The 922,746-nt window shown below is 36.5% G+C and carries 812 protein-coding genes, 7 tRNA genes, 1 other RNA gene and 54 pseudogenes (2 of these 874 only partly in view); 522 read left to right on the top strand and 352 right to left on the bottom strand.

Annotated features, from left to right (window positions below; translation table 11 throughout):
* A protein-coding gene (locus AAHI02_RS06395) for a hypothetical protein (protein ID WP_346985974.1) crosses the window boundary here: on the top strand, positions 1–207 show its 3' end. Its footprint begins 888 nt before the window's first position; only the last 207 of its 1,095 coding nucleotides appear in the window; its start codon lies beyond the left edge, outside the window; the stop codon is at positions 205–207.
* A gap of 441 nt (positions 208–648) precedes the next feature.
* On the top strand, positions 649–1,521 hold the full coding sequence (locus AAHI02_RS06390) for a toprim domain-containing protein (RefSeq protein WP_346985973.1): 873 nt from the start codon (positions 649–651) through the stop codon (positions 1,519–1,521).
* Between the two features lie 134 nt (positions 1,522–1,655).
* Here AAHI02_RS06390 and AAHI02_RS06385 read toward each other — a convergent pair whose 3' ends face one another.
* Together AAHI02_RS06385 and AAHI02_RS06380 are read right to left on the bottom strand one after the other, a co-directional pair.
* Positions 1,656–2,471 (bottom strand): GLPGLI family protein, encoded by an 816-nt coding sequence (locus AAHI02_RS06385; protein WP_346985972.1) that lies wholly within the window; start codon positions 2,469–2,471, stop codon positions 1,656–1,658.
* Positions 2,471–3,376 carry a hypothetical protein gene (locus AAHI02_RS06380; protein ID WP_346985971.1) on the bottom strand — a complete coding sequence of 302 codons (906 nt, stop codon included), beginning with the start codon at positions 3,374–3,376 and terminating at the stop codon, positions 2,471–2,473. Before AAHI02_RS06380 ends, AAHI02_RS06385 begins: the two co-directional genes overlap by 1 nt.
* A 1,382-nt stretch (positions 3,377–4,758) precedes the next feature.
* Between AAHI02_RS06380 and AAHI02_RS06375 the strand changes: the two genes are divergently transcribed.
* The 6 genes from AAHI02_RS06375 (at position 4,759) to AAHI02_RS06350 (ending at position 9,631) form a co-directional block, all read left to right on the top strand.
* Positions 4,759–5,136 (top strand): hypothetical protein, encoded by a 378-nt coding sequence (locus tag AAHI02_RS06375; RefSeq protein WP_346985970.1) that lies wholly within the window; start codon positions 4,759–4,761, stop codon positions 5,134–5,136.
* A 9-nt stretch (positions 5,137–5,145) separates the two neighbouring features.
* Positions 5,146–5,940: a hypothetical protein gene (locus AAHI02_RS06370; RefSeq protein WP_346985969.1), complete on the top strand. Its 795-nt coding sequence runs from the start codon at positions 5,146–5,148 to the stop codon at positions 5,938–5,940.
* 474 nt (positions 5,941–6,414) lie between these two features.
* Positions 6,415–6,792 (top strand): hypothetical protein, encoded by a 378-nt coding sequence (locus AAHI02_RS06365; RefSeq protein ID WP_346985968.1) that lies wholly within the window; start codon positions 6,415–6,417, stop codon positions 6,790–6,792.
* Positions 6,793–6,829: 37 nt separating this feature from the next.
* Positions 6,830–6,979, top strand: coding sequence for a hypothetical protein (locus AAHI02_RS06360; RefSeq protein ID WP_346985967.1), 150 nt, complete (start codon positions 6,830–6,832; stop codon positions 6,977–6,979).
* Positions 6,980–7,144: 165 nt separating this feature from the next.
* Positions 7,145–8,593, top strand: a complete 1,449-nt coding sequence (locus AAHI02_RS06355; protein ID WP_346985966.1) for a hypothetical protein — start codon at positions 7,145–7,147, stop codon at positions 8,591–8,593.
* A 411-nt stretch (positions 8,594–9,004) separates the two neighbouring features.
* Positions 9,005–9,631 (top strand): hypothetical protein, encoded by a 627-nt coding sequence (locus tag AAHI02_RS06350; protein WP_346985965.1) that lies wholly within the window; start codon positions 9,005–9,007, stop codon positions 9,629–9,631.
* Between the two features lie 216 nt (positions 9,632–9,847).
* On the opposite strand, the gene dnaE is transcribed toward AAHI02_RS06350, so the two are convergent.
* Entirely contained in the window at positions 9,848–12,901 is a 3,054-nt protein-coding gene (gene dnaE / locus AAHI02_RS06345; RefSeq protein ID WP_346985964.1) for a DNA polymerase III subunit alpha, read from the bottom strand.
* A 7-nt stretch (positions 12,902–12,908) separates the two neighbouring features.
* On the bottom strand, positions 12,909–14,054 hold the full coding sequence (gene dinB, locus AAHI02_RS06340; protein ID WP_346985963.1) for a DNA polymerase IV: 1,146 nt from the start codon (positions 14,052–14,054) through the stop codon (positions 12,909–12,911).
* A gap of 62 nt (positions 14,055–14,116) precedes the next feature.
* Between dinB and AAHI02_RS06335 the strand changes: the two genes are divergently transcribed.
* Entirely contained in the window at positions 14,117–14,893 is a 777-nt protein-coding gene (locus AAHI02_RS06335) for a helix-turn-helix domain-containing protein (protein ID WP_346985962.1), read from the top strand.
* 37 nt (positions 14,894–14,930) lie between these two features.
* The gene (locus AAHI02_RS06330; protein ID WP_346985961.1) at positions 14,931–15,545 is read left to right on the top strand and encodes an alpha-ketoglutarate-dependent dioxygenase AlkB; all 615 of its coding nucleotides are present in this window, start codon (positions 14,931–14,933) and stop codon (positions 15,543–15,545) included.
* Between the two features lie 183 nt (positions 15,546–15,728).
* Here the strand turns inward: AAHI02_RS06330 and AAHI02_RS06325 are convergent, their stop codons facing one another.
* The 3 genes from AAHI02_RS06325 to AAHI02_RS06315 all read right to left on the bottom strand — a co-directional run bounded on the left by AAHI02_RS06325 (position 15,729) and on the right by AAHI02_RS06315 (position 21,024).
* Positions 15,729–18,905 carry a T9SS type A sorting domain-containing protein gene (locus AAHI02_RS06325; protein ID WP_346985960.1) on the bottom strand — a complete coding sequence of 1,059 codons (3,177 nt, stop codon included), beginning with the start codon at positions 18,903–18,905 and terminating at the stop codon, positions 15,729–15,731.
* A 26-nt stretch (positions 18,906–18,931) separates the two neighbouring features.
* A complete protein-coding gene (locus tag AAHI02_RS06320) occupies positions 18,932–19,456 on the bottom strand; it encodes a DUF6252 family protein (RefSeq protein WP_346985959.1) in 525 nt (174 codons plus the stop codon).
* A 407-nt stretch (positions 19,457–19,863) separates the two neighbouring features.
* Complete coding sequence (locus tag AAHI02_RS06315) at positions 19,864–21,024, bottom strand: serine hydrolase domain-containing protein (protein WP_346985958.1); 1,161 nt, start codon at positions 21,022–21,024, stop codon at positions 19,864–19,866.
* A 172-nt stretch (positions 21,025–21,196) separates the two neighbouring features.
* On the opposite strand from AAHI02_RS06315, the gene AAHI02_RS06310 reads away from it, so the two are divergent.
* From AAHI02_RS06310 to AAHI02_RS06285, 6 genes are all read left to right on the top strand, one after another.
* A complete protein-coding gene (locus tag AAHI02_RS06310; protein WP_346985957.1) occupies positions 21,197–21,736 on the top strand; it encodes a cyclic nucleotide-binding domain-containing protein in 540 nt (179 codons plus the stop codon).
* A 51-nt stretch (positions 21,737–21,787) separates the two neighbouring features.
* Positions 21,788–22,141, top strand: coding sequence for a VOC family protein (locus AAHI02_RS06305; protein ID WP_346985956.1), 354 nt, complete (start codon positions 21,788–21,790; stop codon positions 22,139–22,141).
* Positions 22,142–22,149: 8 nt separating this feature from the next.
* Positions 22,150–22,629, top strand: coding sequence for a hypothetical protein (locus AAHI02_RS06300; RefSeq protein ID WP_346985955.1), 480 nt, complete (start codon positions 22,150–22,152; stop codon positions 22,627–22,629).
* 477 nt (positions 22,630–23,106) lie between these two features.
* Complete coding sequence (locus AAHI02_RS06295) at positions 23,107–23,811, top strand: hypothetical protein (protein WP_346985954.1); 705 nt, start codon at positions 23,107–23,109, stop codon at positions 23,809–23,811.
* Positions 23,812–24,141: 330 nt separating this feature from the next.
* Entirely contained in the window at positions 24,142–25,809 is a 1,668-nt protein-coding gene (locus AAHI02_RS06290) for a serine hydrolase domain-containing protein (protein ID WP_346985953.1), read from the top strand.
* Positions 25,810–25,958: 149 nt separating this feature from the next.
* The gene (locus tag AAHI02_RS06285) at positions 25,959–26,486 is read left to right on the top strand and encodes a YetF domain-containing protein (RefSeq protein WP_346985952.1); all 528 of its coding nucleotides are present in this window, start codon (positions 25,959–25,961) and stop codon (positions 26,484–26,486) included.
* A gap of 94 nt (positions 26,487–26,580) precedes the next feature.
* On the opposite strand, the gene AAHI02_RS06280 is transcribed toward AAHI02_RS06285, so the two are convergent.
* From AAHI02_RS06280 to AAHI02_RS06270, 3 genes are all read right to left on the bottom strand, one after another.
* Positions 26,581–27,753: a serine hydrolase domain-containing protein gene (locus AAHI02_RS06280; protein WP_346985951.1), complete on the bottom strand. Its 1,173-nt coding sequence runs from the start codon at positions 27,751–27,753 to the stop codon at positions 26,581–26,583.
* A 69-nt stretch (positions 27,754–27,822) separates the two neighbouring features.
* Complete coding sequence (locus AAHI02_RS06275) at positions 27,823–28,305, bottom strand: DUF6265 family protein (protein ID WP_346985950.1); 483 nt, start codon at positions 28,303–28,305, stop codon at positions 27,823–27,825.
* Between the two features lie 80 nt (positions 28,306–28,385).
* A complete protein-coding gene (locus AAHI02_RS06270; protein WP_346985949.1) occupies positions 28,386–29,201 on the bottom strand; it encodes a helix-turn-helix transcriptional regulator in 816 nt (271 codons plus the stop codon).
* An 834-nt stretch (positions 29,202–30,035) separates the two neighbouring features.
* Between AAHI02_RS06270 and AAHI02_RS06265 the strand changes: the two genes are divergently transcribed.
* The 24 genes and pseudogenes from AAHI02_RS06265 (at position 30,036) to AAHI02_RS06150 (ending at position 51,050) form a co-directional block, all read left to right on the top strand.
* Positions 30,036–30,848, top strand: coding sequence for a hypothetical protein (locus AAHI02_RS06265; protein ID WP_346985948.1), 813 nt, complete (start codon positions 30,036–30,038; stop codon positions 30,846–30,848).
* 139 nt (positions 30,849–30,987) lie between these two features.
* Positions 30,988–31,212 (top strand): hypothetical protein, encoded by a 225-nt coding sequence (locus tag AAHI02_RS06260; RefSeq protein ID WP_346985947.1) that lies wholly within the window; start codon positions 30,988–30,990, stop codon positions 31,210–31,212.
* On the top strand, positions 31,209–31,433 hold the full coding sequence (locus AAHI02_RS06255) for a hypothetical protein (protein ID WP_346985946.1): 225 nt from the start codon (positions 31,209–31,211) through the stop codon (positions 31,431–31,433). The genes AAHI02_RS06260 and AAHI02_RS06255 overlap by 4 nt, the downstream gene beginning before the upstream one ends.
* Positions 31,399–32,700: a relaxase/mobilization nuclease domain-containing protein gene (locus AAHI02_RS06250; RefSeq protein ID WP_346985945.1), complete on the top strand. Its 1,302-nt coding sequence runs from the start codon at positions 31,399–31,401 to the stop codon at positions 32,698–32,700. Before AAHI02_RS06255 ends, AAHI02_RS06250 begins: the two co-directional genes overlap by 35 nt.
* A gap of 75 nt (positions 32,701–32,775) precedes the next feature.
* A complete protein-coding gene (locus tag AAHI02_RS06245) occupies positions 32,776–33,426 on the top strand; it encodes a ParA family protein (RefSeq protein ID WP_346985944.1) in 651 nt (216 codons plus the stop codon).
* A gap of 45 nt (positions 33,427–33,471) precedes the next feature.
* Positions 33,472–34,062, top strand: coding sequence for a hypothetical protein (locus tag AAHI02_RS06240; RefSeq protein WP_346985943.1), 591 nt, complete (start codon positions 33,472–33,474; stop codon positions 34,060–34,062).
* A gap of 131 nt (positions 34,063–34,193) precedes the next feature.
* Positions 34,194–34,517: a DUF4134 domain-containing protein gene (locus tag AAHI02_RS06235; RefSeq protein ID WP_346985942.1), complete on the top strand. Its 324-nt coding sequence runs from the start codon at positions 34,194–34,196 to the stop codon at positions 34,515–34,517.
* 1 nt (position 34,518) lies between these two features.
* Positions 34,519–34,833 carry a DUF4133 domain-containing protein gene (locus tag AAHI02_RS06230; RefSeq protein ID WP_346985941.1) on the top strand — a complete coding sequence of 105 codons (315 nt, stop codon included), beginning with the start codon at positions 34,519–34,521 and terminating at the stop codon, positions 34,831–34,833.
* Positions 34,805–37,852: pseudogene (locus AAHI02_RS06225) on the top strand (TraG family conjugative transposon ATPase); the annotation flags it as partial. The gene AAHI02_RS06230 and the pseudogene AAHI02_RS06225, both read left to right, overlap by 29 nt.
* 674 nt (positions 37,853–38,526) lie before the next feature.
* Entirely contained in the window at positions 38,527–39,249 is a 723-nt protein-coding gene (locus AAHI02_RS06220) for a hypothetical protein (RefSeq protein ID WP_346985940.1), read from the top strand.
* Between the two features lies 1 nt (position 39,250).
* Positions 39,251–39,916, top strand: a complete 666-nt coding sequence (locus AAHI02_RS06215; RefSeq protein WP_346985939.1) for a hypothetical protein — start codon at positions 39,251–39,253, stop codon at positions 39,914–39,916.
* 5 nt (positions 39,917–39,921) lie between these two features.
* Positions 39,922–40,752: a hypothetical protein gene (locus AAHI02_RS06210; RefSeq protein WP_346985938.1), complete on the top strand. Its 831-nt coding sequence runs from the start codon at positions 39,922–39,924 to the stop codon at positions 40,750–40,752.
* Positions 40,753–40,754: 2 nt separating this feature from the next.
* A complete protein-coding gene (locus AAHI02_RS06205; protein ID WP_346985937.1) occupies positions 40,755–41,987 on the top strand; it encodes a hypothetical protein in 1,233 nt (410 codons plus the stop codon).
* Positions 41,988–42,005: 18 nt separating this feature from the next.
* Entirely contained in the window at positions 42,006–42,620 is a 615-nt protein-coding gene (traK, locus tag AAHI02_RS06200; protein WP_346985936.1) for a conjugative transposon protein TraK, read from the top strand.
* Between the two features lies 1 nt (position 42,621).
* A complete protein-coding gene (locus tag AAHI02_RS06195; RefSeq protein WP_346985935.1) occupies positions 42,622–42,975 on the top strand; it encodes a hypothetical protein in 354 nt (117 codons plus the stop codon).
* Positions 42,965–43,186 carry a hypothetical protein gene (locus AAHI02_RS06190; protein WP_346985934.1) on the top strand — a complete coding sequence of 74 codons (222 nt, stop codon included), beginning with the start codon at positions 42,965–42,967 and terminating at the stop codon, positions 43,184–43,186. The genes AAHI02_RS06195 and AAHI02_RS06190 overlap by 11 nt, the downstream gene beginning before the upstream one ends.
* On the top strand, positions 43,158–44,180 hold the full coding sequence (gene traM, locus AAHI02_RS06185; RefSeq protein ID WP_346985933.1) for a conjugative transposon protein TraM: 1,023 nt from the start codon (positions 43,158–43,160) through the stop codon (positions 44,178–44,180). Before AAHI02_RS06190 ends, traM begins: the two co-directional genes overlap by 29 nt.
* A 4-nt stretch (positions 44,181–44,184) precedes the next feature.
* Entirely contained in the window at positions 44,185–45,054 is an 870-nt protein-coding gene (locus tag AAHI02_RS06180; RefSeq protein WP_346985932.1) for a DUF4138 domain-containing protein, read from the top strand.
* Between the two features lie 4 nt (positions 45,055–45,058).
* Positions 45,059–45,364, top strand: a complete 306-nt coding sequence (locus tag AAHI02_RS06175) for a hypothetical protein (protein ID WP_346985931.1) — start codon at positions 45,059–45,061, stop codon at positions 45,362–45,364.
* Positions 45,364–47,355 (top strand): type IV secretory system conjugative DNA transfer family protein, encoded by a 1,992-nt coding sequence (locus tag AAHI02_RS06170; RefSeq protein ID WP_346985930.1) that lies wholly within the window; start codon positions 45,364–45,366, stop codon positions 47,353–47,355. The genes AAHI02_RS06175 and AAHI02_RS06170 overlap by 1 nt, the downstream gene beginning before the upstream one ends.
* 1 nt (position 47,356) lies before the next feature.
* Entirely contained in the window at positions 47,357–48,232 is an 876-nt protein-coding gene (locus AAHI02_RS06165; protein ID WP_346985929.1) for a M23 family metallopeptidase, read from the top strand.
* Positions 48,222–48,932 carry a hypothetical protein gene (locus AAHI02_RS06160; RefSeq protein ID WP_346985928.1) on the top strand — a complete coding sequence of 237 codons (711 nt, stop codon included), beginning with the start codon at positions 48,222–48,224 and terminating at the stop codon, positions 48,930–48,932. The genes AAHI02_RS06165 and AAHI02_RS06160 overlap by 11 nt, the downstream gene beginning before the upstream one ends.
* Positions 48,933–48,937: 5 nt before the next feature.
* Positions 48,938–50,203: a hypothetical protein gene (locus tag AAHI02_RS06155; protein WP_346985927.1), complete on the top strand. Its 1,266-nt coding sequence runs from the start codon at positions 48,938–48,940 to the stop codon at positions 50,201–50,203.
* Positions 50,204–50,282: 79 nt separating this feature from the next.
* Positions 50,283–51,050: a hypothetical protein gene (locus AAHI02_RS06150; protein WP_346985926.1), complete on the top strand. Its 768-nt coding sequence runs from the start codon at positions 50,283–50,285 to the stop codon at positions 51,048–51,050.
* A gap of 134 nt (positions 51,051–51,184) precedes the next feature.
* Here the strand turns inward: AAHI02_RS06150 and AAHI02_RS06145 are convergent, their stop codons facing one another.
* Both AAHI02_RS06145 and AAHI02_RS06140 read right to left on the bottom strand, forming a co-directional pair.
* Positions 51,185–51,319, bottom strand: coding sequence for a hypothetical protein (locus AAHI02_RS06145; RefSeq protein WP_346985925.1), 135 nt, complete (start codon positions 51,317–51,319; stop codon positions 51,185–51,187).
* Between the two features lie 91 nt (positions 51,320–51,410).
* Positions 51,411–52,844 carry an amidohydrolase family protein gene (locus AAHI02_RS06140; RefSeq protein WP_346985924.1) on the bottom strand — a complete coding sequence of 478 codons (1,434 nt, stop codon included), beginning with the start codon at positions 52,842–52,844 and terminating at the stop codon, positions 51,411–51,413.
* A 966-nt stretch (positions 52,845–53,810) separates the two neighbouring features.
* On the opposite strand from AAHI02_RS06140, the gene AAHI02_RS06135 reads away from it, so the two are divergent.
* Positions 53,811–54,122: a helix-turn-helix transcriptional regulator gene (locus AAHI02_RS06135; RefSeq protein ID WP_346985923.1), complete on the top strand. Its 312-nt coding sequence runs from the start codon at positions 53,811–53,813 to the stop codon at positions 54,120–54,122.
* A complete protein-coding gene (locus AAHI02_RS06130) occupies positions 54,113–55,342 on the top strand; it encodes a type II toxin-antitoxin system HipA family toxin (protein ID WP_346985922.1) in 1,230 nt (409 codons plus the stop codon). Before AAHI02_RS06135 ends, AAHI02_RS06130 begins: the two co-directional genes overlap by 10 nt.
* A gap of 540 nt (positions 55,343–55,882) precedes the next feature.
* On the opposite strand, the gene AAHI02_RS06125 is transcribed toward AAHI02_RS06130, so the two are convergent.
* On the bottom strand, positions 55,883–56,686 hold the full coding sequence (locus AAHI02_RS06125) for a hypothetical protein (protein WP_346985921.1): 804 nt from the start codon (positions 56,684–56,686) through the stop codon (positions 55,883–55,885).
* 212 nt (positions 56,687–56,898) lie between these two features.
* Positions 56,899–57,465 carry an AhpC/TSA family protein gene (locus AAHI02_RS06120; RefSeq protein ID WP_346985920.1) on the bottom strand — a complete coding sequence of 189 codons (567 nt, stop codon included), beginning with the start codon at positions 57,463–57,465 and terminating at the stop codon, positions 56,899–56,901.
* A gap of 160 nt (positions 57,466–57,625) precedes the next feature.
* Between AAHI02_RS06120 and AAHI02_RS06115 the strand changes: the two genes are divergently transcribed.
* Positions 57,626–58,096, top strand: a complete 471-nt coding sequence (locus tag AAHI02_RS06115; protein ID WP_346985919.1) for a hypothetical protein — start codon at positions 57,626–57,628, stop codon at positions 58,094–58,096.
* Between the two features lie 793 nt (positions 58,097–58,889).
* Here AAHI02_RS06115 and AAHI02_RS06110 read toward each other — a convergent pair.
* A complete protein-coding gene (locus AAHI02_RS06110) occupies positions 58,890–59,843 on the bottom strand; it encodes an AraC family transcriptional regulator (protein WP_346985918.1) in 954 nt (317 codons plus the stop codon).
* A 91-nt stretch (positions 59,844–59,934) separates the two neighbouring features.
* On the opposite strand from AAHI02_RS06110, the gene AAHI02_RS06105 reads away from it, so the two are divergent.
* Positions 59,935–61,107 carry an FAD-dependent monooxygenase gene (locus AAHI02_RS06105; protein ID WP_346985917.1) on the top strand — a complete coding sequence of 391 codons (1,173 nt, stop codon included), beginning with the start codon at positions 59,935–59,937 and terminating at the stop codon, positions 61,105–61,107.
* Positions 61,108–61,272: 165 nt separating this feature from the next.
* Here AAHI02_RS06105 and AAHI02_RS06100 read toward each other — a convergent pair whose 3' ends face one another.
* The 3 genes from AAHI02_RS06100 to AAHI02_RS06090 form a co-directional block, all read right to left on the bottom strand.
* Positions 61,273–61,485 (bottom strand): hypothetical protein, encoded by a 213-nt coding sequence (locus AAHI02_RS06100; RefSeq protein WP_346985916.1) that lies wholly within the window; start codon positions 61,483–61,485, stop codon positions 61,273–61,275.
* Positions 61,486–61,575: 90 nt separating this feature from the next.
* Complete coding sequence (locus AAHI02_RS06095) at positions 61,576–62,001, bottom strand: GNAT family N-acetyltransferase (RefSeq protein WP_346985915.1); 426 nt, start codon at positions 61,999–62,001, stop codon at positions 61,576–61,578.
* Entirely contained in the window at positions 62,001–62,453 is a 453-nt protein-coding gene (locus AAHI02_RS06090; RefSeq protein WP_346985914.1) for a carboxymuconolactone decarboxylase family protein, read from the bottom strand. The genes AAHI02_RS06095 and AAHI02_RS06090 overlap by 1 nt, the downstream gene beginning before the upstream one ends.
* A 111-nt stretch (positions 62,454–62,564) precedes the next feature.
* Between AAHI02_RS06090 and AAHI02_RS06085 the strand changes: the two genes are divergently transcribed.
* Positions 62,565–62,999 carry an Lrp/AsnC family transcriptional regulator gene (locus AAHI02_RS06085; protein ID WP_346985913.1) on the top strand — a complete coding sequence of 145 codons (435 nt, stop codon included), beginning with the start codon at positions 62,565–62,567 and terminating at the stop codon, positions 62,997–62,999.
* A 15-nt stretch (positions 63,000–63,014) separates the two neighbouring features.
* Here AAHI02_RS06085 and AAHI02_RS06080 read toward each other — a convergent pair whose 3' ends face one another.
* The 5 genes from AAHI02_RS06080 to AAHI02_RS06060 all read right to left on the bottom strand — a co-directional run bounded on the left by AAHI02_RS06080 (position 63,015) and on the right by AAHI02_RS06060 (position 68,103).
* Positions 63,015–63,638, bottom strand: a complete 624-nt coding sequence (locus tag AAHI02_RS06080) for a histidine phosphatase family protein (protein ID WP_346985912.1) — start codon at positions 63,636–63,638, stop codon at positions 63,015–63,017.
* 234 nt (positions 63,639–63,872) lie between these two features.
* Positions 63,873–65,465: an MFS transporter gene (locus AAHI02_RS06075; protein ID WP_346985911.1), complete on the bottom strand. Its 1,593-nt coding sequence runs from the start codon at positions 65,463–65,465 to the stop codon at positions 63,873–63,875.
* Complete coding sequence (locus AAHI02_RS06070; protein ID WP_346985910.1) at positions 65,462–66,511, bottom strand: HlyD family secretion protein; 1,050 nt, start codon at positions 66,509–66,511, stop codon at positions 65,462–65,464. The genes AAHI02_RS06075 and AAHI02_RS06070 overlap by 4 nt, the downstream gene beginning before the upstream one ends.
* 10 nt (positions 66,512–66,521) lie before the next feature.
* A complete protein-coding gene (locus tag AAHI02_RS06065) occupies positions 66,522–67,856 on the bottom strand; it encodes a TolC family protein (protein ID WP_346985909.1) in 1,335 nt (444 codons plus the stop codon).
* Positions 67,843–68,103: a hypothetical protein gene (locus AAHI02_RS06060; RefSeq protein WP_346985908.1), complete on the bottom strand. Its 261-nt coding sequence runs from the start codon at positions 68,101–68,103 to the stop codon at positions 67,843–67,845. Before AAHI02_RS06060 ends, AAHI02_RS06065 begins: the two co-directional genes overlap by 14 nt.
* 91 nt (positions 68,104–68,194) lie before the next feature.
* On the opposite strand from AAHI02_RS06060, the gene AAHI02_RS06055 reads away from it, so the two are divergent.
* The gene (locus AAHI02_RS06055) at positions 68,195–68,974 is read left to right on the top strand and encodes an AraC family transcriptional regulator (protein WP_346985907.1); all 780 of its coding nucleotides are present in this window, start codon (positions 68,195–68,197) and stop codon (positions 68,972–68,974) included.
* Positions 68,975–69,037: 63 nt separating this feature from the next.
* On the opposite strand, the gene AAHI02_RS06050 is transcribed toward AAHI02_RS06055, so the two are convergent.
* The gene (locus tag AAHI02_RS06050; protein WP_346985906.1) at positions 69,038–69,424 is read right to left on the bottom strand and encodes a VOC family protein; all 387 of its coding nucleotides are present in this window, start codon (positions 69,422–69,424) and stop codon (positions 69,038–69,040) included.
* Positions 69,425–69,448: 24 nt separating this feature from the next.
* Positions 69,449–70,132 (bottom strand): AraC family transcriptional regulator, encoded by a 684-nt coding sequence (locus tag AAHI02_RS06045; RefSeq protein WP_346985905.1) that lies wholly within the window; start codon positions 70,130–70,132, stop codon positions 69,449–69,451.
* A gap of 365 nt (positions 70,133–70,497) precedes the next feature.
* Here AAHI02_RS06045 and AAHI02_RS06040 point away from each other — a divergent pair, with 365 nt between their 5' ends.
* Positions 70,498–70,953, top strand: a complete 456-nt coding sequence (locus AAHI02_RS06040) for a DinB family protein (protein WP_346985904.1) — start codon at positions 70,498–70,500, stop codon at positions 70,951–70,953.
* A 121-nt stretch (positions 70,954–71,074) separates the two neighbouring features.
* Here AAHI02_RS06040 and AAHI02_RS06035 read toward each other — a convergent pair whose 3' ends face one another.
* The gene (locus AAHI02_RS06035; RefSeq protein WP_346985903.1) at positions 71,075–71,449 is read right to left on the bottom strand and encodes a helix-turn-helix domain-containing protein; all 375 of its coding nucleotides are present in this window, start codon (positions 71,447–71,449) and stop codon (positions 71,075–71,077) included.
* Positions 71,450–71,538: 89 nt separating this feature from the next.
* Between AAHI02_RS06035 and AAHI02_RS06030 the strand changes: the two genes are divergently transcribed.
* The 5 genes from AAHI02_RS06030 to AAHI02_RS06010 all read left to right on the top strand — a co-directional run bounded on the left by AAHI02_RS06030 (position 71,539) and on the right by AAHI02_RS06010 (position 76,509).
* Complete coding sequence (locus AAHI02_RS06030; RefSeq protein WP_346985902.1) at positions 71,539–72,360, top strand: alpha/beta hydrolase family protein; 822 nt, start codon at positions 71,539–71,541, stop codon at positions 72,358–72,360.
* A gap of 363 nt (positions 72,361–72,723) precedes the next feature.
* Positions 72,724–73,866 carry a helix-turn-helix domain-containing protein gene (locus AAHI02_RS06025; protein WP_346985901.1) on the top strand — a complete coding sequence of 381 codons (1,143 nt, stop codon included), beginning with the start codon at positions 72,724–72,726 and terminating at the stop codon, positions 73,864–73,866.
* Between the two features lie 127 nt (positions 73,867–73,993).
* Entirely contained in the window at positions 73,994–74,608 is a 615-nt protein-coding gene (locus AAHI02_RS06020; RefSeq protein WP_346985900.1) for a DUF2306 domain-containing protein, read from the top strand.
* A 165-nt stretch (positions 74,609–74,773) separates the two neighbouring features.
* Positions 74,774–75,793 carry an alpha/beta hydrolase gene (locus AAHI02_RS06015; RefSeq protein ID WP_346985899.1) on the top strand — a complete coding sequence of 340 codons (1,020 nt, stop codon included), beginning with the start codon at positions 74,774–74,776 and terminating at the stop codon, positions 75,791–75,793.
* Positions 75,794–75,897: 104 nt separating this feature from the next.
* On the top strand, positions 75,898–76,509 hold the full coding sequence (locus tag AAHI02_RS06010; RefSeq protein WP_346985898.1) for a hypothetical protein: 612 nt from the start codon (positions 75,898–75,900) through the stop codon (positions 76,507–76,509).
* A 321-nt stretch (positions 76,510–76,830) separates the two neighbouring features.
* On the opposite strand, the gene AAHI02_RS06005 is transcribed toward AAHI02_RS06010, so the two are convergent.
* Together AAHI02_RS06005 and AAHI02_RS06000 are read right to left on the bottom strand one after the other, a co-directional pair.
* Positions 76,831–78,027 carry a beta-galactosidase domain 4-containing protein gene (locus AAHI02_RS06005; protein WP_346985897.1) on the bottom strand — a complete coding sequence of 399 codons (1,197 nt, stop codon included), beginning with the start codon at positions 78,025–78,027 and terminating at the stop codon, positions 76,831–76,833.
* The gene (locus AAHI02_RS06000; protein ID WP_346985896.1) at positions 78,020–79,954 is read right to left on the bottom strand and encodes a glycoside hydrolase family 2 TIM barrel-domain containing protein; all 1,935 of its coding nucleotides are present in this window, start codon (positions 79,952–79,954) and stop codon (positions 78,020–78,022) included. Before AAHI02_RS06000 ends, AAHI02_RS06005 begins: the two co-directional genes overlap by 8 nt.
* A gap of 455 nt (positions 79,955–80,409) precedes the next feature.
* On the opposite strand from AAHI02_RS06000, the gene AAHI02_RS05995 reads away from it, so the two are divergent.
* Complete coding sequence (locus tag AAHI02_RS05995) at positions 80,410–81,264, top strand: AraC family transcriptional regulator (RefSeq protein WP_346985895.1); 855 nt, start codon at positions 80,410–80,412, stop codon at positions 81,262–81,264.
* A 199-nt stretch (positions 81,265–81,463) separates the two neighbouring features.
* The gene (locus AAHI02_RS05990; protein WP_346985894.1) at positions 81,464–81,955 is read left to right on the top strand and encodes a hypothetical protein; all 492 of its coding nucleotides are present in this window, start codon (positions 81,464–81,466) and stop codon (positions 81,953–81,955) included.
* Between the two features lie 165 nt (positions 81,956–82,120).
* Here AAHI02_RS05990 and AAHI02_RS05985 read toward each other — a convergent pair whose 3' ends face one another.
* Entirely contained in the window at positions 82,121–82,438 is a 318-nt protein-coding gene (locus tag AAHI02_RS05985) for a nuclear transport factor 2 family protein (protein WP_346985893.1), read from the bottom strand.
* 20 nt (positions 82,439–82,458) lie between these two features.
* Positions 82,459–83,250 carry an SDR family oxidoreductase gene (locus AAHI02_RS05980; protein ID WP_346985892.1) on the bottom strand — a complete coding sequence of 264 codons (792 nt, stop codon included), beginning with the start codon at positions 83,248–83,250 and terminating at the stop codon, positions 82,459–82,461.
* Positions 83,251–83,377: 127 nt separating this feature from the next.
* On the opposite strand from AAHI02_RS05980, the gene AAHI02_RS05975 reads away from it, so the two are divergent.
* On the top strand, positions 83,378–83,821 hold the full coding sequence (locus AAHI02_RS05975; RefSeq protein ID WP_346985891.1) for a winged helix-turn-helix transcriptional regulator: 444 nt from the start codon (positions 83,378–83,380) through the stop codon (positions 83,819–83,821).
* A gap of 558 nt (positions 83,822–84,379) precedes the next feature.
* Here AAHI02_RS05975 and AAHI02_RS05970 read toward each other — a convergent pair.
* Positions 84,380–84,754: a hypothetical protein gene (locus AAHI02_RS05970; RefSeq protein ID WP_346985890.1), complete on the bottom strand. Its 375-nt coding sequence runs from the start codon at positions 84,752–84,754 to the stop codon at positions 84,380–84,382.
* 66 nt (positions 84,755–84,820) lie between these two features.
* The gene (locus AAHI02_RS05965; protein WP_346985889.1) at positions 84,821–85,036 is read right to left on the bottom strand and encodes a hypothetical protein; all 216 of its coding nucleotides are present in this window, start codon (positions 85,034–85,036) and stop codon (positions 84,821–84,823) included.
* Between the two features lie 338 nt (positions 85,037–85,374).
* Here AAHI02_RS05965 and AAHI02_RS05960 point away from each other — a divergent pair, with 338 nt between their 5' ends.
* From AAHI02_RS05960 to AAHI02_RS05925, 8 genes are all read left to right on the top strand, one after another.
* On the top strand, positions 85,375–86,934 hold the full coding sequence (locus AAHI02_RS05960; protein ID WP_346985888.1) for a helix-turn-helix domain-containing protein: 1,560 nt from the start codon (positions 85,375–85,377) through the stop codon (positions 86,932–86,934).
* 184 nt (positions 86,935–87,118) lie between these two features.
* Positions 87,119–87,799 (top strand): hypothetical protein, encoded by a 681-nt coding sequence (locus AAHI02_RS05955; protein ID WP_346985887.1) that lies wholly within the window; start codon positions 87,119–87,121, stop codon positions 87,797–87,799.
* 109 nt (positions 87,800–87,908) lie between these two features.
* The gene (locus AAHI02_RS05950) at positions 87,909–91,511 is read left to right on the top strand and encodes a hypothetical protein (RefSeq protein WP_346985886.1); all 3,603 of its coding nucleotides are present in this window, start codon (positions 87,909–87,911) and stop codon (positions 91,509–91,511) included.
* 22 nt (positions 91,512–91,533) lie between these two features.
* Complete coding sequence (locus tag AAHI02_RS05945; RefSeq protein ID WP_346985885.1) at positions 91,534–94,476, top strand: tail fiber domain-containing protein; 2,943 nt, start codon at positions 91,534–91,536, stop codon at positions 94,474–94,476.
* 40 nt (positions 94,477–94,516) lie between these two features.
* Positions 94,517–95,020: a hypothetical protein gene (locus AAHI02_RS05940; RefSeq protein WP_346985884.1), complete on the top strand. Its 504-nt coding sequence runs from the start codon at positions 94,517–94,519 to the stop codon at positions 95,018–95,020.
* A 1,330-nt stretch (positions 95,021–96,350) separates the two neighbouring features.
* Complete coding sequence (locus AAHI02_RS05935) at positions 96,351–96,707, top strand: helix-turn-helix domain-containing protein (RefSeq protein ID WP_346985883.1); 357 nt, start codon at positions 96,351–96,353, stop codon at positions 96,705–96,707.
* Positions 96,708–96,823: 116 nt separating this feature from the next.
* Positions 96,824–97,141 carry a hypothetical protein gene (locus AAHI02_RS05930; RefSeq protein WP_346985882.1) on the top strand — a complete coding sequence of 106 codons (318 nt, stop codon included), beginning with the start codon at positions 96,824–96,826 and terminating at the stop codon, positions 97,139–97,141.
* Positions 97,142–97,166: 25 nt separating this feature from the next.
* Positions 97,167–97,610, top strand: coding sequence for a helix-turn-helix domain-containing protein (locus AAHI02_RS05925; RefSeq protein ID WP_346985881.1), 444 nt, complete (start codon positions 97,167–97,169; stop codon positions 97,608–97,610).
* Positions 97,611–98,067: 457 nt separating this feature from the next.
* Here the strand turns inward: AAHI02_RS05925 and AAHI02_RS05920 are convergent, their stop codons facing one another.
* Both AAHI02_RS05920 and AAHI02_RS05915 read right to left on the bottom strand, forming a co-directional pair.
* Positions 98,068–98,562 (bottom strand): nuclear transport factor 2 family protein, encoded by a 495-nt coding sequence (locus AAHI02_RS05920; RefSeq protein WP_346985880.1) that lies wholly within the window; start codon positions 98,560–98,562, stop codon positions 98,068–98,070.
* The gene (locus AAHI02_RS05915; protein WP_346985879.1) at positions 98,559–99,671 is read right to left on the bottom strand and encodes an acyltransferase; all 1,113 of its coding nucleotides are present in this window, start codon (positions 99,669–99,671) and stop codon (positions 98,559–98,561) included. The genes AAHI02_RS05920 and AAHI02_RS05915 overlap by 4 nt, the downstream gene beginning before the upstream one ends.
* A gap of 202 nt (positions 99,672–99,873) precedes the next feature.
* Between AAHI02_RS05915 and AAHI02_RS05910 the strand changes: the two genes are divergently transcribed.
* From AAHI02_RS05910 to AAHI02_RS05890, 5 genes are all read left to right on the top strand, one after another.
* Positions 99,874–100,914: a histidine kinase gene (locus AAHI02_RS05910; RefSeq protein WP_346985878.1), complete on the top strand. Its 1,041-nt coding sequence runs from the start codon at positions 99,874–99,876 to the stop codon at positions 100,912–100,914.
* Positions 100,904–101,608 (top strand): LytTR family DNA-binding domain-containing protein, encoded by a 705-nt coding sequence (locus tag AAHI02_RS05905; protein ID WP_346985877.1) that lies wholly within the window; start codon positions 100,904–100,906, stop codon positions 101,606–101,608. The genes AAHI02_RS05910 and AAHI02_RS05905 overlap by 11 nt, the downstream gene beginning before the upstream one ends.
* 236 nt (positions 101,609–101,844) lie before the next feature.
* The gene (locus AAHI02_RS05900) at positions 101,845–102,333 is read left to right on the top strand and encodes an Hsp20/alpha crystallin family protein (protein WP_346985876.1); all 489 of its coding nucleotides are present in this window, start codon (positions 101,845–101,847) and stop codon (positions 102,331–102,333) included.
* 155 nt (positions 102,334–102,488) lie between these two features.
* Positions 102,489–102,722 (top strand): hypothetical protein, encoded by a 234-nt coding sequence (locus AAHI02_RS05895; RefSeq protein WP_346985875.1) that lies wholly within the window; start codon positions 102,489–102,491, stop codon positions 102,720–102,722.
* Positions 102,616–103,668 carry a cation:proton antiporter gene (locus tag AAHI02_RS05890; protein WP_346986595.1) on the top strand — a complete coding sequence of 351 codons (1,053 nt, stop codon included), beginning with the start codon at positions 102,616–102,618 and terminating at the stop codon, positions 103,666–103,668. Before AAHI02_RS05895 ends, AAHI02_RS05890 begins: the two co-directional genes overlap by 107 nt.
* Before the next feature lie 187 nt (positions 103,669–103,855).
* On the opposite strand, the gene AAHI02_RS05885 is transcribed toward AAHI02_RS05890, so the two are convergent.
* Both AAHI02_RS05885 and AAHI02_RS05880 read right to left on the bottom strand, forming a co-directional pair.
* Positions 103,856–104,050, bottom strand: a complete 195-nt coding sequence (locus tag AAHI02_RS05885; protein ID WP_346985874.1) for a cold shock domain-containing protein — start codon at positions 104,048–104,050, stop codon at positions 103,856–103,858.
* A 112-nt stretch (positions 104,051–104,162) separates the two neighbouring features.
* Positions 104,163–105,290: a DEAD/DEAH box helicase gene (locus AAHI02_RS05880; RefSeq protein ID WP_346985873.1), complete on the bottom strand. Its 1,128-nt coding sequence runs from the start codon at positions 105,288–105,290 to the stop codon at positions 104,163–104,165.
* Between the two features lie 507 nt (positions 105,291–105,797).
* Between AAHI02_RS05880 and AAHI02_RS05875 the strand changes: the two genes are divergently transcribed.
* The 11 genes from AAHI02_RS05875 to AAHI02_RS05825 all read left to right on the top strand — a co-directional run bounded on the left by AAHI02_RS05875 (position 105,798) and on the right by AAHI02_RS05825 (position 127,556).
* Positions 105,798–106,523: a beta-1,6-N-acetylglucosaminyltransferase gene (locus tag AAHI02_RS05875; RefSeq protein ID WP_346985872.1), complete on the top strand. Its 726-nt coding sequence runs from the start codon at positions 105,798–105,800 to the stop codon at positions 106,521–106,523.
* Positions 106,489–106,731, top strand: a complete 243-nt coding sequence (locus tag AAHI02_RS05870; RefSeq protein ID WP_346985871.1) for a hypothetical protein — start codon at positions 106,489–106,491, stop codon at positions 106,729–106,731. Before AAHI02_RS05875 ends, AAHI02_RS05870 begins: the two co-directional genes overlap by 35 nt.
* A 1,474-nt stretch (positions 106,732–108,205) precedes the next feature.
* Positions 108,206–108,781, top strand: a complete 576-nt coding sequence (locus tag AAHI02_RS05865) for a hypothetical protein (RefSeq protein ID WP_346985870.1) — start codon at positions 108,206–108,208, stop codon at positions 108,779–108,781.
* 127 nt (positions 108,782–108,908) lie between these two features.
* Positions 108,909–113,741, top strand: a complete 4,833-nt coding sequence (locus AAHI02_RS05860) for a discoidin domain-containing protein (protein ID WP_346985869.1) — start codon at positions 108,909–108,911, stop codon at positions 113,739–113,741.
* A complete protein-coding gene (locus AAHI02_RS05855) occupies positions 113,716–120,063 on the top strand; it encodes a hypothetical protein (RefSeq protein WP_346985868.1) in 6,348 nt (2,115 codons plus the stop codon). The genes AAHI02_RS05860 and AAHI02_RS05855 overlap by 26 nt, the downstream gene beginning before the upstream one ends.
* Before the next feature lie 326 nt (positions 120,064–120,389).
* Positions 120,390–120,701 (top strand): hypothetical protein, encoded by a 312-nt coding sequence (locus AAHI02_RS05850; protein ID WP_346985867.1) that lies wholly within the window; start codon positions 120,390–120,392, stop codon positions 120,699–120,701.
* 1,178 nt (positions 120,702–121,879) lie between these two features.
* A complete protein-coding gene (locus tag AAHI02_RS05845) occupies positions 121,880–123,280 on the top strand; it encodes a hypothetical protein (protein WP_346985866.1) in 1,401 nt (466 codons plus the stop codon).
* A 91-nt stretch (positions 123,281–123,371) separates the two neighbouring features.
* Positions 123,372–124,109 (top strand): phage tail protein, encoded by a 738-nt coding sequence (locus AAHI02_RS05840; protein ID WP_346985865.1) that lies wholly within the window; start codon positions 123,372–123,374, stop codon positions 124,107–124,109.
* A gap of 159 nt (positions 124,110–124,268) precedes the next feature.
* Entirely contained in the window at positions 124,269–125,003 is a 735-nt protein-coding gene (locus tag AAHI02_RS05835) for a DNA-binding domain-containing protein (protein WP_346985864.1), read from the top strand.
* Between the two features lie 1,268 nt (positions 125,004–126,271).
* On the top strand, positions 126,272–127,006 hold the full coding sequence (locus AAHI02_RS05830) for a DNA-binding domain-containing protein (protein ID WP_346985863.1): 735 nt from the start codon (positions 126,272–126,274) through the stop codon (positions 127,004–127,006).
* Between the two features lie 295 nt (positions 127,007–127,301).
* The gene (locus AAHI02_RS05825; RefSeq protein WP_346985862.1) at positions 127,302–127,556 is read left to right on the top strand and encodes a hypothetical protein; all 255 of its coding nucleotides are present in this window, start codon (positions 127,302–127,304) and stop codon (positions 127,554–127,556) included.
* A gap of 808 nt (positions 127,557–128,364) precedes the next feature.
* Here AAHI02_RS05825 and AAHI02_RS05820 read toward each other — a convergent pair.
* From AAHI02_RS05820 to AAHI02_RS05810, 3 genes are all read right to left on the bottom strand, one after another.
* Positions 128,365–128,688 carry a helix-turn-helix domain-containing protein gene (locus AAHI02_RS05820; RefSeq protein ID WP_346985861.1) on the bottom strand — a complete coding sequence of 108 codons (324 nt, stop codon included), beginning with the start codon at positions 128,686–128,688 and terminating at the stop codon, positions 128,365–128,367.
* Positions 128,669–128,893: a hypothetical protein gene (locus AAHI02_RS05815; RefSeq protein ID WP_042722242.1), complete on the bottom strand. Its 225-nt coding sequence runs from the start codon at positions 128,891–128,893 to the stop codon at positions 128,669–128,671. Before AAHI02_RS05815 ends, AAHI02_RS05820 begins: the two co-directional genes overlap by 20 nt.
* A 531-nt stretch (positions 128,894–129,424) precedes the next feature.
* On the bottom strand, positions 129,425–129,553 hold the full coding sequence (locus AAHI02_RS05810) for a hypothetical protein (RefSeq protein ID WP_346985860.1): 129 nt from the start codon (positions 129,551–129,553) through the stop codon (positions 129,425–129,427).
* A 472-nt stretch (positions 129,554–130,025) separates the two neighbouring features.
* Between AAHI02_RS05810 and AAHI02_RS05805 the strand changes: the two genes are divergently transcribed.
* Positions 130,026–130,646, top strand: a complete 621-nt coding sequence (locus tag AAHI02_RS05805; protein ID WP_346985859.1) for a two-component regulator propeller domain-containing protein — start codon at positions 130,026–130,028, stop codon at positions 130,644–130,646.
* Positions 130,603–132,987, top strand: coding sequence for a HAMP domain-containing sensor histidine kinase (locus tag AAHI02_RS05800; protein WP_346985858.1), 2,385 nt, complete (start codon positions 130,603–130,605; stop codon positions 132,985–132,987). Before AAHI02_RS05805 ends, AAHI02_RS05800 begins: the two co-directional genes overlap by 44 nt.
* Here the strand turns inward: AAHI02_RS05800 and AAHI02_RS05795 are convergent.
* Positions 132,980–133,615 carry a response regulator transcription factor gene (locus AAHI02_RS05795; protein WP_346985857.1) on the bottom strand — a complete coding sequence of 212 codons (636 nt, stop codon included), beginning with the start codon at positions 133,613–133,615 and terminating at the stop codon, positions 132,980–132,982. The genes AAHI02_RS05800 and AAHI02_RS05795 overlap by 8 nt on opposite strands.
* Positions 133,616–133,738: 123 nt before the next feature.
* Positions 133,739–134,209 (bottom strand): Lrp/AsnC family transcriptional regulator, encoded by a 471-nt coding sequence (locus tag AAHI02_RS05790; protein ID WP_346985856.1) that lies wholly within the window; start codon positions 134,207–134,209, stop codon positions 133,739–133,741.
* 143 nt (positions 134,210–134,352) lie between these two features.
* On the opposite strand from AAHI02_RS05790, the gene AAHI02_RS05785 reads away from it, so the two are divergent.
* Positions 134,353–135,738 carry an MFS transporter gene (locus tag AAHI02_RS05785; protein WP_346985855.1) on the top strand — a complete coding sequence of 462 codons (1,386 nt, stop codon included), beginning with the start codon at positions 134,353–134,355 and terminating at the stop codon, positions 135,736–135,738.
* A gap of 148 nt (positions 135,739–135,886) precedes the next feature.
* Here AAHI02_RS05785 and AAHI02_RS05780 read toward each other — a convergent pair whose 3' ends face one another.
* The 5 genes and pseudogenes from AAHI02_RS05780 to AAHI02_RS05760 form a co-directional block, all read right to left on the bottom strand.
* Positions 135,887–138,151, bottom strand: a complete 2,265-nt coding sequence (locus tag AAHI02_RS05780) for a glycoside hydrolase family 3 C-terminal domain-containing protein (RefSeq protein WP_346985854.1) — start codon at positions 138,149–138,151, stop codon at positions 135,887–135,889.
* Positions 138,152–138,343: 192 nt separating this feature from the next.
* Positions 138,344–139,154: pseudogene (gene metQ, locus AAHI02_RS05775) on the bottom strand (methionine ABC transporter substrate-binding lipoprotein MetQ).
* 181 nt (positions 139,155–139,335) lie between these two features.
* Positions 139,336–139,992, bottom strand: coding sequence for a methionine ABC transporter permease MetI (gene metI / locus AAHI02_RS05770; protein WP_346985853.1), 657 nt, complete (start codon positions 139,990–139,992; stop codon positions 139,336–139,338).
* Positions 139,985–140,653 carry an ATP-binding cassette domain-containing protein gene (locus AAHI02_RS05765; RefSeq protein WP_346985852.1) on the bottom strand — a complete coding sequence of 223 codons (669 nt, stop codon included), beginning with the start codon at positions 140,651–140,653 and terminating at the stop codon, positions 139,985–139,987. Before AAHI02_RS05765 ends, metI begins: the two co-directional genes overlap by 8 nt.
* Positions 140,646–141,014, bottom strand: a complete 369-nt coding sequence (locus tag AAHI02_RS05760) for an ATP-binding cassette domain-containing protein (RefSeq protein WP_346985851.1) — start codon at positions 141,012–141,014, stop codon at positions 140,646–140,648. Before AAHI02_RS05760 ends, AAHI02_RS05765 begins: the two co-directional genes overlap by 8 nt.
* Before the next feature lie 438 nt (positions 141,015–141,452).
* Here AAHI02_RS05760 and AAHI02_RS05755 point away from each other — a divergent pair, with 438 nt between their 5' ends.
* The 10 genes from AAHI02_RS05755 to AAHI02_RS05710 all read left to right on the top strand — a co-directional run bounded on the left by AAHI02_RS05755 (position 141,453) and on the right by AAHI02_RS05710 (position 149,018).
* Complete coding sequence (locus AAHI02_RS05755) at positions 141,453–142,382, top strand: ring-cleaving dioxygenase (RefSeq protein ID WP_346985850.1); 930 nt, start codon at positions 141,453–141,455, stop codon at positions 142,380–142,382.
* A gap of 200 nt (positions 142,383–142,582) precedes the next feature.
* Complete coding sequence (locus tag AAHI02_RS05750) at positions 142,583–142,879, top strand: GNAT family N-acetyltransferase (RefSeq protein ID WP_346985849.1); 297 nt, start codon at positions 142,583–142,585, stop codon at positions 142,877–142,879.
* 64 nt (positions 142,880–142,943) lie between these two features.
* A complete protein-coding gene (locus AAHI02_RS05745) occupies positions 142,944–143,747 on the top strand; it encodes a VOC family protein (RefSeq protein WP_346985848.1) in 804 nt (267 codons plus the stop codon).
* On the top strand, positions 143,740–143,898 hold the full coding sequence (locus AAHI02_RS05740) for a hypothetical protein (RefSeq protein ID WP_346985847.1): 159 nt from the start codon (positions 143,740–143,742) through the stop codon (positions 143,896–143,898). The genes AAHI02_RS05745 and AAHI02_RS05740 overlap by 8 nt, the downstream gene beginning before the upstream one ends.
* A 3-nt stretch (positions 143,899–143,901) precedes the next feature.
* On the top strand, positions 143,902–144,522 hold the full coding sequence (locus tag AAHI02_RS05735; RefSeq protein ID WP_346985846.1) for a dienelactone hydrolase family protein: 621 nt from the start codon (positions 143,902–143,904) through the stop codon (positions 144,520–144,522).
* A 43-nt stretch (positions 144,523–144,565) separates the two neighbouring features.
* Positions 144,566–144,913: a hypothetical protein gene (locus AAHI02_RS05730; RefSeq protein ID WP_346985845.1), complete on the top strand. Its 348-nt coding sequence runs from the start codon at positions 144,566–144,568 to the stop codon at positions 144,911–144,913.
* Between the two features lie 135 nt (positions 144,914–145,048).
* Entirely contained in the window at positions 145,049–146,659 is a 1,611-nt protein-coding gene (locus AAHI02_RS05725; RefSeq protein WP_346985844.1) for a Na+/H+ antiporter, read from the top strand.
* Positions 146,660–146,851: 192 nt separating this feature from the next.
* Entirely contained in the window at positions 146,852–147,163 is a 312-nt protein-coding gene (locus AAHI02_RS05720; protein WP_346985843.1) for a hypothetical protein, read from the top strand.
* 10 nt (positions 147,164–147,173) lie between these two features.
* Entirely contained in the window at positions 147,174–147,758 is a 585-nt protein-coding gene (locus AAHI02_RS05715) for a Crp/Fnr family transcriptional regulator (protein ID WP_346985842.1), read from the top strand.
* A 384-nt stretch (positions 147,759–148,142) separates the two neighbouring features.
* A complete protein-coding gene (locus AAHI02_RS05710) occupies positions 148,143–149,018 on the top strand; it encodes a pirin family protein (protein ID WP_346985841.1) in 876 nt (291 codons plus the stop codon).
* A gap of 32 nt (positions 149,019–149,050) precedes the next feature.
* Here AAHI02_RS05710 and AAHI02_RS05705 read toward each other — a convergent pair whose 3' ends face one another.
* Together AAHI02_RS05705 and AAHI02_RS05700 are read right to left on the bottom strand one after the other, a co-directional pair.
* Positions 149,051–149,731, bottom strand: coding sequence for a GLPGLI family protein (locus AAHI02_RS05705; protein ID WP_346985840.1), 681 nt, complete (start codon positions 149,729–149,731; stop codon positions 149,051–149,053).
* A 268-nt stretch (positions 149,732–149,999) separates the two neighbouring features.
* Positions 150,000–150,284: a hypothetical protein gene (locus tag AAHI02_RS05700; RefSeq protein WP_346985839.1), complete on the bottom strand. Its 285-nt coding sequence runs from the start codon at positions 150,282–150,284 to the stop codon at positions 150,000–150,002.
* 823 nt (positions 150,285–151,107) lie between these two features.
* Here AAHI02_RS05700 and AAHI02_RS05695 point away from each other — a divergent pair.
* Positions 151,108–153,226 (top strand): annotated as a pseudogene (locus AAHI02_RS05695) (DNA topoisomerase 3).
* Positions 153,227–153,289: 63 nt separating this feature from the next.
* Here the strand turns inward: AAHI02_RS05695 and AAHI02_RS05690 are convergent.
* Together AAHI02_RS05690 and AAHI02_RS05685 are read right to left on the bottom strand one after the other, a co-directional pair.
* Complete coding sequence (locus AAHI02_RS05690; RefSeq protein ID WP_346985838.1) at positions 153,290–154,456, bottom strand: NAD(P)/FAD-dependent oxidoreductase; 1,167 nt, start codon at positions 154,454–154,456, stop codon at positions 153,290–153,292.
* A 27-nt stretch (positions 154,457–154,483) separates the two neighbouring features.
* Positions 154,484–155,233 carry an AraC family transcriptional regulator gene (locus tag AAHI02_RS05685; protein WP_346985837.1) on the bottom strand — a complete coding sequence of 250 codons (750 nt, stop codon included), beginning with the start codon at positions 155,231–155,233 and terminating at the stop codon, positions 154,484–154,486.
* Between the two features lie 126 nt (positions 155,234–155,359).
* On the opposite strand from AAHI02_RS05685, the gene AAHI02_RS05680 reads away from it, so the two are divergent.
* From AAHI02_RS05680 to AAHI02_RS05660, 5 genes are all read left to right on the top strand, one after another.
* The gene (locus AAHI02_RS05680) at positions 155,360–155,782 is read left to right on the top strand and encodes a PaaI family thioesterase (protein WP_346985836.1); all 423 of its coding nucleotides are present in this window, start codon (positions 155,360–155,362) and stop codon (positions 155,780–155,782) included.
* A gap of 69 nt (positions 155,783–155,851) precedes the next feature.
* On the top strand, positions 155,852–156,196 hold the full coding sequence (locus AAHI02_RS05675; protein WP_346985835.1) for a phage holin family protein: 345 nt from the start codon (positions 155,852–155,854) through the stop codon (positions 156,194–156,196).
* Positions 156,197–156,347: 151 nt separating this feature from the next.
* Positions 156,348–158,342, top strand: coding sequence for a S9 family peptidase (locus AAHI02_RS05670; RefSeq protein ID WP_346985834.1), 1,995 nt, complete (start codon positions 156,348–156,350; stop codon positions 158,340–158,342).
* Positions 158,343–158,457: 115 nt separating this feature from the next.
* Positions 158,458–159,129, top strand: a complete 672-nt coding sequence (locus AAHI02_RS05665; protein ID WP_346985833.1) for a hypothetical protein — start codon at positions 158,458–158,460, stop codon at positions 159,127–159,129.
* Positions 159,130–159,315: 186 nt separating this feature from the next.
* Positions 159,316–159,819 carry a DNA-deoxyinosine glycosylase gene (locus AAHI02_RS05660; protein WP_346985832.1) on the top strand — a complete coding sequence of 168 codons (504 nt, stop codon included), beginning with the start codon at positions 159,316–159,318 and terminating at the stop codon, positions 159,817–159,819.
* Positions 159,820–159,856: 37 nt separating this feature from the next.
* Here the strand turns inward: AAHI02_RS05660 and AAHI02_RS05655 are convergent, their stop codons facing one another.
* The gene (locus tag AAHI02_RS05655) at positions 159,857–160,549 is read right to left on the bottom strand and encodes an AIM24 family protein (RefSeq protein WP_346985831.1); all 693 of its coding nucleotides are present in this window, start codon (positions 160,547–160,549) and stop codon (positions 159,857–159,859) included.
* 173 nt (positions 160,550–160,722) lie between these two features.
* Between AAHI02_RS05655 and queA the strand changes: the two genes are divergently transcribed.
* From queA to AAHI02_RS05625, 6 genes and pseudogenes are all read left to right on the top strand, one after another.
* Positions 160,723–161,772: a tRNA preQ1(34) S-adenosylmethionine ribosyltransferase-isomerase QueA gene (queA, locus tag AAHI02_RS05650; RefSeq protein ID WP_346985830.1), complete on the top strand. Its 1,050-nt coding sequence runs from the start codon at positions 160,723–160,725 to the stop codon at positions 161,770–161,772.
* 87 nt (positions 161,773–161,859) lie between these two features.
* Positions 161,860–162,895 (top strand): annotated as a pseudogene (gene rlmN / locus AAHI02_RS05645) (23S rRNA (adenine(2503)-C(2))-methyltransferase RlmN).
* Positions 162,896–162,969: 74 nt separating this feature from the next.
* Positions 162,970–163,434, top strand: a complete 465-nt coding sequence (locus AAHI02_RS05640) for a sterol desaturase family protein (protein ID WP_346985829.1) — start codon at positions 162,970–162,972, stop codon at positions 163,432–163,434.
* Between the two features lie 13 nt (positions 163,435–163,447).
* Positions 163,448–163,909, top strand: coding sequence for a sterol desaturase family protein (locus AAHI02_RS05635; RefSeq protein ID WP_346985828.1), 462 nt, complete (start codon positions 163,448–163,450; stop codon positions 163,907–163,909).
* Positions 163,910–164,222: 313 nt separating this feature from the next.
* A complete protein-coding gene (locus tag AAHI02_RS05630) occupies positions 164,223–165,098 on the top strand; it encodes a hypothetical protein (RefSeq protein ID WP_346985827.1) in 876 nt (291 codons plus the stop codon).
* A 131-nt stretch (positions 165,099–165,229) separates the two neighbouring features.
* A pseudogene (locus AAHI02_RS05625) lies at positions 165,230–166,208 on the top strand (polyprenyl synthetase family protein).
* A gap of 1 nt (position 166,209) precedes the next feature.
* Here AAHI02_RS05625 and AAHI02_RS05620 read toward each other — a convergent pair.
* Entirely contained in the window at positions 166,210–166,503 is a 294-nt protein-coding gene (locus tag AAHI02_RS05620; RefSeq protein ID WP_346985826.1) for a hypothetical protein, read from the bottom strand.
* A 137-nt stretch (positions 166,504–166,640) separates the two neighbouring features.
* Between AAHI02_RS05620 and AAHI02_RS05615 the strand changes: the two genes are divergently transcribed.
* Both AAHI02_RS05615 and AAHI02_RS05610 read left to right on the top strand, forming a co-directional pair.
* Positions 166,641–169,073 (top strand): thiamine pyrophosphate-dependent enzyme, encoded by a 2,433-nt coding sequence (locus tag AAHI02_RS05615; protein ID WP_346985825.1) that lies wholly within the window; start codon positions 166,641–166,643, stop codon positions 169,071–169,073.
* 205 nt (positions 169,074–169,278) lie between these two features.
* Positions 169,279–169,509 (top strand): hypothetical protein, encoded by a 231-nt coding sequence (locus tag AAHI02_RS05610; protein WP_346985824.1) that lies wholly within the window; start codon positions 169,279–169,281, stop codon positions 169,507–169,509.
* Positions 169,510–169,519: 10 nt separating this feature from the next.
* Here the strand turns inward: AAHI02_RS05610 and AAHI02_RS05605 are convergent, their stop codons facing one another.
* Positions 169,520–169,909 carry a helix-turn-helix domain-containing protein gene (locus tag AAHI02_RS05605; protein ID WP_346985823.1) on the bottom strand — a complete coding sequence of 130 codons (390 nt, stop codon included), beginning with the start codon at positions 169,907–169,909 and terminating at the stop codon, positions 169,520–169,522.
* Positions 169,910–170,178: 269 nt separating this feature from the next.
* On the opposite strand from AAHI02_RS05605, the gene AAHI02_RS05600 reads away from it, so the two are divergent.
* A complete protein-coding gene (locus tag AAHI02_RS05600) occupies positions 170,179–171,240 on the top strand; it encodes an NADH:flavin oxidoreductase (protein ID WP_346985822.1) in 1,062 nt (353 codons plus the stop codon).
* Positions 171,241–171,523: 283 nt separating this feature from the next.
* Here the strand turns inward: AAHI02_RS05600 and AAHI02_RS05595 are convergent, their stop codons facing one another.
* A complete protein-coding gene (locus AAHI02_RS05595; protein ID WP_346985821.1) occupies positions 171,524–172,726 on the bottom strand; it encodes a C1 family peptidase in 1,203 nt (400 codons plus the stop codon).
* A gap of 739 nt (positions 172,727–173,465) precedes the next feature.
* On the opposite strand from AAHI02_RS05595, the gene AAHI02_RS05590 reads away from it, so the two are divergent.
* From AAHI02_RS05590 to AAHI02_RS05535, 12 genes and pseudogenes are all read left to right on the top strand, one after another.
* A complete protein-coding gene (locus AAHI02_RS05590) occupies positions 173,466–174,257 on the top strand; it encodes a GLPGLI family protein (RefSeq protein WP_346985820.1) in 792 nt (263 codons plus the stop codon).
* Between the two features lie 242 nt (positions 174,258–174,499).
* On the top strand, positions 174,500–175,018 hold the full coding sequence (locus AAHI02_RS05585) for a sigma-70 family RNA polymerase sigma factor (protein ID WP_346985819.1): 519 nt from the start codon (positions 174,500–174,502) through the stop codon (positions 175,016–175,018).
* A gap of 11 nt (positions 175,019–175,029) precedes the next feature.
* On the top strand, positions 175,030–175,461 hold the full coding sequence (locus tag AAHI02_RS05580) for a hypothetical protein (protein WP_346985818.1): 432 nt from the start codon (positions 175,030–175,032) through the stop codon (positions 175,459–175,461).
* A 1-nt stretch (position 175,462) separates the two neighbouring features.
* Positions 175,463–176,137 (top strand): hypothetical protein, encoded by a 675-nt coding sequence (locus tag AAHI02_RS05575; protein WP_346985817.1) that lies wholly within the window; start codon positions 175,463–175,465, stop codon positions 176,135–176,137.
* Positions 176,138–176,377: 240 nt separating this feature from the next.
* Positions 176,378–176,749, top strand: a pseudogene (locus AAHI02_RS05570) (thrombospondin type 3 repeat-containing protein); the annotation flags it as partial.
* A gap of 160 nt (positions 176,750–176,909) precedes the next feature.
* Positions 176,910–178,253 carry a VWA domain-containing protein gene (locus AAHI02_RS05565; RefSeq protein WP_346985816.1) on the top strand — a complete coding sequence of 448 codons (1,344 nt, stop codon included), beginning with the start codon at positions 176,910–176,912 and terminating at the stop codon, positions 178,251–178,253.
* 146 nt (positions 178,254–178,399) lie between these two features.
* Positions 178,400–179,578 (top strand): TlpA disulfide reductase family protein, encoded by a 1,179-nt coding sequence (locus AAHI02_RS05560; RefSeq protein WP_346985815.1) that lies wholly within the window; start codon positions 178,400–178,402, stop codon positions 179,576–179,578.
* 101 nt (positions 179,579–179,679) lie between these two features.
* Complete coding sequence (locus AAHI02_RS05555; protein WP_346985814.1) at positions 179,680–180,180, top strand: helix-turn-helix domain-containing protein; 501 nt, start codon at positions 179,680–179,682, stop codon at positions 180,178–180,180.
* Between the two features lie 69 nt (positions 180,181–180,249).
* Entirely contained in the window at positions 180,250–180,594 is a 345-nt protein-coding gene (locus tag AAHI02_RS05550) for a hypothetical protein (protein WP_346985813.1), read from the top strand.
* Between the two features lie 6 nt (positions 180,595–180,600).
* A complete protein-coding gene (locus AAHI02_RS05545; protein ID WP_346985812.1) occupies positions 180,601–181,005 on the top strand; it encodes a hypothetical protein in 405 nt (134 codons plus the stop codon).
* A 169-nt stretch (positions 181,006–181,174) separates the two neighbouring features.
* Positions 181,175–181,879 carry a DUF2071 domain-containing protein gene (locus tag AAHI02_RS05540; protein ID WP_346985811.1) on the top strand — a complete coding sequence of 235 codons (705 nt, stop codon included), beginning with the start codon at positions 181,175–181,177 and terminating at the stop codon, positions 181,877–181,879.
* A gap of 56 nt (positions 181,880–181,935) precedes the next feature.
* The gene (locus tag AAHI02_RS05535) at positions 181,936–182,841 is read left to right on the top strand and encodes a TIGR01777 family oxidoreductase (protein WP_346985810.1); all 906 of its coding nucleotides are present in this window, start codon (positions 181,936–181,938) and stop codon (positions 182,839–182,841) included.
* A 211-nt stretch (positions 182,842–183,052) separates the two neighbouring features.
* On the opposite strand, the gene AAHI02_RS05530 is transcribed toward AAHI02_RS05535, so the two are convergent.
* The 6 genes from AAHI02_RS05530 to AAHI02_RS05505 form a co-directional block, all read right to left on the bottom strand.
* Positions 183,053–183,427, bottom strand: coding sequence for a hypothetical protein (locus tag AAHI02_RS05530; protein ID WP_346985809.1), 375 nt, complete (start codon positions 183,425–183,427; stop codon positions 183,053–183,055).
* The gene (locus tag AAHI02_RS05525; protein WP_346985808.1) at positions 183,399–183,536 is read right to left on the bottom strand and encodes a hypothetical protein; all 138 of its coding nucleotides are present in this window, start codon (positions 183,534–183,536) and stop codon (positions 183,399–183,401) included. The genes AAHI02_RS05530 and AAHI02_RS05525 overlap by 29 nt, the downstream gene beginning before the upstream one ends.
* 93 nt (positions 183,537–183,629) lie before the next feature.
* Positions 183,630–184,154, bottom strand: a complete 525-nt coding sequence (locus tag AAHI02_RS05520) for a hypothetical protein (RefSeq protein ID WP_346985807.1) — start codon at positions 184,152–184,154, stop codon at positions 183,630–183,632.
* Positions 184,126–187,740 (bottom strand): DUF6443 domain-containing protein, encoded by a 3,615-nt coding sequence (locus tag AAHI02_RS05515; protein ID WP_346985806.1) that lies wholly within the window; start codon positions 187,738–187,740, stop codon positions 184,126–184,128. Before AAHI02_RS05515 ends, AAHI02_RS05520 begins: the two co-directional genes overlap by 29 nt.
* Before the next feature lie 5 nt (positions 187,741–187,745).
* On the bottom strand, positions 187,746–190,724 hold the full coding sequence (locus AAHI02_RS05510) for a hypothetical protein (protein WP_346985805.1): 2,979 nt from the start codon (positions 190,722–190,724) through the stop codon (positions 187,746–187,748).
* Between the two features lie 6 nt (positions 190,725–190,730).
* Entirely contained in the window at positions 190,731–192,407 is a 1,677-nt protein-coding gene (locus AAHI02_RS05505) for a T9SS type A sorting domain-containing protein (RefSeq protein ID WP_346985804.1), read from the bottom strand.
* A 495-nt stretch (positions 192,408–192,902) separates the two neighbouring features.
* On the opposite strand from AAHI02_RS05505, the gene AAHI02_RS05500 reads away from it, so the two are divergent.
* From AAHI02_RS05500 to AAHI02_RS05445, 12 genes are all read left to right on the top strand, one after another.
* Positions 192,903–193,106 carry a hypothetical protein gene (locus tag AAHI02_RS05500; protein WP_346985803.1) on the top strand — a complete coding sequence of 68 codons (204 nt, stop codon included), beginning with the start codon at positions 192,903–192,905 and terminating at the stop codon, positions 193,104–193,106.
* A 24-nt stretch (positions 193,107–193,130) separates the two neighbouring features.
* Positions 193,131–194,573: an alpha-L-fucosidase gene (locus AAHI02_RS05495; RefSeq protein WP_346985802.1), complete on the top strand. Its 1,443-nt coding sequence runs from the start codon at positions 193,131–193,133 to the stop codon at positions 194,571–194,573.
* 33 nt (positions 194,574–194,606) lie between these two features.
* The gene (locus AAHI02_RS05490; RefSeq protein WP_346985801.1) at positions 194,607–195,974 is read left to right on the top strand and encodes a glycoside hydrolase family 3 protein; all 1,368 of its coding nucleotides are present in this window, start codon (positions 194,607–194,609) and stop codon (positions 195,972–195,974) included.
* Positions 195,952–196,689 carry a PA14 domain-containing protein gene (locus AAHI02_RS05485; protein WP_346985800.1) on the top strand — a complete coding sequence of 246 codons (738 nt, stop codon included), beginning with the start codon at positions 195,952–195,954 and terminating at the stop codon, positions 196,687–196,689. The genes AAHI02_RS05490 and AAHI02_RS05485 overlap by 23 nt, the downstream gene beginning before the upstream one ends.
* Positions 196,664–197,272 (top strand): fibronectin type III-like domain-contianing protein, encoded by a 609-nt coding sequence (locus AAHI02_RS05480; RefSeq protein WP_346986594.1) that lies wholly within the window; start codon positions 196,664–196,666, stop codon positions 197,270–197,272. Before AAHI02_RS05485 ends, AAHI02_RS05480 begins: the two co-directional genes overlap by 26 nt.
* A 147-nt stretch (positions 197,273–197,419) precedes the next feature.
* A complete protein-coding gene (locus tag AAHI02_RS05475) occupies positions 197,420–198,733 on the top strand; it encodes a sorbosone dehydrogenase family protein (protein WP_346985799.1) in 1,314 nt (437 codons plus the stop codon).
* A 95-nt stretch (positions 198,734–198,828) separates the two neighbouring features.
* A complete protein-coding gene (locus AAHI02_RS05470) occupies positions 198,829–198,996 on the top strand; it encodes a hypothetical protein (protein WP_346985798.1) in 168 nt (55 codons plus the stop codon).
* Between the two features lie 276 nt (positions 198,997–199,272).
* A complete protein-coding gene (gene lpdA, locus AAHI02_RS05465; protein WP_346985797.1) occupies positions 199,273–200,661 on the top strand; it encodes a dihydrolipoyl dehydrogenase in 1,389 nt (462 codons plus the stop codon).
* A gap of 127 nt (positions 200,662–200,788) precedes the next feature.
* Positions 200,789–201,403: a PH domain-containing protein gene (locus AAHI02_RS05460; protein ID WP_346985796.1), complete on the top strand. Its 615-nt coding sequence runs from the start codon at positions 200,789–200,791 to the stop codon at positions 201,401–201,403.
* Between the two features lie 146 nt (positions 201,404–201,549).
* Positions 201,550–202,347, top strand: coding sequence for a patatin-like phospholipase family protein (locus AAHI02_RS05455; RefSeq protein ID WP_346985795.1), 798 nt, complete (start codon positions 201,550–201,552; stop codon positions 202,345–202,347).
* A gap of 919 nt (positions 202,348–203,266) precedes the next feature.
* Positions 203,267–203,728: a hypothetical protein gene (locus AAHI02_RS05450; protein ID WP_346985794.1), complete on the top strand. Its 462-nt coding sequence runs from the start codon at positions 203,267–203,269 to the stop codon at positions 203,726–203,728.
* The gene (locus AAHI02_RS05445; RefSeq protein ID WP_346985793.1) at positions 203,655–205,205 is read left to right on the top strand and encodes an SPFH domain-containing protein; all 1,551 of its coding nucleotides are present in this window, start codon (positions 203,655–203,657) and stop codon (positions 205,203–205,205) included. The genes AAHI02_RS05450 and AAHI02_RS05445 overlap by 74 nt, the downstream gene beginning before the upstream one ends.
* Before the next feature lie 105 nt (positions 205,206–205,310).
* Here the strand turns inward: AAHI02_RS05445 and AAHI02_RS05440 are convergent, their stop codons facing one another.
* Together AAHI02_RS05440 and AAHI02_RS05435 are read right to left on the bottom strand one after the other, a co-directional pair.
* A complete protein-coding gene (locus AAHI02_RS05440; RefSeq protein WP_346985792.1) occupies positions 205,311–206,006 on the bottom strand; it encodes an ATP-binding cassette domain-containing protein in 696 nt (231 codons plus the stop codon).
* An 82-nt stretch (positions 206,007–206,088) separates the two neighbouring features.
* A complete protein-coding gene (locus tag AAHI02_RS05435; RefSeq protein WP_346985791.1) occupies positions 206,089–206,637 on the bottom strand; it encodes a hypothetical protein in 549 nt (182 codons plus the stop codon).
* A gap of 710 nt (positions 206,638–207,347) precedes the next feature.
* On the opposite strand from AAHI02_RS05435, the gene AAHI02_RS05430 reads away from it, so the two are divergent.
* A complete protein-coding gene (locus AAHI02_RS05430; RefSeq protein ID WP_346985790.1) occupies positions 207,348–208,793 on the top strand; it encodes an OmpA family protein in 1,446 nt (481 codons plus the stop codon).
* A gap of 95 nt (positions 208,794–208,888) precedes the next feature.
* On the opposite strand, the gene AAHI02_RS05425 is transcribed toward AAHI02_RS05430, so the two are convergent.
* The gene (locus AAHI02_RS05425) at positions 208,889–209,614 is read right to left on the bottom strand and encodes a lipopolysaccharide kinase InaA family protein (RefSeq protein WP_346985789.1); all 726 of its coding nucleotides are present in this window, start codon (positions 209,612–209,614) and stop codon (positions 208,889–208,891) included.
* Positions 209,615–209,973: 359 nt separating this feature from the next.
* Here AAHI02_RS05425 and AAHI02_RS05420 point away from each other — a divergent pair, with 359 nt between their 5' ends.
* Positions 209,974–211,053: a serine hydrolase domain-containing protein gene (locus AAHI02_RS05420; RefSeq protein ID WP_346985788.1), complete on the top strand. Its 1,080-nt coding sequence runs from the start codon at positions 209,974–209,976 to the stop codon at positions 211,051–211,053.
* A gap of 226 nt (positions 211,054–211,279) precedes the next feature.
* Here AAHI02_RS05420 and AAHI02_RS05415 read toward each other — a convergent pair whose 3' ends face one another.
* From AAHI02_RS05415 to AAHI02_RS05385, 7 genes are all read right to left on the bottom strand, one after another.
* Complete coding sequence (locus AAHI02_RS05415) at positions 211,280–220,984, bottom strand: LysM peptidoglycan-binding domain-containing protein (protein ID WP_346985787.1); 9,705 nt, start codon at positions 220,982–220,984, stop codon at positions 211,280–211,282.
* Entirely contained in the window at positions 220,923–222,242 is a 1,320-nt protein-coding gene (locus tag AAHI02_RS05410; RefSeq protein WP_346985786.1) for a hypothetical protein, read from the bottom strand. The genes AAHI02_RS05415 and AAHI02_RS05410 overlap by 62 nt, the downstream gene beginning before the upstream one ends.
* A gap of 13 nt (positions 222,243–222,255) precedes the next feature.
* On the bottom strand, positions 222,256–223,614 hold the full coding sequence (locus AAHI02_RS05405) for a hypothetical protein (protein WP_346985785.1): 1,359 nt from the start codon (positions 223,612–223,614) through the stop codon (positions 222,256–222,258).
* A gap of 131 nt (positions 223,615–223,745) precedes the next feature.
* Positions 223,746–227,399: a hypothetical protein gene (locus AAHI02_RS05400; RefSeq protein WP_346985784.1), complete on the bottom strand. Its 3,654-nt coding sequence runs from the start codon at positions 227,397–227,399 to the stop codon at positions 223,746–223,748.
* Positions 227,400–227,440: 41 nt separating this feature from the next.
* Positions 227,441–227,863 (bottom strand): hypothetical protein, encoded by a 423-nt coding sequence (locus AAHI02_RS05395; RefSeq protein ID WP_346985783.1) that lies wholly within the window; start codon positions 227,861–227,863, stop codon positions 227,441–227,443.
* Positions 227,823–228,176 carry a hypothetical protein gene (locus AAHI02_RS05390; RefSeq protein WP_346985782.1) on the bottom strand — a complete coding sequence of 118 codons (354 nt, stop codon included), beginning with the start codon at positions 228,174–228,176 and terminating at the stop codon, positions 227,823–227,825. Before AAHI02_RS05390 ends, AAHI02_RS05395 begins: the two co-directional genes overlap by 41 nt.
* A 324-nt stretch (positions 228,177–228,500) precedes the next feature.
* A complete protein-coding gene (locus AAHI02_RS05385) occupies positions 228,501–229,754 on the bottom strand; it encodes an arsenic transporter (RefSeq protein ID WP_346985781.1) in 1,254 nt (417 codons plus the stop codon).
* Between the two features lie 224 nt (positions 229,755–229,978).
* Between AAHI02_RS05385 and AAHI02_RS05380 the strand changes: the two genes are divergently transcribed.
* From AAHI02_RS05380 to AAHI02_RS05315, 14 genes are all read left to right on the top strand, one after another.
* Positions 229,979–230,560, top strand: coding sequence for a hypothetical protein (locus AAHI02_RS05380; protein WP_346985780.1), 582 nt, complete (start codon positions 229,979–229,981; stop codon positions 230,558–230,560).
* A 75-nt stretch (positions 230,561–230,635) separates the two neighbouring features.
* On the top strand, positions 230,636–231,337 hold the full coding sequence (locus tag AAHI02_RS05375; protein ID WP_346985779.1) for a CPBP family intramembrane glutamic endopeptidase: 702 nt from the start codon (positions 230,636–230,638) through the stop codon (positions 231,335–231,337).
* Positions 231,338–231,365: 28 nt separating this feature from the next.
* A complete protein-coding gene (locus AAHI02_RS05370; RefSeq protein ID WP_346985778.1) occupies positions 231,366–232,121 on the top strand; it encodes an alpha/beta hydrolase in 756 nt (251 codons plus the stop codon).
* Between the two features lie 82 nt (positions 232,122–232,203).
* A complete protein-coding gene (locus AAHI02_RS05365; RefSeq protein ID WP_346985777.1) occupies positions 232,204–232,590 on the top strand; it encodes a nuclear transport factor 2 family protein in 387 nt (128 codons plus the stop codon).
* Between the two features lie 328 nt (positions 232,591–232,918).
* Entirely contained in the window at positions 232,919–233,302 is a 384-nt protein-coding gene (locus tag AAHI02_RS05360) for a DUF2147 domain-containing protein (protein ID WP_346985776.1), read from the top strand.
* A gap of 4 nt (positions 233,303–233,306) precedes the next feature.
* Complete coding sequence (locus tag AAHI02_RS05355; RefSeq protein ID WP_346985775.1) at positions 233,307–234,473, top strand: TolC family protein; 1,167 nt, start codon at positions 233,307–233,309, stop codon at positions 234,471–234,473.
* Positions 234,439–234,624, top strand: coding sequence for a hypothetical protein (locus AAHI02_RS05350; RefSeq protein WP_346986667.1), 186 nt, complete (start codon positions 234,439–234,441; stop codon positions 234,622–234,624). The genes AAHI02_RS05355 and AAHI02_RS05350 overlap by 35 nt, the downstream gene beginning before the upstream one ends.
* 8 nt (positions 234,625–234,632) lie before the next feature.
* The gene (locus AAHI02_RS05345; protein WP_346985774.1) at positions 234,633–235,724 is read left to right on the top strand and encodes an HlyD family efflux transporter periplasmic adaptor subunit; all 1,092 of its coding nucleotides are present in this window, start codon (positions 234,633–234,635) and stop codon (positions 235,722–235,724) included.
* Between the two features lie 4 nt (positions 235,725–235,728).
* Positions 235,729–236,964 (top strand): FtsX-like permease family protein, encoded by a 1,236-nt coding sequence (locus tag AAHI02_RS05340; protein WP_346985773.1) that lies wholly within the window; start codon positions 235,729–235,731, stop codon positions 236,962–236,964.
* A 421-nt stretch (positions 236,965–237,385) separates the two neighbouring features.
* Positions 237,386–238,057: an ABC transporter ATP-binding protein gene (locus AAHI02_RS05335; RefSeq protein ID WP_346985772.1), complete on the top strand. Its 672-nt coding sequence runs from the start codon at positions 237,386–237,388 to the stop codon at positions 238,055–238,057.
* A 55-nt stretch (positions 238,058–238,112) separates the two neighbouring features.
* Positions 238,113–239,009: a DUF6268 family outer membrane beta-barrel protein gene (locus tag AAHI02_RS05330; RefSeq protein WP_346985771.1), complete on the top strand. Its 897-nt coding sequence runs from the start codon at positions 238,113–238,115 to the stop codon at positions 239,007–239,009.
* A 105-nt stretch (positions 239,010–239,114) separates the two neighbouring features.
* A complete protein-coding gene (locus tag AAHI02_RS05325) occupies positions 239,115–239,477 on the top strand; it encodes a hypothetical protein (protein ID WP_346985770.1) in 363 nt (120 codons plus the stop codon).
* Positions 239,413–240,081, top strand: a complete 669-nt coding sequence (locus AAHI02_RS05320) for a histidine kinase (RefSeq protein WP_346985769.1) — start codon at positions 239,413–239,415, stop codon at positions 240,079–240,081. The genes AAHI02_RS05325 and AAHI02_RS05320 overlap by 65 nt, the downstream gene beginning before the upstream one ends.
* Before the next feature lie 2 nt (positions 240,082–240,083).
* Complete coding sequence (locus AAHI02_RS05315) at positions 240,084–240,842, top strand: LytTR family DNA-binding domain-containing protein (RefSeq protein ID WP_346985768.1); 759 nt, start codon at positions 240,084–240,086, stop codon at positions 240,840–240,842.
* 117 nt (positions 240,843–240,959) lie between these two features.
* On the opposite strand, the gene AAHI02_RS05310 is transcribed toward AAHI02_RS05315, so the two are convergent.
* The 11 genes from AAHI02_RS05310 to AAHI02_RS05260 all read right to left on the bottom strand — a co-directional run bounded on the left by AAHI02_RS05310 (position 240,960) and on the right by AAHI02_RS05260 (position 249,572).
* Complete coding sequence (locus AAHI02_RS05310; protein WP_346985767.1) at positions 240,960–241,307, bottom strand: hypothetical protein; 348 nt, start codon at positions 241,305–241,307, stop codon at positions 240,960–240,962.
* 36 nt (positions 241,308–241,343) lie between these two features.
* Positions 241,344–241,661 (bottom strand): immunity protein Tsi6 family protein, encoded by a 318-nt coding sequence (locus AAHI02_RS05305; RefSeq protein WP_346985766.1) that lies wholly within the window; start codon positions 241,659–241,661, stop codon positions 241,344–241,346.
* 117 nt (positions 241,662–241,778) lie between these two features.
* Positions 241,779–242,132, bottom strand: a complete 354-nt coding sequence (locus AAHI02_RS05300) for a hypothetical protein (protein ID WP_346985765.1) — start codon at positions 242,130–242,132, stop codon at positions 241,779–241,781.
* A gap of 232 nt (positions 242,133–242,364) precedes the next feature.
* Positions 242,365–242,601, bottom strand: coding sequence for a hypothetical protein (locus AAHI02_RS05295; RefSeq protein ID WP_346985764.1), 237 nt, complete (start codon positions 242,599–242,601; stop codon positions 242,365–242,367).
* A gap of 375 nt (positions 242,602–242,976) precedes the next feature.
* Positions 242,977–243,225: a hypothetical protein gene (locus AAHI02_RS05290; protein ID WP_346985763.1), complete on the bottom strand. Its 249-nt coding sequence runs from the start codon at positions 243,223–243,225 to the stop codon at positions 242,977–242,979.
* On the bottom strand, positions 243,212–245,740 hold the full coding sequence (locus tag AAHI02_RS05285) for a deaminase domain-containing protein (RefSeq protein WP_346986593.1): 2,529 nt from the start codon (positions 245,738–245,740) through the stop codon (positions 243,212–243,214). The genes AAHI02_RS05290 and AAHI02_RS05285 overlap by 14 nt, the downstream gene beginning before the upstream one ends.
* A gap of 43 nt (positions 245,741–245,783) precedes the next feature.
* Positions 245,784–246,128 carry a hypothetical protein gene (locus tag AAHI02_RS05280; RefSeq protein ID WP_346985762.1) on the bottom strand — a complete coding sequence of 115 codons (345 nt, stop codon included), beginning with the start codon at positions 246,126–246,128 and terminating at the stop codon, positions 245,784–245,786.
* Positions 246,129–246,169: 41 nt separating this feature from the next.
* Positions 246,170–247,588: an ATP-binding protein gene (locus AAHI02_RS05275; RefSeq protein WP_346985761.1), complete on the bottom strand. Its 1,419-nt coding sequence runs from the start codon at positions 247,586–247,588 to the stop codon at positions 246,170–246,172.
* A gap of 167 nt (positions 247,589–247,755) precedes the next feature.
* A complete protein-coding gene (locus AAHI02_RS05270; protein WP_346985760.1) occupies positions 247,756–249,033 on the bottom strand; it encodes a contractile injection system tape measure protein in 1,278 nt (425 codons plus the stop codon).
* The gene (locus tag AAHI02_RS05265) at positions 248,978–249,217 is read right to left on the bottom strand and encodes a hypothetical protein (RefSeq protein ID WP_346985759.1); all 240 of its coding nucleotides are present in this window, start codon (positions 249,215–249,217) and stop codon (positions 248,978–248,980) included. Before AAHI02_RS05265 ends, AAHI02_RS05270 begins: the two co-directional genes overlap by 56 nt.
* Positions 249,218–249,251: 34 nt before the next feature.
* Entirely contained in the window at positions 249,252–249,572 is a 321-nt protein-coding gene (locus AAHI02_RS05260; RefSeq protein ID WP_346985758.1) for a hypothetical protein, read from the bottom strand.
* Positions 249,573–250,040: 468 nt separating this feature from the next.
* Between AAHI02_RS05260 and AAHI02_RS05255 the strand changes: the two genes are divergently transcribed.
* From AAHI02_RS05255 to AAHI02_RS05155, 21 genes are all read left to right on the top strand, one after another.
* Positions 250,041–250,586 (top strand): DUF4255 domain-containing protein, encoded by a 546-nt coding sequence (locus tag AAHI02_RS05255; protein ID WP_346985757.1) that lies wholly within the window; start codon positions 250,041–250,043, stop codon positions 250,584–250,586.
* Positions 250,587–250,637: 51 nt separating this feature from the next.
* Positions 250,638–250,877 carry a hypothetical protein gene (locus AAHI02_RS05250; protein WP_346985756.1) on the top strand — a complete coding sequence of 80 codons (240 nt, stop codon included), beginning with the start codon at positions 250,638–250,640 and terminating at the stop codon, positions 250,875–250,877.
* Positions 250,828–252,396, top strand: a complete 1,569-nt coding sequence (locus tag AAHI02_RS05245) for a phage tail sheath C-terminal domain-containing protein (protein WP_346985755.1) — start codon at positions 250,828–250,830, stop codon at positions 252,394–252,396. The genes AAHI02_RS05250 and AAHI02_RS05245 overlap by 50 nt, the downstream gene beginning before the upstream one ends.
* A gap of 78 nt (positions 252,397–252,474) precedes the next feature.
* Complete coding sequence (locus AAHI02_RS05240; RefSeq protein ID WP_346985754.1) at positions 252,475–252,927, top strand: hypothetical protein; 453 nt, start codon at positions 252,475–252,477, stop codon at positions 252,925–252,927.
* Positions 252,851–254,197, top strand: coding sequence for a phage tail sheath C-terminal domain-containing protein (locus AAHI02_RS05235; protein ID WP_346985753.1), 1,347 nt, complete (start codon positions 252,851–252,853; stop codon positions 254,195–254,197). The genes AAHI02_RS05240 and AAHI02_RS05235 overlap by 77 nt, the downstream gene beginning before the upstream one ends.
* A gap of 39 nt (positions 254,198–254,236) precedes the next feature.
* The gene (locus tag AAHI02_RS05230; RefSeq protein ID WP_346985751.1) at positions 254,237–254,668 is read left to right on the top strand and encodes a phage tail protein; all 432 of its coding nucleotides are present in this window, start codon (positions 254,237–254,239) and stop codon (positions 254,666–254,668) included.
* Positions 254,669–254,692: 24 nt separating this feature from the next.
* Positions 254,693–256,027, top strand: a complete 1,335-nt coding sequence (locus tag AAHI02_RS05225; RefSeq protein ID WP_346985752.1) for a phage tail sheath C-terminal domain-containing protein — start codon at positions 254,693–254,695, stop codon at positions 256,025–256,027.
* A gap of 39 nt (positions 256,028–256,066) precedes the next feature.
* The gene (locus AAHI02_RS05220; RefSeq protein WP_346985751.1) at positions 256,067–256,498 is read left to right on the top strand and encodes a phage tail protein; all 432 of its coding nucleotides are present in this window, start codon (positions 256,067–256,069) and stop codon (positions 256,496–256,498) included.
* Positions 256,499–256,500: 2 nt separating this feature from the next.
* Complete coding sequence (locus AAHI02_RS05215) at positions 256,501–256,968, top strand: phage tail protein (RefSeq protein WP_346985750.1); 468 nt, start codon at positions 256,501–256,503, stop codon at positions 256,966–256,968.
* Positions 256,969–257,166: 198 nt separating this feature from the next.
* A complete protein-coding gene (locus AAHI02_RS05210; protein WP_346985749.1) occupies positions 257,167–257,328 on the top strand; it encodes a DUF5908 family protein in 162 nt (53 codons plus the stop codon).
* Complete coding sequence (locus AAHI02_RS05205) at positions 257,328–258,047, top strand: LysM peptidoglycan-binding domain-containing protein (protein ID WP_346985748.1); 720 nt, start codon at positions 257,328–257,330, stop codon at positions 258,045–258,047. The genes AAHI02_RS05210 and AAHI02_RS05205 overlap by 1 nt, the downstream gene beginning before the upstream one ends.
* Position 258,048: 1 nt before the next feature.
* Positions 258,049–259,794 (top strand): type VI secretion system tip protein VgrG, encoded by a 1,746-nt coding sequence (gene vgrG, locus AAHI02_RS05200; RefSeq protein WP_346985747.1) that lies wholly within the window; start codon positions 258,049–258,051, stop codon positions 259,792–259,794.
* A gap of 5 nt (positions 259,795–259,799) precedes the next feature.
* Positions 259,800–260,090, top strand: coding sequence for a PAAR domain-containing protein (locus AAHI02_RS05195; protein ID WP_042722688.1), 291 nt, complete (start codon positions 259,800–259,802; stop codon positions 260,088–260,090).
* 115 nt (positions 260,091–260,205) lie between these two features.
* Entirely contained in the window at positions 260,206–260,616 is a 411-nt protein-coding gene (locus AAHI02_RS05190; RefSeq protein ID WP_042722687.1) for a GPW/gp25 family protein, read from the top strand.
* 90 nt (positions 260,617–260,706) lie between these two features.
* Positions 260,707–261,243, top strand: a complete 537-nt coding sequence (locus tag AAHI02_RS05185; protein WP_346985746.1) for a hypothetical protein — start codon at positions 260,707–260,709, stop codon at positions 261,241–261,243.
* A gap of 115 nt (positions 261,244–261,358) precedes the next feature.
* A complete protein-coding gene (locus tag AAHI02_RS05180) occupies positions 261,359–263,758 on the top strand; it encodes a baseplate J/gp47 family protein (RefSeq protein ID WP_346985745.1) in 2,400 nt (799 codons plus the stop codon).
* 24 nt (positions 263,759–263,782) lie between these two features.
* On the top strand, positions 263,783–266,572 hold the full coding sequence (locus tag AAHI02_RS05175; protein ID WP_346985744.1) for a hypothetical protein: 2,790 nt from the start codon (positions 263,783–263,785) through the stop codon (positions 266,570–266,572).
* A 13-nt stretch (positions 266,573–266,585) separates the two neighbouring features.
* Positions 266,586–269,498, top strand: a complete 2,913-nt coding sequence (locus tag AAHI02_RS05170) for a PKD domain-containing protein (protein ID WP_346985743.1) — start codon at positions 266,586–266,588, stop codon at positions 269,496–269,498.
* A gap of 91 nt (positions 269,499–269,589) precedes the next feature.
* Complete coding sequence (locus tag AAHI02_RS05165) at positions 269,590–270,456, top strand: hypothetical protein (RefSeq protein ID WP_346985742.1); 867 nt, start codon at positions 269,590–269,592, stop codon at positions 270,454–270,456.
* Positions 270,371–272,167, top strand: coding sequence for a hypothetical protein (locus AAHI02_RS05160; protein WP_346985741.1), 1,797 nt, complete (start codon positions 270,371–270,373; stop codon positions 272,165–272,167). Before AAHI02_RS05165 ends, AAHI02_RS05160 begins: the two co-directional genes overlap by 86 nt.
* A gap of 66 nt (positions 272,168–272,233) precedes the next feature.
* Positions 272,234–273,187 (top strand): hypothetical protein, encoded by a 954-nt coding sequence (locus tag AAHI02_RS05155; protein ID WP_346985740.1) that lies wholly within the window; start codon positions 272,234–272,236, stop codon positions 273,185–273,187.
* Positions 273,188–273,256: 69 nt separating this feature from the next.
* Here AAHI02_RS05155 and AAHI02_RS05150 read toward each other — a convergent pair whose 3' ends face one another.
* Entirely contained in the window at positions 273,257–273,922 is a 666-nt protein-coding gene (locus AAHI02_RS05150; protein ID WP_346985739.1) for a S24 family peptidase, read from the bottom strand.
* An 890-nt stretch (positions 273,923–274,812) separates the two neighbouring features.
* Here AAHI02_RS05150 and AAHI02_RS05145 point away from each other — a divergent pair.
* The 10 genes from AAHI02_RS05145 (at position 274,813) to AAHI02_RS05100 (ending at position 287,502) form a co-directional block, all read left to right on the top strand.
* On the top strand, positions 274,813–274,971 hold the full coding sequence (locus AAHI02_RS05145; RefSeq protein WP_169231035.1) for a hypothetical protein: 159 nt from the start codon (positions 274,813–274,815) through the stop codon (positions 274,969–274,971).
* Positions 274,972–275,364: 393 nt separating this feature from the next.
* Positions 275,365–275,760, top strand: a complete 396-nt coding sequence (locus AAHI02_RS05140; RefSeq protein WP_346985738.1) for a hypothetical protein — start codon at positions 275,365–275,367, stop codon at positions 275,758–275,760.
* A 323-nt stretch (positions 275,761–276,083) separates the two neighbouring features.
* Positions 276,084–277,088 carry a hypothetical protein gene (locus AAHI02_RS05135; protein ID WP_346985737.1) on the top strand — a complete coding sequence of 335 codons (1,005 nt, stop codon included), beginning with the start codon at positions 276,084–276,086 and terminating at the stop codon, positions 277,086–277,088.
* Positions 276,985–280,152 (top strand): hypothetical protein, encoded by a 3,168-nt coding sequence (locus AAHI02_RS05130; RefSeq protein ID WP_346985736.1) that lies wholly within the window; start codon positions 276,985–276,987, stop codon positions 280,150–280,152. The genes AAHI02_RS05135 and AAHI02_RS05130 overlap by 104 nt, the downstream gene beginning before the upstream one ends.
* Before the next feature lie 9 nt (positions 280,153–280,161).
* Entirely contained in the window at positions 280,162–280,842 is a 681-nt protein-coding gene (locus AAHI02_RS05125) for a hypothetical protein (RefSeq protein WP_346985735.1), read from the top strand.
* 136 nt (positions 280,843–280,978) lie between these two features.
* Positions 280,979–281,389: a 5-fold beta-flower protein gene (locus AAHI02_RS05120; RefSeq protein ID WP_346985734.1), complete on the top strand. Its 411-nt coding sequence runs from the start codon at positions 280,979–280,981 to the stop codon at positions 281,387–281,389.
* Positions 281,390–281,659: 270 nt separating this feature from the next.
* Positions 281,660–282,937, top strand: coding sequence for a hypothetical protein (locus AAHI02_RS05115; RefSeq protein WP_346985733.1), 1,278 nt, complete (start codon positions 281,660–281,662; stop codon positions 282,935–282,937).
* A gap of 127 nt (positions 282,938–283,064) precedes the next feature.
* Positions 283,065–283,925 carry a hypothetical protein gene (locus tag AAHI02_RS05110; protein WP_346985732.1) on the top strand — a complete coding sequence of 287 codons (861 nt, stop codon included), beginning with the start codon at positions 283,065–283,067 and terminating at the stop codon, positions 283,923–283,925.
* A gap of 714 nt (positions 283,926–284,639) precedes the next feature.
* Positions 284,640–285,380: a hypothetical protein gene (locus tag AAHI02_RS05105; RefSeq protein WP_346985731.1), complete on the top strand. Its 741-nt coding sequence runs from the start codon at positions 284,640–284,642 to the stop codon at positions 285,378–285,380.
* An 805-nt stretch (positions 285,381–286,185) separates the two neighbouring features.
* Entirely contained in the window at positions 286,186–287,502 is a 1,317-nt protein-coding gene (locus tag AAHI02_RS05100) for an ATP-binding protein (protein WP_346985730.1), read from the top strand.
* A 189-nt stretch (positions 287,503–287,691) separates the two neighbouring features.
* Here AAHI02_RS05100 and AAHI02_RS05095 read toward each other — a convergent pair whose 3' ends face one another.
* Positions 287,692–287,865, bottom strand: coding sequence for a hypothetical protein (locus AAHI02_RS05095; RefSeq protein ID WP_346985729.1), 174 nt, complete (start codon positions 287,863–287,865; stop codon positions 287,692–287,694).
* A gap of 72 nt (positions 287,866–287,937) precedes the next feature.
* Here AAHI02_RS05095 and AAHI02_RS05090 point away from each other — a divergent pair, with 72 nt between their 5' ends.
* The 6 genes from AAHI02_RS05090 (at position 287,938) to AAHI02_RS05065 (ending at position 293,602) form a co-directional block, all read left to right on the top strand.
* A complete protein-coding gene (locus AAHI02_RS05090; protein ID WP_346985728.1) occupies positions 287,938–288,510 on the top strand; it encodes a hypothetical protein in 573 nt (190 codons plus the stop codon).
* Positions 288,507–288,947 (top strand): lysozyme, encoded by a 441-nt coding sequence (locus tag AAHI02_RS05085; protein ID WP_346985727.1) that lies wholly within the window; start codon positions 288,507–288,509, stop codon positions 288,945–288,947. Before AAHI02_RS05090 ends, AAHI02_RS05085 begins: the two co-directional genes overlap by 4 nt.
* 169 nt (positions 288,948–289,116) lie before the next feature.
* Complete coding sequence (locus AAHI02_RS05080) at positions 289,117–289,968, top strand: hypothetical protein (RefSeq protein ID WP_346985726.1); 852 nt, start codon at positions 289,117–289,119, stop codon at positions 289,966–289,968.
* Between the two features lie 2 nt (positions 289,969–289,970).
* On the top strand, positions 289,971–291,389 hold the full coding sequence (locus AAHI02_RS05075; RefSeq protein WP_346985725.1) for a hypothetical protein: 1,419 nt from the start codon (positions 289,971–289,973) through the stop codon (positions 291,387–291,389).
* 1 nt (position 291,390) lies between these two features.
* Positions 291,391–291,687, top strand: a complete 297-nt coding sequence (locus tag AAHI02_RS05070; protein ID WP_346985724.1) for a hypothetical protein — start codon at positions 291,391–291,393, stop codon at positions 291,685–291,687.
* Positions 291,688–291,700: 13 nt separating this feature from the next.
* Positions 291,701–293,602 carry a pyocin knob domain-containing protein gene (locus tag AAHI02_RS05065; protein WP_346985723.1) on the top strand — a complete coding sequence of 634 codons (1,902 nt, stop codon included), beginning with the start codon at positions 291,701–291,703 and terminating at the stop codon, positions 293,600–293,602.
* A gap of 144 nt (positions 293,603–293,746) precedes the next feature.
* Here the strand turns inward: AAHI02_RS05065 and AAHI02_RS05060 are convergent, their stop codons facing one another.
* The 3 genes from AAHI02_RS05060 to AAHI02_RS05050 form a co-directional block, all read right to left on the bottom strand.
* Positions 293,747–294,310 carry a DUF6624 domain-containing protein gene (locus tag AAHI02_RS05060; protein WP_346985722.1) on the bottom strand — a complete coding sequence of 188 codons (564 nt, stop codon included), beginning with the start codon at positions 294,308–294,310 and terminating at the stop codon, positions 293,747–293,749.
* Between the two features lie 147 nt (positions 294,311–294,457).
* A complete protein-coding gene (locus AAHI02_RS05055; protein ID WP_346985721.1) occupies positions 294,458–295,510 on the bottom strand; it encodes a hypothetical protein in 1,053 nt (350 codons plus the stop codon).
* 73 nt (positions 295,511–295,583) lie between these two features.
* Positions 295,584–296,450: an AraC family transcriptional regulator gene (locus AAHI02_RS05050; RefSeq protein ID WP_346985720.1), complete on the bottom strand. Its 867-nt coding sequence runs from the start codon at positions 296,448–296,450 to the stop codon at positions 295,584–295,586.
* A 423-nt stretch (positions 296,451–296,873) separates the two neighbouring features.
* Here AAHI02_RS05050 and AAHI02_RS05045 point away from each other — a divergent pair, with 423 nt between their 5' ends.
* Positions 296,874–297,545, top strand: a complete 672-nt coding sequence (locus AAHI02_RS05045; RefSeq protein ID WP_346985719.1) for a hypothetical protein — start codon at positions 296,874–296,876, stop codon at positions 297,543–297,545.
* 134 nt (positions 297,546–297,679) lie between these two features.
* On the opposite strand, the gene AAHI02_RS05040 is transcribed toward AAHI02_RS05045, so the two are convergent.
* The 14 genes from AAHI02_RS05040 to AAHI02_RS04975 all read right to left on the bottom strand — a co-directional run bounded on the left by AAHI02_RS05040 (position 297,680) and on the right by AAHI02_RS04975 (position 311,032).
* A complete protein-coding gene (locus AAHI02_RS05040; protein ID WP_346985718.1) occupies positions 297,680–298,552 on the bottom strand; it encodes a M1 family aminopeptidase in 873 nt (290 codons plus the stop codon).
* Between the two features lie 7 nt (positions 298,553–298,559).
* A complete protein-coding gene (locus AAHI02_RS05035; RefSeq protein WP_346985717.1) occupies positions 298,560–300,779 on the bottom strand; it encodes an ABC-2 transporter permease in 2,220 nt (739 codons plus the stop codon).
* A 79-nt stretch (positions 300,780–300,858) separates the two neighbouring features.
* On the bottom strand, positions 300,859–301,731 hold the full coding sequence (locus AAHI02_RS05030; protein WP_346985716.1) for an ABC transporter ATP-binding protein: 873 nt from the start codon (positions 301,729–301,731) through the stop codon (positions 300,859–300,861).
* A gap of 121 nt (positions 301,732–301,852) precedes the next feature.
* Entirely contained in the window at positions 301,853–302,059 is a 207-nt protein-coding gene (locus AAHI02_RS05025) for a helix-turn-helix transcriptional regulator (protein WP_346985715.1), read from the bottom strand.
* A gap of 1 nt (position 302,060) precedes the next feature.
* On the bottom strand, positions 302,061–302,576 hold the full coding sequence (locus tag AAHI02_RS05020; protein ID WP_346985714.1) for a DUF2975 domain-containing protein: 516 nt from the start codon (positions 302,574–302,576) through the stop codon (positions 302,061–302,063).
* 233 nt (positions 302,577–302,809) lie between these two features.
* Entirely contained in the window at positions 302,810–303,484 is a 675-nt protein-coding gene (locus AAHI02_RS05015) for a DUF2490 domain-containing protein (protein WP_346985713.1), read from the bottom strand.
* A gap of 151 nt (positions 303,485–303,635) precedes the next feature.
* Positions 303,636–304,085 carry a VOC family protein gene (locus AAHI02_RS05010; RefSeq protein WP_346985712.1) on the bottom strand — a complete coding sequence of 150 codons (450 nt, stop codon included), beginning with the start codon at positions 304,083–304,085 and terminating at the stop codon, positions 303,636–303,638.
* A gap of 27 nt (positions 304,086–304,112) precedes the next feature.
* Complete coding sequence (locus AAHI02_RS05005) at positions 304,113–304,484, bottom strand: VOC family protein (protein WP_346985711.1); 372 nt, start codon at positions 304,482–304,484, stop codon at positions 304,113–304,115.
* A gap of 59 nt (positions 304,485–304,543) precedes the next feature.
* Positions 304,544–304,999, bottom strand: coding sequence for a DinB family protein (locus AAHI02_RS05000; protein WP_346985710.1), 456 nt, complete (start codon positions 304,997–304,999; stop codon positions 304,544–304,546).
* Between the two features lie 158 nt (positions 305,000–305,157).
* Positions 305,158–306,339 carry a hypothetical protein gene (locus tag AAHI02_RS04995; RefSeq protein ID WP_346985709.1) on the bottom strand — a complete coding sequence of 394 codons (1,182 nt, stop codon included), beginning with the start codon at positions 306,337–306,339 and terminating at the stop codon, positions 305,158–305,160.
* The gene (locus AAHI02_RS04990) at positions 306,314–306,649 is read right to left on the bottom strand and encodes a hypothetical protein (RefSeq protein WP_346985708.1); all 336 of its coding nucleotides are present in this window, start codon (positions 306,647–306,649) and stop codon (positions 306,314–306,316) included. The genes AAHI02_RS04995 and AAHI02_RS04990 overlap by 26 nt, the downstream gene beginning before the upstream one ends.
* Positions 306,609–310,418, bottom strand: coding sequence for an alpha-2-macroglobulin family protein (locus AAHI02_RS04985; RefSeq protein WP_346985707.1), 3,810 nt, complete (start codon positions 310,416–310,418; stop codon positions 306,609–306,611). The genes AAHI02_RS04990 and AAHI02_RS04985 overlap by 41 nt, the downstream gene beginning before the upstream one ends.
* Positions 310,408–310,722, bottom strand: a complete 315-nt coding sequence (locus AAHI02_RS04980; protein ID WP_346985706.1) for a hypothetical protein — start codon at positions 310,720–310,722, stop codon at positions 310,408–310,410. Before AAHI02_RS04980 ends, AAHI02_RS04985 begins: the two co-directional genes overlap by 11 nt.
* Entirely contained in the window at positions 310,700–311,032 is a 333-nt protein-coding gene (locus AAHI02_RS04975; RefSeq protein WP_346985705.1) for a hypothetical protein, read from the bottom strand. Before AAHI02_RS04975 ends, AAHI02_RS04980 begins: the two co-directional genes overlap by 23 nt.
* Before the next feature lie 19 nt (positions 311,033–311,051).
* On the opposite strand from AAHI02_RS04975, the gene AAHI02_RS04970 reads away from it, so the two are divergent.
* The 3 genes and pseudogenes from AAHI02_RS04970 to AAHI02_RS04960 all read left to right on the top strand — a co-directional run bounded on the left by AAHI02_RS04970 (position 311,052) and on the right by AAHI02_RS04960 (position 313,236).
* Positions 311,052–311,807 (top strand): hypothetical protein, encoded by a 756-nt coding sequence (locus AAHI02_RS04970; protein WP_346985704.1) that lies wholly within the window; start codon positions 311,052–311,054, stop codon positions 311,805–311,807.
* A gap of 3 nt (positions 311,808–311,810) precedes the next feature.
* A pseudogene (locus AAHI02_RS04965) lies at positions 311,811–312,891 on the top strand (DNA replication/repair protein RecF).
* Between the two features lie 48 nt (positions 312,892–312,939).
* Positions 312,940–313,236, top strand: a complete 297-nt coding sequence (locus AAHI02_RS04960) for a hypothetical protein (RefSeq protein WP_346985703.1) — start codon at positions 312,940–312,942, stop codon at positions 313,234–313,236.
* On the opposite strand, the pseudogene AAHI02_RS04955 reads toward AAHI02_RS04960, so the two are convergent.
* The 4 genes and pseudogenes from AAHI02_RS04955 to AAHI02_RS04940 form a co-directional block, all read right to left on the bottom strand.
* Positions 313,214–315,245, bottom strand: a pseudogene (locus tag AAHI02_RS04955) (recombinase). The gene AAHI02_RS04960 and the pseudogene AAHI02_RS04955 overlap by 23 nt on opposite strands.
* 13 nt (positions 315,246–315,258) lie before the next feature.
* Positions 315,259–315,903, bottom strand: coding sequence for a monofunctional biosynthetic peptidoglycan transglycosylase (gene mtgA / locus AAHI02_RS04950; RefSeq protein ID WP_346985702.1), 645 nt, complete (start codon positions 315,901–315,903; stop codon positions 315,259–315,261).
* 43 nt (positions 315,904–315,946) lie between these two features.
* Positions 315,947–316,657 (bottom strand): ABC transporter substrate-binding protein, encoded by a 711-nt coding sequence (locus AAHI02_RS04945; protein ID WP_346985701.1) that lies wholly within the window; start codon positions 316,655–316,657, stop codon positions 315,947–315,949.
* Positions 316,578–316,994, bottom strand: a complete 417-nt coding sequence (locus AAHI02_RS04940) for a hypothetical protein (RefSeq protein WP_346985700.1) — start codon at positions 316,992–316,994, stop codon at positions 316,578–316,580. The genes AAHI02_RS04945 and AAHI02_RS04940 overlap by 80 nt, the downstream gene beginning before the upstream one ends.
* Before the next feature lie 48 nt (positions 316,995–317,042).
* On the opposite strand from AAHI02_RS04940, the gene AAHI02_RS04935 reads away from it, so the two are divergent.
* The 5 genes from AAHI02_RS04935 (at position 317,043) to AAHI02_RS04915 (ending at position 320,457) form a co-directional block, all read left to right on the top strand.
* A tRNA-Arg gene (locus AAHI02_RS04935) sits at positions 317,043–317,116 on the top strand.
* A 196-nt stretch (positions 317,117–317,312) separates the two neighbouring features.
* Positions 317,313–318,335: a glutaminyl-peptide cyclotransferase gene (locus AAHI02_RS04930; protein WP_346985699.1), complete on the top strand. Its 1,023-nt coding sequence runs from the start codon at positions 317,313–317,315 to the stop codon at positions 318,333–318,335.
* Positions 318,336–318,431: 96 nt separating this feature from the next.
* On the top strand, positions 318,432–319,385 hold the full coding sequence (locus AAHI02_RS04925; RefSeq protein WP_346985698.1) for a hypothetical protein: 954 nt from the start codon (positions 318,432–318,434) through the stop codon (positions 319,383–319,385).
* A gap of 31 nt (positions 319,386–319,416) precedes the next feature.
* Entirely contained in the window at positions 319,417–320,031 is a 615-nt protein-coding gene (locus tag AAHI02_RS04920) for a deoxynucleoside kinase (protein ID WP_346985697.1), read from the top strand.
* Between the two features lie 75 nt (positions 320,032–320,106).
* Entirely contained in the window at positions 320,107–320,457 is a 351-nt protein-coding gene (locus tag AAHI02_RS04915) for an ArsC/Spx/MgsR family protein (RefSeq protein WP_346985696.1), read from the top strand.
* Between the two features lie 56 nt (positions 320,458–320,513).
* On the opposite strand, the gene AAHI02_RS04910 is transcribed toward AAHI02_RS04915, so the two are convergent.
* Both AAHI02_RS04910 and AAHI02_RS04905 read right to left on the bottom strand, forming a co-directional pair.
* Positions 320,514–320,819: a DUF493 family protein gene (locus AAHI02_RS04910; protein ID WP_042721409.1), complete on the bottom strand. Its 306-nt coding sequence runs from the start codon at positions 320,817–320,819 to the stop codon at positions 320,514–320,516.
* Positions 320,820–320,859: 40 nt separating this feature from the next.
* On the bottom strand, positions 320,860–321,537 hold the full coding sequence (locus AAHI02_RS04905) for a DUF4197 family protein (protein WP_346985695.1): 678 nt from the start codon (positions 321,535–321,537) through the stop codon (positions 320,860–320,862).
* A 433-nt stretch (positions 321,538–321,970) separates the two neighbouring features.
* Here AAHI02_RS04905 and AAHI02_RS04900 point away from each other — a divergent pair, with 433 nt between their 5' ends.
* The 14 genes and pseudogenes from AAHI02_RS04900 to AAHI02_RS04835 all read left to right on the top strand — a co-directional run bounded on the left by AAHI02_RS04900 (position 321,971) and on the right by AAHI02_RS04835 (position 341,519).
* On the top strand, positions 321,971–324,832 hold the full coding sequence (locus tag AAHI02_RS04900) for a SusC/RagA family TonB-linked outer membrane protein (RefSeq protein ID WP_346985694.1): 2,862 nt from the start codon (positions 321,971–321,973) through the stop codon (positions 324,830–324,832).
* A 17-nt stretch (positions 324,833–324,849) separates the two neighbouring features.
* Positions 324,850–326,136: a RagB/SusD family nutrient uptake outer membrane protein gene (locus AAHI02_RS04895; protein WP_346985693.1), complete on the top strand. Its 1,287-nt coding sequence runs from the start codon at positions 324,850–324,852 to the stop codon at positions 326,134–326,136.
* Positions 326,108–326,401 carry a RagB/SusD family nutrient uptake outer membrane protein gene (locus tag AAHI02_RS04890; RefSeq protein ID WP_346985692.1) on the top strand — a complete coding sequence of 98 codons (294 nt, stop codon included), beginning with the start codon at positions 326,108–326,110 and terminating at the stop codon, positions 326,399–326,401. Before AAHI02_RS04895 ends, AAHI02_RS04890 begins: the two co-directional genes overlap by 29 nt.
* Positions 326,402–326,453: 52 nt before the next feature.
* Positions 326,454–327,497: a LamG-like jellyroll fold domain-containing protein gene (locus AAHI02_RS04885; RefSeq protein ID WP_346985691.1), complete on the top strand. Its 1,044-nt coding sequence runs from the start codon at positions 326,454–326,456 to the stop codon at positions 327,495–327,497.
* 71 nt (positions 327,498–327,568) lie between these two features.
* A complete protein-coding gene (locus tag AAHI02_RS04880; RefSeq protein WP_346985690.1) occupies positions 327,569–328,957 on the top strand; it encodes a glucoamylase family protein in 1,389 nt (462 codons plus the stop codon).
* A gap of 21 nt (positions 328,958–328,978) precedes the next feature.
* Positions 328,979–330,368: pseudogene (locus AAHI02_RS04875) on the top strand (glucoamylase family protein).
* Positions 330,369–330,451: 83 nt separating this feature from the next.
* On the top strand, positions 330,452–331,159 hold the full coding sequence (locus AAHI02_RS04870; RefSeq protein ID WP_346985689.1) for a prolyl oligopeptidase family serine peptidase: 708 nt from the start codon (positions 330,452–330,454) through the stop codon (positions 331,157–331,159).
* Positions 331,160–331,324: 165 nt separating this feature from the next.
* A complete protein-coding gene (gene bglX, locus AAHI02_RS04865; RefSeq protein WP_346985688.1) occupies positions 331,325–333,652 on the top strand; it encodes a beta-glucosidase BglX in 2,328 nt (775 codons plus the stop codon).
* 229 nt (positions 333,653–333,881) lie between these two features.
* Positions 333,882–334,148 carry a hypothetical protein gene (locus tag AAHI02_RS04860; protein ID WP_346985687.1) on the top strand — a complete coding sequence of 89 codons (267 nt, stop codon included), beginning with the start codon at positions 333,882–333,884 and terminating at the stop codon, positions 334,146–334,148.
* 147 nt (positions 334,149–334,295) lie between these two features.
* Complete coding sequence (purB, locus tag AAHI02_RS04855) at positions 334,296–335,723, top strand: adenylosuccinate lyase (RefSeq protein WP_346985686.1); 1,428 nt, start codon at positions 334,296–334,298, stop codon at positions 335,721–335,723.
* A 50-nt stretch (positions 335,724–335,773) separates the two neighbouring features.
* Positions 335,774–336,307 (top strand): hypothetical protein, encoded by a 534-nt coding sequence (locus tag AAHI02_RS04850; RefSeq protein ID WP_346985685.1) that lies wholly within the window; start codon positions 335,774–335,776, stop codon positions 336,305–336,307.
* A 19-nt stretch (positions 336,308–336,326) separates the two neighbouring features.
* Positions 336,327–337,286 carry a WG repeat-containing protein gene (locus tag AAHI02_RS04845; protein WP_346985684.1) on the top strand — a complete coding sequence of 320 codons (960 nt, stop codon included), beginning with the start codon at positions 336,327–336,329 and terminating at the stop codon, positions 337,284–337,286.
* Between the two features lie 108 nt (positions 337,287–337,394).
* Positions 337,395–341,090, top strand: a complete 3,696-nt coding sequence (locus AAHI02_RS04840) for a phosphoribosylformylglycinamidine synthase (protein WP_346985683.1) — start codon at positions 337,395–337,397, stop codon at positions 341,088–341,090.
* 48 nt (positions 341,091–341,138) lie between these two features.
* Complete coding sequence (locus AAHI02_RS04835; RefSeq protein WP_346985682.1) at positions 341,139–341,519, top strand: ribonuclease inhibitor; 381 nt, start codon at positions 341,139–341,141, stop codon at positions 341,517–341,519.
* 31 nt (positions 341,520–341,550) lie between these two features.
* Here AAHI02_RS04835 and AAHI02_RS04830 read toward each other — a convergent pair whose 3' ends face one another.
* On the bottom strand, positions 341,551–341,904 hold the full coding sequence (locus AAHI02_RS04830; protein WP_346985681.1) for a diacylglycerol kinase family protein: 354 nt from the start codon (positions 341,902–341,904) through the stop codon (positions 341,551–341,553).
* Between the two features lie 201 nt (positions 341,905–342,105).
* Here AAHI02_RS04830 and dnaN point away from each other — a divergent pair, with 201 nt between their 5' ends.
* The 3 genes from dnaN (at position 342,106) to AAHI02_RS04815 (ending at position 346,926) form a co-directional block, all read left to right on the top strand.
* The gene (dnaN, locus tag AAHI02_RS04825; protein ID WP_042721423.1) at positions 342,106–343,236 is read left to right on the top strand and encodes a DNA polymerase III subunit beta; all 1,131 of its coding nucleotides are present in this window, start codon (positions 342,106–342,108) and stop codon (positions 343,234–343,236) included.
* Positions 343,237–343,951: 715 nt separating this feature from the next.
* A complete protein-coding gene (pheT, locus tag AAHI02_RS04820) occupies positions 343,952–346,354 on the top strand; it encodes a phenylalanine--tRNA ligase subunit beta (RefSeq protein WP_346985680.1) in 2,403 nt (800 codons plus the stop codon).
* Positions 346,355–346,518: 164 nt separating this feature from the next.
* A complete protein-coding gene (locus tag AAHI02_RS04815) occupies positions 346,519–346,926 on the top strand; it encodes an META domain-containing protein (RefSeq protein ID WP_346985679.1) in 408 nt (135 codons plus the stop codon).
* A gap of 53 nt (positions 346,927–346,979) precedes the next feature.
* On the opposite strand, the gene AAHI02_RS04810 is transcribed toward AAHI02_RS04815, so the two are convergent.
* The 7 genes from AAHI02_RS04810 to rplS form a co-directional block, all read right to left on the bottom strand.
* Positions 346,980–347,219 (bottom strand): hypothetical protein, encoded by a 240-nt coding sequence (locus tag AAHI02_RS04810; protein WP_002977986.1) that lies wholly within the window; start codon positions 347,217–347,219, stop codon positions 346,980–346,982.
* Positions 347,220–347,258: 39 nt separating this feature from the next.
* On the bottom strand, positions 347,259–348,578 hold the full coding sequence (locus AAHI02_RS04805) for a hypothetical protein (RefSeq protein WP_346985678.1): 1,320 nt from the start codon (positions 348,576–348,578) through the stop codon (positions 347,259–347,261).
* A gap of 79 nt (positions 348,579–348,657) precedes the next feature.
* Positions 348,658–349,548, bottom strand: coding sequence for a 3-hydroxybutyryl-CoA dehydrogenase (locus tag AAHI02_RS04800; RefSeq protein ID WP_346986592.1), 891 nt, complete (start codon positions 349,546–349,548; stop codon positions 348,658–348,660).
* 26 nt (positions 349,549–349,574) lie between these two features.
* Positions 349,575–349,985: a hypothetical protein gene (locus AAHI02_RS04795; protein ID WP_346985677.1), complete on the bottom strand. Its 411-nt coding sequence runs from the start codon at positions 349,983–349,985 to the stop codon at positions 349,575–349,577.
* A 30-nt stretch (positions 349,986–350,015) separates the two neighbouring features.
* Positions 350,016–350,894, bottom strand: coding sequence for a CGA/CIA family class A beta-lactamase (gene bla-A, locus AAHI02_RS04790; RefSeq protein WP_346985676.1), 879 nt, complete (start codon positions 350,892–350,894; stop codon positions 350,016–350,018).
* A gap of 248 nt (positions 350,895–351,142) precedes the next feature.
* Positions 351,143–352,864, bottom strand: a complete 1,722-nt coding sequence (locus AAHI02_RS04785) for a cellulase family glycosylhydrolase (protein WP_346985675.1) — start codon at positions 352,862–352,864, stop codon at positions 351,143–351,145.
* A gap of 186 nt (positions 352,865–353,050) precedes the next feature.
* Positions 353,051–353,407 (bottom strand): 50S ribosomal protein L19, encoded by a 357-nt coding sequence (rplS, locus tag AAHI02_RS04780; protein WP_007846341.1) that lies wholly within the window; start codon positions 353,405–353,407, stop codon positions 353,051–353,053.
* A gap of 288 nt (positions 353,408–353,695) precedes the next feature.
* On the opposite strand from rplS, the gene AAHI02_RS04775 reads away from it, so the two are divergent.
* The gene (locus tag AAHI02_RS04775; RefSeq protein WP_346985674.1) at positions 353,696–356,434 is read left to right on the top strand and encodes a fibronectin type III domain-containing protein; all 2,739 of its coding nucleotides are present in this window, start codon (positions 353,696–353,698) and stop codon (positions 356,432–356,434) included.
* Positions 356,435–356,718: 284 nt separating this feature from the next.
* Here AAHI02_RS04775 and AAHI02_RS04770 read toward each other — a convergent pair whose 3' ends face one another.
* Positions 356,719–357,096, bottom strand: coding sequence for a hypothetical protein (locus tag AAHI02_RS04770; protein ID WP_346985673.1), 378 nt, complete (start codon positions 357,094–357,096; stop codon positions 356,719–356,721).
* Positions 357,097–357,267: 171 nt separating this feature from the next.
* On the opposite strand from AAHI02_RS04770, the gene AAHI02_RS04765 reads away from it, so the two are divergent.
* Positions 357,268–357,972, top strand: a complete 705-nt coding sequence (locus tag AAHI02_RS04765; protein ID WP_346985672.1) for a CoA transferase subunit A — start codon at positions 357,268–357,270, stop codon at positions 357,970–357,972.
* 133 nt (positions 357,973–358,105) lie between these two features.
* Positions 358,106–358,760, top strand: a pseudogene (locus tag AAHI02_RS04760) (CoA transferase subunit B).
* Positions 358,761–358,863: 103 nt separating this feature from the next.
* Here AAHI02_RS04760 and AAHI02_RS04755 read toward each other — a convergent pair.
* Positions 358,864–359,544 (bottom strand): outer membrane beta-barrel protein, encoded by a 681-nt coding sequence (locus AAHI02_RS04755; protein WP_346985671.1) that lies wholly within the window; start codon positions 359,542–359,544, stop codon positions 358,864–358,866.
* Between the two features lie 358 nt (positions 359,545–359,902).
* Between AAHI02_RS04755 and AAHI02_RS04750 the strand changes: the two genes are divergently transcribed.
* The 18 genes and pseudogenes from AAHI02_RS04750 to gldG all read left to right on the top strand — a co-directional run bounded on the left by AAHI02_RS04750 (position 359,903) and on the right by gldG (position 380,276).
* Entirely contained in the window at positions 359,903–362,158 is a 2,256-nt protein-coding gene (locus AAHI02_RS04750; protein ID WP_346985670.1) for a family 20 glycosylhydrolase, read from the top strand.
* A gap of 28 nt (positions 362,159–362,186) precedes the next feature.
* On the top strand, positions 362,187–363,182 hold the full coding sequence (locus AAHI02_RS04745) for a N(4)-(beta-N-acetylglucosaminyl)-L-asparaginase (protein ID WP_346985669.1): 996 nt from the start codon (positions 362,187–362,189) through the stop codon (positions 363,180–363,182).
* 87 nt (positions 363,183–363,269) lie between these two features.
* Positions 363,270–363,932 (top strand): copper homeostasis protein CutC, encoded by a 663-nt coding sequence (locus AAHI02_RS04740; protein WP_346985668.1) that lies wholly within the window; start codon positions 363,270–363,272, stop codon positions 363,930–363,932.
* Between the two features lie 187 nt (positions 363,933–364,119).
* Positions 364,120–364,497, top strand: coding sequence for a GxxExxY protein (locus AAHI02_RS04735; RefSeq protein WP_346985667.1), 378 nt, complete (start codon positions 364,120–364,122; stop codon positions 364,495–364,497).
* Positions 364,497–366,725 carry a sugar-binding domain-containing protein gene (locus AAHI02_RS04730; RefSeq protein ID WP_346985666.1) on the top strand — a complete coding sequence of 743 codons (2,229 nt, stop codon included), beginning with the start codon at positions 364,497–364,499 and terminating at the stop codon, positions 366,723–366,725. Before AAHI02_RS04735 ends, AAHI02_RS04730 begins: the two co-directional genes overlap by 1 nt.
* A complete protein-coding gene (locus AAHI02_RS04725) occupies positions 366,703–366,987 on the top strand; it encodes a glycoside hydrolase family 2 protein (RefSeq protein ID WP_346985665.1) in 285 nt (94 codons plus the stop codon). The genes AAHI02_RS04730 and AAHI02_RS04725 overlap by 23 nt, the downstream gene beginning before the upstream one ends.
* Positions 366,988–367,009: 22 nt before the next feature.
* A complete protein-coding gene (locus tag AAHI02_RS04720; protein WP_346985664.1) occupies positions 367,010–367,918 on the top strand; it encodes an AEC family transporter in 909 nt (302 codons plus the stop codon).
* Between the two features lie 259 nt (positions 367,919–368,177).
* Positions 368,178–370,626, top strand: a pseudogene (gene priA / locus AAHI02_RS04715) (primosomal protein N').
* Between the two features lie 159 nt (positions 370,627–370,785).
* The gene (locus tag AAHI02_RS04710) at positions 370,786–371,565 is read left to right on the top strand and encodes a D-alanyl-D-alanine carboxypeptidase (RefSeq protein ID WP_346985663.1); all 780 of its coding nucleotides are present in this window, start codon (positions 370,786–370,788) and stop codon (positions 371,563–371,565) included.
* Between the two features lie 22 nt (positions 371,566–371,587).
* Positions 371,588–372,259, top strand: a complete 672-nt coding sequence (gene dacB, locus AAHI02_RS04705) for a D-alanyl-D-alanine carboxypeptidase/D-alanyl-D-alanine-endopeptidase (RefSeq protein ID WP_346985662.1) — start codon at positions 371,588–371,590, stop codon at positions 372,257–372,259.
* Between the two features lie 85 nt (positions 372,260–372,344).
* Entirely contained in the window at positions 372,345–374,267 is a 1,923-nt protein-coding gene (locus AAHI02_RS04700; protein ID WP_346985661.1) for a M1 family aminopeptidase, read from the top strand.
* 146 nt (positions 374,268–374,413) lie between these two features.
* Entirely contained in the window at positions 374,414–374,986 is a 573-nt protein-coding gene (locus AAHI02_RS04695) for a hypothetical protein (protein ID WP_346985660.1), read from the top strand.
* Positions 374,943–375,320: a T9SS type A sorting domain-containing protein gene (locus AAHI02_RS04690; RefSeq protein ID WP_346985659.1), complete on the top strand. Its 378-nt coding sequence runs from the start codon at positions 374,943–374,945 to the stop codon at positions 375,318–375,320. The genes AAHI02_RS04695 and AAHI02_RS04690 overlap by 44 nt, the downstream gene beginning before the upstream one ends.
* Before the next feature lie 105 nt (positions 375,321–375,425).
* A pseudogene (gene kbl / locus AAHI02_RS04685) lies at positions 375,426–376,623 on the top strand (glycine C-acetyltransferase).
* Between the two features lie 70 nt (positions 376,624–376,693).
* Positions 376,694–377,128, top strand: coding sequence for a hypothetical protein (locus tag AAHI02_RS04680; RefSeq protein WP_346985658.1), 435 nt, complete (start codon positions 376,694–376,696; stop codon positions 377,126–377,128).
* Between the two features lie 116 nt (positions 377,129–377,244).
* Positions 377,245–377,787 (top strand): annotated as a pseudogene (locus AAHI02_RS04675) (CopD family protein); the annotation flags it as partial.
* Positions 377,767–378,609: an ABC transporter permease gene (locus AAHI02_RS04670; RefSeq protein WP_346986591.1), complete on the top strand. Its 843-nt coding sequence runs from the start codon at positions 377,767–377,769 to the stop codon at positions 378,607–378,609. The pseudogene AAHI02_RS04675 and the gene AAHI02_RS04670, both read left to right, overlap by 21 nt.
* Positions 378,606–380,276 carry a gliding motility-associated ABC transporter substrate-binding protein GldG gene (gldG, locus tag AAHI02_RS04665; protein WP_346985657.1) on the top strand — a complete coding sequence of 557 codons (1,671 nt, stop codon included), beginning with the start codon at positions 378,606–378,608 and terminating at the stop codon, positions 380,274–380,276. Before AAHI02_RS04670 ends, gldG begins: the two co-directional genes overlap by 4 nt.
* A gap of 43 nt (positions 380,277–380,319) precedes the next feature.
* Here gldG and AAHI02_RS04660 read toward each other — a convergent pair whose 3' ends face one another.
* The 3 genes from AAHI02_RS04660 to AAHI02_RS04650 are packed head-to-tail and all read right to left on the bottom strand — an operon-like array spanning position 380,320 to position 381,831.
* The gene (locus AAHI02_RS04660) at positions 380,320–380,637 is read right to left on the bottom strand and encodes a type II toxin-antitoxin system RelE/ParE family toxin (RefSeq protein ID WP_346985656.1); all 318 of its coding nucleotides are present in this window, start codon (positions 380,635–380,637) and stop codon (positions 380,320–380,322) included.
* The gene (locus AAHI02_RS04655) at positions 380,628–380,864 is read right to left on the bottom strand and encodes a hypothetical protein (protein WP_346985655.1); all 237 of its coding nucleotides are present in this window, start codon (positions 380,862–380,864) and stop codon (positions 380,628–380,630) included. The genes AAHI02_RS04660 and AAHI02_RS04655 overlap by 10 nt, the downstream gene beginning before the upstream one ends.
* A gap of 52 nt (positions 380,865–380,916) precedes the next feature.
* The gene (locus AAHI02_RS04650; protein ID WP_346985654.1) at positions 380,917–381,831 is read right to left on the bottom strand and encodes a helix-turn-helix transcriptional regulator; all 915 of its coding nucleotides are present in this window, start codon (positions 381,829–381,831) and stop codon (positions 380,917–380,919) included.
* A gap of 424 nt (positions 381,832–382,255) precedes the next feature.
* Between AAHI02_RS04650 and AAHI02_RS04645 the strand changes: the two genes are divergently transcribed.
* The 18 genes and pseudogenes from AAHI02_RS04645 to gcvP all read left to right on the top strand — a co-directional run bounded on the left by AAHI02_RS04645 (position 382,256) and on the right by gcvP (position 397,863).
* Complete coding sequence (locus AAHI02_RS04645; RefSeq protein WP_346985653.1) at positions 382,256–382,846, top strand: Crp/Fnr family transcriptional regulator; 591 nt, start codon at positions 382,256–382,258, stop codon at positions 382,844–382,846.
* A gap of 75 nt (positions 382,847–382,921) precedes the next feature.
* Positions 382,922–383,326 carry a VOC family protein gene (locus tag AAHI02_RS04640; RefSeq protein ID WP_346985652.1) on the top strand — a complete coding sequence of 135 codons (405 nt, stop codon included), beginning with the start codon at positions 382,922–382,924 and terminating at the stop codon, positions 383,324–383,326.
* 29 nt (positions 383,327–383,355) lie between these two features.
* Complete coding sequence (locus AAHI02_RS04635) at positions 383,356–383,880, top strand: DinB family protein (RefSeq protein WP_346985651.1); 525 nt, start codon at positions 383,356–383,358, stop codon at positions 383,878–383,880.
* 183 nt (positions 383,881–384,063) lie between these two features.
* Positions 384,064–384,495 carry a VOC family protein gene (locus AAHI02_RS04630; protein WP_346985650.1) on the top strand — a complete coding sequence of 144 codons (432 nt, stop codon included), beginning with the start codon at positions 384,064–384,066 and terminating at the stop codon, positions 384,493–384,495.
* Positions 384,496–384,536: 41 nt separating this feature from the next.
* Positions 384,537–384,950, top strand: a complete 414-nt coding sequence (locus AAHI02_RS04625) for an SRPBCC family protein (protein WP_346985649.1) — start codon at positions 384,537–384,539, stop codon at positions 384,948–384,950.
* 33 nt (positions 384,951–384,983) lie between these two features.
* Positions 384,984–385,250, top strand: coding sequence for a hypothetical protein (locus AAHI02_RS04620; protein ID WP_346985648.1), 267 nt, complete (start codon positions 384,984–384,986; stop codon positions 385,248–385,250).
* A gap of 320 nt (positions 385,251–385,570) precedes the next feature.
* Positions 385,571–386,437 carry a VOC family protein gene (locus tag AAHI02_RS04615; RefSeq protein WP_346985647.1) on the top strand — a complete coding sequence of 289 codons (867 nt, stop codon included), beginning with the start codon at positions 385,571–385,573 and terminating at the stop codon, positions 386,435–386,437.
* A gap of 152 nt (positions 386,438–386,589) precedes the next feature.
* Positions 386,590–386,949 (top strand): SDR family NAD(P)-dependent oxidoreductase, encoded by a 360-nt coding sequence (locus tag AAHI02_RS04610; protein WP_346985646.1) that lies wholly within the window; start codon positions 386,590–386,592, stop codon positions 386,947–386,949.
* Positions 386,867–387,424, top strand: coding sequence for an SDR family oxidoreductase (locus AAHI02_RS04605; RefSeq protein ID WP_346986590.1), 558 nt, complete (start codon positions 386,867–386,869; stop codon positions 387,422–387,424). The genes AAHI02_RS04610 and AAHI02_RS04605 overlap by 83 nt, the downstream gene beginning before the upstream one ends.
* Before the next feature lie 36 nt (positions 387,425–387,460).
* Positions 387,461–387,889 (top strand): SRPBCC domain-containing protein, encoded by a 429-nt coding sequence (locus AAHI02_RS04600; RefSeq protein WP_346985645.1) that lies wholly within the window; start codon positions 387,461–387,463, stop codon positions 387,887–387,889.
* Between the two features lie 13 nt (positions 387,890–387,902).
* A complete protein-coding gene (locus AAHI02_RS04595) occupies positions 387,903–388,349 on the top strand; it encodes an SRPBCC domain-containing protein (protein ID WP_346985644.1) in 447 nt (148 codons plus the stop codon).
* Between the two features lie 459 nt (positions 388,350–388,808).
* Positions 388,809–389,267, top strand: a complete 459-nt coding sequence (locus AAHI02_RS04590) for a hypothetical protein (RefSeq protein ID WP_346985643.1) — start codon at positions 388,809–388,811, stop codon at positions 389,265–389,267.
* A 117-nt stretch (positions 389,268–389,384) separates the two neighbouring features.
* Positions 389,385–391,389: pseudogene (locus AAHI02_RS04585) on the top strand (S9 family peptidase).
* A 352-nt stretch (positions 391,390–391,741) separates the two neighbouring features.
* Positions 391,742–392,296 carry a sigma-70 family RNA polymerase sigma factor gene (locus AAHI02_RS04580; protein ID WP_346985642.1) on the top strand — a complete coding sequence of 185 codons (555 nt, stop codon included), beginning with the start codon at positions 391,742–391,744 and terminating at the stop codon, positions 392,294–392,296.
* A 14-nt stretch (positions 392,297–392,310) separates the two neighbouring features.
* A complete protein-coding gene (locus AAHI02_RS04575; protein WP_346985641.1) occupies positions 392,311–392,652 on the top strand; it encodes a hypothetical protein in 342 nt (113 codons plus the stop codon).
* An 81-nt stretch (positions 392,653–392,733) separates the two neighbouring features.
* Entirely contained in the window at positions 392,734–393,003 is a 270-nt protein-coding gene (locus AAHI02_RS04570; protein ID WP_346985640.1) for a hypothetical protein, read from the top strand.
* Between the two features lie 816 nt (positions 393,004–393,819).
* Positions 393,820–394,470: a DnaJ domain-containing protein gene (locus AAHI02_RS04565; RefSeq protein WP_346985639.1), complete on the top strand. Its 651-nt coding sequence runs from the start codon at positions 393,820–393,822 to the stop codon at positions 394,468–394,470.
* Between the two features lie 534 nt (positions 394,471–395,004).
* Positions 395,005–397,863: an aminomethyl-transferring glycine dehydrogenase gene (gcvP, locus tag AAHI02_RS04560; protein WP_346985638.1), complete on the top strand. Its 2,859-nt coding sequence runs from the start codon at positions 395,005–395,007 to the stop codon at positions 397,861–397,863.
* Positions 397,864–398,920: 1,057 nt separating this feature from the next.
* Here gcvP and AAHI02_RS04555 read toward each other — a convergent pair.
* The 5 genes from AAHI02_RS04555 to AAHI02_RS04535 form a co-directional block, all read right to left on the bottom strand.
* On the bottom strand, positions 398,921–399,655 hold the full coding sequence (locus tag AAHI02_RS04555) for a DNA-binding domain-containing protein (protein ID WP_346985637.1): 735 nt from the start codon (positions 399,653–399,655) through the stop codon (positions 398,921–398,923).
* 195 nt (positions 399,656–399,850) lie between these two features.
* On the bottom strand, positions 399,851–401,605 hold the full coding sequence (locus tag AAHI02_RS04550; protein WP_346985636.1) for a hypothetical protein: 1,755 nt from the start codon (positions 401,603–401,605) through the stop codon (positions 399,851–399,853).
* A gap of 667 nt (positions 401,606–402,272) precedes the next feature.
* Positions 402,273–402,806, bottom strand: a complete 534-nt coding sequence (locus tag AAHI02_RS04545; RefSeq protein WP_346985635.1) for a hypothetical protein — start codon at positions 402,804–402,806, stop codon at positions 402,273–402,275.
* Between the two features lie 526 nt (positions 402,807–403,332).
* Positions 403,333–404,046, bottom strand: coding sequence for an ATP-binding protein (locus tag AAHI02_RS04540; protein ID WP_346985634.1), 714 nt, complete (start codon positions 404,044–404,046; stop codon positions 403,333–403,335).
* An 832-nt stretch (positions 404,047–404,878) separates the two neighbouring features.
* Positions 404,879–405,616: a DNA-formamidopyrimidine glycosylase family protein gene (locus tag AAHI02_RS04535; RefSeq protein ID WP_346985633.1), complete on the bottom strand. Its 738-nt coding sequence runs from the start codon at positions 405,614–405,616 to the stop codon at positions 404,879–404,881.
* A gap of 135 nt (positions 405,617–405,751) precedes the next feature.
* Here AAHI02_RS04535 and AAHI02_RS04530 point away from each other — a divergent pair, with 135 nt between their 5' ends.
* From AAHI02_RS04530 to AAHI02_RS04520, 3 genes and pseudogenes are all read left to right on the top strand, one after another.
* On the top strand, positions 405,752–407,107 hold the full coding sequence (locus tag AAHI02_RS04530; protein ID WP_346986589.1) for a deoxyguanosinetriphosphate triphosphohydrolase: 1,356 nt from the start codon (positions 405,752–405,754) through the stop codon (positions 407,105–407,107).
* A 101-nt stretch (positions 407,108–407,208) separates the two neighbouring features.
* Positions 407,209–408,162 carry an SPFH domain-containing protein gene (locus AAHI02_RS04525; RefSeq protein WP_346985632.1) on the top strand — a complete coding sequence of 318 codons (954 nt, stop codon included), beginning with the start codon at positions 407,209–407,211 and terminating at the stop codon, positions 408,160–408,162.
* Between the two features lie 252 nt (positions 408,163–408,414).
* Positions 408,415–410,437, top strand: a pseudogene (locus tag AAHI02_RS04520) (DUF3857 domain-containing protein).
* A gap of 86 nt (positions 410,438–410,523) precedes the next feature.
* Here AAHI02_RS04520 and AAHI02_RS04515 read toward each other — a convergent pair.
* Entirely contained in the window at positions 410,524–410,865 is a 342-nt protein-coding gene (locus AAHI02_RS04515; RefSeq protein WP_346985631.1) for a DUF962 domain-containing protein, read from the bottom strand.
* A 114-nt stretch (positions 410,866–410,979) separates the two neighbouring features.
* A pseudogene (locus tag AAHI02_RS04510) lies at positions 410,980–412,651 on the bottom strand (amino acid permease).
* Between the two features lie 252 nt (positions 412,652–412,903).
* Here AAHI02_RS04510 and AAHI02_RS04505 point away from each other — a divergent pair.
* The 31 genes and pseudogenes from AAHI02_RS04505 to AAHI02_RS04355 all read left to right on the top strand — a co-directional run bounded on the left by AAHI02_RS04505 (position 412,904) and on the right by AAHI02_RS04355 (position 450,294).
* Positions 412,904–415,860 (top strand): annotated as a pseudogene (locus AAHI02_RS04505) (tetratricopeptide repeat protein).
* Positions 415,861–415,973: 113 nt separating this feature from the next.
* Entirely contained in the window at positions 415,974–417,734 is a 1,761-nt protein-coding gene (locus AAHI02_RS04500; protein ID WP_346985630.1) for a TonB-dependent receptor, read from the top strand.
* Positions 417,735–417,797: 63 nt separating this feature from the next.
* A tRNA-Arg gene (locus AAHI02_RS04495) sits at positions 417,798–417,871 on the top strand.
* A gap of 192 nt (positions 417,872–418,063) precedes the next feature.
* On the top strand, positions 418,064–420,673 hold the full coding sequence (locus AAHI02_RS04490; RefSeq protein WP_346985629.1) for a PIG-L family deacetylase: 2,610 nt from the start codon (positions 418,064–418,066) through the stop codon (positions 420,671–420,673).
* On the top strand, positions 420,670–422,361 hold the full coding sequence (locus AAHI02_RS04485) for a sodium:solute symporter (RefSeq protein ID WP_346985628.1): 1,692 nt from the start codon (positions 420,670–420,672) through the stop codon (positions 422,359–422,361). Before AAHI02_RS04490 ends, AAHI02_RS04485 begins: the two co-directional genes overlap by 4 nt.
* A gap of 30 nt (positions 422,362–422,391) precedes the next feature.
* A complete protein-coding gene (locus AAHI02_RS04480; protein ID WP_346985627.1) occupies positions 422,392–422,910 on the top strand; it encodes a DUF2911 domain-containing protein in 519 nt (172 codons plus the stop codon).
* Between the two features lie 341 nt (positions 422,911–423,251).
* Complete coding sequence (locus tag AAHI02_RS04475; RefSeq protein ID WP_346985626.1) at positions 423,252–425,468, top strand: outer membrane beta-barrel protein; 2,217 nt, start codon at positions 423,252–423,254, stop codon at positions 425,466–425,468.
* Positions 425,461–425,649, top strand: a complete 189-nt coding sequence (locus tag AAHI02_RS04470; RefSeq protein WP_346985625.1) for a hypothetical protein — start codon at positions 425,461–425,463, stop codon at positions 425,647–425,649. The genes AAHI02_RS04475 and AAHI02_RS04470 overlap by 8 nt, the downstream gene beginning before the upstream one ends.
* 45 nt (positions 425,650–425,694) lie before the next feature.
* Positions 425,695–425,910 carry a hypothetical protein gene (locus tag AAHI02_RS04465; protein ID WP_346985624.1) on the top strand — a complete coding sequence of 72 codons (216 nt, stop codon included), beginning with the start codon at positions 425,695–425,697 and terminating at the stop codon, positions 425,908–425,910.
* 131 nt (positions 425,911–426,041) lie between these two features.
* The gene (locus AAHI02_RS04460; RefSeq protein ID WP_346985623.1) at positions 426,042–426,254 is read left to right on the top strand and encodes a hypothetical protein; all 213 of its coding nucleotides are present in this window, start codon (positions 426,042–426,044) and stop codon (positions 426,252–426,254) included.
* 62 nt (positions 426,255–426,316) lie between these two features.
* The gene (locus AAHI02_RS04455) at positions 426,317–427,612 is read left to right on the top strand and encodes a radical SAM protein (RefSeq protein ID WP_346985622.1); all 1,296 of its coding nucleotides are present in this window, start codon (positions 426,317–426,319) and stop codon (positions 427,610–427,612) included.
* A 3-nt stretch (positions 427,613–427,615) separates the two neighbouring features.
* Positions 427,616–428,494, top strand: coding sequence for a hypothetical protein (locus AAHI02_RS04450; RefSeq protein WP_346985621.1), 879 nt, complete (start codon positions 427,616–427,618; stop codon positions 428,492–428,494).
* Complete coding sequence (locus AAHI02_RS04445) at positions 428,454–428,663, top strand: hypothetical protein (protein ID WP_346985620.1); 210 nt, start codon at positions 428,454–428,456, stop codon at positions 428,661–428,663. The genes AAHI02_RS04450 and AAHI02_RS04445 overlap by 41 nt, the downstream gene beginning before the upstream one ends.
* A gap of 14 nt (positions 428,664–428,677) precedes the next feature.
* A complete protein-coding gene (locus tag AAHI02_RS04440) occupies positions 428,678–428,875 on the top strand; it encodes a hypothetical protein (RefSeq protein WP_346985619.1) in 198 nt (65 codons plus the stop codon).
* Between the two features lie 86 nt (positions 428,876–428,961).
* Complete coding sequence (locus AAHI02_RS04435) at positions 428,962–431,187, top strand: peptidase domain-containing ABC transporter (RefSeq protein ID WP_346985618.1); 2,226 nt, start codon at positions 428,962–428,964, stop codon at positions 431,185–431,187.
* 2 nt (positions 431,188–431,189) lie between these two features.
* Positions 431,190–431,915: a hypothetical protein gene (locus tag AAHI02_RS04430; RefSeq protein ID WP_346985617.1), complete on the top strand. Its 726-nt coding sequence runs from the start codon at positions 431,190–431,192 to the stop codon at positions 431,913–431,915.
* 151 nt (positions 431,916–432,066) lie between these two features.
* Complete coding sequence (locus AAHI02_RS04425) at positions 432,067–433,644, top strand: lantibiotic dehydratase (protein WP_346986588.1); 1,578 nt, start codon at positions 432,067–432,069, stop codon at positions 433,642–433,644.
* Between the two features lie 313 nt (positions 433,645–433,957).
* Positions 433,958–434,947 carry a thiopeptide-type bacteriocin biosynthesis protein gene (locus tag AAHI02_RS04420; protein ID WP_346985616.1) on the top strand — a complete coding sequence of 330 codons (990 nt, stop codon included), beginning with the start codon at positions 433,958–433,960 and terminating at the stop codon, positions 434,945–434,947.
* 5 nt (positions 434,948–434,952) lie between these two features.
* Positions 434,953–436,158, top strand: a complete 1,206-nt coding sequence (locus tag AAHI02_RS04415; protein ID WP_346985615.1) for a sensor histidine kinase — start codon at positions 434,953–434,955, stop codon at positions 436,156–436,158.
* A complete protein-coding gene (locus tag AAHI02_RS04410; RefSeq protein ID WP_346985614.1) occupies positions 436,124–436,828 on the top strand; it encodes a LytTR family DNA-binding domain-containing protein in 705 nt (234 codons plus the stop codon). The genes AAHI02_RS04415 and AAHI02_RS04410 overlap by 35 nt, the downstream gene beginning before the upstream one ends.
* A 289-nt stretch (positions 436,829–437,117) precedes the next feature.
* Complete coding sequence (locus AAHI02_RS04405; protein ID WP_346985613.1) at positions 437,118–437,252, top strand: hypothetical protein; 135 nt, start codon at positions 437,118–437,120, stop codon at positions 437,250–437,252.
* Between the two features lie 41 nt (positions 437,253–437,293).
* On the top strand, positions 437,294–437,611 hold the full coding sequence (locus AAHI02_RS04400) for a hypothetical protein (RefSeq protein WP_346985612.1): 318 nt from the start codon (positions 437,294–437,296) through the stop codon (positions 437,609–437,611).
* A 577-nt stretch (positions 437,612–438,188) separates the two neighbouring features.
* Positions 438,189–439,091: a branched-chain amino acid transaminase gene (locus AAHI02_RS04395; RefSeq protein ID WP_346985611.1), complete on the top strand. Its 903-nt coding sequence runs from the start codon at positions 438,189–438,191 to the stop codon at positions 439,089–439,091.
* The gene (gene ilvD / locus AAHI02_RS04390) at positions 439,084–440,769 is read left to right on the top strand and encodes a dihydroxy-acid dehydratase (RefSeq protein ID WP_346985610.1); all 1,686 of its coding nucleotides are present in this window, start codon (positions 439,084–439,086) and stop codon (positions 440,767–440,769) included. The genes AAHI02_RS04395 and ilvD overlap by 8 nt, the downstream gene beginning before the upstream one ends.
* Positions 440,770–440,845: 76 nt before the next feature.
* Positions 440,846–442,590: pseudogene (gene ilvB, locus AAHI02_RS04385) on the top strand (biosynthetic-type acetolactate synthase large subunit).
* An 11-nt stretch (positions 442,591–442,601) separates the two neighbouring features.
* Positions 442,602–443,192, top strand: a complete 591-nt coding sequence (ilvN, locus tag AAHI02_RS04380; RefSeq protein WP_346985609.1) for an acetolactate synthase small subunit — start codon at positions 442,602–442,604, stop codon at positions 443,190–443,192.
* Between the two features lie 102 nt (positions 443,193–443,294).
* A complete protein-coding gene (gene ilvC / locus AAHI02_RS04375; RefSeq protein ID WP_346985608.1) occupies positions 443,295–444,776 on the top strand; it encodes a ketol-acid reductoisomerase in 1,482 nt (493 codons plus the stop codon).
* A gap of 11 nt (positions 444,777–444,787) precedes the next feature.
* Positions 444,788–446,047 (top strand): threonine ammonia-lyase, encoded by a 1,260-nt coding sequence (ilvA, locus tag AAHI02_RS04370; protein WP_346985607.1) that lies wholly within the window; start codon positions 444,788–444,790, stop codon positions 446,045–446,047.
* Positions 446,048–446,128: 81 nt separating this feature from the next.
* The gene (locus AAHI02_RS04365; RefSeq protein WP_346985606.1) at positions 446,129–446,386 is read left to right on the top strand and encodes a DUF1294 domain-containing protein; all 258 of its coding nucleotides are present in this window, start codon (positions 446,129–446,131) and stop codon (positions 446,384–446,386) included.
* Between the two features lie 187 nt (positions 446,387–446,573).
* Positions 446,574–448,379, top strand: coding sequence for a translational GTPase TypA (typA, locus tag AAHI02_RS04360; protein WP_346985605.1), 1,806 nt, complete (start codon positions 446,574–446,576; stop codon positions 448,377–448,379).
* Between the two features lie 265 nt (positions 448,380–448,644).
* On the top strand, positions 448,645–450,294 hold the full coding sequence (locus tag AAHI02_RS04355) for a family 10 glycosylhydrolase (protein ID WP_346985604.1): 1,650 nt from the start codon (positions 448,645–448,647) through the stop codon (positions 450,292–450,294).
* Positions 450,295–450,511: 217 nt separating this feature from the next.
* Here the strand turns inward: AAHI02_RS04355 and AAHI02_RS04350 are convergent, their stop codons facing one another.
* Positions 450,512–450,838, bottom strand: coding sequence for a helix-turn-helix domain-containing protein (locus AAHI02_RS04350; RefSeq protein ID WP_346985603.1), 327 nt, complete (start codon positions 450,836–450,838; stop codon positions 450,512–450,514).
* 114 nt (positions 450,839–450,952) lie between these two features.
* Between AAHI02_RS04350 and AAHI02_RS04345 the strand changes: the two genes are divergently transcribed.
* The 8 genes and pseudogenes from AAHI02_RS04345 (at position 450,953) to AAHI02_RS04310 (ending at position 457,036) form a co-directional block, all read left to right on the top strand.
* A complete protein-coding gene (locus AAHI02_RS04345; RefSeq protein WP_346985602.1) occupies positions 450,953–451,726 on the top strand; it encodes an SDR family oxidoreductase in 774 nt (257 codons plus the stop codon).
* 496 nt (positions 451,727–452,222) lie between these two features.
* Entirely contained in the window at positions 452,223–452,774 is a 552-nt protein-coding gene (locus AAHI02_RS04340) for a ferritin (RefSeq protein WP_346985601.1), read from the top strand.
* 162 nt (positions 452,775–452,936) lie between these two features.
* A complete protein-coding gene (gene ychF / locus AAHI02_RS04335) occupies positions 452,937–454,028 on the top strand; it encodes a redox-regulated ATPase YchF (protein ID WP_346985600.1) in 1,092 nt (363 codons plus the stop codon).
* Positions 454,029–454,115: 87 nt separating this feature from the next.
* Positions 454,116–454,409, top strand: coding sequence for a hypothetical protein (locus AAHI02_RS04330; protein ID WP_346985599.1), 294 nt, complete (start codon positions 454,116–454,118; stop codon positions 454,407–454,409).
* Positions 454,410–454,416: 7 nt separating this feature from the next.
* A complete protein-coding gene (locus AAHI02_RS04325; RefSeq protein ID WP_346985598.1) occupies positions 454,417–454,926 on the top strand; it encodes a hypothetical protein in 510 nt (169 codons plus the stop codon).
* Complete coding sequence (locus AAHI02_RS04320) at positions 454,883–455,194, top strand: hypothetical protein (protein ID WP_346985597.1); 312 nt, start codon at positions 454,883–454,885, stop codon at positions 455,192–455,194. Before AAHI02_RS04325 ends, AAHI02_RS04320 begins: the two co-directional genes overlap by 44 nt.
* A 45-nt stretch (positions 455,195–455,239) precedes the next feature.
* A pseudogene (locus tag AAHI02_RS04315) lies at positions 455,240–456,186 on the top strand (helix-turn-helix transcriptional regulator).
* 85 nt (positions 456,187–456,271) lie between these two features.
* The gene (locus tag AAHI02_RS04310) at positions 456,272–457,036 is read left to right on the top strand and encodes an SDR family oxidoreductase (protein WP_346985596.1); all 765 of its coding nucleotides are present in this window, start codon (positions 456,272–456,274) and stop codon (positions 457,034–457,036) included.
* A gap of 107 nt (positions 457,037–457,143) precedes the next feature.
* Here AAHI02_RS04310 and AAHI02_RS04305 read toward each other — a convergent pair whose 3' ends face one another.
* Positions 457,144–458,292, bottom strand: a complete 1,149-nt coding sequence (locus AAHI02_RS04305; protein ID WP_346985595.1) for a methionine aminotransferase — start codon at positions 458,290–458,292, stop codon at positions 457,144–457,146.
* 292 nt (positions 458,293–458,584) lie between these two features.
* Here AAHI02_RS04305 and AAHI02_RS04300 point away from each other — a divergent pair.
* From AAHI02_RS04300 to AAHI02_RS04285, 4 genes and pseudogenes are all read left to right on the top strand, one after another.
* Positions 458,585–460,476, top strand: a pseudogene (locus AAHI02_RS04300) (DNA topoisomerase IV subunit B).
* A 30-nt stretch (positions 460,477–460,506) separates the two neighbouring features.
* Positions 460,507–460,989 (top strand): hypothetical protein, encoded by a 483-nt coding sequence (locus tag AAHI02_RS04295; RefSeq protein WP_346985594.1) that lies wholly within the window; start codon positions 460,507–460,509, stop codon positions 460,987–460,989.
* A complete protein-coding gene (locus AAHI02_RS04290) occupies positions 460,990–463,572 on the top strand; it encodes a DNA gyrase/topoisomerase IV subunit A (RefSeq protein ID WP_346985593.1) in 2,583 nt (860 codons plus the stop codon). It begins immediately after the preceding gene.
* An 11-nt stretch (positions 463,573–463,583) separates the two neighbouring features.
* Entirely contained in the window at positions 463,584–464,237 is a 654-nt protein-coding gene (locus tag AAHI02_RS04285; protein WP_346985592.1) for a rhomboid family intramembrane serine protease, read from the top strand.
* Positions 464,238–464,272: 35 nt separating this feature from the next.
* On the opposite strand, the gene prmC is transcribed toward AAHI02_RS04285, so the two are convergent.
* From prmC to AAHI02_RS04270, 3 genes are all read right to left on the bottom strand, one after another.
* Positions 464,273–465,025, bottom strand: coding sequence for a peptide chain release factor N(5)-glutamine methyltransferase (gene prmC, locus AAHI02_RS04280; protein WP_346986587.1), 753 nt, complete (start codon positions 465,023–465,025; stop codon positions 464,273–464,275).
* Positions 465,026–465,125: 100 nt separating this feature from the next.
* On the bottom strand, positions 465,126–465,884 hold the full coding sequence (gene yaaA / locus AAHI02_RS04275) for a peroxide stress protein YaaA (protein ID WP_346985591.1): 759 nt from the start codon (positions 465,882–465,884) through the stop codon (positions 465,126–465,128).
* A gap of 75 nt (positions 465,885–465,959) precedes the next feature.
* A complete protein-coding gene (locus tag AAHI02_RS04270) occupies positions 465,960–466,571 on the bottom strand; it encodes an L-threonylcarbamoyladenylate synthase (RefSeq protein ID WP_346985590.1) in 612 nt (203 codons plus the stop codon).
* Positions 466,572–466,671: 100 nt separating this feature from the next.
* On the opposite strand from AAHI02_RS04270, the gene AAHI02_RS04265 reads away from it, so the two are divergent.
* The 4 genes from AAHI02_RS04265 (at position 466,672) to AAHI02_RS04250 (ending at position 467,494) form a co-directional block, all read left to right on the top strand.
* A tRNA-Met gene (locus AAHI02_RS04265) sits at positions 466,672–466,744 on the top strand.
* Positions 466,745–466,782: 38 nt separating this feature from the next.
* Positions 466,783–466,855, top strand: a tRNA-Met gene (locus AAHI02_RS04260).
* A 38-nt stretch (positions 466,856–466,893) separates the two neighbouring features.
* A tRNA-Met gene (locus AAHI02_RS04255) sits at positions 466,894–466,966 on the top strand.
* Between the two features lie 117 nt (positions 466,967–467,083).
* Positions 467,084–467,494, top strand: a complete 411-nt coding sequence (locus AAHI02_RS04250) for a hypothetical protein (RefSeq protein WP_346985589.1) — start codon at positions 467,084–467,086, stop codon at positions 467,492–467,494.
* Positions 467,495–467,521: 27 nt separating this feature from the next.
* Here AAHI02_RS04250 and AAHI02_RS04245 read toward each other — a convergent pair whose 3' ends face one another.
* Positions 467,522–467,728, bottom strand: coding sequence for a DUF2945 domain-containing protein (locus AAHI02_RS04245; protein WP_346985588.1), 207 nt, complete (start codon positions 467,726–467,728; stop codon positions 467,522–467,524).
* A 151-nt stretch (positions 467,729–467,879) separates the two neighbouring features.
* Positions 467,880–468,422 (bottom strand): hypothetical protein, encoded by a 543-nt coding sequence (locus AAHI02_RS04240; RefSeq protein WP_346985587.1) that lies wholly within the window; start codon positions 468,420–468,422, stop codon positions 467,880–467,882.
* Positions 468,423–468,754: 332 nt separating this feature from the next.
* Between AAHI02_RS04240 and AAHI02_RS04235 the strand changes: the two genes are divergently transcribed.
* The 6 genes from AAHI02_RS04235 (at position 468,755) to AAHI02_RS04210 (ending at position 473,965) form a co-directional block, all read left to right on the top strand.
* Positions 468,755–469,120, top strand: a complete 366-nt coding sequence (locus AAHI02_RS04235) for a BlaI/MecI/CopY family transcriptional regulator (RefSeq protein ID WP_346985586.1) — start codon at positions 468,755–468,757, stop codon at positions 469,118–469,120.
* A 6-nt stretch (positions 469,121–469,126) separates the two neighbouring features.
* Complete coding sequence (locus AAHI02_RS04230; protein ID WP_346985585.1) at positions 469,127–470,203, top strand: M56 family metallopeptidase; 1,077 nt, start codon at positions 469,127–469,129, stop codon at positions 470,201–470,203.
* Positions 470,184–470,975 (top strand): hypothetical protein, encoded by a 792-nt coding sequence (locus AAHI02_RS04225; RefSeq protein ID WP_346985584.1) that lies wholly within the window; start codon positions 470,184–470,186, stop codon positions 470,973–470,975. Before AAHI02_RS04230 ends, AAHI02_RS04225 begins: the two co-directional genes overlap by 20 nt.
* A 73-nt stretch (positions 470,976–471,048) precedes the next feature.
* A complete protein-coding gene (locus AAHI02_RS04220; protein WP_346985583.1) occupies positions 471,049–471,954 on the top strand; it encodes a GLPGLI family protein in 906 nt (301 codons plus the stop codon).
* 41 nt (positions 471,955–471,995) lie between these two features.
* The gene (locus AAHI02_RS04215) at positions 471,996–473,294 is read left to right on the top strand and encodes a hypothetical protein (protein ID WP_346985582.1); all 1,299 of its coding nucleotides are present in this window, start codon (positions 471,996–471,998) and stop codon (positions 473,292–473,294) included.
* Positions 473,295–473,332: 38 nt separating this feature from the next.
* Positions 473,333–473,965: a sugar O-acetyltransferase gene (locus AAHI02_RS04210; protein WP_346985581.1), complete on the top strand. Its 633-nt coding sequence runs from the start codon at positions 473,333–473,335 to the stop codon at positions 473,963–473,965.
* 57 nt (positions 473,966–474,022) lie between these two features.
* Here AAHI02_RS04210 and fsa read toward each other — a convergent pair whose 3' ends face one another.
* Together fsa and AAHI02_RS04200 are read right to left on the bottom strand one after the other, a co-directional pair.
* Positions 474,023–474,676 (bottom strand): fructose-6-phosphate aldolase, encoded by a 654-nt coding sequence (gene fsa, locus AAHI02_RS04205; protein ID WP_346985580.1) that lies wholly within the window; start codon positions 474,674–474,676, stop codon positions 474,023–474,025.
* Positions 474,677–475,287: 611 nt separating this feature from the next.
* Positions 475,288–475,842: a hypothetical protein gene (locus tag AAHI02_RS04200; RefSeq protein WP_346985579.1), complete on the bottom strand. Its 555-nt coding sequence runs from the start codon at positions 475,840–475,842 to the stop codon at positions 475,288–475,290.
* A gap of 200 nt (positions 475,843–476,042) precedes the next feature.
* On the opposite strand from AAHI02_RS04200, the gene pepE reads away from it, so the two are divergent.
* The 3 genes and pseudogenes from pepE (at position 476,043) to AAHI02_RS04185 (ending at position 479,381) form a co-directional block, all read left to right on the top strand.
* Entirely contained in the window at positions 476,043–476,735 is a 693-nt protein-coding gene (gene pepE / locus AAHI02_RS04195; protein WP_346985578.1) for a dipeptidase PepE, read from the top strand.
* Positions 476,736–476,847: 112 nt separating this feature from the next.
* Positions 476,848–478,219: pseudogene (dacB, locus tag AAHI02_RS04190) on the top strand (D-alanyl-D-alanine carboxypeptidase/D-alanyl-D-alanine-endopeptidase).
* Positions 478,220–478,277: 58 nt separating this feature from the next.
* Positions 478,278–479,381 (top strand): HAMP domain-containing sensor histidine kinase, encoded by a 1,104-nt coding sequence (locus tag AAHI02_RS04185; RefSeq protein WP_346986586.1) that lies wholly within the window; start codon positions 478,278–478,280, stop codon positions 479,379–479,381.
* A gap of 60 nt (positions 479,382–479,441) precedes the next feature.
* Here AAHI02_RS04185 and AAHI02_RS04180 read toward each other — a convergent pair whose 3' ends face one another.
* The 4 genes from AAHI02_RS04180 to AAHI02_RS04165 form a co-directional block, all read right to left on the bottom strand.
* Positions 479,442–481,286 (bottom strand): PDZ domain-containing protein, encoded by a 1,845-nt coding sequence (locus tag AAHI02_RS04180; RefSeq protein WP_346985577.1) that lies wholly within the window; start codon positions 481,284–481,286, stop codon positions 479,442–479,444.
* Positions 481,267–483,036: a M1 family metallopeptidase gene (locus tag AAHI02_RS04175; RefSeq protein WP_346985576.1), complete on the bottom strand. Its 1,770-nt coding sequence runs from the start codon at positions 483,034–483,036 to the stop codon at positions 481,267–481,269. The genes AAHI02_RS04180 and AAHI02_RS04175 overlap by 20 nt, the downstream gene beginning before the upstream one ends.
* Positions 483,037–483,238: 202 nt before the next feature.
* Positions 483,239–484,066, bottom strand: a complete 828-nt coding sequence (gene tatC / locus AAHI02_RS04170) for a twin-arginine translocase subunit TatC (RefSeq protein WP_346985575.1) — start codon at positions 484,064–484,066, stop codon at positions 483,239–483,241.
* Positions 484,067–484,237: 171 nt separating this feature from the next.
* Positions 484,238–485,197, bottom strand: a complete 960-nt coding sequence (locus AAHI02_RS04165) for a KpsF/GutQ family sugar-phosphate isomerase (RefSeq protein WP_346985574.1) — start codon at positions 485,195–485,197, stop codon at positions 484,238–484,240.
* A gap of 190 nt (positions 485,198–485,387) precedes the next feature.
* On the opposite strand from AAHI02_RS04165, the gene recQ reads away from it, so the two are divergent.
* The 6 genes from recQ (at position 485,388) to AAHI02_RS04135 (ending at position 492,735) form a co-directional block, all read left to right on the top strand.
* Positions 485,388–487,559 (top strand): DNA helicase RecQ, encoded by a 2,172-nt coding sequence (recQ, locus tag AAHI02_RS04160; protein ID WP_346985573.1) that lies wholly within the window; start codon positions 485,388–485,390, stop codon positions 487,557–487,559.
* Between the two features lie 205 nt (positions 487,560–487,764).
* Positions 487,765–488,844 carry a glycosyltransferase gene (locus tag AAHI02_RS04155; RefSeq protein WP_346985572.1) on the top strand — a complete coding sequence of 360 codons (1,080 nt, stop codon included), beginning with the start codon at positions 487,765–487,767 and terminating at the stop codon, positions 488,842–488,844.
* 58 nt (positions 488,845–488,902) lie between these two features.
* Positions 488,903–489,250 carry a hypothetical protein gene (locus AAHI02_RS04150; RefSeq protein WP_346985571.1) on the top strand — a complete coding sequence of 116 codons (348 nt, stop codon included), beginning with the start codon at positions 488,903–488,905 and terminating at the stop codon, positions 489,248–489,250.
* 214 nt (positions 489,251–489,464) lie between these two features.
* Positions 489,465–490,868 carry a dihydrolipoyl dehydrogenase gene (gene lpdA, locus AAHI02_RS04145; RefSeq protein ID WP_346985570.1) on the top strand — a complete coding sequence of 468 codons (1,404 nt, stop codon included), beginning with the start codon at positions 489,465–489,467 and terminating at the stop codon, positions 490,866–490,868.
* A 102-nt stretch (positions 490,869–490,970) separates the two neighbouring features.
* The gene (locus tag AAHI02_RS04140; RefSeq protein ID WP_346985569.1) at positions 490,971–491,813 is read left to right on the top strand and encodes a DUF4476 domain-containing protein; all 843 of its coding nucleotides are present in this window, start codon (positions 490,971–490,973) and stop codon (positions 491,811–491,813) included.
* A gap of 97 nt (positions 491,814–491,910) precedes the next feature.
* Complete coding sequence (locus tag AAHI02_RS04135) at positions 491,911–492,735, top strand: S1-like domain-containing RNA-binding protein (RefSeq protein ID WP_346985568.1); 825 nt, start codon at positions 491,911–491,913, stop codon at positions 492,733–492,735.
* Positions 492,736–492,771: 36 nt separating this feature from the next.
* On the opposite strand, the gene AAHI02_RS04130 is transcribed toward AAHI02_RS04135, so the two are convergent.
* Both AAHI02_RS04130 and AAHI02_RS04125 read right to left on the bottom strand, forming a co-directional pair.
* A complete protein-coding gene (locus tag AAHI02_RS04130) occupies positions 492,772–494,490 on the bottom strand; it encodes a T9SS type B sorting domain-containing protein (protein ID WP_346985567.1) in 1,719 nt (572 codons plus the stop codon).
* A gap of 322 nt (positions 494,491–494,812) precedes the next feature.
* Positions 494,813–496,102 (bottom strand): hypothetical protein, encoded by a 1,290-nt coding sequence (locus AAHI02_RS04125; RefSeq protein ID WP_346985566.1) that lies wholly within the window; start codon positions 496,100–496,102, stop codon positions 494,813–494,815.
* A gap of 182 nt (positions 496,103–496,284) precedes the next feature.
* Between AAHI02_RS04125 and AAHI02_RS04120 the strand changes: the two genes are divergently transcribed.
* From AAHI02_RS04120 to AAHI02_RS04090, 7 genes are all read left to right on the top strand, one after another.
* On the top strand, positions 496,285–496,878 hold the full coding sequence (locus AAHI02_RS04120; protein WP_042720671.1) for a TetR/AcrR family transcriptional regulator: 594 nt from the start codon (positions 496,285–496,287) through the stop codon (positions 496,876–496,878).
* Between the two features lie 149 nt (positions 496,879–497,027).
* On the top strand, positions 497,028–498,323 hold the full coding sequence (locus AAHI02_RS04115; RefSeq protein ID WP_346985565.1) for a TolC family protein: 1,296 nt from the start codon (positions 497,028–497,030) through the stop codon (positions 498,321–498,323).
* Between the two features lie 9 nt (positions 498,324–498,332).
* Positions 498,333–499,394 (top strand): efflux RND transporter periplasmic adaptor subunit, encoded by a 1,062-nt coding sequence (locus AAHI02_RS04110; protein WP_346985564.1) that lies wholly within the window; start codon positions 498,333–498,335, stop codon positions 499,392–499,394.
* A gap of 6 nt (positions 499,395–499,400) precedes the next feature.
* The gene (locus AAHI02_RS04105; protein WP_346985563.1) at positions 499,401–502,589 is read left to right on the top strand and encodes an efflux RND transporter permease subunit; all 3,189 of its coding nucleotides are present in this window, start codon (positions 499,401–499,403) and stop codon (positions 502,587–502,589) included.
* 494 nt (positions 502,590–503,083) lie between these two features.
* Positions 503,084–503,614 carry a hypothetical protein gene (locus tag AAHI02_RS04100; RefSeq protein ID WP_346985562.1) on the top strand — a complete coding sequence of 177 codons (531 nt, stop codon included), beginning with the start codon at positions 503,084–503,086 and terminating at the stop codon, positions 503,612–503,614.
* A gap of 622 nt (positions 503,615–504,236) precedes the next feature.
* On the top strand, positions 504,237–505,010 hold the full coding sequence (locus AAHI02_RS04095; protein ID WP_346985561.1) for a hypothetical protein: 774 nt from the start codon (positions 504,237–504,239) through the stop codon (positions 505,008–505,010).
* A gap of 146 nt (positions 505,011–505,156) precedes the next feature.
* Positions 505,157–505,891 carry a DNA-binding domain-containing protein gene (locus AAHI02_RS04090; protein ID WP_346985560.1) on the top strand — a complete coding sequence of 245 codons (735 nt, stop codon included), beginning with the start codon at positions 505,157–505,159 and terminating at the stop codon, positions 505,889–505,891.
* A gap of 796 nt (positions 505,892–506,687) precedes the next feature.
* Here the strand turns inward: AAHI02_RS04090 and AAHI02_RS04085 are convergent.
* From AAHI02_RS04085 to AAHI02_RS04060, 6 genes are all read right to left on the bottom strand, one after another.
* A complete protein-coding gene (locus tag AAHI02_RS04085; RefSeq protein ID WP_346985559.1) occupies positions 506,688–507,134 on the bottom strand; it encodes a KTSC domain-containing protein in 447 nt (148 codons plus the stop codon).
* A gap of 144 nt (positions 507,135–507,278) precedes the next feature.
* Positions 507,279–507,857, bottom strand: coding sequence for a hypothetical protein (locus AAHI02_RS04080; RefSeq protein ID WP_346985558.1), 579 nt, complete (start codon positions 507,855–507,857; stop codon positions 507,279–507,281).
* A gap of 29 nt (positions 507,858–507,886) precedes the next feature.
* Entirely contained in the window at positions 507,887–508,468 is a 582-nt protein-coding gene (nudK, locus tag AAHI02_RS04075) for a GDP-mannose pyrophosphatase NudK (protein WP_346985557.1), read from the bottom strand.
* A gap of 17 nt (positions 508,469–508,485) precedes the next feature.
* Positions 508,486–509,391, bottom strand: coding sequence for a TIGR01777 family oxidoreductase (locus AAHI02_RS04070; protein WP_346985556.1), 906 nt, complete (start codon positions 509,389–509,391; stop codon positions 508,486–508,488).
* 19 nt (positions 509,392–509,410) lie between these two features.
* Positions 509,411–509,755 carry a hypothetical protein gene (locus AAHI02_RS04065; protein WP_346985555.1) on the bottom strand — a complete coding sequence of 115 codons (345 nt, stop codon included), beginning with the start codon at positions 509,753–509,755 and terminating at the stop codon, positions 509,411–509,413.
* Between the two features lie 3 nt (positions 509,756–509,758).
* A complete protein-coding gene (locus AAHI02_RS04060; protein ID WP_346985554.1) occupies positions 509,759–510,361 on the bottom strand; it encodes an HPP family protein in 603 nt (200 codons plus the stop codon).
* Positions 510,362–510,562: 201 nt separating this feature from the next.
* On the opposite strand from AAHI02_RS04060, the gene ssb reads away from it, so the two are divergent.
* The 6 genes and pseudogenes from ssb (at position 510,563) to AAHI02_RS04030 (ending at position 516,247) form a co-directional block, all read left to right on the top strand.
* On the top strand, positions 510,563–510,895 hold the full coding sequence (gene ssb / locus AAHI02_RS04055; RefSeq protein WP_346985553.1) for a single-stranded DNA-binding protein: 333 nt from the start codon (positions 510,563–510,565) through the stop codon (positions 510,893–510,895).
* 11 nt (positions 510,896–510,906) lie between these two features.
* Positions 510,907–511,362, top strand: a complete 456-nt coding sequence (locus AAHI02_RS04050; RefSeq protein WP_346985552.1) for an HRDC domain-containing protein — start codon at positions 510,907–510,909, stop codon at positions 511,360–511,362.
* 141 nt (positions 511,363–511,503) lie between these two features.
* Positions 511,504–512,850, top strand: a complete 1,347-nt coding sequence (hisS, locus tag AAHI02_RS04045; RefSeq protein WP_346985551.1) for a histidine--tRNA ligase — start codon at positions 511,504–511,506, stop codon at positions 512,848–512,850.
* 10 nt (positions 512,851–512,860) lie between these two features.
* Positions 512,861–513,931: a leucine-rich repeat domain-containing protein gene (locus AAHI02_RS04040; RefSeq protein WP_346985550.1), complete on the top strand. Its 1,071-nt coding sequence runs from the start codon at positions 512,861–512,863 to the stop codon at positions 513,929–513,931.
* Positions 513,928–515,059, top strand: a pseudogene (gene chrA, locus AAHI02_RS04035) (chromate efflux transporter). The gene AAHI02_RS04040 and the pseudogene chrA overlap by 4 nt, the downstream one beginning before the upstream one ends.
* Positions 515,060–515,416: 357 nt before the next feature.
* A complete protein-coding gene (locus tag AAHI02_RS04030) occupies positions 515,417–516,247 on the top strand; it encodes a class I SAM-dependent methyltransferase (protein WP_346985549.1) in 831 nt (276 codons plus the stop codon).
* Between the two features lie 22 nt (positions 516,248–516,269).
* Here the strand turns inward: AAHI02_RS04030 and AAHI02_RS04025 are convergent, their stop codons facing one another.
* From AAHI02_RS04025 to AAHI02_RS04015, 3 genes are all read right to left on the bottom strand, one after another.
* Positions 516,270–516,524, bottom strand: a complete 255-nt coding sequence (locus AAHI02_RS04025) for a YtxH domain-containing protein (RefSeq protein ID WP_346985548.1) — start codon at positions 516,522–516,524, stop codon at positions 516,270–516,272.
* Positions 516,525–516,621: 97 nt separating this feature from the next.
* On the bottom strand, positions 516,622–517,464 hold the full coding sequence (locus AAHI02_RS04020) for an isoaspartyl peptidase/L-asparaginase (protein ID WP_346985547.1): 843 nt from the start codon (positions 517,462–517,464) through the stop codon (positions 516,622–516,624).
* 308 nt (positions 517,465–517,772) lie between these two features.
* Positions 517,773–518,663 (bottom strand): cyanophycinase, encoded by an 891-nt coding sequence (locus AAHI02_RS04015; protein ID WP_346985546.1) that lies wholly within the window; start codon positions 518,661–518,663, stop codon positions 517,773–517,775.
* Positions 518,664–518,860: 197 nt separating this feature from the next.
* On the opposite strand from AAHI02_RS04015, the gene cphA reads away from it, so the two are divergent.
* The gene (gene cphA, locus AAHI02_RS04010; RefSeq protein ID WP_346985545.1) at positions 518,861–521,488 is read left to right on the top strand and encodes a cyanophycin synthetase; all 2,628 of its coding nucleotides are present in this window, start codon (positions 518,861–518,863) and stop codon (positions 521,486–521,488) included.
* Between the two features lie 69 nt (positions 521,489–521,557).
* On the opposite strand, the gene AAHI02_RS04005 is transcribed toward cphA, so the two are convergent.
* The 10 genes from AAHI02_RS04005 to AAHI02_RS03960 form a co-directional block, all read right to left on the bottom strand.
* Positions 521,558–522,016, bottom strand: a complete 459-nt coding sequence (locus tag AAHI02_RS04005) for a hypothetical protein (protein WP_346985544.1) — start codon at positions 522,014–522,016, stop codon at positions 521,558–521,560.
* A 19-nt stretch (positions 522,017–522,035) separates the two neighbouring features.
* Positions 522,036–523,220, bottom strand: coding sequence for a hypothetical protein (locus AAHI02_RS04000; RefSeq protein ID WP_346986585.1), 1,185 nt, complete (start codon positions 523,218–523,220; stop codon positions 522,036–522,038).
* Between the two features lie 58 nt (positions 523,221–523,278).
* Positions 523,279–524,130 carry a GMP synthase gene (locus AAHI02_RS03995; protein WP_346985543.1) on the bottom strand — a complete coding sequence of 284 codons (852 nt, stop codon included), beginning with the start codon at positions 524,128–524,130 and terminating at the stop codon, positions 523,279–523,281.
* Positions 524,131–524,157: 27 nt separating this feature from the next.
* A complete protein-coding gene (locus tag AAHI02_RS03990; RefSeq protein ID WP_346985542.1) occupies positions 524,158–525,282 on the bottom strand; it encodes a carboxylate-amine ligase in 1,125 nt (374 codons plus the stop codon).
* Between the two features lie 23 nt (positions 525,283–525,305).
* Positions 525,306–526,259, bottom strand: a complete 954-nt coding sequence (locus AAHI02_RS03985; protein ID WP_346985541.1) for a hypothetical protein — start codon at positions 526,257–526,259, stop codon at positions 525,306–525,308.
* Positions 526,260–526,297: 38 nt separating this feature from the next.
* Positions 526,298–527,011 (bottom strand): alpha/beta hydrolase-fold protein, encoded by a 714-nt coding sequence (locus AAHI02_RS03980; RefSeq protein WP_346985540.1) that lies wholly within the window; start codon positions 527,009–527,011, stop codon positions 526,298–526,300.
* A gap of 91 nt (positions 527,012–527,102) precedes the next feature.
* Entirely contained in the window at positions 527,103–528,314 is a 1,212-nt protein-coding gene (locus tag AAHI02_RS03975; RefSeq protein ID WP_346985539.1) for an ATP-grasp domain-containing protein, read from the bottom strand.
* A 140-nt stretch (positions 528,315–528,454) separates the two neighbouring features.
* Complete coding sequence (locus tag AAHI02_RS03970) at positions 528,455–529,744, bottom strand: leucyl aminopeptidase family protein (protein ID WP_346985538.1); 1,290 nt, start codon at positions 529,742–529,744, stop codon at positions 528,455–528,457.
* Positions 529,665–529,871 carry a hypothetical protein gene (locus AAHI02_RS03965; protein WP_346985537.1) on the bottom strand — a complete coding sequence of 69 codons (207 nt, stop codon included), beginning with the start codon at positions 529,869–529,871 and terminating at the stop codon, positions 529,665–529,667. The genes AAHI02_RS03970 and AAHI02_RS03965 overlap by 80 nt, the downstream gene beginning before the upstream one ends.
* A gap of 38 nt (positions 529,872–529,909) precedes the next feature.
* Positions 529,910–530,968 carry an alpha/beta hydrolase-fold protein gene (locus AAHI02_RS03960; RefSeq protein WP_346985536.1) on the bottom strand — a complete coding sequence of 353 codons (1,059 nt, stop codon included), beginning with the start codon at positions 530,966–530,968 and terminating at the stop codon, positions 529,910–529,912.
* Positions 530,969–531,214: 246 nt separating this feature from the next.
* Between AAHI02_RS03960 and glgB the strand changes: the two are divergent.
* The 8 genes and pseudogenes from glgB to apaG all read left to right on the top strand — a co-directional run bounded on the left by glgB (position 531,215) and on the right by apaG (position 541,832).
* A pseudogene (gene glgB, locus AAHI02_RS03955) lies at positions 531,215–533,162 on the top strand (1,4-alpha-glucan branching protein GlgB).
* Between the two features lie 8 nt (positions 533,163–533,170).
* Positions 533,171–534,577 (top strand): glycogen/starch synthase, encoded by a 1,407-nt coding sequence (locus AAHI02_RS03950; RefSeq protein WP_346985535.1) that lies wholly within the window; start codon positions 533,171–533,173, stop codon positions 534,575–534,577.
* 38 nt (positions 534,578–534,615) lie between these two features.
* Complete coding sequence (locus AAHI02_RS03945) at positions 534,616–535,884, top strand: glucose-1-phosphate adenylyltransferase (protein ID WP_346985534.1); 1,269 nt, start codon at positions 534,616–534,618, stop codon at positions 535,882–535,884.
* 136 nt (positions 535,885–536,020) lie between these two features.
* Positions 536,021–536,677, top strand: coding sequence for an SRPBCC domain-containing protein (locus tag AAHI02_RS03940; RefSeq protein ID WP_346985533.1), 657 nt, complete (start codon positions 536,021–536,023; stop codon positions 536,675–536,677).
* Between the two features lie 146 nt (positions 536,678–536,823).
* Positions 536,824–537,063 carry a hypothetical protein gene (locus tag AAHI02_RS03935; protein WP_346985532.1) on the top strand — a complete coding sequence of 80 codons (240 nt, stop codon included), beginning with the start codon at positions 536,824–536,826 and terminating at the stop codon, positions 537,061–537,063.
* 124 nt (positions 537,064–537,187) lie between these two features.
* A complete protein-coding gene (locus AAHI02_RS03930) occupies positions 537,188–540,004 on the top strand; it encodes a 2-oxoglutarate dehydrogenase E1 component (protein ID WP_346985531.1) in 2,817 nt (938 codons plus the stop codon).
* A gap of 90 nt (positions 540,005–540,094) precedes the next feature.
* Positions 540,095–541,360: a 2-oxoglutarate dehydrogenase complex dihydrolipoyllysine-residue succinyltransferase gene (gene odhB / locus AAHI02_RS03925; RefSeq protein WP_346985530.1), complete on the top strand. Its 1,266-nt coding sequence runs from the start codon at positions 540,095–540,097 to the stop codon at positions 541,358–541,360.
* 97 nt (positions 541,361–541,457) lie between these two features.
* The gene (gene apaG / locus AAHI02_RS03920) at positions 541,458–541,832 is read left to right on the top strand and encodes a Co2+/Mg2+ efflux protein ApaG (protein ID WP_346985529.1); all 375 of its coding nucleotides are present in this window, start codon (positions 541,458–541,460) and stop codon (positions 541,830–541,832) included.
* On the opposite strand, the gene AAHI02_RS03915 is transcribed toward apaG, so the two are convergent.
* The 4 genes from AAHI02_RS03915 to AAHI02_RS03900 form a co-directional block, all read right to left on the bottom strand.
* Positions 541,829–542,383 (bottom strand): 3'-5' exonuclease, encoded by a 555-nt coding sequence (locus AAHI02_RS03915; RefSeq protein WP_346985528.1) that lies wholly within the window; start codon positions 542,381–542,383, stop codon positions 541,829–541,831. The genes apaG and AAHI02_RS03915 overlap by 4 nt on opposite strands.
* A gap of 257 nt (positions 542,384–542,640) precedes the next feature.
* The gene (locus tag AAHI02_RS03910) at positions 542,641–542,844 is read right to left on the bottom strand and encodes a hypothetical protein (protein WP_346985527.1); all 204 of its coding nucleotides are present in this window, start codon (positions 542,842–542,844) and stop codon (positions 542,641–542,643) included.
* Positions 542,845–542,997: 153 nt separating this feature from the next.
* Positions 542,998–543,969 carry a glycosyltransferase family 2 protein gene (locus AAHI02_RS03905; RefSeq protein WP_346985526.1) on the bottom strand — a complete coding sequence of 324 codons (972 nt, stop codon included), beginning with the start codon at positions 543,967–543,969 and terminating at the stop codon, positions 542,998–543,000.
* 6 nt (positions 543,970–543,975) lie between these two features.
* Positions 543,976–544,860, bottom strand: coding sequence for a lysophospholipid acyltransferase family protein (locus AAHI02_RS03900; RefSeq protein WP_346985525.1), 885 nt, complete (start codon positions 544,858–544,860; stop codon positions 543,976–543,978).
* Between the two features lie 80 nt (positions 544,861–544,940).
* On the opposite strand from AAHI02_RS03900, the gene AAHI02_RS03895 reads away from it, so the two are divergent.
* Positions 544,941–545,546, top strand: coding sequence for a thioredoxin family protein (locus AAHI02_RS03895; protein WP_346985524.1), 606 nt, complete (start codon positions 544,941–544,943; stop codon positions 545,544–545,546).
* Position 545,547: 1 nt separating this feature from the next.
* On the opposite strand, the gene AAHI02_RS03890 is transcribed toward AAHI02_RS03895, so the two are convergent.
* The 6 genes from AAHI02_RS03890 to AAHI02_RS03865 all read right to left on the bottom strand — a co-directional run bounded on the left by AAHI02_RS03890 (position 545,548) and on the right by AAHI02_RS03865 (position 550,862).
* Positions 545,548–546,915: an aldehyde dehydrogenase gene (locus AAHI02_RS03890; RefSeq protein WP_346985523.1), complete on the bottom strand. Its 1,368-nt coding sequence runs from the start codon at positions 546,913–546,915 to the stop codon at positions 545,548–545,550.
* Positions 546,916–547,072: 157 nt separating this feature from the next.
* Positions 547,073–547,582, bottom strand: coding sequence for a 50S ribosomal protein L9 (gene rplI / locus AAHI02_RS03885; protein ID WP_346985522.1), 510 nt, complete (start codon positions 547,580–547,582; stop codon positions 547,073–547,075).
* A 158-nt stretch (positions 547,583–547,740) separates the two neighbouring features.
* The gene (rpsR, locus tag AAHI02_RS03880) at positions 547,741–548,043 is read right to left on the bottom strand and encodes a 30S ribosomal protein S18 (protein ID WP_002979091.1); all 303 of its coding nucleotides are present in this window, start codon (positions 548,041–548,043) and stop codon (positions 547,741–547,743) included.
* Positions 548,044–548,075: 32 nt separating this feature from the next.
* Positions 548,076–548,417, bottom strand: a complete 342-nt coding sequence (gene rpsF, locus AAHI02_RS03875) for a 30S ribosomal protein S6 (protein WP_042723026.1) — start codon at positions 548,415–548,417, stop codon at positions 548,076–548,078.
* A 240-nt stretch (positions 548,418–548,657) separates the two neighbouring features.
* A complete protein-coding gene (locus tag AAHI02_RS03870) occupies positions 548,658–549,971 on the bottom strand; it encodes a dihydrolipoamide acetyltransferase family protein (RefSeq protein WP_346985521.1) in 1,314 nt (437 codons plus the stop codon).
* Between the two features lie 63 nt (positions 549,972–550,034).
* On the bottom strand, positions 550,035–550,862 hold the full coding sequence (locus AAHI02_RS03865) for an SAM-dependent chlorinase/fluorinase (protein WP_346985520.1): 828 nt from the start codon (positions 550,860–550,862) through the stop codon (positions 550,035–550,037).
* Positions 550,863–550,997: 135 nt separating this feature from the next.
* Between AAHI02_RS03865 and AAHI02_RS03860 the strand changes: the two genes are divergently transcribed.
* The 6 genes from AAHI02_RS03860 to AAHI02_RS03835 all read left to right on the top strand — a co-directional run bounded on the left by AAHI02_RS03860 (position 550,998) and on the right by AAHI02_RS03835 (position 555,622).
* Entirely contained in the window at positions 550,998–551,957 is a 960-nt protein-coding gene (locus tag AAHI02_RS03860; protein WP_346985519.1) for a PhoH family protein, read from the top strand.
* 142 nt (positions 551,958–552,099) lie between these two features.
* Positions 552,100–552,762, top strand: a complete 663-nt coding sequence (locus AAHI02_RS03855; protein ID WP_346985518.1) for a porin family protein — start codon at positions 552,100–552,102, stop codon at positions 552,760–552,762.
* A gap of 122 nt (positions 552,763–552,884) precedes the next feature.
* A complete protein-coding gene (locus AAHI02_RS03850) occupies positions 552,885–553,388 on the top strand; it encodes a hypothetical protein (RefSeq protein WP_346985517.1) in 504 nt (167 codons plus the stop codon).
* Positions 553,389–553,599: 211 nt separating this feature from the next.
* Positions 553,600–554,217: an outer membrane beta-barrel protein gene (locus tag AAHI02_RS03845; RefSeq protein WP_346985516.1), complete on the top strand. Its 618-nt coding sequence runs from the start codon at positions 553,600–553,602 to the stop codon at positions 554,215–554,217.
* A gap of 76 nt (positions 554,218–554,293) precedes the next feature.
* Positions 554,294–554,956, top strand: coding sequence for an outer membrane beta-barrel protein (locus AAHI02_RS03840; protein ID WP_346985515.1), 663 nt, complete (start codon positions 554,294–554,296; stop codon positions 554,954–554,956).
* A gap of 30 nt (positions 554,957–554,986) precedes the next feature.
* Positions 554,987–555,622, top strand: coding sequence for an OmpW family outer membrane protein (locus AAHI02_RS03835; protein WP_346985514.1), 636 nt, complete (start codon positions 554,987–554,989; stop codon positions 555,620–555,622).
* Positions 555,623–555,706: 84 nt separating this feature from the next.
* On the opposite strand, the gene AAHI02_RS03830 is transcribed toward AAHI02_RS03835, so the two are convergent.
* Positions 555,707–555,982: a TM2 domain-containing protein gene (locus AAHI02_RS03830; protein ID WP_346985513.1), complete on the bottom strand. Its 276-nt coding sequence runs from the start codon at positions 555,980–555,982 to the stop codon at positions 555,707–555,709.
* A 31-nt stretch (positions 555,983–556,013) separates the two neighbouring features.
* On the bottom strand, positions 556,014–557,375 hold the full coding sequence (ffh, locus tag AAHI02_RS03825; RefSeq protein ID WP_346985512.1) for a signal recognition particle protein: 1,362 nt from the start codon (positions 557,373–557,375) through the stop codon (positions 556,014–556,016).
* Between the two features lie 461 nt (positions 557,376–557,836).
* On the opposite strand from ffh, the gene atpB reads away from it, so the two are divergent.
* The 32 genes and pseudogenes from atpB (at position 557,837) to AAHI02_RS03665 (ending at position 589,134) form a co-directional block, all read left to right on the top strand.
* Positions 557,837–558,955: a F0F1 ATP synthase subunit A gene (gene atpB / locus AAHI02_RS03820; RefSeq protein ID WP_346985511.1), complete on the top strand. Its 1,119-nt coding sequence runs from the start codon at positions 557,837–557,839 to the stop codon at positions 558,953–558,955.
* 51 nt (positions 558,956–559,006) lie between these two features.
* Complete coding sequence (locus AAHI02_RS03815) at positions 559,007–559,225, top strand: ATP synthase F0 subunit C (RefSeq protein ID WP_007844726.1); 219 nt, start codon at positions 559,007–559,009, stop codon at positions 559,223–559,225.
* Positions 559,226–559,323: 98 nt separating this feature from the next.
* Complete coding sequence (locus AAHI02_RS03810) at positions 559,324–559,818, top strand: F0F1 ATP synthase subunit B (protein WP_346985510.1); 495 nt, start codon at positions 559,324–559,326, stop codon at positions 559,816–559,818.
* A 2-nt stretch (positions 559,819–559,820) separates the two neighbouring features.
* Positions 559,821–560,357 (top strand): ATP synthase F1 subunit delta, encoded by a 537-nt coding sequence (atpH, locus tag AAHI02_RS03805; RefSeq protein WP_346985509.1) that lies wholly within the window; start codon positions 559,821–559,823, stop codon positions 560,355–560,357.
* A gap of 18 nt (positions 560,358–560,375) precedes the next feature.
* Positions 560,376–561,953: a F0F1 ATP synthase subunit alpha gene (gene atpA, locus AAHI02_RS03800; protein ID WP_346985508.1), complete on the top strand. Its 1,578-nt coding sequence runs from the start codon at positions 560,376–560,378 to the stop codon at positions 561,951–561,953.
* An 85-nt stretch (positions 561,954–562,038) separates the two neighbouring features.
* Complete coding sequence (gene atpG, locus AAHI02_RS03795; RefSeq protein WP_346985507.1) at positions 562,039–562,902, top strand: ATP synthase F1 subunit gamma; 864 nt, start codon at positions 562,039–562,041, stop codon at positions 562,900–562,902.
* Positions 562,903–563,006: 104 nt separating this feature from the next.
* Positions 563,007–564,365 (top strand): hemolysin family protein, encoded by a 1,359-nt coding sequence (locus AAHI02_RS03790; RefSeq protein ID WP_346985506.1) that lies wholly within the window; start codon positions 563,007–563,009, stop codon positions 564,363–564,365.
* A 17-nt stretch (positions 564,366–564,382) separates the two neighbouring features.
* Positions 564,383–564,688: an ATP-dependent Clp protease adaptor ClpS gene (locus tag AAHI02_RS03785; RefSeq protein WP_042720934.1), complete on the top strand. Its 306-nt coding sequence runs from the start codon at positions 564,383–564,385 to the stop codon at positions 564,686–564,688.
* 294 nt (positions 564,689–564,982) lie between these two features.
* A complete protein-coding gene (gene udk / locus AAHI02_RS03780; RefSeq protein ID WP_042720935.1) occupies positions 564,983–565,597 on the top strand; it encodes a uridine kinase in 615 nt (204 codons plus the stop codon).
* Between the two features lies 1 nt (position 565,598).
* On the top strand, positions 565,599–565,955 hold the full coding sequence (locus AAHI02_RS03775) for a septum formation initiator family protein (protein ID WP_346985505.1): 357 nt from the start codon (positions 565,599–565,601) through the stop codon (positions 565,953–565,955).
* 103 nt (positions 565,956–566,058) lie between these two features.
* Positions 566,059–567,210, top strand: coding sequence for a methylmalonyl-CoA mutase family protein (locus AAHI02_RS03770; protein WP_346985504.1), 1,152 nt, complete (start codon positions 566,059–566,061; stop codon positions 567,208–567,210).
* A complete protein-coding gene (locus AAHI02_RS03765) occupies positions 567,207–567,650 on the top strand; it encodes a DinB family protein (protein ID WP_346985503.1) in 444 nt (147 codons plus the stop codon). Before AAHI02_RS03770 ends, AAHI02_RS03765 begins: the two co-directional genes overlap by 4 nt.
* 94 nt (positions 567,651–567,744) lie before the next feature.
* Positions 567,745–568,131 carry a GxxExxY protein gene (locus tag AAHI02_RS03760; RefSeq protein ID WP_346985502.1) on the top strand — a complete coding sequence of 129 codons (387 nt, stop codon included), beginning with the start codon at positions 567,745–567,747 and terminating at the stop codon, positions 568,129–568,131.
* Between the two features lie 29 nt (positions 568,132–568,160).
* Complete coding sequence (locus AAHI02_RS03755) at positions 568,161–569,309, top strand: RsmD family RNA methyltransferase (RefSeq protein WP_346985501.1); 1,149 nt, start codon at positions 568,161–568,163, stop codon at positions 569,307–569,309.
* 120 nt (positions 569,310–569,429) lie between these two features.
* Positions 569,430–569,726 (top strand): hypothetical protein, encoded by a 297-nt coding sequence (locus AAHI02_RS03750; RefSeq protein ID WP_346985500.1) that lies wholly within the window; start codon positions 569,430–569,432, stop codon positions 569,724–569,726.
* Positions 569,727–570,025: 299 nt separating this feature from the next.
* Positions 570,026–571,405: a dipeptidase gene (locus AAHI02_RS03745; protein WP_346985499.1), complete on the top strand. Its 1,380-nt coding sequence runs from the start codon at positions 570,026–570,028 to the stop codon at positions 571,403–571,405.
* 128 nt (positions 571,406–571,533) lie between these two features.
* Positions 571,534–572,433, top strand: coding sequence for a T9SS type A sorting domain-containing protein (locus tag AAHI02_RS03740; RefSeq protein WP_346985498.1), 900 nt, complete (start codon positions 571,534–571,536; stop codon positions 572,431–572,433).
* 181 nt (positions 572,434–572,614) lie between these two features.
* Complete coding sequence (locus AAHI02_RS03735) at positions 572,615–573,322, top strand: SDR family oxidoreductase (RefSeq protein ID WP_346985497.1); 708 nt, start codon at positions 572,615–572,617, stop codon at positions 573,320–573,322.
* A gap of 116 nt (positions 573,323–573,438) precedes the next feature.
* On the top strand, positions 573,439–574,185 hold the full coding sequence (locus AAHI02_RS03730) for an electron transfer flavoprotein subunit beta/FixA family protein (protein WP_346985496.1): 747 nt from the start codon (positions 573,439–573,441) through the stop codon (positions 574,183–574,185).
* Positions 574,186–574,228: 43 nt separating this feature from the next.
* On the top strand, positions 574,229–575,176 hold the full coding sequence (locus AAHI02_RS03725) for an electron transfer flavoprotein subunit alpha/FixB family protein (protein WP_346985495.1): 948 nt from the start codon (positions 574,229–574,231) through the stop codon (positions 575,174–575,176).
* Between the two features lie 209 nt (positions 575,177–575,385).
* On the top strand, positions 575,386–575,985 hold the full coding sequence (locus AAHI02_RS03720) for a bifunctional nuclease family protein (protein ID WP_042721998.1): 600 nt from the start codon (positions 575,386–575,388) through the stop codon (positions 575,983–575,985).
* A gap of 14 nt (positions 575,986–575,999) precedes the next feature.
* Positions 576,000–577,383, top strand: a pseudogene (locus AAHI02_RS03715) (nucleoside permease).
* 115 nt (positions 577,384–577,498) lie between these two features.
* Positions 577,499–578,044, top strand: a complete 546-nt coding sequence (locus AAHI02_RS03710) for a sigma-70 family RNA polymerase sigma factor (RefSeq protein ID WP_346985494.1) — start codon at positions 577,499–577,501, stop codon at positions 578,042–578,044.
* On the top strand, positions 578,022–578,723 hold the full coding sequence (locus tag AAHI02_RS03705; RefSeq protein WP_346985493.1) for a hypothetical protein: 702 nt from the start codon (positions 578,022–578,024) through the stop codon (positions 578,721–578,723). The genes AAHI02_RS03710 and AAHI02_RS03705 overlap by 23 nt, the downstream gene beginning before the upstream one ends.
* 78 nt (positions 578,724–578,801) lie before the next feature.
* A complete protein-coding gene (locus AAHI02_RS03700) occupies positions 578,802–579,896 on the top strand; it encodes a hypothetical protein (protein ID WP_346985492.1) in 1,095 nt (364 codons plus the stop codon).
* A 148-nt stretch (positions 579,897–580,044) separates the two neighbouring features.
* Positions 580,045–580,440 (top strand): hypothetical protein, encoded by a 396-nt coding sequence (locus AAHI02_RS03695; protein WP_346985491.1) that lies wholly within the window; start codon positions 580,045–580,047, stop codon positions 580,438–580,440.
* A gap of 87 nt (positions 580,441–580,527) precedes the next feature.
* Entirely contained in the window at positions 580,528–581,709 is a 1,182-nt protein-coding gene (locus AAHI02_RS03690; protein WP_346985490.1) for an acetyl-CoA C-acyltransferase, read from the top strand.
* Positions 581,710–581,964: 255 nt separating this feature from the next.
* Positions 581,965–583,500 carry an MFS transporter gene (locus tag AAHI02_RS03685; RefSeq protein WP_346985489.1) on the top strand — a complete coding sequence of 512 codons (1,536 nt, stop codon included), beginning with the start codon at positions 581,965–581,967 and terminating at the stop codon, positions 583,498–583,500.
* 172 nt (positions 583,501–583,672) lie between these two features.
* Complete coding sequence (locus tag AAHI02_RS03680; protein WP_346985488.1) at positions 583,673–585,838, top strand: T9SS type A sorting domain-containing protein; 2,166 nt, start codon at positions 583,673–583,675, stop codon at positions 585,836–585,838.
* 191 nt (positions 585,839–586,029) lie between these two features.
* Positions 586,030–586,956 carry a mevalonate kinase gene (locus tag AAHI02_RS03675; protein ID WP_042723293.1) on the top strand — a complete coding sequence of 309 codons (927 nt, stop codon included), beginning with the start codon at positions 586,030–586,032 and terminating at the stop codon, positions 586,954–586,956.
* A gap of 10 nt (positions 586,957–586,966) precedes the next feature.
* Positions 586,967–587,896 (top strand): UbiA family prenyltransferase, encoded by a 930-nt coding sequence (locus AAHI02_RS03670; RefSeq protein ID WP_346985487.1) that lies wholly within the window; start codon positions 586,967–586,969, stop codon positions 587,894–587,896.
* 64 nt (positions 587,897–587,960) lie between these two features.
* Positions 587,961–589,134, top strand: a pseudogene (locus tag AAHI02_RS03665) (proline dehydrogenase family protein).
* A gap of 75 nt (positions 589,135–589,209) precedes the next feature.
* Here the strand turns inward: AAHI02_RS03665 and AAHI02_RS03660 are convergent.
* A complete protein-coding gene (locus AAHI02_RS03660; protein WP_346985486.1) occupies positions 589,210–589,758 on the bottom strand; it encodes a helix-turn-helix transcriptional regulator in 549 nt (182 codons plus the stop codon).
* 840 nt (positions 589,759–590,598) lie between these two features.
* On the opposite strand from AAHI02_RS03660, the gene AAHI02_RS03655 reads away from it, so the two are divergent.
* Positions 590,599–591,708: a M14 family zinc carboxypeptidase gene (locus AAHI02_RS03655; protein ID WP_346985485.1), complete on the top strand. Its 1,110-nt coding sequence runs from the start codon at positions 590,599–590,601 to the stop codon at positions 591,706–591,708.
* Between the two features lie 78 nt (positions 591,709–591,786).
* Here the strand turns inward: AAHI02_RS03655 and AAHI02_RS03650 are convergent, their stop codons facing one another.
* Positions 591,787–592,296: a DUF4920 domain-containing protein gene (locus AAHI02_RS03650; RefSeq protein ID WP_346985484.1), complete on the bottom strand. Its 510-nt coding sequence runs from the start codon at positions 592,294–592,296 to the stop codon at positions 591,787–591,789.
* Positions 592,297–592,771: 475 nt separating this feature from the next.
* Here AAHI02_RS03650 and AAHI02_RS03645 point away from each other — a divergent pair, with 475 nt between their 5' ends.
* The 6 genes and pseudogenes from AAHI02_RS03645 to purF all read left to right on the top strand — a co-directional run bounded on the left by AAHI02_RS03645 (position 592,772) and on the right by purF (position 598,711).
* Complete coding sequence (locus tag AAHI02_RS03645) at positions 592,772–594,184, top strand: amino acid permease (RefSeq protein WP_346985483.1); 1,413 nt, start codon at positions 592,772–592,774, stop codon at positions 594,182–594,184.
* A gap of 515 nt (positions 594,185–594,699) precedes the next feature.
* Positions 594,700–595,305 carry a SatD family protein gene (locus tag AAHI02_RS03640; RefSeq protein WP_346985482.1) on the top strand — a complete coding sequence of 202 codons (606 nt, stop codon included), beginning with the start codon at positions 594,700–594,702 and terminating at the stop codon, positions 595,303–595,305.
* A gap of 2 nt (positions 595,306–595,307) precedes the next feature.
* Positions 595,308–596,003 carry a DUF3307 domain-containing protein gene (locus AAHI02_RS03635; RefSeq protein WP_346985481.1) on the top strand — a complete coding sequence of 232 codons (696 nt, stop codon included), beginning with the start codon at positions 595,308–595,310 and terminating at the stop codon, positions 596,001–596,003.
* A 28-nt stretch (positions 596,004–596,031) separates the two neighbouring features.
* Positions 596,032–596,751 (top strand): phosphoribosylaminoimidazolesuccinocarboxamide synthase, encoded by a 720-nt coding sequence (gene purC, locus AAHI02_RS03630; protein ID WP_042722941.1) that lies wholly within the window; start codon positions 596,032–596,034, stop codon positions 596,749–596,751.
* 37 nt (positions 596,752–596,788) lie between these two features.
* Positions 596,789–597,147, top strand: a pseudogene (locus AAHI02_RS03625) (four helix bundle protein).
* 64 nt (positions 597,148–597,211) lie between these two features.
* Complete coding sequence (gene purF / locus AAHI02_RS03620; RefSeq protein ID WP_346985480.1) at positions 597,212–598,711, top strand: amidophosphoribosyltransferase; 1,500 nt, start codon at positions 597,212–597,214, stop codon at positions 598,709–598,711.
* An 83-nt stretch (positions 598,712–598,794) separates the two neighbouring features.
* Here purF and AAHI02_RS03615 read toward each other — a convergent pair whose 3' ends face one another.
* Together AAHI02_RS03615 and aroB are read right to left on the bottom strand one after the other, a co-directional pair.
* Complete coding sequence (locus AAHI02_RS03615) at positions 598,795–599,481, bottom strand: porin family protein (RefSeq protein WP_346985479.1); 687 nt, start codon at positions 599,479–599,481, stop codon at positions 598,795–598,797.
* A 270-nt stretch (positions 599,482–599,751) separates the two neighbouring features.
* Positions 599,752–600,798, bottom strand: a complete 1,047-nt coding sequence (gene aroB / locus AAHI02_RS03610) for a 3-dehydroquinate synthase (RefSeq protein ID WP_346985478.1) — start codon at positions 600,796–600,798, stop codon at positions 599,752–599,754.
* A 102-nt stretch (positions 600,799–600,900) separates the two neighbouring features.
* On the opposite strand from aroB, the gene AAHI02_RS03605 reads away from it, so the two are divergent.
* From AAHI02_RS03605 to AAHI02_RS03590, 4 genes are all read left to right on the top strand, one after another.
* A complete protein-coding gene (locus tag AAHI02_RS03605; protein WP_346985477.1) occupies positions 600,901–602,049 on the top strand; it encodes a pseudouridine synthase in 1,149 nt (382 codons plus the stop codon).
* A 221-nt stretch (positions 602,050–602,270) separates the two neighbouring features.
* The gene (locus AAHI02_RS03600) at positions 602,271–603,107 is read left to right on the top strand and encodes a 1,4-dihydroxy-2-naphthoyl-CoA synthase (RefSeq protein WP_042723259.1); all 837 of its coding nucleotides are present in this window, start codon (positions 602,271–602,273) and stop codon (positions 603,105–603,107) included.
* Positions 603,108–603,184: 77 nt separating this feature from the next.
* Positions 603,185–604,114 (top strand): 1,4-dihydroxy-2-naphthoate octaprenyltransferase, encoded by a 930-nt coding sequence (gene menA / locus AAHI02_RS03595; protein WP_346985476.1) that lies wholly within the window; start codon positions 603,185–603,187, stop codon positions 604,112–604,114.
* Between the two features lie 62 nt (positions 604,115–604,176).
* The gene (locus AAHI02_RS03590; protein ID WP_346985475.1) at positions 604,177–604,863 is read left to right on the top strand and encodes a metal-dependent hydrolase; all 687 of its coding nucleotides are present in this window, start codon (positions 604,177–604,179) and stop codon (positions 604,861–604,863) included.
* Between the two features lie 104 nt (positions 604,864–604,967).
* Here the strand turns inward: AAHI02_RS03590 and ffs are convergent.
* Positions 604,968–605,065, bottom strand: an RNA gene (gene ffs / locus AAHI02_RS03585) — signal recognition particle sRNA small type.
* Positions 605,066–605,195: 130 nt separating this feature from the next.
* Here ffs and AAHI02_RS03580 point away from each other — a divergent pair.
* The 11 genes and pseudogenes from AAHI02_RS03580 to AAHI02_RS03530 all read left to right on the top strand — a co-directional run bounded on the left by AAHI02_RS03580 (position 605,196) and on the right by AAHI02_RS03530 (position 613,738).
* Positions 605,196–605,543, top strand: a complete 348-nt coding sequence (locus AAHI02_RS03580; RefSeq protein ID WP_346985474.1) for a DUF4199 domain-containing protein — start codon at positions 605,196–605,198, stop codon at positions 605,541–605,543.
* Positions 605,509–605,796 (top strand): hypothetical protein, encoded by a 288-nt coding sequence (locus tag AAHI02_RS03575; RefSeq protein WP_346985473.1) that lies wholly within the window; start codon positions 605,509–605,511, stop codon positions 605,794–605,796. Before AAHI02_RS03580 ends, AAHI02_RS03575 begins: the two co-directional genes overlap by 35 nt.
* A 17-nt stretch (positions 605,797–605,813) precedes the next feature.
* Entirely contained in the window at positions 605,814–606,764 is a 951-nt protein-coding gene (locus AAHI02_RS03570; protein WP_346985472.1) for a glycosyltransferase family 2 protein, read from the top strand.
* Positions 606,765–606,785: 21 nt separating this feature from the next.
* Positions 606,786–607,496, top strand: a complete 711-nt coding sequence (locus tag AAHI02_RS03565; protein ID WP_346985471.1) for a DUF3667 domain-containing protein — start codon at positions 606,786–606,788, stop codon at positions 607,494–607,496.
* Between the two features lie 7 nt (positions 607,497–607,503).
* Positions 607,504–608,205: a DUF2807 domain-containing protein gene (locus AAHI02_RS03560; protein ID WP_346985470.1), complete on the top strand. Its 702-nt coding sequence runs from the start codon at positions 607,504–607,506 to the stop codon at positions 608,203–608,205.
* Positions 608,201–608,455, top strand: coding sequence for a four helix bundle protein (locus AAHI02_RS03555; protein WP_346986665.1), 255 nt, complete (start codon positions 608,201–608,203; stop codon positions 608,453–608,455). The genes AAHI02_RS03560 and AAHI02_RS03555 overlap by 5 nt, the downstream gene beginning before the upstream one ends.
* Before the next feature lie 82 nt (positions 608,456–608,537).
* Positions 608,538–610,254: pseudogene (locus tag AAHI02_RS03550) on the top strand (phospho-sugar mutase).
* Positions 610,255–610,350: 96 nt separating this feature from the next.
* Positions 610,351–611,604 (top strand): aminotransferase class I/II-fold pyridoxal phosphate-dependent enzyme, encoded by a 1,254-nt coding sequence (locus AAHI02_RS03545; protein WP_346985469.1) that lies wholly within the window; start codon positions 610,351–610,353, stop codon positions 611,602–611,604.
* 87 nt (positions 611,605–611,691) lie between these two features.
* Positions 611,692–612,420 (top strand): 3-deoxy-manno-octulosonate cytidylyltransferase, encoded by a 729-nt coding sequence (gene kdsB / locus AAHI02_RS03540; RefSeq protein WP_346985468.1) that lies wholly within the window; start codon positions 611,692–611,694, stop codon positions 612,418–612,420.
* A 62-nt stretch (positions 612,421–612,482) separates the two neighbouring features.
* Complete coding sequence (locus tag AAHI02_RS03535) at positions 612,483–613,145, top strand: histidine kinase (RefSeq protein WP_346985467.1); 663 nt, start codon at positions 612,483–612,485, stop codon at positions 613,143–613,145.
* A gap of 14 nt (positions 613,146–613,159) precedes the next feature.
* A complete protein-coding gene (locus tag AAHI02_RS03530; protein WP_346985466.1) occupies positions 613,160–613,738 on the top strand; it encodes a glutathione peroxidase in 579 nt (192 codons plus the stop codon).
* A 107-nt stretch (positions 613,739–613,845) separates the two neighbouring features.
* Here AAHI02_RS03530 and AAHI02_RS03525 read toward each other — a convergent pair whose 3' ends face one another.
* Positions 613,846–614,493 carry an NAD(P)H-binding protein gene (locus tag AAHI02_RS03525; protein ID WP_346985465.1) on the bottom strand — a complete coding sequence of 216 codons (648 nt, stop codon included), beginning with the start codon at positions 614,491–614,493 and terminating at the stop codon, positions 613,846–613,848.
* Between the two features lie 146 nt (positions 614,494–614,639).
* Between AAHI02_RS03525 and AAHI02_RS03520 the strand changes: the two are divergent.
* The 4 genes and pseudogenes from AAHI02_RS03520 to AAHI02_RS03505 all read left to right on the top strand — a co-directional run bounded on the left by AAHI02_RS03520 (position 614,640) and on the right by AAHI02_RS03505 (position 618,761).
* Positions 614,640–614,994 (top strand): annotated as a pseudogene (locus AAHI02_RS03520) (MmcQ/YjbR family DNA-binding protein).
* Between the two features lie 15 nt (positions 614,995–615,009).
* Positions 615,010–616,557: a hypothetical protein gene (locus AAHI02_RS03515; protein WP_346985464.1), complete on the top strand. Its 1,548-nt coding sequence runs from the start codon at positions 615,010–615,012 to the stop codon at positions 616,555–616,557.
* A 34-nt stretch (positions 616,558–616,591) separates the two neighbouring features.
* Positions 616,592–616,879: a hypothetical protein gene (locus AAHI02_RS03510; RefSeq protein WP_346985463.1), complete on the top strand. Its 288-nt coding sequence runs from the start codon at positions 616,592–616,594 to the stop codon at positions 616,877–616,879.
* A gap of 16 nt (positions 616,880–616,895) precedes the next feature.
* Entirely contained in the window at positions 616,896–618,761 is a 1,866-nt protein-coding gene (locus AAHI02_RS03505; protein WP_346985462.1) for a DUF3857 domain-containing protein, read from the top strand.
* 163 nt (positions 618,762–618,924) lie between these two features.
* Here the strand turns inward: AAHI02_RS03505 and AAHI02_RS03500 are convergent, their stop codons facing one another.
* Positions 618,925–619,845 (bottom strand): bifunctional riboflavin kinase/FAD synthetase, encoded by a 921-nt coding sequence (locus tag AAHI02_RS03500; protein ID WP_346985461.1) that lies wholly within the window; start codon positions 619,843–619,845, stop codon positions 618,925–618,927.
* 204 nt (positions 619,846–620,049) lie between these two features.
* On the opposite strand from AAHI02_RS03500, the gene atpD reads away from it, so the two are divergent.
* The 3 genes from atpD to AAHI02_RS03485 all read left to right on the top strand — a co-directional run bounded on the left by atpD (position 620,050) and on the right by AAHI02_RS03485 (position 622,797).
* Positions 620,050–621,558 carry a F0F1 ATP synthase subunit beta gene (atpD, locus tag AAHI02_RS03495; protein WP_042720082.1) on the top strand — a complete coding sequence of 503 codons (1,509 nt, stop codon included), beginning with the start codon at positions 620,050–620,052 and terminating at the stop codon, positions 621,556–621,558.
* Between the two features lie 55 nt (positions 621,559–621,613).
* Positions 621,614–621,895: a F0F1 ATP synthase subunit epsilon gene (locus tag AAHI02_RS03490; protein WP_346985460.1), complete on the top strand. Its 282-nt coding sequence runs from the start codon at positions 621,614–621,616 to the stop codon at positions 621,893–621,895.
* Positions 621,896–621,975: 80 nt separating this feature from the next.
* A complete protein-coding gene (locus AAHI02_RS03485; protein ID WP_042720081.1) occupies positions 621,976–622,797 on the top strand; it encodes a hypothetical protein in 822 nt (273 codons plus the stop codon).
* Positions 622,798–622,958: 161 nt separating this feature from the next.
* Here AAHI02_RS03485 and AAHI02_RS03480 read toward each other — a convergent pair.
* The 3 genes and pseudogenes from AAHI02_RS03480 to AAHI02_RS03470 all read right to left on the bottom strand — a co-directional run bounded on the left by AAHI02_RS03480 (position 622,959) and on the right by AAHI02_RS03470 (position 627,630).
* Positions 622,959–625,157, bottom strand: a pseudogene (locus tag AAHI02_RS03480) (B12-binding domain-containing radical SAM protein).
* 87 nt (positions 625,158–625,244) lie between these two features.
* Complete coding sequence (locus tag AAHI02_RS03475; protein WP_346986664.1) at positions 625,245–626,516, bottom strand: aminotransferase class I/II-fold pyridoxal phosphate-dependent enzyme; 1,272 nt, start codon at positions 626,514–626,516, stop codon at positions 625,245–625,247.
* 76 nt (positions 626,517–626,592) lie between these two features.
* Positions 626,593–627,630: a cysteine synthase family protein gene (locus tag AAHI02_RS03470; protein WP_042720078.1), complete on the bottom strand. Its 1,038-nt coding sequence runs from the start codon at positions 627,628–627,630 to the stop codon at positions 626,593–626,595.
* 223 nt (positions 627,631–627,853) lie between these two features.
* Here AAHI02_RS03470 and AAHI02_RS03465 point away from each other — a divergent pair, with 223 nt between their 5' ends.
* The 9 genes from AAHI02_RS03465 (at position 627,854) to AAHI02_RS03425 (ending at position 637,999) form a co-directional block, all read left to right on the top strand.
* Positions 627,854–631,339, top strand: a complete 3,486-nt coding sequence (locus AAHI02_RS03465) for a DUF2723 domain-containing protein (protein ID WP_346985459.1) — start codon at positions 627,854–627,856, stop codon at positions 631,337–631,339.
* Between the two features lie 91 nt (positions 631,340–631,430).
* Complete coding sequence (locus AAHI02_RS03460; RefSeq protein WP_346985458.1) at positions 631,431–632,918, top strand: hypothetical protein; 1,488 nt, start codon at positions 631,431–631,433, stop codon at positions 632,916–632,918.
* Between the two features lie 78 nt (positions 632,919–632,996).
* On the top strand, positions 632,997–633,530 hold the full coding sequence (locus AAHI02_RS03455) for a DUF1697 domain-containing protein (RefSeq protein WP_346985457.1): 534 nt from the start codon (positions 632,997–632,999) through the stop codon (positions 633,528–633,530).
* The gene (locus tag AAHI02_RS03450) at positions 633,530–634,156 is read left to right on the top strand and encodes a chloramphenicol acetyltransferase (protein ID WP_346985456.1); all 627 of its coding nucleotides are present in this window, start codon (positions 633,530–633,532) and stop codon (positions 634,154–634,156) included. The genes AAHI02_RS03455 and AAHI02_RS03450 overlap by 1 nt, the downstream gene beginning before the upstream one ends.
* Before the next feature lie 715 nt (positions 634,157–634,871).
* Positions 634,872–635,213 (top strand): hypothetical protein, encoded by a 342-nt coding sequence (locus AAHI02_RS03445; protein WP_050009551.1) that lies wholly within the window; start codon positions 634,872–634,874, stop codon positions 635,211–635,213.
* Positions 635,214–635,467: 254 nt separating this feature from the next.
* Entirely contained in the window at positions 635,468–636,649 is a 1,182-nt protein-coding gene (locus AAHI02_RS03440) for an MFS transporter (protein WP_346985455.1), read from the top strand.
* A gap of 26 nt (positions 636,650–636,675) precedes the next feature.
* A complete protein-coding gene (locus tag AAHI02_RS03435; protein ID WP_346985454.1) occupies positions 636,676–636,894 on the top strand; it encodes a DsbA family protein in 219 nt (72 codons plus the stop codon).
* A complete protein-coding gene (locus AAHI02_RS03430) occupies positions 636,891–637,373 on the top strand; it encodes a DsbA family oxidoreductase (RefSeq protein WP_346985453.1) in 483 nt (160 codons plus the stop codon). Before AAHI02_RS03435 ends, AAHI02_RS03430 begins: the two co-directional genes overlap by 4 nt.
* Before the next feature lie 44 nt (positions 637,374–637,417).
* Positions 637,418–637,999, top strand: a complete 582-nt coding sequence (locus AAHI02_RS03425; RefSeq protein ID WP_346985452.1) for a nucleosidase — start codon at positions 637,418–637,420, stop codon at positions 637,997–637,999.
* A gap of 15 nt (positions 638,000–638,014) precedes the next feature.
* Here AAHI02_RS03425 and AAHI02_RS03420 read toward each other — a convergent pair whose 3' ends face one another.
* The 10 genes and pseudogenes from AAHI02_RS03420 to AAHI02_RS03375 all read right to left on the bottom strand — a co-directional run bounded on the left by AAHI02_RS03420 (position 638,015) and on the right by AAHI02_RS03375 (position 648,030).
* Positions 638,015–638,266: a hypothetical protein gene (locus AAHI02_RS03420; RefSeq protein ID WP_346985451.1), complete on the bottom strand. Its 252-nt coding sequence runs from the start codon at positions 638,264–638,266 to the stop codon at positions 638,015–638,017.
* 10 nt (positions 638,267–638,276) lie between these two features.
* Complete coding sequence (locus AAHI02_RS03415) at positions 638,277–638,660, bottom strand: metallophosphoesterase (protein WP_346985450.1); 384 nt, start codon at positions 638,658–638,660, stop codon at positions 638,277–638,279.
* Between the two features lie 19 nt (positions 638,661–638,679).
* Positions 638,680–640,068: an MATE family efflux transporter gene (locus AAHI02_RS03410; protein ID WP_346985449.1), complete on the bottom strand. Its 1,389-nt coding sequence runs from the start codon at positions 640,066–640,068 to the stop codon at positions 638,680–638,682.
* A 92-nt stretch (positions 640,069–640,160) separates the two neighbouring features.
* Positions 640,161–641,345, bottom strand: a complete 1,185-nt coding sequence (locus tag AAHI02_RS03405; RefSeq protein WP_346985448.1) for a sigma-54 dependent transcriptional regulator — start codon at positions 641,343–641,345, stop codon at positions 640,161–640,163.
* A gap of 56 nt (positions 641,346–641,401) precedes the next feature.
* A pseudogene (locus AAHI02_RS03400) lies at positions 641,402–642,062 on the bottom strand (YggS family pyridoxal phosphate-dependent enzyme).
* 188 nt (positions 642,063–642,250) lie between these two features.
* The gene (locus tag AAHI02_RS03395) at positions 642,251–642,991 is read right to left on the bottom strand and encodes a polysaccharide deacetylase family protein (RefSeq protein ID WP_346985447.1); all 741 of its coding nucleotides are present in this window, start codon (positions 642,989–642,991) and stop codon (positions 642,251–642,253) included.
* A 241-nt stretch (positions 642,992–643,232) separates the two neighbouring features.
* A complete protein-coding gene (locus AAHI02_RS03390; protein WP_346985446.1) occupies positions 643,233–643,961 on the bottom strand; it encodes a DUF72 domain-containing protein in 729 nt (242 codons plus the stop codon).
* A gap of 9 nt (positions 643,962–643,970) precedes the next feature.
* A complete protein-coding gene (locus AAHI02_RS03385; protein WP_346985445.1) occupies positions 643,971–646,805 on the bottom strand; it encodes a heavy metal translocating P-type ATPase in 2,835 nt (944 codons plus the stop codon).
* 266 nt (positions 646,806–647,071) lie between these two features.
* Positions 647,072–647,632 carry an AraC family transcriptional regulator gene (locus AAHI02_RS03380; protein ID WP_346985444.1) on the bottom strand — a complete coding sequence of 187 codons (561 nt, stop codon included), beginning with the start codon at positions 647,630–647,632 and terminating at the stop codon, positions 647,072–647,074.
* Positions 647,629–648,030 carry a hotdog domain-containing protein gene (locus AAHI02_RS03375; protein WP_346985443.1) on the bottom strand — a complete coding sequence of 134 codons (402 nt, stop codon included), beginning with the start codon at positions 648,028–648,030 and terminating at the stop codon, positions 647,629–647,631. Before AAHI02_RS03375 ends, AAHI02_RS03380 begins: the two co-directional genes overlap by 4 nt.
* Positions 648,031–648,435: 405 nt before the next feature.
* Here AAHI02_RS03375 and AAHI02_RS03370 point away from each other — a divergent pair, with 405 nt between their 5' ends.
* Positions 648,436–648,849 carry an RNA-binding protein gene (locus tag AAHI02_RS03370; RefSeq protein WP_346985442.1) on the top strand — a complete coding sequence of 138 codons (414 nt, stop codon included), beginning with the start codon at positions 648,436–648,438 and terminating at the stop codon, positions 648,847–648,849.
* A 55-nt stretch (positions 648,850–648,904) separates the two neighbouring features.
* On the opposite strand, the gene AAHI02_RS03365 is transcribed toward AAHI02_RS03370, so the two are convergent.
* The 3 genes from AAHI02_RS03365 to AAHI02_RS03355 are packed head-to-tail and all read right to left on the bottom strand — an operon-like array spanning position 648,905 to position 649,967.
* On the bottom strand, positions 648,905–649,354 hold the full coding sequence (locus AAHI02_RS03365) for a BlaI/MecI/CopY family transcriptional regulator (RefSeq protein ID WP_346985441.1): 450 nt from the start codon (positions 649,352–649,354) through the stop codon (positions 648,905–648,907).
* 9 nt (positions 649,355–649,363) lie between these two features.
* Positions 649,364–649,516, bottom strand: coding sequence for a phosphatase PAP2 family protein (locus tag AAHI02_RS03360; protein WP_346985440.1), 153 nt, complete (start codon positions 649,514–649,516; stop codon positions 649,364–649,366).
* A gap of 4 nt (positions 649,517–649,520) precedes the next feature.
* Positions 649,521–649,967: an ABC transporter permease gene (locus tag AAHI02_RS03355; protein ID WP_346985439.1), complete on the bottom strand. Its 447-nt coding sequence runs from the start codon at positions 649,965–649,967 to the stop codon at positions 649,521–649,523.
* A gap of 127 nt (positions 649,968–650,094) precedes the next feature.
* Between AAHI02_RS03355 and pdhA the strand changes: the two genes are divergently transcribed.
* The 13 genes and pseudogenes from pdhA to AAHI02_RS03290 all read left to right on the top strand — a co-directional run bounded on the left by pdhA (position 650,095) and on the right by AAHI02_RS03290 (position 665,245).
* Positions 650,095–651,096, top strand: coding sequence for a pyruvate dehydrogenase (acetyl-transferring) E1 component subunit alpha (gene pdhA, locus AAHI02_RS03350; protein WP_346985438.1), 1,002 nt, complete (start codon positions 650,095–650,097; stop codon positions 651,094–651,096).
* 109 nt (positions 651,097–651,205) lie between these two features.
* Positions 651,206–652,820 (top strand): annotated as a pseudogene (locus AAHI02_RS03345) (2-oxo acid dehydrogenase subunit E2).
* A 295-nt stretch (positions 652,821–653,115) separates the two neighbouring features.
* Positions 653,116–653,784 (top strand): ABC transporter ATP-binding protein, encoded by a 669-nt coding sequence (locus AAHI02_RS03340; RefSeq protein WP_346985437.1) that lies wholly within the window; start codon positions 653,116–653,118, stop codon positions 653,782–653,784.
* Between the two features lie 10 nt (positions 653,785–653,794).
* Positions 653,795–654,373: a murein L,D-transpeptidase catalytic domain-containing protein gene (locus AAHI02_RS03335; protein WP_346985436.1), complete on the top strand. Its 579-nt coding sequence runs from the start codon at positions 653,795–653,797 to the stop codon at positions 654,371–654,373.
* A 35-nt stretch (positions 654,374–654,408) separates the two neighbouring features.
* Positions 654,409–655,086 (top strand): DNA repair protein RadC, encoded by a 678-nt coding sequence (gene radC, locus AAHI02_RS03330; RefSeq protein ID WP_346985435.1) that lies wholly within the window; start codon positions 654,409–654,411, stop codon positions 655,084–655,086.
* 8 nt (positions 655,087–655,094) lie between these two features.
* On the top strand, positions 655,095–656,006 hold the full coding sequence (locus AAHI02_RS03325; protein ID WP_346985434.1) for a hypothetical protein: 912 nt from the start codon (positions 655,095–655,097) through the stop codon (positions 656,004–656,006).
* 13 nt (positions 656,007–656,019) lie between these two features.
* The gene (locus AAHI02_RS03320) at positions 656,020–657,180 is read left to right on the top strand and encodes a hypothetical protein (protein ID WP_346985433.1); all 1,161 of its coding nucleotides are present in this window, start codon (positions 656,020–656,022) and stop codon (positions 657,178–657,180) included.
* A 38-nt stretch (positions 657,181–657,218) separates the two neighbouring features.
* Positions 657,219–657,731 (top strand): hypothetical protein, encoded by a 513-nt coding sequence (locus tag AAHI02_RS03315; protein ID WP_346985432.1) that lies wholly within the window; start codon positions 657,219–657,221, stop codon positions 657,729–657,731.
* A 21-nt stretch (positions 657,732–657,752) separates the two neighbouring features.
* Positions 657,753–658,364, top strand: a complete 612-nt coding sequence (locus AAHI02_RS03310; protein ID WP_346985431.1) for an inorganic pyrophosphatase — start codon at positions 657,753–657,755, stop codon at positions 658,362–658,364.
* Between the two features lie 456 nt (positions 658,365–658,820).
* The gene (locus tag AAHI02_RS03305; protein ID WP_346985430.1) at positions 658,821–659,354 is read left to right on the top strand and encodes a hypothetical protein; all 534 of its coding nucleotides are present in this window, start codon (positions 658,821–658,823) and stop codon (positions 659,352–659,354) included.
* A gap of 574 nt (positions 659,355–659,928) precedes the next feature.
* A complete protein-coding gene (locus AAHI02_RS03300) occupies positions 659,929–660,813 on the top strand; it encodes a hypothetical protein (protein ID WP_346985429.1) in 885 nt (294 codons plus the stop codon).
* A 212-nt stretch (positions 660,814–661,025) separates the two neighbouring features.
* On the top strand, positions 661,026–661,760 hold the full coding sequence (locus AAHI02_RS03295) for a DNA-binding domain-containing protein (RefSeq protein ID WP_346985428.1): 735 nt from the start codon (positions 661,026–661,028) through the stop codon (positions 661,758–661,760).
* A 770-nt stretch (positions 661,761–662,530) separates the two neighbouring features.
* Positions 662,531–665,245 (top strand): sodium-translocating pyrophosphatase, encoded by a 2,715-nt coding sequence (locus AAHI02_RS03290; RefSeq protein ID WP_346985427.1) that lies wholly within the window; start codon positions 662,531–662,533, stop codon positions 665,243–665,245.
* A 281-nt stretch (positions 665,246–665,526) separates the two neighbouring features.
* On the opposite strand, the pseudogene AAHI02_RS03285 reads toward AAHI02_RS03290, so the two are convergent.
* Positions 665,527–666,622 (bottom strand): annotated as a pseudogene (locus AAHI02_RS03285) (aminotransferase class I/II-fold pyridoxal phosphate-dependent enzyme).
* Positions 666,623–666,756: 134 nt separating this feature from the next.
* Here AAHI02_RS03285 and AAHI02_RS03280 point away from each other — a divergent pair.
* The 3 genes and pseudogenes from AAHI02_RS03280 to AAHI02_RS03270 all read left to right on the top strand — a co-directional run bounded on the left by AAHI02_RS03280 (position 666,757) and on the right by AAHI02_RS03270 (position 668,794).
* Positions 666,757–667,804, top strand: a pseudogene (locus tag AAHI02_RS03280) (M28 family metallopeptidase).
* A 73-nt stretch (positions 667,805–667,877) separates the two neighbouring features.
* Complete coding sequence (locus AAHI02_RS03275; RefSeq protein ID WP_288244973.1) at positions 667,878–668,246, top strand: glyoxalase; 369 nt, start codon at positions 667,878–667,880, stop codon at positions 668,244–668,246.
* A 44-nt stretch (positions 668,247–668,290) separates the two neighbouring features.
* Entirely contained in the window at positions 668,291–668,794 is a 504-nt protein-coding gene (locus AAHI02_RS03270; protein ID WP_346985426.1) for an endonuclease V, read from the top strand.
* A gap of 173 nt (positions 668,795–668,967) precedes the next feature.
* On the opposite strand, the gene AAHI02_RS03265 is transcribed toward AAHI02_RS03270, so the two are convergent.
* Positions 668,968–669,039: transfer RNA gene (locus AAHI02_RS03265), tRNA-Arg, on the bottom strand.
* Between the two features lie 300 nt (positions 669,040–669,339).
* A complete protein-coding gene (locus tag AAHI02_RS03260; RefSeq protein WP_346985425.1) occupies positions 669,340–669,996 on the bottom strand; it encodes a metal-dependent transcriptional regulator in 657 nt (218 codons plus the stop codon).
* 86 nt (positions 669,997–670,082) lie between these two features.
* On the opposite strand from AAHI02_RS03260, the gene AAHI02_RS03255 reads away from it, so the two are divergent.
* Positions 670,083–671,114 carry an aminotransferase class V-fold PLP-dependent enzyme gene (locus tag AAHI02_RS03255; RefSeq protein WP_346985424.1) on the top strand — a complete coding sequence of 344 codons (1,032 nt, stop codon included), beginning with the start codon at positions 670,083–670,085 and terminating at the stop codon, positions 671,112–671,114.
* Positions 671,115–671,165: 51 nt separating this feature from the next.
* On the opposite strand, the gene AAHI02_RS03250 is transcribed toward AAHI02_RS03255, so the two are convergent.
* The 5 genes from AAHI02_RS03250 to AAHI02_RS03230 form a co-directional block, all read right to left on the bottom strand.
* Positions 671,166–671,642 (bottom strand): hypothetical protein, encoded by a 477-nt coding sequence (locus tag AAHI02_RS03250; protein ID WP_346985423.1) that lies wholly within the window; start codon positions 671,640–671,642, stop codon positions 671,166–671,168.
* A 135-nt stretch (positions 671,643–671,777) separates the two neighbouring features.
* Entirely contained in the window at positions 671,778–672,329 is a 552-nt protein-coding gene (locus tag AAHI02_RS03245) for a DUF4256 domain-containing protein (RefSeq protein WP_346986663.1), read from the bottom strand.
* Positions 672,330–672,546: 217 nt separating this feature from the next.
* Complete coding sequence (locus AAHI02_RS03240) at positions 672,547–672,789, bottom strand: hypothetical protein (protein WP_346985422.1); 243 nt, start codon at positions 672,787–672,789, stop codon at positions 672,547–672,549.
* Positions 672,790–673,106: 317 nt separating this feature from the next.
* A complete protein-coding gene (locus tag AAHI02_RS03235; RefSeq protein WP_346985421.1) occupies positions 673,107–673,433 on the bottom strand; it encodes a YegP family protein in 327 nt (108 codons plus the stop codon).
* Between the two features lie 103 nt (positions 673,434–673,536).
* On the bottom strand, positions 673,537–674,859 hold the full coding sequence (locus AAHI02_RS03230) for a phosphatidylserine decarboxylase family protein (RefSeq protein ID WP_346985420.1): 1,323 nt from the start codon (positions 674,857–674,859) through the stop codon (positions 673,537–673,539).
* A gap of 241 nt (positions 674,860–675,100) precedes the next feature.
* Between AAHI02_RS03230 and map (AAHI02_RS03225) the strand changes: the two genes are divergently transcribed.
* Positions 675,101–675,865, top strand: coding sequence for a type I methionyl aminopeptidase (gene map / locus AAHI02_RS03225; RefSeq protein ID WP_346985419.1), 765 nt, complete (start codon positions 675,101–675,103; stop codon positions 675,863–675,865).
* 53 nt (positions 675,866–675,918) lie between these two features.
* Here the strand turns inward: map (AAHI02_RS03225) and AAHI02_RS03220 are convergent, their stop codons facing one another.
* Positions 675,919–676,371 carry a PA2169 family four-helix-bundle protein gene (locus AAHI02_RS03220; protein ID WP_346985418.1) on the bottom strand — a complete coding sequence of 151 codons (453 nt, stop codon included), beginning with the start codon at positions 676,369–676,371 and terminating at the stop codon, positions 675,919–675,921.
* A gap of 162 nt (positions 676,372–676,533) precedes the next feature.
* On the opposite strand from AAHI02_RS03220, the gene AAHI02_RS03215 reads away from it, so the two are divergent.
* Both AAHI02_RS03215 and AAHI02_RS03210 read left to right on the top strand, forming a co-directional pair.
* Positions 676,534–677,331, top strand: a complete 798-nt coding sequence (locus AAHI02_RS03215; protein WP_346985417.1) for a Cof-type HAD-IIB family hydrolase — start codon at positions 676,534–676,536, stop codon at positions 677,329–677,331.
* 126 nt (positions 677,332–677,457) lie between these two features.
* On the top strand, positions 677,458–677,628 hold the full coding sequence (locus AAHI02_RS03210; RefSeq protein ID WP_148285310.1) for a lmo0937 family membrane protein: 171 nt from the start codon (positions 677,458–677,460) through the stop codon (positions 677,626–677,628).
* 81 nt (positions 677,629–677,709) lie between these two features.
* On the opposite strand, the gene AAHI02_RS03205 is transcribed toward AAHI02_RS03210, so the two are convergent.
* Together AAHI02_RS03205 and AAHI02_RS03200 are read right to left on the bottom strand one after the other, a co-directional pair.
* Entirely contained in the window at positions 677,710–678,282 is a 573-nt protein-coding gene (locus AAHI02_RS03205; protein WP_346985416.1) for an OmpH family outer membrane protein, read from the bottom strand.
* A gap of 181 nt (positions 678,283–678,463) precedes the next feature.
* Entirely contained in the window at positions 678,464–679,453 is a 990-nt protein-coding gene (locus AAHI02_RS03200; RefSeq protein WP_346985415.1) for an aldo/keto reductase, read from the bottom strand.
* 100 nt (positions 679,454–679,553) lie between these two features.
* Between AAHI02_RS03200 and AAHI02_RS03195 the strand changes: the two genes are divergently transcribed.
* The 4 genes from AAHI02_RS03195 to AAHI02_RS03180 all read left to right on the top strand — a co-directional run bounded on the left by AAHI02_RS03195 (position 679,554) and on the right by AAHI02_RS03180 (position 685,278).
* The gene (locus AAHI02_RS03195; RefSeq protein WP_346985414.1) at positions 679,554–680,408 is read left to right on the top strand and encodes a helix-turn-helix domain-containing protein; all 855 of its coding nucleotides are present in this window, start codon (positions 679,554–679,556) and stop codon (positions 680,406–680,408) included.
* A gap of 65 nt (positions 680,409–680,473) precedes the next feature.
* Positions 680,474–681,688, top strand: a complete 1,215-nt coding sequence (locus AAHI02_RS03190) for an MFS transporter (protein ID WP_346985413.1) — start codon at positions 680,474–680,476, stop codon at positions 681,686–681,688.
* Between the two features lie 401 nt (positions 681,689–682,089).
* Positions 682,090–683,361, top strand: a complete 1,272-nt coding sequence (locus AAHI02_RS03185) for an NAD(P)/FAD-dependent oxidoreductase (RefSeq protein ID WP_346985412.1) — start codon at positions 682,090–682,092, stop codon at positions 683,359–683,361.
* Positions 683,362–683,433: 72 nt separating this feature from the next.
* Entirely contained in the window at positions 683,434–685,278 is a 1,845-nt protein-coding gene (locus AAHI02_RS03180) for a chloride channel protein (protein WP_346985411.1), read from the top strand.
* 73 nt (positions 685,279–685,351) lie between these two features.
* Here AAHI02_RS03180 and AAHI02_RS03175 read toward each other — a convergent pair whose 3' ends face one another.
* Positions 685,352–686,161: an anti-sigma factor gene (locus tag AAHI02_RS03175; protein ID WP_346985410.1), complete on the bottom strand. Its 810-nt coding sequence runs from the start codon at positions 686,159–686,161 to the stop codon at positions 685,352–685,354.
* Position 686,162: 1 nt separating this feature from the next.
* Positions 686,163–686,732, bottom strand: coding sequence for a sigma-70 family RNA polymerase sigma factor (locus AAHI02_RS03170; protein ID WP_346985409.1), 570 nt, complete (start codon positions 686,730–686,732; stop codon positions 686,163–686,165).
* A 275-nt stretch (positions 686,733–687,007) separates the two neighbouring features.
* On the opposite strand from AAHI02_RS03170, the gene AAHI02_RS03165 reads away from it, so the two are divergent.
* The 4 genes and pseudogenes from AAHI02_RS03165 (at position 687,008) to AAHI02_RS03150 (ending at position 689,611) form a co-directional block, all read left to right on the top strand.
* A complete protein-coding gene (locus AAHI02_RS03165) occupies positions 687,008–687,577 on the top strand; it encodes a fasciclin domain-containing protein (RefSeq protein WP_346985408.1) in 570 nt (189 codons plus the stop codon).
* A 79-nt stretch (positions 687,578–687,656) separates the two neighbouring features.
* Positions 687,657–688,364, top strand: coding sequence for a ferritin-like domain-containing protein (locus AAHI02_RS03160; protein WP_346985407.1), 708 nt, complete (start codon positions 687,657–687,659; stop codon positions 688,362–688,364).
* Between the two features lie 25 nt (positions 688,365–688,389).
* A pseudogene (locus AAHI02_RS03155) lies at positions 688,390–689,197 on the top strand (ferritin-like domain-containing protein).
* Between the two features lie 264 nt (positions 689,198–689,461).
* Positions 689,462–689,611 carry a hypothetical protein gene (locus AAHI02_RS03150; protein WP_346985406.1) on the top strand — a complete coding sequence of 50 codons (150 nt, stop codon included), beginning with the start codon at positions 689,462–689,464 and terminating at the stop codon, positions 689,609–689,611.
* 137 nt (positions 689,612–689,748) lie between these two features.
* Here the strand turns inward: AAHI02_RS03150 and AAHI02_RS03145 are convergent, their stop codons facing one another.
* The 6 genes and pseudogenes from AAHI02_RS03145 to AAHI02_RS03120 form a co-directional block, all read right to left on the bottom strand.
* On the bottom strand, positions 689,749–690,456 hold the full coding sequence (locus AAHI02_RS03145; RefSeq protein ID WP_346985405.1) for a YetF domain-containing protein: 708 nt from the start codon (positions 690,454–690,456) through the stop codon (positions 689,749–689,751).
* Between the two features lie 75 nt (positions 690,457–690,531).
* A pseudogene (gene bioA, locus AAHI02_RS03140) lies at positions 690,532–691,798 on the bottom strand (adenosylmethionine--8-amino-7-oxononanoate transaminase).
* A 44-nt stretch (positions 691,799–691,842) separates the two neighbouring features.
* Complete coding sequence (gene bioB, locus AAHI02_RS03135; RefSeq protein ID WP_346985404.1) at positions 691,843–692,823, bottom strand: biotin synthase BioB; 981 nt, start codon at positions 692,821–692,823, stop codon at positions 691,843–691,845.
* Positions 692,820–693,473 carry a dethiobiotin synthase gene (gene bioD, locus AAHI02_RS03130; RefSeq protein WP_346985403.1) on the bottom strand — a complete coding sequence of 218 codons (654 nt, stop codon included), beginning with the start codon at positions 693,471–693,473 and terminating at the stop codon, positions 692,820–692,822. Before bioD ends, bioB begins: the two co-directional genes overlap by 4 nt.
* Positions 693,474–693,499: 26 nt before the next feature.
* Entirely contained in the window at positions 693,500–694,489 is a 990-nt protein-coding gene (locus AAHI02_RS03125; protein WP_346985402.1) for a pyridoxal phosphate-dependent aminotransferase family protein, read from the bottom strand.
* Positions 694,490–694,602: 113 nt separating this feature from the next.
* A complete protein-coding gene (locus tag AAHI02_RS03120; protein WP_346986662.1) occupies positions 694,603–695,220 on the bottom strand; it encodes a hypothetical protein in 618 nt (205 codons plus the stop codon).
* Between the two features lie 71 nt (positions 695,221–695,291).
* On the opposite strand from AAHI02_RS03120, the gene AAHI02_RS03115 reads away from it, so the two are divergent.
* The 3 genes and pseudogenes from AAHI02_RS03115 to AAHI02_RS03105 all read left to right on the top strand — a co-directional run bounded on the left by AAHI02_RS03115 (position 695,292) and on the right by AAHI02_RS03105 (position 699,582).
* Complete coding sequence (locus tag AAHI02_RS03115) at positions 695,292–696,776, top strand: PLP-dependent aminotransferase family protein (protein ID WP_346985401.1); 1,485 nt, start codon at positions 695,292–695,294, stop codon at positions 696,774–696,776.
* A gap of 63 nt (positions 696,777–696,839) precedes the next feature.
* A complete protein-coding gene (locus tag AAHI02_RS03110; protein WP_346985400.1) occupies positions 696,840–697,868 on the top strand; it encodes a ligase-associated DNA damage response exonuclease in 1,029 nt (342 codons plus the stop codon).
* Between the two features lie 134 nt (positions 697,869–698,002).
* A pseudogene (locus tag AAHI02_RS03105) lies at positions 698,003–699,582 on the top strand (ATP-dependent DNA ligase).
* A gap of 63 nt (positions 699,583–699,645) precedes the next feature.
* Here the strand turns inward: AAHI02_RS03105 and AAHI02_RS03100 are convergent.
* On the bottom strand, positions 699,646–699,909 hold the full coding sequence (locus tag AAHI02_RS03100) for a type II toxin-antitoxin system ParD family antitoxin (protein ID WP_346985399.1): 264 nt from the start codon (positions 699,907–699,909) through the stop codon (positions 699,646–699,648).
* A 193-nt stretch (positions 699,910–700,102) separates the two neighbouring features.
* Between AAHI02_RS03100 and AAHI02_RS03095 the strand changes: the two genes are divergently transcribed.
* On the top strand, positions 700,103–702,502 hold the full coding sequence (locus AAHI02_RS03095; RefSeq protein WP_346986661.1) for a ligase-associated DNA damage response DEXH box helicase: 2,400 nt from the start codon (positions 700,103–700,105) through the stop codon (positions 702,500–702,502).
* 175 nt (positions 702,503–702,677) lie between these two features.
* Here AAHI02_RS03095 and AAHI02_RS03090 read toward each other — a convergent pair whose 3' ends face one another.
* The 12 genes and pseudogenes from AAHI02_RS03090 to AAHI02_RS03035 all read right to left on the bottom strand — a co-directional run bounded on the left by AAHI02_RS03090 (position 702,678) and on the right by AAHI02_RS03035 (position 715,103).
* Positions 702,678–703,007: an N-acetyltransferase family protein gene (locus AAHI02_RS03090; protein WP_346985398.1), complete on the bottom strand. Its 330-nt coding sequence runs from the start codon at positions 703,005–703,007 to the stop codon at positions 702,678–702,680.
* A 42-nt stretch (positions 703,008–703,049) separates the two neighbouring features.
* On the bottom strand, positions 703,050–703,628 hold the full coding sequence (locus AAHI02_RS03085; protein WP_346985397.1) for a Crp/Fnr family transcriptional regulator: 579 nt from the start codon (positions 703,626–703,628) through the stop codon (positions 703,050–703,052).
* Between the two features lie 188 nt (positions 703,629–703,816).
* A complete protein-coding gene (locus tag AAHI02_RS03080; RefSeq protein WP_346985396.1) occupies positions 703,817–704,248 on the bottom strand; it encodes a DoxX family protein in 432 nt (143 codons plus the stop codon).
* Between the two features lie 67 nt (positions 704,249–704,315).
* Positions 704,316–705,191: a GTPase Era gene (gene era / locus AAHI02_RS03075; protein WP_346985395.1), complete on the bottom strand. Its 876-nt coding sequence runs from the start codon at positions 705,189–705,191 to the stop codon at positions 704,316–704,318.
* Positions 705,192–705,363: 172 nt separating this feature from the next.
* Positions 705,364–705,597, bottom strand: coding sequence for a hypothetical protein (locus AAHI02_RS03070; RefSeq protein WP_346985394.1), 234 nt, complete (start codon positions 705,595–705,597; stop codon positions 705,364–705,366).
* A 148-nt stretch (positions 705,598–705,745) separates the two neighbouring features.
* Positions 705,746–706,516 carry a hypothetical protein gene (locus tag AAHI02_RS03065; protein ID WP_346985393.1) on the bottom strand — a complete coding sequence of 257 codons (771 nt, stop codon included), beginning with the start codon at positions 706,514–706,516 and terminating at the stop codon, positions 705,746–705,748.
* A complete protein-coding gene (locus tag AAHI02_RS03060) occupies positions 706,503–707,324 on the bottom strand; it encodes a hypothetical protein (protein WP_346985392.1) in 822 nt (273 codons plus the stop codon). The genes AAHI02_RS03065 and AAHI02_RS03060 overlap by 14 nt, the downstream gene beginning before the upstream one ends.
* Before the next feature lie 206 nt (positions 707,325–707,530).
* Positions 707,531–708,703 carry a hypothetical protein gene (locus AAHI02_RS03055; RefSeq protein WP_346985391.1) on the bottom strand — a complete coding sequence of 391 codons (1,173 nt, stop codon included), beginning with the start codon at positions 708,701–708,703 and terminating at the stop codon, positions 707,531–707,533.
* 77 nt (positions 708,704–708,780) lie between these two features.
* Positions 708,781–711,616, bottom strand: a pseudogene (gene uvrA, locus AAHI02_RS03050) (excinuclease ABC subunit UvrA).
* A 186-nt stretch (positions 711,617–711,802) separates the two neighbouring features.
* The gene (locus tag AAHI02_RS03045; RefSeq protein WP_346985390.1) at positions 711,803–712,729 is read right to left on the bottom strand and encodes a DUF3829 domain-containing protein; all 927 of its coding nucleotides are present in this window, start codon (positions 712,727–712,729) and stop codon (positions 711,803–711,805) included.
* Between the two features lie 31 nt (positions 712,730–712,760).
* Positions 712,761–714,638 (bottom strand): type VI secretion system baseplate subunit TssF, encoded by a 1,878-nt coding sequence (locus tag AAHI02_RS03040; RefSeq protein ID WP_346985389.1) that lies wholly within the window; start codon positions 714,636–714,638, stop codon positions 712,761–712,763.
* Between the two features lie 24 nt (positions 714,639–714,662).
* Complete coding sequence (locus AAHI02_RS03035; protein ID WP_346985388.1) at positions 714,663–715,103, bottom strand: GPW/gp25 family protein; 441 nt, start codon at positions 715,101–715,103, stop codon at positions 714,663–714,665.
* A 629-nt stretch (positions 715,104–715,732) separates the two neighbouring features.
* On the opposite strand from AAHI02_RS03035, the gene AAHI02_RS03030 reads away from it, so the two are divergent.
* From AAHI02_RS03030 to AAHI02_RS02990, 9 genes and pseudogenes are all read left to right on the top strand, one after another.
* A complete protein-coding gene (locus AAHI02_RS03030; RefSeq protein WP_346985387.1) occupies positions 715,733–716,116 on the top strand; it encodes a DNA-binding protein in 384 nt (127 codons plus the stop codon).
* Positions 716,117–716,685: 569 nt separating this feature from the next.
* Positions 716,686–717,826: pseudogene (locus tag AAHI02_RS03025) on the top strand (acyl-CoA dehydrogenase family protein).
* Positions 717,827–718,028: 202 nt separating this feature from the next.
* Positions 718,029–718,529, top strand: a complete 501-nt coding sequence (locus AAHI02_RS03020; protein ID WP_346985386.1) for a hypothetical protein — start codon at positions 718,029–718,031, stop codon at positions 718,527–718,529.
* Complete coding sequence (locus AAHI02_RS03015) at positions 718,495–720,957, top strand: reprolysin-like metallopeptidase (RefSeq protein ID WP_346985385.1); 2,463 nt, start codon at positions 718,495–718,497, stop codon at positions 720,955–720,957. The genes AAHI02_RS03020 and AAHI02_RS03015 overlap by 35 nt, the downstream gene beginning before the upstream one ends.
* 628 nt (positions 720,958–721,585) lie before the next feature.
* Positions 721,586–722,053, top strand: coding sequence for a nucleoside triphosphate pyrophosphohydrolase family protein (locus AAHI02_RS03010; protein WP_346985384.1), 468 nt, complete (start codon positions 721,586–721,588; stop codon positions 722,051–722,053).
* Position 722,054: 1 nt separating this feature from the next.
* Complete coding sequence (locus tag AAHI02_RS03005) at positions 722,055–722,456, top strand: hypothetical protein (RefSeq protein WP_346985383.1); 402 nt, start codon at positions 722,055–722,057, stop codon at positions 722,454–722,456.
* Positions 722,416–722,622 (top strand): hypothetical protein, encoded by a 207-nt coding sequence (locus AAHI02_RS03000; RefSeq protein ID WP_346985382.1) that lies wholly within the window; start codon positions 722,416–722,418, stop codon positions 722,620–722,622. The genes AAHI02_RS03005 and AAHI02_RS03000 overlap by 41 nt, the downstream gene beginning before the upstream one ends.
* Before the next feature lie 3 nt (positions 722,623–722,625).
* Complete coding sequence (locus AAHI02_RS02995; protein ID WP_346985381.1) at positions 722,626–723,231, top strand: DUF4230 domain-containing protein; 606 nt, start codon at positions 722,626–722,628, stop codon at positions 723,229–723,231.
* Positions 723,232–723,244: 13 nt separating this feature from the next.
* Positions 723,245–723,433, top strand: coding sequence for a hypothetical protein (locus AAHI02_RS02990; RefSeq protein ID WP_346985380.1), 189 nt, complete (start codon positions 723,245–723,247; stop codon positions 723,431–723,433).
* Between the two features lie 143 nt (positions 723,434–723,576).
* Here the strand turns inward: AAHI02_RS02990 and leuB are convergent, their stop codons facing one another.
* The 4 genes from leuB to AAHI02_RS02970 form a co-directional block, all read right to left on the bottom strand.
* The gene (leuB, locus tag AAHI02_RS02985; protein WP_346985379.1) at positions 723,577–724,698 is read right to left on the bottom strand and encodes a 3-isopropylmalate dehydrogenase; all 1,122 of its coding nucleotides are present in this window, start codon (positions 724,696–724,698) and stop codon (positions 723,577–723,579) included.
* The gene (leuD, locus tag AAHI02_RS02980; RefSeq protein WP_346985378.1) at positions 724,688–725,287 is read right to left on the bottom strand and encodes a 3-isopropylmalate dehydratase small subunit; all 600 of its coding nucleotides are present in this window, start codon (positions 725,285–725,287) and stop codon (positions 724,688–724,690) included. Before leuD ends, leuB begins: the two co-directional genes overlap by 11 nt.
* A 115-nt stretch (positions 725,288–725,402) precedes the next feature.
* A complete protein-coding gene (gene leuC / locus AAHI02_RS02975; RefSeq protein ID WP_346985377.1) occupies positions 725,403–726,785 on the bottom strand; it encodes a 3-isopropylmalate dehydratase large subunit in 1,383 nt (460 codons plus the stop codon).
* A 32-nt stretch (positions 726,786–726,817) separates the two neighbouring features.
* A complete protein-coding gene (locus AAHI02_RS02970) occupies positions 726,818–727,981 on the bottom strand; it encodes a 2-isopropylmalate synthase (RefSeq protein WP_346985376.1) in 1,164 nt (387 codons plus the stop codon).
* A 148-nt stretch (positions 727,982–728,129) separates the two neighbouring features.
* Here AAHI02_RS02970 and AAHI02_RS02965 point away from each other — a divergent pair.
* The 6 genes and pseudogenes from AAHI02_RS02965 to AAHI02_RS02940 all read left to right on the top strand — a co-directional run bounded on the left by AAHI02_RS02965 (position 728,130) and on the right by AAHI02_RS02940 (position 734,687).
* Positions 728,130–729,675, top strand: a pseudogene (locus tag AAHI02_RS02965) (hypothetical protein).
* A gap of 163 nt (positions 729,676–729,838) precedes the next feature.
* A pseudogene (gene thrS, locus AAHI02_RS02960) lies at positions 729,839–731,759 on the top strand (threonine--tRNA ligase).
* Positions 731,760–731,935: 176 nt separating this feature from the next.
* A complete protein-coding gene (infC, locus tag AAHI02_RS02955) occupies positions 731,936–732,436 on the top strand; it encodes a translation initiation factor IF-3 (RefSeq protein WP_175608770.1) in 501 nt (166 codons plus the stop codon).
* Positions 732,437–732,764: 328 nt separating this feature from the next.
* Complete coding sequence (gene rpmI / locus AAHI02_RS02950) at positions 732,765–732,962, top strand: 50S ribosomal protein L35 (RefSeq protein WP_002979658.1); 198 nt, start codon at positions 732,765–732,767, stop codon at positions 732,960–732,962.
* 119 nt (positions 732,963–733,081) lie between these two features.
* The gene (gene rplT, locus AAHI02_RS02945) at positions 733,082–733,426 is read left to right on the top strand and encodes a 50S ribosomal protein L20 (protein WP_346985375.1); all 345 of its coding nucleotides are present in this window, start codon (positions 733,082–733,084) and stop codon (positions 733,424–733,426) included.
* Positions 733,427–733,511: 85 nt separating this feature from the next.
* A complete protein-coding gene (locus AAHI02_RS02940) occupies positions 733,512–734,687 on the top strand; it encodes a M28 family peptidase (protein WP_346985374.1) in 1,176 nt (391 codons plus the stop codon).
* An 86-nt stretch (positions 734,688–734,773) separates the two neighbouring features.
* On the opposite strand, the gene hisIE is transcribed toward AAHI02_RS02940, so the two are convergent.
* From hisIE to AAHI02_RS02815, 25 genes and pseudogenes are all read right to left on the bottom strand, one after another.
* Positions 734,774–735,364, bottom strand: coding sequence for a bifunctional phosphoribosyl-AMP cyclohydrolase/phosphoribosyl-ATP diphosphatase HisIE (gene hisIE / locus AAHI02_RS02935; protein WP_346985373.1), 591 nt, complete (start codon positions 735,362–735,364; stop codon positions 734,774–734,776).
* Positions 735,361–736,113, bottom strand: a complete 753-nt coding sequence (hisF, locus tag AAHI02_RS02930) for an imidazole glycerol phosphate synthase subunit HisF (RefSeq protein WP_346985372.1) — start codon at positions 736,111–736,113, stop codon at positions 735,361–735,363. The genes hisIE and hisF overlap by 4 nt, the downstream gene beginning before the upstream one ends.
* A 23-nt stretch (positions 736,114–736,136) precedes the next feature.
* Entirely contained in the window at positions 736,137–736,856 is a 720-nt protein-coding gene (gene hisA / locus AAHI02_RS02925; RefSeq protein ID WP_346985371.1) for a 1-(5-phosphoribosyl)-5-[(5-phosphoribosylamino)methylideneamino]imidazole-4-carboxamide isomerase, read from the bottom strand.
* Positions 736,856–737,437, bottom strand: a complete 582-nt coding sequence (gene hisH / locus AAHI02_RS02920) for an imidazole glycerol phosphate synthase subunit HisH (RefSeq protein ID WP_346985370.1) — start codon at positions 737,435–737,437, stop codon at positions 736,856–736,858. The genes hisA and hisH overlap by 1 nt, the downstream gene beginning before the upstream one ends.
* A gap of 1 nt (position 737,438) precedes the next feature.
* A complete protein-coding gene (hisB, locus tag AAHI02_RS02915; RefSeq protein ID WP_346985369.1) occupies positions 737,439–738,530 on the bottom strand; it encodes a bifunctional histidinol-phosphatase/imidazoleglycerol-phosphate dehydratase HisB in 1,092 nt (363 codons plus the stop codon).
* Positions 738,527–739,264, bottom strand: coding sequence for an aminotransferase class I/II-fold pyridoxal phosphate-dependent enzyme (locus AAHI02_RS02910; RefSeq protein WP_346986660.1), 738 nt, complete (start codon positions 739,262–739,264; stop codon positions 738,527–738,529). The genes hisB and AAHI02_RS02910 overlap by 4 nt, the downstream gene beginning before the upstream one ends.
* A complete protein-coding gene (locus AAHI02_RS02905) occupies positions 739,218–739,559 on the bottom strand; it encodes an aminotransferase class I/II-fold pyridoxal phosphate-dependent enzyme (RefSeq protein ID WP_346985368.1) in 342 nt (113 codons plus the stop codon). Before AAHI02_RS02905 ends, AAHI02_RS02910 begins: the two co-directional genes overlap by 47 nt.
* Positions 739,560–739,561: 2 nt before the next feature.
* Positions 739,562–740,797, bottom strand: coding sequence for a histidinol dehydrogenase (gene hisD / locus AAHI02_RS02900; protein WP_346985367.1), 1,236 nt, complete (start codon positions 740,795–740,797; stop codon positions 739,562–739,564).
* A gap of 42 nt (positions 740,798–740,839) precedes the next feature.
* On the bottom strand, positions 740,840–741,697 hold the full coding sequence (hisG, locus tag AAHI02_RS02895) for an ATP phosphoribosyltransferase (protein WP_346985366.1): 858 nt from the start codon (positions 741,695–741,697) through the stop codon (positions 740,840–740,842).
* A 254-nt stretch (positions 741,698–741,951) separates the two neighbouring features.
* Positions 741,952–743,050 (bottom strand): annotated as a pseudogene (locus tag AAHI02_RS02890) (glycosyltransferase family 1 protein).
* Entirely contained in the window at positions 743,047–743,823 is a 777-nt protein-coding gene (locus AAHI02_RS02885; RefSeq protein WP_346985365.1) for a polysaccharide deacetylase family protein, read from the bottom strand. The pseudogene AAHI02_RS02890 and the gene AAHI02_RS02885 overlap by 4 nt, the downstream one beginning before the upstream one ends.
* 1 nt (position 743,824) lies before the next feature.
* Positions 743,825–744,754: a glycosyltransferase family 2 protein gene (locus tag AAHI02_RS02880; RefSeq protein ID WP_346985364.1), complete on the bottom strand. Its 930-nt coding sequence runs from the start codon at positions 744,752–744,754 to the stop codon at positions 743,825–743,827.
* 7 nt (positions 744,755–744,761) lie between these two features.
* Positions 744,762–745,931, bottom strand: a complete 1,170-nt coding sequence (locus AAHI02_RS02875) for a glycosyltransferase family 87 protein (protein ID WP_346985363.1) — start codon at positions 745,929–745,931, stop codon at positions 744,762–744,764.
* A 28-nt stretch (positions 745,932–745,959) separates the two neighbouring features.
* Positions 745,960–746,772: a 2,3,4,5-tetrahydropyridine-2,6-dicarboxylate N-succinyltransferase gene (locus AAHI02_RS02870; protein WP_346985362.1), complete on the bottom strand. Its 813-nt coding sequence runs from the start codon at positions 746,770–746,772 to the stop codon at positions 745,960–745,962.
* Between the two features lie 113 nt (positions 746,773–746,885).
* Positions 746,886–747,458, bottom strand: coding sequence for a C40 family peptidase (locus AAHI02_RS02865; protein WP_346985361.1), 573 nt, complete (start codon positions 747,456–747,458; stop codon positions 746,886–746,888).
* Between the two features lie 150 nt (positions 747,459–747,608).
* The gene (locus tag AAHI02_RS02860) at positions 747,609–747,983 is read right to left on the bottom strand and encodes a hypothetical protein (protein WP_346985360.1); all 375 of its coding nucleotides are present in this window, start codon (positions 747,981–747,983) and stop codon (positions 747,609–747,611) included.
* A gap of 24 nt (positions 747,984–748,007) precedes the next feature.
* Positions 748,008–748,081, bottom strand: a tRNA-Ala gene (locus AAHI02_RS02855).
* A 195-nt stretch (positions 748,082–748,276) separates the two neighbouring features.
* Positions 748,277–749,692, bottom strand: a complete 1,416-nt coding sequence (locus AAHI02_RS02850) for an efflux transporter outer membrane subunit (protein WP_346985359.1) — start codon at positions 749,690–749,692, stop codon at positions 748,277–748,279.
* Positions 749,693–749,771: 79 nt separating this feature from the next.
* Positions 749,772–752,919, bottom strand: a pseudogene (locus AAHI02_RS02845) (efflux RND transporter permease subunit).
* 4 nt (positions 752,920–752,923) lie between these two features.
* On the bottom strand, positions 752,924–754,006 hold the full coding sequence (locus tag AAHI02_RS02840) for an efflux RND transporter periplasmic adaptor subunit (RefSeq protein WP_346985358.1): 1,083 nt from the start codon (positions 754,004–754,006) through the stop codon (positions 752,924–752,926).
* A gap of 107 nt (positions 754,007–754,113) precedes the next feature.
* Complete coding sequence (locus AAHI02_RS02835; RefSeq protein ID WP_346985357.1) at positions 754,114–754,569, bottom strand: transcriptional regulator; 456 nt, start codon at positions 754,567–754,569, stop codon at positions 754,114–754,116.
* A 116-nt stretch (positions 754,570–754,685) separates the two neighbouring features.
* Positions 754,686–755,198, bottom strand: coding sequence for a GNAT family N-acetyltransferase (locus AAHI02_RS02830; protein ID WP_346985356.1), 513 nt, complete (start codon positions 755,196–755,198; stop codon positions 754,686–754,688).
* A 155-nt stretch (positions 755,199–755,353) separates the two neighbouring features.
* Positions 755,354–755,584 carry a DUF2007 domain-containing protein gene (locus tag AAHI02_RS02825; protein WP_042720804.1) on the bottom strand — a complete coding sequence of 77 codons (231 nt, stop codon included), beginning with the start codon at positions 755,582–755,584 and terminating at the stop codon, positions 755,354–755,356.
* A gap of 61 nt (positions 755,585–755,645) precedes the next feature.
* Positions 755,646–756,971 carry an L-lysine 6-transaminase gene (gene lat / locus AAHI02_RS02820; RefSeq protein ID WP_346985355.1) on the bottom strand — a complete coding sequence of 442 codons (1,326 nt, stop codon included), beginning with the start codon at positions 756,969–756,971 and terminating at the stop codon, positions 755,646–755,648.
* Between the two features lie 122 nt (positions 756,972–757,093).
* Complete coding sequence (locus tag AAHI02_RS02815) at positions 757,094–758,623, bottom strand: aldehyde dehydrogenase family protein (RefSeq protein WP_346985354.1); 1,530 nt, start codon at positions 758,621–758,623, stop codon at positions 757,094–757,096.
* Between the two features lie 159 nt (positions 758,624–758,782).
* On the opposite strand from AAHI02_RS02815, the gene AAHI02_RS02810 reads away from it, so the two are divergent.
* Positions 758,783–758,932 (top strand): histidine kinase, encoded by a 150-nt coding sequence (locus tag AAHI02_RS02810; RefSeq protein WP_045496381.1) that lies wholly within the window; start codon positions 758,783–758,785, stop codon positions 758,930–758,932.
* A gap of 390 nt (positions 758,933–759,322) precedes the next feature.
* Here the strand turns inward: AAHI02_RS02810 and AAHI02_RS02805 are convergent, their stop codons facing one another.
* The 4 genes and pseudogenes from AAHI02_RS02805 to ccsA all read right to left on the bottom strand — a co-directional run bounded on the left by AAHI02_RS02805 (position 759,323) and on the right by ccsA (position 764,514).
* On the bottom strand, positions 759,323–759,619 hold the full coding sequence (locus AAHI02_RS02805) for a hypothetical protein (protein WP_346985353.1): 297 nt from the start codon (positions 759,617–759,619) through the stop codon (positions 759,323–759,325).
* A gap of 55 nt (positions 759,620–759,674) precedes the next feature.
* Positions 759,675–759,863 carry an Arc family DNA binding domain-containing protein gene (locus tag AAHI02_RS02800; RefSeq protein ID WP_346985352.1) on the bottom strand — a complete coding sequence of 63 codons (189 nt, stop codon included), beginning with the start codon at positions 759,861–759,863 and terminating at the stop codon, positions 759,675–759,677.
* A gap of 118 nt (positions 759,864–759,981) precedes the next feature.
* On the bottom strand, positions 759,982–760,848 hold the full coding sequence (locus AAHI02_RS02795) for an SPFH domain-containing protein (RefSeq protein ID WP_346985351.1): 867 nt from the start codon (positions 760,846–760,848) through the stop codon (positions 759,982–759,984).
* A 419-nt stretch (positions 760,849–761,267) separates the two neighbouring features.
* Positions 761,268–764,514, bottom strand: a pseudogene (gene ccsA / locus AAHI02_RS02790) (cytochrome c biogenesis protein CcsA).
* Between the two features lie 418 nt (positions 764,515–764,932).
* On the opposite strand from ccsA, the gene AAHI02_RS02785 reads away from it, so the two are divergent.
* The 4 genes and pseudogenes from AAHI02_RS02785 to AAHI02_RS02770 all read left to right on the top strand — a co-directional run bounded on the left by AAHI02_RS02785 (position 764,933) and on the right by AAHI02_RS02770 (position 770,728).
* Positions 764,933–767,452 (top strand): DNA translocase FtsK, encoded by a 2,520-nt coding sequence (locus AAHI02_RS02785; RefSeq protein WP_346986659.1) that lies wholly within the window; start codon positions 764,933–764,935, stop codon positions 767,450–767,452.
* A 72-nt stretch (positions 767,453–767,524) separates the two neighbouring features.
* Positions 767,525–768,173: pseudogene (locus tag AAHI02_RS02780) on the top strand (outer membrane lipoprotein carrier protein LolA).
* Positions 768,174–768,320: 147 nt separating this feature from the next.
* Positions 768,321–769,781 (top strand): LptF/LptG family permease, encoded by a 1,461-nt coding sequence (locus tag AAHI02_RS02775; protein WP_346985350.1) that lies wholly within the window; start codon positions 768,321–768,323, stop codon positions 769,779–769,781.
* Positions 769,782–770,086: 305 nt separating this feature from the next.
* Positions 770,087–770,728 (top strand): hypothetical protein, encoded by a 642-nt coding sequence (locus AAHI02_RS02770; protein ID WP_346985349.1) that lies wholly within the window; start codon positions 770,087–770,089, stop codon positions 770,726–770,728.
* Positions 770,729–770,778: 50 nt separating this feature from the next.
* Here AAHI02_RS02770 and frr read toward each other — a convergent pair whose 3' ends face one another.
* From frr to pyrH, 3 genes are all read right to left on the bottom strand, one after another.
* Positions 770,779–771,333, bottom strand: a complete 555-nt coding sequence (gene frr, locus AAHI02_RS02765) for a ribosome recycling factor (protein ID WP_346985348.1) — start codon at positions 771,331–771,333, stop codon at positions 770,779–770,781.
* 314 nt (positions 771,334–771,647) lie between these two features.
* Positions 771,648–771,815 carry a hypothetical protein gene (locus tag AAHI02_RS02760; RefSeq protein WP_346985347.1) on the bottom strand — a complete coding sequence of 56 codons (168 nt, stop codon included), beginning with the start codon at positions 771,813–771,815 and terminating at the stop codon, positions 771,648–771,650.
* A gap of 257 nt (positions 771,816–772,072) precedes the next feature.
* The gene (gene pyrH, locus AAHI02_RS02755) at positions 772,073–772,780 is read right to left on the bottom strand and encodes a UMP kinase (protein ID WP_346985346.1); all 708 of its coding nucleotides are present in this window, start codon (positions 772,778–772,780) and stop codon (positions 772,073–772,075) included.
* Positions 772,781–773,063: 283 nt separating this feature from the next.
* Between pyrH and porQ the strand changes: the two genes are divergently transcribed.
* From porQ to AAHI02_RS02730, 5 genes and pseudogenes are all read left to right on the top strand, one after another.
* Positions 773,064–774,056 (top strand): type IX secretion system protein PorQ, encoded by a 993-nt coding sequence (porQ, locus tag AAHI02_RS02750; protein ID WP_346985345.1) that lies wholly within the window; start codon positions 773,064–773,066, stop codon positions 774,054–774,056.
* Positions 774,057–774,196: 140 nt separating this feature from the next.
* The gene (gene cmk / locus AAHI02_RS02745) at positions 774,197–774,871 is read left to right on the top strand and encodes a (d)CMP kinase (protein WP_346985344.1); all 675 of its coding nucleotides are present in this window, start codon (positions 774,197–774,199) and stop codon (positions 774,869–774,871) included.
* 93 nt (positions 774,872–774,964) lie between these two features.
* A pseudogene (locus AAHI02_RS02740) lies at positions 774,965–775,311 on the top strand (YtxH domain-containing protein).
* Positions 775,312–775,389: 78 nt separating this feature from the next.
* Positions 775,390–775,698, top strand: coding sequence for a phage holin family protein (locus AAHI02_RS02735; RefSeq protein WP_042722317.1), 309 nt, complete (start codon positions 775,390–775,392; stop codon positions 775,696–775,698).
* Between the two features lie 3 nt (positions 775,699–775,701).
* Positions 775,702–776,199: a phosphoribosyl-ATP pyrophosphatase gene (locus tag AAHI02_RS02730; protein ID WP_346985343.1), complete on the top strand. Its 498-nt coding sequence runs from the start codon at positions 775,702–775,704 to the stop codon at positions 776,197–776,199.
* 65 nt (positions 776,200–776,264) lie between these two features.
* Here AAHI02_RS02730 and AAHI02_RS02725 read toward each other — a convergent pair whose 3' ends face one another.
* Entirely contained in the window at positions 776,265–776,996 is a 732-nt protein-coding gene (locus AAHI02_RS02725; protein ID WP_346985342.1) for an RNA methyltransferase, read from the bottom strand.
* Here AAHI02_RS02725 and AAHI02_RS02720 point away from each other — a divergent pair.
* A complete protein-coding gene (locus AAHI02_RS02720) occupies positions 776,982–777,491 on the top strand; it encodes a hypothetical protein (protein WP_346985341.1) in 510 nt (169 codons plus the stop codon). The two genes, AAHI02_RS02725 and AAHI02_RS02720, sit on opposite strands and share 15 nt — an antisense overlap.
* Positions 777,409–779,580, top strand: a complete 2,172-nt coding sequence (locus AAHI02_RS02715) for a BamA/TamA family outer membrane protein (RefSeq protein WP_346985340.1) — start codon at positions 777,409–777,411, stop codon at positions 779,578–779,580. Before AAHI02_RS02720 ends, AAHI02_RS02715 begins: the two co-directional genes overlap by 83 nt.
* Here AAHI02_RS02715 and AAHI02_RS02710 read toward each other — a convergent pair.
* Positions 779,577–780,194 carry an ElyC/SanA/YdcF family protein gene (locus AAHI02_RS02710; RefSeq protein WP_346985339.1) on the bottom strand — a complete coding sequence of 206 codons (618 nt, stop codon included), beginning with the start codon at positions 780,192–780,194 and terminating at the stop codon, positions 779,577–779,579. The genes AAHI02_RS02715 and AAHI02_RS02710 overlap by 4 nt on opposite strands.
* A pseudogene (locus AAHI02_RS02705) lies at positions 780,191–781,316 on the bottom strand (iron-sulfur cluster-binding domain-containing protein). The gene AAHI02_RS02710 and the pseudogene AAHI02_RS02705 overlap by 4 nt, the downstream one beginning before the upstream one ends.
* Before the next feature lie 28 nt (positions 781,317–781,344).
* Between AAHI02_RS02705 and AAHI02_RS02700 the strand changes: the two are divergent.
* From AAHI02_RS02700 to AAHI02_RS02655, 10 genes are all read left to right on the top strand, one after another.
* The gene (locus tag AAHI02_RS02700; RefSeq protein ID WP_346985338.1) at positions 781,345–781,899 is read left to right on the top strand and encodes a TlpA disulfide reductase family protein; all 555 of its coding nucleotides are present in this window, start codon (positions 781,345–781,347) and stop codon (positions 781,897–781,899) included.
* Between the two features lie 13 nt (positions 781,900–781,912).
* Entirely contained in the window at positions 781,913–782,884 is a 972-nt protein-coding gene (locus tag AAHI02_RS02695; protein ID WP_346985337.1) for an iron ABC transporter permease, read from the top strand.
* 145 nt (positions 782,885–783,029) lie between these two features.
* Positions 783,030–783,950 (top strand): ABC transporter ATP-binding protein, encoded by a 921-nt coding sequence (locus AAHI02_RS02690; RefSeq protein ID WP_346985336.1) that lies wholly within the window; start codon positions 783,030–783,032, stop codon positions 783,948–783,950.
* Positions 783,951–784,117: 167 nt separating this feature from the next.
* Entirely contained in the window at positions 784,118–784,567 is a 450-nt protein-coding gene (locus tag AAHI02_RS02685; protein ID WP_346986658.1) for a MarR family transcriptional regulator, read from the top strand.
* 22 nt (positions 784,568–784,589) lie between these two features.
* The gene (locus AAHI02_RS02680) at positions 784,590–786,983 is read left to right on the top strand and encodes a 3-hydroxyacyl-CoA dehydrogenase/enoyl-CoA hydratase family protein (RefSeq protein WP_346985335.1); all 2,394 of its coding nucleotides are present in this window, start codon (positions 784,590–784,592) and stop codon (positions 786,981–786,983) included.
* Positions 786,984–787,081: 98 nt separating this feature from the next.
* Entirely contained in the window at positions 787,082–788,263 is a 1,182-nt protein-coding gene (locus AAHI02_RS02675; RefSeq protein WP_346985334.1) for an acetyl-CoA C-acyltransferase, read from the top strand.
* 36 nt (positions 788,264–788,299) lie between these two features.
* Positions 788,300–788,656 (top strand): four helix bundle protein, encoded by a 357-nt coding sequence (locus tag AAHI02_RS02670; RefSeq protein WP_346985333.1) that lies wholly within the window; start codon positions 788,300–788,302, stop codon positions 788,654–788,656.
* A 90-nt stretch (positions 788,657–788,746) separates the two neighbouring features.
* Positions 788,747–790,492, top strand: a complete 1,746-nt coding sequence (locus AAHI02_RS02665; RefSeq protein WP_346986657.1) for an acyl-CoA dehydrogenase family protein — start codon at positions 788,747–788,749, stop codon at positions 790,490–790,492.
* A gap of 181 nt (positions 790,493–790,673) precedes the next feature.
* Positions 790,674–790,967: a hypothetical protein gene (locus AAHI02_RS02660; protein WP_346985332.1), complete on the top strand. Its 294-nt coding sequence runs from the start codon at positions 790,674–790,676 to the stop codon at positions 790,965–790,967.
* Between the two features lie 112 nt (positions 790,968–791,079).
* Positions 791,080–791,526 carry a phosphohydrolase gene (locus AAHI02_RS02655; RefSeq protein WP_346986656.1) on the top strand — a complete coding sequence of 149 codons (447 nt, stop codon included), beginning with the start codon at positions 791,080–791,082 and terminating at the stop codon, positions 791,524–791,526.
* Between the two features lie 52 nt (positions 791,527–791,578).
* Here AAHI02_RS02655 and AAHI02_RS02650 read toward each other — a convergent pair whose 3' ends face one another.
* From AAHI02_RS02650 to AAHI02_RS02640, 3 genes are all read right to left on the bottom strand, one after another.
* Positions 791,579–791,857, bottom strand: coding sequence for a DUF2490 domain-containing protein (locus AAHI02_RS02650; RefSeq protein WP_346985331.1), 279 nt, complete (start codon positions 791,855–791,857; stop codon positions 791,579–791,581).
* Positions 791,808–792,302 (bottom strand): DUF2490 domain-containing protein, encoded by a 495-nt coding sequence (locus AAHI02_RS02645; protein WP_346985330.1) that lies wholly within the window; start codon positions 792,300–792,302, stop codon positions 791,808–791,810. The genes AAHI02_RS02650 and AAHI02_RS02645 overlap by 50 nt, the downstream gene beginning before the upstream one ends.
* Positions 792,303–792,376: 74 nt before the next feature.
* Positions 792,377–794,188 carry a TonB-dependent receptor gene (locus tag AAHI02_RS02640; RefSeq protein ID WP_346985329.1) on the bottom strand — a complete coding sequence of 604 codons (1,812 nt, stop codon included), beginning with the start codon at positions 794,186–794,188 and terminating at the stop codon, positions 792,377–792,379.
* Between the two features lie 439 nt (positions 794,189–794,627).
* On the opposite strand from AAHI02_RS02640, the gene uvrA (AAHI02_RS02635) reads away from it, so the two are divergent.
* On the top strand, positions 794,628–797,420 hold the full coding sequence (gene uvrA, locus AAHI02_RS02635) for an excinuclease ABC subunit UvrA (protein ID WP_346985328.1): 2,793 nt from the start codon (positions 794,628–794,630) through the stop codon (positions 797,418–797,420).
* A gap of 711 nt (positions 797,421–798,131) precedes the next feature.
* Here the strand turns inward: uvrA (AAHI02_RS02635) and AAHI02_RS02630 are convergent.
* The 4 genes from AAHI02_RS02630 to AAHI02_RS02615 form a co-directional block, all read right to left on the bottom strand.
* Positions 798,132–799,310 (bottom strand): aminotransferase class V-fold PLP-dependent enzyme, encoded by a 1,179-nt coding sequence (locus AAHI02_RS02630; RefSeq protein ID WP_346985327.1) that lies wholly within the window; start codon positions 799,308–799,310, stop codon positions 798,132–798,134.
* A gap of 83 nt (positions 799,311–799,393) precedes the next feature.
* Entirely contained in the window at positions 799,394–800,533 is a 1,140-nt protein-coding gene (locus tag AAHI02_RS02625; RefSeq protein WP_346985326.1) for a hypothetical protein, read from the bottom strand.
* A gap of 11 nt (positions 800,534–800,544) precedes the next feature.
* The gene (locus AAHI02_RS02620) at positions 800,545–801,459 is read right to left on the bottom strand and encodes a TssN family type VI secretion system protein (RefSeq protein WP_346985325.1); all 915 of its coding nucleotides are present in this window, start codon (positions 801,457–801,459) and stop codon (positions 800,545–800,547) included.
* A gap of 55 nt (positions 801,460–801,514) precedes the next feature.
* The gene (locus tag AAHI02_RS02615) at positions 801,515–802,453 is read right to left on the bottom strand and encodes a type VI secretion system baseplate subunit TssG (RefSeq protein WP_346985324.1); all 939 of its coding nucleotides are present in this window, start codon (positions 802,451–802,453) and stop codon (positions 801,515–801,517) included.
* A gap of 332 nt (positions 802,454–802,785) precedes the next feature.
* Here AAHI02_RS02615 and AAHI02_RS02610 point away from each other — a divergent pair, with 332 nt between their 5' ends.
* Positions 802,786–803,580, top strand: coding sequence for a S1/P1 nuclease (locus tag AAHI02_RS02610; RefSeq protein WP_346985323.1), 795 nt, complete (start codon positions 802,786–802,788; stop codon positions 803,578–803,580).
* 328 nt (positions 803,581–803,908) lie between these two features.
* A complete protein-coding gene (locus tag AAHI02_RS02605) occupies positions 803,909–804,775 on the top strand; it encodes an RNA polymerase sigma factor RpoD/SigA (protein WP_002979276.1) in 867 nt (288 codons plus the stop codon).
* A gap of 190 nt (positions 804,776–804,965) precedes the next feature.
* On the opposite strand, the gene AAHI02_RS02600 is transcribed toward AAHI02_RS02605, so the two are convergent.
* From AAHI02_RS02600 to kdsA, 3 genes and pseudogenes are all read right to left on the bottom strand, one after another.
* Positions 804,966–805,439, bottom strand: a complete 474-nt coding sequence (locus AAHI02_RS02600; RefSeq protein ID WP_346985322.1) for a DUF3347 domain-containing protein — start codon at positions 805,437–805,439, stop codon at positions 804,966–804,968.
* 151 nt (positions 805,440–805,590) lie between these two features.
* Positions 805,591–807,809 (bottom strand): annotated as a pseudogene (locus AAHI02_RS02595) (TonB-dependent receptor plug domain-containing protein).
* A gap of 114 nt (positions 807,810–807,923) precedes the next feature.
* Positions 807,924–808,734: pseudogene (gene kdsA, locus AAHI02_RS02590) on the bottom strand (3-deoxy-8-phosphooctulonate synthase).
* A 486-nt stretch (positions 808,735–809,220) separates the two neighbouring features.
* Here kdsA and AAHI02_RS02585 point away from each other — a divergent pair.
* Positions 809,221–809,730, top strand: a complete 510-nt coding sequence (locus AAHI02_RS02585; protein ID WP_346985321.1) for a pyridoxamine 5'-phosphate oxidase family protein — start codon at positions 809,221–809,223, stop codon at positions 809,728–809,730.
* Positions 809,731–809,808: 78 nt separating this feature from the next.
* Here the strand turns inward: AAHI02_RS02585 and AAHI02_RS02580 are convergent, their stop codons facing one another.
* The 17 genes from AAHI02_RS02580 to AAHI02_RS02500 form a co-directional block, all read right to left on the bottom strand.
* Entirely contained in the window at positions 809,809–810,465 is a 657-nt protein-coding gene (locus AAHI02_RS02580) for a DUF6766 family protein (protein WP_346985320.1), read from the bottom strand.
* An 11-nt stretch (positions 810,466–810,476) separates the two neighbouring features.
* Positions 810,477–812,000, bottom strand: a complete 1,524-nt coding sequence (locus tag AAHI02_RS02575) for an FAD-dependent oxidoreductase (protein ID WP_346985319.1) — start codon at positions 811,998–812,000, stop codon at positions 810,477–810,479.
* Positions 812,001–812,021: 21 nt separating this feature from the next.
* Entirely contained in the window at positions 812,022–812,174 is a 153-nt protein-coding gene (locus AAHI02_RS02570; RefSeq protein WP_346985318.1) for a hypothetical protein, read from the bottom strand.
* Positions 812,175–812,203: 29 nt separating this feature from the next.
* A complete protein-coding gene (locus AAHI02_RS02565) occupies positions 812,204–812,956 on the bottom strand; it encodes an SDR family oxidoreductase (RefSeq protein ID WP_346985317.1) in 753 nt (250 codons plus the stop codon).
* 6 nt (positions 812,957–812,962) lie between these two features.
* A complete protein-coding gene (locus tag AAHI02_RS02560; protein WP_346985316.1) occupies positions 812,963–813,763 on the bottom strand; it encodes an SDR family oxidoreductase in 801 nt (266 codons plus the stop codon).
* Positions 813,764–813,765: 2 nt separating this feature from the next.
* Positions 813,766–814,266, bottom strand: coding sequence for a nicotinamide-nucleotide amidohydrolase family protein (locus tag AAHI02_RS02555; protein WP_346985315.1), 501 nt, complete (start codon positions 814,264–814,266; stop codon positions 813,766–813,768).
* A gap of 32 nt (positions 814,267–814,298) precedes the next feature.
* On the bottom strand, positions 814,299–815,477 hold the full coding sequence (locus AAHI02_RS02550) for a zinc-dependent alcohol dehydrogenase (RefSeq protein ID WP_346985314.1): 1,179 nt from the start codon (positions 815,475–815,477) through the stop codon (positions 814,299–814,301).
* A gap of 42 nt (positions 815,478–815,519) precedes the next feature.
* Positions 815,520–817,661, bottom strand: coding sequence for a catalase (locus AAHI02_RS02545; RefSeq protein ID WP_346985313.1), 2,142 nt, complete (start codon positions 817,659–817,661; stop codon positions 815,520–815,522).
* Positions 817,662–817,902: 241 nt separating this feature from the next.
* Positions 817,903–818,523 carry a ferritin-like domain-containing protein gene (locus AAHI02_RS02540; RefSeq protein WP_346985312.1) on the bottom strand — a complete coding sequence of 207 codons (621 nt, stop codon included), beginning with the start codon at positions 818,521–818,523 and terminating at the stop codon, positions 817,903–817,905.
* Between the two features lie 75 nt (positions 818,524–818,598).
* Positions 818,599–819,417 (bottom strand): KGG domain-containing protein, encoded by an 819-nt coding sequence (locus AAHI02_RS02535; RefSeq protein ID WP_346985311.1) that lies wholly within the window; start codon positions 819,415–819,417, stop codon positions 818,599–818,601.
* A 209-nt stretch (positions 819,418–819,626) separates the two neighbouring features.
* Positions 819,627–820,241, bottom strand: coding sequence for a Crp/Fnr family transcriptional regulator (locus AAHI02_RS02530; protein WP_346985310.1), 615 nt, complete (start codon positions 820,239–820,241; stop codon positions 819,627–819,629).
* Between the two features lie 57 nt (positions 820,242–820,298).
* Positions 820,299–820,895 carry a Crp/Fnr family transcriptional regulator gene (locus AAHI02_RS02525; RefSeq protein ID WP_346985309.1) on the bottom strand — a complete coding sequence of 199 codons (597 nt, stop codon included), beginning with the start codon at positions 820,893–820,895 and terminating at the stop codon, positions 820,299–820,301.
* Positions 820,896–821,500: 605 nt separating this feature from the next.
* On the bottom strand, positions 821,501–822,097 hold the full coding sequence (locus AAHI02_RS02520; RefSeq protein ID WP_042721528.1) for a Crp/Fnr family transcriptional regulator: 597 nt from the start codon (positions 822,095–822,097) through the stop codon (positions 821,501–821,503).
* Entirely contained in the window at positions 822,097–822,474 is a 378-nt protein-coding gene (ytxJ, locus tag AAHI02_RS02515) for a bacillithiol system redox-active protein YtxJ (RefSeq protein WP_346985308.1), read from the bottom strand. Before ytxJ ends, AAHI02_RS02520 begins: the two co-directional genes overlap by 1 nt.
* Entirely contained in the window at positions 822,471–822,836 is a 366-nt protein-coding gene (locus AAHI02_RS02510; protein WP_346985307.1) for a hypothetical protein, read from the bottom strand. Before AAHI02_RS02510 ends, ytxJ begins: the two co-directional genes overlap by 4 nt.
* 89 nt (positions 822,837–822,925) lie before the next feature.
* On the bottom strand, positions 822,926–823,462 hold the full coding sequence (locus AAHI02_RS02505; RefSeq protein ID WP_346985306.1) for a YfiT family bacillithiol transferase: 537 nt from the start codon (positions 823,460–823,462) through the stop codon (positions 822,926–822,928).
* Positions 823,419–824,018: a hypothetical protein gene (locus AAHI02_RS02500; protein WP_346985305.1), complete on the bottom strand. Its 600-nt coding sequence runs from the start codon at positions 824,016–824,018 to the stop codon at positions 823,419–823,421. Before AAHI02_RS02500 ends, AAHI02_RS02505 begins: the two co-directional genes overlap by 44 nt.
* An 87-nt stretch (positions 824,019–824,105) precedes the next feature.
* Here AAHI02_RS02500 and pncA point away from each other — a divergent pair, with 87 nt between their 5' ends.
* Positions 824,106–824,711, top strand: a complete 606-nt coding sequence (pncA, locus tag AAHI02_RS02495) for a bifunctional nicotinamidase/pyrazinamidase (RefSeq protein ID WP_346985304.1) — start codon at positions 824,106–824,108, stop codon at positions 824,709–824,711.
* A gap of 77 nt (positions 824,712–824,788) precedes the next feature.
* Here pncA and AAHI02_RS02490 read toward each other — a convergent pair whose 3' ends face one another.
* Together AAHI02_RS02490 and gyrA are read right to left on the bottom strand one after the other, a co-directional pair.
* Positions 824,789–825,823, bottom strand: coding sequence for a hypothetical protein (locus tag AAHI02_RS02490; RefSeq protein WP_346985303.1), 1,035 nt, complete (start codon positions 825,821–825,823; stop codon positions 824,789–824,791).
* Between the two features lie 29 nt (positions 825,824–825,852).
* Positions 825,853–828,423, bottom strand: a complete 2,571-nt coding sequence (gyrA, locus tag AAHI02_RS02485; protein ID WP_346985302.1) for a DNA gyrase subunit A — start codon at positions 828,421–828,423, stop codon at positions 825,853–825,855.
* 148 nt (positions 828,424–828,571) lie between these two features.
* On the opposite strand from gyrA, the gene AAHI02_RS02480 reads away from it, so the two are divergent.
* Positions 828,572–828,871, top strand: coding sequence for a DUF4286 family protein (locus AAHI02_RS02480; RefSeq protein ID WP_346985301.1), 300 nt, complete (start codon positions 828,572–828,574; stop codon positions 828,869–828,871).
* A 113-nt stretch (positions 828,872–828,984) separates the two neighbouring features.
* On the opposite strand, the gene AAHI02_RS02475 is transcribed toward AAHI02_RS02480, so the two are convergent.
* The 5 genes and pseudogenes from AAHI02_RS02475 to AAHI02_RS02455 all read right to left on the bottom strand — a co-directional run bounded on the left by AAHI02_RS02475 (position 828,985) and on the right by AAHI02_RS02455 (position 832,615).
* A complete protein-coding gene (locus AAHI02_RS02475) occupies positions 828,985–829,170 on the bottom strand; it encodes a hypothetical protein (RefSeq protein ID WP_346985300.1) in 186 nt (61 codons plus the stop codon).
* 124 nt (positions 829,171–829,294) lie between these two features.
* Positions 829,295–829,858, bottom strand: a complete 564-nt coding sequence (locus AAHI02_RS02470) for an N-acetyltransferase family protein (RefSeq protein ID WP_346985299.1) — start codon at positions 829,856–829,858, stop codon at positions 829,295–829,297.
* A pseudogene (locus AAHI02_RS02465) lies at positions 829,794–830,307 on the bottom strand (YetF domain-containing protein). Before AAHI02_RS02465 ends, AAHI02_RS02470 begins: the two are co-directional and overlap by 65 nt.
* Positions 830,308–830,673: 366 nt before the next feature.
* Complete coding sequence (locus AAHI02_RS02460) at positions 830,674–831,594, bottom strand: carbohydrate kinase (RefSeq protein ID WP_346985298.1); 921 nt, start codon at positions 831,592–831,594, stop codon at positions 830,674–830,676.
* A gap of 22 nt (positions 831,595–831,616) precedes the next feature.
* On the bottom strand, positions 831,617–832,615 hold the full coding sequence (locus AAHI02_RS02455) for a LacI family DNA-binding transcriptional regulator (protein WP_346985297.1): 999 nt from the start codon (positions 832,613–832,615) through the stop codon (positions 831,617–831,619).
* 391 nt (positions 832,616–833,006) lie between these two features.
* Here AAHI02_RS02455 and AAHI02_RS02450 point away from each other — a divergent pair.
* Positions 833,007–833,424 (top strand): annotated as a pseudogene (locus AAHI02_RS02450) (NUDIX domain-containing protein).
* Positions 833,425–833,456: 32 nt separating this feature from the next.
* On the opposite strand, the gene AAHI02_RS02445 reads toward AAHI02_RS02450, so the two are convergent.
* Both AAHI02_RS02445 and AAHI02_RS02440 read right to left on the bottom strand, forming a co-directional pair.
* The gene (locus AAHI02_RS02445; RefSeq protein ID WP_346985296.1) at positions 833,457–833,807 is read right to left on the bottom strand and encodes a DUF4294 domain-containing protein; all 351 of its coding nucleotides are present in this window, start codon (positions 833,805–833,807) and stop codon (positions 833,457–833,459) included.
* Positions 833,752–834,117, bottom strand: coding sequence for a DUF4294 domain-containing protein (locus tag AAHI02_RS02440; RefSeq protein ID WP_346985295.1), 366 nt, complete (start codon positions 834,115–834,117; stop codon positions 833,752–833,754). The genes AAHI02_RS02445 and AAHI02_RS02440 overlap by 56 nt, the downstream gene beginning before the upstream one ends.
* Positions 834,118–834,214: 97 nt before the next feature.
* On the opposite strand from AAHI02_RS02440, the gene AAHI02_RS02435 reads away from it, so the two are divergent.
* A complete protein-coding gene (locus tag AAHI02_RS02435) occupies positions 834,215–835,288 on the top strand; it encodes a M42 family metallopeptidase (RefSeq protein WP_346985294.1) in 1,074 nt (357 codons plus the stop codon).
* 78 nt (positions 835,289–835,366) lie between these two features.
* On the top strand, positions 835,367–836,017 hold the full coding sequence (gene rpe, locus AAHI02_RS02430; protein ID WP_346985293.1) for a ribulose-phosphate 3-epimerase: 651 nt from the start codon (positions 835,367–835,369) through the stop codon (positions 836,015–836,017).
* 290 nt (positions 836,018–836,307) lie between these two features.
* Here the strand turns inward: rpe and AAHI02_RS02425 are convergent, their stop codons facing one another.
* The 9 genes from AAHI02_RS02425 to AAHI02_RS02385 form a co-directional block, all read right to left on the bottom strand.
* Positions 836,308–836,724, bottom strand: coding sequence for a nucleoside-diphosphate kinase (locus AAHI02_RS02425; protein WP_042721546.1), 417 nt, complete (start codon positions 836,722–836,724; stop codon positions 836,308–836,310).
* Positions 836,725–837,060: 336 nt separating this feature from the next.
* A complete protein-coding gene (rsgA, locus tag AAHI02_RS02420; protein ID WP_346985292.1) occupies positions 837,061–837,987 on the bottom strand; it encodes a ribosome small subunit-dependent GTPase A in 927 nt (308 codons plus the stop codon).
* Between the two features lie 106 nt (positions 837,988–838,093).
* On the bottom strand, positions 838,094–839,173 hold the full coding sequence (locus AAHI02_RS02415) for a chorismate mutase (RefSeq protein WP_346985291.1): 1,080 nt from the start codon (positions 839,171–839,173) through the stop codon (positions 838,094–838,096).
* A 433-nt stretch (positions 839,174–839,606) separates the two neighbouring features.
* The gene (locus AAHI02_RS02410; protein WP_346985290.1) at positions 839,607–840,158 is read right to left on the bottom strand and encodes a hypothetical protein; all 552 of its coding nucleotides are present in this window, start codon (positions 840,156–840,158) and stop codon (positions 839,607–839,609) included.
* Between the two features lie 46 nt (positions 840,159–840,204).
* Positions 840,205–841,314: a DNA polymerase III subunit gamma/tau gene (gene dnaX / locus AAHI02_RS02405; RefSeq protein WP_346985289.1), complete on the bottom strand. Its 1,110-nt coding sequence runs from the start codon at positions 841,312–841,314 to the stop codon at positions 840,205–840,207.
* A 96-nt stretch (positions 841,315–841,410) separates the two neighbouring features.
* Complete coding sequence (locus AAHI02_RS02400; RefSeq protein WP_346985288.1) at positions 841,411–841,902, bottom strand: TetR/AcrR family transcriptional regulator; 492 nt, start codon at positions 841,900–841,902, stop codon at positions 841,411–841,413.
* On the bottom strand, positions 841,880–842,062 hold the full coding sequence (locus AAHI02_RS02395) for a hypothetical protein (RefSeq protein WP_346985287.1): 183 nt from the start codon (positions 842,060–842,062) through the stop codon (positions 841,880–841,882). Before AAHI02_RS02395 ends, AAHI02_RS02400 begins: the two co-directional genes overlap by 23 nt.
* Positions 842,049–843,305, bottom strand: coding sequence for an aminotransferase class I/II-fold pyridoxal phosphate-dependent enzyme (locus tag AAHI02_RS02390; RefSeq protein WP_346985286.1), 1,257 nt, complete (start codon positions 843,303–843,305; stop codon positions 842,049–842,051). The genes AAHI02_RS02395 and AAHI02_RS02390 overlap by 14 nt, the downstream gene beginning before the upstream one ends.
* 215 nt (positions 843,306–843,520) lie before the next feature.
* Positions 843,521–844,279 carry a helix-turn-helix transcriptional regulator gene (locus tag AAHI02_RS02385; RefSeq protein WP_346985285.1) on the bottom strand — a complete coding sequence of 253 codons (759 nt, stop codon included), beginning with the start codon at positions 844,277–844,279 and terminating at the stop codon, positions 843,521–843,523.
* Between the two features lie 95 nt (positions 844,280–844,374).
* Between AAHI02_RS02385 and AAHI02_RS02380 the strand changes: the two genes are divergently transcribed.
* From AAHI02_RS02380 to AAHI02_RS02370, 3 genes are all read left to right on the top strand, one after another.
* On the top strand, positions 844,375–845,022 hold the full coding sequence (locus AAHI02_RS02380; protein ID WP_346985284.1) for a DUF1349 domain-containing protein: 648 nt from the start codon (positions 844,375–844,377) through the stop codon (positions 845,020–845,022).
* Between the two features lie 542 nt (positions 845,023–845,564).
* Positions 845,565–845,756 carry a hypothetical protein gene (locus tag AAHI02_RS02375; protein ID WP_346985283.1) on the top strand — a complete coding sequence of 64 codons (192 nt, stop codon included), beginning with the start codon at positions 845,565–845,567 and terminating at the stop codon, positions 845,754–845,756.
* 336 nt (positions 845,757–846,092) lie between these two features.
* Positions 846,093–846,584 (top strand): hypothetical protein, encoded by a 492-nt coding sequence (locus AAHI02_RS02370; RefSeq protein ID WP_346985282.1) that lies wholly within the window; start codon positions 846,093–846,095, stop codon positions 846,582–846,584.
* 27 nt (positions 846,585–846,611) lie between these two features.
* Here AAHI02_RS02370 and AAHI02_RS02365 read toward each other — a convergent pair whose 3' ends face one another.
* Positions 846,612–847,412: an HAD family hydrolase gene (locus AAHI02_RS02365; protein WP_346985281.1), complete on the bottom strand. Its 801-nt coding sequence runs from the start codon at positions 847,410–847,412 to the stop codon at positions 846,612–846,614.
* A gap of 219 nt (positions 847,413–847,631) precedes the next feature.
* On the opposite strand from AAHI02_RS02365, the gene AAHI02_RS02360 reads away from it, so the two are divergent.
* Positions 847,632–849,026, top strand: coding sequence for a hypothetical protein (locus tag AAHI02_RS02360; protein ID WP_346985280.1), 1,395 nt, complete (start codon positions 847,632–847,634; stop codon positions 849,024–849,026).
* 671 nt (positions 849,027–849,697) lie between these two features.
* Here AAHI02_RS02360 and AAHI02_RS02355 read toward each other — a convergent pair.
* From AAHI02_RS02355 to AAHI02_RS02340, 4 genes are all read right to left on the bottom strand, one after another.
* Positions 849,698–850,057, bottom strand: a complete 360-nt coding sequence (locus AAHI02_RS02355) for a hypothetical protein (RefSeq protein WP_346985279.1) — start codon at positions 850,055–850,057, stop codon at positions 849,698–849,700.
* A 28-nt stretch (positions 850,058–850,085) separates the two neighbouring features.
* A complete protein-coding gene (locus AAHI02_RS02350; RefSeq protein WP_346985278.1) occupies positions 850,086–850,676 on the bottom strand; it encodes a hypothetical protein in 591 nt (196 codons plus the stop codon).
* Positions 850,677–851,138: 462 nt separating this feature from the next.
* Positions 851,139–852,464, bottom strand: coding sequence for a hypothetical protein (locus AAHI02_RS02345; protein ID WP_346985277.1), 1,326 nt, complete (start codon positions 852,462–852,464; stop codon positions 851,139–851,141).
* Positions 852,465–852,474: 10 nt separating this feature from the next.
* Positions 852,475–854,370, bottom strand: coding sequence for a phage baseplate assembly protein V (locus AAHI02_RS02340; protein ID WP_346985276.1), 1,896 nt, complete (start codon positions 854,368–854,370; stop codon positions 852,475–852,477).
* 968 nt (positions 854,371–855,338) lie between these two features.
* On the opposite strand from AAHI02_RS02340, the gene AAHI02_RS02335 reads away from it, so the two are divergent.
* Both AAHI02_RS02335 and AAHI02_RS02330 read left to right on the top strand, forming a co-directional pair.
* Positions 855,339–855,710: a hypothetical protein gene (locus tag AAHI02_RS02335; RefSeq protein WP_346985275.1), complete on the top strand. Its 372-nt coding sequence runs from the start codon at positions 855,339–855,341 to the stop codon at positions 855,708–855,710.
* Between the two features lie 132 nt (positions 855,711–855,842).
* Positions 855,843–856,427 (top strand): T9SS type A sorting domain-containing protein, encoded by a 585-nt coding sequence (locus AAHI02_RS02330; RefSeq protein WP_346985274.1) that lies wholly within the window; start codon positions 855,843–855,845, stop codon positions 856,425–856,427.
* Positions 856,428–856,513: 86 nt separating this feature from the next.
* Here the strand turns inward: AAHI02_RS02330 and AAHI02_RS02325 are convergent, their stop codons facing one another.
* Positions 856,514–857,992: an alpha-amylase gene (locus tag AAHI02_RS02325; RefSeq protein ID WP_346985273.1), complete on the bottom strand. Its 1,479-nt coding sequence runs from the start codon at positions 857,990–857,992 to the stop codon at positions 856,514–856,516.
* Positions 857,993–858,158: 166 nt separating this feature from the next.
* Here AAHI02_RS02325 and AAHI02_RS02320 point away from each other — a divergent pair, with 166 nt between their 5' ends.
* Both AAHI02_RS02320 and AAHI02_RS02315 read left to right on the top strand, forming a co-directional pair.
* Complete coding sequence (locus AAHI02_RS02320) at positions 858,159–858,764, top strand: hypothetical protein (protein WP_346985272.1); 606 nt, start codon at positions 858,159–858,161, stop codon at positions 858,762–858,764.
* A gap of 117 nt (positions 858,765–858,881) precedes the next feature.
* On the top strand, positions 858,882–859,463 hold the full coding sequence (locus AAHI02_RS02315; RefSeq protein WP_346985271.1) for a ferritin-like domain-containing protein: 582 nt from the start codon (positions 858,882–858,884) through the stop codon (positions 859,461–859,463).
* 77 nt (positions 859,464–859,540) lie between these two features.
* On the opposite strand, the gene AAHI02_RS02310 is transcribed toward AAHI02_RS02315, so the two are convergent.
* Positions 859,541–860,002: an Lrp/AsnC family transcriptional regulator gene (locus AAHI02_RS02310; protein ID WP_042721138.1), complete on the bottom strand. Its 462-nt coding sequence runs from the start codon at positions 860,000–860,002 to the stop codon at positions 859,541–859,543.
* A 377-nt stretch (positions 860,003–860,379) separates the two neighbouring features.
* Positions 860,380–861,546: a cytochrome c peroxidase gene (locus AAHI02_RS02305; protein ID WP_346985270.1), complete on the bottom strand. Its 1,167-nt coding sequence runs from the start codon at positions 861,544–861,546 to the stop codon at positions 860,380–860,382.
* Between the two features lie 188 nt (positions 861,547–861,734).
* On the opposite strand from AAHI02_RS02305, the gene AAHI02_RS02300 reads away from it, so the two are divergent.
* The 3 genes from AAHI02_RS02300 to AAHI02_RS02290 all read left to right on the top strand — a co-directional run bounded on the left by AAHI02_RS02300 (position 861,735) and on the right by AAHI02_RS02290 (position 864,370).
* Complete coding sequence (locus AAHI02_RS02300) at positions 861,735–863,450, top strand: outer membrane beta-barrel protein (protein WP_346985269.1); 1,716 nt, start codon at positions 861,735–861,737, stop codon at positions 863,448–863,450.
* Complete coding sequence (locus AAHI02_RS02295) at positions 863,347–863,916, top strand: outer membrane beta-barrel protein (protein WP_346985268.1); 570 nt, start codon at positions 863,347–863,349, stop codon at positions 863,914–863,916. The genes AAHI02_RS02300 and AAHI02_RS02295 overlap by 104 nt, the downstream gene beginning before the upstream one ends.
* 226 nt (positions 863,917–864,142) lie before the next feature.
* On the top strand, positions 864,143–864,370 hold the full coding sequence (locus AAHI02_RS02290; RefSeq protein ID WP_346985267.1) for a hypothetical protein: 228 nt from the start codon (positions 864,143–864,145) through the stop codon (positions 864,368–864,370).
* A gap of 50 nt (positions 864,371–864,420) precedes the next feature.
* On the opposite strand, the gene AAHI02_RS02285 is transcribed toward AAHI02_RS02290, so the two are convergent.
* From AAHI02_RS02285 to AAHI02_RS02260, 6 genes are read right to left on the bottom strand one after another with little or no spacing between them, the layout of a single operon-like run.
* Positions 864,421–864,783 (bottom strand): response regulator, encoded by a 363-nt coding sequence (locus AAHI02_RS02285; RefSeq protein WP_346985266.1) that lies wholly within the window; start codon positions 864,781–864,783, stop codon positions 864,421–864,423.
* Between the two features lie 35 nt (positions 864,784–864,818).
* Positions 864,819–865,397, bottom strand: coding sequence for a chemotaxis protein CheB (locus tag AAHI02_RS02280; protein WP_346985265.1), 579 nt, complete (start codon positions 865,395–865,397; stop codon positions 864,819–864,821).
* Positions 865,397–866,227: a protein-glutamate O-methyltransferase CheR gene (locus AAHI02_RS02275; protein ID WP_346985264.1), complete on the bottom strand. Its 831-nt coding sequence runs from the start codon at positions 866,225–866,227 to the stop codon at positions 865,397–865,399. Before AAHI02_RS02275 ends, AAHI02_RS02280 begins: the two co-directional genes overlap by 1 nt.
* On the bottom strand, positions 866,228–866,593 hold the full coding sequence (locus AAHI02_RS02270) for a response regulator (protein WP_346985263.1): 366 nt from the start codon (positions 866,591–866,593) through the stop codon (positions 866,228–866,230).
* A gap of 15 nt (positions 866,594–866,608) precedes the next feature.
* Positions 866,609–870,226, bottom strand: a complete 3,618-nt coding sequence (locus AAHI02_RS02265) for a response regulator (protein ID WP_346985262.1) — start codon at positions 870,224–870,226, stop codon at positions 866,609–866,611.
* Between the two features lie 6 nt (positions 870,227–870,232).
* Positions 870,233–871,708 (bottom strand): response regulator, encoded by a 1,476-nt coding sequence (locus tag AAHI02_RS02260; RefSeq protein WP_346985261.1) that lies wholly within the window; start codon positions 871,706–871,708, stop codon positions 870,233–870,235.
* Between the two features lie 451 nt (positions 871,709–872,159).
* On the opposite strand from AAHI02_RS02260, the gene AAHI02_RS02255 reads away from it, so the two are divergent.
* Together AAHI02_RS02255 and AAHI02_RS02250 are read left to right on the top strand one after the other, a co-directional pair.
* Positions 872,160–872,756, top strand: coding sequence for a Crp/Fnr family transcriptional regulator (locus AAHI02_RS02255; RefSeq protein ID WP_346985260.1), 597 nt, complete (start codon positions 872,160–872,162; stop codon positions 872,754–872,756).
* Between the two features lie 71 nt (positions 872,757–872,827).
* Positions 872,828–873,157, top strand: a complete 330-nt coding sequence (locus tag AAHI02_RS02250; RefSeq protein WP_346985259.1) for a multidrug efflux SMR transporter — start codon at positions 872,828–872,830, stop codon at positions 873,155–873,157.
* Between the two features lie 58 nt (positions 873,158–873,215).
* On the opposite strand, the gene AAHI02_RS02245 is transcribed toward AAHI02_RS02250, so the two are convergent.
* The 5 genes from AAHI02_RS02245 to gpmI form a co-directional block, all read right to left on the bottom strand.
* The gene (locus tag AAHI02_RS02245; protein WP_346985258.1) at positions 873,216–873,983 is read right to left on the bottom strand and encodes a methyltransferase domain-containing protein; all 768 of its coding nucleotides are present in this window, start codon (positions 873,981–873,983) and stop codon (positions 873,216–873,218) included.
* Positions 873,983–874,792: a type I methionyl aminopeptidase gene (gene map / locus AAHI02_RS02240; protein WP_346985257.1), complete on the bottom strand. Its 810-nt coding sequence runs from the start codon at positions 874,790–874,792 to the stop codon at positions 873,983–873,985. Before map (AAHI02_RS02240) ends, AAHI02_RS02245 begins: the two co-directional genes overlap by 1 nt.
* 85 nt (positions 874,793–874,877) lie before the next feature.
* Positions 874,878–875,306 (bottom strand): hypothetical protein, encoded by a 429-nt coding sequence (locus AAHI02_RS02235; protein WP_346985256.1) that lies wholly within the window; start codon positions 875,304–875,306, stop codon positions 874,878–874,880.
* 91 nt (positions 875,307–875,397) lie between these two features.
* Entirely contained in the window at positions 875,398–876,378 is a 981-nt protein-coding gene (locus AAHI02_RS02230) for an acyl-ACP desaturase (RefSeq protein WP_346985255.1), read from the bottom strand.
* A gap of 141 nt (positions 876,379–876,519) precedes the next feature.
* Positions 876,520–878,013, bottom strand: a complete 1,494-nt coding sequence (gene gpmI / locus AAHI02_RS02225) for a 2,3-bisphosphoglycerate-independent phosphoglycerate mutase (protein WP_346985254.1) — start codon at positions 878,011–878,013, stop codon at positions 876,520–876,522.
* A gap of 187 nt (positions 878,014–878,200) precedes the next feature.
* On the opposite strand from gpmI, the pseudogene AAHI02_RS02220 reads away from it, so the two are divergent.
* Positions 878,201–878,525 (top strand): annotated as a pseudogene (locus tag AAHI02_RS02220) (translation initiation factor).
* A 385-nt stretch (positions 878,526–878,910) separates the two neighbouring features.
* On the opposite strand, the gene AAHI02_RS02215 reads toward AAHI02_RS02220, so the two are convergent.
* The 3 genes from AAHI02_RS02215 to AAHI02_RS02205 all read right to left on the bottom strand — a co-directional run bounded on the left by AAHI02_RS02215 (position 878,911) and on the right by AAHI02_RS02205 (position 885,255).
* Positions 878,911–879,810, bottom strand: coding sequence for a leucine-rich repeat domain-containing protein (locus tag AAHI02_RS02215; protein ID WP_346985253.1), 900 nt, complete (start codon positions 879,808–879,810; stop codon positions 878,911–878,913).
* Between the two features lie 59 nt (positions 879,811–879,869).
* Complete coding sequence (locus AAHI02_RS02210; protein WP_346985252.1) at positions 879,870–882,011, bottom strand: alkaline phosphatase PhoX; 2,142 nt, start codon at positions 882,009–882,011, stop codon at positions 879,870–879,872.
* A gap of 1,357 nt (positions 882,012–883,368) precedes the next feature.
* Positions 883,369–885,255, bottom strand: coding sequence for a cytochrome c peroxidase (locus AAHI02_RS02205; protein ID WP_346985251.1), 1,887 nt, complete (start codon positions 885,253–885,255; stop codon positions 883,369–883,371).
* Between the two features lie 174 nt (positions 885,256–885,429).
* Between AAHI02_RS02205 and AAHI02_RS02200 the strand changes: the two genes are divergently transcribed.
* On the top strand, positions 885,430–886,284 hold the full coding sequence (locus AAHI02_RS02200) for a nucleoside phosphorylase (protein ID WP_346985250.1): 855 nt from the start codon (positions 885,430–885,432) through the stop codon (positions 886,282–886,284).
* Positions 886,285–886,381: 97 nt separating this feature from the next.
* Here the strand turns inward: AAHI02_RS02200 and AAHI02_RS02195 are convergent, their stop codons facing one another.
* Positions 886,382–887,533 (bottom strand): hypothetical protein, encoded by a 1,152-nt coding sequence (locus AAHI02_RS02195; protein WP_346985249.1) that lies wholly within the window; start codon positions 887,531–887,533, stop codon positions 886,382–886,384.
* Positions 887,534–887,712: 179 nt separating this feature from the next.
* Between AAHI02_RS02195 and AAHI02_RS02190 the strand changes: the two genes are divergently transcribed.
* Complete coding sequence (locus AAHI02_RS02190; RefSeq protein WP_346985248.1) at positions 887,713–888,012, top strand: hypothetical protein; 300 nt, start codon at positions 887,713–887,715, stop codon at positions 888,010–888,012.
* Positions 888,013–888,130: 118 nt separating this feature from the next.
* Positions 888,131–888,946, top strand: a complete 816-nt coding sequence (locus AAHI02_RS02185; protein WP_346985247.1) for an SDR family oxidoreductase — start codon at positions 888,131–888,133, stop codon at positions 888,944–888,946.
* A 140-nt stretch (positions 888,947–889,086) separates the two neighbouring features.
* Here the strand turns inward: AAHI02_RS02185 and AAHI02_RS02180 are convergent, their stop codons facing one another.
* The 10 genes from AAHI02_RS02180 to AAHI02_RS02135 form a co-directional block, all read right to left on the bottom strand.
* Positions 889,087–890,526 carry a glycoside hydrolase family 30 protein gene (locus AAHI02_RS02180; RefSeq protein ID WP_346985246.1) on the bottom strand — a complete coding sequence of 480 codons (1,440 nt, stop codon included), beginning with the start codon at positions 890,524–890,526 and terminating at the stop codon, positions 889,087–889,089.
* Positions 890,527–890,604: 78 nt separating this feature from the next.
* Positions 890,605–891,411 carry a glycoside hydrolase family 16 protein gene (locus AAHI02_RS02175; RefSeq protein ID WP_346985245.1) on the bottom strand — a complete coding sequence of 269 codons (807 nt, stop codon included), beginning with the start codon at positions 891,409–891,411 and terminating at the stop codon, positions 890,605–890,607.
* Between the two features lie 77 nt (positions 891,412–891,488).
* On the bottom strand, positions 891,489–892,652 hold the full coding sequence (locus AAHI02_RS02170; protein ID WP_346986655.1) for a glycoside hydrolase family 3 C-terminal domain-containing protein: 1,164 nt from the start codon (positions 892,650–892,652) through the stop codon (positions 891,489–891,491).
* Positions 892,600–893,712 (bottom strand): glycoside hydrolase family 3 N-terminal domain-containing protein, encoded by a 1,113-nt coding sequence (locus tag AAHI02_RS02165; RefSeq protein ID WP_346985244.1) that lies wholly within the window; start codon positions 893,710–893,712, stop codon positions 892,600–892,602. The genes AAHI02_RS02170 and AAHI02_RS02165 overlap by 53 nt, the downstream gene beginning before the upstream one ends.
* A gap of 99 nt (positions 893,713–893,811) precedes the next feature.
* A complete protein-coding gene (locus AAHI02_RS02160) occupies positions 893,812–895,290 on the bottom strand; it encodes a glycoside hydrolase family 30 beta sandwich domain-containing protein (RefSeq protein WP_346985243.1) in 1,479 nt (492 codons plus the stop codon).
* Between the two features lie 21 nt (positions 895,291–895,311).
* Positions 895,312–896,076, bottom strand: coding sequence for a hypothetical protein (locus tag AAHI02_RS02155; protein ID WP_346985242.1), 765 nt, complete (start codon positions 896,074–896,076; stop codon positions 895,312–895,314).
* Between the two features lie 108 nt (positions 896,077–896,184).
* Positions 896,185–896,337, bottom strand: coding sequence for a hypothetical protein (locus AAHI02_RS02150; protein WP_346985241.1), 153 nt, complete (start codon positions 896,335–896,337; stop codon positions 896,185–896,187).
* On the bottom strand, positions 896,315–897,745 hold the full coding sequence (locus tag AAHI02_RS02145; RefSeq protein WP_346985240.1) for a RagB/SusD family nutrient uptake outer membrane protein: 1,431 nt from the start codon (positions 897,743–897,745) through the stop codon (positions 896,315–896,317). The genes AAHI02_RS02150 and AAHI02_RS02145 overlap by 23 nt, the downstream gene beginning before the upstream one ends.
* A gap of 11 nt (positions 897,746–897,756) precedes the next feature.
* Positions 897,757–900,657 carry a TonB-dependent receptor gene (locus AAHI02_RS02140; protein WP_346985239.1) on the bottom strand — a complete coding sequence of 967 codons (2,901 nt, stop codon included), beginning with the start codon at positions 900,655–900,657 and terminating at the stop codon, positions 897,757–897,759.
* A 465-nt stretch (positions 900,658–901,122) separates the two neighbouring features.
* Positions 901,123–901,383 carry a hypothetical protein gene (locus AAHI02_RS02135; protein WP_346985238.1) on the bottom strand — a complete coding sequence of 87 codons (261 nt, stop codon included), beginning with the start codon at positions 901,381–901,383 and terminating at the stop codon, positions 901,123–901,125.
* Between AAHI02_RS02135 and AAHI02_RS02130 the strand changes: the two genes are divergently transcribed.
* The 3 genes from AAHI02_RS02130 to AAHI02_RS02120 all read left to right on the top strand — a co-directional run bounded on the left by AAHI02_RS02130 (position 901,374) and on the right by AAHI02_RS02120 (position 904,138).
* Positions 901,374–902,030 carry an MFS transporter gene (locus tag AAHI02_RS02130; RefSeq protein WP_346985237.1) on the top strand — a complete coding sequence of 219 codons (657 nt, stop codon included), beginning with the start codon at positions 901,374–901,376 and terminating at the stop codon, positions 902,028–902,030. The two genes, AAHI02_RS02135 and AAHI02_RS02130, sit on opposite strands and share 10 nt — an antisense overlap.
* 16 nt (positions 902,031–902,046) lie before the next feature.
* On the top strand, positions 902,047–902,838 hold the full coding sequence (locus AAHI02_RS02125; RefSeq protein ID WP_346985236.1) for an NUDIX domain-containing protein: 792 nt from the start codon (positions 902,047–902,049) through the stop codon (positions 902,836–902,838).
* Positions 902,839–902,959: 121 nt separating this feature from the next.
* On the top strand, positions 902,960–904,138 hold the full coding sequence (locus AAHI02_RS02120) for an acyl-CoA dehydrogenase family protein (protein WP_346985235.1): 1,179 nt from the start codon (positions 902,960–902,962) through the stop codon (positions 904,136–904,138).
* A gap of 49 nt (positions 904,139–904,187) precedes the next feature.
* Here the strand turns inward: AAHI02_RS02120 and AAHI02_RS02115 are convergent.
* The 5 genes and pseudogenes from AAHI02_RS02115 to AAHI02_RS02095 form a co-directional block, all read right to left on the bottom strand.
* A pseudogene (locus AAHI02_RS02115) lies at positions 904,188–906,883 on the bottom strand (PD-(D/E)XK nuclease family protein).
* The gene (locus AAHI02_RS02110) at positions 906,880–907,416 is read right to left on the bottom strand and encodes a DUF922 domain-containing protein (protein WP_346985234.1); all 537 of its coding nucleotides are present in this window, start codon (positions 907,414–907,416) and stop codon (positions 906,880–906,882) included. The pseudogene AAHI02_RS02115 and the gene AAHI02_RS02110 overlap by 4 nt, the downstream one beginning before the upstream one ends.
* A gap of 7 nt (positions 907,417–907,423) precedes the next feature.
* Positions 907,424–907,831 carry a hypothetical protein gene (locus tag AAHI02_RS02105; RefSeq protein ID WP_346985233.1) on the bottom strand — a complete coding sequence of 136 codons (408 nt, stop codon included), beginning with the start codon at positions 907,829–907,831 and terminating at the stop codon, positions 907,424–907,426.
* Positions 907,832–907,891: 60 nt separating this feature from the next.
* The gene (rsmG, locus tag AAHI02_RS02100) at positions 907,892–908,527 is read right to left on the bottom strand and encodes a 16S rRNA (guanine(527)-N(7))-methyltransferase RsmG (protein ID WP_346985232.1); all 636 of its coding nucleotides are present in this window, start codon (positions 908,525–908,527) and stop codon (positions 907,892–907,894) included.
* Positions 908,528–908,613: 86 nt separating this feature from the next.
* On the bottom strand, positions 908,614–909,432 hold the full coding sequence (locus AAHI02_RS02095; RefSeq protein ID WP_346985231.1) for a GLPGLI family protein: 819 nt from the start codon (positions 909,430–909,432) through the stop codon (positions 908,614–908,616).
* Positions 909,433–909,561: 129 nt separating this feature from the next.
* Between AAHI02_RS02095 and AAHI02_RS02090 the strand changes: the two genes are divergently transcribed.
* The 5 genes from AAHI02_RS02090 to AAHI02_RS02070 all read left to right on the top strand — a co-directional run bounded on the left by AAHI02_RS02090 (position 909,562) and on the right by AAHI02_RS02070 (position 915,182).
* A complete protein-coding gene (locus AAHI02_RS02090; RefSeq protein ID WP_346985230.1) occupies positions 909,562–910,758 on the top strand; it encodes a pyridoxal phosphate-dependent aminotransferase in 1,197 nt (398 codons plus the stop codon).
* Positions 910,759–910,789: 31 nt separating this feature from the next.
* Positions 910,790–913,729 (top strand): insulinase family protein, encoded by a 2,940-nt coding sequence (locus AAHI02_RS02085; RefSeq protein ID WP_346985229.1) that lies wholly within the window; start codon positions 910,790–910,792, stop codon positions 913,727–913,729.
* Between the two features lie 146 nt (positions 913,730–913,875).
* Positions 913,876–914,508: a peroxiredoxin gene (locus AAHI02_RS02080; protein ID WP_346985228.1), complete on the top strand. Its 633-nt coding sequence runs from the start codon at positions 913,876–913,878 to the stop codon at positions 914,506–914,508.
* 120 nt (positions 914,509–914,628) lie between these two features.
* Positions 914,629–914,934, top strand: a complete 306-nt coding sequence (locus AAHI02_RS02075; RefSeq protein ID WP_346985227.1) for a thioredoxin family protein — start codon at positions 914,629–914,631, stop codon at positions 914,932–914,934.
* Positions 914,934–915,182 (top strand): hypothetical protein, encoded by a 249-nt coding sequence (locus tag AAHI02_RS02070; protein ID WP_055978832.1) that lies wholly within the window; start codon positions 914,934–914,936, stop codon positions 915,180–915,182. Before AAHI02_RS02075 ends, AAHI02_RS02070 begins: the two co-directional genes overlap by 1 nt.
* Before the next feature lie 190 nt (positions 915,183–915,372).
* Here the strand turns inward: AAHI02_RS02070 and AAHI02_RS02065 are convergent, their stop codons facing one another.
* From AAHI02_RS02065 to AAHI02_RS02055, 3 genes and pseudogenes are all read right to left on the bottom strand, one after another.
* Positions 915,373–916,059, bottom strand: coding sequence for a Bax inhibitor-1 family protein (locus AAHI02_RS02065; RefSeq protein ID WP_346986654.1), 687 nt, complete (start codon positions 916,057–916,059; stop codon positions 915,373–915,375).
* Positions 916,060–916,101: 42 nt separating this feature from the next.
* A complete protein-coding gene (locus AAHI02_RS02060; RefSeq protein ID WP_346985226.1) occupies positions 916,102–916,548 on the bottom strand; it encodes a peptidylprolyl isomerase in 447 nt (148 codons plus the stop codon).
* 36 nt (positions 916,549–916,584) lie between these two features.
* Positions 916,585–917,621, bottom strand: a pseudogene (locus tag AAHI02_RS02055) (acyl-CoA reductase).
* Positions 917,622–917,680: 59 nt separating this feature from the next.
* On the opposite strand from AAHI02_RS02055, the gene AAHI02_RS02050 reads away from it, so the two are divergent.
* The 5 genes and pseudogenes from AAHI02_RS02050 to AAHI02_RS02030 form a co-directional block, all read left to right on the top strand.
* On the top strand, positions 917,681–918,076 hold the full coding sequence (locus AAHI02_RS02050) for a 4Fe-4S dicluster domain-containing protein (RefSeq protein WP_346985225.1): 396 nt from the start codon (positions 917,681–917,683) through the stop codon (positions 918,074–918,076).
* A 75-nt stretch (positions 918,077–918,151) separates the two neighbouring features.
* A pseudogene (gene serC / locus AAHI02_RS02045) lies at positions 918,152–919,217 on the top strand (3-phosphoserine/phosphohydroxythreonine transaminase).
* A gap of 125 nt (positions 919,218–919,342) precedes the next feature.
* Positions 919,343–920,305, top strand: a complete 963-nt coding sequence (locus AAHI02_RS02040; protein WP_346985224.1) for a D-2-hydroxyacid dehydrogenase — start codon at positions 919,343–919,345, stop codon at positions 920,303–920,305.
* A gap of 3 nt (positions 920,306–920,308) precedes the next feature.
* Positions 920,309–921,553: a DUF1015 domain-containing protein gene (locus AAHI02_RS02035; RefSeq protein WP_346985223.1), complete on the top strand. Its 1,245-nt coding sequence runs from the start codon at positions 920,309–920,311 to the stop codon at positions 921,551–921,553.
* 54 nt (positions 921,554–921,607) lie between these two features.
* On the top strand, positions 921,608–922,746 hold the 5' portion of the coding sequence (locus AAHI02_RS02030; RefSeq protein ID WP_346985222.1) for a M28 family peptidase. Its footprint extends 268 nt past the window's final position; 1,139 of the gene's 1,407 nt are visible here — the first part of the coding sequence; it begins with the start codon at positions 921,608–921,610; its stop codon lies beyond the right edge, outside the window.

Genomic DNA, 922,746 nt, shown 5'->3' with positions numbered 1-922,746 from the left:
TATCAGTATAGAAATATTTATCAGACACGGGAACTCATCGAAAGAGCATTCAGGATTTTTATCAAAGAAAACAGATTGGAGGGTAAACCCTCCACTGAATTCCGGGGGAAGTTATTTTTGATGGAAATTCAGGACAATATAATCAAGCTCTATCATGAAACCAAAGTTGGAAAGTTGCTGCCCAATGGATATCTGGTTATCCTTTGAATACGGATTGGTACTCATCCGTATTTCGGAATTGTACTGCTTTCAAATTCGGAATGGCGCTCGCTGAAGTTAATGATGTGTTAAAAGAATAGGGATTAGGAATTAGATCTCGGAATTGGACTCATTCCGGAAAATCTGGTAAGCTTGCTTTTGATAATTATACCTCAAGATTGTGGATAAGATTCTAATCTAAGAATTGATTGTAATTGAAAACGGATTTGCGCTCATTTCAAGAACGCTGCTTTTTCGGATTTCAACTCATTTTAATTTCGGAAATGAACTGATCTCTATGTCGGAATTGGACTAATCCCGAAAATCATCAAAACGGTTTCTAAGACTGCAGTATATCAAATAGCTAAAAGTAAAGTGAAAAGGATGAAAAAGTTATTTTTTATTTAAAAGGAATTGGTAAGAGAAATCTGCTTTAAAAAAGAAAAAAAAATGAATTGCGAACAAATCAGGCAAACTATGAGCATACGTGCTGTTTTGGAGTCATTCGGACTTTCTCCTGCCAAAGAAAATCGTAGAACCGCTTTTTACTTTGCGCTGGACAGAGAAGAAAAAATTCCCAGCTTTTGCGTGGATTTTATCAGGAATGCGGCGTTTGATTTCGGAACGGGAAAAAGTTACGATGTGATTTCTATCGTGCAGCAAATTAAGAAATGTTCTGTTTCGGAAGCATTAAAATATCTGTCGTCGTTTGATTTTATAGCTAATACTGAACATTTGATCCAAGAAACACAATTAGAACCTCTATATAAAATTTTAAAAATTATCGAAATCAGACATCCTGCGTTGCTTCAATATCTGGAATTACGAAAAGTTGTTGACCAAAAAAAATGGGTAAGAGAGGTTCATTATGAATTGGAAGGAAGAAAATATTTCGGAATTGGATTTAAAAATAATTCCGATGGTTTTGAAATAAGGAATAAGTATGCTAAACTCTGCTTGGGTCCTAAAGATTTAACTTGGATCAACAATTCAAATAGTATGAATAATGAGGTGGCTGTTTTCGAAGGCTTCTTTGATTATCTTAGCTTTTGCAATGTTGAAAATCAGTTTAATTTGACCTGCGACTGTTTAGTTTTAAATTCTACGGCAATGCTTTTTAAAGCGGAAACGATATTAAAAGAATACCGAAAGATTTTGCTTTTTCTGGACAATGATGCCAACGGGAAATCAGTTGCATTAAAAATTAATACTACATATGACAATGTAGAGGATTGCTCTTTAATCTTCCACGGCTTTAAAGATCTGAATGAATGGTTTGTAAAAAAAACAAATTACCTTCCTAAGTTGAAGTTTTCTTATTAATTTGGTCCTTTAAAAGATATTCCAATGAGTATATGCCGCAACAAGCTTTAGTAAATGCCGCAAAAAAAGGCTATAAATTATGCTAAAGAAGCGATTGATTTAGGCAGATAACTAATGAAAATATCTATCCATGTTTAAAAAATCAAGATATAAATTTTACTATCAATAGGATTATTATAAAGTTCATGGACATTCTTAACATACTCATTCATTTCTCGATATGAGCTATTTCTTTCCCCACTAAAGCTATAATCAAATCTGTCTCCATAAGTATTTTGTAAAGTAAAACTATTTGATCCCGGATCTTTTAAAAAGTTAGCTATATAATTTTCTATTTTTTTCTTTTTTAGATTTATGTATCTACTTGTTTGAAATATATCTGAAAAGTTTTCAGAACTTCCCTTGATGAGTTCTACCATTTCGAAGTTATAATCCCCATCCTCAGAATATATTTTCAATATCAATCCTGGTAAGCCTGAAAATTTATAAGGTCCCGATGTAATAGGGATTTCTGATGCAAATAATGCTATCCATTTTCTTCCATCTAATTCTATTTTTGCTTCTTGAACTTTATAGCCGTTAAAACTTGAAGTTTTATTACCGATATGCCAATCAACCTTTAAAGTTTCATTAAAAACAAAAAACAGATCATTGAAATATCCATAATAATTATATTTTTTATCATCTTGAGTTATTGTAAACCGTAAATAGGGTGTCGCGTTCCCTGATAAACTATAGATTGAATCAGATTTATTTATTTGATTATAGAATATACTTTTTGATTTAGATAATGTCTCTAAACGCATATATTCAGTTTTAAGCACTGTTTTATTTTTTTGTGGATGAAAATTTACTTTATAAAGTACCTTGTAAGTTTGAGACGAACAAAAAATAAATCCACTTAAAAAATAAAAGACCAATAAAAAGTTAGCGCATTTAAAGTTAAACATCAATTAGAAAATTTTTCTTTTAATATATTTTTATAATAATCTTTCTTTGGATTATTAATATGATCGTAATAACGGTAATTATTAATGAAATAATATTTTTGACAGCTTTTAGGTAAGTACTGATTTATATAATCATCGTCCGTATTTTCTATGATTGGATATTTTTGAAGATCTATTTTAAGTTGATTAATATACTTTGCTAATTCACTGATAATATTATATTTTTCTTTATATTCACATTCTTCAAATCCTTTTTTAATATACTTATTGTAATAATATAAAGTCAAATCTTTAGATTTATTGTCTAATGATTTAGCGCCTGTAAAGACCATAAATAACGAAGCTACCCAATCGTTAACAACATAATTTTCTATTATTTTATATCTTTCATCATTATTACCAGTATATGTATTATTCAACTTTTTGATTTCATATAGATAGTCAAACAAAACGATTTCTGAAAAATTTATAAACTCCGAGTTTGAATTCATTTTATAATATATATCTTGATATTTTACAATGTTTTTATATAATATATAATGTTGTTGATTAACAATTAAATCTTCTAAAGCATCATGATCTCCCTTAAATTCAATAGACTTAGCAGAATTTTCAGAAAAAATAATTGTTAAAGATTGATTAACATCAAGAAATAGAGGTATAAATTTTGTAATCAAATTATTTCCGCTAGTGTAATTAACGGTTAGTCCATTAATTTCTTTCGAGGAAATATTCTTAGTTTGACCAGGGTTCACTAAAAAGATATTTTTATTATTCCCAACTTCAATATTTGATTTATTTTTATTTATAATTGAAATTTGCTGAGTAAAAACATTTATAAATGAAAATAATAAAAGAGTACTTAGTACTCTTTTATTATTATTAAATAAAATAACTTTATTCAAAATGATTAGATTTTATTTTCCACAATTTGCTCTATAAGAGTCACATCTAGTCCAGCATTGTTGAGCGCTCCCTGGAGTATAAAAATCTGCTGGTGGTAAACCTGTTGGTTGAGAAGGTGAAGGAGCACATCCGTGACAATGACAACCTGCTTCTCCACCTCCATAAAGTTTATCAGTTTCATCGCCACCGTTAATAGTTCTTAATTGATCTCTTGTAAGTTTTTTTCGATTTTTCATAATGATAATTTAGTTTTTTATTAAACTTTTCTATATTCTTCACATGCTTTATAACATTGTTGCGGGCTGTCTGAATAGATATCAATTGGAGGTAATCCGTTTGGTAGTTTTTCAGATGGTGGTAAACCATGACAGTGACAATTTCCACCTCCATAAAGTTTATCAGTTCCATCACCACCATAAATAGTTCTTAATTATTTCTTGTGAGTTTTTTTTTGTTTTCAAAAAAAATGAACGTGTCAAATATATAAAATTATTTTATATCACAATCAAGGGAGCAATTATTTTTAAACAAAAAGTCAATAAATTAGAATATATTTAATTTTAAAAGACTATTTAAGAAATAAATTTTAAGTAACTAATCCGGTTTATAATCATTGTATTTACTATTGGTCACAAAGAAGAAACTTTCAGTCTCAAAGATGGAGTCTCTGAATTTACTCATATTTATACAGGTGGTACAGCAAATATTTATCAGACAGACGAAACTCATTACTTGATGAAAATAATTCCGAATTCGGAGCAGCCAAATACAATGTATAAAATTAATTCACTCATATAAGGAAAATCTCAAATTGAATGGAATGCCTTTACAAACTGGACAGTTTTATTCTCTGCCAAACATTTATAATTTTATCGTTATTCTTGCAACAAGTGAATTGAGACAAGAGCCTTAGAATATACCATTAAGATTGCGCCGGAGATATCGAATTATAATATTCATCCGACAATTACTGAAAGAAATCTCTATTGAATCTATGAATATTAATCTATAAATGTTTACCTACTACTCAAATGAGTTTAATTGGAGTAATGAAAAAAGTACAGTCGCAATTGTTTAATGTTTTTGTTGTTATGAATTTTGAAATATTTCTTGATAATAATCAATTAAAAATGAGTTACTTCTAAATATTGAATTTCTTTTTTTCGTAAATTAGATTTATAAAACTTAACCATAACGAAAACAATTAATAAACATGAATCCGCCTCACTATCCTGAATTATTAATATGATATTGAATTCTAAATTCCATAGCAAAGAGTATAGAATCTACAGCTGACTTTTGAAACAATAGGCAGATATATTTTTGGTCCTACGTTAATCTTAGGATTACTCATTTATATTTTATTACTAAATAATCAAGAATGAAAACTCGAACAATCACATTACTATTGATCGCATTATTTTTTGTCTCCTGTGAAAACGGAAAAGAAAAAGAAAAAAAAGAGCAAAAAGAAAAGGAACGGCTAAAGCTAAATGATTTTAGAATTATCAAGCAGCCCGTCTACATTACTAAAAGTGACACTACTAAAACATCGATTGCCATTACATCTTACAGGATATATTATAATCCATCATCAATGGGGAAAGTTATAATAAATCTAGAAGACGGCTCAGAGTATATATCTCAATCTTTGGAAGGAGGAAACCTTTCTGCAGCTGTTTTATTATTAAAAGATACTCGAACAGTATTCTACCCTGGAAGAAAAGAACTCGTCATCGAAGAAGTCATCGACAAATAAAAATGAATCATGAAAATAGTAATTTCAATAATATTTGCTTTACTGGTATCATCATGTAGTGCAAATAAAACAGTGTTTCCCGGACAGAAGGTCTACAAATATGTGAATAAACAAGGTGGGGGGGATGTGAAGGATCAGGTCATTGAGTATACAGCAATCAAAAAATTTAAGACAGTACTTAATGACAGAACTACACGGTTTGAAATACCTGAAGACATAAAAGATAGCATTACTAAAACGGATGTCGCAGACATAGAGCCTGAGAATGTTGCGGCTTACAAGGGAATGGATAAAATTTATTATACCAATGAGGTCCGAAAATTTGCCAATAATAAGTATTTTGAACAGAAACCATTCAAATTTTATTATGGTAAATTTTCACTCACAGCTCTAACAGTTCCGCTAAAATTTCGAAAAGGAATCGGAGATGAATTGTTGAATCCACCAAATGTAGAGACAGGATTTAATGTGAATTTTGCTCCTGCATATAGACTGAATTATAGCAGCTTTAATCCCTCAAAGAAGTTCCTTGGATCCAACATAACAAATTATTCGATAACTTTTGGTGGAATGTTTGGGATTGGTGGAGTTGATCTAAAGACTAAATCAAATGCTCCAGGTCTTATTTCCGATAGAAAGTCAGCAGCATTTACATATGGAGGGGCTTTTATTTTCGGACTCAATTCAATTGGTTTAGGTTATGCATTTGGATTTGACAATGTATTGGGAACAGGGAGGAAATATTGGGTATATCAGAATAAGATATGGCACGGTATAATTGTGTCTGTAGACTTAATTAAATAAATTAAATTAGTGAAGAAAGGACTAAAAGGCTATCTCACTTTGAGATAGCTTTTTATAATAAAACCTTACTAAGGAAGTATTTATAAAATCTCAAAACACAATAATCTAAAGAATATGAATATGAAAAAATTAATAGAAAGTGTAATTTATCAGTTGGCAAATATGAAATGCTTCCCTGAATGTGTAACAGATGGGTTACCCAAAATTTCATTTCCAAGAGGTGAACATAGATCAGATAATAATGTTTTTTTAAAATGTCTGATGAAATTTATTGGGAAACCAAGTATTAAATTTCTAAAATACCACACTTTAGGAAGGGGTATTTTAGATTATTAACTTCCGATTATTATACTCACAAAAAGGGCAGTTGATTTATATCTCTGAAACCATAGTTAAAGGAAAAGCTAAAACTGTTTCAAAACAAAATAATATTGACAAGTTTAATGAGTAATTAATCTCAAATAATGATAAATCATGATTCATGAAATAAGAAAACAATTGATTGATTTAGCAAGATCTAAAACAACCTGGAGTTACTCACAACTAAATAATCAACTCCAGCTTAATCTAAATTTTGACGACCCATCAGATAGACAATTAATTGGGGAATGGTTGGGAGATATTTCATTACATGAGAATGAAAGAAAAAGACCTCTTTTAAGTGCTTTAATTATTCACAAAGGTAAAGACAAAGAACAAGGTGATGGTTTTTACAAACTATGTGAAGGGATTTATAATGAATACTGGGAAGATTTAAAAGCTGACAAAAATTTCGAAATTGAAAAAATTACTGAATGTTTTACGTTTTGGAAAAATAATGATAACTATAAAAAGTTTAAAAACGATTTTTAAACTATGTAAAATTTATACTCAGCAAATATAAAAAACAATGGAAAAAATACCTTTTAAAATGACCACAGAACAAGAAATTAATCTTAGATTATCTTTGATTAAACAAGGTTTAAATGATGTTCAAATTTCTGATATTTTTCAGATAATAAAAAACGAAGAAGATTATTTGAAGTATTTAAAATCTTAAAAAGTGATAAAATAAATACGGTTTACCGTTAGGACGTTCTATTTTTAAAGGATAGTTTTAAATACTAATACTAAATTTCAAAATAAAAATGATGCAAGACTAACGTTATTTGTCAATGCAAAATTAACTCAAAATTAAAATATCAACGGTAATTAATTATATAGTATGGCTTTAATAGATAAAAACCTAACTCCGTCTTTGAAATTAATTAATTCATTTTTAAAAATGAAAAAAGTTAAAATTAAAGGAATACAATTTATCGAAAATAGAGATGTTTATATTTCTAAATTGACGAATAGTTATATATTAAAGTTCGAAACACAAAATAGTGATCATTTAGCTGTAGAATCAGTGTTATATAATAATTTAGAAACTTATTCTTTAAGTCACAGGAAACGCTCTTATATAATTCCTAGTGAAATGAGTAGAATTACAAGTTTTGGAGATCCCCTTCTCACGGATTCTAATTTTCAAGTTGAAATTAATCTAAATTCTATTTATTCTTCAAAATTAGACTTAGATAAAAAATATTTTTTCAGATATATTGTACCATTAGATAAAAAAGAAAATTTTGAAGATTTTGAGAATTATTATATTAAAATTAATGGAATACAAAAAGGTAACTTAATAAAAATAGATAGTGAAAATAATAAAGTACATTTTTATCAATTCCAACATAATAATAGATATTATTTAGTAACCGAATCATTGTATAAATGTAGCTTTAATGAAATAGAAAATTTAGCACACAGTACATTATTAACATTAGGATTTTTTTCTGGAAAATTTCATTTAAACGAAACCTATATTGTTGCAAGTAATAGAGATAACTTCAATTCTCCAGTTGGTTTGTATTATAAATCTTTAAGAGAGAGTATCTCGGGACAATATAGCATCTTTACTACAAACGCATATTCAGTGCTAGTTCCTATTTCAAAGAAAATGAAGGCTAAAAATGCAGAAAATCGGATGATGAATATAATTGAACAAAAGTGGAAATTTAGGATCCAAATGATAAAAGAAGATGTATTTAATAATATGGTTAACCTGTTTTATCAAAATGAATCCTTTGCTCGCGCAGCATTACTTTTATTATCTAACTCAAAATTAGGTCTTGAACTACAATCAGGAGCATTCTGTATTGCATTTGAAACAATTTGCAACTCTATAAATAAAAAATATAATCTTGTAGCTCCAAAGATGATAGAAACCCTGCAATGGAATACTATTAAAAAAGATTTATTAGCCATTTTTAATAATAGTAAATTGAGTAAAGAAGCTAAACAGTTTGGTATTAATAAAATTAACAATCTTAATCAATCAACTAATAAAGATAAATTGACATTACCTTTTAAGGAAATTGGTTATGAATTGAATTTAAATGAAATTAAAGTAATAAATGATAGAAATCTTTTTTTACACGGAAATTTAAATGTAAAAGATGGTGAAAATGAGATAGATAAATTATTTTATACTTCGATTATGTTACATCGATTATGTTGTACATTAATTCTTAAAATGTGCTCTTTTGAAGGTCATATTATCAATAACATTGCTTTGTACTCTTCCAATATTAATACAGAAACGAATGAATGGGGATTCAAAGAAATATAGTTAGTTATAGTAATTAATCTAACAGCAGTTTTGCAATGTGGCACTAAGTTAAAGTTCCACTTTTCGGTTGAACTTTAGTGCAAAACAGAAAGTTTAGTGCTTCGAAATAAGCCATATTGCCAAACTGTAAAACGTTATAGATGAAATAAAATCTCAAAAAACGATCAGAACAAAAACTAATAACAATGGAAAACAGTATAGAAATTCTTAACCAGAAGATTCAATTTCTTAGAAATTTTCTAAAAAAAGGACTCAATAAAGGAAAAAGAAACGGAATTTTTAAAGCAATTTTTTGAAAATTTCTCCTTTATAACAGGTTTAACTTACAAGACTAAAATAGAGAGATTTCAACGTGTTACAATAAATTCTAGAATTTTTGAAGAGGAGAAAAGAATATCTGATATTAAATACTTGGAAAATCCACCCGAAAAATATGTGAAAAAGTATGGAAGAGCAAATCTAATTGGGCAAAGTGTATTATATGCAACAGATAATCCTTTGACTGCATTGGCTGAAATGAGGCCCGAAGCAGGACAATTAATAACTATCTCAAAGTGGAAACTTGCAACTGATTATGATCTAACGGTAAATTCCATTTTCAAAAATTCTCCAAGAAAAAATCGTGTTAGTAATTCAATGACTATGCGAGCACAATTAGAATATTCTAATCTTGTTTCTAAAATAGATTATCCAAAAGGGTTGTTAGATCAAATAGATTTATTAATTCACTTTATTTGTGATTATTTCAGTAAAGAAGTTAATGATGCAAATCATTTTGATTATTTTTTAAGTGCTCACTATGCAAATCAAATCTTTACTGTACTTCAAGATGGAGAAATTGATGCAATCTTTTACCCGAGTGTAAGGCAATCGCTTGAATTAACGAATATTGCTATGAAAGCAACTGTTTTTAAAAATAACTATACTCTTGAAAGTGTTGAAGAAAGTAAACTAGTTAGATTCCATAATAACGGTTGGCAGTTGGAAGGAACTGGTGATTCTAAAAAATTCGAAGATAACAATATCATTTGGTTTTAGTAACTCTCACGTTAAAATAAAAAATGAATCTCAAAAAACGATGCAATTTCTACTCATGATAAAAATTTAAAGATAAAAATTAAATAATCTATGAAAAAAAATAGATTAAAAATGAAAAATTAAAATTCTCAATAATTTCTTTGAATATATTTCATATAAGGGTCAGATAAATTAAAAAAATTATGCTGTAAACGATAGAGTAAGATTTCAAGTTATTCAACTCATCTTCCTTCTTGGGATCCCTATCTCGTGTTCCTGCGGATAAGGCTTTCTGGAAGTCATACTGACATCTTCCCGGATATTATTGTATGCATCGTAAGCTTTGTCTTTATCTAATGTGTATCGAGGGTCCGGAATAAAGGGCATTTTTGCCATTTTTAAAATGGTAATGGTGGGAAAGTGAAAGTCTACTTCTACAGTTCCCAACAATAGGTAGCATCCGCCGCCTTGGAAAGGATATTGTGACAGGTTATCAGGAAAGTGGGCTGTATCAAAATACTCACCCTCTGCATCGATCCACGTCCCGAAAAACATAGTGCCTCTCTTGGTGGGAACGTGCTTTCGGGATATCAGGTAGGCCAGCATCTTGACCTGTCTTTTGTGGTATTTTTTTAAATCTTTGGACATCACGCTGCCTCTGTATTGGGTTTGTAATAATTCGAATGGACTTACTGAAACCGGAAATCCAAGAATCTCGATCTCGTCAAATGCATCTTCCAAAGGATGTCTTTGTACTATCGGAAGGGTATATTCTTTTTGCGGTTCTTCAAACAACGTCACGTATTTGAAGGTCGGTCTATTTCCCGCAAGAAGAAACCGTGCTTCAATTAATAATTCGTGCTTTTGCTTTCCGGTAAACCGGAATGCTCCTATGAATATCAATGTCTGTAAGGTCTCAATTCCAATAGGGATCCTTTTGACAAAGTTTTCCAATGATATGTAATCACCATTGTTTTTTCGTTCTTCAGGAATTAAAACTGCAATTTTGCTTTCAAGCTTTTCAATATGCATCAGCCCCAAATAAACATCAGTTCCGTAAACCGTGGTCTGGTATTCACTTAGATTGACACAGGGGTTTAATATAGTTGCACCTGACATTTTCGCTTCGTGAACATATACCTCTGTTCTGTAGAAGCCGCCGCCGTTATTGATCGCTGAGACCATAAACTCAATAGGGTAGTAAACTTTCAGATAAAGGCTTTGGTAGCTCTCTACGGCATAGGATGCAGAGTGTGCTTTGCAGAATGAATAGCCCGCAAAGGATTCTATCTGCCGATAGACCTCTTTGGAAAGCTGCTCAGGATGACCAAGGGATTTACAGGATTCAAAGAAATGGTCTTTGACTTTCTGGAGTGCGGATAGGGAACGTCCTTTTCCGCTCATCGCCCGGCGTAAGACATCACCGTCGGCAGGGGATAGCCCTCCGAAATGAAGGGCGATCTTTATGACATCTTCCTGGTAGACCATAATGCCGTAGGTCTCTCCCAGTTCTTTTTCAAAAACAGGGTGAAAATATTCAAACTGATCGGGATTGTTATGGCGAAAGATATATTCCTTCATCATTCCGCTTTGTGCCACGCCCGGGCGTATGATGGATGACGCCGCTACCAATACTTTATAATTGTTACATTTTAATCTTCGGAGCAGTCCGCGCATAGCCGGGCTTTCGATATAGAAGCAACCGATCGTTTTTCCCCTGCTCAAAAATTCATTGCATCTCTGTTCATCTTTTGATAAACTGACATCCCGTATGTCGATCTTGATGCCTCGTTTTTCTTCAATTAAGTTGACGGTATCTTTGATGGTTCCCAGTCCCCGTTGCGAAAGGATGTCGAATTTTTCAAGACCGATTTCCTCAGCTATGTGCATATCGAACTGGACGATCGGAAATCCTTTCGGAGGCATTTCCAATGCGGAGTAATTGGTGATGGGTTCTTCAGAGATTAAAATTCCACAAGGGTGCATACTTCTCTGGTTGGGAAATTTCTCTAAAAGCTTTCCGTATTTGTGAACCATTGCTGATACGGAATTAATATCATGCTGTTCAATAGATTTGGTAGCCAGTTCATCCAGCTCTTCTTTGGGAAGACCGAATGCTTTCCCCACCTCACGGAAAATAGATCTGTATTTGAACTCAACGTTAGTTCCGCAAAATGCGACATGGTCTTTGCCATATTTTTCAAAGATATATTGTAAGATCGCATCCCGGTTCTGCCAGCTCCAGTCCAAGTCAAAATCAGGTGGTGTCTTACGGTTCAGATTCAGGAATCGCTCAAAATAGAGGTCAAGCTCTAACGGGCATATGTCCGTTATGCCAAGGCAGTAGGCCACAATACTATTGGCGCCGCTTCCGCGACCGACGTGCATAAATCCCATCTGGTTGCTGTACTGAATAATGTCCCAGGTGATCAAAAAGTAAGCACAGAAGTTCAGTTGGTCAATGACATTAAGCTCCTTATCCATCCGTGCTTTAGCCTTTCCGTCATCATCAGGATATCTCTTGGTGAACCCTTTGTATGCAAGTTCCTTCAAAAGCTTTATATCGCTGTCTTTACTTTCTGTAAAGTTCTTTTTGTTTTTCGGGGTCTGATAATCAAAATCGAAATGGCATTGTTCCAGCAATTGCCTGGTGTTTTCAATAATTTGCGGATAATGCTGGTATTTTTTTACAAGCTCATCAGTTGGAGTCAGTTTTTCGTTTTGTCCGCATATATCATTTTCTTCAAGCTTTGTGACCAGCGTATTCCGGTCGATGGCACGCAGGATCTTATGTAGCGTATACTCTGTCTTTGTCGTAAAGGTCACAGGTTGTAAAATGATCATTCGGGGCAGATACTTTTTCAAAATCGGATTGATCAAAAGATTGATCTCTTCAGGGCGTATCCCGATGAATTCGTTTCTGTTCAGCTTATCCGGATAATTGCTGAGTGGATAGATGACAAATACGTCAGTCAGATCAGGATGATGAAGTGGAAGATCGATCCCTTCGCAATTGTTGCTTGTCAAAAGCCTGTTGATTTCACCAATACCTGAATGGGTTTTTGCCAGGCAGATGTAATGCTGTTTGTTATCATTTCTAACGTCTACACCTACTACCGGTCTGATATTGTTTTTCTCGCATAACCTGTGAAAATCATAGATACCTGAAATACAATTGATGTCGGTCAAAGCAGCCACACCGATTCCCAGGTCAACACATTGCTGAACCAATTCTTTTATGGAAATGGTACCATAACGTAAACTGTGGAAAGAATGACAATTGATGAACATCGTGATTTTATAGGTTTAAAAATCCTGAAGCTCTTCCTACGCTGTCTGAACCGAATCTCATTTTAATTTTGTCCAACGCCTGATAAAGACTGATAAGCTCTTCAGTATCTTCAAACAGGTCCATCTGGTGACAGCCATGTACCAGACCGGTGAACTTGACACCGATAAGTCGGATCCGCATCCTCCTGGAATACACTTTATCAAATAATTCTAATGCATACCTGAGCAATGTATGATCGGAAGACGTGTAAGGTATCCTGCATTGCTTGGTCTCCGTGTCGAAGTTGGAGTATCGGATCTTTATAACCACAGTAGAGGTCAGCCACTTCTCCTGACGGAGCTGGAAACATAACTGTTCCACCATTCCTGACAATATGCTCTTTATTCCGTTGATATCGATGGTATCGTAGGAAAATGTATTTTCCTTTGAGATGGATTTCCTTTCCGAGTAGGGTAGAACAGGTGACTCATCGATGCCGTTGGCCTTCTTCCAGAGTTCTTCTCCGTTCTTGCCGATCAGCTGATGCAGAACTTCAACGGGTGTTTCCGATAAGGTCTCGATGGTTCTGACGCCCAACCTGGATAAGAGCTGAAAAGTGACATTTCCGACCATTGGGATCTTCTTTATGGAAAGCGGATTCAGAAACGGCTTGATGTTCTGTTCCGGAATTTCAAGTTTCCCGATGGGCTTAGATTCCCCGGTCCCGATCTTTGAAACGGTCTTATTGGTGGATAAAGCAAAGCTGATAGGTAGTCCTGTGTTTTTTCTGACAGCATTTGCAATTTCGGTGGTCCATTGATAACAGCCGAAGAACTTGTCCATGCCGGAAAGGTCAAGGTAGAACTCGTCGATACTTGCCTTTTCCAATACAGGGACCTTTTCCTGGATAACCTCGGTCACCATATGTGACATATTGGAATACATCTCCATATCACCTTTGATGACTTTTGCTTCAGGACAAAGCCGAAGTGCCATCTTGATCGGCATAGCGCTTCTTACCCCAAAATATCTGGTCTCATAAGAACATGATGCGACAACACCTCTGTCACCTCCGCCGATTATAAGCGGCTTTCCAACAAGGTCAGTGTTCTTCAGTCTCTCACAAGAGACGAAAAATGTGTCCAGGTCCATATGGGCAATTGCGCGATTCATGTCGACAAAATTATTACGTTTTGTATCAAAAATGTTTATATTTGTTGCTATAAATTATAGCAATGTCAATTTTGTCAGAAAACATGCGGTATCTGAGAGGGAAGCTGAATCTCTCACAACAGAAGGTTGCGGACCATCTTTCGATCACCCGCGGCAGGTATGCGAAATATGAGGATGGTGCAACGGAACCACCTCTTGAGATCCTTCTTAAAATATCAAAATATTACAATGCCAGTATCGACCTGCTACTAAGCATCAATGTCAGCAAATATTCCATTGATGAGCTTGTGGAACTTCCCGATAACAGGATCGTTTTACCAATTAAAGTAGACCATGAAGGAAATGACCAGATCGAGATCATCCCGCAAAAGGCTTCCATGGGATATCTGAACGGCTACAGTGATCCGGAGTATATAGAAGGTCTGGATACCATATCATTACCGTTCTTAAAGGGAGGTAAGTTCAGGGCATTTCCTGCTGATGGCGATTCGATGCCTCCGTATAAGAACGGAACCTACATCGTAGGAAAATATGTAGAAAATCTTTCCGATCTGAAAACGGACAAGACCTACGTTTTCATCACCATCAATGATGGGATCAGCTATAAAAGATTCCAGTTCCATGAAGCAGACGGCATCTGGGTGAAGGCTGACAATAGTTTTTATGAACCTTATAAGATTCCCCTTGCTGAGATCAGAGAGATCTGGGAATTTGCCTGCAGCATCAGTACAAAAGAATACGAACCTGGTGAGTTTTCAGAACGGAATATGCAGAATTTCATAGCAGAGATCAAATCTGATATCAGGCATATCAAGGAAAGGATGGGAGACAGGGAATAAATCCATTTTAAGTAGAAGCTAAAAAAAAGAGTTAATTATGACCCAGCTAAGTTTATTTGATTCCGAAGAATTGTATGAATTTCCGAAGGACCTTTTGGAGTTCAGAGAACATTTTTTGAGCAGGGAAGAAGCTGACCTTTTAAAAGATGAACTTCTTCATTCTACACCTTGGGAGCAACGTACTCAAAAAATGTATGACAAGACGTTGATCACACCTCGTTTGACAGCGTGGCACGGAGATCACAGCAGATCTTATGATACGGCTGATAATAATACTTCAGGTATCAATAGCTGGACGCCCGAATTGTTTTCCCTGAAAGAAAGAATTGAAAAAGAGTTCGGCTATCAGTTTAATGGGGTACTGCTTAATCTTTACCGTGATAACAATGATTCAGTGGCCTGGCACAGGGATAAGGAGAGTCGCTATGGTAAAAGACCGATCATTGCATCGATCAGTCTCGGACAGACTAGAAACTTTGATTTCAGGAAAAAAGACCATCACCTAAGCAAATACAGCCTGCCCCTTCCTCACGGTTCATTATTGATTATGAAAGGTGATCTACAGGAGCATTGGGAGCACAGGATTGCAAAATCAACTATTCCAATGAAAGAAAGAATCAATTTGACGTTTAGGTTAATCAGTGGACTATGACCATATTTCTGATCAACTATGACAAATAACCTGGAATATATTTGCCAATGTATAGTTCGCATGGAGATAAGAAGTATAAGAGAGCCTGTAACAATACAAATCGAAATAACAATGCTTAGGAATTTAATATAAAAAAAAGCAGGAAGACCGAATCTTCCTGCTTTATGACTATCAATGTTAAAACTAATTTTTAATAATCGTTTGATTAACTAAGGTTTGATTGTCTTTTGAAATATTTACTACATACATTCCTGTCGGAAAACTCTGCAGATCGAAAGAGTCTCCTGCTTTGGAAATTACAATGGTTCCCATGCTGTTGGCAACAGTTATCTGATACTGATCTCCTTGTTTCGATATTACAGTTTTCCCTGAAACACAAGGAGGTTCAATATATTTCAATACAACATAGGTATTAGATGAGCTATCGGTCTTTGTAACAGAAAATGTTTCACATGGTGCCGCTGGCGGAGGTGTAATAGTTACTGTTTGAGTAGATGTTCCACATCCATTGGTTGCTTCTACTTTAACTTCCATCGTCCAATTGTTATTTGGTCCACTTGCAAATCCTTCAAATTGGTTACTATATGTATGGAGCGATACCCCATATTGTGGATTGGACGATAATTTTGTCCAAGTTACCTGTGTGATTCCCTGCTCGTTACCGACAGGTGTTGCATTACTATTACTTAAATAGAAGTGAGATTCATTATAGTAATTGGGATTGTTGATCTGGGACACACTAAACATAGGTTTTCCTATCCAAACTTCTTTGGTAACCGTATTGCTTGCCCCACCACCAGCAAGATATGCTTGTAGCTTCAGTAAACCGCTTGCATTTGCTTTAGGAGTAAGTGAGATTTGCGGTTGGTTAGTAGGACCGGTAATATCAATAAGGTTAGAGCCATTTAATATCGACCATTGGATGGTTGGTGCAAAACCTGTTGTGTAAGTTGTAGTACTATTACCACACAATAGTGCATCACCGCCAATTTTTACTTTGCTTCCGCACAAAAAAGCGGTAGTTAATTTTTGATCTTTAGTGGCATCTGAGAATTGATTGAGAATAAACTGCTTATTTCTTGGACTAAAAAAGATATGGCTTGTATTTTCTCCGTAATAACTCCCTATCTCTTCCGCAACAAAGTTTGCAAAAGGGATATAACTGGCATCGTCTACCGGTGAAAAAGTTTTCTGATATTCATTTTCTGTAAGCGTTGTATTTCCAAAATTGTAATCCAAGGCACTGGGTGTGGGAACAAAGGAAAAATCAGTTGCTGTAATATGATTTCCCAGCCATTCAGGAAGTGAAGAAGTCGGAAATCTATATTTACCACCACCATATTTATCGATTGGAAGAACATTCGATGGCTGATTTCTGCTTCCGGAAAGTAAGGTATGTTGAGCCGGGATAACCCATAAAATGTCTTTTTTGTACACTATCTTTCCATAATACAACTGTTTTGACTCATTGATATTAGACATTGGTCGAGCAACAAAATCATAGTAATAGCGGGATTTTCCCGGAACAACTGAAAGTATTACCTGAACCGGATCTAATGTTACTCCACCAATCAAAGCACCAATAAAATCCATAAACCACCCTTTACTATTATGGTGCATTGTGACCAGGTCCTGAATATTTTGGTCTGTACCGCACTCGCTTCCATTTGAAATTGCCACATTTCTGGTCAATTGAGGATAACCTTTCGCCTTTAAAGTTGCCTGCCAGGTGTTGTGAACGGAATTATCAATATTATAGCTACTATTAACATAATTGATCAACATTTGCCTGGAAGCGGGGGTATCGGCAATCGTAAGAATGTCGCTTACAGGAGCACCACCAGTAAATATAGGTGAAAAAACATAGTTCAATCCAGCAACGATCGGTGACCGTAGAAACGTTTTTGAAACGTTTCTAAGCATATATTGAATTCCTAAAGGTGTATTTGCCCCCAAATGGGGAGAATCATGCGAAATGAATAATTTTGTATCGTGGTTTTCACCTTTATCCTCCATATCCTTTAGCGCATATCGAGCGATCAGACCTCCCATACTTTGCCCTAAAACGACATTCTTCTCGTTTCCAACTTTATTTTGATTTACCCATCTGATCGCTTTTTTTAAGAGTTCAGCATTGTTTTGAATATAATCTGTGCCAACACCCCAATCCACATAAATAATATCGTAGTTACCTTCCAAATACGTTTTAAAATAGCCATTCATTCCTCCTGTTGTCAGAAAGTCTTCTATATTGTTATCACCTGTTTCCTCTCTGGGCGCCGTGATATGGCCGGTATCAAAACCTTCAGCTACAATAAAAGGTTTTGTGATCTGGGTCTGCCCATCCCGAAGTTTAATATATAATGTAAGTTTGGGTTTATTCACAACTGTGGGCGGAAAAGGAATAAAGTACTGATAAGTTTCCAGTTGTACCTTCCAGTAATTGTTACCTGACACGTTAGCTGTAGCAGCAATAGCTTGTCCATTGCCGGTTATATCTACGTATTTTTCCAAATCCCCAGTAACTGAAAATTTGTTCTTTGAATAAAGTATTTGCCCATTGGTTAAAGTAAGCTTATATGTCCAGGTGTAATCCCCGGCCGAAGGATAACTAACCGGTATCATCTGCCCCAATGTTACCGTCTGAAAGTTTGCGGCATCGGAGAATCTGACTTCCAGGTTTGAAATCTCGCTATTGTAATTACTTAGAAATAAAGTAGGTGGAAAAACGACATTGAAATGTAGTTTATTGTGACTATTAGCAATTGGGGCCATTGCAAAAACTTTGTTGATCTCATAAGGATCTTGCCAGACGTTATTTACGTAAACATCTAAGATTTTATTTTGAGGCGTTAACGTCAGAGAGCCTGTAGAAATATTAGTCGATCTCTCCGTAGGCAGATTAGGGGCCATATTTTTAAAAGCAGTTTGATTGCTTTCTGAAAATTGATTGTATTTGAAATATGTTCCCCCCACCGGCAGCAAATCGATTGTCTGTGCCTGGAACCATTCACTTTGAAAGTCAGCGGGAGATTTAAGAGTGCTGCCATTAGACGATATTTTACTCATAACCAACGATCCGTAAATATCATTGATAGTTTTAGATGTGGTAAATGAGCTATCCGTAGGAGTTCCGTTATATTTCTTAAGATCCGCAAATTCTATTCCTGCATCCAGTAGTAAGCCCGTCTGTATTTTTGTCTTGTCCAGTTCTGAAAAAGGCAATAAAAGTGTAGATGCAAGTGCCGGATCAACAGGGTCACTCGGCTGTACTACAAGTTGTTGAGTGACTTGGATTTGTCCAAGCAGAAGCTCTGACAGCAATAGGAATGCTGCCAAAATACGTAATTTTGTTCTCATAGGTTATTGTTTTTTAAGTTTGATTATTAATCGAATTTTTTATCGAATCGACCTTCTGTTACTGTAATGACATTGCCATTATTATTTACAGCTTTAAATTCAAAAATTCCCGAAACGATCTGGTTTTGTAGATCAAGTCTGGTTATTTTAATTGTACCTGTGTTAGTAGAGTTGGTACCATAATTTACCAGATTATTATCCGTATAGATTGCGAATTTGTAACCCGTATCCGGATCTTCTGATAGAGGATAAATCTTGTTCAATTCCAGATCCTCTATAATTGCTGTGATACTTATTGAATTTCTACCTTGATTTTCAATCTGTCGTAGCTCTAAATTTATATTAGTTCTATTACCTGAATTTTCACAGTAAGTACCAGGTTGGTTAATTTTTTTTGTGGTAGCTACCCATACTTTACCATTTATTATAGCTCCGGCCGTGTTTTTACCGGATTGTGTTGCTTCGGGTAATACAGTTGAATCTTGGTTATCATCTTTACAGGAAGAGAGAAGGCCTATTGATAATAGGGCAAGAAAAAGTAAATTTTTCATAAGGGTGTAATTTCGTGGTTATTAAGAAGCTGTAATTTAAACAAATTTTCATTTATCCACAAATTTTTGTGATGTTTGATAACTTTCGTCTTTGGCTAACCCCCCTTACTTTATTTAATACTTTCCCTCACTTAATCAAATATGATGAATTATGCTAATGCGTCATTAAGGTATGCTAGAATTATGAATAGTATTTGATATACATAAATATTCGATTAGTCCAATCAACATGATCATAATAGTCTCATTTAGCCTCGTTTCAATTTTGCATAACCAGAAATTTTGATTTCAGGAAAAGATCATCATCAAAATAAATACAGCCTGTCCCTTCCTAGGGAGATCTTCAGGGAACATTGAGAGCACAGGATTGCTAAATCCAGATTTCCTATGGGGACCAAGGATAAACCTTACTTTCCGGTTGATCCGTGCGTTGTAGGAACCATTATCTTATCTGCCAAATTAATCAGTTCATTTTGGGTTTCTTGGTCTGCTTCATTTGACAATAGAACAATACCGGAATTCAAGTCAGGATAAAAAACCATATAGCTGCTGAATCCAAGGCTTCCTCCTGTATGTGAGATGCTTCTCCTGCCATCTTCTGTTATTTTTACTTTCCAGTTAAGCGCAACGGCACCATCCTCGATCTTGCCAAAAGTAGGCTGATGACTCAGAGATACCACAGGATCTTTTTCATTCGATTGAAATACCATATATTTCAACATATCCGAAGTGGAAGACGCGATGCTGGCTGCCACTCTAAGGTCTTCCCAATCGATCACCGGCATTATTCGCCCTTTGCCGTCGTAACCCTTTGCCATTTTTAACGGGGCTTCTCCGGATTTCAGCAGATAGGTATTTTTCATCTTTAATGGCTTTGCAAGATATTTTTTCAGAAGATTTTCGTAATTATCATTATAAACACGCTCCATTATATATCCCAGCAACTGTGCTGCAGTATTACAATGCTTCGATATGCTTCCCGGCAGCACTTTTAATTTCACCTGATGAAGATCCCGATAGAGATCCTGTCTGCTGTAAATCGTGTGGACAGAATCTAAAATATAAGGTATAGCATCCGGATCAGCTTTGCCAAAGATATCTTTATCCGGCATCCAATTGGGTAGTCCCGATGTAAGATTGGCCAAATTCAGCAAAGTGATCGGTGTTCCGTTATATTCCAAGTTAGGATAATCTTCCTTCAGATATTTTCTGATATCATCATTCAGGTTTACCTTTTTATCAAGAACGGCCTTTGCCAGTAGCGTAGCACCGAATGTCTTGGTAATGGAAGCTAGTTCGTATATGGTATGTTCTGTCGGAAGATCCTGCTTATCTTTTTCGGTTGAGCCATAATTATAGATAAACTTCTTACCATTTTTTATGATACCTACTGAAATACCGACTCTTGAATTATTCTGCATAAAAGTAGAAACGGAACGCTGAACCAATGAATCCAAAGGCGTCCTTAATTGATTATCAGTCGCCGGTAATTGAGCGATCATCTGTTTTGAAAATAATACTGCAAAAAGAAGTAATACAATCTTGATGACCTGAAATGACTTTTTCATTTGAAATATTTATTGGTTCATTATAATAATGACAATCGTAATAATCAATTTGTTACATTATATCCTTATTCTTACGACGATCGCATCAGTCTGAGCCAAATAATAGACTAAAGGAGATTGAAGAGAATTGATTATTGTTTAAATTTGATAATCAATAGCTAATTATTAGAAAATGTTAAAAAGCCTGGGCGTTTTTTCAGATTTTGAAGTTCAATTGTTTAATCGAAATATTGAAATCAAAACCATCGAAAAAAATGAAATCCTTCTTTCCGAAGGTGAAATTTCAAAATCAATTTTCTTTATTAAAACCGGAGCTCTTTTTCAAGTTCAAAAGATTGAAGATGAAGAAAAAATTATTGATCTGAATATTCAGAATGATTGGGTGTTCAATTTTGATAGTTTGACGAATCAAATTCCATCCAATATCATTATAAAGGCATTTGCTAAATCTGAAGTTGTAGAGCTAAAACTGGAAAGCTTACACAAACTGATTTCGATTTCTCAAAACTTTTTGCAGCTCAATAAGATCTTTAATTCGCTGTCTGCTAAAATTCATATTTATGACAGCAATCTGAATCCGACTGAAAAATATAATTACCTTCTTAAAAACAAACCTCAAATTATTAAAATCTTTCCTTTGAATATGATTGCTTCTTATTTGAAAATGCGCCAGGAAACGTTGAGCCTGGTAAGGGCTAATGTGATTTTTTGATTTCAATCAAGTGTTGCTTCGAGATTAATTATAGACATTTGAAAGAAAAAAATGATTACTGATATTATTGAAAAATTGCCAATGACGCAAAAAGAATTGACTTTAGATTTTTATAAAAAATTAGGCTTCACCGTTTTCGGAAATGAATTTGATCATTACCTAATGCTACAGAAAGATGGTCTGCAATTGCATTTTTTTGAATTTAAAAACCTTGTTCCGGACGAAAATTATGGACAGGTCTATATCCGGACAACATCCATTGAAAATTTGTACAATACTTTCATCGAAAATAAAGTTCCAATACATCCCAATGGAAATTTAGCGGAAAAACCTTGGGGACAAAAAGAATTTTCTATTCTTGACCCTGATAGTAATTTGCTAACTTTTGGAGAAGCAATGAATTAAAAACAACTTTGGCGGAAGAGATCGCCGATAGTTTATCTGATCATGAATTTATAAATGAACCTTACTTACAACTTGAGGAGGAAGGTTATCTGTTTTCAGAAATACCGACATTGGATGATTATATGGAACAATTCAATTTTTCTGTAGAACAACTACAAAATAGTGGAGAAAGTGTGATTTTTGACCGTTGTCCATTAGACCTTTTGACGTATGTTTATGCGGTTGACAAAAAGAAAGATATATCCGCCCTCTACGAAGAGATGGCTATGGTAATTGCTGAGATCGACCTCTTGGTTTTTGTTCCCATAGAAAAAAAGTTTGATCTAATAGTTTGTCAGGGATCGGATCTGCCGAATCTAAGACAGGAAGTAAATGATATTTTAGAAGATTGGATCGGAGATTTCAGCAACGAAATTCTGGAAGTAAGCGGAACTTTAGAGAACAGGAAAAAGCAAATATTGGATAAGATAACGAGCATGGAAAAATAGAACCCTATTTACACTCTTATTCTCTATTTGTAAAGGTCTTTCTCTACAAAATTATTCTAACATTATTAAAATTATTAATATTGTATCGGCAAAATGCAGGGTTTAAATCAAAGTTATACTATTTATAATATTTGGTCGCGACTACTTTTCAATTACAGTTTCTTTCTGTAATTTCACTGCATTGAAAAAGCATTGGCCTCGTTTGGTTGAAACTGGACCTTTCCTTCATTTTTGCCCGCACTTCTAAAAGTAGTTAATTGAGCAAAAAATTGACGATGGGTAATTTCGTACGCTTTAATTCACTTTTTCCCTATTCTGCTTCTTTAAATAACTATATTTGAATTTGAAACCTTCAAAAACAAATAGTTATGAGAATAATAATGTTGATTTGACTGCTCATCGGAAGTCTCCTTCAGGCACTTCGTCCATACTTTTTCCATTATCTGCAAGCTAATACAAACACTATACATATCTGAAATGATAAGGTCGATCAGCTTTTTGGGTCTAATAATTTTACTGAATTCTTGCATTTCATCTAAATGTATTTTTATTGAGGATCCACAAAATAATGAAAATGAAAATCCTTATAATTATGATAATAAGATATATTTATCCAATAAAGAATACTTTTATACGTATCAGATAGTTAAAGGAAATGATACATTGAAATATAAAATTGACAATGACAGTGTTTTTTCACTGATAAAATATGATTCAAAAGATGATAAAGCAATCGATCTATTGAGTATCAAAACACTGAAAGCAAAAGGCCCGATATTCCAAGACCATCCGGATTATAGTCAGACAGAAATTATTTTATCTCATTTAAATTCCGATAAAAAAACAATAACCAGTGAGCTTACCGGTGTTATAGAAAACAGTACAAATGTCTGGTTGCATCCTTTCCGAATGAATGCTTTCCAAATATTACAATTTTCACCATTTCCATACGTAAAACCTAATGAGTCTAAAAAATACAAATGGAATTTAGAAATTGGTGAACATTGGAAAGAATTAAAAGACATTACCTGGAAAGGTAAACTAAACTTGAAATGTGTTTATGAAAACACGTTAAAAGATAAAAAGATCATATTACCATCTGGTATCGTAAATACAATTGAAACAAGATCGAATTGTTCCTCAAAAAATTGGGAAAGCTTTTTTAACATCGTATTTCAATGAACAATTGGGGTTTGTTCGTTTAGAATATTTACTTCCTAAAGATGAAAAAATTATAATTAGCTTGGAAAAGATTGAGAATAAATAAAATCTGTAACTAACAAGGTATTCCCAAAAGCAAGACTGGAATGGCTTCGATCGGACATTGGTGCAAAGTTCACCATTCGTATTTCGATGACCTCCGTCGGCAATACCCGAAACGTTAGTTGTTATTGTAAAACCGCCGAAACCTGAATAAAGATGCCATTCAAAAAATTACGTAGATCATCAATTATACTTTTTGTGCTTTTTATTTTTTCAAAGAGCGAAGCACAGACAGATACCGGTTTAAGTATGACCAAGACGCTCATACGATCATCTGACGAATTCTTTAATAAGAATCTACAGCAAAACAAAAACATCGTTGGTTTAAGTGCTGCGATCATCGTCAATGATTCAGTGATCTGGTCAAATGGATTTGGATATGCAGATAAAAAGAACAACGTGCCTATGACGACCAATACGGTTGTCAATATAGGCTCAATAACCAAAACATTTACTTCGTTAAGTGTGATGCAGCTTCAGCAAAAAGGGCTATTAAATATAAACGATCCATTAAACAGCTATCTGACCGATTTCAAGCCTAAAACAAAAAACATCGACATAAAAGATATTACGGTCAGATCCGTTCTTATCCATACATCAGGCATTCAACCCGACATCTGGAAGAATTCAGATCTGGGATCCGGAAAGTACACAGACGTATTAGGTTATATCAATGATACCTATATTACCTATCTGCCAGGTATGGTGGGCCTGTATTCGAATGCAGGTTACAATATTTTAGGAAGCTTGGTGAAAGCGGTAAGCAAACAGGATTATGCGGCCTATGTCCATCAAAATATTTTTGCTCCGCTTGGCATGAGCCGATCCGGATTTGCAATGGATCGTTTAAAATATCGTTCGAAGATCTATCTGGGTGGAAATGAAATGGAAGAATATGAATTGCGGGATATTGCATCAGGAGGAATCTATACCAACATAAACGATTTTTCCAAATATGCAATTGACCTGATGAAAGCTTATAACGGAGAAAGTTCCTCGATAATCGATTCCTCGACTATCCGTGAAATGTTTTCAATTCAAAATCAAAATGTGCCTATCGAAACTAACAAAAAGGGTCTAGGCTGGTTTATGTTTAAAAATGATTCCAATTTTGCTGTGTATCACGCAGGAAGTGCCGGCTTTGCACAAGCAAAACTTCTATTGATCCCCAAAAGCAAATTTGCGGTAATTGTAATGACAAACTCAGCAGAAGGTGGTTCAATTGCAGAAGAATTCTGTTTCAGTTTCCTGAACAAGTACCAATTAAATATTAGCGACCTGTTTCCTGCTCCCATTACAGGAAAGATCCATAGTTCTTCAACTCCGATCAAATTATCTCCGCACAGCCTGAAAAGGCATCTAGGTAATTATGCTCAAGAAGAAGGTTATATAAAGGTCATTTTGGAAAAAGACCGCCTCAAACTTATTGATGGGGAAAGACAATATTTTCTCACTCCTTTATCCAAGGATGAATTTCTGCCTGTTGAAATATTTCCAAATGATAGCCTAGTGGAAAGAAGCAACAAAAGATTTGTTTTCAAGAAAGTTAACAACGAAAAATTTTTATTTCAGAGAATTGGCGATCGTGAGTACGAATCCGGACTAAAACTCAAAAAAGTTGATCTTTCCGTGTGGAAGAAAGTAATAGGAAAATACAGGCATTTCGGGTATCAAATGCTGATCGGGGATACAAAATTCAAAGAAGTTGAAATTTATATATCGGAAGACAAGGTTTTGATCATGAAGCTTACAACATTTGGTAGTGTCAGACATATACCTTTACGTATAATAGCACCCAACTATGCTGTTACGTGTGGCATAAATGCAGGCTTTGGAGGATTTACTATTAGCATCTCTGAAAAAGATGATCAACAAGTGGTTGACTTTGCAGGTTTGACTTTTAGAAAAGACAGATGAAACATTAACAGCTAATATTGCATTGTTCACTCAGAGTTGGAAAAGCAAGTTTGACCAAAGAGATCACACCGTAAACATTTGTGTAAAAATCATTTCATTACAGGTCATTTCTGGCATTATTTTATCAACACTAATGGTAAAGATAATAAATGGAAGATTTGCTATTTGAAAATTGGGAAAAGCTTGGACAGGTTGCGTTGATGACCATTGCCTCTTTTGTTATTCTATTCCTTTTCATCAGGATCTCAGGAAAAAGGACCTTGGCAAAGTTCAACGCTTTTGATTTTGTGGTCACGGTCGCTCTGGGTTCCACATTGGCCTATATGATGCTTGCAATGGTTCCCTTGGCAGAAGGTGTAATGGTCTTATTTCTGATAATAGCCTTACAATACCTGTTCGCAAAATTGGCCAGTACATCTGATAAGATGGAACATCTGATCAATTCCTCTCCACGCTTACTGTTCTATAAAGGCAAATACCTCAAAGAAAATATGAACACCGAGGCCATAACAGTTGATGAGATTAACGCTGTAGTACGTCAGGAAGGAATTGAAAGGTTAGATGATGTTCTGGCAGTTGTCATCGAGCTCAATGGAGAGATCAGTGTCATCAAAAAATCGGATAGTCCAGGCGGTAAAAGTTCTTTAGAGGATCTTGATATCCCTGACGGTCAATAAAACATAGATGCTCTGTAAGAAGTATTGTCTTTATGAGACAATTTGATTTTATATTTAATAGTTTTACTTCATTAAAAAATCATTTTAGCAGGGACTATTTTGAATATTTATTTTTCGTCTTAATTGTCTTTAGCCAGCTTTGGTAAATCGGAAACCAAACCCGATCACCATTGGATCCGTTGCATAGAACAATGATGCCGCTCTTCGTTGGCAGATCCAAAAATAGAGCAGCACTCCAGCCTACATTTTCGCCGGTGTGCCCTATGGTTCTGAAACCTTCATAATTCATAAAACGATATCCCAGCCCGCTTTCACCTTCGTTGGAACTTGGAAGAACAGGCGTTTCCATTAACTTGATGGTGCCTGGCTTCAGGACTTTATTCAATTGATGAGAATTAGGTGTGATAGACAGTTCTGCAAAATGTGCCAGATCTTGGATCGTGGTCTGAAGTCCTGCCGCTGCTTTTTCAGTGAAGATCCGGTTTTTTATAGGATTACCATTCTCGTCATATGCCGTTGCTGATGTAGCCATCATTTCTACTGTCCATTCATAATTGGTATTTTTCATTCCAAGTGGCAGGAAGATACTATTTTTCATATAGGTGGCAAAACTCTGGTTCGTTCTCTCTTCCAGAAGCAGTTGTGCAAGAGTGTAACCTCCCCCGGAATAGTCCCATTTAGTTCCCGGCTCGCTGATAAGATGTACGGTTTCACCATTGCGTTTGGTTTTCCCGTTCAGTGATTCTTCCAGACTTAACAGTGGTATTCCTTGGTCTGATCCGCCGTAACCGTGTACAGAGAGTCCCGCAGTATGGCTCAAGATCCGTCTCAGTGTTACTTTTAATCTGTCAAATTCAGATTCCGGCAAATGCCATCGGGTTAGATATTGATCAACGGGATCGTCCAGTTTGATAAGATCTTTTTCCGTGAGCTGCATAAAGCCCCAGGCAGAGATCAACTTGGAGATGGAGCCAATATTAAAGATCGTTTCAGAAGTTACAGGTTTTTTGCTTGCAAGATCCGCATAACCGATCGACTGTATCCAGGCAACTTTTCCATCCCGGATCACAGCTACTGCAACTCCGGGAACATTATTCTTTATGGTAAGTTCATTACCTAATGTTTCAATTTCTTCATACAGTGGATCTGTTGTATGAAGAATTGCATTCTGAGAATGTCTGGTTGCCGAACATGAGAAAATCATTCCCAAATAGACGATCAACAAGGTAAATGAGAAGAAGCTTTTTAGGTGAATATTATTTCCCATAAATTTTAATTAGCCAACACTCAAATATCCGAAATAATAATCAGCTACAATAAAATATTAATTACGTTTTTATCTTTTCACTCTTTTCATTGGGAAGGTCTGTTTGCGTTTCTGTCCGTTTTTTGTTCCTGAAATTTCGGCGATCAATGAATCGGAAGTGATTTTTGTGTAAGCGATGATCTGCGGAAAGTCGTGCTCTGGATTTTCAAAGACCAATTGATTTTCTGAAATAGTTTTGGCAGTAAAACGAACAGGCAAACCCTCATTTTGATTTTTAACGACCGGAATATAAAACAACCTTTTATTTTCCTGCACGAGCCGGATATTTTCAAAAACAATCGTATCTTTGTCTTTTACACTATAACTTTTCCCCGAAAATTCGTTGTCTCCTGATTTGGTCCAGGTTTCATAGATGCTGCCTTTCTGAGTCTTATTTTCCCAGATACCGATCAGCCATTCCGCTTTTTGAATATCATTTTTATACTTTATTGTCCAGGCATAAAGAATAGCCAAACTAACAACCGTAATAAAAAATTTTGCTCCTGTTTTCATAGTTTTAGTTCATTGAATGAATTGTCATTTGGCAAAGTTGCGATGTTTTTGAAAACTAAAATTGTAAAAATGGGACAAGTCTAATCCGTTCCGTAAAAAAGCGAGGACATCTTTAAGTGAGTACCATAAAATTCTTTGGGCGTAGATCCGGTAAATTCTTTAAACTCTTTAATAAAGTGCGCCTGATCGTAATACTCGTTTTCGTAAGCTAGTTCTGCGAGGTTGGAAAACTGGTCGCTCAGCAACATTTTGAGTGCAGCCTGCAATCGGATCGTGCTGGATAATTGTTTTGGACTGAGGCCAATGGCTGCAGAAAATTTGCGTAATAATTGTCTTCGATTGACTTGGGTAAGCTGGGACAGTTCATCGACCGAAAGTTGTCCGTTGGCTGTGATTATAGTTTCAACAGTTGATTTGACAATGCGATCAATGGTTTCGATGTCGGTCAGTTGATCAAGTAAAAATATTTCAATAAGCTTTATTCTCTCCGAAGTGGAACTGGCATTTAAAACCTGTTGCCCAATTTCCTGCCCATCCTTTCCAAACAGCTTTTCCAATGATACGGCTGTATTTTCCATCTCTTTTATCGGAATGGTGGTAAAAGGCAAAAATCCCTCCGGATGAAAACGAACGGAGAAAATCCCAGTTTCGCCCGTTGGTTCGATCTCAAGTGGCCGTGTCAGTTGTCCGATGACAAAACATCTGGGCTGGATAATGCTGTTCCCATTATCCAAGTATTGTTTGTACAAATCGCCATAATGAAAGATCATCTCCATACATCCGTCAGGAACGATGGTTTGCTTTTCAGGTGTTTCTTCTTTCGGGCTTTCCAATGTCCAATAACATTTGATAAATGCTGTTAAGTTCCGATCCGGTTCAAATGTCTGGTAATTCATTTGGTTTCTTTACAAAAATTATTCTACTTAAAAAACTTCAAAGTAAATCAAATATAAGCAATCTTAACACAAGAGATTTATGGATAATCTATCATCAACCTACTTAATTTAAATACAGGTCAACTGGAAACCTGCGTAAAATGTGCACAGGTTAGTTTAAAACCTGCTCAAAAAATAAGCAACCCAACACAAATCCTGCGTAAAAATTGAGCAGGATATTTAAATGTGTGCTCAAAATTTGAGCAACCATATTTCTGAAGTGTATCCAAGAAAGTAAAGCATCTTCATAGCCCTGCTTAAAAATTGCGCCACTTTTTTGAAAACCTGCTCAAAAATGTTACCACAAAACGTTTACCTGGCTCAAAAATTAAGCAACTTCTTTCGTAACCTGCGTAAAAATTGAGCAGAGTCTTGTCAATGCGGCTCAAAAATTGAGCAACCTTGAATTCATTACCGTTCCGCTTCCTTTTCTTTTCAAAAGCAATTGACGCAATTGATTAAAAATCAATTAAATAAAATCTTTTTCAGAGCTCTGAAAAAATGAGCAGTATTGCTTTGCAAGATGTGTCTTTGTACCCACAAATTTTGGCAAATTTTCGAGTACAAAGACGATCTTGCCTTTTCTGCAAAAAGGAGAAAAAACGGCGGAACTTGTTTTTTTATGTTGGGTGAAATTTAAGTTAATATTCCAAACTAATCCAGTTTATTATTTTTTAATCCTTATAGATTCTAGACTCATCCAGAGTATTCTTAATTAGCCCAACTCCCATCAAAACTATTGTTTTAGAGATTTTTATGCTCCAGATTTGCAAAAGAAATATTAATCAGAAAACAATGAAAAAATTATTTAGCATCTTAATATTTGTTTTAGCAATCTACATTAAAGCTCAGGTTGGAGTTAACACACAAGCCCCTTCAGCAACTTTGGATATTGTCGGAAAACCAGATTTGCCTAATCACTTTGATGGAATATTGCCTCCAAGAATAACAGGTGATCAACTTGCAAATAAAACTTATTCAGTATTGCAAAGAGGTGCCATTGTTTACGTGACTCAACCTGCATCAAATCTTTTGGGTCAAGTCATTCATATTGTAGAAGAAGGTTACTACTATTTCAATGGACATTATTGGAGCCAGATGTTTAAGGAGCCTAATTATTACGATGCTCTCATCGTATTGGACGAAACACTTACTGCAAATACTATTTTTGAACAAACCTCGTGGAACACATACCTTCCCTTTCCTACAAATCCTCGTCAGCATACATTATCAACTAAAATATATAGATTAGGGACATCAGGTCTTGGAATAACTGGGCAAATCGATGCGAGGCGAATAGGAACGATTGGCTATTTAGATGTTAGTATAATTTGTTCAACACCTATCAATTCAAACTACGTATTACTGAATCTTTCAAAACCATTACGGGATTTAGGATTTATGTCGGATGGCAGTGTGGGTTCACTGAACAACATTTTAGTAAGTGGAAACTCTAATGGAATTAGTTCAGGAGTAGAGCAGGGCATTATTTCATTAACGAACGTTGATTTCAATCTACTTCTTTGGAAAAATCAAATCGAAAAATTTACCGGTACCATAAAGGGCATGACCACTTTTCCGATTAATTATCTGAATGTAATTGAATGATAAATAAGACGGATATCAAGAAGAAATATTATGTTAAAATAAGGATTTCCATCATCCAAAAAGAAAAGTGGAAAAAAGCCTGTTCAGAAAAAAAATCTCTTTAACAAGTCTAATTGTTAATTCTGTTGAAAATAGGTTTATGGACAACGAGAGAAGAAAAGTATTAGCGTTCATAGAAAAGCAGGATAACATCTTCGGAAAGATTGAAAACAATATCAATCAGGTAGCAAAAATAGCAAATGGTCAAAAATTTATCAGTGAAAATGAACTCAGAAATTTTTCGGATAAGTTATCAGATATCCTAATTCTGAAAAAAGAACAGAATGAAATGTTTACAAAAATCTACACAATGCTATCAAGATGATTGTTAAGATTATGGATCCGGCAGGTCCTAGTTTTCCAGGAGTTCATTATAACGATAAGAAAATTGACAAAGGAACCGGAGAATTAATGCTGATGAAAAATTTTCCTTCCTTCATTGAGGAATCAAGCAGCAAGGAAGAAGTTAAAAATTATTTACGAGCTATTTCAATCGGGAATAAAAAAAGTATTGAAGCCTCAATTTCACGCGGTGATCTCTACTAAATTTCAAGGACATTCTAAGGAAGAACTTACTAAGATCGCGGAGAATTTTATGGATGAAATGAAATATTCCGAACAGCCTTTTATTGTGGTTTTTCATAAGGATACAGATAACAATCACGTCCATATTGTTTCTACCCGGGTTGATAAACAGACAGGCATGAAGATCAATGACAGTTATGAAAAGTTTAAAGCTCAAAAAGTATTAAGCGTTACAATGGAAAAATTGTATGGTCAGAAACCGGAAGAAGAACTCGAAAAACTGCTGAACTACAAAATAAGTTCGCTTAATCAGTTGGAAACTTTACTCAACAGAAATGGTTACAAGATAGGCAAAAATGCAAGTGATGAAAATTCTTTTAACATTTTAAAAAACGGAGTAAACCAAAAATCCATTAGAGGGGATCAGATTGTTTTTGATAACAGCAAAAATGATAAAAGGGCTAAGCAGATCAAAGCCCTATTAAGCAAATACAAAGAATTGTATTCCAATAAGGTTTTTAAAGTGGAGGATAATAGAAAAAATGAAGCAATGCTTCCAAAAGAGAAAATTATTGACGTAGGAAATGATTCAAAAATGATGATTGCCTTTGAAAGCGAGCTCCAAAAAAAGTTGAAAGATGTTTTCGGGATCGATATTGTTTTTCATCATAAAGAAGATAAACATCCTTTTGGTTACACTGTGATCGACCATAAAACACAAAAAGTATATAAAGGAAGTGATCTACTGAAAATGAATGAGGTGTTTGAATTTACTTCTGACAAGCTTGATAAGAAGACTTTTGAAATACTGAAGGATTATAATATTCGTAACCAAGAAACAAAAAATATCCTGCTTGAATTTTTTAAGAACAATAATCCGGAAACGGAGATCAAGGACTTTATGCTATTTGAAAACAGGGGAAAGAAAGATTTGGAAACCTACCGAAAAGTCCAGTTTGAAGTCAAGGATTTTATTAGAAATAACAAAAACACAAATGATGAAAAAAATATTTCAATATCCAAGGGTGAAGATGGAAAAACATATGCGATCCATACCCGGTTCCATTACATAGGAGAGCTTCAATCATTAATTGGAGAAAAGGAATATCAAAGATTTCTGAACCCAATTCAAACGAGTGAAATCCGAGTAGAAAATAATGAAATTAAAGAAAAAACAGAATTAAGCAAAGCCGTAAACGAATTGTTATTTGAATTGATGAAAAGTTCCGGAAGTGCAAAAGACCCTGCCGAAAATAAACTCAAAAAAAGACGAAAAAAAAGAAGATAAAGTTGATGGTTGTCGGTTGATAGAAAAATCTTCTTCAGTCCAACAACAGTCAACTAAAAAAAACAACTAAACCCAATGATCATAACGTTTGCCGCACAAAAAGGAGGAACCGGAAAAACGACATTAGCCATCGCTTTTGCCAATTACATTTCCGCACTATCAGAAAGGAAAATCAATGTTTTTGATTTTGATTATCAGAAATCATTTTACTACAAATGGAAAGAAGATGAATTATCTGAAAGTCCGAAATTGTATGAAGTGGAAATTATTGGCGATGATGACCAACAGCCATTTTCAGACTTTGAGACCCTCATTAATTTAAAAGATAGCGATGAGATCAATCTCTTTGATTTGGCGGGAACACTGGATGCAAAATACAGCGATCTGCTCATTTACAGTGACTTTATCGTGATCCCGTTTGAGTATTCAGATGTTTCTGTCAAGTCCACATTGGTCTTTATCAATATGCTGGGACTATTGGAAAGTGAGGCTGAAAGAGTATTTATCCGTTCCAAATATGATAAAGGCTACAAGTATCTGAATCAGGAAGGAATGGACATCGAGCTGAAAAAATTCGGATTGCTACTGGAAAATCCTGTATTCAAAAAAAACTGCCTGCAGAAGATTGATACCAGAAAGCTGACCTACGAACAAAAATATGGGGTAAGAAAATCTTTCGATGAATTGATAGAATATATTAATCAAACATTGAAGATCACCCTTTGAAATAAAAAATATACCTAAGTATTAATCTCTATAACCTCAGTAAAAATGATAAAAATCTCGCTTTGCATCTTGGCTGTTTATCTGACGTATTACGCCGGAAATATCTTATACGATCTGTTTCTGAAAAAAGAAAAAGAAATCTACAAAGAAGAGACGGAGGAATTTTCTTTGTCCGAAATTTCCGAGCAGTACGAAGATCTTACTGCAACTATAGGGATTGAAGATGTAGAAAATCTCAACACTCCCAAGTCCTTTAATAAAAATGTAATCTATTCTGATATCACTGAAGGAAATGAAGAACGACAAGATCTGGAGTTTTTGAGGGAACTGTTTGAATCTGAACAAGATCTGGAAGAATTTGAAAATCCATTAAAAAAGGATTTTACCGGAATTGAAAACCAATCACATCTTGAAAAAGATGAATCAAACGAAGCGTCTTTTGACCAGGAAGACAAAATATCAGATGAAAAAGAAATCGAGAAACCTAACGAAACGGAAAGCTCGGAAGCTACTTCCAACATCGATAAAGAAACTTCCAGAATAAAAGATTGGAAGGCGATGCTCAATCTTTCTGAAACCTTGGTTCAAATGGTTGCGAACTACGATGGATACAAAGTTTATCAATCCACGATGTAGTTAGCCAACTTAAACAAAATCTAACGTATTGATTATTAGACTTAACAGCGGATTCCCATCCGTTGTCCGGGATTCCTATGCCCAAATTTAACACTCAATTGATTATTAACCCTTTATAAATTTTTTGAATTATGATGAAAAATTATTTCACAAAAAATGTGACAACAAAAAAAGTTCTAACCCTGGCCTTGGCAATTATGGCGATAACTCCCACATTTGGCCAGGGTGGTGCAACCGCTATCTCGAATGCTGCAAGTGATATTACAGATTATTGGGACCCGGTAAAGCTGATCTTGAAAGCAGTCGGAGGATTGGTCGGTTTCATCGGAGGTCTTCGAGTGTATAACAAATGGACGAATGGTGACCAGGATGTCAACAAAGAGATTCTGGGATATGGAGGAGCAATGATCTTCCTGATTGTAGTTCCGGAATTCGTAACCGCATTCTTTGCCTAGTATGGGATTCTATCTCTACAAGGGGCTGAAAAAGCCCCTTGTATTCTTCGGACTCAAAGGAAAATACATCTTTTACGCAGTCGGTGTCATCGGAGGCGGGGTAATTTCAGCATTGGTACTCTCGAAGTTCGGTCTCTTAGGCTCTTTACTTGGTCTTGCAGTCACCGCAGGCGGAGTTTATCTCATCTTCAGAAGACAGGATAAGTATGGTCTTTATAACAAAACCAAAAACTTCGATCAGATCTTGATTTTTCCAAAAAAATTAGACAACAATAAAGTTCTAAAAAATGGCAGCAACAAAAAAACAAGCATTTAGCATTCCTTTTATCGGATATGACCATGGAAAGGATTTCTATTGGGATTTTGATGTACTTTTCGGACAGTACGGGAATCCTATCATTGGAATCAAGATAAAAAATATTGTCGAGCAGTATTCGGCAGACCCGGATTCCTATCTCAATTTCCACACGGTCTTAAATCAGGCGGTTTCGATCATTGGAGAAGGAAGAGTCGTTCAGAAGCTCGATATTTTTTCTAGGAATAAATACACGGCTGAACAATCCAACCAATTTTTACAACAAAAATATTCAGAACATTTTGACGGCAGACTTTTCAAAACTATTGAGACCGTACTTCTCTTTACTGATATCGTCGATGACAAACTGAAAAAGAGAATGAAGCATTATCATTTTTCGGATAAAAGCTATAAAGAACTACGAGATAAGTGTCAGAAAGTATTGATGCTTTTGAAACAGAACAATTGTGAACCTGAGTTTTTATTTGAGAAAGATTTTGAATATTATATTTCCGGTGTTTTGTCCATGCAGTTTAACGAATCTCCAACATTTGATAATATCAAAAGCACAAACGAATTTTTACAAATCGGAAACAGGTTTGTGAAAAACATCTCTTACGTGGATGTAGAAAATATTGATCTGCCTTCGGAAATCGAACCTTATTCTATTCTTGGAGGAAATGGTGCAGCTGCCGAAACAGCGGTCGATAATTTTAGTTTTATCAATGAATTAGAAGACTACGAAACGATTGTCTACAATCAGATCATTACCATTCCACTTCAGGCACAACAGCAAAGGGAGCTTGATAAAAAGAAGAAAAAGCACGAAGGCGCAGCCAAAAACTCGCCATCTAATGCCATTATAGCAGAGGAGATTCAGACCCTACTTCACAATATAGCGACTGATGGACAACTCGTTGTGAATGCCCATTTTTCCATCCTTTTTTCAGCAGAAACACTGGAGAAAATGGAAAACATTCAGTCGATGATAGAAAATAAGCTATTTACAAAAGGCATCATTGTTTCTAAAAATGCCTACAACCAACTCGAACTTTGGCGGTCGGCAATTCCGGGCAACGGAACAGAACTCAAGGAATACGATCTATTTATGACGACAAGCGAAGCGGCCTTGTGTTTTTTTTTTAAAGAAAGTTACCCCGTCAATGAAGAATCCAATTTCTACCTGAGATTTACCGATAGACAAGGCGTTCCGCTAAAGGTTGACCCTTCGGATTTACCGATGAAAACAGGAAGAATCAATAACAGGAACAAGTTTGTATTAGGACCGTCAGGTTCCGGAAAGTCATTCTTGATGAACAATATTATCGAGCAGTATTTGACTTACAATTATGATGTCGTCATTGTTGATACGGGAGATTCTTATTCAGGAACATGTAAATACAAAGGAGGAAGATACATTCAGTACACCGAAGAAAAACCGATTACTATGAATCCTTTTCTGATGGATAAGAAAGAATTTAATATCGAAAAAATCGAATTTTTGACCAACCTGATCTTCCTTATCTGGCAAGGCCCCGATGCTGCAATGTCATCGGCTCAAAAATCCATTTTAGACAATGTGTTGATGTCGTACTACCATCAGTATTTCAACTCAGGAACACAGTGGTATGAAAATAAAACTTCTGAAGAACTCATTCTCTATCTGAGTAAATATAACATTCACGAAGATGATCTTTTTTCTGAATATGAAAACAAAGCTAAAGAACAGCAAACTTACTATGACATTTTGGGAATTACTTTTAATGCCAGTTCCGATGAAATAAAAGAAGCGGGAAGGAAACTTCTGAAATTTTATCATCCCGACAAGAACATTAATAATCCTGAATACGAAAGCGAAAATTTCTATAAAGTGTATGAAGCGTATGACACGCTGAACGATGAAGAAAGAAGGAAGATTTACAATGAAACACAGTTGATTCTCATAAAATCAAATGACATCATCAGGCAACCCAGATCAGCTGAAGAATGGAATGAATCCTTTAGAAAAGCCATTATTAGGAAAATAAAAGAACTGGAAGAAAAACTGATCGTAACAGAGCTTTCGTTCAATGGATTTTATGATTATTGTGATCAATTTCTTCCTATTTACCTGAATAATAAGAAACACACTATCATAGAAAAAGAGTTTAATCTGCGCACCTTTTTATTTGTGCTGAAAGACTTTTACAAAGGCGGTAGGTACGGAACGACGCTGAACGAAAGTGCAGACAATACGCTGTTTGACGAATCTTTCATCGTTTTTGAAATTGACAATGTAAAGGATAATCCCAAACTATTTCCGATAGTAACGCTCATTATCATGGACACCTTTATTCAGAAAATGCGCCTTAGAAAAGACCGCAGAAAAGCCCTGATTATCGAGGAAGCCTGGAAGGCTATTGCGAGTAAACTGATGGGAGGATACATCCTTTATTTATATAAAACGGTGAGAAAATTTTGGGGAGAAGCAGTGGTGGTTACGCAGGAGCTCGATGATATTATTGGTAATGCAGTGGTAAAAGACAGTATCATCAACAACTCGGATACATTTATTTTGCTTGACCAAACAAAGTTCAAAGATAATTTTGACAAAATAGCATCATTGCTTTCACTCAATAAAGTAGAGCAAAACAAGATTTTTACCATCAACAATCTCAACAACAAATTCGGGAGAAGCAGATTCAAAGAATTCTACTTGAAACGAGGTTCAAAAGGAGAGGTATATGGAAACGAAGTATCAATAGAGCAGTACCTGACCTACACGACGGAGAAACCTGAGAAATCTGCTGTAGAGTATTATGTGCAAAAGTATGGCAATTATGATGAAGCACTCATCAACATTGTTTCCGATTTAAAAATTTTTGGAGACAGCCTTGAAAATCTTGTTTCACTGGTCAACCTGTATGAAAATCCTTTAGACCAAAAAATCGTTGCCTATTACAACACGATGAAGAAAATACACAAAGGGAAAAATATTTTCAAAGTCATTACACAAAAGCTCGAAGAACATCAAATAAGTTTTTCAGAACTAATCACCAAAAATATCAGTATGAAAAAGTTTAGTCTACTATTTATAGGATTCGGTAGTTTTTTATATGCTCAAAATACCTACATCGATCCTACTGTAACGGCGGCAATGATCCTGTATTCGGAAAATCTGAAAGCCAAACAAAACGAAGTGATCGAGGAAACTTCAAAGTTAAAAGATGCGCAAACCTGGGTAGGAACACAGATGGTTACAGCTAATGACATTCAGAATAAAATTTTGAAAGGCTTGAAAGAAGTTTCCGGCACATTACAAAACGGAATTCAGGCACAGGAAATCTACTCTGAACTCAATAAATGTTACAATTATTCATCGCAGGTTGTACAACTAGCAGCAGAACATCCTGAATATGCCATTTTTGGAGTAAAAGCATCCCAAAAAACCTACGAGCAAAGTCTAAAGATTGTAACCGATGTTTCTGATATTCTCGCATCCGGAGAGCTGAATCTTGCAACAGCGGGAGACCGCTACAAAATTCTTCATAATATTTCGGGTAATGTCAAAAATCTGAAATTGTGGCTTTTGGCTATAAAATTAAGACTGGAAAAAGCAAACCGATTAGGATTCTGGAATTCAATTAATCCATTTGCCGGATATATCAATACAGACAAAGCTATTGTTGAAAATATAATGAACCGGTATAAACGGAATTTTTAAATCTTTCTATTATGAAATCGAAAAATGAGATTCGACGACTTTACGGAGGCAGAAAGAAAATTGTTGTCAGTTTGCTTATTCCTGTAGTTTATTTCGTATTGACATCTTCCGGTGGTGGTTCTACCCCTGCCTGGCAACAGGAAAATGTTTCATTTCCGATGATGGATCTGGAAATTAATGCCACGATGAAAGAACATGACCGGCAAAAAGAAATGCGACAAAAACAAATCGCAAATACTACTGTAGAAACCGCCAATAGAACCCAATGGAACCAATTTAAGGAAAAGATTACCAAAATTCAGGACAGATTGCGAATTGTTTTATTTGCCATTCAAGCCATACCGACCGGAATAGCAATGAGCAGGGAAATAACAAAAATAACAAACAATCAAACTGCCATTATCAATGAAATAAGTGATGCGCCTTATTCAATCATAGCCGTTTTGCCTTCTCAGGTTCAGTTTGTTGATGATCTGCAAATGGTAACACGTCTGGTAACCGGGATCATTTTGTCTTACGGAGCCATTAACCAAATGGAAAAATCAGAACGTAAAGTACTATTGGACTATGCTTTAGGCGAAGTTAAATCAATCAGCAGGAATTCCACGCATATGCTTTTGAAGATACGAGATATTAAAGCTAAAGTAAAACGTAATAAAAGAGCCTTTCAATATTATGTCAATAGGGATAAACAAGTTGTGGAAAGCATCATGGATCACATCAAATCTTTCTAAAATGAAAAAAATATTTTTTTCCGGAGTTTTATTCTTCTCTGTTGCATCTGTAAAAAGCCAGCAAATAGTGATTAACGATAAACTACTTTCACAGATCACTGTCAACCACGGCGTTCGATTAGGAAGTGAGCAAACTTTTCTGGATTCATATGAAAAGCAAAAAGAATTGTATGATGATATCAACAATAAAATCACGCAGATCATTGCGATTCAGGAGTACATCTATCAACAACTGAAAAATGTCAATTCGGCGCTTACCCAGAGTAAAAAACTAATCTACCTCTATCAATATCTCGGTAAAATCGTGACGAACTCCAACAAAATGCTGGATCTATCTGCACAACATCCAGAATTTTCTGTACTCATTTCAAAATACTATGTAGAAATAGGCAAGCAGACTTTGAAACTTCAGCAGGAAGTTACTCAGGATATCCTGAATGAAAACAAGGATTTTTTGATGGATGCTATGGATAGGGAAATGCTGATTGAAAAGATATTTACAAGAGTCAGAAATATCAACGGAAATATTCTGTACATCAATTTACGGTTAGAGAATGCGAAGAAGATCCCTTATCTGTATCAGGTTCCGGTCCTCCGCAATTACATCAATATCGACAAAGCCATTGTTGGCGACATCATGACTAAATACAATCACATCTTTAATTAAAAATTATGGAAAATCTACTAAAAAAAATCAGCCTATTTCAGTTCCTCTTGATTGCAGTCACTGTGTTTGGGCAATTGAGTGTAAAGAGATTGAATGACCCTTCCATTGTTGCCCAGCATAAAAGAATGGTCTTTCAAGATTGGGGAGATTGGAGACCTTATCCAAAATATTTTTTAGGCATTCAAACAAATTTTGCCTATGCAACAGTTTGGGGAATCTGGGCTCCAAAAATCAACAGGGATTATAAAGATGGGGAAGACATTCGACCATTAAAACCTACAGGGGTGCAAAATCAAAGATTTGCCCAGTTAAAATTTCAGGAGGAAGAAGCAAAAAAAATAAAGGCAGCTTCAGATACCATTCATAAAAGAAGCGTTCAGGATTTTGCCCATTGGACGTCCGCTACTGTCGATGCCGATCCTCTCTGGTTATTGTATTACAAACGAATGCTAAAACCCATTACTGAATTTCCTGATACCCCTCAAAACTTTATCGAATGGCGACTGAAAGACCAGCAAACCTTTGAAACACTCAGCACAACAGGCACCATAAAAAGACTTCAGGAAGAATTGGATCTGATCAAGGAAAAATATTCAATGTCCAGAAGTATGGATATGCCGAGAGGAAAACGATTCATTATGTATCACGAAACCCTTATCAAGTGGAGAAAATTTGTACGGGAATTAAGGAAGCACAATAACAAGACAACACTTCTTACAGATTATAAAAACATTTTAAAGAACCATTCAAATTATGCCTTGCCACCTGCGTGGATACCGGCATCAGACCAGCAAATTGTTCAAAATATGATGAATCATTACAAACACCGATATTAAAAATGAATAAAACAACCTTATTATTTTGCCTTTTGACAATATTACTGCCAATTATTGGCTTTGCTCAAACAGATGGCGATTACAGTAATCTACTTCAATTTTTAAAAGGTGACGGTGCTTTTGAGAAATGGTTTATGGAAGTTTTCACAAAACTGGACAATAGTGTGCAAGACAGCGCCGCCGGTTCTGCTCTGGTAGGAAAAGCAATTGGAGGTCTAGGCGCACTGATGTACCTCGGATATATGGGTTGGCAAATGGCAGCCGGAGACAGGGAATGGGAAATCACCCCAATGCTGAAACCAATTCTTATAGGATTTACCCTTGTTTACTGGAGCGGATTTGTCAGTATGATTCAAGCGCCATTTGAGGCCATTGCCGAACCCGGAATCTCAATTTTCAGCGAGATAGAATCAGAAGTTAACGACTTAAGGGTCGAGAGATTTAAGAAGCAGCAGCAATTATTAGATGCTGTCATCAAATTAAAGGCGGAAGAGGATGCGAAGCAGGAAGTCATTGAAAATACCACTGAAGATGCCGATGATTCGTGGTATGACATCAGCGAAGGATTGGATAAACTGATTCAGCCCATCAAGGAATGGTCGATAAGAATGGAGTTCCAAATGCAAAAATTAGTCGCAGAACTTATTGAGTTTTGTTGCCTTTCTATCCTCCGGATTTGTGTCTATCTCATTTTCTTCATTCAAAAAATATGGTCTTACATTTTAATTATTTTAGGACCGATAGCTGTTGGAATGGCTCTTATTCCCGGATTTGAAAATTCATTATACAGTTGGGTCTCAAAATTCATCAATATTAATCTGTACACTTTTGTTGCCTACACGATCATCAACATCGGTCAGCAATTGATCGCTTCCGGTTATACAATGGAGATCGAAAGGTATGATACCTTATTGTCCAACGGAACCATTACCAACTTAGACGCTTTGATGGTGTACGTTTCAAATTCGGGAATGATCTACAATCAGCTCTTTACCTGTGTTGCCTATGTTGTTACGGGAATCGGGGTTTTAATGACTCCAACTATTGCAGACAGTATTGTTTCAGCAGGAGGAGCGGGAGCGATGACGAAAATGAAAAGCGCTGCCGGAAAAATGGCAAGCAGTGCAAAAACAGCAATCTTGGCTGCCAAAACAGGAGGTGCTTCAGTAGCAGCAAGTGCAGCAGCAGGTTCCGCTTCGGGAAGAGTTAAGGAAGCGATGAAAAACGGAAAATAATCTCAAAAATTACCACAAATGCTCATTAAAAATATAGAACAAAGAATTAAAATCAACAAGGTTGTTTCAATCTCAACCATTGTTTTTGCCGTTTTCATTGTCATTGCCGGATTTTTCTTTGCGTACAGAATGATCGAGGATTCCAGAAAATCAATTTACATTTTAGACAATGGGGTTCCGGTCCTGGCAAAGCAGACAGATGTCCTTCTGAACCGACCCGTTGAGTACAAAGCGCAAATTGAACTTTTCCACCGATTGTTTTTCACTCTTGCACCAGATGATACCTATATCAAGGATAATATTCAAAAGTCATTGTATCTCATTGATGACAGCGGGAAAAAAGAATATACCAACTTAAAGGAAAAAGGTTTTTACAATCAGATCATCGCGTCCAGTTCGATGGTCAGTATCCATACCGATTCTATTGCACTCAATATGGAACAGAAGAAATTTAGCTTTTTCGGAAAACAGATGATCACAAGAAAATCTTCTGTCATTACAAGAATGCTCATAACCGAAGGTTTCTTTGAAGACATCATTCGGAGCCCTAATAATCCTCACGGCGTGATTCTTAAAAACTGGCGGATCATCAATAACGAAGAACTATCCAATCAAAACAAAAACTCTTACTAAAATGAATACGACATTAAAACAAAAGGGTCAGAAATGGCTGCAGTGGGCAGTTCAAAATCCAAAGAAATTCTTCACGTATTCAATGATTCTACTGTCGGTTTCATTTATTGGGTCTCTCATTCAAGGTGTCTTTTTCCCTTCCGAAACGGCTTTTAAAATAAGACCTCCGGTCCTCTATTCAAAAAGTAAGATGAGTCAAAATCCATCCTTAAATAATGAAAAAGAGATGGAGAAGATTGTGAACGAACTGAAAACTTTAAAAGTAAAAAGAGACCAAAATGCTCTTGAAAAAGAAGACAGCTTACGAATTGACTACTTGTTTAACCAATACCAAAAACTAAAAAATGGACATTAAAAAAATAAATTTTAAAGAAAAAAAATATGTTTTGCCGCTTTTGGCTTTACCATTTCTTTTTCTTTTCGGCTATGTAGGAGCGCAGTTTGTCAAAGAGGATACCTCTGAAAAAGATAAACCAAAAGAATTGTCTATTTCATTGGGCGATACGCAGGATTCCATTATGACCAAAAATGATGCGTATGATGCGTTTTTCAAAAAAAGAGGATAAAAGAACGATGCTTGGTGGATTGGACAAAGAAGAAGATAGTTTATTGAACTATGATGACCAATTGACATTAGCGCAAAAAAGAAAAATAGATTCACTAAAAGCAGTCAATAGCAGACAAAACGGATACCAGGCAAAAGGAAATCAATCCTCCTATTACAAGCCAAATCAAACCCAAAGGGACGATAAAGATTACAACAGGTCTTCGGAAATCATCAAAATGCTGAATGACAAATCCTACGGAAACCAGGAAGATAAATACACTGATACACCTAAAGAAAAGACACAAAATGTTCAACCGGATCCTGTAAAATATCTAAAAGAACAAATGCTCGTGATGGATTCTTTAGAAAAATCCCGTGATCCTGAGTATCAAAATAAATTGGCAGCAGAACAGAGACTGAAATCAAATAAGGATAAGATGGAAGATTTTCTCAATTCGACTTTTAATGTCAGTAAATCCTGGATCAACAGAGAATTCAATGCTTTCTATAAAGAAAAAGAGAACAGTTTTATCAAAGCAGTGATTGATGAAAACAACAAAGGTTTTTTAGGAAGCAGGATCAGATTTCGATTGTTGGAAGACATCTTTGTCGGAAACAAAAAAATAGGAAAGGGTTCGATATTGTATGGGCAGATCTCAGGATTTTCAATGCAACGGGTCAATCTCAACATTGTGTCCGTCTTTACCAAAGGAGAAATCTATCCTGTCAATCTTTCCATTTATGATGTTGACGGGATGAAGGGATTGTACGTTCCGCAAAGTGTTTTCCGAGATATGATGAGGGAAATGGGAAGTAACTCTGTACAAGGCACACAGATGGATATGGGCGGAAAAGGATTCTTCTCAAGCATTGGATCCAGCCTGTTTACATCAACATCCAAATCTATTGCGAACCTGATCAAAGAGAACAAAGCAAAATTAAAGTACAATTCTTATGTCTTTCTCATCGACGAAAAGCAACTGAAAGATTTACAAAACCAACAAAAAAAATAAAACAATGAAAACGTTATTATACACCCTTTTAATATTCACAGCTCAATTTTTGACGGCTCAAACTGCAACCAAAGAACAGATTATTTCCGATTTACCGGAGATTGAAATTACTGAAGGGATCAACCTGCATATTATTTCGCCGGAACCGATCCAGTATGTGGATCTGTCAACCGAACTGCTAACGGGAGATCTGCCCACTACCAATATTGCCAGAATAAAAATCACAGACCATCCTGATTCTGATGAGAAAGGAAAAATCAAAATACCTTCCGTTTTTTTTAATGGAAATAATATAGGTATTATAACCGTGGTTGCGCAGTCTTTCATCGCACAGTACAAAGTTGTTTACAGAAACCAGGACAACCTCAATACTATTACCAATATCCATATTCAACCCGAAGCGATGCAACCTGTAGAGTTTGAAAAAATGGTTTTTTCAAATCTTGAGTTGAGAAAATTTGCGATGGATATTATTCAGAAAAAATCTGAGAATAATCCAATAAGGGAAGAGAAAAATCTAAAACTCAGCTTTCAGCTCAATAATGTTTATGTGATCAGTGATTACATCTTTTTAGATATGACCATCAAAAATAATTCTAATCTGAGTTACGATATTGAGGATCTGAAATTCTCCTTAGAAGACAAAAAAATCCATAAAGCGACCAATAACCAGAGTGTAGATCTAACGCCCATTTTACAACTCAATCCTCAAAAACACTTCAGAAAAAATTTCAGAAATATTTATGTTTTTAAAAAATTCACTTACCCAAACAGTAAAGTGATGATGATACGATTAATAGAAGAACAGCTTTCTGGAAGAACCATAGAAATGAAGGTCAACTATTCTGAAATTCTACAAGCTGATACATTTTGAAATAATGGATACAAGTGTATTAATTATTACAATCCTGCTTTGCTTATCTATATTCTTCTTTTTGATTTGTATGCGTGAGATATATCACGCTAAAAAAAAGATCAATAAAGTATATGGAGACCCTGCAAGAAAAAAAATGGAATTAGCTGAAAAGCTCGAAGAATTACAAAACTACCATATTGAATTGACAAAAAAGGAGGAAGATTTTAAAAATATGGGTAAACAAATAATGCACAATGCTAAATGTTGGGAAAATTTAAAAAAAATCATCAAAAGAACATATAGTTCGTATTTCACAAAATTAAAATAATGCAAGAACAACAACATCAAATAAAAATTTATGGCTTTCTGCAAAAGGCAGTTTATGCGGTCGTTGCATTAGATTGTGCTTCGCTTTTTTACCATAATGCTGATGTTCGGGTAGTATCGAACTTCTTGAAAATTTTTTCAAAGCTGAGTTTTATTTACCCACCCATCAATGCCAAGTTTGCAACCGTGATATTGATAGGATTAGTTGCGATTGGTACAAAAGCCAAGAAAAAGAAAGACCTCAATGTTGCTAAGGAAATTGTCGTTCCTATGATTTTGGGATTGCTGATGATTTTCTCTTCGCTGCTATGTCAAAATGAGGCAGGAAATGCGAAGCTTCCAAAAGTATTTCCCGGATTTAATCTCTATCAGGTAATTTATGCTGTTCTTTCTTTTTTAGGAGCCGTTATTCTTCAAATGGGTGCAGACAGTATTTCAAAACTGATGCAGCAAAAAATGGGAAAAGACCGATGGAATGTAGAGGAAGAATCTTTCGACCAAAATCAGGAACTGGTAACGTCGGACGTCACAATCAATATTCCATACTTGTTCCGTTATAAAAATAAAAGCAATAAGGGCTGGATGAACATCAATCCTTTTCGGGGAACGATGGTCATTGGAACACCGGGAAGCGGAAAATCTTTCGGAGTCATCAATCCTGCTATAAGACAGATGATTGCCAAAGGTTTCTGTCTCTGCATCTACGATTTTAAGTTCCCCGATTTAGCACAGATTGCTTACTACCATTATTTGTTGAAAAAAAGCAAAGAATCTCATTATAATTACAATTTCCACGTCATCAATCTCAATGAAGTTGAAAAATCAAAACGAGTAAATCCGTTTCATAAAAAGTACATTCAAACTTTAGCAGAAGCACAGGAAATGGCAGAATCAATGGTGTCATCTTTACAAAAAGGAGGTTCGAGTTCGGGAGGTGGTTCTGAAGCTTTCTTTACCCAATCTGCTATTAATTTCCTTTCATCCTGCATTTATTTTTTTGCAACATTCGAAAATGGAAAATATTCGGATCTGCCGCATATTCTTTCTTTTATGAACCGAAGTTATAAAGAGATTTTCGACACACTTTTTACGAATGAGGAAATTTTCTCTTTGCTTTCACCTTTCAAAACCGCGTATGACAACAAAGCTTTTGACCAATTGGAAGGACAAGTCGGAACACTCAAAATTTTCCTTTCTAGATTGGCGACTAAAGAAAGTTTCTGGGTGTTTTCAGGCGATGAAGTGGAATTGAAGATAACTGCCAGAGATAATCCGTCCATTATTATTCTGGCATCAGATCCGGGAACGCAGGATATTAATTCTGCGTTGTATTCTTCAGTATTAAACAGGACGTTGAGACTAATCAATTCCAAACACAATTTACCGGGAGGAATTATCGCAGACGAATTTCCGACGATTTATATCCACAAAATTGACAACATCGTAGCGACTGCAAGAAGCAATAAAGTCGCTGTAATGCTTGGATTACAAGAAATTCCGCAGCTCCGCCAATTCTATAAAAAAGAAGTTGCCGATACGATTTCTGCAATTGTTGGAAATATTCTTTCCGGTTCTGCCAGAGACAAAAATACATTGGATTGGTTGGAGAAACTATTCGGAAAAATCAAACAGAAGTCATACTCACAATCCATCTCACAACAAGGGACGACCACCAGTATCAATGAAAAAATGGATAATATGATTCCTGCCGGAAAAATTGCGGCTTTGAAAACCGGAGAAATGGTGGGAATGATTGCACAAGGTGAAGAAAACGATGTTGAGGAATATAAAACGTCCGCAGTGAACGGTAAAATAAATTTGGATATGAAAGCCATTCAAGAGGAAGAAAGCAACTATGTGAAAATACCTTCTTATTACTCTTTTGTAGATAAAAAAGGAAATAACCGCAAAGAAGAGGTTTTGATGACCAATTTTAGAAAAATCAACAAAGAAGTAGAACTCATTGTAAATGAAAATATAAAAGCTGCATAAAATGAAAAAACTAAAATACACATTTACTTTAATGGCATTGTCCTGCAGTTGCTTATCATTTGCGCAATTCAATACGATTACAGCAACAATACAAAAGAAATCTGAAAATCCGAATGTATCAGAAAAATCTAATATCGAAGAACCGCTAAACCAAAAAAGGAATAAAAAATCGTGGAAAGAGGTTTTAAATATCACCACAAGATCAGATTTAAAAAATGAAACCGAAGGTTCGACGAAGTGGTTAACGAGTCAAATAGATTCTTTGAAAATGCTGATCAAAGAATATAGCAGTATAAAAGAAGTGCAAAAAAATGAGTTTGAAAAACTGAAAGATTCTTTGATGCTGCAAGCACACAATATAGTAGGAGAAACAAAGCGAACATCAAAAAAACAAAAAAATTCTGCAACGTATGATTTTGTTGATGAACCGAAAGATTTTTTTTCAAAAATTGTAATGCCACTTAAGAACAAAATTACAATTACATCCTCCTACGGAACAAGAACGCATCCTATTTTCGGAACAAAAAACACACACAATGGTATCGATCTAAAAGCCCGCTTCGAAAATGTGTATACCGTTTTGGACGGAATTGTTACTGCAACAGGCTGGGATTCTAAAGGCGGTGGAAATTTTATAAAAGTGAAACATTTTGACCGTTTCGAAACCTCGTACCTGCATCTCTCAGAAATATATTATCGGGCAGGAGAACAAGTAAAAGCGGGCTTTATCATTGGGAAAAGTGGAAACTCAGGAAACTCTACAGGCCCACATCTGCATTTTTCGGTGAAAGAATTCGGACAAAGCATCAATCCTTCTCATTTTTTAAACGACCTCATAAAAGTAAACAATTTAATAGCAAACCATTATGAACACTAATACTTTACCAACAGACGAACTAAAAAAATACGGAATTATCAATGAAGATATGTCATTCTCTAAAAAGCTGAATACGGATGATATTCAGAAATTTTTGAAGGGATACACCATTGTCGCGGACAACGACAAAAACAGGGCAACTTTTCAGCTTACGGATAATAATACCCAACTGAAGGTCATCTTTTTAGAACGAGACAAAAACCTACCAGAAATACTTAAAAACAGTAAGAACAGAGTTGAATATACCGATATTCAAAAGGTCTCTAACAAGCTGTCGCCGGAGTCTTCTGCGCTTGAAAAAAAAGCTTTCATTTTTGACAAAGAAACCAGCAAAGTTGTTGAGTTTGACTTCATCAAAAACGCTAAGGAGCTTACTGCCATCATTGCTGATAAAAAGGATACAGAAGAACTGAATCGTTATAAAAATGAATTGCTGAAACTGAAAAGTTATCTTTTGGAAAAGATAGACCAGTATCCTGAAATAGCCAAGGGGATTACGAATGATCTCAGCATCGTTTCCAGAGAGATCAATTCCGTGAACAGCATCGCTACAAGCCAAAAACAAATCTCCAAAGCAGATGATTCCGACATTCAGCTGCATGTGAACGATCCGGATGTTTATCAGGATGCCAATCAAAGAAGAGATGATGAGCAGGAGCATGACGAAGAACTGGAGAAATCAAGAAAGTTTAGAAGGTAAATAAAATGGAAGATAATCTAACCTGGTTTGATAAGAATATAGTTCCGAGAACGAAGGCTTATAAGGATTTTGTATTCGAAATAAAAAATACTTCATCTGAAAATTTTTTCCAAGATGGTGAAAGAATTTTTACAGAGAAAGAAAAGAATTTTATGAAAATTTTTGATCATAAATCTTCTAAAATCAAATTAATCTCATCTCATGCTGAACAAGAAAAATTCACACAAAGCCCTATGAGTAAAGAACAAAATGCAATTTATTTTAATGAGCTTAAGAAACTGATTTCTGAAAAAATACCTGCTTTTCATAGCAATAATCCTCATATAGAAAATACAATCGAGGGTTATAATAACGATGAATTGATAAAGCTGCCCACTGAAGCATTAGAACATTTATTACACTTAAAGGAAGAAGAGTTTAAAGCACAGCAAGAGAATGATGATTTGAATAGCATGGCTTTCATTGACAGAGAAATAAACGAACTTAAATTAATTATTAACAATCAAAACCCAAACATTATGGAAACACAAAATGAATATGATCCAGCTCAGTATCCGAAATTTCAATTAAAATATCTTGGTTTCGGAGAAGGAGAACAACTGCACAAAGATTTAGAAAATGGGATTAATGCTCCCGAAAAAGAGTTCGAAATTAAAACCACTTCCGACAAAACGATGCCTGGAAATGAAATGGAATTCACGTTAAAATTCAATAAGATAGAAAATGGAAGTGTCTTTATGAATTTTTATAATGCTAAACTCACTAAAGAAAATGGCGACGTTATCTCCCACAATTTTCCTGTTAACAGGGTAAATACATTTACTGCCAAAGAAGCAGTCAACCTTTTGGAAGGGCGTACGGTAAAAATAGAATTTCACAACCCGAAAACAGAAAAAATAGAACCTGCATTTGCCAAACTGAATTTTAACGAACCCAAAACTGAAAAAGGAAATTATAATTTCCAGAATTTTTACAAAAATTATGGTGTTGATACGGCTCAGATCGTAGAAAAATCCAAACTGATCTTCGATAAGCCGGAATGGAAGGAAAACACCATAAAATCTTTGGAAAAAGGAAATATTGTCAAAGTGAAATTTGAATTGGATAATAAGGTGATAGAAGGCAAAGCGGTGCTGAATCCTCAATACAAAAATCTGAATCTTTATGATTCCGATATGAACAGAATCAACACCAATAAACCTTTGGGAGGTTTGGAACAGGATAACAAGCACGAAAAAAACAATGTGAAGGAACAAAGCATTAAACGATAGATAATACTTACAACCAATCATTTATTTCCCACCGGTAAGTCAAATTAATTTGGCTGCCGCTTTTTTTAAATCTACAAAAATGAAAAAACTTATAATTCTTCCTTTTCTTGTTTTGCCATTTGCCCTTATTTGCTGCCGCAAAGAAATTAAGTCAGAGAAAGGCGGAATCGACATTATCTCCAATGTTTACTACGATGCATCAAAAGGACTGAATAAAATGCAGAATTTCCATTTATCAAAGATGAATTATTCAGGAGATCAGCTACTAGAATTAGTTCCCGATCTTGCATTTCCCGAAATCAATAAGCAGCTTTATTATATTAAAGATTCACTCTGCTATTCATTAGGTACAGAGAGCAGCAACATTATCCTTTCCGATATTTTTAATAAACAAAAGCCTTTACTGATCTGGAATAAAAAAGAAGGTGCGATTTTTTCAAAAGAATGGATTCCGAACTATAGAAACAGGAGAAGCCTATCAGACACCATTTTATTCAATAAAAAATACAAACGGTTTGAGATCAATTCCCCTTGGAATTATAGCCGATTTTACATTTATCCGTCCGATACCATCTTGCCGTATTCTCTATATAAACACGCAGAAAAGGACTATCACGGCAGGCTTGAAAGGATTGATTCGTACAACAAAAAAAATGACATTTTTGTAACCCTTCAATTAATACCTAGAAAAAATTGGGACAGTGAAGCTAAAGAAATTTTTGAATTTAACCACTTCGTAAAAAATAGAAAAAAAGTGAATGATCAAGAATTTTTTAATGAAACAATTGATGACATTTCTGTAATTGAAGGAGATAAAAAGGAACTTATTGTTTTTCATAAACAGTAAGGATACGTCTTCATTCCTAAAGCTTCTTCAATTGATAAGCAAATAAATAATAGAACACTTGTTACCCTTAATTCCGGTTCAAATACCAGCATACTCAAAAGATTTTTGGTATAAGAATTTCCCATTTTCTGCAATTAAACATTGCCGTTGAATTGCTTATTCTCAGCTAATGCAGAAAAATACTGATCTAATTCTGTCTTGATATTTTGAGCTGTAAGATTGGAAACTGAAATAAAGAGCACGATTAAAACCACTATTATTTTTCTCATATTTTCATTGTCTGATTTAATTGTTTTTGATTATTAATTAGAATGATGTAAAAGGGATACTTTGATCAAGATTTGCTAAGCCGAATGTTTTTTAATAATTCATTCTTTCTTTCCACTTGAATTTATCTTGATTCTTGCTATTTTTTCTCTCCAGTTCGGATAGTAGTTTTTTTATCCTATTTTTATCAATCCACTTTCCATTGACAAAAACGCCGTTGATAGTCTGTGTGTTTTTGATATTTTCGAGAGGATTTTGATCCAGTAAAATAAGATCGGCATATTTCCCTTTTTCGACTGTGCCTACTTCGTCATCAATACCCAGCCATTCAGCTGGCAATCTGGTTGCAGATATTAAAACCTCCTCGTTGGTCATACCCGCATCCACCATCAACCCTAGTTCATCCTGAAGAGCAAAACCTCCTACAACACCAGGAATTCCGGCATCTGTCCCTGCAACAATTGGAACTCCTGCATCATTAAATTCTTTGATCATTTTCTTTTGAAAATCAATAAAGGTGTCGATATGAGCAATGAATTCAGGGCTGGTTCTTTCAAAATAACTGTTGGATGTCAACCATTTATCTCTGGTAAGGGGATGTAAATATTTTAATGTTGGGGAATTACGGACATAATCAATTGAACGCAGCTGTTTTCCAATCCAGATCATTGTGGTTAATGAGGAGGTAAGCCAGGTATTATTATCTTTTGCCAATTTTGCGAAATATTTCGCATCTTCTGTGGTTTTGTTTTGGGATTGCTTTGAATATTCTTCCGTATGGGCAACCATATCAAAATGCGGAATAAAAACCTCTTCCAGATGACCTGCAAAAGCATCAGGAATATGCCCTAAAACCTTTAATCCCTGTTTATGTGCTTCATCAACTATTGCTTTGAAAGTTTCAATATTCAGAGCTGAGTAAACTTTTATAAAACGGTACCCTTCTGCTTTTGCACTTCTTACTGCCTGACGTCCATCATTTGCATTATTAGCGATTCTTCCATTGCCTTCACCACCATCAATTAATGCTGCCAAAGCCATTCTGGGACCTATAACGATTCCTTTTGCTATTTCGTTTCTTTGGGAAAAGTGCGGGGCTCTGGCATTTAGCTCAAATACTGTTGTCACACCATTGGCAATATATAGTAACATTACATCCTGGGTATCAATAAAAACATTAGCTCCTTGAGTAGGACTGCTTTTCTCATATTTATAATTATTATCAGTGGGGGTATGAACGTGCATATCAATCAACCCTGGAATCAGCCATTTTCCTTTTCCATCAATTATTTTTGCTCCATCCGGAATACGCTCGTTGATCGACACTATTTTGGAATCGTTGATAACAACCGTGGCGTTTTCAATGATTTTATTCTCTTTAGTCATCGGAATGATATTCACATCTTTGATTACAAAAAGAATAATGTCTTTTTGTAATTTATTTTTATGTATGCCGGAAGATGTTGTGCATCCGTTCAAAATTATAACCAGTAATACAAAAGAAATGTTTAATATTTTAGTAGTCATATAAGAGATTTAATAAAAAAACTGTCCTATTAAAAAAGGAATAAAAGATGAAATAGAAATCATGTTTTACTGAGATTCTAGATGTTTATTATCAGTGTCAAATGTACATTTTTTTTTTGTAGTACATGATAAAACTAACATTCCTGTCTGTTAGTATTAATAAAATTCCAGAAATTATATTTTTCATATTATCGAAATCTTAATGATTACGGTTAGGGCGCAGTCTTGCAATGGTATCAATTAAGTTGCGTATTTATTTTTTCCTCATCAAATTACATATAATTCATACGCTATTTGAAATTCTCGGAATTATATATTCAAAATATGATATATGTCAGATTCAGGGCGTAAGATAAATTTCCAAGATGTCAATGTCCGCATCCACTAGCAACCTGCAGATTGAGGGCAATTTTCGCAACTTTCGTATTTAATTTTATGCATTCCTCCAACTCGGATATTTCTATCTCAAAGTAAAAAAATAGTTTGGCAGCCTCTCTATTGCTTTTGGTATTGACGACTATCCATCTTGGGTCACTTTTGTTTTCTCTCAAAACTACGAGAACGTTTTCCACATGAGGGAGAAGTTAAATACCATCAGAAACAGAATAGACAAGAACCAGATTTTATTTTTAATACCAATTGCGGTTCAAAAGCGGTTGTATATACAAAATATAAACCATGTTATAAAAGCAGAAATCCATCCATTGAAGATGCGCGAGAATTGGCAGGATATGCAAGGTTAAATAGCATTTGCAAAGAATTGGGTTTCTCTAAAGACGAAATTATTCCAGCCTATTTTATTAATCCAGCCGAATTAAACATTGAACAACTTGAAACAAAATCTGGTTAATACCTTACTAATTAAATTTCTATTTTATTTTTACAATATAAACACCTGAAAAATCCGTATATTTGTAATATAATAATGTTATTTATTGTTAAATATTCATACTAAATACCACCATTATGTTATTTATTTCTTTGTCTAAAACTCAGAAAAAACTAGTTGATAATATCCGTGGAAGACGTTTGCAAATGAATCTAACACAGGAAGGATTGGCGGAAAGGTCGGGTGTTCCTTTACCTACCTTAAGGAAATTTGAGCAAAAAGGCTTGATCTCTTTGGATTCATTTCTAAAATTGCTTTCAGTTGTTGGTGGTTTGGAAGAAATGGTTGATATTTTAAAACCGAAGGAACAGAGTTTTAAATCTATTGATGATGTTCTAAAATCAGAGGAAAAACCAATTAAAAAACGAGGAAATAGAAAATGGAAATAGCCATCAGAGAAATAAAGGTAGGATTGAATTTTGGCTCTGGAATTCAAGACGTTGGACGTTTGGCAATTCGTGATGGTATCATCTATTTTCAATACGATGAAGAATTTCTGCAAACCAATATAGAAATTTCACCTATAAAACTTCCTTTGCGACGAGGCGTGATTGAACTTCCTAGGGATTCTTTTGAAGGTTTGGCTGGTGTTTTCAATGATAGTTTGCCCGACGGTTGGGGAAGATTGCTCTTTGATCGTATGCTTCGCTCGGAAGGAATGTCTCCATCTAATATTTCACCACTTGACCGGTTAGCTTACGTTGGATTGCACGGTATGGGTGCATTGATTTATGAGCCAGATCAGAGTCCCGATAGTAGTAATTATACGATTGATTTGGACGTGTTGGCTAATCAAACTGAAGATGTTTTGCAAGGTGATTCTGAAGAAGTGATTGCAGAACTTTTAGCTTTGAACGGATCTTCTGCCGGAGCACGACCAAAGGCATTAATTGGAGTTGATACCGAAAGAAAAAATATATCGTATGGAGCGAATTTGTTAAACGATGGTTTTGAGCCTTGGATGGTAAAATTTCCAAACTCATTAGATGGGAAAGATGCGGGCGCAATAGAATATGTTTACGCTTTAATGGCTGTAGATGCTGGAATTAAAATGCCTGAAGTACATTTGTTTCCATCACAGAAAGGAAATGGCTATTTTGCCGTTAAACGTTTTGATAGAGAAGGAAATAAACGTCTCCATATGCATACGGTGAGTGGACTCGTTCACAGTAATTTTAGATTTCCATCTCTTGATTATGAAGATTTATTATCATTGGCGGGTGTTTTAACAAAAGATATTAGAGAGGTAGAAAAAATGTTTCGGTTAGCAGTTTTCAATGTGATGGCGCACAATAGAGACGACCATGCTAAGAATTTTTCGTTTTTGATGAATGAATTTGGAGATTGGAGATTATCACCCGCTTACGACCTCACTTTCTCATCTGGACCAGGGGGCGAACAAAGCACTATGGTAATGGGAGAAGGACGAAATATAACCTTCAAACATCTGACTAAATTAGGAAGCGAAGCAAAGCTCTCAAAAGAATTCATAGAGAATGTTATTGAGCAAACAACTTCTGCAATTAGTAAATGGTCAAATCTATCAAAAGATTTTGGAGTTAGTAAATCCAACAGAGAATTAATAGGTAGATTAATTAAAACATTTTAATATAAATTTGAGCTATACCAGTTAGAATTGTAAATTGTTTCGTCCTAAAAATAGATGAAAATTGAGGTGAACAGGCGAAATGTATCAATTATCACTGCCGCATTCGGGAAATGTTAATTGTCTAATTTACAGTAATTTATAAGGGTTGAGGTGGACAAAAGTAGTACAAATGTATTTTTAAATTTATCGTAAAATATTGTAACATATTGGTTTGTAGGTGTTTAATGTGACGAGATTCGTGCGGAAAAGTAGAAAAAAAAGATGTTGCAGCATCTTAATCCTGTACCACTTTTGTACACCTCGATCTACGTAAACCGCCATCAATAAAGACTTCTTTAGATACTGTATCGGGAAATAAAATTTACAAATTATTGATATTTAAATAGTTATATTTTAACTGTGACTTTAATAACCCATTTATTGAATGTAACTTATATGATTTTACCGTTTTTAGTTGTAATTTTTTGTCCCTTTTTTTTGCCCCTATATCATTGAAATACAAAAAAATTAACAAATGAAAATTGAATTGTTATAAATAAGTTATAATATTTCATACAGACCAAAATCCGGAGAATAAAGATAATCCTTTTTCCCAATCTTTATTGATTTCGGATATACCATATCTTCACATTTAAATTTCAAACCATCAAGTTGGTAGTAAGAAAGATAAACGGGAGTAGCTATTTTACCATTTCTCCATTCAATCAAAACATCATCATCAAATTTTGGAATGTCTTTTTTAGTTTTCCGGAAGTCGACTTTAAACAATTCGTTTTGCCTTACAATTAATGCATCATTTTTAATCTTGAAAACATCACAGCTTTCGGTATTTACGACCTGGTACTCGCACGGCACTAAACCATAGGACTTTAAAAGATTTTTCTCATACTCATCAACAGCTTTTGAACGCAGGCTATCACTTAAATGGCTCAAATTTGCCCACTTATTTTCAATGCTGTCGCGAAAAACAATCGTTTTGAATTCCTGCATCTTTGCGTAAGCAGGATGAAAGTATTTTTTGCGGTTGAAATATAGGTCACCATGATCATCAATATAAAAAGGCAGTTTCCAATCATACTTAGCTTTAAAAATCAGCTTATTGTCAACATCGATTATCCTAAATTCAAATTGGCTCTTGTTAGGTTTAAGCAGAATATGGTCATCCTTTAAGACGATGATTTCGCTTAGATCGGTCATGTCATTCACCTTCCTAAATTTTGTTTTGTCTTTCAACAAATCGCTAATCATCAGAACCTCTGGATGTGCATCTTTTTCCGGGAAAGGATTACATCCGAATAAAAATGGCAGGCATAAATAGAATAGTACTGATATATTATTTTTCATATCAAATAATGTAAGTTAAAAATCTGATTATCTGGACAAAAAAACTTCATTTATAGATTCTTACAGAAATCACAAAACTGGAAGGTTTGGTTAAATTGAATTCGTCATAGGTTGATCATGTGAATAGACAATTAATTACTAGCCGTTTCATTACTTACTTGCTGTTTTCTATTTCTATCAACTACGAAACATGCCTGCTGGGTCTTTATAAGTTATTGCTTGTTTTGTTTAATCAATCTTTCCAGCTCATCATCCAGGCTTTTGGTTTTCCCCCCACATCCGTTGAGGATGACTTTTCCATCAGACCCGATTAGTATCTTAGCCGGCGTGCAAACAACATTTTCCTTTAGCTTGATTTCTTTATTCACTCCTTCGGTATTATCGATTTGTTTAAACCGTAACTTAGACTCCTTGAAAAGCTTTTGCGTTTCCTGCTCATCTTCCGAAAATCCTTCGGCTATGCCAATCATTTGGAACTTATTTCCAAAACGCTGATAAGTCTCATTTAATTCTGCCACCATATCGTAGTTTTCAGAATTTTTAAGATCATCAATTTGGTAGACAAAGACTACCCAATATTTGCCTTTATTTACTTCGGAGTTAAATATACTTCCATCAATAGTCTTCGCGGAAAAATATTTTGGACTATTCCCGATATTGAAGTCTATATCGGCTTTGTGAGCTGCAATGAATTGTTTCGAGCGCTCTTCTTTATCCTGGCCCTTGCAATTTAGAACTAACAGAATGCCGGCAAAAAGAAGCAATATTATTTTTTTCATAGTGGTAAATTTAGCTAAAGAATTGAATCCGGATACTGCTAATTTACTAATTTATATTTAGCCAATTTCTGTTTTTGATTATTTAAAGCTAATATCAAAATGGCGTAAATATTGATGAATAGTTGCCATCACATTGTTGCAGAATATCCAGATAAACTATATGAAAACAATTATTATACTTCTTATCCTTTTTTCCAATTGCGCTTTCGCCCAGCAGCAAATACCTGTTAAGGAAGCAATTCCAAAAGGCGGTCTACTAAACCAAAAAATAAAGCAGACGAAATGGTATTTTGATACCGATGAAATCAGTGATAATAAACTCGATCTGAACAACAATACAACTCAACCCGATGTACTTAATTTTGTGGATGCCAGTAAATTCCTTATTACATTGCAGGATGGTACAAAACTTAGTGGGACATACCAGATCTTTGACCTAGGGGATATGGGAACTCATACTGCGCCGAAAAACTATAAGACCTTTAAGGTTCATAAAACTCAAAATTTAAACAGTCGTGCGACGAAACTAGCTACATTTTTGCAGCAAGATCTAAATGTGCATTATGATCTGGAACAAAAGACTATGGATTTTATAAGTAATGACAACGGGTCAATTGTTCCGTCAAATTAACGTTTCTATATAGATTTTGTTTACTTAGCCTAAATCAATGAATTCTAAGTTTATTAATCATTTTGGTGGAGTAGTGAAAACTTTCTATAAGAAGGAATCTTTTATTCTGAGTTCTTTCTTGAATATATAAGCAAAGACACTGAACAATTTCAAAAGAGGCTTATTGTATTCGGAGAAGGAGAGGAAGTTCGGAAGAATTATTTAAGACTCACAGATGTTTTATGTTCTTAATGAGTTACAAAATATGGCCGCTGCAAAATGTGAATCACGATTAGTTAAAAAAGCTGGTTTATTTTCCGCATTAACAGGTTTTCGTTTTTCCGATATTAAAAAACTTGTATGGGGTGAAATACAAGGTTCTAAGTGGAGTTGCTAACTTTGTTAGAACACAATTCTTATACTTTTTTGTCTTTAAGATTATGAAAACGATCAGAAAAATTCAGTTTAGAATTATTTTTTTGACGAAATGTTTGCTGAAAAGTATGTATATATTACTATAAATGTCGTCTCTTCTTTTAGAGTCATTTAAAGATTTTCTTAGAGCCAAAAATTCAGATATAAAACTGCTTATTTTAACCCCTCAAAAATTTTATTTACCTTTTTTTGTGTAAGTTAGATGAATTAGAGAGCTAATTTGTCGGTTTGGGATGTTATGATGCTTTTAGTTCCCTATTTCTTCCTCATTTTGATTAACTAATTAATAATCAAACAGCTTGAAGTTCTGTATCGATAAATCACTGAGTTTTTCAACGTCTTCATGAAGTAATAAATATTAAAATGCGATAAAAAGTTTTTAGATTCTATTTTTATCACTCCACTTCTTTGGTTTTAATCCAAAGTGTTTTTCAAATAATCTTCCGAAATAACTCAAATTGCTAAATCCTAATTGATAGCCGACTTCTGAAACTGAGAGGTCTTCTTGCCTTAACAGTCTTGCCGCCTTTTGCATACGCAGATGATTGTAATATTCGTAAATTCCTTTGCCAAAAACTTGTGTAAATATCCTTCTTAGTTTTAGCTCATTCATACCACTTAGTTTTACCAGTTCATCTTTTGTAAATGGTTTTTCCAGATTTGTTTCTATCGTATTTCGAACCAAATAAACCGCATCAATTTCAGCATTGCTAAGATGGTGATGTTGCGTTTTTTCTCTTTTTAATAAATTGCTGAAAAGCAAATAAATAAGTTCAAGTGCTTTTAACCGATAAAAGGCTTGCGATAAAATGTTTTCTGTTGAAAGATCAGCCAATTGAGCAACCAAATCAGACATTTCAGGTGACATAAATTCTTCTATCCAAAAGGTTTTTTCTACATCAAAAAGATAAGACAATTTATTTGCATCATTGCCTATAAAACGTTTCAGGTATTCCAGTTCGACTAATACGGTGATTTGCTGTACGTGAACATCTCCAGGAAATAGCACTTCGCTCTCTAAATGCGAAGGCATAATGCGAACATGTGGCTGATTGTTCAATGCTCTTTTACCAATTGCTTTACCCTTTTCTTCCGTAATAAAAATATTTTGAAACGAAATGAGCAATCCTTTTTCTATGACCCCGATTGGTTTTCTTTTATAAGCAAAAGTCTGGCTGGCAATTAAGGAACGAACCATTAGTAACATCTCGGGCATCAAGTCCACAATGTTCAATTGGTTGAAATGCAAAAGTTTTATTTCTTCTTCAATAGAAGATAGGGAGAGGCCGAGTTTTTCAGCAAGTCGCCTCATTTTAAGTTTTTCATCAAACATAATTTATTGGACTATTATTTGTTTAATTTGGGCTATTTTATCTGTAAATATATAAAGAGATTTGCGGTATAAAATTAAAATCTTAGAAACAATGAAAAAAAATATTGTGATTTCAGGAGGAGGCATCGCCGGATTAACTGCTGCAAAACTATTGAGCAAACAAGGTCATAAAGTGACTGTTTTGGAAAGAGCTGCATCATTCAGTAAATCTGGGTTTCTTATTTCGCTCAAGAGTTTTGGGGTTCGTATTATGGACGAATTAGGATTAGCAGGACAATTGCAGCAAGCATCATCACCATCGGAATTTGTAAATTTCAGGGAATCAAACAATACAATTATACAAGGTCTTAGCTATGAGAAAATGAACGAGAACATTGAACGTTCCGTATTGATAACACGAGGCGGACTGCATCACGTTTTATACAACGACCTAAAGGATGAAGTGGATATTCTTTTTTCATCTTCTGTTGAAAAACTAACGTATGATGAAAACAAAGCCAAAATCTTACTCAACAACGGAGCCGTGTTGGAAGCCGACCTTCTTATCGTTTCAGAAGGCTTACGCTCCACAACAAGACAGAATTATTTTCCCCAAAGTACGTTAGAGGATTTTAATCTGCTTTATATGGGCGGACGATTGAAAGAGCATCATTCTTATGAGGTCGGTAAATTCAATATTTATATTGATGTGAATAAGATGCTGTCTATTTATCCCATTGCTTCTGATGAGATAGCCATTCAGTGCTATATACACGATAAAGGGGATTTAGCATCCATTCAAAACAAAGCCAATGAAATACTCAGAACATCTTTTACTGGATACAATGAAGATATACAGCATTTGTTAGATCGTTTCGTGGATAACGGTCTTATGTTTCTTGATAAAATGGGCATGATAAATTCACCCACTTTAGTAAACCGCAATGTGGTTTTATTGGGAGATGCGGGCTATTGTCCTACAGCACTATCGGGAATGGGGGCATCGTTATCCATTTACGGAGCAAAAGCTTTGGCTCATTTTATTCACGAAAATCCAAATGATTTAAAAACGGCTTGTGCTAACTATGATACCATCATGCAACCTATGATTCAGAAATTCCAGGGAAATGCAAAAAATAATTCGGCATCATTTATTCCTGATAGTGAAGAAAAATTAAAACGGTTTGTCCATTCATTCAGAGCTGCATCTGATATCGATGTGCAAAAAATAATGATTGATCCAATTGTATTAACAGAAGACCAGTTAAATTTTAAAATTAGTTAAATAATGAATTTTAGGAAGATACTTTCCGTGATAGTAGGATTCGGAACGATAGGACTATTGAGCTCTGTTTTTGCTAAGATACAAGGGATGTTGTTCGCATCATCTTTGGAAATATTTATCAATCAGGAATTAGCCGCCACCAATATTTCTCAATTTATCATCAAATTATTGTGTGTCTGGATTAGCTGTTTTTTTAGGAGGATTAACTACCACAAAGATTGGAGGAAAAGCAAGAGAAAATCTGATAGTTGGCAGTTTAATAATGCTGGTTGTGGGTTGGCTATGGTTGTCGGCTGTGAACCCTATCTGGTTTTGGGTATTAATGATTTCAGGTGTTTTACCCTGCGTATTTTTAGGATATAAAGTAACTTCTGCCATGTCTAAAACATAAAAACTATTTTAACTAAGTATCGAATAAAGAATAAAATCACATCTACCAGTTTACGATTGCCATTTTTTATAATTATATTAATTCCTCAGTATATAAATGTTGCTTTCCTTTTTAGTGAAACCCAGCTTTTCATATAAACTTATTGCCGGAGTTCGGTGCTCTTCGGTAAAGAGCAATACTTCATTCAGTTGTTTCTCGTTTGAGATAGACAGCAATTTTTCTATAAGCTTCAACCCAATTCCCATTCCACGATAATTCCCATCAACGATCACATCTTCAATCCAGCCTTTGTTTCCCGAAATCACCTTGTAGATTGCCATGGAGGCAATTCCCACGATTCGATCCCCTATGAAACATCCAACCAATGTCACTGGGTTGGTCTCAATTAAAATCTCGTCGAGTTTCACCTGTTTTTTGTTAGGGCTTAGTTGCTTAAATAGCGTACAAACCTGATCCTGTAAATTTGCAGTGAGACTGCTTTTGTTTAAAACTTCAATTCGCATTATTCTATATCTTTTAATTTAACAACCGCTTCTGCTTGCAGGTCCTCTGTTAAGTTCAGTGTTTTCCCGAGCTTTTGCGACGCATTTACGAAGGAAATAAAAACACATAATTCCGAAATTTCTTCATCCGAAAAATATTCCCGAAGCATGTCAAAATGTGCATCCGAGATAGAACGGTGGTCTAAGCAAAATAATTCTGCAAAAGAAGCCGCTGTAGAGATTTTCATCTGCGATTCGTCAAAATCAGGTTTTCCGCCTTTTACCATACAATATTCGCAACCATTTCCAAAAGCCATTGTTCTGCGAATCTGCTCCAACAAATCCTGGTCCAGCAAAGTTTCCCTCCATAAAGTTTCCTCCAGATCATTCCACTTTTTAAGAAGATTGGTATTGTGTCCTATAAGCTTTTCGAATGGAGTATTTCCATTGTTCGAAAATTTGATTCGTGTCATATTTTTTTATTTACTTCACAAATTTCAATATTTAAAATGATTTGTTAAAACGGAATTAATGGAATTATTTATTAATTTTGACTGATTTAACTGCTAATATTTAATTTTTAAATGAAAATGACTTTAGATGATTTTGACCAAAAGATTCTTAAGATCTTAAGCCAGAATTCCAGGCTTAGCTATGCCGAAATAGGAAGAATTATTTCGCTGTCACAATCTGCGACCAAAGAGCGCGTGATGAATTTGGTGGATCATGGAATAATACGTCAGTTCAGCGTGGATATAGACTATCAGAAATTAGGTTATGATCTGAAAGTGCTGATCAGTATGAAATTTAAAAATGATGATTTCAGAAAATTCATTGCAGATCTGGAGAAATTTCCTGAAGTCCTGACCTGCAAAAGAGTAACGGGTGAATATTGTCTGATTACCGAATGTATCTTACGGGACAGTTCTCATCTTGAAAAGCTCATAGACAGGCTAATTCCGTATGGAATCCCAACGACATCCATTCAACTTTCAGAAATAAGTGTGCGGAAAATTTAAAGCAGCGGAAAAATACTAAAAAGGCAAGGCATACGAAGTATCACTTAACCTTTTAATAATTTTCTTACCAAATGCTTTTCGGTAAAGGAAAGAAACACCACCGCTGACTCCGGATAGGTCAATATCATTGAGCATTTCCGGATCTAGGCCTAACCACATCATATTAAATATGCTCAGGCTATCGCCGTGAGAAACAATGATGATATTTTCATTATCATTTGACATGATTTCATTGTAGAAAGGCAGTAATCTGTTCCAGACATCAAATCTGGACTCTGCGTCGCTGAAGCACTTGTCGTAGATTGTTTTTTCTTCGTTTTCAATATTTTCTTTCAACCATCGGACAGATTTTCCGATAGCCTTGCCAAGGCTTCTCTCTTTTAGAGCATCTGTCAGGTTGGGAATACAATGTAATTCTTTCCCAAGAATCTCAGCGGTTTGTCTTGCCCTTTTGAGAGGTGATGAATATATTGCAAACCTGATGTCCTGAAATTCTTTCCTGACATTGCGTGCGATGTTTTCCGCCTGCAGAATTCCGTTTTTAGTGAGTTCCCAGTCAGTCCATGAACCGATCATACCATTTGTATGATGGATGGATTCAGGGTGTTGGACCGTGATTACATTTTTATTTAAAAGCATTGACCTATTGTCGTTTTTAAAAAGCTATAAATTATACACAAATATAAGCAACTTGTCATTTTCTGATTAATCTAAGAACGGTAACAACATTACTGATAAGATTTTCTGGTCGATACGCTCAAAAAAGTTATCAGATAATCAATGTCTAATTTGTTTATTCTATTTCTATTTTACCTAGAGGTTCAATATAAATTGATTCTCAAAAAACTTTAAATACATTCAATAAATTGATTTTCAATAAGGTATATTGCCTTTTCTTAATCTCAAAACAACGTTTTGAATTTGAGGTAGGAGGAGTAAAATAACAATTACGAAAATCACACCTGTTAACATCAAGTCATAATAATCTCTGGTAGCACGAGCCAATATCTGATGACCTACCATTTGATTAAAATAGCCTGTGGATACTGCTTTTGAAGTATAGATATCGCTTCCTGCGTTCATATATTGATTTTGAATATCCAGTAAAGTAGCTTGCAATTGAGGGTTGGTTTCCGTAAGTGATTCACGAATCTTTTCCCGAACTCCTGATTTTGCAAATAATTGAAGTTCGTTGCTAAATGCTAAGCTGGCGGTAAAACCTGTGAACCTTGCTAATATACCGACCAGTGATGCATTGATCGCAATTTTGGGAGGCGCTGATGAAGCGGTAAATGAAACAATCGGAACAAATAAGACTCCTGTTGCCACACCATAAATAAACATCGGTAGAATGAAATCAATTGTTTCGCCCTGCACAGAAACAAATAGTATCATATAAGCATAATAGATCGCCATGAGTCCAAAGCCAACAATAATCATCCTTATCAAGTTGTAACCCATTAAGACAAATCTGGAAGTAACGAACATACTCAGTGTAGTTCCAAAAATTACAGCCGTCCATATAGGAATGGTGCTCAGTGGGTCATTTCCTAAAATTATTTCAAGATAGCCGTAAGCAAGTCCTGTACTTCCTTTAAAAATATAAAATGTAAAAAGTAGTACTAACCCAATGACAAAATTCTTTGTCCTGAAAATCTGTAAGTTGATCAATGGCCGTTTAAGCTTCAATTCTCTAATGATGAAAAGTGAAAGAATAATTAGATTAACGACACTAAGAGTAGCAATTAATGAACTACCGAACCATCCCAATTGTCGTCCGTACACAAGGATGTATCCTAATGTCAAGATAAAAGATACATAAAACAGATAACCTATCCAATCCACCTGATAAAGTGGAATCTTTTTGGTAAATCGGGCTTTACTGTTCATGGTTAGCAATACGGTAATTGTCAGAATGAAGAGTATGATAATAAATCCGTAGAATAGCCAGTTGAAATCAAAGAAATGAATGACCACACTGGTAAAAATAGAATAAAAAGGAACGGCAATCTGTATGCTGCCATACAGTAGGCTAAAGGCAATCACACGGGCACGTACAGACTGTAATCTTGGAAAAATCAGTTGTAAGACGATGCCTGAAATCAATGCACAGGTAATCCCTTGAAAAAACTGGCAAATAACAAACAATGTCCAATCTTTGAAATGAAAACATATTACGGAACATATTGCATTTACGGCAAGAGCAACTAGTAAATATTTCCTAGGTGCAAAATATTTTACGATCCGAAGATCAAGTGCTAGGAAAGCTACGGTAGAACCATAGATTACGACCATCCCGTATTGCACATCAGTAGGTTGGATACCGTAAAACCCCATCGTTGCGATCGGACTGCTGTAAAAAGCGAAGCTAAACAGACAGGTCATCAGAATGGCAAATATGACGGATCTCGCCACCCATTCTGATACCCAGGATTTGAAAATCGGTATTTTATGTGCTTGCATCATTTCCCTTTTAAAACATAAACATTGGCATTCATTCCGGCAGAGAGTTTTCCTAACTTTTCAGGCGTATCGGTCAGTTTAATTCTTACAGGAATCCGTTGGATGATTTTGACAAAATTACCTGTAGCATTATCTGGTGGAAGTAGGGAATAACGTGAGCCTGTGGTGGGCGAAAGTGATTCGATGGTACCGTTAAATTTTTCATTCGGGAAAGCATCAACTTCTATGGATACAGCTTGCCCGATTTTGAAGTTGCCAATCTGCGTTTCTTTAAAATTGGCCATTACCCATTTTTCCTCGGCCTTGTTTACCAAAAAAGCCAATGTTTGCCCGGGTTGTATCAGTTGACCTTCCTGAATGGTCTTTTTACCGATTTGTCCATCAAAAGGTGCAGTGATAACCGTATATCGAATATCCAGTTCCTGTCTTTGAAGGAGTGTTTCTTTAATTTTTATCTCTGCCTGTATAGCATTATGCTGTGCTCTAAAATCATTAAGTTTAGATTCTGCTACTTGTAAAGAAGCTTTAGCCTGATCGTAATCTGACTGTGCAATGGATAAAGAAGCACTGATATTGTCAAATTTTTGTTGTGTGGTTGATTCATCTGCCAATAGATTTTTATAACGGTCAAATTCTTTTTGCTGCTGGTTCAATCTTGCTTTAGCTCCTGCCACTTGCGCCTTAATGACTTCAATACTTTTAAGTTGCGTTTCTTCGTTCGCCGCCAAAATCGGTAATTTGGCGTGTGAACTCATGAGTTCTGCTGATGCAGCATCTTTTTTCAGCCCATACTCGTCCAATTCAATTAGCACAAGCGTATCACCTTTTTTAACCAGCTGATTGTCCTTGTAATATATTTTGCTGATATATCCACCCACTTTTGCGTTTATGGGCGACAAGTAAGCATCTACCTGAGCGTCGTTGGTCTGTTCATAACTATATCCTTTAAGGAAATAGATAGCTCCCCAAATAATGATTCCTACGAATAATGCGATACCAAACCATTTGGTTAGGCTTACAACAATTTTATCTGTTTTATTTTTGTTCATAATAGTTGTATTAAAGAATTCCTACAATTGCCAATAGTCTGATATGGCTTACTTTTACGTTTGTCTGTGCTGTTGTCAGATTGAATTTTGCTTCCAGTAAAGCGTTTTCTGCTTCCAAAAGATCGGTCAGTAGCGATTCCTGGTTTAAATAGCTACTTCTGATGACACGAACGGTCTCGGTGGTTTTAATGATATTTTGTTCAGCCGTTTCCACGCTCTCCAAAGCCTGTTGCTGCTGTAAATAAGCTTCTTTTACCTGAAGAGAGATTTCGTCCTTTTTCATTTCTGCTTTTTCTTTAGCCTGAGTGCTGACAACTTGGGCACGAGCGATCGTATGTTTGCTTTTGTAAAGATTATCAATAGAATACTGTACTTTAATTCCTACCTGACCAAATCCCCACAAGTCATTTGAATACGGATAAAAGGAAATCTGTGGATAGTTGTAATTATAGTTAGCGTACAAGGAAACTTTTGGTAATCGTGTCGCCTTAATCTGTTTTATATTCAGTTCGCTCCATTTGATGTCGCTATTGACCATTTTGTATTCCGGAGATTTGTTGAAAGCGATGTCTACATAATCATTGTAGTCACCATCTGTGATCGCGTTTAATTCAATTATATCTTCGTGTTGTATTGCTAATTCAGTATCATTTTCACGCCCCATCAGAATATTGAGCCTTTGTTTAGCGATTTCAATCTTCTTCGTGACGTCAGAAAGACTAAGTTTCAGTTGAGATAATTTCACGGAGGTTCTCAGTACATCACTCTTCAGTACGATGCCGTTTTTATGCAGACTTTCTATCAATCTCAATTGCTTTTTTTCTGCTTCAATCTCTGCATTAAGAAAATCATAGAAATGCAAAAACTTATATAGATCAAAATAAGCAACAGCGACATTATATTTTACACTATGCTTTTGCAAATCCACCTCATATTGTTTTCGTGTTTCTTCTTCCTTTTTCATGGCGATGTTCCTTTTGTCTTTACCACCATTATAAAGATTAAAGTTTAAGTTGTAGCCCACTCCGTAACTGTAACCTTTTACCGGCACATCCTGTGGAGAAGAGAATAATCCATTGTCGTAAATCAGAAATTTGGAGTTGAGTTTTACGTCTCCACCTACCGAAAGTTCCGGTAATAAACGGTCTTTTGCTTCCAATATTTCTATTTTACTTTGCTGATGATTTAGGTCAGATAGTTTCAGTTGTCGATTATTCATTTCTGCAACTTTCCATATTTCTTCCAAACTTAAAGGTTGGACTTTTCCTGTATGCTGAGCGTAAATATAGGGTGCAAATAACAGCAACAGTATGCCCAAAATCGGAACTGTTTTATATTGTCTCATTAGTTTTGTTTTTATAAATGATTGGTTTCTTTCTCTTTTCTAACCATTGGTTTAGTATCTTTTTCAACTCATCAAAAGCAAAGCTTAAATCGCTCATTGGCATGAAAGGACTAGAATAGGTGCAAACCAGCCAGTAGATGTAGACCTGGTCAATTTGTTCACCAGGATGAGGAAATTGATGTTCAGATTTTTTGGCTTGTATTTCAAGTTCAAAATCTTTATCGGGTTCTATGATTTTATGCTCCATCAGATTTTACTATTATTAACACAGCAAAATTATCCATCAAAGAAAGCTTTGTTTTTATATAATTAGCCTAATATTTACTAAATTTGGCCATATGGAAATTCTTAGCCAATTAATAAATAGTGTGGATCAAAATCCCGATTCCATCCTCGTGATGCGACAGCAGACGGAACAACGTTTGCCTGCTCATCAGCACGATAAGGCTCAGTTGTTATTGGTATATGGCGGGATTGCTTACTTACAGACAGACGAAAAGGATTTCTATATTCCGTCCAATCATTATATCTGGATACCAAAAAACTATCCGCACAATCTGATGTTCAACACACAGGATTTATACATTATCAATATTTACTTTCCAGAAAAAAAAGTGAGAGGTTTTTATGATGAACTGGGTATTTATCCCGTGAGTAAGTTGCTGGCAGAGATGCTCTCATTTAGCGAGAAGTGGCAGGGTGATTATTTTAAAGGTTCATGGGAATTTGAATTTTTGACCACGCTTAAAGGCGTATTATCAAAAGAAAACCTCAAAAAATTCTCCATCCAACTTCCTACAACGGACGATCAACGGCTCAACGCCATCATCGACAGCTTTAGAAATCGGTTAAATGAAGATCTAAGTTTAGATATCATTGCCCAGCAATCGGGAATGAGTGTGCGTAGTTTGACCAGACTATTCCAAACGAAATTGCACATTACTTTTGTTCAATACTTAAAAATGCTCCGGATTATCCGGGCGATGGAATTGATAAAAGATACAGATCTGAACATGACCGAGATAGCCTATGAAATAGGATATTCGAATATAGCTGCATTTAGCAATAATTTTCAGCAACTGACCAATATGAGACCTACGGAATTTAAAATGAAATAAGCAGTAAGATTATAGTTGTTTTAACTATAATCTTACGCTAAAATAGCTTATAGTTAAGTTGTATTATCTGATAGTATCCTTAAATGGATCAACACTTATTTCCATCATCAATTTTTCAAAAAAGAAATAGAACCCAAACGTATCCCTGATTTTTTTTGGTTCACTCTCAAATTGTAAGTCAGCTTCTGTTTTTAACTTTTCATAGATTTCCCAAACGGCTTGCTCATCTTTTTGATAAAATCCGATGTGGAAATTCTCAGGATATTCAGGTGTATTTTCCTTGTGGTTCAATTCCTGTCCCCAAATGACCAAGGCAAAATTATAGCCATTTTCCAATACTGCCATTTTGCTTTTGCGGTTTATGATTAAATTAAAACCTAAATGGCTTTCAAATAAATGGACAGCTCTATTTACGTCTTTAACGACTAAATTGATGTGATTTAAATTCATTTTCTTGTTGATTTGAAAACAAAATTACTTTTCAGGCATCAGACTTAATTGGATAAATCGGTCATTTTCGTTTTTGTTTAAGATAGTTGGTTTTACTCCTGCAAACTTTTTCACCTCTCTGATAAAATGAGATTGGTCCCCATAATTCAGTTCCGGGTAGAAAGCCCCGTTTTTTAACTGCTTCAGCGAATTTGAGAAACGGACGATATTACAATATGACTTCAGCGTTATTCCAAACCATTTATCGAAATAACGGTTCATTTGCCTGCTGCTCCAAAGCACTTGTTCACTTAATGTTTTTACACTCTCTTCACCTTTTGATTGATATACTAATTCAAATAGTCTGCGTTTCCGCTCGTCAATTTCATCGACCCATTTGGAGGCGATAATTTTACTGACCTTTTTATAAAAATGCTCAAAATCATTCAAATCATTTGGAGAAAAATCCCAATAGTCTGCAGGAAGTATTTGTTTATTATTTTTTAAATTGGCGAAAGAATTTTTAAAAATGTACTCTGCCGCTAGTGGGTGAAAGCTGATGGCAAACATGGTTGATTTAGGAAATGGAGGTTTTATAATTGGAGCTGTACAAATACCGGCTATAAAAATTTCGAACCTCTTATGTTCCCCTTCTAACAAGAATAAGTCTATCTTTCCGTCAGGAACAATGATGCCTTCTTTTTTCTCGTCAGAATGATTTTTTACCATCCAGATGCTCTCTACAATATCGGTTAACGAATTATCGGGCTTACGCGAAATATATTCTAATTGATTTTCGGAAGAATTCATTTTTACTATTAATAATGACCATTTACATCTAAACTTAGCTTAAAATTAGTTATTTTTTTAAGGACATATACCTGGTTGAGTCGATTTTAATAGAAACATTTCGGAACATTATGCACAGCGGCAGTATATGCTCAACAAACTTGTCAGAAAAAAGCTAAAGGAAAATTAGCTGTCACAGAATGGAAAGTAGGTGAAATTGTTGATGACCTAAGTCTCTAATATTTGTAGTTAATAGTAAATTTGTTTAAAATAAAAAAATCCTTCATAAACTTAAACATTAAAATATGGAAGCATTATTTAAAGCGTGGAAAACAAGCCGAAAACTTTTATCGGATTTTTATGACCGCTATTCTTTAGAGCAGCTCAATAAAATTCCGGACGGTTTTAACAATAACCTTATTTGGAATATCGGACATATCATTGTTACCCAACAAAAACTGATTTATAAAGGTTCCGATCTCTCCGGATATATTTCTGACGATTTGTTAGCTGAATATCAATCGGGAACCAAACCGGATGCATTTGTTCCTCAAAAAGAAGCTGACGAACTGAAAACACTCTTGACTTCTCTCATTGAGCCCACAATAGATGATTTTCTAAAAGGTATTTTTATAAATTACAACGAAAGGACGACAGGAACAGGATTCCATTTAGTGTCAATCAATGATGCTTTTGAATGTAATAACTATCACGAAGGCCTGCATTTAGGATGTATGATGAGTATCAAAAAATTTGTTTAACTCCAAGCAGATACTGATTTTGTAATTTACAGAGCCTGTTCGGGCGTGAATTTAAGGCTCTACATATCGGCTATAAGATTGTGGTACTCAAGGGCGACGCGTGGTGTTGTTTGGCTGATTGTTATATCTTGCAAACCGAAATTTCTTTACCGTCTGCATACGTTTTGCCCCAATTGCAAAGACTTCCCAAAATCGGAACTAAATCCAACCCTTTATTCGTTAAAATATATTCAACACCAACAGGAACAGTTTCAGGGATTTCTTGCTTAACAAGTATGGCGTGCGTTTCCAGCTCTTTGAGTTGCCTGCCTAAAACCTGTTCCGAAATATTTGGCAATTCTCTTTTCAACAAGTGAAAACGATTATTTCCCTGTGAAATAGAATACACAATTTGCGATTTCCAACGTCCGCTAATCATTGCAATCGCTGAATTTAATTCACAAACCTGAAACAAAAATTGTTCATTTATCGAATTGGTGGAATTTTCTTTTCGCATAACTATTTCTTTTTTGCCACTCACAATTTTGTTCGTTATTGCACATTACAAAATGCTTACGGAATTTTGTCATAACAAAAATACAAAATATGTTTAAGGCGATATTACTGATGGTTGGACTATTCACAACACACTCTATACAAGCACAGGAAAAATGGACTTTTCAATCCGAATATTTGGCACAGCCCGATACAGTTTTAGTTTTCAGGCCAAAAGCATACAGTGAAAATGAAAAATTTCCTTTGGTCTATTTACTCCACGGATATAGTGAAAACTATAAACAATGGTCGCAGACAACAGACTTGCAAAAGTTGGCAGACCAATACAATTTTATCATTGTAACGCCGGATGGTTTCACTTCTTTTTACATCAACAGTTCGATAAACAAAGGCTCACGATACGAAGATTTTTTCTTCAGAGAGTTAGTTCCCAAAGTGCATCAGTCTTTTAATATTGATGAAAAAAATATTTTTATCAGCGGTTTGAGTATGGGCGGTTATGGCGCGTTGCGGTATTTTATTTTACACCCTGACTACTTTAATACGGCGGGTTCTACAAGCGGAGCTTTAGAAATCAATTACCCAAATTTTCAGAAAGTAAGCCAACTGTTTTGGCAGACAAACAGAATGACTGAAGACCTGGCAAAAAATATAGGCAACCCGAAAACAGAAAATTGGAACGCATACAGCATATCAACACTTCTCAAACAAAATCCCGATTTTAAGAAACCATTCCTGTTTGACTGCGGAACGGAAGACATTTTGTACCCCAATTCGGTAGTATTAAAAGCACAAGCGGACCGTTTAAAAATCCCGGTAACCTTCATCAGCCAGCCGGGCAGCCATAACACGGAATATTGGAATAAATCCATTGCACATCATTTTGTGTATTTCCAACAACATCTTAACTGAGTTCGATTCAGACCGCTTTCTCAGACATTTTCTCTTACTTTATACCTGTTTTGTTCTTTTTTGAATACTATTGTACCTTATTTGTATCTTGAAAATATAACTTACTGATTTTCAGTTTTTAGTTATGTTTTGTATCGGGAAATAAATTAGCTTTTCTTTGATTTCGTTTTCTTATTTGATTATCAGATTATTATAGTAAAAACCGAAATCTTAAAAGAATTAAGAAGTTTGGATAAGAAAGATATCTCTGATTCGTATTTTTGCGCTGTAAAAATGAAAAAGAAGTAAAATTTACCGTAACTTTAGACAAATGAAATCGATAATGTTGCATCTTTAGAATTTAATATTATAATGTCGTAGTTGATGCATCATCTTGTTTTACAATCATTACCTCCGGTATTTTATCTGGCAGGGATTTTTATCGCTTTTTTTTCATCTTTTCTTATTTTGGGAAAAGCCAAGAAGATAATGGCAGATTATGTTTTGGCATTTTGGTTTATGGTCATAGGAATACATCTTATCTTCTTTATGTTGCTTTGGTCAGAAACATATCTGAAATTTCCTTACTTCCTGGGAATTGAAATACCATTTCCCCTTATCCACGGCCCTATGCTTTATCTGTATGTTCTATGCCTTACCGGCAGTGCCCCCAAAAGACATATTTGGGTTTTTCATATGATTCCGGTTTTCAGTATCTATTTGATACTAATCAATTTTTTTCTGTTGTCCTCAGAAGAAAAAATCAATATCTATCAACAGGGGGGAGGTGTTTACAAAATGTTGAGGACCTATATAAAGGTCTTGATCGTACTGTCAGGAATTGTTTATGTAGGTCTGAGTATTAACGCAGTTAGAAAATATAGAACTAAGATCTCAGGATTATATTCCAATACCGAGAAAATTAATCTGAACTGGGTCTATTATCTAATTGCAGGGATTGCACTGATATGGTTTGCTGTCATTTTAAAAAATGATCTTCTGATCTTTTCGTTGGTCACTGTCTTCATCGTAGTGGCTGCGTATTTTGGGATCAGCAGGGTAAGAATTCTTGATCATCAAATTCCGGAAACGTCGGAAATTACGGAAAATCCAATGGACACATCTCCTGTGGCAATTTCAAAATATGAAAAAAACTTTGCGGGCGAAGAGACAATTCAGAATATCCATACAAGATTGGTTATTCTGATGGATGCAGAAAAGCTCTATAAAAATCCGGAATTAAATCTGAATTATGTCGCGAAGCTTCTAGATGTGCACCCCAATACACTTTCGCAGACCATCAATTTTATTGAAAATAAAAACTTTTACGACTTTATTAATAGCCGGCGGATTGAAGAATTCAAAAGGATCGCACTATTGCCCGAAAATGCGAAATATACGATTTTATCACTCGCATTGGAAAGTGGATTTAATTCAAAAACATCGTTTAACAGGAATTTTAAAAAGTTCATGCACTCTTCACCCAGAGAATTCCTAAAAAGTCACAAGGTCGATATAGAATATTAAGAACCAATTTCAATTTAAGTTCGTAATTGCTTTCAGTACAGTCGTTAAGGGGTTTGTGCCACCTTTCATTATGGGACGATTGGAAGCTTTTTAATCCTCATTTTTACAAAAAATTAATCAGCTCACAATGAGAAAATTATTATTTGTAATTATGACTGTGTTGGCATTGCTTATAGGTGCCTATCCATTTTTGTATGCCTTAGTGGAAGCTAAAGATACTTTCCTGAATTCTAAGTCACCAGAAATACTTCACAATATGTTGTGGAAAACGGCATTTTGGGCCCATATTATTTTTGGAGGACTGGCATTATTTATTGGCTGGCGTCAGTTTGGAAGTTCATTTCGAAGCAAGTATATCGGGATACACCGGATTTTAGGAAGGATCTATGCAATTGCTGTGGTCATTAGTTCGGTTTTCGCAATATATCTGGGGTTTTATGCCAATGGAGGGCTAATATCAGCAATAGGATTTGTATCTCTGGGGTCTATCTGGCTGGTAACGACGCTATGTGGAGTTATGCAGGCAAGAAATGCCAATGTGATATTGCATCAACAATTGATGACCTACAGTTATGCCTGTACATTTGCGGCCGTTACTCTGAGACTCTGGTATCCGATATTGAAAATCATCACAGGAGACCCCGCCGATTCTTACATTGCCGTAGCCTGGTTATGCTGGGTTCCTAATCTGCTCATTGCTTATTTTTTCAATAGAAGATCATCGCAGGTAGCTTTCAAATGACCTGAACACTTTTCAAATCAATCTGAAATTTTTGAGAAAATGAAACAGATCGAAAGATGGTTACAGTGTTCAAAAAGATGAGGCAGGTAAGAGTTACAAATTAAAAAAGGAAATTAAAAACTAGGAAATATAAAAACGATGGCTCAATTGTATTTAGATAAAAAAATGATGAAACGGTTTTTTAAATCGGTGAAACGGATAGGACTAGGTTTGGTCGTGTTGGTTATATTACTGCTCATCGCAGGATTTATTTTTGAGAGAATATCCCGAAATCAAGCTAATAAGATCAAACCTGATGGCAACTTTGCAGAGGTTGAAGACCATCTCCTGCATTATTATAAGAAAGGAAACGGAGGGCCGACCGTTGTCTTTGAAACTGCATTTGACCCCGCTGGACATCTGCAGTGGTACAACATCCAACAACAATTACCAATTTCCTGCACGAGCATTTCATATGACAGGTCAGGAATTTTGTGGAGCGAGAGAGGTGAAAATCTAAAATCCGGTGAAGAAATGGCCAAAGAACTGCATCTTTTATTGGAAAAAGTTAATGTACCTAAACCTTACATCCTTGTGGGGCATTCGTTTGGAGGTACACTAGTGCATTTTTTTGTCAACCGTTATCCCGAAGATGTCGGAGGCGTGATCCTTGTGGACAGTCAATATCCTGACGATAAAAGATACTTGTCTCCCGAATTATACAAAATGGTCAATCAAGGACTGCCTGGCGGCTTTCTCAAATTTGCCAATACTTTCGGAATTGCGAGACTGATGTTCAAAGGGATGTTCCCGAATGAAAAACAATATACCTATCAGAATTCCGTAATGCCGGCCTTACTTTTCAAAAGTGCAGATGCGGTGTTGGAAGAACAGGACGAGATGAGCTCCATTAAAAAAGAGGCGTCGAAAATAAGATCCTTCGGCAATATCCCTCTTCTGGTTTTGACTGCAGCAGATGAAAAACGCTATGATGCAGCCATCAAGGACAAAAAATTAAAAATAGAGATGCTCAATGCCTGGACTAAAATGCAAAAAGACCTTTTGCATCTTTCAACTGACAGCAAACAAATTCTGGTGCCCAAAAGTGGTCACTATATTAATCAGGAGCAGCCGAAGGTCATTGAAGATGCAATTAATGAAATTGTGGACAAAGTTAAAAAGAGTAATAAGCCAGCAAGTTTTTGAGCTTGACCTAGTTTGTTTACTGTCAATAATTTTATGCAAATCAAGAAATCTCAGATTTTTTTTCGAAATTTGTAAAGAACCCAAGTTTATAAAATTACCAACATATGAAAAGAATGATCGTTTTGCTTCTAGCATCAGTTACTATTCTTGCCTGCAATAAATCCCAAAAGGAAGATCAAGGCCACGAAATTTCCAACAATCAAACAGTACAGCCAGCCAATGATGCAGGATCGGAGAACAAGTTTGACATTGAACATATTCCCTATTCAACTGCTGATCTGGGCAATTTCCCTTTCATGATCTTGCCAAAAGGATTGAAAGAAATGAATAAACCTTTGAAGAAGAGTTTTGATGTGTGCTTTTTTCCGATAAATGGTAAGATGACGGCATTTGAAGGGCAGCTTTACAAAGCAAATATCAGTGCAGAACAGGGACAGGAATTTTCTCAGCATTATTTTGAAAAAAGTATGGAAGATCTCTTGAGATCTGTAGGTGCTGTAAAGGTTTTTGACGGGGAAATAACCCAGAAGGAATATGACAGTTACAATAAGCAGGACCCAAATAAGGGTGAGGAAGGAGATATGGGCTACCCTGGGGAGGCCATCAAATTCTACGTTATTCGCAGCAAGGAAATGGGGGATATTTATGTTCAATACACGGCTAATAATGCGGCTGGCAAATTAAATATTTTACAGTCGAAAAATGCTCATAATTAATTTGCTGAAATACTTTTAAACGGATTTTAAAATAATAGCAGAAAATAAATTTACCGGATGAGGTTGGAGATTCTATTGTTACACTAAATAATACAAGTTCTTTTGTGAACCTGCATTAAAAAACGAAAGGCTATTCTTTACACCTGCACAAAATAATACAAGGCTATTCTCTAAACTGTATAAAATAACAAAAGGACGATTTTGAATCTGTTTTTAATAATGCTGTTCACATTCAATTAAGTTTGCCTTTATTTCAATTTTGCAACCTCAATCCGATTAGTATCTCCAGAAATGATCTTCTGCATATCAAATGGGTGTAATTTATTTTTCATTCAGCAAACTAATCGTATAGCCGTAACTGTATTTTTTGTCGAGTAAACGATATTCATCATGCGGATATGCACCCCAGCTGTTATCACCACCAAGTCCGCGTTGCTTAAGGTCAATGCTTAAAAATACCTGATGTCTTGGCGGCAAATCAACAGGATGCTGCTGCTTCTTGGTCAGACCCGGATCAAGGTCTTCTACGCTGTGGTTAATGGCTGTAAAAGCAATAGGCTGCATGCCTTCCACTTTTATTCCGTTGCCCAGTTCATCGGTCAGGGTGAACCAGCGGACGTCCGTTTTATTACCACTCTCCTGCGGACGGATATAACCTTTGTAATATTGATTCTCAACTTTATCCTGATAGATGCCAATAAATGACGCACTGTTCCGATCGATATAATTTTCGTACGGACCTCTTCCATAGTAACTGAGGTTATCGTAGCTTCCAGGCAATGTAGTACGCATCCCGAAGCGCGGCAGTTCAGGGAGCTCTTTTCCGGTCATATCCATTGTTGCAGTGATTTGTATGTCGCCATTATTATGGATGAAATAGTTAATTTGGTAAGGTACATCGATGCCGGCCAGTTGCCACTCAACCTTAATTGCCATCCCGTTTTCAGTTTGTTCTGCAACGGTAACCTTTTTTAATTTTTTCTGGTCATGGGCAGAACGCCATAAGCCCAATCTTGAAGGCATGCGGTTTCCGAAATCATTATCGGTAGGCGCCCTCCAGAAATAAGGTTCCGGGAAATTATTGAAATTGCTGTTGTTTTTACTGTATCGTGTGAACTTTCCTGCTTGCAGATCAAATTCACCTTTCACGTAACCAGCATTGAAACTCAGTTTTTTATCATCTTTTGTGATCGCTAATTTTGGTGCTGTATCCGACTCTTTTTCAAAATAAGATCCTGCATAACCAAATTGTTCCTTGGCGATTTCCGTTCCTGCAGGCAGCATTTCTGTCGCTGTTTTAGTATATACATAGAGGTTTAGGAAATACTCGGTTCCTGCAGCAGACTTATATTTGGGAAGCTCAAGCTTTAGGTCTTTTGACTGATGAGGAGCAAGCTCAATATCAAAATTACCTTCATTTACTTTTTCACCATTTCTCAATAGCTCCCATTTAAATTCATACTGGTTCATATTGGTAAAATCAAAGATATTTTCGATATTGATTAAACCTTTACCCAAGTCTTTTGCGGTAAAGATCACATTCTGATAAACCTTTTTTTACTTCATAAGCACCAGGATCTGGCGTACGGTCAGAACTGATGATCCCATCGGCTACACCATTCTCATCATTCTGCCAGTAAAATGCACCCAGATCACCACCATAAGCCCAGAATGTCTTACCGTTGGCATCTTTGGTTTTAATACCCTGATCTACCCAATCCCAAATGAAACCGCCCTGCATATTTTTGCTTTTCCGGATAATGTCAAAATAGGTCTGCATATTACCATTGCTGTTACCCATTGCGTGTGAATATTCGCACATAATGTAAGGTCTTGTTTTAGTGGAATCGGCAGCATATCTTTTCATATCGACGATGCGCGGGTACATAGGAGCTACAATGTCCGTATTCCAGTCTTGTCCGGCCTGCTCAAACTGCACCGGTCTGGAAGTATCCCGGCTTTTGATCCATTTGTAATTATCATGAAATACCGGTCCATTACCACATTCATTGCCCATGGACCAGATAATAATAGATGCATGATTTTTGTCGCGTTCCACCATTCTTACAATCCTGTCTGTGTGTGCCGGTGCCCATTCCGGCAGGTAGGCGGGGTGTACAGTTGTGTCGAACCCGCCCTGTAGTTCTGCACCCATACCGTGGGTTTCAATGTTCGCTTCATCTACAAGATACAACCCATATTGATCGCATAATTTATACCATAGCGGATTGTTTGGATAATGTGAAAGTCGTACAGCATTGATGTTCAGTTCCTTCATTAATCTGATGTCTTTCAACATTAATGCTTTTGTTGTGGTGTGACCTGTTACATCATCGTGTTCATGACGGTTTACACCGTGTACGGAGATTGGCATTCCATTAACCAACAGTCTTGCATTTTTGATTTCAATTTTACGAAAGCCCACCTTCGAAGCAATAATGCTGATTACTGTTCCTTTTTGATTTTTTAGCGTGAGCACACAATCATACAGGTTGGGTGTTTCGGCATTCCATTTCAATGGATTTTTAATGGTTGTCTGGAATTTCAAAGTTTGAATGCTATCTGCATTTACACTGAAATTTTCCTGTTCGTTATAAATGGCTTTTCCTGATTTGTCCAGCAGGCTGATAGACAAGCTTCCGTTTTTAAGATCATTCCCTTTGAATTTGCGAAGATCTACATCAGCACTGAACAATCCATTTTTGTATTTAGTATCAAGATCTGCTTTGAGGAAGAAATCCCATATAGCCAATTTTGGAAGAGCATACAAATAAACATCCCTTTCCAGCCCACTTAAGCGCCAAAAATCCTGATCTTCCAGATAGCTGCCATCGTGCCAGCGGAATACCTGTACAGCGATCAGGTTCTGACCTTTTTTCAGGTATTTGCTGATGTTAAATTCTGCAGGAGTCTTGGAAGCTTTGGTCATCCCGACTTTCTCACCGTTTACATAAATAAATGCACATCCTGAAATAGAGCCAAAATGAAGCAATACTTCTTTCTGATCCCAATTTTCAGGAACGGTAAACGTTTTTCTGTACGTACCTACAGGATTATTCGGACCGATAAATGGCGGGGTTCTTGGATGAGGATAGGTGACATTAGTATAGATGGGAATACCGAAACCGTTCAGTTCCCAATTAGAAGGTACTGTTAAATTTGCCCATCCCGAATCGTCCAGTGTAGTTTTGTAGAAATCTGTAGGTCTGTCTTTGTACTGATCTGTATAGCTGAACTTCCATTGCCCATTAAGGGATTTATAGTTATCGGATTTAGTATAATCATCGGAAAGTGCGTCTTGCTGATGATCGAAGGATACAAAGGTGACGTGTGGCTTTTCTTTTCCCTGGTCAACAATTTTGGGGTTTTCCCAATCGTTGTTTTGTGCAGCTGCAGAAAAAAACAATAAGGATAATAATATTGAGGTTACTATTTTTAAGTTCATAAAAGACGTTTTCGTGGTTAACTGATAAACAAATTTATATAAAAAATATGTTCTGGCATGTCAAGTTTCAAACTTTCACATACGAAGATGCCATTTGCTTTGAGGGAGGATTTACCGTACTAATACACTACCAACTTTCCCAGCAGGTAGAAACATTTCGGAAAACATCCGGACATATCTTCAAACATAATGGTGGGTAGGTCATTATGCAGGCTGCTTTGTGATCCATTGAGCTATACATAGTACAACTGTGTGTTTAAATTTGTTTGTAAAAAAGATAACAACTTTATTTTTATATGCTTGCGAGGACGATATTCTTGAAAAAATATAAGAAAAAAAGATGTTGCAGCACCTTAATTCTGTAACACTTTTATACACTTGCATTACTAAAGAAAAACAGAAAGTGTTCAGAAAAAATTATTTGAAAACTTTTTATCTTTGATAAAAGTTGAATTATGGTCAATGACTACAAAAAATACGAATTATTCGGGAAAACTCTGATGCAGAGAATTGATTTGAAAGCTCCTTTCAGATATGATTTTCCTGTGGCTGAGCAAGCCTGTTTTCTGTATGTTTTGAATGGCGAATTTCAATATAAAGCAGATGATGTGAACCTCAATATTGCAGCCGATTATTCGTTATTTCTGAATTGCATACATTCGGGAAAGCAGATTCATAATTCCGGACAGGAAGAAAATTGTCAAGTTGTTATTGTTACTTTTTATCCTGACATTTTAAAAAAGATTTACGATAGGGAATTGCCATCACTTTTTCAGAAACCGAAAAATGTCATTTCAAATAAATCCAATGAAAAAATCAATAATGATTTTCTCATTAAGAAATATGTTGAGGGACTTCTGTTTTATTTTGAAAATCCGTCACTCGTCAATGAAGATATTCTTATTCTAAAGCTGAAGGAAATTGTATTATTGCTGGCTCAGTCACAAAATGCTGATTCTATCCAAATGATTTTGTCGCAACTTTTTTCTCCAGTCACTTATTCTTTTAAACAGATTATTGAAGCCAATTTATTTTCGCAATTGACCATTGAGCAGTTGGCTGACAAAAATAATCTGAGTGTATCTTCCTTCAAAAGAGAATTTGCCAAAATTTACAATGATACACCGGCCAATTACATTAAAAATAAAAAGCTTGAGAAAGCTGCCGAATTATTGCTGATTTCCGATGTAAGAATTACCGATATCGCTTTTGAATGTGGTTTTAATGACCTTGCCACGTTTACAAAAAGTTTCAGTGATAAATTCCATATCACGCCTACGAATTACCGAATGGAACGGAAAGGCAAGTGAATTAATCAATTATACAACTTGAAAAGCATTTCTAAATAGAATTGGGAATGTTTTTTTTGAACTAAAATCTCAAATATCTGAACCAAATCATAAAACTATTTTCGTTCCGCTGTCGCAATTTTGTATTGTTCCTTTCGGGGAATAAAATCTCTATCAAACAGAGTTTTTAATTGAATACAAATATTAAAATAAAACAAAAATGAGTTTATCAAGTTTAGGAATTTTTCATACTGTTATCGGTATTTCAGCAATTATGGGAGCAATCATTGGATTTGTAAAATATGGAAAAATCAATCTCTCCACGCTCTCCGGAAAAGTATATTTTTATGCTACTCTCGTGACTTCAGTTACAGCACTTGGGATTTCCAAACACGGCGGTTTCAATGCAGGACATGTTTTTTCTTTGTTTATCATTGTTTTGATTGTTGTGGCTTATTATCTTTTTACAAAAAAGAAAGAAAGTAGGAGAACCAGGTATTTTGAAAATTTTTTATTATCATTCAGTTTTTTTCTGTCTCTTATACCAACGGTTAACGAGACATTAACAAGAGTTCCTATTGGCCACCCGCTTGCGGAAGATATCAAAGACCCGATTATCGGTCAGACACTTTTGGTTCTTTTAATTCTATTCATCGTAGGTTCTATTTTTCAATTTATGAAGCAGAAAAAAATCAATAGTGAAATTTATTGAAAATAATTGTTTCCGATTAACTGTTATTGGATAAAAAAGAGTCCTTCTCACAACTCGTGAAACGGACTCTTTTAATGATTTTCTTGACTCCCATTCAGAGAATAGTTTTCAAATAAACGTTTCTCACACTACATCATCTGGTTTTGAGAGATTCTTTTGTTTTTCTTAATCTGTCACTTTTAAGTGCTGAATTTTTCCGTCCGCAATATCAAAATGAAATTTTAAAATAATCGGACTGCCCGGAAATGATCCTGTAACTTTTGCCGACAATATGTCTTCTTTTTCGTCATAATCTACTGGCTCCATGGTCGCTTTATATTCTTTATTGGATTTGTCAATCCACTTTTCAATTTCTGCTTTTCCGTTATGGGTTTTGCCTTCATCAAATACTTCTGCATTTTCGGCAAAACAATTGGTGTACGCTGCACTGTCAAATTCGTTTTGTGCTTTTACTAATTCTGAGATAATGTTTGGTAAATTCATTGTATTATATTTTAAGATGATTAAATGGTTGGCACGGTACCACCGTCGATTACATATTCAGTTCCTGTTAAATAGCTTGCTCTTGGTGAAACAAGGAAGCCAACCAATTCAGCTACTTCTGCAGGTTCGGCAGGTCTTCCGAAAGGGATTCCGCCCAAGGCATCCATTACACCTTGTTGCGCTTCTTCTATAGTACTGTTCGCGTTTCTTGCAATTTCGCCCAGCCAGGCTTCCGATGCAGTTGTATTAATCCATCCAGGCGAAACAGTCAGCACGCGGACGCCTTTAGGGGTAACTTCGTTTGATAAGCTTTTACTGTAATTTCTCAATCCTGCTTTTGCAGCTGCATAAGGCAAAGTGGAATCATAAAGAGGCAGTTTACCCTGAATTGATGCGATGTGAATAATAACACCGGTTTTGCGTTCTATCATTTGTGGTAAAAACCCTCTGTCCAGTCGAACCGGCGCGAGCAAATTAGCCTGTAGGGTTGACTCCCAGTCTGCATCAGTTAATACAGCAAATCCACCGGCAGGTGTTGATGAAGCACCAAGGTTGTTTACTAGGATATCCAGTCTCCCATAGTTCGCAAGTACTTCGCTGACCACTTTTTGTGCTCCTTCTGTTGTACTCAAATCGGAAGCAATGAAATGCAGGCTGCTGTTTTCTTTTTCAGGGGCATTTCTTGCGGTAATGATAACTGTTGCGCCAGCTTGCAGCAGCCTTTCAGCAATTGCTTCTCCTGCTCCTTTTGTACCTCCTGTCACCAACGCAATTTTGCCAGATAACTCATTGTTGAAATTAAATTTTTCCATTTTTTTAATTATTTATAGGACAAAATTGGGGTATAAAAACAGTTTGCACAAGTACGGAATTACGATTCATATAGGGATAAATTATTCCCCTATTGTACAAATCGGAACATAGGCTTACTTTTACATTATGTATGCGAGAAAAATAATACCCAACCTGAATTGCGGTCTTGATCTGATCGGTGAAGTACTTTACGGCAAATGGAAAATACGTTTGCTTTGGTTTATTCATCAAGGGCATCAGAGACCGAGCGAACTGCAGCGTAAAATACCGGATGCAACACGAAGAGTCTTAAATATTCAGTTAAAAGAATTAGAAGACCATGAATTGATCACAAAGAAAATCTATCCTGTTGTACCCCCAAAAGTTGAGTACTCTCTTACAGATTTTGGGAATACCTTAATTCCCGTAATTTCCGTATTAGGGCAGTGGGGTGATCAAAATGAAGACAGGCTGAGGAAAGTGATTCTGAAAAGAATGGGGGATGAAACTATTGATAGTGCTACCCATGAGGAAGAACTTCAAATAGCGGACAGCCTTTTGAAGCAGGAAAACGAACTTCAGACTGATTAAAATGTAAGTCCTAAAAACGTATAATTTAAAAATATTAACTACCAAAATAGTACTCCTTAATAGCCAGCTACAGACTACGCAAATCCTGACAAAGAAGATTCTGATGCTGAAATTTCAGAAAATATAAAGAAAAGAATCATTACCTATCATAAAGATGAACTGATTTCTCTGAAAGCCACCGAAATCGCATACTTTTTCCTTGAAAATAATATCGTTTATATCAAAACCCATTCAGGAAACCCATTTTCTATCAATTCAAGTCTGGACGAATTGGCCAGAATATTAGATCAATTTAAATTTTACAGAGCGAACCGGCAGTATATCGTCAACATCAGTGCTATAAGCAAAATCCTGTTGTATGAAAAAACCAGCTCAAAATTATTGTTACTCCAGAAAGTGAAGACGATATCCTGATCAGCAAAAATAAAGTGGCGGAATTTAGGAAATGGCTTGAGCAGTGATGTAATTGGAATTTTGGTTCCAGATTAGTTTCCTTTTAAGCTATTTGAGCAATATGTCTAAGCAGAGGTTCTGTGATTTTCTGGAATCCAATAAGATTTATTTTTTACTTTTCAGCTGAAATACATTTCCTTCAGGATCAATTCCATCGCATAGCCAAAAGTCGTAGTTTTCAAAGGTTTTAATCTCCCGCATCTGAATATTTCTTTGCATAAACTCATCTCTTACGGTCTCGATATTACTGTCGATATTGAAGATGATTTTTACATTATTATCAAATTTATGATTCGGATTAATGCTTTCCAGGTACTTTTTTCCGATTTTATGGAAAGCGATATTAATATTTCCTCCATTTAATAAAACCCAGATATCATCTTCCTCAATGATTATAAGGTTGAAATTTTTGACATAAAAATCTCTTAAAGTTTTAATGTCCTGAACATAGAACATTATCGTATCAAGTTTTGCGTTCATTGATAGAAAATTAGAATTATTTCATTAAAAATAAGAATTTCTGGAGAGATTATCTCATTGAAAGCATTATTTTTCAGGATAGAATTCCGCCAGCTCATATGAAAAAACGACACTGATTATTTTCCATTCTCCGTCGGTCCTGATCAGATGCCAGAATTCTTTTCCATAATTTTTCATGTGATTATCAATCCAGAAAGAATAATCGAATGTCACACTTCCAATAGTATAGTCATTTTCAATACGAGAGGTTTTATCTCTGTTTATGTAACTTTTTATTTTCATTATTTATATAGGAACACTTGTACTTACGGATATTAAATAAATGTACATCTTTTAAGTTTTTTAAAATAAGCATCGGGCTTTTCATTTTTTCTTACTTATTAAAACGTTGATTTCGACAAGATAAAAATAAAGATCGGATTACTTAAATAATGTTAGCGTTTATTATGATTAAAAGCATAAGCTATAGAATTCTTACGATGTATATTGCTAAAACATCGCTGAAAAACAAAATTAACACATTGTTATTAAAATTTAATTAAGTACTTAACATAATTAAGTATAAATACTGAATCACAAAACTGGTGGAATTATATTTTTGTTTTGTTAAAAACTGCCTATTGACAAGACAAAAAATAGTTTTAAAGTTCCTTATTAAGGATATTTGCAAAAACACTAACATGACAAAATTTATTTTTTTTCTATTGTTTTTTTTTACTAAACAATTATTTAGTCAAGAAAGATATGAGAAATTAGCCAATGAGTCGCCATCAAAGTTTATAGAAAGAAGTAAGGATTATTTTGAACAAGCTTCCGTAGATGATAGGCCCTATATTTTATTATATACTGCGGAATGCTGGTATGAGCTAAAACAAATTAGCAGAATGGGCAATTGCCTTTTAGAATTAGAGAAACTACTTATTAAAAATCCAAACAAATTAATTTCTTGCAGGATTTATGGCAGAATGGCTTTTCTTTATACCATTACAGGATATAAATTTAAATCCAAGGCAATGCTTCAAAATTGTCAGCAGAATATTAAAAAGTATTTAAAAAATGAAGAATATTTTGAAGGAAGATGTTACTTCTTTTTTTATAGTGCTATGATCAGTTCAAAGCAAGGCAGAAAAGAAGAAGCTCTAATTTATTATACTAAAGCTAATAATGAATACAATAAATTATTTTCAAAATACAAAAATGTCAACCGTCTTATTGGGCACAGTATAGCAACTAATTTAAGTGATGCCTATTTTGACCGAAAAGAATTTAAAAAGTCTTTATATTATGCACAGCTAGCTATAAGGAGATATAATAATGATCAGTATACAGGAGCCGCATATATTAATATTGCTAATGCCTATTCTAAGCTGGGCCAGGAAGATAGCGCCCTCGTCTACTATGATAGAAGTATTATCCCTCTTCAGAATGAAAGGAATGTTGAATACCTGAATTTGTCTTTCGATAGCATAAGATCTATTTATCTTCAAAAGAAAAATGTAATAATGGGCAATTATTATTCGTCTTTTCAGAGCAAAACATTAGCACAGCTAGAGGATATTGATAATACTGCGATTCAACAGAAAAATGATAGTTTTGGGTACTACACTGACCTCGGTATTATATATGCTATTATTTTAATACTTATTGTTGCTTCTGTTCTATTCTTTAAATTAAAGTTAAGTGTAACATATGCTTTTCAAAAAAGAAATTCTGACGATAGTGTTGAAGAAATAAAAAATCCTCCTCAACAAATAGCAGCCACTCCTCAAAGAAATCCTCCCAATATTATCCCGGAACCCAAAATTAAGAAAGATTTGTACCAGCATCTTAGGGAACAATTAGACGAATATGAAAAAACAGAATTCTATCTTAATCCCAATACAACCTTAGCTAAAGTGGCGGTTTATTTGAATACAAGCCCTCAAAATATTTCTGAAATGATCAACAAAAATAAGGAAATGAATTTCAGTACTTATATCAGTTCATTAAGAATCGATTATATAGCAAGGCTTTTAAAGGAAGATGAAAAGTACAGAACCTATAAAATTTCTTATCTGGCAACCGTAGCGGGTTTCGTTTCACATAGTACTTTTACGAAAGTTTTTAAAAATATTAAAGGAATTTCCCCATCAGAATATATTGACATGCTGAATGCTTTAAATGATAAATCTTTGTATTAATATATAAACAAAACATCTCGTAATTTCACCATCTCCACACTTCTTACAGCTTTATTGTCAGATATTTTTACAATATTGTCTGTAACCAATCTTTTAATTTATCCCCGGATCTTTTTTGGCGCTCTGGTCAAAATCCTTACCCTTTCTGTTTTATTTGGCCTTTCCAATTTGTTTATTTGTCTAATTGAGCAAAAAGGAAACAGCAACAAATACACTATACGATTATTTACTTCCACTAATAGTAGTTTTATCAAATCAAAAAACACCCTACTATAACTTGGAAACCACAAACCAATACACTTTGTATCTCACCTCTTTCATGATGAAAAGAGGCTGTTTCCTGACAATTCTATTCGTCCTTACCTATGGGAAAGTTCCTGCTGCAGACTATAAGAACAGCAGCTCTAGCGTGACGGATAGTATTTCTGGCAGCAACCTTAATGTTTACGAAGATGCCTATGTATATGGTCTTACAGAAGAATCCAAGGCAAAAGTGGTTTATTCTTATAAAAAAGATAAAAACAGGCTAAAGCCAATATCAAATAAAAAATTAAGTCTTGCCGGTAAAAAGAAGAGCAAAAACATTCGGCATAAGCAAATTAAGGGTACTATCGAAGAAATAAAAGGCAGCACAGCAGGAGAGAATGTTTATTTTTCGCAACTGCAAAGTTTCGGTGCATTCTCTTTTTTACCTACAAAATTGTCAGAAATAGCTGGTTTAATAAAGATTGAAGAATTCCGGGCATTATTTCTCTACGATAATACAGGAAAAATAATACAATCAGCTATTTTATTTTCACATGGTCTGCGCACTTTTCGCTTTTGCAGGCCGCCTCCATCTTATGTAGAAAATGATAATGCATAAAAACTTAAAAACATTAATCTTTAATAAGTTCTTAAAATACCTGTGATTTTATTTTTTTAATATAAAAACCAAATATTCTCAGGTAACAAAATATAATTATACAATTAAGATGAAAAAACAAACAACTTTTATAATAGCTCTTGTAACATCTCAATTTGCCTTTTCTCAGGTAGGTGTAAATAACACCTCACCTCAGGCCACTTTGGATGTTACGGCAAAAACAACAAATGGGAGTAAACCCGAGGGATTTATTGCTCCCCGTCTTACCGGAGATCAAATTAAATCGGCAGATACACGATATGGAACAGCACAGACAGGTACTATCATTTATGCTACATCAGCGGTATCGTCACCTGTAGTAGGAAGCAAAACTGAATTTATTACTGCAACAGGGTACTATTTTTATGATGGAAGCAAATGGCAGAAACTATCAGGCTCGGGTTCAGGTGGAGGATATTTGGGTTCAACTTCAGTAACTCTTAACGGTACTTCGTTCGAACGTGCTGCTTTGACAGGTGATGTTACGGCTTCTGCAAACAGTAATGCCACAACGGTGGCTAAGATCCAGGGCAAATCGGTAGCTTCTACGGCACCCACGAATGGTCAGGTTTTGAAGTATAATACGACAACCAGTTCTTGGGAACCTTCTTCGGATGCGGGTCTTACCAGTGAAGTAGATGGTATTATCGGAAATGAGGTAACATCAGCCACCACGAATGGAGGATTATCTGTATCAGGATCAGGAACTGCTGCCAGCCCATACACATTGGGTTTGCCCACAACAGGAGTTACTACCGGACAGATTATGAAATGGGATGGCACGAAATGGGCGCTGGCCAGCGATACGGATACCAACACGACTTATACCGGTTCCACTTCTGTCACTTTGAATGGGACTTCATTTGAAAGACCAGCTTTAACAGGAGATGTTACGGCTTCTGCAAACAGTAATGCTACAACGGTCGCCAAGATCCAAGGCAAATCAGTATCTACCACGGCACCCACGAATGGTCAGGTGTTAAAGTACAATACGACAACCAGTGCTTGGGAGCCAGCAGCAGATACGGATACCAACACGACTTATACCGGTTCCACTTCTGTCACTTTGAATGGGACTTCATTTGAAAGACCAGCTTTAACAGGAGATGTTACGGCTTCTGCAAACAGTAATGCTACAACGGTCGCCAAGATCCAGGGCAAATCAGTATCTACCACGGCTCCAACCAATGGCCAGGTATTAAAGTACAACACGACAACCAGTGCTTGGGAACCTTCTTCGGATGCGGGTCTTACCAGTGAAGTAGATGGTATTATCGGAAATGAGGTAACATCAGCCACCACGAATGGAGGATTATCTGTATCAGGATCAGGAACTGCTGCCAGCCCATACACATTGGGTTTGCCCACAACAGGAGTTACTACCGGACAGATTATGAAATGGGATGGCACGAAATGGGCGCTGGCCAGCGATACGGATACCAACACGACTTATACCGGTTCCACTTCTGTCACTTTGAATGGGACTTCATTTGAAAGACCAGCTTTAACAGGAGATGTTACGGCTTCTGCAAACAGTAATGCTACAACGGTCGCTAAGATCCAGGGCAAATCAGTATCTACCACGGCTCCCACGAATGGTCAGGTGTTAAAGTATAATACGACAACCAGCGCTTGGGAACCAGCAGCGGATACCGATACCAACACGACTTACACCGGTTCCACTTCTGTCACTTTGAATGGGACTTCATTTGAAAGACCAGCTTTGACAGGAGATGTTACGGCTTCTGCAAACAGTAATGCTACAACGGTGGCTAAGATCCAGGGCAAATCGGTAGCTTCTACGTCACCCACGAATGGTCAGGTTTTGAAGTATAATACGACAACCAGTTCTTGGGAACCTTCTTCGGATGCTGGTCTTACCAGTGAAGTGGACGGTATTATAGGGAATGAGGTAAAGTCAGCTACCACGAATGGTGGATTATCTGTATCGGGATCAGGTACTGCTGCGAGTCCATACACATTGGGCTTGCCCACAACAGGCGTTACCACCGGACAGATTATGAAATGGGATGGCACAAAGTGGGCACTCGGCAGCGATACCGATACCAACACTACCTACACCGGTTCCACCTCTGTCACGTTGAATGGAACAGCCTTTGAAAGACCTGCTTTGACGGGTGATGTTACTGCTTCAGCAAACAGTAATGCTACAACGGTCGCCAAGATCCAGGGCAAATCAGTATCTACCACGGCTCCCACGAATGGTCAGGTGTTAAAGTATAATACGACAACCAGTGCCTGGGAACCAGCAGCGGATACCGATACCAACACGACTTATACCGGTTCCACTTCTGTCACTTTGAATGGAACAGCCTTTGAAAGACCAGCTTTAACAGGAGATGTTACGGCTTCTGCAAACAGTAATGCCACAACGGTAGCGAAGATCCAGGGCAAATCAGTATCTACCACGGCTCCCACGAATGGTCAGGTGTTAAAGTATAATACGGCAACCAGTGCCTGGGAGCCAGCAGCAGATGTTGGCACCACTTACACCGGTTCCACCTCTGTCACTTTGAATGGGACTTCATTTGAAAGACCAGCTTTAACAGGAGATGTTACGGCTTCTGCAAACAGTAATGCTACAACGGTCGCCAAGATCCAGGGCAAATCAGTATCCACCACGGCTCCCACGAATGGTCAGGTGTTAAAGTATAATACGACAACCAGCGCTTGGGAACCAGCAGCGGATACCGATACCAACACGACTTATACCGGTTCCACCTCTGTCACTTTGAATGGGACTTCATTTGAAAGACCAGCTTTAACAGGAGATGTTACGGCTTCTGCAAACAGTAATGCTACAACGGTCGCTAAGATCCAGGGCAAATCAGTATCTACCACGGCTCCCACGAATGGTCAGGTGTTGAAGTACAATACGACAACCAGTGCCTGGGAACCAGCAGCGGATACCGATACCAATACGACTTATACCGGTTCCACCTCTGTCACTTTGAATGGGACTTCATTTGAAAGACCAGCTTTAACAGGAGATGTTACGGCTTCTGCAAACAGTAATGCCACAACGGTAGCGAAGATCCAGGGCAAATCGGTAGCTTCTACAGCACCCACGAATGGTCAGGTGTTAAAGTATAATACGGCAACCAGTGCCTGGGAGCCGGCAGCAGATGTTGGCACCACTTATACCGGTTCCACTTCTGTCACTTTGAATGGGACTTCATTTGAAAGACCAGCTTTGACAGGAGATGTTACGGCTTCTGCAAACAGTAATGCTACAACGGTAGCCAAGATCCAGGGAACAGCGGTGAGTTCTTCGGCACCTACTACGGCTGGGGAGTCATTAATCTATAATGGAACATCCTGGGGACCTTCATCTAATACGTTAACAGTATCTCCTGAAGTTACAACAGGTACCTATACTGTAAAGGCTACGGATTTTTTTCTACGTCTAAATCCAACGGCAGCAATAATCTATATTAATCTTCCTTCAACAGGTATTCCCGTAGGCAAGGTCATTCACATTGTCAATAAGGGTAATAAACAAGCTAATTTTTTATGGGACAATGTTGCGCCATCCGGAACTCTGTTTTATGATCAGGCGCGTCCTGCGGTGTTAGGTGGTGGATATTCTGGTACGCTCGTTTATCTGGGAGGTACCGGTCAGGGAGCATGGAGTTTTGTAGTAACATATTAATCACTTTATAATACAATTCAATATGAATAAAAAATATATCAATGCATTTTTATTATGCTCTTTGGTCGCAATATCGGTAGGGGTAAAAGCCCAGGTCCGTATTGTTAACAGTACTACCAATTCGGCTATATCAAACAGTTCCTCATTTATTGATGCTTCATCCAATACTATTACGAACACCACTTCTAATGAAGGAAAAGGATTGTTATTCCCCAGAACGGATCTTACCGTTTTTACCACATTTGGTGGAAGTCCTATTGGCACTCCTGCTTCTTTTCCATATTATTATGACGGTCTTATCGTGTATAATACAGCAACGTCAGGCGTTGCGGGTGTTGGAAGTACTCAGGGGACTTTAACTGCAGGATACTGGTATTACGATAATAAATCAGGAGCCATAAACGGAGGAACCTGGAAACCAGTGTCACCCGTTTCGTCATCCTATACCGGTTCTACATCGGTAACTCTGAATGGCTCATCTTTTGAGCGTGCTGCATTAACGGGTGATGTTACGGCTTCTGCAAACAGTAATGCTACAACGGTAGCCAAGATCCAGGGCAAATCGGTGTCTACCACTGCTCCCACCAATGGGCAGGTACTGAAATACAATACCACAACCAGTGCCTGGGAACCTGCTGCAGATACTGGTACTACCTATACAGGTTCTACCTCTGTCACTTTGAATGGAACTTCATTTGAAAGACCAGCTTTGACAGGTGATGTTACGGCTTCTGCAAACAGTAATGCTACAACCATTGCTAATAACGCAGTAACTTCGGCTAAAATTGCTGACGGAGCTATTGCTACAGCTGATATTGCTGCCAATGCAGTAACCGTTGCTAAATTACCTACAGGAGCTACTGCAACTACTTTCTTGCGTGGAGACGGAACTTGGGTAACTCCAACCGATACCAACACTACCTATACAGCGGACAACGGATTAACATTATCTGGCAATAACTTATCGTTGGGAGGTACACTTACGGCCAATACAAACTTAGCATCCAATGGTAAAACATTTACAGTTGACAATATCTCTGCCACTACCGGTACGACTTTAAGGATAAGTACCGGTGCTGGAACAACCGGGTATTCCCAAAACTCCAACGGAAGATTTGATGTAGATGCGGCTGGTGTTGTCGGAGGACGTTTTACGGTTCTTGAAAATGGAAATGTCGGCATTGGAGCTAGTACGCCCGGTACAAAACTGGAAGTAGGAGGGCAGGTAAAAATAACAGGGGGTACTCCTGGAACAGGCAAAGTATTGACCTCTGATGCTAATGGTCTTGCGAGTTGGGTTGCAGTTCCGAGTGATAATCTGGGGAACCATACCGCCACATTGGACCTGAATATGAGCGGCAAAAATATCACTAACGCTTTTTCTCTTGGCACGACAGTGAATGCGGGGTCAGGAGGTTCAACACACTGGTATCTTAGAAATGCTGCGGGTTCGCAACGGTGGGGGATAGGGACTCAGCTGGTAGAAGCCACAGGAAATGTGGGTGAAGATTTTACGATCTGGAATTATTCAAATACAGGAGGATGGCTAGGCACTCCTTTATTAATCAAACGTTCTACAGGAAATGTAACTTTTGGAAGCCAGATTCAAATTTCCGGAGGTTCTCCGGGGGCAGGGAAAGTATTGACCTCTGATGCCAACGGTCTGGCAAGCTGGGCTACTCCTGCAAATAGTACCTACACCACCTCTAACGGACTTACAGTGTCAGCTAATGACATTAAACTTGGTGGAGCTCTTACAGGTGCTACCACCATCAGCAATATTACCAGTACCAATACCTTATCCTTTACCAGCCCTGATGCGGCAAGTGCGGCAATCACAGTAGGAAGCACTTCGGCAGGATCGGGAGGAGTGTATTTCGGAAATACAAATCATGGGGTAAAAAGAGGATTTCCCACCACGGGTGCTGATAATAATGTAGGATTATATACCACTGCAGGAAATTTATATCTTTCCACTAACGGTACCGCAACAGATCGTTTTGTCCTCAACAGCGATGGAAATATAGGAATTGGCACATCTAGTCCAACCACTAAATTGAGTGTTGCCGGAAGTGCAATTTTCAAACCGAACACTTCTAATAATGGTACTGGAGATCCTGTAAGTATACAGATGTATGGAACCAATGGTTCAGACTATACAGCTGTAGGAGGAATCAAGATGAGATGGCATGATCAGAATCCCGTTTCCATTAATATTGTAAAAGGTGTTGCAAATAACGACGGTGCTGCTATGGGATTTAATGTTTCCTCAGATGCTACAAATGAATTTGAAGCAATGAGAATTCAAAAATCAGGAAATATAGGAATTGGTCTTGATGATCCTCAATCAAAACTACATGTAAATGGCATTATCACTTCAGGGCCTTTTTCGGGCGTAGGAGGGGGGCTAAACCTTGGCAATGGTAACCATGGAATCCGACGGGGTTTTCCTAGTGAGGTAGGCTCCAATAATAATGTGGGATTGTATACGACGGGAGGAAATATATATCTTTCTACTAATGGTAATGCGGATGCAGGTCAGTTCGCAATGGTAGACGGAAATGTGGGTATTGGGACAGGTTCGCCAGGTTCAAAATTGCATGTAAATGGTACTATAAAAGCATCACGTATAGAAGGAACATCAGACATTCGTTTCAAGAAAGACATTCATAAGATTTATGGCGCTACAGAGAAGCTAAATCAGCTTAATGGCTATACCTATACATGGCGGGATAAGACCGAATTTCCGGGACAGACCTTAGGAGAAGGTAAGGATGTAGGAGTAATTGCACAGGAGGTGGAACAAGTTTTCCCGGATGCAGTAAGCACCAATAAGGATGGTTACAAATCTGTGAACTACAATGCGCTGATTCCGGTTCTTATAGAAGCATTGAAAGAATCAAATAGTAAAATCGACCGCCTGGAGCAGCAGATCAAAGCACTGGAGTCTGTAAAAGCTAAATAACTGAAAGATGACTGCATATATATTATTTTCGGCTTATAAAATGAGAGAAAAAATTCATTTTCTCATTTTAGGGACATTTTGCCGATATACGCTTCTGATAGCAGGTATAGTGATGCCTGTGCTGCTCCTGTCTCAGAATACAGCCGTTACTTCTGGAGACATTAATAATTGCGGTACATGGGGAAACCCCACTGCAATTTTCAGGAATACCAGTGATACCAAAACCATAAACAATGGAGTCACCGTTGCCGCCAATGAGAACTGGAGTACAGGAGCGGTTGTGTTAAATGGGAACGGAGCGGTTAATTTTAACAATGGGATTGTTCTGGATTTTACTAACGATCAGGGAGCAGATAAGGCGTGTAGTATGACAATTCATTGTGAAGAAGGTACTTTTACTATCAGTAAGAATATATGGTATCTAAATCATCCCGTATCAATTCATTATGAAAATGGTGATGGCAGAACGATGCCCTCAGGTTCTCAGACCAATAATAGTGTTAAATTATCCTGGGGAGGGGGGGACCTTTCCTGTAGGAACTAATGGCACGATACCTTTTATTATTGAAACAGATTATCTATGTGGTAGTTGTAGTACACCCACGGGGACACGTACGTTTAACGTTAATATGGGGGGGAGGTACTTATTGCAATATAAAAGTTGTCGTACAATAACTGACTAAAGTTTTTTGAAAAATGTTCATCCGCAATTAAAAGACATGTAAGCCGGGTACAGTTTGTATACAGAGTTTTGTTTCATTGATCCTGATTCTTGGAGTATGATTTTTTCCGGTGTTATTTATTGTCTTGTTCTTGGGGCATAGCCTCCGTCTATAAAAGGATTATCCTGAACACTTTCAGAAAGGCACATACATAAAAAGAAATAATGATTGAGTTTATTATTAAGCGATCAATTATTGTAAGATAACGGAAAAATGAGACTGTCATATGGCTGAGAATGAAACAAATTATCAACCTGCAAAAATGACCAAATGATTAAATTAAAATAGATTCTAACACACGCAAATGATTGTAAGCCAGGGAGACCGTTCAGGAAACATCCTTTAGTCTCCCGGTTTTTTGAAAGAATTCAAAAACATAATGATACAACAAATAGAACAATGCTTCCTTGTGAGGATAGAAAACAATGACAGAACTATCAATCTTTTAAAGAGCTGTTTTTTAGATGATAATCGAAGTCAAATAATAATTTTTACATTCTTCGTTCAGGTCAAAGCTCTAATAGTAATTATTATCAATGATTATATAAGTTTTTAATCTGTAATGGTGTCAAAAGGAATTTCAATTTAAAAAAAATTAAGTAAGAAAGCAGAAGATTGATGCTGGATGGCTCATTGCTTAGTATTTATGTTGTGTTTCCGGGGAAGGTAAAGCTTATAAAACTGATTTCATAATGATGTCCTTTCCCGGTTTTATTCCAAAAAATTAATAATTAATGTGAGCTCAATATAAAATAAATTCTCAGCGCTCGAAGCGCGACATGCATTGATAAACGAATAAGAAATATTGAACTCGAATTTTAGGATTAAAATTTCAGAAGAAGAATATATGAAAAAAATTAAATGATAAAACCAGAATAAGAATCAGTCGACATAATCCTTTTTTTTGATTTATACGTTCCTGAGATCACGGCAAATTCCCTTTTGTCCTCAGTAATTTATAACGTTTACAAAAAAACGGATTTTCTAAAAACGCAGATGTTTTTATATAGCTGCCCGGATATTTTAGGATAATAACTGGTTATCCGGGCGCTTTTTTAAAGAAAAAATTTAAAGAAAAATTTATGACCCCACAAATGAAAGAAATTCACATCGGCGAGATGCTTTTTCGGGCGGTTACCGAAAGAGATATCCATGAAGAGCGTATCTGTAAATTTTTTTGGATGCAGTTCTTCAGAAATTTCAGGAATGTACACCTGTAAGAGTATGGATACAATACTTCTTTTAAAATGGAGTAAACTTCTGGAATACGATTTTTTCAGGATTTACAGCCAACATCTTATTCTTTATTCGCCCCCGATTAAAGCAATCGGTAAAGCAAACAGCTATCATAGTCTTCCTAGGTTCCGGAAAAATATATACACCAATGAAGCGATTAATTTCTTTTTGGAACTCATTGCTAGCGGTGAGAAAACAATAGCACAAATATTAGTGGAATATGGGGTGCCGAAAAGTACCATGTACCGATGGCTCAGCAAAAGGGGATTTTAGGACAAACGGTAAAAGGCAAAAGTATTTTCACAAAATATCCAACCGAATGTCGAATTCCCTTGTTGCTTATTTTGAAAGAATAATGTAGTATAAGTAATTATGATAAGTGTATGAAAATGAAGGAATTATTTTGCTTTATAAAAAATCACATTATAAGTAAAGAATTTTTAGTATCAGAATTTAAAAACGAATATTGGCGGAATGTAACCCGGAGAAAATTTTATGTTAAGAATATTATTGAAAATTCACTGCTTATAGGAAAAACCAAATCCGAGATAGAAGCATCCTTTGGAAAAAACGAGAGCAAGCATGATTATGTGAACAGATGGACCTATTTTGTACAGAAAAAAGGAAAAAGAAAATATGTTCTGGCTCTTTACTTCGAAGATGATGTACTGGTTGATGTCAGGTACGAATACAGATATATTGATTGAAATTTAGAAAACTTATGATGTCCTGATGAAGACCACGGAAAACAATAGCAGCACTTTAATAACAGTAGTTGCTTTCGCCGGAAATATCAAACAAATCGATCAAATTTTTTTTAGAAATTATATGAAAAATACCCCTAATTACCGAAAAATATACGAGGATATGATTGCAAAGAAATATCCTGATAAGGCGGAGGCCTGCAAAAGTATTTTAACCAAAAAAAAGATTAAAACCATCGATGTGGTGATGCTGAACAATATCATTGTGGGCTTTGATTCGCACTACATTGAAAACAACCAGAAGCTCAAATCGTATGACAAGGATACTGTTTTTGAAGTGTTGATGTATCAGAAAAAACATCACCTGAATAATATTCAGACGGCAAAGCATTTCAACATCAGCCGCAATACGCTGAGCAGCTGGAAAAAAAAGTTTATTGTTGAGTTTAAAAATCAGTTACCGGAATCATAGAATTATAATTATTGCAGGGTAGAATTGAATTCAATTTCATAGACAATTTCCATATTATGGTAAACCTAAGCTTCACTAAATGTTGATAGTTTCAACAACTCTTTACTCAAAGATAAAAGCTGATCAGATTAATTGCAAGATTCTTATTTATATCAAATTATTATTTTAAAATTAATAATTCTATTATGTCCTTTCAACTGCCCGAAAACAATATATTTTTCGGGATTTCTTCGACAGTTCTTCGGAAGCTCTTCGGAAAAATCACTGTTTTTCCGAAGCCGACCCGAAGGTGATCCGAAGAACACCCGAAGAAAAAGGTAATAAAGCCGGTCAAAACCGGTCAAAACACATTATTACCGGTCGTTGTTTTCAGAATTGATAAAAAGCAAAAAAAAACGCTATATCTTTATTTTGTTAATTTTAAAAATATATGAAAAATCATGCAGATGAAAGTTAATTACTTGTCAGGATAGAATTCCGCCAGCTCATATGAAAAAACGACACTGATTATTTTCCATTCTCCGTCAGCCCTGATCAGATGCCAGAATTCTTTTCCGTAATTTTTCATCTGATTATCGACCCAGAAAGAATAATCGAATGTCACACTTCCAATGGCATCGTCATTCTCAATATGTACATTTTTAAACAATTCCTTTTTTTCTTCTTTTCTGAGGATATAGCTAAAGAAACTTTTATAAGTATCCCGGAAATAGTTTTTGACGTTTTTAGGATCACTTTCCGATAACTTTAGTTGTGTTTTTGTTCGGTTTACACCAATCCAGCTCACGGCTTCCGTATGAAACAAGCTGTAAAAAGCAGATGAATCTTTGCTGATAATACTTTTTTTAAATTGATTTACAACACTTTCGATAGCCTTTTTTTCTGAAGCAATGTTCTGGGCAGATAATACGCTGCAAGCAATTACAAAAAATAACAAGCTAAATTTTTTCATGAGATATGATGTTTAAGGATTTTATTTTTAAGATAGGAAGAAGGCTTTTCGATACAGTATAAATACAATATTCCGGCAAAGAGACAGGCTGCGAGGCAGACAAGGAAAACAAATGTATCCGGTAATGAAATAGTAAATTGATCCAGAAATAACTGTATAAGATGAATTACGCCTTTATGCGAAAGATAGATAGAGTAGGAAAGTAGAGCAATTTTTGATGTTAAAAAGCTTTTTCTTTTGTTTAAAAAGGAAGATTCTGAAATGGCTCCAAGCAATAGTATTCCAAAGCTTGCCGCGACGAATGAAAATCCCCAGATAGAAGCACCCTCAGAATATTGGTCCCTGCAAAAGTATAGGGAAAGAGCTGTTGATAGTAACCCGCTGAGAAGTATTACATTTCCATTTTTATCAATAAATAGTTTAAATTTTTCAGAAAACTGGAAAAAATAACCGGTCAGAACGCCAATGGCCAGTCCATCAAATCTCGTATAAGTAGGATAATAGATCTTCATATACCATTCTTTCCAGAAGTCAGAATGGGCAATATGGGTAACAATATATTCATTCCATGAGAAATACCGCAGGAATATCGATACAATAATGAGTAAAACGATACTGTATGTAAGATAGCGAATAGATTTCATTTTGTAGAATAACAAAAGAATGGCAGGAAGCATCAGGTAAAACTGCTCTTCAATGCAGAGAGACCACGCGTGGGAAAAAGTTCCTTTTTGAATAACATTCAAACTGTAATTTTGCGTAAATGTGATGAATTTCCAGATAGACGGCAGCGCTTCCCGCTCCCTGAATACCGGAATGCAGAAATAAAGAAATAATGTAAATAAATAGGGAGGAATAATCCGGAAAAATCTCTTGATGTAAAAGGTTTTCAAATCAATAGTGTGTTTTTCTTTCATCTCGCTGAATAGCTGATTAGAGATTAAAAATCCGCTTATAACGAAAAACAGATCTACGCCGGTCCATCCGATCCATCCTACAGTATCGATCCAGGAAGGATGCTCAAACATTCGGTAATGGTAAATAAATACGAGTACAATCGCAAGAGCACGGAGGTGGTCCAGTCCGTTAAATTTTTTAATAGGCTGCATATTTTTTTAGCGAAATTGAGATTAATCTCATCAGCTTTCATGCACTGCATGCACACAGCAGTCATTTGGATGTATGTAATGCTTTTCCACTTTCAGATGCCGAAAATGGTCGTCTGCATGATAATGTAGGTCTTCCAGCTTTCTTTTTCTTATGAAAAGTTTTTAATGACTATTTTTGACAGTAATGGATACAACTCTCAACATGAAATACAAAAAACAGATTGGCTATCAGATACTATTCTGGATTGCTCTATTTCTGCTTGGGTTGGCGAGGAATTACGGAGAGCATGAAAATCCGGGTTTTAAAGAATTCCTATATTATGATCTGTGCCATTGGATATTTCAGATCATGGGAGCCAATTTTATCTATTTTGTTCTGATCAGAAAGTTTTTCGATACCAAAAAGTATCTCTCATTTACGCTGTATCTTGTGTTGAGTTTATATTGTTTAGGCGTACTAAACCGTCTGTTTATCGTTTATCTGGCAGAACCCTTTTTTGCCACTTATCCCAAAGAAAGCTTTACTGAAATTTTTTCAGATATTCGATACCTTTTGTTCCATTACATTTTTCCGATTCTTTCAGGAGCATTTATTTTCATATCGGTTATGTTCATTCTGCGTTATCAGGATGAGAAAAATAATCGTTTACAGCTACAGAAAGAGAAATCTGAATTGGAACTGATGTTATTGAAGTCACAGCTTAATCCACATTTTTTATTTAACACGCTCAACAATATTTACTCATTGTCCGTTTCAGGTTCCGCGGCAACGGCACAGTCAATCGAACGGCTCTCTGATATTCTGGATTATATTCTCAGTAAGGGACAGCATAAAATGGTGGATATCAATGAAGAATTAAAAATTATTGACGATTATATCGAACTTGAAAAATTACGCTACGACGAACGGCTGATTATGAATAAATCTGAAAATATAGGATCTCAGGCCCATATTCCGCCATTATTATACCTTTCTCTGGTTGAAAATGCTTTTAAGCACGGTGCAGAAAAAACGAGCGGAAATGTTGAAATCAATATATCTGTAATAACTGATTTTGATTTTGCTATATTTAAAGTGGAAAATAATTTCTCTGAAACCTCAACCGATGACAGAATAGGAATCGGACTGAATAATATCAGAAAGCAGCTTGAATTATATTATTCCGATAAATATCTATTGAAAATTGAAAAAAATGAAAATTGGTTTTCTGTAAAAGTAACCACTCCTTTGTATGACAATTAATTGTGTAATTATAGACGACGAACCGCTGGCAGTTAAGCTTCTCGAAAACCATATCTCTAAGATCGAAGAGATGAAGGTAGTGGGAACCGGAAAAAATGCCATGGAAGCTTATCGAATTTTGCAGGATCGACAGGTTGACCTTTTGTTTCTTGATATCCGGATGCCTGATCTCAGCGGAATTGAATTTCTAAGGTCATTGAACCATAAACCCAAAACCATTTTCACCACCGCCTACCGTGATTACGCCGTCGAAGGATTCGAGCTGGAAGCCGTCGACTATTTATTGAAACCTATTACCTTCGACCGTTTTTTCAAATCTGTGCAGCGTATATTGACTACAGTGGCCAAAGATACTGGTGAAGAATTTTTCATTCTTAAGTCAGAGGGATTTAATAAAAAAATTCTGCTGAAAGACATCCTTTATCTTGAGAGTTCCGGAAATGATATAAAAGTCTACCTTATCAATGAATACATCACAGTTTCCAAAATGACACTTTCCGAGCTTGCTACACAACTGCTGAAAAAAGGTTTTATCAGAATTCATCGCTCGTTTATGATAAATGTCTCCTACGTTACCGCCATCGGAAGCCAGGAAATACTGGTCGGAAAAAAGGGAATTCCCATAGGAAGAAGCTATAAAAATGAGTTTGATGCTTTTAAAAAAGTATTTCTGGGAAAGCATTCTTTTAATTAAACTTGTTTAAATAAGCTTATCGTAAAAACTAATGTCTGATAAGGTGAATCATTGATTTTAAATTTTAGCCTAAAACTTTTATCGTATCATGTAATTTCGACAACTTTTATCTCGTGATTCTGCCATTTTTTCAGTTCTAAAATGACAAAATTTCATATTTTGGCACTGGCATACTGCTTGTAATGAATAAGTTACGATCATTGAATATATTGTTTAACCTTTAAAAACTCGTAATTATGTCAATCGTTAAAAGAAACAATGGCAGTTTGCTCCCTGCAAATCCACGTGCACTGTTCGATGACTTTTTCAGCCGCGAACTTTTTAATTGGGGCAACAACAACTTTTCGTCAACCCTTACTACACTTCCTTCGGTGAATATCAGGGAAAGTGAAGACAATTTTGAAGTGGAGCTGGCCGCTCCGGGAATGGAGAAACAGGATTTCGAAATTACCCTGGAAGGAAATATGCTTACCATTTCATCTTCCCGAAAAAACCAGAAAGAAGAGAAGGAAGACAATTACATCCGCAGGGAATTCAGCTATCAGTCTTTCCGTAGAAGTATCGAGCTTGCAGAAAATGTAGTAGATGATGAGAACATTGAAGCCAGATATGAAAATGGTGTTCTGAAGCTTACTATTCCAAAATCTGAAAAAGCCAAAAAAACAGGCACCCCGTATGATCGAAGTGCATTAACAAACCTGATCAGGGAATTATTGCAAATCTGAATAATGCTGTACATTCTGCTGTTGAAATATTGTTTTAATAAGTGCAGTCAGCCTTGTTCAGCCCTGCAGTAAATCCCAAATTTGAATGAATCATTTACATTGGTTTTCCGCAAGGGAAACCAATTTTAGTAATCTTATATTTAAAACAACAAACGATGAACGGATTACTTTGGTCAGTATGCATCCTATGCCTTACTACGCTGGGAATGATGTTTATTCTGAAAAAATTCAATCAGCCTTACCTCATCGCTTACATTATGGTGGGCATTATTCTGGGACCGCATATTTCGGGGGGTTTTCACAGATCCCGCACAGACGGAAACAATAGGGGAGATCGGAATTCTGCTGCTCATGTTTTTCCTGGGAATGGAAATCAATGTTCCCGATAACCGGAGTATGCTCATAAAACCTGTTGTCGCACAGTCAATCAAGATCGTCCTGAGCATAGGCTGTGCTTTTCTGATAGGATATTTCATGGAACTTTCATTAAACAGCATTATTCTCATTGCTGTTTTATTTATCTTTAATAGTACGGCGGTGGTCAGTGAGTTTCTGAGCAGGCATAAAACCCTGAAAACAACATTCGGAATAACGGTGCTGAATATGCTTATCTTTCAGGATCTTCTTCTGGCACCCGTCCTTACAATGCTGAAAGCATGGAATAAACCTGAATTTGACATTCTTACCCTTCTTTTTCCGGCAGTTCTGTGTTGTGTGATGTTCTTTATCCTGAAAAAGATCAGAAATGTGCAGGAGATCCGGCTGCCGGAATTTTTCAGATCGATTGAGAAAGATCACGACCTTCAGGTGTTTTCCGGACTTTTCATCTGTCTTATTTCCGGGTTGTTAGCTGAGATGGCCGGGATGAGCAGCGCTTTGGGAAGTTTTATGGCAGGTGTGGTCGTGGGAAGGGTAAGAACTTTCAGCTGGCTGGAGCATTCTCTGATCCCATTCAAAGTATTCTTTGTTACGCTGTTTTTTGTTTCCATTGGGCTGCGTTTGGACATCCCTTATCTCTTTTCCAATTTCGGAATCATCCTTTTGGGGACATTTTTCGTGTTGGCAAGTAACAGCCTGATGTCTGCCATCGCTTTCAGACTATTAAAATACAGCTGGAAAGACAGTTGGTACGGTGGCGCTTTGCTATCACAGACAGGTGAGTTCGGAATTCTGGCATTATCGGTTGCCTATAAATCAGGAATAATAGAGTACAGCCTGTACAAGGCCGGATTGGGAATTACCTGCCTGTCACTCCTGCTATCCACAATTTGGATAACTTTCCTCAACAGCACTACGGCAAAGAGATCATTGATAAGAATAATGAACCGTAATTGAGCCTGGGTTTGGGTTTAGTGCCTGAGAGTTTTTAAGATGGATGTGGGATTTATATTTTTTGATTTAAAATTCCCATGCTCGTCTTGTTCTACCGGAATTTCTTGTCCACTGCTTTCTGAAAATAAGAAAGTCTGCACAAAAAGGCAGACTTTCTTTGACTTATAACCGTATTACACGGTGTATAATGTTATGCTAATTTTACATTAATTGCATTCAATCCTTTTTTTCCCTGCTCTACATCATAGGTTACCATATCGTTTTCACGGATGCTTCTGCTGTTTAAACCTGTAGAGTGTACGAAAATGTCTCCTCCTCCGTTTGCCGGAGAAATAAATCCGAAGCCTTTTGCTTCATTGTAAAATTTTACTGTGCCTTGTTGCATTGTAATTGTATTAAAAATTATTATTGTATTGTTCGACGATCAGTGAAAGAAACCTCCAATCATATTTTCATAAAGATCTCCACTACTAAAAGTCTGTTTTTTCTATTTGGTATTATTGGAATAAATGATGCTGTGCCATTACAGGAACTGTAAAACCTATAAGTTTCTGTATATTTTTCAGATCAGAGCGTTCTTCCTGATCGCAGAATGAAACTGCTTTGCCTTCCATACCTGCTCTGCCTGTTCTTCCGATACGGTGTACATACGTCTCGGGTACGTTGGGAAGCTCGTAGTTTACAACGTAAGACAGCTCATCAATATCAATTCCTCTTGCTGCAATATCAGTAGCGATCAGTACGCGGATTTTGCTGTTCCTGAAATCTTCCAGAGCCTTCTGTCTTGCATTCTGGGACTTGTTCCCATGGATCGCTGCGGCAAATATTCCTGTACGTTCCAGTTGTTTTACAAGTTTATCGGCTCCGTGTTTTGTTCTGGTAAATACCAGAGAACGGAGAATAGAAGGGTCTTCAAGAAGGCTGATCAGAAGCCCGGTTTTATTGTCTTTTTCAACAAAATATACCGACTGTTTTACCGTTTTTGCTGTTGATGAAACAGGGGTTACGGTGATTTCAACAGGGTTTTTCAGGATCGTATCTGCAAATTTTCGGATAGTATGAGGCATCGTGGCCGAGAAAAAAAGAGTCTGTCTTTTCTGAGGAACAAGCGTCAGTACTTTTTTAACGTCATTCACAAAACCCATATCCAGCATACGGTCTGCTTCGTCCAGTACCAGGACTTCGATTTTAGAAAGATTGATATGGCCCTGGCTGCAGAGATCCAGAAGTCTTCCCGGAGTTGCTACAAGGATATCCACCCTTTTTCTTAATGAAGAGATCTGGTTGCCCTGAGATACGCCACCAAAGATGGAAAGCTGTGATAAAGGCAGATATTTGCTGTACAGTTTAAAATTTTCCTCAATCTGTAAAGCGAGTTCACGGGTGGGAGTAAGGATCAGGGTGCGGATCATCTGATGGTCGGGACTGTGCTTTTTTAAAAGCTGAAGAACCGGCATGGCAAATGCTGCTGTTTTTCCTGTTCCGGTCTGTGCGCAACCGATAATATCTCTACCTTCCAGAATATGCGGAATCGCTTTGCTCTGGATTTCGGTAGGTTTAGAGTATCCCGCTTCCGTTACGGCGCGGATAATAGGGTTTATTAAATTAAGATTTTTGAAATTCATTGTTTTTGAAAGCCTCTGAGGCATTAGTGAGTCAGGGTTTATCTGAAATCCTGAGAAAAAGTAACTGTCAGAATATATTTTCTAAACATTTCTTGCCAGTCGTGTTATTGGGTACCTGCTTTGTCTTTTTAGGACATCTTTAGCGGATTTCATCCGGGATATGATTTCTTCTGATTATTAAAAAAGAAATATTTTCCTTATCTATGTTAGTTTTTGTTTTCCGTTGGTCTGATGGTTCAGCTGGCCAGTGTAAATATTCATCTGTAAAAGATTTAAGGTTAAAAATTGGCGGCTGGAAAAGCAGAGACTGTAAAAGAAAAAAATAGTATTCTAAACTGTGACAGAAAGCAAAGGCAGAGGCCTGTTTGTTGATCTTGGTGCAAACCTACAACAATTTTTCGGGATATTGGTAAATATAATTAATTGATTATCAAAAATATAATCGTAGCTTACGCACCCTAGAAACAAATTGTTTGCACATTGCGGATAATTTTTAGTCCAAAAGAAATGCAAGCATATACTCCCGACACCCAGGTTCAGGCAGAATCCCAGGTAATACCGGCAGGATCACCGGTAAGAATTGCCTACTTTATCATGGTGCATCATCAGCCTGACAAATTCAAAAGCCTTTTTCAGAAGATTTACACACGTGATCAGGTATATCTTATCCATATCGACCGAAAGGCGAAAGACGGATTTACTGAAGAAATTCAGCAGTTCATCATACAATTTCCTAATGCATATATTCTGGAAAGTATGAATATCAATTCGGGAGGTTTCAGCATTATCCAAACACAGATCAATGCCATGGAGTTTCTTTTAAATGTAAATGAAGGGTGGGATTTTTTCATCAACCTCAGCGGTGAAGATCAGCCACTGAAATCTCAGAGTATTATCCGTAAATTCCTGGGACAGAACAGGAATAAGAACTATCTCTTCTATTACGACCAGAAATTTTACAGGCCCGATACATTGCAAAGGATTCACAATCACTTCACGGAACTTGCCTACAGAATATCATCTCTTATTTATAAAAGAGAATTTATGAAGGATGTGGTGCCCTATATCGGTGGCAAATGGGTGATTTTTACCCGGGAAACCTGCAGGTTTTTCAGTATGAATGATAAAGTGATGGTGTTTGAAGACTTTTATCTTCATACTTTTTTTGCCGGGAGATTCCTTTTTTCAGACTGTTCTCATGAATACCGCTTTCAGGGAAATTATCGTGAATGATGACAAAAGGGCTGTGTCAGGTTCCTGCCGTAATACCGGCGAATTGATTCAGGAACTTAAAAATAACAGTCAGCTATTTATCAGAAAGCTGGATCCGGCAGCAGATAAAGACGTTTTCACATATATTGAGGAAAGCTATGATCTTCCGCTTCCGGAAATTGATGAAGTTGCCCGGGAACTGAAAATAGATCGTCATCAGGACAACTGACGCTGGGACAGATGTAAGATCTGTGAAAACCAGGGAAAGATTTCTTCGTATTAATAGTCACCTTTTCGTCCCGAACATAGCGTAGCGAAGTGAATGATCTCCACTCATGAAATGATATGTTTTATTCTGTTGTAGACTTTAATTGCAGTAGCTTTCCACGGTGTCAGGCTGGGCCTGTCGAAGCCTTAGTTATTAGGATGTGAGTTGTACTGGCCCTTCGACAAGCTCAGGGTGACAAGAGTGTAGCACCAACTTCGCTCAGCCATCTTTCCTTCATTGTAATGTGGGCCTTCGAGTGGCCTCAGGCCCCACCATTTTATAACTCTTTGTCATTACGAAGAAACCCTCATACATACTACTATAAAACCCTCCCACACACTTTGTCATCCCGGAGGAACCTCAACATAGCTGGTAAAAGATGAAATAGAAAAATTCGGGCTTAGATCCCTACCGGGATGACAAAGGGAATGGTTAGAATGGAGGTTATTGGGTGAAAATCTTCTTGAACCACCCCGTCAAAAATTCTTTGAATTTTCGCCACCCCTCCGTAGGAGTGGAATTTTTAAGTTGTCTGTATTATCAATTGCAGCCAGGCATTACAATAGTTGGCTTTGTGTTCTCTTTTAAGTGAAATCGAAGATTATCTCCTTTTAGTCGATGAATGTTATTTCGACGTAGTCAAACGGCTTTGTGAAACTAAATATGCGCAATAATTCCAAAAAACCTTAGTGAGCTTGGTGTTCAAAAAGAAAGCTCTCCAACTCTAAAACCTCAGCGAGCTCTCCTAAGTGAAACGGCTTTGTGAAACTAAATATGCGCAATAATTCCAAAAAACCTTAGTGAGCTTGGTGTTCAAAAAGAAAGCTCTCCAACTCTAAAACCTCAGCGAGCTCTCCTAAGTGAAACGGCTTTGTGAAACTAAATATGCGCAATAATTCCAAAAAACCTTAGTGCGCTTGGTGTTCAAAAAACAATGTGATATTCGTTGTAATTAAATTACAGTCATGCAATATTTGATTGAACCTTAAAAACTATTAAGCCACTATCATTTGCTGAGCAGAGCGCCTTTGCGAACGGAAAATATACAGCATCATTTCAAATAAATCCTTGCGTTCTCCGCGTTGAAATTAATTTTCCATGTATGAAAGTCTGGTGGCTGAGCGGAGTCGAAGCCACCAAGACTCCGAAACTCTAAGACACTCTCACACTCATACCCTAAAAACCCACCCACTCAAAACGTAGTATAAGTTCTACAAATTGTAGTTTTAATTAATCCGAAATGTCGGAATAGTTGTACAAGTTTATTTTCACAACTAAAATATCTTTGCCACGTGGTCATGATATGCGCAATCATCAGATATTTTCTCATGCTGAAATGAAGCAAAAGTAGGGATTGAGAAAACGGTGAAAATCATCATCACATCCAGCCAGGGAGGTAAGCATAGATTACCCAAAGCCATAAACAGCATAAAAGATGAAAGTTAAAACAGCAGTACTGAGCAGGCATGCCTTCCATTATATGGTGAGGGCGCTTTTGCTTGTACTTTGTTTTAACGGTATGGCAGTTAAGGCGCAGGCTCTTTCACAGGAACATCCGGATATCTATGTCAGTACCGGAACTTTTATTTTTTCTGAAGATTCAAAGTCATTCATAAAAGGGAAGACTTCTAAAGCGGGCCTTAGCAAGCACAAGACAAAAAACAGAAGCACACAGAAAAAGAAATCTAAAGAACATAAAGACCATCTTCAAAAAAAACATCAGGAAACTGTTTCCCATCTGTCTATAACCGGCCAGCGGAGCAGGCATAACTGGAGCGTTTCCGGAAGCAGCCGCTGGATGGGAGTTTTATGCGACAGCAGAATCCCCGGATATGGAGTGGCGGCGGGCTTTTTCTATGAAGCCGTATTTCTATTGTTGGCGATCATACGCCTGCTGTTGTTTTTCTACAGCAGCTTTTCATTAAATAAAATCTGCATATTATTTTGTTGCCGTCCCCCGCCCGTCTTCACTTCGGGTGCCGGGAGACGGCGGTTTGCTGAAATGGGATAAAGCCTGCTTCAGATACAGATCATAGGGCGCTCAGAGAAATCTGAGAGGTCGCCATGATCTGTATCGCAGATACGCCTGTTCCCGGTCGTTAAACACAAACGACTTTTTTAAACTTTTATAAAATAATATGAATAAATATACAATCTATGAGTCCCCTCAAAATGGGAAGGCTCTCATTAAGATGTTCTTGTTGCGGGTAGTAAGCATCATGCTGCTGCTCACAGTAAGTTTCATATATGCGCAAAGCCCCGGCGGGGTCGCCGGTGCGTCACTCTGGCTGAGGGCGGATAATGGAGTCCGTAGCGTGGAGTATTTCAATGTGCCTGCAGCTAATCGTACGGCGAGCAGCAGTTATTCTGGCTTACCTCCTTCAAGTTCGGTACTTACAAGCAATGACTCATGGGCGGCAAGCTCGGCAATTGCAGATCAGTTTCTCACACTTGATTTAGGATCTGTACAGACGGTGTATGGCGTAGTAACAAAAGGAAGGCCAGGTGCTTACGCTCAATGGGTGACAAGCTATGTAGTAAGTTATCTAAATACTGTTACCAATCAATACGTGGATATTGGTACATTTTCGGGAAATACGGATCAGACGACGGAAGTAATAAATATATTTCCATCTGCCGTTACGACAAGCTCCATACGTATTACGGAGAAGACATGGAGCGGGCATCCCTCCATGCGTGCGGATGTCATCAAAAGCATGGAACCTATTTCACAAAACAATTCACCGGCAACATTTTGGCTGGATCAGAGCGGTTCTAATAATATTATGATACAGGCTAATGAGAACAAAAAACCTACGTATCTTAATAATACCTCATCGGGAGTTAATTTCAATCCGGTCATTTCATTTAACGGATCAAGTAATGAACTTTCCGATAGTAATGGTATATTAGGAACTTCTACTAATGGTAATGCTGCAGCTTTTGTCGTAAGCTCGGTAAAGACGGTTCAAAACAGTTCTATATTCTATGAACTGGCTAAAAACCCATCTAATGCAGACGTTCAGTTTAATTTGCATGCACCATGGAGCGATAACAAAGTATATTGGGATGGAAGCAGTACGAATAGAATTGAGACACCTTGGGGAGGAACTGTGAATACACCCTACATCTGGACGGGTTGGAACAATGCAAGCTTAAGCCCTAAGAAAACCTCATTGAGAAGAAACGGAATGGAGATCGTTTCCGGTACCACCATGAGCAACTACAGCGGACAGAATAAACCGATGTATATTGGTTCTGTTGGAGGATCAAGTTATTATAATGGCACTATAGGTGAGGTTATTATATATAAGACAGCACTCTCAGAAACAGAGCGTATTCGGGTAGAGTCCTATCTCGCAATTAAATATGGTAGTACTTTGTCGCGAGATTCTGATGCTGATAATAATCCTGGAGAAGAAATAGGAAGCGGAAGTGGTATTTTTGAAGGTGATTATGTAGCTTCGGATGGCACAAAATTATGGAATAATGATGCTACTTATCAAAACAATATCGCCGGTATCGGCTGGGATTTTAATTCCGGGTTACTTCAGAAGCAATCGCAATCGGTGAATGGTGGTTTTCAGCCGATCATTGGTAAAGGAAATATTGCCGCTACCAACAGCAGCAATGGTAATACTTTCAATAATGACGGCGATTTCCTGGTTTGGGGATCTGATACAGGCAGCACTACTTTCTCAACGCCTTTTGCGTTTAATGGGCTGAACTACCGAATGCCTCGTATCTGGAAAATGCAAAAGACAGGAAGTGTAGGAATTGTAAAAGTAGCCATCCCGGTAAGTATGTGGCCGGGTGCGGTTACACAACCTACTTTATTGATCAGCGATAATGCTACTTTTGATGGCTTGGATAGTAATTTCTTAATGAAGAAAGAAACGATCGGTGGGATTGACTACTATGTGACGGATCCTATTAATCTTGATATCACTTCAGGACAGTTCTTCAGCTTTGCGGCTTTTGTAACGGCTCCCGGGGGGGTGATAACCAGTCTTCAAACCTGGATGAAAGCTGATAATGGTATTACAGCAACTTCAGGAGCGGTAAGCAGTTGGGCAGATGCTACTGGAAATGGAAATAATTTTTCTGAGTCAACCAATAGACCGTTATATAACGCAGCATCGAACTTAGTTAATTTTAATCCTTCGATATCATTTAACGGTTCAAATCAGCAGTTAACGAATTCTACTTTTATTATAAATCAGTCAACTGCAAGCATATTTGCCATAGCTAAATTAAACACTGTTTCAAGTGCATGGCAGACAATAACTGCATCAGGTAATGGGCAGGGTACTATCTTCCGTGTGGCAGGAAGTAATCTTCATTACAAAAGGCATATTGACAATAGTAATGCAACTACGACTACAGGTAGCAAAGTACTTCAGGCGAATAATCCTTATTTATTAGGATTAACTACTGCAACAGGATCCAACAATGAGAAGATTTATATTGACGGTAGTTTAGATGTAACAGGAACTACTTCAATTATTCCATCCGCAAGTACTTTTACCTCTATTGGAGTTAAATATGTGCAGGCACAGGGTGATTATTTTGGAGGTAGCTTACCGGAGATCATTTATTACTCCAGTTCTTTGAGTTCTGTGGACAGAGTAAAGATAGAAACCTATTTAGCTTTAAAGTATGGTACTACTCTTGGAAACACAGTATCCACTGTTAATTATACGGATAGTGCAGGTAATGTAATTTGGGCTGGTGATACTTCTTACCAGAACAACATCGCCGGTATCGGTAGAGACGATGCCTCTGCGTTGAATCAGAAGCAGTCTCAGTCTCAATCGGTCAATAATGGTGTTCAGCCTATCATAGGAAATATAGCTATTGCCGATACCAATGCCAATAACAACAATGATTTTGGTGCCGATAAAACCTTCATGGTATGGGTTTCTGATACAGGCAGCACCAATTTTGCTACGACTTTTGCCTTTGGCGGGTTGAACAACAGAATGGCAAGGATCTGGAAAGTACAGGAAACCGGAACCGTAGGGAAGGTTAGAGTTGCTTTAAAAGTGAGCGACCTGCCGGGAAGTGTTACTAAACCTACCTTATTGGTCAGCGGTGATACAACGTTTGACGGTTCTGTTGATCAGTTTTTAATGACCAAAGAATCCATCGGTGGAGTAGAGTACTATGTAACAGCTCTTAGTGATAATGTCGATTTCTCTTCAGGAAAATACTTCAGCTTTGCAGCTTTTGTAACCGCTCCGGGGGGAGTAGTAGGAGAGTCCCTTTGGTTAAGGGCGGATGCACAGGTTTCTTATAATACAAGTAATCAGATTTCTTTATGGAGTGATCAGAGTACGAGTTATAAACATGCTACAGCAGGTAACAATCCTACTTTTAAACCATTGGCAAATAATTTTAATCCTGCTGTTTCACTTGCAACCGGATCTTCACAGTATTTTGCTGTTCCAAAAGGTTTTGCAGATTTTACAGGAGGAGCAAGTGTTTATGTGGTAGCTAAACCAAAAAATACTCCTTACTATGCTAGATTCATAGATTTTGCAAATGGAGCTCCTTCGGACAATATTGTATTTCATCGTACAGGTTCTACTTCTTCATTTGGAGTAACTATAATTAATGGTACAAGCACTAGCTCATACCTTGAAGCACCAAGCGGAATTGTAAATGATGTCAATTCAATGTATGCAGCATTTATTCCTTCTGGAAATGCTGGTACTTCTGTAACAGCTTCAATATTAAGAAATGGACTTTCATTAGGCACAGGAACTCTTAAAGTTCCTAATAATGTAGAACGTTCCAACAATTATATTGGACGTTCTGCGTGGACAGCTGATAGCTATTATGATGGAGAATTTTCTGAAGTTATCATTTATCAAAGTGATAAGGCCAATGAAAAATATAAAATAGAGTCCTACCTTGCTCTTAAATATGGTATTACTTTATCCAGAGATTCAGATGGCGATAATACTCCTGGAGAAGAAGTGGGAACTGCTGGCAGTGGTATTTATGAAGGAGATTATGTAGCTTCCAATGGCTCTACAAAATTCTGGAGTACTGATGCCACTTACCAGAACAACATCGCCGGTATAGGTAGAGACGATGCCTCTGCCTTAAATCAGAAGCAATCTCAATCAGTAAACGGAGGAATCCAGCCGGTGATCGGGAATGTGGATATTACCGATACCAATGCGAACAATACCAATGACTTTGCGGCAGACAAGAGCTTCCTGGTATGGGGTTCGGATACAGGCAGTACGTCTTTTGCAACGCCGTTTGCTTATGGAAGTTCCAACTTCAGAATGACCAGAATCTGGAAAATACAGAAAACCGGAACCATAGGCACGATAAAAGTAGCTATACCGGTAAGCCAATTTCCGGTAAGCGTAACCATGCCATCATTATTGATCAGTGCTGATGCGACGTTTGATGGCAGTGATGCCAGAAAGGCTATGACCCAGGTATCATTGGGAGGAGTGCAGTATTATGTAGCAGAGGTAGATACAGCCATAGATCAGTTTACTTCAGGACACTTCTTCAGCTTTGCGGGATTTGTAACGGCTCCGGGTGGGGTTGCCGGGGTTTCATTATGGTTAAAAGCTGATGCAGGAACCAATACAACAGCTAATGACGGAACAATAACAAGCTGGAATGATCAGAGCGGAAATAATCGAAACTTTGCCAATGCTAGTGGTACAGTATCATATAAATCACCAACTAGTAATATTGGGTTCAATTTTAATCCTTCTCTGTACTTTGGTAGTTCAACTACAGCTCTTTATAGCAGTAGTTCACTATTTCCTCCTTCAACCTCAAGTGCAACTTTTTTTGGAGTAAGTAATATCAATAATTTTGCCTTCCTAAGAGTAAATAACAGCCAGGAGACGAATGATTATGCATGGTATGATTATCCCGAGTTTACTAGCTCTAATATTTTCGGAAGACCTTATGCATCAGGGGGGAGTAGGAGCTAGTAATACAAGTATTTCTTCTAGTATTGCACGTATTTCTACTGGGATATTGTCAAATGGTACATCGGTAAGTATTGCTCTTAATGGGGGAAATGCAAATGTTGGCAATGGTACTTATGCAACATATACAGGGGCTATGATAATTGGTTCAAGTGCTTGGGCTGGTGCTGATAATTATACTGTTGTTGGAAATACACCGGAGATCATTGCTTACACAAATTTATTAAATGCAACCGACCAGAAGCGGGTTAACTCTTATCTCGCAATAAAGTATGGTATTACGATCTCCAATGATACTAACGGTAACGGTACTTTAAATGAAATTGTTTCAGGAGCAGTAAGAGAAGGAGATTATACATCGAGTGGTAATAACGCTATATGGGATGGTCTAAATAACGTTACTTATCACAACAACATCGCCGGAATCGGTAGAGATGATGCTTCCGCATTATTGCAAAAGCAGTCCCAGTCCGTAAATACAGGCAATCAGCTTATCGTTGGGCTTTCCTCGGTAGCGGATACCAACGCAGCCAATACGGGAACGCTTAACAACCTACAGTTCCTTGTGTGGGGGGATAATAATGAAGCTAATGCGATTGATTTCACAGGAATTGCCGGGTACAACAGCAGACTGAAAAGAGTATGGAAAGTACAGAATACCAATAACGTGAACCAAAGTATTCAGGTGTTGGTTCCGTCTGCACTCGTACCTGCTACCAGCAGCTTACTATGCGGTACCGATCCTACTTTTGGGGGCAACTATTTTCCATATAATCCTGCTTCAATTCCGGTAATTATAAATTCGGTAAGCTATCGTGCATTTACTGTTCCTGCTGTAATGGTGAACCAGGATTCATTCTATATGACACTGGCTTTCTATCAGCAGTCACCGGGCGGGGTAAGAGATGATATGATCCTATGGCTTCGCGGTGATAAAGATCTTACCAGTACTACAAAGTGGGTAGACCAGACTTCTAATCACAATGATCTCCAATTTAGCACGTACGCTTGTAATGAAGATCCAAGAGGGCAGATGGTGTTAGGAGAAACCCTGAATTTCAACCCTGTAGCAAGCTTTGGAGATAATAACCTATGGGTTTGGGGATACACACCTGCCAATATTGCTTATGGACCTAATACACCTGCAAATGCACAAACAGATGTAGCCATTGTGTATAAGACCGACGGAGCCTATGCACAGGATGTATGGGGAACCGATTGGGGAGGGCCGATGGATGAACGTTCGTTAACGACGACACAGGTTGCCAATGGTAACACGGGAGTTGCGTATAGCGGAGGTAATTCGGGTGCTGCCACTATCAATGTGGCTTCCTTCAATGGTGTAGCTTCAGGAGGATCCAATGTACTGATCAATGGAAATAATGTGCTTAACTTTACAGGCTCTACGAGATTTGAAGGATGTACAAGCATCCGTTTAGGAGACATAAAAGGAGCCGGTAATGTGCTGAAAGGAGTAGTGGGTGATATGGTCGTGTACAGAAAGAACATGAGTACGATCGAGCGCATCCAGCTTAACAGCTACCTGGCACTGAAGTATGGAATTACCTTGGGAAGAAACAATGATGGAAATATGCCTGTAGGCGGGCAGGTATCAACTTCACCATCGGTATATGAAGGAGATTACCTGGCGAGTGATGGTATCACCAAGACCTGGTCTTCAGATGCGGTGTATCAGAACAATGTGGCGGGGATCGGTAGAGATGATATCTCAGCCTTCCATCAGCGCATCACCACGAGCCAGTCAGCAACACCGGATATCATTACCCTGAGTACCGACAGCAACTTTACAAACAACAACCAGAGCGGTGCCAGCGGACACACCGATATTGTGAACGACAAGTTTTTCTTTGTCACCGGAAACAATAACGGAGCGCTTACCTACAGCGTAAAATCAGGGCTGAGCAATGATCTGAATGCGCTGATGAACCGCGTATGGAAGGTAAAGAAAACCGGAACGGCTCAGAATGTGTACATCAAAACGAGTAATACCAAGGCAACTTATCTGGTGTACAGTGCAGATCCTACATTCTCTTCAGGATCAATAGGATATGCTGCGCTTTCAGGAGGGGCTACAACTTTAGGAGTTAATATTCCGGATGGCAATTACTTTACGTTTGCGACATTCCTGGAAGCTCCGGGAGGAGTGATCTCCACATTCTGGCTGCGTGCAGGAGATAATTTTGTACCAGGTTCGTGGACAGATTATAATGGTAACGGATACCAGTTTACGCAAGGAGATCCTACATACAGGCCTGCGTACACCGCCAATTCGATGAACTTTAACCCTACGGCTTACTTCAATGGAAACAACTTTATGAGCATGACCACGTTCAATGGTTTCCTAAATAATGATATGAGAAATCCGCATTCTTTTGCTACTGCATTAAGAACGTCGACCAACAATTCTACCATTATTAATTTTGAAGGAACCCAGACGGTTACAAGACAGGGAGACTGGGATTATCTGGACAATGGAGGGTATTCAATAGATGACCAGTGCCGTTGTTCACAGCCTACCTACGGAGGGGCTAATCTTACGGATTATAATTACAGTATGATCGGTACATTAACCTTTAGCGGTGGAATATCTGCCACTTCAGGCTCTATCAAGTATTACAGAGATGGAAAAAGATTATCTACTGCTTCCATCAATCCAAGCTCACAGGCGTATGGTCTTACTTCCAACACCAGATTGGGATACCGATATGGAGGGGTAGGAGGATTTCTGAACGGATACCTTGCAGAGCAGGTGGTGTTCGCCAAATCGCTTTCTGATTTGGAAGTTACCGCTGTTAACAGCTACATGGCGCTCAAGTATGGTAATACCTTATCAAGAGACCAGGACGGAGATGGAACATCCGGCGAGCCGGTGAGTGGACTTATTAATGAAGGAGATTATATCGCTTCAGACCATACGACCAAGGTATGGAGCAGCGATCTGACGTATCAGAACAACATCATCGGTCTTGCGAAAGACAGAACCTCTACGCTTCACCAGCGTATTGCCAGAAGCCAGATGCCGGTATCGGATATTATCACGCTGAGTACGGATAATAATTTTACCAACGCCAACCAGAGCGGGGCAAGTGGCCATACGGATATCGCCAACGATATGTACTTCTTTATCACGGGACACAACGGGCAGCCTACGACCTTTATGTTGAAGTCAGGGTTAAACCACAGCCTGAATGCTATTATGAACCGGGTTTGGAAGGTACAGCAGACCGGGACTCCTCAGAATGTCTCTGTTAAAGTAGACAATGTAAGGGCGACCTACCTGATTTACAGTACAGATCCTACATTCTCATCAAATGTTACCTATAAAGCACTTGCGTCAGGAGTAGCCGCCGATGTTCAGATTCCAACAGGATATTACTTCACCTTTGCGGCACCGCTTAACGGTCCGGGAGGCGTAACAACCAACCTGGTAAGATGGTACCGTGCCGACAGAGATGTGGTGACAGGTACTACCCTTACGTGGAAAGATCAGACCATTAATGCGGATGCTACCCAGTCGGTGGCGGGCAATCAGCCTTCGTACAACACTGCGGGAACTTCCCTGCTGAACTTTAACCCTTCGTTTACTTTCGACGCATCTCAATCGGATTTCATGTCCTTCAGCGATGCGGGAATGGCAAACGGCAGTAAGGTGAGATCGGTATTCGGAGTAGGAAGAACTTCGGTTACAGGAGGTACTTTTGAATGGCTTACCAGCTACGGTACGAGTGTTGCTAAGCAGAACTTCGGACTGATGAGATCAGAAAATAATGTTCTCGTAACATCGTATAGTAATGATTTCTATCCATATAATTCCAATAATCCGTATGCGTCTAATACACCGGTAATCTCTTATGGGGCTGCCTCCGCAGGCACAATTTACGGTACGTATAATGCGCTTCCGATATTAAGTGGAAGCTATAATGTAGATACGGTACTAAATATTGGAAGAATAGGAACAAGACAGTCGGGAGGTGAAAACTGGAACGGTGTCATCGGGGAAGTGATCTATTATAATACTAAAGTTCATGAGCTTACCGATAATGAAAAACAACGTATCGATTCCTATTTAGGCTTGAAATACGGGGTGTCGCTGGGCAGTACCGGTTCTGCATTCAATTATCTTGCTTCAGACAACAACACGGAGTTCTGGTCCGGAACCGATCTTGGCGTTTCGGTATATCAGAACAATATTGCAGGGATCGGAAGAGATGACATCAGTGATCTTAATCAGAAGCAGAGCCAGAGTGTGAACAGTGGCCACCAGGTCATCATTGGTCTTGACAATATAGCGGTCACCAATGAGGCCAATACAGGAAGCTTTGATAACAACCTTCAGTTCCTGGTATGGGGTGATAACAATACCGATATGTTGGGCAATACCTCACCATTCACTGCCGTATATCCTTATCAGGAAAGACTGAACAGAGTATGGAGGGTGCAGAATACCAAGAGTCTTGCGAAAGACATCCGGGTATTGATACCGGCAGCGTATATCAAAGACTTTAAAGTTTCCTCACTGCTGTACAGTACATCTGCTACTTTCCCTGCCGGAAGTCAGGTGTTCAACAGCAGCGATTCCGGTATGGTAACGATCAACTCGGTAGACTACAAAGCCTTCACGATTCCTGCGACGCAGGTGAATCAGTCGGTATTCTACTTTACGATGGCGTACTATCAAAAATCACCGGGAGGAGTAGCGGGTGAGAACCTATGGCTGCGTGCCGATGATGATGAGATATCGGTCACCGCAGATAATACTTCAGTAGCGACATGGAAGGATCAGAGTGGTAACGACAGCCACGGTACACAGACAGATAGCAACAAGCAGCCTGTCTATAAGAACAATGCGACGGATAATATGAACTTCAACCCGGTACTGGCCTTTAATGGTGGGCAGCACTTCGATATCACAGGAACGCTGGGTATTGATGGACAGAAGAATGTAGCTGTTTTCGCAGTATCCGATGTATTGGGAGCGCATTATTTCCTTCAGCCAAAAGTGGCAGGGGGTAATCTACTGCAGTTCAGTTCTGCCGGTGCAGGGTTTGTTACCCTGAAATTGGGAGGATCTTCAGCGACCAATGCGACTGCCGTACCTTCAGGAGGTTCTGCAGAACTGTACGCAGGATGGAGAACAGCAGCAGGAGACGTTTTGTACAGCGGTATCAATGCCAAACAGCTTAATTCTGTAGCGAATACTACGGTTTGGACAGGTGGAAATCTTGTCTTAGGTATTGATGCTTCGGGTAATGCTACCAATGGTAAGATTCCGGAAATGGTAGAATATTCTTCTTCACTGGATGCTACACAGCTACAGAAAGTGAACAGCTATCTTGCCCTGAAATACGGAATCACGATCAATCAGCCAACGACAGGTCAGGATTACCTGGCATCAGACAGCAACAAGAGCTGGACAGCCGATGCGACATACAAGTATAACATCGCAGGAATCGGAAGAGATGACCTTACGGCGCTCAACCAGAAACAGAGCCAGAGTGTGAATGCCGACAGCCAGATGGTGGTTGCACTGGGATCTGCCGAGGCGAGCAATTCAGCGAATACCAATACCTTCAGTTCAGATATGCAGTACCTGGTATGGGGAGATGATAACGGATCCTTAACCACAAGGGTGGCAACAGGAAATGTAACAGCCAACGGACTTACCTATACCAAGCGTTTCAGCCGTGTATGGAAGACCCAGAATAAAGGAAGCTTTGCTTCTGATATTAAGGTGTACTTCCCGGTTTCAGCATTCGGAACTTCATGGCCAAGCTCTGTGGGGCTGATCTATGCTTCCACGGCTGCCAAGCTGAGCGACGGTACGGCTTCGGTAATTATGAACAACGGAACGCAGACCATCAATGGGGTAAGCTATTATGCATTCCCTGTGGAGGCTTCCAAGGTATCTTCACTGAACTATCTGTCCTTTACCACGGCGACTTCGGTATGCTATAAGCCTGCGGTAACTGCCGGAACGGCGTTAGGAACCAAAGCAGGAATCACGGCCCTTGGAAGAGCCGGTGTGAATGCAGACAACTGGCCGATGGTAAGAAAAGGAGGCTGGATGGCCCTTGAAGCAAAAACCAAAGGAATGATCATCAACAGGGTTAGATTTAAGAATTTTGGTAGCGATACCACCCCTGACTGGAGACCGGTAGCAGATAATGACACGACTCCTATTCTGACCTCTCCGGTGGAAGGGATGATCGTGATGGACCTTACCAACAGGATGCTGAAAGTCTATACTGTGAAGAACGGAGTTTCCGGATGGTATGAGATCGGTCAGCAGACCTGTCCTGATTAAATAATAAGATGCATCAGCTCTTTCCCGCACGGCATATGGTTGTGCCGTGCGGAAAGGCTGATCTTTTTAACAACTTAATAATACAAAAGACAATGAAATCAATACTAATTGCAGGGTGTCTGCTGGTCTCATCCGTCTGCTTTTCCCAGGTGGCCATCGGCAAAACCTCGGTCACCAACGATGGGGTATCCCTCGAATTCGGGAACACGGAAAACCGCGGACTGATCCTGCCCTGGGTAAAAGTAGATCCTGATACGAAAACCATCCCCGATATGGTAGATGGCATGATTATTTTTGATCCTGCCGATGCCCAGGTGAAAGCCGTAGTGGCGGGAACCTGGCAGACACTGAGCGCCGCCGATCCTAATGCAGGAACACTTGCGTCGGTGGATACTTCGCTGCAGGAGACCAAGACGGAAGTTCCTTCCGCGATGGTACGGATAGGAGATACTGAGAATCCTGATCTTAAAGGGATCCTGGTGCTTTCCGATACCGATAAAGCGATGGTGCTTCCCAAAGTGGCAAGCCCTCATCTGAATATTATAGATCCCGCCCCGGGATTGGTGGTGTACGACACCACTGCTCACCAGATAGCCGTCTTCAATGGTCAGGGATGGAGTTTCTGGGGACCAAAGTAATCTTCACGAGGGTATTTAATGATCGGCCGGGTATCATACGGCCCGGCCGGTTTTTTAAATAGCAAGAACGTTCAAACTAAAATTAATTTAACCGCAAAAGGTGCAAAAGAGAAGCTTAAAAAGTTTTTATGAGCTATTCAAAGCTTTCAAAAGAACAAGCATCAAAGCTTTTTTTAAGGCTATTGTTAGCTTCTTTTTTATAGAAATTACCTAAGATAAATTTCTAATCTTTTGTTACTCGTGGTTGAATAAAAAAGTGTAAACAGTCTCTAAATAAGTCAAATTCTGAAAGTAATTTATAAATGATAATAAAAAATCTGTGATAACTAAAATTAAATTTAACCGCAAAAGGTGCAAAAGGTAAGTTTAAAAAGTTTTATGAGCTATTCAAAGCTTTCAAAAGAATAAAAATCAAAGATTTTTTTAAGACTATTGTTAGCTTCTTCTTTTATATAAATTGCTTAGGATAGAAATTTCTAATCTTTTGTACCTTTTGTGGTTGAATAAAAAAGTCTAAACAGTCTCTAAATAAGTCAAATTATGAAAGTAATTTATAAATGATAATAAAAAATCTGTTATAACTAAAATTAAATTTAACCGCAAAAGTCACACAAAAGAGAAGGTTGAAAAAAGTTTATGGACTCATCAAAGCTTTCAAAAGAATAAAAATCAAAGATTTTTTAAGACTATTGTTAGCTTCTTCTTTTATATAGATTGCTTAGGATAAATTTCTAATCTTTTGCGACTTTTGTGGTTGAATAAAAAAGTGTAAATAGTCTCTAATAATTTAAAAAATAAAACAATGACAAACATCTACACAGAATCAAAGCGTATCTCTACGATGACGTTTTAACCCGCACGATAAGGATCATTCATCAATTGATGTTTCCTGAAAACGGTGGTGTATTTTCTTTTTTGAAGACGATATCATCTGCTTTACCTAAAACTTGTTTAAACTAATTTTAGAATCAACCGCAAAGTCACACAAAAGATAATCTCAACGCAATGATTAGAATATTCAAAGTTCTTAAAAGAATAAAAGATTTTTAAAACTATTGTTAGCTTTTTTCTTTTATAAAACTTGCTTATGATAGAGATTTTTTATCTTTTGCAACTTTTGCGGTTAAATAAAAAAGTTTAAACAGACTTAATTAAAAACAAACCAAATTTTTTTAAACATGAAAAACATTCTGACAACCGCAGCAGTTTTATTTGGTATGACTGCATTTGCACAAGTAGGGATAAACAACACTTCCCCTAAAGCAACACTAGACATTACCGCCAAAACAGGCGGAACCAGACCCGAAGGATTGATCATCCCGCAATTAACCGGTGACCAGATCCGTGCAGCCACCACAGCAACGCCCACACCGGTGTACGGAACAGACCAGAAGGGACTCATCATTTATGCAACCACCGCCGATTCGGCTCCCGCAGGGGCAACGGCCAGTATTACCGCTCCGGGATATTACTATTTCGATGGCAGTGCATGGCAGAAGGTCATTACCGGAACCGTAGCCAATACCGATCTTGCGACCGGAACAGGAGGGATCTACAAAGGAAGTGGTTCTTTATCAGGCAATACTACAGTCACACAGGGGGCCAATACATTAGCTTTCACTTCTACTGCAACCAATGGTTTTTCCGTAGACGGAACTACACTTTCTGTAGATGCTGCTAATGATAGGCTGGGAATAGGAACAGCAGCTCCCCTAGCCAGGGTACATATTTCTGGAGCAGGTGGAGCAGGTGGTGATCATCTTAGAATGACAAATACCGGTTCTGATTGGGCATTAGCCAGTGAAAATGCGGGAGTACAAAATGGGATAACAGGTAAAGCGTCATTAACCTTTGTCAACAGGATTAACAGTTATAGAACAATGACTATAGGTGAAGACAACAGCTTCAGGATAGGAGGTAATATTGCCACAGGTAATGCAGCGCTCTCTATCGATGGCCCTACCAATAAAGTAGGAATAGGAATTAATGTCCCTAATGCAACACTGGATGTTAGAGCCGCAAGCAACGGGAGTACTCCCGAAGGGATTATCGCCCCAAGGCTTTCGTTGACTGCACTTCAGGGTTACAACTATGGCGGAAGCCAAACCGGGGCTATTGTGTATGTGAACTCAGCTTCCGGAACGCCCACAGGGCAGACGGCTAACGTTACTACAGTAGGCTATTACTATTTTGATGGCAGTGCATGGCAGAAAATCTTAAATACCTCTTCAGGAGACACCACCAATGATGCCTGGACTAATGATACGACCAATGCTATGGTAAAAATTGGGACAAAGGCTGATGGCACGGCAAGAGCTGCAGGAACCGATTTTGTAGTGAAAGACGATGGGAAGGTAGGTATTGGTACTGCAACAGCTACTTCTTTATTAGACGTGGTTGCTGATAATAAAGGAACATTAGGGCAGGACGACATCTCTCTCAGTTCATATAACTCAACAGGTCCATCGCCGGGACTGATATTCAGGACAGCAAGAGGTACAGCTGCTGCACCGGCCAATTTACAGAATGGTGATGATTTGTCAAATATCATATTCGCAGGGAGAATAGGGGGGAAGTGAAAACCGTACTGCGAGTATTATATCCAAATATAGAGGTGATGGTACCACAAACCTTTCAGATATAACGTTTAATACCAGCGGAACCGCTCGTTTGCTTATCGATGAAAACGGGAGGGTAGGAATAGGAACAAGCTCACCTAATACTAATGCTGCACTTGATATTAGCAGCACCACCAGAGGTGTAAAACTACCTTCTCTGGCTCTTATAGCTACCAACAGTGCAAGCCCATTAAGCGCGCACGTTGCCGGAATGCTGGTGTACAATACTGCTACAGCCGGTACAGCACCCAATAATGTAGTACCTGGTTTATATACCAATGATGGCACCCAATGGATTTTATTGCAAACACCACAAACCGTAAATGTAAGTGCACCTGCCGGTACGGTAAGTTATACTGCTGCCAGTACAGCCCCTGCAGGATATCTGGAATGTAATGGAGCCGCGGTAAGCCGTACAACGTATGCTACTTTATTTGCTGCCATTGGCACCACTTATGGGGCAGGAGATGGATCTACCACTTTTAACCTTCCCGATCTGAGGGGAGAGTTTGTAAGAGGCTGGGATCATGGAAGAGGAGTAGACGTCAGCAGAAGTTTAGGAACTTTCCAGTTGCATTCAATTCAATATCACGAGCATGATATACCAACACCAACAGGTGGTACAGGTAGCGGAAGAGCTTCTATCACAGATGACACAGGAGTCAATGAAACCGGGAATTATAATCTTCTAAGAGGTAGGTACTATACATATAATAGCGGTCCTTCAGGTAATTACGATTCTGAAACCAGGCCGCGTAATATCGCCCTTATGCCTATTATAAAATTCTAATATAGTTCACGGATTTACAATCCCATACTTGATATACATGCTGGTGCAAGCGTCTCGCGGGTACCGGTTTTAAGATTAATTAATCCTAAACCTCATAGGTTTCTAAAAACCTATGAGGTTTTAAATAACAAGTTTAACAACCATTAAAAAAAATTAACAATGGCAAACATCTTACACAGAATCAAAGCGTATCTCTATGATAACGTTTTAACGAAAGACAATCCCAATGATTTCACGGCACGCACGGTAAGCGAGCGAAGCCTCAATGTACAACAGATCTGCCAGGCAGCCGTAAGCCGTGGCGGGGCAGATATCTCGGCCTCTTCGATGGAGCATGCCACAGAGCTGTTCCTTAAAGAAATGGCGTACCAGCTTTGCGATGGCTTTTCGGTGAATACCGGATACTTTACGGCAAGTACTACCATTCGTGGGGTCTTCGACAGTCCCTCGGAAACTTTTAACAAAGATAAGCACAGCATCATCTTCCAGTTCAACCAGGGAGAAAAGCTGAGGTCGGAGATTCCTAATATTGAGGTTAATATTCTTGGGGTAGCAGAATCTTCTGCGGTCATCTTACAGGTAACGGATGTAAAGAGTGGCTCGGTAAATGATCTTCTCACGCCGGGCAGAAACCTGAAGATTGTCGGAAGCAAAATCAAAGTAGCCGGGGAAGATGCTTCGATAGGCGTATTTTTCGTAGATGCCACGACACAGGCAAGGACCAAAGTAGATTCTTCTGATATCGTAACCAATAATCCTTCGGAGGTGATGGTGGTGATCCCTACATTACCGGCAGGAACCTACAATCTTGAAGTAGTAACGCAGTATGGTGGCGGTACTTTACTGAAGGATGCGAGAACGGCTACTCTTGATAAAATACTGACGGTAGTGTAAGCATTTAGTGTCTATTTTCCGAGAGACGCTTTCGTCGCCCGACACAAGGGTCTTTCGTCGGGCGTCGCAAGGTGTCTTCGTCGGGCGACACAAGGCGTTTTCGTCGGGCGACGAAAGCACCTCTCGGAAATTGACCTTCTTTTAACGAAGGCTTCGACAAGCTCCTTAAGTAGGTAATAGAGTTTTAGAGTGGGAGAGTTTGAGGGTTTTAGGGGGTTGAGAGTGGGAGTGTGTTAGAGTTTCGGAGTCTTGGTGGCTTCGACTCCGCTCAGCCACCAGACTTTCATACATGGAAAATTAATTTCAACGCGGAGAACGCAAGGATTTATTTGAAATGATTGTGTATATTTTCCGTTCGCAAAGGCGCTCTGCTCAGCAAATGATAGTGGCTTAATAGTTTTTAAGATTCAATCAAATATTACATGACTGTAATTTAATTACAACGAATATCACATTGTTTTTTGAACACAAAGGCGCATTAAGGTTTTTTTTGAAAGTATAGCACATATTTTAGTTTCACAAAGCCGTTGATTTATAAGGGAACGCAGAGCCAGCTATTGTAAGAATCGACTACAAGTGATAACAGGTACAGTCGGAAATTCCCTTCGTTGGAGGGGTGTCGAAAATTCAAGGAATTTTTGACGGGATGGTTCTAAATATTTTCACTCAACCATCATTCTACCACTCCGATTGTCATCCCGCAGGGATCTAAGCTCGAATCTCTCTATGCTAACGTTAAGAGGGTTGGAGTGTTTGAGAGTTTTTAGGGTATGAGTGTGGGAGTGTCCTAGAGTTAAGTTAATTCTTAACCTCAACCTCAACCTCAACCTTAAATAGGTGATAGAGTTTTAGTGTTTGAGAGCTTAACAATGTTTTATTATACCATTAATAGTTGCTGTCATTTGCTGAGCAGAGCGCCTTTGCGAACGGAAAATATACACAATCCTTTAAAATAAAACCTTGCGAACCTTAGCGTTAATAAGTATAGTAGCTAATAGAGAGGATGTGAGTGAGTGTTTTAGGGTTAAATTAATTCTTATCCTCAACCTTAAGTAGGTAATAGAGTTTTAGAGTGGGAGAGTTTTAGGGTTGTAGGATTAAATTAATTCTCAGCCTCAACCTCAACCTTAAATAGGTAATAGAGTTTTAGAGTGGGAGTGTTTGAGAGTTTTAGTGTGGCAGTATCTTAGGGTTGTAGAGTTAAGTTAATTCTCAACCTCAACCTTCAACTTCAAAATAAGTACAATATAAATATATTCAGTTTAAAAATGTCAGAAAACAAATACAGAATCAAAGCATATCTTTATGAGAATGTATTAACCAAAGACAACTCCAACGACTTTATGGCAAAACCTGTCAGCGAACGTACAGTTTCCGTATCGCAGATCTGTCAGTCTGCGGTAAGCCGTGGAAGAGCAGACATCTCTGCTGCTGTCATGGAGCATGCTACAGAAATTTTTCTCGAGGAAATGGCGTATCTGCTGTGTAGGGGTTACTCGGTAAACACCGGATATTTTACGGCCAATGCTGGCATTCATGGGTTTTTTGGAAGTGCTTCGGAGACTTTTAGTAAAGACAGGCAGAACGTTATATTCCACTTTCATCAGGGAGAAAAGTTACGGGCAGCGATTCCGGATATAGAGGTCGATGTCCTGGGATTGGCAACTCCGGCATCAGCCATTCTGCAGGTAACCGACGTTAAGAGTGGTTCGGTCAATGATCTTCTCACTCCCGGAAGAAATCTTAGCATCGTCGGAACCCAAATCAAAATTATGGGAGATGATCCTGCAAGGGGAGTTTACTTCATCGATACAGCTACGCAGGCAAAAACGATGGTACCGGCATTCGACATCGTGAGCAATAATACTTCTGAACTCATCGTCGTGATTCCCGCGTTGCCCGCAGGGAAATACCATCTGGAGGTGATCACCCGGGACGGCGAAGGTACTCTGCTGAAAAAGTCGCAAACGGTAGCATTTGATCACATTCTGACGGTAGAATAGTATGAGTGAAGGCATTGTGCGTTTAATTGTAGTGGTTGTTTGCAATTTATCATAATTGAAACATTGTTTTCTTTGCTGAGTATAAACTGAAGGTTTACAACGTAGTTCAGTCTTTATAAGCGTAAAAAGCGGTTAGTACAGTATGAAGCTTCCTCCCATAAGTGTACTTACCGGCATAAAAAACGGATAATTCCCATCTTGAAATCAAGTTCTCTAAATGTTGATCCGGTATTGTACTGTTTTCCCGACAGAACGGATCTGAGTAAAAAGAGCTTAAATAAACACAACCTGCATTATGAAAAAGAATAATAATAAAAAAGCAAATATTATCATCCCTGATCTCCGCCAGATGAACAAACAGGAGGTTCTTGTTACGCTGGAACCTTACAGATTACTGATGGATAAAGAAGAAACGCTGGTATTCCTTCTCAACAAAACCTGGTATGGGGAAAATACCCTGCTCCTTGTGTTCTTCAACGAAGAGAAAGTGGAGTGGTACACTCAAAGGATAAGATACTGGTTTGAAAAGATCTCCATCCATCAGTTGTAGTTGTTGCCGGCCTAAAACTGATATTTAAATAGTTTGGATGTACCTGTTGTGCATTTTGATTCACTTTCGTCACTTCGAGTAGCTTTGAAAAAGCGTATCGAGAAGTTTGTGATTTTGAGGATGAATATCATTCTCGATACATTTTTCTCCACTGCGCTGCGAAAAACACTCGAATAGACGAATCCTGTACCAAAAAATTGCACAATGCACAACTGGTTTTTAGATATAAAACTTGTGATAACTAATTCCAGAATTAACCGCAAAAGTGACAAAAGATAATCTTAACGCAATGATTAGAACAATCAAAGTTCTCAAAAGAATAAAAATCGAAGATTTTTTAAGGCTATTGTGCCCTTTTTTCACTTATAGTCATCAACTTTAGATAAAATTGAGCTTAGCTTTTGTCACTTTTGTGGTTATATAAAAAGTTTAAACAGATTTATATATAAATGTAGAAACTGTTTTAATTTCTCGGCAATGATCTGCGGGAAAGATTCTTAACCGTAAAAAAATCGACAGCTCTGTGTGTCTGTCGATTTTTCATTGATCTGTTTATATAGAATAAACTTTAAGGGAAATCAGCCTTTTTAGAATAGCAGTGAAATTAAAAACTATCAACCAAAACTAATCCTGATAAAATATGTAATGATATTTTATATTCTACTGTCATGATGGGATCTTATGAAATTAAGAAGGTACTAATAGCTGTCTGACGAGATAGAATCTATTCTGAAAAAGGCTGTTATTGATGGGTTGCTTGTTCGCAGTTGTTCTGTAATAAATTTATTGTAGGTATAAGGCTGTACCATTAACAGGAAAATGTTTTTCTCCATCTGCTGACTGTGCTTCGGCTGAGGTTGAAATGTCTTGATACCTCTATATTGCTGAGCCCTTTTTCTTTCTGATATTCCAGAATTCTGATAATGGAATGGTAGTCATAGTTTTTATGCCTGCGGTTATTGATTTCCGTCTCAGGACTCGTCCCGAAAATGATCTCATTAAGCTTTAAGACATCCATGGCCATGATTTCATTTTTGTTAAGAAGATATGCGCATTCGTTATATTTCTCAGGACATTTTCTGCTGATGATGTCCTCATAGATTTTTCTGTAATTAGGTACTGATCTTTCCATAATGTTTTTTTATACTGATCCCGGTTACCACACCTTCCGTAAAATGCAGGATAAGCGTTGTTTTCCGGAAATAAAATGTAACGTTAAGTTCGTAATACCAGACATCAGCCGGATAGTAATTATACTCAAGCCCCAGTTCTCCGGAAATTTCCTTTTTGGTTTTCCCCAGAAGAAACTGATACTGAAGCTTTAGTTTCTTACTCATTGCGATATCTGATTATATTGTATTGTTTTTCCTTTCAGATCTTGTTCTGTATGATAGTATTAGTTTTTATTTCTTCTTATTTTATCCATCAGCCGGATTTTAAAAGTATTGCAGAGGGTATTCCATGCAATACTAGCTCAACATTATCATTTTTACACACTTTATCTCTGGGAATAACATTCTTTAGGTTTTGAGCTGCGGAAGGGAGTCTTTCATCAATGTCGATGGGATGACCGCCGTTCCGCAATTAATGTATTTCGCTAATTTTAAAACGCATTAAACTGTTTGAAATATCATCCTCAAAACCGGGTAATTAAAACACTTTTGGTGTAAAGGGCATTTTTCGAAATAATAGTTATCATATCTGTGCCTGAATTTTATAATTGAATTTGTGTTGTGCTTTTGGTTTCAGAACTGCAGAGATTGCTCTCTGCAAGATCTGAATCCTACTAATCATAATGTGTTTTTAGAATCCTCATTGGCCTCGGCATTAGTTTTCATATGTATTAACTTAGTTTCGTTATTTGTTTTTTAGTTTTTTTTCTTTTGACTGTAGCTGGTTTCTTTTTTGTAGAGCGGATCTTCCCCGTGTTGTTTATCGGAAATCTGTAATACAATAAACATCATACAGTTCCGTCTCAGATCGTATAATACTTTCATTGTATTTCTTATTTTGGTGGTTTTCCGTGTCGGGATCCGTTTATTATATATTCTATACCGGACTTTTTTTTTGCTGCCTTTGTCGGTGACCCGTAAGACCTTCCATTTTCTTAACAGATCATCTTGGCAAGATCCGGATGAAAGCTTTAATTTTTTCTCATTATTTGTTTATTTTTCAGGCTTTAGTTTTTTTGTTTTTATTTTTTATATTGAGCTATAGAAGGCAGATTAATATCATGCTGATTTTGTAGCTGATATTTTTCAGTATCGCATACGATGTATCGTAAAAAGACGTATTTTTGAGTAAGTTTTATGGTAATCATTGGTTAAGTTTTTATTGTAAGACTACAGGCACAAAGTTATTTCTATGAAAGTATAGAGTATGTAATACTATTTTAAAATTTAATCAGTATTTGTACTACCTCATGTAGTATTAGTATTACAAAATTTAATTATTTTATTATAACACAATATGAAAAACTTTTTGCCATTATTTCTTGTTCTCCTATTCGTACAGCTCAATGCACAGCATGATAATTACTATGAAAAATGGTATAATGCTGATGACAGCAACCTTCCCCAGAATACGGTGAAATCTATCGTAAAAGACAAATACGGTTTTCTCTGGCTTTCAACAGAAAATGGCATTGTGCGGTTTGACGGAAAAAACTTTATCACCTACGAGATACAGTTGCCCACCATTGAAAACAGAACATTATTGATCGACGGTTCTGTTGAAGACGACTGGCTTTTTACGTTCTACTTCTACAACCCGGGGACGATCCCGGCTATGATCCGCAACAGGAATTTCTCCATTGTCAATAAAAAGGATACCGCTACTTTACGGGAGCTTAAAAATTATGGAGACGAAAATGCTTATAAACTGGTAAGGGATAGTTCTGAAAGTGTAATAAAGAGAAAGTTTCATTATTTTCTTAATAAGAACGAAAATTATAGCCTGGACAATCATCGTCTTTTCTACAACAAGGGGAAAAAGTCTCGGTTTATAAAAGACTGTAAAGATTACTTTTTCGCAGATTTTTTCATTCTTGGCGATCAGCTTTTTTTACTTAAGGAACAGCACTGTTATTGAGAGAATTGATAAAAATGGCTTAATAAAGGAATATCCAGTCGGTATAGGAGCCAAAGCAAAAGATTTTGACTACTTTATCAATAACGCCAACAAGCAGCTGCTGATAAGAAATAATGGCAGAATATATCTTGTTGAATATCTCAACGGTTCTGTAACGTACAGCCTGATCTGTGACAGTAAAACCCTCAAAGGACTTTCTATAACCTGTATGTATTATGATAAGCCAACAAAAACCCTCTTTGTCGGGACTTTCTCAAAGGGAATGCTGATGGTCAGGGAAAAGTTTATTAAGGCCTATAGTACACCAAATGGAAAAACAATATTTCATGCCCTTACAGATTACAACGACCGCGAAGTAATAACAGCAGACGGAGATATTTTCGGTGCTGATGGCTATAAACGGAGTTTACCTTTTAAAAATAATGATACATATGGTATTGTTAAACTTCAAAAGCCCGGTGAATTTGTTCTTAAAAGCGAACATCGTATTGATCTGTGGTCTCAAAATAAAAATAGTACTCTTCTGAACTTCGGCATTCAGTCTTCAGTTTATACCATAAGCGGTTCGCATGGTGATAAGATATGGATTTCTCTTGATCTGAAAGGACAAAAACTGATAGGCTACATCATTATCAAAGAGGGTAAGGTAATAAAAGAAAAGTTTTATAATATTAAAATTTCCGTGAAAGGGATTGGTGAGGTGAGCGATCAGGAAATCCTTCTGGCAACGGAAACAGGGCTTTACCTGTTTGATGAAAAGAAAATGATCCGGAAAATGGTGATGCCCAATGTGAATTTCAGGAGCATCAACAATAACGGAGATGATCTTTTCTGGATACAGTCTTACGGTAAAGGGCTTTATCTTTATAAAAAAGGCAGAATGTACAGTCTGCCGCAGAAAAATAATCTGTTGGCATCGGTACACAGCGTAATTGATGACGGACTTGGATATTACTGGCTTTCTTCAAATACCGGCCTTTTTCAGGTGAAGAAACAACAGTTTGTAGATGCCTATCTGCATGGAAATCCTAATGTTTACATTCATAAATATACCTTAACAGACGGTCTTCTGACATCTGAGTTTAATGGAGGAAGCAATATTAACGGCCTTAGAAAAAATGGGTTTATTATATTTCCTTCCATGGATGGGCTTCTTTATATTAATACGGTGAAATCTTTCCCTGTTGTTTCGAGTGAAGATTATTATATAGACCGTGTAAGCATTAATGAAAAGGAGAAAATAGTTCATGGTATTTTAAATCTCGAAAGGAACTTCGGATACGTAAAAATTTTTGTAGATTATGCCAACTTCGGAAACTCAGGGAATGAGTATATTGAATATAAAATAGATGATGGAAAATGGCTCCCACTGCCTGATAACGGAATTATTAATATCAATTCCCTTACAAAAGGTAAGCATACGATCCATGTGAGAAAACTTAATAACTTTTCCTCTGTATTTAGTTATAAAACTTTAGAAATCAATGTTCAGCCTGCGTTTTGGGAAACCGCTGTGTTTAAATTATTTTTAGTGATTATAGTACTGTTGATTTTTTATACAGTTTATAAAATAAGGCTGATAAGAATACAAAAAGAGACCGTAATTCTGAATGCCAGGATAGAAAAACGTACTACGGAACTTAAAGATACGATAAAATCTCTTTCTAAAACCAGGGAAGAATTATATGCCCAGCTCTACAGACAGAAGAAGTTTGTTGCGGCCATAAGCCATGATATTAAGAGTCCGCTGAAGTTTATCAATCTCAGCGCAGGGATTCTCTTAGAAAATATGCAGGAAGATTCTTATGAAAAAAGAGCGATCCATTCTATCAATGAATCATCGGCACAGATATTAGAATTCATAGAATCCACCATTAATTATAATAAAATATTTATCTACGATAATTATCAAACAAAAGAAAGTATCAAACTCCGGGAGTTTATCAGCCAGCGCTTTGTCATATTTAAAAATACGGCAGCCTTTAAATCTCTGCAGATTCATAATAACATAGGCCAGGATGATAAGGTTGTCAGTAATCCGGATGTGCTGAGTATCGTGATCCACAATATTCTGGATAATGCCATCAAATATACAGATCATGGTGCTATTTTTATTTATACTTCTGAAAGTGACGGCAAGCGTAGGCTTGTGATTGAAGATACGGGAAAAGGTATGTCGGAGGAAGAAGTGTCAAAAATTAATGCTTCTGAAGAATCTTCCGGCTCAAGAATGGGAATGAAGATCATCAGAGACCTCCTGCCTCTTATAGATGTTTCTATGGAAGTGCTAAGTATAGTTGGGAGGGGAACGAAAGTAATCCTGATTTTTAATGCTAATTGAGGCTGAAAAAATTCAGCAGAGCAGGGATGTTGGTAATTCCAAGCTTATCAAAGATCCTTGTCTTATAGGTGCTTACTGTAGATTTATGAATGTAAAGTTTAGAAGCAATTTCGTTATTAGACAATCCTGCTGCCAGAAGCCTGGCGATTTCCAGCTCACGGATAGACAGAAGCTCGATAGGGGTAATGCTATTTTTTCGTATCATATTGTCCAGCAGTTTTTCCTTAAGATCTTCACTCATATATTTACCGGATTCGAAGAACTTGCCGAACGCTCTTATAATGTCATCAGGCTCACAGAGTTTGCTTAAATAACCGCTGGCCCCGGCTTTAATGAATTTAAATGCATAAATACCTTCATCCAACGCCGAGAACATAAGGATTCTTATATCTCCGTCATATTCTAATGAAAGGTTTTCAACAAAATTCAGACTGTTGCCTTCAGGGAAATTAATGTCAAGTATGATGAAATTTATATTTTCTCTTTTAATAATCGTTCTGCCTTCATTCAGAGTAGAGGCTTCAAAAATAGTTATATTGGCAAAATGCTTTTTGAGGAGCAGGTAAACACCTTGTCTTACAATGCTATGATCATCAATAACAAGTACGCTTTTTTTATCGATTTCCATTATATAATTTTCATCCGGTTTTATATAATTCAAATATATTAATAATTTTTTGAAAACAAATATGTTAAATCATTGTATTTTATTATTAAAGAACACTTTTTTGATAATAGTTTAAATGTAGAATTAAAGAATCTGCATACTCTCTTTAATGCTGTTCATCACAAAAATACTTTTGGTCTGCCCAATTCCTTCTATTTCAGATAATTTATTTACAAAAAATTCGTGAAACTCATCCATATTCGGGGCTAATATCTTCAGCATAAAGTCAAAATCTCCGCTTATATTATAAAATTCAACAACTTCCTTCAGCTTTCCCACCTCTTCAATAAATTTCCCAGCCGTTTTTTTATGATGAACATTAAGGGCAATCATACAGATTACCATCATTCCTTTATTCACTTTTTTACGGTCGACGACGGTGGTGTATTCTCTGATGATTCCCAGTTTTTCCATTCTCTTAATACGTTCGTGAGTAGGCGTGGGACTCAGGTTGATTCTATTGGCAATGTCGCGGATACTCAGTTTGGCATCTTTCTGCAAAATTCTCAGGATCGCAAGATCTTTTTCGTCCGGTGTGTAACTTTCTGTGGTCATTTGTTCTGTTTTTTAGGGTTAAAAGATAGATAAAAGAATAATTGTTCCTTTAAATTACTCATATATTTAAATATGTTCCAAATTTAGTATATAATTTTTACATACGTTCTGTTAATGGTAATTTTGCAGCATAAATGAACTTTATGAGCAGAAAGAATATCATACTCATCCTGGCATCTGTAGGAACCTTTGTAGAAGCGCTGGATATTGCGATTGTGAATCTTAGTATTCCCTCTATCCAGGAGCAGTTCGGTATTGGTACCGAAACCGTACAGTGGCTTCAGACATTGTATGTGCTTTTCTTTGGAGGTTTTCTCATCGTCGGGGGTAAGTTATCTGATCAGATGGGACGTAAAAAAATCTTTCTGTCGGGGTCCTTTATCTTTATGGTAGCTTCTTTAGGAGCTGGATTATCTTCAGGATTTGAAACGTTGGCAATATTCCGGGCTTTACAGGGTTTGGGGGCAGCATTCATCATGCCTTCCGCAATGTCGATTGTTACCAATACTTTTACAGGCGACCAGGAAAGAAACCGTGCAGTCGGGATTTTCAGTTCATTTGCAGCCATCGGTTCCGGGAGCGGACTTTCCTTGGGAGGAATTATCAGTACATACCTCAGCTGGCATTGGGTTTTTCTCATTAATGTTCCGGTTCTTGCAATAAGCTTACTATTGGGATATTATTATCTTCCTAAAGATGAGATCTCAGAAAAACCTTACAAAACAGACTTTTTATCAGGGGTTTTGCTGGTATTGGGACTGTTGAGCCTTACTTACGGAACGCATGAATTAATCCATATTAAAGAATATCCATTAATGATCATATCTTCTCTGCTCATCGCTGTTTTATTGTTAACCACGGTGTTTTACCGTCTAAAGTCGATTTCTCAGCCATTGATCGATTTATCGCTCATGAAGCATAGATCATTAAAGATTTCCAGCATTTGTTTTGTAGGATTAGGAGCATTTTTTATTGGTTTTCTGTTTCTTATCTCATTGATGCTGCAGAAAGATATGAATTACAATGCAGCTACAGCAGGATTGCTGTTGGTACCGTTCAGTGTAATGTCTGCATTGGTGGCAAAGTTCATTCTTCCTTACATTTCTAAAAAGCTTAATTCCCCTCAGATGGCAATTTTAGGATGGTTTTCTATGTTGACAGGTTCGTTGTCTCTCCTGATTTCAGTATATATCGGACATCCGCTGGCGTTGGTTTTAATAGGTGCAGCCTGTATTTCAGGAATAGGAATGACATTTTGTTTTACGGCATTGTCGGTGTTGGGAATTCAGGATGTAGGGTCTTCAGATTACGGGGTGGCCGCAAGTCTGGGTTCTACAAGCTACTTTCTAGGGGCGGGAATCGGGCTGTCATTCATGACTTTAATGAGTCAGCTTTTTCCTTCTGTGTTGGCAGTCGGAAATTTAAGCGTAATCATTCTGACGAGCTATTCATTATTTGCATTGGGTGCCTTGCTTTATTTTGTTATTAAAAATATAAAAGTCAGAAAAACAGAAATGCTTATAGAGTAGGGTGATTCAGCCAATAATAAGGAGTTATTTTAAAATTAAATTATTAAGGCTTCATAAGCAATTCGTTAAAATATTCGCGATCTGATAGATAAAAAATGCCCGAACTAAAATTCAGGCATTCACGTTTAAGAAATATAAATAAGTAAAACTACTTGAGTGTAAATTTCACCTTTGTTTTGATGGCATCAGAAGAGTTTCCGATGAGTGCTTCGAAATCTCCGGGTTCTGCCACCCAATCGTGTTTATCGGCATCAAAGAAGCTTAAAGCGGTTTTATCAATCGTAAATGTCACTTCTTTTTCTTCTCCCGGATTCAGGAATACTTTTTCAAAACCTTTCAGCTCCTTTGTAGGTCGCTGAACAGAGGATTTCAGATCACTGATGTATAATTGTGCCACTTCGGCTCCTGATCTCTTTCCTGTATTTTTAACGGTTACGGTAAAAGTGATTTTGTCGTCCTGAGACATCTCCTTTTTATCTGCTTTTGCTTTCCCGAATTCAAAAGTGGTGTAGCTCAAACCGTGTCCGAAGCTGAATAAAGGCTTAATTTTTTTAGTGTCATGCCATCTGTAACCCACCAGAATACCTTCGTTATACTTGATATTGATAGGATTTTTCTGATCTTTTCCTTTTCCGGCTGCCAGTTCTTCTTTATTTCCGGGATATTCACCCATTTGGTGAGCGGCATTATCTTCAAGTTTTACAGGGAAAGTGAACGGTAATTTTCCGGAAGGGTTCGCATCACCAGCCAACACTGCGGCTAAGGAATTTCCGGCTTCTGAGCCTAGATACCACGCCTGAACAATGGTAGGAACCTCTTTTACCCACGGCATCGCTACCGCATTTCCTGAAACCAGAATTACTGTCAGATTTTTATTGGCTTTTGCCAACGCTGAGATTACATTATCCTGATTATATGGCAGTCCATAGCTTTTTCTGTCGTTTCCTTCACTGTCCTGAAAATCAGCTTTATTTAGTCCACCCACAAAAATTACATAATCTGAAGACTTTGCCAGTGCTACAGCTTCATTTAAAAGAGCTTCAGGAGAGCGTTCTTCCTTGAGGTTCTGTCCGGATTTCACGCCGTTATATTCACCGCCGATATCTCCCACGTAACCTCTTGCATATTGTACATCAGCCTGTTTCCCGAACCTCGCTTTGATTCCTTCCAGAGGAAGGGTTTCATATTTAACCTTTAAAGAAGAAGAACCTCCGCCTACGGTCATGATTTTGATGCCATTTTCACCGATAACAGCAATTTTTTTAGCTTTATTAATATCAATCGGAAGTACATTTCCCTGATTTTTCAATAATACAATTCCTTCTTCACCGATTTCTTTAGCGACTGCTTTATGTTCTTCAGAAGCAATGTTTCCAAAAGGCTTATTTCTGTTCATTGTCGTTTTATAGGCAAGACGCAGAAGTCGTGTAACTTTATCGTCAAGTTCCTTGGTTCCAACTTTTCCTTCTTTAATTAATTTTAAATAAGGCTGTGCCAGATAATAACTGTCATACGCATTGGAATGTCCTTCTGATAAGCCATTGGTCCAGCTTCCGAATTCAAGGTCAAGACCGTTGTGGATCGCCTGCTCCGTATTATTTACTGCGCCCCAGTCTGATAGCACAACACCTTTGTAGTTCCATTCTTTTTTAAGAATATCATTAAGAAGATATTGGTTCTGGCTTGCATACTGTCCTTTGTACATATCGTATGCGCCCATAATCGTCCATGAATCTCCTTCTGTTACCGCTGCTTTGAATGGCGGAAGATAGATTTCGTATAATGTTCTGTCATCAATAATAACATTACTCGTATGGCGGAACATTTCCTGATTGTTTAAAGCGTAATGTTTTACGGAAGTCGCTACGCCATTTGATTGTACTCCTTTGATATAAGGTACCACCATCTTTGACGTTAAAAAAGGATCTTCGCCCATGTATTCGAAATTTCTTCCGTTTAGGGGTGTTCTGTAAATATTGACGCCAGGTCCCAGAAGAATGTCTTTTTTTCTGTAGCGTGCTTCTTCTCCCAAAGCCTTACCGTAATTCCACGACATATTTTTGTTCCATGTTGCAGAAAGTGCTGTAAGCGCAGGATAGGCGATAATAGAATCATTGGTCCAGCCGGCCTGATCCCATTCATCCCATTTTACTTCAGAACGAACACCGTGAGGGCCGTCGGTCGTCCAGAATTCAGGGATTCCTAACCTTGGTACACCCGGAGAACTGAATTTTGACTGTGCATGAAGCATCGCAATTTTTTCCTCAAGTGTCATTTTGGAAAGAGCATCCTGAATACGCTGTTCAACAGGTTTTGATTCGTCTAAATAAACGGGAATTGCAGTGGTATTTTGAGCCATATACGAAGCGGAAATAAGAGTAAATAAACTTACAATGGCGGTTTTCTTTAACATAAAAAGCCTTTTTTGATTAAAAACAAAAGTAGGAAATTTTTTTTATTATCTCAAATTGAGAAAATGTAATTTTAACAAAATGGTTATTTCTGACTATTTTTTGAAATAAAAGACACCATTTCAAAATTGAAATGATGCCCAAACATACATATAATAACAGAATCTTTTAAAATCAATATCAACATTATATTTTCAGTTCCATCCTTTGATAGCGCCACCTTTAAATATTTCTTCAGCCTTTTTCGCCACTTCATCAGACTCGTAAGCTTTGACAAATTTTTTCACCTTTTCAGAATTTTTATTATCCTCCCTTGAAACAATGACGTTTACATAGGGAGAGTTTTTTGTCTTCTTTTAAAATTCCCTGTTTTTCGGTGTCAAGTCCGGCCTGTGCAGCAAAATTGTTATTAATAATCGCCAGTACGACTTCTTTATCATCAAGCACTCTGGGCAGTTGCGGAGCCTCGATTTCAAGAATTTTCAACTGTTTCGGATTGTCGACAATATCGGTAACTTTAGGTAATAAGCCTATGCCGTCTTTTAGTTTGAGCAAACCATTTTTCTGCAACAGTAATAATGAACGGCCGCCGTTCGTCGGGTCATTAGGAATCACTATGGTACTGCCGTTCTGCAGCTGACTGATATTTTTTATTTTTTTGGAATAAGCCACGATAGGATAGACAAATGTATTCCCTACAACAGCCAGCTTATATCCCCGCTGTTTTGACTGTTCATTAAGATAAGGCACATGCTGAAAGGCATTGGCGTCAATATCTCCGTTATGTAAGGCTTCATTGGGAACTACGTAGTCATTAAAGGCAACCAGTTCTACTTCCAGGTTGTATTTTTCTTTCGCTACTTTTTTTGCAGTTTCTGCAATTTCCTGTTCCGGTCCTGAAGTGATGCCGACCTTAATGTAATTCGGATCCTCTTTTTTTCCTGAATTGCAGGATGATAATACTATTCCCACGGCTAGTAAGCCAAAAAATTTTATTTTTTTCATTGTTAATTTTTTCTTATTTAATGGTAAAAAAGCGAAAATCACAGAAGGTTTTAATCTCAGGGTATTTCCGGAAATTCGCCCTTTACCACAGGTGACAAAGGATAACAAAGTCACCACACTATTTCACATTCACATTATATTTTTAAGAATGATTGACTCTTATGATTACTTCCCTGTAAATTCAACGGTGATCAAATCTTTTAGCCAGACGGTCACCGGAAAACTGAATGATAAATACAATTCCCACAAGTAATGCCAGGACGAGATTCATAATGACCGAATCATAGCCGATATAGCCGTACTGATAGCCGATCTGACCCAGTCCGCCTGCTCCCACAGCGCCTCCCATTGCCGAATAGCCTACTAATGTGATCAGGGTGATCGTTGCATTGTTTATTAAAGAGGGAAGTGCTTCGGGAAGTAAAATTTTCCGGATGATCTGCATCGGATTTGCGCCCAGTGCCCTGGCAGTCTCGATAAGACCGGAAGGAACTTCCAACAGACTGTTCTCAACCAGCCTTGCAATAAAAGGCGTGGCCCCGATACTGAGCGGAACCAAAGCTGCATTCACGCCGATTGATGTTCCCACCAGGCTTCGTGTAAAAGGGATCATCCAGACGATCAGAATAATAAAAGGAATAGAGCGGAAAATATTAACCAGTACAGATAATATTCTGTGATAAGTCACATTTTCCAGTAGCTGTCCTTTTCTCGTCAAAAACAAGAGAATCCCGACCGGCAAACCTAAAGCGAATCCGAAAAAACCGGATGCAAATGTCATGAAAACCGTCTCCCAGACTCCTTTTGATAAAAGAGAAATTACCGTATCACTAAGCATAACCCCTTACTGTGTTTTGAATTTTATTCTGGTTGAAATAATAAATAGCCTGCTGATTTTTCTCCTGCTCACCCTGCAGCTGCAAGAGAAGCTTACCAAAATTGACTTCTCCCAGATACTCGACATCTGCCTTCAATAGTTTGTAGGGAATTTTATATTTGTCGTAGACAATGGAGAGCAGCTCTTCAACAGAAATCTCTTCATTTACTTCGACTTCTACAAGAGGGAATAATCCGTCCTGTGGTTCTTTCTGTAGTTTCTTATTCAATTCTTGCGGTATATTCATAGCTCCTGAGTTTAAAAATTGTTTGATAATGGGGTGATCCTTTTGTGAGATAATCTCTTGTAAAGTCCCTTTTGTAATAAGTTTGCCTTTGTCGATAACAGCAACATGGTTGCACACTGTACGTATGACTTCCATCTCATGCGTTATGAGCAGTATCGTAATGCCAAGCCTCTGGTTAATATCTCTCAACAGCTGTAAAATCGATAGTGTTGTAGCCGGATCCAGTGCACTTGTTGCTTCGTCACAAAGAAGAAGATAAGGATCATTGGCGAGCGCCCTAGCGATGGCAACTCTTTGTTTCTGTCCTCCTGAAAGACTTTTCGGATAATCGCCGGCTTTGTCTTCAAGGCCAACAATTTTAAGGAGTTCACTCACTTTTTTTGTGGATCGATGTTTTATTTACACCATCCAGTTCCAGGGGAAGAGCAATGTTTTCAGAAACGGTTCTTGAAGAAAGAAGGTTAAAATGCTGAAAGATCATCCCTATTTTTTTTCGTTCTTTAGCCAATTCTCTGGATTTTAATTGGGTAAAATCTTTTCCGTTGATGATAATTTTTCCCTCATCAGGTCTTTCAAGCAGATTTACCGTTCGGATCAATGTACTTTTTCCTGCTCCGGAAAAGCCTATAATTCCTACGATATCACCTTTCTCAACGCTCAGGCTGATCTGATCCAGTGCTTTAAAAGACTGCTTTTTCTGATGAAAGGTTTTTGAAATATTTTTTATCTCTATCATTTTAAAATTCTTCATTAAATAAAAAAAGGCTTTACAACGTGGTAAAGCCTTTAAAATATGTCATATAAAAGTAAGGTCAGTCACCACAATGCGCTATTTCAGGCATACAGCAATACATCATCATATGATTGATGGTATGTTTACTGATGGTAATATTTTTCGAACCTGTATTCATTGTTTTTAATATCTGATTACGGTTGCAAATATAGGATATAAATTTTCATTAGTCCACTAAAAAAAGTAGACTTTTTGTAAAATAATTTTAAATTTGTTTTTAATAGGCTGATTGTTAGATTTTTATTTTTTTTACTAAATGAAACATTTTCGTAAGCCATTTCCAAAAATTAAAAATTCACTTTCAAAAACATCATTTATTAAACTAGTTAAATGTGCAGGATTTTATAACGGTCTACATTTGTCATATAAAAATTAAACAAAATGAATAATAGAATTTTAGGCCTGCACCATATCACAGCGATTGCAGACAACGCAAAAAGAAACTTAGATTTTTATACCCGCGTTTTGGGAGTAAGACTGGTAAAGAAAACCGTCAACTTTGATGATCCCGGAACGTACCACTTTTATTTCGGAAACGAAGAAGGAACACCGGGAACTATTTTAACATTCTTTCCATGGGAAGGAATAGGGAAGGGTACCAACGGGACAGGATTGGCAACGCATATCGGCTACTCAGTTCCAAAAGGAAGTCTTGATTTCTGGAAAAACAGACTGCAACAATTTAACGTAAATGTAGAAGAAAGTGAAATATTCGGTGAAAAACTGATTTCATTTAAAGATCCGGATGGTCTGCAGCTTCAGTTCATCGAATCTTATACAGACGATAGGAAAGTATGGACAACAGATGACATCAAAGAAGAAAATGCATTGAAAGGATTTCATAATGTAACACTTACATTGAAAAAGGCAGAACCTACGATGAAAGTTTTAACAGATATTTTCGGCTATGAATTAAATAAGCAGGAAGGTGAAAGATATCGTTTTGCAACGGATGCGATAGAAACCGCCAATATCGTTGACATTATTGAGAATGATAAACTATTAGCAGGAAGAAACGCTGCGGGAACCAATCACCATGTTGCTTTCAGAGTGAAAGATGATACTGTGTTAATGGAATTCCGTGAAAAAGTTCTTTCGGCAGGTTTGAACATTACTCCGAAAATCGACAGAGATTATTTTTATTCACTCTATTTCCGTGAACCGGGCGGTGTTTTATTCGAAATTGCAACCGACAATCCTGGATTCACCGTAGATGAACCGTTAAACGAATTGGGAACAAGCTTAAAACTTCCAAAACAACACGAAGGCCTACGCGAAAAAATAGAAGAAGTGTTGCCGAAGTTATCATAGATCATCAGCCATTTTCAGCAAACGCAGTAATTTAGCAGTAAGCAGTAAGCAGTAAGCAGTAAGCAGTAAGCAGTAAGCAGTAAGCAGTAAGCAGTAAGCAGTAAGCAGTAAGCAGTAAGCAGTAAGCAGTAAGCAGTAAGCAATAAGCAGTAAGCAATTTGCTATTAACCAACAACTATCAACCAACAACAATAAAAATTATGGAAACAACGAAAGTAATTTTAGGAAACGTACGAGGAGAAATACAGCTTTTTTCAGACGACAACAAAGCCGGAAAAATGGATATTTCGGTAATGGGAAACAAACTAACGGTTTATCACACCGAGGTTAACGAAGAATACGCAGGAAAAGGCTTTGCCAAAATATTATTGGATAAACTGGTTTCTTATGCAAGAGAAAATGAACTTAAAATTGTTCCGTTGTGTCCCTATGTTCATGCCCAGTTCAAAAGAAACCAGGAACTGTACAACGATGTCTGGTTTAAAGAAGAAAACTAAACATTTTTTTAATCTCAATCTCAATCTCAACCTTAATCTTAACCTTTAACCTCAACCCAAAACCATGGCACTGATCACAGGACTTCACCACGTTACAGCCATTACAGGCGATGCGCAGGAAAATATAGACTTTTATACCGGAGTTTTAGGACTTCGGCTGGTAAAAAGAACTGTAAATTTCGACTACTCCGATGTCTATCATTTTTACTTCGGCGACGAATTCGGAACTCCGGGAACGATTATGACGACTTTTCCCTACGGAAAAGGACTGGTAAACGGAAGACACGGCAAAGGAATGCTGAATACCACTGCATTTTCAATATCAATGGATGCGCTTGACTATTGGATGAACCGCCTGAATCAGTTTAATATCCCTTTTAAACATCCTCAACAAAGATTTTCAGGGGAAGTATTCATTTACCTCGAAGATTTTGACGGACTGGGATTGGAGCTGGTTTTTAATGATAAAGACGAACGTAAAGGGTATAACAATCATTTTATCCCGAAAGATTTTGCCATTAAAGGAATTCATCATGTGGAAATCTGGCTGGATGCCTATGAAAGAACGGCAGCTTTGCTGACTACCCAGATGAATCATAAGCTTATTGCTGAAAGTTCAGACCGCTTCAGATATGCCGCTGAGGATGCACCAGGAAAATATGTAGATCTCCTTTGCACCCCGAATGCCTTGAAAGGTCTGGCTGGAAGAGGAACAGTACATCATGTTGCTTTTGCCACGCCTGACGCTCAAACCCAACTTGAAATGATTGAAAAACTGAATAAATTCGGACTGGAACATACCGAAGTGAAAGACCGGAAATATTTTACTTCGGTATATTTTAGAGAGCCAGGGGGGTGTTTTGTTTGAAATTGCCACTTCAGGACCCGGGTTTGATGTTGATGAAGAATTGGCATCCTTAGGTGAACATTTAAATCTTCCTCAACAGTTTGAAGAGAAAAGAGAACACTTGTTGGAAGTTCTCCCTAAATTTAATTATCCAACAGAAAAATACAGATAAATTATGGCCCATATTTTAGATATAAAAACAGCAGGAAAACCATTAAATGAAGCTGAAAAAGCTTTAATCATGGTTCACGGAAGAGGCGGAAGCGCACAGGATATTTTGAGTTTATCACAATATTTAAATGTGGAAGATTACGCATTGTTAGCCCCTCAGGCCACAAACGGAAGTTGGTATCCTTATTCCTTTATTGCTCCGGTTGAACAAAATGAACCTTGGCTTTCCTCAGCAGTGGAAACGATTAGTAAAACCGTTGAAAAAGTTGTAGCTGAAGGCATTAAACCTGAAAATATTTACTTCTTCGGCTTCTCACAGGGTGCCTGTCTGAAGCTTGAGTTTTTGGCAAGGAATGCACAGAAATTCGGAGGAGCTGCAGCCATTATCGGTGGCGTAATAGGTGAAAAGATCAACCGCGAAAACTATAAAGGAGATTTTGCACAAACCCCAATTTTTCTGGGGACCAGCAATCCCGATTTTCATGTTCCGGTAGAAAGAGTATATGCCACGGCAAATATTTTCAAAGAAATGAATGCAGATGTTACTGAGAAAGTTTATCAAAATTTCGGACATTCCATCAATCAGGAAGAAATTGAACTCGCAAATTCACTGATTTTTGTATAGATAAACAAAACGTACTATTAGTTTTTTATTAATTTAAAACATCATGAAAATCACAAGAATATGTAGCGACGAAAAAGGCGAATCTTATTTTGAAGATCTTGAAATTCCTTTAATCGATCAGGGCGAAATAGGATTTTTATCCGAAGATGTAGAAGTTAAAAAGTTGCAGTTCAGGAAAGTTTCCGCAGATTACGATTACGATTTTCACCATGCTCCGCAGAAACAGTACATCGTGCTTTTGGATGGAGGTGTGGAAATAGAAACGTCCCTCGGCGAAATCCGTCAGTTCCAAACCGGTGAAATTCTTCTGGTAGAAGACACAACAGGTAAAGGCCATAAAACCAAAAACCTGAAAAAGAGAGAAAGAAACTCATTATTCATACATTTGTAAAGACAGCAAGATAATAGACGAATAGAGGATAGACATTGTAGTGGTTTATTTTACATTAATCATCTATTTTCTATTCGTCTATCATCTATTTATCTCTTGTTTACAAGACAAAAGAAAATGACTAAATAAAAAACCATGCACGAACAACTACTTCTTATACTAGGTCTCCTCCTCATCGTCATGATGCTCGTCATGCTGGCACAACGCATCAAAATTGCCTATCCCATATTTCTGGTGTTGGCCGGATTGGGAATCAGTCTTATTCCCGGAGTTCCCGTTTTAAAATTGGATCCGGATATCATATTCCTGATTTTCCTTCCGCCGCTTTTATACGAAGCCGCATGGTACACCTCATGGAATGACTTCTGGAAGTGGAAAAGAACCATCGGACTCTTGGCATTCGGGTTGGTTTTCCTGACATCACTGGTGGTGGCATTCGCTTCACAGGCTTTAATTCCGGGCTTTACCCTGGCTATGGGTTTTTTATTGGGCGGTATCGTTTCACCACCTGATGCTGTCGCAGCAACTACTGTTTTAAAAGGATTGAAAGTTCCCAAACGTACCGTTGCGATACTGGAAGGAGAAAGTCTGATCAATGATGCTTCATCACTGATTGTTTTCAGGTTTGCTCTGGCGGCGGTTATGACCGGCGTTTTTTCTATGCAGGAAGCTACCGGACAGTTCTTTCTCGTCGCAGGAATGGGCGTCGTCGTAGGAATTGCCGGAGCCCATATTTTCTATGCCATTCACAGATTTCTGCCGACTACACCGGCGATTGATGCAGCACTGACAGTGATTACACCATACATTTTATTCCTGTCTGCAGAACATTTTCATTATTCGGGGGTGATGGCAGTGGTGAGTGGCGGTTTGTTTATGTCATTCCGTGCACATGAAATATTTAAAACAGGAACAACAAGAGTCAATATGCTTGGTGTCTGGAATACCCTGATTTTTGTAATGAATGCACTGGTATTTGTACTCATAGGTCTCGAACTTCCTGACATCATCGGCGGACTGGGAGAAACCTCTTTAATGGAAGGAATAAAATACGGGCTCATCATCAGCGCTATTGTCATCGTCGTAAGAATGCTTTGGATCTATCCTGTAGCACATATTCCGAGATGGCTCAGTAAAAACATCCGTAAAGATCCCACTCCGGGCTGGAAAAATCCCCTGATCATAGGCTGGGCGGGAATGAGAGGAGTTGTTTCCCTGGCAACGGCACTTTCGATTCCTGTCATGATGAATGAACAGTCGGAATTTCCAATGAGGAATTTAATTATTTTCATAACATTTGTCGTGATCTTTGTAACGCTCGTTTTTCAGGGACTTACCCTTCCTTTGATTATTAAGCTCATTAAAATCGGTGAGATCGATCATATTCAGCCCTCGCATGAACAGCAGGCGGGAATTCAGATTCGGCTCGATAATCTGGCACTCGGCAGACTCCACGAAAAATACCAGTCAAATATCAATACGAACAGCCTTGTCGAAAATTTTAAAAATACAATTGAAAACGATATCAAGCTTCACAAAAATCACTTGAACTCTATTGAGATGTGTACCAACAGGAGAAACGATCTTAACGAGTATCATCAGATCATGCTGGATATTTTTGCCTTACAGCGGAAAGAACTCTTTAAAATGAAAAGGGAAAAACAATTCAGTGATGATGAAATCCGGAAAGCAGAATCACAATTGGATTTGAATGAATTAAAAATAACAGGAAGTAAACATTTATAAAGCAAAATCGAAGGTTAAGGCTGAGGTTAAGATGTAGATTGAGGTTGAAAGTATTTGGTAGCTTTAATTCATAAATCTATTCCAGCTCTTATAAGTAGGACGGCTTTGTGACCTTAAAACAGTAAATATTTAAAAAAACTTTGTGGCCTTTGTGTTTAAAATCCAGCAAATATTAAAAATAAAACAATTAAAATGAATACCTTACACTTCTTAGTCATCGGTAAAAATCAGGAAATCCTCGATACCCTGAAAAGAGTCATTGAAAATAATGACGGCTGGAAAGCATACATTCAGACCGATGAAAATGCCAGCTATAATGACATCCAAAATAAGCAGCTCGATATCGTTCTCCTGAGTTCCGGTTTGGAAGAACAATTCGAGAAAGACATTAAAGAATTTTGTGAAAATCTGGATAAAAATATAAAGATAATCGACCATTACGGCGGAGGAAGCGGATTATTAAAGAACGAAGTTTACACACTTTTTCCTAATTTGCAGCCTTAAACTGCAAACTATGTCTGAAAACATCATCGGAAACGTAACACGATTCATCAATCTTGACTCTAAAGAAGAACAATTTTTTACAGATTTGCTTACCCTGCAGGCATTTCCCAAAAAGACCGTTTTGCTACGCGAAGGCGAGATCTGTCAGTTTGAAGGATATATTCAGAAAGGATGCGTAAGAGTTTACTATCTTGATGATAACGGCTTTGAAGTCACTATCCTGTTTGCCATTGAAGACTGGTGGATTAGTGATATTGCTTCCTTTCAGGATCAGAAACCCTCCAATTTATATATTGAAACACTGGAAGATTCCGAGATCTATATGCTGAATCCGGCAACCAAAGAAAAATTATTAACTGAAATTCCGAAATTTGAAAGAGTTTTCAGAATGCTTGTTCAGCGAAACCTTTCCACGCTCCAGAACCGGCTCGTAAATACCATCTCAAAAAGCGCCTCAGACCGCTATCTGGAATTCATTAAAGTCTATCCATCCATCCCGCAAAGAGTAGCACAATACTACATTGCTTCTTACCTTGGTGTCTCCAAGGAATTTGTAAGCACCATCAGAAAACGCCTCGCCACCAAAGAAAAATAATCGTCTCTATACTTAAAAACCGACATAGGAAACTGAAGCGTTAAGAAAAATAATTTTATGAACGTTAAGAAAATCCCACTGTCTGAATGCGACACAAATATTAAGTCGAAGAACAAATTCCCAATTCGCACGAGTTTTGGGATTTTTAGAGAATAAAAGTATTTTTAGCCTTAAGGTTCCAAGTCTTGAAATAGCATTCGCCGACTTTATGGAGGCAATTTTTCTTTCTTTTGTTTGACTACGTCGAAATAACATTCATCGACTAAAAGGAGATAATCTTCGATTTCAAGACAAAAGAAAATTTATTTATTAAACTAGTTAAATGTACAGCAACTCCAATCATCCTAAATTTGCTTTATTAAAACAAATAAACAAACACCAGATATGGACAGAAAAGATTTTTTAAAGAAAGGATTATTGGGAACGGGAATGTTCATGGCATCGACATCCCTTGGAAATACTATGAAGAATGAAATTGATGAAATCGAACCCCTCGAACCGATAGGCTACAACCATCTTCCCAACCCCGAATCAAAAATAAAAGACAATTCCGTTATTCACAAAGCAGATTCCAGAGGAAAGGCCGACCATGGCTGGCTGGTAAGCAATCATACTTTCAGCTTTGCCAATTACCACAATCCGGAAAGAATGCACTTTGGAGTGTTAAGAGTTTTAAATGATGATAAAGTAGAAGCGGGCAGAGGCTTCGGAACCCATCCGCATGACAATATGGAAATCATCAGCATTCCGTTGGAAGGTGACCTCGAACATAAAGACAGCATGGGGAATTCTGCTATTATTAAAAGTGGAGATATCCAGGTGATGAGTGCCGGAACAGGAATCATGCACAGTGAATTCAACAAAAACGATGATCAGCTGGTGAAATTCCTTCAGATCTGGGTGTATCCGAACAAAAGAAACGTTACGCCGAGATACGATCAGATCACGCTTGACAAAACAAAAAGCAAAAATAAATTCCAGCAGATCCTTTCTCCCAATCCAGATGACGAAGGCGTGTGGATTCATCAGGATGCATGGTTCCATTTGGGGAATTTTGAGAATACTACCGAAGTAAATTATCAGATTAAGAAAAAAGGAAACGGTGTCTATGCCTTCATTATTAAAGGAAGCGCAGAAATCGAAGGACAGCCGTTAGCAGAAAAAGATGGCTTCGGAGTTTGGAATGTTGAGAATCTTCAGATCAAAGCTACCTCAGAAAATACAGAAATTCTCTTGATGGATGTTCCTATGACGATGTAAATAAAATTAAAATTCATGAACTGGTTTCATAATTATTGTTGGTAAGCTCTCTTTTTTAAGGGAGCTTTTTTTGAATTATAATTTAATTCTATTGGACTTTCACCATCCTTATTTTTCTCTCTTTCCTTTTGTCTATTCCTTATGATTTCCTGTCCCTGGATGATATTGGTATCAGAATTTGCAAGTACACCGAGCGGATTGTCAGTTGCATTTTTCAAAGTTTCTTCAAACTTCGGTTGAGTTGTTTCAACAGCATTTGTATAACGGTTTTCATATATGTTTACTAATTTTCCTTTTAATTTTGAACTTGGTGTTGATTTTACAAGTTCAAAATCATAATCCCCTTTATCTTCTGTTATTTTTACTATTAATCCAGGTAAACCACTAAATTTATAAGGACCATACGGAAATGGAATCTCAGTTGAATACCATACAATCCAGTTCCTTCCTTTGTAAGTAACTTTAGCCTTTTTACAATTAATTGTATTAATTATTTTTGTTTCATTAATAAGTTCCCAATCTTTTATTATGGACTCTTTATAAGTAAGTAGTGACAGTGCAACCCTTTGAAAAAATTGTAAGCTTTCACCGGACTGTATTATCGTATAAGGAAATTTTGTTTTTGGTGCCGATACTCCTTTTGAGCTTAAAAGACGATCACCGTTTTCTAAAGTTTTTATTGGAATTGCCTGAAATATAGAATCTCTTTTCAATGATTGAATACTCGCAAAAAAAAGCATAATTATCACTTATCTGCAATGAGAAAAATTCTTCGTGTTTATTATCAGGATTTAATGTATTCAATTTAGCTTTTAATACATAGATAAACTCTCCGCGCAGACTATCTTTTTTATTTAATTGAGAAAAAAGTAAAGTACTAAAAAAAGAACGCTAATAGCTGAAATGTTTTTTTACAGTAATACATAATTTATGATACATTGCACTTATAATGCAAACATTGTATTATAAGTGCACAATTTCTTATTTACAATAGTTAGATTCAAGTGCTTCAAGCCAGGCATTTGCTTGTGCTGGTGTCCAGTCCTGAGTTGTTGTAGCAATCATACCGCAAGAAGTTTCAGCAATCCACACCTGTCGCTTTAAAAGTTTCACAGATGCTTTAAAAGTCTTTTGAGACTTTGAATTTTTAAAAACCTTCAGTTCCTTTTTAATGGAAGTTGTTTCTGTTTTTTTTACTGGGTTTGTTTTAGCATTTGCCATACCAGCTACTACGATTGCCATAGTTAGCATTAAATTTTTCATCATAATTTAATAATTGTCATGTTTTCCCTACTTTTTTTTATTAAAATTTCAACATAGAAATTCTAATTTTCCTTTCGGAGGCGGGTTTTCGGGTTAGCTCCTACCTTATGCATATTGCGCAATATCATTATAATTTGTTCAAATCTAAAATTATTTTTTCAATAATTAATGAGTAATTTTAATTATTATATTATGTTAATAATTTGCTTTATTTGTTATTGTTTTTAAATTAAAATACATAATCGATATAAAATGATAATTTTTTAAATATGGTCATTTAATGCACAATTTTAATTTATAAAATGGATATTATGATGTATATAATTATTTTTCAGAAAATGATGTATTCAAGCGAAAAATGCCAATAATGAAAAAATAACTGTAAAATAGATTTTCACAATTTCAATCACAAATGGGTAACTCCAAACATGATTTTAGCAACTGCGAAAATAAACGAGCAACTCTAAAATAGTTTCTTCCAACTCCAGATATAAACAAGCAACTTTAAATATGATGTTAAGAACTTCGGCGATACTTTTAGCAACTCTGGATAATATTTTTACGACTGCATTTATAATTTGAGCGTGTTGGAATTATATTCTTACACCTGCGAGTTACATTCTTGCGACTTAAAGTAATATTCTTGCACCTGCAAACCATATTGCGGCGCCTGCAAATGCAATCCTCATAAGTTTGCTCAATCTCAAAATCTATCACCCACACGCTCAACCATCAACCAACAACTCTCAACCAACAACCCACAACAAATTAGCAGAATCCAAAAAAAATCCCGATTTTTGTCCCTCTTCAAAATCCCCGAACATTCATGAAACTTTGTATTGCCGAAAAGCCAAGTGTTGCCAGAGATATCGCCAAAGTATTGGGTGCCACCACTCCTAAACAGGGCTATATGGAAGGAAACGGCTATTGCGTAACATGGACTTTCGGTCATCTCTGCACCCTCAAAGAACCCCATGACTACGGTCCGCAGTACAAATCCTGGAATCTGTTTCTGCTGCCGATTATTCCCAACAACTTCGGAATTAAATTAATTCCCAACAAAGGTGTTGAAAATCAGTTTAAGGTCATTGAAAGACTGGTCGCCGAATGTGATGAAGTCATCAACTGCGGGGATGCCGGGCAGGAGGGAGAACTTATTCAGCGATGGGTATTACAGAAAGCGAAATGCAATAAACCTGTTCAGCGTCTCTGGATTTCATCACTTACCGAAGAAGCAATTAAAGAAGGTTTTGACAGCTTAAAGCCTGCCGAAGATTATAAAAATCTTTATCTCGCAGGAAATGCAAGAGCCGTGGGTGACTGGCTCTTAGGCATCAATGCAACAAGGCTTTTTACCAAAAAAGTTCGGGGGAAATAAGGCTGTTCTTTCTATTGGAAGGGTGCAGACCCCAACTTTAGCCATGCTGGTGCAGCGTCAGAAAGAAATCGACGCTTTTACCGTAGAAGAATACTGGGAACTGAAAACCCGATACAGAGAGGTGATCTTTAACGCTGCCATCGACCGCTTAAAAACCTTAGAACGCGCCGAAAAAGGCCTTGAATATCTGAAGGAAAATATTTTTGAGATCGTTTCCTTCGAAATTAAAGAAGGAAGAGAAAAAAATCCGAGACTTTTTGATCTTACCGGTCTTCAGGTAGAAGCCAATAAAAAGTACGGCTACTCGGCAGAGAATACATTAAACTATATTCAGAGTCTGTACGAAAAAAAACATGTCACCTATCCGCGTGTAGATACCACTTACTTATCAGAAAGCTTATATCCGAAAATAGAAGGCATCCTCAGAAAAATGACGTTCTATCAAGAGCTTGTTTCCCCTTTACTGGAAGCTCCTGTTCCAAAATCCAAAACGGTTTTTGATGATACCAAAGTGACCGATCACCACGCGATTATTCCTACGGAAGTACCACCTTCCCAAAATCTCAGCCGCGAAGAAAAACTGATTTATGATTTAATTGCTAAAAGATTTATCTCTGTTTTTTATCCTGAATGTAAAATTTCCAATACCTTGGTTGAAGGTAAAGTAGGAACGATTCCTTTTAAAACCAGCGGAAAGCAGATTCTGGAACCCGGCTGGAGAGCAGTGTATGCCAAAGAGCCTAAAGATGAAACCGAGAAAGAAAAAGATAAAGAGGAAGAACAAACCATCCCTGAATTTATCGTCGGAGAAACCGGGCCGCACGATCCTATGATTCATCAGGGCAAAACGTCACCACCTAAACCCTACACCGAAGCAACGCTGCTCCGCGCTATGGAAACCGCCGGGAAACAGGTGGAAGACGAAGAACTTCGTGAATTGCTTAAGAACAACGGAATCGGAAGGCCATCTACCCGAGCCAATATCATTGAAACTCTTTTCAAAAGAAAATACATCGAAAAGAAAAGGAAAAACCTCATCGCTACCCAAACCGGAATTCAGCTCATTGATACCATTGAAGACGAACTTCTGAAAAGCCCCGAGCTTACCGGAGAGTGGGAACTCAAACTCCGAAAAATAGAAAAAGGTGAATATGAAGCCAATCATTTTAAGGAAGAACTCATCCGGATGGTAACAGAGCTTACCGAAAAAGTAGTCTACGGAAAAGGAAAAGTGATCAATCTCGAAGAAGAAAAAGCAGTTAAAGAAAAGAAAAAACGTGAACCTGCCGCAAAAAAAGAGCAGCAGTCCTGGGAAGAAATTAAATGCCCGAAATGTAAAGAACATCATCTCATGAAAGGGAAAACAGCCGTCGGATGTTCAGATTTTAAAAACTGTGGTTTTAAAGTTTCATTCGAAATCTTTGGTAAAAAACTTTCCGATAAACAGCTGATGGATTTAGTAATAAAAGGAAAAACCTCAAAGCTGAAAGGGTTTAGCAGTCATCCTGAAAGTCTGGCAGAAGGTATTTTATCCTTTGACAACCTGTTTAATGTAATCATTGTATAATTATAGGCTGGTTTAAATATAAAAAAGGAGGATCGTTCTAAAATGATCCTCCTTTTTACTTAACTATTCCTGAGCTGTCCTGAAAAAGTTCAGCATATTTTCAAGAGCATTTTCAGCATGCATCAATTCTCCGTTGTCGAGAGATTCTTTTGCAACCGTTGACGCTCTTTTTCGCATTTGAATTTCATACACCGAAATAGCTTCCTGTAAAGTCTCGTATTGATCAGAAATCAAACATTCACTCAATTCCAAAGCATCCAGCATCGCCATATTAACTCCTTCTCCCGCAAATGGAGGCATTACGTGAGCGGCATCCCCAATCATGGTTATATTAGGCTGTGTTTTCCAGGTCTGATCAAAAGGAATACAGTAAATAGGACGTGGAATAAAAGGAGTTTCTGCATTTTCAAACAATTCAAGCCAGATGCTGTCCCATTCAGGGTAAGTTGTTTTGTACCAATCTAATATTTGGGTTTTATTAGTATAATCCAGGCCGCTTCCTGATGCCCAGTTTTCATTTGTTCTAAAACTGGCGTAAAAACCGATATCACCGTTTCCTTTTTGTCCCATCAAAAGATTTTTATTGTTCCCGAAAGCCATTATTTTTCCGCCTTTCAATAAAGCATTAACTTTTGGGGCGGCTTCTTCTGCCTGTTGAATATTTCCTTCAAGCATGGTGATTCCGGTGTAAAAAGCTTTGCTGTCAGTAATGTACGAACGGATTTTAGAATTGGCACCATCACAGGCTATGACAATATCTGCGTAAGCTGTTGTGTTGTTTTTGAAATGCAAAAGCCATCCTTTACCCTGTTTTTTCATATAAACGAAATGGCTGTTCCAGACTACCGTTTCCGGTTGTAAAGATTCCAGTAAAATTTTCCGTAATGTACCACGATCTATTTCCGGACGAAAATGCCCTTTTCCGAAATCTTCTTCAGGTTTGGAATCATGATCACTAAAGAATACTTCTGCATTTTCGTTCATGATAAGTTCCCTGTCGGCACCAATAAGATAGTTTTGTTTGAATTCTTCCAGTAAACCAGCCTTACGAATCGCAGCTAACCCGGAATCATCATGAAGGTCAAGAGGAGAACCCTGAACGCGGGCATTTTTATTAAGATCTCTTTCAAATACTTTTACTTCGGCACCTTTTAATTGTAACAATCTTGCCAGTGTTAATCCGCCCGGGCCACCGCCAACGATGGCAATTGATTTATTGTTGATCAGCATAATTTTAAATTTTATGCTGCAAAATTATCAGGTATGGTAAACCAAAAATTGTAAAAATCGGTCGTTTTGATTTTTAAAAAGTTCCTTAGGCGAAACCCCGGAAAGCTTTTTGATTTCCTTGATGAAGTGAGACTGATCAGTAAAATTAAGCTGAGGAAAAAGATTTCCGTCTTTAATATGATAAAGAGAAGCCTGAAAACGTAAAATCTTGCAATAATATTTTAATGAAATTCCCAGTTGCTTATTGAAATAACGGTTAATCTGGCGCTCATTCCAAAAAATTTGTTCTGAAAGATCCTTAACATTGATTTCTCCATGAGTGGTAAAAATAAGTTCAAACAATTTTCTTTTTCTTTCATCAATTTTCTGAGGCAATAAGGATTTAATTTTTTCTGAAGCTTTTTCACAGAACTTATCAAAATCGTTGAGATCATCAATGCTGAAGTCCCAAAAATTATCAGGCAATTCTTTTCCGCTGTCTACAAATTCGGAAATAGACTGATGCAGGATGTATTCCAGGGCAAGCGGATTAAAGCTAATGGCAAAGAAATGGGAAAATTCCGTTTCAGGCATCGGTTTGGGCTTGGTTTCCAGTCCCATTAAAACAATTTGAAACCTGTTGCCGGTGGTTTTACAGAAAAGCAGATCAATTTTTCCATTGGGAATGATCACACCCTCTTTGAATGTTGACAGGTTTTGCAACGAAGAATAGCCATATACGAAATCGGTAAGCGATTTTTCCGGTTTGATGAACGTATATATTAAATCGTTGCTCATGGTATGATTTTTAACCTAGAATGTTTTGGATAAACGAATTTACAGTTTCTCTTTTTTATAATGAATAGCAAATGAAAATTTTCACGTTTTTTCAGGTTATATTACATTTGCTTTAAATTAAAAATAATGACTCCGGAGAAAAAACAACTGATCATTGACAGCTTTAGCCGTTCAGAAACATTAAAATTCTACAAAGCCGAACTTTTGGAATTCGAAACCGACTTCATTTCCATGAAGATTCCTAAAATGGATATTATGACAAGAAAAGCCGGGATGTTCAATGGAGCGATGATTGCTTCGCTTGTAGATGTTTCTTCAGGATATGCTGCCGTGAGCCATTATGATGAAGATTGTTATGTGGTGACGGTAGAATTGAAAGTCAATTATTTAAGGCCTGCGATTGGTGATGCGCTGGTTTCAAAGTCGTATGTCATAAAAGGTGGCGCGAAGATTAGTGTCATCCGTACAGAAATTTACACTATAGACGAAAACGGTGAATCTGAAAGTCATGTGGCTACTTCATTGGTAACGATGATGAAAATAAAGTAAACTTTTAAGGAATTTATAGTATATTTAATGTAGCAAGTTTTAAACAAATTAATGAACTAAAAAAAAATTATGAACTTAATTATTCGTCTGCTGGTAACAGCAATTGTTGCTTATCTTCTCACTATGATTTTACCGGGTGTTCACTTTTCAGGATTTGGAGGTGCGATTATTTTTTCCATCGTCTTGGGAATTTTAAACCTGATTGTAAAACCCATCCTTAATCTTTTAGGTTTACCTTTAACGATTATTACACTGGGATTATTTGCCCTTGTGATTAACGCAGTCATCATTCTTATTGCAGATTATTTTATTGACAGTATGGTAGTCGACGGCTTCTGGTGGGCACTGATATTCAGTATTCTTCTTTCGTTGGTAACTTCTCTTGCCAATTCGATGTTCTCCGACAAAGATTAAATCAAATACATACTAAAGGTTGAAAAGAGTGAATTTCGGTTCACTCTTTTTATTTAAATGATACATGAAATCTTAAAAATAAGTAACTTTGGAACCTTTGAATTAAACAAGATTATGGAATTCTATAGCATAATCAAAAAACGAAATCAATATGAAATTTAAGTACAGTCTGCTGGCTTTGGCAGCGCCGCTCTTAATGAATGCACAAAAAGTAATGACACCTGAAATTCTCTGGACTTTAAAAAAAGTAGGAGTACAGGCAGTTTCACCCGATCAGTCTTCGCTTATTTACAAAGTAGGACAGGTAGATCTTAAAACAGAAAAAACCAAAAGCGAAAACTATTTTCTGAATGTAATTAATAACCAGTCTGCTAAAGTGGATTTAGGTAAAAAAGCATTGATTCAATGGGATAAAAACGGACTTTATGCACAGGAAGGCGACAAAATTTTCTTGTCAAAAGACAGCGGAAAAACATGGACAGAATTCTATACCATTGGTGAAGCTGATAATATAGTGATATCTCCGGATGGTAAAAAAATAGCATTCAGCAAACAGGTTTTGGTGGAAAAAGTAATGGGGAAAGATAAATATTCTGATACCCCGAAAACTACCGCACAAGTCTACACAGACCTGAATCACAGACACTGGGACTATTTTAACGAAGGAAAATACAACCATGTTTTTGTGGTAAATGTTTCGGATAAAGCAGATGTCGCAAAAGATCTTCTGGAAGGCAAAATGTGGGATTCTCCGCAGCGACCTTTCGGTGGTGCCGAAGACTTTATCTGGAGCCCGGATTCTTCCCAGCTTTTATATGTTACAAAACCTAAAAGCGGAAAAGAATATTCTACAAGTACCAATACAGATATCTTCGCATATGATCTTGCTACAGGGGCTACTAAGAACTTAACGGAATCTAATAAAGGATATGACGTTAATCCTAAATTCAGTCCGGACGGTAAAGCCCTGATCTGGCAGAGTATGGCAAGAGACGGATATGAAGCTGATAAAAATGACGTGAAAATCCTTGATTGGAAAACCGGTAAAACAACAAATCTCACTGCCGGCTGGGACGAAAGTGTTTCCGGAGATGTGTTCTGGAGCGCAGATTCAAAAATGATTTATTTCACGGCAGCTTTCAGAGGGACGAAACAGCTTTTTTCTTTAGATCCGAAAAATATTAAAGTTCAGCAGATCACAAAAGGTGATTTTGATGTCAATGAAATTTTTGCCGACCAGAAAAAATCGCTTTTAGTAGGAAGAACAGACATCAACCACGCGACAGATCTTTTCTCTGTAAATATTAAAAATGGAGAAATGCAGCAGGTGACAGATGTGAATAAAGAGGTTTACGCAAGTCTTTCTCAGGGAAAATCTGAACTTAAAATGGTGAAAACCACTGATGGAAAAGAAATGGGAGTCTGGCTTCATTACCCACCAAATTTCGACCCCAATAAAAAATATCCGACTTTGGTATATTGTCAGGGCGGACCACAATCTGCATTAACTCAATTCTTCAGCACAAGATGGAACTTTGCTTTAATGGCAGCCAACGGATACATCGTCGTCGCGCCAAACAGACGAGGAATGCCGGGCTGGGGAACAAAATGGAATGAAGAAATTTCCAAAGACTGGGGCGGGCAGCCTATGAAGGATTATCTTGCCGCAACCGATTATGCGAAAACCTTACCTTATGTTGATGGCGAAAGAGTAGCAGCGGTAGGTGCAAGTTATGGTGGCTACAGTGTATTTATGCTCGCAGGAATCCATGAAAACAGATTCAAAACTTTTATTGCTCATGACGGTTTGTTTGATATGAAATCTTGGTATTTGACTACAGAAGAACTTTGGTTTGCCAACTGGGATCTTGGTTCGCCATGGGAAAAACCACTTCCAAAAGCTTATACGGAATTTAATCCAAGTAATTTTGTTGATAAATGGAATAAACCAATCATGATTGTTCAGGGCGGAATCGACTACAGGGTTCCTTACGAACAGGGACAGGAAGCATTTCAGGCTGCAAAACTGAGAGGGTTGAAATCCAAATTAGTATATTTCCCTAACGAAAATCACTGGGTGCTTCATCCACAAAATGGTTTGGTTTGGCAGAGAGAATTCTTTGACTGGCTGAAAGAAACATTGTAATTTGAAATAAATAATAAAAAAATTGGGTATTAGAAAATGTGCTTTTTTAATACCCATTTATTATTGTTACAAATAGTAAATTTATTATTTTTAAAGAAACAAACTAATAACTCTAATGCAGAAAACACCCTCTTTCCTACTTCTCTTTTTCATCAACTTTCTTTTTTCGCAGTCTTATCATTTTGATTATTTTGTTGAAAATACTTCTAAGGAAACATCAGCTAAAGAAAATACTTGGATAGGAAATTATTTTTACGATTCTAAAAGTGGTCAAAAACTTCATTTAAAAAATCATGAAAATGGATTTCTTGCAAGTATGTATGATAAGGAATCTCAGAAAAGTCATTATTTTTATGTTTCTAAAGAGAAATCCCAATTAACTTTCACTTATGCTTATTCTTTTGAACATGAAGGTTCAAAAACAATTAAAGATATTAACAAAAATGATGATATTGAAGTGGTTAAAATTGATTCGTTGAATTATAAAGTGAATATATTTAAAGATAAGCAAAAAAGAAAAAAGAAATATACAATGGATATTTTTATTGAGAAAAATGCAGTTGACTTTTTTGAAATACCGATGGAATACAGCAGATCTGAAGAGGTTATTCAAAGATTAAAATCATACTTCTGTTGTAATCAGAAATACATGATTAAAAGTTCTGATTTGGCTAATTTTAAATATAACGAAACTTATCATTTTGAAATTACAAAATTTGAAAAAACTGATTTAACTTTAGTACTGCCCGAAAAACTTAAGATTGAAGTCCCATTTTGGAAGAAATAATTAATAATGAATTATCATCTTCAAAACGTTATTTCTGCTATAAAATGCGTTTGGTTAAAAAAAATAATACTGTAATTAAATGATCTTTAAATTTGAACTTATTTATAAAAATATCAATAGGAGCGGGCTTTAGCCCGCTTTTTTGTTTAACCAAATCAATGAGGCTTTAGCCAAAATCTATAATTCATGCAAAACAGAATTTCTTCTTTCCCTCCGATTATTGATAATAATTCTAAAATTCTGATTTTAGGATCAATTCCCGGAGTAAAATCATTAGAAAAACAACAATATTACGCCCATCCTCAAAACAAATTCTGGAAAATCATTTTTGAATTATTTCATGAAAAATTTACAGAAGATTATGCGGAAAGAATTGATATGCTGAAGAAAAACCATATTGCACTTTGGGACGTCATTGATTCTTGTGAAAGAAAAGGAAGTCTGGATTCTGAAATTAAAAATGAAGAAGCCAATCAAATTGAAGAACTTCTGGAAAATCATCCGAATATCCGGGCAATCTTTTGTAATGGAGGAAAATCATTTAAAAATTTACAGAAAATTTTAGGTAAAAATTTCAGTATCCCTATATTTTTACTGCCATCTACAAGTCCGCTTCATACAGTTTCTTTTGAAAAAAAGCTCGAAGAATGGAAAGTAATTTTGGAAATTTTAAATAAAAAACAGGAATGATTTTATTCCTGTTCAAAATTATTTATATACTTAAATTTTATCTCTCAATTCTGTAAACTTCCTCATACGGCTGAATTAAAACCCATCCGTTTCCGGAAAACTTCATTTGAAATTCTTCGCCACTACCTCTTCCGATAAGACTTTTAAAGGAAACGTTCGTTTTTAAATCCGGGGTTAAATTTCCCGACCAGGCTACGGTTGCATTAGGATCTGTGAAAACCGGTGCGTCAGGGGTAACCATTAAAGTCAGAGGTTCGCCGTGCGTTGTGATTGCAATATGCCCTGTCCCGGACAATCGTACCTGAAACAGTCCGCCAGACATAACTCCTGCAATACTTTTTAACATCGTGATGTCGCTTTTTATGCTCTGTTCATGAGCCAGTACATCGTTTCCGTTTACACAAACCGATTCATTATTTAAATAAAGAATGCGTACTTTTTTACCCTCGTCGGCAACATATAATTTTCCGGTGCCTTCAGCTTTCATGAGTCTTGCGCCTTCACCGCTTATTGCTTTTTTCAACAAGTTTCCCAAACCACCGGAAAGCATTCCCTGTCTTTCGAAATTGATATTTCCGACATAGCCAACCATACTTCCGGTCTTCGTCCAAACCGACTGATTATTGAGGTTGATTTCCAGAAGAGCAGGTTTTTCCAGCTCAAAATAGTCCCTTTGTTCAGGCTTTTCTTTCGTTTCGTTAACGAAAGATTCAATTGAATATTTGCTCATAGGTGTAAAAATTAAATTGCAAAATACAATTTTAATGTTTAATATTCACCGTAAAATCACGGTTTTTTGTTTCATTGTAAATAAAACTTGACAAAGGGGTATCTAATGTCGTATATTTGCAGTCCGAAAATTACACCTTGTAATTTGATAATTTTTAAACCGTAATTTAAAAAATGAAAACATCAGATTTTAATTTTGATCTTCCTGCAGAATTATTGGCAGAACACCCATCCGAACACAGAGACGAAGCGAGATTAATGGTTTTGGACAGAAAGACACAAACCATCGAACACAAACTCTTTAAGGATGTTGTTGATTATTTTGATGAAGGAGATCTTTTTATCTTTAATAATACTAAGGTTTTCCCGGCGCGCCTTTATGGAAATAAAGAAAAAACAGGAGCAAAAATTGAAGTTTTCCTATTGAGAGAGCTTGATAAAGAAACCCGTGTTTGGGACGTTTTGGTAGATCCTGCCAGAAAAATCAGAATCGGAAATAAATTATTCTTTACTGAAGACGAATCTTTGGTAGCGGAAGTTATTGATAATACGACTTCAAGAGGAAGAACATTAAGATTTTTATTTGACGGTTCTTACGAAGAATTCAGATCAAAATTGAAAGAATTGGGAGAAACTCCGCTTCCGAAATATATTAAAAGAGAAGTTGAGCCGGAAGATGCTGAAAGATACCAGACGATCTACGCCAAAGTAGAAGGAGCTGTTGCTGCACCTACTGCAGGTCTTCACTTTTCAAGACATCTTATGAAGAGACTGGAAATCAAAGGAATCGATTTTGCTGAGGTAACGCTTCACGTTGGTTTGGGAACTTTCAACCCGATTGAGGTAGAAGACCTTTCCAAGCATAAAATGGAGTCTGAAGAAATTTTTATTGATGAGAAAAATGCTCAGATCATCAATAATGCAGTAGACTCTCACAGAAGAGTTTGTGCTGTAGGAACAACAACAATGAGAACACTGGAAACTTCAGTTTCCTCAAATAAAAAAATATCAGCATTCCACGGATGGACGAATAAGTTCATTTATCCGCCACACGATTTTGGAGTTGCTAATTGTATGATTACGAATTTCCATACGCCAAAATCTACATTAATCATGATGATCGCGGCATTTGCAGGAAGAGATTTTATCATGCACGCCTACGAAGAAGCCGTAAAAGAGAAGTATAAATTTTACTCGTACGGTGATGCGATGCTAATTTTATAATAGTTGTAAGTTGTTGGTTGTCAGTTGATAGTTTTCACTATTTACTGACAACTATCAACTATCAACCATTAACAATTAACTACCTATATGAAAGACATCAGAACTTTATCACTCGATCAGCTCAAAGATTATTTTGCTTCTTTGGGAGAAAAGCCTTTCCGTGCGAAACAGGTGTACGACTGGCTTTGGAGTAAAAACCTCCATTCGATTGATGAGATGACGAATCTTTCGAAAACTCTTCGCGAAAGAATCTCTGAAGAGTACACCATCAATCCGGTTTCCGTAGATCAGCTCCAAAAAAAGTACAGACGGAACTATTAAAAATGGCGTTAAACTGCACGACGGTTTATTGGTTGAATCAGTTTTAATTCCAACAGAAACCAGAACGACAGCTTGTGTTTCTTCGCAGGTTGGCTGTTCATTAAACTGTGAATTCTGCGCAACCGCAAGACTCAAAAGAATGAGAAATCTTGAAGTTGCCGAGATTGTGGATCAGGTTGCCCTAATCGACAGCCAGAGTAAAATGTATTTCAACAGACCGCTTTCCAATATTGTTTTTATGGGAATGGGAGAGCCGATGATGAACTACAAAAATGTTGTGGAAGCGATCAGGAAAATCACCCAGCCTGAAGGTTTGGGGATGTCTCCGAGAAGAATTACTGTTTCCACATCAGGAATTCCCAAAATGATCAAGATGCTTGCTGATGATGATTTGAGGGTAAAACTTGCGCTATCACTTCACTCTGCCATCGAATCAAAACGCAATGAGATTATGCCTTTCTCTGATAAGTTTCCTTTAACGGATATTATGGAAGCACTTCAATATTGGTATCAGAAAACAGGTTCAGTTATTACTTTTGAATATTGTGTCTGGAAAGGAATCAACGATGGTGATGAAGATATTAAAGCGTTGATAAAATATTGCAAGCAGGTTCCTTCTAAAGTTAATTTAATTCAATATAATCCTATTGGTGACGGCAAGTACGATCAGTGCAATAAACAGGCAGAAGAAAACTATATTCGTCAGCTTGAAAATGCAGGAATTGTCTGTATGGTAAGAAAAAGCCGTGGAGGAGATATTGATGCAGCTTGCGGCCAGCTCGCCAATAAAACTGTGGATTAAAATTTCATTAAAAAAATCAAAAAAAATCCTTAACATTTTCTTAAAATCCTACCTTTGTACAAAATCAGGTGACAATGATGGATTATTTTATGGGTAAAGACGGTCTTGAAAACGTCTATGCCTGGTCAATTCCGGTTCACGCTACAATTATTCTCGCAGAGATGATTTACAGTCACGTCGCAGAAGCCAAACTCTACAATGGTAAAGATGTGGCAACAAGTGTCTACCTTGCTTTGCTCAACTTTGGCCTGGACCTTGTCATGAAGGCCTTTGCGATGGGTGTCATGTTTTTCTTTTTCAATCACAGGCTTTTTTCATGGGAATTTACGGGCTGGTATTGGTTGATCTGTTTTGTGGTAACGGATTTCGCTTACTATGTTCTTCATTACGTCGATCATCATTCAAGAGCATTCTGGGCTGTTCATATTACGCATCATAATTCAGAATATTTCAATCTGACGACAGGCTTCAGAAGTCCTGTTCTGCAGCCTCTTTACAGATATTTATATTTTTCTCCGTTAGCTTTTTTTAGGGTTTAATCCCTGGCATATTATGGTTGTTTATGCAATAGGGCAGGTCTATGGAACCTGGGTTCATACCCAGACGGTAAAAAGTATGGGTATTCTTGAATACATATTGGTTACTCCTTCTCATCATCGTGTTCATCATGCCTGCAATATTAAGTATCTGGACAGAAACATGGGGATGTGCCTGATTATCTGGGATAAAGTTTTCGGAACTTTTGAAAAAGAAGATCCAAATGTGCCTGTGAAATACGGAATTTACCCAAAAATGCCTGACAATAAACCGGATACCGTTCTTTTGTACGAATGGCGAAAAATCTTGAAAGATATTAAACAGCCTGGTTTAAAATTCTCAGACAGAATCAATTATATTTTTAATTCTCCCGGATGGCGGCATGACGGAACAGGAAAAACAGTGAGACAATATCAAAAGGACTACTGGGCAAAGAAGAATAAGAAAAATCCAAAACCACATAAAAAAATAGCCTAATTTTTTATATCATTAATTAATTTTCAATAAAATCTATATAATCAATTCAGGCGGATTTTGTCAGTATTTTTATTGGCTTATGCATATCAATCCTTCAAAACTTTATTGTGTGAAACACCGCTTATTAAAAAGACAAATTATAATTTAATATTAGATTTTGCTATCATTTGCTGAGTGTTAACGCCTTTGCGAACGAAAAATACACAGAATTATTTAAGATAAAGTCTTTGCGCACACTGCGTTAAAAAAAGATTCTTTGTTATATAAATTTGAATTAACAAAAAAAAGAGGTCATTTATAATATTTTTACAAAATGAAAAAAATATTTCTGGTTTTTGTCATTACAATTTCCACTGTTCTGTCTGCTCAGCAGTCTGCTATTTTTAAAATCAGAAAATACAGAATAAGTTATCTGGATGAGAGAATTAATGAAACGTCCGGTCTTAGCTTAATGAATGGAAAGCTTTATACATTCAATGATAGTGGAAATGCTCCCGAGCTTTTTGAACTGGATAAAACAACAGGAGCAATTATAAGTACAATAGAAATCAACGGTAAAAATAAAGACTGGGAAGCTTTAACCAATGACGGGCAGAGTTTTTATATCGGAGATTTCGGAAATAACAGCGGAACACGAAAAGATCTTGAAATCTACAAGATACCTTTTAATGATAATTTATCTGAAAATGCCTCAATGAGCTTGATTTCCTTTGAATATCCTGAGCAGAAAGAGTTTGTTTCCAAGAATACTTTTACTGATTTTGATGCCGAAGCGATGATCTATCTGAATGGAAAAATCCACCTTTTTACCAAGGAATGGAATTCAAAATCTACTACGCATTATATTATTAATCCCGACCGTCCGAATAAGCAGGAAGCTCAGAAAACAGAAGTTTTCAAAACGAATTTTGTGGTTACTGATGCTTCTTATTTCGATAAAAAACTATACCTCATAGGCTATACAAAGAAAACAGAAGTTTTTTTAAATATTTTTAATGAAACCGCTCCCGGAATCTTTTTCAATGAGGCTCCCAAAAGATATTATTTAGGAAGCGCTTTATCCATTGGCCAGATTGAAGGAATTGCTGTGGATGACAGCGGAATTTATATCTCCGGTGAAAAGTTTCATTCGCCATTAGGGGGATCAAAACAGAGTCTTTATTTTATTCCCAAAGATAAACTTAAATAATAATTAATTTTTTTCGCTTTTTTATCTAAAATTGAGATTATTGATGAATCATATTCATATTAATTTCTATTAAATTGGCTGAAAAAAATTATCTTTGTGGGAATTACTAATTTATCCATCATTCAAAGATTGTGGCGAACACTGTAGAAGAAATCAAGCGACCGATCAATGAGGAAATGAAACTTTTCGAACAAAAGTTTTATGAATCCATGCAGAGTAAAGTACCTTTATTAGATAAAGTCACGCGTTTTATCGTTACTACAAAAGGGAAACAGATGCGCCCCATGTTCGTTTTTCTTTGTGCGAAACTTATAGGTGAGGTCAATGAAAAAACGTATCGCGGTGCTTCTATGATCGAACTTATTCATACGGCAACTTTGGTTCATGATGATGTGGTAGATGAAAGTTTTAAACGACGTAATTTCTTTTCAATCAATGCGTTATGGAAAAATAAAATCGCGGTCTTGGTGGGAGATTATCTTTTGTCAAAATCTGTTTTACTGTCTACCGACCATAAAGATTATGATTTGCTGGGTGTGATTTCAAGAACGATTCGTGAAATGTCGGAAGGCGAACTTTTACAGCTTGAAAAAGCGAGAAGACTGGATATTACGGAAGACGTTTACTACGAAATTATCCGCCAGAAAACAGCTACTTTAATCGCTGCCTGCTGTGAGATTGGTGTATTGTCAAACAATGCAGACGAAATACTTGCTAAAAAAATGATGGATTTCGGAACCTATACCGGAATGGCATTCCAGATCAAAGACGACCTTTTCGATTATCTGACTTCTAATGTCATCGGAAAACCGGTAGGAATTGATATTAAAGAAAAAGAAGATGACGTTACCGTTGATTTTTACATTAAAAATGGCGAGTGAGAAAGACCGAAAATACTATTTCGATACGATAAAACGGTATAATAACGATCAGAAACGGGTAAAAGAACTGATCAGTTTCGTTAAAAATTCCGGCGGCCTTGATTATGCAATTTCTGTCATGAAAAATTTTCAGCAAAAAGCCAAAGATATTCTCAACGAGTTTCCTGATTCTGAAGCCAAAAAATCTTTACATATTATGCTGGATTATGTGATTGAGCGAAAATTTTAAATTAAATTATTTCCATCGTCACAATAATTACAGCTAAAACTATACAAAATAAAGCGATTAAAAATAAATAATCCGCAATAGTTTCAAACCTAAGCCCCTGCTTTTCCTGCTGAGATCTTATCGCCAGAAAAGAGAAAAAACAGCTGAACGCAAAAAAAAGGCAGGCAATACCTGCAAATTCATCCAAATGCGTACTGTGACTGATCTTAGTGATCTTTAGGGAAGTAATAATGACCAGTGAAAACCCCAAAAGATTGCTCGAAGCGTTCAGAATATGCGTGGACTTCTTTTCCATCTTTACAATTTTTTTTCAATATAAATACAATTTTTTTTATTATCAAATTTTTAAAAAAGATTATTAAAAATTAAAATTAATTTAAAAAGTGTATATTAGCAAAATACTTCAAGAATTATAAAATTTTTTATCGGGCTATGCAGACAACCTATATTGAAACACAGCAAATTTCCTTTCAAGACTTTAAAAATCAAATACTTGGAGATTATAAGTTAGGAAGGGTTTCTCGCGAAATGTCTTATCTAGGCAGAAGAGAAGTTCTTACGGGAAAAGCTAAATTTGGTATTTTTGGGGATGGTAAGGAACTTCCTCAGCTTGCAATGGCGAAAGTTTTCAAAAATGGAGACTTCCGTTCGGGATATTACAGAGATCAGACCTTTGCATTAGCTGTTAATGCATTAACTGTTGAAAGTTTCTTTGCTCAGCTGTATGCAGATACAAGTGTTGAAAGAGAGCCTGCTTCTGCGGGAAGACAGATGAATGGACACTTCGCAACAAGAAGTTTAAATGAAGACGGAAGCTGGAAAGATTTAACGGCTCAGAAAAATATTTCATCCGATATTTCTCCGACTGCCGGACAGATGCCAAGATTATTAGGATTGGCACAGGCTTCCAAAATATACAAAACCGTAAAATTTGACGGTTCAGAAAAATTCTCAAAAGAAGGTAATGAAATTGCTTTCGGAACGATTGGTGATGCTTCTACTGCGGAAGGTCACTTCTGGGAAACATTGAATGCCGCCTGCGCGCTTCAGGTTCCGATGATTGTTTCAATCTGGGATGATGGTTATGGAATTTCAGTTCCTACCATGAAGCAAAGAGCCAAAGCCGATATTGCTGAAATGCTGAGCGGTTTCCAGAGAAAGGAAGGTGAATTCCAGGGATGTGAAATTATTCAGGTTAAGGCTTGGGATTATCCTTCATTGCTGGATGCCTACGCCAGAGCAGAGCAGTTTGCGAGAGTTGAAAGTGTTCCGGTAGTGGTACATGTTATAGAAGTTACACAGCCTCAGGGGCATTCTACTTCAGGATCTCACGAGAGATATAAAAATGAAGAGCGTCTGGCTTGGGAATCTCAATTCGATGGTTTGGTTAAATTCAAAGAATGGATATTAAATTATTCAATTGAAATTGACGGTCATGAAGAAGTTCTGGCAACTGCTGAAGAACTTGACGCGATCGATGAAGAGGCTAAAAGAACGGTGAAAGCCGGGCAGAAAGCTGCTTGGGAAAATTATCAGAAAACAATTGTAGATTTAGTTCATTCTGTTTTACCTTTAGTTGAAAATCTTAAAGGTCAGCATACTGAAATTGAAAATTATATCATTCAGTTTAATAAATTGGTTTCCAAGGCGAAAAAAGATGTTTTCCATTTGGTGAGAAGATCTTTATTGGCAACAAGAGGAACAAATTCTGTAGAAAGAAATAAATTGATGCAGAAATACAATGAGATTTTTGAGGTGGAAAAAGATAATTATTCTTCTCATTTATACTCTCAGTCTCAGTGGAAAGCTGAAAACGTAAAAGAAATCAAACCGATCTATTCTGATGCTTCTGAAGATGTAGACGGAAGAGTAGTGGTACGAAATAATTTCGACAAGATTTTCGAAAAATATCCTGAAACCTTGGTATTTGGTGAAGATGCCGGAAATATCGGTGACGTAAACCAGGGGCTTGAAGGAATGCAGGAAAAATATGGCGATGTTCGTGTTGCCGATACGGGAATCCGTGAAGCGACGATCTTAGGACAGGGAATCGGTATGGCGATGAGAGGTTTAAGACCGATCGCCGAAATCCAATATTTAGATTATATCTTGTACTGTTTACAAGGAATGAGCGATGATCTGGCAACGGTTCAATACAGAACAAAAGGAGGTCAGAAAGCGCCTGTTATCATCAGAACGAGAGGTCACAGACTGGAAGGGGTGTGGCATTCAGGTTCTCCGATGGCGGGGATTCTAAATCTTTCTAAAGGAATTCTAGTATTGGTTCCGAGAAACCTTACAAAAGCTGCCGGATTCTACAATACCATTCTTCAGAGCGACGATCCTGCGGTAATTGTTGAATGTTTAAATGGATACCGATTAAAAGAAAAACAACCTGATAATTTAGGTGAATTCACTGTTCCTGTCGGAAAAATCGAGGTGACAAAAGAAGGAAAAGATGTTACTTTGGTGACGTACGGTTCTACCTGGAGAATTGTCATGGAAGCAGCAGAAGAATTGGAAAAACTGGGAATTTCTGCGGAAGTTATTGATGTTCAGTCATTAATTCCTTTTGATTTGACCCATGAAATCGCTGGATCTGTACAGAAAACCAACCGATTGGTTGTCATTGACGAAGATGTGGAAGGCGGAACTTCAGCATTTATTCTTCAGCAGATTTTAGAAAAACAAAAAGCCTTCAGATTCCTGGATTCTGATCCGTTGACGATTTCTGCCAATGATCACAGACCGGCTTATGCAAGTGACGGAGATTATTTCAGTAAGCCATCCGCAGACGATATGGTAGAGAAAATCTACGCCCTGTTTAATGAAACAAATCCTCAGAAATATCCTGCGATATTTTAACTGGAACTTTTAGATAAATTTTGAAACCGCTTCTTTTTTTGGGAGTGGTTTTTTTAATCTATATTTGATTATCAGATTCAAAAACCATGAAATTTAAAATTTTATATCTTGTCTCTTATGTTGTTAATGACAGGATGCAAAAAAAGATAGAAAAGAAGTTTTACTTGCTGATAGAGAAGCTCCTCTAGGCTGGATATATCTAAAAATGTATGATGATAAAAGTTTTGAATTTATTTCCAATGGATTGGTAAGAGGTAATGATATATATTCAGGGAAATATAAATTGAAGAATGATACAGTTTATTTCAACTATGATGGTTTAGCTCCAGAAGCTGGTTCAAAAGCAATAATCGCAAATGGCTTTGTAAATTACTTTGGCGGAAAGTATCCTGAACGCATTGAAATTAAGTTTAACAAAATATTATTTAATAAATAATAAAAAACCATCAAACAACAGCTTTTTTGGTTTTCTTACTTTCTAAAAGAGTTTTACAAGCCTTCTCTTTTTCCGGATCATAAACATGATATTTCATTTCCCATTCTTCCAATTGATACAAAATGGGTAACAATGCCAAGCCTTTCTCCGTAAGTGAATATTCTACCCTAGGTGGGATTTCTTTAAACTCTTCACGAATTACCAGTCCGTCGGATTCCATTTCCCGAAGCTGATCGGTAAGAACTTTTCTGGAAATAACATTAATGCGCACCGCAAGTTCACCAAAACGTAATTTCCGGTCTTTAATAACCAAAACAATGATCGGTTTCCATTTGCTTCCCAAGGCAGACATTGCTTTGCCCAACGGACAGCTGTATTGCATTAATTCGTTCTTTTTCATAAAGGTTTATTTCTAATTTTTGCTGATTGATCTTTTTTATGAACACGAAGTTCACAAGGATTTCTATCTACTAACTGTTTAAAGTTTCACAAAGCCGTTCTACGTATAAGAGGGTACTATAAGCCTCTCAACCTCTATCTCAGCCTTACCGTTACCTCCACGTTACCATCATCAGTTACCGCAAAGTTACCACTTTTTTTCTTTTAGAGATACAAATGCGAACTATTATTAGTTACTTTGTGTAACAATTATAAAATAGTAAGTTAAAGATGAGCACAGAATCATTATTTGAACCTTTTAAATACAAGAATTTAGAACTAAAAAATAGAATCGTAATGGCTCCGATGACGAGAGCACAATCGGATAACGGAGTTCCAACGCAGCAGATTGCAGATTATTATGCAAGAAGAGCAGTTGCTGAAGTTGGATTAATTATTTCTGAAGGAACAGTCATCAACAGGCCGGCTTCAAAAAATATGCAGAATATCCCTGATTTTTATGGTACTGAAGCATTGAACGGATGGAAAAATGTGATTGATGCTGTACATGAAAATGGTGGAAAAATGGGACCCCAGATCTGGCATGTAGGAGATACGAGAAGTACGCCAGATTATCCTTTGGAGGATATGGAAAAAGCTTCAACGATGACTTTGGATGATATTCAGGATACGATTGCTCAGTTTGCAGCTTCTGCAAAATCGGCTAAAGATCTTGGATTTGATGTTTTGGAAATTCACGGAGCGCATGGGTATCTTATTGATCAGTTTTTCTGGGAGGTTACCAATACCAGAACAGATGAATACGGTGGAAAAACCATTAAGGAAAGAAGCCGGTTTGCTGTAGATGTTGTAAAAGCCATCAGAGCTGCAGTAGGAGCGGATTTTACGATCATTATCCGTCTTTCTCAATGGAAGCAGCAGGACTATTCGACAAAATTGGCGAGTACTCCGGAAGAAATGGAAGAGTGGCTATTGCCGTTAAAAGAAGCAGGTGTTGATATTTTCCACTGTTCGCAGCGAAGATTCTGGGAAGCGGAATTTGAAGGTTCTGACCTGAATTTCGCAGGATGGGCAAAAAAAATAACAGGACAGCCTACGATTACAGTAGGATCTGTCGGTCTTAAAGGAGATGTCACAGGTTCCTTTTCAGGACAGGGAACTGAAAAAGAGGATCTAACAGAACTAACACGCAGACTGGAAAGGGGTGACTTTGATCTCGTTGCGGTTGGCCGCGCCATCCTTCAGGATCCGGAATGGGTAAAGAAAATTAAAGAGCAAAATACCGAAGCATTGCTTGATTTTTCAGCAGAAAGTCTTGGGGTATTATATTAAAAGTTAATGGTCAATAGTGAAGCTGCTTTGCTGTCGATTTTATTTCTGAATTGACAATCAACTATTCACTACAAAGTAAAATTCACTGTTGATTATTTACATATCTTGATTACCTATTTAAATTTTTTTACAAAACCGCTTCAGAGATTTTCTGAGGCGGTTTTTGATTGTTTGCAAAAGCCGCAATATTCTGGTTAAAAAACCGTTTTCAAATTTGAAAACGGTTTTTTAACAGATTTAAAATATCTAAAATTGTCATTTAAACATGACAAAAGTGGATCATTTACAAGCCAATATTTTTGGTTGGTTTTAATTGTTTTTTGATGCTTTTTGGAAGCGCATCTTTATGAACCAGAATTGCTGTTGATTTATACTCAACATAAGGTCTTGTCACATAGATATACCCTTCGAAATCATTCGTTACGCCCCATGAGTTTTTCACCATATAATATTCTTTTCCGCTTTGGTCTTTCGCAAGTCCTACGATGTGCATACCGTGGTCGTCGGTAGTAGAAAGATTATTCAAAGCCCGCTGACGCATATCTTCCGTGATGGTTTTATCTTTTTTAGGCTCTGTGAAGAGTGTTGCTTTATTGTCTTTGCTGATCTGATCCAGATCCATATCCGGAACATAAGCTACACCGTTTTTGTAAGAGAAATAAGGTTCCGAAACATCAGTTGCCCAACCTACAGAATATCCTTTATTTACGGCGTTATCAACAATTGCTGTTAAGTCTTTCATCGGAACATTCCAGTCAGAATCATGGCTCCAGTTGTCAGGAATTGGCACTACGAATTTCTGATAATATGGATAATCTTTATAAGAAGAAATTTCTACATAATCTTCAGGATTAATTCCTACGACTTCTTTTGCAAATGTTTGAGGAGTGTAAGATTTTCCTTCATAGGTAAAATTAGAAGGAACTTTTCCTAAATATTGATCCAGAATAGCATCTACGGAAGACATCCAGTTGTCGGTAAGCTTTCCTTTAGCTCCAGCCTGAACAAGACTGTCTAAAACAGGTTTTAATTTACCCTGCATTTCAGAGAAATTATTCGTTGTCTGTCCCTGCTTCAATCCTGTATAGGCATCCTGAGGAACGGCTCCGTATTTTTTGTACATATTGATCACATCATGCAATTCTCCACCGTCGCCCCAGCTGATCGCTCCGTTGTTTAAAACATATAATTTCGCTTTATCATGGTAAGAATTTCTCGCAGTAAAAATTTCGGCGAGATCAACAGGTTTTTTACCCATTCTCTGCATTTCAGATTCAAGGAAAGAGTTTCCCGAATAGCTCCAGCACGTTCCTGAAGAACCCTGGTTTTTAACTGAAGTAGCTCCAACGTCTTTCAACGTGGTGAACTGGAAATTGGCATTTTGAGACTGATTGTTTTTTAACTTGTTGATTAAGTCATCCTGAGCAAACATCATACTTCCTGCAGACAAAACAAAAAGTAATGATACAAATCTGGTATTTTTCATTACTGTAAAAAGATTATTTATACGAATAGTCGTTCATAGTAAAGATTTGTTACAGGCGAAAAGGTTAAATCTGTTTATGGTTTTTTATGAAAAGATAAAGAGATTGGTAAAATTTTCATTGCCGATGTTATATCTATTTTTTCCGATGCTTTATATACTTTGGCGGATGCTTCATATAGTTTAGACAAAGCTATAAATATTTCACATGATGCTTTGTTATTTTTTTAGTGGATATTTACGAATGTAATCTATATTTATAAGATAAACTATTTCAAGTATATGGATGAAAATAATACAACATTTAATAGAGTTTATATAAAGTCTCTAAAATTTAAAGTGTTAGTTTTTATTGAACAAAAATTAATTCCATGAAAAAAACTATTCTATTAAGCGCATTCGTTGCGACTGTATTAGTAAGTGCAAAAGGCACAGAAGAAATCAAATCAACTAAAGAAGGAGAAAAAAGAAGCTGTGAAAGAATCTAAAGCATCTACAAACAATGATTCTGAAAAAAATGAATTGTTATGAATATGCAATGTATATTCCTTGTACAGAAACATATGTTACAGACACACAATGTTGGGGTCCGGGCAGTGGCACTGCAACATGGGAAGATGCTTGGAATTGTGTTAATCAGAATGGAGTATTGATGATTGAATTTTTTTGTGGCTAATATTTCTATAACTTAAAGAAGTCTCGGTTTAATGCCGGGACTTTCAAATAATCGTAAATTTAAACCATGCGAAAATCCATTCTTATAATTTGTCTAATATTATCGAAGTTCCTTCTTTGTCAAGAACTTGAACACTCTAATATAAAATGTAATTACCTCACTACCTTTTTAATTGATACTACTGATATTAATACAAAAAAGGAAGAAATGACGGGATTATGGATAGGAAAAAATTCTTCAGTTTTCAAAAGTGATCAAAAGGCAATATATGATTCATTAACAAAAGAATCAACAAAAAATAGTATGGCAAATCCAGTTAACGGAAAAATTATAATAGATTTTTCGCGTATTCCAAGAGCTTATTTTATTCCCGAAGTTTTCAAAGTTGGTGAAAAAATGGAGATTTTTGATAAAATTTTAGGAGTGTACTACAAATACGAAAATGATCAAAAGATTAAGTGGACATTAGTTAATGAATCAAAAACAATCAGCACTTATACATGTAGAAAGGCAATTGGTAAATATCGGAATAAAAATATTACAGCATGGTACACAGATGAAATTCCCATTTCAGAAGGACCTTACACTTTTAAAGGATTGCCAGGTTTAGTAGTAGAGGCGTACGATGATAAACACTATTTCCATTTTACATTAGTAAAGTTAAAAGATTTAAATCAGCTTATAGCACCTATAAGAGGTGAGATAAGTACAAATTATGAAAGGTTTTTGAAAAAAAGAAATGATTTCCAAAATGATCCCGCAGGAGCCTATTTTGTTGCAACAGGGAAACAGACTCCAAAAGATCAAATTGAAAGGATTACAAAAATGCACCGGAAAAACAATAATCATTTAGATTAAGTTGAGCGTTTTTATCGATTAGAAACTTTTTTGTGGTTTTATTTTACTGCAATTTGATAATCCATTTGAAAGATGCAAAACCCTACGTAAAACCTTTTTTAAGGTTTTTTTTAATTTAATATTATTTAACAATTAGAATAATCCTCCATAGTTCACTGAATTCATTTATTTTTTAAAAAAGTTTACTATGTTTCCAACCTTTTTACAATCTTCTGCATCTATGTAGATATAAATCCTGATGTATGGAACGAGAGCTATTATTGGAATGTCAGCGGAATGACCGCAATGCGCAGCGGAAAGTCTACGAAAAGATGGCAGGAAAACTGTACTCGGTTTGCAAACGCTATCTGAAAAACGACGAAGATATCGAAGAAGTTCTGGCCGACACTTTTTATAAGATCTTTACTAAAATAGATCAGCTTCATCAGCCGGATGTTTTTGAAGCGTGGGCCAGAAAAATTGCCGTCAATGAATGTCTGCAGAAGCTTAGGGCTACGAAAAAGCTGCATATTTCGCTGGAAGAGAATCATGTAAGTTTTACCGATACGGCAATTGAAAATATTTCTTTTGAAAAGGATATCCTCAGTCTCCTGAACTTTCTGCCGGAAGGGTGCAGGGCTATCTTTAATCTTTTTGCCATCGAAGGCTATCCTCACAAAGAAATTGCAGTGATGCTTTCTATCAGTGAAGGAACCTCAAAATCACAGCTCAATTTCGCAAGAAAAAAACTTCAGGAACTTCTGGTGAATCAAAACATTTAAACTTGACAACAATGGAAAATAATCACGATATCGATAAAACTTTTAATGAAGCTTCTAAGAATTTGGAAGAACCTGCGACTTTTCCCGGGTTTGACAAAGTTTGGGCGAAGGTTGAGGAAAGACTGGACAAAAAGGAAGAGAAGAAACGGAAAATTATTCCGGTTTGGATCCCTTACGGGATTGCTGCCAGCTTATTGATGGTATCCGGGATTTTCTATTTTACTCATGAAAAGGAAAATAAGGAAACGGAACATGAGGTAATCGCAACCAATACGAGTATTCGGGAGGATATTTCCGCTGAACCTTCAGCATCTGTGCAGAATATTGACAGTATGGTAAAGATGAATATTAAAAACAAAACCTTACCGGCATCATCAGAAAAAATAATAGCGTATCAGGCATCTGCAAAAAAAGACAGCTCTTTCATATTCTCCGATGTCTGAAATGAGCACTCCCATAGCATCTCATCAGGAGGTTGCACAGGCTGCGGAACAAAAGATAATGGCGATGGATAGTTTAAGACGTCAGAATATCGAAGAAGTGATTGCCATAGGGATAAAAAAAGAAAAAGCTTCGATGAATGCCATGGCTTCAAGCCAGAAAGTTTCCGGTTTTAATACGGTGGGAGATACTGCAGAATCCTCTTATTCAAATCTTGCATTCAATCTTAAAGAAAAAGAAACGGAAATTAAATCTTATAATAAAGTCTACACAAAATCGCAAAAACCGTTAGCATTTAATCCCGTTACAGAAAACCGGTTAGCTGAAAAAGCGGATACGAGTAGGTTTAAAATAACTCTGGGATTACATACCAATGTTGAATCGAGAAGATCAAATAAGGCAGAGGGCTCCATCAGTATCCGGGGAACGGCTCAGACGAATCAGAACCCGATGGTTGTTATTGACGGTAAGGTTTCTGATATGGAAACTTTCAGAACTTTAGATTCCAAAAAGATTGATGAGGTAATTGTCTTGAAAGGTGATAGGGCAGCATTTTTATTTTCCGGAGAGAAAACCCGTAATGGTGTAATTGTGGTCATTACCCAATCTATTTCCAGAAAAGAAAAGAAAAAACTGAAAAAACTTCTTAATGAGAATATAACTGAAAATAAACCTTAACCATTTGAAAACTAATATTCTTTCAATATAAATCTTATAAGAAACTTCTACGGAGGTTTCTTTTTTTCTTCTGATAAAGTGCAACCTTCTCGATAAAATGAATCTTTTGTATAAGAAGTTTAAATTTAAAGTAACAATATGAAAAAAATAGGTGCAACGATATTTGCAATAGCTTTATTGGCAGGATGTAAAACAAAAACTATTTCAGCATCAAAGGAAATAAAAAAGTTCAGCGTTGAAAAAGATAAGGATCAGGATGGTATCAGAAACAGCCGCGACAAATGTCCTGACACAGCAGGACCTATTGAAAATAAAGGCTGTCCGTGGCCGGATATGGATAATGACGGTATTCCGGATAAGGATGACCAGTGTAAAGATGTTGCAGGGCCTGTTGAAAATAACGGTTGTCCGTGGCCGGATACAGACGGAGACGGTGTTACAGATAAAGACGATGCCTGCCCGACTGTTGCAGGACCCGCAGAAAACAACGGCTGTCCGTGGCCGGATACAGATGGCGACGGCATTCTGGATAAAGATGATGCCTGTCCTACTGTTCCCGGACTTCCGGAATATAATGGCTGCCCAAAGCCTAAAATGGTGACGGCGATGGAGGTTGAATCTTCATTTAGCCCTTATGTAGGAAAGTCATATAACAATAAACGGTTTAGTAAGAAAACAGTAAAAAAAAGCGGCAAAGAAATATATTGATTATGATCATGAAGAGTATGATGCATTGGTGGAGAATCCTTTTGAGCTGACTAAGAACCAGCCATTGTCAACATTTTCTATTGATGTGGACAACGCTTCCTATTCCAATGTCAGAAGAATGATTGGATATGGAGAGGTTGATAAAAATGCTGTGAGAATCGAGGAAATGATTAATTACTTTAAGTATAATTATCCTCAGCCCAAAAGTAACGGACCTTTTTCTATCAATACCGAACTGGATCAGGCACCCTGGAATCCCAATCATAAACTGCTTAAAATAGGATTGAAAGGAAAAAATATTCCTATGAATAATCTCCCTCCATCCAATATTGTATTTCTGATTGATACCTCGGGTTCTATGGAAGAAGAAAATAAGCTTCCGCTGCTAAGATCTTCATTAAAGATTTTGCTGGATCAGCTAAGACCCATAGATAAAGTTGCGATCGTTGTGTATGCGGGAAGCGCAGGTGTTGTTTTGTCTCCGACTTCTGTTGCTGAAAAAGGAAAAATAATAAAAGCGCTTGATCAGCTGCAGGCAGGAGGAAGTACTGCCGGCGGAGCGGGGATCGAGCTGGCTTACAAACTGGCTCAGGAAAATTTTATAAAAGCAGGAAATAACCGTGTCGTTTTGGCTACAGATGGAGATTTCAATGTTGGGGTGTCTTCCAAAGGAGATCTTGAAAGTTTAATTGAAGAGAAAAGAAAATCGGGAGTTTTCCTTACCTGTCTTGGCTACGGAATGGGAAATTATAAAGACAACAGAATGGAAACCCTGGCGGATAAAGGGAACGGGAATTATGCCTACATCGACAATCTGCAGGAGGCCAATAAGTTTCTGGGAAGAGAGTTTGCCGGAAATATTTATACGATTGCAAAAGATGTGAAAATTCAGATTGAATTTAATCCTAAATATGTAAAATCTTACCGGTTAATAGGATATGAAAACAGGAAATTAAGAAATGAAGATTTTGAAAATGATAAAATCGATGCCGGAGAATTGGGTAGCGGGCATACTGTAACAGCGTTGTATGAAATCATTCCGGCAGATATTCATTCCGGATTTTCACCAAAGCAGAGTAAACTTAAGTATTCGGCAACTTCGACTACACAAAAATTTGGTGATGAATTAGGAACGATAAAGTTCAGATATAAGAAACCGAGAGGATCGAAAAGTTCGGAAATTGTTGAGACTATAAAGCATTCAGATACTCCGAATATAAGCACCGATTTTAAATTTGCTTCTGCTGTAGCATGGTTTGGCCTGGTGTTAAGAGATTCAAAATTAATTAAGAAAAAAAGTTTAACAGATATCGAAAGTCTTGCAAAACAGAATACGGGAAAAGATACGGAAGGTTACAGAGCAGAATTTGTCGATATGGTTCATAAATATGAAGGTTTTCATAAGTAAATATAAGTTAGGTGGAGCAGGCGTTGTAAAAAATGTCTGCTTTTTTTGTTTAAGAACAGTATTTGTAGAATCATTCGGGAAAAATGTATCTTTTTTATCTGTGATAGGGTAGGTTTTTGTATTTTTAAGGGTGTTAAAAACATATCATGAAAAACTTCAGTTATCTGTTCAGGCTTATTATAATTCCGGCATTTGCATTTATTGGTCCGGGACTCAGTGCCGGAACTCCGGAAAGCACACTTAAAGTTTTCAGAAAATTTTCTGAAAAATTACAATCTGTAAAGACAATCTCCTATCACTATACAAGAGAATTTATTTATCCTGCAGAAGATTATCACAGCAAATCGGAGGGTGAAATGTATATTGATTTCAGCAAAGAAAATGATCTTACAGGATTCCGGTATCAGTATAAGGACGAAACCGGCTTTTCCGTATTCAATAATGCTGAACTTTTTGAAACGTCTGAAGAAGACCGGACCATTCAGATTAGCACCAAACTTAAGATTTCGGATTTTGAGGGGCTGTCTGCACTGTACAACTCCATGATTACAATGAGGAATATGCTACCGACCGTTATTGCAGACAGAAATATGGTGAAGCAGGTTAAAGATACTTTAATCGGAAAAAAAACATTTTACCTTCTCAGCTTTCAAACCCAGGATATGTATCCTGATTATCTTGGAAAGGCATTTAAAAAAACTACGCAAAAAATAATATTTCATAATAAGATAATTGTTGATAAGAAAAGTTTCCTGCCGGTGAGTTATATTCAGCTTAAAGAAGGCAGCAGGGATATCAACAGGACGGATTTCTCCGATATTAAGCTTAATCCGGCAGCTCCGGAAGAGAAAAGCTGGTATTATTCAACCTACCTGAAAGACTACAAAGAAGTGAAAAAGGAATCGGTAACGCCTATCAGTGTCGGCTCGCCCGCCCCGGATTTCACCCTGATCCAAAATGATACCGGAGAAAAAGTAAGCCTGAGTAACTTCCGGGGACATCCGGTATTGCTGGAATTCTGGATCAAGAACTGCAGTTACTGTATTAATGCTGTTCCTGAACTCAATACACTAAATACGAAGTACAGACTTTCAGGCTTGAAAATATGGGGTATCAATACAACGGACAGTCAGCAGGCCATCAATCAGTTTGTACATCGGCAGAAAGTAAACTATACGGTTTTGCTTGGCGATGCAGCCGTAGGTAAAAACTATGGGATATCCGCATTTCCACAGGTCGTACTCATTGATAAACAGGGTAGTGTGATTTATTCTGGAGGTTTGGATATGTCGGTTCTGGATGCTTTGATTAGTAAAAATTTATAAGTATTGTTTTTACTGATAGAAATTAATTATTTAATTTTCAAAAATTATTGAAAGTTCAAAATATTTAATTATATTTGTATCAGAAATTAAAAAGTAACAAAATGCAACTTTCAGAAGCAAAAGAAAAATATATTCAGACCTGGGGAACGTTGGCAACCAATTGGGGAATCAACAGAACGATGGCACAAGTTCATGCTTTGCTTTTAGCTGAAGGAAAGCCGCTTTCTACGGATGAAGTGATGGAGAAACTTTCGGTTTCAAGAGGAAATGTCAATATGAATATCCGGAATTTAATGGATTGGGGGTTGGTAAGAAAAGAGCTTGTAAAGGGTGACCGTAAGGAATATTTTGTGGCGGAAAGAGATATGTGGTATTTATTTAAACAGCTGGTAAAAGAGCGTAAGAAAAGAGAAATTGAACCGGTTTTAAATTCAATCTCCGAATTGAAAAATATTGATGAAAAAACGGAAGAGGCACAGAAGTTTACCGCTTTATTGGAAGAAATGGAAAATGTAACCGGTAAAGTATTCAGCATTATGGATCTGGCCATAAAAAGCGACGATCACTGGCTGGTCGGCAAAATTACCAGCTTATTGAAATAGAAAGGGACAATGATCCTTTTTTATTTCAGTTAAACTTTCAAAAATTACTGAAAATATAAAAATTACAAGATGTTTAATATTGTTTCATATATCATCTTTCTGGCAGCCAGCTTTTATATTACCATAGATGTCGGAAGAAGATGCTATCATGCAGGAAAGCCGTATCTGGAATATCTTATTCATGATACAGATCTTTGTCTCACGATCAACAGAATACTTTTAGGTTGCTATTATCTGATCAATCTTGGGTATATCGCGATCAGCCTTACGAGCTGGAACAGGGTAGAATCTATTGAGCAGTTGCTTACGGTAACGGCAATTCGTGTTGGAAATATTATGCTGATTCTTTGTGTTCTGCATTACCTCAACATTTTTACTCTCTATGTTTTAAGAAAAAATTTAACTCTAAAATAAACTATTATGACAGCAACCATCTTAACCACCGCAACGTACAATTTTTCAGCTTACATGATTTATTTACCTATCGTAATAACGCTTACTGTTTTTGTATCGCAGTTTCTATTTAGGAATTCAAAAACTTTTATGATTGACATTTTTCATCAGAAAGAGGACATTGCCATGGCAACGAATTCATTGTTCAAAATAGGGTTTTATCTCCTGAATATAGGCTTTGCGCTCTGCATTATTGAGTTTTACAGAATAGAAACTCTTGAAAGTCTCGTAGTAGATATGAGCGAAAAGATTGGTAAATTTTCAATTTATCTCGGAATAATGATGCTTCTCAATCTTCTTCTTTTTCTAAAAGGCCGCAAACATGCCATCAACAAAGAAAAACAAATCAGAAATGAAAACACTCATATTTAAAATCTGGATGTATTTCACATTCAAACTACAAAACAAAAGAACAAGAGGAGATTTTTTAAACCTTTAAACTAGTAGCCATGAAAATTTTACTAAAATATGATTTACGGATCCAGCAGACGGTAATCTTTCTTTTTATCATAACATTATTAAAACATTAACCATCAATAATATGAACTTCCTAAAAGCCGAATGGCGAAAATTAGCAATCATCAATTACGAGATCAATTCTGATATACTTTTAGAATATCTACCAAAAGGTACTGAACTTGATTATTATCAGGGAAAATGTTACGTTAGTTTAGTGGGATTTATGTTTTTGAACACAAAATTGCTAGGACTTCCAATACCTTTTCACAGAAATTTCGAAGAAGTAAATTTGAGATTTTACGTTAAGAAAAAAGAACATGACAAGTGGAAAAGAGGAGTGGTTTTTATCAAAGAAATTGTTCCAAAGCAAGCTTTGAGCCTTGTCGCTAATTTAGTTTATAAAGAAAGTTACAAAACAATGCCGATGAAAAATGTAATTCATGAAAAAGGAGAAGAATTACTGATAAAATATTCATGGAAAAATAAAAACTGGCAGTCTATCGAAATTATTGCTGAAAATAGGCCCTTAAAAATGGAATTTAATTCTGAATTTGAGTTTATCACTGAGCATTATTTTGGTTTCACAAAAAAAGAAAATAAAACTTCAGAATATGAAGTCTGCCATCCGAAATGGGATTATTATATTGTGAAAAATCATCAACTTCATATAGATTTTAAAGCAAATTATGGGAAGCATTTTGAATGTTTAAATCGTCAGAAACCTATTTCTGTAATGCTTGCAGAAGGTTCTGAAATTGAAGTGAAAACAAAGAAGTATTTAGCTTAATGGAAATAATAACCATATTATAGATATTTGTCAATAAGTAATATTTAACAAAATTAATGAAAATAATCATCGCTGCCGGAACTGGATTTCTCGGGAAAAATCTTGAAACATATTTTGCAAATAAAGGTCATGAGGTTATTATCCTCACCCGAAATCCAAATCGATCAAATGAATATCATTGGGATGGCAACACTTTAGGAGAATGGAAAAATCTTTTTGAAAATGCAGATGTTTTAATCAACCTGGCAGGAAAGTCAGTCGATTGCAGATATACTGACAAAAACAAAAAGGAAATTTATGATTCAAGAGTCAACAGTACAAAAATTCTTCAAAAAGCTGTTGATCAATGCATCAATAAACCTAAAGTTTGGCTGAATGCCAGTTCGGCAACAATTTATATTCACTCGGAAACTCATCTGAATACTGAGGAAAATGGAATTATAGGCGATGATTTTTCGATGAATATCTGTAAAAGCTGGGAAAAAGAATTTTTCAAACAGGAAATAGAAAATGTAAGAAAAGTTACTTTGCGGACTTCCATCGTATTAGGAAATAACGGCGGGGCCTTTCCAAAACTTAAAATGATTACGAGGTTAGGTCTGGGCGGAAAGCAGGGTAGAGGAAACCAAAATGTAAGCTGGATCCATATTCATGATTTCTGTAAGGTTGTTGAGTTTATCATTGATTGTAAAACTATGTCGGGCCCCATTAATGTAACTGCTCCGAATCCTTTATCCAATGAGCTTTTCATGAATAAGCTAAGAAGTGAAATGAAGATTCCATTTGGATTAAATGCTTCTATCTGGCAGTTGGAATTTGCCTCCCTATTTTTAAAAACCGAAACAGAATTATTATTAAAAAGCAGAAATGTTTATCCTCAGAAGTTGGTTGAAAGTGGTTTTACATTTTCATATCCTGATGTTGAAAGGGTGTTTATGAATTTATTATCCCAGAACTATTAATTGATTACAGAAATGTTTATTTCATCAGCAATAATTATTGGAAAGAGCCCGGCATAAAACCAAACTCTCTCCTCTAATAATTAAGTTTTCTCTAGAATTCTTGATATACTATATCTCACCAAGGGGGAGATTATTTTTTTCTTTATATGTTGTCAGAATTAACACACCTTCATAATTACTTCGCTTTGTTCCCTGCAAAATAATAGTATCCTTACTGCAAAAAAAGTATTTTACTGGTATTCCTATGATAATACCCGCTTACCGGATTTCTTTCAGAATCTATACTAACTGTTGAATCATTGACAATAAACCATTTTTCAGGATTATACATATCACTTTTGGGTATAGTATCCAAATTTTTAGTGGTTGAATTATTAATATATTGTACTTGTTTTCCATCCTTAAAAAACTCTTTTACCCTATATGGATAAAACGAATGGTCTTCATCAATACTATAACAATACCATTTTTTGCTATTTTCTCCTGCAAAAATTGACTGTATTTTTTCTTGCTTATTTTCTTTACATGAAAGAATAATAAACATTAACAAAAGTAAATTAATCGTACAGACTTGTAATACCTTCATAGGTTTTTATAGGATAATAGTTGTCATTTAATTGAGGTTTACTGTTGGTAATGTACTTCCGCCCGATATAGGTTATAAAAGCTCCTCCTGTATTTTTGAATTGACTCATCCAAAAAATATAATAATTGTTGGAAAGAGTCCGGCGTAAAACCCGAACTCTTTCTAAATATTGTCTAGTTTGTCTAAAGAATGATATAATCGGTTACAATAAATTTATAGTTCTAACTAATAATAAATCAAATTCTTGAACCATCGTAGTAATTACTTTTTTATCTTTATATTTTGTAAGAATTAACACACCTTCATAATTATTACGTTTTGTTCCCTGCAAAATAATAGTATCTTTATTGTAATAAAGTATCTTCCGATTGTCCTTGTGATAATATCCGCTTTTAGGATTTCTTACAGAACCAATAGCAACAACAGAATCATTGATAATAAACCATTTTTCAGGATTATACATATCACTTTTAGGTATAGTATCCAAATTCTTAGTTGTAGAATTATTGATATATTGTATCTGTCTTCCGTCTCTAAAAAACTCTTTTACCCGAAAAGGATAAAACCCTTGAGCATAATGTACACTGTCAATGCTATAGGCATACCATTTTTTGCTATTTTCTCCTGCAAAAACTGACTGTATTTTCTCTTGCTTATTTTCTTTACATGAAAAAATTATAAAAACTAATGCTAGTAAATTAATCTTGGGGATTTTTAATGTCTTCATAGGTTTGTGTAGGATAAAAATTTCCGTTTACTTCAGGAGTAATTGTTGTACTTTGTGGTAAACTATTTCCCCCATTATATGTATTTATATAAACACCTCCTGTATTTTTTGAATTATATGTATCAATCATATTCATATGGTTTTTACCATAACTGGATTCTTTGTCTGCTGCATTAAGAACATGCTGAGAAAAACTTTGCGCCTGTCCCGCTCTATAGCTCTCAGTTGTCTTGCCAAAATCAGGATGCATCGCTTCTCTTAAATAAACTTTTGAATGATCTACAAAGGTATAATCATCAGAGTTAATATTTTCATTTTTATGTCCAAATTTACCCCCTTCATGATTTAAGGTAGATCTGATATTGTATGCATCATCATATACTCCTTCTCTTAAAGATTTTGTATTAAAGAAAATGTTTCCACGCCCATTTGTGTGGGCAGATCCACTTGGTCCCTTATACACTCCAGTGTATCCGGACATTCCTTTTTCGCTGGCATAATGTGATAATAAATTTGAAACAGCTTTAGTTGTTCCACGACGACTGTAATCTAATTGTGATAAACTCGCAGCACCTGTATTGCCCTTCAACTGAGATAGTTTTGTGGCAGAACTATTAGTATGTATAACAACATTATTAGTTTTTTTATTATCTGTACCAATATATCGTCCATATTTGTTAAAATGATCATCGGTAGGAGCCATTCCATCCGGATCAATAAATCTGATTGGGTTATCAAATGTGTATGTGTATGGTGACCATCTTCTCATCTTCTCCGACAATGGATCTACAACACCCCATCTCCCAATATCCGGCATATAAAACCTCGTACCGTAATCATACATACCGGTCTCCTGTAGCTCCTTACCATTGTATTTGTAAGAATACAACCCTCCTAAGTTAGACGTTCCAAAACTATTTGCAATATGGTTCATTCCAAAAGCATAGTAATTATTGGTATCCGTAATTTCCAGTGCGCCACTGCTGTTTTTAGCATAGCTCACCCTTGCATTTCCCAAATGATCTCTGTACTGGTAAATATAGCGGTTTTCCGTGAAACTGTAAAACCCTTCTGCGGTCGGTACAAAATCAAGCTTCCATGTCGGCGTTAATGTACCCGGAGTGATCGGATCAACAATGATTGGACCTTTAAAAGCTTCTTTTTCATAAGCCACATTCGTCCGGCACCAAAGGCACTGGGTAACCTCTGAATAACTATACTGAAAACCATCCAGATAATCCGTAATGTTAGTAGTAATCGTAGGATTTGCTTTGCTCCCGCCACTACTATACGTTTTGCGGACTTTAGTTCCATCCGCCCTGTACAAATAGTCTAAGCCGAAACTCGTAGAAGTTCCGCTAAAGGGATTCGCTTGAGTAATGGAATAAGAATCAGGTAAATTTAAATGATTGTAAGTAATCCCCTGAATCCCTTTGTCCTTCATAGTAATCATGCTTCCGTTCAGATTATAATCAATGACATTGTTGCCACCCTCATAGCCGGTATCATTTAATGCATTTTCAATGATTTTATCAAGACGGTTGCCTGTGTATTGATAATCAAGATCATCCACCTTTGTTGCTGTAGGAGAATAGACCTGCGGGGCGTAACGTTTCAGGTTTGAGATATTTCCATTTAGATCATACGTTAAATATTCATCAAAATTACCACTAATCCCGGTACTGGGTTCTTTATAGAAAGCATTGGTAAGCCTATTAAGTTTATCATAGGTATAGTCGTATCTTTTTAAAAGATTCTCAGAACCATTATTCCAGTCGATCTCAGCAATATTACCATTGAATCTAGCAGGAGCGATGCTCGGGTTTTCCGGATTGTTGTATTTTATTTCATACCCGAATAATTTACCATTCAAATTAGCAGGATCATTAGTTTTCGTCATCCATCCCCGGATATTGTAGCTATAACTGATATCCTGAAGCGGAACAGAAGGAGATACCCCTCCAACTTTCTTCCCCGAAAGCTGCGAAAGCTCATTGTAACTGTTCTGGGCTAAGTATTCCACAGGGTTACTATCCACTTGGTGGGTATGGGTCAATAATCTGTTCTGCGGATCATAGGTAAAGTTCTCAGTAATCACCCTGTCGGTATCGGTATCGAATCGTTTGTGGCGGGTGATACTCTGCTGAACCACTCCTGCAAAATCAAGCTTTGATTCTACCTTTGTTCGTCCTCCTAAATGATTGATCGAGTAGCTTCCTATAACTCTTCCTTTTTTGTCGTAGTAGGTGTAGTTTTTCGTCCAGTTATTGTCCTCTATGTTTTTAACCAGGCTCATGACCGGAAGGCTTTTAGTACTTAATCCTTCTGCCGTTGGAGTATCGGTCAATGTAGTTTCTCCCAGAATGTTTGTCGGAAAAGAAGGGTTAAAACTGTAAGTAGGATAAGTGTCGTAATAATTGACAGACAACAAAACATAATTCGTCTGTGGGTAGGCAGAATTGGTAGTGTAATACACATCCATTCCTGTATTGTTGAAACTTGATGCTGTTCTTATTTCATTATTGGAACCTACTCCTTCTACGGCTACTACCTGTTGGGCTCTGCCCGGGGGACTGTCTAAAATACCGGTATAAATTGGTCTTGAAAACTGATCGTATTTTGTAAAAAGCCATTTGCCCTGACCTTCCAGCACAGTATCACGAGTAAGAACCAGCCGGTCCTGTTTATCATACACCATATATTCCCAGCCTTTGCCGGGAAGTTTCTTTTCTACCAGACGGTTCCGGCCGTCGTATCTGTATTGGTAACAAAGATCTTTTAATACAGAATCGTCAACCATATCTCCGTCACCAAGTCCCATCTCAGTTAAAAGATTCACTGCTTTCGGAGGAATTACAAAAGCCAGCTGGTTGTACTCATTATACACATAATACGTATCTGCTTTTTCCGTGGCACTGAGCATTTTTCTCACTAACAGAACCTGTCCTTCTCCATTCTTAAATTCAATGGTCTGGTTGCCGTCTTCATCTGTCACTGTGTTTTTATACAACTTGGCATCACCATAAACAGAACTTTGAGTGACGGTACTTTTAGTGGCGCCGTTTTCCCAGGTGGTTATCGTGGTATATTTTTTCACCTCATCCGCTGCAATGTTCGCATCATAGCCAAATTGTACCGGCTTATCATTCCAGGCAGTTCCCACCTGTTTCTGTTGCAGAATCCTGTCCAACGGAGAGTTTTCCAGGATTTTCTCTGCAAAGATCTTCTCCGAACCGTAAAGGGTGGGTTGGGAGGCATTACTCAATGGTGATGTGTAAATGGCTCCGTTTTGTGTTCCTTGTTGAGGAACCGGAAGGTAATCTTTCACCTGCCTTCCGAAGCCATCATATTCGATATGGATTACTACATCTTTTCCCTGCGGGGAAGCTTTGACATTCACTACCTGCTTGGGTCTTCCCAAGCCGTCGAAATACTGGATGGTTTCTGAGGTTTTGGTTGCTGTGGTTCCGTTATAATCTAAATACGTTTTGCTGTAAATGTAATTTTCTGTGGTACTTGATTGGTTCTGGGCATGAGAAAACCCGGACAACAGCAAAGCACCTATAGGAATTAATATTTTTTTCATCGGTATTAGTTTTTGTAATTGTATTTGAATTCTTTTAACAGCTTTCCGGTCTGGCTGCCTTCTCTGATTTCCATTAATCTGTTAGCAGAATCATATAAATAAACTTCACGGATTCCTGAAGGAGGGGTGATGCTCGTTACACCTATTAAGGGATCATACGTGTACGTCGTAATTTGAGTTAATACCAAAAAAGGACTTTTATGTATTTTGTCTAATGCAATAATTAAAGAATCTTCACTTGTACTATCAATATCAATATTTGATTTTTGACAAATCTCTAGGGCATTATAATTTAAGATATTGTCGTCCATTCCTAATACATCCATTAAGCCTATATAAGATATGCCCTCTACTTTTAAAATAGGTAATGTCTGATTATAGCCATATATTATAGTTACCGGGATTCCATCTTTGGTAGTGTATTGCACCAAATTACCTTTTAAGTCATATTGATTATAGGTGATATCTGTTTCATAAATTTCATTAGGAGAATTGATTAAATTTGTTGGTACTAAGTCTTGTTGTGATGGTTGTAACTGTTGATGTCCAAGCCAGTATTTGCTAAAACTCAATTTTGTTTTTGAAACAGGAATATTATTATGGTAATTTGTTGTTAACAATGGAATCCCCACCATATATTTTTGTATAAAATCTCCGCCCCCTGTATAAACATCGTTTGCATATTGGTATTGCATTTTATTAGTTGTACCATCTGGATAAGATGTTGTAATAGTTTTTAAATTATTGAAATTAGTGGTGTCGAAATAGTCTTTACTAATATTTGTTATCAATTTTTCTCCACTATCTAAAATTAGAGTTTGTTTTTCACCAATATTGTTAAACCATCTACTAGTTAAGGTATATCTATTTACAGAAAAAGCCTGTAAATTGGTAGAATAATATGAATTCATTCCCCAGTACTCTGGCCAATAATCTCGATCTACTACATAATTTTCTTCAATTAAATTATTTGATACTTTATAATTGAAATCTGTAATTCGTTTTATACGGTATATATTATTTATGATTTCTCCCTCAATTTTACTTTGTAATAAATTAGCATTCCAACTATTGTCAAATACAGGAAGGAAAGAATTACTATATCCCCATATCGGTACGGCAGGATGATCTTCGATAACATTATATATGCTGGTCTTAAATCTCTTATCAATTACTTCTGTGACTGTATTATAGGCAATGAAACTTTCTTGGAAAGCATTAATATCATACCTTTTATTCGAATTTATTTTATAAAATTGATATCTGTAATAGCAAAGATCACCATTCGCTGGACCTTGGCTACATGTTGTATGTCCTGAATTATAACCATCAGTTAAGAATCCCCCAAAAGAGTCATCTTCAGAAAAAAACGAAGATACATTGCTGAAATTTAAATTATTGGATGCAGAATCTATTACAGCTCTATTATATAAATATCTTTTCGTTATAATGTTTCCGGTTAAATCCTTTATTTCTATTTTATTGGGACGAACACCATAGAAGTTTGTTTCAACTGTGTCAGAATCTTTAAGTATTGTATTAGGCTCATATAGAATCTCTTCAATTCCTTTTGTTGGGTAGGTAATACGTTTTAGAAGACCATATGAATTGTATGGAAAGAAAGACGATCGTATCCCAGATGGAAAGGAATTTATAGTTAATGGATTGGGGCTTCCACCACTTATTTGAGCAAGCATATTACTTATATATTCTTTGGGAAGAAGATTTGGATTTATTCTTCCATTATAAATTCCTGCAAAATCTTGTCCGTACGAAAATCTTGATGGTATTTCGGAAAGATTATTATAATCAAATGTATAAACTTCTTCTTGGTTTAATCCTACTTTAATATTTTTTAAAAAACTCCTGACAGCTGTGGAATTTCCAAGCTCTATATAAGTGGGTGACTGTATATAATTTCCTATTTTGTAATAATCAAATTTTACTTTATTCACAACTACTCCAACTGAATTTTTAATTTCAATTTGATCAAAAAATTTACCTGGAATATCATCCCTTTCATTATATAAAAAATCTATCGCAAAATCTGTTGATTGTATTTTTTTAATGTATTTGGTAGAAAAGTCTTTTATTGTCACACAATGACTATCATTTATAAAAGACTCATATTGACTCATTTGTCCACCAGGGAAATTTACTGCTATGTCATTGGAATATATTCCCCATTTAATATTTTTTGATTGGGAAAAATTCTCAGGATAACTATTATCTACGGTATCATACGTGAAGTTAATAGTATTTGTAGAATTTGCATTTTCTATCTTTGTCAAAAACCATGCTGTTTTAATACGTGGATGATAAGCTTCAGGGTCACAAAAGGTATTGGAAGAAGATTCCTCAATATTATTATTTTGTCCGTAATAATATTTTACACCGTCTTTTGCAGTAATTATAAAATATGATAAATCTGTTTCAAAAATATCAATTTTTACTTTTTCACTATAATTTAAAAGACACGCTTTACCATCCTTAATTATAAAACTTCCATTAAAATCGTTAATATTGAAATAAAAAACATCTGATTCTCCATCCTTTCCAGCTGTATTATTATTAACCTTTGCTTCATAAATATCATTAATTGTTAAATAATCATTTAATGTAAAATCAGATAGATGGTTAACTTTTTGAGAATATTCATCTGGTTGCCCTCTTACGGATCGATAAATTACAGAAGTGAAATTGGGACTCCATAATAATCCTAATGCTCCTCCCCAATCATTTAATTTAAGTCCATTACTAGAATATGAAATATTTAAATCATAATTTAATTTTCCACTTTTTAAACTAGTAAGATTAATCGTTTTATTGAGTCTACCTTTATTATCAACTTCTGCATATTGAATTGGTTGTCCGAAGTACTTTGTAGAAACTGAAGGTTCTAAAGCTTCATCCATAAAAACCTTGTTTTGCGAAAAACAATAATTAGTAAGTTGAATTATTAGTATGAATAATATTTTTTTCATTTATATTTATTTTTTAATCAATTTAGCACTTACTGTTTTGTTATCACTAGTTTTCACGCTCACTAAATACGCTCCCTGAACCAGCGCCTGCGTATTGATCTTCGTAACTTTATTCTTCGTTTTCAGACTCTGCAACTGCCTTCCTCCCATATCATACATTACAATATCCGCTTCTTTAAAATCAAATCCTATCTCCACATACGCATAATCAGATACAGGATTCGGATAGATCTTAATATCCTGCTTCTCGATCAGCTGGTCAATCTGTTTATCCCCAAGTTTCACAATCTTCCAGTTCTCTTTGCCCAGTTCTTCTGCACTCGTTCCGGCCAGTACGATCGAACCATCTCTGTTGAGTTTAATATCCGAAAGTCTTTCCTCCTTCTTCCTCGATTCACCTTTGACGTGTTTTCTCCACTGCTCATTTCCATTATGATCCAGGTACAGCATCCAGAATGTTTCATCATCACTTTCTATTCTTCCTTCCGCCTGCGTGTAGCCGCCCAGCAAAATCCCTTTGGTCAGGTTGCCGGATTCCCCTCCTCTGGAGGGGCTAGGGGAGGATATCACACTCATCCCCATCAGCACATCCCTGTTTTTAAAATTGTAGGATTTCTGCCAAATTTCTTCCCCTCTTTCATCAAGAGAGATCAGCCATAAATCGGTTCCTTCTTCGATGCCGACGGTTTTATTTCCTGATCTTTCTGATCTTGATTCTCCGCCGATTAAGTAGCCTGTTGAAGTCAAAGCCAATGTTCTTAAATGATCGTCGCCTTTTCCACCAAAATTCTTTTCCCATTCCACCTTTCCGTCCTTATTCAGCTTAATGATCCAATAGTCACCCTCACCGAAATTGTTGGTAGTTTTTGGTTGATAGTTGATGGTTTTACTACTTCCTGCTTCCATCTTCACGCTTCCAGTCACTGCACCGCTTCTGGAATACACGCCCAATAATACTCCGCCATCTTTTGTCGGAATCATTTTCTCCACCTCATCCAATCCTTTTCCACCTAAAATGAGTTGTGATAATTCTTTTCCGTTTTTATCCAGCCGTACCACCAGAACATCTTTAGAACCATAGCCTGCTGTTCCCTTCGAGAGCCTCAGGGAACTTTGATCCGTTGATCCGCCAGTTGCCTTAGCGGAGCCGAAGGCAACATTCCCCGCCACAAAAAATCCCATATCCGTGGTCTGAATCACCGCTCTGGCTTCTTCATCTGAAGCACCACCAATGGTTTTCTGCCACAATTCATCCCCAAATTCATTGATGCGGATCAGCCAGATATCCGAACCTCCTTTGGAATCCTCTTTTTTATCCAGGCCTTTTCCGGAAAAAGAAGTGCCGGCTAACAAAAACCCACCTTCTTGGGTATTCACTGTTGCTGATAAAAAATCATGATTTTGACCCGAGAAATACTTTTCCCAGACTTCTTCTCCCTGCTGATTCAATTTTATCAAATGATAGTCGTAACCGTTATTTTGTTTTTGGTTGATGGTTGACGGTTGGTTGTTGTTGGACTTAATACCGCTTCCGGTTATCAGATACTGCTGATCGATGGTCGTGGTAATCTGGGAAAGAAAATCCTGCGTTGCAGATTTGATGTCTTTCTGCCAGATGACTTCCTGGGCAGAAACGCTCAGGAATGTGCATAAAATGAATGCACTTGAGTAGAATCTTTTCATACGTAGTGTTTGAAAGAGTTAAAGATTATTGTTTTGTGTGATGAAGTTATTTTAAGAAATCAAAAAACTATTTGTTCTTAAAAAAGAGGAGCAATCATGAAAAATTGCCTGAATAGAAATGGTCGTTATCATGGTTTGTTTTTAATTTTTCAAGTTTTGGATTCAAATAGTAACCTGTTATGCAAAACTAGTTCTCTTAAACGACAAATCATGTCGTGTTATTATAATAGATGCATTTTTTGCTTTTAAGGTTGGATAATATTCTTTACATCCGAAGCGAAATTATAAAAAAATATGATATCAGAATCATAGATTACAAAGAATTTACACTAACAAGAAAATGCTGAAAAGAATTGTTATGAATAATATTTACAGATGGTTTTCAACAGATTGCTTTTATTCTTATTCCAGTGAAATTTAACAAAAATTAATCTCCCATAAAGCTATTTTAATAAAAACAGGCCAACGAAAGATAATTACAAAAATTCTGAAAAGATGATCAGATTTGTTCGACAATCCTTCGGGTGTTCTTCGGAAGTTCTTCGGAAAAAGTACCGTTTTCCCGAAGCCGACCCGAAGGTGATCCGAAGAAGACCCGAAGAAAGTACCCCGGAAACCGGTCAAAATGCGTCAAAAAGCGTCAAAACCGGTCATAGCTTTCATAAATCATCAACAACTTGTGGATTCATCAAAGGATGATTAAATTAGCAAAAACTAAACTTCATGTTCATCAGCCCTAAAACTAAAACCGTATTTCTTTCGTCTTTACTCATTTCATCTGTATTTTTTTCACAGGCTCATAATGTTTCCGAAGGCTATCAGAAACCTACGGATCCGCTGGTAGTTCAAAATCTTGAAAATTGGCAGGATCTGAAATTCGGGCTTTTCATGCATTGGGGAACCTACAGCCAATGGGGAATTGTCGAAAGCTGGAGCCTCTGTCCGGAAGACGAATCGTGGACGCAAAGAAAGCCGGAACATGGAAAATCGTACTACGAATATGTGAAAAATTATGAAAATCTTCAGACGACTTTTAATCCTGTTCAGTTTAATCCTCAAAAATGGGCAGACGCTGTAAAAAAAGCGGGAATGAAATACGTGGTTTTTACCACGAAACATCACGATGGTTTTGCTATGTTTGATACGCAACAATCTGATTATAAAATTACTTCTACGAAAACACCTTTTTCCAAAAATCCGAAAGCAGATGTTACGAAAGAGATTTTTAATACCTTCAGAAAAGAGGGTTTTAAAATTGGCGCATATTTTTCAAAACCCGACTGGCATTCGGATGATTACTGGTGGCCGTATTTTCCGCCGAAAGACCGTAACGTAAATTATGATCCTAAAAAATACCCGGAAAGATGGAATAATTTTAAGAATTTTACCTTTAATCAGCTGAATGAAATCACTTCAAACTATGGTAAAATAGATATTCTCTGGCTGGATGGCGGTTGGGTTCGCCCATTTCATACCATTGATCCGAATGTCGAATGGCAACGTACGATTAAAGTCGAACAGGATATTGATATGGACAAAATCGGCACAATGGCCCGAAAAAATCAACCCGGAATTATCATTGTAGACCGCACCGTTACCGGAAAATGGGAGAATTATGTAACGCCCGAACAAGCTGTTCCCGAAAAAGCACTTTCAATCCCTTGGGAGAGCTGCATCACAATGGGAGACTCGTTTTCATACGTTCCAAATGACAATTATAAATCATCTCAGAAAATCATTGAAACATTGGTGAAAATTATTTCAGGAGGCGGTAATTATCTGATGAATATTGCGCCCGGACCCAACGGAGATTACGATCCGGTTGTTTATGAAAGGTTAAAAGAGATTTCCGGTTGGATGGATCAAAACCAGTCTGCCGTTTTTGCGACAAGAAGTGTAGCGCCTTATCACGATGGAAATTTTTACTATACCCAAAGCAAAGACGGAAAAACAATGAATATTTTTCATTTAGATGAAAAAACAAATTATGAATCTCCATCAATATTAAATTTTATCATTCCGGAGAATTTTAAACCGAAATCACTGAAAGTTTTAGGGTTAAAAAATAAAATTCAGTGGAAAAGATCAGGAAATACAATTAAAGTTGATGTACCAAAAGAAAGAATTCAGTTAAAATATTCAACTGTAATCCAGATGAGACAATAGTTAAAACTTATTTTAAACTAAATTATTTTCGTGATGCGTTGTAAATTCCGATTTAAAATCATAGCAATTTCATTATTGAGTTCTGCGTTTATCTCAGCTCAAAAACCATTATATAAAGATCCAAAACAACCTGTTGAAGCCAGAGTTCAGGATTTATTAAAAAGAATGACTCCTGAAGAAAAGTTCTGGCAATGCTTTATGATTCCCGGAGATCTCGATAATATTCCTAAAGGACAGTATGTGCACGGAATTTTCGGATTGCAGGTGAGCGCCGGAAACCAGGGAGGCGGAGCAGCGGGACAAATGCTGACTTATAATGCCAATGAAGATGCAGAAAGATTAGCTAAAAAGATCAATGCGATACAGAAATGTTTTGTGGAAGAGTCACGGTTGGGAATTCCTATTATTCCTTTTGATGAAGCGCTACATGGCTTAATGCGGGAAGGAGCTACGGCTTTTCCACAGGCCATCGGTTTGTCGGCTACATTTAATCCGGAACTGATGAAAGCGGTTTCTGCCGCAATCGCTAAAGAATCGAAATTGAGAGGAATTCGTCAGATCCTGACACCGGTTGTCAATTTAGCAAATGATGTCCGTTGGGGAAGAACCGAGGAAACCTATGGCGAAGATCCATTCCTGACTTCTGTGATGGGCGTAAGTTTTGTCAGTTCCTTTGAAAAGAACGGCATTATTACTACCCCAAAACATTTTCTGGCCAATGTAGGAGAAGGAGGAAGAGATTCGTATCCTATCCACTGGAGCAAAAGGTATCTGGATGAAACTCATTTAATTCCATTTGAAAAAGCCTTTCATCAGGGGAAAAGCCGTTCGGTAATGACTTCGTATAATCTGCTGGATGGAAGACCTTCAACGGCTAATCACTGGCTGCTGACCGATAAATTGAAAAAAGAATGGAATTTTAAAGGCTTTGTCATCAGTGATGCCAGTGCGGTAGGAGGAGCCAATGTCCTGCATTTTACGGCAAAAGATTATGATGATGCTTCTGCACAGGCCATTAATGCAGGTCTTGATGTAATTTTTCAAACCGAATATCAACATTATAAATTGTTCATTCCGCCGTTTCTGGATGGTAGAATTTCAAAGGAAAGAATTGATGATGCGGTGGCAAGGGTTTTACGGGCGAAATTTGAGTTAGGCTTATTTGAAAATCCATATGTTTCCGATAAAGATATTGAAGAATTAAAGAGAATTAATCATAAACCTTTGGCTGAAAAAGCAGCTCTTGAATCGTTTGTTTTGCTTCAGAATAACAATAAAACGCTTCCGATTTCTGGAAATTACAAAAAGATTTTGGTAGTAGGAACCGATGCTGCTGATGCGAGATTAGGTGGTTATTCAGGGCCGGGAAATAAAAAAAGTGAGTATTTTGGATGGAATTAAAAATTTCGTTAAAAATAAAAATATTGAAATAACGTATTCAAAAGGAATCGACTGGAACCTGAAGAAGTTTGTAACTGTTCCTGCTGAGTTTTTATCCTCTGAAAATCAAAAAGGATTAAAAGAAATGTATTTTTCTAATCCTGAATTAAAAGGTAATTCCGTTTTTGAAAAACAAGACGAACAGTTGAATTTTAAATGGACTTTATATTCCCCGGATCCTGAAAAGCTACAGACTGATAACTACAGCGTCCGCTGGACAGGAAAACTGAAAGCACCCAATTCCGGAAAATATCAGTTGGGATTACGCGGGAATGATGGTTTCAGATTGTTTTTAAATGGAAAATTACTGATCGACAACTGGGAAAAGTTGAGCTATTCAACCAAAACAATTGACATGGATTTTGTGAAAGATCAACAATATGATATTACCGTAGAATTTTATGAAAACAGGGGAGAGGCGAATATTGAACTGATCTGGAATTTCGGACTGAATGACGGGCAAAAAGATTTTAATGATGCTTTAAAACTCGCTCAAGATGCAGATTACATCATTGTAACCGCTGGAATTCACGAAGGGGAATTTCAGGACCGGTCTTCGCTCAGCCTTCCCGGAAATCAGGAACAATTTATTCATGAAGTTTCAAAACTAAATAAACCGGCAACCGTGATTTTAGTAGGGGGGTTCTGCTATAAAAACGACCGATTGGAAAGATAAAGTCGGAGCAATTTTAGACGTCTGGTATCCGGGAGAAGAGGGCGGAAATGCGGTGGCCAAAGTTCTTTTCGGGGCAGAAAATCCGTCCGGGAAATTGCCCGTTACATTTCCAATTGAAGAAGGGCAGTTGCCTTTAGCTTACAATCATCATCCGACCGGAAGAGGAAACGATTATTATGATCTGAGTGGTGAGCCTCTGTACCCTTTTGGTTTCGGACTGAGCTATACGACTTTCGAAATTTCTGATTTATATTTAAACAAAGCAAAATTTACCGCTAAGGACACAATCATTGCCAAAGTAACTATAAAAAATACAGGTTTAAAAGCGGGAAGCGAAGTCGTTCAGCTGTATGTGAAAGACTTGCTGGCTTCGGTTTCCAGACCGGTTATCGAGTTGAAAGGTTTCCAGAAAGTATATTTAAAACCCGGAGAATCAAAACAAGTTTCGATTGAAGTTCCTGTGAAAGAATTACAATTTTTAGACGAGAAAATGAACTGGATTGTTGAAAAGGGAACGTACAGAATTTTTGTTGGGAATTCTTCAAAAAATCTTCCTTTGAAACAGAATGTTGAGGTTGAGTGATAATTAACTTCAAAAAAAGTAATCAGCAACGTCATTTAATATTCATTATTATCAACAGGATTTTTTTAAGATCAATGAGTCTGTAAAAATGTATTTTCTAAGGAATGGTTTTTGCAAGCCTGTTACAAACCATTATCACTAAAATCTATGAAAAATTATCTTCTACCTGCTTTTGCACTGATCTTCTTCAGTTGTAAAGAAAATAAAAAGGAAAGCACCACAACCGGAAAAGAGGTTGTTACAGAAACAGATACATTGAAATTACCCGCTCCGGACGAGAAAAATTCTAAGAATAAATTCAGCAATGTGATCGGGTGGCCTGAAGGTAAGACTCCGGTTGCCCCGGAAGGATTTATCGTTACCCGTTTTGCGGAAAATATAAAAAGTCCGAGAAATATGATTCAGGCTGATAACGGAGATATTTTTGTCGTTCTTTCCAATTCGGAACGTTCCACAACGGAAAAAATAAAAAATGATATCAGCGGAAAAAGCGATGCTGAGGTCGGAGGCAAATCAGCCAACAGAATTATCCTGTACCGCGATGCTAATAAAGACGGTATTCCCGAGTCATCTTCCGTATTTCTGGATAAGCTCAATCAACCTTATGGGATGCTTATTATTAAAGACAAATTTTACGTAGCCAATACCGACGGACTTTGGGTGTATCCTTATAAAGCCGGTCAGACAAAAATTACGGAACCGGGAAAGAAAATCGTCAGCCTTCCTGCAGGAGGATATAATAATCACTGGACAAGAAATTTAATTGCCAATAAGGATCAGTCTAAAATTTATATCAGTGTGGGATCTGGAAGTAACGTGGGCGAAAACGGAATGGAAAATGAAGTGCGCAGAGCCAATATTCTTGAAGTTAATCCTGACGGAAGCGGAGAGAAGATCTACGCTGCAGGTTTGAGAAATCCGGTAGGTATGAGCTGGAACCCGTTGACAGGTGAACTCTGGACCGTTGTGAATGAAAGAGATGAGCTTGGTGATGAGCTGGTTCCCGATTATCTTACCAGTGTAAAACAGAATGCCTTTTATGGATGGCCTTACGCCTATTTTGGGAAAAATGAAGATCCGAGAAGAAAGGGTGAAAAACCGGATCTTGTTTCAAAGACAATTGTCCCTGATGTACCGCTGGGAAGTCATACGGCGTCTTTAGGACTTACATTTTATACCGGCAGTCAGTTTCCGGAAAAATATAAAAACGGAGCCTTTATCGGACAGCACGGATCCTGGAACCGCTCCTCACTGGTCGGTTATCAGGTAGCATTCGTTCCTTTTGCCAACGGTAAGGCTTCAGGACCCTATCAGCCATTTCTTACGGGATTTATTGCCAATGAAGCTAAAGGAGATGTGTACGGAAGACCTGTGGGTGTTCTGCAGATTGCCGACGGATCATTGCTGGTGGCGGATGATGTAAGTGGAGTCGTATGGAGAGTAGCTTACCATAAAAAGTGATTTATATCTGAAAGCCGCTGATTTATCTTTGGTATGAAATATGCAAATATTCATATAAACCAGAATGATTCAGATCATTCACAAAATAAAATGTCATGAAAAAGTTTTTTATATCAGCAATTTTAATAGTAGGATTATATTCAACTGCGTTTTCCCAAAAACGTCCGCCGGCTCCGCCGCATCCTTCAAAAACACAGTTATATAATGATAAAGCCAGGGAACTTGACAGGAAATACAATCAGGAAAAAAAAGTTGATTCTTAACCATCCGCTGGCAACCAAAAGAATGAAAAATGATCAGTTGAAAGCTTTGAATGAAAGGTACAGAAATGAAAAAAAGCTGTTAAGAGCGGCCAGATAGAATTTATGAATAGAAAGGAAAGGATTTCTTTATTCCTTAATTTAAAAAAGACAATAAAAACAGGAGAATGCTTCGGCGTTCTCCTTTCATTTTACCAACAGCCGATCTCATCAGTTGTCGTGCAAGAAACGATGAACATCCAATATTTTTCCTTAAATTCGCATAAAAATTTTAAGCTAATGAATTACGATATTATTGTCATCGGAAGTGGTCCTGGTGGATATGTTACTGCAATCAGAGCAGCACAATTGGGTTTCAAAACTGCAATTATCGAAAAAGAAAGTCTGGGAGGGATCTGCCTTAACTGGGGATGTATTCCTACGAAGGCTTTGCTGAAATCTGCTCAGGTTTTTCATTATATTAATCATGCTGAAGATTATGGTTTGAATAAAGTGGAAGGAAGTTTTGAATTTCCGAACGTAATTCAGAGAAGCCGTGGCGTAGCCAATAAAATGAGTAAAGGAATTGAGTTCCTGATGAAAAAGAACAAAATCGATGTCATTTTAGGAACTGCGAAAGTACAAAAAGGTAAAAAAGTTTCCGTTACTGATACAGACGGAAAAGTGACTGAATATACAGGAACGCACATTATCATCGCTACAGGTGCACGTTCAAGAGAATTGCCAAACCTTCCTCAGGATGGTAAAAAAGTAATCGGATACAGACAGGCATTATCTCTTCCTGAGCAGCCGAAATCTATGATCGTTGTAGGTTCCGGAGCGATCGGGGTAGAATTTGCCGATTTCTATAATACCATGGGAACAAAAGTAACGGTTGTAGAATTTATGCCTAATATCGTTCCTGTAGAGGATGAAGAAATCTCTAAACACCTGGAGAAATCTCTTAAAAAATCAGGGATTGAGATCATGACGAATGCTTCTGTAGAAAGCGTTGACACCAGCGGAGAAGGCGTAAAAGCTACCGTAAAAACAGCTAAAGGAGACATTACGCTGGAAGCTGATATCTTATTATCTGCGGTTGGTATTGCTGCAAACATTGAGAACATCGGTCTTGAAGAAGTGGGAATCCAGACGGATAAAGGCAGAGTTTTGGTGAACGAATGGTACGAAACTTCAGTGCCTGGTTACTACGCGATCGGAGATTTGATTCCAACTCAGGCGTTGGCACACGTTGCTTCTGCTGAAGGAATTACTTGTGTTGAAAAGATCAAAGGATTGCACGTTGAAAAAATAGACTATGGCAATATTCCGGGATGTACTTACTGCCACCCTGAAGTTGCTTCTGTTGGTCTTACTGAAAAACAGGCCAAAGAGAAAGGATACGAAATTAAAGTGGGTAAATTCCCTCTTTCGGCAAGTGGAAAAGCTACGGCCAACGGAAATACGGATGGTTTCGTTAAAGTGATTTTCGATGCTAAATACGGCGAATGGCTAGGTTGTCACATGATTGGAGAAGGTGTTACGGATATGGTTGCTGAAGCAGTTGTTGCCAGAAAACTGGAAACTACCGGTCACGAGATCATCAAATCCATTCACCCGCATCCAACGGTATCTGAAGCTATTATGGAGGCTGCCGCCGCTGCTTACGGAGAAGTGATTCATATTTAATTTGATAATCAATTTTAAATATTGTTAAACCACAGATTCTGTCTGTGGTTTTTCTTTTCTTACATAATTTGTGTTACTTATTTTCTTATTTTTATTCAGTAATAAATAATACAAATTAAAATAAATTATGTTCAAAAAATTAGCTGCAGAAGCTTTAGGATTAGGGGATATTGGTAAAATTATTCCTTCTCAAGATTATGACAAAGTAGACTCTGATGATTATATTTTATCGGAAGACAATGAAAAAATTTTCTTCCTCATCAAATCCAAAAGAGATGAATACTGTTTCACCAACCGGGCATTGATCCATATTGACGGTGCAAGTGCCCTGGATAAAAAAAGAGTACTGAGAAGATACGAATATTATCAGTTTCCTTTCTCAAATATTGCTTTGCAGACGGCAGGAACTATTGATCTGGATGTTGAGATTTCATTTAATATCGGGAATGTTCCGTTAATGATCAGTGTTACAAAAAGTCAGATTGATCAGCTGAAAGATCTTTATAAAGCTCTTTTGGCAATTCAGCAGGTCGTGCATCACAACCAGTCTCTGCTTAATTTTTCAAATGACAGTTTGCAGAAGGCGATCACTACCGTTGCATCCGGAAAGCAGGAAAATGTATCGAAAAGTCAGGAATTAAGAACAATTACTGAATATATTTTTGCATGGAATACCACCAGTTTTGATAAGTATAATCAGAAAGACTTTTCAAAGGTTTTTGAGAAATATATCAATAACTAAGACGAAGATAAAGTATAAAAGCCTGGTAGTGCCAGGCTTTTTTTATGATAAGGTTTTTTAACAATTACATCTTTGTTTATCGCTATTTAACAAAAATTTAGTAAAAACAAACATTCTAATTTGTGGTATTTTCTTACATTTATTCAATGAATTCTGAAAAGATCGGACTTGTTTTATCAGGCGGAGGAACAAAAGGTATTGCGCATGCCGGGGTTCTGAAATTCCTGAAAGAAAAAAATATCGAAATTGATGTTCTTTCATGCTGCAGCGCCGGCTCAATCGTTGGCTCTATGTATGCGGTAGGAAAAACTCCGGAAGAAATTCTGGAATTCTTCAATTCGGTATATTTTTTCAACTGGAAGCATTTTGCATTTAACCAGCCCGGATTGGTTTCTTCGGTAATTTTCAGGAATTATCTCAATCCTATTTTCGGTGACATGAAGATTAAAGATCTCGATAAAGACGTGAGAATTGTTGCTACAGAACTGGTGAACGGAACCGAAAAGATTTTTGATCCGGATTTTAAAGTGGTTGATGCCATTATTGCTTCATGCTCAATACCGGGAATTACAACTCCGTATATCATTAATGACGAAATGTACTGCGACGGAGGAGTGTTAAACAATTTTCCGGCTGATATCATAAGAGATGACTGTGATAAGCTGATTGGCGTTTTTGTTTCCCCTCCTCATGATATTAAAATTGATGACCTCAAATCCATTAAATCGATTGTTTCCCGATCCTACGATTTACTTTCATATAGAATAGAAAAAGTAAAATTCGATTACTGCGATTGGTTTATCTCCTCACAGGAACTCTCTACCTACGGGACTTTTGAAAGAAGAAAGGACCGGTTGGAAAAAATATTTCAGATCGGATATGAAGCCGCCAGGGAAAGCTTTGATGAAAGTAATTTCTATTTGGCAAAACAGGCAGGAACATAAAAAAACTCTCACACGAAGCGAGAGTTTTTTTATTAGTTCTTTACAACTATACCGTCTTGTTTTACAACTATTTTTCCATCCTGATCCTCTACAGTTAGCGTATAAGGAGCTTTTTTTGAGAGAATCGGTAAGATAATTTCTCCAGACTTTGTAGGTGTATCCTTCATTATTAAATTCAAAATAATAATTTCCACCGGATCCGTCCGGAATAAGTTCTCCATCACTGATAATCATGCTTGGCTTTGAGGTAATTTTTCCATTCGCCGGCCATGACTGATAGAGATAATTCCCATTGGGCTGTTTGTCAATTCTTACTTTAAATTTCTTGGTTTTAAAAATAACAGATTTCGGTAATTTTTCCTGCTGATAGCGGATCTTTGAAGCCGGATTTTCATTAAAAGCTGTTGCCTGTATGAATGAAATCTGAGCTAAGCAGAATGTTCCAAGTAAGATTTTTCTGATCATTTTTAAAGGTATTTATAGAATGAAATTCATCAAATTTAAAGCCAATGTGCAGGATAAGGATTATTCTCAGATATAAATCACTATCTGGAACTATCTATTTTGAGTAAGCATTAAGATAATCTGAAAAATAATTATTCTGATTTTCAATAGATTAATAAATTTTTATAAAAAACTTAATTTTTTCGAAACAACTGAATATTTTTCTTGCGTACATTTGTATGGTCAAAGGGATCTTGTTCCTTTCTTATCAAAATGAAACTAATTAACTTTAAGTTTTTTCTTTTAAAAGTATCAGAAATTATCTTCACGATTTTTAATACTTCTCCTCCGGCACTTTCTTAATTTTTTTCGAAAGAATTATTTTTTAATTCGTACTCTGTTTTTCTTTTCTGAAAAAAATAGAGCACCATCGATGTTTTCAAATTTAATCAAAACAAAAACAAATAAACAAACTATGGAATTAAGTTTTCATGGCTGGATGATTCCGGCCGTAATTGCACTGTTGTGCCTTATTTTTTACAAATTTATTTTAAGAATTTTCTTCGGGCTGGTTATTGTTCCACAGGATAGAATAGGATTGGTTACCAAGAAATTCGTATTGGTCGGTAAACAGGAACTTCCTGAAGGAAGAATTATTGCAACCGGCGGAGAAGCCGGTTTTCAGGCACAAACACTGGCTCCGGGAGTGTATTTTGGAAAATGGATCTGGCAATATTCTATTGATTTTCAGCCTTTCACTGTTATTCCGACCGGAAAAATAGGATTGCTTTTGGCCAAGGACGGTATAGAGCTGGAAACCGGGAGGATTTTAGGACGAAAAGTAGACTGTGATTCTTTTCAGGATGCGGAAGCTTTTTTTGAAGAACGGAGGAAGAAAAGGTCGTCAAACCGCTATTATTGCTCCGGGATCCTATAGAATTAATACTTTATTGTTTGAAATTGAACTTACTGATATGACGCAGATTCCGGACAATGCGGTAGGAATTATCACTACTATGGAAGGAAGTCCTCTGGAAGAAGGCCAGATTGCAGGAAAAATCATCAAAGATCACAACAAATTTCAGGATGTAGATACATTTTTAAATAACGAAGGTTACAAAGGTCTTCAGGAGCAGGTGATTTTGGCCGGTTCATATTTCTTAAATCCATGGTTTACAAAAGTTGAAATGGTAAAAATGACGGAAATTCCTATCGGTCATGTTGGAGTGATTATCAGTTATGTTGGAGAAGAAGGACAGGATTTAAGTGGAGTTGATTTTAAGCACGGAAATATCGTAGAGAAAGGTCATAAAGGAGTTTGGGCAGAACCGATCGGTCCCGGGAAATACCCAATTAATCCTTACATTATGAAAGTAGAACTTGTTCCTACAACAAATTTAGTCTTAAACTGGGCTTACGAAAGAAGTGAATCCCATCAGCTCGATAAAAATCTTTCAACCATCACGGTGCGAAGTAAAGACGGTTTTCCTTTCAATCTTGATGTTTCACAAATTATTCATATTCCAACTTATGAAGCGCCGAAAGTAATTGCGCGTTTCGGGAACATGATTAATCTTGTAAGCCAGGTTTTGGAACCTACGATTGGGAATTATTTCAGAAACTCTGCACAGGACAGCGATGTGATTGCCTTTCTGGGAACACGTAAAGAGAGACAGCAGTCTGCAAAAGATCACATCAGCAACGTTTTGGAACAATATAATGTTAATGCAGTCGATACGCTGATTGGGGATATTGTTCCTCCTGAAAGTCTGATGAAAACTTTAACTGACAGAAAGCTGGCAGAAGAGCAGAAAATTACTTATGAAACTGAAATGCTCGCTCAGGAAACACGACAAGCATTAGAAAAAGAAACTGCCGTTGCCGATATGCAGAAGGAAATTGTAAAAGCAGATCAGGGTGTTGTAATCGCTGAAAGAATTGCTGATGCATCTGTAAAAAAAGCTACCGGAGATGCGAATTCTGTGAGATTGCAGGCAACTGCGGAAGGAGACAGATTAAAGCTTTTAGCAACCGGTGAAGCTGAAAAAACAAGACTTCTCGCAAAAGCTGAAGCAGAAAAAATTGAATTACTGGCAAAAGCAAGTGCAGAGCAAATCTCGCTGACAGGTAATGCTGAAGCTGAAAAAATCCTTGCCATTGGTAAATCCAATGCGGAATCTTATAAATTATCCGTGGAAGCCATGGGAGGAAATAATTTCACACAATTAAAGATCATGGAAAATATTGCGAGTCAGAATGTGAGAATCATGCCTGAAGTTTTGATTGGCGGAAACGGAGATTCGGCAAATGGCGGAATCAGTGGACTTTTGGGATTGCAGCTTTTGGAACAGGTTCAGAAGAAAAACCTCGAAACAGCTCCTGTGATTGCAGAAAAAAGCAATGATAAGTCTTAATTTTTTAACTGAAAGAAGATTTAAAAACTTTTAACCATCTATATATATCTTTTGTCAAAAGTTTCGGTACAAAAGAGAAAAGCTCCAAATTGGAGCTTTTTCGTTTTATGCGGTATAGCTTGCAAAAGCTTCTTCAAGACTTTCAAACTTTCCTTTGAACTCCCCGATAGGACAATCCTGAAGAATATTTCCTTTATGAATAAGGATTACGCGGGAGCAGAGCGCTTCTACCTCCTGCATGATGTGAGTAGAAAGCAATACTGTTTTTTGCTGTCCAATCTCTTTTATTACATTCCTGATTTCGATAATCTGATTAGGATCAAGACCATTCGTTGGTTCATCCAGGATCAGCAGATCCGGTTGATGAATGATGGCCTGGGCAAGCCCGACTCTTTGTTTGTACCCTTTGGAGAGCTGTCCTATTTTCTTTGATCTTTCAGGAGTTATCCCTACAAGTTCAATAACTTCATCTACTCTGGAAGCAGGAATTTTATGAATATCGGCAACAAAATGCAGATATTCCTTCACAAACATCTCAAGATAAAGCGGATTGTTTTCAGGAAGAAAGCCTATGTTTTTTTTGCTTTCTATTTCAGATTCAGTAATATTTTTATCGTTAAAAATTATTTCTCCTTCATCAATTTTCAGAGCTCCGACAATAGATTTCATCAAAGTAGATTTTCCGGCTCCGTTAGGGCCCAGAAGTCCGATGATTTCGTTTCTGTCGATGGAAATATTAATGTTGTTCAGTGCGGTCTGCTCACCGAATTTTTTAGTTAAATTGTTTATCTGAAGAGACATAATTAGTAATGATCTTTTTGCAAAAATAAAAATAAAAAAGCTCATTCCGATGAATGAGCATTGTTAATCTTATTATAATTGATTATTTCTTTGTTTTCTTGTCTTTACTGGCATTGGAAGCTCCTCCGTTGGTTGAGCCTGATGTGGAATTCATATTTGCTGGTGCAGGTTTTTCATACATTGCCGATTTTCCGTTTTGCCTGCCGAAAATCTTATCGATCTGTTTTTTGTTCAGAAACTGAGACTTACCGACATATTTTTTATTCTTATTGATATATTGTATAAACTGAACGGTTGGCTGTCCGAAGTTTTTTTCGAAGTGAAGCTCAATAATATCATTAGGAAGTTCCAGGACAATATTGCTGGAAGGAGCATCAATGAAGCCATTTGTGATAAGCTCATAAAGTCCGGATACATCTTTATTAAGATTCTGGAAAGAAAAAGATCTGAATGTATTCAGATTAGCTGTGTTCAGATCCTGATAATTTATGGTAAATTTATCTTCTTTTTTATATAAACCTACGGAATTATCTTTACCAATTTCCACCACACTTTCGTTTTTCAGCACTTTAATCTGTGAGAAAGCCGAAATACCGAACAAACATATAAATAGTAGAATTATTTTTCTCATAAGGTAATTTTTCTGTCTTATAATCTGGTACATCTATCAAAAATAAATAATAAAAAACAATTTTTATATTTCCTCCTAGCAAATGTAAAGAAAAAATTTAACATCTCTCGTTAAGTTTTAGCCTTATAGTTTATTCATTATATATTGATATATTTTAATATGTTGTAAACTAATACTTTATTTTAATTTCAAAAATATTCACAATTAGAGATTGGTTCCGGATTTTTTTCGTTTTACTGTTTCACATCATTAATTGAGAATTAACATATATTAATATGATATGAGTGAATATATATTAAATAAATGTTAACGATTTATTCGGCAAAAAGTATATATATTTTTGATAAAAACTTGATGTAATATTTTAGAGTTATCTTGAATTGGTTAAAATTAAACTTAAAAAACTATCATTAATAGTTCAATTTTCGCTTTAATTAGAAATTAAATTTAAATTTTTTTTAAATATTATGTTTGGCATATTAAAAGCTTATAAATGGCTGATATGCAAGTTTATGGATACCATATTTTTTTATTTCAAGTACGTTTTAAGTGACTCTTATCCTTCTGAAATACGGCTTTTAGATAGTTATGGTATAATAATTGAATAATGATGACCACGAGCTGAAACTCTAAAATTAAGGTGATTTTGTTTTATGCTTATATAAAACTCGAACCGCCTTTTTTGTTAAGGAAACATTAAAAAATATCATATGAAATCAAAACTATCAATCTTGTCGTTGGCAATTGCATTACCCACATGCTTATTTGCACAAGATTCACTTCAGGTAGCGAACAATGTAGAATATCCTAATACTTTTTCTTCAGGATCTTCTAATGTACAACCATTCACTAATTCTTCAAAAAGATTCAATGACTGGTCGATTTCCTTCGGGGCAGGGGTTCCTTTAATGCAGTCTGCAGACCTTGTATCTATCAAAACGAACAAAGGAACTGGTAAAGATTTGTTTGGGTACTCAGCATATTTCAGTGTTGATAAAGCAATCACCCATGCGTTTGGTTTGAAATTGCAGTATGACCGTGGTGAAACAAGACAAGGGTATTTCAATACAAAAGATGCGGCACCGGCAAATGCAAGAGCTAATATGCAAATAGGAGCAAGAACTCAATACGATGCGATCTCTATTTTGGGTGATATCAACTTCTCAAATCTTTTAAGAAGAGTTGATAATAAATCTCCTTACAGATGGGCTTTACATGGTTATGCAGGTGTAGGTACTCTGGCTTACAGGGCGTACCAGAAGGATGAATTTGGTCAAAGATTGATGAAAGAAGTTAAGCCATTTAAATTCGGTTCGTTATTCGGACAGGCTGGAGCAGGTTTAAAATATAAAATCAGCAACCGCTTAGATCTTGAGGGAAGAGTAATGTATGTTGTAACAACGGATGATACGTTTGATGGAGCTGGTATGGACAGAAACAACAAAAGCTCTGATAACTTCATCAACACAACTTTAGGTCTTACCGTAAATCTAGGGAAGCACGAGTCTCACCTGATGTGGCATGATCCTTTGCAGGAAATGTATTACAGAATGGATGTCTTAGAATCAAAGACAACTGATATTGTGGTTTGTAAAAACGGAGATGCCGACAACGATGGAGTTTGCGACGATTGGGACAGACAGCTTGATACTCCTGCAGGAGCAAGAGTTGACGGATCCGGAGTTGCTTTGGATGTAGATCTTGACGGCGTAATCGACCTTTACGACAAATGTGTAACAGTTCCGGGAAGCGTAGAAAATAACGGATGTCCAGACCAAACTCAGGGGCAGGGAGCTGTAGCAGAAACAGAAACTAAATTGGAAGGTATTGAGTTTGATCTTAATTCAGACAGAATTTTACCATCAAATACTCCGATCCTGAATAATGCAGTGAGCTATATCAATTCATCTGACGGTTCTTACACTGTGGTAGGTGCTACTGATACAAGAGGAACTGAAGCTTACAACAAAAGATTATCTGAGAAAAGAGCAAGCAATGTAAAAAATTATCTTATTCAGAACGGCGTTCAGTCTTCAAAATTGGATGCTCAGGGAAATGGGAAAACAGATCTGAAATATCCGGAATGTGATCCTGCTTCAAAATGTCCTGAATGGAAAAACAGAGCTAATAGAAGAGTATATTTTAAAGCAAAATAAATAAATAACTTCTAATTTCTGAGACTGTCATCATAATGGCAGTCTCTTTTTTTTGTAACAATGTTGAAACCTGAAATGACGTTTCATTTATATAATTAATATTTTTTGCTTTTCAGTAACTTTTTATCTGATGCTTCGCTGAGCTTTTTGAAACAATAGTCTTCCGGAATTTCCGATAAAGCAGAATATTCAGAAGCGAGGATGGCAATAATTTCTTGATCACATGTCAGTTTTGCAAGATTTTTCAAACGTTTATCGGTTTCAATCTTATCATAAAAATTCATTTTATCGAGATCGACGAGATATATCTGATAATCGTTTTTGAGTTTTTTAATCACAAAATTTCCGGAAGAATTGTCAACAAAATTAATTCCGTTGTTGTGAAGATCATACATTAAAGATGTATATTGTCGGATAATCTTTTCTCTGTCTACAAATGATTTGTCATCAAGAATATCAGTAAATACAGTTGAATTATCGATTTGCTCGCTGATATAAAAACAGGAAGTTAATCCTGTAAAATTGTATCTTTCAATATAAGCAACAGGTTTAGGAGTCCTGAAATTTTTACTGATCAGAAGCTGTGCATGTTCAAAAGACAATTTGGCTTTCGATTTACGGTAAAACTTATATGTTTGCCTGCTGAGAATATTCCGCTGCCTGAATAGTTTGAAATTTAATACCGCCCCATTTAGGTAGAAATATTTAACAATATTTCTGTTTTCATCTCCTATCAGAATTCCCTCATTATGAAATTTCTTTAAAGTAAAGATTATTTCTTCTTTATAGTAAGAAAGACCTTCGGCAAGAATCATTTTCATATGTATTGGTTTAAAGTTTAAAGATGGTCTGGTTGTATTAAATTTAGGTTTGAAAGATATATAGTGTGCTATTTTGTGATATATGCAAAGATAAATATTTATTAGGTTATTCATGTGAAATTATTTAGCTATTTTTATGTGAAATTATTAACATATGATTAATGTATTTTATTTGGAACTAATCATCTTTGATAAAATTTACGAGATCATAAAAGATTATATTTGTTATAAATAAATTAAAATAACATGAAACTGAAATTGATAACCCTATTTCTAACGACAACTATTTTTTGTATAAATATTTGGGGACAGTCTTTAAATAAAGCAAAATCTACAATAGATAGTTTTATTGAAAAAAAATGAATGAAGCAGGAATAGTAGGAATCGGAGCATCAATTATCATTGATAAAAAAGTAGCCTGGACAAATGCTTACGGATATGCCGACAGACAAACGAAAATACCATTTACCTCATCAACCGTTATGAATATTGCTTCCATCAGTAAGACTTTTACAGGCGTATGTATGATGAAAGCGCTTGAAGAAGGAAAAGTTTCATTGGATGAGGATATTAATCATTACTTACCTTTCAAAATAAGTAATCCCAATTTTCCTGATGAAAAAATAACACTGAGACATTTGGCCACCCATACTTCCGGATTAGCAGACAGATACCCATTTTATACAGACAGCACCTATTACTATGCAGGGCGTAAGCCGGAACCATTAGGGGATTTCTTGAAAAATTACTTTGTACCGGGCGGAAAACACTATTCAAAAGATAATTTCTTAAACGCAAAACCAGGAACAAACCGCGATTATTCTAATATCGGAGCCGGATTGGCAGGTTACATTATAGAGCTGAGAACCGGTCAAAAGCTTAATGATTATGCCAGAAAAAATATCTTTAAACCTTTAAAAATGCAAAATTCCGGCTGGGCTTTAAGTGAAATTGATAGTAAGAAACATTCTAAACTCTATGAGAAAAAGGGAGATAGTATTGTACAAATCCAGCTCTATGAAGGAGTAACTTATCCTGATGGAGGTGTAAGAACTTCCGTACAGGAATTGTCTCATTTTTTTATCAGTCTCCTTAATGACGGTAAATATCAGAAAACAAGAATTTTAAAGAAAGAAACCGTCGATGAAATGCTGCGTTTTGAATATACCGATACTAATAAACCTGTCAACGTCAATATATCTAAAATAAACCAGGGCATTTTTTGGTCTACTAAATTGGGGGCCACAAGAATCGGGCACAATGGTTCTGATCCGGGTGTGAGAACTTTTATGCTCTCTGATCTGAATAAAGAAATTGCCGTAATTGTGTTTTTTAATACTTCCCTTACTGAAGAGGATGAAGGGAAATTCTTTGATATTTATGAGGAACTTTACAAATACGGAAAAGAATTAAAAATGAAACAGACAGCGGGCCATTAATTGGAAACTCTGCAGATAAAGAAGCATTACGGTTTCTAAAAGTTGTATTCAGTGATAAGTATTTAATTGATTGATATTTATAGTAAATAAAAACCGACATTGAAGACCAAGGTCTCAAATGTCGGTTTTATTCTAAAATAGTTTACATTAAATATTGTCTTAATAGATAAATAATTGGTTTAAATTTACTAATGAATAAACACAATTTCCGGTATATATTCATTTCCTACACATTCATATCTGTGATATTCTTATAATACAATAATACATTTTTAAGTTCTATCAGTGGCAGCTTGCTCTCGCTGAGCGATGAAAATACCGCGATATCAATCTGGAACCAGGCCCCTTTGTTTATAGGATTATGCTGGCTATACCAAGTTTTAAGAGCATTGGAAAGACGGCAAACAAACGGATCGGATTCGCTGAAAGACGGCTGACATCCCCCGGCAGGAATCTCATAATCTGCAGGTATTTCAAATGTAAATGGTGCTGCCAGTAAAACGGGCAATTCGATGGCCGGCATCAGGTTGCCTGATGTGGCCAATAAAGGGTAATTCCATGATACGCTTAGTTTTATCAATTGCTCTGCCAGTTCATCATAAGTGAAGAAAGTGCTTAGGAAGTTGGCTAATTGCTGTGCGAGCGGCAGATTGACCCCTCCTGCTTCATTATTAATTTTGGCAATATCAAAAGTATCGTCGCTGCTCAACAACGGAATCAGTTTATTAGAAAATCTTACCAGTGGTGTACGGTAAATAAAATCATTCACGGTCGGGTTGTACGGAACGAGGTCTTCGTTACGGATAACGGACAAACCGGCCCATGCATACTGGAACTGTAAGACATTCAGTGCATCTACGTTGACATTACGGGATGGGATATTAAAGGATTCCTCCCATGACAGATAGGTTTTATCTGCCGCCTGATACCAATACGAATTAGGAATTGGCTCACCATTCTTATCGGTGGCATTCACTTTTGTATAGTTATCAATAGTCACGTAAGGTGTCTGCGGCAATTCTGCTTCAAATACATCTTTATTTCCACGGTAAAGTGACAGGTCATCGGAAGACATATCGGCTGCCGGAACAATGGTTATGAGCAGACGATTATTGAAATCGGTATCGTCTGTCTGCTGGATAATGAAATCATAAGCGCGTGCAGTACCATTGTCATTAGGATTATTGAAAAGCATTCCGTTGAATTGGCTCCATGCAATAGCAAGATTATTCGTTAAGGTCACCATGGTTTGCAGTGCATAGTAGGCATTGGTAAGATTAGGATCACTGCTGTCTGATTGAGCGGTAATCAGTTTTAAATAAAGGTTAAAATCATCGAGTACCTGCGGCCACACCGTCACAAACTGAGCCAGATCACTGAACAGATCACGGCTAGGAGCTCCTAACATTCTTGCGGAAAGATTGGGCACCATATTGAACTCAATATCAGAGAAAATTTTATCCTGTGCAGCCTGATCTTCGGTATAGGAATACATGAAATTCCATTCTGAGGCTTTTGCCAGCCGTGTTTTGGTAGTGTCTCCTGATACAGCGACACCTTGGCCTGTCTGGGTAGTCAATGTAGGTGGAGTAGGATAATTTCGAAGTACTACCGGTATATCCACTATACCTAAGCTTTGTTGCAAAGAGGCCCCGACAGCTGTGTTGCTGTTATTGCTACTTACGTCGGCCGGTATAATGAAGGTCAGCCAGTTGGAACCCTGATACCCGTTGATCCCTGAAACATCACTGATGTCGCATTCCACATGCGTTACTACATAAGTCATATCCAGATCCACACTGGTGAATTCTTTTGCATTTTTAGTGGTAAAACTGAACGTAAGGAAGGAATCATTATTGGTTGCATCTTTTTCGTTCAGCTGTATCTTGGAGGTGGAGATGCTGTATTCTTTTGTATCGCCGTCTGCTTTGTTATTGATCACCGGTGTGCCATACAGACGCGGTGGTGTTTTGTAGTTGCCGTCTGCCGTAAAATCTGATTCAGCTGTTACCTCAAATTGAACCAAGGCATTTACGGTATAGGCATTGCCTAATTGGTTGAGCAATTGCTGCTCAAATTTTTCCCTGGCATTGCCGAGACTGGTATTGTCACCTGTTTCAGATGAAACATACGGCGCTTTAAGTATAGGTTCAACTTCTGAAGCGATGGCTCCGGCGAGTGTGGTTTTAGCATTAGTGATAGCTTGTAAATAAGTTGTAGCATCAATACCCTGTGTTGCCAGCCATTCTTGTTCTTCCTCAGCGTTTAATTGATCCACGAGGAAAGCAGGTATGGCATAGTCTGCACTCAGGAATACATCAATGGCATTGAGAGACTGTGCTCCCCAGGTATCCATATCTATGCCGGTAAACGTTTGTACTTCTCCTTTGCTGCAATCCAGACCCTGGCCTGTGATATATTGGCATATAGGTACTCCGCTTTTGGAAACAAGACTTGTAGCCAATGGTTTAGGTGCATAGAATACGGCATTCAGCAGGCTGTAAGTATAGATGTTGATACGGTATTGGGTAAACTGTGTTTCAGTCAGTTGTTGTTGCAATGCGGCATCAAACTCATCCCTGCTTTCGTACAGCGTACCTATCAAAGTATTGATGGCTGTGGTAACGTCCGCAGGAACGCCGTCTGCTGTAAGCTGTGTAATGGATTCTGTAGTTAATTGATAAGTGCCTGCCTGATTAACCTGCCAGTAAATTCCCTGTCCGGATTTTAATCCCATCCGTACAACGAACACTGCCTGGTTATTGACACCACCTGCGGTTGCAGCATTGGTACCAATGGCAATTTTAAGTTCATAGTTACCAGCACTTAAGAAAGCAGCTTCAAATAAGGCAGCAAATTCATTCAGACTATATTGCGGATCTGTGCCGTTCTCCACTGTTGTAGACATTGTTTTCGGTTTCACCTGAGTAAGGGCACGAGTTACCAGATCACTGTCTTTAAAATCGGTATTAACATATTGCAGGTCACGGTAAAAATCGAGATTGACGGTGAGCTGAAGAATAGAATGGGTGTCGATATCAGCGATATTGACAGGGCTGGTAAGAGGGTTCATGACAGGTGCTGTAGCCTCGTTACCCTGGCTGCGTGCTGATAGATAAGTATAAATGTCTTTTACAAACTGCAACATCTGGTTAAATTGCTCACCAGACAGATCGGTAGTTTTGCCCGGAGTAAGAGATGTGCTGAGGGTAATGGTTAAGGTATTCTTACCATCTATTGGATTTAATTGTGTTAACTGATAATATATGTTCGTATAGGTCAGCAGATCATTGGCGGCATTTTGTTTCCAGTCCTGCTGCTGGTCTGCCGGTACATCAGGCAGTTCATTATAACGCTGAATATTAAAGTTAAATTCTAACTTAAGTTCCGGTTGATTATTATTATTAAGATCAAATAAATAACTTAATTCCACACTTGGCCATTTACCCAACCCTTTCAGCTCGTCCACATAGCCGGTTTGTATCGGCGGATTGTTAACCGGTGTAGAAGGATCCAATTCAGGATCGCTGAATGGAGTTACTGTTACGTTACCATAATAATCTACCCAATCAAAATGCACCTGTACCTGATGGCCGATGCCACGGTACGGATTGTCATCTTCCTGCGGATACCCGGCCGGATAGGTCATAAATGAGTTGGGTTTGGCAAATTTGGCAATAGGTACAACTTGGTTGTAATACCATATCAGATCATCCTGATCGTCGCTGTTGTCTGTTTTACCCAGCACATCATCTTGCGTTTGTGGTTTGGCAGGGCCTGCAGGCAAGCCGACCACACTTTCGCTAAACCAGCTGTTTTCTACAATCTGATAGCTAAGAAGATTGTACATATTGTTAAGGTACACCTCAGCATAATCAGGATCAGTAATTTTAGGCTGATTGTTGGGATCAGGATTTGGATTGGTTCTGTTCAGGTCGAAACCTGCAGTACCTTGTTGAACAGCCGTTACTTTATGCAAAATCTGATCGTTGATAGTAAGAGTGGTCGGAATCACAAAAATATTAACTACATCTCTTGCAGCCCAGGCCATGGCAGCCATGTCAATAAAGTAATACGCCGCTATAGTTTCAAATGTGAACCCCGCTTTACCTTCCGTACTGATGGTATATTGCACCTGTGGCAATAATACCAGCTGCCAGAGCGGCAGATTGTTCCAGTCGGTGATGTTCGGGTTGAGTTGTTGTATTGCTACTGAATCAACATTATAGTAAGTAGCAATAGAGGTCAGAGTATTGCCAGGGCCGTTAGCTCCAACTTCGCAAACTAATCCATCAAAAGTGATTGTAGGAGCAGGATATTTTGCAGGATCATTTGCATTTGCCTTGGTATTGAGTGTTACATTTTTATTCAGATCTACCAGTTTGGCAGGTAATATGTTGAAGCGGGCAGTTACAGTATCGATTGTATTATCCGGTGAGCTTACATAGTAGGATAATCCCTCCTGCATTTCACTTTGTGCATAGACCACACAAGAGTTGGCATCAATCTTATCACCGGTTATCGCACAGTTCATGTAATCTGTAGGCTTGTTATTGTACTGACTGCTATAGGTAACGAGCAGGCGTACATTGGCATTATCCCCTTTACCGAATATACTGGAAGGGAATCCTGTATTACTTTCCGTTTCATTATACATGAGGTAATATCCTCCTGAACGGGTAATGCTGCACTCCCATAGCATACGTATGAAATCATAAATACTGTTCAGTATTCCTGTATTGGGTGCTTCTTCTGTTTCTTCCAATGCCATCATTCTCATGGCAGAAGTATCAGGATTTGTTTCTGTGGAAAGATTAGCCTGAACGATAAAGGTCTTCATATGTTCCATTCCTACGGATAGCAAACCGTCTGAGCCTTCATACAACCATTGTATATCAACTATTTTATCCAGATTATTGTTTGCAGATTTTGGATTTAATGCTAATAACAATCTCTGCAGAATATTAGCACCTGCTTCGCCTGCGCCTAACAGTTCATAACTGTAAGCATTGACAGGAGCTGTGGAATCGGTATCAAGAAGTTTGAGTTCAATATCTACCATGGTACTCCAGCCGTAATAAGATGACGGCCAGTAATCCATTACACCTTTGGCTGCATCATATTGACCTATCTGTATGCTGAATGCAGAACCTTCCTCTTTAGGCAGTGCCAGTTGGCTGAGCAGGCCTGAAGGGAATTGCCAGATAAGTGGTGATACATTACTTTGACCGTCGGGAGAGCCGTAAGGTAAATTCAATGCTCCGGAAGTCTGCCACTGCGTGGTCGTCTGGAATGTATATTGTACAGGTTGCAGGTTAAAAGGTTGCATCGGTGCCAGCTCCAAAACATCCGGTTTTATACCTTTTGTCTGCGCATAAGTAAGCAGCGTGCTGATTTGGTTAATATCTTCAGGTGTTAGTTTGATATCCAATATATTACCACCTTCTTCCTGCATTGATTTTCCGTTGAATTGAAGCCAGCTTAATGAATTGTTGATGAGCTGTATGGAGAAGTCGGCAGGTATCGTGGCAGGCAGCGCAAACTCCTGACCCGTTAGTGCATACAGGGCACAATTATTTCCTGTGCAAGGTGAATTTGCAGAAAGAGTAAGTCCCGGCAGATTGGTAGGCAGGCGCATACCATGTAACTGATAGCGTGATGCCATACCGGATAGCTGCCCGTAAGAATTATTATCGGTAAAATATTCCAGAATGCTGCCTACAGTTAAATATTGCAGACCCGGGATATTGGCATTGGTAAATCCTTCGCCGTTATAGAAGAAGTTATTTTGCTGCTGGTTGGCATAATTGGTAGCCAATAAGGCTGCTGTGGTATTGTACTGTTGTGCCAAAGCATCCAGCGTATCGGCATTTGCCGCATCGGTAAATACAGTAGTTGTGTGTATGAAAGGCTGTATCAGTACCTGACCAAGCGGTTGCACCTGTTGTGCCTGTACCTGAGCATTGCCTGCAAGATCCTGCGGTGTAACCGTAGTGCCTGCTAATACTGAAATAGCTGTTGCCATGCTGGTAAGCGTGTCACCCGGTACGATTACATACTTAATACTGTTATATTCAAAACTGTTTCCCGCAATGAAAAGGCCGGGAGTTATTTGGTTCTGCATCAGTAAGGCACTTACATCAAGATTGTTGTAGATGATGGTGCTGATGCTGTTAAAGGTATCTTCGTTTTTAGCCGTATAAATTGCCGCTCCAATAATTAGCCAGTTACCTGTTGTAAGGATTGCCGTATTTTGGAAATTACTATCAGCCGCGAGATCACTCAGCGTGGTCTTTAAGCCTGTAGCAACTGAATTAATGGTATCTGTAGGCTGTACATTATAGGTATTACCATCATAGGTAAGTGTTTGCGGAGCCAACAAGCCAGGAACGGCTGCGTTCTCTGTAATAAGCATTGTAGCGGTGATGGCATATATAGCAGCTACTGAAGTAAAGGTATCACCGTCCAAAATGTTGTACATCACTCCTGTAATAGCTACCGGATTATTGCCATTAATCGGATGCGTTTGATTGGCCGTAGCAATATCCTGTATATTTACGTTGTTGCTGGTTCCATCTACGCTAATGCTGTTGGCCCAGGTTACCATGGCTGCTAAGCTATTGCCATTGCTGAGACGATAAGTGAAATTGTCCATAGCATCAGATGCATAGCCTGCCAATTGCTTACCTATGAGAACAAAGTAGTCTTCAAATACAAAAGTTGACATGCTCCATTGCTGCGGATCAACCACAGTTGCAAATCTGGCAGCAGAAGCTGTTTCTTCCTGTACTTGTACGGCAAGTTCATTAAACCATTCTTTTACGGCCGACAGGTATTCCTGTGAAGCCATGTTATAACTATTAAACTGGATATCCAATCCTATATCCGGCACTTTTAATTCAAGATCAAAAAACATCGGGAAGATGGCTGCTGCCGCAAGGTCTTCTTGTAAAACCTGTACGTTTAATGCCTGGAAACTGTTTTGCAGAAAATTAAGCAAATCATTGGTCGGAATAGGGAACGGATTTTCTTCGCTGGACAGGAATGTGATCAATGCATCAAGATCAGCTTTTGAAATACCCTCAGTTGCTACTTCTTCACGAGAAGACTGCGAAGGGGTATGGTCAATATAGTTCAGTATCAGCCAACTGAAAAAAGCAGAGCATAAATATTCAAAAGAAGTGGTCGTTCCGCTATCATCACCCGAAGGATCAGGAGCATCGATGAATAAAGTAGCTACATATTGTGCAGACTGATCTTCCAGATTACCGTTTTCAGGTCCTGCCACGGTTAAATGCGGCACAAAATAAAGGTTCAATGTAGGGAGACTGTCTGAATCCGTTGTCATCAATACAGAACTGTAGTTTATTGGTATGTTTGGCGAACGGCGAATGACCATTACATCAGATGCGCTTTGCTCTGTGCCTTCAAATGAATCTATTGATGCAAAAGATGCAAAAGAAACAGGCTTGGCTCCCTCAAGTGGTGTTGCTTGTCGGGCGGGTGCAATCCGTACTGTTGCCGCTGGTGAAGATAGGCGAGCTGCAGCGTTTGGTGCCTGAAGATTATTGTTCCATGGTGCTTTGGTGGTCTGGTCTGTACCAATAGTAAGATCAAACCGTATTCTGGCGGTAAACGTAAAGTGAATGGTAATGGAAAAGATTCCTAAATTTAATTTAGCAGAAACCCTGACATCCACCGAAGCTACAATAGCCAACGGTATTTTGTTATAAGCTTCAAAGGTTGCCTGCGCATACACCATCACGGTAATATTTACACTTGCCGATATGATACCGAAATCTATAGAACCGTATAATTTGCCGATAATCCCAATGGTTCCTTGCAGATAATAGTAATAAGAGGTTTCTACCTGTTCTTTATTGCTTTCCTGCAAAGTGCCGCTGTAAGGATAATAGGCGGCTATTACACCCTCAATGACTCCAAACATCGTAACGCTGAAGCCGGCGCTGAGCAAACCGTAGTTCACACTATATCCTACACCAACCTGCAAGCCAATACCGAATACAATCACCGGGTTAAAATTCCCATAATTGGTTTTAGGTACTTTATTGGTAGTAGCACTGCTGAGTTTTCCGAAATAGATCCCTCCTGAACCCATTGCCGGGATACCCGGTGGCACAATGGCCTGTACGGTAAAGGAACGGGAAAAATCCATATTATAAGGAAAGCCAATGTCTACCGTAAAATCACCATTAGTATAAATTTCGACACCAATGGAAGGTAAAGTGATGTTGACTGCGCCAAACTGTAGGTAACGTAATGCATTAGGAAGCGTAAGATCCATTTGATAAACACCAATGGATTCGGAGATTTTCTTATACATGATCTCAAAATCAAGTCCTTCAAAGACTTTGGCTTTGCCACCTGCCATAGCGATGCGCAGACCATACAGGTTAGGATCATTAAATACCACCTGCATATCCAGAGTCCATACAGGTTTGTCTTTGGTTCCTGCATTCAATATCCCGAAATTGGTGGCGATGAGCCAGTTGCTGTCTTCATTGAATCGAAGAAGTAGATTGCCTGAATCTGGACCTATAGGGATAGTACCAGGTACTGGTTCGGTAAAGGCTTCCTGCATTGCCTTTGTTACATCCTTGATAGAATTATACTGAGCAGGATTTACCAATTCTACGTGCTGACCCATTGCCAGCAGTCGCAAATCGAAATACTGGGTACCTTGTCCCGGAACCTCAGGCATTTTCTGAATGTCCTGTCCGCCACTTTCAGGTTTAAATAAATTACTCTCGTTGATAGAAGGCACAACGGAATTCCCATCAAATGTTATAAATACCCCTTTCTGATTTTTGGTAAGGTTAATCCCATTGATGTTAATGAATATAAGGTCTAATGTTTTAGGTAATTTGTAGGTAACCTTAATATCTTTTGTATCGAGGTTGTACGTAACCGAGAAGCCATCCAGGCTTATTTTGTTCAGTATATCCCACGGTGCATCGAGTTCAAATGTCGGGTTGAACAACATCTTCATAAAGGAAGTAATCAGTCCGCCCAATGTCCAGTTTTTAATGGAGAAAACAATCGTACGGCTTTGTTCGCTTACATTATACGTAGCGGTAAAGCCTTCCCAGGTGATTGCCAGCATTTGATTGTTTTCTGCGAAATTGTAGCTGATATAAACAGTCGCATTGAAATATTCTAATGTCACACTGCCCAGCACACCGCCAGAGTATTTGCCGGTACCCCCGGGAGTGGTAGAACTTTCATATTTGATGCGAAGGTCGGCTAGTATATTGATAGGCTGGTTAATAATCGGAAAGGTGAATTCCCACTGCAGACCTGTTTTTACCTCGTAAGTACTTGATTGATTACCACTAGGTATGATAGCAGTAGTAGAGAATTGTGTAATATTAAGGGTATCTGGTAAGAAGCTTGCAGGAAGGCTGATGGCTTCAAACATCTGTTTCATAAGATCGCCCAATCTGATAATCTGCCCGGGTAATGTTGATACACTAAGGTTCCATAAAGAATCATTATCAGTAGAGGTATAATCAACTTTAACATCCAGATAAAACTGCGCAAGCATAAAGGTTCCTGCAATATTGGCTGTAAATTTAGAAGGCCCTTTGCCATCCGCAGGCGCTGAGCTGCTGATTGTAAAGGTGGTGTTTTTAATAGCAATATTGGTAATGATATTCAATTCTATATCTGTGGTGGCTCCCAAGCGGTAGGTTTTGTTGGGAACGTCCATATAGAGGAAAAAATTAGAAAATGCCACACTGGCTATATCGGTAGGTATCTCTATGGCACCGTTTGTGATACCAGACACCAGATCATTCAATAATACAGAACCCTCATAATTTCCCCAGAACTGAAGCTGATTATTGATTTTAATATAAAAAAAGTCCCGGTGTACCGTCAGCGTTTTTAAATACAGTGGGGAAGAACTCAAATTCGCTTTCGAAGTAATACAGCGAGCCGTTTAGGCTACTCGGGTTATTAAGTGTCCATACAAAATTAAATTCATTGATGGTAAAATCTGAAAATAGTTGCCAGGTGCCTGTTGAACCAATAGTAGCACTTAGGCGCATAATACTCATGTCATTCAATGAAAGAGTAGTGGTAAATACCTTAAATGTAAATACCTGTAAAAACTGCTGTAAGGTGGGAGGAATGAATGCCAGATAGTTTTGTCCCGCCATGAGATTGATAAGGTTCATGGCAGTTAATGGTTTATCAGGAGATGAAGTAGTGGCAATAGTAAGTGTGCTGCTGTTTTTTGACCATATCGTTGAGAAGTCAAGTTGTATATCAGTACCTGCTGTTAATGACATGCCAAAATAGAGATTCGGTGTCTGTTCTATAGCAGGTTCATCATTTTCATCATTATTGTCTATATTTTCATCAGGTTCTTCTTTGCTGGGGTCTGTGTCACGAAGCTGTTTTACTTCATACTCATCAAAATCTTCAGTGGTTCCATCATCTTTTAAAGTTTCTACTACCAATCGCAAAAAAGGACTGCCTACCGTTAGAAAAGATAGAGGCTGCATTTTCCAGTCAATAATGCCTTTCCAGTCAAGATCCGGAAGTAAGATTACTTCATTATCTACTTCATTCAATGTAATGGGACCAAAAAAAGGTATTTTTGTACTGCTGCTCCAGCCCGGTGCTAAAAAAGAAATGATAGGTTGCAGATAACTGGTGAGGGTAAGATTAGAGGCAAAGTTTTGTCCTTCTTTTAAATGTATTTTTTGAGTATTCCACGAATAGTCTGCTGTATCTTCTGTAGCAAATACAAAATAAGGATCTGTATAAGGTAGAGTAGAGAAAGGATAGCCATTCATGTAAGGGAAGCTGGTGGTAAATTGCCAGTTAATCAGCTTTGTTTGCACCACAAATGAAATTGCAGTACCCTCTTCTGTGAAAACAGCTGTTACGGATGTATTGGCTTCAGTAATAGAAATTTTACCAATACTAATGGTACCGGTAATCGTGAGCGTATTACCTACGGGATCGGGAATGCTTTGTCCACTGGTATTTATTTGAAAATCAGCATTGTTTTCCAAACAAAAAGAGGCTGTAAGCAAAACATCCAGATCATCTTGTGGTAAAAAACCAGCATTTGTAAGAACTGTACTGTCAAGAGTAATATATCCATCTGACGAAGCTGCTTGCGTGCGAAAAATATCGGCTAACGTGGTAAGACTCATAACTGAAATGGTATTAAATGTCAATAATTAATGCGAGGTGGTCACTGGTGCTTCTGATGCGGCGGTAATTGTACCACCCCTGAAACGTGTTTTTAATGCCGATATTGGGTGCTGCCACTCCATTAGGAACAGGCATACAGTAAGCATTGTTCAAGTACTGTGGATATGCCAATGCTCCTCCTGTACCTGCAGGTACGCCTACAGGTAAAGCGGGTAAGCCTATCCCTACGTATGGTGAGCCTGCTATTCTGTTGACAATTGTCATATTAGCAGCCGGCCCGCCTGCGTTATTAGGTGCAGGTGGATATCGGACAAAAATATTATCTATAGCATCATAACGGCCCAATATTTCGGGCTCGGTCATATATCCAAATGCCGGATATCCATCATCGTCGTAAGGGGTCGAATTGTCGGCAGGCTTTATATGGGTAATTCGATAAGCTTTATCTGGAAAATTGTTAGGTACCTGCTGTAATTGTTGCTGATACCCGAGTGCTGTGATAGGAGTATAGGCCACTGTAGGCAACATTACTCCACCGTAGTTCCAAAGCGGTACGTTGAAATCGCCTACGATCACATTGACCTGATTAGGAGCCAACGCTTGGTTCATTTCAAAAATATTAGCAATTTCGGCTGTGCCTGTGGCTGCAGGTCCGGCTTCTCGAAGCCCCGTTATGGGATTTGTCTGAAACTGATAAGGAGATGCATGAAATGACATTAACCGGATTTCCCGATGTGTTGAGCCATTTACAGCCACGGATGTGTCATAAAATGTTGTGAGAAAAGGCCTTCGGTTGCCGGCAGCAGGAAAATTCAATTGAGCATTCAGAGGATTTCCTCCTGTGTGATAATTCCACTGCCCGGCTACCTGATATTCAAATCTGCCAGGATTAATGGTGCTGTCATTAGGAATTGGCCGGTTGGGCAATGAATTATCCGGATCAGCAGGATTGGGAAGATTGCCGGGGCCCGGATTGGCATCAGGATTTTGTCTCCAAGTATAAGGCTGGTTATAAAAACGCATTTGATTGTCGGGAATGTCAGCTGCAGAACCTGCCGGTCCAAAGCCTCCGGGCCATCTCCAGGGACCGGTAAATATCAGATTGGCTGAATTGTAGAAAACGGCAATGCCTTCTGCTCGCCCCTGTGTGCCGGATACGAGAGGTGGTACCAGGTACCAATTATTATTGCCGGTTCGCTGTCTGATCTCCATCATTAAATCATAACTTGATCTTTCGTCGATGACTTCTCCTTCCGGTAGACCATCCGTACCTGTTGTTACTTCTACAACGACCAGTATATCAGGTAAGTTTCGTATGATATTATCACATAAACAATCTAATCTGGTCGAAGCTGCGTCAATATCCGACATACCCCCCTGATTCAGTTTACGGCGCTTCGCCTTACGATATTGAGCGCAAAAAAAACGTTCATTTCCAAAATTATTAACGTTCCAATACATTATCCTTGTCATGGCAGCTTTTGTTTTTAATTCTACAGTTATTATATATCTTTATTGTAAGCAGCGTACCAGCCCAGACTTTTAGCCGTAGCACCCGGATTAGGATTACCAAACAATAAGAAATCGGTATTTCCTCCGGGTGGTAATTTCAATATACCCAGTAATTTTAAGGCAATATTAGATAGGGTAAGCAAGTAAGAGTTTTGGTCTGTTACGTATTGTAAACTCAGCTTATCAATGGATAGTTTTAATACACCCTGTATGCTCAGAAGTTTAGCGTTGCTGGAGGTGCCGGGCAGCTTAATACCTACAAAGGCGTTGTATCCTGGAGCGGCACTTTTAGAACCGGGACTCCATGCGATCAGGAGACTGGCGTTAAAACCTGCACTGCTTGCCAATTCGCCGGGTGAACCCATATTAAGTGTCATCTGCAAACCGTACCAATTGCCTGTAATTCCTGTTGCATTGATGCCGGGTAGAGCTAGTTTTAAATAGCCCTGACCAGATGGGGGCGAATCATCATTGCCACTCAACAGTTTATTGATCTGTAAGGCAAAATTGGGATAAAGGCTATTGGTCCTTGCATTACTTTGTGATGAATTGAAAGCAATTTGAGAGGCATCAAACCCAAATGTAGTAACAGATGGCGTATTAAGATTAAATGCCATATTTACATACAGATTGCTGTAATTGAGCCCCTGTTGCAATGTACCACTACTTGATTTGATACCGAAAGAAAAAGCATCCAACGGATAAGCTGTATCTCCTTCACTCACTGCCGGAGCTATCATAGTCCCGAAGTTAAGGTAGCCCCACATCGTAAACCTTGATTGTATATCGAGTGCTGCGGGATCTGTAGTGAGTGTATTGAATTGTATCTTGGTAATTTCCACATTGGTCAGAAGATTACTGTCGAAGAAAAAAAGATTATCGTCTTTATTGTCGAAAACATATACCGGTGTGCCGTTATGATCCTGGTAAGTACCGTTCAGTACTACCGTATTTAAACTATTTGAACCGTACGGATTGTTTGTCCCGATTACTTCATCGGAGAACATATTATTCATCGTCAGCTGAATCTTGCTCGCAAAATCCTTGATCGCCGTATTTTCAAACAATACCTGAAGGAACAATACTTTAAAATCATAAGTAGCTCCTGCTACAGGCTGTACCGGCTTATTAGGATTCAACCCCTGTGAGATTTGCTGAGCATAAGCAGGATCAACATAATTGATTAATCCAAATAATGAACTGACCGGATCCATGGTAATGATATCGCTGGCATCTACACGATTCACCTCTATGCCAAAATGATGGGCGTAGAAATTCTTAAGATTAATACCGCTGATCAAACCTTTTAATTGCTGCGGAAATTCTTGTAAATCGATGGTTGCTTTCAAAGCAAGGATCCCGTTCCAGTTGGGATCATTGATGATCGTGTGAAACTTCTGATAATATTCCACCTGCCCGGACGAAGGATCTGATAATGCAGTATTATACGCGTCCTCAGCCGATTGTAAATAGTCCTGAAGCCATGATGATACGGCAACCAGCTGATTATAGGCAGTACCGGGATCAGTGTTGTCTTTATCAATATTAAATGCATTGGCCTGTGTCCATTCTTTCGGATTTTTTACCCTGTCGATGATGGTACCTTTACAAAATTTAAATATTAGAACATTATTATAGTCGGCATAGGTGTTACTTGTACCTACGTTCAGATCGAACGGCCAGTCTTCGATGGACATTTTATTGTTGAACACAGATTCACTGCTGACACCGCCGCCAGGTGTATTCATTGTTGAAAACAAATTACCAAGATATTGGTTATTGGTTACCACCAGAAATTGCTGATTGGTGAGGAAGGCACTTTGCATTTGCGGCATCAGATTAATAAAGCTGAGCTGGTATTGCGGAGGTGTTGCCGGGATTTGTCCTTGCGGACTAAGGTATTCTGGCAAACCATTGTTTACAGTATTTTGCGCTAGATTCAGTAAACTCCAGCTACCGTTATTATTCACATTAGCCACCAAACCCTGCGGTGTTGCAGAGGCCGTGTATTCCGTAGCTCCTGTTTCTGTCATCACTCTCTTTGCCTGGCTTTTACTGGCACGTGGTGTAGTGAAGGCTGCTGAGATCAATGCTTTTCTTTCGGCACTTAATACTTTAGATTCAAAAGTATCGATACCTTCGGCGCTGGGCGGTGGTACAGGATTTACGCCAAGATAAGGCGCTATGGGTACAGCAAAACCACTGGCTTGTGGCATATCTACTGAGGGTTCGTAAAAACCCAGAAATCCTGTAATATTATTACCGGGAGAAGCTACACCATGATCTTTGGCAAATAAAGAAGCACCTTGTGGTTGCGAAGCATATTGTACATTGCCCGGTGTAGCGGTTACGATATTGGCCCAAGCCGTAAGATAAGTACTTTCAAGTATGGGATTATCCGTACCTGGATTGGCCAGGGAAACTTCCTGTCCTGGGAAATTGGCAGCGAAGGCAGCCTGTTTTGATGTAAATCGTATAGTGTCACCGGTGATCGTTCCTGCATTATTTTTATAAGGGGTAAATGTAATTATTTCTGTACCGGAAAGTCCGGGAAGTAAACTGTATTGTCCGTTTTCATCGGCAAAGAAAGCCTGTGAGGCGCCGGGATCCATGTAAAAATCACCTTCAGGCGAAAGGTAGTATGGCTTGATCCCTGCAGCATCCTGCGGCGATATGACAAAGCGTGCGCTGTTGTCTTCCGGAAATAAATTATTCACCGGTGCTCCGGAATCTACCATATTTGCCAAGGGCCATAAAGTAAGAGGGTAGCCGGTATTGATGGCATAGTAACTAGGCAGTGATGCTGCTCTTGTCTGGCCGGTAATAACATTGTAGATCTGACCGGTAATGGCAAAGTAGGTATTCAGTCCGTCACTATTTGCTATATCAAGCAGGTCGATTTCTGTCTGGGTAAGGAGAAAATCATTGGTATTACCTGTTTGCAGTATAGGATAGGCAAAATAAGAAGGTACCGTGCTGTCGCCGTAATAGTAATTATTTTGCAAACCATATCCTTTAAAGTCAAGATTCATGTTCAGGCCCAGTGAAAAACGAAAAGACCCAGTACCCGGGCCGCTGAAAGGAATCGTAATATCGCTGGTGAACATAGAATTGGTACCAAACACTTTATTGGCAAAACTCATGTTGGGATTTCCGGGTGTCCAGATAAGCCGTAAAGCATCTGGAGTTACGTCCGGCTGCAGTGTCATTGTAGTATTATTCTGGATGGTAAGCGTTGCAAAACCATTTCCAATAGTAACGTTAAACGTCTGTCCTACCACAAAAGGTTTGTTGGCACCATATTGGGCAAAGTTCAGGACGGTCGTATTTTTAGAAGAAGGGGTGTCATTTGGATTGCTCAACCATGCTGTTGTAAGGTTGGCAGTTACATTCTGACGGAATGTGAGAAGATAAGGCCGATAATTATCAATAAAAGTCTTTGGATCAGCAGGAGCTGTTTTGGCAAACAGAAAATAGACCTGTTGCTGTACCGCAACCTGAAGGCTGATGTCTGGGTCGGTATAAGATGACCCGTCCGGAAGCAATAAAGCGGTCCAATGTTGCCCTGTTTGATTGTGTATATAAAGCGCAGGGTTTCCGGAATTTTCATTGCTGAATATAGTTTCTGTTTCGGATTGTACCATAAGAATAATATTTTTTATCTGAATAGGATAAATGTGAATTCTTAACCAGGGCAGAATAGCATAACGACAATCACAACATTCAACAGTGACAGATTTAATACTGTAATTGTTTTTCCGGCAAAGTTGCCTACAGCAATTGCCTGTTGACCTGGTTTTAGATAATGTATACCATTGAACGTTACCGGGCTATCCAGCTGGATAGTACTGGTATCGGGTGCACCGGTTAGTACGATCGTAGCTATATTTGCCTGACTGTTATTGGTAACCGAGCAGATACAATCACTCCCATTGTTGGTCTGTTTTTCTGCAAATTCAAAACGGGAAAGCCAAACAGTGTCTGCTTTAGACCTGACCATACCCTGAGCCATTGCCAGGGTATGACCAAGAATAAATAATAAGAGGATTTGAAAGCGTAGTTTACTGCTACGATTGGCTGGTCTGGCACTGAATAGCTGCCTCAGCATCATTTTGAGCATTGGTAATATTGGTGATCGTAACTGTTGTTCCGAGAAAATCACCTGTGGCAATAAGTACCATTGATGGCGAGTTAGGCGGCAACGTCCAAATACCGTCAACGCTTGAAACCATAGCACCGTTCACCTGTACGATAAGACCACTTGCAGGAGCACCTGTAATAGCTACTGTGAGATTATTAGCAAGGCTTGCATTAGCGATGTTAAGAGTTGAGGAAGTACCATTTGCTGTTTTCCAGGTACAATATTGACCTGATTTAATACTTGCACTTCCACTTTGATTGATTACTGGATTTTGTGACATAATTATTAGTTTTAAGGTTAAAAAAAATTTAAATTATTTATTATTTCAAAAAAAACTTAATTGTTAAGATCATATTACAATCGGGCTTTTCAAAATTGCCGTTGTTGATATAATAGAAGTTTCATTAAAGAACATTTCAAAGTAACGTAAATAAAATATTACACTATTAAGTGAAAATACTTAAATTTCATATTAGGTATTTATACTTAGTTGATTATAAGTGTATTAAAATTGGGTAATAGTGAAAAAACATGCTTTGCAGCAGTGAATATGAACGGTAATATGTTTTGAAATAATGAAAAATTAACGAAATTTATTTCCAATTTAAAAATTAACCGTTAATACAAACAAGGTTACAAGAAGGGCCGGTATCATAATGACAGTACCCAGCTTAAGAAAATCCCAGGCAGTCATGTCGTATCCGTTTCTTCTGAGTTCTTTAAGCCAAAGGATAGTTGCCAGAGATCCGGTGATTGATAGATTTGGGCCAAGATCAACTCCGATAAGGACGCCGCTTCTGACCGTTTCCGATAAATGAATATCTGAAATTGTGGTTCCGGCAATAAGCCCGGCTGGTAAATTATTGATGAGGTTACTTCCAAATGCAATGATAAGACTCGCCGACCATGTCGTGGTTCCGGCTGAAGCATTGGCTGCTTCTGAAAGTTTTTGAGATAAAATGCTTATGATTCCTGTTTGCTGCACTGCCTCTACAAGGATAAACAGGCCGGCAACCAACGGAATGACAGACCAGGAGATATGGCGCATAAACATTACAGGATTTTTTCTACCGGCTATAGATATAAAAATAGCGGTACCTATCCCGGCGATAGCGGTCGGAAGTCCAAGATCCCAATGTTGAAAGGAGGCCAGCAACAATACCAGGGTTGTAAATATGATTCCTGCCAAGGCCATTTTTCCTCCTGTATTTAAAATATGTTCTGCATTATCAGCTACTACCGGAACATTCAGAAACTTTTTCTGAGTCATGAAAAGCATAAGGAATGTTATACCGACAGAACATAATGAGGATAAAAGATAAGTGCTTAACCAAACTGTTAAGGAAGGCAACTTAGATCCATAGATAACCAAATTGGCAGGGTTGGAGATAGGCAATACAAAGGATGCAGCATTTGCAATAAAAGCACAGATGAGTAAGTAGGGCAGCGGATTTTTAACTTTTGCTCTTGCCACCGCTGCTGCAACTGCCGGTGTAAGAACCACAGCTGTAGCATCATTAGACATAAAAACGGTTACGAAAATCCCTATCAGATAAATTAATACAAAAAGACTGATAGAAGATCCTGCAGCAAGTCTGATGGCATGTGAGGCCAGCCAGTCGAATAAACCTTCTCTGCGGGCAGATTCGGCAAGGGCCATCATCCCTGTCAGGAAAAGATATACATCCATCCCTTTATTGATGCCTATCCATGCATCCTGAAAAGATATCAGTCTGAAAACTAATAAAATCACTGCGCCGCCGACAGCCCACACGGCTTCCTGTATTTTATATGGTCTGATGATTACTCCGGCAGTAGCCATTACAGTAATCAGGAAAATAAAAAAATCAGCACTCATTTTCGGTTCAGTATGAAAATTTTATTGGATGTTAGCTGGTACATATTTTTTAATCATGATCTTAAAATTAAAGAACATTAGGTAATTTTTGTATGAACAGAGTATATTATTTTGACTTCTGCCAAAAACTGTTCCAATAGTTTGCGTGAAACTTACCATTGATAATCAATTGAATTTTTAACAATCATAACATTTAAAACTTTATTTTTAATAAAATTTTATCCATGCCCACACCCCGACAGATTCAGGAAATTTTTAATCCTTACTATAATGCAGAAAGTAATATCTGGGAGCGCTTTTCAGAAAAAATAATTGTAAGAGAATTTCAGAAAAATGATGTCATAAAAGATTATGAGAGTGTAGAAAAATATCTGAATATTGTTGCTGCCGGCTCCGTAGGATTATTTGTCTGGAACGGAAAAAAAGATATCTGCATCAATCTTTTGTATGAACAGAGCTTTATGAGTGATTATTTTTCTTTCCTCAAACAAAAGCCTTCCGGTATTAAAACATTGGCGTTGGAAGACTGCACGCTTTGGTCGATCAGCTATCCTGACCTCAATGAACTGTATGCAAGAAATGAAACCGGACTGAGAATCGGAAAGGCGATCTCTGAGATTTTATTTTTACGAAAACAGCAGGAGCAGATCAATCTGCTGACCTTAAGTCCGGAGGAACGTTATCTTAACCTCATCAGTCAGCGCCCTGAAATTTTCCAGCGTACGCCGTTGAAAATAATTGCTTCTTACCTTGGATTGACTGCAGAAAGCTTAAGTCGCCTGAGAAAAAGAGTTACCGAGAAGTAAAACTTACCCATCGTCAATTTTATTTTGCGTTCTAATTGTTAGTTTTGGATAATCTAATTTATAAAACAAAAATCCATGAAAAGAAAACAAATATTGAGTATTATTGTTTTTTATGCTATTGCAGTTGTATTCCGCTTTTTGGCTGTTAAAACCAATCTGTTTCATTTTGCCGACAACGAATTTATACAAATTCTGCTGCGTGGAATTGGTCCGGCGACAGGTGCTTTTGTTTCCATTGGCTTATTCAATATTCCGTTAAAGCTTTCTCTGAAAGGGAATTACCGGAATTTATTTTTACCATTACTAATTTTCTGGATTTTTCCTGTTATTCTGATAGGAACAGTTTCTTATATTCAGCATGAAGAATTTCCATTTATACTTCTCTTCACAGTTTTAGTGTACGGATTATTGGAAGAAATAGGATGGCGTGGTTTTTTGCAGGAACAGCTGAAAAACCTGCCTAAACTTCAAAGCATAATTATCATCGCTGTTTTATGGTTTGTCTGGCATCTGAACTTTGAATTTACCACTTCCAATATGATCTTTCTTGGTGTTTTGTTTCTTGGAACCTGGGGAATTGGAAAAGTGTACAGCAGTACATATTCATTACTGGCAGTGGCGGGATTTCATTCGCTGAATAATTTTTTCAGAAATGGGCTTCATGAGACAGAGCTGGTATTAATTGGTATATTACTGATCATTTGGATTGGGTTTATGGTTTTATATAAAAGAAAATTAAATACTCATTCTCAGACTTCGGAACTTACAAATGATTAGTTATCTTACTGTTTAAAAACTTTAAATCATGAAAAAATATATTTGCTTTACGATAATTATTTTATTTTTTGGCAGTTGCCATCTTCACAGGAAAGCAGAAAGCAGTGAGACGTCTGGGATAAAAGCCGACACCATTACTTTTTCAGATCAGGCCAGAAACAGAAAAATTCCTGTGGCATTATATAATCCCGGATCGGGAAATCATGAGATTGTTATTTTCAGCCATGGCTATGGACAAAATAAAGGTGGAGATTATTTAGCTTATTCATACCTGACTAATTTTCTGGCTTCGAAAGGATATTTTGTGGCCAGCATACAGCATGAACTGCCGACGGATGAATTGATCCCATCAACAGGAGTTCCTCAAATTGTAAGGAGACCTTTCTGGGAATGGGGTGCAGACAATATTTTATTTGTTATCAATCAGTTAAAGAAAAATTATCCCAATCTTAACTTTAATAAGATTACATTAATAGGGCATTCCAACGGTGCAGATATGACGGCATTGTTTCCTCAGAAATATCCTAATGTTGTCCATAAAATTATCACTTTAGACAATCGCAGGATGGTTTTTCCAAGAGATAATAATCTTAAAATATATACATTACGGTCGAGCGATCAGCCTGCTGATGACGGGGTAATACCAACAGGTCCGGACATCAAAAAGTCTGGGATAACTATCATAAAACTATCAGATGTAAAGCATGATGATATGGACGATCACGCTAATGCTGAACAAAGGAAAGAAATTCAAGAATATGTATTGAGATTTTTGAATGATTAAAAACTAATGATAACCATTAAAATATTAAAAATGAAACATCTATGGACTTTATTAATTGCAGTATTCGTATTGACACATTGCAGTGATCAAAAAAAGTACGGCAGCGACCGAAAATGAGAAATTGATTCAACAGTATTTTAAGCATTTCAATAACCACGACTGGAGAAAAATGGCAGATATGTACACCGAAACTGCCGAATTTAAGGATCCAAGCCTGGGAAAGAGTATTGTGAAACAATCAAGGCAGCAGGTCATTGATAAATATACAGCTTTAAGCCAGATGTTTCCTGATGTGAAAGATAAAGTGTTACAAACCTACAATTCGGGAGATAATCATATTATTGTTGAATTTATTTCAACCGGTACAGCACCGGATAACACGAAATTTGAATTGCCGATCTGTACAATTTTCACTATTGAAAATGGAAAAATCACAAAGGACTTTACCTATTTTGATAATTTCGAATAAATAAAAATAAGATAGTTTTCATTTAAACAGATTATATAGGCCCTCGAGAATCTTTCTCGGGGGGATTTTTATTAATAATAAATTTTAAAAAAAGCTTGATGTTCATTTAAAACGCTGTTTCGTTCATTTCATTTTGTCAATAGCCCATTTGCACAAGTTTCTATGGTTGTTGCCTCATCTGCTTATTGATATTTGCAGAAGAAAAAGGACTGAGTCGTTTTTTTTATAAAAGGTTGATTTGCATTTAGATTTAAAATTAAAATACAATTAATAAAAAACGATTCGCAACCAAAATCTATCCATAGTTTCTAATTATTAAATTTAAAATATGAAAAATTTTTTTAAAAAAGCAAGGGTTATTTTTCCTTTGGTTTTTATACTTCTGGGAATGAATATGAAAGCGCAAACCTCTGAAGACAAACTTCTTGGCAAATGGATCAACGAAGAAAAAACGAGAGTTGTAGAATTCGTTAAGAACGGGAATTATTATGATGCCATTATCCGAAAAGCAGAAGATGCAAGTTTAATCGGTAAAAAACAGATAAGCGGGCTGAAACCTTCAGGAAAAGGCAGCTATACAAATGGAACAGTCTATATCATAAAAAAAGGAAAAACGGCCTCGTGTTCCGCCCAGATTGTAAAAGATGGGCTGCTAAGCATTAAAGCTTCTTATGGTATGATGTCAAAAACTCAGGCGTGGACGAGATTATAGATCAATGAAAAAGTCGCTTTTAATACTATTTGTCTTATTGTCTTGCCTTTCTGTCAAAAGCCAGGTCGTATTTAACTCTTTTCAGGAAGTACGGGATTATGCCGACAAGCACAGTGCTTCCATACGTATTTCTGAAGCGCAGCAGGAAGTAAATGCCATTCGGGAGAAACAGTCAAAGTCGTTTCTGTATCCATCTGTCAATGCATCGGCTGGATTTAATGACAATATTACTTTGCAGCCTACGCTGGTTCCCGCAAGACTTTTTAATCCCAATGCTCCGGAAGGAAGCTTTGAAGAAATGAAATTTGGTAAAACTTATCTTTACACAACTTCAATACAGGCCCAATGGAATGTTCTTGACTTTCAAAAGATCTTTGCCATTAAAACATCAGAATTTCAGTCAGAAGCGGGAAAACTGAATACGGAAATCAATCGGTTCAACACCTACAATCAGCTGGCTTCTGTGTATTATTCTATATTACTGGCTCAGAAATCGCTTGAAATTGATGAAAAAAATGCGAATGTTACTAAAATAATGTTGCATAATGCCTCGGAAAAATACCAGAAAGGCATCATCAGCGAATCTGATCTCAACCGTGTTTCAATACAACACCTGCAAAATGAAAAGAAAATTAAAACTACAGAAAGCAACCTGGATCAACTTTACCGCCAATTGCAGGGCATTCTCGACCTCCGCGAAGAAATTCAGATATCAGATTTCGGAACTGATGAGGATCATATTATTAATCCTGATTTTCAAGCTGTTCATCCGGAAATCCTTTTTCAGGAAAAACAGATCGATATTTCAAAGTCACTTGTAAAACAGAGCGAAGCGATGCGATACCCGACGTTAGGATTGGTTTATCAGTATAATTATAATTGGGCGACGGATCATTTTATGGATTTCTCAAATGTTAATAGTCTTCCTCAACAATTTTTTGGAGTTAAACTAAATCTGCCTCTTTTCAATGGATTTTCTATAAACCGGAAAATTAAAGAATCACAAACTGAACTGAAAATCCAGCAGATGCAACTGGAAAACACGAAGATTGTAAAAGATAAAGAAGATGAGATACTTAAGATTCAGTACGATCAGTCTGTCGCGGATCTTGAAAAAAACTACGGAGATATTGCAATTGCAGGAGCAAAACGATATTCACACGCAAAATAAATATGAAAGCGGAATCATCAGTCTGGATGAACGTCTTGACCGGTATTCTGATCTTCTGTCTGCGCAGTATGATTATCTCCGGAGCCTTTCTGATTTTTCTTTAGCAAAATATAAGATCTACCTGCGTACAATAGATTTTCATAAACCATAGCACACATTATGATAAACAAAATAAAAATAATAAGCCTTTTCTTATTGGCAGTAATGCTTGTTTCCTGTACCAAAACGGAAAAAACTTCATCGGTAAGAAAGAATATTGAAGATGCGGTTTTTGCAAGCGGATACATAGAAAAGGAAGATGAATATATGATTTCGGCCAGGATCAGTGGAAATATAGTAAACATTCCGATCAAAGAAGGTGAAATACTGACTGACAATAGCCTGATTGCAACTATTGAAAGCAATGTGCAGACAGAGCAGCTGAAAGATGCAGAAGCGGTTTACTCACAATCTAAGGAAAATGCATCCGGAAGTTCCCCGCAACTGCTCCAGATTCAATCACAGATCGACCAAGCTCAACATCAGGTGGCTCAGGATAGAATAAACTTTCAGCGATACCAGGAACTCAGAGTAAAAAATTCTGTTTCACAGCTGGATCTTGAAAAGGCGCAGCTTCAGTATCAGTCTTCACAGAATAATTTAGTTGCACTTCAAAAAAATTATCTGGATACAAAAAACGCTCTTGATCTTTCGAAGAGAAGAAGTGCAATAGGCGTAAATCAGCAACAGGATATTTTAAAAGATTATACCATCCGTTCCGCAGGAAATGGTGAAGTCCTGAATGTTTTTAAAAAGAAAGGTGAACTGGTAAAACAGGGTGAAAATATGGCAAGGATCGGCCGTGGAGATTTTAAACTAAAGCTCTATGTTTCGGAAGATGATATTGCTAAAGTGAGAACAGGACAAAAGGCGGCCATTCACCTCAACACATATCCAGATCAGGATTTTACGGCAACAATCGTTAAAATCTTACCAGCTTTTGATGAGACAGAACAATCATACATTGTGGAAGCAAAATTTGACAAAACCCCGGAAACTGTTTTTTCCGGTACCCAGCTTCAGGCAAATATAGAAACATCAAAACGAAAGAATGTATTGGTGATTCCCACTTCATATATTTCCAAAGGAAAATTTGTGACCCTGGAGAATAATGAGCAAAGACAGGTCATTACCGGTTCAAAAGATAATGAGTGGACAGAGATTCGCAGCGGCATATCCGAAAACGATATTCTTATAAAACCTAAAGATTAACGTGATGAATACGAATAGGAAAATATCCTGGGTACATCTCTCATCCAAGGTCAAACAGCTTCTTGTAGCTGTGCTGAGCGTGACGTTCGGGATATCGATGTACATTTTCATGAACAGCTTTATGTCCGGTGTCAATAGTGCCCAGACACAAATAACTTTTACTTCCATGTCGCATATCAGGATCTACAATGACCTTCCGACTGATGTGCGTCAGATCCTGCAGACAAAAGATAAAAACACTTTAGTAATCGTAAATAACGCCAAAAATATACGATATACGGAAGGGATAAAAAACACGGAGCCTATCAAAGAATCTGTTTCCGGGCTGAAAGAAATCTCCGCAATAACGGAACAGCTCAACCAGAATATTTTTATCAGAAATGGGGTTACGAAGATTAATGCATCTCTTTCCGGAGTAGATGTGGAAAATGAAGATCGGCTGTTCCATACATCGGACTATATGCAACAGGGCAGTTTTTATGATCTTGAAAAACGTGCTGACGGAATTATTCTGGGTTATAAGCTGGCTCAAAATCTTGGAGTGGGAATGGACGATAATATCACAGTGCTTACTTCCGATGGGATGTCCAGAATTTTTAAGATCATCGGGATTATGGAGACAGGATCTGCCAGTGTGGATAAAACCAGAGCAATCATTTCCATCCGCACAGCGAGACAGCTTTTCTCCAAGAACAGAAGTTATGCGACAGATATTCTCATCAATATTGATGATTACAACAAGTCTAAAGAAACTTCAAAAAAAATAGCGGCAATGACCGATTATAAAGTTGAGGCATGGCAGGAAGGCAATGCACAGCTGGATTCTGCAAATGTTCTCCGTAATATTCTGGCAGTAGCTGTTTCTTTCACCATCTTAATTGTAGCGGGCTTCGGAATTTATAATATTATGAATATGACGGTTAATGAAAAGATTAAAGAAATCGCTATTCTGAAAGCAATGGGTTTTAATGGTAGCGATATCGTCGAGATCTTTTTAACGCAATCCATTATTATAGGCCTTATCGGTGGGTTTACAGGTCTTGCCTTCGGATATGTTGTTTCTATGATCGTGGATCAGATTCCTTTCAAAATTGGCTCTTTCACGACTTTGCCGATAGATTACAGCCCAACGGATTATGTTTTGGCTTTTTTATTCGGTCTGTTGATAACAGCTATTGCCGGATATCTGCCCGCCAGAAACGCATCGAAAATAGATCCTGTAGCAATTTTAAGAGGATGATGAAAACAAATAATCAGAAAGATAATGAGAACGGCAGTTTAGTTTACATCAAACTATTTGTGATTGTATTGATCCTGATTTTTTACGCAGAACTATATCGGGAATATTATAACTGCAAAACATATTGGCAGGAGACGTTTTGCTACTATTGCTATCTGTTTCATAATTAATCCAAAAAACTTTGCCGGGTTACTTAAATCAACATAATTTTTATGAGTACACGAAATTTCAAAAACTTTACAAACAGGCCGTCCAGAAACAGCAAAAGGATTAGTAATACGACTACTGAAAATACCATTAAAAATCTATTGATAATCATTAAACTACTGATACTGTTTATTGTTATTACGATCACCGAGATTTTAATTATCACATTTTTTTTATGAATGGAAAATTCAAAATGACCCATTAATCTTTTAATATGAAAGCATTATCAGTTAACCATATCAATAAATATTTTTACGAACCGGAAAAATTCAAGGTTTTAAAGGATGTCACTTTTAACGTTGAAAAGGGCGAATTTGTTGCTGTGGTAGGAAAATCAGGTTCGGGAAAATCTACCTTATTATATCTTCTTTCCACGATGGATACAGATTATGAAGGCCAGATTTCAATAAATAATACTTTAGTGACGGGGCTGAAGCAGAATCAGCTTTCCGCTTTCCGTAATGAGCATATAGGCTTTGTTTTTCAGTTCCATTATCTTTTGCCTGAATTTTCGGTGCTGGATAATGTGATGCTTCCCGCACTGAAACTGAAAAAACATTCAAAGCAAGAAATTGAACACAAAGCGATGGAACTTCTCAGCTTACTGGATATAAAAGGGCACGAACATAAAAAGGCTTCAAAAATCTCAGGCGGGCAGCAACAGCGCGTGGCAATTGCAAGAGCATTGATCAATGATCCGGCGATTATCATGGGTGATGAGCCAACCGGAAATCTGGATTCTAAAAACACAAAAATTGTTTTCGAAATATTCCGGGAACTCGCAAAAGAAAAAGGACAGACAATCGTAGCAGTGACCCACGATGATGAGTTTGCGGCCAATTGCGACCGTATTATAGAAATGGCGGACGGAAAAATTATCATTTAATAATCACATAGGGAAGTCTGTAAGGGGTAGCAATTTTTAAACAAAAAAGAAAAAGATGAATCATAGTAGAATATATAAAGGATTATTACTATTGCTGGCCGTATTTTTTAATGATAAAATTTACGCTCAGGAAGGAAAGCCGGATCTGTTTGGAATAAGTTATGGTTCTGATAAAATAAAGAATGATTCTGCCAAAGGAAAAATAAAAGATATTGATGCTTTTCTGAATTTTCCGATTTACCGTGATGAGAAAAGAACAGCGGGCGGAAGGCTTCAATTCAAATCGAGAAGCATTTCCGGTCTTGATCCGGCACTCTCTAAAGATCTTTACGGTGCAGATATTTTCGTTTTCTGGCAGTTAAAAATAAAACAAAAATATAAGCTTTATCTCTTCGCACAGGTTGGCGCTTATTCTGATTTTAAGGATGTCAGTGAAGAAGATTTCCGTTATTCTTTTGGTGCAAGATATACCATTCAGCATAATGACCATCTTAAGACAGGGTGGGGGATTTCCTACAACAGGCAGTTCTACGGACATCAATTGAATCCGTTTATATCCGTTGATTATCAAATTACACCAAAGTTACAGCTCGCAGGCCTTCTTCCGATCCGTCCAAAGCTGATCTATACCATTAATGATCAACTTTCGTGGACCAACGAAATAGTTGCGGGCGCAGGAAGTTACAGGCTTTCGGCAAACGAAGAGAACAGCCGTTTTATAAGGATAAACAATTGGTATGGAATGAGCAGTCTGGAATATAAATTGGCAGGACATCATAAGTTTTCACTGGGAATTGGATATGATTTTATCAATAACTTCAAGCTTTATGAAGATACCGCGGATAATAACTGGAGTATTTTCACTTTCGATCTTCGTCAAAAGTCAGAACCCATTCGGGAAATCAGATCCAGGGGATTGAGATTTAATATCGGATATAGCTTTGGGCTGTAGATAAATGTTATAACAAGCTTAATCTTCAGTAAATCTTTACTAGATTTGAATAGAAATTAAGATGATTAAATGTCCATGATCAGATAAATTTAAAAAATCTTTTGCATGAAAAAAAGGATACATATCATACTCCCTATAGCACTGGCCATCATTTTGCCGGGTCTTAATTTCTTTTCCATTTCGGAGACTTCTAATGTTCAGCCTGACGGATTTGCAGAGAAATGGCTGTATGCATCTATTGTATTGTATATTCTCTGGTATATTTTACAGGCAGTTTCCAATATCAAAACCAAATATAGAAATCTGGTCACTACAGGAATTGTTGCATCCTTTGTCGTTATTGTTTATGCTGTTTTTGCTTTGTTAATATTTAAAATTCCCAATGCCATTAAATGGGTATTTATTGTTAAATTATTTTTTTGCCGCGGTATTGTTTTTCATCATTCAATTTGCTCTGAAGGCCAATGAAAGCATTTCAAAACTTCAGCTGGAAAAAGAGCAGATTCTGCTTGAAAACTACAAAGTCCAGCTTCAGGAACTCAGGACAAAGGTAGATCCTCATTTTCTTTTCAATTCTTTCAATACCTTGCGTACAATGATCAGGAATCATCATCCTTCATCAGAAAAGTTTGTCATGAGCCTTTCCAATTTTTACAGGCTGACACTTTCTTTAAACAATACCTCAACCACATCGCTTAAAGATGAGATTGATGTCCTGAAATCCTATTTTTTCTTGATGCAGACCAGAAATGAAGGTGCCATCAAAGTATCGATCGATGTTGAAGAAAGTCTTTTGCAGAAACAGATTCCTACACTAAGCCTTCAGATCCTGGCAGAAAATTGTTTTAAACATAACAGGATTTCTTCATCAAAGCCGCTGGAAATCAATATTTATACCGATAATAATTATATTTTTATCAAAAATAACAGATTGCCGAAACTTACAGTTGCCGAAATTTCCGGATTCGGACTTGAAAATATAGCACAGCGTTATGCCTTATTAAAAATTTCTGATGGAATTTTGAAAAGCTCGGATGAAGAGAAATTTGAAGTAAAATTAAAACTGATTTAATTATGAATGTTTTGTTGGTGGAAGACGAGCATCATACTGCCCGATTGTTGCAGGAAGTCATAGAAAGTGACAGGGATTTTATTGTTATTAAGACTTTGGAATCTATTTCCGAAACAGTTTCATATCTTTCAAAGTATGCTCAGAATATAGATCTGATGTTTCTTGACATCCATTTGTCAGACGGACACAGCTTTGAAATATTCCGGCATATCGATATCAATATCCCGGTTATATTCTGTACAGCATACGATGAATATGCGCTTAAGGCCATCAGAAACAATGGGATAGAATATATTCTTAAGCCTTTTGAAGATGAGGAAATACTGAATGCGCTTCATAAATTCCGGCAACTGGCCGGACGTTTCAAAACACAATTGTCCTTTGAAATTCCGGGAGAAAAGCCCAAAACCCAAGTTTATCAGGAAAGTTTTCTCGCACAACAGAAAGACCGGACAATTGTGGTTTTAACGGAAAATATTGCGATGTTTGCCATAGAGGAAGATATTGTTTATCTATACACATTCGATAGAAAACGATACCCTGTTTTCAAAAATATGGAATACATCGCCAACGTCTGTGATCCTCATGTTTTTTTCAGGATCAACCGGCAAATGCTCATCAACAGAAATACGATTCTTACCATTCAGCCTTACTTTAACAGGAAAGTTATTTTGGAGCTTACCATTAAACCTGAAAATCAAATAATAGTCAGCCGCCTTAAGGTCACCGCTTTCAAAGAGTGGCTTGAACATGGAAGATAATTTATTAAGTTTGGAAAACAGTGTTATAACTTCAATATTTACTAATTCCAAATCCCTTTGATTTTAACAGGATGTTTTTAATTTAAAAGCTGCCCTCAATCGTGGACAGCTCATTCGTTATGAAATGTAATGCCAAATACCTTCTAAAAATAGCATATATCTTGCCGGCTGATATTCTCCATATGAAAATAGATAAATGGAATCATTGTTTTTTAAATAATGAATTTCTAAACCTTCTTCGGATGTATATTTTTCAATAAATCCTGTGTTTACGTTAAATTTGTCTTCTTTAATGATGATATCAAAGCTTTCTTCATCTATTTCTTTTTTTAAATCCCGCAGCGGTTTATTGTAAAAATCAATCAATTTGATTTTATGATTTTCAATTTCAAAAACTTCCTGTAAACATTTTTCCTCATCACCATCAAATAGTTTTTGTCTGGTTATTTCGATTTTTTTAAGCATGTTTTTTTAGATTATTATACTTTTCAATTGCTATTATTATTTTTCGGGCATTTTATCATAATCAAAAATTCCTCCGAATGAATCACTTAATTTTTGTGCATACTCATCATGTTCTAAATCAAAATTTTTAGCAGCGATTGCTCCTAAGGAATATTTTTCATATAATTCCTTCTCTGAAAAAACAACATTATTTTTTACTACTTCCTCAAGAATGTCAACTAACTGACTATATATTGAATGGTAGATCTGAATTTGAGGAGACATTTTTAGTAATTCCTCTGTTTTAGATATAGCTTGGTTTAAAATTTCTCTATAATATTCTTTTGTTCTATTATTATTTAGTCTAGTGTACATTTTCTATTTTTTTAATTAAATTGACTTTTCGGTATATAAATTTGGCTGCCGCCTCCTTTTGTAAAAATAGGTATTTTGTTGCCATCTTTATCTATTTTTGACCATGTATCATTTATTTCAGCAGATGTACTTTTTAAACCTTCTGCATCTTTTGGAAATTTCTTTATTTCTCTGGCATGTCCCAGTATTAAAATAAACCGCTAAATACATCTTGTAGTTTTCTGCCAAAAATTTCTGATCGCAGTCAAAGTTTTTTATAGCTATAGCACCTATAGAATATCTCTCATATATTTCATTTTCAGATAACCTAATATTATTACTTATTGTGTTTTTTATATCATTAATTTGATTATATATTGATTTATAAATTGGGACTTGGGGATATTTATCCGCAAAATTCTTAGATTCAACACTTAATTCGTTTAGCAAATTTTTGTATTCTTTTTGTGTAGTTACTTCTTTGTAATTCATTTTTAAAATTGTGATTTAGGTATATATATTTGTATTCCTCCGCCTTTTGTATAAATAGGTATTTCGTTACCATATATTCTGTTGCTATTAATTTCTTGTATGCTTCTTAACAAAAAATTTGCAAAGTCAGGAGACTTTTGCGGAGCTAGGGTTAAAAAGTTGTTAGGAGCCAAAAGTTGTTTTTATATAGATTCTTTTATAGAAGATAGTTAACAACAAAAATGAAACATTATTACCTCCATGAATTCATTTCATAATTAGAAAAATTTACTTTCATATCCTCTATTCTATCTTTAAGAGCTATAATGCCTTTGCATAAGTAATTTTCTTTTTCATATTCGTCCAAAGTGTAAATTATATCAAACCCTGGGTTTGGTTTAGGAATTGGAACAGATAGTTTAATATCATTTTCTTCTTCAAAGACATAATATTCCCAGTCTTTTTTTTCTAGTACTTTCTTGTTATTCATAATTTTAATTAATTTTTGGTAGAGATTTAGCAGAGATTGTTTTTACAGGATTGTAAGCTACCCAATTCATAAGTATATTCAAAAATTAATTGAAAAGGTGTTTCTTTAAAATCTATTGTTACGAATGGAAAAACATCTATTACCTCATCCGAGTTTTCAATATTTGTATTGTTCTCTTTATTGATTTAAACGTAAATTGAGTAACTGCTGATGGTGCATAAATTATTCTTTTTGTTTTCATTTATTAGCACTTTAAGTTATCTGTAAGTTAATTTTTACATTCAGACATATTCAAGTAAATGAAAGAAAATAAACTAAAGATATACTATTCAGTTTTGGTAGTGGTTATTAAGTCATAATAAATACAAGAATATTTTACCAGTCTATTTCACCATTTTCACGCATATTATGTTCTATTACAGATAACCTGTGACCTAAATTAAATAAATCTGAAGTTGTATATTTAGAAACTCCTATTTTGCAAAATATTACTTCATCATCTATAACTTCTACAATTCTAAAATCAGTCTCATTAAAATTGTTATGCTGTTCAATTGCTTTTTCTAAAACTTCTGAATACATTACCATTACTTCAAAAGTTATTTCATTTTTATTTGGCTCCATTTATCAATATTATTTTTACGTTTGGAAACATTTCGTTAAACTGTTGTATTATTCCTGTACAAGAGATACAATATGGGTTTTCTGATACTATTTTTATTTCCCCTACTATTTCAAGGTATTTACCTCCTTTTTTTGCGCCTAAATCTTTGGCTAATTTATTTAACATTCTATACTCACTATCAGTAATTCGTAACCATTCTTTTCCTTTATTACCTTCTACTTTTATTGCATTAAAGATGTGAATTTCATTTTCAGCAACATCTAAAGGTACACTTCTCCATAACCGATTATCTACTACTTTACCATTTATTTGGCCCTCTATATATCCATAATTACCTCCTCTTAAGTTATTAGCAGCTCTATGGTCTTTTATTCTTTTTGCTGCTTGTAAGATTTCTTCTTCGGTCCCTTGAGTCACGAGTCCTATATCCTCTGTTTCCCCCAGTAAACTCTTTACCTTCGCCACATCATTCTCCGCAATTGCTTTTTCAAGTTCAGCGACTAGTTTTTCATCTTTGGCTAAAGTTCTTGCTTCTTCAAAAGCATTTTTCACCGCAAGCAGTTCTTCGGGGTTTAATCCCGTTTCTTTTATTACTTTAGCTAATTTTAGCTCGGCTATAAAGCTATCAAATGTAACAATTCCTTTCCGAATAGCAAATACTGCTCTGGCTAACAATTCGCCTGCCTGAGGAAGCCCGGGGATTGTAGCATAAGTAAGCTGTCGGGCTTTTACAAAACCGTCCAATATTTTTTTCTCCTGAGCCTGTATTTTGGCCTGTCTTACAATATTTTGCTGCACTCTTTCCTCAAGACCTTCAATTTTAGCCAAATCACTTTCAAGTCTGTTTATTGCTTTTGTGGCATCCTCTGCTTCATTAAAAGCTTTTCCGGCTGCGGCAATGGGTTTTGCAGATTTTAATACAGCTCCCAATGCTGCTGCATCTAACGCAACTCCTGCAATGGCAACGACTACCCAAACCAAACTCGGATCATCGGAGAGTAAACCTACATCATGAAATTCTTTATTGTCTTTATATTCTTTTATTGTGTCGTAAGCAACATCAATACTGACTGCTAAAGACAACGCACCACCCGCAATGACTACCGGAGTAGCTGCACCCCAGGTCACCACGATAAGCGCAAGTGCAAAAATACCTTCACAAATAGCCAACAGTATTTCTAAACTTTTTAAACGGTCATATTTTGCAGTAATAATACGATCATAAATACTTCCTTTTTCAATATGTTGCTTTTCGTAAGAAGCTTTAAATAAATTATCAAGCTCATAAATATGCTCGGGATTCTCTGTGATATTATTGATTACACTATTTACTTTTTCGTTTTGTGAAGTGATGTATTCATTCAAAAATGCTTTTAAATCCGTTTTATTACTAATTTCTGCAAACTCTTCTTTATCGAAATCAGGGTCATTAACCAATGGTGTCTGACTGGAAAGTAAGCTTATCGATTTATTAGCATTGTTTATTTTAGATTGTCCAAGACTATATTCCTGTTGATCAGTATAAGATATTCCATGTTCAAGAACCTTTTTCGAATTACTTTTGATTGATTTTCCTGTTTCATAATCTTCCTGAGCCCCCGACTTTATAATGCTTTGTGACAGATGGTCCAAGAAAGTAATGTTACTTAATTTTTTTTCTTCCTGGTACAAAGTATGTTTGTAATGTTGTAGCATTTCAATACCAATGCGAACGGTTTCGGTTTCAAAGGCACTTTCGTAACGTCTAATATAATCTTCAAATTCTTTAATACTGTCAAAACCATTGGCCTTCATTGCTTCAGTAAGCTCCTTTTCTTTAAATGAATACATTGGATTGTCTACAATAAGAGGTTCTTTAATAGTACCTACATTGGTAGTCGGAGAAATACCGAGATATTTAATATATTGATCATACAATTTTTCTAAACCATAAAGTTTAGTTTTCACAGTTTCTAATTCATCGCGGTTTTTAAGGTTTTTGTCCCGTTCTTTGATATATGCTTTCAGCGACTCTTCAATAGCCGTTAAATCGCTTGTTTCCTGTGAAACTTTACTTTTATAATCGGCCATTTCTTCCTCCGATAATTGCTTTAACAAATCAAGGATACGGGTATTTTGAATGTAATCTGCAGTACTTGCCGGATTCCGGATAAATTCTTTTTTATCAGGTGATAATGCTTCTGTTTCTTTTTCTATGGTATGTTCTTTAGACGATATTCTGTAATTTACAGATCCTCCTTTGGCAACTATATCTTTCACCTTTTCATCAGTAAATTTTGGCTCCCACTTTAGATGGCGGGTCAACTTCATTTGTTGCTCTGCAAAGTGGTTGAGATCTTCATCGGTCTGAATGCGTTTCCCATTAAATTTCTGATTTTTTGCTACAACAATAGGATAAATAACAGAGTCATCATCTATAGAATTATTGGTTTTAGGTTTTTCTGCTGCTGCTGATAAGACAACATCATCCTTTTTGGGTTTTTCATCTTTAATTTTCCCCAACACCTCATCCATTTTCAACAAAGTCTCCCTATTGAAAATTCCTGTTGCAGTAATATTATTCTTCTGCTGAAAATTTATAAGTGCCATCTTCGTTTCCTTCCAAAAAAGAAGATCCGTTTCCCACCGCTTTATAGCCTAATATATTGAGTGCCTTATTGAGAATTAAAACATGTGGGCCTTTTTCTAAAAACTTTATAGTGACTGAACCATTCTCTACCTTTTTAAATGCTCTGTTTCTAAAAAAACCGTACGTTATTTGGGTAACTTCTGTTTTGGCGAGGGAGATGGTAACATCCTGACTGGTAATTTTCTCTTGATTTTCTTCATCCTCTTTATGATGGATATTTTGCGACCCGGAGCGGTTGGCCCTCGGTGCAAATGTTTTTTTATGTCTGCTCATGTTGTTGGTTATTAGGTAAATTCATTATGCTGTACTGAAGCTTATTCTGTTCTCTGGACAAACGGACTGAGTCGGGACTGGTTTTTCCCGAAAGCTTTTTCGTTTTCGATAGTTAAATAAGTACTTAATAATGAATAGGTAATAATAGTCTCATCGCGGTCGTGTAAAGCCATAGCAATGTTTTTCATAATGTTGCGGATATTAGCACCGGTATAAGAATATTCTTTAGCTAAATGTTTTAAAAGATCATCACTTTCAAAGGTTATGTTTTTAGGTAAATAATGCTTCCAAAGCGATTCTCTCGTATTTTCTGCAGGTCTTATTACATTAATAGAAACATCTATCCGGCGCTTAAAAGCATCATCCATATTGTTCTCGAAATTGGAGGCCAGAATAGTTAATCCGTCAAATTTTTCTATTCGTTGCAATAAGTAAGACACTTCCTGGTTGGCATAGCGGTCATGAGCATCTTTTACATCAGAACGTTTTCCAAACAAGGCATCCGCTTCATCAAAAAACAACATACAATTTTTTCCCTGTAGTCTGTTGAACAACACTTCAAGATTTTTCTCCGTTTCACCAATGTATTTGCTGACTACCTGCGAGAGATCTACATGATACATATCGATTCCGTAGGTGTTGGCAAGAATTCCTGCCAGCATCGTTTTTCCTGTTCCCGGCGCACCGTAGAATAAAGCAATGAAGCCTGGTTTAAAGCCGTGTTCACTGTTTTTAAAAAAGCCATTTTCCAAGGCTTTTATATAATTTCCGATAGGTTTTATCTGTTCTCTGACATTATTTTCCAAAATAATATCATCCATTGTTAAATCAGATTTATAAAGCTTTCCCGGAAAGTAAGACCCGTGATCCAGTTGCGGTTTTTTACCTGATAAAAAATAGTTCAGATAAGCGGTATCCAACTCAATTTTTCCATGAATAAACTCTGCTGAAGAGCGGTTATAAACGATGTCGTTTTGTAAAAGTGTACTTCCGTTGATGAGCTGCGCGCTGTAGTGTGACCACAAGGATAAATCTTTCCCGGCCAGCAAAAAAAGTGCGGTCTGGAAAGTTGGTTTAAAACTCCTGTTAAATTTATTGTATTCACCACCGGCTTCAATCGCAAAAGCATTACTGCTTTCCTCTATCTGTACAAATGTTTTTAATATCGACGGATAATGAGCCGAAGCAATCGCCAGTGCTAAAATGACTCTGTCTATTGCTGTAAGTTGGTGGATTTTAATGGTGTTTGAGTAGGGAGATTCATCATCGAAAGTTGGCATTTCCGGTATTTCGTAAGCAGTCTTCAACTCTGATTCATCTTCTAAAAACAGTTCTTTACATCGCATTTCAACAAGCGATTCCAGCCATTTCATTTCTTCATGTAAAGAGTGATGATTTAGATCATCGACCTGAAATGAATGATTAATTTTCTCTGTTTTTTCATTAATTTTTGTTTTCATTAATGATTTTTCATAGTTAATAGAAGACTTCATAATTTTATTTTAAGTGATGCTGTTGAAATGATATTATAGTGCGGGAGGAATACTCCGTAAATTGTGTTTTTGAAATATAAAAACCTGGCCGCATAATAGATTTTATAAGGCGCGATAGTTTGATAAGGAGTTAATTACCAATTGACGAACATGAATTTTTCTTTCCAGGGCAATTTTACGAGGCCAATTCCCCAGCCCAGTTTTTCAAGTAAAATATCCTGTGTTTTTCGTTCCACGGTGAGCGTATAATCATGGTCTGTTACGACGAGTTTACCGGAGCGCTGGAAAAACTCATTCTGCAATAATGCTGCGGACGACTTCTTCATCGGATTCCAGTTGTGCTGAACACTTTCTATGACATTTTGGGCTTGCGTTTTATGCTTGCGTGAAAGTTTAATATGCCTGTTAATCGTTTGATTCATCGGAATATTACATAAGAATTTTTCAAAAGCCATGTCATATTCGGGAGCGTTTGTTGTTCCGGTGGCAATATAATGTAACAAATGTGCACACAATTCAGGATCAGTAAGTTGCTGAGTTTCCGGATCGAAAAGTTCACAATGTTCAAAAAAGGTTTTCATGAACGGATGTATTAAAATAAGTCCTGCGTTCCGGATATATTGACCGTCATTCGCGATGGCATCATCATGGATCGCTGCATTATTCTGATTACTTATTTCTTCAGGAGTTCTTGGGTTTCCATTGTGATCAGGTGTATTCTTTTTACTGCTTTGAATACTTTGAATGCTCTCAAAAATTTCATTTTCTTTTATAAAAGGAAATATCGCGACAACAGTTTTCCAATTTTGATGGTTGTCTTTTACCTTTGACAATCCTGCCGGCTTGGCTTTTAAAATTTGATGTAAAAGATATTCCTGGAGATCGCTGTTTGATGACCGAAAATATTCCGTTAACATATTTAAAACCAGTTGCCAAACCATGATTCTGTCCGGATGATTCAGTTTTGAAATACGGCGGATAATATCATTTTTTAAATTGATCTTTAATTCCTTATTTTCTAAAATAACCAGACATAATTGGGCAATCTGCTCATCAGAAAGCTGATTAATGATCCGATTCTGAACATGCTGTTTAAACAAAACAGAAATTATACTTTTTGAGAAGTTTGCAGCTGAAATAAGCGTGTCGAATGTCTGCGTTTCTAAAAAACCAATGCTTTTCTTATCCGAAGTCCACCAGGGCATATATCCGTTTTCTAAAAAATAAATAAAGGTTTGCACCATTTTTTCCTGATTTTCAACCCAATATGCTTTAGGATCATTTTCTGTTTCCTGTCTGGATGTTTCACCACGTTGAACTGTTTCTGACAATTCTTCTTTAAAAAGCTGAGTAATTTTATCTTTTAATTCGGTATTCAGCGAGCTGTTTTTTACTTCCAGATTCAGTTCCATCCGGGGGGATTTGCAGCGTATGGCCTGCTAATTTCTGCTCTATACCATTGATGTATTTTTCTATTTCCGGGAAAACATCAATAGACAAAAAGCTGTTGATATCATCTTTTATGCAATATGCTTTTTCTTTGTTGTTGACGGTAATTTCAACAAAAACTTTCTGAATGATATGATCCTGCTTCACTTCAAAATAGATTTAATTATGCAATGCTATAGTTTTATTTCTTGTCAAATTCTCCGCCCCAAAAACCAGCAGGACAAAGGCTTAACTTCGATCTTTGTTTTGCGCTCAATCTGCATCCGCAACCTCTGATGAAGCCATCTTTTGGAACATCTACAACTTCCAGAGTTTCAGGATTCATCCATTTCATGGCGTTGCAGTTGTTGCCGTTTTTTAGAGGACAGGCATTACAGATCTCTTCCCGTAAAGAGAAAATAGCTTCTTCATCCTGGTTCGCCATGCCCATTTTTGAACGTAACTCATTGAAATGGCCGCCAATGATTTCATTGCGCTTGCCAAAAAGTGTTTTAATATTCATACGATTTAAGTTTTAAGATTATTGGGGTCAAAATTAGAGGAAGAAAATCCATCTGACTAATTATGAGAGCTCTCCGTTCTGTCTTTGCAGTAAAAACCAAAATCATCCTTTAAGGATTCAGAGCTATAATTTTTAGAAATTGTCTGATTAAAAAGCAATACTTCTTCGTAAAAATTGCAATTGGATTTACTAATACATTTATCGGGGAAAAAAATATTTTTTTCCTGATAAAATTATACTGTATCATTTCACCATGACTAGAATAAGAAAACTTTTTGTTGGAATTATTGTTTTTATTTGAATATTTAAAGTTTTGATTTGTAATGTTTTATAAATTTTATTTTTTTAAATTTTTATAAAGTGTTAAAATTTTATTTACTGCAAAGACAGGTTTGAGGCCCTAAAATATTTGTCTTTTGATGGCGTGTGATTGTATGTTTGCAGCATAATAATAAAGAGCAAAAAATTATGATTGATAATGTACTAACGGTTTTAAAAGATACGCTGAACGTTGCAACTGATTTGCATGATATTGTAGTGGTGGATAACATCGGGAAGCACGAAGACGATACCTCAGGTCTTGACAATAAAGTGGTAATCACTTTAGTAAGTGTTGAGGAAGAATCTACAATGAAAAACGCCTCAAGATATAATCAGGTAAAAGTAGGCAACGTACCGGTTCGCTATGAATTGGAAAGTGCGCCGGCTTATTTGAATTTATATGTAATGATCGCTGCAAACAGGACAAGATATTCAAATGCTTTAATAAATATTTCAAAAATTATCGAGATATTTCAGACAAACAATGTGCTGCAATACAATGATTTAAAGTTCAGAATCGAATTGCATTCCATTCCTTTTGAGCAACTAAGTTATGTCTGGGGGCTGCTGGGCGGAAAAGTAATGCCTTCTGCATTCTATAAAATCAGTGTGATAAAAATTGCAGCGGATACACCACCAATCGATATTGAATTAATTGATGAAGTGGATGTTAAAAGCATCAAAGTCGATTGATCATAAAAACAAAAATAAAAACTAATAACCTTTAACTTAAATTTTTAAAACATGGCAAATCCAACGACGCCAGGCGTTTCCATTGAAGAAATCACTAAGCTTCCCAATTCAGTTACATTGGTAGATACAGCGAAACCGGTATTTATCGGGTACACTGAGCGAATACCTGAAGGCTATAATATTAATGATAATAATAATGAAAAGCTTACAATCAGCTCTCTTTTGGAATATGAAGATAAGTTTGGAAAAGCAAAAAAAGGAAAGTATCCGACTGAAAGATGTAAAAGATAAAGGAACAACCCTTATAGCGCCGGATGCCCAATTTTTAATGTACTATTCGCTTCAGATGTATTTTGCCAATGGCGGAGGTCCATGTTATATTGTTTCAGTAGGAACTTATGATTCTGCATCAGCAGGAGTAGAGTTATCTTCCCTAAAAAACGGACTGAATGTAACCGAAACTATAAAAGCTATTAAAGATCCTGTTCTTATCGTTTTTCCTGATGCAGTATCATTAACAGAATCAGATTTTTATAATCTTTACAAATATACCATAGGAAAATTAGAGACTCAAAACAGATTTGCCATTTTTGATACTTATGAGGGAAATTCTTCAATACTATCAAACAATCTTAACACCATCGGCAACTTTAGAAAAGAAGTAGAGCTCAGCACTCACGCCGCAGCTTATTTTCCTCACTTAACAACCATTCTGAATTATACGTTTGATGAAACGGTGACCCCGATAGTACATACAGGTTTACAAGAACAGGGAGAAACCAGCGCAAGTTTTTATGCAGGTGAAATTGCTGCTTTAGACGAATTAAAAAGGCTGGCCGGTGAAGAGATCTCAAGCCACTCTGCAAATGCTATGGTATTGGCAGATTTATTAAGCCAGGCGATTGCCATCGCAGAAGAAGTTAATGAAAATGCTGACGAAGCATCTGATCAGACAGATCATGCAAAAGCTGATTTAGAAGATGCAATTGAAGAAGCAAAAGCCGTACTGGAAGCAATATATGACGGCACAATTGACGATTTTGTGATACCTGATGATTTAGACGAAGATGCGCCTGTTTTTAGTGGGGAGTTTGAAGCACTAAAAACTGCAATTCTTGCCGTAAAAGATAAAGTAGGAGCAGCAGATGGTTTAACCCTGAAAAATTTACAATCGACCAATTCGGAATTGTACAACCAAATTAAAAAAGAACTCATGTCATCAAAAGTTGTCTTACCTCCATCATCAGCAATGGCAGGAGTATATGGCAGAATAGACAGCACAAGAGGAGTTTGGAAAGCACCTGCCAATGTCAGTCTTAACTATGTTATAGCTCCGACAGAAAAAGTTTCGGATAAAGAGCAATCAGATTTGAATATAAATGATTCGGGATCAATCAATGCCATCAGAACTTTTATCGGAAAAGGAACTTTAGTCTGGGGAGCCAGAACTCTTGATGGAAGAGACAAAATAGAGACTGAAGATAATGTATGGAAATATGTGCATGTACGTCGCTATTGTGATATGATTGAACAGTCGATAAACATTGCCTTGCAAACATTTATCGATGAACCTACCATTCCTTCCACGTATTTACGTGCGAAAACTATGTTGGAAAATTTTCTCAACCAACAATGGATCGAGGGCGCATTAGCTGGAAGTACTCCGAAAGACGCTTACAAAGTAGAGGTTGACGGAACCAAAGATGAAACTACTGATCATAATATTTTGAATGCAAAAATCGAAATAGCATTAGTACGCCCGGCAGAGTTTATCGTATTAAATTTCTCGCACAAACTACAACAATCCTAAAACAATATAATCAATCACGAGTAAACATTCGAAGTTGAACTTCGAGGTATATTAATCTTAATTTAAAAATTTTAACAAATGAATTACAAAACCCCTGGAGTCTATGTGGAGGAACTGGAAAAATTTCCGCCTTCCGTAGCGCAAGTTGAAACAGCTATTCCGGCTTTTATCGGATATACCGAAAAAGGACCAAAAAATGAGCCGACAAGAATCAGTTCTATGCTGGAGTATGAACAACTTTTTGGAAAAGCAAATCCGGAAATGTTTGCTGTCGCTTTCAAAGATGGCGTTGCAACCGCAGCACAACTTAAGGTAAGCGATTTTAAAATGTATTATGCCATGCAGATGTATTTTGCCAATGGCGGAGGGCCTTGCTATATCGTTTCAGTAGGAAGTTACTCAGATCCCGTACTGGTAGAGTCTACGACATCGGATAAAACGTTATTAAAAGGTCTTGAATCACTTAAAAAAAGAAGACGAACCTACGCTTATCGTTTTCCCGGATCTTCAAGGCTTAGTAGCTACTGCTGATGACGTTGCTGCTGCAAATGCTGCTCTTCAGGATGCAGAAGATAGTGAAGAAGTGAGCACTGCCGCTGAAGCTGCTGCTAAAGCTGTTTCAGACGCTGTTGATGGTGCTGATGTAACCACTGCTGTGGCTGCTGCAAAAGCTGTTGCCGACGATTACGAAGTTACTGATCCTACTGATCTAAGTGAAGTTGCTGCTGCTCAGGCTGCTCAGGCTGTGGTAGAAGCTGCCAAGAGTGCGGCTGACATTACGAATGCGACGGTGGTTTCTGTTAAGGCTGCTGCCAAAGTCGTTGCTGATGCTTATAAAGCTGATCTTATTACTGCGACAGCTATTGTGAGTCTTGCCAATCAAAATGCAGATAATGTTTCTGATGCTAACTTGGCTGTATCTATTACCAGTGCTTACTCTTTATATAACAGTGCTTTAAATCAGGCAGAAGCGATGAAAGACAGATTTGTCATTATGGATGTACTGGATAATGATATTAACTTCAGAGACAAAGTCAATGCATCGGGTCTAAAATATGGCGCTGCATATCATCCAAAATTAAAGACCGTTTTAAGCTACGCTTTCAAGGAGGCTGATGTTTTGGTTACGGGCGCATCGGGTATCACCAATCTGGCTGATTTAAAATCTGCAAGTTCAGAACTGTACAATCTGGCTAAAAAAGAAATTGAATCTAAACAGGTTGTTTTGGCTCCTTCATCCTCAATGGCAGGTGTGTATGCCAAAGTAGACAGCACTTCCGGAGTGTGGAAATCACCGGCTAATGTAGGACTGAACTTCGTAGCAGCACCAACAGAAAAGATCTCCGACAGACAACAAGATGCACTTAACGTAGATCCTCAATTTGGAAAATCGATCAACGCGATCAGAGCATTTACCGGAAAAGGAATCATGGTTTGGGGCGCCAGAACATTAGACGGAAACAGCAACGAGTGGAGATACATCTCTGTACGCCGTTTCTTCAACATGGTAGAAGAATCTGTGAAAAAAGCAACAGAACGTTTTGTTTTTGAACCGAATACCGCCAACACATGGATCAGAGTACAGACGATGATCGAGAATTTCCTTAACCAGCAGTGGCAAGACGGCGCACTAGCCGGAAGCAAGCCTGAAGAAGCGTATTATGTAAGCGTTGGATTAAACAAAACCATGTCAGCTCAGGATATCCTTGAAGGAAGAATGAATATCGAGATCGGTATGGCTGCCGTACGTCCTGCAGAATTTATCGTGCTTCGTTTTTCACACAAATTGCAGGAAGCATAAAAATTAAACTAAATAATAATTAAATATACATAAAAAATTATGAGTACATATCCATTAGTAAAGTTTGCCTTTGAAGTAGATTGGGGCGGAACAAAAGTAGGTTTTCAGGAAGTATCGGGTTTAAATATTGAAGCCGGACTGATTGAATACCGACATGGAGCAAGCCCTGATTTCAGCAAAATTAAGATGCCGGGATTGAAAGTTTTCAATAACATCACGTTGAAAAGAGGAACTTTCAAAGCTGATAATGAATTTTTTGCATGGTTTCAATCCATTCAATTGAATACGGTGGAGAGAAGATCAATCACGATTTCTCTTTTGGACGAAAACGGTGAGCCTGCAGTTACCTGGAAAGTGAAAAATGCTTTCCCGCTAAAAATGCAGTCAACAGATCTGAAAGCTGAAGGAAACGAGGTAGCAATCGAAACTCTGGAATTGGCACACGAGGGATTAACTATTGAAAATAACTAATTAATAATTTAAAAATCTAAAAAAATGAATTACAAAACACCTGGAGTCTACGTAGAGGAAATCGCAAAATTCCCACCATCTGTAGCACAAGTAGAAACGGCTATTCCTGCTTTTGTTGGATATACTGAAAAAGGGCCGAAAAATGAGCCGACAAGAATCTCATCTATACTGGAATACGAAACGCTTTTCGGAAAAGCAAAAAATGAAGCTTTTACATTTAATATTGTTGCAGCAACTTCAGATACACCCAGAAGTGTTACTGCAACTTTAGCCAGTCCAAGTCCTTTCAAAATGTATTATGCGATGCAAATGTATTTTGCCAATGGCGGAGGGCCATGTTATATTGTTTCTGTAGCATCAGCCTATCCATCAGCAGGCGTAAAATTAGTTGACTTAAAAGCAGGTCTTGATACATTAGAAAAAGAAGACGAGCCTACACTTATTGTTTTCCCGGATGCTGAAGGTTTAAGCTTAGATGATGCTTATAGTCTATACGGCTTAGCTTTAGATCAGGCAGAATCAATGAAGGACAGATTCGTTATTATGGATGTTATTGGAAATACCGATACTGCAGTTAGTGATTTTAGAGATAAGGTAACTTCCGGACCAAGCGGAGAGCGTTTGAAATATGGAGCCGCTTACCATCCAAAATTAGAAACGGTTTTGACTTACAGTTTCGATTCAGCTATTACAGTTGGAGGTCAGACTCTTGAGTATTGGAAAACACATGATTCTGAATTGTATAACCTTGCAAAAAATGCAATGGAATCTAAAAAAGTAGTAATGGCTCCATCTTCATCAATGGCGGGAGTATATGCTAAGGTAGACAGTACTTCAGGAGTATTTAAAGCGCCTGCCAATGTAGGACTGAACTATGTAGTAGCACCAAGCGCAAAAATTTCTCATGAAGATCAGGAAAGTCTTAATGTAGATCCTGAAGCCGGAAAATCGATCAACGCAATCAGAGCATTTACAGGAAAAGGAATCATGGTTTGGGGCGCCAGAACATTAGACGGAAACAGCAACGAGTGGAGATATATCTCTGTACGCCGTTTCTTCAACATGGTGGAAGAATCTGTGAAAAAAGCAACAGAACGTTTTGTTTTTGAACCGAATACCGCCAACACATGGATCAGAGTACAAACGATGATCGAGAATTTCCTTAACCAGCAGTGGCAAGACGGCGCACTAGCCGGAAGCAAGCCTGAAGAAGCGTATTATGTAAGCGTTGGATTAAACAAAACCATGTCAGCACAGGATATCCTTGAAGGAAGAATGAATATCGAGATCGGTATGGCTGCCGTACGTCCTGCAGAATTTATCGTGCTTCGTTTTTCACACAAATTACAGGAAGCATAAAAATTAAACTAAATAATAATTAAATATACATAAAAAATTATGAGTACATATCCATTAGTAAAGTTTGCCTTTGAAGTAGATTGGGGCGGAACAAAAGTAGGTTTTCAGGAAGTATCGGGTTTAAATATTGAAGCCGGACTGATTGAATACCGACATGGAGCAAGCCCTGATTTCAGCAAAATTAAGATGCCGGGATTGAAAGTTTTCAATAACATTACGTTGAAAAGAGGAACTTTCAAAGCTGATAATGAATTTTTTGCATGGTTTCAATCCATTCAATTAAATACAGTAGAAAGAAGATCAATCACGATTTCTCTTTTGGACGAGAATGGTGAGCCTGCAGTTACCTGGAAAGTGAAAAATGCGTTCCCGCTAAAAATGCAGTCAACAGATCTGAAAGCTGAAGGAAACGAGGTAGCAATCGAAACTCTGGAATTGGCACACGAGGGATTAACTATTGAAAATAACTAATCATGGCTCTTTTATATCCTCCAACCAGTTTCTCTTTTATTGTTAACGGGATTTCAACAACAGAGGGTATTGATTCCAGATTTCAGTCTATATCCGGTTTATCAACAGACATTGCAACCGAAGAATATGCCGAAGGTGGCGAAAACAGATTTGTTCATCAGCTTCCTTTAAGACCAAAATATCCCAATTTAGTTCTTAAGCGTGGCTTGATCGTAAGTTCCGGATTGATAAGCTGGTGCAGAAATGCCATGGAAAACTTCGAATTTGAACCCAGAAACCTCATCGTTTCTCTTTATGGCGGGTTGCAGTCTACAGCGCCTTTAATGGTTTGGAATGTAGTAGGAGCATACCCGGTACGGTGGGAGGTTTCAGAATTCAATGCAGAAGAAAGCAAATTGGCGATTGAAACGATAGAACTGAAATACAGATATTTCACCATACCCACATCGTTAGCAAGTTTAGGCTTGTAATTTCTAAATCTAATCTAGGCACCTGAAAGTGTGTTTGCCTCAGGATAACTTTTAGCAAAATAATTTTTCATAAAAAACACGGATTGGTCTATCCCAGGACTGAACGCACTCTTTATGTGCTTAGATTTTTTAAAATAAACATGTTAAATCATTGATTTTTAATTATTTAAAATTAAAAATTGATTAAAAACAAACGAAATGCCAATAGAAATAAAAGAGCTTCACATTAAAATCAATGTGGACGAGAAAACAGCAGCAGCGACAACGGAAGCATCAGCAGATGAAGCAAAGCTCATGCGGGCAGTGAGTGAAAGTGTAGAGCAGGCAGTAAATATTCAACAACGTAAAAAAGAAAGATAATGGCAGGAGCAATTCAGAAACTAACAATCGGAACCTACGAAAATTCTGATTATGATAAGAGAATTGATAGCGGTGCTTTTAAAGCTTTTATCAATCCTACCGGGTATTCTGTGACCTATAAAACGGAACTTGAACCCGGTCAGGCACTGGGAACAGCTAAAGCCGATTTAAAATATGTTGCATCACCTTCAACTGATCTACAATTAGAATTTCTATTTGACGGTACAGGTGTAACGGAAGCTTATACAGGCAATAAACTGATCAATAAACTTAAAGGAAAAGCATTTGAGAAAACATCTGTAAAAGATCAGATTGATGCTTTTTATAAAGCTACAGGCCAGGTTGCCGGTCCTATACATAAACCTTACAACGTTATTCTTAATTGGGGTGATTTTGAATTTAAAGGCGTACTGGCAGAATTTACGGTAGAATATAAGTTGTTTGACAACAAAGGAAAACCGCTGAGGGCTGTAGGAAAAGCAAAATTTAGTGAATCTATAAGTCCCAAGTTAGAGGCAGTACAAAAAAAGAATGAGTCCCCAGATGTAACCCACAAAAGGACAGTACAGGCCGGAGACACCTTACCCTTAATGACCGAAAAAATCTATGGCGATTCCAAATACTATCTGGAAGTTGCTAAAATAAACGGTCTTATCAATTTCAGACAATTAATTCCCGGGCAGGAATTATTCTTTCCGCCATTAGAAAAAACATCATAAAATGAATAACAGCGGATACATACAAACAGCAAAAACCCCGGATTTAATAACTTTTAAAGTGATGTCCGGAGACACCGAACTGCCCGGAAAATATGGGGTAAAAAGCATTGTCGTAGAAAAAGAAGTCAACAGGATTCCTTATGCCCGCATTGTGATTTTAGACGGAAGCATACCGGAGCAGGATTTCAAATTAAGCAATGAAGAATTATTAATTCCCGGAAAAGAAATTGAGATCACAGCAGGCTACCATTCTAAAGAAGAAACCATTTTTAAAGGTGTTGTTGTAAAGCATAATATAAAAGTGAGAAACGGATCTTCTTACCTCATCATCGAATGCAGGGATAAAGCGGTAAAAATGACTTTGGGAAGAAAAAGCAAATATTTCTACGACAGCAAAGACAGCGACATCATCGAAGAACTGATTGGTAATAGCGGTGCCACTGCCGATGTAGAAGCTACTTCAAATTCCCATAAAGAACTGGTGCAGTATCAGGCTTCCGATTGGGATTTTATGCTGACCCGCGCGCAGGCCAACGGAAAGCTTTGTTTTGTTGAAGACGGAAAGATCAAAGTAGCGAAACCTGATTTCAGTGGTGAAACGGTAGAAACTGTTGTCTACGGATCATCGGTACATGAATTTGACGGGGAAATTGACGCAAGAGATCAGTTCAGTAAAATTACCGCCAAAACATGGAACTATACCGATCAGGAACTGACGGAAGTTGAAGCGCAGGATCCGGCCATCAGTCTCAATGGAAATCTTTCATCCGGTGATCTGGCAAAAGTGTTCGGAATTGAAGACTTACAATTGAAGCACGGCGGAAATCTTACTCAGGGTGAACTGCAGGAATGGGGCGATGCAAAAGCAACTTTCCAACAGTTAGCCAAAACCAGAGGAAGAGTGAAATTCCAGGGAATTCCATCGGTGAAACCAGGGGTTACATTAACACTTCAGGGAGTTGGAAACCGGTTCAACGGGAAGATATACGTAACAGGTGTCCGCCACGAAATTGTTGATGGAAACTGGTTGGTAGATGCACAGTTCGGGCTTTCCCCGACGTGGTTCTCTGAAACTTATGATGTAAGTGAAATGCCGGGTTCAGGAATTATGCCTGCCATCAGCGGACTGCATGTCGGAATTGTATCACAACTGGAATCTGATCCGGATGGAGAAGACAGAATTTTAGTACAGATTCCGATCATTAACAATGAAGAAGAGGGAATCTGGGCAAGAATAGCCACTCTGGATGCCGGAGAAAACAGAGGATCTTTTTTCAGACCGGAAATCGGTGATGAAGTGATTATCGGATTTATTAATGACGACCCAAATGACGCCGTGGTTTTGGGAATGCTGAACAGCAGTACAAAACCGGCTCCTATCGTAGCCTCAGATGATAATCATGAAAAAGGATTTGTAACCCGGAGTGAAATGAAAATGATCTTTAATGACGACAAAATTTCCTACACCCTGGAAACCCCGAAAGGGAAGAAAGTGGTCGTAGACGAAGACGCAGATGTCATTAAAATAGAAGATGAGCATTCTAATATGCTGATACTTAATAAAGACGGGATCAGTATCGAAAGTTCAAAACATATCAAGATCAAAGCTAAAGGTGACATCAATATGGAAGGCGTCAACATCAATGTAAAAGCCAGCGCCCAATTCAAAGCTGAAGGAAGCTCAGGTTCTGAACTTAAATCAGGAGCAGTGACAGTAGTAAAAGGATCTCAGGTTAAAATCAATTAATCATCATGAAACCGGCAGCAAGAATTACAGATATGCACACCTGTCCCATGGTGACAGGAAATGTTCCGCATGTAGGCGGACCCATTATTCCGGCAGGAGAACCTACGGTACTGATCGGCGGAAAACCTGCCGCAAGAGTAGGGGACAAAGCGGTATGCACAGGTCCGATGGACACCATTGCATCAGGATCGTCAAGCGTTTTGATCGGCGGAAAACCTGCCGCAAGAATGGGCGATTCCACCGCGCATGGAGGCGTAATATCCGCAGGGGAAGCTACTGTTTTGATAGGCGGATAATATTTAAAAAATCACCTGCAATTAAGAACGTAAAACATCAATAACAAAAAGGTTATCACAACTCAAACTCTATGTTACAGATGCAAGATGTTACCATTAATATAACAAATAACGTATGAAAATAAATACAGATTTTTTAGGAATAGGCTGGAGTTTTCCGCCTGAGTTTAATCAGACTGAAGGAAAGTTGGCAATGACCACCGATGTAGAAGACATCAATAACAGTCTTATGATTCTGTTGTCAACACGTCCCGGCGAGCGTGTCATGTTCCCGAATTACGGGTGCGACCTGCAGGAAATGCTCTTTAAGCCACTGGACTTAACGTTGATCACCCAGATGAAAGGAATCATTGAGCGCGCTATTTTATATCACGAACCCAGAATCAACATTCTGAGTATCGAAATTGATGCTCAGGAAGAACTTGAAGGTGAAGTTTTGATACAAATTGACTACGAAGTAAGAAATACCAATACAAGAAGCAATATGGTTTTTCCTTTTTACAAAGGGGAAGCTACCGAAATATAATGAATTACGGGATGTCTGTAGCCATTTTTAAATACTACCAAACACTACATGAAGTATTGCATCTGACCATAGAAAGATAAATATAAACAAATGAAAAAAACAGATACATTTTCACATTATCGTGAAGGAAAATCACAAATGCAGCGCTTTTTAGCAGAATTAGATCCGGGCAATCTTGAATTAAACGATTTCGATTTGTTTGATTGGCTATTATTCGCAAACAATTTTGCACAGCATGTCAACTATTTCGGTAAAGATGATCATACAACACCGGATGGAAACTGGGGAAATTTCTTCCTGGGTGATGATGCCAATGCCGTTCCGCGTAGAGAAAGCGTTGAGTATAAGAGTATGAAAAAACAGGTTACAGATCTTATTTCCCAGTTTGAACAAGACAGCAGCCTGACACCTCACCTGACATTATTCGTTTGCTTTTTAAAATTGTTGGATTTCTCGAAAAAAGCTTTCAATAATTTAACTAAAAGGCATTTGGATTTCTATTATAACGAAATTCTGCAAATTGAAAAAAATGATGCGAAAGCAGATAAAGTTTATGTGATTTTCGAATTGGCCAAAAAAAGCAATTCAGGAAAGAATTCCGGGCGGAACACTGCTGGATGGCGGTAAAGATACCAATGGAAAGAAACGCATTTACAAGACAGGTGAAGAGCTTATTGCCAATCAGGCAAAAATTGTTGAAATCAAAAGTTTCCTGAACGATGTTAAAAAACGAGAACTGAAGATGGCTCCGGTTGCCAATTCTGCTGATGGTGTGGGAGATAAACTTCCTGCAGAAAGCAATTACTGGTGGCCGTTCGGATATAATGCTGATGAAACGGTTTCGGATACATCAATCTACAAAGAACTTCCGAAAGCAAAACTCGGTTTTTCAGTGGCTTCCTCATTATTTGATTTAAAAGAAGGTGAGAGAACGATTACTGTGAAAATCGATTTTATCAAAAATTCGACGCAGAAATTACAAAATTTATCAAACACGGATATTGAAAATAATATCAAAGTGTTTTGCAGCGGAGAAAAAGAATGGTTATCCGGAATCGTTTTAAAATGTGTGAAAAATGACGACAGTCAATTGGAACTTTCTTTTACATTATCCAAAGATTTCCCTGCAGTGGTACAATACAACAAGGAAGTTTTACTGCAAACATTTCAGACCGATTTTCCTGTCGTAAGATTCATGATCGAAGGAGAAAAATACTATGATGTCTATGAAGCTCTTTCAGAAAAACTAATCAAAAATGTTGAAATAACGGTTGATGTAAAAGGAGTAAAATCTGTTCAGATAGAAAACGATAGCAGTACATTGAATGCCGAAAAACCTTATTATCCATTCACTGCACAGCCTATTAAAGGATCTAATTTTTACATTAAAAGTACTGAAATGTTTTCCAAAAAATGGCAGAATGCAGACATTATTATCAATTGGAAAAATACGCCTGATTCAATAAAAGATTTGTACAGCGGATATGTTATTCAGCCGAATCAAAATATCAGCCTGGTAGATTTTGAAGAGTTGAAAAGCTCATCAATCGTTCGGTCAGATGCTTATTTTACCGCTGATGTGGCACTTCTGGACAAAGAAATATGGCGTGAGAAAGGCAATGATATTGAGTTGTTTAAAAAAGTAGAAAACGGTTACACAACCCAATTTTCTATTTATAATACGAGCAATGAATCGGGGACAAGCGAGGCTATCAGATTGACGCTGAACCAGTCGGCATTACAGGATGTGTATCCTAAATTATATACCTTGGCATTATCCAGCAGCTCTGCAAGTGAAAAGCTTATTCCAAACGAACCCTATATTCCTTTTGCGGAAGATATCGAGCTGAATTACAGCGCAAAGGAAAATGCATACTCCTATTTGAGCAAAGATTCCAGCGGACAAGCTTCAAAAAGTGAAGGCGTACAAGTGTATCATGAAGATGCATTCGGGCAATACGAGAAAGAAGTGGAAACAAAGAGCATCGTTCCCGTACACCAAAATGGTGGTGAATTATACATCGGCCTGGAAGCCATGCCACAATCTACGGTTTCTCTGTTGATCCAGATGCTTGAAGGAAGCGAAAACCCTTTGGTGGATACTTTCGATGAAAAAGAGTTTATCGAATGGCATATCCTTTCAAACAACACGTGGATTGATCTGTCGAAAAACCTGCTGAAAAATGAAACGAGAAAATTTCTGGAATCAGGAATTGTTAAATTTAAAATTCCCAAAGAGATCAATACAAGCCATACAAGGCTTACTGACGGATTGGTCTGGATCAGAGCCAAATCAAAAAGAAGTTATGATGCCGTTTGCAAAATCCAGGGGATTTATACACAGGCTGTTTTAGCGACATTCCAGAATCAGGACAATGATCTGGCGCATCTGAATAACGGTCTGGAAGCCAATACCATTTCAAAACTGATTACCAGAGTTCCTCAGGTAAAATCTGTCAATCAGCCCTACAATTCATTCGATGGTAAATATAAAGAGGCAGACACGGAATTTTACAGACGGGTAAGTGAAAGATTAAGACACAAGCACAGAGCGATTACACAATGGGATTATGAAAGTCTGGTATTGCAGGAATTTCCGGAAGTTTTTAAGGTAAAATGTTTAAACCATACTTCTGAAAATTCATATATGGCTCCGGGACACGTCACATTGATGGTGGTGCCGAATATTAGAAATAAAAATGCTTTTGATGTCTATCAGCCGAGAGTGAGCAGGGCCAGCCTGAATAAAATTCAGAATTATGTAAATGAATTAAATACGATGCATGTTACAGCTCAGGTAATCAACCCCAATTATAAAGAAGCAAAAGTACAGACTAAGGTAAAGTTCTTTGAGCAGTACGACGAAACGTTTTACATGAGACAACTGGATGAAGATATTAAAAAATACATATCGCCGTGGGCTTTTACAGATTCCAAAAATATTGATTTTAATGTGGAACTGAATGTTAACCAGCTGATTAATTACCTGGAGCAACTGTATTATGTCGATTACATTGATGAGATCAGGATATTGGTGAATGATGTTGTACAAAAGAAAACTCTGATAGAAGTAGATCCGAAATCCATTCTGGTATCTGCCAAACAACACCAAATTACTATTGCAGAACAAGTATGTATTTAATAATAAACAGAAGAAAACATAACCATGTCAGAAAATAAGCACATTAGTATATCGAAAAATATAGAAACCGGAGATCAGACCGATTTTCACTTTCTACGCAAAACAGGTATTGAATACATAGAAAAGTTAGGAGGAAAACTTTGGACAGATTACAACTCTCATGATCCGGGAATCACCACGCTGGAAGTTCTAAGCTATGCCATCACGGATCTCGGGATGAGAATGAACATGAATATGGAGGATATCCTAACCTCTAAAGACACAGATACAGATATTCATACGCAGTTTTTAAAAGCTACAGAAATTCTTCCTTCAAGGCCATTAACCGAGCTTGATTACAGAAAACTATTCATCGATATCAACTTTACAGCCGGCCATAAAAGGCCGATCCGCAACTGTTGGCTGGTTCCCAACAATGAAAAATTGTATGTTGATTGTAAAACGGGTCAGTTAGATTTTAAACCTATCGGAGATAAAACACAAAGCTTTAATATAAAGGGATTGTATGATCTTTATGTAGATTATGCCGAGGATGTCGAAGATGAAAATAACGGATGCGGAAAGTCCAGTGTAAACCTTCAGATATTAGAACGTTACCATTCCAATAGAAGTCTTTGTGAAGATTTGGCGGAAATTAAAGAGATCGAAATCCAGAAAGTGGCGGTATGCGCGCGCATCGGATTGGTAAACAAAGCCGATGAAGAACTGGTGCATGCTAAAGTTTTAAAAGCAATTAATAATTACCTGTCTCCTGAAGTCCATTTTTATTCATTACAACAGATGCTTGAAAAAGGTCTGACAACGGATCAGATTTTTGAAGGTCCGCTTTTAGATAATGGTTTTATTGATACCGAAGAATTGAGAAACAGCCAGTTGAGAAGAGAAGTCCGTCTTTCTGATATCATCAGTGAAGTTATGAAAATTGACGGCGTGAAAGAAATTCACGAAATTTCTATTGCAGGTTGTGATCAAGTGATCAAGCAGACCAACGACTGGCTGATCTGTATTGAAAAAGGCAGAAAACCGGAACTTTGCGAGCTGAGTTCATTCAGCTACAGTAAAGGGTCGCTTCCGTTAAATATAAACGATAAAAAGGTTCAGGAATACCTAGAGACTCTTAAAAGAGAAGAAGAGGTACTAAGAGATGATGCAAGACAGAATAAAGAACTGGCTTTACCACACGGAACGTCCTATGACATTGCAGAATATGCAACTATTCTCAATGAATTTCCTGATACTTACGGAGTTGGAATTTCCGGGATTATAGGAAATAAAACCCCGGAAAGAGAAGCGTTGGCAAAACAGATGAAAGGATATTTGTTGTTTTTTGATCAGATCCTTGCCAGCTATTTTAAACATCTTGAAAAAGTAAAAGAAGTATTAAGCGTAAATGGTGATTTAAAAAGAACCTATTTCACGCAGGCACTTAAAAATATTAAAGGATTTGACGAATTGGTTTTCAATTATCCTGTCGGAAATGATGATGAACTTACAGATTCTTTATATGAAGAACTGGACAACAGCGTTGAACGCCGAAATGAGGTGTTGGATCATTTGATTTCCCGATTTGCAGAAACGTTCAGTGACTACACTTTCCTGATGAAATCATTGTATGGAAAATCTGCTGACGAAATTGTCTTAAGCAATAAGCAAAATTTCCTGAATGAATATGCATCCATAAGTAAAGACCGCGGTTTAGGCTACAATTATACATTGTTTGGTGATTCAGATATCTGGAATACAAATAATATTTCCGGAGCACAGAAAAGAATTGCCCGTTTGCTGGGAATTAAAAACTATACACAGAGAAGTGTATCCCAATCGCCTGTTTTAATTACTAAAACATTAAACGGCGATAAAGCAACCTATACCTGGAAAATAAAAGATGCTGCAAACAATATCATCTTATCATCTGTAAAAAGCTATGAGATTGAATATGCTGCCACTAAAAACCTTAATGAAGCCATTTATCAGATTATCCAGATCGATCAGGAAGACCTTGAAAATGCACTGGAAAAATTGGGTGCGTGCGAAGATAATACCTGTATGGTCGGAAACATGAGAATCCGTTTTTCGGGCGGAGGTAATTATTATTTTGATGTTATAGATGATTCGCAAGACCAAAATGTGATTGCTACCCACAAAAGAACCAATCCTTATCCTGATCTGGAAGCATTGAAAATCGGAATCAGGGAAACGGTAAGGTACTTCAGGGATGATTTTACGGAAGAAGGTATTTTCTTCGTCGATAATTTATTGCTAAAGCCCACCGTTAAAGATTACCAGCTTATGGGCGGTATCGGGTGTATGGAAATAGACCGCACTTTTAAAGTCATGTATGATATTGAAGATGTGGCTTCAGAGGATCCGGTGGAGTATTCGGAAACCTTTATGCATTCCTGTGAAGAAGATTGTGAAACCGATGTTTTTGATCCTTATTCTTATCGTATAAGTGTGGTTCTTCCGGGGTACGCCTATCGTTTCCAGGATCCCGATTTCAGACGCTATGCGGAAACCGTTATCAGACAGGAAATTCCGGCGCATGTTTTAGCCAAAATTTGCTGGGTAGGAGACCGTTTGACTGAAACGCAGACCGCTAAAAGTGATCTGTCTGAATTTGAGGTTGCTCTTAAACAATTCCTTTCAGATAAATCGAAAAATAATACAGCGAATTTAGGCAACAGCATCCGGGATTTACTCACTGCTCTTACCAATCTGAATAATATTTACCGACCGGGAAGACTCCTGGACTGTGCAAAGGATGATAATGACAGCTTAGACGGGAAAATCATATTAGGACAATCAAACTTATAAAAATTGACAAACAATGAATACTAAATTAGATAATGTAACAACCCAGTATAGAAAGTTCAACGAAAACCAGGCGTTAACGGACGGGCAATTAAACGAATTCATAGACTATTTCGAAGACCAGGACAGATTATCAAGAACCCGCCTGAGTGGTGTGGGGGTAGTATGTGGTTTTAAATCGGAATCTTTAGATTTAGACGCAACCCTTGTTATTACACAGGGAGCCGGTGTTACTACAGACGGTGATTTAATAACACTCCGCCAGAAATTAGATAAAACATCAGATGTTGCCATCGATTTTGATGCCAGAAGCTACAAATATTACAGAAATTACATTGATGAGGTGGAATACAAACATTTTCGCATCGGCGGAAATCAGGTGCCTCTTGTAGAAGTAATTACACAAGATGAATACGACAAATTAACGAATGTCGAAGGCTTCAGGCCTCTAAAAGAAATTGGCAGTGCGATCTACGATAAAGTTGTGGTTCTCTATTTAGAAAGCTATTCTAATGAGGAAACTCCATGTCAGGATGCAGATTGTGACAACACCGGCGCTGAGCAGGTGTCCAATCTTAAAGTGCTTTTGGCAGATTCACAAAGCGTTTCGGATCTTATTTCCGGAGGTGATGCAAAAGATTCCATTTATAAAGCCCATAATGCATATGAAGAGCTTTTTGATCAATTACCTAAAATAAAGGCTAAAAGAGTTATACTGGATACAAGCGTTGTAAAAGCATCAGATTTAAAAACAAGATTTCAGAATGCCAACACTGCTATTGCAGACCTGAGTAAAGGTTTTGGTGCCATTGCAGGCATTTTTAATGTGAATATCAACTTTGGCGGGCAAAATCTCAATGATAAACTGACTTCTTTATTAAATCCGGTACCGGGAAGTTCAAGACTGGATGATTATCAATACCGTTATGATCTCCTGAAAGATTTAATTGATACCTACAATGAAATAAAAGAACTGATCCTGCATCTTAATGCCGAATGCTGTCCGGGTATAAATTCATTTCCGAAACACCTGCTGCTGGGCCGTGTAGGAGCTTCGCTTGAATTAGGAGAATATACTCCTTACCGTCACAGTTTTTATCATTCACCTGTAACTACCGGCGATGATGAAAATTACGAAAGAGTGGTAATGCTTGCCAATCGTTTTGTGCAGAAAATCAACGGATTTCAGTCGTATATCGGGCCTATCAAAATTACGCCTTCCAATCTTGATGTAAGATTAGGTGATAAAGCCATTCCTTACTATTATAATGTAGATCAATTATTATTGAATAAATGGAATTATGAAAAAACAAAAACGGACAGGGAAACTTACAATTTAAGCTATCACACCGGTAATTTGGCGTCGGATGACTTTATTCAGAATCCATTGAACTATAACATTGATGATAACGACTTCTACAGAATTGAAGGTCACCTGGGGCTGCCTTATAAAACAGCGTTACAAAATATTAATGATCTTAAAGCAAAATACGGATTAGCTTTTGATGTCGTTGCATTGGTTCTCCAAAAAGGAGAAAAACCTACTGAACCGACTAAAGATGATGTTGTATCAATAGACGATTTAAGAAAACAACTGGTATCGATTTCCAGTGATATCAGCAACCAAAGGACCAATTCACAAAGTACTTTATTCAATATCTCAAAATTAGACGAAAAATTAAGATTACTGAACAAAGCTGAATTTTCTAAAGAAGGTGAAGGCGTTACCGTTGTAAAACAAGATCCTAAAAAAGATGATGTTATAAGTGAACTTTTAAGCGAATTTTTAGAACGGAAATCAGGTGCAGAGCACATAGCAGGTGTAGAACGCGGCGGAACCTTTCTGGTAATTTACGATTCAGAAACAAATAATCAGGTTCTCGCAGATTTCTCGCTGCCTTACCTGTGCTGTTCTAAGAAAGATCCTGTATTCTTGTCGTTACCGAAAACCCAGCTATGTCAGAAAGATGCTCCGATGGCTATGTCAATCGTTCCGGCAGATGGTGAAGTGAAAGCATTTGTAAACGGTACTCAAATTTCTGCAATTACCCAATCCGGAGGTCAAAGTTACTTTAATCCTGGTATGGTAGGCGCTGCTTACCTTGGGCAGACAATTACCTTTACAGTTAATGATGATCCTGTGGATGTAGAATTGATTGTTTATGCAGAGCCTGTTATTTCTGTTACTGCCGGTAATGTTTCCTATGGTGAAGATACATCAGATCCTGATGCTACTGTTGACTTCCATGTTACCCCAAGTAATAATCCTGGATTTACTTATACATTTAATTTCGGAGATGGTTCACCACTGCTGACGTTAACGACATTACCGAGTAACGGAATTGTTCAGCATACCTATACGCTTGTTGCGGGAAGAGAAGATATCTTTAATCCTACCCTTACGGTAACCAACAGAAACGGCTGTAGTACCACCTTTGCTGTTGCTCCGCTGAAACTGACCGGACAAATGACAGTGGTTTGTCTCAACGGAATGCGGGTTGTAATTCAGTATAGAGACGGTATAGATACATATCACGCTTGTAATGATGCCAGTTTTAATTTATTAGGAAACGGCCATATCATCATCGGGTCCAATCCACCACCTGCAGATCCGAGAGGATTGAGAAAAGGAAATGTGCATTTGAGTAATACCGGTGGAGATCAGGATAGGCTTAACCGTCCTAATGGTGTTACGAGTGGACTCAGCAGATATAATGAAATCATTATAACACAGGACGAAGCTGAACAATTGGCAGCAGGCGCTAATGAAGGTTTTGTGAAATTCTCTCTTGTGTGTGCATTAGGCTACTGCCATACTGGTGTAGCATATACGCAACTGTTCCTGGCAAATGACCCGACACCAATTTATTCTGGTTATCCGGTTGGCAATTTCTTAGAAATCAACCCTTGTACGGGAGAGAGAAGATAATAATTCTAAGAAAGAGTATAATAGCTTCATAGGCAGGCATACTGTCTATGAAGTTTATTAATCTTAATCAATCATTAAAAAATTAACAATAATGAATAATCAATTAAGTGATATATCAACTCAATACCGAAAATTCAGTAAAGGGCAATATATAGAATACACCCAGTTCAACGAGTTTCTGGATTTTTTTGAAGATCAGGACCGTTTGTCGAGGGTGATGCTTCAGGGAGTAGGTATTGTATGTGGCTTTAAACCCAATCTTATTTATACCAATAGGATTCTGAGCAGCTTACGGCTTTCTCAGGGAGTAGCGGTAACAACTGATGGCGATTTGCTGACCCTAAATAATACCAATAAGGTGAGCGAAGATGTATATGTAAATGACCTGAAAACCATCGATATAGAAAGTAAGGACTATACGCATTTTAAAGTATATGACGATTTCAAAGCTAAATATCAGGCATTTCGCAACGGCGCAGGTAAGCAGATTGAACTTTGGGAGTTGGCAACAGCACAGGAAGCGGGTGATGATTTTCAACCGATTAATAATCTTACAAAATTAGAAGACAACTACCTGTTACTGTATTTGGAGAGCTATGAAAAAGAAGTAAAGCCCTGCAGGGGAGTTGATTGTGATAATCATGGGGTCCAGCAAATCCGAAATCTTAAAGTATTAGTCACTACAGCAGAAGGAATTGCTAATATTCTTGGGAAAGATCGTATTCAGCCTCATCCTTTGTTTATAGATGATATCATGGGGTACGGGAAGCAGGAACGGGTGATTATAGAGCGACTTATTGAAGGGCAGGGAATTGATAAAAAATTCTTGTCTTCTGATGTAAAAAGCCTCTATTCTACAGTTTTAAAAAACAATGATTACGGTAGGATTATTTTTGAAAAAAATCAATGCAATCGCTCAATTAATCGGACTTCCGACTGCTTATTATCAAGATTTTAAAAATACATTGGAAAGCTTTCTTACGCAAAGCGCAGGGTTTCAGTATGCTTATGATGTAGTGAAAGATTTAGCAGGTACATATTATGAAATTATAAAATTACTGCCTAAAGCATTTACTGTAAATCTTCCGGATGTAGATTCTTTTCCTAAACACATTATGTTGGGGAAATTAATTCCGAGCACTCAACTGGACTTTTCAAGACATCAGTTTTATAATTCAGCTGTTTTAGATGATGAAAGATCAACACAAAAGGTAAAATTGCTCATCAATCGTTTTGTTCAGCAGGCGCAGAATTTCCGGAATTTTCCGGTTACTGATAACGGTAATGCACAAATTAAAATTACACCATCACAAAAACTGAATCTTAGCAATAAAGCAGTTCCTTTTTATTACACTGTCAATGACGAATTCTTGAAATCCTGGAATTTTGATAAAACGAGCAATCGGTCATTCAGGGATAATTTAGGATATAACAATTGGCTTTCATCAGATGCGTATGTAATAAAACCTTTAGATTTTAATATAGATAAAAATTCATTTTATAATATAGAAGGCCATCAGGGTATGCACTACCAGCAGGCTTTTGATCTGTTGAATCAAATCAAAAATGAAGAACAGCTGGGCTTTGATGTGATGATTTTGTCTCTAGAAGAATTAGTGGATAATAAGGACATGTTTAGAGCTTATTTCAATGAGTATGTAGAAAAACATCCTGGATTGGAACATAAACGTGGAGTGGAACGCGGCGGCACATTTATCATTGTCCATGAGTCATTGGAAAATCCAACCGTTTTTGCAGATTTCTCACTTCCATATATTTGTTGTACGCCAAAAGTTAAAATCGGTTTAAGTCTGCCAAATACCGTTATTTGTTCTGAAGCCAGCAGGATACCTTTCACCGTAATTCCTGTAAATGGAGTGGTAAAAGCCACCGTTGGTTCAGATCCGAATGGAGTGGAACTCGACAACGGAAAATATTTCTTTAATCCTAAATTAGTAAACCCGCAACTATATGGCCAGGCCATTGGCTTTACGGTAAACGGAAAACCAACCAATTGCAGTATTAAAGTTATTGCAGAGCCAAAAGTAAAAGTTGCCATTGCTTCTGTTGTTTATGCAGATGGTGATTCTACAACTGCTACGGTAGACTTTACTGTTTCCGGACAGGATTTTGCAAATTATGCCTACAGTTGGGACTTCTGGAACAATGGAGGTTGGGTTACGATGAATCCAAATGCAAGAGGATTTGTGAGTTATACTTTCCACAATTTGAATCCGAAAACAATTCCGACGATAAGAATTAGGGTAGGTAATAACGGATGTACTCAGGAAATAGCGATCGGAAACTGGTATAATGTACCTGCTGCTCCGACTGTCGTGGTGGATAATATCAACTTTTCAGATGGAATAAACTGCTGTGAAGGAAGTGTTCCCGTGATTAAAGCGGAGGCAACAGGTCCTGAAACAGTTTTTATAAGAGACGGATCCTTTATGGTACAAGGGCAGGGTGATGGGCCTTCAACGCTTCTGTATTCCTGGACGAAAATAAGTGGTCCGACAGCAACGCTGAGCGGAGTCAACAGTCCTGAACTGGAGGTTAAAGATCTGGCCGCAGGAGAATATATATTCCAGCTTACCGTGGTAGATGTCGACAGTGGTTTGTTTGCCAAATCTCAAGAAGTGGTCGTCAATGTAATCTATGAAGGCTAATAAAGGGATGATCAAATCATCCCTTAGATGCTAACTAATATAAAAATAACAATAAAAAATAATATAATGGCAATAGCAGCATGCAAAATTTCATTTAAGATAAAATACACATCTTCCTTGCCGATCACCAAAGCGACAGCGTTTTACCGGATCAAAAATTCGCCAACATTTACGGAATATGTGATACCGTCGCCGATACCGGTAAGTGATGTTACTTTGGTAGAGCTTCCTGAAATTCTGACGTCGGGGGAATATGATTTAATGGTAGAATTAGGGGTAAACGGAGTTACTGCCACGCAGACAAGCTCTTTTCAAATAGGAAAGTGTAATCCTTTGGCGTGTAATGCTCCGTCTATTAAGAATGTATATTTGGGGGAGAATGATCAGATTATCATGGATTATTCTTTAGATACCACGAATCTTTATGCGGTACAATACCAGATCGCAACAGACAGTGACTTTAAGAATATTGTTCAGCTAAAGGTAATCATGGCAAGTGATTATAATCCAATACAGTATATTGAAATGAACGATGGGACGATTAAAAATAACACTCAGTTATACATCAGGGTAAGAAAATACTGTTCTTTATCTGACATTTCAGATTGGTCAAATATAAAGATGTTCGTATCCGGAACTTGGGTAGTTCAAAAAAATCTTTATCCTTTTGATGCCTACTGTGTGTCGGATACATTCAATGGTGTTGATCCTACAGATATCAGAGAATTTAAGGCAAGTATATGTATTAAAGATGGTAATCCATTAATGAAAAAGGTAAATCTTACTACAAGTATTCCACAGGAAGGGAGCTTTATTTATACTAATGGTTTAACACCCGAAAAACCTGCAGTACCAGGAAGTTTAGCAAGTTTTGATGACGCTCAGGGAGGCGTAAGTACGGGATTCAATCAAACTGGAATAAGATGGATCAGATTTGAAAATAATCCGGCTCTGATTTATGATGTCAATCCGAAAACCGGTCAGATTGCTGGTATTTCCGGTTATAAGTGTAATTACTAATTGTGTTTTTTAAAAGACTGATAAAATCCTCATTGGTGAGGATTTTATTAAGTCAACAAGTTTTTTTAATTATCTTCTGTTGTTTTTACGTCTTGTACTGATGATATTGAAAAGTTTTGCAACATCCTGAAGGTGAATGTCGAAATCGTCGTAATATTCATTTAAGGAATGAAGAGTAATAATGCCTTTTTCAACATCGTGATTGATGATTCTTTTTATCAGGATCCCTTTCTCTTTGTGAACAATTACAAAATCCCATTTGTCATAATGCAGCTTACTCATCCAGTAATCCTGTCTTACGTTGCGGCATAAAATAATATCACCTTCCAGGTAGCTTTCGTAGGACCCGTCGTCCATACTGTCTCCTCTCACTTCAAAACACATGTATTCACCTCTGTGCTCTATATCATCTGTAAAAGGAATGGTGGGTAAGGTTTCTATATATTCTTCATCTGCAAATCTGCTCAGGTAGCCGGCTTGTGCATATTGGTTGGCAAGCGGAACATTCATTATTTTCATATCTGAAAAAACAACAGGTGAGGCACTGTCTTCATGTTGTTGCTTTTGCTGCTCCAGAAGCAGGTTTGTTACGAAATAAGCTGTTGTTTCAGGTATTTTACGTTCGCCTTTTTCCCAGTACTGTACGGCTCTTGTGCCGACACCTATGGATTTTGCTATATCAGCCTGCTTCATGTTCAGCTTCTTTCTGATTTCTTTAAATTCTAAATAGTTCATTTTGATGTTTTTACGGTATTTGTGGAAAAAAATATGAAAAATATTCATAATTATTTTCAAAAAAGCGAACAATGTTCGTATATTTGTTTCGAAGTTAAGATGAAACATTGCAAATATACAAAATTATATTAATGATTTAATTTTTATTTAATGATTAAAAACATTGTTAAAATTAAATTTATATTCGTAATCAATGGCTTATAGGCGGCTTTCAGACTTAATGACCTTTATGATTAGATTTTCTCTTCTTTTCGTTTTATCTGGCGCTGATAAGAACAAAATGAATATTTCTAATCTTTAAAATGTAAATAGTGCGCTTTTTTTGTTTTTTAAAAATATTTGAACACATAAGGATGATTAAAATGCGTTTTCCTATTTGTTTAGAAAATTGACATTGACTATTTGTTGCTTGTCAAAATAAAAGACAAATCAATAAAATGTAACAAAGATTACTGTTTAACATATAAAATATCGATTAATTATAGTTATCAGTAAATTGTGGTACATGTTAAAAAAAAGCGAACAAACATTGTAAAACAAAATCACCCGTCTGTCAGATAGAATCTTGCGCTCTTTTTAAAATCAAATACTGTCAGTAAACGAAGCTATTTAACTGCTTACGAAATTTTGATTCTTGATAAGCAGTAATAGACGATTTTTGAAAAATAAAATCTAAACGGAAAGGTTGGGATGTGTTCTATTGGAGAGTGTCCATTGTCAACTTTCTAAAAATCAAAAAACTAAATAGTGTAATTAGACATGTGTTCAAAGGCTTATTACTGGTCTTTAGAGTTTCTTATGTACTTAATCAGCCATTGAAAATTAAGAAGCACAAACATTCGTTTAATTCAAAAAATAAAAACTTTTAACATAAAAAACTTAACCAAACAATGAAACGTAGCAAAGAATTAGTAGAGAAAAGAAAAGATTTTGTCATCGATTATGTAAAACGTAATCAGGATAAACAGATGAAAGTGATCGTAACCGAATTGACGGAAATGCTGTTTTTGTCTGAAAGAACAATATATAACATTATTCTTCAGGGCTAGATCTTAATTACATCCCTGGAAAAGGTAAAATATTAAGGTAGAACGGCTTTGCTTTTCAATTCTATTGTTTAGAATAAAGTATAAGCTTAAAAATGAGCCGATTGTCCGTAAGATTAAATCAATTTAAATATTAAAAACGATTGTTTAATTAAAAAAATCAGAAACCATGAATAAGAAGAGAAGAAAAAAATAAAACGAAACAGAAACAAAGTACAGAATCCCAGAAAAAACATTAGTGATCTTATCGATGAATTAGCCTATGCAGACGAAAACGAGAATATGCAGAAAAGCAAAAGATTTTTAGATGATATGTACATTCTGGATCTGGAATAATGACACACATAAAGTTGTGGAAAAAATAAAATTTTAATACATAAATATATAAGGGAAAGAATGAATTTGGATAGTATAAAAGCTCTATTAATCGGGACTGCCATTGCATTTTCAGGAGGATTATTAAGAGTCTTGATCTCGATACAGAATAGAGAGAAAAAAAAGATGTGGGAACACCTTATCACATTGATGATCGTTGTTATAGTCGGCTTCACCATGAGTTATTTAATGAACAGAGCCGAACTGCATGATAAATGGTATTCGACAGGAGTATTATTTGTGCTTGGCTATGGTTATGATAAATTCTTAAAGATGATCACCACAAATCTGCCGAACTGGATTGATAAAGCTGTGAATCTTTTCATTGAAGATCGATATGGCGTCAGAACAGACAGAAGACCTGACGAAAAGGAAGAACCGGCAATGAACATTCCTGAGGATCAGGTGAAAAAGTAGCTGCACAGTGGTTTTTGAAAACTCATTACTGCAACTACAGAATCCATCGCTTAAAAAGAGAGGTATTCTCCCTAAAAAATGTGATTTTTGAACCAGATAACCTGAAAACTCAAAAAAAACAAAAGGAAGCAAAAAACCTGGGGTGGCTCACCATTACCTGTTTCTCATTACAACGTTAAATGCCACTTCTGATTACTTACATTTCTTTAAAAATCTCCCGCACCGGGACTGATTTTTCACATTCAACAGGTATATAAAACGCAATTCATACGATTGCGTTTTGTATGCCTTTCAAACCAATATGAAATTAAAAAACTAAGTCAATGAAAACAGCAAAACCTGTAGAAATAGACCACAAAGCCCACCAAAACCGCCAAAAAAAACAAAAGCCGAAAGATCCTTTGGTGGTACCCCTTTCCGCGACAGAAGTGGACAATGTACAGACCCAAAAGTCAGGAGACTTGATCATTAAGTCAGCATCAGCAAATTCTGATGCCGGCAAACTCGGTTTAAATGGTACAATGGCTGTTCATGGTTCACAAACCATTTATGATCAGGGCTCAGAGGTGATGTATGGAAGATTTCAGGAAAGCCTGAAAGAAACGGGTGATCTCAACCATCCTGATACTAAGGATATGGAAAAAGGTTACATGACAACCCTGAATCCTCATCAGGTGCAGGATTACCATAATATTAAATCCGGAAATGATGTTCCGAAGACAGTGCAGGAGCAGGCAGAAGTGCATCAGCAAAATAAAAAAGCGCAGGAAGGAAAGGCTGCACAACCGGAAACAGCCGGAAAACCTGAAAATCCTGCCGAAGCAAAACCAGCCTCAGAAATTAAGGATAAGGCTGAAGAGCAAATCGCTGAATCAGCACCTTCTCCGAATGCTAAAAATAATCCTGAATTTACGGAATTAAGCGGGAAGATAGCAACAACGGCACAATCTCAGAAAAGCCATGAGCCTTCTCAAAAAGCAAGTAATGATGCTCAGGCTGCCGCTCCGTCACCCGCCAACGAACGGGAAAGTATGGCGCAGGCTGGCAAAGTAGATCATATGGATGCCCAAAAACCGGGAACATTCAGCAAAGAAGATTTTAAAGCTTTATTAAAACAAAAAATTGAAGGAATCAGGCTCCCTAAAGATGAAGCTGAAGCCGATGATTTTGAGAAAAATAACAACATACAACAAGTTAATACAAATGCGGTTGCCGATGTTAAAAATGAGAAAAATGCAGCTTCGGGGGGATATTGCATCAGCGACAGCCGCAAAACCGAATGTCGCAGCTCAACCTGTTCGTTCCGTTGCCAAGATGCCAGCTCCTAATGCCGGTAAAGCTCCGAATATTCCGAATGCTGCTAAAGCAATGCCTAACAGAAGAGATTCCGCAAGCGTGGAACAGCCGTTGCAGAAGGAAACAAATACTATTGACAGCGAGATGAAGGCACACGGAGTTACCGATAAAATGCTCGAAAACTCCAATGAGCCTTCATTTACAGAAGCCTTAGGCGAAAAAAATAAAGCCAAAACGGAAAGTGCTGCCGCCACGGAAAAATTCAGAAATTCAGAAAATAGCGAATTGTCTAAAACACGCGAACAGGCACAATCTCAGGCCATTCATCATATCGGCGGAATGCACAATGCCCGCAAAGGCGGGTTGAATCATGCACACGGGGAGCAAAAGAACACCGCCACCAAGGATACCCAGAAACGAAAAGAAATAGCCGACCGCATCAACAGCATTTACAATACTTCTAAAACAGATGTAGACACTATTTTAAATACTCTTGATAAAGACGTCGCTGCGAAGTTTGATAAAGGAAGTAAAGATGCTAAAAGAGTTTTCGAAGATCATGTAGAGAGGAAAATGAAAGCGTATAAAGAAGAACGGTATGGAGGATCCTGGCTAAGCTGGAAAAACATTAAAAGAGTGGGAGATGCCATTGTGGGATTGCCTAAAGAAGTTAATGCTTTCTTTGTAACTGGCAAGCAGGAATACATCAAAACGATGGACTGGTATATTGACGAAATTGCCACTCTTGTTACCAACCAGCTTAATGCCGCCAAAGCCCGGATTGCAAAAGGTAAAAAAGAAGTCCAGACGTATGTCAACAGCTTATCGCCAAGTTTACGTAAAATCGGTAAGGAAGCTATCGCTGAAATTCAGAATAAATTCAATGCACTGGAAGAAAGCGTAAACAGTAAGAAAGATGCGCTCATTGATGTGCTTGCCAAAAAGTATGCTGAAAATATTGCCGGTATAGATGCAAGGATTGAAGAATTAAAATCACAGAACAGCGGACTAGTGAGCAAGGCGCTGAATGCCTTGAGCGGTGTGTTTGCCGCTATCATTGAAATTAAAAACACGTTGGTCAACTTATTATCAGGTATTGCAGATGTGGTAATGGCTATTATAGCCGATCCGATAGGTTTCTTTAAAAATCTTATTGCAGGGGTCGGGCAGGGATTTGCCAATTTCGGGGCTAATATCTGGACTCATCTTAAAACCGGATTCTTCACCTGGCTGACCGGTGCAACGAAAGGTATCGATCTAACCATGCCAGAAGATATATTTTCCCTTAAAGGAATTTTCTCCATAACCACACAGGTGCTTGGCCTGACTTGGAATGGCATCAGGGCTATCGGTTCACGAGTTATAGGAGAACCCGTGATGAAAGTTCTTGAAAACGGCTTTGAAATGGTACAGATCGTCCGTAAAGAAGGTGTTGCGGGACTTTGGGAACATCTGAAAGACCAGTTTGCCGACCTGAAAGAGACCGTCATGGATACGATTATGGAGATCATCCAAACGGAAGTGATAAAGGCGGGTATCAAAACTATTATGAGTATGCTTACTCCTGTGGGAGCGTTTGTCAAAGCTGCCATGGCGATTATAGATCTGGTGAAATTCTTCATCCAGAAAGCCGCGCAAATCATGGAACTGGTAAGAGCTTTTACCGCAAGTATAAAAGCGATCGCCAGCGGAAATGTAGGCGCAGTAGCCCAATCTATAGAAAATGCATTAGGCAAAGCTATTCCTGTATTGATAGGCTTTTTGGCTTCATTGTTAGGAATCAGTGGACTGGCAGAAAAAGTGAAAGGAGTCATCGAAAAAATACGGGGCCGTATCGAAAAAGCCATTACCAAATTCTGGACTTTTGTGAAAGGGAAGGCTAAAGGATTGTTGGGGAAAATTGGTGTTGGGAAGAAAGATAAAGCATATGGTAAAGAGGGTAGTGCTAAGATAGATAGTAAAGAGACGGATAATGGTAAGATAGATAGTTTTAAAACTATAAAGGTTGAGTTTGAAGATGATACTGATAAAGATACTCACCATGCTTATTATAAAGGAAAAGATTTAATTATTGAAAGTACTCCTACAAGAATTGAACATTTATTCATTAATAAAAACAGTGAAGCACGTGAAAATAATAATGAGGAATTATTAAAAAATCTTAATTTAGCAAAATCTTATTATTTTAAAGTCGTTAAACCGAAGGAAGAAGCTTTGAGAGAAGCGGATTTGGAAGATACCGAAAATAGTAAAGCTTCAATATCAAGACAGAAAAAAGCAAAAGGATTTGATGATAATAGAGATTTAAAAGTCGATTTAGAAAAGGAACTAAGGCATTTTTCTCAAAAATATTTGAAAAAACTATTTAATATTGAAAATAATGAATATCCATTGCCTAGATTGCCTATCATGTCTGATAATGTAAAAGCACGTAGTTTTGTAGCTGATTATTTGAATGATGAAGTCGCAGATGGATCTGAGGCAAGTAAACATACTGGAAACTTAGAAGGATGGTCAGAATTAACAGGGCAAAGATTAAGAGAACCGGCAAAATGGGTTAGAATGCACTTATTGCCTCATCAGTTGGGTGGTAATGCAGTAGATTCAAACTTAACGCCTGCTTTGGGTACCATTAATAAAAAATTCTCTAAAGGTTTGGAACTTGATGCAATTAATTTGGCTAAAAAGGCACCAAGAGAAGACAGAAAGGTAATATGGTATAAGTTTAATATTGAATATTATAATGGAAATGTTTTTCCTAAATTCTTATTTGCAAGTTATGGAACCTATTCCAGAGCTGGAAAAGATTGGAAGCGCAACAGTCCTATTAAAGAGTTTCATATAAGTCCGGATTATCCGGAGATGGAATTCCAGGCTTTTGATATGAAAGCGAACAATTGGGATGCGAAAGAAATGGCAAAAACGTTAGGTATTACCCAAGCTTTTGCTAATGTTTTAAAACAAAACGGAGGATATTCGAATCTAGAAAATATAGAAATGAAACTTGACTCTAAAATAGATTTGACTACTATTAGAAATCAGGAAAATTTGGCCATATTGAGTAGGGCCGAGCGTAATAATTTAATAACATTTTAAAATAAAATCATGGAGTTTAAAATCACGGAACAGTTTAAGAATTTCGAAAAAAACACTATATCCAAGTATTTACAAGATGTAGAAATTATATCTAAAATTTTTATCCCAGATAATGAGACAGTTACATTTAGAATTAAGAAATTCGATAAACTAGGCTATGAACAGGTATCTGAAAGGTTTGTAGATATTTTAAATATAGATAAATATCATTTTCATGCTTGGTTGCAAGTTGATGATTTTGCTTCACAGATAGAATTTAATATTGAAAAACTTTATTCAGGATTAACCCTTTTAGATTTTGATGATAAACTATGGTTTAAAGGTCAAACAGCTGAAGAAATAGCTCTTTGGAAGACATTTCGTATTTTAGATACTCGTCCGGAGATTGGTGATGGTAAATTGGCTGTTTTCAGTATTCAAAATGGGATAGCTCCACCTAATGAGCCTGCTATTTATTATATTAATAACGCTCTGGCATACAAAACAAATTTAACATTTAATGGATATTTTGAAGCTGTTTTGGATATGCTGGGTATAGCCGATTGGCAGTATCTTTTTACGGAAGTTTTATTAGAAGATTTAAAAGCAGACGGTATATATCAAAATTTAAAACAATCATTGGAAGCTCTGCAAAAAGCTTTTCCGGATAAAGATTACAGCAATTATTTTAAACTTTTAGAAGAAAGATAAAGCGAGATTTACATTGATAGTCATAAAAGCGAAATTTCCAACTGGAAATTTCGCTTTTTTTATTTCGGGAAATTCGTCTTATATTGGTATTGACAAAAATGAAAAATAAACCAATCACCAGATAAAATTATGCATCATGAAAAAAATACTATTCTTTTTTTTACTTGTGTTAAATATTTCCATTCTAAGCGCACAAACCATCGAATCCGGAAATCACAATACGGCAAGCTATATCAAAAGTGACGGCACCATCGAAGACAGGAGCCATACAACCGTTGGTTATATTAAAAATGACGGTACCGTTGAAAACAAAAGCCACGGCACCATCGGTTATATCAAAAGTGACGGTACAATAGAAAACAGAAGTCATTCTACGGTCGGTTATATTAAAAAAGACGGAACGGTGGAAAACAGCAGCCATTCAACAATTGGATACATTAAGGATGATGGAACGGTAGAAAATAGCAGTCACGGTACGCTCGGCTATGCTAAAGGAGTGAAGAAAGAGTGGGCAGCGGTAGTATTCTTCTTCTTTAATCTCGATTAGTAGAAGATATTTCTTAATAAACTTACATTAAAAAATAAGGCTTGGATAATAATCCAAGCCTTTGTTGTTTTTAACGTAAAAAGTAAGTGGGTGCCGGAAGTTATATGCAGATCCCAATCATAACTTCTTGCTTCCATCATTCCGCTTTCAGATTTTATCTCATTCCGTTAATTCCTGCAACTACAGAACCTGCAAGGCAAAAAACTTTCGGCAGAACAAAAAAAGGATGAATTTTGGACTGTAAATCATAAGCCGTAAAGAATAGAATACATGGAAAAAAACGAAATAACCACGAAAGAAAAATTAAAAACATATTTTGAAACAGGAAAATATCCCACAGAAAGTCAATTTGCAGAATGGATCGATTCTTACTGGCATAAAGAGGAAAATATAACTTCCCAGGAAACTCTGGCGACAGTTGTTGGCAGAGATAATCAGGTTCCTGAGCAGGGAATTAAATTCGTGCAAAGTAAATCAACACCTTCTAGTAAAATTGAATTAAGAATCAATAAGACAACATGGTCGCAATGGTTTGGAAACATGAATCCTGATCATACAGGAATCTACAATAGTTCCTTTGGTTACGGAGCCTTGCAGAATGTTACCACAGGAGATGGAAATGTGGCTTTTGGAAGTCACGCGTTATGGCAACTCACAACCGGCATCAGAAATACTGTAATTGGATCGAGCTCAATGATTGCTCTAAAGGAAGGATACTGGAATGTTGTCGTGGGCCAGGCCGCGCTGTATTATTTTGCTACAGGCCATAATAACACAGCCGTTGGCAGAGTGGCTATGTGCAACTTTATAGGAGGATACGGTAATACAGCTTTGGGAAGCCATTCCGGATTTGTTGATGGTGGAACAATGCATACTCAGGAATATAATTTTAATACTTTTTTAGGGTTCAGATCGGGATATACTACAGATCTTCCCAATAACCTGAAGGGGAATAATAATGTTACCATTGGGGCCAATGCTCCGATTGGCGGTAATACCAATAATAAATTAGTCATACATTCATCAGAAAACGTACTCAACCATAATGTAACACTTCCTCTTATAGGTGGAGACTTTGTAGAAAGAACGCTGGATTTTGATTCTTCATTAAAAGTTCACCGACTTCCGAAAGCAGATTCTGGTTTTACCCAAAACGTAGTTGCAAAGCCCGATGGTACATTCGGAATAGAAGAAAAAACAAATTTTAATCATTATTTCAAAGAAACCCGTACAGGAAGTTATTTTCAGATTGATAATGAATTTAAAAAGCCTCTTTACAGATGTGTAGTCATAGAAAATATTTCAGAAACAGAACCTGAAAAATCAATAGAATTATCATCATTAAATATAGAGCATATCTTTATAAACGGTACAGCAAGAATCGGTTCCAGAAGCTATCCTATTGCAAACGCCGAAACTTTATCTGTTAACTTTTTTCATGACGATTCTTACCTGGATTTTACACAAATAAATGGGCAAAAAGCTGATTGGTCACTTCACATAATCCTTGAATACACCAAAACTACAGACACTCCATTATCATTATAAACATCAGGTCAGAAAAAATAAAGACTCACTGCAACTACAGAATCCACAGGGCAAAAAACTTTTATGGGAAGAAAAAAAACAGGAATTTTGAACTGTAAATCATAAGTAGTAAAGAACAATAAAGTACATGGAAAAAAACGAAATAACCACGAGAGAAAAATTAAAAACCTATTTTGAAACAGGTAAATACCCAACAGAAAGCCAATTTGCAGAATTGATAGATTTCTTAATGCTTAAAGATGATGTACTGACTAATAAAGAACTGGTTGATCTTTCAAACCGTCTGGCATCTCTTGATAATGGATATATTACCTACAGAACTAATAGTATTGAAGAGGAGAAGTTCCCAATCGTTGTACGTCCAAAGGATGAGGAAGATCAAGTATTTGTCATAAGCAAAACGGATGATAAAGATGAAAAAAGGTATTTTCAGGGCAGTGCACCTTACACAATCAGGACACAAAAATTTTCGGTGGAAGATTTAGGAGAAAATAAATATTACTATTTGTATAGCCTGATCGATGACAGCTATGCTACGAACAGACTGTTCGGAAATAATCTTACGGCTTTTCCTGACGAATTTGAATTGGGAACGGTGGAAAACAAAAAGTTTTATATACAAATAAGCAAACAGGATTTTGAAAAGAAAATAAGCAATTTACATACACGGTTTACGCTTGTTAATAAAACTGAAATACCTGTTCAATACGCATTATATGGAAATTACTGGTCTAATAAATACACCTCTGAAGATATGGTTACGGATCATTACGATTTATCAGACTCTTTGGCTTGTTTTTATAAAGCGGATCTTACGGAAATCGATAAGTCCATAGAATGCAGGCTTTATGATGCAGATGGTGATAAACTTTTAATGACGGCTCATTTGCTGCCAGAACAAAAAAATCAAAATGTTTGGGCAGGAAGCATCATAACGGGCGTCAGAAATGTAAGAATCGAATGTGATTATGAAAATATCGCAAAATAAATTATCTGATCGCTAATAACAAGAGTTGCTGCAACTACAGAATGAACAAGGCAAAAAACTTTTATAGTAACAAAAAAAGGATGAACTTTGAACTCTCAAACTAAGTGATAAATCATTCGAATCTAAAAGAATATAAGCCACTGCAACTACAGAACAGACAAGGCAAAAAGCTTTTATAAGAATAAAAAAAGAATGAAATTTGAACTTTATTCATAAAAAGAAAAATACACGCCGCAGCGAATTACTATTAAATTATCTGAAGATCGCAAGACCGGCGTAATGTAAGCAATTACATATTCAATTCATAAAAAATAAATCCTCAGTCGAGTAAGATACTCAATAACAGGACCCCTTTTACTCTTGAAATACTGGAATTTTCTGATGCTTATCTATCAGAATCTCATCCGGGAAGTAAAATAACAGAAAAATCTTTACTGGCAAATCTGTTGTTTTCTTTCAAGAGCAGATTAACTTCTTTAAAAAGTAGGAAATCCGGTGATGGAAAGACTTTTAAAAAAACAACTGTCACACGGCAGTTGGTAAGACTCTCAAATGAGGGCAGCTTTTCGATTGAGGTTTATTTTTAACAACACATTAAAACTTTTCAAAAAAATTCAGACAAAATAAAAAACATCAGGCTGAACCATAATCATCAATGCTAAATGAGCAGCCGGAAAAATTATACGAAGGACATACGTAAACATTACAAATATTATGGAAGAAATAAATAAATTAACCCAAAGAGAAGAACTGAAAACCTATTTTGAAACGGGTAAATATCCTACACAAAGTCAATTTGGTAGATTCATAGATAATTATGTCCATCTGAATGAGTTCAATTTTGGACTGGAAATAAAACCAACAGGAGATCATAAGAGAAAACATTATCATTTCTATGTAGCGGAAAAGCTTGCAGATACCAACAGAGGGCATCTCAATATTGAAAGTGCAAAAGACAGTACACCTGACGTAATAGACCGTTACACGCATATTCTGTCACGCGATATTAGCTACAAATCTTTGAACATAAAATTATCAGGCGAATTAGATATTGATAAACATCAGCCAAAGATCATCATAAAACGTTACAAACAAAAAAAGATACTCAGAAGCGGCTACATAAAACCGTCAGGTTTTTATCAGGAACTTCCGGAAGACGCGAAATCCTGGGACAGACAGTCAGAATATCCTGTGAAGTCCAATGAAATGGTTCTTGATATTAATCCGATCAGCTATTTCAGGCCGGGTAAAGACTACAGGGATTTTTATCCCGCCGGTACTTTCAACAGACCCGGGTCATTCAGATATTCAGTACATCATAGAAAGCCATTTTCTCTTATTCAGATGCTTTTGGAAATTGATATTAACGGAACAAAATTCAGATCAAATCCTGTTACTATAAAAATTATTCTGGGACGGGATGGGAATGATCTGATCAATTATATAATCAATTAAAATTAACCTCAACCGGGTAAGATACTCAATGACAGGATCCCTTTTACTCTTGAAATACTGGAATTTTCTGAGGCTTACTTGTCAGAATCTCATCCAGGATGTGAAATGACAGAAAATCTATATTGAGATCTGTTGTTTTCTTTCAGGAGCAGATTGATTTCTTTAAAAAGTAGGAAATCCGGTAATGGGGAGGCTTTCTAAAAACAATTGCCACGGCAGTTGGGTAAGACTCTCAAATGTGAATACTTTCCGGTTGGGGTTACTTTTTAACCAATAAATATTGAAAAATTTATAAAAATACAAAAGGCGGAACAAAAAATTAATAACCATGAAAACAAAATATTACAACAATTATTTATACTCTTTTGTGGGTAGCTTTTCGGTTTGAGGTTTGCTAAAAACAAACCAAAAAATAAAGTGGAAACATCTTAAGATGTACTACATTTTATTTTAAAAACCGGGTAAGATACTCTGAAACAGGATCCCTTTTACTTTTGAAATGTTGGAATTTTTTGATGTCAGACATTAAAATCTCATCCATAATATAAATAACAGATCATCAGATCTTTTGTCTTCTTTCAAGAGCAAGATTAATTCTTTAAAAAGTAGGAATTCCGGTAAGAGAAAGACTTTCAAAAATAACGGCTACGGCAGTTTGGGTAAGACTTTTCCATAGAGTTACTTTAAATCTATTGTAACTGAGTGATGGATGTTTTCAAAATTTTAAATCAAAAAAAAGCTTTAATCGCTGAACTAAAAAAAGAATTTATTTGAGAAATCAAGTGAAAAATAAAACTAATAACCAATGGAGGCAGAAAAAATACAGAAATTATTTACTCATTTAGAAAACGTTATTACCTGGCGTATAAGCAATGCTGCAGAAGATTTTAATATAAGCGCTCCTGGATTTAAAACTGATAACCATGAAGGCTTTCAATTAGGAAACTATATTTCAGGAAAAGCACTTGCCCATCAGGAAGTGATCATTCTATTAATGGCTTTACTGCCAAGACTGGATCCGGCTTTGCTGAAACGCATTTACCTGGAGTTTCCCAGTAGTATGCTGTTTGATTTTTGTTCAGTGAATGATAATGGCAGGCTCTTTTATCCGACCATTCAGACGGTTCAGTATATTTTGGGAGGCGACAGCATCTCAGAAAGACTGAAAGTGCTGGATTATTTCGGTTCAGATTCTGTTTTGGTTAAAGATGGAGTTATTGTTTTTTCTGGTTCAGCACAAGATCATATCGCTGTAAATAGTCAGATAAGTTTTCATCACGAAGCTTTTAACGCTATCGTTTTAGGATCGGAAGTATTGCCGAAAATGAGCAATGATTTCCCGGCAGAACAATTGCACACCCGCCGGTCGTGGACCGATTTAATACTGCCTCAGAATACACTGCACGAACTTAAAAGTATTGAAGACTGGTACAACAGCAGCCAGATTCTGATGGAAGACTGGGATATGCAGAAAAAACTTAAACCGGGATTCAGGGTGCTGTTTTACGGAGATCCGGGTACCGGGAAAACACTTGCGGCCAGCCTTCTGGGTAAATACACAAAACGCCCTGTTTTCAGGGTTGATGTTTCTATGCTGGTTTCAAAATACATCGGAGAAACTGAAAAGCAACTGTCAAAATTATTTGACAAGGCAGAAAATAAAAACTGGATCTTATTTTTCGACGAAGCAGATGCTATTTTCGGAAAACGGACCAATGTGAGAGATGCTCATGACAAATATGCCAATCAGGAAGTTTCCTATTTGTTACAGCGGATAGAAACGTTTTCGGGACTTATCATTCTGGCATCCAATTTCAAAAATAATATGGATAAAGCCTTTACGCGACGCTTTCATAGCTGCATCCAATTTAATAATCCCAAGCAAGAGGAGCGTCTGCGTATCTGGCAACAGAATCTACCCGAACAATTACAGCTTGAGGGTATTGATTTAGAACAGATTGCCAGACGATACGAGCTTACCGGATCTAATATCATGAACGTCATACAGGATGTAAGCTTAAAAGCGATTGCATTAAAAGATCCCGATTACAAAGTAAGTCCGGAGATGCTGTTAGAAAGCATCAGAAAAGAATATATAAAAGAAGATAAAATTTTCTCATAGAAAATTATATGATACAAGGAATTGGTTCCCTTGTTTTTAAAAGTGCTGTAAGTTATTGAAATGTAACAAATTGTACTTGATCGCCTCTTCGGACTGGTTGATTGCCTCTTCGGAATGGTTGATTGCCTCTTAGGACTGATTGATTGCTTTATCGAAATGCTTGATTGCCTCTTCTAAACGGTTGATTAGCTATTCGGAACACTTGATTGCTTTATCGAAATGCCTGATCGCCTGTTCTAAATACTTGAAGGCTTCATCGAAAGGGTTGATCGTCTCAACTGACTGCCTGAATGCTGTTTCCAACAGACTGAAACCGCTAAAGAAAACATAAATCAGGTTTTTTAAACCGAAACAATATTTCAAAGGAACTCTTTTAGAAGATTTAAAAAATCAAGACTAAAGATTTTCATCCATTTAATCATTAAAATAAAGCTCATGAAAGCAAAAATCCTGCTACTGATCATATTCAGTGGCCTTATGTTAGGCTGCTGCAGAAGCAAACAGAAAATTACCACCGTTTCCAAAGAAAATAAACTGGAAACTGAAAAAGTGAAGGTTGATTCCTTGAGCCTGAAGAACATAGAGTCTGCTCAAAGTACATCTGCCGAGGTTTCGTCTGGAGAAAAGAAAAACGAAATATCCGGTGACCTCTTGATTACAGGAAAATCTGATATAGCCAATCCCTTTGTATTTCACAATGTTGTTGGAAGTGATACCATCCAAAGTATTTCTATTATGGGAAATGCAGAATATTCAATCAATAATCATTATGTAAAGGCATCAAACAAAAAGACTGACAATAAAAAAGAAGAATTTACCAATATTTTTAAAGAGACAGCTCAAAATGCTGTTTCAAAAGAAACATTGAAAGAAAAGACTTCGGTGGTTTCAGAAGAAACAAAAAAAATAAAAGTAACCGGCTTTCAAATCGCAACCTGGATTTTCATGACCATTCTGGGAATTACTGTAATACTCATCTTTTTCGCTTATAAATATTTTAAGAAATGAAAACATCACGAACAGGAATAAATCTTATTTTATCATTCGAGGGTTTCAGTTCCAAACCTTATTTGGATTCGGCAAAAATTCCCACGATTGGCTATGGAAATACCTATTATCCCGGTGGGAAGAAGGTAACGATGAATGATCCTGCTATCAGCAGAGAAAGAGGTGTTGAATTATTTTCATCTGTTTTGCCAACTTACGAAAAGATCGTTAACAGTAAAATTAAAATTGCCCTTACACAAAATCAGTTTGATGCACTGGTTTCACATACTTACAATACGGGAGGATCTGACACTTTATTTTCTTTAATCAATAAAAAAGCAGATTCAGATACTATCAGAAAATGGTTTACGGAAAAATATATTACTGCCGGCGGTAAAGTTCTGAACGGATTAATAAGACGTCGAAAAGCAGAAGCGGATTTGTTCTTCTCGAAATAAGTCTTTCAATCCTATACTCGCAAAATCAGTAAACGGAATTTAAATCAGTATTAACTTAAAAAATAGCTTAACAATGAGAGAAAATTAAACAAATGAAAAAAATAGACAATTAATTAATCAAAAAATAAAATTGATACAATGAAGAACTCAAACCTAATTTCCAATCATCATGGCAGTACCATTATCAACAATATTTAGCTGGTTTGAAAAGGGCGATACTCCTACACAAGATCAGTTTCAGCAAACCTTTTCTTCATTCCGTCATTTAGAAGAAAAAATCAAAATAGATGAGGTGGCGGGCTTACCTGAAGCTTTTCAAAAAACTTTATCTACCGAAACTTTTACAAATCATTTAAATGATGACCAGGCACACAGTTCAGTGCTGGCAAAACTTAATGCATCCAATCTTACGCCTGCCAACATCGATCAGTGGAAAGAAAAATTAAAAATCAATCTGGCTGCCACTATAGACGGGATTGAGGAAACCGGAAATGTTTATACAAAACAGCAGATCGGTGAAATTGTGAATATGTTTCAGGCGAAAGATAACGAAATGCTTGAAGCTATTGAGAAAATCAATGAACTGCTGGCTTCTGATGACGCGAATCTTGATAAAATCCAGGAAATCGTTGATTATATCAAAGAAAACAGGCAGCAGATAGAATTGATTAAAGAGACTCTTAGCAGCGGAAGTTCAGATGATAAAATCAGACTGCTCGGAAGTTATTCAAACTGGAGTGCAGTAACCTATCAAAATCAGTTTAATGATGTAGTGTATGGTAAAATTCAAAATATTGAAAATGCAACCGCTTCCGAAAAAATTAAATATGAACAAAGGGTCAGGGGCGACTCTGTCATAAAACATGACCTTGATACATTAAGCTTTGTGATTGATGCCTACGACATCGTTACCATGTTTACAATACCTCTTAAGGTGAGAAGAATAGACACCAATAGCATTGAAGTGCTGTTTGATTCAATACCACCAAATATAATTCAGTTAACAATTAAAAAAATATAATTATGGACATTAAATATGCTTATTACAGAAGTTCTGTTGGATACAAAATCGAAGGAAAAACAGACAATGAAATTTTAACAGCCGGCGGCGGTACGAGGTCAATCAGTACTTTTTGGCATGATGGAAACTTTAATCCGTTAGATTATGTGCCGAAGACACGAACGTTAACCATCAACGGGACAGCTTATGACCTGTCGGCAAACAGATCGTTTACGACACCTGATACGATTACCCGTTTAAAAGGTGGTGCATCCGGTTCTCTGGTATCCGGTGATGTTACCCTTGCAGCAGGTTCCAATATGGCGATCAGTCAATCCGGAAGTACAATCACATTGTCTTCTACAGATACAACGTATAGCGCAGGTAATGGTTTAACATTGTCAGGAACTACCTTTTCTTTACCGGTTACGACTTCAGGGAGTGGGAACGTAGTTACAGGAGTCGTTCAGACTGCCAACGGAATAACAGTGAATCTGGGTTCTATGCCCACTTCATCGGATTTGGCTAATTATATCCCATTGTCACAAAAAGGCGCTGCAAATGGAGTTGCCGGACTGGATGCATCCGGACTGGTACCTGCATCTCAATTACCTTCTTACGTGGATGATGTTTTGGAAGGATATTACAGATCTGCTGACGGAAAGTTTTACAAAGAGGCTTCATATACTAACCTTGTTGCTGGAGAAACTGGTAAAATCTATGTATCGCTTGATACCAACAAAACATACCGATGGACAGGAACAACGTTCGTTTATATCACTTCAGGAGCGGTAGATTCCGTTAACGGACAGACAGGTGTGGTGGTTCTTAATAAATCTCATGTTGGTTTAGCTAACGTTGACAACACTGCCGATTCAGCAAAAAGTGTTCTTTCCGCTACAAAATGGACTGCAGCAAGAACCATCAGTCTTTCCGGAGTTACGGCAACGGCACAAACCATTGACGGTTCCGGAAATGTCGCAATCCCTGTTACTGCTGTTCCCGCAACATTACTGACTGGAACTGCAGCAATCAATACAACAGGATCAGCCGCAAAACTAACAACAGCGAGAACAATTTCTGCAACAGGTGACGGAACATGGGCGGTGAGCTTTGACGGTTCTGCAAATGCCGCCTCAGCATTAACATTGGCTGCAACAGGAGTAGCTGCCGGTACTTATGACCAGGTTACAGTTGATGCTAAAGGTAGAGTAGTAGCCGGGAATAATCTTGTAAGATCATACACGACTTCAATTTCCGGAACGGCAACGATAGGGCACAACTTAGGGACCAGAAATGTCGAAGTTGCGATGTATGATACCGTGACATTTTACAAAATCGATGGTAGAATAAAATTAACAGATCCGAACAAATTAGATATTGAATTTGATTCTAATTTACCAAATCCGGTATCAGTCACCGTAACCAGCAAAGATTTGTAATATGAGCGATATCAAATATGCACTTTATACCTCTTCAAAAGGCTTTAAAGTCGTAGGAGGTACAGCGGCTCAGTTTTTAAAGGGGGATGGTTCGGTAGATACTACTTCTTATATCCCGGTAGGTACAGATATTAATATGGCTGATAAGAATATTAATTTCACAATGGGAAGCCTTTCAAAATTTGTAAATAATTCACGGGTTTTTAATAAAGTTTTTCAAAGGCTGGGGGGGGGCAGCTCAAACAGGAATTTTAAGCTTCAAATTTCCACAGGCCACTCCACTTGCAACGATGTTTGATGTAACAATCAAAATGTTTGGATGGGGAGGCAGAATATTAGGAACCATAAGAGTAGCTTTTTATAAGTTTTCCGCAACTGAGTTAAATGGCAATCACAAAGCTATTATTGAGTGTTCTGATAATTTTCCCACAACGGTAATTAATGTAGGACTTGATGCTTCTGGCAATGTATGTATTAATATTGGGGAATCGAATACTGTATGGAATACATACCTAAAAGTAGAGGTTGAAAGAGTTGTCGCTTTTCATCAGGGTGCAAACTTTGATTGGTCAAAGGGATGGAGCCAAACCATCGAAACAGATGTTTCAACATACACGCAACTTCTACCAATTGCTACAGAAGTTGTAGCAACAAGAACCTGGGTCGATCAAAACAATCCTATAAAGAATCCGATGGTGCTTGGATCTAGTGATCTTAATACAGTTTTAACGCCTGGCTTTTATGCACAACTTACCAATTCCGGATCCACTTTAGCGAATAATTACCCATCAGAGGGATTATTTGCCGGAAGTTTAAGGATATATAAAACAATTTCTACAGGCATTGTGCAGGAATATCAGACCAGAAGTTCCGCAGGTACTGTAACATTTATAAGAAGCACTGAAAATAATGGTGCAAGCTGGACTGCATGGAAGAAGGTTTTAACGAGTATAGATTTTAATCCGTCAAATTATTTTACGAAAACAGAATCATTAAGTCAATTCGTAGGTAAAACAGGTATTGAGACTATTTCAGACACCAAAACCTTCACCCATAGCCCCGTTATTCCCAATGGAACGATCGGAACCCATGCCGTAAACAAAAACCAGATTGAATTAAGCGCTACTCAGGAAGGGGAAGGCGGACAGCAATTAAACATAAGTGGGAATAATTCTGTCAGTCTCACAAATTTTTATGTGACATCGCAAGACGGAACAAGAAACCCTGATGATATTGCTCCCAATTCGACACCTAGAAGAGTAAGATTCGATTTTGCAAAATCGAATAGTGCTGGATTAGGAGCGACAGGAAATTATGCAGGAATAATGACTTATTCACCCTGGGATGGCACTACAGGTTCTACAGGAGATTCATCTTATCAGTTGGCATTTGCAAATCAGAGCGGGATTAATGGTTCCGGGCTTCCGATGCTTAAAATAAGAAAAGGAATTGATGGAAATTGGACAACGAAATGGTATAAATTCTGGACAGAAGCAGATTTTACTTCATCCAACATTCAGCAGTGGAATTATGCTTATCAGTATGGATTAAAGCTAAATCAAGAATTTACCTCTAACCTGAATACAGGATTAGTAATTGCTGATAATTATTTTGGAGACGAATCCGGTATTATAGATAATCAAGAGAATAGATCTCTGGTAACGAAAATAAAAGAGTATTATTTTTATGGGTCCCAGTATGGTAAGTTTGATGGTTTAAATTTCAATGGCAAAAGTACGTTCTTTGGTATGGGAACAGCAGCCAATGATACTGATAAACTAACAGTACAAGGATCTGTAAAAGCCACTAAGAATTTTAAATCAGAAGAGGAAAAGGCAGATACCGTATTTATTCCTAATGGTAATGTAGCTAATTTAAGAGATGAAATTATTAACGATGAATCTGAATATGCAATTAGATTAGACCCGCATGAATATGTAATGGATTCGTATTCTGAACTTGTCGTTGATGATCGGAACAGACTTATTCATATTATTGGGGAATATACCAAAATGTTTGTTGATTTTAAAAACATTTATCCGAAGCAGCAGATCGTCATTTACAATTTTGATCAAAATGATGGTTCGATGGAGGTAAAGATACAAGGCAAACCCATATATTATATTGAGCCGCGTTGTTTCATTAGATTGTATGTTACAAGATCATTAAGAGTAATTGTTGAAAGATTACAGCCATGTCAGGTTGTTTGGTAAAATATAAGAAGTAACCAACTTAAAAATTTTAGCGGTAAGAATATTATACCTTTAAAATAATTAGTCATAAAAATGGCGTCACTTAGCACAGTGGCGCCATTTGTCTGTTTTTAATCAAGATGGATGATTTAAAAATATCATTAATTATTTCCAGCCCACATTATTTCTCCAAAGCACATAGTCCGGATTTTCGTTCTCAATACGTTCGATCTCTTCAATGGTAGCAATACGGCCCAAATTTTCCTGAGATACCGGAGGAAGATCATATTGCAATCTTAATGTATTCAGGTTTTCCGGATCGGTAACAGGGTAGATGCTTCCATCTGCATTCATCTGGGTCCCAAAGCGCTGAGGTTTTCCCTGAAAATACTGGATCCTGTCATAGAGATATGCTAAATGCTTTTTATTGATATCCATTTCATTTTCTTTCATCAGTCCATAAAAAGCCATCATGAATTCAGGTTCTGCAATGGAATGCTGAACAATCAGCCATGCTGCCTCGTTCGCTTCTTCGCCCACTTTTGAAATACCAGGAAAACCAATATCCTTGATGATATTCCGGAGTGATTCTGCATTTTTGCGATGGATTTGTTCCATCTCAGGATGATAGCCACCACCCATTTGACTTTCCCTCAAAAGCTTTTCTCTGACTGACAGATCCTTTTTTGCCAGCTGAATTAATACCTCGGCATATTCAGGTTTTTCCATGATTTCAATGTATCTATTGACTCAAAATTAAAAAAATCATCGGAACTTTTGCCTGAATGTTTACCGGTTTGTTAATTGTATTTCAGATGGTTCATGCAATTTCTTATTCAATAATGAAAATAGTTTGTATCAGATTTAATTTCTATTTCATTTTTTAAAAAGTCCTGCTTGTAAGTTTAAACCTGTAGAACCCTCTGCCAATTGGAGGTAATTACGTTTACTCTGATCTTTTTCGATGACTACAGTTCCGGTGGTCTGTACATTTTTCATTTCCAGAAAATCTGTTGAGGTGGCATCACTGTCGCTTAATGGTCCGCTTCCATATCCTGCCAGTTTATTATAATTCACAAAAATGCAGTCAGAAGCCTTATAGCGTCGTGTACTTCCTTTTTCTCTTATCCAAATGGTACTCGTATTGGCGATGATGTTATGATGAAAGTCGAAATCGTCTCCGTTGGTACCTTGTGTAGTCCAGACACCGCAAAAATAGCCGCCATATACCAACGAATGTCGCATGGCACTACGGCTACCGGTCTTTCCATCGTTTTTCCAGAAGACAACAGGGATTTTACAGTTGAAAAAAACACAATGATCGATCACCAAACCATAGCCATTTGCTATAACTCCGACATGTAATGGTAATACATCTACATTCCCGGCGAACAGACATTGTGTCACAAGCAAATCATCCAGGTTTTTTCCGTCACGCCAGATGGGGTAAGATCGGCGTAAATTATTACTATCGAGATAAGTATAATCAGGACTGCCTGTAAACCGCAGACCTTCAATGGTCACATGGCTTACTTCAGGTTGTATGCCTTTAGCTTCTTCTCCGCCTACCCCCGGTTCGAGGGGTGCAACGGTTATTACAACAGGCATTTTTTTTGGTGTCCAGTCTGGATCATCAGGCATGACTTCCGCGCGAATAATAAGGCGGTCGGTAAAAGTATATTTATCATTGGTAAATAGGACAGTTTGGGTTAACAGGTGAACACCTTCAGAAAGGATGATTGTTGTTTCTCCCTGCTCTTTGTTTACATTAACGCGCCTGGCTGCCTCTGAAAGAGTTTTTAGTGGCTGGGACTTTATTCCGGAATTGGTGTCGTTTCCGGTTTGGGGATTAACATATAATTGTTCTGCCTTTACCCAAAGCATACTCATCACGCAAAATAAAAGACTAAGTGTTGTAGATTTTATCATGTTCCTTTTTTTCTGTAAAATTAGGAACATTCACATCCTTGAAAAAGGTCATTTTATCTTTAAAATTGTCATTTTAAATTTTCTTTCGGTATTGCTGGGGAGTTATATTGGTGAACTTTTTAAAGAACCGGTTAAAATTGGATGGATCTGAGAATCCAAATTCATAGCAAATCTCTTTTGCGGATTTATTTTGATGCAATTGTCTCTTTATTTCTGAAATCAGCTTGTGATGAATCATTTGCTGTGCTGATAATCCACTGAACTGTCTGCAGATTTTATTAAGGAATCCGGAGCTGATATTAAGTAATTTGGTATAGGCTTCGACGGTCTGATCCTCCAAAAATCTCTGTTCCAGTAAAGACCGGAATCTATAGAAATCTGAATGGATATAGGTATCCCGCTGAACATTGTAAACACCTGCATAATAACGGTTGAGAACTATAAGCAGCTGATATAGTAAGGATCTGATCAAATGATTGCTGTCATTCTGAATCTGTTCAAATTCCCGTTCTATTTCATGTAAAAGCTCCAGACATTTCCCGAATGATGTTTCACATATCTGCATTTCGGCGGGATGTGAATACTGATGAAAGTATTGAAACCGGTACAGAAATAGTTCATCCGAAAAAAAAAGATGGAGAAAATCTTTTTCAAAGAACAGGGTATAGCCTTTTACCTCTTGTTCAATCTCCCAGCGGCGAATTTGTCCGGGGCTGGTGAAAATAATTGTTCGTGGTTGTATTGATATTTTATTTTCGTCCAATACAAAGGTTCCTAATCCCTCTTGAATAAAAATAATTTCGTAAAAACTAAGTTGATGCAATGTGCCGTCTAATACATAGTTTTTCAATGTTTCAATACGTCCGATATCTAATAACAGCTCTGAACCATATTTACAGGGCAGAAAATGATAGGTTTTAATTTTGGGGACTGATGCCATTTCTTTACAATCTCTTGCTGATCAAATGAATTTGATAAAAGTACAAATTTTGATTGTCTTTTGTTCAAACAATACAGGAATTTCAATCGATCTAAATACCTTGTATAGACATGATTTTAAATAACTGTATTTCAGCATCAGAGAATTATCAGGTTGCTCCGGCATTCTGTTTTTTTTGTTTTCCCGATATCTTAGGATTTAAAAATTTTATCGAATGCGTTTCATCGGGAAGTATCTTTGGTCTTTCTTTCCATTTTTCAGTCCGGAAACTGCTAAACCAAAAATTTTTTTCAGTACTGTGAAAAATATAGTGTTTTATAAAAAACAATTTTCAATTTACATTCGGGAATTCAATAATTAGAGAAGATGGGAATCGTTTTTTTCTTATTTTAGACGGGTCAAAATATTTAAATGACCTTTCGTATGACTAAAAAGCTGTTATTTATTTTGGTGTTTAGTTTAGTGTTTGGTTCAAAATCCAAAGCACAGCATAGCGCCATATTACCATCTGATGTACTGCCATTTCAGGTAACTGCCAAGAAATCTGTCTATAAAGGTAAAAATGCTCTTGCCTTGGAAATGCCGGGTCAGGCCGTTGGAGACAACACACTAGCGATTATCAGGAATGTTGATTTTCATAACGGCGTTATTGAAGCTACAATTAGTGGCCAGCCCATGGCCAACGCTGGAGAGACAGCCCGTGGGTTTGTGGGTATTGCTTTCAGGGCAGCTTTAGATGCTTCTAAAATGGAAGTTTTTTATTTACGCCCTACCAATGGACGTGCAGATGATCAGATTCGAAGAAACCACTCCAGCCAGTATATTTCCATCCCGGGATTTCCTTGGGAAAAACTAAGAAAGGAAACACCTGAAAAGTATGAATCATATGTAGATATAGTGCCTGCGGAATGGATCAAAATAAAAATCGTAGTAAAGAACGAGACGGCAAGGTTGTATGTTAATGGTTCTTCTCAGCCTACTTTGATCGTCAACGACCTGAAGCAGGGTAAAGATGTTCGGGGAAGTATCGGATTATGGATAGGCCCCGGAACGTTAGGACACTTTACTGATGTTAAGGTGACCAAGGAAGATTGAGACATAAACTACAAATTATTTAGAGTTTGAAATATTCATCGGAAAAATCCCCGCAATGATAAAAGTGCAGGGATTTTTTCCATTTATTAAAATGTGACTGGCGATGATCTGGATGATATATACAGGTTTTAAAGTTATTCAGAACTGAATGAATTATAGATTTTCTTCTTAACCTTTTCATCAGGACTTACTTTATAAAACTCACTAAGCAGATCCAAAGTGGTGGGTTTTTTAGGATATTGATTATGCAAAAGAAAATTTTTAAGCGCTTTATTTACATTATCTTCTCCAATCAGTTCGCTTAATTTTACCATAATCACCGCACCTTTTGAATAAGATATATGAGTATTTTCACCACTCACTTTGTACAGTGGCTGATTTTCAGATAAACCTTTTTCATTGTCAAATATCTGTTGATGTACTTTTAATTTTTCCAGCATTTTTTCCTTTCCGTGCATTTTTTTGTAGATCATCATTTCTGTGTACATGGCCAATGTTTCAGTTAACATTGTCGCGCCTTCTCTGTCGTCCGGATCGATCTGGCTGTTTCCCCACCAGAGATGCGAAAGTTCATGTCCGGCAAGTTCATTGATGACATCCTGATTTTGATCGGCGTGAATATTAGCATGGAAAAGCATATCTTCCGTCATAAAGATTGTCGATGGATAAGCAGTAGCTGCAAAACCTTTGGTAAAAGAAGAAACTTCTGCAAAACTGATGGTTTTGAACGGATATTTCCCAAAATTCTGTGTACAGTAATCCAATGTGATTTTTGCATTTTCAAGTAAATGATCTACGTTCTCCGAATGTTTTTTGTTATAAAAAATATTGATTGTTATCCCTTTATAAACGATGCTTTTTGCCTGATATCTGGCAGAAGAAACCGCAAAACGAAACGGAATTCTATTCGATCGATAATGAAAGTAATTTCTTTTATCTTTACTGTAATGTTGAATTAAATCTCCGGTTCCTATAGCAGTCTGGTTCTTTTCTGTGGAGACGGTCATATCCAGATTAATGAAATCTTTTTTTAAATACTTCAGGAGTTTCTAATTTTTTTAATTCAGACTGTTTTCCAAGCTTAAATTCTGCCCGTTTTTCTTCATCTTCAATTTCGTTATTGGCCTGGTATCCGAAAGTTGGGAAATATCGACTGATTCTCATAAAAGAACCATTTTCTATGATTGAATTGAATGAATCGTGACCATTGACAGCTGACCATTGATAGGAAATTTTAAAATTTAAATTGGCTTTTTCTCCAGGCTGTAAAGGTTGTTTTAAATCAATTTCAGTTACTGCCTGATTGATTTTTTTTGATTCGGAATCCGTGTTGAAATGGGCTGATTCTATTTGGAGATTGGGATTGAAATTAATCAAAATCTTGTCAATAGGTTTCCCAGTTTGATTCAACAAACTATATGTTCCGTTTATCTTATACGAATTTTCAGATGGATAAAGCTGTATTTGAGTGGTCACGTCTGTAATGTTCGGTTCTGCAAGATTTTTATAGTGTTTGAATTTCTGTTCGTATTGAGCCGACTGTATCATCTTTTCATCTTCATTTTGAGGAATATGGCCTTTCAGAAAGAGATTTCCGGCAAAAGCTCCGATAGATAATACAATGACAGTGAAAATGATTTGTTTCATATTTCCTTTTTTTGTTTTAAGAACTTCATTGATTAGCCAAAAACAAGCAATCAAAGCTAGACCGAATAACAGTCGTTCTGCAAAAGCTGAAGCATAGGGTCCGTATCCGTTAAAATCACTGTAAACACCTTTATAATCAGAAAATATTCTCAATAATGGATTGGGAATGATTTTTTTTGAAACAGGTCCGGCAAATGTAAAACCGGCAATAACAGAAACTCCCAGTGCTATAAATCGATTTTTGATATTGTCATTGATCAGCAAAATAAAGGCTGAGAAAAGGATCAGTGGAAAGGTATTAAACAAAACTGCTCCTAAATACGCATTCCAATCGATGTGAAAATAACTGTAAAATAACTGAAATATCAATCCTTCAATAATTAAAATACCGGTAAGAAAGAAAAATAAAATAGTGATGGACAGAAAATGTCCGTTCAGTTTATTTTTAGAAAAAAAGGTGCTTTTCTCAATCAGTGAAAACCCCGATGAATGGCTTCTCCAGTACAGGTCGTTAATAAAATAAATGACGATCAGCATCCCCAAAAGATGAAAATTTTCAGAAATGGTGGTCGACATCAATCCTGAGCTTGCATATTGCTGGGGAAGACGAATTCCCTTTTCTATTTCGGCATACATTTCCATTCCCACAAAAAATAAGAGCAAAATAGAAACGGCGGCAATGGTGATGCTTTTAAAAAGGTAAATGAGGTCGATTTTTGCAAATGACAAGACGGATTTTATATCAGAAATAAATCCAAAAGCAGATCTAGCGGTTCTAAAAGGTTCTGAATTTTTAGTAAAAGAAACACTCGCCCCCTGCTTTTTGCTCTTACTTTTATTTTTGTTTTGAGAACGGGGAGAGAATGAAAACAGCCTGTAGGTCAACACTAAGAATAATGCTGAAATGAGAAGAAAAACAATTCTGTTGATCGATAAATATCCGGAAAATGGTATAATAAAATCATTCTTTTGCTGAGCCGATAATGTTCTTGCTTCAAAAAAATAGGATGAAATCCCGAAAGGATCGATTAATGCAGATAATTGCTGCGTTTCCAGGGATTGTGGTAAACTTCCTGCCATAAAAGGAGAATTGGAAAACACCAGGATGACCATGTAAAGAACATAAAGAAACAGTCCGCCAACAACAACCAGAAGCTTTTTCTTTGTAGTAAATGAAATGAAAAACAAAAAGCTGCAGACTACAATGCAATTGATTCCTCCAAAAATTAAAAGAGGGTAGAGGTAATACCAAAAATGAAAATAGTGTTGAATTTCACTTCCCGTTCTTAGATTTTGTCCAATTACAAATCCGATCATCAAAAATCCGAAACTCAGAAAAGTCTGCACAAAAAAAGTAAGAAACTTTCCGTATAAATACGTCCGCTTTGAAAACGGATATGAGAAAATAAGAATATCAAATTTCGAATCCCAATCTTTAAAAAGCACCTGAATGGCAAAAATTATCGCAAAAAAAATGATGACCAAACTCAGTAAGCCTGTCATAAAACCTATAGTGTAAGGGGAATTTAAATAAATTCCTTCCCCAACCGTAAGATTGAACCGGTTTCCACAGAAAATACCGATCAATAGTAGAATTAAGACAATAAGATATGCAGGCCAACGCTTGATTGTACGTTTGACCTCAAATAAAATAAAGTATTCATAACTATGAGTTTTGGGTAAGTGTGTTGAAATAGACGTGTTCCAGCAAAGGATGTACTGATGTAAAATCAGGAAGCGACTGTTCTGAGAAGGCAGTGATATACAATTCTCTTTCGATCAATTGCTGGCTGATGATCCTGTAGTTGGATTGATAGTTTTCCAGCTGATCTTTTTCGATGGGCTTTGACCAGATCTTATTTTCCAGATCTGCAATCAATTCGTTTGGATTTCCCTTTGCGGGGAGCTTTCCCTGATTGATAATGGCTACTTCTGAACACAGATTCCGGACATCTTCAACCAAATGCGTAGAAAGGATTACGATCACATCATTGCTGATCTCGCTGAGTAAAGAATTGAAACGGTTTCGTTCCTCGGGATCCAGTCCGGCGGTCGGTTCGTCAACAATAATGATCTTAGGATTTCCCAGCAATGCCTGAGCAATACCAAAACGCTGCCGCATTCCACCGGAAAATGTATGGACTTCCTTGTTTTTAAAATCAGAAAGATTGACTTTCTCCAACAGACTTAAAATTTGGTTATTCCGCTCTGTATTATTGCTGATCCCTTTTAATAAAGCAATGTGCTGTAAAAGATCATACGCAGAAACTTTGGGATAAACGCCAAAATCCTGAGGAAGAAATCCTAGATTTTGTTTGATGTGATCGGGGTTTTGGGAAACATCGACTCCGTTGAATATTATTGTTCCCGAACTTGGTTTCTGCAGTCCAACGATTGTTTTCATCAGTGATGATTTTCCGGCTCCGTTGGGTCCCAATAAACCGAACATTCCGTTATCTATTTTTAAAGAAATGTCTTTAATAGCTTGAAAACCATTTTTGTAGGTGAGGCTTAGATTGTTAATTGTTAAAGTATTCATAGGATTGATTTTAGGTCATAGAATTCCTGGCAACGTTTCCATTGCTTTTCAAATTGTTCGTAAAAGTGTTGATGATAAAGCTTAATTGACTAAAGGTCACGAAGCTTTTGATTTGTTTTAATTATTCTTCTTTATACTCAAGAATATCCCCGGGTTGGCATTCCAAAGCTTTGCAGATTGCTTCCAGCGTATCGAAACGCACGCCTTTAGCTTTTCCTGTTTTAAGAACAGAAAGATTCACATTACTAATTCCTATTTTGTCTGCCAATTCTTTACTCTGCATTTTTCGTTTGGCAAGCATGACGTCTAAGTTGATGATGATTGGCATTTTATATAAATAGATCTTGTTCGTTTTGTAAATGTAGGCCCTGTTTAAAAATATTAGCAAGGAAGAAACAGAAAATTCCCAGCATGAAATGGATAAAGACCAGCCCCCAAATGAAACTTTCCACTTCTACAAAGAAACTTGCTATAATGACTATTGGTAAAGGGAAGAAAATGTTGTAGCTATAAAATCTTTTGAGGTGTACGATATTTTCTTCGGTAAATAATTTTGACTGAAAGAAGACCTTAAACACCTTTGCCGACAACCAGAAAAAGATTCCGTAAGTTAAGAGAACCATCAAAAAAGACAGGACGATATAAGAATAATTATTTTCGATGTTGAGAAATGGCTGCTCTGTAAATGGATAATTAATATGCAGGTATAGATCTTCTTTGTAAGGCGTTACGGCAAAACCGGTCAACAGGCAAAATACCGAATAGAGAAACGTAAGGAGATAGCCTGCCGATAATATAAGACACAGGTAATACAGGATCTTTGAAATATTTTTATTCTGATTCATAGTATGATCAATTAATTTATTAATGCAAATATATAATTAATTATCGTAAAACATTAATTAATTTAAAAAAAATATTTTAATTGATGTTTGTTAAACCGTAGCTAATAAGGCAGATTGGCTTTTTTCCATGTGTTTTTCAGAAAGGTTTAAAAAGGGTTATGATTAAAAAACGAAACAATATATTATTAATCAGATTTATCATTATTTCACATGAATTTCCGTAAGTTTTAATTTCAGTTTTTCGTAAAAGGAATATTGTTGTAAAAACCTATCTGAATCTGTCCGCGGTTTTTATTTTCCTGGAGCTGATTCATATAACCCGCCTCAATCCTCATGTTCTTGTTGATTACATATCCCAAAGCCCCATAAACTCTGTTTCTGTCGAAAACCGGACTGTTAAAGTGCAGGAAAATTTCATTGTAAGCCGATGCGTAAAAAGTTTTCGGCGTAAGTTCTTTATTGTTGATCGGAATGTTAAATCCTAAGAAATACCTGAACCTCATCCTGAAATCATCTTCCAGAAATCTCTCTTCCAGGCGATACCGATGCTGAATATTGAAGCGTCCGAATTTCTGTTTTGTAATATACTGTTGAAATATGCGGTGTTCAATATTTTCAGTCTTTTCGCCATTAAGATAAGGCTGACTTAAAATAAATCCATATCCGAGCAAAATATTATTATTGTTTTCCGTAAGGTCATATCCAATTCCCGTACGGATAAGAAGTTGTTCAAGATCACCTACTGCATCAAAATTTCTATATTGAATTTCATTATGCCAGTTTAGTTTTTTACTGATCTTATTGTTTCCAAAATACATATACCAAGCGCCCAGATCGTTTTTCTGAGCCTGTACCATCGAAGTTCCTAAAATAAAAATGCTTACTGCAAATGCTTTTATAACTTTCATACCGTTTTATATTTATTATTAAAATCTATTAAATTATTAAAATCAATGCTGATTATCAATAATAGGGAAAATATTTATAATAACAAACCTGATTTTATCCCATAAAAAAACCGGCTGTTTATGGCCGGCTTGTATTTTTATATGAACTGTACTAAGGATGCTGCTGTGCTTTTGCAGGATCATCATAATTCACCATCCAGTTAATCCCGAATTTATCGGTAAACATTCCGAAGTAAGCGCCCCAGAAAGTATCAGCCATTGGCATCGTAATGTTTCCGCCTTCAGAAAGACCATTAAATAGTTTATCAGCTTCTTCTTTAGCTTCTGCGTTGATAGAGATTGAAAAATTATTTCCTTCTTTGAAATGAGAAGCCCACTCACCGCCGGTATCGCTTCCCATCAATACAGTTTCTTTGGAGATTGGAAGAGTGACGTGCATGATCTTGTCTTTGTCTTCTTCAGGAGTTTCTTTGCCTTCCATCGGGGGCATCTCTCCAAAAGTACCCATATAAGGAATTTCTACTCCGAAAACCGATCCGTAAAATTCAAAAGCCTGTCTACAGTTTCCGTTGAATGTTAAGTAAACATTTACTGTTGCCATAATTGTGTTAATTTTTTATTGTTAAATCTATCTGTGCTGATCTATGAGGATCATATTTCCGTCGGGGTCTTTAAGGTAAATATGTTCGGGTCCGGAAGTACTTTCATCGGCTTCTTTCTGAAGCTCAATGCCCTGTTCTTTCAGATGTTTCTGAATATCACGAACGTCATCAAAACTGTCAAGATTCTGAGCATTCTGGTCCCAGCCGGGATTAAAAGTAAGCATATTACCATCAAACATCGCCTGAAAAAGTCCGATAATATGATCTCCGTTTTTCATGATAAGATAATTATGATCCATTTCCCCCGCCATATGACTGAATCCTAATTTTTCATAAAACGCTTTGGATTTCTGAAGATCCTTTACGCTTAAACTTATTGAGAAAGCTCCTAGTTCCATTTGTATTTTATCTTTTAATTATTATTTAAAAACGACTTTAAATCTTTAGACGAGAAATTTTAAACGCCAAATTGTCCCAGATGATGATTCAGGTGTTTGGCAAACATATTATTCCATTCCTGCGCTTTGAGTTTTCCGAAGGAGAAAGATTCCTTTCCATCAAAAGCCGATGCTCCTAATTGCTGGGTTTTCTGGATAAAGCCGATCAGTCTTTTCTTTTCTTCCTCGAAATTCTTTCTTTCTGTAATAATAAACTGTGGTGCGGTAGGACTGTTTTTCGGATAAGATTTCTCTCCGGTAACTTTAGGTTTTAAAAATGTTTTCAGGATAAATTTGGCAATGCTTCCGGGCTTTTTATGTTTCTCGGGTTCATAAACCATTTCATACGATACGGAGCAGTGCGCCAGCATCTGATCAACGGTCATTTTTCCCCACTCCGGTTGTGTCTCCGGGGTAAGCTTGTTGATTCTGTCAATATAATTCTGAGCTACTTTGGCATCAAAAACGTTTTCCATAGTTTAGTAAAATGTTAAAAAACAAATATATCAGTTTTTCAGATTATTTTTTAAACCATTTATAAAAAAGAATATTACCGTTTATTTGATTTATAAAAAATACCCTTGAAAATCAGGGTTTCAAGGGTATTTTAGGTTAGCGAAAAATTTATTTGAAATTATTCCGAAATCTGCACTTCAGTTCCTTTAGTATGCGCATTCATTTGCGGCGCATAATAATTCTGAATGGTTGTAATTCCGTTTGAGAATTTTCCTGAAGCATTGGCCAAATAATCATATTCAAACACATATTTTCCTTTCGGCAGATACTGAATGTAAAAATTCGTGGACGCATCTTTGGTTGACTGGTAATATCCCAGACTATTTTTCCATTGGTAACCAGATAATACATCTACAGGCTCAAATCCTGCCGCTCTCATGTCTTTGATATGGATAAATTCCATCGGACGATCCGTATTCAGAACCATTCTTACGGTTACTTTATCTCCAACTTTTAATGGAGTTTCCGGAGAGATCTTCTGTAATTCTTCACCGTTCACTGTTTTTATTTTTCTGTAAAGTTCTTTGGTTACGGAAATGTAATTTTCAGAGGATTTTATTTTATCCAGATCTTCGTAGTGCTGCCAGAACAATCCACCCTGCACAATTCCCGGACCAGGTTTTGAAACAGTAACCTGAGCAAGATTTTTATTCAAAATATCTGATTTTACAGTTGATTTTACATATCCTGTGGCCTGAGTTTCAGGTTTTAATTCTTTTCCGCCCCAAACAATTTTTGCTTTATCGCTTTCCGCAGAGGTCCAGGATTTTCCGGAATTCAAGATGGTAAAGATAACTTCTGCCGTTCCTCTTGAACTGCCCCACGAATTAACTTCTTTTTGGGTAATCAGCCAGATTTTCATCTCTTCAATGAATTTCTGATCATTGGGCTGCAATCTGTTAAACGCTTCCAACGCGCCGGCCTGGTTTACCACTTTGGAACTAAACCATCCCCAACCGTCAAGATTCTGTTTCCAGTAAACTCCCTGGGTTTTGGTTTCTACAGAGGTTTCTTTTAAATATCTCATCAGCTTATCTGAAACATCTTTCAGCCCATAATCATTCATCAATAATGCCGCACGGTGAAGCCCGAAGAATGTGAAATCAGTAAGCTTTGCCGTTTTTGCTTTTTGCTTTACCAAAGATTTTAAAGTAGCTGCGTTACCCTTTAAAGGATATTCTTTCTCCCAATAATTTCTGGCATCCAGATAGTCGAGTGCCCAGTTGGTCCAAACCTCCTGCGTTTTTGCATCATAATAGGTATTGATCTCATAATCAACATAAGTAATTAGATTTTTCACCAGTTCTTTTTTGCGTTGCATTTTGATACTCTTTAGCCTGATCTTTTAACCATACATTGATTTTGCCTAAGTTTTTCAGGATGTACAATGATGTTGAGTAAGAACTCGGATATCCCTGATACCATGAGAAACCACCATCCGGATTCTGAAGTTTTTTGAGTTCCTCCCAATCCTGACTGATAGAATTTTTCATCGTATTGGCATCAAAAAGTAATGCGAGCTTTTGCATTTGTTCCTGTTCGTTATTACTTTCCAGCACCCATGGTGTCTCATCCAATAACAATTGTTTCAGTTCCTGATTTTTTTTCAAGATTTGAATTCAGTAAACCTTTATTCTGATACTCTTCAAATACGGTTTTCATCTTTGGATTGGCTTTAAAAATCTCTAACGCTAAAACATCGGCAAACCATTTGTTAAAGATTACATCCGCAGAATTATTGGGATCATTTTTAAGGCTCGGAAGAGCAAACATAATTTCCCAAATCGGATTGGTCGTCAGTTCCAGTGTATTGGAAATATTCGAAATCGTGTTTGAATTTGCATTTTTGAGATTTTCAAGTTCAAATGTTTTGGTTTCGCCTTCTTTTACAAAAACCGGAACCGCATCAGTTATGAGCATTCTGTTCGGCAGAATGGCAATCGCCTGTTGTTCACCATCAGAATATGAGCCCGCTTTAGCGATAACTTTGATGATGACGGAAGAAACATTTTCAGGAACTTTTAATTTCCAGGTTAATGCAGAATTTCCATTTTCGCCAATTTCAAAATTCTGAGGAGCAGCGCTTACTCCGAATTTTGAAGATATTTCTTCATTGGTAAACGCATCCAGAATCTGCAATATTGCTGAACCATTCAGCTTTTTATTCGTTAAATTCGAAAGTTTCGACTGTAAATTTAATTCATCCCCTTCTCTCAAAAATCTAGGATAATTCGGCGTTACGGAAAATTCTTTCTGCGTGATGACCTCTTTTTCCAACACCGCTGCTTTGGCATCTTTGGTGTGAGCAAGGAACATCAGTTTCCATTTGGTTAAGGCTTCAGGAGAAGTAAATTCAAAATTAACATTTCCTTCAGCATCGGTTTTCAGGTCAGGATAAAAGAATGCTGTTTCGTTAAGATTTTGGCGAACGGAAACTTTTTCTAAATCTTCTTTATCTAAGACTTTATCATCAGCAATAACTTCCGAAGCTGTAGCAGCAACTTCTCTCTTTTTAGCATAGCCACCAATCATTACAACTTCTTCAACATTTTGACTAATTGCACTGTCGGGCGGCGCAGGACTGGCAACTCCTCTAATATTAACTCCGGATGCTCTTCCCTGTAATACCATCAAACCATTTCTGTCGAACCAGTTAAACTGAGGAACTTCCACATAATTTCCGTTGAAGAATTTTATTCTCTGTTGATAATATTTCGTTAAAAGATTGTCTCTGAAATCATACATGGTCACCAAAGAATAAGGTCTGTACAATTTTTCCCATGTAAAACTATTGACCGCAAACTGATCCAGCGACATATCATACATATTGGCCAGCACCTCAGCATTGATTTTTTCTTTATCACTTCCTGAAACTTTCACCGACCATTTTTCTTTTACGTTAGGCTCAAGTTTGTCTCTGAAAGTTGTAGTCTCAATTTTTAACGGCTGTTCGGAGTCTTTAATTTTTAAATTTACCGTTGCCGTCTGAACATCATTGTACGCCACAACCTGGAATTGAATATTAACTGCCGATACAGCTTTATCTTTAGGAATATCAACAGCATATTCCAGTTTGCCGTTTTTAATTTTCTGAATATCGTAAACGGTTTTCCCGGAACCATCCTGAATATAGATGTTTACCAAAGCATTCGGAACCGCAGAGTACACATAAATTTTAGCTTTTTCTCCTCTTGAAAATTCTGTTTTTGGCTGTAAAGTGGTAAGGAATGTTTTCTGGTTGGCTTTCAGGCTATTTTTATCCCAAACACTGAAATACTGGGACGTTTTAATGGTATCTCTTCCTTCGATATTGTATAATTCAAGCTGGTAATCACCGGCATCCAATTTACCTAAATCAAGATCGGTTGTTGGAGTTTGGTTGCCAGTTGACGGTTGTTGTATTTTTTCAAAAACTAATGTTGATTTCCAATTCTCAGGCTCATCATTTTTATCATAAAGATCATGAGGGAATTTTCTGATAAATTCTTCTTTTGAAAATAACGGAAGATTCTGTACTGCATCTTTAAAATTACTCCTGAAAATCCTGTCCGGAGCCTGAAGTTTTGATAGCTTTACATGATAGGATTTTTTTAAATTCTGCTCATTATAATTCTTGGTTTCAACCTTTAATTTCACATTTTCGTCAGAAAAAACATCTTTTATTTCATCTGCTTTGATGTAATGAGATACTGAAGCGACTTTCAACTGCGTTTCTGCAGACTGTGTCTCACCATTAATATCGGTAACGGAAGCATTGATTTCATAATTATCAATCTGAATTCCTTCCAGCTGTTCATCTTTTTTTAGTTCCAGGCGGATGACAAATTCACCTTTTTCATTAGTCTTAGTTTCTCCAAGAATAGAATTCTCGTTATCATTCCCCTGTGGATACCACCAAAAATATCTCCAGCGAATATTACGTTTTTTAATTTCATAATTCACTTTCGTATTGTTTAAAGCAATTCCTGAAAAGGTTGTTGCCTTACCTTTCAGCTCAATAGTCTGGCCGTATTTATATTCGTCTTTTACAGGTTCGAAACTTACTTCAAACTTTGGTCTTTTATATTCTTCTACACTGAATCCTTTGAATACAGGCGTTTCACCATCGGTGCTCAAATAAAACTCACCATTCAGTTTGCCTTTAGGAAGTACAAAACTTCCATGATAGGAACCAAACTCATTGGTGGTAAAGTTTTGGGATGAGACTTCTTTACCATTGGCATCACCTAAAGTAATTTTTTGCTTTAATCCTGCGTCTACAGACTCTACATCTTTATTGATTTTTGTATTGATAACTTTAAAGTAAACAGTCTGCCCCGGTCTGTAAATAGCTCTGTCCGTAAAAATCTGAGTCTTTGTATGTAATTCATCATCAATATCAAATTCATCATTATAATTATTTCCATAGACTTGCATGATTTGAAAATCATTCGTTTTTGGCTGTTGAATCAGGAATGCTCTGTAATATTCTTTATTTGATGAAGAAGGAAATCTGAAAACTCCGTTGCCATCAGTTTTGCCGGTAGTCTTATTTAAAACAGAATTTCCGGAAAATTCATAAAACGCAAGACTTTCATTGGATATTGGCTCACCGTTTTCGCTGCTGACTAATTTCAGTTCGTTAGCAGAAAGATTTCCGTCAATTTTATTTTTATAAATGATTTTGTGATCAGACACAAAGAAATAAAAATTCTGATTTTTGTCGTTGGTTCCGTCATTTACTATATATTCTGCCACATAAATTCCTGATGGAAGCGGTTTTATTTCGAGAGAAGTTTTGTGTAACTGGTAATCTTTAGGATCAGAAAGCTGATACGTTTCTTTTTTTACGAGATCTTTTTTTACTTTCTCAAACATTTCAGGATAAGGATTTCTTGAATACTGTAAAAATGATTTAAGATCATCTGTTACTTTGTAAATATTCAGAGAAAAATTGCTTAGATTTTTATATTCGGCAACAAAATGAATAGCTTTATTGCTCTGTGTCTGCTGTTCATATTTTATGTTTAAAGAAATGAGTTTGATCTGCTCTTCCTTATTTTTAATATTTTCGATAAACGGCGATTGAGGATATTGGGATCTGGCTTTTGCGGCAATTTCGAGTGCTTCTTTCTCCTGCTTTTTGGCCAGTAATTCATTCATGATATCGTCCATGATGAGTACTTTATAATCACCTTTGGTATCAGAATTCAAAAGAGTATTGAGCTGCTGAAGTTTATCTTTACATTGATTGTAGTTACAGTTCTCCTGCAATTTCTGATGCATAAAATATAACTTGGAGTTACCATTGTTCTGTGCAATTAATTCATTGAAAATGTCATTAATCTGTTTATGGTTGTCTGCCAATTCGTTTTTAGTAAAAAGTCCGTTATTGGACAAGAAATCTACTTTTTTTGAGCGCATACCAGTCTGCCAGTGTCGGGAAAAAGGAAATTGACAGAATATTGGTAAACAGTGATTGATAAGGTACCAGCTCAATCTTCTTCATTTCAGTTTTCTGCTGATCAAGTTCTTTAAAGCTTTTGGTAATGTAATTTTTAAAATCCATTTTGCTCCAGGTTTCGATCTGCGTAATATCCTGAGAATTTATATTTGTCCTGCCATTGATTTTCCAACTGTTATGACTGTAATAATCGATAATAAAACCATTTATTAAAACTTTATAAATAATTTTTTTCGTCACCTTTCAACTGTTTTTCGATGTCCGACAGTTTGCTGAAAAACTTTGACACAGCATTATTCTGTTCATCTTCTCTCGTTTGGTTTACAATGGAGAATTCTGCTTTTAAGGAACGAATAAGTTGAAGGGTATTGTTATCTTTCATGGCGTGATTTTGGATATCCAGAATAGTAGGAAGATTGGATTTTAAGGTTCCTTTTTTGCTACTCTCTTCAATTTTTTTCCATTGTTCATCGTAATATTTCTGTGCATAGAACATCGTTGAACCCAACAACAGAAGGAAAAATATAAAACCCTTGGATAATCTTTTCATAAATGTTATTTTTGATCTAATGAATTTATTAAAAATACTGAAAAAAACCATTATAGACAGCCAATTGTATGTGTCTTTAATGGGAACTCTATTCGCAGTATTCTTTATGCAAGAGCAAAACACGTTCCGATGGCCTACTGTGGTATTTATTTTTATTACTTATTTTAGCGGGTATCTTTATACCAAATATCAGAACACCAGACATTTCCCTGTCATATTACTTATTAATGCCATCGCAGGAATTGTCTGTGCTTTTCTTATCATCCATAACCATAACAGCATCAGACTTTTGAAATGGCTCGTAATTGTCGTTTTGGGACTGCTCTACAACAGCTTTTTCCTGGATGTTTATATCCGTAAAATTCCTTTGTTAAAGATCTTTTATGTGGGACTTGTTTGGGCTTTGGTAAATTGCTGGCTGACATTGCCGGAATTCAGTATTCCTATATTTCTGATCAGTTTCTTTTTCATTACCGCATTGGTTCTGCCTTTTGACATCCGTGATATGAAAGTCGATACTGTAAAAACATTTCCGACGATTATCGGAGTTCAGAATACAAAATATATCGCTTATATATTGATTTTCCTAAGCAATATACTTGCTGCTCAGTATCTCGCATTTAATTATTCTCTATCGTTTTTTCTTTCAGGCATCATTACTTATATTTTAATTTATTTTTCTGAAAATGAAAGAGATGAGGTCTATTTTTCGTTTGGTGTGGAAACCTGCTCTGCACTTCCTTTTTTATTTTCAGTAATAATGAAGTATTTTTGACGAATGATTATCAAGAAACTTTCGCTGTATAATTTCAAGAACCATTCCGAGAAAAAATTTGAATTTTCCCCGCAGATTAACTGTTTTGTGGGAAACAACGGTGTGGGAAAAACCAATATTCTTGATGCCCTGCATTATCTTTCGGTCGGAAAAAGTTTTTTTGGGAAATACTGACCTCAACAATATTCGGCATGATGAAGATTTTTTCACGATCGATGCAGAAATCATGAATGAAGAAAGTGAAGACATCATTAAAATTTCACAGCCGAAAGAAGCGAAAAAAATCATTAAAAAGAACGATAAAAGCTACGACAGACTTGCAGATCACATCGGTTATCTTCCCAGTGTGATGATTTCTCCCTATGATTCTAATTTAATTTCAGATTCCGGAGAGAGCAGGAGAAAGTTTCTGGATGCCATGATTTCACAGACGGATTCGGAATATCTTTTTGATCTCATTCAGTACCAGAAAGTGGTTCAGCAAAGAAATGCTTTATTGAAATATTTTGCCAAAAACAGAGTTTGGGACAAAGATTCATTGGAAATTTATGATGATCCTATTACAAAATTAGGGACGAAAATATTTATTAAAAGAAGAGATTTCGTAGAAAAACTAAACCCGATTGTTCAGAGTTTTTACAAGATTATTTCCGGAGGAATGGAAAATGTCTCTGTCATTTACGAATCACATTTGTTGGAAAATTCTTTTGAAAATCTGCTGAAAGAAAGTATTGAACGTGACAGAATGCTTACTTATACTTCAAAAGGTATTCACAAAGATGATCTTCTTTTTGAGATGAATTCTGTTCTGATCAAAAAGGTTGGTTCTCAGGGACAGCAAAAATCTTTCCTTATTTCTCTAAAACTTGCGCAGATGAGCCTGGTAAAGGAATTAACAAAGAAAACACCGATTCTTCTTCTGGATGATATTTTCGACAAGCTTGATGACAACAGGGTTTCCCAGCTGATTGAGCTGGTAAATCAGGAAAATTTCGGACAGATTTTCATTACAGATACCCACAAGGAACGCACGGAAAGTGTTGTCAAAAAAATCAATGAAGAAAGTATTATTTTTGAATTATAATCCGTTCCTGAAAGTCAATAAAAATCTTAAAGTTAAGCTCTATTCATCATGAAAAGAAATAAAAAACGAGAATATCAGTCATCAGAGCTTGTGAAATCTTTTGCAAGAATTTATGGTTTTGAACATAAACTCATCGCCTTTGAAATCAAGGATTTTCTAGAAGAATATCTTGATGGAAGCCTTTTCTGTGAAATCAAGAGCGTGAATATTGAAGATCAGACAGTTATTATAAAAATTAATTCTCCTCTTTTAAAACACGATTTTCAGATGCGTAAAAGTTTCTATCTTAAAAAATTCAAAGATAAATTCGGGGCTGATAAATTTAATGATCTTCAGATTTTGTAGGAATCGTACTGTTCATAAGATCATCAGTCTTTTTGTCCAGACCGGATCGTAAAGGAATAAAAAACCTCAACGGATTCTTTAAAAAATATTTAAAAATTCCTTTATAAATTTCACTTACCTGTCCAAAATTCAGTTTTCTCGATCTGAAGGCCAAAAACATGGAAAGACTAAAACTCACGGCAAAGTTGAAAAATCCGATCAGAAAGACTGTAACCAGGGAAATACAGAACGTATAAGTATCGATTGAAAAATCTTTTCCATACAATCCTAAAGCGAAATTTCCAGCTGCGAAAGTGATGTGCCTGATATCAAGATCAAGCCCTAAAAATAAACCGACAGGAGCGGTTGCACCCAGAAAAACACCAAACCAGAAATTTGAAACAATTCCCGGCCAGTTTTTAGCATAATATTTTGAAAGCCCTTTCGCGAAATTTTTCCCAAAAAAGTCTTCTTATGGAGAGATTTTTAGATATTCTTTCAGGAATTTGATAAAACACGGAATTGTTTCCAATATTCCCTGAAATAATCCCTGAAATAAAAAGGTAAAAACCTGCAATACAAGCATGTAAAATAGCTTTAGACTTAAACGGATCAAGATCCATGAGTAATTTATCCGATCTTTCAACGGCAAGGTTTTGTGAAAAGAAAACATCCAGACCATAAATGATAATTAAAGCAATGGGAAAAGATAAAAGTACATTTCCTACAAACGCAATAAACTGACTTCTAAAGAGTTTTGAAACCAAATGCGCAAATTCTTTACTGTCGCTTTTAATATTTCCTTCTTCTGACAAAACTTTCGTCATCGTTGCGGCCGTCATAGCCGGTTGTTTTGTTGCCAGCGTAAAGCCCATCAGATAAATCATCACAAAGCCCATCGCATAATTCATGGAATATAAAAATGCATGCGAAAAATCACTTCCCGGTACATAACCATACAGCATTTTTAAAACACATAAAGCACCAACGATTATTCCACCACCACTGGCTTTATAGAACATCGTCATATATTCCTTACGCGTTGAGGTGATATAATGCGCACCGGTTTCTGCAGTATGATTGGTGATAAGATGTGAGATCAGCCTTGTGCTGTCATTAATCAGCTCTGAAATATTATTTCTGTGAGATTTATAGCTTAAAATATTAAATACCAATTGCTTGGAATTGATTAAAACATCTTTTTCTCCGTCAATAACTAAAAGCTGAACGGTTTCGTAAATTCTCTGAATCTGCTGACGGATCTTTAGTAAAGACTGGTTAATTTTTCCTGAAATTCCGTATTTTGAAGAGTTTTTAAATGAAATATTAACAAACTCAAGACATTGCTCGATATAAATTTTAATCTGCTTGTACCTGCTGTCTTTGGAATTCAGCTGAAGCTCGGGATTTTTTTCAAATTCTGCAGCAAGCTCTTCAAGCTCGTTCTGTAAAGCAAGGAAAGGATTGTCAAAATTACGGTACTGGGGAGCCATCCTTACAACCTCAACTTCCATGGCGGAACCGGTAACACGCCATGAAAGGATATTCATGGAGAAAAGAAGCTCTTTTTTTACCTCAGGTCTTACAATAAAATCGGATATACCCAGAATAATAAAGAGCTCATCAATTTCATTTTCAGGGAGATTCTGGAGAAATTTAAGGTCTTTTTTCGGTGTAAAGCTCACATTATCGATCATATACCAGATCGTTTGCTCATTAACGACCGGAGGAAGTATCTTATTCAGAATACGCTTTTTCAACTCAGGAATAAATGCGTTTTCCGACAGAATATTTGCTTCCGTTACAGAAAGATTAAATGTTTTGTTGCTGAAAATATGATGAATATACTTTCTGAAGTTTTCAGAAATCTGAATATTACTTCTGAAAAAGTTAAGAACATCTGTGAAATCCGCATTTTTAATACTCTCCAGAAATTCCGCAAAGGGTTCCAGAGAATGCGTCTGATTCTTAAAAGAAAAATATTTCTTAAGAACAGACTCAAAATTTGTGCTGGAATTAAAGAGTTTCATTAGTACAAAGATACTATTTCAAACTCACATTCCTCATTTGTCTCATGATCCAATTGTGTTTCTTTCTTAAATATGCCGATGGATTTTTAGGATCATACTTTTTAGGATTGGGTAAAACGGCTGCAATCCATGCTGCTTCAGACACCGTAAGATCTTTTGAAGGCTTTCCGAAATAATATTGAGCCGCAGCCTCAATTCCGAAAACACCTTGTCCCATTTCGATAGAATTGAGGTATCTTTCAAGAATAATATCTTTGCTCCATACTTTTTCAATGATGAACGTGTAGACTGCTTCAAGACCTTTTCTGATCCAGCTTCGTCCCTGCCAAAGGAAAATATTTTTTGCGGTTTGTTGTGAAATGGTACTTCCGCCTCTCAGTTTTTTACCTTTTTCATTGTTTTTCATGGCTTTTTCGATAGCCTTATAATCAAAGCCGTCGTGCATGAAGAACTTCTGATCTTCTGAAGCAATTACGGCTTTCTTTACATTATTCCCCATCTCATCATAAGAAATGTAATCTCTGTGCAGTTTTCCGTATTCAAAAAAACCTCCGATCTGTGTGATGGTTATGGGCGGATTAAAAAATCTACCCCAAACGATAAATAATACATTCAGAATGAGAATGATAAATATAATGCGTTTAATTGTTTTCCACATAATGTATAAAAAAAGAAATCCAAAAATAAGCAAATAGTCTGAGTTATTGCAACTCTTTCATATAGGTAAGCTGATAATCAGGTAAAAGTTCCGGATGGAAAATTTTAATATAATCCTTTAAAACAAGATCAGATCTTACTACTCCGCTTTCAAAAAAGTCATTGGCTTTGGCTTTTTCTTTTCCGGTAATAACATACATCTTTCCTTTATTAAAAACACTTAATTTACTGTAAACAGGATTCATTCCCAGCATTTCTTTTTTTGACGTATGGTTTCCGGCATTGACCCAGTACTGAACCTGATCTGCCTTTGCAAAAACTTCCTCAAAGCTCATGGTAACTGCTTTTTCATCTGTATTATTTTTTAAGATATAGTTTGCGTTGGCATCATTAATAAAGTTGGCTACAGCTGTTTTTCCTCCGGGAAGATACCAGACATCGCCGTACATTTCGTTGGCTAAGACCGTTGGGCGGACTTTTGCTTTTAAAGCAACCTGCTTTAGCTGCTTATAGTTTTTTTCGATCTCATCATATTGAGTTACTGCCTCTTTTTCTTTTCCGAAAAGTTTTCCGAAAAGCTTGATGTAAGCCGTTTTTTCCAACGGTTTCTGCTCCATGTATTCGTCCAGGAAAACGACCTGAATTCCGTTGTCTTTTAATAGTTTATAGGTATTGTCAAAACTTGCGATGTGATTGGTAAAAATGGCATCCGGTTGTAAAGAAAGGATTTTTTTCGACATCGTATTTCTGCTCATTCCCTACATTCTGAATTTTTCCTTCTTTTAATAAATTCTGAATTTTATCGGAATAAATATATTCGGGACTTGCAACGCCGATAACCAGATCTTCAACCCCGAGTGCCGATATATATCCCGCCATACTTGCATTCAGCAGGATAATTCTTTTAAAAGGAAGCTGATTTTGTTTAAAATCATAACTAAAATTTCCTGATTGAATGTGAACATTTCCATTTTCTTCCTTGTATTGTACAAGATTTGATATGGAAACAGATTCTGCAGGTATTTTTTTTTGTTCTCTTTTACAAGCCGTTAGCGTCAAAAATGCGATTAATAATAAAATTCTTGGTTTCATCTTTCAAAGAAAGTAAAAAAGTGCTATATTTGCAAACCATTTAACAATGGCCTCGTGGCGCAACTGAATAGCGCATCTGATTACGGCTCAGAAGGTTACAGGTTTGAATCCTGTCGAGGTCACAAATATACAAAGGCGCCACTTATAATTAAGTGGCGCTATTTTTTTATAGTTTAATCATTGGAGTTTTTTTTGTAAATTCTAAAAGACTTATGATGAGGATCAGTTCTAACTATATTACAATTTGATCAACATATTACGGAAATTAGCAGGGAGTAATAAATTTTGCTAATTTTGGAGAAATTTATTTAGAAATCAATGAAAAAAAATATCATAGCCGGCTTTGCGGCGATCATGTTGCTGGCATCTTGTAAGAACGATAAGAAAATCCTGGATTCGCTTGCAGATTACAACAACTCAATGGAGCAGAAAGGATATCATTTCGGAGATAAACTTGCTTTGCCAAGTGAAGTGACTGACGATGCAGAAAGTATCTCTATCAGTTTCGGAGACAAAGAAACATCCGATTTAACGATAAATCCGAAATTTTTCACCTTAGGTGACAATCCGGTTACTTTCAATATCAAAACAAAGGGTGGCGAAACACTTACTCAGGACGCTACCATCAATGTTTTTGCCAAAAATCCGGAAAAAAAGATCTCTTACGAAATTGTAGCAGAATACCCTCATGATCCTAAAAACTTTGTTCAGGGTTTTCAGATTGAAGGAAATACGATTTATGAAAGTGACGGACAAAACGGATCTTCGCAAATCTTAAAATATACATTAGGGACCACTACGCCATTGGCTTCAACCAAGCAGCCGCAGGAAGATTTTTCTGAAGGAAGCACGATTGTCGGAGATAAAGTCTATCAACTTACATGGCAGAGTAAAAAAGGATATATTTATGATAAAAGTTCATTGAAATTATTATCTGAATTTGCCTATCCGAATGTTTTGGGAGAAGGTTGGGGACTTACGTATGACGGTAAAAACCTTATTGCATCAGATGGAAGCAAGCTTCTGTATTTCCTGGATCCTGCTAATCCTTCTAAACTGGTAAGATATATTGCTGTTGCGGGAAGTTCTCAGGCTTACGATCAGCTGAACGAACTTGAATACCACAACGGATTTATCTACGCAAATGTTTGGCAGAAACCGATCATTTTAAAAATTAATCCTGAAAACGGAGAGGTAGTAGGAACATTTGATTTTACAGATATTGCAAAACAAAATACCAAAGGAAGTGATGACGTACTAAACGGAATTGCTTTTAAAGGAGAAAATATGCTGGTTACCGGAAAAAACTGGCCAAAGATTTATGAAGTTGCTATTCAATAGTTATATTTTAAATACAAAATAAAATAGTAAATTGGTAGCGTTCCTTTTGGGACGCTACTTCAGTAGAATAATTTGAGAGTATTATATTTGATATTTATGTTTGCTTTCTGTTCGCTGTATGCACAGAAATCTCTTCCTTTAGACACTTTGAAACTCAAGGAAGCTAAAGATATGCTTGCAGACGACTATGGAAATCTCTATATCTACAAAAACAAAGATTTTAGCCTTACCAAATATGATTCTCTGGGAAAGCAGATCGGTAAAATGATGCTTGCGGTTCCATATAAAGTGCAGACTGTACAGAATCCGCTGAGTGTTCCACTTTTTTCGGAAAATGCTCAGGAGCTGAAATTTTTTGATCAGAATATGAATGAGATTCAGCGGGTGGATTTTAAGCAGAAATTTGGTTTTATCAAAATGGCTTATGCGGAGGATCTTCAGCAGCTGTGGTTGCTGGACGAGAGTACCAAAAGGCTTATTCAGTACAATTTCAGAAATGAAACAATTATTAATTCTTATCCTTTTGATGCAAGTTTTGATGATCTTATGGATCTTCTGGTGTATGAAAATAAAATCTATATTCTCACGAGAAACAATATAAGAGTATATACTTTTAAGTTTGAAAAAATATTTGAGGCGACCGTTGAAAACGGAAAACGGTTCAGAAGGGAAAATGAATTTATTTTAGTGATTACTCCAAACTCTATTTTAAAATACATTCCGGAAAAAGAAATGGTTAAAATTTTTCAGGATCCTGATGCGCAGATTGTGGATAAAAATACGCTTTCTTATTTTGAAATCAAGGCCAACAAACTTTATCTTTACAGCCTTGAAAAAAATAAGGAAACCGAGCCGCAGACTGAACCGGATTTACAGCCAAAAGCTCAGGAGAAAGAGATAAAACAATCAGAAGAGAAAATTGCAGAACCTGACAGCCAGGAAGAAAAACTGGAGAAAAAAACTCAGGAAATAGAAGATAAAAATCCTGGGGAAAGCTCTCTGCAAAAGCTGATCGAGGAAATTTCCACGCTGGAGTCTGCAGGGGATTAGTCGGATAAATCATTTAACATAAGGATAAAATATGCATATTGCAGTTACAGGAAATATTGGAGCAGGAAAAACAACTTTAACGACTATGCTTTCAAAGCATTACGGATGGGATGCGCAGTTTGAAGATGTTGATCACAATCCTTATCTCGAAGATTTTTATGCAGATATGAGCAAATGGAGCTTTGCGCTGCAGATTTACTTTTTAGGAAGCAGATTCCGGCAGGTAAAAGAGATCCGGGATAGTGGTAAAAATATTATTCAGGATCGAACGATCTATGAGGATGCCCACATTTTTGCAGAAAACCTTAACGATATGAACCTGCTTTCGGACAGGGATTTTAAAAACTATGATTCAGTTTTCAATTTGATGAAATCTTTTGTTTCTGCACCTGATTTATTAATTTACCTTAAATCTGATGTTCCGAATCTGGTAAAAAAAATCTATAAACGAGGAAGAGAATACGAAGCATCAATCAGTATTGAATATCTTTCTAAACTGAATCAGAAGTACGAAAAATGGATATCCAATTACACCGAGGGAAAATTATTGATTATAGAGGTTGATGATCTTGATTTTGTAGAAAAGCCGGAAGATTTCGGATTCATCCTTGAAAAGATCGAAGCGGAACTTTATGGATTGTTTTAACAAAGATTTAGTATAAATTAATATGTTTTCATTCTGTTTCTTTCTAAATTTGTTGAGTATTAAATACATTTAAAAATGTTAGTGAAAGTTTTACATAACGGAAATTGCTCAAAATCCAACGCGGTTTTGGAGTACCTTGATGAAAATGGTGTTCCGTTTGAAATCATTAATATTATTGAAGAGCCATTAAGTCCTCTGGAAATTAAAACTGTTTTAAAAAAATTGAATCAGAGTGTGTTTGATATCATCAGGAAGAACGAAAAATTATATCTTGAAAAGTTTGCAGACAAAAACCTGTCGGAGGAAGAATGGATTAATATCTTAGCAGAAAATCCATCACTGATTCAAAGGCCTATTTTAATTAAAGGTTCTGTAGCAATGATTGGGAGGCCTGTAGAAAATGTTAAGTATTTTATCGAGAAATAAATAAAAACATATTAAGAATGTAAACAGAAAGTCAGCAATTACGCTGACTTTTTTTCTTATAATAGAATTACGCCTTCTATTTTTGCGACTTCTTTATAAATTTTTACCACCTGATCGGCGTCCAAAACAAATGCATTAATGTTACATGCTGTATATTTTCCGTTTTTGCTTTCTCTGTTGCCTAGTGTAAATTTAATTCCGTCAAAAACTCTGTAAATCTCTGTTAATTTTGCCTGATCCGTCGGAATGATAAATTTAAATAAATAATCTTCCGGAAAATCGTGATGATCTTCCAGTTTTGTCTTTAATGAGTTGTAAAAATCCTCAGGACTTGCATGTTGATTTCCTTGTAAAATATCCATTTACCAATTTTAATTATATATAAATTTAGCGAAATTTTTTCTATTTTCCAAGTGGTCCGAGAAGTGACTTAGAGTTCTGGATTTCATAATCTTCAATAATATTGAACATTCCGTTTACCAGCTGTTCTGAAGCTAATTGGCTTAAACCACCTGCATTTACCGTACTTTTATTGCCTCCAAGAAGACTTCCCAAAAGATTACTTCCGGATAAAGCGGTATTAATGCTTCTCACAATACCGTATTGGTTCAGCTGTTCCTCAACTTTAGGAGTGATCGCTGCAATAAGCTGCTGTGATGTTTTTTCTTTAAGAATGAGGGTGGCAGTCCCTTTTTCTCCCTGAATAATTCTTGTGACATCCTGCGCATTCAGGCTGTTTACGGCACTTACAAGAATTGGTTTTGAAATGTTGACGGTATATACAGCGGCATCTGCAATATATGCTCTTTCTTTTTCAACCAGTGAAGGAGCCACTTTTTCAAGCATAGAATTGATTTCTCTCAATTGCTTCGGAAGGGCTTTATCTACCATATTATTTTGTAGAAAGGCTTCTCTGTTGCTGTAGATGTTTACCCCTTTATCAATCCCGCTTAAAAGAAACCTTTTAATAATTGAAAGACCTAAGTCTGATGTTGCAAGAGTAGTGCAAGATTGAACTGCTGTATTAATAATAGCTCCTGTACCCATAATAAGAACAGCAGCAATGATGTATTTTTTCATTGTTGACGATTAAATATTATACATTTTCAAATAATGAACCAAATTTAACTACAATTATTGTTTTAACAAATTTTATAGTAGTTAATGATAAGACTATTTAACAAATCAACTCAAAATATTTAGTAAAAGAAATAAATGTTAATGATGTTACTAAATTTTTTTTGTTAATTTATCTCAATTATTAACTTAAAATAAATCGATTTATTCTAAATTTTAGATATTATTTTCAAATGTAAAGCAATATTGTTGTTTTAAAGAAAATTTACATTTTAACAGAAAAATAAAAACATTAAGTAAAATTAACATTGTTCAAGATATTTTTATAATTTTGACTAATGTCTTTTTATGAGAATAAGGTTTTATTCACATGATAAGCAGTAAAAAGACGTTTGTCTTTTTGTTAAATATGATTGTACGAATAAAATTTAACTATATGAAACAAAGTGATTTAAAGTATTCATGTCTCATTGCTGTTTTATACTTTGGTATGAATGTCAATGCACAGACCACTCCAGGAGATACTGTTGCTAAGGAACAGAAAATTGAGGAGGTGGTGATGATTGGGTATGGTAAACAGAAGAAAATAGATCTGACAAGTTCAGTTGCTACAGTTAAGGCAGCGGACATTGTTAAGACACCATCTGGTCAAGCAACACAAGCGTTACAGGGAAAAGTTGCGGGTGTTCAGATTATTTCGAACGGCTCCCCAGGTGAGGCTCCTAAAATTAACATTAGAGGTGTGCATTCTATTAATGGAAATAATCAGCCGCTATATGTTGTGGATGGTCTTTTTGTAGATAATATTGAATTTTTAAATCCTAATGATATTCAGGATTTTACTATTCTTAAAGATGCTTCTGCATCTGCAATTTATGGAGTGTTGGCTGCAAATGGAGTTGTTGTAATAACTACTAAAGGAGGGAGTTATAACAGAAAAGCAAAGTTGACTTATGATACTTATTACGGTTATCAATATGCGAATAATGTAATCAAAATGGCAAATACTGAGCAATATACAAATTTTGCTCTAGAATCAGGATCTCAATTTGAAATAGATGCTATTGGAGCTTCTATTCAGCGGTTTGGAAGAAGCAGAACTAATCCAAATCTTCCTAATGTTAATACAGATTGGTATAAAGAAGCGTTAAGAATTGCTCCAATTCAAAGTCATAGTCTTTCGGTTGATGGTGGTTCTGAAAAAATAGCATATTCATTAGGGGGTAACTTTTTCTCACAGCAGGGTATTCTTGATATGAAAAATAGTTACCAAAGATTTAATGTTAGGGCGAAAGTTGATGCTAAAGCAACGAATTGGTTGACGGTTGGAACGGTTATAAATTATACACGCGGTGAAAAATATGATGATGAAGGATCAGCTTGGCAACAAATTTATTATGCTGTTCCCGTCATGCCTGTTTATGATCAATTATTTACTGATGCTACCGTAAAACCTTATGCAGACGCTCAAGTTCTTGGATATAGAGGGCATGATAACCCATTTGCTTTGATGGACAATGTTGATAAATTAGGAGTGCAAAAATCTTTAAATTTTAATGCTTATGCCGAGATCAATTTACTTCCTAAAGAGCTAACATTTAAGACAACGCTATCTTATAATAACAGAAATATTAGTGAGCGTTTAATGGAGTTGCCATATTATGTGAATAATATAGGAAATGGCTTTCAAAGAACCTTAGACCAATCTTCAATAACAAGAAATAATGCAACTTATGAAGATTATATTTGGGATAATACCCTTACATGGAATAAAACAATCGGAAAGCATGATATCACATTGTTAGCAGGTACTTCTTATGCTGATCAATCTTACAAGTTTCTTAGTATGAAAGGCTTTTTCTTCAATGGTAGCTTGTTTTCAAGAGATAATGAAAGTACTTGGTATATTAATAATGCTTCCCCAGATGGAAGAATAACTTCAGAAGGTCAGCCATACCGTTTCTATAGAACTTCTTATTTTGGGCGATTGTCTTATAAATTTATGGACAGGTATATAGCATATGCAACACTAAGAAATGAAGGTTCTAACAAATTTCCCAATCAGAAAACAATTAATCTTCCTGCATTGGGCTTAGGATGGGTAATTTCTGAAGAATCATTTCTGAAAAATGTAAGCTGGATTAATCTCTTAAAATTCCGTGCAGGATGGGGGAGATTGGCTAATGATGCTGTTAATGCAAATAGAGCTAATACACCTTTTGCTGTTAATACCGTTTTTGCTGATACTTATGTGGCTGCATATCAATTTACAACTTATAAGGATGATGTAAGAAGGGAATTTACGGAAGAAACTAATATTGGCCTGTCTTCAGAATTTTTGCGTAGAAGATTAACTGTTGAAGCGGATTACTTTATAAAGGATACTAAAAATATGGTTATCCCAGTTCAACCAATAATAGGAAGCGAAGTAAGCTATAAAAATGTTGGTACAATGCGAAATAAAGGATACGAAATATCTGCGGGATGGAGAGATAAAATCGGTGAAAATTGGGGATATAGTATCAATGGGAATTTCAGTCATATTAAAAATGAAATCACTGATTTAAATGGTCAAGCTTTTATTGCTAGAGGCTCTGGTGATTTTCCACAACGGTTAGTTGTTGGGCAGCCTATAGATGTTTTTTACGGATATGATGTTATTGGAGTGTATCAGAACCAAGCTGAAGTTAATGCGGATCCAACAGCTGTTTATGCAAATGCTAATCAAGGGGCAGGAACTGTAAAACCTGGATATTTCAAGTATAGGGATATTAATGGTGATGGAAAAATAGATTCCGATGACAGAATGTATTTGGGATCACCTGTTCCAACTTATTATTATGGAGGATCAATTGCAGTAAATTACAAGAATTGGGATATTTCTGTAGCATTTTACGGACAGGGCGGAAATAAGATATTAAATAGAAACAGAGCCGAGGTTATAAGAACTACAGGAAGAAATATTGATGCAAATTTTGCGATCAATCGTTGGCATGGGGAAGGAACTACAAATGATTATGTTTCTTCAGAAGGTTACCGCCAAAGCTGGAACAATCAGAAATTGTCCAAATTCTGGTTGCAGGATGGAGATTTTTTTAGAGTACAAAATATACAGATAGGTTATACTTTAAAAGCAAATGGTATTCCTGAAATGAGATTTACTTTAACAGCTGATAGACCTTATATGTGGACAAAAAGTAAAAATTTAATGAATCCTGAAGTTGCAAATGATGGGGTTAATTTAGATGTTTACCCAACTCCATCTGTTATATCTATGGGTTATAGCATAAAATTCTAAAATTAAAATTTATCAAAATGAAAAGATTTAAATATATAAAAATAGCGTTACTTGGTAGTGTTCTGGTGTTATCTAGTTGTGATAATAAATTAGATGAGCCTATGGAATTAGATGCCGGAAACAGTTACGATTATTCTAGTGTGGAAGGAGCAAAAGGTGCTGTGATGGGAGCGTATGCAACGCTTTCAGGACAAAAATTGAATAATAACGGAGGCTATGATGATACTGGATTAGGGTGGGAGCAGATTCCTTTAATTTCTGTGAGAGGTGATGATGTTAATGCTGGTGGAAAAGGAGATCAGGCACCTTTTACTGATACAGACAAGTATTCTTATGATCGTAGTTACTGGATGTATAATTCTTTATGGGAAATCTGGTATCAAAGAATAGTACAGGTTACAGCACAAATGGATCAGTTAGAAAAATTTAGAACAGGTGGTGTAAATTCTCAATTAATCGATCAATATATTGCAGAATGTAAAACCCTTAGGGCTTTCTATACTTTAGAAATTTCAAGAGTTTGGGGCAAGGTAATTGTAATGGAAGTGCTAGATCAAAGTAAACTTACTTTAAAGTCTAAAGATGATGTTATGTCTTGGATCTCTTCTCAAATGGATCAAGCCATACCAAATCTACCAGACATGAGACCTAACCAGCGTACAGATATTAGAGGAGGGGTTACAAAATATACGGCTTTGGCAATTAAAGCAATGGCTAACTTGGAATTGAAAAATTATCAAGGAGTTGCTGATGCTACTGGTGCGATAATTAACTCAGGCAAGTTTACACTTTATAGCGATTATTATGAATTATTTAAAACACCAGGTAAATTGGCTGATGAGAATTTATTGGAAATTCAATATTCAGACTTTGGGGTAGGAACAGGTAACAACGTGAAGCATCTTTGGGATTTTTATGGACCAACCAGCTGGACTCCTTCCATAACAGGAGCAGGAGCGGGTTGGGGATTTTATGAACCAAGTTTGAAGTATATAAAATTTATGCTTAATAGGAATGAACAAAGAAGGCTTGTAACAAATGTTTTATTCACACCAGATGGTATTTCTAAAATTAAAGAAGATCCAAATTTTACGACACTTCCTACATGGGTTTCCAATATAACTCCTGACAATGATCAAATTAATAATTCTGCAAGAGCTCTATTCTTTAGTGGAAAGCATTATTTGCCAACTAATCAGTTAATACCGGGAAGGCTTAGTTATGGAAGTAATAAAAATTATATTATTACTCGGTATGCAGAGGTATTGTTAATGTATGCAGAAGCCGTTGCTAGGGGGGGCTAACCCAACAGCAGGATCTGCTGTGAATGCTGTTAATATTGTTAGAAATAGAGCAGGATTAAGTAGCTTATCTTCAGTCACTGCCGATCAGGTAATGGATGAAAAGTTTGCAGAATTAGGAATGGAGTGGGGAATCCGTTATTTTGATATGGTAAGATTAGGTAATACTGCTGCATTAAGTTATGACGGTAGAAACTTTACAATGGATAAACAATTTTTGCCATATCCATTAGCTCAAATTGAAAAAATAAATGCTTTAGATAAGTAATAACTTTTATTCTTGTTACAATGAAAAAAATATAATAAAATTAACTATTTCGGTGGTTTGTCTTATAACCTTTTCCACTGCTTGTTCAGATGGATATATAGATGATATTAGCGAGGTGGCGCAAGGAAATGATATTACAGCACCTACGGTGCAAATAGTCAGCCCAACTGGTAATCTTTTTATTCCATCGTCTGCTTCAGGCGCTAATGTCAAATTTCAGTATAAAGTAGTTGATGATATTGAAATAGGAAGTGTTGATGTATATTTAGATGGTGTTAAAATCGAAAGCAAAAATTCTTTCCTTGACTATAGAATTTACAATGGAACTTATTCTTATAACAATCTTTCAACGGGGTCACATACAATTAAAGTTGATGCTAAAGATAAAACGGGGAAGGCTACATCCCAATCCTTCACCTTCACTGTAGATAAATACACTAAGAAAAGCCCTTATGAAACATTATATATGCCTTTTTCTGGAGGAAATGTTTTTACAGATGTTATAAGTACTAATAATCCCACTGTAATAGGAAGTCCAAATACAGTTTCTAATGGATACTCGGGTTCGGCATATGGAGGCTCTGGTAATTCTTATTTAACTTTTCCTTTATCTGGCTTATATAGTGTTGATGGAGTAAGCTTTACCTTTTGGTATAAATTGAATTCATCGCCCGATCGTGCAGGAATTATTACAATAAATGATGATGCTGACAATTCAAATGAAAATAGGAAGAAAGGTTTTAGATTATTCAGAGAGGGAAATACTACATCTCAGACTATTAAGCTTAATTTAGGTATAGGGGGTGATGAATCTTGGAACGACGGAGGTGCACTGACTGTTAATAACCAATGGGTTCATATAGCTGTTACTATTTCAAAGACTGAATCTAAAATTTATTTTGATGGTGTATTGGTTCGAACTGCACCATATAATACACCATTTGATTTTTCATCTAGTAGTAATATAGTAATTGGCTCCGGAGCTCCTTCATTTTCATATTGGGGACATAATTCTGATTTAAGTTTAATAGATGAGATAAGAGTGTACAATAAAGCACTTGACCAGAATGAAGTAACTGCAAGTAAATCGTATTAAATTACTTTTAATTTACAAGATAAATGAACACTTTATGGCTATATTTGTCATAAAGTGTTTTTCTTAATAATATGAATAAAAAAATTTTTTTAAAATACTTTGGATTCTGTTTTATTGTGATATTTAGTGGAAATAGTTGTTCTAATTCCACAGAGTCTCTTGGTGAAACATATAATCCAAATCCCGCAAACAACTATACCGACCCCCAATTAATCGAGATGCTCCAAAAAGACGCGTTAAAATACTTTTGGGACTATGCAGAAACTAATTCCAAACTCGCGAGAGAAAGATATCATACAGATAATCCGGGACAAGATGCCAATGTTGTTACGACTGGGGGATCTGGTTTCGGACTAATGACTATTCTTGTAGGAATTAAAAATGGATATATTTCCAGAGCTGAAGCAGTTTCAAGACTTAGTACTTCACTTAATTTCTTACAGAACGCAAACCGGTTTCACGGAGCTTGGCCACATTGGATAAACGGGTCAACAGGACAGGTTATTCCATTTAGTACAATGGATGATGGAGGAGATCTGGTGGAAACCGCGTTTTTAGCGCAGGGATTAATTTGTGTGAGAGAATTCTTTAAAAACTCTTCTGATAATTCAGAACTGACACTTTCACAGAAAGCGGATACGTTATGGAAAGGAATTGAATGGAATTGGTACACTCAGGGACAAAATGTATTATATTGGCATTGGTCTCCCAATTACAATTTCCAGATGAATCTGCAACTAAAAGGTTTCGACGAAACATTAATTACTTATGTAATGGCAGCTGCTTCACCCAATTACGCTATTGAAAAACCCGTTTATCAGCAAGGTTGGGCCAGAAGTGGAAGCATAAAAAATACAGGATCACAATATGGAATTCCTTTAGTAGTTAATCATAACGGAGCAAACGGTACTGTCGGCCCAATGTTTTGGTCTCATTATTCATTTTTAGGCTTGGACCCAAGAGGTTTATCAGATGAATATGTAAATTATGGTGATGCAACAACAAACCATGCAAAAATAATGTATCAGTATTGTGTAACAAATCCAAAAGGATGGCAGGGATATAATTCCAAAAGTTGGGGGCTTACAGCAAGTTATTCCAGAAATGCTGATGGCTCAACAGGATATGCAGCGCATCAGCCGAATAACGACCTGGGCGTTATTTCTCCTACAGCAGCTTTGTCAAGTATGCCTTATACTCCTACGGAAAGTATGAGTATGCTTAGATTTTTGTATAACGAAAACTATAATAAATATATAGGAGTTGCAGGCCCTTATGATGCGTATTCTGTTCACTATAATTGGGTTACATCTAGATATCTGGCAATAGATCAGGGAACAATTGCACCAATGGTTGAAAATTATAAAAGCCAGTTTTTATGGCAGTTATTTATGAATGCTCCTGATGTGAAGCAAGGGTTAATTAAATTAGGTTTCCACTCTACACAATACGGATTTTAAAAAAAATATAAAAATATTAATATGAAGAGGATTATAATGTCAATCACTTTAATATCATTACTCACAGTCTCTTGCAAAAATTCACAGGTTTCCCAAAAAGAGCCTTTGACAGTGCAGACGGTGAAAAATGATATTACTGATCAGCAACTAATGGACAAAGTACAGAAAGATGCCCTGAAATACTTCTGGGATTACGCTGAGCCTCATTCTTTACTTGGAAGAGAACGCTACCATGAGGATAATATCTATCCTGATAATGACAAACATGTTGTTACAACAGGTGGTTCCGGATTTGGTCTTGCAACTGTTCTGGTAGGAGTTGAAAGAGGTTTTGTACCCAGAAAAGAAGCGGTGAAGCGTTTGACTACGATGATGGATTTCCTGGCTAAAGCAGACCGTCACAAAGGAGCCTGGTCTCACTGGATTAATGGAGAAACAGGCAAAACAGTTCCTTTCGGGAAAAAAGATAATGGCGGAGATTTAGTGGAAACGGCATTTTTGACTTCAGGGATTTTAATGGTTCGTGAATATTTTAAAAACGGAAATGCTGAAGAAAAAGCGTTAGCCAAAAAGTGTGACGAACTTTGGAAAGGCATCCAATGGAACTGGTACACAAAAGGCGGTGAGAAAGTATTGTATTGGCATTGGTCACCGGACTACCAATGGGAAATGAATTTTCCATTGGAGGGATACAACGAATGCCTGATAACTTATATTTTAGCGGCATCTTCACCAACTTATCCAATCGATGCTGAAACATATTATAAAGGCTGGACAAGAAATGGAAGCTATCTTTCCGACAAAACAAAATACAATCTTCCGTTATATGTTAAACACAACGGTGCGGAAGAATATGGAGGTCCTTTATTCTGGGCGCATTATTCGTACATCGGTCTTGATCCTACAAATCTTTCAGATAAATTAATCAAGAATTATTTTGATTTAAATAAAAATCAGGTGCTTGTTGATTATAAATATTGTGTTGAAAATCCCAAAAATTGGAAAGGTTATGGACCAAACTATTGGGGATTAACAGCAAGTTATTCAAGAAACAGCGACGGAAGTGTTGGTTATGATGCCCATTTTCCGCAAAATGACAGAGGAGTCATTACACCTACAGCAGCTTTGAGCAGTTTTCCGTACACGCCTAAAGAATCCATGGATTTTTTTACGCTTTCTGTATACACAGAAGCCGGAATTTATAGGATCTGCAGGCCCTTATGATGCCAATTCGATTAATTATGATAATTGGACAACACCAAGATACCTTGCCATAGATCAGGGAACAATTGCCCCGATGATCGAAAATTACAGAACCGGATTTTTATGGAAGTTATTTATGAATGCGCCTGAAATTCAACAAGGATTAAAGAAGCTGAGTTTCCAATCTCCAAAGTATGGAATAAAATAATCTGACTTATTATTAAGCAGGAATGGTTTTTAATCCATTGTAAACACATTTAATAGGCTTTAGCCAAAACTTAAAAAAGTAAAATGAAATTAAAACTAAAGCATTTACCATTTATTTTCCTGCCTTTTTCATTAAGCTTACATGCACAGGAGATAAAGGCGGAGTTGAATAAAGAAGTTAAACGAACGGAAAAAATTTCCTATATTCTGGATTATCCCCAAAATGCCAAAGGCAATGTTCCGCTTATCGTTTTTCTTCACGGGTCCGGGGAGAGAGGCAATAACCTTGAAATAGTTAAGGCTCACAGTCCGTTCACATATAAAAATCTGATTAAGGAACCTGTAGCTATTCTGGCTCCGCAATGTCCCGAAAACATGTGGTGGGATACGGTTACCGTTTATGCTCTGATCAAAGAAATTCAGGCAAAATATAAGATTGATCCTTCGCGGATTTACCTTACAGGACTTTCAATGGGAGGATGGGGAACCCTGAAACTGGCGATGGAACATCCCGAAATGTTTGCAGCCGTGGTTTCCGTATGTGCTCCTACTGACAGAGTGATGTACGCAAACATTGATCAATACAAAAATCTGAATATGAAGATTTTCCATGGCGGAATGGACGACGTGGTTTTACCGGAAAATGCATTTAATTTTTACCAAAACTTACATCCCGTAAATCCTTCAGCAGAACTGAAAATTTTCCCGAATGACAATCATAATTCCTGGGATTCGACCTATTCTGATCCTAAATTGTATGAATGGATGCTGTCAAAAAGGAAAGAAAAATAATTTTAGTAATTTTAAAAAGTTGCTATTATTTGTTGAGTGAAATCGAAAATTCGACGAAGTCAAACGCCTTGTGCCCTAAAATAAGTTTGTCAGAAAAACTTTGCATCTTTGCGTAATCAACAAAAAACAAAAAAATTAGAACTATAATTAAAGAAGATAGATTTTATGAAAAAGTTAATTGTAATGGCCACTTTAGCACTGGCGCCTGTGTTTTCGGCACAGGAAATGGTATCGAAGCCTGTTCAATCCTATCAGACGGCTCAGTATCAGGCTAAAAAGAAAGCATTCGTAGACAATCTTTTGTCGAAAATGACATTGGATGAGAAAATCGGACAGCTGAACTTACCTAGTTCCGGCGATTTTACAACCGGTTTGGCTAAAAGCTCAGACATCGGAAAGAAAGTAGAACAGGGCTTAGTGGGTGGACTATTCAATATAAAAGGTGCTGATAAAATCAAGGCCGTTCAGAAAGTAGCCGTTGAAAATAGCCGTCTCAAAATCCCTTTGATTTTTGGTATGGATGTGATCCACGGATATGAAACAACTTTCCCTATTCCATTGGGACTGGCTTCATCCTGGGATATGAATCTTGTTCAACAATCGGCGCGTGTTGCTGCAAAAGAAGCTTCAGCTGACGGAATCAACTGGACGTTCTCTCCAATGGTGGATATTTCCCGTGAACCAAGATGGGGAAGGGTTTCCGAAGGTTCGGGAGAAGATCCGTATTTAGGAAGTGAGATTGCTAAAAATATGGTGTACGGATATCAGGGTAAAGATCTTTCAGCCGGGAATACTATTTTAGCTTGTGTAAAACATTTTGCATTATACGGCGCCGGTGAAGCAGGAAGAGATTACAACACCGTTGATATGAGTCACATCAGAATGTTCAACGAGTATTTTCCACCTTATAAAGCTGCTGTCGATGCAGGAGTAGCTTCTGTAATGGCTTCTTTCAATGAAGTGGACGGAGTTCCTGCTACCGGAAACAGATGGCTCCAGACGGAAGTATTAAGAAATCAATGGAAATTCAAAGGATTTGTAGTTACTGATTATACAGGAATCAATGAAATGGTAGATCATGGTATGGGGGATCTTCAGCAGGTTTCTGCGTTGGCTCTGAAAGCGGGGGTTGATATGGATATGGTGGGTGAAGGCTTTTTGACAACCCTTAAAAAATCTTTATCTGAAGGAAAAGTGACCCAGGCTGAAATCGATATGGCAGCGAGAAGAATTCTTGAGGCAAAATATGACCTCGGATTATTCGATAACCCCTACAAACACGGAGATGCAAAACTAGCGGCAAAAGAAGTTTTCAGTCAGGAAAACAGAAATGTTGCCAGAAATATTGCCGCTCAATCTATGGTTTTATTGAAAAATGAAAATCAGATACTTCCTTTAAAAGCCTCCGGAACAGTAGCGGTTATCGGTCCTTTGGTGAATAATTCCATTAATATGACCGGAACGTGGAGTGTTGCTGCCAAGCACGACAAATCAGTAAATCTGGTGCAGGGACTTGAAGCTAACTATGGTAAAAACGTTAAGTTTATCTCTGCAAAAGGAGCTAATATTGATGATGATGCGAAATTGGAAGAGATTTATGCAGCTCACGGTAAGAAAACAGACCGAGATAATCGTTCAAAAGAAGCATTATTAAAAGAAGCCGTTGAGGTAGCCGGTAAAGCAGATGTTATCATTCTTGCCATAGGAGAATCTGCTGAAATGAGTGGTGAATCTTCTTCTAGAACGGAAATTACCATTCCTCAGTCTCAGGTAGATTTATTAAACGAATTGAAAAAAACGGGAAAACCAATTGCTATGGTATTATTCACAGGTCGTCCGTTGGCACTTACCAATGTTAAAGACGCTCCTGATGCTATTTTGAATGCATGGTTCCCGGGTTCGGAAGCTGGAAATGCAATCGCAGATGTTCTTTTTGGAAAAGTAAATCCTTCCGGAAAACTCCCGATGACATTCCCAAGAAGCTTAGGACAGGTGCCTATTTATTATAATGAAAAGAATACAGGAAGACCATTGGATCAGAAGCTTGTTGATAAATGTGAATATCAGAGATTCCGTTCCAATTATATGGATGAATGTAATACACCGCTTTATCCGTTCGGATATGGTTTAAGCTATGCTAAATTCAACTATTCTGATATTACGGTTTCTAATGCTAATCCGAAAGGAAACCAGACGATTCAGGCTTCGGTAACGGTTACGAATTCCGGAAGCTACGATGGAGCTGAGGTTGTTCAATTATACATGAGGGATATGGTGGGAAGCATCACAAGACCTGTTAAGGAACTTAAAGGCTTCCAAAAGGTAATGCTGAAAAAAGGAGAATCTAAAAAGGTTACCTTTAATATTACTCCTGAAGATCTTAAATTCTATAATGGAAATCTAAAATTTGACTGGGAACCGGGAGAATTTGATATCATGATCGGAACAAGTTCTGCAGACGTGAAACATTCAAAGATTAACTGGACAAAATAAAATTTAAGTCACTCAATTTGAGTGACTTTTTTTGTATATTAGAGTAAGATTAAACCACCAGAAAACTTTAAAAATAAACATATGAAAAAAACAATCTTATTCAGTTTGATGTTTCTTAGTTCCTTGATGTTGTCTCAAAAAAAAGACTCCGGTTGTAGGGAACGATAGAGATGTTCATGGGTGTATTGGCTCTGCGGGCTATACGTATTCCCAGATAAAAAATGAATGTGTGCGGGTTTTTGAACAAAAAATCAAGCTCAAAGAAGTGGATTCCGATAAAGGTTATGCTTCAATGACGGCGGTAATTTTCAGCAAAAACATGAAAAAAGCAGAAATATTTATTCCGGACGGTGCTGCAAAAAGTATTATCCTTGAAAGACAGGGCAAAAGCAGAGTGTGGAAAAGCGGAAAGGCAATCAAAGATAGTTACGTATTGGTTCCTTACAAGAAAAAAGGGTATCAGATTAAAAAAGATGATGTAGTAATTTATCACTAATGAACACAAAGCCATTCGCAGGAAGTGGCTTTTTATTATTTAACTCTCATTCATCAGTTATCTTTGCAACCGATTCAGTCGCGAAAAACGATTTTCAACTCTCACGGAAAAACCCTATTTTTGCATAGCTAAAAAGTAAAAGAAAGAATGAATTCCTACAAAAATCCATTGGAAGAACGCTATTCAAGCGAAGAAATGTTGTTTAACTTTTCTCATAATAATAAATTCCAGAACTGGAGAAAGCTTTGGATTGCCCTTGCTGAAATCGAAAAAGACCTTGGCCTTGACATCACGGACGAGCAAATTGTTGAATTGAAAGCCAATGCAGAAAACATCGATTACGAAAAAGCAGCTGAATATGAGAAAAAATTCAGACATGATGTAATGGCTCACGTTCACACTTACGGTGATGTGGCACCTTCTGCAAAAGGAATTATTCACTTGGGAGCAACTTCGGCGTTTGTAGGAGATAATACAGATTTAATTCAGATTCGTGACGGACTTTTAATTTTAAAGAAAAAGTTGGTTAATGTGATGAAAAATTTAGCAGATTTTGCTATTCAATATAAAGATTTACCGACTTTGGGTTTCACGCACTTCCAGCCGGCTCAGTTAACGACCGTTGGAAAAAGAGCGACACTTTGGTTACAGAGTTTAGTGTTGGACATCGAAGAACTTGATTTCTTCCTGGAAACCTTAAGATTCCGAGGGGTGAAAGGAACGACCGGAACTGCTGCAAGTTTCCTTGAACTTTTCAACGGTGATTACTCTAAAGTTAAACATTTAGATAAAGAATTATCCAAAAGATTTGGGTTCGAAAAAGTTTTTGGCGTTTCCGGACAGACTTACGACAGGAAAATTGATGCTAAAGTGGTGGCCTTATTAGGAAATATTGCACAGTCTGCCCATAAATTTACCAACGATTTACGTTTACTTCAAAACCTGAAAGAAATTGAAGAACCATTCGAGAAAAACCAGATCGGTTCATCGGCTATGGCTTATAAACGTAATCCAATGAGAAGCGAAAGAATCGGAGCTTTGGCAAAATATGTAATGTCTCTGACAACAAGTTCTGCGATGGTGGCTTCAACACAATGGTTTGAAAGAACACTGGATGATTCTGCTAACAAGAGATTAACCATTCCTCAGGCGTTTTTGGCTGTTGATGCTATTCTATTGATCTGGAACAACATCATGAACGGAATCGTTGTATATCCGAACAGAATCAACAAACATATTATGGAAGAACTTCCTTTCATGGCGACAGAATATATCATCATGGAAGAAGTAAAAGCAGGAGGTGACCGTCAGGAAATCCACGAAGTAATCAGGGTTCATTCTATGGAAGCTTCTAAACAGGTAAAAGTAGAAGGTAAAGAAAACGATCTTATCGAAAGAATCCTGAATGACGATTCATTAAAACTGGATAAGTCGAAATTAAAAGAAGTTCTGGATCCTAAAAACTTTATTGGTTTTGCACCAATCCAGACGGAAGAGTTTATCAAGAACGAAGTACAGCCGATTATCGATCAGAATAAAGATCTGATCGGACTGGAGGCTGATCTTAAAGTATAATACAGTATGCAGTCTTTTGGGCTGCATATTTTTTGAAATTAAACTAATCCATGAAAAATATATTTCTCTTTTTTATTCTCTTTTGTCTGAATTTGATTCCACTGGGAACTTTTGCTCAGATTAAATCAGAAGATCTGAAAGATTTTCAGTTGACAAAAGAGGAATATAACGAGTTTAAAAATTTTTTAATTTCAAAAAACCTAAAAGTAAGAGATACAATCTTTATCAAATATGATTTCAACAATGAAAACTGTTGGGATCAATTGGATCTCCAGGGTAAAAAGCATATTAATGATATTGTCAGTAACTTTCAGACTCATATTTCATATTTCAATACTACCTTTGAAACAGCTGTTGCATATAACTTTAGGGAGCCAGGAAAAAGATTTAATAAATTGAAACTTTGGGATGAGACGATTATCATTGATGATGATGAAATTCTGAAAAAGCTTATTTTTAAAGATAAAGTTCAGTGTGGGACTTCTGCGGTTATTCTTGCTGATGGATCTTATCTGATTTATGAAAAAGATCCTCATTTTGAGCTTTTAAGTTTACATCATAATTATTCTGGAAATAAATTTTAATGCATAATAGCAACACCAAATGAAAAAAATATTCTCCATAATTTTATTAATGCCTATGCTTTCTTTTTCTCAGAAAAAGGAAATTCTGAAGTATTTTAAATCAAAAGATTCTTTGGTTGGTGTTAAAAATCAAGACGGTAAGATCATTATTCCGGCCCAGTTCAAAATTTTTTCTTACTTGAAAGACGGAGAATTGGTAAAAGGAGAAACCATTTATTTTGATGGTGATAAAAACAATGAAAAACCAGGAAAAAATGAATGGGGATACGTCTATGACAGGAAAGGGAATTTTCTTTACAGACCTTTCTTTTATGACAACGGTGCTGATTATTTCTCCGAAGGCATAAGAAGATTTGTTAAAAACGGGAAGGTCGGTTTTGTAGACAGAAACGGAATGGTTGTCATCATGCCTGAACATGATTTTGTATCGCCGTTTAATTATGGATATGCTGCTTTTTGTGACGGCTGCGACTGGGAAAAAACGGAAGACGAACACAAAGCAATGGTAGGAGGAACATGGGGCGTTATGAATTTCAAAGGAGAAATTGTGAAGCCCATTTCAAAATCTGAAAATGCAATTGAAGTTGATGGAAAATATTATCCGAATCCATTCAAATACAATGAAAAAGAGAAAAGTATTCTTCAGTTTTTCGAAAAGCAGAACAAAAAACTTTCAGAACTATATTATGTTAATCATTATACAAAATTATCTGAAAATGAAAAGAAATTATTCTTCGAGATCGTAGAAAGGCCAAAGGAAAATTTCCCATTTTATCAGGTAAATACCTATGATTACAGAAAAATGGAAGCAGGATTGATGTATGATTTCAAGTTCTTAGTCTCAGAAAATGGCAAAAGTATTTTTGCACTGGATGATGATGAAAAAATCCCTTTTGAAAAGTGGCTGATCAAAGAAATAAAAGAAGCCGGAGATTTTGAAAAAGAACATCCCGATCATCCGAATAAATTAAGTAAATGAAAAATAGTGAAAATGTTTATTCCGTAGGAATGCTATCTTTGTAATCGGAAAAATATGGCGCTTGCCAGAAAAATTTAAATAAAATAAATCTAATAAATCTGACATCTAATGTCTCAAAACAAAAGAATTTTCGTAGAAAAAAGAGGAATTTTCGATGTGGAAAGTCCGCAACTATTTGATGAAGTAAAAGCGGTGGTTCCGTCTATCCAAAGTGTAAAAGTGTATAACGTTTATGATATTTTTGGATTAAATGACGGCGAATTTGAAAAGGTTGTAAACAGTACTTTCGTTGATCCGGTTACCGATATTTTAATCGAAGAAAATCCTGCAAAAGGAATCTTTTTCGCATTAGAATTTTTACCAGGACAGTATGATCAACGTGCTGATTCTGCTCAACAATGTATCGCTTTATTAACTGGAAATGAGAAATCTAAAGTGAGAAGCGGTAAACTCATTGAATTTGAAGGCGTTTCCGAATCAGATTTAGTTAAAATCAAAGACCTCTTAATCAATAAAGTTGAATCTCAGGAAAAAGATTTAGCAATGCTGAATATTCCTGCGGATGAAACGCCATCAAAGGTTTTGGTTCACGAAAATTTCATCAATTTTGATGATGTTCAGTTGGAAGAATTCTTCAACAATCATGGTTTTGCATTGGGCCTGGACGATCTGAAATTCATCCAGGAATATTTTAAATCGGAACAGAGAAATCCTACGGAAACTGAACTTAAAGTTTTAGATACCTACTGGAGCGACCACTGTCGTCACACGACGTTTGAAACGGAATTGTCAAATATTGAATTTGAAGGACAGTTTAAACATACATTGGAAACCATTTTCAATGATTATATTGAAAAAAGAAAATTCTTAGGACGCGAATTGAAACCAATCTCTTTAATGGATCTGGCGACAGTTTGCGGAAGATATTTCCATAAAACAGGCAATTTGGAAAACTTGGTGGTTTCCGACGAAATCAACGCTTGTACCATCCAAATCGAAGCTGAATACGATGGTAAAAAAGAACCGTGGTATTTATTATTCAAAAACGAAACCCACAATCACCCGACAGAAATTGAACCTTTCGGAGGTGCTTCAACGTGTTTAGGTGGAGCGATCAGAGATCCTTTGTCCGGACGGTCATACGTTTTCCAGGCGATGAGATTGACGGGTGCTGCAGATGTTTTGGAACCGGTTGATAAAACGTTGCCTGGAAAATTACCTCAAAAAATAATCACAAAACAGGCGGCGAATGGATATTCTTCTTATGGTAACCAAATCGGTTTGGCAACTACAATGGTTTCTGAAATCTACGATGAAGGCTACAAAGCAAAAAGAATGGAAGTTGGTTTCGTTGCCGGAGCCGTTCCTGTGGATTGGGTAAGACGTGAAAAACCTGAAGCTGGCGATTCTATCATCATTTTAGGTGGTGCAACTGGCCGTGACGGTGTTGGTGGAGCAAGCGGAAGTTCGAAAGAACAGGACGAAACTTCGATCCACACGATGAGTTCTGAAGTTCAGAAAGGAAATGCGGTTGAAGAACGTAAAATCCAAAGATTATTCAGAAATCCTGAAGTGACGAGATTGATTAAAAAATCTAATGACTTCGGAGCTGGAGGTGTTTCTGTAGCAATCGGTGAAATCGCTGATTCTTTGGAAGTTAATTTGGATGTTTTACCTCTAAAATATGAAGGTTTGAACGGAACTGAGCTTGCTATTTCTGAATCTCAGGAAAGAATGGCGGTTGTGGTTGAACCAAAAGATAAAGAGCAGTTCATCAAATTCTGTAAAGCTGAAAACATTGTGGCTGTAGAAGTGGCAAAAGTGACAGATTCAGGAAGAATGCAGATGTTCTGGAAAGGGAACAAAATCGTTGATCTTTCAAGAGAATTCCTTGATACAAACGGTTGTTCTAAAAGTCAGGAAGTTAAGATTACGCATCTTAATGAAGTGAAAGAAGAAACTCAGGTTTTCAATGAAGAGAATTTCTTGAAAATCTTAGCGGATAAAAATGTAGCCTCTCAAAAAGGTTTGTTGGAGATGTTCGATTCTTCTATCGGTGCAACTACGGTTGCGATGCCTTTAGGTGGTAAATATCAGCAGACATTGATGGAAGGAAGTGTTCAGACATTGCCGATTATCGGAGCAAAAAATATTGAAACAGTTTCTTTGGCAAGTTGGGGATTCGATGCGGAGATTTCTAAGCAGAATTCTTTGTTGGGAGCATCTTACGCTGTGGTTGAAAGTGTTGCGAAAATCGTTGCAATGGGTGGCGATTATAAAAATATCAGATTTAGTTTTCAGGAATATTTTGAGAAATTAGGTCAGAATCCTGAGAAATGGGGGAAGCCACTGGCTTCTTTACTTGGAGCTTATGATGCTCAGATCAATTTTGGTTTGGCAGCAATTGGGGGTAAAGATTCAATGAGTGGGACTTATCAGGATCTGAATGTTCCGCCAACGTTAATTTCTTTCGCTTGTGCGAATGGAGAAAAGAAAAATATTATCTCTCCTGAATTTAAAAACGAAGGAAATAAAATATATTTCTTCAATCATATCGCTCAGGAAAACGGACTTCCGGATTATGACACTTTAAAAAATATTTATGAATTAATTTTCGAAAATATTAAAGCCGGAAAAATAGTTTCTGTAAAAATAGTAAAAGAAGGTGGAGTTGCGGTTGCTTTAGCTAAAATGAGTTTCGGAAACAGGTTAGGCGCTGAAATTACGGTTGACGAAAATGTTTTATTAACGAAAAATATCGGAAGCTTAATCATCGAATCTAAAGAGGAATTAAGCTCTGTTAATCTCCAGTTAATCGGACAAGTTGTTGCTGATGAGGTTCTAACCATCAACCAACAACCAACAACCATCAGCAAATTATTAGCAGCAAACACCAATACATTTGAAAACCTTTTCCCAACGGTTAAAAAAGAAAAAATTACGGTTGAAATTGATGAGAAATTAAACTCAATCAAACCAAGAAATATCATCATCAAAAAACACGGAATCGCTCAGCCAAAAGTATTTGCACCGGTTTTCCCGGGAACCAATTGTGAGTATGATACGTTGAACGCTTTCGCTAAAGAAGGTGCAATTGTAAGCAGTTTACCTTTAATTAATATCAATCACCAATTATTGGATGAAAGTATTGATGCGTGGGTGGAAGAAATCAAAACTTCTCAGATTTTAGCATTCTCAGGAGGTTTCTCTGCGGGTGACGAGCCGGACGGTTCTGCGAAATTCATCGTTAATGTGTTGAAAAATGAGAAGATGAAAAATGCAGTTCACGAATTGTTGGATAGAGACGGTATGATCATCGGGATCTGTAATGGTTTCCAGGCGCTGGTTAAATCAGGCTTGTTGCCTTACGGAAGAATTAAGGATTTGGATGAAAACTCTCCGACGTTAGCTCATAATGCGATCAGAAGACATATTTCCCAGATGGTCAACGTAAGAGTGGTGAATGATGAATCGCCTTGGCTGAAAGGAATGAAAGATCAGGTGTTCACGATTCCTATTTCTCACGGTGAAGGTCGTTTTATGGCTTCTGAGGCAGAAATTCAGAAATTGTATGAAAACGGACAGATCGCTACTCAATATTTAGATTTAGAAGGAAATGTTGCTCACGGAATGCCATTCAATCCTAACAATTCTTTGTTCGGAATTGAAGGAATTACAAGTCTGGATGGGAAGATTTTCGGTAGAATGGGACATCCGGAACGTTTTGCTGATGGTCTGTTTAAAAATATTCCGACGGCGAATTACCACAATATATTTAAAAATGGAGTGGAATACTTTAAATAGTCTGCTGGCTTTTAGCAATGAGCTTTTGGCTTTAAATGTTAGAAATAAATGAATAATAATTCAAATAAACAAATGACTGTCATCAATGGCAGTCATTTTTCAAATCTGGAAGGTTTCTACGAAGAGATTTCCCTGCTTTTTTTAAAGGATGAAGATTGGAAAGTCGGAACGTTGGATGGCTTTGATGATGTTTTATATGGATTTCAGGGTGAAATCATCTGGAAAGATTCGCAAAAATCTAAAGAAGATTTAGGTTTTAATCTGACTAAAGAATTTTACGAAACTAAAATCAGACAAGGAAAACCTTTTAACATAGAATTAATTCAACAAAAATTAAATGAACTTATGGAAGGAAACGGACAAACTTTGTTTGAAATTTTAATTGAAATTATAGAGTCACACAAGAATATTAAATTGATTTTAGATTAATATTTTGAACTTTCTTATCAAATGGTAGAGCTTAAAAGACATATTTCCAATAAATCAAAACACCCGTAATGACTGATACAATTGTCATCAGAAGAACTGCACCGGCAGAAATGTCTTTGATAAAACCAATCCTTTTGTCAAATTCCGGGTGGGTGATGTCACAGATCTTCTCAATGGCCGTATTAAAAATCTCAGCAGCTAAGACCCCGAAACAGACGATCAGAATAAGAGCTGTATCAGTCGTTGTCAGTTTTAAATAAAAAATCAGAAAAAGATTAATAAGGAAAGCCATTATTTCAATCTGAAAATTTCTTTCCCATTTAATCATCAGGAAAATACCACGTAAAGCATTGAAAAAACTTTTATAAACAGGCGGTTTTCGCATAATGAAAAGATATTTGCAAATATAGCTATTTGCTCAAAGAAAATCCTTATCTTTAGTCGTTGTCATTTTGACAGCTTTTCATCTAAAAATTAAGGAGAAGAAACAGGCTAAAATCTTTTGATGGTTGTTAGTAACTCTAAGGATTATTCTTTTCAATCTGTTTTCTATTTATTATATTTGTAAAAATTTATTTTTAAATCTATGAAATTTATTATTTCAAGTGGTGAACTGCAGAAGGCTTTGCAAACTGTAAGTGGTGTGATATCAAGCTCTCAGTCGAGACCGATTTTAGAAAATTATCTTTTTGAATTAGACGGAACTCAGGTTACCATTACAGCATCTGATGGCGAGACAACTCTTGTCACTTCTCTGGATGCAAAATCCGATGATACCGGAAAATTTGCTGTTCCTGCTAAGATTTTTCAGGATTTTATCAAGACTTACGGAGAACAGCCGTTGACATTGGTTGTAAAAGATAATGCAGAAGGAACGGGAAGTCAGCTTGAAATTTTAGATGAAAAAGATAACTTCGCAGTAGCGCTGGACAATGCAGACGACTATCCGGAGTTGCCGGAATTTGATGCATCACAAAGTGTAACCATGTCGGCAGGAGTTTTATCTGAAGCTCTTACCAATACACTTTTTGCGACAAGCAACGATTCTCTTCGTCCGGTAATGACAGGAGTTTTGTTCCAGTTTGGTGAAAATGAAACGAATTTCGTTTCTACTGATTCTCACAGATTGGTTGTTTATAAAAGAACGGATCTGATGAATGCCGAACCGATGGAATTCATCATGCCGAAAAAACCTTTGAATATCTTTAAAAATATTTTAGCAAGCTCAAACGATGATGTTACCATCGACTTCAATGAGAATATGGCTAAATTTACTTTCGGTAAACATATCTGGATTTGTAGATTAATCGATGGGAAATATCCCAATTATACTGCGGTGATTCCTAAAGAAAACCCAAATGTACTGACAATCAATAGGAATCTATTGTTAGGAGCGATTAAAAGAGCTTCAATCATGTCAAATAAATCGACCAACCAGGTGAGATTCAAATTATCGGCAAATATCCTCCATCTTCATGCAGAAGACACAGAATACGCAAATAAGGCAGATATGCAGATTCCTTGCGATTATAATGGAGAAGATATCAATATCGGATTCAGCTCTAAATTCTTAACTGAAATGCTGACGATTCTGGGTTCAGATGATATTACAATGAAAATGTCCCAGCCCAACAGACCGGGAATCATTGAACCTCTTGACGGTCTTGAAGAAAATGAAAATATCTTAATGCTGTCAATGCCGGTGATCGGATTGTAATTGTATTATATAAAATATTTAAAGAGGTTTTGATTTTCAGAGCCTCTTTTTTTTGAGAGTTTTTTTGACTCTATCGGATGTATTTATTGTTTTTGGGCAATTTGATTACATCAAAAAGCAATATATATTTTTTATTTGAAGCTTTTTGACTTCGTCGAATTGTATTTACTTATTTATTTTTTAAAAGGAGCAATTTCCCGCTTTCCGCACTCGCTATTTTTTTTGTTTTCGGCGCGGCGGCTCTGCCGCCGCGCCGAAAACAAAAAAATGAGCTCAAACAATTGCTGCAATCGGGGCTAAAAGACAGTCTTTTGATAAAAATCAGGAAATAATCACGACTATTGTTCATGCTCAAGCGTTCAGGCATAGTTACTGAAAAAGATTCTGGAAAGATACGTTTAGATGCTTTCAGCATGACAAATTTCGTAGAATAATTCTACAAATATCTGTGGACAATAATCTGTGTAAATCTGTGAAATCAGTGGGAGAAAAAATAAAACTGAAATTAAAAATAAATTCTGCTCAATTTTTAAAATGTACGATAAAAAAGACAATAAAGACAGATAAAATTAAACTCTTAAAATCTGTTATAAATTTCTCTATTTCTCAAAAAAACACGACATTTGTAGACTTAAAATTTAACTAAAAATTTTTCAAAATATACCAGATGAAACCGTAAGATTCATCTGGCTTTAGAAAAAATAAAAATTATCAGATGAAAATATCAAACAATTGGCTTAAAGACTTTATCAAAACGGAATTGAAAACTGAAAGAATCGGTGAATTCCTTACAGATATTGGTCTTGAAGTTGAAGGGATAGAAAAATTTGAAAGCATAAAAGGCAGTCTGGAAGGAATTGTTGTAGGTAAAGTTCTGACCTGCGAAAAACATCCGAATGCAGATAAACTGAAAAAAACATCCGTAGATGTCGGAAACGGAAAAATTCTGAATATCGTTTGCGGTGCTCCGAATGTAGAAGCCGGACAAACAGTTCCTGTAGCAGTAGTCGGCACAAAAATTTATGATAAATCCGGAAGTTTTTTTGAAATTAAAGAAGCTAAAATCAGGGGAGAAGTTTCTCAGGGAATGATCTGTGCAGAAGATGAACTTGGCCTTAGTGACGACCACGGAGGAATTATGGTTCTGGATGAAGAAAAGTTTGAACTAGGAAAAAATTTCGCTGATTATTTTGAAATTGCCAATGATGAGGTTATAGAAATTGGATTAACACCCAACAGAACCGATGCCATGTCTCACTACGGAGTAGCAAGAGATCTTCATGCTTACCTTTCTACCAACAAGCAGAAATCTGAGTTTGAGAAGGTTTCTTCAGTAGTTTTGAGTAATGAAGGAACTCACGATTTTAAGTTAGTTGTGGAAGATGCTGAGCTTTGTCCAAGATATATCGGAGCAGTCATTGAAGACGTTAAAGTGGCAGATTCTCCGGCTTGGCTTAAAGACAGACTGAAAGCCATCGGATTAAGCCCGATTAACAATATTGTTGATATTACCAATTATATTCTCCATGGTTTTGGTCAGCCCCTTCATGCTTTTGATGCAGATAAAATCACGGACAAAACGGTAAAGGTCGGAACGGTAAAAGAAGGTACTAAATTCACAACTTTAGATGGGGTGGAAAGAACTTTAAGTGGTTCTGAGATCATGATCAAAGACGGAAAAGACAATCCGATGTGTATTGCAGGAGTTTTCGGTGGAGCCAATTCTGGTGTTTCCGCTGAAACTAAAACGATTTTCCTGGAAAGTGCTTATTTTAATCCTGTTGCGATAAGAAAAGGAGCGAAATTCCATGGTTTGAATACTGATGCATCTTTCAGATTTGAAAGAGGTGTGGATCCTAATATTACAAGAACAGCAATCACGCATGCTATCAAATTAATTCATGAATTGGCTGAAGGAAAATTAGTAGGTGATCTGTTGGAAGAATATCCAAAGAAAATTGAAGATAACTATGTGATTCTAAGATTCTCCAAAATCGAACAGATTTTAGGAACTAAAATTCACAGAGAAAAAGTAAAAGAAATTTTAAAAGCACTGGATATTCAGGTTTTAAATGAAATTCAGAATGGTCTTGAAATTTCTGTTCCGGCTTACAGGGCAGATGTTACGAGAGAGATTGACGTTATCGAAGAGATTTTGAGAATCTACGGATATAATAAAATCGATGCTCCTCAGAAAATCTCTTTTACTCCGGTAAAATTGAATGCAAAAGATCAGGATGAGCTTGAAAATAGCTGGGCAAGAACATTACAAAGTCTTGGTTTCAATGAAGTAATGAATAATTCACTCACTTCCGTAAAAGATGAAAAAGATGCGGTAAAGCTGCTAAATCCATTAAGCAATGATCTTGCATTCATGAGAAAGTCTTTGCTGGAAGGTCTTTTGCAGAATACCATCTACAATATCAACAGAAAAAATCAGGATATCAAATTCTTCGAGTTCGGGAAAATTTATCATAAAAGAGAAAAATACGAAGAGAGAAAACAGCTGGCGATTCTTGTTTCCGGAAGAGAGGTGGCAGAAAACTGGCTGCAGCCAAAATCTGCAACGAGTTTTTATTATTTGAAAGCTTATGTGAAAGTTTTATTGGAAAAGCTGGTGATTGATTATAAGGAAGTCGCTTTGTCTGATGAAAGATTTTCTGACGCTCTTGCCTATGAGGTTGACGGTAAAACTTTGGTGAAAATCGGTAAAGTAAGTACTCAGATGCTAAAAGATTTTGATATCGACCAGGAATGTTTCTATGCAGAAATCGAATTGGAATTTGCTCAGAAACTGCGTGCTGAAAATGAGCTTACATTTAAAGATATTCCTAAATTCAACAAAATCAGAAGAGATTTAGCCTTACTGATTGACAAGACGGTGAATTATGAAGATCTTTATCAGGCTGCTAAAAAGAATAAATCTCCATATATTAAAAATATTAATCTTTTTGATGTATATGAAGGGAAAAATCTTCCTGAAGGCAAGAAATCCTATGCAATGAGTTTCGAGCTTTTAAATGGAGAGAAAACGCTCGAGGAAAAGGAAATTACGGCAGTAATGGATTCTTTGGTAAAATCTTTCCAAAAAGAATTCAATGCAGAATTAAGAGGATAATTAAATATCAACTATTTATAAGAAACGGACTTTTGTCCGTTTTTTTTTCATTTATGTCACGTTTAAAGCAAAGAAAAATAGCATTGAAAAAGTAATAAAAATAGTATGAAAACCGTTTAAATAATAATATTTACGTAAATTTGATTTAAATCAAAAGGAAAAAAATGAAAAATCTTTTTTTAAGTATATGCACGGCAACGGTTTTGGTTTCATGTGGAGCGATGGCTGGTTCTGCTTCCAAAGTAGGTAAGGCTCAGCCTTCACTGACAGGAACAAAATGGGCTTTAGCTGACAATGTGAAAGGAAAAATTCCTACCCTGAATATTGAAGGGGAAAAAATTAACGGGAATACAGGATGCAACAATTACTTCGGAACAGCTAAGGTAGAACCTTCTACAGGCAATTTTTCTGCAAGTCAGATGGGCTCTACGAAAATGGCTTGCGAAAATATGAGTGTGGAAAAAAACTTTATGGATATGATGTCAAAAGCTAATAAATATGTCATCACCGGAAATGTTCTCGAATTGTATCAGGACAATCTTCTCCTATTAAAATTCAATAAAGCTGAATAGAATAAATAAGAAAAGGAACTCATTTGAGTTCCTTTTTTATGTTTAAATCGTTATTAATCTTCCTCTTCTTCGTCGTACTTAGCCAACTCTTCATCACACCATTTAAACGCAGCCTCCACTACTTTTGTAGCCTCATCTGCCATTGTTTCCTCATCGTCACCTTCAAGATCATCCAGCCATTCAACTTCTTCTTCTTCAACATTCAGGATAAATCTTGGATATTCTGTATGAACTACGAACAAATCTTCTGGAAATTCCGAATTATCTGCTAATAAAAACTTTGGTAATTTCATTTTTTTAATGTTTTAACTTTAAAATCAAAGATAATAAAATTATTGGTATTTGTTCTTGTCAATCTTCATTTTTTGTAAAACTTTATACCTCGTTAAAGTTGTTTTCTGTAAAGTATCTTTTGGTTTAAAACTTAGTATTACATAGGGATTTACGGTACTGATGAGCTCAGCGACCTGAATATATTCAAGATCTTCAATATCTTCTACATAAAATTTTACCGGACCTTTATCCAGATTTTCAGACTGTAAAAACTGTTTCATTTCTTTTCTGTTTTCGAGATAATTGCCTTTTGACAACCACGTAAAAGCCAGTCCGGAAAGAAGACTTAAAAAACCGATAGCATATACTTTATCATTAAAAATCAAAAATAATTTTCTAAAATAAACGAGCCATATCGGAAAGCTGAATGGAGCCATCAGACGATAGTCGATCGGATTCACAGAGTAGAAATATTGGATGAAATACGAACATATTATACCGACAATACTCACGAAAATAAAGAAGAATTCAGTATCCGAAAGTTTATATTTGATAAATAAATAGATGATTAAGAGAATATTGAGAAATCCGATTCCATAGATCGCATAATTGATGATTCCTCCGGCCGGATTCGCAATATGAATAAATGGATTAAAAGTAGTACACAGCCCCAGGAATAATTCTTTTAAAAGTTTTGAGGTTGGATGAAGGCCAATTTCTAAAAACTCATTTACATAATTTTCATTAAAATAATCGATAAATAAAAATTTGTACAAAACAACAAATATTCCTCCGATCAATCCTGAAATAATAAACGCTTTTGCATATTGCTTTTTCCAGAAAACCAATCCAAAAAGTCCGGTGCCGGCCATGATGAATAGGGAGCTGTAACGGACATTATAAAGGGCAATCAAAGTCAATGAAAGATAAAAAATGGCTTTTCCGCCAGTAATTTTTCCCTCAATGATCAGTGAAGAAATATAAAGAAATAATAATACAAAAGGTAATATCAGAGCTTCACTCATTGTATAGGAAAATATCGAGAGAAAACTGAATAATGCACATAAAACAACGGTCTCCTTAAAGAAGAATTTCTTTTTCCATGCAAAAAATAGTATAAAAAGAAATACTCCAATTCCTACAATTTTACTGCTCCAGAATTCATCAGGACCAAAAAAAGTAAAAAACTTAATACTTAAAGGATATCCTAACGGGGTCGTCGTATTATCAATCGTCGGAAAAACATGTGCAAATCGCATATAGCGTATAGAATCCGGGCTTGTTCTTCCTTTCTCGTTGAGTAAAAAACGTAAAATGATCATCATTAAAGTAATGATGATCATTGATATTTGAATTGTTCTTTCTTTAAATTTTATCAAGATTGCAGTTATTAGGTTATAGATTGCATGGCTTCGCATCAAATTTATAACTTATATCTAACAACTCATAATTAAAAAATTATTTTGAGAACATTTTTGCTACTTTTTCTGCTTTTTTGCTTTCGGAGTAATCATAGAAACCTTCTCCTGATTTTGCGCCCAGTTTCCCGGCCATTACCATATTGACCAATAATGGATTCGGAGCATATTTAGGATTTTTGAAACCATCATACATTACATTTAAGATTGCTAAACAAACATCTAGTCCGATAAAATCGGCCAGCTGAAGCGGTCCCATCGGATGAGCCATTCCCAGTTTCATTACGGTATCAATTTCCTTAACACCTGCAACACCGTTGTAAAGTGTTTCAATCGATTCATTAATCATCGGCATTAAAATTCTATTGGCAACAAAACCTGGATAATCATTTACTTCTACCGGAACTTTTCCTAATGTTTTGCTCATTTCGTAGATTACATCAAAGGTTTCTTTTGAAGTCGAATAGCCTTTGATAATTTCTACTAATTTCATGATCGGAACAGGATTCATAAAATGCATTCCGATTACTTTATCCGCTCTTTTGGTGGCAGCCGCAATTTTCGTGATGGAAATAGAAGAGGTATTGGTCGCCAGAATACAGTTTTCAGGTGCAAATTCGTCCATCTGTCCGAAAATTTTCAGTTTCAATTCCTGATTTTCAGTGGCTGCTTCCACGATGAGATCTGCGTTTCCGACAGCATCCTGAAGCGCTGTGAAAGTGGTAATGTTTCCTAAAGTTTCAGCTTTTTGTTTTTCAGTAAGGTTTCCCTTTGCAATTATTCTGTCGAGATTGGTGGTGATGGTTTTTAGTCCTTTGTCTAAAGCTTCCTGTGATACGTCTACAAGATTCACCTTAAAACCACTTTGTGCAAATGTATGTGCAATTCCATTTCCCATGGTTCCGGCTCCGATAACTACAATGTTTTTGATCATTTTCCTTATTTAGTTTTATTATTTTATTTTTTAATTGGCGTTAAATTTCTTGCCTTGGAAAGGTCAGCTTTTGTTATAATTTCTGATTCATTAAAATTGACTATTCCGTCACTGTTTTTGCTTCGTGCATTATTCTGGCTGTCAACCGCAGCTTTTAATCCTTTAATGAAATTATTCTTCTGAGTTTTTGAAAGTCCGTCGGTTCCAATATACAGGTTGTATTCGCCTTCTCTTCCCAATCCGCTCTGTTTATAAATTTCAAGATTTTTAACCTTGCTTTGCTTTTGGAACTTTGCCAAATAATCCATGACAGGCTTATCAGAAGGAGTTCCGCAACATACACTTGCGTATCCGATCTGAAGGTAATTTTCACTCTTCTGCCCAAAGAATAATGTGCATCCGAAAATTGCTATTGTTAATACTACTTTTTTCATTTTGATGGTTTTAAAATTAAGCTTAAATTTTTACTTATTAAAATAATCCCAGACCGACTTTGAAATATCTGAAATCATTTTGCAGTTCACTGCATCCGTTTCCATTGAGTTACTGACAAATACAGCTATTGCATAATGCTTGCCATTGGGTAAAGTAACGATACCGATTTCGTTTTCTGCACCCGTCAGACCCGCATTATTCTTTCCGGAAGCTCCCGTTTTTCTTGCCACGGGCGTATTTTCCGGAAGTTGCTCAATTAATTTATTTTTTCCTGTAGAAGTGGACCATAGAACTTTCATCAGATAATCTGTAGATTTTTTAGAAAGTAATTTTCCGTCATAAAATTTTTTGAGGACGTCGGTAGCAGAAGATGCTGTGCTGTAATTTTGATACTGAATATTCCAGTCTTTATGCATTTCCGCTTCGTTGTATTTAATCTGGAACCCTTTTACTCCCTTTATATCCATAAATTTCTGAACGGTTTGCGTTCCGCCCAATAATTTCAGCATAATATCGCAGCCGTTGTTATCACTTTTGGCAACGGTATATTCAAGAATTTCACTCAAAGGAATTTCTATGCCTCCGTTGGGATATTTCTCTCGAAGCGGCGACCATGTGTTTTCTAATAAATTGGTTTTGTCTAATAAAACTTTTTGATGCAAAGAAAGTTTCCCTTTATCGACGTAATCAAGAACAGTTGCTGCAATATGAAATTTAAAGACACTCTGCATCGGAAGTTTCTTGTCTGCATTTTTATAGTATTTAAAACCATTTTCAAAGCCCAGAACGGAAATTCCGACTGTTGCATTTTTATCTTTGATGATTGAATTGATTTTTTTATCTAAAATTGATTCCTGTGCAAATGTGAATGCTGAGATCAAAAGAAATAGTAACCCTGTTTTTTTCATAATATTTTTTAATTTCTTGACTGAAGATAAACCTGCTTAATCTTTTTTACCGCAAAAGAAAGAAAAGTTTTGAGTAATATAATTTAAAGCTTATCATTAAGTAAGGTTAAAAAGAACCCCCTAAGTTTTAAAAATCTTTGATTTTTATTCTTTTGAAAGTTTTATTTTTTTTCTCTTTTGCGGTTAAATAAAGTTAAAAAGAAATCCCTCTTAGAAGCTAAAAGGGATTTGCAATTTAAGATTTTTTCTTATTTCAATTCTAAATATTTAAGATTCACACCGTCGTTTTCAAAATAAATACGGATTTTGTTTTCTCCTTTTTTAAGATTAATTCCTTTTGCAGAAGCGGTTTTCCAGTTTTCATTTCCTCCTGTAGAATTGAGCGAAACTGTTGTCAATACTTTACCGGTAGCATTTTCAATCCTGATTTTTGCCGGAGAATTACTCGCATAATTAATGTCTAAAGTATAAGATTTTTCAGTTTTAGCATTGATCGTGTACTGAAGCCATTCTCCGGTTTTTGTTTTTCCTACGTAATATTGATTATTGGCGGTTTTATAAATATCAACACCGTCATTTCTAAGCTGGTTTCCTGAATTCCATTCAGATCTTTTTTCCGGGTCACTTACCCAGAGATTGACAAAATCTTTATCAAGATAAGCTGAGCCTATTCTCCCTAAATCATAATCTGCGGCAGCAATTTTTCCCGGAGCCTGAAGATTTTTAAAAGGTTTTGTTGAAGAATCTGTTGTCTGCCTGAACATCGCATCAATAACATCATTTTTTATCTCCACATTACTGAACTTATAATTGTCAGCAATCTGCATTAATGCTTTTTTTGCAAATTCTTTTGATGGTTTTTCTCCTCCATTTTTCCAGTAATCCAAGAGCTTCTGATATTCCGGAGTGATTTTTACGTTGGTAGTTCCTGCGATATTGTCGATTTTTTTCATCGGCCAGAATGCGTAACCGATGTTGTGCTTATCCAAAAGCTGAATAAGTTCCGTGAACCAGACGTTTGAATTTTCTCCCGTTTCTCCCAACCAGATCGGAATATTATGTTTTTCACGAAGATCCAATGCAAACTTAATAGTGGCATCATCCGTATAATTCCAGTATTTATGAAAGCTGAAAACCATATTGTCATCCCAAAGTGGAGTCAGTCCGTTATAATTATTTCCCCAGCCGTTTCCTTCAAGAATAATGATGTGCTTTTTGTCAACGGTACGGATGGCATCCGTGATATCTTTCTGTAGTTTCCATAAAGGAGCGTTCGACATTTCATCGGTTCCGTTCGGATTTTTTCCTGTGAAATTAATGTTAGGTTCATTAATGAGATCATACCCTCCGATCCATGGCTCATCTTTATACCTTTCTGCTAATTTTTTCCAGAGAGCGATGGTTTTCTTTTGATTTTCCTCACTTTCCCAAAGAGATGGCTTGGACTTGTCGTTGTCGGAAATATTCACATCATTTCCCTGCCCGCCGGGGGCTGCGTGCAAGTCGAGGATCAGATACATTTCGTTGTCGGCACACCATTTTAGGAGGTCGTCTGTCATTTTAAATCCTTCTTCCAGCCACGTATTTTGTCCTTTCTTAGGTTCTTTTTCAATAGGTAAAGTATAAAGATTGTAGTGCATCGGAAGCCTGATTGAATTGAATCCTGCTTTCTTCAGAAAATCAATATCCTGTTTGGTGATTCCATTTTTGAGATAAGCTTTATAAAACTCGTTCATTCCGTCTTCACCAATAAGCTCAGTAATTTTTTCTTTGATTTTATATTGCGGACCTGCAAAATCTGCCGTTTTCAGCATATATCCTTCCTGAAGCATCCATCCTCCAAGACCGAGGCCTCTTAATTGTATATTTTCACCTTTGTCATTAACGATCTTTTGTCCGTTCGTTTTTAAAAGCTGTGATGTCCCAAATTGAGACAATAAAAAAGCGGATAATAGGATGGCTCGTTTCATACTTATTTTAATTATTTAAATATTATGGGATTATTTGAGAATCGTTATTTGATAATGACAAATATATTTAAAATTTATTGAATAGAATTCAAAAAATTCCGCAGGATGAAAATTCTGGATTGCACCAAAATAAAAAAGAGACTGTTTAGATGTAAACAGTCTCTTTTCGTATTATTGTTGTCTGAATTATTTCTTCTTGTAAGCAGCGTCTTTAATTCTCGCTTTTTTACCTCTAAGATCTCTGAAGTAGTAGATTCTTGATCTTCTAACTTTACCTCTTCTGTCAACTTCAATTTTCTGAAGCGCAGGCATGTTGATAGGGAATACTCTTTCTACACCTACATCACCAGACATTTTTCTGATCGTGAAAGTTTTTGTAGAACCAGTACCTCTTAATTGGATAACTGTTCCTTTGAAGAACTGAGTTCTTGTTTTTTGACCTTCTTTAATCTCATAGTAAACAGTGATCGTGTCACCCGCTTTGAATTCAGGGAATTCTTTTTTTGTAATGTACTTGTCTTGTACGTACTTTAATAAATCCATTATTAATTAAAATAAAATGTTTAAAGCTAAGCAACTTACACGGACTTCGTCAGAGGTTGAATAACAGGCTGCAAATATACAAATCATTTTTCAAATATTCCAAATAAATTAATATTAAATATACTGAAACAGTAAAGAAAATTTCCGGGATAAAATTAATATTTCCTTGAAGTTATCATCAGATACAGTTTACATGAGTATTCTACTTTTGCGCGGTGATAAAGCTCTTCATAAGCTTTTTAATTATCAAATATAATTTAAAACATTTACTATAAAACTGTACTACTCATGAAAAAACTGCTATTCTTTTTTTGCTTTGCCGTCCAGATGGCATTCGGGCAAAGTCTGTATCCTTATTTACAGAATCCGACGCCCACCTCAATGATTGTCAATTGGAAAACTTCATCCAATAACGAAACTACTGTTTTTTACGGAACAAATCCGGCCAATCTTAACGTGACATTTACCGGGACTACCAATATCTTCTCGGATACGGGATACAACAACAATTATTATTACCACACAGCGAAGATCACCAATCTGCAGCCGAACACAAAATATTACTATAAAATAAAAACCGGCAGCAGCGAATCTGCAGTTTACAATTTCAGAACACTTCCGTTACCGGGCCAGTCGGTCACTGCTAACGGTAAAATACGTTTTCTGATCATGGGAGACAACCAGATCAAAGCGGAACCAAGATATGATACTTTAACTTTAAACGCTTACAAAAAGCTGAAAGAAAAGTTCGGCCCGGATTCGGATCCTTCTGATAATATTGCGCTCACTTTCATGGTGGGAGATCAGGTGGATGTAGGAACACTTGACCATTATGAAAATGTACATTTTAAAAAGAATATTAATTTATCTCCTTATCTGCCAATACAGACCACGGTCGGAAATCATGAAACTTATGGGACCCTCGGAATGAATTCATATTACGCTCATTTTTATATTGATGAGATAAAATACAAAAACATCACTTCGGGAAATGAGAATTATTATGCTCAGCAGGCGGGAAATGTTCTATTTATAAGCTTAAGCTCAGAGCATACAGGATCAGCGCAGATGACCTGGCTTCAGCAGATTCTTAACGAAGCCAATAATGATTCTACCGTAGACTGGATCATTTCTTTGAGTCACAGGCCCTATCAGGCTGAGCAATATGTTGGCGATATTTCAACCTGGGTGAGAAATAATGCAGTTCCGCTTCTGACGACTTCTTCAAAATATTTAATGCATGTAGGAGCGCATCATCATTTATATCACAGAGGTCAGCTGAAAAATACCCCGAACTATCAGATCATTTCCGGTGGTGTTGCCTGGGATCAGTATTGGGGAATGTCAACGGAGCAGGATTTTGATGATGTTCAGAAAACATTAACGGACTGGACCTACCAGATTGTTGAAGTTGATGTGAATACGGGAAAGGTAGATGTAGAATCCTATTCAATCGGAGGCGTTTATCATAAAAAATATAATGAACTCATTGATACGTTCCACAGATATAAAAATCAGCCGAAACCTGCAAAGCCTTTGATTTCAAATACATTTACCGCGCCGGTTACTTTACCTTTGACATTGAACGGAAGCGCATTTTCAAGCACAAACGGAGAACTGTTAAATACAACGCAGTTTCTTATCAGTAAAGCGGCAGATTTTTCTGTAATTGAAAAAGAACTGTACAGAGATTACGAAAATTGGTTTGGCAAAGACGGAAACGGAACTCCTGATCTCACAAAGAATCTTAATGCAGGTGTTGATATCACAAAAGCAACCATTGCTGCCAACTCAATTACAAACGGAACGTATTATGTGAAAGTCCGTTACAGAGACAGAAACTTAGAGTGGAGTGACTGGAGTGATCCGAAACAATTCGAGGTTACAGGAAGTGTTGTATCAAATCCAACATTTACACTGGATAAAACCGAATACACACAAAATGAACCAATCGTTGCAACTTTCACAGACGGGCCTGGGAACAATCAGGATTGGGTAGGAATTTACAAAAAAGGTCAGAATCCCACTGCAGTAACTTCCCAGGCGTATGTTTATACCAACGGGCAGACGGCAGGAACAGCAACTTTCCCGAACGGAATCGCCACTAAAGGTCAGTATTTTGCAGGATTTTTTGCCAATAACGGCTATACGGAAATTACACCGAGAAAAAGCTTTTATGTAGGTCCGAAAGTCGTATTAACTACTACAGCTGATGTTTATCCTGTCGGAGGTACTGTGACTGTTAATTTCTCAAATGGGCCAAATTTGACAAAAGACTGGATCGGGATCTACAAAATGGGACATACTCCGGGAAATGTAAATTCTACACAATGGAGCTATGTGACAACGGCTTCCGGAAGCCTTAATTTTACAGGTCTTGCAAAAGGATATTATTATGCACAGTATTTTCTGGAAGACGGATATACCACGGTAGGAGAGAAAGTTTTCTTCAAAGTCGGAGATATTGTAACAGAACTCTGGACCAATAAACCGGTTTATACGTTAGGAGAAAATATTACCGCGTCATGGACGGATTCTCCGGGAATCATCAAAGACTGGCTGGGAATTTACCCTCAAAGCGTTACGGTTCCGGATGATAATTTTGTTTCTTATACTTATTTTGATGGCGTTACTCAGGGAACAAAAACTATTCAGGGAACGGCAGTTCCGGCAACACCGGGGAATTATTACATGGTGATGTTTACCAATGATTCTTATACTGAAGTTTCAAACAGGGTTCAGTTTCAGGTAACCGGATCAACATTAGGAACAGAAGAAACAAAAAGTACAGAGAAAAATGTAGTATTGTATCCGAATCCAACAAAACCGGGCGAGCCGACATTTATTAAAAGTGATTATCCTATTGAAAAAATAGAATTGCTTTCAGCAAACGGAGATTTGCTATATGAATCAAAAAATGTTAATAACCAACGTTTTTCTTTGGTTAATGAAAATCTTCCGAAAGGAATCTATTTTGTAAAAGTTCACACCCGTAAATTATTTACTTTAAAATTGATTATTCAATAATCGAGAGATTCCCGAGACGATTAGTTAGGATTGAATGCAAATTTACCATATTAAAAGTATCCGGAAAGAGTCCCGAAGGGACGGTCTATATCAGGATTGGATGTCAGTCCAATCTATAATATATTGAAAAATTAATTTCATATCCAATCAAAAAAGAAGGGAGTGTCCTAAAAGTAGGTAACACCTTCTGAAATTCTGATATTTATATACTCCTCCTGTATAGAGGTACGAATAAAACCAGCAAAAATTGAGGCTGACCAAACTTTTTGGACAGCCTCTTTATATTATTCATCCGTAGATTTCAATGCCCACGCAATAAGCGGAGCCTGCATGAAAAGCCTTGCAAATCGCTGATTATCCGTATTCAGTCCGAAAGAATCTCTTCTGTTTTTATATTGTGCGATATTTCCGGGAAGAACGGCAGCAAAGAATCCGGCTATAATTTTCCCCATTGTTTTGCGGTATTTCTTGGGTGTTGCAATGACTGCTGTTCCTAATGCTATTTCAGCAATTCCTGAATAAACAACCGTATCATCTTTGTCCAGAGGAACCCATTCAGGGACCTGGGCCTGAAACTCTTTCCTCGCAAAAGTGAGATGTCCTATTCCTGCTGTTATAAGAAATGCACCTAAGGCAATTCTTGAAATGTTTTTAGCTTCCATAATAATAAATTTAATATGATAAAAAGGTGTAGCATATCTTAACCAAAATTCAGACCATGATAAATCATTGTCTGATAAGACGTATTAATGCAGTATGCTAAATCCTTGGCTGTTTCTTTCTGATATGAGAAAAAGTATTAAATTTAGGCCAACAGAAAAATCTAATATTTCATGATAGATAAAAGAGTAAAAAATGCAAAGGAAGCCATTGATGGCATTACAGACGGAATGACATTGATGCTGGGTGGGTTTGGGCTTTGCGGTATTCCTGAAAATTCAATTAATGCCTTGGTAGAAAGTGATGTAAAAGATCTTACATGCATATCAAATAATGCCGGAGTAGACGATTTCGGATTGGGATTGCTGTTGAAAAAACGACAGATCAAAAAAATGATTTCTTCTTACGTTGGAGAAAATGCAGAGTTTGAAAGACAGATGCTTTCCGGCGAACTTGAAGTTGAGCTTACTCCACAGGGAACTTTAGCGGAAAAATGCAGAGCAGCACAGGCGGGAATTCCTGCTTTCTATACACCGGCAGGTTTCGGAACTGAAGTGGCAGAAGGAAAGGAAGTAAAAGATTTTGACGGGAAACCTCATATTCTGGAGCATGCATTCAAAGCAGATTTTTCCATTGTAAAAGCCTGGAAAGGGGATCATGCAGGTAACCTTATCTTTAAAGGATCGGCAAGGAATTTTAATCATCCAATGGCCGGTGCAGGGAAAATCACCATTGCAGAAGTGGAAGAATTGGTTGAACCGGGTGAGCTGGATCCTAACCAGATACATATTCCGGGAATTATGATCCAGAGAATTTTCCAGGGTGAAAAATTTGAAAAAAGAATAGAACAGCGTACCGTAAGAAAGAGAGATCATTAATAAAGATGATAATTGCTGAAAAATTTGCCTTTTAAATGTAAAGCAATTTACTATTTACATCTTACGTATTTTGGGTTAAAAAAAACAGGTCAATTCCAGATTGACTCATTAAACAAATTTTCAAATTATTACCATGTTAAGTAAAGAAGATATAGCAAAACGTATTTCAAAAGAAGTGAAAGACGGATATTATGTAAACCTTGGAATCGGAATCCCGACTTTAGTTGCCAATTACGTCCCGGAAAATCTCAACGTAGAATTCCAGAGTGAAAACGGAGTGTTGGGAATGGGGCCATTTCCCTACGAAGGTGAAGAAGACGCGGATATTATCAATGCCGGAAAACAGACGATTACTATATTAGATGGTGGCTCGTTCTTCGATTCTGCATTCAGTTTCGGGATGATCAGAAGTAAAAAAAGTAGATCTTACCATTCTCGGAGCCATGGAAGTTTCCGAAAACGGAGATATTGCCAACTGGAAAATACCCGGAAAAATGGTGAAAGGAATGGGCGGCGCGATGGATCTCGTAGCTTCTGCGGAAAATATTATCGTTGCCATGATGCACGTTAACAAAGCCGGAGAAAGTAAAATTCTTAAAAAGTGTACGCTTCCTTTAACGGGGGTCAACTGCGTAAAAAGAGTGGTAACGGAACTGGCGGTATTGGATGTCACTCCTTCCGGATTCAAACTGGTTGAAAGAGCTCCGGGAGTTTCCGTAGAACATATTATAAAATCAACAGAAGCTGATCTGATTATTGAAGGAGAAATTCCTGAAATGCAGTTTTAAATAAAAACAAAAGCTGTTTCAAAGAAAAATTGAAACAGCTTTTTTTAGAAAAAGTATTATATTCTTAAAGTTCAATCATGAAGATGTGATATTCAATGTGTTTTTAGAATAGAAATTTAAACCCGAAAGATAATGTAGAAATTGCATTTCCGTTGGGTCCGAGTACTGCCTTGTTGTAATCCGGCGTTACCGTAGCTACGTGGGCTAATGAAAAATCTGTTGTTTTAATATCTTTTGTTGTTCCCGGATAATTTTTAATCGTTGTATAAGAGAGATTGGCCAGATTATAAGAGAATTCTACCGTAAAATGTTTTGTCAGCACATAATCTAAACCTCCTGATAAAGCCAGTCCGATCTGGTTTACTTTGATATCGCTGTCCGGTACGGATTGTCCATTTGCTGTTACTTTTGTTTTCCCTGAAATGATGGGAACCGCAAGTTGTCCGAAGAAAAATAACCCCCCATGGATGTTCCAGTATTTTCTTGCGAGAGGCTCCACTACTAGCAGATTGGTTTTTAAAGTAACATTGTCGGCAAACTGATTGGTCGATTTTACTCCAATATTCCCTACAGCAACTCCTACAGCAGTAGACGGACCTATAAAATACCCGGCAAGAGGCAAAATTGTTGTGCTGGACGATTTACCGTTTTCTGAGCCGTCATTTGTACTTTGATAACCGATTTGAGCTGTAGCAAACCAGGTCCCTTTTAAACCTTCCTGTTTTGTTTGAGCGTTGCATAATCCCATTATTACCACAAAACTGGTTAATAATAATTTTCTCATAGTTCCTAGATTTTGTTTGTTTAACGAGATCAAATTTACTTTGGTTTAACATTTTTTATGATGGTTTTTCAATGACATTTATCACTTTTGATATTTATCATTTCTGCTAAAAAATAAAAATTTTGTTTTTAAATTTACAGTAGATTAAGTGTGTTTTTTATTAAATATTAATATTATACGATTGTATTTTGAATTATTTTTATTGGGTTGCTTGTGTCGTGAACCAAAGATTTCTATATCCGGATTTCTAAATGCAGATTAATGTTTTTACAAAATTTTCTATTTCTAGACTTAAGAGATTAAATCACCTTTAACTTTTCAGAAATTAGTATATTAGCCCTAATATTAAACTCATAAAATGCAGCGGTTTTTACTGATATTTTCTATATTCTTTTCGGCATTCTTTTGCTCTCAGACCAGATTAAACCTTATTCCTTATCCACAAAAGGTTGAATTTCTGAAAGGAGAATTTATTATTCCTCAAAATTTTAAGCTTGATGAAAAGCTTCCAAAAAATGAAACCGAATACTTTAAAAAGAGGATTGGAAAAACATTTAAATTTAGTTACGGAAAAAAAGACACCCATATCGTTAATACTCTGCTTCTTTCACAGCCAGGTGCCGATCAGCAAAAGAAGGAAAAATATTCAATTGATATTTCATCCAAAAGAATTGAAATAAGATCAAACAGCGATCGGGGCTACTTTCTGGCTTTGCAAACTTTAATCCAGCTGATAGAACAGTATAAAATCACCGGAAAAATTCCCGCCATGAATATTGAAGACGAACCAAAATTCGCCTGGCGTGGAATGCACCTCGATGTTTGCCGTCATTTTTTCACAGTAGATGAGGTTAAACAATATATCGATTATCTGGCGATGTACAAATTGAATACGTTTCACTGGCATTTGACAGACGATCAGGGTTGGAGAATTGAAATCAAAAAGTACCCGAAATTAACGCAAATTGGTTCAAAACGTAAAGAATCCATGATCGGAGCGTATGTTGACAATACCTTCGACGGAAAATCTTACGGACCTTATTTTTATACTCAGGAACAGATTAAAGATGTTGTGAAATATGCTACGGAAAGGCATGTAATCATTGTTCCGGAAATCGAAATGCCGGGCCATGCATTGGCTGCGCTTTCTGCTTATCCTCAGCTTGCTTGTACAAAAGGACCATTCGAGCCAGCTACGAAATGGGGCGTTTTTGATGATGTTTTTTGTCCGAAGGACGAAACTTTTCAGTTTTTAGAAAATGTTTTAGATGAAGTCATAGCACTTTTTCCTTCAAAATATATTCACATCGGAGGCGACGAATGTCCCAAAACAAGATGGAAAGAATGTCTTCACTGTCAGGAATTAATAAAGAAAAATAATCTCAAGGATGAACATGGTTTACAAAGCTATTTTATTCACAGGATTGAAAAATATGTCAATTCAAAAGGAAGAAAAATCATCGGCTGGGACGAAATTCTGGAAGGTGGTTTGGCACCAAATGCAGCGGTCATGAGCTGGACGGGAATTAAAGGCGGGGTTGAAGCTGCAAAATCAGGCCATTTTGCCGTAATGACCCCCGGGTCTTACTGTTATTTCGATCATTATCAGGGAGATCCTGCTACGGAACCCAATGCTTTCGGAGGTTTTACGCCTTTGGATAAAGTGTATTCTTACAATCCGGTTCCTGAAGAATTGAATGCAGATGAGGCAAAATATATTTTAGGCGTTCAGGCTAATCTCTGGACAGAATATATTCTTGATTTTAAACAGGTTCAGTATATGATTTTCCCCAGATTATTTGCACTTTCGGAAGTAGGATGGGGAACCTCGGATCCTAAAAATTATAAAGAATTTGAAGGCAGGGTCATCAACGAATTCAAAACGTTGGATAAAATGGGCGTGAATTATGCAAAGAGTATTTATAATATCTCAGGAAAGGTGATTTCTCATAATGATGGTGTTGCTTATGAGCTTTCCACTTCTCAAGATCTAAATGGAATCCGTTATACGTTGGACGGAACTGATCCTACGGTAAATTCTCCGTCTTATCAAAATCCTGTTCCTGTTTCAAAATCATTAACGATAAAATCTGCTTATTTTGAAAATGGAGAACTGAAAAGTGCCATTTCATTACAGACTTTTACGATATCAAAAACCACTGGAAAAAAGATAATACTTGAAGAGCAGCCAAGCGAAAATTATTCTTTCGGAGGAGCTTTTACTTTAATTGATGGGATTATCGGAAACCCAAGACAACTAGGGAAAACCTGGCTGGGCTTTCAGGGAAAAGACGTTGTGGCTACGATTGATTTTGGACAGAAAATTTCTTTTTCAGAGGTTTATTTTAATACGTTGGATAATAAAGGAAGCTGGATTCATTTTGCAAAATCCGCTCAGGTTTTTGTTTCAGATAACGGAACTGATTTTAAGATGATAAAAGAAATCGGAAAAGGTGAAATCCTTTCTGCCAAGGGAAAAATCAGGTTAAATGTAGGAAATCAGAATTCAAAATATGTAAAAATAAAAATCGAAAATGCAGGAATTATTCCGGCCGGAAATCCCGGTGCCGATTCAAAAGCCTGGCTTTTTGTCGATGAAATCGGAGCAAACTAAATAATCTCAATCTCAACCTTAAAAACATATGAACTCACGTAGAAAATTTATAAAAAATACAGCCATCGCATCGTCCGCATTATTGCTGAATCCTCTCGATCTGTTTGGAAAAAATACGCCTGAAAACGACAACAAAATAATCAATAAGCCTATTGTTCTTTCTACCTGGAATTTCGGATTGAAAGCCAATGAAGAAGCCTGGACCATTTTAGGAAAAGGCGGCAGAGCTTTAGATGCAGTGGAAAAAGGTGTACGGCTTGTAGAAGATGATCCTAATGAAAGAAGTGTTGGGTACGGAGGCCGTCCGGATAGAGACGGAAGAGTAACGCTGGATGCCTGCATCATGGATGAAAATTACAACATTGGTTCAGTAGCCTGCCTGGAAAATATTAAAAATCCGATTTCTGTAGCCAGAGCCGTGATGGAAAAAACACCGCATGTAATGCTGGTTGGGGATGGAGCTTTGCAGTTTGCGGTTTCCCAGGGTTTTAAAAAAGAAAATCTTCTGACTCCGGAATCAGAAAAAGAATGGAAAGATTGGCTTAAAGACAGTAAATATCAGCCGATTGTCAATATTGAAAATCACGATACTATCGGAATGATCGCAATGGATGCTCAGGGAAATCTTTCCGGCGCATGTACCACCAGTGGAATGGCCTTTAAAATGCACGGAAGGGTAGGAGATTCGCCAATCATCGGAGCGGGATTGTTCGTGGATAATGAAGTCGGAGCAGCAACGGCTACAGGTCATGGTGAAGAGGTGATCAGAACTGTTGGAACCCATTTGGTCGTAGAATTAATGAGACAGGGCAGAAACCCGCAACAGGCCTGTAAAGAAGCGGTAGAAAGAATTGTACAGATTACCAAAAGAAGAAACAAAAATCTGAAAGATATCCAGGTTGGTTTTATTGCGATTAATAAAAGAGGGGAATATGGCTCGTATTGTATTCAGGACGGATTCAATTTTGCCGTTTACGACCAGAAAGGTAACCGTTTGGAAAAACCTGAATTTGCTTTGAAATAATTTTATTAAAAATTAGAAATTAATTTTGTTAAACCTAAACCTAAACCTAAACCTAAACCTAAACCTAAACCTAAACCTAAACCTAAAATGTCCAAAATAGAAATAGCCTGCTTCAACCCGGAATCAGCTAGAATAGCCTTTGAAAACGGGGCCGACCGCATCGAATTGTGCGACGAATTAAGCGAAGGCGGAACCACACCGGACTTTGAAACGGTAAAACAACTTCGCGAAAAAATCAATATTCCGATGTTTGTAATGATCCGTCCACGAGGAGGAGATTTTACGTATTTAGAGGCAGAATTTGAGAAAATGAAATCAGATCTGATTCAATTAAAATCTTTACATGTTGATGGTTTTGTTTTTGGAATTTTAAATGAAAATGAAGAGGTTAATATTGAGCAGAATAAAGAATTGGTTGAGTTGGCAAAGCCTTATCCATGTACATTTCACCGTGCATTCGACAGAGCTAGAAATTTGGAAGATTCATTAGAAAAAGTAATCGAATGTGGATTTAAAACAATCCTTACTTCCGGCCAGAAATCAAATGTTTCGGAAGGAAAAGAAAACCTGAAAAAATTGGTGGAACTATCAGATGGAAGAATCGAAATTCTGGTCGGTGGCGGGCTTCGGTCGACAAACATTGAAGAAATCCGGGAATTTACGAAAGCAGAATATTTCCATTCATCTGCCATCACGGACGGCGGTGCTTTTGCTAATGCAGAAGAGGTCTTAGCTTTGAAAAATACTTAGTAAATTAATTAAACGCAAAGTTTTATTCATAAGGCCGCGTATTTTAAGCGAGCAAGGCAGGCGGCAAAACTTCTGATTAAGGATATGGATAGACGTTCGCTTCATCAGATCAGCTAGCTGATCAATTCTTTGCTACCTTACTTATGCACAGATAAAATAATTCTTTGCGTTAAATAAAAAAACACACATGACAGAAAACGAATTATCCTACAAAATTATTGGAGCAGCATTAGAAGTACACCGGAATTTGGGAGCTGGTTTATTGGAAAATACTTATGAAATTGCTTTGGCTTATGAATTAAAACAATTAGGTTTTGTTGTAAAACAACAAGTTACATTGCCGGTGAAATACAAAGAAGTAATGATTGAAAATGCTTATAAAATAGACTTGGTGATAGAAAACAAAGTAATCGTTGAAATAAAATCGGTTGCAGAAATACATCCGATATTTCAAGCTCAATTATTAACTTATTTAAAATTAACAAACTTAAAACTTGGACTCCTGATAAATTTTAACACTTTACTTATTAGAAATGGAATTCACAGGATTGTAAATAAACTATAATGAACAAAATTCTACTTTTCTCCTTTTTATTTATTCAGTTTTTCAGTAATGCACAGTTTTCTAAGCGAAATTTATCGTCTGGAAAATGGCAATTTAAAAATGCAAAAGAAACAAAATGGATGTCCGCAACGGTGCCGGGAACTGTTCATTTGGATTTAATGAAGAACAGCGTGATTCCCGATCCGTATAAAGACGAAAATGAGAAAAAAGTGCAGTGGGTAGAAAATGAAGACTGGGAATATCAGACGAAATTTACAATTTCTTCAAAAGAACTACAGAACCAGAATATTAATCTTGTTTTCCTCGGCTTAGATACATTTTCTGAAGTTTATTTAAATGGAAAACTGTTGAAAAAGACAGATAATATGTTCCGTAAATGGACAATTCCGGTGAAGCAATATGTAAAAGCAGGTGAAAATTTTCTGCAAATTAAATTCAAATCTTCTGTGAATGTCGGAAAAGAACTGGCCCAAAAAGTATCTTTTACCGTACCTGAATCACCAAGAAGTTTTGTAAGAAAAGCACAATATCAGTTTGGTTGGGACTGGGGATCGAGGTTGGTGACCGCAGGGATCTGGAAAGATGTAAAACTGGAATGTTGGAATCAGGCGAAACTTGATAATATTAAAATAGAACAAAAAAAATTAACGTCAACAAGAGCGGATTTAAATATTTATGCAGAAATTTTTGTTGATGAAGAAGGAAAATACAGTATTTCAGTTAACGGTAAATCTCAGAAATTTACTTTAAAAAAGGGATTAAATACATTATCTATTTCTTGCCAGATCAATAATCCAAAACTCTGGCAGCCAAATGGATGGGGAGAGCAGAATTTGTATGATGTTAAAATTTCTTTACAGAAAGATTCTAAAATCATTGATGAAAAATCTGAACGAATCGGATTGAGAACGGTTGAATTGATTCAGGAAAAAGATGCCAAAGGAAAGCCTTTTTACTTTAAAGTGAATGGAAAACCGATGTATGCCAAAGGAACGAACTGGATTCCCGGAGATAGCTTTTCACCGAGAATGACAAAAGAAAAATATAAGAAACTCATCAAAGATTGTAAAGATGCCAATATGAATATGATTCGCGTTTGGGGCGGCGGAATTTATGAAGATGATGAATTCTACAAAGCCTGCGATGAAAATGGAATTTTGATCTGGCAGGATTTTATGTTTGCAGGAAGCTTCTATCCGGCTGATGAAGACTTTCAGAAAAACGTTGAACTGGAAGTGAAAGATCAGGTTGAAAGACTGCAGAATCATCCATCGTTAGCTTTATGGTGCGGAAATAATGAAGTCGATGAAGCGATTGTCAACTGGGGATATCAGAAACAATTTAAGTATTCAAAAGAAGACTCGTTGCAGGTTTGGAAAGATTATAAGAAAATTTTTCATGAAGTCATTCCAAATGCGATTAAAAAATATGCTGCAAAAGGTAAAGATATTTACTGGCCCAGCTCACCGTCCATCGGCTGGGGACACACAGAAAGTTTAACCGAGGGAGATTCCCATTACTGGGGCGTCTGGTGGGGCGAGCAGCCTTTTGAAATATATAATGAAAAAGTTCCGCGCTTCGCTTCTGAATATGGTTTTCAGGGAATGCCTACTTTAGAAACTACAAAGTCAATGTTTTCAGGTAAGCCTGATTTGAATATACAGAACGGAACCATCAAATCCCACGAAAAACACGCCAGAGGCTGGGAAATCATCGACAATTATATGAAACGGGATTATAAAATTCCGACAGATTTTGTGAAATACAATTACGTTTCCCAACTGCTTCAGGCACGCGGAATGCAGATTGCGATTGAAGCTCACCGGCGCACAAAACCTTACAATATGGGAACTTTGTACTGGCAGCTGAACGATTGCTGGCCAGTGGTTTCATGGTCGTCTATTGATTACCTGGGAAACTGGAAAGCATTGCATTATCAGGTGAAAAGAAGCTTTGAAAATCAGATAATTTTGCCGGAAGAGAAAGATGAGGTTTTAAATTTTTATGTCATTAATGACGAGCTGAAAACATTCGAGAATGTATCGTTAGATTTTGATATTCTAAAACTTAATGGTGAGAAAAAAGGTTCAGGAGGAACGGCAGAAATCAAAACCTTGGAATCCAATGGAATATTAAACTTTGATTCTTTTTCGCTGGAAGAAATCATAGGAGATGCAGACAGGAATGAACTTTTTTTTACATCTAATGTTAAAAGACGAAATAGATAACATTATTACGGAAAGCAATTATTTCTTTTCAAAACCAAAAGATTTAAAGCTTCCAAAACCAAATATTCAGATCAGGAAAATCTCTGCTACAGAAATTGAAGTTTCTACGGATGTATTGGCGAAAGATGTTTATTTGATCGGTGATGTCCATTTTAGTGACAATTTTTTCGATTTACTTCCCGTAACTTCAAAGAGAATTAAACTGTCAAAATCACTGGAAAAAATTGAGGTAATGAGCCTTTGGGATACAATGAATCCGTAAATTTGCATCATAATTTCAAATTATGATAAATTTTGTTCTGATTGCGATTTGTATTGTAGCAGGAATGGTTCTAAAAGCAACAAAATCTATCCATCCGGATGCCCATAAAGGAATTAATACATGGATTCTCTACCTGGCTCTTCCTGCAGTATCTTTCAAATATCTTCCCTATATACATTGGACGGTCGAAATGCTTTTTCCCATCGTAGCGACTTTTATGATATCGGTTTTAGGTTTTTTGTTTATCATGTTTTACAGCAGAGTAAAAGGCTATTCCAGACGTTCGAGAAGTACGATGGAGCTGATAAGCAGCTACAGCAATACTTCATTTATCGGTTTTCCACTTGTTTCTGCTTTTTATGGGGAGCATTTATTAAGCATTGCCGTGATCTGTGATCAGACCATGTTTTTTGCATTGTCTACACTGGGAATTATTGCGGCTGTAAAAGGAGGAAGCACATCCGGAAAAGTGAGTGCGAAATTTATCCTGAAAAGGCTGATCACTTTTCCTCCGCTCATAGGTTGTATTTCCGCATTAGTATTGTCTCAGTTAATCGATTTCAGCTGGGCAGAACCTGTTTTTGATAAACTTGCTGCGACTGTCAGTCCGCTGGCTTTGTTTTCGGTCGGATTACAATTGAAATTCAACGGATGGAAAAAGCTGATTCCTCAAATGTCGGTTTCAATGCTATACAAACTCATTCTGGCGCCTGCCATTACTCTTGGGTTTGCACTTCTGATAGGCATAAAAGGAGATATCGCCAGAATCACCATTTTTGAAGCAGCCATGCCTACCGTTCTTACCTCCAGCATTATCGCTGAGCAGTTCAGGTTAAATACAAAACTCACCAATCTCACGATAGGTTTCAGTATTATCATTGGACTTTTGACTTCTGCAATATGGTATGAAATTATTGAATATTTTTTCTAAATCAATATTACTCATTACCAACTACTCATTATTTATATTTTTAGGAAGCTATGTTGGAATGAATCCAAGAGGTAAATTTTCATGTCTTCGCTGAGTGAAACGCCTTTGCGAACGAAAAATATCCAGTAAAAATAACAAAAACTTTGCGTTTCTCTGCGTTAAAAAAAATTGCTTAATCACTTTCATTCATCGTAATGACCTGATAAAAAAATTGCAGTTCACAAAAGAAAAAATTAATTTTACAGTTTAAATATTTCCCTTGAATTACGCCCAAATTGTTTTACCATTAAATTTAAAAGGATCTTTCACCTATAAAGTTCCTGAAGACCTGATTCCTCAGATCGAAGTTGGAATGCGCGTCCTGGTGCCCTTTGGAGGAAAGAAAATTTATACGGGAATCGTTTTTGAGCTTCACGATCTGGCTCCCGAAAATTTTGTAGCAAAAGAAGTCATCAGTATTCTTGATGAAAAACCCATTGTTCCGGAAGGGCAGATCAGATTCTGGAACTGGCTTTCAGACTATTATTTGTGCGGACTTGGAGAAATTTACCGTTTTGCTTTTCCGTCTTCCTTAAAGCTGGAAAGTGAAACTTATTTAAAGCTGAAACCCAATATTGCGGTTGATTTTGAAATTCTGGATGTCAATGAAATGTACCTTATCCAGGCTTTGGAAGTACGCCAGCTCATCAATTTAACGGATATTGAAGCTTTCATTCCGAAAAAAGATATTATAAAAACCATCAATTCGCTGATTGATCTTCAGTACATTGAGATCGATGAAAAAATCGCGGAAAAATATAAAGCGAAAGAAGTAGCTTACGTTAAAATTAATGATGAGGTTTTAAAAAATCAGCATTTAACTGAAATACTTTTACAATTAAGCAAAGCCAAAAAGCAGAAAGATCTTTTCTTACATATTCTCGAAAAGCAGACCGAGCATCCGGATATTCTCATTAAAAAATCAGAACTTTTTGAAGATGGTTATTTTGGAAGTTCTCATTTTAAAGCTTTGTTGGATAAAAATCTTATCGAAGAATATTATGTTCAGAAAGACCGCCTTCAAAGCTACGAAGGGGAAATTGAAGAGATTGAGGAACTTTCCGAAGCACAGAAAGCGGCAAAAGAAGAGATTGATGAAGCCTTTAATGAAGGAAAAAATGTGCTGCTGCATGGAGTGACTTCTTCTGGAAAAACTCATATTTATTTAGAGAAAATAGAAGAGTGCATTAACGAAGGAAGAAACGTACTGTTTTTACTTCCGGAAATTTCTCTGACCAAACAAATCACCCAACGATTAGAAAAGAAATACGGACGAAAGCTTGGTTTTTATCATCAGAAATTAACTGATTTTGAAAGGGTTGAAGTGTGGAGGAGAATCAGGCAAAATGATATCAGCATCCTTGTCGGAACCAGAAATGCTTTATTTTTACCGTTTCAGAATCTGGGGCTGATCGTGGTTGATGAGGAACATGACTCGGCGTACAGGCCGCGTGAAGTTTCACCTTATTTTAATGCGAAAGATGCAGCACTTGTTCTTGGGAGTTTTTATGGGGCTAACGTCATTTTAGGTTCTGCGACGCCTTCTGTCGAAAGTTATTACAATGCAAGGAAAGATAAAATGGCCTATGTTTTTCTTGAAGAACGTTTCGGGAATGTCAATCTTCCGGAATACGAACTAATCAATTTTAAGGAAGCTCAGGATTCCAAAAAAGTTTCAGGGAATTTTTCTTTACAGGTAATTGATGAAATTAAGAAAGTTTTAGGAGAGAAAAATCAGGTAATTGTCCTTCACAACCGCCGTGGTTATGCCAATGTCGTAGAGTGTGAAACCTGCGGATATGTGAATTACTGTTCCAATTGTGATGTCGTGATGACGTATCACAAGGCTGCCAATGAGATGAAATGCCATTACTGCGGCCAGAGAGCTTCCAAACCGAAAACCTGCCCGAAATGTTATTCTGAAAATTTGAATGAACGGGGCGTAGGCGTAGAGCAGATCCATGAAGAGGTTTCAAAATTATTTCCTGATCATGAAGTTGATCGGATGGATGTTGATTCGATGAGAAAGAAATTTGCCTACGAAAGATTATATGAAAAAAATAGAAGATCGTGAAACCGATATTGTTGTAGGAACTCAGATGATTTCCAAAGGACTGGATTTTAACCATATCGAGCTTGTTGCTATCCCGAAAGCAGATTCTTTGCTGTATGTTCAGGATTTCAGGGCGGAAGAACGTGCATATCAGCTGATTACACAGGTTTCCGGAAGAGCGGGAAGAGTGTCGGGAAAAGGGAAAATTATTATTCAGACTTATAATCCGGATCATTCTGTTTTTCAATTGATTAAAATAAATAATCCAGCAAAAATTTATAAATACATTTTAACGGAACGTCAGAAATTTCATTATCCGCCATTTACAAAGCTTATCATGATCGAGCTTAAGCACAGAAAAGAAGATAAAACAAGCAGGGCTTCGCAGTTTCTGGGATCTATTCTGAGAAAATATCTTCCCGAAGATTGTGTTTTGGGTCCTGAAAAATCTCCGATTAGCCGGTTAAACAATCTCTATCAGTTTCAGATTATGCTTAAGCTTCCAAGAGGAAAAAAATATGATGAATACAAAAAACTGGTGTTAGCAAGTCTGAGAGAATTTGACGAAATTACTGCATACCAAAGCATTAAAAAAGATGTTTTTGTGGATTTTTAACAAATTTTAACAAATTTTATAGGGTTTTATAAGAAGCCTTAACACCAACTTTTAGCAATATTTTCTACATTTGATCGTTGATTATATGTTTGGGAGTTTAATTTTCAATTTAACCCATTGATTTTTAATTTATCCAAACTGTAGCAAAATGAAAAATAGATGGTAAATTTCAGAAAGTATATTTCAAGTGTTGCGGTTTTGGCCTCAGGATTTTTTCTTGCCCAGTCTACCGTTTCTACAGTTCTGTATTCTCCGGCTTATGACAATTCGAACAGTGGTTTAAACTTACCCTCCCCGATAACATCGATGGTGGAAAAAGCAGTTCTGTCGCCCAAAGAGCTTGTAGATATTAATGTAAACACAATGATGACCGATCCGGTGCTGAAAAATGCAACCTGGGGATTCGTAGTGTACGACCCGAAAACGAAGAAAGTAATCTCTTCGTATAATGAAAATACTCCTTTAGTTCCTGCTTCCACGACAAAATTACTCACCACCGAAACCGCAATGAGCATGTTGGGTGAAAATTACCGTTGGAATACGCAGTTAGAATACTCAGGAAGTGTTGATGAGAATGGAGTTCTGAACGGAAATCTTTATATCATTGGAAGTGGTGATCCGTCTTTAGGGACCAATAAAGGAGGCGCATGGACATATAAAGATATTGTTTCAGATTTTAAAGAAGGACTTTCCCGTGAAGGAATCAAAAAGGTAAATGGTGATATTATCATCCAGACAGCGCTTTTCAAAGGCAATATTTCAAGGCTTCCGGAAAATGTTGTTTGGCTGGAGAACAATAATTATTATCTGCCTGTCGGTACTACCCGCGAGATCAATCCGGCAAATGAAAAGCTGATCGTTAAAAAAACAAGCAATTTCTCTACAGAAAAAAAAGTTCTTCTACGTTTCTCCTTACAACCATCAGATGGTATATGCTGATAAGTACGAAGGGGATCCAATTTTGACCACAAAGTTACCCGACGCTCCGGCTTATCTTGCCAATACCTTCAGAACAACATTGGTGAAAACAGGAATTCCGGTTACCGGAAAAGTAACTCCGAAAATGACAGATGCCAATCCTGAAGGCAGAAAGCTGATTTCGACCTATAAATCTCCTACTTTAAGCGATATCATTTATTATACCAATCAGCACAGTGATAATGGTCTGGCTGAAGCGCTTTTAAAAACAGTAGGATTTCAGAGTTTAGGAGATCAGACAACTGAGTCAGGAAGAAAAGTTGTAACGGAACACCTTAAAAATGAGGGTTTTGATATGATCGGTTTAAATTATATCGACGGTAGCGGACTTTCAAGAAGTAATAACGTAACGCCGATTGCTCAGGCAAAGTTTTTAACATCCTTAATGGATGAAAAATTTTATAAAACATATCTGAATTCTTTGCCGGTTGGAGGTCAGTCAGGAACATTGAAAAGAATGTTTAACGGCCTTGGAAACGGACAGGTTTTTGCAAAAACAGGAACTTTAAATAAAGTAAAAACTTTGGCAGGATACATGAAAACCAACACTGGGAAAACTTTAGTTTTCTCTTTGATGGTCAACAATTACGCAGGATCGGTAGATATGGTTAAGAAGAGAATGGAGAAAATTCTTGAACCTGCTTTAGATTTATAGAATTATTAAAATTTAATTAAGATATAAACCTTTTGATCAATGATTGAAAGGTTTTTTTATATCTTTGACACAATTTTTGTTACATATGAGAAAATTTTATTTTTTGCTTTTGGGTGTACTTGCATTTCAGCATTCTTACGCTCAAAACGATAATGTTGAAAAGAAAGGCTTGATTGCCAAGGAAATGAAGTCTTTTGCCAATAAAATGGTAGTGGGGAATACCAACCCAAATACGCTTAATTATGATCTGCAATATCAGAGAATGGATGTTTCTATAGATCCTGCTGTTTATAATATTTCCGGCTCTGTGACCTCTCATTTTAAGCCGAACCAGAATATGGATGGTATTTATTTTGATCTGGATGATGAGATGACGGTTTCGCAGGTCATTTATCACGGGAATAGTCTCAATTTTCAACAACTGAGTACCAAAGAGGTAAGAATTGATTTTGCTTCTTCAATTGTGGCCAATGTTTTGGACTCTCTTACCATCAATTATTCAGGGCAGCCGACTGCAGCAAATAATGCATTTTTTAACGGAACTCAAAGCGGAACAGCTGTTTTATCAACGCTGAGCGAACCCTATGGTGCTCAGGACTGGTTTCCGACCAAGCAGAGCTTAAATGATAAAATTGAAAGATTTGATATAAAAGTTACTACACCTTCTCAGTACAATGTTGCTGCCAACGGAAAATTAATGTCTGAAACAGTTCTTGGAAACGGGCAAAAACGAACATTCTGGAGAACAGAATATCCTACAGCTGCGTATCTCATTGCTCTTTCAGTGACCAATTTCGTTAAACTGAACGATACTATGGGAAATCCACCTTTTCCTTTTATAAACTATGTTTTTCCTTCAACAGCATCTAATACCACCAATATGAGTAATATAAACTGGACCAAAACGGTGATGGATACTTTTGAAACCTATTTCGGGCCTTATCCTTTCCGGAATGAAAAATACGGACACATGGAGTTTCAGGCCGGCGGCGGAATGGAGCATCAGACAATGTCTTCTTTGGGATCATGGGGCAGAGGGCTTATTGCTCACGAACTTGCCCATCAGTGGTTTGGTGATAAAGTAACCTGTGGTGCCTGGAATGACATCTGGCTCAATGAAGGTTTTGCAACATTCGGGGAGCATTTAGCCAATGAAAAGCTTTTGATGACGAATAATGAGTTTAGAAATTATCTTTTAGGCCAAAAAGATTACATTACAAGTTCACCGGGCGGAAGTGTGTATGTGGCAGATGCTAATTTAGGAAGTGTCGGAATGATATTTAGTGGGAGATTATCTTATGCCAAAGGTGCGTATGTATTAAGAATGCTAAAATGGATTTTGGGAGATACAGCTTTTTATCAGGCTATTAAAGAATATCATGCAAGACCCGCGCTGGCATATAATTATGTGAGAACGCAGGATTTTAATGCTTCTTTATTAACCTCCACAGGTCAGGATTTTACAGAGTTTTTTAATGACTGGATCTACGGACAAGGGTATCCTACCTACGACATCCGCTGGAAACAAACCGGAAATACATTGACGTTTAAGGCTTCTCAAATTCAAAGCAGTCCAACGGTAAGCTTTTTTGAATTGCCTTTGCCGATAAAAGTAAACGGAACCGCAGGACAGGTTGCTTATTTTGCATTAAATAATACTTCGAATAATCAGTATTTCACCCAAACCGTAAATTTTCCGGTGGCAAGTGTGGAATTTAATTATGATTATCAGATTGTTGAGAAAAGTTCTACCGTTACTCAGGATAGCAGTTTGGGAACGGGCGATGTCAATAAGGACGAATTTGCATTATATCCGAATCCTGCCAAAAGTGAAATATATCTTAAAGGAGTTAATAAGGCAACAGATTTCACAATTTATTTTATAGATGGAAAGTTTGTAAAAAAAGGAACTTACCAGCCGGAAAAATCAATCAGTATTTCAGAATTGGTTCCGGGGACTTACATTTTCAAAATTAATGATAAGAATGTGAAGTTTTTAAAGAAATAAATCTTTAAAATCTAATGTAATTTCAAAAACCTTTAGAATTTCTGAAGGTTTTTTTATTATTGTTTTAAATTAATCAAAAAAAATGATATTTGTCTGGAGTTTTAAATTATTTTTTTCATAACTTGTTCATTACTAATTACATTATTATGAAAAAAGTTCTATTTTCTCTAGGGACATTTATGTCATTGAGTGTACTGTCGGTCAGTGCACAAACTTCAAAAATTTCATTTGAAGCGTCGGAAGGTTATACTGTCGGAAATCTTGGCGGTCAACAGGGTTGGACAGCTTGGGGAGGTATTCCTATTACTAATCCTACAGTGGCTGCTTCCAATGCAACGGATGGAGTAAACTCATTTACGATGTTAAGTGAAGGCGACGTTTTAAGCTCTTGCGGTATTGAAAAAAATATTTCCAGCCTGGTTACGGCAAGTAATGATGTTGAAATTTCCTTTGACTACAGATTTGACGGTCTGGATGGTTCAGATTATGAAATTGCTGTTTATAATGATAATGTAGATTATTATTATACCGCCGCATTACGCATCGATTATGAAACCGGTACAATGGCCTACAGAACTGCAACTGCATTTGTTGATGGTCCTGTATTAAATCCTAATCAATGGTATAATATTAAAATAGGAATTAAAAAAATCTACCAATATATTACAGTATTGGGTGAATGGAACTCAGGTTTACAGCGGAGCGTTGGGTACTTATAAAAATGCACATACAATTGACTTTGTCTATGATGATTTCGGAACAGGATTTAAGGTTGATAATGTTCTTGTAGCTAATGTCAGCTCGCTCGCTACGAGTGAAGTCTCCAAAAAAGAAAATATCACTATTTCCCCAAATCCGGTAACCGATATATTGAATATTGAAACTGATGCCAAAATTGTTTCCGTTTCCGTTTTTGATGCAAAAGGAAGTTTGGTAAAAACCATTTCAAATGCTGGTAAAACAGTTAATGTATCTGAACTGAGTACAGGAAATTACCTCATTAAAGTAAAAACCGACAAATCTGAATTTACTAAAAAAATCATTAAGAAATAAGATCTTCAGATCTTTCCCGCTTAAGATTATATAAATAAGAAAGCTGTTTCATCCTTGTGAAACGGCTTTTTTTATTAAATTAGCGAATCTTAAAAATTATAAGAAATGATCTCTGAAAAATATCTTGAAAATCTACAGAACGAACTGCAAAACATTGAAAAAGAAGGGCTTTATAAAAGAGAAAGAATCATTACTTCTCAGCAAAGTGCGGAAATAGAAGCGAATGGAAAAAAACTGCTAAATTTTTGTGCTAATAATTATCTGGGATTATCTAATAATCAGGAAGTGATGAAAGCTTCTCAGGATATGATAGAATCCCATGGGTATGGGATGTCGTCGGTTCGTTTCATCTGCGGAACTCAGGATATTCACAAGCAACTGGAGCAGAAAATCGCTGACTTTTTGGGTCTTGAAGATACTATTTTGTATGCTGCTTGTTTTGATGCCAACGGTGGTGTTTTTGAACCATTATTTACAGAAGAAGATGCAATTATTTCCGATGAATTGAACCATGCTTCCATTATCGATGGGGTACGTCTTTGTAAGGCGGCGAGATACCGTTATAAAAATAACAATATGGAAGATCTTGAAGCGCAGTTAATTGCTGCTTCTGAAAAAAATCATCGTTTTAAAATTATCGTTACAGACGGAGTTTTCTCAATGGATGGAATTGTTGCAGACCTGAAAGGCGTTTGTGATCTGGCAGATAAATATGATGCATTGGTAATGGTTGACGATTCTCATGCAACAGGTTTCATAGGAAAAACAGGCCGTGGAACGCATGAAGCAAACGATGTAATGGGCAGAGTAGATATTATTACTTCTACATTAGGTAAAGCTTTAGGTGGTGCTTTGGGAGGATTTACTTCCGGGAAAAAAAGAGATCATCGACATGTTGAGACAGCGTTCCAGACCTTATTTATTCTCAAACTCACTGGCTCCCGGAATTGTTGGTGCAGCGTTGAAAGTTTTGGATATGATTTCTGAAGATACTTCTCTTCGTGATAAAGTCATGGAAAATGCAGAATATTTCAGAACGGAGATGAAAGCCAGAGGTTTTGATATTCCTGATGGTGATGCGGCGATCGTTCCGGTAATGTTGTATGATGCTCCTTTAGCTCAGAAAATGGCAGAAAAACTGATGGATGAAGGAATTTACGTAATCGGGTTCTTCTATCCGGTTGTGCCGAAAGGAAAAGCGAGAATCAGAGTTCAGCTTTCTGCAGCTCATACGAGAGAACATCTGGATAAAGCGATTACTGCTTTTGAAAAAGTAGGAAAAGAATTAGCGGTGATTTCTTAAAATAAAAACAGCTCTACGTTTGTAGAATTAAAAACAGAATTTCTTATATTTACAGAAATTCTGTTTTTTTATGCAAAAATTATCCTTTTTACTGATCCTTTTGGTGTTTGTTTCCTGTAAAACAAAGATGAATCAGTATGTTAAAGATGAAAAGAAAGTAAGCAAACGAGACGGCAAATGGAAAGAAGAATATTCTTCAGATGAGGGGACACTAAACGCTATCGGAAAATATAGAATGGGAGAAAAAGTGGGCGTGTGGAAGATGACTTTAAATGGCCATAAATATCAAAAAGATGTTATCAGAAAAGGAATTACCAAAACCAAAAGATATTTTCCAAACGGAAAACTGATGGAAAGAGGTCAGTCTAAAATAGATATTTCTGAAAATGAACGCCATTGGTATTACTTCGGTGACTGGAAATATTATGATGAAAAAGGAAATCTTCGTTACATAAAAAAATATGCAGATGGTAAAAAGGTGGATAGTATCTCATTCGAAAAATAATATGCTCAAACTTCTTAGTATAAAATAATGAACATAACAGAATAAAAGCAATATTTATTCTGTTTTCTATCAAATATTTTTGTCATTAACATTATATTTGCCATTATTTTTTTCAAATGCTTTACACTATAATAAAAGCACTGCACATTATCTTTATGGTAAGTTATTTTGCAGGAATTTTTTATCTCGTAAGAATTTTTGTGTACTATAAAGACACCGACGAATTTGCAGAAGATAAAAAGAAAATCTTAAGGGAGCAATATACTTTCATGGCACGAAGGCTTTGGAATATTATTACCGTTCCCGCCGGCGTGATCATGACGGTGTGCGGATTAATCATGATTTTTTTGAATACAGGATTGATGAAAACACCCTGGTTTCATTTAAAACTGACGTTCCTTGTAGGTTTAGCGATCTATCATTACTGGTGTTGGAAGAAAGTTTTAAAGCTAAAAGAATTAAACGGGAATACCCTCGAAACAGCCAATATCAAATTAAGACAGGCTAATGAAATCGCTACTTTTATTTTATTCCTGGTGGTATTTACCGTGATTCTCAAATCTCAGGTTATTGAATACTGGTGGCAATTAATCTCAGGATTTTTCGTTCTGGTATTTTTAATTATGATGACCGTAAAACTGGTTAATAAAAAAAGAAAAAATAAAGGCTTTAGGCTACAGGCAATAAGCGATAAGCTTTTGCCTCTGCTTATAGCATATTGCTTACTGCAAATTAAAAAAACTATGATTGCAATTTTAAAAAAAGAACTTTGGAGTTATTTCGGAAACTGGAGTGCGTGGGTGATTATCGCGGCTTTCAGTCTGATCGCGACGCTGTTTCTGTTTTTTTTCGACAACGATTCTAATATCTTTGAAATCGGGATGGCTTCTTTACAGAGTTATTTCGTTTTGGTACCGTGGTTATTGATGTTTATCATTCCGGCACTTTCCATGAAGACTTTTGCGGAAGAACAGCAGACGGGAACGTTGAATTGGCTATTTTCCCAACCTTTGAAAGTTTCGGATCTGGTATTCGGGAAATTTCTTTCCGTGTGGATTGTTGGAATTTTATGTTTAATTCCATCGTTGATTTACCTGTACACCGTCTATGTTTTGGGTGTTCCTGAAGGAAATATTGATTTAGGAATGACCTTCGGAAGTTATATTGGGTTAATTATTTTAATTGCAGCATTTTCAGGGGTGGGAATTTTAGCATCCTCGCTTTCACAGAATCAGATTATGGCTTATCTGCTGGGTGTTTTCATGTGTTTCATCATGTATTTCGGAATTGAACAATTAGCAAGCTATAAACTGTTGGGAGGTGCCGATTTTATTTTGCAGAATATCGGTTTTTACCAGCATTTTTTAGGTTTTACAAGAGGTCTTATTGATTTTAAGGATGTTGCCTATTTTGCTTTAATTATCGGTATTACATTAGTTTTATCCAATCATTTTATAAATAAAAAAGAAGTAGAATTATGAAGAAGATACAGTTTAAGTCTCCATTAGGAATTTTACTTTTTGTGATATTGCCATTGGTCATTATTCTTGCAATTTCAGGAATCAGATTGGATTTAACCAAAGAAAAAAGATACACCCTTTCTGAAAATACAATAAAAGTTCTGAAATCTGTTCATAAACCTTTAACCGTAGACGTTTATCTGGAAGGTGATTTTCCGGCAAGTTTTAAGCAGCTTCAGAGCGAAACGAAATTCATGCTGGAAGAATTCAGAAAAATTAATCCGCAAATCGATTTTAAATTTATCGACCCTATCAAAACCAAAATGTCTAAAGATACATTGATGGCGATGGGAATGCAGCCTTCCATGCTTCCGGATATCAAAGACGGTAAGGTTTCGCAGATCATGCTTTTCCCATATGCAGTGGTGAAATACGATAAAAGAGGAGTTTCCATTCCTTTGGTGGTACAGCAGGCGGGAATTGATGCTGACCAGCAATTAACGAAATCAATTGAAAACTTAGAATATAATCTTGTTTCAAACATTAAAAATATTGCGGCGAGCAAAAGAAAGAAAATCGGAATCCTGGTGAATCAGGATGAGCTGAATCCAAGAGAATTTCAGGGGTTCATGCAATTGGCAACCGAAAGTTATGATGCTGGCCCTATTATTCCTAAAAATCAGACTGAACTTAGCCTGGCTGACGTCCCGATGCTGAAGCAGATGAGCGCTTTGGTAATTGCAAAACCAAGAAAAGCTTTTACTGACGGTGAAAAAGTTATTCTTGACCAATACATCATGAACGGCGGGAAAACATTGTGGATGATCGATGCCGTAAACGCAGAAATGGATACGCTGATGAGGTCGCAGAAAGTAATGCCTTTCCCTGTAGATATCAATATGACAGACTTTTTCTTCAATTACGGAATCAGAATCAATCCGGCTTTGGTGAAGGATGTGAAGAAATTTGCTTTGTTGAGATTAGTTACCGGAGAAGTAAGCGGGAATCCTCAGTACACCAGCCTTCCGTGGCCTTATTTCCCATTAGGAATTGCTGAAAACAACAATCCGATTACCAAAAATATCAATCCTGTAAAATTTGAATTCCCGACTTCCATCGATACGTTGGGCGGAAGAAAAAATATTAAAACCAATGTTCTTTTTGAATCGAGTGAAAGAACTTTATTAAAGCAGGTTCCCAACTATGTCGATTTAAAAGAAATTTCCAGTGTCGACAGCCTTGGGCAAATGGAAAAACCAAGCACTCCGAAAATTTATGCCGTGGCTTTGGAAGGGAAATTTAATTCTGCCTATGCTTCAAGGATTGAAAGAAAATCGTACCCGAATTTTAAAACTTCAAGTCCTGAAAATAAAATGATCGTCATTGCCGACGGAGACGTAGGAAGAAACAAAGTGTTGAAAGGAGAAGCACTGCCTTTAGGGGTAGATCTCCTGACCAACGAACAGTTTGGAAACGAACAGTTCCTGAGAAATGCATTAGACTATCTTCTCGATGACAGCAATCTTATGGAGCTGAGAAACCGAAACATCGAAGAAAGGCTTCTTGACCGGCAAAGAATAACCGAAGAGAAAAGCAACTGGCAATGGTTCAATTTGCTGCTGCCATTAGCCATTATCGGACTTTTAGGAGGATTATTCTTCTGGTTGAGGAAGAAGAAGTTTGGATAAAATAAAAAAAGAGAAGCCCAAAACTTCTCTTTTTTGTTTATTATTATTGTCTTTCTTCTATTTTAATAGGATTTTGTCTTGCGTCAAAAACATCAGTAATTTCAATTCGGTTTTTTTCTTGATTAAACCAATAAATGATTTTATAATTTTTATAAACCAAATATCTGAAGTTTTCTTTTCTGGATAAGAGCAATTCTTCTTTTTGTCCTATTTCTTTTTGAAAATCAAGGGTATTGGCTTTATTTACAATTCCAACAACAAGCTTGTTTGCAACTTTCAGGCTGGCTTTTAGTTTATAATAATCAAAAATATTTCTTAGTTGTTTCTTTCCAAAATTTGTCCAGAATATTTTTACTGCCATTGTTTTATTTCTGAAAGTAGATCATTAGACTCAATAATTCTGTCGTTTTTTGAATCTTCTAATGATTGATCAATTCGTTTATTTAGCTCTTCAATTGAAAAAGGTCTGGTATGATCCTCCTTTTCTAATTTTGATAAAATATATTCTTCGATTTTCTCAAAGAAACTCTCATCCTGAAGCTGAGCCAAATATGTGATTAAGTTTAATTTTCTTGTTTGAATATCCATAACTGATATATTTAAATCAAAAGTACAAATTAATTTTTAAAGCTTACACATTTCAATTAAACGCCCTCCTAAACTCCCCCGGCGACTGCTTCACCTTCTGCTTAAACAACTTACTGAAAGACTGCGGATGCTCAAAACCAAGCTCATAAGCAATTTCACTTACTGAAAGATTGGTCGTGCTCAGACGTTCTTTAGCGTGATCGATCAGCTTATTCTGGATGTGCTGCTGTGTATTTTGCTGCGTATGAATGCGAAGTAAGCTTCCCAGATAATTGGGTGAAATATTCAGTTGCTCGGCGATGGATTTCACAGAAGGAATTCCTTTTTCCAGCAGGTTTCCGTTGTTGAAATGTTGTGAAAGAACATCTTCGAACTTCTCCAGCAATTCGTGGCTGGATTTTTTACGGGTGAAGAACTGACGTTCATAAAATCGCTCGGCATAGATCAGGAACAGTTCAAGCTGGGCAACAATCAATTCCTGAGTGAATTTATCAATATTGTTCTGGTATTCTTTTTCAATGTTTTTAAAAAGATCAACAATAATTTTTTCTTCCTTATCCGAAAGAAAAAGCGCTTCATTGATCTGGTAACTGAAAAATTCATACGACTTTATTTTCTTGATAAGCGAAGTTCCCCAAAGGAAATCCGGGTGGATGAGCAGCAGATATCCCGTCGGTTCCACTTCCACATCAGGTTTCATTTCAAGACTCAGAAACTGAAGTGGCGAGACAAAGCACAAAACCCCGGAATCAAAATCATATTCCTGCTGGCCATAATTGAATTTAGCACTGACATTCCGTTTCAGTCCGACCGAATAGAAATTCTGGATCCACTTGATCTCCGTATCATTCACAGGATATTTTACCTTGCTGTAATCAATAAGGCTGATTAGCGGATGTTCCGGGTTGGGAAGGTTACAGAACGCATGAAATTCTGAAATTGAATTAAATCTAAAGGTCTGTTTCATAACGCTAAATTATTAATTATTTTCAATGGTTGAGCATCAGGAATTTATATATTTACCTCTTTGTGCATTTTGCTAAATTTTGGTATTGAATTCGTCAATTCGAGTGTTTTTTCGTAACAAGGTGAAGAAAAAATGTATCGAGAATGAAATTTATCCTCAAACTCACAAACTTCTCGATATGATTTTTCAAAATCTACTCGAAGTGACGAGAATGAATCAAAATGTACAATGGGTTTATCTTAAACCTATTTGAAAAAGTTTCAACCTCACGGTTAGTAATAGCTATGTCATCCTGAGCTCGTCGAAGGATCTGGTTAAAAACCCTATTATTAAAGGAGTTCTGTAACTGTTTCAACAAAATATAAAATTATCTTCACCATTTCCCATAAAAATTCTATTTTTAAACCACTAAAAACATTGCCTGATGATCAGTAAAGCCCTGGAAATCTGTTACGAATTTCCGTTTTTCCTGTCCGAAGAACTGGAAGAAATATACAATGCGCACGAAAAGGTTACTTTCCACAAAGGAGATTTTATCCTGAAAGAAGGAAAGACCGCCAATGAGTATTATATCATGGAAAAAGGTCTTGCCCGGTCATTTGTCAATGATTTTAACGGAAATGATGTGACAATCAATTTTTTCGTAGATAATGAAATCATCATTGAAGTGTCATCCCTTTTTCAGCGAATTCCTTCACAGGAAAATATTGTCTGCATTACCGATTGTGAGTGCTGGAAGATGGATTTCGATACCTTCCAGGAACTGTTTCACAAAATCCCCAACCTCAGGGAATGGGGAAGGGCATGGATGTCCCAGCAGCTTTTCATCGGAAAACAGCGTTCAGTAGAAATGTTCACCCTTTCTGCTACCAAACGTTATCTCAATCTTTTGGAGCAGAAACCTTACGTTATACAATTTGCACCGCTCAAGCAGATTGCTTCCTATCTTGGTGTTACAGATACTTCCTTGAGCCGCATCCGTAAAGAGCTTGTCTCACATCCCAGGAAAATTTAAATCTTGTCTTATGGCAAGTTGACTTTCACTGTAACTCGGTAATTTTGGTTAAAGCTTAACATAAAAAATTACAGTATGAAAGTCAATCAAATTTACGTTAATCTTCCGGTAAAAGATATTCAGAAAACAAAAGAATTCTGGACGAATCTGGGATTTTCCATCAATGAGCAAATTTCTGATGAAAGAGCAGTTTGCATCATCATGAGTGACCATATTTCTGTCATGTTTCTCACAGAAGAATTTTTCGAAACCTTTTCTGAAAGGCCGGTCCCGAAAGGCGATACAACGCAGGTTTTGGTAGCCATTGGCTTAGACAGCCGCGAAGAAGTCGACCAGGTAGTAAACGCCGCGGTTGCCAACGGAGCGACACAGCACGAAGAACCCCAGGATCACGGATGGATGTATCAGAATTCTTTCTGGGATATCAATGGTCATGGCTGGAATGTCATCTTTGCAGACCCTTCTCAGATTCCTTCATAATCTTATTTCAACTTTAAATTCTAAAAGTTATGGACACACCAACATCAAATAAACTGGACATCATTATTCCTGCATTTCGAGGTCACAGCCAAAATTTCCTGATGGTTCTTGATGGAATTTCAGAGGAAGATGCTTTAAAAAGAATTGAAGGCAGAACCAATCATATCATCTGGATGGCCGGAAATTTTCTTGATATGCGGTACGCTTTAGGGAGCGTTCTCGGGGTTCAGGAAGAATTTGAATTCAAAGATTTTTTCTTTCAGGGAAAAGCGTTGGATGAAAGTTTTAAATATCCTTCTTTACAACAATTGAAAGATTCTTTCCATAACATTTCACCACTCGTTTATCAAAAATTGTTACAAGCATCGGATGAAGATTTAGACCAGGCTTTTCCGATGGGAATGAACATTGATTTCTTTCCGGAAACCGTGCTGAATTTTGTCGGAATGTGCATTGGGCGCGAAGATTACCTGTGCGGACAAATCGGATTAATGCGCAGAATACTCGGCTACGAAGGAATGAAATATGACTTTGATAAAGATCTGAAATATTAAATCAACCCGGTTGAAGAGGATATCAGGCGTCAACTACCTTGTCCTTCGTACTAGGGACCGTGTGTCCTCCGCCCGAGAGGTGGTGTACGGACAGTACAATAGAGGGAACGTTGACAGACAGCTCCCGATATATAAAAGAAAATCGGGTATCATTCAAAATAACATCAATTAAAATAAAAAATCATGGCTAAATTAAATTCTTATCTGAACTTTGATGGTAAAGCTGAAGAAGCTTTCAACTTTTACAAATCTGTTTTCGGCGGCGAATTTGTCGGGGAAATCTACAGAATGGGAAATGCTCCCGGAACTGAAAACTTATCCGAAGAAGAAAAAAACAGGGTGATGCATATTGCGCTTCCTGTAGGTAATGATCTTCTCATGGCTTCTGATATTGTCCCAAGTTTCGGTCAGAGTCTTACTTTAGGAAACAGTAATTATGTTTCAATTTTCCCGGAATCAAGAGAAGAGGCCGACAGGCTTTTCAAAGGACTTTCTGAAGGCGGAAATATAGAAATGCCGATTGAAGACCAGTTCTGGGGTGATTATTTTGGAAGTTTTCAGGATAAATATGGCATTTATTGGATGGTGAATTATAACGAGGAATATGTAAAATAGCTTATCTTTAGGTTGTTTTTTAACACCAAATATAAAATTATATGGAACCTATCAAAATTGATATTACGATTCTGTCGCCTGTTGACAAAGTGTGGGATTATTTTAACGGTCCGGAACATATTACCCAATGGAATTTCGCCAGTGATACCTGGGAATGCCCCTCTGCTGAAGTAGATTTAAAGCCGGGAGGAAAATTTAAAACCCGGATGGAGGCTAAAGATGGAAGTTTCGGATTTGATTTTATCGGAATTTATGATGAAATAATTCCTGAAAGAAGTATCACCTATCATACCGAAGACAACAGGAAAGTACAGGTAATGTTTGATAAAATCGATGGAAACACCACAAAAGTAACAGAGATTTTCGATCCTGAAAAGCAAAATCCTGTGGAAATGCAGAGGGATGGCTGGTATGCTATTCTCAATAATTTCCATAAGTATGTTGAAAACCATTAAATAACATCTTTCGTCATGATCAATTTGGTAATAATGGCAAAGTGTCTCCATTCCATCTGTGCTGTAAGTTACGCTGTACAGGGGAATTTCCTGCAGGGTATTATTCCCTTACCGGCCAGAAGAACTCTTGAAAAAGAAAAAATCGATTCCCTGGAAAAACTGTCGGATTATTCTGAAAAAGAAATCCTGCAGATGCACGGTTTCAGTAAAAATGCAGTGCAAAAACTGAAAGTTTACATGATGGAAAATGATATTTATTTTAAAAATAATGAAAGCCGGCTACCGTTAAATAATAATTAAATGACATTCAGGTAATCTTTGCAAAACTATCGGACCGCTATCATTTGCTGAGTAAAACGCCATTGCGAACGAAAAATCAGCTGTTTAGATATCAAATAAAATCCTTGCGTCTTTTGCGTTAAAAAGAAAAAGCACAGGTTTTTATACTTTAGAATGCATTTAAATGTTAAGCATCTATCATTTGCTGAATGAAATGCCCTTGCGTCCGGAAATCGACATGATGATTTAAAAAAATCCTTGCGCCATTTGCGTTAAAAAAGATGTACAAAACTTAAAGCTAATATTCAGAATGAATTATTATCAACATTTAAATTAAAACTATGAACAATGATATTTTTCCGTGCCTGTGGTACGATGAAAATGCCAAAGAATCTGCAGAATTTTACTGTAAAATATTTAACGGAAACATTACGGCAGATACTCCTGTTGTGATGAATATAGAACTTTTCGGACAGAAATTGATGCTCCTCAATGGTGGACCTCAATTCAAAAAAAACGCATCTGTTTCTTTCATGGTCATCTGCGAAACGGAAGATGAAGTTGATAAATACTGGAATGAACTCATGGACGGCGGAATGGCTCTAATGCCGCTGGATTCCTATTCCTGGAGCAAAAAATACGGTTGGCTTAAGGACAAATATGATGTAACATGGCAGATATTCCTTGGAGAAAATCAGACAGGGCAGAAAATTATTCCCACGCTGATGTTTATCCATGAAAACAACGGAAAAGCAATCACCGCCATGGAATTTTACACAAAAGCGTTTCCAAATTCCAGGATTGGGAATATTCTGAGATATGGGGACGGAAGTGAAGGGCATCCTGCCGCAGAGCCTCCACAAAATATTCAGCACGCCCATTTTGTAATTGATGACTACAGTTTATTTTGCATGGATAATTCTTACGACCACCAGTTTGATTTTAATGAAGCCATATCGATGGTTGTGATGACCGATGATCAGGAGCAGACGGATCATTATTGGAACACTTTGACTTCCAATGGCGGCAGAGAAAGCATGTGCGGCTGGCTGAAAGATCAGTTTGGATTCAGCTGGCAGATTGTTCCTAAAAGATTAATCCAGCTGATGAGTGATCCGGATCCGATGAAAGCTCAGAAAGTCGTTCAGGCCATGATGAAAATGCAGAAAATTATCATAGAAGATCTGGAAAAGGCCTATCAATCATAGAATATATAAAGAAGGATTTCTTTGTTTATCTCTTCGTTTAAAAAAGATTCTTTATTTAAAACTTTTTATAAATCTGAGATGCCCTTTTATCATCTACCATATTTTTTAAGCTTCGGCTTGCTGTTTGATGATGATTAGAAAAAGATTTGCTTATGAAAACACAGAACAAGTCAGATTCTAAATCAAAAGTTCCTCAGGAAGGACTGTATCCCGAGATTATTCGTGAAAATTACAAAGGCAGTGAAAAGCTTTTAGGTAAAAAGGCTTTGATCTCAGGAGGTGACAGTGGTATCGGTCAGGCAGTGGCTGTTCATTATGCCCGCGAGGGTGCTGAGGTAGCTATTATTTACAAAGAAAGTGATGATGATGCCAGGGAAACTCAAAAGCTGGTAGAAAAGGAAGGTCAGAAATGTATTTTGCTGAAAGGAGATATCTCAAAAAAAGGATTTCCGGAAAAAATGCCTTCAGCAGATCAAAAAAGAATGGAAGTCCCTGGATATCTTGGTCAATAATGCTGGAATACAGTTTCCGAAAGATGATATTGAAAATATTTCTGATGAACAGATTCAGGAAACGTTTAATACCAATATTATCTCTATGATTTCATTGACCAGAGATTGTCTGGAACTGATGAACAGCGGTTCCCGCATTATATGTACAACCTCTGTAACAGCTTATCGCGGCAGCGATCATTTGATTGATTATTCTTCAACGAAAGGGGCTATTGCCACATTTATACGCTCTCTGGCCACCAATATCGCTGAAAAGAATATTTTGGTTAATGGGGTAGCTCCGGGTCCGATCTGGACACCTTTAGTAAAAGAAACTTTTGATGATGTTTCAGATTTCGGAAAAGACAATCCGATGAAAAGAGCAGGGCAGCCTTCTGAAGTGGCTCCGGCATATGTTTTTTTGGCATCGCAGGATTCCAGTTTTATTACCGGTGAGATTATCCATATCAATGGAGGAGATTTTGTAGGTGGATAATATTTACACAGATTAACAGCTAGTTTTATATAAATTATGGAAAAATTGAATTTTGATATTGAGATTAATGCAGAAGCAATAAAGGTTTGGAGCGTTCTCTGGGATGATTTTTCTTTCAGACAGTGGACTTCAGCTTTTACGGAAGGATCTTTTTATCAGGGAAATTTAGAAGAAGGAAGCATTATAAAATTTCTTGATCCGAAAAATAACGGAATGTACAGTGAAATTATAAGTCTGATTCCCAATGAGGAAATAACGTTCCTGCACTTGGGGGAGATTTATGAAGGTGTTGAAGCTCCTCGTGACTGGGGTGATGCTACTGAAAAATATGTTCTTACCGAAAACGAAAATATTACACACTTACATGTAGAAATTAATACATCAGAAGAGTTCAAGTCATTCTTTGAAGAAAAATTTCCGAATGCTCTGGCGAATGTAAAACATCTCTCTGAAAATCAACTTTAAATCAATTTAAACAATGGAAACCTTATCGTACGAAATTATCATTAATGCTCCCAGACAAAAAGTTTGGGACGTTTTGTGGAATGAAAACACTTACAGCGAATGGACACAGTTTTTCAGTCCCGGCTCTGTCATGAAATCCGATTGGAAGGTGGGAGGAAAAACCTATTTTGTAAATGCAGAAGGTGAAGGAATGGTGTCGACAATCGATAATATTGAGGAGCCTAACCAGATTATTTTTAAGCATTTGGGAATGGTCGACAAAAATGGAAACGAAGATACAGAAAGCATGCAGGTAAAACAGTGGAGCGGCTGTTTTGAAAAATATATTTTAATAGACTTCGATGGAAAAACCAAACTGCATGTTGAGGTTCAAACCGAAAAAGAATGGCAGGATCACATTAATAAAGGTTTTATACAAGGATTAGAAGTCATTAAAAATCTTGCTGAAGGTACGGTGTAAGAATTCACCACAGATTTTCCTTTATTCTCGCTGGTGGATTTGGTCGATTTTATTTTTATCTTGATCAGCATAATCTGCGAGAGTTTTTTTTACACTCGCAGACTTAGCGGATTGAGCAGATTTTTTTCTTATATTCTGATTTATGAAAATCTGTGTATTCTGTGGTTTAAAATTTAAACACATTAGAAACATAAGATAGAAGATGAATACTTTGAAAACATTTCAGAACACATGAGTTAAAAAAAATCTTTGATTTTTATCTAATGTGCTCTAAAATATTTTCAGCCTATCCAAAAATTCTTCTGTGACTTATGTGTTATATAATCTGTGTATTTTGTGGTTGAAAATCATGAAGGATCAACAGCAGGTAAAAAACTATGAGACAAATATATTATCTCCGATTACTTGTAAAAAACTTCTTTAATTTGCGTAATTTCGGTTATCTTAATAAAAGTAAACATGAAACTATTAACAATTCTTTTCGCCAGCTTTATAGTAGGCTTATTGGCAACAAAGATTTTTCAGGGTGACTGGAATTTTTTATTTTCCGGAAATCTGGGAATGACCGTTTTTATCATATTTGTTGGCTTTTCACATTTTAAATTTCAGAAAGGAATGGCGATGATGATTCCCGATTTTATTCCCAGAAAGATGTTCTGGGTGTATGCTACCGGACTTATAGAAATTGCTGCCGGAATCGGTTTGATGATCCCTTCGATCCGTGAACTGACGGCTGTTCTGTTAATTATTTTTTATGTTTTGGTTTTCATTGCCAATATCAATTCAGCAAAGAAAAAGATCAATATTTTTAAAGCTGATTTTACAGGTCCGGGAATGGATTATCTTTACAAACAAAGAATCCCGATGCAGATTATTTTAATCGCCTGGACATGGTATTTCGGGATTTATCTGAATTAATATATTGGAAAGCTTAGCTTTCCATTTTTTATTTAAATCATATTTCTTCGCTTACATGTAACAATTCTTACGATTAAAGCGTCTTATTCTATATACACTTAATCCAAACCATGAAATATGAATATTAATGCTAAAATTTTCGGGATAACACAAGTTGTAATATCCGCCGTAATGATGAATGCACAGACCAACACTACCAAGCTGCCGGGAGATCCTACCCTGGTTTCTACAAAGGCAACATTCGACCAATTAATTTCTTACGATAAAGGAAACTTCAAATATAAAGTGGAGGATTACTTTGCAAGGCCAAAAGCTTCCCAGTTCAAAATTTCTCCGGACGGTCAATACCTTTCCTATAAAGAAAAAGACAAGGACAGTAAAAATCATGTCTATGTAAAAAACCTTAAAACAGGAGTAATCACCAAAGCGCTGGAAGAAAAGGACGATCTGATCCGAAGCTACGGATGGCTGGATAAAAAAAGGCTGTATTATACCCAGGACCGTGGCGGAAATGAAAATATTCATTTGTACGCAGCAGATACAGATGGTAAAAACTTAAAAGATCTTACGCCTTTTGAAGGAACCAAATTAGGAACCGTAAGACCTATCAAAGACACCCCTTTTGTTGTTGTCACACTGAACAAAAATAACAAGCAGATTTTTGAGCCTTACAAGATAAACTTTAATACGGGGGGAAATGACTCAGTTGTACGAAAACAAAGATGTCAACAGCCCGATTGATGATTATATTTTTGATAAAGACGGAAACCTTCGCGGATATGTTGTTCTTGAGAACGGCTTAACTTCAAAACTGTATTATAAAGATCTGCAAACCGGGAAATTCAATCTCCTGAAATCTACGGACTGGAAAGACAGCTTTTATATTATCAGTTTTAATGAAAATTCAAAAAATAAGAATGAAGCATATGTTGTGACAAATCTTGACGGTGATAAATCAAGAATTGTTCTGTATGACCTGAAAAAAGATGTGGTCATTAAGGAAGTATATTCCAATCCGACGTTTGATGTAAGTTCTATCAGCCTGGCGGGGAAGAATAGAAATTATGAACTGGATTACATCAGCTATAACGGAATTAAAAATGAAACGATTCCGGTAAGTAAATTCTATAAAGAAGTTCATGATAAACTGGCTTCAGAATTTGGAGACAAACAATTCTACGTTGTTTCCTCAGATGATAAAGAAGACAAGCTTCTGGTGGTGGTAGACAGCGATAAACTGTATGGTAAATACTATGAATATGACACTAAATCTAAAACAACCAAGCTTCTATTTGACCTGATGCCACAGCTTAAAGAAGAAGATATGGCGGAAATGCGTCCTATCGAATTTAAAAGCAGAGACGGGCTTACCATCCATGGATATGTTACATTGCCAAAAGAAGCGTTGCAGGGTAAGAAAGTTCCTTTAATCGTAAACCCTCATGGCGGACCGCAAGGAATTCGTGACGATTGGGGCTTTAATCCAGAGTCACAGTTGTTTGCAAGCAGAGGATATGCGACATTACAGGTTAACTTCAGAATATCAGGTGGTTATGGAAAGGAATTCCAGAAATCCGGTTATAAGCAAATCGGAAGAAAAGCAATGGATGATGTGGAAGACGGAGTGAAATACGCCATAGAACAGGGTTGGATCGATAAAAATAAAGTAGCCATCTATGGAGGAAGCCATGGTGGGTATGCTACTTTAATGGGGCTGATCAAAACACCGGATCTCTATTCCTGCGGGGTAGATTATGTCGGGGTATCCAATATTTTCACCTTTTTTGATTCCTTTCCGGAATACTGGAAGCCCTATAAAGAAATGGTAAAGCAGATCTGGTATGACCTTGACAATCCGGAAGAAGCAAAAATTGCCAAAGAAGTATCGCCTGTTTTCCAGATCGATAAGATTAAAAAACCTTTGTTTGTCGTTCAGGGAGCGAATGATCCGAGAGTAAATATCAACGAGTCTGATCAGATTGTAAAAGCGTTAAGAGCGAAAGGCTTTGAAGTTCCTTATATGGTAAAATATGACGAAGGCCACGGATTCGGAAAAGAGCCTAACAGAATAGAATTTTACAAAACGATGCTGGGCTTCTTTGCTGAAAATTTTAACAAGTAAATCCAACTAATTTTTATAATTATCCAACGGAAAGTCAGTCTGGCTTTCCGTTTTTGTCTAAAATTTCTTATTCCTGATTCATCTTAGCCCCGATTGGAGAGAAAATCCTTTTTTTGCGGTTGAAAGTCCCTCTCCTCGGGAGAGGGATTTAGGGTGAGGAAAAAAGATTGCAACGAAAAGCGGGAAATAGCTTCTAAAAATAAATTACATTAATTTACAAACAGAACCTATATCTGAAAAACACGATTAATAAAAGAAAATCCTGAATTCCCGAAAAATATTTTAAATTTATTAAAGTAAAACAAAAATTTCAATCGTCATAGCAATATGGAGATTGTCGAAAAAAATAACAATGCCACAGAAGGAGAAGGAAAATATCATCTCACAAACCGTTTCAAAGTACGGAGGAAAGCTGATGTCATACATTCGCCCGAAAGTGAAAAATACGGAAGATGCGGAGGATATTCTGCAGGAAGTGTGGTATCAGTTCAGCAGTATTACCAATCTTTCTGAAATTGTAAATGTGGGTGGGTGGTTATACAGAGTGACAGCCAATAAGATCACCGACAAATACCGTAAAAAGAAAACGGAGAATCTGGAAGATTTTGTCTATGAAGATGAAGACGGAGATTTTTCCATAAAAGATATTTTGCTGATGGATGAAAGTGCAGGCCCTGAAGTGAAAATGTTTCAGGATGAAATCTGGAAAAAGTTATTTGAAGCACTGGATGAACTCCCTGAAAAACAAAGACTTGTCTATGTTGAGAATGAACTCAATGACAAAACGCTTCAGGAAATTGCAGATGAACACGGTGAAAATATCAAAACAATCATCAGCCGGAAGAATTATGCGGTTAAGCATTTAAGAAACAGGCTGAGAAAATTATACGAAGATTTAAATAGTTAGTAAAAAAGAAAGATATGAATCATAAACATAAAAAAGGCTGGATTTTTTTAATTCTTTGTCCGCCGTTGATTATTTTAGGAATCACATGGATTGTGATGGCACTTTGGAACTGTCTTCTTCCCGAAATTTTGGGAGTAAAATCCATCTCTTACTGGCAGGCCATGGGAATTCTGATACTATGTAAAATTCTTTTCGGAGGATTCCATTTCGGAAAAGGAATGAAAGACTTCAAAGAAAGAAAAATGAGAGAAAAAATGATGCACCTTTCTCCGGAAGAAAGAGAAAAATTTAAAGAGGTTTGGAAAAGCAAATGCGAAAACAGTTTTTTCAACAGGAACAGAAAAACAAACGAATAGCAAACATTTTAGAAGTAGTAAAGTAAAATTTAAAAGTTATTCGTCTATATAAAAAAGTAGTAAAATTTAAAATTTTGAAAAATGAAAAACTCAGTATTAAAAGGCGCTCTAGGAGCACTTGCCGTGGCTGGAATTGCCATGATCGCTAAAAAAGCAATGGAAAGAAAAAGATTTGTAAAAGGTATTTTCGAAGAATACGGAATCAAAGAAAAATCACCTTTCGGACTGGCTGATAAAATCAGAGAAATGAACGATGAACAGTATCAGGAGCTTAAAGGAAAATTCAAAAAAGAATTCGCTTCCAGATGTCACAGAAGAAATACCGAAAAGGAAAATATTGCAGAAGCATAATAGAAAGTAACTAAATTGAGATTGTTAATTCCGGTTCGGGAAGCGAAGCTTCCCGAACCGGAATTTTTCTATAATTATTGCGATAAGCGAAGCGAAGAAGCAATCTCAAAAAAATAGTATCAATATCTAATATTAAACTTTCCACTTCTGGAGAATTGTAAGGAGCTGTTTCCAGCTTTCCGCACTCGCTATTTCAGGGATTTGTTTCGGCGGCGGAGCCGCCGAAACAAATCCCTGAAAATGAGCTCAGACAAACGCTCCAATCTGGGCTAGGGTGGCAGTCGTTCCTTTCAATATTAAAATATCATTTAACGTATTCACCCTTTGCTGAGTGATAGTTTATGCTGAGCTTGTCGAAGTACCTTTGCGAACAAAAAATAATCGCAAACATTTTAAATAAATCTTCGCGGACTCTGCGTTAAAATACATTGCTTTGTCGAGATGCTTCCAGCATGACAAACTTAAGGCAAACTTTTTACGCATAATGTAAATAACGCATTCACCCTTTGCTGAGTGATAGTTTATGCTGAGCTTGTCGAAGTACCTTTGCGAACGAAAAATATTCTCAATCATTACAAAAAAACTTAGCGTCCCTTTGCGTTGAAATACATTGCTTTGTTGAGATGCTTCCAGCATAACAAACTTAAGGCAAACTTTTTACGCATAATGTAAATAACGTATCCAATCTTTGCTGAGTAGAACGCCTTTGCGAACAAAAAATATTCTCAACCATTTCAAAAAATCTTCGGGACTTCGCGTTAAAAAAATTCCCTCGCTTTGCCCGCAATCACAAATTCCTTATTTTTGTACAGTTCAATGAAAGATTACTACTATTTTCTCGGAATTTCTCATGATGCTTCAGAAGAGGACATCAAAAAAGCGTACAGAAAACTATCTTTAAAATATCATCCGGACAAAAATCAAAATGATGATTTCTTCGCCGAACGTTTTCGTGAAATTCAGGAGGCATATGAAACACTGAGTGATAAAAGCAGAAGATATTCTTACGATCAGAATTTAGAAAGCCATCAGAAAAGTTTCAGATACAACGTTCCGCCTTCGATAAAAAACTTTACGGCGAATAAAATTCATGCAACGAAAGGAGAAGAAATTATTATTACATGGCAGACACAAAATGCTGATGTTGTAAAAGTTTTACCTTTCGGACTGGAAAAACCTTATGGGGAGAGAATTTTTAAAATAACAGAATTTAAAGACGGAAAATTTCAGATTTTGCTGCATGCTACCAATTCTTTATTGCATAAAACAGCAGTTCAGGGGATTACCATTACAGAAGTTTTTGAAAACAATACGGAAAAATTCAAAGATAAAGCGGAAGAATTGTTCAGATCGCAACCGAGAACAGTCGCCAATCCATATGGACAGCCAAAAGTTATGAGAATCATTGTGGCTGTTATTTTGCTTGTTTTAGCAATTTATTTTTTAATAAGTAGCTTTGTTGATTAAGCTAATTTTTTATTTCCCGGACATTTTTTACATCTTTTTCCTTTCTTGAACTTTTTACAGCAGGATTTCTTGTCACCACAATATATTTCCTGAGTATTCATTGAAAAGGCTGGTGCTAAAGGTGGAACTTTAAAAGGGATAATCATATTCATGTTGCAAATATATTAATTTAGAATAAATACAGATAATAAAATTCATAAATTTTATGAGTTTGAATGTTAAATAATTAGAATTCAAAAACAGAACTTTCAAAAAGTTGTTTTTATAAAGAATTGCGATTGGTGAAATTGATTCATTGCTAGCCTTCTTTAAGTCGATTTTTAAAGAATTTTCAAAAATAAGACATTATAAAAATTTATCTTAAAATATAATTTTACCTGATTTTACGTTTAAAATGATAATAAAAATCCATTAATTATGAATAACATAGAATGTATTAGGTGATTTTAGTGTGATTTCAATTTACTTGTACAATTTTCTAAAAATCCGTAATTTTACGAATCTTTTTTTACAAACAAAATCTAATAAATAAAAATGAATACAGAACAGTTTGTGAGCCGCCACATTTCCATGAATGAAGCCGATAAACAGGCAATGCTGGAAAAAATTGGCGTTTCAAGTGTTGAAGAGCTCATCTCTCAAACCATTCCTTCTTCTATCCGCTTAGAAAAAGATCTTGATATCTCAGAACCGCTTTCAGAATATGAAATGCTGAACCATTCCAAAGAGCTGGCAGCAAAGAATACTGATTATACAAGCTACATCGGTTTTGGATATCACAATACCTTACTGCCGTCGGCTATTCAGAGGAATGTCTTTGAAAACCCGAGCTGGTACACCGCTTACACGCCTTACCAGGCGGAAATAGCACAGGGAAGACTTGAGGCTCTTCTGAACTTCCAGACTGTTGTGTGCGATCTTACAGGCTTTGGCCTGGCCAATGCTTCTTTATTGGATGAATCTACAGCTGCTGCAGAAGCAATGCATATGTTCTTCAACAACAGAACGAAAGATCAGAAAAAAAGCGGAGCTAATAAATTCTTCGTTTCCGACCTTGTTTTACCTCAGACCGTTTCTGTATTAAAAACAAAAGCCGAAGGTCTTGAGATCGAAATCGTAGAAGGAGATCATGCTACTCATGAATTCGATGGTTCTTACTTCGGAGTGTTATTGCAGTATCCTGGTAAAAACGGAATCGTTTTAGATTATACAGAAAATATTGTTGACTATAAAAAATCAGATCTTCAGGTGGTTGTTGCCTGCGATCCGATGGCTTTGGTTAAATTAAAATCTCCGGCATCCATGGGTGCTGACTGTGCCGTAGGTACAACGCAGAGATTCGGTATTCCGTTGGGGTACGGTGGCCCTCACGCGGCGTTCTTCTCTTGTAAGGAAGACTATAAGAGAGATATTCCGGGAAGAATCATCGGGGTTTCCCAGGATGCTTACGGAAAACGTGCATTAAGAATGGCTTTGCAGACCAGAGAGCAGCACATTAAAAGGGAAAGAGCGACTTCCAACATCTGTACGGCTCAGGTTCTTCTGGCGGTGATGGCAGGAATGTATGCCGTTTACCATGGTCCAAAAGGATTAAATTATATTGCTGATCAGATTCACTTTAAAGCAAATGCTTTAAAAGGAGGGCTTAAAGCATTAGGATATGAAATCGTAGAAGAACCGATCTTTGATACGGTAAAAATCAATCTTAATGAAGATGAAAAGGGAAGACTGATGAGAATGATGCTTGATCATAAACTGAACCTGAACTATTTCACAGAAGGGGTGGTAAGTATTGCGATCAACGAAAGTACGACTTTAGATAAACTGAATATTCTGATGGCTTCTTTCGCTCAGTTTAAAGATAAGCAGACTTTTAAATTAGAAATTAAAGAAGGATACAGCATTCCGGAAGAGAATTTAAGAAAAGACGAAATTCTTACGGAAGAAGTATTCAACAAATACCATACGGAAACAGAATTGATGCGTTACATCAAGCGTCTGGAAAGAAAAGATTTATCATTGACGCACTCAATGATTTCTTTGGGTTCTTGTACAATGAAGCTGAACGCTGCGACTCAGATGCTTCCTCTTTCATGGGAGAACTGGGGAGCTATTCACCCGTTTGTACCGGTAAATCAGGCAGAAGGTTACCAGGAAATGATCCGTGAACTTGAAAAAGATTTAGCGGAAATCACCGGTTTTGCGGGAACTTCTCTTCAGCCGAACTCGGGAGCACAGGGAGAATACGCAGGATTAATGGTGATCAGAGAATATCACATTTCAAGAGGTGAAGGCCACAGAAATGTAGTGTTGATTCCTCAGTCTGCGCACGGAACAAACCCGGCTTCTGCAGCAATGGCGGGAATGAAGATCGTTGTGGTGAAAAACCTTGAAAGCGGAGAAATCGATTTTGAAGACCTTAAAGCTAAAACAGAACAGCATTCTGAAAACCTTTCTTGTGTGATGATCACATATCCGTCAACTTACGGATTCTTCGATGCCAACATTAAAGAAATTACCGCATTGATCCACGAGCATGGCGGACAGGTTTATATGGACGGTGCCAATATGAATGCTCAGGTAGGCTATACAAGTCCGGGAAATATCGGAGCAGACGTTTGCCACTTAAATCTTCATAAAACGTTTGCGATTCCTCACGGAGGTGGAGGTCCAGGAGTTGGCCCGATTTGTGTGGCTAAGCATTTAGTTCCATTCTTACCTTCCAATGCCAATATCAAAATTGGTTCTAAAGATTCTATCGAAGGTATTTCTGCAGCACCTTACGGTTCAGGATTAATCCTTAATATTTCTTACGCTTACATTAAAATGTTAGGAACTTCAGGATTGAAAAAATCGACTGAACATGCTATTTTAAATGCTAATTATTTAAAAGAGATTTTAGCGGAACATTTCCCTATTTTATATTCAAACAAAAACGGAAAAGTAGCGCACGAATGTATCGTAGATTTCAGACAGTTCAAATCGTTAGGAATTGAAGTTGCTGACGTAGCAAAAAGATTAATGGACTATGGTTTCCATGCTCCGACTGTTTCTTTCCCTGTGGCAGGAACATTGATGATCGAGCCTACAGAATCTGAAAGCAAAGCAGAAATCGACCGTTTCGCAGAAGCACTCATCGCGATTAAACATGAAATTGATGAGATCGCCAACGGTGAAGCGGATGCAACAAATAATGTGTTGAAAAATGCCCCTCATACTGAACAGGTAGTTATCTCAGATTCATGGGATAAACCATACAGCAGAGAGAAAGCAGCATATCCATTGGAGTGGGTGAGGGATCATAAATTCTTTGCTTCTGTTTCAAGAATTGATGAAGCTTACGGAGACAGAAACTTAGTTTGTACCTGTGAGCCGATTGAAGCTTATATGTAATTAAAGTTTTTAAATAGATAATAAAGAGGCTGTCCAAAAAGTTTGGACAGCCTCTTTTTTTACGCCTGAAAATTGAACAAGTAATTTTTTATGCTCCGGAGGAGCAATATCTGTGTAGTAGAAAAAAACAATACAATATCGCAAGCACGCCGGAGGTGTGCTATGATAAGATAGAACTCCTACGGAGTTCTGGTACAAGATACTGATATGGATCTACACAGATATTGCTCCGAAGGAGCAAATCCTATGCTGTGCTATAAAATCATTATTTAAATCAGATAAAGTAGCGGCGATTACAAAAAAGGACTATCCAGACTTTTAGGACCGCTTTTTTTTGCATTAAATCATACGCTGTAAAAGAATTTCTTTGTGTGTTAAAAAATTCACGCAGATTTGCAGATTGAGCAGATTTTTTTGTTTGGAAATATTTAAACACAAAGGATAATTGCTATTCCGTTGACTTTAGAAGGCAAAGGCAATAAATTGCTACGCAAAGCGAAACACAAGCTTCATCAAATCAGCTTGCTGATTCATTCTTAGCCTCCTTGAAATCATACGTTGTAAAAGGAATTTCTTTGCGTTAAAAACTTCATGCAAAGAAATCTGCACAATCTGCAAATCTGCGCGAGACTATTTTAACGCAATGGGTAATTTGCTATTCCGCTGACTTTAGCAAAGGCAATAAATTGCTACGCAAAGTGAAACACAAGCTTTATCAAATCAGCTTGCTGATTCATCCTTTGCATTCTTGAAATCATACGCTGTAAAAGAATCTTTGTGTTAAAAGCTTGCAGACTGAGGAGCACTCTAAAAAACCCTCCAACCCTAAAACCCTCAAACTTTCCAACCCTTCCACAAAAAAAGACTGCCCTTCCGGACAGCCTTTCTACTAAAATCTCTACGTTTTTGTAAATACAGCATTCTTTTGCTATATGATCGTGTCGTTCTTAAGTGAATACCACTTAGCCTCGTATGGGGAGATCACTTAGCACCCTAAGGGTATCCCACTTAGCTGCCTAAGTGGAGTACACTTAGGTATGAAATAAGCGGAACGCTTTTACTGAACCGTTAACTCACGCTCGAAAACAGCCGTGCGGGGTTCTTTCAGCAGGTAGCTGCCGGTGAACTGGGTCACGATTTCTAAATGATAACTTCCTGAAGATAATGCGGGAATCACAACGATAAGCTCCGAAGGATTGTTCATTACGATATCGCTTTCTTCTACCATCGTTCTGACATTAGTAGCAGTGTTGACGAAGAATATCCCGACAAACGGATCATTGCCTTCTACTTTAATCTTGCTTCCGGCAATCTTCAGGTTTCTGCCCGGGGTCATAAGATCGTTGACCGAACCGCTCTTCACATCGGTTACCTGCATAATGGCGGAGGAGGTTACTGCAAGACCGAGGATATCGACTTCAATAGTAGGAATCTCTGCTCTCAGCTTATCTCCCTGATTGAACTGGAAGATAATACTGTGCTTATCTTTATTAAACGTCTCCGAAGGGCTATCAAATACTCCGCGAATGGTGGTGCTTGCCATAAAGTAACCAGTATTAATAGAATATCCATCACACAATTGATACGCCATTTCTTTCAGGAAAAGCTCTGTGGCGTGCTCCATTGCTGAAGCAGAGATATCTGCCCCACCACGATTGGCAGCTGACTGGCAGATCTGCTGTACATTGAGACTGCGTTCGCTTGTGGTACGTGCCGTGAAATCATTAGGATTGTCTTTCGTTAAAACGTTATCGTATAGATACGCTTTGATTCTGTGAAGAATTGTTGCCATTGTTTTGTTTTTAAATGGTTGTTAAACTTGTTATTTAAACCCTAACAGGGTTCTCAACCCTGTTAGAGTTAGGGTTAGTATTAATTAATTTAGTTGTTGTCGTATTGCCGCCGCGAGTATTTCGCTCGTGGTCACACCACTATTCGAACCCCGCTTAAAACCGGCACGAGCAAGACACTCACGCCAGCGGGGGGATTAAAATGCTTCAACAATAAAAGATGTAAAACTATTCGAGTTGAATTTTGAATGATTATTTATTCTATAATAAAAAGAATCATTTGCACTGCTAATATAAGTTAGAAATCCTACCGATGAACCAGCCAAAGCTGATATGCTTCCAGAAGTATAAGTTTGCCATGTACTATAGTTGGTATTATTAAATGAGAGCGTGTAAGTAGTAGTGTTTGCATTACTGGAAATACCATACCAAGCAATCCTATCGCAATAATATGAACTTGTACCGGTCGGTGGAGTTAGTGGTCTCATTTGAAAATAATATGTATCTCCTGAATAAATCGCCCTGAATTCTAAATTCCCGACTGACATAGTTTTAATTGCATCAGGATACGATTGATACACCAACTTTCCTGATATGGACCCTGCATCACTAGAATAAACTTGAACAGAAGACCATTTAGGATTAGTTGATGTACCTCTGTTAAATACAAGTCCGGGTCCATTAATATTTGTGGAAGTATTATAAGCTATTAATCCGGTAGCAGGTGAAGCGATAGTGGTTTGATCAGTTATTCCTGTTAAAGCTACTCTGGGAATAAGCATTCCTTTGTTGGTAGAAGCCACTTCTAAGGCTGCGCTGGCGTCCGGACTACTCGTTCCTATTCCGATCTGTCCGTTATCTTTTGCTACAAAGTCCGCTCCTGATGTTCTGGATGTACCATCTGCTTTTGTTCCCAACTTTACCAAGCCATTGGTCGTATCATTGATCCAGGCATCACTGGTGGTATCAGCGGCTGTAGGTGTCCAAACGCTTCCATTCCATCCCAGCACCTGCCCTGAGGTAGCAGACATCTGATTGAGTTTTGCTGCCGTCACGGCACCATCTGCAATTCCTGCAGTCGCTACTGTCCCGAAGCCTAATGTCGTTCCACTTCTTCTCAACACATAGCCGTCTGTTCCTGCGGCAATATCGGTAGGCGATGCTGCGGCATTTGTTGCGTTTCCTTTTACGGTAAAAGCTGCCATATTTGCAAGGTCTGCATTAGCTACGGTCCCGTCAGCGATTTTAGCTGAATTTACCGCATTAGCTGCTATAGTGGTGGCATTGCTGTTGGCAGAAGCTGTTACATCTCCTGTTAATGCAGCTCTTTCAAAGCTTGTTCCATTAAGCCCTATAGATGTTGAACCGGTGTACGTGGTATTGGTATCAGTAGGTGTCACCCATGTTCCGTCTCCTCTTAGAAAAGTTGTAGCAGTAGCTCCGGTAGGGAGCTTGGCAACGGTTACTGCATTATTGGCAAGGTGGGTCGTTGTTACCTTTCCTGCACCTATGGAAGTGGCACCGATATTAGAAATGGCTACGTCTCCTGTTGGGATTACGGCTGTGGCTACATTCGATGCACTACCCACCAAGATGTTTCCGCTGGCAAGAGAGGTGTTTAGGGTGTTGCCGGTTGCGATCTTCTGCCATGCGCTTCCATCAAAATAATAATATCCCGGAGCAGTAATGCTGGCGGTCGCCCCTGCCGGAGCCGAATCAGCAGTGGATGCATACACGATAAGTCCCTTCTGTGCTGTCCCATAGACTGATGCTACGGTTGCGGTACGGATATCATTACCGGATAATTGCGGGATAATGAGTCCTTCAGGTTTGGTTCCGTTGGTTTTAGCGGTGATGTCGAGGGTTGCTTTTGGAGAAGTATTATTAATCCCCACTTGCGCAAATGCTGTGATACTGATAAGCAGAACAGCTGTTGTAATTAATTGTTTCATTGTTTTGTATTTATGTTGTTGTTATATTTTTAAAGACTAATTGGTCTAGGCTTCGACAGGCTCAGCCTGACACGTGAACACTAAGTGCACTAAGATTTTTTTATTTATGATGTGTTTTTAAGTTTCACAAAGCCGTTTCACTTATAAGAGCTCGCTGCTGGGTAAACACGAATGACACTAATGGGTTTCACTAATTTCACGAATGTTGGTTGCCTTGCTGCCTATTTGTACTAAAATAGTAGTGTTATTTGTGCAACCCATTCGTGCTATTTGTGTTTAGATCACGCTGCTGGTTGAGCACTAAGTGCACTAAGATTTTTTTATTTATGATGCGTTTTTTTAGTTTCACAAAGGCGTTGCACTTATAAGAGCTTGCAGAGTTTATCGTCACTTCGAGTAGATTTTGAAAAAATCATATCGAGAAGTTTGTGAGTTTGAGGATGAATGTCATTCCCGATACATTTTTTCTTCACCTTGTTACGAAAAAACACTCGAATTGACGAAACACGAATGGCACTAATGCTTGAACATGAATTTCACAAATGTTATGTGGAATTCTTTGCTGAGATCCCTACGGGATGACAAACAGAGTGGATAATCTCCTTGCTAAAGCATTTGTTTTTATTGGCGTTCAACCATTTGTGTCATTTGTGATAAAACATTAGTGTTATCCGTGTTTAAAATTGGGCGGAGGGCGGCCGAAATGATTGATGGTAATGCGTATAATTTGAAAAGGAAGAGAAGTAATATGAATATCTTTTTCTCGATCCCTTCTTGCGCTTATCAATAGAAAAAAGGAAGATGGTATTGTTTCCTGTTGAAGTTTTACCGGAGAAGAGCTTCCGATAACCGCTATTGAAGATGAATTAGAAAACAGTCCAAGACTATGCTTACCTGTTGGACAGCTTTTATAACATGTATTTTCCGTTGGATTATTTATGGACTTCTTACGAGAAACTTTGGAACAAGAGGTTTTGATCAAAACCCCGGACCACTTCTTAAAAGATGCTTTTCTCAGGTTTTGACTGGAAATATATACTGGAGATTCTGCATACAAATACGAGTCTTCGGATACAAAGACTACAGAATCGGATTGTAAAAAGGTTTGAGCGCTCAGCAATGATGATACCAAGACCGCCAAAAAGCACAACAATACCACGCTTTTGCGTGTGAGGGAGAGGGCTTTGGAGGGAAATATCATTTGTAGTCTCATGTTTTGTAAGAAAGTAGTCTATCGTAGACTACTTTTTTTACGTACAAAGCTCAGCATTGCAAAACTTCTTAAAAAACAGGTGTAAAACGGGGTGTAAATTCCGGCCGTTTTGCGTCAATTTTTTCTTTAAAGACCTTATGATGAACAAAACTAAGAAATTAGAAAACAATTTGTTGTGTTTGGAAGTAAAAAGAATTTGTTTACATTTGTAGCTGAAAAAAGTAGTCTACGATAGACTACTTTTTTTCTGTTATTGCTGGTCAGAGAGAATGGGTTTAGGTGTCTTCCAAAGATTTGACAGATAATTCCATATAATCATGAGTAATCCCTTCGACAGGAAACCAGGACCCAACTCTAAAACAGCCAAACTCTCCGAAACCCCACTAATAAACCTATCGTCAGTTCCCGATACATTTTTTCTTCACTTTGTTACGAAAAAACACTCGAATAGACGAACCCGTCTGCTATCGAAATAATGCAGGTTCATGATTGAAAGAAGAAATTTATCTATTAATCAGTATTCTATTTTATTTTCCAACTTTTGAATGAGTTTCGCCTTCACGACCGTAAAAGCATAATCTTTCGCCTCGGCAAAAGAAATATCATATTTCCTCTCAATATTCCTTAAATCTGAGGGAAATTTTAAGAGCATATTGTCATAAAACTGATCCAGAAATTCCTTGGATGGCATTTCGTAATTAATTTTCAGCTGGAAACGTCTGATCAGAGCGGTATCAATAATTTCAGGATGATTGGTGGCACAAAGCAACAGCGCATTTTCAGGATAATAATCAATCAGCTGGATCAGGGTATTCACCAGCCTTCTCATTTCGCCTACATCTTTATCGTCACTTCCTCTGGCTTTCCCGATCTGGTCGAGCTCATCAAGGAAAAGGACGGATCTTTCCCTCGCCGCTTTATCGAAGATCATCTTAATATTTTGCGAAGTCTCGCCAATTCTTGACGAAACGATATTGCTGAGGTTAAGAATAATAATGTTTTTTCCTAATGCATTGGCGATGGCCTTTGCCGTCATCGTTTTTCCGCATCCCGAACTGCCCTGAAGAAGGACTTTATTGTTTACAGGAAGTCCGTATTTCTGCAATTCCGTGGCGTAGGTATTTTCTTTGATAAGCTGCATCAGCTGTTCCTTATTATGGGGTTCAAGGAATACATCATTGAGGGTTACTTCTTCTTTGTCCTGTATAATAAGGTTGTAGAGATTCATGTGCGGAAAATTTATTGGCAAAGATAAAAGTTTATTCAACAAAAAAGCCGAACAAAAAGCTGTTCGACTCTATCGGCTATTATAAAAATTAAAAATTGTCCTTAGTGTAGATTGTCCTTTGTCTTTGTTGCCCTTTTACTCGCTGTGAGTAAAAGAGCATTCAATCTTTCGAAGATTGAAAACATAAACAATACATTTCATTTGTGTATTCTCAGGCTAAAAAATCCAAGCCATGGAATTGAGATTAATCTCTCTGTTCTCTTTTTACTGTTGCAAAATAAGAAGTAAAAACTACTAAACATGTTGCGATTCCGATGTAAGCGATCATTTTATTGTATTTTTAATTATTTGATTAATTATTGTTAATTTGATATTGCAATATTACGACAATAAAATGACACCTCAAAGAAATAAATATGATGTATATCAGTGTTATAAGTGTGTTAAATTAACTTTTGGGCTAAAATATGTTTACGTAAAATTAATATAAACATGAAAAATTATTTGTGAATTTATTAATTTTTATTCAAAATTTTGCTAATCTTTCAAAGGATGCTGTTTTGTGTTTAATACTTAATAATCAAAATGTGTTGCATAAGATGAAACATGACCTGATTTATATCACCTTTTTTTGATTAAAAAAGCTGAATATTAACAAAATTTAATTTTTAATCCTTCGGAAGTGAAAAAGAATGTGAAATATGAAGGGTAGATCTTGTTGGAAATCTATAAGTTATGCCGTGAAGTAAAGGGTTTAAGAAGGAGTAGTGAATTTATTGAATTTTCATATTTTAGCACCGTGGATTTTCAGTTTATTCAATAATGATCGTATTTACTGATATAATTCCTGATCGGTTTCACAATAGAAACTTCTTCTTTTTCCTTTACCAGTTTGTTTTTTGATGAGTTTTTGTCCGCATTTCGGACAGATCTTTTTCGTGTGAGCCAGCCAATGTTTCTTCAGGGTGAAATCTCTTTTCCATTCGAGAAAATCAAAACTGTAGTTTCTGGCTTCTTTCATTAATTCTTTTATTTTTTTTGGTGGCATTTTACCCAAAACGCTTTCAGGCTGCACGCCGATTCTGAAGAGAACTTCGTTTTTGATGATATTTCCCACTCCTGAAAAGATATCCTGGTCCATTAATGCATCGCAGACCATCATATCCGGATTTGATTTTAATTTTTTCTCTGCTTTTGAAGGATTCCAGTCATCGCTCATGACATCTGCTTCCCAGTCGATGTTTGCTAAAAAGTCTGCATCTACCATTTTTACATGACAGGTGTAAAAATACATTCCGCCGTTTGAAAATAATAAAGCTAATCTGAGCTGTTGGTCAGGTTTTGTTTGTTCGTCGACGCTGTGCGAGCCAAACATCAATAGATGAATTCTTATGGCTACGTCATCGAATACCAGATAAGTCTGCTTTCCGAAAGTCTTTATTTGCTGTAAGGTCTTCCCAAGCAGAATATCCTTATCTATTTTAGCATTTCCGGAAGCTTCTGTGATTTTTTTGCCTTCAAATTTTTGAATGCTTTCTTTCATTAATATGATGGAAGGACCTTCTGGCATAATCTTGTTTTATAGGCGAGATAACAATAATTCTGCCACAATAAAGTTTTAAAAGAAGGACGATAGATGAGTTTCTGAGAAAAACTGACACGATTTGTTTAAAAAAAATAAAATTTGAAGTAATTTTGAAAAATGATGAACTTAAACCAGATTTTCACGAATCAGCGTACAGGAAACAATCCGCATACAAAAGCTTCAAGAACGGATTTTCAGAGAGATTTTGACAGAATTATTTTTTCATCGGCTTTCAGGAGACTTCAGAACAAAACACAGGTTTTTCCGTTGCCGGGAAGTGTTTTTGTGCATAATCGACTTACGCATTCGCTGGAGGTTTCATCAGTTGGGAGAAGTCTTGGCAGCGTAATGGGTGAGTATATCTACAATCAGTATAAAAATCACCTTACGGAAGATGCCGGAAATTTTTACCTGCATAATCTGGGAAACGTGATCGCGGCGGCATGTCTTTGTCATGACGTAGGAAATCCTGCTTTCGGACATTCCGGGGAAGATGCGATTGCCAGTTATTTTGAAAGAAATGAATCTGATCTGAAACCTAAATTTAATGAAAAAGAATGGGCAGACCTGATGAATTTTGAGGGAAATGCCAATGCGATCAGGGTTCTGGCTCAGCAGCAGCAGGGGAAAGATGCAGGAGGAATTCAGCTGACGTTTTCTACACTGGCAAGCATTGCCAAATATCCATGTGAGGCGATTGCTAAAAAGAAAGGAATTATTCACCGGAAAAAGTTTGGCTTCTTTCAGAATGAAAAAGATATTTTTCTGGAAATTGCCAGGGAAACGAATATGATTTCAGAAAGCGAAGAGCCGCATATTTTTAAAAGACATCCTTTTGTATGGCTGGTGGAAGCAGCTGATGATATCTGCTATAATATTATTGATATGGAAGATGCACATCGCCTCGGAATCGTATCTACCGCCGATTGTAAAAATTTATTTTTTGAACTGGTAAGATCTGAAACGGATGATGTGCAAAGAATAGAAACTAAACTGAACTCCATTTCCAACGAAAATGAGCAGATTTCTTATCTGCGGGCAAAAGTGATCAATGCCCTGATCAATAAATCACTGGAAATGTATAAGCAGAACTTTGACAAAATTCTGGAAGGTAATCTGGATAAAGCGCTTCTTGATCTTTACAAGTCTGAAAATACTACTTTACAGGATATTGAAAGTTTCTCCATTGAAAAAATATATAATCATAAAGCAGTCGTTGAAATTGAAAATGCCGGCTACAATGTAATGTATGAACTTCTGGATCACTTCATCCCCTCTATTCTGAAGCATGAGGATGAAAGAAAATCTTATGATAAAAAAGCTCTGAAACTCATTCCGCAACAATTTGTGTATAAGGATGGTACCGATTATCAGAAAGTTCTGGGTGTTATCGACTTCGTTTCCGGAATGACGGATAACTATGCAACGGATCTTTACCGGAAAATAAAAGGGATTGATATCGGAATGACCATGTAATAATATAATGTGAATGATTGAGTTTTTCGTCTGGTTTTCTTCTTAAAACTAAAAACCATATCTTTATGAAGAATACAAATTCATATTAAAAATTAAAAACTATGAGTCTTTTTTTAGTACCCATTATTTTTATCGGGTTAATTATTTTATTTGCTTCTTTTTTTGTTGTAAAACAGGAAACAGCAGTAATCATTGAACGTTTCGGAAAATTTCAGGGTGTAAAGCATTCAGGGCTTCATCTGAAATGGCCCATCATTGATCAGATCGCCAAAAGACTGAACCTGAGAATTCAGCAGCTGGACGTGATGATCGATACCAAAACACTGGATAATGTTTTTATTAAAATGAAAATATCTGTTCAGTATCAGGTAATCAGAACGCAGGTGGGAGATGCCTATTACCGTCTTGAAAATCCGGAAAACCAGATTACTTCTTATGTTTTTGATGTGGTAAGAGCGGAAGTTCCCAAGCTTAAACTGGATGATGTTTTCGTAAAGAAAGATGATATTGCGATTGCGGTAAAAGGAGAATTGCAGGAAGCCATGCAGAGCTATGGCTATGATATCATAAAAGCGCTGGTGACGGATATTGATCCGGATGAGCAGGTAAAACATGCCATGAACAGGATCAACGCCGCTGAAAGAGAAAAAACCGCTGCGGAATACGAATCTGAGGCTCAGAGAATAAGGATTGTTGCTGTCGCAAAAGCAGAAGCAGAGTCTAAAAAACTTCAGGGACAAGGAATTGCCGACCAGAGAAGAGAAATCGCCAAAGGTCTTGAAGAATCCGTAAGAATGCTGAATAATGTTGAAATCAATTCTCATGAAGCATCCGCACTGATTGTCGTTACGCAGCATTATGATACGTTGCATTCCGTAGGATCGAGTAACAGAAGTAATCTGGTACTGTTGCCAAATTCACCAACCGCTGCAAGTAATATGCTGAATGATCTTGTCGTCGCAATGACTGCTGCCAATACGGTAGGAGAGGTTTCCAAAGGAAATTACCCAAAGCCTCCTAAAGATCATAATCATAACACGAATACAGATCTGTAAACTTAAAACCTCAGTTTTTCTGAGGTTATTTTTTTCTTAAAACGTAACATATCAGATTGTTGTTTTGCAAAAGGTGTGGGAATAAATTGAGTCAATTCAATTTGGTATTTTTTATGCTAATACTTCTCACGAGGTCAATTTATGATATAGTTTTAAGGTATCTTAACATCTTTCACTCTTGTTTTATATTTTAAAAATACCTAATTTGACTTTTCTTTTTACACCGAATAACACACACAATAGTAAAATTATATGGACAATCAGCTTGAAATTGAAAATTACAGAATTCGTCAATCGGAAGAATGGGCGGGAAATATTGATGATCAGGAATTGATAAACAGGATACAGGATTCTGATTTCGCAAGACAGCAAAACAGTGACGGTAAAGATTTCTGCTATTTTTTAGATAAAAAGTACCATACGAGCAATACAGAAAATAGTGAATATGTTTGCATGGCCTATACTTTAAATGAGCCTGCCAATCTTGAAAGAGCTTCTGTTTCCGATATTGTTGTTGAAGAAAATGAAGTATATAATATTCACCGGATCAGTGTTTTGAGAGATGGTGTTTTAATTGATAAAATTCCGGATACGAAAATTAAAGTTTTAGACAGTGAAAACCACAGCAGTGGCGGAATATTGAGCAGCAATAAAAAAATTAATATCACCATAAAGGATCTGCGTCTGTATGATATTCTGATCCTTGAAGATTCACGGGTAAAACCATTTACCGACCGCGATTTCTTAAGAAAGGAATTCTCTAAATACGTTTGGGTAAGTCCGGATAATTACTGGGCATATGGAAGTTATAAATTTACCTTTATTAATGAAAGAAATCAAAAGGTAGCCTACAAAAAAACTTTTTTTCAGAGATAAGAATGGTAGTGTTTTAGAGCCTGAAGTACACTATCTGGAAAAGGGTGAAAAATTCATTTTTGAAGAGACCAACTATATCAATCCGGTAGATGCCAACCGTGAGATTTTTCCTTTTATAGATTTTGCGACTGACAACAACTGGATCGAACTTTCCAATTATATTGCGCCTATTTATAATGAGATTTTCAACCAGGCTTCGTTGAAGGATTTTGCTTCGAGTCTCGTAGAAAAATTGGATTCTATTACGGATCAGGATGAGAAAATTCAGTTTGCCATTGAATATGTTCAGAATAATATTTATTATGTTTTCAATGCTGATGAGATGAACGGCCATAAGCCACAGGAACCTGCGATAACTTACGAAAATAAGCAAGGCGACTGTAAGGCCAAATCGGTTTTGCTAAAAGTAATTCTGGATTATATCGGTGTTGACGCTTCTATTGTTCTGGTGAATTTCCATACAGATTTTTATATTAAATATTATCTGCCATCTTTGTTGACGTTCAATCATGCGATTGTGAAAATCAACCATAAAGGTGAAGAATTTTTTGTAGATGCTACGATTCGGGATGAATTCGGTTTGCTTGAGAATCGTGGATTTATTTACTTTATGCATTATCTTGAAGTGAAATCAAACCAGGAATTAAAGGAGAGAAAGGCGTACCGGTATCCTTATTTCTGTGTAGATGAAAAAGTTGATTTTAACGTAAAGGATTCTACAGGAAAGTTAATGTTAACGACAACCTATAGAGGAAATCGTGCCAATGCCATGAGAAGATATTTCAAAAACACCAATAAAAGGGAAGTTATTGACAGCTGGAATAATTTCCTTTTCTACAGCCTGAATTATTCAAATGACAGAAACGGAACAGATATCAGGAATATTTTCAAAGATGCCGCAATTGATATTATCAGCGATGATAAAAAGCTGAATGAATTCAGGATTCAGTATAACGCGACGATTGAAAATCCTTATTTCGTGGATCCTCAGAAAAACCGTTTTCTGATGTATTTTGACCGAAATGTTGTAAAAGCAAGTGCAAGAGATTTTATGCACAAAGATCTTCCGTTCTGGCATAACTTCGACAGTGAAAAGTATGAGATTAATTTATACACCGATCAGAAGATCGATACGGAAGAAAAATATACGGTTCAGGAAAGTACGATCACTAATCCCTATTTTGATTTTAAAAGCCGCAAGAAAGTAAGCAAAAATGGGGCGACAGTTTATATTGAATTTAATCCTCTTGTGAATCTTGAAATTCCACAGGATGAATTTGAAAAGTTCCGTGCCGATCATCATACGGTTGCTGACAGTAATTTCGGTTTGGGAATCGATATTATTGAACCGGGGCTGATGAATATGCTGAAGTTTAATTTTAAGAAAAGGTTTAAATAATAGAATCTGAAAAAAAGAAAAATGATAATACAATTACGGCGGGTTTGCAAAGCAAACCCGCCGTAATTATTAAATATGTATAAAATCTAAACCTCTTTTGTTGTTTTCCGGGAAGGAATTCCTGTAAATTTCTGTTTTCCGATGAGCAATTCAAAGAAGAGCCTGAAATCTGAAATCAGAGACCAGAGCGGATAGCGAAATGTCGCAGGCTTATTTTTTTCAATCACCACATGGCTGAACCAGGCAAAACCATACCCAAATATCGGGACATACCATAAAAACCGCTCTTTACCGGAACTGATAACATAACCAATTACAAAAAACACCAATAAAGTTCCAAGGAAATGAAAAATTCGGGTTCCCATTTTACTGTGTTCAGTAAGGTAAAACTGGTAAAACTCTTTAAATGTTTTTATTCTTTCAGACATGGCATTTGTAGTTTACATTATAAAAAAACCTAAGCAATAAGTTCGCCAATCTGAAGTTCTGTAAAATAGAAAAAGCCGGATTCAATATTGAGATCCGGCTTTATATCGTTTAAATTAAGCTTTTCTGAGCTTACTGTTTTTATATCCGTAGCAGAAATAAATGATCAGTCCTATCGCAAACCACAGTCCAAACCAAAACCAATTGTCGTGGCTCATTCCTGTCAAAAGATACAGACATGAACTCAATCCGACCAAAGGGATTAAGGAAAAGTTTTTAATAAAGGTTAGAACACAAAGAACGAAATTAATCAGAATAAAAAATACGATAGACGCTCTGAATTCTCCTTCTTTTGGATCTTTCCAGTCCATGAGTTTCCCGAAAAATTCAGGTTGCCAGAAATAGAATCCGATCAGTCCACCGATAAAAATAACCGGGAAAATGATTTTGCCATTAATATAGGGAAGATGGAATCTGCCCTTTAATTTTTCTTTTGCAGGGAGCATTAAAACACCAGCACATACCAATACAAAAGCGAAAATAGTTCCGATACTTGTAAAATCCAGGATGAAACTTTTATCCGTGAACAAAATGGGAACGCCTACTACAATTCCTGTAATAATCGTTGCAAATGAGGGGGTTTTGTATTTAGGATGTACTGTCTGAAACTTTTGGGGCATCAGCCCGTCGCGGCTCATCGCATACCATATTCTCGGTTGTCCCATCTGGAATACCAATAAAACTGTCGTGATCGCAACAATAGCAACGAAAGAAACGACAAGCTCCATCCAGGCAACATTGGCATTCGATTTTTCAAAAATAAATGAAAGAGGATCCCCGACACCGTCAAATTTCCTGTAATCTACCATTCCTGTCAACACCAAAGTTAAAGCGATATAAATAACAGTACACAGCACCAGGGAAATGATCATTCCTTTCGGTAATGTTCGTTGCGGATCTTTAGTTTCTTCGGAAAGTACACTTAAAGCATCAAAACCGATGTAGGCAAAGAATACTCCTGAAACTGCGCTCATAACCCCTGCAAAGCCGTTCGGCATAAAAGAGGCTACCTGTGTTTCAGGATTTACAGGTGTCCAGTTATCTGTATTAATGTAAGCAAATCCAACTAATATCACTAAAACAATGACTGCCAATTTTAGAATTACCAAAACGTTATTGAAGTTTTTACTTTCTTTAACGCCGACATAGCACAGCCACGTGATTAGTCCGTTAATAACTAAAGCGGGAATGTCAACAATAAACTTCAAACTTCCAATTAATGGTGCATTTTTCCATGCGTTAATGAGTTCTTTATTTTCGGAGCCGTTCATGAAAGCTTTTTTTAGCTTCTGTATAGCTGCAGGTAAGGTAATCAGGAATGTGCATCCCCATCCTTTCCAGAAAACTGGTAAAATAATCCGACCATGAAAAAGCCACATAAATATTACCAAAAGAATATTCCATAATCAATGCCCAGCCGATAATCCAGGCTATAAGTTCTCCAAAACTGGCGTAAGCATAGGTATAGGCAGATCCTGCCGTGGGAATTCTGCTGGCAAACTCGGCGTAGCAGAGTGCTGTAAATCCGCAGGCAAAACCACAAATCAAATATAAGAGAATCACTCCCGGGCCTCCTCGGAAAACAGCCTCTCCCAAACTGCTGAAACTTCCTGCGCCAATAATCGCCGCAATACCAAAAAACACAATGTCCCAAACACCCAAAACTCTGTGCAGGCTCGTGGATGTATCTGAATCTGAATAGATTTTTCTTCTAAAAAGCTGACTCATTCAATTCTTTTATTTGATTTGAAAAAAGCAAATGTAATTATTTATCTGAAATAATTCAGATTTTCTTAAGGTTTCTTACGGAAAAGTTAAGAAGTCTTAAAAAATTATCCACTTATTAACAATGTGTTAAAACGCTTGTATATACAATATCTTTTCAATATTTTCGTTGATGGATTGTGGATAATTTTTCCGCAGAATTTTAAATATCCTAGACCTGATTTTCAGTCTTAAACGTTTTAAAATTTAAAATTAATGAAATCAAAAAAAATACTTTTAGCGGCTGCGGTGTTCTATTTCGGGATCTCCGATGCACAGCAGTCTCAGTACTTTACTCAAAAAGAAGACTACAGATTCAATCTCGCTGAAAATCTTTATCAGACCAAAATATACAACGCTTCTCAATATGAATATGCCAGACAATATTTCTACAACCAGAATTTGTCGAGGTCGAGACAGGAAGCAGCGCAGTTTTTTGATAACGTAATCGGGGTGATTCTCCAGAAAAATCATGCGGAAGAAGGCTTAACGGCTTTTATCAAAGAATATCCGAATTCGGCATATTTTGCTCAGGCAAATTTGCCGTTGGCAGATTATTATCTCGCTAAAAAAGATTTTCAAAAAGCGCTTGAAACACTTAAAAAAGTTAATCAATATCAGCTTTCTAAAGAAGAAAATACGCAATATGTCCTGAAATTGGGGTACGCAAAGTTCATGATGGGTGATTCTAAAGGAGCAACCGATGCGCTGGAAGAAGCTTATAAAACGGCAGATGAATCTCAAAAAAGGTGATATTGCCTATATGCTCGGGCATTTATACTATTCCGACAGGCAGAATGACAAAGCCTTCCAGTATTTTGACTCGGTAAAAGATCAGCCGAAATATTCAAAGCTCGTACGTCCATATTATGTACAGATGTATTATAACGATAAGGATTACGACAAGGCGATTTCTGAAGGTACAGCTTTACTGAATGAAGATATTTCTGATGCGTACAAAGCCGAAGTTCATAAGATCATCGGAGAAAGTTACTTTATGAAAGGCGACTACACGTCAGCGTATCCTCATCTTAAAGATTATCTGAGTGTTCAGCAGAATCCTTCGGAAAATGATTTGTACGAAATGGGATTTGTGGCGGCTCAGCTTAAAAAGTATGATGAAGCAGTTTCCTATTATAATCAGTTGTTGAACAGCAATTCCGCACTGGCTCAGAATGCTTATTATCAGCTTGGAAATGCGTATCTCGCTGTTGATAAAAAGCAGGAGGCTCTTTCAGCTTTCCGTTCGTCGTATCAGATGAATTATGATCCGAAAGTGAAAAAGCTGGCTCATGAACAGTATGCCAAATTAAGTTACGATATCGGAAACCCGTTTGAAAGTTCTTCAACGGTAATTCAGAATTATATCAACGAAAACCCGAATACCAACGCTTCAGAGATGAGATCGCTTCTCGTGAAATCTTATCTGTATTCAGGAAATTATAAAGAAACGCTGAATGCGATCGACAGACTTCAGAATTCATCTCCTGAGATTGATAAAATTGACCAGGAAGTTTCTTATTTATTGGGAACAGAAGAATTCAACAAAGGAAACTATGACGAAGCAGAACAGTATTTCCTGAGAAGCCTAGGATTTAACATCAATAAAGAATTTAATAACAGAGCCTTATACTGGCTGGGACAGGTATATTATCAAAAAGGTAATTATCCTTCTGCTATTGTTCGCTATGAAAAACTTTTAAATGAAAATTTCCCGGAGAAGCAGCAATTACCTTACGATCTGGGTTATGCTTATTTTAAGTCTAAGAAATTTGATCAGGCAGAACAGTATTTCACGCAATACCTGAAAAACCCGAAACCTGAATTTAAAAATGATGCGGAACTTCGTCTTGCAGATATCAATTACGCCAACAATAATCTGAATGAGGCCATTGCGATCTACGATAAAAACGAAGATGCTACAGACTATACGCTATATCAGAAAGCAATGGCGTTAGGATTTAAAGGTGATACGCAGGCAAAGATCACGAACCTGAAGAGCCTTTTGTCCAAATATCCTGGGTCCGATTATTATGATGATGCTCAATACGAAATCGGAACAGCTTATGCAGCGCAGGATGATTTTACCAATTCCAATGATTTCTTTGCTAAAGTGATCAAAAATTCGTCTGACAAAGACCTTGTTGCAAATGCTTCAATTTACAGGGCTCAGAATTATATCGACCAAAACCAGAGCGATAAAGCTTTAGCTGAATTAAAATCTCTTGGAGAGCAGTACAGAAATACAGCTTATGCTGAAAAAATAGCGCAGGCTGCGAAGCCAATTTTCACTAAAAACGGAGATGTTGCTGGCTATCAGAATTTTGCTAAAAATATCGGGGTAAATGTTGATGCTGCGGAAATTGACGAAATCAATCTTTCCACAGCGAAACAGTATTTTGCCAAAAAAAGATTATAAAAATGCTATTTCGTACTACGAGAAATATTTAACGCAAAACCCTACCGGAGAAGGTCTTTACCAGGCTAAATATGAGGTTGGGGAAAGCTATTATCAGACGAAAAATACAACAAAAGCACTCTTGGTTTTACAGGAAATTGCCAATGTACAGAATGATTACCAAGATGATGCGCAAACACGTCTGGCTCAGATTTATATAGCACAGGGTGATACGGCGGAGGCCAGAAAATATCTTGAAAATATTAAAAATTCTTCAGACGTTAATGTTAAAAACTATGCGAATGTAGAATTAATGAAACTTTATGCTGAAGAGAAAAACTTTGCACAGGCTGAAAAGCTTGCGGATGCCGTTATTGCTAACAGCAAAAACTCTGCTGCCGTGGTCGAAACTGCCAAAGTAATCAAGGCAAGAAGTCTGATGAATTCCGGAAAAGATAAAGATGCACAAACTGCTTACGCTGCTCTTGAAAAATCTTCCAATACGGAAGTTGCTGCAGAATCGCTTTACACCAAAGCATTTTATCAGAATAAAGCGAAGGCCTTTAAATCTTCCAATGAAACGATTTTTAAGCTGGCGAATAATTATTCCTCAGAAGAATATTGGGGAGCAAAAGCGCTGGTTCTGATGGCTAAGAATTATGTAGGTTTAAAAGACAATTATCAGGCGAGCTATACATGCGATCAGATTATTGAGAACTACAAGGATTTCCCTGAAATCGTAGCGGAAGCAAAAGAAGTAAAAAAAGCAGATTAAAAAGTAAAATATTATAATTTAACAATTTATCAATATACCATTTTACCAATTCGAGCTGAATTACATTGTTAGATTGCTACATTATTACATTGTTACATTAATACAGAAAAGTAATGAATAAAAGAATTCAACTATTATCTATATTATTCTTAGGGGTTTCGTCGGTGGCGTTTTCCCAGATCAAAGAAGAGAAACTGATTCTTAATAAAAAGAGAGAACCGGAAGTAAAGAAGATCGAAAAAAAGAAAACTTCGGTAGAAACCATTAAAAATTATCCTCCGGAAGAAAAGTCCCAGAATCCTGTACAGTACAAAATAACGGATGTTCCGGCTGTTACGGATTTTAAAACCTCTACGATTCAGGGACAGGATGTGACGCCGAAATTTGAAGGATCGGCACAAAATAACTACATCCAATTCGGAATGGGGAATTACGGGAAAATTCTCGGCGATGCCAATATTTCCAAAACCCTTGAAAATAAAATTGAAGTCGGTGTCGACGCGCATTTTCTTTCCACACAAGGCCTGAAAAAGGAATATGACTGGGATTCCAAGCAAAGTTCTACAACGTTGGGAGCTTTTCTGAATTCCTACGGAGACAAAGGGAAATTCAATCTGAATGCTCAATATGGGTTAGACAGCTATAACTATTACGGAATTTACGCGATGCAGCCGGGAGATGTCGATCTGGATCAAAGAGTAAATCAGTTTAAAGTAAATGGGTATTACGATTTTTATTCCAATGAAATTCTGAATGATGTACGGGTAAAATCATCTTTTTTGAAAGATCATTTTGATGCACAGGAGAATCAGGTTTCTATTTTGGCAAATCTGTCAAAACATGCGGTGGAAATCGGAAAATCAGGTATTAATTTAAATGCTGATCTTGGTGTAGGCCTTGAAGCGGTAAAAAGTGAATTTGCGATTCTGAATCAAAATTCATCCAATTTTGTTAATCTGAATCTTGCTCCTAAAGTGACTTTCAGAAAAGGAGAATCTTATTTGACATTAGGTTCATCATTTGCTTTTCTGAACTCAAAAAATCAGAACGCGATGATGGCCGAGCAAATGAAAAACAATAAGACCTATTGGTTTCCGCAGGCTGAATTTCAGTACGCCGCAGCCGAAGAATTTAAATTCTATGGTGGGGTAGACGGTGGACTGAAACTGAATACCTATTCAGATTTATTGCAGCAAAATCCATTCATTGTATCTGATCAGTATTTGAGACCGACAGAAACCAAATATCATTTTTATGTGGGTTTGAGAGGTGATATCGATGAAATGTTTAAATATGACGTTTCTGCCGGCTATGGAAAAATGAGAGATATGATGTTCTTCAGAGCAAATGATTTGTTTGATTATACTTCGGTTAACCGTTCTGCCTACAACTATGCCAATACTTTTTCAGCAGTTTACGATAACGGAAATGTTGGAGATATCAAAGGAAGCCTGCAGTATTTTCCTTTAGCCAATCTTGTGCTGGATACGGAAGTGAAATTCACCAAATTTGACCTTGATAACTACTCGGATATCTATAATGTACCACTTGTTACAGCGTCAATTGGTGCAAAATATACGATGTTAGATCAAAAATTAATGCTTGGTTTTAAAGGTATTTTTGCCAGCGACAGAACGACGAATTCATTTGTGCTTGAGGGAGTTGGAAGTCCTACGGTTTATCAGTCTACCGAAGATACCAATGATAAAGTTGGAGGGTATGCAGATTTAAACTTGTCTGCAGAGTATAAAATTCACAAAAATTTCAGTATTTTCGCACTCGGAAATAATCTTCTGAACTCAAAATACCAGACGTATAAAGGCTATAAAGTTCTTGGCGCACAAATTTTGGGAGGAGTAAAGATTACTTTCTAAATATAATTGATAGATGATGAGTGATTACATCATTTATAATTCATCGATTATCATTTATAAAATGGCTCCGTAGTTCAACTGGATAGAATATTGGATTTCGGCTCCAACGGTTGGGGGTTCGAATCCCTCCGGAGTCACTATTAAAAGAAAAAGCTTTAAAATCAATGATTTTAAAGCTTTTTTTGGTTCTATTCATTTCTATAGTCAAGCCTTTATATAAGTTAAATGACTTCATAATTCTAAAGATAAAAAGTCGCTTTTTCAGAAAGTTCCTTTTAAGGTTGAAAGAAAAACGATTTACTTATATTTGCCTCGCAAAGCAAATTCAAATGTTCAAAAAAGTAATCATTGTATTTATCCTTGTTTTTTTTATGGTTTTTTGCCCGGCCCAACAAGTTCGGCCCTCCAAATCATCTGAAATTTACCGCGAACTCAAAACCCTTAAGCACCTGCCTAAAGTTTTATACCTTGCGGCTCATCCCGACGATGAAAATACAGGATTACTCTCCTGGTTAATCAACGACCAAAATGTAGAAACAGGCTATTTATCTTTAACCAGAGGCGATGGAGGACAGAATTTATTGGGTACAGAGCAAGGTGCTGCACTGGGTTTAATCAGAACGCATGAACTTTTAGAAGCAAGAAAGTTAGACGGTGCTCAACAGTTTTTTACCCGGGCGATCGATTTTGGGTTCTCTAAAAATACGACCGACACCTTTAAACAATGGGATACAGATATCATTACAGCGGATGTAGTTTGGGTAATCCGTACATTCCGACCTGATATTATCATTTGTCGTTTTCCGCCTACTGCTGCGGCAGGCCACGGACAACATGCGGCTTCGGCTGTAGTTGCTGAAAAAGCTTTTAAGCTGGCAGGCGATAAAACGGCTTTTCCAAATCAACTAAAATATGTTAATATATGGCAGCCAAAACGCTTATTGTGGAATACTTTCCGTTTTGGCGGGGTCAATACGACTGCTGAAAACCAACTGAAAATCACGGTTGGGCAATATGATGCGCAACTGGGTATGGGCTATGGTGAATTGGCAGGATTAAGCAGAAGTTTACATAAAAGCCAGGGTGCAGGAACACAGTCTGTAGCCGGCATTAAAACGGAATATTTCAGCCACGTTCTTGGCGAGCCGGCGAAAACAACACTTTTTGATGGAGTAACTAAGGCCTGGACCGCAAAAGGTAACGCTGATATTGACCAGGCATTAGATAAAATTGTTTCCGCTTTTAATTTCAATTATCCTGATCTCAGCTTACCTGATTTACTCGCTTTGCGAAAAAAAATAATGGAACTGAAAGATTCAGATTTAAAAAATGATAAAATTAAATCTCTCGACAACATCATTTTAAGCTGTGCCGGATTCATGGGCGAGGTAGTGACTAATCAGGCTGAAGCTGTTGCCGGAGATAACTACAATTTCAGGTTAAACCTCATTTCAAGAGCTGAAAATCCTGTCGTTCTGGAAAATGTAAAATGGGTGAGTAAGTCTGAATCCTTTAATAGAAAGCTATCAAAAGATTCTTTAATTACCATTGAACATAAAATTCAGATTCCTGCTGATGCAGCACTCACAGAACCTTACTGGTTGGTAAAACCGGCCACGAATGCGGGAACTTTCTCTGTTCCCAATGATACATTAATCGGTTTGCCTGAGGCAGAATCACCCCTGAATGTTTTGGTTGGTTTAAAAATCGGTTCGGAAAAGTTTCAGGTTAAACTTCCTTTATCTTTCAAGAAATTAGATCCGGTGCGGGGTGATGTTGTCGAAGCACTGCGCATTGTTCCAGCCTTGGAACTGAAATTTACACAACCACTTTATCTGGTTAAAGAAAATGAAGACCTACATTTGAGTCTAAATGTTAAGGTTAATTCCGATAAACCGTTCGGCAATGGTAAGCTGAACCTGATGTATAATGGAGAACGATTAGGCGGTGCAGATGTAAGTTCAATCAACGGGAAAGATTTTACCATCGATTGCGTTATTCCTAAAAACAAGCTTGCCTCAATACATTCGAATCGTTTGCAATTGGAAGCGAATTATGTTGCAGACGGAGTAATGTATAATAAAAAACAGGTATTAATTCAGTACCCGCATTTACCCTCCTTACAATATTTTGCGCCTGCAACCGTCATCGTGATGAAAGGTGATATTCAGGCGAAGGTTAAAAAAGTGGGTTACCTAGAAGGTGCGGGCGATTTCATTCCTGAGTTCCTGCGCATTGCAGGCATTCAGGTAGATGTTTTGAAAGACGAAGATTTTTATGGCAACATCGATGAATCCGATGGAAATGGTAGTCAGAACAAGCTTTCGCAATATGATGCCATCGTATTGGGTGTTCGTACCAATAATACAGAGAAAAAGCTGGGCCGCTGGATGCCTTTTTTATGGTCTTATGTAAAAGCCGGAGGTAATTTAGTGATGCAGTATAACACCAATCAGGATACAACCGTTAACCAATTGGGAATGTATAGTTTCAGTATTGCCAATAAGAGGGTTACCGAAGAAAATGCTGAGGTTAAATTTTTAAATCCCAATCATAAATTACTGAACTTTCCGAATAAAATTACTGCGGATGATTTTAACGGTTGGGTACAGGAGCGTGGCGCCTATTTCCCTGATCAATGGGATGCAGTGTATGAACCGCTTTTTGAAATGCACGATACCGGTGAAGAGCCTTTGCAGGGATCAACTTTATATACCAAATACGGGAAGGGTAATTTTATTTATACACCATTGTCGTTTTTCAGACAGCTGCCTGCGGGAAATGTCGGTGCGGCACGTTTATTTTTAAACTTTTTATCTGCACAAAAAAAACTGATGAACAAACAACTTAAAAACTGGAATACCTGGTATATATTATTAGCAGCTGCATTGGTGCTTCAGATTGCATTTTATTATGTGTTTACTAAATTCTGGGCATGAGTACTATAGATTGGACAGTTCTTATTTTTACATTGGTTGCTGTGGTTGTTTACGGCGTATTCATCGGTCGTGGACAAAAAAGCAACGAATCCTACCTGAAAGCAGATAATAAAATGCCCTGGTACATTGTGTTGATCGGTATTATGGCGACACAGGCAAGTGCCATTACTTTTCTTTCGGCACCGGGTCAGGCTTATACGGATGGTATGCGTTTCGTTCAGTATTACTTTGGTTTGCCATTGGCGATGATCGTTATCTGTATCACTTTCATCCCGATTTTCCAGCGTTTAAATGTGTACACCGCCTATGAATATCTGGAAAACCGTTTTGATAAAAAAACAAGGGTACTCACTTCACTGCTTTTTCTTTTTTCCAGAGGCTTATCAACAGGAATCAGCATTTACGCTCCGAGTATCATCTTATCAAGCGTTTTAAACTGGAATATTTATTTGACGAATGTTTTGACAGGTGGAATTCTGTTGATTTATACCTATGTTGGCGGAGCAAAAGCGATCGCGCATACCCAAAAATTACAGTTTCTCATTATTCTGGGAACCATGGCTTTTGCAGGTTATTTGCTTATTCAAAATATGCCGAATGGAATTGGTTTCAACGATGCGCTTTATCTGGCAGGGAAATCCGGAAAGCTCAATGTAATCACCACAAAATTCGATTGGAAAGATAAATACAATATCTGGAGCGGATTGATTGGCGGTTTTTTTCTGGCATTGTCTTACTTCGGTACTGACCAGAGTCAGGTGGGGAGGTATATTACAGCGAAAGACAATACCAATGCAAAAATGGGCTTGCTGTTGAACGGATTGGTTAAAATTCCGATGCAGTTTGCTATTCTCCTGATTGGTGCTTTGCTTTTCGCTTTCTTTTCTCTAAAACCGGCTCCGATTTATTTTAACGAACGCTCTTACCAATATTTAAAGGAAACAAAACCGGAACAGGCTGCAGTATTTGAAAAAGAGCATCAGAATTTGCAGACAAAATTTAATGCAGAATCTAAAGAAATTTTAAAGCTGAAGGAAATTCAATCTCCCCGACTTAATAAAACAATTCAGGATTTTAAAAGCACACAAACCCAGGTAAAAGCGCTTCACGGCAGGGTAGAGGAAGCGATCAATCATTCAAACTATAATGCGGAAAAAACGGATACGAATTACATTTTTCTGTATTTCGTAAAGAATACCCTGCCTGTCGGGATGATCGGTTTACTGTTTGCCGTCATTTTTCTGGCCAGCTGGGGTTCCATTTCGGCAGCGCTGAATTCCCTCGCTGCCTGCTCATTAAAGGATGTTCATTTACTATTTAAAAAAGAAATTCCTGATGATGTAACCGAACTCAAGTACAGCCGCCTACACACTTTAGCCTGGGGGATCTTCTCAATCGGTGTAGCCATGTTTGCTACTCAAATGGGTTCGCTTATTGAAGCGGTTAATGTATTGGGTTCACTTTTCTACGGCCCGATACTGGGGATTTTTCTGGTTGCATTTTATTATAAAAAAATTACAGGGTCCAATGTATTTATTTCTGCAATTTTATCTGAAATTGCGGTTATTGCCGTTTATCAGTTTGATATCGTTTCTTTTCTTTGGCTTAACGTCATCGGGGCAGCGGCGGTAATTATATTTTCTGCTATCGGGTTGCTGTTTTATAAGCCGAAAGCAGTAAATTCGTAAACGAATAACAAACAGACAAATAAAAATATTATGAAAACAATGATTAAATCTGCCACCATGCTTTTTGCTGCAATGACGATTTCAGTAAATGCCTTTGCCCAGGAAGCTAAAAAACCTGCCAGCCCGCCGGCTACTGCTACGGGAAAAATTAAAGATGCAACCATTACAATTGCCTATAGCAGTCCTTCTGTTAAAGGGCGTACCATCTGGGGTGGTCTGGAAGCTTATGATAAAGTTTGGCGTGCGGGTGCCAATGAAGCCACTACTTTTGAAACGGATAAAGACATTACCGTTCAGGGTAAAAAACTTCCTGCAGGTAAATACAGCTTTTTCTTAATCCCTAAAGAAAGCGGAACCTGGACTGCGATTTTTAACAAAGAGGCAAAACAATGGGGCGCCTATAAATACGAAGAAGCAAAAGATGCTTTACGTGTTGATGTAAAAACAAAAGCTTTACAAGCAAGACAGGAAAATTTAGTTTATAAAATAAACAAAAATGGATTCACAATGGATTGGGACAAAATCTCAGTTCCTGTAGAAATAAAATAAACTTAAGCAATACCTTTTAATAGGATTGATGAGAGTTTTAAATCTTCTACGAAAGTATTCAAAAATAACCTCGGGGTCAAAAAGAGACAATATTGCTTTTATGCGATATTGTCTCTTTTTTATTTATAAATATTTATATTATATTCAAATTTTATAAATTTTCTTTTATTAATCGCTCGTAGATAAGAAGAAAAAGCAAAATAATTTATTTCAAATTCAACGGTAAATAATAATACTTAACGGTGTATTTTATATTTTTATCGTAAAAATGCTACATCTTGTCGATTTAAATTGATTAAAAAGGTCTATCCTGATACTTTTGAGTTATAATTTTTATGGCGATGAAAAAATCAGTTTTTATTATTGCAGCATTTTTTTTAGGGTATGGATTTCTACACGGACAGACAACCGTAACAGGGCGTGTGACGGATAATGAAGGTAAGCCTTTATCTTTTGCTTCTTTAAAATTCTATAATGTAAAGGATCCACAGTCTTTTACCGAAAAAATAGCTGATGAGAATGGTAAATTTCAGATTTTGTTTCCAGAAAGCGGAACTTATAAAGTAGTTACTTCTTATAAAAATTTAGCTCCTTTCTCTCAGCAGTATAATTTCAATGATCCTGAAGTTTCTGTTTCTATAGCATTGCCAAAAGAAAAAGTAACGGATATTCAGGAGGTGGTAGTAAGTAAGAGAGCAAAATCTACCATAGTAAGAAAGATCGACAGGATCGTGATGAATGTATCTGATAATCCTATTGCTGCAGGAAAATCTTCTTTAGATTTATTCAGACTTGCTCCGGGAGTTTTCGTGAACAACGGTAAAATTTCCATCAACGGTGTATGGGGCACCAGAGTAATGGTAGACGGAAAAATGCTGAACATAAGTGGTATCGATCTGAAGAATTATCTGCAGAATTTAAGATCAAACGAAATACAGTCGATTGAAGTAATCGCGCATCCTCCGGCAGAATTTGATGCTGAAGGTTCCGGCGGAATTATCAATATTATTCTGAAAAAGAATACCAAAGAGGGAATCAACGGATATATCGGAACTGATTATTCAATTGGTTTGGGAAAATATCCGAGCTATAATCCATATGCAGCCATTAACTACAAAAAAGGAAAATTTGGTTTAAGTTCAAGTTATTCTTATACAAATAGCAAAAGCTATGAAGAGCTTACTCAAAAAAGAGATTTTCCTAATGGCGGAAAATATGAACAATCTTCAACAGATATTCAGAAAAATAAAAGTAACCGAATAAAAATTGGTTCAACGTATGATTTTTCGGATAAGCAATCTATAGGTCTGCAATATACGGGGCAGTTCAGTAACTTTTCAAGCAATTCTGTTGCAGATTCTTATATTTCTTATCCTAATGCAAGTAATAATCTTAGATCTTTAGGAAGCTTTCCTACGGAGTCCAAAACGAATTATCACAATGGAGGTCTTAATTACAGTATAAAAACGGATACACTGGGTTCAAAATTCAGTTTCGTGACAGATTATACCTACAACAAAAGAACAGGAAACAGCATCAGCGACAGCAGGGATCTGGATGTAAACAATATGATTGTAAGAGATACTTTGTTCAGATTTTCATATCCCAGCACGGCAAAAATTTTTACGGCAGATGCGAAATATAACTGGAATTTTAAATCCGGAAATAACTTAAGTTTCGGAGCTAAGGCAACAAGTACTGATATCGATAATGAGAACAGTTATGAAATATTTCAAAACTCCTGGTATAACGTTCCTGAAAATAATTTCAATTTTAAATACAGAGAAAGAATATATGCTGCTTTTGCAAGCTATAGCGGTGAGTGGAAAAAAATTGAATATAAATTAGGAATCAGAGGGGAACAGTCGGATGTATCCGGTAACCTTTCAGGGAGCCAGGAAGGGGAGGTTTCTCAAAATTATTTCAACTGGTTTCCGTCATTATTCCTGAAGAGAAATTTAGATACAGAGGGAAATAACTTTTTAGCTTTTTCATACAACAGAAGAATAAAAAGACCTTCTTATTTTGATCTGAATCCGTATAAATATTATATCGATAATTATTCAGTAACTACAGGAAATCCTTATCTCAAACCTCAGTTTACCAACTCTTTCGAGGTAAGCGGAATGTGGAGTGGAAAATATTATACAGCATTAAGTTATAATTACACTACCGATATTATCGCCCAGATCATCGAAAATTATCCGGGGCAGGAATTAATGACCGTAATTAAGTCTAATGCGGGAACAAGTAAAGTGCTGACGGCTACCATAAGTGTACCGGTAAATATTGCAAAATGGTGGACGACCAACAATAATTTACTCTTAACTTATACTGTGTCAAAATCGCCGTACTTCTTGATAGAAAAACCGTCGTTTATACTACAGTCTGAGCAGGAAATTTCATTAGGAAAAGGATATACATTTACTTTAAATGGATTTTATACCCCACAAATGGTAACTGGAAATATTGTTACCAAAGGGATTGCCGGCGTAGACGTAGGACTACAAAAAGAAGTTTTTCAAAAACCAGCTTACGGCGAGAGCATCGGTGAGTGACGTATTTTACACCAATAATTATAAAGCGACGAGCTACTTTAATGACACAGAAATTCATATCAGTCATAAAGAGCAATCCAGGGTACTTTCACTTTCTCTGATCTACAATTTCAAAAGCGGAGAAAGCTTTAAGGCAAAGAAGATAGAATCCAGCAGTGCTGATGAAAAAGGAAGACTTTAATATTATAAAGGGCTAAAAACTAATAACCATAAAAACTAAATCAACATGAAAGAAAAGAATTTAAAAAAAACAAAAAAACGAGGTCCATTAATAAATAATCCAATGGAAATCGAAAAAGTGAATGAAGATGAATCCGGACAATTATCAGGTGGCTTTTCAGATGCTGTTTCGGAAGAACCTATACGGGAAGATGGAGAGATTACCGGAAACTTTTTTAAATGCAAGTGTGTGGTACATCCTGACACAGGAACAAATCCATAATTTCTCAAATATAAATAAGATATAATAAAGCTGTCCTAAAAAAGACACGCTCTAAAGATATTGTTGCAACAACACGGGGAAAACTGAAAACCGGTATAAAAGAGTAAGTAATAACCATAAATTAAATTAAAATGTCTAAAGATTTAAACAACTCAAACGACAAGGCTCTTGAGCACTTATCAAAATCATTACAATTCGAAGCTGTAAACGAAAACGAAGCCGGACAATTAGCTGGAGGTTTCTCAGATGCTGTTTCAGAAGAACAATTAGAAGATATCAATATTAACATCTTCAAATGTAAGTGTTCTGTAAAGCCGACTGAGCCTACTACCAGTACCAACTAAGCCTTAATTTTAAATTTTAAGTCAGCCTATTTTTTTAGGCTGACTTCTCTAAAAAACTAATTATGAAAACAAGCCAATTTAATCACAATATTTTTCATAATAATAAGAACTATATTTATAATTCTTTCAGTAATAAGTTTATAGCCATTGATGCGACGATATTAGACCTGTTCAAAGCATTGAGAACGGAAGAAGATATTGTAGATCTTTCGGGTTATCATCCTACTTTTTACCAGTCATTATATAAAAATGGTTTTATTGTGGAAAAAGAGGTCGATGAGGTTGATAAGGTGCGTACACTGAGCAAGAAAATCGACAGTGATGAAACTCATTATTCCCTGATCGTAAATCCTACGATGAACTGCAACTTTAAATGCTGGTACTGCTATGAATCTCACGTGAAAGGGTCGAAGATGAACAACGAGACTGTCACTAAAACCTGTCTACTCATCAACAATATCATTACTACAAAAAAGGAGTTGAAAACTTTTCATATTTCCTGGTTTGGAGGAGAACCTTTGATGTACTACAAAGAAGTAATAGCACCTATTATGGCCTTCGCAGACAAGATCTGTAAAGAATACGGGGTGGAATTCGATACCCAGTTTACTACCAATGGCTTCCTTTTCACAGACGAAATGATCGAAGAGCTGAAAGCATATACCGTAAACGGATTTCAGATCACACTTGACGGTAATAAAGCATCACATGATACTGTAAGATATGTAAACGCAAAGCGTGGCTCATATGATGTGATTATGCAAAATGTGAAAAAACTTTGTGAGAATGACTTCAGTGTTGGGATAAGAGTAAATTTCACCAATGATAATCTTGATGATTTCGAAGAAGTGTACAAAGATCTTCAAAAGATCGATGTGGAAAAGAGAGATTATGCTTCCATTGCCTTTCATAAGGTTTGGCAGGTTGTAGAAGATGCGCAGACTACAGAAAGAGTAAATGAGCTCATTAGAAAGGTAAAAGAACTTGGATTTGCGGCCCATGAAGGAGCTGTTCCGGACAATGTAAAGCACTCGTGCTATGCCGACAAAATCAATAATGCCACGATCAATTACAACGGAGACGTATTTAAATGTACCGCCAGAGATTTTTCCGGAGGTTCTAAAGAAGGTGTTTTAAAAGATAACGGTGAAATAAACTGGAATGATAAATTCGAAGAAAGAATGAACATTAAGTTTAAAAATAAGCCTTGTCTTTCATGCTCCATTCTTCCTTTATGCAACGGAGGTTGCTCGCAGCATGCATTAGAAAATAAAGACAAAGATTATTGTGTTTATGATTTTGATGAAAACCAGAAAAAGGAAATCGTAAGGAAGAAACTGATAAGAATAGCCGGCTAAGTTATGCAGAAAAATATTTCCTCTATTATCAATGATGATCTCTTCACAGGTATCTATACCAGAGAATTTATAAATAAGAGATCTTTGGATGACATGGCTTTGTACAATAGCCTGGAGAATACGTTTTTCGAAGCTTTCAGTTTTATTAAAGAAGACAAAATTGAAGAAAGCGTTTCTCAGTTTGAGTATGGTGAAAAACTGTTTCCTACGGAAAATAAAGATGAAACTTTTAAGTTGATTTTAAAAGATACACTTTATCCCAAAAAAGCCTATTTGTATTATAAAACGGGAAATATAAAATTAGCGGCCTATCTTACCTTAAAATCAATTGTTACCAATCAGAAAATTAAAGAGAATACAAAGGTAGATTTACCCGTTTTTGTTCAGATACAGCAATATCAGAATATAGCAAGGATTTGTTTCAGAACCAATTATTTTTCTGAAGGAATTAAGCTGAACTGCAAGCTCTTAATGTTTATTATCACTAAAAAAAATGTTGGAATAAGATATCTTTCCGAATTTGAGTTTGATGACAAAACAGAAGAATCTGCGTTGAAATGCACGATGATTTACCAGATCGTTTTCGACACGGTTAAGATTCTTTACAAATTGAAAAATAAAAGATATCTGCAATCTTTCCTGGATTTTATATCAAATATTCTTCCCCAGTTTGTTCCTGTTTCTGATGGTGAATCTATTCTGAAAGAATTTTTAGAACTGATCTCAAAACCCGGCTCAGAAGTTCAGTCGGAAGAAATGGATCATTTCATTGAAAAAAACAATGAGGTATTATTTCCCGGAACAATATCTATACTCACTTTAATCAAAAAAATATACGAAAATGAAAAAGTTGTTTCAGAAATTAAAGATTTCGAAAGCTAAAAATAAAAACATAGACAGCTGCAAGCAAAAACTGGATATCCAGGATCAGGCAGAATCTGATAGTTTTTTCGGAGGCTTCAGAGAATACAAACCACCTATCTACACCCAAAATCACATCGAAAATATAGAACTTAAAATCAAAAACCTTTTTTCGGATAGTAACGCCTAATAAACTTTAATGAGATGAAAAATACGGATAAAAAAAATAAAAACCAGACTCCAAAAGATAATAAAACATTGGTAGACAAGCAGAAAATAAAATTTCTGGGAATTACTAAAGAATTGCCGACAGACATCGAGCCTGTAGATGGAGAAGCCATTACAGGAGGTAAAAAAACTGATCCTACAGTGCTGACTCAATGGCCTACCTCTAATTTGTAATACCATCATCAATGTCAATTCTTAGTAAAAAATATAAATTTTATAAACAGTTGGACTACATGGATTGTGGTCCGACCTGTTTGCGGATGATATCTTCATTCTACGGAGAAGAATATTCACTCGACTATTTAAGAGCCAATTCCTATATTACTAAGAATGGGGTAAGTCTTCTTGGGCTAAGTGAGGCGGCAGAAAAAATAGGATTTAAAACACTGACTGCAAAACTAGACTATGAACAGTTGGCTAATGATGTTCCGCTTCCATGTGTGCTGCATTGGAATCAGGAGCATTTTATTGTACTTTACGACATCAAAAAAAAGAATCTTTTCCGTAAAAAAGAACAGATTGTCATCGCCGATCCCGGCCACACAATGGTAAGAGTAGAAAAAGATGTATTTGAAAAATGCTGGCTTTCTACTGCCAACAAAAAAGGAGTTGCTCTTTTATTAGAACCTACACCTGATTTTTATCGGAATGAAGAAGGTATAGAAAAGAACAAAAGCGGTTTTGGTTTTTTGCTGGGATACCTGAAACCATACAAAAAATACTTTGCGCAGCTGGTTTTGGGGATGGTTCTGGCAAGTTTAATAAGTATGTGTTTTCCGTTTCTTACGCAAAGTTTGGTAGACTTTGGGATTAACAGGAAAAATTTAAACTTTATTCATCTTATTTTATTTTCACAGTTGCTTTTATTTCTGGGAAGTGTGGCGATAGATATGCTGAGAAACTGGATCTTACTGCACATAAGTACAAGAATAAGCATCAGTATAATTTCCAATTTCTTAATAAAACTGATGAAGCTTCCTGTCAATTTTTTTGAATCTAAAAATGTCGGCGATATTACACAGAGAATAAATGATCATCACCGAATTGAAACATTTTTAACAGGGTCTACCTTAAATACACTCTTTTCGATTATCAATTTATTTGTATTCTCATTTATTCTGGGAATTTACAATATTCAGCTTTTAGGCGTTTTTGCCGTAGGAAGCATACTTTCAATAGGATGGATATTACTTTTCCTGAAAAGAAGAAAAAATATCGACTACAACAGATTCCAAAGATCAAGGGAAAATCAGAACAGCCTGTACGAAATTATTACCGGTATGCAGGAAATCAAGCTCTACAACAGCCAGAAAAGCCGACGCTGGGAATGGGAGAGAATTCAGGCTAAATTATTTAGAGTAAACATTAAAAGTCTTTCTCTTGAGCAATATCAGGAAATGGGAGCGACATTTTTCACCCAGCTGAAAAATATTTTTATCAGTTATCTTGCGGCAAGTCTTGTTGTCAATCAGCAGATTTCACTGGGTGTTATGCTGAGTATTTCCTACATCGTAGGACAGATGAACAGCCCTCTTACCCAGATTATTTCATTTATAAAAAGCATTCAGGATGCGCAGATAAGTCTGGACAGATTAAATGAAATTCATAACAGAAAAGAAGAAGAAAGCGATGAAGATTTAATCGGTTTTAATGACAGTAAATATCCGATTCGTCCTGAACACGATTCAGATTCACTATACCTAAGCCATGAATTATTCACCAAAAGATTAAAAGAAAACACGGGCTCCGGCATTGAAATTTCAAATTTATCTTTTCGGTATGGCTCTCCCAAAAGCCCGCTGGTATTGAAGGATATTAATTTATTTATTCCTAAAGGAAAGATTACGGCAATCGTAGGAGCCAGCGGAAGCGGAAAAACAACATTACTGAAATTGCTTCTTAAATTTTACGCACCAAGTGAAGGAAATATATCAGTAGATGGAGTTTCGCTTCAGGATATTTCTGCTCAGCTTTGGAGAAACAATGTAGGAACTGTCATGCAGGAGGGATACATTTTTTCTGATTCCATAGCCAGAAATATTGCGATGAAAGGAGAAAGAATAGACGAAGAAAAACTTTTCGAATCTGTGAGAATAGCCAATCTGCATCCTTATATTTCAAAACTTCCGTTAGGATTCACGACACGTATAGGAAATAGCGGCTCAGGACTGAGCGGAGGGCAGAAACAGAGACTGTTTATTGCGAGAGCTGTATATAAAAATCCTAAGTATTTATTCTTTGATGAAGCTACAAGTGCACTGGATGCCAATAATGAAAAAATTATTATGGAAAACCTTAATGAATTTTATGAAGGCAGAACGGTAGTGGTAATCGCTCACAGATTAAGTACGGTAAAGCACGCAGATCAGATTATTGTCATGAAAGACGGCGAAATTGTAGAACAGGGAAATCATAATGAGCTTGCCAAAAATAAAGGATATTATTTTGAATTAGTAAAAAACCAATTAGAACTTGGTGCCGCGTAATTATGTCAGAATTAGATCAAATATTAGAGGAGAGAAGTGCCGAGATGGAAGAAATTGTCGGCATTATACCAAGTTGGATCACACGTTGGGGGCTTACATGCCTTTTTATCATTGCGATGATGGGATTATTTGTCTCTTTTTTTATAAAGTATCCCGAGACACTTCAGACTACAGTGATTGTACAATCTGAAAATCAGCCGGGAAAGGTTACCGTAAAAAGAGATGATGCCAATCAGATTTTTAATTTTTTAGTGAAAAACGGAGATGTGGTAAAGCCGGGAGATACGCTTCTTGTACATATTGATAAAAATACCGGTAAGGAATACTCCACAGTAACTCCAATGACGGGTAAAATTTATCTCTCCAACGGAACAGATGAAAAAAACACGTTAGATAAAATCATATGGGTAGTTCCTGAATCTACCGGCTCTGAAATTAAAATAAAATTTCCGGTAAAAGGGTCTGGTAACGTAAAGACAGGACAAATAGTGAAATTCAGCTTACACGGATTTCCAAGCCATGAATACGGATTCATAGAAGGGAAAATTTCTTCCATACTGCCCATAGAGATAGATGGAATGCATCAGGCATATGTAAAACTTCCCGGAAAAAAAATATTGACCTCCGAACGAAAAGAAATTCCCATAATGCCGGTAATGCAGGGCGAAGGAGAAATTTTATTAAGTGATAAAAGTATTTTTTATCGCATCTTTGGGAGTGTTTTTTAGAACTGATTAAAATATTTATGCTAAAAGAAAATTCATTTAGAAATTATCGGAGATATATCATAAGAAAGCCTTCTTTTTCTTATGATATTCTTTTTTTTGGAAAATAACAAAACAAAGCCTCTGGATGAGGTTGTACACAATTTATTAGAGAATCCTCTTTTTTACAACATCCATTTTTTGGAGTTCTCCGGATCTTTATGAAACTATTCAGTTATATAAAGCAGGAACATTAAAAAAATTGAAGGAAGAAAAACTATTCAGTACCTTAAAAAAATATGCACTCAGAGCCAGTACGAGAGCAACACCCTACGGAACTTTTGCCGGGCTGGGAATCATGGATCTGGATAAAGAACATCAAAATCAAAATAGACGTGTTGCAAGGATAGATCTGGCATTTTTAGATGAGCTAAAAAATACAATTGCCAATGATGAAAAAATAAAACCGTGGCTGAAATACAAGATTAATAATTCGGCCTACGAAATAGCAGATAATTACAGATTTACAGAACCCGTTTTATCAGAAAAAGAAAATAAGATAGAATATCAGCTCAGCTCTTTAGAAAAAACAGAATTTATAGATCTTATTTATGATACGCTGGGGCAGAAAGGTAATGCTACTTTGCATGAAATCAGATCAATTCTTCCTGACAGCTTTACAGACGAAGAAATCCATGAATTCATTGTTGATTTGATTGATTCAGGATTTTTGGTATGCGAAATTTCAGATGTAAAAAGCCTTGACAGCTTAAATTCAATAATCAGTACCATCGAAGATCAGTGTTTTCCCGCCGGCAAGCCGTATTCAGTTTTAATGAAAAAATTAATGGATTGTATTTCTCTCATAAACAGTACGGAACCGGATTATTTGCCATTGAAAGAAATCAATGAAATTGAAAACCTTGCGGATCAGCATGAAATTACTTCCAGACATTTTTTTCATATAGATTTTATAAACAGCGACAAACACAATTTAAAATATAAGGAGCTCTTCGACACATACGCTTCTGATATATCGTCAGCTATACATTTTGTTGGAAAAATTTCGAATAATGAATCAAGCATTGATAAACAGATCAAAAACTTTATTAATGTTTTCAGAGTTAAATACGAAAATCAGGAATTACCGCTTCTGAAGGTTTTAGACAATGAATTTGGTATAGGATTCCCTGCCGAGAAATCGCTGGGAAATGTACCATACGATGATTATTTTTCAGAAACTGAGAAAAATAATAGTAGCGAAAGTAAAATAATCACTCAACAACCAAGAGCAGACTGGCTGTATGATAAAATAGAAAACTCAGGACAGGCTTACACATTGGAAATAAAAGACTCGGATATCCCGAATAATCCTGTTGCTAATAAGAAAATTCCTGAAAATATTACGTTAATGGGAAGTTTTCATCAGGATCAATTCTTCATCCAGAATATTGGAGGCGCGAATGCTTCTCTTATTGGAAGGTTTGCTTATTTGGATCACGAAATAGAAAAATTGTGTTTTGATATTCGTAATAATGAAAAAATTAATAATCCGGATATCATTTTTGCCGATATTCGCCATATTCCTGCCGGGAAAATAGGTAATGTTACGCGTAATAATTCATTTTCAGATTATGAAATATGCTTTCTTACAGAAGGTTCTGTGAAAGAAGAAAACCAGATTTTATTAAACGATTTAATGATTTCTATTGAAAATGATGAGGTGATTATAAGATCAAAAAAGCCTGGATAAAAGAATTATTCCAAGGCTGTCGAATGCATATAATTTCAGCAGCAGCACAATTCCTGCCTTTAGATTTTTATGCTCACTGCAATATCAGAATGTATCGGGATTAAGCTTTAGTTTAGATTACAATTTCGGTCATAAAAGATTTTTCCCGAGAATCGTTTATAAAAAAATCATTTTACACAGGGCAAGCTGGATTCTTAGAGAACAAGATGTTGCAGAAATTTTAAGACAAAACTCACCTGTAAATGCGCTGAAAGATCATCTGGAAGATATTCAGATACAGCAATTTGTTTCGCTGATAGATGGTGACAACGAATTGTTTTTAGATCTTCATAATGACTCATATCTCATTCTGCTTCTGGAGGAAATCCGCAAAAAAAATAAAGTTGTCCTGGCAGAATGGTTGATGCCTTTGGAAGATCTGAAATCGGCAGACCAGGTGATTATTCCATATAGAAATAGCAGTTCTTATCAATTTGGTTTACCTGCGGGAAAAAAGCATAAAGAAGGTATTCCGAGGGATTTCATACCCGGTTCGGAATGGTTTTATACCAAAATATATTGCAGTTCACCTTTTTCAGATGTTTTAATAAAAGATGTATTGGAGCCGTTATTATCTGCCTGGAAATCAAGCGGACTGATCAGGTCATTCTTTTTTATCAGATATACAGATCCGCATTATCATATCAGATTAAGATTAAATTTAAAAGATAATTCCTGCTTTTCTGAGATTTTGCAGAGCTTTTATAAGGCTGTTGATCCGTTTATGAAAAATCATGCGATCTGGAATATCCAGTTAGATACATACAAACGCGAGATTGAAAGGTATGGTGAAGACAACATGGAAGATACGGAACTGTTATTTTATTATGACAGCAGTTTTTTTATTAATTGCCTTGCTGCGGGATATTTTGATGAAGATGAAGATCACAGAGTTTTTTCAGCTATAAAAAATATAGACAGCTATCTATCTTCTTTTGATCTTTGTCTGAATGACAAATTTTATTTTTGTAAAGAAATGGAATCTGCATTCGAATCGGAATTTGATCAGAATATGAAAAAATCATTATATTCAAAATATAGATCATATTCAAAGTCTTTGTATAATTACATGAAAAGCGCAGAACTGAATGGTGCCTTTGCACAAAGAGAAAGAGAAATAAAAAAACTGAATCTCAGCAGAGAAAACCTGCCCAGCTTTATTCATATGAGCATCAACAGGTGGTTTGATTCCAGCCAGAGATTATTTGAATATATGTGCTATATTTTTTTAAAGAATTATTATAACAGACTGTTAAACAATTAATATTAATGAGCTTTTCTAAAAAAGAGAATGGTTTTCTCACGTTTGCCGGATTTATAAATTTTATAAAACACAAAGAACAATATAATGTAGGCATAAGAATTTTATCGCATGTTCTTATGTGGCTGTCGTTCACGCTTTTGCTTTTTTTCGATTACTATCTGGCTCTTAATATCTCTTTTGGGCAGTCTATATTTTTGGCTGTGAGAGTATTAGTGAGCAGTGCTGTTGTATTTTATCTGTTTTTTTACGGCTTTTTACCCTATGCCAAAAAGAGCAATAATTTATGGACAATCATTATCGTTGCCCCATTGCTTATTGTTACATGGCTGTTTATAAACAATTCATTCTATGTTGCGGCAGTTCATTTAAATTATGATATATCCAATCTTTATCCGATCATGGGGAAGGATAAGAATTACCGCCCAAATCTGATGGAAGTATTTAAGCTGAAATTCATTATTCTCAATACATTATCGGTTATTTATTCGCTGTCTCCTTTCTTTTTTACAAAAATCATTGTGGATGTTACAAGGCTTAATGAAGCAAAATTGCGTATTCAGAAACAAAAGTCAGACCTGGAGATTAACAATATCAATATTGAGAAAGATTTTTTAAAAGCACAGCTTAATCCTCACTTTTTATTCAATACCCTTAACAATTTATATGCACTAACTGTAAAAAAAGATGATAAAGCTCCTGAAATTGTGTTAAATTTGTCGGATATAATGGCATATACCTTATATGAATCAAATACAGAGAAGGTTTCTTTACAGAAAGAGTTAGAATTTATTTCAAATTATTTTGCATTAGAAAGAATGCGTTATCCTGAAGGTAAAAAAATAACGCTTACTGTAAATGAGGAACATCCGGGAAAGGATTACCAAATTGCACCATTACTCACATTTGTATTCATAGAAAATGCCTTTAAATATGGTTTAAAAAGCACAAAAGAACAATTTGTAAACGTTGTTATCGATATCCGGGACAATGCATTTTTCTTTGTCATAGAAAACGATACTGAAAATGCGAATATATCTGACAGAAGCAATAAATATTTTGGAGGCATCGGCCTTCTGAATGCCAAAAAGCGCCTGTTCCTATTATATCCAAATAGGCATGAGCTGTCTGTGGAAGATAAAAACGGAGTTTACAAAGTTTCTTTAAATATTAGTTTGAATGAGCAAAGTACTACGTTGTATAGTGATCGATGACGAACCTTTAGGAAGAGAAGTCATAGAAAGTTTTATTGAAAAAATACCGTTTATCACCTTATCATCTTCATTTGGGGATCCGCTTGAAGCATTAGACTATCTGCAGAAGGCTGAGGTCGATATTGTACTGACTGATATTCAGATGCCCAAAATAAACGGTCTTGAGCTCATACAATCTTTACAGAATCCTCCCGCCGTAATTTTCATCACTGCACACCGCGATTTTGCTCTGGATGGTTTCGATACAGGTGCTACAGACTATCTGGTGAAGCCCGTTCGGTTTGATCGTTTTTTAAAAGCCGTAAATCGCGCAAAAGATTATATCGAAAATACAAAGAAGCCTAAGAAAGAAGCTTTAACCGACAGAATTTTTATTAAAACAGAAGGAAAATTAGTCAAAATTCTGCTCAGAGATATTTTATATGTCGAAGCTCAGGGTGACTATTTAAAGATTGCCACCGAAAAAAAATCTTACACCACACTTTCTACCATGAAATCTATGGATGGGGCGCTTAAACTTCCGGATTTTTTCAGAGTACAGCGTTCTTTTATTGTTAATGTATCCGCTGTGCAGGCCATAAACGGAAATATGGTGGAACTTAATAATGGTAAAGTCATTTCTTTGGCAGTAAGCAAAAAAGAAGAGCTATTCAATTTACTTGGCTTATGATCTATAAGATTTTCTAATCCTTTTAATCCTTAATTTAATAAATCAGTAATCAAAGTTTTTTAATCTTTGACCATTGTGCTGTTGCATAATATCTTCTCTAAAGGAACGAAGATATTTCAATTTTCATCAATGTTTCTTATCTCTTTTTTAAAAATTTAACGGTTTTCTCTAATAATCAATTTTTTTTAAACCTTCATTTTCATCTTTCTGTCGGACTTATTTGAGTTTTCGGCGAACGATTTTGTTTTCGGTTGTGTTCTGATACATTTTTGTATCAAAATTAATAGCCATGAAAACTGAAACTAAAAAACAAGAACTTAATAAGTTAAGAGTGAAAAAGAAAGTTGTGAAAAAATCTGGAAGTTCAAAAGATATTACAACGATGGAATCTACAACACCTACAATAACCTGGACAATTTTTTGAGTACTGCAATTAAATGCTTCATGGTAAGCAGCAATGATTTGATGATTAACAAGCTAACAACGTTTGTTGAGAAAACCTATTTTTTAGAAATTTTTGATGACGAAGAGCTTGTTTTTGAAGATGGATATCCGATGTTCATGTTTTTCGATATGGATTCCTGGAAAATTGGAGTTCAGAATATGAAAAAAATTCTTTCGCTGCCTTTCCTGCCCGTTTTCATTTCATCGGTATATTCCCGTGATATTGTTAACCAGATTATGGGACCAGGTTTTTCATGCTTTGGCTTTTTAAATAAAAAATCAAGCTATGACGATTTTATTAAAGAGATAAGCGGGATCATTGATGAAAGATATAAATGAAAAATCACCTATCCATCATAAATGTAAAAAACACTTTTATAATATTGCTTCTATCATAAATACGTCAAATGCTACTGTTCATTTGACGTATTTTTCTTATTTTCAATGGTAAAAACTTCTCTTATTTAGATAGATTTTTTGTTTTAAATCAATCAATTTCCAGGTAATTTTTATAATAAATACTTTACTTTTTATATTTAAAGATGAATTTCGTTACGAATAATACTGGATAAAACACAATTTTAGACATCGTAGTTTTCTTAAGTTGTGCAACCTGAAAATCAGTGCTTTATAAGATGTTTTCGTTTTGTTGAATATCGTGAAAAAATCAATAATCATTATGGTTTTCATATTTAAGAGCTGAATTTTTCACCTTTCCCCTAATAAAGTTTATATATTTGTATCGTTAAACAAAACAGATGAACAATTCAGTAATTATTATTGTCATTTCTATTATTATCGGATTTCCGGTGATGAGTATTGGCTTGTGATAATTATTGAAATTGAAATAATACAGACCATTCTCATCTCGAGAATGGTTTTTTTTTGAAAAACAGATAAAAATAAATTATAAAGAATGTATTACAATGACGACAGTGTTCTCTTTTTTGATGGGGAATATGTAAAAGCGAAAGACGCCAAAACCGACTTATACGGGCAATCACTACACTACGGATATGCTGTTTTCGAGGGAATCAAATCTTATAAAACTGCCCATGGAACCAAAATTTTCAAAGCAGAAGAACATTACGACAGACTCAGAAGGTCTGCGAAGACGATGATGATGCCTTTCGATTATTCAACTGAAGAAATGGTGGAAACTACTTACAAGCTTTTGGAAATGAATAATTTGAGTAACGCTTACATCCGTCCATTGGTTATTTGTTCTCCCAATATGGCACTGTCAAAAGGTCAGAAAAGTTATCTTGTTATTGAGGCTTGGAATTGGGACAATGGCTATATGGCCAATCAAATGAGAATTATGACTTCATCCTTCGAGCGCCCAAATCCGAAAGCTTTCAAAGTGGAAGCAAAAGTCAGCGGTCATTATGTGAACTCAATTTTGGCTTGTCAGGAAGCGAAAGATAAAGGTTTTGATGAAGCTTTAGTCTTGGATGCAGACGGAAATGTGGCAGAAAGTTCCGGCGCAAATATCTTCTTCGAAAAAGACGGAAAACTTTTCACGCCTGCAAAAGGCAGCATTCTTCCGGGAATTACAAGAGCTACAGTTTTTGAGATCTGTGAGCAACTGGGAATTTCTTACGAGGAAAAATTCTTTAAACCAGAAGAAATGAAAGGGGCCGATGCAGGTTTCTTCTGTGGAACAGCAGCCGAGATTGTCGCATTAGATTCATTGGATAATATTTCTTTCAAACTGAATTGGGATAAGAGTTTATCATCGAAAGTTCAAAAAGCCTATCGTCACTTGGTGTTAGAAGAAGATTATTCTTATTTAAAAGCAGACTTTCAATATGTGTAATACAGAACTTAACAAATATTCCAAAACATTAACTAAAGACCCAACGCAACCCGCAACTCAGGCGATGTATTACGGGATCGGTTTTCAAGAGGAAGATTTTGACAAAGCGCAGATCGGGATTGCAAGTATGGGCTATGACGGCAATACTTGTAATATGCACCTGAATAGTTTGGCGGAAATCGTAAAAAAAGGCGTCAAAGAACAAAACTTAGTTGGATTAATGTTCCACACCATCGGAATCAGTGATGGAATGACCAACGGAACCGACGGAATGCGTTATTCTCTTGTAAGTCGCGATATTATTGCAGATTCTATCGAGGCTGTTTGTGCTGGACAATATTACGACGGACTGATTACCGTTCCTGGTTGTGACAAAAATATGCCGGGTTCTTTGATGGCGATGGCGAGATTGGACCGTCCTTCGATAATGGTTTATGGCGGAAGTATTGCGCCTGGTCATTACAAAGGTCAGGATTTGAATATTGTTTCGGCTTTCGAAGCTTTAGGAAACAAAATTGCCGGAAAACTTTCCGAAGAAGATTTCCAGGGTGTGATAAAAAATTCCTGTCCAAGCGCAGGTGCCTGTGGTGGAATGTACACAGCCAATACAATGGCTTCCGCAATTGAAGCTCTCGGAATGAGTTTGCCATATTCTTCATCTTATCCTGCATTGAGTAAAGAGAAAAAAGAAGAATGTCAGTTCGCCGGACATTATGTGAAAATCCTTTTGGAGAAAGACATCAAACCTTCCGATATAATGACACCAAAAGCATTTGAAAATGCTTTGAGATTGATTATGATTTTGGGTGGAAGTACGAATGCAGTTATCCATTTTATAGCAATTGCAAAATCTATCGGATATGATTTGACTTTGGATGATTTCCAAAAAATCAGCAATGAAACGCCGTTTCTTGCTGATCTTAAGCCAAGTGGAAAATACCTGATGGAAGACCTTCATAATGTCGGCGGCGTTCCAGCGGTGATGAAATATCTATTGGATCTGGGTTTGCTTCACGGCGATTGTTTGACGGTAACTGGAAAAACGATAGCTGAAAATCTTGAGCACGTGACTTCGATTATTGACAGACAACAAAATATCATTCACGATATCAAAGACCCAATCAAAGCGACAGGACATATCAGAATCCTGTACGGAAATCTTGCTGAGAAAGGTTCTGTTGCGAAAATCACGGGTAAAGAAGGCGATTATTTCAAAGGAACAGCCATCGTTTTTGATGGCGAAAAAGAATTTATCAAAGGAATCGAAGATAAAAAAATCAAAGAAGGAAATGTAGTTGTAATCAAAAACGAAGGACCAAAAGGTGCGCCCGGGATGCCGGAAATGCTGAAGCCAACTTCCGCTTTAATGGGTTCCGGTCTCGGTAAAAATGTAGCATTAATAACAGACGGACGGTTTTCCGGAGGAACACACGGTTTCGTCGTGGGACATATTACGCCGGAGTCATTTGAAGGTGGATTAATTGGGTTAATAAAAGATGGCGATTTGATTGAATTAGATGCTGAAAAAAATACCATCAATGCACTTTTATCAGACGAAGAAATTGCCAAAAGAAAAGCAGAGTTCCAACAACCAGAATACAAAGTGAAAAGCGGTGTCTTGTACAAATATGCTAAGTCCGTGGCAAATGCGTCACAAGGTTGTGTAACTGATTTGTAAATCAATAGGAATGGGCTTTAGCCCATTTTTGTAAGAAAAAATTATTAGGCTTTAGCCAAAAATTAAAATAATTAGTATGAATAATACCATTTCACAAGTAGAAAATACAGAACTGGAACAGCCAAAATCGGTAGAGATCTCTGGTTCAAAAGCCGTTTTAGAAGCTTTGTTGCAGGAAAATGTACATACAGTTTTCGGTTATCCCGGTGGCGCAATTATGCCAATTTATGATGCTTTGTACGATTATTCCGACAAACTGAAACATATTTTGGTTCGCCACGAGCAAGGCGCAATCCACGCAGCGCAGGGATTTGCGAGAACTTCCGGAAAAACTGGAGTCGTGTTCGCAACAAGTGGCCCGGGTGCAACCAATTTGGTAACAGGTTTGGCAGATGCAATGATAGACAGCAATCCAATTGTTTGCATCACAGGTCAGGTTTTCGCCTCACTTTTGGGAACGGATGCTTTTCAGGAAACAGATGTCATCAACATTACAACGCCAGTCACAAAATGGAATTATCAAGTAACTGACGCAACCGAAATTCCGGAAGCAATTGCCAAGGCTTTTCATATCGCAAGCACAGGTCGTCCAGGACCAGTTTTGATTGACATTACCAAAAATGCACAGATGCAGCTTTTTGAATATGCTGGCTACAAAAAATGCAATCACATCAGAAGTTATCGGCCAGAACCGGAAATCAGAAAAGAGTATATCGAGCAAGCTGCAGAACTTATTAATCAGGCAAAAAAACCATTTGTTGTTTTTGGACAAGGTGTGATTTTGGGAAAAGCTGAAGAGGAATTCAAAGCTTTTATTGAGAAGGTTAATCTTCCTGCAGCAGCAACTGTAATGGGATTAAGTGCTTTGGAAACGAATCATCCTTTACACGTCGGAATGTTGGGAATGCACGGCAATTATGCACCAAACGTTATGACCAATGAATGTGATGTTCTGATTGCAGTCGGAATGCGTTTCGATGACAGAGTTACTGGGCGTTTGGACAAATATGCGAAGCAAGCAAAGATTATTCATCTTGATATTGACCCAGCCGAAATCGATAAAAATGTGAAAACCACAGTTCCGGTTTGGGGAAATTGCAAAAAAAACTTTACCAATGTTAACGGCTCTTCTCAAAGAAAATGACCATTCTGCTTGGTTAAATGAATTCCGTGAATTGGAAAAAGAAGAAATCAAAGAAGTCATCCAGGAAGAACTCAACCCAACAACTGAAGTTTTGACAATGGGAGAAGTCATCAAAGTTTTGAATGATTTGACAAATGGCGAGGCAATCATCGCAACAGACGTTGGCCAGCATCAGATGGTAACTTGCCGATATGCGAAATTCAATAATTCTAAATCCAGCGTCACATCGGGTGGATTGGGAACGATGGGATTTGGTTTACCAGCTGCGATTGGAGCCTGGTATGGCGCACCGGAAAAAACAGTTGTCGCCATTATTGGAGACGGGGGGATTCCAAATGACGTTGCAGGAATTGGGAACAATTATGCAGTTCGGAGCGAAAGTCAAAATTATGATTCTCAACAACGAATTTCTTGGAATGGTAAGACAGTGGCAGCAATTGTTCAATGAGAGGCGCTATTCTTTTGTTAATATCACAAGTCCGGATTTCGTTGCAGTTGCAAAAGCTTATTACATCGATGGACAAAGGATTTCCGAGAGAAAAGATTTAAAAAACGCTTTGGAAACAATGCTAAATCACGATGGTGCTTATCTTCTGGAAGTAATGGTTGGGAAAGAAAATAACGTATTTCCAATGGTAACGCAAGGTTCATCGGTTTCCGAAATTCGTTTAAAATAAAAAAGATTAAAATGGAAAAACAAGAATTTACCATCACATTATATACAGAAAATTCTGTTGGCTTAATTGGCAGAATATCAGGGATTTTCTCCAGAAGAAAAATCAATATCGAGAGTTTGAATACGTCGCCTTCAGAAGTGGAAGGCATTCACAGATTCACAATTCTGATTAATGAAACCGAGGAAGTTGTAAGGAAACTTTGCCGTCAATTAGAAAAACAAATCGATATTCTAAAAGCTTATTTCAATACAGACGATGAGATTGTTTGGCAGGAACAGGCGCTTTACAAAGTTCCCGCAAATGTGGTGACAGAGAAGGTTTATGTGGAAAGATTACTTCGCCAATATGGCGCATCTACAGTTGTGATTCGTCAGGATTACATCGTTTTTGAAACAGCAGGACATCGCGAAGAAATCGACCGATTGACCGAAGAACTCAACAAATACGGTCTCATCGAATTTGTAAGAGGCGCAAGAATAGCCATCATCAAAAACAGCAGGGGAATCCACGACAAAGTCCTCGAATTTGAAAGAAGGGAACCTTCCGCCGAAATCGTAGAAAACGAATTCCTGGACAAACGAGACGACGTTTTCACAATGTAATTTTTAAAGAAACATTTAAAATTCAAAAAATATTAATCCTAAAAGTAGTACAGTAATTCTCATTACTTAGTACATCATACTTTTTACTTTTTACAAAAAAATATGGCAAATTATTTCAATACCTTATCACTTAGAGACAAATTACACCAGTTAGGACAGGCAGATTTTATGGACAGTTCAGAGTTTTCTGACGGCGTTTCTGCGTTGAAAGGAAAGAAAATCGTAATTGTAGGATGTGGCGCACAAGGTCTTAATCAAGGTCTGAATCTGAGAGACAGCGGACTGAATGTTTCCTATGCTTTACGCCAAGAAGCGATCGATCAAAAGAGAGATTCCTGGAAGAACGCAACCGACAATAACTTCAGAGTCGGGACTTACGAAGAACTGATTCCCACTGCGGATTTGGTGATCAATTTAACACCCGACAAACAACATACTTCCGTGATCAATGCGGTTCAGCCTTTGATGAAAGAAGGCGCGACGTTGTCCTATTCTCACGGTTTCAATATCGTGGAAGAAGGAATGCAGATCCGTAAAGATTTGACGGTAATTATGGTCGCTCCGAAATGTCCGGGTTCCGAAGTTCGTGCCGAATATCTGCGTGGTTTCGGTGTTCCGACTTTGATTGCCGTTCATCCGAAAAATGATCCGCAAGGCAAAGGCTGGGCAGAAGCAAAAGCTTATTGCGTGGGAACTGGCGGACATAAAGCTGGCGTTTTGAAATCGTCTTTCGTTGCAGAAGTAAAATCAGATCTGATGGGAGAACAGACCATTTTGTGTGGGCTTTTACAAACAGGTTCTATTCTTTCTTTTGATAAAATGGTGGAGAAAGGTATCGATCCGGGTTACGCTTCCAAATTGGTTCAATACGGTGTTGAGGTCATCACAGAAGCCTTGAAACAAGGCGGAGTTAGCGGAATGTTGGACAGACTATCAAATCCTGCAAAACTGAAAGCTTTCGAATTATCAGAAGAACTAAAAGACATTATGCGTCCGCTTTTCCAAAAACATCAGGATGATATTATTTCCGGAGAATTCTCCAAAACAATGATGGAAGACTGGGAAAATGGCGACGCCAATCTGTTGAAATGGCGTGCTGAAACAGGAGAAACGGCTTTCGAAAAAACACCTGCAGGCGATGTGAAAATCGATGAACAGGAATATTTTGACAACTATCTTTTGATGTCGGCGTTCATCAGAGCCGGCGTTGAATTGGCTTTCGAAACGATGGTTGAAGCGGGCATCAAACCAGAATCTGCTTATTACGAATCATTGCACGAAACACCGTTGATTGCCAACACCATTGCAAGAAAAAAACTTTTCGAGATGAATCGTGTGATTTCTGACACCGCAGAATACGGTTGTTACCTTTTCGACCAGGCTTGCAAGCCTTTGCTGGCGGATTTTATGAAATCGGTGGATACGGACGTAGTAGGAAAAAACTTTAACGACGGAAAAAATGCCTCGGTCGATAATGCACAATTGGTTTATGTAAATGATATTTTAAGAAACCATCCGGTAGAAATTGTCGGCAGAAGATTACGTAAAGCCATGACAGCGATGAAATCTATCAAAACGGAATAATATACAGGTAGATGAATGAAACCTTAACATTTCCAACTTTGGAAGCGGTGAAAAGAGCCAGGAAGAGTATAGAAAACGTTGTAAACTATACCCCTTTGCAATATAATGCCCAATTATCAGAAAAATTTGAAGCCAGTATCTTTCTTAAAAGAGAAGACCTGCAGCCGGTGAGATCTTACAAGTTAAGAGGGGCCTATAATAAAATCAAAAGTCTCTTTGAGCAGGACGAAATTTCTGATGGAATTGTCTGTGCCAGTGCCGGAAACCATGCTCAGGGTGTAGCTTTTTCGTGCAAACAGCTCCAGATTAAAGGAACGATTTTTATGCCGGTGACCACTCCAAAACAAAAACTGGAGCAGGTAGAAATGTTTGGTGGAAGGTTCGTTGAAATCAGGCTGGTTGGAGATAGTTTTGACGCCTCAAAAACTGCAGCTTTTCATTTTGCGGAATCTTCAGGTGCGGCATTTATTCATCCTTTTGACGATGTTCAGATTATTGAAGGGCAGGGAACACTGGCACTGGAAATTTTAGAGCAGAAAGATGCAATTGATTTTATATTTATGCCGATTGGCGGCGGTGGCTTAGCTTCCGGAGTTGCTACGGTTTTTAAAGCATTATCAAAAGAAACCCGATTGATCGGAGCAGAACCGAAAGGTGCATCTTCCATGAAAACTTCTATTGACAATAATCTCAATATCGAATTGTCTGAAGTTGATGGCTTTGTTGATGGCGCCGCAGTGAAAAGAGTGGGGGATTTGACGTTTGAGATTTGTAAAAATGCACTTACTGACTGCATTCCTGTGGATGAAGGTAAAATCTGTGATACGATTCTTCAGTTGTATAATAAAGATGCTATTGTTTTAGAACCTGCCGGAGCTTTGTCTATTTCGGCTTTGGAACAATACCGAGAGCAGATTAAAGGGAAAAATGTGGTTTGTATTGTCAGCGGAAGCAATAATGATATTACGAGGATGGAAGAAATCAAGGAGCGTGCTTTGCTATACAATGGGCTGAAGCACTATTTTATGGTGAAATTCCCGCAGCGACCCGGTTCTCTGAAAGATTTTGTCCTCAATGTATTGGGCCCGAATGATGATATTACCCATTTCGAATATACCAAGAAAAACTCCAGAGAAACGGCTTTGGCAATTGTTGGAATAGAATTGTCCCATCCATCCGAATTTTCCGGTTTAAGGTTAAGAATGCAGCAATTGGGCTATTTTAAATCTTATCTTAATGATAACCCCGATATTTTGAATATGATGGTTTGAAAAGACTGCATTTTTAGAAAATAATCTCCTGATCACAAATGTAAAAAAAATCGGGATCATATTTATTTTAGATTTGCAGGAATGTTTTATTTTGCGCTACTCATCAACATCTTCAGCTTTATCCTCTTCGGGATTGATAAGCGGAAGGCCATTAAGCATCAGCGAAGAATTTCAGAATTCACTTTATTATCGATTACGTTTTTAGGTGGCACCGTCGGAGCTTTGCTGGGAATGGTTGTATTCAGGCATAAAATATCAAAAAGAAACTTTTTGCTAAAATTCGGATTTCTTGTTTTAATTCAGATTGCTTTCTTTTACCTTTATAAGAAATACTTTTAAAAATATTGAGTAAAATCCAAACTGTTGTTTAGAAGTTTTTATTTAAATATTACAGGCAATTGCCTCAACGGCAAAGGTTTATTTGTGCTTTTTATTTAAAACTCTCATTATGAATTTGTTAATTAACAAAACTAATTAGCAAGTATTTCATTAAAAATCACTACTTTTGCACCCGTAAAAATCTTTTATGCAAAACATTAGAAATATTGCGATCATCGCACACGTTGACCACGGTAAGACGACTCTGGTTGACAAGATTATTCACGCTACCAATATTTTCAGAGAAAATCAGGAGAGTGGAGAGTTAATTATGGATAACAACGATCTTGAAAGAGAAAGAGGGATCACGATTTTATCCAAGAATATTTCTGTTACTTATAAAGACACGAAAATTAACGTAATTGATACACCGGGTCACGCCGATTTCGGTGGGGAAGTAGAGAGAGTATTGAAAATGGCAGACGGGGTAATCCTTTTGGTGGATGCCTTTGAAGGACCAATGCCACAGACCAGATTCGTACTTCAGAAAGCGTTGGAATTAGGACTGAGACCTTTAGTTGTAATTAATAAAGTAGACAAACCAAACTGTCGTCCGGATGAAGTTCATGATCAGGTATTTGATTTGTTCTTCAACCTTGAAGCGACTGAAGAGCAGCTGGATTTCCCTACGTTCTATGGTTCTTCTAAACAAGGTTGGTTCAACACTTCATTAGAACAGACTGAAGATATCTTACCATTATTGGATGGAATTTTACAGTATGTACCTGCTCCGAAAGTAAGCGAAGGTAACCTTCAGATGCAGATTACCTCCCTTGATTATTCTTCTTTCTTAGGAAGAATCGCCATCGGAAAAGTAACAAGAGGGGAGCTTAAAGAATCTCAGTGGATCGGACTTGCCCAGGCAGACGGTAAAATTGTAAAAGGAAAAGTAAAGGAATTATACGTATTTGAAGGATTAGGAAAGAAAAAAGTGACTGAAGTTCAGGCAGGTGATATCTGTGCTGTCGTAGGTTTCGATGCTTTCCAGATCGGTGATTCTTTCGTAGACCTTGAAAATCCTGAACCATTGGAAAGAACGGCAATTGATGAGCCTACCCTGAATATGACGTTCTCTATCAACAATTCACCTTTCTTCGGAAAAGATGGTAAGTATGTGACTTCCAATCACCTGAAAGAAAGATTGACAAAAGAATTGGAAAAGAACTTAGCATTAAGAGTTCAGCAGACAGATGATGCCAATACATTCCTTGTGTTTGGTAGAGGGATTCTTCACTTGTCGGTTTTAATTGAAACAATGAGAAGAGAAGGATACGAAATGACGATCGGTCAGCCACAGGTAATCTTAAGAGAAATCGACGGCGTGAATTGTGAACCTTATGAATCTCTAGTGGTAGACGTTCCTGAAGAATATGCTTCAAGAGTAATCGATTTGGCTACACAGAGAAAAGGTGACCTTCACATCATGGAAACCAAAGGAGAAATGCAGCATATGGAGTTCGAGATTCCTTCAAGAGGTCTTATCGGATTGCGTTCTCAGATGTTGACAGCAACTGCCGGAGAAGCCATCATGGCACACCGTTTCACAGAATACAAGCCTTTCAAAGGGGCAATTCCGGGAAGAAACAACGGGGTGTTGATCAGTAAAACTCAGGGGCCTGCAACAGAATATTCCATTGCTAAATTGCAGGACAGAGGTAAATTCTTCGTAGATCCGGGTGAGGAAATCTACGCAGGGATGATCATCGGTGAACAAAACAAGCCTGGAGATTTGGTAGTAAATATCGTAGAAGCAAAACAGTTGAACAACATGAGAGCTTCCGGTAAAGATAAAGATACAGGGGTTGCACCAAAAATCTTATTCTCTCTTGAAGAATGTATGGAATATATCCAGGGCGATGAAGCGATCGAGGTAACTCCGAACTTCATCCGTATGAGAAAGAAAATCCTTTCCGAAGAAGAAAGAAAAAGAGTGGAAAGATCAGCAAAAGCTTAATCAACCATTAATAATACATTAAAGTCCCGCATTGCCGGGACTTTTTTTAGTTTAATTTTTCCAACAGAAGCTAATTTTATAAATAATTAGAACATAAACATCTGCGAGATCCATGTAATCCGTGGAAAATTAAAAAGCAGTTAGTATTCAAAAAAATCTCCGCCCTTTGCGTTAAACAATAATAATTTAAATCCATATCTGTGAAATAATTCATTTTATTATTGTAATTTAAATCAACAAAATAAATTAATGTAGTTTTGCAGATATGAGAATAAATTACTTAAAACTAATCATATTATCAGGGGCTTTTACATCATTTGTTGCTTGTTCAACTCAAAATAATGCGTTAAAAGCTTCAACACCAACCAAAAATACTAAAAATAATACCACACCATCGCCTGGCCCAAAGCCTGTAGCCATGATTCCGCCTGAAGAAACTTTCAGAACAGTTCTTCCTGAGATCAAAAGAGAATTCCGGGCGGCATGGATTGCCAGTGTTGCCAATATCAACTGGCCTTCAAGAAACAACCTATCCGTAGACCAACAAAAAGCCGAAGCCATCAGTATGCTGGATATGCTGAAAGATAATAATTTCAATGCGGTCATCTTTCAGGTGAGACCTTCTGCAGATGCCTTATACACAAGTACTTTGGAGCCGTGGTCTTATTTCCTGACAGGGCAGACGGGGGCTGCTCCATATCCCAATTATGATCCTTTGCAGTTCTGGATCGAAGAAGCTCACAAAAGAGGACTGGAACTCCACGTATGGCTGAATCCTTACCGTGCCCATCATTCCAACGGAGGTTCGCCGAACAGCCTGTCGATGGTGAATAAGCTTTCGGATATTGTGGTAAGATTAAAAAACGGGATGTACTGGTTTGATCCGGCCAGTCCGAAAACTCAGGGACACGTCTCTAACGTTGTAAAGGATATTGTAAAGCGCTATGATATTGATGCAGTACATTTTGATGATTATTTTTATCCGTATGCTACCTACAATAAAGGCGCTGATTTCCCCGATAATGCTACTTGGAGTGAATATGTAAGAAACGGAGGGACACTTTCCAGAGCCGACTGGCGAAGAGATAATGTGAATAAATTTGTGGAAAGAATCTATAAAGAAATCCACGCAGAGAAAAATTATGTACGTTTTGGGATCAGTCCGTTTGGAATCTGGAAACCTGGTTACCCGCAAGGAATTGTAGGATCTTCACAGTATGATGAACTGTACGCCGATGCCAAGTTATGGTTAAATAAAGGCTGGGTAGATTATTTTTCGCCTCAGCTATACTGGCCTGTGGAATCTAAAGGACAACCTTTTGAAGCGCTTTTAAGATGGTGGAAGTCTGAAAATACCTTAAATCGTCATTTGTGGCCGGGATTAAATACGGTTGAAATAAGAGCGTCAGACCGTCCGTCAGAAATCAGGAATCAGATTGAAATTTCGAGACAGCTATTAGGAAATAATGCAGGAGAAGTACACTGGAGCATTGCCGGACTGACGAAAAATGCAGCCATGCTTCCGACACTAAAAAACGGACCTTATAAAGAAAAAGCTTTAGTACCAAAATCACCTTGGTTAAAGGCTGTTCCCCTGCAGACTCCAACCCTGTTTATCAATGATAACGGAAGTTTCGTAAAGACAAGCTGGAGTACAAAAAATATAGGAGATGTTTTCCAATGGGTGCTTTTTACTCAATATAATGGGGTCTGGGAAACTGAAATCCTGACACTGGATCAGCTTTCAAAAGAAATTCCGAAATCTAAAGACGGAAAATCCCTGAATGCCGTTGCTATCAAAGCCATCGACAGATTAGGAAATGAAAGTGATTATATGGCAAAAAAAAGTGAAGTAATCAATACAGGCTGCCTCCTAAATCAAAATAATTTGATTTTTGTTAATGGCTATGTCTAACTTCAATTTCTAAGGAACGAGAATCTCATGAAAATTAATTCTTGAGATTCTTCATTTTATATTCTAAATAGAATTATAGCACAATCATCCGTTGCTATCTGATAAATCTGTGGGAGAAAAAAATAGTCTTCATTCCATTCAAATGATAAAACTAAACATAACTATCTGTTGTTATTTGAGGATTCTGTGGAAAAAAAGATTCTTTTTCTTTAAATGATCAGATCACGTATTCAACGCCCCATTTGTGCAGTTCATTAATAATAGGTTCTAATTTTTCGCCTTTTACAGTCAGCGTATATTGAACGGTTGGAGGAACAGTCGCAAAAACTTCTCTGATAACGATACCATTGGCTTCCATATTTTTCAGTTCTTTCACCAGCATTCGCGTGCTGATATTGGGAATAAGACGTTCTAATTCACTGAAACGCTTCTTCCCCGTGAACAAGGCATAAATGATTGACATCGACCACTTTCCTCCGATGACCCCTAAAATTTCCTGCAGCGCACATTTTTCTTCAACAGGTTGTAATTTTTTTTTGCTCATAACGTATTGATTTTCTTTAATCCTTTACTTTGTGTTATTACTATACATTCATGTAACTACTTGCAAAAGTAAAGTATTGTGATTTTCTTTGCAACAGATTTAAAAGAAAAAATTATGAACAATTCATTAAAAGGACAGGTGGCCCTGGTAACGGGCGGAACAAAAGGCATTGGTAAAGCGATAGCAGATACATTAAGCAATGCAGGAGCGCAGGTAATCATTACGGCCCGAACTGCTCCGGGTGAAAATACAAATGGACAGCATTTTATTTCGTCAGATTTTTTCCAGCCTGAAAGTGCGGAAGTGCTTGCCAGGGAAATTTTGGCGAAATACGGAAGAATCGATATTATCGTTAATAATGCAGGCGCTAATTTAAGTCCGGGTGGCGGTTTCAGCACTCTTTCGGATGAACACTGGAATAATGACTGGCAACTCAATTTCATGTCGGTCGTTCGTGTCAACAAAGCATTATTGCCAACCATGATCGAACAAAAAAGTGGAGTGGTCATCAATATTTCTACAGGTGCTGCAAAACTGCCAATCTGGGAAATGACGATGTCTTATTCTTCTGCAAAAGCAGCATTGAACGCCTACAGCAAAGCACTAGCCAACGAGGTTGCTTCGCATGGGATACGCGTGAATGTAGTTTCGCCCGGGCTGGTGGAAACACCTCTCATGATGGAATTCATTGAAAATATGGCAAAGTCATCCTCCATAACAGCAGAAGAAGCTTACAAATCTGTTATGGAAAAACTGAATGTTCCGATGGAAAGAATGGCAGAACCTGAAGAAGTTGCAAGTCTTGTTGGATTTCTCGTGTCTCCTGAAGCCAAATACATCACAGGCGTTAATTACTCAATTGACGGTGGTGCTTTACCTACGATTTAAATGTTAAATTTAATTCCCAATGGCTTAACGGTAATAAATTCCCCTTATTTGGAGGGTGGTGAAAATCTGAAAGAATTTTTGCAGGGTGGTTTTATAAAAGTGAATTTTGCTACGCAAATCAATGGTCAATTGTAAATAATAAGAGTCAAAGATTACTATTATGTTTCGTTTAGTGAATGAAAGACTGCAGCCCTAGCCCCGATTGCAGTGAAAATCCTTTTTTTGCGGTTGAAAGTCCCTCTCCTCGGGAGAGGGATTTAGGGTGAGGAAAAAAGATTGCAGCGGAAAGCGGGAAAAAGCTTCCGAAAAATTGAAAAATATTTCTGTTAAAACTACTGTTTAATGAGGGTAGAAGTTTAGAATAACTATAAATTATATTTATAAAATAAAGTATTTCAGAGTGTTATAAATACCATGAATGCAATAATTGCTGATCAAATCTTCTCGGAATCATTTTTGCATCTTATTCAACCATAATCACTAAAAAATATGAATTATGAATACTAAAAGACTTTCCGAAGCTATGGAAAAAGCGCTTAGTGATCAGATGAACAAAGAGATCCACGCTGCACATGTTTTCTTGTCTTACGGAATTTGGGCGGATGATAAAGGATATCAGGGAATTGCCAACTTTTTGTACCGACACGCTCAGGAAGAAAGAAACCATTCTATTAAATTTATGGAATATGTCCTGAACAGAGGAGGGAAACCAAAGGTGGAAGCCATACCGGCCCCGCCGGCCGATCCTGAATCTTTGACCGCGTGTTTTGAAGGAGTATTTAAACACGAAGTGGATAATACAACCGCGATTTACAGATTAGTAGATATGGCATTACAGGAAAAAGACTGGGCAACCTGGAATTTCATGCAGTGGTTCGTTCAGGAACAGATTGAGGAAGAAACATTGGCCATGAATCTGATGGACAAACTGAAAATTGCCGGAGGTGACAGAGCAACTGACGAGTCGTTATTTACTTTAGATAAAACATTGGAAAAAGCACCTAACGATGTTCCGTTGGCGCAGGAAGCCACGGGAGACAATCCTTAAAAGCCAAATTTTTGAATTAAATTATTGAAATCTGCCACACTTGCTGGCAGATTTTTTTATTATGAAACTCTCTTTAAAATCACTATCTTTGCCCGCTGAAAGTTCAGGGTTTTGAATATCCCAAACTTTGAACAATAAACATTAAACTTTGAATCTAACGTTATGAAATGTGGAATCGTAGGCTTACCGAATGTAGGTAAATCAACTCTTTTTAACTGCCTGAGCAACGCAAAAGCACAGTCGGCCAACTATCCTTTCTGTACCATCGAACCCAATCTGGGAACAGTTTCCGTACCGGACCAAAGATTGTTTGAACTGGAAAAAATAGTAAAACCGGAGAGAGTTTTGCCAGCGGTTGTAGAGATTGTTGACATTGCAGGTCTTGTAAAAGGAGCAAGCAAGGGTGAAGGCCTGGGAAACCAGTTTTTAGCCAATATTCGTGAGTGTGAAGCTATTATTCATGTTTTAAGATGTTTTGAAAATGGAAATATCATTCACGTTGAAGGTTCTGTAGATCCGTTAAGAGATAAAGAAATTATTGATATTGAACTTCAGTTAAAAGATCTGGAAACTGTAGGAAAAGCAGTGGAAAAAGCGAAGAAATTCATTAAATCAGGAAAAAAAGAAGATGTTTTAACGTATGAAACGCTTCAGAATCTTCAGAAATTTTTGGAAGACGGTAAGAATGCAAGAGAATTTGCCACAGATGATACAACGAAATCTATTATCAGTGATGTTCAGCTGTTGACCAATAAGCCGGTACTTTATGTGTGTAATGTTGATGAAAACTCCATTAAAAACGGAAATGAATGGATTGCTAAAATAGAGGAAATGGCTAAAAATGAAGGGGCTGAGGTCGTTGTTTTGGCTGCTCAGATTGAAGCTGATATCAATGAGCTTGAAACTTTTGAAGAAAGAGAAATTTTCCTTGAAGAGCTTGGGCTTACTGAACCCGGAGTAAACCGTCTGATCAGAAAAGCGTATGACCTCTTGAAACTTCAGACCTATTTTACGGCTGGTGTAAAAGAAGTAAGAGCATGGACGATCGGGCAGGGATGGACAGCGCCGCAGGCTGCAGGTGTTATTCACACTGACTTTGAAAAAGGATTTATCCGTGCTGAGGTAATTAAATATGACGATTACATTCATTACGGATCTGAAGTAAAAGTAAAAGAAGCAGGAAAGCTTTCTGTAGAAGGTAAAGAATATGTAGTGAAAGATGGTGATATTATGCACTTCAGGTTCAACGTATAGAAAAATATTAAAGTTAGTTATAATAGAAAAACGCTCCCGATTGATTTTGGGAGCGTTTTTTGCATTCATGTCGGAAACTTTTTAATCATGAAAATTTTATATTTCCTTGCATTTATATCGCTTATTTCCTGTTCTTCAACGATTGAGGAAAATTGTTTTGAATCCGAAAAAGAAAAAGATAAATATGTTGAACAAAAGCCTTTTACTGTAAAAGAGATCCTAAACGAAAAACCTTCTTATTTAGAGATTATAGATTTAAAAAAATTCAGGAGTTTTAAAGAAGACAGCTTATACGCCCATGAATACAAATGGAAGAATTATGATGAGATTATGAAACAAAAAGGAACTGAACTGAAAGATTTCAAAAAAAGCTTTTCATAACGGTTTTATGATCTACAAACAGCAGGATTACGATAATGCAAAATATGCTTTGGGTAAAAATGATTTAGGATATTGGTTGTTGAAAATAGCTGATCATAAACCTTCCGCTTATTTTTTAGGCTTAAGTTTCAGTCATTATTATTTCAATGAAATTCAGAATCAGCCTCTTATTAAATATGGATTTTTACAGATAGAAGGAAGTCTGGTGCAGATTATTAAAGTTCCCGGACTTCCCGGCTATGATGATTATTCTGCGATTGCTGATGGTAAAATGTTCAAAGTTAATCTCAAAGAATTAATGAAGGATATGGATCAGGATGGATACAATGATATTTTTGAGAAATGCTTTGGTTTGAATCCTGATGATAAAGATTCTGACGGGGACGGAATTAATGATTTTGTTGATGTAAATCCCATGTATAAGTCTGAAAAAAATAAGTTCACTGAATTGTATGAAATGCTGCTTCCGACTTATGCAGGAGCTCCTGATTTCAAAAAAAGATCCGTATTATTTTGAATTCTTTAAAACAGATTGCGATTATTTTCATCAGATTAATCCCGGAGAGTATAAGGTTTTATTCATACCCGAGGACGAAGACAAACAGAGTGATTATGTAAGATTTACGGATATATATCATTTCGGCATTTCCAAAATGATGAAAAATAAAGAATTTCCGGAGCGATTTTATATTAACAAATGGGATAGCAGCTCTTCTACCGATTATGCAGCCGAATACAAAAACGGAAAATGGGAACTTGAAATGATCGGTGGATTTGACATTTAACGAAAATACAATATTTCGTACATTTGAATTATACAAATTGTAAGCATGGAAAAAACAGCACACACTTCCTATGCATCACTGGATGATTTTTACCGGGAAATGACCTCCAAATTGGGAACGGATATTGAAAGTATATTTCCAAAAGGGCTGCACAAAGAAATCGGGCATTTCAATGTTTTTGATATTGCACAGACTATAGAAAAAGCAAAACTAACTTCTGAAATGCCTTACAATAGGCGGAAATATTACAAAATAAGCCTGATCAGAGGAAGAAACAGAGCCGAATATGCGGATAAGATTATTCAGATAAAAAACAATGCACTGTTGTTTGCTACTCCTAAAGTCCCTTATCATTGGATTCCGGAAGATTCTAATCAGTCGGGAAGCTTTTGTGTGTTTACCGAAGATTTTTTAATTAAGGATAAATCATATAATACTCTTGAAGACCTTCCGATCTTTCAGCCAGGAAATATTCCTCTGTTTGAGATTGATGATGAGCTGGCAGATGAAATAGAGCTGCTTTTCCGAAAGATCAAAAAAGAAATAGATTCAGACTATATTTTTAAATACGATCTCATCAGGAATTATGTTCTGGAACTCATCCACTATGGGCAAAAGTTGCAGCCGGCATCCAAACTATCAACCTCAAATGATGCTTCTTTACGTGTGGTTTCCTTATTTATCGAATTGCTGGAAAGGCAATTTCCTATTGAATCTTCAGATCAGCGATTACAGCTGAAAACAGCAAAAGATTATGCCGACCGGCTGGCAGTTCATGTGAATTATTTAAACAAGAAGCTAAAGGAAAGTACGGGGAAAACCACCACTGAAATTATCGCTGAAAGAATTGTTCAGGAGGCGAAAATACTTTTGAAGCAGACCAAATGGAATGTTTCTGAAATATCTTATGCCTTAGGATTTGAAGAGATCGCTCATTTTTCTAATTTCTTTAAAAAAAGACATCCTTGGCTCCACTGGAATTTCGCTCATGATTTGAATTTTGCAAATTTCAGTTTGATTAAAGCAAACACTCACGTTCTGAAATAGCTGAACTTTGTCTCATCAAAAAATAAAATAATGGAAGCAAGAACAAAAATTGCATTAATTACAGGCGGAAGCCGTGGTTTGGGAAGAAATTCAGCAGTGAAAATTGCACAGAAAGGCCTTGACGTGATCATCACCTACAACAGCAATAAGGAAGAAGCTGATAAAGTGGTAAGCGAAATTCAGTCGCTGGGCAGAAAAGCAATTGCCTATCAGCTTAATACAAAAGACACGAAAAGTTTTGATGCTTTTGTAAAAACGGTGGGAGATCATCTTGAAGAGAATACAGGAAGTAGAAATATTGATTATCTCATCAATAATGCAGGAACCGCTTTATATGCACCAATTCCTGACGTAACGGAAGAGCAGCTGGATGATGTGGTGGATATTCATTTTAAAGGCGTGTTTTTCCTGACTCAGAAGTTTTTACCCTTCATCAATGACAATGGCGGAATCATCAATATTTCTTCAGGATTGGCAAGATTTGCATTACCGGGATCTTCAGTGTACGGATCGATCAAAGCAGGAGTTGAGATGTTGACCAAGTATATGGCGAAAGAATTGGGTTCAAGAAAAATCAGGGTTAATGTTGTGGCTCCCGGAGCAATCGAAACGGATTTTGGCGGAGGAAGAACCAGAGATGATGAGCATATCAATGCGATGGTTGCCAATAATACGGCATTAGGAAGAGCCGGTCTTCCGGATGATATTGGAGGGGTAGTAGCATTCCTTTGTACAGAAGATGCCGGCTGGATCAACGGACAGAGAATTGAAGCATCAGGCGGAATGTTTTTATAATAAATGACTTCAAACCAGTGATTTCGAGAGCCTCAATCACCGGTTTGAAATGATAAAAATCACTGATATTGTAAGAGGTGGCTTCGAGAGCCTCAGCCACCTCTTACTTATATTTTAGACAAATTTTCTAAAGCTTTTTCCAAAGTTTCCTTTTTCTTTGCAAAACACAGTCGGATTACATTTTCATTGAGCTTATTTTTATAGAAAGAAGAAAAAGGAACACTTGCGACTTTATGAGAAATGGTAAGTTCACGCGCAAAATCAAAATCGTTTTTGTCCGATATCTTATCATATTTTAAAGCCTGGAAATACGTTCCTTCACAATCCAGCAATTCAAAAGAAGTATTTAACAGCCCCTGTCTTAAAAAATCTCTCTTTTCCTGGAAAAACGAGGCTAGATCATTGTAGTGATCAGGGTTTTTCATGTATTCTGCCAGCGCAAGCTGCATTGGGGTATTAACGGAAAAAACATTGAACTGATGAATTTTTCTGAATTCATTTGTTAAGTGTTCAGGAGCAGCGCAATAGCCCACCTTCCAGCCGGTCACATGAAATAATTTCCCGAAGGATGCTACCATGATGCTTCTTTCTTTTAATTCGGGGTATTTGCAGACACTTAAATGCTCTTTTCCGTCAAAAACAATATTTTCATATACTTCGTCGCTCAAAATCAGGATGGAAGTTCCTTTGACAATCTTAATCAGCTCCTGAATGTCATTTTCCTTTAAAATCTTTCCGGCAGGATTGTTCGGATTGTTAAGAATGATCATTCTGGTTTTGTCTGAAACCAAATTCTTTACCGTATTCCAGTCGATTTCATAGTTGGGAGCTTTCATTTCAAAACGCTTTACAATTCCGCCAAAGAGCTCTACGGTCGGCTCGTAGCAATCGTAAGCAGGTTCAAAAATAATCACTTCATCGTCTTTCCTTATAAAACTCGCAATTGCTGTAAAAATAGCTTGTGTACCGCCTGCTGTCACTGTGATTTCTGAATCCGGATGATATATTGCGCGATGTGAATTTTCTATTTTTGTGGCGATTTGTTCCTTTAAGGGGATCATTCCGGCCATCGGAGCGTATTGGTTAAATCCTTTTTTAATGAAATGATTGACATGATCCAGCAATTCAGAATCCGGCATGAAATCAGGGAATCCCTGCGAAAGGTTGATCGCTTCATTTTCATTGGCCAGCTGCGTCATCTGACTGAAAATGGTTGTTCCCACATTGGAAAGCTTCGACAAAGGAAGTTGTATCATAAAGGTATTTTTGGAATATCGAATTTAAATTAAATTTTTTAAATTAAATTCAAGAGCGAGACAAAAGATCAGCATAAATCTATTATCAAAGCTAAAAACTATATGAGATTAATATTAAAGTCGATGAAGGCAGATTTTCCGGATTAAAGTGATTAAATACTTGCCATATTCAATACCCGATTTTTTTTGATAAGAATTCATGAATTTAAATTAAATTTTAGCGAAAAATAATGTAAAAATTCCGGTTATTTTTTTTCAAATTCGTATTTTTGTATGTTTGCTGAAATAACATATGTCACAAGAAATAAATCCAATCTATTCCGAAGATAATATCAGAACCCTTGATTGGCAGGAACACATCCGTTTGCGGCCCGGAATGTACATCGGGAAGCTGGGAGACGGATCTTCTGCTGATGACGGAATCTATATTTTACTGAAAGAAATTCTGGACAACTCCATTGATGAGTTCAGAATGAAATCCGGTAAAAGAATTGAAATAAAACTAGATGACGGCAAAGTTACGATCCGTGATTTTGGCCGTGGTATCCCGCTTGGAAAAGTGGTGGATGCTGTTTCGAAAATGAATACCGGTGGGAAGTACGACAGTAAGGCGTTTAAAAAATCCGTAGGTCTGAACGGGGTTGGTACGAAGGCTGTTAATGCGCTTTCAGAGTATTTCCGTGTACGTTCGTTTCGTGACGGAAGGATGAAAGTGGCAGAATTTTCCAGAGGTATCATTACAGAAAACTATGATGAAAAGGAAACTTCAGACAGAAACGGAACCGAAATTTCTTTTATTCCGGATGGCGATATATTTCTCAATTTTAAATTCAGAAAAGAGTATATCGAAAGAATGCTCCGCAATTATGCATATCTGAATCCCGGGCTGAAAATCTTTTTTAACGGTGAAACTTTCTTTTCCGAAAACGGATTAAAGGATTTACTTGATGAAGAGCTTGAAAATGAAACCTTATATCCCATTGTTCATTTAAAGGATAACGACATCGAAGTCGCGATAACGCATACGGATAAATCTCAGACTGAAACGTATTTTTCTTTCGTTAACGGACAAAATACCACACAGGGTGGAACCCACTTAAATGCCTTTCGTGAAGCGTATGTAAAAACAATTCGTGAATTTTTTAATAAAAGTTTTGATGCATCAGACGTTAGAAAATCGATTGTTGCAGCAATTTCCATTAATGTAGAAGAACCTGTTTTCGAATCTCAGACGAAGACCAAATTAGGTTCAAATGATATGGGACCAAACGGACCGACGGTAAGAACTTTTATCATTGATTTCTTAAAAAGTAAATTAGATAATTTCCTTCACAAAAATCCTGAAGTTGCTGAAGCCATTCAGAGAAAGATTTTAATTTCGGAAAGAGAAAGAAAAGAGCTTTCCGGAATCCAGAAGCTGGCAAGAGAAAGAGCTAAAAAAAGTTTCTCTTCACAACAAAAAGCTGCGTGACTGCAGGCAGCATTACAACGATCAGAAAAACGAAAGAAAAGGAGAAACGCAGATCTTTATTACAGAGGGAGATTCTGCATCCGGATCTATCACGAAGTCGAGGGATGTGGAAACGCAGGCTGTATTTTCATTAAAAGGTAAGCCTTTGAACTGCTACGGATTAACAAAGAAAGTAGTGTATGAAAATGAAGAGTTTAACCTCCTTCAGGCTGCCCTGAATATCGAAGAAAGTCTTGAAGATCTCAGATATAATCAGGTGATTATCGCGACAGATGCCGATGTCGACGGAATGCACATCCGCCTGTTGATGATTACGTTCTTCTTACAGTTTTTCCCGGATCTGATCAAGAACGGGCATCTTTATATTCTTCAGACTCCTTTGTTCAGGGTAAGAAATAAAAAAAGAAACCAGATACTGCTATTCGGAAGCTGAAAGAATAAAAGCTCTGAATGAACTGGGAAAAAATCCTGAGATTACCCGATTTAAAGGGTTGGGAGAGATCTCGCCTGATGAATTTAAACATTTCATTGGTAAGGATATCCGCCTGGAGCCCGTGGTGGTGGGGAAAGATCAGACCATTGATCAGTTGCTGGAGTTTTATATGGGCAAAAACACTCCGGACCGCCAGGTATTTATTCTTGAAAATCTTGTAGTAGAAGATCCTGATATCAATAAAAAAGAAGTTTTGAGTGAGGTTGAAGATGAAAATTAATTAAATTAAAAAAACACAATAAAAAAAATTATGAGACTTAGCAACCGTAATAAAACTTCGGTTTACGGGTTTATCAATACCTTGCTTATCTTTTTTCTGATAGCAGGTTTTGGAGCCTATTTTTTAGAGAAATACAGATTCAATGTTTTAGGAAAAGAAAGCTTTCTGTTGATTGCAGTACCTGTTTTTTTGATACTGCTGTTTTATTTTAACGGAAGGCAGATTTTTGAATACGACAGCGATGGGGAAGCCCTTCATTTCAGAAACAGGAATATTATTCCGTTTTTGCAGAAACCGCTGAGTGATGAATTTCCAAAATACAAACTGCTGAAATTTGAGATCATTAATATGGTTTTTATGAAAAGACTGTATATAAAGATCTCCAGCAAAAATAATGGTACCACGATGCTGAAATATGAAATTTCCTACCTTACAAGAAAAGAACTCAAAGATTTGAGATTTTCCTTACATAAAGTGATTAAAACTAATAAAGAGAAAAGCGTTAATATATAAATGATAACAGAAGAACACCCGCATGAAGGTGAGAGCTTAAAGAAAGTTTCCGGGCTTTACAAAGACTGGTTCCTGGATTATGCTTCTTATGTAATTTTAGACCGGGCGATTCCGTCGGTTTACGATGGCTTCAAACCCGTTCAGCGAAGAATCATGCACTCTATGCGAGAGCTGGAGGACGGACGTTACAATAAAGTAGCCAACATTGTAGGGAATACGATGAAATATCACCCGCACGGTGATGCTTCCATTACCGACGCCATGGTGGGAATCGGGCAGAGAGAGCTGCTGATAGACACTCAGGGAAACTGGGGGAATATCTATACCGGCGACTCTGCAGCGGCCGCCAGATATATCGAGGCACGGCTGACTCCGTTTGCTCTGGAAGTAGTTTTTAATCCGAAAACAACAGAATGGGCAAAATCGTATGACGGAAGAAACAACGAACCGATCGATCTTCCTGTTAAATTTCCTTTACTGCTTGCTCAGGGAGTGGAAGGAATCGGAGTCGGGCTTTCTACAAAGATTCTGCCACATAATTTTAATGAACTTATTAATGCTTCTGTTGCTTATCTTAAAGGGAAAAGGTTTGAACTATTTCCTGATTTTCTGACGGCGGGATTTCTCGACGTATCCGAATATAATGACGGACATAGAGGGGGGAAAGTAAGAGCCAGAGCAAAAATTTCTCCACTGGATAAGCATACGCTGATTATCACAGAGCTGCCTTATTCGAAGACGACAAGTGATCTTATTGATTCGATCCTGAAAGCTAACGAAAAAGGAAAGATCAAGATTAAAAAAATCGAAGACAATACATCGGATAAGGTTGAAATTCTTATTCATCTGCATAATGATGTTTCTCCGGACAAAACGATTGATGCTCTGTATGCATTTACCGATTGCCAGGTAACTATTTCTCCGAATGCATGCGTAATCGTTGGCGACAAGCCAATGTTCATGAACGTTTCCGATATTCTAAGGATGAATACCGATCATACGGTGTCACTGCTTAAGAAAGAACTTGAAATTGAACTTCACGAGCTGCAGGAAAGCTGGCATTTTTCTTCTTTGGAAAGAATTTTTATTGAAAACAGAATTTACCACGATATTGAAGAGGTAAAAACCTGGGAAGATGTTCTGAAAACGATTGATAAAGGCTTAAAACCTCATACCGGACATCTTTTAAGAGCCGTTACGGAAGAGGATATTTTAAAATTGACGGAGATCAGAATCAAGAGGATTTCAAGATTTGATCTAGATAAATTTAAAGAAAACATCGCAGCATTAGAAGGCAAAATCGAACAGGTAAAGCATCATCTTGCGAATCTTGTTCAGTACGCGATTGATTATTATCTGAATATTCAGAAAAAATACGGAAAAGACCGACAGAGAAAGACGGAACTAAGAATTTTCGATACGATTGATGCTACAAAAGTTGCTGTGGCGAATGAGAAATTCTATGCCAACTTCGAGGAAGGCTTTATCGGAACTTCTCTCAAAAAAGATCAGTATCTGTTTGACTGTTCGGATATTGATGATATTATTACTTTCAGAAAAGACGGAAGCATGAAGGTCGTAAAGGTAGAAGCTAAAACTTTTATTGGAAAAGATATTCTACATGTTGCGATATGGAAGAAAAATGATAAAAGAACGGTTTACAATATGATTTACCGGGAGGGCAGAGACGGACCATATTACATGAAACGATTCTCGGTGACTGGTGTTACAAGAAATACGGATTATCCTTTAGCTTCTGATAAAAAAGGTTCGGAAGTGCTTTATTTTTCTGCAAATCCTAACGGTGAAGCGGAAACGGTAAGCGTTCTGTTAAAACCCAATCCAAGGATCCGAAAGAATAAGATGGATGTTGATTTCTCTGAATTGGCCATCAAAGGCCGGGATTCCAAAGGAAATCTGGTGACAAAATATTCTGTGAAAAAAGTAGATTTGAAGGAAGAAGGTGTTTCCACGCTGGCGCCGAGAAAAATCTGGTTTGATGATACGGTACGAAGACTGAACGCAGATGCACGCGGAACGTTGCTGGGAAGTTTTAAAGGAGATGATAAGATTCTGACGATCAATACCAACGGTGAGGCAAAGCTGGTTTCATTTGATCTTGGAAACAGATTTGACGACGAGTATCTTGTGCTGGAAAAATGGCGGCCGAATCAGCCGGTAACCTGCATTTATTACGATGGCGAAAAGGATATTTATTTCATTAAAAGATTCTTGTTTGAAAATACTCCGAATCTGCAGACATTTATGCCTTCGGAACATCCGAAATCATTTATTGAGAATGTCATTGTAGCCAACGGATCTACTGCCGAAATTATTTTTGCTAAAGATAAAGGGAAAGAACGTGAACCGGAAACGGTGAATATCGATGAATTTATTACGGTAAAAGGCATTAAAGCCATTGGAAATCAGTTTACAAAATTTAAGGTAAAAACGATTAATATTACAGTTCCGGAGCCTGAAGAAGAACCTGAAGTGTATGAAGAACCGGAAACATCTGTCGGAATGGATGAAGATGGCATGATTGGTGATTTGTTTCAGAGTGATAACGATTCCGACAATTAAAGATTGAAAATATGAACATTTTAATATTGGTAATAGCCATTACTGCAGTCATAAGTTTTGTAGCACCGAATGGCAGCAGTAATTTTGAAAAATATAAATTCAATGTCGGAGCGATTCGCAACAGAAACGAATATATTCGTCTGCTTTCTGCAGGATTTCTGCATGCGGATATTTTCCATTTGGTGTTCAATATGCTGACGCTCTATTTTTTTGGCCCTGTAGTTATTCAGGGGTTTGGCAATTTGGGCTTTATCCTGATATATTTCGGATCGATCTTATTAGGAAATATATTTTCACTTTTCGTATATCAGAGACAGCCGTGGTATTCTGCAATTGGAGCGAGCGGCGGTGTTTCAGGGATTTTATTTGCTTCTATTGCGATGATCCCGCATTTGGAAATTTATATGTTCTTTATTCCGATAGGAATCCCGGGATTCATATTCGGACTGGTATATTTCAGCTATTCCGTTTATATGATGCTGAATCCCAACCACAATGATAACATAGGACATGCAGCGCATTTAGGAGGAGCATTTTTCGGGTTGGTGTACGCCGTTGCCACTCAGCCCCAGGCTGCAATAGCTAATTCTTTATATCTTGGAATTATGGCGCTTCCGCTGATTTATCTGGCGTATGAAATTTTTGTAAGGAAAAGGATAGGATAAAAATATTTTTGAAAACCAGTGGTAGCTCACTGGTTTTATTTTATCCCAAAAACGAAACGATCATTTCCTGATAAATCCTTTAATAAATAGGTTTCAGAGAAATCTTTAATATATAATTCTAAAGTTTCAGGACCTAATTTCTGATTAATCTCCAGAAACAATAATCCATTGTCTGATAAATGCTTTTTAGCATCTTCCGCTATTTTCCGGTAAAAGATTAAAGCATCTGAAGTAGGAGAGAAGAGCGCCATTGTCGGTTCAAAGCCTTTTACGGAATTTTCAATTTCATCTTGTTCATCAATTCCAATATAAGGCGGGTTTGAGATAATAATATCAAACTTTTCTTTTAAATCAAAATTAAGATAATCAGCATGAATGAAATTGATCGTAAGTTTGTGGAAATCAGCATTCTTTTTCGCGACTTCCAGTGCTTTTTCAGAATAATCAATCGAGGAAATTTCAGTATCCGGAAAATGTTTTTTTAATACTAAAGGTATAATTCCGCTTCCCGTTCCGATATCAAGGATTGTAAGCTTGTCAATCGTGAGTGCTGAATTTTGAATTTTATTTATCGCTAATTCCAGTAATTCCTCCGTTTCCGGGCGAGGTATTAATACATTTTCATCGACGAAAAAAGACATTCCATAAAAATATGTTTCGCCAAGAATATGTTGATAAGGCCTATTGGTTTTGAGTTGTACAATGACCTCTACGAGTTTTTGTTCGTCATTCATTAGCAATTCCTGATTTGAGAACTGTCGCTGATGAAACGAATTAAATCCTGTAATTTTTTCAACGAAAACTGAAGCTAAAAAAAGTACTTTCCGAATCAGTGTATAATTCGCAAAGCTCTGTTTTAAAATATTTTTTAAATTCTGAAATTGTCATTTATCTTGTAAAAACCAGTTTTGTATCCGTAGATTTTTCCTCATCAATTCTGTAACCTTCATAATTGAATGCTTTTACATCATTCAGAGTCTTAGCGTTCGTTTCTGCACAAAACCTTACTACAAGGCCCCTCGCGTGCTTGGTATAGACAACAATAGTTTTTGCTTTTCCATCTTTTAATTCATAAAAATCAAAGTCAATGATCTTATGATTGATTTTTTTTCGGTCGACTACTTTAAAATATTCGTTGCTTGCGAGATTAAGAAGAATTTCATTCTTTTTCAGCTCGGAATTCAGCTGGTCCGTAATCTTTTCTTTCCAGAATTCATAAAGATTTTTATAATGCTCAAACTCGAACGGCCGACCCATTTCCAGACGGTAAAGCATCACTTTATCCGAAGGTTTCAATAGACCATACAATCCGGAAAGGATTCTGTGGTTTTTCTGCAGATACTCCACGGCATTTTTGTCAAGTGTCTTTGCGTCAATACCTCTGTAGACTTCACCGGTAAATGCGAACAATGCCGGAGCAGATTCTTTTGCGGAAGGTTTTGCTTTCCATTTCTGATTTCTTTCCCAGTTTTCATCTGCTAATTTGGTGGAAATTTCCATCAGCCCAGAAAGATATTTCGGAGATTTTTCTTTTAAATAAGATTGTATAAAAGCTGCTTCCTCAATGAACTTCGGAACTGTCGTTTTCAGAAGATCCGTAGAATTTTCCGTATTCATTAATTTAGCAGGCGAGGTAAGTATTTTCATAATGTTAAAATACAGATAAGTAAATATCAGTAAATAGTTTATCGAATGTTTAAACTTATAATTAGGTAAATATTCTTAAATTATTCCTTTTCCCTGGCGGATCACTTCTGGTTCTCCCGAAGTAAGATCGACAATAGTGGAGGCGACATTGTCTCCGTAACCTGAATCAATAACGATATCTACAAGATGGTCGTATTTTTCTGCGATCAGTTCAGGATCTGTGGAGTATTCAATGATTTCGTCATCATCTTTTATGGAGGTCGAAGCGATAGGATGTCCCAGCTTTTCAACAATAAGTTGCGGGATCGGATGATCCGGAACACGGATACCTATGGTTTTGTGCCCTTTATAAGCAAGCGGTAAGCTTTTATTAGCATCCAGAATAAAAGTGAACGGCCCCGGAAGATGGCTTTTAAGAAACCTGAAAACAGAAGTGTCAATAGGTCTGGTGAAATCCGAGAGATGGCTTAGATCATTACAAATAATTGAGAATTGGGCTTTTTCAAGTTTTATCTTTTTAAACTGTGCGAGCTTTTCCATTGCTTTGATGTCAAAAATATTGCAGCCCAAAGCATACACCGTATCAGATGGATAAATAATTAATCCACCATTATTTAAAGTTTTAATGACCTCATTAATAAGATTTTCCTGAGGGTTTTCCGGATATATTTTTAATATTTTTGCCATATCCAAAGATACAAATATTAAAATAGTTTTCGTAAAATCCCTTTATTTAAAAGAAAAATTAGGAATTTAAAAATATTGTCGTATATTTGCAATCCAATATCGCGGGATGGAGCAGTAGGTAGCTCGTCGGGCTCATAACCCGAAGGTCATCGGTTCGAGTCCGGTTCCCGCTACTAAGAAAACGTTTGTCGGTAACGTTTTAAAAATATACCGCGGGATGGAGCAGTAGGTAGCTCGTCGGGCTCATAACCCGAAGGTCATCGGTTCGAGTCCGGTTCCCGCTACTAAGATAACGCTTTCGGTAAGCGTTCTAAAAATATACCGCGGGATGGAGCAGTAGGTAGCTCGTCGGGCTCATAACCCGAAGGTCATCGGTTCGAGTCCGGTTCCCGCTACTACAGAGAGTATTGTCTAAGGCAATACTCTTTTTTATTTTCAGATGTGGTATCAATTGTATTTTCTATGGCTTAATTTGTGCAGATAAATTAATAACACTTTTAAATTACAATATTATGTACAAAAAAATCCTGGCAGGTATGGGCGGCGCTGTTGCACTCAGTCTCCTGCATGAAGTTATCAGAAAGAATTTTGACAATGTTCCCGAGATTAATAAAGTGGGAGAAGAAGCCTTAAACAAAGCACTGGATAAGGTCGATGCGAAAGTCACCAATCATGATCAGCTGTATGCTGCAACATTGGCGGGCGATGTTATTGGAAACGGAATGTATTATGCTGCTACTGCAACAACGGGCTTTAATGTTGCATCCGGGCTTTTAATGGGGCTTGGAGCGGTTGTGCTTCCCGAAAAACTGGGACTTGATGATAAGCCGGTCGCCGAGAACAACCAAAAGAAAATAATGACGATTGCCTATTATCTTTTTGGAGCAGTCGTTACTAAACTTATTTATGATAAAATAAAGTAGATTAATTGCCGCAGAATTCTGTGGCAATTACATTTTCTTTAAGGCAGATGCTTTGTGTACTGCAGATTTTCCTGTCTTTTCGCTCATGACCTCATATTGCGGATTTTCTTCTGAAGCTTTTCTCTGCCTGTTCATGAATACAAAATCTTTAGTATGCACTTTGGTAATAATCCCGTGAGTTTCACCATTGCTGAATCTCCATTTTACCATGTCTCCTTTTTTTAATGTGTTCATGTTTTTTATTTTAAATAATAAGACATCATTATTATGCCATACAAAATAATGACGAGTAATAAAAAAATCCCGCCTGAAAAGCGGGATTAATATGTTTTAATAAAGAATAGATTATTGTGCCAATTGATTGAAGGGCTTAAGTGCGTTATCATCAGCCATTGTCTGTCCCAAAAAGTCTTTTTTTCTGCATTCCTTTCATTCTTTTTGTGGCATCGTTTCCGTTGAAGTAAGATTCATTCAGTTTTGTTGTAATTTCTGAAGGGTTGAAATCGAATTTTGTATCTCCTTCCACTCCAAGGTATCCATTTTTTCTGGTGAGGTTTGTGATGTAATTGTTATAGTTAATAAGTGTACCTCTGAACATTGAATTGTGATATTCCATACATTTTTTTGCTTTTTTGGAAGAGTTGTTCAGGATGCAGTTATTCATATTTCCTCTGTAAAGACGCCATTCAAGTTCTACTTTTGCGTATTCTTTCGATAGAGCAGTGGTTCCGTTAGTTAGAATATTAGAATCATTTTCTTTTTCGCTGATCTCTTTTAAATGCTTAATAGCCAATGGAACGGTATTTTCAATCTTGGTTTTAGCTTCACCTATTGCACTGAAATCTGCTGCAGGAGAGCCTTTTTTCTGAGCGGTAGTTACATTAAAAATCAGTAATAATAGTACAATTAACAAGTTATATCTTTTCATGAGAAATTTTTAAAGCACTAAAATAAATATATTTTCTGAGTTAAGACAAATTCATTTTAATTTTATTTAATAAAATTTAACAAGTTTTAAGAATTTCAGGGTTAATTATTCTTTTTTCTGAATATTATGACGACAATAATTTCACAATAATAAAAATTTAACAAATTTTATTAAAATTTATTCTACTGAATTTCAGCTTGTTATATAAAAACATTCTTTATCACTAAAAAAATAGTTGTTTGGATGAATTTTATTTCTACATTTGTATAACTAATTTCTTAGTGATATTGAATTGTGAATGAATATCACGATTAATGATAAAATGAAAGTGTATGAAAATTCAGACGTTAACGAAAGCAGAGGAGCAGGTAATGCAGTACTTATGGAAACTGGAAAAAGGATTTCTGAAAGATGTTCTTGATCTTTTTCCTGAACCGAAACCTCATACCAATACGGTTTCAACCATTCTGAAGGTCTTGAAGGAAAAGGAATTTGTAGATTACAACGTGTATGGAAGACAGCATGAATATTTTCCGTTAGTTTCCAAGGAGCAGTATTCCGGGAAAACCATGAAAAGCCTGGTGAAAAATTATTTCAAAGGCTCTTATAAAAGTGCAGTTTCATTTCTGGTAGAAAAAAATGAAATGACGGTAGAAGATCTGGAAATCCTTTTGGACGAATTTAAAAAGAAAAACTAATAACCCATGGAAACTGTACTTCTATATTTCGGGAAAGTTATTTTATGTTCTGGTGTAATGTTTTTGTACTATAAATTGTCTTTAAAAGACAAGACATTTCATCATTACAATAGATTTTACCTTTTGTCTGCGATGCTGATATCGTTGCTGCTTCCTTTGATAAAGGTTGAAGATTTTACCATTGAGGTAAGCAATGATATTTATAAATTAATAGATACGGTACAGAATTTTAACAATAAAAACTCAACCAATGATTACACTTATTTTAGAATTATTTTTTCAGCTTTGGGGCTGGTTTCTTTCTATTTTTTAGGAAGATTCATCTATGGGATTTTCAGAATCCAGCAGCTTAAAAAGCAGTTCCGGAAGGAAAGCTTTGATGGCATTAATTTTTACCACACCAACCTCACCGAAGCACCATTTTCTTACTTTAAAAATCTTTTCTGGAAGAATTCCATCACATTGAATTCGGAGGTCGGAAGGCAGATTTTAAAGCATGAAATGGTACATATTGAGCAAAAACATTCATTCGATAAAATTTTTATTGAGATCATCACGTCTGTTTTCTGGTTCAATCCTTTTTTTCATTTCATTAAAAAAGAAATCAGTTTAATTCACGAATATCTGGCTGATAAAAAAGCCGTAAAACAATCGGACACCAAAGCATTTGCGCAGATGCTTTTAGCAAGCCACTTTTCCGGAAACCAGTTGCCTGCGACCAGTCCGTTTCTAAGTTCCAATTTAAAAAAACGATTAAAAATGTTACAAAAACCTAAAACTAAATTCGGGTATGCGCGTAGAATTTTTGCATTACCGGTAGTATTTTCAGTAGCTTTTACTTATTTGGTGAATGCCAAAAATCAGGAAATAAAAGCCACTAATATGGAGATTGAGAAAGCCGTTTCTCAGATCAAAAAAGAAGATAAAATTGTTATTAAAAAAGATACCATTACTCCACAATCGAAGGATAACAACGTAATAAGTCCTAAAGTTTATAACAGGGCTCTTGATGATAAAAAAATTGCTGATCTAAGTAAAAAGATTCAGGAAAAAAAGTCAGGCTTTGAAAGATCTTACTCCTGAAAGTAAAGAATACAATAAAAATCTTGAAGAAATAGGAAAGCTGTCCGGTGAAATCGGGAAAATTGCAAGTTCAAAAGATTTTCTAAATTCAGCAATGGTCATACGAATGGATGGCAAAGATGTGAAAATTGATGAGTATTTCAACTCAGAAGACTGGAAAAATAAAGTAAGGGATATTCAGAATATAAAGTTTGATATGCCGGAAATACCGGAAGTGCCTGAAATGAACTTTGATTCTCCCGATGCTCCGCCACCACCTCCAAATGCTCCAAATGTAAAAGTTTACACTTTCAGAGATGTAAAAGACATGAAGTGGTCTCCTGATGTGGATAATACGTTCAGATTATCAACAACAAATGCAAAGGAATCTGTAGCAACGGCTAAAAAAAGAGCTAAGCTTGATAAAGAAAGAGCGAGACTAGATGAAAAAAGAGCCAGGCTTGATGGAGAAAGAGCAAAACTGGAAGCAGAAAGAAGAGCATTGGAAGGCAACAGAAGAGCCTATGCTTATAGCAATACATTCAAAAGTTTTCCTGATATTAATAGCTTAAAAAAGACTGATAATGTCGGAATCAACGCCATTGGTCAGTCTGTGATTGTATCTGGTATTAAAGGTAAAAGCGACGCTGATACGGTATTTTATATCGATGGAAAAGCTTCTTCAAAAAATCAGGCGCAGGGATTAGATCCGCGATATATCAAAAGTATAAACGTGAATAAAAAAACAGTAGACGGAAAAACCACAGGAGAAGTAAGAATTGAAACAAAATAATAAAGTTAAAGAAAGCTCTGTTGCATGATTTTAAAATATGGGCAGAGCTGTTTTTAAAAATAAGCAATAAACTATGAAAAATATTATCCTACTTTTTCTATTCTTGACTACTGGGGCAAATGCACAGATCAACCGCTTCTTTTACGAATATAAATTCATTCCCGACTCCAATAATAAAGAGGATATTAAAAAAGAAATGATGCTGCTCGACATTGATAAAAACGGATCAAACTATTACAGCCGTGACAAATTTGTAGCCGATTCCACATCAATGGCCGAAGTGCAAAAACAGATCAAAAGCGGATCAGGAAACATCAATATCAGCAAGAGAAACAGTTCAGGGCAGGTGGATTACAAAGTGACAAAATCATATCCTGATTTTAAAACCTTTCTTTTCACGCGTGTTTCCATGGATCAGTATAAAGTGAAAGAAGACAGAAAACCTGAATGGAAAATTCTTCCCGAAAAACAAAAGGTAGGAGAGTACAATGCACAGAAGGCAACTACAAATTATGGAGGAAGAGAATGGATTGCATGGTTCAGTACGGATATTCCTTTTCAGGACGGACCTTATAAATTCTACGGACTTCCCGGTCTTATCGTAAAACTTGAAGACACTACAGGATCTCACATTATGACGCTTGTAGGAAATAAAAAAATGGAATCTCCGGTGGCAGCAGATGAAATGGATATGCCGGGGAACGTAAGAATTATGGGAATTGGAGGAAAGGAAATAGAAGTTTCCAGAGAACAGTACAGAAAACTATGGAAAGATTATGTCAATGATCCTTCCAAAAATATGAGAGAAATGATGATGAGAAACGGAGGAAGTGATAATACAAGAGTAAGTTTTAAGGTAAGAACACAGGACGGTAAAGAAATTTCAGATCCGAATCAGGTATTCAGGGAAATGGAAAAAAGAACGAAGGAATCTTTAGCGAAAAATAACAATCCTATCGAACCGGATTTGGTAAAATAGATGCAGATAAGGTATAGTAAAATCATATACAAAAATAAATTATGTTAAAGAAATGCTTTATTCTATTTCTTTATTGCATCTATAGTATCGCTGTTTGTGGGCAGGAAAAGCAACCTGTTGATCCTGTTTATATTTCCCGTTATTTTAAAGAAATTAAAAAAGCCACCGAACAGGGATTTGGAGTCTGGAACAGAGATCTGTATGGTAATATTCTTCTTGTTGATCCGACGACCCGTCAATTATACAGTAATAATCCCGATCTAAAGAATGTTTTGAAACCTAATCATGATATTTACCAGGGAAGCCTTCCTGATGATATTAACATTGCTAATACTTCGGTTCAATGGGGAGGCAAAGTTTGGGCAATGATCATGCTGCCTCTTCCTGATGACAAATATGAAAGGGTTAATCTTTCGGTTCATGAGCTTTTTCATACGGCTCAGGCATCATTAGGCTTTGCTCAAAACAATAAGGAAAGCAAACATCTTGACCAGAAAGAAGGCAGAATTTTTCTTCGGTTGGAACTGGAGGCTCTCAAAAAAGCAATTCTTGCGGCGACATCAAATGAACAGAAAAAGCATTTAAGCAATGCGTTGATGTTCAGAAAACACAGAAATGTACTTTTTCCGGGATCGGATGATATTGAGAACCAGCTTGAGCTCAACGAAGGTATTGCAGAATATACAGGCTTTGCAATGAGTGGCAGAAATAAAGAACAGATAAAGCAACATTTTATAAGCGATCTGGACAATTTTATTGCAAACCCAACTTATGTAAGATCTTTTGCTTATGTTACAACGCCGATATATGGATATTTTGTAAGCTTTAAAAATAAAAATTGGAACCGGGAGATATCAGCTAAAACAAACTTAACGGATTTCTTCATCGAAAAACTGAATATCAAAATACCTGATGATGTAAAATCTATTCCTGATAAGGTAATTGAAGAATACGATGGACTTTCGATTATTGCTCAGGAAAGATTAAGAGACGAAAAAATACAGGCGAAAATAGCAGAGTATAAGGCGAGATTTGTTGAAAAACCTCATTTCGAAATCACTTTTGAAAAGATGAATATTTCCTTTGATCCCAGAAATATACTTTCGCTAGAAGATGAAGGAACCGTCTATCCGAACGTTCGAATCACTGATAACTGGGGTATTCTTGAAGTAAGCAAAGCCGCTTTGATTTCTCCTGACTGGAGCAGAATATCAATTGGTATTCCTGAAAAGATCAATGGCTCTACAATCGAAGGAGATGGCTGGATCTTAAAGCTAAAGGGAAATTATAAGGTAGGCAAGGATGAAAAAGACCGCAATTACATTCTTATTAAACAATAATTTATATTTAATGTGAGATTGATCTAAATAAAATCAGGATGAAAGTAATTTTTCATCCTGATTTCTTTTTTGCTATATTTAAAATTAAATCAACCCATCACAATAAGAATATGACAGAAAAGGAAAAATGCGCGAACGGTCTTTTATACAATGCCAACTACGATCAGGAGCTGATCGATGAAAGAATTAGTGCTAAAGATCTCTGCCATGAGTACAACCAACTGATAAATTCAGATTCGGAAAGACGAGAATTTTTACTGAAGAAAATTTTAGGAAAAACAGGACAGAATATCTGTATCGAGCCCAGCTTTTGGTGTGACTACGGCTACAATACTGAAGTAGGAGAAAACTTCTATTCCAATCATAATCTCGTAATTCTGGATTGTGCAAAAGTGACTTTCGGAAGCAATGTATTTATCGGTCCCAATTGCGGATTCTATACGGCCAATCATCCCATCGATGCGAAACAGCGGAATGAAGGCCTTGAAACGGCTCATCCGATAACAGTCGGGGACAACGTCTGGTTCGGCGGAAACGTAGTTGTACTTCCGGGTGTTTCCATTGGAAATAATTCGGTAATTGGAGCAGGAAGTGTGGTGACCAAAGATATTCCGGAATATGTGGTAGCCGTAGGCAATCCCTGTAAAATTGTAAAAAATATAGATCGGTAAATTCAAAAGGCGCGGAAACGAAGTTTCCGCGCCTTTGAATTATTATATTAAAATAAATTAAGCCAGTTTCTGAGAATCTGCAATAAACTGAGCCAATCCGTTATCTGTCAATGGATGCTTAAGAAGGCTCAAGATCGGAGGAAGTGGTGAAGTGATCACATCGGCACCAATCTTCGCACAGTCGATAATATGCATTCCGTGACGGATAGAAGCTGCTAAAATCTCAGTTTCATACATATAGTTGTCAAAAATCAATCTGATCTCCCGGATTAAGTTTAATCCGTCAGTTGAAATATCATCAAGTCTTCCAAGGAAAGGAGAAACATACGTTGCACCTGCCTTAGCAGCCAAAAGAGCTTGCCCTGGAGAGAAAATCAATGTACAGTTGGTTCTGATTCCTTTATCTGAAAAATATTTTAAAGCCTTGATTCCGTCTTTGATCATTGGGATCTTTACCACGATATTCGGGTGGATCGCTGCCAATTCTTCACCTTCTTTGATCATTTCTTCATACGTTGTAGAAAGAACCTCAGCAGAAATATCTCCGTCTACGATGTCGCAAATCGCTTTGTAATGATTTTTGATCGCTTCAGCACCCTGGATTCCCTCTTTAGCCATTAATGATGGATTGGTGGTAACACCATCAAGAATTCCAAGATCTTTAGCTTCTTTAATTTGCTCTAAATTAGCAGTGTCAATAAAAAATTTCATGTTTTACAGATTTATGTATTACAAAGATAAACATTCCTTTTTGGAGGGAGAAATTTAAATGAGGAAGATTAAGAGTCAGGTTAAAGGTTTAAAGTTGAAAGTTTGAGGGTAAGGCTAAGGTTGAGGTTGAATTGACCGTAAGCGAGGATATTTGGTAAAATCTGAATCATTTTATCAATAGGGGCGGACTTTTAGTCCACCTGTCAGCATCAAATGTAGTGGAAAACGGCTTTTTTTAGCCAAAACATATATTAAATAGGATTTCTCACTGATTTGCTGGATTAATTAACGAATAATTATCTGCTAAATCAGCAAAATCTGCGCGCATATAAATAAATTATTATAAACTCTGAGTATTTCATTCAAATGGTAACCAAATTATTTAACCCGAAAGTCTGTCGCACCCTTGCAACAGGTTTTCGGGAACACCCGAAAAGCCGTTGCACCCTTGCAATGAACTTTCGGGAAAGTCCGAAAACCTCCTGCAACCTGCAGCAAACTTTCTGGAACCCCCGAAACCTTCCTGCAGGTTGCAGTGAGTTTTCTGATCACTATACATAAAAAAAAGATCCGGAAATTTCCGGATCTTTTTAAATATGAATTCATTTATTTTATGAATTCAATGCCTTACTCAGTTTTACAGCATCCTGGTTGGTTGGGTCATACTGCAAAGATTTTGCGATATGCTCCTTAGCCTTGTCAGGATTAGATTGTTGTTCCGAGAAAGCTATGTAAAAATAGGCATATGCCAGATTTTTTTTATTCTGTTCCACTTCTTCAGGTTTTACAGTGGCTATATATTTTTCATAAGCTATCTTAGCATTAGCATCATCTTTAGCATTTTGGTAGGCATACGCCTGGCTATAGTAAGATGGAGCCCAGTCTGGTAATAAAACCGATATTTTTTTCCACGTCTCAACAGCATTAGTCCAGTCTGAAGAATCCTGATAAGCACCTGCCAATTTTGCTAATGCCTCTGTATCTTTAGGATTGGCTTCTATCTGTTTTTTAAGAGCGTCAATAGTAGGATTTGATGACTGGCTTGCTGTAGCAGTACTTGTCGTATTTGCCGTAGTTGCTGCACTGTCTGTCTGAGTGGTTTGTGCGCTCACAAAACCTGCACTTCCTACTAACATTAGACCTACAAATAGGTTTCTGATATTCATTTTAGTCATTTTCATAATTCTAATATTTTTCAATTGTTTAGAATAAAATTCAATAATAATTCCATAAAAGTTAATAATTTAGAATCTTTAAGTTTTTTTTGAAAAAATTAACGGCTTTTATATGTCTTTTATATTAATTTTAGATTCAGAGCGCTTTGAACTATCTTTGTCAGCAAACAATTTTAAAGGCATTTATACCAATGAATATTATATTAGCTTCCACTTCCACACTTTTCGGTGGAGAATATCTTGAATATCTAAAAGATGAACTGATCAAACTATATACAGGCGTCGATGAAATCATTTTTATTCCTTACGCAAGACCGGGCGGTATTTCTTATGATGAATACACTGCAAAAGCACGTTCTTTCTTTCAGAAAATCAATATAGAAGTAAAAGGTCTCCACGAATTTGATGATAAAGCAGAAGCATTAAACAATGCAAAAGGTTACTTTACAGGTGGCGGAAATACCTTTTTACTGGTTAAGACCTTACACGAAGAAAACCTGATGACCGTTTTAAAAAGTAATGTTGAAAGTGGAAAACCTTACCTGGGATGCAGTGCCGGAAGTAATATCGGCGGACGGAATATGAAAACCACCAACGATATGCCGATCGTTTATCCTCCGAGCTTTGACTGTATGGGACTCGTTCCGTTCAATATCAATCCGCATTACCTGGATCCGAATCCGGATTTAAAGCATAATGGAGAAACCCGCGAAACCAGAATCAAAGAGTTTTTAACACAGAATGACCTTAGGGTAATCGGACTTCGGGAAGGAAACTGGATCAGAAAAAAAGGTGATCTGATCACCGTTGAAGGTACAGAGCTTACCAGGATTTTTGAAAAAGATAAGGAGCCTTACGAGATAGAACCCGGAACTGAACTGTAATTTTATTTTTAATTATATTTGAATTGAAGAATGATAGCGGTGTCAGGCTGAGCTTGTCGAAGCATTTGTAATCATTATTTTACTTTTCGCAGATTTAAAATAAGCTTAAAGAATGAGAAAAATAGTAACAGTCCTTACTTTATCAACGCAGATTATTTTTGCCCAGAATGTATCCCAAAAGCTGGATGAAGCTACCAAAAATCTGATGAATTCTTCAGGGGCTATTTCGTCAAACCTGTCATTTTACGTTTCGGATGAAAGTGGAAATCTCGTGTACGAATATCAGGGAAACAAAGGATTTTCCACTGCTTCCACGCAAAAGATATTCACGGCAGCGGCAGCTCTGGAAGTTTTAGGTAAAAACTATACATACAAAACCAGTTCCGGCTATTCAGGGACGATTTCTTCAGGTGCTTTAAAGGGAAATTTAATAATAAGTTCTACCGGTGATCCTACATTAGGCAGCTGGCGGTATGATGGGTACAAGCCGGAAAACTTTAAAAAGAAATTAATAGAAGCTGTAAAAAAAAGCGGGAATCAATAAAATTTCAGGAGATCTTATCATCGACGATTCTTATTTCGACCATCAGACTATTCCCGGCGGCTGGCCGTGGGATGATCTCGGCAATTATTACGGAGCGGGAATCTGGGGCGTGAACTGGCGCGAAAACCAGTTTGATATCAACATCAACGGAAATGAATTTAAAAGTTTTTCCTATCCGTTAGAAGGGGTAAGATGGCTTAATGAGGTAAAGGTTGGTGGTAATTCAGACCAGAGTCTTATTTTCACAGCGCCTCATTCAAATGTTGCTTTAATCAATGGAACTTTACCTGCAAAAACAGTTACCGTTTCCGGCGCTACTCCAAATCCGCCGTTGCAATTGGGCGTTGAAGTAAAGCAGTGGTTGAAAGATTCCGGAATCGATTTTTCAGGAAAAGTAATGACCAATTCTCAACTGGAAATTGAAGGAAAACAAACCCAGCAGCTCTCTAAGAATAATGTAATCTTTACCTACGAATCTCCGACGCTGGATAAAATTGTGTATTGGTTTTTAAGAAAAAGCATTAATCTGTACGGGGAAACTTTAATCAAAACATTAGCGAAAGAAAAGAAAGGAAATCCGTATTTTAAAACCGGAGTCGCTTTCTTAAAGGAATTCTGGAAGTCAAAAGGTATCAATCCGAATATGATCAATTTCGCCGACGGAAGCGGTCTTTCTCCCCAAAATTATGTTTCTGCCAAAGCCGAAGTGCAAGCATTGCTGTATGCAAAAAAACAGCCCTGGTTCGAATCTTATTATGACGGTTTCCCCACCCAGGACAACGGCATGAAAATGAAAAGCGGAACCATGAGAGATACTAAATCTTTCGCAGGTTTTCATACAGCCAAAGACGGAAAAAAATATGTGTTTTCAATCATTATCAACAATTACCAGGGAAGTGGAAGTACTGAGCTGCAGAAAATCCTGAGTGTTTTAAAATAAATTTACTTTGAGAAAATCAATATTTGCAAGGCTGAATAACTGGATCATATTTGTACTGATGACGATCGTTGTCCTTACGATTGTGATTGCTTCTACCATTCTGATCAATTTTCTCCGTAAAGAAGAGATTAAAAGGGTGGATATTTTAGTAACTGCCCTTAAATTTCAACAGGAAGTAGACAATCCAAATCTGGAAGTCCAGGCATTGCTTTTACAGATTTACAGCTCAAATACTACAGTTCCGGTTATCATCTTAGACGAAAAAGACAATGTGATTGAGCATAAAAATCTTCCGAAAGATGTAGAAAGCGATCCTGATGAAATTGTCGCTTTGGCAAAGAAGATGGCTAAAAGCTATCCTCCAATCGAGATTGAAATTACAAAAGGAGATAAACAGATCGTTTTTTACGACAATTCCCCATTGCTTAATAATCTAAGATATTCTCCTTATATACTCGGTTTTTTCATTTTGTGCTATTTTCTGTTTTCATTCTGGTTTTTCAGAACGATTAAAAAAACGGACGAAGGGTATCTTTGGGCCGGGTTGGCGAAAGAAACGGCACACCAGATCGGAACTCCTTTATCATCCATGATCGGCTGGATGGAAATTATGAAGCTGGATGATCCCGATTCCGAAGGTGTTCATGAAATAGAGAAAGACATTGAAAGATTAAAAACCATCTCTGAAAGATTCTCTAAAATAGGTTCGGTTCCGGAGCTGAATGATATGGATCTCAATAAGACCATCAGCGATAATTATGATTATTTGAAAACACGTATTTCGAAAAAAATCAATTTCGGATTACATCTTCCCGGTTACACCATTAAAGTTCCCCACAACAGAATTTTAATGAGCTGGGTGATCGAAAATCTGGTTAAAAATGCGGTAGACGCAATGAAAGGTGAGGGATCTATTTCAATGTCCGTTGGTGAGCGCAATAAAAACATCATCATTGAGATTCAGGACAACGGAAGCGGAATGACCAAACAGCAGGCATTAAATGCATTTAAACCGGGATATTCTACAAAAAAACGGGGTTGGGGATTAGGATTATCACTCGCAAGAAGAGTGGTGCAGGAGTACCATAAAGGCGATATCAAAATTGCGCAGACAGAGGTAGGAAAGGGAACAACATTCAGAATAATGATAAGGAAAGCTTGATGGGATCACGAAAAAAAGCGGAGAAAATTCCCCGCTTCATTATTAATTCTTTAGTGAAAGTTATTTCTTTCCTGTCAGCCACTGATCCTGAAGCTTCTTTTCTTCCGGCGTCGGATTAGCTTTAAACTGAAGCGTTTCTATCGTCATTTTATCAAGAACAGCTTTTCCTTTAAGTTCCATTTTTGCATTGTCTCTTAAAATGGTTACGGTTACATTTTGTCCTTCTTTAATGGTTTTAGAATAATTGATGAAGTCCTGAATATTCTGGATGTTAATGGTTTTCCCGTCTAATGCTACGATCTTATCCGTAATCTTAAATCCGATACTTTTGGCAAACGGAGACAGTGCAGAGCTTTCATCAAATATAAAGGCATTCGCTTTATCATCATATCCTGTCTGGTTCGGATCTTTGATGAACCAGAAAATTGGCGGAGTCTCCTTCGTTTTCATTTCTACACCTACCATATTAAGGTATTGTGCATATGGAGTAGGCTGGCTTCCTGCAATATACTTATTATAAAAATCTTTTACCTGAGGATAGCCTGTTACAGTAACCAGTTCATCAATCAGTTTATCATCCTTGAAAGGCTTGTTTTCACCGAATCTCTGAGACAGTTTTCTGATCATATCACGATAACCCATTTCACCATTGGAAAGTTTTCTGAGTTCAATATCCAGACACATGGCCAAAAGCGCGCCTTTCTCGTACACGTTTCTGTACTGGTCTTTATATTCGTCAAGAAGAACATTTTTACTCATCACCGTGAAAGGCATGGTATCATTGTAGTTCTTCGAGTTGGTGATTTTTTCATTCATTCTCTGAAGAAACTCTTCCTTAGTAATTAATCCTTCCTGGATCTGGAAAAGATTGGCAAAGTATTCTGTACCGCCTTCATACATCCACAGATGCTGAGACATTTTCGGATCTGCATAGTCAAAATAATGAATTTCTTCAGAATGTGTTTTCAACGGATTTACCGTGTGGAAGAACTCGTGAGAAACAACGTCGGTAATGGTTTTGTCGATGGCTTCCTTCGGCATCATTTCAGGAAGTACAACGCTCGTTGACTCGTGATGTTCCAAGGCACCGAAACCTTTGATCTGCGGCCCGTCTCCTCCCGCAAGATAAAGCATGATCGCATATTTTTTATTGGTATTCATATCTCCCAGGAATTTCTTTTGGGCCACGACCATTTTTTCCAGATTATCTTTAAAATCGGCAGCTTTATATTTTCCTGAAGGTGAATAAACGCCAAGCACAAGATCCATCCCACCTGCATTGAAGGTAATATAATCTGGCTTGGTGTACATCAGCGGAGAATCTGTCACCTTTGCATAATTAGCCAGTGTGAAAGTATCTGTCGCTTCAGATTTGTCCTGATCTACCAGAGCTGTAGTTCCGTAAAAATCTGTTGGCTTCTGGATCACCAGCTGATAAGGAACATCCTGCATATTGTCGATATAGCCTATGAATCCGTGGGTGTTGATAAGATAAACTTTCCCGGCTTCGATATCCGTTCCGGACGGGGAGAATACGGCTTTGTGTTTTGAAGTATCCATTTCATCATCAAAACTGTCGTTGACCAGGTAAGTAATTTTAGATAAATCCTTAGCATTTTTAAGGGAATAGGTATTGTCATTAATTTTCGTAAATGCAAGCTCTTTTCCTTTAGTATCTAAAAATTTAATGCCTTCCACAAATCTTCCGTAATCATCAATAGAATACGTTCCCGGAACGGTTTTCGGAAAATGGAATTTCACATCCCCGGATTTCATTTTAGGAAAGTTCATGGTAACAGCCACCTTATCATCTTTCACGTTGACAAGATCAATCGTTGTTTTAATAGATTGGGCATTCACCAGAAACGCTGTTAAAACGCCTAAGCTAAGTGCTATTTTTTTCATTGAGTTTAAAATTATAGTTAAATAGTTGTTGAAAAACTGATTTTGTTACTAAATGTTGTAATAATTTTTTCATAAAAAAAAGCAAATCCACTTTTAAATGAATCTGCTTCTTTTCAATTACTGTACTTTTTTTATACCTAATGTAATAATTTTTATTAAATTCTATAGGGCCTCCTTTCTTCAGTTTCACGGTTTGCCACTGTTCGGTAGGATTTATGGTTTGCTCACTGTTGATTCTTATCGGGAGCTTCAGGTTTTTTATAGTATTCGTGTACCGGAATTTTAGCTCTTCTCCCTTTTGAGAATATTCTAAGGTCGGAACATTTGTTGTTCTTAAATATTGATTAAATACGCTTGAAAAATCAATTCCCGATTTTTTTGAAATATAATTTTCAATCTGTTGAGTAGTGACCGTCTGATGATAAAAATCTTTATTAATACCTCTCAGGATCTCCCGGAATTTATCATCATTATTGATCACCTGGCGGATTGTGTGAAGCATGCTGGCCCCCTTAGAATACATATCGCCGCTTCCTTCATTTCTCACACCATATTTTCCGATAATCGGAATATCGTTGCTGATCGTTCTATGAATTCCTTGCATATAAATGTCCGCCGATTTTTTATCCATGAATTTTTCTGTGAAAAGTACTTCTGAATACATGGTAAATCCTTCATGAACCCACATATCCGCCTGGTCTTTTGCCGTAATATTATTGGCAAACCATTCGTGTCCACTTTCGTGAATGATAATATAATCCCATTTCAGACCGACACCCGTTCCTGAAAGATCATTTCCCAGATATCCGTTCTGATAATGATTTCCGTAAGCTACGCTGCTTTGATGCTCCATTCCAAGATAAGGAGATTCTACTAATTTGTAAGAATCTTCGTAAAAAGGATACGGTCCGAACCAATATTCAAAAGCGGAAAGCATCGGCTTTACCTGTTGGAACTGTTTTTTCGCCTTATCAAGATTGTAATCTATTACCCAATAATCGAGATCCAGCTTTCCTCTTTCCCCGCTAAAAGTATCTTTAAAATTCACATATTTTCCAATATTGGGAATGATAGAATAAGCGTTGATAGGGTTTTTAACTTCCCATGTATAGGTGGTTTTTTCGCTTTCATTTTTCTTGCTGATCAGCCTTCCGTTTCCTACACCGACAAGATCTTTCGGAGTAATAATTTTCATGATGATGCCATTGTCAGGCTCATCACTCCAGATATCTTTGGTTGGAAGCCATATTGAAGCTCCGATTCCTTCGTCGGCAACACTCATCCAGGGATTCCCTTTTTCGTCTTTTGAGAAAACCCAGCCGCCGTCCCAGGGAGCATTTTTTGCAATAACAGGGTTTCCGGAATAAGTAACATCAATGGTACATTTTTCTCCTTTTTTAAAAGTTTTGCTTGTCTTGATCCAGATAAAATCTCCGTCCTGCTTATAATCTGACATGGGAAAACTTGCTTCCACCTTATCCGCTTTCATGGGCTGCTGGAGATCAATTTGAAAAGTAGGATTTGTGACATCTTTACTAATTTCAAAACTGATTTTATTATTTCCTTTAATGCTTTTTGAAGCAAAATCCGGCTCTACGGAAAGATCGTATTTCTTTACATCCCAAAAGTTTCTGAATTCTGTATTGGAGCCTTTTAAAGTATCCTGTTTTGTAAAGACTTTGCCTTTCTCAAAGAACTGACCGAAAACCAATCCCGAAGCAAATAAAAGCGCACATGAAAGTTTTTTCATCTGAATTAAATTAATCTTCCAAAAATAGAAAATAAATTGATTGTAAACAGTAAAACATAATTTGTTTTATAGGTTTTCGTATAAAATCATTTTGTGATTAATTATATATTGTCTTGTTTCAGATTGCTTAAACTTTGTTGATGGTAAAAACAAAAAAATCCCGCAGAAAAATCTACGGGAATATGATAAACTTGATCTTTTATTATTTTTGAACAGCCGGTAAATTTCCAGCCGCTTTCTGTACTTTTTTATAGGTGTAAGAACACATAATAATACTGAATTCGTAGAGCAGCAGCAGTGGAAATGCGGCCATCATCATACTCAGAACGTCTGCCGGGGTAATGATTGCCGCAACAACCATGATCAGAACGATCGCGTGACGACGGTACGTTTTCATAAATGTTGGGGTAAGAATTCCGATGGTCGTCAGGAAATAAATGAGAACAGGGAAGAGAAAAATAACACCCATTCCCAAAACGACCTGCAAAAACAGTGTCGTATAATCACTCAGGTCATAAAGCGGGATAATAATATCTGAAATTTTGAATATTACCCCGAAATTAACGGCAAATGGAAGGATCAGGAAATATCCGCACAAAACTCCTGTCATAAAAAGAATCCAAACCGAATTGATAATAAATATGGAGTTTTTTCTTTCCTTAGGATGCAGCGCAGGACTGATGAAACGCCATAATTCCCACACGATATAAGGAAAAGCAAGCACGATACCGCCAAAAATAGAAACCGCCATCATTACATTAAACTGCTGATACAATTTGCTGGCACGCACCGGAAAATCTTTCGGAAGGTGAATACTGTCTTCTCCCAAAATCATTTTGGAAAAGTGATTGACAATCTCAAAGGTGGCAAAATCATTTCTGGTAGGACCGAAAAATATATGATCCATAATCCAGTTGATATTAAAACCGATAATGACCGCTGCAATGATGATTGCAAGAATACAACGGATGAGGTGACCTCTTAGTTCTCCAATATGTCCAAGAAAAGACATGTCTTTAGCATCACTCACAGGATATTTTTTTTAAGATTTCAAATTTAGGAAAAAAGTTTCAGTAAAGCAGAAGTTGGGAGAGGGAAGATGGAAGTTTAAAATAGTACAATTATTTTATTCCTGCTCATCATATGATTCAAATAATAGTGCTTCGGGAATGATCTTCCAGCCTCAGCTTAGCCTTCTGACTTAATTAATCCCTTCATCCAACAACTTATGAAGGTCAATAATTCCAAAGTATTTTCCATTTTCGGTGACTACAAGCTGTCCGATATTGTTATCTTTTAAAATTTTCATAGCCTCTTTTGCCAGTGCGGTTCTTTCAATCGTTTTCGGGTTGGCAGACATGATATCCCTGGCCAGTACTTTTGAAATATCATCACCTTTCAGCAACATTCTTCGTAAATCTCCGTCGGTAATTACTCCCATAATCTCATTATTATTCGTAACAACGGTAATCCCGTGTCTTGAACCGCTGATCGAAATAATCACATCTTTTACAGTATCATTTTCCGTAACCTGAGGTTTTTGTGAAGACAGAAAATCATCAACTTTTGAAATTAAGTTTTTGCCCAGACTTCCACCCGGATGAAACTTGGCAAAATCATTCGCCTTAAAATCATTCATTTCCATTAAAGCAATCGCTAAAGCATCTCCCAAAGCCATTTGTAATGTTGTTGAGCTGGTAGGAGCAAGTTTATTCGGACAGGCTTCCATATCGACATGGGTATCCAGAATAATTTCGGAAAATTCTGCCAGCTTGCTGGTTTTATTGCCCGTCATTCCGATCAGCGCAGAAGAATAGTCTTTCAGGTAAGGAACGAGATTTACGATTTCAGGCGAGTTTCCGGAGTTGGATATACATAAGACAACGTCTTGCTTCTGAATAACTCCCAAATCTCCGTGAATAGCCTCTGAGGCGTGTAAAAACTGGGAAGGAGTTCCTGTAGAATTTAAGGTTGCTACGATCTTGTTGCCCACATGTGCCGATTTCCCGATTCCCACCACGATCAGTTTTCCTTCAGCAGAATGGATGATTTCCACTGCTTTTGCAAAATCGTCATTCAATCGGGTAGTGAGTTTTTCAAGTTCTGAAATTTCTATCTCTAAAGTACTTTTCGCTATTGAAATAATATCGGCTCTTTTCATTTTATTTTTATGAGGTATATAAAAATAACTTAAAAAAATGTTATATTTTTAAAAGAATTTTTAATATAAATTTTATTTTTTATAAATTCGTTCGCTTTTATTTTAAGCGAAAAATTCATAACTTTGGATTAGATGCAAATTTAGCAATAAAATTAGATGAGCGCAAAAAAAAGCCAATTTATCAGGCGAATTGAAAAGACATTTCGGATTCTCTACTTTTAAAGGGCAGCAGGAACAAATTATAGATAATCTTCTGAACGGAAAGGATATATTTGTTTTAATGCCTACCGGAGGTGGTAAGTCCTTATGCTACCAGCTTCCGGCACTTATTTCCGAAGGTACTGCCATTGTGGTTTCACCTTTAATAGCTTTAATGAAAAATCAGGTGGATGCGGTGAACGGACTTTCATCTGATAACGGAGTGGCCCATGTTTTAAATTCATCATTAAATAAAACACAGACCAAGCAGGTTTTTGATGATATAAAAAGCGGTAAAACAAAACTTCTCTATGTCGCTCCGGAATCTCTTATCAAAGAAGATTATCTTGAATTTCTCAAAGACGTAAAAATATCATTTTTTGCGATTGACGAAGCCCACTGTATTTCAGAATGGGGACATGATTTCAGACCGGAATACCGAAACCTGAAATCCATTATCGATAAAATTGCCGATGTTCCGGTGATTGCTCTTACAGCAACAGCAACACCCAAAGTGCAGGATGATATTCAGAAAACACTTGGGATGACGAATGCTTTGGTTTTCAAAGAAAGCTTTAACAGGCCGAATCTTTATTATGAAGTACGTCCGAAAGTGAACGTAGATAAAGAAATCGTAAAATTTATCAACCACAATAAAGGGAAATCAGGAATTGTATATTGTCTGAGCAGACGGAAAGTTGAGGAATTTGCCCAGCTGCTTCAGGTAAATGGAATTAATGCCTTGCCTTATCACGCAGGTCTTGATCAGAAAGTGAGGGTAGCAAATCAGGATAAATTTCTGATGGAAGAGGTCGATGTGATTGTTGCTACTATCGCATTTGGGATGGGCATAGACAAGCCGGATGTGCGGTTTGTTATTCATTATGACTTCCCGAAATCTTTGGAAAGCTATTATCAGGAAACGGGAAGAGCAGGCCGTGACGGAGGAGAAGGGTATTGCCTGGCATTTTATGATCCTAAAGATATTGAAAAATTAGAGAAATTTCTGGCACAAAAGCCTGTTTCCGAAAGAGAAATCGGCTTACAGCTTCTTAACGAGGTCGTAGGTTATGCGGAAACTTCAATGAGCAGAAGGCAATATATTTTATATTATTTTGGAGAAAATTTTGATCCTGTGAATGGTGACGGAGCCAATATGTGCGATAATTCATCGAATCCTCCAAAATTAAAGGATGCGACCGACGATTTGAAGAAAACCCTTGAATTAATAAGAGATACAGGTGAAAAGTTCAAGTCAAAAGATATAATCTCCATCATCGCAGGTAAAGAAACGGCGGTTACAAAATCCTATAAACTGGAGCAAAGTCCTTATTTTGGCTTTGGTAAAGAAGAAAAAGATAATCATTGGAAAACTGTTTTAAGACAGGCTACTGTTCAGAATTTCCTGCAAAAGGATATTGAAACCTATGGTGTTTTGAAAATTTCTGAAAAAGGCAGATTAGTTCTTGATGGAAAGCTGGAACATTCGTTCATGATTGCGGAAGACAGGGAATTTGACCTTACCCAAACCAAAGCGGAAAGTGACCAGATACAAATGCAGTCTGCCGGTGGGTTGGATCAGAATCTGTTCAGTCAGTTGAAGGAATTAAGAAAAAGAGTTGCCAAAAAGCATGGAATTCCTCCTTACACGGTTTTCATGGATCCCAGTCTTGAGGATATGACGGTTCAGTACCCGGTATGTGTAGAAGAAATTGCAAAAATATATGGTGTTGGTGAAGGTAAGGCCAAAAAGTATGGTAAAGAGTTTGCCGATTTCATCAATAAATATGTAGAAGACAATAATATCGAACGTACTCAGGATATGGTGCTGAAGCAAGTGGCCAATAAATCCAGCCATAAGGTTTTCATCATTCAGAGTACAGATAAGAAAATTGATCTCGAAGATATTGCAAGAGCCAAGAATCTTTCGATGGATGAGTTGCTTAAAGAGATGGAACGTATCGTCTACCAGGGAACCAAGTTGAATATTGATTATTATATAGAAGATAATTTTGATGAAGATATTGTAGATGGTTTCATGGAATTTATGAACGAATCTGAAAGCGACAGCATGAAAGTTTTACTGGATGAATTCGGGGATGAGCTTTCTGATGAAGAAGTAAGAATGCTGAGGATAAAATTCATCAGTGATGTTGCCAACTAAAGATTATTTAAACTAAAAATATTTAAAAGAAATTCTTCTATGGAGAGTTTCTTTTTTTATTTGAAGCAATTTCTAATATTTTTGGATTTCTTCTGAATGATAAATTAAATGCAAATGAGCTTTGTATTATTTAATTTAAAGTTAAAAATCATTAATTTCAAATTGAAATTTAAGGGTAACAAAACTTTTTATTAAATTTACATAGATGAAAAAGATTTCTGTCATATTTATCCTGCCGGATCTGGAAACAGGCGGTGCAGAAAGGATTGTTACCACCATTGCAAATCATCTTTCCCGGGATCGGTTTGAGGTCAAGATTTTGCTTTTGCGTAAACAGGGTGGTTATCTTAATTTTCTTCACAAAGACGTTGAGGTAATTGATCTCAATACCGAAAGAATCAGACATTCTTTAAAACCTATTTTATCAGAAATTTACCGCAGAAGACCAGATATTGTATTTTCGGGTTATGGTGAAGTCAATGCTTATTTGTCTCTTTTTATTAAGCTTTTTCCCAAAACAAGATTCATTGCCAGAGAAACAAATGTAGTTACGGAGCATGTGAAGAGAAAGGAGATAAGATTCTTTTATAATTTTTATAACAATTATCACAGAATCATTGCTCAAAGTGATGATATGATGAAGGATCTTATTAAAAATTTCAGGATAAAATCGGATAAGATAGTTAAAATTAACAACCCTGTTGATTTTGATTTCATTGAGGACAAACTGGCTGTTTCGCAAAAACCTGAAAGCTTTAAATATAATTATAAAAACGTTGTTGCTATAGGGAATTTATCTGTAAGAAAAGGATTTGATAATCTGCTTAAAGTATTTTCAAGGTTGAAAAACGAAAATATTTTGCTGCATATTCTTGGAGATGGAAAAGACCTTGAAATGCTACACCAAATGAAAGACTTTTTGGGTCTTGAAAACGTGATATTTCATGGTAAACAGGAAAATCCTTATCAGTTTCTGAAATATGCAGATCTTTTTATTCTCTCTTCAAGGTATGAAGGCTTTCCGAATGTTTTACTGGAAGCAGGAGCTTGTGGCACGTATTCTCTGGCTAATAATTGTCCGGGCGGGATTCATGAAATCATTCAGAATAATATCAACGGAGAAATTTCCGATATTGAAGATCATGAGGAGTTTTCCCAACATATCATGAAAATTCTTCACGGTAGTTACGATAAAGATGCTATAAAAGGCTCAATAAAATCAAGGTTTTCAAAGCATATTATTATGGATAAATATGAAAAAGTATTGTTGGATCTGGTAAGATAGTTTGTCTGATGCGATCTTAATTCCCTATTTTTGGCAGCATTAAAATTAATATTCAACTATGATTAAGATCCAAAAAATAGGATGCAGCTGCGAGAAACCTACCTCAAACTATACAGAATACAGAAGTTCCGAACTGGGTACGGATCACACCAACGGAAGGTATGCGGAAGTGAGTATTCAACAGTGCAAACTCTGTCAAAGGATATGGATTCATTATTTGGTTGAATTTGAACATTATTCCAAATCCGGAAGATGGTACAAAGGAATTGTTTCGAAAAAAGACCGCCCGAACATCACCCCTGAAAATGCCGTGGAATATCTGGAAAGCCTTGAATGGTATGTGTTTGGAGGTTCTTTTTTTGATAGTATGGGTACGTTCGGACAGGGGAAATTGAATGTGGATTGACTTACAGCAAGTAATATTGTGGAAAGCTTGAAGCTGGAGGGCAGAAGATAATACAGTGTTTTATTTGATACCAATTAAAATAATCGCAATGCTTTAAACTCCCATTACCCATCTTCCCTCTCAAAATTTGACACATCTCACTTTCTCACTTCGTAATTAATCTGTAAATTTGTAAGAATTAAAGAGATAATAATAAACAAATTCATAAAATAACATGAGTCAATTCGATGTTACCGTAATCGGTTCCGGTCCTGGAGGTTATGTTGCTGCAATCCGTGCTGCACAATTAGGTTTCACAACAGCAATTATTGAAAAATATCCGACTTTGGGAGGAACTTGTCTTAACGTTGGTTGTATTCCTTCAAAAGCACTTCTTGACAGTTCAGAGCATTTTGAGAACGCCAAGCACAATTTTGCAGGTCACGGAATCATTATCAACGAGCCTCAGGCCGATATCGCAAGAATGATCGAGCGTAAAAACGAGGTGGTAAAGCAAAATACAGATGGGATCAACTATCTGATGAATAAAAATAAGATTACTGTTTTTGAAGGCGTTGGAAGCTTCGAATCTGCAACTCAGATTAAAGTAACGAAAAACGACGGTTCCACAGAAACGATCGAATCTAAATATACAATTATCGCTACGGGTTCAAAACCATCTTCTCTGCCTTTCATTACTTTAGATAAAGAAAGAGTAATTACTTCTACGGAAGCTTTAAATCTTAAGGAAATTCCTAAGCATCTGGTTGTGATCGGAGGTGGAGTTATCGGTCTTGAATTGGGTTCTGTTTACTTAAGATTAGGCGCTCAGGTTACTGTTGTTGAATTTATGGATAAGATCATCCCTACAATGGATGGAGCTTTAAGCAAAGAATTAACTAAAGTTTTGAAAAAACAGGGAATGAAATTCATGCTTTCTACGGCGGTTTCTGCGGTTGAAAGAAATGGAGATTCTGTGAAAGTTACTGCTAAAGATAAAAAAGGAGAAGAAGTAACTGTTGAAGGAGATTACTGTTTAGTTTCTGTAGGAAGAAGACCTTACACAGATGGTCTCGGACTTGAAAAAGCGGGTGTAGAACTTGACGAAAGAGGAAGAGTAAAAGTAAACGATCATCTTCAGACGAATGTTGCCAACATCTATGCTATCGGAGACGTTATCAAAGGGGCGATGCTTGCACACAAGGCAGAAGAAGAGGGAGTTTTTGTAGCTGAAACGTTAGCAGGACAAAAGCCTCACATCAATTATAATTTAATTCCTGGAGTTGTTTATACATGGCCTGAAGTTGCCGGAGTCGGTAAAACCGAAGAGCAATTGAAAGAGGAAGGAGTAGCTTACAAAGTAGGTTCTTTCCCGATGAGAGCTTTAGGAAGAAGCCGTGCAAGTGGCGACGTTGATGGTCTGGTTAAGATCATCGCAGACGAAAAAACGGATGAGGTTTTAGGAATGCACATCGTTGGAGCAAGAGCGGCCGACCTTATCGCTGAAGGTGTAATTGCTATGGAATTCCGTGCAAGTGCTGAAGATATCGCCAGAAGTTCTCATGCACACCCTACTTATGCAGAAGCCATTAAAGAAGCAGCATTGGATGCTGCGGCAAAAAGACCCATTCATATGTAATTCTGATTATAAAATGTAATCATTTAAAAATATTTGTAAATTAGAGAGGCATTTGTCTCTCTTTTTTTTGTATAAAAAGTAGAGTTCTCAAATAAAGAAATTATGAAAAGTATATTTATAAGTCTAATGTTTCTCATTGCAACAAATTCATTGGCACAAGAAGCAGGAAAGGCTGGTGAACTTCTGAGAAATGAAGCTTCCAAAACTGAAATCGGATCTGTCAATAATAAAAAATCAGATATAAAGAACAATAATAATTCAGGTTTTAGGAATCAGGATAATAAAGGTTTCAGAACAAACGATCTGCAATATCAATGGAATCAGGAATATGGCTATTCCGAAGTTTTTCTTAGAATTCCTGAGCAGGGATTTTTTAGTGTGGAAATAGGAGATCAGTTTATATCAAATAATTCGGGAAAATTTCGGTTCTTTGATCTGCCGGCAGGAAGAATTCCTGTTTCTATCTATGAAAGTGGCTATTTATTATACAGAACCACTTTAAATGTAAGAAACAACAGCAGGCTGGTTCTCGATTTTTTCACCACCGAAGGTTTATTTTTGCTGGATTCTTATCCTGTGCAGTCTTACGGTTTTAACAGCTGGAACGATGTATGGAACAATTCTTATGGAAACTACGGAAATTTAAACTATCCTAATGTCATGGACAATCAGACTTTTCAGCAGTTTATGAATACGATGAAAAAAGATGCGTGGTTTGATGATAAGAAAATTGCATTTATCAATCAGCAAGGTCGTCATGCGATGTTTACTTCTGAACAGATCAGTATATTGGTAAAGGATTTGAGTTTTGATAAAAATAAACTTGCTTTGGCCAAATCATTATTTTCAAAGTGTGTCGACAAACAGAAATATTTTGTAGTGTATGATGCTTTTGACTTTGAAAGCAGTAAAAGAGAGTTGATGGATTTTATTTCTAAACTATAATTGTGAGAAGAAAAAATTTCCTCTTTTTATTGTTATAATTTACGTTTTGCAAGTTCGTGTTATATTTCCGTACCTTTACCGACTAATTTTATCATCAATGCAACTCGGAAAAACTCAGACTTTAAAAATTTCAGATAAAAATAATTCAGGATGGATCTTAACGGATGAATCGGGTGAAAAAGCTTTTTTACCAAAGATTTTCATTCAGGAAGACAAAGAAACAGATGACGAGATTGAAGTTTTTGTATTTCAGGATGATAATAAATTAAAAGCAACTACTGAAATTCCATTGGCGGAAGTTGGTGAATTTGCAGTGATGAGTTGCGTGCAGAGCCTGCCTAGTGGTGCATTTATGGATTGGGGAATTATCAAAGATCTTTTCATTCCTTACAAGCAGCAGAAAACAAAAATAGTTGAAGGTAAAAGATATCTCGTTCATATTTATGTGGATGAAGATCTTGATTTGATAACAGGAACAACAAAATTTAAAAGAAATCCTCAATATCAGGATCTGCCTTTTCAAAAAGGGGATAAAGTTGATCTTATCATGATGAATGAAAGCGAATTGGGTTGGAATGTCGTTATCAATAAAAAATACATAGGCTTGATTTATAGTTCTGATGTTTTTAAAAAATTGTATCCTCTGTCTGAAGAAACGGGCTATATCAAAGAAATCCGAGAGGATGGGAAAATAGATGTTTCATTACAACCTCAGGGCTTTGAAAATATTGACGAATTTAAAAAGAAAATCCTTGACAGATTGGAGGAAAATTACGGACTGCTGTACCTTTCGGATAAGTCTTCTCCTGAAGAAATCAAAGATGAAGTTCAAATGAGCAAAAAGAATTTTAAAAAGGCTATCGGTGGACTTTACAAAGATAAAATCATTGATATTCTGGAAGATAAAATCAAATTGTTATAAAAATGAAAAAGAGCAGAAATTTCTGCTCTTTTTTTCTTATTCTCTGTTTTTAACCATCAGCCATCCTGTGTACACTCTGCCATCTGATACTTTAATAGTGTACCAATAATTTCCTGTAGGGACTTGGCTTCCGTTGAGCTTACCATCCCATTCAAGCGGTTTTTTGGTGATTACTTCTTTGAAAACCGGTAATCCTCTTCGGTCATAAACATTCACTTCAGTTCCGGGATAATTTTCCAATCCTGAGATTTTCCATTTGTCATTATATCCGTCGCCATTAGGAGTGAAAGCGTTAGGAATATTAAAAATTACAAAAGGTTTCTGACCAATAATGCATCCTTCTTTAGTTCTTACATAGACGATGTATTCACCGATATTTAAATTCGTAAAAATATTAGAATTCTGCCAGGTGAAATTATCCAGAGAATATTCGAAATTCCCTGTTGCAGAAAGAATAACCGTTGCAGAGCTGTTGTTCACATTGATAGCCGTAATTTCCGGAAGTATTGTATAGCTTACCTCCACATTATCCGTGTTCTGACATCCGAAGCTGTTGGTTACTGTTACAGAATAATTTCCCGGTGCAGAAACTGTAGTGGTTTGAGTGGTGGCTCCGGTACTCCAGAGGTATGATGAATAACCGTTTCCGGCATCCAGAGTCACCGTTTTACCTTTACAGAAATCAATCTTTTCGGGAAGACTGAAGTTTGGTTTTGGATTTAAGGTAAGACTTAATCGCACAACCGTAAAACATCCGTCTGCCGTGCCAATTTTTACGTGGATAACTGTCGACCCAACATTCATAGTATAATTGGATGGGCTGCTGATAATATTTCCAAGATCATCAGTATAAGTAAACGTATAGATTCCCGGGTTTGTAATGAGATTTGCCTGATAAGAAGTCAGATCTGTCGTCATTGAATTTCCTGTTGTACTATTGCATATCGTGGCAGAAAAGTCATTTGCAGGAACATTATTAGTCGAAAGAGTTACTGAAATAGGCAGTTTATCCGATTCACAATTATTTAAAGTCTGTGTCACAAAATAAGTTACCCCATGAATAAGAGGAGTGGTAATTGGCAATACATTTCCGACGGCGTCATAAAACTTTATTGCAGTTCCGGTAACAATTAAATTAGTAAGGGTAGGATTTGATGAGGCACAAAAATCCTGAGCGGAATTTCCTGCCGGCTTTGGCGTTTCTGTGATTGTCACCTGAATGGCAATTGTACTACTCTCACACCCGTTAATAGTTTGGGAAGCGTAATATATTTGTCCGTTCACCAAGGCTGTTGTAACCGGCAAAATACTTCCTGTTGCATCATACCATTTGATATTCTGACCTGTAATCTGAAGGTTAGAAATTGTAGGATGGCTGCTTGCACAGAAAGTTTGTTGGGGGTTGGCTACCGGAATAAGTCCCTGTATTGAAAAAACTTTAAAAGGAACTTTCGTACTTTCACAGCCATTACCATATTGGGTGACATAATATTGATTTCCTGCAATAATATTTGCATAGTTACCTATTAAGTTTCCTGAAGCATCATAAAAATGAATATTTTGATTGTTATTAATATTCAGTTGATTTAAAGTCATTTGATTTACATTGCTACAGAAATAAAAATCATTTACGATTAATGGCGGCGGAGAGTCCTTAATGATTACGTTTACGGCAAGACGTTTAGGGTTAAAAGGACACGATTCATCCTGGACTGATGCATAATATGTAGCATTATTTTGTAAAGGAGTATTCATAGCTAAAGGATAAAGTGATATAGGCGAATCATACCAGGTTGTATAAGCGGTGCTTGGATGCAAGTCTTGTATTGTAGGATTTTCTGAAGAACAAAATGTTTGTATCTTATCACCGTCAGGAGTTCCATTATAACATTTTCCAAATTTTTGTATTGAACCGTTAATATCTCCATTCGTGTATTTTATAATTTTAATGTCTTGGTCAGGATCAAAATCTTGATAGTCATCATAATACCCGGCTAAAATTATATTTCCTTCATAATCGATATTTTGACTATATGAAAAAGAAGAGAAATCACTTTTATTGAAAATTAGTTTACCATCATTTCTGAACTTTAAATAATAAGTGTCCGCATGACGACTTAAATAGCTGTAATTGAGACCTAGATCCAGCTTTTTTTATTGTTTCTTCCGTATTATTATTTCCATTAACCACTTTAATTGTATTGCCTGTATAGCATACAAAAAAATTGATGGTATTATCTGGGTTTAGTTTTATGGAAAGAAAATCATAGACACCATCACCTTTTATTAAGGAATTCCAAACTAAATGGCCATTGCTGTTTATTTTATAGACTATTGTTCTGCCTCCAAAAGGAGCATTAATAATCATGTTTGGAAAACCTATTGTCTGTGAATCATAATATGTGCTTGCTGTGTAAATGTTGTTATCATTATCAATATCGATTTTGGAATTCGATGAATTCAAATAGAAACTGTAGGTAGAAAGGTTTTGATACCACAAAAAGTTACCATCATTATTAAATTTGGCCAAAAAGTACCGGTTAGAGCTAGTGTTGCCGGCAGGGAAGGTATTATTGTCTATTTTTAGATATGCTTCAAAATTCCCTGATATGATAATATTGTTATCATTATCTACTTTTACACAGTTTATTGCCGGAGTGTTATGTGCGTGAAGCGGACGTGCCCAAGCGAAAGATCCATTGGGGTTATTTTTCATAATGAAAATTCCATTTGGAGCAGGTAAACTATAAGTGATATTAGGATCTGGGTTAAAATCTGTGATAAATAATGGTTGGTAATTAGCATAATTTCCCGTAGATATAATATTGTTATTTTCATCAATAGTGCAGGTCATATTTCCTACATAATTATATATATTACCAAATACAAAGTTGCCTGTGGGATTAAGCTTTACAAGAAAAGAGCTTGAAGATAAGATTCCGGTGTCAAAAATAGTATCAGAATTTGGATCTAATTTTAAATTTTGTCCATCCGTATTGCCTGCTATAACTATATTGTCTTGTTTATCTATGACTAGAGATGTAATAAAAGAACTATAATTTGAGCTAATTTCTTTTACCCAAATAACATTTTTGTGCTTATCTAATTTAGCAATGACAGCCCTTGATAATTCATTTGGTGATGTTGTTTTAGTTATACTACCAAATGAAATACTATTTATACTTGGGAATGCTAACCTTCCGTACCTGCCTGCTACATATATATTTCCTTGGGAATCTGTATCACTTAAATTAATATAATGCTGTGACTCAATAATTGGACTCGTCGTTTGGAAATCCCAAAGTAAGCTTTGAGCAAAACTAAATCCACAATAAAGAATTGTAAAAAGAAACAACAGTTTTCGCATCGGTTATTAATTTTCCGGCAAATATAATGAAACCCCTTATTTTAAAAGATTAAAAATGATTAATACAAAAGCATTATGTTAAAATATGACAGAAATCATAAAATTTTCTTTTAATTATTTTGTTTAACAATTTTGTCAAAACATTTGATTGATTTATATTTGCACAAATTTGTTTAACAAAAATGTCAAATCAAGCAAAAAAAGACCAAACACAGGAATTAATCAAGGAAACGGCGAAGAATCTATTCTTTGTGAAAGGGAAGTTTGATGCCACTACGCAGGAAATTGCCGATGCTGCGGGTGTCAACAGAACGCTGATCAATTATTATTTCCGTTCGAGAGATAATTTGATCCAGATTATTTTTGACGAAGCTCAAAGAGTAGAACACGAAAAATCTGAAATAATCATGAATTCTGACCTGCCATTCAAGGAAAAGATCGGGCAGTTCATTGAGGGAAGCTTGTCTACAAGTCTTCAGTACCCATACCTGGAAACATATATCGTATCACAAATCAATAAAGGAAACTGTCATCAAAAAGATATCGAGGAAGATGAGCTGAATAAGCTATACAGAGAAGTAGAAGCAGAAATGGAACTTGGAAACATTGAAAAAATGAAACCGATACAGTTTGTTCTCAACATGATTTCATTGTTAGTTTTCCCCAGTGCCGTTCGTCCGCTGCTGATGGAAAACCTGATGATTGAAGAAGAAGAATTTGATAAGATAATTTCAGAGAGAAAAGATATCATTTTGAATATGTTGTTTAAAAATTAAAAAATGTTAAAGTATTTTAAGAAATGATTCGTCCTTTAGGAATACTGTCAATAAAGAAACAATTTACATTAAAAAATAAACGAAGTATAAGATTATGAAAAAACGTATAACTGCAAAAAAAGCTAAAAATAGGAATAGCGGCTGCATTTATGATGTTCGGTTTTTCATCGGTGGCTGCGCAACAGCAGGTTTCTCTTCAGGAAGCCATTAAGCAGGCACTTCAAAATAAGGCAGAAGCCAAGAAAGCTGCTTTACAGATCAAAAAAGCCGAATATAAAATTGACGAAGCCAGGGCGGGTGCTTTACCACAGATCACCGCTACGGCGGGTTTAACCTACAATCCGATCATTCAGGAATCATTGCTTGAATTCGGTGGAGAAAGAATCAGAGCGCAGCTGGGACAGCCATGGAGTTCTACAGCGTCGGTACAGCTTCAGCAGGCGATATTCGACCAAAGGGTTTTTACAGGGCTTAAAGCGGCAAAATCAACAAGAGAATTTTATGTTCTTAATGCACAGCTTACCAATGAACAAATCATCGAGAACGTAGCAACAGCCTATTATCAGGTTTTTGTACAGGAAGAGAATCTGAAAACCGTACAGGCAAGCTACGCCAATACGGAAAAAGTAAGAAATGTGATTAAAAGCCTTGTAGATAATGGCCTTGCAAAATCCATTGACCTGGACAGAACAAATGTTCAGCTCACTAATATTGGCTCCAACAGGCAGACTTTGATCAACTCGGTAGAACTTTCTAAGAATGCTTTGAAATTCTATATGGGAGTGCCAATCAGCACTGATATCGAGCTGGAAGAAAAAAGTATTGAACCTAAACCTGAACTGATTTCAAGTAACGTCAATCTGGATAATCGTACGGAAATTAAAGTGTTAAATAAAAACAGGGAACTTCTTGTTTTCAATAAAAAAGCAACGGAAGCCTATCTTTATCCTACCGTGAATTTAGTGGCTAATTACGGCTGGGGCGGACAGGGAAGAAAATTCCCTTTAACGAATGGGATAAACAATGGAGTTCTTTGGAGTGATTATTCGGCGATTGGTTTAAATATCAATATTCCGATCTTCACGGGAGGAGCTACGAAAGCAAAGATTAATCAGGCGGAGATCGATATTCAGGATCTTGATCAGGATATTCAGAGTACACAGCTGAGCCTTAGTCTGGATTATAAAAATGCAATTACCAATATGGAGAATGCGCTCATCAATATCGAAAGCATGAAAGATAATGTAGGGCTGGCAGAAAGAGTTCAGCAGAATACACAATCCAACTACCAATATGGCCTTGCAACCCTTACTGAAGTGCTGGATGCAGAAAATGCACTCACCCAGGCCAAGCAGAATTATGCAAATGCTCTATTGGATTACAAGCAGGCTGAAATTAAATTAATCAAAGCGAAAGGTGAATTAAATACATTACAAAACCCATAATAAACTACAATGAAAAAAACTCTAATATATATCATAGTGGCGGCTGTACTGGTCGGTTTAGCGGCGTATAAGATTGCAAGCAATAAAGAAAAGCAGACGCAGGAAGTAAAAGAAGTAGCCAAGCAGGTAGATAAGATCAACGTAAACGTTATCAAGGTATCACGCGAAAATATTGATACGGATTATTCGGCCAACGGAACTTTTATTCCGAAGCAGGAGTCTAACCAGTCTTCTGAGATCTCCGGAAGAATTGTAAGCGTTTTGGTAAAAGAAGGTTCAAGAGTAGGAGCAGGACAGGTGTTGGCAACCATCAAGAAAGATGCAATTGAAGTTGACGTTACCCAGGCTCAGAATAATTTACAAAATGCGATGATGGATAATCAGCGTTATGAAAATGCCTACAAAACAGGTGGTGTTACCAAGCAGCAGCTTGACAATTCAAGATTACAGCTGAAAAATGCCCAGGCAGCCGTAAGAGCTCAAGGGGTAAAAGTAAACGATACAAGCATCCGTGCGGGAATCAGCGGAATGATTAATAAAAAAATGGTGGAACCAGGAATGGTGGTTGCTCCGGGAACAGCCTTATTTGAAATCGTAAATATCAATTCATTAAAACTTTCTGTTTTGGTGGATGAAAGCCAGATCGGTAAAATTCAATTGGGTCAGGAAGTTCCTATTAAAGTAAATGTTTTGCCTGACGAATCTTTCAGCGGCAGAATTACCTTTATCGCTCCTAAAAGTGATGCTTCGCTTAATTTTCCTGTAGAAATTGAAGTTCAGAACAGAGGAAACCTGAAAGCGGGGATGTATGCGACAGCGACTTTCAAAACTAACCATGGAGCCGAAACACAGAATATGCTTACGGTTCCTGCAGAAGCTTTCGTAAACGGGGTAAGTTCAGGACAATTGTTTATTGTTAATAACGGAACGGCTAAATTAATTAAAGTTCAGACCGGAAAAGTATATGGCGATAAAGTTCAGATCTTAAGCGGATTAAATGGAGGCGAGCAGGTAATTACCAGCGGGCAGATCAACCTGGATAACGGTTCAAAAATCAATATCGTAAAGTAAGAGAAGATGAAGTTAGCAGAAATATCCATTAAAAGACCTTCTCTGGTGATCGTATTATTTACGATACTTACACTGGGAGGTTTATTAAGCTACTCCATGATGGGGTACGAATTGATTCCTAAGTTTGAAACCAATATGGTAACTATTTCCACGGTATATCCGGGAGCTTCACCCGCTGAGGTGGAAACTTCCGTAACCCGGAAAATAGAAGATGCTGTTGGTTCTTTGGAAAACGTTAAAAAAGTAGAATCTTCTTCTTACGAAAGTTTATCGGTAGTTATGGTTCAGCTGAACACCGGTGCCGATGTAAACTACGCTTTGAACGATGCACAGAGAAAAGTAAATGCTATTTTAGCAGATCTTCCGGATGATGCAGATCCGCCGTCTCTACAGAAATTCTCATTGGATGATCTTCCGATCATGACACTGAGTATTTCGAGTAGTAAGCTGAATAATAAAGAGCTTTATGATCTTTTAGATAAAAAAATAGAACCGATTTTCTCCCGTGTGAATGGTGTAGCACAGGTTACACTTGTGGGTGGTCAGGAAAGAGAGATTCAGGTAAATTTAGATGAAAAGAAAATGCAGGGGTATGGCGTGGCGATCGCAGATGTACAGCAGGCCATTCTTTCTTCCAACCTCGATTTCCCTACCGGAGCGCTGAAAACAAGAACATCAAGATCTACCATCAGGCTTTCAGGGAAATACAAAAGTGTTCAGGAGATGAACAATCTTGTGGTTTCAGATAAAAACGGTGCTCAGATTCGCCTTTCAGATATTGCAACGGTTTTCGATACACAGAAAGATGTTGAGAAAGTAGCCAGATACAATCAGATGTCAACCATCTTACTTCAGGTGAAGAAGCAATCTGATGCAAATGCGGTGTCAGTTTCAGATTTGGTGAAGAAAACAATTGGTGACGTTCAGCAAAATTATAAAACTCAGGGGGTAAAAGTAAATATCGTAGATGATACTACCGACTTTACCCTTGAAGCAGCAGACCACGTGATTTTCGACTTATTCTTAGCGATTATTCTGGTAGCGGTGGTAATGTTATTGTTCCTTCACAACATCAGAAACGCATTCATCGTAATGGTTTCTATCCCGATGTCTTTGATTGCTACGGTGATCGGAATGTATTTAATGGGATATACCTTAAACCTGATGAGTTTACTGGGACTTTCATTGGTGGTGGGTATCCTTGTGGATGATGCAATTGTGGTACTGGAAAACGTGTACCGACACATGGAGATGGGGAAAAGCAGAATCCGTGCGGCGTATGATGGAGCTTCGGAAATTGGCTTTACCGTAACGGCTATTACCCTGGTAATTGTAGTGGTATTCTTACCGATTGCCATGAGTTCAGGGTTGGTATCAGATATCCTTGCACAGTTCTGTGTAACGGTGGTTATTGCGACATTATTGTCGTTGCTGGCTTCCTTTACCATCATCCCTTGGTTGTCTTCAAGATATGGTAAACTGGTACACCTTACGGGCAAGAATCCATTTGAGAAATTTATCCTTTGGTTTGAAAAGCAACTGGAAAAATTCACACACTGGATTACAGGAATTCTTGAATGGTGTTTAAAAACAACCTTAAGAAGAGTTATGACGGTTGTCGTAACATTTATTATCCTGATTTCTTCCTTCATGCTGGTAGCATTCGGATTTATCGGTGGTGAATTCTTCCCTAAAATGGATAGAGGGCAGTTCCTTGTTCAGATGGAATTACCAAAAGATGCTTCGGTAGAAAAAACCAATCAGGTAACACTTGCCGTTGAAAAATACCTTAGAGAAGATAAAGATGTAGTGGATATGATTACTACGGTGGGTCAGCAGTCATCAGGTTTTGGTGGTGCTCAGGCAACGCTGTATCAATCGGAAATTCAGGTGATTTTAGTTGATAAATCTGAGCGTAATGAAAGTACGGATATTAAGTCAGCCAAAATCAAGAGAGCTTTAGAAGAGAAATTTACAGGAGTTGAATTTAAAACAGCGCCAATCGGTCTGATGGGGGCAGACAACGCTCCGATCGAACTGGTAGTAACAGCTCAGGATAATGAAACGGCAAATAAGGAAGCCAACAGAATTTTAGAACTCCTTAAAAAAGTTCCCGGTTCTGTAGATGCAGAATTGTCAACCGACTCAGGAAGCCCCGAAGTTCAGGTGAATATCGATAGAGATAAAATGGCTTCTTTAGGGTTAAATCTTTCCGGTGTAGGACAGACCATGCAGACAGCATTCAGCGGAAATACGGACGGAAAGTTCAGAGCCGGTGAATATGAATATGATATTAACATCCGTTTTGGAGATGCCAACAGACAGTCTATTGATGATGTAAGAAACCTGATGTTCATCAACTCTCAGGGACAGCAGGTAAGACTAAGCCAGTTTGCCGATGTAAAAATGGGTTCCGGGCCTAGCTTACTTGAACGTAGAGACAAAGCACCTTCCGTAAAGGTAAAATCTAAAGTCGTTGGCCGTCCTGTAGGAGACGTTGCCAATGAATGGGCTGCCATGTTTATGGAGAATGAAAAAACAAAACCTGCAGGGGTATCCTATATCTGGAGTGGTGATATGGAAAACCAGACCGAAGGTTTCGGTACATTAGGAATCGCTTTACTGGCGGCTATCGTATTGGTATATCTGGTAATGGTTTCACTGTACGACTCATTTGTGTATCCGTTTGTGGTATTGTTCTCTATTCCGCTGGCATTGATTGGGGTTATGGTGATTCTGGCCATCACCGGAAATTCACTGAACATCTTTACGATGCTTGGGATGATCATGTTGATTGGTCTGGTGGCGAAAAATGCGATTATGATTGTCGACTTTGCCAATATGAGAAAAGCAGCCGGATCCAATACACATGATGCTTTGATCCAGGCCAACCATGCACGTCTTCGTCCGATCCTGATGACAACAATTGCGATGATCTTTGGTATGATCCCGATTGCGATTGCCAAAGGAGCAGGAGCGGAAATGAACAACGGTCTGGCATGGGTAATTATCGGTGGTTTGACCTCATCACTATTCCTTACGCTGATCATTGTACCGGTAGTATATTCTCTATTCGATTCAATTTTAAGAAGAATGGGCAAACATGAAAAAGTAGACTATGAAGCTGAAATGAAAGCCGAATACAAACACAGAGATCTGAGTGAAGATGGATTTACTCCGAAACACGTAGATTAATACAACAACCTTTAATTAACCTTAAAACCGTTTTGTCACATGGCAAGACGGTTTTTTTGCCATTTATTCGAATGGCCATCTCATTCGTATAAGTTGATTCCTAATATCCGGAATCATGGTGATCATAGGTAGAAAATTCTGGATACATTTTTGTTGAGCAGGAAATGAAAATCATTCCTTTTTTTCTCTGAAACTCTTTATTGATGGACTTTGGTGAGGAATGGTTGAACATCACAAAAAAAAGTAGTCTATCGTAGACTACTTTTTTCAGCTACAAATGTAAACAAATTCTTTTTACTTCCAAACACAACAAATTGTTTTCTAATTTCTTAGTTTTGTTCATCATAAAGTCTTTAAAGAAAAACTTGGAGCAAAACAGCCGGAATTTACGCCCCGTTTTACACCTGTTTTTAAGAAGTTTTGCAATGGTGAGCCTTGTATGTAAAAAAAGTAGTCTACGATAGACTACTTTCTTACAAAACATGAGACTACAAATGATATTTCCCTCTAAAGCCCTCTCCCTCCAACGCTTTCGCGTGGTATTGTTGTGCTTTTTAGTGGTCATAGTTTCATCATTTTTAAGCGCTCAAACTTTTTTACAATCCGATTCTGTAGTCTTTGTATCCGAAGACTCGTATTTGTATGCAGAATCTCCAGTATATATTTCCAGTCAAAACCTGAGAAAAGCATCTTTTAAGAAGTGGTCTAGGGTTTTGATCAAAACATCTTGTTCCAAAGTTTCCCATAAGAAGTCCATAAATAGTCCAACGGAGAATACTTGTTATAAGAGTAGTCCAACAGGCAGACACACTTTTGGACTCCTTTCTAATTCATCTTCAATGGCGGTTATCGGAAGCTCTTCTCCGTTAAAACTTCAACAGGAAACAATACCATCTTCTTTTATTTTATTTATAAGCACAAGAAGGGATCAAGAAAAATGTATTCAGATCTCTTTTCATCCTTTCCAGCTAAAACATATCACCATCAATCATTTCGGCCGCCCTCCGCCTGTGCTTCAATCATAAGGCACAAGAGTTTTTTTAACACATAAGTCACATAAGAAGTTAGGTTACAACTTTGAAAACAAAAAGAACACATCAGTTTTTGAAAATCTTATTTTCCTTTGCAGCAAATGGTCATTCACTATCCATCTCGTTTGTCATCCCGTAGGGATCTCAGCAAAGAAAATCAGACAACATTAGTGAAATTATTGTTCAACCATTAGTGCCATTCGTGTTTCGTCAATTCGAGTGTTTTTTCGTAACAAGGTGAAGAAAAAATGTATCGAGAATGACATTGAGCCTCAAACTCACAAGCTTCTCGATACGATTTTTTCAAAATCTACTCGAAGTGACGATACTCCACGCTAAAACTCTAAAACCCTCCAACTCTAAAACCTCTGCGAGCTCTTATAAGTGCAACGCCTTTGTGAAACTTAAAAACGCATCATATATAAAAAAATCTTCGTGTACTTCGTGTTCAAATAAGCCACCACAAAAACCTCTGCGAGCTCTTATAAGTGAAACGGCTTTGTGAAACGGCTTTGTGAAACTTAAAAACACATCATATATAAAAAAATCTTAGTGCACTTCGTGTTCAAATAGACACAACTAAGTAAAACATAAACAAACTCATAAATACAAAACAATGAAACAATTAATTACAACAGCTGTTCTGCTCTTCAGCATTACAGTATTTGCGCAAGTGGGGATTAATAACACATCCCCAAAAGCAACCCTCGACATCACCGCCAAAACCAACGGAACCAAACCCGAAGGACTCATTATCCCGCAATTAACCGGCGACCAGATCCGTGCAGCCACCACTGCAATACCCACACCAGTTTACACATCTGCACATAAGGGACTTATCATTTATGCATCCACGGCTGACTCAGCTCCAACTGGAGCGACTGCTAATATAGACGCAGAAGGTTATTATGTTTTTGACGGTTCTAAATGGGTAAAACTAATAACTCAAGTATTGGGAGTTCCAACACAGGTTCTTAGTGTATCAGTTCCGGGAACTCAAAATATCAATAATGGTGCTTATGTTCCTGTTCAATTTACAATAGAAAATTTGGATTCTTATAATGCATGGAGTGGGAATGTTTTTACTGTCCCAACTAATAAGTCAGGGACCTATACAATAAATATGCAAACTTCTAATACACACACAGCTGGAAGTGTCGCTTGGTTTATAATTGCCGCAATAGAAAAAAGTTCTGATGGTGGAACGAATTGGCAAGTGCTCACAGTAGATACTCGTTCAGGGTTGAATGGATCAGATGCTGACAATGGCAACATATTATTTTGGAGCGGTGGACTAAATGCAGGTGATAAAATAAGAGTAAAATGTCAGAGTAGCGCACCAGACAATAATATTATCTTAAGAGGAAGTTTGGTCATTACTAAATTTTAAAACATTTCAATCATACCCGCGCGAGCGTCTCGCTCGTGCTGGTTTTAAAATATAAAGTAGATCCGAATAGGGTGTTGGTCACGAGCGAGACGCTCGCGCCAGCCCATCTTATAACAACAAATTAAAACCATTTAAAAATAACAACAATGGCAACAATTCTTCACAGAATCAAAGCGTATCTGTATGATAACGTTTTAACGAAAGACAATCCTAATGACCTAACCGCCAAAACAGTAAGCGAACGCAGTCTCAATGTACAGCAGATCTGCCAGTCAGCCGCTAACCGTGGCGGTGCAGATATCTCTGCTTCGGCGATGGAGCATGCCACAGAGTTGTTCCTTAAGGAAATGGCGTATCAGTTGTGTGATGGATATTCTATTAATACTGGTTACTTTATGGCCAACACCACCATTCGTGGGGTATTTGATAGCCCTTCAGAGACGTTTAATAAAGATAAGCAAAGTATTATTTTCCAGTTCAATCAGGGAGAGAAGCTGAGAGCGGAGATTCCCAATATTGAAGTTGAAATTCTGGGTGTGGCAGAATCTTCTGCGATAATTTTACAGGTTACCGATGTGAAGAGTGGCTCGGTTAATGACCTGCTGACTCCCGGCAGAAACCTCAAGATTGCCGGAAGCAAGATCAAGGTAACAGGCAATGATCCTTTTATAGGGGTATTCTTTGTCAATACCGCCTCTAATGTCAGAACAATGGTAGAAGAAAGCGATATGGTAACCAATAATCCTTCTGAGCTTATTGTAGTGATTCCTGCATTACCAGCGGGAACGTATCATCTGGAAGTGGTGACCCAATATAGCAGCGGAGCTTTATTAAAAGATACAAGAACAGCAACTCTCGATAAAATACTGACGGTAGTATAAGTTTATGACATTCACTTTTCGAGAGGTGATGATGTCGCCCGATGAGACACTGTCTCATCGGGCGTGATAAGAGGGTTATCTCGAGCGTGATAAGGTGTTCTCATCGACCGATGAGAATACCTCTCGGAAACCGACTGCTCTTAGCAGGATAGTTTTATAGTATAAATGCACTCCGGTTTGGGAAAGATCTCCCGGCCGGAGTTTTTTTGTGGGAGAGTTTTTGGAGTTTGAAGGTTTTAGGGTTTTAGAGTGGGAGAATTGGAGTGTTTTAGAGTATATGAATATGGAATTTTCTATGGAACGACGAAAAGTAGTCGACTGACGGGGCCTGAGGGTCTCGAAGGCCCGCGTACACTGGTGGGAAAGGTGGCTTCGAGTCTCCTCAGCCACCATTGATACTGCGTGTAAGGATCGAGATTTTTAGAGCGGGAAGGTTTGAGAGTGGGAGAGTCTTGGTGCCTGTCACTGAAGCTTTGCACTCCTCTCACTCTGAGCTTGTCGAAGGGCCAGTACAATCCAAACATCCTAATAACTAAGGCTTCGACAAGCTCAGCCTGACACTGGGGAAAGCTACTGTTATTAAAGTCTACATCGGAATAAAAGAATATCATTTCACAGGTGGAGATTCTTCACTCCGCTTCACTATGCTCAGAATGATACTGTGCAGAGGTTAGTGATAATAATATTTGCTTTATACCTAAATGATGCACTGGATTCAACCATAATTTTAAAAAAAGTCTCTTCATAAAAAAAGCTTCCGGAATCCCCGAAAGCTCTTCATTATTTTTATATGGAATTAAGCTTCCATCGCTTCACCGGCCTTTCTGTACACAAAACTTCCGTAAATATGTCTTCTTGCAAAACGGCTCGGCGAATCGGCATTCACCATTTTGATATATGTATTTCTAGGAACACCCAGGTATTCATAAATATTACCGTTCAGATGCTGGATGGTAAGAATTGATTTCTCAAGATAAAAATCCTGAATATTCGAAGTGGAAGTAGTTTCCGTATATTCTTCCTTATATTTTTCCTGTGTTTCCGGGTTGATGCTTACCAGAAAATGATAGGCTTCAATCACCGATTTACTTTTTTCTTCGGCTTCTATTTTTCCCGCTTCGTCATTGATAAATTTATCGGGATGTGTATCTTTCATCACATTTCTGTAAATGGTTTTCAGTTCCTTTAATGTAACGTTTTTCTCAACTTCCAGAAGCTTTCTGTATTCACCTAATTTTTTCATATGGTCTGATCCTTATTTCGGGGTGCAAAATTAAGGTATTTAATTGAGAAAGTGTAAGTTATTCGTTGTTAATTTATTTTATGATTATTTAGACAATCAAATTACTTATTATCTTTATAAATATTCACAGGCAATTATTAGGATCTATTCCGTCCTCTGGTAAATATGCGTTACTTTCCCATTCTTGATAAAATCCTCTACTGAAGTATTCTTAGTGGCATTTTTGTTGGTAATTTCGATATAATAGATCATCACGTTGGGAAACTTCGGATCTCTGCAATAGATCTTAAATCTTCTTACTTTTTCATCAGTACTTAAAAAAATGAGTTCGGAAGCATTACTGAATCTGATGTTATTAACCTCAAAAGCATCTTTCCAGTTTTTTTGCAGCTTGGCAAATCTTTTCTGGGTTCTGTCGCTGTCTTCGTTTTCAAACTTATCAACCTGAAAATCGGTCAGGAGCTGAGGATAGATCAGACCTTCCTGAAGAATCGCTTTGGTAATTTTATCAGATTTATCATAAAAAATAACCTTATTGTCAAACTGAACCTGACGGTCGTTGACTATGATATTTCCTGAAAACTTTTTGTAGTTTTTCTTTTTATAATCATTCTTAAAGTGTTCTATGACAGCCTTGTCTTTCGGACCTGGCTTTTCTGTTTTCTGTGCAAAAACAGGAACTGATAAAAGCAATGAAAGGCTTGCAGTATATAGTAATTTCATGATAGTTGAGTTATATTAAATATTTAGATTTAAAGAATATTTTTCAGTCTGAGATGTTGTAATAACATGATGGTTTTTGCATCCTTAATATTTCCGTTATCGATCATTTGCAAAGCTTCATCAAAGGAAAGTTCAAGGACTTCAATATTTTCACCTTCGTCATCAAGCCCGCCGCCATCTGCTATTTTCATCTCTCTGGAATATTCGGCGATGAAAAAGTGCAGGATTTCCGTAACAGATCCCGGCGACATATAGGCTTCAAAGATCTTTTCAACTTTTGCTATCTTATAGCCGGTTTCTTCTTCCGTTTCTCTTCTGATGCAGTCTTCAGGATTGTCATTGTCAAGTAATCCTGCGCAGGCTTCAATCATCATTCCGCTATCATTTCCATTAATGAAAGTGGGTAGCCTGAACTGTCGCGTCAGAATCACATTTCCGTTATTTTTATCATACAGTAAAATAGTGGCGCCATTTCCCCTGTCATATGCTTCGCGGCTTTGCTGTTCAAAACTACCGTCTTTTTTCCGGATAGTAAAGGTCACTTTCTTTAAGACATACCAGTTGTGTGATAATATTTCTGTTTTTTCTATCTGAACGTTTGAATTTTGCATAGATTATACAATCTTAATTATTTTTTTAATAAATCTTCTAAAGCAATCTTTAAATCGGGGAATTCAAAATGAAAGCCCGCTTTCTGAATTTTGTCTGCAGACGCTCTGGAACCTTCCAGCAAGGCATCTGCCAGCTCGCCGAAGATAAGTTTTAATACAAACCCGGGAACGTTCGGCATGAATAAAGGTTTTTTCAATACCTCCGCAATCTTTTCCGTTAAATTTTTATTGGTAATATGCTGTGGTGAAACTGCATTGAAAGCCCCATTCATTTCAGAGTTTTGCAATGCAAACTCATAGATTGAGCAAATGTCGTTAATATGAATCCACGGCATATATTGATTTCCACTTCCAAGAGGCGAACCCATTCCCATTTTGATAGTCGGAAGCATTTTCTTTAAAGCGCCTTCCTTGTCCGAAAGTACCACTGCCGTACGGATCTTCACAACTCTCTCAGCGAGATTCTGTTCCTTAAACTGATCAGCAGCTCTTTCCCAAAGAATGACTACTTCACTCAAAAAATCATTTCCGGGCGCATCATTCTCGTTAAAGATTTTCTCTGTAGTTTTTGTTCCGTAATAATTTATTCCTGAAGCAGAAATAAAGGATTTTAATCTGATATTCTTTTTCCTTAAGGTTTGTAAAAGTAAGTCAGCAGAATCAACCCTGCTGGAAATCAGCTCTTTTTTTCGTTCATCCGTCCAGCGTTTTTCTGAGATATTGGCTCCTGCCAGATGGATAATGTGAGAAATACCTTCCAGCGCTTTTTCGTCAATGGTTTTTTCTTTGATATTCCATTCAAATTCATTTTCGTGCTTCTTTTTTCGGGTTAAGAAACGAACCGTATAGTATTTTTCGAGTCTTTTTGAAAGTTCACGGGCAATAAGTCCGCCGGCTCCTGTGATGAGTATGATTTCTTTCATGTAGTGTATTTCATTTGTATTATGACTGATTTCTGACGATCAAAACAAAATCATCATCTAAAAGTTTATAACCGTAATCATATATAAACTTATATTCTGAACCATTTTTGTAAACTTTAAGATTCGTAAGATAATCAAAATCAAAACCTAAGCCATCAAGTTTTGAACGGGAAACTTTTGTTTTGCCGTCGGTATTTACTTCAGAGAGAATCCTGTAGTTTTTACGGAGTTTGTTATTGACGTTCCGCATCAGATTGTTGGAATCCTTATTCTGTTTGTTGTTATAGGCATTTCGGCAGGCGTCGTTACAGAACTTTTTGTCGGATCTACCGATAATTTTTTCGCCGCATTCAAGACAATTCATAATTTATTTTTTCAGTTTGTGTGGATGAGCATGCTTTTTTCTTAAAAGCCTTTGAAATCTACTGTGATTAGGATAACTTCTGTTTGGCGTTATATTATTAAAAAAAAGTGCTGTTAATAATAAGATTAGGCATCCGGAAAGAACCGGTGATATCACGTACCAAAATCCCAGCTCAGGAATTTTTCCGGTAGAACTTACTGCAATCAGTGCTGTGGCACCTCCCGGAGGATGCAGGGTTTTGGTGTACTGCATCAAAACAATGGAAAAAGCAACAGCCAGCGGCGCAGAAAGCCAGATAATATCGGGAACAATCTTATATATTGTAACGCCTACCAGCGCAGAGATTACATGACCGCCAACCAGATTTCTTGGTTGTGCTAACGGACTTTGAATAGCTCCGTAAATCAAAACACTGGATGCTCCGAAAGATCCTATCAAAAAGATATTCTCGGTGGCTAATAAAGAATGTGACTGTATGAAAGCAATGATCCCGATTCCGAAGAATGCTCCCAGAAATGACCAGAGATGCTCTTTATAGTCAACCAGAGTTTCTTTGTAAATCACATATCTTGAGACTCTCAGCGTTCTTTTAATTGTTTTTTTCATATTTACCCAAAGATACGTAATTATCCGTTTTCAAACGGATAAATCTTTCGACTTATGCTAATATTCGTTTTCAAACGACTACAAACGAACTTAAATAATTTCTTACCGATTTGAATTTCAGAATTACCGAATCTTTGCAACAGAGATTTGAGAAAACAGTGAACGTCTCTGATCTGAATACTAATCTTAAAAATTAAAATGATGTCACTAAGAAACAAAGTAACATTAATCGGTTACACAGGAAAAGAAGTTGAAATGGTAAACTTTGAAAACGGAGGTTTAAAAGCAGTTGTATCCCTTGCCACCAACGATTATTATACCAATGCAAAAGGTGAAAAAGTGGAAGAAACGCAATGGCACAATCTGATTGCTTTCGGAAAAGCGGCGGAGATCTTTCAGAAATATGTTCCGAAAGGGAAAGAAATTGCAGTTGAAGGGAAACTGACCTACAGATCGTATGATGATAAAGATGGCGTAAAGCGATACATAACCGAAATAAGAGTAGATGAAGTTCTGCTTCTGGGAAGTAAATAATAAAAACACAAATGATGAAAGTAAAAGTTTTTAAAATCAGGCTGCAGCAGGAATTTTTACAAGATGACCAGCATATGCTTGACGGATTTCTGGAATCTCATCAGATCGTAAAAGTGGAAACAGCTTTTGTAAATGACGAAAATTACTGGTCGGTAGTATTATATTTTGATGAATTAAAAATGTCTGCCAATGCAGTAAAGGAACCAAGACAGACAAAATATACTTCTGAAAATGATACGTTGAGCGCCGATGAAGAAAAAATCCTTGATGCTCTTAAAGAATGGCGTTCTGAAAAAGCAAAGGAGCAGAATCTTCCGAGCTATTTTATTGCAACGAATAAAGAGCTAATATCCGTAGCGAAATATAAACCTATAAAAAAAGAAGAACTCTTGGAAATCAAAGGATTTGGTAAGCATAAAATAGAAAATTACGGAGAGGAAATTCTTGAAATACTGGAAAGCATCTGATCCTTAAAAAACAAAACACAATTGATGAATGAATCATTAGCTGGAGAAGATTGTTTCTTCAGCTTTTGATGTAGTTAAAAGTCAGTTCAATTCCTTATTTTTGCAGCACTTATACATTAATCATCATTTATCAATTATAAAATGAAACCAGGTTTAGCAAAAGGGACGAGAGATTTTACAGCATCGGAAGTTGCAAGAAGAAGATTTATCATTACTATCTTACAGAAAAACTTCGAATTATTCGGGTTCCAACCATTGGAAACGCCAAGCTTTGAAAATCTTTCGACATTAACAGGAAAATACGGAGAGGAAGGTGACCGACTGATTTTTAAGATTTTAAATTCAGGAGATTATACTTCAAAAGTAAATCAGGAAGACTGGGAGAACAAAAATCATCAGAAATTAACTTCACAGATTTCCGATAAAGCTCTTCGTTACGACCTTACTGTACCTTTTGCAAGGTTCGTGGCGATGAACCACAATCAGCTTACTTTTCCTTTTAAAAGATATCAGATCCAGCCGGTTTGGAGAGCAGACCGACCGCAGAAAGGAAGATTCAGAGAGTTTTATCAATGTGATGCCGATGTGGTGGGAAGTGAGAGCCTTTTGCAGGAAGTAGATTTGGTTCAATTGTATTTAAAATCATTTGCAGAGCTTGGAGTTTCTGTGACGATTCATATTAACAACCGCAAAATACTTTCCGGATTAGCCGAATATGCAGGAATTACCGATAAGCTGATCGATTTCACGGTTGCACTCGATAAGCTTGATAAAATAGGCAAAGAAGGAGTAGTGAAGGAATTATTGGAAAGAGGAATTTCTCAGGAATCTATTGATAAACTGGATTTTCTTTTTACCCAATCAGAAGATGCATTGGAAAATCTTCTGCAACTGAAAGAGAAGTTTTCAGGGAATGAAACAGGATTAAAAGGGGTAGAAGAGTTAGAATTTGTAATCACTCAGTCGTTAAATTTAGGCGTTGATATTCAAAATCTGGTATTTGATATTACCTTAGCAAGAGGACTGGATTATTACACGGGAGCGATCTTTGAAGTAAAAGCCGATGAAGTTCAGATGGGATCAATCGGTGGCGGTGGAAGATATGATAACCTTACCGAAGTTTTTGGAGTTAAAAATATTCCGGGAATTGGGATTTCTTTTGGTCTGGACAGGATTTATCTTGTCATGGAAGAATTAGGTTTATTCCCTGAAGAAGCTACATCAAAAGTGGAATATCTGTTTGCTAATTTTGGAGGTGATGAAACGCTGGAAGCTTTAAAATTAATCAAGCAATTAAGAGAAAAAGGAATTTCCGCCGAGCTTTATCCTGAATCTGCTAAAATTGGAAAACAGTTTACGTATGCTGAAAAGAAAGGAATTAAAAATCTTGTTTTCCTAGGTGAAGAAGAGATTAAAAACGGAACTGTAACGTATAAAGATCTTGAAGCCGGAGAACAGAAAACGGTTTCTTTGGAAGAGTTTTTATAATTTTAGAGCTATGAAAAGCATATTATTTTTAGCACTTTTTACAGCTTGTTCTGTGTTTATTCGGGCACAAGAAAGGATGCCGGAGATCCCTAAACAGGACCTCAGTAAGGAAAGCGATCATGTAGTGCTCAGTGAGATCACTTCATTTCCGGAACATATTTTTTCATGGGATATTAAATCTCTGACGGTAAGTGAATCAGATCAGCTGACAAGCATACCCGAAAAAATTTCCAGACTAAAAAATCTTGAGTCTTTTATGCTCACAGGAGGTCATAAAATTACAGATTTTCCGAAAGAGTTTGCTTCATTAAAGCAATTGAAAAAACTGGCATTACACAATATGCTTACGGAGAAGATGTCTCCGGTAATTTTTAAACTGAAATCATTAGAGGATTTAGAATATGCTCAGTTCAGTTATTTTGATTTTTCGGAAGACATAGGAAAATTGGAAACATTGAAGAGACTTGGATTATCAAGAGGATTAGATATCAGAAGTCTAAAAAGTGTTGAAGGAAAAGCCGGTAGAAATCTTCCGTCTTCCATAAAGAATCTGAAAAGCCTGGAGACTTTGTCCGTTAGCGGAAACCTTATGTCTGAGCTGCCCGAAGAAATAGGATTTTTGAATATGGTTAATGATGTATGGCTTTCGAATAACCTGCTGAAAACGTTACCAAGTGGATTTTCCAGGCTTCAAAACTTAAAGACGCTGCATCTGGACAATAATGTATTTAAAGTGTTTCCGAAAGAGCTATACAAAATATCAAGTCTTAAAAGACTTGATATCTATAAAAATCAGATTAGCCAAATCCCTGCCGGAATAGCTGGGTTGACTGGCCTTACCGGACTTTTTATTGATAGGAATGAACTTACAAACGAATGCTTAACGGAAATTTATAACCTTGAAAATCTCGAAGTCCTGGATATTCGTAAAAATAAAATTACATCATTCCCACCGGGTTTAGAAAAAATGAAAAAGCTGAAAATAGTATATATTTCAGGAAATAATATTCCGTATCAGGAAATTTCTCGTGCACAGGTTTTGTTGCCAAAAACAAAGTTTGTTACTCAGGAAGTGCCATGAAAAATACAGAAGAATTAAAAGAAATAGCCAAACTTTTTCTTAAGCTGGGAATCATAGGTTTCGGAGGACCGGCTGCACATATTTCAATGATGCAGGATGAAGTTGTCACCAAAAGAAAATGGCTTACACAACAGCATTTTTTGGATCTGATAGGTGCAACAAATTTAATTCCAGGTCCCAACAGTACAGAAATGGCCATCCATATTGGAAGAGAAAAAGGAGGCTGGAAAGGATTAATTACTGCAGGAGTTTGTTTTATTCTTCCTGCAGTTTTTATTACAGGTATTTTTGCCTGGCTGTATAAAAAATACGGAACATTACCTGAAGTTCAGCCTTTTGTTTACGGAATAAAGCCCGCCATCATCGCTATTATTTTATCAGCAATTTTTCCGTTGGCAAAAAAAGTCTTTAAAAACAGGTGGCTTGATTATTTTAGGATTACTTGTATTGACAGGATCATTACTGGGTTTTAATGAGATTCTCCTCCTTTTTGGCGCCGGAATTATCTATGTCTTTTTATTTTTTATAAACTCCGGAAAATCAAAAGATTTAAAAAATCTTATTCCTATTATTTATTTACATGAATCAGGGAACGATTTATTATCCACATTAAATATTAAACTATTCCTGATTTTCCTCAAAGTCGGCGCTATTCTTTACGGAAGCGGCTATGTATTGTTTGCGTTTCTGGATGCTGAGCTTGTCTCTACAGGATTGATGACAAGAAAGCAACTGATAGATGCCATTGCCGTTGGACAGTTCACTCCCGGGCCGGTTTTTTCTTCGGTTACTTTTATAGGATATCAGATTAACGGATGGGCCGGAGCTGCCGTTTCAACCCTCGGGATTTTCTTACCTTCATTTCTTTTCGTGGCATTGCTGAATCCTTTGGTAAAGAAAATGAGGAAGTCAATAATTTTCTCATTATTTCTGGACGCGGTAAATGTCGCTTCTGTTGCTATTATTGTCTCCGTATGTATTACGATGGGAATGGGTACTGTTACTGACTGGAGGACGATTCTTATTGCTGTTGTCTGTCTTTTTCTAAGCTTTCTATATAAAAAAATCAATAGTGCTCTTATTGTTGTACTGGGTTCGGGAATGGGATACCTGCTGACATTAATATAGACTCTATTTTCATTATTCTTAATAATTCCTTTGAAAATGTATTTTCAAATCGTGACCATATAATTTTATAGTTTGCCAATATACAATTACATCGCAAGAATATCTTTTTGCATCGTGCCAATGTAAAGTCACCGCATAAAAAAGTAACTTTACCTCGCAAGAATGTAACCTTACCTCGTAAGAATATTCTTCTGCATCGTGCCAATGTACAATTGCAACGTTAAAATGTAAGTTTACCTTGTAAAAAAGTAAACTATATAGAAAGAATATTAAAAAATCTTTTCTAATCTCTTTACTTTTAGATCTGAATGTAATCGCAGTTATTTTTTTTATATTTTTAGGATATAAATATAAGCCATGGAAAACTATTTAGAAATTAACAGAAACTCGTGGAATGCCAAGGTGGAACCTCATTTAAAATCGGATTTTTATTTTGTAGATGAATTTCTGAAAGGAAGAGCTTCCCTTAATTCTATCGAATTGGAGCTTCTGGGAGACATAAAAGATAAGACGATTCTGCATCTGCAATGCCATTTCGGGCAGGATTCTATTTCCCTGTCAAGATTAGGAGGTAAAGTGACAGGAATCGATCTGTCGGATAAAGCGATTGCCGCAGCAGAGGAACTGGCACAGAAATGTGCAACTGATACTCAATTTATCTGTACGGATTTGTATAACCTTCCTAATATTCTTGATCAGCAATTTGATATTGTCTTTACCAGTTACGGAACCATTGGCTGGCTGCCGGATCTGGAACGATGGGCAAAGGTAATTTCACATTTTCTTAAGCCTAAAGGAAAATTTATTATGGCGGAATTTCATCCTTTAGTGTGGATGTTTGATGATGATTTTGAAGGCGTGAAGTACAATTATTTTAATGAAAAAGCCATTGTTGAAACTTATGAAGGCACTTACGCAGATCAATCTGCAGATATTGTACAGGAATATGTGATGTGGAATCATTCTTTAGCGGAAGTTCTTCAGAGCCTCATTAATAATGGTCTTGATATCCTTCAGTTCAGAGAATTCGACTGGTCACCATATCCATGTTTCAGACATATAGAAGAATTTGAAAAAGGTAAATGGAGAATTTCTAAGTTTGGAAATAAAATTCCATTGGTGTTTTCAATGGAAGCACAAAAAAAAGTCATCGTAATAAAAAACTACGATGACTTTCTAAATATATGAATGTTAAAATAACTAGTCTTGGTTAAATAGATTCCTGTGCTTTATTTACAGAATCCTGTGCTTTGTTTTTAAATTCATCTGCTTTATCCTGAACCTGGGAAGCAACATTATTGGCTCTGTCTTTAATTTCATTTCCCCATTTGTGTAGGTTATCCTTTGCATTATTGAATTTGTCTTTTACCATTTGTTTTTCTTCAGCGCTTGAATTTTTGTATTTCCAGTAAGCTAAAGCTCCCAAACCGACTAACGCTAATAAACCTTTTGTCTTATTTCCCATGATTTCTATTTTTAAATGTTAATATTAAAATTTGTTATTAATAACCATGTAAAATACGTGCCAAAAAAAATGATAGAAGTATAAAATAATGTTAAATTTAATTGAAAGTTTGTAAATTATTTCCGTCAAAACTTGCAAAAACCATAGTGGGATAGGAGTCGCGGTGAAAAATATTTCCATTTTTATCAATGGCAATAGCCCCTGCAAATCCGTCAATTGTTTTCAGTTCTTCGAACGTTTTATCAAAAGCATTTTCGAGGGACATTCCGTCGGTAACTCTTGTGACAATCTTTGCGGCTGTGGCATTGCTTACAATATCTTCACCAACGCCTGTGCAGCTCACTGCACAGAAAGAATTGGCATAATTTCCCGCAACGGTAGCAGAATCGGAAATCCTTCCCGGGATCTCAAATCCCTTTCCTCCTGTGGACGTGGCAACGGCTAATTTTCCTTCTTTATCAAGGGCTACACAGCCGACAGTTCCTTTTCCTCCGTTCTTTAATTTTAATTCATATTCTTCTCTTCTTTTCGGAATTTCAGTGGAAAAGTTTTCAAAGCCATGTTCTGAAGCATATTTTTTAGCTCCGCTTCCTCCCAAGACTCTGTCGTCTTCGTTTATGAGTTCTTTTGCCACAAAAACCGGATTTTTTACATCCTGAATATTGATAACACCACTCATTTTCTGGGTTTTCCCGTCCATAATGGCAGCACTCATCCTGATAACGCCGTCACTTTGGATCTGCGAGCCTGTACCTGCATTGTACAGCTCATCATCTTCAAGCAAAGAAACCGCAAAAGCTGCAGTGTCAAAAGCTGAATTGTTCTGTAAAAATTCAAAGGCTTTTTTTACAATATGTTTCAAAGATTCCTGCTTGGCAGTTTTTACCTCGTGGCTCTGATCACTTTCGGAGAAAAATCCGCCGTGGATGATTATTTTCATATTTTAGTTCATTATTGGTGAATGACAAATGTTTTTGATGATGTTAATTTATGTAAGCTTTTTTTAAACTTTTTTTATTTAACCACAAAAGTCGCAAAAGATTAAAAATTTCCATTTTAAGCAATTTTTATAAAAGAAAAAAAAGCTGACAATAGTTTTTAAAAATCTTTGATTTTTGTTCTTTTTGAAAGCTTTGATTAACTAATAAAAACTTTTTAAACTTGTCTTTTGCGACTTTTGTGGTTAAATTTAATATTATTTTAAACAGATTTATATATTTAAATAATCATTCATCAACTATTCATCATTTATTTGTCTTGAGGAATGGGATTGAATTGAGAATTTTCGATCGTCAGCGTTTTGGTTGTGAGATCATAATGATCGTTCATCGACATGACATGAACGGTAAGATTATCGATAGAAATAGGTTCTCCCAGATTGATGTTGGTAAGATTGGTATCTTTAATAAACCTTCCGTCGACCAGAATCACAAGACCCGAACCTACGGCAGTCATTACATCATTATGAATAAAAAGGCCGGTATCTTCTCCCAGACCGATTCCCAGCGTTCTCGGATTGTTGACTACGGCCTGAAAAAGTCTTCCGATTCTTCCTCTCTGTACAAAATGGGTGTCAATAATTACATTGTCGATCAGGCCCAAACCTTGTGTTGTTTTTATTTCACCTTTAAGCAATGCTTCAGAGCTGCTACCCTGATAGATCATATTTTCGGACGCGGCAGCGGCTCCCGCAGAAGTTCCTGAGTAAATGAAATCCTGTTCCTGATATTTCAGTAAAATGGTATCGTGGAATCTTGTCCCTCCAAGAATGGAAGTCAGTCTCAGCTGATCTCCCCCTGTAAACATAACAACATCTGCTGCGTTTGCTCTTGCGACGATCGCGTCAGAATTGGCCTCTTCACGGTTGTGAATATCAAGTATATTCACATTTTTGGCGCCTAGAAACTCAAAAGCTTTTTTATATTCGGAACCTACGATCTGCGGAATCTGTGAGGCTGTCGTAATAATTTCAATGACAGAATTTTCCTTTTGTTTAGATTCGTTGATGATTTTTCTGAGAATTCCTCTCTCAAAAAAATTAAGATTTTTTTCTATATTCTGATCAAAATCGGTTTCAGCAAAACTTCCTTTGTTTACAGCACCACCGATTACAATTAATTTTCCAACAGGTTTCGTCATAGGATGCAAATTTAAAAAATTATTAACAGCTGAAAAAATCCACAGTACATAAAATTGATTTTGAGGATTTTAGAATGATAAATAAACTGTGCTTATTTTTAATAAATATTCAAACGTGGTATAGTTTTGTTTAGGGTTTTGCATTATCTTTGATTTTAAATGCAGTTATTGGTAACTATTAAAAATGCAAATAGACTATGAAAATTGAGAAAATACAGGCACTGCGCGGCCCTAATATTTGGAGTATCAGCAGGAAGAAGCTGATACAGATGAGGTTGGATCTGGAAGAAATGGAAAATTTTCCTACCAATAAAATCGACGGTTTCAGAGAAAGAATAGAAAAATTAATGCCTTCTCTATTTTCTCACAGATGTTCCGAAGGCGTGGAAGGTGGTTTTTTTCACCGTATAGAAACAGGAACATGGATGGGACATGTGATTGAACACATCGCGCTGGAGATCCAGACTTTGGCAGGTATGGACGTGGGCTTTGGGAGAACGAGGGAGACAAAAACTCCGGGAGTTTATAATGTCGTATTTAATTATATTGAAGAAAATGCAGGGATTTTTGCAGCGGAAGAATCTGTAAGAATCGCAGAAACTTTAATCAAAGGAGAAGATTATGATCTGAATGCATGTATCCAGAAGCTTAAAGAGATTCGCGAAAGAGTGCGCCTGGGACCTTCAACAGGAAGTATTGTTGAGGAAGCCGTTTCCAGAAAAATCCCATGGATACGTTTAGGAACAAATTCTCTGGTGCAGCTTGGTTATGGAGTTAATCAGCAGAGATTTCAGGCAACGATTACCGGGAAAACAAGTTCTATTGCTGTAGATATTGCATGTAATAAAGAGTTGACAAAAAGAATGCTGCATGATGCCGCAATACCGGTACCTATAGGAGATCTGGTCATGGATGAAGAAGGTCTTGACAGTGTCGTAAGAAAAATAGGATATCCTGTCGTTATTAAACCTTTAGACGGAAATCACGGAAAAGGCTCTTCTATCAATGTTAATGATTGGGAATCAGCAAAAACGGGACTGGAATACGCTCAGAAATATTCTAGAAAAGTAATTGTTGAAAAATATATTACGGGATACGATTTCAGGGTTTTGGTTATCAATAATAAAATGGTGGCTGCTGCCAGAAGAGTTCCTGCTCACGTTGTCGGCGATGGCGAGCTGAATCTTGAACAATTAATTGAAAAAGAAAATAAAGATCCGAGAAGAGGATACGGACATGAAAATGTTTTAACCGAAATAGAAGTCGATAAAGATACGACTGAGCTTCTTGAAAAACTGAATTATACATTACAAACCGTTCCTCAGAGAGGAGAGGTGGTTTACCTGAAATCAACGGCTAATCTCTCAACGGGAGGGACTTCGATTGATGTTACGGATATGGTTCACCCGGAAAATATCACAATGGCTGAAAGAATATCAAAGATCATAGGCCTGGATGTCTGTGGGATTGATATTATGGCGGAAAACCTTACGCAGCCTTTAAAAGAAAGTGGCGGAGCAATCATTGAAGTTAATGCAGCACCGGGTTTCAGAATGCATCTTGCTCCAAGTGAAGGATTACCCAGAAACGTTGCGGCCCCGGTAGTTGATATGCTTTATCCACCGGGAAAACCTTTTACTATTCCCATTATTGCAGTAACCGGGACTAACGGAAAGACGACAACCACAAGACTGATTTCACATATTGTTAAAAGTAACGGCTACAGAGTTGGCTTTACCACTTCAGACGGAATTTATATTCAAAATACAATGCTGACGAAAGGTGATACAACGGGACCTCTTTCAGCGGAATTTGTATTAAAAGATCCAACTGTAGAATTTGCCGTTCTGGAAACTGCAAGAGGCGGAATTTTACGTTCAGGATTAGGTTTTTCTCAATGCGACATCGGTGTTTTAACTAATATTAAAGAAGATCATTTGGGATTGAATGATATTCATAACCTAAAAGATCTTACGAAAGTAAAAAGAGTGGTTCTTGACAGCGTTAAAAAGAATGGATGGAGTGTAATGAATGCCGATGACGAATATTCTATGCGAATTGTGAACGATCTCCATTGCAATGTAGCGATTTTCAGTATGGATGAAAATAATCCACACATGAAGAAATTTGCCAAAGAAGGCAAGATCACCTGCGTTTATGAAGAAGGTTTTGTAACGATTAAAAAAGGTGACTGGAAGATCAGAATCGGAAAGGCAAAAGATTTCCCAATTACGATGGAGGGTAAGGCCAGATTCATGATTGAAAATGTTTTGGCGGCAAGTTTGGCAAGTTATCTTCAAGGGTTTGAAATTGAAGATATTTCGAATTCATTAAGAACTTTCCTGCCTAGTGCACAACTTACCCCCGGAAGACTTAATGTTTTTAAGTTTAAAAACTTTAAAGTTTTAATTGATTTTGCTCATAATCCTGCAGGCTATGAAGCGATTGAAGATTATCTTAAAAATGTAGAAGCAACGAAAAAAATAGGCATTATTTCGGGAGTCGGAGACAGAAGAGATAACGACATCAGAGAATGCGGGAAAATTGCAGGAAGAATGTTCGATCATATTATTATCCGAAACGAAAAGCACCTTCGCGGAAGAACGGAAGAAGAAATAAACGGATTGATCATTGAAGGAATGCAGAATTCTGGAAAAGATGTAAGCTATGAAACGATTCCTAAAGAAATTGACGCTCTGAAACATGCGATGGGAATGGCGGAAGAAGGGACTTTTATCACCGCTTTAAGTGATGTTATTTCCAATGCGATTGATCTTGTTCAGGATTATCAGACAAGAGAATTGCTTGAAGATGACAAGATCTAATAATATATTTTGAAGTTTCGGCGGCATCGAAGATGCCGCCGAAACTTTATCCTATTTGCTAAAGTTGATCTATAAATTTTCCCAAGTCTGTTTTATCTCACGCATTTTAACCAGATAAAAATATAAAGGAATCAGCTCTAATCGTAGGGTGAAAAAATTATTATCAGGTAATATGAATGGTAGGATCATCATAATAATACAGACTGTAATACCAATGACGGCATCAATAATAGCCGCTTGCGGAGCCCATTTTTGTTCGAACCAAAGTCCGTATGCTACAATTCCTTTGTAAATGATTAAGCAACTTGTCATTAGACCGTAAAGAGTATAAATATGTGTTGCTTTAATTCCGTAAATCGAAGTTTTAAATTCTCTTACAAAAGGCCCGATCCCAAGAAACAAAGCGGATATTGTTCCTCCGATCATAAAAAACCAAACAAAGATCTTAATCCATACTGGTAAAAGATTTCTTCTTCGTATAAAATGTGCTTTCTTTGCAAACTCTTCAAAAGCTGAAGTTTCATTCATTGTATATTAGTTTTATAATTTATTCTTTCGCAAAAAATGCATTCGAACTCCCGATCCAGATGGCATCTTTCTTATTAAAATCTACATTTACCATATCAGCTTTGGTCATTCTTGCAAGATTTTCCAGTAGAATAGGGCGTTCATCATTTTCTCTCCAAATATACAACAAACGAATTTCACCTTTTGAGAAATCTCCGTTGATATCTTCAAAAACAGGTTCGTAATTTACTTTTCTTTGTAAAATGTAATTTTCTTTGTCTTCAATAGCATCTGTTATCTCTTTTGTCGGATTTAGATTAACACCGCTTCCTGCAAAGGAAAATAATGGTTTTAAAACAAAATTTTCAAGGTTTTCATTTTTCGGAAATTCATTCAGAAAATAACTTTTTGGCACGAACTGATGCTGTAAAAGGGGTAACAGAAACTTAGAAATTTTAAAAAACCAATTTGGGTGGGTGATCCATTTTACATCGACATCTTCACGGAAATCGTATTCCGTTTTCAAACCCGGAATACGATCTAATTCATCAAAAATGACACGATTATAAATTCTTTTGATTTCAACTAAATTTCCATCATACTCATAATATAATTTTCTGCCTTTTTTTTTGATTTTAGTAAGGCAAACTGTTTTTATTCCCAATAATTTTTCAGTTAAAGCAAAATCAATAGCCGTTTTCTGTTTTTCGGGATAGATTTCCAGGAGAATAACGTTTTCAGGATTTTCTTCACCAACAATAAGTTCTTTTAAATAATTTTTGAATGTTGCGTCAGGCATTTTATTTCTGATTTCCGAAAGAAAAGGGTACACCTCACAAAAGGTTTCTTCAAAGACTTTCTGAAAAGCGTACAGAGAAGGGAAGGCCTGAAGCTCAATAAGCTGAGGTTCGATTTCTCCATTTACACTTCTGCAGATCCCGAAATCAATGGTGAAAAAGTGTGGTTTCTCTGTATCTCCCGGAACGTGACAGTTGTCAGGAACTGCTTTTCGTAATAGGTCGGGAGATAAAGTTTTGATCTGGTCAATAATGCTTTCGCTGGCATCAATTAATTTAGCCTCAAATTTTTTTGTCAGGAAAATAGGACTCTCAGAAATTCTGAATCCCGGTTCGAGTCCGCTTTTTTGTTTTAAATATTCCTTCAGCAGGTTGTATTTCTCCTGTGAAAAATCCTGGTTAAACTGTTGTCTGTATTTTGGAATCATCAATCTTTTTCTTTTGTGAGTTAAAAAAAATCGGACAGTCCAGCCCGATTATATATTCTTATCGAAAGTATTTCTTACATTGAATATGAGTTCTGTTCAAAATGTTCTGTTTTGCAAAGTCTAAAAATCCCGGAAGAATCTGTGACTGTGTAAGAATGATTTTATCTTCGTCATCAATTCTGTCGATAGTTTCAAGGTATTTTTCCATTCCGAAATTCTCGATCATGGCCAATTTGTTTTTTTCATCCTTAAGATTTTCCATCATTCCCTCAGGGTTGGCTTCCGGATGAAACTGTGTTCCGAAAATTTCTTCAGAAAAACGAACCGCCATCACGGCTCTTTCAAGATCTATGTGAGGTCTGAATTTTTCAATCGCTGTGATTTTCATTCCCAGTTCTTCAAAACGTTCATGATCCGGTTCAATAAACTGGTAAGCTCGCGAATCAACGGCGTAGAAAGGATCCGGAAGATTTTTGAACAAAAATTCCTGCTCGCCTTCTTCAGTTTTATGAACCGGCATCACGCCAAAGGAATACGATTTTCTTTTATTGATTGTTCCGAGTTCCCAGTGAATGCTTGCCAGCTGGAAAGAATGGCAGATCAGGAAAAGATATTTTTTTTCAGGGCTAAACTTATTATGTTCAAAAATAGCATTTAAGAATCCACTAAATTTATCTTCCCATTCCAGTCCTTCCCGATGAGGATTTCCAGGACCTCCGGAAGAAATAAATATGTCAAATTCTTCAATGTCTGGAATTTCATTTTTAAACCTTACGTCAAATGTTTTGATGATTACATTTTCTTCCACACAGTGCTGCTGAAATGTTTCAGAAATTTCTTTTATATTTTTAAATCCCTGATTGATCTGATTATTGTTCATATCCAGCAAGGCAATTCGAATATCCTTCATACTACTTCATATTTTTTTACAAATTTATCAAATATTATGAAGTGTTTCTCCGTGCGTAATGCCGTATTCTGTTTCTGAGATCATATAATCAACAACTTTTGTAAGATCGCCGGTTTCATTAAAAATTTTGAGCTGTCTGTCTGCACCCGTTCCATTTTCAAGAATTTTCCAGGCATATTCCACTTCATTACGACAGCCTAAATCATCTACCACATCATCTATAAATTCTAAAAGTTCTTTTAAAAGATCAGGATAGGGAACAGATTCTTCTTTACCGAAATCGATAAGGTGAGCTTCAATGCCGCTTTTGGAGGCTCTCCATTTATTTTCATTAAGTAATAGTCTTCTATAGCTTCTGAAACTTAAATTTTGCTGATGAAGCTTATAGATTTTTGCTACAAGAGACTGCATGATGGCTGCCAGACATACCGTTTCATCTATTCTTAAAGGCATATCGCAAATCCTGAACTCAATGGTAGGATAAAACGGATGAACTCTGAGATCCCACCATATTTTCTTGGCATTGTCGATTGTTCCTGTCTTTACCAAAAGGTCAACATAACTGTCAAATTCCGCGAGAGAGTTGAAAAAACTCGGGATTCCTGTTCGTGGAAATTTCACGAAAATTTCTTGCCGGTACGATTTAAAACCTGTATTTCTGCCGATCCAAAACGGTGAATTTGTTGATAATGCATACACATGCGGAAGAAAATATCTCATTACATTCTGGATTCTTACCCCTTCTTCACGGTTCGGGATTCCGATATGAACATGAAGTCCGAAAATCAAATTTCCGCGTGCCACATCGCCCATGTCGTCTACGATTTTGTTATACCGTTCTCCGTTGGTAATAGTATTATGCTCCCAGTTGGAGAAAGGATGTGTTCCGCCTCCGGAAACGCGAAGCCCCTGTTCATGAGCTGTTTTGATAAGATGCCTTCTGAGATTAGTTAGTTCAGCTTTAGCCTCCTGAATATTCTGGCAAATCCCTGTTTCCATTTCGATCATGGATTCGTGCATTTCGTGCTTTAAGTTTTCGCTTAAAACAGCTTTTCCACCTTCTATAATTTTCGAAACATGAGAGATCAGATCTCTGCTCTCAACATCAATGATCTGATATTCTTCTTCGATGCCGATAGTAAATTGATGCATTTTTTTTCGTGTTTTATGTTTTTTTATTTAATAGAATCTTTTACAAAATTTCCCCAGGTGATATTAGGTTTTCCGGGAACATATTCTTTGGCTTTTTCTACGGCTAACTTTGCAGCATGCTCCACAATCCATGCAAAATTTTCTTCGCCTACAGAATTTCTGTCGGCATCCGGTGCAGGGTTGCAGAAGTCGATCGCATAAGGAATTCCATCCCGAACAGCAAATTCCACGGTATTGAAATCATAGCCTAATGCTTCATTCATTTTAATGGTATAATCATGAATGGTTTTTAATAATTTTTCCAGTTCTTTCCCTTCTGTTTTGTGAGTCGTTTCATATCTCAGATGAGGAGCATTTCTCGGTTCATAAGGCATAATGTGAACATATTTTCTGCCCAGGCAATATACCCTGTAGTAATCATCAAAAATAATTTCTTCCTGTACCATCATTACGAGCTGCTCGGTTTCTGCGTGTTTTTCCCAGAGGTCTTGCGGATTTTCTACGCGGTACACGTTTCTCCAACCGCCGCCGTCGTGGGGTTTCATATAAGCCGGAAATCCGACATAATCAAAAATATAATCCCAGTCATGAGGGAATTTCAGATTTCTGAAAGAAGTTTCTGAAGTATTGGTTGGTCTTTCGTAAGAAGGAAGTAAAACCGTTTTCGGAAGAGGGATCCCCAGTTTTGTCATCAAAGCGTTATTAAAAAATTTTTCATCTGCACTCCACCAAAATGGATTGTTGATAACATATGTTCCGTTTAATGCTGCATTTTTAAGATAAGCTCTGTAGAAAGGAACATCCTGCGAAATTCTGTCGATAATGACGGCATATCCATAATCTATGCCCTGTTCAAGTTTGTCGATGCTTACCGGTTCAGCAATGATTTCCCCTTTTCCAAGTTCATTTACCTTATCAATAAATGCCCACGGAAATGTATCTTCCATACCGAATAAAATTCCAACTTTTCTAACCATAATTGTATTTTTTTATGTTTTTTTACTATTTATTTAAATTAAGAGAAAAATGCTCCAATAAATGTGGGGAAAACCATTCTCCAAAGCGGCCAGTCGTGATTGATCCATTTTCTTTCATCGTACCAGAAATCGATTCCTTTGGAACGTAAAATCTCTGCCATTTCGATATTTTTATCTTTACAGATATCCTGATCGGAAGTGCTTAAAACGATGTGCATATGTTTATATTTCCACGCTTCATCATTTTTTACAAATTCTCTCGGGCAATTGAAGTACACCAGATCATCAGAATATCCGTCCATAAAATTTCTGATGCTGAAAGCTCCCGAAAGACAGATGAGATGCGAAACAACATCCGGAAACCTGAAGGCAAAATTTGCTGCGTGATACCCTCCGAAACTTGCTCCTGCAAGTGCAACACGATGGGTCTTATGGATTTTCTGAATATAAGGGACAAACTCCTGAATCAGAAACTGTACATATCTTTCATAATTTTTAATTCTCTGTTGTGGCGAGATGCTTTCATCATAAAAGCTCCAGCTATCAATGGTTTGAATATTATAGAGCTTCACTTTTCCATGCTCTACAAACCAGTTGATGTTTCCGTTCAGATGAAAATCATGATTTTGCGTATAAAGACCCTGAGAAGTCGGAAACATAATGATCGGATGACCATAATGTCCTGTAACTTCTACTTTGAGGCTTGTACCCAAAATATGTGAATAATAATCTGTATGTTCTATATGTGGCATTTTTTATAATAAATGATGATTGATGAATGATAATTAATTTTGCTAGTTGCTAGTTGCTAGTTGCTAGTTGCTAGTTGCTAGTTGCTAGTTGTTAACTCATTGGTTTGCTTTTAGGAGGAAGAATATTCAGCATTTCAGCATGAATTTTTTCGGCTGCATGATCAAGTCTTTCCTGAATAACATCAGGATCGCTGGCTTTATAAACAACACCAACATGGTGATCAATAGGTAAAAACTTTAGTGTTTCCGGACTTTCAAATTTGCTGTAATCCGCTTTCTCATTCTTAATTAAAGCGATTATCAACCCGGAATAGTATCCGGTAGGTGTTGGAATCTGATAATCTTTCCCTTTTAGCAAAGCGTCTTCTATTTTTGCCCATTCTCTCCAGATGTTGATATTGCTTGATGCTTCCACCAGATCAGGAATGTGAGCACCTCCAACTCTTGAGGAAGTTTCCAGAAAGTAATATTTTCCGTTTTCTTTACTTCGTATAAACTCTGTATGGGTGGCGCCATTTATTAGTCCAAAATTGGAAAGAACTTTAGCATTGGCATTTTCAAGAGCCTGAAATTCATCGGAATATCTTCCCAATGTTTTCGTCCTGAAAACTCCGCCTTCATGGGAAACCTGCATCGGCGGTGCCAAATATTTTGAAGCGGAAGTAAAAACGATTTCTTTATTGAAAGTAAGGCTGTCAACATGATAAACATCACCGGGCTTAAAGCTTTCCAGTAAAAATAAGTGTCGCTCTTCTCCAAGATTATTCAATGCTTCCCAAAGCTCTTCTCTGGAATTCAATTTTTTAATTCCTGAAGCTGAAGCTTCCGAACGGGGTTTTAAAACCCATGGAGCAGGAACTTTATCAATAAAAGCATTCACCTCATCATTATTAAAAACTGCAGTGAACTCGGGAACATGGATGCCAGAATCTTTTGCTTTGTGTCTCATTGCAAGCTTATCCCTGAAATACCGGTGTGTCGTTTGTCCCATTCCGGGAATACGGAAGGTTTCTCTGATCAAAGCTGCTTTTTCGACATCATAGTCATCCAGGGCAATTACAGCGTGAACTTTCCGGGTCTGCATCAGGTAAGAAAATCCCTGAATAAGGTGATCGAGATTCCAGACTGAAGGCTTTATTTCAGGCATGTAGAAAACTTCATCTATAGCATGCCACGGCCAGTTTTTCTCCTTAAGATTTTCGGATGTTACCAGAATTACTTTATTACCGAGGTTTTTCATTCCGTCCATGAAATCATAACCCTTGTAATAGCACGAAATACATACTATTGTTTTCTCCTCCATATAATGTTTTTTAGTTTTTAATGAAATTTAAAAAATGAAAGACGTGTTTCCTTAAGTATTTATTACTAAAATATTAAATAAGGTACATATTTGAAAATTTCATATCAATTATACAGAGAATTTTTGTAATAAACTAATTTTTAGTGATAATTTTCGATTAAATCTGCCAGTAACTGCACTCCAAATCCGGTTGCAGCCTTTTCTTTTGCGTATCCTACATTTCCGAAAGCGACTCCGGCAATATCAAGATGCGCCCATTTCGGATGCTCTTCTATAAACTGTTCTAAAAATTTTGCGGCTACAATGCAGTCACCAATGGGTTTCATGGATATATTTTTAATATCGGCAACATCAGACCTGATATCGTCTTTCCATATCTCCCACAGTGGTAAATTCCACACTCTCTGGTTGGTTTTATCTCCTGTTTTTATCAGTAGATTTTTCAGCTCTTCATTATTCGAAAACATTGCTCCACAGGTGTCGCCGAACATTCTCACCGAGCTTCCTGTTAAGGTGGCAAGATCAATCAGAAAATCTGTTTTGAAATTTTTTGCCATATAGGAAAGTCCGTCTGCCAGAATCATTCTGCCTTCTGCATCAGTATTGAGAACTTCTATTGTCTTTCCGTTATATGCCGTAACCACATCGCTTGGAAGAAAAGCCTTTTCGGAAATAGCATTGTCAGTAATGGGTAAGATAGCTATAATATTTACAGGAAGCTGCATTTCTGCGGCATACATTAAAGTTCCTAAAACAGCGGTCGCACCACCCATATCCGACTTCATATAATGCATATTGTCCGGATTTTTTAAAGAAATTCCTCCGGTATCAAACAACACACATTTTCCGACAAGACCGAAAGTTTTTGCATTTTTAGCATTGCTTTTATATTCAAGGATTGTAAAGGCTGCATCATAAGCACTTCCTTGGTTTACAGAAAGATAAGCGCCCAATCCAAGTTCCTCGCATTTTTTTCTATTGAAAACTGTGTATTTTAAATCATATTTTTTAGCTAAATTTTTTAAATATAAACTAAAAATATCCGGTTTTTTAAGATTAGCCGGTTTGTTCAGCCATTCCTGACAGGCAATTTGCCCGTTACTTATTGCTTCTGTTTTTTGGCTGATGAGATCTAGTTTTTTCTGACTTAAATTCTCAAAATGAAGCTCAAATTTAGCATTCCAGAAAGCGTGAGTCTTTTCAAAAGGATAATGGTAAGTGCCAATCAAAAGACCTTTTACAAACTCTTCAAATTGCTTTTCATTCATAAAATCTGCTACAATGAGCGTGGCGACAGCTGATAATTTTTCTTTATAAGCGTGTGAAAATTTAAGGGCGACCTGCTGAATTTCAAAAAAAAGGCGCATCTGCTTTGCCCAAACCGATGAAGTAAGCAATTCCTTCTTCCTGCACATTGATAAAAACTTCATGTTTTTTACCGGTGAAAAACGCAGCTATATTTTTATTGAAATTTTTGGATGTTTTTGACCATTCTTCTTCCGTGAAAAGATGGAAAATCTGAGTATAATTTTTAATTTTTTTATTGACTAATTTCATAATTTAATTTTTAATGCTTTTTTGCTGAGGTTTTACCTCTACCGGATTTTCTGTATTGTTGTAGAAAAGCCATTCGATTGCTCTTGGAAATTCCTGAGACCAGTAAAATTCATTATGTTTGCCTTCAGGATTGATGCTCGTTCTGAACTCGAAGTCAAAGAAATTTTTTTCTCCCAGCGTTTTAAATATTGCTCGAAAATATGAATTCTTTTTACCATTTTAGATCCTTCCTGGCCTCCGCCGTATAAGTAAATTTTCATGGTAAAAGGAACTCTGAAATTCATTATAGGAAAATTATTATTAGGTTCTATCCAAAGTGACGGTGAAAAGATAAGCAGTTTAGAGTAAACTTCAGGATATAAAAAACCGCTGTAAATACTGATCAGGGCGCCCAGAGAACTTCCTCCGATTCCCGTATTGTCACGGTCTCTTTTGGTTCGGTAATGGTCGTCAACAAAAGGCTTCAATGTATCGGTAATAAAACGTATGTATTTTTTTCCTTCGGAACCATTAGCTACGTGGTCATTATCAAAAATATATTCTTTAATTCTGTCTTCGCTTCCATGTTCGATTGCAATAATAATAATGTCTCCGCGACCATATTCTGCAAGAACGGAAAGCTTTTTATCAATCTCCCAGTTTCCGTAATCACTGCCTTCATTGAACAGATTCTGAGCGTCCTGAAGATAAAGAACAGGATAACGTTTGTCGGAAATATAATAATCGTAGGGCAGAAGCGCCCAGATTTTACGGTGGCGGTCCAGTTGAGGAATGTAAAATTCCTCTGAAATAACTTCCGCGATAGGGAAAAATTCTTTTTTGAATGGTCCCCAGTTCAATCGCCATTTTTCAACCAGATCTAAGGTTTTACCTGCTGATTTACTTATTTTTCTGTTAGGTGTAATATTCCCGAATTTGTCGAGTTCTACATTTTCCCAGCCCCCTTTTGTGAATTTATATTCAATGATTTCCGGCAAAAGCTGCTCGTCGATTTCTATGTAGTAATTCTGATTTTCTTTTTTTGGTAAGTCTATAGCGATTGTCTCTCGGGTTCCAGCTGTTGAAGTTCCCCGTGATATAGATGCTCCTTTCATCATTTTCTTTGGTGTAGAGTTCAAATCTCATCCATGCGTGTTTAATAATTTTAAGGTTAAATTTATAATAAAATCTTTTTGTGGCAAATTATTTTTAAAATCAACGAACACTCCTGAAAAAACTCTATATTTGATAGGAACAAGTGATGATATGCATTTAACATAATAATTACTTCAATATTTATTAACAATTCTTTCTGATTTTTTTAGTAGTTTCAGAGAAATATTAAAATTTAAATCAAAACCGTGATGAATTCGGTTAAAACATACACTCTTTTTACGGATCATGATATTTATCTTTTCAAAGAAGGTAAACATTATAAGCTGTACGATAAATTCGGGGCACATTCCGTAGAAAAAGACGGAGTGAAGGGGATTTACTTTTCGGTTTGGGCGCCCAATGCAAAAAAAAGTTTCTGTAATCGGAAATTTTAACATCTGGAACCATAAAGATCATATTCTATTCCCAAGATGGGACGGATCAGGAATCTGGGAAGGCTTTATTGCAGGACTTACTTTAGGTACATTATACAAATACGCCGTAGAAACAACGAGAGGTGAAATTCTGGAAAAAAGTGATCCGTATGCATTAAGCTGGGAGCAGAATATTCAGGCGGCATCATTGGTTTCTACGACCTGGTATGAATGGAATGACAAAGACTGGCTACAAAACCGCTGGAAAAAAAATAGTCTCAAAGCTCCGCTTTCAGTGTACGAACTTCATATCGGTTCCTGGATGAGAAATGAAGATGATCCTGAAAGGTTTTTGAATTACAGGGAGGTTGCTGAAAGGCTTGTTCCTTATATTAAAGAAATGGAATTCACTCATGTGGAGTTTATGCCAGTCATGGAATATCCGTATGATCCCAGCTGGGGCTACCAGATTACCGGATTTTTTGCCGCAACTTCACGTTTCGGTTCACCACAGGATCTGATGTTTCTCATCGATGAGCTTCATCAGAATAATATAGGCGTGATTTTAGATTGGGTTCCTTCTCATTTTCCAGGAGATGCCAACGGTTTACATCGATTTGACGGTTCTTATCTTTATGAGCATGAAGATCCCAGAAAAGGTTTTCATCCGGATTGGAAATCATATATTTTCAATTACGGAAGAAATGAAGTAAAATCTTTTTTAATTTCAAATGCCATGTTCTGGCTGGAGCGTTACCATGCCGACGGCCTGCGTGTAGATGCGGTTACATCTATGCTCCATCTGGATTATTCCAGAAATGAAGGAGAATGGGAACCTAATATTCATGGTGGAAACGTGAATCTTGAAGCAAAAACTTTCTTGCAGGAATTTAATACCGCTGTTTATAAAGAATTTGGTGATAATATTATTACGATTGCCGAAGAAAGTTCAGATTTTCCTTTGCTGACAAAACCCGTTCACGACGGAGGTGTCGGTTTTGGTATGAAATGGATGATGGGCTGGATGCATGATACATTGGATTATTTTAAAGTAGATCCTATCAACAGAAAATTTCATCATCACAAGCTGACTTTCGCTTCTATGTATATGTATAATGAAAATTATATGATGCCTTTGTCTCATGATGAAGTGGTGCATGGGAAAGCGAGCCTTATTTACAAGATGTTTGGTGACGAATGGCAGAAATTTGCTAATCTTCGGGCTTTATATGTGTATATGTTTACGCATCCGGGAGCTAAGCTTTTATTTATGGGCGATGAGTTCGGACAGACAAACGAATGGAACTTCAGGAAAAGTCTGGACTGGCATTTGCTTGTATATCCCATTCATAAAGGGTTGCAAAAAGTAGTTAAAGATCTTAACCATATATACAGGAACGAAACGGCTCTTTATGAAAATCAGTTTTCCGGGGAAGGCTTTGAATGGATTCAGGCCGATGATGTGGATAATTCTGTTTATATCTACCTGAGAAAAGGACAGAAAAAAGATGATGTATGCATGGTTATTCTGAATCTTACTCCAAGAGTGATTGATTATAAAATAGGTGTAAGCGCAGGCAGTCAATGGGAAGTTATTTTTAATTCCGATGATGAGCAATATGCAGGAAGTGGTGTAAAGGCAGATATTTTCGAAGAAAAAAATGAAGATTTTATGAATCATCAGAAATCAATCAGTATCAATTTACCGCCGCTGGCAGGGATTATTTTAAAAAGAAAAGACAAAAAATACAAGCAGAATAGAATTAAAAACCACAAAAGATAAAGTAAGAAATGATAATTTACCATCTAAGTACGGAATGTTATCCGGTAGCAAAAGTAGGAGGTCTGGCAGATGTAGTAGGGGCTTTACCGAAGTATCAGAACAAAATTAAAGATATTGATGCGAAGGTTGTTATGCCCTGGTACAACAAATCTTTTGTTTACGATCATGAGTTTGACATAGTTTTTGATGGCTTCATACACCAAGGGGGAAATATGCTGCAGGTGCAGGTTTTGAAGGAAAAATCTGATGTTTTAGGCTTCGAACTGTATATGGTAAAAATCCCCGGACTTTTAGATAGAGATAATCCTTACGGTTATCAGGACGAAAATTTTCAGTTCATTGCTTTTCAGCATGGAGTTTTGCATTGGTTGACAGCCATGAACATTCGTCCGGATGTTTTGCACTGTCACGATTATCATACAGGACTAGTTCCTTTCATGATCGAAAACTGTGCGGAATTTTCATTTCTTAAAGGAGTAAAAACGGTTGGAACCATCCATAATGGAGAATATCAGGGAATGATGAGTTGGGAAATGGCAAAATATCTTCCATCTTTTGATCCCTACAAATGGGGATTGATGGATTGGAACGGTTTAATCAACCCTTTAGCTAGCATGATTAAATGTGCTAATGCATTTACAACGGTTTCGCAAGGGTATCTTGAAGAACTTTTTGTGAGTTTCAGAGGATTGGAAAGTCTTGTTCGCAATGAGTTCGGAAAAGCCTACGGAATCATCAACGGAATCGATACAGAAGTCTGGAATCCTGAAACTGATCCGATGCTGGATTTTAATTTTAACAGTAATAATGCTGTTGAACAGAAAAAGAAAGGAAAGGAAAAACTTTGTAAAGAATATGGGCTGAAACCCGAGCTTCCATTATTTGCCTTTATAGGAAGATTTGCAACGGAAAAGGGCGCGGATCTGCTTCCTGATATTGTATGGAGAAGCATTAAGCAAAGCTATGGCGCTCTTAATATCATGGTTCTGGGATCAGGAAACGCTTACATAGAAAACAAGCTTAAGGAATATGAATATACCTACACCAATTTTGCTTTGGATTTGGGATATAAAGAACATCTTTCGCATAAAATATACGCTTCGGCGGATTTTTTGCTGATGCCTTCAAGAGTAGAACCTTGCGGACTAAACCAGATGTATTCTATGAGATACGGTACAGTTCCGATTGTACGTTATACAGGAGGTTTGAGAGATACGGTCGAGGATATTTCCACAGGCGGCGCCGGGATTAATTTCACTTATCCCGGTGTAGACGATGTGATCCATGCGATGAACAGAGCATTAATGCTGTATAATCAAAAGGATGTAATGGAAAATCTTATTCATGCGAATATGAATTTTGATTTTGCATGGGAAAAATCAGCAGAAAAATATATAGCTTTATATAATCATTAAACAAATTTATTAATAAAGATAAAAACGCAATATAATTTATGAATCGCAATGTAATTTCCATTGTTTTAGGAGGAGGTAGGGGAACGAGATTGTTCCCGCTCACATATTCAAGATCAAAACCTGCCGTGCCGATTGCAGGGAAATACAGATTGGTAGATATCCCTATTTCAAATTGTTTAAATTCCGGATTAAATAAAATCCTTGTGCTGACACAGTTTAATTCGGCTTCTTTAAATTCTCATATCAAAAATTCTTACCATTTTGATATTTTCAGCAAAGGATTTGTAGACATTCTGGCAGCAGAACAGAATGTGGAAAATGAAAACTGGTATCAGGGAACGGCTGACGCAGTACGCCAGTCGATGAAACATTTAGAAAAATATGATTATGATTATATCTTAATTCTTTCGGGAGATCAGCTTTACCAAATGGATTTCAGAGAAATGCTTGATTTTCATATCGAAAAAGGAGGTGATGTTACTATTGCTACGATTCCTGTGAATGCTAAAGATGCAACGGGTTTCGGGATTTTAAGTTCTGATGATGAAGGCAATATTACTTCTTTCGTAGAAAAACCGGGTTATGATATGCTGGACGGTCTACAATCTGAAGTTTCCGAAGAAAACAAACGTGCGGGTAAAGAATATTTGGCTTCCATGGGTATTTATATTTTCACGAAAAGTATCCTTAAAAAGATGTTTGATGAAGGAGCCGGAGATGATTTCGGAAAAGATATTATCCCGAATTCTATTGGGAAATATACCACACTCAGCTATCAATATGAAGGATATTGGACGGATATCGGTACCATTGAATCGTTTTACGAGGCCAATATTGATCTTTGTCAGGATTTTCCTCAGTTTAATCTTTTCTCTTCTTCTCCGATCTACACGAGAGCAAGAATGCTTCCGCCGTCGAAAATCAACGGTTCTTACGTAAGCAAAGCGGTTTTTGGAGATGGATGCATCATTATGGCCGATAAAATCGAAAATTCGGTTATTGGAAACAGAACCAGAATTGATAAAGGAAGTACCATTGTTAATTCTTATGTTATGGGTTCAGATTTTTATCAGGATACTACCGAAATTGTCATGAACGACGAAAAAGGACAGCCTAATATGGGCATCGGAAAATACTGCTATATCGAAAAAGCGATTTTAGATAAAAACTGTTATATTGGCGATAATGTACGTATTATTGGGGGGAAACATTTAAGCGACGGAGATTATGGCACCTATTCTGTTCAGGACGGAATTATCGTTGTGAAAAAAGGCGCGGTAATGGCTCCGGGAACTCACATTGGGTAAACTGAATCAGGAATTTTTGAAATTAGTGAACATGATGATTTAAATTAAAATTCAATTAATTTTCATCCTTAAAAATAAATTTAAACAGAGTGATCAGTATATTGGTCACTTTTGTTATTTTCAATACATTTGTACAATGCGTTTTTTTAAAATTATAGCGGTAATTGTTGTTTTGCTAATCGGGGCTTATGCGGCTTCTATGTACTATTTTGTGGATGAAAGCAAAGATTTCCGGATAGAAAAAGAAATTAATTATCCGGTGGAAAAAGTTTTTAATCAGTTTAATAATCTGCAGAATTTTACCCGCTGGAATAATTTTTTTACCAGCTCCAAATCCATTGATATCGACTATTATACTCCTTATGAAGGAAAAGGAAGCTCGATTAGTTACGCAGATCCTAAAAATGACACCGACGGAGAAATGTTTCTTCGTTATGAAAATCCAAACAAAACACTCAGATACCAGCTTTTCGAAGATAAAAATGAAAGTCCAACTTTGGTTGATGTTAAATTTAAAGCTATCGCTCCCGAAAAAACCCAAATTACCTGGATTGTCCACACTCCGAAATTATCTGTTTTAAGACGTGTCGAAAATTTCTGGACGGAAGACCGCTTTGCCGAAAATATTGATAAAAGTATGGCAACTCTTAATAATGTTTTAGGCAATAAAGTGGAAAAAGACAACCAGATGGCGGCCATAAAATATGACAGTCTAATGGTTGAAAATGAAGAAGAAAAGCTGTTGTTGGGAATCAATGTGAGTACCTCCAATAAAAAAAGATGCGCTTTATAAAAATATTGTGATGAATTATAACAAAATTTATAATTACACCACGATGGATTTAGGCAAAAAAAGATGATGAATTCGGATTTCCGGTTCTGATTACGGATGCCGACAACTATAAAGATAAAGAAGTTTCCTATTTTCTTGGAATCCCTTTGTCTAAAAAAATTGGACTTACGGATAATAATTTCAGTTTCAGAACACAGGCAGCCACTCAAAACTATGTGATGTATTACAAAGGGAATTATGCCGGAAGAGTGAAAGCAATACAGCAATTGATCCAGAAAGCGAGGAAAGATGAAATGCGTTTTAATGACATTCGTCAGACCTTTATCGAACGGCCGATGGACGATCAGGATGTCAATATGAAACTCTCATTATCAGTCTTTAAGTAAATTGAATGTAATTATTTATTTTATAGTTTTTTTAATAGTTTAAACGCTGTTCCAAGTCGGTTTTTTTTATTAAATTTGAGGATTAATTCTATAAACAAATTTTAATAACAGATAAACTGTAATAATGGACAGATTTTCATTCCTAAACGCAGCTCATTCTCAGTTAATTGAGGATTTATACCAACAATACTTAAAATATCCGGACTCTTTAGAACCATCATGGAAAGCCTTCTTTCAAGGTTTCGATTTTGCTTTGGAGAACTACGGAGACGATGATAATATCCAATATGTTCAGGCTCCGGCAACTTCTGCTCCGGTGGTACAGCAGGTAGCACAGGCAGCATCAAACGGTGAAGTTCCGGAACACATCAAAAAAGAATTTAAGGTAGTAAACCTTATTGAAGCCTACAGAACGAGAGGTCATCTGTTTACAAAAACCAATCCTGTAAGAGAAAGAAGACATTATACCCCGACTTTAGACATCGAAAATTTTGGCCTTGACAAGTCAGATTTAAATACAAAATTCAATTGTGCGGTTGAAACCGGGATGAAAGGACCTGCAACTTTACAGGAATTGATCACCCATTTGGAAAACATTTACTGTGATTCTATCGGTGTGGAATACATGCACATCAACAATGTTGAGGAGAAAGATTTTATCAAGCAGTGGCTTCAGGTTAATGAAAACCATCCGAATCTTTCAGCGAACGAAAAGACTGAAATTTTATTAAAATTAAACCAGGCAGTAGCGTTTGAAAATTATCTTCATACAAAATTTGTTGGCCAGAAAAGATTCTCACTGGAAGGTGGTGAAACCTTGATTCCGGCATTGGATCAGTTGATTTCAAGATCTTCTCAGCTGGGAGTGGATGAGGTTGTTTTAGGAATGGCTCACAGAGGAAGATTGAATGTATTGACCAATATTTTCGGGAAATCTTACAAGCAGATTTTCTCTGAATTTGAAGGGAAAGAATTTGAAGAAGATGTATTCTCTGGTGATGTTAAATATCACTTAGGTTCATCTAAAAAAATTAAAACGGCCTCCGGAGAAGAAGTTGCTATCAATCTTACTCCGAACCCGTCTCACCTTGAAACGGTTGCAGCCCTTGTAGAAGGAATCTGCCGTGCAAAAGTGGATGATAAATACAAAGGAGATTATTCTAAAATTTTACCGATCGTAATCCACGGTGATGGTGCTATCGCAGGACAGGGTATTGCTTATGAAGTGGCCCAGATGATGACGCTGGAAGGATACAGAACGGGCGGTACAGTTCATATTGTTGTTAATAACCAGGTTTCATTTACAACGAATTATATGGATGCAAGATCTTCCACTTACTGTACAGACATTGCAAAAGTTACGGAATCTCCTGTAATGCATGTGAATGCAGATGATGCAGAAGCAGTGGTTCATGCGATCCATTTCGCTGCTGATTTCAGAGCAAAGTTCGGTAAAGATGTATATATCGATTTATTAGGATACAGAAAATATGGTCATAATGAAGGGGATGAGCCAAGATTCACTCAGCCAAATCTTTATAAAATTATTTCAAAACATCCGAATCCAAGAGAAATCTATAAAGATCAGTTACTAAAAGACAGCATAACTTCAAATGATGTTATTGCTAAAATGGAAACTGAATTCAAAGCATTATTGGATAAAGATTTCGATGCATCCAAAGAAATTGAGAAAAATATAATGGATGTTTTCATGGCAGATGACTGGACAAATTACCCGATTGCTAAAAGAGGAGCTGTTCAGGAGACTGTTGATACCAAATTTAATTTAGAAAAGCTGAAAGAACTGGCGATTAAAATGTCTACCCTTCCGGCTGATAAAAAGTTTTTAAATAAAATTACAAGACTTTTCGAAAACAGAATCAAAGCTATTGAAGGAAACTCTTTAGATTGGGCTTTAGGGGAGTGGCTGGCTTATGCAACACTTCTTGTGGAAGGTCACAACATAAGAATTTCCGGTGAAGATGTGGAAAGAGGAACTTTCTCTCACCGACATGCAGTCGTAAAAACCGAAGATACCGAAGAAGAATATATCCCATTAAGACACGTTTCCGAAAGCAGATTCGATATCTATAATTCTCATCTTTCCGAATATGGAGTTTTAGGATTTGATTATGGTTATGCCATGGCTTCTCCTAATACGCTTACCGTTTGGGAAGCTCAGTTCGGGGATTTTGTGAATGGTGCTCAGATTATTGTGGACCAATATTTAGCGGCGGCAGAAGAAAAATGGAAAATTCAGGATGGTTTGGTAATGTTATTGCCTCACGGTTCGGAAGGGCAGGGTGCAGAACACTCTTCTGCAAGACTGGAAAGATTCTTAACACTTTGTGCTAATGAAAATATGGTGGTTGCAAATATTACTTCCCCAGCCAATTATTTCCACTTATTGAGAAGACAGTTAAAATGGCCATTCAGAAAACCATTAATTGTTATGAGTCCAAAATCATTATTAAGGCATCCGAAAGTAGTTTCTCCACTTGAAGATTTCTCAGACAAAGGATTCCAGCCAATTTTGGACGATCCTACTGCTGATCCTTCAAAAGTTGAAAAGTTAGTACTTTGTTCAGGTAAATTATACTTTGAATTATTAGCTAAGAAAGAGGAATTAAACGCTGAAAATGTTGCATTGGTTAGATTCGAGCAATTATATCCTTTACAGACTGATGCTATTGAAGCTGTTTTCAGTAAATATAACAACAGAAAAAGTTTGGTATGGGCTCAGGAAGAACCTGAAAATATGGGTGCTTGGTCTTATATTCTGAGGAATTTCAGAGATACAGGTATTCAGGTGGTATCTCCGGTACCAAGTGGTGCACCTGCTCCTGGAAGTCATAAAATGTTTGAGAAAAATCAGAACGCAGTAATCAACAGAGTATTTGACAGAAACGATGCTCCGGTAAAAAGACCTGTAACGGCCTAAATTTAAATAGAAATTAGAGGTTAGAAATTAGTCTTTCTCCTTTTATCTTAAAGTCTAAAAAATAATAATTAAAAAAATAAAAAATACGATATGTCAGTTTTAGAAATGAAAGTTCCTTCACCGGGCGAATCCATTACAGAAGTTGAAATTGCAACCTGGCTTGTAAAAGATGGTGATTATGTAGAAAAAGATCAGCCCATCGCTGAAGTAGATTCAGACAAAGCCACTCTTGAATTGCCTGCTGAACAAAGTGGTGTAATCACTTTGAAAGCTGAAGAAGGTGATGTAGTGCAGGTAGGGCAAGTGGTTTGTTTAATCGATATGGATGCTGCAAAACCTGAAGGAAGTGCTGCTCCTGCTGCTGAAACTCCAAAACAAGAGGAAGCTCCGAAATCTGCTGAACCGGCTAAACAAGAAGCTCCGAAACCTGCCGCTCAACCGGCTGCAGTTGCTGCGGTTCAAACATATGCTACAGGGGCTCCATCTCCTGCAGCTAAAAAAATCCTTGACGAAAAAGGAATGGATGCCGCACAGGTTTCAGGAAGTGGCAGAGACGGAAGAATCACAAAATCTGACGCAGAATTGGCGGCTGTTCCTGCATTCGGAGGAAATCCTGTAACTGCTACGGGTTCAAGATCTACAACGACTACAAAACTTTCAGTTCTTAGAAGAAAAATTGCTCAGAGATTAGTTTCTGTAAAAAATGAAACAGCAATGTTAACGACTTTCAATGAAGTTGACATGTCTGAAATTTTTAGACTGAGAAAACAATATAAAGAAGAATTTGCTCAGAGACACGGAGTAGGACTTGGTTTCATGTCTTTCTTTACAAAAGCGGTTACAAGAGCATTACAGATGTATCCTGATGTAAATGCATCTATTGACGGAGATTTCAAAGTAAACTATGATTTCTGCGATATTTCAATTGCCGTTTCAGGGCCTAAAGGATTAATGGTTCCGGTACTGAGAAACGCTGAAAATATGTCTTTTGCAAGCGTTGAAGCCAACATCAAAGATTTGGCTATCAAAGTAAGAGACGGAAAAATTACAGTTGATGAAATGACTGGAGGTACTTTCACCATTACCAACGGTGGTACTTTCGGATCGATGATGTCTACCCCGATTATCAATCCTCCTCAATCTGCAATCTTAGGGATGCACAATATTATCCAGAGACCGGTTGCGGTTGATGGACAAGTGGTGATTCGTCCGATGATGTATGTTGCGATGTCTTATGATCACAGAATTATCGACGGAAAAGAGTCTGTAGGCTTCCTTGTTGCGGTGAAAGAAGCTATTGACAATCCTGTAGGTATCTTAATGAACGGAGACGAAAGAAAAGGTCTTGGATTATAAGATTTAAGGAAATTATAATATAAATTTTAAATCTCGCCTTAAAAAAGGCGAGATTTTTGTATCCAGTAAATTAAATACTAAGATGATGTTTTCAAAAATGACTTCAAATATCAAAGTTTCGGTAATACCCGAATATGATAGCAAAAACAGTTATCCGTCTGAAAACAGATATGTTTTCAAGTATAATATAACCATTGAAAATGACGGAAGTTTTCCTATAAAAGTACTTAAAAGAAAGTGGCTGATTTTTGATGTCGGCTTCGGATATACAGAAATTATCGGCGACGGAGTAATTGGCCTAACACCTGAAATTTCAACCAAAGAAAATTTTGCTTATTTTTCCAATGTAATGCTTCGTTCCGGAGTAGGAAATATGAGCGGAAAGTACCTTGTAAGAAACATGGAAACCCAGGAAAATTTTGAAATTGATATTCCTAAATTTAATTTATTATCAGAAGTTTTAAGCAATTAAAGCTTCTTAATCTTAAGTTTCATATAATCTGAGATTTCTTCATTACTTGTAAGAAATAATTTTTCGAAAGCCAGTAAAGATATTTTGGCACATACTTCTGCATCATCGCCTGCCCGGTGATGATTAAACCCAATCTGATGATATTCTGCTAAATGTTTTAAACCATACCTGGGTAAATAATTCCAGGATTTTTTTGCCAGCTGAATACTGCATAAATAATTAAGTTTTGGGGTAAACATTCCGTAATGATTGAGACAGCCACGCAGGACTCCGGCATCAAAACCTGCATTATGAGCAATCATTAAAGTTCCATACATCATTTCTTCCACTTCATACCAGATTTCGTCGAAAGTAGGAGCATCTTTCACATCATCCGGAACGATTCCGTGAACATCAATATTAAATGGATTAAAATAAGGAAAACTAGGCGGTTTGATGAGCCAGGTTTTTGTCTCAACGATTTTAGAATCCTGAACAATGCATATCCCAAGTTCACACGCAGAATTTCTCTCGTGTGTAGCAGTCTCGAAATCTAATGCACAAAAATCCATTGAATTATGTTGTTATTTTGAAGAAGATCGTACTTCTGTTGGTTGCTACTTTGCTGATATCAGTGATGATATTATTGTTAAATTTCTTTTTAAGAGCTTCAAAATCAAAGTGATCGTCAGTAGTAACCGCAATAATAAAACCTGTGGTGATATTTTTTCTTTCAGCAGTATCGATTGCTTCTTTCAGTATGCTTCCGTGAGTTATCTTTTCGGTAAGATATTTATTAAGATTTTCAATAATTTTCGGATCTACATTTTTACTGATTTCCAGACGAAATCTGCCACCACGTATGCCTTCCTGAAGTTTTAGTAAATAAACCGAATTCTTTTTTTAGACTCAGATTATTTTTATTCCCGACTTTGTCGCGGATATCTTTAAAAGTAAGATTTTTACTGGTGGCTGGCTTTTCTTTTGCCGGATCAATATTATCAATTAATTCGGGAAATGAATAAATTTCCACACTTAAAGGATCGGTATCTCTTACATTATCAGCACTTTTTTTCTGCTATGGTTCTTATGCTGTAACTTTTATCAATGACAGTCCAATTGCTTTTCTGTGAAAAACCAAATTGAAATAAAAATAAAAGCAATAAAAGTAATATTGGAGTAGTTTTCATTTTGCAAAATGTTTAAAAATCAACCATTTTGATTGATAAAATTGATATTTCTGATGTTTCTGACGACGATTCCATGTTCCGGGAGACTGAAGATAAAACGAAAAATGCGCTTTTCCTACCGCCCAGAAATGAGAAATTCCATACTTATAGCCAAAATATATGGCTGCCAATCCGTCCAGGCAGAGTCTTGCAAAGACAACCGCAATCATATTCGGAAATGGCAGATTCTTTAACAGCATAGAAAGATTATTTCTCATATTCAGGAAGGTTTTCTTTGCACTCTGTTTATTTAATGTTCCTCCTCCTACATGATATACTTTCGACTTTCCTGTATAAAAAATCTTTTTCCCTGAATTGATAAGCCTCCAACATAAATCAATCTCTTCCTGATGGGCGAAAAATCTTTCATCAAACCCTTTTTGCTCCCAAAAATCCTTTGAACGGATAAACAAACAGCATCCTGATGCCCAGAAAATTTCCGTTTCATCATCATACTGACCGTGATCTTCTTCCACATCATCAAAGATTCTTCCTCTGCAGTATGGATAGCCTAAATTATCAATTAAGCCACCTGCAGCACCTGCAAATTCAAAGAAATTTTTTCGGTCATAAGACAAAATTTTAGGCTGTATAGCCGATATGTCCGGATTTTTATCAAAAAGATCCAAAACAGGTCCGATCCAGTTTTCGGTAACTTCTACATCAGAATTAAGGAGACAGTAAATTTCATGGTCAATTTCTTTTAATCCTTCATTATAACCACCTGCAAATCCGTAATTTTTATCGTTTTTAACAATCTTTACTTCAGGGAAATAATTTTGTAAAAAATCAGTAGAATCATCCGTAGACATATTGTCTATTACATAAATATCGGCTTGTTGAGAAAATTGTACTACGCTTGGAAGAAATTTTTCAAGCCAGGATTTTCCGTTCCAGTTTAATATGACAACTGCTAATTTTTTCTTCATTAAGCTCTATGTATTTTCAGAATCAAAATTTTTAATAGAATCCTGATATTTCCATTTTCTATGTGACCAGAGATAATTGTCTGGGCTTTTATGTAATGTGTTTTCCAAAAGTTTATGAAATTTTTTGATCACTTCATGTTCTACAAATTTTTCTCCGTCGGGATAAATCCGGTGATAATTGACCTGATAATATCCTCGCTTTACCTTTTTCATTTCACAATAAATAAAGACAAGATCCATTCTTGTAGCAAGCTTGTCATAGCCTGTGAATACAGGAGTTCTCTGATTGAGAAAGTTTAAACCGTAGGTAATATGTGCAAAGTGGGGTGTTTGATCTGCCACAAACATATAGGCAGAACTTCCGTTGTTCTTTGACCGAAAAATATTGAGAATCACTTCTTTGGCTTCCAAGGCTTCATTGCCGAACCTGTTACGTACAATTTTCATCTGGTTTTCCCAAAAGCTGTTGTTTACTTTTCTGTACACGGGATGACAGTGGTCTTGCGGAATTACTGTTGCCAAAGCATTGATCCACTCCCAGTTGAATACATGACCTGCCAGTAAAATGATATTTTTTCCTTCTGCTTTCGCTTCATGAAAAAGCTCCTGATTGATATGTTGCATCCTCACTCTGGATTCCGTTTTGGAAATACTGAAAGATTTTATGGTTTCAACAAGATAATCTGAAAAATTCAGATAAAATTTCTTTCTTATATTTCTTATTTCTTCATCCGTCTTTTCGGGGAATGAATTTTTTAAATTTTGTGTAATAACATCCTTGCGATAGCCGACGATATAATAATTCAGAAAGAACATAATATCTGAAAAAATATATAAAACTCTCAGCGGAAGCTTGGAAATTAAGTATAATATTTTGATTAGAAAATTCATAAAACAGGCAAATTTACGGATAATAAAAATATGGTTGTATTTTTGCCTGCAAATAGTATTATTTTTTTAATTTTATACTTATGAAAAAGTTATCATTAATAGGTTTTCTGGGACTAAGCTTTTTTGCTTTCTCTCAGAATGTAAAGCCGGCAGACGACAGAACTAAGGATGAAAAGGCATTGCTGGTAAAAACTGACCAATCTGAGCTCGAAGCTAAGAAGAAAGCTGCAGAAGAAAAGGCAAGGTTACCCAAACCTTATGATCCGACTGCTGATGCGGAAAAGGATATTCAAAATCTGATCGCCAGGGCAAAAAAAGAAAATAAAAATATAATGATTCAGGCGGGCGGAAACTGGTGCATATGGTGCCTGAGATTCAACCAGTTTGTGCAGACGACACCGGAACTGAAGAAGCTCGTTGATGCAAATTATGAGTATTATCACTTAAATTATTCGCCTGACAATAAAAATGAAAAGATTTTTGCCAAATATGGTAATCCCGGTGATAAATTCGGGTATCCAGTATTTATCGTTCTGGATAAAGATGGAAAGATGATCCATGTTCAGCAAAGCGACGTATTGGAAGAAGGAAAGGGCTACAGTCTGGAAAAAGTAAAAGAGTTTTTCAGGCAATGGACTCCAAAAAAAGTCATAAGTAAAACCGGGGCAGTTTTCCCGGTTTTTTAGTTTAAAAGTTTAATAACTTTCTTATCCATCCCAGCTTTTTCTCGGAATACGGCGGATATTTTATCTTTGGCTCACCCCAGGTGACTTTTTCCAGAATTGCTTTCTGATGTGAAAATGTATCAAAGCCAAATTTACCGTGATAATTTCCTATACCTGAATTTCCCACTCCTCCAAACGGTAGATTTTCATTGCCTAAATGCATTATTACTTCATTAATACAACCACCTCCGAAAGACAGTTTATTCTTAAAAACTTCTTTTTCTTCAGAATTATTGGTAAATAGATAAGCAGCAAGAGGTTTTTCCAGATCTGAAACCTGGTTTAAAGCAATATTAAAATTAGTAAATGAAATAACAGGCAAAATCGGCCCGAAAATTTCTTCCTGCATAACTTCATCTTCCCAATTAATATGAGTTAAAACAGTAGGCTCTATATAGAGTTTTTTGTGATTAAAGTTACCTCCGAAATAAATTTTATCTTTATTTATCAAGTGAGTTAGCCTTTCAAAATTCTTAGCATTGATAATTCTTGTATAATGTTCAGATTCTGGTTTATAATCAAATTCTTTGATATATTTTCTTAGCGTTTCCAGAAACTGTTCCTGTACCGATTCCTCAACAAGCAGATAATCCGGTGCTACACAGGTTTGACCGGCATTCAGGAATTTTCCCCAGACAATTCTCTTTGCTGCGATTTCCAGATTAGCATCTTTGGTAACAATGGCCGGAGATTTTCCACCAAGCTCTAACGTAACCGGAGTAAGGTTTTTTGAAGCTGCTTCATAAACAATCCTGCCAACCTTTGTACTTCCAGTAAAAAATATTTTATCAAATCTCAATTTTAAAAGCTCAGTGGTTTCATCTACGCCGCCTTCATAAGCATATAAATATTCCGGAGGAAAATTGTCGTTGATGATTTTAGTCATCACTTTCATTGTGCTTTCTGCAATCTCACTGGGTTTCACTACACAGCAGTTTCCGGCTGCGATTGCTGCTACAACAGGGGATAATGCAAGCTGGTAAGGATAATTCCAAGCTCCGATAACGAGAATATTCCCCAACGGTTCCGGGTGAATTCTGCTTTTCCCGATTTGATTGATAAGATTAGTTCTTACTTTTTTCGGTCTGGAAAGCGATTTCAGATTATTCAGATAATAATTGATGTCATTAATAATAAATGAAATTTCTGTAGTGAATGTATCAAATCTGGATTTACCAAAATCTTTCTCAATAGCTTCATATAAAAGATTTTCATTCTTGATAATAATCTCTTTCAGTTTTTCAAGATACATTCTCCGAAATTTAATATTTTTCGTCTGATGAGTTTTGAAAAATTCCTTTTGTTTTGATACGATGTCACTGATTTCCATAAAATAAATTTCCGAAACTAAAGCAAATAATTTGCCTAAGGTGAATTAAAGAATGATTAAATAGTTACTTTGAAAAAATAGATAAAAGAGACTGCTATAGAATGTAAAAAAACCATCTCGAAAGAGATGGTTTTGTATAATGAAAATTCTTTTCTGATTAAGCTTCTTCAGAAGGAGCTTCTTCTTTTTTAGCAGGAGCTGCTTTTGGAGCTTCTGCCGGAGCGTCAGATACGATGTCGAATTCGAAATTGTACTCAACATTTCTGTGTAATCTGATGTTTGCAGTCACTTTACCAGTTCTCTTGATCGTGTTTCCTGGGATTTTGATGTATTTTTTCTCTACAGATACTCCAGCTTTTTCAAGAGCAGCAGAAAGATCTGCATTGTTGATAGAACCGAATAATTTATCACCAGAACCTACTTTTGCAGGGATTGTAATAGAAGTTTTCTTCAATTGTTCAACTACAGCGTTTGCAGCAGAGATTAATTTAGCCTCTTCTTCTTTTCTAGCTTCTAAAGTAGCCTCTAAAGCTGCCTTATTTTTAGGTGTAGCTAAAAGTGCGTACCCTTGTGGGATTAAGAAGTTTCTTGCGTAACCAGGCTTTACACTTACTGTGTCAAATTCAAGACCTAAGTTTTCTACGTCTTTTTTTAGGATAATGTCCATTGTTGTTGTCCTTTTTTAGATGTTAGAAGTTAGAAAATCAGATGTTAGACATTCTGCCTTATAATCTGAAATCTATTATCTAAAATCAAGTTAGAATTAATTATTTATTCAGCAACAAAAAGCCAAAAGCTCAAAGCTAGTGGCTAATTGCAATTTTTTTATTTCAATAAGTCTGCTACGTATGGTAGTAACGCAAGGTGTCTTGCTCTTTTGATTGCAGCAGAAACTTTTCTTTGGTATTTTAAAGAAGTTCCTGTGTATCTTCTTGGTAAGATTTTACCTTGTTCGTTTACGAATTGTAATAAGAAATCAGCATCTTTGTAATCAACGTGCTTAATCCCATATTTTTTGAATCTACAATATTTCTTTTCAGATTTTGTATTGATATCAAGCGGAGTAAGAAATTTTACTTCAGATTCTCCTCCAGCTGAGGCTTGTTTAGCCATTTCGTCTATTGCCATGTCTTGTCTTTTTTAAAAAATAGGGTTAATAATTAAGCTTTAGCTGATTTTACTTTTGCTCTTCTTGTTACAGCGTAGTCAACAGCGTGTTTGTCTAGTTTTGTAGTAAGGTAACGGATTACTCTCTCGTCACGCTTGAATGCTAATTCTAAATCAGCAACTACAGAACCTTCACCTTTAAATTCGATTAAAGTGTAGAATCCGTTCTTTTTCAATTGGATTGGGTAAGCTAATTTTTTTAATCCCCAGTTTTCTTTAGCAACGATTTCGCAGTTCTTTTCTTTGATAAGATCTACATACTTGTTCACTGCTTCCTCCACCTGTGCATCAGATAGAACGGGAGTTAAAATGAAAACAGTTTCGTAATTGTTCATAATGTAAATAAATTTGTTAATTATTTCGAGGTGCAAAAGTATTTAAATTATTTGTAATATACAAGAGATTGTGGGAGTAAATCAATAATATTAGTAAAATAAAACCGATTAGTGTCAACAGATGAAATTATATCATTTCTAAGAATTGGACTAAGGTTTAAAATAAATCAAAAAAACCTCCGGAAATCCGAAGGTTTTGTATTTATATTGGAAAATTACTTATTACCAATTACTCATTACTTATATTTCAGTATTCAGATCCCAATTTTGAAGGTAATCGTGAACGTGTTTCAGCATCATTCCGCCTAAAGAACCGTCAACAACTCTGTGATCATAAGAATGAGACATGAACATTAAGTTTCTGATCGCAATTACATCACCGTCAGCAGTTTCAAGAACCGCAGGCTTTTTAACGATGGCTCCGATTGCCAATATTGCAACCTGAGGCTGAGGAATAATTGGTGTTCCCATAAGGTTTCCAAAGCTTCCGACGTTAGAAATGGTGTAAGTAGCCCCTTGAGTATCTTCGGGTCTTAATTTTTTGTTTCTTGCTCTGTAAGCTAAATCATTGATCGCTTTTGCCAATCCTGAAAGAGATAGCTGATCCGCATTTTTGATGACAGGAACAATAAGGTTTCCATCCGGTAAAGCAGTTGCCATACCAATGTTGATGTTTTTCTTTTTGATGATATTTTCACCGTTTATAGACACGTTGATCATCGGGAAATCTTGAATTGCTTTCACCACCGCCTTTACGAAAATCGGCATGAAAGTTAGTTTTTCACCTTCTCGTTTTTCGAAAACAGCTTTATTTTTATTTCTCCATTTTACGACGTTGGTAACGTCAGTTTCAATAAAAGAAGTAACGTGAGGAGCAATCTGTTTCGCTTTTACCATATTTTCAGCAATGATCTTTCTCATTCTGTCCATAGGAATGATCTCGTCACCCGCCGCTGCTGTGATAGTAGAAGCAGGAGCAGATGTTGCTGTCGTTTGTATTGCAGGAGCAGCCTGTTGTACCGGAGCCGCTTGTGGGGCCGGCTGGCTTCCTTTGTTTTTAACGTATGCTAAAATATCTTCTTTTGTAATTCTTCCTTCCAAACCGCTTCCTTTGATAGATTTCAGCTCAGTTTCAGAAATATTTTCCTGTTGTGCGATTGATTTTACAAGCGGAGAAAGATAAAGATCTCCCGAAAACTCGGTGGAAGCAGATACTTTTAACGGTTCTTCTATCGTTTTTAAAATTTCAGTATCCGGTGCAGGAGCTTGTGTTTCTACAGTTATTTCTTCGGAGGCAGGAATATTTCCTTCTCCTTCAATTTCTAAAATAGCAATAGCTTCGCCTACTTTTGCAACCTCGTCTTTCTGTTTTAAAATCTTTACGATTTTCCCCGAAACTGGTGTCGGAACGTCTGAATCTACTTTGTCAGTTGCAATCTCCACTACGGAATCATCTTCTTTTACAATATCGCCTTCGTTGAACAACCAAGTGATAATTGTCGCTTCCATAACACCTTCTCCCATGGAAGGAAGCAATAATTTGTACTCTGCCATTTTTAATTTTTAGATTTTGACAAATATATAAAAAAAATCGATTTTTTTATGAAATATTAAATTTTAGAAAAATTCAATGTAAATATTCTCTCCGACATTAAGACCGAACAGAGATTTTGCGCCATTTTTTCTGCTCCCTTTATAGATCGTTAGCTCCAAAAGCTGACTGTCATTGAAAATAGCTGCAGATTGCCCATGGAATTCCGTTTCTCTTTCCCAGTCAGAAACTACTTCTGTGTGGCTCTGGAATATTCTTGAAAGACTTAAATTTCTGAATTTTATAGTGAAATTTTCATATCCTTTACCTGAACTTTCAAAAAAATCTTTGCTGATATTTGATATTATATTTCCGAAATTATCAATATAGGTTACCTCGCCGATAATCATTTTTTCAGATTCATTAAAAACAGGTTTCGGGAACAGAAGCTGCTTGGCAGTATCGATTTTTCTTCCGATTACTTCGGGCAGTCCGCCATTGGCCAGGTGTACTGCTGCAGGCACAAAAACATCGGTTGATGTAAAATTTACAATATCGTCAAATCGGTTATTTAAAGTTATTTCGTAGATCGCTTCAGGTTTAATATCAAAAAAAATTAGGCTTAAAAGTCCATTGTCGGCAGCAATAAAGTAATGTCCGTCTGCTTTATACACAATATTTTTTCTTGATTTGTTGTGGAAACTGTCCACAGAAATTATATGAATTGTGCCTTTCGGAAAATGTTTATAGGCATTTCTGACAATGTACGATGTCTGCACAAGGTTGAAAGCCTGGATGCCATGAGTGATATCAATAATATTAACTTTCTGATTCAGAGAAAGAATACTGCCTTTCACAGCGGCAACTCTGTAATCCAAATTTCCGAAATCTGAAGTAAGTGTAATAATTGACATTGATTGTTTATAGAATAGTAGAAATGCAAATTTATTTAAAATAAAAAGAATGCCCGAAAGATTGTGGAAAAGAATTTGATTTAAATTTCCAAAAAAAAGTTTTACATTTAAGTTCTAAATTAATAAAAATACTGCATGTTTGAATTAACATATGATTTGGAGGATATCGATGCGAAAATCTTCTATGGAGTTAATAACCAATATTTCAATTTAATAAAATCTACTTTTCCTACCCTTAAAATCACTGGTAGAGACCATTATATCTTTGCGATGGGAAATCAGGAGGCGCTTGATATTTTTAAACTAAAACTGGATGACATTGTAAAATTTATCTCAAAAAATAATTCTATTGATCTTAAAGATGTTGAAAATATTCTCAATATTAAAGATGAACATGAAAAACAGCTTGTCTTTGATCAGGATATCATCGTAAAAGGGGTAAATGGTAAAATCATTAAAGCCAAAACCACGAATCTTAAAAAACTGGTTAAAGAAACTGAGAAAAAAGATATGGTTTTCGCAATCGGGCCTGCGGGAACGGGTAAAACGTACACCAGTGTGGCTCTTGCGGCGAGAGCTTTGAGAGATAAAGCTGTAAAAAGAATTGTTTTGACGAGACCTGCCGTAGAAGCAGGGGAGAGTCTTGGATTTTTGCCGGGTGACCTTAAAGAAAAGCTGGATCCGTATTTGCAGCCGTTATATGATGCGCTACGCGATATGATTCCTCATGAGAAGCTGGAAGGATTCATTGAAAAGAAAGTGATTGAAGTAGCGCCGTTGGCGTTCATGAGAGGAAGGACACTGGATGATGCTTTTGTTATTCTGGATGAAGCGCAGAACACCACGCATTCTCAGATGAAAATGTTTCTGACCAGAATGGGTATGAATGCTAAGTTTATCATAACAGGAGATCCGAGCCAGGTCGATCTTCCGCCCAAACAGCAATCCGGTCTGAAAGAAGCCATGAGGATTTTGAAAGATGTGAAAGAAATAGGATTTGTACACCTTAATGAAGAAGATGTTGTAAGGCATCCTGTGGTCAAAAAGATCATTCTGGCGTACAACGATGAGGAAAAAAAGCATAGAAATGATTAAGAATATATCTTATAAGTATATTATAATACAGGAAGTTATACTATCCTGTATTTTTTTTAATATAAAATAAAACTCACAGTTGTTTGAATTTTGAAAAAAAAGTTTATTTTTGCCAGCGAACTACTTAAAAAACTTTTATATCATGAAGAAATTTTTACTTCTGGCATCAGTTGCCATCATGGGAATGAGCGTGAATGCTCAGGAATTCAGATTCGGACCTAAAGCAGGATTCGCTATGTCAACTCTTAAAATTGATGAAAAACAGGACGATTTAGGAAAAAGAAGTATGGATCCTAAATATACGTTTTATATCGGAGGTATGGCAGAATATAAGATCAATGATAATTTTGGTTTTCAGGCGGAAGTTTTGTACTCTCCACTTGGAGGAAAAGAGAAAATTGATGGTGTAAATGCAGGACTTCTTTACGTAGGGGAGCAAACTAAGGTTAATTTGGGAACTCTTTTGGTCCCGATTTCTGCAAAATATTTCATAACGGAAAATTTTTCGGTTGCTGCGGGTGCCAACTTCGGAATTATTCTTACAGCAAAACAAAAAACTGTAATCGGTTCAGACTTTATGGATATGGAGATAGAGGGTGAGAATGGTGAAGTGGATATTAAAGATGACATCAAGAAATTAAATATTGCTCCATTTGTAGGCGTAGAATATATGTTGGAAAACGGACTATTCTTTGATGCAAGATACAGTTTGGGAGTTTCTAACCTTTCTAACGACGGAAGTGGTGGTAAAATTACCAACAGTTTTGCTCAGATTGGTGTAGGCTTCAAATTCGGAGGAAACTAAGAATTTTATTTTTCAAAAAAATCAAAGCGGTACAAAATTTGTTCCGCTTTTTTTGTGGTTTTCAGATACCACATTTTCGTGAATAACAATTCGGATAATTTAACTATTTAAACTATTTAAAAATGAAAAAATTATTATTACTGGGTGCTTTTGCACTTTTAGGTGGTGTTGCGCAGGCGCAGGAGGGTTTCAGGCTTGGTGGGCATATTGGTGCTCCACTTGGTGATGCAGCTGATGCGGCTAGTGTAACTTTAGGCATTGATGCTGCTTATATGTGGAACATCACTAAAGGGCTGGATATCGGTGCAACTACAGGATATTCTCATTTTTTTGGAAAAGACAACGTAGATGATTTTGGTTTTGTGCCTATTGCAGTTTCCGGAAAATATACATTTAACAAGCTTCCTCTTTTCGTAGGATTGGATCTGGGAGCAGCTATTTCCACAAGAAATTATATTAACAGCGGATTGTATGTGGCTCCAAGGGTAGGATATCAGATGAAAAATGTAGAACTTTATCTTGGGTTCCAGAATATTGGCAGCAAATATAAGGATCATTACTGGCGCGGTGACGACCGATTTAATTTCGGGGCGATCAACTTTGGGGCAAATTTCTTCCTTAAGTAAAATTTTTAAAAATCAATCATATTCAACTCCAATTGAAAAATTGGAGTTTTTTTATTCAAAAAATTGTGAAAAAATCAAAGCCTATATTTTAATAAACATTATTCCCGGAAAATGCTAATATTAGTCAATGATATTAATCACATTAACAAATTTTAATATTCAGAGGTACCACTGTAAATTTGCCGCCAGAAAGTATTAAATTTTTAATAAAATGAAAAAAGTATTATTAGCAGGTGCTGTTGCACTTTTCGGATTATCTAATGCTCAGATCGCTAAAGGAACTACTTATTTATCAGGACAGGTAGGTTATTCTTCAACTCAGAATAACAATACTGATGCTAAAGTAGAAGATTTTACAATTGTACCTACTGTTGGATATTTCGTAGGAAATAATGTTGCTGTTGGTTTAGGTGTAGGTTATGCAAACAGCTCCACAACTTCAACAAGTGCGTTAACGAATGTTGAAACTAAACTTTCAACTGATGCAATTGTAGTAGCTCCTTTCGTAAGAAAATACTGGACTGTAGGAGAAAAGTTCTATATCTTCGGACAATTGGAAGTTCCAATGGCATTTGGTAAAGATAAAGCTGAATACAGTGGTACTGCTTCTCAGTTCAATACTGAATCTAAATTCACTTCAATCGGTGTAAACGTAAAACCAGGGTTAGATTATTTCTTAAACAAAAACTGGTCTATCGAAGCTACGATCGGAGAATTCGGATACAACAACTTCAAATACAAAGATCTTGATAAAAGCACTGACAACTTCAACTTTGGATTAAACTTATCTTCAGTTACTTTCGGTGTTAAATATGTTTTTGCTAAATAATGAACAAAACATACAAAGATAAAGTCCTAAGTTTTTGCTTAGGACTTTTCCACTTTTAACTATTGTAATTAAAACCATGAAAAAAATATTGCTTGCAACTGCTGTCGCATTTTTCGGGCTTTCTAATGCCCAGATTAAAACAGGTACCGTTTATCTATCAGGACAGGTAGGTTATTCTCAGGAAAAAGATAACAATACAGATAGTAAAGATCAGAACTTCAGTGTTGTGCCAACTGTCGGTATTTTTATTGCTCCTAATTTGGCTGTCGGTACAGGAATCGGTTATACCGGAAGCAGAGCAGATCATAAAGATATTACTAATATCGGATCTGGTATTGAAACGGTGCAAACAATCATTAAAACAAATGCTTTTACAGCACAACCATTCATCAGAAAATACTGGACGCTTTCAGATAAATTATATATTTTCGGACAGCTTGAAGTTCCCATTGAAATTGGAAAACGTACGGCAGATTTACAATTAAATTATTTTGATATTAATGGATACACATATTTTCAGAGTATGTCTATCGAACAGAAATATACTTCTTTTGGTGTAAATGTGAAGCCGGGATTAGATTATTTTATCAATAAAAACTGGACGATTGAGGCTACAATTGGAGAGTTTGGTTATAAAAACACAAAAATTAAAGATCAGGATAACGGAACTGATACATTCAATTTTGGACTTAATTTATCTTCGGTGATGTTCGGAGTAAAATATGTTTTTGCTAAATAATTAATAATAAACTTTTATAAATAAAAAATCATGAAAAAACTATTACTAGCAGGTGCTGTTGCACTTTTTGGATTATCAAATGCCCAAATGACTAAAGGTGACTGGGTAATCAGTGGAGATACCGGAGTAGGTTTCAACAACGTTACAACTACAGTTAAAGTTGGAGATCAGTCTGTAGACGGACCTAAAGTAAACACATTCTCTGTTTCTCCTTCAGTAGGGTATTTCGTTATCGACAGATTAGCTGTAGGTATCGAACTTGGATACATCAACGCTACAACGAAGTATGAAGGCCTTAAATCTAAAACAAGCAGCTTCTCTGTAATGCCAACTGCTACTTATTATTTTACGAATTCTAGCAAATTGGTTCCTTTCTTAGGTGCAGGAATCGGGTATGCTTCTGTAAAAAACAGCGGAGAAACTAATTTCATGGGTATGATTGCATCAAATGAAACAACTACTGATGGTCTTGCATGGAAAGTAAAAGGAGGGGTAACTTATATGGCTACTCAGTCTTTAGGGCTTAACCTGGGAGTTTCTTATGACCAATTCTCTAATAAAGAAACGATCATGAACACAGATGTAAAAACAAATGTGAAAACTTTCGGAGTAAACGTAGGTTTCTCTTATTTCATCAAAGGAAAAGCTCAAAAATCTGATAAATAATTAATTTTATTTAAGATAAAAACGAAAAAAATCCGACTCAATACTGAGTCGGATTTTATATTTAATTTAATAAGAACATGGTCTTTAGAACCATTCTTTTTGATTCTGAACATAGGTTCTGTCGAAATCCTCATCTGATTTTGTAAGATAAATAATGCCTTCAATCAAACCGATAAGTCCTCCAACGGTACCGCAGGTTACAAGACTTAGAATTAACTGAATAATTCCAGTTTTAGTATATCCTAAATAAAATTTATGAATGGCTAGTCCACCCAAAAGAATAGCGAGGATACCGGCTGCTACTTTTTTCTCTGATTTGTAAGGTTGATTGTAATTTCCTTGTTTTTCGTAAACTTCCATAGTAATATTTTTTTAATTGTTTTTGGTGTGTTTATTTACCGAACATTCCGCCCATTCCCGGCATATTTGGCATTTTGCTCATCATCTGCATCATTTGTTTACCCTGAGGCCCCTGCATCATTTTCATCATTTTTCCCATCTGGTCAAACTGCTTCATCAATTGATTTACATCTTCAATTTTTCTTCCTGCTCCTTTGGCAATTCTGTTTTTTCTCTGAGTATTGATGATGGAGGGTCTTCTTCTTTCTTCAGGAGTCATTGAATAAATGATCGCTTCGATATGTTTGAATGCATCATCGCTGATTTCCACATCTTTGATCGCTTTTCCAACTCCCGGGATCATCCCCATTAGATCCTTCATATTACCCATCTTTTTGATCTGGTTGATCTGCTTTAAGAAATCATCAAAACCAAATTCGTTTTTAGCAATCTTCTTATGAAGTTTTTTGGCTTCCTCTTCGTCAAATTGTTCCTGAGCTCTTTCTACCAGGGAAACAACGTCTCCCATTCCCAGGATTCTGTCTGCCATCCTTTCCGGGTAGAAAACGTCTAAAGCTTCCATTTTCTCACCGGTAGAAATGAATTTGATAGGTTTTTCTACTACCGAACGAATGGTTAAAGCAGCTCCACCACGGGTATCGCCGTCTAATTTAGTTAAAACCACCCCATCAAAATTTAAAGCATCATTAAACGCTTTTGCTGTATTTACAGCATCCTGACCCGTCATTGAGTCAACAACGAATAATGTTTCGTTTGGTTTAATGGTAGAATGAACCGTTTTGATCTCATTCATCATCTGCTCGTCAATCGCCAGACGACCTGCGGTATCCACAATGACGATATCGTGACCATTAGATTTAGCAAAATTAATCGCGTTTTCAGCAATCGTAGAAGGATTTGTAGAACCTTCTTCGGTGAAAACGGGAACTCCAATTTGTCCGCCTAATACTTTAAGCTGATCAATCGCGGCCGGACGATAAACGTCACATGCCACCAAAAGAGGTTTTTTATTTCTTTTTGTTTGTAAATAATTAGCTAATTTTCCTGAAAATGTAGTCTTACCGGAACCCTGAAGACCTGCAATAAGAATTACAGAAGGTTTTCCTGAAAGGTTGATTCCTTCCTGGGAGCCTCCCATTAAATCTACCAATTCATCATGAACGATTTTCGTCATCAGCTGTCCCGGAGTAAGCGATGTAAGAACGTCTTGTCCTAAAGCTTTATCCTGAACTCTTTTGGTAAGATCTTTTGCAACTTTATAATTAACATCGGCATCCACCAATGCTCTACGAATTTCTTTTACGGTTTCCGCAACATTGATTTCCGTGATTTTTCCACGTCCTGAAATATTATGAAGCGCTTTGTCTAATTTATCCTGTAAACTGTTAAACATATTTATTGTAAATTATAGGTTTGCAAAAATAAGGAAATTTTTAGTATATATTATATATTAAGAATAGAGATTTTTGATACTTCAAAATTATAATTCTATTTTTGCCAGATGAATTTTATGGATAGTTTGATTGTTATATTGCTGATCTTTATATTAAATGTTTTTGTATTCACACTATTTAAGAGATATATTCACGGTAAAGCAAATGCAGCAATGAAGTTCTTATCACTTAATATATCAAAAGATATTATCTGGCTTATAATTTCTTTAATGATAATTGATAAAACAAAAGAAAATTTTCTATTAATAGTGATATGTTTTATAGTCGCATCACTCTTTATATATATACCTATAATAAAACTCATTAATAAATCCTGATTTTTTTGATGATAAAAATCAATTTTTAGTATTGGTAAAGTTTAATAAAATCGATATATTTGCACACGATTAAAAAAAGAGATATGAATAGAAAGATTTCTTCATTGTTTTTCGCATTTTTACTTGTGTTTGTGAGCAGTTTAGCTATTGCTCAGCATGCTTCTAATGGCGAAGAGCCGGCAGAAAAGATAGAGCAGAAAGAAGGTTTTAATGCTACGAAAATGATCATGGAACACATCGGTGATTCAAATGAATGGCACTTATGGACTACAAAAGATGACAGTGGTGAAGAGCATCATGTTTCTGTTCCGTTGCCTGTTATTATTAAGGATAATGAGGGGTGGCACACTTTTCTTTCTAAAAGTATCGCTCATGGCCACGAACATGACGGATATACTTTAGAAGACGGACAGGTAGTTTCTACTAAAGGTATTCAGAAAGCAACTTTGTTTTCAATCATCAGCGGAAAGCAAAAAGCAAATGAAGTTTTCTTTGATCTTTCAATTACTAAGAATGCAGCATCAATGTTTCTGTCAGTAATTTTTATGGCATTTATTTTCATAGGAATGGCAAGAAACTATAAAAAATCTCAGTTACCAAAAGGCGCAGGGAAATTATTGGAACCTGTGATTGTATTCATAAGAGATGAAGTGGCAATTCCAAATATCGGATCTGTTAAATACAAAAGATATATGCCTTATTTATTAACAGCATTTTTCTTTATCTGGTTTAATAACTTATTCGGATTAATTCCTTTCTTTCCTTTTGGAGCAAACCTTACAGGTAATATCGCGATTACGGCTGTTTTGGCAATCATAACTTTATTAATTACACTATTCAGTGCCAATAAAGATTACTGGAAACACATCTTTATGCCACCAGTACCAATTCTGTTGTATCCTATCATGGTTCCAATTGAGATTATCGGGATTTTTACAAAGCCTTTTGCTTTAATGATGCGACTTTTCGCTAACGTTACAGCGGGGCACATTATGATCTTGGCGATTATTTCGTTAATCTTCATTTTCAAGTCTCCATTCTTAGGATTTGCGTCTGTGCCTTTAGCATTATTTGTTTCCGTATTGGAATTATTAGTAGCAGCATTGCAAGCGTATATCTTTACTGTATTATCTGCTTTGTTTATCGGTATCGCAGTAGCAGAACACGAGCATGAGCATGGACATGAAGAACACGCTCACTAATTAAAAGAAAATATTAAAAAAATAATTTTTAACTAATATAATTTATTTATTATGGATTTATCAACTGGAGCAGGATTAATTTACGTAGGTATCGGTTTAGCAGTACTAGGAGTAGGTCTTGGTATCGGAAAAATCGGAGGTCATGCAATGGACGCTATCGCTAGACAGCCTGAGCAAGCTGGTAAGATTCAAGGAGCAATGCTTATTGCTGCTGGTCTTATCGAAGGAGCTGGTCTTATCGCGATTATCTTTGGTGCTTTCATCAAGTAATTATCCTCACAAAAAGCATTCTTAGCAGTAAAGCGGTTGGCTGCTGCTAAGAATTTTAAAAAATCCATAAAATAACACTAAAAAAGAAATCTACAGATATGGGAATTATAGAACCTGGAATTGGACTTTTGTTTTGGATGACCCTTACTTTTGTTATCCTATTATTTCTTCTAGCTAAATTCGCTTGGAAACCGATTGTTAATGCGATTAACGACAGAGAAACTTCTATTGTTGATGCTCTTAACCAGGCTACATTGGCAAGAAAAGAAATGGAAACTTTAAAAGAGGATAACGAAAGAATCATTCGTGAAGCAAAAATCGAAAGAGATGCTATCCTTAAAGAGGCAAGAGAAATTAAAGATAGAATCGTAGGTGAGGCTAAAGATGTGGCTAAAGCTGAAGGTGATAAATTAATCGAAGCCGCTAAACAAACGATCAATGCTGAGAAAAATGCTGCAATGGCAGATATCAAAACTCAGATTGGTGCTTTATCAGTAAACATCGCAGAATCTATTCTTAAGCAAAAGCTTGATAACAGCGAGGCTCAGAATGAATTAGTTCAAAATTATTTAAACAAATCAAATCTTAACTAATAATGCTTACATCTAAAGTAGCTAAAAGATACGCACAAGGTTTACTTGATTTCACAAACGAATCAGGGCAGACGGCTACTGTATTTTCTGAAATGAAAGATGTAGTGAAGATCATGAAAGAGTCTGCGGACCTAAACAAATTCTTCATGACTCCCTACATCGATTCTAAAAAGAAAGTAGAAGTAGCAAATGAGATTTTCAAAGGTTTATCAGTTTCTTCAAAGAATTTGATCACCTTGGTTATCAGACACGGAAGAGAAAAACAACTGAAGAATATTGCTCAGGAATTCATCAATAAAGTTGAAGATATCAACGGAGTACAACGAGTGACTCTTACGATAGCTACTCAGCTTTCCAATGAAAATATCGAACAGATCCTGAAATCTACCGATTTGGTAAATAATTCAAATTTTGATTTAGCAGTAAATGTAAAGCCTGAAATTTTAGGTGGATACATTTTAAGAGTTGGCGATCAGCAGGTAGATGCATCGGTAAGATCGAAATTGAACCATGTGAAAAAAGATTTTCAATTAAATTAAAGAAAAAACAACCATACAATGGCAGAAATAAATCCGGCAGAAGTATCTGCGATCTTAAAACAGCAATTGGCCAACTTCGATACTCAATCAAACGTTGAGGAAGTAGGTACAGTTTTAACCATCGGTGATGGTATTGCTCGTGTATACGGGTTAGAAAACGTACAATACGGAGAGTTGGTGAAATTTTCTAGTGATGTAGAAGGTATTGTACTAAACCTTGAAGAAGACAACGTGGGGGTTGCTCTACTTGGTGAAAGTAAATTAGTAAGAGAAGGAGATACCGTAAAAAGAACAAACAGAATCTCTTCTATTAAAGTAGGAGAAGGAATGTTAGGAAGAGTAGTGGATACTCTTGGTAACCCTATCGATGGTAAAGGTCCTATCGCAGGAGATTTATACGAAATGCCATTGGAAAGAAAAGCTCCCGGAGTAATTTTCAGACAGCCGGTAACTGAGCCTTTACAGACAGGTATTGTTGCGATCGACTCTATGATTCCTGTAGGAAGAGGGCAGAGAGAGCTGATCATCGGTGACAGACAGACAGGTAAAACTACTGTTGCGATCGATACGATCATCAACCAAAAAGAATTCTTTGAAGCAGGTAATCCTGTATATTGTATATATGTTGCTATCGGACAAAAAGCGTCTACTGTAGCGCAAATCGTCAAAACATTATCAGATAAAGGAGCTTTAGCTTATACAGTAATTGTTGCGGCTAATGCATCAGATCCGGTTCCAATGCAGGTATATTCTGCAATGGCAGGTGCTGCGATCGGTGAGTTCTTCAGAGATTCCGGTAGACCGGCATTGATCGTTTATGATGATTTATCTAAACAAGCGGTTGCTTACCGTGAGCTTTCTCTACTTTTGAGAAGACCACCGGGCCGTGAAGCTTATCCTGGAGACGTTTTCTATCTTCACTCAAGATTACTGGAAAGAGCTGCGAAAGTTATCGCTGATGACCAAATCGCTAGCCAGATGAACGATTTACCTGAGTCTTTAAGACCAATCGTAAAAGGTGGTGGTTCATTAACTGCTCTTCCAATTATCGAAACACAGGCGGGTGACGTTTCTGCGTATATTCCAACAAACGTAATCTCTATTACAGACGGACAGATCTTCCTGGAGTCTGATCTATTCAACTCAGGGGTCCGTCCTGCGATTAACGTAGGTATCTCTGTATCGAGAGTTGGAGGTAATGCGCAGATCAAATCAATGAAAAAAGTTTCTGGTACACTTAAATTAGACCAGGCTCAATATAAAGAATTAGAGGCGTTTGCTAAGTTCGGTTCTGACCTTGATGCTGCTACACTAGCGGTAATTTCTAAAGGAGAAAGAAACGTGGAAATCCTTAAGCAGCCGGTAAACTCTCCACTTCCTGTAGACAGCCAGGTGGCGATGATCTACGCCGGAACAGAGAATTTATTGAGAAATGTTCCTATCAGAAAAGTAAAAGAATTCCAGATCGAGTACATCGAGTTCCTAAGATCTAAGCATCCTGATACAATGGCTGCTATCAAAGCTGGAAAAATCGATGATTCAATCACTGGTGTTCTTAAGCAGGCAGCTAATGATTTAGCTTCTAAATATAACTAAAAATTAGTTGATGGTTTTTGGTTGATAGTTGACAGAATTTTCTAAAACTAGCAACCAACAACCGACAACCAACAACTAACCCAATATGGCAAACTTAAAAGAAATACGAGGTAGAATTACGTCAATTTCATCTACGATGCAGATTACACGTGCTATGAAAATGGTTTCCGCTGCGAAACTGAAAAAAGCACAAGACGCTATCGTAATGTTAAGACCTTATTCTGAAAAATTACAGGAGCTTATCCAGAATGTAAATTCCAGCTCAGATCCTGATCAGATTTCTGTTTATGCTCAGAAAAGAGAAGTGAAAAGAGTTCTTTTCATTGCTGTTACTTCAAACAGAGGTTTGGCAGGTGCTTTCAACTCTTCTATTGTAAAAGAGCTTAATCTACAGTTTCAGCATAATTCTCAATATGAAATTGAGGTTCTTCCTGTTGGTAAAAAGGCTTTTGATGCTGTAAGAAGAAATCGTACAGTGTACACTAATGCAAGCTCTGTGTATGATAACCTGAACTTTGATGTGGTGGCAAACGTTACAGAAGGAGTAATGACGAGCTTCAGAGAAGGTAAGTTTGATGAAGTTTACCTTATTTACAATAAATTCGTTAATGCAGCGACTCAGGAAGTTACTACAGAGCAGCTTCTTCCGATCTCTATGCCTGAAACGAGCGAACCTCAAACAGAGACAGACTATATTTTTGAACCAAACAGAACGGAAATTCTTGATAATCTGATTCCTAAATCAATAAAAACACAGGTTTTCAAAGCTGTTCTGGATTCTGTGGCATCAGAGCACGGTGCAAGAATGACCGCAATGCATAAAGCAACTGACAATGCTGAAGCTTTGAGAAATGATCTGAAGATCTTCTACAACAAAGCAAGACAGGCTGCTATTACGAACGAAATCCTTGAAATCGTTTCAGGAGCAGAAGCCTTGAAAAATTCTTAAATAAGTATTTTCTACAATATTAAAGCATCGTATATACCACGATGCTTTTTTTGTTATTTTTATTTTGTATATATTTGTATCAATAAATTATATACAACTTCTAAATGGACTCGGACATAGTCAGGCTTTTGCTAGCCTTATTACTTGTTTTACTTAATGGCTTTTTCGTAGCCGCAGAATTTTCAATCGTTAAAGTTCGTTATTCACAAATCCAAATAAAAGCTGCAGAAGGAAATTCTATGGCAAAGCAGGCGGAGCATATCATCAAACATCTTGATGAATACCTGTCTGCAACACAGCTAGGTATTACTTTGGCTTCTCTTGCCCTAGGTTGGGTAGGAGAAAGTGCATTGCATCATATTGTTGAAAATATTTTCAGTTCACTTAATATTAATCTTACTGAAACTACGGTTACCTCAATTTCCGTAATTACAAGTTTTGTTTTAATTACTATTATGCATATTGTTTTCGGAGAACTTATTCCGAAGTCGATTGCAATCAGAAAATCAGAGGCTACCACGATGGCAACTGCCATTCCGCTGAGGGTTTTTTATACTGTTTTTAAACCTTTTATATGGTTGATGAATTTAATGTCTAATACATTTTTAAGATTGGTAAAAATTCATCCGGCTTCAGAACATGAGATTCACTCTACGGAAGAGCTTCAGCTTTTGGTAAAACAAAGTGCAGACAGCGGCGAAATTGAGGAAGAAAACTACGAAATCATCAAAAATGCATTTGATTTTACGGATCATTCTGCCAAACAGATCATGGTTCCCCGACAAAATATTACATCTATCGATTTTGAAGAAGATGTCAATGAAATTATCAACAAAATCATGGATAGCGGATATTCCAGAATTCCGGTATATGTAGATTCTATTGATAACGTTATCGGTATTCTTTATACCAAGGAGATCATCAGAGAATTTGTTAAAAGGAAAGGAGAGCTGAGTCATGAAGATCTAAAAGAACTAATGCGTGATGCATTTTTTGTTGTAGGAAGTAAAAAAATATCAGACCTCCTGAAAATTTTCCAACAGAAAAAACAGCACCTAGCGATTGTCATAGACGAATTTGGAGGGACAGAAGGAATTATTACTCTTGAAGATATTCTTGAAGAGCTGGTAGGTGAGATTCAGGATGAAGAAGATGACGAGGAGAAAGTCGTAGATAAGATTGCTGAGAATACCTTTTGGGTTCAGGCGACTCAGCCTTTAGACGAAATTAATGAGTTTATCCCTAAAAAACTGCCTCTTTCAGAAGAGAGCGAGTATAATACGTTGGCAGGTTTCATTCTTCATGCCTTAGAAGATATTCCGGAAGAAAATCAGGAGTTTGACCTTGATAACTATCATTTTAAAATATTAAAAATGAATAATAAAAGTGTTGAACTTGTTGAGCTTGTATATGAAGCACCAAACAATATCAATGATTTGGCAGAAAAAATAGGAGAGGTTTAATTTTTAAACAAATTATAATGATTTTTTATAACAGTATAAAAGATTACGACGATCCGAAACGTAAATATGAAGAAGAGGTTCTTGTGCTCGACGATACGGATGAAGTTTATAAATTGGTTTTACATAATGATGATGTTCATACCTTCGACTATGTGATCGATTGCCTTATAGAAATCTGTAAACATACGCTGGAACAGGCAGAGCAATGTACGATATTAGTTCATTTTAAAGGTAAATGCACCGTGAAAACGGGTTCTTTGGATATTCTGAAGCCGATGCACGAAAAACTGCTTTCAAGAGAATTAACAAGCGAAATAGTATAAATTATCCGGTATCACTACCGGATTTTTTTGTAATAACTTAAGACGAAATGGAAATTATATTGATAGGCTGGAAGTTTTCCTTGCTGAAAATAGAGTAAATATTATCAAATTCAAGTTAAGCTCAAAAGAATAATTTTAAAATCTTCATAATCAGCCAAATCTGCTTGAGACCTAATTTCAGATAAATTAAGCCTTTTCGTCTTTCACCATAAAAAACGTCTATCTTCCTTCATCCTTCTTCCAGCTTTTAAATAAAATAGTATATTTGTAACAACTATAAAGAAACAAAAAAGAATGCTTGTAATAGGAATTGCAGGAGGTACAGGATCCGGCAAAACTACGGTTGTTGACAAGATTATACAACAGCTTGATATTGAAGGAATGAATATCCTTTCCCAGGATAATTATTATCATGATAATCATAATCTTACGTTGGTGGAAAGAGAAGCTTTAAATTATGATCATCCGAAATCCATCGATTTTGATTTATTGATAAAACACGTAAAAGCGTTAAAGAATAATGAACCTATCGAGCAGCCGATTTACAGCTTTGTTACCCATTCAAGAACCGGTGACCATGTTACAGTGGAACCTAAAAATGTATTGGTGGTAGAGGGAATTTTAGTTCTCACCAACAAAGAACTTTTAAAGGAATTTGATCTTAAAGTTTTTGTACATGCAGATTCGGACGAGAGACTTATAAGAAGAATACGTAGAGACACACAGGAAAGAGGAAGGGATCTGAATGAAGTATTACACCGCTATCAGACAACTTTGAAACCTATGCACCAGGAATTTATTGAGCCTTCAAAAAATGAAGCAGATCTTATCATTCCGAATATGAAGCAAAATTCCGTAGCGATTGATTTTTTAACAACTGTCATTAAAAACTCTTTGAGAAAACATTAAAATGAAAGAAAACAAATTGATCAGAGATATTCAGCCAAAGTCTGAGACGTTAAAATTTATTCAGAAATATATTTTGAATAAATATACGATTACGATATGTCTGTTTCTGGTCTGGATGATTTTTTTTGATAAAACATCGTTTTTGGTAATTAATGAGCTGAATGGTGAAATTAATAAATATGAAGAACAACTTCAGTATTATAAAACCGAATATGAAAAAAATGATGCTTTTTATAAAAAGCTGATGAACAACAAATCTGAAAAAGAAAAATACGCAAGAGAAAATTATTTTATGAAAAAGCCAAATGAAGAAATTTTTATTCTTGTAGTAGACAGTACAAAAGTCGCGAAAAAATAATTCTAAAAAGTTAAATGTCAATGGTGAATTTGCTTTGCAAGTGAATATAAACGGATAAGCAGAGTGAATTGGCAATTCACACTTCACACTTTAAAACAAACCTATGTCAAACACAGCTTGGGAAAATTTAGTTAAAAAACAACTTAAAACCGAAGATATTTATCCTGTTCTCACTAAAGAAAATTTAGAAGGAATTGTTGTAAAACCTTTCTATGACGAAGTTCAGGATCAATTGGTGAATCTTCCGAAAGTAGAAGAAAATACACATCTGGTGGCAAGATATCACGAAAGTCTTGAAGAAGATGTTTTCGCTTTTCTTCTGGATGAAAATGTTGAAAATCTTTTGGATAAAACTATTTTCGTTGACAATGTTGATCTGGCAGGTCATATAAGTCCAAAGCAGGAAGATCAGTATTTTTCGTTAATTGATGTTTTTGATGAAAAAGAAACTATAATAAATGACCAGTTGGTTAAAGAATTATTGGCAAAGCAATTCAAGAGAAATATCTGTGTTGATATTTCCCTTCATCAGAACGCCGGTGCAGCCATTTATCAGCAATTGGGAATTGCATTGGCTAAAACTAAAGAAATAGCTGAAGTATATGGTGAGGGAATTTTAAATAAATTAATTTTCAGAATTGCCATTGGTGGAAATTATTTCTTTGAAATGGCAAAATTAAGAGCGTTTAAACTGGTTTTTAACCAATTGTCAAAAGAGTATAATTTAGATGAAATTCCATATATTTTTGCGGAAACATCACTTAGAAATAAATCGGCATCAGATCATGAAAATAATCTGATCCGTTCAACATTAGAATTAGCTTCTGCAATGATCGGAGGTGCTGATGCGGTTTTCAGTAATGATTATCTGGTTGGGAAAACAACGGAAAATTCGGAAGAAATATCCTTTAAGCAACAGATTGTCTTAGCTTATGAAAGCATCATCAATGTTTTTGAAGATGCTTCCAACGGAAGTTATCTTGTAGAAGACCTTACCCGTCAGATTGCTGAAAAAGCGTGGACTTATTTTGTTGAAATCGAAGAAAATGGAGGCTATCTGGCTCTCATGAAGCAAGGAATCATCCAGAAACAGATTTATGAACATGCTGTAGAAGAACAGAAATGGGTAGAAGAAGGCAAAATAAAGCTGATTGGCGTTAATTTATATCCAAAATTGGAAGTGAAAAAATCTGTTGAAGATTTGTATAACGAAAAGGATATTAAAGCGGTTCGTTGGGCCGAAATGTTTGAATGATGAAAGAAAAGCTGATTGATTTGTTAGAATATACATATCATTTTAACAAAGAAATGATTAAGGTTATTTCTGAAAATATTTCCAAAACTGATAAAAAAACAATCAGTTTAATTAATCATACCCTTAACGCTCAGCAGATTTGGAATTCCCGGATTTTAGGGGAAGCAACTTTTGAAGTCTGGCAGATTAATCCGTTTGAAGATCTTCAGGAAATCAATCGGCAAAATTTTAATAAAAGTATTGAAATTGTAGAAAAATTTGATCTTAATCAAAAAGCTGAATATCAAAATTCAAAAGGAACCCAATTTGAAAATGAAATTTTTGAAATGCTTTTTCAGGCTATCAATCATTCTACCTACCATCGCGGACAAATCAATTCTTTATTAAAACAAAACGGAATTGAACCGGTTTTAACGGACTATATTTTTTATAAAAGATGAAATTATTCTGATTGATCTTAAATTCTGTTTGGAATTTCATTAACCACAGATTTCTCAGATTTGCACAGATGTATATATTATAAACACATTGATAATGAAAGAAAATGAAATAAGTTTTTATATCAGAAAATCTATATTTTCTGTATATAACGAATTAGGACCGGGTCTGTTGGAAAAAGTTTATGAAAATGTTTTAGTTCATGAACTTAAAAACAATGGGTTAGATGTAAAATCCCAGGTTCCTATGAGAGTAAAATATAAAGACACTTTTATTGATTCAAGCTTTATTGCTGATATTATTGTTGAAAATAAAGTTATAATTGAGGTGAAAGCAATAACCGAAATTAAGAATATTCATCATCAGCAATTGCTTACTTATTTGAAATTAACCAATTTAAAACTAGGTATTTTAGTGAATTTTTATACGGATTATATTGATAAAAGTATATTCAGAAAAATAAATGGGAATTTAGATTATTAAACATATATCTGTGTAAATTTGAGAAATCTGTGGTTAATAAATTATTAGATCAAAACGTACAACATTATATTAATGCCAATCTAAATACAGATTTGCATGCTTTATTATTAAAAAAATCTCCCTTTCCTGACGTTTCCATGCAGGAAATCGTTCAGCAGATCAAAGGAAAGCAGGTAGCACTGAAAAAATTTCCTTTTTTATTAAAAGACGGTATTATTTTTCCGCCACAACTTAATTTAGAACAATCTTCTTCGCAAAAAACAGCACATTATAAATCCGAAATTTTAAAAGGGGAAAAATTTATTGATCTTACCGCCGGATTTGGAATTGATGCTTATTATTTATCCAAAAATTTTAATGAGATTACTTTGGTGGAGCAAAACGCAGATCTTCTAGAGATTGTTGAACATAATTGGTCTGTTTTAGGAAAAAAAGCCAGATTTATCAATCAGAAGCTCGAAGATTTTCTTAATGAAAATAAAGAGAATTTTGATGTAATTTATCTTGATCCGGCCAGAAGGGATCAACACAAAAATAAGGTTTTTCTTTTGGAAGATTTATCGCCCGATATTCTTGAAATTCAGGAAAAATTACTCTCCTTTTCTAAGGAAATTATGATAAAACTTTCACCGCTTATTGATTTAAAATATCTTATCACGGTTTTACCGGGTATTTTCAGGATCGATATTATTGCGGTGAAAAATGATGTAAAAGAAGTAGTTATCTTTTTATCTAAGATAAATTCGGAAGAGATCATCTGCAATGTTGTAAACCTTGAGAGCGAAGAACCAATTTGTGTTTTCAGGTTTGGAGAAGAAGAAAAATCAATCGCAGAATTTGGAGAGCCGGAGAAGTATATTTACATTCCGAATAATTCGGTGTTAAAAGCAGGAATATTTAATTTGATTTCTGAAAGATTCGGATTAAAAAAACTTCATCCGAATACACATCTTTACACGTCAGATCAAATAATAAACGATTTTCCGGGAAGAATTTTTGAGATGGAACTCATTGAAGCTAAACAGATTCAAAAGAAAAGCCAGTTTAATGTTATTTCAAAAAATTACCCCTTAAAACCCGAGGAAATAAAGAAAAAATACAATCTGAGAGATGGCGGTGAAAATTATCTTATTTTTACACAGTCCAAAAAAGGAAAAATAATTTTAAAATCAGTATAAAAATGTTGCTGTAAAATGTAGGATTTCTTAATTTTGGGCAAATTAAAAATCTGAGTACAAATTGCTTTCCTTATAAAAACAATCGCAATTCGTATTACCTTAAAAAAATAAATTTTCAATATGAAAAAACTAGTTATATGTTTAGCGCTTGCTACTGTTGCGGTAAGCTGTAAGAAAATCCAGGCCGGCGGAAATAAAGACGTTATTAAACTTGAAGAGGGTGCGGAAAGATATTCTGATGACGAACAGACAAGCGGTGAGCAGGACAACCTTTCTGAATACAGAGGCGACGCACATGATGGTCATGAAACTCCTGCAAAAACAGATACTGCCGGAGCTATAAAACATGAAGAAGAAAAATCACATTCTGAAGCTCCATTACCGGAAGGCTCTCAGACTCCTAAAGCTGAACACTAATTGTATTAGTCGAAATATAATGATGTCCTACAGAAATGTGGGGCATTTTTTTTGAAGCTTTATCCTGCTTTCCGCACTCGCTATTTTTTTGTTTTTTGGTTGCGGCGGCGGAGCCGCCGCAACCAAAAAACAAAAAAATGAGCTCAGACAAATGCTTCAATCAGGGCTATGGATTCAGTGATTTTATCAATTTATCACATTTTAATCAAACCCACATATCATAAACCTGAAGAAAATTATATGTTTTTGTTTGTTCCTGCGTAGCAATTTTTTTACTTTTAACGAAATAATATTTTACAATGCAAGAGACATTAAATTACATCAACGAAAACAAACAGCGTTTCGTAGATGAATTATTTGAGTTACTGAGAATTCCTTCCATTTCTGCTGATCCGGCATATAAAGAAGATGTTTTGAAATGTGCCGATATCGTAGCTGAACATTTAAAAAATGCGGGTGCCGACAACGTAGAAGTTTGCCAGACAAAAGGATATCCTATCGTTTTTGGAGAGAAAATTTTAGATAAAAATTTACCAACGGTTTTGGTGTATGGTCACTATGATGTTCAACCTGCCGACCCATTAGAATTGTGGACAAAACCACCTTTCGAACCCTATATCGAAAAAACAGAACTCCATCCTGAAGGAGCAATATTTGCCAGAGGCTCGGCGGATGACAAAGGCCAGTTTTTTATGCATTTAAAAGCTTTTGAAGCCATGATGAAAACGCAAACTCTTCCTTGTAATGTTAAATTTATTTTAGAAGGAGAAGAAGAAGTGGGATCATTAAGCCTGGGAGATTTTGTCAATGAAAATAAAAAGAAATTATCTTGCGACTGTATTTTAATTTCCGATACTCATATTTACAGTAACGAGCAACCAACGGTTACGACAGGTTTGAGAGGTTTAAGTTATGTAGAAGTAGAGGTGGAAGGGCCAAACAGAGATCTGCATTCAGGACTTTACGGAGGAGCAGTTCCGAATCCTATTCATGTTCTTTCCAGAATGATTGCCAAGCTTATTGATGAAGATGGTCATATTACTATTGACGGATTCTATGATAACGTGGAAACGGTTTCTGATTCCGACAGAGCAGATATGAATAAACTGAAGGACAATCCTGAAGAGTTTAAAAAATCCATCGGATTAAACGGAGTAGAAGGTGAAAAAGGATATACAACATTGGAAAGAACATCTATCCGCCCGACCCTTGACTGCAACGGAATTTGGGGTGGCTATACCGGCGAAGGTGCAAAAACAGTGATTCCTTCTAAAGCTTTTGCTAAAATTTCAATGAGATTGGTCCCTTATCAGACGCCTGAAGAGATTACAGAAAAATTCACGAAATATTTTGAAAAAATCGCTCCTGAAAATGTAAAAGTAAAAATTACACCACACCACGGAGGAATGCCCTATGTTTTACCAACAGATACAAAAGAATTTGTAGCCGCAAAACTTGCTATGGAATCTGCTTTCGGAAAAGAAGTTTTACCTTATAGAGGAGGCGGAAGTATTCCTATTACATCAATGTTTGAGCAGGTTTTAGGCGCTAAATCTGTGTTAATGGGATTCGGCTTGGATTCTGATGCAATCCATTCTCCAAATGAACATTACGGATTGTTTAATTTTTATAAAGGAATTGAGAGTATTCCGATGTTTTTTGAAAATTATGTGAAATGAACTTGAAATGAAATATTATTATTTTTAGAGTAACTTTTATAGGTTTTTTTTATATATTAGCTAAAAATAAATAATTACTATGAAAAAAAGTTCTATTTTCTTTTCTGGCTTTTGCTACAGCAGGTTTTATGAATGCACAAGTTATTACACAGAATGCAACGCCTAACACAGTTGCTGCAACAGGTTCTGTTTCTTGTGCAAGTGGTGCTGCAAGTACTGATTATTATACAGCTGATAATTCTTATATGAGATTATTTAAGTTGTCAGATTATGGGATTAATTATAACTACAGAATTACCAATATTGCTTTTGGTGTGCAATTGGCATCAAGAACAATTTCAGGAAGTTCTACGGATATAGGGGGGACTTTTCCTGTTGAAGTTTGGCTTTATACTACAACGGGTACAACACCAACTGCAACCTTGACTTCAGTTTCAGGAAATAATCCACTTACTACAGTAAATGTTTCCTCTGCTAATAACGCAGCAATGGTAAATACAGGTACAAGTGTAAATCAGGTTATTCCTGTAGGTTCTAATATTGTACTTGAAATATGGCATGATGGTGAGACAGGCCATGATGGTACAAGTGGGAATCCGTTTGAACGATTTTATATGGGAACAAATGCTACTGCACAAACAGGTGCTTCTTATCTTTCTTCTGAAACTTGTGGGCTTACAACTCCTATAGCCACTGGTACAGGTGCATTGGCTGGTTTTGCTTCAGCAAGATGGGTAATGACAATTACAGGTCAAAATGCTACTTTGGGGACTACAGAAGTGATTAATTCTCCAGATCTTCAGATTTATCCTAATCCTGTTAAAGATATTCTTAAGTTCAAATTCTTTAATAACTTAAAATCTGAATCTATTGATATTTATGATCTTAGCGGAAGAGTAATTACTTCTATCAGCAACAGCAAAAATGTTAATGAAGTAAATATGTCTTCCTATGCAAAAGGAAATTATGTCTTAAGAGTGAAAGCCAGCGACGGTAAAGTTTACATTCAAAAGCTAATTAAGGATTAAATTTTATTTTAAATTTAATCTTAATCGGAATCTTTTCATCAAATAAAAATATTCAAATACCTAAAGCGCTTCATTAAGGAGCGCTTTATTTTGTTATATTGAAACTACTGACAAATGTTAGTTAATAAACAAACTTAATTTAGATCGTTTTTTCTTATTTTTAAGAACTAAATCCAAAATTATGATAAAAGATAAAGTAGCTTATATTACCGGAGGAACGAAGGGTATAGGTTTCGGAGTTGCAAAGGTATTGCTGGAAAATGGAGTTTCAGTTGCGTTTTCAGGAAGGAAAAGAGATGATGTAGAAAAAGCTGAACAAGAGTTAAAACAATATTCAGCAAATGTTTTAGGAATTGTTTCGGATGTAAGAAGCCTGGAGAGCGAACAGGAAGCTGTAAAATATATTATGGAAAAATTCGAGAGACTCGATTTTGTTATTGCTAATGCCGGATTAGGAGTTTTTAAGCCTGTTGACGAATTATCTGCTGAAGAGTGGAACGATATGATCGAAACAAATCTGACAGGCGTTTTCTATACTTTAAAAGCTTCTGTGGAAGAACTGAAAAAAACGGAAGGATATTACATCACAGTTTCAAGCTTGGCTGGTGCCAATTTTTTTGAGAAAGGAGCAGGTTATAATGCTTCAAAGTTTGGTGTAGTTGGCTTTACGCAGGCTGCCATGACTGATCTGAGAAAATACAATATCAAATCTACGGTTATCATGCCTGGCTCGGTGGCAACGAATTTTAATGGAAATATCCCATCCGAAAAAGATGCCTGGAAGATTCAGCCTGAAGATATGGGAAACCTTATTCTGGATATTTTAAAAATGAATCCAAGAGTTTTGCCTAGCAAGATTGAATTCAGGGCAACAAAGCCAGCCAATTAAATACATCTAATGCGCTGAATAATAAATTAATAAGTATTATGCATGCATAATATATTTTTTATTTATATTAGCGAATGAAACTTTAGGCTTTTAAAGCAATAAAATTAAAACAACATATGAAAATATTAGTTTGTATAAGTAGTGTTCCTGATACTACTTCAAAAATTAACTTTACTGCGGATAAGTCCGCATTCGACAAAAATGGAATTCAGTGGGTAATCAACCCTTTGGATGAGTTTGCATTAACAAAAGCAATTAAATTGCAGGAATCTCAGGGAGCTGTCGTAACGGTAATCAATGTAGGTGATGCTTCTACAGAGCCTGTGATAAGAAAAGCGCTTGCTATCGGTGCTAATGATGCCGTGAGAGTAAATCTTGATCCTAAAGACAGTTTTTCAACAGCTAAAGAAATCGCTGCTGTTGCACAAAACGGAGGTTATGATCTGATCCTTTGCGGTAAAGAATCTATCGACTATAATGGTGGTTCTGTTCCGGGAATGGTTGCTCAGTTATTGAATCATCCTTTCGTAAATGCATCTGTAGGTTTGGATGTTAACGGAAGTGAAGCAACTGCTGTAAGAGAAATTGAAGGCGGTAAAGAAACTATTTCTGTAAAATTACCTGCTGTAATTGCAGGTCAGAAAGGATTGGTAGATGAAAAAGATTTAATTATCCCAAATATGAGAGGAATTATGTCTGCAAGAACAAAACCTTTGCAGGTGATAGAACCAACTTCTTCTGAAGTGAAAGTACAGGGCGTTTCTTACGACAGCGTGCCGCCAAGAGCAGCCGTAAAAATGGTTTCTCCCGATAATCTGGATGAATTGGTAAGATTACTTCACGAAGAGGCAAAAGTGATTTAATCTTTTAATCATTAAATTTTTTAATCTTTTAATTTAAAAAAAAATGGCAGTATTCGTATACGCAGAAAATATAAACGGAGTTTACAAAAAAGCAGCTTTTGAAGCAGTTTCTTATGCTAAAGCTGTTGCAGATCAAGCCGGAGATACCGTGACAGCGATCTCTGTAAACCCGACAGATGCTTCAGATGTATTATATAAATATGGAGCATCAAACGTAATCAATATTAAAGACGAGGGTCTTAAAAATTTCTCGGCTAAAGCTTATGCTCAGGCAGTAAGTGAAGTGGCAAACGGAAATATCATCGTTTTCCCACACACTACAGATGCTTCTTCCATCGCTCCAATGTTGGCAGTGATGAACGGACATTCTTTAATCACCAACGTACTGGCTGCTCCTGAAAGTCTTTCTCCATTTCAGGTGAAAAGAAGAGCTTTTTCAGGAAAAGGTTTTATGCATGCAAAAGCTGAATCAGCAGGAGTTATTATCACGGTTTCTCAAAATGCTTTCGGAGTTAAAGAAAATGCAGTTTCAGGATCAGAAGAAGTGAAAAATTTATCCGTTGCGAATGAAGATACGAAAGTGATCTCTCACGAGCAAAGTTCAGGAAAATTAGATCTTAAAGAAGCTGAAATCGTAGTTTCTGCAGGTAGAGGAATGAAAGGTCCTGAAAACTGGGGAATGATCGAAGATCTTGCCAATGTTTTAGGAGCGGCTACGGCATGTTCCAAGCCGGTTTCAGACATCGGATGGAGACCTCACACAGAACACGTTGGACAAACCGGTAAAGCGATTTCTCCGAACTTATATATTGCAGTAGGTATTTCAGGAGCAATTCAGCATCTTGCCGGAGTAAACTCTTCAAAAACTATTGTTGTAATCAACAGCGATGCAGAAGCACCATTCTTCAAATCAGCTGATTATGGCGTAGTAGGAGATGCTTTCCAGATTATTCCTGCATTAACAGAGAAAATTAAAGCTATTAAAGGATAAGGAAGGTCAATTGTGAATGGTCAATTCGCTTCGCTTGTCAATTTTAGAATTATTTAAATTAAAATTCACTGGCAAAGCAAAATTGACTTATAAGATAAAATTTACAATTCACCATCATGATAATTCACCTATAAAAGCTCGGCTTCCGGGCTTTTATTTTTGTCTAAAAAGTAAAAAAAACTTTCAAAAATTAATCTATATTTGTAGCTATGGATTATAAACAGCTAATTATTCGCGGAATATCGTACAGCCAGACCCAATCAGGGGCGTACGCATTGTTATTGGAACATGAAGAAACACACATAAAATTACCTGTTGTTATAGGAAACTTCGAGGCGCAATCCATTTCTCTTGGTCTTGAAAAAGACATACATCCACCTCGTCCTCTTACCCATGACTTATTCACAAAATTTATAGTTTCTGCCAATTATGAACTGGTTTCTGTTATCATCTATCAGATTGTAGATGGTGTTTTCTTTTCAAATATTAATTTCAAAAACAAAGCGACAGAAGAAGAGTTGATTCTTGATGCGAGAACTTCAGATGCAGTGGCGATGGCCGTGAGATTTGATGCTCCGATCTTTACTACTCAGCAGGTTCTGAATGAAGCCGGAATTCTTCTGGAGCTGGAAGATGTTGCCAAAGAGGAAGAAACATTTTCAGAAACCATTAATACAGAAGACAGTCTCAGATCCGTTTCCATGGAAGAGCTTCAGAAATTACTGGATGAAGCCGTAAAAGAAGAAGATTATGATACCGCGCTGGAAATTCAGGAGGAAATTAAAAGGAGGAAAAAGAAAATTGATTAAGAGATATTACTGATATGAATTTAAAATTACGACTTACCATCCTTAGTTTTCTTCAGTTCTTCGTTTGGGGAGCATGGCTGATCACGATGGCTAATTTTTGGTTCGGAACAAAACACTGGGACGGTGCCCAATTCGGAGCTGTTTTTGGAACGATGGGGATTGCTTCCATATTTATGCCGACTATTACCGGTATTATCGCTGACCGTTGGGTGAATGCAGAACGGATATTCTCGATATTACATATTCTTTACGGAATTGTTCTTTTCTTTTTGCCACATTCAGCAGACCCCGATTCTTTCTTTTATGTGATGCTTTTGGCCATGTGCTTTTACATGCCTACTATTGCCCTTGCTAATTCAATTTCTTATACTATTCTAAAAAACAGTGATCTGGATGTCGTTAAAGATTTTCCACCCATCCGCGTCTGGGGAACCATCGGTTTTATTGTTGCGATGTGGATTACCAATCTTACAGGAAATAAAGCTACGGAAGGACAATTTTATATCGCAGGAGGTGTTGCCGTTTTCCTGGGAATTTACGCATTAACATTACCGAAATGCCCTCCACAAAAGCTTATTGATGAAGAGGCACCACTCACAGAACAGCTGGGTCTTAATGCATTTAAATTATTTAAAGATTACAAAACCGCACTGTTTTTCTTATTCTCAATGTTGTTGGGAGCCGCCTTACAGCTTACCAATGCTTACGGAGATGTATTTTTAAGTGAATTTGAACATTTTCCAAAATATGCAGATTCTTTTGTTGTTCAGAGGTCGACCATCATTATGTCGATTTCACAGGTGTCTGAAACATTGTTTATTCTTGCAATTCCTTTCTTCTTAAAAAAATTCGGAATTAAAAAAAGTAATGCTGATGTCTATGATTGCATGGGTTTTGAGATTTGCATTCTTTGCTTACGGAGTTCCTGAAGGATTTGGTTTAAGCTTAATCATCCTCTCCTGTATTGTTTACGGAATGGCATTTGACTTTTTCAATATCTCAGGATCACTTTTCGTGGAAACGACAACAGACAAAAAAATCCGTTCTTCTGCACAGGGGTTATTCATGATGATGACGAACGGTTTCGGGGCCGTATTCGGAAGTTATGCGGCTGGTTGGGCTATCGACCGATTCTTTACTCATAAGTTTACGACAGTTTCATCTTTGTCGGCGTATCTTGAAACAACTCCCGAAAACACTACATTTTTAAAAATTTTAAAGAAAAGTTTTAATTCTGCAGTAAATCCGGACGGAACATTATCATCCGTTGTTATGATAAAAGACTGGCATAATATCTGGCTTACTTTTGCGGCGTATGCTTTGATATTGGCAATATTGTTTGCTGTATTATTCAGACATAAGCACAATCCTGCAGAAATTTCGAAGATTAATCATTAATCAAGAACATTGATAATTAATATATTAAATTGCACTTTCAAAAAAAAGTGCAATTTTTTTGTTTTTGCAGGCAACCATCTGAAAATTTTATCGTCTTATATATAGAAACAGATACATGAAGCATTTAGAAGAGAATTTTAAACTGGCAAAAAAGCAGAACCGTAAAGGGCAGAAAGCACTTTACGAAATGTTTTCGACAAAAATGCTGGCCATTGCAAATTCTTACGTAAATAATATTCATGATGCTGAAGATATCATAATGAATTCTTTTTTTGTCTGTTTTTCAAAGATTGAAGAATGCAGAGAATGGAAAAGCTTTCCGTTTTGGCTGAGAAAAATTGTAGTTAATAATTCCATAAATTTTATCAGAAAAAGCAAAAATATTCTTTATTCGGATGTTGAAATGAATGATCTTGAATATCCGGAAGAACAATGGGAAGAGGAAATGGAAGAAATTAACCTCGAGGAAATTTTTTCTAAAATGCCTGATGGTTACAGACTCATTTTCAATCTATATGTTTTTGAAGAAAGAAAACATCATGAGATAGCAGAAATCCTCAATATTTCTGAAGGCACAAGCAAAAGCCAGCTAAGCAAATCCAAAAAATGGATCACAGATTTTTTAAAACAAAAAAAAGATGAAAAACAATATGCTAAATAAATTGAAGTCAGGATATGAAGAGCTCGAAATAAAGCCTTCCTCTGAGCTTTGGAGCAAATTGGAGCAGAAGCTTGAGGAAAAGCCGGAAATAATTTCAGAAAAACCTTTTGAATGGTGGAAATATGCCGCAGTTGTTTTACTTTTTATCTCTTTAGGAGCGATATTTTATTTTAATTCATTAAGTAATAATTTCAATTATAAAGAAACGGATTATACTATTAGGAAAGTTTTACATAAAACGGTTAACCCTATTAATCCCGAATTTCAAAATCGCATGGGAGTAAAGGAAACTGATCTTACAGAAAGTAATAAAAAAGTTGTTGTTCAACATCAGAAAATTTCTACTGATCCGGTTTTGCTTCCCGAAAGTGAACATAAAATAACCATCACAAAACCTTTAGATATTAAAACACAAAATGTTACAGTAAGTCAGGATAAAAAGATGACAATAAAACCTCCGAAAATAGAAAATCAGATCCCGGTAATTGCGGAAGTGAAAAAAACAAGACCAACATATATCAATTCCAGTGAGCTTCTTTTGGGAAGAGAGTTTGACAAGGCATCTGGGAATTATGATAAAAAAGATATAAAAATAGGTATTCTCAATTTTGATAAACCGGTTCCTGATGTAGAAAATGTGACCGTCTTGGGAGTAACAGTGTACGTAGAATCCAAGTAAATTATTAATTCTTCAATGTTGATACATTGTTCAGAAAACGGACATTGTTATCAGTATTGTGTAAAAAAATAAACATACATGAAAACAAAAATTGCGTTAATGAGTGCATTCATGGCTTTTTCATATTCATTTGCACAGCAAACTTCGGATATGAATATTTCTATGAAGAATTATTCCAAAATGATTGACAGCATCGTAGTTTCTGAAAAGATAAAAATGAATAAGGAACTCGATGATGTTGATCATGATTTTAAGCAAAACAAAATTACCAGTGATGAGAAACAGAAGCTCAGAGCAGATATTGCCTCAAAATATGAAGAGACAATCAATGAAAAAATAGATGCTCATAAGACAGATTTTGAGGAATTTACAAGACAGGCGGTAAAAGACGCCGTTTTAAAGCCCCTGGATTCGCTGCATAAAGATAAAAATCAGATCGTTTTCGGGCTGGGTGGTGTATCAATACGTATGGATGAAGATAAAACTAAACCGGCTGACTATCTTCGCAGGTGGCAATACGTCGTAGCATTGGTGGGGACGAGCTATACGACTAAAGATAAACCTTTGGCATTTTTAAATAATAATTCAGAATTTAAAAATACAGTATTCAATTCCGCAGTGTATATGGTAAGATATGAAAGTCAGCTCGGAAGTTTTACAAGCCCATTTTTTTACAGGTTAGGACTTGGCTACCGATGGGATCAGTCGAAGGCTAAATACGGAAAAACTTTTACCCAGGAGAATCTGACGCTGGATACCAAAGAATTCACAAAAGGTAACCTGAAAGACACTCATATTAATAACCATTATCTTTTTGTCCCTGTCGAAGTGAAATTTGTTCTGAACCCTAAATATATTGAACACAATGGTGTAAAATATTTAAACAACAGAGTAAGCCAGTTTACTATTGTCGCTGGTGTGTATGGAGGCGTAAGAATTGCCAGTAATATCTATAACAGGTATTCTAATGACTATAGTAAGAGAATTGTAGAAAGAGAAACGATCAATCACGGAGTGAACGATATTATTTTCGGAGGAAAACTGGGGGTAGGATATGCAGGATTCAATCTGTACGTTCAGAAAGATTTTACACCGGTGTTTAACAATAATGCGAATCTCAGAAGCAAATACGGACTTCAGATCGGAATAGAATTGTTGAATGCAAGTTTTTAATTACCTAATGATTTTCATTTTATATTACATAATAATTAAATTTTTATTAATTCTATTATCATTCATAAATGATTGTTGAATAAAATTTAGTTTTCAGACACACTTATTGTAAGTGTGTTTTTTTTTGTATTTTGGCACTTTAGGATTTATGAAAAATATTCAGTTATTAGGTTTAATATTGGTTGTTGCAGGAAGTTTTCTGCCACTGGTTCATGTACCCATAATCGGAAACTGGAACTACTGGAAACTCGATCATTTTCTTGCGATTGCATGCTGGGTTCTTGCCGCAGGAGCTCTGTTTGGGATTGTCAACAACAGTGTAAAAACGGTTAAGGTTTTTGGTGTTTTGCTGGTGATTTTATTTGTTTTTACCTTATTTGCCATAAAGTTTCAGACTTCTGAATATTTCAGTTTTATGCCTTTTAAATCGTGGCAGGATAAACTGGCAGGAATTGTAAAATTAAAATGGGGTTGGATCGTTGAGTTTCTGGGTGCTTTCATCATCATTTTTGCAGCGAACAGAAAAAAAATGATCGATTCTTAAAATGATTGCAATTAATACAAACAGACAAATATTTTGTGAAATCAATAATCTGAAAGGTATATTTAAATAAAAAATAGAATTATAAAAATGAAAGAAGTATTCATCGTTTCCGCAGTGAGAACTCCAATGGGGAGTTTTTTGGGAAGTTTAGCAACTGTACCGGCTACAAAGTTGGGCGCTGTTGCCGTAAAAGGTGCATTAGACAAAATTAATCTTGATCCGAAGCAGGTTCAGGAAATCTATATGGGAAATGTTTTGCAGGCCGGAGAAGGGCAGGCTCCTGCACGTCAGGTTGCACTGGGAGCAGGACTTTCAAATGAAACGCCTTCTACAACCGTGAATAAAGTTTGTGCTTCAGGAATGAAAGCCGTTACAATGGCTGCACAGGCTATAAAAGCAGGCGATGCAGGTGTGATCGTTGCCGGAGGTATGGAAAATATGTCTTCCGTTCCTCACTATTACAATGCTAGAAATGCTACAAAATTAGGCGATATAAAAATGCAGGACGGAATGGTTTTAGATGGCCTTACAGATGTTTACAACAAAGTACATATGGGCGTTTGTGCAGAAAAATGTGCAACGGACTACAGTATTTCCAGAGAAGATCAGGATAATTTCGCGATAGAATCTTATACAAGAGCAGCTAAAGCATGGAATGAAGGAAAATTTGCCAATGAGGTGGTGCCGGTAGAAATTCCGCAGAGAAAAGGAGAACCGATTGTTTTTGCTGAAGATGAAGAATATAAAGCGGTAAATTTCGACAGAATTCCAACGCTTCCTACCGTTTTCAAAAAAGAAGAAGGAACGGTAACTGCTGCGAATGCTTCTACACTTAATGACGGGGCTTCTGCATTAATTCTTGTTTCTAAAGAAAAAATGGAAGAATTAGGTCTTAAGCCTTTGGCGAGAATCGTTTCTTACGCTGATGCTGCCCAGGCCCCGGAAGACTTTACCACAGCACCGTCAAAAGCGCTTCCTATTGCACTTAAAAAAGCTGGTTTAGCACTTACTGATATTGATTTCTTTGAATTCAATGAAGCATTTTCTGTAGTTGGACTGGCTAATAATAAGATTTTAGGATTAGATGCTTCTAAGGTAAATGTAAACGGTGGAGCAGTCGCTATCGGACATCCACTTGGAAGTTCAGGCTCAAGAATTATTGTCACGCTGATCAATGTTTTGAAACAAAATAACGGTAAATATGGAGCGGCAGCTATATGTAATGGCGGCGGCGGCGCTTCGGCAATCGTTATAGAAAATATGCAATAATTTATTTTTAAATACTTTAAATCCGGAGGTTTTATACTTCCGGATTTTTTGTTTTATTTTTATTAGAAGCTTAATCCCGTTTGGAATTTATGCTGAGCCTGTCGAAGTGCTATATCTTTTTGTTTACGGGCGGAGCAAAGCGGAGCCCGTAAACAAAACCAATTTTAACCAAATAATAAAATTTCTCCCAAACAAAATAAAAACCTTAGAATATTCATTCGTTTTCCTATTTTTGTGCTACTAATATTATTTGAAATGTCTGAAATTGAGAATCTGCAAACTCAAAACATAAAGAATAATCCCAAGATCATGAAAGCCTGGGCTGTTTATGACTGGGCCAATTCGGTGTATTCTTTGGTGATTACTTCTACTATTTTTCCGATTTACTATTCGATTCTTACCACTGCGTACGAAAAGAAAGAATATGTACAGGAAACAAAATCCTACATCGATGTTCCCGTGAGGCACATGATTACCATTTTCGGGAAAGAATATCAGCCGGACGCCGTATATGGATATTCACTTACAATATCTTTCTTCATTGTGGTTTTGTTATCACCATTTCTGTCTTCATTAGCAGATACGATCGGGAATAAGAAATCATTTTTACAGTTTTTCTGTTATCTGGGGGCGACTTCATGTATGGGATTAGCAATGTTTACAGGGATGCATAACGTTTTTCTCGGTTTACTTTTCAGTATTACGGCAAGTGTAGGGTTCTGGGGAAGTCTGGTATTTTACAACTCATTCCTGCCGGATATAGCTACCCGTGATAAGCAGGATGCCCTTTCAGCAAAAGGCTATGTTTACGGATACATAGGTTCTGTAGTTCTTGTCATTATTTGTCTTGTATTAATTCAGGTTGTAGCCAAGGGAGATCCTGAAAAGCAGCTTATATTCACGAGAGTCAGCTTCTTGTTGACGGGAGCATGGTGGTTTGGCTTTTCACAATATACCTTCAAGCATTTGCCTCAGTTTGGGGATGTTAAAGAAAAACTTCCGAAAGATCTTGTATTGTTGAATTATAAAAATATCTTCAAAAAACACGAAGAGCAGGGTGGTTTTTTCGAGGTTTTAAAAGACAACCTTTGTTTCTATAAAGATATCGGTAAAGAAAGTTTCAATGAACTGTTTAAAGTAGGTAAAGAGCTTTTCAAACACAGAAACCTGAAATTTTTCTTGTCAAGTTTCTTTTTTTATAGCGTGGGAATGCAAACTATTTTCCTGATGGCTACTTTATTCGGGAAGAGTGAAATCAATCTTCCGCAGGATAAATTAATAGGAACTCTTTTGATTATCCAGATCGAAGCGATCATCGGAGCTGTTATTTTCTCAAGATTATCAAGAAAAATAGGAAATAAAAATGTAATCTCAATTGCTGTTGTGTTATGGATTGTAGCCTGCATCTGGGCGTATTTCCTTAATAAAGAAAATCCTACGGTTGAATATCAGTTTTATGGGGTTGCTGCGGTTGTGGGGCTTGTGATGGGTGGTCTTCAGGCAATGTCAAGATCTACTTACTCCAAGCTTTTACCAGAAAATTCAATGGAAAATACGACTTTTTTCAGCTTTTATGATGTGTTGGAAAAAATTGCAATTATTGTAGGTACCTTTGTTTTTGCTTTATTCATTGATAAATATGATTCTTTAAGAGAAATTTTTGCTAAGATTGATATCGTCCTCCCTTCGGCTTCGGGCATGAGGTTTGCAGCATTTTCAATGGCAATTTTCTTCTTTGTAGGATTAGTACTGATAAGGTTTTTAAAGCTGAATCCTCCCAAAAATAATTAATAAAAATAAATAACAATATGGAAGACACTTGCAAAAGTGTCTTTTATGTTTTATATAATATTGATTTTAGTTTAAAGACAATAAATATTATTATTTTAATGGAACATGTGTTAAATTCATACTAATTCTGGATTTTTTTTGTTTATTTGTAAATCGTAAAATGAATATAAAAATGATAAAAAAATTACTCACATTCTGCATACTGCAATGTGCAGTTTTTGGTTTTTCACAGGATTTGAAACCTGTTGCCCAGAAAATTTCCGAATATCACAATCAAAATAAAGATTTTCAACAATATGACTTGTTTACAGTCAATAAAACCTCAGAGAAGCTAGCTGAATACAAAAGGTCAGCAACAGATATTTCTGTTCTTAATATTGATGCTAAGCAACTGAAAAAGCTAGTGCATGAGAAGCCTGAATACCTTGAAATATCATTTCCATTTGACGGAAAGCAGATCACAATGGAACTTTATAAAAATGAAATTTTTACGAATGAATTTAAAGTAAGAACCAGTAAAGGTGAAATTGTGAATTATACTCCCGGCGCCTACTATCAGGGAATTGTAAAAGGAGATAACCGGTCAGTTGCTGCCTTCAGTTTCTTTGATAATGATATTGTAGGTGTTGCTTCGACACCGGAGTCAGGAAATATTGTAGTAGGAAAAGTAAAAAATTCTGCAGATTTTGTAAATTATTCAGATTCAAAACTCACAGGTATTAATCCCTTTATCTGTGGTGCTGAAGAATTGGCGGAAAATCACAAACAAAAAACTTCTTTTGACCCCAATGCCGGCAAAACAAGCGGGAAGTTACTGACTCAAAACTGTGTAAGGATTTATTATGAGATTTGCTATACTCCTTATGTTAACAACGGATCCGATACGACAACGACAACTAACTGGCTTACGGCCATTCATAACAATATTTCAACACTATATAATAACGATGATGTAAAGATTGCCCTTAATGAGATTTATATCTGGACTACCGCAGATCCTTATACAGGAACTCCGAATGCTAACTTGGCAAGCTTCAGAACAAACAGGCAGACCTTTAATGGAGATTTGGCACATTTGGTTAACCAGCCTTCTACAACGAGTGTTGCTTATGTGAACTCTCTTTGTACAAACAGCAGACACGCTTATTCAGGTGCTGCACAGACTTATAATAACGTTCCTGTATATTCATGGACGATCATGGCAATGACCCACGAAATGGGACACAGCATGGGTTCTCCACACACACACGCCTGCGCATGGAATGGAAACAATACAGCCATCGATGGTTGTGGTCCGGCAGCAGGAGCTGATGAAGGCTGTACAGGGCCAATTCCGTCCACTACAGAAAAAGGAACCATTATGAGCTATTGTCATTTGATTTCAGGAGTAGGCATTAATTTCAGCAATGGTTTTGGACCTCAGCCGGGAGCTCTCATAAGAAATACGGTTGACTCCAAAGCCTGTCTGGGAACAAATTGTATTACAGCTTGTCCTACGACCGTTTCAGGACTTTCTGTGTCAAATATCACTCAGATTTCGGCTAACGCAGCATTTACAGATGCGACGTCCACTTCATGGAAATATAGACTTACAAAATTTGATGGTACTGCTGTTTCAAGTGGTACGACTTCTACTCAGTCTTTGAGTCTTGCAAGTCTTCAGCCTGCGACATATTATCTTTTATCGGTTGGAACTGATTGTTCTGCGGGATACCAGAGAACACAGCTATTTATGACAGATGGTGACTGGTGCAATGGTACTATTTTTACAGATACAGGTGGTACAGCGGCTAACTATGGAAACAACCAGACGATTGTAAAAACGTTTTATCCAAGCTCAGGAGCGCTGACAATGAACTTTACAGAATTCGGGCTGGAAGAAGACTATGATTTTATGTATATCTATAATGGTCCTTCCACAAGCTCACCAATGTTTGCGAATGGAAATGGTTTAACAGGATCTTCATTACCGGGAACGTTCACTTCTACACACCCTTCCGGAGCAATCACCGTAAGATTTGTCTCGGACCCTGCCGAAACTGATATAGGCTGGAAAGCCAATTTTTCATGTGCAGTTTTGGCAATTGAAGATGTGAATACCGAAGATAATTCTGTAAGTATTTACCCTAATCCTGCAAAAAGCAGTATTACCATTTCGTCTAAAGATGGTTTGAAATCATTTAAGATTTATGATGAATCCGGACGTTTGATAAGATCAGAATCATCATTAAAAGGAAGCAGATTTGATGTTAATATATCTTCAATGCAAACCGGAAATTATGTGGTTACAGTTGAAACGGAAAAACAGAAAATTACCAAGAAATTAATTAAACAATAATTTTAAATAAAATACAATTAAAGCCTGAAATAATCAGGCTTTTTTTATTAACTTTAATAAAAATTAAGCGTTTTTTTTAATATTTAAAATTTGTTACTATTGCAAATGTTAAATTATGTTAGAATTCGGCGCGGGTTTTGCTTATATTCAACAGAATAATTTTACATTTGCAAAAAATTTATTTACATTAAATGACAAACCCATTATTTTACGCGAAAATTCTTTTGTTCGGAGAATATGGAATCATTGAAGATTCCCAAGGTTTGACATTACCTTATAGTTTTTATAAAGGTACCCTCAAGTTCTCATCATTAGATTCCGAATTTGAAAAAAAATCTAATGAACATCTTAAGAAATATGCCGATTATCTTGAAAATCTGGAACTTCCACAAACTTTTGAACTAAATGTTTCAAAATTTAAAGAAGAAATTTATTCAGGTTTATTTTTCGACAGCAATATTCCTCAGGGATATGGAGTAGGCAGTTCCGGAGCGCTTGTAGCAGCTATTTTTGAGCGTTATTCTATTTCAAAACATGAACCAGACAATATTTCAAAAGACGAATTAAAAAGTCTTAGATATGTTTTTGGTTTAATGGAAAGCTATTTCCATGGAAAAAGTTCGGGGATAGATCCTCTGATCTGTTACATGAATCTTCCAATCCTTATTGAAAGCAAAGAAAGTGTAGACAGAGTTGCGATCCCGGCAAGTGAAGCAGGAAAAGGAGCTATCTTCCTTATTGATTCCGGTATGACCGGCGAAACGGGGCCGATGGTTCAGATTTTCTTTGAAAAAATGAAAACCGAAGGCTTTAGAAAAACTTTGAAAGAAGAATTTATCCGCTATAATAACGCCTGTATTGACGCATTTTTGAAAAAAGATATGAATCCTTTCTTCAGAAACCTTAAAAAACTTTCGCACTGGGCATACGAGCATTTCCGTCCGATGATCCCGGAAAGTCTTTTCAATGTATGGAAGAAAGGTCTGGATTCTAATGCGTATTATTTAAAGCTATGCGGAAGCGGTGGCGGTGGATATATTTTAGGTTTTACCAAAGATTACGAGAAAGCTGAAAAAATGCTTGACGGCTTCAATAAAGAAGTTATTTACAGATTCTAAATCATTGGAAATGAATTCTGAAAAGGAAAATTTCCAGGAGAAAAATTATATAAAAAAATCTTTATATTACAGATTTTCACAATTTGTGGGCTTCCTTTTGGGAGCTCGCTTTTTTGTTGCAGCTCTGCTTACTTTTGCGCTGTACGTATCAACATTTTTCCTGTTTAATCAGGATGAAAGTTTTAGGAAATTTGTCTTTGATTTCAAAGTTCACGGGATCATTTTCTGTACCGTACTCACCATTCTTGCAGGAGGAATTATTAATCAGTTCTATGATTTTGAAAAAGATCATGTGGTAAAGCCTTTCAGAACAAGGATTCAAAGTTTTATCAAGCAGAAATATTTCTTGTATGCTTATCTTTTCCTGAGCTTGATCTCTTTAAGTGTCGCCTGGATGATTTCACATAAGGTTTTTGCTTTTTTTATTGTTTATCAATTTTTCATGTGGTTTTACAGCCATAAGCTGAGCCGTATTTTGATTTTAAACAATCTTACTTTTGTAAGCCTTACATTGTATCCTTTTTTTGGAATGATGGTGTACTATGAAACTTTCTCAAAAAAAATTTTGTTGATGGCCATTTTCCTTTTTCTGATTTTATTATGTATTGATATTGTGAAAGATACTTTGACAAAAAGTGTTGACAAAGCGTTTGGCTATACCACTATTCCAAATTATTTTAATGCTAAAACAACAAACGGAATTATCGTTTCTCTGATGATTGTAACAATGGCTGTTTCTATGAAACTTATTCTGCGCACAGGGATTGCCGGGTTTATGGCTTACTATTTCGCGGGTGGACTTTTTGTTTTTATTCTGTGCATCTACTTCATTATCAATCATTCAAGAAAAAATAAATTCCTGACCATTAATATCCTCAGATTATGGGTTTTTTTGGGAATTATCTCTATGCTTCTTAGCGGTCTGGAAGGTAAATTGTAGAAAAATTTCTTTAAAAAACCTGCGGTTATGCTTACCTTTGCAGAACCTTAAATTTATATAAGTAATGCCCATTTTTAACGATACTAAAATCGCATTTGCGGATAAATCTGATGCACAGTTAAGAAAAGCGTATTGGATGTTCAAATTGATTGAACAGCCTTCACTCACAAAAGTCGGAACTTCTGTCCTTAATTTTACCGTTCACAACAATTTTCCATTCGTTACCGGAATTGTAAAAAATACTTTATTTGAACAGTTTTGCGGTGGAGAAACACGTGAAGAAAGTATGAAAGCTGTAAAGCAGCTTTTTAAAAGAGGTGTAGGGAGTATTTTTGATTATTCTATTGAAGGAAAGGAAGATGAAGAAACATTTGATGCAGTATGCAATGAGATCAAAGATATCGTTAAATTTTCCGTTGGGAATCCTGCTATTCCTTTTATTGTTTTTAAACCCACTGCTTTCGGAAGAATAGATTTGTATGAGGCTGTTGGGAACAATGCAGAATTAACTTCAAGCCAGAAAGAAGAATGGGAAAGAGTAGTGAGAAGATTTGATGAGGTTTGTAAATTATGCCATGAAAATGATAAAAAAAGTAATGGTAGATGCTGAGGAAACTTGGATGCAGGATGCTGCAGATCAGCTTTGCGAAGAGATGATGGAAAAATACAACCAGGAAAAACCTATCGTCTGGAATACCATTCAGATGTACCGCACCGGAAGACTGGAGTATATGGAGGAGCAATTACAGAGAGCAAGGGAGAAAGGATATTTTATTGGCTATAAAATCGTTCGTGGTGCTTATATGGAAAAAGAGCGTGCGAGAGCTGCGGAAAAAGGTTATCCTGATCCGATACAGCCAAATAAGGAAGCTTCTGATAAAAATTATAATGCAGGAATTGATTTTGTGATGAATCATCTGGATAAAGTTTCAGCTTTTTTTGGAACACATAATGAAATTTCTTCTGAGCTTGTGATGGATAAAATGAAGAATAAAAACCTTGAAAATGGTAATCCTCATGTTTATTTCGGGCAATTGTATGGGATGAGTGATAATATTACATTTTACCTGTCAGATAAGGGATATAATGTGGCGAAATACCTTCCTTACGGACCTGTAAAAGATGTTGTGCCGTATCTTACCAGAAGAGCGCAGGAAAATACTTCTGTAGCCGGGCAGACCGGAAGAGAGCTCGGTCTTATCAAGAAAGAACTTGAAAGAAGAAAGCAAAGCAGATAATTTTCTGTTTTTTTTAATATAGATAGAACCTTGCAATTTGCAAGGTTTTTTTATGATCGATAATTTTTACCACTTTTATGGCTCGAAACTTTCAAATTTTCCGTTATCATAAAAAATAACAATACGTTTTATAGTACTTCCTTGATTTCCAGCAGATTGGTTTATAGATGGAATGTTGAAATTTTCTAATCGCTGAGAATCTGATATTTTTTCCTGTGCTTTACGTTGGGATGATATAAACGATTCTCCGGAGGTTACTTTCTCAGTTTCAATTTCTTTTTCTTCAATGCCAAAATCTTCATCATCATTCATCATTGTAAAAAGATCCGGAAGAGAAGTAGGTTTTGTTTTTTCTTCTTCAGGTAAATCATGAGTTTTATTTTCAGCTTCTTTAATTTCCTGCAAATCTGATTTCAGCATTTGACCTTCACCGGTTACGAGCCAATCCCAAAGAATTTCCGGAAAGCGGGACTTTATTTTGATGATAAATTCCAGAGACGGTTTATTTCTTCCGGATGTTACATGCGAGATGGAAGAGCGTTGTACATCAATCTCATCGGCAAACTCAGAAGGAGTCAGCCCGGAATAATCAATGACCTTAGAAATTCTTTCATTTAGACTCATAAAATACGCTTTATATTCACTTTACAAATGTAAAAATAAAATTTACAATTGCAAAATACAAAAGTAAATTAAATTCAAGTATTTTGATATACAAATGTAAATAAATAAACAATTGATTATCAAAACATTATACTTAAATAAATATAATACAAGAAATTTTATTTAACAAATTTTCCACAGACTGTAATATATTAGATTGTACTTCAAGTATTACATGAAGTAAGTGAAATATTGATTAATTAGAGATAATTTGCAGATAATTTTCTTAGTGTTAGTGGATGATAGCTGGCTTTTGGCGGCAAATATCTGAGAGAATAGAGTAGATATCCGTAAATCTCTGATTAACCGCTAAAATAATCGATAAATCATATAATTTTAAATATAATGAACCCTGTAAAGTACTATTAACATTGATATTTGATAGTACATTTCAAAACTAAAATATGCCTATATTTTTCAATCATTAAAATAAGTTACATTTTTAAAAGTTCTTCAATTTTCATCAGAATTTAGGATTTAAACTTCTAAATTATTAACAATTCACATTTGTATATTGAATGAATTTTAAAATTTTCCACAGCTGTACTTGTTTGACAGAATTACACGCAAATGTAGAAAACCACAGTTTTTACTACTTAAAGTAATCATAAAATTAACATTTAAGTAAAAATTATAAACAACTCAATTTTAGATAATTAAATATATAGTATTGAATTATTATTAATCCACAATTTTATCCACAGACATTTTGGCAATTAACATTGTTTAACTCAATTACAAATGTTAATCATATATTTTGACAAAAAATCGTTAAATTTGACTCTTGTAAATTATTACACAATGACTTTTGAACAGATATATCAGCAGAATACTAACTTCCCTAATCGTTATATTGCACCCGAAAAATTATTTTATTACCTACAGACGAATCTCAGCAGTTATATTATGGAGATCGGTAAATCTTATTTGGAGAAACCTATCTATCAATTGACCATAGGAAATGGAGATATATCTGTTTTAGCGTGGTCGCAGATGCACGGAAATGAATCGAATGCTACTCATGCTATGCTCGATCTTCTGACGACTTTAGATAAAGCTCCGGAATTAAAAGATACATTGTTTGAAGCTGTAAAGCTTGATTTTATATTCATGCTAAATCCCGACGGGTCAGAAAAATGGACCAGAATGAATGCTTCGGATATTGATCTTAACAGGGATTTTCACAATGAAGCAAGCAAGGAGATTAAAGTGTTAAAAGAAGTTGCCTCAAAGAAAAAATATAATTATGCTTTGAACCTTCATGAGCAGAGAACGATTTTTACAACTGACGGAATTCATCCTTCTACGCTTTCTTTTTTAGCCCCTTCTGAAAATGTTGAACGTGCCATTACAGAAAACAGAAAGAAATGTATGGCTGTAATCGCCAATGTTTATAATCATCTTAAAGAGATGATCCCAAACCAGATCGGGAGATATTCTGATGAATTTTATCCTGCTTCTACCGGAGATAATTTCATCAAAGCTGGAATGCCTACAATTCTTTTTGAAGGAGGACATTTTATAAATGATTACACAAGAAAAGAAACCCGAAAATATTACGCTGTCGCATTATATTATGCATTAAAAGCAATCGTTGAACTTAATTCAAGCATAGAAGGCTGGGAAACTTATCTGGAGATTCCGGAAAATAAGGAAACGCATTACGATATTATTTACCGAAATGTAAAACTGAATACCGATCATGAGTGTGTCCTGGATATTGCTGTTCAGTACCACGAAATAAAAGAAGATGGCAAAGATGATATATCTTTTATCCCTTTTGTTATGGAAGTGGGAGATGTGAAGAAACGAAAAGGATGGCTGGAAATAGACTGTACCGGGAAAAAATTTGTTTCTCCTACTAAATATCCCAAACTTGATACAGAAGTAAATTTCATAATAGAAGACTAAAAAAAAGCGGATCCATAATGGGTCCGCTTTTGTTTTTATGATAAAGCCGTTAAAGGCTTTTTGTTTGGTGAAAAAAGTTTAGTTTACAACCTTGATTCCGTTGGCTACAAACCTGATCTCTTCTTTCGGAGTTGTGATAGCATCGATCTCAGACTTAGGCTTCTTAGCATCTTCTGCATAATGTTTCTGTTCGTCTACGGAAGTTACTTTTCTTTCTGCAGAACCTTCCAGAACTACATTCTTACCTTTCAAAGCGGTCGGAACAAAAAAAGCATAATCTTTCATCTTTACGAAGAACTGAGAATTGTCCTCTGTCTGAATGGTCAGCCAGCATCCTTTTTTATCGCATACATCTGTTACTTTGCCTTTTATGGCAACATTTTCGACTTTCTTATTGTCTTTCTTCAGCTTTTTGCTTAGCTTATCTACAGAGATAGCTTTAGATTCTGCGTTAGAAGCAACGCCTCCGCCATAAGTATCACCCACAACAGCATTTCCTGCCGGTGGACCGAATTTTTTTGATTCCTGTGCAAAAGCCAAAGTGGAAAAACTTACTGCAACTGTCAATAATAATGATTTGAATTTCATTTTTAATATTTTTTTCAAAAGTACTAATAAAATCTGAATGATAAAATTGCTGAATACCTGATAAAAAACGGGTTATCTTTCTGTGAGTATAGCTTTATTTTTAAGCGCAAAGTCCGCAAAGAAATAATCAATCATCCTGCTAATTTGTTCGTAAGGGCGTTTCACTCAGCAAATGATAGCAGCGTATTATACGTAAGCCTTTGCTGAATAGAACGCCTTCGCATCGAAAAATATGCTCCCTGTTATTCAATGAACTTTAGCGCTCCCTTCGCGTTAAAACAATAAATGCCTCTTGATCATTCAATAAACTGTGCTCTCATTAGCTGAGTGAAATGCCTTAGCGACCGGAAAATATGCTTCCTGTTATTCAATAAAATCCTTGCGACCGTTGCGTTAAAAACAAATAAGACACCTTAGTCATAATTTAAAACAAACTAATCCTATAATTATTTATATTTGAAGCCTATACTTCACTATGCAGAAAAAACTAAAACTATGGGATGCCATTATGCTGGTAATGGGTTCAATGATCGGAAGCGGAATATTCATTGTAAGTGCTGATATGATGCGTAACCTCGGATCGGGCTTCTGGCTGATCGTTGTCTGGGTTATCACAGGAATCATGACAGTTGCTGCAGCGATAAGCTACGGTGAGCTTTCAGCCTTATTTCCTAAAGCGGGTGGGCAATATACTTATCTCAAAGAGATCTTTGGAAGAAAGATGGGATTTCTTTACGGATGGGGTCTCTTTACGGTAATCCAAACCGGAACGATTGCTGCTGTGGCTATGGCTTTCGGCAAATTTACCGCTTATTTGGTTCCCTCTCTCAATGATGCAGCACCGATTTTCCAAAGTGGTGAATTCAAGATTACGTGGATCCAGATGCTGGCCATTGCGATTATACTTTTACTTACTTACATTAATACAAGGGGCGTTGAAAGTGGTAAATTACTTCAGAATGTTTTTACTGGATCTAAAATTATTGCGTTGCTTGGACTTATTGCGGCAGGATTTATTTTGGTAGACATTTCCAAGCTTGCAGAAAATTTTAGTTTCGGGTATGATGCTTTTAATAATCTTGCAAAAGACAGCTTTGGTAATTTCCTGAAAGAAGGTTGGGAACCTATCGGCGGGATGACCCTTCTTGGAGGAATCGCTGCAGCGATGGTAGGCTCGGTTTTCAGTTCCGTAGCATGGGAAAGCGTAACGTTTGTATCGGGAGAAATTGAAAACCCAAAGAAAAATGTGGTAAAATCAATGATCTACGGCACGACAGCGGTGATGATCCTTTATATTGCCGTTAATTATGTTTACCTTAATGCCCTCGACAGAGACTCGATTGCCTTCGCAGAAAACGACAGGGTAGCAGTTGCCGCTTCTCATTTTATTTTTGGAAGTGCAGGAACTGTTATCATTGCTATTCTTGTGATGGTTTCCACGTTTGGATGTAACAACGGATTGATTCTGGCAGGAGCAAGAGTTTTTCAGACCATGGCCAAAGACGAAATGTTCTTCAGACAGGCCGAAAAGAACAATAAAAATGATGTTCCTGAAAATGCACTTTGGATGCAGGGCATCTGGGCTTCGCTGTTATGTCTTAGCGGGCAGTACGGAAACCTTCTCGATATGATTTCCTTTGTCATTGTTTTGTTCTACATGATTACCGTTTTCGGGGTTATTTATTTAAGATTTAAAAAACCTGAGCTGGAAAGGCCTTACAAAACATGGCTGTATCCTGTTACGCCTGTTATCTATTTGTTGATAGGGACGGGCTTCTGTATATTATTATTGATCTACAAGCAGCAGTACACCTGGCCTGGTTTTGTGATGGTTTTACTTGGTCTTCCGGTATATTATTTTATCAATAGGAAAAATCCTCAGCAGTAATCCCGGAAGGCTGCCAAATATGGAGTAATTCATTCTTTAATCAGAGTTGTTTTAACCGATTATTGGCAGATGTAATAAATAAAGATTATATCCAAAAATTACATCCTTACTTATAAGTCTTTCAACTCGTGCGCAGGAGTTGACAAAAACCTAAGCACAAGTTGCTCAACTCTTAAGCAAGAGTTGGTGAACTCCTGCGCAGGAGTTTAACGGATCATAAGTATGAGTTTAAAAAGAGGAAGGAAATGACTCAAGATTTATACCCGGATCGTTTTATTTTTTCTGGAGCTGAATCTTTTTTCCTCACCCTAAATCCCTCTCCCGAGGAGAGGGACTTGTAGCCGCAACCCAAAAGGATGCCGCTGTAGGGTATTCGTATGTATCATTGCTATTGGACATACAATAAACAGAAAACCACATTAAAATCGATATAAGCAGATTCGCTAATACTTAATATCTATAAGGGGTACACCTTATATTTTTTGTTTATAAGTAATTATGCTTATATTTGCAGAATGATAGCGGTCATTACCGGAGATATTATAAATTCACAACAGGCGGATACGGAAGTTTGGATTACCAGACTTAAAAATCTTCTCGAAAACTGGGGAAGCGCCCCTAACACATGGGAAATCTACAGGGGAGACGAATTTCAGTTTAAATGTAATATCGACGATGTTTTCTGGCGTTTCTTAGCGATAAAATCATTAATTAAAAGTCAGGAAAACTTAGATGTAAGAATTGCCATCGGTATCGGTGAAGAAAACTTCTCTTCAGATAAGATCACAGAATCCAACGGAACCGCTTACGTTCACTCAGGAAGACTTCTCAACGATCTTAAAAATGACGGCCACACCGTATCTATCAAAACTTCCAATGACTCTGTAGACAGGGATCTTAACATTTTACTGAAATGGTCATCTAAAGATTTTGACAACTGGACGATGGCAACAGCAGAGATCATTCACGAAATGATTATGAATAAAGAGATCACACAGGAAGATCTTGCGAAAAAATTTGCCATTTCACAGTCCTCGGTAAGCCAGAGGCTGAAGCGTGCCAACTACGAACTCATCGTGGAAACCAATCAATATTTCAGAAAGAAAATTTCAGAACTCTAAGCATGATTTTTATTAAACTCATATTGGCGCATCTACTCGGAGATTTTATTCTCCAGCCGGATTCATGGGTTGCAGACAAGGAAAGCAAAAAGCTGAAAAGCATATATCTGTACATTCATGTGCTGATTCATACGGTTTTGAGCTTTGCGTTTCTCTGGGATATTCAGCTTTGGTGGGTTGCTGTTTTGGTAGGCATTTCACATTTTATCATAGATGCTGCAAAACTGAGCCTTCAAACTGTTCAGAATAAAAAAAGCTGGTTTTTTGTTGATCAGGCTCTGCATGTTTTGGTCATTGCAGCAATATCTTTTTACAGTAACGAATTCAGCTTTGATTTTCTCAAGGATCATACTATTTTAAAAATACTGGGAGCAGCTTTGTTTTTAACGACGCCTGCATCCGTAATCATCAGGATATTGTTGTCTTCATGGACACCCGCTCCGGAAACTGCCGGTAATATCCAAACCGATTCTTTATCAAATGCTGGAAAATATATTGGAATTCTTGAACGTCTGCTGGTATTTACCTTTATTATGGTAGATCATTGGGAAGGCGTAGGTTTTATGGTAGCAGCAAAGTCGGTGTTCAGATTCAGCGATCTTGCACAGGCCAAACAGAGAAAGCTCACGGAATATGTACTCATCGGTACGCTCCTCAGCTTCGGAATGGCAGTTTTAATGGGAATAGTAATCAAATAAATATAAATCTAATAAAGACAATTTAGAAATGGAAAAGAAAGAAATGTTGTACGAAGGTAAGGCAAAACAGGTATTTGCAACCGACAATCCTGATCAGGTAATCGTGCGTTTCAAAGACGATGCTACTGCATTTAATGCTCAAAAAAGAGGATCTGTAGATCTTAAAGGAGAAATGAACAACGCCATCACGACTCTTATTTTTGAATATTTAAATGAAAAAGGGATCAAAACTCATTTCATTAAACAATTGAACGAAAGAGAGCAGCTGGTAAGAAAAGTATCAATTATTCCTTTGGAAATGGTAGTAAGAAACTATTCTGCCGGAAGCATGGCTCAGAGATTAGGAGTGGAAGAAGGGATCAAATCTCCGGTTACGATTTTCGATATCTGCTATAAGAAAGATGAGTTGGGAGATCCGCTTATCAATGATCACCACGCCGTTTTCTTAGGTGCTGCAACGTATGAGGAGCTTGACGAAATGTATGAACTGACTTCAGATATCAATGAAATCCTGATCGATCTTTTCGACAAAATGAATATCATCTTAGTCGATTTTAAAATTGAATTAGGAAAAACTTCAGATGGTGAAATCATCTTAGCAGACGAAATCTCTCCGGACACTTGCAGACTTTGGGATAAAGATACCATGAAAAAGCTGGATAAAGACAGATTCAGAAGAGATCTTGGAGAAGTAACTGAAGCATATGTTGAGATCTATAACAGATTGAAACAAGCTTTAGGTAAATAAATTCTGAGAGGTTAGAAGTTAGACATTAGAAGCTAGTATGAAATCGCATCGGATAGAAGATCTTAAAGTCTGGAGAAAATCAATGACTTTAGTAAAAGAAGTTTATTTGGTTACCGCTGATTTACCAAGTGAAGAAAAATTTGGTTTACTATCTCAAATTAGAAGATGCGCTGTTTCAATACCTTCAAATATTGCAGAAGGAGCAGGAAGAAATAGTAAGAATGAATTTATCAATTTCTTGGGATTGCGTTTGGATCAACTTATGAGTTACAAACACAATTACAATTATTAATAGATTTAAACTTTATTTCTGAAACTAAAATAATTCTTTTAAAAGAGCTTTTAGCTGAGATACAGAAAATGATTTACTCATTAAAGACAAGTTTAAAATTATAATTGAAGTTAACTTAGACTAATTTCTAACATCTAATAACTAACTTCTAATTTAGAAAAAATAGAAATGAAAAGTTTAGACATTCATAAAAGTGAATATTTAAAACAGTTTGAAACTCAGACCTACGGGAGAAATCTTTTCAGAACGCAGGAAGAAGAGAGACTGGATGCTCCGAATGAGGAGTGTGGTATCTTCGGAATGTATTCTGATAGTGATCTCGATACGTTTTCACTTTCACAGTTCGGACTTTTTGCATTACAGCACAGAGGCCAGGAAGCGTGTGGTATTTCTGTTTTAAAAGACGGAAAAATTACCAATATGAAAGATGAAGGTTTGGTTTTGGACGTTTATAAAGAGATCCATGATCCTGAAACTTTTATGGGAAATTCTGCCATCGGACATACCCGATATACCACGGCAGGAGATAAGAAAAAGTATAATTTCCAGCCTTTCTTTGCAAAGAATGAATATGACCAGATCATCCTTTCGATTGCGCACAACGGTAATCTTACCAATGCAAAAGAGCTGAAGGCAGAGCTGGAAGCGGAAGGAGTTGTTTTCAGAGCAACTTCTGATTCTGAAGTGATCCTGAGATTAATCCAGAAAAACCTTGATCTCGGACTTCGTGGTGCCATTAAAATGACCATGGAAAAGATTGAGGGAGCTTATTCGGTGGTGGGAATGACGAGAAATAAGTTTTTTGCTTTCAGAGATTTCAACGGGATCAGACCTCTTGTGTTGGGAGCGATAGACGAAAAATCTTATGTTGTTGCATCGGAGTCTGTGGCATTGGACGCAGTAGGCGCTCAGTATGTTCGTGATATTTTACCTGGTGAGATTGTTTATACCAATGAAAACGAACCGGGAAAACTACATTCTTACATGGCAGATGAAGCAAAAGGAAAACAGAGAATATGTTCTTTTGAATATATTTACTTTGCAAGACCTGACTCTTCGTTAGAGAATATTAACGTTTATGAAATCAGAGAAAAATCGGGAGAGAAGATCTGGCATCAGGCGCCGGTAGAGGCAGATGTTGTCATCGGAGTTCCTGATTCGGGAGTTCCGGCTGCAATCGGTTTTTCCAAGGCTTCAGGGATACCTTTCCGTCCTGTTTTAATTAAGAACAGATACATCGGAAGAAGTTTTATCGTTCCTACTCAGGAAATGAGAGAAAGAGTGGTAAATCTTAAGCTGAACCCGATCATTTCAGAAATAAAAGATAAAAGAGTTGTTATTATCGATGATTCTATTGTTCGAGGGACAACTTCCAAAAGGCTTGTTAAAATCTTAAAAGATGCCGGTGTAAAAGAAATCCACTTCAGAAGTGTTTCTCCGCCGATCATAGCTCCTTGTTATCTGGGGATTGATACCCCATCGAAAGATGATCTTATTTCAGCGAATATGACGATACCTGAACTCAGAGATTATCTCGGAGTAGATTCTTTAGAGTTTTTAAGTGTAGAAAATTTAAAAGAGATTTTAGGCTCTGCCAATCACTGCTTCGGATGTTTTACGGAAGAATATCCTGTAGGAAAAGGTGAAGAAGTAGAATTATTTAGTTAAAATATCTCCATTTATATAAAGCAAAAGGTCAGGTTTAATCATAAAACCTGACCTTTTTATTGAAATCAAAATTGTTTTAATTCCTAGAACTTAAATGCTACTCCAACTTGGAAAACATTGTTTCTGATAGCATCAGAGCCACTTGGTCTGTCTTTAGCAATATCCGTAAGACCTGCTACGTATCTTGCTGTGATACCAATATTATCTGTGAAATAATATCCTGCTCCTAAACCGATACCGAAGTTAAAAGTATTGATGTTATCCTTATCAATATCTTCTGAATAACTTGTTGTTGCGCTTGAGCTACCTGAAGAGTTGCTAGTAGTCACAGTTCTGTCTCCTTTGTTTTTAGCAGTTACGTTGAAACCGAATTCAGGACCTGCTTCCACATAGAAGTTAGGCACGAAATTATATTGGAACATTACTGGTACTGTAATATAATCTAAGTGTGTAGAAGATGAGTTTACTGTTCTTGTTGTAGTACCAAGTACTGTAGATTCATTTACGCTTTCGATTTTAGCACCATACTGAGAATACATAACCTCCGGCTGGATGCTGAATGAACTTGCTAACGGAATGTTGGCAAAAACACCTGCGTTAAATCCAATCTTTGATTTTTGATCTTCAAGACCTGCATCTTTAGAAAGGGATGCTACGTTCATTCCTGCTTTCGCACCGAATCTAATTGGACTTGTTGAAGAACCTGTTGTAGTCTGAGCAAACGCTAATGAACCAGCTGTAAGAGCTATTCCTAAAATTAACTTTTTCATAACTGTAATTTTTAATAATTTACTTTTTCTAATTTTAAATTTTACTACTGTCAATCAATTTGACGGGGAGTATCTTTCAAATTGCTTGCCAAAAAAATAAATTATGATAAATGTCAGCGAAAAACAGTATTTAGTAATAATGGAATTAAATGCTAAGTTATTGTATTACTTGTTTTTATAGATTTAATTAAATGTATGTTTAGAAATACTCTAAATTGACAATTTTGTTAAATATTTAATGATTCTAGGCTTTATCAGCCGTAAAAATCTCTAGGCATCATTCAGTTTTCTGTAAAAATCCAGGGAAGAGGAGATATTTTTCTTGCTGCACTGATAATCAAATGTACAGGATCCGATTCCTGAAATCAATGAAAAATTGATCTTACTGTCCGTATTCTTTTTATCATTAATCAACAATTCGAAGATATCATTATCTTTAAAATCACTGATGTCCAGATAAGGATAACATTTCTGAATATTTTCAATAACAATGTTGCAGATTTCTTCCGAGATAAGCCCTTCCAAAAAAGATAGATGAGTTTCGGTAATCATTCCCATAGCGACAGCCTCACCGTGAAGAATAGGATTTCCCTGATTTAAACATAAACTTTCAATAGCATGACCGATGGTATGCCCAAAATTTAACGTTTTACGGATATTCTTTTCATGAAAATCCTGTTGAACAACATTTTGCTTAATTTCCATAGAGGTAGAAATATGAGGAATAACCGACTCAAAATCAAGTTTAGAAATATGGATAAGATTTTCCCAGTGTTTTTCATCTGCAATTAAACCATGTTTCAGCATTTCTGCAAAACCGCTTCTTAATTCTTTATAAGGTAAGGTTTCCAGGAATTTTGGATAAACAAATATCTGTTCCGGGAAAGTAAATGTTCCGACCATATTTTTATAATGCATCAGGTCAATTCCGGTTTTCCCACCAATGGAAGCATCACACATAGACAAAAGGGTAGTAGGAATGTTAATAAACGGAACACCTCTTTTATAAGTAGACGCTACAAATCCTCCCATATCTGTAATCACACCGCCTCCGAGATTGATTACCAAAGCTTTACGGTCCGCCTGCATTTCTGTAAGGATTTCCCAGAGCTGGTTGGCCGTCGTGATGTTTTTCATTTCTTCACCCGGTTCGATTTCAAGAATCTCAAAAGCCAGATCCGTTTCCAGATTTCCCAACAGAACAGGAAGACAATATTCATGCGTATTTTCGTCAACCAAAATAAAGATCTTGCTGAAAGATTTTGAATGTAAAAAATCGTTTAACTGAGAAAAATTATCGTTTAATACTGTTATCATTTTTGGGTTTTCTGTTTAGTTAACATAAGACTATATTGCAAAGTTATGATTCTTAATTTTTAACTCGTTATTAAATATACTATCTTTGCAGAAATTTTTAGAATGAGCAGAGATAATAATAATTCAGAACGACCAAAGAGACCAAGAATTTCAACCAAGAAAAATTCTGATAATTCTCGTGCTTCCAGATCTGGAAATTCTTCAGAGTCAAAACCTTTTAAAAAGTCTTTCCCGAAAGCAGGAGAGAGAAATTCAGATTCGAGGAGAAGCGGTGACACCAGTTACCAGGCTCGAATGGATAAGAAATACGGAAAAACGGAACAGGAACCTTTTATAACCAGTTCAGGGGAAGAAAAAAAATCTTTTGGAAAATCTGCACCGAAAAGAGGAGGAAGCAGACCCAATAATTTTGATACCAGAGATAAATACGAAAGAGGCAGCCTGAAATACGGAAAAAGACCGGGAACAGAAAACCGTGAAGATAAAAATAAATCTTTTGTACAGAAAAGGAGGTTGAACAAAATTGAAAAGGATGTACATAAAGACACTATTCGTCTGAATAAATATATCGCCAATTCAGGGATCTGCAGCAGAAGAGAAGCGGATGATCTTATTACACAGGGACTTGTTGAGGTCAACGGAAAAGTGGTAACTGAAATGGGATATCAGGTTCAGAAGACGGACAAAGTTGTTTTTGACGGACAGAATATTACCCCTGAAAAACCTGTTTATGTTCTTTTGAATAAACCTAAAGGATATATTTCTACCACAAAAGATGACAAAGCAAGAAAAACAGTGATGGATCTTGTGGCCAATGCTTCACCTTATCGATTATTCCCGGTGGGAAGGCTTGATCGCTCTACAACGGGAGTTATTCTTTTAACAAATGACGGGCATATGACCAAAAAACTTACGCATCCGTCTTTTGATGCGAAGAAAATTTATCATGTGACTTTAGATAAAAAACTTACTCATGAAGACATGAAGCTTATTGCTGAAGGGATTCGTCTGGATGAAGGGGTAGCAGAAGTAGATCAGATTTCTTTTATCGAAGGAAAACCTAAGAATGAAATAGGAATAGAGATCCATATTGGCTGGAACCGTGTGATCAGAAGAATTTTTCAGAGATTAGGATACGAAGTGGAAGCACTTGACAGAGTGATGTTTGCAGGACTTACCAAAAAGAATATCAAAAGAGGACACTGGAGAATCCTTACAGAACAGGAAGTCAATAATCTTAAAATGCTTTAATATAAGTATTTACAAATAATAGAGACGCTGAACCGGCGTCTTTTTTTATACCTTAAATTTAAGTTTTAAATGGTTATATTTAATTCCATTTAATCTTTAATGATAAAATCGAATTTCGTTAATTTTTTTATCATTAAACTGAATTTTTCCCTTCATTATCATTAGAAATCAATGTTAAAATTCTATGCAATTCCGTATCTTTGGGAAAAATTTTTACAACAATGATCGAGTGGAAAACCGCCAAAGAATACGAAGATATTACCTATAAAAAATGTAATGGTGTTGCAAGAATCGCTTTCAACAGACCGGAAGTTCGTAATGCTTTCAGACCTAAAACTACCTCAGAATTGTACGATGCTTTTTATGACGCTTACGAAGATCCTTCGATAGGTGTTGTTCTGCTTTCCGGAGAAGGACCGAGTCCGAAAGATGGCGGTTGGGCTTTCTGCAGTGGTGGTGATCAAAAAGCAAGAGGACATCAGGGATATGTTGGTGAAGACGGAAGACATCGTTTGAATATTCTTGAAGTTCAACGACTGATTCGCTTTATGCCAAAGGTTGTGATTGCCGTTGTTCCGGGATGGGCTGTAGGTGGAGGACACTCTCTTCATGTGGTTTGTGACTTAACATTAGCAAGTGAAGAACACGCTATCTTCAAACAAACAGATGCTGACGTAACAAGTTTTGACGGTGGTTATGGCTCTGCATACCTGGCTAAGATGGTTGGACAGAAAAAAGCCCGTGAGATTTTCTTTTTAGGCAGAAATTATTCGGCTCAGGAAGCTTTTGAAATGGGAATGGTGAATAAAGTGGTTCCTCACGCTGAGCTGGAAGATACCGCTTATGAGTGGGCACAGGAAATTTTGGCAAAGTCTCCGACTTCCATCAGAATGCTGAAATTCGCCATGAACCTCACCGACGACGGAATGGTAGGGCAACAGGTTTTTGCGGGAGAAGCAACGCGTCTCGCTTACATGACGGAAGAAGCTCAGGAAGGAAGAAACGCATTCCTGGAAAAAAGAAAACCGGATTTCGGTGAAAATCAATGGATATCTTAACAAAATAAGTAATGAATAATTAGTAATGAGCAATTTTTTTCCATTACTAATTACTCATTGCCCATTACTTATAAATTATGACTGATTGGATAAAAGCCGCAAGGCTTAGAACATTACCACTTTCATTAAGTGGGATTATTATGGGAGCTTTCATTGCCAAATGGAGATTATATGGCGAAGGCGGAGCCTGGGACTGGAAGATTTTTGCTCTGGCACTTTTAGTGACTTTGCTGTATCAGGTTCTGTCAAACTATGCAAATGATTATGGTGACGGAATAAAAGGTACCGACGCAAAAAGAGCTACAGAGGCAGAAGCAAGAGCCGTAGCCTCAGGAAAAATTACCGCAAAACAGATGAAAAATGCAGTAATTCTGCTTTCAGTTTTATCTTTTGCAGCAACGGTTGCTTTGCTGTATGTAGCTTTCATTCCGGATTTTATGAATGAATTTTACATTTTTATCGGTTTGGGAGCAGCAAGTATCTTAGCTGCAATCGGATATACAGTAGGTAAAAAACCGTATGGCTATATGGGACTGGGAGACGTTTTCGTGTTCATCTTTTTCGGTTTGGTGTCTGTTTGCGGAAGTTATTTCTTATTTACAAAAACATTCAGTTGGGATATGTTGTTGCCAGGAACCGCAGTCGGAATGATGAGCATGGCAGTGTTAAACCTTAATAATATGAGGGATATCGAAAGCGATAGATTATCCGGGAAAAACAGCTTTGCGTTGAGAATCGGATTCAAAAATGCAATGATCTACGAAATGATCTTATTACAGCTTCCTTTAATTTTAATGTTAATGTTTTTAGCAGTGAACGGATTCTTCCAGACTCAGAATTACTATGTTTTTATTGTGATGATTTTAATGCTTCCGTTAATGAAAATAAGAAGACAGATCATGGCTGTTAAAAACCCGAGAGAACTCGATCCATTCTTAAAACAAGTTGGAATTATGACCTTTATGATGGCTGTTCTTACTGCTCTAGGGCTTAACTTTTTTCATTAAATACTGTTATGCTAAGCTTGTCGAAGCCTCTCTGATTAAATATATTCAAAAATAAATTAAAAATGAAAATAAAATTCTTAGGACAAAATTGTTTTTTATTCACATACAAAGACAAAACAATTTTATCAGATCCTTTTTACAACTATAAAAAAGCAGAATCGGGGTTTGATATTTCTGCTCAGAAAATCGATTATATTTTATTGACTCACGCGCACGGAGATCATATTGCAGATGTTGAAGAGGTTTTGCATCATCACCCTGAAGCAACAATTATTGCTGTTCCTGAAATCTGCGGATATTTTAAAAATGCAAAAAACAAAGACGATGTAAACTTAGGAGGATCGGCAAAAATCGATGATCTTAAAATTTCGATGGTTCCGGCTCATCATACAAGTTCATTTCCGGACGGAAGCTACGGAGGTGTTCCTGTAGGATACATTTTCAGACTTCCTGAAGGTAAAAATCTGTATATGGCAGGAGATACCGGCGTAATGGCTGATATGGAGTTATTTCCAAGATTATACGGAAATTTACACCTTTCGATTCTTCCGATTGGCAGTCATTACACAATGTGTCCTAGAAAAGCGGCTTTCGCATCATCAGAATTATTAAAAACACCAAAAGTGATCGGATGTCATTTTGATACGTTTCCTGCGATTGAGATCAATCATGAAAGTGCAATGAAACATTTTGCAGATAAAAACGTAGAACTTGTTTTACCAAAATTGGGAGAGGAGTTCGAATTTTAAATAAAGTTGAAAGGTAATTTGAAAATTAAAATAGAAATGTTGGAAAGTTTAGACATAAAAAAAGATAATCTTCAAATTACCTCTCTTCAACTTAAACCAATAAAAAATGGCAAGCTACCTAAATCACACCGCTACGACCAATTACCTTTGCTGCGTTCCCACCCTGGAGGATTCTCAGGAGCTGGTTGTTTAGGACTTGCCGTTGCAAAGATAGGAATATTTTATAAAATTAAAAGTGTTATCAAAGAAAATTAATTGGAAAAAGCCTTAACCAACGCTAAATTGCTGAGATTAAGAGCGATAATTTTCAGAAATTTTCTAAAAATTTAGATATGACAAAAAGCCCTTCCACATTAGGAATTTTATTATTTGGAGCTACGATGATCGTTTTTTTCGTGGTGTATTACTTCTTTTCAGGAGTTGAATATTTTGATATTTCATTGAAAGCCAATGCTTTCATTTTACCGATCATTTATGCCGGAGCAGCCTTTTGGTCAGTAAAAACATATTGGAGCAGCCATAAAGTGGTAAGTTTTAAACAAGCTTTTAAAAGAGCTTTTGTTCCGATGTTTATCGGTGGAATTTTATCGATTTTAAGCATTTATGCATTTCTGAATTTTGTTGATACAGATGCAAAAAAAGCTGTTGAATTATCAGTATGTTACGAGACAAAAATCTGAGCTGGACAAAGAATATACTTCTGCCAGAAAGATTTTAAAGCATCAGAAAGATATCGACGAGCTTGATCACAAGTATAAAGAAAGGATTCAAAGTTTTACACCAGAAGCGGTTAAAGGAAAAGATATGCTCACAGCAAGTCATTTTTCAGGATATTTTGCGGCGATACTTATATTTTACGTAGTTTTGTCGTTGTTTTTCGGAGCGTTTTTCAGAACAAAAACAATCTATCAGGAAACAGAAATCAAAGAATAATTTTTTATCAGAATTAAATGAATTTATCTATAGTTATTCCGTTATTAAATGAGGAAGCATCTTTGGAAGAGCTTTTTTCACGGATTGATAATGTGTGCAGATCCAACAGTTTATCTTACGAGATCTGGTTTGTAGATGACGGAAGTACAGACTTGTCATGGAGTATTATTGAAAACCTTAAAGTTCAGAATCCACAGATCCATGCCATCAAGTTTTCTAAAAATTACGGAAAATCCCAGGCACTTCATGCTGCTTTTGAAAGAACCAGCGGCGATATTATTATTACCATGGATGCTGATCTACAGGATTTTCCGGAAGAAATACCGGAATTATATTCAATGGTTGTCAATGAAAATTACGACATCGTTTCCGGATGGAAAAAGAAACGTTTTGATAATGTCATGACGAAAAATGTGCCGTCAAAATTGTTCAATGCAGCGGCGAGAAAAGTTTCAGGAGTTTATCTTCATGATTTCAACTGCGGCTTAAAAGCATACAAAAAGCAAGTAGTAAAAACCATTGATGTTTACGGAGATATGCACCGTTATATTCCGGTATTGGCTGCCAATGCGGGTTTCAGAAAAATTACAGAAAAAGAAGTTCAGCATCAGGCAAGGCCTTACGGAACTTCAAAATTTGGTACAGAAAGATTTATCAGAGGTTTTCTGGATTTGGTAACGCTTTGGTTTGTAAGTCGTTTCGGCGGCAGGCCAATGCATTTTTTCGGTGCGGTTGGAACTTTGATGTTTATTGTCGGATTTCTTTCAGCGCTCTGGCTGGGAATTTCAAAATTAATTGATGTTGCAAGAGGGATTTACGGACATTTAATCACAGATAATCCATGGTTTTATATTGCTCTCACAATGATGCTGATGGGAACATTGCTTTTCGTAGCAGGATTTTTAGGTGAAATGATTATCAGAACAAACAGAGAACATAAAAATTACAATATTGACGAGGTGATTTAAAGATGAACAAAAAAAAGTTGCTTGAACTGTGGTCATTCAGTTTCCGATGAGTTTTGTCCTCATTGCGGACAGAAAACCGACACAGCAAGAATAACTCCACGTTCTCTTATCAAAAATGATATTCTTGGATCGATTTGGCATGTCGAAACGAAATTTTTCAATACTTTAAAAGATATTTTTTTCAGACCCGGTGAAACGGCAATGGATTATATTTCAGGAAAAAGAATCAGATACAGCAGTTTTATACCGTTGTTGCTGATTCTTTTCAGTTTCAATGTATTAGGAATACATTATTACGAAAAATTTGCACCACCTGAAGTTTTTGAAGATGATTTTGAAATAAGGAATTTTCTGTCAAAATATTCCAAAACAATATTATTTGTGATTATTCCGATGCTTGCAAGCAATGCTTATTTCATTTTTAAAAAAGTCAAATTGAACATTGCGGAACATTTTATCATTGGAACTGTTAGTCTTTTAGGAATTTTAATCATATTTTTGTTAGATGATATCGTGAGTTTAATAGGTCTGTGGCAGCCTGTTTCAAAAATTTTCGAATTTATCGACAAAATTATATTCGGTCTTTCTATTATCTTCCCGGCAATAACTTATTGGAATGCTTTTAAAAATTCATACTCAAAAACAGGCTTACTGTGGAGAGTATTAGTTCTTTATGTTTTGATGGGAGTGGAAAGTTCGGCGATAAGTTTGATTTTATATAAAATGTTTTAAATTAAATATGAAAAATATATTTTACACATTCATACTGGTAGCGTTAGTTTCCTGTGGAAAGGTTTCTCCGAAAGGAAATATTGAAAGGAAAGATGTAGATGTTTCGGAATTTGTAAATCTTGATCTCGAAGGGAAATTTCGGGTATTTTATGCAAGAGGAGCAAAAAATTTTGTTGAGATTGAAACTTATCCGAATGTAGCTGATAATCTCAATGTTGATGTAAAAGATAAAACATTGACAATTAAAGAAAAGCGCAGCACTAAAGGCGTAGATTTTTATAATATTACGATTTACTCAAAGTACAATCTGGAAAAAGTTACCATTTCTGATTCGGTAGAAATGAACATTTCAAGTGAAATTAAGACTGACAATTTTAGGCTTAATTTAAAAAATTACGCTACATTTATGGGTTCGGTAAATACAAGAAGAGCGGAAGTTGAAATGCTGAACCGAAGCAGGGCTAATTTTTTAGGTCAAACGAAAGATGCTGTGATAAAGATCTCTGATACAGCAAGTTTGATTGCACCTTACTGGAAAATTGAAAATTTGGTTATTGATTCAAAAAATGGGAATTACGCTGAAGTAAACGTGAAAGATTCATTAAAAGGACATGTGCAGAATACTGCGAAATTTATTTATTATGATGATCCGATCCGGGCGTTTAAAATTGATAAAACAACTCGTGTAGAAAATAAAAAACTAGATTAAGAAGATCACAATAAGAAGGGCTTCTGATTCTGTTGCTCTTAATATTTCTGAAGGAAGTATTTTACAGTCAAGATTAGAGTTTAGAAAGTTTTTAGGATACTCAATCCGCTCTTTAGCTGAAGTTGTAACCTGCTTATATAAAGCGAAAAATAGGAAATATATCTCAGAAGATGATTTTGATAAATTATATAATGAAAGCTATAATATAATGAACCAGATTATAGCATTTAGAAACCAGATAAAAGAATAATAAATTAGCTGGGAGTTTGAAGCTGGAAGACTTCATGCTTCTATCTTCCAACTTCCGGCCCAAAAATATACGAAATACAAATATGACAACATTAGAAAAAGCAAAACTTTGGTTGCACGAATCATTTGATGAAGAAACAAGAAATGCTGTACAGTTATTGATTGATGGAAATTCACCTGATCTGGAAGACTCTTTTTACAGAGAACTGGAATTCGGAACAGGAGGAATGAGAGGAATTATGGGTGTTGGAACCAATCGTTTAAATAAATATACGTTAGGCCAAGCAACACAGGGACTTGCGAATTATATGTTAAAGCAATTTCCAAATGAAGAAATTAAAGTAGCGATTGCTTATGATGTAAGAAATAACTCAAAAGAATTCGGAAAATTGGTTGCTGATGTTTTAACGGCAAACGGAATTAAAGTGTTGCTTTTTAAAGATCACAGACCTACTCCGGAATTGTCTTTCACCGTTCGTGATAAAAAATGTAATGGAGGAATTGTACTGACGGCTTCTCACAACCCCCCCGGAATATAACGGCTATAAAGTATATTGGAATGACGGCGCACAAATAGTTCCACCACATGATGAAGCGATTATCAATGAAGTTTATTCCGTAAAATTTAACGAAATTAAATTTAATGGAAACGATGATTTAATCGAGTGGATCGGAGAGGAGCAGGACGAAGTTTACATCGATGCATGTATCGAAAATTCTACCTATCAGAATGTTGGAAAAGGAAATTTAAATATTGTTTTCACATCCATCCACGGCACAACCTACACTACAGTTCCGAAAGCTTTGAAAAAAGCAGGTTTCAAAAAGATAGATTTAGTTAAGGAACAAATGATTCCTAGCGGAAATTTCCCGACTGTTGATTCTCCAAATCCTGAAGAACCTGCTGCGTTGGAAATGGCAATGGATTTAGCAAAAATTACCAATGCTGATATCGTAATCGGGACAGATCCGGATGGCGACAGACTGGGAATTGCCGTAAGAAATCTGGATGGAGAAATTCAGTTATTAAATGGGAATCAGTGTAATACAATCTTAACGTATTATATTTTAAATGAATGGAGAAAGCAGGATAGAATTACAGGAAAAGAATTCATCGGTTCTACGATTGTAACCTCTGATATTTTCTTTGATATTGCTCAGAAATTCGGTGTTGAATGTAAAGTTGGATTGACTGGATTTAAGTGGATCGGAAAAATGATCCGTGATGTTGAAGGGAAAGAAAAATTCGTTTGCGGTGGAGAAGAGAGTTTCGGATTTATGACAGGAGATTTCGTTCGAGATAAAGATTCTTGCGGAAGTATCGTGCTTGCATGTGAAATTGCAGCATGGTGCAAAGCCAACGGAAGAACAATGTACCAGTATCTTATTGAAATTTATCAGGAAACCGGAATGTATTACGAAGGTTTGGTGAATTTGGTAAGAAAAGGAAGAGACGGTGCGGAAGAAATTCAGAATATGATGAAAAATTTCCGCGAAAATCCTCCAAAAGAATTGGCAGGTTCTCCGGTAGAAGAAGTAAAGGATTTTAAAGAGCAGACAAATTTCATCGTATCAAAAGGAGAAAAAGAAGTAATGAACGACATTCCAAAATCGAATGTACTTATTTATTATACTCAGGATGGAACAAAAGTCTGTGTAAGACCTTCCGGAACAGAGCCGAAAATCAAGTTTTATATCTCGGTAAAAGATGAGATTACTTCTGAAGCGGATTTCAGAGACAAATTAAAATCTTTGGACGAGAAAATTAATCAGGTGAAAAAAGATTTACAACTAACATAACTAAATCTAACAATGTAACAGTGTAATAATATACCAATTATTGTTATCCTGTTACACTGTTATATTGTTACATTAAAATAATTAAATAAAAATAAAGTGAAAGTTTCAAAATTAGCGGCGAACCTGATCGGTTCTGAAATTGTAAAAATTGGTAATGAAGTAAACGATTTAAAGGCAAAAGGTGCGGAGATTGCTAACCTTACGATTGGTGATCTTAATTCTAATATTTATCCGATTCCTGCCAAACTGAAGGAGGAAATTCAGAAAGCTTATCAGAATAATCTGACAAATTATCCGCCTGCAAATGGACTTTTATCTTTAAGAAAAGAAGTTTCCAAAGATTTAAAAACAAGATGGAATCTTGATTATTCGCCCAACGATATTTTAATCACTGCTGGTTCAAGACCATTAATTTATGCGGTTTATAAGACAATCGTTGATGAAGGAGATAAAGTAGTTTACCCGATACCTTCATGGAATAATAACCACTATGCCTACCTTACTTCAGCTGATGCAGTAGAAGTAAAAACAACTCAGGAAAATAATTTCTTGCCGACTGCAGATGATTTAAGACCTCATTTAGAAGGAGCGGTTTTGGTAGCGCTTTGTTCGCCATTAAATCCTACAGGGACAATGTTTACAAAAGAACAGCTTTCTGAAATCTGCGAATTAATTTTGGAAGAGAACAAAAAAAGAGGAGAAGACGAAAAACCATTATATTTAATGTATGATCAAATCTATTCTAACCTTACTTTTGGTTCAGAACACGTTGATCCTGTATCTCTTTTTCCTGAAATGAGAGAATATACCGTTTACATTGACGGGATTTCTAAATGCTTGGCAGCAACCGGAGTTCGTGTGGGTTGGGGATTTGGTCCTTCTCATATTTTAGATAAAATGAAAGCTCTTTTAACGCATGTTGGAGCCTGGGCGCCAAAACCGGAACAGGAAGCTACTGCAAAATATTTTGAAAATCCGGATGATGTAAATGCCTTTGTAGAAGATTTTAAAGGAAAATTAGACGCTAGCTTAAAAGTTCTTCACGCCGGAATTCAGGATCTGAAAGGAAAAGGTCTTGCAGTTGACAGTATTGAACCAATGGGGGCGCTTTATTTGACTATTAAATTAGATTATATCGGAAAAACAAAACCGGATGGTTCTGTGATAGAAAATTCTTCTGATTTGGTATTCTATTTAATTAATGAGGCAGGAGTTGCTTTGGTGCCTTTCTCTGCCTTCGGAGAAGAAAAATCTGAGCCTTGGTTCAGAGCTTCTGTTGGAGGTTTGGCTACTGAAGAAATTTCTACGATGATGCCAAAATTGGAAAATGCTTTGAACAATCTTAAATAAATTTATCAATGTAACAGTTTAACAATGTACCAATGTTGAATTCGTTTATTGCTAAACTGTTACATTGTTATATCGATACATTTTGTTATGAAAATAATCGCAGTTATTCCCGCGCGTTACGAAGCCAGCCGCTTTCCTGCTAAGCTCATGCAGATGTTGGGTGAGAAAACCGTTATTACGACAACTTATCAGAATGTTGTGGAAACGGGGTTGTTTGATGAAGTTTTTGTGGCCACCGATTCGGAAATTATCTTTAATGAAATTACTGAGAATGGCGGAAAAGCCGTAATGACCGGACAACACGAAACCGGAAGCGACAGAATTGCAGAAGCTGTACAAAATATTGACTGTGATATTGTGATTAATGTTCAGGGTGATGAACCTTTTCTTAAATTAGAACCTTTACAACAGTTAATTGAAGTTTTTCATCATGATGAAAACCAGGAAATTTCTTTAGCTTCATTAAAAATAAAACTTCAGAAAAAAGAAGAAATTGAAAATCCGAACAATGTAAAAGTTATTACGGATAACAACGGTTTTGCTTTATATTTCAGCCGTTCTGTGATTCCTTTTCACAGGGAAATTTCTTATGATGTAAATTATTTTAAACATATTGGCGTTTACGCTTTCAGAAAGCATGCTTTGATTCAGTTTTCAAAATTAGAAATGAAACCTCTTGAAATTTCAGAAAAGATTGAATGTATCCGTTATCTCGAATATGGTATGAAAATCAAGATGATAGAGACCAATTTCATAGGAGTCGGGATCGATACGCCGGAAGATTTGGAGAAAGCCCGGAAATTGTTATCCAATTAATTGCTAAACTGATACATCGGTAAATTAATAAAACCTTATATTTGACTTTATAAATAAAATTAATGAAGAAGTTACTTTTAGTATTCGTCCTGATATTTTCACAGTCAATTTTTGCACAGACCGCAAAAGAAATCATTGATAAAAACATTGAATTATCCGGAGGATTAACCAACTGGAAGCTTTTAAATTCTGTATTGCTTCAGGGTAAAGTAATTTTAGGAATTAAAGATGAATACCCGATAAAAATTTATCAGCAACGTCCGAATCTTACAAAGACAGTGATCACAATCGGAGGAAAAGACACAGCGATCGAAGGCTACGACGGAACCAAAGGGTATGCAATGAATTACGCGGCCAATAAAGTTCAGGAATATCCGGATTATATTGCAGAAAGTTTTGACAATGATTTTATCGATTGGGAAAGCAAAGGTTTTGATGCAAAATATCTTGGAAAAGAAAAGATCGGAAATATTTACTGTCATAAAGTGGAATTAACGAAAAATGTAAATAAAAACATCTATTATTTCGATACAAAAGATTATATGCTTGTAAAAGAAGTGAAAAAAGATGAAACTTTACTGTACTCGGAATACAAAAAGGTTGGAAATTTGTATATGCCTTTCAGGATTGAATCTTCCAGCACAAAGAAAGATGGAGATTATGTAATGCTAATCAACAGAATCGATATCAACAAAGTGTTTCCTGCCAATACATTTAAATTTTAATTAATAATAAAGTTATGAAAAAAATATTTTTAATGCTGCTTTCATTTGTAGCATTTTTCAATAGTTGCGCTCAGAAAAAAAGCGATGTCTCTAAAGCTAAAACCAAAGAACTTATGGGAAAATCAATATATGATTTCAAAGTTGATGCTCTGGAAGAAGGCAAACAGATCAATTTTGCAGATTTTAAAGGAAAGAAAATTCTTATTGTAAATACTGCTTCAGAGTGTGGGTTTACTCCTCAATATGCTGATCTTGAAAAAGTTGCACAAGAGTATAAAGATAAATTGGTCGTTGTAGGATTTCCTGCCAATAATTTTGGAGGACAGGAACCGGGAACCAATAAAGAAATTGGTGCTTTCTGCCAGAAAAACTATGGGGTAACATTTCCTATGGCTGCAAAAGTTTCAGTAAAAGGGGAGGATACGGCGCTGATCTTTAAATATTTAACTGAAAAAGATTTAAACGGTGTAAAAAATACTACCATCCTTTGGAATTTTACCAAATTCTTAATTGATGAAAACGGAAAATTAATCGATTCTTTTGTAAGCACCACTAAGCCTACGGACGAGGCGATTACAAAGTATTTGAAATAAAACAGTATTATTTAATATAACAATATAACAGTGTAGCAGTTTACCAATTCAGTTCGGAATTATTAAATTGTTATACTGTTATATTGATACATTGTTAGATTATTGTATCATTTCTCTGCGAAACAGAAAATATTTCCCAATTTTATACTTGAATAGCCATTGCTTTTAATTTTCGATGAATTGATCATAGCCTTCGCTAAAACATCTGTCGGTAATGGTTTCTGACTTTCCAGAAGTCCCAGTTTATTGGCAAATTTTATAATCCTGCTTCCTAAAACTTCACCGGTTCTGTCAGAATCTTTTCTTTCCAGCATTCCCGGCTTGAAAATCGTAATTTTTTCAAAGTGTAAATTTTTAACGGCCTCTTCCAGTTCACCTTTCATTTTAGAATAGAAAATTTTGGATTTCGGGTTGGCACCATATGCTGAAACAAGAATATAATCGTCAACGTTGTTTTCTTTGGCTGCTTTGGCAAATTCGTATTGATATTCGAAATCAACCTTTCTTTGAGCTTCTTTGCTTCCTGCGGCTTTTAATGTAGTTCCCAGGCAGGAAAAAGCAACATCACCTTTCACTTTATCTTTCCATTCTTCGGGATTTTCAAAGTTTACGACATGTGCCTTTAGCTTTTCATTCTGAATATCAACAGGTTTTCGCACAAAAATATTGACTTCTTCAAAATCCTTATCCTGTAGCAGCTGATTGACTAGATCTTTTCCTGTAGCGCCTGTAGCACCGATGACTAAAGCTTTCATAATAATCTCGTTTGTGAAGTTGTTGTTTGCTTCTTAAATTTACTAAATTTGGGGCAATAAATAGATAAAAGATAACTTTAAATAAACATCAATTATCGTTAATCAATTATAAAATTACTTATTACCAATTCTTATTACTCATAAATATGGATGCCAACGAAATTTTAGATTATTGTCTTGCTAAGAAAGGAGTGACAGAAATTTTTCCTTTTGATAATGAAACTCTTGTACTTAAAGTAGGAACAAAAATGTTTTTATTAATGGCACTGGAAAAACAACCGTTGGCAATCAATGTAAAAACAGATCCGGAATGGAGTGCCGAACTTCGTGAGCAGTACCCGCAGATCACAGGCGCCTATCACATGAATAAAACGCATTGGAATTCGGTTCAAGTAGACGGATTAAAAAAAAGAACTTATCCTCAAGCTTATCGACCATTCTTATGATTTGGTTTTTAAATCTTTAACCAGGAAAATTCAAAACACAATTAATAACCCTTAATAAAAGACCCTACACATGAGGAAAGTACTCATCTCTGCTGTGTATTTTTTATCAGTTGGAGCATTTGCCCAATCAAAAGAACTATCCCAAACCTGGGACCTTTTGCTGAATAACAAAAGAACAGAAGCAAGAACTTTTTACGATAAAAATCTAAAAGAATCTAAAACAAAAAATCTGGAAAGCCTTTTTCTTGATGCTCTGATAGAAGAAGAATTGGGCGAAATGGTTTTCGATGATACTTTTATAAAGAATTTTATAAGCCTGAAACCCGAAGCAGATTATCTGTACCCGATGTCTCACAGAAAATTTATTTTAAATGAAAGTGATGCTTCTATGGACGATTATTCCTATGCACGGATTGATCTGTTGGCTCAGGCTCCGGAATATGGCCAGGAATCTACCATTCTCGAATGCAAATCTACCATAGACAGACTGAGAAATAACTATAAAGCTTCGGAAGAATCCATTGCAAAAATTCACAGAATTGATAAATGGCAGTTTGCCGGAGTTTTTGAAAACCTTAATGGTAGCGGACTTTACAATGATTATGAGCCTGAAACTTATGCCAATAATGATAAGCTTTTCAATGCTAACAGCTTTGGCAAGGTAGGTTGGTACAATAGGAAATCGCCTTCTAATGATGGTTTTGATTTTTTTCTTAACGAAACCGAATATGGAAGAGGAATAACCTACGCGCAATCATTTATTGATAATCCTTATGAAAGAAAAATTTTCCTGGAAATTGATACAAATGCAGAATTCAGAATGTTTTTAAACGATTCTGAAATCGTTTCCAGCACTAATGAAGGACAAACTAACCTTGGATCTCATATCGTAGAAGTCAATCTTCCTAAAGGTATGAACAGGCTTCTGCTAAAGTTTGATGTGAAAGATGCTAAAAATGCTTTTATGGTAGTTCCTATGGATGCGAATTATCAGAAAATTATCGATCTGAAATATTTTAGCAACTATCAGAATTATCAAAAAACAAGCCTTAATCAACTGCAGCCTAAAGAACTGCCTTTAAGGTTTGAAACTTTTCTGAAAGAAAAAATAAAGCAGAATCCTGATAGCTTTTTCTATAAATACCTTCTGGCTTCCGGATATTTAAATAATTCCCAAAACGAGCTGGCTAGAGAAATCATAGATGAATTTTCAAGGAAATATCCTAAATCTTCTCTGATTCAGGGCCTTTTTGTTAAATATTATGATAATACAGAAGAAGGAGAAAAAATCACAGAAATCTTTAAAAATTTAGAATTGGACGATTCTGGTTATTATCTGGTTCCTATCATCAAGATGCTGGATGGCAAAAAGTTTGAAAACATGCCAATTAAAGAGCTTGAGAAATACAGGGATATTCTGAACAAAACCAAAGGAAAGCCGATGGGAGAGTTTTATGATGTGATCATTGCCTTAAGAAACAGGGAAATGGATAAAGTTCAGGAACATTTGACAAGCCTTAAAAAGAATTTTGCTAATAATGAAAAGTTCTTTACCATTTTCACCGCTTTAGAAGAAATGGATAAAAAAAGATCAGAGCGGTGCGATAAAAAAACTTGAAGATTTTTATGCGATAAGAAACAGTCCGGATGTGATGAACAAGCTGTATTCTTATTATGAAAAAGCCAACAGGATTGAAGATCAAAAGAAAATTCTCCGCAAATTCATTGAATTATATCCTATTATTAATTCTTTCAGGAATCAATATATCAATTTGATTGATGAGAATGTTCAGAATCCAGAACTGATGAAGGAAATAGATGAAGCACTGGCAAATTTTCCTTATTCATACACGATGCTGGCTGCAAAAGCTGAAGTGCTGGCCAAACAGAATAAAAAAAGAAGAGGCTATAAAATTTGCAAAACTTTCCCTTTCCCATAATACTGAAAATGAGACTATGCATAAGTTGATAAGGGATCTCGACCACACCGAAGATGAAATAAGCATGGTGGCTATAAAAGATCTTTATCAAATAGCTGCTGAAAGGAAAAATAAATCTCAGAAGGGAAAGAGAGGCGTTACGACTTTACTGGATGAATATATTGTGAATGTTTACCCAGAAGGAGGCTTTAAAAAGAGAAGTACATATTTATACGAAATAACTTCCGATGCAGGAATTGAAGAATTAAAAGAGTATGCAGTCAATTATTATGATGATGTGCTTAAAGCTGAAATTGTAAAGCCAAATGGAAGCATTATTCCTGGAGAAAAGTCAGACGAGCAGATTGTATTTACTAATCTTGCGGTAGGAGATGTGATTTTAATTCAGAAAGAAAGTCTTGAGAGAAACAGCGGCAGATTTTATAAAGATTTTAATTTAAGCTCGTACTTCAACTCAGAATATCCTGTTGTGGAATCGATATTTACGGTAATCACCCCGGAAGATATTAATTATCAGGTAAAAAGCAATAACAGGGAAGTTGTTTCAACCAAGAAAAAGATTGCAGGAAAATTGTATCAGACATGGAAGCTCAATAATCTGGAAGAGCTGGATTTTGATGAACATTTCGGACCCAATTTCTATGACGCAACAATTTCGGTAACAGTAAATTCCATCAAAACATGGCAGGAAATTGCCAATTGGTACTCGGATCTTACAAGAAAAAGTCTTGTTTCTGATAAGGTTGTGGAAAAAGCGTTCAAGGAAATTTTTCCTAACGGAACGTCAGGTATGAAAGATACCGAAAAGGCAGAAAAAATTTATCAATATATTGAAAAGAATGTTACGTACAGCTCGGTAGATTTCCGTCAAAGCGGCTATATTCCTCAAAAACCCTCAAAAACATTAAACACAAAGCTGGGAGACTGCAAAGATCTTTCCGCATTGTTTGTAATTCTTGGGAATCTGGCAGAGCTGAAGTCTAATATGGTTTTGGTACAGACTAATGATAATGCTGCCCAACGCCTGATCTTACCCAATCTGAGTTTCAATCATTGTATTGTAAAAGCAAATCTTGACGGAAAAGAAACATATCTTGAAATGACCGATAAATTCTTGCCGTTCAATTCTGTAGTAAAAGCAAATTATAAAGCTAAAGGTTTGGTCATCAACACAGAAAAAGATTCTGCGATAGCTACGGACTTGGTTGAAATCTCCGCGGATAACAATACAAAAGATATTTTTAAAACTGTGAGTGAGGTGAATATCAATGGCGACAATCAGAACTTTGTTACCAGACAGTACGTTAACGGAGAATCTAAAAGCTATTACAACGATTTTTTCCAGGATTCGCAAACTGATGATTTTCGCAAGAAAAATGTAGAAGAAGAGTATGGCTCTATTCTGGATAAAGTGATCAGTGTAAAGAATATAAAACTTTTGGATGGAAAAGATCTTACATCAAAGCCTTTGGCTTATGAAGTTCAGTTTAATATCAACGATAAGCCACAATCGGTTGGAAGCCTAAAAATTATGAAGATTCCTTTTGTTTCTAAACCTTTCACGAAAGAAGTTGTTGCAACAGAAAACAGAAAAACGGATATTCTGTACACGCTGTATGAAAGGCAGAACAGCTATTCTGAAGAAATATTACTTACTGTTCCCGAAAATATGAGATTTGTTGAAATCCCTGAAAATAAAATGTTGGCGTACAATAATTTTAAATATTCCATCAGCTACGAGCTGCAGAAGAATAATAAATTAAAAATAACACGGACTGCCGATACGCCTTGGGATAATATCAAAGCAAATCAATATTCCGAGTTTAAAAAATTTGTGGAAGACGCGATAAATGCGGAAAACCAAATCTTAGGGTACAAATAATTAAAAAGAGGCTGTCCAAAAAGTTTAGGCAGCCTCCAATTTTGTTGATTTTTTCGTACCCTTATACAGTAGGCATATTCAAATATTCGATTCTTAAGAGTTGTGACTTACCTTTAGGAGATCCCTCTTTTATTCGAAGAGAATACCTCGAGGTAGTTTATTTTTAAAATTCAAATTCTTCCGCTAATCTTTTATCTTCATCCAGTCTTTCAATCAATTTTTCAAGTCCTTCAAACTTAATTTCATCGTGAAGGTAATCCCTGAATTTCACGGTAATTTGTTCATCATAGATATCACCCTCAAAATCAAGAATATAAACTTCAACTGTTAGTTTTTCTCCATTTACGGTAGGGTTGGTCCCGATGCTCAACATTCCTTTGTATTGCTGATTTTTAACAAAAACTTCAACGATATACGCTCCTTTTTTAGGCAAAAGTTTTATAGAATCCGTTTCAATATTTGCCGTAGGATAGCCGATGGTTCTTCCAATTTTTTTTCCGTGTACCACAGTTCCGGAGACAGAATAGGGGTAGCCCAGCATTTCATTGGCTTGTTTAATATTTCCTTCTAAAAGAGCATTCCGTACTTTGGTAGAGCTGATGTTATTTTCATGAATATTAATGGCTTCCATCTGTTCAACCTCAAAACCAAGTTCTTTTGAAAGTTCTTGAAGGAGTTTGAAGTTTCCGCTTTTGTTTTTGCCGAAAGAATGGTCGTAACCAATGATCAGATATTTTACATTTAATTTGTCTACTAAAATCTGACGCACAAATTCTTCACCCGTTAAGTTTCTGAACTCTTCATCAAATTCTTTCAGAAATAAATTTTCAATGTTATATTTTTCCATTAAAAATTTTTTCTCCTCCCTTGTATTCAATAGTTTAAGATCTTCATTAGGATTGAAAACGAATCTCGGATGTGGCCAGAAAGTAAGAACGGCAGTTTCCAAATTATTTTCTGAACCCACTTTTATCAATTCATCTATAATACTTTTATGACCAAGATGCACCCCGTCAAACATCCCTAAAGACAATGCTAAAGGCTTTTGAGGAGTATAATCATTAAAATTCTTAAAAACTTTCAACCGGAAAAAATTTGACTGCAAATATATGAAATAATGTAACAATGTATAAATATAACAGTGTATCAATAATTTTAATAGTATCTATTGTTATATTGGTAAATTGCTGTATTGTTACATTGCTTGAAAAGTATGATAAAAATCTGTTTTTTACCAATTGCGGGTTAAGCAAGAATCATTATATTTGCACCAAGAAAAAATTTAGCAATGGCAAACCAAATTAAAGGTAAAATTTCTCAAATTATTGGTCCGGTAATCGACGTTGTCTTTACTGATGTGGAAGCAATTCCAAGCATTTATGACGCGTTAGAAATTACAAAGGATAACGGTGAAAAAGTAGTTTTAGAGGTAGAACAACATATTGGAGAAGATACAGTAAGATGTATCGCAATGGACGCTACTGATGGTCTTAAAAGAGGGCAGGATGTAATCGGATACGGAAATCCTATTACAATGCCAATCGGAGAGGCTGTAAACGGAAGACTTTTTAACGTTGTTGGTGATGCTATCGACGGGCTTCAGAATATTTCTAAGGAGGGAGGTCTTCCTATCCACAGAGAAGCTCCAAAATTTGATCAACTTTCAACTTCTGCAGAAGTTTTATTTACAGGTATTAAAGTAATCGACCTTATCGAGCCTTACGCAAAAGGAGGTAAAATCGGTTTGTTCGGAGGTGCCGGTGTAGGTAAAACAGTATTGATTCAGGAGTTGATTAATAATATTGCAAAAGGACACGGAGGTCTTTCTGTTTTCGCCGGAGTTGGTGAAAGAACGAGAGAAGGAAATGACCTTTTAAGAGAGATGTTGGAATCTGGTATCATCAAGTATGGTGAAGATTTCATGCACTCTATGGAAAACGGAGGTTGGGATCTTTCTAAAGTGGATATGGAAGCTATGAAAGATTCTAAAGCAGCATTCGTTTTCGGACAGATGAATGAGCCACCTGGTGCAAGAGCGAGAGTAGCACTTTCCGGTCTTACATTAGCTGAATATTATAGAGATGGTGGTGAAAGCGGACAAGGTAGAGACGTACTTTTCTTCGTAGACAACATTTTCCGTTTTACACAAGCTGGTTCTGAGGTATCTGCACTTCTTGGTCGTATGCCATCTGCGGTAGGTTATCAACCGACACTTGCTTCTGAAATGGGTGCGATGCAGGAAAGAATTACTTCTACTAAAAATGGCTCAATTACTTCAGTACAGGCGGTTTACGTACCTGCGGATGACTTAACTGACCCGGCTCCGGCAACTACATTTGCCCACTTGGATGCAACAACGGTACTAGACAGAAAAATTGCTTCATTGGGTATTTATCCTGCGGTAGATCCATTGGCTTCTACTTCAAGAATCCTTGCGCCGGAAGTAATCGGTGAAGAACATTATAACTGTGCTCAGAGAGTAAAAGAAATCCTTCAAAGATATAAAGCGCTTCAGGATATCATCGCCATCCTTGGTATGGAAGAACTTTCAGAAGAAGATAAATCAGTAGTTTACCGTGCAAGAAAAGTTCAGAGATTCTTATCTCAGCCTTTCCACGTAGCGGAACAGTTTACAGGTATTCCGGGATCATTGGTAGATATCAAAGATACGATCAAAGGATTCAACATGATCATTGATGGTGAATTGGATCACTTACCGGAAGCTGCTTTCAACCTGAAAGGAACTATCGAAGAAGCTATCGAAGCCGGACAAAAAATGTTAGCTGATAACGCATAATAATGCTAATTGCTGATAGCCAGTAGCTATTAGCCAAAAGCCAAAAGCAATTAAAATGAATATAAAAATTTTAACACCAGAATACGTAGTTTTTGAGGGAGAAGTAGACTCAGTATTATTGCCTGGAAAAAATGGTGAATTCCACATCATGAAAAACCACGCAGGAATTGTTTCTTCTTTAATCGGTGGTAAAGTGAAATTGTACACAAAATCTGTGGATGAAGCGTATAATAAATATTTTACCAGAGAAAATGAGAAAGACTCTGTTTTTTCTTATCCTATCAAAAGCGGTGTTGTAGAATTTAATCATAATAAAGGAATCATCCTTTGTGAATAATTAAATGAAAAGCTAAATATATTTTCAAGAAAGTGTAACTTTGGTTACACTTTTTTTATGTTATGTAAAATCTGGTTTTTATGAAGAAGAATTTAATTATAGTGTTTACAATTTTAGGATTTTTGCTTCATGCCCAAACGGTCAAGATCAAAAGAGGAATCGTAACTCTTGAGGGAGTACACGTTGCTAAGATTTCAAATAAATCCAATATATACACTTTCATGGATCTTAAAGAAACCCCGATCTATACCGTAGAATTTGTAGATAAAAGTATAGTAGATTCTGTGAGAGACAGTTATATAAAACTAAACAGAATTTATAATAAAGATAAAACCCTTGAGTTAGATTATATTTCACCATCGGCATTTTCAGGTGAGGAAAAATCAGCGGCTTATACTTGTGTTAAAAGCTTAAAAATTATTGATGAAAGAGGAATCAATATCAAAAATTTAGATGAACTTTTCAAGAATTCTCCTAAAAGAAAACTGGATACCAAAACAAAAGATGCCTATACCATCAGAAGTAAGATTGACAGGTTAAATATCACGGTCAACACGGTAGGTGAAATTCTAAGTAATGGAAAACCAGTCGGTTATTTTACAAATTTACCTGTAAGTTTCGGAGCGGATGATACTATTGCCGATAAAACTTTTGTTGATATAGAAATTTATGATGCCAACAGCAAATATATCGGAAAATATATCACCACCACAAAACAAATAAAAACCGCCGGCGGAAAAACTTTCACTTTATATAGAGAAATGTCCGGTCGAGCATCAATTCTGAAATTTCCAACTTATAAAGCTATTGCGGAAAGAATGGCAATTCTGGATCCTAATTTTATTAAATTTCAGGAAAAAGTAATTGTAGGGGAAGTCACTAAGGACGGAGTTCAGAAATAAACATCAATAGAAACGAGCTTTAGCCCGTTTTAGTTTTAGTAAAAAAATTCAATTGGCTTTAGCCAAAATCTATCAGAGTTCCGAAAATTATCTGAAACTTTCCTATTTAAATTTTCAATAATTTGTCATAAAAATCAAAATTATTAAAGTTTTATAAAAATTTACAAACTTAAAATTACACCATTTTCTTTAAGTTGCTGTATCGGTTTTGAAAACCAGAACAATTCAAAATCATCAAAATTTTCTTCAAATTGAGTCTTAAGTTGCTGAAGGGTAACCTTTTTGGGATTTTCAATAGTGTTTTCACTGAATATTTTCATCAGCCAATCTGCATGCTGATCATCAAGTTCTATGCTGACAATATTCGTTTTTAAGTGAATCGTAATTTTCGTGTATGAGTAATTGTATTTCTTTTTTGTTTTTACGCGATTCTCAGCGATTACGCTTTTGGTTAAAAAAATAATTTTTGAATTGGCTTTAAATATGAAATCATCATCTTCAAGTAAACTGTCATGAATGTAATAAGGAGGGATGGTTGTTCTTGGAATTTTAAAATCAAACCATTCCTGAAGGGGAAGCTCAAAATTAATTCCGTGCATATAATTGAACAATGACTTTTTTTAATCCGAAACTAAATTTCCCATGATCGATTCCGGTTTTGTCTTTAAAATCAATATCGTTATTGGCAAATAAAATTTCCTGCTTAATCGGAGTAACTCCAAACTCTTCAGGATTTAGTCCGACAGGTGAGTGGGCAGTCATAGCAAACTGGTGCCAGAATGCACTTTGTAAAATTCCCATTTCAAAAAGTTGGCGAACCATTTCCAAAGAATCAACAGTTTCCTGAACAGTCTGTGTTGGATATCCATACATCAGATAAGCATGAATCATGATTCCGGCTTCCGTGAAATTTCTGGTCACCTTCGCAACCTGCTCAACGGAAATTCCTTTATCAATAAGTTTTAGCAAACGATCACTTGCAACTTCAAGTCCTCCCGAAACCGCAACACATCCGGATAATTTTAAAAGAAAACAAAGATCTTTAGTAAAACTTTTTTTCAAAACGGATATTCGTCCACCAGGTTACTACAAGATTTCTTCGCAAAATTTCCAAAGCAACTTCTCTCATCAAAGCGGGCGGGGCGGCTTCATCTACAAAGTGAAATCCTGTTTCTCCGGTCGTCCGGATCAGTTCTTCCATCCGATCAACTAAAATTTTTGCTGAAATAGGTTCGTAAATTTTTATGTAATCTAAAGAAATATCACAAAAAGTACATTTTCCCCAGTAACATCCGTGAGCCATTGTCAATTTGTTCCACCTTCCGTCGCTCCACAAACTATGCATGGGGTTAGCAATTTCGATAACGGAAATATATTTATCTAATTGCAAATCAGTATAATCGGGAGTTCCAATATCGGCTTGTTTGTAATCGTGTCTTGTAGAATTGTTTTTATAGACTACTTCTAGATTTTCAACTAAAAAAAGTTCTTTTATATTGAAGCTCTTCGCTTTGTTCGGAAAGAAAGATATTTTCGCAGAGCAATTCGATCGGAAGTTCGCCATCGTCTAAGGTAATAAAATCAAAAAATTCAAAAACACGTGTGTCTTTAACTTCTCTCAATTCGGTATTCGGAAAACCGCCGCCCATCGCAGTTTTGATATGAGGAAAATTTTCTTTTATTAATTTCGTGCACCGAAATGCAGCATATAAATTTCCCGGAAACGGAACCGAAAAACAAACCAGCTTTGGTTGAATTAATTCTAATTTTTCTCTAAGAATTTTTAAAGTAATACTATCAATAAATGTATGATCTCCGGATAATTTTGAATATAATTCATCAAATGAATTGGCACTTTTACCTAAACGTTCCGCATATCTGCTGAAACCAAAATCAGAATCAATATTTTCTATGATATAATCGGATAAATCTTCTAAATATAAGGTAGACAGATGTTTAGCTTTATCTTGTAAGCCCATGTTTCCAAAAGCAAATTCCATATCATCCAGCTGATTAAATCTTGAGGCTTCCGGAAGAAAATTCATTGAACAGATCTGCCTTGCCAGTGTAGGCATTTTGCCTTGTAAAAAAGAAATAACCTGATCAATGGTTTTACTATATTCTTCTCTTAGTGTAAAAATTCGCTGTGAATTTTCCGAAACATTTTGAATATTAATTTCTTTATTAAAAATTTTCTGAATTCCATCTTTTGAAAATAATTCTAAAATCACTTCAATTCCCAAATCAACCTGATAGCTTGAAATATTTTTTGTATTCAAAAAACCTTTAATGTAAGCCGTTGCCGGATATGGAGTATTAAGTTGTGTAAAAGGCGGAGTGATAAGGAGAAGGTCTTTCAACAGTAAAATTTTTGCAAAGTTAAGGTTTTCAAAATATATAATTTCAAAAAAAACCACTGAGTGATCAGTGGTTTCTATTTATAATTTTTAAATTTCTTTAAAACTTAAACCTTGTTCGGCCAGCAGTTTTTGCTCCTGATCTTTATAATAGCCACCTACCAGTTTATCATGAATAGCTTCAAAAGCAGCAAGCGTTTCATTGATTTCAGAGTCTGTGTGAGATGCTGTAGGAATTAATCTCAGTAAAATCATTCCTTTAGGTATAACAGGATAAACAACTACAGATGTGAAGATTCTATAGTTTTCTCTCAAGTCTTTCACTAAGAGTGTTGCTTCTACCGGAGTTCCCTGCATCATCACCGGAGTTACACAAGTATTGGTATCACCGATATTAAATCCTCTTTCTTTTAAACCGTTTTGAAGTTTGTTTGTATTTTCCCAAAGTTTAGCTTTAATCTCAGGTCTTGTTCTCAGAAGCTCCAGTCTTTTTAAACCTCCGATTACCATTGGCATAGTCAGAGATTTTGCAAAAATCTGAGATCTTAAGTTAAATTTCAGGTATCTGATGATTTCTTTGTCACCGGCTATGAAAGCCCCAAATCCTGCCATTGACTTTGCAAAAGTCGAGAAGTAAACATCAATTTGGTCCTGGCAGCCCTGCTCTTCACCAGCTCCGGCTCCGGTTGCTCCCAAAGTTCCGAAACCGTGTGCATCATCTACCAAAAGTCTGAATTGATATTTTGATTTTAATTCACATATTTCTTTAAGTTTACCTTGCTGCCCTCTCATCCCGAAAACGCCTTCTGTAATAACAAGAATACCGCCACCAGTTTCTTCCGCTACCTTAGTTGCTCTTTCAAGATTTTTTTCAAGGCTTGCAATATCATTATGTCTGTAAGTAAATCTTTTTCCGGCGTGAAGTCTTACACCATCAACAATACATGCATGAGAATCAACATCATAAACGATCACGTCATTTCTTCCGACCAAAGCATCAATTGTGGAAACCATTCCCTGATATCCAAAATTCAATAAATATGCAGATTCTTTTTGTACAAAATCAGCCAGCTCTCTTTCCAGTTGCAGATGTTGTTCAGTTTCTCCGGACATTGCTCTTGCGCCCATCGGATAAAACATTCCGAATTCTGCAGCAGCTTTTGCATCAGCCTCCAGAACTTCGGGGTGATTACACATTCCCAGATAATCATTAGCGCTCCAGAAAATAACTTCTCTTCCCTGAAACTGCATTCTTGGGCCAATCGGTCCTTCTAATCTAGGGAAAATAAAATACCCTTCACCATAATCTGCAAATTGTCCAAGAGGTCCTGGATTTTCTTTTATTCTGTCAAAAATATCCAACATTTTATTAATATTTTTAATTAAAAAAGCCTTTTATGGTTACAAAAGGCTTGGTTTGTATAAATTTATTTTATCCTTATTTGATGAATTCAGTTTTAAAAACTTCATCATAATTGTGTACACAGTTGTTAATAAATCCCTGCTCGGCCATCCATTTATCACTGTAGACTTTTGTGATATATCTTGAACCGTGGTCAGGATAAATAAGTACAACTAAATCATTTTCAGTAAATTCATGAGATTGTGCATATTGAATTAAAGCCTGGGTAACCGCTCCGGTTGTATATCCTCCCATAATGGCTTCCTTTAATGCAATTTCGCGAGTTCTGTAGGCCGACATTTCATCATTAACTCTTACAAATTCATCCACTTTATCAAAAAGAAGAGCGGAAGGGATAAGATTTTTCCCCATACCTTCGATTTGATATGGATGAACATCTTCCTTATGAATTTCTCCTGTTTCGTGATAGCTTTTAAGAATAGATCCGTCTGCATCTACCCCTATGATTTTAATATCAGGATTTTTTTCTTTTAAGAATTTTGCAGAGCCTGATAATGTTCCACCGGTTCCGGTACATGCAAAAAGGTGGGTAATTTTACCTTGTGTCTGTTCCCATATTTCCGGACCTGTCGTCTGATAATGCGCATCTATATTCAATTCATTGAAATACTGATTGATATAGATAGAATTAGGAGTTTCCAGGGCAATTCTTTTAGCCACTTCGTAATATGATCTTGGATCGTTCGCGGGTACATTCGCAGGGCAGATATAAACAGTAGCGCCAAGGGCTTTCAGATAGGCAATTTTCTCAGGCTTTGTTTTGTCACTTACCGCAAGAATACATTTGTATCCCTTAATAATGCAAACCATTGCGATTGAAAATCCTGTATTCCCGGAAGTAGTTTCTACAACTACTGAATCTTCTCTTAATAAACCTTTTTTCTCAGCGTTTTCTATAATATGAAGTGCTATTCTGTCTTTAGTGGAATGTCCAGGATTATATGATTCTAACTTGGCATAAACGGTTGCAGGAATATCTTTCGTCACAGTGTTAAGCTTCACCATAGGAGTATTTCCTATTAGGCCAAGTATATTATCGTAAACATTACTCATTATTTGTTATTTTTCAATAAAAATCTGTCGGCAAAAATACAAAAAAATAAATTTATTTCTAAACTTTTGTTTTGATTTCTAACGTCTAAAATAGATAAAAATTATTTTTCCCTCACTATCCAACGATGAAAGTTTTCAAAAAGTGAGCCAAAACCTTTAAATTTTGTTAAAAACCCTCTAAAATCATATAAAAGCCTTATTTTCGCGTAATTGATTTAATACTATGAAAAATTGGGCTTTCAGGCAATGGAACACCGTTCTAGGATGGGTGATTTTCGCCATTGCATTTATTACGTACTTGTCCACCATAGAACCGAATTTCAGTTTTTGGGATTGTGGCGAGTATATTTCCTCTGCGGTAAAACTTGAAGTAACGCACGCTCCGGGAGCTGCTTTATTCCAGATTGTGGGTGCTGTGGCAGCCATTTTTGCTTTAGGAAAAGGCGAAAATTATTCTATCGTGATCAATGCGATGTCCGCATTGTTCAGTGCATTTACAATTTTGTTTTTGTTTTGGACGATCACTCACTTCGTAAGAAGACTTTTAAACAAAGATTTTGATGAAATCACAAAACATCAGGAAATCTCTATTCTTTTTGCCGGAATTGTAGGAGCGTTATGCTTCACTTTCTCAGATACATTCTGGTTTTCTGCGGTGGAAGGAGAAGTATATTCCATGGCGTCTATGTTTATCGCACTCTTAGTCTGGCTGATTACCAAATGGGAAAATGAATATCTGGCGGCGGATAATGAAAGATGGATTATCTTAATTTTCTTTATTCTGGGACTTTCTGTGGGGGTTCACATGATGTGTATGCTGGCGATCCCGGCGGTTTGCCTCGTATATTATGCAAGAAAATATACGTTTACCTGGAAAAATTTTATCTGGGCAAATGTGATTACTTTAGTGATTTTGGCTATAGTTTTTAAAGGAATTTTCCCGTTTATCATGACGATGTTTGGGAAGCTGGAAATTTTCTTTGTTAATGGATTAGGCCTTCCTTTTCATTCAGGGACGATTGCTGCATTTATCATAATGATCGCGATCTGTTATTTCCTGATTTCTTACACCAGAAAGATGAAGAGAAATGTTTATCAGACGATTGCATTATCAGTTGTTTTTATGATGATCGGATTCTCCTGCTGGATGGTAATTCCTATCAGAGCCAACGCCAATCCTCCGATGAACCTTAATGACCCTGACAATGCCATCGGAATGCTGGATTATTATAATAGAGAACAGTATGGCGACTGGCCGACAATTTATGGTCAGAATTATACAGCTTATCTTGATGCCAACGGAATTGAGAAAAATGAAGACGGAAGTTTTAAAACCCAGAAAACCGGGGAAATTTACGAAAAAGACGAAAAAACAGGAACGTACAGAAAGACTGGTGACAGATTCAATTATGTATTTAATAAAGCGCATGTAGGCTTCATGCCGAGAATGTTTAATGAAGATAAAGATGTCATGGCCAACTATATTTCCATGTATGGTGCCCCTGATTTTACTTTTAACTATTCAAATGAAGATGTTGCAGACAGTCCTGAAGCTAAACAAATTTTTGATGAGCTGAGAAAAAAATATGAAGACGGAACCATTACCGCTTCAGATTATTTAAAGGTAAGACCTTACAATCTTCTTAACGTTCAGAGACCATCTCTGGGACAGAACTTAGATTATTTTATCACATTCCAGAACGGATATTATTTTGTAAGATATCTGATGTGGAACTTTGTAGGACGTCAGAATGACCTTGAAGGAAATATGGAAAGCACGAGAGGAAACTGGATCTCAGGTATTCCTTTCATCGATAATGCGCTTTGGGGAAATCAGAGTAAAATGCCTGCAAAATTCAAGAATGAAAGTACGGTGAAATTCTTCTTTTTACCGCTAATTTTAGGGCTTATCGGATTCTTTTTCCAATTGAATAAAGACTTCGGAAGATTCTACGCTATGCTTTCAATTTTTGTATTGATGAGTGTAGGAATTATTTTCTATACAGGGGTAAAACCTTTTGAACCCAGAGAAAGAGACTATGCAATGGTCGGCTCATTCTATGTTTTTGCCATATGGATCGGATTGGGAGCAGGAGCTATTCTTTGGTTTTTACAATCTAAAATCAAATCAAATGCTGCCAATATTGTAGCGGGTGTGGTTTTGCTGGGAGTTCCTTTTATGATGGGATTCCAGAACTATAATGTACACAACAGACACGACCGATATACTTCTTATGATTACGGATATTCTGTATTAAAATCATTACCTAAAAACGATATTTTATTTGTTTACGGAGACAATGATACGTATCCGGTTTGGGCCATTCAGGAGACTGAACAATTCAGAGACGATGTAAAAGTAGTGAACTTTACCTTAGCATCAACTCCATGGAATATCGATCAGATCAAAAGAAGAACCTATAATGCGGCACCGGTTCCGGGAGTATTAACACATGATGACTACAGAGATGGTGTAAACGACCAGATCTATATGATGAAAAAATCAGACTGGGAAGGGCTTTTCTCTATGCTGAAAGAACAGGGAGCACCTAAAACGGAGTTTGCGGAATTCAGAAAGTATCTTACGCAGGATTCAATGACGATGAAACAGGCAATAAGCTTCCTTAAATATTCATCTCCTGCGAAAAATGAACTTCTTAAAATGTATTTCGGTGAAGAAAAATTTGAGAAATATAACATTCTTCCGGTTAATAAATTCATCCTTCCTGTCAATAAAGAAAATGCGGTAAAAGCAGGAATCATCAATGTGGCAGATCTTCCCAACACGGTAAACCAGATTATGATTACTTATAAAGCCAACACATTATATAAGAATAATCTGATTATGCTTGATATTCTGGCCAACTTTGACTGGAAAAAACCAATTAGCTTCTCTTCAGGAGGAATTTATGACAGTGAAAATATTTTCTATCTTGATGAATATCTCCAGTTTGACGGATTCAGTTACCGACTGATCCCGATCCATACACCTCAGACCCCGGACGGAGAGATGGGTAGAGTAGATCCGAATTCTCTATACAATGTCGTTAAAAACTTCAGATGGGGTAATTTTAAAAATCTGAATACTCATTTTGACGAAACAGCAACTTCAAACATTATGAGCTACAGAGCTTCAGCAAGCAGAGCAGCAGCGGCCTTAGCAACAATGGGACAAAAAGGAAAAGCGCTGGAATTACTGGATCTTGCATCAAAAGAAATTCCTGCAGAAAAATACAATGATCCTCGTTCATTAAGTTCAATGGTTTACGGATATATCGTTTCAGGGCAGGAAGCCAAAGGTCTGAAGCTGGCGGAAGTTCTGAAAAAAGGTATTTTCGAAGAGTACGATTATTATATGAGTCTGAGTAAATCTGACCAAAGCTATCTGAGAAGACAGATCAGAACAAAACCAATGGAATATTCCTTAGTTGTTTCGGCTGTTACAGATGGTTATACAACAATCGGAAAGAAAGACAAGGCTTATGATTATCTTGTGAAATCCATTGAACCAATCGATAAGAAATTCAATACGTTCATTGAGAATCTAAAAGAAATGGGCAAGGAAAAAGCAATGAATGAATCTGAGCAGGTACAGAAGATCACGCCGTTCTACCAGTATTTATTTGATGTGATGGAACCTTTTGATTCCACTTACTCAAAAGAAAAGGAGGCACAGATCACCAATTCGATTATTAAAGCAACGCAATAATATCAAAACTTAAAACGGAACTTCGGTTCCGTTTTTTTATGTTGGGATTCAAAAGTATAAAAGATTATATTTGCGAGATCAAAGAAACACAATGTCAGAAGCAAAAACTCAAAAGATTCCGATGTATGCCGTATTGTTTACGGTTATTTTTAAACTGCTGTTTTTACTCACACACTACATTCAGGAAGATGCATTTATCACCTGGCGGGTAGCTCAGAATCTCTTGGATTACGGAGTGATAGGATTTAATGGTCCTACAAAAATTTCCGCCTCTACAACACATCTTTACGTCCTTATTTCTTATGTTTTTAATGCAATTTTCGGAAAAGAAAATTTCATTGAACCGCTTTTGATTTTCAATTCAATCCTTTTTACCATCGGAAGTCTTTTTCTCTCACATTTATTATTGAAAGATGCCTGGAACAAAGCAATATTTATATTTTTAATTGGAATTTTACCGCCGTCCATAAAAATTTCCATCCTGGGAATGGAGTACGGTTTGCTCTTCTTTCTTGAAATGGCGTTATTGTATTATGGCTTTTATAAAAGTAAAAAATGGGCTCAGATCATCTTCCCGGTTTTAATTTTATTTACGAGAATCGATACTGCGATTTTCCTTGGAACGGTATTTATAATTGATGTTTTCTGGAATAAAAAAATTAAATGGTCATATTTTCTGGGAGGAATTTTAGGAATTTCTGCAGTGTTGGCATTCAACTGGCTGTATTTCGGAGAGTTCATTAATAATACGATCGTAGCTAAAAAAATTGCTTACGACAATCATTTTACACTTGAGCAGAATCTTGAATATTTTGTCCAGAATTTTGGAAATTTCTGGGGAATGTTGAAGCTTCCGGGAAATTTTAATCCGCTGACTTTTTTTCTGCTGATATTTGAATTGTTATCCTTTATTTATTTAATCAGGCAAAAAAAACACAGGAATTATTTTCTTTGGATGGTTTTTGTTTTCGGATGGATAAAACAATTGATTTTTCTATCTCAGAGAAGTCTGTTCGACTGGTATTATTGGGTTCCCCAGATACTGCTTTTTGTTCCGGTTTTAATTTTTATTTTGGAGCAAAGAGTAAAAAGAAATCTATGGCTTTCATTATTGATGACTTTCTATATAATACCGATGTTTGTTTTCCAGACTGTACATTCTATAGCGACAGGGAATGGAGAATGGAATTACAGGAGAAGTATAGGATTATTTTTAAACACATACGAAAAAGATAAAAATCAATGGATTTTCCTGGAACCTGCAGGTTATATCCCTTATTTTTCAGGTTTAAAAACGATCGATGAAGTTGGTTTGGTAGACAAAGGAGTTCAGAGAGGGATTCTAAAAGACAAAGCCAATTTCTGGATCAATACCGTGAAGGACAGAAAACCGAAATATCTGCTCACTTACGATGATTTATATCAAAGAAAAGATACAGAATATTACAGGCTACATTATAAGCTCATTAAGGAATTTAGAGTTAAAGATCATCTTAAAAGTGCTTATCAGATTATTGAAAAAATCTACATTTTGAAGCCTTCCGGATCAGATTATAATTTATACGAAAGGATTGATTAATCGGGTGAAATACCAGCTAAACTTTATATTTAAAATTCTTAACCATAATCTCAAATTTAAAATTATAAAATAACCAAAATGAAATACTGTGCATTTCTCCGCGGCGTTAATGTGAAAGGAACCAATATGAAAATGACTGAAGTCTGCGAGGTTTTTAAAAAATCAGGAGTTGAAAATGTTACTTCTGTCTTGGCTTCAGGAAATATAATTTTTTCATCTGAAAAGAAGGTCGAAGAATTAAAAGTATTGCTTGAGGAATCAATGTCTGAACATTTTTCCTACGATGTTTTTCTATTCATAAAATCTCAGGAGGAAATAGAAAATTTCTGGAACGGAAATCCTTTTCCAAAGAAGGACGATCTTCATTGCTATACTTTTATAGGAAATGATGGTGTAGAAAATATTTTAATGAAAGAATTTGAAAATGGTTCGAAGACTGAATACGAAGAAGCGAAAATCGTTAACCATATTTTTTATTGGCAGATTTCTAAGGGAAATACTCTGGATTCTAATTTCGGTAAAATTTTAGGGAAGAAAACCATGAAAGACCAGTTTACAAGTAGAAATATAAATACTTTTGAGAAAATTTTAAAAGTTTTAAATAAAAATTAATGCAGATTATAGATATTGAAAGCTGGAAAAGAAAAGAACATTTCGAGTTTTTCTCCAAGATGGCAAGTCCTTATTTCGGCTTTACCTCTGAAGTTGATTGTACGATGGCATACGAGAAATCAAAAGATAACGGGCAGTCTTTCTTTGGTACTTACCTCCACAAATCGATGGTTGCGGTGAATGCTGTTGAAGAGTTAAAGCTAAGACTTGTTGACGGGCAGATTGTCCTTTATGACATGATTAATGCGGGAACTACCATCGGCAGGGCAGACGGAACGTTTGGCTTTGCATATATTCATTTTTCAGATGATTTTGAGATTTTTAATGCCGAACTGCAGAAAGAGATTGATGAAGTACAAAACTCTGCAGGATTAAGAATGAATAATGGAGAATTGGGTAAGGACCTGATAAGGCATTCAACGATTCCTTGGACTTCTTTTTCTGCAATTCTGCATCCGACACCTCTTGATAAAACCGAGTCTGTTCCGAAAATTACATTTGGAAAGTTTAATATAAAGAATGGCAGAAAATTCCTTCCTGTTTCTGTGGAGGCTCATCACGGGCTTGCAGATGGTTTTCATCTGGCAAAATATTTTGAGGAATTCCAGAATCAATTGAATACATAAATCTCAGACTGCCGATGCAGATGTCCTTTTATCTGTTTTAAAATATAAATTTTGGTTCGTCATTTTCTGACATTACATTATTGAAAATTCAATTTTGTGATTCGTTATTCATTTATTTAAAAATTCATCATTATAATTTAGATATTTAAAATTCATCCGTTTTTTTTACAGTATAAAAGTAAGAATTAAACTCTTCTTTCATTGAAAATTTGATAAAATAAGGTGCTACCATAACGGTACCACAAATCGTATCAGTTGATCTTAAAGATGAATACTTTATGTAATTCATAATAAATATAACTCATATTTTTTAGGTCTATTGATTATAATCATAAAAAACAAAATTATAAAACAATAGTTTTGTTCTCAGATTAATGAAATATTATATACCCTGATGTAATATAAAGAGAGTATTAAAATTATTCGTGGTATGTATGTGGTATTTTAATTAGGGAAAATTTTAATCATTTTTTCTTTCTTTGCCTTTATTTAAAAGTATAATAGAAGATTTGAAGAAATATTTACCTATTAAAATACAATAATCAAGAATGCGTAATTGCTACTAATGCATGCCGATTTTCAAAATGATAAAATATCATGAATAAATTGGAAAACTTCAAAAAATAAAGAATAAATCTTTACTGAAGTTGAAAGCGAAAAAAATTAATGCAGAAGCTTACGAAAGCATCAGGATTACTAGAGATGAGAAAATATTATGAAAAACGAAAAAACTGAATTCAATTTAGAAGACTTAAACCAAAAGATTTTTGTACAGGATGAAATTCTGGCATTAGCAAAAGAAAATTCCCCACGTCTGTTGAGTAAATTCAGACTAGTGGATCCTCAATTTTTTAAGAAACTTGCTGCTATTCAGCCTGATTTAAAAAATTCTGAACTGATTTTCTGTATTTATTTGAAATTTAATTTAACAACAAAGGAAATCGCAACATACACTTATGTTACTCCTAAAGCTATCCAAAACAGGAAAAACAGGCTTAGAAAAAAATTGAATATTGCGTCAACAGTTGATATTTATAAATGGTTTAATGAACTTTAAACCATTTTTTCTTTTTATGAAAGTAGAATAACTTTCACAAATTTTCTAAAAATTCTTATGCTTCTTTGCTGTTAATCCTTAGTTTTATCGTTTTCTCTACGTCAGGTAAATAGGTATTATTTTGCGCTAATTTCTGATCTTTGAAAGTTTTCTATCAATTGAAATCATCGGTAAAACCGATACATTCTTTATTTTCTTTTGTTTCAAATTAAGTATTTTTGTATTTCAAATTTCTTAATTCTTAAACAAAATCTATGCATTTGAATTCTGCCAACGGTATTTCACGTACTGTAATTTGGTTGATGACGGTCATTTCGGGACTTGTTGTAGCAAATATTTATTATAATCAGCCTTTACTTTCACTTATTGCTGAAGATTTGCATGTTCCGGAATCTGCGGCGAGTAAAATCTCTGTTCTTACCCAGTTGGGTTATGCTGTAGGACTTTTGCTTATTGTTCCTCTGGGCGATAAATTTTTCCGCAAAAAACTTATTCTTATTGATCTTTTTCTGGTTTTTGCCGCCTTGTTGTGGATGACTTTCGCAAAAGAATTATGGATGCTGTACGCCGCGAGTTTGCTCATAGGTACAACTTCTGTTATTCCACAGTTGTTTGTTCCGATGGCAGCAGAACTGTCCCCTGATAAAGAAAAATCTTCAAATATAGGCTTGGTAATGTCTGGTTTGTTGCTGGGAATACTTCTATCCCGATTTATTGGTGGAATCATTGGAGAAATGTTTGGCTGGAGAGCCATGTTTGGAATCGCTGCAGGAATGATGATTCTGGTTTGGCTGGCTGTCTACAAAATGCTTCCCGAGCTTCATCCAAACTTCAAAGGAACTTATGGAGAGTTAATGAAATCGGTTTTTCATTTAGCTAAAACCCAACCTGTTTTAAGATTGGCATCATTTCGTGGTGCAATGGCTTTCGGTTCGATGTGCGCTCTGTTTACAACATTGGTTTTTCATATGGAGAAACCTCCTTTTAGTGCGGGTCCGTCGGTGGTGGGGAGTTTTGGTTTAGCCGGAGCAGTAGGAGCTTTAGCAGCTGCGAAAGTTGGCAAATTACAAAGGATACTGGATCTCAACAGGATTATTTTTTATGCATTAATAGTGGTTCTGATGAGCTGGGCCTTTACTTATTTTGCAGGTGAAACGTATTGGGGGTTGATCGCAGGAGTAATTTTGGTGGATCTGGGCGTACAGTCTAGTCACATCATGAATCAGACGAATTACTTTCTGATAAAATCTAATGCAGTAAACAGACTGAATACGGTTTATATGGTTTCCTATTTTATCGGTGGATCTATGGGAACCTGGCTGGCTTCAATCGCGTGGCAGCATTTCCAATGGGGCGGCGTTTGTTTTGTAGGTGTTTCGATGGGAATACTTGCCCTGACTGCTCATCTGATTTTTAGCAGAAAAATTAAAAATTAATATAATTCAATCGAAAAATAAATACTATGAAAATAGAAATCTGGTCGGATGTGATGTGTCCGTTTTGCTATATCGGGAAGAATAACTTTGAAAAAGCACTTGAAAAATTACCTTTCAAAGATGAAGTGGAAGTAGAATGGAAAAGTTTTCAGCTTGATCCTACTTTAAATCCTGATGAGACAAAAACTACTTTTGAATATTTTAAAGAAAAAAAGGATTTCCCGAAGCACAGGCTAAACAAATGATAGGGCAGGTATCCCAGATGGGAAAAGATGCCGGTATTGAATTTAACTTTGAAAAAGCGTTGATTACCAATACTTTTTCCTCTCATAAATTATTACATTTAGCTAAAAAATATAAATTGGCCGACAAGATGGAAGAAGCACTTTTTATTGCTCATTTTGTTGACGGAAGAAATGTGGGAGATAGAGATACATTGATTTCTATCGCCCAATCTTTAGGACTCGATAAAGATGAAGTTCAGCAGGTTTTAGTGTCGGAAGAATTTGATAATGATGTGCAAAATGACATTTCCGAAGCAGGAAGTCAAGGAATTTCAGGAGTTCCTTTCTTTATTTTAAATGGAAAATATTCTGTGTCAGGAGCGCAGCCTGTCGATTTTTTTGTCAGTGCCCTTCAACAGACGTATGATGAAACGGTATTTCCGTTAAAGAATCTTTCAGGTGATGGAAACTCGTGTGATGCAGATGGCTGTAGTATTTAATTTAAATTCAGCTTCTGTAAATTTTAAAAATACCCAGTTTTATTATGATTAAAGTAAATGAAGACCACCAGTTTCCCTTAGACGAAACTCTTTTTGTATTTGCATTGGATTCTGAAGCGGGAAAAGTTTTTAACGATAAAAATAAACTTATTACCGGTATCGGAAAAGTAAATGCCGCGATGGAGCTCACCAAAGAAATTCACCGCAGAAAGCCTAAATTGATTATTAATCTAGGTTCTGCTGGAAGCAAAAGTTTTCATAAAGGAGAAGTCGTGTGCTGTACAAAATTTATCCAGAGAGATATGGATGTAACAGGTCTTGGCTTTAGTTTATACGAAACGCCATTATCAGGAATCCCTCCGTTGTTGGAATACGGACTGAAAAAACATGATCTTCCTGAAGGAATCTGCGGCAGCGGAGACAGCTTTGAAATGAATCATTCTGAAAAAGATTATAATATTGTTGATATGGAAGCTTACCCGCTGGCTCTGATTGCTATGAAAGAGAAAATACCTTTTCTTTGTCTGAAATATATCTCTGACGATGCGGGAAGCGATGCTGCAGATGACTGGACGGTGCAGGTACATAGGGCTTCGGAAGCGTTTAACAGAATTTTATTTGTATAACAGCGGTTGCTGAAATCATATTTCATAAATTTCAGCATCAGTAAAAACATAGAATCTTCCTTTTTGGGGAAGATTTTTTGTATCCAGACCTGTAAATTCACTGAAGGCAGGCAAAAGAAGCTGGTTTTCTGTCACCACAAAACAAGGCAGTTTTATTTTTTTAACAGGAGAGTTAATGACAAATCCGGGATGGATGTGACCGGTAATCTGAAATTTCCTGTGTTTTTTTTCAAAGTCGTGAATCAGCATGAAATCATCAATTTCCAATGATTCAGATTTAAAATTTAAACATAGTTTTGATTCCAGCTTTTTTTGATATTCTATCGTGATTACCTTCTATCAGATGAAACTGAAGATCACTATATTGATTTCTCCATTCGCAGAATTCGTCTACATCGGAATTGTCACCTGCATGAAGCAAATCTCCGACAACAATGAATTTCTCCGGTTTAAAATATTCGATCAGTATTGAAAGCCTTTCGAGGTCATTTTTCATGATCTGATTCGCAAGAGCAATGCCATTTTTCCTGAAATGTGCAGTTTTTCCGATATGTAAATCCGACAGAATAAGGGCTTTTTGTTCTTCCCAGAATAAAGCCCTTTGATTGGTAAGCGTAAATGTTTCCTGCTGTACGTTTATACTTTTTGTCTGTACATTCATTCCTTTACAGAATATTTATTTAAATTTTATCTTTAATAATATCTGATTCAGCAATCTTTCTTATTCTCTTAGCAGACATATTCAGGAATCTTTTAACCAAAAAAACTGCGGAAATCGTCAATCCGAGACCAAGTGCAATCCACATTCCGAAAGCGCCCATTTTCAGGGTCACACAAAGAAAATATCCTAACGGAATAGTAATGATCCAGTAAGCGATAAATGTGTAGATAGAAGGAATTTTTACATCCTGCATACCTCTCAGTGTACCCAAAGCGGTCACCTGAATTCCATCCGAAAGCTGAAACAGCGCCGCAATAATCATTAGCTTTGCAGCTAGCGTAATTACTTCAACTTCTTCTTTTTTCGTGAAAAATGTAGGCAGGATATTTCTTCCTAAAATAAACATCACTCCACAGATCGCCATGAAAATAAAAGCGATCTTCAGGTTATTAATTCCTACCTTTCTTAACTCAATAAAATTCTGCTCACCAAGCTTTCTTCCGATCATGACGGTAGAAGCAACACTGAACCCGATGCATAAATTGAATGTAAATGAAGCCATGCTCAATGCAATCTGGTGAGAAGCGATATCATGAGCTGAAATCAATCCGCAGATAAAAGCAGCGCCGGCAAAAGCGGTAACTTCAAAAAACATTTGTAGTGCTGTCGGCAGGCCTAAACGTATCATTTTTTCAAACATTTTCTTCGAGAAAGCTTCAATTTTCAACGAAAAATCTTTGATATAGCGTCGTGTTTTATCTTGCTTTAAAAGAACAAAATAAAGGAACACCACCATGAAAATTCTTGCAATAAGACTGGCTAAAGCAGAACCCTTTACGCCCATTGGCGGAAGCCCGAAAAGTCCTTTGATAAAGACATAATTAAGAACGATATTGATCACATTGGCAATAATTGTCGCTTTCGTTACGCCGATGGTATATGATAAACCTTCAGAAACTTCCCTCAAAGTCTGAAACGCCATAAACGGAACAATACTGATCGCCATAATCGTAAGGAAATCAACCGTATCGGGAATTATTTTATCCGGTTGTCCGGAATGGTAGAGTAGTGGCATTCCTAAAAGAAGGACAGCCATCAGTATAATTCCCACGGTCATATTAATAACAAATCCATGGCTGAATACTGAATTAATTGTTGGGTGATCATGCTTTGAATGTGCCTCCGAAACCAATGGCGGAATGGCAAAAGAAAAGCCTAATGCCAGCACAAACATTGAGAAAAATACGGCATTTCCTAAAGATACGGATGCCAGTGCGTCGGCTCCCAGTAATTTTCCCACGATAATATTGTCGAAAAGATTCACCGAGACCTGACCTACCTGCGTCAGCATGACCGGAAGAGCCAGGGTAAGGCATTCTTTCGTATAGTTTTTATGTAAAAATTTCATGATATTTTATGGTTCATACAGTTTTATTTAAAAAAAATTGCAGTAACAAATGATACTGCAATTTTCATAATTTATTTAAAATAATACTTACATTATTTCCTTACAAAACTTGCAACGTCTTCGGCAGAAACTGTATTTCCTCCGAGGATGATTAGTCTTTCCACAACGTTTCTCAGCTCTCTGATGTTTCCTGTCCAGGAAAGTGACTTTAAAGCTTCGATAGCTTTATCATCGAATTTTTTAATGGCTGTGCCGTGTTCATCTGAGATCACTCCTGCGAAATGTTCAACCAATGATTTGATGTCTTCTTTTCTTTCATCCAATGGCGGAACATAGATTTCAATCACAGAAAGTCTGTGGTAAAGGTCTTCACGGAATCTTCCTGCTTCAATTTCCTTCTGCATATTTTTATTGGTAGCGGCAAGAACTCTTACGTCTACCTTTATTTCTTTATCACTTCCTACGGGAGAAACTTTACTTTCCTGTAAAGCCCTTAAAACTTTAGCCTGTGCAATCAGGCTCATGTCACCGATTTCATCAAGGAAAATGGTACCACCGTTAGCCTGTTCAAATTTTCCCTGTTTATCCTTGATTGCTCCTGTAAAAGAACCTTTTACGTGTCCGAATAGTTCAGATTCAATTAATTCAGAAGGAATTGCGGCACAGTTTACCTCTACCATCGGGCCTCTCGCTCTGTCGCTCTGGTTGTGAATAGCGTGAGCAACAAGTTCCTTTCCGGCTCCGTTTGGACCTGTAATTAAAACCCTTGCATCAGATACCGCTACTTTCTCGATCATATCCTGAATCTTTTTCAAACCTGCAGATTCACCGATCATCTGGTACTTTTTGCTTACCTTTTTCTTTAGCGTTTTGTTTTCTGTCTGAAGGTTTTTGTTCTCCTTCTTCAGTGTTTCTTTAGCTAAAGCATTTTTTACGCTGGTAATCAATCTGTTGATATCGATAGGCTTTGAAATAAAATCGTACGCACCATCTCTAAGGCAGGAAACGGCAGAATCGATGTCTGCATGCCCTGAAATCATAATGAAAGTGGATTCCGGCTTTAAGGATAAACTCTGTTTCAAAAGCTCAGTTCCTGAAAGTTTAGGCATTTTAATATCAGAAATCACCAGTGCGAAATCTTCTTTTTCTATCTGTTTGTAACCTTCAAGGCCGTCTTCAGCGATAACGAATTCATAGTCAGTAAGTTCATCGGAAAGAATACTTTGGAGTACTCCTGAAATTGTTTTTTCGTCTTCTACAATAAGGATTTTTTGCATAGTTGCAAATTTAGATTTTTTTGATTGAATTATTAGCAAAAACCATACCTAATCATCTATTTTGAGTAATCTCTTCTGCCGAAAATTGCCGATCCTACACGCACAGAACTGGCGCCGCATTCAATGGCAATAGGAAAGTCATCGCTCATTCCCATGGATAATGTTTCGATAGTTTTTAGTTGATTTAATTCGTCAAAAAGTCTTTTAAGGTTTAAAAATTCCTTTTTTTATCTGATTTTCATCGTCTGTAAAAGTTGCCATTCCCATTAATCCCGTGATGAGAACGTTTGGAAATTCTCCGCTGAGGTATTCTTGAAAGATATGTATTGCTTCTTCAGTTTCCAACCCGAATTTGGATTCTTCTTCTGCAATTTTTACCTGAAGCAAAACTTTTATTTTACGGCTATGTTTTGCTGCTTCTTTATCAATTTCCCGGATCAGTTTTTCAGAATCAACACTTTGGATGGTATCAATAAATTCAGCAATATACTTTACTTTGTTTGTTTGCAGGTGGCCGATCAGATGCCATTGGATATCTTTCGGAAGCAGAGGATACTTTTCTGTCAGTTCCTGTACCTTATTTTCACCAAAAACCCTCTGTCCTAGATCATAGACTTCCTGAATGGCGGAAATCGGATGCGTCTTAGAAACTGCAACCAGCTGTATATGTTCCGGAAGCTGATTTTTGATATGGCTGTAATTTTCCTGAATACTCATAACTGCAAATTTCCGAATTTTAAAGAGGAAAAGCTAATGAATGTTGAAATTTTTGGATTGAGATTTCTGTTTAAATGTTTGTCATTCTGACGAAGGGAGAACCTAAGCTATATTATTAGAGATTCTTCACTCTACTTTGTTTCGAGCAGAATGACAAACATAATATTGATTGTATGTATCTGTTGGGATTAATTTAAAACTTCATTAATATGAGGATATTCCGAAATTTTTCTAAAAACGAAACGGTTACTTTTCTGTAGTTTCTCAATAAAAAGATCAAGCTCATGAATGGAATCAGTATCCGTTAAATACTGGTCATGGGTTAAAAACACAAGATGTCTGGACGTTTTTTCAAGGTCATTGAAGAAAATGCTGTCTACTTTTTTGAGCATGTCTTCGTGGTTGCCTTTTAGAGCCATTTTATGAGTTGGTTTCCATTCAAGATCCCAGCCGACCAATTTATAACCAGCTTTTTTCAGGCTGTTGGCTGCTTCCGTAGAACTTTTAAGATCGGTTACTGTGATATCATTAAGCCTCCAGATATTTCTTCCCGGCGTTCTGGCAATTCGATCATAGAGTTTCAGACTGTCCTTTGCGGTATCAAAATCGCGAACCACCGCTACCGGATCTTTATAAAAATCAGTATATTTATTGTGTGCGTGCGTAAAACTGTGATTGGCAAGTTCTACCAGTTTATCCTCTCTGAGAAGCTTAAGATCTTCCTGCTGCTTTTTGCTTCCGTAAGCGTGTTTTCCGACAAGGAAGGCTGTTGCACAGATATTTCTTTTATGCAATATTTTAAGGAGATTTTCCGTTCCGCGGTTGGGACCGTCATCGAATGTAAGATAAATAACTCTTTTATCGGAAGGAACATTTTCATCCTGAGTTTTGGGGACAATTTTTGCGATGGGATGATCTTTCTGAATCAATTTTTGTGATTCTTTCCTGCTTTTTTCCTGCTTACAGCTGTTACATAAAATCGAAGTTGCACTCATCAATGCAAACATCCCTAGAAAAGCCTTTTTTTACAGACTTTTCCGCAAAGTTTTTTGTCATAAATTAAATGGAATTTATTGTTAAAAATTGTTAAATTTCACAAATAATTTTTAACAATAAATATGCCTGATTTTGTTAAATTTTGTTTTTTAATTTTATTTTAATAAAAACAATTTATTCAAGAATATCTTTAAGGTAAAGCGAATTTTTAATAGCTGAAGTTCCCCACGTATTGTTGAAAAATACAAATGCTTTATGATGAGATTTTTTGAGGTTGTCAGCTAAGCTTTTTAGAAATTCTTCGCTGTATTCGGATTTGTAGAGAACAGGCTTTCCGTGAAGTCTGTAGTACAAAATGTCAGAATGGTTGATGATAACATCTTCCGGCAGATTTCCTGGAAAACTTACTCCTGAAAAAACAATATTATTTTTTTTCAGAGCATTAAAGATTTCATCGTTCCACCATGATTCGTGACGGAATTCAATAACGTTTAAATACCCGGAATCGATATTAGTAAAAAGTATATCTAAATTTTCCGGAGTATTTTTAAATGACGGCGGAAACTGATACAGGAAACCGGAGAGTTTTTCTTTTAAATGAACCTGAATATGTTCACAGAAAGCGGCAATTTCTTCTTTGGAATCTTTCATTCGTTTTTCATGGGAAATTGTCTTCGGTATTTTTATAAAAAACCTGAAATCGTCAGGGGTTTCATCAAACCATTTCGTCAGCGTTTTCGCGGTGGGTTTTCTGTAAAAAGTTGAGTTGATCTCAACACAGTTGAATTCCTTAGAATATAAAATAAGAAAGTCTTTGCTTTTGGTATCTTCAGGATATAATGTGCCTTTCCAGTCATTATTGTAAAAACCTGAACATCCGATATAGAGATTTCCCTTTTCCATAATTTTATATTATTTGATATCTAAATCCACAGAATTCAGCCGCAATGAATTTAAGATGACAGACAGCGAACTTACACTCATCGCTGCCGCAGCAATCATGGGTGACAGCAGAATTCCAAAAAACGGATACAATAATCCTGCCGCAACCGGAATACCTAAAACATTATAAATAAAGGCAAAAAATAGATTTTCTTTGATATTTTTAAGTAATTTTTCACTCAGCAGTCTGGATTTTGCCACTCCCGAAATATCGCCTTTCAGCAACGTAATTTCAGCGCTTTCAATCGCAACATCGGTTCCTGTTCCCATAGCGATTCCGATATTGGCTTGTGCAAGGGCAGGAGAGTCATTGATGCCGTCGCCGGTCATGGCTACTATTTTTCCCTGTTGCTGTAGCTTTTTCACTTCATTTAATTTATCTTCAGGCTGGCAACCAGCTTTGAAATGTTTTATTCCAAGCTCATCGGCGACAGCTTTTGCGGTATGTTCATTGTCTCCGGTCATCATGATGACTTCAATTCCTTCATTGGCTAACTGATGAATCGCTTTTTTTGCATTTTCTTTAATTTTATCAGTAAAACTAATAAATCCCAGTACTTTATCACCTTCTGCAACATAAGAAATAGTGTGTGCTTTCGCCTGTACTTCGGCGGCTTTTTGTTTCAGGTTTTCAGGAATTGAAATAGTATGAGTGGTTAAAAGACTTTCGTTTCCTACGTAGACTGTTTTTCCGTTGATATTTCCCTTTACCCCTTTACCGGAAATATTTTCGAAATTTTCTGCTTTTTCGGGTTTAATATTTTCTTTTTTCGCTTTTTTTATCACGGCATTCGAAAGCGGATGCTCTGAATTTTGATTTAAAGAATAGGCGAGTTTCAAAATTAAATTTTTATTGCCATCAATCGCTTCAATATATTCGGCAGATGGCTTTCCTTCGGTTAAAGTGCCTGTCTTATCGGTAATTAAAACATTTACTTTATTCATTTGTTCAAGTGCTTCAGCATTTTTGATTAAAATTCCGTTTTTGGCGCCTTTACCGATTCCTACCATTAAAGACATCGGCGTGGCAAGACCTAATGCGCAAGGACATGCGACGATTAGTACCGCAACGGCGTTAACGAAAGCGAACAGGCTTTTCTTTCCTTCAGGACCGAAAAGCTGCCAGAGAATGAAAGTAAGAACAGCTGCCAAAACAACTGCAGGCACAAATATTTTGGAAACTTTATCCGTTAATTTCTGAATAGGAGCCTTGCTTCTGCTGGCTTCGTTGACCATCTTTATTATTTGGGCCAATAATGTATCGTCGCCCACTTTTTCTGCCTGCATCACAAAAACCTGGTTTCCGTTGATGGTACCTGATGAAACTTTATCATTCACATTTTTTTCTACAGGCACTGGTTCGCCCGTAATCATGCTTTCGTCGACGTAAGAATTTCCTTCTGTTATTTTTCCGTCAACAGGTATTTTTTCGCCAGGCTTTACCTTTAAAAAATCACCGATTTTAACCTGAGAAAGCAGTACTTTTTTCTCTTCTCCGTTTATGATAAGATGGGCTTCGTCCGGAGAAAGATTCATCAGCTCTCTGATGGCATTTCCTGTTTTTCTATGTGCTGCAGCTTCCATCAATTGACCTAAAATAACAAGAGTTAAAATAACACAAACAGCTTCAAAATATAATGGACTCTCATGATTATGTCCACGGATTTCATGAGGAATACTATCTGGGAAAACCAACGCCACAATGCTGAAAACAAAAGCCGCAACCACTCCAAGTGCGATAAGACTGAACATATTCAGGTTCCATGTTTTAAATGAAACCCAGCCCCTTTTCATCAGAAACCAACCGGAATAAAAAAGTACAGGAAGGGTTAAAGCTAATTCTATCATCCCTTGAATTTGGTGTGAAAATGGAAAATTAATCAGCATTCCGCCCATTGAGAGGATAAAAACAGGAACTGTGAATATTAGAGAAATGATCAATTTTCTTTTTAAAATACGGTAGGTTTCATCTTCACCTTCGTCTTTTTCGGGAATTCTGACAAGGTCCATTCCGCAGATTGGGCAATCTCCCGGTTCATCCCGAATAATTTCAGGATGCATCGGGCAAGTGTATTTTGCAGTTTTCTTTTCAGGATATTTCACAAGATCCATTCCGCAGACCGGACATCCGACATTGGAATTATATACTTTATCTCCTTCACAAAACATGGGACAATAGTATTTACCGGCCATTTCATCCGTCACTTTCGGAGCTTCGTGATGATGGTTATGATGATAGTGATGTGAATGAGCTTCTCCATTTTTTACCAGATCTTCCGTAATTTCTTCTAAATGCATATTGCAAACCGGACAATCTCCTTTGTCAGGATAAATCTTGTCTCCCTCACAGAACATGGGGCAGTAGTATTTTCCGATATTATCTTTAAAATTTTCAGGAAGGTTGGCAGAAGAATAAGCAGGTTTGAAATTTGGATCCTTGGCTTGTTTTTCCTCAATCGGAACTAAATACATATTGCAGACAGGACATCTTTTTCCCTGCTGAAAATATACTTTTTCGCCTTCGCATTCCATCGGACAATAATATACAGAAGACGGGGAAATTCGATCCTGTGGCTTTATGAATGCTTTATCCGGACTCAGCGGATCCTCAAGTTTGTAGTTCCCGATTTCTTCAAGAGCCTTACTTAAAACCTGTAAATCAATTTCTTTATCAGAGATGATCGTGGCCGTATTTTCTTCGAGATTGATGTCAGCTTTGATGCCTTTCAGGCTATTGAGTTTTTCAGTAATTTTTTTCTGACAGCCCGAGCAGGTCATTCCGAGAATTTTATATTGATGTTCCATGATTCTTTATTTATACTACAAATTTCCAAAATGCATTCGGAAGGCTGTTATAAATTTAAGGATAATGTTTATAAAATTCTGTTTTTAAAGTAGGTGAGTTTTAGCGTTGGAGCGTTTTAGAGTAGGAAAATGTATTAAATTTCTCTTGTAGATCAGGCGGTTTACGAAGGTTTTTTTTTAATTTAATACAAGAGAAACTACAAAAATATCTGTGCAATCTACGAGACTTTAAACCCAAAAAACTCTCCCATTCTTAAACCCTCCACTTAAATTTGGTCGAGTGGTTTTCTGTTATGAACTTTCAGTTTTTTAAATTCGGTAGGAGTGAACCCCGTGACATTCCGGAATTGAGAAGATAAATGCTGAACGCTTTTGTAGCCTAATTTTCCTGCAATTTCTGTTAACGTAAATTCATTGTAAAGGAGCAATTCTTTCACTTTTTCAATCTTTTGAAGAATAAAAAACTGTTCAACAGTGAGGTTTTCGTTCTGAGAGAAAGTTTTGGAAAGGGTGCTGTAATCTTTATGGAGCCTGTTGCTCAGGAAATCGGACAGGAGAAAGTTTTCATCAATATCCGTTTCGCTGATTTTTTGAATGATGAGGTTTTTCATCTTTTCGATCAGTTGGTGTGCGGAATCTTTTATCCTCTCAAAACCTGTTTTTTCCAACAGATCCTCCAGAATTTCCAGTTTTTCTTCTGAAATATCAGATTCTGTTTCTATTTCTCCGAGGCTGATGTTTTTAACTTCAACATTTATTTCATTAAAAATATTTGAAACTGCAGCAATACACCTTCCGCACACCATATTTTTTATAAAAATTCTCATTCCTGATTCTGAATGTTTAATCTGTCTTTTACAAACTCGACTTTAGTTTTTCCGTGCGGTGCAGGATTTCCCTGTTCGTCAAGATTTACCATAACAATTTTATCAACGGTGATGATCGTCTGATGGGTCATTTTGTTTCTTACATCACACCTTAGCGTAAGAGAAGTAGATCCGAAAGAAGAAACTTCGATGCCAATTTCAATAATATCTCCCTGTTTGGCTGAGCTTACAAAGTTAATTTCTGAGATAAATTTTGTAACTACTTTTTTATTTTCAAGCTGAATAACTGCATACAAAGCGGCTTCTTCATCAATCCACTGTAAAAGTCTTCCTCCGAATAATGATTGGTTGGGGTTCAGATCTTCGGGTTTTACCCATTTTCTTGTGTGATAATTCATAATTCCTGATATTTCCGGGTACAAATTTACTATTTAAAACCGGCATCATCAAAGGATTTATATTTAGTATGATAAAGAGAATTATTTATTTTCTCGATGATAAATGAGGTAAAGGATCGCTTTGTATTCTCAATTATTTAAGAATTGCTTTATTATCAACAATTTTAATGATAATGAGTTTTTTACTAAATATTCATAAATATTTAATGATGAATTAATACTTTTTAACAAAGTAATATTTTGATTGAAAATTTTAATAAAAAAAAATCAAAAAACGTTTTGATATGAAATTATTAATCGTATCTTGCACCTGTCTTATATCTGGAATCAATATTTGTTCATTCTTTATGTTGTTTTTCTTTTATAAACCAAATCATTTTTAACATTTTTAATTTTTTTACTCAGATGAACATTTTTGTTTCAAACATCAATTACGCAACTAAAGACTATGAGTTGCAAGATCTATTTTCAGAATTTGGAGAAGTTTCTTCAGTAAAAATCATTACAGACAAAGAAACTGGGCGTTCAAGAGGTTTCGGTTTTATCGAAATGGAAGACGCTGAAGGTCAGCAAGCTATTGAAGCTCTTAATCAAAAGGATTTCAACGGAAAAACACTTAATGTTTCAGAAGCTAAACCAAGAGAAGAAAAGCCAAGAAGAGCTTTCGGTAGTAACAACGCAGGCGGAAACAGAGGCGGCGGTGGTTACGGAGGTAGCAGCAACAGAAGCGGCGGTGGTGGTTACGGAGGTAACAACAGAAGCGGCGGTGGTTACGGCGGTGGAGATCGTGGCGGTAACGGCGGCGGAAAACGTTGGTAAAAATACAAGCGGCTTCAATCTGAAGCCGCTTTTTTTATTCTTTAAATCAGGAAAATTATTCCTTTTTCTTCTTTTTCTTCTTTTTCTTATCTTTTTTCGGGTTGAGAATTTCGTTTACATAATCAAACTCCGGTTCTTTTCTTTCTACAGGATTAATGTCAATATTGAATTCTTTTAAATCTTCTGGTGAAACCATATGCTCACCAATCATAAATCCTAAAATTTCTTTTCCGGAACCATTGAAGAAATTCTCTGCGAGTTCTGTCAATAAAAATTTTCTGTATTCTTCAAATGGAACAACTGTCTGATACCTGAATATTCGGCCTTCCTTCTGTGTAGATAGATATCCTTTTTCAATCAATATTTTCAGATAGGTAGAAACTGTATTTTGGTGTGGTTTGGGATCCGGATGCTGCTCCATGATCTCTTTCAGATAAAAAGACCCTAGTTTCCACAATAATCTCATTAAGTTTTCCTCCGCGGATGTAAGATGATTTATTTTCATATAGAATTCTTAATGTTGAAACTGAATATTGCAATAAAGATATAGAAAAGATACCACAAATGCAATGCCGGCGCCCATGAATACTTCTTTCGGAGTATGTCTCTTTAAAATAATCCTTGTAATGCCTACCAAAGTTGCAATACCCAGCCAAAGGAGTCCCATATATTTATCCATCGCAAAAAAAGAGTGCGGCAACAAATATATTAAATGCCGTATGCATGGAACTTTTAATGAAATAATTGCTGATCTGCATGGTTAAAAGCAGAATGAAAATGAAAAGCATTACAAAATCAACATATCCATTTTCAAAATAATTAAAAATAAGATACGAAATAACACATCCTGCAATGAAGAAATAAAGGCTTTTTCTTTGCCTGCGGTCAGATACATCCATATTTGTATATCTTCCGGTCTTTACATTCCATACCAGCCAGATTATGATGGGGAGAATAATCATTAATAAAATCGGAACAAAGTAGAGTAGAGAATCTTTCACAGCGTAATTTTTGATGCTCATGTAGATGAAAAAAATCACCAGCGAAATTAAAGGATTGAAAAAATCTGATATAATTCTTGAAATTTTACGAATGAATGAAGGCTGTTTTTCTTCCATAATTAAGTTTGACCATGTAAATATAATATTATAACTAAAAAAACAATTGGTATCTATACAATAAAAACAAAGTTTTTTTTATAATTTTGCTCAACTATTTCATAATAAATAAGCAAGAGCTCAACACATGAAAGAATTTTCTAAAGAGGTATACCTGAAGTGGTATGAAGATATGACAATGTGGAGAAGGTTTGAAGACAAATGCCGTTCTCTTTATCTAAAACAAAAAATCAGAGGTTTTTTACATTTGTATAACGGTCAGGAGGCTATTCCTGCCGGATTTACACATGCAATGGATTTAACTAAAGATAGTATGATCACTGCTTACAGATGCCACATCCATCCGATGGCGATGGGAGTAGATCCTAAAAGAATTATGGCAGAACTCTGTGGTAAAGCTACAGGTACGTCAGGAGGTATGGGTGGATCTATGCACATTTTCAGCAAAGAGCACCGGTTTTACGGAGGTCACGGTATCGTTGGAGGACAAATTCCATTGGGAGCCGGTATTGCTTTTGCAGACCAATATTTCGACAGAAAAGCGGTAAACATCTGCTTTTTCGGAGACGGAGCAGCCAGACAGGGATCATTACATGAAACGTTTAACATGGCCATGAACTGGAAACTTCCTGTAATTTTCGTTGTTGAAAACAATCAGTATGCAATGGGAACTTCTGTAAAAAGAACTGCCAACCACGAAGATATCTATAAATTAGGTTTAGGATATGAAATGCCTTGTCTTGCAGTAGATGCAATGGACCCTGAAAAAGTGGCGGAAGCTGCTTATGAAGCAATCGAAAGAGCAAGAAGAGGAGATGGTCCTACTTTCATCGAAGCGAGAACATACCGTTACAGAGGGCACTCAATGTCTGATGCTGAACCTTACAGATCTAAAGAAGAAGTTGCGATCCACAAAAATGATGACCCTATTGAATTGATCAGACAAAGAATTCTGGCTAACAGCTGGGCTACTGAAGAAGAATTGGAAGCAATGGATAACAAATCAAGAGACTTTGTTGAGGAATGTATCGAATTCATGGAAAATTCACCATATCCGGATGCAGAAAAAATCTATGAGTATGTATATTCTCAGGAAGATTATCCGTTCTTAGACAAATTAGAAAACTAAAAGATAATAAGTCAATTTGAAAGTTTGAAAATTTGAAAATGATTTATTATCATATCTTTTTTTAATTTTCAAATTAACAAATTACCAAATTTTCAAATTAAAATAAATTATGGCAGAAGTAATTACAATGCCACGTCTTTCCGATACAATGACGGAAGGAAAAGTGGCTAAATGGCATAAAAAAAGTAGGAGATAAAGTAAAGGAAGGAGATATCTTAGCTGAAATTGAAACCGACAAGGCTGTTCAGGATTTTGAATCTGAAGTAGAAGGAACCCTTTTATACGTTGGTGTGGAAGAAGGTGGCGCGGCAGCTGTAGATTCTGTTTTGGCAATTATCGGTAATGAAGGAGAGGATATCTCCGGACTAACAGGTGGTGAGGCTCCGAAATCCAATGATTCTGAAGAGAAAAAAGTCGATGAAGATCATAAAACAGAAAATAACTCGACCAGTATAGAGCAAGCTGATGCTGAAATTCCTGCAGGAGTAGAAGTCATTACCATGCCACGTCTTTCCGATACAATGACGGAAGGAAAAGTAGCAAAATGGCACAAAAATGTAGGCGATACTGTAAAAGAAGGAGATCTTCTTGCGGAGATCGAAACAGATAAAGCCGTTCAGGATTTCGAATCTGAATTCAACGGAGTACTGTTGAAGCAAGGTGTTGAAGAAGGTGGTGCTGCTCCTGTTGATTCAGTTTTAGCGATCATCGGACCTGAAGGAACAGATGTTTCAGGAGTTGGTGCTCCAAAAGCAGCTTCATCATCAGAAGAAAAACCGGCTGAACAAAAACCGGAAGCTAAATCAGAAGAAAAAGCTGCTCCAGTTGCAAATTCTTCTTCTTCAGACAGAGTTGCTATTTCTCCGTTAGCGAAAAAAATGGCTCAGGATAAAGGTGTTGATATTAACAGCATTCAGGGTTCAGGAGAAAACGGAAGAATCGTTAAAAAAGATATTGAAAATTATCAGCCTTCTGAAAAACCGGCAGCTTCAGCTTCATCAGCAGGTCCTGCTGCGGCTCAGGTTGCATTAAGCTTCGTTCAGGGTGAAGATACAGAAACTCCGAATTCGCAAGTAAGAAACGTTATCGCAAAACGTCTTTCTGAAAGTAAATTCTCTGCACCTCACTATTATCTAATGGTTGAAATCAACATGGATAAAGCGATTGAGGCAAGAAAAGAAATCAATTCTTTACCGGATACTAAAATCTCCTTCAACGATATGATCATTAAGGCAACAGCTGTTGCATTAAGAAAGCATCCGCAGGTAAATTCAAGCTGGGCTGGTGACAAGATCATTCACAGAGGAAACATCAATGTCGGTGTAGCAGTTGCAATTCCGGACGGATTGGTAGTTCCGGTTCTTAAGAATACAGACCAGATGAACTACACGCAGATTTCTGCCGCAGTAAAAGATATGGCAGCAAGAGCGAAAAACAAAGGTCTTAAAGCTAATGAAATGGAAGGTTCTACTTTCTCAATTTCAAACTTAGGAATGTTCGGAATCGAGACCTTTACAAGTATTATCAATCAGCCAAACTCTGCGATCCTTTCAGTAGGAGCGATTATCGAAAAGCCTGTTGTGAAAAACGGTCAGATCGTAGTCGGAAACATTATGAAGCTTTCATTAGCTTGTGACCACAGAGTGGTAGACGGAGCTACTGGTGCTGAGTTCCTGCAGACTTTAAAGACATATTTAGAAAATCCTTTAACTTTGTTACTGTAATTTCTAACGTTTTGAATATAAAAACGCTTCTCAAGTTTTGAGGAGCGTTTTTGTTTGATTATATTTAAATGAGATGCTTCGACAGGCTCAGCAAGACATCTCAATATTATTTATTTAATATTCATAAATTTATGTAATGGTCATAAAACAGTTAGTATTCGCAATGTCATGCCGAGCGCAGTCGAAGCATTTCTTTGTATCTGAAGGTAAATATTTGACGAAAAAGAGAATTTTTCAAGATATAAATCCATTTAAAACTATCCAATATTTCAAATCAATTCACTATTTTTGAACTATGATTAAAGCAAGAAATATCCATAAATCTTATGGGAATTTAGAAGTACTGAAAGGGGTTGATATTCATATCAAAGTCGGTGAGGTTGTTTCAATTGTAGGGGAATCCGGAGCAGGGAAATCAACTCTTTTGCAGATTCTCGGCACATTGGATCAACCAACAAATTCCGGTAAGTATGACACGGAAATTAGTATTGCCGGAGAATCTTTTATCAATATGAATGATAAACAGCTTTCTAAATTCAGAAATCAAAATATTGGTTTTGTATTTCAGTTTCATCAGTTGCTTCCGGAATTTACAGCTTTGGAAAACGTTTTACTTCCCACAAAAATTGCAGGGGCGAACGAAAAAGAAGCGATTGAAAAGGCTTATGCTTTATTTGAAGATTTAAGAATTGAGCAGCGTCTGCATCATAAGCCCAATCAGTTATCCGGTGGTGAAGCACAAAGGGTTGCAGTGGCGAGAGCTTTAATCAACTCACCAAAAATTATCTTTGCAGACGAACCAACAGGAAATCTTGATTCAAAAAATGCAGATGACCTTCACCGATTATTTTTTGATTTGAGAGATAAATATAATCAGACATTTATCATCGTCACTCATAATCCGAATCTTGCAGAAATCACTGACCGGAAACTCGTGATGAAAGATGGGATGATCATCGAATAAAGCTCCGCAAATGATGAAACACTTTATTTTTTTATTCCTTTTATTCTTTTCATGCTCCCAATTTGAATCTCAGATTCAGACCTATTCTGATTTGCCAAAATCTAAAATTTCGCAGATTAAAGACTATCTGAGAGGAAAAAACTATAATCAGGATCTGGCTATTTTTATCAACTTTAAAATCCATTCAGGAAAATACAGATATTTTGTCTACGATCTGAAAAATGATAAAATATTACAGAAAGCGATTGTTGCACACGGAGACGGTTCCGTTGTTCAGAATTCACAGACTTTACGTTTCAGTAATATTGACGGCTCACATCAGTCTTCGTTAGGTAAATACGAAATCAGAGAAAGTTATTCCGGGAATTTCGGAAAAGCTTACCGTCTTGAGGGCCTTGATGAGACAAACAGTAATGCAAGATCCAGAGCAATAGTTCTTCATTCATATTATTGTGTTCCTGATAAAGAGTCTGAAGAAGTTACATGCCTGAGCTTTGGCTGCCCGATGCTTTCAAAAAATGCTTTTGATAAGACGGCAAAATATATAGACAAATCAAAACAGCCCGTGATCTTATATGCATTTTATTAAAAACAATTCCATAAATTCTTAACCTATACTCTTAAATGTCTATTAAATTTTTAGCTGAAGATGACCGACCACGGGAAAAATTCCTGCTTAAAGGCAGAAGTTCACTTTCTGATTCCGAGCTTCTGGCTATCATTATGGGAAGTGGAAGCAGAGACGAGACGGCAGTTGAACTGGCAAGAAAAATTTTAGCTTCTGTTGATAATAATTGGCATCAATTGAGCCTACTTTCTATTCGTGATCTGATGAAATTTAAAGGAGTGGGAGAAGTTAAGGCCATCAGTATAACTGCTGCGTTGGAGATAGGCAGGAGAAGAGCCAAGCAGGAAATTTCAAAGAAAAAAGTGATTTCGAGCAGTAATGATGCCTATTTAATTTTTAAAGATGAGCTGTCTGATTTAAGAACAGAGCAATTCTGGGCTATTTTCCTTAATCAAAGCAATAAAGTTATTTATCTTGCGCAACTCACACAAGGCGGAATAAGTCAGTCGATTGTGGATATAAGAGTTTTGTTTAAAACTGCTTTCGATCATTTTGCAACGGGAATTATCGTTGCACACAACCATCCTTCAGGTAATTTAAAGCCGAGTAGGGAAGATATAGAGATTACGCAAAAGATAAAAGATGCAGGAAAAATACTGGGTATTCAACTCCTGGATCATCTGATTATTACGCAGAATTCATATTTTAGTTTCTCAGACGACGGATTATTATGATTAGACGATTGAAATATCACGAAATCGACTTCGAAAAATATACGCAATGTCTTGAAAATTCTGAGCAGCGGAAATATTCTGCGTCCAGACTTTTTCTTGATATCACATCACGAAGAAATTGGGAAGTTTTAATTTTTAATGATTATGAAGCAGTAATGCCAGTACCTTTTATCAAAAGGTTCGGAATAAAAATCGTCATCAATCCCAGACTGTGCCAGCAATTGGGTATTTTTTCAGAAAAAGATGATAAGGAATTGAATGAGTGTTTTCTTACCTATTTTAAGAAGAATTATAACATATGGTATTATGCTTTTAATGATAAAAATTCATTTATAAGCTCTTTAAAAGAAAGAAAAAACTTCCTGATCTATCCTGATGAATATGAAAAGGTAAGACAAAAATATTCACCGAAAAGAAAGAGAAAATTAAGATTAGATGAAGACGTCCTTGCGGTATCTGAAATCCGTGAGATAAGAATAACTGAAGCACGTGATTTTATCTCAGAAAATATGATCGGTGCAAAAAATGATGATGACAAAAATAAGTTTCTGAAGATTTTTGAGGATTTTGATAAGTCGGGATCTCTTACCATTTCTGCATTCTTTTATAAAAACAAAATCATTAATGCCATCGCAATTTATCATGATCAAAAGACAGCTGTTTTGTTGGGAACATTCAATGATCGTGAGTTTGTAAAGCTTGCCGGATCTTCAGTTATCATCGATGATGTGATCAGAAAAAATATAAAAGAAAAGATTTTCGATTTCGAAGGAAGTGAAGTTCCGGCCATTGAAGAATTTTTCAGAGGTTTTCGACCTGAGCTGAAACCTTATCCATTTATAAAACATTCTAAGAAAGAAATGTTGATAAAAGTTTTTAAATTGAATACAGGACACTTATTTATTAGTAAGCGTAATTAAAAAAACAATTAAAATGTCAAAAGCAGGTAAGGGTATCGTCGGTTTTCTGTTAACAGTTTATTTATGCATAATGTCATATTATCTGTACACGCACCAATATTACAATGCAGATATAGAAGCATATATGGGGATTGTTTACAAGTACAATTTTCCTGATATGAAGATTGAAGAGATCCACAAAAAAGTGTACGACGAGCTTAAATCGAAAGATCCTGATACCGGTAAAAGTGATCTCAGCCATAAGGAAGAAGCTGCAGGTGAAAATACTTACTATCAGATTTTATCTGAAAATCCAAAAGCGTATGAAGAAGAACTGCATCTTTTTACGGTGAAGCCATTGTACAATTTTGTTAATTCAGTTTTTTTCAGACTTGGGTTTGATGCGTCTACATCTACTTTTTTGATTACTATAATTTCCTATGTTCTAATTGTAGCACTCATTTTTATTTTTCTATCGGATATTCTTAAAAATTATTATCTGGCTTTCGCCTTAACCATTTTAATCTCTTTATTTAAGCCACTTTTAGATACTTCGCGCCACGCAACGCCTGATGGTCTTTCCACATTGCTTCTTTTACTGAGTTTTTATTTTGCTGTTATGAAAAGAAATCTCTGGATCGCCGCTGCTTTCGGAGTTTTATGTATTCTTACCAGACCGGAATATTTTATTTTTTACAGTTATTTATTGATAGTATTATATATTTTCAGGTCAGATTTTAATTTCAAGGCAAGAAATATTGCTTTTACATTTATCTTTTTTACATTAGCTTTTGGTGTCATACAATATTTCAATCAGATTCCCTGGTCGGTATTATTTATGAATCAGTTTACGAAAGTTCAGCTTTATCCGGTATCAAATCCGGATTCTTTTAATTTTTACGAATATCTGGCTTGTATTAAAAGTAAGTTGCTTTTTGAGTTCAATACTTCTTACTTTCCGCTGCTTTTGATTTTTATCATGATTATTCTGAATTATAAAATGCTAAAACAAAAGGACAGAAAGAGTCTTATGTATCTTGGGCTTTTCCTGGCCGTTTATTTCACTGTATTTATCCGGTTTTTTATGTTTCCGAGTCTGGTAAACAGGATGATGGTAGGCTTTTATCTGATTATCATTTTGTCGCTTATTGCCTATCAGAATTCCAAACATCAAATAATGGCTAAGTCTGCATAATTATTCTAAAATTATCGTTAATTTTGCTACCTCAAATTATGGCAAGTTTTTCAGGATATTTACCGTATGCTTTTGCATTAATTATTGCGATACCGTTTCTGGTTTTGCTCAGACAGTTTGTATTTACTTACATTAAACTTAAAGAACAGGAAATCAAGTTACTTGCCGTAAAATCAAATAGCGGGAACAAGGTTCAGTCTTACGAAAGGATGACGCTTTTTATGGAAAGAATTAAACCTTCCAATCTTATTCAGCGTTTTGATAAAGATCTTGCCGTTCACGAGTTCATTTTCCTTACAGAAAAAACGATCAATGAAGAATTTGATTACAACTCTTCCCAGCAGCTTTACATTACCAAAAATTCATGGAAAAATATCATGGATTCCAAAAACGCCGTTATTGAGCTGCTCCATAAAACGTATCGTGAGATCAGTGGAGATGCAACGCTTGATGAATTCAAAACAGTCTTTATCATGAATTTCATTAATGGTGAAGATTATATAACCGCGACCATTGAAGACCTGAAAAGAGAAATTTTAATAATAGCTTAACTAAAAAAATAAAATTAAATAATGATTCCAAATTTTAAAGCACATCCATGGCACGGGGTTTCTGCAGGAGAAGATGCGCCAAATGTTGTAAATGTTTTCGTGGAGATTGTTCCTTCGGATACCATTAAATATGAAGTGGATAAAGAAACAGGATTTTTAAAGGTAGACAGGCCTCAGAAATTCTCAAACATTATTCCGGCATTGTATGGTTTCGTTCCAAGAACCTATTGTGATACAGGTGTAATGAATTTAGCGATCGAAAGAGGGGCAAATGATGTTACCATGGGAGATCACGATCCGTTGGATATCTGTGTTCTTAGCTCGCACAATATTCATGCAGGAGGTTTATTGATGGAAGCTATTCCGATCGGTGGTTTCAAAATGATTGACGGAGGAGAAGCTGATGATAAAATCGTTGCTGTAATGATCGGTGATCATGCTTTCGGACATTTCAGAGATATTTCAGAATTGCCTGAAGCGGAAGTGAAACGATTAATGCATTACTTTTTAACGTATAAAAACTTACCGGATGAACCTGCAAAATGCAGAATCCAGGAAGTTTACGGTGCTGAGCATGCTAAAAAAGTAATCAGAGCCTCTCAGGAAGATTACGCAAACAAATACGGAGGATAATTTTCTTCTAAACATCATAAAAAAAGGATAAATGAATTTTCGTTTATCCTTTTTTTATTTTCCTATGATTCAATATTTCATTAGTTGTAATTCCTTCGGCGTTTAAATAAAAAGAATTATAAGATTATTATTTTAAGATTGGGAAAATTATTCAATCCTTTATTGATCGACATTTCCGGGAGTATGTCAATCCCATAAAAAAAAGTAGTCTATCGTAGACTACTTTTTTCATCTACAAATGTAAACAAATTCTTTTTACTTGCAAACACAACAAATTGTTTTCTAATTTCTTAGTTTTGTTCATCATAAAGTCTTTAAAAAAAAACTTGTAGCAAAACAGCCGGAATTTTACACCCCGTTTTACACCTGTTTTTAAGAAGTTTTGCAATGGTGAGCTTTGTATGTAAAAAAAGTAGTCTACGATAGACTACTTTCTTACAAAACATGAGACTACAAATGATATTTCCCTCTAAAGCCCTCTCCCTCCAACGCTTTTGCGTGGTATTGTTGTGCTTTTTGGTGGTCTTGGTATCATCATTGTTGAGCGCTCAAACCTTTTTACAATCCGATTCTGTAGTCTTTGTATCCGAAGACTCGTATTTGTATGCAGATTCTCCAATATATATTTCCGGTCAAACTTTTAGAAAAGGCTCTTTTAAGAAGTGGCCCAAAACAATTATTAAAAGATCCTCTCCAAGAACTTCCACTCAGAAGTCAATGAGTAGTCCAACGCATAATGCTTTCTATAAAAGCAGTCCAACAGGCAGACATACCTTTGCACTCCTTTTTAATTCTTCTTCAATGGCTGTTATCGGAAGCTCTTCTCCGGTAAAACTTCAGCATAAAACAATACCATCTTCCTTTTTTCTATTAACAAGCGCAAGAAGGGATAAAGAAAAATGTATTTATATCATTCCTTATCCTTTCCAGCTAAAACATATTATGATCAATCATTTCGGGCGTCCTCCGCCCAATTTTAAACACGGATAACACGAATGTTTTATCACAAATGACACAAACTGTTGAAAGCCAATAAAAACAAATGCTTTAGCAAAGGAGATTATCCACTCTGTTTGTCATCCCGTAGGGATCTCAGCAAAGAATTCCACATAACATTTGTGAAATTAGTGTTCAACCATTAGTGCCATTCGTGTTTCGTCAATTCGAGTGTTTTTTCGTAACAAGGTGAAGAAAAAATATATCGAGAATGAATTTATCCTCAAACAAACTTCTCGATACGATTTTTTCAAAATCTACTCGAAGTGACGAGCCTGTCGAAGCTATTATTGAGTCGGAGGGTTTGAGAGTGGGAGCGTTTTAGGGTCGGAGTGGAATATGGGATGGTTTGAGAGGGGAAATAGTGGCTTCGGCTCCGCTCAGCCACCAAGACTCTCCCACACTCAAACTCTAAAACTCTCCAACTCTAAAAGCTCTGCGAGCTCTTATAAGTGCAACGCCTTTGTGAAACTAAAAAACGCATCATAGATAAAAAAATCTTAGCGCACTTAGTGTTCAAATAACAAAGTCATCAAAAAATACAAACAACAAACATAAATACAAAACAATGAAACATTTAATTACAACCGCTGTTCTGCTTTTCAGTATGACAGCATTTGCGCAAGTGGGGATTAATAATACTTCTCCCAAAGCCACTCTAGACATTACTCCTAAAACCACTGACGGCAGCAAGCCGGAAGGACTTCTTATTCCGCAATTAGACGGAAATTCACTCAAAACTGCGGCGTACGGAACAGCCCAAAAAGGAGTGATTGTTTATGCCAAATCGGCAGCTAGTCCCACGGATACCAAAACCGTTAATGTCACTACAGAAGGTTACTATTACTTCGATGGCAGTGCATGGCAGAAAATGAACGGTGCAGCAGCGGGTGATACCACCAACGATGCCTGGGCCAATGACACCACCAATGGTCTGGTAAAGTTGGGAACAAAAGCAGATGGTACAGCCAGAGCAGCAGGGACAGATTTTGTCGTTAAAGATAATGGCGAGATCGGAATTGGAACTTCTACTCCTACAACTAAACTTGAAATTAATTCGTCTACATCTGGAGCAATTAAAATAGTGGATGGAACCCAGGCAATTGGCAGAGTATTAACTAGTGATGCCAATGGCCTTGCAACATGGACTCCTGTTGGACAATCGGCGTCTTATCACGATGTTTCTAGTTCAAGATCATTAGAAACTTTGTATACAAATTCAACGGGAAAGGAAATGAAAATATTTATGACGGCTTTCAAATCAGGTGGCTCATTATATTGCCATCTTACACCTGTTATAGGCGGTTTTTCTATGCTATATCAAAATCTTGATGATGGTAGGCAAATGCAGCTATTTTATATCATACCACCGGGAGCAACTTATAAATTTGTTTCTCAAACGGGAGCGAACTTTTCACCTGCAGCAGTCTCTTCTTGGTATGAATACTATTAAAAATAAAGCTGTCCCGCCCCGGCTGGCGCGAGCGTCTCGCTTGTGCAGCTTTAAAATATAAAACAGAGATTCAGGCAAAATGTTGGTAACGAGCGTCACTCTCGCGCCAGCAATACGACAACAACTACATTAATTAATCCTAACCCTAACAGGGTTGAGAACCCTGTTAGGGTTTACATAACAATTTAATAACTATTTAAAAATATACAACAATGGCAACAATTCTTCACAGAATCAAAGCGTATCTCTATGATAACGTTTTAACGAAAGACAACCCTAATGATTTCACCGCACGCACCGCAAGTGAGCGAAGTCTCAATGTACAGCAGATCTGCCAGTCAGCCGTAGGTCGTGGAGGTGCCGATATCTCCGCTTCAGCGATGGAGCATGCCACAGAGCTGTTCCTGAAAGAAATGGCATATCAGCTTTGTGATGGCTTTTCAGTAAGTACCGGCTACTTTATGGCAAGTACGACTATCCGTGGGGTATTTGATAGCCCTTCGGAGACATTTAACAAAGATAAGCACAGCATTATTTTCCAGTTCAACCAGGGAGAAAAACTAAGGGCAGAGATTCCTAATATTGAAGTCGAAATCCTGGGCGTGGCAGAGGCTTCTGCAATAATCTTGCAGGTGACGGACGTAAAGAGCGGTTCAGTCAATGACCTACTTACTCCCGGCAGAAACCTTAAGATTGCCGGAAGCAAGATCAAAGTGGCGGGCAACGATCCTTTCATCGGGGTATTCTTTGTCAATACTACGTCCGGTGTAAGAACGATGGTAGAGCAAAGTGATATCGTAACGAACAATCCTTCGGAGCTTATTGTAGTGATTCCTGCATTATCCGCAGGAACGTATCATCTGGAAGTGGTGACACAATATAGCAGCGGAGCTTTATTAAAAGATACAAGGACAGCAACTCTCGATAAAATACTGACGGTAGTATAAGTTTATGACATTCACTTTTTCGAGAGGTGATCATGTCGCCCGATGAGAGATGCTCTCATCGGACGTGATAAGGAGGTTATCTCGATCGTGATAAGGTGTTCTCATCGGTCGATGAGAACGCCTCTCGGAAAGTGACTCCTTTTATAGGATAGTTTTATAGTATGATGATACTCCGGTTTGGGAAATCTTTCCCGGCCGGAGTTTTTTTTGGCTTCGACTCCGCTCAGCCACCGTTGAACAGATGCCGCCACGCTCCCCTGTAACAGTAACCCGAAATTCCACCGTAAGAAGACAGTAGTAAAAATTCCCCTCCCATGGAGGGGTGGCGAAAATTCAAAGAATTTTTGACGGGGTGGTGTAAGAATACTGCCACACAATCACCTTCATTTTAACCACTCCGATTGTCATCCCGTAGGGATCTAAGCTCGAATCATTCCATGTTACTATTACCAACTATGCCGAGATTCCTAATCGGAATGACAAAGTGTGTGTGTTAGGGTGGAGAGTTGTAGAGAGAATCTTGGTGGCTGAGCGGAGCCGAAGCCACCATTAATGTTGAGTTTAATAAAACGTACTGAGAAGTGTTTGATTTTAACCAGGATGAAGCCGGTGTTACTAAAAAAGCTTTGTATTTTTTGAATAAATAGAGTCATTAGAATAAAGATTAACCGTTTAACTTTATGATTTTTAAACAGGTATGATGTTTTTCGGTAATTTCATCAGAATAATTCATTATATTTATTACTCTATTACCAAAAAAATATTAAACTATGGATCTATTTGTGTTAGTACCAATTTTTGGTATTGTTGCTTTACTGTACACTTTCTTTCAAAGTAACTGGGTAAGTAAGCAGAATGCCGGAAATGAAAAAATGAAAATAATCAGCGGACACATCGCTGACGGTGCGATGGCTTTTCTCAAAGCTGAGTACAAGATTTTAACCTACTTTGTTATCGTTGTAGCTATTTTATTGGCCGTGATGGGTTCCAGTAATGCGAATTCTCATTGGAGTATAGGCCTTGCATTTGTTTTTGGAGCCGTATTTTCGGCACTGGCAGGTTTTATCGGGATGAAAATTGCCACAAAAGCTAATGTAAGAACAGCAGAAGCTGCAAGAACTTCACTTTCAAAAGCTTTAAAAGTTTCCTTCACAGGAGGTTCCGTCATGGGAATGGGCGTTGCCGGTCTGGCAGTTCTGGGGTTGGGAACTCTTTTTTTAATTATCAAACAAATCTTTGCACCGGATGCACATGTTGACTCCGAGGAAATGGAAAGGACAATTGAGATCCTAACCGGTTTTTCACTGGGTGCAGAGTCTATTGCTTTATTCGCGAGAGTAGGTGGCGGTATTTATACAAAAGCAGCAGACGTAGGCGCTGATCTTGTGGGAAAGGTAGAAGCCGGAATTCCTGAAGATGATCCCAGAAACCCGGCTACAATTGCGGATAACGTTGGGGATAATGTTGGCGACGTTGCGGGGATGGGCGCCGACCTGTTCGGTTCTTATGTGGCCACGGTTTTGGCTACGATGGTCTTAGGGAGAGAAACGGTTTCAGAAGATGCATTCGGAGGCTTTGCACCGATTCTCCTGCCAATGCTTATTGCAGGTACAGGAATTATCTTTTCCATCATAGGAACTCTATTTGTAAGAATAAATGATAATGAAGATTCATCGACATCAAGCGTTCAGAATGCATTAAATCTGGGAAACTGGGGGAGCATTGTGATCACAGCGATATTTTCTTATTTTTTGGTGAATTATCTATTACCTGATAAAATGATTTTGCGGGGCCACGAATTCTCTAAAATGGGAGTCTTCGGAGCTATCATGGTAGGATTGGTAGTAGGAACATTAATGAGTATCATCACAGAATATTATACGGCCATGGGAAAAAGACCTGTTTCCAGTATTGTAAGACAATCTTCTACAGGCCATGCCACCAATATCATCGGCGGACTTGCCGTGGGAATGGAATCGACCTTGCTTCCGATCATTGTTCTGGCCGGAGGAATTTATGGTTCTTATCTTTGTGCAGGATTATACGGCGTTGCTATTGCAGCAGCCGGTATGATGGCCACTACAGCCATGCAACTTGCCATCGATGCTTTCGGACCGATTGCCGATAATGCAGGAGGAATCGCCGAAATGAGCGAATTGCCAAAAGAAGTTCGTGAGAGAACAGATATCCTGGATGCGGTAGGAAATACAACGGCAGCTACCGGAAAAGGGTTTGCCATCGCTTCAGCAGCTTTAACCGCTCTTGCACTCTTCGCAGCGTTTGTGGGAATTGCAGGGATCGACGGAATTGATATTTACAGAGCTGATGTTTTAGCCGGACTTTTTGTCGGCGGTATGATTCCCTTTATATTTTCTTCACTGGCCATTACAGCGGTCGGGCAGGCTGCCATGGCAATGGTGGAAGAAGTAAGAAGACAGTTCCGTGAAATCCCCGGAATTTTGGAAGGAAAAGCACAACCGGAATATGAAAAATGCGTTGCCATATCCACCGATGCTTCCATTAAAAAAATGATGCTTCCCGGCGCTATTGCTATTGTTTCACCTTTACTAATCGGTTTTATTTTCGGACCTGAAGTGCTGGGAGGATTTCTTGCGGGAGCAACAGTAAGCGGTGTTTTAATGGGAATGTTCCAGAATAATGCAGGAGGGGCATGGGATAATGCTAAAAAATCTTTTGAAAAGGGAGTAAACATTAATGGACAGACTTATTATAAAGGATCAGAACCTCATAAAGCATCCGTGACAGGAGATACGGTAGGTGATCCGTTTAAAGATACTTCTGGACCTTCGATGAATATTTTGATTAAGCTGATGTCCATCGTTTCATTAGTAATTGCTCCGACATTGGCTGTTCTTCATAAAGATAAAATTGAAGCCAACAGAAAAGCAAAAATCGAAAGTTTAACAGGAATTAAAAGTACAGGAAATACCGCAGTAGTAGCTATTCCCACGGAAGTAAAAGGATATCTGAATGAAAACGGTGATTTTGTTTACGATACTGGAGCATTAAAAGAAGTGCAGCTGGAAAGCGGAAAGAAAATTTCCATTGGTGAAAACAGCCAGTTATATAATATGTATGAAATGGTTAAAACTAAAGATCAGGCACTGCTGGATCCCAACAAATGGTTTACCATTGAAAATCTTTACTTTGAAACAGGATCAAGCGAATTGAAAACCGGCGCTGAAGCACAGCTTTTAAATCTGGTGGAAATAATGAATGCTTACCCGACAATGAGAATAAAATTAGGGGGTTACACTGACAATACAGGAAATGAGGAAAGTAATCAGAAACTTTCTAATCTGAGAGCGCAAACTGCAAAACTGAAATTACTGGAGCTGGGAATTGCCGGTGACAGGGTAGAAGCGGAAGGTTATGGCTCGCAGCATCCCGTATGTGTGGCCAATGATACTGATGAATGTAAAGCAAAAAACAGAAGAATTGACGTAAGAGTTTTGGGTCTTTAAGCTGGAATAATTTTTCTAAATAATAGTAAGCACTGCTTTTGCGGTGCTTATTTTTTTATGTCTAATGTTTTAAATTCTAATATATTTTTAACATTAAGGAATTTAGGTTTAATTTCTTCATTAACTTAATCTAAATCAATTAATTGATTTCTTAATTTTTCCCGCTTAATAAACTGAATTTCTTAATGTTAATATTAAGAAAAAACTTCGTTATTTAGATGAAGCAACGTTAAGCAGAAGTTCATAAAAAATTATTGGATCAAATTTAAATAGCCCTAAGTTTAAAGATTTTTCCTAAGATGTTCCAACGCGTTAATAATAAGATCATCCTTTTTAGCAAAGCTGAAACGTACATAATCTGAATTCTGTTTCGAATTGTAAAAAGCAGAAAGTGGAAGGCAAGCGACCTTTTTTTCTACTGTAAGCCATTTTGAAAATTCCACATCAGTCATCGTTTGGGAAATATTCCTGAAATTCACAACCTGAAAAACAGCGCCTTCAGCTTTATTCTCAACCATAAAAGGAGTTTCTTTAATAAGATCATTAAAAATATCACGCTTTTTCTGCATCAGCTGCTGATTTTCAGAAGGATCAAATATATCAAGATATTTAGCTATAGCGTATTGACATGGAGCATTAGCGCTATACGATATATATTGCTGATGACATCTGAATCTGGCTGTAAGATCTTCAGAAGATAAAAGATAGCTCACTTTCCAGCCGGTAGAATGAAACATTTTCCCAAAAGAAAAGATACAGAAAGTCCTTTCCTTAAGTTTAGGATGCAAAATTGAACTGTAATGCTCAGTTCCGTCGTAACAATACGTGTCATAAATTTCCTCTGAAATAAGATAAATCTCGTGATCTTTTATGAGTTCATACAGCTGATTCCATTCATCTTGAGACCATACTTTTCCGGTTGGATTCTGTGGAGAATTGATAATAATTGCTCGCGTTTTTTTCTGAAATACAATTTTTTAATTTTTCCCAGTTGATGGTGAAATCGTTATCAAGATCATAATAAACAGGAATTCCATGATTTAAAACAATCGACGGACCGTACGTATAATAAGAAGGCTGTATAACAATCACTTCATCTCCTTGATTGATAATGCATTTAAGAGCAGTATATAATGTAAAGGTTGCACACGGCGTAATGGTAACCTGCTTATCATTCAGCAAAATACTATTGCTTCTTTTTAAATTATAACGGATGATACTTTCGATCAATAAAGGATTTCCTGCGAGAGGTTCGTAATGATGTGTTGATTGATCAGCTGCTTCCTTCAAAAACTCTTTCAGGTGAGGATCAATATCAAAATCCGCAAGACCCAAAGAAAGGTCAAAGCTGTTATTTTTTAAAGCCAGCTCAGACATTTCAGAAAAAAAGGAGTAATGGGTAAATCCGTAAACTTTCTCCATATATTTTGCATTGATATCAAATATAAGAAATTTACAGATGCATAGAGATTTAAATAAATTTTGTTATTTTTAAACAAATTAAGTTTACAATGACAAAATTATTAATCCCTATATTTTCAATAGCTCTGTTAATAAGCTGTGGAACGGCAAAAACCGGTTCTGATGTTTCTTCCGGTCAGAATTCATCAACAATAAAAAATGATAAGGCATTTCTTTCTGCTTATAAAGAGATTAAAGCATCTGACTTGAAGAAAAACTTGTATGTCATCGCTTCAGATGAAATGGAAGGAAGAGATACCGGAAGTCCCGGACAGAAAAGGGCAGGAGAATATATGGTAAATTACTATAAAAATCTTGGAATTTCATATCCTAAAGCACTAGGCTCTTACTATCAGAAAGTTCCTTCTGATTTTATGAAAAAGCGCGGAGGTGACAGTCTTCCGGATTCTGAAAATATTCTGGCATTTATAGAAGGTTCTGAAAAACCAGAAGAGATTGTTGTGATTTCAGGGCATTATGATCATGTAGGTACAAAAAATGGTGTGGTTTACAATGGCGCCGATGATGACGGAAGCGGAACGGTGGCTGTCATGGAAATAGCAAAAGCATTCCAGAGTGCAAAAAAAAGCTGGGAAAGGACCGAAAAGATCTATTTTATTTCTTCATGTGACAGGAGAGGAGCATGGCTTATTCGGGTCTGACTACTACACCAGCAATCCTGTATTCCCGCTTGCCAATACGGTAGTTGATCTCAATATTGACATGATCGGCCGCGATGATCCCGAAAACAGAGGCAAGCAATATGTGTATGTAATCGGTTCTGAAATGCTGAGTTCTCAACTAAAAGTGATTACCGAAGCAGCAAATAAAAGAACCAATAATCTTGAGCTGAATTATAAATATGATGATCCTAGCGATCCTCAAAGATTGTACTACAGATCAGATCATTATAATTTTGCTAAAAATAATATTCCTGTCGCATTCTTCTTCGACGGTATTCATGAAGATTATCATAAACCGACCGACGATGTTGAAAAAATCGATTATGATTTGCTGGCAAAAAGAACTCAACTGGTTTTTACAACGGCTTGGGAGCTTGCCAACAGACCCGAGAGAATTACAGTAGACAGAAAATAATAATAACAAAGAAACAAAAAGAAGGCAAATTGTTAAATGCAGTTTGCCATTTTTCATTTAAATACAAATTATTATGAATCAAAATCTAAAATCTATCCGACCTTTTATTGGGTCTCAAAACTTTGAAATCAGCAGGAATTTTTACCAAGATCTTGGTTTTAAAGAAATCATTCTTGAGCCAAAGCTTTCTTTATTTCAGTGGAAAGAAATTTCATTTTATCTTCAGGATGCCTATGTAAAAGACTGGATAGACAATACCATGCTTTTTATTGAAGTAGACGACACCGATGAATTCTGGAATTATCTCCAGAGTCTTCAGCTTACTGATAAGTATCCGACAGCAAAGTTGGCACCTGTAAAAACAATGCCTTGGGGCAAAGAGTGTTTTGTACACGATCCATCCGGTATTCTATGGCATTTCGGGGAATTCTTTAATAAATAATAACATAAAAAAGGCAAATTCATTTGCTTTAATGACTTTTAAAAATGATTTACGCATTTGACACCTATTATTTTGAGAATTATGCTAATACGGTCTGTATCGCCTTTGAAGACTGCAATTCTGATCAGGAAACAGAAATTTACAATGCTAAAACAGCAATTATATCCGACTATGAGAGCGGTGCTTTTTACAAAAGAGAACTGCCCTGCATCATCAATCTGTTGAAAAATATTGAATTAAAAGAAGGAGATCTTATTATTGTTGATGGATATGTAACATTGGATAATGATGGCAAAATTGGTCTGGGCGGACACCTTTTTGAAGCACTGGATCATAAATTTCCTGTAATAGGAATTGCAAAAAACGCATTCAATTCGCCGGATGACATGAGAAGAGAGGTGTACAGAGGAAATAGCACAGCACCGTTATTCCTTACGGCAATAGGAATTGATGTGGATGAAATTAAGATAAAAGTGAAGGACATGCATGGAAATTTCAGGATACCTTCATTGTTAAAAAAACTGGATCAGCTTTCAAGAATGCCATGAACAGATATATTTGAAATATGATAAATATCACCGCGATATTATTTAGATTAATTCTAAATAGATGTAAATTTGTTTCAGTCGAAAGAATATGAAACACATATCTTAATCATATCCATATCAATTTTTGTTTTTAAAACCGGCAGATATTCTGTCGGTTTATTTTTTAAAACTTGTGGTCTCACCAAGAATCGAACTTGGATCTAAAGTTTAGGAAACTTCTATTCTATCCGTTGAACTATGAGACCGCGGTTCAAATGTATTAAAAAAATTTAAGAATAGAAATAAAAGAATCCGCTCTTTAGGAACGGATTCAGTAGATAAAAACATCTCATTTTTTTAATTAGACAACAATAAAAAAGCACAGCCGACGATGCTGTGCTTAAATTTTTATAAATTTAAATGCGATTTCAAAGTTGAAAAAAGCAAAATATGTTTCCACTTCAGTTTGAATTTCATAGTAAATGTAGAAATAAAAATCCGTAAATACAATAACTGAATGTTAAAATTCACACGTTATCCACATTTTTTTGTGGATAAGTTATAAGCTATTTATTTTTAACCAAAATCTTATCAGTAGCCTTTCTGCTGAGAATTTCCTGCTTTCCATCAACTTCCACGGTAACAGATTTATCGAAGCTTTCAATTTTTACAATCTTAATTTTCTTGTTTAAAAGCAAATTACGTTCAGTAAGATAATTGAGAAAAGCATCATCAGAAAGGGTAACAGACTTGAAAGTTACTGTTTCACCTACCTCACATGAGCTCAGTCTTTGCAAATCCTGCGCTATGATATTCCCGTCTTTATCAGGAATGGGTTCACCGTGAGGATCAAATTTCGGATGATCCAGGATTTCATCCATTTTATCAAAAAATATCGTTGAATGTACGTGTTCCAGCTGTTCTGCAATTTCATGTACATTTTCCCAGCCGAAGTTCATTTTTTTTACCAGAAACATTTCGGTAAGTCTGTGTTTTCTTACAACCAAAGCTGCTTCACGTCTTCCTTTTTCTGTAACAATGAGTGGCTTGTAGGTTTCATAGATGACCCAGTTTTTGTCGGCAAACTTTTTCATCATGTTGTTTACACTCGGCATTTTTACGGATAAAAACTTGCTGAGTTCATTAATCGTCACTTTACTTTCACTGTCGACCAAATGAAATAAAGCTTTGAGGTAATTTTCTTCCGTGAGTGTTGTTTTCAAAATGTTAGAGTCTTTGTATTACAAATCTAACAAAATATTTATTAATATTATACGGTTCTTCCTCTTAGTTTTTTTAATTTTACCTTATGAAATTTTCATTCAAAAACGACTATTCGGAAGGTTGTCATCCTCATATTTTACAGGCTTTAGTATCTTCAAATCTTGATCAGCAGGCGGGTTACGGAGAAGATCAGTATTCTTTGGAAGCTAAAGAATTAATTAAACAAAAAATTAAAAATTCAGATTCGGAAATTTATTTTGTTTCCGGCGGAACACAAGCAAACTTAATTGTTATTTCTTCGGTTTTAAAGCCTTACCAATGCGCGGTTTCTGCAGGTACAGGACATATTTTGAATAATGAAACGGGAGCTATTGAAGCAACGGGTCATAAAATTTTGAGTATTAATAAAGAAGACGGAAAATTAACCCCGGAAGATATTATTCCTGTTTTGGAAAGTCATAGAAACGTTCCGCATCAGGTAATGCCAAAGCTTATCTATATTTCAAATTCTACAGAGCTGGGAACGATCTATACGCTTGGGGAACTTGAAGATCTGTCAAAATTCTGTAAGGAAAATAATCTTTATCTTTTCATGGACGGCGCAAGGATGGGGCATGGGCTGACAGCCGAAACCAGCGACCTGACACTGGAAAAAGTTGCAGAGCTAACTGATATTTTTTATCTGGGTGGAACTAAAAACGGAGCTTTGATAGGAGAGGCCATCGTAATTAATAATAAAGAACTTCAGCAGGATTTTGCTTTTAACATTAAACAAAAAGGAGCTTTACTGGCAAAAGGCAGACTGCTCGGCATCCAGTTTCTGGAACTGATGAAAAATGATCTGTATTTTGAGCTGGCCAGACACGCCAATCAACAGGCCATGAAAATGAAAAAGGTAATGCAGGAAAGGGGAGTCGAATTTCTTTCGGATACTTATACCAATCAAATTTTTCCTATTTTAGACAATAATCTTATTGAAAAATTATCTGATAAATTTGAATTTTACGTGTGGAAAAGAATTGATGAAAATTTTTCTGCCATCCGCCTGATCACTTCATGGAATACCTGCGATGAACCCATCAATGAATTTATTGAGATTATTAAAAATGAATTATAAAAAACAGCCTGATTTGCAGGCTGTTTTCATTTATATATGTTAGAAATTTTCTTAATTTAAAGCTTTTGTAACAAGATTACAGTCTGCCACTTTGAGGTTTCGTCCGCCTGTATATTTTATTTTTTTCTCGTTTGCATATTTTGTTCCGGTTTCAGGATCTCTGTCTCCAATACCTTCGTTCAGGCCGTTTTTAGTTTGGAGAAAATAGATTTCGTTTTTATTTCCTGTTTTGCCTTCAGACGCAAAATTGTACGTAAGTTTTAATGTATCACCTGATTTAAATCCGGATAATTCTCCTTTGTTACTGTCTTTTTCGCTGTTTTTGGCAGCCATTTTTCCGGTTATGGTTCCCAGATTATCATCAATACTTACAAAAACGGTGTCTTTTCCGGTTACTCCCATGTAGCAGAAAGATTTTGCAACGAGGGTATCAACAATTTTTTCTGTTGCGGCAGTAGTATCCGGTTGTGGTGTTTCAGCGACAGGAGCTTCCGGCTTTTTGTTGCAGTTCAGTAAAAAAACAGACAATGAGCTTAATAAGATTAATTTTTTTCATATCCCTTTTTATTAAGTTAGATTAATTTCATTTTGGCTAAAATAACAATACTATTTTATTTGAAAATTAAATTGGAGTAAACAAATCAATTTGTAGTCCAAAAATTTTTAAACCTTAAGACAGCCTCTGAAGCCTCTTGCTGCATAGTACGATTCAGCACCGTTGTGGTACATGAAAACCGTGTCGTATCTTCTGTCACAAAAGACAGCGCCACCCATTTCTCTTATTTTTTCCGGAGTTTTTATCCAGCTAGACGTTTTAAGGTCAAATTTTCCTAACTCCTGAAGCTTTCGGTATTGCTCTTCAGTTAATATCTCTATCCCCATTTCAGTCGCTTTATCTACGGCATTTCCTTCAGGTTTGTTAGCTTTTCTTGAATTCCAGGCCTGATAATCATAGCAAAGACTTCTGCGTGCCGGACTTTCAGGTGAGCAGTCAAAAAACAGATATTCTCCGGTGGTTTCATCATGCCCAACAACATCAGGTTCGCCACCGGTGATCTCCATTTCATGGAGTGACCAGAGTTTTTCGGGATGTTTTTCCAGCTTTTGCTGAATGGTTTTCCATTCAATATTCTGATGTCTTGAAAGATTTTTTTCAAATCTAATTTTCAGAATTTCAATGAATTCACGGCTTTTTTTCTGGTGATAGTTTTTCAGTAGTCATTGGTGGATGAAGGTTTATGTTTGAAAATGCAAATACGAAAGTTTAATTAATCCGGCTTTTGATTTATTTAAAGTTAAAAGAAATCATCTAATTTCAGATCTTTAAGAGCGGAGTTTTTTTCATATTCTTTATTTATCCATTCTTCATTTCCTGTTTTTGCATTTATGCCATATTTGGATATAAATATTTTTTTTATTATTAAATCCTTTTTTATATAAAATACTGGAATTGTCCATTTTGTATGGAACAGTTTCCGAAAGGAACAAGATCAGGATTGAATTGTAAATCGTCTTCGGTTACTGCCAGATAATCGGCTTTTCCGTTTGCATCGTTCCAATAATGTTTTTGGTGGCTGGTTACTTTGAAGTTTGGAAAGCTCGTGCCTTTATCGCAAATTGCTTTTCCTTTTTGAATAACAAAATGTTTTCCAGTGTGTTCTGAATTTTTCATCATGTATGGTTCTGTAATTTTTAAAATTCTGTATATCTTAATTTTACAGGAACCAAATATGGAAAATATACCTTGTTTCAAATATAGAAATATTTTTTAAAATGCAAAGCAATAATGAATTGGGGTGAATAATATTTCATGTAGATAATAAAAATTAAATGAGATTTTGCGAAAAATTAATTTGTCCTATAATTTATATTATGTTAAATAGAATATGTTTCTAACTCTTATATAAATCTTAATTTGATGTGGATTTCTTTAGTTGCAAATTTTTTAATTTAAAAAAATGAGACAGCCAAAATTACAGCTGTCTCATTATGTTATGATAAATCTTCAATTACCGCATCAGGCGCATAACGTTTGACACTCTCTATACCAGAATCTCTGGCATAAGTTGATGAGTACATTTCGCTTGTTCCCAACACTTGATTATTATTGGCATTTTGAGTAAAATATGGCTCATTTCTTATCGATAAAAGCCTTCTGAAATTTGAATCTTTTATGCTTATTTTGCTACTGTTTATACCCTCAATACAATTTTGCTTTGTAGTGTACGTTTCGCTGGTTATCAAAATTTCTCCAATTGAAGCTCTCAAAACCCACCAATATTGACCATTGGATGTTTTACGGATAATGTATTTTCCCATTTTAATAAATTTTTGAATTGTTAATAATTATTTTATGAATATCCAAAAATAAATTAAATGATTTTGAAGTGATTACGGTTTCCCACAATACAAAAATATTTATTTATTGTACTACGCCGATTCTCGCTTTCACAGGAATATTAGACGTATTAAGGCTTGGTGTCTGTCCATGAAAATCAAAATCTATATTCACACCCGGACGGAATATCAGACAATGGGTAGATCCTCCAAAATGGAATGTACCAATCGGATCGCCTTTTCTTACATGATCTCCTTCACGAACGGTAATTTCACAGCTGGAAACTTCTGCCATTCCGATGGCCACAAAGCACATAAGTCCGATTTTATCGTTATCTGACTGGATAAAGATCAGTGCACGTGCTGCCAATTCAGCGATATATCCCTGAGAATCATTTGGTCCCGCCGGATCATAACCTTCCGCAGGAGCTTCCGAGTAATAAGTTCCCGGAACATTTTGAATGGCGACCACTCTCCCATCCACCGGACTGTTCCAGCGATGGTATGTTTTAGCACATAGAAATGCCTGATAAACAGTACTGTTATCTCCAAATTCTCGGGCAAGTTTATGATTATCCATAATATCCAATAGTGAATATGGCTGACCTTTCATCCAGAATTTATCTTTCATCATCGCATTCGTTACACAGTTGTAAGGTGCCGATTCGCAAGCATTTACAATTACGGCCGGATCCCAATCTTCTTCACTGACTTCCCGTACTCCGGGATTGAATTCACGGGTGAAAAAATCGTCCCAGCTTTTATAGCCAAAATGTGGCTGGTCTGGCTGACATTGATAATTGTAGATGAAATTTTTTAGTGCATCATACGGATCGTTGCCCTTTCCTCTTAACGGATCCATGCTGGCGATAGCTTCCAGGGCTACCGGCGAAAACCATCCTACAGGATTGGTATAGTCCGGTTGTGGCTGATCTATAGGGCCGTCTACGAGTACATAAGTTGAATCAGGAGATTCAAGGAAAGCCTTCCATTCATTAAGGATGATCTGAAGTTTTTGATTCACTAATGAATTGGTAAATGTCAAATATCCACCTTCTGTTCCCATTGCCCAGTCGAGAATGGCATTGATGGGAAACCCGACCAATCCGATTTTGTCTTCAATCTGGCTGTAACATGGACCTTCGTGTAAGATTTGATTCATGATCTGAAGCATGGTTTCAAAGTTTTTCACCTGGTCGTTGTATCCCTGAGGGACTTGGTCATACATGCTGGTAAAGCCCATATAGAGCACCGCATCATTGTAAATGGCATTTCTGAGGTCTTCAATAGCCGGATTTAAAGGAAGCGGATTTGCATTTACCTGGGCAACTTTCTTCTCAATCCAGCGGTTCAGGAAATTTCTGTCGGATGGAAGCCATTTTCCTACTCTGTACTTTACGTGATTCATAATTAAGGTGTTTTTTCCTTACTCGTGTGGCTTTTCAGGATTGCGCCCCGTTTGAAATGGTTTCTGGTCTCCATGGTTATTAGTTGGGATAAATTTACAGCTGAAATGCATTGACGATCAAGAGTAATTTTACTTAAAACCAAATCTCGGTATTAATACGGAATCTGTATAATTTTTCTCAATAAATAATGTTCTAGATATATTATCGGTAAGTTATTATCTTTGTATCAAATTACTGAATATGTCTATCACCAATGAATCTGAGTTTATCGGAATGCAAAAAGTAAGTGAAGCCGTTGCCTATACTTTAAAAGAAATGACAAATTATGCCCAACCGGGTATGACTACTAAAGAGATAGACGATTTCGGAGCTGAAATTCTTAAAGGCTTTGGCGCCAGATCTGCTCCCGCTCTTACCTATGGATTTCCGGGTTTTGCCTGCATAAGTGTTGACAACGAATTTTGCCATGGTATCCCCACAGATCAACGTGTTTTACAGGAAGGTGATCTTATCAATATAGATGTTTCTGCTGAACTTAACGGCTTTTGGGCCGACAACGGGAATTCATTTGTCATCGGGAAAGATATCCATAATCATAAAAAGCTGGTGAATGCTTCGAGGGAGATTTTGCATAAAGCGATAAGTAATATTAAAGGAGGTGTTAAAATTGCTGATATCGGTTTTCTTATGGAAACAGAAGCTAAAAAACGAGGCTTTAAAGTAATTAAAAATTTGGGCGGACACGGTGTTGGAAGAAGTCTTCACGAAGAACCCGATGAGCTGATGAATTATAAAAACCGTTTCGATAACAGAAGATTCAGAAAAAATTCAGTGGTTGCCATTGAAACTTTTATTTCAACCGATTCACATATTGCTGTTGAACTTAATGATGGGTGGACGATGGTAGGGAATAAAGGCGGCTATATGGCGCAGCATGAACATACGATAATGATTACTGACGGAAAGCCTGTCATTCTTACTCAAATGAATGAAATTTTTAATTAATTAATCAGGCTGTTTCTTTGAAACAGCCTGATTAGTTTTAATATGATTAGATATTATTTATATCTGCTCATATTTTCAAACTGATGATAAGAATCTTTAATGTTTTTTAAATGTTCCGAAACGACATCTAAGCTTTCCTGGCTTAGCTTGCCGCTGTCGATTGCATTTTGATAGGCATCAATAGCTGCTTTTTCACCAAAAATAACATTTTCAATGGTAGATTCTTCTTTGTTTCCCAATGTAAAAGAATTTTTAATGTCAATCCAAGTTCTATGAAGGGCACCTGCTACAGAAGATGAATCATCGGGCGTTTCCCCATCATCCTGAATCAGATTGATCAATTCATTTTTCATCATTCTTGAAAGTGAATTTAGGCGTGCATATTCTGATTTCACATCCGGATAATTTTCCCAGATTTTTCCTTCTACTTTCGAAAATCCTTCAATTCGGTCGTTGGTAATGTGCAACAGGTCATTGAGTACTGATGCTTCTTCTTTATTTTTCATACTATTATAATTTTGGTGTGATGAGAATTGTACAAGAATTATACCTAGTAGCATAACTATGATACCATATTTCCGTATTTAAAGGAATTATGAATTAATAATAATGAACGTTGAGCATAGATTTTTTGTGCGTATTTTTGTTCTATATTCACAAATTTCAATATGAATTCACACAAAAAACTTACTATAAAAGCTGTATTTCTCGATGTTGATGGTACTTTAATCAGCTTTAAAACCAATAAGATCCCCGAATCAGCGGAAAAAGCAATCAAAAGCCTACGTGACAAAGGAGTGAAAGTAATTGTTGCTACAGGCCGTTCCATTAATTCTTTAGATCATATCAGGCATATTACTTTTGACGGATTTATTACCTTTAATGGTGGCTATTGTATTACCACCAATGGAAAAGTAATGTTTAAAAAATACATTAATCCTGCAGATATAAAGAATCTTGTGAACTATTCACAACGTTTTCCTTTAAGTTATTCATTAATGTATGAAGATAAAGTGGAAATCAGTGATGCCACTCCTGAGGTGGTGGGAATGTATAGTCATGTTAATATTCCTGTTCCACCGGTTCACGATAAAGATAATATTGATATGGAACGTGTACTTCAGGCAAATATTTTCCTGGGACCTGAGGATGAGGAAAAATTTATGGAAACCATAATGCCGCATTCAATAGCATCCAGGTGGACTCCCCTTTTTGCTGATGTGAACCCTGGAGAGATCAATAAATTTACAGGAATTGAGCATTTCTGCGATCACTTCGGTATTGATATTTCAGAAACCATGTCTTTTGGGGATGGAGGAAACGATATTTCAATGCTGAAACACACAAAAATTGGTGTTGCTATGGGAAATGCCAATGATAATGTAAAGAAAATTGCTGATTATGTGGCTAAAGATGTTGACAATGATGGAATAGAATCAGCTCTCATTCACTTTGGAGTTCTTTAGTTTTCAGCGGGTTTTATAATATACAAGAGTTCTTTTTATTCTTTGTGGTATCTGTTTTTACAGAATTAAATATAAAAAGGCACAATATGTGTATATAGTTAATCGAATCACTTAAAATATTTAATTATGAGAAGTATATTATGGTTAGTCGCAGTAATCTGTATAGTTGTGTGGCTTTTAGGAATGTTAGGTATTGTACCGGGAATGGATACAGGATATTTAGTTCATATATTGCTGGTAATCGCAATTATTGTAGTTCTTTATAACCTCATATCAGGTAGAAAGCCACTCGATTAAATCTGGTATAAGAAACGAAAAATAAAAAAGCTGGAAACATTTATAGTTTCCAGCTTTTTTTATGGTAAATATTTAGCTTTATTATTTAGCTGCCGGCTTTGCAGTACCTGCAGTTGCGCCAAGTTTAGATTTTACTGTTGGTGTAATGTCTTCACCACCATCTACATAGGCAATATTACTATTCCCCTGTGAAGTGGCAATATCAAATACATATGCCAATCCTTTTTCTTTAGCAACGGTAGAGATCATTGTACTTACTTTTTTCTGAATGGGCGTAAACAGTTCAGACTGTTTTTTAGATACATCCTGAGCTGCTTTTGTTCTCGCTTCTTCTATACCTTTTCCTAAAGTCTGAAGCTCCGTCTGCGCAGCTGTAAGTTCTTTAATGACAGTTTCTTTGTTGGCCTCACTTATTGTTTTTTCCTTATCCTGAGCTGCTTTTAGCTTTGTTTGATAAGTGGTGATCAATTTTTCGATTTCACTTTGCTTCGTTTTTGTGAAAGCATCTAATGAAGCTTCTGCTGTTTTTGCTTCAGGAAGGTTGACAAAAATATCATCAGAATTAACGTGACCGATTTTTTGTTGTGCATTCGCCATATTGGTAGTCAGGAAAAGTCCTGCTGCTAAAGAAAATGCTGTGATTAACTTTTTCATCTTAATTATATATTTAATTTTATCTTTTAAAGACAGCAAATATAATAAATATACCTATATGCTTAGTGATATTATTAAAAAAGAAGCCCGGAATAGTTCGTCCAGGCTTCTATCGAAAGTATAAGCGTAAAATATAGTATTAAAAAAACTAAATACATCCAAGTAATACTATTGATTTTTATTATTCAGGAACCTGTGCTTTTTCATAAATTAATCCTTCCGATTTTAATTCCTTCCAGAAGTCAGCCGGAATGTTTTTGTGAAGAGCATTTACATTATCTTCTACCTGTTCCGGTTGGCTTGCTCCGGGAATGATGGCAACAAATTCATCGGCTGCGAGTACAAACTGAAGCGCGGCATCTACGATATCGAGATCATATCTTTTAGCGATCTCTTTGATTTTATCACGCTTTTCGGTCATGCCTTTAGGGATAACATCTTTGTAATTATATCGTGGTCTTCCGTTTATAAATCCTGAATTATACCCTGCCCCGGAAACAAGCTTCACGCCTGCTTTCTTAACGGCCGGAAGCAGCCTGTCAACAGCATCTTCATGCTCAAGGATAGAATACTGCGTTGCGGAAAGACAAATATCAGGATCCGCAGAATCAAGACAATCCAGGATAGGCTCTATTTTATTGACCCCCATTCCCCAGGCTTTTATAACGCCCTGATCTCTCAGTTCTGATAAAACCTTGAAAGCTCCTTCCCTCGCCTGTTTAAGGAAATAAGGATACCGGTCACCTACCTGATCTTCCGAAAGGTCATGGACATACACAATATCAATATGGTTAAGTCGTGTTCTTTCAAGGCTTTCTTCTATTGATCTCTTAATAGCGTCTGCAGTATAATTATGTTCAAAGTCGAAATTAAGCGGATCCTGCCACATTGTCGGCGGAACTTCATCTTCTGGAACTTCTACAAATAAACGTCCCACCTTCGTGGAAAGTACAAATTCGTCACGGTCCATTCCATGCAGAAAATTCCCGAATCTTCTCTCACTTTTGGTAAGTCCGTACCACGGCGATGTATCATAATATCGTATTCCAAGATCCCACGCTTTCTGCAGAACTTCGTAAGATTGCCCGTCCGTAAGCGGCTCAAAAGCAGTTCCTATCGCTACTCCTCCTAATCCTAATCTGTGTTTTTCCGTTAAAATGTCTGATTTCATATGATAATATTTAATGATTTGGTTTCTTATCAGGTACAAACATTGTGCAGATACGTCTCAAAAACATAATATTATTTAATTTTACCACAATTTAATTGACATGGCAAAGACTGAAATACTTTTTCACCGGGATGAGCTGAAATCTGCAGGCATTGAAATCATTACTATGGAAGGACTTGAATTTAAAGACAAGGTTCCCCATCGTGATGACCATTTTATGTTGATTATTCAGGAGAAAGGAAGTTTTACTTTGGAATTGGATTTTCGTAAAGTTATTTTATCAGGACCCTCACTATGTTATATTGCCCCAGGCCAGGTACATCAATATCTGAATCAGGAGAATAACGAAGGTTGGCTTATTTTTATAGAAACTTCTTTGATTGCCAAACCTTATCTTGAAATTTTAAATACATGTCTTAACGCTTATCAGACTTGCCAGATTTCACCAGATGATCTTATTTTTAATTTTGTCTCAGTCCTCAGATCCATTCTTACAACACAAAAGGACGCTTTTAGTGATTCAATTAAAATATCTCTTACAGACAGTCTGATAGGAATGTTTATTCAAAATTTACTGCAAAACCGAAACTCTGAAAAGCTAATTGGAGGGCAGAAATACAAAACCGTAGTTGAATTTAAACATCTGGTTCAGCATCAGTACAAGAAACTCAAACAGGTAAAAGAATATTCTGAATTACTGAACATTACTCCGCTTTATTTAAATGAAATGGTAAAAGAAATAACAGGATTTTCTGCGAGCCATTGGATCAGGGAAGAAATTATTCTGGAAGCGCAGCGGCTTTTGTATTACACCGATCTGGACATTAAGCAGATTGCCTATCAATTAGGCTATAACGATCATGCTTATTTTTCAAGATTCTTCAAAAAGAATACCGGCAATACTGCTTCCCAATTCAGAATTAAAAAACATCATTTGTCCAATGATCCCCTTTAATTAGCCATCGATCCTACTTCTTCAGCACTTTAATTTTGTCACCGTAAATAATAACATAAAACGGTATGACACAAAAAAAAACAAAACCAGTCACAACATCCGGCAAAGAAATTATTCAGACACAAAGATCACTGACGAATATTCTCTATCCTCTTATCTTTTCTGTCTTTGCAGTCTATCTTACTATGGGGATCTCCCTGGGAGTATTACCGGGATTTATCAAAAATGATTTGCAATTCGGAAATCTTGCCATTGGAATAACGATTGGCCTGCAGTCGCTGGCTGCTTTGCTCACGAGAGCTTATGCAGGGAAAATTACAGATACTTTGGGAGCAAAAGTAAGCAATCACCGGGGTGTCTTCTTAATTTTTATGGCGGGCTTACTCTACATTTCCGCCGGCTTTTCAGTAGGTTTTCCTATGTTGGCTTTAGGCTTACTCATTATTTCAAGAATTATTCATGGAATTGGAGAAAGTATGCTCGTTACAGGAGCTTTGACCTGGGGAATCGGGCTTCTCGGAGTCCAAAATTCAGGAAAAGTAATGACGTGGAACGGTATAGCCATGTATGCAGGAATAGCGTTAGGCGCCCCTCTGAGTATTTGGCTTAAAGATCAGTCCGGAATTATATTTCCATTTGCCCTGATTACTCTTTTGTCAATTGTAAGCTTGCTGCTAACCGGCAAACTGGCTGTTATTTCAGCTGATGCTTCGCATATTCGTATTCCATTTTACAAAGTAGTTGGTAAAGTGCTGAATCAGGGACTGGCGTTGGCCTTTTCATCAATGGGTTTTGCATGCATTGCTTCATTTATAGCATTGCTTTTCGCAGATAAAAACTGGAGTGGTGCCTCATTAGGATTTCTTTGTTTTGGCGGATTTTATATTGCCACAAGACTTTTTTTTGCTTCTTATCCGGATAAATTCGGAGGATATAAAGTCGCAATGGTGTCGTTTGCTGTTGAAATTATAGGGCAATTGCTCATTGGGTTTTCAACTTCAGGATGGATGGCAATTGCAGGCTGTGCACTGACGGGGATTGGCTTTTCTTTGGTATTTCCGGCGTTGGGAGTATTGGCGATCAAAAAGGTTCAGCCCCAAATGAGAGGAACTGCGTTAGGAGCCTACTCCGCATTTTTTGATCTTTCTTTGGGGGTAGCCGGTCCGGTAGCCGGGTTGATTGCGGGTTGGTTCAATTATCAGTCAATTTATATTTTCGGAGCAATAAGCGCTTTATCTGCAATTCTTATTTTATTTAAAGACAAGAGTTCCCGGCGGTAATAATAATCCTGAAGTCAAATTTTTAAAGAGATGAATTAATTGCATTCATCTCTTTGTTTTTATTCAGAAAGTAAATAACAATTTGTGCTGATAAATAACCAAAGCTGTTCTCCTTTAAAACCTGCGCACCTTTTCAGTAAAACGTAGGCAGGTTTGGGGTTAAACCTGCTTACCTTTCAGGCAAAACCTGCTCACGTTTTTACAGGTTCATAATGTGAAATGAGAATAATGTGTATTAATTGGCTGTAAATAAGTATTTTATGCTTGCTTTAATGTTGAATATAAAACGTAAGAAAAAACATCACTACAGCTCCTGCATTAATCTTAAATGAATTAATACCACATGGCCGTTTTTTGGCTTTATTCTTGGACTGATTCATGCACCATTTCAATATATATTTATGAAAAAGCATATCGTTATTGTCGGCGGCGGATTCGCAGGAGTTAATCTGACTAAATCTCTGGTTAATGACAGCCGTTTCAGAGTTACACTGGTAGATAAGAACAATTATCACTTCTTTCCACCGCTTATTTATCAGGTGGCTACTTCTTTTATTGAAGCATCCAACATCAGCTATCCGTTTCGTAAAATGATTTCCAATTATAAAAATGTGAATTTTCACATGGGAAGTCTGGTAAAGGTGGATCCGGAACATCATATTCTTGAAACAGACAGCGGTACCTTAAAATACGACTATCTCGTACTGGCACTGGGAACAGAATCTAATTTCTTTGGAATGGAGAATGTAAAGAAATGTGCTTTACCGATGAAAACGATCGATGAGGCACTTTATCTGAGAAATTATATGCTGCTGACTCTGGAAGAAGCCGCAAAAAATAAAAATGTAAAAGAAGCCCAGAAACTTCAGAATATTGTGATCGCCGGCGGAGGCCCAACCGGTGTAGAGCTAGCTGGCATGATCGCCGAAATGGGAAGCTACATCGCCGAAAAAGAATATCCGGAAATAAAACTGGGACTTTCCAGTATTTACCTTATTGATGCATTACCGACACTTCTTTCTCCAATGAGCAAAATGGCGCAGGAAGCGGCTTATGAAAGACTTAAGAAGTTGGGAGTAAAGATCATTCTCAATACGGCCGTGAAAGATTATGTCGACTGCAAAGTTATTCTCGCAGACGGACAGGTCATCGAAACAGAAACCCTGATCTGGACTTCAGGAGTTATAGGACGCGAGGTTCCGGGCATTCCTGAAGAAAGTATCGGTAAAGGAAGAAGGTTGCTGGTAGATGCCTACAATAAAGTAAACGGAACCGCCAATATCTATGCTTTGGGCGATATTGCCTTACAGCTTACCGAGGAAAAATATCCTAAAGGCCATCCCCAACTGGCTCAGGTCGCCATTCAGCATGCTAAGAACTTAGGAAAGAATTTCAAAAGAATTGAAGACGAAAAAGTTCTGATTCCTTTTGAATATAACGATAAAGGAAGTATGGCTATTATTTCCAAGTTCAATGCAGTGGTCGATTTGCCGAAGTTTTCATTTAAAGGATTTTTGGCTTGGCTCACATGGCTTTTTATTCATATCATTCCGCTTGTAAGTTTTAGCAGCAAAGTGCGGCTGGCGTTCAATTGGTTGCGACTTTTCATTACCAACAATCCTTCAATCCGATTGATTTTAAGGCCGAAAAGAGACACTGCTGAAAACTCATGATTTTAATATTCATGATATATTTCATAAATTTACGGAGCTGTAAATATTCTTTTACGGTATAAAATCTCAAAAGTGAATATTCATCATAAGAAAAAGTTTCTGAGCTTTCTTAAGTTTAAAAGAGACTTTCAGAAGTACGGACTTGAAAAAGCGCGCAGTTACGAACTCATTCTTCACTGGCTCAACAACAGATTAAGCAGAAATCAGTTTCTGGTACTGTCAGGGATTCTTGTAGGCTGTACTGCAGGTCTGGCCGGTGTGCTTCTGAAGTCGTTGGTTCACGCGATTCATCATTTTATTACCACGAAAGTTCATTTTGAGTACCAGATTCTGTTTTATATTATTTTTCCTTTTCTGGGAATTGTTTTAACGACAAGCATCGTTCTGACGATATTTAAAGGACAGGACAGAAAAGGGATTGGTGCTATTTTATACGAAATTGCACAAAACTCAAGTATCGTTTCTTCGGTAAAAATGTATTCACAGATCGTGCAGAGTGCTGTAACGGTTGGTTTAGGAGGCTCGGCAGGTCTTGAAAGCCCGATTGCGGTGACAGGTGCTGCCATAGGGTCAAATTTTGCCCAGACGTACCGTTTAAGTTATAAAGAACGCACGCTTTTACTTGCTGCCGGTGCTACTGCCGGTATTGCATCTGCTTTCAATGCACCGATTGCGGGTATCATGTTTGCTTTTGAAATTTTGCTTACAGGGGTGGTTTTTACAGATTTTATTCCGCTTGTTGTGGCTGCAGTCTGTGGAAGCCTGCTGTCGAGAATCCTTCTTCAGGAAGATGTGCTTTTCAGGTTTTATACCAGGGAAGCATTTAATTATAAGAACGTCCCGTACTACCTTATTTTAGGAATCGTTACCGGTTTGTATGCGCGATATTTCGTTATTATTTCTCAGAAGGTTGAACATTTTATAAAAAAATTAAAAATGTCGAGGCTGCGCAAGGCGATGTTTGGCGGTGCAGTTCTGTCGTTATTGTGTGTTCTTTTTCCACCGTTATTCGGGGAAGGATATGAAACGGTAAAAGCTTTTACCAACGGCGATATGCACAGAATTATAGAAAACAGCCTGTTCCGTTATGTTGAGATCGGCGATTTTACGATTATTGTATTTCTGATTCTAGTATTATTGTTAAAAGCATTTGCCACTTCTTTCACTATTTTCAGTGGCGGAAACGGGGGGAATTTTGCTCCTTCTCTTTTTGCAGGCGGAACAGTAGGTTATTTATTTGCGATTATTTGTCAGCATATAGGATTTCCTGATGTACCGGTGACAAATCTCGTTCTGGTAGGAATGGCTGGTGCGATGAGTGGTGTCATGTACGCTCCGCTTACTGCGATTTTTCTTATTGCTGAATCCAGCTTCGGATATGATCTTTTTATTCCGCTGATGATTGTTTCCATTATTTCTTACCTGATTGCGAAATGGTTCTCTCCTATCTCCCCGGAGTTGAAATCGCTGGCTGATCAGGGTAAAATATTTACCAATAAACATGATAAAAACATCTTATTTTCATTAAAAACCGAAGACTTTATTGATCGTTATTCGCAGGCTATTAACGAGAATGCACCGATTGCAGAATTATTTGAATTGGTAAAGAACGGAAACAAAAATATTTTTGCGGTAGTTAATGATGATAAAATCTTGCGTGGAATTCTGACTTTAGACGACATCCGTCCGTATCTGTTCACCAATGATGAGGTTTCTGTATCAATGAACCAGATCATGAAAGCACCTCCGGCTATTATTCATCCTGAAAATCAGCCCTTGGAAATCCTTCAGGCATTTGATGACACCGGAGTATGGAATCTGCCTGTCGTAGATGCTCAAAACAGTTTTATCGGTTTTATCTCGAAATCGACTATACTGATGAGCTACCGTCAGATCTTAAAAGGATATTCTGAGTAGATTTATAATTTAATCAATAAAAAAGATCAGCATTCGATTTGCTGATCTTTGTATTTTATGGTAAGTCAGGAGATTATATTTCGCCCATGACGTACATATTTTCCATAGTGGGAACAGGGCTTCCTCCCTGCTTTTCGAGCGTAATGGCAAAAGCCTGCGCTTTTGGAATATTGGCAAGCGCAACTTTACTGTCTTTTTCTTCGGAGTACATTCCTGCACTTACAGGTTTACCGTCGGCGATCGCCCACAGCTGATACTGCATTCCCTCAGGAGCTTTCGGAAGACTTTCCGCATTGAGATAAACTTCTTTTGTTTTGGTATCCCAGAAAACCATTGCTTTGGAATCTGTGTGCTTTTCCACGCCTTTCAGCATAACCATTTTCATATCAGGATTAGAAACCATTCCCATTTTCTGATTCATCTTTTGCATAGCGAGATCCTGATTTTTCTTTTCAGTTTCCATTCTGGCAATTTCCTGTCTGGTCTTTGTCTGGTCATTCATCCAGAAAATATTTCCTGCAACACTGATCAAAAATAAAACGGATGCGGCCACGGCATATGCTTTCCAGTTGCTGTTTCCCTGAATTCTTATTTCGTCCTGAGGTTTTGCGGCGGGAATATCTGCAGAAACGGCGGGTGCTATCTCTTCAGGAGTCTGTTCCTGCTGAATTTTGTTCCAGATCTTTGTTCTGAGATTGTCTGGAGGTGTTACAGCCTGCGCTGTAGCGAGATCTTCCAACGTTTTCTGTGCTTCTTCGAAAGCAGCTTTCACTTCAGCATTATTCTTCATCACACACTCCAAAATGCCTGCTTCTTCGGGAGAAGCAAGACCTAGAATATAAGATTCTATAATTCCGGATGATATGTATTCTTTAGTGTTCAATTTATTGATAATCTTTTAACAAATCTTTTAATTTCATCAATGCATTCCGCATCTTGGTTTTTACCGTTCCCAGGGGAATCTTCAGCTTTTCTGATATTTCGTTCTGAGTGTATCCCTGATAATAAGCCAGATCGATAAGTTCTTTTTTATCGCTTTCCAGACTTTCCAGCACGTTATTGAATCCGATAAAATCGGATGAGTCGTTTGTCGTGGAAAGTTCTGCAGAATTATATACGAAATCAGGTAACGATTGGTTTTTAAGCTCATTCTGGAAGCCTTTAGACTTTAAATAATCTATCGCTGTATTTCTGGCAATATTGATCATCCAGGTATAAAACCTGCCTTTTGACGAATCGTATTGTTGAATAGAGTTCCAGATTTTAACGAAAACATCCTGAATAATCTCTTCGGTATAGTCCTTTGACTGAACGATTCGGAGAATAACACCATAGAGCGCGCCGGAATAATGGTCATACAAATAATGAAAACCATTCTCGTTTTTCTCTTTTAGCAAAACGATCAGCTGCTCTTCCGAATACTGTGTTTTAATAGTTGATGTTTTTCTTTCCAAATGTAATAAAATAAAACAGATAATAAGCAATACTTACACCATCATTTAAAATCTTAATAAAATTAATGAAGTGTTTAAAAATCTTTAAGATAAATATAAAATCATTTAAAATTTAATAATTCGGTTTAAGTGATTTTAAGTTTAATGTAAAAATAATTGATTGACTATTAATTGGTTATAATTTATTTGAAAAAAAATTAAAACTAAAATGAGAACGCTCTCGTAAATGGATTTAGAAACAAATTCAAATACATATTAACTTAAAAATCAAAAAAATGAACACTAGATCAAAAATCACAGTTTTTAGCATGGTAGCTTTATCATTTGCATTCAGTGGTAAAATGTCTGCCCAGATGATGAAGGAGAAAACAGTTATGGTGGGCGGAGCGCCAATGTATCCATCTAAAAATATCATTGAAAATGCCGTAAACTCTAAAGATCATAAAACTTTAGTAGCAGCAGTAAAAGCAGCAGGATTAGTTGAAACATTGGAGGGAGCAGGTCCGTTTACCGTATTGGCTCCTACTGATGCGGCTTTCGCAAAACTTCCGAAAGGCACAGTGGAAAATCTTGTGAAGCCTGAAAATAAAGCAATGCTTACCAAAATTCTTACCTATCATGTTTTACCGGGAAGATATAGCGCAAAACAAATCTGGGCAGCTGTAAAAGCAGGAAACGGGAAAAGCATGATGAAAACCGTAGAGGGCGAAGAACTTACTTTCTGGACTAAAGGCAAAGATCTTTATGTAAGAGATTCTAAAGGCAAAGATGCAAAAGTTACCATAGCTGATGTTAATCAGTCAAATGGAGTGATTCATGTTATAGATACGGTTTTGATGCCGTAGTGGTTTTAGTTGAAACAGCATATTATGTATGCTGTTTTTTCTATTCTTTATGATAAAACAACACTTAAACAATATTATTATGAAAAAAACTATTAATGTTTCTAACCAAGGAGCCACCCTGGATACAGGCAGAAGAAATTTTTTGAAACTGAGCGGTGTAGGGCTGGCAATGGCAGGACTTACTCTGATCGGTTGTGACGATAATGAATTCGATTTCATGGAAACCAGCGCCTTCGATCTCGGTAAAGGTGATGTTGGCGTTCTAAATTATGCTTACGCACTTGAACAGCTGGAAGCTGATTTTTATACCAAAGTGGTCAATAATTTCTATTCCGGGATTTCAAACGCGGAAAAACAAATTTTCACAGACCTTTATCATCATGAGGTTATTCACAGAGATTTTTTCAAAGCTGCGATCAGCGGGGCAACGTCTAATGTTCTGCCAACACTGGAGTTTCAATATCCGAATGTAAATTTTAATGACAGGAATTCTGTTCTGGCTACGGCAAAAGCACTGGAAGATACAGGAGTAGCAGCGTATAACGGTGCCGGGAAATATATTACCAATGCAGATTATCTTGTGATTGCCGGAAAAATTGTTTCCGTAGAAGCAAGGCATGCTTCAGCGATCAGAAACCTTATCAATCCCGGAAGTGCAGCATTTTCAGGTGATGATGTTATTGATGCTAACGGTTTGGATCTGGCAAAAGAACCTAAAGATATTGTGATGGTGGCCGGAGGATTTATAAAAACTCCTTTCACATGGGAAGAACAGGGAATCGGATAATTTACTCACTTCAAAAATTTACATTATGAACATTCTTAAATTACTAGATAAGCTTTCTGACGATAAATTCTTTACTACAGAAGCCTCAAGATTAGATACTCTTACCGGGATTTCCAAATTCGGAAAAAAAGCAGCTATTGCTTCTATTCCATTGGGATTAGGCGCTTTGATGACTACGCCTGCAAAAGCAGCACCTTTAAATGGAGATAATGCCTTTAAAAGTGCCTTGACTGATGCGCTGCAATTAGCACTGGTTCTTGAATATCTTGAAAATGAATATTATGCAATCGGCCTTTCTACAGCCGGTTTAATTCCTAATGCAGACAGAACGGTTTTCATGCAGATTTCCAAACATGAGTCAGCTCATGTTACATTCCTGAAAAATACATTAACTTCACTTGGTGTAACTCCCGGAGCGAAGCCTACATTTGATTTTACGGCCGGGGGGGAATTTTATGCCTTTCGCCGATTACAATCAGTTTCTGGTGTTGGCTCAGGCATTTGAAGATACCGGAGTTCGTGCCTACAAAGGACAGGCAGGAAATGTAATGTCAAACAAAACTGTTTTGCAGGCAGCTTTGCAGATTCACTCTGTAGAGGCTAGACACGCATCGCAGGTAAGAAGAATGAGAGCAAATAAAGGCTGGGTAGAACTGGCAGATGGTGGCAATATGCCTCCTGCAACCAACCCTGTTTATGCAGGAGAACAGAATACCAACCAGGCAGGCTTTAATACTGCGACGGCTTTCGGAGCGGCAGCGGGTTCGGCAGCCTATGATGAGATTTTAACAGGAAGCGAGGCTCAGACAATTGCATCTTTGTTTATTGTTTAAAGCAGATTTCTTAATGTTAGGTGTGATCCCTTTCTCTTTCGGAAAGGGATTTTTTTTGGAAAAATTTTAAAAATAAAGCCATTACATAACAAACTCCCCCGTAAAGAGGAGTTTGTTGCCTTTTTAAAACTTGAAATAATATGGAGTGTAGTATATTATTTCAAAAGTACATAGTCTTGCATAGTTTATTTATGATTACAATCATATAGCTGTTTATTGAAATCACGTTTGTTTTGATTCTTTTAAATTTTGTAACTTTAATGTATGAAAACAAAGGAATGCTCTTCTGTTCAGGAAAAGAAATTATCTGACGGGGAAGGAATCAAAAAAACAGTAAAATTGTTTACTGTAAGTGTTTTGGCGTTACTTGCGCTTGGTTTTTTTACAACTTCACAGAAACTGAATGCAGGATAAAAATAAAATTTTTATATTTTATAAATAAGTTTTATTTTAAGTTTTGACATATATATATTTTTATCTATATTTGTGAATCGAAATAATTTTTTTTCATCATTTGTGTTTTTTTAGGCTCCTTTTAGGGGCCTTTTGTTTTATGTAATCCTTTTTCTATTGCTGGATGTTACCCATTCTTCCTTTTTACACTTCGGGCAGCTGCCTGCTTTTCCCGAATGTTTTTCTTCAGTATGACCGCAGAATGTACACGAATAATATGCTTTTTCTTTAATAACATATAAGGGGTTGCTTAACGAACCGGGCATAATCGGAAGTCCATATTTTACTTTTTCATCTTCAAAATAAAAAACGCTTATTTCTCCTGAAACCTCCTCAATGGCCTGCTCAATCTGACCGAGTTGCGAAATTCCTTTCAGTCGTAATTCTGCAAAAAACTCATCACTTCCGAGATTTTCTTTTTTAAAGTTTTCAATAGAAAATTCTCCGTTTTCTATAAGGCAAATTGATCTGCCTTCTACCAACGTTTCAAATTTCTTGCTTTTTCCGATGAGATAAGTCACAATCGTGTACATTAAAATAATGAGTACAAATACAAGAATTGAAGATATAATGCCCACTTCCCTGTAGAACATGGGATCTCCTGCTGCCGATCCTAAACCGATGATAACAACAAGTTCAAAAAGTGAAAGCTGCTTTACTCCCCTTTTTCCTAAAATTCTAAGTCCGAAAATAATTGTTACGAACATAATTATTGTCCGAAGTGCAATTTCGAGAAGGAAGGACCATTCTTCCTGTCCCATCAGAAGTTCTTTCCAGTCAAACTTTAAAAGAAATATGGATAACATATTGTAATTATTTTTGCTGGAAAATTCAAATAACAAGCCAAGAAGTAATCTTAATTTTTAAATATTCATTTATCTTTAAAAATTATTTAAAACTTCTATAATCCGATGATAAATATAATCCAGCTCTTCAGATGTAATGCAATAAGGTGGAACCAGATACATTATGTTTCCCAAAGGGCGTAAAATAATTCCTCTTTTTAAAAATTCCTGATACAACATTTTGCCGATATCATTAAAGTAAGAAGTTTTTTCACCGCTCACAATTTCCCAGGCCAGAATTGTTCCTGTTTGTCGTACATTTTCAACTTTTGAATGTCTGCTGAGAATTTCTGAAAATGCCGAATGTTTTTTAACAATAAGATCAATATTGTTGAGCGTTTCAGCCTGCAGCAAAAGTTCCATGCTTGCGAGTGCTGCTGTACAAGCCAATGGATTAGCCGTAAAAGAATGTCCGTGGAAAAGCGTTTTATATTGATTGTCTGACAAAAAAAGCTTCAAAAATTTCCTGAGAACAGCTGGTAATACCCATTGGCATTGTTCCGCCGGTTAGCCCTTTTGAAAAACACATAATATCAGGTTGTTCCGAAAGATGATCAGCGGCAAAAAGCTTTCCCGTCCTTCCGAAACCGGTAAAAACCTCATCCTGGATCATCAGAATTTTCTGTTTTCTGCAGAATTTCATTAATTCTGACAAATCTTCCGGCTTATGCATCAGCATTCCTGCTGCTCCCTGTACAAGCGGTTCGTAAATGAAACATGCAATTTCATTTGAAATACTTTTGATGAAAGTCTTAAGATTGTCAAGATTTTCTGCAGTCGGAACATCAATAAAGATCACTTCAAAAAGCATTTCCCCAAAAGGATTTGTCCACACACTTCTTCCGCTTACGGACATTGCTCCGAAAGTGTCGCCGTGATAAGCATTTTTAAAAGCAAGAATTTTTGTTTTTTTATGTTTTTGATTGTAAGCGTATTGAATACACATTTTTAAAGCAACTTCTACCGCAGTGGAACCATTATCAGAATAGAAAATTTTCTTTTGATTTTCCGGAAGGATTTTCAAAAGGTTTTCTGAAAGCTGTATTGCTGGTTTATGGGTAAATCCTGCGAAAATAACCTGTTCCAAAGTATGCAGCTGTTCGGAAACTCTTTTTGTAATGTAAGGATGTGCATGACCGTGCAGTGTTACCCACCATGAAGAAACTGCATCTATATATTGTTTTCCTTCATCATCAAAGAGATAAATACCTTTTCCTTTCACTATCGGAATAACATTATCGGCCGTTTTCATCTGTGTATAAGGATGCCAGTTGACAGCTCTGTCGCGTTCGGATAAATTCATAAGTATTTTGAAAAACTAACAATTAACTATTCACCATTCACTTTTCAGCACATTTTTTCTTTCACCATTGGTTTAAGCCCCAACGTTTTCAGCATCTGCAAATCTTCTGAAACTCCAGGATTTGGAGTAACGAGTAATGTTTCTCTTTCTCCTGTAAAGATGGAATTTGCTCCTGCCATAAAACACCAGCCCTGTTCAAATTCTGTCATTTCAATCCTGCCGGCACTTAAGCGGATCATTGAAGAAGGCATAATGATTCTTGCTGTGGCTATCATTCTTACCATTTCCCAAGTATCCGTTTTCTCATTGTTTTCAAGTGGTGTACCTTTTACCCTCGCTAAAGCATTTATAGGAACAGACTCTGGATGTTTCGGCATTGTTGCCAGGGTTAAAAGCATGGAAATCCTGTCGCCATGCGTTTCCCCTAACCCGATAATTCCTCCGGAACAGACGGTAATGCCAGCTTTTCTTACATTGTTGATCGTATTGATTCTATGATCAAAAGTTCTGGTAGAAATAATTTCGTCATAATATTGCTCGGAAGTATCCAGGTTGTGGTTATAAGCATACAATCCGGCTTCCTGAAGTCGAATAGCTTGTTCTTCCGTCAGCATTCCCAAGGTACAGCAAACTTCCATTCCCAAGTCGTTGACACCTTTTACCATGTCGATTACACGGTCGAAATCACGATTATTGCGAATTTCCCTCCATGCTGCAGCCATACAGAAACGGGATGAACCGCCTTCTTTTGCTTTTCTGGCGTGTTCGATGACTTTTTCCGTTGGCAGTAATGCCTGAACTTTGATATCGGTGTGATATCTCGCTGCCTGTCCGCAATACGAGCAGTCTTCAGGACATCCACCGGTTTTTATCGATAGCAAAGTTGACATCTGTACTTCTTCCGGATTATGCCACTCGCGGTGTACAGTTGCTGCTTTGTATATAAGTTCCAGCAACGGCAGGTGATAAATTTTCTCAATTTCTTCTTTTGTCCAGTCGTTTCTTAGTGTTAATGTATCTTTCATAATTCTTCTAATTGTTTTGTTGCAGCTTCAATTTGTTCTTTTGTTATTTCGTTTAAATGAGGAATTTTTATAATTTTTGTTTTTTGATGAATATTTTTAATAATAATTCTCTCTGTATCAGGTGGAAAATTTCCATTAAGAATTAAATACTTCAGTTTAATTTTTCTTTGATGTAAAATCATCATCGACAATAAAGTATGATTGATGCAGCCTAAATAATTCTTTACGACAAGTGCAGCCGGAACATTAAGTTTTTCAATCAAATCAATTATAAATTCATTATCATTTAATGGGACCATCAGCCCTCCTGCCCCTTCGATGATCATATTGTTGTTGGTTTCAGGAATTTTAAACTTATTTAAATCAATTTTGATCCCTTCTTCCTTTGCAGACTGATGGGGTGATGCCGCTAGCTGAAATCTGTATGTTTCAGGATGGCAGACTGTATTTTTGCCGGCCCAGTTTTGTATCTTCATAGTATCGGAAAAATCCAGATCACCTGATTGCAAGGGTTTCCAATAATCTGCTTTGAAATATTTCGTTAAAATAGCTGAACAGACGGTTTTTCCTACTTCGGTACCAATTCCGGTAACGAAAAGTAATTGTTGATGGCAATTTTGTATTTCTGATTTTTTATCTTGTAACATCATGTTTTATTGATCGATAGTAATTCATTTTAAATAAAATCTTTAATAATCTTAGTTAAACCAATTATTTCTTCCGTTTTGTTAAAACTGTGCAGGCAAATTCTGAGTCTTTCTGTGCCTTTCTTCACTGTCGGGCTGAAAATGACATATGTTAAAAATCCTTGATCTGATAAAGTATTTCTTAATACTTTTAATTGGTCATTGTCGGGAATAATTACAGCTTGTATCGGACTGTTTTCATGAGAAGGAGATTTTATATTCTGATCGCGGAATATTTTAATGGTTTCCTGAAGTTTGGTTAATAATTTTCTATTTTCATTTAAAAAATGGTATCCTTTAAAAATGCTCATCCATAGAAAATCATGTGAGGAAGTTGTATAGATAAAAGGTGAAGCAAAGTTGACGAGATAATGTTTTATCAGATTATTCGTAAGAATTGCTGCTCCGAGCGTTCCGAGCGCTTTTCCGTATGTCACAACCGTTGCAAGAACTTTTTTTTGAAGCTGAAGCTGTTCAACAAAACCATATCCGAAAACTCCGAAAGCATGCGCTTCATCTACAATAAGTTCCGCGTTGTATTTTTCTGCGAGTTGAGCAATTTCGGGTAACGGAGCAATATCTCCATCCATTGAATACAAGCTTTCAATAGCAATATAAACTTTACCTTTTTGTCTTTTCAGAATACTTTCCAGGTGGTCACAGTTATTATGTTTGAATTTTAACTTTCTGCAATTGGACATTTTGCATGCGTCATGTATTGATCTATGGATTTTCTCGTCAATAATAATCGTATCATGACGTTGCAGAAGTGTTGAAAATAAAGCTAAATTGGCATTGTAACCCGAAGGAAAAAGAAGAGCTGATTCATATTGATGTTCTTTAGCAATGAAATTTTCAGTTTCCGTAACAATAAAAGAGTTTCCGCTGATTAATCTTGAACCGGTGCTTCCGGTTAGTAATTCAGGATTTCCCTGGACTGTTTTCAGTAGTAAATGCTGGAATTCATTATTTCTTGCCAATCCAAAATAATCATTGGAATAAAAATCAATTCCATCTCTCCGGACTTGTAAAGTTCTTAAAATGCCGTTCTGCTGTCTTTTTTTCTAAAGCTTCTTCAAATTGCAGAAAATCCTTAAACATAATTTTCCTGAAAAACTTCCTGTGAAATAGACTTAATCCATTGGTCATGCAGATTATTTTCTATTTTTAAAATATATTCTGCATGAATTTTCCAATCCGGTGAAAATTTATCCAACTGACTGACCATTTCCTCCAAATGGCCTTCTTCCTCAAGAATGATTGATTTTACCATAATTTTTGAAGAATATTTTGTCAGAATTTCCTGATATACAGGATATAATTCATCTGCACGAACCTCAATGGCATAGGTTACAAAAAGATAGGCAGCATATTTTAATTCTTCTTTATTTAAGTGAAAAACTTCTCGTAAATATTTACAAGTTTTAATGTCAAGATTGTGAAGATATTGTCTGGTAGCAATGGATGCAAGCAATTCTTTATTTCTGTAATTTTCACAAATTGATGAAGTAATCTTAAGGATTTGTTTCTTAAGATAATATGCGTGTCGATGTTCTTCTGCAGCATGCTTCAGCTGGATAAGATTTACTTCTGATGGATGCTCACAGGCAGAAATTTTCCTGGCTCCTGCATTTTCCATATAAGATAATGTATTCAGCCATCTGGCATGGGTTTCATTATGCTGAACAATTTTTTCTAAAAGATTATAAATTGTCATTTTAATTTGTTTTGGTTCAAAAGTAGTATATTGCCGGATGGTTATATGGTGCCAGTTTTAAGATAATGAATAGTCCGGCTGAAATTCCCTATCAAAGTTTCATAATAATTGACAGATTTTCTCAGGTATCTGTTTATATGCAAATTTCAAATCAGCTGATTAATGCCATTCAGCGGGGATTCATTCCATTCGGAACAAAACTTCCGGGAACAAGAACGTTAAGTATCATTCTGAATGTTCACCGCAATACAATTGTAGCTGTTTATGATGAATTGCTGGCCCAGGGCTGGGTAGAAAGCTTTCCTAATAAAGGTACATTCATTATCGGAAAAGATCAGAATAAAGCTGTTGAAATTAAAAATTTTAAGAAAACTCATCTCGAAAATTATCCAAAAACAACAGGATTTTCTTTTAAAACTTCGAATATTTTAGACAATCCTTTTGAACATTCTGAATGTGAATACATTTTCAACGATGGAATTCCTGATATCCGGCTGACGCAGGTTGATCAGTATTCCAGGAACTACAGTTCTATTGTAAAGAGAAAAGCTCATAAAATCGGGCAATACAATCATGACGGAAGTGAATTTTTTAAACAAAATCTGTCACAATACTTAAATTTATCAAGAGGATTGCTGATCTCAAAGAATAATCTTCTCATCACAAGAAGTACGGAGATGAGTATGTACATTGTTTCAGAAATTCTTTTAGCTAAAGGAGATACTGTACTCGTCGGCGAACTGAGCTATTTTTCAGTCAATATGATTTTTCAGAGAACCGGCGTTACAATCTGCTCAGTTCCGATTGATCAAGACGGAATCAACGTTGGTGAAGTTCGAAAAATTTGTGAAAGACAGAAAATCAGAATGTTATACCTTACGCCGCATCACCACTATCCTACTACGGTTACGCTGAGTGCAGCCAGAAGACTGGAGCTATTAAAGCTTGCTCAGGAATATGGTTTTATCATTCTGGAAGATGATTACGATTATGATTTTCATTATGATAAAAGCCCGATTCTTCCTTTGGCAAGCGCAGATACAGAAGGGATGGTGATTTATATAGGCTCGTTTGGTAAATCATTGGCACCCGGTTTTCGGACGGGCTTTATTGTGGCTCCAGAAAATATAATGGTCGAAATGAGAAAATATCTCGGCATCATCGACAGACAGGGCGATATTCTCATGGAACATGTTCTTGGTGAAATGATTGCGGAAGGAGAGATCAGCCGTTATCTGAAAAAATCTCTTAAAATATACAAAGAACGCAGAGATTATTTTTCTTTTTTATTGAAAGAAAATCTTGGTGAATGTATTGATTTTAAAGTTCCTTCCGGTGGATTAGCCATCTGGACAGAATGGAAAATTCCTGTAAATCTTATGAAACTTTCAAAACAATGTGTGAAAGACAATCTTTTCATTCCAAAAACCTTACTCTATCAAAACCGTAATCTTACCGCTATGCGATTGGGATTTGGAAACCTTAATCGTAATGAAATGGAGAGAGGAATTGAAATTCTTTCAGAGAATATTAAGAAGATTCTGAAATGAGATAAAATCAGCATACTCTATTTTGGTTGGATTTTTGAATATAAAATTTCAAATCTTACATCATTGAAATTAATCACATTCACAAACAAAGGTATTTACTGTCCGCAGGGAAAATTTTATATTGACCCATGGCGACCTGTAGATCTCGCGGTCATCACTCATGGACATGCCGATCATGCCCGTTGGGGAATGAAAAAATATCTTTGTCATCATTTTACAAAACCTATTTTATACAAAAGAATCAGTGAAGATATCGAATGTCAGAGTGTTGGATATGGTGAAATTGTCAATATCAATGGTGTAAAAGTTTCACTCCATCCTGCCGGTCACATTATCGGTTCGGCACAGATCAAGCTGGAATATAAAGGCTATGTAAGTGTCGTCTCCGGTGACTACAAAGTTCAGGATGATGGACTGAGTACCCCTTTTGAACTGGTAAGATGTAATGAATTTGTCACAGAAAGTACTTTTGGCCTTCCTATTTATAACTGGTTGGAAGTGGATGATTTAAATAAAAAACTTCAGAGTTGGGTGTTGAAGAATAAAGAAAATCAGAAAACATCGGTGTTTATAGGATATTCTTTAGGAAAAGCACAAAGGATCATGAAAGCAGTTGAAGGTTTGGGAAAAATTCACGTTCACTACTCTATTGGTAAGCTGAATGAAGCTTTTGAAAACGTAGGAATCGATCTTCCTGATTATGAAATTCCTGATTTCAGGGAAAGTGTAAAGCATGTTCAGGGTGAAATCGTGATTGTACCTCCGGCCCTTTTGGACAGTAATGTCATTAAAAAAATTCCGGATGCGGCAACAGCGATCTGTTCCGGCTGGATGCAGGTACGCGGCGCAAGAAGATGGAGAAGTGCAGATGCGGGATTTGCCATGAGTGATCACGCCGACTGGAAAGGTTTGTTGCAGGCCATAAAAGCTACCGAAGCTGAACTGGTGCATGTAACCCACGGACAGACCGAGGTTTTTTCTAAATATTTAAATGAAATCGGAATACAATCTGATGTTGTAGAAACCCTTTACGGTGACGATGATGAAGAGGAAACAGAAAAAGAAATTATAAAAGACGAAAAGCAGTCGTAACGACTATATTTAATACAAGGTTCTCCGCAGCCCGGCTTGAACGGAGCTCTCCCGAAAGTAATGGCAAAGCCTGGCTCGGGAAGCGGGAGTGGAAGACGGAAAAAGCTGCCCACGAAAAATAGACGCAGAAATTTATGAAACATTTTGCTGAACTTATCAACGCTCTGGAAAGTACCAATAAAACCAATGCTAAAATCGATGCCATTATCGACTACCTTGAACGTGCGCCTGACGAAGATAAAGTTTGGCTCATCGCTCTATTCACAGGGAAAAGACCGAAGCGGAATGTCAATACGAATTATATGAAAGAATGGGCGCTGGAAATTACGCAGCTTCCTTTCTGGCTGTTTCAGGAGAGTTATTCTTCGGTAGGAGATCTTGGGGAAACAATTTCGCTGATTCTTCCGCCACCTGAAGAAAAAATAGAACGTTCATTATCCGAATGGATGAGTGAAATTATCGGACTGAAAAATAAAACCGATCTTGAAAAAAAGAATTCGTACTCCGTTCATGGAATGGTTTGGATTATACGGAACGTTTGATTTTTAATAAATTACTGGGTGGAAGTTTCAGAATTGGCGTTTCTGACAAGACGTTGATTAATGCGCTGACTAAATTCACCGAACAGGAATCGAGTACGCTAATGCATAGCCTGATGGGAAAATGGCAGCCGGAAGAAGTTTCTTTTCGTGAGCTGATTTCCGCTGAAAACATCAATCCGGACAATTCAAAGCCTTATCCTTTCTGCCTTGCCTATCCTCTTGAAAAAGATCTGGATGAATTGGGCGAGCCGGACGAATGGCTTATCGAATACAAATGGGACGGTATCCGTGGACAGATCATCCGTAGGAATGATGAAGTTTTTATCTGGTCGAGAGGCGAAGAGCTTGTCACCGAACAATTTCCTGAAATCAAAGATGTTGTTCAGAATATGAAAGGTAATTTTGTTATGGATGGAGAGATACTTGCGGTAAAGGATGGTAAAGTTTTAAATTTTAATGAGTTGCAAAAAAGGCTGAATAGGAAAACTTTAACAAAGAAAATGCTTTCAGAAATTCCAATTCAGGTTTTTGCCTATGATTTACTGGAGCTTGAAAATCATGATCTCCGTGAAAAGCCAATCTCTGCACGAAGAGCAATGCTTGAGGAATTATTGTTAAATGAAAATCCGGAAAACATTAAAATCTCTCAGATTATAGAGTTTGATAATTGGGGTGAATTAGATCGAATCAGGGAAAATTCCAGAGACATCAACAGTGAAGGCCTGATGCTGAAACAGAAGAATTCCCAGTATCATTCCGGAAGGAAAAAGGGTGATTGGTGGAAATGGAAAATTAATCCGTTGACGATTGATGCCGTGCTGATCTACGCTCAAAAAGGTAGCGGCCGCCGGAGTGCCTATTATACGGATTATACGTTTGCCGTAAAAAACGAAGATAAACTGGTGACGATTGCCAAAGCGTATTCCGGGCTGACTGATAAAGAAATTATGGAGGTCAGTAAATTCGTAAATAAAAATGCGATCGAAAAATTTGGTCCGGTTCGTACCGTGAAAGCAGAGCTTGTTTTCGAGATTTCATTTGAAGGAATCGGATTCAGTAACCGGCATAAAAGTGGCGTGGCCCTTCGCTTTCCGAGAATTTTAAGATGGAGGAAGGATAAAACGGTAGATGAGATTGATGATCTTGAGGAGATTAAGAAATTGATACAGTAAATTTTAAAGATAATTCATATGTGTATTCATATATTTTTGAAATATCTTCAACTGCTTTGTTGGTCAAAAAATACTTAGCCATTCTTTTTTTAAATTGGATTTTAATAATTCCAGATGTTTCTTAGGATCAAAATCATGTGCAATTCCGCTACTAATACCCTCTTGAATTGCATTTTTAACGAGTTGGATTTTATTTTCTTCCTCTTCCAAAAGTCTTAAACCCGCTCTTATGACTTCACTTGCATTTTTGAATCTTCCTTCAGAAACTTTAGAATCAACAAAATCCTCAAAATAATCTCCGAGAGATACTGATGTATTTCTTCCCATATTATATTGTTTATATTCAGGACGAAAATTACCAAAATTTGGTAATTAATACAAATTTTACTACTTAAATATTTTTGGTTAAAAAATTGATAATATTATAACTGAAGTAAAATCTTTAGCATTTTCTATAAAATTCAAAATTAATTTGACAACATTCGAAAATACCGACGGCTACCAAATCATCCAAAACTGGATGATCGATAAAGGTATTTTCCCTTTCAGATTTCAGGTAGAAACCTGGCGTAAGTTCGGAAATGGTTATAGCGGAATGGTCGTTGCTCCAACAGGTTTTGGTAAGACCTATTCTGTTTTTTTAGCCCTGATCTCAGATTTTCTGAACCATCCTGAAAAATATAAAAGAGACCTGAAAATGATCTGGATTACCCCACTCCGTTCACTTTCAAAGGATATTGCCAAAGCGATGCAGGAAGCAATTGATGAGATCGGACTGGACTGGGCGGTCGGCGTACGGAACGGTGATACGGATCCGAAAGTTCGGCAACAGCAGATTAAAAATATGCCTGAAATTCTGGTTGCCACTCCTGAAAGTCTTCATCTGCTTCTCGGACAGAAAAATCATGAGCGTTTTTTTCAGAATTTACAGACGATTGTTATTGATGAATGGCATGAATTGCTCGGATCAAAGCGTGGTGTAATGGTTGAGCTCGGCATCTGTCGGCTCAGAAAGTATGTTCCTAAAATGAAAATCTGGGGAATTACTGCGACCATTGGTAATCTGGATGAGGCCATGGAAGTTCTTATTCCATACGATATTAAAAAAACAAAAATTACCGCTAAAGAAAAGAAGAAAATAGATATTCTGTCTGTCTTTCCTGATGAAGTGGAAATTTTGCCATGGGCAGGACATCTGGGACATAAGTTGGCAGATAAAGTCGTTCCTATTATTCTCAATTCCAAATCCACGATTGTTTTTACCAATACCAGAAGTCAGAGTGAAATGTGGTATCAGCTTCTGCTGGATGCTTATCCTGATTTTGCCGGGCAAATTGCCATTCACCACAGCTCGATAGATGCGCATTTAAGGATCTGGATCGAAGAAAATCTCAGTAATGGTAAACTGAAAGCGGTAGTGTCTACCTCATCTTTAGATTTGGGAATTGATTTTAAGCCCGTTGATACCGTAATTCAGATTGGTTCTGCAAAAGGGGTCGCACGATTTCTGCAGAGAGCAGGAAGAAGTGGACACTCTCCTTTTGAGACTTCTAAAATTTATTGTGTTCCCACACATTCATTAGAACTTATTGAGGTTTCTGCATTAAAAGAAGCTGTTAAAAATAATGTCATTGAGCCGAGAGATCCGCAGGTATTGTGCTTTGATGTTCTTGTACAGTTTCTGATGACGTTAGCGATTGGAGACGGATTTTATCCGGACGAGATGTATCCAATAATTAAAGAAACATTTGCCTTTCAGGAAATGACCGAAGAAGAATGGAAAAATATTCTTGATTTTTTAACGATCGGTGGAAAAGCATTAAAAAGTTATGAAGAGTTTCATAAAATTGTCATTGATGAAACCGGTTTATATAAAGCAACATCACGCAGAATTTCTATGCTGCATCGGATGAATATGGGTGTGATCGTAAGTGATGCTATGCTGAAGGTAAAATTTATTTCAGGAGGATATATCGGAATGGTGGAAGAATATTTTATATCAAGGCTAAAGAAAGAAGATAAATTTATCCTCGCAGGACGTGTTCTGGAAGTCGTTATGATTAAGGATATGACTGTATTTGTAAGGGCTTCCAAAGGGAAAGCTTTTGCACCGAGCTACCTGGGCGGAAGACTTCCGTTGAGCTCGAATCTCGGACAGTTTTTGAGGCAAAAATTATCCGGCGCACTTAATCCGAAATCATCTGAAAAAGAATTGAAATTTCTTCATCCGTTACTGACCAATCAGGAAGAGCGATCTCATATTCCGGACGAAAACGAGTTTTTGGTGGAATTAATTAAAAACCGTGAAGGCTATCATCTTTTCATGTATCCTTTCGAAGGCCGTCTGGTACATGAAGTAATGGCTGCCCTGATTGCTTACAGGATTTCTAAACTGGCTCCGATTTCATTTTCAATGGCGATGAATGATTATGGTTTTGAGCTCTTCAGCGATAAGGAAATTCCGCTGAATGAAAATAATTTAGAACAGATTTTGACCCGTGACAACTTAATGACCGATGTTATTTCAAGTATCAATGCTGCAGAGATGGCGAGACGTAAGTTCAGAGATATTGCCGTAATTTCCGGTATGGTGATTCAGAATTTTCCGGGCCAGCAGCGTTCCAACAAATCTTTGCAAAGTTCTGCAGGATTAATTTTTAAGGTACTTGAAGATTATGACCCCGAACATTTCCTTGTAAGGCAGGCTTATACGGAAGTTTTCAATATGCAGTTGCAAGAGCAAAGACTGGTGGAAGCATTCAAAAGGATTGAAAAATCAAAAATCATCCTGAAATTTGCCAATTCATTTACTCCGCTGAGTTTCCCGATCAAGGTAGACAGTCTTCGTCAGACACTTTCCAGTGAAGATCTGGATTCCCGAATCAAACGGTTGGTGGAGCAGGCGAAAAAAATCAGATAATCAGTCGATCCTTTTACCCAGAATTATTAATGTTCTTTCTATTCCGTCTAAAACCGCAACATTGGGAAAAGTTCCCCAATTTTCAAATCCGAAATGCCTGAAAAGCTTTAAACTTGGCTCATTGTGCAGGAATATGAATCCCAGCAGTGTTTTGATACCGAAATTCTTCGCATTCTCAATGCAATATTGCAGAACTTTTTTTGCCGAACCCTTTTCCCCGGCAGCTTTCGTCCATATAAATGCTGACTTCCACCGTACCGTTATATGCCGGGCGCCCATAAAATGAAGAAAAGCTGACCCATCCCAAGACATTTTTCTCGTGATCTTCAACCATCCAGAGCGGCCGGCTTTCCGGATTATGCTCATGAAACCAATGAATTCTGCTTTCTACAGAAATATCTTCAGTATCGGCAGTGACCATTCTTGAAGGGATGGTAGAATTATAAATTTCAACAATTTTAGGTAAATCTTCAAAAGCAGCATTTCTGAAGGTCAGTTCTTTCATAAAGCGACGACATTTATTTGCAAATATACCCCAAAGATTTTTCTATTCATCAACATTGTTTTCCTTGATTTTGTCAAGGGTTTTATTTAAACTTTTAACCGTAATTCCAAGGTAAGCGGCCATGTCTTCTTTTGAAATCTCCATTTCTTTTGATTTTAATTCCAGGAGCTGAGTCAGCGTATGTTCTGTAGCCCGAAGCTTCTGGTAAGATGCCCGGCTGGAAGTATTTACCATACGTTCTGCAAAAACATCAAGGAGAAAACGATTCAGCTTTAATTCATTTTTAAGTAAAGTCCTGAAATATGGGATGGGCATAGAATATACGGTCACTTCGGTCATGGCTTCGATCGTGCACAGACAGGAAATATTTTTTATAACTTCAATTTCACCGATGATTTCACCTTTGCCGAGAAACTCAACAATGTACTCCTTATCATTTTCTTCCACAAAATAGCATTTGGTAATTCCAGTTCTGATGAGCATTATTTTAGTGGAAGATTCATTTTGAATGAGGATTTTATCACCTTTACCGTAAGAGGTCAACGTGATATTTTCTTTGTGAGACTTCTTGCTGTACAGCTTATCAAAATAGTCGGAAAATGGTTGATTGGTTCGCAACATAGGATTTTTGGTTTGGTGATTAATTTTTGAATCCTGAAATTACAAAATCTAACTTTAACTTGTTATGAATTCAATCAATACAGCGTTTTCGATCATTCATTTATTACGCCAGGAATTTTTTTACCTTTATATAAAATCATTACGGCAAACAAAAAAAGCAGCAAAATTTGCTGCATGTATTTTATTGATTACCAGTCACTGGCTCTTTTCCTCTTTTCGATCATGTAATCTACAGATATTTTTCCGGGACCAAAAGCCATGAGAAGCAGATATACTGAAAGATAAATTAAGCTCATTTCCCGTTTCTCAAAAGGATCGGCTCCGTGAACAAAAAAACCTGCAATAATCATTGTAAAGATCAGAAATCCTAAAGCAACTCTGGTGAAAAGACCTAAAATAAGAAGAATTGAGCATACAAATTCTGCGAAAACAGTTAGTGTTAAAGATATCGTGGGCCCCATTCCTAAAAAATCATAGAACTCAATATTGCCACCTTCCAAAAGCATCTGAAGTTTCGGAAATCCGTGAGACAGCATTGCGAAGCCAATAAATACTCTTACTATTAATAAAATAATATCTTTAAAAACTGAATTAGAATTTGTACGGTTCAAATAGTTCATTAAGCTAAAATTTAAATTAAATATAATGAAAATCTTTTAATACAACGGCTTTTCAGCGGTTTTTAATCTATCGGTATCCGAAGTTCTTCAGATCTCTGTCATTTTTTCTCCAGTCTTTTTTCACCTTTACGAAAAGATTCAGGTGAATTTTCTTGCTGAAAAATTTTTCAAGATCCAGTCTTGATTCGGTTCCTACTTTTTTGATTGCTTCTCCTTTATGACCTATCAGAATTCCTTTCTGCGTATCTCTTTCTACGTAAATAATAGAATCAATAAAAATAATTCCTTCTTTTTCCTTAAACTGTTCTGTTACAACTTCTACAGAATATGGAATTTCTTTATCATAATTCAGTAAGATTTTTTCACGGATCGCTTCGTTTACAAAAAATCTTTCCGGTTTATCAGTATATTGATCTTTGTCGTAGTATGGTGGATTTTCCGGAAGTAATGATTTTAATTTAGGTAAAATAATGTCTGTATTAAAAGCATTTAATGCAGAGATGGGAAGAATTTCCGCTTTGGGAATTCTCTCATGCCAGGTTTCTACCAGCTTTTCAAGACCTTCCTGATTGGTCTGGTCTACTTTATTCAACAGCAATAAAACCGGTACCGGGATTTTATTAAGTTTATCGATTAAGAATTCTGAAGGTTCAGCTTTATCGGTAACATCCACGATAAACAGGAAAACATCCGCGTCCTGAAGAGAATCTTTTACAAAATCCATCATTTTTTCCTGTAAACCGTATTTCGGATCCAAAACTCCCGGAGTATCGGAGAATACGATCTGCAAATCTTCTTCATTATAAATTCCAAAAATCCTGTGGCGTGTCGTTTGTGCTTTCTGGGTAACAATGGCCAGCTTCTCTCCCATCAGCTGATTGAGTAAGGTCGATTTTCCGGCGTTCGGTTTCCCGACGATATTTACAAATCCTGCTTTGTGCATAAAAATTATATTGAGCTGCAAAGTTAATAAAACAAATCTGGTCTTTCGGTCTATTGTTAAGATTTAAATGAAAAGCCCCTGAAATGTTTGTTTTCAGGGGCTTCTCTATTTCCTAAAGATGAAATTTTTAATGAGTGCTGCTTCTTACAAATATTTAAAATTAATATAAGAGCTAAATTATGCCTATTTGCTTGGCTATATCTTGTTTATATTTTTCAAAAGGGGCATCATTATTTTCAAAAACTTCTTTTCCAAAAAGATCTTTTTTAATATCATCTTTATCTATAACAATTTTATTTAATCTGAAGAGTTTCACTATTTCATCAAGCTGCTTTTCTGGATATCTCTTTCTTTTTTCAATAAGTTCATATGCAATATCTTTATGAAAGTTATATCTTCCTTTCAATTTGAACATATCTATATACTTGTCAATATCTGTATGTAAATTTAAGTTTCTCAGATTGACTTCTACATCTTCAATTTGCTCTATTTTTTCTAATTTCTCATTAAATTCTACTGTTCTAGTATCAAAATTAAGTTTAAAGCTTAAATGATCATTTAAACAAAAAAGATTCTGAAGATGGAGAAATGGAATTTATAAAATCAGACAGTTCAAAACTTCTTTGTCCTTTAAATTTAGAATTACAAGAATAACATGAAGGAATGAGATTATATATAGAAACTGATAAATATGGAAATTCTCCTTTTGGGATGAAATGATCTAATGTAAAATGATCTCTGATACTTCTTAGATTGTTAATTTCTATGATATTAATTTTTTTCCATGTTTTTTCACCAATTTTTGGAATATTTTTTATTTCATCTAATGTTTTTAGTTTATTTTTTTTTATTTCTTGATATATAATTTGCGATTTTCCTTCCGATAACAATTCTTCCCATTCATCTGGAGTAGCATACTTAATAAATTCTTCAACTGTATCATATTCTATAAAAACATTAAATGGATTTATAAAATCAATATTACAATATGGGCAAGATCTTATTGATAATTTACTCTCATTCAAAAAATTCGCTATATCTTTTTGTACATCAATATAAAAGTATTCATATTTACCTTTTGAATTTTTCCATTTAAATTTTGAGTTTAAAGCTGTCACATTATGTGCTTCGGCTTTTTTGGCAAAGTCAACTAATTCTGAAAATCCTGAGGTTAAAAGTTTTTTATAGTCCCAACTATTATCTATCTGTTTTATTTCATTATCAATCGCACCTACATCAGAGGTTTTACTCAAAATAGTATCATAAAATTTATCACAAAAAGCATTTCTTGTGTCCTCATCTTTTGAATAATTAATTTTCTTCATCTTCTATTTGTTTTCTTATAAATTTCAATTGTTGTGTTAATAAAATTTCTTGTTTTTTCAATTCACTCTTAGAAGGAGGTATTTTAAAATAAATATTCAGTTCATCTAGCTGACTTTGTAAAATTTTTCTAATATATTCCTCTCCTATCATTTTTATTAATAAATTATAATCATTTTTGTTTTGAATAAATGTGTTTTTTAATTCTTCAAAACTCTTTTCTTTTGAATACAAATATTCTTTATAATCACTTAAAAATTCATTTACTTTAGAAATAGCAAATTCTCCTTTTGTACTATCTATAAAAAAACCATCGGTCAGCATTTCGTGTATATTTTCAGCGAATGTATTGTCACCTTTATATTTCTGGACTTGGCCATCATCTAAAAACAAAATATTTGTCCTAGGAATATCGGAAAGTATAAATGGAGAATGCGTTATAAAAACTATATTTATACCGTTAATATTATTCAGTTGTAATTTTTCGATCGCTAGAATAAGATTATAAATAAACTTTCGTTGCATTTCAGGATGCGCATATAATTCTATTTCATCTAGAACTATATTATAATTAGAATATTTAAAATTGGTAGAATTTTCATGAACTGAATTTAAGTTAATTAAATGATAAAGAATAGAATTTGTGCTATAAATATTCTGTTTTTCTCCAGAACTTAATTGAGAAAATAAACTTCCATTTTCAAACTTATAATCAATTGTAAATATAGATGGAGGTAAATGATTAATATGAATATTAGATTTTTTATTATTAAATAAAAAATCTAAACTTTTCCTTTCTGAATCATTCATGAATAGATCATTTAAGGAAAAATCAAAATCTGTTCTATGTTTAAATATTCGATATTTACGATAAAATTTTTCATTTTTAAAATTATAAAAGAATAAAAAAGTTGAGAGCTTGTTTTAATTTATATGTTATATGGCTATCATCATCATTTAATTTTTTAAAAAAATCTACATAATCTTTAGAAAAATTATAAAATCTCGTATTCTTATCATAAACAATTCCAAAAAAAGTTATATATTTCATATGTTTCTTTTATCTTAACTAACTTATCAAGAATATATTTCATTATAAATATATTCAATTTATCATCTTCTTTTATATATATGTATTCATAATTATAAAAAAACTTTAAGATGATCAGCTCAAATATAGCGGATATACTATAACGATCTATTCCACTAATAAAAACATTGTATTCTAGAATTTCTTTCTCTTTTAGTTTCAGATTAATTTTATCAATTTTTCTATTAGGAGTTACCTGTGCCAAAAATTCATTTGAAGTTATATTATATAAAAACCTTTGTTTTGCTAATGAAGACTCTCTATTTATATCAATATTTCCATTAGTTTTCATAGGGTTTAAAACAATTGGTGTTTGATATCCATCATTTTTATGAAAAAGACTTTCAACCCACTCCCCAGTTTCTAGAGAGTTCAAACCATAAAATGAGTAATTTATAATAATATTATAAAATAATTCATTAAGATTCATTTCTAGATCAATAGTCGTGTAAAAAGAATTAAAAGTCTCATTTATTCTTTCTTTACGTAATTCTATTTTTTCACTTGAAAATTTAATTATAAGTAATTGATTTTCATTAGTTATTCCAAATATTTCTAAATTAATATTTGGAATAACTTTTCTTTCAATATTTATTGATTTTTGCCGTTCAAGATCCACTGTAGTTGTTGAAATGAAATCAATAATATCTGTAGTTCTTTCAATTTCTTCTTGCGATGTAATATTCTCCAATCTATTTATATGAGAACTCTTAAGAGTTTCTAAATAAACAATTCTATCATCTATCACTTTATTTATTTTATGATCAGCTTTAATATCTTTAATTAAATCTACACTAATAGAAAGATTATAAAATGCTACATATAATAATTCAATCAAACTACTTTTTCCACTTCCATTTTTTCCTACAATTGCTGAAATATTTATTTTATTTCCATAAAGTTTTTGAGATATATGCTGTTTGTATGCAACTTTGTTAACAGACTTAATAGGATAATAATCATCGTTATCAATTCTTTGATTATCATTATAAAATTTATATTCGTTATAGAATTTATATATTCTTCCGATTTTTAAGTTTTTAAGAAAATCTTTATTGCAATCTTCTAAGGGCCTAATCGCTAAAAGTTTAAAGCTCATGTTTATTAGTTTTCCTCAAAAGTAAATAAAAAAACCACAATTCACATTGTGGTTTCCAGTAATATATTTATATAAATTTACTCCAATTCCCTCTTCAAAAATTTCCCCGTCAAGCTCTTCTTCGACTTCACAATTTCTTCTGGTGTTCCTTTAGCTACGATCTCTCCGCCATGTTTTCCGCCTTCCGGACCAACATCAATAATATGATCGGCTAATTTAATCACATCCATATTATGCTCAATAATGATAAATGAATTTCCTAATTCCACTAACTGATTAATGGCATCCATCAGAATTTTTACATCTTCAAAATGAAGCCCGGTTGTCGGTTCATCGAGAATATATAATGTATTTCCTGTTTGTCTCTTGGCAAGTTCCGTAGCCAGCTTGATACGCTGAGCTTCTCCCCCCGGAAAGTGTTGTCGACTGCTGTCCTAAGGTGATATATCCTAAACCGACATCCTGTAAAGTCTTCACTCTTGCAAAAATTTTAGGGATTGGCTGGAAAAATTCTACGGCCTCATCAATCGTCATATCCAGAACATCGGAAATCGATTTTCCTTTGTAACGAACTTCCAGCGTTTCTCTATTGAAACGTTTTCCGTTGCAGGTTTCGCAATGCACGTAAACATCCGGCAGGAAATTCATTTCAATGACCTTTAAGCCGCCTCCCTGACAGGTTTCACATCTTCCACCTTTTACATTAAAAGAAAACCTTCCCGGTTTGTAGCCGCGGATCTTGCTTTCCGGCAATTCTGCGAAAAGATTTCTGATATCGGTAAACATTCCGGTATAAGTTGCCGGATTGGATCGTGGTGTTCTTCCGATCGGAGTTTGATCTACATCTACGATTTTATCGATATTTTCGAGGCCTTCGATTTTTTTGTAAGGTAAAGGCTCCTGAACGGCTCTGTAAAAATGCTTGTTAAGAATCGGGTATAAAGTTCCGTTAATAAGCGAAGATTTTCCGCTTCCTGAAATCCCTGTTACCACGACCAATTTACCCAAAGGAATATCAAGTGTTACATTTTTAAGATTATTTCCGGTAGCCCCTTTAAGGACAATTTTTTTCCCGTTTCCTTTTCGTCTTTTCTCAGGAATTTCGATTTTTCTTTTTCCGTTAATGTATTGTGCAGTGATTGTATCTGCCTTCAACAAATCTTTAGGTTTCCCCTGCCAAAGGATTTCTCCCCCCGAATTTTCCTGCTCTCGGACCGATATCTAAGACTTCATCGGCTTCCAGAATCATATCTTTGTCATGTTCAACTACCAGTACGGAATTCCCGATATCCCGAAGGTTTTTTAATGAATTAATTAATCTTTCATTATCTCTCTGGTGCAGTCCTATACTTGGTTCATCAAGAATATACAAGACATTTACGAGCTGAGATCCGATCTGGGTGGCCAGACGAATCCTTTGAGATTCACCGCCGGAAAGAGTTTTTTGAGCTTCTGCTCAGGCTTAAATAATCCAAACCAACATCCAGTAAAAACTGAAGTCTTGTTTCAATTTCCTTTAAAATTTCATGTGCAATAATTGCTTTTTTCTCTGAAAATTTATTTTTGATATCCGCCAGCCAATCCTTTAAATCAATTAAACTTAAAGCATTAACCTCAGCAATATTTTTACCGTCGATCTTAAAGCTTAAACTGGAAGGCTGAAGACGGGTACCATTACATTCCGGGCAGTTTTCTTCCGTTGTAAAGTGTCTTTCCAGTAAGATGGCTTCGTAAGATTCTTTATCATCGATCATTTCGTCCATCAGAGGAACAAGACCTTCAAAGTTGATTTTAACCTTCTTGGTGATTCCTGCCAGTTTAAGAACTTTGGTAACTTCTTTGTTGCAGCCGTTGTAAATATAATCTAAAGCTTCTTCCGGAATATCTCCCATGGGTGTTCCCAGCCCTAATCCGAAAACTTCCAGGATATTCTTGATCTGGGAAAGGATCCATTTGTTGGATTTCATATCCTCAAGGGGCAGCAAACCTCCCTGATTAATCGATAATTTTGGATTTTCAACAAAATAATCGGTATTGATTTTTTTTACAGTTCCCAAACCTTTACAGCTCGGGCAGCTTCCTTTTGGCGAGTTGAAGGAGAAAGTATTGGGTTCCGGTAAAGCCAGCGAGTGGCCGGTTTCCGAATCCATCAGATTTTTGGAAAAATATTCAATATCTGTACTTCCCAGCTTTTGAATCCCGATAAGTCCCTCTCCCATTTCCATCGCGGTACGCAGTGATTTTTCCATTCTGCTTTCAGAGGCACTTTCCCCGATGATCCAGCGGTCGATAACGATGTCGATATCGTGGGTTTTATAACGGTCAAGCTTGAGATCGTATTCAATATCCTGCAGCTCGCCGTCAATTCTTGCCTGGCCATATCCTTTTTTTGCCATCTGTACGAAAAGTTCATGATAATGTCCTTTTCTGGATCGGATAACAGGGGCCATCAGCATGATTTTTTTCGCCTGTATAATTCTTTTTGATCGTCTCAAGAATCTGTTCCTCGGTATAGCTTACCAGCTTTTTCCCGGAAGTCTGGGAATAAGCATCTGAAACTCTTGCAAAAAGGAGACGCAGGAAATCGTAGAGTTCGGTAACTGTTCCTACCGTTGAACGTGGATTTTTATTGGTAGTTTTCTGTTCAATGGCGATTACTGGCGAAAGCCCTTCGATCTTATCGACATCGGGACGTTCCAATCCGCCTAAAAATTGTCTTGCATAGGCAGAAAATGTTTCGATATAACGTCGCTGACCTTCTGCAAAAATGGTGTCAAAAGCCAGTGATGATTTACCGCTTCCCGACAGCCCGGTAATCACTACCAGCTCGTTTCGGGGTATTTTGACATTGATGTTTTTCAGATTATGCTCGCGTGCGCCGTAAACTTCTATATATTCTGTTGATTTACTCATAATTTGGTGTGATTTTACATGAAAATCACGATGTGCAAAATTACGGAATTTTATGGAATTTTTTGTGTTAAAAAATATTAGATTATTTATCGTAAATACATAGCTTTTGGTTTTTAAAAATTTGACAGTAAAGAAAATACCGGCGAAAATTTCACCGGTATTTGTTTATTTAAAATAAAACTTTTTTTATTGTACAAAAGAATTGTAAGAATTCAGAACAGAGTCATACGCAGAACTGATCTCCTGAGTATTGCTGTCCGGAATCTGGTTGGAAGACTTTGAATCCCGTATCAGCTTTCTGTATTTATCAAGAAATTCTGTAGCTCTCTTATTGAAGTTTTCAAACAGGGTTTTCTTGTAAGCATATTGCTGTCCCTTCACATCAAATTCTTTTTTAGTGTTTACATCAACCGCTTTTTCAAGTTCGTTATACTTTTTCTGTGCTTCAGCTTCATTGAAACCCTGTGTATATTGTTTGTCGAGAATATCCATAACAGCATCAAGATCATTCATCACCGATTTGGATGAAACAATATAGTCTCTCATCGGGTGATCTTTTAAAATGATTTCTTCCGCGGCTTCGGTTGCAGGTTTTATTTTTGTCACAATATTTTCACCTACCGTAAAAAATGCTTTTGCTTCTGCATCAATATCTTTCTGCAAAGCCAGTGCTTTTGCACCCTGATCATCTTTGTAATCTTCGGAAGTGATGTAAGATTTCAGTTCTTCATATTTTTTTTCGATGCTTTCTTTTTTTGCTTTGTAGGTATTAAGGTCTGCTTCGATAATTTTCTGTTCACTATCAAAACCGGAAGGAACTCCTTTAATTTTACTTAAAGAATAATCCATCGAGTTAATAACCATAGGCATACTGTAGACTGTCTCGCCTTTCGATTTTTTAACCGCCGCTTCAGCATATTTAATGATATTGTCTACATGTCTCGAAGAACTCTTGTAAGAATCAAGGAAGTTATTATTAAAATCAATAATCGCCTGAGACTGATCTTCTCCTGCCTGCTTCACTGCATTTTCTATTTTATCAAGACCTTTTTTGCAGCTTACTACCGTTACACTCACTGATAAAGCGAGTGCAATCATCATCATTTTTTTCATATTATTTAAGTTGGTATTTATGTATTAATTATCAGGAGAAATCGGTGTCTTCATTAGTTACTTTCACCAGGTATTCTATTCCGTCGATGGCTTTTAAAATAATCTGATTACGGAGTATATTGGCCATGTTTTCCCAATAAACTCTTCCATAGAATGAATAATTATTCGGGATGATTTCAACTTCTACCGTTCTTATAAAACCTTCTTTAGGCTTATTACTGATCATGGTTCCGCGCTTCACACGTACATCCTTCAGCTCATCTTTCAATACCATTCTGCAATAATTTTTAACATCTTCAAGGGAGATAATCTTGTCTCTTGTCGTTAAAGCATATTTATAAGCCTGAATACTGTCTGTTCCTTTCTGTTCTTCCGCACCGCCGATGGTTTCAGAAAGAAGTACCAGGATCTGTGATTTTAGCTGGTTGGATAGTTCCGTGCCGGGACGCATGTGATTAGCAAGTGTACAGTGCGTTATCCAGAACGATGCATACGTATGATCTGTTTTATCGACCGGCTCCATGATGACATAGTTCAGCTCCTGTTTGATGCTTCTTTTTGCATTGTTCACCTTCTGAACCATCGATCTCATCTTGTCAGACATCTCGCTCAGCATTCCTTTCACATTATCTCTGTTCAGTAAGGAAAAAGCAGCGATTTCATCGCGTGTCAGTTCGAGAACATTAGCGATCATGTCGACGGCGTTTCTGTTGGTAAACCTTTCCATACCACCTTTTCTTACGGTATATAATCCTTTTTTAAGATCATCATTCGGCGTAAAAGGTATTTCTGTATATCGTCTTCCGTCTCCATCCTGAACTTCATCCACATACAAAAAATGTTCGCCTTCATCCGTGACCAGCGGAATGTTGTTGCCCATGATATCAAGGCTGTATTCTGTTTTTTTCCAGCCACGGTTATAGATCGGGAAAGCATTCAGAACAAAAGAAAAGTTATCCAGGATCTCGGCGGAAAACTGCGGAGGGAATTCAAACGTGAGCCATAGATATCTTTTGCCGTCGATATGTTTTGTGATCTCTTCTTTATAATCAATAAAATTCAGATTTTCAGGGAGCTTACCCGGTTCGGAAAACAATGAACTTGAGATTCCACTTACTTCAATGAATTTATGCATGTAGATGCTTTTTACATCTTCAATAATTTTATTCCGGATAGACTGTTCGTAAAATATCTGCTCATATCCATCCGTCTGGTTGTTTTTATAATAGGTTAATCCTTCCTTGATAAAAAGAGGATTTCCATTGCTCATTACCGTGATGTACGGTAATAATTTATAGGTAAAATCAAGATGCTCAAATGCAGGATTGGAGCAGTAAATACTTAAATATTTCGGAAATGTTTCCTGTGAATATTTGCTGACATCGATTCCTATGGTAACTTTTCGGTAATCTTCGGGTCTGCCCTGGAATCTGGCGATGGGAATCTTATTCAGTCTCTCATCAATGCTGTAGCAGGTATTGCCGACAAACATCACGGCTGTCTGCACTTTATTGATCCTTACATTTCCTACCGGCGTGAAAGGAATGTTGATTTGTTTGTCCGATTCAGATTTTACGGTGGAAGTCATCTGTTTTCTGAAGAAAAACTCGGTGTGTTCCAGCAGAATTTCAGATGATTCGTAAGGCTGCGTAAATGCTATGGCATGTGCCGGAACCGGATGTGTATAAATAGACGGCGTTAATAATTTTGCAAGCTTTTCCAGGATTCTGGCATTAACGGTCTGTATTTCGTTGTTGGCTTTAAAGACTTCTGTGCTGAAAGCATCGATCAGTAATTTCACAAACGGATCCAGCGACTGCGGACTTTTTAGTCCCCATACTTTGGTGGCGTTCTGAAGCATTCGTGCTTTTACAGATTCTTTGGAATAAATATTCTGGTCTAAGTTCATAGATGGTGGTTACAGGGTAAGGAATTAATCAATTGACATCGGGCTCAGAAACAATTCTGTGGAGAAGCTGAAACGCTCTCCTGTAGCTTCCATTTTGGCATTAATGGCAATTTTTACTTTCTTCTTGATTTCGGTATGTTCTTTTGTGTCGTAAGTATGCTCTACAATCTGAATATGAGCATCAATCTGCGGATTTACAATACGCGGTTCGTATTCCTGGATCTGTCTTCTGAGGCTTTTGATGAAAACGTTTTCCCAGACAGCACTGGTGACGCCATTGTCGAATTCGAGATTCCAGACGTCGTTTCCGTAATTTTCATCATATCTGTTTTCGCCTTTTTTGGTGGTGATCAGCAGCATGATATTATGGGCAATACTTTCTCCCATGTCGCAGGTGTCGATACTTCCTCCTTCCGTCATTAAGGTCGACGGAACAAAAGGCATTCTGTAATTTGGTGTGTCCATAATTTCTACTTCTTGGTTACTTCATAATTGTCATTTGCCTGAAGAGAATACCAAATTAATGATTTTTCATGAAATATGGTACGGTCATATTGTAAAATTGGTTAATATTTTTAATAATCATATTTACCGGTGAACAAATCCTTACTCTGTTTTTTTTGAAGTTGTTTAATTTTTTTCAGAAAAGGCAAGGATATCTTTTTACTCTGTTTCAAAATATGGTAAATGTATAGTTTCATAAAAACGGAGTTTCGTTTTAAGGAATTTTTTTAAGAAATTAATTATTCTATACAACTCTTACTTTGTGTCTCATCGTGTTCAGGTGAAAAATCTTTATCTTAGCCTATTTCAGGGCATTTGTAGGGTTTAATCTAAATTTTTTTTGGGGTGTTCTTAAGAAGATTTCAGAATTTATCAGGATAAATCAGAAAAATCATCAGGATAAAATGACAAAATTACCTTGATAAATTTCCGAAATGATGCGGATGAATTTTCAATGGTATGCAGATGAATGTTTTTACCTGGAAATAAAAAATGACCATTTTTTATTTATTCATCATTTTGTGGTATCTGTTTTTTTTATACATTCGTACTCAAAATACAAAATGTTTAACTTTTTAAAATGAAAAAAAATGCCTATTACATTTAATGTTATTTCGAGAAGAAGCCCTCTTGCTCCAAATGAACCTCCAAAATTTTACGCTGATATTGTAGGAAATGGCCAGACTACTTTTGATGATCTTGCCAAATACGCATCTACCGTTTCAACGGTTTCCAAGGCCGATATTCTTGCCGTGCTGGAAAGTACATTCTCTAAAATCGCTGATGATGTGGCTGATGGTAAGATCGTTTATGTCGGGGAATACTTTACCCTCCAGGCCGGAGGTTCCAGCGAAGGAAAAGAAACTGCAGAAGAAGTAAATGCTTCCTGTATTACTTCCCTGAAAACTATTTTTCGTCCGGGTAAGCTGATCAAGCAGGCTATGAAGCTTGCTGAAATCAGGAAAAAAGACTAACCAAGAGGCTGTCCTAAAAGTTTGGGCAGCCTCTTTTTTTTACGCCTGAAAATTAAACAAGTAATTTTTATGCTCCGGAGGAGCAATATCTGTGTAGCAGAAAAAAATAATAGAATATCGCAAGCACGCTGTAGGTGTGCTATGATAAGATAGAACTCCTCCGGAGTTCTGGTACAATATGCTGATATTGATCTACACAGATATTGCTCCTTCGGAGCAAATTAGAATGATGGTATCCTACGCTGTGCTATAAAATCATTATTTAAAAACCCTAACTGTCAGATAAAGTCGTGGCTATAACAAAAAAGGACTATCCAAACTTTTCCCGGTGCCCGCGATGTAAAATAGGAAGAGATAATCATTGCGGGACTTGGAAGTTTTCTTACAACGTTAAAAATTGGATGACTAATCGTAAATTAATATGCTTGGTTTTTATTAAGCAATTTTTGATTTTAAGAATATAAAAAACTGAAAATTAAAAATTTGCGAGTGACTCATCATGCATAAAATAATTTTTTTGGACGTTCCGTCAATTTGGTTATCTTTGGGAACTAACTATATATATCTATATGAATACAGAGACTATTGACAACATTAAAATGATAGCGGAAACGGCAAGAGAGTTTGCTGAAAAAAATATTAGACCTAATATTATGGAGTGGGATGAAAGTCAGACTTTCCCGAAAGATTTGTTTCATGAGTTAGGAGAAATGGGGTTTATGGGAATTGTTATTCCTGAGCAGTACGGAGGTTCAGGACTTGGATATCACGAGTATGTTACGATTCTGGATGAGATTTCCCAGGTTGATCCCTCTATCGGGCTTTCCGTAGCAGCACACAATTCACTTTGTACCAATCATATTTATGAATTCGGAAATGAAGAACAGCGAAATAAATGGCTTCCTCAATTAGCATCAGGAAAAGTGATCGGTGCATGGGGACTTACTGAGCATAATACTGGATCTGATTCCGGGGGTATGTCTACCACTGCAGTGAAAGATGGTGATGAGTGGATCATCAGCGGAGCGAAAAACTTTATTACGCATGCTATTTCCGGTGATATCGCGGTAGTAATGACAAGAACCGGTGAAAAGGGTGCAAAGAATAATTCAACAGCTTTCGTATTAGAAAAAGGAATGCCTGGCTTTTCTTCTGGTAAAAAGGAAAATAAACTGGGAATGAGAGCTTCTGAAACGGCAGAATTGATTTTCGATAATGTTCGTGTTCCGGATTCTCACCGTTTGGGAGAGGTTGGTGAGGGTTTCAAACAAGCCATGAAAATCCTTGACGGAGGAAGAATTTCTATTGCAGCTTTAAGTTTGGGAACTGCCAGAGGGGCTTATAAAGCGGCTTTAAAATATGCAAAAGAGAGACATCAGTTTGGAAAGTCAATTTCAGAATTTCAGGCCATCAACTTTATGCTGGCAGATATGGCGACTGAGATTGATGCATCAGAATTACTGATTCAAAGAGCAGCTACTCTGAAAAATGCCAAGCAGAAAATGACTAAAGAAGGCGCTATGGCAAAACTATACGCTTCTGAAGCTTGTGTGAGAATTGCCAACAATGCCGTTCAGATCTTCGGAGGTTACGGTTATACCAAAGATTTCCCGGCAGAAAAAATTCTACAGAGATTCCAAGCTTTGTACAATCGGGGAGGGAACTTCAGAGATTCAGCGATTGGTCATCGGAAGAGATATCACCAAATAGGCGACTTAAAAAATTAGAATTATATCTTAATAAGTTAATAGTACACGTGTATTGCGTGTACTATTTTATTTTTATGGAATATATAGTCGTAATGTATTGCATAATGAATTAGATGGATTATCTAAATGTTTCTTAAATAATTTTGTTTTTCGTAATTAAATTTTTATTAGCTTTGGAATTCCACAATCAAAAAAGAATATATATGAAAAAACAATTATCATTGTTAGGAATGCTGTTTCTTTCCGGCATTTCATTCGGTCAGACCGACCGGCTATGGTCACCAAACTCAGGAAAAGTAACTTCTGAGATCTTTGAGAATAAAAGCAATATTATTAATCCTAAAGTTTACAGCCTTGATATTAACGGATTAAAAAGTGTTCTTGCCAAAGCACCTAAAAGGCTTACTGCGGGAGAAAAATCGGAAATTATTATTTCTTTTCCGAACGCTGAAGGAAGAATGGAAAATTTCAAGATCAGGGAAAACTCCAATTTTGATCCACAGCTTGCCGCTAAGTATCCTGATATCAAATCTTACGTCGGTGAAGGCCTTGAAAATCCTGCCTCAACGGTTTATTTCAGTGTTTCATCTTTGGGATTGTCGTCCATGGAAATCTATGGCGATAAATCTGCGGTCTTCATTGAGCCGTTTACCAAAGACCTTTCTGCTTATGTTGTTTATAAAAAATCTGATAAAAAAAGATGATCTCAGTGCATTTGAATGTACTGTACTTGATGTTGCCCAGAAAGGTGCAACGTCAAGTGACATGGCAGCAAGACCTAATGCTGATGATGCCAAATTAAGAACCTTCAGACTGGCTTTATCCTGTACAGGAGAATATACGGCGTATTTCGGAGGGACAAAAGCCAATGCCTTAGCCGCAATGAATAACACGATGACCCGTGTGAACGGAGTTTTTGAGAAAGATTTTTCCGCCAGAATGGTTTTAATTTCCAATAACGATGCTGTAATTTATACCAGTGCATCTTCAGATCCCTACTCTGCTGCATCGCAGATGAGTAACTGGAACTCTCAGCTACAGTCTACTTTAACATCCGTTATCGGTGAAGCCAATTACGATATTGGTCACCTTTTCGGAGCTTCCGGAGGCGGAGGAAACGCAGGATGTATCGGCTGTGTATGTACCAACGGATCAAAAGGAAGCGGCTATACTTCTCCTGCTGATGCCATTCCGTCGGGTGATAATTTTGATATTGATTATGTTGCTCACGAAATGGGGCATCAGTTTGGCGGAAATCACACTTTTTCTATGAGTAATGAAGGGACAGGAGCCAATATGGAACCTGGATCCGGATCAACAATTATGGGATATGCAGGAATTACAAGCCAGGATATTCAGCCGCACTCTGATGCTTTCTTTCACGCTATCAGTATTCAGCAGATTACCAATAATATTAAAGCTAAAACCTGCCCGGTAAGCACAAACACCGGAAATTCAATTCCGACAGCTAACGCAGGATCAGATTATACCATCCCGAAAGGAACTCCATTTATGTTAACCGGAACAGGAACTGATGCCAACGGCGATTCTTTAACCTATATCTGGGAACAGATGGATAATGCTTCTTCATCTCAGACGGGAGCAAGTTCGGCGGCCAGTGCTACCAAATCTTCGGGTCCTACTTTCAGATCATTTACTCCAACAGCTTCACCGGTAAGATATTTCCCAAGAATGGCTTCCGTTTTGTCAGGAGCAACCACTACAGCCGGTTCAGAGATTACTGTGGAAGCTTTATCTACTGTGGCAAGAACCTATAATTTCAGATTTACAGTTCGTGACAACAGAGCCGGAGGTTCAGGAAATAATTCCGATGATGCAGTAATTACAGTGAATGGAACAGCCGGACCTTTCAGTGTAAGCTCACAGAATTCTGCGACAACATATACAGGAGGAACATCTCAAACTGTTACCTGGAATGTTGCAGGAACTACTGCAAATGGTGTAAATGCCGCGAATGTTGATATTCTTTGGTCTACAGATTCCGGAAATACATGGACTACTCTACTTGCCGGAACGCCTAATGACGGTTCTCAGGCAGTAACAATTCCGAATTCATCTACGACGACGGGAAGAATTATGGTAAAAGGATCCAATCATATTTTCTTTGATGTGAATAATGCCAATATCACGGTAAATGCAGGATCCGGAACGGTAGATACAACAGCGCCGACGGCACCTTCATTAGCAGCTTCAGGAACCACTTCTACAACGACTAATCTTTCATGGTCAGGTGCGACGGATAATGTGGCGGTAACTGGCTACGATGTTTATCAGGGATCTTCACTGATCGGTTCTACGGCATCGACTTCTTATACGGTAACAAGTCTTACTCCTTCTACAACATACAGTTTCTCCGTAAGAGCAAAAGATGCAGCAGGCAATGTATCATCTTCAAGCAATACAGTAAGTGTGACCACGCTCGCAGGAAGTACCGTTTCTTACTGTTCAGCTTCTGCTAATAATACGTCTGATGAAAGAATCGGAAATGTAAAATTCGGTTCGATTAATAATACTTCGACAGGAACTGCCGGTTATGAAAACTTTACATCTGTTTCTACCAATGTTACCAGAGGAACTGCCTATACTATTTCTGTAACTCCTGTCTGGACGTCGACTGTTTACAGTGAGGCCTACGCTGTTTACATTGATTATAACGGAGATGGAGATTTTACAGACAGCGGAGAGTTGGCATGGTCTAAAACAGGTTCAACAACAAGCCCTGCAACCGGTTCGATCACCATTCCGTCTACAGCAACAATAGGAAGCACAAGAATGAGAGTTATGATGCAGTATAATTCCGTTCCTTCTTCATCATGTGGAACTTATACATACGGACAGGTCGAAGATTATACTTTAAATATTGTGTCATCCGGAAGAAATGAAACAGGGATAAAAGATCTTATTACAGATATTAAATTATATCCGAATCCTGCAAAAGATATCTTATATATCTCAAATACGAAAGCAGAAGATTACAAAATTTTCGATATGGGTGGAAAACTAATCAATTCAGGAAAACTTGAAAGAGGCTCTGTGAATGTAAGCAGCCTTATCAAAGGTGCTTATTTGATTCAGATCGGAGAAACTTCCAAGAGATTCATTAAAAACTAATAGCTTATTCAATTAAATTTGAAGACTGTCCGAAAACGGGCAGTCTTTTTTTTATGAAATCATTTTAATCCTCAATGGAGCTTATTATTTCATAAGCATAAGATTCAAATTAAGTGAAATTAAATAATTAAAACTAAGCATTCTTGTATTATTCAAAATATTTGTTTAAATTCACCATAACATAAAATACTAATAATCAACATTATGGAAAATTTAAAAAAAATTACAAGATCTGGATTAAAAGGAATTTACGGAGGAATTGAAACATGCATTCAAGATTGTTTTCAAGGATATAGAAAATGCTGTATCAAAGGAAAACCCTATCAATGTATACCAGATAGCCAAGTGTGTGCATAAAATAAGCTGAATAAGAGGCTGTCTCGCTTTTGAGACAGCCTCTTTTTTTGAGTTTCCTTCAAGATATTCTAAAAGGCTTTCCATCTAATGTCTAATCGATGAGTGAGCAAGTACCGAAGATGACCCAGTGGCTGTTTTAAACTTACAAAATTACTTCTCATTTTTATTTGCGGTAAACTTGTATATACTTACCTAAATTTAAATAAAACCTAAGTCTCAAATCCTGATTTATGAAACCTTATTTTTATATTTGCGTAAATAAAAAATATTCATGGATAAAATTGATAGTCTGAACCAGGTAGCAGAATTCCACACCACTTTTAAAGCACCCATTTTAGAAACTCCGCAGATTCCTTCACCGGAAAGATGTAATTTGAGGGTAGAACTTTTGCAGGAAGAACTGAACGAATTAAAACAGGCTATTGCCGACAATAATATCGTGGAAATTGCCGATGCATTGTGTGATTTACAGTATGTTTTAAGCGGTGCTGTTCTTGAATTCGGACTTGGCAGTAAATTTGTAGAACTGTTCAACGAAGTTCAGCGATCCAATATGTCGAAAGCGTGTGATAATGAAGAACAGGCAAAGGAAACCGTTGAATTTTACAAAGAAAAAGACGTAGAATCTTTTTATGAAAAATCTGGTGAAAAGTTTAATGTTTACAGAAAAGCGGATCATAAAGTTCTGAAGAACAAATATTACTCCCCTGCAGATTTAAAGACCATTATTGAAAAATAGCATGAAAAAAATTATTACAAATCTTGTTGCTGTTTCCGCTTTATTACTGGCAAATCAACAAATTACTGCACAAAAAGTAGTAGTGGGCCGTGAAGTGGAAACTACCAGCGACGGCAAAATGCTTTTAGGAAACCAACTTAAAGAAAAATTTCTCGAAGCTCCTTATGCCGACTGGTATGTAAAAGAGCATGACGAATATGCAATGGATCAGAAAGCCATCAGCGAACTTAAAAAAGATAAAATTAACAGTTACAATATTATTGTTTTTATGGGAACCTGGTGCGAAGACAGCCACAGAGATTTCCCAAGACTGATGAAAATCCTGGAGGAAGTAAAATATCCTGAAAGTAAGCTCACGATCATTGCCGTTAATCGCAAAAAAAGAATCGCCAACAGGAGATGAAGCACGCTATAATATTCAGAAAGTTCCTACGATCATCTTAGAAAGATATGGTAAAGAAATTGGGAGAATCATAGAAATGCCTACTACAGGATACATCGAAAGAGATTTGGTTCAGATATTAAAAAAAGATGATACATCAGTAATCAAAGAAATTTTTAATAAATAAATTTTGAGAAATCTAAAAATAATACTACCGTTTCTGGCAGGAGCTGTTTTAATGGTTATCCTGTTTTTCAGCTTTAAATCCTGCTTCAATCCTGCGGAGAAAACTGAAAAATCAGATTATTATATTCTGACCAACCAGATTTCAAAGATGAACAAAATGGTCGTTCTTGAGCAGAATACTTCATCAATGCAGAAAACAAAGATGGGCTATGAGTTTTTCGGAAAAGAAATGTCCAGCAACAGTATTATTACCTATACCAAAACCAATGCGCAGGTTTCTTATGATCTTAATAAAATGAAAATTGAGGTTGATTCTGTCAATAAAAAACTCATTATTACAGAATTGCCGGAAGCGGAAATAAGAATTACTCCAAGTGTTGAAATCCAGTCACTTGATGATTCTTTCTTTAACAGGATTTCTGAAAAGGATATTAAAAATGTAACACAGAAAGCCAAAACTACCGCAATTAATTCAATCGATCAGAACAGGCTGAGAAATGAAGGCCGTCAGCAATTATTGGAAAATCTTAATACTATTTTTGTTTTGGCAAAGGCTTTGGATTACAAGATAGAAGACCAGACAGGAAAGCTGGGTATTTTAAAATTGTAAAACGTAAAAAGCTATGGAACCGCAAGAAAAAGACAAAAAGCAGGAATCTGCAAACTCCGCAGAAACCAAAAAACAAAATCAGGATTTCCCTAATATTCCTGCATCATCGAAAAAGACAAATCCGTCTGATGTAGATAAAGAAGATGTTCAGAAATCTTCAAACAACAATAAATCAGGAAAGACGGATAATACTGAAGAATAATAAAAAGGTTCTGCTTCAAAAGAAGCGGAACCTTTTTCAGAAAAAAATATACAAATAAAAATCAAACCGTAAGAAAATCGCTCCGCCGTACGAATTTATGGACTCTTTACTACTTATCTAATTGCAGCGAAGCGAAATTTATATTAGACAATGGTAGATTTTCCGAGCTTTACATTTTCAAAGTTGTAATAAGATTTCTCGGAATATTTAATAAAATCTGCAATAAAACTTCCCACTTCACTCGTAGAATAAGGTTGTTCAGCATTCAGATCTACCGTTACATATTTATTTTCAATAGCGTGTTCTACAGACTGTCTTAATTTTTCCGCTGCCTGTTCCAGCTTTAAATAATCAAGCATCATCGCCGTACTCAGAATGGAAGCAATCGGGTTGGCGATTCCTTTTCCTTTCGCCTGTGGATAAGACCCATGAATAGGCTCAAATAAAGCATTACCATTACCTATCGAAGCTGAAGGAAGCAATCCGATTGAACCACCGATCACACTCGCTTCATCCGAAATGATATCTCCGAACATATTTTCTGTTACAATAACGTCAAACTGTTTTGGATTTAGAATCAATTGCATGGCAGCATTATCAACAAACATAAAATCCAGTTCTACATCGGGATATTCTGCCGCAATTTCTTTGCATATTTTTCTCCACAGCCTGGAAGTATCTAATACGTTGGCTTTATCGATTAGCGTTAATTTTTTTCTACGCTTCTGTGCTTCCTGAAAAGCCATGTGAACGATTGGGGAAATTTCATCACGGTTATATTTACAAATATCGTAAGCATATCCGGCTTCTTCATCCGTAAATTTTTCACCAAAATAAATTCCGCTCACCAACTCCCTGAAAATCTGAATATCAGTTCCTTCAATGATTTCTTTTTTTAAAGGACTTTTCTCAATTAAGGAACTATAAGTTTTCAACGGTCTGATGTTTGCAAAAAGCCCGAGCTCTTTACGAAGCTTCAGCAGACCCTGCTCGGGACGTACTTTTGCATCAGGATTATTATCAAAAGAAGGATCTCCGATCGCTCCGAAAAGTACCGCATCAGATTCTTTGCAGATTTCCAGTGTTTCATCCGGTAAAGGATTTCCTGTTTTATAAATCGCTTCGGCGCCCATCAACCCATATTTAAATTCAAACTGATAATGAAAAGCTTCAGCAATTGCATCCAGAATTTTCATGCTTTCCGCTACTACTTCCGGCCCGATTCCGTCTCCCGGAAGAACTGCAATTTTAAAGTTAGTTTTCATAAACTTTTTGTGTTTTTAATTCAAATTCTGTGATTGACTTCTTTCTGCTGATTAAAAAGTCAATATCATCGTAACCATTCATCAGACATATTTTTTTGTAAGAATCAATTTCAAAACTTTCTGTTTTATCGTTAAAAGTAATCGTTTGCTTTTCAACATCTACTAATATTTCTTTTTCAGGATTTTCAGTAATATCCGCTAAAATTTCTTTTAAAAAACTTTCGGAAATTTTTACAGGCAGCAACCCATTATTTAAAGCATTTCCTTTAAAAATATCTGCAAAAAAACTGGAAACAACAACTTTAAAACCATAATCCGTTAAAGACCACGCCGCGTGCTCACGACTGCTTCCGCAACCGAAATTGTTTCCTGCAACCAGAATCTCACCGCTGTATTTTGGATTATTCAGAACAAAATCAGGATTTGGCTCATTTGTATGAACATTGTATCTCCAGTCTCTGAAAAGATGATCTCCAAACCCTTTTTTATCAATACTTTTTAAAAATCTGGCCGGAATAATCTGATCTGTATCTATATTTTCTACCGGCAAAGGAATCGCCGTGGATTTTATTGTGATTAATTTTTGCATTTTTATCTAAATTATTAATGTGAAAAGTGAATTTAACTTCGTAAGTGAGTGATCAATTTATTTCATACTGAATATTCACGATTAACTATTGATTTTAAAAAAATTCACCTTTAAATCAGTTTTCAAAAACCGAAATTTTCCCTTCAACGGCAACTTTGGCAGCCGTTAAAGGACTTGCAAGAATCGTTCTTGCGCCCTGTCCCTGTCTACCTTCAAAATTCCTGTTGGAAGTCGATACGCAATATTCACCTTCCGGAATTTTATCGTCATTCATCGCCAGACATGCGGAACATCCCGGCTGCCTGATCTGAAACCCGGCTTGATTAAAAATAGTATCCAGACCTTCTTCAAAAATCTGTTTTACCACCTGTTGTGAACCTGGAACAATTAAAGCCTGTACATGTTCTGATTTTCTTCTTCCTTTAATATAATTTGCCGCAGACCGGAAATCTTCAATTCTTGCATTGGTACAGCTTCCGATAAAAACATAATTCACTTTGATATCAGAAAGTGCCTGTCCGGCTTTTAATCCCATATATTTCAGTGCTTTTTTCTCAGAATCATTTTGCGGATTCGGAATATTTTGTCTGATGGAAATTCCCATTCCCGGATTGGTACCGTATGTAACCATCGGATAAATTTCGGACGCATCGAAAGAAAATTCTGCATCAAAAGTTGCGTCGTCATCCGTTTTCAAAGTTTTCCAGTAATCTAATTTCTCTTGCCATTCTTCACCTTTTGGTGCGAAGGTTCTTCCTTTTACATAATTAAATGTCGTTTCATCAGGAGCGATCATTCCGCCGCGGGCGCCCATTTCAATGCTCATGTTGCAAACCGTCATTCTGCCTTCCATTGACATTTCTTCAAAGACATTTCCGGAATATTCGCAGAAATACCCTGTTCCGCCATCGGTTCCGACTTTTGAAATAATGTATAAAATCACGTCTTTTGGCTGAACGTTTTTATTTAACTGACCATTTACTGTGATTCTCATAGATTTAGGTTTGTTCAGCAATAAACACTGACTTGCAAAAACCTGTGCGACCTGGCTTGTTCCGATTCCGAAAGCAATAGATCCGAAAGCGCCATGTGTTGAAGTATGACTGTCACCGCATACAATGCTCATTCCAGGCTGTGTAACGCCTAACTCCGGAGCAATGATATGAACAATCCCCTGATAAGGATGGCCTAAACCATATAATTCAATATTATTTTTTTTACAATTTTCAGTTAGCTGTTCAACCTGATTTCTGGAAGAATCATCGCGTATCGGCTTATCCTGATCCCATGTCGGAACATTGTGGTCTGCCGTGGCTACAATCTGCTTTGGCCTGAAAACTTCCAGATTTCTGGACTCCAGTTCTGCAAAAGCTTGCGGACTTGTCACCTCGTGAATCAGATGTTTGTCTATGTATATAATCTGAGGTCCGTCAGGAATTGTTTCTACTACGTGCGCATCCCAGACTTTGTCAAAAAGTGTTTTTTTATCGCTGTTCATTTTAAATTATATCTAAAAGAAAATCTATCCTTCTACCCTATTTTTCTCGTTACATTTTCGATGATTAAACTTAAATCATCATTATCAACTTCTTTTTTACGGTCAGCCACTTTCAGAAACTCTTCATATAAAAAATCGAGTTCATTTTTAGTAACATCAAAACCGATATGCTTGAATCGGTAAGCCAGAGCAGAACGTCCGCTTCGTGCAGTCAATACAATGCTTGAAGAGCTTACGCCAACTTCTTCGGGATCAATAATTTCGTATGTCTCCCTATTTTTAATCACCCCATCCTGATGGATTCCTGAGCTGTGCGCGAATGCATTGGCACCTACAATTGCTTTGTTGGGCTGCACAGGCATACCCATTAATTCTGAAACCAAAATGCTTATAGGATTAAGCATTTTAAATTTAACATCTGTATGTAGCTGTAAATGCGGATGCTGTCTGAGAATCATCACAACCTCTTCCAAAGCGGTATTTCCGGCTCTTTCTCCCAGTCCGTTGATAGTACATTCGATCTGTCTCGCTCCGTTGATCGCGCCTGCTATGGAATTCGCAGTGGCCATTCCCAAATCGTTGTGGCAGTGACAGGAAAGAATTGCTTTATCAATGCCTTTTACATTTTCTTTTAAATATTTTATTTTTGCGCCATATTCTTCGGGCAGACAATATCCTGTTGTATCAGGAATATTTAAAACGGTAGCGCCTGCTTTAATTACAGCTTCGCAAACTTTTGCCAGGTAATCATTATCCGTTCTTCCGGCGTCTTCAGCGTAAAATTCTACATCTTCCACGAAAGTTTTGGCATATTTTACGGCTTGTACCGCTCTTTCAATAATATCTTCCCTGTTGGAATTGAATTTATATCTGATATGAGAATCCGATGTTCCGATACCTGTATGGATTCTTGGTCTTCTGGCAAATTTTAAAGCTTCCGCCGCGGTTTCAATATCTTTCTGATTTGCTCTTGTCAGCCCGCAAACTTTTGCATTTTTCACTAATTTTGAAATTTCCGAAACGGAATGAAAATCTCCCGGACTTGAAATAGGAAAGCCAGCTTCGATAACATCTACTCCAAGTTCATCCAGTTTTTCGGCTATAATTAATTTTTGCTCCGTATTCAATTTACAACCCGGCACCTGTTCTCCATCACGCAGCGTGGTATCAAAAATTTCGACTTTTTCGGAATTCATAATGAAGTTTTTTACTTAATTTTGAATCAAAACTAGAGAGTTGAAACGTTTTTCTCTTTTCATAGTTTTAAAAAAATACAATACTCAAAATATTATATTTTAATTTTAAATATCTGATTATCATTATTTTAAATTTCATAAATTTACAATGGCAGAATTGCATAAAGATTTTTTATTTGTACTGATTAAATCATTGACGACTTCAGAAAAAAGGCAATTTAAGCTGTATGTAAACCGTCTCGGAATTAATGTTGATGCAAAATTTCTCCTTCTCTTTTCAGAAATGGACAAGATGAAGGAATACGATGAAAATATTATCATTGATAAAAAAAATTTCGACGAAACAACAATTGTCAAACCTGAAAGCTCATCTTTACAAACAGATTCTGGTAAGCTTAAGGCTGAACCCGAGTCATCAAAACTACAGAATACAACTACGTGAGCAACTGGATTTTGCGAATATTCTCTACCAGAAAGGTCTTTATAAACAGGCTTTGAAAATTTTAGATAAAACGAAACAGTCGGCGTTAGAACTTGATGAAAAGACAATTGCTTCGGAAATTATAGATTTAGAAAAAGTAATTGAATCACAGTTTATTACAAGAAGTATTGAAGGGAGAGCGGATGAGCTGATCAGGCAATCTACGGAAATCAGCAAGCAAAATCACTATGCCACAGAATTGTCTAATCTTTCCCTGAAATTATACAGTGAAATGCTGACGCACGGCTACGTAAAAAATGATGAAGACCGCGCTGAGATCATGGAGATTTTCAATGCTCAGATTCAGAAAATTACTTTTGAAAAATTGAATTTTACTGAGAAACTATGGTACTTTAAGGCTCATGTCTGGAAAAATCAATTGCTTCAGGAATATAAATATACATTGAAGTACGCTTTTCAATGGGTCGATTTATTTCACAAAAATCCTGAGATGATTATAAGCCACCCCGTTTGGTACATCAAAGGAAATACGTATCTCCTGAAAATCCTTTTTCTGTATGGAAATATTGATATTTTAGAAAATAGTTTCATGGAGTTTAATAAAAGAGTTCATTCTTCAAGTTTTGCTCAAAATGAGAATTTGCAATCTCTTATTTTTCTGACACATTACAATACTTTAATGAATATTCACTTTGTAAAAGGTGAATTCTTTTCCGGCTCAAAACTGATTCCTGAAATTGAGCTGAAAATGGATAAACTTCGTGATAAAATTGATGAGCATCATTTTATGATTTTGTACCTAAAAATGGCCGCCATGTTTTTTGGAAGTAAAAAGTTTAAGGAATCAATAAAATATTCTGTAAAGGTTATTGATTCAAAGGGCAATGTGCAGGAAGATCTGCTGTTTCATACACGGATTTTGATCTTAATGGCCAAACATGAGTCGGGAAATGATGAAGACTATGATGAATTTATCAAAGCAACTTCAAAGTTTGTAAAAAAGATGAAAAAGCCTGATGAATTTCATTTTGAAAGCATTCAGTTTTTCAAAAATTTAAATGATGTAGCACCTGATCAACAATTGGGATCTTTCAGAAAGTTTGATAGAAAACTGGGCTTTTTTGCTGATAACGAATATTACAGAAGGTCATTATTATATATAGATATTCACGGCTGGGTAAAATCTAAATTAAGAAACGTGGATGTGATTGAGATTATTAAGGAAAAAGTGAGATACAAAAGAAAGAATTAATGTAATTATTAAATTCGTAGTAATCAATGTTTTGAATATTTTCCAAACAGTAAAAACGATTTTTATTTCATTTTAGTATTAAATCTCGCTGTAAATATGGGCGGATGTAGCATACTAATTAAAAAATTCGTATTTTTGCCTCTTAAAAATTTCTTAGTAAACAATGATAAAAATTACACTTCCGGACAATAGCGTCAAAGAATTCGAGGCAGGAGTTACTCCGCTAGACGTGGCAAAATCTATAAGCGAGGGATTGGCTAGAAATACCATTTCCGCAATTGTTAATGACAAACAAGTAGAGACGACCACGCCTATCACCACGGATTCTACGGTACAGCTATTAACATGGAGTGATGATCTTGGAAAGAAGGCTTTCTGGCATTCTTCGGCCCACCTTTTGGCGCAGGCAATCCTTGATTTTTATCCTGATGCTAAGCTGACCATCGGTCCTGCTATAGAAAACGGATTCTATTATGACGTAGATTTCGGTGCCGAAACTTTATCTGAAAAAGACTTTGAGAAGATTGAGAAAAAAGTATTGGAAAATGCTAAAAAAAGGCTCAACATTCTCACTATATCCTGTTTCTAAGGAGGAAGCATTGAAAGTTTATGCAGATAATCCTTATAAAGTAGAACTGATTTCTAATCTTAACGACGGAGAAATCACTTTCGTAACGCATGACGATTTCACAGATCTTTGTCGTGGAGGACATATTCCGAATACGAGTATTGTAAAAGCGGTAAAGATTTTAAATGCAGCCGGAGCTTACTGGAGAGGAAATGAGAAAAATCCTCAATTAACAAGAGTTTACGGTATTTCTTTCCCTAAACAGAAAGAATTGACAGAATATCTTGAAAGATTAGAAGAAGCCAAAAGAAGAGATCACAGAAAATTAGGTAAAGAGTTGGGAATTTTTGCTTTCTCTGAAAAAGTCGGAGCCGGTTTGCCGCTTTGGCTGCCAAAAGGAACTGCTTTGAGAAGAAAACTGGAGAATTTCCTTTCAGATGCTCAGAAAAAAGGAGGTTATGAATTTGTAATATCTCCTCATATTGGTTCTAAAGAATTGTATGTAACTTCCGGACACTGGGATAAATACGGGGCAGACAGCTTTCAGCCAATAAAAACGCCGAATGAGGGAGAAGAATTTATGCTGAAGCCGATGAACTGCCCGCATCACTGTGAAATCTATAAAACTTCACAATGGAGTTACAGGGATTTACCGAAAAGATACGCAGAATTCGGAACCGTTTACCGATATGAACAAAGCGGAGAGCTTCACGGGCTGACAAGAGTTCGTGGATTTACCCAGGATGATGCTCACCTTTTCTGTACTCCTGATCAGCTTTTGGGGGAATTTGAGGCGGTAATTGATCTTGTATTATACGTTTTCAAATCTTTAGGTTTTGAAGATTTCATGACGCAGGTTTCGTTAAGAGATCCTGATAATAGAGAAAAATATATCGGTTCCGATGAGAACTGGGAAAAAGCAGAAAATGCGATCATCACAGCGGCAGCAAACAAAGGTCTGAAAACTGTTGTTGAATATGGTGAAGCCGCATTCTATGGTCCGAAACTGGATTTCATGGTAAAAGATGCTTTGGGTAGAAAATGGCAGCTTGGAACCATTCAGGTTGATTATAACTTACCGGAGAGATTTGATCTTCACTATATCGGAAATGATAATGAAAAGCACAGACCGGTAATGATTCACAGAGCGCCATTTGGCTCTCTGGAACGTTTTATTGCTATTTTGCTTGAAAATACTGCGGGAGATTTTCCATTATGGCTGAGTCCGGATCAGTTTATAATTCTACCAATCAGTGAGAAATATGTTGATTATTCTAAAAAAGTTTCACAATTCTTAGAAAATCACGATATTAGCGGTCAGATTGACGACAGAAATGAAAAGACCGGTAAGAAGATCCGTGATGCGGAATTAAATAAAATTCCATTCATGCTGGTGGTAGGAGAAAATGAAGAGAAGGATGGCACAATTTCTGTACGCAGACGTGGTGAAGGCGACTTGGGAGTGATGAATTTAGAAGATTTCGTTTCTTATTTCAAGAAAGAAGCCGCGATTTAATCATTAAAAGATTAAAGGATTTAAAAATTGAAAAATTACTTCATGTAAAATAATCTTTTAATCATTTAATTTTGAATATTTAATAAATTAGAATTAACCAATAAAATTATAATACAATAGCACAAAGATTTAACAACAGGGGCCCACAAAGACGTCCTGTACAGGAGGACTTACACTTGATCAACGATAAAATTCGTGTGAGAGAGCTTCGTTTGGTGGGCGATAACGTAGAGCCGGGAGTATATCCTACAGATAAAGCAAGACAAATTGCTCAGGAGCAAGAGCTTGATCTGGTAGTAATTTCCGATAAGGCTGAACCGTTTATTGCGAGGATATTGGACTATAAAAAGTTCTTATATGAGCAAAAGAAAAAACAGAAGGAACTGAAAGCCAAGCAGGTAAAAGTGGTTGTAAAAGAGATTCGTTTCGGACCTCAGACTGATGAACACGATTACGAGTTTAAGAAGAAGCATGCTGAGAAATTCCTTGAAGAAGGTTCAAAATTAAAGACTTACGTATTTTTTAAAGGACGTTCGATTATCTTTAAGGACCAGGGAGAAATCCTACTTTTGAAACTTGCCCAGGAACTGGAGCATGTAGGAAAAGTAGATCAGCTTCCTAAACTTGAAGGAAAAAGAATGATTATGATGATGAGTCCTAAAAAACCGGCTAAATAATCTATAATTATAATCATTAATTTTAAAGTTCATGCTTTATTTAATGATTTAAAATAAACAAAAGGAGATTTTCTTTGAAAGTCTCCTTTTGTATCATTATTTTTAGTAATTTTGCAGACGCAATTATTGCGTGAGGGATAGTAATGAAAAGCCCGCAACAAGCGAAGAAAATAGCGCTGAGTGAGGACTTGCAATGAATAGCCCGGCCCGAGTGAGTGAGTGGAGCAAAGCGGAACGAATGAGCGAGGGACACGCGCGAAAAGCTAATTGCCAAAAGCTTTTAGCCGATAACCAAAGTATTGATAACAAAACAATAAAAAGCAAGACAATGCCAAAATTAAAAACGAAATCAGGTGCTAAGAAACGTTTTGCTCTTACCGGATCTGGTAAGATCAAAAGAAAAAACGCTTACAAAAGCCACATCTTAACTAAGAAAGAAACTAAGCAGAAGAGAAATCTTACTACTACTTCTTATGTTGCTAAAGTGGACGAGAAAAGTGTTCAACGTCAATTAGCAATCAAGTAGTTTTTATAAATCTAATTCGGTTTATAAGAATTAAACAATTCAGAATTTTTAACCCTGAAACGGAGCAACCAAGTACAATGAAACAGATTGTCGCCCTTTTCAAAAAAACAATTTAAATTATGCCAAGATCAGTAAATGCCGTAGCTTCAAGAGCTCGCAGAAAGAAAATTTTAAAGCAAGCTAAAGGTTTTTTCGGTAGAAGAAAGAACGTTTGGACTGTAGCTAAAAACGCGGTAGAAAAAGCAATGCAATATGCTTACCGTGGTAGAAAAGAGAAAAAGAGAAATTTCAGAGCCCTTTGGATCATGCGTATTAACGCTGGTGCAAGAGAGCAAGGAATGTCTTACTCTCAGTTTATGGGAGCTCTTAAAAAGAACAACATTGAGCTTAACAGAAAAGTTTTAGCAGATTTAGCAATGAATCACCCTGAAGCTTTCAAAGCAGTTGTAGATCAAGTAAAATAATGTAAAATTTTTGTTATCAATATAAATCCCGGCTTTGCTCGGGATTTTTTTATTTATACATTTGCTTTTATTAATTTTTGTACAAGTGAAAAAATCAGTTACCGTTTTATTTTTCTCTTTGATGTCATTGGCATTTAATGGGCAAAGTTTTATTCAGGCCTATCAGAACAGAGCCAATCAGGTCTCACAGACCAATATTACCACTCTTCTTCAGGATTTTGAAAACCTCGGCGTGAAAACTACTGGGTCAGCAGCAAATACCAATGCCTTAAACTGGCTTAAAGCAAAATATCAGTCGTACGGTTATTCTACAAGTCAGATTACTGAGGATCCTTTCACATTTGGCGGTAATGTAAGTTCTAAAAATCTAATTATAACAAAGACAGGAACGCTTTATCCTAATATTTATGTTATCATTTGCGGACATTACGATACGATTACAGGTCCCGGTGTGAGTGATAACGGCAGCGGAACTTCAATTATTCTCGAAGCCGCAAGAATTTTAAAAGATGTTCCTACAGAGTATTCCATTAAGTTTATTCATTTTTCCGGTGAAGAGCAGGGATTACAGGGAAGCGGTCATTATGCGGATAATGTCGTTTTTCAGAATAATACCCGACAGCTAAATGTGAGACTGGTTTTCAATATAGATCAGGTGGGAGGTAAAATCGGAAATAATAATAATGCTATAAAATGTGAAAGTGATCAGGCTGGTTTAACTACAAATGATGCCCAATCTCTTGCATTTACTCAGCAATTGGCTAACTGCACCACGCTCTATTCGCCATTGCAGACTGTTATGTCTAATGCTTATTCTTCAGATTACATCCCATTCGAACAAAATGGAGATATCATCACTGGATTTTACGAAAACGTAAGAAGCTATAACGAACATACGGTAAATGATACTTTTGCCAATGTAGATCCGACTTACGTATTTAATGTAGGGAAAGCAGCTGTAGGAGCATTACAGCATTTTGCTACGGCTACGACAGTATCATTGGGTACACAAGAATTAACTTTAAATTCTCTGGAATCTGTAAAAATCTACCCCAATCCTTCAAAAGATTATCTGAATATTGAATTGCCGAAAGAAATTAAAAGTTTTAAGGTTGAAATTACAGATATGAATGGACGTTTAATTTTGAATAAAGAAAATGAGGGTAAAATTAATGTTTCAGGATTAACCAACGGTGTTTATTTATGTAATGTAAAAGCAGATGGAAAAACTGCAGTACGAAAAGTCATTATCGGAAAATAATTTAATTTGATATAAGAAAATGAGGTTTCGGCGGGCAAAGCCCGCCGAAACCTTTTAATAAATGCATATATTTGATTTTTAACATTTCATCGATTACGCTGTGTCAATATTTCTTCAATATCCTGCATCTGCATTCCTTTGGCTTTAAGCAAAATTAAATAATGATATAAAAGATCTGCGGCTTCATTTTTAAATAAATCATCATTATTATCTTTCGCTTCGATTACCAGTTCCACGGCCTCCTCGCCTACTTTCTGAGCCATTTTATTAATGCCTTTTTGAAACAAAGAATACGTATAAGAATTTTCTGATTTTTCATCAATACGTTGATTAATCATTGTTTCCAGTTCGTAAAGAAAACCTTTTGCATCTTTCTCTCCAAAACAGCTGAAACTTCCTTTATGGCAGACTACATTTTGGGGAATAACTTTAATTAAAATTGTATCATTGTCACAGTCGATGTCAATACTTTTTACTGTCAGAAAATTTCCGGACTCCTCCCCTTTTGTCCAAAGTCTGTTTTTAGAGCGGCTGAAAAATGTTACAATACTTTCCTGTGAAGTTTTTTCAAATGCTTCTTCATTCATATAGCCCAGCATAAGTACCTGCAAAGTTCTGTCGTCCTGAATGATAACAGGGACTAAACCGTCGTTGTTTTTGCTAAAATTTATATTCATCGGATAGATATTTTTTTTGATTTTAATTCTCTTTTAAGACTCTCAATTTCAATTTCTCCAAAATGGAAAACGCTTGCGGCTAAAGCCCCGGAAGCTTTTGTTTCCATAAAAACCTGCTCAAAATCTTCTACTTTTCCGGCTCCTCCTGAAGCGATAACCGGAATATTGATAAGATCTGCAACCTTTCTGGTGATCCTGAGATCAAAACCATTTTTGGTACCGTCTCCGTCCATGGAAGTCAGTAATATTTCTCCGGCGCCCAATGATTCGGCCTGTTGAACCCAATCAAGCGTTTTTAGTTGGGTTATTTCTCTTCCGCCCTTGATATGCACCCAATCTGAACTATTTACAAATCTTGTATCTACAGCTACAACAATGCATTGGCTGCCAAATTCTTTAGCTAGAACAGAAATTAAAGCCGGATTTTTGACGGCCGATGAATTGATGCTGATCTTATCAGCACCAGCTTCTAAAAGAATTCTTACATCCTCCGGCGAGGAAATTCCGCCTCCAACCGTAAAAGGAATGCTGAGTTCTGCAGCAATGGTATGAACGAGCGACGCAAAAGTTTTTCTTTCTTCCAAAGTAGCAGTGATATCAAGAAATACCAGTTCATCGGCGCCGTCATATTCATATTTTTTAGCCAGTTCTACAGGATCTCCGGCATTTCGGAGACCCTCAAAATTAATTCCTTTCACTGTGGTTCCGTCTTTGATATCCAGACAAGGGATAATTCTTTTTTTTAACATTAATAAACTTTTATGATTTACTTTTATACTTCCATAAACTTCTGCAGTTCATTTAAATTGATTCTCCCTTCATATATCGCTTTTCCGACAATAGTTCCCGAACAGCCAATTTCTTTCATTTTATAAAGATCTTCCATGCAGGAAATCCCACCGCTCGCCGTCAGCTGAATGGATGTATTATTTAAAATTTCCTGATATAAATTGGAAGATGGCCCTTCCAGCATGCCGTCTTTTGAAATATCGGTACAGATTACATTTTGTACTCCTTTTTCCTGGTATTGAAGGATAAAATCAATCACATCAAGATTACTGTTCTCCAGCCAGCCGGAAGTTTTTATCTTGCGGTTTTCACAATCGGCTCCCAGAGTGATTTTTTCCGAACCGAACTGTTTGACGAGATCAAAACAAAACTCCCGATCCTGAACGGCAATACTGCCGATTGTAATCTGGCTGGCTCCGGAATCAAAAGCGATTTCAATATCCTGTTTTGTTTTCAGCCCCCCACCGAAATCAATCTTCAGATCAGTTTCACGGGCGATCGTTTCAAGGACTTTTTGATTGACGATATGCTTTGATTTTGCTCCGTCCAGATCTACGAGATGAAGATTTTTGATTCCGTGATCTTCAAATGCTTTAGCAACTTCAACCGGATTTTCATTATATATTTTAAGTGTACTGTAATCTCCTTTCGAGAGCCGTACACATTTTCCGTCGATAATATCTATGGCGGGAATAATTTTCATTAGCTTAATTTTAAAAAATTCATTAAAATTTCATTTCCTGCAGCTCCTGACTTTTCAGGGTGAAACTGTACTGCAAAGAAATTATCTTTCTGTAAAGAAGCACTGAAAGGCAGAATATAATTACAAACCGAAGTTGTGTAATCTGATAATTCACAATAATAGCTGTGAACGAAATAAACATCATCCCACTGTCTCAAGCCTGAAAAAAGAAGGGATTTTTCATTATGAAATGTATTCCATCCCATGTGAGGAACAAGATCGTAAGAAGGGAATTTTTTAACTTCAATATCAAAAATCCCCATTCCGGAAGTATTGCCTTCCTCATTTCTACCGCACATCAATTGCATTCCCAGGCAAATGCCTAAAACAGGTTGTTTCAGATTGGGAATCAACTCATCAAGTCCTTTTTCCTTCAGAAGTTTCATTGTAGATGATGCTTCGCCTACGCCGGGGAAGATAACTTTGTCGGCATTCTGTATGGTTTCAAAATCATCTGTGACTACGGAATCTGCATTCAAGCGGTTAAGTGCATTTTGGACGGAATTCAAGTTTCCTCCATTGTATTTAATAATTGCAATCATATTATAAACTTCCTTTGGTAGACGGAATGTTAAAATTGGTATCAGTCTGCTGCACCGCCATTTTCACTGCTTTTGCAAAAGCTTTGAATACTGCTTCAATTTTGTGATGCTCATTATTTCCTTCTGCTTTGATATTCAGGTTGCATTTGGCGGAATCAGTTAAAGATTTAAAAAAATGAAAAAACATTTCAGCAGGAACATCTCCTATTTTTTCTCTTTTAAATGCCACATCCCACATCAGCCAGGGACGACCTCCGAAATCTACAGCCACCTGCGCCAGGCAATCATCCATAGGAAGTAAAAAACCGTATCGTTCAATTCCTTTTTTATTTCCGAGGGCTTTACTAATAGCTTCTCCTAAGACGATTCCGGTGTCTTCAATGGTGTGATGTTCATCTACTTGCAGATCACCTTTAACTTTTATCACTACATCAAGGTTTCCGTGTTTTGAAATCTGTTCCAGCATATGATCAAAGAAATGCAAACCGGTTGAAATCTTAGATTTTCCTTTGCCGTCGAGATTAATTTCGATCTCTATTTCGGTCTCATTAGTTTTACGAAATACTTTTGCTTTTCTCGGAATTTGCTTTAAATGCTGATAAATATCTTCCCATTTTGTGGTCGTTAATTCGGCTTCACTATTTTCCGAATCATTGATGAAAATAGCTTTAGCTCCAAGATTCTTTGCCAATTGGATATCTGTGATACGGTCTCCGATAACAAAAGAATTTTTAAGGTCATAATTGCCGTAAATGTATTGATTCAGCATTCCTGTTCCGGGTTTCCTGGTGGGAAGATTCTCATATTCAAAACTTTTGTCGATTAGAATATCCTGAAATATAATACCTTCATTTTGAAATGCTTTCAGCATCTTTTCATGCGGAGGCGTAAAGTCTTCTACCGGAAAACTATCTGTTCCCAAACCGTCCTGATTGGTTACCATGACCAATTCATAATCCAGTTCTCTGACAATTTTTGACAGATTTTGAAAAATATCCGGATAAAATTCAAGTTTTTCCAATGTATCGATCTGAAAATCTTCCGGTTCTATAATCAACGTCCCGTCACGGTCTATAAATAATACTTTTTTCATGAGTTAATATTTTTTAAAACATTAATAAGTTTCTGATTTTCATCACGACTGCCGACATTGATTCTTATACATTCCGGAATTTGCGGAGTTCTTTTGCTTGTGAAAATATTTTCGTCCAATAAAGCCTGATATACAGCCTCTGCATTCTCAAATCTGATGAGAAAAAAATTGGCATCGGTGGAAAATATTTTAATAACACATGGAACAGATTTAAGCTCATTTTTTAAGCTTTCTCTTTCAGTAAGAATATTTTTAAGATTTCCATTAAAAATTTCAGGATTGTCAAGCGCATTAAGAATCAGTTCCTGGCTGATACTATTGACATTATACGGTGCTTTTACGGTATTGATTAATCTAATAATCTCTTCAGAAGCATAAGCAATTCCCAACCTTGCGCCGGCCATTCCCCAAGCTTTTGAAAAGGTCTGAAGTACGATAAGACTGGGATATTTTTCCAGAAGCGAAAGAGCAGAATCTTTTTCAGAAAATTCAATATAAGCTTCATCTACTACGACAATTCCGTCATAATTCCGGATAAAAAAATCCAGATCATCTACACTGTTTCCTGTAGGATTATTAGGCGAACAGATGAAGAATACTTTTGAGGAGTTGCTTTTTATTTCATCTAAAAAATATTCTTTATTGATTTCAAAATCATCATTAAGATTCAGTTTTATCACTTTGTTTTCATTGATAGTGGCATAAAATCCATACATCGCAAATGAAGGATTCATCACCAGAATGGAATCTTTTTTTAGGCTCACAAAAAATCCTGATGATCAGATCGATCAGTTCGTCACTTCCGTTTCCGACAGCAATACAGTCTGGGGAAATGTTTTTGTATTCTGCCAGTTTAATTTTAAGTTTTTTCTGAGTAGAATCCGGATAGCGGTTATACGTTCCAAAGGGGCTTTCATTGGCGTCCAGCAATACCGGATTTTCAGGATTTTGCTGATCTCTGTAGCTTGTATAAGGCTGTAGCTGCAAAATATTTTTTCTTACTAAATTATTGATGGTAAATGTTGTCATTATTATGATTTTAAACGGATGGATACAGCATTTTTGTGTGCCAGCAGACCTTCTGCTTCGGCCATAATTTCAATGGTTTTTCCAAGATTTTTAAGTCCATTTTCCGTTATGTGCTGAAAGGTGATTTTTTTAACAAAACTGTCAAGTGAAACTCCACTGTAATTTTTGGCAAATCCGTTAGTTGGTAACGTGTGATTGGTTCCGCTGGCATAATCTCCGGCACTTTCACAGGAATAATTTCCGAGAAAAACCGAACCGGCATTCTGAATTCTTGGGATATAATTTTCGAAATATTTTACTGCTAGAATTAAATGTTCAGGAGCATACAGATTGCTGAATTCAAGAGCTTCTTCTATGGTGCTTAATAAAATGAAATAACTGTTTTTTAAAGATTCAGCTGCAAATTCATTCCTTGGTAGTACTTTCAGTTGTTTTTCAGTTTCTTTAATAGTTTTATTTAAAATTTCCTCATCCGTAGTGATAAAGACTACCTGACTGTCACTACCATGTTCAGCCTGTGAAAGAAGGTCTGCCGCACAGAATTCCGGTATCGCATTTTTATCGGCAATAACGAGGACTTCACTGGGTCCGGCAGGCATATCCATAGCCACTCCGAAACGTTGGGCATACTCTTTTGCCGCTGTAACATATTGGTTTCCCGGACCAAATATTTTATAAACGGAAGGAATACTTTCGGTACCGAATGTCATTGCCGCAATGGCCTGTGCACCACCAACTTTAAAAATACTGCTGACTCCGCAAAGTTTGGCTGCATATAAAATTGCAGGATTGATATTTCCGTTTTGATCCGGTGGTGTACAGAGAATGACTTCCCCGCATCCGGCAAGCTGCGCAGGAATGGCCAGCATCAGAACGGTTGAAAATAAAGGAGCACTTCCTCCCGGAATATAGATTCCTACTTTTTCAATCGCACGGTTTTCTCTCCAACAAGTTACGCCTTCTACAGTCTCGATTTTTTCGATTTCGCTTTTCTGAGCGGCATGAAAACGTGTAATATTTTCTTTAGCTTTTATAATAGCGGATTTCAATTCTCCACTTATTTCGTTCTCTGCGTTTTTGATTTCAATTTCTGAAACAGCAACTGTTTCCAACTCTGCCTGATCAAATTTCTTGCTGAATTCAAGCAATGCCTTGTCACCTTGAGACTGTACTACTTCAAATATTTTCTGTACAACATCGGAGAGTTCTTCTCTCTGAATTACGGGACGTTGGGTCAATGTTTTCCATGCTGTTTTTTTCGGGATATCTGTATGTTTTCATTATATGACCATTTTATCGATTGGAATAATTAAAATATCTTGTGCCCCTTTTTCTTTTAGTTGATCGATCACTTCCCAGAATCTGTCTTCGTCGATCACTGAATGAATGCTGCTCCACCCTTTTTCTGCTAACGGAATAACGGTCGGGCTTTTTAAAACAGGAAGGACTGCGGAAATTTCTGAAATTTTATCATCAGGGACATTCATCAGGATGTATTTTGAGTTTTTGGCTTTAAGAACAGCTTTGATCCTGAAAAGGAATTTTTCAAGAATAGCTTCCTTTTCAGGATTTAATAAAGAACTTTTTGCTAACACGGCTTCAGACCGCAAAAGTGTAACGGTTTCTCTTAGTCCGTTTTTGAATAAAGTACTTCCTGAACTCACAATATCACAAATCCCATCTGCCAGTCCGATATTGGGAGCGATTTCCACTGATCCGGAAATTACATGGATTTCAGCGTTAATTCTCTGTTCGGAAAGGAATCTTGTAAGGGTATTAGGATAGGAAGTTGCAATTTTTTTTCCCTGAAAATAGCTTAGTTCATCAGTTTCCACCTCTTTCGGAACGGCTAAGGAAACACGGCATTTTGAAAAGCCCAGTTTCTGAACTATATCGCTGTTTTTCTGCTTTTCCACAAGGAGATTTTCGCCTACGATGGCCACATCTACTACGCCGTCTTCAAGATATTGCGGAATATCAGAATTGCGCAGATACATGATTTCCATCGGGAAATTGTTTACCGAAACTTTCAGCTGGTCTTTTCCGTTATTGGTATCTATGGCGCAATCTCTGAGAAGCTGGAGAGAATCTTCGTACAACCTGCCGCTTTTCTGAATGGCAATTTTTAATATACTCATTTTGATGGTTTTGGGCCTGAGCAAATAAAAACTGGTTGAATTGAAGAAAATTCCCGGGATATTCAGAAACAAAAAAACCGTCTATTTACTCAGACGGTTTTTAATTATTTTGATTTTTAACATAAATTATCGATCAATCAATTCCGTCTTAGCAGAGATGATGATGATAATGATGTACTGTTAAAAAATTCGGTTTCATTGTTGAAATTTGTAATGCAAAGGTAAGAGATTATTTTCGAGACGTGCAAATTTTTTTACATTATTTTTTGATAAAGGCTCATCAGTTGTTCCGCAATAGGCTTATCATTAAATTTCTGAACGAACTCAAAACCCTTTTCAGCACGGCGTTTTCTCTCCGATTCGGTTTGCCATAAAAACTTAATTTTTGCCTGAATATCCAGATGATTTTTAGGATCAATATAGACAGAATCCGGACCACCGGCTTCGGGAAGACAGCTTGTATTGCTTGTGATGACTACAGTTTTAGAAAAAAGCGCTTCAATCACAGGAATTCCAAAACCCTCAAAAAAAGCTTGGATACACAAAAATATCTGCAAGTTTATACAACACTGCAAGCTCATCCATAGAAACGCCTTCAAGGAAAAAGATTTGCTTTTCCATTTTATTTTTTCGGATGAAAGTTTCTACCGTTTTAAAGTATTTTGTTTTTCTTCCGACTATTACTAAAGGTATTTCCGTGTCTTTTACAGCTTTAACGATATTCAGAAGATTTTTGCGCTCTTCAATGGTTCCGACATTCAGGATGAATCTTTCAGGTAAGATAAATTTCTCTTTTACCGACTCAATATATTCATCTGGTTGATTTTCCTTAAATACCTTGTGACACCCTTGGTAAATCACTTCAATTTTGCTTTCATGAACATTCAGAAATTGAATAATATCTCTTTTAGTCTGTTCAGAAATTGCTATAATTTTATCTGCCGAAGCAGCGGCTTTTTTAAATTTCCATAAATGAATTTTACGGTCAAAAAATGAATAATACTCCGGATAACGGATAAAGATGAGATCGTGAATGGTCACTATTTTCCGAATCGGTTTTTTGTTCCATTTTAGCGGAAGTTCACCCGACAGTCCGTGAAAAATATCAGCATTTTGGTTTTGAGCATCTGTTCCCATTTTGAATTGTCTCGACATATTGCCTCTGGACGTTTCCACAAAACGGACACTTTTATGATTCAAAATGTTTTCTCCTCTTTCGGATTTGTTTTTATTGAGCAGAATGTATTCATTTTCAGGATAATAATCTGCCAATATTCTTATCAGATCACGGGAATAATTTCCCAGTCCTGATGTATTATGGAAGAATCTTTTCGCATCGTAAGCTATTTTCATGAGCCGATTTGTTTTTGAAATTCCTGAAAAGTTCCGAAGGTGTAATTCTTTTGTTTAAGCCACGAAATAAAATCATCAAAACGCTTAATCATATCTTTTCCTGAATTTTTAACAGTAAAACCCGGTAATTTATATGCTTCATCTTTGATTTCTGCAAACTCCCACGGATGAAAATAAACATTAAGATAATTGTCTTTTTTTAAGGTATCTAAAGCTATTTTTTTATAGAATGATAAAGGAAAATTATGAAAGCTCAACCAGAACAGCGGGATCCTGAAATTCGGGGAAACTGAAGCCGGAATCTGTGTTACATTTCCTTCTTTAAAATAAGTTCTGGAGACTTTCAGGTTGTTATATCTTCCCGGAAGAAACGTTGGATTGATCGATGAGTTGTAAGAATAACCAGCTTCTTCCACGGCATTTTTGCTTACCGGCATCATGCGTGGCATTCTTAAACCTGTCACTTTCGTGGAAAATAATTTTTCCAGCCTTTCTTTTGACTCCTTCAAATGTTTTTCTTCAAATTCTGAATGATACCAGGTGTGAGAAGCCAGTTCATGATCTTCTTCCAGTAATCTTTCAATAAGTGATTTGCTGTTTTCCGCAAAAACTACAGTTGAAAAAAAAGTAGCTTTTACCTGATGTTTTTTAAGGAGATCCAATATTCTTTCAAGCCCGGTTTGGGAAACGGAAATCTGTTTTTCGAAGGGAATTTCACCTTTATATTCCAATGGCATATCAAATTCTTCGATATCAAAACTCAATAAAACCATGTTAAAAATTTTTGTTTTTAATGATGTAATTCGGCCGGTCTTTCACCTGTTTGAATATTTTACCTAAATAAATTCCGATAATTCCAAGAATAATCAATTGCAATCCGCCAAAGAAAACAATGGTCATAATCAGCGATGCCCAGCCGGAAATCTCCGTTTTGGTGATAAATGAATAAATCACATATATTCCGTAGCCTACCGCAGAAATCCCTGAAAATAAAAATCCCAGATATGCTGCGATATACAGCGGTTTTACACTGAAAGCAGTGATTCCTGTAAAAGCAAAAGTAATCATCTTTTTCAGGTTATAACTGCTCTGTCCGGAAACACGTTCATTAGCTGTAAATTCAATTCCGGTCTGCTTAAAGCCCATCCAGCTGGTAAGTCCGCGTAAAAAGAGATCGTCTTCATTGAAATTTCGCATGACTTCCACTGCACTGGCATCCATTAGCCTGAAATCTGATCCTCCGCCTTTGGTAAGGTCAACATCCGACATTTTCGATAGGATTTTGTAGAAGAAATCTGAGGTTTTCCTTTTAAACATTGAAATTTCTTTAGGATATTTTCTTACCGTAAAAACAATATCGTATCCTTCTTCCCATTTTCTGATCATTTGCGGAATAAGTTCCGGCGGATGCTGAAGATCACCATCCATAGAGATTACCGCATTTCCGTGGGCATAATCCATTCCTGCTTTTACGGCAGGCTGATGCCCGAAATTCCTGGAAAACTCAATGAATTTTACTTTTTCATACTGATGCGAAAGCTCTTCCAGTTTTTGTTGAGTTCTGTCTCTGCTTCCGTCATTTACAAAGATTATTTCAAAATCATAATCGCTTAATCCGGAAAAAACAGCGTCGATTTTTTCATAAACCAAAGCAACATTTCCTTCTTCGTTATGGGCAGGAATGACAATGGAAATTTTCTTCATAATAATATTAATTCAGGCTGTAATTTTTTTCAAAATCTTTGGTAAGAAGCTCATAAATTACCCTCAGCCAAACTACAATGCAAGGTACAGCTTTTAAAGAATATTTAATGATATAATTTTCTTTCACGAATTTCGGGAACAGATCCGATGTGGAAAAGCAGGTGAAAATAATCACAAAAACCAGTAGTCCTATGATAAAAGGCGTTCTTTCTTTTTGAAGAAAAAACCAGATCAGCACGCCTACAACGGCAATGATATATGTAGGAGATTCTGAACTCGAGCTGAATAATACTAAGAAAAGCAATGTAGAAGCCAGAATCATCAACTGGAAAGCGTAGTTTTTGTATTGTTTGATTCTAATGTATGGCGCTCCAAAAAGCGGTAATCCGAATGCAAGAAACACAAGATTTGAAATAGAAGCATCCCCAAGAATCCTTCTGAAAAAGCCCATCAGCGAAATATCCTGCATATTCCCCAAAACCTGATTTTCATTGTTTTTTTCTACGATGGAATGAAACCAGTCTGCATAGCACTGAATCACAAATTTCGGACTTGAATATGCCATAGGCAGAACAAAAAATATCAATGCTATAACCAATCCTGACAGGATGAATTTCATTTTATTTTTAATGAAAAAGAACTGTGAAAGCCCGACAATCCCATAGATTTTTACGAAAACACCAATTAAAATTGATGTCGCAGACTTTACTTCTTTTCTTTCATAAATGTACACTGCAGACAGCAACAAAAGACCTGTAAGAGCAACATTGAACTGTAAGCTTAAAGCAGCTGTAATGTATTCCTGTAAACAGAAAAGGCCAAAAAGAGCTTTTTTAGCATCGGAAAACGGGAGTTTGTAAATACCATAAATAAAGATAAACGTATTGGCAGCATTCCAGAGAGAAATCCCCAGCCAGTCGGGCATTATTGCAAAAGGAGCAATGAGCGCACTGAAGAAAATACCGTAATGATTTAAATCAAAATAAAGATCGGGATAATGAATGAACAGATTTTTCTGATTGATGGTATTAAAAAAAACATTTTTAAAAATCAGATAATTGTTTATGGCGTAATCTCCTCTCAAATACTTGGAAATTGCGGTAACTACCGATATAATAAGATAAACCCCAAATATATATTTAGGGTTTAGGATTATTTTAAGAAATTTATCTTTCAAAATATTAGTTTTAGTTTAAAATTTACTCTTAAACAGCAACATTATTATCTCTCAACGCATCATTTAAAGACGTTTTTTTGTCTGTGGATTCTTTTCTCTGACCGATGATCAAAGCGCATGGAACCTGATATTCTCCGGCTGGATAGTGTTTCGTGTAACTTCCCGGAATGACCACTGAACGAGCAGGAACTCTCCCTTTGATTTCGATGGGTTCAGGGCCTGTAACATCGATGATTTTTGTAGATGCCGTAAGAACAACATTGGCTCCTAAAACAGCTTCTTTTTCTACGTGAACACCTTCCACGACAATACATCTTGAACCTATGAAACAGTCATCTTCAATGATTACCGGAGCAGCCTGAAGGGGTTCAAGAACACCACCGATTCCTACGCCGCCACTCAGGTGAACATTTTTACCGATCTGCGCACAGCTTCCAACTGTAGCCCAGGTATCTACCATTGTTCCTGAATCTACATATGCCCCGATATTGACGTAAGAAGGCATCAAAATAACACCTGACGCAACAAAAGATCCTTGTCTGGCAATTGCATGAGGTACAACTCTTACTCCTTTTTCTGCATAGTTTCTTTTCAAAGGAATTTTATCATGAAATTCAAACGGCCCCACTTCAATGGTTTCCATTTTCTGAATCGGGAAATACATTACCACTGCTTTTTTTACCCACTCATTCACCTGCCATCCGTTTTCTGTAGGCTGCGCAACACGAAGTTCTCCGGAATCTAATAAAGAAACAACTTCTCTGATGGCCTTCTGGCTGTCTTCATTCTGCAAAAGCTCTCTATTATCCCAAATGTTTTCAATAGTTTGTTGTAACGACATGTTTCTAGTTTAAAATTATTTGCGCCAAAGATACAAAAGTTAAGGGAAATATTCTGACAGTTGTAAGGTAGGAAACCGTTTTGTTACTAAATATTTCTTATTTAAATGTTCCATTAAAGCACTCTCTGAGCGTGAAGATAAGCCTTATTCCAATACTTTTCATTCAGCGATGAGATGATGACTCCTTTTGTGGTGGAAGCGTGAATAAATTTCACCTCTCCGTCATTTCCGATATCGTGAACGATTCCGACATGAGAAACTCTTGTGCCACCAGCGGTTGCGAAGAACAAAAGATCTCCGGGCTTTACTTCTTTGATATCAATTTTATTTCCGGTCTCTGCCTGATCTGACGATCTTCTGGGAAGTTTATAATCATTTTCTTCAAAAACTTTTAATGTAAATCCCGAACAATCAAAACCTGACGAAGTATTTCCACCGAATTTGTAGGGGGCGCCGAGATATTTTTCAGCATCTTTAAGAATTTCATTTACTGATCTGGAAATTTTACCGTTAAATTTAGATTCCAGATTTCTGAGATTTTCGGCTTTGGAAACGGATTTTGTACTTGTATTTTTACCGGAAGCAACATTTTTTGAACTTCCGCATGATATTGTAATTAAAGATGCAATGAGTAATACATGAATTGTTTTTAAATGTAGACTTTTATAATGCAGGCGGTTCTTCATAATTCTTTTATTTTACACACAAAATCAATACAAATATATATAAATTATGTTTTCGTTTTGCTCAATTTGTGGTATGAAATAATTCATTAGCAATATGTAAAAATAAAAAAAGCTATTCGTCTGAATAGCTTTTGTATAATGAATGATGTATTACTTGGATGTTTTTTCACCTTTCCATGTGCCGGATCGGGTTGGTGTCGGAACTGCATTTACCCATGTTCCGCTTGCTTTTTTATCTCTTGTAAGAGTCCCTTTGAATTCGCCGTCAGAAGGTGAACCGATTGTCGCATTAAGTTCTCCGGAATCACTCAGCTGGCCGGAAATGGTATAATTTTCTGAAGTTTGCTCAGAATCTAATGTTCCGGTTACTTTTCCGTCGGTTGCTACTACGATGTTCCAGCTGCCTTTTTCTGTTCCTTCGTATCTTCCGGCCCAGGTTCCTATGAAGTCATAGATGGTGTCTTCATCTTTGCCGCAGCCAATAAACAAAAAAGCGGTGAATAAAAGTAAAAATATTTTCTTCATAGTTTTTGTTTTATAAACAAATTGTGGAGAATACGGGGATCGAACCCGTCACCTTTAGACTGCCAGTCTAACGCTCTAGCCAGATGAGCTAATTCCCCTTTTTTTTTGGATCAGTTTTCTGAAGCGGTACAAAAGTAAGTATTTAAACCACATATACAAACATTTTATTAAATTTTCTTTAACGAGAATATGAAATTTGTAGCTAATCATCAATTTTTCAAGGGTTTTCGATTTAAAATAAAAATGCACGTTAATGAGTTTTAACGTGCATTTTCTTACTTTTTATGTTGAAATTATTTCCAACCACCTCCAAGAGCCTGATAAAGCTCTACAGCAGCCTTCATTTTATTGTATTCCGCATTGGTAATATTCAGTTCTGCATTTAATGAATTAACACTTGCATTTAATACTTCAAGATAATTAGCCATACCGTAATTTACGAGTTCCTGGGAATATTCAACCGAGTTCTTATAGGCATTCAGCTCTTTTTGTTTTAATTCTATAAAAGAATCCTGAACAGAGAAAACTCTTATGGCATCAGACACTTCTTTTCCTGCGGTGAGTAATGCTTTTCTAAAATTCAGATAAGCTGTTTCCTGATTGGCCAGACTCACATCATAATTGGTTCTGATGGCTCTTCTGTTTAAAATAGGTTGCGCCAAACCGGCTACAACGTTGGCAAATAATGAATTCACACTGAATAAATGATCAATATCCACAGACTGTATTCCTCCACTTCCTGTAAGCTTTAAAGTAGGATAAAACTGAGCTTTTGCTGAATTAGTCAATTCAAAAGCATTCATTAGATTATATTCTGCTCTCATGACATCAGGACGATTGGCAAGCAGCTGTGCCGGATATCCAAGTTTTACGTCTATAGGCAGCTGTTGGCTTTCCAACGTAGAACGTTCTATGGTGTGGGAAGGCTCTCCCATCAAAAGACTCATGGTATTTTCCAAAAGCTGGATTTGAGTGTCGATGTCAATCAGTAACGATTTTGCGTTGAAAACCAACGCTTCACTCTGTTGAACGGCAACCTCCGTCAATGTTCCCGCAGTTTTTAAAGCTCTTGTGGTTTCAAGATTTTTTTCACGAACGGCGATAGTTTCATTAATAACTCTCTTTTGCGCATCAAACGTCAGCAACTGATAATATGCCGAAGCAATGGAAGCTACAAGATCACTTTTTACCGCTTTATGTGCTGCCACAGTTCCGAGATAAGCCGCAAACTGAGCTTTTTCCTGTGACTTTAATTTTCCCCAGATATCAGCTTCCCATCCGATGCTCGCAGTGATATCAAACTGATTCACGTATCTTCTTTCTCCGATGATTTGCCCGAACTGTGTATTGATAGACTGGGTCTGGAATGTATAGTTGGGTCCGACGGATAATGTAGGCTGATAAGCTGCTTTGCTTTGTTTTAAATAAGCCTCCGCGGAAGCGATACTCTGCAGTGCAATTCTGATATCAAGATTATTTTCCAGCGCCTTAGAAATGTGTTTTTGAAGGATCGGATCCGTAAAAATCTCTTTCCAGGAAACATTGGCGATATTTGTGCTGTCGGAAGAAAGCATATCGGTACGGTATAGCTTTTCATCAACCACATTGTTGGGTCTGTTGTACTCTTTTCTTACCATACATGATGAAACGACAGCAAGAAGCACGACTGAAAAAGCAAGTCCTTTTATGATGTTTAAAATATTCTTCATTTCTTTTAATTAGAAGTTAGAAATCAGAGGTTAGAAGTTAGATTAAAACTCAATCCAACCTCTAACTTGTCCAATTAATTTATTCTGCTAAATTGATTTCTTCTTTTTTAAGAGGTTTTACTTTTTCCTGCAGATATTCGAAAATAACATATAATACAGGAATTACAAAAAGCCCTAAGATGGTTCCTATCAACAATCCGATTGCTGCTCCTGTAGCGATTGATCTGTTACCAACTGCACCGATTCCACTTGCTAAAACCAAAGGCAATAGACCAAAGATGAATGCAAATGAGGTCATCAGGATAGGTCTTAATCTTGCTTTTGCTGCATTGATAGCAGACATGACAATCGATTCTCCGTGATGTCTCCTCTGAACTGCAAATTCAACAATCAAAATGGCATTCTTCGCTAAAAGTCCCACCAACATGATCAGGGCAATCTGGAAATAAATATTGTTTTCCAATCCCATGATTTTCTGTCCGAAGTAAGCTCCCATTACCCCGAGAGGAAGTGAAATTACAACAATCAAAGGAAGAATATAACTTTCATATTGTGCAGAAAGAATGAAATAAACAAAAATCAAACTTAAAGCAAAAATCAGAACGGTCTGAGATCCGGAATTTAATTCCTCTCTCGTTAATCCTGTAAATTCGACATCATAATTTTGATTTAATGTTTCTTTTGCTACCTGCTGCACTGCCGTAATGGCGTCCCCGGAACTGAATCCAGCTGAATTGGCACCTGTAATTTTCACAGAAGTAAATAAGTTGTAACGGCTGACAGATTGTGGTCCGTAAGCTTTTTTCAATGTCACAAACTGTGAGATCGGAGACATTACGCCTGAACCTGTTTTTACATACAATTCGTTCAGGTTGTCAATATTTTGTCTGTTTTCAGGAAGTGCCTGAACCATTACTCTGAACTGTTTTCCGTATTTGGTGAAGTCGGCTGTATAAATTCCTCCGATATAGCCCTGCATTGTCGCGAGGATGTCGCTTACAGAAACACCAAGCTGCTTGGCTAAAGGAACGTTGATCTGCATTTCATACTGCGGGTATTTCGTGTTGAATGAAGTCTGGGCAAACTCAATTTCAGGTCTTTGCATAAGTTTACCAATGAATTCGTTCGTTTTATTATCCAGATCGGCATATTCTCCACCGGATTTATCCAGCAGAACCATCTCAAAACCGGCGCTGCTACCAAAACCAGGAACACTAGGCGGCTGGAAAAATACGACTTTAGCGTCAGGAACCGCCCCCGTAATACCGAATAATTTTTTTGGTAATATCTTCCGAAGTTTGTCCGTCTTTTTTTCTTTCGTCAAATGGTTTCAGCTTAACAAAGGCAAGACCATTGTTGCTTCCGTTTCCGGAAAGGAAACCTCTACCTGTGGAAATGGTAACGTTCTGAACACCCGGCACTTTTAAAGCCTTAGCCTGAAGTGTTTTTAAAGCATTATATGTTCTTTCCATTGATGCGCCCGGAGGAAGCTGAACATCGGTGAAGATAATCCCTCTGTCTTCCGTAGGTACGAATCCTTTTTTCATAGTGGTGCTGGCCCAGTATAAGATTCCTCCTGTAATGGCAAAGATGATCAGGGTTACCCATTTATGTCTCAGAAGAAAAACAAATCCCCTTCCGTAACGTTCTGTTGTTGTTTTAAAGGCGATATTAAACTTATAGAAAAACTTTTGAAGAAAGTTTAAATTTTTATATTCTGTATGATGTGCATCATGAGGTTTTAAGAATAATGAGCATAAAACCGGACTTAAAGTCAATGCGTTGATCGCAGAGATAAAGATGGCAACAATCAGGGTGATCCCGAACTGTTGGTAGAAAACTCCCGTCGGACCGGTAATGAATGTTACCGGGATAAATACAGATGCCATTACCAGCGTAATTGAAATAATTGCTCCTGTAATTTCGTCCATTGCTTCCACCGTAGCTTTTTTTGCATCTGAAATCCCATGTTCCATTTTGGCATGAACTGCCTCGACGACGACAATGGCATCATCCACCACAATACCGATGGCCAGAACCAAAGCGAATAACGTTAATAAGTTTAATGAATATCCGAATAAATTCAGAAAGAAAAAGGCTCCCACAATCGAAACCGGAACAGCGATAGCCGGGATAAGTGTAGATCTGAAATCCTGAAGAAAAATGTACACTACAATGAATACAAGAATAAATGCTTCAATTAAGGTATGAACTACCTTTTCAATCGAAGCTTCCAGGAATTCATTGGTATCAAAATTGAAAGTGTATTTAATCCCTTCCGGAAAGCTTCCTTCTGATGATTTAAGGTATGCTTTAATATTTTTAATAATCTCCTGAGCGTTTGATCCCGGAGTCTGGAAAATCCCCATACTGATTGCTGGATTGTTTCCGTTTTCCCCGATTCCTGAGTAAGACTGTCCAGCCAATTCTACTTTTGCAACATCTTTCAGCATTAAATTTTGTCCGTCGGCAAGAGATTTAATGATAATATTGTCATACTGCTCTTTGTCATTGAATTTACCTACATATTTAATGATATATTCAAAAGAGCTTCCGCTGTTTTGCCCGATGGAACCGGCTGCTGCTTCTCTACTCTGTTCGTTGATCGCATTGGTAACGTCGGTTGGCGTTACTCCGTAAGCTGCCATTTTTGCAGGATCCAGCCACACTCTCATGGAATAGTTTTTCCCACCGAAAACGTTGGCATCACCCACTCCGTTAATCCTTTTTAAATTTGGAATAACATTGATATTCAAAAAGTTCTGAAGGTAAACATCATCAAGATCTTTATTTTCAGAATAGAAAGACATATACATCAAAGCACTTGTCTGCTGTTTCTGCGTAACAACCCCGGAACGTGTGACTTCACTTGGTAAAAGCGGCGTTGCTCTTGTTACACGGTTCTGAACGTTTACTGCTGCAATATCAGGATCAATTCCCTGTTTAAAGAATACCTGAATATTGGCAGAACCGTCATTTCCAGCGCTGGATGTTATATAATCCATACCTTCCACCCCATTGATCTGTTCTTCCAGAGGCACTACCACACTTTTCATTACAGTTTCTGCATTGGCTCCGGTATAGTTTGCCGTAACGCTTACCGTAGGAGGCGCAATATCAGGGTATTGTGTCACCGGAAGAGCAGTCAGTCCCAATACCCCGAGAATCACAATCAAGATTGAGATTACCGTGGATAAAACCGGTCTGTTTATAAAATTTTTAATCATTTTTTTAGAATTTCGGTTTTATAGATTGAACAAGACTATCCATTTTTACAGGCTGTTTTTTCACTGCAGTTCCGGGTTTCAATCCTCCGATTCCTGCTGCTACAACGGTTTCACCTTTATTTATTCCGGATTTTATTAAAGCCATATTGTCGATTCTGTCGATCACATTGATGACAACATTTCTTGCCGTATCGCTTTTATCGACTTTATATACGTAAACAATTCCCTGTTGTTCGTAGGTTGCACTTTCCGGAACGACAAGTACGTTATCATAACGTTGAGGGAATCTTATAGTTCCACTGTTACCATTGCTCAGAAGCTTTTGCGCATTAGTGAAAACTACTCTGAACTGTATGGTTCCTGTTGTAGGATCAATTTGTCCTGTGATCGCTTCTATTCTTCCTTTTTCAGGATAAATGCTTCCGTTTGCCAGTTGTAATTCTACCATCGGAAGATTTTTTATCTTTTGTGGCATGGTAGCACCCGGTGTTTTTTCAAGGAAATCAAAATATTCTTTTTCGTTCATTGAAAAGTAAGCGTAAATTTCTGAAGTATCTGAAATAGTCGTCAGGGGAGTCTGATCTGAAGGTCCTACAAGACTTCCTACTTTCAGAGGCAGTTTACCGATAACTCCTGAAATAGGCGCACGGATAATTGAATATTCAATATTGGCTTCTATTCCTTTGTAATTGGCAACAGCCTGGCTTTTAGCTGCCTGGGCCTGCTTCAACTGAGCCTGAGCCTGAGCTAAATTGGCCTGCGCTGTCTGCAGCTGAACATTACTGATGATATTTTTCTGGACAAGCGGTTTCAACTTATTTACTTCCACATTAGCTGCACTCACGGCAGCCTGGGCCGCAGCAATATTAGATTCAGCGGCGCCGATGCCCGCTTTGGAAGCTGCTGCATTTTCGTTCAGAATATTGGTTTCCAATCGGAATAAAGGCTGCCCTTTGGTTACATACTGCCCTTCATCTACCAAAACCTGTGTAATATATCCCTGAATTTTGGCACGAACATCATTGTTTACTCTACCCTGAATGGTCGCCGGGAAAGTCTGATAGCCCACTATATTTTTTGCTTCCACATTTACGACAGGATATGGTTTAGGGCCATCCTGCTTAGGAGCTTCTTTTTTTGCAGGCCACTAGAGAAAGGGCTGCAACAGAAAGTATAACTAGCTTATTATTCATTTTATAGTTTATTAAGAGATTGCTGAATATTAATTATGTTTTTATTTAAAAGAGCTTTATATGCTTCAATCTTTTCATTGTGACTTACATCATGATTTTTTTTAAAATCGTCAAGATCGTCCAACAGCTTCAGTTCATCTTTCATTTTCTGTACAATCTTTTCAAATCTGATTTTCTTGTAACCGTCATTGATGAAAAAATACCTTTTCCGTTCATCCATTTTATTATGATCTACAATAAGCTCAGCATTCAGAAGAAGTGAAATACTTGTAGAAACCGAACTTTTACTTGCAGAAAGCACTTCCACGAATTCGTCAAAAGCTATGCCCACCTTTTCATAATCAAATAAAAGATACGCATATATTTTTGATGCCAGTGGAGGTAAATTGAAAACCGTACCATAGAATTTCACGGCATCCTGAAAAATTTTCTCATCAATTTCTATACTCTTATGCATGGTATATAAATTTTAGCAAAAGTAGAAATTAGTTCTGAACTAAACGAACAAACGCAATAGAGTTTATAAATCTATTGCTTTAAAAACAATCAATGATAATGGATTTAACTTTTGGGTTAAATTATAATCTTCTCAAAAGCTTTTCTCATACCACCTGCAAGAAAAACTTCTCCGCAATAGGTATATCCCTTACTTTCCAGAATTTTAAGCATTGCAATATTATCAAAATTCGTATCTACTTTAATACTTTGAATCTTATGGGATTTTGTAAATTCTTCTATATGATCAAATAATATTTTGACCATTCCCTGACCTGCAAATTTTTCATCCACAGCAACTCGGTGTACGACAACAAATTCGCCGTTACTCAGCCATGCGCCTTCGATGGTGCTGTAAGCTGGTTCGTCATTTAAAATCAAAGCTACGTAGACAGCAATTTCACCGTCAACGGTCATTACGTATCCAAATCCTTTTTCAATATCGCTTTCCACAGTATTGATGTTGGGATATCCTTCCTGCCATTGTGTACTTCCGTCTTTTCGTCTTCTTTCTATGGCCTGCTGCAAAATATTCCAGATTATATCTCTGTCTTCCATTTCTGCCTTTCTCATTTTGATTTCTGAATCCATTGCTGTAACTATTTTGTTTTAGAGTAAAAAATTATTAAGAATATAAACTAAATATAATCTTGTAATTTCCTTTAAAGTTTGTTCACAAAAAACCGAAAATTAACTTTAATTAATTTTCGGTTCGAAGTAGTAAAATTTAAAATTATGAAATTGTTTTATTGATTTTCACTTTGCTGGAGATAAGCATCAATTATTTCAAATGCTTTTTTTTCGTCTTCCAGTTTTACCAATACTTTCAGTGATGTTGCCGTTGGCGTAGTTGTAAAAGTAAGGTAGTTGTTTTCTACTGAATTCTTGATTTCCGCATCATCCAGCTTTGATTTAATAAGCTGAATTTCTGCAGGTTTGTCACTTTCAAAAACTGATACTCTTGTACTTCTTTCCATGTTCTGTTTCGTTTGAGTATCTAAATTTATAAATTTTTTTTGAAAATTACAAATCCGTAATTTAAATTTTATTAATGTTATTCTCTATTTTATCCAGCGCAAGTTGAATTTCTTCTTTTGTAACATTAAGGTGTGGTCTGAAACGTAAAGACAGATCACCACAGGATAAAATGATCATTCCGTCATTCCAGAGTTCGTCTCTCATAGCGTTTCTCTGCTCGTGGGTTGGGAGGTCAATTGCACACATCAATCCTCTTCCTCTTGCATTTGATAATTTTTCAGGATATTTTTGTTCTAAAGATTTAAGGCCGTCTAATAAATAGTCACCTACTACTTTTGCATTTTCTACAAGGTTTTCTTTTTCAATAACTTCCATGACCAACTGAAAACGGAGCATATCAATAAAATTGCCACCGAAAGTAGAATTAATCCTTGAGCTTTCACGGAAGACATTATCAGGAATTTCATCAAACTTTTCTTTATTGGCTAGAATACCGCAAACCTGTGTTTTTTTACCGAAAGAAATAATATCAGGTTTCGCTGTAAAATGCTGGAAAGCCCACATTTTTCCTGTGATTCCTATTCCGGTTTGTACTTCATCAAAAATAAGAAGGATCTCATTCTGATCACAGATTTTTCTTAATCCTGATAAAAACTCATCTCTGAAATGATTGTCGCCGCCCTCTGCCTGAATGGGTTCAATGATAATACATGCGACTTTGTTAGGATTCATCAGAATAGCTTCTTCGATATTTAATAAAGCTAATCTTTCATTTTTAATGGTTTCTTCCAGATTTTCTTCCGTGATCGGGAACGTCAGTTTGGGATTCAGGATTCTTGGCCATTCGAACATAGGAAAATACTGGTATTTTCTTGGGTCCGAAGTGTTGGTAAGACTTAATGTATATCCGCTTCTTCCGTGAAAAGCCTGCCTGAAATGAATGCACATTCCAGCTTCAATGTCAAGTCCTTTTTCAAAATTTTTCCGGGTTTTCCAGTCGAAGCACGCTTTCATTGCGTTTTCAACAGCTAATGTTCCGCCTTCGATGAAAAAAGCATATTGTAGCTCTTCAGGAATCACTACTCTTTCAAAAACTTCCAGAAAATGAGCGTATTCTTCAGAATAAACGTCGGCTAAAGTAGGTTTGTTGACAGCCATTTTTCCCAACCATGCTGATTTTTCAACCAGATAAGGATGGTTATAGCCTATGGATGCTGATGCAAACATGGAGAACATATCCAGATATTCTTTGTTCGTCAGTTTATCGTAAAGCCATGATCCGTGTGATTTTTCAATATCCATCACGAAGTCGAATCCGTCTGCTAAAACGTGTTTTCCCACTGTTTCTTTTACTTTATTTATTTGTATATCAATTGTTTGTTCCATTTTAATTAATCTTAGGGTTGATTAATGATAAAAAATTAATGATTTAGAAACAAAGAGATTATGGTATTCAAAAGTTGACAATTTTTAATTTTTAAATCTCTGAATTTCCTGATGTTTTATGCTTAAAGATCAAATTTAATTCCTTGTGCTAAAGGAAGGTTTGTTGTGTAATTTATTGTATTCGTCTGTCTTCTCATATAATATTTCCATACATCTGAACCTGATTCTCTTCCTCCTCCGGTTTCTTTTTCACCACCGAATGCACCGCCGATTTCTGCTCCCGAGGTTCCGATATTCACATTGGCAATACCGCAATCTGAACCTGCATGAGAAAGGAATAATTCCGCTTCTCTCAAATTTTGGGTCATGATGGCAGACGATAAACCTTGCGGTACATCATTCTGAATCGTTATGGCTTCTTCCAGCGTTTTATATTTGATAAGATATAAAATCGGCGCAAATGTTTCATGTTGCACAATTTCGTAAGAATTCTTCACTTCTGCGATACATGGCTTTACATAACATCCGGATTCGTAACCTTTTCCTTTTAGTACTTCACCTTCAACGATGAATTTTCCACCTTCTTTCTTACATTTTTTGATCGCTTCCTGATATTGGTTCACCGCGTCAGTATCAATAAGTGGTCCCACATGATTCGTTTCGTCCAGCGGATTTCCGATTTTTAATTGTCCGTATGCTTTGGTCAACCTATTTTTCACTTCATCATAAACACTTTCGTGAATGATAAGCCTTCTTGTAGAAGTACATCTCTGTCCTGCCGTTCCTACGGCTCCGAAAACGGCACCGATGATAGACATATTGATATCAGCATCCTGAGTAATGATAATGGCATTATTTCCTCCTAATTCAAGAATAGATTTTCCGAATCTTTGTGCAACGTTTGTAGAAACCATTCTTCCTACTCTTGTAGAACCGGTAAAAGATACTAAGGCTACCCTTTTGTCATCAACAAGTCTTTGTCCGATCTCATGATCTGCAATCAAAACACTTGAAATTCCTTCAGGAAGATTATTTTCCTTTAAAACTTCGTTCATGATATTTTGGCAGGCCAATGCACAAAACGGCGTTTTTTCTGACGGTTTCCAGATGGTAACATTTCCGCAGATCCATGCCAGAGCGGTATTCCATGCCCATACGGCTACCGGAAAATTGAAAGCGGTAATGATCCCCACAATTCCCAGCGGATGATATTGTTCGTACATTCTGTGGCCGGGTCTTTCCGAATGCATTGTGTAGCCATGAAGCTGTCTCGAAACTCCTACTGCAAAGTCGCAGATGTCAATCATCTCCTGAACTTCACCTAAACCTTCCTGCAGAGATTTTCCCATTTCATAAGAAACGAGTTTCCCCAAATCGTCCTTATATTGTCTTAATTTTTGGCCCAGCTGCCTTACAATTTCTCCTCTTTTGGGAGCAGGAATCAGCCTGAACTCTTTAAAAGCCTTTTCTGCAGCTTCAAGTACTTTGTTGTAGTCCGACTCTCCGGAGGTTTTCACTTTAGCAATAAGATTCCCGTCTACCGGGGAATAACTTTCTATCGTTTTTCCTGTTGCAAAGTATTTTCCGCCTGTTGAAGTTCCCTTATTTTCATCCTTAATTCCTAGATTTTTGAGCGTTTTTTTCAATCCCAAAATCCTTTACTTTTTTTAGACATAAAAAATTTACTTTTCGTTTTCCCTAAAGTTAAAAATATTATGCGAACCGCAAAATTTAATTTTTTTTAATGACTTTTTATTTGGACTAATTATAAACATGTTTATCTTTGTATAGTAATCTTTTGACACTCAGAAATGGAAAACTCTCAGGAAAATAATTCGAAGTTTAAGAAGTGGTTTAAACGTGTTGGCTGGGCAGGATTTGCCTTCTTTACCATAAAAGGGCTGATCTGGCTCGTGATATTTTACTTCGGTGCAGATACGCTTCAAAGCTGTATAAAATAAAAAATCAGAGAAATTTCTCTGATTTTTTGTTGTTTAAGTATTTTATTATAAATTATGTATTTCTCTATTCCTATGTTTTTTATATTTTTGAAAAAACATTCAGATGAAAAAAAGTAGTATGGTCCGTCAAAGCCCAGAAAAACTACAGAGATAATTTATTTTATTTAAAAGAGTTCTGGACTAAAAAAAGAAATCAAAAGATTCATGAAGTTGGTAGACATCGCTGTGGTGAACATTTCTCAAAATCCGTATATAGGCTCTGCCTACGAAGAAAATACCCATTACAGAAAATATTTAATTGTATAACAAATTTATTTATACTACCGATTAACCGAGAAGGATGAAATCCTGCTGGCATCTTTCTGGAATAATTATCAGAACCCTGAAAAATTAAAGAAACTCCTGCCTTAGTTCTTCCGTAAATTTTTCATGCTCTTTTACATTGCCCTTTGCATAATCGTCTTCCGCATCCTGTAGTTCCATTAAAAGTGCTTCTTTAGGGTATAATGCTTTGGTCAGCAATTCAATCTCTTCCACAGAAAAAGAATTTTCTTTAAGTTTCCGGTAATAAGTTGGGGTTTTAAGACCCAATAGATTGATGAAATATCCTGTCTTATAATCAGAATTCTGAATAAGTTGCGGAATACTGTCCCGGTATTTCTTAAATTCAAGCACTGTATTTATCATAATGTGGGAATTATTTTATACAAAAATAAGAAAAAATTATAATTTTATTACTAAATTATTGTTTCTTTTTCCTGCCTGAATCCATTAAACTTTGATGAAGCAAATACTCAATTTGTCCATTTACACTCCTGAATTCATCATTTGCCCATTTTTCCAAAAGTTTGTACGTAGACTCATCTATCCTTATAACGAAAGATTTTTTACTTTTGTTTTCGGAAGAATTCTGAGTTTTTTCTGATTTCATTTTTTGTTACTTTTCTGATTTTTACCTCATGCTTTGGTTTTTAACGCAAAGATTTTTTTTATTTATTATGAATATTTTTTATTTGCAAAGACGTATATTAATTTCTAACGCTTCATTATTAATTATACAAAGTTCCTGCATTTAGGATAGGTTGCGCAGCTTTTTCACCACAAAGAACTACCATCAGATTACTTACCATTGCAGCTTTCCTTTCATCATCCAGCTCAACAATATTTTCTTCAGAAAGTTTTTTCAAAGCCAAATCTACCATTCCGACTGCTCCTTCTACGATTTTTGTTCTTGCTGCTACAATGGCTGTGGCCTGCTGTCTCTGAAGCATGGCTCCTGCGATCTCCGATGCGTAAGCAAGGTGTGATATTCTCGCTTCCTGAATAGTAATTCCTGCTTTTGAAAGTCGTTCCGTAAGTTCCTGCTCAAGAATAGCATTGATTTTTTCTCCACCTTCTCTTAATGTAATCGGGGCGTGATCGTCTTCAAGATTGTCATAAGGGAAACTCATTGCCAGATGCCGTACTGCGGCTTCACTTTGCATTTTTACAAAATCTGAATATCGTTCAACATCAAAAGCAGCCTTGTAAGTATCGCCAACTTTCCAGACGATAACAACAGCAATTTCAATCGGATTTCCCATTTTATCATTTACTTTCAGCGTTTGTCCCTGAAGGTTTTCAGAACGGAGACTGATTTTTTGAGACGAATATAAAGGATTGATAAAAAACAGTCCATTTTCCTTTACTGTTCCTACATACTTTCCGAAGAAATTCAGTACTCTTGAATGGTTTGGCTGGATAATCATTAATCCTTTTAAGAAAAAACAAGAAAGGATAAAACAGAGTAATGCCAAAACGACAAAAGTAATACTGTAGTCAACTCCTGTGATAAAGAAATACACTGAGGCAACAAACAGCACCAGACAAATAACCAGAGTAAGATATCCTGACATTGGTTTTAAAACTTTTTCCATGATATTGATTTTTTTAAAATTTGATATTATTTTGATATCATAAAGATATGAATAAATTTCAATTTAATCAATGACAATTTATATTTTATACTAAAAGTTTTTTAATCAATTATACATTTTAATAACAGGCTAATGATTCTTAAACGTGAATAAAGTCGACGCAAAGTCTGATGATCATTTGCATTTTAAAGGAAACAAAGCGGAGCGGCAGAGCCGCTGATAAAGCGTGCAAATTATACACGCGCTTCATAAAGATCAGTTTGCTGCTCCTTTCTTTGCCTGCTTATACTATATGTCAATAACGGCAAACTTTGCGTCTGAAAAATATATTTTTGATTATCATATTCTAATATTGTGCTTTTAACAAACGAAAAATCCCGAAAATTGCTTTCCGGGATTCTGTTTTATAAATTGAAAAACTATTTTTTAGTCAGAGTTTTAAATTTAATATAAGATGCAACAGCTAACGCCAGCATAGTTCCAAGTCCGATGTACACCCAAGCAGGAACAGGAACAGGATCCCCAGCTGCGTAAGAGTGAAGTCCGCTCAGATAGTAATTTACTCCGAAATATGTCATTACCATCGAACAGAAAGCGAACATGGTTGCCACGTGGAAAGCCCATCTGCTTCTCAACCCCGGAACCAATCTCATGTGAAGTACAAACGCATACACCATGATGGAGATGAAAGCCCAGGTTTCCTTGGGATCCCAGCTCCAGTATCTTCCCCAGGATTCGTTGGCCCAGATTCCTCCTAAGAAGTTTCCGACTGTAAGAGCGAATAATCCTATCGTAAGCGACATTTCTGAAACAATTGCCAGTTCCTTCAACGTTGTATCGTGATGAATGGTATGAGTGCTTTTATTGGAAATGATATAAAATACTAAACTGATCACGGCAATAATCATCGACAGGGCAAAGAATCCGTAGCTGGACGTAATAATCGCAACGTGTACAATCAGCCAGTAAGATTTCAATACAGGAACAAGCGGCGTGATCTGTGGATCAAGAGCAGAACCTCCATGCGCGAATCCCATCATGATAACCGCTACCATAAATCCTGCCGCCGGAATCAGGGCATTTGAATTTCTGTACAATAATAGACCTGCTGAAATTCCTACCCATGAGATGAAGATAATCGCTTCATAACCATTACTCCAAGGTGCATGACCAGAAATATACCATCTCGCTACCAAGCCCAGGAAATGGAATAAGTATCCTACAATTCCTAATACTATGATTGCTTTGATCGTTTTATTTAAAACTTTTTTCGGCTTAAATAATTCAATGAAACCTAAAATAAGAAGAAGCCCTCCGATGATAGTATAGAAAATCAATAATTTGAAATTGATATTTACTTTATTCATGAAAACTTCAAGATCTACTTTTGATTTCGCAGGAACGACTGCTTTACCCCATTTCTGCTGATAATCTGAAAGCTTAGCCAGCTGCTCATCGGCTTTTGACCAGTTACCCGATTTTTGGGCCTGTAAAACTTCCGCGAAATAAGGTCCCATTACCTCCTGAGATTCCGTATCCGGCTCCATTTTCTGGTCTAGCCATGAATGCCATGTATGATTAGCATCGTTTTTCACGGGAACAATTCTCATAAACTGACCGCTAAAAAATTCGTTAAAAATCTGAACTCTTTCGTTTACCGCGATAACTTCTTTGTCATAATTGGTCTGTTCAGAAGCTTTTTTTACGAAATGCTGTGTTGTAATCGCTTTCAAGAATATATCTTAAATTTCCGTTAGCATCTGCCGGGAAAAGATTCATCAAAGAAGTGTATCCTTCATCATTTGCTTTTGTTTTTTTCTGCAGTTCATCACCTCCTTTTGTTCCTATTTTAATCATCGGAACCATTGTCCAGCTTGGCGTATCAATATTGACTGATAAAAACCATTGATTCGCAGTAAGTGATTTTCCGTCTGTTCCTTTGAATTCATCTTTTTTATACAGTTTTCTTAAAACATCCAGAGCTTCCGTATTAATAGGAACTATTCTTCCTTCAAAATTCTGAACCAAAAGATACCCGAATTTATCTGCATGCTCCTTATCTATTTTATTTCTGGCAATAATTTCGTCAGCTGAAACCATTTTCATTTTTGTAAATGGCTGTGCTCCTTGTGGCTGAACCGTTTCAGGAGCAGGAGCGTGATTATGTCCGTCCCCTTCTGTATGAATGTGTTCTTTGCTTCCGTCGGTTGTCCCGTGTGTTTCTATTTTTTGTGCATTCAGACCGAAACTTAACAACAATAAAAGTACCGTTACCGCTCTTTTTTTATTGACGTCTTTCAGCATTTTGTTTAATTTCCAGAAATGAGTTCCCTTCCAGAAGAACATGAAGAACATCCCTCCGAATAAGAAAGTATAACCGATATAGGAAATCAGCGTACCCCAGAAATCGTGGTTTACGGAAAGTACCGTCCCCATTCTGTCGGGATCAAAACTTGACTGGAAGAAACGATATCCTTTATGGTTTAAAACGTGGTTCATATAAATTTTAAAAGGAGTCTGTTTTCCATCTTCAACAATTTTAATATGGCTTTCATAAGCACTCGGAGATGAACTTCCCGGATAAGTTTCCATAACGAAATCATCTAATTTAAGCCAGAAAGGTGTGTTGTAAATTTTAGGACCGAAACCGATCATAATATTCAGTCCGTCCATCGTTACCTGTTTATAAGCATTCGGGTTTCCTTTTTCAACAGAAAGTTCTACCAGTTGTTTTGTTTTTGGACCCTGAAGTTCAACCGTTAACATATCAGGAACACTCTGATCTTTCTTTCTGTCACCTTCAATAGACATTAATTTTCCTTTTTTAAGGCCCTCAGGAACAACCAGTTTAAGCTCGTTAATTGAATATAAACTTCGTAAAGCCAACGGTTGAAATTCGTCTTTCTTTGTATTTCCTGTCGCCTGGGTTGCCATGGTCATATAGCTTGCATCAACAGGAGTTTTGATGAATAATTTACCGTTTTCATTTTTGAATTCCACGGCGCCTTCAATGGCTCTGTTAAAAGTTACCAGAGTTCCGTTGATCGACTTTGTTTCACCAGGTTTGATGAAAATATTCTGTCTTCCGGTCTGTCCTGTGGATACCAGATGTAGGTATTCCGCACCATTCGGATCAGCGACAAGACTGTCTTTTTTCCGTTGAACATATTCTTTTGCAATTACTTTCACTTCTTTTCCGTGAAAATCATACGTTGCCTGCAAATCTTTGTGTAAAGGAGACATTAAATAAGGTATATCCTGATAATTAAGAACATCCCCTTTTTCTTCAATCTGAATTTTAAGAAAGTTTTTGTCCGTTACAATTTCGTTAGACATTTCGCCCTCTCTGATGTGCATTGTACCTTCAAAACTGATGTATCTTGTAATAGCTCCACCAATAAAAATAAGCACAAACGCAAGGTGAAAGATCAGTACCGGCCATTTTTCTCTTTTCCACAGTCTGTATCTTGCGATATTTCCTATAAAATTGAGGATAAGTAAAAGCATGATCAGTTCAAACCACCACGCTTCGTAAATTAATGCTTTTGCTGTTGGAGTTCCATAATCGTTTTCTAGGAACGTTGCATATGCCATCGCAAATGCGTACACCAGCAGCAACACAGCCATTGTTCTGGTCGAGATAAGAATATCCTGGATCTTCTTCATGATAAATATATACTTGATAGGCAAAAATAAGGATGATAAACTATAAAGCCGTTAAAAAAAACTGTTTTTTATCACTTTGAAGGCGATAAGTGTTATTTTTAAAGATTCTTAATAAGAATATTTTTATTGATAAAAATTGAATGATTTATCGCCGGCTTTTTTGAATTTGATGATGATTGCTACACTTGTAGTATTTTAAATTAATTTAAAAGGAATTAGTAGTGAAAAATGACTCCTATATCTTATTTTATTTTAAAGATAGGTTGGTGGAAAAATTAAATCATATTTAAATTATTTTAAATATTTTAGTCATGGAAACGGGGAAACGGTTAATGATTTCCTCTCAAAAAAATTATATTTTCTTTTAAGCAAACACACATTTTTAATGTTGAAAAACATTAAATTTGCCACACATATTATGGATAAAAACACGCAAAAAAAACAACAGGAATCGCCTGAAAAGGGCAAATTTTTATCGAAGCCGAGAGTGTTCTTCGGTCTTACTTTTATACTTTTTTCCGTCGTTCTTACCTTCTCTTTTGTTTCATATCTCATGAACTGGAAGGCAGATCAGAGTCAGGCAGGAACCATGCTGGATAAAAGCATAAAATCTTCGAATCTTTTCGGGAAACTCGGCGACTGGCTCGGAAATATTTTTATTTTTGAAAGTATCGGAGTGGCTTCCTTTATTATTGCATTTTTATTTTTGGTGTTCGGGACCGTTATTCTTAAAAAGAAAATGTTCAAACCCTGGAAAACCGTTGGCCATTCTTTGTTTTTCATCTGCTGGTTGCCCATTTTCTTCGGTGCTGTTACCAAAGGCCAAGGGGTTCTTAGCGGAGTGTATGGGTATCAGATTATGGATTCGCTCAACGCCATCATCGGTACAATCGGTCTTTGGCTGGTTCTGGTGGCGAGTATTGCTTTATATTTTATTTTGGAATTTAATCTTCGCCCGAGTTCTATCAAGTCAAAATTTAATGATATTAATGAAAATACGATTGGCAGGGTAAAATCTATGTTTCCTAATTCTGACGAGAATTTTGAAGCGGATGACGAACTTATTGAAGAAGCTGAAAATACAGAAATTAATCCATCTAAAATTACCGTTACAGAAACTTTAAAATCTAAAAAAAATAATGACGCTCTTGAAGTTCCTGCCGCTTCAGATGTTGAAACGATCGTCACACCAAATAAGACCTCTTTCGAAGAAGATAAAAATGATTTTTCACAATCATTGCATTTAAATTTAACCCCAAAACCTTCAGTTCCCGTATCAACTCCGGAGCAGGCTTTTGATATTAAATCTACAACTTCTACAGCCGTTGCGACAGACGATAATATTAAATTTAAAGTAGAAGTAGCTCCTGTTATTGATATTCTGGATGATTCTGACAGAAAATCACAGGAATTGGTAGAAAAACATGGTCTGTATGATCATAAGCTGGATCTTGCGAATTTCCAGATGCCAACTGTAGATTTGCTGAAAGATTACGGAAACGAGGAAATTTCTATTAATAAGGAAGAATTAGAAGAAAATAAAAATAAGATTGTCGGATTGCTGAAAAATTTTAACGTAGGAATTGCGGAAATTAAAGCAACCATCGGTCCGACAGTAACATTATACGAAATCGTTCCGGAGGCGGGAATTCGTGTTGCGGCCATTAAAAAACTCCAGGATGATATAGCCCTTAATCTTTCGGCTTTGGGAATCAGGATTATTGCTCCGATGCCGGGCAAAGGTACGATCGGTATTGAAGTTCCGAGAAAAAATCCTACGATGGTTTCCATGCGTTCGGTGATTGCTTCACAAAAATTTCAAAATACGGATATGGATCTTCCGGTGGTTTTCGGTAAAACAATATCCAATGAAATTTTCATGGCCGATCTTTCAAAAATGCCTCACTTACTGATGGCAGGTGCTACAGGGCAAGGTAAATCGGTGGGGATTAATGCGATTTTAACTTCTCTCCTTTATAAGAAACATCCGAGCGAATTGAAATTCGTTATGGTAGATCCTAAAAAAGTAGAGCTTTCATTATATTCAAAAATAGAAAGACATTATTTGGCAAAACTTCCGGATGCTGAGGAAGCGATTATTACAGATACAAATAAGGTAATCAATACCCTGAATTCTCTTTGTATTGAGATGGACACAAGGTATGATCTGCTTAAAAATGCATTCTGTAAAAATTTAAAAGAATACAATAAAAAATTCACTGAAAGAAAACTTAATCCTGAAAACGGTCACCGTTACTTACCCTATATTGTTTTGGTGGTTGATGAGTTTGCAGATCTGATCATGACTGCAGGAAAAGAAGTTGAGCTCCCGATTGCGAGATTGGCGCAGCTGGCCAGAGCGGTGGGTATTCACCTGATCGTTGCTACACAAAGACCGTCTGTAAACGTTATTACGGGTATGATTAAAGCAAATTTCCCTGCAAGAGCGGCATTCAGAGTAATTTCAAGTGTAGATTCAAGAACGATTTTAGATTCTCCAGGTGCAGATCAGCTGATTGGTAAAGGAGATATGCTTTATTTTAACGGAAATGAAATCTTAAGGCTTCAGTGTGCTTTCGTAGATACACCGGAAGTAGAAAGGCTGGCTGAATATATCGGCGAGCAGAAAGGGTATGCTTCGGCATTTATCCTTCCTGAATATGTATCTGAAGATTCTTCGAGTAGCGTAGCTGCTTTTGATCCTAACGAAAAAGATGCGTTGTTTGAAGATGCGGCAAGAATTATTGTTTCCACACAGCAAGGCTCTACATCAATGTTGCAGAGACAGTTAAAATTAGGATACAACAGAGCAGGTAGAATTATGGATCAGCTGGAAGCAAGCGGCATTGTTGGAGGATTCAATGGGGCGAAGGCAAGGGAAGTTTTGATCAGTGATCTTCATTCTTTGGAACAGTTTTTGGAAGATTTGCGCAGTTAAAAGAATAAACTGATATTTTAGTTTAACTTTCAGCATTTGAAAATGTCTAAAGATTAAAAGATTTAAATAAAAATGAAAAATATTATTTCAAAAATTATAGCAAGCAGTCTGGTTGTAGGAGCGGTAAATATTGCCAATGCGCAAAAAATTGATGCAAAGGCTAAAAAAATATTGGATGATATCACGGCAAACTATAATTCCAAAAAAGAATTCTTATTTCAAATTTTCTTTCGGAACAGGAGCCAGCGGACAGATTTCCAAAACAGAGCCTGGAATTTATTACTCCGCCGGAGATAAGTACAAATTAAAGATCATGGAAACTGAACAGATCTTTGATGGCAGCAAAATTTATAATATCAACACAGAAGATATGGAAGTGACGATTGCCAAACCAAATGGAAGCGGCTCTATGTTCTCCCCTATCAATTATCTTTCGACTTACAGAAACGACTATAACGTAACTTATAACGGAAAGAAAAACGTAAATGGTGTGAGTACGGATTTTATTAAACTGACTCCTGTAAAATCAAACGGAATAAAGTATGTATATCTCTTTGTAGATTCTGCAAAGAAGCAGATGGTAAAACTTGAACAACATGGCAGCAATCAGGATGTTGCGGTGATTGCCATTAAAGAGTACAAGGAAAACCAGAATCTTGATCCGGGAATGTTTGTGTTTGATAAGAATAAATTCAAAAATTATCTTATTACCGAGCTTTAAAAAATAAAATCGTAAATGGGTAAGGTTAAACCTTTTCTTCTAAAGGTTTTTACGGTTCAAAATTTGGCGATTTCAATTATTATAAAAATTTCATAAAATATAAAAGCTGCAAAGGAAACTTTGTGGCTTTTTCATTAATTTTGGCAAATGTTAAAAATACTAGACCGATATATCATAAAAACTTTCTTCGGACCGTTTTTCTTTATATTCAGCGTACTGTTTTTCATATTTATTGTGAATATTATCTGGGTTCAGCTAGGCCAGTTCATGGGGAAAGGGCTCAGCACTTTTCAGATTGTCAAGTTGCTTTTCTACCTTGGAGTGAGCGTTATCAGTATGGTTCTGCCACTTACCATTCTTTTGGCGAGTATTATGTCTTTTGGAGAATTCGGCGAACGGTACGAACTTGCAGCCATGAAGGCAGCAGGAATTTCTCTGACGAGAGTTATGGTTCCTTTACTGGGAGTGACGGTTATTCTCTCGGTCATGCTTTATTTTTTCTCCAATAATATTATCCCGGATTTTCAGCGGAAAGCAAAAAATATGCTTTTCAATATTGCTCAGACAAAACCGGCACTCAATTTTACGCCGGGACAGTTTATTGATCAGATTCCGGGTAACATGGTTAAGTTTGATAAAATTTATGGCGAGAACGCAGAAAATATCGAAGGCGTTTTTGTTCATAAAAAAGCAACGAGCTATGAAAATCAACAGACAATTGTTGCAGAAAAAGGAAAATTTGTTCCTGCAGCCAATAATAATTACCTTAAGCTTGTACTTTACAACGGATATGTTTACGAAGATAATTTTGCCGGAAAAGCAGAAAATGTTCGTCTGAAGCAGCCGGATCAGGCAATTAAATTTGACTCACTGGTTTCGCATTTTGACATTAGTGAAATTATTAATAAGGCGATTGAAGAGGAAAAGATAACGGATGATTATCGTTTTCAAACATTCAACCAACTGAACAAAACGATCGATCAGACCAAAAAAGAAAATGATAAATTCTTTACGAATATCAATAATGATGTCTTGAGTCAAACGAATTCGATAATGACCTATATGGATGCCAAGCAAAATAAAGCGAAGGTAAAACCGAAGCAGATTTTGAAACTTGATACTGTAAAAGGCGACAAAAAGCTTGATATCATCAACAATGCCTACAGCAGGCTGGATAATCTTAAAAGTACTCTGGAATCTAAGAACAATGAGATTGATCCCGGTGTGAAATATTACAGTAAAGTAGTGATTTATCAGCAAAGAATCGTCACCTACTCTTTTACCTGTATTATATTCTTTCTGATCGGTTCAAGTCTTGGATCTATCATCAGAAAAGGGGGAATGGGGCTTCCTGTGATTATTGCGATTATCATTTTTATTATATTTTATGTAATTAATGTAGGTGTGGAGAATATGGCATGGTCAGGAAAAATTAATCCTTATCTGGCTGCTTGGGTTCCCAATCTCGTTCTTTTTCCTTTCGGGATTTGGATGACCTATAAAGCTTTGACAGATTCTCAGTTATTCGATGCAGAAAAATACAAAGCATTCTTCAAACCCATTACAAAGCTATTCGTCAAAAAAGAAGAGCATAAAAGATATCAGTAATTCAGCATTACTTTAAGAGATTCGGGATTTTTTCCGGATCTTTTTTTATTATAAACCTGTTTAAGCTAATATTGAATTTAACCGCAAAAGTTATAAAAGACAAATTTAAAAAGTTTTTTATGAGCTAATCAAAGTTTTCAAAAGAACAAAAATCAAAGATTTTTAAAACTATTGTCAGCTTTTTTCTTATGATAGAAATTTTTAATCTTTTGTAACTTTTGTGGTTAAATAAAAAACATTGTTTATTTAAATATTATCACAGCATATTTTTTGTATATGTTAATGGAACCAAAATATTGATCTATATGAAAATTACAGTTCTGAGTCTGAGTTTACTACTGGTTATGTCCTGCAAGAAAGAAGGAACAAAAACATTGCAAAATAGTGATTCAAAAGATAGTTTAACGGTAAATAATGATTCTTTGCAAGTTCCGGTTGATTCTATAAGAAGTATTGCTGATATCAAAAAAGAGTATGAAAATGTCAACAATTTATTAACTTCAAAAAAGCTTGATTCAACAACATTTACCTATAACTGTGATGAAAGAGAAGGCGAAGTTACCCTTTATTATCAGGACAAAAAGCTTAAAGTGGTAAAGGATTTCTATTCTGAACACAGTCATTTTTCTTCCTCAACAAAATATTTTGTGAAAGATGATCAGGTATTTTTCATTTTTAATAATGAAACCGTCTGGAATTTTGATGATGACGGAACTCCTGAAAGGCCGGAAACGAAAGACGATATTAAAGAAAAACGAATATACATTTTGAATAATAAAGCGGTACAGTGTTTCGAGAAAAATTATTACGTACGGTCTAAAGGAAATAATCAGGATCCGGGCAGTATTGCCAATAAGGAAACGAAATGTGATATTTTGGAATTGATGAAAACATATCAGCTTATCCTGAAAAATAAAGATAAAAATGGGAATATTAACTGCCTGTAAAAACAAAAGCGGCTTCGAAAGAGCCGCTTTTAATATTTGAAATTTCTGAATTATACTTTCATAATTTCAGCTTCTTTTACTTTAAGATGCTCATCACAGATTTTCACATATTTATCGGTAAGAACCTGAATATCTGCTTCAATGCCTTTGATCAGGTCTTCAGATACGCCATCAAGTTTTTTAAGTTCTTTCAATCCGTTCTGTCTGGCATTTCTTACCACGACTTTTGTGTCTTCAGTTTCTGCTTTTGCCTGTTTTGCCAGTTCGCGTCTTCTTTCCTCCGTTAATGGCGGGACGTTAAGAATGATGTTGATACCGTTGTTGGAAGGTGCAAAACCAAGATTTGAATTAATGATTGCTTTTTCAATATCATTAATCGCTTTAGAATCCCAAGGTTGAATAGAAATCGTCATTGCATCCGGAATAGAAACATTCGCAACCTGATTGATCGGTGTCAGGGCTCCGTAATATTCTACCATTACATCCTGAACCATATTGGTGGACGCACGTCCGGCTCTGATTCTCTGAAATGCATGATCCAGGTGCTTAACAGCTGCTTCCATATCGTATTGTACAGACTCTACTATAAGATCTAATTCTTCCATTATATAATAAAAATTTGATAAGTTACACATACTAAATAGTTTTTGATTATCAGTAAATTACGATTCTGTGAGTTCGTTACAAAACGCTTATTTTTTACTGTTTTTCTTACTATTTTTTACTGCTTCCAAAGATAGTAAAATATCCGGAAAATGCTATTATAGCTAAAAAAATTAAAATTGAGAAAATTGAATTTTGGAAAGGAAAAATATATATAAAAAGAATAAGTAAATCTATTTGATATGGCTTTTGTTCATTAAATATATTATGAATAAAAATAAGCTCCAAAGTCTTGAGACAAAGGAGCTTTATAGATTTAGCAAAGTGGCGGTGGTGAATCCGGACATGTTGTATTTCCACAATAACCGGGATCCCAAGATCTACAGCAACCTTTTGTTTGATTCCAATCATTACACCCTAGAGGTGGCCTTCCACCCTGAATGGTTTTCAATTCTTTCTTCGGCAATTTTCTTAGATTTTTCATAATTAATACTTTAGTTGATTGTAAATCAAATATAATAAATTTCTCCTTACAGAGATTTAAATTTTTAAATAATTTATTATAAATCAAATCATCTTGTTGAAATGAAATCTGTGTCTGAAATATTAATCGGTCCATGAATTTTAGAAAGTTGCAGAGCTTTATGAAAAATGCCCGAATATTAGCTGTTCAACTAATATTCGGGCAATTAATTTTTTATGAATTTAAGAAGCGGATATACTTAATAAGTAATCTCTAAACTACAAATCAACTAAAGTACCAACGTTTTCTCCATCAACAATCTTTTCAAGATTTCCGTCTTTGTTCATATCAAAAACAATGATTGGTAATTTGTTCTCATGGCTTAAAGTAAATGCTGTCATATCCATCACTTTAAGATTTTTAGCATACACTTCGTCGAAAGATAATGAATTATATTTTACGGCATTTACATTTTTTTCAGGATCGCTGTCGTAGATTCCGTCTACTCTTGTTCCTTTTAAAATTACATCAGCTCCGATTTCGATCGCTCTTAATGTTGCTGCAGTGTCGGTCGTAAAATAAGGGTTACCTGTTCCAGCTCCGAAGATCACTACTCTACCCTTTTCAAGATGTCTTACCGCTCTTCTTTTGATAAAAGGTTCAGCAACTTTATCCATTTCAATGGCAGATTGAAGTCTTGTCTTAATTCCTGCATCCTCCAGAGCGCCCTGTAGTGCCATTCCGTTAATTACGGTTGCAAGCATTCCCATATAATCCCCCTGCACGCGGTCCATTCCTTTTGCCGCTCCTGCCACACCACGGAAAATATTTCCTCCTCCAATCACAATGGCAATTTCGCAGCCCTTGTCAACTACTTTTTTGATCTCAGCTGCGTATTCCTGTAGCCTTTCGTTGTCAATACCATATTGTCTGTTCCCCATCAAGGCTTCACCACTAAGTTTCAGAAGGATTCTTTTATATTTCATCTTTATTTTTAAATAACTTTTATTTGTTGGTCGGTTAGAAATTTGACTTTGCAAATATAATCATTAATAATATTGATTTTTAATTCTGCATTAAATTTTTAAATGTTCCTTTTTAAGCTGTTTCTATAGACCGTTTTTTAATAAAAATGACGAGCCTTTAATATTTAAAATGACACAAAAAACAAGGTATTTTCACAAAACTCAAATATTTACTCGTAAATAGTGCGATAAATATTTTGACAAGTACGAAAAAGGATTATTTTTGCATTAATAATAAACTGAATTGAAGAAAATTATCATTTTTTCATTATTTCTGTCAGGAATTGTTTCTTATGCGCAAACAGGAACAAACGTTTATCCGTTTCTGAATATTCCTGTATCTGCAAGACAGGCTGCGTTGGGCGGTGATGCCATTTCTGTAAGAGATCATGATGTTTCCTTTGCAATTGCAAACCCATCTTTGCTTAATAAAGATTCTGATAACCAACTTTCTGTGAATGCAACGGCGTATCTTGCAGATTCAAAATACGGAACAATAGCGTATGCCAGAGATTTTGACAATGGCCATATGGCGACGATCAATGCGCGCTATATGAGCTATGGGGATATTCCAAGAACCGATGAAAGCGGCTTTGAAAACGGTACATTTAAAGCTTCTGATGTTGCTATTGGTGCAGGATATGCCTATCAGTTTGAGGAAGACTGGACCATTGGTGGTGGATTGAATTTTATCACTTCCAAAATTGACAACTATACTTCTTCTGCCATTTCAGGAAACGCCGGAATTACCTATCATAATAAAAAGAATAAAGAAACAGCTTCTTTGGTCTTCAGAAACTTCGGCTATCAGTTCAAATCTTTTAACGGTACAAGAGAGAATCTTCCTTTCAGGGTAGATTTAGGATATACAAGGATTTTAAAGGCGATTCCTTTGGCGATTACCATTACGGCACACGATTTACAGGAATTTAATATCTCTTCTCAATACAACGTCAACGGTCAGGAAGTAAATGCCGGAAGGAAAATTGCCGACCACTTCTCTCTTGGTGCAGAACTTTTTCCTGAAAAAGGATTTAATATCAGACTCGGTTATAACGTAAAACGAGGTAATGAACTTGCAGTGGCAGATCAGAGAAATTTCTCGGGCCTTTCCGCCGGATTCGGAATTAAATTGTCAAGATTCCGTATTGATTATGCTCATGTAAGATACCATAACTCCTCAAATGTCAACCAGATCGGGGTTTCTATAGATCTTACCAGTCATGCAGGATATTAGATTTCAACCATAAATTTTATGCTTTAGAAATTAATTCATAAGATTTTAGATGTAAACAAGTTAATTTAAAATAAAACAGAAACCTTAAGAAATATCTTAGGGTTTCTTGATTTTTAAGAAAATTTCTTGAAATTTGCAGTATGAAAAAACCTGTAATAGCGATCGACGGGTACTCGTCTACCGGAAAGAGTTCTATATCTAAAATCATTGCCGAAAAGCTGGGGCTTATCCATCTTGATACGGGTGCGCTTTACAGAGGAGTTACCTGGTTTGCACTTCAGAATTGCCTGAATGAGGACGGATCTATAAATATTCAGAAGTTATTCTCTTCTTTCGATCAAATCGACCTTGAATTTAAAAATGATGGCGGAGAATTAGTTCTTTTTCTTAATCATATCGATATTTCCAAAGCTATCAGAACAAATGAAGTGTCAGAAAATGTAAGTTTTGTCGCAAAACAAAAAGAAGTAAGGGATTTTCTTCTTCAGGCGCAACGTTCTTTGGCAGAAAAAGGTGGTATTATTATGGACGGACGTGACATCGGGACAGTCGTTCTGCCAAATGCTGACTATAAATTTTTCATGACAGCAAGTATTGATGAAAGAACAAAAAGACGTTATCAGGAACTTCTCAGTCTTGGAATTGACGCGGATGAAGAGCAGGTGAAAAAAAATCTCATTATACGTGATAAGATTGATAGTGAGCGGGAAATAGCTCCTTTGAAGAAGGCGGATGATGCTGTAATTATTGATAATACTCACCTTTCTAAAAAAGAGACGATTGAAAGTATTCTGTCTCATATCAAAAATTTTTAACATTTTTAATTGATTAATGTCTCCTTTGGTATATTAATTGTACATTTATTAGCAAGTAAAACTAGTATTATTAACTAATTAAAAAAAACGAAAATGTCTAAAAAAAACAATACAGCGGGTATTTTGGCAGGACTTCTTGCAGGTGCTGCGGCGGGTGTAATTTTAGGAATGCTTTATGCTCCGGAAGAAGGTAAAGAAACCAGAAAAAAATAAAAGATAAGGCAAATGATCTTAAAGATCAGGCTAAAAACAAATACGGAGAAGTTTCCGAAAAAGTGAAAGATCAATATGGTAATATTTCTTCTACTTTTAAAGAAACAGCAAATAACGTTGCTCACACGGTGAAAGACGGATATGACAAATACAAAGATCAGATTGTTTCAAAGACTGCAGATGTTGTAAAAAATGTAGAATCTGAACTGAATGATCTAAAATCATAATAATTTATTTTTAAGATAAATTATCACAAGGAACTTTATAAACGAAAGTTCCTTTTTTTGTAACTTTAAAGAAAAACAATGATTGAAACTATTAAAGAATACGCATCGAAAAGAATTGATCTGCTGAAAATTGAAGCCACAGAAAAATCATCACTTTCGGCCGGAGTCATCACATACTTTGTCTTAATGCTGGTTGCCTTTGGTTTTTTCATTATCCTGTTCAACTTTGGGATCGCATTCCTGATTGGAAAAGCATTGGGAAACAGTTCGTACGGGTTTCTTATCGTATCAGCATTTTACTTCGTGATTATGATGATTCTTATGATATTTAAAAAGAAACTCGTAAATTATGTGGCAGATCAGGTTATTAAATTTTTAAATCATTAAACTATGGGCAGAAAGTATGAGAGCTTAGAAGAATTAAGAAGAAAGAAGAAACTTTTGAGACAGGAAATAGACGGTCTTGAGGATCTTCTGACATTCAAAAATACAAAAGAAAGTTTGAGTGCGTTCACTAATGGTTTAACCGATCAGTACCTGCAGGAAAAAGTAGATGAAGATGGTGACGAAAAAGTGGTACTGAGAAAAGACGTAATTGCTAAACAGATCACTTCTGAGATAAAGGGAGCGCTTATCAATAAAAATACAGCAATGGGAATTGCAGGCTCTGCTTTCAAAGGAGATGCGGTAGATACATTAATCAAACTGGGAGTAACTGCTATCGTAGGAAATTATGCAAGGAAAAGCCTTAAAAGCTCAAACTGGAAAAGAAAAGTTGCAGGAGTTGCTTTAATTTATCTTGCTCCGATCGCATTAAGATTTGTAAGAAAGAAACTGGAAAATTACCAGAAAAATCAAAGTGTTTCAAGCATGGAACAGCTTATCTGAAGTTTTAGAGTTGGAGAGTTATAATGTTTTAGAGTTGATATCAATCACTTTACACTCCAACTCTATTACTCTCTCACTCCGAACAATTGCCCTAAAATAATTCCCGCCGCCATCGAAACATTCAGGCTTTCGGTAGACTGAGACTTTCCGAATCTTGGGATCATAAGGCTTTTTTCTATATATTCTTCTGTTTCAGGGCGCATTCCATTACCTTCATTTCCTAAAATAAGATTCATTTTTTCAGGTTTTTGAAATGAGTAGATGTTTTCTCCTTCCATATCTGTTCCGATATTGACGTTTTTTGTCTCAGAAAGATATTCCCCCAGATCTTGGTAAATGATATTCACTCTGGTGAAAGATCCCATACTTGCCATAATAACTTTCGGATTATAAAAATCAACAGTATCTTTGCTGCAGATAATCTGTTCAATACCAAACCAGTCTGCCAGGCGTATAATTGTTCCCATATTTCCGGGATCTTGAATTCCGTCAAGAACCAGCTGAAGGTCGCTGTCATCCAATTTTTTTTCTTCATTAAGATAACAGACGGCTACAGAATCTTTTGGATTTTGCAGAAAACTGATTTTTTTTAACTCATTTTCAGAGATATGGGTGATAGACATATCCGGGCGGTCCAGTTTTTGCGGATCGGTAGAAAATATTTCTTTAATTTTAAAGTTAGAATTAAAAAGTTCAGTGATTGTTTTATTGCCTTCAACCAAAAACAAATTGTATTTTTGCCTGAACTTCTTTTTATCCAAAGATTGTAAAATTTTTATTGTATGAGCTGTAAGCATTATAAGAATTCTCCTCAAAAGTATTATAAAATTATATCATTTGCAACATTTGTAGGTCTCCTTTATGCTTGTAGTACCACCAAAAAGGTTCCTGAAGGGGAATATTTGCTTGTCTCCAATAACTTTCAATTTGAAGATAAAAAGGCTCCTTTTGATAGTGAGCTTAAAAACTATGTACAGCAAAAACCCAACAAAAGGCAGTTCCTTTTTATGCCGCTCAGCTTATGGCTGTACAATGCTGCAAATCCTAAATACGACACCCTTCTCAATGAATACATGACCTATCCTAATGAACTGAGAAATCAGAAACTGAGAGATTCTCTTTTCATTAAATATAATATGAAGAGCAGTGTCGGCAAAAGTTTGTTTTTCGACAGGCTGTATCACAATTGGGGTTCTGCACCCGTAATTCTTGATCAGACAAAAACTGAAAAAAAGTGCAGAGTCAATAGAGAAAAGACTCACTTACCGTGGCTATTGGGATTCGGAAGTTAAATTTAAACATGATCTTGATTCAGCTTCAAAAAAGGCTGCCGTTACTTATTTTATTACCCATAGAGATCCTACGTATATCAAGGAATATTATTACAATATTACAGATCCGAACGTAAAGAATATTTATCAGCAGAAAATAAATGAAAGCCTGATTAAGCAGGGACAAATACTGGATCAGACGGTTCTTGAGAAAGAAGTTACAAGAATTAATGACCTTATGAAAGACTATGGTTATTATAAATTCAATAATCTTGGTGATGAGATCTATTTTGTGGCAGATTCCCTTAAAAGCAGAAAACAGGTTCCTTTAACCCTTGAAATTCATAAAGATTCTCTCGACAGGCCTTATAAAATTTCTACGATCGGAAATATAGATATAGCTATTGTTGATGAAATGGGAGATTATCCCAAGAATACAAAAAAAGACAGCCTAAGAGGAATAAGATTTCACAAAGTTAATAATCAATACAATTCAAGGGCGATCTGGCGCGCTATCACTATCGGAAACAAACAGGTGTACGACCAGAAAAAGTTTGATCTTACGAGACGAAACCTTTTGGCTATGAATAATTTCAGTATTCTTAAATCAAGGGACTCTTTAAGACACGGTGGCGGAGCTGTTCCCAATGACAGCATCATCGATGTAATGTATGTTCTTAAACCACTTCCGAAATACGAGCTGAAAGTAGGTACGGACATCAACTATTCTCAGCTGCTGAATCTCGGAGTGTCTCCTTCTGTGGATTTGACTACAAGGAATATTTTCGGAGGTGCAGAAAATCTTTCTACCAGTCTTGCCGGGACATTCGGATCGATAAGGAGTACGAAAAATATCGACAAAAGAGTTTTAGCTTACGAAATTTCGGCTCAGGCTTCTTTAAGTTTCCCCAGATTGCTGCTGCCATTTGATTACTACAAATTACTGCCTAAAAAATACAGCCCTACTTCATCGATTGTACTGGGAGCTTCGGTTCAGAATAACATAGGTTTGGGAAGAGTCAATTTTAATACAGGTTTAAATTATCTTGCAACGGTAAACGATAAAGTTTCTCACAGGCTGACTTTATTCAATACTCAACTGAGTTTGACCAAAAATAAAGACGCTTATTATGATTATTTTGTAAATGACGAAGCGATCAGAAGTGAAATATTTGACGATTATTTTGCCTTTAAACCTTCTGTAGCGCAAGATTTCAGTGCAGGAAAACTGACAATAGATGAAGTTTCAAGGTTGATAACGCTGGATCAACAGTATGCATCAGGGCTTAATCAACAAGGAGCTGACAGATTTATTGCCTTTGTAGGCTCGTTGATTAATAAAGACCGTCAGACACAGGATGTTCTGATTTCTTCATTCATCTATAATTTTGTTTACAACGAAATCGGTAAAAAAGATTATCCGAATTCTTTTTATTTTAATGGAAAAATAGAACTTGCCGGAAATATCTTCAGTATTTTTAATCAGAAAAGAAATGACGGCGGAGTTATTACCAGTCCGGAAAGGACAATTTTTGGAGTTCCGTATGCTCAGTTTGTGAAATTCGATTTTGACGTAAGAAAATATTTTAAATTTAATAATAATACTCTTGTTCTCCGCCAGTTCGTGGGCGTTGGGATTCCGTATGGAAATTCCTCCAATATGCCTGTAATACGATCATACTTTAATGGTGGTGCTAATGATATCAGGGCTTGGATTCCTTTTGGCGGCCTTGGTCCTGCAGGTTCACAGATTGACGAAAGAGTTCGTACTTTCATGACGGAAAATATGAAACTGACAACCAACGTTGAATTCAGAGTTCCTTTTAATAATACATATGAGGGTGCCCTTTTCACAGATATCGGTAACATTTGGGCTTTGAAAACCACCAATGACGGATCGGGGGACGAATTTAAATTTAACAGTTTCCTAAAACAGGTCGGTATCGGCAGTGGTTTCGGATTAAGGGTAAATATTGCTTATATTACACTGAGACTGGATCTTGCTTATAAAATGTACGATCCCAACAAACCGGAAGGAGAGCGTTGGAGACTGAAATATTTCCAGCCATTTAAGCCAACCCTGAATATCGCATTCGGATATCCTTTCTAATCAGGAGAAATACCCAATGCAAAATAAACGACAGCAACCGTTCTGGCCAATATTTCCCTAAACTGGTTTCTGTAATAACTTTCAGGTTTTGTAACATCCTGAGCGTCAAATCCAAGAGCATTCATATTATTATTTCTTGCAAAAAGCAATGCCCGAAGGTTATGAAATCCCTGGGATACAATAATTACATTGTCTTTTTTGTAAACATCTTTACAACGCAGGATGCTTCTGTAGGTATTAAATCCTTTCGGATCTTCTATGATAATTTCTTCCGGTACGCCTTCCTGATAGATCAGGTAGTTTTTCATAGCGGCCGGTTCATCATATCCCCTGCTTTTTTCACCGCTTACAAGGATTTTCCTGATCTTTCCGTGATGATACAGCAATGCGGCAGCATCCATTCTTTTTGTAAAATAAGGATTGGATGCACCTGATCTCATTTTTGGTGAAGTACCTAAAACCAGTGCCACTTCTCTCGGCGGAATTTTGGATATTTTGTTATAAGTCCGTCCGTCCGTGAGAGCAAATACCCATGCATTGGCAAGACATATCAGCAGAATCATCATTTCTGTTGATATGAAAATCAGGTTAAATATGTTTTTAATTATTCTCAACTCAGATCAAAGTTAAGCTTTATTTTCTTGCTTTTTTGCTATCGACATACACGCAAGGATATGTCCTTTTTCCTCTTCCCTTTCTGTTAAATACTCGTTTTCCAGCAATTCCACTTCACCTTCCTCAAGAATACACTCACAGCTTCCGCAAATCCCAGACTTGCATGAGTACGGAACAGCAAATTTCTGAATTAATAACTGCTGTAAAATCTTCTCTTTATTATCCGGTAATTCTGTAAAATATTTTTTGCCAAGCATTTTAAATTCCACATCAATATTTTCAATCAAAGGAAATTCTTTTTCTACAGGATAAATATCGTCATTATATTCCTCAAAAAGCTCAAAATGAATGTTTTTCTTAGGAATTCCGTGGTGATAACAGGCATTTGCCAACGTTTTGATCATGTCGCCTTTGCCACATATCAATACTTCATCGACCGCATCCCAGATAGTTGATTCTTCATCGGTATCGTCAAGGTGCAGAATTTGGTTAATGATTAGATTTAATTTTTTATCATCGAGCCTTCCATGAAAGAAAGTGTTTGATATTTTTTCCTGTGAATAGAAGTAAAATATCTGAAGTCTTTCGCCACAGTTTCTGGCAAGATTATCCAGTTGTTCCCGATAAATCAGATCTTCACGGGTTTTGTTACTGAAAAAAAGAAAAAGTCTCGTTCTCGGTTCGTTATGAAGAATATTTTTAAAATGACTTAAAATCGGGGTAATTCCTATTCCTGCAGCAAAACCTACAATAGTTCTGAACTCACTTGGTTTTGAAACAAGCGTAAACCTTCCGCCCGGCTCGCTCACCAGTAATTCATCACCGATATTATAATTTCTGAATAATGCTGAAGCATCGCTTTCCGGAGAATTTATTTTTATCCCTAAAGCAATCTTTTTCTCGAATGGCGCCGATGTCATCGAATAATCTTTGATAACATCTTTGGCGTGGGAATGAAATTTTATGCTTACGAACTGCCCTGCATCAAACTTAAAATTCTTCTTCAGGCTCTCGGGAATTTCAAACTCCAGTGAGAAAGTATTTTTGGTCAGTTCTTCCTTTTTCGTTATTTTTAACCAATGAAACTTTGTAAGTTTCCCTTTATAGATTTGTTGTTCCATACTTCAATTCAAAAATAGATAAAAAATAATGAAAAAGATAATCTTATCAACGCTTTTCTTCGTATCTCTCTTCAGTTGTAAAAAGGAGGATACAAAAACAGAAGACGGCAAAATGGCTGCAGATTCTGCTTCTGTATCAGAAAACTCCAAAGCTCCTGAAGCTTTGAAAATGCTGACCTCTCAGGAAACTTCGGCTTTTTTAGGTAAAAAGAATGACACGCTTTACGTTACTAACTTTTTTGCAACCTGGTGCGGACCTTGCGTAAAGGAAATTCCTCATTTTAAAAATAAAATACAGGAACTGAACGGAAAACCCGTGAGAATTACATTTATAAGTCTCGACAACAAGGAAGACTGGAATACAAAAGTCTCTCAGTTTGTGGATGAACAAGGAATCCGGAAGAACACGGTATTGCTTGATGGACAGAGTCTTGAAGGTAATTTTTTTGCAACCAATTTTAAAAAATGGGATGGCGGAGCAATACCGTTTACATACATGAGAAAAGGCGATAAAACTGACGAAACCCTTGGAATGATGAGCGAAGAACAGCTCAACGAAAAAATCAATTCTCTTTTAAAATAAACGTCAGACTTTTATGTCAGATAAATTTAAGATCCTGTGTTCGGTTTTATTGCTTGCTATTCTATTGGCAATGGTAATTAATCTGAATACAGGATTTTTAAGTTTAAATTTTCAGGATTTCTTTACAGAGTCTTCTAATAGCCTTATCGCTGAAATTCGTGTAAACCGTGTTTTGGTAATGCTTTTAGCCGGAATTTCAATTCCTACGTCAGGATTTCTTATGCAGGAATATTTTCAAAATCCTCTTGCAGGTCCTGATATTCTGGGCATTACTTCTGTGGCAAGTCTTTCCGTGGCATTTTATATATTTTTTTCATACAATATTGTGCTGCCGGATTTTCTCCAGAATACCTTTCTGAGCTTGTCGGCCATTATCGGAAGTATGGTTTTGATGTTTCTTTTGCTTTCTGTTTCCAGCCGGTTTTATGATAAATCTTATCTGATTATATTTGGTTTTCTTGTTTCCGCTTTTGCAGGAGCTATCGTTTCGCTGCTTCAGTTTTATGCAGAAAATCAAAGTTTAAAAAATTATATTCTATGGTCTTTCGGAGCCAATAATATGGTTTCCCGAAATCAGATTTATGTATTGTCAGTTTTAATTTTTGGAGGATTACTCATCTGTTTTAGAACCATAAAACCTTTGATCGGAAATTCTTTGGGAGTATCCTACGCGCAGAGTTTAGGTGTTAATTTAAATCAGCTGAAGATCCTCATCATTGTATCTTCTTCACTGCTTTCGGCATCAGTTACCGCATTTTTGGGTCCTATTTTATTCATTGGTATTATTATTCCTCATTTCTGCAGACTGATCTACAATCCTTCGAAGCTCTGGCAGCAATGGATATTAAATATGCTATTGGGAATGTGTATTATGCTTATATTTTCGATTATAGCAGAGAAAACTCAGATTCCTATCAATGTGATAAGTTCTATCTTCGGAATTCCTGTTATTCTGATGATGCTTTTGAGACAGAATAAAGGATGAAAAATGAATGTTGAATTTAAGTTATATAAAATATTTAGCATTTTGTCATTTTGTAGAATCTAAGTTAACTTTACAGATAACAAAATAATATAAGGAAATGAAATCTGTCTAAATCCGCGAGAACTCCGGGCAAATAAAAAAGAAAATGCACCTACAAGTCAACCAAGCAAATATAGGCTACAATAAGACCTTAATTTCAAATGCAACAGCCAATTTGAATTTGGGAGAAGTATGCTTGTTAATTGGTAACAACGGTGTCGGGAAAACAACATTAATCAAATCTATTTTACATCAAATTCCTCTTTTACAGGGAGAAATTTATCTTCATGGTAAAAATATCAAACATCTTTCAGTGAAAGAAATAGCGGAAAATATTGCTGTTGTATTTTCAAAAGCTGTAATTCCACAGAATTATACGGTTGAAGATCTCATTTCGTTGGGAAAATACATTCATTATCCGTTTTATTTTGAGCTTAATAAAGAAGACCGGAATGAAGTTTCATCGATTATTGAAGAATTGGACTTGCTTCAGTATAAGGACACTTTACTTAAAAATCTTTCGGACGGCAATCTTCAAAAGGCTTTTATCGGAAGGGCCTTTACACAAAATTCACCTGTTATTATTCTTGATGAACCTACAACGCATCTGGATGAGAAAAACAAAGTTATGATCCTGAAAATTCTCAGAAAATTAGCTTTGGAGCATCAGAAACTTATTCTTTTTTCATCTCATGACTGGCGTTTAGCTAAGGAATTTGCCGATAAAATATGGTATATTAAGGATAATCAATTATATACAGGAATTGTAGAAGATGTTCTCTTGCAACATGATGAGCTTACGAGTCCTACTTTATTTCAGATGAATGAAAATTTCGTTCCTCCAAACATTGTTGCTCCTTACGTCTACAAGGAAATGCTATATTCACTTTTGCAGAAAAATTTTCCTATTGACCTTTCTTTATTGACCTTCGAATTTAAGGATTATTGGATTATCTCTCATTTTAAAGATAATTATCAATGTGAATCTTTTGAAGAAATTGTAACTTTATTGAATACCATTTATTAATATACATCTTTCTTTATTAACTTGATATATTATGCATGCATAGTATTATGCTAGTCATATCAATTAATCCATTTATTTTCAACGTATTAACAAATTTTAACGTAAATAAATATTATGCATGCATAATATTTTACTAAATTTGAGTAAAACCTTGATATCGTAAAATGATGGATAACAAAAAAGATAAAATAGAAAACGTTGATTTAATTCTTAAACAAACCTGGCTTGCTGTTTCTAAGATGTACACAGAAATGGCTCAGGAACATGATTCTACGGCAGTACAGGCACTTACTCTTCTTAAAATAGATCCTAAAGAAGGAACCAGAAGCACCAATTTGGGACCAAAAATGGCTATTGAGCCAACTTCTCTCACAAGAATTATTAAACTTCTTGAGGATAATGGATATATATATAAAGAAAAAACAACTACAGACAAACGTGAGGTTATTATAAAGCTTACAGATAAAGGCCTGAATTCAAGAAATATGTCAAAAGAAGTGGTTGTCAACTTCAACAAGAAGATCATGGAGAAAATTGCTCCCGAAAAGCTTGAAACTTTTAAAGAAGTGATGACCGAGATCATGAAAATTGCCACAGATCTAAATAACAGAAAATAACATAACAAATCAAATAAATCAAATGAAAAGAAGAATCAAACACGTTACAGTTCTTGGTTCAGGAATTATGGGAAGTGGTATCGCTGCGCACTTTGCCAATATTGGCGTACAGGTTTCGCTGTTGGATATCGTTCCTTTTGAACTTACTGAAGCGGAACAGAAAAAAGGTTTGACCAAAGATGATAAAGCGGTAAGAAACAGAATCGCGGCAGAAAACTTTGAAAAACTGAAAAAAGCAAGTCCGGCTCTACTCTATTCTCCGAAATTTGCGGACAGAATAAAGATCGGTAATTTTGATGATGATCTGTCAAAAATAAAGGATACCGACTGGATTATTGAAGTTGTTGTTGAAAGGCTGGACATCAAAAAATCTGTTTATGAAAAAATAGAACAGTTCAGAAAACCAGGAACATTAATTTCTTCCAACACGTCCGGGATTCCTATTCATCTTTTAACGGAAGGTAGAAGTGATGATTTTAAGTACTATTTTGCAGGAACACACTTTTTCAATCCGGTGAGATACCTTCCTCTTTTAGAGATCATTCCTACCAACGATACAGCTCCTGAAGTGATAGATTTCTACATGAATTATGGAGCGAAATTCTTAGGGAAAACAACTGTTTTAGCAAAAGATACACCGGCATTTATCGCCAACAGAATCGGAGTTTTCTCTATGATGGATTTACTTCATAATGTTCAGAAATTAGGACTTACTGTTTCTGAAGTAGATAAATTAACAGGTCCTGTTATCGGTAGACCAAAATCTGCGACGTTCAGAACTGCGGATGTTGTCGGACTGGATACATTGGTAATGGTGGCAAACGGCGTTCGTCAAAGCGGAGCCGAAGCCAATGATTTCAACGATGTCTTTGCACTTCCTGATTACATCCAGAAGATGGTTGATAATAAATGGCTCGGTTCAAAAACACAGCAAGGTTTCTATAAAAAAGTAAAGAATGCAGAAGGAAAATCTGAAATTCACGGTTTAAATCTTGATACTTTAGAATACGAACTTCAGGGCAAATCTTCTTTTGCAACGTTAGAATTAACTAAAAATATTGATAAGCCGATTGACAGATTTAAATTGTTAATTGGCGGAAAAGACAAAGCCGGAGAGCTTTACAGAAAATCCCTGGGAGCGTTATTTGCTTATGTTTCGCACAAAGTACCTGAAATTTCCGATGAAGTTTATAAAATTGATGATGCGATGAGGGCCGGTTTCGGATGGGAAAATGGTCCGTTTGAAATCTGGGATGCCGTTGGCGTTCAGAAAGGTATTGAATTGGCTAAAGAAGCAGGTTATGAAGTTTCAGACTGGGTGAAAAATGTAGAAACTTTCTACAAAGTTAATGAAGAAGGACAAAGTATTTATGTTGATAAAAATTCAGGAGAATACAACAAAATTCCCGGACAGGACGCTTTCATTATTTTAGACAATATCAGAAAAAATAAAACGCTTTGGAGTAATTCCGGTGCTGCGATTGAAGATTTAGGTGACGGAATTATCAATTTCGAGATCCGTTCTAAAATGAACTCTTTAGGAGGCGAAGTTTTAGACGGATTGAACAGAGCAATTGATTTAGCTGAAAAAGAATATGACGGTTTGGTAATCGCAAATCAGGGAACTAATTTCTCTGTAGGAGCCAATTTAGCCATGATTTTAATGATGGCCATCGAGCAGGATTGGGATGATCTGAATATGGCAATTGCTTATTTCCAGAAATCAATGATGAGAGTTCGCTACTCCTCGATTCCGGTGGTTGTCGCTCCTCACGGAATGACCCTTGGCGGCGGATGTGAAATGACGATGCACGCCGACAGAGTGGTTGCAGCCGCAGAAACCTATATCGGATTGGTGGAAACCGGAGTTGGTGTAATTCCCGGTGGTGGCGGAACGAAAGAGCTTACGTTAAGAACCTCAAGGGAATTTCATAAAGATGATGTGAAAAACAACCGTCTTCGTGAAGCTTTCATGAACATTGCGATGGGTAAAGTGGCCACTTCGGCTTATGAAGCTTACGATATGGGAATTCTTGAGCATGGAAAAGATATTGTTGCCGTTGATAAAAGAACTCAGATCAAAACGGCCAAAATGCTGGCAAAAAGCTTAGCAGAACATGGCTATACTCAGCCAATCGAGCAGAAAGTAAAAGTTTTAGGTAAAGATGCATTGGGAATGTTCTATGTTGGAACCGACCAGATGTTAACCGGAAACTATATTTCTGAACACGACAAGAAGATTGCAGATAAATTAGCCAACGTGATGGTTGGAGGAAATCTTTCGGAAGAGACAGTCGTAACGGAACAGTATTTATTGAACCTTGAAAGAGAAACTTTCCTGCAGCTTTGTGGAGAAAGAAAAACATTGGAGAGAATTCAGTACATGCTGCAGAATGGTAAACCGTTGAGAAACTAAATAACCAAGGTAAAAGTAACCAGGTTTTTGAGCCCTGAAAGGGCGAAACAATAATAGAATCGGGTGAAACCCGATTGCAAACAAATAAAAAACAAAAAATGTCAAAGACAGCATATATAGTAAAGGGTTTCAGAACTGCCGTTGGAAAAGCTCCAAAAGGAAGTTTACGATTTACAAGACCCGATGTAATGGCGGCAACCGTAATTGAAAAATTAATGGCTGAACTTCCGCAATTAGATAAAAACAGAATTGACGACCTTATCGTAGGAAATGCAATGCCTGAAGCTGAACAAGGATTAAACGTGGCACGTTTGATTTCACTAATGGGTTTAAATACGGACAAAGTTCCTGGGGTTACGGTAAACAGATATTGTGCATCAGGAAGTGAGGCGATTGCGATTGCATCTGCAAAAATTCAGGCCGGAATGGCGGATTGCATTATTGCAGGCGGTACAGAATCCATGTCTTATATTCCGATGGGTGGTTACAAACCGGTTCCGGAAACGGAAATTGCTAAAACCAATCCGGATTATTACTGGGGAATGGGCTACACTGCTGAAGAAGTTGCAAAACAGTACAATATCACAAGAGAAGAACAGGACCAATTTGCTTTCGAATCTCATATGAAAGCTTTAAAAGCGAATCAGGAAGGCAGATTTGTCAGTCAAATAGTTCCGATTTCTGTGGAATACAATTTCCTTGATGAAAACCAGAAAATGCAGACTAAGAAGTTCGACTTCTCAGTGGACGAAGGTCCCAGAGCAGATACTTCTCTGGAAGGTTTGGCAAAATTAAGACCCGTTTTCGCCAACGGAGGAAGCGTAACGGCGGGAAATTCTTCTCAAATGAGCGACGGAGCGGCTTTCGTTATGGTGATGAGTGAGGAAATGGTAAAAGAATTAGGATTGGAACCTGAAGCGAGATTAGTTGCCTACGCAGCTGCAGGATTAGAACCAAGGATTATGGGAATGGGCCCAATTTATGCTATTCCAAAAGCTTTGAAACAAGCCGGCATGGAATTAAAAGATATCGAATTAATCGAGTTAAACGAAGCATTCGCCTCACAATCTGTTGCCATTAAAAAAGAATTAGGCTTAAACCCTGATATTCTCAATGTGAACGGAGGCGCTATCGCTCTTGGTCACCCGCTTGGATGTACCGGAACAAAATTAACTGTTCAGCTTCTTGACGAAATGAGAAAACGCGGAAACAAATACGGAATGGTTTCGATGTGTGTAGGAACGGGACAAGGAGCAGCGAGTATTTTTGAATTATTATAGACGAGAAGAACAAAGAATAAAGAGAAAAGACTAACAATGAAGCATAACTTTAAGAATCTAAATATCTGGAGACTCTCTATTGATTTGGCTAATGACGTTTATATTCTTACTGATCTTTTTCCAAAAAGTGAAGAATTTGGGTTGAAATCACAACTGAGGAGATGCTCTGTTTCTGTTGCTTCTAATATAGCAGAAGGCTCAAGTAGAAGTTCGAATAAGGATTTTAATCGATTTTTGGAAATAAGTCTTGGTTCTCTTTATGAATTGCAGACTCAAATTATAATTTCTTCAAACCGAAATTATATTGAGCCGTCAAAACTTGAAATTATAGAGAATAAAATAACAGAATTACAGAGAATGATTTCTGGCTTTCAAAAAAACTTGAAGTTTTAAGTCTTTTTTCTTTTCTCTTTATTCTTTAATCTAAAAAAGAAAAAATCAAATATTAAATGGGAAATATTGTAAAAGGGGGGCGAATTCTTAATCAAAGAAGTTCCTGCCAGCGAAATTTTCAGTCTTGAAGAACTGAACGAAGAACAAAAAATGCTTCGCGATTCTGCGAAGGAATTTATAGACAGAGAAGTAGTTCCGCAAAAGGAACGTTTCGAGAAAAAAGATTATGCTTTTACAGAAGAAGTAATGCGTAAGCTTGGTGAAATGGGAATGTTAGGTATTGCAGTTCCTGAGGAATATGGCGGTCTTGGAATGGGATTCGTGACAACGATGCTTGCTTGCGATTACCTTTCAGGCGTTACCGGTTCATTGGCAACCGCTTATGGAGCGCATACCGGAATCGGAACATTGCCAATTGTTCTATATGGAACTGAAGCTCAGAAGCAAAAATACCTTCCGGATTTGGCTACAGGAACAAAATTCGGAGCATATTGCCTTACTGAACCGGATGCAGGTTCTGATGCCAACTCAGGAAAAACAAGAGCAAAGCTTTCCGAAGACGGGAAACATTATATCATTAACGGACAGAAAATGTGGATTTCCAATGCAGGATTTGCGGATACTTTTACTTTGTTCGCAAAAATTGATGATGATAAAAATATCACAGGTTTTGTAATTAATCGTTCAGAACTGGAAAATCCGGGAAGCCTTACTTTCGGTGAGGAAGAACATAAACTGGGAATCCGTGCCTCTTCTACCCGCCAGGTTTTCTTTAATGATATGAAAATTCCTGTCGAGAATCTTTTAGGAGAAAGAAACAACGGTTTTAAAATTGCCCTGAATGCATTAAATGTTGGCCGTATAAAATTGGCTGCAGCTTGTTTGGATGCTCAGAGAAGAATTTTAAACCATTCTATTCAATATTCCAACGAGAGAAAACAGTTTGGAGTTTCAATTTCAACTTTTGGAGCGATCAGAAAGAAAATTGCTGAAATGGCAACGGGAGTTTTCGTAAGTGAGGCCGGTTCTTACAGAGCAGCAAAAAATATTCAGGATAAGATTGATGAACTGGTTGCTGGTGGAATGGATCATCAGGCTGCAGAATTGAAAGGTGTTGAAGAATTTGCAGTGGAATGTTCCATCCTTAAAGTTTTCGTATCAGATCTTGCCCAACATACAGCTGATGAAGGAATTCAGGTGTACGGCGGAATGGGATTCTCAGAAGATACGCCAATGGAAGCAGCATGGAGAGATTCAAGAATTTCAAGAATTTACGAAGGAACCAATGAGATCAACAGATTACTTTCAGTAGGAATGTTGATCAAAAGGGCAATGAAAGGAGAATTGGACTTATTATCTCCTGCAATGGCGATCAGTAAAGAATTGATGGGAATTCCGTCGTTCGATGTTCCTGATTATTCTTCATTTATGAGCGAGGAAAAAGCAATTATTGCAAATCTTAAGAAAGTTTTCTTAATGGTTTCCGGAGCAGCTCTTCAAAAATATATGATGGATATTGAGAAACAGCAACATTTATTATTAAATGCTTCTGAAATTCTTAACCAGATCTATATGGCAGAATCTGCTGTTCTAAGAGCGGAAAAACATTTTTCTCCTGAATCTGTGGAAGCAGCCATGGCTCAGTTAAACCTTTATAAAGCAGTAGAAAAAATCACTGTTGCTGCAAAAGAAGGAATTGTTTCCTTTGCTGAAGGCGACGAACAGAGAATGATGCTTTCAGGTTTAAGAAGATTTACAAAATATACCAACCATCCGAATGTAGTGGCGCTGACAGAGAAAATCGCTGCCCATTATATCGAAAAAGAAGCTTATTAGTCTTTTATATATAAATTTGATTTCAAAGCGTCTCAATTTTTTGGGACGCTTTTATTTTGCTGTAAGCTATATTTCATTTAAATTATTTTAATGAAAAAGATAAAATTATATTTAAATGTAATAAAATTGAACCTTGAATTGTCGTATCATTTATAAGTATAATTTTATTTAATTTTTAGAGATGAAAATAGTAGTAGCTTCATTTATAATAATTTCAGTGTCAGTTTCAGCACAGCAAAAGAAACTTGTATTACCTAAAAAGGATACTGCGAAAGTGCATACATTTGATCCCCTCAATCAGGATCAGAAAGCTAAAGATCATCAAAAGAAAATGTATGAAATACCTTCTGTAAAACCCGATGAATCGATGTATTCAAGCCTTAAGGACAAAAGAAAAGATACTACAGATTATAAAATGCTCAACTCCTTAAAGCCTGAGAAACCGGAGCCGGAATTGCCACCTAAAAAGGAATAGTACAATAAGATTTCTGTAAAGAAAAACGAATTAAAAATATATCAAAATAATTCATCAAAAAATGTCTCAATTCTTGGGGCATTTTTTATTTTTGCATTCTACTTTAGATACAATGACAAAAGAAGAATTGCTCAACAGAGCCATAAAAATAGCCGATAAGGCACACAAAGGTCAGACAGACAAATATCATGCACCCTACATTGCCCATGTTATGCGTGTAATGGAATACGGAAAAACTCTTGATGAAAAAATTGTAGGCGTACTACATGATGTTGTTGAAGATCATCCGCAGGAGTTCAGCCTGGATTATTTGCGAAACGAAGGCTTTCCGGAATACATTATTTTTGCGATAAGCTGTCTTACAAAGTTTGATCCGGAAGAGGATTACGACGATTTTGTAAGAAGAACCGAACGCTCTCCACTGGCTGTCGCCGTAAAACTGAATGACCTCCGCGACAATATGGATTTACGAAGGGTAAACAGAGAACTCACCCCGAAAGATATTAAAAGATTCAATAAATACCTGAAAGCCTATCATTACCTGATTGAAAAATATTAAAATAAATCCTCCATAGATTGGACCTTGGAGGATTTAATTAAATTGAAATATTTTAATCTGCTCCCGGGAAATGATATGTTTTTGCAGGAGGATTTGTATCATCAATATTGATGTTTAAAGCAAGATAAACAAAATGAAAGTTTTTATTTCCTTTGGCTTCAAATTCTCTCTGCCAAAGATAGCCTCCTAAAACTCCGAAGTTTTCGTCGATCTGATATCCAAGGCCACCATATACCCTGTTTCTTGCAAAAGCAGGCTTTATGGGTGACACGATGAAAATCTCATCGTAAGCATTGGCAAATAATGTTTTCGGGCCTATCTTTTTTTGCATTTAAAGGAACGGAAACGTTCAGACGATATCGGTAACGCATTCTCTGAGAGCTTTTATCCGTCTGAGGTTCATAAAACCATGATTTCTCTGCACGGAATCTGTTTTCAAATTTTACAACACCCTTTTTGAAATCGATGACGTCCTGAAGCCAGATTCTGAATTCTTCTTTATTGATGGCATGCTCCTTATAGGTCGCATATCTTCCTAATCCCACAAAAGGCTTATGATTCTTGGTAAGATTGTAGCCCAATCCTCCTTTTATCTCATAATAATCGGGATAAGAATATTCTTCAATTCCTCTTGACTGACCTTCTGCATAGAGGAAAAATTTAGGATGAAATTTATAAGTAATCGTAAGTGCATTAAAGCTGGAAATATGTTCCTGTGCCTTGAAAAATGTTGTACTTAAAAATAAACTCAGACCTAAACCTACTGACAATTTCATCTAAAAAAATTTTTGCAAATGTAAATGAATTAACAATTTGTTAATATTAACTTTAATTCAATAACAGTTAACAATTATTTAATATTGATATTGTAAGATAACCCAATATGGAACCATCTTTGGGGCATATGTACTCCAAAAGTTTCCGTATATGAAGTATTTGTTAAATTATTAATAAGAATATATATCGAAAAATCATTATTAACAAAACTTAATTTGTCATCCAAAAGATTGTAGCTACCGTTATTCAGTCTTTCGTTATAACGGTAAATGATCTCATTGGTGAAGTTTTTCAGGAATTTTGTTTCAAGCTTTGAGATAAACTGATGTTTGAGATTATCCAAAACATATCTTGCTACAAAATCGGCCGGATTTTTAAGTTTATTATCAAGATAAGTGTAGCCAATGGTATATTTCAGCCAGCCTGTCAAGCGATGATTAAGCTCTGCTTCTATTCCTTTAACGTTTGTTGCGCCTATGTTTTGTGCATACCAGACGTTGTCATCAGTCTTGATTTTTGTCCAGTCAATGGCATTATCAGAATCTCTTAAAAATCCGCTTACTTTTGCTAATATATTTTTTGTCTGAAATTGATAACCAACTTCTGCATACACTGCATTTTCAGGCAATAAATTGGGATTTCCCTGTTCTGTTTTACTTACATAATAAAGATCGGTAAAGGTCGGAATACGGTGAACTTTGGCAATATTTCCGTATATTTTATTATTAGAGTTAAAATTATACCCCACATCCAATCCCGGATAGAAAAAATTTCCCTCTTTGGAATAATTTGCCCACGAAATTCCCGGACTGATGTTCAGCTTTTTATCTAGCAAAGAAAAATGATGCTCAAAGAAAACCTGAGAAACAAATCTGTTTCTTTCGCCAAGATTATTACTTGCCAAAAACTCTTTTCTTAGCTCAACACCGACTCCTGTTGTTCCCAACCCCCATTCATAATTGGAATTTACTTCTCCGCCAACATTATTTCCGATATGCATATTCCTGTAGATTTCAGGTTTTTCCCTGTTGTACAGATACATATCCTGCCCTCTTCTCCAATAGACATTTGAGCTTAATTTTAATTTACCAAAGGTCTGCTGATGTGCCAGACTTATTATCGAAGCCTGAGTTTCTTCATACTGATCTACTGCTTTTGGTGAAGAATAAAATCCGTTGGCACCGAATTTTTTCTCTGAAAATCCCGCTTGCAGCCTGAGATCACCGTTTTTGATATTCAGCTTATTCTGATAAAAAATGTTTCTGATTTCATAATCCGTATTATACATATATCCCTGCGAAGATGAGGAATTGGCCTGTAAAGAATTTGAGAATTTTTCATTTCCAAGCTGAGCATTTAGTCCTAAGCTATAGGTTTTATAATCTCCGGCTTCTGCACTGATTTTTACTCTTTTTCCCGGATTTATCTTTGTGATAATATTGATTACACCTGCGTAGGCATTTTGCCCGAAACGTCTTGCGGCAGGACCTTTTATGATTTCAATTCTTTCTACATTATCAAGATCTACCGGAAGATTCATTGAATTGTGTCCGGTTTGAGAATCATTCATCCTGATACCATTTAAAAGCAGAAGAACCTGTTCAGATGAGCTTCCCCGAAAACCGATATCACTCTGTACCCCATTGACTCCTCTCCTTCTGATATCCATTCCTGTTACCTGCTGCAGGACTTCATCGATACTTTTTGCAGGAGAATTGATGATTTCTTCTCTGGTAATCACTGTTATATTCTGGTTGGCACTTTTATAGGGCGTAGAAAACAATTTACCCTGAATTTCAATGGTTTCAATATCCGTTGAATTTTCCTGTGCCTGTGCAAAAAACAATGTTCCAAGAAAAAAAATACTTCCTGCTTTTTTAATCATATGTCAGAATTATAGTTAATTATTTTACTGGGCCAAAAGTAATGGAGTTCTGCAACACATACAAATGATAGTTGTCATAAAAAAAATGCAGTTGGGGAAACTGCATTTCGGGGAAGTAATTTCGTTATTTTTCCTCTTTAAATAAATAAACAGATTATGGCGAAAATTTTTCTCATTTTCTGTATTATCTATTTATTATTGCAATTTTATAGAATTTTATAATATAAAGCAATACTAAACAATTAAAATAATGTTAAAATATCAAAATTTAATGTAATAATATTAATTTGTCTAATTGTTTATCAAGGATAAAATTAAACTTAAATAATTCCCACCGCATCGATATTGTTTTGAATGAAAAGCATTTGTCTAAGTTAACCGGAATTAATAACAGAAAATCCGCTAAAAATTTCGTAATTTTGTTGGTCTTAATTTTACTATGGCTAATACAACAGATATAGATATTAAAAAACAGATTTTTGTTAAGAATGCACATCTTAACAATCTGAAACACATAGATGTTCTTATCCCTAAAAATAAACTTATCGTCATCACCGGAGTTTCCGGAAGCGGAAAATCTTCCTTGGCATTTGACACCATTTATGCGGAAGGACAGAGAAGATATGTAGAAAGTCTCAGCTCTTATGCACGACAGTTTTTAGGTAAGCTTGAAAAACCGAAAGTTGATGATATCAAAGGGCTGGCGCCTTCGATAGCGATCCAGCAAAAAGTGATTTCCTCCAATCCACGTTCAACGGTCGGAACTTCTACCGAAATATATGATTATTTAAAACTTCTTTTCGCAAGAATCGGTAAAACATTTTCTCCGGTTTCCGGCGAGGAAGTAAAGAAAGATTCCGTTTCTGATGTGGTAGATTTTATTAAATCTTCCCAAAAAGATGCTTCATTTTTGCTGACAGCTCCATTGGAATATGATGCTGATAATTTTTTGGAAAGCCTGAACGTTCTAAAGCTTGCAGGATTTACCAGACTCGAGATCAACGGAAATGTAGCAGGGATTGAAGACCTTGAAAGCTTCGGTTTTGCCCCTGAAAAAGGAATGGAAATCAATCTTGTGATTGACCGTTTCACTTACGAAGAAGACGAAAATTTTCTTCAGCGTCTTGCAGATTCTATCCAGATGGCTTTCTATGAAGGACAGGGATACTGTTCTTTAAAAAATACGGATACCGGAAAAATAAAGGAATTCTCAAACAAGTTTGAACTGGACGGAATAGAATTTCTGGAACCTAATATTCATTTTTTCAGTTTTAATAATCCCTATGGTGCATGTCCGACGTGCGAAGGATATGGAAAAGTAATCGGAATTGATGAAGATCTGGTGATCCCCAACAAAACATTGTCAGTGTTTGAAGATGCAGTAGCATCATGGAGAGGAGAAAGCATGAGCGAATGGAAGAAAGACTTTATTAAAAAAGCCAAAGATTTTCCTATTCATAAGCCTTATCATCAATTAACCAAAGATCAGAAGAAATACCTCTGGAAAGGCGATGGCAAAAACACTTTCCCATCCATTGACAATTTCTTCAGAATGCTTGAAGAAAATCTGTACAAAATTCAGTACAGGGTGATGCTTTCCAGGTATCGTGGAAAAACGCTCTGTCCTACCTGTGAAGGACTAAGGCTTCGTGAAGAAACCAGCTGGGTGAAAATTGACGGACATAATATCCAGTCGATGATCGAGCTTCCTTTAGATGAGTTGTCTCCTTTAATCAACAGTTTAAAATTATCTGAACACGATCAGGAAGTTGCCAAGAGATTACTTTATGAAATCACTACGCGTCTTGAATTTTTATTAAAAGTCGGTTTGGGATATTTGACGCTGAACCGTACGTCCAATACACTTTCCGGCGGTGAAAGCCAGAGAATTAATCTTGCAACAAGTTTAGGAAGTTCACTGGTAGGTTCTATTTATATTCTGGATGAACCTTCCATCGGACTGCATTCCAGAGATACGGAAAATCTTATCGGTGTTCTGAAAAACCTGCGTGATCTTGGAAATACCGTTATCGTTGTAGAACACGATGAAGATGTCATGAAAGCGGCGGATTATATTATTGACATTGGCCCTGAAGCAGGTTACCTTGGTGGCGAACTGGTATTTGCCGGAGACTATAAAGAATTGAAAGATGCAGATACATTAACCTCAAAATATCTTACCGGCAGGCTGGAAATTGAAGTTCCTGAAAAACGCAGAAAAGCAAAAGAATGGATCCATATAAAGGGCGCTCGCCAGAACAATCTTAAAAATATTGATGTAGATGTCCCTCTCGAGAGTCTTGTCGTTATTTCCGGAGTTTCGGGAAGTGGAAAATCAACTTTAATGAAAGAAATCCTTACCAATGATATCCAGATCCAACTTGGGATGGGTGGTAAAAAAGGCGATTATGATTCCGTGGATTTTCCTAAAAAACTGATTAAGCATATTGAGCTGATCGATCAGAACCCAATCGGAAAATCTTCACGCTCCAATCCTGTTACCTATCTGAAAGCTTATGACGACATCAGAGATTTATTTTCCAGGCAAAAAATGGCAAAAATGATGGGCTATAAACCTAAACATTTCTCTTTTAACGTAGACGGAGGAAGATGTGATGAATGTAAAGGTGAAGGCGTAATCAACGTGTCTATGCAGTTTATGGCAGATATTGAGCTTGAATGCGAAGTTTGTAAAGGAACACGTTTCAAGAACGAAATCCTGGAAGTAAAATATGATGAAAAGAATATCTCGGATATTCTGCACATGACGGTAGACGATGCCCTGGAGTTTTTCAAAGATAATAATGAAGACAAAATCGTCACAAAACTGAAACCTCTGCAGGAAGTTGGTTTAGGATACCTTCAATTGGGACAGAGTTCTTCTACCCTTTCCGGAGGTGAAGCACAGCGTGTAAAACTGGCTTCATTCCTGGTAAAAGGAGCAACTACCGACAAAACCCTTTTTATTTTTGATGAGCCTTCTACAGGTTTGCATTTCCATGATATTAAGAAACTGTTGAAATCTTTACAGGCATTGATTGATCTTGGACATTCCGTGATTGTCATTGAACATCAGCCGGATATTATCAAGAGTGCAGATTATATTATTGATATCGGTCCGGAAGCAGGAAAATATGGAGGCGAAGTTGTATTTACAGGAACTCCCGAAGATCTGGCAAAAAACAAAAAATCTTACACAGCCAAGTATATTAAAGAAAAGCTGGAACAATAAAATGAAGAGAGTCGCAAGGCTCTCTTTTTTGGTTGATAGTGTGTAGTTGTTAGATTAGATTAAAGGTAAGTTTACGTCAATTCGAATGAAATTCTGAAAGAATTTTGTATCGAGAATGGTGTTTTTGTTATAAATTCTCGATACGGTTTTCTCTATTGCACTCCAAAAAACCTACTCGAACTGACGCTCTTTAAATTAATAGGGAAAATTAAACAGTTTGTAGATTTTTTAAACTTTTATCCTGTAATTTCAAAAAATAATTCTTTTTTTCTGTTTAATTTTATGAATCTCGGGATCTCCGTTTTTGATTAATGCTGATCATTCAAAAAAATTATCAGGATGAATTGGAAAAATTATCAGCATTATTTTCCGGATTTATCCTGATAATTTGATCAGTTTATCTTGATAAATTTAAGAGCTTTCCATCTTTAAATTTTAAAAATGAGTGTATATTATTAAAATACAAAAGGTTATAAATATTATTAATATCTTATTTAAGTTAGAGAATCATATTTCTTTTGCAGGGCAACAAAATCACTATTATAAATTGTTTTTTTCATCAGTTGCCGGTCTCCTTTTCAATGAAGCATTAAATAAGGACTAAGGTTTTCTGGCCTTGTGAAAATTAAACAGTGAAATAGAATTTAAGTTGAACTGATATTACATGTAACCCAGGTTGCCCTTAAAAATGATCATTAATATCTTATGCAGCTAAAGCAGGCTTTGTTTTAACAGCTCTGATACTGTTTCAATTTCCTCTTCTGTATTAAAACAATGTGGCGACAACCGCACAATACCATTGATTTTTTTCTTCGTAAAATCAATTAATGCAGAATTTTTGTAAGTTGTTGAAAAGAATATATTATTTTCTTTCAATACCTTCTGAATATTCTCAAGATCTCCTTCGGGACCAGAAAACGTAATGATACTGCTCAGATTTTTACCAATATCCCATATCTGAAAACCACTGTTCTGAAGATTATTCCGCAGTTTCTGTGACAGGTTTTTATTGTATTTTTCAATAGCGTCTAAACCGACAGCATTAGCATATCGTAAAGCTTCGGTAAATCCGATTAAAGAAGCATAGGAAAGTTCCCAATGCTCAAATCTTTTAGCAGAATCGAATAACTCATAATTGTCAAATTCTGACCATTTCGCGCCTCTCATATCCAGAAGCAATGGCGCATAATTTTTCTCAAGAACTCTGTCTGAAACATATAAGAATCCTGTTCCTCTGGGCCCTCTCATGAATTTCCTTCCCGTTGCCGTAAGAAAATCACAGTTTATTTTTTCAACATCAACAACCATTTGTCCAACCGACTGGCAGGCATCCACTAAGTATAAAATATCATATTCGCGGCAGAGTTGCCCTACGCCTTCCACATTCTGAATCAATCCCGAATTGGTAGGAATATGAGTGACCGCAACAAGCCTTGGGTGATATTTTTTGATCAAAATCTCCAAATCATCCAGATCAAGCTCATTATCCGGAAGATTTTTCATCCTGATGATGTTCAGATTCAGTTTTTTCTGAAGAGAAATAAAGGTAATCTGATTGGATATATAATCGTCAGCAGTAGTAATAATAGTATCACCTTCTTTAAAAATAATACTTGATAATGCCATAGCATAAGCTTCTGTAGCACTTGTGGCAAAAGCAATATTGGAAGGTTTGGCATTAATTAATGTTGCTGTTTCGTTATAAAATTTTTCCAGATGATCTGCATTCTTTTCTGCAACTTCATAGCCACCTGATTGTTCTTCCTGCTGTAAATAATTAACCATAGAGTCAACAACTACAGATGGCATTAATGAAGACCCTGCATTGTTAAGAAAAATTTTCCCATCCGAAAGCCCTCTGATATCTTGTCTTATTTTATATATGTCCATTTTTTTAAATTTATCGGAAACAATTTTACATAAAAAATCCCGAATAGAATAACGGGATTTATAATAGGTATGTTGAATTTATTTTAATCTAAAACACTCCAACCTCTTTTTGGATTGTTGTTGTTTGAAACTTCCTGTTCGTTGACGATGATATTTTCTTTTCTCTGGCCGATATAATCCAGCTCGCTCAATTTAGAGAAAATGGTTTCAAGGCTTCTCAGCATCTGCTGAATGTATAGCAATGGTTCGCCACAATTGTGATGATCATAATTGGTTTCGGCTACGATTGATAATTGATTAAGCAAGGTATGAGGGGCAATTTCACTCCATTCAAGACTATAATTAAGCATTTCTTCCAACTCTGCAGGAACCAGAACCTGAGTGGCATTATACAGACGAAGCGCCAGTTTTGCAAAAGATTCGATCAGAAATACCGGCGGCTGATAAGGTGTAATATTCCTGAACTGGAAATACATATCTCCGAATGTATTGATCATCGTATTACACAGGAACTTAACATTCTGAGCCAAAGCCGTATTCTGATTTTTATGAGAAGACTTCTGAACAATTTTAAAAGCATATTGCTGAAGATTTCCGATGGATTTCGCAAAATTATTGTAATAATCCAACAGCGCCGGATGGCTCTGAATTGAAGTACATGGCGGAATAAAATTAGAATCAACCTGTGCAATATTTCCTTTAAGGTCTACTTTCCCTATGATCAGATAATTTCCTCCGGAATAGCTGCTGTTCAGAGATGTTACAGGAAGAAGTTCAATGTGATGATTAGGTTGCGTATTCGGGTGGCGCGGCGGAATTTCTTCAGGATCAATATCCCCGAACGGCACTTTATCAAAAGGATTTACGGAAATTAAAATATAATAATCTCCGTCTGCCTGCTCATCATTCATCATTTTTGCCAACGATTTTACGCTGACTCTTCTATCGTTCAGCTCAATTCTGTAACCGGCAAGTGTTACGGCGCTACAGTGCTTGATTACCAGCTGCACATCGTTTGTTGCCGTATTGTGGACATCAAAAATCGTACGGTCCGTAAATTCATTCGAAATAGGCAAAAGCCCATAATTATATGTCGTGATTGCCAATGAGTTGGCATCTCTGATGGTATCGATTAAAAAATTATCCTGATCATTAAGATGTCTCTGGGAAACCTTCATCCCGTCAACCCAATTGATGGCAAAATGCTTAATAGGCTGTATCATATTCAATATTTTTAAACTGTGTGTGATGGTGTTCTTCTTACTCCTTCCTCTTCGTGCTGGATTACTCTTTTGCAGATAACGACGTCGTTTTCGGCAATCCTGTTTTCTGTGATATCCTGATCGAAATCAATATATTTTCTAAAGCTGAAGAATGACTTTTTAGTATAAAAAATCCAGTAATAAGGCTCTCTCTCCTGATCCGACAAATGAATGATGGAATTGGGATTCTTGTGATTATAGTCATCCACCACCCTGTAAAACCAGTCGCCGAAAGTTACTCCTGTCGGTAATGTTTTAGCTTTAATTCTGAATCTGTTGGCATCTTCAAGATTTTTGCTTAGCTCAACATTAAGTACCATTAATCTGTCGAAATCTGCACCTTCAAAATCAGGAAGTCTCTGGTCTGGCGAATATCTCCAGGTTTTATAGATGTCTACCGGAATACTTATAAGCTGGATATAGCAGTAATGAAAAACAAGTGGAACCAGAAATGTGAGAATACTGGTGGCTGCCATTATCGGATAACCCGTTCCTCTGCTTATCCAGTTAAATATCAGATAAAACAGATATCCTCCCAAACCAACGCATGTAATCGATAATATCGACTCAAACAGAATGCTTTTTGTTAAAGAATTAAAATGTTTTTTAAAATATCTGTCGGAAAGATTTACATGTATAATTCCCAGAATAATATAAATAATTTGTGCAATAAGATACCAGTACGGATTGAACAAATTCCCTGCAAAACCGAAAATTCCCGGAATGGCAAGACACAAACTGCACAACAGAACGTATATGATAATGGTTTTAATCTTTATGGCAGGCTTATTTCGTCTGATAATTCCAAGAATTACCATCATAATTACCGCAAATAAAGGCATTAAAATATACCTTAAAAAGATTCCCTTTACTGAAGAAATTTCCATGTGTCTTTTTCGAATTAATATTTTTAATTGGTGAAGTAAATATAGTTAAAAATTTTCAGAGGAATGTAGAGTATCCGAGCCGGTTTGCATTTCTCCCATCATCCTCCAGAGCGAAAGAATATTCCTGTTTTTCGGTGATGAAATTCTCCTCAATATCAACGCTTACCGGAAGAAAATAATCATACATGGCCTGAAGAACCTTCCGGAAAGAACTTCCGTCAATATACTTTTTCATTTCCGTATAAGGGATAGGCCCGATGTTTATGACCCAGTTTCGCTGTCCGTCCATGTGATCTCCACTCGGAATATAGGTGACGCCAAGCCTTGAATTTCCCAGCAGCATGGAATCGTCTTCCTCTATACCGTCAATAATATTGGGAGCAAAAGTTACCTTAACAGGAATTTGCAGAAAAGCAGACATACATCTTTCAAACCACGATTTATCTCCCCGGATCTGATGAAAAAACGGTAAGATATAGATGAAAACATAAGCATTTTGCTTGTCCATCATTTTGATCAGAGGCCACAGTTCGCTGATCGTGTCCAGCAGGGCATCGGTGTCACTGGAAATATCAAAGTCATATTCTTTAAGTAAAGCTCCGATTTCTGTAAAAAAAATTTCCAGCTCAAAAGGCTTGAAAAACTTTCTTGCATCTTCCTCTACCCTTTTCTGTTTACGGATTTCCCTTACAACGCTTTCCACATTTTTTCTTGTGGCACCAAGCGACGGCGGATGGAAAAGACCTTCCGGAAGGTAGTCGTAAATACCTTCTCTGTAGGTTTCTATGGTGAAAACCTCTTCATCGAAACCCAGATAATCGCTTGTTATACTTTTTATATCCTTAAGATAAGCACGGTCGTTGATCCCGATTCTTTCGATAAAAATATTGCTTACTGCTCTGTGATATTTCAAGAGGTTCACTGCGACAGCTTCCGCTTTGAAATCTGTCTGCAGTTTATTGTAATGCATTTCTACAATATTATTCTCATACATAGTGTTCGCTGTGATTTTGGCTGTAAAAATAGTATATCTCAAAATATTGAAAAAATATTTTTACCTTAATTTTATTCTAAAAATAGTAAATAATTATGAGTAAAAGAAGAAAAAAATAAAAATAAGGTTAAGATTAAGACTGAGCCTGAGAATGAGATGATATGAATAAATCAGTGTCACAACTTGACTAAATGTTAGCCTTAGCCTTAGCCTCAACCTTTAACCTTCTCCACTTAAATTAAGATTTAATTAAATTTTTCCAATCCTTCTCTCAACCTTAATCTTAACCTTAAAATTAACTGTATCTTTGCTCCCTGAAAATGTTATGTACAATGAAAAGTATTTATTCTAAAATTCTGATTTTAGCATTTATCGCATCTTCACTTTATTCATATGCGTGGGGATTGACGGGACACAGAATTATTGCAGAAATTGCGGAGAACCATCTTTCCGGAAAGGCAAGACGGGAGATTAAAAAAATGATGGGAAGAGAAAGGCTTGCTTACTGGGCAAACTGGCCGGATTTTATTAAATCTGATACTACCGGTGCCTGGAAACAGGCTTCAGCCTGGCATTATGTAAATATCGATCCACAAACTGATTTCAAAGTTTTTGAAGGGAAACTAAAAGCTCAGGCCGGACCAAGTTTATATACTCAGGTAAAGGTTCTATCCAGCCAGATCAAAGATGAAAAAACTTCCGAAAAAGACAGAAAAATTGCTTTAATCTTCCTGATCCACATTATGGGAGATCTTGCACAGCCAATGCATGTCGGAAGAGCTGATGATTTAGGAGGAAATAAAATTAATGTTACCTATTTCGGAGAAAAAACAAACCTTCACTCTGTATGGGATGGAAAACTGGTTGATTCTCAAAAATACAGCTATACAGAGTATGCAAAACTTCTCGACATTAAATCCAACGATGAAGTGAAACAGATCCAGAAAGGAACGCTTGAGGACTGGCTATATGATTCTCACAAAATTGCTAACAAAATCTATGCACAAACCCCTATGGATTCTAAACTGTCTTACGATTATCAGTACAAATTCAATGACGTTATGGAAAGACAGCTTTTGTCAGGAGGTTTGAGACTTGCAAAATGGCTGAATGATCTTTTTAGTTAATTAATGATTAATCCAAAGTAAGATTTACTTTTCGATTAAGTATATATAGGCGGAGCTTTGGTTCCGCTTTTTTTTGTTCGTTGAAACTAGGGCAGTTTGAAAGAACAAATAAATAGACCTCTCCCATTACAGCAGCATTCTTAAAAAGTCCCTCTCCTCGGGAGAGGGATTTAGGGTGAGGAAAAAGATATTCGTATCACAAGAGCGATAATTTACAACTAATTTTTCATATCCAATTTAATTAAATAAAAAATTATTGAAAAGGTTGTAACCTTTTTAATATCTCATACGTATAATATATACAAACTCTTTTTTGAGGAATAAATAGATGAGACAATTAAAAATCACTAAGCAGGTAACCAACAGGGAAACTGCTTCATTAGACAAGTATTTGCAGGAAATTGGTAAAGTGGAACTAATCACTGCGGACGAAGAAGTAGAATTGGCACAAAGAATCCGTGCGGGCGACAGAGCTGCGCTGGAAAAATTAATCAAAGCCAACCTTCGTTTCGTAGTATCGGTATCCAAACAGTACCAAAATCAGGGTCTTTCTTTGCCGGATTTAATTAATGAAGGTAATTTAGGACTGATGAAAGCGGCAAAAAGGTACGATGAAACTAGAGGTTTCAAATTTATCTCTTACGCAGTTTGGTGGATTCGTCAGTCGATTTTACAGGCTTTGGCAGAACAGTCAAGAATTGTAAGATTACCATTGAACAAGATCGGATCGATCAATAAGATCAATAAAGCTTACGCTCACCTTGAACAGGAAAATGAAAGACCTCCTTCACCGGAAGAATTGGCTGAAGTTCTTGATATGAGCGAGGAAGATATCAAGGAATCGATGAAAAACTCCGGAAGACATTTGTCTATGGATGCACCTTTGGTAGAAGGTGAAGATTCCAATCTTTATGATGTATTACGTTCAGGAGAATCTCCAAGCCCGGATAAAGATCTGATGCTCGAATCTCTTCAGATCGAAATCGAAAGAGCATTGAATACGCTGACTCCAAGAGAAGCGGATCTTGTAAGATTGTATTTCGGTTTGAACGGAAAACATCCTATGACTTTAGAAGAAATCGGTGAAACTTTCGACCTTACGAGAGAGAGAGTACGTCAGATCAAAGAGAAAGCGATCAAGAGATTGAAACACAATACCAGAAGTAAGATCTTAAAATCTTATTTAGGTAAATAATTTTTAAGTTAAAAATATTGGCGGAGTTTGATTTTCAGACTCCGTCTTTTTTTATTTGACGATATTGAATTTTTTTAAAATAAAAAAGAAGCCCAAGTCGGACTTCTTTATAATTTTTTTCAAAATACTGTCTAAAGTTATTGTTGATTTTAATGATATAAAAGACTTTTTATAAGTAATTTACGATAGTTTATTTAATTGTTGACTTTACCTTTCCGCAAGACAACATAGACTTTCCATAATATGGATTTACAATTTTAGATTCGTCACTCAGCCAGCTTCCGTCTGCCATTGGGCAATATTGCACATAAACCGGATTTTGTGATAATTTAAATTCATTTGCCAAGCCGATCATATTATCCGATAGTTTATGAAAAGATTCTCTCTGTGCGGAAATATTCTTAGAGCCGGCAATTATTTTGGCATCTTTTCGCAGATTGTTCAATTCTGCTTCAGAAACCGTTTTATTGTTGATTTCGGAAGATGTTTTAATGAATTGTGTAGCTGCTAGTGAGGCTTTGTTAACATCATCAGAAGCAAGAGCAGATTTTATGGCAATATAATTATGATACAATCCGGAAATTTTTGCATCTTTTTTTGTCTGTGCAGAGACTGAAATTGTTGATAATATAGAGAATACGGCCGTAATGATATATTTTTTCATATCTACTTTTCTTTATAATTTATTTAAAGCAAATTTAAAAATATATACTGAGCTTATGGTATAAAATTTCGTATTGTTGTTAAAGAATTATCAAAAAAAGAACCTCTGAATATCAGAAGTTCCTTGCGTTTATATTAAAGGAGGACCTTAGTTATTTAATTTTAAATTCAAGCTTTACATTAAAGAATCTTCCTGTAAGACGTACCGGAACAGGATACATATAATTGGTATTCGCATCCGTAATCCATTGGTTGGCTACTGTATTTCTGATGTTAAATGCATTGAAAACCTGCACACCTAAAGTCAGTTCATCGAAATTACCCCAAAATCCATATCCTCCTTTTTTTCCTTAGGATCTATAAACGCATAAGAAAGTCCAAGATCTACCCTTTTGTAGGAAGGCAAAGTTTTCTGGTACTGATAAGGATCTGTGAGTACCGGTGCACCTGTAGGAAGTCCCATCGCATAGGTTAATGTAAGATTGACACGCATTTGCGGAAATGCCGGCATATAATCCTGATAGAACATCGCAAATCTGAACCTTTGGTCTGTCGGCCTTGGAATATTTCCTTTATCATCGATGTTTTCAAATACTCTTGCATAACTTGCCGAAAGCCAGGAATCTACACCCGGAACGAACTCTCCGAAAAGTCTTGTATCAATTCCGTATGAATATCCTGAAGCGTTATTCTTACCTGTGTAACGAATTCTGACATTATCCATATAATACGGGATCAGATCATTCATTTTCTTGTAATAAAGCTCCGTTGTCAGTTTAAAAGGTCTGTCATACATATAAAACTCATAATCATTGGCAAGAATAGCCTGAATGGATCGCTGAGATTTTATAGAAGAGTTGAAATTTCCATCAAGGTCTTTTATTTCTTTATAAAATGGTGCCTGATAGTAAACTCCTCCCGAAAGTCTGAATAACATATCAGTATCCCAATCCGGTTTGATAGCAAACTGTGCGCGTGGTGAGAAAATCGTTTCATTATTAAAGCTCCAATGGGCAACTCGGGCACCTGCATTCAGGAAAACTTTACTGCTTCCCCAGAAAAACTTCTGAGAATATTGTGCATAGGCAGAAAATCTCGTCGGCTGAATATGATTCTTACCTGCAATATTATACATCAGCTGCAGATCTCCGGCATCTCTGGGAACTATAAATTCTTCGTGAGGAAGGCTGTATCCTGCAGAATCAACCAACTTCCATTCGTTGGTAAGATCCTTTAAATTTTCCTTTTCATATTTAAATCCCAGTTCGATATCCGTATTGACGTTTGGCGAAAAACGAGTTCTGAACTGCGCTCCGTAAGTTTTTACATATAAATCGTTTCTTGCATGTTCTATTTGTCCGGCCGCATCGTATGAAGTCACAGGATCTCCTGTTATAGGATCATATGTCTGTAAAACATAAGCAGAAGCAATACTATAGTACTCTCTTTCACGATTTTGATAAGCGAAAGCATCAAGGGTAAACCTCCATTTGTCTGAAGGTTTGTAATTGATGGAAGCCGTTCCCATCATGTTTTTATACTTATCATCTTCGCGACCTTGATAATTTACATTCAGCTTTAATGGCTGTTGAAGACTTCCAAAGTCTACTTCCCTTTCTTTAGGAATCATTTCATAATCATTTTTGGAATAATATCCTATAAAAGACAATGTCAATTTCGGGCTGAAATGATAATTGAGATACGTCTGAAAATCCATATACTTAGGATTAAAGTCTGTATCTTCTTTTAAAGTGTTGAGAACAAGGTTTGTATTTCTGTATCTCCCTGAAAATAAAGCGGTGAATTTTCTGTTACCTTCCTGATCTTTTCCTGCTGCGAAACCCGTAGTCAGTCTTCCGCCAATTAAGCTACCTTCTCCTGAAAGCTCAAATTTTTCGGGTTCGCGATAGTAGATGTTTAATGCTGATGACATTTTATCACCATATCTCGGCTCAAAACCTCCTGCAGAGAAATTCACGGTGGACACCATGTCGGGATTGATAATACTTAAACCTTCCTGCTGGGAATTCCTGATCAGGAAAGGTCTGTAGATTTCAATATCATTAATGTAGATGAGGTTTTCATCATAGTTTCCGCCACGAACCATATACTGTGAAGAAAGCTCTGTATTTGAGTTTACAGAAGGTAAGGTTTTGATAATTCCTTCAATACCTCCGGAAATGCTCGCTACATTCTGAGCATCTTTCGCTGAAATTTTCACAGTGGTAAGATCATTGGTTCTTCCTGTCATCTTTTTCTGAAACACCACCTCTTCAATCGTTGCGGTTTTCATCGTATCCTTCTTTTTTCTTACCTGAGAGAATACTAATGCAGGAACCATAAGGCTCAATGGTAAAACTAGTTTTTTCAAAAGAAATGTTTTAGAATTTCAAACGTGAATATATAAATTTTATTTTAACTTATTTAAACTTTATTAACATTTGTTAAGATAGCTGCAAACGTTTAATAAGAATAAAAGAATAAATTAAAGAATCGCTTCTCTTACTCTGGTTAATTTTTGCAACAGATCTTCCAGAAGATCAAGTCTCAGCATGTTTGCACCATCTGATAAAGCTGTTTCCGGAGTTGGGTGTGTTTCGATGAAAATTCCGTCGGCGCCTACTGCGATTCCGGCTTTTGCAACGGTTTCGATAAGATCAGGTCTGCCTCCCGTTACCCCTGAACTTTGATTCGGCTGCTGTAAAGAATGAGTTACATCAAGAATCACAGGAGCATAATTTCTCATGGTTGGAATTCCTCTGTAATCCACGATTAAATCTGTATATCCGAATGAATTCCCTCTTTCGATAATGGCCACTTTCTGATTGTTGGAATCCGTAATTTTCTGAACGGCAAACTTCATGGATTCCGGAGAAAGGAATTGTCCTTTCTTTAAAGTCACACATTTTCCTGTTTCTGCAGCAGCTACCAGAAGATCTGTCTGACGAACGAGAAATGCAGGAATCTGCAATACATCCACATATTGAGCAGCAAGAGCCGCATGTTCATTTTCATGGATATCAGTTGTTGTAGGAATATTGAAAGTTTCCCCTACTTTTTTAAGAATTTCAAGAGATTTTTCTTCTCCGATTGTCGTAAACGAATCTACCCTGCTTCGGTTGGCTTTCTTAAAGCTTCCTTTAAAGATATAAGGAATATTATATTTATTAGTCAGTTCAACTACCTTTTCGGCGATTTTAAGTGCCATATCTTCGCCTTCGATAATGCACGGACCTGCAATAAGAAAAAAAGTTTTTTGAATCTTTGTGATGAATATTATCTAAATACTGGATCATTTTATATTTAATTAAAAACTTCAGTAAAAATACTGAGAAAGTTTCAGAATCAGAAATAATTTAGAGTAAATACGAAGTCCTTGCTGTAATGTAAAAAAATAACCAACAACCTTTCGATTAAAACCTGCGCACCTTTTACCTAAAACCTAGGCAGCTTTTGATCAAAACCTAAGCACCCGTTAAGCAAAACCTGCGCAGGTTTTTTGTAATACCTCCGCATCATTGTATTATATCCGCTAGTGCGAACGTCTCGCTCGTACTTCTCGCTTTCTAAGGGAAAGGTATCACAGGACACTAGCGGGACACTAGCACCAGCAGGGATTCAAGCTAAGAGAATATTTAAATTTAATCTAATAATTTTTTATGGACTTCTGCTTAATGTTGCTTACTTAATTGTATGTAAATTTTGAACACACCGTTCATTATGGTCGGATTTTTGAATAGTAATCAGTACTTTTTATTATCCAATCACTAAAATATAATATTATGTCAACAGAAAATCTTACACACCACGACGCTGTAAAAAAAATCAAAGATCTATCCGAAAGTGCAAAAATCTGTATGTTCTGTACAGAATTGGATACACTGCCAATCAATTCGAGACCGATGTCTTTACAGGAAACGGATGAGGAAGGAAATCTTTGGTTCATCAGCAGCGATACAAGCAACAAGAATTTTGAAATTAAAGATGATAAAAGAGTCCAGCTGTTTTTTATGAACAATGGCGACTATCAGTATCTTTCTGTTTTCGGAGATGCTACCATTTATAAAGACCGTTCAACCATTGAGGACAAATGGTCGCCAATGGCAAAAGCATGGTTTGAAGACGGTAAAGATGATCCTAATGTTTCGATTATCCGCGTAGAGCCAAGAGAATCTTATTATTGGGATACAAAAGTTGGCAAGCTGGTAAGTCTGATGAACTTTGTGACTGCGGCTGTTACCGGCAATACTACCGATAATTCCGACGGTGTTGAAGGTAAAGCAAAAATTTAACAATAGTAAATTTACGAAAAAAGAGCAGGCTGCATCACATCGATGCAGCCTGTTTTATAATGTAATGAATTGAGGAAACTAAGGTGTTTCATCGTGAGACATATCCACAGGTTTAGATTCCGGAGAACCTTTTTCACGCAGCCAGATCGAAAGAATCACCAGTGAGGCAACGGCGAGAAATTCGCTCTGCCAGTTCTGAAAAGATTCAAACCAGAAACGGGATTCCGTGATGTACTGTGATGCACTGATGGTTGGCTTTTCTTTTGAGATCTGTTCTTCATTATACTCTTTCAGACTTCCATAGAAATGAAGCGAAAAACTGATAATAAACAGAACGGCAAAAGCCATTGATAAGGAATGTTTATACATCTTAAGCCATATACCGCCTTTTTTTACCGGCCATGGGGCATCGGCATGCGGTACGGGTTCTTTATCGACATCCTCTTCTTTGTCCAAAGATTTAGATTCGCTTGAACCTTTCTGACGAAGTGAAACCGTCAATAACACATACAGCATCATCTGCAGGAACTCACTTTCCCAGTTTTCAAATGTAGCCTGTATGAAATGCCCGCTATAAACGTATTGTCCTAAACTTAATGCAGCACTTCCATTTTCCATGAGTTCCTTATTTTCTGTTTTCCAACCTGTAAAAAACTGTGCGGAAAGACAGCAGATCATAAAGATGATCAGGACAATACTTAAACTGTTTCGATATAAAAATCCTTTTTTAGACATATTTTCAAAGATTAAATTCCCGAATCGGCATCCACCCGCGGCAGATCTCTCACAGTAGGTCCTGTAAGCAGTTTTCCGTTGATATTGAATCGTGACCCGTGGCACGGACAATCCCAGCTGAGCTCTGCACTGTTCCATCTCACTTCACATTTGGCGTGCGGACAGGTGCTTTTCACCAGATGTACGGTTCCGTTCGTTTCCTTATACAAAGCGTAGGATTCCCCTTCGTATTTCACCACTTTTGCCTGTCCTTCTTTTACTTCTGAAAGCGAATGGATCTTTTCGGCAAACAGTTTATCTTTAATAAAATCGTAGGCTACCACCGCATTTTCTTTCACAAAATCAGCAAAGCCTGCAATCGGCTTGATGCGTGACGGACTGAAAATGTCTTCATATGTATTTTCTCCTTTAATAATTAAATCTGAAAGAATCTGTGAAGAAATGGTTCCCAATGTCATTCCGTTTCCTCTGAACCCTGTTGCGGTAAATATTTTCCCGTCACTTCCCGGAAGTTTACCGATATAGGGGAATCCGTCTACAGGTTCATAATATTGGCTTGACCAGCTGTAATATACTGTTTCTACATCAAAATATTTTCTGACATAATTTTCAAGCCTTGAAAAGCATTCTCCGGTATCTTCTTCATGACCGGTTTTATGGTCTTCACCACCGGCGATCAGTAGTTTCTGTCCGTTAATTTCCTGAACTCTGTAATAGTGATAAGGATCGATGAGATCGTATCCCAGATCTTCCGGATATTTTCCGTCTTTCAGGCTGAAAGCTAAGGCATAGCTTCTGTAAGGTGAGTTGATGATGTGTAAAACACTAAGACCAGGAGGAATATGAGTGGCATAAACAACATTTTTGGCTTTAATTTCACCTTTTGATGTTTCCAAAACAACATAATCGTCCTGCTCATCATGGCTTTCACAACGGCATTCCTCAAGGATCACCCCTCCCAGGCTGAGAAAAGCTTCACATAATCCCTTAATATATTTTATAGGATGAAACTGTGCTTGGTCAGGAATACGCACCGCTTCTTTAAACGGAATCGGAAAAGGAATATCTTCTACATACGTCATCTCATGGCCTACCTCTGAAGCGCCTTCCGCAATATCTTTCAGCTGCTTCTGTTGTTTTTCATCCAAAGCAAAAAGATAGGCTGTCTTTCTTTCAAAATCACAGTCAATACCAAAGTGTTGAATATTGCTTTCTATGATACCAATAGCTTCCCGCCCTACATTGGCAAAGAGTTTTGCGTTATCTAACCCAAAATCATTAATTGCCTCTTTAAAAGTGGTGTCAAAGAAATCATTAAGGTGTGCGGTTGTTCCTCCGGTTGTTCCGAAACCAATATTGGCAGCTTCCAGAAGAATACATCTTTTCCCGGCCTGCTGCAGCTTCAAGGCAGTGGAAACCCCGGTAATACCGCCCCCGACTACTGCTACATCGTAGAGCTGTTGAAGGTCGGCCTCCGAGGAAAATTTCCTGATTTCTTCCTGCCAGATACTTTTTCTTGCTCCGTCTCTGTACATGAATTAGAATTTTCGTTAAACTTATTTAATCTGCAATGTGTCGCTTTCTGCTTTATTGCTGTCGGAATTCTTGTTGTCGTATTTGTTTTTCGGTTCGTCCTCATCAAACCCGCATCTGCAGGATGAAAATGCGAACATGCTTAAAATTCCTAAAACTAAAGTGGTTGTTTTCATAATCACAAATGTTTTTTGTTTTTAAAATATTATCCATTCACAACAAGGCCTCCATTAGGATGAAGTACTTGTCCGGTGATCTGAGCCCCATCATCACTTGCAAGGAACAGATAGCTGGTAGCCACTTCCTCAGGGGTTGCATTTCTTTCGAAAGGTGGTTTGTTCGGATCGTCTTCTTCTTCTCCGAAAGTCTCTTTGGTTAATGGTGTTGCTACCGGACCCGGCGCCACGGCATTGACACGGATTCCTTTGGGTTTAGACTGTAATGCCAGCGAACGGGTAAAGGAAACGATAGCCCCTTTTGTCGCCGAGTAGTCCAAAAGCTGCTCATGGCCCTGGTAGGCTGTTGCTGAAGTCGTATTAATAACAGAGCTTCCCTGTTTTAAATGAGGAAAAACAACTTTAGTAAGAAGAATCATTCCTATAATATTAGAATTAAAAGTTGTTCGGATATTTTCTTCCTCAAGATCAATGATATTATCTGCAGGGAACTGCACGCCGGCGTTATTCACTAAAATATCAATGCCTCCGAATTGCGAAACCACTTTTTGAGTAGTTTCTTCGCAAAACTGATAATCATTAACATCTCCTTTAAATATGGCCGCTTTTCTTCCTAAACCTTCTATTTCTGATTTTGCTTTTTCTGCGTCTTTATCATCAGAATAATAAATAATGGCAATATTTGCGCCTTCTTTTGCGAAAAGTAAAGCGACCGCTTTACCGATTCCGCTGTCTGCTCCAGTGATCAGGACAGTTTTATTTTCTAATTTTAAATTCCCCATACTCATCTACTTTTCATTTACCGGTTTTTGCATTTCTGCCATTCTGTGTGCAGCCATACTGTCTGTTGCGATATTCGACATGGCTACGGTTAGTTTGTTTTTTAGGCCTGAAACTACTTTGTCATCACCATTCATTAAAGCATTGAATCCGTCAATAGCAACTTCTTCGGGCGAAGAAAGATTGTCTTTATCTTCCAGAATTTTGCTTTCATTCATGTCGGCTTTGTTAAAGAAATCTGTATCTGTAGGTCCCGGCAGTAAAGCCGTTACCGTAATTCCTGAATCCTTAAGTTCTTCACGTATCGCTTCAGACCAGGATAGAATAAATGCCTTTGTTCCATGATACACCGAATGCCAGGGGCCGGGAGCCTTACTTGCAATCGAGGCAAGGTTCAGGATTTTCCCTGATCCTTTGGGTAGGCGGTCTTTTAAGAACATTTTTGTCAGGATAATAACAGAAACAATATTTAAATTAATAATATCAACTTCCCGGTGAATATCGGTATCCTGAAATTTGCCATACACACCCTGTCCGGCATCATTTACGAGAATTGCAGGACTAATTCCGTTTAGCTTCAACTCTGAATATAAAGCATAGGCATCTTCTTCAATAAAGAGATTCTTAGCAATGGTAATTACATTAACGCCATAGTTTTTAAATTCATCTGCTTTTGTTTTCAGTTCGTCATGATTCCGGGCAACCATAACGAGATCATAACCGTTTTTTGCAAATTGTTTAGCAAGCTCATAGCCGATCCCACTGGTTGCTCCCGTAATCAGCGCATATTCATTTTTCCTGTTCATCATTCTTACTTTAAAATTAACAGTTGATTTATTTCACTTTTAAGACATCCCAAAATAAACTCTGTGTAATACAGCTGTGCATTCAGTGCCTGTGTTTTAGGATGCAGCTCCAATTTTTTTGTTAAAACGATTTCGCCTTTATAAGAAAATGAAAAGTAGGCAAAGATTTTATAAGAAGAATTGCGTATTGGTGTACAATATCCTGTTGTAGCAATCGACCAATCCGACTGGAAAAGCTTTGCTGCATTCAGCGCCATTGTTTCTGCAATATTTTCTGAAACGCAGTCGCATTCTTCTGCTTCATGGGCATCTACATTCAGTAATCTTACTTTTTCCTGCAAAGTATAAGCGGTAAGCCCGCCTTTGTAAAACATGGAGGCATTCGGCATCTGTGAGAAAGCTAATTGTAAACAGCCTGATGTAACGCTTTCCACCACGCAAATGGTTTCGTCTGTGGTCATTAAAGACTGGCTGATATACTCCAGAAGATTTTTTTGAAATTCCATAATTCTAATATTTATGTGTTTGTGTGTATTTTTTAGAGACTTGAAGCCTTCCACGGATCAAGAACAACCTTTACACATCCGTCCTGTTTCTTATCGAAGATTTCGTAACCTTTAGAAACGTCTTCTAAAGACAGACGATGGGTAATAATGTCATTCAGTTGTACCCTGCCGCTCTGTACATGATCCAGCAAATCATCGATGATCGCATGAACGTTGCACTGGCCGGCCTTTATAGTAATTCCTTTATCAAAAATCTGTCCAAGTTTAAAATTATCATAGTTTACAGGGTAAACTCCCAGTACAGAAACGATTCCGCCTCTTCTTACGGCGCTCATGCAGGCCTCTAAAACTTTAATAGAACCCTTCTCAAAATTGATCACGGCTTTCGCACGGTCTATCAAATTTCTGTCCGGTTCAAAGCCTACTGCATCGATGCAAAGGTCTGCTCCTCTCCCATCTGTCATATCACGGATCTGATCGATCACATTCTGGCCATCTTCCCATAAAATCGTATCACAGCCTGTAAGGTTTTTAATCTGATCCAGCCTGTACTGCTGGGTATCAACAACGATTACCTTTTTTGCATTGTGCAGAATTGCCGATTTTGCAGACATTGAACCTACAGGTCCGGCTCCGAAGATGGCCACCGTTTCGCCACCTTTTAATTCGCCCCACATTACTCCTGTGTAGCCGGTCGGAAAAATGTCAGTGAGAAATAAAACCTGCTCATCAGTAAGGTTATCCGGAACTTTTCTAGGACCAAAATGAGCGTAAGGAACTCTTACATATTGTGCCTGGCCACCGTCATAACCTCCATAGAGATCTGAATAACCGAAAAGGGCTCCTCCTTTATCGGTAAGAATCCCGCCTTCCGGGCCATAATGCTCAGGGTTGCTGTGTTCGCAGGCCGTCGGAAGATCATGCTGACAGAAATAGCAGCTTCCGCAGGAAATCGGGAATGGTACCACTACCCTGTCTCCTACTTTAAGGTTGGTGATGTGTTGTCCCACTTCTTCAACAATTCCCATGAATTCATGCCCCATAACCATAGGCCTTGCCTGGGGAATTCCCCCTGAATACATATGCAGATCGCTTCCGCAAATAGCTGTTGAGGTAACTTTTAAAATAACATCCCGAGAATCTTTAATAATCGGATCGTCGACCGTATCGCATTTGATGAGTCCCGGTCCGTGGATAACTGCTGCTTTCATAATTTTAATATTTAGTGTGGTGTAAAGTGTGTTTATATCTGATTAATTTTGGGCATTTCTTTCCAATTCTAAATCCCAGACTCTGTGATTGGCAATAGCTGTAATGAATTTATCTGAAGGATTTTCGTCTTCAGCAACAATGATGGCAGGATCGATATGACTTTTCGTGCTTACATTGCTGTTCATGTAAAGAGGTTCGGTTCCTTCTCCGAAGTAAATAGCTTTACAGTGTTTGTAAGCTTCGTTGACAAAATTTAATGCATGATGTTTATTTTCCGGATTGAGAAGCTCTTTGGTAGAATTTTCTCCTGCCGCAATATAAAGTGCATCAAAAGAAACGCTGGCATTGCTCGTTAAAGAATGCTTAGGAGTAAGTAAAGATCCGTCATCCGTTTTTACAGGAGCCATACTTGTTCCGATAATTTCTACGACTGCATTTCCGGCTTCCAGTTTGGTTTTTAGATCATTAATGGCTCCTGCATCTGCGCCATTTGCCATAATAAAACCTATTTTTCTACCCATAATGGTGTCTTTAACAGTATTCTGCATACTTAGCGCTTTTGAGATTTTAGTATCAGGTTCTCTTTCTTCACTCTGTAATATTGAAGGATCGGCATCCGCCGGAATACTTTGATTCGGGAACTTAAGTTCTTTCACTTCCACGCCTAATTTTGCTGCAACTTTTGAGGCAAGATCTTTATCAACGAAATTCAGCAGACTTACCATTCTTTCTCTTATCTCTGGTATTGTAACTTTAGAAAGCTCAAAGATCAATGCATTCTGAAGGTGCATTTTTTCGGGAGCCGACTGGCTATTGTAGAATAATTTGGCCTGCGAATAATGATCTACAAAGCTTTGGCTTCGTTCTCTTACTTTAGCCCCGGAAACTCTCGCCTCCTGAGATACAAAACCTCCTTCTTTCATCATCGCCTGGAAAGGACATCCTCCGCCGATCGAGTTTGGCTCGTAGCTGACTTTACCTTTGGCGATCTGCTGTCTCATGTGGCCATCTCTCTGGTTGTTGTGAACCACATTTATAGATCTGTTGATCGGGATTTCGTGAAAATTAGGACCTCCCAGTCTTATCAGCTGAGTATCTGTGTAAGAAAACAGTCTTCCCTGAAGTAGCGGATCATTCGTAAAATCGATTCCCGGAACAATGTGTCCTGGATGGAAAGCGACCTGTTCTGTTTCTGCGAAAAAGTTTTCCGGGTTTTTATTTAATGTCAAAGTTCCGATAAGTTGCACTGGTACGACTTCTTCAGGAACAATTTTGGTTGGGTCAAGAAGATCAAAATCATATTTAAATTCATCTTCTTCAGGAATAAGCTGTACGCCGAAATCCCATTCCGGGAAAACACCGTTTTCTATAGATTCCCAAAGATCCCTTTTGTGAAAATCAGGATCTACTCCGGAAATTCTCTGTGCTTCGTCCCAGGCAACTGAATGTACGCCCAGTTTTGGTTTAAAATGGAATTTAACAAAATGTGCTTTGCCTTCATCATTAATGAATTTAAATGAGTGTACCCCGAATCCTTCCATTCTTGAAAAGCTTCTTGGGATTGCCCTGTCACTCATCAGCCACATGATCATGTGCATACTTTCCGGCATTAAAGAAATAAAATCCCAAAATGTATCGTGAGCAGACTGTGCCTGTGGTATTTCGTTGTGCGGTTCAGGCTTTACGGCATGGATAAGATCCGGAAATTTGATGGCATCCTGAATGAAGAATACCGGCATATTATTCCCGACAAGATCATAATTGCCTTCATCTGTATAGAATTTTACGGAAAAACCTCTCACGTCTCTTGCCAGATCCGTACTTCCTCTGCTTCCTGCAACGGTAGAAAATCTTACAAATACAGGAGTTTCCTTTCCCACTTCGGTTAAGAATTTTGCTTTCGTATATTTTGCAAGGCTTTCTGTAAGTTTAAAAACTCCGTGCGCACCGGATCCGCGAGCATGGACTACCCTTTCAGGAATTCTTTCGTGATCGAAATGCGTAATTTTTTCTCTTAAAATAAAATCTTCCAATAAAGTAGGCCCTCTGTCACCAGCTTTCAGGGAATCTTGGTTGTTATTGATTTTCAGTCCCTGATTGGTGGTCAGTTTTTTATTTTCATTGGAGGTCATGTGAGATTCCAGCTGGTTAAGCTTTTCATTGGTTGGTTTCTTGTCTTTCATAATTCTTAATATTTGTTGGGTGTAATAATTTTCTCTTTAAGAAGTTATTAATTCATTTGTTGTTTTTAAATATTTTTCAAATTAGTACGAGTCTTTAAAGAAAAGATAAAAAAGTATCTTCCTGAGCTCTTTGGTTCCTGTTCAAGCTTTTATAATTTTATTGCAATTCACATACCTAAATATGAATATTGTAAATGAACAAAGCCATATAGAGAAGCTCTACATGGCTTTATGTTCAAGTTTAATCTTCCTGTTCCGCATCGAAATTGATGTAGGTTTCGGCAATTTCCGTCAGATCATAATCGGTGTCTTCTTCTTCCTGCAATGTTTTTTCCAGGAGATCTGCTGCCTTATCGTGTCCCATAGTGATGGCCAGCTGTGCCAGGCCCCCGTAGGTTGCAATTTCGTAATGTTCTACTTTTTGTGCCGCAATAATGAGAGCGGCATCACGAGTCATAGAGCCTTCTTCTGTAGATTTTATTATCTCTTCGCCTTCTTCAATGATTCCTTTAATGGCTTTGCATTCTTTTTTTTCAGGCGTTTCATTGATAAGTTTAAATATCTTTTCAAGACGGCTTACATGTTTTTGAGTCTGTAGCTGATGATCTTCGAATGCTTCTTTCAGCTCCTCTGTAGTAGCTGCTTCCTGCATTTTTTCCAATGCTTCAATGATAGCATTTTCTGCATAGTAAATATCTTTAAGAGCAGAAACAAAAAATTTATGTAAAGGAGAATTTTTCATCTCGTTTTTATCTACAGTAGCATTATCAACAGATGCTGTTTTTTTTAATGAACCAGTTGTGGTTGTAGATGAAGTACCTGTAGTACTGCTGTCTTTGTTGTCTAGCGTTTTAGTTGCCATAATGTGAATGTGGTGTTTGGTTTTAAAAGATTACCCCTTTACTTAATCAATAAAGAGGTAATCGTGGAAAAAGAATTATGAATTATTACGTCTGCCGCCAAATCCGGATCTGCCCGAACCTGAAGATCTTCCGCCTCCATGAGAGGCCTGTCCGCCCATACGGGCAATTCTCGTACGTTCAGCCTTACTCATTGAAGCGAAACCTCTTCTTGATGATCCTGAGCCGGAGCCTGAATTTGAACTTCGACCTGAACCGCCGTTGTTTCCGGATCTTGAGCCGCCTCTGCCGCTACCTGATGCGGATCTTTCTGAATTTGAACTTGAACCTGAGCTAGAGCCTGATCCTGAAGATCTTCCGCCTCCGTTTCTGCTTCCTCTTGGTCTTCCCGGATTATCGTGTCTACGATCGTAGTTGTCACTGTTTGAGTTTGATGAACCTCTCGATGACCTGCCTCTGCTTCCGGAACCTGATCCCCCTGATCCTCCCGAATTTCTCCCTCTTCCTGAGCCAGAGTTTGAACCTGAACCACGTCCTGATCCTCCACGAGAACCACCTCTACCACCTCCGGAAGTAAATCTTCCCTGGTTGTCTCTCTGCTGGTTTCCGTTTCCTGATCTTCCTCTTCCTCTATTATCATCGTCGTCATCATCGTAATCTTCATCATCGTCGTCGTAATTTTCATCTTCATCATAGTCGTCATCGTAATCCTCATCTTCATCATCATAGTCTTCGTCAAAGTAATCTTCATACTCTGAGAAGTCATCATCATATTCTTCGTCCTGTGATGCATCGTTATAACCATGGTCATAACCTAATTGATAAATTTCTTCTAAATTACTTGATGAATCTGAATTCCCTCTGGAACTACGATTTCTTGAATTTCTAGTGTTCATAACTGAATTTTTATATTAATATTATAGTGATGGTATTGCTGGCCGTGACTAGTATTAGACAGCAATGAGTTTTTGGTTAAATTTTATTTGAACATATAAGCTAAAGCTAATATGTACCTCGAATGAGGTTTAAGAATATGGATGAATTATTAACTCAAATGTACGTTAGAATATATCACTATTTTATGACCCAAGTCATGTTGGAAATATTAATATAAAATTTTTCGGTCTTTTATCGTGAGTTTGCCTTGCTTTTCCATCTTTTTCAGATTTCTGATAACGGTTTCTACTCTCAGTCCGGTAAGGTTGGCGATCTGTTGGCGGGTTAGTTCTACAGGGAAACATTGTTCGCAGTCTCCGTCATGATAGCTTTTCAGGTAATTGAGTAATCCCTCAAGGCGTATCACCGGATTCTGAGAAGACATGTTCTGTAACATGATGGCTTTAAAATACAGTCTCTGAGACAGACATGCATTCAGTTCCAGAGAAATTTTCGGGTTGTTTTCGAGAAGCTCGATAAAGTTGTTTTTTGGAAGTCGTAATACTTCTACATCTGTAAGGCAGACTGCATTCATAACATAAATTTTTTCAATAAAAATCAATGAGTCTCCAAAACTTTGATTTTCACCGATGATATTATGAATAAATTCTTTGCCTCCTTCGTCATAGCTGTTAAGCTTTACTTTTCCTTTTGTGATCTGATAATAATATGCGGCATGGTCTCCTTCTCTGTAAATGATCTCTTTCTGTTTATAAGATTTTCTTTCGGCACCGTATGAGTAAAGAAGTTCGGGCTCAATGTTCATGCAGCTGATCGTTTTCATTTTTCTACAGTTATTTTTTTCTAAAAGGTCGTAAAAAAAATTAGTATTCAAACAAAATTAATATAAAATTTTTCGGTCTTTGATTTTTACTATTTTTTCTTTTTCCATTACCTTAATTGTTCTTATCGCTGTTTCTACACAAAGACCTGTAAGGCTTGCCATTTGTTGTCTGGTTAGCGGAATCATAAAGGAATAAGGAGATTGTTCTTTCTGAAAGCTTTTTAAATAGTCCATCAGCACTTTAAGCTTTGCTGTCGGATTCTGAGAAGATAAGTTCTGTGCCATTATCAGCTTAAAATAAAGCCTTTGCGAGAGGGTTTTGTTCATGTTTAAAGATATTTCAGGATAAAGCTTCATGAGATCAAGAAAAATGGTTTTAGGAACTCTAAGGACAGTACATTTTGTAATAGCAATAGCATTTACAGGATAGGCTTTGTCCAAAAAAAGCAAAGATTCACCAATGCTTTGACCAGGTTCCAAAAGTGTTTGTATAATTTCTTTTCCGTCGTCAGTATAATTGTTAAGTTTTGCTTCTCCATCGACAATCTGATAATAGTAATGTGGAATATCACCCTCTTTAAAAATAATATCCGCGGGGTTATAATGTCTCGTTACTGCTCCTACTGAACGCAGAATTTCTTCTTTAATAACCATGTGATTTGTTTTTAAATGTTTTCTTTTATTCTATGAGCATTCCTAGTAAATAATTATTGGTTTTTATTAAATACAAATTTCGCACCTTAATATATTTTAAATAATTAATTAATTCTATTGTCAATTTATCAGCAGTAAATTAGTTTTAATATTGCATTATAAATAAAAATATCTCGCTTTTCTAAAGACAAACGAGTATTGTAATCTATCAAAAATTGTAATGCTTATATTTCTGCTGAAATAGTATCAGCAAGATTTTTAGATATATTAAAATTTTTCTTATTTGCCTTAATCAAAATAAATATTCTTATGATTCATTAAAATAAATGACTTAAAATCTGATATTTAATGTAAAATATTTGTTGAAAAATTTTACTTTTTAAAATAAGGTTAAAAGATCTCTATGAGTTTTTTTGATCAGCCGGGTGAATGCTGACTTGTCGGATTTTTGGAGGGAAGTTTCATAATATTATATTAGTGGTGTGATTACCAAAGATAGACCTATAATTTTTGTCATACTATGATCGTAGTCATAATCAAAAATCCGCCAGGAGATTTACCTGGCGGACTAGAAATATGTCAACTTAGCTGTGAATGCTAAATTTTTATTTACTGTCGGGAACAAAATTTTTCCGGGCAAGTTCCTTTCTTACACGGCTTAAGCTTTCAGGAGTGATCCCGAGATAAGAAGCAATCATCCACTGAGGAACTCTCAGGAGAAGATCCGGATACATTTTAATGAACTTCATGTAACGCTCTTCTGCAGTTTCTCCCAATAAAGAATTGATTCTGTCCTGAAGGCTTTTGATATGTTTTTGTAAAAGAATGTCACTTTTCTCAAGACTGTTCGGAAACTCGCCAATCAGCTTATTGATAAAGTCAGGATGTAAAAGAAGAACTTCAGAATCTTCTACCGCTTCGATATAATAAATTGATTTTTCATTAAAATATAAACTGCTTCGATCTGAAGTAAGCCAGCTTTCCGGTGCAAACTGAATGATGTGCTCTTTTCCGTTTTTATCAATAGAGTACATTTTCAGCAACCCTTTTTCAACGAAATAAATATATCTGCAGATTTCCCCGTATTGTAACAGAAACTGGTTTTTCTGAACCTTTTTTACTTCATAATGCACACTGCACATGTTCACCTTTTCCAACGGAACATCAAGAACTTTAGATAAATAATTATTAATATTCTTCATTATACAATTTGGTCTGCCGATATATGTTGATGCGATGCGCTATTCATTACTTTTCCGTTTTCAATAACGAGTAATTGCGGGCTTTCATGTCTTACATTCAAATCTTCTGCAATTTTATTTGAAATGGCTCTGTGGGCGAGCAAGTCCAGGAAATAAAGTTCCGGCTTACTCTCTGAATTTTCAATTTCCTTTTCAAAATTTCTTAGAACCGTTTTACTTATAAAACAGCTGGTTGAATGTTTGAATATAGCAATTTTACGGTTGAATGAACTTTCAATAGCTTTTTTCAGATCTTCCTCAGATTCTATATATTTCCAGATCGGATTTTTGTCAGAAATTTCTTCTTTTCCACCGAATATTTTGTCAAAAAAACTCATACATTAAATTGTTTTAGATGATGATGAAGATGTTTGTATTCCAGAAATCCCCAGTCTTTTTCTTTCATTTTACCGAAAAGAACATGATGATCGGGCAGATTTTTGTTTTCAAAACAGATTCTGTATTCTTCAAGCGTTTTCAGAAGACTTTTCTTTTCTTCTTCAAAATCACACTCAAAATTAACGATAAGTTTTTGAAAAGTGGGCATATTTGGAGGAATTCCGTTATTAAAAATCTGAATCTCCCATTTTGTAACAATTCCTATGGCTCTAAATAAAAGGTTTATTTTTGGAAGCTCAATTTTCCCAAGCGGAACCTGAAGAACCTGATTACAGTGTTTCATCATCTGGCAGACATCCATTTTTCCCCATATCGGTTTTGAATTTTGATGTAAACAATAAATTCTGCTTATAATCTCTTCGAAAAAAAATGGGTTATGAAGACTTTTTTTTACCAACCTTTTTCTTTCTTTAAGTTTTCAATATGAGCAAAATGATGATTGCAGTGCCATGCATATATAGCGAGAGAGTTTCTCAGATCGTAGTTTTTATTGTGCTCAGGATGATGAAATGTTCGTTCAAACTGTTTATTGGTCATACTTTTCAGTAATGCCGTCCACCTTTGATGAGTTCCTTTTATCATTCTCATCGCCGGTTTTACAGGCATATTCTGACTGTCCTGAAGTTCTGCCCATTTTGCTTCTTCATATGGTTTTATTGTAGGATTGTCTTCCGTAAGAGCCAGTTTGAACCGTATAAAACTATTGATATGACTGTCGGCAATATGATTCACGAGTTGTCTTACTGTCCAGCCACCTTCTCTGTATTGTGTATCGAGTTGATCATCCGAAAAATCTTCAATCAGGTTTTTCAGTCTTCCCGGAAAATCTTTGATAACTTTTATGTATTCATCCAGTTTAACATCACAGATGTTTTCAGGTTCCTCAAACCTGCCTATGGGAAACTTTTTCTGTTCTATAGAGTTCATTTTTAATTATGTAATTTAATAATTCTGATAAAATAACAGCATCCTGATCATTTAAATAATATAACATTTTGTTGTGATACTGATCTGTTTCTGAGAAAATTATAAAATAGTGATAGTATTTTTTAATCATTAGATTTTCCCATGGAATTACCTCCTTACCGAAAGTAATTTTATCATTAGAAATTTTAATGCCACTTATTATCAGGTCTTCTTTATTTAAGAACTTATTAATATAATTTTTTAAAATATCATTGTAAAAATTCTCCCAAAGCGTATCAATAATCTCACAGTAAAGTTTATGTTTTTCGTTGAGTTTTCTTCCATAAAAGAGTCTGAAGGAAATCTTCATTTCTTTACCGGAAACTGTTTTTATAAAGATCTGATATTCTCTCCCGATCGTTGCCATATATCCTCTGATGAAATGTATCCCATATCGGATTCCTATAATTTCCTCTTTTCTCAAAACAACACCATTAAGCGTTAAAGTTTTTTCATCAACAGTGAGAATAGATTTTTTATTGTTCAGGAATCCTTTATCAATGATATATGTTTTCATAATGCCTATTTGTCCGATAAATTTTATTTGGACAATTTTTTGAATATTAGTTTTTGTAAATTTATCAAAAATTCGATAATATTAAATATGAAAAAAGCGTTAATAATCGTAGATGTGCAGAATGATTTTTGTGAGGGCGGCGCATTGGCAGTTCCCGGAGCAAATGAGGTAATTCCCTACATCAATGCTCTGATGGATGAAAACGAGTATGATCAGATTGTTTTAACTCAGGACTGGCATCCTGAAAATCATAAAAGTTTTGCCAGCAATAATGGCAGAAAAGTCGGCGAAAGTATTATTCTGAATGGTGTTCCGCAGTTTATGTGGCCGGATCATTGTATCCAGGGAACTTTCGGGGCAGAATTTCACAAAGATCTTAACCGGGATAAAGTCACCCATATTATCCAGAAAGGTAAAAATGTTGAAATTGACAGCTATAGTGGCTTTCAGGACAATAATCATTTTATGAAAACAGGATTAGATGATTTTCTGAAATACCATGACATTCAATTATTGGAAATTGTAGGCCTTGCCATGGATTACTGTGTAAAATTCACCTGCACTGATGCCGTGAGCAGTGGATATGTCACATGCCTGCATTTCAACGGAACGAGGGCCGTAAATGTGAAACCTGATAACGGAAGAGATGCAATTTATGAAATGATCCAAAAAGGTGTAACTGTGCTGGGATAATCTGAAAATTAATTTAAATCAAAAATTTAATAATAAAAAAACCGAAACTTGATGTTTCGGTTTTTTATTTGATTGACTTATTTCGGCTGCTTGGCTTGAAGTTCAGCTTCTTTAGCTTTCATTTCATTATACTTAGCCGTATTTTTAGTTGTATTATAGATGTCCTTTAATACCTGAACAGCAGTAATATCTGTCGGCATTGCCTGATACCATTTTTCTGCATAAGGTAAAGATTTATTAAATCTTTCTTTTCTTGCTTCAATAAGTTTCGTTGCATCGTCCGGCTTTGATTTTCTCAATGCATTGATTTCACTTACTGCTTTTTCATCATCACCGATCACGGTGTAAACAAGGTTCTGATAAGCATTTGAGAAATCCGGTTTCAGCTCAATAGCTTTCTGGAAAGAAGCAATAGCATCATTTACCGTTTCAGGATTTTTTGACTGAAGAACTCCAAGATTGTACCAGTTGGTTGCATCATTCGGGTTTTTCGCCAATTGTTCTTTAAGGTTCTGCATAAATTTATCCGTGTTTCCGGATGCGTATAATGCACTTCCCTGATATTCCTTTAATTTAGTATTGTTAGGAAATTTGGCAAGACCTTTTTCAATAATGGCTAAAGCTTCGTCATTTTTCTTAGCATTCAGCAAAAGGGTCGATAAAGTCTCATAAAGATCAGCTTCCACACTTGGAGTCTGCTCCGATTTGAAATCAGAATAATCTTTTGAAGAACTTTTCTTTAACAATTCCCAGGTGCTTTTATCGTAGCTTGCCACCTGTCCTGTTTTGTTTTCTTTGGCCGTATAAGTCGTTTCAACGCCGGTGTAGCCTGAGTTAATAAGATCGGTATATATTTTTGTAGCCTGAGGAATATCATTTGCCAAAGCATAATTAAGACCTGCATAATACATATATACTTTATTGTCCTGTCCACTAGTCTTCAGTAAGTTGTAAACTTCCATAAACTTAGGAGCCGCCACAGCATAGTTTTTTGCGTTGTATGCATCCATTGCTGCTTTGTTAGCTTCTTGTAGCTGAGCGTTCACATCACCTTTCTGTCCGAAAACAAAAGCTGACGCTACGATAGCCATACCTAAAATTAGCTTTTTCATAATCACTATTTTATATTAATTGTACAATATTATTCTTCCGAATCAGAACTTTCATTTTCTCCCGCATTATTATCTGTCTGCGGTGTTTCTGTCTCGTTTTCGTGGTTATCAGCTACAGTTCCTTCTATTTCTTCAGTATCTTCTACTTCTTTGTCCATTGCTACTTTTGCAATAGCAGCAATTTCATCATTTTTCTTAAGGTTAATCATTCTTACCCCTTGCGTATTTCTTCCCATTACTCTCATCTCGTCCATTCCCATTCTGATGGCAACGCCAGATTTGTTAATGATCATTAATCCGTCTTCATCCGTTACATTCTGAATAGCAATCAGGTTTCCCGTTTTTTCAGTAATGTTGAGCGTAATAACTCCTTTTCCTCCTCTGTTGGTAATTCTGTAGTCTTCAACAGCTGTTCTTTTACCATATCCTTTTTCAGATACTACAAGAACAGTTTCTTTTTCTACGTCGTTTACTACAATCATACCGATTACTTCATCATCATCTTCCATGGCGATACCGCGTACCCCGATAGAACCTCTGCCCACTTCTCTTACCTTTTCTTCAGGGAAGCGGATACATTTACCGTTTTTCGTGGCAATCATAATTTGAGATGTACCATTTGTAAGGTATGCTCCCAACAACTGGTCATTATCTCTGATTTCAATAGCATTTACCCCATTCACTCTCGGTCTTGAATATGCTTCTAATGATGTTTTCTTAATGGTACCGTTTTTGGTAACCATTACAACGCTCATCTGGTTTACATATTCAGAATCTTTAAGGTTATTGGTTCGGATATAAGCTTTAATTTTATCATCAGGTTCGATGTTAATTAAATTTTGTACTGCTCTTCCTTTTGCGGTTTTAGAACCTTCAGGAATTTCAAACACCCTTAGCCAGTAACATCTTCCTTTTTCGGTAAAGAACAGCATATACTGGTGATTGGTAGCAGAAACAATATATTCAAGGAAATCGGAATCTCTTGTTGTTGCCGCTTTGTTACCTACACCTCCCCTGCTTTGTACCTTGTATTCTGAAAGTGAAGTTCTTTTAATATATCCGGCATGTGAAATGGTAAGTACTACAGATTCGTTCGGAATGATGTCTTCGATAGACATTTCACCTCCTGAATAATCAATTTCCGTTCTTCTTTCGTCGCCGTACTTTTCTTTAACATCAATTAATTCATCCTTAATAATCTGGAATCTTCTTGGTTCATTTGTCAGAATATCTTCCAGATCTGCAATTTCTTTCATGATAGCGTCGTACTCATCACGGATCTTATCAAGCTCCATTCCTGTAAGACGGGCAAGACGCAGATCAAGAATGGCCTGAGCCTGAATTTCAGAAAGTTCGAAAGCTTCGATCAATCCTTCTTTTGCAGCCTGCGGATTGGAAGAATGACGGATGATAGAAATAGCTTTATCTAAAGCATCCTGTGTTCCGATTACTTTCATGAAACCTTCCAGAATATGAGCTCTTTCTTTTGCTTTTCTAAGCTCAAATTTGGTTCTTCTTACAATGACTTCATGTCTGTGTTCCACAAAATGGTGGATGATATCTTTCAGGTTTAATTGTTCCGGTCTTCCGTGAACCAATGCAATATTATTAACACTGAAAGATGTCTGAAGTGAAGTATATTTATATAATAAGTTTAAAACTACATTCGGAATTGCATCATTTTTCAATTCATAAACAATACGAAGTCCTCTTCTGTCAGATTCATCTCTGATTTCGTAAATTCCGGGGATTTTCTCGTCTTTTACCAAGTCTGCGGTTCTGGCGATCATCTCGGCTTTGTTTACCTGATAAGGAACTTCATTGACGATAATGGCATTTCTGTTTCCTATTTCTTCGAAAGCAACTTTAGCTCTTAACACGACTCTGCCTCTACCGGTATGGAAAGCATCTCTTACCCCATCATATCCATAGATAATACCACCTGTAGGAAAATCCGGAGCGATGATGTGCTGCATTAACTCATCAATCGTAATTTCTCTGTTATCAATATAAGCACAGATTGCATTTACAGCTTCCGTCAGGTTGTGAGGAGCCATATTGGTAGCCATCCCTACTGCGATACCTGAAGTTCCGTTAACCAAAAGGTTAGGAATTTTTGAAGGCATCACTGTTGGCTCAGTTAAACTGTCGTCAAAGTTATTCTGGAAATCTACCGTTTCTTTGTCTAAGTCTGAAAGTACTTCATCAGAGATTTTTTTCAACCTGGCTTCGGTGTAACGCATCGCTGCCGGTGGGTCACCATCCATTGAACCGAAGTTACCCTGGCCGTCTACCTGAGGATAGCGGAGGCTCCAGTCCTGAGCCATTCTTACCATTGCATCATATACAGAAGAATCTCCGTGAGGGTGATATTTACCTAAAACGTCCCCAACAATTCTAGCAGATTTTAAATATTTTCTATTAGAAAAAACCCCTAATCCATACATACCGTAAAGTACTCTTCTATGAACGGGTTTTAAGCCGTCTCTTACATCAGGTAACGCCCTTGAAACGATTACCGACATCGAATAATCGATATAAGACGACTTCATTTCATCAACAATGTTGATGGGAATCAGTCTTTCTCCTTCTTTTTGCATAAACAAATTTTATTATAATGACAGTCAGACCCTTAGCTGTACGTCTGAAAATTATTTTTTTTGAATTTTTATTAACGGGCTAATTTACGAAAAATTTGTCGATTTTTGCGGTAGAAATTTACTCAAAACATTAAAAAAATCATAAAACATGAGCCTGCTTAGTATAACTTTCCACTGTACAAAAAACAATCTGGAAAAATGGGAAAACTATATCGATGAAACATTGGTTTTAATGACCGAAAATTTAATGGACGTTAATAAATACATCCTTTCAGAAGTGCATAGTGACTACATTGAAGAAGGAAAAAATTATAATCTTCTGCTTGTTTTTGATAATGATGAGTTGAGAGAAGACTTTGTGAAAAGCGAACTGCAAAATATCGCAGAACATGTTGAAGCCAGGTTTGGACAGGAAGTGATGATTTTCAATACTTTTTTTAAATCCTAAAAAATCAAGATTTTAAATAAAGGCTGCAATATATTTTTAAGTAAGCCTTATTTCAGAATTTCAAACCAGAAAAAAAGCACCGAAAAATTCGATGCTTTTTATTTTTTTCAATTTTATCTATGGCGTCCATGCCCTCTGTGATGCCCGTGCCCATGGCCATGTCCCGGCCCTCTTTCATAAATATAAACTTTTTTCGCTTGTCCCGGAGGCATCCCTCTTCTTCCGTGATGTTCATGAACAATACATGAAGTCATCATCATAATTGCTGTAAGTCCAACAATTTTAATCAAATTTTTCATTTTTTCACTTTTCAAATTCCGGGATATGATGAACAAGGTTGGTGCCAAAATGAGCAGGAACTTTTCGGCGATTTGTAAAATTGTTTAAACAACACTTAAAGCTAATTAAATAGATAAAAGATAATCAATTAATTACAGAGCTTCTTCTTTCAAGCAGAATGACATCTTTCCAGATTCCGTTGAGTTTTGCAAGTTTTTCCCGCACGCCTACTATTCTGAATCCGTTTTTCTGATGGAACTTTACAGAAGCCTGATTATCTAGAAATACATTTGCCTGCAGCGTCCAAAAACCATGATCTTCGCTGTCTAAAATAAGTTTTTTAAGCAACACGGAACCCAAACCTTTACGCTGATAATTGTTATCAAAATAAATACTTATTTCCGCGACACCTTGGTAACAATCTCTTTTACTGACAGGTTTTAAAGCACACCATCCTACAATTTCCTGACTTTCATTTTCCAGGATCCAACGGCAGTCGTTGTGATATTCCATATCCCAGGCTTCAGCAGTAGGAACTGTCGTTTGAAAAGTTGCCATACCGCTCTCAATACCTTGCCTGAAGATGTCTAAAACCCTGTGTATATCATCAGGAAGCATTTCTCTAAGTTCATAGTTCTTCATATCAACGGTATTTATGTCTGTATTTTCTTTTAATTCTTGAATAATGAGTCTGTTTACTTTGTTCATCTTCAGAGATCACGCTGATATTTCCATCGACTTCAAGAATTGATAATTTCACTTTTTTTTATTCCGTCTACACCATGCTCTCTCACTGCTTCCTCCAATTCATCTTTACTGATCTTTACTTTATTTAAAGCATTTTCGTCTACTTTGCCATCCTTTATCAAAACTACCGGATCTTCTTCCATAAAACTTTCAAATTTTCTATTGGAAAACATTAATCTTTTAACGATAAAATTGGCTACAAAAAGAACAAGCGCTGCTACAAGACCACCTTCCAGAGAAGTATTTTCGCCCACCATTGCATTCTGAACGGCATTAGAGATAAGCAGAAGCAGCACAACATCGCCTGCATTAAGCTGTGAAAGCTGATTTTTACCAAAAAGGCGAATGGCGATTACCATGAAAAGGTAAACGCAAACGGAGCGTACAACAACATCTAGAATGGGATTCACTACAGTTTTAATTATACCGTCAAATGTATTAATTTTTGTGGTATAATATCTTTTATGACTCGGTTTTTTAGGTAAAATAAATACAGTGAATACTAAATAGAAAATGATAATAAAAAAACCGCCTGAAAAGCGGTTGATAAATGATTAAGGACATTGTGCGATTGGAACTTCGCTACAGACTGTTTTGTTTAATCTTTCACAGTAAACGCAATACTTTTTTTGGCTGCCCGCCGTACAATGACTTAAGTTCTGTTTTTGTAAGTTTCTTTAAATTTTTCATATCGTTTTAATTTTGTTGATCTAATTTAAAACGAAATCCGTTCTTAATTATTACAGATTTTACATGAAAATTTTCATGATCTGCATTTATGTGGTAGCCTGTTCATTCAACCCAAATTTTTCCTTTTTAAATTTTTCGAAATCTGAATACTGATATTCTGGACACGCACCGGATTTTGATGTGATGAACGCTCCTAAAGCGATTGCCTGTTTTAGAATTTCTTCCGGATTTTCGTTCCGGATTCTTTTTGAAATAAATCCTGATAAAAAAGCATCCCCACTTCCTACCGTATCAGCAACTGTAATTGGTAATGCTGCAAAAGTGTAATTTTTATCGTTTACAAAATACCTTGCTCCGTCGCTTCCTTTAGTTAAAACAACTTCCGTAATATTGAAACGTCTTTGGATCGCTTGTACAGCTTCCTCTTCAGTATTAAATTTTTCATCTGTAAAATCTACAATCTGCTGCAGTTCGGATTTATTTATTTTGACAATATCGGATTTATGCAAAAGAGTTTTAATTAGTTCTACATCAATGAAAGGTGGTCTTAAATTAACATCAAAAATTTTAAGCTTTGCTATATCAAGAAGCTTAATCAGGGTATTTTTTGTTTTTTCACTTCTTGAAGAAAGACTTCCGAAGACAAACGCTTTAGCATTGGATATTAATTCTTTATGTTCAGGAAAATATTCAATATAATCCCATGCCACATCATTAATAATCTCATAAGTTGCTTCGTTTTGTTTATCAATCTTCGCAATTACTGTACCGGTTGGATGATCATTATCAGCCTGTATGTAATCTGTTGAAATTCCCCAATTACTGATCTTTTGTATTAGTTTCTTTCCAAGTTCATCATCTCCTGTTCTGCTGAGTACCTTTACATCAATACCCATTTTATGGACATTATATGCCACATTAAAAGGCGCTCCTCCTGCTCTGGAACCTTCAGGGAAAATATCCCACAGAACCTCTCCGAAACATGTTATATAGGTTTTATCTTTCATTTAATTTAAAACATTAAAATTGTTATTCTACAGAGTTTCTTTCCATAAATTTTGCCTGAAAGGTTACTCTTTTTCCATCCGGTGTATAATTATTGATCTGGTTGTCAAGGAGTTTTACAGATTCCCTGGCCATCTCCGCCAAAGGTTGTTGCACGAAACTCACTTCCGCAGGGAAAAGATAATACGCTTCAGTTTCATCAAAAGCAATCAGCGAAACATTTTCCGGAACTTTGATATTGTTGTCAATAAGATATCGCAGACCGGCAATTCCCAGCTTGTTACTTGAAAAATAAATAGCTGTTTTTTTAGAAAGATCCAGATTATTTTTCAGTTTTTCATGCAGTTCTTCCGTGATATTATGAATACCGGTTAAAATTCTCTTTACCGGAACATGAGATTTTTCAATTCTTTTTTCAAAACCATGCTGCCTGTCAAGAAGATGTGGCAATCGGGTATCATAACCAACATAAATCAGCTCATTAAAGTTTTTCTCAAGCAAATAATCACAAATTTGTTCGGAGACTTCCGAATTATTAATCATTACACCCGGAAGATTTACATTTTTCAGGTAGCGGTCGATAGTTACAATAGGATATTCTTCTTTAATCAGTTTGATAATTGCTTCGTCAGAATCTACAACCGGTGCGACGATCATTCCGTCGACCTGCTGCTCGGAAAACAGTTCGGTCAGCTTTTTAAATTTTTCAGGATTCTCATCACAGCTTCCGATCAGGAGTGTATATCCCAGTTTCATCGCTTCATCCTCAATGCTTCGTGCAATATTGGAATAAAAGTCATTTGAAATATCTGCCACGATAAGTCCGATCAGCTTACTCTTGCTCATCTTTAAACTTTTGGCAATTTTATTCGGTGTATAATTAATATCCTCAGCGACTTCCAGGATTTTTTTCTGTGTAGCTTCACTGATCCGGCTTCCTTCTTTTCGATTAAGAACATATGATACCGTTGCTACGGAAACTCCCGCGATTCTTGCAATGTCTTTTATAGAAGCTCGTTTCATGATGGTTTACTTTAGCGCAAAATTATTCTATTATAGAGTAAAAAAACAATAGCATTATTTTTTGGCCGTTTCAAAAATAATTGTAGTTTAGCGGCTTTTTAAATTTTAAACATTAATCTATCAAAATATTGAAAATCAATCATTTGTATCTGTCTTCAATTTAGCGATTATCAAAAATTTATGGATAATACTAATATTTTCATTGTGTTGATACTTATTTTGGTTAAACGTTTATCTTAAATAAGGTAGTTAAAATTTAATTTATTTCAAAACGGATTGAAAATTATTAGTTCTTGAATTCAAAGAAGATCTTAAAGATAAAATCTTTTTAACTGTTCTCACGGCCCTTTTTGCATATAAATTCTTAATTTAGCGATACAAATTATTACATATGATAGATAAGATAAACATTAGGGTTTATGCATGTGCAGTGAAGGATAAAAAAAGTCCTGGCTTTGTTTGAAGAATATGCTGGTGAACCTTTAATGAAATTTCCGGGCGGCGGATTGGAATTTGGAGAAGGCGTAATAGAATGTCTGCACCGTGAATTTGATGAAGAACTAAACGTAAAAATCGAAGTAAAAGAACATTTCTATACTCAGGAAAATTTTCTGGTATCACGATTCCGGGAAAATGAGCAGCTGCTTACTATTTATTATCTCGTGAATATCATTAACGAAGAAGATTTTCTCATTCTCGATCCTTGTATAGAAAAAACAGAATGGATTGATATCAACAGACCCGATAACCCTTTTGTCCTACCGGTTGATGCAATTGTTTTTAATAAACTGAAAGAAAAATTCCTGTAAAAAAATTTACAGGAATTTTCGTATGCTGATTATTATTTGTAGATTTTAAAGTTATTGGCTCCCGGATAAGGCTGCAGATACCCTGAATTCCAATTGGATTGAAGTAATGATTCAAGATATTCGTCTGTTCTGTTGACATGTGGATCATATTTCTCTTTAAGGTCAATATCTGCCATTTTGCCTTTTAAATTCCACCAAAATGCACTCCAGCCTCCTCTCAGTTCTTTTATGATTTCATAAACGTTCTTTCCTGTTGCCCTGTTCATTAGTTTTGTAAATATCTGTCCTTCAGTTGTTGTAAGATCCCGAAGCTGCTTTTCATATTGATCAGCGAGAATATTCTGACGGTCTCTTAGATATTTCCTTTTTGCTTTGCTGTTCATATTGTTCATTTCCCCCCTGGATATCCCTGTATTGCTGCAAAGCAGTTACAAATAAGGGGTAAACTCTGTACAGTTTTTTGTTGAGAAAATAGTAATAGTTTCTGTCTAACTGGTTATTAAATTTAGGTTTATTCAGCAAAATCAATTCGTCCATTACGACAACTGTTTCACCATTTATTTCGTAAATCTTCGCCTTCTGCCTTTCATCATAAAAATATTTATTTCCGAATTCGTCTACCTTAAGCAATTCCTGAGGATATTGGCTTAGCGGTTTTGCAATAACAGAATCTTTCTGACCAAAAACACTCACCCCAAAAAAAGAAAAGATAAAGACAAATAATCTTGCTAAATTTCATTATTTTTACAGCTATTATAAAGAAATTTAAACGCAAAAATCATTCCTTTTTATGAAATTTGATAAGAAATCTTTGAAATTTTTAGAAAAATATTTAAATACTTCTTCCCCGACAGGTTATGAGCATGAAGGACAGAAAATCTGGATGGATTATATTAAACCATATGTTGACAAAATTGAAGTGGATCATTATGGCACATGCTATGGAATTATCAATCCTGAAGCAGAATTTAAAGTAGTTATTGAAGCTCATGCAGATGAGATTTCCTGGTACGTGAATTATATTACTGATGACGGATTGATCTATGTAATCCGAAACGGAGGTTCTGATCAGACGATTGCTCCATCGAAAGTAGTTCATATTCATGGAGAAAAAGGGATTATTAAAGGAGTGTTCGGATGGCCGGCTATTCATACAAGAACTAACCAGAATGAGCCAGCTCCCAAAATCGAAAATATATTTATCGACTGTGGCGCCACTTCAAAAAAAGAGGTAGAAGAAATGGGAATATACGTTGGCTGCATGATAACATATCCTGACGAATTCTTCGAAATGAATGATCGCTATTTTGTCTGCAGAGCGTTGGACAACAGAATTGGCGGGTTTATGATCGCTGAAGTAGCACGTCTTTTAAAAGAAAATAAAAAATTGCTTCCTTTCGGATTGTATATCACCAATTCCGTTCAGGAGGAAGTGGGATTGTATGGCGCAGATATGATCGCAGACACAATAAAACCCAATATTGCCATTGTGACAGATGTTACCCATGACACATCGACTCCCATGATCGAAAAAAAGAAGGAAGGCGACCAGAAGTGTGGTGACGGGCCGGTTGTGTTTTTTGCACCAAGTGTTCACCATACCATCAGAGAATTAATTATCGAAACGGCCAAAACGAAAAAGATTCCTTTCCAGAGAGCTGCTGCCAGCAGAATGACAGGAACTGATACAGATGCTTTTGCCCATTCTAACGGAGGTGTTCCAAGTGCATTGATTTCATTACCTTTACGTTATATGCATACAACGGTGGAAATGGTTTCTAAAGAAGATGTGGGGAATGTCATTAGGTTGATTTATGAAACTCTTCTTAAAATTCAACCGGAAATGAAACTGAAATATCATTAATTAATATTGTAGAGATAGATTAAGATCTTCGTTTTTTTTAAATTAAATGTAATAATAAAGTAAAGTATAAATAGTAAAATGAAAACTAAGCTTATTGCTCCTTCTCTGTTAGCCGCAGATTTCGGAAACCTGCAGAGAGACATTGAAATGATAAATAATTCACAGGCCGACTGGTTTCATGTGGATGTCATGGATGGAAGATTTGTTCCAAACATTTCTTTCGGTTTTCCGGTAATGAAAACCGTGCAGCAGCATGCCAAAAAGTTTGTTGACGTACATCTGATGATCCTAGAACCTGAAAAGTACGTTGAAGAATTTATAAACCAAGGTGCTGATCTTGTTTCTGTGCATTACGAAGCCTGTACTCATCTTCACAGAACAATTCATCATATTCAGAGCTTGGGGGCAAAAGCAGGTGTTGTCCTAAATCCCTCAACCCCTGTATTGATGCTTGAGGATATCATTGCCGATGTAGACTTGGTATTGCTGATGAGTGTAAATCCTGGGTTTGGTGGTCAAAAATTCATTGAAAATACCTATAAAAAGATAGCTGAAACGAAAGATCTTATCTTAAGTAACAATTCTACAGCACTCATTGAAATTGACGGAGGCGTGAATATCGATAACGCTGCCAAACTATTTGAAGCAGGAGCAGATGTTCTTGTGGCAGGAAATGCCGTTTTTTCAGCAGAAAACCCAGAAAGAACTATTGAATTGTTGAAAATATGACACTTCAACTATTATATGACAAAAAGGCAGCTCAATGAGCTGCCTTTCTCTTTTACCGAATCAGAGTCTTTAATGGTTATTAGCTTAATAATTTCTGTGTAGTAATTATGATGTAAAATTGGTAAAAAAGAACATATAAAATATCAGTAAAAACACTGAATTTACTTTTCCGTATTTATACTTAATATGATTATCCATGAGGGTTTATTACTCATTAAGCGATTTAATTCGTAACAAAAAAATCCGGAAAAGCAGTGCTTTTCCGGATTCGTATTTTTAAGTGGATCTTATTAGAAAATCTCTCTTCCTGAAAAGTGAAATTTAGCTTCGATAAGAGCATTTTCATCAGAATCTGAACCATGAACGGCATTTTCTCCGATACTTCTTGCAAACATCTTTCTGATTGTACCTTCTGCTGCTTCTGCAGGATTGGTAGCACCGATTAATGTTCTGAAATCTTCAACAGCATTGTCCTTTTCAAGAACAGCCGCAACAATTGGTCCTGAACTCATAAATTCAACCAATTCTCCGTAGAATGGTCTTTCAGCATGAACCTCATAGAACTTTTTAGCATCAGCTACTGTAAGCTGAGTAAGTTTTAATGCTTTGATTTTGAAACCTCCTTCTGCAATTTTACCTAATATAGCACCGATATGTCCGTCAGCAACTGCGTCAGGCTTGATCATGGTGAATGTAATGTTAGACATATATGTAATATTTTTTTAATGGCGCAAAAGTACAAAAAAAATCGGTTATTTCGATTTTAAACAAATTTTAACTTAAAAAAACGTTTGTTAAGAAATGGCAATTTAAAGTTTGGCACAATAATTGTTTATTTCAATCCGATTCTCATGTTTAATTTGAGTTTTCATGGTTATTAGTTTTTACCCAGCCTCGGCTGGGTTTTTTTATTGATGGGTGTTTCAGAGGATTTGACTGCATTTCAGATTCAAATAAATGACAAATTAAACGAAATCAAATACTTATTGCTTCGTTTTAAATCAATGAATGTTAAAATGAATTTATTGTTACGGACAGATGAATTATTTCTGAGCATTTTCTTCTGCCTCCTCCATCAGTTTGATATAAGTAGAATATCTTGAATGTTGAATTTCTCCTGTCTCAAGACTTTCAATAACAGCACATTTAGGTTCATTAATATGAAGGCAGTTGTGGAACTTACATTCTTCTCTTTTTTTGAAAATTTCAGGGAAATAATGTTGTACTTCTTCTTTTTCGATATCAATCATGGCAAACTCACGGACACCTGGTGTGTCTATAACATTACCACCGAAATCCCAGAAGTACATCTGTGCAAATGTTGTTGTATGCTTACCTTTTAAATGAGTATCGGAAATTTCTGAAGTTTTTAAATTGAGTCCGGGCTGTAATGCATTGACCAAAGTAGATTTTCCACAACCGGAATGTCCAAAAAATACTGAAGTTTTATCTTTTAAAATTTCCTTAAGTTTATTTAAATTTAAACCTGAATAGGATGAGATTTCAAGAGTCTCATAACCAATTTCATTGTAAAGGAATTCTATATCTTTCACAATTTCAATTTCTTCCTGATGCAGAACATCCATTTTATTGAATAAAATCAGCGGAGTGATATTATATGCTTCGCAACATGCGAGAAATCTGTCCAAAAATCCGAGAGACGTTTCCGGATGTTTCAGAGTGAATATGAAGCAGGCAAGATCAATATTAGAAGCAATGATATGTGCTTCTTTGGAAAGGTTTACGGATTTTCTGATCAGATAATTTCTACGAGGCTCGATTTTCGTAATCCAGGCAATGTCATCCTGTTCCAGCTGAAATTCTACAAAATCGCCTACAGCAAGCGGATTGGTAAGTCTGGTTTTGATCAATTTAAATTTACCGCGAATTCTGGCTTCAAAGATTTTATCGGTTTCCACTTCCAAAACCTGATACCAACTTCCTGTAGATTTAATGATTTTTCCTTTCATATTTTAACTTAGTGCAAATATAAGAAATTAGGGCTTAGAAATCAGGTTAAAATATTTTGCGTTATTTCCTGAAATCTAAGCCCTAATTATATTATCTGTAAATGATTTATCTGTCAATCATAATATTATTCTGAACCTCTATGGATTCTTCGTGAATGGCTTTAAAAACCTTTTCGATAAATTCCTTCGACATACCGGTTTCTACAGCTTTTTGAGTTGCATATTCCGTGATAACCTTCCAGCGTTCCGGCTGAAATATGGCAATATCATTTTCTTTTTTAAGTTTCCCAATTTTCTCTGATATTTTCATTCGCTGGGAAAGCAGTTCAATCAGCTGAAAATCGATATCGGAAATTAATGTTCTGTGTCTTCCCATATCACCTTCAAAACCTGCCAAATCTGTGCTTCTTACTTTCAGGTTGCCAATAAGTTCTGCCAGAACTTCGGGTGTAATCTGCTGGGCCGCATCACTCCAGGCTTCATCAGGATTTGCATGGGTTTCAATAATGGCTCCCTGGTAACCTACATTTAATGCCTCCTGAGTAATATCTGCAAGCCCTGTTCTGTTTCCGCAGATATGGGAAGGATCAATCAGCATCGGAATATTAGGAAACTGGCTTTTAAAATCCAGGGCAATCTGCCAATTGGGATTATTTCTGTATTTCGTTTTCTGATAGGTAGAAAATCCCCGGTGAATAACTCCAAGATTCTTAATTCCCTGACCAAGAAGTCTTTCTAAGGCACCGATCCACAATGCAAGATCAGGATTTACGGGATTCTTTACCAGGATGGTTTTCTCAGTTCCTCTCAGTGCCATCGCAATTTCCTGAACGGTGAACGGATTTACGGTAGAACGCGCTCCGATCCAAAGAATATCAACATCCGCTTCAAGAGCAGCGAAAACGTGATGCGCATTGGCAACTTCAGTAGCAGTTTTAAATCCGTATTCTTCTTTTACCTTTTTTAACCAGTTTAAACCGATCACTCCTACTCCTTCAAATCCATTTGGTTTCGTACGTGGTTTCCAAATTCCAGCTCTGAATATTGGTACATTAGCATTGGTTTCTTTAATTCTTCTGGCTGTTTCCAGCATCTGAGATTCGCTTTCAGCACTGCATGGTCCGGCGATCATCATGGGCTGCGAAAAAGCATTGATCCAGTCGTTCTGTAATTCTCTTAAATTCATTATTCTTAATTCTTTTATTCTTATTTGTTAATACATATCAATAGCAATTGCATTATAAAGCTGATTTATAATTCTTTCTAAAAAAAATGCCGTTAAAATTTTAATTAATGGAATCAGGACCGAAGAATCGGGTTTCCTGTTATTTTTTGGAAAGAAATTCAGTTAAAAATACCAATAATAAAATCGATAATTTCTTTCTGAACTTCTAAAATATGCTGAAGAAAAGCAGAAATCACCGCTAAAATAAGTAGCGGGTGTAAAAAATGATTGATATGATTTCAATAAATTTTCCACTGTTAATGATTGGTATGCTTTCCTTTATTAATTGCTTTTATTGAATAATTATTTTTTCAACAATTATTTAGCAAATATATAAAATTTATTTAAATATGGTACTCGGGATTTTAAAAATCTGTTTAAGAGATTTGTTTGTTTAAGTAAGGTCAAATCTCATCAAATCATCAAGATCTTTAAGAAGCGGGTTCTTTTGCACAAATTTTTCAAAAATCTTACGTTTTGTCATCACCTCAATCTTAAGATTTTCAACGTCTCTTTTGTAAATTATTTCGATTGAAAAATTATGTACTCTCGTTTTGAAGTGATTAAAAAATTCCCTGCTTACTTTGTCAAATTCTACTTTTGCAGAATCTGACGGAAACATAACCGTAATCTGATTTTCACCGGATTTGATTATTTTAAACGATTTAATTGCATTAAAAACAAAAGTATCTTTCTTCTGAAGTTGCTTTAACAATAAATTCCATTCCGCCTGAAGATCCGTTTCAGTAAAATGATTTTGTGGGAGATGATCAGTCTTTACCGCTGTTTTATCTTCCTCATCTTGAGGTTTATCTTCTTTATTTAAAAATGCGTTAATGCTGAAGCCTGTAGATATTATCTGTTTTGTAAGAGGTTTGGTTGTTTTTTTAATTTCAGCTTCCTGTGGTTTATTGAGATCTACAGTTTGTGGCTGGCTGATTTTCACCTCTTTCTTCTCAATGCTTTTTTCAGGAATTTTTAATTCCTGCTTTTCACTGAGAAACGGTGCTAATATTATAAACTTTTTTTTTAGAAATATCTCCTCCGTTAGCTGTAAGAGAAGACATTTGCATCAAAGCAATTTCTACGGTAAGTCTTGGATTTTTTGAATTTTTATAATTGATATCCGCATGATTACAAATTTCAATCGCATCAATCAGCTGTTGGGCATTCCAGTTCTGAGCCTGCAGGACAAACTTAGCTTTCGTTTGCTCACCAACTTCGATAAGATCTATAGTGGATGAATTCTGCGCCATCATCAGGTCTCTGAAATGATTTCCAAGTCCTGCTATAAAAATATGAGGATCAAAGCCCTTCTTTACAATTTCATTAAATGCGGAAAGAACTTCCGGAATTTTACTTTCTTTGGCTAGGTCTACAATTTTCAGATACTGATCGTAATCAAGGATATTCAATACTTCAGCTGCTTTCGCTAAAGTTATATTTTTCTGTGAAAAAGTAGAAAGCCTGTCAAAAATAGATAATGCATCTCTCAAAGCACCATCGGCTTTCTGAGCGATCAGATACAAAGCATCATTTTCATATTGAATATTCTCTTTTTGAGCAATATTTATGAGATGTTGCTGGATGTCCTCGATTGTGATTCGCTTAAAGTCATAGATTTGGCAACGGGAAAGAATTGTAGGAATTATCTTATGCTTTTCGGTTGTTGCCAGAATAAAAATAGCATGAGCCGGTGGTTCTTCAAGTGTTTTAAGGAAAGCGTTAAAAGCTGCGGAAGACAGCATATGCACCTCGTCAATGATGTACACTTTGTATTTACCTACCTGTGGTGCAAAACGCACCTGATCGATAAGCTCTCTGATATCGTCAACTGAGTTGTTTGATGCTGCATCAAGCTCATAAATATTATAAGCAAAACCGTCATCTGATACAGAGCCGTCTTTTTCATTGATTTTTCTTGCAAGAATTCTTGCGCAGGTAGTTTTCCCGACACCTCTGGGTCCGCAGAACAATAAAGCCTGGGCGAGCTGATTTTCTTCAATTGCATGTTCTAAAGTATCCGTAATATGAGATTGCCCAACAACAGTATCAAATTGCTGTGGACGATACTTTCGTGCAGATACGATAAAATTTTCCATTGGCCAAAAGTAAGAAATATAGTTGTAATCTGAAAATTTTAGATTTCAATTTATCCACAAAAACTTATTGGTCAATAGGAAAATTTTTTCTCATCATTATTTTTCCTCGTACGCGAAATCAATGATTTCAGCAATAGCTTTTTCAATTTCGTGTCTCCCTTCATCAGATTTCAGATCAATCCCGCAAAATGTGCTTGCATTATGTGCGGTATATAGATTCAGATAATATGCTCCTGATACAAGAATCGCAGCGATAGCGCGGTACCTTGTAGATTTTTCCTTAAAATGAGGGTCTACGATATTGCTGAATAAAAGCTCTCCCATCTGTTCTCTCTCATCTGCAATTCTTTTAAGAATCGGTTTGCTTTCCGAAAGTCCCCAAAGGATAATTTTCTGAAGTTCCTTATTCTTTTTAATAAATTCATACTGATTAAGAATCGCTACTTTTGAAAGCTCTTTTCCGCCATCAGAAACATCAACTTCGATATTGTTCTGGTTCATTCTGCTCCAGTAATCCTGCGTTTTTACGTATTCGTCAATTAGCTTTTCGGTGCTTCCGAAATATTCATAAATCAGCTTTTTTGTCAAATCCGGCTACAGCGGCTATCTTACTTACTTTCAGACCTGCATAACCTTTTGTTCTTAAAATTTTCCCTACTGCGCCCAACAGTTTCTGTTTCGTTTTTTTCTTTGTCCCTGATAGGGCCTTGGACAACTTTTCTAGCCATTTGTTATTATTTTTTCGCAATATGCAACTTTTTATTGATATCCTCAAATGCATTGAGTGTTTTGTCGAGATGTTCCCGATCATGTGCAGCCGTCATACTCATCCTGATACGCGCATCTTTTCTAGCTACCGCCGGATAAATAATAGGATTGGTGTATATGCCCCGTTCAAGAAGCATTTTACCTGCATCTCCTGTTGTATGGGGATCACCGATTTTTACCGGAATCACCGCTGAACTTGTAGTTCCTGTATTTAAGCCTAAATCATCAAGTCCTTTTTTAAAATAATTAATATTATCCCAAAGCTTTTCGCGCCAATACGGTTCCTCATCTATTAATTCAATAGCTTTTATGATACCGGTGGCTGTGGAAGGAGGTGTTGTTGCAGAGAAAATCTGCTGTCGAGACTGGAATCGTATAAAATTAGCCAATGTTTTATTAGCAATTACATATCCTCCAAGATTACCAAATGTCTTGCTGAATGTTCCTGTAATAATATCAATTTTATTGAGTAATCCTGTATCTTCAATAGTACCTCTTCCTGTTTTTCCCAATATACCTACTCCATGAACATCATCAATCATAAGATAGGCATTATATTTTTTTGCTAAATTATAAATTTCTTCAATAGGTGCAATGTCTCCATCCTGAGAATATACACCATCAATGATAACTAATTTTGTACGATACCTGTTTTCAGAGGTTTTTAGAATATTTTCCAGTGCTTCCAGGTTATTGTGCGGGAATGTTTTCCTGTTTGTAAGTAAACATCCTTCATAAACGCTTGCATGTACTGCCATATCGACGATAGCAATATCCTCTTTCTGAAGCAAAATCTGCAATGTAGCACTGTTTGCCGTATATCCTGTAGTGAAAATAGCCACTTCATCCTGCATTCTGCCAAAAAATGAAGATATTTTCTTCTCAAGATCATTGTGATAAGAGTAATATCCTCCAATTAGTGGCGTTGCAGCAGTACCTGTACCATATTTTTCTATTCCGTCTATGGCCGCCCGCTTCACTTTCGGATGTTGGGTGAATCCCAGGTAATCACTGGTTACAAAACTCACAAATTCCTTAGTTACATTTTCTGTACCAACATTCATGACAGAGCTGCATCCTGTATTGTTTTGCAATCTATACCTGTGGCCATTTGTTTTCATATATTCAAGGAAATCGTAATAAATATCCGCGCGTTCCATCATATCAAATCCCGGAATATTTTCAAAATCCTTAAAAGTCGCTGTTGAGAAATTAATATTCATCCTATAAGTGTTAATTGTTTATATAACAAATATAGGATTTATTTAAATTAAATTATTGTAATTTTTCATTAATTTTTGAAATATTAAGAATGTTATGTATTAAAAAATCTTAAATATTTTTCATATTCTCAATATTTTTGAATAAATAATATTAATAAATTAAAAGTAAGGAAATCAATGCAATAAAACATTTATATGATTGTCAATAAATTTATTCAAATAAATTTTTCAAAAGCTTCATTAAATGCGCTTACAGAATTTTTCACTTTCAGTTTTTCCAGAATATTTTGACGGTGCCGGCTAACCGTATTGATACTTATGGATAAAAGAACGGCGATTTCTTTGCTTGTAAATCCTTCGCCTACATATTTTAGCACTTCCATTTCACGAGGGGAAAGAATCTTGTTGTAATTCAATTTGTCTTCAATAGCTATTTCTCCTTTTACAGTATTGATAATCAGAAATCTTGATGACACTACTGACTGATCCCAATCGATATCATACAGACAAAGAGCAAATCTTAGTTTTTGATTGTATGGCGAGAAAAAATAGAACATTCTGTGCCTTACAAATTGATAGATTCCATTTTTATTATCCATTCGTATTTTTGATAGAACGCTGTATTCGGAACGTTTTTCAGAATCCATAGACTGTAAGAATTTAAAAAACCTTAGTTCATGAACGTATTTTTTCATTCTGTCGTCCGGATGAATCTTTTTCAGGATCTCTTCTTCCCAGATTGAATCAATAACCGCCGGATGATCAGCTAAATTCAACCCTAACTTTAGAGCCGTTTTTGAACTGAAAATATAGCTTTTATCATGTTGCATATCACTCAGAACTGCTACTGAATTTTCTGTTCTGGTATAGGTTTTCGCCATATTTTTGAACTCTTCAATATCCATGGGACATACTTTACCAGCTTCAGGTTTTTTGTGAAGTAAAGCTTTATTCAGTGTTTTTACAATTTCCATAAAATGGTTATTTTTCAGTATTGGATACAATAGCTTTTAGTAATACTTTTGCTAAAATAACAATAATTACACGTACTGTGTTTACCTGGAATACAATGAAGAGAATATTTTTAAGTTTATGTGCATTAAGTATGATCAGTAAAAGCTATGCGCAGACATTGGAAAAGATGGTGTGGTTTAACGAGCCTGCAAAATGGGAAATTAAAAACAATACGCTGAGCATGTTTGTCACTCCACAAAGTGATTACTGGAGGATCTCGCACTATGGCTTTACAGTTGATGATGCTCCATTCCTGTATAATATATATGGTGGAGAATTTGAAGCGAAAGTGAAAATTAAAGGAAATTACAAAACGAGATTCGATCAGATGGGACTTATGCTGAGAATAGATAAGGAAAACTATATCAAAGCCGGAATTGAATTTGTAGACGGAAAATACAATCTCAGCACTGTCGTGACCCACACAACCAGTGACTGGAGTGTGATAGCACTGGATAAAATACCTTCAAATGTCTGGATAAAAGCGGTAAGAAGACTTGATGCTGTAGAAATATTCTATTCTTTTGACGATAAAAACTATATCATGATGCGTAATGCCTATCTTCAGGATAATTCTCCTGTAATGGTAGGCCTTATGGCAGCCTGCCCTGACGGAGAAGGATTTAATGCTGCTTTTGAAAATTTTACAGTAAAGCATTTGCCCGATGAACGCCGTCTGAAATGGCTGGAAAACAATAAATAGATTGAATTAAAACTCAATACATAGTCAATTTTATTCAACCTCTCCTGATCAGAGAGGTTTTTTGTTTGTTCATTATCTTTTTTAATATTAAAAAGATACCACATTTTTATTATTTCGTGAACTTTATTGCAAATTTTAATAATTTTATTACAAAATTTAATATATTTAAAAAGAGAATATACTTTTGGTTAGATATTTGAATAAAGAATTTTAAATACAGATTATATTTTCCATTCACACACCAACATTAAATTAATATGATGCCAACCCATTTTATCACACCAAAAGACTGCCTAATCAAGGTACTTAGAAAGTCTTTTCCGATTCCCGTCAATGTGATTCTTTAATGTCATATACTTAAGTGTTTTTAAATTATTTTTAACTCTTTAACAATTTTAACGATCATGATTTTTGAAGATGAACATTCTGTATTACAGGATAGCCACAACCTTTCCTTTACGAAAAATATCATAAACTTTCACGGAGATAAATCTTTCATTTTAAACTCTTTACAAAAGATAAAGAATAATACCTATTGTAAAATGAAAAGAAAAACAATCAATAAGCTTATTAAAGATTATACGCGCCATCTCAATTATATAGAAAATGAAGATATTAATTCAAACCCTGAAAATTACGAACTCTCCCCTGTTTATGCGAGGCAGTCTTACAATAAGGTTGTAAAAGAAGACGAATACCTGCAGAAAGTATTGGTATTTTTAATGAATCAGTAATATGTTGCTGATATGATTTAAAGGAATTCCTTATCATTAATTTTAAGAAAATAAAATTAAATAACGACCCGAAACTGGGATTAATAATTAATATCTCATCGCCGCATACCTTTTAAATCACTTTAAATAGATAAATTAAAATCTACAGATACCACAATGATACCATGTTTTTCAACTATTGTTTTCCTGTTTAAATATGATGAATATCCTTTGCTTAGGACTATATAAAGGTGTTTTATAATTTATTATATCTAAAATTTAACATCTGTTTAAAATATTATTCAAAACATAAGGCATAGTATTTGTAAAAGTATATACACAACACATTCACTTAATTTGAATAATAACTCAAACACACAAAATATCATGAACGTTGCAGATCTAAAAATTAAAAATCTAGTAGAATACAAAAATCAGATTTATAATATCACTGAGATATTTCAGGATAATAATGAAAAAGATTATTTTGTGAAAATTGAAAATGAGATTCACAGTTTTTCTGTTCCGGCCAATTCTATCAAGCCGATTCAGATTACTGAAGAATGGCTGGAAAAGTTCGGTTTTTTAAGAACATATATTTCTGATCAGCGTATCAGATATGAAAGACCGGAAGCCTTTATAAAATATGACATCGATCTTAGTTCCAGGAAAATTGTAGACGGATTGAAAATCTACGGAAATTCAATAAGATGCAAGTATATTCATGAGTTTCAGAATATTTTTTTCTTGCCTTTTCGGAAAAGAGCCGGCAACAATGAACTACGGATTAGTAGGCACCGAATCTTAATTATAATATATTTTCCAATCAGAAAGATGCTGCTTCATTGAAGCAGCATCTTTTTTTACGATTTAATTTTAATTGATATTTAAATAATCTTTTATGATTTTTAAAACGCCAAAATTATCATTAGAGCATGCTTCAAAGCTGGCCGCCTGTTTTACCGAAGGGTGCGCATTTTTCATTGCGTAAGAATATTTGGAATTTTTCAGCATTTCTATATCATTCATATAATCACCAAAGGCCATTGTCTGCTGCGGAGTAATATCCAGTGCATTCTGAAGTTTTTCCAATGCATTTCCCTTATTGATATTTTTGTTCATGATATCAAGCCAATATTTCCCTGAAACGACAACTTCAAGATTGTACTTTTCAAAGTCTTTTAGAAAAGGATAAACGTTTAATTCAGAACCTTCGGGATGATAAACTGCAATTTTAAAAATACTGTCGTCATTTTCTGACGTCAAATCACCGACGACCTGATTATCTGTGTAAAACTGTGATATATAGGTGATAAAATCTTGATTATCTGTTTCCACATAAGCCTTTTTCTTTCCCGATAAAACAGCAGTCGCCCCGGAAATATTGCGAATAGATCTGATAATTTCGGCAATATATTGCTTTTCCATCCTATCTGCAAAAAGCTCTTTGTTTTTATAAATAACGTATCCGCCATTTTCAGCAATAAAGGCCATTTCGCTTTCAATATCACCAAAATATTTCGTTATTCCGAGCATCTGTCTTCCACTTGCCGGTACAAATAAAATATTTCTCTTTTTTAGTTCTTCATATACTTCCGGAAAATCAGGACTCACCTGGTGTTCTGAGTTCAGAAAAGTTCCATCCATATCCGTTACAATCATCCTGATGTCATCCATAAAAATATTTTCAGTGCCTTATATTAATTCTATACAAATATATTATTTATTATTTAATGTGATTTGGCGGTGTAAGAAATTGATATTTAAGTATTGGTAAATACTATTTCGTATTTCTTTTAGTTCTGCATCTCATACCATAAATTATCAGCAGAATATTAATATTATTATTAAATTTACAGAGAATTCGTAATTGTACTTGATGTAATGATGAAAAATATGCGGCTATTTTTTTTGTTAATCCTTTTTTTCTATTCGCTGGGTTATTCTCAGTCTCAGAAAACTCGTGAAGAATTTAAAAATAAATTAAAAGTAAATTCCGAATTATTTCGTACAGATATCAACAAAGCTTATCTCGATCTTAATCCGTTAATCAAAACATCAAGAATCCTCAGGGATTCATTGGCCGAGATGCAGTTACTGGAACGAAAGAGCCGTTATTTTTACAATAAAAACCTTGTTGATAGCCTTATTATTTCCTCTGAAGAACTTCAGAGAGTTTCAGCACAGTATGAAAATGTGTATTATGAAGCCATGGCTAACGTCTATATTGCAGAAACATATTCTGTAAATAAACTCTATGACAAAGCAATTGTTCATCTCAATAATGCCTATTCGATACTGCAGAAAGACCAATCAAAAAGTAAGAAAATATTCTATGCAAAAGCTAATGTTTTGAGCAGTTTTGCAAATGTTTACCTGGATAAAGATGAGCCTAGAAATGCTGCAAAGAAAATTCGGGAAGAGATAAAAAGTGGAAATGCAATACAGGATAAAAATGAATTCGCAAGATTTCAATATGTTAATTATTCCAATATTTCAAGTATTTATTCTCAATATGATCTTGATTCTGCCTTTTTCTTTGCTAAAAAATCTGTTGAAATAAGACCTTCTGCGATCTCTGATGACAAGTCAATGATTACCAACTTTACGGTTTTCGGAAAATATTACATGAAAAAAAAGAATTATGAAGAATCGGTGAAAAATTTTCACAAAGCACTTAAAGTTGCTCAGCGAACAGGAATAGAGCTCAATATAAATGATACTTATAAGTCCCTTCAGAAAATTTATACCTTAACAGGAAGAAAAGACAGCGCAGATTATTATGAAAATAAAATAAAACAGAATGATCTTCAGATGCTTCAGAGTAAATACAATTCTCTTCAGGAAGTTATCAGTAAAGATGAGCAGGAACAGGACAAAAAACTAACCCGCAATTTTTTCATCTGGGGACTTTCCATCCTTATGGTTCTTTCAGGATCTGTATTTTTTTATTTAAAATTAAAAAAGAAAAAAACGGTTGAAAACAACCAGAATCTACACGAATTGTTTAACAACCTTATCATCCTTGTACAGAATAATGATCCTGCTTTTATGTTTGCCTTTGAAAATGCTTTTCCAGATTTTTCCGGTAAATTATTAAAACTTAATCCCGATCTTCAGCAATCTGAAATAGAATTCTGTGCCCTGCTGAAACTAAAACTGACTACCAAAGAGATTGCTAAATATACTTTCATCGAGACACGAACCGTACAGAATAAAAAATACAGACTCAGAAAAAAGCTTGAAATTCCTCAATCGGTTGATATCTATAACTGGATTGATACTGTATAACTAATTCTACATGAAAAAGTCATTCTTTACTCTTCTGAGTTGTTTAAATTAAAATAATCTTCGTTCCACTTCTGGTGTGAATTGCTTTTTTGTCATTTCCTGAAGTATAATGAGAACTCGTTTCATTCCCGTTATAATGCGTTCCCCATTACAAAAGGTTTTCTAATCAAATGAATCTGCTGTAAAATTATTAAATACAATAAGATACGAGTATATTAAAGACACTATAAATAAAACCAATATTGAAATATAAAATATATGAGTTGTTTCTGACGCCGGGACAGGATCATGTCCATTAAAAGCATCAATCATTCCAGCATTTGATAAATCATAGAAATTTGCATTTGTGATAACAAGATTAAGTTCTTGTTTTTTATATAAATTATAAGTATTTATAACTGTTGAACTAAATAATTCTTCTTTCGTTCGAACCAAGGGTAGCACATATCAAAGCCTCCCATAAGAAATTTAATTTTCATTTATTAAATATTTTTGTTTATCCAATTGGAGTAATATTCCATATCATATTTAGATGTATATTCTCTTTCAATAAATTCCAATGCTCGTTGAAAACGGTAATATCCTTCCGTTAAGATTTGATCTTTGAATTCTGTTAATTTGTCCTTTATTATTTAAAAAGGAATCTATACCCATCTCTATTATATACATTTTTATATCTTAATCTTATCTTTGATTTTTTTAAATCTTGCCTCTCCTGTTTTTGAATCTACCCAAACACCCCCTACAAAAGCTTTAGCCTCTTTAGGCGTTAATGCCGAATTAAAAACATAATAATCATTAATAATAAAAAAAAGCCAATTTTCTGGATTTTGGTGTTTTTCTTTTGAATATTCTTTTTGAATTCTCCAGGCTTCGACTATACTTATATTAGCTTTTTTTTCAAAGTCTTCAAATTCTTTAGAGTCATAATAAATAATTTTATTTTCTTGCAAAAACTTTTCTTCTTTGCTTTTGCATCCAAATAGAGTGAATATTGTTGAAAATATTGACATATAAATTATTTTTTTCATATTTAAGGGAAATTTTTACTTTCAGGTTTTAGGATAACTTGTTTAGCAGATTGGCTAAAATGCTGTTTGGAAGAACTAATAAACTTTTTAAGCTCTGATAATAATCCTGATGGTCTTTGTATGTCGTATTCTCCTGAGAATAAATAGATCTGTTTTGCGCATTTTCATTTATATTTTTGGCCCTAGACTTTCTTTCACCTTGTGCGACTTCCGTAATATTTGCTGCCATTAAAGAATAATCTGCAACCGCATTTTGAATCATCATTCCACCTGCAAAACTACTATGACTTGCACCTACTGTTTCAGAAATATTCATTCCTGCATTAGACGTAATATTTATTCCTGCTGTTATAGTAATATTTTCTCCCGCCGAAAAAGTCATATCCTTCGGTGCATTTAAATTAATATTTCCCCGTCCATCCATCAGATACGTATTTCCACTGGGATCTTCAATAAATACAGAACCTTCTGCGTCATTTAATATAATTTTAGTTCCGCTCCGGGTATGAATGACTTTTTTATCATTGCCCGAAGTATGATAAGAGCTTGTCTCAGCTCCATTATATTGCGCTCCCATTACAAAAGGTTTTTCTGCATTTCCACCTTCAAAACCAACCAATACTTCCTGGCTGATTTCGGTGATGAATTGGAAGCCTTTTTAATAACTTTAAACTTTAAGAAATTTTGTAAAAACTAATACTACTGATGAGCCAACAATTAGATACAAATAGGAATTGGAGAAAACTCCAATAAGTTCACCCTTTAATGAAAAACTACTCCATGAAGAAACTCTATCAATAAAAATATTGTAATTATTAAAAAAAATTATTACTAAATAAATTACTATAAAAAAGAAAATTACCATTTCTTTTTTTAGAAACCTTTTTAGTAATATGAAAATAATCATAAGTGCTATAGATGAAAAAAGTGAAAAAATGAAAACATCTCTTTGATATGAACAATCAAAACAAGAAGATGAGCTCTCTTTTGAATATTCATACATTGAAAAATATGTTGTAAGGTAGGATAATCCTAATATTAAAAGAAAAAATAGTACCTTTTTAGAATATTTCATATCTTACTATTTTAGTCTTGGGGTTTTATCCTTTTCAAATATAAATAATCCACTTTGTAATAATCCAGCCGGAGAGTCTCCTGATTTTGGTGGCAAAAAAGCCCCATCGGGATTCCAAAGAGCTTCATCCCAGCCCTTACGAAACCAGTCTTTAGGATTAAAAGGATTGCTAACATTTTCATCTTCGATTGTAATATATTTAGATTTATACTCTTCTTTACCTCCATCAAGCCAAGTTGACATATAATTACTCCTTCTTAAATAAGCAAAAACTTTTGCATCTAAATTTTGACTTAATTTTTGAGCGAGGCTTTCTTCAGGCTTTACTAGTTTAATTGATTCAGAATCATATTTATAAGATGGATTTAACGTTACTGTTCTCCCATCGCTATTTCCAGTTCTACATGCATAAGAATATATCTCTGGATTACTTGTGAAAGATTCTTTTTTTAGTCTAGCGACATGTTCTATTTTAAACCGTTGATTCTCTTCATGATCTCCATCTAAACCAAAATCTAAAACACTCGGTAAACCATGTGAAAAAAATTTAATTGTAGAAATTTTGATTTTACTTCTACTTACATTTCCGTCTCCTTTATTAATATAGTTTATTAATTCAGTAACTGAATTAATTTGTTTCATATATAAATTTATATTCCATTTTTTTGCATCTCTTTTAATGATGCTTAATTGCATATTTGTGAACGCATCCTTAAAAATAACAATATTTGCATACTGATGATTTTTGTAATTTTCTCTTAATTCTCGTACAGCCTGCGCAGGAAACATTAGTTTGTTACCATACGTTTGAGAGTGTTGTTCAGTTCCTACTACAAGTAAAACCTCTCCCTGAATAATTTCTGCTTTAGTATTTGTAAGTGGAGTTTGGAAAAATGCAAAAATTCTAAGCCTCAAATTATTATTATATCGCAAAACTTTATGTGTAATTTCAATTTTTTCTTTATTTGAAACATCAAATAATAGATTTTTTTTACCACTTTCATTGTATTCGCAAGCCCATTTCAAGGTTTTTAATTCGTCCTTTTCCGGAGTTCTATTAAATTTTGCCTTGTAAGTGTACCATTTTTCCTTCGCAATAGAATCAACGAGTTTCTCATTTTCATCAAAAGGACCCTCTACTTTAATAACTTTTAAAGCCTCTTTTCTAGGTTTATTTACATCATTATTTACCCCATCAGTTTTACCCCATTGATAAAATTTTCCACCGGCAATATTTCTCGTAAACTTTCCTTCTTCCAAAATTACACCGGATGCTGTTCCTCGAATATTCTTGGCAATAATCAAAATTTGTCCTTTTTTTTGTTCACCCATAAGTTTGGAGTTATGTGTTATTTACCTTTTCTCCGGCAAGGTTATGTACCATTTTTTCACTGTTCTGTATATAATCCTTACCTGCCGCAACATCGATATTCTCCATTGCGTTTTTGTGAATATCATTAGCTTCATAGCTATAGGTTTCACTTGCTATTTTGGTAATATTGGTTGCATTAAGGCTAAAATCTAATGTTGCATTCTGGAAAATATTCATTCCCGCCATTTCCATAATATTCATTCCTACTGTATTATTTTGGTTTTGCCCTACACTCGTCGTCATATTCTGCCCAACATTAATAGTTAAGTTTTTCCCTACCGTAAAATTCATATCATTTGTTGCATTCAAATTAATATTCCCTTGTCCATCCATCAGATACGTGTTTCCGCTCGGATCTTCTATAAAAACGCTTCCTTCTGCATCATTTAATATAATTTTAGTTCCGCTCCGGGTATGAATGACTTTTTTATCATTGCCTGAAGTATGATAAGAGCTTGTCTCAGCTCCATTGTAGTGCGTTCCCATTACAAAAGGTTTTTCTGCATTTCCTCCTTCAAAGCCAACCAAAACTTCTTCACCGATTTCAGGGATAAAATAGAAACCTTTCCCCACCCCGGAATACGGCTGTATCATCCTTATAAACGGCGTTTTCTCTCCCTTATCCTGTTGCCATGGAAACTGTACTCTCACTCTTCCCATTCCCTGAGGATCATTGTTTTCTATCACTCTCGCGGGCTGCTCCTCGCCTTTTGGTACTGCTTCTGTATCAATATAATGAGCAGCATTAAATAAATCCGGAATCCCCATAAATTCGTTATAATAATCATCACCGCCTGCATGGATGTGTCTGATCTCAATAATCCTGTATGTTTCCATTGCTTTGCCATTAATGTCTAAGAGTCTGACTCTTCCGCCTATCTTCAGATCTGGGTCTTTACTTTTTCCTTTTATATTCACCAGGTTTTCCCGGCGTTCCTTTTCCAGACGTACAGCTTCTTCCAGTTCACTTTCAGAATCACTGCTGATTCCTGTATGATTAAAGTGCATCTTCGGGCTATTTGAAAAGATTTTCTCTGAACGGTTAACACCAATCGATTGGAAAAGGTTTTCCTTAAATTCGGATTTCAGTATGGTGCTGTATTTTTCTGTTTTTGATCCGGCTATGGCATCATAGCTGGTAAAACTAAAATTCTGAGCCTGCATTTTCAGATCAAATTCCACATCAATCAAATCGATATTTTCTTCAAGGTTTATGAGTAGCTGGGTTGTTGTTCCGAAAATGAGATTTTCTCCATTGTAATAGAAAAATTCTCCATGGCGTATAGCCAGTCTCCTGATGAACTGATAGTCAGATTCTTTATACTGTACAGTATAAGCTAAAGCGTGCTTGGTATTAGGAAAATCTGTTTTTACTCTGGCTTCCTGAGGATAATTTTCGGTGATTTCCCTTATGATATCTTCCAGCGTTTTCTCTTCAAAGCTTTGACAGTTTTTACCACTTTCCAGTAAAATACTCGGAGCATAACCTGTAATGTACAATATTCCGTATCCTCCGCCTTCGTCTTTTTTGTTTCGGATACCGCCGATAACTCCGGAAAATGTTTGCCTGAGTTTCCCGAAACGCCAATAATTAATAGTAAGATTTTTACCTAAAAGATTTTTAGAGTTTTCCATCACATAGCCTTCAAAGCTATCTATAGCGTCATCCGGAACGGTAATGGTGAAGTAATCATGGTCGGCTGTTTTCTGGTGAAGTTCTACAGTGTAGCTGTTTTTTGAAAGAAAATCTTTCCCATCCAATGTGAGCAGACAATAAACCAAGGGGTTTGTAGGATCCTGGAGCCAGTCTGTAAAGGTACGTGAAGTGCCAAAGACTGCTTTAAAGTCTTGATCTTCGTTTTTCATATTTTCATCATTTGTATAATATTAAACCATTTTAAGTGTAAAAGGTCATTAAACAAATGTAAAAATATTTTTTGATCCTGAAAATATTTTTTAACACATTTAGACAAACAAAAATCAGTAAATCAATAAGTTAAAAATTAATTTTTCAAATATAAAATAAAAGTGATAGCCAATTTTATATAGTAAATAAATACAATACCATATTTCGTATTTATAAAACATTACTGTTAGCTTATTCGCAATTTTAAATTTCATGTCAGATAAAACATCTTGAGGAAATTTTTACATAATTATAATATCCAGATCTTCAAAAATTGATATTATTCAAAAAGTCAGTTCGATATTTTCTTTATTATCGGAAGTAAAACCAACCATTTCTACCCAATGGATTTTGAGATTGTTAAAATAGTTTTATTGAATCGAATAATTAGGGATAAATATAAAGTTTTCAAAGATTTTACAATATTTAATTTTATTAAAACATCAAAAATAACATCCTATATCATCATTAAGTACCAAATGAGTATCCTATTTATTATTAAATCATCAATAAAAATAGGAATAGTTTAAATTGATATATACATTTGCTATACAATATTCCTGAAGAAATACAACCATATAATTCACATTATATTAAAACTAAAAATCTAAAAATTCACGCTTATTAAACATTATTATTATGGTAAAAAACTCTTCTTTTAAATTCAAAAAGGCTGTAGTTCTATTAGGGCTGGGAGTCACTTTTTTTTGCGAATGGTCAGTCGTGGGATAATATAGGTCCTTCTGCAGTTATTTCAGCTGGAAATTCTAGTTATAACAATTTAATAATTGATGCCTCAGGGAACTATTACGTATCCTATTACGATGTATCAGTAGCGCAGGGGTCTGTACAAAAGTTTGACGGTACATCATGGTCTTATCTGGGAGGTTCTCCGGGAATAACACAAGGGACAGCCACTTTTAATGCCTTGGCTACGGATACACAAGGTAACATCTATTATAGCAATCAGTCATTTTCGCCTATAACGGGAATGGCAGTAAGGAAATTCAGTGCAGGATCATGGAGTGATCTTACCCCCGCCACAACTTCTATTGTAAATTATCAAGCCCTAGCAGCTTCATCAAATAATACACTTTTTGCATATGGATCAGACGGAGCCGGAACAGTGAGAAGATATAATAACGGAGCTTGGGAACAGCTGGGAAATGCTGGTTTTGCAGGTGGAGCAACATTTGCAGAGATGAAGGTAAGTTCAGATAATTATGTCTATACCTGTCAGGTTGCAAGCGGTTCTGTGAGTGTCTATAGAATCAGTGTAAATGCTTCATCTACAGATTAATGGACGTTAGTAGGAGGAACTCCTGTAGGAAGCACTTACAGTTCGGACAATTCTTATTCGGATATTGCTTTATATAACAATACTCCTTTTGTATCGTATGTTTCAAGTACAGCGGAAGGAAGAAAATTAAATGTGAAAAAATTTGACGGAACATCATGGGTGCAGGTCGGTAATGCCAATTTCTCCGATACTGTGGTCAACAATACGGCCATTGCCGTTTCGCCAAACGGAACTCCGTATGTAATGGCAGCGATCTGGGACAGTTCTTCTTCTAATCATGGAAGAAACTTTGTGTATACATTAAATGCATCTACACAAAACTGGGAAAAGTTGGGAGGTGATTTTATTTCATCGGCAATATGTGCGTTTAACGATATCGCTGTAGATCCTGTTAACAATTATCTTGTGGTTGCCTATTCTCAAGACGGAACCATTGTAAAAAGAGTTTCTTTGAATGCTTTAGCCGTAAATGATGTTAAAAAAGATGATTCATTCATGGTATATCCAAACCCTACAAAGGGAATAATTATTATTAAAAATAATAAAAAAATAAAATCTGCTGAAGTAATAAGTGTTTCAGGACAGATCATGAATACAAAAATTACAGATCAGAAGGTTGATATTTCTGATGTTCCTAAAGGTGTTTATTTCCTTAGAGCAACCTTTGACAACGGAAAAACTTCAGTAAAAAAAGATTATAAAACAGTGAGAAATTGATTAAATAAAAAGTAAAGTAAAAAGTGAATTTGGTAAATTAAGAGAAGCCCTGAGACCTCAAATTGAAGTTTTCAGGGCTTTTTGTTTTAAATCATATCAGATTTAACCCAGACACTTACCGAGCAGGAATTTACATGGAAAATGGCTTTGCCTTCTTCATCCGTTGTTACTTCTTCTTTTCTGTGATCCAGAAAATCTTTAAATTTTAAATGTGCATTTCTTTTTCCCAGATTAATTTCTTTAAAGCTCTCGGCACCATTTGAAATTATGGTCACACATCCGAAATTTTCATCACTTCCCATTCTCACCCAGGCGATGCAGTTGGGATCATCAAAATATTTTATCTGTTCTCCAAAAGCAAATTGCTTTCTGGCTATGAGCAACCTAGGCAGGGCTTCAATTTTCGGCATCACAATTTTCACTTCCTTTCCATCTTGTGTATCGGTATATTCAGCTCCGTAAAGATCAGGATAAAATATGCACGGATACGCATCTTCAGACAGTAAAATAACTGCATATGCCAGCGGTTTAAACCAAGCCTGAACGGCAGACTCCAACGCCTGCAAATTTTGGGTATCGTGGTTTTCAACAAATGAAACCGATGATGCAGGTTTGCATTCCATGAAACTTCCTTTCAGCAGTTGCGTCAGATCATAATCTTTTCCTTTTTCCGAAGCTTTAAAAAAATTATAATGCAAAGGCACGTCAAAGCATGAAATAAGATTATTCATTTTATCTGAAAAATAAGTGATCTTTTTCACATCATCCTTCCAGAATTCTCCCAAAACATAACAATCGGGATCTAATTCTGTTTTTATATAGGTAATCCATTCTTTCAAAAAACCGGAAGAAATGTGTTTGAGCGCATCCAGTCGCAGACCGTCCACTTTGGTTGTCTCAAGATACCATTTGATCCAGTTTTTCATTTCCTTTATCACACCGGGATTCCGGTATTCTACATCAGCACCCATAAGGTAATCATAATTTCCGAACTGATGGCTTACATCATCCGTCCATACTGTACCATATTCATTATGAATTTTAAAAATTCCAACCATTTCTTCGCCGTCCTTCCGTACAATATCGATTCCGCTGAAACAATGATGATCCCAGATAAAATCGGAATATTTACCCTTTCTGCCGGGAAATGTAAATTTGGTCTGAGCCAAAACTTCAAAAGTATCGGAAATAACAGTATTCCTGTTTTCTTCGTCTACCTCATGAACCTCTATTTTTTCTGCTTCATCAGCTCCCATCCTATGATTAAGCACAATATCGGCATACACATCAATACCGGAGTGATGGGCTTTTTCAATAGCCTTAATATATTCTTCTTTCGTACCGTACCGGGTAGGAATTCCGCCTTTCTGATCAAATTCTCCGAGATCATAAAGGTCATAGACATCATAACCTCTTCCATCAGTTCCCAAATTACACTTTGTAGCCGGAGGAAGCCATACTGCGGTAATACCGAGACTTTTTAAATATTCTGTATTCTCGGCAAATTCATTCCAAAGGTTACCATTATAATACCAGTGGAAATACTGAATAATTACTCCGTTCATAGTTTAATAATGTTACGCTTATTTGTTTGATCAGGTCGAATTTCGTAAATAATATTTTCTTAAAAATATGACTGTAATCATCGGGAGATGAAAATTTATTGTGATTTTGCTCATAATACTTTAACCTTATAGATGCTATCTTTGTTCAACACCTACAAGAAAGCATATGAAACCTAAACAAATTCCGGGAGTTCCCCGCCAGAAAAGCGGTGGATTTCATGATACTGAAAGCATAAAGCAATTTAAAACAATTGAAATAAATGCTAAATTTGAAATCCTGAAAAAACGTTTCTTTTCTATTAATGAATGGAAAAGCTACTGCGGGAAAGCATCATCTGAATTTAAACATTTTAGTGAATCCGGGCATCCGGTCGACAGAGTTCCTCAAAGGGGAGATTTTGTAAGAATCGGCATTCCTGGCCCGGGTACAAAGGAAGCAGATGGTTATGATTGGGTGGAAATTATCAATATTGCCCACAGAGATACAGGTGATTATGAATCGTACCTTGTTTCATGCCGGCCTTCAAAATTACCGAATAAATCGAAGGGGCATGTTGCCCATTTTTATAGTGATTCTGCAACATCTAATTTTATGATTATTAAAGATGGTAATGTACTGAAAGTCGGAATTTATGGTCGTAATGAAAAGCCTAATTTCAATGCAACTTTTATTGATAAGATCAGGAATTCTATGATTGCGCTGGGCGGAATATTCGGAATTTCAAAAATACAGTGGAAAGTGCTTGCCGAGGGACTGCTTGATTTCAGATAAGTACATTTTTCAATTTATAAGATAAATCTTTTGATACCACATATAACCGTTTTCGACAAAGATGGTCTTATAGTTGCAGATTCATCACCAATCAATAATCACTAAATATAATTTATTATGGAAACTAAAACACCAGCTAAAAAGACAGCGGCAAAAGCAACAGCTTCTAAAACTTCAACAAAATCAACTTCAAAAACTCCTGCCAAGAAAGGCGCAGCCAAAGAACTGAAAGATCTTTTTGAAGATTCATTAAAAGATATTTACTGGGCAGAAAAAGCATTGGTAAAAGCATTACCTACCATGATGAAAAATGCCACTGATGAAAAGCTGAAAACAGCAATCGAAAATCACCTTGCTGAAACAGAAACTCATGTGGAAAGACTGGAAGAATGTTTTAAAGCTTTAGGCAAAAAGGCTCAGGCAAAAAAATGTGATGCCATGCAGGGACTTCTTGATGAAGGGAAAAGCATCATCGAAGAAACTGAACCTGGAACTGTAAGAGATGCAGGTATCATCGCTGCCGCACAAAAGGTAGAACATTACGAAATTGCAACATACGGAACACTTGCAGCATTTGCAAAAGTCTTACAAGAAGAAGATTGTCTTAAATATCTTCTTGAAACATTGAATGAAGAGAAGAAATGTGACGAACTTTTAACTAAAGTAGCTGACACCAACCTTAACAGCAAAGCTATGTAAGCAATACTAAGCTACAAGAATAATAAGAGGTCTTTAAAGGCCTCTTTTCTTATATAATCCCGACTTCTTCATTATCATTAGATCGTCAATCCATAGGTGTTTTTCACCTGAGCCATCACAAAAGTACTGTGAGTGCTGCCGATGGAAGGAACGGCGCCAAGAATGTTAAAGACAAAGTTCTGATACTGCTTCATATCCCGAACGTAGACTTTCAGAAGAAAATCAAAATCGCCGGAAATACTGTAGCATTCTGCCACTTCCTCAATTTCCAGGATCTCGCGTTCAAATTCCACGGCCAGATAACTGTCATTACTCTTTAATTTCAGCTGACAATATACTGTTAGTCCAAGATTGAGTTTTTCGGCGTCAAGTAATGCCGCATATTTCTTTATATATCCTTCCTGTTCGAGCCTTTTTACTCTTTCAAAAACCGGTGACGGTGATAGATTTATTTCCTTTGCGAGTTCTTTAACCGTTAGTTTTGAGTCATTCTGAAGCAATCTGAGCAGCTGCAAATCTTTATCATCAAGTTGATCCATAGAATAATATTCTTTATATGTTATAATTAATTCAAATATAAAGTAATTTATTCTTTTTAAAAATAATATAAAAGAATTATTTACTTAATTTAATGCCAATCGTTAATACATTATTCTTTATCTCTATCTTTACTTAAAATAAAACGCTAAAAACGATAATGCTTTTAACGTTTTTATCTAATAAAAAGTAAAGGGAATATTTTATAATGAGAGATGCTCCTATTCTGGGGCTCTCTCTTTTTAAATGAAATACACATATACACGATAAAAATTTTACAAATTAGTAAATTAATCTTAGGGGAAGCAGCTTTACAATATTTTGTTCAGCTGCTTTTTTATTAACTATGATTTGAATTTTAAATAAATTATTCGTAAAACTATTTCGGTAATTCAGGTAAAGATATTCTTTGAGGATTTGCAGATAAAGTTCTAAGGAAAGCTTCCAGCTGATGGACTTCGTGATCAGACAATTCCAGCATTCGTACCATCCCGGATTTTTCAGACTTCAATAATATTCCCTCATAAACCGTAGAGCGTTTCTGAGAATACTCGGGATTTCCTTTACTGTAAAATCGTATCACTTCGTCTAATGTTGCCATTGATCCGTTATGAAAATAAGGCCCTGTACGGGAAACCTCTCTCAATCCCGGAACACGGAATTTTCCGGCATCGTTTGTATCTTTTGTAAAGAGATACCTCCCGGGATCCTCTCCTCTTTCACCCAACAAAGCCGTTCCGATATTTTCAAACTTATTATTAGAAAAGTATCCTGAGTTGTGGCAATTGATACACTGGGCTTTAGTTCTGAAAAGATGAAGTCCCATCAGCTCATCATCGGTATATACATCCGATTTACCATCAATAAACTGATCAAATTTACTCGCTGTGCTTTTGACATTTCTTTCAAAAGTGGCAATCGCTTTTGAAATACGTTCTTTTGTGACAGTTTTATTGCCGAATGCTTTTTCAAACAACATTTGATATCCTTTAATACTGGCAATTTTGCCGGCTGCCACGTCCATGTGCTCGCCCATTTCTTTTTGATCCTGGATCGGCATTTGTGACTGCTCTTCCAGCGATCCGGCACGACCATCCCAGAATAAAGATTTTGCATACGCCACATTAAAAATGCTCATTGCATTTCGGGATCCCAACTGGCGGTCGTGACCGAAAGAAAATGTTCTGTTATCACACCAGGCCAATTCCGGATCATGGCACGATGCGCAAGCGATCTGATTTGATTTTGAAAGGCGCGGATCAAAAAAAAGTGTTTTCCCCAGCAATTCTTTTTCAACTGAATACTGATTGTCTGCAGGAAAAGAAACATCCGGCAAATGACCGATTTCGGAAAATGTTGAAACAGATTCCGGATCCAGAATGGGCTTTGGCCATGTTGAAACATCACCTGACGAATATAATTTTCGCAGATGGTTCATGAAATCAGCTTTTTGATTAAGTTCTTTCTGTACAGAATTGTTCAGACAATTATTTAAAACTGAAACAAGAAGAAACAAAACAAGGATCCAGCTTAAAGCATTCTTCATAGGTCATTTGAATTTCAGCAAAAATATGATTTTTTAATTTTGATTCTTAATCGCTGAACTTTTTTATATTATTTAAAACAATTAAGCCCTTTATAAATCAGGTGTTAAGAAAAAATATTGCAAAATTAATCATACAGATGTAACAATAAGACACCCCAGGGTGTCTTATATCTAAAACTTAGTTTTAAATGAAAACCATTTTAACACCTATTGCTTTATTGGCTAGCATTCTGACATTTGCACAAACTGAAAAAGATACAATAAAATCTACCAAGGAAAAGGAAATAGAAGGCGTAACGGTAACGGTAAGAAAACCCACCGTAGAATCTAAAGTTGACCGTACTGTGTTTAATGTTGCGAACAGCTCAATACTGGCCGGAAATACAACCTGGGATGTACTGCGAATGACTCCGCTGGTGAGTATTGATAATAATGATGCGATAAAAGCAGAAGGAGAATCGGTAACGGTATATATCAACGACAGAAAATCTGTTTTCACAGGAAAGGAATTAAAAGAATATTTAAAGACTATTCCTGCCGACAATCTTATGAAAATTGAGGTGATTACAAGTCCGTCCTCACGTTACGAAGCAACAGGAACCGTTATTAATATTGTTCTGAAAAAGCGTGACGATGAAGGACTAAAAGGAAGTGTAACACTCAACAACCGCCAGAATACCAAGAATTCACAATACACTAATTTTAACCTGAATTACCATAAAAAGAATTTCACCCAAACGCTCATTGGAAGCTATAGTGATAACACTTATGTACAGAAAGATTCAAGTTTTTACTCATGGTATGCCGACAATTCTACCAACCAGATCGACAGCTATGTGATTGGAAGAAGCAAAAGCCCTTCCGTTTCTTCCACTTCCGAATATGAGATTGATGCCAAAAATACCGTGGGGGTCATCCTGGAATATTACCAGAGCAATTCAATTTCAAATTCTGAATCCAGCGGAAGCGATTATCTTAATAATATTTTTAAAAGTTCTTTTGATCAGAACCAGAATTCAACGGGACTCAACCGTAATTTGGGAACCAATATTTTTTATAAATGGTACGATAAGGAAAAGAATAAAATTCTCGATGTAAATCTCGGAACCAATTATTACGGACAGGCGGAAGACAGTTATTTTATCAGAAATATTCTTTCAGCACAAGACGGCCCTTCAAACCAGAGTCTCGGAGTTCTTACAGATACAGAAAACAGGAATTATTATGCAAAAATAGATTACACCCAGCCTTTGGGTAAATCCGGAGCAAACTTTGAAGTCGGAGGAAAAATAAATTTTAATAATAATGTCATTCCCAACAATTTATACGGGAATATGCTGAGCGGTCTCAGCAGTCATGATGTTTTCCATTACGAAGATTATATTGCATCACTTTATGCGAATTACAGCAGGACTTTTTTTAAAAAGCTTGAAACAAGGATTGGCCTTCGTTACGAGTATATCGATTATAAACTCCGTCAGGATGTGGCGGGTGCTTCGAGAAAAGACTCTTACGGTACTTTCCTGCCTAATATTTTGCTGAAATATACATTCTCGGATAAATATGATTTAAGTTTGACCTATAACCGTAATATCTGGAGACCATGGTACGCAGAATTCAATCCTTTTATGACACCAAATACCAACGGAATTTACAGCCGCGGAAATATTGATCTGGATCCTAATCCAAGTGACAGGCTTTACATGAAGCTCGGAATTATGAAGAAATATTTTATCTCCGCAAGATATATGTACACAGATCAGGATTACTGGACCGATTACCTGCAGGAAGATATTCCGGATGGTACCGGAAAAAAAGACGATCAATATCACCCAGCCGTCCAATTTTACCGGAAAGGTTCACAAATATTATTTGTATGCCAATACCAATCAGACGTTTTTTAAAAATAAATTTACGGTAAACCTTGGGCTTGGATGGTATTATATTGATAACAGTGATTTTAATACGAAAAATGGTATTAAAGGCGATCCATATATCAGCTATCTGAGTGCATCTACAAATCTTTCTTATACCAATCTTTTCAATAAGAATATTAACATAAGTGCATGGATGGAGATTTCCAACCAGAATAATGGAAACTCTACAACCAACAAAGCCAATATTTTTCACAATATTTCTGTAACCAAAATATTTCCTAAAACCCAAATGGAAGTCAGCCTTCAGCTGATGAATATTTTCCAGAGACCGAATTATGATGCAACTACTTACAACCAACAGGGATTTGTACGAAGTGCTTCGACCTGGGATTGGTATGGCGCTTCCATTTCATTTGTAAAACGTTTTGGAAACCAGAAAGTAAAAGAAAATACCAAAACCGATGTTGAGAAAAACGGCGGCGGCGGAAAATAAAGTTAACATTCCTCATTAGCAAACGGGTGGTGAACATAATATGTCATCATCCGTTTTTATTTAATTAGAATGAATAATAATAAAATATGCTAAATAATTATTTTTAATCCAATCGTGGCACGAATATTTTATGCTATAAATAAAAATACTAAGGATGATACAAAGCTTCGAAATAAGAAAAATGATCAGAAATTATTTAACTTCATGTGTTAAATCACAGTTCGACATGGATATAAATTTAGAAAAAGAATATATACTTACAGAAAATTTAGTATCAAAAAAAACAATTATTGCGCCTACTTTTACAAATGAAATACTGTCAAGGCCAGATATTAAATTGTTTTTAACATCATTGATAACAGAGATAAATAACGAAAAATGCAGCAGGGAATTCATTATGGAAAAAATGAAATCTGCAAAAGAATCTGATTCTCAGCAGGTGGAAATAATATAGCAAATCCCGGAAATAAATCCGGGACTTTATTTTAAATAAACGATAATTCTTTATTGTAAAAAACTTGCCACCTTTTCTTCCAGATCTTCCAGATTAAAAGGTTTGGCAACATAATCATCCGCCTGCGCCTGTTTTGCCAGAGCAACAATATCATTATTCGCCGTGACATAAATGACGGGAATATTTTTAAATTCGTCATGATTTTTCAGAAGTTTTGTTGCTTCCACCCCACCGATTTTAGGAATCCAGTTATCCATAAGAATAACATCCGGCTTGTATTGTGCCACTCTTTCCAGAATATCGTGCGAGGTTTCGGAAATTTCCACCTGATAACCATTTTCTTCAAAAATGATGCTGATCACTTCAAGAATTGTTGTGTCGTCATCAAAAATCAGGATTTTCTTTTTATTCATATTCTTACGTAATTGTTAGGGATTTTCTTTATTTATTATAATTGATTTATGTATTTTGGGAGATCTTCCGGTTTAATGATGAGGTCATATTTCACTTCCTGAATGGCATGTTTCGGCATGTAATCAACCTCTGCGGTTTCGGGATCCTGGATCCATACGGTTCCGTTATTCTTTTTTATATAAGATAAACCTTCTACACCGTCGGCATTGGCTCCTGAAAGAAGTACGCCGATAAGATTTTCGCCATAGATCTCCGCCGCCGATTTGAAAGTAACATCAATTGACGGTCGGGAATAATTCATCTTTTCTGAACTGTCCAGCGACATTGTTTTTTTATCTTCAAAAAGCAGGTGATAATCTGCAGGGGTAATGTATATTTTATTGGATTCAATTTCCGTTTTATCGTCAATTTCCACCACCTCGACTGGTGAAAGCTGCTGAAGCAGTGCCTGAAGAATATTATTGGAATGCGCCTTACGATGCAAGACCAGCAAAACAGGAACTGCAATTTTATCATTCAGTTTTTTAATCATTTCAATAATTACCTGAAGACTCCCCGCAGAGCCTCCGATAATTATCAGTTCGGTATTTATATTTTCTTTGTTCAATATCATTAATTATGATCCAATTTTTTCCAGATTCTCTGATCGTCGATCTGATGATAATTTTCATCTAATTTAGAAAATCTTAGTGTTTCTTTCGCTCCTAATGCCAAAAAACCTAAATTTTCTAAGCTATTATCAAATAAACGGAATACTCTTTCCTGAAGACCACGATCAAAATAGATCAGAACGTTTCTGCATACAATCAGCTGAAAGCTGTTGAAAGAGCTGTCTGAAACCAAATTGTGTGTAGATAATATGAGCTTTTCCTGTAAACTTTTATCAAATTTTACACTGTCATAATTTGCGGTATAATAATCTGAAAAATCTTTTTTTCCTCCTGATAAAATATAATTTTCAGAATATAGTTTCATCTGCTGCAATGGGAAAACTCCTGCTCTGGCCGTTTCCAGAACTGAAGGATTGAGGTCTGTTCCATAAATAAGAGATTTATGATAAAGGTTGGCTTCTTTCAGTAAAATAGCGATCGAATAAGCTTCTTCGCCCGTCGAGCAGCCGGCGACCCAGATTCTTATCAATGGATAGGTTCCCAGCTGAGGAAGGATTTTCTCTCTTAAAGTCTTGAAAAATAGCGGATCACGAAACATTTCCGTAACATTAACCGTGATTTCCTCTATGAAACGTTTCAGGTATTCCGGATCGTTCAGAATGGTATATCGCAGTTCTGCAAAGCTGGTAAACCTGTCTATCAGGCAAATACGATTTACCCTGCGTTTAAACGACGCTCTGCTGTATTCGGAAAAATCGTAGCCATACATATCATAAACATCTTTAATCAAGTATTCTACCTCTTCATCTTTTATGATACTAGGCTCCAGCATTTACATTAGTTTTTCAATAGCATTTATTAACTGATCCACATCTATCGGTTTCGATACATAATCCTGAGCTCCGGCATCAAGACATTTCTGACGGTCTTCGGGCATAGCCTGCGCCGTTACGGCAATTACCGGAATTCCACTGATAGAAGGTGTATTTCTTATTATCCTTATCGCTTCGTAACCGTCCATCTCCGGCATCATCATATCCATAAGCACAGCGGTGAACTGATTGTCTTTCTTCAGAATATCAATAGCTTCCTGGCCCATTGTACAGCTTTCGATCTGATATCCCCTTGATTTCAGGGTCAGTTTTAGAGCAAATATATTTCGCGGATCATCGTCCACAATTAAAACTTTTTTGTTCATCAGAATTTTAACTGTTTAAATTTCATATAACCAAACTCTAAGTAAGGATAATAGCTGATCGATATCCACCGGTTTCGAAATGTAGTCCGAAGCTCCTGCAGTGATGCATTTTTCACGCTCTCCGATCATCGATTTTGCAGTGATGGCAATAATCGGTAATCTTGTAAACATCGGCATTTTCCTGATCTGCTTTATTGTTTCGTATCCATCCATTTCCGGCATCATCATATCCATTAAAATAACGTCTACGTCAGGATGTTCTTTAATTTGCTGCAATGCATGCTTTCCGTCCATGGCAACTACTACTTCCACTTTGTATTTCTCCAGAGCTTTTGTCAGAGAGAATATATTCCGTACATCATCATCGGTGATCAGTATCTTTTTTCCGCTTAAGACTTCTGTTAAAGATCCTAACGTTTTATTCCTTACTGTTTCAGTAGAATTATTCTTTTCTTCTACTAGATGTAAAAATAAGCCTACTTCATCTAAAATCCTCTGATAAGAATGCGCTGTTTTTACCACGATAGAATCAGCGTACTGCTTTATTTTTAATTCTTCTGATTTAGACAAATTCCGTTCCGTAAATATAATGATCGGAAGATTTTCCAGACCGTCATAGCTTTTTATGGATTCAATGATTTGATATTCATCTCCTTTTAATGATCCTATATCAAGAATTACACAATCTACGTGATCGGTAGTGAGTGCTTTAACGCTATCCTCAACATTGTTTTCTACCGATAATGAGATGTTAAAATTGCCCAGAAAATAAGAAAGCGCACTAGCATGTCTGGCATTTTCTTCAACGATTAAAACTTTCTGCGGAGATTTGCGGATGACTTCTTCAATTTTTCTGAATACTTCGGTCATCTGATCCAGCGCTACAGGCTTATTGATAAAGTCGATAGCACCTTTCATCAGGCTTTCTTTTTTCACATGCAATACAGACATCATATGCACCGGAATATGCTTGGTTTCAGGGTTTGATTTAAGCTCATCCATCACCTGCCATCCGTCTTTTACCGGAAGCTGTACATCCAGGAGAATAGCATGCGGACGGTACTGTAATGCAGCCGGAAGACCATGATCCCCCCTTACGGCTACCACTGCTTTATAATTCTGCAGATGAGCATACTTTAACAGAGCTTTTGCAAAGTTGGTATCATCTTCGATAATTAAAATCACCTTGTCACCATCCCGGATATTTTCCCTGTCGTCATTTACATTTTCAGGGATTTTCAGATCATTGATCGTATTGTAATACTCTTCTTCGCCATCATCAAGAATATTTTTAATTTCCACTACATCTTCACGAATAATATCTACCAGGTCCTGATCTGTTTCTATGTGTTCAATTTCAGATTCAGCAATCGCTTTTACTGGAATGATGAGGCTGAATTCACTTCCCTCACCCACTTTACTTTCCAGATTCAACTCTCCTCCTAAAAGTCGGGCAATTTCCCTGCTGATTGATAATCCAAGGCCTGTACCTCCAAATTTTCTTCTCGTAGAACCGTCTGCCTGCTGAAATGCTTCAAAAATAATTTTCTGCTTATCTTCTGCAATGCCTATTCCGGTGTCTTTCACGGAGAAAATAATAAAATCTTTCTTCCTGGGATCTTTCTTAATATGTAAACTAATGCTTCCTTGCGTTGTAAACTTCAAAGCATTTGACAATAAATTCCTTAGCACCTGATCTACTCGTAAGCGATCGGTTTCAATGGCTGGCTGTAAATCATTTTCGATCTGTATGTTAAACTGAAGCCTTTTTTCCTGAAATACCGGGTTGAAGAGGTTTTTTAAATCTTTAACAATATCATCAACAATCACCTCCTGGTATTCCAGTGTCATTTTACCTGATTCAATTTTGGCAAGGTCGAGAATCTCATCAATTAGTGTCAGCAAGCTGCTTCCCGAACTTTGGATTACTTTTGCCGATTCGATCTGGTCTTCATTTAAATTCTCTTCCGGGTTTTCGGCCATCAGACGGGATAAAAGCAAGATTGAATTCAGCGGTGTACGCAGCTCATGAGACATGTTCGCCAAGAACTCCGACTTATATTTAGTACTCAGCGCAAGCTCTTCTACTTTTTTCTGGATCTCATTGTTGCGTTCAGCAATCAGGTGATTTTTTTCTTCCAGTAATCTTGATCGTTCTTCCAGCTCGGCATTCGCCTGCATCAGCTCTTCCTGCTGTACTTTAAGCTCTTCCTCGGAAGCCTGTAATTTTTGGGTCTGTGCTTCAAGTTCTGTATTAAGGTTCTCAAGTTCAGAATGCTGCACCTGCAACTCTTCAGATTGTGCCTGGGTTTCTTCCAGAAGCTGCTGCTCTTTTTCACGGCCTTTCGCAGCGCTTAATGCAACGCCTATATTTCGGGTACATTCAACAAAATAGTTCACCCTAGTTTCATCGAAATTATTGGTAGATCCTAATTCCAGAACACCTATGACCTTGCCATCCGCAAAAATCGGGAGGAGTAATATTCCATAAATTTTGATTTTGCTGCTGGCAAATGTTACCACAAAATCATCCTCATGAAGATTATTATAAACCTGAGTTTTTTCGGTAATAAAAGCCTGACCTACCATTCCTTCACCAGGTTCGAAAATCCTTTTCATGTTGTTTTCCAGGCCTAAAGCAGCTTTTAGCTTAAGCAAACCTTCATCATAAAGATAAATTGAACCATTGATGCATTTACCGTATTCTATGATCTGATCTAATGCATTATCAGAAACTTCCTGTACAGACTTGTTTCCCATCATCGATTCATTGAGTAAAGCAAGTCCTTTCTGGCGCCAGTCGCTGGCATTAATTTTATCAAAAGAAATCTTAAGAGATTCCGTCATATTGTTCAGGGATTCTGCAAGATCACCAAGATCATCCTGAGAATTGTCTATCGCCCGTTGGCTGTAATCTCCGTTGGCTACTCGGTTGGCAATCTGCTGAATAGCACTTACCCGCCTGCTGATTTCAATATCTTTTGCCTGAAGCGCTTTTTCTAATTTATCTCTACGAATAAGGTCTGCTCTCAGCTTTACATAAAAATATGCAGTCACTACAATAGCACCGATAGCTGAAATAATAATAAATAAAACAGTTGTATTGGATGATCTGTTGAGATCTTTATTCTTCATGGCAAGCTGAACCTCCTCATACTGAACGAATTCCTGAACAAGTTTTCGGCATCTGTCCATGTAACCTTTACTCAGAAGAATCTGCTCCTGAGTCATTGTCATGCCTCTTTTCCTGTTATCTACAAAATGTTTTAGATTTGAAATATTAGTATTAACATTTCTTTCAAGCTCATGCAATCGGCTAACCTGACTTTTATCTTTAAGATCTAAATTCTTAGCTCTTTCTATAGCTTTGGGAAACTCGACAAGACTCCTGTTGAAAGGCTCCAGAAAGCTTTCCCTGCCGGTCAATTGATATCCTCTATTACCCGTTTCAGCGTCCAGTAAAGAAATTAAAACATCTTTTACTGCGGTGATGGATCTTCGGCTTTTTGAAAGACCTTCGCGATTTTCCATCTGTTTCTGTATGCTGACATAAGATGCAATGGAACTCGCAATAAGGATGACTAAAGAGAGTCCTACTCCAAACTGAAGATTTCTTATAATTTTTTTCGGCATTGAAAATTAATTTAATGGTAATGTGAAATAAAATGTAGATCCCTCATCTACTTTGCTGGAAACACCAATATTTCCGTGATGCTGCTTGATGATTTCAGAGCATATGAATAAACCTATTCCCATTCCCTGGAATTGAAGAGAAGATTCTTCCACACGGTAAAATTTACGGAAAACAGCTTCCTGCTTAAAATCCGGAATACCGATTCCGAAGTCGGTAACATTCACCTTTACTTCCTGCTCTTCTTCGTCTACAAAAGTAGTGACAATCACCTGATTGTTTTTAGGGGAATATTTAATGGCGTTTGTTAAAAAATTGATTAAAACCTGCTCAATTCGGATCTCATCAAGCGGAATAAGAATGTCGGGCTTTACACCGTCTCTTTTTATTTTAACACGACTTTCATCATGAGTCTGAAGAATAGTTTCAATCGCATTGCTGATCACATTTTCAAGATTGGTAGGCTTTTTATTTATTTTAAGTTTGCCGTTTTCGATTTTGGAAACATCCAGCAAATCTGTAATCAGCGTATTAAGCTTCTCTATCTGATCCTGAACTTTTGTCACAAATCCTGCTTCAGCACTTTCCTTATCCAGTTTTAATTTTCTTTCCAGAAGCTGAACATAAGCTTTAATACTCGTTAAAGGAGTTTTGAGCTCATGGCTTGCAATACTCAGGAATTCATCCTTTTCCTTTTCTACTTTTTTCTGGTCGTCGATATCTGTGAAAGTTCCGACCCAGTTTTTAATGGCATCGCCGTCATATACCGGAGTAACGCGAAGCAGATGATAGCGGTAATCTCCCGACTCAATATTTTTAATTCTGACCTCAAGTTCCAAAGCGATTCCTTTTTTTCTGCACCGCTCAAATTCTTCTTTAATATTGAAGTCATCGGGATGTGTTTCCGGGAATTGTTTCTCAGATTCGGAATACTGATACCATTTGCAGTTCACAAAATCTACAGATCCTTCTTTAGTCAGCGTAAAAGCAATCTGGGGCAGTGACTCCAGCATCAGATGGAAATGGTCGATCTGAGATTTCAGAGTTACCTGCGATTCTCTTCTGCCTTTTACTTCAAGTTCCAGACTCTGTTGCGTTTTTTTCAGGGCAATATTCTGCTCCTGAAGGTTGTAGAAGGTTTTAACTTTTAATAAAAGAATTTCCGGATCTACAGGTTTTGTCACGTAATCTTTACCCCCGGATGCATAACCTCGTGTTATAAATCTTTTTTCAGTATTTACCGCGGATAAGAATATAATAGGTACTTCCTTCGTTTTACTGTATCCTGCAAGGGTTTCCGCTACCTCGAAGCCGTCCATATCAGGCATCTGTACATCTAAAATAATTAAGGCATAATCATTTTTCAACGCTTTTCCCAATGCTTCCTCACCAGAATCAGCTGTATCAACCTGAAAATCTTTTGATTCCAGCAGTTTTTTCAGCGAATAGAGGTTACTTTGGTTATCATCAACAATTAAGATCATAGAAATATAGAATCAATAATTAATTATATTTAGTTTAACCTCAAAAATACTCACAAAATTCCGAATAATACTAACATTTTAGCGATTATCCGCCTGCATACCACATTAATGCGAATATATTTTTAAGGGTAAAAAAAATCTCTAAGTACGCAGCAATATTTATTCCAGTAAATCAATGTTTTAGAATAAAATTAATTGAAACTTTATATTTTGTAAATAAATTTCCTAAAAAAAATATAATTCACGGCACAGTGTTTGAATATTAGCTGACAACACTTTTTCACTTAAATATATACTTTCAAGTTTTAAACCCCTGTATTTTCGGGGGTTTATTGTTTTTGTATTTAAAATATAATTAAAGTGTACAGATTTTGCAAGGATGATTTTATAATAATTAATTTAAATAAATTAAAACAAGTTATTATCAGTATCGAATTAAAAAACTTATTATATGTTAATTGAAGAACAACTCTTATTATCATACGGAGCAGAACTTGAAGACCTTAGATCTTCTTACGTCATATTTGAGGAAAACAGCGTTCCTAAGTATTATTATCAGATCGTAAAAGGAAGAATAAAGCTTAATCATTACAATGAAGATGGTAAAGAGCTTATTCTCGCCATCCTGAATAAAGGGCTTAGTGTATGTGAATTATTATTATTTATTGACGAAACATATCCTGTAAATGCAATAGCTTTTGAAGAAACGACTGTGTTGAAATTACCGAAAAATAGTTTTGTGAGATTATTGGATGAGAATCCGCAAATTTCAAGGGATATCAATAAATTTTTGTCTGAGCGCCTGTATTATAAATACATCATGCTGGAAAACAATACTTCTCTTCGTCCGGATGTGCGGATTAAAGGCGCTTTAGGCTATCAGAAAAGCTTCAGTGCCGACGAGTCGAAGTTCTCATTTGAAGTTCCTCTTACAAGGCAACAGATTGCCTCAATTACCGCTCTGAGAGTAGAAACGGTAATCCGAACCATCAAAAAACTTGAAAAAGAAGGTTTTCTGAAAATTATCAACAGGAAAATTTATATTTAATTTTAATGTTTCCCCAACTATAACAACTGAATTGTTTTTAAATTCAGAACTTTGCAGCAGAAACTTAAAAAATGAATTGGATTATCTTAATTATTGCAGGATTGTTTGAAGTGGCCTTCGCATCATGCCTGGGCAAAGTGAAAGAAACGACAGGAACAGCCATGTACTTCTGGTTTGCAGGATTTCTTATTTCCCTTACAATCAGTATGCTTTTACTCATCAAAGCGACAGAAACACTTCCTATCGGTACGGCGTATGCGGTCTGGACCGGAATCGGCGCGATAGGAACGGTACTGGTGGGTATATTTTTATTCAGAGAACCGGTAACATTTTGGAGGATATTTTTTATAATAACATTGATAAGCTCTGTTATCGGATTAAAAGCGGTTTCTTCGCATTAAGATCATTAAAGAAAAATTTTTAAATAGAAAACGCCTCCGGCAGTCGGAGGCGTTTTTATTATTTTTTATAAACTAAGGGCAGAATTTCATTTTTTCTGAGCCCATATTTTGTAATTTCTTCCTCTGAAAACTGTTGGGAGTAAAAATTGACGTCTGTTTCAAAACCTGCTTTCTGAAGTCTGTCGAAATAATCCATTCCGTACCAACGCACGTGGTCATACTGTCCGAAATGTTTCTGACGTTCCTTAGGATCTTTGATCGTAAAATCTTCATAGGTTTTTTCCAGAGAATTCTTCATAGGAACCTGCAGAATGCCCCATCCGCCGGGACGCAGCACACGATACAATTCACTCATGGCTTTCGCATCATCTTCAATATGCTCTAAAACATGATTACAGAAAATAATATCAAAACTTTCATTTTCGAAAGGAAGATCCAAGATATCTGCTTTTACATCCACGATGGGAGAAAATAAATCCGCTGAAATATAATTCAGGTTTCTCATTCTCTTAAATTTTCTCAGAAATTCCTGCTCGGGAGCAATATGCAGAACTTTATAATTTTTAATAAAAAAATCGGTTTCATTCTGAAGATACAGCCACATCTGGCGATGTCTTTCCAGACTTAAAGTTCCAGGTGATAAAGCATTTTCACGTTGTTTTCCATATCCGTAAGGAAGAAACTTTCTGTATGATCTTCCGTCGATAGGATCAATAAAACGGTCACCTTTAAAAAGCTGATAAATGAGAGGCCTCGCCCAAATGCTTATTTTAATCAGCATAGGACGTGGAATTTTATTTAATAAAAGTTTGGCAACCTTTTTCATTAAAAATCCAATTGGAAAGCTTTTTCCTCATTACTTTCAATACCTAAAGCATCGTAAATATACTGAAACGTAGAAAGCAGCACCGGTTTTCCGTTAATTACTGCAACATCATGCTCAAAATGCGCAGATGGCTGATTGTCTAGAGTAGTCACCGTCCATCCATCATTATGAAATTTCACTTTTTCGGTACCGAGATTAATCATCGGCTCAATAGCGATTGTTAGACCATCTTTGATCACTTTTCCGCTTCCCTGTTTTCCATAGTTCGGAACCTGCGGATCTTCATGCATCTGTCTTCCTACGCCGTGCCCCACAAGTTCTCTTACGACTCCATAGCCCTCTTTTTCGCAGTGAGCCTGGATGGCATGAGAAATATCTCCTATTCTTTTTCCTCTGATGCACTGCTCAATACCTTTGTAAAGAGATTCTTTAGCGACTTTCAGAAGTTTTTTGGTTTCAGGTTTTACTTCTCCAATTTCAAATGTGTAAGCGTGATCTCCTACAAAACCATTTAAAATTGCACCACAATCTACTGATAACACGTCACCTTCTTTAATTTCTTCTTTACTTGGAAAACCGTGAACAACCTGCTCATTCGGTGAAATACATAAAGAATACGGGAAACCTCCATATCCTAAAAATGCGGGCTCTGCACCGTGATCTTTAATAAAATCATGTGCCAGTTTATCTAAATACAAAGTGGTAATTCCCGGTTTGATCTCTTTAGCCAGCATTCCTAATGTTCTGGAAACCAGTTGAGCACTCTGCTTCATCAGACGTAATTCGTCTATTGTTTTTAATTGAATCATAAATAATGTAACAATTTAAAAATTTAACAATGTAACAATCAAAAATTGGTAAACTGTTACATTGTTATATTGTTAGATTTATTCTTTACCAGAATAATCCTTTTTTCTTCTCTTTTTTAAGTTTTGAATAGGCCAAAACCTCTTTTCCCTCCACACGGAACTCTATTCTTTCCTGAATAATATTGTAGATCTCGCCCCATCCTGGAAAACCGCCTAGATTTCTGTCATCAATAAACCAGTCTGCATCTATTTTTCTTGATTGGGTTTCAGAATCAAAAACTTCACCTTCAAAACTTGAATTGACAGCATAAAAGTCAACACCGTTCTTTTGACAAAATTCTATGGCCTCATCAAGTGTTTTTCCGTGACGGTAGGTCCAGAGAATCAATCGGTATCCTTCTGACTGAAGTTTTTTTAATGTCTCAAAAGCAAAAATTTTTGCTTTACCAATCGCCGGATAGGCATCATCAACAATAGTTCCGTCGAAATCAACAGCAATTTTTTTATTATTCATTCTGTGAATTTGTTTTTAAGGATGCAAAGATACAAAAAAAGAGCGCCAAAATAATCCGGCACTCCTGAGTTTTATAATTTAATACTATTGATTAGCCTTTAACCCACTTGAATTGAAACTGCAGATCGGGCGTAGAAATCCTGTCTGTAATTTTCTGAAGTCTTCCTGGTAGTTTCATCAGATATTCCTGTGCTTTTTCTGCTTTTTCATTAAGACCTTTTACGTGTTCGATTTTCCATTCATCCAAAAGATCTTTAAGAATATTGATATAGTCCTGTCCTGTATATACCATACATCTTTGTGCAGCATCTGAAAAATGCCCCCAAAGCTCTCCGGCTTTCTGTCCGGATTGTCTCATCATGTGAGCCGGCATTACAATTTTTTTACGCATCATATCTTCAAATGCAAGAATCATTTCAGAAGGATCGATCTCAAGAATTTTCGTTACAAAATGTTTGTATGCTTTGGCATGTCTTGCTTCATCTGCAGCGATTACGCCACACATTTTAGCCAGCTTTCCGTTTCCGGACTGTTTTGCCAGAGTTCCTACTCTTCTGTGAGAAACATTGGTAGCGGTTTCCTGGAAGCTTGTGTAAACAAAATTTCTGTACGGATCCATACTTGTTCCCAAATCGAAACCATCATTGATAAGATATTGTGTTGTTACTTCCATTTCTCTCATGTTTACTCTTCCGCACAGGTAAAGATATTTGCTTAAAAGATCTCCGTGTCTGTTTTCTTCGGCAGTCCAGGCTCTTACCCAGTTGGCCCAGCCAATTTCTTTCTGTTCCTGATCTACTCCATCTACGCCCATCAACCAGGATTCATATGAAGGTAAAGCCTCTTCCGTAATACAGTCTCCAATTAATGTTACGAAAAGATCGTAAGGCATTTCACGTGCAAAAGTCTGGATTTCTTCTAAATCATATTTGAAATCTGAGCTTGATGGATCAGGAAGATAATCGGAAGGCTGCCAGATCTTTTCAATTGGCGTTAAAAATTTATCCAGAAAAGAGCCTACTTCCTTTTCCAAAATTCCCATTACTTCTTTTCTTACAAGCTTTTGATACATTCTTTAAATTTAGGATTAATTTGCAAATTTAGAGTTTTATTTATTATTTAAAACATAATAATCTGTTAATTCTTCTGATATTCATCATAAAAATTGCCGCTATATAAAATATAACGGCAATTTTAACGTAATATTATTATTTTAGCTGATTAATATATCACCTGTCATAATCTCAGGAATCTCTATATCCATTGCTTTTAAAATAGTTGGTGCCACGTCTCCAAGTTTACCGGGCTTCAGATTCCAGGTATGGTCTTTATCCATCACGATAAAAGGAACCAGATTCGTGGAATGCTGCGTATTTGGTGTACCATCCGGATTAATCATCACGTCAGAATTTCCATGATCTGCAAGAATGAAAACCACATAATCATGTTCATAAGCAGTTGTCGCTACTTTTTCAATGCATTTATCTACCGTTTCCGCTGCTTTTACAGCCGCTTCAAAAACACCGGTATGGCCTACCATATCAGTATTGGCAAAATTTAAACAGATAAAATCTGCTGTTTCATTTTCCAGCTCAGGAACGATGGCATTCGTAATGTCGTAAGCAGACATTTCAGGTTTAAGATCATAAGTCGGAACATCCTTCGGACTTGGGCAAAGTAGTCTCTTTTCTCCATTGAAAGGTTCTTCTCTTCCTCCTGAAAAGAAGAACGTTACGTGAGGATATTTCTCTGTCTCTGCAATTCTGATCTGAGTTTTATGATTTCTTTCCAGAATTTCGCCCATTGTTTCATGAAGAACTTCTTCATCAAAAACTACGTGTACATCTTTAAAAGTTTTATCATAATTGGTTAAAGTCACATAATACAGCGGCAGTTTTCTCATAAAATATTCCGGATGATCTTGCTGCGTAAGTACTTCTGTGATCTCACGCCCTCTGTCTGTGCGGAAATTGAAGCAGATCACGACATCATGATCAGTGATTTTAGCTACCGGAACAACATTTCCAATCGCTGTAGAATCGATCATAATGATCGGCTTCATAAACTCATCGGTAATATTTTCATCATAAGACTTCTGAATTTCCAGTAATGCATTGGTCGTCTGAGCTCCTACTCCTTCTACCATCGCATCATAAGCAATTTTTACACGTTCCCATCGCTTGTCTCTGTCCATTGCGTAATATCTTCCCACCACAGTAGCCAGTTTACCAACGGTTTTTTCCATGTGATTCTGAAGATCTTCAATAAATCCTTTTCCGGAATGAGGATCACAGTCGCGGCCGTCTGTAAAAGCATGAACAAATACATTTTCATGTAAACCGAATTCATGAGCCGCGGTTAAAAGACCTTTCAGGTGGTTGATGTGAGAATGCACCCCACCGTTGGAAACCAGACCTATAAAATGTACTTTTTTATTTTCTCTTTTAGCATATTCAAAGGCATCCTGAATAACTTTCTGCTGACCCAATGATCCATTTTCAACAGCCATGTTCAGCTTTACAAGATTTTGGTAGACTACTCTTCCTGCACCCAGATTCATATGTCCTACTTCTGAATTTCCCATTTGTCCTGCAGGTAAACCTACTGCCAGTCCGCTTGCTTCCAGTGTGGTATGTGGAAAATTTTTAAGACAGTTATCTATAAATGGAGTGTTTGCTTTGTCAATGGCTGAAACGTCCGGATTCATTCCCAATCCCCATCCGTCGAGGATGGCTAATATTGCTTTTTTTCGACATTTTGTATAAACTTTTGTATTACAAATTTATCTATTTTGAAATGAATTTAAGAATTGAAGGGCTTAAAATTTGTTTAAAATCAATTTCCGCAGGACCTTAGCGGAGAAAGTTTAGATAAATATTTATTAATTTTGCGATATGGATTTAAGAGATCAATTGAAAAACCTTTTTCCTGAACATGAGGAGCAGGATTTTGAAATGCCTGAAGAGCAATTCAAGCAACAAGAGCCTTTGGTTTGCAAATTTGAAAAGAAAGGCAGAAATGGTAAACCGGTAACGATCGTTGAAGGCTGGGAAGGCAGTGAGGAAGACCTTAAGAAAATATCAAAAAAAATAAAAACCACCTTAGGAATAGGTGGTTCTGAAAAGGATGGGACGATTATTATTCAGGGGGGATAACCGTGATAAAATAATGAATATCCTTAAAGAAATGGGCTATAAAACCAAAAGAGTCGGCGGATAGGTTTGTTTTACTACAGCCTTGTTTCAAACGCAAGGATCGCAAGGATTTGAATTGAAATGATTGCGTATATTTTTGATCGCGGAGGCACTTCGTTCAGCAAATGATAGCAGAAACTTTGAAATCAATTGAAATTGAAGACTTAGATGTAATTAAATACGAGTACGAAAAAATTACGAAACTTATACTTATAGATTTCCGCAAGCATTGTGTTAAAAACGATTCTCAAATCTTGCCTTCATACTTTTACAAATCACTCGCAAAAGCTTATTTTTTTTATATCATTTGCTGAACGAAGTGCCCTTGCGAACGGATTAACAGTTAGTCTTTATAAGAAATTCTTTGCGAACATCGCGTTAAAAACAATTCTCAATTTTACAGATCATGGTTAAAAATAAATCTGCGTTTCCGGCATTATTCTTTTCAGGTTTTCAATAGTTGATTTATCCATAGGATTGCCGATCAATATCAGTGTTTTCAGGTTTTTCAGCTTTGAAAATTCTTCCGGGAGATCTTTCAGATTATTATTCGCCAGATTCATGCTGACCACATTTTTCAATCCTTTTACTTTTGGTGAAATTTCCTGAATATTGTTCTGACTTACATTTAAAAACTCAAGATTTTTTGATCTGAATAAACCGTCAGGAAGCTTTCTGATGGAATTCTGCTGTAATTCCAGATATTTTAATTGCTTCGGGAATTCAAGTTCTCCCAGATCGTTGAGCTGATTGGATGCGAGATTTAATGATTTTAAATTTTTAATTTGATCAAGGTCTTTCGCAATAAAACTGATCTGATTCCCCTGTAGATTGATTTCTTCCAGACTTGGAATTTGTAATAAAGCTTCCGGAAAAACATTAAGATTATTGGCATCAAGATGAATAACTTTTAATCTTTGAAGTTTCGCCAGGTTCGGGTTAATGCTTGTCAGGCTGTTTAAATTAATCGAAAAGCTTTCCAGCTTCTGAAGTTCTGCAATTTCATCCGGAATATATTTGATGCTGTTTTCATTCAGATTTAAGATCGATAATTCTTTCAGTTTAAAGATCGATTCATCCATTTTTTCAAGTTTGTTTTCCATTAAATTCAGAAAGAATATGGAATTCAGTTTTTGGATATCAGCCGGAAGATTAAAGATCTTTTTACCCCTGAAGCTCATACTGTAAATTGTCTTACCACTTTTCAATGCGTCATCAATATTGGTGTAGGTAGGATATTTTACAGGGTCAATCTGTGCCTTTGCCAGTGAAAGGAAGAGTAGCGAAATAGAAAAAAATAACTTTTTCATAGAATAGAAAAAGCTACCGGCAACACAATATTACCGGCAGCTATATAAATATTAATAATCTATTTTTTCAACAATTTTACCGTCTGTTGGAATCCTCCTTCCGCTTCGATGTTTAAAATCAAAACTCTTGAGGCTTCAAGCTGCTTCGTAAAATCAAGATCAAGCATTTTGTTCAGCCCTGAATATTTCTGGGTGAAAACAATCTTACCATCTATGCTGTAAGCTGTTACCGCAATATTCTTTAAGCCTTTCGGAGAATTGATTTTCACGATTCCTGAGGTTGGATTTGGTGCAACAGTTACTGTATTTTCTGCATGGGTATCGATAGCTCCTAATGTTCCCTCTGTTCCCAGATTGTTTTTAAGGGCTACGACAATCGTTGCAGATTTTCCTCTGTAATCAACTGTATTTCCGGTAGCATCAATATCTGTAGAAATGGTAGAATCCGGATGCTGAATAGAGAAGAATCCGAATTTATGATCCGGTGTAAAGGTAAGACCTGTCGGCTCCGAACCTGCCGGCATGGAAGCAAACAATTTCACTTTAGGATTGGCCTGTGTATGATCCGGTGCCACTACCCAGATGTAGTTTTTACCACCATCCTGAAGCACCCAAAGGTTTCCAAGTTCATCAAACGTAAGGTTGTCGTTTCCGTCTCCCCAAGCTTCTGTTTTTGTTCCCTGAGCAGTTTCAAAAGAATAGTTGGTAGTAAGACCTCCCACGAAAGTTTCCACCTGTGAAGCGGTAGTTCCGTCATCTTTTAATCTATATACTTTATTCAACCCTTTAGCGGTAAAATAAATTTTCCCGTCAATCGGACTGATATCCACATCTTCAACACCATTGAAAGACGTTCCAAGAGATGCTGCTAAAGATGCTGTGCTGTTCTGATCGGGTTTTGTTTTATTAGGAACCTGAACCCATGTTGCCGTCGTTGCTACAGGATCTCCCCCGCTTAATCCCTGATCAAGTTTCAATACATAAAGGTTTCCTGAAGAAAGGTTATTCGGTGTATCCATTACATATTTATATACCATGTGCGTACCGCCGTCTTCACCGTAATAAGCTGTTGTTCCGGCATTGTTGATTACTACGTTCTCGTGATTCATAATACCCATCTGCCAAAGTTTTCCTTTGGATCCGTCGGCGTTTTGAGAAATCACCTGAGCTGTTACAGGATCAATTTCTACCAACCATCCGTAATCTTTCATTCCGTCTGCATTCACGTCATTGGAAGTCGTCTGCTCTTCTGCCGTTACGATGGTTCCCCAAGGGGTAACACCTCCTGAACAGTTTCTGATCGTCTGTACAAGGCTCGGTGCAGAGAAGCTTACCGCTCTGGATCTTGTCAGCTGCCAAAGTTTAGTCGTCGCGTTATAATTAATTTCCGCCATGGTAACTCCTCCCGGATTTGTCTCATGGTTTACGGAAAGATAACCGTTGGTACTGCTTGAGTTTTTAGCGACATATCCCGTGAAGTCATTCTGTCCGCCCACTAATCCTCCTCCTTCTGTATAGTTGTCTCCTTCTTTCAGGATCAACTGATATTTATGTTCGGTAGGGATAATCAGTTTATTTGTCTGAGCTGTCGGTACAATAGACGTGAAGCAGCTGATATGGGTAGCGTTACACGAAACAGGATTAACCGTAGTGGTTGTTTTCAGGTAAGCATCCACTCTTAAATCTGAGCTGTCTGCCCCTCTGTTGTGAAGCTCTATAGAAATCCTGTTGGTTCCGTTTACAAATTTAGATTTAGGAATGGTAAAAACGTTGTAAACATTTTCTGCAGAACCGCTGATGATGGTGCTTGACCAAGTGGTAAAATCAATAGTTCCTGAAGGCATGTTGTCTCTTACTACCTCTTCCCCGTTAAGGTACACAATGATCCCGTCATCTCTCATTACGCCCAACTCCATGTCGTTAGACAGGTCATTAAGATTTACGGTGAAATCTTTAGCAAAATAAGCGGTGATAAGCCCGTTAGCAGTAGTTGTTGTTACAGGATCGCCATATCCTAATGGTCCGTTACCTTGTGACCATGCAGATACGTCGTAATTGGCATTTTTCCATTGTGAAGCCAGCGCGGTATTGGTGTCATTATACTTCCAAGAAGAATTCTTGTTGAAGATAAAAGTCTGGGCATTCAATAAAGAACCCGTGACCATTGCAAGAGCTGCAACTGTTAGTAGTTTTCTTTTCATTTTAAATTTCGATTTATTAAGACGTAGCAAAACTATTTTTTTACTGTGAACTGCCTATTAATAGGACTTTAAATAAACATCCCTGAATATTAATTATTGAAGAACTTAATGTTAATGGGGTTACGGGTGTGTTAATTGTTGCACTGGTTTAGATTTTTAAACACATGAGTCACATTAGATTTTAGATTGATGACATCGAAAATAAGAGAACATATAAGAGTGAAAATCTGAAATTTTCATGGATTAGGTCGTGGCTTTATAGTTAAACAAACTTGTCTGTTTGTAAACACATGAGGCACATCAGTTTTTGTTGATAGCAATGAAAATAAGAGAACACATGAGAAAAAGGCTATCTAAAATGTTTGGGCAACCTCTTTTTCTACGACTGAAATTAAAAAAGTAATTTCTTACGCTCCAGGAGGAGCAATATCTGTGTAGATCAATATCATCATCTTGTAACGGAACTCCATAGTAGTTCTATCTTATCATAGCACACCTACGGCGTGCTTGCGATATGCCATTGTTTTTCTACTACACAGATATTGCTCCGACGGAGCAAATCCTACACTGCACGTGGCTGATGGTTGTTTTTCATGAATTTTTGCTTTCTTCACATGGCTGATGACGTACTTCACTTGGATTTTTCCTTACTTCATGTGGCTGATGGCTGTTTTTAATGAATTATTCCTTACTGCATATGGCTGATGGCGTATTTTACCAGGATTATTGCTTACTTCACGCGGATGTTTCTTGTTTTTCATGAATAAAAGCTTACTTCATATGGTTAAAACTGATTTGTACCAAGTAAATGATGATTGTCGGTAAATATCGATTTGCACTCGGGTAAAATGAATTTTCGGCAGGTAAATGACGATTATTGCAGATAAATATCGATTTGCATAAGGTTAATGGCTCTTTTCACCCAGTTAAAATGGTTTTGCAGCAGGTAAATGACGATTATTGCAGGTAAATATTGATTTGCAATAGGTAAATGGTTCTTTGCACCCGGTTAAAAATGGTTTTGCAGCAGATCAGGATTTGAGCTCTTTGAAATTTAAAAAATCTCCTTATCAATAGCGTCGGGCTTTAGCCCGATAAAATTATAGCAGCCTGCCATTCGGCTTTAGCCAAAACCTATCATAGTTCGGCTAAAGCCGGATCATCAGGCATCATATCGTAAATGGGCTAAAGCCCATTTCTATTGATAAATGGACTGACTTTTACATCGAACTCAGGTAAATAACGTTTTGCATCTGGTCAAAATGGAGATGAATGTCGGTGCGTCTGAAAATAAGCTCCCGCAGATCATGGTAATTATGCAGATTTCTTTTAAAATCTGCTCAATCTGCGAGAGTAATTACCTGACCTTCGTTTTGCTTATGTCGGTAAGCGAATTGAGGAATGCAATGATCTGCTTAATTTCAGTTTTTGAGAGGTTCAGTTTGTCGGGAGCGAGCGTTTGGTTTTTCATTTTTAAACCCAGTCCTTCTCCCCCGCCTTCATTGTAGAAATCCAGCACTTCTTCCAGCGTATTGAAAGCACCATTATGAAAATACGGTTTTGTGAGGGCAATATTCCTTACGGTGACGGTCTTAAAAGAGTTTTCGTAAATCCATGAGTTTTCTTTTTTTACCGGACTGTTTATTCTTCCTTTGTCGGCATCGAGTTCAACAGGCTTTTGATTAATAGGTTTTGCCGTTACACCAAGCACTTCAGATTCATTTTCATTAAAGAATGGCGGAACCAGTCCGGAGAAGTTGGGCGCAAAATGGCAGGTCGCGCAATTGGCTTTTCCCATAAAAAGATTGAAACCTTTTTGGGCATCGGTAGAGATTTCTTTTTCATTTCTCATGAATTTATCAAAATCACTTTCGTAGGAATATAATGAAGCAACGTATGAACTTAAGGCTTTGGAGAAATGCTCACGGCTGATATTGCTGTTACCGAAAGCTTTGGCAAATGCTTTTTTATATTCAGGCTTTTTCTTTAATTTTTTAATGATGTTTTCGTAGCTGGTATTGAATTCGTCTTTGTTGTAAATAACGTGTTCCGCCTGTTGTTCAAGATAAAATGCTCTCAGGTCATAAAAGAATCTTTTGGCAAAAACGGCATTATATAAGGTTGGAGAATTTCTCAGAACCGTCTTTCCATCGACATTGCTTTGGGATTTCGCTTTAAGATCCGTGAAAGCATTTTCGGGAAGATGGCAGGTGGCACAGCTCATTTTTCCATTATCACTTAGATTCTGGTCATAGAAAATCTGTTTTCCGAGTTTTCTTAAGGCTTCGCTGTCATCCTCTTTCTTCAGCAAAGTATAAAAATACGGATCAAGGAAATCACTGCTGAAAAATTCTGTACTTCCTGCATTCCAACCGGAAAATTCTTTGAGATCGTCGCTTCTTCCATCCCAGCTTCCCAGTTCTTTGTATAAAGGCTGAATGTATTTTTTGTAAAATTCTATCCTGTCGAACGTTTCAAAATCGGTATGGGCTGAAAGATATTCTATTCCTGAAGTAAATAATTGATTGGCCTTCTCCGTATTATAATTTTTGAAATAAGGATCATCATTGATATATTTTTTCATTCCTAAAAATGTATGACGGGCTTCTTCGGAAATATTGAGCGAACCGGGAGTATCAAAACCGGTTACTCCTAAACTGTATATTCGTATAAGTTCTATCCTTAAGGGTAAAGTCTTATTGTTTCCCGTGCTTAAACCATTTTTTACTGAACTTAAATAAAAGCTTGCGTAGCTGTTAAAGAGAAAATCGGTGATGGTTTTGATCTCTTCCTTTTTTTCTTCTGCTTCATCGGAAAATATCATCTCATCCAAAACCTGAAGTCCTTCCGGAGGAAGTGTATAAGAAGAGGTTCCCGCCGCTTCGATATGAAATAGCGGAGCAGCATTGAGATGTGTTTTGGTGAATTCGGGATAGTGATAGGCAACGTAGAATTCTATTTCCTTGAAAGTGTTTCTTGTCTCTTTTAAGGTTTTCCGCAGATCCTCAAGGGATATTTTACCCTCAGAAAAGCGGTAAGCATCTGATTTTAAATGATCGAGTTTTGTTTTAAAATCCGTTAAACCTGTATTGATGGTGGAATTTTCGGTTTCAAAACCTTTTTGTACGGGATTAAAAGACATTATGGCAATTCCCAGCAACATAAAAATAACAGCCAGCGGATAAAACTTCATTTCAATTTTTTGCGCAAAACTATTGATAGGAAACTGTTCCGAGGTTACCACAACTTTAAATTTGAATTAAATAATGTTTACGTTTTATATAAAGGAATTTTTATTAATTTTAAACCCCGAAATCACATTCTTGGTTAAATGATCTGTTTCTATATGATCTTTTAAATGAAGGAGGATATTTGGGGAGGATTTAATACAAACTTTAATTCAAATAAAAAACATAGTATGCTCAATAAACTTGCTGCTTCAGAACTTGTTCTGAACGAAGACGGAAGTGTTTATCATCTTAATCTTTTACCTGAAGATATCGCTGAAAAGATTATTCTTGTAGGAGATCCGGACCGTGTTGCGAAGGTTTCACAATATTTCGACACCATACAGGTAAGAAAAAACAAAAGAGAGTTTTATACTCATACAGGAACGCTGCGCGGGGAAAGAATCACGGTGATGTCTACGGGAATCGGTACAGAAAATATTGATATCGTCATGAACGAGCTTGATGCTCTGGTGAATATCGATCTTAAAAATAAAGAGTTTAAAAAAGAACATTCGGCACTTCAACTGTTCAGAATGGGAACCTGCGGAAGTGTAAACCCCGATGTGCAGGTAGATAATATGCTGGTGACCCAAAATGTAGTGGGTCTTGACGGCCTGATGCATTTTTATCAGGATCATAAATTTGAGAACGAGTTTTCCAAAAACTTTCTGGAAAAGTTTCCTTATTCTACCATTAAACCGATGCTTTATTTCTCAGAATGGTCTGAAGAATTGGGAAATTTGTATAAAGATGCCAAATATCACGGAAATACGGCTACCTTCCCGGGATTTTATGCTCCACAAGGGAGACAATTGCGCTTAAAAGCTTTAGATGATAAATTCCTGGAAACATTAAATGATCTTGGTGTAACGAATTTTGAGATGGAAACATCTGCCATTTATGCTTTTTCAAAACTTTTAGGCCATAAAGCCATCACCGTTAATAATGTGATTGCCAACAGAAGACGTGGCGAGTTCTCTTCCGATCATCATGCTTCTGAAAAGAAATTGATTGAATGGGTTTTGGAAAGAATTATTAAGTAGATTTATATTTAAGAGAAAATATTAACGAAAAAGGATTTCAAATTGAAATCCTTTTTCCATTTAAAAAAAACAAAAACAATTATTGGCAATAATTATTCTAAAATTCATTGATTGTTACATAAAAATGTGCTGAATTTAAATTCTCTGCATTACCGGAAATATTCGTCAGATTAATAGTGATATTAGTAGTCGACGTTAATCTCGGGTTTGATATTGAAAAGGTAGAATTTCCGGCAAAATCACTCGCAGGCGTCACAATAATTGTAGCTCTCGTAGCAGAAGGAGTAAAACCTGCTGGCACAGCAATGTTCATTGTTGTTGTTTTGCCTGATGGGAGATTAGTAATTGTGACACTTGGCCAGACTTCAAAACTGATCTGGCTTTTCTGCACCGACCCGTTGATCCCTAATTTATATTGCCCATTGACATCCAGCTTTGCAGTAGTATTGGGTGTACTGGTACCAATACCAACATTGGCATTGCTATTTCCTAAAACAATGGCATTAGATTGAGAGGTTAAAGCATTATACCCTATTGCTGTAGAGAATTGCGCTTGAGCTTTTGCCCCTGAACCTAAAGCAGTGGAATTCTGTCCTGAAGTTTTAGCCTGAAAACCAACAGCAGTTTCATTATTGGCAGTTGTTTCCGCTTCAAAGCCTATTGCAAGAGACTGATAGCCATTTGCTTTTGCAGTATTTCCCATGGCAGCAGCATTTTGTGCTGCATTTGAGGATTTACCTACTGAAACGGCATCTTGTCCGGCAGAAGAAGAATTTCCAAAAATCACAGAGTTATTTACCCCTAATCTACCGGCAATAGCTGAATTTACTTTAAAAATAAGATCATCATAAGCTGAAGTTCCAAGAGATAAATTGGTATCAGCCCCACTATAATTTCCTATGTTATTTCCTGAAGTACTCCAGCTGGCTGAACTTGGCGGTGCTGTAGAAGTTGTGGCTATCTGATTCCATTTGGAATTATTCCAGAAATAAAATCCTGCTGCAGAGACAGCACCAAGACCATTATTCCATATTAATAAACCATTGGCAGGAGAAGGAATTGTAGTAACATCTGTTGTGGAAGCCAAAGCGATTCTTGGTATCAGAAGTCCTTTGTTACTTGAAGTAATATCCAACATTGCAGAGGGAGCAGGATCAGATACCCCTATTCCAACCTGTGCCTTAACTGAGTTTGAAAATAATAAGAATGTAATCGCTAATATTAAAAAAAGCTTTGTTTGTTTTTTCATCTTTTTTTCGTGTTTAATTCTTGGTTTGAGTCACAAATATAAGAATTGCTGACATATAAAAAATTAACTCTTAAAAAAATAAGAAAAAGTTATATTATTTTTTATGAAAACTTTAACATTGACTTATTGTTTTAGGAATAGTTATTGGTTAATTACAATTATCACTAAAATATTTTATTATGAACAATTCAGAATACAACAAAGCAGAAAATGCAGTAGATAATACTGAGAACTCATTTAAAAATGCAGCTGACAAAACAAAATGGAAAGTTGAAGAGCTTGCAGACAGAGCAAAAGATTATATCAATGAAAAAAGAGCCAATGATGAAGAAGCGAAACATGAAGACTGGCTTGACAGAGCAAAAAATAACGTATCTGATACATGGGAAAATGTAAAGGATAAAGCCAATGATGCATGGGAAAAAACCAAAGATGCAGCCGAAGATGTAAAGGCAGAATGGAAGAAAAAAACAAATTAAATTTCAGTCATATAAATATTTTCAAGAAAAACGGGGTCTTTTTAGCGAAGGCTCCGTTTTTTATTATGTAATAAACACAAATATCGTTACATTTGTACATTAATAAACATTAAAAAATATGTCATACGGTTTACTTAAAGGCAAAAAGGGAATTATATTTGGAGCCCTTAATGAACAATCGATCGCTTGGAAAGTGGCAGAAAGATGTCATGAAGAAGGTGCTGAATTTATTTTGTCTAATGCTCCTATCGCGCTAAGAATGGGAGAACTAAACGAATTAGCAGAAAAAACAGGTTCTGAAGTAATCGGTGCAGACGCAACTTCTGTAGAAGATCTGGAAAAACTTTTTGATGCTGCAGTTGCAAAATTTGGGAAAATCGATTTCATTCTTCATTCTATCGGAATGTCTATCAACGTAAGAAAAGGAAAACATTATACAGAAATGAACTATGACTGGTTGGAAAAAGGCTGGGATATTTCCGCTGTTTCTTTCCATAAAGTAATGCGTGTTGCCTGGGAAAAAGACTGTATGAATGAATGGGGAAGTATTCTGGCATTGAGCTATATCGCTGCTCAAAGGACATTCCCGGATTATAATGATATGTCTGACAATAAAGCATATCTTGAAAGTATCGCAAGAACTTTCGGGAATTATTGGGGAGAAAGAAAAGTGCGTGTAAACACAGTTTCTCAATCTCCAACAATGACTACTGCAGGAAGTGGTGTAAAAGGTTTTGGAGGTTTCCTTGGATATGCTGAAGATATGTCTCCGCTAGGAAATGCTACCGCTCTTGAGTGCGCAAATTACTGTGTAACTCTATTCTCTGATCTTACGAAGAAAGTAACGATGCAGAATCTTTTCCACGACGGAGGTTTCAGCAGTTCAGGCGTTACACAAAAAGTAATCAGTAAATATGATACAGAGGACAAATAATTGTTCGTAAAGATATTTAGAAGCCGGAACATTCGTTCCGGCTTTTTTTGTTGTACATTTTCCAATGTACATCCTGGAAAATAGTTTCGGCGGCATCTTCGATGCCGCCGAAACTTTAAAAAATAATGTTAATATGAAGTTTATAAAATTACAGTCTGTATAGAGTGTGCCGGAGCGGGCAATTTTGCAGCCATGCCTTCGATCCAGAGATTGGCATCAATATCAGTATCAGAATCATTCATAATTACCGTTACCAGCTGACCGTTTTCATTCATAAAAGTTGTCGATGTAAGCGCTATTCTGTTTGATGAACTCCCTATTCTCTGCGCATTAGGCTTAATGAATTTTGAAACATGTCCTATATAATAATATTCATAGGTATAATGAATTTCACCTGTTTTTGTATCTGCAATAATAGGAGCGAAACAGAAATTTCCGACATGATTCGGACCGCCGGTTTCGTCAAGGAGAACATTCCAGTCTGTCCATAAAGCGGTACCTTTGTTAAAGTCATTCAGCATATTTCTTCCGTACAGTTCACCCAATTTTACATCATAAATTTTAGACATATCAAACTGTTCCTTACAACCTTCTGTAAACGCCAGAAATTTATCCGGAAAAGCTCTTTGAGTTTCAGCAAGATTATCAAAAAGCTGTGTTTTATTATTCCAGGTTTCATACCAGTGATATCCTATTCCTGAAGCGTATTTAGAAGTTTCCGGGTCACTTAAAGTAGTCGTGGCTCTTTGGTAAATCAGGTCACGATTGTGATCCCAAATCATTACTTTTTTATCTTTAAAACCGTTTTTCCAAAGCGTCGGCCCTAAATTGTTTTTAAGAAAATCACCCTCTTCTTCGGCGGTATAAATACACGATTCCCAAGTCTGTGTTGCCATTGGCTCATTTTGTACCGTTAATCCCCATACATTAATTCCTCTTTTTTCGTATTCTTTTATGAATTTAACATAATAATCTGCCCAGGTCTGGTAAAAAACGTTTTCAAGCCTTCCCCCTTTCAACATACTTTTATTTGATTTCATCCATGCAGGCGGACTCCATGGTGAAAAGTAAAAGGTAAAATTTTCCCCTATTGCTTTCTGCGCTTCCTTAATCATCGGGATTTTATACTTTTCATCATGAGACACATTAAAGGTCTTCAAAGAAGTATCATTATCCTGCACATAAGTGTACGAATCACTTGAAAAATCACAAGAATTCATATTGGTACGTACAACAGTATAACCTAGTCCATTTTTTCCATAGTAGGCATCTATGATTTCTTTCTGTTTATTTTTCGGAAGTTTATACAAAGTTTCTGCTGCGGCATCTGTAATGGCTCCACCGATACCGATGAGTTTTTGATATTTAAAGTCAGGGTCAACAAAAATACATGCATCAGTTTCTTTAGGCTGAACCATTTTTTCAAACTTCACAGTTCCTTTATCGACCATTTTTTCGTTGGCTGATGCACTGGTGAAAATTACTTTTGCTGTTTTTCCTGCATTTTTTTTCCAGTAATTTTGCGCATTTGCATTGAAAGCAACTCCTACTACAAAACAACTTACAATTAATCTCTTCATTATTTCTTTTCTATTTTTATATAAATTTTCCTTGCCAAAAATTCTAAAGAATTTCATCAGAAGAAAATTTGATTTGTCTTATTTATTTTGATAGACTCTCACGTAATCTATCTCAAACTTCTGAGGAAAAATGGTGTCATCAATTCCTTCTTTTCCGCCCCAAAATCCACCAACGGCAAGATTTAAAATAATAAAATAAGGCTGATCAAAAGGCCATGCGCCATAGGTTTTTTCTTTATTTTCATAGGTGAAAAATTTTTTATCATCAACATATATCTCAATCTTTTCAGGAGTCCAGTCGGCTTTGTAAACATGAAACTTTTCGCTTGCATCTTTCACGAATATAGTATCTGTTTTCTGAGTATTAATCTTATGATTATAATTCTTTGTGTGAGCTGAGGCATGGATGAACCCTTGATTATATCCTACATGCTCCATAATATCCAGTTCACCATCATCCGGCCATTTTTTCATATTTTCACTCATCATCCATATGGCTGGCCATGTACCGCGACCTCTAGGTAGTTTCGCTCTTACTTCTATAGTTCCGTATTCAAAAGAGAATTTACCTTTCGTGAGAAGTCTTGCAGAAGTATATTTGCTTTCTTTCCAGTTTTCCTTTTTAGCTTCAATAATAAGATTTCCCTTCTCTACTCTTGCATTTTCAAGGCGGTTTTTAGTATAAAATTGCGATTCTTCATTTCCAAAACCGTGGCCTCCAACATCGTAATTCCACTTGGTAGAATCGGGTAATCCTTTATAATTAAACTCGTCCGACCATATCAGTTTCTGGCCAGAATACTTATTAGCGGTACAATTTAACAAAGAAAAAGCGAGACTTCCTCCGATGATTACATTAAAAATATATTGAAGTTTAATTTTCATATTAAAAGTTTGTTACAACATTATGCATTCTACCACCAAAAGCGGGTATTATCCCGTCTCAGTTTAGTAAACCTGTATTATTTAGACCAATTAATTCTTTTTGTCTGAACATCCTGTGAATTAGTTCCGACCATAATGTCGAATTCGCCACTTTCCCAGTCGAAATTTAATTCATCATCATAAAACTTCAGATTTTCAGGAGTTAAAGTGAAATTTATTATTTTACTTTCCCCTTTTTTAATGAAGACTTTCTGAAAGCCTTTCAACTCTTTTACCGGTCTTACAACCTTTCCAACCAAATCTCTTATATACAGCTGAATGACTTCTTCCCCATCGTAATTTCCGGTATTGGAAACTTTTACATTAATGTTCAATGTCTGATTGCCTTTAAGGTTTGTTGAGCTCAAATTCATATCTGAATAGACAAATTTTGTATAGCTCAAGCCGTATCCAAATGGAAATTTTGGGTCGTTATCCAAATCAATATAGGCCGAAACATAATTTCTGTCTGTATTGTTCTTCGCTGGTCTTCCCGTATTATAATGATTGTAGTAAACCGGAATCTGTCCTTCCGTTCTTGGAAAACTCATAGGAAGCTTTCCACCCGGATTTACTGTTCCGAAAAGGACGTCTGCAATAGAATTCCCCGCTTCTGTTCCCAGCCACCAAGTGTACACGATCGCCGGAATATGATCCGCTCCCCAATCGAAAACCAAAGGTCTGCCCGCATTAATCATTAAAACAATCGGTTTCCCTGTTTTAGCAATTTCTTTTAAAAGATCTTCCTGAACCCCGGAAAAATGAATATTACTTCTGCTTTTTGCTTCACCACTCATCGCGTGGCCTTCCCCTAAAGTCATAATGACAACATCTGCTTTCTTAGCCGTTTCTACCGCTTCTGCAAACATTGATTTGTCCTGATCATCAACATTCGCACCTTTAGCATACAGTAATGTTGAATTTTTATCTAGTTGATTTTTAATCCCATCAAACTGCGTTACAATTCTTTGATTATCATCTTTAAATGCTACCGACCAGAAACCATGATTAGCAGTAGTTTCTTTACCAAAAGGGCCGATTAAAGCAACCGTTTTTATAGATTTCGACAGAGGTAGGATGTTTTTGTCATTCTTTAATAAAACGATACTTTTCGAACCAAATTCTCTTCCGAATTTTCTGTTTTCACTGTTATCCGTCTGCTCTTTTTTGCCTTTTTTCATTGCTGAAACGATAAGGATCATCAAATAATCCCATTTCGAATTTCTTAACTAAAATTCTTCTTGCGGCATCATCAATAAATTTAGGATCAACTTTTCCTTCCTGAACTAATTTTGGAAGTTCAGCCATGTAAGCACGGCTTTCCATATCCATATCACTGCCGGCGATGATCGCTTTTTCTGCAGCTTCTTTATTATCCTTTACGTATCCATGGTTAGCCATTTCACCGATACTACCCCAGTCAGAAACGACAAATCCCTGGAAGTTCCATTTTCCTTTCAATAAATCTCTTAAAATATACTTATTGGCCGTTGCCGGTATTCCGTTGATATCATTAAAAGAATTCATAAAAGTTGCAACACCAGCTTCAGCAGCTGCCTTGAAAGGTGGCAAATAAGTTTCGTTTAGTTGTCTTAAACTCATATCCACCGAGTTGTAATCTCTTCCGCCCACTGCTGCGCCATATGCTGCAAAGTGTTTTGCACAGGCCATAATCGCATCAAGATTCCCAAGTCCTTTTCCCTGAAAGCCCCGAATTCTCGCTAAGCCAATCTGTGTTCCCAGATAGGTATCTTCACCCGAGCCTTCCATTACTCTTCCCCATCTCGGATCTCTTGCAATATCTACCATCGGCGCAAAAGTCCAGTGAATTCCATACGCTGAAGCTTCGGTCGCTGCAATTCTTTCTGATTTTTCTATTAAACTTAAATCCCAGCTTGCCGCCTGCCCGATATTTACCGGAAATGTTGTTCTGTAGCCATGAATCACGTCTAGACCAAATAACAATGGAATTTTTAATCTTGATTTTAACGCTAATTCCTGGAACTTTCTGGTTTCTTCTGCACCCGCTACGTTGAGCATCGAACCTACTTTTCCTTGTTTTATTTCATTTAATACATTTGCAGAATTGGAATTCTGTGGACCTGTCGCATATTCAAAACCACTGTACTGAACCAACTGCCCTACTTTTTCTTCCAATGTCATTTTCGACAATAATTCAGAAACCTTCTGATCGATTGTCTTTTGCCCGAATGTATTCACTCCAAACATTGTCATTGCCAATAGGAAATAAACTCTTTTCATTTATAATTTTATTTTTGATTATCTGCTGTGTTGTTTTGTTTTTGCGCAAAGTCCGCAAAGATTTTTTATTAATTAAAAAATTCAGATAATCATGTTAACTTAAAAAATATAAGTAGCTGTTGAACTTGCCGGAATTGTTACCGGGGCTATTTTCTGATTATATTTAATATTGAATGCTTTATCCGTTGAATTGCTGTTTTGAACGATCAATACAGTTTTTCCTGCCGGCGTTTTAAACGCTACCGTTGAAAGATTGTCTCCTTGTGTAGATTCAATTCTCTGGGAATTTGCCGGAACAAATTTCGAAGCATGAGCAATGATATAATAAGCAACATTTTTTTCATAATTAGCAGATCCGTTTATAGTAACTGCGCCTTTACATTGTGTACACCCTCCAGGTGTATGAGGACCAAATGAGGCATCATTTGCTACGTTCCATTCCAAGGCTGTCCGGCTCCAGTTTCTCATTGACCCAATAATAATGTTTTTAGTGTGCCAATCCAAATCTCCACCGAAATTTCCTGTAGAACTTGTCCATTGTTCAGTAAAATATACATTCTTACTAGGAAATAAATTGTGAACTGTACTTAAAGCTGAAATATCTCCTGCATATAAATGAAAAGCCGACCCATCAATATATGGATTTGCAGCAGAATCATTTAAAACAGCTAACGGATAAGCCGGATTATCGCAATTATGATCGTAAGCGATGATTTTTGTTGTAATATTCGCAGTCTGGAAAGCAGGTCCCAGATTATTTTTGATAAAGGTCGCCTGATCTCCTGCAGACATATACATACTCGGATTATTTCCGGGATGCAAAGGTTCGTTTTGAGGCGTAATCGCATCAATTTTAATTCCCTGCGCCTGCATTGCCTGAATGTATTTTACAAAATACTGTGCGTAAACACCATAAAATTCAGACTTAAGGCTTCCTCCAATACTGCTTCCGTTATCTTTCATCCAAACCGGTGGTGACCAAGGTGTTGCTAATATTTTAATATTCGGGTTGATGATCAAAATATCTTTTAACATCTGAATTACGGCCTGATCTTTAGTTAAACTAAATTGAGCCAATGTAGGATCTGTCTGCCCCGCCGGAATATCATCATAAGAGAAAACTTCACTGTTAAGGTCGGAAGCTCCGATACTTATTCTCAAATAACTGACACCAATACCTGAACTGCTGAACAGATCATTTAGTAATTCCTGTTTTTTTGCAGCGCTTAACTGATTAATCACCTGAACGCTTCCACCTGTAAGAGTATATCCGAAGCCATCAATCGTCTGGAAAACCTGTGAAGCATTTACTTCAATAGATGTTCCTGAAACTGAATTTCCGGAAAAATAAGCCGTATTCTGTTGCTGCAATTTCACCGACTGATCTCCTTTGGTAAGCCACACCTGTACAGGATCTCCGGATGTATTTCCACTTCCATTGTTTCCTGAATTATCATTATTGCCAGCCAGATCCGAAGATGTACTACTGCAGTTTAAAAAAGAAAGAAGCGCTACACCGCAAAGTGCAGCACTTCTAAGTACGAAACTATATGAATATTGTGAATATTGTAATTTCATTAATTAAGTTTATTAGGTTGATTAAGTAGTTTTTCTTATTTCAACTTTATCAACACTTAGGCTGTTGACTGTTTTTCCACCACACTTAATTACCAAATAGACAGTTCCTGTAGTAGTTGCAGTATAAACACCGCCGTTCTTACCAACATTACAACCTATTGCAGAAACTTTCCCTCCAAATGCTGTTTTACCACAACCGTCCCAAGTATTAATATTTCTGTATACACTACCGCTCACATCATTTCCCGGTGCTGGTAAGCTGTTTAACATGTAAACTTCAAACCAAGTATCTTCGAGACCTGTTGCAGATGAAGCTACCATATCTATAGCATACTTTTGTCCTGCTACTACATTTACAGCCTGATAAAAAGCTTGTTGTTTATTATTTGACGCAACAATTGTAGCTTTTCCATTGGCAAAAACCCATTGTGCACCGGTAGAGCTTATTGGAAAAATAGTCCATTTTGAAACTTCATCAGGAGTATCAAATCTTCCACCCTGAATAATATTTCCTGCAACAGGATCTGAAGTAGGAACGACGATAGTTTGACTAGTCATACCACCGGACTGTCCACCAATACCAACAGCATTATGTTGAATGACGTAAGTACCGGCATCCGGCAGGAAAATATCAATTTCAGTTTTACCATTTGTGAATCCATCACCATCAATATTCCATTGAGAATTGATAAAACCAACATTATTGTCATTCACTCTTTTTAAATGATAATGATTTTCACTTGTTTTAGTAATCGTAAACTTTGCATCAACGGCTGGCTGTGTCAATCCGTTTCCCTCTTCTACCGAATCAGGAGAACAAGCCGCCAGAAAAAAAAGCAGCAGAACCGATTAAAAGACTTTTATGGATATATTTAGTTATCATAGTATAATTTTTTAGTATCCAGGATTTTGTTTTAAAATTGTTCCTGTAAGCTCTGTTAATGGTATAGGCATTATTTCATTTTTCCCTACTACAAAACCTTTGGAAGCTAATTTTGTGGAAGCTTCTCCCCATCTTACTAAGTCAAAAAAATCTGTGTCCTTCACCTGCAAGTTCTCTTCTTCTTTCATCCTTGATAGCCTGCAAACTTACCGGTACAGATGCTAAACCAACTCTTGCTCTTACTGCATCTAACAAGGCTTGTGCCCTAGAGCCCGTACCATTAAGTGCTTCAGCTTCCATCAAATATGTATCTGCTAATCTTATAACAATATAATTCTGACGATAATTCAGTTCGGTAACGCCTAAAGTTGATTTTTTATCTGATGTAGGCATAAATTTATTAAGAAAATATCCCGTATCCTTATAAGCCGGTGCATAATCCGCTTTACCTTGCGCTTTTAATGCATTCATATTCAGAACAGTGGCATTTACACGCGGATCACTCTGCATAAAGTTAAACAGATCTGTTGTAACTGTATTAAATGCCCAACCTGACACGATATCTGGAGCATTATTAGCAGGATTTGTCTGACTAATTCTGTTATAAGATCTTGGTGCAGTCATCACGCAAATAGAATTTCCTTCATCTTTGCCTTGTCCCCAAAAGCCCCAATCAGATTTTCCTTGATCACTATGGGATGCTTCAATAATAGATTCTGATGTAAACTCATAAGGATCTGCAGTCCCACCTAGTGCTACTCCTGCTTTCCAAAGATCATCATAACTTTCCAACAGTTTATATCCATATTGGCTGGTTCCGCCCGGAGTTCCATTTACATCTGCAAATTGTGCGGCAGCCTGGGCTTTTTTATTTTGATATAAATAGACTTTACCTAAAAGAGCTTTTGCCGCCCCTTGCGTTAATCTACCTTTTTCCTCTCCGCTTACCGTCATAGGAAGATTTGGCAAAGCTTCGGTCAGATCTTTTTCTATTTGAGCATATACTTGTGCAGGTGCAACTTGCGGAACATTATAAAAATCGTCTGTTGCTTCAAAAGGTTTTAAAATAAGAGGAATATTTCCGAAAACCCTCAGCAAATCAAAATAATACATTGCCCGAAGAGTTTTTGCTTCCGAAATGAAGCGTTGCTTCAAAGTCTCATCCATTGATGCATTCGGAGCATTTTGGATAAGATCATTTGCTCTTGCAATACCCTGATAATAATCTTTCCAGTAACTGGCAGGCATTGTAGTTGGATTAATCTGAAAACTTGATGCCCCCTGAATACCAGCTCCATCTGTAGCACTACCACCTCCTGCATAGAAATCATCTGAAGCCGCATTGAAAAAAGTTACCATATTTTCAAACCCGCCTGCATATTTTCTCATCACGTCATACGTACCCACAAGACCAAAAAGACATTCCTGCTCATTTCTGAAAAAATTATCTCCGGCAAATGCACCTTTGTATTCTTTTTCTTCTAAAGTGTCGTTATTACAAGCTAGATTAAGAGTAGACACACTCACTAAAAATGAAGCTGCTATTGATATTTTTAAAAATTTATTTTTCATTGTACTAAAAATTAGAAAGTTATATTAGCTCCCAACATAAAAGTTCTTGCTTGCGGATAAAATGCTCTGTCTATTCCAAAAGAGTCTCCAGCTGCAATTTCCGGATCGTACCCGGTATATTTTGTAAAAGTAACTAGGTTTTCGGCAGTTACATAAAAGCGTAGTTTGTTAACTCCAAAGTTTTGTGTAACATCCTGAGGAAGTGTATAGCCTAACTGAATCAATTTGATTCTGAAATAATCTCCTTTTTGCAGATACCAGTCGGATAGCCTTGAGTAATTTTTGTTTGCATCTGCTCGTGTTAATCTAGGATTTTCATTTGTAGATCCTTCTCCCGTCCATCTGTCTAAGATTTTTGTTTGATAATTAGCATCTAACATATCCAATCTTCTTAAACCCTGAAAGATTTTGTTTCCTCCTGCACCCTGTCCGAATACCATAAAATCCCAGTTTTTATAGCTTAGATTTAAAGTAGCTCCGAAATTATATTTAGGAATCGAACTTCCCAAATTCACTTTGTCTAAATCATTAATTACACCATCGCCATTGGAATCCGCCCATATAAAATCTCCAGGCTTTGCCTCTGTTTGAAGTAATTGTCCTTTAGAATTTACGTAAGCATCAATCTGCGCCTGATTTTGGAAAACACCCAAAGTTTTAAAGCCGTAGAAAGAATTATAGGCATCACCTACCACAATTCTCTGGATCGATCCCATAGATTGGAAACCTGCTCCATCCAAAAATTTTGTTCCCTGTTCAAGCGATAAAACTTCGTTTTTATTGTAAGCAAAATTAGTATTTACAGAAACCGTTAAATCATTCCAACTCTTTTTATAGCCTAATTCTACTTCCAAACCTTTATTACTCATGTCTCCTATATTGGCTATATAGGATCCGGTAACTCCTACATAACCAGGAATTTGAACCGGCCGCAGAATATCTGACGTTTTTTTGTCATAAACATCAACAGTTAAAGTAAAATTTTTGAAAAGTCGTAAATCTGCCGCGATATTAGTTTGTGTGGTTGTTTCCCATTTCAAATCCTTATTTTCAAGACCATTTTGCAAATATCCGATTAATACACCCCCTGATCCACTCGTATAGTTAGCTCCGGAGACATAGAATTTTGAAAATTTATATGCTTCAATACCATCATTTCCTAAAGTTCCATAACCTCCACGAAATTTTAAACTATTTATAACATTATTTTCCGGCCAGAAGTTTTCTTTATCTACATTCCATCCAAGAGAGAATGATGGGAAGACCCCCCAATGATGATTTGCTCCAAACAATGAAGAACCATCATATCTTAATGTTCCTGTAAATAGGTACTTGTTTTTAAAATCGTAAATCAAACGCCCGAAATAAGAAGCTTTATTCCATTCCTGATTATCCCATGCTGAGGAGGTTTGGTTAAGCAAAGGAACATCAAAGTTGAAGGAAGCATCTTCATAACTGCTAATCGGGAGACCTTTATGGGTAACGCTTTGCCCATATCCAATATTATAATCATAATAACCTGTTCCCAAAAGCACATTAAAATTGTGATCTCCAAACTTATTTTGGTAATTCAGCGTGTTTTCAAAACTCCATTCAAATTTAGTTTGGGTAGTACGGGTTAAACTGTTTAGAAGTAAATTGCTATATGTAGAACTTAGATAGAAAAGTGGAGTGAAATTTTGGTTTCCCCAATATGCTTTTTTACCGTTTAATGAAGATTTAAATGTAAAATGGTTTAAAAATTTCACTTCTGCAAAAACATTAGCAATAAAATCGTCTGACCAGTTAGTGTTTCCTAATTGTGTATATCTAAAAGCTCTTGGATTAGACATTTCCTGGTTTACATAAGGCGAAATTCCGTACGGATTTCCATTTTCATCTCTTACAATATGTTCATTGTTATATATGGCAGGATTTACCTGTGACCAATCTGTTACGACAACAGGAGTGATGGGATCCAAATTCACTGCAGAACTTAACGGACCACCAAATTCACCGTTGGCATTAATCCCCTGGTTTTTTTGATTGGTATACGCAAAAGTTTGTCCCACAGTCAGCCAATCAGTTACTTTATGAGTTGAGTTTAAACGTCCTGTTAATCTTTTATAATAAGAAATATCGCTCATTACGATACCGGTCTGATCGTAATATCCAAATGAAGCAAAATAAGTAGATTTTTCGTTTCCGCCTTGGATACTGACCTCGTGGTTCTGCCTTGCACCGGTTCCGAAAATTTCATCCTGCCAATCAGTTCCTTTTCCGAACGATGCCGGATTTTGGAATCTTACAGCTTCTCCGTCATTCGCAAAACCTTCATTAATAACGGTAGCATATTCTGTAGCATTCAGAAGATCCAATTTTCTCGCAGCATTACTCACACCAAAGAAACCGTTGTAGGATAAACTAAGCTTTCCTTTTTTACCCTTTTTAGTTGTTACCAAAATAACTCCTCTTGCTGCGGAAACTCCATAAATAGCGGATGAAGCACCGTCTTTCAATACTTCAATACTTTCAATATCACTTTGGCTTAACCATCCGATACCGTCCACAACAATACCATCAACAACCCACAGCGGGTCGTTGTTTGAAGAATAACTGGTAACACCTCTTACCCTAATAGTTGCACTTGATCCAGGCTGTCCCGAATTCGAGATAACATTGACACCGGCAGCTCTTCCCTGAAGAACCTGCTCCGGTTTTCCGGCGGGTATAGCTTCGATATCGCTTGCTTTAATACTTGAAATCGCTCCGGTAACATTACTCTTCTTCTGAGTACCGTAACCGATCATTACCACTTCCTCGATTTTCTGCTCTTTCGGAAGGGTGTCACTCTTTGTGTTCTGGGCATTGAAATTGGCAGTGAAATAGAGCACTGCAACCATCCCCAAACTTCTAGATATTCTTACATTCATATACAGTTAGTTTTTTAATTCTCAAATTGAGACAATAAAAATATATTTTTTTTTAATTATTTAACATTTTATTAATAATTATTTTAATTTTTCGTTTATTTTTGGGGGTTTAAAGGCATAATTTTTATCTTAAAAACTGCCAAATTTCCTTAAAATTTAATGATAAGAGTCCCCAAAATGACAACCAAACTTTCAAAAATATCACTTCCACTAAAGCTTACTTTTCTAATTTTCTCAATGGTCTTAAATTGCATGGGCATTGTGATCCTTCAACTTTCGGAGGCAAAAGTCACGTATGAGAAGCTTGGTTTTTTAGAATCATTTAAGGATATTCCGATTGCATTTATTTCACTTTTTGCAGTAAATTTTATCAGCAAATTCGGAACAAAAAAAATCCCTGATTCTGGCTTTAACAATTGTTGGGATTTGTTCCTTGATTTTACCATTTGTCGAAGTTTTCTGGTTTTACAAACTGTGGTTTGCGATTATCGGAACATGCTTCGCCGTAGGAAAGATTTGTGTTTTTGGCATTATCAGGAATAATATTTCAGACGAAAAAGTACTCGCAAAGACAATGAATAATGTAGAGGCATCTTTCATGATAGGAATTTTCGTCGTAAATACGGGTTTTGGATGGCTGATATCAAGCCAATTCTCTGAATTCTGGAAATTTGGATTTTTATCAATTTCAGTGTTATCGGCAATTACGATTTTTTTTGTTTTCAAAACTCTCTATTTCCGAACCGGTAAAAAATAATGATCAAAATATTTTAACAGATTTAACAACACTACTTAATCCTTTGTTAATCCTTTTTTTAGCCATTATTTTTTCAATTGTTTTTGTGGAGCAAAGTTTCAATTCATGGTTACCGTCTTTTTATAAAAATCACCTGAAGGTCAATTCATTTTTTGCGTTGCAGGCATCTTCATTTTTAGCATTATTTTCATACGTGGGAAGAACAATTACAGCAAACGTGATTCATAGGTTTTCATTATCGAAATACTATATATTCTGTTTGTCACTCATTATATTGGTGTTGGCGATCATCATCGGAATTCAGTTTTTTGATACGGATGACTCCAAATCACTCTTGTTTTTATTCCCGGTGATCGGTTTATTCCTGTCTCCACTCTACCCTGTTATCAATTCAAAAATGATTGCTAAAATTGATAAGGCAAAAGCCAGTCTTTTTACATCACTCATTGTTATTTTCTCTTCACTGGGCAGTTCTGTAAGTTCGATTCTTATGGCGGTCCTATTTGGAAACCAGCTTTTAAGTTTTTATTCCGTCTATATTTTATGTGCTGTTATTGTGATGTTTACAATAAGTTTAATTTATTTTAAAATTGCAGATAAAAAATTTAGAAAATAATTTTATTTTTACTCCCATGAAAATCAATACCGAAAAAAATAAGGAAACACTTCAGGAACTCATTGATACAAAAGACTTTGTAGCACATGTATCGGTTGACTGCACTATATTTGGTTTTCATGACAATATCCTGAAGGTTTTGCTTTTGAAGTACCACGACCTAAATTTATGGGCCCTTCCCGGAGGTTTTGTATTCAACGATGAAGATTTGCGTGAAGCTGCTGCACGTGTTTTATACGAAAGAACCCATCTGAAGGACATTTTCCTGAAGCAATTTCATACATTCGGGAGAATTGACAGAACGGAGAATAATATTCACCAGATTTTATTAAAAAATAAGGGAATAGAAGTTCCTAAAGACCACTGGATCTTTCAGCGATTCATTACCGTAGGCTACTGCAGTCTCATCGATTTTTCAATTGCCAATACTTTCCCTGATGCTTTCAATGAAACCTGCGAATGGGTGGAAGTCAACAATTTACCCAATATGGCTTTTGATCACGACAGAATTATTGAAACCGGACTGGAATATTTAAGAATGAATATCAATACAGAGGTTGCGGCAAGCAATCTTCTTCCGGAAAAATTCACGATGAAAGATCTTCAGTGCCTGTATGAGACTATTTTGGGCGAAAAATTCAGGAGGAATAATTTTCAGCGTAAAATATTAAGCTTAAATATTTTAGACAGACTTGAAAAACTTTATGACGGATCTGCCAACAAAGCTCCCTATTTATACAAGTTTAAAAACAGAATTTACACTCCGACCCATCAATACCCTATTTCAAATGAAGACAATGAAAATTGATTTTATTGTCCTTTACGTTTTAATTCTTATTTAAAACATTAAAAATCAACTAATAACAGACATTCAAAAAAAATTCTCCGAAATACTTTAAAAGTCTTATTTTTAGAAAAATTAAAATATAATGTCATATTATTCCCTTACGACCATTCCCGATTATTATGGGATTGATTCTTTACTCACCGAAGAACACAAACTTATCCGTCAGTCTGTAAGAGACTGGGTAGAAAGTTTTGTAATGCCACAGATAGATCACGCAGCACAGAACCATACCGATATTCCGAATTTAATGAAAGAATTGGGACAGATCGGAGCTTTAGGCCCTTACATTCCTGTTGAATACGGCGGTTCGGGATTAGATCAGATTTCTTACGGACTGATTATGCAGGAATTGGAAAGAGGCGATTCTGCGGTACGTTCTGCGGCTTCTGTACAAAGTTCACTGGTAATGTTTCCAATTAATGAATTCGGTTCTGAGGAACAGAAAATAAAATATTTACCTAAACTGGCAGCCGGAGAAATGATTGGTTCTTTCGGTTTAACGGAGCCTAATCACGGATCAGACCCAAGCTCTATGGAAACCAATTTCAAAGATATGGGAGATTATTACCTGTTGAACGGTGCTAAAATGTGGATCACCAATTCGCCACTTTGCCACATTGCGGTAGTTTGGGCTAAAAATGAGGAAGGTAAAGTTCAGGGATTAATTGTTGAAAGAGGGATGGAAGGTTTTACAACGCCTGAAACTCACAATAAATGGAGTTTAAGAGCCTCAAAAACAGGAGAATTGGTTTTTAATGATGTAAAAGTTCCGAAGGAAAACCTTCTCCCGGGGGTTACAGGATTGAAAGGGCCTTTATCTTGTTTAAATTCGGCGAGATATGGAATTTCCTGGGGCGTGATCGGCGCAGCAATTGACTGCTATTGTACAGCAGTTCAATATGCTAAAGAAAGAAAACAGTTTGGAAAGCCAATTGGATCTTATCAGCTTCAACAGAAAAAACTGGCAGAATTTTTAACGGAAATCACTAAAGCTCAATTACTTTGCTTACAGTTAGGCAATCTTAAAAATGATCATAAAGCAACACCTGCACAAATTTCTATGGCTAAAAGAAACAATGTGAAAATGGCTATTGATATTGCAAGAGAATCACGTCAGATTCTCGGTGGAATGGGAATTATGGGTGAATTCCCGATGATGCGTCATGCTGCCAACCTTGAATCGGTGATTACTTATGAAGGGACACACGATGTTCATTTATTAATTACCGGATTAGATATTACCGGAATTAATGCTTTTTAAATAATATGAATAATAGGTGGCTTCGGGATTCTGAGCCACCTATTATCTTCTAATTCGAATATGCTTTTATTTCTTCAATAAAATTGATATCAGGATTCAGAATTTCTTCAATTAAACTTTTAACAGACTTCATCGCATCATCAATATTTCCTTTTTCAAACTGTAACGAAACAACACCTTTTTTTGCCTCTGCAAAGCTCCATATTCCGGTTTCAACCGGCATTCCCCAAAACTCAGGAAGATTTTCAACTACATATTGGTAGATACAAAGCTGTAAGGCCTGTTTTCTTTCACTGTTATGGAAATATTCATCGATCTTATCTTCATCAATTTTAACTGTCAGGTTTTTGATCTTTGCTGTTTTATAATCAATAATTCTAAGGGTTCCGTTCAATCTGTCAATTCTGTCGATAAATCCGAAAAAGGAAATTTTATCATTTTCATTGAGATAAAAATCGACATTTTCAAATCTTTTTTCGATGTCAATAATTTCCAGTGTATTTCCGTTTTTTATCAGATCAAGGTCATGAGCAAGGATCGTTTCTATTACTTTTTTAGCAATTGCCTTATGAATAAAATTCATTCCTTTTTCATAAAATTCAGGCTGATGTTTCAGTTTATTAATAGCAATATTAATATATTCATCTATGGCTTTAACTGAATTTTTTAAATCATTTTCTTTTAATACTTTACCTTTCAATTCTTCATATACTTCTTGAAGTGAATAATGAACAAGATTTCCATAATTTTTCACGGATAATTCTTCTTCAATTTCATCGGTTTCTGAAGCATTTAAAATCTTGGAAAGATAAAAATCAATAGGATTATAAAGATAGCTTGTGAGATGTGAAGCAGAAACTTTTGACTTCCATTTTTCAAGCCTTTCAAGAACAATATCTGTCTTTGGAATTTCAATCGGCTGAGTAACGATTGGTTCGGAAGAATTCTCAATAATGAGATGCTCGATATGGTGTGAACTTTCCATTTCGATCTGAGTGATAAATCTGCTTTTTTCACCAGTATTAACTCCTGAACTCAATGCATTAAACAGTAAATGAACATTTTTTGAATCCTGGATTAATCGATAAAAATGATAAGCGTAAATACTGTCGTTTTCCAAAAAGGTATGAAGATCAAAGAACTTCCGAACATCAAAAGGAATATACGTGTTCTGTGAATTTCCGAGTGGAAGCTTACCTTCATTCACCGAAAGCAAAATAACATTTTCAAAATTCAGGAGACGTGTTTCCAAAAGTCCCATAATTTGTAATCCTCTCAACGGTTCCCCCCTGAAAATCGATACTTTCCGAATTAATATGTTGATTAATAAGAATTTCCAGCGTTTCCATTTTAATCTCAAACTGATACGGTGCAAGCTGGTTTTTAATGATTCTGAAAGCATTTTCGAAATGAGATATATTTTCATATTGAATATCATCGATTTCAAGCCATTTAATCTGCCTGCAAAATGCAATCATGGCATCGAGATATTCGTTGGTAGAAGAGGCTTTCTGAAGCAGATTAAAGTATGAAAGACCGCTTAAAAATTCATTCATCAGCTTCTTGGAGATGTACACGATGTTTCTTTCCTCAACTTTAGTTTTAAAATTATTAATAACTAACTCATCTTCAAGAGATTTTGGCAACTCTTCAAGAATCGGAAAAATGTCCCGATAATAGTAGGACGATTTATTTTTTTCCAATTGTTTCTGAAGGTAAAAAAAGCTGCTTAACCGCATTTGAAAAAGAAAGATTTTTTAATGGAAAGCCCATCGTAATATTCAGATTCTGAATTCCATACATGACATCTAAACTTGCAGGAAGCAAATTTTCATCCAGCAAAACAACGGCCGTATTTGAATATGTTTTATCTTCGATTTCTTTAAAAATTTCAGGTAAAATTTTAGTCTGAGTAATATTTCCTGAAACTTCATAGACTTTTATATTTTTAGGTTGGTTAAAATCGTCTTCAATCCAGTTAAAAATCCTGCTGTCATTGAATTCTTTCCATGTTTTATGATTTCTGAGAAATTTTCCGGCCTCCTGTCTTTCATCATCAAAATAATAATGATCTGCCTGAAAAAAACACTGTCCTTTATTCCACTGTAAAAGACTTCTCACCAGATTTTCTTCGACAGGCGTAAAAGCATTAAAGCCACAGAAAACAAATTGTTCTTTCGTATATTTGGCAAAATCATTAAGCTTTGCTTTCGCCGTTTCATGAATCATTCCGGAAGTTGCCCAGTTTTTTTCCTGCAGTCTCTGTTTGAGTACCGGAAGAAAAACATTCATATTTTTCCAAAAATTAAGGAATTTTTTTCTTGGAACATCATCGTCTTCTCCCAGATTCTGCGCCCAGTCTTTTATCCTTTCTTCATCAAACATATAATGCAGTACTGCCTGATCACTTTCTGAGAATTTCATCATATCATCCCAGTCTTTCTGAAGCGTAGGAAACCATTTCAGGAAATCTGAAAAATCATCATTCGGAATAAGATTAAGACTTTTATAGACATCGAATGAAAAGAGCCATAAAGAAATACCGTCAATCCCTTGTTTACCGGCAATACGGTTTATTAATTCCTCTATCGTAAAAAAATTAGGGAGAAATCCAGAATATTGTTTTTCTTTTAAAATTTCACGGATAAATACAACCGGACGTTTTCCGGGTAAGATAATGTTAAACTCAGATAGATCAGAATTTTGCGCGAGCAGTTCATTAACAATGTTGTTCAGGAATTTCAAGACGATTTATAGCTTTTATAATTTTCCAATTCTTCAGCAATAATACGATTATATTCCGATTGTTTTTCTTCCAGCATTCCATTTCTTGTTTCACGATCATATGTTCTTTGAAAATCCTGATATTCTTTAAGATTTCTGTTATAAATAACTTTAAAATATTTATCAAAATCTGAAGATGTCTTTATTTTTTCGGCTATTTCTTTGCGAAGTTTTCTGGCATAAACTTCAGCTGCATCAAAATGTTTCTGTTCATGAAGAAGTACATAATCATTGATCCTTTTAACATCTTTCCAGGATTTATCTTCATTAAATAAGGTTTGTATTTCTATTTTAATCGGTGCTTTCGGATTTGAGGATTTGACGTAAGAATAAGTCCAGCCACAATTTGTATAAGCGACAACATTAGCTCCTCTTTGATTATTTACTTTACTTTTAAAGTTACTCCAGTTTAATTTTACATCCTCCCGCCAATATATTTTCTGGCTGTATAACACATTGGATACCAGAAAACAGGCTATAAAAATCCATTTCATTTTTCTTCTATTGAACTACAATTGTTTTGGTGATCCAGTTACTGCCACCATTCCAAAATTTAAAAGTGTAATTACCAACCTTTTGCGGGCTGAAATTGATCTGGCCGGCAGATGTATAAGTTGCCTGTGTACAAGGTCCGCTGGTAGTGTATTTATAAGCTGTAACAATTCTTGTTAAATTATCATCATGAACATAATCATAAGCATAAAACCCTTCACAATGAGACGAATACGTTGAATATGTTTTAATATGCTGAATGCTAAAGACATCCATGGTGTCATTAATGATCTTCACACTGTCAATTTTAACTTTGTCAACAGATTCAATGGTTTGATAATCATCGTCATCGTTACAAGAAATAAAAAATAATCCTAAAAAAAATGCAGAAAAACCAAAGTGGAGAAAATTCTTCATAACTACAAATTTTGATTATTAATATATTTTTATCAAATAATGTTCCCTAATTATACTAAATTAAGAATTAAAATTACCTTTTGACACATAAACAACTTTTTTAGTATCAAAAAACTCTTCATCAAAATAATTTTTAAGATTGAAGATTTCAGCTTTAATTCCGGCAAGTTCTTCAGCAAGATCACCGCCTTTTAAATATAAAATTCCGTTATGCTTCGGGTTAAACTGTTCTTTTTCAAATTTACCTTTCAGCCATTTCAAAAATTCAGGCATCTGCGTCACCGCCCGACTCACCACAAAATGGAACTTTTCCTTCAGCTGTTCCGCTCGTCCATGAATGGCAGTTACGTTTTTTAACCCAACACCCTCAGTAACAGCATTTACTACACTTATTTTCTTTCCGATAGAATCAATTAACGTAAATTCTGCTTCAGGAAATAAAATAGCGAGAGGAATTCCCGGAAAACCGCCACCTGTTCCGATATCCAAAACCTTTGTTCCGGGAGCAAATTCCATTACTTTGGCAATTGCCAGGGAATGCAGAATATGCTTCTCATACAGAGATTCCATATCTTTCCTTGAAATCACGTTGATTTTTTCGTTCCATTCATTATACAGATCTTCCAGTTTATCAAACTGTTCAAGCTGTTTTTCTGTAAGATCCGGAAAGTATTTTAATAGTAACGTTGTAGACATGTGAAATATTATAAAAAGCAAAAATAAGTTTTTTATCAGCTTTATTCAAATTCAAAAAAAATAAGATGGTTCTTACGTCAACATTTTTAGTCTTTTTCAATGTAATTATTCGTTCTTTTTAAACGCTGGAGAATCTTTTGATCTAATTTTCCGGACTTCATATCATCAAGGCCAATTCTTACAAAATAACCGTCCTTGACCTGAATATCCGCTTTTCCTGTCTGTTTATTAATACTCAGACTCTCGATATCATCTGTGGTAAACGTGAAACTGGCCATCGTTTTTTTATAATCGGCAAAAGACATTTCTTTGGTAGACTTCGGCAAAAGTGAAAAAATTGTGTTAATTTTTTTGATCTGAATTAAATTAAAAACATGATTATTTTCTGAATCCTTCACACTCACGATAAGTCCAGGAAGTCCGGAAAACTTATAGGGTCCGTCATTAACTGGATAATCTTTGCTGAACCACGCTTCCCAGCTTCTTCCTTTAAAGTTTGTGGTGGCTTTTTGACAGTCAATATTGTTGATTTTTAAAAATTCTTTCTCAATTTTCCATTCAGGAACTTCATTTTCGCGAATCAGAAGATTGACTGTTTTGAATTTATCATAAAAGTTAACAGTCTTTGCAACATAATCTTTTTCAACAATATAGCTAAGATTCTGATCATAGTTTTTAGACAAAAGTAAATCTTTATAACTTTTTGTTGCAGCGTAAGTCGAATCTCTTTCATATTTTACGGCATTATAAAAATAAGACTTTTTGCCATCCGTATCAAGATTCATAACATCTGTAATCACAGAATCTTTTTTATTAACGTCAGGCTTCATTCTGTATTCGTAGACGAAACGATAATGCTGAGCGGAAAAGAATGACATTACAAAAAGGAAAAGAAATTTGTACATTTTTCAAATATTTATTTAAAATCAAATTGAATAACTACAAACATAGTGATAAACTTTGACCCGAACAAAACCTATTAATTTTTCATCAACTATTTTTTATTAATATATTTGTTAAAATTGAATAATTAAATGGAGAAACTTTCAGAAAGAGTAAACAGACTTGGTTACTCGCAAACTTTTGTTATGTCAAATAAGGCCAGAGAAATGAAAGCCAACGGAATAGATGTCATCAGCCTTACTTTGGGCGAACCTGATTTTGACGTTCCGGACAATATTAAACAAGCTGCTTTCGATGCCATCAACCAAAACTACAGTCACTACTCTCCTGTTCCGGGATTTCTGGAGCTACGTCAAGCTATTGTTCACAAATTGAAAAGAGATAATAATTTAGAATACAAACCTTCTCAAATCTGTGTTTCCAACGGTGCAAAACAGGCTATTATAAATGTTCTGGCAGCACTTCTTAATGACGGAGACGAAGTGATCCTTCCGAATCCTTATTGGGTAAGCTATGACGAAATGGTAAAAATGATGGGCGGAAATTCTGTAATGCTTCCAACGTCTTATGTAACCGATTTTAAAATCACGGCTGAACAACTCGAAGAAGCTATTACAGATAAAACAAAAGCTATATTATTCAGTTCACCTTGTAATCCCTCTGGCGGATATTATACGTATGATGAATTGAAATCTTTGGCTAAAGTTATTGCTAAATACCCTCAGATAACGGTAATTTCAGACGAGATCTACGAATACATTAATTACGAAACTAAAACAACGTCTATTGCTCAGTTTCCTGAAGTTTACGAACAGACGGCCGTTATCAACGGTATGTCAAAAGCTTTCGCCATGACAGGCTGGAGAATCGGTTATTCTGCATGTCCGGAATGGCTGGCTAAAGCCTGCGAAAAAGTTCAGGGACAAATGACAAGCGGCGCAAATACAGTTGCTCAGAGAGCCTCTATTACTGCTTTACAGGCCGATCCGTCAGAGTATAAATATATGATTGACGCTTTTAAAACAAGAAGAGATCTGGTGTATGATTTAATGAAAGACATTCCCGGATTCAAAGTAGTTCTTCCAAAAGCGGCTTTTTATTTCTTTCCGGATATATCATTTTACATAGGAAAAACGTTAAATGGAACAGAAATTAAGGATTCGGATGATTTTGCCATGTTTTTACTTGAAAAAGCACATGTAGGATGCGTAGGTGGCGTTTCTTTCGGAAGCCCGGAATGCATCAGATTTTCTTACGCTGCTTCTGAAGAAGAGCTTACTGAAGCAATGAGAAGAATAAAGAATACATTAGAAAATTCAGTTAATTAATATTTATAAATAAAACTAAAAACTCCGACAAATGAACTTTTTAAAGAGAATTACCATTGTAACGAGTATCGCCGCAGCGAGTTATTGCGGATATGCTTACGGACAGGATTTCCAGTGGAAAGAAGCACAATCAAACGGCTACACGTATAAATATGTAACCAATGATCCTACTTCAGCAAGATATTATACCTTAAAAAACGGTTTGACCGTAATTTTAAGTCCGACTAAAAAAGATCCGAGAATCCAGGCTTTCATTGCTACAAAAGCAGGAAGCAAAACCGACCCTTCAGATCATACCGGATTGGCACATTATCTTGAGCATATGCTTTTCAAAGGAACAGATGCATTCGGATCTAAAGACTGGGCAAAAGAAAAACCTCTTTTAGATCAGATTGATGCCCTTTACGAAAAATATAATTCGACAAAGGACGAAGCCAAAAGAAAGGAAATTTACAAAGAAATTGATAAAGTTTCCGGAGAAGCGGCAAAATATGCCATCGCCAACGAATACGACAAAATGATGGCCGGTATGGGTGCCGACGGAACAAATGCTTTTACCTCTTACGAGCAGACCGTTTATACAGAAGATATCCCGGCTAACGTAACAGATAAGTTTCTGGCAGTACAGGCTGAAAGATTCAGACAACCGGTTCTCAGACTTTTCCATACAGAGCTGGAAGCAGTGTATGAAGAAAAAAACAGAGGACTTGATAATGACGGAAGGAAAGTCTATGAAGCCATGTTTGCAGCTATTTTCCCCAATAACAATTACGGAAAGCAAACAACTATCGGAACAATTGAGCATTTGAAAAACCCTTCACTAAATGCTATCAGGGAATATTTCAACAATTATTATGTTCCGAACAATATGGGAATTATCATGTCGGGAGATTTTAATCCTGATGAAATGATTACCAAGATCGACAAGGCATTTTCTTACATGAAGCCTAAAACAATTCCTGAATATAAAGTAGGTCAGGAAAACCCAATTACAGCACCTATTACAAGAGAAGTATATGGCCCTACTCCTGAAAACATCATGATCGGATTCCGATTTCCGGGAGCTACGACTAAAGATGCAAGAATGCTGAATTTTATCGGAAGCATGCTGACCAATGGACAGGCAGGCTTAATTGATCTTGATCTTATCAAAAAGCAAAAGTTATTAGCGGCTTATGCATATCCCTATGTTCTGAAAGATTACTCTGTTCTTTTGCTACAGGGAAATCCTGTAGAAGGTCAGTCTCTGGATGATGTAAAAAATCTGTTGCTTCAGGAAATCGACAAATTAGGGAAAGGCGAGTTTTCGGATGATTTGATGAAATCAATCATTAATAATGAAAAGAAAAATACTATTCAGAAATATGAAAAATATACTTCAAGGGCAGAATCTCTGATGGATGAATTCACTTCTGAAGTTGATCATAAAACGCAACTGGAATATATTGAAGAGATTTCAAAATTGACGAAAAAAGACATCATGGATTTTGCTGCCAGATATCTTAAAGACAACAATTATGTAGCGGTTTACAAAAGAAAAGGTGAAGATAAAAACATTGTAAAAGTAGACAAACCTACCATTACTCCTGTTTCTGTAAACAGAGAAGATCAATCACCATTCCTGAAAAAGGTTGATGATATGCCAGAAGCTCCGATCTCTCCGGTTTGGCTGAATTTCGACAAAGATATTGCTAAAAGTAAAGTAAAAACCGTAGATGTTCTTTCTGTAAAAAATACAGATAATGAACTATTCAGGTTATATTATTACTTCGATTCCGGAAAATGGAATAATAAAATACTTCCGCTGGCGGCTGAATATTTACAATATTTAGGTACGAAAAACAAGTCTTCCGAGGATATCAGTAAAGAATTTTATAAACTGGCATCAAGTTTCAACGTAAGCGCAGGAAATGAGGAAACCTATATAACACTGGAAGGTTTAAATGAAAATTTTGATAAGACTGCAGCTTTATTCGAAGATTTAATCAAAAACTGTCAGCCGGATCAGCAGGCGTTGGAAGCTTATAAAGCGAGAGTAAAGAAATCCAGAGCAAATGCCAAGCAGAATAAAGGAACCATTATGAACGGATTGAGAAGCTACGCTCAGTACGGACCGCAGAATCCTTTCAATAATGTTTTAAGTGATGCAGAATTAGATGCTTTAAAAGCGGAAGATTTAGTAAATGTACTTCATGATTTATTCAATTTTAAACATAAAATCCTTCACTACGGTCCTAAATCTGCCAATGAAGTTGCTTCATCTTTAACGCTGATTCATAAAGTTCCTAATTCGTTGAAGGAAATGCCGAAATCTAAGACATTCACGCAGGTTGCAACGGATAAAAATAAAGTTCTGTTTGCGCATTACGATATGGTTCAGGCAGAAATTTTCTGGGTAAGAAACAGTGAGCATTACAACGTGAGCATTACGCCGACGGTAAATTTATTTAACAACTATTTCGGTGGCGGAATGGGATCTGTGGTATTCCAGACAATCAGGGAATCTAAAGCTTTAGCCTACTCTACATATTCATATTTTTCACTTCCGGGCAAAAAAGAAGATAAGGATATGATCATGGCTTATGTTGGGACCCAGGCAGATAAGTTCAATGAATCTACAACAGCGATGAATGAGCTTTTAACAACACTTCCTAAGTCTGATCAGCTATTTGAAACAGCAAAAAGCGGATTGAAAAAATCTATTGCTGCAGAAAGAATTACTCAGGACGGAATTATCTTTACCTATCTGAAAGCACAAAAACTTGGGAATAATACAGATATTCGTAAAAACGTTTATGAACAGGCTCCGAAACTGACTTTTGCAGATATCAACAATTTCCACGACAAGGAAATGAAAAACAAGAACTACACCTATTGTCTGGTCGCTTCACAGGATAAAGTAAGTGAAGCCGACATGCAGAAACTCGGTGAAGTGAAAAAATTAAACTTAACTGAAATTTTCGGTTATTAAAATAAAGTGAAAGTCCTGAATTCAGGACTTTTTTTATTCTATCAGATTAAAAATAATTATAGATTTTATTTATCAATATCAAGTTGATTGATAGATGTAATATTTCTATATTTGCACTAGAAAAATTTAAATAAAAACAAGAAATTATGTCTTTAGTAGGAAAAAAATTCCCGAATGTAACCATTGATGCAATGTCTGAAATGGGTGATGATCTTAGAATCAACGTTTTTGAAGAAGCTACAGCCAATCAGCAAAAAGTTCTTTTGTTCTGGTATCCGAAAGATTTTACTTTCGTATGCCCGACTGAGCTTCACGCTTTTCAGGAAGCTCTAGGAGAGTTTGAAAAAAGAAACACTAAAGTAATCGGTGCTTCTTGTGATACAAACGAAGTGCATTTTGCATGGCTTAATGTTTCAAAGGATAACGGTGGTATTGAAGGAGTTACTTACCCGCTTTTAGCTGATACTCACAGACAATTAGCCAATATTTTAGGAATTGTTGATCAGGATTTTGAATATAATGATGAAGGCGAGGAAGTTTTCACAGGTTCAAACGTTACGTACAGAGCAACTTATCTTATCGACGAAACAGGAAAAATTTTCCACGAGTCTGTAAATGATATGCCGCTGGGAAGAAACGTAAAAGAATATTTAAGATTAATTGATGCTTATACTCACGTTCAGAAGCACGGTGAAGTTTGCCCTGCCAACTGGGAAGAAGGAAAAGAAGCTATGAAAGCTGACAGAAATTCTACTGCTGAGTATTTAGCGAAAAACTAAATTTTTAATCTAGCAATGTATCAATCTAATAATGTAACAATGATGCAGAAGAAAATGATTGATAAACTGTTACATTGTTCTATTGGTACATTGTTAAATTTTTATTTTAAAATTTAACTTATGTACACAGAATTAACAGAAGATACGCTTCAGAATATCGTAAGCGAAAATGAAAAAGTAGTCGTACAGTACGGCGCAACATGGTGCGGAAACTGCAGAATTATGAAGCCGAAATTCAAAAAATTAGCTTCTGAAAATGATAATATTCCTTTTCTTTATGTAGATGCAGAAAAATTGCCGGAAAGCAGAAAACTCGCTAAAGTAGATAATTTGCCGACTTTTGCCATCTTCAGAAATGGTGAACTGGTGAATCAGGTTCAGTCTAACCAGGCAGAAAGTTTAATTAACTTATTTAATGAATTATAATGAAATTACCAATTATAAGACAGTTTTATCAGAATCAGACTCCTGAAAATCTGGAAAAGACATTAGAAGTATTGGAAAGCTTCACAGAATTCAGAGGAACTACAGAAGAAGATATGAATGTTGCCGGAGAACTGATTACCAATATCTGCGGAGCTCTTGAAGTTCATGCTAATGTACAAAACGGAATGAGTGAAAAAGATGCTTTAAACTCATTTGCTCAAAAGGTTTTAGGATCGATTGACAAATAAAATCTTATTTCAAAGTTGAGAGATTTTAAAATTTCAATAAATACGAAATATAAATTTTGCGAAGCATCATACCTTTAAATTTCCAAACAAAAATCCCGATGAATAAACATCAGGATTTTTTGGGTTTATAAAAATGAATTATAAAATGTCGATTTACTCATAACTTATAATTCATAAATCATCACTAAATTTAGTTTCTTCTGCTCATTAAAATGCTCAAAATATACCAGAATAAAAGCATAATTGAAGCAAACAATTGCAAAGATGCGCCAACATACTGATTTGTACTGTAAGAATCTTTCAATTTGCTCGTTTGATACAGAATCGTTGCAGAAGCAAGAATTACCATGCCTACGGAGAACCAAAGTCCGAGATTGAACCCGAACAACATTCCTCCTACGATTAATCCGAGAGAAATAAATCCTCCGATAACAATAATGTTTCTAAGGAAAGAAAAATCTCTTTTTGAAGTAAATGCTACCGCAGAAATTCCTGCAAACATCGCAATGGTAAGCATTGCAGCCTGAAAAATTACCTGTGGACCAGCATACAGCGTTGCTATTTTAATCAATGGAAGAAAAATAACCGCTTCAAGCAAAATATAAAACCCAAGACCGAAATATTGTGTTGATTTACTGAGCGAAAGCGACCATTTTGTAGCTAAAACAGAAGCTATCCAGAACACTCCGATAATCAGTAACCAAATGTATCTCTGAGCAAACATGGCAAAGATCAGCTGATCCGGAACTATTTGTAATAAAACAGTTTCTACCCCGATAAACGCAAGAATTGCTAATGCAACGTGAATATAAGTTTTTTTGTAAAAGTCAGCTTTCTCCACATCAGAAGAATGTCCGACAAGAACATCTGTCATCATAGTTTTCATTTATTTATCTAATTTTTTAATTACTATTTTTAATTATCTGCTGTAATCAGGCTTTACACCAAGAATTTTACCATCATTTTCAAATATTACAGTGATGATATCCCTTGGCGGTTCCTGCTTGTCATCAGCATATTTGTATTGAATGGCAGGATAGATTTCATTTTCATCCAATTTCTGATATCCCGACTTATAAACTTCCGTTTTTCTGTCAAAGCTTATTCCGCCAACCAAATTTCTGATGATATCATCAGAAATATAGTATTTTATTTTATCAGATATCATCGTTTGGAGCTTCTCTTTATCGGAAATTTTCAGTGCATCAACAAATCTGAGGAAAGATTGATTGTAAAAATCAATTTTGTCTTTGCTCAGTTCAGAAGTAAGCTCAATTTTCTTGCTCTCAATTACTTTTATTTTACTTTGCTGGGAAAATGCCCAGTGAAAAGCGAAAACGGCACAGATCAAAAATATTTTTTTCATATAAATCATGATTGGTTGACAGCAAGATACGAAGAATTATATTACTGATAAAAATTTCATCGTATCAACATTGTCTGCATAAGTATCCAGACCGGGGTTTTGAGCTTCTCCAAGATCAATTGAATCTAAACCAAGCTCCTTTTTTTGCTACCACACACTGAATATTTTCTTCATTTTCAGTAATGAAATTTGTTACTTCATCCAGAGAAGAGTATCTGCTGAAATTGATCACCGAAAGTGGACTGAAGAGCTTTTCATCCTCTTTCATCATCACAAAATTATTGTCCCAGAATTTTTCCTGATTTAAAAGATAAACTGCTCTGTTATATTCATAATTGTTGGCATATTTATTATGATTGATAATCTCCTGAAAATCAAGGAAACTTTCAAAAATCCTGTCGATTACATAATCCTGAGGAATAAAAAAGTCTCGTCACATTTCTACAACCCAATCCGAAATATCTGAAAATATCTTCAGCCAGAAGTTTCAATTCCTCTTCGGTTTCGTCTCCTTTTAAAACCGCGACTGAAGTTCTGTTTTTTCTGATGATGTGCAGGTGATTTTTAAAGTAATACTCTAGATATCTTGCGGTATTGTTGCTACCTGTAGCAATTACTGCATCAAAGTTTTCAAGCCTTTCTACAAATTCAAACTTCACATTTCCTCCGGAAAATTCATTCCATTTTTTAAGCAAAAACGGAATCATGTATCTGTCTTTTGATGATAATTTGATTACGGGAATATGATTGCTCAATACCACGGAAATTACATCATGAAACCCAACCAAAGGAATATTTCCCGCCAGAATAAGTCCTACCCTTTTCTGTGTTTTTGAAATGGAATATTCTTTAAGCCAGTTATTTATATGATCCTCCGTGAGCAGATTAGCCCATTGTTGTAAAGCAAATTTCTGATTTTCAACGGTAAACCATGGATTCTCAATTTCAGACTTTTTTATTAAAAGCTCAAAATCAACATCATTTTCGTTATAATCTTCACTTTTTTTTGCTAAAAATCCTGATATATAACGACTCAGTTCTATAAGTCCTAAAACTTTATTTTCAATATTCATAAGTACTGTAAAATTGGGGAATATTTTGTAATTTTGTGCAAATTTAAAAAAAATTAGCAATGGCTATTAAAATAACTGATGAATGCATTAATTGCGGGGCATGCGAACCAGAATGTCCAAATAATGCAATTTATGAAGGAGCAGTAGATTGGAAAGCTTCAGAGGGTACAGAATTAAAAGGTACTGTAACATTAACATCAGGCCTTACGGTAGACGCAGATGCACCACAGGAACCTGTAAGTGATGATGTTTATTTCATTGTAACAGATAAATGTACAGAGTGTAAAGGTTTCCATGAAGAGCCACAATGTGCCGCAGTATGCCCGGTAGACTGCTGTGTTCCGGATGAAGATCACGTAGAAACTGAAGAAGCACTGCTAAATAAAAAAAGCATTCTTACACGGAGAATAAAAACTGCCGTCTCATACATCATGAGGCGGTTTTTTATATATTAAATCTTTATTTTTCATCAACAAACTATAAATGAAGCTGTAAGAGTACATTTTTACAGCAACCAAAAAATAAATACTATGAGCAAAAAACACAACTTTAGCGCAGGACCATGTATCTTACCTCAGGAAGTTTTCGAAAAATCGGCACAGGCTATTTTAGATTTTAACGGGATTGGATTGTCTCTTCTTGAAATTTCGCACAGAAGCAAAGATTTTGTTGCGGTAATGGATGAAGCCCGCGCCATTGTAAAAAGACTGATGAACTTAGGAGATGATTACGAAGTTTTATATTTGGGAGGCGGAGCAAGCTTACAGTTTGCCATGGTCCCCTACAACTTAATGAAAGTTGGTGGTAAAGCAGCTTATCTTGATACAGGAACATGGGCTGCAGGAGCTATTAAAGAAGCCAAAAAAGTTGGAACCGTAGATGTTGTAGGTTCTTCAAAAGAAGAAAATTATTCATTTATTCCAAAAGATTATAAGGTGGGTGCGGAATATGATTATTTCCATTGTACCTCTAACAATACCATCTATGGAACGCAGATGAAATCTTTCCCGGAAGTGGATACCTTAATGGTCTGCGATATGAGTTCTGATATTTTCTCAAGACAGCTGGATTTCTCAAAATTCGACCTGATCTACGCCGGAGCCCAGAAAAACATGGGACCTGCAGGAGTTACGTTGGTTGTTATTAAAAAAGAAATTCTGGGTAAAACAGGAAGAGAAAACATGTTCTCCATTCTGGATTACTCTCAACATATTGCCAAGGAATCGATGTATAATACGCCACCAGTTTTCCCGGTTTATGCGTCTTTACTTACATTACAACATTTGGAAAACAATGGTGGAATTGCCGGTGCTGAAGCAAGAAATGAAGCCAAAGCAAAACTTTTGTATGATGAAATTGACAGCAATCCGTTATTTGAAACGTTCTGCGTAAAAGAAGACCGTTCTTTAATGAATGTTTCCTTCAAAATTACCGATGAAAGCAAAAAAAGAGGAATTCGACAATGCCTGGAAAGCTGCAGGAATCAGCGGACTGAACGGACACAGAAGTCTTGGAGGCTACAGAGCGAGCCTTTACAATGCTTTACCGATCGAGAGTGTTCAGGTTCTGGTAGACGTAATGAAATCGTTCAAATAATTTAAATAGTAAAAAATTCAAAGATTAAAAGATGAGTATCATTATTTTAAAATTTCTTAATTTGCGAGTCGGTTTAGAATTTTTAAATATTCTAATTTTTAAATCTTTAAATTAAATAAAAATCCATGAAGGTTTTAGCTAACGACGGTATTTCCAAAGCAGGCGAACAGGCATTGAAAGATGCCGGGATTGAAATTCTGGACAACAGAGTTGCACAGGATCATGTTATTAAATTCATCAACGACAATCAGGTTGATGTTCTTCTCGTAAGAAGTGCCACCAAAGTAAGACAGGAACTTATAGATGCCTGTCCGGGGCTGAAAATCGTCGGAAGAGGCGGTATAGGAATGGATAATATCGATGTGGAATATGCTATCGATAAAGGTCTGTATGTTATCAATACACCAAACGCATCGTCAAAATCGGTGGCAGAGCTTGTTTTCGGGCATTTCTTTTCATTGGCGAGATTCCTTCACGAATCCAACAGACTGATGCCTCTGGAAGGAGAAACGCATTTTGATGCCATGAAAAAGTCCTTCAGTAAGGCGTATGAACTTTCAGGAAAAACCTTAGGAGTGATCGGTTTTGGAAGCATAGGCCAGGAAGTCGTGAAAATGGGAATTTCTCTGGGAATGAAAGTAATTGTTCTTACCAGAAAGCCTCAGACAAAAGTTATTACCCTTGAGTTTTTCGACGGACAGTCGGTAAAGTTTGAGATCACTTCCACCAATGATATGGATGCTTTCCTTAAAGAAGCAGACTTTATCAGCATCAACACCCCTAAAACCAATGAATATATCATAGACACGCCTCAGTTTGAAAAAATGAAAGACGGAGTCTACATCGTAAATACTGCAAGAGGAGGCGTCATTAATGAAGTAACCCTGATCGATTTTATTGAATCAGGAAAAGTAGCCGGTGCTGCGCTGGATGTTTTTGAAAAAGAACCCAATCCTGAAGTACTTCTTCTCATGAATCCTGCCCTGTCACTTTCACCACACGTAGGAGGAAACACAGTGGATGCTCAGGAGAAAATCGGAATAGAGCTTGCAGAACAGATTATCAAGATAAAAGAAACTATAAAATAAAATATGCCTGTTTTTAAACCTTTTCGCGGAATAAGACCTCATAAAGACTATGAGAGTACTTTCCCTACTCATCCTCTGGACAATTTCACCCAGGAAGAGATAGCGGAAAAAGCTCAAGTTGAAGATACTTACATCAATATGATAAAGCCATATGTTGTCAGTAAATCTAAAGATATCGACAGGAATTTAAGAAAAATCCGGTCTACGTTTGAAGAATTAATGGATGAGAACAAACTCGTTCAGGACAATTCGGCGTATTATCTTTATGAGCAGATCTATCCCAGCAAACAGGTTTTCAGAGGGCTTTTAGGATTGGCAAGCATCGAGGATTTCTGGAGTGGAAAGATCAAAAGGCATGAAAGTACCATTCCTCAAAAAAAGGAAAAACTGGCTCATTATCTGGAAAAGGTAAACATTCAGGCAGAGCCTGTATTGCTTACCTACCCTGCCAATTCCAAGATTGAACTGCTGATGAATCATGAAGAAAAGAACGTTCCGATCTTCAATCATGTGGATACCAAAGGAATCAGGCATAAGATATGGAGAATCGATAACCGTCTGAAACTGCAGCAGTTTAAAGAAGTGATCGACCAGATCGATGCTTTCTACATTGCCGATGGCCACCATAGGATCGGTTCTACGGCTCTTAATGCCAAACACCAGAAAGATAAAAACAAAAGACATAACGGAACAGAACTTTACAATTTCGTCTATAGCTTTATCGTATCCAACCAGTCTATTAAAATTCATGATTACAACAGAATCGTGACGGATCTTAACGGACTTTCGAATGAAGAATTTTTAAGTGAACTGGAAAAATATTTCCTCATTCACGAAAAAGGAGAAACGGCATATTTCCCTTCACAGAAATTCCATATTTCGATGTATCTGGGCGGAAAATTCTACTCTCTTCACGTAAAGCACGACCTTCGTTCTCAGGAAATGTCATTGGATAATCTTGATCATCATCTTCTTGATAAATTTATCTTCAAAAACATATTAAAGATCGAAGATCCCGACAGCTCCGAAAAGATAGACTATGTAAAAGGAACTTCCAGTCTTGAAGGAATCAATTATCTTAAAGAGAAAGTAGACAATGGTGAAGCAGTAGCAGGTTTCGGGATTTACCCTGTGAGTTTTAACGATATGATTAAAATTTCCGATCTGAAGCTGAGCATGCCGCCAAAATGTACATTCATTGAGCCTAAACTCGTTACTGCCCTTTTGATGTACGATATGAAACAGTAAAAACTAACCAATTTTTCCTTACTTTTAGCATGGAAAAAGAAAGGTAAATAATAAATGAAAAAGATCTTCATTATCATTCCACTCTTTTTGGGTGGATTTTTATTTTCTCAAAAAAAACCGTTGAAAAAACCGGTAAAGAAGTCCGGCATCACACAAAAACTCAACTATCATGATGAGTTTAAAAAAATCTCCGACGAGATCATGATGAACGGAACCGCCTACAATAACCTTGGTGAACTTACCAAAGGCATAGGACCGCGATTCAGTGCGACTTCCGGCTATATGAAAGCCGTAGAATGGGCCGAAAGAAAACTGAAGGAAATCGGAATCGAAATGATCTGGAGACAGGAAGCCAAAGCTCCTATTTGGATTAGGGGAAAAGAATCCCTACAGATAAAAACAGGAAATGGGGAATGGAAAAACATCAGAATGCTGTCTTTCGGAAACTCTGAAGGGACAAAAGGCAAAGATATGGTCGGTGAAATCGTACTCATTAACAGCACTTCCGAACTCAACGCCATGTCCGTGGGACAGCTGAAGGACAAGATAGTATTTGTCAACCTTCCTATGGACCCAAGAATCATCAACACCAGCGATTCTTACCTGATTACGGCAAAATCAAAGCTCATCTCCCCTTCCGTGATTGCAAAAACAGGCGCTAAAGCGTTAATCATACGGTCACTGACCACCGCAAACGACGACACTCCACACGCCAAAATGATCTATTATGAGCCGGATGATAAAATGAAAATTCCTGCCATGACCATCGGTGCAAAATCTGCAGATGAGCTGGAAAAGCTACTCAAAAAACAGAAAGTAACAGCTAAAATAAACATGACCGCCGAATCAAAAGGTGAAACAACGAATCCCAACATCATTGCCGAAATACCGGGTAAAAAAGATTCTAAAGTAATTGTTCTCGGAGCGCAATTGGATTCGTGGGATTTTGGGGAAGGAGCTATTGATGACGGAACCGGTGTTGTACAGTGTATCGAGGTTTTGAGAACCATCAAAGCACTTGGCATCGACAATAATCATACGATTCGTGTGGTGCTGTATGCCAACAGTGAAAATGGCGGACAGGGCCGGGAAATGTATGCCACCTATGTTAAGAAAAAAGACGAAAAGCACGTTTTTGCACTCGGAACCGATGCCGGAGGGTATTCGCCAAGAGGCTTTTCACTGGATATGTC

Origin of the sequence: Chryseobacterium sp. POE27, from assembly GCF_039727685.1 — a bacterium.
GTDB lineage: Bacteria > Bacteroidota > Bacteroidia > Flavobacteriales > Weeksellaceae > Chryseobacterium.
Note: the sequence above shows the minus strand (reverse complement) of the source record. Positions and strands in the feature narration are given on the sequence as shown.

Excerpts from the sequence above, each read along its gene's own strand:
- AAHI02_RS05870 (WP_346985871.1), top strand. The coding sequence starts at position 106,489 with ATGAATACCGCTTTCAGGGAAATTATCGTGAATGATGACAAAAGGGCT.
- ffh (WP_346985512.1), bottom strand. The coding sequence starts at position 557,375 with ATGTTTAACAGTTTACAGGATAAATTAGACAAAGCGCTTCATAATATT.
- AAHI02_RS02180 (WP_346985246.1), bottom strand. The coding sequence starts at position 890,526 with ATGAAGAGATTAATTGTAAGTTGTTTTGTAGTAGGAGTTGCTTTCAAT.
- gcvP (WP_346985638.1), top strand. The coding sequence starts at position 395,005 with ATGAATACAGAACAGTTTGTGAGCCGCCACATTTCCATGAATGAAGCC.
- AAHI02_RS05015 (WP_346985713.1), bottom strand. The coding sequence starts at position 303,484 with ATGAAAGTTATAAAAGCATTTGCAGTAAGCATTTTTATTTTAGGAACT.
- AAHI02_RS04975 (WP_346985705.1), bottom strand. The coding sequence starts at position 311,032 with ATGAAAAGATTATCCAAGGGTTTTATATTTTTCCTTCTGTTGTTGGGT.
- AAHI02_RS06060 (WP_346985908.1), bottom strand. The coding sequence starts at position 68,103 with ATGGAGCATAAAATCATAGAACCCGATAAAGATTTTGAACTTGAAATA.
- AAHI02_RS02680 (WP_346985335.1), top strand. The coding sequence starts at position 784,590 with ATGAAAAGAAGAATCAAACACGTTACAGTTCTTGGTTCAGGAATTATG.
- AAHI02_RS04115 (WP_346985565.1), top strand. The coding sequence starts at position 497,028 with ATGATGTTCGGTTTTTCATCGGTGGCTGCGCAACAGCAGGTTTCTCTT.
- AAHI02_RS02825 (WP_042720804.1), bottom strand. The coding sequence starts at position 755,584 with ATGGAAAGAAGTACAAGAGTATCAGTTTTTGAAAGTGACAAACCTGCA.
- AAHI02_RS06035 (WP_346985903.1), bottom strand. The coding sequence starts at position 71,449 with ATGCGAAAAGAAAATTCCACCAATTCGATAAATGAACAATTTTTGTTT.
- AAHI02_RS05030 (WP_346985716.1), bottom strand. The coding sequence starts at position 301,731 with ATGAATACTTTAACAATTAACAATCTAAGCCTCACCTACAAAAATGGT.
- AAHI02_RS04590 (WP_346985643.1), top strand. The coding sequence starts at position 388,809 with ATGAAACTATTAACAATTCTTTTCGCCAGCTTTATAGTAGGCTTATTG.
- AAHI02_RS04310 (WP_346985596.1), top strand. The coding sequence starts at position 456,272 with ATGGAAGCAAGAACAAAAATTGCATTAATTACAGGCGGAAGCCGTGGT.
- AAHI02_RS06385 (WP_346985972.1), bottom strand. The coding sequence starts at position 2,471 with ATGTTTAACTTTAAATGCGCTAACTTTTTATTGGTCTTTTATTTTTTA.
- AAHI02_RS03160 (WP_346985407.1), top strand. The coding sequence starts at position 687,657 with ATGAAAAAAACTATTAATGTTTCTAACCAAGGAGCCACCCTGGATACA.
- AAHI02_RS03710 (WP_346985494.1), top strand. The coding sequence starts at position 577,499 with ATGAAGCATTTAGAAGAGAATTTTAAACTGGCAAAAAAGCAGAACCGT.
- AAHI02_RS04330 (WP_346985599.1), top strand. The coding sequence starts at position 454,116 with ATGAAAATTTTATATTTCCTTGCATTTATATCGCTTATTTCCTGTTCT.
- AAHI02_RS06370 (WP_346985969.1), top strand. The coding sequence starts at position 5,146 with ATGAAAATAGTAATTTCAATAATATTTGCTTTACTGGTATCATCATGT.
- AAHI02_RS06125 (WP_346985921.1), bottom strand. The coding sequence starts at position 56,686 with ATGAAAAATAATATATCAGTACTATTCTATTTATGCCTGCCATTTTTA.
- AAHI02_RS05210 (WP_346985749.1), top strand. The coding sequence starts at position 257,167 with ATGCCAATAGAAATAAAAGAGCTTCACATTAAAATCAATGTGGACGAG.
- AAHI02_RS05505 (WP_346985804.1), bottom strand. The coding sequence starts at position 192,407 with ATGAAAAGATTCTACTCAAGTGCATTCATTTTATGCACATTCCTGAGC.
- AAHI02_RS02630 (WP_346985327.1), bottom strand. The coding sequence starts at position 799,310 with ATGGACATATATAAAATAAGACAAGATATCAGAGGGCTTTCGGATGGG.
- AAHI02_RS05820 (WP_346985861.1), bottom strand. The coding sequence starts at position 128,688 with ATGGAAAGATCAGTACCTAATTACAGAAAAATCTATGAGGACATCATC.
- frr (WP_346985348.1), bottom strand. The coding sequence starts at position 771,333 with ATGGAAGAATTAGATCTTATAGTAGAGTCTGTACAATACGATATGGAA.
- AAHI02_RS04600 (WP_346985645.1), top strand. The coding sequence starts at position 387,461 with ATGGAAAAATTGAATTTTGATATTGAGATTAATGCAGAAGCAATAAAG.
- AAHI02_RS05045 (WP_346985719.1), top strand. The coding sequence starts at position 296,874 with ATGACTAAAAAGCTGTTATTTATTTTGGTGTTTAGTTTAGTGTTTGGT.
- AAHI02_RS04395 (WP_346985611.1), top strand. The coding sequence starts at position 438,189 with ATGTATTACAATGACGACAGTGTTCTCTTTTTTGATGGGGAATATGTA.
- AAHI02_RS06025 (WP_346985901.1), top strand. The coding sequence starts at position 72,724 with ATGCATCATCTTGTTTTACAATCATTACCTCCGGTATTTTATCTGGCA.
- AAHI02_RS05810 (WP_346985860.1), bottom strand. The coding sequence starts at position 129,553 with ATGAAAGTATTATACGATCTGAGACGGAACTGTATGATGTTTATTGTA.
- AAHI02_RS03980 (WP_346985540.1), bottom strand. The coding sequence starts at position 527,011 with ATGCCACATATAGAACATACAGATTATTATTCACATATTTTGGGTACA.
- AAHI02_RS05100 (WP_346985730.1), top strand. The coding sequence starts at position 286,186 with ATGGAGGCAGAAAAAATACAGAAATTATTTACTCATTTAGAAAACGTT.
- AAHI02_RS06210 (WP_346985938.1), top strand. The coding sequence starts at position 39,922 with ATGGAAAATCTACTAAAAAAAATCAGCCTATTTCAGTTCCTCTTGATT.
- AAHI02_RS05250 (WP_346985756.1), top strand. The coding sequence starts at position 250,638 with ATGGCAAATCCAACGACGCCAGGCGTTTCCATTGAAGAAATCACTAAG.
- AAHI02_RS06155 (WP_346985927.1), top strand. The coding sequence starts at position 48,938 with ATGGAAGATAATCTAACCTGGTTTGATAAGAATATAGTTCCGAGAACG.
- AAHI02_RS02490 (WP_346985303.1), bottom strand. The coding sequence starts at position 825,823 with ATGAAAAAGCTAATTTTAGGTATGGCTATCGTAGCGTCAGCTTTTGTT.
- AAHI02_RS05975 (WP_346985891.1), top strand. The coding sequence starts at position 83,378 with ATGTATGCGAGAAAAATAATACCCAACCTGAATTGCGGTCTTGATCTG.
- AAHI02_RS04795 (WP_346985677.1), bottom strand. The coding sequence starts at position 349,985 with ATGAAAAAAGTAGTATTAACAATAGCAATTTTCGGATGCACATTATTC.
- AAHI02_RS04915 (WP_346985696.1), top strand. The coding sequence starts at position 320,107 with ATGTTAGTGAAAGTTTTACATAACGGAAATTGCTCAAAATCCAACGCG.
- AAHI02_RS05330 (WP_346985771.1), top strand. The coding sequence starts at position 238,113 with ATGAATCATAGTAGAATATATAAAGGATTATTACTATTGCTGGCCGTA.
- AAHI02_RS02065 (WP_346986654.1), bottom strand. The coding sequence starts at position 916,059 with ATGATGACAGATGTTCTTGTCGGACATTCTTCTGATGTGGAGAAAGCT.
- AAHI02_RS04890 (WP_346985692.1), top strand. The coding sequence starts at position 326,108 with ATGCAGAAGCCGTTGCTAGGGGGGGCTAACCCAACAGCAGGATCTGCT.
- AAHI02_RS05885 (WP_346985874.1), bottom strand. The coding sequence starts at position 104,050 with ATGCAACAAGGCACAGTAAAATTTTACAATGAAGCAAAAGGCTTCGGA.
- AAHI02_RS02320 (WP_346985272.1), top strand. The coding sequence starts at position 858,159 with ATGAAACCTAAACAAATTCCGGGAGTTCCCCGCCAGAAAAGCGGTGGA.
- AAHI02_RS02695 (WP_346985337.1), top strand. The coding sequence starts at position 781,913 with ATGTCAGATAAATTTAAGATCCTGTGTTCGGTTTTATTGCTTGCTATT.
- AAHI02_RS02865 (WP_346985361.1), bottom strand. The coding sequence starts at position 747,458 with ATGAAGAACCGCCTGCATTATAAAAGTCTACATTTAAAAACAATTCAT.
- AAHI02_RS03080 (WP_346985396.1), bottom strand. The coding sequence starts at position 704,248 with ATGAACTATTTGAACCGTACAAATTCTAATTCAGTTTTTAAAGATATT.
- AAHI02_RS02810 (WP_045496381.1), top strand. The coding sequence starts at position 758,783 with ATGGAAAACTCTCAGGAAAATAATTCGAAGTTTAAGAAGTGGTTTAAA.
- AAHI02_RS03905 (WP_346985526.1), bottom strand. The coding sequence starts at position 543,969 with ATGAAGAAAAAATTAGCAGTTGTCATATTAAACTGGAACGGAAAATCC.
- AAHI02_RS06320 (WP_346985959.1), bottom strand. The coding sequence starts at position 19,456 with ATGAAAAATTTACTTTTTCTTGCCCTATTATCAATAGGCCTTCTCTCT.
- AAHI02_RS04240 (WP_346985587.1), bottom strand. The coding sequence starts at position 468,422 with ATGAAAAGATATAACTTGTTAATTGTACTATTATTACTGATTTTTAAT.
- AAHI02_RS04005 (WP_346985544.1), bottom strand. The coding sequence starts at position 522,016 with ATGAATGAAACTTCAGCTTTTGAAGAGTTTGCAAAGAAAGCACATTTT.
- AAHI02_RS04895 (WP_346985693.1), top strand. The coding sequence starts at position 324,850 with ATGAAAAGATTTAAATATATAAAAATAGCGTTACTTGGTAGTGTTCTG.
- hisIE (WP_346985373.1), bottom strand. The coding sequence starts at position 735,364 with ATGAATATAAATTTTAGCAAAAACAACGACGGTTTAGTCCCTGTTATC.
- AAHI02_RS03445 (WP_050009551.1), top strand. The coding sequence starts at position 634,872 with ATGAAAAACGAAAAAACTGAATTCAATTTAGAAGACTTAAACCAAAAG.
- AAHI02_RS06150 (WP_346985926.1), top strand. The coding sequence starts at position 50,283 with ATGAAAAAACTTATAATTCTTCCTTTTCTTGTTTTGCCATTTGCCCTT.
- AAHI02_RS05115 (WP_346985733.1), top strand. The coding sequence starts at position 281,660 with ATGGAAAAAAACGAAATAACCACGAAAGAAAAATTAAAAACATATTTT.
- AAHI02_RS05025 (WP_346985715.1), bottom strand. The coding sequence starts at position 302,059 with ATGCCAATCATCATCAACTTAGACGTCATGCTTGCCAAACGAAAAATG.
- AAHI02_RS04740 (WP_346985668.1), top strand. The coding sequence starts at position 363,270 with ATGTCCAAAATAGAAATAGCCTGCTTCAACCCGGAATCAGCTAGAATA.
- AAHI02_RS05400 (WP_346985784.1), bottom strand. The coding sequence starts at position 227,399 with ATGGTACAATCCGAAACAGAAACTATATTCAGCAATGAAAATTCCGGA.
- AAHI02_RS02280 (WP_346985265.1), bottom strand. The coding sequence starts at position 865,397 with ATGATATTGAACAAAGAAAATATAAATACCGAACTGATAATTATCGGA.
- AAHI02_RS06335 (WP_346985962.1), top strand. The coding sequence starts at position 14,117 with ATGTCAATTTTGTCAGAAAACATGCGGTATCTGAGAGGGAAGCTGAAT.
- AAHI02_RS02110 (WP_346985234.1), bottom strand. The coding sequence starts at position 907,416 with ATGAAATGGATTTTTATAGCCTGTTTTCTGGTATCCAATGTGTTATAC.
- AAHI02_RS04565 (WP_346985639.1), top strand. The coding sequence starts at position 393,820 with ATGAAAGATTACTACTATTTTCTCGGAATTTCTCATGATGCTTCAGAA.
- AAHI02_RS02685 (WP_346986658.1), top strand. The coding sequence starts at position 784,118 with ATGGATAACAAAAAAGATAAAATAGAAAACGTTGATTTAATTCTTAAA.
- AAHI02_RS05855 (WP_346985868.1), top strand. The coding sequence starts at position 113,716 with ATGCATCAGGGGGGAGTAGGAGCTAGTAATACAAGTATTTCTTCTAGT.
- AAHI02_RS05145 (WP_169231035.1), top strand. The coding sequence starts at position 274,813 with ATGAAACGTAGCAAAGAATTAGTAGAGAAAAGAAAAGATTTTGTCATC.
- AAHI02_RS03290 (WP_346985427.1), top strand. The coding sequence starts at position 662,531 with ATGGATCTATTTGTGTTAGTACCAATTTTTGGTATTGTTGCTTTACTG.
- AAHI02_RS06245 (WP_346985944.1), top strand. The coding sequence starts at position 32,776 with ATGATCATAACGTTTGCCGCACAAAAAGGAGGAACCGGAAAAACGACA.
- AAHI02_RS03100 (WP_346985399.1), bottom strand. The coding sequence starts at position 699,909 with ATGGGAAGAAATACATCAGTATCTCTCGGAGATTATTTTGAGGATTTT.
- AAHI02_RS04130 (WP_346985567.1), bottom strand. The coding sequence starts at position 494,490 with ATGAATACTCCTTTACAAAATAATGCTACATATTATGCATCAGTCCAG.
- AAHI02_RS03040 (WP_346985389.1), bottom strand. The coding sequence starts at position 714,638 with ATGAACTTAGACCAGAATATTTATTCCAAAGAATCTGTAAAAGCACGA.
- AAHI02_RS06375 (WP_346985970.1), top strand. The coding sequence starts at position 4,759 with ATGAAAACTCGAACAATCACATTACTATTGATCGCATTATTTTTTGTC.
- AAHI02_RS04695 (WP_346985660.1), top strand. The coding sequence starts at position 374,414 with ATGAAAAAAGTTCTATTTTCTCTAGGGACATTTATGTCATTGAGTGTA.
- AAHI02_RS04735 (WP_346985667.1), top strand. The coding sequence starts at position 364,120 with ATGACAGAAAACGAATTATCCTACAAAATTATTGGAGCAGCATTAGAA.
- bglX (WP_346985688.1), top strand. The coding sequence starts at position 331,325 with ATGAAAAAGTTAATTGTAATGGCCACTTTAGCACTGGCGCCTGTGTTT.
- AAHI02_RS04220 (WP_346985583.1), top strand. The coding sequence starts at position 471,049 with ATGAAAAATATTATCCTACTTTTTCTATTCTTGACTACTGGGGCAAAT.
- AAHI02_RS02530 (WP_346985310.1), bottom strand. The coding sequence starts at position 820,241 with ATGAAAACGATCAGCTGCATGAACATTGAGCCCGAACTTCTTTACTCA.
- AAHI02_RS02700 (WP_346985338.1), top strand. The coding sequence starts at position 781,345 with ATGAAAAAGATAATCTTATCAACGCTTTTCTTCGTATCTCTCTTCAGT.
- AAHI02_RS03485 (WP_042720081.1), top strand. The coding sequence starts at position 621,976 with ATGAAGAAGAATTTAATTATAGTGTTTACAATTTTAGGATTTTTGCTT.
- AAHI02_RS03450 (WP_346985456.1), top strand. The coding sequence starts at position 633,530 with ATGCAGATTATAGATATTGAAAGCTGGAAAAGAAAAGAACATTTCGAG.
- AAHI02_RS04650 (WP_346985654.1), bottom strand. The coding sequence starts at position 381,831 with ATGAAACAGACCTTTAGATTTAATTCAATTTCAGAATTTCATGCGTTC.
- AAHI02_RS05545 (WP_346985812.1), top strand. The coding sequence starts at position 180,601 with ATGACAGCAACCATCTTAACCACCGCAACGTACAATTTTTCAGCTTAC.
- AAHI02_RS05690 (WP_346985838.1), bottom strand. The coding sequence starts at position 154,456 with ATGCTGATCAACAATAAATCAATTGCCATCGTTGGCGGTGGCCCGGGC.
- AAHI02_RS03650 (WP_346985484.1), bottom strand. The coding sequence starts at position 592,296 with ATGAAATTCAAATCATTATTATTGACAGTTGCAGTAAGTTTTTCCACT.
- AAHI02_RS02075 (WP_346985227.1), top strand. The coding sequence starts at position 914,629 with ATGTACACAGAATTAACAGAAGATACGCTTCAGAATATCGTAAGCGAA.
- AAHI02_RS05080 (WP_346985726.1), top strand. The coding sequence starts at position 289,117 with ATGGCAGTACCATTATCAACAATATTTAGCTGGTTTGAAAAGGGCGAT.
- AAHI02_RS05730 (WP_346985845.1), top strand. The coding sequence starts at position 144,566 with ATGAAAATCACAAGAATATGTAGCGACGAAAAAGGCGAATCTTATTTT.
- ychF (WP_346985600.1), top strand. The coding sequence starts at position 452,937 with ATGAAATGTGGAATCGTAGGCTTACCGAATGTAGGTAAATCAACTCTT.
- AAHI02_RS03365 (WP_346985441.1), bottom strand. The coding sequence starts at position 649,354 with ATGAAAATAAATCATCTTACATCCGCGGAGGAAAACTTAATGAGATTA.
- AAHI02_RS05540 (WP_346985811.1), top strand. The coding sequence starts at position 181,175 with ATGAACTTCCTAAAAGCCGAATGGCGAAAATTAGCAATCATCAATTAC.
- AAHI02_RS04645 (WP_346985653.1), top strand. The coding sequence starts at position 382,256 with ATGATCAGTAAAGCCCTGGAAATCTGTTACGAATTTCCGTTTTTCCTG.
- nudK (WP_346985557.1), bottom strand. The coding sequence starts at position 508,468 with ATGCAAAATTCAAACGTTCAGATAGAAAAAACAGAAATATTATCACAC.
- AAHI02_RS04410 (WP_346985614.1), top strand. The coding sequence starts at position 436,124 with ATGAGCAAAGTACTACGTTGTATAGTGATCGATGACGAACCTTTAGGA.
- AAHI02_RS02600 (WP_346985322.1), bottom strand. The coding sequence starts at position 805,439 with ATGAAAAAATATATCATTACGGCCGTATTCTCTATATTATCAACAATT.
- AAHI02_RS05215 (WP_346985750.1), top strand. The coding sequence starts at position 256,501 with ATGGCTCTTTTATATCCTCCAACCAGTTTCTCTTTTATTGTTAACGGG.
- AAHI02_RS03750 (WP_346985500.1), top strand. The coding sequence starts at position 569,430 with ATGAAAAAACTAGTTATATGTTTAGCGCTTGCTACTGTTGCGGTAAGC.
- AAHI02_RS03785 (WP_042720934.1), top strand. The coding sequence starts at position 564,383 with ATGATTTTTTATAACAGTATAAAAGATTACGACGATCCGAAACGTAAA.
- AAHI02_RS03340 (WP_346985437.1), top strand. The coding sequence starts at position 653,116 with ATGATTAAAGCAAGAAATATCCATAAATCTTATGGGAATTTAGAAGTA.
- AAHI02_RS02730 (WP_346985343.1), top strand. The coding sequence starts at position 775,702 with ATGGGCAGAAAGTATGAGAGCTTAGAAGAATTAAGAAGAAAGAAGAAA.
- AAHI02_RS05410 (WP_346985786.1), bottom strand. The coding sequence starts at position 222,242 with ATGAGTCTTACCACGTTAGCCGATATTTTTCGCACGCAAGCAGCTTCG.
- AAHI02_RS04745 (WP_346985669.1), top strand. The coding sequence starts at position 362,187 with ATGAACTCACGTAGAAAATTTATAAAAAATACAGCCATCGCATCGTCC.
- AAHI02_RS03320 (WP_346985433.1), top strand. The coding sequence starts at position 656,020 with ATGTCAAAAGCAGGTAAGGGTATCGTCGGTTTTCTGTTAACAGTTTAT.
- AAHI02_RS03185 (WP_346985412.1), top strand. The coding sequence starts at position 682,090 with ATGAAAAAGCATATCGTTATTGTCGGCGGCGGATTCGCAGGAGTTAAT.
- AAHI02_RS02380 (WP_346985284.1), top strand. The coding sequence starts at position 844,375 with ATGAAGAGAATATTTTTAAGTTTATGTGCATTAAGTATGATCAGTAAA.
- AAHI02_RS04870 (WP_346985689.1), top strand. The coding sequence starts at position 330,452 with ATGAAATTAAAACTAAAGCATTTACCATTTATTTTCCTGCCTTTTTCA.
- AAHI02_RS05930 (WP_346985882.1), top strand. The coding sequence starts at position 96,824 with ATGAAGGAATTATTTTGCTTTATAAAAAATCACATTATAAGTAAAGAA.
- AAHI02_RS05655 (WP_346985831.1), bottom strand. The coding sequence starts at position 160,549 with ATGAGCAAATATTCAATTGAATCTTTCGTTAACGAAACGAAAGAAAAG.
- AAHI02_RS02050 (WP_346985225.1), top strand. The coding sequence starts at position 917,681 with ATGGCTATTAAAATAACTGATGAATGCATTAATTGCGGGGCATGCGAA.
- AAHI02_RS04910 (WP_042721409.1), bottom strand. The coding sequence starts at position 320,819 with ATGGATATTTTACAAGGAAATCAACATGCAAGTCCTGAGGATTTTTAC.
- AAHI02_RS02510 (WP_346985307.1), bottom strand. The coding sequence starts at position 822,836 with ATGGATGTCTGCCAGATGATGAAACACTGTAATCAGGTTCTTCAGGTT.
- AAHI02_RS04000 (WP_346986585.1), bottom strand. The coding sequence starts at position 523,220 with ATGATTCCAAAATACAGACAACAGTTTAACCAGGATTTTTCACAGGAG.
- AAHI02_RS04775 (WP_346985674.1), top strand. The coding sequence starts at position 353,696 with ATGAAAAAACTGCTATTCTTTTTTTGCTTTGCCGTCCAGATGGCATTC.
- AAHI02_RS04485 (WP_346985628.1), top strand. The coding sequence starts at position 420,670 with ATGAGTACTATAGATTGGACAGTTCTTATTTTTACATTGGTTGCTGTG.
- AAHI02_RS04900 (WP_346985694.1), top strand. The coding sequence starts at position 321,971 with ATGAAACAAAGTGATTTAAAGTATTCATGTCTCATTGCTGTTTTATAC.
- AAHI02_RS02305 (WP_346985270.1), bottom strand. The coding sequence starts at position 861,546 with ATGAAGAATGCTTTAAGCTGGATCCTTGTTTTGTTTCTTCTTGTTTCA.
- AAHI02_RS04810 (WP_002977986.1), bottom strand. The coding sequence starts at position 347,219 with ATGAAATTACCAAAGTTTTTATTAGCAGATAATTCGGAATTTCCAGAA.
- AAHI02_RS04730 (WP_346985666.1), top strand. The coding sequence starts at position 364,497 with ATGAACAAAATTCTACTTTTCTCCTTTTTATTTATTCAGTTTTTCAGT.
- AAHI02_RS06140 (WP_346985924.1), bottom strand. The coding sequence starts at position 52,844 with ATGACTACTAAAATATTAAACATTTCTTTTGTATTACTGGTTATAATT.
- AAHI02_RS04100 (WP_346985562.1), top strand. The coding sequence starts at position 503,084 with ATGATATTTCCCTCTAAAGCCCTCTCCCTCCAACGCTTTCGCGTGGTA.
- AAHI02_RS03010 (WP_346985384.1), top strand. The coding sequence starts at position 721,586 with ATGGATAAAATTGATAGTCTGAACCAGGTAGCAGAATTCCACACCACT.
- AAHI02_RS03190 (WP_346985413.1), top strand. The coding sequence starts at position 680,474 with ATGACACAAAAAAAAACAAAACCAGTCACAACATCCGGCAAAGAAATT.
- AAHI02_RS03085 (WP_346985397.1), bottom strand. The coding sequence starts at position 703,628 with ATGTTGCGAACCAATCAACCATTTTCCGACTATTTTGATAAGCTGTAC.
- AAHI02_RS03990 (WP_346985542.1), bottom strand. The coding sequence starts at position 525,282 with ATGCATCAATTTACTATCGGCATCGAAGAAGAATATCAGATCATTGAT.
- AAHI02_RS02300 (WP_346985269.1), top strand. The coding sequence starts at position 861,735 with ATGAAAACCATTTTAACACCTATTGCTTTATTGGCTAGCATTCTGACA.
- AAHI02_RS03255 (WP_346985424.1), top strand. The coding sequence starts at position 670,083 with ATGAAATTTTCATTCAAAAACGACTATTCGGAAGGTTGTCATCCTCAT.
- AAHI02_RS02470 (WP_346985299.1), bottom strand. The coding sequence starts at position 829,858 with ATGAACAAAGTAAACAGACTCATTATTCAAGAATTAAAAGAAAATACA.
- AAHI02_RS03725 (WP_346985495.1), top strand. The coding sequence starts at position 574,229 with ATGGCAGTATTCGTATACGCAGAAAATATAAACGGAGTTTACAAAAAA.
- AAHI02_RS03840 (WP_346985515.1), top strand. The coding sequence starts at position 554,294 with ATGAAAAAAATATTGCTTGCAACTGCTGTCGCATTTTTCGGGCTTTCT.
- AAHI02_RS04250 (WP_346985589.1), top strand. The coding sequence starts at position 467,084 with ATGTACAAAAAAATCCTGGCAGGTATGGGCGGCGCTGTTGCACTCAGT.
- AAHI02_RS03355 (WP_346985439.1), bottom strand. The coding sequence starts at position 649,967 with ATGGAAGAAAAACAGCCTTCATTCATTCGTAAAATTTCAAGAATTATA.
- AAHI02_RS03515 (WP_346985464.1), top strand. The coding sequence starts at position 615,010 with ATGAGGAAAGTACTCATCTCTGCTGTGTATTTTTTATCAGTTGGAGCA.
- rplI (WP_346985522.1), bottom strand. The coding sequence starts at position 547,582 with ATGGACATTATCCTAAAAAAAGACGTAGAAAACTTAGGTCTTGAATTT.
- AAHI02_RS04155 (WP_346985572.1), top strand. The coding sequence starts at position 487,765 with ATGAAAAAGATTTCTGTCATATTTATCCTGCCGGATCTGGAAACAGGC.
- AAHI02_RS04350 (WP_346985603.1), bottom strand. The coding sequence starts at position 450,838 with ATGAGCAAAAAAAAATTACAACCTGTTGAAGAAAAATGTGCGCTGCAG.
- AAHI02_RS03985 (WP_346985541.1), bottom strand. The coding sequence starts at position 526,259 with ATGGTTAGAAAAGTTGGAATTTTATTCGGTATGGAAGATACATTTCCG.
- AAHI02_RS04960 (WP_346985703.1), top strand. The coding sequence starts at position 312,940 with ATGAAAAGAAATAAAAAACGAGAATATCAGTCATCAGAGCTTGTGAAA.
- atpB (WP_346985511.1), top strand. The coding sequence starts at position 557,837 with ATGAATAGAAAGATTTCTTCATTGTTTTTCGCATTTTTACTTGTGTTT.
- AAHI02_RS05390 (WP_346985782.1), bottom strand. The coding sequence starts at position 228,176 with ATGTCACAAAATCCAGTAATCAATCAAAGTGGAAGTGCAAGTATTAAA.
- AAHI02_RS06015 (WP_346985899.1), top strand. The coding sequence starts at position 74,774 with ATGATGAAACGGTTTTTTAAATCGGTGAAACGGATAGGACTAGGTTTG.
- rpmI (WP_002979658.1), top strand. The coding sequence starts at position 732,765 with ATGCCAAAATTAAAAACGAAATCAGGTGCTAAGAAACGTTTTGCTCTT.
- AAHI02_RS05090 (WP_346985728.1), top strand. The coding sequence starts at position 287,938 with ATGAAAGCAAAAATCCTGCTACTGATCATATTCAGTGGCCTTATGTTA.
- AAHI02_RS05865 (WP_346985870.1), top strand. The coding sequence starts at position 108,206 with ATGAAAGTTAAAACAGCAGTACTGAGCAGGCATGCCTTCCATTATATG.
- leuC (WP_346985377.1), bottom strand. The coding sequence starts at position 726,785 with ATGAACAGCGATAAAAAAACACTTTTTGACAAAGTCTGGGATGCGCAC.
- AAHI02_RS04555 (WP_346985637.1), bottom strand. The coding sequence starts at position 399,655 with ATGGCAACAATTCTTCACAGAATCAAAGCGTATCTATACGATAACGTT.
- gpmI (WP_346985254.1), bottom strand. The coding sequence starts at position 878,013 with ATGAATCCGGACGTTTCAGCCATTGACAAAGCAAACACTCCATTTATA.
- AAHI02_RS04040 (WP_346985550.1), top strand. The coding sequence starts at position 512,861 with ATGAAAAGCATATTATTTTTAGCACTTTTTACAGCTTGTTCTGTGTTT.
- AAHI02_RS06050 (WP_346985906.1), bottom strand. The coding sequence starts at position 69,424 with ATGAATTTAAATCACATCAATTTAGTCGTTAAAGACGTAAATAGAGCT.
- AAHI02_RS03230 (WP_346985420.1), bottom strand. The coding sequence starts at position 674,859 with ATGAATCACGTAAAGTACAGAGTAGGAAAATGGCTTCCATCCGACAGA.
- AAHI02_RS06270 (WP_346985949.1), bottom strand. The coding sequence starts at position 29,201 with ATGAATTACCAGACATTTGAACCGGATCGGAACTTAACAGCATTTATC.
- AAHI02_RS03370 (WP_346985442.1), top strand. The coding sequence starts at position 648,436 with ATGAACATTTTTGTTTCAAACATCAATTACGCAACTAAAGACTATGAG.
- AAHI02_RS03645 (WP_346985483.1), top strand. The coding sequence starts at position 592,772 with ATGCAGAAAAAACTAAAACTATGGGATGCCATTATGCTGGTAATGGGT.
- AAHI02_RS02550 (WP_346985314.1), bottom strand. The coding sequence starts at position 815,477 with ATGAAAGCAGCAGTTATCCACGGACCGGGACTCATCAAATGCGATACG.
- AAHI02_RS06080 (WP_346985912.1), bottom strand. The coding sequence starts at position 63,638 with ATGCTTTTAAATAAAAATGTAATCACGGTCCAACACCCTGAATCCATC.
- AAHI02_RS05075 (WP_346985725.1), top strand. The coding sequence starts at position 289,971 with ATGGACATTAAATATGCTTATTACAGAAGTTCTGTTGGATACAAAATC.
- AAHI02_RS04660 (WP_346985656.1), bottom strand. The coding sequence starts at position 380,637 with ATGGCAGTAAAAATATTCTGGACAAATTTTGGAAAGAAACAACTAAGA.
- AAHI02_RS05605 (WP_346985823.1), bottom strand. The coding sequence starts at position 169,909 with ATGAAAAAGAACGAATTAATGCAATACAGCTGTCCGTTGGGCAAAGCA.
- AAHI02_RS03600 (WP_042723259.1), top strand. The coding sequence starts at position 602,271 with ATGATCGAGTGGAAAACCGCCAAAGAATACGAAGATATTACCTATAAA.
- AAHI02_RS03440 (WP_346985455.1), top strand. The coding sequence starts at position 635,468 with ATGCATTTGAATTCTGCCAACGGTATTTCACGTACTGTAATTTGGTTG.
- AAHI02_RS05575 (WP_346985817.1), top strand. The coding sequence starts at position 175,463 with ATGAGCACTCCCATAGCATCTCATCAGGAGGTTGCACAGGCTGCGGAA.
- AAHI02_RS05630 (WP_346985827.1), top strand. The coding sequence starts at position 164,223 with ATGAAAAAAATATTTCTGGTTTTTGTCATTACAATTTCCACTGTTCTG.
- AAHI02_RS03335 (WP_346985436.1), top strand. The coding sequence starts at position 653,795 with ATGATGAAACACTTTATTTTTTTATTCCTTTTATTCTTTTCATGCTCC.
- AAHI02_RS05005 (WP_346985711.1), bottom strand. The coding sequence starts at position 304,484 with ATGGAACTAGGAGCTTTCTCAATAAGTTTAAGCGTAAAGGATCTTCAG.
- AAHI02_RS05995 (WP_346985895.1), top strand. The coding sequence starts at position 80,410 with ATGGTCAATGACTACAAAAAATACGAATTATTCGGGAAAACTCTGATG.
- AAHI02_RS02080 (WP_346985228.1), top strand. The coding sequence starts at position 913,876 with ATGTCTTTAGTAGGAAAAAAATTCCCGAATGTAACCATTGATGCAATG.
- AAHI02_RS03865 (WP_346985520.1), bottom strand. The coding sequence starts at position 550,862 with ATGTCAATTATTACACTTACTTCAGATTTCGGAAATTTGGATTACAGA.
- AAHI02_RS04750 (WP_346985670.1), top strand. The coding sequence starts at position 359,903 with ATGCAGCGGTTTTTACTGATATTTTCTATATTCTTTTCGGCATTCTTT.
- AAHI02_RS02315 (WP_346985271.1), top strand. The coding sequence starts at position 858,882 with ATGGAAACTAAAACACCAGCTAAAAAGACAGCGGCAAAAGCAACAGCT.
- AAHI02_RS04445 (WP_346985620.1), top strand. The coding sequence starts at position 428,454 with ATGAAAAAGTTGTTTCAGAAATTAAAGATTTCGAAAGCTAAAAATAAA.
- AAHI02_RS02195 (WP_346985249.1), bottom strand. The coding sequence starts at position 887,533 with ATGAAAAAACAAACAAAGCTTTTTTTAATATTAGCGATTACATTCTTA.
- AAHI02_RS05985 (WP_346985893.1), bottom strand. The coding sequence starts at position 82,438 with ATGAATTTACCAAACATTATCTCAGAATTAGTAAAAGCACAAAACGAA.
- AAHI02_RS03455 (WP_346985457.1), top strand. The coding sequence starts at position 632,997 with ATGAAATACTGTGCATTTCTCCGCGGCGTTAATGTGAAAGGAACCAAT.
- AAHI02_RS05140 (WP_346985738.1), top strand. The coding sequence starts at position 275,365 with ATGAATTTGGATAGTATAAAAGCTCTATTAATCGGGACTGCCATTGCA.
- AAHI02_RS05750 (WP_346985849.1), top strand. The coding sequence starts at position 142,583 with ATGGAAACAACGAAAGTAATTTTAGGAAACGTACGAGGAGAAATACAG.
- AAHI02_RS03900 (WP_346985525.1), bottom strand. The coding sequence starts at position 544,860 with ATGAATTTTCTAATCAAAATATTATACTTAATTTCCAAGCTTCCGCTG.
- AAHI02_RS04725 (WP_346985665.1), top strand. The coding sequence starts at position 366,703 with ATGTTAAAAGACGAAATAGATAACATTATTACGGAAAGCAATTATTTC.
- AAHI02_RS02460 (WP_346985298.1), bottom strand. The coding sequence starts at position 831,594 with ATGAAAGATAAAACCTATATAACATGTTTCGGAGAGGTTCTGTGGGAT.
- AAHI02_RS02615 (WP_346985324.1), bottom strand. The coding sequence starts at position 802,453 with ATGTATGAGAATAATATTGTAGAAATGCATTACAATAAACTGCAGACA.
- AAHI02_RS06055 (WP_346985907.1), top strand. The coding sequence starts at position 68,195 with ATGGAAATTCTTAGCCAATTAATAAATAGTGTGGATCAAAATCCCGAT.
- AAHI02_RS06260 (WP_346985947.1), top strand. The coding sequence starts at position 30,988 with ATGGACAACGAGAGAAGAAAAGTATTAGCGTTCATAGAAAAGCAGGAT.
- AAHI02_RS03415 (WP_346985450.1), bottom strand. The coding sequence starts at position 638,660 with ATGAATGTACAGACAAAAAGTATAAACGTACAGCAGGAAACATTTACG.
- AAHI02_RS03020 (WP_346985386.1), top strand. The coding sequence starts at position 718,029 with ATGAAAAAACAATTATCATTGTTAGGAATGCTGTTTCTTTCCGGCATT.
- AAHI02_RS03470 (WP_042720078.1), bottom strand. The coding sequence starts at position 627,630 with ATGAGTAATGTTTACGATAATATACTTGGCCTAATAGGAAATACTCCT.
- AAHI02_RS03950 (WP_346985535.1), top strand. The coding sequence starts at position 533,171 with ATGATAATTTACCATCTAAGTACGGAATGTTATCCGGTAGCAAAAGTA.
- AAHI02_RS03580 (WP_346985474.1), top strand. The coding sequence starts at position 605,196 with ATGACAAAAAGCCCTTCCACATTAGGAATTTTATTATTTGGAGCTACG.
- AAHI02_RS02325 (WP_346985273.1), bottom strand. The coding sequence starts at position 857,992 with ATGAACGGAGTAATTATTCAGTATTTCCACTGGTATTATAATGGTAAC.
- AAHI02_RS02860 (WP_346985360.1), bottom strand. The coding sequence starts at position 747,983 with ATGAAGAAAATATTTTTACTTTTATTCACCGCTTTTTTGTTTATTGGC.
- AAHI02_RS02990 (WP_346985380.1), top strand. The coding sequence starts at position 723,245 with ATGGAACCGCAAGAAAAAGACAAAAAGCAGGAATCTGCAAACTCCGCA.
- AAHI02_RS05515 (WP_346985806.1), bottom strand. The coding sequence starts at position 187,740 with ATGAAAAAAATATTAATTCCTATAGGTGCTTTGCTGTTGTCCGGGTTT.
- AAHI02_RS03525 (WP_346985465.1), bottom strand. The coding sequence starts at position 614,493 with ATGAAAGCTTTAGTCATCGGTGCTACAGGCGCTACAGGAAAAGATCTA.
- AAHI02_RS03570 (WP_346985472.1), top strand. The coding sequence starts at position 605,814 with ATGAATTTATCTATAGTTATTCCGTTATTAAATGAGGAAGCATCTTTG.
- AAHI02_RS02190 (WP_346985248.1), top strand. The coding sequence starts at position 887,713 with ATGAACAATTCAGAATACAACAAAGCAGAAAATGCAGTAGATAATACT.
- AAHI02_RS05715 (WP_346985842.1), top strand. The coding sequence starts at position 147,174 with ATGTCTGAAAACATCATCGGAAACGTAACACGATTCATCAATCTTGAC.
- AAHI02_RS05745 (WP_346985848.1), top strand. The coding sequence starts at position 142,944 with ATGGCACTGATCACAGGACTTCACCACGTTACAGCCATTACAGGCGAT.
- odhB (WP_346985530.1), top strand. The coding sequence starts at position 540,095 with ATGTCAGTTTTAGAAATGAAAGTTCCTTCACCGGGCGAATCCATTACA.
- AAHI02_RS06090 (WP_346985914.1), bottom strand. The coding sequence starts at position 62,453 with ATGACACGAATCAAATTTTCGAACAATGGAAATACTCCATTCGAAAAG.
- AAHI02_RS03145 (WP_346985405.1), bottom strand. The coding sequence starts at position 690,456 with ATGTTATCCATATTTCTTTTAAAGTTTGACTGGAAAGAACTTCTGATG.
- AAHI02_RS02655 (WP_346986656.1), top strand. The coding sequence starts at position 791,080 with ATGACAAAAGAAGAATTGCTCAACAGAGCCATAAAAATAGCCGATAAG.
- AAHI02_RS05275 (WP_346985761.1), bottom strand. The coding sequence starts at position 247,588 with ATGAAAACAAAAATTAATGAAAAAACAGAGAAAATTAATCATTCATTT.
- AAHI02_RS05325 (WP_346985770.1), top strand. The coding sequence starts at position 239,115 with ATGAAAAAAAGGATACATATCATACTCCCTATAGCACTGGCCATCATT.
- AAHI02_RS03870 (WP_346985521.1), bottom strand. The coding sequence starts at position 549,971 with ATGGCAGAGTACAAATTATTGCTTCCTTCCATGGGAGAAGGTGTTATG.
- rplS (WP_007846341.1), bottom strand. The coding sequence starts at position 353,407 with ATGGATTTATTAAAGTACGTACAAGACAAGTACATTACAAAAAAAGAA.
- AAHI02_RS02585 (WP_346985321.1), top strand. The coding sequence starts at position 809,221 with ATGTCAACAGAAAATCTTACACACCACGACGCTGTAAAAAAAATCAAA.
- AAHI02_RS04405 (WP_346985613.1), top strand. The coding sequence starts at position 437,118 with ATGAAAACTGAAACTAAAAAACAAGAACTTAATAAGTTAAGAGTGAAA.
- AAHI02_RS04025 (WP_346985548.1), bottom strand. The coding sequence starts at position 516,524 with ATGGGAAATAAGACAAAAGGTTTATTAGCGTTAGTCGGTTTGGGAGCT.
- AAHI02_RS02215 (WP_346985253.1), bottom strand. The coding sequence starts at position 879,810 with ATGAAAAAGTTATTTTTTTCTATTTCGCTACTCTTCCTTTCACTGGCA.
- AAHI02_RS02230 (WP_346985255.1), bottom strand. The coding sequence starts at position 876,378 with ATGTATCAAAAGCTTGTAAGAAAAGAAGTAATGGGAATTTTGGAAAAG.
- queA (WP_346985830.1), top strand. The coding sequence starts at position 160,723 with ATGAAAACATCAGATTTTAATTTTGATCTTCCTGCAGAATTATTGGCA.
- AAHI02_RS05945 (WP_346985885.1), top strand. The coding sequence starts at position 91,534 with ATGAATAAAAAATATATCAATGCATTTTTATTATGCTCTTTGGTCGCA.
- AAHI02_RS05260 (WP_346985758.1), bottom strand. The coding sequence starts at position 249,572 with ATGAATATTAAAACACTTTTTGGCAAGCGCAATGAAATCATTGGCGGC.
- AAHI02_RS05805 (WP_346985859.1), top strand. The coding sequence starts at position 130,026 with ATGAAAAACTTTTTGCCATTATTTCTTGTTCTCCTATTCGTACAGCTC.
- AAHI02_RS05710 (WP_346985841.1), top strand. The coding sequence starts at position 148,143 with ATGGACAGAAAAGATTTTTTAAAGAAAGGATTATTGGGAACGGGAATG.
- AAHI02_RS04125 (WP_346985566.1), bottom strand. The coding sequence starts at position 496,102 with ATGCGAAAACTGTTGTTTCTTTTTACAATTCTTTATTGTGGATTTAGT.
- AAHI02_RS05040 (WP_346985718.1), bottom strand. The coding sequence starts at position 298,552 with ATGACCGTCTCCACAGAAAAGAACCAGACTGCTATAGGAACCGGAGAT.
- AAHI02_RS05360 (WP_346985776.1), top strand. The coding sequence starts at position 232,919 with ATGAAAAATTTTTTTAAAAAAGCAAGGGTTATTTTTCCTTTGGTTTTT.
- AAHI02_RS02775 (WP_346985350.1), top strand. The coding sequence starts at position 768,321 with ATGTTAAAAATACTAGACCGATATATCATAAAAACTTTCTTCGGACCG.
- AAHI02_RS05070 (WP_346985724.1), top strand. The coding sequence starts at position 291,391 with ATGAGCGATATCAAATATGCACTTTATACCTCTTCAAAAGGCTTTAAA.
- AAHI02_RS05785 (WP_346985855.1), top strand. The coding sequence starts at position 134,353 with ATGAGCAGAAAGAATATCATACTCATCCTGGCATCTGTAGGAACCTTT.
- AAHI02_RS05660 (WP_346985832.1), top strand. The coding sequence starts at position 159,316 with ATGCAAAACAGAATTTCTTCTTTCCCTCCGATTATTGATAATAATTCT.
- AAHI02_RS05600 (WP_346985822.1), top strand. The coding sequence starts at position 170,179 with ATGAGCACAGAATCATTATTTGAACCTTTTAAATACAAGAATTTAGAA.
- AAHI02_RS04525 (WP_346985632.1), top strand. The coding sequence starts at position 407,209 with ATGAGTCTTTTTTTAGTACCCATTATTTTTATCGGGTTAATTATTTTA.
- AAHI02_RS05700 (WP_346985839.1), bottom strand. The coding sequence starts at position 150,284 with ATGATGAAAAATTTAATGCTAACTATGGCAATCGTAGTAGCTGGTATG.
- AAHI02_RS04235 (WP_346985586.1), top strand. The coding sequence starts at position 468,755 with ATGAAAATTCAGACGTTAACGAAAGCAGAGGAGCAGGTAATGCAGTAC.
- AAHI02_RS06065 (WP_346985909.1), bottom strand. The coding sequence starts at position 67,856 with ATGAGACAATATAAAACAGTTCCGATTTTGGGCATACTGTTGCTGTTA.
- AAHI02_RS06255 (WP_346985946.1), top strand. The coding sequence starts at position 31,209 with ATGATTGTTAAGATTATGGATCCGGCAGGTCCTAGTTTTCCAGGAGTT.
- AAHI02_RS05535 (WP_346985810.1), top strand. The coding sequence starts at position 181,936 with ATGAAAATAATCATCGCTGCCGGAACTGGATTTCTCGGGAAAAATCTT.
- AAHI02_RS04545 (WP_346985635.1), bottom strand. The coding sequence starts at position 402,806 with ATGATATTTCCCTCCAAAGCCCTCTCCCTCACACGCAAAAGCGTGGTA.
- AAHI02_RS02535 (WP_346985311.1), bottom strand. The coding sequence starts at position 819,417 with ATGAACACTAGAAATTCAAGAAATCGTAGTTCCAGAGGGAATTCAGAT.
- AAHI02_RS04575 (WP_346985641.1), top strand. The coding sequence starts at position 392,311 with ATGAATCATAAACATAAAAAAGGCTGGATTTTTTTAATTCTTTGTCCG.
- uvrA (WP_346985328.1), top strand. The coding sequence starts at position 794,628 with ATGGCTAATACAACAGATATAGATATTAAAAAACAGATTTTTGTTAAG.
- AAHI02_RS03390 (WP_346985446.1), bottom strand. The coding sequence starts at position 643,961 with ATGGAAAAGGGAAATCTCTATATCGGATGTTCAGGTTTTTACAATAAT.
- AAHI02_RS05290 (WP_346985763.1), bottom strand. The coding sequence starts at position 243,225 with ATGGAGCCAAATAAAAATGAAATAACTTTTGAAGTAATGGTAATGTAT.
- AAHI02_RS04840 (WP_346985683.1), top strand. The coding sequence starts at position 337,395 with ATGTCTCAAAACAAAAGAATTTTCGTAGAAAAAAGAGGAATTTTCGAT.
- AAHI02_RS02105 (WP_346985233.1), bottom strand. The coding sequence starts at position 907,831 with ATGAAGAATTTTCTCCACTTTGGTTTTTCTGCATTTTTTTTAGGATTA.
- AAHI02_RS03640 (WP_346985482.1), top strand. The coding sequence starts at position 594,700 with ATGATAGCGGTCATTACCGGAGATATTATAAATTCACAACAGGCGGAT.
- AAHI02_RS02805 (WP_346985353.1), bottom strand. The coding sequence starts at position 759,619 with ATGATAAATACAGTGCTTGAATTTAAGAAATACCGGGACAGTATTCCG.
- AAHI02_RS06235 (WP_346985942.1), top strand. The coding sequence starts at position 34,194 with ATGATGAAAAATTATTTCACAAAAAATGTGACAACAAAAAAAGTTCTA.
- AAHI02_RS02095 (WP_346985231.1), bottom strand. The coding sequence starts at position 909,432 with ATGTACAAATTTCTTTTCCTTTTTGTAATGTCATTCTTTTCCGCTCAG.
- AAHI02_RS03295 (WP_346985428.1), top strand. The coding sequence starts at position 661,026 with ATGGCAACAATTCTTCACAGAATCAAAGCGTATCTCTATGATAACGTT.
- AAHI02_RS05675 (WP_346985835.1), top strand. The coding sequence starts at position 155,852 with ATGAACTTAATTATTCGTCTGCTGGTAACAGCAATTGTTGCTTATCTT.
- AAHI02_RS04430 (WP_346985617.1), top strand. The coding sequence starts at position 431,190 with ATGTCAGAATTAGATCAAATATTAGAGGAGAGAAGTGCCGAGATGGAA.
- AAHI02_RS03315 (WP_346985432.1), top strand. The coding sequence starts at position 657,219 with ATGGCAAGTTTTTCAGGATATTTACCGTATGCTTTTGCATTAATTATT.
- AAHI02_RS05175 (WP_346985744.1), top strand. The coding sequence starts at position 263,783 with ATGTCAGAAAATAAGCACATTAGTATATCGAAAAATATAGAAACCGGA.
- AAHI02_RS05620 (WP_346985826.1), bottom strand. The coding sequence starts at position 166,503 with ATGGAAAAGAAGTCCACGCATATTCTGAACGCTTCGAGCAATCTTTTG.
- AAHI02_RS04165 (WP_346985574.1), bottom strand. The coding sequence starts at position 485,197 with ATGAAAAGAGCCGATATTATTTCAATAGCGAAAAGTACTTTAGAGATA.
- AAHI02_RS03535 (WP_346985467.1), top strand. The coding sequence starts at position 612,483 with ATGAAGAAGTTACTTTTAGTATTCGTCCTGATATTTTCACAGTCAATT.
- metI (WP_346985853.1), bottom strand. The coding sequence starts at position 139,992 with ATGCTTAGTGATACGGTAATTTCTCTTTTATCAAAAGGAGTCTGGGAG.
- AAHI02_RS02455 (WP_346985297.1), bottom strand. The coding sequence starts at position 832,615 with ATGAAACGAGCTTCTATAAAAGACATTGCAAGAATCGCGGGAGTTTCC.
- aroB (WP_346985478.1), bottom strand. The coding sequence starts at position 600,798 with ATGATAACAGTATTAAACGATAATTTTTCTCAGTTAAACGATTTTTTA.
- atpG (WP_346985507.1), top strand. The coding sequence starts at position 562,039 with ATGGCAAACTTAAAAGAAATACGAGGTAGAATTACGTCAATTTCATCT.
- AAHI02_RS05895 (WP_346985875.1), top strand. The coding sequence starts at position 102,489 with ATGAACGGATTACTTTGGTCAGTATGCATCCTATGCCTTACTACGCTG.
- AAHI02_RS05435 (WP_346985791.1), bottom strand. The coding sequence starts at position 206,637 with ATGAGAAAAATAATTCTACTATTTATATGTTTGTTCGGTATTTCGGCT.
- AAHI02_RS05380 (WP_346985780.1), top strand. The coding sequence starts at position 229,979 with ATGCCCACACCCCGACAGATTCAGGAAATTTTTAATCCTTACTATAAT.
- AAHI02_RS02035 (WP_346985223.1), top strand. The coding sequence starts at position 920,309 with ATGCCTGTTTTTAAACCTTTTCGCGGAATAAGACCTCATAAAGACTAT.
- AAHI02_RS05530 (WP_346985809.1), bottom strand. The coding sequence starts at position 183,427 with ATGAAGGTATTACAAGTCTGTACGATTAATTTACTTTTGTTAATGTTT.
- AAHI02_RS02565 (WP_346985317.1), bottom strand. The coding sequence starts at position 812,956 with ATGGGGAATTTAAAATTAGAAAATAAAACTGTCCTGATCACTGGAGCA.
- AAHI02_RS05445 (WP_346985793.1), top strand. The coding sequence starts at position 203,655 with ATGCGGAAGCTTTTTTTGAAGAACGGAGGAAGAAAAGGTCGTCAAACC.
- AAHI02_RS03605 (WP_346985477.1), top strand. The coding sequence starts at position 600,901 with ATGAGCAGAGATAATAATAATTCAGAACGACCAAAGAGACCAAGAATT.
- AAHI02_RS04270 (WP_346985590.1), bottom strand. The coding sequence starts at position 466,571 with ATGGCAAAAATATTAAAAATATATCCGGAAAACCCTCAGGAAAATCTT.
- AAHI02_RS02295 (WP_346985268.1), top strand. The coding sequence starts at position 863,347 with ATGGTACCGGAAAAAAAGACGATCAATATCACCCAGCCGTCCAATTTT.
- AAHI02_RS04105 (WP_346985563.1), top strand. The coding sequence starts at position 499,401 with ATGAAGTTAGCAGAAATATCCATTAAAAGACCTTCTCTGGTGATCGTA.
- AAHI02_RS02475 (WP_346985300.1), bottom strand. The coding sequence starts at position 829,170 with ATGAAAAATTTGATTAAAATTGTTGGACTTACAGCAATTATGATGATG.
- AAHI02_RS04625 (WP_346985649.1), top strand. The coding sequence starts at position 384,537 with ATGGAACCTATCAAAATTGATATTACGATTCTGTCGCCTGTTGACAAA.
- AAHI02_RS03300 (WP_346985429.1), top strand. The coding sequence starts at position 659,929 with ATGAAACATTTAATTACAACCGCTGTTCTGCTTTTCAGTATGACAGCA.
- AAHI02_RS05580 (WP_346985818.1), top strand. The coding sequence starts at position 175,030 with ATGGAAAATAATCACGATATCGATAAAACTTTTAATGAAGCTTCTAAG.
- AAHI02_RS06285 (WP_346985952.1), top strand. The coding sequence starts at position 25,959 with ATGGAAGATTTGCTATTTGAAAATTGGGAAAAGCTTGGACAGGTTGCG.
- AAHI02_RS02640 (WP_346985329.1), bottom strand. The coding sequence starts at position 794,188 with ATGATTAAAAAAGCAGGAAGTATTTTTTTTCTTGGAACATTGTTTTTT.
- AAHI02_RS05165 (WP_346985742.1), top strand. The coding sequence starts at position 269,590 with ATGAATAATCAATTAAGTGATATATCAACTCAATACCGAAAATTCAGT.
- AAHI02_RS05285 (WP_346986593.1), bottom strand. The coding sequence starts at position 245,740 with ATGGATGAGGTGTTGGGGAAAATTAAAGATGAAAAACCCAAAAAGGAT.
- dnaE (WP_346985964.1), bottom strand. The coding sequence starts at position 12,901 with ATGTTCATCAATTGTCATTCTTTCCACAGTTTACGTTATGGTACCATT.
- map (WP_346985419.1), top strand. The coding sequence starts at position 675,101 with ATGTCTATCACCAATGAATCTGAGTTTATCGGAATGCAAAAAGTAAGT.
- AAHI02_RS04290 (WP_346985593.1), top strand. The coding sequence starts at position 460,990 with ATGATAACAGAAGAACACCCGCATGAAGGTGAGAGCTTAAAGAAAGTT.
- AAHI02_RS05055 (WP_346985721.1), bottom strand. The coding sequence starts at position 295,510 with ATGATAAAATCTACAACACTTAGTCTTTTATTTTGCGTGATGAGTATG.
- AAHI02_RS03465 (WP_346985459.1), top strand. The coding sequence starts at position 627,854 with ATGAAAAATTGGGCTTTCAGGCAATGGAACACCGTTCTAGGATGGGTG.
- AAHI02_RS02605 (WP_002979276.1), top strand. The coding sequence starts at position 803,909 with ATGAGACAATTAAAAATCACTAAGCAGGTAACCAACAGGGAAACTGCT.
- AAHI02_RS03270 (WP_346985426.1), top strand. The coding sequence starts at position 668,291 with ATGATTTACGCATTTGACACCTATTATTTTGAGAATTATGCTAATACG.
- AAHI02_RS04925 (WP_346985698.1), top strand. The coding sequence starts at position 318,432 with ATGTTTGCTTTCTGTTCGCTGTATGCACAGAAATCTCTTCCTTTAGAC.
- AAHI02_RS02070 (WP_055978832.1), top strand. The coding sequence starts at position 914,934 with ATGAAATTACCAATTATAAGACAGTTTTATCAGAATCAGACTCCTGAA.
- AAHI02_RS04475 (WP_346985626.1), top strand. The coding sequence starts at position 423,252 with ATGAAAAAATCAGTTTTTATTATTGCAGCATTTTTTTTAGGGTATGGA.
- AAHI02_RS03410 (WP_346985449.1), bottom strand. The coding sequence starts at position 640,068 with ATGAAATTTTTACATAAAAACTATACGAAAGAATGCCTTACCCTGGCT.
- AAHI02_RS02870 (WP_346985362.1), bottom strand. The coding sequence starts at position 746,772 with ATGTCGTTACAACAAACTATTGAAAACATTTGGGATAATAGAGAGCTT.
- AAHI02_RS04635 (WP_346985651.1), top strand. The coding sequence starts at position 383,356 with ATGGACACACCAACATCAAATAAACTGGACATCATTATTCCTGCATTT.
- AAHI02_RS04765 (WP_346985672.1), top strand. The coding sequence starts at position 357,268 with ATGATAGATAAAAGAGTAAAAAATGCAAAGGAAGCCATTGATGGCATT.
- AAHI02_RS03055 (WP_346985391.1), bottom strand. The coding sequence starts at position 708,703 with ATGAGCTTTAAACTTTTAGCGATTAGGCCCTTAGAAGATTGCAATAAA.
- AAHI02_RS05000 (WP_346985710.1), bottom strand. The coding sequence starts at position 304,999 with ATGGAAAACGTTTTTGATGCCAAAGTAGCTCAGAATTATATTGACAGA.
- AAHI02_RS04655 (WP_346985655.1), bottom strand. The coding sequence starts at position 380,864 with ATGGATATTCAAACAAGAAAATTAAACTTAATCACATATTTGGCTCAG.
- AAHI02_RS04850 (WP_346985685.1), top strand. The coding sequence starts at position 335,774 with ATGAAAAATATATTTCTCTTTTTTATTCTCTTTTGTCTGAATTTGATT.
- AAHI02_RS05720 (WP_346985843.1), top strand. The coding sequence starts at position 146,852 with ATGAATACCTTACACTTCTTAGTCATCGGTAAAAATCAGGAAATCCTC.
- AAHI02_RS03030 (WP_346985387.1), top strand. The coding sequence starts at position 715,733 with ATGCCTATTACATTTAATGTTATTTCGAGAAGAAGCCCTCTTGCTCCA.
- AAHI02_RS04110 (WP_346985564.1), top strand. The coding sequence starts at position 498,333 with ATGAAAAAAACTCTAATATATATCATAGTGGCGGCTGTACTGGTCGGT.
- AAHI02_RS02970 (WP_346985376.1), bottom strand. The coding sequence starts at position 727,981 with ATGAATTCCGAAAAAGTCGAAATTTTTGATACCACGCTGCGTGATGGA.
- vgrG (WP_346985747.1), top strand. The coding sequence starts at position 258,049 with ATGAATAACAGCGGATACATACAAACAGCAAAAACCCCGGATTTAATA.
- AAHI02_RS04880 (WP_346985690.1), top strand. The coding sequence starts at position 327,569 with ATGAATAAAAAAATTTTTTTAAAATACTTTGGATTCTGTTTTATTGTG.
- fsa (WP_346985580.1), bottom strand. The coding sequence starts at position 474,676 with ATGAAATTTTTTATTGACACTGCTAATTTAGAGCAAATTAAAGAAGCT.
- lpdA (WP_346985570.1), top strand. The coding sequence starts at position 489,465 with ATGAGTCAATTCGATGTTACCGTAATCGGTTCCGGTCCTGGAGGTTAT.
- dnaX (WP_346985289.1), bottom strand. The coding sequence starts at position 841,314 with ATGGAAAATTTTATCGTATCTGCACGAAAGTATCGTCCACAGCAATTT.
- AAHI02_RS06145 (WP_346985925.1), bottom strand. The coding sequence starts at position 51,319 with ATGAGAAAAATAATAGTGGTTTTAATCGTGCTCTTTATTTCAGTTTCC.
- ytxJ (WP_346985308.1), bottom strand. The coding sequence starts at position 822,474 with ATGAGTTTTTTTGACAAAATATTCGGTGGAAAAGAAGAAATTTCTGAC.
- dinB (WP_346985963.1), bottom strand. The coding sequence starts at position 14,054 with ATGAATCGCGCAATTGCCCATATGGACCTGGACACATTTTTCGTCTCT.
- AAHI02_RS02090 (WP_346985230.1), top strand. The coding sequence starts at position 909,562 with ATGGAGAAACTTTCAGAAAGAGTAAACAGACTTGGTTACTCGCAAACT.
- AAHI02_RS02365 (WP_346985281.1), bottom strand. The coding sequence starts at position 847,412 with ATGGATGACATCAGGATGATTGTAACGGATATGGATGGAACTTTTCTG.
- AAHI02_RS06190 (WP_346985934.1), top strand. The coding sequence starts at position 42,965 with ATGGACATTAAAAAAATAAATTTTAAAGAAAAAAAATATGTTTTGCCG.
- AAHI02_RS02505 (WP_346985306.1), bottom strand. The coding sequence starts at position 823,462 with ATGAACTCTATAGAACAGAAAAAGTTTCCCATAGGCAGGTTTGAGGAA.
- AAHI02_RS02250 (WP_346985259.1), top strand. The coding sequence starts at position 872,828 with ATGAATTGGATTATCTTAATTATTGCAGGATTGTTTGAAGTGGCCTTC.
- AAHI02_RS02235 (WP_346985256.1), bottom strand. The coding sequence starts at position 875,306 with ATGAATAATAAAAAAATTGCTGTTGATTTCGACGGAACTATTGTTGAT.
- AAHI02_RS05170 (WP_346985743.1), top strand. The coding sequence starts at position 266,586 with ATGAATACTAAATTAGATAATGTAACAACCCAGTATAGAAAGTTCAAC.
- AAHI02_RS05795 (WP_346985857.1), bottom strand. The coding sequence starts at position 133,615 with ATGGAAATCGATAAAAAAAGCGTACTTGTTATTGATGATCATAGCATT.
- yaaA (WP_346985591.1), bottom strand. The coding sequence starts at position 465,884 with ATGAAAATACTTACCTCGCCTGCTAAATTAATGAATACGGAAAATTCT.
- AAHI02_RS04835 (WP_346985682.1), top strand. The coding sequence starts at position 341,139 with ATGAATAATAATTCAAATAAACAAATGACTGTCATCAATGGCAGTCAT.
- atpH (WP_346985509.1), top strand. The coding sequence starts at position 559,821 with ATGCTTACATCTAAAGTAGCTAAAAGATACGCACAAGGTTTACTTGAT.
- AAHI02_RS03510 (WP_346985463.1), top strand. The coding sequence starts at position 616,592 with ATGAACAAGCTGTATTCTTATTATGAAAAAGCCAACAGGATTGAAGAT.
- AAHI02_RS05050 (WP_346985720.1), bottom strand. The coding sequence starts at position 296,450 with ATGGCATCAGTCCCCAAAATTAAAACCTATCATTTTCTGCCCTGTAAA.
- AAHI02_RS02760 (WP_346985347.1), bottom strand. The coding sequence starts at position 771,815 with ATGAAAAATCTAAGAAAATTGCCGAAGAAAGAATTGAAAACCATTCAG.
- AAHI02_RS02885 (WP_346985365.1), bottom strand. The coding sequence starts at position 743,823 with ATGGTTTTATTGAGTTTTGATATCGAAGAATTTGATATGCCATTGGAA.
- AAHI02_RS04210 (WP_346985581.1), top strand. The coding sequence starts at position 473,333 with ATGAAAGTAATTTTTCATCCTGATTTCTTTTTTGCTATATTTAAAATT.
- AAHI02_RS05280 (WP_346985762.1), bottom strand. The coding sequence starts at position 246,128 with ATGAGCAGACATAAAAAAACATTTGCACCGAGGGCCAACCGCTCCGGG.
- atpA (WP_346985508.1), top strand. The coding sequence starts at position 560,376 with ATGGCAGAAATAAATCCGGCAGAAGTATCTGCGATCTTAAAACAGCAA.
- AAHI02_RS02880 (WP_346985364.1), bottom strand. The coding sequence starts at position 744,754 with ATGAAGAAAATTTCCATTGTCATTCCTGCCCATAACGAAGAAGGAAAT.
- AAHI02_RS02355 (WP_346985279.1), bottom strand. The coding sequence starts at position 850,057 with ATGAAAAAAATAATTTATATGTCAATATTTTCAACAATATTCACTCTA.
- AAHI02_RS05680 (WP_346985836.1), top strand. The coding sequence starts at position 155,360 with ATGACTCCGGAGAAAAAACAACTGATCATTGACAGCTTTAGCCGTTCA.
- AAHI02_RS02720 (WP_346985341.1), top strand. The coding sequence starts at position 776,982 with ATGAGCTGTAAGCATTATAAGAATTCTCCTCAAAAGTATTATAAAATT.
- AAHI02_RS02540 (WP_346985312.1), bottom strand. The coding sequence starts at position 818,523 with ATGGCAACTAAAACGCTAGACAACAAAGACAGCAGTACTACAGGTACT.
- AAHI02_RS02390 (WP_346985286.1), bottom strand. The coding sequence starts at position 843,305 with ATGAATATTAATTTCTCAACAGCGACTTTTAAGGATTTTGAAAATATT.
- AAHI02_RS06135 (WP_346985923.1), top strand. The coding sequence starts at position 53,811 with ATGTTATTTATTTCTTTGTCTAAAACTCAGAAAAAACTAGTTGATAAT.
- rsgA (WP_346985292.1), bottom strand. The coding sequence starts at position 837,987 with ATGAAAGGAAAAATCATTAAATCTACAGGAAGTTGGTATCAGGTTTTG.
- AAHI02_RS04610 (WP_346985646.1), top strand. The coding sequence starts at position 386,590 with ATGAAAACACAGAACAAGTCAGATTCTAAATCAAAAGTTCCTCAGGAA.
- AAHI02_RS04400 (WP_346985612.1), top strand. The coding sequence starts at position 437,294 with ATGATTAACAAGCTAACAACGTTTGTTGAGAAAACCTATTTTTTAGAA.
- AAHI02_RS02425 (WP_042721546.1), bottom strand. The coding sequence starts at position 836,724 with ATGTCTAACATTACATTCACCATGATCAAGCCTGACGCAGTTGCTGAC.
- pheT (WP_346985680.1), top strand. The coding sequence starts at position 343,952 with ATGAAAATATCAAACAATTGGCTTAAAGACTTTATCAAAACGGAATTG.
- AAHI02_RS02725 (WP_346985342.1), bottom strand. The coding sequence starts at position 776,996 with ATGCTTACAGCTCATACAATAAAAATTTTACAATCTTTGGATAAAAAG.
- AAHI02_RS03970 (WP_346985538.1), bottom strand. The coding sequence starts at position 529,744 with ATGAAGTTTTTATCAATGTGCAGGAAGAAGGAATTGCTTACTTCATCG.
- AAHI02_RS03770 (WP_346985504.1), top strand. The coding sequence starts at position 566,059 with ATGTCAAACACAGCTTGGGAAAATTTAGTTAAAAAACAACTTAAAACC.
- AAHI02_RS02140 (WP_346985239.1), bottom strand. The coding sequence starts at position 900,657 with ATGAATGTAAGAATATCTAGAAGTTTGGGGATGGTTGCAGTGCTCTAT.
- AAHI02_RS03165 (WP_346985408.1), top strand. The coding sequence starts at position 687,008 with ATGAACACTAGATCAAAAATCACAGTTTTTAGCATGGTAGCTTTATCA.
- AAHI02_RS02525 (WP_346985309.1), bottom strand. The coding sequence starts at position 820,895 with ATGGTTATTAAAGAAGAAATTCTGCGTTCAGTAGGAGCAGTAACGAGA.
- AAHI02_RS02360 (WP_346985280.1), top strand. The coding sequence starts at position 847,632 with ATGCGGCTATTTTTTTTGTTAATCCTTTTTTTCTATTCGCTGGGTTAT.
- AAHI02_RS05440 (WP_346985792.1), bottom strand. The coding sequence starts at position 206,006 with ATGTCTCTTCAGATAAACAATTTAACTAAAAAATTCGGTGAGCAGACC.
- AAHI02_RS04770 (WP_346985673.1), bottom strand. The coding sequence starts at position 357,096 with ATGGAAGCTAAAAACATTTCAAGAATTGCCTTAGGTGCATTTCTTATA.
- AAHI02_RS03890 (WP_346985523.1), bottom strand. The coding sequence starts at position 546,915 with ATGGAAATCAGTGACATCGTATCAAAACAAAAGGAATTTTTCAAAACT.
- AAHI02_RS02905 (WP_346985368.1), bottom strand. The coding sequence starts at position 739,559 with ATGACAACATTTACCATCAATAATTTAGTAAGAAAAAATATTTTGCAG.
- AAHI02_RS04015 (WP_346985546.1), bottom strand. The coding sequence starts at position 518,663 with ATGACGAAACCTGTTGGAAAATTAATTGTAATCGGTGGTGCTGTAAAC.
- AAHI02_RS04930 (WP_346985699.1), top strand. The coding sequence starts at position 317,313 with ATGAAAAAAAATATCATAGCCGGCTTTGCGGCGATCATGTTGCTGGCA.
- AAHI02_RS02580 (WP_346985320.1), bottom strand. The coding sequence starts at position 810,465 with ATGTCTAAAAAAGGATTTTTATATCGAAACAGTTTAAGTATTGTCCTG.
- AAHI02_RS06280 (WP_346985951.1), bottom strand. The coding sequence starts at position 27,753 with ATGGGAAATAATATTCACCTAAAAAGCTTCTTCTCATTTACCTTGTTG.
- AAHI02_RS02910 (WP_346986660.1), bottom strand. The coding sequence starts at position 739,264 with ATGAATCCTTCATTTGCGATGTATGGATTTTATGCCACTATCAATGAA.
- hisB (WP_346985369.1), bottom strand. The coding sequence starts at position 738,530 with ATGAAAAAAGTATTATTTATAGACCGTGACGGGACGTTGATTATAGAA.
- AAHI02_RS04450 (WP_346985621.1), top strand. The coding sequence starts at position 427,616 with ATGCAGAAAAATATTTCCTCTATTATCAATGATGATCTCTTCACAGGT.
- AAHI02_RS03730 (WP_346985496.1), top strand. The coding sequence starts at position 573,439 with ATGAAAATATTAGTTTGTATAAGTAGTGTTCCTGATACTACTTCAAAA.
- AAHI02_RS05125 (WP_346985735.1), top strand. The coding sequence starts at position 280,162 with ATGGAGTTTAAAATCACGGAACAGTTTAAGAATTTCGAAAAAAACACT.
- AAHI02_RS05460 (WP_346985796.1), top strand. The coding sequence starts at position 200,789 with ATGTTCAAAAAATTAGCTGCAGAAGCTTTAGGATTAGGGGATATTGGT.
- AAHI02_RS03380 (WP_346985444.1), bottom strand. The coding sequence starts at position 647,632 with ATGAGAATTTTTATAAAAAATATGGTGTGCGGAAGGTGTATTGCTGCA.
- AAHI02_RS02175 (WP_346985245.1), bottom strand. The coding sequence starts at position 891,411 with ATGAAAATTAAACTTCAATATATTTTTAATGTAATCATCGGAGGAAGT.
- AAHI02_RS05520 (WP_346985807.1), bottom strand. The coding sequence starts at position 184,154 with ATGAAGACATTAAAAATCCCCAAGATTAATTTACTAGCATTAGTTTTT.
- AAHI02_RS03960 (WP_346985536.1), bottom strand. The coding sequence starts at position 530,968 with ATGATGAAAGGAGCATCTATATCACGGGGAACTTCAACAGCTGGAACC.
- AAHI02_RS04070 (WP_346985556.1), bottom strand. The coding sequence starts at position 509,391 with ATGAAAGAAATCATACTCATCACAGGAGCCGGCGGACTTATTGCCCGT.
- AAHI02_RS05495 (WP_346985802.1), top strand. The coding sequence starts at position 193,131 with ATGTTCATCAGCCCTAAAACTAAAACCGTATTTCTTTCGTCTTTACTC.
- AAHI02_RS05180 (WP_346985745.1), top strand. The coding sequence starts at position 261,359 with ATGGCTCCGGTTGCCAATTCTGCTGATGGTGTGGGAGATAAACTTCCT.
- AAHI02_RS02145 (WP_346985240.1), bottom strand. The coding sequence starts at position 897,745 with ATGAAAAATAAATTTTTAAAAATATCAATAGCAGCTTCATTTTTAGTG.
- AAHI02_RS03430 (WP_346985453.1), top strand. The coding sequence starts at position 636,891 with ATGATAGGGCAGGTATCCCAGATGGGAAAAGATGCCGGTATTGAATTT.
- AAHI02_RS05375 (WP_346985779.1), top strand. The coding sequence starts at position 230,636 with ATGAAAAGAAAACAAATATTGAGTATTATTGTTTTTTATGCTATTGCA.
- AAHI02_RS03940 (WP_346985533.1), top strand. The coding sequence starts at position 536,021 with ATGCGTTTTTTTAAAATTATAGCGGTAATTGTTGTTTTGCTAATCGGG.
- AAHI02_RS05105 (WP_346985731.1), top strand. The coding sequence starts at position 284,640 with ATGGAAGAAATAAATAAATTAACCCAAAGAGAAGAACTGAAAACCTAT.
- AAHI02_RS05490 (WP_346985801.1), top strand. The coding sequence starts at position 194,607 with ATGCGTTGTAAATTCCGATTTAAAATCATAGCAATTTCATTATTGAGT.
- gyrA (WP_346985302.1), bottom strand. The coding sequence starts at position 828,423 with ATGCAAAAAGAAGGAGAAAGACTGATTCCCATCAACATTGTTGATGAA.
- AAHI02_RS04680 (WP_346985658.1), top strand. The coding sequence starts at position 376,694 with ATGCAAAAATTATCCTTTTTACTGATCCTTTTGGTGTTTGTTTCCTGT.
- AAHI02_RS06070 (WP_346985910.1), bottom strand. The coding sequence starts at position 66,511 with ATGAACAAAAATAAAACAGATAAAATTGTTGTAAGCCTAACCAAATGG.
- AAHI02_RS05230 (WP_346985751.1), top strand. The coding sequence starts at position 254,237 with ATGAGTACATATCCATTAGTAAAGTTTGCCTTTGAAGTAGATTGGGGC.
- AAHI02_RS05470 (WP_346985798.1), top strand. The coding sequence starts at position 198,829 with ATGAAAAAGTTTTTTATATCAGCAATTTTAATAGTAGGATTATATTCA.
- AAHI02_RS03425 (WP_346985452.1), top strand. The coding sequence starts at position 637,418 with ATGATTAAAGTAAATGAAGACCACCAGTTTCCCTTAGACGAAACTCTT.
- AAHI02_RS04085 (WP_346985559.1), bottom strand. The coding sequence starts at position 507,134 with ATGAAAAAATTAGGTGAATACAGAAAGCTTCTGGAAGTTGAGAAAAAC.
- AAHI02_RS05585 (WP_346985819.1), top strand. The coding sequence starts at position 174,500 with ATGGAACGAGAGCTATTATTGGAATGTCAGCGGAATGACCGCAATGCG.
- AAHI02_RS04230 (WP_346985585.1), top strand. The coding sequence starts at position 469,127 with ATGGAAACTGTACTTCTATATTTCGGGAAAGTTATTTTATGTTCTGGT.
- AAHI02_RS05615 (WP_346985825.1), top strand. The coding sequence starts at position 166,641 with ATGCAGACAACCTATATTGAAACACAGCAAATTTCCTTTCAAGACTTT.
- AAHI02_RS05430 (WP_346985790.1), top strand. The coding sequence starts at position 207,348 with ATGAAATCAAAACTATCAATCTTGTCGTTGGCAATTGCATTACCCACA.
- AAHI02_RS04295 (WP_346985594.1), top strand. The coding sequence starts at position 460,507 with ATGAGACTTAGCAACCGTAATAAAACTTCGGTTTACGGGTTTATCAAT.
- AAHI02_RS02265 (WP_346985262.1), bottom strand. The coding sequence starts at position 870,226 with ATGCCGAAAAAAATTATAAGAAATCTTCAGTTTGGAGTAGGACTCTCT.
- AAHI02_RS03895 (WP_346985524.1), top strand. The coding sequence starts at position 544,941 with ATGAAAAAGTTATCATTAATAGGTTTTCTGGGACTAAGCTTTTTTGCT.
- AAHI02_RS05845 (WP_346985866.1), top strand. The coding sequence starts at position 121,880 with ATGAAAAACATTCTGACAACCGCAGCAGTTTTATTTGGTATGACTGCA.
- AAHI02_RS05830 (WP_346985863.1), top strand. The coding sequence starts at position 126,272 with ATGTCAGAAAACAAATACAGAATCAAAGCATATCTTTATGAGAATGTA.
- AAHI02_RS03915 (WP_346985528.1), bottom strand. The coding sequence starts at position 542,383 with ATGGATTTTTGTGCATTAGATTTCGAGACTGCTACACACGAGAGAAAT.
- AAHI02_RS05915 (WP_346985879.1), bottom strand. The coding sequence starts at position 99,671 with ATGCAGCCTATTAAAAAATTTAACGGACTGGACCACCTCCGTGCTCTT.
- atpD (WP_042720082.1), top strand. The coding sequence starts at position 620,050 with ATGGCAAACCAAATTAAAGGTAAAATTTCTCAAATTATTGGTCCGGTA.
- AAHI02_RS05190 (WP_042722687.1), top strand. The coding sequence starts at position 260,206 with ATGAAAATAAATACAGATTTTTTAGGAATAGGCTGGAGTTTTCCGCCT.
- AAHI02_RS02675 (WP_346985334.1), top strand. The coding sequence starts at position 787,082 with ATGTCAAAGACAGCATATATAGTAAAGGGTTTCAGAACTGCCGTTGGA.
- AAHI02_RS04535 (WP_346985633.1), bottom strand. The coding sequence starts at position 405,616 with ATGCCAGAAGGTCCTTCCATCATATTAATGAAAGAAAGCATTCAAAAA.
- AAHI02_RS02690 (WP_346985336.1), top strand. The coding sequence starts at position 783,030 with ATGCACCTACAAGTCAACCAAGCAAATATAGGCTACAATAAGACCTTA.
- AAHI02_RS03760 (WP_346985502.1), top strand. The coding sequence starts at position 567,745 with ATGAAAGAAAATGAAATAAGTTTTTATATCAGAAAATCTATATTTTCT.
- AAHI02_RS05195 (WP_042722688.1), top strand. The coding sequence starts at position 259,800 with ATGAAACCGGCAGCAAGAATTACAGATATGCACACCTGTCCCATGGTG.
- AAHI02_RS05020 (WP_346985714.1), bottom strand. The coding sequence starts at position 302,576 with ATGAATCAGAATAAAAATATTTCAAAGATCCTGTATTACCTGTGTCTT.
- AAHI02_RS05905 (WP_346985877.1), top strand. The coding sequence starts at position 100,904 with ATGACAATTAATTGTGTAATTATAGACGACGAACCGCTGGCAGTTAAG.
- AAHI02_RS06295 (WP_346985954.1), top strand. The coding sequence starts at position 23,107 with ATGATAAGGTCGATCAGCTTTTTGGGTCTAATAATTTTACTGAATTCT.
- AAHI02_RS04185 (WP_346986586.1), top strand. The coding sequence starts at position 478,278 with ATGACGATCGTTGTCCTTACGATTGTGATTGCTTCTACCATTCTGATC.
- AAHI02_RS04030 (WP_346985549.1), top strand. The coding sequence starts at position 515,417 with ATGGAAAACTATTTAGAAATTAACAGAAACTCGTGGAATGCCAAGGTG.
- AAHI02_RS03850 (WP_346985517.1), top strand. The coding sequence starts at position 552,885 with ATGAAAAAATTATTATTACTGGGTGCTTTTGCACTTTTAGGTGGTGTT.
- AAHI02_RS03205 (WP_346985416.1), bottom strand. The coding sequence starts at position 678,282 with ATGAAAAAGTTAATCACAGCATTTTCTTTAGCAGCAGGACTTTTCCTG.
- AAHI02_RS03305 (WP_346985430.1), top strand. The coding sequence starts at position 658,821 with ATGATATTTCCCTCTAAAGCCCTCTCCCTCCAACGCTTTTGCGTGGTA.
- AAHI02_RS02555 (WP_346985315.1), bottom strand. The coding sequence starts at position 814,266 with ATGGAATTTCAAAAAAATCTTCTGGAGTATATCAGCCAGTCTTTAATG.
- AAHI02_RS04090 (WP_346985560.1), top strand. The coding sequence starts at position 505,157 with ATGGCAACAATTCTTCACAGAATCAAAGCGTATCTGTATGATAACGTT.
- AAHI02_RS03405 (WP_346985448.1), bottom strand. The coding sequence starts at position 641,345 with ATGCAAAAAATCCTTATTGTAGAAGACGAAAAAACAATTTCAGGAGTA.
- AAHI02_RS04530 (WP_346986589.1), top strand. The coding sequence starts at position 405,752 with ATGAACTTAAACCAGATTTTCACGAATCAGCGTACAGGAAACAATCCG.
- hisA (WP_346985371.1), bottom strand. The coding sequence starts at position 736,856 with ATGAAAATTATTCCCGCCATAGATATTATCGACGGAAAATGTGTACGG.
- pyrH (WP_346985346.1), bottom strand. The coding sequence starts at position 772,780 with ATGAAATATAAAAGAATCCTTCTGAAACTTAGTGGTGAAGCCTTGATG.
- AAHI02_RS04640 (WP_346985652.1), top strand. The coding sequence starts at position 382,922 with ATGAAAGTCAATCAAATTTACGTTAATCTTCCGGTAAAAGATATTCAG.
- AAHI02_RS06180 (WP_346985932.1), top strand. The coding sequence starts at position 44,185 with ATGAAAACGTTATTATACACCCTTTTAATATTCACAGCTCAATTTTTG.
- AAHI02_RS05405 (WP_346985785.1), bottom strand. The coding sequence starts at position 223,614 with ATGTCGGATATTGACGCAGCTTCGACCAGATTAGATTGTTTATGTGAT.
- AAHI02_RS03675 (WP_042723293.1), top strand. The coding sequence starts at position 586,030 with ATGACAAACCCATTATTTTACGCGAAAATTCTTTTGTTCGGAGAATAT.
- AAHI02_RS03275 (WP_288244973.1), top strand. The coding sequence starts at position 667,878 with ATGAATCAAAATCTAAAATCTATCCGACCTTTTATTGGGTCTCAAAAC.
- AAHI02_RS05735 (WP_346985846.1), top strand. The coding sequence starts at position 143,902 with ATGGCCCATATTTTAGATATAAAAACAGCAGGAAAACCATTAAATGAA.
- AAHI02_RS03685 (WP_346985489.1), top strand. The coding sequence starts at position 581,965 with ATGTCTGAAATTGAGAATCTGCAAACTCAAAACATAAAGAATAATCCC.
- AAHI02_RS04020 (WP_346985547.1), bottom strand. The coding sequence starts at position 517,464 with ATGAAAATAATCATCCACGGCGGATTTTTCTCCGAAAGTGATCAGAGC.
- AAHI02_RS02340 (WP_346985276.1), bottom strand. The coding sequence starts at position 854,370 with ATGAAAAACGAAGATCAAGACTTTAAAGCAGTCTTTGGCACTTCACGT.
- AAHI02_RS05990 (WP_346985894.1), top strand. The coding sequence starts at position 81,464 with ATGAGTTTATCAAGTTTAGGAATTTTTCATACTGTTATCGGTATTTCA.
- AAHI02_RS05910 (WP_346985878.1), top strand. The coding sequence starts at position 99,874 with ATGAAATACAAAAAACAGATTGGCTATCAGATACTATTCTGGATTGCT.
- AAHI02_RS06215 (WP_346985939.1), top strand. The coding sequence starts at position 39,251 with ATGAAAAAAATATTTTTTTCCGGAGTTTTATTCTTCTCTGTTGCATCT.
- AAHI02_RS03680 (WP_346985488.1), top strand. The coding sequence starts at position 583,673 with ATGATAAAAAAATTACTCACATTCTGCATACTGCAATGTGCAGTTTTT.
- AAHI02_RS03590 (WP_346985475.1), top strand. The coding sequence starts at position 604,177 with ATGAAAATAAAATTCTTAGGACAAAATTGTTTTTTATTCACATACAAA.
- AAHI02_RS04710 (WP_346985663.1), top strand. The coding sequence starts at position 370,786 with ATGGTAAATTTCAGAAAGTATATTTCAAGTGTTGCGGTTTTGGCCTCA.
- AAHI02_RS03210 (WP_148285310.1), top strand. The coding sequence starts at position 677,458 with ATGAGAAGTATATTATGGTTAGTCGCAGTAATCTGTATAGTTGTGTGG.
- bioD (WP_346985403.1), bottom strand. The coding sequence starts at position 693,473 with ATGATGTTACAAGATAAAAAATCAGAAATACAAAATTGCCATCAACAA.
- AAHI02_RS02375 (WP_346985283.1), top strand. The coding sequence starts at position 845,565 with ATGAAAAGAAAAACAATCAATAAGCTTATTAAAGATTATACGCGCCAT.
- AAHI02_RS04435 (WP_346985618.1), top strand. The coding sequence starts at position 428,962 with ATGATATCTTCATTCTACGGAGAAGAATATTCACTCGACTATTTAAGA.
- AAHI02_RS04945 (WP_346985701.1), bottom strand. The coding sequence starts at position 316,657 with ATGAGCAGAAATACGATGTCGAAAAAAATCCTTTCTTTACAACCGGAT.
- AAHI02_RS03635 (WP_346985481.1), top strand. The coding sequence starts at position 595,308 with ATGATTTTTATTAAACTCATATTGGCGCATCTACTCGGAGATTTTATT.
- AAHI02_RS05610 (WP_346985824.1), top strand. The coding sequence starts at position 169,279 with ATGTATGATGATAAAAGTTTTGAATTTATTTCCAATGGATTGGTAAGA.
- AAHI02_RS02435 (WP_346985294.1), top strand. The coding sequence starts at position 834,215 with ATGAAATTTGATAAGAAATCTTTGAAATTTTTAGAAAAATATTTAAAT.
- AAHI02_RS04180 (WP_346985577.1), bottom strand. The coding sequence starts at position 481,286 with ATGAAAAAAATAGCACTTAGCTTAGGCGTTTTAACAGCGTTTCTGGTG.
- rsmG (WP_346985232.1), bottom strand. The coding sequence starts at position 908,527 with ATGTCTACAACGTTACTATTAAAATACTTTCCGGATCTTACAGAAAAA.
- bioB (WP_346985404.1), bottom strand. The coding sequence starts at position 692,823 with ATGAAAGATACATTAACACTAAGAAACGACTGGACAAAAGAAGAAATT.
- AAHI02_RS03930 (WP_346985531.1), top strand. The coding sequence starts at position 537,188 with ATGGACAGATTTTCATTCCTAAACGCAGCTCATTCTCAGTTAATTGAG.
- AAHI02_RS05755 (WP_346985850.1), top strand. The coding sequence starts at position 141,453 with ATGAATAATAGAATTTTAGGCCTGCACCATATCACAGCGATTGCAGAC.
- AAHI02_RS02770 (WP_346985349.1), top strand. The coding sequence starts at position 770,087 with ATGAAAATTACAGTTCTGAGTCTGAGTTTACTACTGGTTATGTCCTGC.
- AAHI02_RS04175 (WP_346985576.1), bottom strand. The coding sequence starts at position 483,036 with ATGAAAAAACTTTCATGTGCGCTTTTATTTGCTTCGGGATTGGTTTTC.
- AAHI02_RS02500 (WP_346985305.1), bottom strand. The coding sequence starts at position 824,018 with ATGAAAACATATATCATTGATAAAGGATTCCTGAACAATAAAAAATCT.
- AAHI02_RS05155 (WP_346985740.1), top strand. The coding sequence starts at position 272,234 with ATGGCAATAGCAGCATGCAAAATTTCATTTAAGATAAAATACACATCT.
- AAHI02_RS02545 (WP_346985313.1), bottom strand. The coding sequence starts at position 817,661 with ATGAAAGACAAGAAACCAACCAATGAAAAGCTTAACCAGCTGGAATCT.
- AAHI02_RS05560 (WP_346985815.1), top strand. The coding sequence starts at position 178,400 with ATGAAAAACTTCAGTTATCTGTTCAGGCTTATTATAATTCCGGCATTT.
- AAHI02_RS02645 (WP_346985330.1), bottom strand. The coding sequence starts at position 792,302 with ATGAAATTGTCAGTAGGTTTAGGTCTGAGTTTATTTTTAAGTACAACA.
- AAHI02_RS06100 (WP_346985916.1), bottom strand. The coding sequence starts at position 61,485 with ATGGCAGAAGTTACTTTATATCCTAAAAATACGCAGGGTAAAACACCT.
- AAHI02_RS05450 (WP_346985794.1), top strand. The coding sequence starts at position 203,267 with ATGGAATTAAGTTTTCATGGCTGGATGATTCCGGCCGTAATTGCACTG.
- AAHI02_RS05425 (WP_346985789.1), bottom strand. The coding sequence starts at position 209,614 with ATGAAAATGATTCTTGCCGAAGGTCTTTCTTACTATAAAGAAGAAATA.
- AAHI02_RS06305 (WP_346985956.1), top strand. The coding sequence starts at position 21,788 with ATGATTACTGATATTATTGAAAAATTGCCAATGACGCAAAAAGAATTG.
- AAHI02_RS05920 (WP_346985880.1), bottom strand. The coding sequence starts at position 98,562 with ATGAAAAAATTTAGCTTGTTATTTTTTGTAATTGCTTGCAGCGTATTA.
- AAHI02_RS06160 (WP_346985928.1), top strand. The coding sequence starts at position 48,222 with ATGAACACTAATACTTTACCAACAGACGAACTAAAAAAATACGGAATT.
- AAHI02_RS04120 (WP_042720671.1), top strand. The coding sequence starts at position 496,285 with ATGTCAAATCAAGCAAAAAAAGACCAAACACAGGAATTAATCAAGGAA.
- AAHI02_RS05980 (WP_346985892.1), bottom strand. The coding sequence starts at position 83,250 with ATGGAAAAATTTAATTTCAACAATGAGTTATCTGGCAAAATTGCGTTG.
- AAHI02_RS03435 (WP_346985454.1), top strand. The coding sequence starts at position 636,676 with ATGAAAATAGAAATCTGGTCGGATGTGATGTGTCCGTTTTGCTATATC.
- AAHI02_RS06330 (WP_346985961.1), top strand. The coding sequence starts at position 14,931 with ATGACCCAGCTAAGTTTATTTGATTCCGAAGAATTGTATGAATTTCCG.
- AAHI02_RS05305 (WP_346985766.1), bottom strand. The coding sequence starts at position 241,661 with ATGTACACTAGACTAAATAATAATAGAACAAAAGAATATTATAGAGAA.
- AAHI02_RS05965 (WP_346985889.1), bottom strand. The coding sequence starts at position 85,036 with ATGAAAATAAAAAGTTACATAAACAGAGATAAAACCTCTCGTATTGAA.
- AAHI02_RS02575 (WP_346985319.1), bottom strand. The coding sequence starts at position 812,000 with ATGTACAGAGACGGAGCAAGAAAAAGTATCTGGCAGGAAGAAATCAGG.
- AAHI02_RS02830 (WP_346985356.1), bottom strand. The coding sequence starts at position 755,198 with ATGGATTCAGAAATCAAAATGAGAAAGGCAGAAATGGAAGACAGAGAT.
- AAHI02_RS02210 (WP_346985252.1), bottom strand. The coding sequence starts at position 882,011 with ATGAAAAGAAAACTACTAACAGTTGCAGCTCTTGCAATGGTCACGGGT.
- AAHI02_RS05935 (WP_346985883.1), top strand. The coding sequence starts at position 96,351 with ATGAAGAGCGTATCTGTAAATTTTTTTGGATGCAGTTCTTCAGAAATT.
- AAHI02_RS04340 (WP_346985601.1), top strand. The coding sequence starts at position 452,223 with ATGAATACTAAAAGACTTTCCGAAGCTATGGAAAAAGCGCTTAGTGAT.
- AAHI02_RS05825 (WP_346985862.1), top strand. The coding sequence starts at position 127,302 with ATGAAAAAGAATAATAATAAAAAAGCAAATATTATCATCCCTGATCTC.
- AAHI02_RS04595 (WP_346985644.1), top strand. The coding sequence starts at position 387,903 with ATGGAAACCTTATCGTACGAAATTATCATTAATGCTCCCAGACAAAAA.
- AAHI02_RS06315 (WP_346985958.1), bottom strand. The coding sequence starts at position 21,024 with ATGAAAAAGTCATTTCAGGTCATCAAGATTGTATTACTTCTTTTTGCA.
- AAHI02_RS05060 (WP_346985722.1), bottom strand. The coding sequence starts at position 294,310 with ATGGAAAAACCTGAATATGCCGAGGTATTAATTCAGCTGGCAAAAAAG.
- pepE (WP_346985578.1), top strand. The coding sequence starts at position 476,043 with ATGAATATTATATTAGCTTCCACTTCCACACTTTTCGGTGGAGAATAT.
- AAHI02_RS05065 (WP_346985723.1), top strand. The coding sequence starts at position 291,701 with ATGTTTGGATGGGGAGGCAGAATATTAGGAACCATAAGAGTAGCTTTT.
- AAHI02_RS04905 (WP_346985695.1), bottom strand. The coding sequence starts at position 321,537 with ATGAAAAAATACATCATTGCTGCTGTTCTTATTATGGGTACAGGAGCT.
- AAHI02_RS06310 (WP_346985957.1), top strand. The coding sequence starts at position 21,197 with ATGTTAAAAAGCCTGGGCGTTTTTTCAGATTTTGAAGTTCAATTGTTT.
- AAHI02_RS05135 (WP_346985737.1), top strand. The coding sequence starts at position 276,084 with ATGAAAACAGCAAAACCTGTAGAAATAGACCACAAAGCCCACCAAAAC.
- AAHI02_RS03765 (WP_346985503.1), top strand. The coding sequence starts at position 567,207 with ATGATGAAAGAAAAGCTGATTGATTTGTTAGAATATACATATCATTTT.
- AAHI02_RS03720 (WP_042721998.1), top strand. The coding sequence starts at position 575,386 with ATGGATTATAAACAGCTAATTATTCGCGGAATATCGTACAGCCAGACC.
- AAHI02_RS05085 (WP_346985727.1), top strand. The coding sequence starts at position 288,507 with ATGAAAACATCACGAACAGGAATAAATCTTATTTTATCATTCGAGGGT.
- AAHI02_RS03490 (WP_346985460.1), top strand. The coding sequence starts at position 621,614 with ATGAATATAAAAATTTTAACACCAGAATACGTAGTTTTTGAGGGAGAA.
- AAHI02_RS04325 (WP_346985598.1), top strand. The coding sequence starts at position 454,417 with ATGATCTACAAACAGCAGGATTACGATAATGCAAAATATGCTTTGGGT.
- AAHI02_RS05455 (WP_346985795.1), top strand. The coding sequence starts at position 201,550 with ATGAATTCTGAAAAGATCGGACTTGTTTTATCAGGCGGAGGAACAAAA.
- AAHI02_RS06110 (WP_346985918.1), bottom strand. The coding sequence starts at position 59,843 with ATGTTTGATGAAAAACTTAAAATGAGGCGACTTGCTGAAAAACTCGGC.
- AAHI02_RS05270 (WP_346985760.1), bottom strand. The coding sequence starts at position 249,033 with ATGGAACTGAATCTGGAAGTAAAAAACAGCTCGCTGAATACCGAATTA.
- AAHI02_RS06360 (WP_346985967.1), top strand. The coding sequence starts at position 6,830 with ATGGAAAAAATACCTTTTAAAATGACCACAGAACAAGAAATTAATCTT.
- AAHI02_RS06220 (WP_346985940.1), top strand. The coding sequence starts at position 38,527 with ATGAAATCGAAAAATGAGATTCGACGACTTTACGGAGGCAGAAAGAAA.
- AAHI02_RS02795 (WP_346985351.1), bottom strand. The coding sequence starts at position 760,848 with ATGGAAAAAGTTTTAAAACCAATGTCAGGATATCTTACTCTGGTTATT.
- AAHI02_RS03150 (WP_346985406.1), top strand. The coding sequence starts at position 689,462 with ATGAAAACAAAGGAATGCTCTTCTGTTCAGGAAAAGAAATTATCTGAC.
- AAHI02_RS02850 (WP_346985359.1), bottom strand. The coding sequence starts at position 749,692 with ATGAAGAATATTTTAAACATCATAAAAGGACTTGCTTTTTCAGTCGTG.
- AAHI02_RS03035 (WP_346985388.1), bottom strand. The coding sequence starts at position 715,103 with ATGGACACACCAAATTACAGAATGCCTTTTGTTCCGTCGACCTTAATG.
- AAHI02_RS02185 (WP_346985247.1), top strand. The coding sequence starts at position 888,131 with ATGTCATACGGTTTACTTAAAGGCAAAAAGGGAATTATATTTGGAGCC.
- AAHI02_RS04140 (WP_346985569.1), top strand. The coding sequence starts at position 490,971 with ATGAAAAGTATATTTATAAGTCTAATGTTTCTCATTGCAACAAATTCA.
- AAHI02_RS02170 (WP_346986655.1), bottom strand. The coding sequence starts at position 892,652 with ATGATCCTTATCGTTTCAGCAATGAAAAAAGGCAAAAAAGAGCAGACG.
- AAHI02_RS05725 (WP_346985844.1), top strand. The coding sequence starts at position 145,049 with ATGCACGAACAACTACTTCTTATACTAGGTCTCCTCCTCATCGTCATG.
- AAHI02_RS04940 (WP_346985700.1), bottom strand. The coding sequence starts at position 316,994 with ATGAAACCAAGAATTTTATTATTAATCGCATTTTTGACGCTAACGGCT.
- AAHI02_RS04060 (WP_346985554.1), bottom strand. The coding sequence starts at position 510,361 with ATGAAAAAAACAATTAAAAGAACGCTGAGAGTCTCAAGATATGTGATT.
- AAHI02_RS03615 (WP_346985479.1), bottom strand. The coding sequence starts at position 599,481 with ATGAAAAAGTTAATTTTAGGAATAGCTCTTACAGCTGGTTCATTAGCG.
- AAHI02_RS02610 (WP_346985323.1), top strand. The coding sequence starts at position 802,786 with ATGAAAAGTATTTATTCTAAAATTCTGATTTTAGCATTTATCGCATCT.
- AAHI02_RS05500 (WP_346985803.1), top strand. The coding sequence starts at position 192,903 with ATGATCAGATTTGTTCGACAATCCTTCGGGTGTTCTTCGGAAGTTCTT.
- AAHI02_RS02060 (WP_346985226.1), bottom strand. The coding sequence starts at position 916,548 with ATGAAAAAAATATTTTTGATCTGTGCCGTTTTCGCTTTTCACTGGGCA.
- AAHI02_RS04320 (WP_346985597.1), top strand. The coding sequence starts at position 454,883 with ATGCAGGAGCTCCTGATTTCAAAAAAAGATCCGTATTATTTTGAATTC.
- AAHI02_RS06115 (WP_346985919.1), top strand. The coding sequence starts at position 57,626 with ATGAAAACAATTATTATACTTCTTATCCTTTTTTCCAATTGCGCTTTC.
- AAHI02_RS05940 (WP_346985884.1), top strand. The coding sequence starts at position 94,517 with ATGAGAGAAAAAATTCATTTTCTCATTTTAGGGACATTTTGCCGATAT.
- AAHI02_RS04500 (WP_346985630.1), top strand. The coding sequence starts at position 415,974 with ATGAATAAAAGAATTCAACTATTATCTATATTATTCTTAGGGGTTTCG.
- AAHI02_RS03235 (WP_346985421.1), bottom strand. The coding sequence starts at position 673,433 with ATGGGAAAATACATTATCCGTAAAACATCCAATGGTCAATATTGGTGG.
- AAHI02_RS05110 (WP_346985732.1), top strand. The coding sequence starts at position 283,065 with ATGGAAAAAAACGAAATAACCACGAGAGAAAAATTAAAAACCTATTTT.
- radC (WP_346985435.1), top strand. The coding sequence starts at position 654,409 with ATGTCTATTAAATTTTTAGCTGAAGATGACCGACCACGGGAAAAATTC.
- rplT (WP_346985375.1), top strand. The coding sequence starts at position 733,082 with ATGCCAAGATCAGTAAATGCCGTAGCTTCAAGAGCTCGCAGAAAGAAA.
- AAHI02_RS06085 (WP_346985913.1), top strand. The coding sequence starts at position 62,565 with ATGAAAATGACTTTAGATGATTTTGACCAAAAGATTCTTAAGATCTTA.
- hisG (WP_346985366.1), bottom strand. The coding sequence starts at position 741,697 with ATGAGTATATTAAAAATTGCCATTCAGAAAAGCGGCAGGTTGTACGAA.
- AAHI02_RS03775 (WP_346985505.1), top strand. The coding sequence starts at position 565,599 with ATGAAAGAAAACAAATTGATCAGAGATATTCAGCCAAAGTCTGAGACG.
- leuB (WP_346985379.1), bottom strand. The coding sequence starts at position 724,698 with ATGAAAACTAACTTTAAAATTGCAGTTCTTCCGGGAGACGGAATCGGG.
- rpe (WP_346985293.1), top strand. The coding sequence starts at position 835,367 with ATGAAAACTAAGCTTATTGCTCCTTCTCTGTTAGCCGCAGATTTCGGA.
- AAHI02_RS03835 (WP_346985514.1), top strand. The coding sequence starts at position 554,987 with ATGAAAAAACTATTACTAGCAGGTGCTGTTGCACTTTTTGGATTATCA.
- dnaN (WP_042721423.1), top strand. The coding sequence starts at position 342,106 with ATGAAATTTATTATTTCAAGTGGTGAACTGCAGAAGGCTTTGCAAACT.
- AAHI02_RS05590 (WP_346985820.1), top strand. The coding sequence starts at position 173,466 with ATGCGAAAATCCATTCTTATAATTTGTCTAATATTATCGAAGTTCCTT.
- AAHI02_RS06365 (WP_346985968.1), top strand. The coding sequence starts at position 6,415 with ATGATTCATGAAATAAGAAAACAATTGATTGATTTAGCAAGATCTAAA.
- AAHI02_RS05875 (WP_346985872.1), top strand. The coding sequence starts at position 105,798 with ATGCAAGCATATACTCCCGACACCCAGGTTCAGGCAGAATCCCAGGTA.
- AAHI02_RS02660 (WP_346985332.1), top strand. The coding sequence starts at position 790,674 with ATGAAAATAGTAGTAGCTTCATTTATAATAATTTCAGTGTCAGTTTCA.
- AAHI02_RS06095 (WP_346985915.1), bottom strand. The coding sequence starts at position 62,001 with ATGCGAATTGAAGTTTTAAACAAAAGCAGTCTCACTGCAAATTTACAG.
- AAHI02_RS06390 (WP_346985973.1), top strand. The coding sequence starts at position 649 with ATGAATTGCGAACAAATCAGGCAAACTATGAGCATACGTGCTGTTTTG.
- AAHI02_RS05310 (WP_346985767.1), bottom strand. The coding sequence starts at position 241,307 with ATGCTTAAAAAAATCGAAATAACCAGACAAAAACTATTTGATGGTGAT.
- AAHI02_RS06040 (WP_346985904.1), top strand. The coding sequence starts at position 70,498 with ATGGAAGCATTATTTAAAGCGTGGAAAACAAGCCGAAAACTTTTATCG.
- AAHI02_RS04480 (WP_346985627.1), top strand. The coding sequence starts at position 422,392 with ATGAAAACAATGATTAAATCTGCCACCATGCTTTTTGCTGCAATGACG.
- AAHI02_RS04065 (WP_346985555.1), bottom strand. The coding sequence starts at position 509,755 with ATGAATTGTCTTGAATGCGGCGAAAAAATTATCGGTAGATCCGACAAA.
- ilvA (WP_346985607.1), top strand. The coding sequence starts at position 444,788 with ATGAATGAAACCTTAACATTTCCAACTTTGGAAGCGGTGAAAAGAGCC.
- AAHI02_RS06355 (WP_346985966.1), top strand. The coding sequence starts at position 7,145 with ATGGCTTTAATAGATAAAAACCTAACTCCGTCTTTGAAATTAATTAAT.
- AAHI02_RS05925 (WP_346985881.1), top strand. The coding sequence starts at position 97,167 with ATGAAGACCACGGAAAACAATAGCAGCACTTTAATAACAGTAGTTGCT.
- AAHI02_RS04550 (WP_346985636.1), bottom strand. The coding sequence starts at position 401,605 with ATGAAACAATTAATTACAACAGCTGTTCTGCTTATCAGTATCACAGCA.
- AAHI02_RS05315 (WP_346985768.1), top strand. The coding sequence starts at position 240,084 with ATGAATGTTTTGTTGGTGGAAGACGAGCATCATACTGCCCGATTGTTG.
- AAHI02_RS05370 (WP_346985778.1), top strand. The coding sequence starts at position 231,366 with ATGAAAAAATATATTTGCTTTACGATAATTATTTTATTTTTTGGCAGT.
- traK (WP_346985936.1), top strand. The coding sequence starts at position 42,006 with ATGCTCATTAAAAATATAGAACAAAGAATTAAAATCAACAAGGTTGTT.
- AAHI02_RS03460 (WP_346985458.1), top strand. The coding sequence starts at position 631,431 with ATGTCAGAAGCAAAAACTCAAAAGATTCCGATGTATGCCGTATTGTTT.
- AAHI02_RS05385 (WP_346985781.1), bottom strand. The coding sequence starts at position 229,754 with ATGAGTGCTGATTTTTTTATTTTCCTGATTACTGTAATGGCTACTGCC.
- AAHI02_RS04630 (WP_346985650.1), top strand. The coding sequence starts at position 384,064 with ATGGCTAAATTAAATTCTTATCTGAACTTTGATGGTAAAGCTGAAGAA.
- ilvC (WP_346985608.1), top strand. The coding sequence starts at position 443,295 with ATGGCAAATTATTTCAATACCTTATCACTTAGAGACAAATTACACCAG.
- AAHI02_RS03530 (WP_346985466.1), top strand. The coding sequence starts at position 613,160 with ATGAAAAAAATATTTTTAATGCTGCTTTCATTTGTAGCATTTTTCAAT.
- AAHI02_RS03745 (WP_346985499.1), top strand. The coding sequence starts at position 570,026 with ATGCAAGAGACATTAAATTACATCAACGAAAACAAACAGCGTTTCGTA.
- AAHI02_RS04785 (WP_346985675.1), bottom strand. The coding sequence starts at position 352,864 with ATGAAACGAGCCATCCTATTATCCGCTTTTTTATTGTCTCAATTTGGG.
- AAHI02_RS03705 (WP_346985493.1), top strand. The coding sequence starts at position 578,022 with ATGAAAAACAATATGCTAAATAAATTGAAGTCAGGATATGAAGAGCTC.
- AAHI02_RS03310 (WP_346985431.1), top strand. The coding sequence starts at position 657,753 with ATGATTCCAAATTTTAAAGCACATCCATGGCACGGGGTTTCTGCAGGA.
- traM (WP_346985933.1), top strand. The coding sequence starts at position 43,158 with ATGATGCGTTTTTCAAAAAAAGAGGATAAAAGAACGATGCTTGGTGGA.
- AAHI02_RS02275 (WP_346985264.1), bottom strand. The coding sequence starts at position 866,227 with ATGCTGGAGCCTAGTATCATAAAAGATGAAGAGGTAGAATACTTGATT.
- lat (WP_346985355.1), bottom strand. The coding sequence starts at position 756,971 with ATGGAACAAACAATTGATATACAAATAAATAAAGTAAAAGAAACAGTG.
- AAHI02_RS02040 (WP_346985224.1), top strand. The coding sequence starts at position 919,343 with ATGAAGGTTTTAGCTAACGACGGTATTTCCAAAGCAGGCGAACAGGCA.
- AAHI02_RS04415 (WP_346985615.1), top strand. The coding sequence starts at position 434,953 with ATGAGCTTTTCTAAAAAAGAGAATGGTTTTCTCACGTTTGCCGGATTT.
- AAHI02_RS04135 (WP_346985568.1), top strand. The coding sequence starts at position 491,911 with ATGCAACTCGGAAAAACTCAGACTTTAAAAATTTCAGATAAAAATAAT.
- AAHI02_RS05160 (WP_346985741.1), top strand. The coding sequence starts at position 270,371 with ATGATTACGGTAGGATTATTTTTGAAAAAAATCAATGCAATCGCTCAA.
- AAHI02_RS05120 (WP_346985734.1), top strand. The coding sequence starts at position 280,979 with ATGAAAAAAATACTATTCTTTTTTTTACTTGTGTTAAATATTTCCATT.
- AAHI02_RS03945 (WP_346985534.1), top strand. The coding sequence starts at position 534,616 with ATGAATCGCAATGTAATTTCCATTGTTTTAGGAGGAGGTAGGGGAACG.
- AAHI02_RS03815 (WP_007844726.1), top strand. The coding sequence starts at position 559,007 with ATGGATTTATCAACTGGAGCAGGATTAATTTACGTAGGTATCGGTTTA.
- AAHI02_RS05420 (WP_346985788.1), top strand. The coding sequence starts at position 209,974 with ATGAATGAAGCAGGAATAGTAGGAATCGGAGCATCAATTATCATTGAT.
- AAHI02_RS03700 (WP_346985492.1), top strand. The coding sequence starts at position 578,802 with ATGAAAACAAAAATTGCGTTAATGAGTGCATTCATGGCTTTTTCATAT.
- AAHI02_RS05595 (WP_346985821.1), bottom strand. The coding sequence starts at position 172,726 with ATGAAAAATACCAGATTTGTATCATTACTTTTTGTTTTGTCTGCAGGA.
- AAHI02_RS05335 (WP_346985772.1), top strand. The coding sequence starts at position 237,386 with ATGAAAGCATTATCAGTTAACCATATCAATAAATATTTTTACGAACCG.
- AAHI02_RS04305 (WP_346985595.1), bottom strand. The coding sequence starts at position 458,292 with ATGATACAACTTCCTTTGTCGAAGCTTTCCAATGTGGGAACAACCATT.
- AAHI02_RS03200 (WP_346985415.1), bottom strand. The coding sequence starts at position 679,453 with ATGAAATCAGACATTTTAACGGAAAAACACAGATTAGGATTAGGAGGA.
- AAHI02_RS02670 (WP_346985333.1), top strand. The coding sequence starts at position 788,300 with ATGAAGCATAACTTTAAGAATCTAAATATCTGGAGACTCTCTATTGAT.
- AAHI02_RS02520 (WP_042721528.1), bottom strand. The coding sequence starts at position 822,097 with ATGAAGAATATTAATAATTATTTATCTAAAGTTCTTGATGTTCCGTTG.
- AAHI02_RS02650 (WP_346985331.1), bottom strand. The coding sequence starts at position 791,857 with ATGCAAAAAAAGATAGGCCCGAAAACATTATTTGCCAATGCTTACGAT.
- AAHI02_RS06230 (WP_346985941.1), top strand. The coding sequence starts at position 34,519 with ATGGGATTCTATCTCTACAAGGGGCTGAAAAAGCCCCTTGTATTCTTC.
- AAHI02_RS02625 (WP_346985326.1), bottom strand. The coding sequence starts at position 800,533 with ATGATACAGCCTATTAAGCATTTTGCCATCAATTGGGTTGACGGGATG.
- AAHI02_RS06120 (WP_346985920.1), bottom strand. The coding sequence starts at position 57,465 with ATGAAAAAAATAATATTGCTTCTTTTTGCCGGCATTCTGTTAGTTCTA.
- ssb (WP_346985553.1), top strand. The coding sequence starts at position 510,563 with ATGTCACTAAGAAACAAAGTAACATTAATCGGTTACACAGGAAAAGAA.
- AAHI02_RS04460 (WP_346985623.1), top strand. The coding sequence starts at position 426,042 with ATGTCTAAAGATTTAAACAACTCAAACGACAAGGCTCTTGAGCACTTA.
- AAHI02_RS02620 (WP_346985325.1), bottom strand. The coding sequence starts at position 801,459 with ATGGAAATTTCTTCAGTAAAGGGAATCTTTTTAAGGTATATTTTAATG.
- AAHI02_RS03855 (WP_346985518.1), top strand. The coding sequence starts at position 552,100 with ATGAAGAAATTTTTACTTCTGGCATCAGTTGCCATCATGGGAATGAGC.
- cmk (WP_346985344.1), top strand. The coding sequence starts at position 774,197 with ATGAAAAAACCTGTAATAGCGATCGACGGGTACTCGTCTACCGGAAAG.
- bla-A (WP_346985676.1), bottom strand. The coding sequence starts at position 350,894 with ATGAAAAAAACAGGGTTACTATTTCTTTTGATCTCAGCATTCACATTT.
- AAHI02_RS05860 (WP_346985869.1), top strand. The coding sequence starts at position 108,909 with ATGAATAAATATACAATCTATGAGTCCCCTCAAAATGGGAAGGCTCTC.
- lpdA (WP_346985797.1), top strand. The coding sequence starts at position 199,273 with ATGAATTACGATATTATTGTCATCGGAAGTGGTCCTGGTGGATATGTT.
- AAHI02_RS04150 (WP_346985571.1), top strand. The coding sequence starts at position 488,903 with ATGATTAAGATCCAAAAAATAGGATGCAGCTGCGAGAAACCTACCTCA.
- AAHI02_RS02085 (WP_346985229.1), top strand. The coding sequence starts at position 910,790 with ATGAACTTTTTAAAGAGAATTACCATTGTAACGAGTATCGCCGCAGCG.
- AAHI02_RS02165 (WP_346985244.1), bottom strand. The coding sequence starts at position 893,712 with ATGAAAAGAGTTTATTTCCTATTGGCAATGACAATGTTTGGAGTGAAT.
- AAHI02_RS05550 (WP_346985813.1), top strand. The coding sequence starts at position 180,250 with ATGTTTAATATTGTTTCATATATCATCTTTCTGGCAGCCAGCTTTTAT.
- AAHI02_RS05185 (WP_346985746.1), top strand. The coding sequence starts at position 260,707 with ATGAAAAAAACAGATACATTTTCACATTATCGTGAAGGAAAATCACAA.
- AAHI02_RS06020 (WP_346985900.1), top strand. The coding sequence starts at position 73,994 with ATGAGAAAATTATTATTTGTAATTATGACTGTGTTGGCATTGCTTATA.
- AAHI02_RS03830 (WP_346985513.1), bottom strand. The coding sequence starts at position 555,982 with ATGGAAGTTTACGAAAAACAAGGAAATTACAATCAACCTTACAAATCA.
- hisS (WP_346985551.1), top strand. The coding sequence starts at position 511,504 with ATGAAACCAGGTTTAGCAAAAGGGACGAGAGATTTTACAGCATCGGAA.
- AAHI02_RS06175 (WP_346985931.1), top strand. The coding sequence starts at position 45,059 with ATGGATACAAGTGTATTAATTATTACAATCCTGCTTTGCTTATCTATA.
- AAHI02_RS02125 (WP_346985236.1), top strand. The coding sequence starts at position 902,047 with ATGAAAATCAATACCGAAAAAAATAAGGAAACACTTCAGGAACTCATT.
- AAHI02_RS04920 (WP_346985697.1), top strand. The coding sequence starts at position 319,417 with ATGCATATTGCAGTTACAGGAAATATTGGAGCAGGAAAAACAACTTTA.
- AAHI02_RS05295 (WP_346985764.1), bottom strand. The coding sequence starts at position 242,601 with ATGAATAACAAGAAAGTACTAGAAAAAAAAGACTGGGAATATTATGTC.
- AAHI02_RS05510 (WP_346985805.1), bottom strand. The coding sequence starts at position 190,724 with ATGAAAAAAATATTATTCATACTAATAATTCAACTTACTAATTATTGT.
- AAHI02_RS06240 (WP_346985943.1), top strand. The coding sequence starts at position 33,472 with ATGATAAAAATCTCGCTTTGCATCTTGGCTGTTTATCTGACGTATTAC.
- AAHI02_RS02735 (WP_042722317.1), top strand. The coding sequence starts at position 775,390 with ATGATTGAAACTATTAAAGAATACGCATCGAAAAGAATTGATCTGCTG.
- AAHI02_RS04285 (WP_346985592.1), top strand. The coding sequence starts at position 463,584 with ATGAACATTTTAATATTGGTAATAGCCATTACTGCAGTCATAAGTTTT.
- AAHI02_RS05220 (WP_346985751.1), top strand. The coding sequence starts at position 256,067 with ATGAGTACATATCCATTAGTAAAGTTTGCCTTTGAAGTAGATTGGGGC.
- hisH (WP_346985370.1), bottom strand. The coding sequence starts at position 737,437 with ATGATTGCAATTATTAAATACAATGGAGGAAACTTGAATTCCGTCCAA.
- menA (WP_346985476.1), top strand. The coding sequence starts at position 603,185 with ATGACTGATTGGATAAAAGCCGCAAGGCTTAGAACATTACCACTTTCA.
- AAHI02_RS04355 (WP_346985604.1), top strand. The coding sequence starts at position 448,645 with ATGAGAATAAATTACTTAAAACTAATCATATTATCAGGGGCTTTTACA.
- AAHI02_RS04490 (WP_346985629.1), top strand. The coding sequence starts at position 418,064 with ATGTTCAAAAAAGTAATCATTGTATTTATCCTTGTTTTTTTTATGGTT.
- AAHI02_RS05685 (WP_346985837.1), bottom strand. The coding sequence starts at position 155,233 with ATGAGCAACGATTTAATATATACGTTCATCAAACCGGAAAAATCGCTT.
- AAHI02_RS02310 (WP_042721138.1), bottom strand. The coding sequence starts at position 860,002 with ATGGATCAACTTGATGATAAAGATTTGCAGCTGCTCAGATTGCTTCAG.
- AAHI02_RS02345 (WP_346985277.1), bottom strand. The coding sequence starts at position 852,464 with ATGGGTGAACAAAAAAAAGGACAAATTTTGATTATTGCCAAGAATATT.
- AAHI02_RS06130 (WP_346985922.1), top strand. The coding sequence starts at position 54,113 with ATGGAAATAGCCATCAGAGAAATAAAGGTAGGATTGAATTTTGGCTCT.
- udk (WP_042720935.1), top strand. The coding sequence starts at position 564,983 with ATGCTTGTAATAGGAATTGCAGGAGGTACAGGATCCGGCAAAACTACG.
- AAHI02_RS05790 (WP_346985856.1), bottom strand. The coding sequence starts at position 134,209 with ATGACCACAGAAAGTTACACACCGGACGAAAAAGATCTTGCGATCCTG.
- AAHI02_RS03560 (WP_346985470.1), top strand. The coding sequence starts at position 607,504 with ATGAAAAATATATTTTACACATTCATACTGGTAGCGTTAGTTTCCTGT.
- AAHI02_RS02835 (WP_346985357.1), bottom strand. The coding sequence starts at position 754,569 with ATGCATAAGAGTATAGAAATTGATGAGAAAATTTTTCAGGATGCCGTG.
- AAHI02_RS05880 (WP_346985873.1), bottom strand. The coding sequence starts at position 105,290 with ATGAATTTCAAAAATCTTAATTTAATAAACCCTATTATCCGCGCCGTA.
- AAHI02_RS04245 (WP_346985588.1), bottom strand. The coding sequence starts at position 467,728 with ATGAACACATTAAAAAAAGGAGACATGGTAAAATGGAGATTCAGCAAT.
- map (WP_346985257.1), bottom strand. The coding sequence starts at position 874,792 with ATGATTCAATTAAAAACAATAGACGAATTACGTCTGATGAAGCAGAGT.
- ilvN (WP_346985609.1), top strand. The coding sequence starts at position 442,602 with ATGGAAAAACAAGAATTTACCATCACATTATATACAGAAAATTCTGTT.
- AAHI02_RS05900 (WP_346985876.1), top strand. The coding sequence starts at position 101,845 with ATGTCAATCGTTAAAAGAAACAATGGCAGTTTGCTCCCTGCAAATCCA.
- cphA (WP_346985545.1), top strand. The coding sequence starts at position 518,861 with ATGAAAATTGAGAAAATACAGGCACTGCGCGGCCCTAATATTTGGAGT.
- AAHI02_RS06045 (WP_346985905.1), bottom strand. The coding sequence starts at position 70,132 with ATGGTAAAAAATCATTCTGACGAGAAAAAAGAAGGCATCATTGTTCCT.
- mtgA (WP_346985702.1), bottom strand. The coding sequence starts at position 315,903 with ATGTGGAAAACAATTAAACGCATTATATTTATCATTCTCATTCTGAAT.
- AAHI02_RS04365 (WP_346985606.1), top strand. The coding sequence starts at position 446,129 with ATGTTTTATTTTGCGCTACTCATCAACATCTTCAGCTTTATCCTCTTC.
- AAHI02_RS03385 (WP_346985445.1), bottom strand. The coding sequence starts at position 646,805 with ATGGAACATCAATATAAAATTCTCGGAATGACCTGCTCGGGCTGTCAG.
- AAHI02_RS04580 (WP_346985642.1), top strand. The coding sequence starts at position 391,742 with ATGCCACAGAAGGAGAAGGAAAATATCATCTCACAAACCGTTTCAAAG.
- AAHI02_RS05345 (WP_346985774.1), top strand. The coding sequence starts at position 234,633 with ATGATAAACAAAATAAAAATAATAAGCCTTTTCTTATTGGCAGTAATG.
- AAHI02_RS05835 (WP_346985864.1), top strand. The coding sequence starts at position 124,269 with ATGGCAAACATCTTACACAGAATCAAAGCGTATCTCTATGATAACGTT.
- AAHI02_RS03995 (WP_346985543.1), bottom strand. The coding sequence starts at position 524,130 with ATGAAGGATATTCGAATTGCCTTGCTGGATATGAACAATAATCAGATC.
- AAHI02_RS04465 (WP_346985624.1), top strand. The coding sequence starts at position 425,695 with ATGAAAGAAAAGAATTTAAAAAAAACAAAAAAACGAGGTCCATTAATA.
- AAHI02_RS05300 (WP_346985765.1), bottom strand. The coding sequence starts at position 242,132 with ATGAATTACAAAGAAGTAACTACACAAAAAGAATACAAAAATTTGCTA.
- AAHI02_RS03065 (WP_346985393.1), bottom strand. The coding sequence starts at position 706,516 with ATGAAGAAAATTAATTATTCAAAAGATGAGGACACAAGAAATGCTTTT.
- AAHI02_RS06105 (WP_346985917.1), top strand. The coding sequence starts at position 59,935 with ATGAAAAAAAATATTGTGATTTCAGGAGGAGGCATCGCCGGATTAACT.
- AAHI02_RS06075 (WP_346985911.1), bottom strand. The coding sequence starts at position 65,465 with ATGATGCAAGCACATAAAATACCGATTTTCAAATCCTGGGTATCAGAA.
- AAHI02_RS03845 (WP_346985516.1), top strand. The coding sequence starts at position 553,600 with ATGAAAAAAGTATTATTAGCAGGTGCTGTTGCACTTTTCGGATTATCT.
- AAHI02_RS06265 (WP_346985948.1), top strand. The coding sequence starts at position 30,036 with ATGAAAAAATTATTTAGCATCTTAATATTTGTTTTAGCAATCTACATT.
- AAHI02_RS03860 (WP_346985519.1), top strand. The coding sequence starts at position 550,998 with ATGTTTGAATTAACATATGATTTGGAGGATATCGATGCGAAAATCTTC.
- AAHI02_RS05205 (WP_346985748.1), top strand. The coding sequence starts at position 257,328 with ATGGCAGGAGCAATTCAGAAACTAACAATCGGAACCTACGAAAATTCT.
- purF (WP_346985480.1), top strand. The coding sequence starts at position 597,212 with ATGAAAAGTTTAGACATTCATAAAAGTGAATATTTAAAACAGTTTGAA.
- AAHI02_RS03690 (WP_346985490.1), top strand. The coding sequence starts at position 580,528 with ATGAAAGAAGTATTCATCGTTTCCGCAGTGAGAACTCCAATGGGGAGT.
- AAHI02_RS02445 (WP_346985296.1), bottom strand. The coding sequence starts at position 833,807 with ATGAACAGCAAAGCAAAAAGGAAATATCTAAGAGACCGTCAGAATATT.
- AAHI02_RS03115 (WP_346985401.1), top strand. The coding sequence starts at position 695,292 with ATGAATAGTCCGGCTGAAATTCCCTATCAAAGTTTCATAATAATTGAC.
- AAHI02_RS02480 (WP_346985301.1), top strand. The coding sequence starts at position 828,572 with ATGAGCCTGCTTAGTATAACTTTCCACTGTACAAAAAACAATCTGGAA.
- AAHI02_RS03015 (WP_346985385.1), top strand. The coding sequence starts at position 718,495 with ATGTTGTTTATAAAAAATCTGATAAAAAAAGATGATCTCAGTGCATTT.
- AAHI02_RS06290 (WP_346985953.1), top strand. The coding sequence starts at position 24,142 with ATGACCAAGACGCTCATACGATCATCTGACGAATTCTTTAATAAGAAT.
- AAHI02_RS04455 (WP_346985622.1), top strand. The coding sequence starts at position 426,317 with ATGAAAACAAGCCAATTTAATCACAATATTTTTCATAATAATAAGAAC.
- AAHI02_RS03965 (WP_346985537.1), bottom strand. The coding sequence starts at position 529,871 with ATGAAATTAGTCAATAAAAAAATTAAAAATTATACTCAGATTTTCCAT.
- AAHI02_RS03060 (WP_346985392.1), bottom strand. The coding sequence starts at position 707,324 with ATGAATGATTCAGAAAGGAAAAGTTTAGATTTTTTATTTAATAATAAA.
- AAHI02_RS02285 (WP_346985266.1), bottom strand. The coding sequence starts at position 864,783 with ATGAATAAAAAGAAAATCCTGATTTTTGATGACGACACAACAATTCTT.
- AAHI02_RS02120 (WP_346985235.1), top strand. The coding sequence starts at position 902,960 with ATGTCATATTATTCCCTTACGACCATTCCCGATTATTATGGGATTGAT.
- AAHI02_RS03215 (WP_346985417.1), top strand. The coding sequence starts at position 676,534 with ATGAATTCACACAAAAAACTTACTATAAAAGCTGTATTTCTCGATGTT.
- AAHI02_RS02570 (WP_346985318.1), bottom strand. The coding sequence starts at position 812,174 with ATGAAAACAACCACTTTAGTTTTAGGAATTTTAAGCATGTTCGCATTT.
- AAHI02_RS05555 (WP_346985814.1), top strand. The coding sequence starts at position 179,680 with ATGCAACTTTCAGAAGCAAAAGAAAAATATATTCAGACCTGGGGAACG.
- AAHI02_RS04970 (WP_346985704.1), top strand. The coding sequence starts at position 311,052 with ATGAATTTATTAAAAATACTGAAAAAAACCATTATAGACAGCCAATTG.
- gldG (WP_346985657.1), top strand. The coding sequence starts at position 378,606 with ATGAAGAAGATACAGTTTAAGTCTCCATTAGGAATTTTACTTTTTGTG.
- AAHI02_RS05950 (WP_346985886.1), top strand. The coding sequence starts at position 87,909 with ATGAAAAAACAAACAACTTTTATAATAGCTCTTGTAACATCTCAATTT.
- AAHI02_RS06325 (WP_346985960.1), bottom strand. The coding sequence starts at position 18,905 with ATGAGAACAAAATTACGTATTTTGGCAGCATTCCTATTGCTGTCAGAG.
- AAHI02_RS06165 (WP_346985929.1), top strand. The coding sequence starts at position 47,357 with ATGAAAAAACTAAAATACACATTTACTTTAATGGCATTGTCCTGCAGT.
- AAHI02_RS05010 (WP_346985712.1), bottom strand. The coding sequence starts at position 304,085 with ATGGCAACAGTAAATGTTTACTTAACATTCAACGGAAACTGTAGACAG.
- AAHI02_RS02270 (WP_346985263.1), bottom strand. The coding sequence starts at position 866,593 with ATGAACAAAAAAGTTTTAATTGTGGACGATGATCCGCGAAATATATTT.
- AAHI02_RS06000 (WP_346985896.1), bottom strand. The coding sequence starts at position 79,954 with ATGAACTTAAAAATAGTAACCTCAATATTATTATCCTTATTGTTTTTT.
- AAHI02_RS03810 (WP_346985510.1), top strand. The coding sequence starts at position 559,324 with ATGGGAATTATAGAACCTGGAATTGGACTTTTGTTTTGGATGACCCTT.
- AAHI02_RS06195 (WP_346985935.1), top strand. The coding sequence starts at position 42,622 with ATGAATACGACATTAAAACAAAAGGGTCAGAAATGGCTGCAGTGGGCA.
- AAHI02_RS04515 (WP_346985631.1), bottom strand. The coding sequence starts at position 410,865 with ATGTCTGAAAGAATAAAAACATTTAAAGAGTTTTACCAGTTTTACCTT.
- AAHI02_RS04095 (WP_346985561.1), top strand. The coding sequence starts at position 504,237 with ATGAAACAATTAATTACAACAGCTGTTCTGCTCTTCAGCATTACAGTA.
- pncA (WP_346985304.1), top strand. The coding sequence starts at position 824,106 with ATGAAAAAAGCGTTAATAATCGTAGATGTGCAGAATGATTTTTGTGAG.
- AAHI02_RS03670 (WP_346985487.1), top strand. The coding sequence starts at position 586,967 with ATGAATTCTGAAAAGGAAAATTTCCAGGAGAAAAATTATATAAAAAAA.
- AAHI02_RS02800 (WP_346985352.1), bottom strand. The coding sequence starts at position 759,863 with ATGAAATCAGAAAAAACTCAGAATTCTTCCGAAAACAAAAGTAAAAAA.
- AAHI02_RS05130 (WP_346985736.1), top strand. The coding sequence starts at position 276,985 with ATGAGAAAAATGCAGCTTCGGGGGGATATTGCATCAGCGACAGCCGCA.
- AAHI02_RS04440 (WP_346985619.1), top strand. The coding sequence starts at position 428,678 with ATGAAAAATACGGATAAAAAAAATAAAAACCAGACTCCAAAAGATAAT.
- AAHI02_RS03220 (WP_346985418.1), bottom strand. The coding sequence starts at position 676,371 with ATGAAAAATAAAGAAGAAGCATCAGTACTCAATGACCTGTTGCACATT.
- AAHI02_RS05355 (WP_346985775.1), top strand. The coding sequence starts at position 233,307 with ATGAAAAAGTCGCTTTTAATACTATTTGTCTTATTGTCTTGCCTTTCT.
- AAHI02_RS03195 (WP_346985414.1), top strand. The coding sequence starts at position 679,554 with ATGGCAAAGACTGAAATACTTTTTCACCGGGATGAGCTGAAATCTGCA.
- AAHI02_RS03660 (WP_346985486.1), bottom strand. The coding sequence starts at position 589,758 with ATGAGTCTAAATGAAAGAATTTCTAAGGTCATTGATTATTCCGGGCTG.
- pdhA (WP_346985438.1), top strand. The coding sequence starts at position 650,095 with ATGAAAGAATTTTCTAAAGAGGTATACCTGAAGTGGTATGAAGATATG.
- typA (WP_346985605.1), top strand. The coding sequence starts at position 446,574 with ATGCAAAACATTAGAAATATTGCGATCATCGCACACGTTGACCACGGT.
- AAHI02_RS06170 (WP_346985930.1), top strand. The coding sequence starts at position 45,364 with ATGCAAGAACAACAACATCAAATAAAAATTTATGGCTTTCTGCAAAAG.
- AAHI02_RS05640 (WP_346985829.1), top strand. The coding sequence starts at position 162,970 with ATGATGGATTATTTTATGGGTAAAGACGGTCTTGAAAACGTCTATGCC.
- ilvD (WP_346985610.1), top strand. The coding sequence starts at position 439,084 with ATGTGTAATACAGAACTTAACAAATATTCCAAAACATTAACTAAAGAC.
- AAHI02_RS05665 (WP_346985833.1), top strand. The coding sequence starts at position 158,458 with ATGCAGAAAACACCCTCTTTCCTACTTCTCTTTTTCATCAACTTTCTT.
- AAHI02_RS02160 (WP_346985243.1), bottom strand. The coding sequence starts at position 895,290 with ATGAAATTACAATATTCACAATATTCATATAGTTTCGTACTTAGAAGT.
- AAHI02_RS04700 (WP_346985661.1), top strand. The coding sequence starts at position 372,345 with ATGAGAAAATTTTATTTTTTGCTTTTGGGTGTACTTGCATTTCAGCAT.
- AAHI02_RS05815 (WP_042722242.1), bottom strand. The coding sequence starts at position 128,893 with ATGAGTAAGAAACTAAAGCTTCAGTATCAGTTTCTTCTGGGGAAAACC.
- AAHI02_RS02385 (WP_346985285.1), bottom strand. The coding sequence starts at position 844,279 with ATGGAAATTGTAAAAACACTGAATAAAGCTTTACTTCACAAAAAACCT.
- leuD (WP_346985378.1), bottom strand. The coding sequence starts at position 725,287 with ATGCAAAAATTAATCACAATAAAATCCACGGCGATTCCTTTGCCGGTA.
- AAHI02_RS03505 (WP_346985462.1), top strand. The coding sequence starts at position 616,896 with ATGCATAAGTTGATAAGGGATCTCGACCACACCGAAGATGAAATAAGC.
- AAHI02_RS04570 (WP_346985640.1), top strand. The coding sequence starts at position 392,734 with ATGAAAAACTCAGTATTAAAAGGCGCTCTAGGAGCACTTGCCGTGGCT.
- AAHI02_RS05255 (WP_346985757.1), top strand. The coding sequence starts at position 250,041 with ATGATTGATAATGTACTAACGGTTTTAAAAGATACGCTGAACGTTGCA.
- AAHI02_RS02415 (WP_346985291.1), bottom strand. The coding sequence starts at position 839,173 with ATGAATTTAAGAGAATTACAGAACGACTGGATCAATGCTTTTTCGCAG.
- AAHI02_RS03095 (WP_346986661.1), top strand. The coding sequence starts at position 700,103 with ATGATCGATAAAGGTATTTTCCCTTTCAGATTTCAGGTAGAAACCTGG.
- AAHI02_RS03360 (WP_346985440.1), bottom strand. The coding sequence starts at position 649,516 with ATGGGACTCCTTTGGCTGGGTATTGCAACTTTGGTAGGCATTACAAGG.
- AAHI02_RS05970 (WP_346985890.1), bottom strand. The coding sequence starts at position 84,754 with ATGAACGCAAAACTTGATACGATAATGTTCTATGTTCAGGACATTAAA.
- AAHI02_RS05395 (WP_346985783.1), bottom strand. The coding sequence starts at position 227,863 with ATGCTGAGGCAGCTATTCAGTGCCAGACCAGCCAATCGTAGCAGTAAA.
- AAHI02_RS05150 (WP_346985739.1), bottom strand. The coding sequence starts at position 273,922 with ATGAACTATTTAGAATTTAAAGAAATCAGAAAGAAGCTGAACATGAAG.
- AAHI02_RS05760 (WP_346985851.1), bottom strand. The coding sequence starts at position 141,014 with ATGATAGAGATAAAAAATATTTCAAAAACCTTTCATCAGAAAAAGCAG.
- AAHI02_RS05340 (WP_346985773.1), top strand. The coding sequence starts at position 235,729 with ATGAATACGAATAGGAAAATATCCTGGGTACATCTCTCATCCAAGGTC.
- AAHI02_RS02245 (WP_346985258.1), bottom strand. The coding sequence starts at position 873,983 with ATGAAAAAGGTTGCCAAACTTTTATTAAATAAAATTCCACGTCCTATG.
- AAHI02_RS02200 (WP_346985250.1), top strand. The coding sequence starts at position 885,430 with ATGCTCAATAAACTTGCTGCTTCAGAACTTGTTCTGAACGAAGACGGA.
- AAHI02_RS04720 (WP_346985664.1), top strand. The coding sequence starts at position 367,010 with ATGATAAATTTTGTTCTGATTGCGATTTGTATTGTAGCAGGAATGGTT.
- AAHI02_RS03975 (WP_346985539.1), bottom strand. The coding sequence starts at position 528,314 with ATGGAGGAGAAAACAATAGTATGTATTTCGTGCTATTACAAGGGTTAT.
- hisF (WP_346985372.1), bottom strand. The coding sequence starts at position 736,113 with ATGTTAAAAAAAAGAATTATCCCTTGTCTGGATATCAAAGACGGAACC.
- AAHI02_RS03045 (WP_346985390.1), bottom strand. The coding sequence starts at position 712,729 with ATGAAAAAAATGATGATGATTGCACTCGCTTTATCAGTGAGTGTAACG.
- AAHI02_RS06030 (WP_346985902.1), top strand. The coding sequence starts at position 71,539 with ATGTTTAAGGCGATATTACTGATGGTTGGACTATTCACAACACACTCT.
- AAHI02_RS04540 (WP_346985634.1), bottom strand. The coding sequence starts at position 404,046 with ATGAATCTCTACAACCTTATTATACAGGACAAAGAAGAAGTAACCCTC.
- AAHI02_RS02290 (WP_346985267.1), top strand. The coding sequence starts at position 864,143 with ATGGATATAAATTTAGAAAAAGAATATATACTTACAGAAAATTTAGTA.
- AAHI02_RS06275 (WP_346985950.1), bottom strand. The coding sequence starts at position 28,305 with ATGAAAACAGGAGCAAAATTTTTTATTACGGTTGTTAGTTTGGCTATT.
- AAHI02_RS04815 (WP_346985679.1), top strand. The coding sequence starts at position 346,519 with ATGAAAAATCTTTTTTTAAGTATATGCACGGCAACGGTTTTGGTTTCA.
- AAHI02_RS06205 (WP_346985937.1), top strand. The coding sequence starts at position 40,755 with ATGAATAAAACAACCTTATTATTTTGCCTTTTGACAATATTACTGCCA.
- AAHI02_RS04050 (WP_346985552.1), top strand. The coding sequence starts at position 510,907 with ATGATGAAAGTAAAAGTTTTTAAAATCAGGCTGCAGCAGGAATTTTTA.
- AAHI02_RS04615 (WP_346985647.1), top strand. The coding sequence starts at position 385,571 with ATGAACAATGATATTTTTCCGTGCCTGTGGTACGATGAAAATGCCAAA.
- AAHI02_RS03375 (WP_346985443.1), bottom strand. The coding sequence starts at position 648,030 with ATGAATTATCACACAAGAAAATGGGTAAAACCCGAAGATCTGAACCCC.
- AAHI02_RS04830 (WP_346985681.1), bottom strand. The coding sequence starts at position 341,904 with ATGCGAAAACCGCCTGTTTATAAAAGTTTTTTCAATGCTTTACGTGGT.
- AAHI02_RS04845 (WP_346985684.1), top strand. The coding sequence starts at position 336,327 with ATGAAAAAAATATTCTCCATAATTTTATTAATGCCTATGCTTTCTTTT.
- AAHI02_RS03790 (WP_346985506.1), top strand. The coding sequence starts at position 563,007 with ATGGACTCGGACATAGTCAGGCTTTTGCTAGCCTTATTACTTGTTTTA.
- AAHI02_RS02785 (WP_346986659.1), top strand. The coding sequence starts at position 764,933 with ATGGATAAAAACACGCAAAAAAAACAACAGGAATCGCCTGAAAAGGGC.
- AAHI02_RS05225 (WP_346985752.1), top strand. The coding sequence starts at position 254,693 with ATGAATTACAAAACACCTGGAGTCTACGTAGAGGAAATCGCAAAATTC.
- AAHI02_RS05525 (WP_346985808.1), bottom strand. The coding sequence starts at position 183,536 with ATGAGTCAATTCAAAAATACAGGAGGAGCTTTTATAACCTATATCGGG.
- AAHI02_RS03005 (WP_346985383.1), top strand. The coding sequence starts at position 722,055 with ATGAAAAAAATTATTACAAATCTTGTTGCTGTTTCCGCTTTATTACTG.
- AAHI02_RS06010 (WP_346985898.1), top strand. The coding sequence starts at position 75,898 with ATGAAAAGAATGATCGTTTTGCTTCTAGCATCAGTTACTATTCTTGCC.
- AAHI02_RS04080 (WP_346985558.1), bottom strand. The coding sequence starts at position 507,857 with ATGAAATTACTATATACTGCAAGCCTTTCATTGCTTTTATCAGTTCCT.
- rpsF (WP_042723026.1), bottom strand. The coding sequence starts at position 548,417 with ATGAACAATTACGAAACTGTTTTCATTTTAACTCCCGTTCTATCTGAT.
- AAHI02_RS02255 (WP_346985260.1), top strand. The coding sequence starts at position 872,160 with ATGTTAATTGAAGAACAACTCTTATTATCATACGGAGCAGAACTTGAA.
- AAHI02_RS04755 (WP_346985671.1), bottom strand. The coding sequence starts at position 359,544 with ATGAGAAAATTATTATTAACCAGTTTTGTGGTAATAATGGGATTATGC.
- AAHI02_RS03695 (WP_346985491.1), top strand. The coding sequence starts at position 580,045 with ATGAAAAATATTCAGTTATTAGGTTTAATATTGGTTGTTGCAGGAAGT.
- AAHI02_RS04620 (WP_346985648.1), top strand. The coding sequence starts at position 384,984 with ATGGCAAAGTGTCTCCATTCCATCTGTGCTGTAAGTTACGCTGTACAG.
- apaG (WP_346985529.1), top strand. The coding sequence starts at position 541,458 with ATGACTTCAAATATCAAAGTTTCGGTAATACCCGAATATGATAGCAAA.
- kdsB (WP_346985468.1), top strand. The coding sequence starts at position 611,692 with ATGAAAATAATCGCAGTTATTCCCGCGCGTTACGAAGCCAGCCGCTTT.
- rpsR (WP_002979091.1), bottom strand. The coding sequence starts at position 548,043 with ATGGCAATAGACGAAATGGCTAAACAAGCCTCAGCTGGAGGAGAATCT.
- era (WP_346985395.1), bottom strand. The coding sequence starts at position 705,191 with ATGCACAAAGCAGGATTTGTAAATATCGTCGGGAAACCGAACGCCGGA.
- AAHI02_RS02560 (WP_346985316.1), bottom strand. The coding sequence starts at position 813,763 with ATGATGAACAGGAAAAATGAATATGCGCTGATTACGGGAGCAACCAGT.
- AAHI02_RS03240 (WP_346985422.1), bottom strand. The coding sequence starts at position 672,789 with ATGATGAAAAATTCAGAACACACTGGAAAACATTTTGTTATTCAAAAA.
- AAHI02_RS04215 (WP_346985582.1), top strand. The coding sequence starts at position 471,996 with ATGTTAAAGAAATGCTTTATTCTATTTCTTTATTGCATCTATAGTATC.
- AAHI02_RS05780 (WP_346985854.1), bottom strand. The coding sequence starts at position 138,151 with ATGTTAAAGAAAACCGCCATTGTAAGTTTATTTACTCTTATTTCCGCT.
- AAHI02_RS03090 (WP_346985398.1), bottom strand. The coding sequence starts at position 703,007 with ATGAAAGAACTGACCTTCAGAAATGCTGCTTTTGAAGATTTACCTAAA.
- AAHI02_RS03655 (WP_346985485.1), top strand. The coding sequence starts at position 590,599 with ATGACTTTTGAACAGATATATCAGCAGAATACTAACTTCCCTAATCGT.
- AAHI02_RS03740 (WP_346985498.1), top strand. The coding sequence starts at position 571,534 with ATGAATGCACAAGTTATTACACAGAATGCAACGCCTAACACAGTTGCT.
- AAHI02_RS03735 (WP_346985497.1), top strand. The coding sequence starts at position 572,615 with ATGATAAAAGATAAAGTAGCTTATATTACCGGAGGAACGAAGGGTATA.
- AAHI02_RS02260 (WP_346985261.1), bottom strand. The coding sequence starts at position 871,708 with ATGATCTTAATTGTTGATGATAACCAAAGTAACCTCTATTCGCTGAAA.
- AAHI02_RS04345 (WP_346985602.1), top strand. The coding sequence starts at position 450,953 with ATGAACAATTCATTAAAAGGACAGGTGGCCCTGGTAACGGGCGGAACA.
- purC (WP_042722941.1), top strand. The coding sequence starts at position 596,032 with ATGGAAAAGAAAGAAATGTTGTACGAAGGTAAGGCAAAACAGGTATTT.
- purB (WP_346985686.1), top strand. The coding sequence starts at position 334,296 with ATGAATTCCTACAAAAATCCATTGGAAGAACGCTATTCAAGCGAAGAA.
- AAHI02_RS05240 (WP_346985754.1), top strand. The coding sequence starts at position 252,475 with ATGAATTACAAAACCCCTGGAGTCTATGTGGAGGAACTGGAAAAATTT.
- AAHI02_RS04200 (WP_346985579.1), bottom strand. The coding sequence starts at position 475,842 with ATGAATATCAGAAACCTATTTGTAGGTCTAATGTTAGTAGGAAGTGCA.
- AAHI02_RS05475 (WP_346985799.1), top strand. The coding sequence starts at position 197,420 with ATGAAAAATTATCTTCTACCTGCTTTTGCACTGATCTTCTTCAGTTGT.
- AAHI02_RS05635 (WP_346985828.1), top strand. The coding sequence starts at position 163,448 with ATGGTTGTTTATGCAATAGGGCAGGTCTATGGAACCTGGGTTCATACC.
- AAHI02_RS05670 (WP_346985834.1), top strand. The coding sequence starts at position 156,348 with ATGAAATTTAAGTACAGTCTGCTGGCTTTGGCAGCGCCGCTCTTAATG.